At 57.6% G+C, this 908,968-nt stretch carries 886 protein-coding genes, 8 tRNA genes, 6 pseudogenes, 3 riboswitches and 1 other annotated feature (1 of these 904 cut by a window edge); of the genes and pseudogenes, 411 read left to right on the forward strand and 489 right to left on the reverse strand.

Translation table 11 applies throughout. The annotated features are described in order from the left end of the window. Positions 1-6: 6 nt before the first annotated feature. The 4 genes from MMW58_RS16235 to MMW58_RS16250 are packed head-to-tail and all read right to left on the reverse strand — an operon-like array spanning position 7 to position 4,299. Positions 7-963 carry an ROK family protein gene (locus tag MMW58_RS16235; protein ID WP_159237366.1) on the reverse strand — a complete coding sequence of 319 codons (957 nt, stop codon included), beginning with the start codon at positions 961-963 and terminating at the stop codon, positions 7-9. Then, entirely contained in the window at positions 960-1,820 is an 861-nt protein-coding gene (locus tag MMW58_RS16240; protein ID WP_041145240.1) for an ABC transporter permease, read from the reverse strand. The genes MMW58_RS16235 and MMW58_RS16240 overlap by 4 nt, the downstream gene beginning before the upstream one ends. Before the next feature lies 1 nt (position 1,821). Further along, on the reverse strand, positions 1,822-2,742 hold the full coding sequence (locus MMW58_RS16245) for an ABC transporter permease (protein WP_241721630.1): 921 nt from the start codon (positions 2,740-2,742) through the stop codon (positions 1,822-1,824). Positions 2,743-2,766: 24 nt separating this feature from the next. Further along, entirely contained in the window at positions 2,767-4,299 is a 1,533-nt protein-coding gene (locus tag MMW58_RS16250; RefSeq protein WP_181955407.1) for an ABC transporter substrate-binding protein, read from the reverse strand. A gap of 231 nt (positions 4,300-4,530) precedes the next feature. On the opposite strand from MMW58_RS16250, the gene MMW58_RS16255 reads away from it, so the two are divergent. The 3 genes from MMW58_RS16255 to MMW58_RS16265 are packed head-to-tail and all read left to right on the forward strand — an operon-like array spanning position 4,531 to position 8,950. Beyond that, positions 4,531-5,667, forward strand: coding sequence for an ROK family transcriptional regulator (locus tag MMW58_RS16255; protein ID WP_241721631.1), 1,137 nt, complete (start codon positions 4,531-4,533; stop codon positions 5,665-5,667). A 10-nt stretch (positions 5,668-5,677) separates the two neighbouring features. Next, complete coding sequence (locus MMW58_RS16260; protein WP_133597893.1) at positions 5,678-7,129, forward strand: M81 family metallopeptidase; 1,452 nt, start codon at positions 5,678-5,680, stop codon at positions 7,127-7,129. Between the two features lie 3 nt (positions 7,130-7,132). Then, a complete protein-coding gene (locus MMW58_RS16265; RefSeq protein WP_241721632.1) occupies positions 7,133-8,950 on the forward strand; it encodes an ABC transporter ATP-binding protein in 1,818 nt (605 codons plus the stop codon). Between the two features lie 47 nt (positions 8,951-8,997). Here the strand turns inward: MMW58_RS16265 and fhuE (MMW58_RS16270) are convergent, their stop codons facing one another. Further along, on the reverse strand, positions 8,998-11,184 hold the full coding sequence (fhuE, locus tag MMW58_RS16270) for a ferric-rhodotorulic acid/ferric-coprogen receptor FhuE (RefSeq protein WP_241721633.1): 2,187 nt from the start codon (positions 11,182-11,184) through the stop codon (positions 8,998-9,000). A 434-nt stretch (positions 11,185-11,618) separates the two neighbouring features. On the opposite strand from fhuE (MMW58_RS16270), the gene MMW58_RS16275 reads away from it, so the two are divergent. The 3 genes from MMW58_RS16275 (at position 11,619) to MMW58_RS16285 (ending at position 14,745) form a co-directional block, all read left to right on the forward strand. Then, positions 11,619-12,689, forward strand: a complete 1,071-nt coding sequence (locus tag MMW58_RS16275; protein WP_241721634.1) for a YncE family protein — start codon at positions 11,619-11,621, stop codon at positions 12,687-12,689. A gap of 213 nt (positions 12,690-12,902) precedes the next feature. Continuing rightward, complete coding sequence (locus MMW58_RS16280) at positions 12,903-13,649, forward strand: DeoR/GlpR family DNA-binding transcription regulator (RefSeq protein ID WP_241721635.1); 747 nt, start codon at positions 12,903-12,905, stop codon at positions 13,647-13,649. A 13-nt stretch (positions 13,650-13,662) separates the two neighbouring features. Then, positions 13,663-14,745 (forward strand): oxidoreductase, encoded by a 1,083-nt coding sequence (locus MMW58_RS16285; RefSeq protein WP_241721636.1) that lies wholly within the window; start codon positions 13,663-13,665, stop codon positions 14,743-14,745. Between the two features lie 52 nt (positions 14,746-14,797). On the opposite strand, the gene MMW58_RS16290 is transcribed toward MMW58_RS16285, so the two are convergent. Next, complete coding sequence (locus MMW58_RS16290) at positions 14,798-15,463, reverse strand: GntR family transcriptional regulator (protein ID WP_200851434.1); 666 nt, start codon at positions 15,461-15,463, stop codon at positions 14,798-14,800. Between the two features lie 173 nt (positions 15,464-15,636). Here MMW58_RS16290 and MMW58_RS16295 point away from each other — a divergent pair, with 173 nt between their 5' ends. The 3 genes from MMW58_RS16295 to mhpA are packed head-to-tail and all read left to right on the forward strand — an operon-like array spanning position 15,637 to position 19,071. Next, positions 15,637-16,470 (forward strand): fumarylacetoacetate hydrolase family protein, encoded by an 834-nt coding sequence (locus MMW58_RS16295; RefSeq protein ID WP_159237373.1) that lies wholly within the window; start codon positions 15,637-15,639, stop codon positions 16,468-16,470. A gap of 38 nt (positions 16,471-16,508) precedes the next feature. Further along, the gene (locus MMW58_RS16300; RefSeq protein ID WP_241721637.1) at positions 16,509-17,414 is read left to right on the forward strand and encodes a VOC family protein; all 906 of its coding nucleotides are present in this window, start codon (positions 16,509-16,511) and stop codon (positions 17,412-17,414) included. Positions 17,415-17,457: 43 nt separating this feature from the next. After that, on the forward strand, positions 17,458-19,071 hold the full coding sequence (gene mhpA / locus MMW58_RS16305; protein WP_241721638.1) for a bifunctional 3-(3-hydroxy-phenyl)propionate/3-hydroxycinnamic acid hydroxylase MhpA: 1,614 nt from the start codon (positions 17,458-17,460) through the stop codon (positions 19,069-19,071). Here mhpA and umuC read toward each other — a convergent pair. Continuing rightward, positions 19,044-20,306 (reverse strand): translesion error-prone DNA polymerase V subunit UmuC, encoded by a 1,263-nt coding sequence (gene umuC / locus MMW58_RS16310; RefSeq protein ID WP_241721639.1) that lies wholly within the window; start codon positions 20,304-20,306, stop codon positions 19,044-19,046. The genes mhpA and umuC overlap by 28 nt on opposite strands. Next, a complete protein-coding gene (gene umuD / locus MMW58_RS16315) occupies positions 20,290-20,727 on the reverse strand; it encodes a translesion error-prone DNA polymerase V autoproteolytic subunit (RefSeq protein ID WP_133597873.1) in 438 nt (145 codons plus the stop codon). The genes umuC and umuD overlap by 17 nt, the downstream gene beginning before the upstream one ends. A gap of 276 nt (positions 20,728-21,003) precedes the next feature. Between umuD and MMW58_RS16320 the strand changes: the two genes are divergently transcribed. The 5 genes from MMW58_RS16320 (at position 21,004) to MMW58_RS16335 (ending at position 23,998) form a co-directional block, all read left to right on the forward strand. After that, positions 21,004-21,198 (forward strand): hypothetical protein, encoded by a 195-nt coding sequence (locus MMW58_RS16320; RefSeq protein ID WP_133597871.1) that lies wholly within the window; start codon positions 21,004-21,006, stop codon positions 21,196-21,198. A gap of 157 nt (positions 21,199-21,355) precedes the next feature. Next, positions 21,356-21,601: a DinI family protein gene (locus MMW58_RS16325; RefSeq protein ID WP_041145229.1), complete on the forward strand. Its 246-nt coding sequence runs from the start codon at positions 21,356-21,358 to the stop codon at positions 21,599-21,601. Positions 21,602-22,343: 742 nt separating this feature from the next. Next, positions 22,344-22,463, forward strand: a complete 120-nt coding sequence (locus tag MMW58_RS16330) for a small membrane protein (RefSeq protein WP_139339383.1) — start codon at positions 22,344-22,346, stop codon at positions 22,461-22,463. Between the two features lie 276 nt (positions 22,464-22,739). After that, on the forward strand, positions 22,740-22,835 hold the full coding sequence (locus MMW58_RS30330) for a YnaM/YnfT family protein (RefSeq protein ID WP_353853576.1): 96 nt from the start codon (positions 22,740-22,742) through the stop codon (positions 22,833-22,835). Between the two features lie 590 nt (positions 22,836-23,425). Then, the gene (locus MMW58_RS16335; RefSeq protein ID WP_045855100.1) at positions 23,426-23,998 is read left to right on the forward strand and encodes a DJ-1/PfpI family protein; all 573 of its coding nucleotides are present in this window, start codon (positions 23,426-23,428) and stop codon (positions 23,996-23,998) included. A gap of 93 nt (positions 23,999-24,091) precedes the next feature. On the opposite strand, the gene MMW58_RS16340 is transcribed toward MMW58_RS16335, so the two are convergent. Continuing rightward, positions 24,092-25,711, reverse strand: a complete 1,620-nt coding sequence (locus tag MMW58_RS16340; RefSeq protein ID WP_241721640.1) for a peptide ABC transporter substrate-binding protein — start codon at positions 25,709-25,711, stop codon at positions 24,092-24,094. 188 nt (positions 25,712-25,899) lie between these two features. Between MMW58_RS16340 and mpaA the strand changes: the two genes are divergently transcribed. Further along, positions 25,900-26,613 carry a murein tripeptide amidase MpaA gene (gene mpaA / locus MMW58_RS16345; RefSeq protein ID WP_241721641.1) on the forward strand — a complete coding sequence of 238 codons (714 nt, stop codon included), beginning with the start codon at positions 25,900-25,902 and terminating at the stop codon, positions 26,611-26,613. Here mpaA and ycjG read toward each other — a convergent pair. Then, positions 26,604-27,569, reverse strand: coding sequence for an L-Ala-D/L-Glu epimerase (ycjG, locus tag MMW58_RS16350; RefSeq protein WP_041145225.1), 966 nt, complete (start codon positions 27,567-27,569; stop codon positions 26,604-26,606). The genes mpaA and ycjG overlap by 10 nt on opposite strands. A gap of 103 nt (positions 27,570-27,672) precedes the next feature. Between ycjG and tpx the strand changes: the two genes are divergently transcribed. Next, positions 27,673-28,179: a thiol peroxidase gene (gene tpx / locus MMW58_RS16355; protein ID WP_041145224.1), complete on the forward strand. Its 507-nt coding sequence runs from the start codon at positions 27,673-27,675 to the stop codon at positions 28,177-28,179. A 57-nt stretch (positions 28,180-28,236) separates the two neighbouring features. Here tpx and MMW58_RS16360 read toward each other — a convergent pair whose 3' ends face one another. From MMW58_RS16360 to pspA, 8 genes are all read right to left on the reverse strand, one after another. Beyond that, entirely contained in the window at positions 28,237-29,307 is a 1,071-nt protein-coding gene (locus MMW58_RS16360) for an AbrB family transcriptional regulator (protein WP_045855095.1), read from the reverse strand. Between the two features lie 69 nt (positions 29,308-29,376). After that, complete coding sequence (tyrR, locus tag MMW58_RS16365) at positions 29,377-30,918, reverse strand: transcriptional regulator TyrR (RefSeq protein WP_133597863.1); 1,542 nt, start codon at positions 30,916-30,918, stop codon at positions 29,377-29,379. Positions 30,919-31,107: 189 nt separating this feature from the next. Further along, the gene (locus MMW58_RS16370) at positions 31,108-32,169 is read right to left on the reverse strand and encodes a YcjF family protein (protein WP_133597861.1); all 1,062 of its coding nucleotides are present in this window, start codon (positions 32,167-32,169) and stop codon (positions 31,108-31,110) included. Next, positions 32,166-33,563, reverse strand: coding sequence for a YcjX family GTP-binding protein (locus MMW58_RS16375; RefSeq protein WP_132510733.1), 1,398 nt, complete (start codon positions 33,561-33,563; stop codon positions 32,166-32,168). The genes MMW58_RS16370 and MMW58_RS16375 overlap by 4 nt, the downstream gene beginning before the upstream one ends. A gap of 121 nt (positions 33,564-33,684) precedes the next feature. Then, on the reverse strand, positions 33,685-33,903 hold the full coding sequence (gene pspD / locus MMW58_RS16380; RefSeq protein ID WP_095097140.1) for a phage shock protein PspD: 219 nt from the start codon (positions 33,901-33,903) through the stop codon (positions 33,685-33,687). Positions 33,904-33,921: 18 nt separating this feature from the next. Beyond that, positions 33,922-34,281 carry an envelope stress response membrane protein PspC gene (gene pspC / locus MMW58_RS16385; RefSeq protein ID WP_133597859.1) on the reverse strand — a complete coding sequence of 120 codons (360 nt, stop codon included), beginning with the start codon at positions 34,279-34,281 and terminating at the stop codon, positions 33,922-33,924. Next, positions 34,281-34,505, reverse strand: a complete 225-nt coding sequence (gene pspB, locus MMW58_RS16390) for an envelope stress response membrane protein PspB (protein WP_041145218.1) — start codon at positions 34,503-34,505, stop codon at positions 34,281-34,283. The genes pspC and pspB overlap by 1 nt, the downstream gene beginning before the upstream one ends. Before the next feature lie 133 nt (positions 34,506-34,638). After that, positions 34,639-35,304: a phage shock protein PspA gene (gene pspA, locus MMW58_RS16395; protein WP_041147594.1), complete on the reverse strand. Its 666-nt coding sequence runs from the start codon at positions 35,302-35,304 to the stop codon at positions 34,639-34,641. A gap of 152 nt (positions 35,305-35,456) precedes the next feature. On the opposite strand from pspA, the gene pspF reads away from it, so the two are divergent. Next, positions 35,457-36,446, forward strand: coding sequence for a phage shock protein operon transcriptional activator (gene pspF, locus MMW58_RS16400; protein ID WP_241721642.1), 990 nt, complete (start codon positions 35,457-35,459; stop codon positions 36,444-36,446). Here pspF and MMW58_RS16405 read toward each other — a convergent pair. After that, on the reverse strand, positions 36,437-37,828 hold the full coding sequence (locus MMW58_RS16405; RefSeq protein WP_241721643.1) for an MFS transporter: 1,392 nt from the start codon (positions 37,826-37,828) through the stop codon (positions 36,437-36,439). The genes pspF and MMW58_RS16405 overlap by 10 nt on opposite strands. Before the next feature lie 25 nt (positions 37,829-37,853). Next, positions 37,854-39,023: a M20 aminoacylase family protein gene (locus tag MMW58_RS16410; RefSeq protein WP_241721644.1), complete on the reverse strand. Its 1,170-nt coding sequence runs from the start codon at positions 39,021-39,023 to the stop codon at positions 37,854-37,856. Between the two features lie 173 nt (positions 39,024-39,196). On the opposite strand from MMW58_RS16410, the gene MMW58_RS16415 reads away from it, so the two are divergent. Then, positions 39,197-41,539 carry a helix-turn-helix domain-containing protein gene (locus MMW58_RS16415; protein ID WP_241721645.1) on the forward strand — a complete coding sequence of 781 codons (2,343 nt, stop codon included), beginning with the start codon at positions 39,197-39,199 and terminating at the stop codon, positions 41,537-41,539. Here MMW58_RS16415 and MMW58_RS16420 read toward each other — a convergent pair. After that, entirely contained in the window at positions 41,505-42,347 is an 843-nt protein-coding gene (locus MMW58_RS16420) for a helix-turn-helix transcriptional regulator (protein ID WP_241721646.1), read from the reverse strand. The genes MMW58_RS16415 and MMW58_RS16420 overlap by 35 nt on opposite strands. A 97-nt stretch (positions 42,348-42,444) precedes the next feature. On the opposite strand from MMW58_RS16420, the gene MMW58_RS16425 reads away from it, so the two are divergent. From MMW58_RS16425 to sapB, 7 genes are all read left to right on the forward strand, one after another. Beyond that, positions 42,445-43,350, forward strand: coding sequence for an SDR family oxidoreductase (locus MMW58_RS16425; protein WP_241721647.1), 906 nt, complete (start codon positions 42,445-42,447; stop codon positions 43,348-43,350). Between the two features lie 176 nt (positions 43,351-43,526). Continuing rightward, positions 43,527-43,814, forward strand: coding sequence for a hypothetical protein (locus tag MMW58_RS16430; protein ID WP_132510743.1), 288 nt, complete (start codon positions 43,527-43,529; stop codon positions 43,812-43,814). A 151-nt stretch (positions 43,815-43,965) separates the two neighbouring features. Then, positions 43,966-44,163, forward strand: coding sequence for a hypothetical protein (locus MMW58_RS16435; RefSeq protein ID WP_041145211.1), 198 nt, complete (start codon positions 43,966-43,968; stop codon positions 44,161-44,163). A gap of 153 nt (positions 44,164-44,316) precedes the next feature. Beyond that, on the forward strand, positions 44,317-44,631 hold the full coding sequence (locus tag MMW58_RS16440) for a PTS sugar transporter subunit IIB (protein ID WP_041145210.1): 315 nt from the start codon (positions 44,317-44,319) through the stop codon (positions 44,629-44,631). Between the two features lie 362 nt (positions 44,632-44,993). Continuing rightward, complete coding sequence (locus MMW58_RS16445) at positions 44,994-46,487, forward strand: EAL domain-containing protein (protein WP_241721648.1); 1,494 nt, start codon at positions 44,994-44,996, stop codon at positions 46,485-46,487. A gap of 549 nt (positions 46,488-47,036) precedes the next feature. Then, positions 47,037-48,710, forward strand: a complete 1,674-nt coding sequence (sapA, locus tag MMW58_RS16450) for an ABC transporter substrate-binding protein SapA (protein WP_241721649.1) — start codon at positions 47,037-47,039, stop codon at positions 48,708-48,710. After that, a complete protein-coding gene (gene sapB / locus MMW58_RS16455) occupies positions 48,707-49,672 on the forward strand; it encodes a putrescine export ABC transporter permease SapB (protein ID WP_041145208.1) in 966 nt (321 codons plus the stop codon). The genes sapA and sapB overlap by 4 nt, the downstream gene beginning before the upstream one ends. Before the next feature lie 73 nt (positions 49,673-49,745). On the opposite strand, the gene MMW58_RS16460 is transcribed toward sapB, so the two are convergent. Together MMW58_RS16460 and MMW58_RS30335 are read right to left on the reverse strand one after the other, a co-directional pair. After that, the gene (locus MMW58_RS16460; protein ID WP_241721650.1) at positions 49,746-54,470 is read right to left on the reverse strand and encodes a flavodoxin domain-containing protein; all 4,725 of its coding nucleotides are present in this window, start codon (positions 54,468-54,470) and stop codon (positions 49,746-49,748) included. Between the two features lie 336 nt (positions 54,471-54,806). Further along, positions 54,807-55,082 (reverse strand): annotated as a pseudogene (locus tag MMW58_RS30335) (Arm DNA-binding domain-containing protein); the annotation flags it as partial. 139 nt (positions 55,083-55,221) lie between these two features. On the opposite strand from MMW58_RS30335, the gene sapC reads away from it, so the two are divergent. From sapC to sapF, 3 genes are read left to right on the forward strand one after another with little or no spacing between them, the layout of a single operon-like run. After that, positions 55,222-56,112 carry a putrescine export ABC transporter permease SapC gene (sapC, locus tag MMW58_RS16465; RefSeq protein ID WP_045855078.1) on the forward strand — a complete coding sequence of 297 codons (891 nt, stop codon included), beginning with the start codon at positions 55,222-55,224 and terminating at the stop codon, positions 56,110-56,112. Then, positions 56,112-57,104 carry a putrescine export ABC transporter ATP-binding protein SapD gene (gene sapD / locus MMW58_RS16470; protein WP_041145206.1) on the forward strand — a complete coding sequence of 331 codons (993 nt, stop codon included), beginning with the start codon at positions 56,112-56,114 and terminating at the stop codon, positions 57,102-57,104. The genes sapC and sapD overlap by 1 nt, the downstream gene beginning before the upstream one ends. A 1-nt stretch (position 57,105) precedes the next feature. After that, a complete protein-coding gene (gene sapF, locus MMW58_RS16475; protein WP_045855076.1) occupies positions 57,106-57,915 on the forward strand; it encodes a peptide ABC transporter ATP-binding protein SapF in 810 nt (269 codons plus the stop codon). A gap of 71 nt (positions 57,916-57,986) precedes the next feature. Here sapF and MMW58_RS16480 read toward each other — a convergent pair whose 3' ends face one another. The 6 genes from MMW58_RS16480 to MMW58_RS16505 all read right to left on the reverse strand — a co-directional run bounded on the left by MMW58_RS16480 (position 57,987) and on the right by MMW58_RS16505 (position 64,096). Then, positions 57,987-59,363, reverse strand: a complete 1,377-nt coding sequence (locus MMW58_RS16480) for a purine-cytosine permease family protein (protein WP_166646142.1) — start codon at positions 59,361-59,363, stop codon at positions 57,987-57,989. A gap of 107 nt (positions 59,364-59,470) precedes the next feature. Beyond that, positions 59,471-60,973 carry an HAL/PAL/TAL family ammonia-lyase gene (locus tag MMW58_RS16485; protein ID WP_133597836.1) on the reverse strand — a complete coding sequence of 501 codons (1,503 nt, stop codon included), beginning with the start codon at positions 60,971-60,973 and terminating at the stop codon, positions 59,471-59,473. After that, the gene (locus tag MMW58_RS16490; RefSeq protein ID WP_041145203.1) at positions 60,970-61,764 is read right to left on the reverse strand and encodes an ABC transporter ATP-binding protein; all 795 of its coding nucleotides are present in this window, start codon (positions 61,762-61,764) and stop codon (positions 60,970-60,972) included. Before MMW58_RS16490 ends, MMW58_RS16485 begins: the two co-directional genes overlap by 4 nt. Before the next feature lies 1 nt (position 61,765). Next, positions 61,766-62,497, reverse strand: a complete 732-nt coding sequence (locus MMW58_RS16495) for an ABC transporter permease (RefSeq protein WP_133597834.1) — start codon at positions 62,495-62,497, stop codon at positions 61,766-61,768. Positions 62,498-62,506: 9 nt separating this feature from the next. Next, positions 62,507-63,226, reverse strand: coding sequence for an ABC transporter permease (locus MMW58_RS16500; protein WP_133597831.1), 720 nt, complete (start codon positions 63,224-63,226; stop codon positions 62,507-62,509). A gap of 12 nt (positions 63,227-63,238) precedes the next feature. Then, positions 63,239-64,096 (reverse strand): transporter substrate-binding domain-containing protein, encoded by an 858-nt coding sequence (locus MMW58_RS16505; protein WP_159237774.1) that lies wholly within the window; start codon positions 64,094-64,096, stop codon positions 63,239-63,241. A gap of 219 nt (positions 64,097-64,315) precedes the next feature. Between MMW58_RS16505 and MMW58_RS16510 the strand changes: the two genes are divergently transcribed. The 7 genes from MMW58_RS16510 to osmB all read left to right on the forward strand — a co-directional run bounded on the left by MMW58_RS16510 (position 64,316) and on the right by osmB (position 71,011). Beyond that, positions 64,316-64,858, forward strand: a complete 543-nt coding sequence (locus MMW58_RS16510) for a HutD/Ves family protein (RefSeq protein ID WP_241721651.1) — start codon at positions 64,316-64,318, stop codon at positions 64,856-64,858. A 308-nt stretch (positions 64,859-65,166) separates the two neighbouring features. Then, entirely contained in the window at positions 65,167-65,955 is a 789-nt protein-coding gene (fabI, locus tag MMW58_RS16515; RefSeq protein WP_045855073.1) for an enoyl-ACP reductase FabI, read from the forward strand. A gap of 203 nt (positions 65,956-66,158) precedes the next feature. After that, a complete protein-coding gene (locus MMW58_RS16520; protein WP_241721652.1) occupies positions 66,159-67,316 on the forward strand; it encodes a CMD domain-containing protein in 1,158 nt (385 codons plus the stop codon). Positions 67,317-67,396: 80 nt separating this feature from the next. Next, a complete protein-coding gene (locus MMW58_RS16525) occupies positions 67,397-69,331 on the forward strand; it encodes an exoribonuclease II (protein WP_133597824.1) in 1,935 nt (644 codons plus the stop codon). 159 nt (positions 69,332-69,490) lie between these two features. Then, positions 69,491-69,673: a YciZ family protein gene (locus MMW58_RS16530; RefSeq protein ID WP_041145195.1), complete on the forward strand. Its 183-nt coding sequence runs from the start codon at positions 69,491-69,493 to the stop codon at positions 69,671-69,673. Between the two features lie 72 nt (positions 69,674-69,745). Continuing rightward, complete coding sequence (gene yciT, locus MMW58_RS16535) at positions 69,746-70,495, forward strand: DNA-binding transcriptional regulator YciT (RefSeq protein WP_241721653.1); 750 nt, start codon at positions 69,746-69,748, stop codon at positions 70,493-70,495. Between the two features lie 297 nt (positions 70,496-70,792). Continuing rightward, positions 70,793-71,011, forward strand: a complete 219-nt coding sequence (osmB, locus tag MMW58_RS16540) for an osmotically-inducible lipoprotein OsmB (RefSeq protein ID WP_032688354.1) — start codon at positions 70,793-70,795, stop codon at positions 71,009-71,011. Between the two features lie 103 nt (positions 71,012-71,114). Here osmB and yciH read toward each other — a convergent pair whose 3' ends face one another. From yciH to pgpB, 5 genes are all read right to left on the reverse strand, one after another. After that, the gene (gene yciH / locus MMW58_RS16545) at positions 71,115-71,441 is read right to left on the reverse strand and encodes a stress response translation initiation inhibitor YciH (RefSeq protein WP_041145193.1); all 327 of its coding nucleotides are present in this window, start codon (positions 71,439-71,441) and stop codon (positions 71,115-71,117) included. Beyond that, positions 71,441-72,178 carry an orotidine-5'-phosphate decarboxylase gene (gene pyrF / locus MMW58_RS16550; protein ID WP_159237777.1) on the reverse strand — a complete coding sequence of 246 codons (738 nt, stop codon included), beginning with the start codon at positions 72,176-72,178 and terminating at the stop codon, positions 71,441-71,443. Before pyrF ends, yciH begins: the two co-directional genes overlap by 1 nt. A 195-nt stretch (positions 72,179-72,373) precedes the next feature. Further along, a complete protein-coding gene (lapB, locus tag MMW58_RS16555; protein WP_133597818.1) occupies positions 72,374-73,543 on the reverse strand; it encodes a lipopolysaccharide assembly protein LapB in 1,170 nt (389 codons plus the stop codon). Positions 73,544-73,549: 6 nt separating this feature from the next. After that, the gene (locus MMW58_RS16560; RefSeq protein ID WP_133597817.1) at positions 73,550-73,858 is read right to left on the reverse strand and encodes a LapA family protein; all 309 of its coding nucleotides are present in this window, start codon (positions 73,856-73,858) and stop codon (positions 73,550-73,552) included. Positions 73,859-74,002: 144 nt separating this feature from the next. Then, positions 74,003-74,761, reverse strand: a complete 759-nt coding sequence (gene pgpB / locus MMW58_RS16565; protein ID WP_133597815.1) for a phosphatidylglycerophosphatase B — start codon at positions 74,759-74,761, stop codon at positions 74,003-74,005. 164 nt (positions 74,762-74,925) lie between these two features. Between pgpB and ribA the strand changes: the two genes are divergently transcribed. Further along, positions 74,926-75,516, forward strand: a complete 591-nt coding sequence (gene ribA, locus MMW58_RS16570; RefSeq protein WP_041145188.1) for a GTP cyclohydrolase II — start codon at positions 74,926-74,928, stop codon at positions 75,514-75,516. Between the two features lie 44 nt (positions 75,517-75,560). Here ribA and acnA read toward each other — a convergent pair whose 3' ends face one another. The 4 genes from acnA to topA all read right to left on the reverse strand — a co-directional run bounded on the left by acnA (position 75,561) and on the right by topA (position 82,935). Continuing rightward, positions 75,561-78,233: an aconitate hydratase AcnA gene (gene acnA / locus MMW58_RS16575; RefSeq protein WP_241721654.1), complete on the reverse strand. Its 2,673-nt coding sequence runs from the start codon at positions 78,231-78,233 to the stop codon at positions 75,561-75,563. A gap of 404 nt (positions 78,234-78,637) precedes the next feature. After that, positions 78,638-78,805: a YmiA family putative membrane protein gene (locus tag MMW58_RS16580; RefSeq protein ID WP_071844914.1), complete on the reverse strand. Its 168-nt coding sequence runs from the start codon at positions 78,803-78,805 to the stop codon at positions 78,638-78,640. Between the two features lie 244 nt (positions 78,806-79,049). Then, complete coding sequence (gene cysB / locus MMW58_RS16585) at positions 79,050-80,024, reverse strand: HTH-type transcriptional regulator CysB (protein WP_041145186.1); 975 nt, start codon at positions 80,022-80,024, stop codon at positions 79,050-79,052. A 313-nt stretch (positions 80,025-80,337) separates the two neighbouring features. Continuing rightward, positions 80,338-82,935, reverse strand: a complete 2,598-nt coding sequence (topA, locus tag MMW58_RS16590) for a type I DNA topoisomerase (RefSeq protein WP_076945386.1) — start codon at positions 82,933-82,935, stop codon at positions 80,338-80,340. Between the two features lie 411 nt (positions 82,936-83,346). Between topA and MMW58_RS16595 the strand changes: the two genes are divergently transcribed. Then, on the forward strand, positions 83,347-83,598 hold the full coding sequence (locus MMW58_RS16595) for a YciN family protein (protein ID WP_041145184.1): 252 nt from the start codon (positions 83,347-83,349) through the stop codon (positions 83,596-83,598). A 61-nt stretch (positions 83,599-83,659) separates the two neighbouring features. Here the strand turns inward: MMW58_RS16595 and sohB are convergent, their stop codons facing one another. Beyond that, positions 83,660-84,706 (reverse strand): protease SohB, encoded by a 1,047-nt coding sequence (gene sohB, locus MMW58_RS16600; RefSeq protein ID WP_041145183.1) that lies wholly within the window; start codon positions 84,704-84,706, stop codon positions 83,660-83,662. 255 nt (positions 84,707-84,961) lie between these two features. Between sohB and MMW58_RS16605 the strand changes: the two genes are divergently transcribed. Together MMW58_RS16605 and cobO are read left to right on the forward strand one after the other, a co-directional pair. Beyond that, positions 84,962-85,723: a YciK family oxidoreductase gene (locus tag MMW58_RS16605; protein WP_241723739.1), complete on the forward strand. Its 762-nt coding sequence runs from the start codon at positions 84,962-84,964 to the stop codon at positions 85,721-85,723. Continuing rightward, on the forward strand, positions 85,720-86,310 hold the full coding sequence (gene cobO, locus MMW58_RS16610; RefSeq protein ID WP_045855061.1) for a cob(I)yrinic acid a,c-diamide adenosyltransferase: 591 nt from the start codon (positions 85,720-85,722) through the stop codon (positions 86,308-86,310). The genes MMW58_RS16605 and cobO overlap by 4 nt, the downstream gene beginning before the upstream one ends. Here the strand turns inward: cobO and MMW58_RS16615 are convergent. The 7 genes from MMW58_RS16615 to betC form a co-directional block, all read right to left on the reverse strand. Next, positions 86,282-87,256, reverse strand: a complete 975-nt coding sequence (locus MMW58_RS16615; RefSeq protein WP_241721655.1) for a helix-turn-helix transcriptional regulator — start codon at positions 87,254-87,256, stop codon at positions 86,282-86,284. The genes cobO and MMW58_RS16615 overlap by 29 nt on opposite strands. 24 nt (positions 87,257-87,280) lie before the next feature. Then, positions 87,281-89,632, reverse strand: coding sequence for a beta-glucosidase family protein (locus MMW58_RS16620; protein WP_241721656.1), 2,352 nt, complete (start codon positions 89,630-89,632; stop codon positions 87,281-87,283). 18 nt (positions 89,633-89,650) lie between these two features. Beyond that, positions 89,651-91,015, reverse strand: coding sequence for an MFS transporter (locus tag MMW58_RS16625; RefSeq protein WP_241721657.1), 1,365 nt, complete (start codon positions 91,013-91,015; stop codon positions 89,651-89,653). A 174-nt stretch (positions 91,016-91,189) separates the two neighbouring features. Then, on the reverse strand, positions 91,190-92,068 hold the full coding sequence (gene rluB, locus MMW58_RS16630; protein WP_133597801.1) for a 23S rRNA pseudouridine(2605) synthase RluB: 879 nt from the start codon (positions 92,066-92,068) through the stop codon (positions 91,190-91,192). 404 nt (positions 92,069-92,472) lie between these two features. Beyond that, positions 92,473-93,726, reverse strand: a complete 1,254-nt coding sequence (locus MMW58_RS16635) for an anaerobic sulfatase maturase (RefSeq protein ID WP_241721658.1) — start codon at positions 93,724-93,726, stop codon at positions 92,473-92,475. Then, entirely contained in the window at positions 93,723-94,670 is a 948-nt protein-coding gene (choX, locus tag MMW58_RS16640) for a choline ABC transporter substrate-binding protein (RefSeq protein ID WP_241721659.1), read from the reverse strand. The genes MMW58_RS16635 and choX overlap by 4 nt, the downstream gene beginning before the upstream one ends. Further along, the gene (gene betC, locus MMW58_RS16645) at positions 94,670-96,208 is read right to left on the reverse strand and encodes a choline-sulfatase (protein WP_241721660.1); all 1,539 of its coding nucleotides are present in this window, start codon (positions 96,206-96,208) and stop codon (positions 94,670-94,672) included. The genes choX and betC overlap by 1 nt, the downstream gene beginning before the upstream one ends. Positions 96,209-96,314: 106 nt before the next feature. On the opposite strand from betC, the gene MMW58_RS16650 reads away from it, so the two are divergent. The 3 genes from MMW58_RS16650 to MMW58_RS16660 all read left to right on the forward strand — a co-directional run bounded on the left by MMW58_RS16650 (position 96,315) and on the right by MMW58_RS16660 (position 99,075). Continuing rightward, positions 96,315-97,247: a LysR substrate-binding domain-containing protein gene (locus tag MMW58_RS16650; RefSeq protein ID WP_241721661.1), complete on the forward strand. Its 933-nt coding sequence runs from the start codon at positions 96,315-96,317 to the stop codon at positions 97,245-97,247. Between the two features lie 206 nt (positions 97,248-97,453). Next, complete coding sequence (locus tag MMW58_RS16655; RefSeq protein ID WP_241721662.1) at positions 97,454-98,197, forward strand: ATP-binding cassette domain-containing protein; 744 nt, start codon at positions 97,454-97,456, stop codon at positions 98,195-98,197. Then, on the forward strand, positions 98,194-99,075 hold the full coding sequence (locus MMW58_RS16660; RefSeq protein WP_241721663.1) for an ABC transporter permease: 882 nt from the start codon (positions 98,194-98,196) through the stop codon (positions 99,073-99,075). The genes MMW58_RS16655 and MMW58_RS16660 overlap by 4 nt, the downstream gene beginning before the upstream one ends. A gap of 88 nt (positions 99,076-99,163) precedes the next feature. Here MMW58_RS16660 and MMW58_RS16665 read toward each other — a convergent pair whose 3' ends face one another. Continuing rightward, the gene (locus MMW58_RS16665; RefSeq protein ID WP_095096985.1) at positions 99,164-99,784 is read right to left on the reverse strand and encodes an L-threonylcarbamoyladenylate synthase; all 621 of its coding nucleotides are present in this window, start codon (positions 99,782-99,784) and stop codon (positions 99,164-99,166) included. Positions 99,785-99,799: 15 nt separating this feature from the next. Continuing rightward, positions 99,800-100,663 (reverse strand): RNase RNM, encoded by an 864-nt coding sequence (gene rnm, locus MMW58_RS16670; protein ID WP_045855052.1) that lies wholly within the window; start codon positions 100,661-100,663, stop codon positions 99,800-99,802. A 135-nt stretch (positions 100,664-100,798) separates the two neighbouring features. Between rnm and trpL the strand changes: the two genes are divergently transcribed. From trpL to trpA, 6 genes are all read left to right on the forward strand, one after another. Continuing rightward, positions 100,799-100,846, forward strand: coding sequence for a trp operon leader peptide (gene trpL, locus MMW58_RS30340; RefSeq protein ID WP_115193975.1), 48 nt, complete (start codon positions 100,799-100,801; stop codon positions 100,844-100,846). Then, positions 100,823-100,918, forward strand: a sequence feature (Trp leader region). It overlaps the preceding gene by 24 nt. 35 nt (positions 100,919-100,953) lie before the next feature. Then, complete coding sequence (locus tag MMW58_RS16675) at positions 100,954-102,516, forward strand: anthranilate synthase component 1 (protein WP_133597791.1); 1,563 nt, start codon at positions 100,954-100,956, stop codon at positions 102,514-102,516. Further along, positions 102,516-104,111: a bifunctional anthranilate synthase glutamate amidotransferase component TrpG/anthranilate phosphoribosyltransferase TrpD gene (gene trpD, locus MMW58_RS16680; RefSeq protein WP_241721664.1), complete on the forward strand. Its 1,596-nt coding sequence runs from the start codon at positions 102,516-102,518 to the stop codon at positions 104,109-104,111. The genes MMW58_RS16675 and trpD overlap by 1 nt, the downstream gene beginning before the upstream one ends. 3 nt (positions 104,112-104,114) lie before the next feature. Beyond that, positions 104,115-105,473 carry a bifunctional indole-3-glycerol-phosphate synthase TrpC/phosphoribosylanthranilate isomerase TrpF gene (gene trpCF, locus MMW58_RS16685; RefSeq protein WP_241721665.1) on the forward strand — a complete coding sequence of 453 codons (1,359 nt, stop codon included), beginning with the start codon at positions 104,115-104,117 and terminating at the stop codon, positions 105,471-105,473. Positions 105,474-105,487: 14 nt separating this feature from the next. After that, positions 105,488-106,681 (forward strand): tryptophan synthase subunit beta, encoded by a 1,194-nt coding sequence (gene trpB / locus MMW58_RS16690; RefSeq protein WP_133597787.1) that lies wholly within the window; start codon positions 105,488-105,490, stop codon positions 106,679-106,681. Further along, positions 106,681-107,490 carry a tryptophan synthase subunit alpha gene (trpA, locus tag MMW58_RS16695; RefSeq protein ID WP_133597785.1) on the forward strand — a complete coding sequence of 270 codons (810 nt, stop codon included), beginning with the start codon at positions 106,681-106,683 and terminating at the stop codon, positions 107,488-107,490. Before trpB ends, trpA begins: the two co-directional genes overlap by 1 nt. 23 nt (positions 107,491-107,513) lie before the next feature. Here trpA and MMW58_RS16700 read toward each other — a convergent pair whose 3' ends face one another. Beyond that, positions 107,514-107,978, reverse strand: a complete 465-nt coding sequence (locus tag MMW58_RS16700) for a MarR family winged helix-turn-helix transcriptional regulator (protein WP_159237800.1) — start codon at positions 107,976-107,978, stop codon at positions 107,514-107,516. Positions 107,979-108,054: 76 nt separating this feature from the next. On the opposite strand from MMW58_RS16700, the gene MMW58_RS16705 reads away from it, so the two are divergent. Further along, on the forward strand, positions 108,055-109,002 hold the full coding sequence (locus MMW58_RS16705) for a quinone oxidoreductase family protein (RefSeq protein ID WP_241721666.1): 948 nt from the start codon (positions 108,055-108,057) through the stop codon (positions 109,000-109,002). Positions 109,003-109,165: 163 nt separating this feature from the next. Here the strand turns inward: MMW58_RS16705 and MMW58_RS16710 are convergent, their stop codons facing one another. Further along, positions 109,166-110,068: a LysR family transcriptional regulator gene (locus tag MMW58_RS16710; protein ID WP_159237802.1), complete on the reverse strand. Its 903-nt coding sequence runs from the start codon at positions 110,066-110,068 to the stop codon at positions 109,166-109,168. 120 nt (positions 110,069-110,188) lie between these two features. Between MMW58_RS16710 and MMW58_RS16715 the strand changes: the two genes are divergently transcribed. Beyond that, positions 110,189-110,896 carry an SDR family NAD(P)-dependent oxidoreductase gene (locus MMW58_RS16715; protein WP_241721667.1) on the forward strand — a complete coding sequence of 236 codons (708 nt, stop codon included), beginning with the start codon at positions 110,189-110,191 and terminating at the stop codon, positions 110,894-110,896. A 300-nt stretch (positions 110,897-111,196) separates the two neighbouring features. Then, complete coding sequence (locus MMW58_RS16720; RefSeq protein ID WP_241721668.1) at positions 111,197-112,669, forward strand: alpha/beta hydrolase; 1,473 nt, start codon at positions 111,197-111,199, stop codon at positions 112,667-112,669. An 85-nt stretch (positions 112,670-112,754) separates the two neighbouring features. Here the strand turns inward: MMW58_RS16720 and ompW are convergent, their stop codons facing one another. Further along, positions 112,755-113,390: an outer membrane protein OmpW gene (ompW, locus tag MMW58_RS16725; RefSeq protein WP_045855041.1), complete on the reverse strand. Its 636-nt coding sequence runs from the start codon at positions 113,388-113,390 to the stop codon at positions 112,755-112,757. A 363-nt stretch (positions 113,391-113,753) separates the two neighbouring features. Between ompW and MMW58_RS16730 the strand changes: the two genes are divergently transcribed. Continuing rightward, positions 113,754-114,497 (forward strand): YciC family protein, encoded by a 744-nt coding sequence (locus MMW58_RS16730; protein ID WP_041145152.1) that lies wholly within the window; start codon positions 113,754-113,756, stop codon positions 114,495-114,497. Positions 114,498-114,551: 54 nt separating this feature from the next. Next, a complete protein-coding gene (locus tag MMW58_RS16735; RefSeq protein ID WP_133597773.1) occupies positions 114,552-115,088 on the forward strand; it encodes a septation protein A in 537 nt (178 codons plus the stop codon). Positions 115,089-115,209: 121 nt separating this feature from the next. On the opposite strand, the gene MMW58_RS16740 is transcribed toward MMW58_RS16735, so the two are convergent. Beyond that, on the reverse strand, positions 115,210-115,446 hold the full coding sequence (locus MMW58_RS16740; protein WP_159237805.1) for a hypothetical protein: 237 nt from the start codon (positions 115,444-115,446) through the stop codon (positions 115,210-115,212). Between the two features lie 182 nt (positions 115,447-115,628). Between MMW58_RS16740 and yciA the strand changes: the two genes are divergently transcribed. Next, positions 115,629-116,027 carry an acyl-CoA thioester hydrolase YciA gene (gene yciA / locus MMW58_RS16745; RefSeq protein WP_133597769.1) on the forward strand — a complete coding sequence of 133 codons (399 nt, stop codon included), beginning with the start codon at positions 115,629-115,631 and terminating at the stop codon, positions 116,025-116,027. Positions 116,028-116,059: 32 nt separating this feature from the next. Here the strand turns inward: yciA and MMW58_RS16750 are convergent, their stop codons facing one another. Further along, on the reverse strand, positions 116,060-116,596 hold the full coding sequence (locus MMW58_RS16750; RefSeq protein WP_159237806.1) for a YniB family protein: 537 nt from the start codon (positions 116,594-116,596) through the stop codon (positions 116,060-116,062). 151 nt (positions 116,597-116,747) lie between these two features. Between MMW58_RS16750 and hxpB the strand changes: the two genes are divergently transcribed. The 4 genes from hxpB (at position 116,748) to MMW58_RS16770 (ending at position 120,531) form a co-directional block, all read left to right on the forward strand. Beyond that, complete coding sequence (gene hxpB / locus MMW58_RS16755; protein ID WP_159237807.1) at positions 116,748-117,416, forward strand: hexitol phosphatase HxpB; 669 nt, start codon at positions 116,748-116,750, stop codon at positions 117,414-117,416. 144 nt (positions 117,417-117,560) lie between these two features. Next, complete coding sequence (kduD, locus tag MMW58_RS16760; RefSeq protein ID WP_133597763.1) at positions 117,561-118,322, forward strand: 2-dehydro-3-deoxy-D-gluconate 5-dehydrogenase KduD; 762 nt, start codon at positions 117,561-117,563, stop codon at positions 118,320-118,322. Positions 118,323-118,413: 91 nt separating this feature from the next. After that, positions 118,414-119,004: a metal-dependent hydrolase gene (locus tag MMW58_RS16765; RefSeq protein WP_041145145.1), complete on the forward strand. Its 591-nt coding sequence runs from the start codon at positions 118,414-118,416 to the stop codon at positions 119,002-119,004. Positions 119,005-119,139: 135 nt separating this feature from the next. Beyond that, the gene (locus tag MMW58_RS16770; protein WP_241721669.1) at positions 119,140-120,531 is read left to right on the forward strand and encodes an L-cystine transporter; all 1,392 of its coding nucleotides are present in this window, start codon (positions 119,140-119,142) and stop codon (positions 120,529-120,531) included. A 72-nt stretch (positions 120,532-120,603) separates the two neighbouring features. Here the strand turns inward: MMW58_RS16770 and cedA are convergent, their stop codons facing one another. Next, positions 120,604-120,843 carry a cell division activator CedA gene (cedA, locus tag MMW58_RS16775; RefSeq protein WP_041145143.1) on the reverse strand — a complete coding sequence of 80 codons (240 nt, stop codon included), beginning with the start codon at positions 120,841-120,843 and terminating at the stop codon, positions 120,604-120,606. Between the two features lie 185 nt (positions 120,844-121,028). Here cedA and katE point away from each other — a divergent pair, with 185 nt between their 5' ends. Next, positions 121,029-123,287 carry a catalase HPII gene (katE, locus tag MMW58_RS16780; RefSeq protein WP_241721670.1) on the forward strand — a complete coding sequence of 753 codons (2,259 nt, stop codon included), beginning with the start codon at positions 121,029-121,031 and terminating at the stop codon, positions 123,285-123,287. Between the two features lie 63 nt (positions 123,288-123,350). Here the strand turns inward: katE and chbG are convergent, their stop codons facing one another. The 7 genes from chbG to osmE all read right to left on the reverse strand — a co-directional run bounded on the left by chbG (position 123,351) and on the right by osmE (position 129,291). Beyond that, complete coding sequence (chbG, locus tag MMW58_RS16785; protein ID WP_241721671.1) at positions 123,351-124,109, reverse strand: chitin disaccharide deacetylase; 759 nt, start codon at positions 124,107-124,109, stop codon at positions 123,351-123,353. A gap of 12 nt (positions 124,110-124,121) precedes the next feature. Then, the gene (locus tag MMW58_RS16790) at positions 124,122-125,468 is read right to left on the reverse strand and encodes a 6-phospho-beta-glucosidase (protein ID WP_241723740.1); all 1,347 of its coding nucleotides are present in this window, start codon (positions 125,466-125,468) and stop codon (positions 124,122-124,124) included. A 102-nt stretch (positions 125,469-125,570) separates the two neighbouring features. Then, entirely contained in the window at positions 125,571-126,395 is an 825-nt protein-coding gene (gene chbR, locus MMW58_RS16795; protein ID WP_133597753.1) for a transcriptional regulator ChbR, read from the reverse strand. 27 nt (positions 126,396-126,422) lie between these two features. Then, positions 126,423-126,770: a PTS N,N'-diacetylchitobiose transporter subunit IIA gene (gene chbA, locus MMW58_RS16800; RefSeq protein WP_041145138.1), complete on the reverse strand. Its 348-nt coding sequence runs from the start codon at positions 126,768-126,770 to the stop codon at positions 126,423-126,425. Between the two features lie 52 nt (positions 126,771-126,822). Next, positions 126,823-128,181, reverse strand: coding sequence for a PTS N,N'-diacetylchitobiose transporter subunit IIC (gene chbC, locus MMW58_RS16805; RefSeq protein WP_132510810.1), 1,359 nt, complete (start codon positions 128,179-128,181; stop codon positions 126,823-126,825). Positions 128,182-128,348: 167 nt separating this feature from the next. Further along, positions 128,349-128,669, reverse strand: a complete 321-nt coding sequence (gene chbB / locus MMW58_RS16810) for a PTS N,N'-diacetylchitobiose transporter subunit IIB (protein WP_041145136.1) — start codon at positions 128,667-128,669, stop codon at positions 128,349-128,351. 283 nt (positions 128,670-128,952) lie between these two features. Continuing rightward, positions 128,953-129,291: an osmotically-inducible lipoprotein OsmE gene (gene osmE / locus MMW58_RS16815; RefSeq protein WP_041145135.1), complete on the reverse strand. Its 339-nt coding sequence runs from the start codon at positions 129,289-129,291 to the stop codon at positions 128,953-128,955. A gap of 277 nt (positions 129,292-129,568) precedes the next feature. Between osmE and nadE the strand changes: the two genes are divergently transcribed. Together nadE and cho are read left to right on the forward strand one after the other, a co-directional pair. Beyond that, a complete protein-coding gene (gene nadE / locus MMW58_RS16820) occupies positions 129,569-130,393 on the forward strand; it encodes an ammonia-dependent NAD(+) synthetase (protein ID WP_045855467.1) in 825 nt (274 codons plus the stop codon). Between the two features lie 101 nt (positions 130,394-130,494). Then, positions 130,495-131,367 carry an excinuclease Cho gene (cho, locus tag MMW58_RS16825; RefSeq protein WP_241721672.1) on the forward strand — a complete coding sequence of 291 codons (873 nt, stop codon included), beginning with the start codon at positions 130,495-130,497 and terminating at the stop codon, positions 131,365-131,367. 82 nt (positions 131,368-131,449) lie between these two features. On the opposite strand, the gene spy is transcribed toward cho, so the two are convergent. The 6 genes from spy to astC form a co-directional block, all read right to left on the reverse strand. After that, complete coding sequence (gene spy, locus MMW58_RS16830; protein ID WP_133597749.1) at positions 131,450-131,932, reverse strand: ATP-independent periplasmic protein-refolding chaperone Spy; 483 nt, start codon at positions 131,930-131,932, stop codon at positions 131,450-131,452. Between the two features lie 356 nt (positions 131,933-132,288). Further along, positions 132,289-133,254 carry a succinylglutamate desuccinylase gene (astE, locus tag MMW58_RS16835; RefSeq protein WP_241721673.1) on the reverse strand — a complete coding sequence of 322 codons (966 nt, stop codon included), beginning with the start codon at positions 133,252-133,254 and terminating at the stop codon, positions 132,289-132,291. Positions 133,255-133,264: 10 nt separating this feature from the next. After that, positions 133,265-134,590 (reverse strand): N-succinylarginine dihydrolase, encoded by a 1,326-nt coding sequence (gene astB, locus MMW58_RS16840; protein ID WP_241721674.1) that lies wholly within the window; start codon positions 134,588-134,590, stop codon positions 133,265-133,267. Then, the gene (astD, locus tag MMW58_RS16845; protein ID WP_133597743.1) at positions 134,587-136,065 is read right to left on the reverse strand and encodes a succinylglutamate-semialdehyde dehydrogenase; all 1,479 of its coding nucleotides are present in this window, start codon (positions 136,063-136,065) and stop codon (positions 134,587-134,589) included. The genes astB and astD overlap by 4 nt, the downstream gene beginning before the upstream one ends. Then, positions 136,065-137,096: an arginine N-succinyltransferase gene (gene astA / locus MMW58_RS16850; RefSeq protein WP_128878404.1), complete on the reverse strand. Its 1,032-nt coding sequence runs from the start codon at positions 137,094-137,096 to the stop codon at positions 136,065-136,067. Before astA ends, astD begins: the two co-directional genes overlap by 1 nt. Beyond that, a complete protein-coding gene (astC, locus tag MMW58_RS16855) occupies positions 137,093-138,313 on the reverse strand; it encodes a succinylornithine/acetylornithine transaminase (protein ID WP_241721675.1) in 1,221 nt (406 codons plus the stop codon). Before astC ends, astA begins: the two co-directional genes overlap by 4 nt. A 446-nt stretch (positions 138,314-138,759) precedes the next feature. Here astC and xthA point away from each other — a divergent pair, with 446 nt between their 5' ends. The 8 genes from xthA to MMW58_RS16895 all read left to right on the forward strand — a co-directional run bounded on the left by xthA (position 138,760) and on the right by MMW58_RS16895 (position 146,422). Further along, a complete protein-coding gene (gene xthA, locus MMW58_RS16860; protein WP_241721676.1) occupies positions 138,760-139,566 on the forward strand; it encodes an exodeoxyribonuclease III in 807 nt (268 codons plus the stop codon). Positions 139,567-139,866: 300 nt separating this feature from the next. Beyond that, the gene (locus tag MMW58_RS16865) at positions 139,867-140,451 is read left to right on the forward strand and encodes a TVP38/TMEM64 family protein (RefSeq protein WP_241721677.1); all 585 of its coding nucleotides are present in this window, start codon (positions 139,867-139,869) and stop codon (positions 140,449-140,451) included. Continuing rightward, positions 140,438-141,148 carry a TVP38/TMEM64 family protein gene (locus MMW58_RS16870; protein WP_241721678.1) on the forward strand — a complete coding sequence of 237 codons (711 nt, stop codon included), beginning with the start codon at positions 140,438-140,440 and terminating at the stop codon, positions 141,146-141,148. Before MMW58_RS16865 ends, MMW58_RS16870 begins: the two co-directional genes overlap by 14 nt. Continuing rightward, the gene (locus MMW58_RS16875; protein WP_133597731.1) at positions 141,145-141,708 is read left to right on the forward strand and encodes a carboxymuconolactone decarboxylase family protein; all 564 of its coding nucleotides are present in this window, start codon (positions 141,145-141,147) and stop codon (positions 141,706-141,708) included. The genes MMW58_RS16870 and MMW58_RS16875 overlap by 4 nt, the downstream gene beginning before the upstream one ends. A 9-nt stretch (positions 141,709-141,717) precedes the next feature. Beyond that, the gene (locus MMW58_RS16880) at positions 141,718-142,887 is read left to right on the forward strand and encodes an ABC transporter substrate-binding protein (protein WP_241721679.1); all 1,170 of its coding nucleotides are present in this window, start codon (positions 141,718-141,720) and stop codon (positions 142,885-142,887) included. Then, complete coding sequence (locus tag MMW58_RS16885; RefSeq protein WP_241721680.1) at positions 142,860-144,395, forward strand: ABC transporter permease family protein; 1,536 nt, start codon at positions 142,860-142,862, stop codon at positions 144,393-144,395. The genes MMW58_RS16880 and MMW58_RS16885 overlap by 28 nt, the downstream gene beginning before the upstream one ends. After that, complete coding sequence (locus tag MMW58_RS16890) at positions 144,395-145,027, forward strand: ATP-binding cassette domain-containing protein (RefSeq protein ID WP_241721681.1); 633 nt, start codon at positions 144,395-144,397, stop codon at positions 145,025-145,027. Before MMW58_RS16885 ends, MMW58_RS16890 begins: the two co-directional genes overlap by 1 nt. Before the next feature lie 87 nt (positions 145,028-145,114). Further along, a complete protein-coding gene (locus tag MMW58_RS16895; protein WP_241721682.1) occupies positions 145,115-146,422 on the forward strand; it encodes a sulfurtransferase in 1,308 nt (435 codons plus the stop codon). Between the two features lie 5 nt (positions 146,423-146,427). Here MMW58_RS16895 and MMW58_RS16900 read toward each other — a convergent pair whose 3' ends face one another. Next, complete coding sequence (locus MMW58_RS16900; protein ID WP_241721683.1) at positions 146,428-147,051, reverse strand: CDP-alcohol phosphatidyltransferase family protein; 624 nt, start codon at positions 147,049-147,051, stop codon at positions 146,428-146,430. An 87-nt stretch (positions 147,052-147,138) separates the two neighbouring features. On the opposite strand from MMW58_RS16900, the gene MMW58_RS16905 reads away from it, so the two are divergent. Continuing rightward, on the forward strand, positions 147,139-147,549 hold the full coding sequence (locus tag MMW58_RS16905; RefSeq protein WP_159236318.1) for a pyrimidine (deoxy)nucleoside triphosphate diphosphatase: 411 nt from the start codon (positions 147,139-147,141) through the stop codon (positions 147,547-147,549). Positions 147,550-147,845: 296 nt separating this feature from the next. Further along, the gene (gene gdhA / locus MMW58_RS16910) at positions 147,846-149,189 is read left to right on the forward strand and encodes an NADP-specific glutamate dehydrogenase (RefSeq protein ID WP_123551298.1); all 1,344 of its coding nucleotides are present in this window, start codon (positions 147,846-147,848) and stop codon (positions 149,187-149,189) included. 85 nt (positions 149,190-149,274) lie between these two features. On the opposite strand, the gene MMW58_RS16915 is transcribed toward gdhA, so the two are convergent. Together MMW58_RS16915 and selD are read right to left on the reverse strand one after the other, a co-directional pair. Continuing rightward, positions 149,275-151,227 (reverse strand): DNA topoisomerase III, encoded by a 1,953-nt coding sequence (locus MMW58_RS16915; protein ID WP_241721684.1) that lies wholly within the window; start codon positions 151,225-151,227, stop codon positions 149,275-149,277. A gap of 4 nt (positions 151,228-151,231) precedes the next feature. Next, complete coding sequence (selD, locus tag MMW58_RS16920; RefSeq protein ID WP_132510840.1) at positions 151,232-152,275, reverse strand: selenide, water dikinase SelD; 1,044 nt, start codon at positions 152,273-152,275, stop codon at positions 151,232-151,234. Positions 152,276-152,502: 227 nt separating this feature from the next. Between selD and phoC the strand changes: the two genes are divergently transcribed. Then, positions 152,503-153,249, forward strand: a complete 747-nt coding sequence (phoC, locus tag MMW58_RS16925; RefSeq protein ID WP_133597716.1) for an acid phosphatase PhoC — start codon at positions 152,503-152,505, stop codon at positions 153,247-153,249. A gap of 45 nt (positions 153,250-153,294) precedes the next feature. On the opposite strand, the gene MMW58_RS16930 is transcribed toward phoC, so the two are convergent. Next, entirely contained in the window at positions 153,295-153,846 is a 552-nt protein-coding gene (locus MMW58_RS16930; RefSeq protein WP_133597714.1) for an NAD(P)H nitroreductase, read from the reverse strand. A gap of 165 nt (positions 153,847-154,011) precedes the next feature. On the opposite strand from MMW58_RS16930, the gene sppA reads away from it, so the two are divergent. The 5 genes from sppA to yajD all read left to right on the forward strand — a co-directional run bounded on the left by sppA (position 154,012) and on the right by yajD (position 160,123). After that, complete coding sequence (gene sppA / locus MMW58_RS16935; protein ID WP_241721685.1) at positions 154,012-155,865, forward strand: signal peptide peptidase SppA; 1,854 nt, start codon at positions 154,012-154,014, stop codon at positions 155,863-155,865. Positions 155,866-156,549: 684 nt separating this feature from the next. After that, positions 156,550-157,566 carry an asparaginase gene (gene ansA / locus MMW58_RS16940; protein ID WP_241721686.1) on the forward strand — a complete coding sequence of 339 codons (1,017 nt, stop codon included), beginning with the start codon at positions 156,550-156,552 and terminating at the stop codon, positions 157,564-157,566. 10 nt (positions 157,567-157,576) lie between these two features. After that, positions 157,577-158,218: a bifunctional nicotinamidase/pyrazinamidase gene (gene pncA, locus MMW58_RS16945; RefSeq protein WP_241723741.1), complete on the forward strand. Its 642-nt coding sequence runs from the start codon at positions 157,577-157,579 to the stop codon at positions 158,216-158,218. Positions 158,219-158,387: 169 nt separating this feature from the next. Further along, a complete protein-coding gene (gene chiD, locus MMW58_RS16950; RefSeq protein ID WP_241721687.1) occupies positions 158,388-159,641 on the forward strand; it encodes a chitinase ChiD in 1,254 nt (417 codons plus the stop codon). 137 nt (positions 159,642-159,778) lie between these two features. Next, positions 159,779-160,123 carry an HNH nuclease YajD gene (yajD, locus tag MMW58_RS16955; RefSeq protein WP_133597704.1) on the forward strand — a complete coding sequence of 115 codons (345 nt, stop codon included), beginning with the start codon at positions 159,779-159,781 and terminating at the stop codon, positions 160,121-160,123. 72 nt (positions 160,124-160,195) lie between these two features. Here yajD and MMW58_RS16960 read toward each other — a convergent pair whose 3' ends face one another. Then, the gene (locus tag MMW58_RS16960; RefSeq protein ID WP_133597702.1) at positions 160,196-160,471 is read right to left on the reverse strand and encodes a YeaC family protein; all 276 of its coding nucleotides are present in this window, start codon (positions 160,469-160,471) and stop codon (positions 160,196-160,198) included. Between the two features lie 44 nt (positions 160,472-160,515). Beyond that, a complete protein-coding gene (gene msrB / locus MMW58_RS16965; RefSeq protein ID WP_095096848.1) occupies positions 160,516-160,929 on the reverse strand; it encodes a peptide-methionine (R)-S-oxide reductase MsrB in 414 nt (137 codons plus the stop codon). Between the two features lie 339 nt (positions 160,930-161,268). Between msrB and gapA the strand changes: the two genes are divergently transcribed. Together gapA and MMW58_RS16975 are read left to right on the forward strand one after the other, a co-directional pair. Continuing rightward, the gene (gene gapA, locus MMW58_RS16970; RefSeq protein WP_133597700.1) at positions 161,269-162,264 is read left to right on the forward strand and encodes a glyceraldehyde-3-phosphate dehydrogenase; all 996 of its coding nucleotides are present in this window, start codon (positions 161,269-161,271) and stop codon (positions 162,262-162,264) included. Positions 162,265-162,351: 87 nt separating this feature from the next. Beyond that, positions 162,352-163,236: a D-hexose-6-phosphate mutarotase gene (locus MMW58_RS16975; protein ID WP_241721688.1), complete on the forward strand. Its 885-nt coding sequence runs from the start codon at positions 162,352-162,354 to the stop codon at positions 163,234-163,236. A 78-nt stretch (positions 163,237-163,314) separates the two neighbouring features. Here the strand turns inward: MMW58_RS16975 and MMW58_RS16980 are convergent, their stop codons facing one another. From MMW58_RS16980 to MMW58_RS16990, 3 genes are all read right to left on the reverse strand, one after another. Next, the gene (locus MMW58_RS16980) at positions 163,315-164,772 is read right to left on the reverse strand and encodes a DASS family sodium-coupled anion symporter (protein ID WP_045855006.1); all 1,458 of its coding nucleotides are present in this window, start codon (positions 164,770-164,772) and stop codon (positions 163,315-163,317) included. Positions 164,773-164,870: 98 nt separating this feature from the next. Next, positions 164,871-165,725, reverse strand: coding sequence for an aldo/keto reductase (locus MMW58_RS16985; protein ID WP_241721689.1), 855 nt, complete (start codon positions 165,723-165,725; stop codon positions 164,871-164,873). Positions 165,726-165,817: 92 nt separating this feature from the next. Continuing rightward, on the reverse strand, positions 165,818-166,564 hold the full coding sequence (locus MMW58_RS16990; RefSeq protein ID WP_133597695.1) for a MipA/OmpV family protein: 747 nt from the start codon (positions 166,562-166,564) through the stop codon (positions 165,818-165,820). A gap of 429 nt (positions 166,565-166,993) precedes the next feature. Here MMW58_RS16990 and yeaG point away from each other — a divergent pair, with 429 nt between their 5' ends. Continuing rightward, positions 166,994-168,928, forward strand: a complete 1,935-nt coding sequence (gene yeaG / locus MMW58_RS16995; RefSeq protein WP_045855003.1) for a protein kinase YeaG — start codon at positions 166,994-166,996, stop codon at positions 168,926-168,928. A 157-nt stretch (positions 168,929-169,085) separates the two neighbouring features. Beyond that, positions 169,086-170,366, forward strand: a complete 1,281-nt coding sequence (locus tag MMW58_RS17000) for a YeaH/YhbH family protein (protein WP_241721690.1) — start codon at positions 169,086-169,088, stop codon at positions 170,364-170,366. A 212-nt stretch (positions 170,367-170,578) separates the two neighbouring features. Here the strand turns inward: MMW58_RS17000 and MMW58_RS17005 are convergent, their stop codons facing one another. Beyond that, positions 170,579-170,881, reverse strand: coding sequence for a putative quinol monooxygenase (locus tag MMW58_RS17005; protein WP_241721691.1), 303 nt, complete (start codon positions 170,879-170,881; stop codon positions 170,579-170,581). Between the two features lie 354 nt (positions 170,882-171,235). On the opposite strand from MMW58_RS17005, the gene MMW58_RS17010 reads away from it, so the two are divergent. Together MMW58_RS17010 and MMW58_RS17015 are read left to right on the forward strand one after the other, a co-directional pair. Then, positions 171,236-171,373 (forward strand): YnfU family zinc-binding protein, encoded by a 138-nt coding sequence (locus MMW58_RS17010; RefSeq protein ID WP_241723742.1) that lies wholly within the window; start codon positions 171,236-171,238, stop codon positions 171,371-171,373. A 155-nt stretch (positions 171,374-171,528) separates the two neighbouring features. Continuing rightward, positions 171,529-180,111, forward strand: a complete 8,583-nt coding sequence (locus tag MMW58_RS17015) for a glycoside hydrolase family 94 protein (RefSeq protein WP_241721692.1) — start codon at positions 171,529-171,531, stop codon at positions 180,109-180,111. A 19-nt stretch (positions 180,112-180,130) separates the two neighbouring features. Here MMW58_RS17015 and MMW58_RS17020 read toward each other — a convergent pair whose 3' ends face one another. After that, positions 180,131-180,364 carry a hypothetical protein gene (locus tag MMW58_RS17020; protein WP_095096819.1) on the reverse strand — a complete coding sequence of 78 codons (234 nt, stop codon included), beginning with the start codon at positions 180,362-180,364 and terminating at the stop codon, positions 180,131-180,133. A 153-nt stretch (positions 180,365-180,517) separates the two neighbouring features. Here MMW58_RS17020 and MMW58_RS30345 point away from each other — a divergent pair, with 153 nt between their 5' ends. The 3 genes from MMW58_RS30345 to MMW58_RS17030 all read left to right on the forward strand — a co-directional run bounded on the left by MMW58_RS30345 (position 180,518) and on the right by MMW58_RS17030 (position 181,881). Beyond that, positions 180,518-180,694 carry a YnfU family zinc-binding protein gene (locus MMW58_RS30345; protein ID WP_218029264.1) on the forward strand — a complete coding sequence of 59 codons (177 nt, stop codon included), beginning with the start codon at positions 180,518-180,520 and terminating at the stop codon, positions 180,692-180,694. A gap of 80 nt (positions 180,695-180,774) precedes the next feature. Beyond that, positions 180,775-181,056 (forward strand): hypothetical protein, encoded by a 282-nt coding sequence (locus tag MMW58_RS17025; RefSeq protein WP_241721693.1) that lies wholly within the window; start codon positions 180,775-180,777, stop codon positions 181,054-181,056. A 342-nt stretch (positions 181,057-181,398) separates the two neighbouring features. Beyond that, complete coding sequence (locus MMW58_RS17030; protein ID WP_241721694.1) at positions 181,399-181,881, forward strand: LysR family transcriptional regulator; 483 nt, start codon at positions 181,399-181,401, stop codon at positions 181,879-181,881. A gap of 23 nt (positions 181,882-181,904) precedes the next feature. Here the strand turns inward: MMW58_RS17030 and ampC are convergent, their stop codons facing one another. Then, positions 181,905-183,062 carry a class C beta-lactamase gene (ampC, locus tag MMW58_RS17035; RefSeq protein ID WP_305853195.1) on the reverse strand — a complete coding sequence of 386 codons (1,158 nt, stop codon included), beginning with the start codon at positions 183,060-183,062 and terminating at the stop codon, positions 181,905-181,907. Between the two features lie 129 nt (positions 183,063-183,191). Here ampC and ampR point away from each other — a divergent pair, with 129 nt between their 5' ends. Further along, positions 183,192-184,061, forward strand: coding sequence for a LysR family transcriptional regulator AmpR (gene ampR, locus MMW58_RS17040; RefSeq protein WP_241721695.1), 870 nt, complete (start codon positions 183,192-183,194; stop codon positions 184,059-184,061). Between the two features lie 54 nt (positions 184,062-184,115). Here ampR and MMW58_RS17045 read toward each other — a convergent pair whose 3' ends face one another. Beyond that, complete coding sequence (locus MMW58_RS17045) at positions 184,116-184,706, reverse strand: nucleotidyltransferase family protein (RefSeq protein ID WP_241721696.1); 591 nt, start codon at positions 184,704-184,706, stop codon at positions 184,116-184,118. A gap of 149 nt (positions 184,707-184,855) precedes the next feature. Further along, complete coding sequence (locus MMW58_RS17050; RefSeq protein WP_045854978.1) at positions 184,856-185,740, reverse strand: LysR family transcriptional regulator; 885 nt, start codon at positions 185,738-185,740, stop codon at positions 184,856-184,858. Positions 185,741-185,937: 197 nt separating this feature from the next. Between MMW58_RS17050 and MMW58_RS17055 the strand changes: the two genes are divergently transcribed. Both MMW58_RS17055 and MMW58_RS17060 read left to right on the forward strand, forming a co-directional pair. After that, positions 185,938-187,074 (forward strand): alpha/beta hydrolase, encoded by a 1,137-nt coding sequence (locus MMW58_RS17055; RefSeq protein ID WP_241721697.1) that lies wholly within the window; start codon positions 185,938-185,940, stop codon positions 187,072-187,074. A 199-nt stretch (positions 187,075-187,273) separates the two neighbouring features. Next, positions 187,274-188,467 carry an MFS transporter gene (locus MMW58_RS17060; RefSeq protein ID WP_159236333.1) on the forward strand — a complete coding sequence of 398 codons (1,194 nt, stop codon included), beginning with the start codon at positions 187,274-187,276 and terminating at the stop codon, positions 188,465-188,467. Here the strand turns inward: MMW58_RS17060 and MMW58_RS17065 are convergent, their stop codons facing one another. Both MMW58_RS17065 and MMW58_RS17070 read right to left on the reverse strand, forming a co-directional pair. Further along, a complete protein-coding gene (locus MMW58_RS17065) occupies positions 188,468-188,773 on the reverse strand; it encodes an AzlD family protein (RefSeq protein WP_159236334.1) in 306 nt (101 codons plus the stop codon). Then, positions 188,763-189,488: an AzlC family ABC transporter permease gene (locus tag MMW58_RS17070; RefSeq protein WP_241721698.1), complete on the reverse strand. Its 726-nt coding sequence runs from the start codon at positions 189,486-189,488 to the stop codon at positions 188,763-188,765. Before MMW58_RS17070 ends, MMW58_RS17065 begins: the two co-directional genes overlap by 11 nt. Positions 189,489-189,604: 116 nt before the next feature. Between MMW58_RS17070 and MMW58_RS17075 the strand changes: the two genes are divergently transcribed. After that, positions 189,605-190,504, forward strand: a complete 900-nt coding sequence (locus MMW58_RS17075; protein ID WP_241721699.1) for a LysR family transcriptional regulator — start codon at positions 189,605-189,607, stop codon at positions 190,502-190,504. Between the two features lie 57 nt (positions 190,505-190,561). Here MMW58_RS17075 and MMW58_RS17080 read toward each other — a convergent pair whose 3' ends face one another. From MMW58_RS17080 to MMW58_RS17100, 5 genes are all read right to left on the reverse strand, one after another. Then, the gene (locus tag MMW58_RS17080; protein WP_133597673.1) at positions 190,562-190,906 is read right to left on the reverse strand and encodes a cupin domain-containing protein; all 345 of its coding nucleotides are present in this window, start codon (positions 190,904-190,906) and stop codon (positions 190,562-190,564) included. Positions 190,907-190,957: 51 nt separating this feature from the next. Continuing rightward, positions 190,958-191,458, reverse strand: coding sequence for a P-loop nucleotide/nucleoside kinase family protein (locus MMW58_RS17085; protein WP_241721700.1), 501 nt, complete (start codon positions 191,456-191,458; stop codon positions 190,958-190,960). 50 nt (positions 191,459-191,508) lie between these two features. Continuing rightward, the gene (locus tag MMW58_RS17090; protein WP_241721701.1) at positions 191,509-192,258 is read right to left on the reverse strand and encodes an SDR family NAD(P)-dependent oxidoreductase; all 750 of its coding nucleotides are present in this window, start codon (positions 192,256-192,258) and stop codon (positions 191,509-191,511) included. A gap of 68 nt (positions 192,259-192,326) precedes the next feature. Then, complete coding sequence (locus tag MMW58_RS17095) at positions 192,327-193,016, reverse strand: helix-turn-helix transcriptional regulator (protein WP_241721702.1); 690 nt, start codon at positions 193,014-193,016, stop codon at positions 192,327-192,329. A gap of 225 nt (positions 193,017-193,241) precedes the next feature. Next, positions 193,242-194,480, reverse strand: coding sequence for an MFS transporter (locus MMW58_RS17100; protein WP_159236339.1), 1,239 nt, complete (start codon positions 194,478-194,480; stop codon positions 193,242-193,244). A gap of 302 nt (positions 194,481-194,782) precedes the next feature. Between MMW58_RS17100 and MMW58_RS17105 the strand changes: the two genes are divergently transcribed. The 6 genes from MMW58_RS17105 (at position 194,783) to MMW58_RS17130 (ending at position 202,039) form a co-directional block, all read left to right on the forward strand. After that, the gene (locus MMW58_RS17105; protein ID WP_076945309.1) at positions 194,783-195,853 is read left to right on the forward strand and encodes a LacI family DNA-binding transcriptional regulator; all 1,071 of its coding nucleotides are present in this window, start codon (positions 194,783-194,785) and stop codon (positions 195,851-195,853) included. Then, on the forward strand, positions 195,850-196,821 hold the full coding sequence (locus MMW58_RS17110) for a nuclear transport factor 2 family protein (RefSeq protein ID WP_159236340.1): 972 nt from the start codon (positions 195,850-195,852) through the stop codon (positions 196,819-196,821). Before MMW58_RS17105 ends, MMW58_RS17110 begins: the two co-directional genes overlap by 4 nt. A 117-nt stretch (positions 196,822-196,938) precedes the next feature. Continuing rightward, positions 196,939-198,081 carry a nuclear transport factor 2 family protein gene (locus MMW58_RS17115; protein WP_123707563.1) on the forward strand — a complete coding sequence of 381 codons (1,143 nt, stop codon included), beginning with the start codon at positions 196,939-196,941 and terminating at the stop codon, positions 198,079-198,081. Continuing rightward, positions 198,078-199,391, forward strand: a complete 1,314-nt coding sequence (gene hisD / locus MMW58_RS17120; RefSeq protein WP_241721703.1) for a histidinol dehydrogenase — start codon at positions 198,078-198,080, stop codon at positions 199,389-199,391. The genes MMW58_RS17115 and hisD (MMW58_RS17120) overlap by 4 nt, the downstream gene beginning before the upstream one ends. Positions 199,392-199,450: 59 nt before the next feature. Next, positions 199,451-200,764: an amidase gene (locus MMW58_RS17125; RefSeq protein ID WP_241721704.1), complete on the forward strand. Its 1,314-nt coding sequence runs from the start codon at positions 199,451-199,453 to the stop codon at positions 200,762-200,764. 216 nt (positions 200,765-200,980) lie between these two features. Beyond that, positions 200,981-202,039 carry an NAD(P)-dependent alcohol dehydrogenase gene (locus MMW58_RS17130; protein ID WP_241721705.1) on the forward strand — a complete coding sequence of 353 codons (1,059 nt, stop codon included), beginning with the start codon at positions 200,981-200,983 and terminating at the stop codon, positions 202,037-202,039. Positions 202,040-202,069: 30 nt separating this feature from the next. Here the strand turns inward: MMW58_RS17130 and MMW58_RS17135 are convergent, their stop codons facing one another. The 3 genes from MMW58_RS17135 to MMW58_RS17145 all read right to left on the reverse strand — a co-directional run bounded on the left by MMW58_RS17135 (position 202,070) and on the right by MMW58_RS17145 (position 204,728). After that, a complete protein-coding gene (locus tag MMW58_RS17135) occupies positions 202,070-203,029 on the reverse strand; it encodes an AraC family transcriptional regulator (RefSeq protein ID WP_241721706.1) in 960 nt (319 codons plus the stop codon). Positions 203,030-203,238: 209 nt separating this feature from the next. Then, positions 203,239-203,883 carry a TenA family protein gene (locus MMW58_RS17140; protein WP_241721707.1) on the reverse strand — a complete coding sequence of 215 codons (645 nt, stop codon included), beginning with the start codon at positions 203,881-203,883 and terminating at the stop codon, positions 203,239-203,241. After that, positions 203,883-204,728, reverse strand: a complete 846-nt coding sequence (locus tag MMW58_RS17145; RefSeq protein WP_133597652.1) for a BtpA/SgcQ family protein — start codon at positions 204,726-204,728, stop codon at positions 203,883-203,885. The genes MMW58_RS17140 and MMW58_RS17145 overlap by 1 nt, the downstream gene beginning before the upstream one ends. Positions 204,729-204,754: 26 nt before the next feature. Here MMW58_RS17145 and MMW58_RS17150 point away from each other — a divergent pair, with 26 nt between their 5' ends. Continuing rightward, positions 204,755-205,624: a PfkB family carbohydrate kinase gene (locus MMW58_RS17150; RefSeq protein ID WP_133597650.1), complete on the forward strand. Its 870-nt coding sequence runs from the start codon at positions 204,755-204,757 to the stop codon at positions 205,622-205,624. A 3-nt stretch (positions 205,625-205,627) separates the two neighbouring features. On the opposite strand, the gene MMW58_RS17155 is transcribed toward MMW58_RS17150, so the two are convergent. After that, complete coding sequence (locus MMW58_RS17155) at positions 205,628-206,581, reverse strand: ABC transporter substrate-binding protein (RefSeq protein ID WP_241721708.1); 954 nt, start codon at positions 206,579-206,581, stop codon at positions 205,628-205,630. 342 nt (positions 206,582-206,923) lie between these two features. Between MMW58_RS17155 and MMW58_RS17160 the strand changes: the two genes are divergently transcribed. The 8 genes from MMW58_RS17160 (at position 206,924) to MMW58_RS17195 (ending at position 214,014) form a co-directional block, all read left to right on the forward strand. Continuing rightward, positions 206,924-207,946 carry a LacI family DNA-binding transcriptional regulator gene (locus MMW58_RS17160; RefSeq protein ID WP_241721709.1) on the forward strand — a complete coding sequence of 341 codons (1,023 nt, stop codon included), beginning with the start codon at positions 206,924-206,926 and terminating at the stop codon, positions 207,944-207,946. A gap of 379 nt (positions 207,947-208,325) precedes the next feature. Next, positions 208,326-209,072: an ATP-binding cassette domain-containing protein gene (locus MMW58_RS17165; RefSeq protein ID WP_161795676.1), complete on the forward strand. Its 747-nt coding sequence runs from the start codon at positions 208,326-208,328 to the stop codon at positions 209,070-209,072. An 18-nt stretch (positions 209,073-209,090) separates the two neighbouring features. Continuing rightward, positions 209,091-210,092 carry an ABC transporter permease gene (locus MMW58_RS17170; RefSeq protein WP_166646139.1) on the forward strand — a complete coding sequence of 334 codons (1,002 nt, stop codon included), beginning with the start codon at positions 209,091-209,093 and terminating at the stop codon, positions 210,090-210,092. A 3-nt stretch (positions 210,093-210,095) separates the two neighbouring features. After that, complete coding sequence (locus MMW58_RS17175; protein WP_241721710.1) at positions 210,096-211,175, forward strand: phosphotriesterase family protein; 1,080 nt, start codon at positions 210,096-210,098, stop codon at positions 211,173-211,175. A gap of 14 nt (positions 211,176-211,189) precedes the next feature. Next, positions 211,190-211,945 carry a glutamine amidotransferase gene (locus tag MMW58_RS17180; protein ID WP_159236348.1) on the forward strand — a complete coding sequence of 252 codons (756 nt, stop codon included), beginning with the start codon at positions 211,190-211,192 and terminating at the stop codon, positions 211,943-211,945. After that, positions 211,945-213,060 carry a M20 family metallopeptidase gene (locus MMW58_RS17185; protein WP_241721711.1) on the forward strand — a complete coding sequence of 372 codons (1,116 nt, stop codon included), beginning with the start codon at positions 211,945-211,947 and terminating at the stop codon, positions 213,058-213,060. The genes MMW58_RS17180 and MMW58_RS17185 overlap by 1 nt, the downstream gene beginning before the upstream one ends. 109 nt (positions 213,061-213,169) lie before the next feature. Further along, positions 213,170-213,541: a VOC family protein gene (locus MMW58_RS17190; protein WP_241721712.1), complete on the forward strand. Its 372-nt coding sequence runs from the start codon at positions 213,170-213,172 to the stop codon at positions 213,539-213,541. A gap of 179 nt (positions 213,542-213,720) precedes the next feature. Next, complete coding sequence (locus tag MMW58_RS17195; protein WP_133597638.1) at positions 213,721-214,014, forward strand: YciI family protein; 294 nt, start codon at positions 213,721-213,723, stop codon at positions 214,012-214,014. A gap of 244 nt (positions 214,015-214,258) precedes the next feature. On the opposite strand, the gene MMW58_RS17200 is transcribed toward MMW58_RS17195, so the two are convergent. The 3 genes from MMW58_RS17200 to MMW58_RS17210 are packed head-to-tail and all read right to left on the reverse strand — an operon-like array spanning position 214,259 to position 216,092. Continuing rightward, positions 214,259-214,669, reverse strand: a complete 411-nt coding sequence (locus tag MMW58_RS17200) for a DUF2000 domain-containing protein (RefSeq protein ID WP_241721713.1) — start codon at positions 214,667-214,669, stop codon at positions 214,259-214,261. A 55-nt stretch (positions 214,670-214,724) separates the two neighbouring features. Beyond that, complete coding sequence (locus tag MMW58_RS17205; RefSeq protein WP_241721714.1) at positions 214,725-215,579, reverse strand: AraC family transcriptional regulator; 855 nt, start codon at positions 215,577-215,579, stop codon at positions 214,725-214,727. Between the two features lie 51 nt (positions 215,580-215,630). Further along, the gene (locus tag MMW58_RS17210; RefSeq protein ID WP_241721715.1) at positions 215,631-216,092 is read right to left on the reverse strand and encodes a MarR family winged helix-turn-helix transcriptional regulator; all 462 of its coding nucleotides are present in this window, start codon (positions 216,090-216,092) and stop codon (positions 215,631-215,633) included. A gap of 105 nt (positions 216,093-216,197) precedes the next feature. Here MMW58_RS17210 and MMW58_RS17215 point away from each other — a divergent pair, with 105 nt between their 5' ends. Together MMW58_RS17215 and MMW58_RS17220 are read left to right on the forward strand one after the other, a co-directional pair. Next, entirely contained in the window at positions 216,198-216,581 is a 384-nt protein-coding gene (locus MMW58_RS17215; RefSeq protein WP_095096711.1) for a tautomerase family protein, read from the forward strand. A gap of 45 nt (positions 216,582-216,626) precedes the next feature. Then, positions 216,627-217,862: an MFS transporter gene (locus MMW58_RS17220; protein ID WP_241721716.1), complete on the forward strand. Its 1,236-nt coding sequence runs from the start codon at positions 216,627-216,629 to the stop codon at positions 217,860-217,862. 183 nt (positions 217,863-218,045) lie between these two features. On the opposite strand, the gene dgcJ is transcribed toward MMW58_RS17220, so the two are convergent. After that, positions 218,046-219,563 carry a diguanylate cyclase DgcJ gene (gene dgcJ / locus MMW58_RS17225; protein ID WP_241721717.1) on the reverse strand — a complete coding sequence of 506 codons (1,518 nt, stop codon included), beginning with the start codon at positions 219,561-219,563 and terminating at the stop codon, positions 218,046-218,048. Between the two features lie 289 nt (positions 219,564-219,852). Here dgcJ and MMW58_RS17230 point away from each other — a divergent pair, with 289 nt between their 5' ends. Continuing rightward, positions 219,853-220,476, forward strand: coding sequence for a TetR/AcrR family transcriptional regulator (locus MMW58_RS17230; RefSeq protein ID WP_095096705.1), 624 nt, complete (start codon positions 219,853-219,855; stop codon positions 220,474-220,476). Positions 220,477-220,564: 88 nt separating this feature from the next. Here the strand turns inward: MMW58_RS17230 and MMW58_RS17235 are convergent, their stop codons facing one another. From MMW58_RS17235 to argC, 6 genes are all read right to left on the reverse strand, one after another. Continuing rightward, the gene (locus tag MMW58_RS17235) at positions 220,565-221,170 is read right to left on the reverse strand and encodes a PqiC family protein (protein ID WP_241721718.1); all 606 of its coding nucleotides are present in this window, start codon (positions 221,168-221,170) and stop codon (positions 220,565-220,567) included. Next, positions 221,167-222,801 carry a PqiB family protein gene (locus tag MMW58_RS17240; protein ID WP_241721719.1) on the reverse strand — a complete coding sequence of 545 codons (1,635 nt, stop codon included), beginning with the start codon at positions 222,799-222,801 and terminating at the stop codon, positions 221,167-221,169. The genes MMW58_RS17235 and MMW58_RS17240 overlap by 4 nt, the downstream gene beginning before the upstream one ends. After that, entirely contained in the window at positions 222,798-223,418 is a 621-nt protein-coding gene (locus tag MMW58_RS17245; protein ID WP_241723744.1) for a paraquat-inducible protein A, read from the reverse strand. The genes MMW58_RS17240 and MMW58_RS17245 overlap by 4 nt, the downstream gene beginning before the upstream one ends. Then, positions 223,411-223,908 (reverse strand): paraquat-inducible protein A, encoded by a 498-nt coding sequence (locus tag MMW58_RS17250; protein WP_315297454.1) that lies wholly within the window; start codon positions 223,906-223,908, stop codon positions 223,411-223,413. The genes MMW58_RS17245 and MMW58_RS17250 overlap by 8 nt, the downstream gene beginning before the upstream one ends. 216 nt (positions 223,909-224,124) lie before the next feature. Beyond that, positions 224,125-224,787, reverse strand: a complete 663-nt coding sequence (locus MMW58_RS17255; RefSeq protein WP_241721720.1) for a DUF3313 domain-containing protein — start codon at positions 224,785-224,787, stop codon at positions 224,125-224,127. A 365-nt stretch (positions 224,788-225,152) separates the two neighbouring features. Further along, a complete protein-coding gene (gene argC / locus MMW58_RS17260; RefSeq protein WP_241721721.1) occupies positions 225,153-226,076 on the reverse strand; it encodes an N-acetyl-gamma-glutamyl-phosphate reductase in 924 nt (307 codons plus the stop codon). A gap of 112 nt (positions 226,077-226,188) precedes the next feature. On the opposite strand from argC, the gene MMW58_RS17265 reads away from it, so the two are divergent. After that, positions 226,189-227,076, forward strand: a complete 888-nt coding sequence (locus MMW58_RS17265; protein ID WP_241721722.1) for a LysR family transcriptional regulator — start codon at positions 226,189-226,191, stop codon at positions 227,074-227,076. 147 nt (positions 227,077-227,223) lie between these two features. On the opposite strand, the gene MMW58_RS17270 is transcribed toward MMW58_RS17265, so the two are convergent. After that, positions 227,224-228,372: a glycosyltransferase family 9 protein gene (locus MMW58_RS17270; RefSeq protein WP_241723745.1), complete on the reverse strand. Its 1,149-nt coding sequence runs from the start codon at positions 228,370-228,372 to the stop codon at positions 227,224-227,226. 263 nt (positions 228,373-228,635) lie between these two features. Between MMW58_RS17270 and MMW58_RS17275 the strand changes: the two genes are divergently transcribed. Both MMW58_RS17275 and MMW58_RS17280 read left to right on the forward strand, forming a co-directional pair. Beyond that, the gene (locus MMW58_RS17275; protein WP_241721723.1) at positions 228,636-229,136 is read left to right on the forward strand and encodes a YbaK/prolyl-tRNA synthetase associated domain-containing protein; all 501 of its coding nucleotides are present in this window, start codon (positions 228,636-228,638) and stop codon (positions 229,134-229,136) included. 126 nt (positions 229,137-229,262) lie between these two features. Then, a complete protein-coding gene (locus MMW58_RS17280) occupies positions 229,263-229,709 on the forward strand; it encodes a DUF441 domain-containing protein (RefSeq protein WP_041145056.1) in 447 nt (148 codons plus the stop codon). Here MMW58_RS17280 and MMW58_RS17285 read toward each other — a convergent pair. Next, positions 229,693-230,487 carry an AraC family transcriptional regulator gene (locus MMW58_RS17285; RefSeq protein ID WP_166646138.1) on the reverse strand — a complete coding sequence of 265 codons (795 nt, stop codon included), beginning with the start codon at positions 230,485-230,487 and terminating at the stop codon, positions 229,693-229,695. The two genes, MMW58_RS17280 and MMW58_RS17285, sit on opposite strands and share 17 nt — an antisense overlap. A 97-nt stretch (positions 230,488-230,584) precedes the next feature. On the opposite strand from MMW58_RS17285, the gene MMW58_RS17290 reads away from it, so the two are divergent. Next, positions 230,585-231,769 (forward strand): CynX/NimT family MFS transporter, encoded by a 1,185-nt coding sequence (locus MMW58_RS17290; protein WP_241721724.1) that lies wholly within the window; start codon positions 230,585-230,587, stop codon positions 231,767-231,769. Positions 231,770-231,834: 65 nt separating this feature from the next. Here MMW58_RS17290 and MMW58_RS17295 read toward each other — a convergent pair whose 3' ends face one another. Beyond that, on the reverse strand, positions 231,835-232,527 hold the full coding sequence (locus tag MMW58_RS17295; RefSeq protein ID WP_076945280.1) for a CTP synthase C-terminal region-related (seleno)protein: 693 nt from the start codon (positions 232,525-232,527) through the stop codon (positions 231,835-231,837). Between the two features lie 335 nt (positions 232,528-232,862). Here MMW58_RS17295 and MMW58_RS17300 point away from each other — a divergent pair, with 335 nt between their 5' ends. Next, positions 232,863-233,303 (forward strand): helix-turn-helix domain-containing protein, encoded by a 441-nt coding sequence (locus MMW58_RS17300; protein WP_045854942.1) that lies wholly within the window; start codon positions 232,863-232,865, stop codon positions 233,301-233,303. Between the two features lie 94 nt (positions 233,304-233,397). On the opposite strand, the gene MMW58_RS17305 is transcribed toward MMW58_RS17300, so the two are convergent. Both MMW58_RS17305 and MMW58_RS17310 read right to left on the reverse strand, forming a co-directional pair. After that, positions 233,398-234,765, reverse strand: coding sequence for an L-serine ammonia-lyase (locus tag MMW58_RS17305; RefSeq protein WP_045854941.1), 1,368 nt, complete (start codon positions 234,763-234,765; stop codon positions 233,398-233,400). A gap of 63 nt (positions 234,766-234,828) precedes the next feature. After that, a complete protein-coding gene (locus MMW58_RS17310; protein ID WP_045854940.1) occupies positions 234,829-236,112 on the reverse strand; it encodes an HAAAP family serine/threonine permease in 1,284 nt (427 codons plus the stop codon). Between the two features lie 683 nt (positions 236,113-236,795). Between MMW58_RS17310 and MMW58_RS17315 the strand changes: the two genes are divergently transcribed. Together MMW58_RS17315 and MMW58_RS17320 are read left to right on the forward strand one after the other, a co-directional pair. Then, positions 236,796-237,272: a 2-thiouracil desulfurase family protein gene (locus tag MMW58_RS17315; RefSeq protein ID WP_241723746.1), complete on the forward strand. Its 477-nt coding sequence runs from the start codon at positions 236,796-236,798 to the stop codon at positions 237,270-237,272. Further along, positions 237,259-237,624, forward strand: coding sequence for a DUF488 domain-containing protein (locus tag MMW58_RS17320; RefSeq protein WP_045854939.1), 366 nt, complete (start codon positions 237,259-237,261; stop codon positions 237,622-237,624). Before MMW58_RS17315 ends, MMW58_RS17320 begins: the two co-directional genes overlap by 14 nt. Here the strand turns inward: MMW58_RS17320 and MMW58_RS17325 are convergent. Continuing rightward, complete coding sequence (locus tag MMW58_RS17325; RefSeq protein ID WP_045854938.1) at positions 237,614-237,865, reverse strand: putative hemolysin; 252 nt, start codon at positions 237,863-237,865, stop codon at positions 237,614-237,616. The two genes, MMW58_RS17320 and MMW58_RS17325, sit on opposite strands and share 11 nt — an antisense overlap. Before the next feature lie 298 nt (positions 237,866-238,163). Between MMW58_RS17325 and MMW58_RS17330 the strand changes: the two genes are divergently transcribed. From MMW58_RS17330 to MMW58_RS17340, 3 genes are all read left to right on the forward strand, one after another. Beyond that, entirely contained in the window at positions 238,164-239,177 is a 1,014-nt protein-coding gene (locus MMW58_RS17330; protein ID WP_133597614.1) for a sensor domain-containing diguanylate cyclase, read from the forward strand. 57 nt (positions 239,178-239,234) lie between these two features. Continuing rightward, positions 239,235-239,339, forward strand: a complete 105-nt coding sequence (locus MMW58_RS17335; RefSeq protein ID WP_041145046.1) for a YoaK family small membrane protein — start codon at positions 239,235-239,237, stop codon at positions 239,337-239,339. Between the two features lie 202 nt (positions 239,340-239,541). Then, on the forward strand, positions 239,542-239,664 hold the full coding sequence (locus MMW58_RS17340; protein WP_115193110.1) for a hypothetical protein: 123 nt from the start codon (positions 239,542-239,544) through the stop codon (positions 239,662-239,664). 42 nt (positions 239,665-239,706) lie between these two features. Here MMW58_RS17340 and MMW58_RS17345 read toward each other — a convergent pair whose 3' ends face one another. From MMW58_RS17345 to MMW58_RS17360, 4 genes are all read right to left on the reverse strand, one after another. Next, positions 239,707-239,970, reverse strand: coding sequence for a DUF2534 family protein (locus tag MMW58_RS17345; RefSeq protein WP_045854911.1), 264 nt, complete (start codon positions 239,968-239,970; stop codon positions 239,707-239,709). A 127-nt stretch (positions 239,971-240,097) separates the two neighbouring features. Beyond that, complete coding sequence (gene leuE / locus MMW58_RS17350) at positions 240,098-240,736, reverse strand: leucine efflux protein LeuE (RefSeq protein ID WP_159236381.1); 639 nt, start codon at positions 240,734-240,736, stop codon at positions 240,098-240,100. A 91-nt stretch (positions 240,737-240,827) separates the two neighbouring features. Further along, entirely contained in the window at positions 240,828-241,742 is a 915-nt protein-coding gene (gene lpxP, locus MMW58_RS17355; protein WP_133597611.1) for a kdo(2)-lipid IV(A) palmitoleoyltransferase, read from the reverse strand. A gap of 573 nt (positions 241,743-242,315) precedes the next feature. Further along, positions 242,316-243,098: a class I SAM-dependent methyltransferase gene (locus MMW58_RS17360; RefSeq protein WP_159236382.1), complete on the reverse strand. Its 783-nt coding sequence runs from the start codon at positions 243,096-243,098 to the stop codon at positions 242,316-242,318. A 270-nt stretch (positions 243,099-243,368) separates the two neighbouring features. On the opposite strand from MMW58_RS17360, the gene fecI reads away from it, so the two are divergent. The 7 genes from fecI to fecE all read left to right on the forward strand — a co-directional run bounded on the left by fecI (position 243,369) and on the right by fecE (position 250,969). Then, positions 243,369-243,890: a ferric citrate uptake sigma factor FecI gene (gene fecI, locus MMW58_RS17365; protein WP_241721725.1), complete on the forward strand. Its 522-nt coding sequence runs from the start codon at positions 243,369-243,371 to the stop codon at positions 243,888-243,890. Next, on the forward strand, positions 243,887-244,834 hold the full coding sequence (gene fecR / locus MMW58_RS17370; protein ID WP_133597605.1) for a ferric citrate uptake sigma factor regulator FecR: 948 nt from the start codon (positions 243,887-243,889) through the stop codon (positions 244,832-244,834). Before fecI ends, fecR begins: the two co-directional genes overlap by 4 nt. A 97-nt stretch (positions 244,835-244,931) precedes the next feature. Next, the gene (gene fecA, locus MMW58_RS17375; protein WP_241721726.1) at positions 244,932-247,262 is read left to right on the forward strand and encodes a TonB-dependent Fe(3+) dicitrate receptor FecA; all 2,331 of its coding nucleotides are present in this window, start codon (positions 244,932-244,934) and stop codon (positions 247,260-247,262) included. 91 nt (positions 247,263-247,353) lie between these two features. Further along, positions 247,354-248,256 carry a Fe(3+) dicitrate ABC transporter substrate-binding protein gene (locus MMW58_RS17380; RefSeq protein WP_241721727.1) on the forward strand — a complete coding sequence of 301 codons (903 nt, stop codon included), beginning with the start codon at positions 247,354-247,356 and terminating at the stop codon, positions 248,254-248,256. Beyond that, positions 248,253-249,251: an iron-dicitrate ABC transporter permease FecC gene (gene fecC / locus MMW58_RS17385; protein ID WP_241721728.1), complete on the forward strand. Its 999-nt coding sequence runs from the start codon at positions 248,253-248,255 to the stop codon at positions 249,249-249,251. The genes MMW58_RS17380 and fecC overlap by 4 nt, the downstream gene beginning before the upstream one ends. Before the next feature lie 2 nt (positions 249,252-249,253). After that, entirely contained in the window at positions 249,254-250,201 is a 948-nt protein-coding gene (gene fecD / locus MMW58_RS17390) for a Fe(3+) dicitrate ABC transporter permease subunit FecD (protein ID WP_241723747.1), read from the forward strand. After that, positions 250,202-250,969: a Fe(3+) dicitrate ABC transporter ATP-binding protein FecE gene (fecE, locus tag MMW58_RS17395; protein WP_241721729.1), complete on the forward strand. Its 768-nt coding sequence runs from the start codon at positions 250,202-250,204 to the stop codon at positions 250,967-250,969. A 25-nt stretch (positions 250,970-250,994) separates the two neighbouring features. Here the strand turns inward: fecE and fraE are convergent, their stop codons facing one another. Next, positions 250,995-252,038, reverse strand: coding sequence for a fructose-asparagine asparaginase (gene fraE / locus MMW58_RS17400; RefSeq protein ID WP_241721730.1), 1,044 nt, complete (start codon positions 252,036-252,038; stop codon positions 250,995-250,997). Between the two features lie 310 nt (positions 252,039-252,348). Here fraE and MMW58_RS17405 point away from each other — a divergent pair, with 310 nt between their 5' ends. Together MMW58_RS17405 and MMW58_RS17410 are read left to right on the forward strand one after the other, a co-directional pair. Further along, positions 252,349-253,548, forward strand: a complete 1,200-nt coding sequence (locus tag MMW58_RS17405) for an HD domain-containing phosphohydrolase (RefSeq protein ID WP_241721731.1) — start codon at positions 252,349-252,351, stop codon at positions 253,546-253,548. 82 nt (positions 253,549-253,630) lie between these two features. Continuing rightward, positions 253,631-255,415: a diguanylate cyclase gene (locus MMW58_RS17410; protein WP_159236389.1), complete on the forward strand. Its 1,785-nt coding sequence runs from the start codon at positions 253,631-253,633 to the stop codon at positions 255,413-255,415. Positions 255,416-255,426: 11 nt separating this feature from the next. Here the strand turns inward: MMW58_RS17410 and MMW58_RS17415 are convergent, their stop codons facing one another. Further along, the gene (locus tag MMW58_RS17415) at positions 255,427-256,479 is read right to left on the reverse strand and encodes a LacI family DNA-binding transcriptional regulator (protein WP_133597588.1); all 1,053 of its coding nucleotides are present in this window, start codon (positions 256,477-256,479) and stop codon (positions 255,427-255,429) included. A 183-nt stretch (positions 256,480-256,662) separates the two neighbouring features. On the opposite strand from MMW58_RS17415, the gene hisD (MMW58_RS17420) reads away from it, so the two are divergent. The 8 genes from hisD (MMW58_RS17420) (at position 256,663) to MMW58_RS17455 (ending at position 265,479) form a co-directional block, all read left to right on the forward strand. Continuing rightward, positions 256,663-257,970 carry a histidinol dehydrogenase gene (gene hisD / locus MMW58_RS17420; protein WP_133597586.1) on the forward strand — a complete coding sequence of 436 codons (1,308 nt, stop codon included), beginning with the start codon at positions 256,663-256,665 and terminating at the stop codon, positions 257,968-257,970. A 10-nt stretch (positions 257,971-257,980) separates the two neighbouring features. Further along, positions 257,981-258,745, forward strand: a complete 765-nt coding sequence (locus tag MMW58_RS17425) for an SDR family NAD(P)-dependent oxidoreductase (protein WP_159236392.1) — start codon at positions 257,981-257,983, stop codon at positions 258,743-258,745. Positions 258,746-258,759: 14 nt separating this feature from the next. Next, positions 258,760-259,962: an MFS transporter gene (locus tag MMW58_RS17430; RefSeq protein ID WP_159236393.1), complete on the forward strand. Its 1,203-nt coding sequence runs from the start codon at positions 258,760-258,762 to the stop codon at positions 259,960-259,962. Continuing rightward, positions 259,959-260,699 carry an alpha/beta fold hydrolase gene (locus tag MMW58_RS17435; RefSeq protein WP_241721732.1) on the forward strand — a complete coding sequence of 247 codons (741 nt, stop codon included), beginning with the start codon at positions 259,959-259,961 and terminating at the stop codon, positions 260,697-260,699. Before MMW58_RS17430 ends, MMW58_RS17435 begins: the two co-directional genes overlap by 4 nt. Next, positions 260,681-261,463: an HpcH/HpaI aldolase family protein gene (locus MMW58_RS17440; RefSeq protein ID WP_076945259.1), complete on the forward strand. Its 783-nt coding sequence runs from the start codon at positions 260,681-260,683 to the stop codon at positions 261,461-261,463. Before MMW58_RS17435 ends, MMW58_RS17440 begins: the two co-directional genes overlap by 19 nt. 10 nt (positions 261,464-261,473) lie before the next feature. Beyond that, complete coding sequence (locus MMW58_RS17445) at positions 261,474-262,658, forward strand: cupin domain-containing protein (RefSeq protein WP_133597576.1); 1,185 nt, start codon at positions 261,474-261,476, stop codon at positions 262,656-262,658. Between the two features lie 215 nt (positions 262,659-262,873). Further along, positions 262,874-264,271: an NAD(P)/FAD-dependent oxidoreductase gene (locus tag MMW58_RS17450; protein WP_241721733.1), complete on the forward strand. Its 1,398-nt coding sequence runs from the start codon at positions 262,874-262,876 to the stop codon at positions 264,269-264,271. Further along, on the forward strand, positions 264,268-265,479 hold the full coding sequence (locus MMW58_RS17455) for an FAD-dependent oxidoreductase (RefSeq protein WP_133597572.1): 1,212 nt from the start codon (positions 264,268-264,270) through the stop codon (positions 265,477-265,479). The genes MMW58_RS17450 and MMW58_RS17455 overlap by 4 nt, the downstream gene beginning before the upstream one ends. Before the next feature lie 275 nt (positions 265,480-265,754). Here the strand turns inward: MMW58_RS17455 and MMW58_RS17460 are convergent, their stop codons facing one another. From MMW58_RS17460 to MMW58_RS17470, 3 genes are read right to left on the reverse strand one after another with little or no spacing between them, the layout of a single operon-like run. Next, on the reverse strand, positions 265,755-266,117 hold the full coding sequence (locus MMW58_RS17460) for a DUF1937 family protein (RefSeq protein ID WP_133597570.1): 363 nt from the start codon (positions 266,115-266,117) through the stop codon (positions 265,755-265,757). Between the two features lie 43 nt (positions 266,118-266,160). After that, a complete protein-coding gene (eutH, locus tag MMW58_RS17465; RefSeq protein ID WP_241721734.1) occupies positions 266,161-267,387 on the reverse strand; it encodes an ethanolamine utilization protein EutH in 1,227 nt (408 codons plus the stop codon). Between the two features lie 11 nt (positions 267,388-267,398). Next, positions 267,399-268,841 (reverse strand): FGGY-family carbohydrate kinase, encoded by a 1,443-nt coding sequence (locus MMW58_RS17470; RefSeq protein ID WP_133597567.1) that lies wholly within the window; start codon positions 268,839-268,841, stop codon positions 267,399-267,401. Positions 268,842-269,111: 270 nt separating this feature from the next. Between MMW58_RS17470 and MMW58_RS17475 the strand changes: the two genes are divergently transcribed. Next, positions 269,112-269,897, forward strand: a complete 786-nt coding sequence (locus MMW58_RS17475; RefSeq protein ID WP_076945252.1) for a DeoR/GlpR family DNA-binding transcription regulator — start codon at positions 269,112-269,114, stop codon at positions 269,895-269,897. 60 nt (positions 269,898-269,957) lie between these two features. Here the strand turns inward: MMW58_RS17475 and MMW58_RS17480 are convergent, their stop codons facing one another. Beyond that, positions 269,958-271,178 carry an MFS transporter gene (locus MMW58_RS17480; RefSeq protein ID WP_133597565.1) on the reverse strand — a complete coding sequence of 407 codons (1,221 nt, stop codon included), beginning with the start codon at positions 271,176-271,178 and terminating at the stop codon, positions 269,958-269,960. A 550-nt stretch (positions 271,179-271,728) separates the two neighbouring features. Here MMW58_RS17480 and MMW58_RS17485 point away from each other — a divergent pair. Then, positions 271,729-272,958: an ester cyclase gene (locus tag MMW58_RS17485; RefSeq protein WP_133597563.1), complete on the forward strand. Its 1,230-nt coding sequence runs from the start codon at positions 271,729-271,731 to the stop codon at positions 272,956-272,958. A gap of 156 nt (positions 272,959-273,114) precedes the next feature. Then, positions 273,115-274,308: an MFS transporter gene (locus MMW58_RS17490; protein WP_241721735.1), complete on the forward strand. Its 1,194-nt coding sequence runs from the start codon at positions 273,115-273,117 to the stop codon at positions 274,306-274,308. A gap of 10 nt (positions 274,309-274,318) precedes the next feature. On the opposite strand, the gene MMW58_RS17495 is transcribed toward MMW58_RS17490, so the two are convergent. Beyond that, positions 274,319-275,248 carry a LysR family transcriptional regulator gene (locus tag MMW58_RS17495; RefSeq protein ID WP_241721736.1) on the reverse strand — a complete coding sequence of 310 codons (930 nt, stop codon included), beginning with the start codon at positions 275,246-275,248 and terminating at the stop codon, positions 274,319-274,321. A 114-nt stretch (positions 275,249-275,362) separates the two neighbouring features. Between MMW58_RS17495 and MMW58_RS17500 the strand changes: the two genes are divergently transcribed. Together MMW58_RS17500 and MMW58_RS17505 are read left to right on the forward strand one after the other, a co-directional pair. Further along, positions 275,363-276,418, forward strand: a complete 1,056-nt coding sequence (locus MMW58_RS17500) for an SDR family oxidoreductase (protein ID WP_241721737.1) — start codon at positions 275,363-275,365, stop codon at positions 276,416-276,418. 180 nt (positions 276,419-276,598) lie between these two features. Beyond that, positions 276,599-277,081 (forward strand): cold-shock protein, encoded by a 483-nt coding sequence (locus MMW58_RS17505; protein ID WP_132510936.1) that lies wholly within the window; start codon positions 276,599-276,601, stop codon positions 277,079-277,081. A gap of 149 nt (positions 277,082-277,230) precedes the next feature. Here MMW58_RS17505 and MMW58_RS17510 read toward each other — a convergent pair whose 3' ends face one another. Then, on the reverse strand, positions 277,231-277,770 hold the full coding sequence (locus tag MMW58_RS17510; protein ID WP_133597555.1) for a DUF2058 domain-containing protein: 540 nt from the start codon (positions 277,768-277,770) through the stop codon (positions 277,231-277,233). Between the two features lie 424 nt (positions 277,771-278,194). Here MMW58_RS17510 and MMW58_RS17515 point away from each other — a divergent pair, with 424 nt between their 5' ends. From MMW58_RS17515 to MMW58_RS17525, 3 genes are all read left to right on the forward strand, one after another. Beyond that, positions 278,195-278,728 carry a glyoxalase superfamily protein gene (locus tag MMW58_RS17515; protein ID WP_241721738.1) on the forward strand — a complete coding sequence of 178 codons (534 nt, stop codon included), beginning with the start codon at positions 278,195-278,197 and terminating at the stop codon, positions 278,726-278,728. Positions 278,729-279,015: 287 nt separating this feature from the next. Then, entirely contained in the window at positions 279,016-279,993 is a 978-nt protein-coding gene (locus MMW58_RS17520) for a DUF1852 domain-containing protein (protein WP_241721739.1), read from the forward strand. 26 nt (positions 279,994-280,019) lie between these two features. Next, complete coding sequence (locus MMW58_RS17525; RefSeq protein WP_076945245.1) at positions 280,020-281,051, forward strand: methionine synthase; 1,032 nt, start codon at positions 280,020-280,022, stop codon at positions 281,049-281,051. A gap of 5 nt (positions 281,052-281,056) precedes the next feature. Here the strand turns inward: MMW58_RS17525 and MMW58_RS17530 are convergent, their stop codons facing one another. The 3 genes from MMW58_RS17530 to MMW58_RS17540 are packed head-to-tail and all read right to left on the reverse strand — an operon-like array spanning position 281,057 to position 284,185. Further along, the gene (locus MMW58_RS17530) at positions 281,057-281,920 is read right to left on the reverse strand and encodes an efflux RND transporter periplasmic adaptor subunit (protein ID WP_133597551.1); all 864 of its coding nucleotides are present in this window, start codon (positions 281,918-281,920) and stop codon (positions 281,057-281,059) included. Continuing rightward, positions 281,917-282,132 (reverse strand): DUF1656 domain-containing protein, encoded by a 216-nt coding sequence (locus tag MMW58_RS17535; protein ID WP_133597549.1) that lies wholly within the window; start codon positions 282,130-282,132, stop codon positions 281,917-281,919. The genes MMW58_RS17530 and MMW58_RS17535 overlap by 4 nt, the downstream gene beginning before the upstream one ends. Then, positions 282,122-284,185 (reverse strand): FUSC family protein, encoded by a 2,064-nt coding sequence (locus MMW58_RS17540; protein ID WP_371822940.1) that lies wholly within the window; start codon positions 284,183-284,185, stop codon positions 282,122-282,124. Before MMW58_RS17540 ends, MMW58_RS17535 begins: the two co-directional genes overlap by 11 nt. A 77-nt stretch (positions 284,186-284,262) precedes the next feature. Here MMW58_RS17540 and MMW58_RS17545 point away from each other — a divergent pair, with 77 nt between their 5' ends. After that, positions 284,263-285,057, forward strand: a complete 795-nt coding sequence (locus MMW58_RS17545) for an AraC family transcriptional regulator (protein WP_159236421.1) — start codon at positions 284,263-284,265, stop codon at positions 285,055-285,057. 437 nt (positions 285,058-285,494) lie between these two features. Then, the gene (iraP, locus tag MMW58_RS17550; protein WP_133597544.1) at positions 285,495-285,836 is read left to right on the forward strand and encodes an anti-adapter protein IraP; all 342 of its coding nucleotides are present in this window, start codon (positions 285,495-285,497) and stop codon (positions 285,834-285,836) included. 62 nt (positions 285,837-285,898) lie between these two features. Here the strand turns inward: iraP and MMW58_RS17555 are convergent, their stop codons facing one another. Continuing rightward, on the reverse strand, positions 285,899-288,073 hold the full coding sequence (locus tag MMW58_RS17555) for a TonB-dependent siderophore receptor (RefSeq protein WP_133597542.1): 2,175 nt from the start codon (positions 288,071-288,073) through the stop codon (positions 285,899-285,901). Between the two features lie 819 nt (positions 288,074-288,892). Then, on the reverse strand, positions 288,893-289,165 hold the full coding sequence (rcnR, locus tag MMW58_RS17560) for a Ni(II)/Co(II)-binding transcriptional repressor RcnR (protein ID WP_045854885.1): 273 nt from the start codon (positions 289,163-289,165) through the stop codon (positions 288,893-288,895). Positions 289,166-289,288: 123 nt separating this feature from the next. On the opposite strand from rcnR, the gene MMW58_RS17565 reads away from it, so the two are divergent. Both MMW58_RS17565 and MMW58_RS17570 read left to right on the forward strand, forming a co-directional pair. After that, entirely contained in the window at positions 289,289-290,404 is a 1,116-nt protein-coding gene (locus MMW58_RS17565; protein ID WP_241723750.1) for a nickel/cobalt efflux protein RcnA, read from the forward strand. Between the two features lie 250 nt (positions 290,405-290,654). Continuing rightward, positions 290,655-291,281 carry a hypothetical protein gene (locus MMW58_RS17570; RefSeq protein ID WP_241721740.1) on the forward strand — a complete coding sequence of 209 codons (627 nt, stop codon included), beginning with the start codon at positions 290,655-290,657 and terminating at the stop codon, positions 291,279-291,281. A 309-nt stretch (positions 291,282-291,590) separates the two neighbouring features. On the opposite strand, the gene icd is transcribed toward MMW58_RS17570, so the two are convergent. Continuing rightward, positions 291,591-292,841: an NADP-dependent isocitrate dehydrogenase gene (icd, locus tag MMW58_RS17575; protein WP_095096514.1), complete on the reverse strand. Its 1,251-nt coding sequence runs from the start codon at positions 292,839-292,841 to the stop codon at positions 291,591-291,593. 233 nt (positions 292,842-293,074) lie between these two features. On the opposite strand from icd, the gene rluE reads away from it, so the two are divergent. From rluE to purB, 6 genes are all read left to right on the forward strand, one after another. Continuing rightward, on the forward strand, positions 293,075-293,740 hold the full coding sequence (gene rluE / locus MMW58_RS17580; protein WP_241721741.1) for a 23S rRNA pseudouridine(2457) synthase RluE: 666 nt from the start codon (positions 293,075-293,077) through the stop codon (positions 293,738-293,740). Further along, positions 293,737-294,066 (forward strand): lysozyme inhibitor LprI family protein, encoded by a 330-nt coding sequence (locus MMW58_RS17585; RefSeq protein ID WP_045854882.1) that lies wholly within the window; start codon positions 293,737-293,739, stop codon positions 294,064-294,066. Before rluE ends, MMW58_RS17585 begins: the two co-directional genes overlap by 4 nt. An 11-nt stretch (positions 294,067-294,077) precedes the next feature. Further along, the gene (locus MMW58_RS17590) at positions 294,078-294,524 is read left to right on the forward strand and encodes an NUDIX hydrolase (RefSeq protein ID WP_241721742.1); all 447 of its coding nucleotides are present in this window, start codon (positions 294,078-294,080) and stop codon (positions 294,522-294,524) included. Positions 294,525-294,709: 185 nt separating this feature from the next. Beyond that, positions 294,710-295,816, forward strand: a complete 1,107-nt coding sequence (gene mnmA / locus MMW58_RS17595; protein WP_139339378.1) for a tRNA 2-thiouridine(34) synthase MnmA — start codon at positions 294,710-294,712, stop codon at positions 295,814-295,816. Positions 295,817-295,874: 58 nt separating this feature from the next. After that, positions 295,875-296,516: a high frequency lysogenization protein HflD gene (gene hflD, locus MMW58_RS17600; RefSeq protein ID WP_133597533.1), complete on the forward strand. Its 642-nt coding sequence runs from the start codon at positions 295,875-295,877 to the stop codon at positions 296,514-296,516. Positions 296,517-296,519: 3 nt separating this feature from the next. After that, a complete protein-coding gene (purB, locus tag MMW58_RS17605) occupies positions 296,520-297,890 on the forward strand; it encodes an adenylosuccinate lyase (RefSeq protein WP_041145012.1) in 1,371 nt (456 codons plus the stop codon). Between the two features lie 6 nt (positions 297,891-297,896). On the opposite strand, the gene MMW58_RS17610 is transcribed toward purB, so the two are convergent. Beyond that, positions 297,897-298,814, reverse strand: a complete 918-nt coding sequence (locus tag MMW58_RS17610; RefSeq protein WP_241721743.1) for a LysR family transcriptional regulator — start codon at positions 298,812-298,814, stop codon at positions 297,897-297,899. Between the two features lie 100 nt (positions 298,815-298,914). On the opposite strand from MMW58_RS17610, the gene MMW58_RS17615 reads away from it, so the two are divergent. Both MMW58_RS17615 and MMW58_RS17620 read left to right on the forward strand, forming a co-directional pair. Beyond that, complete coding sequence (locus tag MMW58_RS17615; protein WP_133597531.1) at positions 298,915-299,226, forward strand: nuclear transport factor 2 family protein; 312 nt, start codon at positions 298,915-298,917, stop codon at positions 299,224-299,226. Then, positions 299,226-300,005, forward strand: a complete 780-nt coding sequence (locus MMW58_RS17620; protein WP_241721744.1) for an SDR family oxidoreductase — start codon at positions 299,226-299,228, stop codon at positions 300,003-300,005. The genes MMW58_RS17615 and MMW58_RS17620 overlap by 1 nt, the downstream gene beginning before the upstream one ends. Here MMW58_RS17620 and MMW58_RS17625 read toward each other — a convergent pair. After that, positions 300,002-301,204 carry an MFS transporter gene (locus tag MMW58_RS17625; protein WP_159236427.1) on the reverse strand — a complete coding sequence of 401 codons (1,203 nt, stop codon included), beginning with the start codon at positions 301,202-301,204 and terminating at the stop codon, positions 300,002-300,004. The two genes, MMW58_RS17620 and MMW58_RS17625, sit on opposite strands and share 4 nt — an antisense overlap. Positions 301,205-301,320: 116 nt before the next feature. Here MMW58_RS17625 and MMW58_RS17630 point away from each other — a divergent pair, with 116 nt between their 5' ends. The 4 genes from MMW58_RS17630 to MMW58_RS17645 all read left to right on the forward strand — a co-directional run bounded on the left by MMW58_RS17630 (position 301,321) and on the right by MMW58_RS17645 (position 305,343). Further along, entirely contained in the window at positions 301,321-301,761 is a 441-nt protein-coding gene (locus MMW58_RS17630) for a winged helix-turn-helix transcriptional regulator (RefSeq protein ID WP_133597526.1), read from the forward strand. Between the two features lie 181 nt (positions 301,762-301,942). Further along, positions 301,943-302,617 (forward strand): two-component system response regulator PhoP, encoded by a 675-nt coding sequence (phoP, locus tag MMW58_RS17635; protein WP_132510955.1) that lies wholly within the window; start codon positions 301,943-301,945, stop codon positions 302,615-302,617. Then, the gene (phoQ, locus tag MMW58_RS17640) at positions 302,614-304,080 is read left to right on the forward strand and encodes a two-component system sensor histidine kinase PhoQ (RefSeq protein WP_045854871.1); all 1,467 of its coding nucleotides are present in this window, start codon (positions 302,614-302,616) and stop codon (positions 304,078-304,080) included. The genes phoP and phoQ overlap by 4 nt, the downstream gene beginning before the upstream one ends. Positions 304,081-304,221: 141 nt before the next feature. Then, the gene (locus MMW58_RS17645; RefSeq protein ID WP_133597522.1) at positions 304,222-305,343 is read left to right on the forward strand and encodes a ribosomal protein uL16 3-hydroxylase; all 1,122 of its coding nucleotides are present in this window, start codon (positions 304,222-304,224) and stop codon (positions 305,341-305,343) included. A 72-nt stretch (positions 305,344-305,415) separates the two neighbouring features. On the opposite strand, the gene pepT is transcribed toward MMW58_RS17645, so the two are convergent. Further along, entirely contained in the window at positions 305,416-306,648 is a 1,233-nt protein-coding gene (gene pepT / locus MMW58_RS17650; RefSeq protein ID WP_133597520.1) for a peptidase T, read from the reverse strand. A gap of 274 nt (positions 306,649-306,922) precedes the next feature. Between pepT and potA the strand changes: the two genes are divergently transcribed. The 4 genes from potA to potD all read left to right on the forward strand — a co-directional run bounded on the left by potA (position 306,923) and on the right by potD (position 310,797). Next, a complete protein-coding gene (gene potA, locus MMW58_RS17655; RefSeq protein ID WP_133597518.1) occupies positions 306,923-308,041 on the forward strand; it encodes a spermidine/putrescine ABC transporter ATP-binding protein PotA in 1,119 nt (372 codons plus the stop codon). Then, positions 308,025-308,882 carry a spermidine/putrescine ABC transporter permease PotB gene (gene potB / locus MMW58_RS17660; protein WP_133597516.1) on the forward strand — a complete coding sequence of 286 codons (858 nt, stop codon included), beginning with the start codon at positions 308,025-308,027 and terminating at the stop codon, positions 308,880-308,882. Before potA ends, potB begins: the two co-directional genes overlap by 17 nt. Then, positions 308,879-309,670: a spermidine/putrescine ABC transporter permease PotC gene (gene potC / locus MMW58_RS17665; protein WP_133597514.1), complete on the forward strand. Its 792-nt coding sequence runs from the start codon at positions 308,879-308,881 to the stop codon at positions 309,668-309,670. Before potB ends, potC begins: the two co-directional genes overlap by 4 nt. Positions 309,671-309,750: 80 nt before the next feature. Continuing rightward, the gene (potD, locus tag MMW58_RS17670; RefSeq protein ID WP_133597512.1) at positions 309,751-310,797 is read left to right on the forward strand and encodes a spermidine/putrescine ABC transporter substrate-binding protein PotD; all 1,047 of its coding nucleotides are present in this window, start codon (positions 309,751-309,753) and stop codon (positions 310,795-310,797) included. Here potD and MMW58_RS17675 read toward each other — a convergent pair. The 7 genes from MMW58_RS17675 to lolC all read right to left on the reverse strand — a co-directional run bounded on the left by MMW58_RS17675 (position 310,794) and on the right by lolC (position 317,975). Next, positions 310,794-312,425 (reverse strand): long-chain fatty acid--CoA ligase, encoded by a 1,632-nt coding sequence (locus MMW58_RS17675; protein ID WP_241721745.1) that lies wholly within the window; start codon positions 312,423-312,425, stop codon positions 310,794-310,796. The genes potD and MMW58_RS17675 overlap by 4 nt on opposite strands. A gap of 106 nt (positions 312,426-312,531) precedes the next feature. After that, the gene (locus MMW58_RS17680) at positions 312,532-312,825 is read right to left on the reverse strand and encodes a hypothetical protein (protein WP_045854863.1); all 294 of its coding nucleotides are present in this window, start codon (positions 312,823-312,825) and stop codon (positions 312,532-312,534) included. Positions 312,826-313,013: 188 nt separating this feature from the next. Continuing rightward, positions 313,014-313,838 carry a Sir2 family NAD+-dependent deacetylase gene (gene cobB, locus MMW58_RS17685; RefSeq protein ID WP_241721746.1) on the reverse strand — a complete coding sequence of 275 codons (825 nt, stop codon included), beginning with the start codon at positions 313,836-313,838 and terminating at the stop codon, positions 313,014-313,016. Positions 313,839-313,852: 14 nt separating this feature from the next. After that, entirely contained in the window at positions 313,853-314,764 is a 912-nt protein-coding gene (nagK, locus tag MMW58_RS17690; protein WP_133597505.1) for an N-acetylglucosamine kinase, read from the reverse strand. Positions 314,765-314,837: 73 nt separating this feature from the next. Further along, positions 314,838-316,082 carry a lipoprotein-releasing ABC transporter permease subunit LolE gene (lolE, locus tag MMW58_RS17695; protein ID WP_076945223.1) on the reverse strand — a complete coding sequence of 415 codons (1,245 nt, stop codon included), beginning with the start codon at positions 316,080-316,082 and terminating at the stop codon, positions 314,838-314,840. After that, complete coding sequence (gene lolD / locus MMW58_RS17700) at positions 316,082-316,783, reverse strand: lipoprotein-releasing ABC transporter ATP-binding protein LolD (RefSeq protein ID WP_041144989.1); 702 nt, start codon at positions 316,781-316,783, stop codon at positions 316,082-316,084. The genes lolE and lolD overlap by 1 nt, the downstream gene beginning before the upstream one ends. Continuing rightward, positions 316,776-317,975, reverse strand: coding sequence for a lipoprotein-releasing ABC transporter permease subunit LolC (gene lolC / locus MMW58_RS17705; protein ID WP_241721747.1), 1,200 nt, complete (start codon positions 317,973-317,975; stop codon positions 316,776-316,778). The genes lolD and lolC overlap by 8 nt, the downstream gene beginning before the upstream one ends. A 352-nt stretch (positions 317,976-318,327) precedes the next feature. Here lolC and mfd point away from each other — a divergent pair, with 352 nt between their 5' ends. Both mfd and ldtC read left to right on the forward strand, forming a co-directional pair. Further along, on the forward strand, positions 318,328-321,774 hold the full coding sequence (mfd, locus tag MMW58_RS17710; protein ID WP_241721748.1) for a transcription-repair coupling factor: 3,447 nt from the start codon (positions 318,328-318,330) through the stop codon (positions 321,772-321,774). A 169-nt stretch (positions 321,775-321,943) separates the two neighbouring features. Continuing rightward, positions 321,944-322,900, forward strand: coding sequence for a L,D-transpeptidase LdtC (gene ldtC, locus MMW58_RS17715; protein ID WP_371822941.1), 957 nt, complete (start codon positions 321,944-321,946; stop codon positions 322,898-322,900). Positions 322,901-323,458: 558 nt separating this feature from the next. On the opposite strand, the gene bhsA is transcribed toward ldtC, so the two are convergent. Further along, a complete protein-coding gene (gene bhsA / locus MMW58_RS17720) occupies positions 323,459-323,716 on the reverse strand; it encodes a multiple stress resistance protein BhsA (RefSeq protein WP_041144985.1) in 258 nt (85 codons plus the stop codon). A gap of 249 nt (positions 323,717-323,965) precedes the next feature. Here bhsA and MMW58_RS17725 point away from each other — a divergent pair, with 249 nt between their 5' ends. Together MMW58_RS17725 and MMW58_RS17730 are read left to right on the forward strand one after the other, a co-directional pair. Continuing rightward, the gene (locus MMW58_RS17725; protein WP_159236433.1) at positions 323,966-324,601 is read left to right on the forward strand and encodes a TetR/AcrR family transcriptional regulator; all 636 of its coding nucleotides are present in this window, start codon (positions 323,966-323,968) and stop codon (positions 324,599-324,601) included. A 268-nt stretch (positions 324,602-324,869) separates the two neighbouring features. Then, positions 324,870-327,056: a TonB-dependent siderophore receptor gene (locus MMW58_RS17730; RefSeq protein ID WP_241721750.1), complete on the forward strand. Its 2,187-nt coding sequence runs from the start codon at positions 324,870-324,872 to the stop codon at positions 327,054-327,056. A 54-nt stretch (positions 327,057-327,110) separates the two neighbouring features. Here MMW58_RS17730 and MMW58_RS17735 read toward each other — a convergent pair whose 3' ends face one another. The 8 genes from MMW58_RS17735 to hinT all read right to left on the reverse strand — a co-directional run bounded on the left by MMW58_RS17735 (position 327,111) and on the right by hinT (position 333,254). After that, the gene (locus MMW58_RS17735; protein WP_052698707.1) at positions 327,111-327,650 is read right to left on the reverse strand and encodes a glycine zipper 2TM domain-containing protein; all 540 of its coding nucleotides are present in this window, start codon (positions 327,648-327,650) and stop codon (positions 327,111-327,113) included. 262 nt (positions 327,651-327,912) lie between these two features. After that, positions 327,913-329,217: an NAD(P)/FAD-dependent oxidoreductase gene (locus MMW58_RS17740; protein ID WP_045854853.1), complete on the reverse strand. Its 1,305-nt coding sequence runs from the start codon at positions 329,215-329,217 to the stop codon at positions 327,913-327,915. A 237-nt stretch (positions 329,218-329,454) separates the two neighbouring features. Continuing rightward, a complete protein-coding gene (gene ycfP / locus MMW58_RS17745; protein WP_041144980.1) occupies positions 329,455-329,997 on the reverse strand; it encodes an alpha/beta hydrolase YcfP in 543 nt (180 codons plus the stop codon). Positions 329,998-330,033: 36 nt separating this feature from the next. Beyond that, positions 330,034-331,044, reverse strand: a complete 1,011-nt coding sequence (gene nagZ / locus MMW58_RS17750) for a beta-N-acetylhexosaminidase (RefSeq protein WP_241721751.1) — start codon at positions 331,042-331,044, stop codon at positions 330,034-330,036. A 28-nt stretch (positions 331,045-331,072) separates the two neighbouring features. Further along, a complete protein-coding gene (gene thiK / locus MMW58_RS17755) occupies positions 331,073-331,888 on the reverse strand; it encodes a thiamine kinase (RefSeq protein WP_241721752.1) in 816 nt (271 codons plus the stop codon). Next, the gene (lpoB, locus tag MMW58_RS17760) at positions 331,869-332,498 is read right to left on the reverse strand and encodes a penicillin-binding protein activator LpoB (RefSeq protein WP_161795674.1); all 630 of its coding nucleotides are present in this window, start codon (positions 332,496-332,498) and stop codon (positions 331,869-331,871) included. Before lpoB ends, thiK begins: the two co-directional genes overlap by 20 nt. Before the next feature lie 21 nt (positions 332,499-332,519). After that, the gene (locus tag MMW58_RS17765; RefSeq protein ID WP_045854851.1) at positions 332,520-332,894 is read right to left on the reverse strand and encodes a YcfL family putative periplasmic lipoprotein; all 375 of its coding nucleotides are present in this window, start codon (positions 332,892-332,894) and stop codon (positions 332,520-332,522) included. 3 nt (positions 332,895-332,897) lie between these two features. Continuing rightward, entirely contained in the window at positions 332,898-333,254 is a 357-nt protein-coding gene (hinT, locus tag MMW58_RS17770) for a purine nucleoside phosphoramidase (protein WP_041144975.1), read from the reverse strand. A 363-nt stretch (positions 333,255-333,617) separates the two neighbouring features. Between hinT and fhuE (MMW58_RS17775) the strand changes: the two genes are divergently transcribed. Continuing rightward, the gene (gene fhuE / locus MMW58_RS17775; protein ID WP_133597489.1) at positions 333,618-335,801 is read left to right on the forward strand and encodes a ferric-rhodotorulic acid/ferric-coprogen receptor FhuE; all 2,184 of its coding nucleotides are present in this window, start codon (positions 333,618-333,620) and stop codon (positions 335,799-335,801) included. A gap of 114 nt (positions 335,802-335,915) precedes the next feature. On the opposite strand, the gene ptsG is transcribed toward fhuE (MMW58_RS17775), so the two are convergent. The 14 genes from ptsG to yceD all read right to left on the reverse strand — a co-directional run bounded on the left by ptsG (position 335,916) and on the right by yceD (position 348,485). Continuing rightward, a complete protein-coding gene (gene ptsG / locus MMW58_RS17780; RefSeq protein ID WP_095096426.1) occupies positions 335,916-337,349 on the reverse strand; it encodes a PTS glucose transporter subunit IIBC in 1,434 nt (477 codons plus the stop codon). A gap of 304 nt (positions 337,350-337,653) precedes the next feature. Next, positions 337,654-338,439 carry a metal-dependent hydrolase gene (locus tag MMW58_RS17785; protein ID WP_045854847.1) on the reverse strand — a complete coding sequence of 262 codons (786 nt, stop codon included), beginning with the start codon at positions 338,437-338,439 and terminating at the stop codon, positions 337,654-337,656. Between the two features lie 10 nt (positions 338,440-338,449). After that, positions 338,450-339,454 (reverse strand): DNA polymerase III subunit delta', encoded by a 1,005-nt coding sequence (gene holB / locus MMW58_RS17790; RefSeq protein WP_241721753.1) that lies wholly within the window; start codon positions 339,452-339,454, stop codon positions 338,450-338,452. Continuing rightward, on the reverse strand, positions 339,451-340,092 hold the full coding sequence (gene tmk, locus MMW58_RS17795; protein WP_095096417.1) for a dTMP kinase: 642 nt from the start codon (positions 340,090-340,092) through the stop codon (positions 339,451-339,453). Before tmk ends, holB begins: the two co-directional genes overlap by 4 nt. Then, entirely contained in the window at positions 340,082-341,104 is a 1,023-nt protein-coding gene (gene yceG / locus MMW58_RS17800) for a cell division protein YceG (protein ID WP_159236440.1), read from the reverse strand. Before yceG ends, tmk begins: the two co-directional genes overlap by 11 nt. Before the next feature lie 2 nt (positions 341,105-341,106). Beyond that, on the reverse strand, positions 341,107-341,916 hold the full coding sequence (pabC, locus tag MMW58_RS17805) for an aminodeoxychorismate lyase (RefSeq protein WP_159236441.1): 810 nt from the start codon (positions 341,914-341,916) through the stop codon (positions 341,107-341,109). Between the two features lie 131 nt (positions 341,917-342,047). Next, positions 342,048-343,289, reverse strand: a complete 1,242-nt coding sequence (gene fabF, locus MMW58_RS17810) for a beta-ketoacyl-ACP synthase II (protein ID WP_045854842.1) — start codon at positions 343,287-343,289, stop codon at positions 342,048-342,050. Positions 343,290-343,378: 89 nt separating this feature from the next. Next, positions 343,379-343,615 (reverse strand): acyl carrier protein, encoded by a 237-nt coding sequence (gene acpP / locus MMW58_RS17815; protein WP_000103754.1) that lies wholly within the window; start codon positions 343,613-343,615, stop codon positions 343,379-343,381. A gap of 210 nt (positions 343,616-343,825) precedes the next feature. Further along, positions 343,826-344,560: a 3-oxoacyl-ACP reductase FabG gene (fabG, locus tag MMW58_RS17820; RefSeq protein ID WP_041144966.1), complete on the reverse strand. Its 735-nt coding sequence runs from the start codon at positions 344,558-344,560 to the stop codon at positions 343,826-343,828. Between the two features lie 12 nt (positions 344,561-344,572). Continuing rightward, complete coding sequence (gene fabD, locus MMW58_RS17825; RefSeq protein ID WP_241721754.1) at positions 344,573-345,502, reverse strand: ACP S-malonyltransferase; 930 nt, start codon at positions 345,500-345,502, stop codon at positions 344,573-344,575. Positions 345,503-345,517: 15 nt separating this feature from the next. After that, positions 345,518-346,471 (reverse strand): beta-ketoacyl-ACP synthase III, encoded by a 954-nt coding sequence (locus MMW58_RS17830; RefSeq protein ID WP_133597475.1) that lies wholly within the window; start codon positions 346,469-346,471, stop codon positions 345,518-345,520. 54 nt (positions 346,472-346,525) lie between these two features. Next, on the reverse strand, positions 346,526-347,623 hold the full coding sequence (gene plsX, locus MMW58_RS17835) for a phosphate acyltransferase PlsX (RefSeq protein WP_206110955.1): 1,098 nt from the start codon (positions 347,621-347,623) through the stop codon (positions 346,526-346,528). Between the two features lie 150 nt (positions 347,624-347,773). Beyond that, positions 347,774-347,947 (reverse strand): 50S ribosomal protein L32, encoded by a 174-nt coding sequence (gene rpmF, locus MMW58_RS17840; RefSeq protein ID WP_071844907.1) that lies wholly within the window; start codon positions 347,945-347,947, stop codon positions 347,774-347,776. A gap of 16 nt (positions 347,948-347,963) precedes the next feature. Continuing rightward, the gene (gene yceD / locus MMW58_RS17845) at positions 347,964-348,485 is read right to left on the reverse strand and encodes a 23S rRNA accumulation protein YceD (protein WP_041144962.1); all 522 of its coding nucleotides are present in this window, start codon (positions 348,483-348,485) and stop codon (positions 347,964-347,966) included. Between the two features lie 141 nt (positions 348,486-348,626). Here yceD and MMW58_RS17850 point away from each other — a divergent pair, with 141 nt between their 5' ends. Beyond that, positions 348,627-349,211 carry a Maf family protein gene (locus MMW58_RS17850; protein WP_241721755.1) on the forward strand — a complete coding sequence of 195 codons (585 nt, stop codon included), beginning with the start codon at positions 348,627-348,629 and terminating at the stop codon, positions 349,209-349,211. An 85-nt stretch (positions 349,212-349,296) separates the two neighbouring features. Here the strand turns inward: MMW58_RS17850 and rluC are convergent, their stop codons facing one another. Next, positions 349,297-350,250, reverse strand: a complete 954-nt coding sequence (rluC, locus tag MMW58_RS17855) for a 23S rRNA pseudouridine(955/2504/2580) synthase RluC (protein WP_166646121.1) — start codon at positions 350,248-350,250, stop codon at positions 349,297-349,299. An 822-nt stretch (positions 350,251-351,072) separates the two neighbouring features. Here rluC and rne point away from each other — a divergent pair. Beyond that, entirely contained in the window at positions 351,073-354,450 is a 3,378-nt protein-coding gene (gene rne, locus MMW58_RS17860) for a ribonuclease E (RefSeq protein ID WP_241721756.1), read from the forward strand. A 39-nt stretch (positions 354,451-354,489) separates the two neighbouring features. Here rne and MMW58_RS17865 read toward each other — a convergent pair whose 3' ends face one another. Then, a complete protein-coding gene (locus MMW58_RS17865) occupies positions 354,490-355,518 on the reverse strand; it encodes a LysR family transcriptional regulator (RefSeq protein WP_241721757.1) in 1,029 nt (342 codons plus the stop codon). A gap of 16 nt (positions 355,519-355,534) precedes the next feature. On the opposite strand from MMW58_RS17865, the gene MMW58_RS17870 reads away from it, so the two are divergent. Then, entirely contained in the window at positions 355,535-356,749 is a 1,215-nt protein-coding gene (locus MMW58_RS17870) for an MFS transporter (RefSeq protein WP_133597469.1), read from the forward strand. Positions 356,750-356,801: 52 nt separating this feature from the next. On the opposite strand, the gene murJ is transcribed toward MMW58_RS17870, so the two are convergent. From murJ to rimJ, 4 genes are all read right to left on the reverse strand, one after another. Further along, on the reverse strand, positions 356,802-358,337 hold the full coding sequence (murJ, locus tag MMW58_RS17875) for a murein biosynthesis integral membrane protein MurJ (protein WP_133597467.1): 1,536 nt from the start codon (positions 358,335-358,337) through the stop codon (positions 356,802-356,804). A 111-nt stretch (positions 358,338-358,448) separates the two neighbouring features. Continuing rightward, positions 358,449-359,372 (reverse strand): Gfo/Idh/MocA family protein, encoded by a 924-nt coding sequence (locus MMW58_RS17880; RefSeq protein WP_133597465.1) that lies wholly within the window; start codon positions 359,370-359,372, stop codon positions 358,449-358,451. Positions 359,373-359,374: 2 nt separating this feature from the next. After that, a complete protein-coding gene (locus MMW58_RS17885) occupies positions 359,375-360,022 on the reverse strand; it encodes a YceH family protein (RefSeq protein WP_159236448.1) in 648 nt (215 codons plus the stop codon). Positions 360,023-360,031: 9 nt separating this feature from the next. Next, the gene (gene rimJ / locus MMW58_RS17890) at positions 360,032-360,616 is read right to left on the reverse strand and encodes a ribosomal protein S5-alanine N-acetyltransferase (protein WP_045854832.1); all 585 of its coding nucleotides are present in this window, start codon (positions 360,614-360,616) and stop codon (positions 360,032-360,034) included. A gap of 229 nt (positions 360,617-360,845) precedes the next feature. On the opposite strand from rimJ, the gene mdtH reads away from it, so the two are divergent. The 7 genes from mdtH (at position 360,846) to MMW58_RS17925 (ending at position 366,298) form a co-directional block, all read left to right on the forward strand. Next, the gene (gene mdtH, locus MMW58_RS17895; RefSeq protein WP_076945198.1) at positions 360,846-362,054 is read left to right on the forward strand and encodes a multidrug efflux MFS transporter MdtH; all 1,209 of its coding nucleotides are present in this window, start codon (positions 360,846-360,848) and stop codon (positions 362,052-362,054) included. Positions 362,055-362,167: 113 nt separating this feature from the next. Next, positions 362,168-362,728, forward strand: coding sequence for a lipoprotein (locus MMW58_RS17900; RefSeq protein ID WP_045854830.1), 561 nt, complete (start codon positions 362,168-362,170; stop codon positions 362,726-362,728). Between the two features lie 122 nt (positions 362,729-362,850). Continuing rightward, complete coding sequence (pyrC, locus tag MMW58_RS17905; protein ID WP_132510994.1) at positions 362,851-363,897, forward strand: dihydroorotase; 1,047 nt, start codon at positions 362,851-362,853, stop codon at positions 363,895-363,897. A 71-nt stretch (positions 363,898-363,968) separates the two neighbouring features. Then, complete coding sequence (gene dinI, locus MMW58_RS17910) at positions 363,969-364,220, forward strand: DNA damage-inducible protein I (RefSeq protein WP_041144950.1); 252 nt, start codon at positions 363,969-363,971, stop codon at positions 364,218-364,220. A gap of 389 nt (positions 364,221-364,609) precedes the next feature. Next, positions 364,610-364,864: a biofilm formation regulator BssS gene (gene bssS / locus MMW58_RS17915; RefSeq protein WP_041144949.1), complete on the forward strand. Its 255-nt coding sequence runs from the start codon at positions 364,610-364,612 to the stop codon at positions 364,862-364,864. 125 nt (positions 364,865-364,989) lie between these two features. Beyond that, the gene (gene solA, locus MMW58_RS17920; protein WP_241721758.1) at positions 364,990-366,108 is read left to right on the forward strand and encodes an N-methyl-L-tryptophan oxidase; all 1,119 of its coding nucleotides are present in this window, start codon (positions 364,990-364,992) and stop codon (positions 366,106-366,108) included. Between the two features lie 76 nt (positions 366,109-366,184). After that, positions 366,185-366,298, forward strand: coding sequence for a DUF2770 family protein (locus MMW58_RS17925; RefSeq protein WP_071844905.1), 114 nt, complete (start codon positions 366,185-366,187; stop codon positions 366,296-366,298). Here the strand turns inward: MMW58_RS17925 and trhO are convergent. Then, positions 366,284-367,348: an oxygen-dependent tRNA uridine(34) hydroxylase TrhO gene (trhO, locus tag MMW58_RS17930; protein WP_159236449.1), complete on the reverse strand. Its 1,065-nt coding sequence runs from the start codon at positions 367,346-367,348 to the stop codon at positions 366,284-366,286. The two genes, MMW58_RS17925 and trhO, sit on opposite strands and share 15 nt — an antisense overlap. A gap of 209 nt (positions 367,349-367,557) precedes the next feature. On the opposite strand from trhO, the gene MMW58_RS17935 reads away from it, so the two are divergent. The 3 genes from MMW58_RS17935 (at position 367,558) to MMW58_RS17945 (ending at position 370,358) form a co-directional block, all read left to right on the forward strand. Then, a complete protein-coding gene (locus MMW58_RS17935; RefSeq protein ID WP_076945195.1) occupies positions 367,558-368,481 on the forward strand; it encodes a Kdo(2)-lipid IV(A) acyltransferase in 924 nt (307 codons plus the stop codon). A gap of 148 nt (positions 368,482-368,629) precedes the next feature. Further along, entirely contained in the window at positions 368,630-369,880 is a 1,251-nt protein-coding gene (gene mdtG / locus MMW58_RS17940) for a multidrug efflux MFS transporter MdtG (RefSeq protein ID WP_241721759.1), read from the forward strand. Between the two features lie 91 nt (positions 369,881-369,971). Next, positions 369,972-370,358 (forward strand): MysB family protein, encoded by a 387-nt coding sequence (locus tag MMW58_RS17945; protein WP_241721760.1) that lies wholly within the window; start codon positions 369,972-369,974, stop codon positions 370,356-370,358. On the opposite strand, the gene MMW58_RS17950 is transcribed toward MMW58_RS17945, so the two are convergent. From MMW58_RS17950 to mdoG, 3 genes are all read right to left on the reverse strand, one after another. Further along, the gene (locus MMW58_RS17950; protein WP_241721761.1) at positions 370,359-370,586 is read right to left on the reverse strand and encodes a YceK/YidQ family lipoprotein; all 228 of its coding nucleotides are present in this window, start codon (positions 370,584-370,586) and stop codon (positions 370,359-370,361) included. 66 nt (positions 370,587-370,652) lie between these two features. Next, positions 370,653-373,181, reverse strand: a complete 2,529-nt coding sequence (mdoH, locus tag MMW58_RS17955; protein WP_045854823.1) for a glucans biosynthesis glucosyltransferase MdoH — start codon at positions 373,179-373,181, stop codon at positions 370,653-370,655. Beyond that, the gene (mdoG, locus tag MMW58_RS17960) at positions 373,174-374,727 is read right to left on the reverse strand and encodes a glucans biosynthesis protein MdoG (protein ID WP_076945190.1); all 1,554 of its coding nucleotides are present in this window, start codon (positions 374,725-374,727) and stop codon (positions 373,174-373,176) included. The genes mdoH and mdoG overlap by 8 nt, the downstream gene beginning before the upstream one ends. A 252-nt stretch (positions 374,728-374,979) precedes the next feature. Between mdoG and mdoC the strand changes: the two genes are divergently transcribed. Beyond that, a complete protein-coding gene (gene mdoC, locus MMW58_RS17965) occupies positions 374,980-376,143 on the forward strand; it encodes a glucans biosynthesis protein MdoC (protein WP_133597447.1) in 1,164 nt (387 codons plus the stop codon). A 50-nt stretch (positions 376,144-376,193) separates the two neighbouring features. Here mdoC and MMW58_RS17970 read toward each other — a convergent pair whose 3' ends face one another. The 6 genes from MMW58_RS17970 to ghrA all read right to left on the reverse strand — a co-directional run bounded on the left by MMW58_RS17970 (position 376,194) and on the right by ghrA (position 380,700). After that, positions 376,194-376,784, reverse strand: a complete 591-nt coding sequence (locus tag MMW58_RS17970) for a TetR/AcrR family transcriptional regulator (protein ID WP_159236451.1) — start codon at positions 376,782-376,784, stop codon at positions 376,194-376,196. Between the two features lie 65 nt (positions 376,785-376,849). After that, positions 376,850-377,374, reverse strand: a complete 525-nt coding sequence (gene ymdB, locus MMW58_RS17975) for an O-acetyl-ADP-ribose deacetylase (RefSeq protein ID WP_241721762.1) — start codon at positions 377,372-377,374, stop codon at positions 376,850-376,852. Between the two features lie 394 nt (positions 377,375-377,768). Further along, positions 377,769-378,260, reverse strand: coding sequence for a DUF1097 domain-containing protein (locus MMW58_RS17980; protein WP_241721763.1), 492 nt, complete (start codon positions 378,258-378,260; stop codon positions 377,769-377,771). Positions 378,261-378,362: 102 nt separating this feature from the next. After that, a complete protein-coding gene (locus MMW58_RS17985) occupies positions 378,363-378,917 on the reverse strand; it encodes a TorD/DmsD family molecular chaperone (protein ID WP_041144937.1) in 555 nt (184 codons plus the stop codon). Between the two features lie 22 nt (positions 378,918-378,939). Further along, entirely contained in the window at positions 378,940-379,677 is a 738-nt protein-coding gene (locus MMW58_RS17990; protein WP_045854817.1) for a phosphatase, read from the reverse strand. A gap of 84 nt (positions 379,678-379,761) precedes the next feature. Continuing rightward, a complete protein-coding gene (gene ghrA, locus MMW58_RS17995; protein WP_241721764.1) occupies positions 379,762-380,700 on the reverse strand; it encodes a glyoxylate/hydroxypyruvate reductase GhrA in 939 nt (312 codons plus the stop codon). Between the two features lie 268 nt (positions 380,701-380,968). On the opposite strand from ghrA, the gene MMW58_RS18000 reads away from it, so the two are divergent. After that, positions 380,969-381,056: transfer RNA gene (locus MMW58_RS18000), tRNA-Ser, on the forward strand. A gap of 154 nt (positions 381,057-381,210) precedes the next feature. Here the strand turns inward: MMW58_RS18000 and MMW58_RS18005 are convergent. Next, positions 381,211-382,905 (reverse strand): NAD-dependent malic enzyme, encoded by a 1,695-nt coding sequence (locus MMW58_RS18005; protein ID WP_241721765.1) that lies wholly within the window; start codon positions 382,903-382,905, stop codon positions 381,211-381,213. Between the two features lie 37 nt (positions 382,906-382,942). After that, positions 382,943-384,316 carry a C4-dicarboxylate transporter DcuC gene (dcuC, locus tag MMW58_RS18010; RefSeq protein ID WP_133597435.1) on the reverse strand — a complete coding sequence of 458 codons (1,374 nt, stop codon included), beginning with the start codon at positions 384,314-384,316 and terminating at the stop codon, positions 382,943-382,945. A 248-nt stretch (positions 384,317-384,564) separates the two neighbouring features. Here dcuC and MMW58_RS18015 point away from each other — a divergent pair, with 248 nt between their 5' ends. Further along, on the forward strand, positions 384,565-385,449 hold the full coding sequence (locus MMW58_RS18015; RefSeq protein WP_133597433.1) for a MurR/RpiR family transcriptional regulator: 885 nt from the start codon (positions 384,565-384,567) through the stop codon (positions 385,447-385,449). Positions 385,450-385,477: 28 nt separating this feature from the next. Here the strand turns inward: MMW58_RS18015 and MMW58_RS18020 are convergent, their stop codons facing one another. Beyond that, complete coding sequence (locus tag MMW58_RS18020; RefSeq protein ID WP_241723751.1) at positions 385,478-386,845, reverse strand: class-II fumarase/aspartase family protein; 1,368 nt, start codon at positions 386,843-386,845, stop codon at positions 385,478-385,480. Between the two features lie 410 nt (positions 386,846-387,255). Between MMW58_RS18020 and MMW58_RS18025 the strand changes: the two genes are divergently transcribed. Both MMW58_RS18025 and MMW58_RS18030 read left to right on the forward strand, forming a co-directional pair. Then, positions 387,256-388,302: a porin gene (locus tag MMW58_RS18025; protein WP_159236456.1), complete on the forward strand. Its 1,047-nt coding sequence runs from the start codon at positions 387,256-387,258 to the stop codon at positions 388,300-388,302. An 11-nt stretch (positions 388,303-388,313) separates the two neighbouring features. Beyond that, on the forward strand, positions 388,314-389,090 hold the full coding sequence (locus MMW58_RS18030) for a DUF4886 domain-containing protein (RefSeq protein ID WP_133597427.1): 777 nt from the start codon (positions 388,314-388,316) through the stop codon (positions 389,088-389,090). Positions 389,091-389,124: 34 nt separating this feature from the next. Here MMW58_RS18030 and MMW58_RS18035 read toward each other — a convergent pair whose 3' ends face one another. Beyond that, positions 389,125-390,030 carry a LysR family transcriptional regulator gene (locus tag MMW58_RS18035; RefSeq protein WP_241721766.1) on the reverse strand — a complete coding sequence of 302 codons (906 nt, stop codon included), beginning with the start codon at positions 390,028-390,030 and terminating at the stop codon, positions 389,125-389,127. Between the two features lie 113 nt (positions 390,031-390,143). Between MMW58_RS18035 and MMW58_RS18040 the strand changes: the two genes are divergently transcribed. The 3 genes from MMW58_RS18040 (at position 390,144) to MMW58_RS18050 (ending at position 391,934) form a co-directional block, all read left to right on the forward strand. Then, a complete protein-coding gene (locus tag MMW58_RS18040) occupies positions 390,144-391,004 on the forward strand; it encodes a pirin family protein (RefSeq protein WP_241721767.1) in 861 nt (286 codons plus the stop codon). A 19-nt stretch (positions 391,005-391,023) separates the two neighbouring features. Next, positions 391,024-391,701 (forward strand): isochorismatase family protein, encoded by a 678-nt coding sequence (locus tag MMW58_RS18045; RefSeq protein ID WP_241721768.1) that lies wholly within the window; start codon positions 391,024-391,026, stop codon positions 391,699-391,701. A gap of 145 nt (positions 391,702-391,846) precedes the next feature. Beyond that, positions 391,847-391,934: transfer RNA gene (locus tag MMW58_RS18050), tRNA-Ser, on the forward strand. Positions 391,935-392,123: 189 nt separating this feature from the next. Here MMW58_RS18050 and MMW58_RS18055 read toward each other — a convergent pair. The 6 genes from MMW58_RS18055 to MMW58_RS18080 all read right to left on the reverse strand — a co-directional run bounded on the left by MMW58_RS18055 (position 392,124) and on the right by MMW58_RS18080 (position 401,638). After that, on the reverse strand, positions 392,124-394,271 hold the full coding sequence (locus MMW58_RS18055) for a TonB-dependent receptor family protein (RefSeq protein ID WP_241721769.1): 2,148 nt from the start codon (positions 394,269-394,271) through the stop codon (positions 392,124-392,126). A 389-nt stretch (positions 394,272-394,660) separates the two neighbouring features. Next, positions 394,661-396,325, reverse strand: coding sequence for an HAL/PAL/TAL family ammonia-lyase (locus MMW58_RS18060; protein ID WP_241721770.1), 1,665 nt, complete (start codon positions 396,323-396,325; stop codon positions 394,661-394,663). 88 nt (positions 396,326-396,413) lie between these two features. Beyond that, positions 396,414-397,748 (reverse strand): MFS transporter, encoded by a 1,335-nt coding sequence (locus MMW58_RS18065; RefSeq protein ID WP_241721771.1) that lies wholly within the window; start codon positions 397,746-397,748, stop codon positions 396,414-396,416. A gap of 19 nt (positions 397,749-397,767) precedes the next feature. Beyond that, complete coding sequence (locus MMW58_RS18070; RefSeq protein WP_241721772.1) at positions 397,768-399,420, reverse strand: urocanate hydratase; 1,653 nt, start codon at positions 399,418-399,420, stop codon at positions 397,768-397,770. Next, positions 399,417-400,517 (reverse strand): DUF917 domain-containing protein, encoded by a 1,101-nt coding sequence (locus MMW58_RS18075; RefSeq protein WP_241721773.1) that lies wholly within the window; start codon positions 400,515-400,517, stop codon positions 399,417-399,419. Before MMW58_RS18075 ends, MMW58_RS18070 begins: the two co-directional genes overlap by 4 nt. A gap of 224 nt (positions 400,518-400,741) precedes the next feature. Then, complete coding sequence (locus MMW58_RS18080; RefSeq protein WP_133597412.1) at positions 400,742-401,638, reverse strand: LysR family transcriptional regulator; 897 nt, start codon at positions 401,636-401,638, stop codon at positions 400,742-400,744. 174 nt (positions 401,639-401,812) lie between these two features. On the opposite strand from MMW58_RS18080, the gene MMW58_RS18085 reads away from it, so the two are divergent. The 3 genes from MMW58_RS18085 (at position 401,813) to MMW58_RS18095 (ending at position 405,924) form a co-directional block, all read left to right on the forward strand. Further along, positions 401,813-403,180, forward strand: a complete 1,368-nt coding sequence (locus MMW58_RS18085; protein WP_241721774.1) for a dihydroorotase — start codon at positions 401,813-401,815, stop codon at positions 403,178-403,180. Between the two features lie 13 nt (positions 403,181-403,193). Continuing rightward, positions 403,194-404,477, forward strand: coding sequence for a Zn-dependent hydrolase (locus MMW58_RS18090; protein ID WP_241721775.1), 1,284 nt, complete (start codon positions 403,194-403,196; stop codon positions 404,475-404,477). Between the two features lie 205 nt (positions 404,478-404,682). Beyond that, a complete protein-coding gene (locus MMW58_RS18095; RefSeq protein WP_133597406.1) occupies positions 404,683-405,924 on the forward strand; it encodes an MFS transporter in 1,242 nt (413 codons plus the stop codon). A 74-nt stretch (positions 405,925-405,998) separates the two neighbouring features. On the opposite strand, the gene phoH is transcribed toward MMW58_RS18095, so the two are convergent. The 4 genes from phoH to efeU all read right to left on the reverse strand — a co-directional run bounded on the left by phoH (position 405,999) and on the right by efeU (position 410,600). Further along, complete coding sequence (gene phoH, locus MMW58_RS18100) at positions 405,999-406,787, reverse strand: phosphate starvation-inducible protein PhoH (protein ID WP_041144929.1); 789 nt, start codon at positions 406,785-406,787, stop codon at positions 405,999-406,001. A 509-nt stretch (positions 406,788-407,296) separates the two neighbouring features. Further along, complete coding sequence (efeB, locus tag MMW58_RS18105) at positions 407,297-408,580, reverse strand: iron uptake transporter deferrochelatase/peroxidase subunit (protein ID WP_159236469.1); 1,284 nt, start codon at positions 408,578-408,580, stop codon at positions 407,297-407,299. A 4-nt stretch (positions 408,581-408,584) separates the two neighbouring features. Further along, positions 408,585-409,712, reverse strand: a complete 1,128-nt coding sequence (efeO, locus tag MMW58_RS18110; protein WP_132511024.1) for an iron uptake system protein EfeO — start codon at positions 409,710-409,712, stop codon at positions 408,585-408,587. A 48-nt stretch (positions 409,713-409,760) separates the two neighbouring features. Then, positions 409,761-410,600 (reverse strand): iron uptake transporter permease EfeU, encoded by an 840-nt coding sequence (gene efeU, locus MMW58_RS18115; protein WP_123707395.1) that lies wholly within the window; start codon positions 410,598-410,600, stop codon positions 409,761-409,763. 273 nt (positions 410,601-410,873) lie between these two features. Between efeU and MMW58_RS18120 the strand changes: the two genes are divergently transcribed. Beyond that, positions 410,874-412,058 carry a NupC/NupG family nucleoside CNT transporter gene (locus MMW58_RS18120; RefSeq protein WP_241721776.1) on the forward strand — a complete coding sequence of 395 codons (1,185 nt, stop codon included), beginning with the start codon at positions 410,874-410,876 and terminating at the stop codon, positions 412,056-412,058. A 93-nt stretch (positions 412,059-412,151) separates the two neighbouring features. Here the strand turns inward: MMW58_RS18120 and MMW58_RS18125 are convergent, their stop codons facing one another. Together MMW58_RS18125 and putP are read right to left on the reverse strand one after the other, a co-directional pair. After that, positions 412,152-412,586 (reverse strand): DUF3574 domain-containing protein, encoded by a 435-nt coding sequence (locus MMW58_RS18125; protein WP_133597398.1) that lies wholly within the window; start codon positions 412,584-412,586, stop codon positions 412,152-412,154. Between the two features lie 147 nt (positions 412,587-412,733). After that, positions 412,734-414,242, reverse strand: coding sequence for a sodium/proline symporter PutP (putP, locus tag MMW58_RS18130; RefSeq protein WP_241721777.1), 1,509 nt, complete (start codon positions 414,240-414,242; stop codon positions 412,734-412,736). A 481-nt stretch (positions 414,243-414,723) separates the two neighbouring features. Between putP and putA the strand changes: the two genes are divergently transcribed. Both putA and MMW58_RS18140 read left to right on the forward strand, forming a co-directional pair. Beyond that, the gene (putA, locus tag MMW58_RS18135) at positions 414,724-418,686 is read left to right on the forward strand and encodes a trifunctional transcriptional regulator/proline dehydrogenase/L-glutamate gamma-semialdehyde dehydrogenase (protein ID WP_241721778.1); all 3,963 of its coding nucleotides are present in this window, start codon (positions 414,724-414,726) and stop codon (positions 418,684-418,686) included. Between the two features lie 136 nt (positions 418,687-418,822). Continuing rightward, a complete protein-coding gene (locus MMW58_RS18140; RefSeq protein ID WP_159236473.1) occupies positions 418,823-419,218 on the forward strand; it encodes a lysozyme inhibitor LprI family protein in 396 nt (131 codons plus the stop codon). Here the strand turns inward: MMW58_RS18140 and rutR are convergent. After that, complete coding sequence (gene rutR / locus MMW58_RS18145) at positions 419,215-419,853, reverse strand: HTH-type transcriptional regulator RutR (protein WP_041144920.1); 639 nt, start codon at positions 419,851-419,853, stop codon at positions 419,215-419,217. The two genes, MMW58_RS18140 and rutR, sit on opposite strands and share 4 nt — an antisense overlap. 285 nt (positions 419,854-420,138) lie before the next feature. Between rutR and rutA the strand changes: the two genes are divergently transcribed. Genes rutA through rutG form a run of 7 tightly spaced genes read left to right on the forward strand, consistent with a single transcriptional unit; the run spans position 420,139 to position 425,557 of the window. Continuing rightward, a complete protein-coding gene (gene rutA, locus MMW58_RS18150; RefSeq protein ID WP_128878545.1) occupies positions 420,139-421,230 on the forward strand; it encodes a pyrimidine utilization protein A in 1,092 nt (363 codons plus the stop codon). After that, positions 421,230-421,940 carry a pyrimidine utilization protein B gene (gene rutB, locus MMW58_RS18155; protein WP_095096233.1) on the forward strand — a complete coding sequence of 237 codons (711 nt, stop codon included), beginning with the start codon at positions 421,230-421,232 and terminating at the stop codon, positions 421,938-421,940. Before rutA ends, rutB begins: the two co-directional genes overlap by 1 nt. Beyond that, positions 421,933-422,328, forward strand: a complete 396-nt coding sequence (gene rutC, locus MMW58_RS18160) for a pyrimidine utilization protein C (protein ID WP_041144918.1) — start codon at positions 421,933-421,935, stop codon at positions 422,326-422,328. The genes rutB and rutC overlap by 8 nt, the downstream gene beginning before the upstream one ends. Further along, entirely contained in the window at positions 422,325-423,125 is an 801-nt protein-coding gene (gene rutD, locus MMW58_RS18165; protein ID WP_241721779.1) for a pyrimidine utilization protein D, read from the forward strand. Before rutC ends, rutD begins: the two co-directional genes overlap by 4 nt. Beyond that, the gene (locus MMW58_RS18170) at positions 423,122-423,712 is read left to right on the forward strand and encodes a malonic semialdehyde reductase (RefSeq protein WP_241721780.1); all 591 of its coding nucleotides are present in this window, start codon (positions 423,122-423,124) and stop codon (positions 423,710-423,712) included. The genes rutD and MMW58_RS18170 overlap by 4 nt, the downstream gene beginning before the upstream one ends. Positions 423,713-423,721: 9 nt before the next feature. Beyond that, a complete protein-coding gene (rutF, locus tag MMW58_RS18175; protein ID WP_123707388.1) occupies positions 423,722-424,216 on the forward strand; it encodes an NADH-dependent FMN reductase RutF in 495 nt (164 codons plus the stop codon). A 21-nt stretch (positions 424,217-424,237) separates the two neighbouring features. Further along, positions 424,238-425,557, forward strand: a complete 1,320-nt coding sequence (gene rutG / locus MMW58_RS18180; protein WP_045854790.1) for a pyrimidine utilization transport protein G — start codon at positions 424,238-424,240, stop codon at positions 425,555-425,557. Between the two features lie 35 nt (positions 425,558-425,592). Here rutG and MMW58_RS18185 read toward each other — a convergent pair whose 3' ends face one another. Together MMW58_RS18185 and MMW58_RS18190 are read right to left on the reverse strand one after the other, a co-directional pair. Then, positions 425,593-426,540 carry a DMT family transporter gene (locus MMW58_RS18185; RefSeq protein ID WP_241721781.1) on the reverse strand — a complete coding sequence of 316 codons (948 nt, stop codon included), beginning with the start codon at positions 426,538-426,540 and terminating at the stop codon, positions 425,593-425,595. 172 nt (positions 426,541-426,712) lie between these two features. Further along, positions 426,713-426,886 (reverse strand): con-10 family general stress protein, encoded by a 174-nt coding sequence (locus tag MMW58_RS18190; RefSeq protein WP_041144912.1) that lies wholly within the window; start codon positions 426,884-426,886, stop codon positions 426,713-426,715. A 382-nt stretch (positions 426,887-427,268) separates the two neighbouring features. Here MMW58_RS18190 and wrbA point away from each other — a divergent pair, with 382 nt between their 5' ends. Further along, positions 427,269-427,865: an NAD(P)H:quinone oxidoreductase gene (gene wrbA, locus MMW58_RS18195; protein WP_041144911.1), complete on the forward strand. Its 597-nt coding sequence runs from the start codon at positions 427,269-427,271 to the stop codon at positions 427,863-427,865. A gap of 20 nt (positions 427,866-427,885) precedes the next feature. After that, positions 427,886-428,113 (forward strand): YccJ family protein, encoded by a 228-nt coding sequence (locus tag MMW58_RS18200; protein ID WP_133597382.1) that lies wholly within the window; start codon positions 427,886-427,888, stop codon positions 428,111-428,113. Between the two features lie 49 nt (positions 428,114-428,162). Here the strand turns inward: MMW58_RS18200 and agp are convergent, their stop codons facing one another. Together agp and MMW58_RS18210 are read right to left on the reverse strand one after the other, a co-directional pair. Beyond that, positions 428,163-429,410: a bifunctional glucose-1-phosphatase/inositol phosphatase gene (gene agp, locus MMW58_RS18205; protein ID WP_133597380.1), complete on the reverse strand. Its 1,248-nt coding sequence runs from the start codon at positions 429,408-429,410 to the stop codon at positions 428,163-428,165. Between the two features lie 99 nt (positions 429,411-429,509). Then, a complete protein-coding gene (locus tag MMW58_RS18210; protein ID WP_133597378.1) occupies positions 429,510-429,869 on the reverse strand; it encodes a winged helix-turn-helix transcriptional regulator in 360 nt (119 codons plus the stop codon). 101 nt (positions 429,870-429,970) lie between these two features. Between MMW58_RS18210 and MMW58_RS18215 the strand changes: the two genes are divergently transcribed. Next, positions 429,971-430,720 (forward strand): SDR family oxidoreductase, encoded by a 750-nt coding sequence (locus tag MMW58_RS18215; RefSeq protein ID WP_133597376.1) that lies wholly within the window; start codon positions 429,971-429,973, stop codon positions 430,718-430,720. Between the two features lie 21 nt (positions 430,721-430,741). On the opposite strand, the gene MMW58_RS18220 is transcribed toward MMW58_RS18215, so the two are convergent. Beyond that, positions 430,742-430,966, reverse strand: a complete 225-nt coding sequence (locus tag MMW58_RS18220; protein ID WP_045854783.1) for a hypothetical protein — start codon at positions 430,964-430,966, stop codon at positions 430,742-430,744. A 231-nt stretch (positions 430,967-431,197) separates the two neighbouring features. On the opposite strand from MMW58_RS18220, the gene MMW58_RS18225 reads away from it, so the two are divergent. After that, a complete protein-coding gene (locus MMW58_RS18225) occupies positions 431,198-431,320 on the forward strand; it encodes a small membrane protein (protein ID WP_095096195.1) in 123 nt (40 codons plus the stop codon). Positions 431,321-431,393: 73 nt separating this feature from the next. Here MMW58_RS18225 and MMW58_RS18230 read toward each other — a convergent pair whose 3' ends face one another. Together MMW58_RS18230 and MMW58_RS18235 are read right to left on the reverse strand one after the other, a co-directional pair. Further along, the gene (locus MMW58_RS18230; RefSeq protein ID WP_159236479.1) at positions 431,394-432,785 is read right to left on the reverse strand and encodes an APC family permease; all 1,392 of its coding nucleotides are present in this window, start codon (positions 432,783-432,785) and stop codon (positions 431,394-431,396) included. A 354-nt stretch (positions 432,786-433,139) separates the two neighbouring features. Further along, positions 433,140-434,561 carry a glutamine synthetase family protein gene (locus MMW58_RS18235; protein ID WP_133598001.1) on the reverse strand — a complete coding sequence of 474 codons (1,422 nt, stop codon included), beginning with the start codon at positions 434,559-434,561 and terminating at the stop codon, positions 433,140-433,142. Positions 434,562-434,786: 225 nt separating this feature from the next. On the opposite strand from MMW58_RS18235, the gene puuD reads away from it, so the two are divergent. The 5 genes from puuD (at position 434,787) to puuE (MMW58_RS18260) (ending at position 440,510) form a co-directional block, all read left to right on the forward strand. Further along, complete coding sequence (gene puuD, locus MMW58_RS18240) at positions 434,787-435,539, forward strand: gamma-glutamyl-gamma-aminobutyrate hydrolase (protein WP_200851418.1); 753 nt, start codon at positions 434,787-434,789, stop codon at positions 435,537-435,539. A 25-nt stretch (positions 435,540-435,564) separates the two neighbouring features. Next, positions 435,565-436,122 (forward strand): HTH-type transcriptional regulator PuuR, encoded by a 558-nt coding sequence (gene puuR / locus MMW58_RS18245; protein WP_041144904.1) that lies wholly within the window; start codon positions 435,565-435,567, stop codon positions 436,120-436,122. A 304-nt stretch (positions 436,123-436,426) separates the two neighbouring features. Next, positions 436,427-437,914, forward strand: coding sequence for an aldehyde dehydrogenase PuuC (gene puuC / locus MMW58_RS18250; RefSeq protein ID WP_241721782.1), 1,488 nt, complete (start codon positions 436,427-436,429; stop codon positions 437,912-437,914). A gap of 2 nt (positions 437,915-437,916) precedes the next feature. Beyond that, positions 437,917-439,197, forward strand: coding sequence for an NAD(P)/FAD-dependent oxidoreductase (locus tag MMW58_RS18255; RefSeq protein WP_133597368.1), 1,281 nt, complete (start codon positions 437,917-437,919; stop codon positions 439,195-439,197). 47 nt (positions 439,198-439,244) lie between these two features. Next, positions 439,245-440,510, forward strand: a complete 1,266-nt coding sequence (gene puuE, locus MMW58_RS18260) for a 4-aminobutyrate transaminase (RefSeq protein WP_241721783.1) — start codon at positions 439,245-439,247, stop codon at positions 440,508-440,510. 29 nt (positions 440,511-440,539) lie between these two features. Here puuE (MMW58_RS18260) and MMW58_RS18265 read toward each other — a convergent pair whose 3' ends face one another. After that, positions 440,540-441,505: a LysR substrate-binding domain-containing protein gene (locus MMW58_RS18265; RefSeq protein ID WP_241721784.1), complete on the reverse strand. Its 966-nt coding sequence runs from the start codon at positions 441,503-441,505 to the stop codon at positions 440,540-440,542. Positions 441,506-441,587: 82 nt separating this feature from the next. On the opposite strand from MMW58_RS18265, the gene MMW58_RS18270 reads away from it, so the two are divergent. Beyond that, entirely contained in the window at positions 441,588-442,673 is a 1,086-nt protein-coding gene (locus MMW58_RS18270) for a tartrate dehydrogenase (RefSeq protein WP_241721785.1), read from the forward strand. Between the two features lie 115 nt (positions 442,674-442,788). Here the strand turns inward: MMW58_RS18270 and ptsP are convergent, their stop codons facing one another. Next, the gene (gene ptsP / locus MMW58_RS18275; protein ID WP_241721786.1) at positions 442,789-445,290 is read right to left on the reverse strand and encodes a phosphoenolpyruvate--protein phosphotransferase; all 2,502 of its coding nucleotides are present in this window, start codon (positions 445,288-445,290) and stop codon (positions 442,789-442,791) included. A 309-nt stretch (positions 445,291-445,599) separates the two neighbouring features. On the opposite strand from ptsP, the gene MMW58_RS18280 reads away from it, so the two are divergent. From MMW58_RS18280 to MMW58_RS18300, 5 genes are read left to right on the forward strand one after another with little or no spacing between them, the layout of a single operon-like run. After that, on the forward strand, positions 445,600-446,676 hold the full coding sequence (locus MMW58_RS18280) for a PTS fructose transporter subunit EIIC (RefSeq protein WP_095096164.1): 1,077 nt from the start codon (positions 445,600-445,602) through the stop codon (positions 446,674-446,676). Between the two features lie 20 nt (positions 446,677-446,696). Further along, entirely contained in the window at positions 446,697-447,017 is a 321-nt protein-coding gene (locus MMW58_RS18285; protein ID WP_095096162.1) for a PTS fructose-like transporter subunit IIB, read from the forward strand. 48 nt (positions 447,018-447,065) lie between these two features. Beyond that, positions 447,066-449,363: a formate C-acetyltransferase gene (locus MMW58_RS18290; protein WP_159236484.1), complete on the forward strand. Its 2,298-nt coding sequence runs from the start codon at positions 447,066-447,068 to the stop codon at positions 449,361-449,363. After that, a complete protein-coding gene (locus MMW58_RS18295) occupies positions 449,329-450,204 on the forward strand; it encodes a [formate-C-acetyltransferase]-activating enzyme (RefSeq protein WP_241721787.1) in 876 nt (291 codons plus the stop codon). The genes MMW58_RS18290 and MMW58_RS18295 overlap by 35 nt, the downstream gene beginning before the upstream one ends. A gap of 15 nt (positions 450,205-450,219) precedes the next feature. Then, positions 450,220-450,561 carry a PTS fructose-like transporter subunit IIB gene (locus MMW58_RS18300; RefSeq protein ID WP_095096154.1) on the forward strand — a complete coding sequence of 114 codons (342 nt, stop codon included), beginning with the start codon at positions 450,220-450,222 and terminating at the stop codon, positions 450,559-450,561. Between the two features lie 51 nt (positions 450,562-450,612). Here the strand turns inward: MMW58_RS18300 and MMW58_RS18305 are convergent, their stop codons facing one another. Then, complete coding sequence (locus MMW58_RS18305; RefSeq protein ID WP_095096152.1) at positions 450,613-451,380, reverse strand: phytanoyl-CoA dioxygenase family protein; 768 nt, start codon at positions 451,378-451,380, stop codon at positions 450,613-450,615. 114 nt (positions 451,381-451,494) lie between these two features. On the opposite strand from MMW58_RS18305, the gene MMW58_RS18310 reads away from it, so the two are divergent. Next, a complete protein-coding gene (locus MMW58_RS18310) occupies positions 451,495-451,635 on the forward strand; it encodes a hypothetical protein (RefSeq protein ID WP_157349074.1) in 141 nt (46 codons plus the stop codon). After that, positions 451,632-452,465 (forward strand): helix-turn-helix transcriptional regulator, encoded by an 834-nt coding sequence (locus MMW58_RS18315; protein ID WP_159236487.1) that lies wholly within the window; start codon positions 451,632-451,634, stop codon positions 452,463-452,465. The genes MMW58_RS18310 and MMW58_RS18315 overlap by 4 nt, the downstream gene beginning before the upstream one ends. An 8-nt stretch (positions 452,466-452,473) precedes the next feature. On the opposite strand, the gene MMW58_RS18320 is transcribed toward MMW58_RS18315, so the two are convergent. From MMW58_RS18320 to hpxU, 8 genes are all read right to left on the reverse strand, one after another. Then, complete coding sequence (locus MMW58_RS18320; RefSeq protein ID WP_159236488.1) at positions 452,474-453,379, reverse strand: GGDEF domain-containing protein; 906 nt, start codon at positions 453,377-453,379, stop codon at positions 452,474-452,476. Between the two features lie 298 nt (positions 453,380-453,677). Further along, positions 453,678-454,940 carry an allantoate amidohydrolase gene (hpxK, locus tag MMW58_RS18325; RefSeq protein WP_241723752.1) on the reverse strand — a complete coding sequence of 421 codons (1,263 nt, stop codon included), beginning with the start codon at positions 454,938-454,940 and terminating at the stop codon, positions 453,678-453,680. Further along, positions 454,937-456,178 (reverse strand): pyridoxal-phosphate-dependent aminotransferase family protein, encoded by a 1,242-nt coding sequence (locus MMW58_RS18330; protein WP_241721788.1) that lies wholly within the window; start codon positions 456,176-456,178, stop codon positions 454,937-454,939. The genes hpxK and MMW58_RS18330 overlap by 4 nt, the downstream gene beginning before the upstream one ends. 10 nt (positions 456,179-456,188) lie before the next feature. Further along, entirely contained in the window at positions 456,189-456,929 is a 741-nt protein-coding gene (locus tag MMW58_RS18335) for an amino acid ABC transporter ATP-binding protein (protein WP_041144887.1), read from the reverse strand. Next, positions 456,910-457,566 (reverse strand): amino acid ABC transporter permease, encoded by a 657-nt coding sequence (locus MMW58_RS18340; protein WP_166646134.1) that lies wholly within the window; start codon positions 457,564-457,566, stop codon positions 456,910-456,912. Before MMW58_RS18340 ends, MMW58_RS18335 begins: the two co-directional genes overlap by 20 nt. Continuing rightward, complete coding sequence (locus tag MMW58_RS18345; RefSeq protein ID WP_133597345.1) at positions 457,566-458,231, reverse strand: amino acid ABC transporter permease; 666 nt, start codon at positions 458,229-458,231, stop codon at positions 457,566-457,568. The genes MMW58_RS18340 and MMW58_RS18345 overlap by 1 nt, the downstream gene beginning before the upstream one ends. 9 nt (positions 458,232-458,240) lie before the next feature. Beyond that, positions 458,241-459,026: a transporter substrate-binding domain-containing protein gene (locus MMW58_RS18350; protein WP_133597343.1), complete on the reverse strand. Its 786-nt coding sequence runs from the start codon at positions 459,024-459,026 to the stop codon at positions 458,241-458,243. Between the two features lie 212 nt (positions 459,027-459,238). Further along, positions 459,239-460,078, reverse strand: coding sequence for a MurR/RpiR family transcriptional regulator HpxU (gene hpxU, locus MMW58_RS18355; RefSeq protein ID WP_241721789.1), 840 nt, complete (start codon positions 460,076-460,078; stop codon positions 459,239-459,241). 251 nt (positions 460,079-460,329) lie between these two features. On the opposite strand from hpxU, the gene hpxW reads away from it, so the two are divergent. Genes hpxW through hpxZ form a run of 4 tightly spaced genes read left to right on the forward strand, consistent with a single transcriptional unit; the run spans position 460,330 to position 463,888 of the window. Then, the gene (gene hpxW / locus MMW58_RS18360) at positions 460,330-461,913 is read left to right on the forward strand and encodes an oxamate amidohydrolase (protein ID WP_241721790.1); all 1,584 of its coding nucleotides are present in this window, start codon (positions 460,330-460,332) and stop codon (positions 461,911-461,913) included. 9 nt (positions 461,914-461,922) lie between these two features. Next, entirely contained in the window at positions 461,923-462,111 is a 189-nt protein-coding gene (hpxX, locus tag MMW58_RS18365; protein ID WP_241721791.1) for an oxalurate catabolism protein HpxX, read from the forward strand. After that, the gene (locus tag MMW58_RS18370) at positions 462,108-463,505 is read left to right on the forward strand and encodes an AtzE family amidohydrolase (protein WP_241721792.1); all 1,398 of its coding nucleotides are present in this window, start codon (positions 462,108-462,110) and stop codon (positions 463,503-463,505) included. Before hpxX ends, MMW58_RS18370 begins: the two co-directional genes overlap by 4 nt. Continuing rightward, positions 463,502-463,888 (forward strand): oxalurate catabolism protein HpxZ, encoded by a 387-nt coding sequence (gene hpxZ, locus MMW58_RS18375; RefSeq protein WP_123707362.1) that lies wholly within the window; start codon positions 463,502-463,504, stop codon positions 463,886-463,888. Before MMW58_RS18370 ends, hpxZ begins: the two co-directional genes overlap by 4 nt. A 51-nt stretch (positions 463,889-463,939) precedes the next feature. On the opposite strand, the gene puuE (MMW58_RS18380) is transcribed toward hpxZ, so the two are convergent. The 3 genes from puuE (MMW58_RS18380) to MMW58_RS18390 are packed head-to-tail and all read right to left on the reverse strand — an operon-like array spanning position 463,940 to position 466,362. After that, entirely contained in the window at positions 463,940-464,884 is a 945-nt protein-coding gene (gene puuE / locus MMW58_RS18380) for an allantoinase PuuE (RefSeq protein WP_241721793.1), read from the reverse strand. A gap of 24 nt (positions 464,885-464,908) precedes the next feature. After that, positions 464,909-465,646, reverse strand: a complete 738-nt coding sequence (gene hpxA / locus MMW58_RS18385) for an allantoin racemase (RefSeq protein WP_045854757.1) — start codon at positions 465,644-465,646, stop codon at positions 464,909-464,911. Then, on the reverse strand, positions 465,646-466,362 hold the full coding sequence (locus MMW58_RS18390; protein WP_133597332.1) for a GntR family transcriptional regulator: 717 nt from the start codon (positions 466,360-466,362) through the stop codon (positions 465,646-465,648). Before MMW58_RS18390 ends, hpxA begins: the two co-directional genes overlap by 1 nt. Before the next feature lie 143 nt (positions 466,363-466,505). Between MMW58_RS18390 and MMW58_RS18395 the strand changes: the two genes are divergently transcribed. Both MMW58_RS18395 and guaD read left to right on the forward strand, forming a co-directional pair. Further along, the gene (locus tag MMW58_RS18395; protein WP_159236494.1) at positions 466,506-468,002 is read left to right on the forward strand and encodes an NCS1 family nucleobase:cation symporter-1; all 1,497 of its coding nucleotides are present in this window, start codon (positions 466,506-466,508) and stop codon (positions 468,000-468,002) included. A gap of 109 nt (positions 468,003-468,111) precedes the next feature. Then, positions 468,112-469,437: a guanine deaminase gene (gene guaD, locus MMW58_RS18400; RefSeq protein WP_241721794.1), complete on the forward strand. Its 1,326-nt coding sequence runs from the start codon at positions 468,112-468,114 to the stop codon at positions 469,435-469,437. Between the two features lie 27 nt (positions 469,438-469,464). Here the strand turns inward: guaD and uraH are convergent, their stop codons facing one another. Together uraH and uraD are read right to left on the reverse strand one after the other, a co-directional pair. Next, the gene (gene uraH, locus MMW58_RS18405) at positions 469,465-469,791 is read right to left on the reverse strand and encodes a hydroxyisourate hydrolase (protein ID WP_241721795.1); all 327 of its coding nucleotides are present in this window, start codon (positions 469,789-469,791) and stop codon (positions 469,465-469,467) included. After that, entirely contained in the window at positions 469,788-470,306 is a 519-nt protein-coding gene (uraD, locus tag MMW58_RS18410; protein ID WP_241721796.1) for a 2-oxo-4-hydroxy-4-carboxy-5-ureidoimidazoline decarboxylase, read from the reverse strand. The genes uraH and uraD overlap by 4 nt, the downstream gene beginning before the upstream one ends. A gap of 330 nt (positions 470,307-470,636) precedes the next feature. Here uraD and hpxO point away from each other — a divergent pair, with 330 nt between their 5' ends. Continuing rightward, positions 470,637-471,791 carry an FAD-dependent urate hydroxylase HpxO gene (gene hpxO / locus MMW58_RS18415; protein WP_241723753.1) on the forward strand — a complete coding sequence of 385 codons (1,155 nt, stop codon included), beginning with the start codon at positions 470,637-470,639 and terminating at the stop codon, positions 471,789-471,791. A gap of 6 nt (positions 471,792-471,797) precedes the next feature. Here the strand turns inward: hpxO and hpxR are convergent, their stop codons facing one another. Continuing rightward, the gene (hpxR, locus tag MMW58_RS18420) at positions 471,798-472,730 is read right to left on the reverse strand and encodes a LysR family hpxDE operon transcriptional regulator HpxR (RefSeq protein ID WP_241721797.1); all 933 of its coding nucleotides are present in this window, start codon (positions 472,728-472,730) and stop codon (positions 471,798-471,800) included. Between the two features lie 127 nt (positions 472,731-472,857). Here hpxR and hpxD point away from each other — a divergent pair, with 127 nt between their 5' ends. Both hpxD and MMW58_RS18430 read left to right on the forward strand, forming a co-directional pair. Further along, on the forward strand, positions 472,858-473,895 hold the full coding sequence (gene hpxD, locus MMW58_RS18425) for a molybdenum cofactor-independent xanthine hydroxylase subunit HpxD (RefSeq protein ID WP_241723754.1): 1,038 nt from the start codon (positions 472,858-472,860) through the stop codon (positions 473,893-473,895). Positions 473,896-473,907: 12 nt separating this feature from the next. Further along, positions 473,908-474,879, forward strand: a complete 972-nt coding sequence (locus MMW58_RS18430) for a PDR/VanB family oxidoreductase (protein ID WP_241721798.1) — start codon at positions 473,908-473,910, stop codon at positions 474,877-474,879. A 378-nt stretch (positions 474,880-475,257) separates the two neighbouring features. On the opposite strand, the gene MMW58_RS18435 is transcribed toward MMW58_RS18430, so the two are convergent. The 4 genes from MMW58_RS18435 to MMW58_RS18450 are packed head-to-tail and all read right to left on the reverse strand — an operon-like array spanning position 475,258 to position 477,623. Next, on the reverse strand, positions 475,258-475,578 hold the full coding sequence (locus tag MMW58_RS18435) for a hypothetical protein (RefSeq protein WP_241721799.1): 321 nt from the start codon (positions 475,576-475,578) through the stop codon (positions 475,258-475,260). Next, the gene (locus tag MMW58_RS18440; RefSeq protein WP_241721800.1) at positions 475,575-475,814 is read right to left on the reverse strand and encodes a hypothetical protein; all 240 of its coding nucleotides are present in this window, start codon (positions 475,812-475,814) and stop codon (positions 475,575-475,577) included. The genes MMW58_RS18435 and MMW58_RS18440 overlap by 4 nt, the downstream gene beginning before the upstream one ends. A 17-nt stretch (positions 475,815-475,831) precedes the next feature. Continuing rightward, positions 475,832-476,557, reverse strand: a complete 726-nt coding sequence (locus tag MMW58_RS18445; protein WP_159236501.1) for a DarT1-associated NADAR antitoxin family protein — start codon at positions 476,555-476,557, stop codon at positions 475,832-475,834. Positions 476,558-476,561: 4 nt separating this feature from the next. Beyond that, positions 476,562-477,623 (reverse strand): DarT ssDNA thymidine ADP-ribosyltransferase family protein, encoded by a 1,062-nt coding sequence (locus tag MMW58_RS18450; RefSeq protein ID WP_241721801.1) that lies wholly within the window; start codon positions 477,621-477,623, stop codon positions 476,562-476,564. 384 nt (positions 477,624-478,007) lie between these two features. Between MMW58_RS18450 and MMW58_RS18455 the strand changes: the two genes are divergently transcribed. Beyond that, positions 478,008-478,343, forward strand: a complete 336-nt coding sequence (locus MMW58_RS18455; RefSeq protein ID WP_159236503.1) for a gamma-glutamylcyclotransferase family protein — start codon at positions 478,008-478,010, stop codon at positions 478,341-478,343. A 43-nt stretch (positions 478,344-478,386) separates the two neighbouring features. Here the strand turns inward: MMW58_RS18455 and MMW58_RS18460 are convergent, their stop codons facing one another. After that, entirely contained in the window at positions 478,387-479,415 is a 1,029-nt protein-coding gene (locus MMW58_RS18460) for an LLM class flavin-dependent oxidoreductase (RefSeq protein ID WP_041144864.1), read from the reverse strand. Positions 479,416-479,752: 337 nt separating this feature from the next. Next, positions 479,753-480,514: a DeoR/GlpR family DNA-binding transcription regulator gene (locus tag MMW58_RS18465; protein WP_133597304.1), complete on the reverse strand. Its 762-nt coding sequence runs from the start codon at positions 480,512-480,514 to the stop codon at positions 479,753-479,755. A 202-nt stretch (positions 480,515-480,716) separates the two neighbouring features. Here MMW58_RS18465 and MMW58_RS18470 point away from each other — a divergent pair, with 202 nt between their 5' ends. The 3 genes from MMW58_RS18470 to MMW58_RS18480 are packed head-to-tail and all read left to right on the forward strand — an operon-like array spanning position 480,717 to position 484,088. After that, a complete protein-coding gene (locus MMW58_RS18470; RefSeq protein WP_133597302.1) occupies positions 480,717-481,730 on the forward strand; it encodes an SIS domain-containing protein in 1,014 nt (337 codons plus the stop codon). Beyond that, positions 481,727-482,647, forward strand: coding sequence for an ROK family protein (locus MMW58_RS18475; RefSeq protein ID WP_159236505.1), 921 nt, complete (start codon positions 481,727-481,729; stop codon positions 482,645-482,647). The genes MMW58_RS18470 and MMW58_RS18475 overlap by 4 nt, the downstream gene beginning before the upstream one ends. Positions 482,648-482,675: 28 nt before the next feature. After that, positions 482,676-484,088, forward strand: a complete 1,413-nt coding sequence (locus MMW58_RS18480; RefSeq protein ID WP_241721802.1) for a sugar porter family MFS transporter — start codon at positions 482,676-482,678, stop codon at positions 484,086-484,088. 112 nt (positions 484,089-484,200) lie between these two features. Here MMW58_RS18480 and MMW58_RS18485 read toward each other — a convergent pair whose 3' ends face one another. Then, positions 484,201-485,142 carry a LysR family transcriptional regulator gene (locus MMW58_RS18485; RefSeq protein WP_241721803.1) on the reverse strand — a complete coding sequence of 314 codons (942 nt, stop codon included), beginning with the start codon at positions 485,140-485,142 and terminating at the stop codon, positions 484,201-484,203. Positions 485,143-485,229: 87 nt separating this feature from the next. On the opposite strand from MMW58_RS18485, the gene MMW58_RS18490 reads away from it, so the two are divergent. Then, positions 485,230-486,240, forward strand: coding sequence for a zinc-dependent alcohol dehydrogenase family protein (locus MMW58_RS18490; protein ID WP_159236508.1), 1,011 nt, complete (start codon positions 485,230-485,232; stop codon positions 486,238-486,240). Between the two features lie 82 nt (positions 486,241-486,322). Here MMW58_RS18490 and MMW58_RS18495 read toward each other — a convergent pair whose 3' ends face one another. The 3 genes from MMW58_RS18495 to MMW58_RS18505 all read right to left on the reverse strand — a co-directional run bounded on the left by MMW58_RS18495 (position 486,323) and on the right by MMW58_RS18505 (position 488,811). After that, the gene (locus MMW58_RS18495; protein WP_241721804.1) at positions 486,323-486,640 is read right to left on the reverse strand and encodes an EthD family reductase; all 318 of its coding nucleotides are present in this window, start codon (positions 486,638-486,640) and stop codon (positions 486,323-486,325) included. Between the two features lie 72 nt (positions 486,641-486,712). Beyond that, complete coding sequence (locus MMW58_RS18500; RefSeq protein WP_241721805.1) at positions 486,713-488,164, reverse strand: MFS transporter; 1,452 nt, start codon at positions 488,162-488,164, stop codon at positions 486,713-486,715. 47 nt (positions 488,165-488,211) lie between these two features. Continuing rightward, positions 488,212-488,811, reverse strand: a complete 600-nt coding sequence (locus tag MMW58_RS18505) for a TetR/AcrR family transcriptional regulator (protein WP_159236510.1) — start codon at positions 488,809-488,811, stop codon at positions 488,212-488,214. Positions 488,812-488,921: 110 nt separating this feature from the next. Between MMW58_RS18505 and MMW58_RS18510 the strand changes: the two genes are divergently transcribed. Beyond that, positions 488,922-489,317, forward strand: a complete 396-nt coding sequence (locus MMW58_RS18510; protein WP_241721806.1) for a RidA family protein — start codon at positions 488,922-488,924, stop codon at positions 489,315-489,317. Positions 489,318-489,417: 100 nt separating this feature from the next. On the opposite strand, the gene MMW58_RS18515 is transcribed toward MMW58_RS18510, so the two are convergent. Continuing rightward, positions 489,418-490,161 (reverse strand): SDR family NAD(P)-dependent oxidoreductase, encoded by a 744-nt coding sequence (locus MMW58_RS18515; RefSeq protein ID WP_133597284.1) that lies wholly within the window; start codon positions 490,159-490,161, stop codon positions 489,418-489,420. 85 nt (positions 490,162-490,246) lie between these two features. Here MMW58_RS18515 and MMW58_RS18520 point away from each other — a divergent pair, with 85 nt between their 5' ends. The 7 genes from MMW58_RS18520 to MMW58_RS18550 all read left to right on the forward strand — a co-directional run bounded on the left by MMW58_RS18520 (position 490,247) and on the right by MMW58_RS18550 (position 497,607). Then, positions 490,247-490,801: a TetR/AcrR family transcriptional regulator gene (locus MMW58_RS18520; RefSeq protein WP_133597282.1), complete on the forward strand. Its 555-nt coding sequence runs from the start codon at positions 490,247-490,249 to the stop codon at positions 490,799-490,801. Positions 490,802-491,033: 232 nt separating this feature from the next. Next, positions 491,034-491,798 (forward strand): alpha/beta hydrolase, encoded by a 765-nt coding sequence (locus MMW58_RS18525; RefSeq protein WP_159236512.1) that lies wholly within the window; start codon positions 491,034-491,036, stop codon positions 491,796-491,798. Between the two features lie 40 nt (positions 491,799-491,838). After that, entirely contained in the window at positions 491,839-492,513 is a 675-nt protein-coding gene (locus MMW58_RS18530) for a heavy metal response regulator transcription factor (RefSeq protein ID WP_159236529.1), read from the forward strand. Next, a complete protein-coding gene (locus tag MMW58_RS18535; RefSeq protein ID WP_241721807.1) occupies positions 492,510-493,910 on the forward strand; it encodes a heavy metal sensor histidine kinase in 1,401 nt (466 codons plus the stop codon). The genes MMW58_RS18530 and MMW58_RS18535 overlap by 4 nt, the downstream gene beginning before the upstream one ends. Positions 493,911-494,254: 344 nt before the next feature. Then, complete coding sequence (locus MMW58_RS18540) at positions 494,255-495,574, forward strand: MFS transporter (RefSeq protein ID WP_159237144.1); 1,320 nt, start codon at positions 494,255-494,257, stop codon at positions 495,572-495,574. A gap of 1 nt (position 495,575) precedes the next feature. Next, the gene (locus MMW58_RS18545) at positions 495,576-496,769 is read left to right on the forward strand and encodes an enolase C-terminal domain-like protein (RefSeq protein ID WP_241721808.1); all 1,194 of its coding nucleotides are present in this window, start codon (positions 495,576-495,578) and stop codon (positions 496,767-496,769) included. Positions 496,770-496,905: 136 nt separating this feature from the next. Then, positions 496,906-497,607 (forward strand): GntR family transcriptional regulator, encoded by a 702-nt coding sequence (locus MMW58_RS18550; RefSeq protein ID WP_159237146.1) that lies wholly within the window; start codon positions 496,906-496,908, stop codon positions 497,605-497,607. Here the strand turns inward: MMW58_RS18550 and MMW58_RS18555 are convergent. Beyond that, positions 497,599-498,555 carry a LysR family transcriptional regulator gene (locus MMW58_RS18555; protein WP_241721809.1) on the reverse strand — a complete coding sequence of 319 codons (957 nt, stop codon included), beginning with the start codon at positions 498,553-498,555 and terminating at the stop codon, positions 497,599-497,601. The genes MMW58_RS18550 and MMW58_RS18555 overlap by 9 nt on opposite strands. Before the next feature lie 127 nt (positions 498,556-498,682). On the opposite strand from MMW58_RS18555, the gene MMW58_RS18560 reads away from it, so the two are divergent. Together MMW58_RS18560 and MMW58_RS18565 are read left to right on the forward strand one after the other, a co-directional pair. Next, positions 498,683-499,258, forward strand: coding sequence for a nuclear transport factor 2 family protein (locus tag MMW58_RS18560; RefSeq protein ID WP_241721810.1), 576 nt, complete (start codon positions 498,683-498,685; stop codon positions 499,256-499,258). Continuing rightward, the gene (locus tag MMW58_RS18565; protein ID WP_133597267.1) at positions 499,251-499,655 is read left to right on the forward strand and encodes a nuclear transport factor 2 family protein; all 405 of its coding nucleotides are present in this window, start codon (positions 499,251-499,253) and stop codon (positions 499,653-499,655) included. Before MMW58_RS18560 ends, MMW58_RS18565 begins: the two co-directional genes overlap by 8 nt. A 64-nt stretch (positions 499,656-499,719) precedes the next feature. Here MMW58_RS18565 and MMW58_RS18570 read toward each other — a convergent pair whose 3' ends face one another. Both MMW58_RS18570 and MMW58_RS18575 read right to left on the reverse strand, forming a co-directional pair. Then, complete coding sequence (locus MMW58_RS18570) at positions 499,720-500,421, reverse strand: aspartate/glutamate racemase family protein (protein WP_045854738.1); 702 nt, start codon at positions 500,419-500,421, stop codon at positions 499,720-499,722. 152 nt (positions 500,422-500,573) lie between these two features. Then, positions 500,574-501,161: a TetR/AcrR family transcriptional regulator gene (locus MMW58_RS18575; RefSeq protein ID WP_159237149.1), complete on the reverse strand. Its 588-nt coding sequence runs from the start codon at positions 501,159-501,161 to the stop codon at positions 500,574-500,576. A 355-nt stretch (positions 501,162-501,516) separates the two neighbouring features. Here MMW58_RS18575 and MMW58_RS18580 point away from each other — a divergent pair, with 355 nt between their 5' ends. Then, entirely contained in the window at positions 501,517-502,272 is a 756-nt protein-coding gene (locus tag MMW58_RS18580; RefSeq protein ID WP_241721811.1) for an SDR family oxidoreductase, read from the forward strand. A 46-nt stretch (positions 502,273-502,318) separates the two neighbouring features. Here MMW58_RS18580 and MMW58_RS18585 read toward each other — a convergent pair whose 3' ends face one another. The 3 genes from MMW58_RS18585 to MMW58_RS18595 all read right to left on the reverse strand — a co-directional run bounded on the left by MMW58_RS18585 (position 502,319) and on the right by MMW58_RS18595 (position 505,899). Then, positions 502,319-502,858: a cytochrome b gene (locus tag MMW58_RS18585; protein WP_159237151.1), complete on the reverse strand. Its 540-nt coding sequence runs from the start codon at positions 502,856-502,858 to the stop codon at positions 502,319-502,321. Beyond that, entirely contained in the window at positions 502,855-503,910 is a 1,056-nt protein-coding gene (locus MMW58_RS18590) for a catalase family peroxidase (RefSeq protein WP_241721812.1), read from the reverse strand. The genes MMW58_RS18585 and MMW58_RS18590 overlap by 4 nt, the downstream gene beginning before the upstream one ends. 339 nt (positions 503,911-504,249) lie before the next feature. After that, positions 504,250-505,899: a putative bifunctional diguanylate cyclase/phosphodiesterase gene (locus MMW58_RS18595; protein ID WP_133597257.1), complete on the reverse strand. Its 1,650-nt coding sequence runs from the start codon at positions 505,897-505,899 to the stop codon at positions 504,250-504,252. Positions 505,900-506,436: 537 nt separating this feature from the next. Beyond that, positions 506,437-506,511, forward strand: a riboswitch (Fluoride riboswitch). A 42-nt stretch (positions 506,512-506,553) separates the two neighbouring features. On the opposite strand from MMW58_RS18595, the gene MMW58_RS18600 reads away from it, so the two are divergent. The 6 genes from MMW58_RS18600 to crcB all read left to right on the forward strand — a co-directional run bounded on the left by MMW58_RS18600 (position 506,554) and on the right by crcB (position 509,959). Next, complete coding sequence (locus tag MMW58_RS18600) at positions 506,554-506,826, forward strand: hypothetical protein (protein ID WP_241721813.1); 273 nt, start codon at positions 506,554-506,556, stop codon at positions 506,824-506,826. A 3-nt stretch (positions 506,827-506,829) separates the two neighbouring features. After that, a complete protein-coding gene (locus tag MMW58_RS18605; RefSeq protein WP_045854731.1) occupies positions 506,830-507,258 on the forward strand; it encodes an adenine nucleotide alpha hydrolase family protein in 429 nt (142 codons plus the stop codon). 14 nt (positions 507,259-507,272) lie between these two features. Then, positions 507,273-508,559: a phosphopyruvate hydratase gene (eno, locus tag MMW58_RS18610; RefSeq protein WP_241721814.1), complete on the forward strand. Its 1,287-nt coding sequence runs from the start codon at positions 507,273-507,275 to the stop codon at positions 508,557-508,559. Positions 508,560-508,612: 53 nt separating this feature from the next. After that, complete coding sequence (locus MMW58_RS18615) at positions 508,613-508,795, forward strand: hypothetical protein (protein WP_045854729.1); 183 nt, start codon at positions 508,613-508,615, stop codon at positions 508,793-508,795. Between the two features lie 70 nt (positions 508,796-508,865). Further along, entirely contained in the window at positions 508,866-509,552 is a 687-nt protein-coding gene (locus MMW58_RS18620) for a 2,3-bisphosphoglycerate-dependent phosphoglycerate mutase (RefSeq protein WP_241721815.1), read from the forward strand. A 32-nt stretch (positions 509,553-509,584) separates the two neighbouring features. Further along, positions 509,585-509,959: a fluoride efflux transporter CrcB gene (crcB, locus tag MMW58_RS18625; RefSeq protein WP_133597249.1), complete on the forward strand. Its 375-nt coding sequence runs from the start codon at positions 509,585-509,587 to the stop codon at positions 509,957-509,959. Positions 509,960-510,011: 52 nt separating this feature from the next. On the opposite strand, the gene MMW58_RS18630 is transcribed toward crcB, so the two are convergent. The 6 genes from MMW58_RS18630 to MMW58_RS18655 all read right to left on the reverse strand — a co-directional run bounded on the left by MMW58_RS18630 (position 510,012) and on the right by MMW58_RS18655 (position 517,547). Then, positions 510,012-511,532, reverse strand: a complete 1,521-nt coding sequence (locus tag MMW58_RS18630; RefSeq protein WP_241721816.1) for a MutS-related protein — start codon at positions 511,530-511,532, stop codon at positions 510,012-510,014. After that, positions 511,529-513,067: a MutS-related protein gene (locus MMW58_RS18635; RefSeq protein ID WP_241721817.1), complete on the reverse strand. Its 1,539-nt coding sequence runs from the start codon at positions 513,065-513,067 to the stop codon at positions 511,529-511,531. The genes MMW58_RS18630 and MMW58_RS18635 overlap by 4 nt, the downstream gene beginning before the upstream one ends. A gap of 249 nt (positions 513,068-513,316) precedes the next feature. Continuing rightward, complete coding sequence (locus MMW58_RS18640; protein ID WP_241721818.1) at positions 513,317-513,733, reverse strand: universal stress protein; 417 nt, start codon at positions 513,731-513,733, stop codon at positions 513,317-513,319. A 41-nt stretch (positions 513,734-513,774) separates the two neighbouring features. Beyond that, positions 513,775-514,986, reverse strand: coding sequence for a cation:proton antiporter (locus MMW58_RS18645; protein WP_133597241.1), 1,212 nt, complete (start codon positions 514,984-514,986; stop codon positions 513,775-513,777). A gap of 110 nt (positions 514,987-515,096) precedes the next feature. Further along, a riboswitch (Fluoride riboswitch) is annotated at positions 515,097-515,159 on the reverse strand. A gap of 309 nt (positions 515,160-515,468) precedes the next feature. Continuing rightward, a complete protein-coding gene (locus MMW58_RS18650; RefSeq protein ID WP_241721819.1) occupies positions 515,469-516,434 on the reverse strand; it encodes an alpha/beta hydrolase in 966 nt (321 codons plus the stop codon). Between the two features lie 234 nt (positions 516,435-516,668). Beyond that, positions 516,669-517,547 carry an NAD(P)-dependent oxidoreductase gene (locus MMW58_RS18655; RefSeq protein WP_159237160.1) on the reverse strand — a complete coding sequence of 293 codons (879 nt, stop codon included), beginning with the start codon at positions 517,545-517,547 and terminating at the stop codon, positions 516,669-516,671. A 320-nt stretch (positions 517,548-517,867) separates the two neighbouring features. On the opposite strand from MMW58_RS18655, the gene MMW58_RS18660 reads away from it, so the two are divergent. From MMW58_RS18660 to MMW58_RS18670, 3 genes are all read left to right on the forward strand, one after another. Continuing rightward, positions 517,868-518,311 (forward strand): DUF2231 domain-containing protein, encoded by a 444-nt coding sequence (locus MMW58_RS18660; RefSeq protein ID WP_133597235.1) that lies wholly within the window; start codon positions 517,868-517,870, stop codon positions 518,309-518,311. After that, positions 518,304-519,608: a PQQ-dependent sugar dehydrogenase gene (locus tag MMW58_RS18665; RefSeq protein ID WP_133597234.1), complete on the forward strand. Its 1,305-nt coding sequence runs from the start codon at positions 518,304-518,306 to the stop codon at positions 519,606-519,608. Before MMW58_RS18660 ends, MMW58_RS18665 begins: the two co-directional genes overlap by 8 nt. A gap of 196 nt (positions 519,609-519,804) precedes the next feature. Next, positions 519,805-520,761 (forward strand): LysR family transcriptional regulator, encoded by a 957-nt coding sequence (locus MMW58_RS18670; protein ID WP_159237162.1) that lies wholly within the window; start codon positions 519,805-519,807, stop codon positions 520,759-520,761. A 64-nt stretch (positions 520,762-520,825) separates the two neighbouring features. Here the strand turns inward: MMW58_RS18670 and MMW58_RS18675 are convergent, their stop codons facing one another. Beyond that, positions 520,826-521,290, reverse strand: a complete 465-nt coding sequence (locus MMW58_RS18675) for a NanQ anomerase/TabA/YiaL family protein (protein ID WP_241721820.1) — start codon at positions 521,288-521,290, stop codon at positions 520,826-520,828. Between the two features lie 47 nt (positions 521,291-521,337). Beyond that, positions 521,338-522,360, reverse strand: coding sequence for a LacI family DNA-binding transcriptional regulator (locus MMW58_RS18680; protein WP_241721821.1), 1,023 nt, complete (start codon positions 522,358-522,360; stop codon positions 521,338-521,340). Positions 522,361-522,590: 230 nt separating this feature from the next. Between MMW58_RS18680 and MMW58_RS18685 the strand changes: the two genes are divergently transcribed. From MMW58_RS18685 to MMW58_RS18705, 5 genes are all read left to right on the forward strand, one after another. Further along, positions 522,591-523,604, forward strand: coding sequence for a dihydroxyacetone kinase subunit DhaK (locus tag MMW58_RS18685; protein ID WP_241721822.1), 1,014 nt, complete (start codon positions 522,591-522,593; stop codon positions 523,602-523,604). A gap of 9 nt (positions 523,605-523,613) precedes the next feature. After that, a complete protein-coding gene (locus tag MMW58_RS18690) occupies positions 523,614-524,252 on the forward strand; it encodes a dihydroxyacetone kinase family protein (protein ID WP_241721823.1) in 639 nt (212 codons plus the stop codon). A 98-nt stretch (positions 524,253-524,350) separates the two neighbouring features. Further along, complete coding sequence (locus tag MMW58_RS18695) at positions 524,351-525,250, forward strand: dihydrodipicolinate synthase family protein (RefSeq protein WP_133597223.1); 900 nt, start codon at positions 524,351-524,353, stop codon at positions 525,248-525,250. A gap of 68 nt (positions 525,251-525,318) precedes the next feature. After that, entirely contained in the window at positions 525,319-526,626 is a 1,308-nt protein-coding gene (locus MMW58_RS18700) for an MFS transporter (protein WP_241721824.1), read from the forward strand. A gap of 770 nt (positions 526,627-527,396) precedes the next feature. Further along, complete coding sequence (locus MMW58_RS18705; protein WP_166646115.1) at positions 527,397-528,056, forward strand: nucleoside/nucleotide kinase family protein; 660 nt, start codon at positions 527,397-527,399, stop codon at positions 528,054-528,056. 266 nt (positions 528,057-528,322) lie between these two features. Here the strand turns inward: MMW58_RS18705 and MMW58_RS18710 are convergent. Continuing rightward, positions 528,323-528,445: pseudogene (locus MMW58_RS18710) on the reverse strand (LysR family transcriptional regulator); the annotation flags it as partial. A 178-nt stretch (positions 528,446-528,623) separates the two neighbouring features. Beyond that, on the reverse strand, positions 528,624-529,532 hold the full coding sequence (locus MMW58_RS18715; protein ID WP_181955428.1) for a LysR family transcriptional regulator: 909 nt from the start codon (positions 529,530-529,532) through the stop codon (positions 528,624-528,626). Positions 529,533-529,619: 87 nt separating this feature from the next. Here MMW58_RS18715 and MMW58_RS18720 point away from each other — a divergent pair, with 87 nt between their 5' ends. The 13 genes from MMW58_RS18720 to MMW58_RS18780 all read left to right on the forward strand — a co-directional run bounded on the left by MMW58_RS18720 (position 529,620) and on the right by MMW58_RS18780 (position 540,687). Continuing rightward, positions 529,620-530,612, forward strand: a complete 993-nt coding sequence (locus tag MMW58_RS18720) for an aldo/keto reductase (protein ID WP_241721825.1) — start codon at positions 529,620-529,622, stop codon at positions 530,610-530,612. 83 nt (positions 530,613-530,695) lie between these two features. After that, positions 530,696-531,922 (forward strand): MFS transporter, encoded by a 1,227-nt coding sequence (locus MMW58_RS18725; RefSeq protein ID WP_133597214.1) that lies wholly within the window; start codon positions 530,696-530,698, stop codon positions 531,920-531,922. Positions 531,923-531,932: 10 nt separating this feature from the next. Continuing rightward, complete coding sequence (locus MMW58_RS18730; RefSeq protein WP_241721826.1) at positions 531,933-532,100, forward strand: heme-binding protein; 168 nt, start codon at positions 531,933-531,935, stop codon at positions 532,098-532,100. Positions 532,101-532,407: 307 nt separating this feature from the next. Next, positions 532,408-533,223 carry an N-acyl homoserine lactonase family protein gene (locus MMW58_RS18735; RefSeq protein ID WP_241721827.1) on the forward strand — a complete coding sequence of 272 codons (816 nt, stop codon included), beginning with the start codon at positions 532,408-532,410 and terminating at the stop codon, positions 533,221-533,223. A gap of 13 nt (positions 533,224-533,236) precedes the next feature. Further along, a complete protein-coding gene (locus MMW58_RS18740) occupies positions 533,237-533,563 on the forward strand; it encodes an NIPSNAP family protein (protein WP_133597208.1) in 327 nt (108 codons plus the stop codon). A 32-nt stretch (positions 533,564-533,595) separates the two neighbouring features. Beyond that, positions 533,596-534,486, forward strand: coding sequence for an NAD(P)-dependent oxidoreductase (locus MMW58_RS18745; protein WP_241721828.1), 891 nt, complete (start codon positions 533,596-533,598; stop codon positions 534,484-534,486). A 2-nt stretch (positions 534,487-534,488) separates the two neighbouring features. Then, on the forward strand, positions 534,489-535,919 hold the full coding sequence (locus MMW58_RS18750; protein WP_241721829.1) for an aldehyde dehydrogenase family protein: 1,431 nt from the start codon (positions 534,489-534,491) through the stop codon (positions 535,917-535,919). Between the two features lie 77 nt (positions 535,920-535,996). Continuing rightward, positions 535,997-536,395: a carboxymuconolactone decarboxylase family protein gene (locus tag MMW58_RS18755; protein WP_045854701.1), complete on the forward strand. Its 399-nt coding sequence runs from the start codon at positions 535,997-535,999 to the stop codon at positions 536,393-536,395. Between the two features lie 94 nt (positions 536,396-536,489). Next, positions 536,490-537,842, forward strand: coding sequence for an MFS transporter (locus MMW58_RS18760; protein WP_133597204.1), 1,353 nt, complete (start codon positions 536,490-536,492; stop codon positions 537,840-537,842). 22 nt (positions 537,843-537,864) lie between these two features. Continuing rightward, a complete protein-coding gene (locus MMW58_RS18765) occupies positions 537,865-538,764 on the forward strand; it encodes an NAD(P)-dependent oxidoreductase (RefSeq protein ID WP_241721830.1) in 900 nt (299 codons plus the stop codon). A gap of 13 nt (positions 538,765-538,777) precedes the next feature. Next, complete coding sequence (locus MMW58_RS18770; protein ID WP_241721831.1) at positions 538,778-539,167, forward strand: cupin domain-containing protein; 390 nt, start codon at positions 538,778-538,780, stop codon at positions 539,165-539,167. Between the two features lie 11 nt (positions 539,168-539,178). Then, positions 539,179-539,925, forward strand: a complete 747-nt coding sequence (locus MMW58_RS18775) for a carboxymuconolactone decarboxylase family protein (protein ID WP_159237174.1) — start codon at positions 539,179-539,181, stop codon at positions 539,923-539,925. Positions 539,926-540,012: 87 nt separating this feature from the next. Next, on the forward strand, positions 540,013-540,687 hold the full coding sequence (locus MMW58_RS18780; RefSeq protein ID WP_133597196.1) for a GntR family transcriptional regulator: 675 nt from the start codon (positions 540,013-540,015) through the stop codon (positions 540,685-540,687). 62 nt (positions 540,688-540,749) lie between these two features. Here the strand turns inward: MMW58_RS18780 and MMW58_RS18785 are convergent, their stop codons facing one another. Then, on the reverse strand, positions 540,750-541,709 hold the full coding sequence (locus tag MMW58_RS18785; RefSeq protein ID WP_241721832.1) for a quinone oxidoreductase family protein: 960 nt from the start codon (positions 541,707-541,709) through the stop codon (positions 540,750-540,752). A 71-nt stretch (positions 541,710-541,780) separates the two neighbouring features. Next, positions 541,781-542,170, reverse strand: a complete 390-nt coding sequence (locus tag MMW58_RS18790; protein ID WP_241721833.1) for a RidA family protein — start codon at positions 542,168-542,170, stop codon at positions 541,781-541,783. Positions 542,171-542,311: 141 nt separating this feature from the next. On the opposite strand from MMW58_RS18790, the gene MMW58_RS18795 reads away from it, so the two are divergent. Continuing rightward, positions 542,312-543,232, forward strand: a complete 921-nt coding sequence (locus MMW58_RS18795) for a LysR family transcriptional regulator (protein ID WP_241721834.1) — start codon at positions 542,312-542,314, stop codon at positions 543,230-543,232. Positions 543,233-543,646: 414 nt separating this feature from the next. Here the strand turns inward: MMW58_RS18795 and MMW58_RS18800 are convergent, their stop codons facing one another. Together MMW58_RS18800 and MMW58_RS18805 are read right to left on the reverse strand one after the other, a co-directional pair. Beyond that, a complete protein-coding gene (locus MMW58_RS18800) occupies positions 543,647-543,955 on the reverse strand; it encodes a S24/S26 family peptidase (RefSeq protein ID WP_241721835.1) in 309 nt (102 codons plus the stop codon). Beyond that, positions 543,955-544,191 (reverse strand): hypothetical protein, encoded by a 237-nt coding sequence (locus MMW58_RS18805; protein WP_241721836.1) that lies wholly within the window; start codon positions 544,189-544,191, stop codon positions 543,955-543,957. Before MMW58_RS18805 ends, MMW58_RS18800 begins: the two co-directional genes overlap by 1 nt. Positions 544,192-544,479: 288 nt before the next feature. Here MMW58_RS18805 and MMW58_RS18810 point away from each other — a divergent pair, with 288 nt between their 5' ends. Further along, positions 544,480-545,313, forward strand: coding sequence for a radical SAM/SPASM domain-containing protein (locus MMW58_RS18810; protein WP_241721837.1), 834 nt, complete (start codon positions 544,480-544,482; stop codon positions 545,311-545,313). Positions 545,314-545,337: 24 nt separating this feature from the next. Here the strand turns inward: MMW58_RS18810 and MMW58_RS18815 are convergent, their stop codons facing one another. The 32 genes and pseudogenes from MMW58_RS18815 to MMW58_RS18970 form a co-directional block, all read right to left on the reverse strand. Continuing rightward, on the reverse strand, positions 545,338-545,613 hold the full coding sequence (locus MMW58_RS18815; protein WP_241721838.1) for a hypothetical protein: 276 nt from the start codon (positions 545,611-545,613) through the stop codon (positions 545,338-545,340). Between the two features lie 4 nt (positions 545,614-545,617). Further along, a complete protein-coding gene (locus MMW58_RS18820; protein WP_241721839.1) occupies positions 545,618-545,812 on the reverse strand; it encodes a hypothetical protein in 195 nt (64 codons plus the stop codon). Then, on the reverse strand, positions 545,812-547,698 hold the full coding sequence (locus tag MMW58_RS18825) for a hypothetical protein (RefSeq protein WP_241721840.1): 1,887 nt from the start codon (positions 547,696-547,698) through the stop codon (positions 545,812-545,814). Before MMW58_RS18825 ends, MMW58_RS18820 begins: the two co-directional genes overlap by 1 nt. 23 nt (positions 547,699-547,721) lie before the next feature. Beyond that, on the reverse strand, positions 547,722-548,300 hold the full coding sequence (locus MMW58_RS18830; protein WP_241721841.1) for a tail fiber assembly protein: 579 nt from the start codon (positions 548,298-548,300) through the stop codon (positions 547,722-547,724). Beyond that, positions 548,300-548,827, reverse strand: a pseudogene (locus MMW58_RS18835) (phage tail protein); the annotation flags it as partial. The pseudogene MMW58_RS18835 and the gene MMW58_RS18830, both read right to left, overlap by 1 nt. A 265-nt stretch (positions 548,828-549,092) precedes the next feature. Continuing rightward, entirely contained in the window at positions 549,093-549,761 is a 669-nt protein-coding gene (locus tag MMW58_RS18840; RefSeq protein WP_154916319.1) for a YmfQ family protein, read from the reverse strand. Next, positions 549,758-550,906, reverse strand: coding sequence for a baseplate J/gp47 family protein (locus MMW58_RS18845; RefSeq protein WP_241721843.1), 1,149 nt, complete (start codon positions 550,904-550,906; stop codon positions 549,758-549,760). The genes MMW58_RS18840 and MMW58_RS18845 overlap by 4 nt, the downstream gene beginning before the upstream one ends. Continuing rightward, the gene (locus tag MMW58_RS18850) at positions 550,896-551,345 is read right to left on the reverse strand and encodes a phage GP46 family protein (protein WP_241721844.1); all 450 of its coding nucleotides are present in this window, start codon (positions 551,343-551,345) and stop codon (positions 550,896-550,898) included. The genes MMW58_RS18845 and MMW58_RS18850 overlap by 11 nt, the downstream gene beginning before the upstream one ends. Further along, complete coding sequence (locus MMW58_RS18855) at positions 551,342-551,908, reverse strand: phage baseplate assembly protein domain-containing protein (protein WP_241721845.1); 567 nt, start codon at positions 551,906-551,908, stop codon at positions 551,342-551,344. The genes MMW58_RS18850 and MMW58_RS18855 overlap by 4 nt, the downstream gene beginning before the upstream one ends. Beyond that, the gene (locus MMW58_RS18860; RefSeq protein ID WP_241721846.1) at positions 551,905-552,984 is read right to left on the reverse strand and encodes a phage baseplate assembly protein; all 1,080 of its coding nucleotides are present in this window, start codon (positions 552,982-552,984) and stop codon (positions 551,905-551,907) included. Before MMW58_RS18860 ends, MMW58_RS18855 begins: the two co-directional genes overlap by 4 nt. Beyond that, a complete protein-coding gene (locus MMW58_RS18865) occupies positions 552,981-554,381 on the reverse strand; it encodes a DNA circularization protein (protein ID WP_241721847.1) in 1,401 nt (466 codons plus the stop codon). The genes MMW58_RS18860 and MMW58_RS18865 overlap by 4 nt, the downstream gene beginning before the upstream one ends. A 66-nt stretch (positions 554,382-554,447) precedes the next feature. Further along, a complete protein-coding gene (locus MMW58_RS18870) occupies positions 554,448-556,238 on the reverse strand; it encodes a lytic transglycosylase domain-containing protein (RefSeq protein WP_155005439.1) in 1,791 nt (596 codons plus the stop codon). 144 nt (positions 556,239-556,382) lie between these two features. Further along, the gene (locus MMW58_RS18875) at positions 556,383-556,661 is read right to left on the reverse strand and encodes a phage tail assembly protein (protein WP_154916314.1); all 279 of its coding nucleotides are present in this window, start codon (positions 556,659-556,661) and stop codon (positions 556,383-556,385) included. Between the two features lie 3 nt (positions 556,662-556,664). After that, entirely contained in the window at positions 556,665-557,033 is a 369-nt protein-coding gene (locus MMW58_RS18880) for a phage tail tube protein (protein ID WP_025713562.1), read from the reverse strand. Between the two features lie 3 nt (positions 557,034-557,036). Further along, entirely contained in the window at positions 557,037-558,554 is a 1,518-nt protein-coding gene (locus tag MMW58_RS18885; protein ID WP_241721848.1) for a phage tail sheath subtilisin-like domain-containing protein, read from the reverse strand. Further along, on the reverse strand, positions 558,555-558,734 hold the full coding sequence (locus tag MMW58_RS18890) for a DUF2635 domain-containing protein (protein WP_241721849.1): 180 nt from the start codon (positions 558,732-558,734) through the stop codon (positions 558,555-558,557). Positions 558,735-558,736: 2 nt separating this feature from the next. Then, positions 558,737-559,282: an ATP-binding protein gene (locus MMW58_RS18895; RefSeq protein ID WP_241721850.1), complete on the reverse strand. Its 546-nt coding sequence runs from the start codon at positions 559,280-559,282 to the stop codon at positions 558,737-558,739. Then, positions 559,279-559,638 (reverse strand): head-tail joining protein, encoded by a 360-nt coding sequence (locus MMW58_RS18900; RefSeq protein WP_241721851.1) that lies wholly within the window; start codon positions 559,636-559,638, stop codon positions 559,279-559,281. The genes MMW58_RS18895 and MMW58_RS18900 overlap by 4 nt, the downstream gene beginning before the upstream one ends. A 4-nt stretch (positions 559,639-559,642) precedes the next feature. After that, entirely contained in the window at positions 559,643-560,023 is a 381-nt protein-coding gene (locus MMW58_RS18905; protein ID WP_241721852.1) for a hypothetical protein, read from the reverse strand. A gap of 1 nt (position 560,024) precedes the next feature. Beyond that, complete coding sequence (locus MMW58_RS18910; RefSeq protein ID WP_241721853.1) at positions 560,025-561,074, reverse strand: major capsid protein; 1,050 nt, start codon at positions 561,072-561,074, stop codon at positions 560,025-560,027. 97 nt (positions 561,075-561,171) lie between these two features. Continuing rightward, positions 561,172-561,576: a head decoration protein gene (locus MMW58_RS18915; RefSeq protein ID WP_241721854.1), complete on the reverse strand. Its 405-nt coding sequence runs from the start codon at positions 561,574-561,576 to the stop codon at positions 561,172-561,174. Further along, entirely contained in the window at positions 561,576-562,154 is a 579-nt protein-coding gene (locus tag MMW58_RS18920; RefSeq protein WP_241721855.1) for a hypothetical protein, read from the reverse strand. Before MMW58_RS18920 ends, MMW58_RS18915 begins: the two co-directional genes overlap by 1 nt. Before the next feature lies 1 nt (position 562,155). Then, complete coding sequence (locus MMW58_RS18925; RefSeq protein WP_241721856.1) at positions 562,156-563,025, reverse strand: S49 family peptidase; 870 nt, start codon at positions 563,023-563,025, stop codon at positions 562,156-562,158. Further along, positions 563,022-564,659 (reverse strand): phage portal protein, encoded by a 1,638-nt coding sequence (locus tag MMW58_RS18930; RefSeq protein ID WP_151351896.1) that lies wholly within the window; start codon positions 564,657-564,659, stop codon positions 563,022-563,024. Before MMW58_RS18930 ends, MMW58_RS18925 begins: the two co-directional genes overlap by 4 nt. Further along, positions 564,659-564,922, reverse strand: a complete 264-nt coding sequence (gene gpW, locus MMW58_RS18935; protein WP_032735077.1) for a gpW family head-tail joining protein — start codon at positions 564,920-564,922, stop codon at positions 564,659-564,661. Before gpW (MMW58_RS18935) ends, MMW58_RS18930 begins: the two co-directional genes overlap by 1 nt. Positions 564,923-564,930: 8 nt before the next feature. After that, positions 564,931-567,054, reverse strand: coding sequence for a phage terminase large subunit family protein (locus tag MMW58_RS18940; protein WP_241721857.1), 2,124 nt, complete (start codon positions 567,052-567,054; stop codon positions 564,931-564,933). Then, positions 566,996-567,559, reverse strand: a complete 564-nt coding sequence (locus tag MMW58_RS18945; RefSeq protein ID WP_113807740.1) for a hypothetical protein — start codon at positions 567,557-567,559, stop codon at positions 566,996-566,998. Before MMW58_RS18945 ends, MMW58_RS18940 begins: the two co-directional genes overlap by 59 nt. 239 nt (positions 567,560-567,798) lie before the next feature. Further along, positions 567,799-568,437 (reverse strand): hypothetical protein, encoded by a 639-nt coding sequence (locus tag MMW58_RS18950; protein ID WP_241721858.1) that lies wholly within the window; start codon positions 568,435-568,437, stop codon positions 567,799-567,801. A 91-nt stretch (positions 568,438-568,528) separates the two neighbouring features. Further along, a complete protein-coding gene (locus MMW58_RS18955) occupies positions 568,529-568,726 on the reverse strand; it encodes a hypothetical protein (protein ID WP_241721859.1) in 198 nt (65 codons plus the stop codon). Between the two features lie 231 nt (positions 568,727-568,957). Further along, positions 568,958-569,308 carry a hypothetical protein gene (locus MMW58_RS18960; RefSeq protein ID WP_241721860.1) on the reverse strand — a complete coding sequence of 117 codons (351 nt, stop codon included), beginning with the start codon at positions 569,306-569,308 and terminating at the stop codon, positions 568,958-568,960. Beyond that, a complete protein-coding gene (locus tag MMW58_RS18965) occupies positions 569,305-569,844 on the reverse strand; it encodes a lysozyme (RefSeq protein ID WP_241721861.1) in 540 nt (179 codons plus the stop codon). Before MMW58_RS18965 ends, MMW58_RS18960 begins: the two co-directional genes overlap by 4 nt. 1 nt (position 569,845) lies before the next feature. After that, positions 569,846-570,094, reverse strand: a complete 249-nt coding sequence (locus MMW58_RS18970) for a phage holin (protein WP_151351952.1) — start codon at positions 570,092-570,094, stop codon at positions 569,846-569,848. 76 nt (positions 570,095-570,170) lie between these two features. On the opposite strand from MMW58_RS18970, the gene MMW58_RS18975 reads away from it, so the two are divergent. After that, a complete protein-coding gene (locus tag MMW58_RS18975; protein WP_241721862.1) occupies positions 570,171-570,575 on the forward strand; it encodes a hypothetical protein in 405 nt (134 codons plus the stop codon). Positions 570,576-570,845: 270 nt separating this feature from the next. Here MMW58_RS18975 and MMW58_RS18980 read toward each other — a convergent pair whose 3' ends face one another. The 22 genes and pseudogenes from MMW58_RS18980 to MMW58_RS19090 form a co-directional block, all read right to left on the reverse strand. After that, positions 570,846-571,451, reverse strand: a complete 606-nt coding sequence (locus tag MMW58_RS18980) for a hypothetical protein (protein WP_241721863.1) — start codon at positions 571,449-571,451, stop codon at positions 570,846-570,848. A gap of 13 nt (positions 571,452-571,464) precedes the next feature. Continuing rightward, positions 571,465-572,511, reverse strand: coding sequence for a DUF968 domain-containing protein (locus MMW58_RS18985; RefSeq protein ID WP_241721864.1), 1,047 nt, complete (start codon positions 572,509-572,511; stop codon positions 571,465-571,467). Positions 572,512-572,710: 199 nt separating this feature from the next. Then, positions 572,711-573,103 (reverse strand): LexA family protein, encoded by a 393-nt coding sequence (locus MMW58_RS18995; protein WP_241721865.1) that lies wholly within the window; start codon positions 573,101-573,103, stop codon positions 572,711-572,713. Positions 573,104-573,445: 342 nt separating this feature from the next. After that, positions 573,446-573,679 (reverse strand): DinI family protein, encoded by a 234-nt coding sequence (locus tag MMW58_RS19000; protein WP_241721866.1) that lies wholly within the window; start codon positions 573,677-573,679, stop codon positions 573,446-573,448. A gap of 141 nt (positions 573,680-573,820) precedes the next feature. Beyond that, a pseudogene (locus MMW58_RS19005) lies at positions 573,821-573,934 on the reverse strand (DNA polymerase III subunit theta); the annotation flags it as partial. Between the two features lie 10 nt (positions 573,935-573,944). After that, positions 573,945-574,265: a TonB family protein gene (locus tag MMW58_RS30350; protein WP_371822942.1), complete on the reverse strand. Its 321-nt coding sequence runs from the start codon at positions 574,263-574,265 to the stop codon at positions 573,945-573,947. Positions 574,266-575,149: 884 nt separating this feature from the next. After that, positions 575,150-576,055, reverse strand: a complete 906-nt coding sequence (locus MMW58_RS19015) for a hypothetical protein (protein ID WP_241721867.1) — start codon at positions 576,053-576,055, stop codon at positions 575,150-575,152. A gap of 22 nt (positions 576,056-576,077) precedes the next feature. Continuing rightward, positions 576,078-576,683: a hypothetical protein gene (locus MMW58_RS19020; RefSeq protein WP_241721868.1), complete on the reverse strand. Its 606-nt coding sequence runs from the start codon at positions 576,681-576,683 to the stop codon at positions 576,078-576,080. Positions 576,684-576,692: 9 nt separating this feature from the next. Beyond that, complete coding sequence (locus MMW58_RS19025; protein ID WP_241721869.1) at positions 576,693-577,448, reverse strand: TIGR04255 family protein; 756 nt, start codon at positions 577,446-577,448, stop codon at positions 576,693-576,695. A 151-nt stretch (positions 577,449-577,599) separates the two neighbouring features. Beyond that, complete coding sequence (locus tag MMW58_RS19030; RefSeq protein ID WP_241721870.1) at positions 577,600-577,857, reverse strand: hypothetical protein; 258 nt, start codon at positions 577,855-577,857, stop codon at positions 577,600-577,602. A 310-nt stretch (positions 577,858-578,167) separates the two neighbouring features. Next, positions 578,168-578,351 (reverse strand): annotated as a pseudogene (locus MMW58_RS30355) (DUF551 domain-containing protein); the annotation flags it as partial. Continuing rightward, the gene (locus MMW58_RS19040) at positions 578,348-578,626 is read right to left on the reverse strand and encodes a hypothetical protein (protein ID WP_241721872.1); all 279 of its coding nucleotides are present in this window, start codon (positions 578,624-578,626) and stop codon (positions 578,348-578,350) included. The gene MMW58_RS19040 and the pseudogene MMW58_RS30355, both read right to left, overlap by 4 nt. Then, positions 578,626-579,012, reverse strand: a complete 387-nt coding sequence (locus MMW58_RS19045) for a hypothetical protein (RefSeq protein WP_241721873.1) — start codon at positions 579,010-579,012, stop codon at positions 578,626-578,628. Before MMW58_RS19045 ends, MMW58_RS19040 begins: the two co-directional genes overlap by 1 nt. Beyond that, the gene (locus MMW58_RS19050; protein ID WP_241721874.1) at positions 579,009-579,866 is read right to left on the reverse strand and encodes an MmcB family DNA repair protein; all 858 of its coding nucleotides are present in this window, start codon (positions 579,864-579,866) and stop codon (positions 579,009-579,011) included. The genes MMW58_RS19045 and MMW58_RS19050 overlap by 4 nt, the downstream gene beginning before the upstream one ends. Continuing rightward, positions 579,863-580,084, reverse strand: a complete 222-nt coding sequence (locus MMW58_RS19055; RefSeq protein WP_241721875.1) for a hypothetical protein — start codon at positions 580,082-580,084, stop codon at positions 579,863-579,865. Before MMW58_RS19055 ends, MMW58_RS19050 begins: the two co-directional genes overlap by 4 nt. After that, positions 580,081-580,374 carry a hypothetical protein gene (locus MMW58_RS19060; RefSeq protein WP_241721876.1) on the reverse strand — a complete coding sequence of 98 codons (294 nt, stop codon included), beginning with the start codon at positions 580,372-580,374 and terminating at the stop codon, positions 580,081-580,083. The genes MMW58_RS19055 and MMW58_RS19060 overlap by 4 nt, the downstream gene beginning before the upstream one ends. Continuing rightward, a complete protein-coding gene (locus tag MMW58_RS19065; protein ID WP_241721877.1) occupies positions 580,371-581,156 on the reverse strand; it encodes a ParB/RepB/Spo0J family partition protein in 786 nt (261 codons plus the stop codon). The genes MMW58_RS19060 and MMW58_RS19065 overlap by 4 nt, the downstream gene beginning before the upstream one ends. Before the next feature lie 2 nt (positions 581,157-581,158). Continuing rightward, the gene (locus tag MMW58_RS19070; protein WP_241721878.1) at positions 581,159-581,599 is read right to left on the reverse strand and encodes a PerC family transcriptional regulator; all 441 of its coding nucleotides are present in this window, start codon (positions 581,597-581,599) and stop codon (positions 581,159-581,161) included. 13 nt (positions 581,600-581,612) lie between these two features. Next, entirely contained in the window at positions 581,613-582,158 is a 546-nt protein-coding gene (locus tag MMW58_RS19075) for a replication protein P (protein ID WP_241721879.1), read from the reverse strand. Continuing rightward, the gene (locus MMW58_RS19080) at positions 582,070-583,053 is read right to left on the reverse strand and encodes a DUF1376 domain-containing protein (protein WP_241721880.1); all 984 of its coding nucleotides are present in this window, start codon (positions 583,051-583,053) and stop codon (positions 582,070-582,072) included. Before MMW58_RS19080 ends, MMW58_RS19075 begins: the two co-directional genes overlap by 89 nt. Before the next feature lie 54 nt (positions 583,054-583,107). Next, complete coding sequence (locus tag MMW58_RS19085; protein ID WP_241721881.1) at positions 583,108-583,662, reverse strand: toxin YdaT family protein; 555 nt, start codon at positions 583,660-583,662, stop codon at positions 583,108-583,110. Between the two features lie 2 nt (positions 583,663-583,664). Further along, positions 583,665-583,895 carry a transcriptional regulator gene (locus tag MMW58_RS19090; protein ID WP_237372685.1) on the reverse strand — a complete coding sequence of 77 codons (231 nt, stop codon included), beginning with the start codon at positions 583,893-583,895 and terminating at the stop codon, positions 583,665-583,667. Positions 583,896-584,017: 122 nt separating this feature from the next. Here MMW58_RS19090 and MMW58_RS19095 point away from each other — a divergent pair, with 122 nt between their 5' ends. The 6 genes from MMW58_RS19095 to MMW58_RS19120 all read left to right on the forward strand — a co-directional run bounded on the left by MMW58_RS19095 (position 584,018) and on the right by MMW58_RS19120 (position 589,379). Then, entirely contained in the window at positions 584,018-584,416 is a 399-nt protein-coding gene (locus tag MMW58_RS19095; RefSeq protein WP_241721882.1) for a helix-turn-helix domain-containing protein, read from the forward strand. Between the two features lie 705 nt (positions 584,417-585,121). After that, positions 585,122-585,316, forward strand: coding sequence for a DUF1482 family protein (locus tag MMW58_RS19100; RefSeq protein ID WP_241721883.1), 195 nt, complete (start codon positions 585,122-585,124; stop codon positions 585,314-585,316). 162 nt (positions 585,317-585,478) lie between these two features. Further along, entirely contained in the window at positions 585,479-585,817 is a 339-nt protein-coding gene (locus tag MMW58_RS19105) for a hypothetical protein (RefSeq protein WP_241721884.1), read from the forward strand. 141 nt (positions 585,818-585,958) lie between these two features. After that, complete coding sequence (locus MMW58_RS19110) at positions 585,959-588,064, forward strand: 3'-5' exonuclease (protein WP_241721885.1); 2,106 nt, start codon at positions 585,959-585,961, stop codon at positions 588,062-588,064. Positions 588,065-588,133: 69 nt separating this feature from the next. After that, positions 588,134-588,412 carry a DUF4224 domain-containing protein gene (locus tag MMW58_RS19115; protein ID WP_128878665.1) on the forward strand — a complete coding sequence of 93 codons (279 nt, stop codon included), beginning with the start codon at positions 588,134-588,136 and terminating at the stop codon, positions 588,410-588,412. Next, on the forward strand, positions 588,351-589,379 hold the full coding sequence (locus MMW58_RS19120; RefSeq protein ID WP_241723755.1) for a tyrosine-type recombinase/integrase: 1,029 nt from the start codon (positions 588,351-588,353) through the stop codon (positions 589,377-589,379). Before MMW58_RS19115 ends, MMW58_RS19120 begins: the two co-directional genes overlap by 62 nt. 103 nt (positions 589,380-589,482) lie before the next feature. Here the strand turns inward: MMW58_RS19120 and MMW58_RS19125 are convergent. Together MMW58_RS19125 and MMW58_RS19130 are read right to left on the reverse strand one after the other, a co-directional pair. Continuing rightward, a tRNA-Ser gene (locus MMW58_RS19125) sits at positions 589,483-589,570 on the reverse strand. A 143-nt stretch (positions 589,571-589,713) separates the two neighbouring features. Beyond that, the gene (locus MMW58_RS19130; protein WP_241721886.1) at positions 589,714-591,342 is read right to left on the reverse strand and encodes an ABC transporter substrate-binding protein; all 1,629 of its coding nucleotides are present in this window, start codon (positions 591,340-591,342) and stop codon (positions 589,714-589,716) included. Positions 591,343-591,609: 267 nt separating this feature from the next. On the opposite strand from MMW58_RS19130, the gene yccA reads away from it, so the two are divergent. Both yccA and tusE read left to right on the forward strand, forming a co-directional pair. Then, on the forward strand, positions 591,610-592,269 hold the full coding sequence (gene yccA, locus MMW58_RS19135; RefSeq protein WP_041144843.1) for an FtsH protease modulator YccA: 660 nt from the start codon (positions 591,610-591,612) through the stop codon (positions 592,267-592,269). 87 nt (positions 592,270-592,356) lie between these two features. Then, entirely contained in the window at positions 592,357-592,686 is a 330-nt protein-coding gene (tusE, locus tag MMW58_RS19140) for a sulfurtransferase TusE (RefSeq protein WP_041144842.1), read from the forward strand. Here the strand turns inward: tusE and yccX are convergent. The 3 genes from yccX to MMW58_RS19155 are packed head-to-tail and all read right to left on the reverse strand — an operon-like array spanning position 592,683 to position 594,378. Next, the gene (gene yccX / locus MMW58_RS19145) at positions 592,683-592,964 is read right to left on the reverse strand and encodes an acylphosphatase (RefSeq protein ID WP_041144841.1); all 282 of its coding nucleotides are present in this window, start codon (positions 592,962-592,964) and stop codon (positions 592,683-592,685) included. The two genes, tusE and yccX, sit on opposite strands and share 4 nt — an antisense overlap. 52 nt (positions 592,965-593,016) lie before the next feature. Further along, the gene (locus MMW58_RS19150) at positions 593,017-593,805 is read right to left on the reverse strand and encodes a helix-turn-helix transcriptional regulator (protein ID WP_123707220.1); all 789 of its coding nucleotides are present in this window, start codon (positions 593,803-593,805) and stop codon (positions 593,017-593,019) included. Positions 593,806-593,823: 18 nt separating this feature from the next. Continuing rightward, positions 593,824-594,378, reverse strand: a complete 555-nt coding sequence (locus tag MMW58_RS19155) for a YbhB/YbcL family Raf kinase inhibitor-like protein (protein ID WP_241721887.1) — start codon at positions 594,376-594,378, stop codon at positions 593,824-593,826. A 218-nt stretch (positions 594,379-594,596) separates the two neighbouring features. Here MMW58_RS19155 and rlmI point away from each other — a divergent pair, with 218 nt between their 5' ends. Together rlmI and hspQ are read left to right on the forward strand one after the other, a co-directional pair. After that, positions 594,597-595,772 carry a 23S rRNA (cytosine(1962)-C(5))-methyltransferase RlmI gene (rlmI, locus tag MMW58_RS19160; protein ID WP_241723756.1) on the forward strand — a complete coding sequence of 392 codons (1,176 nt, stop codon included), beginning with the start codon at positions 594,597-594,599 and terminating at the stop codon, positions 595,770-595,772. Between the two features lie 59 nt (positions 595,773-595,831). Continuing rightward, a complete protein-coding gene (gene hspQ, locus MMW58_RS19165) occupies positions 595,832-596,149 on the forward strand; it encodes a heat shock protein HspQ (RefSeq protein WP_041144837.1) in 318 nt (105 codons plus the stop codon). Positions 596,150-596,182: 33 nt separating this feature from the next. Here hspQ and MMW58_RS19170 read toward each other — a convergent pair whose 3' ends face one another. Further along, positions 596,183-596,596 carry a CoA-binding protein gene (locus MMW58_RS19170; protein WP_123707216.1) on the reverse strand — a complete coding sequence of 138 codons (414 nt, stop codon included), beginning with the start codon at positions 596,594-596,596 and terminating at the stop codon, positions 596,183-596,185. Between the two features lie 154 nt (positions 596,597-596,750). Between MMW58_RS19170 and mgsA the strand changes: the two genes are divergently transcribed. Beyond that, a complete protein-coding gene (mgsA, locus tag MMW58_RS19175) occupies positions 596,751-597,209 on the forward strand; it encodes a methylglyoxal synthase (protein ID WP_041147568.1) in 459 nt (152 codons plus the stop codon). A 28-nt stretch (positions 597,210-597,237) separates the two neighbouring features. Here the strand turns inward: mgsA and helD are convergent, their stop codons facing one another. After that, positions 597,238-599,292: a DNA helicase IV gene (gene helD / locus MMW58_RS19180; RefSeq protein ID WP_241721888.1), complete on the reverse strand. Its 2,055-nt coding sequence runs from the start codon at positions 599,290-599,292 to the stop codon at positions 597,238-597,240. Positions 599,293-599,414: 122 nt separating this feature from the next. On the opposite strand from helD, the gene MMW58_RS19185 reads away from it, so the two are divergent. Together MMW58_RS19185 and yccS are read left to right on the forward strand one after the other, a co-directional pair. Further along, positions 599,415-599,861 carry a YccF domain-containing protein gene (locus MMW58_RS19185; protein ID WP_041144834.1) on the forward strand — a complete coding sequence of 149 codons (447 nt, stop codon included), beginning with the start codon at positions 599,415-599,417 and terminating at the stop codon, positions 599,859-599,861. Positions 599,862-599,878: 17 nt separating this feature from the next. Beyond that, on the forward strand, positions 599,879-602,014 hold the full coding sequence (yccS, locus tag MMW58_RS19190; protein ID WP_133597124.1) for a YccS family putative transporter: 2,136 nt from the start codon (positions 599,879-599,881) through the stop codon (positions 602,012-602,014). A 13-nt stretch (positions 602,015-602,027) separates the two neighbouring features. Here the strand turns inward: yccS and MMW58_RS19195 are convergent, their stop codons facing one another. Continuing rightward, a complete protein-coding gene (locus tag MMW58_RS19195) occupies positions 602,028-602,627 on the reverse strand; it encodes a TfoX/Sxy family DNA transformation protein (RefSeq protein ID WP_133597122.1) in 600 nt (199 codons plus the stop codon). Positions 602,628-603,092: 465 nt separating this feature from the next. Between MMW58_RS19195 and sulA the strand changes: the two genes are divergently transcribed. Together sulA and ompA are read left to right on the forward strand one after the other, a co-directional pair. Next, complete coding sequence (gene sulA, locus MMW58_RS19200; RefSeq protein WP_133597120.1) at positions 603,093-603,602, forward strand: SOS-induced cell division inhibitor SulA; 510 nt, start codon at positions 603,093-603,095, stop codon at positions 603,600-603,602. Positions 603,603-603,954: 352 nt separating this feature from the next. Beyond that, on the forward strand, positions 603,955-605,025 hold the full coding sequence (ompA, locus tag MMW58_RS19205; RefSeq protein WP_133597118.1) for a porin OmpA: 1,071 nt from the start codon (positions 603,955-603,957) through the stop codon (positions 605,023-605,025). Positions 605,026-605,128: 103 nt separating this feature from the next. Here ompA and matP read toward each other — a convergent pair whose 3' ends face one another. Further along, on the reverse strand, positions 605,129-605,581 hold the full coding sequence (gene matP, locus MMW58_RS19210) for a macrodomain Ter protein MatP (RefSeq protein ID WP_041144830.1): 453 nt from the start codon (positions 605,579-605,581) through the stop codon (positions 605,129-605,131). 185 nt (positions 605,582-605,766) lie between these two features. Between matP and MMW58_RS19215 the strand changes: the two genes are divergently transcribed. Together MMW58_RS19215 and fabA are read left to right on the forward strand one after the other, a co-directional pair. Next, positions 605,767-607,524, forward strand: a complete 1,758-nt coding sequence (locus MMW58_RS19215; protein ID WP_159237184.1) for an AAA family ATPase — start codon at positions 605,767-605,769, stop codon at positions 607,522-607,524. Positions 607,525-607,593: 69 nt separating this feature from the next. Then, the gene (gene fabA / locus MMW58_RS19220) at positions 607,594-608,112 is read left to right on the forward strand and encodes a bifunctional 3-hydroxydecanoyl-ACP dehydratase/trans-2-decenoyl-ACP isomerase (RefSeq protein WP_041144828.1); all 519 of its coding nucleotides are present in this window, start codon (positions 607,594-607,596) and stop codon (positions 608,110-608,112) included. A 65-nt stretch (positions 608,113-608,177) separates the two neighbouring features. On the opposite strand, the gene rmf is transcribed toward fabA, so the two are convergent. The 6 genes from rmf to rlmKL form a co-directional block, all read right to left on the reverse strand. Next, positions 608,178-608,345: a ribosome modulation factor gene (rmf, locus tag MMW58_RS19225; RefSeq protein ID WP_004871568.1), complete on the reverse strand. Its 168-nt coding sequence runs from the start codon at positions 608,343-608,345 to the stop codon at positions 608,178-608,180. A gap of 256 nt (positions 608,346-608,601) precedes the next feature. Next, positions 608,602-609,165, reverse strand: a complete 564-nt coding sequence (gene pqiC / locus MMW58_RS19230) for a membrane integrity-associated transporter subunit PqiC (protein ID WP_133597114.1) — start codon at positions 609,163-609,165, stop codon at positions 608,602-608,604. Beyond that, positions 609,165-610,802: an intermembrane transport protein PqiB gene (pqiB, locus tag MMW58_RS19235; protein ID WP_133597112.1), complete on the reverse strand. Its 1,638-nt coding sequence runs from the start codon at positions 610,800-610,802 to the stop codon at positions 609,165-609,167. Before pqiB ends, pqiC begins: the two co-directional genes overlap by 1 nt. Further along, a complete protein-coding gene (gene pqiA, locus MMW58_RS19240) occupies positions 610,792-612,060 on the reverse strand; it encodes a membrane integrity-associated transporter subunit PqiA (RefSeq protein ID WP_133597110.1) in 1,269 nt (422 codons plus the stop codon). The genes pqiB and pqiA overlap by 11 nt, the downstream gene beginning before the upstream one ends. Before the next feature lie 14 nt (positions 612,061-612,074). Further along, on the reverse strand, positions 612,075-613,982 hold the full coding sequence (locus tag MMW58_RS19245) for an ABC transporter ATP-binding protein (protein ID WP_133597108.1): 1,908 nt from the start codon (positions 613,980-613,982) through the stop codon (positions 612,075-612,077). Between the two features lie 12 nt (positions 613,983-613,994). Continuing rightward, positions 613,995-616,100, reverse strand: coding sequence for a bifunctional 23S rRNA (guanine(2069)-N(7))-methyltransferase RlmK/23S rRNA (guanine(2445)-N(2))-methyltransferase RlmL (gene rlmKL / locus MMW58_RS19250; protein ID WP_159237185.1), 2,106 nt, complete (start codon positions 616,098-616,100; stop codon positions 613,995-613,997). A 98-nt stretch (positions 616,101-616,198) separates the two neighbouring features. Here rlmKL and MMW58_RS19255 point away from each other — a divergent pair, with 98 nt between their 5' ends. Next, positions 616,199-617,308 (forward strand): YcbX family protein, encoded by a 1,110-nt coding sequence (locus MMW58_RS19255; protein WP_241721889.1) that lies wholly within the window; start codon positions 616,199-616,201, stop codon positions 617,306-617,308. A gap of 45 nt (positions 617,309-617,353) precedes the next feature. On the opposite strand, the gene zapC is transcribed toward MMW58_RS19255, so the two are convergent. Together zapC and pyrD are read right to left on the reverse strand one after the other, a co-directional pair. Beyond that, complete coding sequence (gene zapC, locus MMW58_RS19260) at positions 617,354-617,896, reverse strand: cell division protein ZapC (protein WP_123708368.1); 543 nt, start codon at positions 617,894-617,896, stop codon at positions 617,354-617,356. Positions 617,897-618,063: 167 nt separating this feature from the next. Next, positions 618,064-619,074 carry a quinone-dependent dihydroorotate dehydrogenase gene (gene pyrD, locus MMW58_RS19265; protein ID WP_241721890.1) on the reverse strand — a complete coding sequence of 337 codons (1,011 nt, stop codon included), beginning with the start codon at positions 619,072-619,074 and terminating at the stop codon, positions 618,064-618,066. Positions 619,075-619,326: 252 nt separating this feature from the next. Between pyrD and ssuE the strand changes: the two genes are divergently transcribed. Genes ssuE through ssuB form a run of 5 tightly spaced genes read left to right on the forward strand, consistent with a single transcriptional unit; the run spans position 619,327 to position 623,571 of the window. Beyond that, positions 619,327-619,902, forward strand: coding sequence for an NADPH-dependent FMN reductase (ssuE, locus tag MMW58_RS19270; RefSeq protein WP_095095749.1), 576 nt, complete (start codon positions 619,327-619,329; stop codon positions 619,900-619,902). Next, positions 619,895-620,857: an aliphatic sulfonate ABC transporter substrate-binding protein gene (locus MMW58_RS19275; protein ID WP_463351429.1), complete on the forward strand. Its 963-nt coding sequence runs from the start codon at positions 619,895-619,897 to the stop codon at positions 620,855-620,857. Before ssuE ends, MMW58_RS19275 begins: the two co-directional genes overlap by 8 nt. Next, entirely contained in the window at positions 620,854-621,999 is a 1,146-nt protein-coding gene (gene ssuD / locus MMW58_RS19280; protein ID WP_241721891.1) for an FMNH2-dependent alkanesulfonate monooxygenase, read from the forward strand. The genes MMW58_RS19275 and ssuD overlap by 4 nt, the downstream gene beginning before the upstream one ends. A gap of 10 nt (positions 622,000-622,009) precedes the next feature. Then, complete coding sequence (gene ssuC / locus MMW58_RS19285; protein WP_041144816.1) at positions 622,010-622,801, forward strand: aliphatic sulfonate ABC transporter permease SsuC; 792 nt, start codon at positions 622,010-622,012, stop codon at positions 622,799-622,801. Then, on the forward strand, positions 622,798-623,571 hold the full coding sequence (gene ssuB / locus MMW58_RS19290) for an aliphatic sulfonates ABC transporter ATP-binding protein (protein WP_241721892.1): 774 nt from the start codon (positions 622,798-622,800) through the stop codon (positions 623,569-623,571). The genes ssuC and ssuB overlap by 4 nt, the downstream gene beginning before the upstream one ends. A 49-nt stretch (positions 623,572-623,620) precedes the next feature. Here the strand turns inward: ssuB and pepN are convergent, their stop codons facing one another. After that, positions 623,621-626,236 carry an aminopeptidase N gene (gene pepN / locus MMW58_RS19295; RefSeq protein WP_241721893.1) on the reverse strand — a complete coding sequence of 872 codons (2,616 nt, stop codon included), beginning with the start codon at positions 626,234-626,236 and terminating at the stop codon, positions 623,621-623,623. Positions 626,237-626,565: 329 nt separating this feature from the next. Between pepN and pncB the strand changes: the two genes are divergently transcribed. The 4 genes from pncB (at position 626,566) to MMW58_RS19315 (ending at position 632,391) form a co-directional block, all read left to right on the forward strand. Further along, a complete protein-coding gene (gene pncB / locus MMW58_RS19300; RefSeq protein ID WP_133597096.1) occupies positions 626,566-627,768 on the forward strand; it encodes a nicotinate phosphoribosyltransferase in 1,203 nt (400 codons plus the stop codon). Positions 627,769-627,934: 166 nt separating this feature from the next. Beyond that, entirely contained in the window at positions 627,935-629,335 is a 1,401-nt protein-coding gene (asnS, locus tag MMW58_RS19305) for an asparagine--tRNA ligase (RefSeq protein ID WP_041144812.1), read from the forward strand. 591 nt (positions 629,336-629,926) lie between these two features. Beyond that, positions 629,927-631,009 carry a porin gene (locus tag MMW58_RS19310; RefSeq protein WP_133597094.1) on the forward strand — a complete coding sequence of 361 codons (1,083 nt, stop codon included), beginning with the start codon at positions 629,927-629,929 and terminating at the stop codon, positions 631,007-631,009. Between the two features lie 191 nt (positions 631,010-631,200). Continuing rightward, complete coding sequence (locus tag MMW58_RS19315; RefSeq protein WP_045854668.1) at positions 631,201-632,391, forward strand: amino acid aminotransferase; 1,191 nt, start codon at positions 631,201-631,203, stop codon at positions 632,389-632,391. 66 nt (positions 632,392-632,457) lie between these two features. Here the strand turns inward: MMW58_RS19315 and MMW58_RS19320 are convergent, their stop codons facing one another. The 7 genes from MMW58_RS19320 to cmoM form a co-directional block, all read right to left on the reverse strand. After that, entirely contained in the window at positions 632,458-633,105 is a 648-nt protein-coding gene (locus MMW58_RS19320) for an MBL fold metallo-hydrolase (protein ID WP_045854667.1), read from the reverse strand. A gap of 13 nt (positions 633,106-633,118) precedes the next feature. Next, the gene (locus tag MMW58_RS19325) at positions 633,119-633,670 is read right to left on the reverse strand and encodes a YcbK family protein (RefSeq protein ID WP_241723758.1); all 552 of its coding nucleotides are present in this window, start codon (positions 633,668-633,670) and stop codon (positions 633,119-633,121) included. A 304-nt stretch (positions 633,671-633,974) separates the two neighbouring features. After that, on the reverse strand, positions 633,975-635,765 hold the full coding sequence (ldtD, locus tag MMW58_RS19330; RefSeq protein WP_241721894.1) for a L,D-transpeptidase: 1,791 nt from the start codon (positions 635,763-635,765) through the stop codon (positions 633,975-633,977). Between the two features lie 197 nt (positions 635,766-635,962). After that, positions 635,963-640,411: a chromosome partition protein MukB gene (gene mukB / locus MMW58_RS19335; protein ID WP_241721895.1), complete on the reverse strand. Its 4,449-nt coding sequence runs from the start codon at positions 640,409-640,411 to the stop codon at positions 635,963-635,965. Continuing rightward, positions 640,411-641,115, reverse strand: a complete 705-nt coding sequence (mukE, locus tag MMW58_RS19340) for a chromosome partition protein MukE (protein ID WP_133597088.1) — start codon at positions 641,113-641,115, stop codon at positions 640,411-640,413. The genes mukB and mukE overlap by 1 nt, the downstream gene beginning before the upstream one ends. Then, a complete protein-coding gene (mukF, locus tag MMW58_RS19345; protein WP_045854663.1) occupies positions 641,096-642,418 on the reverse strand; it encodes a chromosome partition protein MukF in 1,323 nt (440 codons plus the stop codon). Before mukF ends, mukE begins: the two co-directional genes overlap by 20 nt. Then, a complete protein-coding gene (cmoM, locus tag MMW58_RS19350; protein ID WP_132511809.1) occupies positions 642,415-643,215 on the reverse strand; it encodes a tRNA uridine 5-oxyacetic acid(34) methyltransferase CmoM in 801 nt (266 codons plus the stop codon). Before cmoM ends, mukF begins: the two co-directional genes overlap by 4 nt. Before the next feature lie 120 nt (positions 643,216-643,335). On the opposite strand from cmoM, the gene elyC reads away from it, so the two are divergent. Then, a complete protein-coding gene (elyC, locus tag MMW58_RS19355; RefSeq protein WP_133597086.1) occupies positions 643,336-644,115 on the forward strand; it encodes an envelope biogenesis factor ElyC in 780 nt (259 codons plus the stop codon). On the opposite strand, the gene MMW58_RS19360 is transcribed toward elyC, so the two are convergent. The 13 genes from MMW58_RS19360 to MMW58_RS19420 all read right to left on the reverse strand — a co-directional run bounded on the left by MMW58_RS19360 (position 644,092) and on the right by MMW58_RS19420 (position 659,300). After that, on the reverse strand, positions 644,092-644,985 hold the full coding sequence (locus MMW58_RS19360) for a YcbJ family phosphotransferase (RefSeq protein WP_133597084.1): 894 nt from the start codon (positions 644,983-644,985) through the stop codon (positions 644,092-644,094). The two genes, elyC and MMW58_RS19360, sit on opposite strands and share 24 nt — an antisense overlap. Before the next feature lie 139 nt (positions 644,986-645,124). Further along, on the reverse strand, positions 645,125-645,871 hold the full coding sequence (gene kdsB / locus MMW58_RS19365) for a 3-deoxy-manno-octulosonate cytidylyltransferase (protein WP_241721896.1): 747 nt from the start codon (positions 645,869-645,871) through the stop codon (positions 645,125-645,127). Further along, positions 645,868-646,050 carry a protein YcaR gene (gene ycaR, locus MMW58_RS19370; RefSeq protein ID WP_041144800.1) on the reverse strand — a complete coding sequence of 61 codons (183 nt, stop codon included), beginning with the start codon at positions 646,048-646,050 and terminating at the stop codon, positions 645,868-645,870. The genes kdsB and ycaR overlap by 4 nt, the downstream gene beginning before the upstream one ends. 154 nt (positions 646,051-646,204) lie before the next feature. Beyond that, complete coding sequence (locus tag MMW58_RS19375; RefSeq protein WP_241721897.1) at positions 646,205-647,434, reverse strand: winged helix-turn-helix domain-containing protein; 1,230 nt, start codon at positions 647,432-647,434, stop codon at positions 646,205-646,207. A 57-nt stretch (positions 647,435-647,491) separates the two neighbouring features. Beyond that, positions 647,492-648,472, reverse strand: a complete 981-nt coding sequence (lpxK, locus tag MMW58_RS19380) for a tetraacyldisaccharide 4'-kinase (RefSeq protein ID WP_241721898.1) — start codon at positions 648,470-648,472, stop codon at positions 647,492-647,494. Beyond that, a complete protein-coding gene (msbA, locus tag MMW58_RS19385; protein ID WP_045854656.1) occupies positions 648,469-650,217 on the reverse strand; it encodes a lipid A ABC transporter ATP-binding protein/permease MsbA in 1,749 nt (582 codons plus the stop codon). The genes lpxK and msbA overlap by 4 nt, the downstream gene beginning before the upstream one ends. Before the next feature lie 36 nt (positions 650,218-650,253). After that, positions 650,254-652,518, reverse strand: a complete 2,265-nt coding sequence (locus tag MMW58_RS19390; RefSeq protein WP_241721899.1) for a ComEC family protein — start codon at positions 652,516-652,518, stop codon at positions 650,254-650,256. A 209-nt stretch (positions 652,519-652,727) separates the two neighbouring features. Further along, positions 652,728-653,015, reverse strand: a complete 288-nt coding sequence (ihfB, locus tag MMW58_RS19395; RefSeq protein ID WP_004100704.1) for an integration host factor subunit beta — start codon at positions 653,013-653,015, stop codon at positions 652,728-652,730. A 151-nt stretch (positions 653,016-653,166) separates the two neighbouring features. Further along, positions 653,167-654,840, reverse strand: a complete 1,674-nt coding sequence (gene rpsA / locus MMW58_RS19400; RefSeq protein ID WP_004860074.1) for a 30S ribosomal protein S1 — start codon at positions 654,838-654,840, stop codon at positions 653,167-653,169. A gap of 135 nt (positions 654,841-654,975) precedes the next feature. Then, positions 654,976-655,659, reverse strand: coding sequence for a (d)CMP kinase (gene cmk, locus MMW58_RS19405; protein WP_045854654.1), 684 nt, complete (start codon positions 655,657-655,659; stop codon positions 654,976-654,978). Positions 655,660-655,852: 193 nt separating this feature from the next. Further along, entirely contained in the window at positions 655,853-657,136 is a 1,284-nt protein-coding gene (gene aroA / locus MMW58_RS19410) for a 3-phosphoshikimate 1-carboxyvinyltransferase (protein WP_159237195.1), read from the reverse strand. 72 nt (positions 657,137-657,208) lie between these two features. Then, positions 657,209-658,297 carry a 3-phosphoserine/phosphohydroxythreonine transaminase gene (serC, locus tag MMW58_RS19415; RefSeq protein ID WP_241721900.1) on the reverse strand — a complete coding sequence of 363 codons (1,089 nt, stop codon included), beginning with the start codon at positions 658,295-658,297 and terminating at the stop codon, positions 657,209-657,211. Positions 658,298-658,607: 310 nt separating this feature from the next. Beyond that, a complete protein-coding gene (locus tag MMW58_RS19420; protein WP_159237196.1) occupies positions 658,608-659,300 on the reverse strand; it encodes a DUF421 domain-containing protein in 693 nt (230 codons plus the stop codon). A 138-nt stretch (positions 659,301-659,438) separates the two neighbouring features. On the opposite strand from MMW58_RS19420, the gene ycaO reads away from it, so the two are divergent. The 4 genes from ycaO (at position 659,439) to pflA (ending at position 665,721) form a co-directional block, all read left to right on the forward strand. Next, on the forward strand, positions 659,439-661,199 hold the full coding sequence (gene ycaO / locus MMW58_RS19425) for a 30S ribosomal protein S12 methylthiotransferase accessory factor YcaO (RefSeq protein ID WP_133597072.1): 1,761 nt from the start codon (positions 659,439-659,441) through the stop codon (positions 661,197-661,199). A gap of 383 nt (positions 661,200-661,582) precedes the next feature. After that, complete coding sequence (gene focA, locus MMW58_RS19430) at positions 661,583-662,440, forward strand: formate transporter FocA (protein WP_041144790.1); 858 nt, start codon at positions 661,583-661,585, stop codon at positions 662,438-662,440. A gap of 51 nt (positions 662,441-662,491) precedes the next feature. Beyond that, entirely contained in the window at positions 662,492-664,774 is a 2,283-nt protein-coding gene (gene pflB, locus MMW58_RS19435) for a formate C-acetyltransferase (RefSeq protein WP_123707185.1), read from the forward strand. Between the two features lie 206 nt (positions 664,775-664,980). Further along, positions 664,981-665,721 (forward strand): pyruvate formate lyase 1-activating protein, encoded by a 741-nt coding sequence (gene pflA / locus MMW58_RS19440; RefSeq protein WP_133597070.1) that lies wholly within the window; start codon positions 664,981-664,983, stop codon positions 665,719-665,721. 78 nt (positions 665,722-665,799) lie between these two features. Here pflA and MMW58_RS19445 read toward each other — a convergent pair whose 3' ends face one another. After that, entirely contained in the window at positions 665,800-666,648 is an 849-nt protein-coding gene (locus tag MMW58_RS19445) for a MurR/RpiR family transcriptional regulator (protein WP_133597069.1), read from the reverse strand. Between the two features lie 122 nt (positions 666,649-666,770). On the opposite strand from MMW58_RS19445, the gene MMW58_RS19450 reads away from it, so the two are divergent. The 5 genes from MMW58_RS19450 to MMW58_RS19470 are packed head-to-tail and all read left to right on the forward strand — an operon-like array spanning position 666,771 to position 670,538. Beyond that, on the forward strand, positions 666,771-667,046 hold the full coding sequence (locus MMW58_RS19450; protein ID WP_045854646.1) for a PTS sugar transporter subunit IIB: 276 nt from the start codon (positions 666,771-666,773) through the stop codon (positions 667,044-667,046). Between the two features lie 17 nt (positions 667,047-667,063). Continuing rightward, on the forward strand, positions 667,064-668,329 hold the full coding sequence (locus MMW58_RS19455; RefSeq protein WP_045854645.1) for a PTS ascorbate transporter subunit IIC: 1,266 nt from the start codon (positions 667,064-667,066) through the stop codon (positions 668,327-668,329). An 11-nt stretch (positions 668,330-668,340) separates the two neighbouring features. Beyond that, positions 668,341-669,138 (forward strand): transketolase, encoded by a 798-nt coding sequence (locus MMW58_RS19460; protein ID WP_076945056.1) that lies wholly within the window; start codon positions 668,341-668,343, stop codon positions 669,136-669,138. Further along, a complete protein-coding gene (locus MMW58_RS19465) occupies positions 669,138-670,049 on the forward strand; it encodes a transketolase family protein (protein ID WP_123707182.1) in 912 nt (303 codons plus the stop codon). The genes MMW58_RS19460 and MMW58_RS19465 overlap by 1 nt, the downstream gene beginning before the upstream one ends. A gap of 48 nt (positions 670,050-670,097) precedes the next feature. Continuing rightward, complete coding sequence (locus MMW58_RS19470; protein ID WP_241721901.1) at positions 670,098-670,538, forward strand: PTS sugar transporter subunit IIA; 441 nt, start codon at positions 670,098-670,100, stop codon at positions 670,536-670,538. A 37-nt stretch (positions 670,539-670,575) separates the two neighbouring features. Here the strand turns inward: MMW58_RS19470 and MMW58_RS19475 are convergent, their stop codons facing one another. The 9 genes from MMW58_RS19475 to lrp form a co-directional block, all read right to left on the reverse strand. Continuing rightward, positions 670,576-671,724, reverse strand: coding sequence for an MFS transporter (locus MMW58_RS19475; RefSeq protein ID WP_045854642.1), 1,149 nt, complete (start codon positions 671,722-671,724; stop codon positions 670,576-670,578). 273 nt (positions 671,725-671,997) lie between these two features. Further along, on the reverse strand, positions 671,998-672,861 hold the full coding sequence (locus tag MMW58_RS19480; protein WP_241721902.1) for a dimethyl sulfoxide reductase anchor subunit family protein: 864 nt from the start codon (positions 672,859-672,861) through the stop codon (positions 671,998-672,000). A gap of 1 nt (position 672,862) precedes the next feature. Continuing rightward, a complete protein-coding gene (locus MMW58_RS19485; protein WP_041144785.1) occupies positions 672,863-673,480 on the reverse strand; it encodes a DMSO/selenate family reductase complex B subunit in 618 nt (205 codons plus the stop codon). A gap of 10 nt (positions 673,481-673,490) precedes the next feature. After that, on the reverse strand, positions 673,491-675,929 hold the full coding sequence (dmsA, locus tag MMW58_RS19490) for a dimethylsulfoxide reductase subunit A (RefSeq protein WP_241721903.1): 2,439 nt from the start codon (positions 675,927-675,929) through the stop codon (positions 673,491-673,493). Positions 675,930-676,130: 201 nt separating this feature from the next. Beyond that, the gene (gene serS / locus MMW58_RS19495) at positions 676,131-677,423 is read right to left on the reverse strand and encodes a serine--tRNA ligase (protein ID WP_041144783.1); all 1,293 of its coding nucleotides are present in this window, start codon (positions 677,421-677,423) and stop codon (positions 676,131-676,133) included. A 92-nt stretch (positions 677,424-677,515) separates the two neighbouring features. Beyond that, complete coding sequence (locus tag MMW58_RS19500) at positions 677,516-678,859, reverse strand: replication-associated recombination protein A (RefSeq protein ID WP_041144782.1); 1,344 nt, start codon at positions 678,857-678,859, stop codon at positions 677,516-677,518. Between the two features lie 8 nt (positions 678,860-678,867). Next, positions 678,868-679,479, reverse strand: a complete 612-nt coding sequence (gene lolA, locus MMW58_RS19505) for an outer membrane lipoprotein periplasmic chaperone LolA (RefSeq protein WP_041144781.1) — start codon at positions 679,477-679,479, stop codon at positions 678,868-678,870. 132 nt (positions 679,480-679,611) lie between these two features. Beyond that, positions 679,612-683,718 carry a DNA translocase FtsK gene (gene ftsK, locus MMW58_RS19510; RefSeq protein ID WP_241721904.1) on the reverse strand — a complete coding sequence of 1,369 codons (4,107 nt, stop codon included), beginning with the start codon at positions 683,716-683,718 and terminating at the stop codon, positions 679,612-679,614. 135 nt (positions 683,719-683,853) lie between these two features. Further along, entirely contained in the window at positions 683,854-684,348 is a 495-nt protein-coding gene (gene lrp / locus MMW58_RS19515) for a leucine-responsive transcriptional regulator Lrp (RefSeq protein WP_000228469.1), read from the reverse strand. Positions 684,349-684,879: 531 nt separating this feature from the next. Between lrp and trxB the strand changes: the two genes are divergently transcribed. The 5 genes from trxB to infA all read left to right on the forward strand — a co-directional run bounded on the left by trxB (position 684,880) and on the right by infA (position 691,029). Continuing rightward, complete coding sequence (trxB, locus tag MMW58_RS19520; RefSeq protein ID WP_133597060.1) at positions 684,880-685,848, forward strand: thioredoxin-disulfide reductase; 969 nt, start codon at positions 684,880-684,882, stop codon at positions 685,846-685,848. Positions 685,849-685,961: 113 nt separating this feature from the next. Next, positions 685,962-687,728, forward strand: coding sequence for a heme ABC transporter permease/ATP-binding protein CydD (gene cydD / locus MMW58_RS19525; RefSeq protein ID WP_133597058.1), 1,767 nt, complete (start codon positions 685,962-685,964; stop codon positions 687,726-687,728). Next, positions 687,729-689,450: a heme ABC transporter ATP-binding protein/permease CydC gene (gene cydC, locus MMW58_RS19530; RefSeq protein WP_133597056.1), complete on the forward strand. Its 1,722-nt coding sequence runs from the start codon at positions 687,729-687,731 to the stop codon at positions 689,448-689,450. Between the two features lie 144 nt (positions 689,451-689,594). After that, positions 689,595-690,299 carry a leucyl/phenylalanyl-tRNA--protein transferase gene (aat, locus tag MMW58_RS19535; protein ID WP_095098020.1) on the forward strand — a complete coding sequence of 235 codons (705 nt, stop codon included), beginning with the start codon at positions 689,595-689,597 and terminating at the stop codon, positions 690,297-690,299. A gap of 511 nt (positions 690,300-690,810) precedes the next feature. Beyond that, positions 690,811-691,029 carry a translation initiation factor IF-1 gene (gene infA, locus MMW58_RS19540; RefSeq protein WP_002211347.1) on the forward strand — a complete coding sequence of 73 codons (219 nt, stop codon included), beginning with the start codon at positions 690,811-690,813 and terminating at the stop codon, positions 691,027-691,029. Between the two features lie 136 nt (positions 691,030-691,165). On the opposite strand, the gene clpA is transcribed toward infA, so the two are convergent. After that, positions 691,166-693,445 (reverse strand): ATP-dependent Clp protease ATP-binding subunit ClpA, encoded by a 2,280-nt coding sequence (gene clpA, locus MMW58_RS19545; RefSeq protein ID WP_076945049.1) that lies wholly within the window; start codon positions 693,443-693,445, stop codon positions 691,166-691,168. 30 nt (positions 693,446-693,475) lie between these two features. Continuing rightward, a complete protein-coding gene (gene clpS, locus MMW58_RS19550; RefSeq protein WP_041144775.1) occupies positions 693,476-693,793 on the reverse strand; it encodes an ATP-dependent Clp protease adapter ClpS in 318 nt (105 codons plus the stop codon). A 325-nt stretch (positions 693,794-694,118) separates the two neighbouring features. Between clpS and cspD the strand changes: the two genes are divergently transcribed. Next, positions 694,119-694,340, forward strand: coding sequence for a cold shock-like protein CspD (cspD, locus tag MMW58_RS19555; protein ID WP_004860015.1), 222 nt, complete (start codon positions 694,119-694,121; stop codon positions 694,338-694,340). 68 nt (positions 694,341-694,408) lie between these two features. Here the strand turns inward: cspD and macB are convergent, their stop codons facing one another. The 3 genes from macB to MMW58_RS19570 form a co-directional block, all read right to left on the reverse strand. Continuing rightward, complete coding sequence (gene macB / locus MMW58_RS19560; RefSeq protein ID WP_241721905.1) at positions 694,409-696,355, reverse strand: macrolide ABC transporter ATP-binding protein/permease MacB; 1,947 nt, start codon at positions 696,353-696,355, stop codon at positions 694,409-694,411. Further along, the gene (gene macA / locus MMW58_RS19565; RefSeq protein WP_241721906.1) at positions 696,352-697,467 is read right to left on the reverse strand and encodes a macrolide transporter subunit MacA; all 1,116 of its coding nucleotides are present in this window, start codon (positions 697,465-697,467) and stop codon (positions 696,352-696,354) included. Before macA ends, macB begins: the two co-directional genes overlap by 4 nt. A gap of 101 nt (positions 697,468-697,568) precedes the next feature. Then, positions 697,569-699,227 (reverse strand): ATP-dependent endonuclease, encoded by a 1,659-nt coding sequence (locus tag MMW58_RS19570; protein ID WP_133597051.1) that lies wholly within the window; start codon positions 699,225-699,227, stop codon positions 697,569-697,571. A gap of 392 nt (positions 699,228-699,619) precedes the next feature. Here MMW58_RS19570 and aqpZ point away from each other — a divergent pair, with 392 nt between their 5' ends. The 4 genes from aqpZ to hcr all read left to right on the forward strand — a co-directional run bounded on the left by aqpZ (position 699,620) and on the right by hcr (position 704,119). Beyond that, positions 699,620-700,315 carry an aquaporin Z gene (gene aqpZ, locus MMW58_RS19575; protein WP_041144770.1) on the forward strand — a complete coding sequence of 232 codons (696 nt, stop codon included), beginning with the start codon at positions 699,620-699,622 and terminating at the stop codon, positions 700,313-700,315. Positions 700,316-700,442: 127 nt separating this feature from the next. Then, entirely contained in the window at positions 700,443-701,342 is a 900-nt protein-coding gene (locus MMW58_RS19580; protein ID WP_133597047.1) for a LysO family transporter, read from the forward strand. 144 nt (positions 701,343-701,486) lie between these two features. Beyond that, positions 701,487-703,139, forward strand: a complete 1,653-nt coding sequence (gene hcp, locus MMW58_RS19585) for a hydroxylamine reductase (protein WP_133597045.1) — start codon at positions 701,487-701,489, stop codon at positions 703,137-703,139. 11 nt (positions 703,140-703,150) lie between these two features. Further along, positions 703,151-704,119 carry an NADH oxidoreductase gene (gene hcr / locus MMW58_RS19590; protein ID WP_133597043.1) on the forward strand — a complete coding sequence of 323 codons (969 nt, stop codon included), beginning with the start codon at positions 703,151-703,153 and terminating at the stop codon, positions 704,117-704,119. Between the two features lie 46 nt (positions 704,120-704,165). On the opposite strand, the gene MMW58_RS19595 is transcribed toward hcr, so the two are convergent. Continuing rightward, positions 704,166-704,600, reverse strand: coding sequence for a DoxX family protein (locus MMW58_RS19595; RefSeq protein ID WP_133597041.1), 435 nt, complete (start codon positions 704,598-704,600; stop codon positions 704,166-704,168). Between the two features lie 151 nt (positions 704,601-704,751). On the opposite strand from MMW58_RS19595, the gene poxB reads away from it, so the two are divergent. The 4 genes from poxB to MMW58_RS19615 all read left to right on the forward strand — a co-directional run bounded on the left by poxB (position 704,752) and on the right by MMW58_RS19615 (position 710,142). Then, a complete protein-coding gene (poxB, locus tag MMW58_RS19600; protein ID WP_241721907.1) occupies positions 704,752-706,470 on the forward strand; it encodes a ubiquinone-dependent pyruvate dehydrogenase in 1,719 nt (572 codons plus the stop codon). A 116-nt stretch (positions 706,471-706,586) separates the two neighbouring features. After that, positions 706,587-707,588 carry a low-specificity L-threonine aldolase gene (ltaE, locus tag MMW58_RS19605; RefSeq protein ID WP_241721908.1) on the forward strand — a complete coding sequence of 334 codons (1,002 nt, stop codon included), beginning with the start codon at positions 706,587-706,589 and terminating at the stop codon, positions 707,586-707,588. Positions 707,589-707,598: 10 nt separating this feature from the next. Beyond that, on the forward strand, positions 707,599-709,032 hold the full coding sequence (locus MMW58_RS19610) for an SDR family oxidoreductase (protein WP_241721909.1): 1,434 nt from the start codon (positions 707,599-707,601) through the stop codon (positions 709,030-709,032). 96 nt (positions 709,033-709,128) lie between these two features. After that, entirely contained in the window at positions 709,129-710,142 is a 1,014-nt protein-coding gene (locus MMW58_RS19615; protein ID WP_133597033.1) for an NAD-dependent epimerase/dehydratase family protein, read from the forward strand. A gap of 7 nt (positions 710,143-710,149) precedes the next feature. On the opposite strand, the gene MMW58_RS19620 is transcribed toward MMW58_RS19615, so the two are convergent. Next, a complete protein-coding gene (locus tag MMW58_RS19620; protein ID WP_241721910.1) occupies positions 710,150-710,980 on the reverse strand; it encodes an N-acetylmuramoyl-L-alanine amidase in 831 nt (276 codons plus the stop codon). 543 nt (positions 710,981-711,523) lie between these two features. Between MMW58_RS19620 and yahO the strand changes: the two genes are divergently transcribed. Then, on the forward strand, positions 711,524-711,796 hold the full coding sequence (gene yahO / locus MMW58_RS19625; RefSeq protein WP_041147562.1) for a DUF1471 family periplasmic protein YahO: 273 nt from the start codon (positions 711,524-711,526) through the stop codon (positions 711,794-711,796). Positions 711,797-712,100: 304 nt separating this feature from the next. After that, positions 712,101-713,288 (forward strand): OmpP1/FadL family transporter, encoded by a 1,188-nt coding sequence (locus MMW58_RS19630; protein WP_241721911.1) that lies wholly within the window; start codon positions 712,101-712,103, stop codon positions 713,286-713,288. Between the two features lie 136 nt (positions 713,289-713,424). On the opposite strand, the gene MMW58_RS19635 is transcribed toward MMW58_RS19630, so the two are convergent. Continuing rightward, the gene (locus MMW58_RS19635) at positions 713,425-714,291 is read right to left on the reverse strand and encodes a hypothetical protein (RefSeq protein WP_241721912.1); all 867 of its coding nucleotides are present in this window, start codon (positions 714,289-714,291) and stop codon (positions 713,425-713,427) included. 309 nt (positions 714,292-714,600) lie between these two features. Between MMW58_RS19635 and MMW58_RS19640 the strand changes: the two genes are divergently transcribed. The 6 genes from MMW58_RS19640 (at position 714,601) to artJ (ending at position 719,127) form a co-directional block, all read left to right on the forward strand. Beyond that, entirely contained in the window at positions 714,601-715,119 is a 519-nt protein-coding gene (locus MMW58_RS19640) for a lipoprotein (protein WP_241721913.1), read from the forward strand. Positions 715,120-715,342: 223 nt separating this feature from the next. Then, positions 715,343-716,071: an arginine ABC transporter ATP-binding protein ArtP gene (gene artP, locus MMW58_RS19645; protein WP_041144760.1), complete on the forward strand. Its 729-nt coding sequence runs from the start codon at positions 715,343-715,345 to the stop codon at positions 716,069-716,071. 20 nt (positions 716,072-716,091) lie between these two features. Further along, positions 716,092-716,823, forward strand: a complete 732-nt coding sequence (gene artI, locus MMW58_RS19650; RefSeq protein WP_045855432.1) for an arginine ABC transporter substrate-binding protein ArtI — start codon at positions 716,092-716,094, stop codon at positions 716,821-716,823. Between the two features lie 6 nt (positions 716,824-716,829). Further along, positions 716,830-717,546: an arginine ABC transporter permease ArtQ gene (gene artQ / locus MMW58_RS19655; RefSeq protein WP_123707160.1), complete on the forward strand. Its 717-nt coding sequence runs from the start codon at positions 716,830-716,832 to the stop codon at positions 717,544-717,546. Then, entirely contained in the window at positions 717,546-718,214 is a 669-nt protein-coding gene (artM, locus tag MMW58_RS19660; protein ID WP_133597027.1) for an arginine ABC transporter permease ArtM, read from the forward strand. The genes artQ and artM overlap by 1 nt, the downstream gene beginning before the upstream one ends. Before the next feature lie 181 nt (positions 718,215-718,395). After that, positions 718,396-719,127: an arginine ABC transporter substrate-binding protein ArtJ gene (artJ, locus tag MMW58_RS19665; RefSeq protein ID WP_241721914.1), complete on the forward strand. Its 732-nt coding sequence runs from the start codon at positions 718,396-718,398 to the stop codon at positions 719,125-719,127. A 56-nt stretch (positions 719,128-719,183) separates the two neighbouring features. On the opposite strand, the gene MMW58_RS19670 is transcribed toward artJ, so the two are convergent. From MMW58_RS19670 to MMW58_RS19725, 12 genes are all read right to left on the reverse strand, one after another. Next, a complete protein-coding gene (locus MMW58_RS19670) occupies positions 719,184-720,656 on the reverse strand; it encodes a sensor histidine kinase (RefSeq protein WP_133597026.1) in 1,473 nt (490 codons plus the stop codon). Then, complete coding sequence (locus tag MMW58_RS19675; RefSeq protein ID WP_241721915.1) at positions 720,653-721,372, reverse strand: response regulator transcription factor; 720 nt, start codon at positions 721,370-721,372, stop codon at positions 720,653-720,655. The genes MMW58_RS19670 and MMW58_RS19675 overlap by 4 nt, the downstream gene beginning before the upstream one ends. 78 nt (positions 721,373-721,450) lie before the next feature. Then, positions 721,451-722,581, reverse strand: coding sequence for a 23S rRNA (uracil(747)-C(5))-methyltransferase RlmC (gene rlmC, locus MMW58_RS19680; RefSeq protein WP_241721916.1), 1,131 nt, complete (start codon positions 722,579-722,581; stop codon positions 721,451-721,453). Positions 722,582-722,623: 42 nt separating this feature from the next. Beyond that, positions 722,624-723,097, reverse strand: coding sequence for a YbjO family protein (locus tag MMW58_RS19685; RefSeq protein WP_159237215.1), 474 nt, complete (start codon positions 723,095-723,097; stop codon positions 722,624-722,626). Between the two features lie 76 nt (positions 723,098-723,173). After that, a complete protein-coding gene (potI, locus tag MMW58_RS19690; RefSeq protein WP_123707153.1) occupies positions 723,174-724,019 on the reverse strand; it encodes a putrescine ABC transporter permease PotI in 846 nt (281 codons plus the stop codon). Continuing rightward, positions 724,016-724,969 carry a putrescine ABC transporter permease PotH gene (gene potH / locus MMW58_RS19695; protein WP_133597021.1) on the reverse strand — a complete coding sequence of 318 codons (954 nt, stop codon included), beginning with the start codon at positions 724,967-724,969 and terminating at the stop codon, positions 724,016-724,018. Before potH ends, potI begins: the two co-directional genes overlap by 4 nt. Before the next feature lie 10 nt (positions 724,970-724,979). After that, complete coding sequence (gene potG, locus MMW58_RS19700) at positions 724,980-726,113, reverse strand: putrescine ABC transporter ATP-binding subunit PotG (RefSeq protein ID WP_133597020.1); 1,134 nt, start codon at positions 726,111-726,113, stop codon at positions 724,980-724,982. Positions 726,114-726,276: 163 nt separating this feature from the next. Beyond that, positions 726,277-727,389, reverse strand: a complete 1,113-nt coding sequence (potF, locus tag MMW58_RS19705; RefSeq protein ID WP_133597018.1) for a spermidine/putrescine ABC transporter substrate-binding protein PotF — start codon at positions 727,387-727,389, stop codon at positions 726,277-726,279. Between the two features lie 347 nt (positions 727,390-727,736). Beyond that, positions 727,737-728,219, reverse strand: coding sequence for a type III secretion system chaperone family protein (locus MMW58_RS19710; protein ID WP_045854609.1), 483 nt, complete (start codon positions 728,217-728,219; stop codon positions 727,737-727,739). 88 nt (positions 728,220-728,307) lie between these two features. Then, complete coding sequence (gene rimK / locus MMW58_RS19715) at positions 728,308-729,210, reverse strand: 30S ribosomal protein S6--L-glutamate ligase (RefSeq protein WP_241721917.1); 903 nt, start codon at positions 729,208-729,210, stop codon at positions 728,308-728,310. 116 nt (positions 729,211-729,326) lie between these two features. After that, positions 729,327-730,049, reverse strand: a complete 723-nt coding sequence (gene nfsA / locus MMW58_RS19720) for a nitroreductase NfsA (protein WP_133597016.1) — start codon at positions 730,047-730,049, stop codon at positions 729,327-729,329. Then, positions 730,033-730,323 (reverse strand): YbjC family protein, encoded by a 291-nt coding sequence (locus MMW58_RS19725; RefSeq protein ID WP_041144746.1) that lies wholly within the window; start codon positions 730,321-730,323, stop codon positions 730,033-730,035. The genes nfsA and MMW58_RS19725 overlap by 17 nt, the downstream gene beginning before the upstream one ends. Positions 730,324-730,527: 204 nt before the next feature. Between MMW58_RS19725 and MMW58_RS19730 the strand changes: the two genes are divergently transcribed. Beyond that, on the forward strand, positions 730,528-730,791 hold the full coding sequence (locus MMW58_RS19730) for a GrxA family glutaredoxin (protein ID WP_004859945.1): 264 nt from the start codon (positions 730,528-730,530) through the stop codon (positions 730,789-730,791). A 6-nt stretch (positions 730,792-730,797) separates the two neighbouring features. On the opposite strand, the gene ybjM is transcribed toward MMW58_RS19730, so the two are convergent. Continuing rightward, complete coding sequence (gene ybjM, locus MMW58_RS19735) at positions 730,798-731,181, reverse strand: inner membrane protein YbjM (RefSeq protein ID WP_241721918.1); 384 nt, start codon at positions 731,179-731,181, stop codon at positions 730,798-730,800. A 269-nt stretch (positions 731,182-731,450) separates the two neighbouring features. On the opposite strand from ybjM, the gene MMW58_RS19740 reads away from it, so the two are divergent. From MMW58_RS19740 to MMW58_RS19750, 3 genes are all read left to right on the forward strand, one after another. Further along, complete coding sequence (locus MMW58_RS19740) at positions 731,451-733,136, forward strand: aspartate:alanine antiporter (protein WP_041147558.1); 1,686 nt, start codon at positions 731,451-731,453, stop codon at positions 733,134-733,136. A 726-nt stretch (positions 733,137-733,862) separates the two neighbouring features. After that, positions 733,863-734,711 (forward strand): hypothetical protein, encoded by an 849-nt coding sequence (locus MMW58_RS19745; RefSeq protein WP_241721919.1) that lies wholly within the window; start codon positions 733,863-733,865, stop codon positions 734,709-734,711. A 422-nt stretch (positions 734,712-735,133) separates the two neighbouring features. Next, the gene (locus MMW58_RS19750; protein ID WP_159237217.1) at positions 735,134-735,403 is read left to right on the forward strand and encodes a hypothetical protein; all 270 of its coding nucleotides are present in this window, start codon (positions 735,134-735,136) and stop codon (positions 735,401-735,403) included. A gap of 229 nt (positions 735,404-735,632) precedes the next feature. Here MMW58_RS19750 and MMW58_RS19755 read toward each other — a convergent pair whose 3' ends face one another. Then, positions 735,633-736,178, reverse strand: coding sequence for a TetR/AcrR family transcriptional regulator (locus MMW58_RS19755; RefSeq protein WP_041144744.1), 546 nt, complete (start codon positions 736,176-736,178; stop codon positions 735,633-735,635). 151 nt (positions 736,179-736,329) lie between these two features. Here MMW58_RS19755 and MMW58_RS19760 point away from each other — a divergent pair, with 151 nt between their 5' ends. After that, entirely contained in the window at positions 736,330-737,532 is a 1,203-nt protein-coding gene (locus MMW58_RS19760) for an MFS transporter (RefSeq protein ID WP_041144743.1), read from the forward strand. Beyond that, positions 737,532-738,344 (forward strand): Cof-type HAD-IIB family hydrolase, encoded by an 813-nt coding sequence (locus MMW58_RS19765; protein WP_041144742.1) that lies wholly within the window; start codon positions 737,532-737,534, stop codon positions 738,342-738,344. Before MMW58_RS19760 ends, MMW58_RS19765 begins: the two co-directional genes overlap by 1 nt. Positions 738,345-738,393: 49 nt before the next feature. Here the strand turns inward: MMW58_RS19765 and MMW58_RS19770 are convergent, their stop codons facing one another. Next, on the reverse strand, positions 738,394-739,629 hold the full coding sequence (locus tag MMW58_RS19770; RefSeq protein ID WP_241721920.1) for an MFS transporter: 1,236 nt from the start codon (positions 739,627-739,629) through the stop codon (positions 738,394-738,396). A 325-nt stretch (positions 739,630-739,954) separates the two neighbouring features. Between MMW58_RS19770 and ybjG the strand changes: the two genes are divergently transcribed. Together ybjG and deoR are read left to right on the forward strand one after the other, a co-directional pair. Beyond that, positions 739,955-740,548 (forward strand): undecaprenyl-diphosphate phosphatase, encoded by a 594-nt coding sequence (gene ybjG / locus MMW58_RS19775; protein WP_159237218.1) that lies wholly within the window; start codon positions 739,955-739,957, stop codon positions 740,546-740,548. Positions 740,549-740,668: 120 nt separating this feature from the next. Beyond that, positions 740,669-741,427, forward strand: coding sequence for a DNA-binding transcriptional repressor DeoR (deoR, locus tag MMW58_RS19780; protein ID WP_045854601.1), 759 nt, complete (start codon positions 740,669-740,671; stop codon positions 741,425-741,427). A gap of 28 nt (positions 741,428-741,455) precedes the next feature. Here deoR and dacC read toward each other — a convergent pair whose 3' ends face one another. From dacC to MMW58_RS19805, 5 genes and pseudogenes are all read right to left on the reverse strand, one after another. Continuing rightward, positions 741,456-742,658: a serine-type D-Ala-D-Ala carboxypeptidase gene (gene dacC / locus MMW58_RS19785; protein WP_045854600.1), complete on the reverse strand. Its 1,203-nt coding sequence runs from the start codon at positions 742,656-742,658 to the stop codon at positions 741,456-741,458. A 510-nt stretch (positions 742,659-743,168) separates the two neighbouring features. After that, positions 743,169-743,487 (reverse strand): annotated as a pseudogene (locus tag MMW58_RS19790) (S24/S26 family peptidase). A gap of 2 nt (positions 743,488-743,489) precedes the next feature. Continuing rightward, positions 743,490-743,729 carry a DNA polymerase V gene (locus MMW58_RS19795; RefSeq protein ID WP_117263739.1) on the reverse strand — a complete coding sequence of 80 codons (240 nt, stop codon included), beginning with the start codon at positions 743,727-743,729 and terminating at the stop codon, positions 743,490-743,492. 411 nt (positions 743,730-744,140) lie between these two features. Beyond that, the gene (locus MMW58_RS19800) at positions 744,141-744,557 is read right to left on the reverse strand and encodes a site-specific integrase (RefSeq protein ID WP_074188152.1); all 417 of its coding nucleotides are present in this window, start codon (positions 744,555-744,557) and stop codon (positions 744,141-744,143) included. Positions 744,558-744,640: 83 nt separating this feature from the next. Then, complete coding sequence (locus tag MMW58_RS19805; RefSeq protein WP_241721921.1) at positions 744,641-745,189, reverse strand: recombinase family protein; 549 nt, start codon at positions 745,187-745,189, stop codon at positions 744,641-744,643. Positions 745,190-745,264: 75 nt separating this feature from the next. Between MMW58_RS19805 and MMW58_RS19810 the strand changes: the two genes are divergently transcribed. Genes MMW58_RS19810 through MMW58_RS19820 form a run of 3 tightly spaced genes read left to right on the forward strand, consistent with a single transcriptional unit; the run spans position 745,265 to position 747,126 of the window. Further along, on the forward strand, positions 745,265-746,608 hold the full coding sequence (locus MMW58_RS19810; protein ID WP_241721922.1) for a hypothetical protein: 1,344 nt from the start codon (positions 745,265-745,267) through the stop codon (positions 746,606-746,608). Positions 746,609-746,617: 9 nt separating this feature from the next. Beyond that, positions 746,618-746,893, forward strand: coding sequence for a hypothetical protein (locus MMW58_RS19815; RefSeq protein ID WP_241721923.1), 276 nt, complete (start codon positions 746,618-746,620; stop codon positions 746,891-746,893). A 2-nt stretch (positions 746,894-746,895) separates the two neighbouring features. Then, positions 746,896-747,126: a hypothetical protein gene (locus tag MMW58_RS19820; protein ID WP_241721924.1), complete on the forward strand. Its 231-nt coding sequence runs from the start codon at positions 746,896-746,898 to the stop codon at positions 747,124-747,126. A gap of 18 nt (positions 747,127-747,144) precedes the next feature. Here MMW58_RS19820 and MMW58_RS19825 read toward each other — a convergent pair whose 3' ends face one another. The 27 genes from MMW58_RS19825 to MMW58_RS19955 form a co-directional block, all read right to left on the reverse strand. Next, positions 747,145-747,441: a hypothetical protein gene (locus MMW58_RS19825; RefSeq protein WP_241721925.1), complete on the reverse strand. Its 297-nt coding sequence runs from the start codon at positions 747,439-747,441 to the stop codon at positions 747,145-747,147. Positions 747,442-747,449: 8 nt separating this feature from the next. Next, positions 747,450-749,798 (reverse strand): hypothetical protein, encoded by a 2,349-nt coding sequence (locus MMW58_RS19830; protein WP_241721926.1) that lies wholly within the window; start codon positions 749,796-749,798, stop codon positions 747,450-747,452. 23 nt (positions 749,799-749,821) lie between these two features. After that, a complete protein-coding gene (locus MMW58_RS19835) occupies positions 749,822-750,388 on the reverse strand; it encodes a tail fiber assembly protein (RefSeq protein ID WP_241721927.1) in 567 nt (188 codons plus the stop codon). Between the two features lie 11 nt (positions 750,389-750,399). Then, on the reverse strand, positions 750,400-751,125 hold the full coding sequence (locus MMW58_RS19840; protein WP_241721928.1) for a tail fiber protein: 726 nt from the start codon (positions 751,123-751,125) through the stop codon (positions 750,400-750,402). Between the two features lie 57 nt (positions 751,126-751,182). Then, positions 751,183-751,860: a YmfQ family protein gene (locus MMW58_RS19845; protein ID WP_241721929.1), complete on the reverse strand. Its 678-nt coding sequence runs from the start codon at positions 751,858-751,860 to the stop codon at positions 751,183-751,185. Further along, positions 751,857-753,005, reverse strand: coding sequence for a baseplate J/gp47 family protein (locus MMW58_RS19850; protein WP_241721930.1), 1,149 nt, complete (start codon positions 753,003-753,005; stop codon positions 751,857-751,859). The genes MMW58_RS19845 and MMW58_RS19850 overlap by 4 nt, the downstream gene beginning before the upstream one ends. Beyond that, positions 752,995-753,444 carry a phage GP46 family protein gene (locus MMW58_RS19855; RefSeq protein WP_143967226.1) on the reverse strand — a complete coding sequence of 150 codons (450 nt, stop codon included), beginning with the start codon at positions 753,442-753,444 and terminating at the stop codon, positions 752,995-752,997. Before MMW58_RS19855 ends, MMW58_RS19850 begins: the two co-directional genes overlap by 11 nt. Next, on the reverse strand, positions 753,441-754,019 hold the full coding sequence (locus tag MMW58_RS19860) for a phage baseplate assembly protein domain-containing protein (RefSeq protein ID WP_234537934.1): 579 nt from the start codon (positions 754,017-754,019) through the stop codon (positions 753,441-753,443). Before MMW58_RS19860 ends, MMW58_RS19855 begins: the two co-directional genes overlap by 4 nt. After that, a complete protein-coding gene (locus MMW58_RS19865; RefSeq protein ID WP_182238981.1) occupies positions 754,016-755,095 on the reverse strand; it encodes a phage baseplate assembly protein in 1,080 nt (359 codons plus the stop codon). The genes MMW58_RS19860 and MMW58_RS19865 overlap by 4 nt, the downstream gene beginning before the upstream one ends. Further along, positions 755,092-756,492, reverse strand: a complete 1,401-nt coding sequence (locus MMW58_RS19870; protein ID WP_241721931.1) for a DNA circularization protein — start codon at positions 756,490-756,492, stop codon at positions 755,092-755,094. Before MMW58_RS19870 ends, MMW58_RS19865 begins: the two co-directional genes overlap by 4 nt. A 56-nt stretch (positions 756,493-756,548) precedes the next feature. Then, entirely contained in the window at positions 756,549-757,115 is a 567-nt protein-coding gene (locus MMW58_RS19875) for a hypothetical protein (protein ID WP_241721932.1), read from the reverse strand. A gap of 46 nt (positions 757,116-757,161) precedes the next feature. Next, the gene (locus tag MMW58_RS19880; RefSeq protein WP_241721933.1) at positions 757,162-758,943 is read right to left on the reverse strand and encodes a lytic transglycosylase domain-containing protein; all 1,782 of its coding nucleotides are present in this window, start codon (positions 758,941-758,943) and stop codon (positions 757,162-757,164) included. Between the two features lie 144 nt (positions 758,944-759,087). Then, positions 759,088-759,366, reverse strand: a complete 279-nt coding sequence (locus MMW58_RS19885) for a phage tail assembly protein (RefSeq protein ID WP_143967232.1) — start codon at positions 759,364-759,366, stop codon at positions 759,088-759,090. 3 nt (positions 759,367-759,369) lie between these two features. Further along, on the reverse strand, positions 759,370-759,738 hold the full coding sequence (locus tag MMW58_RS19890; RefSeq protein ID WP_042944995.1) for a phage tail tube protein: 369 nt from the start codon (positions 759,736-759,738) through the stop codon (positions 759,370-759,372). Between the two features lie 3 nt (positions 759,739-759,741). Continuing rightward, positions 759,742-761,259 carry a phage tail sheath subtilisin-like domain-containing protein gene (locus MMW58_RS19895; RefSeq protein ID WP_241721934.1) on the reverse strand — a complete coding sequence of 506 codons (1,518 nt, stop codon included), beginning with the start codon at positions 761,257-761,259 and terminating at the stop codon, positions 759,742-759,744. Further along, on the reverse strand, positions 761,260-761,439 hold the full coding sequence (locus MMW58_RS19900) for a DUF2635 domain-containing protein (protein ID WP_042944991.1): 180 nt from the start codon (positions 761,437-761,439) through the stop codon (positions 761,260-761,262). Positions 761,440-761,442: 3 nt separating this feature from the next. Further along, a complete protein-coding gene (locus tag MMW58_RS19905; protein ID WP_241721935.1) occupies positions 761,443-761,988 on the reverse strand; it encodes an ATP-binding protein in 546 nt (181 codons plus the stop codon). Next, entirely contained in the window at positions 761,985-762,347 is a 363-nt protein-coding gene (locus MMW58_RS19910) for a head-tail joining protein (protein WP_241721936.1), read from the reverse strand. Before MMW58_RS19910 ends, MMW58_RS19905 begins: the two co-directional genes overlap by 4 nt. Before the next feature lie 5 nt (positions 762,348-762,352). Next, a complete protein-coding gene (locus MMW58_RS19915) occupies positions 762,353-762,721 on the reverse strand; it encodes a hypothetical protein (protein WP_085397496.1) in 369 nt (122 codons plus the stop codon). Between the two features lies 1 nt (position 762,722). Then, on the reverse strand, positions 762,723-763,772 hold the full coding sequence (locus tag MMW58_RS19920) for a major capsid protein (RefSeq protein ID WP_042944984.1): 1,050 nt from the start codon (positions 763,770-763,772) through the stop codon (positions 762,723-762,725). A gap of 97 nt (positions 763,773-763,869) precedes the next feature. Further along, positions 763,870-764,274, reverse strand: a complete 405-nt coding sequence (locus MMW58_RS19925) for a head decoration protein (RefSeq protein ID WP_047723969.1) — start codon at positions 764,272-764,274, stop codon at positions 763,870-763,872. Next, positions 764,274-764,852 (reverse strand): hypothetical protein, encoded by a 579-nt coding sequence (locus tag MMW58_RS19930; RefSeq protein WP_241721937.1) that lies wholly within the window; start codon positions 764,850-764,852, stop codon positions 764,274-764,276. Before MMW58_RS19930 ends, MMW58_RS19925 begins: the two co-directional genes overlap by 1 nt. A gap of 1 nt (position 764,853) precedes the next feature. Further along, positions 764,854-765,723 carry a S49 family peptidase gene (locus MMW58_RS19935; protein ID WP_241721938.1) on the reverse strand — a complete coding sequence of 290 codons (870 nt, stop codon included), beginning with the start codon at positions 765,721-765,723 and terminating at the stop codon, positions 764,854-764,856. Next, entirely contained in the window at positions 765,720-767,357 is a 1,638-nt protein-coding gene (locus MMW58_RS19940) for a phage portal protein (protein WP_241721939.1), read from the reverse strand. Before MMW58_RS19940 ends, MMW58_RS19935 begins: the two co-directional genes overlap by 4 nt. Further along, a complete protein-coding gene (gene gpW, locus MMW58_RS19945) occupies positions 767,357-767,620 on the reverse strand; it encodes a gpW family head-tail joining protein (protein WP_032735077.1) in 264 nt (87 codons plus the stop codon). Before gpW (MMW58_RS19945) ends, MMW58_RS19940 begins: the two co-directional genes overlap by 1 nt. Before the next feature lie 8 nt (positions 767,621-767,628). Beyond that, a complete protein-coding gene (locus tag MMW58_RS19950; protein ID WP_241721940.1) occupies positions 767,629-769,752 on the reverse strand; it encodes a phage terminase large subunit family protein in 2,124 nt (707 codons plus the stop codon). Further along, on the reverse strand, positions 769,694-770,257 hold the full coding sequence (locus MMW58_RS19955) for a hypothetical protein (RefSeq protein ID WP_143967239.1): 564 nt from the start codon (positions 770,255-770,257) through the stop codon (positions 769,694-769,696). Before MMW58_RS19955 ends, MMW58_RS19950 begins: the two co-directional genes overlap by 59 nt. A gap of 320 nt (positions 770,258-770,577) precedes the next feature. Here MMW58_RS19955 and MMW58_RS19960 point away from each other — a divergent pair, with 320 nt between their 5' ends. Continuing rightward, positions 770,578-770,850: a hypothetical protein gene (locus tag MMW58_RS19960; protein WP_241721941.1), complete on the forward strand. Its 273-nt coding sequence runs from the start codon at positions 770,578-770,580 to the stop codon at positions 770,848-770,850. 125 nt (positions 770,851-770,975) lie between these two features. On the opposite strand, the gene MMW58_RS19965 is transcribed toward MMW58_RS19960, so the two are convergent. The 26 genes from MMW58_RS19965 to MMW58_RS20095 all read right to left on the reverse strand — a co-directional run bounded on the left by MMW58_RS19965 (position 770,976) and on the right by MMW58_RS20095 (position 784,553). Next, complete coding sequence (locus MMW58_RS19965; protein ID WP_241721942.1) at positions 770,976-771,614, reverse strand: hypothetical protein; 639 nt, start codon at positions 771,612-771,614, stop codon at positions 770,976-770,978. Between the two features lie 109 nt (positions 771,615-771,723). Next, positions 771,724-771,921 carry a hypothetical protein gene (locus MMW58_RS19970; RefSeq protein ID WP_241721943.1) on the reverse strand — a complete coding sequence of 66 codons (198 nt, stop codon included), beginning with the start codon at positions 771,919-771,921 and terminating at the stop codon, positions 771,724-771,726. A gap of 484 nt (positions 771,922-772,405) precedes the next feature. After that, a complete protein-coding gene (locus tag MMW58_RS19980; protein WP_241721945.1) occupies positions 772,406-772,630 on the reverse strand; it encodes a hypothetical protein in 225 nt (74 codons plus the stop codon). A gap of 29 nt (positions 772,631-772,659) precedes the next feature. After that, on the reverse strand, positions 772,660-772,917 hold the full coding sequence (gene lysC / locus MMW58_RS19985; RefSeq protein WP_241721946.1) for an Rz1-like lysis system protein LysC: 258 nt from the start codon (positions 772,915-772,917) through the stop codon (positions 772,660-772,662). Then, entirely contained in the window at positions 772,802-773,146 is a 345-nt protein-coding gene (locus MMW58_RS19990; protein WP_371823014.1) for a DUF2570 domain-containing protein, read from the reverse strand. Before MMW58_RS19990 ends, lysC begins: the two co-directional genes overlap by 116 nt. Before the next feature lie 35 nt (positions 773,147-773,181). Next, positions 773,182-773,721, reverse strand: coding sequence for a lysozyme (locus tag MMW58_RS19995; protein ID WP_128320657.1), 540 nt, complete (start codon positions 773,719-773,721; stop codon positions 773,182-773,184). A 1-nt stretch (position 773,722) separates the two neighbouring features. After that, the gene (locus MMW58_RS20000) at positions 773,723-773,971 is read right to left on the reverse strand and encodes a phage holin (RefSeq protein ID WP_114266295.1); all 249 of its coding nucleotides are present in this window, start codon (positions 773,969-773,971) and stop codon (positions 773,723-773,725) included. A 748-nt stretch (positions 773,972-774,719) separates the two neighbouring features. Further along, the gene (locus tag MMW58_RS20005; protein ID WP_241721947.1) at positions 774,720-775,328 is read right to left on the reverse strand and encodes a hypothetical protein; all 609 of its coding nucleotides are present in this window, start codon (positions 775,326-775,328) and stop codon (positions 774,720-774,722) included. After that, positions 775,325-775,984 (reverse strand): phage N-6-adenine-methyltransferase, encoded by a 660-nt coding sequence (locus MMW58_RS20010; protein ID WP_241721948.1) that lies wholly within the window; start codon positions 775,982-775,984, stop codon positions 775,325-775,327. Before MMW58_RS20010 ends, MMW58_RS20005 begins: the two co-directional genes overlap by 4 nt. Then, positions 775,981-776,574, reverse strand: a complete 594-nt coding sequence (locus MMW58_RS20015; protein WP_241721949.1) for a recombination protein NinG — start codon at positions 776,572-776,574, stop codon at positions 775,981-775,983. Before MMW58_RS20015 ends, MMW58_RS20010 begins: the two co-directional genes overlap by 4 nt. 167 nt (positions 776,575-776,741) lie before the next feature. Further along, positions 776,742-777,011, reverse strand: coding sequence for a hypothetical protein (locus tag MMW58_RS20020; RefSeq protein WP_241721950.1), 270 nt, complete (start codon positions 777,009-777,011; stop codon positions 776,742-776,744). Positions 777,012-777,103: 92 nt separating this feature from the next. Next, positions 777,104-777,499: a hypothetical protein gene (locus MMW58_RS20025; protein WP_241721951.1), complete on the reverse strand. Its 396-nt coding sequence runs from the start codon at positions 777,497-777,499 to the stop codon at positions 777,104-777,106. Continuing rightward, positions 777,486-778,187 (reverse strand): hypothetical protein, encoded by a 702-nt coding sequence (locus MMW58_RS20030; protein ID WP_241721952.1) that lies wholly within the window; start codon positions 778,185-778,187, stop codon positions 777,486-777,488. Before MMW58_RS20030 ends, MMW58_RS20025 begins: the two co-directional genes overlap by 14 nt. A gap of 2 nt (positions 778,188-778,189) precedes the next feature. Further along, a complete protein-coding gene (locus MMW58_RS20035) occupies positions 778,190-778,411 on the reverse strand; it encodes a hypothetical protein (protein WP_241721953.1) in 222 nt (73 codons plus the stop codon). Between the two features lie 10 nt (positions 778,412-778,421). After that, positions 778,422-779,177 (reverse strand): hypothetical protein, encoded by a 756-nt coding sequence (locus tag MMW58_RS20040; protein ID WP_241721954.1) that lies wholly within the window; start codon positions 779,175-779,177, stop codon positions 778,422-778,424. Positions 779,178-779,180: 3 nt separating this feature from the next. After that, complete coding sequence (locus MMW58_RS20045) at positions 779,181-779,840, reverse strand: ead/Ea22-like family protein (RefSeq protein WP_241721955.1); 660 nt, start codon at positions 779,838-779,840, stop codon at positions 779,181-779,183. Then, complete coding sequence (locus MMW58_RS20050; protein WP_241721956.1) at positions 779,833-780,033, reverse strand: hypothetical protein; 201 nt, start codon at positions 780,031-780,033, stop codon at positions 779,833-779,835. The genes MMW58_RS20045 and MMW58_RS20050 overlap by 8 nt, the downstream gene beginning before the upstream one ends. Next, entirely contained in the window at positions 780,030-780,761 is a 732-nt protein-coding gene (locus MMW58_RS20055; RefSeq protein WP_241721957.1) for a hypothetical protein, read from the reverse strand. Before MMW58_RS20055 ends, MMW58_RS20050 begins: the two co-directional genes overlap by 4 nt. Further along, entirely contained in the window at positions 780,758-781,273 is a 516-nt protein-coding gene (locus tag MMW58_RS20060; protein WP_241721958.1) for a hypothetical protein, read from the reverse strand. Before MMW58_RS20060 ends, MMW58_RS20055 begins: the two co-directional genes overlap by 4 nt. Continuing rightward, positions 781,270-782,055 (reverse strand): ParB/RepB/Spo0J family partition protein, encoded by a 786-nt coding sequence (locus MMW58_RS20065; RefSeq protein WP_241721959.1) that lies wholly within the window; start codon positions 782,053-782,055, stop codon positions 781,270-781,272. The genes MMW58_RS20060 and MMW58_RS20065 overlap by 4 nt, the downstream gene beginning before the upstream one ends. Continuing rightward, complete coding sequence (locus MMW58_RS20070) at positions 782,048-782,260, reverse strand: hypothetical protein (RefSeq protein ID WP_241721960.1); 213 nt, start codon at positions 782,258-782,260, stop codon at positions 782,048-782,050. The genes MMW58_RS20065 and MMW58_RS20070 overlap by 8 nt, the downstream gene beginning before the upstream one ends. Continuing rightward, positions 782,257-782,547 (reverse strand): hypothetical protein, encoded by a 291-nt coding sequence (locus tag MMW58_RS20075; protein WP_241721961.1) that lies wholly within the window; start codon positions 782,545-782,547, stop codon positions 782,257-782,259. The genes MMW58_RS20070 and MMW58_RS20075 overlap by 4 nt, the downstream gene beginning before the upstream one ends. Positions 782,548-782,556: 9 nt before the next feature. Next, entirely contained in the window at positions 782,557-783,606 is a 1,050-nt protein-coding gene (locus MMW58_RS20080) for a hypothetical protein (protein ID WP_241721962.1), read from the reverse strand. Further along, a complete protein-coding gene (locus MMW58_RS20085) occupies positions 783,603-783,857 on the reverse strand; it encodes a hypothetical protein (protein ID WP_241721963.1) in 255 nt (84 codons plus the stop codon). Before MMW58_RS20085 ends, MMW58_RS20080 begins: the two co-directional genes overlap by 4 nt. 14 nt (positions 783,858-783,871) lie before the next feature. Further along, on the reverse strand, positions 783,872-784,297 hold the full coding sequence (locus tag MMW58_RS20090; RefSeq protein ID WP_241721964.1) for a toxin YdaT family protein: 426 nt from the start codon (positions 784,295-784,297) through the stop codon (positions 783,872-783,874). Continuing rightward, the gene (locus MMW58_RS20095) at positions 784,281-784,553 is read right to left on the reverse strand and encodes a transcriptional regulator (protein WP_241721965.1); all 273 of its coding nucleotides are present in this window, start codon (positions 784,551-784,553) and stop codon (positions 784,281-784,283) included. Before MMW58_RS20095 ends, MMW58_RS20090 begins: the two co-directional genes overlap by 17 nt. A gap of 113 nt (positions 784,554-784,666) precedes the next feature. On the opposite strand from MMW58_RS20095, the gene MMW58_RS20100 reads away from it, so the two are divergent. Together MMW58_RS20100 and MMW58_RS20105 are read left to right on the forward strand one after the other, a co-directional pair. Continuing rightward, positions 784,667-785,065, forward strand: coding sequence for a helix-turn-helix domain-containing protein (locus tag MMW58_RS20100; RefSeq protein WP_241721966.1), 399 nt, complete (start codon positions 784,667-784,669; stop codon positions 785,063-785,065). Positions 785,066-785,192: 127 nt separating this feature from the next. Beyond that, on the forward strand, positions 785,193-785,597 hold the full coding sequence (locus tag MMW58_RS20105) for a hypothetical protein (protein WP_241721967.1): 405 nt from the start codon (positions 785,193-785,195) through the stop codon (positions 785,595-785,597). Positions 785,598-785,626: 29 nt separating this feature from the next. On the opposite strand, the gene MMW58_RS20110 is transcribed toward MMW58_RS20105, so the two are convergent. Further along, positions 785,627-785,797 carry a DUF2767 family protein gene (locus MMW58_RS20110; protein ID WP_241721968.1) on the reverse strand — a complete coding sequence of 57 codons (171 nt, stop codon included), beginning with the start codon at positions 785,795-785,797 and terminating at the stop codon, positions 785,627-785,629. Positions 785,798-786,443: 646 nt separating this feature from the next. Here MMW58_RS20110 and MMW58_RS20115 point away from each other — a divergent pair. From MMW58_RS20115 to MMW58_RS20155, 10 genes are all read left to right on the forward strand, one after another. After that, a complete protein-coding gene (locus MMW58_RS20115) occupies positions 786,444-786,554 on the forward strand; it encodes a hypothetical protein (RefSeq protein WP_241721969.1) in 111 nt (36 codons plus the stop codon). After that, the gene (gene kil, locus MMW58_RS20120; RefSeq protein ID WP_241721970.1) at positions 786,547-786,837 is read left to right on the forward strand and encodes a host cell division inhibitory peptide Kil; all 291 of its coding nucleotides are present in this window, start codon (positions 786,547-786,549) and stop codon (positions 786,835-786,837) included. Before MMW58_RS20115 ends, kil begins: the two co-directional genes overlap by 8 nt. Positions 786,838-786,907: 70 nt before the next feature. Continuing rightward, on the forward strand, positions 786,908-787,129 hold the full coding sequence (locus tag MMW58_RS20125; protein ID WP_241721971.1) for a hypothetical protein: 222 nt from the start codon (positions 786,908-786,910) through the stop codon (positions 787,127-787,129). Positions 787,130-787,199: 70 nt separating this feature from the next. Beyond that, positions 787,200-787,355 carry a ParE family toxin-like protein gene (locus tag MMW58_RS30455; protein WP_463351435.1) on the forward strand — a complete coding sequence of 52 codons (156 nt, stop codon included), beginning with the start codon at positions 787,200-787,202 and terminating at the stop codon, positions 787,353-787,355. Positions 787,356-787,360: 5 nt separating this feature from the next. Next, the gene (locus MMW58_RS20130; protein ID WP_095033347.1) at positions 787,361-787,585 is read left to right on the forward strand and encodes a hypothetical protein; all 225 of its coding nucleotides are present in this window, start codon (positions 787,361-787,363) and stop codon (positions 787,583-787,585) included. After that, positions 787,582-787,977 carry a VVA0879 family protein gene (locus MMW58_RS20135; RefSeq protein ID WP_049267433.1) on the forward strand — a complete coding sequence of 132 codons (396 nt, stop codon included), beginning with the start codon at positions 787,582-787,584 and terminating at the stop codon, positions 787,975-787,977. Before MMW58_RS20130 ends, MMW58_RS20135 begins: the two co-directional genes overlap by 4 nt. Then, positions 787,955-788,275, forward strand: coding sequence for a hypothetical protein (locus MMW58_RS20140; RefSeq protein WP_241721972.1), 321 nt, complete (start codon positions 787,955-787,957; stop codon positions 788,273-788,275). Before MMW58_RS20135 ends, MMW58_RS20140 begins: the two co-directional genes overlap by 23 nt. Positions 788,276-788,367: 92 nt before the next feature. Beyond that, positions 788,368-788,583 carry an excisionase family protein gene (gene xisR, locus MMW58_RS20145; protein WP_241721973.1) on the forward strand — a complete coding sequence of 72 codons (216 nt, stop codon included), beginning with the start codon at positions 788,368-788,370 and terminating at the stop codon, positions 788,581-788,583. Then, entirely contained in the window at positions 788,583-789,869 is a 1,287-nt protein-coding gene (locus tag MMW58_RS20150; RefSeq protein ID WP_241721974.1) for a site-specific integrase, read from the forward strand. Before xisR ends, MMW58_RS20150 begins: the two co-directional genes overlap by 1 nt. A gap of 98 nt (positions 789,870-789,967) precedes the next feature. Then, positions 789,968-790,588, forward strand: a complete 621-nt coding sequence (locus MMW58_RS20155) for a glutathione S-transferase family protein (protein WP_133597002.1) — start codon at positions 789,968-789,970, stop codon at positions 790,586-790,588. A 2-nt stretch (positions 790,589-790,590) separates the two neighbouring features. Here MMW58_RS20155 and MMW58_RS20160 read toward each other — a convergent pair whose 3' ends face one another. After that, positions 790,591-791,706, reverse strand: coding sequence for a PQQ-dependent sugar dehydrogenase (locus MMW58_RS20160; protein WP_241721975.1), 1,116 nt, complete (start codon positions 791,704-791,706; stop codon positions 790,591-790,593). Positions 791,707-791,808: 102 nt separating this feature from the next. Next, positions 791,809-792,192 (reverse strand): biofilm formation regulator BssR, encoded by a 384-nt coding sequence (bssR, locus tag MMW58_RS20165; RefSeq protein ID WP_133596998.1) that lies wholly within the window; start codon positions 792,190-792,192, stop codon positions 791,809-791,811. Positions 792,193-792,600: 408 nt separating this feature from the next. On the opposite strand from bssR, the gene MMW58_RS20170 reads away from it, so the two are divergent. Both MMW58_RS20170 and rimO read left to right on the forward strand, forming a co-directional pair. After that, a complete protein-coding gene (locus tag MMW58_RS20170; protein ID WP_241723760.1) occupies positions 792,601-793,839 on the forward strand; it encodes an oligosaccharide MFS transporter in 1,239 nt (412 codons plus the stop codon). Between the two features lie 127 nt (positions 793,840-793,966). Continuing rightward, positions 793,967-795,292, forward strand: a complete 1,326-nt coding sequence (rimO, locus tag MMW58_RS20175) for a 30S ribosomal protein S12 methylthiotransferase RimO (protein WP_133596995.1) — start codon at positions 793,967-793,969, stop codon at positions 795,290-795,292. An 86-nt stretch (positions 795,293-795,378) separates the two neighbouring features. Here the strand turns inward: rimO and gsiD are convergent, their stop codons facing one another. The 5 genes from gsiD to iaaA form a co-directional block, all read right to left on the reverse strand. Then, positions 795,379-796,290, reverse strand: coding sequence for a glutathione ABC transporter permease GsiD (gene gsiD, locus MMW58_RS20180; RefSeq protein ID WP_045854591.1), 912 nt, complete (start codon positions 796,288-796,290; stop codon positions 795,379-795,381). Between the two features lies 1 nt (position 796,291). Next, on the reverse strand, positions 796,292-797,212 hold the full coding sequence (gene gsiC / locus MMW58_RS20185) for a glutathione ABC transporter permease GsiC (RefSeq protein ID WP_041144732.1): 921 nt from the start codon (positions 797,210-797,212) through the stop codon (positions 796,292-796,294). A 97-nt stretch (positions 797,213-797,309) separates the two neighbouring features. Beyond that, complete coding sequence (gene gsiB / locus MMW58_RS20190; RefSeq protein WP_133596993.1) at positions 797,310-798,851, reverse strand: glutathione ABC transporter substrate-binding protein GsiB; 1,542 nt, start codon at positions 798,849-798,851, stop codon at positions 797,310-797,312. A 37-nt stretch (positions 798,852-798,888) separates the two neighbouring features. Next, positions 798,889-800,745, reverse strand: coding sequence for a glutathione ABC transporter ATP-binding protein GsiA (gsiA, locus tag MMW58_RS20195; RefSeq protein ID WP_241721976.1), 1,857 nt, complete (start codon positions 800,743-800,745; stop codon positions 798,889-798,891). A gap of 13 nt (positions 800,746-800,758) precedes the next feature. Then, on the reverse strand, positions 800,759-801,700 hold the full coding sequence (iaaA, locus tag MMW58_RS20200; RefSeq protein ID WP_241721977.1) for a beta-aspartyl-peptidase: 942 nt from the start codon (positions 801,698-801,700) through the stop codon (positions 800,759-800,761). Positions 801,701-801,954: 254 nt separating this feature from the next. On the opposite strand from iaaA, the gene moeA reads away from it, so the two are divergent. From moeA to MMW58_RS20230, 6 genes are all read left to right on the forward strand, one after another. Further along, positions 801,955-803,190 carry a molybdopterin molybdotransferase MoeA gene (moeA, locus tag MMW58_RS20205; RefSeq protein ID WP_241721978.1) on the forward strand — a complete coding sequence of 412 codons (1,236 nt, stop codon included), beginning with the start codon at positions 801,955-801,957 and terminating at the stop codon, positions 803,188-803,190. Then, on the forward strand, positions 803,190-803,945 hold the full coding sequence (gene moeB / locus MMW58_RS20210; protein ID WP_241721979.1) for a molybdopterin-synthase adenylyltransferase MoeB: 756 nt from the start codon (positions 803,190-803,192) through the stop codon (positions 803,943-803,945). The genes moeA and moeB overlap by 1 nt, the downstream gene beginning before the upstream one ends. A 153-nt stretch (positions 803,946-804,098) precedes the next feature. Next, positions 804,099-804,998 carry a glycyl-radical enzyme activating protein gene (locus tag MMW58_RS20215; RefSeq protein WP_133596983.1) on the forward strand — a complete coding sequence of 300 codons (900 nt, stop codon included), beginning with the start codon at positions 804,099-804,101 and terminating at the stop codon, positions 804,996-804,998. Positions 804,999-805,002: 4 nt separating this feature from the next. Next, positions 805,003-807,435 carry a formate C-acetyltransferase/glycerol dehydratase family glycyl radical enzyme gene (locus MMW58_RS20220; RefSeq protein WP_241723761.1) on the forward strand — a complete coding sequence of 811 codons (2,433 nt, stop codon included), beginning with the start codon at positions 805,003-805,005 and terminating at the stop codon, positions 807,433-807,435. A gap of 201 nt (positions 807,436-807,636) precedes the next feature. Further along, positions 807,637-808,452 carry a Cof-type HAD-IIB family hydrolase gene (locus tag MMW58_RS20225; RefSeq protein WP_241721980.1) on the forward strand — a complete coding sequence of 272 codons (816 nt, stop codon included), beginning with the start codon at positions 807,637-807,639 and terminating at the stop codon, positions 808,450-808,452. Positions 808,453-808,592: 140 nt separating this feature from the next. Further along, positions 808,593-809,858, forward strand: a complete 1,266-nt coding sequence (locus tag MMW58_RS20230; RefSeq protein WP_133596977.1) for a DUF1479 domain-containing protein — start codon at positions 808,593-808,595, stop codon at positions 809,856-809,858. Here the strand turns inward: MMW58_RS20230 and MMW58_RS20235 are convergent. Next, complete coding sequence (locus tag MMW58_RS20235) at positions 809,855-810,928, reverse strand: LacI family DNA-binding transcriptional regulator (protein WP_041144723.1); 1,074 nt, start codon at positions 810,926-810,928, stop codon at positions 809,855-809,857. The genes MMW58_RS20230 and MMW58_RS20235 overlap by 4 nt on opposite strands. Positions 810,929-811,229: 301 nt before the next feature. Here MMW58_RS20235 and MMW58_RS20240 point away from each other — a divergent pair, with 301 nt between their 5' ends. Next, a complete protein-coding gene (locus MMW58_RS20240) occupies positions 811,230-812,531 on the forward strand; it encodes an MFS transporter (RefSeq protein ID WP_123707126.1) in 1,302 nt (433 codons plus the stop codon). 14 nt (positions 812,532-812,545) lie between these two features. Continuing rightward, positions 812,546-814,912 carry a glycoside hydrolase family 31 protein gene (locus MMW58_RS20245; protein WP_241721981.1) on the forward strand — a complete coding sequence of 789 codons (2,367 nt, stop codon included), beginning with the start codon at positions 812,546-812,548 and terminating at the stop codon, positions 814,910-814,912. 78 nt (positions 814,913-814,990) lie between these two features. On the opposite strand, the gene MMW58_RS20250 is transcribed toward MMW58_RS20245, so the two are convergent. Further along, complete coding sequence (locus MMW58_RS20250; RefSeq protein WP_159237228.1) at positions 814,991-816,586, reverse strand: ABC-F family ATPase; 1,596 nt, start codon at positions 816,584-816,586, stop codon at positions 814,991-814,993. Positions 816,587-816,955: 369 nt separating this feature from the next. Between MMW58_RS20250 and ldtB the strand changes: the two genes are divergently transcribed. Beyond that, positions 816,956-817,876: a L,D-transpeptidase gene (gene ldtB / locus MMW58_RS20255; protein WP_115193996.1), complete on the forward strand. Its 921-nt coding sequence runs from the start codon at positions 816,956-816,958 to the stop codon at positions 817,874-817,876. Positions 817,877-817,939: 63 nt separating this feature from the next. On the opposite strand, the gene MMW58_RS20260 is transcribed toward ldtB, so the two are convergent. From MMW58_RS20260 to mntR, 6 genes are all read right to left on the reverse strand, one after another. Then, a complete protein-coding gene (locus tag MMW58_RS20260; protein WP_076945013.1) occupies positions 817,940-818,653 on the reverse strand; it encodes a GntR family transcriptional regulator in 714 nt (237 codons plus the stop codon). 12 nt (positions 818,654-818,665) lie between these two features. Continuing rightward, positions 818,666-819,985: a PTS sugar transporter subunit IIC gene (locus MMW58_RS20265; RefSeq protein ID WP_241721982.1), complete on the reverse strand. Its 1,320-nt coding sequence runs from the start codon at positions 819,983-819,985 to the stop codon at positions 818,666-818,668. A gap of 112 nt (positions 819,986-820,097) precedes the next feature. Beyond that, positions 820,098-821,471: a glycoside hydrolase family 1 protein gene (locus tag MMW58_RS20270; RefSeq protein ID WP_159237230.1), complete on the reverse strand. Its 1,374-nt coding sequence runs from the start codon at positions 821,469-821,471 to the stop codon at positions 820,098-820,100. Between the two features lie 161 nt (positions 821,472-821,632). Further along, on the reverse strand, positions 821,633-822,670 hold the full coding sequence (locus tag MMW58_RS20275; RefSeq protein ID WP_133596969.1) for an aldo/keto reductase: 1,038 nt from the start codon (positions 822,668-822,670) through the stop codon (positions 821,633-821,635). 107 nt (positions 822,671-822,777) lie between these two features. Beyond that, complete coding sequence (locus MMW58_RS20280; RefSeq protein ID WP_133596967.1) at positions 822,778-823,890, reverse strand: anion transporter; 1,113 nt, start codon at positions 823,888-823,890, stop codon at positions 822,778-822,780. After that, positions 823,887-824,360, reverse strand: coding sequence for a manganese-binding transcriptional regulator MntR (gene mntR / locus MMW58_RS20285; RefSeq protein WP_133596965.1), 474 nt, complete (start codon positions 824,358-824,360; stop codon positions 823,887-823,889). Before mntR ends, MMW58_RS20280 begins: the two co-directional genes overlap by 4 nt. 183 nt (positions 824,361-824,543) lie before the next feature. On the opposite strand from mntR, the gene mntS reads away from it, so the two are divergent. Beyond that, the gene (mntS, locus tag MMW58_RS20290; protein WP_041144714.1) at positions 824,544-824,669 is read left to right on the forward strand and encodes a manganase accumulation protein MntS; all 126 of its coding nucleotides are present in this window, start codon (positions 824,544-824,546) and stop codon (positions 824,667-824,669) included. 268 nt (positions 824,670-824,937) lie between these two features. Then, positions 824,938-826,515, forward strand: coding sequence for a phosphoethanolamine transferase (locus MMW58_RS20295; RefSeq protein ID WP_241723762.1), 1,578 nt, complete (start codon positions 824,938-824,940; stop codon positions 826,513-826,515). 103 nt (positions 826,516-826,618) lie between these two features. Here the strand turns inward: MMW58_RS20295 and ompX are convergent, their stop codons facing one another. Beyond that, a complete protein-coding gene (ompX, locus tag MMW58_RS20300) occupies positions 826,619-827,128 on the reverse strand; it encodes an outer membrane protein OmpX (protein WP_041144712.1) in 510 nt (169 codons plus the stop codon). Between the two features lie 353 nt (positions 827,129-827,481). Here ompX and rhtA point away from each other — a divergent pair, with 353 nt between their 5' ends. The 6 genes from rhtA to ybiO all read left to right on the forward strand — a co-directional run bounded on the left by rhtA (position 827,482) and on the right by ybiO (position 834,140). Continuing rightward, positions 827,482-828,369, forward strand: a complete 888-nt coding sequence (gene rhtA / locus MMW58_RS20305) for a threonine/homoserine exporter RhtA (protein WP_076945007.1) — start codon at positions 827,482-827,484, stop codon at positions 828,367-828,369. Positions 828,370-828,613: 244 nt separating this feature from the next. Next, positions 828,614-829,117, forward strand: a complete 504-nt coding sequence (gene dps / locus MMW58_RS20310; protein WP_045854568.1) for a DNA starvation/stationary phase protection protein Dps — start codon at positions 828,614-828,616, stop codon at positions 829,115-829,117. A gap of 406 nt (positions 829,118-829,523) precedes the next feature. Continuing rightward, positions 829,524-830,270 (forward strand): glutamine ABC transporter substrate-binding protein GlnH, encoded by a 747-nt coding sequence (gene glnH, locus MMW58_RS20315; RefSeq protein WP_133596963.1) that lies wholly within the window; start codon positions 829,524-829,526, stop codon positions 830,268-830,270. 165 nt (positions 830,271-830,435) lie between these two features. Beyond that, positions 830,436-831,095 (forward strand): glutamine ABC transporter permease GlnP, encoded by a 660-nt coding sequence (gene glnP / locus MMW58_RS20320; protein WP_041144708.1) that lies wholly within the window; start codon positions 830,436-830,438, stop codon positions 831,093-831,095. Continuing rightward, positions 831,092-831,814, forward strand: a complete 723-nt coding sequence (gene glnQ / locus MMW58_RS20325) for a glutamine ABC transporter ATP-binding protein GlnQ (protein WP_045854565.1) — start codon at positions 831,092-831,094, stop codon at positions 831,812-831,814. The genes glnP and glnQ overlap by 4 nt, the downstream gene beginning before the upstream one ends. 109 nt (positions 831,815-831,923) lie before the next feature. Continuing rightward, complete coding sequence (gene ybiO / locus MMW58_RS20330; protein WP_241721983.1) at positions 831,924-834,140, forward strand: mechanosensitive channel protein; 2,217 nt, start codon at positions 831,924-831,926, stop codon at positions 834,138-834,140. Positions 834,141-834,207: 67 nt separating this feature from the next. Here ybiO and rlmF read toward each other — a convergent pair whose 3' ends face one another. Then, positions 834,208-835,122: a 23S rRNA (adenine(1618)-N(6))-methyltransferase RlmF gene (gene rlmF / locus MMW58_RS20335; protein ID WP_045854563.1), complete on the reverse strand. Its 915-nt coding sequence runs from the start codon at positions 835,120-835,122 to the stop codon at positions 834,208-834,210. A 95-nt stretch (positions 835,123-835,217) separates the two neighbouring features. Between rlmF and MMW58_RS20340 the strand changes: the two genes are divergently transcribed. The 6 genes from MMW58_RS20340 (at position 835,218) to ybiJ (ending at position 840,571) form a co-directional block, all read left to right on the forward strand. Then, positions 835,218-835,832 (forward strand): flavin reductase family protein, encoded by a 615-nt coding sequence (locus MMW58_RS20340; protein WP_076945005.1) that lies wholly within the window; start codon positions 835,218-835,220, stop codon positions 835,830-835,832. 168 nt (positions 835,833-836,000) lie between these two features. After that, positions 836,001-836,264 carry a YdgH/BhsA/McbA family protein gene (locus MMW58_RS20345; RefSeq protein ID WP_241721984.1) on the forward strand — a complete coding sequence of 88 codons (264 nt, stop codon included), beginning with the start codon at positions 836,001-836,003 and terminating at the stop codon, positions 836,262-836,264. Between the two features lie 289 nt (positions 836,265-836,553). Continuing rightward, positions 836,554-838,842 carry a catecholate siderophore receptor Fiu gene (locus MMW58_RS20350; protein WP_241721985.1) on the forward strand — a complete coding sequence of 763 codons (2,289 nt, stop codon included), beginning with the start codon at positions 836,554-836,556 and terminating at the stop codon, positions 838,840-838,842. 46 nt (positions 838,843-838,888) lie between these two features. After that, positions 838,889-839,566, forward strand: a complete 678-nt coding sequence (ybiX, locus tag MMW58_RS20355) for a PKHD-type hydroxylase YbiX (RefSeq protein WP_133596957.1) — start codon at positions 838,889-838,891, stop codon at positions 839,564-839,566. Between the two features lie 192 nt (positions 839,567-839,758). Further along, the gene (locus tag MMW58_RS20360; RefSeq protein ID WP_241723763.1) at positions 839,759-840,025 is read left to right on the forward strand and encodes a DksA/TraR family C4-type zinc finger protein; all 267 of its coding nucleotides are present in this window, start codon (positions 839,759-839,761) and stop codon (positions 840,023-840,025) included. A gap of 285 nt (positions 840,026-840,310) precedes the next feature. Then, positions 840,311-840,571, forward strand: coding sequence for a DUF1471 family protein YbiJ (gene ybiJ, locus MMW58_RS20365; protein WP_041144702.1), 261 nt, complete (start codon positions 840,311-840,313; stop codon positions 840,569-840,571). 250 nt (positions 840,572-840,821) lie between these two features. Here the strand turns inward: ybiJ and ybiB are convergent, their stop codons facing one another. From ybiB to rhlE, 3 genes are all read right to left on the reverse strand, one after another. Next, on the reverse strand, positions 840,822-841,790 hold the full coding sequence (ybiB, locus tag MMW58_RS20370) for a DNA-binding protein YbiB (RefSeq protein WP_241721986.1): 969 nt from the start codon (positions 841,788-841,790) through the stop codon (positions 840,822-840,824). 124 nt (positions 841,791-841,914) lie between these two features. Beyond that, a complete protein-coding gene (gene dinG, locus MMW58_RS20375) occupies positions 841,915-844,059 on the reverse strand; it encodes an ATP-dependent DNA helicase DinG (RefSeq protein WP_159237235.1) in 2,145 nt (714 codons plus the stop codon). A 207-nt stretch (positions 844,060-844,266) separates the two neighbouring features. After that, positions 844,267-845,637 carry an ATP-dependent RNA helicase RhlE gene (gene rhlE / locus MMW58_RS20380; RefSeq protein ID WP_133596951.1) on the reverse strand — a complete coding sequence of 457 codons (1,371 nt, stop codon included), beginning with the start codon at positions 845,635-845,637 and terminating at the stop codon, positions 844,267-844,269. Positions 845,638-845,894: 257 nt separating this feature from the next. Between rhlE and cecR the strand changes: the two genes are divergently transcribed. Genes cecR through MMW58_RS20405 form a run of 5 tightly spaced genes read left to right on the forward strand, consistent with a single transcriptional unit; the run spans position 845,895 to position 851,586 of the window. Then, a complete protein-coding gene (gene cecR, locus MMW58_RS20385) occupies positions 845,895-846,572 on the forward strand; it encodes a transcriptional regulator CecR (protein ID WP_076945000.1) in 678 nt (225 codons plus the stop codon). After that, the gene (hlyD, locus tag MMW58_RS20390) at positions 846,569-847,564 is read left to right on the forward strand and encodes a secretion protein HlyD (protein WP_241721987.1); all 996 of its coding nucleotides are present in this window, start codon (positions 846,569-846,571) and stop codon (positions 847,562-847,564) included. Before cecR ends, hlyD begins: the two co-directional genes overlap by 4 nt. Then, the gene (locus MMW58_RS20395; protein ID WP_045854553.1) at positions 847,557-849,296 is read left to right on the forward strand and encodes an ATP-binding cassette domain-containing protein; all 1,740 of its coding nucleotides are present in this window, start codon (positions 847,557-847,559) and stop codon (positions 849,294-849,296) included. The genes hlyD and MMW58_RS20395 overlap by 8 nt, the downstream gene beginning before the upstream one ends. Position 849,297: 1 nt before the next feature. Next, on the forward strand, positions 849,298-850,419 hold the full coding sequence (locus tag MMW58_RS20400) for an ABC transporter permease (RefSeq protein ID WP_371823015.1): 1,122 nt from the start codon (positions 849,298-849,300) through the stop codon (positions 850,417-850,419). 60 nt (positions 850,420-850,479) lie between these two features. Next, the gene (locus MMW58_RS20405; RefSeq protein ID WP_241721989.1) at positions 850,480-851,586 is read left to right on the forward strand and encodes an ABC transporter permease; all 1,107 of its coding nucleotides are present in this window, start codon (positions 850,480-850,482) and stop codon (positions 851,584-851,586) included. A gap of 319 nt (positions 851,587-851,905) precedes the next feature. Here MMW58_RS20405 and MMW58_RS20410 read toward each other — a convergent pair whose 3' ends face one another. Further along, complete coding sequence (locus tag MMW58_RS20410; protein ID WP_095095307.1) at positions 851,906-852,343, reverse strand: YbhQ family protein; 438 nt, start codon at positions 852,341-852,343, stop codon at positions 851,906-851,908. Positions 852,344-852,474: 131 nt separating this feature from the next. Between MMW58_RS20410 and MMW58_RS20415 the strand changes: the two genes are divergently transcribed. The 3 genes from MMW58_RS20415 to MMW58_RS20425 are packed head-to-tail and all read left to right on the forward strand — an operon-like array spanning position 852,475 to position 855,442. Continuing rightward, complete coding sequence (locus MMW58_RS20415) at positions 852,475-853,236, forward strand: endonuclease/exonuclease/phosphatase family protein (RefSeq protein WP_241721990.1); 762 nt, start codon at positions 852,475-852,477, stop codon at positions 853,234-853,236. Next, the gene (gene clsB / locus MMW58_RS20420; RefSeq protein ID WP_159237238.1) at positions 853,233-854,477 is read left to right on the forward strand and encodes a cardiolipin synthase ClsB; all 1,245 of its coding nucleotides are present in this window, start codon (positions 853,233-853,235) and stop codon (positions 854,475-854,477) included. The genes MMW58_RS20415 and clsB overlap by 4 nt, the downstream gene beginning before the upstream one ends. Then, positions 854,477-855,442, forward strand: a complete 966-nt coding sequence (locus MMW58_RS20425; protein WP_133596942.1) for a lysylphosphatidylglycerol synthase domain-containing protein — start codon at positions 854,477-854,479, stop codon at positions 855,440-855,442. The genes clsB and MMW58_RS20425 overlap by 1 nt, the downstream gene beginning before the upstream one ends. A gap of 84 nt (positions 855,443-855,526) precedes the next feature. Here the strand turns inward: MMW58_RS20425 and MMW58_RS20430 are convergent, their stop codons facing one another. From MMW58_RS20430 to moaA, 6 genes are all read right to left on the reverse strand, one after another. Next, complete coding sequence (locus MMW58_RS20430) at positions 855,527-856,231, reverse strand: Bax inhibitor-1/YccA family protein (RefSeq protein WP_241721991.1); 705 nt, start codon at positions 856,229-856,231, stop codon at positions 855,527-855,529. Positions 856,232-856,275: 44 nt separating this feature from the next. Then, complete coding sequence (moaE, locus tag MMW58_RS20435; protein ID WP_133596940.1) at positions 856,276-856,728, reverse strand: molybdopterin synthase catalytic subunit MoaE; 453 nt, start codon at positions 856,726-856,728, stop codon at positions 856,276-856,278. A gap of 1 nt (position 856,729) precedes the next feature. Further along, a complete protein-coding gene (moaD, locus tag MMW58_RS20440) occupies positions 856,730-856,978 on the reverse strand; it encodes a molybdopterin synthase sulfur carrier subunit (protein WP_241721992.1) in 249 nt (82 codons plus the stop codon). Then, on the reverse strand, positions 856,971-857,459 hold the full coding sequence (gene moaC / locus MMW58_RS20445) for a cyclic pyranopterin monophosphate synthase MoaC (RefSeq protein WP_133596936.1): 489 nt from the start codon (positions 857,457-857,459) through the stop codon (positions 856,971-856,973). Before moaC ends, moaD begins: the two co-directional genes overlap by 8 nt. 3 nt (positions 857,460-857,462) lie before the next feature. Continuing rightward, on the reverse strand, positions 857,463-857,975 hold the full coding sequence (gene moaB / locus MMW58_RS20450; RefSeq protein ID WP_159237242.1) for a molybdenum cofactor biosynthesis protein B: 513 nt from the start codon (positions 857,973-857,975) through the stop codon (positions 857,463-857,465). 22 nt (positions 857,976-857,997) lie between these two features. Then, positions 857,998-858,987 (reverse strand): GTP 3',8-cyclase MoaA, encoded by a 990-nt coding sequence (gene moaA, locus MMW58_RS20455; protein WP_133596932.1) that lies wholly within the window; start codon positions 858,985-858,987, stop codon positions 857,998-858,000. Continuing rightward, positions 858,975-859,113, reverse strand: a riboswitch (molybdenum cofactor riboswitch). It overlaps the preceding gene by 13 nt. Before the next feature lie 209 nt (positions 859,114-859,322). On the opposite strand from moaA, the gene yvcK reads away from it, so the two are divergent. The 4 genes from yvcK (at position 859,323) to pmrB (ending at position 863,760) form a co-directional block, all read left to right on the forward strand. Beyond that, positions 859,323-860,228 carry a uridine diphosphate-N-acetylglucosamine-binding protein YvcK gene (yvcK, locus tag MMW58_RS20460; protein WP_133596930.1) on the forward strand — a complete coding sequence of 302 codons (906 nt, stop codon included), beginning with the start codon at positions 859,323-859,325 and terminating at the stop codon, positions 860,226-860,228. A 112-nt stretch (positions 860,229-860,340) separates the two neighbouring features. Continuing rightward, positions 860,341-861,987, forward strand: a complete 1,647-nt coding sequence (eptA, locus tag MMW58_RS20465) for a phosphoethanolamine transferase EptA (protein ID WP_241721993.1) — start codon at positions 860,341-860,343, stop codon at positions 861,985-861,987. Beyond that, positions 861,984-862,658: a two-component system response regulator PmrA gene (gene pmrA, locus MMW58_RS20470; RefSeq protein WP_045854540.1), complete on the forward strand. Its 675-nt coding sequence runs from the start codon at positions 861,984-861,986 to the stop codon at positions 862,656-862,658. Before eptA ends, pmrA begins: the two co-directional genes overlap by 4 nt. Positions 862,659-862,662: 4 nt before the next feature. Continuing rightward, positions 862,663-863,760 carry a two-component system sensor histidine kinase PmrB gene (gene pmrB / locus MMW58_RS20475; RefSeq protein WP_241721994.1) on the forward strand — a complete coding sequence of 366 codons (1,098 nt, stop codon included), beginning with the start codon at positions 862,663-862,665 and terminating at the stop codon, positions 863,758-863,760. A gap of 275 nt (positions 863,761-864,035) precedes the next feature. Here the strand turns inward: pmrB and uvrB are convergent, their stop codons facing one another. Continuing rightward, complete coding sequence (gene uvrB, locus MMW58_RS20480; RefSeq protein WP_133596925.1) at positions 864,036-866,051, reverse strand: excinuclease ABC subunit UvrB; 2,016 nt, start codon at positions 866,049-866,051, stop codon at positions 864,036-864,038. Between the two features lie 737 nt (positions 866,052-866,788). Here uvrB and MMW58_RS20485 point away from each other — a divergent pair. After that, positions 866,789-867,511, forward strand: a complete 723-nt coding sequence (locus tag MMW58_RS20485) for an ABC transporter ATP-binding protein (protein ID WP_041144679.1) — start codon at positions 866,789-866,791, stop codon at positions 867,509-867,511. Here the strand turns inward: MMW58_RS20485 and bioD are convergent. Genes bioD through bioB form a run of 4 tightly spaced genes read right to left on the reverse strand, consistent with a single transcriptional unit; the run spans position 867,453 to position 871,101 of the window. Next, a complete protein-coding gene (bioD, locus tag MMW58_RS20490) occupies positions 867,453-868,175 on the reverse strand; it encodes a dethiobiotin synthase (RefSeq protein ID WP_241721995.1) in 723 nt (240 codons plus the stop codon). The genes MMW58_RS20485 and bioD overlap by 59 nt on opposite strands. Then, positions 868,168-868,923: a malonyl-ACP O-methyltransferase BioC gene (gene bioC / locus MMW58_RS20495; protein WP_133596921.1), complete on the reverse strand. Its 756-nt coding sequence runs from the start codon at positions 868,921-868,923 to the stop codon at positions 868,168-868,170. The genes bioD and bioC overlap by 8 nt, the downstream gene beginning before the upstream one ends. Further along, a complete protein-coding gene (bioF, locus tag MMW58_RS20500; protein WP_241721996.1) occupies positions 868,907-870,064 on the reverse strand; it encodes an 8-amino-7-oxononanoate synthase in 1,158 nt (385 codons plus the stop codon). The genes bioC and bioF overlap by 17 nt, the downstream gene beginning before the upstream one ends. After that, positions 870,061-871,101, reverse strand: coding sequence for a biotin synthase BioB (gene bioB / locus MMW58_RS20505; protein ID WP_159237248.1), 1,041 nt, complete (start codon positions 871,099-871,101; stop codon positions 870,061-870,063). Before bioB ends, bioF begins: the two co-directional genes overlap by 4 nt. A gap of 85 nt (positions 871,102-871,186) precedes the next feature. Between bioB and bioA the strand changes: the two genes are divergently transcribed. Then, complete coding sequence (bioA, locus tag MMW58_RS20510) at positions 871,187-872,476, forward strand: adenosylmethionine--8-amino-7-oxononanoate transaminase (protein WP_241721997.1); 1,290 nt, start codon at positions 871,187-871,189, stop codon at positions 872,474-872,476. A gap of 69 nt (positions 872,477-872,545) precedes the next feature. Further along, positions 872,546-873,022 (forward strand): kinase inhibitor, encoded by a 477-nt coding sequence (locus tag MMW58_RS20515; RefSeq protein ID WP_241721998.1) that lies wholly within the window; start codon positions 872,546-872,548, stop codon positions 873,020-873,022. 50 nt (positions 873,023-873,072) lie between these two features. On the opposite strand, the gene MMW58_RS20520 is transcribed toward MMW58_RS20515, so the two are convergent. The 6 genes from MMW58_RS20520 to hutI all read right to left on the reverse strand — a co-directional run bounded on the left by MMW58_RS20520 (position 873,073) and on the right by hutI (position 880,918). Next, positions 873,073-874,461, reverse strand: a complete 1,389-nt coding sequence (locus tag MMW58_RS20520) for an amino acid permease (protein WP_241721999.1) — start codon at positions 874,459-874,461, stop codon at positions 873,073-873,075. Positions 874,462-874,561: 100 nt separating this feature from the next. Next, complete coding sequence (hutH, locus tag MMW58_RS20525; RefSeq protein WP_241722000.1) at positions 874,562-876,094, reverse strand: histidine ammonia-lyase; 1,533 nt, start codon at positions 876,092-876,094, stop codon at positions 874,562-874,564. A 1-nt stretch (position 876,095) separates the two neighbouring features. Beyond that, the gene (gene hutU, locus MMW58_RS20530; RefSeq protein WP_045854530.1) at positions 876,096-877,781 is read right to left on the reverse strand and encodes a urocanate hydratase; all 1,686 of its coding nucleotides are present in this window, start codon (positions 877,779-877,781) and stop codon (positions 876,096-876,098) included. Between the two features lie 142 nt (positions 877,782-877,923). After that, complete coding sequence (locus MMW58_RS20535) at positions 877,924-878,649, reverse strand: histidine utilization repressor (RefSeq protein ID WP_241722001.1); 726 nt, start codon at positions 878,647-878,649, stop codon at positions 877,924-877,926. Between the two features lie 56 nt (positions 878,650-878,705). Next, positions 878,706-879,662, reverse strand: a complete 957-nt coding sequence (gene hutG, locus MMW58_RS20540) for a formimidoylglutamase (protein WP_133596905.1) — start codon at positions 879,660-879,662, stop codon at positions 878,706-878,708. Beyond that, complete coding sequence (gene hutI, locus MMW58_RS20545; protein WP_241722002.1) at positions 879,659-880,918, reverse strand: imidazolonepropionase; 1,260 nt, start codon at positions 880,916-880,918, stop codon at positions 879,659-879,661. The genes hutG and hutI overlap by 4 nt, the downstream gene beginning before the upstream one ends. Positions 880,919-881,193: 275 nt before the next feature. On the opposite strand from hutI, the gene MMW58_RS20550 reads away from it, so the two are divergent. From MMW58_RS20550 to MMW58_RS20565, 4 genes are all read left to right on the forward strand, one after another. Then, on the forward strand, positions 881,194-882,477 hold the full coding sequence (locus MMW58_RS20550) for a putative acyl-CoA thioester hydrolase (protein ID WP_159237253.1): 1,284 nt from the start codon (positions 881,194-881,196) through the stop codon (positions 882,475-882,477). A 201-nt stretch (positions 882,478-882,678) separates the two neighbouring features. Continuing rightward, positions 882,679-883,230 carry a tetratricopeptide repeat protein gene (locus MMW58_RS20555; protein ID WP_133596899.1) on the forward strand — a complete coding sequence of 184 codons (552 nt, stop codon included), beginning with the start codon at positions 882,679-882,681 and terminating at the stop codon, positions 883,228-883,230. Beyond that, complete coding sequence (locus tag MMW58_RS20560; RefSeq protein WP_133597975.1) at positions 883,217-883,768, forward strand: RNA polymerase sigma factor; 552 nt, start codon at positions 883,217-883,219, stop codon at positions 883,766-883,768. Before MMW58_RS20555 ends, MMW58_RS20560 begins: the two co-directional genes overlap by 14 nt. Beyond that, positions 883,765-884,568 carry an anti-sigma factor family protein gene (locus MMW58_RS20565; RefSeq protein ID WP_241722003.1) on the forward strand — a complete coding sequence of 268 codons (804 nt, stop codon included), beginning with the start codon at positions 883,765-883,767 and terminating at the stop codon, positions 884,566-884,568. The genes MMW58_RS20560 and MMW58_RS20565 overlap by 4 nt, the downstream gene beginning before the upstream one ends. Before the next feature lie 89 nt (positions 884,569-884,657). On the opposite strand, the gene pgl is transcribed toward MMW58_RS20565, so the two are convergent. Then, positions 884,658-885,653, reverse strand: a complete 996-nt coding sequence (gene pgl / locus MMW58_RS20570; protein ID WP_241722004.1) for a 6-phosphogluconolactonase — start codon at positions 885,651-885,653, stop codon at positions 884,658-884,660. A gap of 173 nt (positions 885,654-885,826) precedes the next feature. On the opposite strand from pgl, the gene MMW58_RS20575 reads away from it, so the two are divergent. After that, the gene (locus MMW58_RS20575) at positions 885,827-886,645 is read left to right on the forward strand and encodes a pyridoxal phosphatase (protein WP_133596895.1); all 819 of its coding nucleotides are present in this window, start codon (positions 885,827-885,829) and stop codon (positions 886,643-886,645) included. Here the strand turns inward: MMW58_RS20575 and modC are convergent, their stop codons facing one another. The 4 genes from modC to MMW58_RS20595 form a co-directional block, all read right to left on the reverse strand. Continuing rightward, a complete protein-coding gene (modC, locus tag MMW58_RS20580; RefSeq protein ID WP_133596893.1) occupies positions 886,646-887,704 on the reverse strand; it encodes a molybdenum ABC transporter ATP-binding protein ModC in 1,059 nt (352 codons plus the stop codon). 2 nt (positions 887,705-887,706) lie between these two features. Continuing rightward, positions 887,707-888,396, reverse strand: coding sequence for a molybdate ABC transporter permease subunit (modB, locus tag MMW58_RS20585; RefSeq protein WP_041144661.1), 690 nt, complete (start codon positions 888,394-888,396; stop codon positions 887,707-887,709). Further along, a complete protein-coding gene (modA, locus tag MMW58_RS20590) occupies positions 888,393-889,169 on the reverse strand; it encodes a molybdate ABC transporter substrate-binding protein (protein ID WP_133596891.1) in 777 nt (258 codons plus the stop codon). Before modA ends, modB begins: the two co-directional genes overlap by 4 nt. Positions 889,170-889,308: 139 nt before the next feature. Beyond that, entirely contained in the window at positions 889,309-889,458 is a 150-nt protein-coding gene (locus tag MMW58_RS20595) for an AcrZ family multidrug efflux pump-associated protein (protein WP_041144659.1), read from the reverse strand. A 152-nt stretch (positions 889,459-889,610) separates the two neighbouring features. Here MMW58_RS20595 and modE point away from each other — a divergent pair, with 152 nt between their 5' ends. The 7 genes from modE (at position 889,611) to gpmA (ending at position 897,496) form a co-directional block, all read left to right on the forward strand. After that, positions 889,611-890,399: a molybdenum-dependent transcriptional regulator gene (modE, locus tag MMW58_RS20600; RefSeq protein WP_133596889.1), complete on the forward strand. Its 789-nt coding sequence runs from the start codon at positions 889,611-889,613 to the stop codon at positions 890,397-890,399. Positions 890,400-890,466: 67 nt separating this feature from the next. Beyond that, positions 890,467-891,942, forward strand: a complete 1,476-nt coding sequence (modF, locus tag MMW58_RS20605; RefSeq protein ID WP_159236083.1) for a molybdate ABC transporter ATP-binding protein ModF — start codon at positions 890,467-890,469, stop codon at positions 891,940-891,942. Between the two features lie 206 nt (positions 891,943-892,148). Beyond that, positions 892,149-893,165 (forward strand): UDP-glucose 4-epimerase GalE, encoded by a 1,017-nt coding sequence (galE, locus tag MMW58_RS20610; protein ID WP_241722005.1) that lies wholly within the window; start codon positions 892,149-892,151, stop codon positions 893,163-893,165. 9 nt (positions 893,166-893,174) lie between these two features. Next, positions 893,175-894,221: a galactose-1-phosphate uridylyltransferase gene (gene galT, locus MMW58_RS20615; protein ID WP_041144655.1), complete on the forward strand. Its 1,047-nt coding sequence runs from the start codon at positions 893,175-893,177 to the stop codon at positions 894,219-894,221. A 2-nt stretch (positions 894,222-894,223) separates the two neighbouring features. Beyond that, a complete protein-coding gene (gene galK, locus MMW58_RS20620) occupies positions 894,224-895,372 on the forward strand; it encodes a galactokinase (protein WP_241722006.1) in 1,149 nt (382 codons plus the stop codon). Next, entirely contained in the window at positions 895,366-896,409 is a 1,044-nt protein-coding gene (gene galM / locus MMW58_RS20625) for a galactose-1-epimerase (protein WP_241722007.1), read from the forward strand. The genes galK and galM overlap by 7 nt, the downstream gene beginning before the upstream one ends. 334 nt (positions 896,410-896,743) lie before the next feature. Beyond that, positions 896,744-897,496, forward strand: a complete 753-nt coding sequence (gpmA, locus tag MMW58_RS20630) for a 2,3-diphosphoglycerate-dependent phosphoglycerate mutase (RefSeq protein ID WP_041144652.1) — start codon at positions 896,744-896,746, stop codon at positions 897,494-897,496. 90 nt (positions 897,497-897,586) lie between these two features. Here gpmA and aroG read toward each other — a convergent pair whose 3' ends face one another. After that, a complete protein-coding gene (gene aroG, locus MMW58_RS20635) occupies positions 897,587-898,639 on the reverse strand; it encodes a 3-deoxy-7-phosphoheptulonate synthase AroG (RefSeq protein ID WP_123707049.1) in 1,053 nt (350 codons plus the stop codon). Positions 898,640-898,957: 318 nt separating this feature from the next. On the opposite strand from aroG, the gene MMW58_RS20640 reads away from it, so the two are divergent. Both MMW58_RS20640 and zitB read left to right on the forward strand, forming a co-directional pair. Next, entirely contained in the window at positions 898,958-899,305 is a 348-nt protein-coding gene (locus MMW58_RS20640) for a YbgS-like family protein (RefSeq protein WP_041144650.1), read from the forward strand. 121 nt (positions 899,306-899,426) lie between these two features. After that, a complete protein-coding gene (gene zitB, locus MMW58_RS20645) occupies positions 899,427-900,365 on the forward strand; it encodes a CDF family zinc transporter ZitB (protein ID WP_133596879.1) in 939 nt (312 codons plus the stop codon). Here the strand turns inward: zitB and pnuC are convergent. From pnuC to ybgC, 14 genes are all read right to left on the reverse strand, one after another. Beyond that, positions 900,362-901,081 (reverse strand): nicotinamide riboside transporter PnuC, encoded by a 720-nt coding sequence (pnuC, locus tag MMW58_RS20650; protein ID WP_045854509.1) that lies wholly within the window; start codon positions 901,079-901,081, stop codon positions 900,362-900,364. The genes zitB and pnuC overlap by 4 nt on opposite strands. Positions 901,082-901,114: 33 nt before the next feature. Further along, positions 901,115-902,158: a quinolinate synthase NadA gene (gene nadA / locus MMW58_RS20655; RefSeq protein ID WP_133596876.1), complete on the reverse strand. Its 1,044-nt coding sequence runs from the start codon at positions 902,156-902,158 to the stop codon at positions 901,115-901,117. Positions 902,159-902,624: 466 nt separating this feature from the next. Then, a tRNA-Lys gene (locus tag MMW58_RS20660) sits at positions 902,625-902,700 on the reverse strand. Positions 902,701-902,830: 130 nt separating this feature from the next. Then, positions 902,831-902,906, reverse strand: a tRNA-Lys gene (locus tag MMW58_RS20665). Between the two features lie 143 nt (positions 902,907-903,049). Further along, positions 903,050-903,125 (reverse strand) — tRNA-Lys (locus MMW58_RS20670). 3 nt (positions 903,126-903,128) lie between these two features. Then, a tRNA-Val gene (locus MMW58_RS20675) sits at positions 903,129-903,204 on the reverse strand. Between the two features lie 147 nt (positions 903,205-903,351). Continuing rightward, a tRNA-Lys gene (locus MMW58_RS20680) sits at positions 903,352-903,427 on the reverse strand. A 162-nt stretch (positions 903,428-903,589) separates the two neighbouring features. Continuing rightward, positions 903,590-904,387 carry a cell division protein CpoB gene (gene cpoB / locus MMW58_RS20685; protein WP_133596874.1) on the reverse strand — a complete coding sequence of 266 codons (798 nt, stop codon included), beginning with the start codon at positions 904,385-904,387 and terminating at the stop codon, positions 903,590-903,592. 9 nt (positions 904,388-904,396) lie between these two features. Beyond that, positions 904,397-904,921, reverse strand: a complete 525-nt coding sequence (gene pal / locus MMW58_RS20690) for a peptidoglycan-associated lipoprotein Pal (protein WP_004859700.1) — start codon at positions 904,919-904,921, stop codon at positions 904,397-904,399. 34 nt (positions 904,922-904,955) lie between these two features. Continuing rightward, a complete protein-coding gene (gene tolB, locus MMW58_RS20695; RefSeq protein ID WP_041144645.1) occupies positions 904,956-906,248 on the reverse strand; it encodes a Tol-Pal system beta propeller repeat protein TolB in 1,293 nt (430 codons plus the stop codon). A gap of 131 nt (positions 906,249-906,379) precedes the next feature. Next, on the reverse strand, positions 906,380-907,717 hold the full coding sequence (gene tolA, locus MMW58_RS20700) for a cell envelope integrity protein TolA (RefSeq protein ID WP_133596872.1): 1,338 nt from the start codon (positions 907,715-907,717) through the stop codon (positions 906,380-906,382). Between the two features lie 102 nt (positions 907,718-907,819). Then, entirely contained in the window at positions 907,820-908,248 is a 429-nt protein-coding gene (gene tolR, locus MMW58_RS20705; protein ID WP_015367661.1) for a colicin uptake protein TolR, read from the reverse strand. A gap of 3 nt (positions 908,249-908,251) precedes the next feature. Next, entirely contained in the window at positions 908,252-908,944 is a 693-nt protein-coding gene (gene tolQ, locus MMW58_RS20710) for a Tol-Pal system protein TolQ (RefSeq protein WP_115193300.1), read from the reverse strand. Then, a protein-coding gene (gene ybgC / locus MMW58_RS20715; protein ID WP_041144642.1) for a tol-pal system-associated acyl-CoA thioesterase crosses the window boundary here: on the reverse strand, positions 908,941-908,968 show its end. The gene runs 377 nt beyond the window's last position; the window shows 28 of its 405 coding nt (coding positions 378-405); the start codon falls outside the window, past its right edge; the stop codon is at positions 908,941-908,943. The genes tolQ and ybgC overlap by 4 nt, the downstream gene beginning before the upstream one ends.

A 908,968-nucleotide genomic window follows, 5' to 3' on the forward strand; every position in this document is an offset into this window, starting at 1 on the left:
CAAGGGCTAAAACAAGCAGGGTGCTGAATTCGCTGATAAAAGCCGCTGCCCGAGAATGCTGGCGCCGATAAGGCCGCCGTCGCTCGCGTGGCGGCCCGCAACGATCAGCGGCCGCGCGGTTTTCAGCAAAATCTTACGCCGCAGGGCCTCGTCAAGGCGGCCAATCAGCGCCGCCTCGCTCGCCATGCCCCCGCCGGCCACGATTCGGTGCGGCCCGAGAATATTGACCGCGTGGGCCAGCGGCTCGCTCACCACCTCCAGCCACGCGGCGAGGGTCAGGGCCTGCGGTTCGCGGCCCGCCAAACCCTGGGCAACAATCTCCCGGCTGCTCAGCGACCGGCCGCTCAGGATATGATGCAGCCGCTCAATGCCCCTCGCCCCGCCTAAGGTGTCGAGGCACCCAGTCTGCCCGCAGCCGCAGGGCAGGCGCGGCAGGCTCAGGCTGTGCTCGCCCACCTTCAGCGCGGTTTGCACAATTGGCGCGTGGCCCCACTCGGCGCTGATCCCCTGATTACCGTAAAGAATATTGCCATGAATCGCGATGCCGCCGCCGATGCCGCTGCCGAGAATAATCCCCAGCACCACCGGGAACCCCTGCGCCGCGCCGCTGCTCGCTTCCGCGAGGGTAAAGCAGTCGGCGTCATTGGCCATCACCGCCGGACGCCGCAGCTCCGCGCTAAGGGTCCGGGTCACGCTGACGCCCTGAAAAGGCGGCACGTTGCTGGAGAGAATGCGATCGGTAGCAACATCCACCACCCCGGCGCAGGAGAGCGCCAGCGGGCTTTCCGCCGATAGCCTGTCGCCGTAGCCGGCAATGATATCGCCAATCGCGGCGGAAAAATCGCCCCAGCTGCCGGTGGGAACGGGGCGCTGGCGGATATCGCCGATAGCGCCCGCGGTTTCGGAGATCGCGCTTTTGATAAACGAACCGCCAATATCGAGACAGAGCACCCGCGCGTTCATAGGCGAGTGTCCAGCAGGTCGCGCAGGCCGTCGCCGAGAATATTAAATCCGAGAACCGAAAGGACGATAGCCAGCCCCGGCCACAGCGAGATCCCGAGGCTGATCCCGAGGAAGTTGCGCCCGTCGCTCATCATCGTGCCCCACTCTGGCATCGGCGGCTGCACCCCCATGCCCAAAAACGACAGCGAGGCGGCGGCCAGAATCACCGAACCGCCGGTCAGGGTGGCCTGCACGGTAATCGGCCCCAGCGTGTTGCGCAGAATATAGTGAATAATCTGCCGCCGGTAGCCGATCCCCAGCGCGCGCGCCGCTTCCATATACTCCATATTTTTAATGCCCAGCGTCAGGTTGCGGCTCAGACGGGCGTATACCGGCACCGAGAAAATGGCGATCGCCAGCAGCATGTTTATCAGCCCCGCCCCCAGCACGCTCACCAGCAAAATAGCCAGTACGATCCCGGGAAAGGCGAAAATCACATCCATAATCCACATAATGATGTGGTCAACGCTTTTGCCGCACAGCGCCGCCATAATGCCCAGCGGCAGCCCCATCGCCAGCGACAGCGCCACGCTGACCACCACCTCGATAAGGGAGATCCGCGCGCCGTATATGATGCGGGAAAAAATATCGCGCCCGTAGTCGTCGGTGCCCAGCCAGTGTTCCGCCGAAGGCGCGGAGAGAATATTGAGCAGATCCTGGTCATAGGGATCGTAGTGGCTCAGCCACGGCGCAAAGAGCGCGCCGAGAACAATTAAGGCCACGATAAAACCGCCAATGGCGATCGACGGATGATCTATTCCCCAGCGCAGGCCGTTCATCAGGCCATTGCGCGATTTGGCGAGTGAGATTTCAGACATATTAATCAAACCTTATTTTCGGGTTGATTCTGGCGATAATCATTTCGCCCACCAGATTCATCACCACCACGCTGGCGACCGTTATCATCGTCACGCCCTGAATAACCGGATAATCGCGATAGCGCACGGAATCCACCAGGTAACGCCCGATGCCCGGCCAGTTAAATACCGACTCCGTCACCACCGCTCCGCCGATCAGGCTGCCAAAGTTGAGCGCAATAATGGTCACGATGGGGATGAGGGCATTGCGTAAGGCATGCTTAAAGTAGACGTAGAACGGCGCCAGTCCTTTGGCCCTGGCGGTGCGAATATAGTCTTCACCGAGCACGTCCACCATGCTCGATCGGGTCATGCGCGACATCACCGCCATCGGGAAAATACCGAGGCACACCGAGGGCAGAATATAGCTTTTCCAGCCCTCAGCCCCCAGGAGCGGCAGCCAGCCCAGCTTCACCGAGAAGGTGTCCATCGCGATCAGGGCCAGCCAGAAGTTGGCGATTGAGGCGCCGGCAATCGCGATCAGCATCAGGGCGTGATCGGCGGCATGATTGCGATAAATCGCCGCGCACATCCCCATCGGAATGCCGAGCACCACCGCCATCAGCCACGCCAGCAGCGCGAGGCCGAGGGTATAGGGCGCCCGCTCGCCGAGCTCGGCGGAGACCGGCTGCCCCGATTTTAGCGAAATGCCGAAGTCGCCTTTGAGCATCCCGACCACAAAGCGCCCGTACTGCAGCGCCAGCGGATCGTCAAGCCCGAGGCGGGAGTGCATCCGGCTCACGTCGTCCTGGGTCGCCTGCGGGCCGGCCATCAGCCGCGCAGGGTCGCCGGGGAGCATCCTGATCGCCAAAAAGACGATCAGCGATGCGCCGAGCAGGATAAGCGGTAAGGAAAGCAGTTTTTTGATGACGTAGGCTTTCATAACGACTCCAGTCAGGCCCCTGCTTTACGGCTTCTGCGCGTTGATAACGATAATTTCGCCGCCCGGCTCCATCCGCACGCCTTTGATATCCGCGCGGGTGGCGTAGAGATCGTCCTGGAAGTAGAGCATCACGTGCGGCGCATCCTGCATGATGACCTTCTGCGCCTGCACGTAATCGGCGATGCGCGCCTTGTCATCCATGGTGGTTGCCGCTTTGTCCAGCAGGTCGTCGAGGGTCGGATTTTTATAGAAGCCGAGGTTGGCGCCAACCGGCGCGGCGCTCTGGGAGTAGTACAGCGGACGCAGCTGTAAATCGGATCCGTTGAGGCCGGAGGACCAGGAGGCAAGCACGGAATCGGTGCGGTTCGCCAGCTTTTCAGCCGCCGGCGCGAAGGCGGCCTTGCTCCAGACGCCGCTTTCCATCTGCTGAATATTCAGCTTAACCCCCACCTTGCCCCACATCGCCTGCAGGATTTGCGCGGTCCGGGCGTCCGGCCCCTGTACGGCGATGTTGATGTCAAATCCCTGCGGATAGCCGGCATCCTTGAGCAGCGCCCTGGCTTTGTCGATACTGTAAGCGTATTCGTTGAGCGACTTATCGTAACCCTCATTCACCGGCGCCAGCGGCGAGTTAGCGGCGGAGGCGTAGCCGAACATCACCGCCTTCAGCAGGGCGTCTTTATCCGTCGCCAGATTCAGCGCCTGGCGCACGCGGACGTCGTTGAGCGGTTTCTGCTCAACGTTGAGCGCCACCCAGAATACCGACGCGCCCTCGCCCTGCTCCAGCTTCACCTGCGGGTTGCTTTTCAGCTGCATACCGAACTGCGGCGGCACCGGGTTAATCACGTCAACCTGGCCGGAGAGCAGCGCCATATTCATCACCGAAGGCTCCGAGCTCCAGGTCCATTTTATTTGCTCCGGGCCGCCGCTTTCTCCCCAGTAATGCGGGTTCTTTTTCTCTAAAACATACTCCCCGGTTTTATATTCCTGCAGCATATAGGGGCCGGTTCCGTCCGCTTTGCGGCCAATGGTGCCGGCTTTGTCCGCCGCCGGGCTGACCATTTTCGCCGCGCCGCCGGTGAGTAAATTGAGGAACGAGGGGTAGACTTTTTTCAGCGTAATTTCGACGCTGCCGTCGTCAATTTTCTTCACCGACGCAATCACGTTGCGCATCCGCGAGCTGGCGGCCAGGCTGCCTTTAGGATCGATATGGCGCTGGATATTGGCCACCACCGCGTCGGCGTTAAACGGCGTACCGTCATGGAAGGTGACGTTCTTGCGTAGCGTGAAGGTCCAGACCTTGCCGTCCTCACTCACCTGCCAGGCCGTGGCCAGCGCGGGGGTGATTTTGTAATCGGGGGAGAGATCGACCAGCCCTTCATACATCGGCTTGAGGACCGTATCGGTGAAGGTCGCCGTCTGGTCGCCGGGATCCATGCTGCGCGGCGCTTCATTTTGCATCACATTCAGCGTCGCCGCCTGCAGCACCGTGATATTGCCTACCGCCAGAACGCCTGCCAGAACGGCAAGTCGATATTTGCTCATCAATACCTTCATCGCTCAACCCCTGCCCGTATGTTATTTCGCCAGTTGTGGTCATTATGTTGCTATTAAGTTTTGTTTTTACACATAACAAAATTCTTTAAATGTGATATTAGCCACCATTAGCGCTTAATTAGGTAATAAATTTAACTTATATGCGATCACTTAGTTACTTTTATGAAAAAACTGATTGCTAAATCAGCAGGTCGCCACTATGTTCAAAAAAAAGCGAAGGATCGGGGCACTATGCTGAACAAACTCCAACAACAACTGGTTCATCTGGTCTGCAGCGAAGAGGGGGCCAGCCGGGCCGACCTCGCCCGCCTGACCGGCATGAGCAAGCCGGCCATCGGCGCGCTGGTCAAAGAGCTGCTGGCGGCAGGCGTCCTGCAGGAGAGCGCGATGGCCGCCTCCAGCGGCCAGGGGCGGCCTTCGGTTACCCTGTCACTTTCCCCTGATGCCGCCTGTGCCATCGGTATCTCCCTGATCGACCATCGGCTGGTGGTGGTGCTGATGAACGGCATCGGCGAAAAGATGGCCGAGCGCCATCTCACTCCCGAGGTCGAGATCCCGGCGCTGATCCAGCAGCTGGCGGCGGAAATTGCCGACCTGCTCAGCAGCGCGGCCGTTAACCGCCAGCGCCTGGCCGGCATCGGCTTTGCGCTCTCCGCCTTCGTTGACGCCGCCCAGTCGGTTTGCGTGCAGTCCGCGCTGCTGGGCTGGCATCAGGTTCCGCTGGCGGAGCTGCTGAGTCGCGCCACCGGCGGGATCCCGGTGGTTATCGAAAATGATACCCGCGCCCTGGCGACCTACGAGAAGACCTTTGGCCATCTGCGCAAGTACGAAAGCGCGGTCGCTATCTCCCACGGCAGCGGCATCGGCAGCGCGGCGGTGATTTACGGGCGCATCTGGCGCGGCGCCCACGGCGGCGCCGGGGAAATCGCCCACTGCACAATCGTGCCGGCGGGTAAGCCCTGCCGCTGCGGGAAGCGCGGCTGCCTCGACACCGTGGCCTCCCTGACCGCCATCTTTGAACAGGCGCGCATGGAGGGCATCGAGGCCACCAGCCTCGCCGAGCTCGAGGCGCTGGCCCGCAAAGGACACTCCGGGGCGATCCATATCCTGCACCAGGCCGGCGACGCGCTTGGGATGGCTATCTCCCATCAGATTCAGACCCACGATCCGGCGGCGATCATGCTGGCGCATCAGCCAGATAGCTTTCAGGGGCTGCTCAATACCGTGATGCAGCAGGCCATTGAAACCTATCTGCTCCCCGGCATGGCGGGGAAAACGCCGCTCATCTACCGGCCGCTCGAGCAGGACAGCTGGGCGCTTGCTGCCGCAAGCGTGGCCATTACTCACGTTTTATTTCCTGAATATTAACGAGGTCCCTATGCGCATTGCCGTTGGTGGAATACATATTGAGTGCAGCACCTTCAATCCGGTACTGACCCACGAGGACGAATTTCGCACGGTCGAAGGTGACGCGCTGCTGGCGGCGCCCTACTTTCAGTTTCTCAAGGACTATCCGGCGACCTTTCTGCCCACCCTGCACGCCCGCGCCATTCCCGGCGGCCCGGTCGCGCGTGCCGCCTATGAGAGCTTTAAGACCGAGTTTCTGACCCGCCTGCAGGCGGCGCTGCCCGTTGATGGCCTCTATCTGGCGATGCACGGCGCGATGTACGTTGAAGGGCTGGAAGATGCCGAAGGCGACTGGATCGCCGCCGCCCGGGCCTGCGTCGGCGACGCCTGCCCGATAGCCGTAAGCTACGATCTGCACGGCAACGTGACCCAGCGCATTATCGACGCCATTGATATGTACTCAACCTACCGTACCGCGCCGCATATTGACGTTGAGGAGACCATGCGCCGCTCCGTCACCATGCTGGTCAATAGCATCACCACCGGCGTACGGCCCGGGGTGGTCTGGGCGCCGGTGCCGGTGATGCTCCCCGGCGAGCGCACCAGCACCGAAGATGAGCCGGCGAAAAGCCTCTACGCCACCCTGCCGGCAAGCGATCGTCTCCCCGGCGTGCTCGATAGCTCGCTGATGGTGGGCTACGTCTGGGCCGATGAACCGCGCGCCACCGCCGCCGCCATTTTTACCGGCACCGATCTGAAGGTGCTGAAACAGCAGGCGGAGAAGCTGGCGCAGTCCTACTGGGACGCGCGCGAAGAGTTTGTCTTCGGCTGCCGCACCGGCAGCGTGGCGGAGTGCGTGAAGGAGGCCATCGCCAGCCCGACGGCGCCGGTTATTCTGGCGGACTCCGGCGATAACCCCACCGGCGGCGGCGTGGGCGATCGCGGCGACGTGCTGGCCGAGCTTCTGCGCCAGCATGCCGGCAATACCCTGGTGGCGGGCATTGCCGATGCCCCGGCGACCCAGGCCGCGTTTCGCGCCGGCGTTGGCGCAGAGCTTGAGCTGACCGTTGGCGCGCAGCTTGACCCGGCTGGCGAAAGCGTCAGCGCACTCTTTACTGTGAAGCATCTTCTGCCCGCGGGCGCGCACGGTAGCGCTAACCAGGCCGTTTTGCAGGTGGCCGGCATCACCGTGGTGGTCGCCGACCGTCGTCGCCCCTATCACGATCTCGCCGATTTTAGCGCGCTCGGCCTGGACCCGCGCCGGGTGCAGATTCTGGTGGTCAAATCGGGCTATCTGTCGCCGGAGCTGGCGCCGCTGGCTAACCCCAACCTGATGGCCCTTTCCGAAGGGGTGGTCGATCAGGATATCGAGCGCGTGCCGCGCCGGCGGATGCTCACCCCGACCTGGCCGTTCACCGGCACGCTTGAGTTCACGCCGCAGGCGTTCGTTTCCGCCAGAGCCCCTTTTGCCGGGGAGTGCTGATTGATGAATACCCCGACGCCTTCTCCGGTGCTGAGTGTAGATAATCTGTCGGTCTCGTTTCGCCGCGGCGACAGCTGGCAGAAAGTGGTGCGTAATATCAGCTTTACCCTTAATCCGGGCGAAACGCTGGCCATTGTCGGCGAATCGGGTTCGGGGAAAAGCGTCACCGCGATGGCGATTATGCGCCTGCTGTCATCGCGCAACAGCCGCACGGAGGGCAGCGTGTGCCTCGGCGGCAGGTCGCTGCTGGCGCTGCCGGAGGAGGAGATGCGCCGCATCCGCGGCGCCGAGGTGGCGATGATTTTCCAGGAGCCGATGACCAGCCTCAATCCCGCCTTTACCATCGGGCATCAAATCGCCGAAGTCTTTATTCATCACCAGGGATTATCTAAACGCGAAGCGAAGCGCCAGGCCATTGCCCTGCTGGAGAAGGTCCGAATTCCCCACGCCGCGCAGCGCTACGACGAGTATCCGCATCAGTTTTCCGGCGGCATGCGCCAGCGCGCCATGATTGCGATGGCGCTGGCCCTCAGGCCTAAGCTGCTGATTGCCGACGAGCCGACCACCGCCCTCGACGTGACGATTCAGGGGCAGATTCTCGATCTGATTAAAACGCTGCAGGCGGAAAATAATACCGCTGTGCTGTTTATTACTCACGACATGGGCGTGGTGGCGGAAACCGCGGATCATACGCTGGTGATGTTCCGCGGCGATGCGGTGGAGTGCGCGCCAACCCCGGGGCTGTTTTCCGCCCCCCGGCAGCCCTACACCCGCGCGCTGCTGGCCTCGGTGCCGGCGGCCGGTGAAATGGCGGCCGTTAGCGCCCCGTGCCGGTTCCCGTCGGTGGATTTACAAACCGGCGAAACCCGGCGCTATCCGCCCGAGGCCGCGCTGCCCGACCGCTCGCAGCCGCCGGTGCTGTCGGTAAAGAATCTGGTGACCCGCTTCCCGGTTAAGCGCGGTTTTTTCAATCAGCTGGCCGGCCATATTCACGCCGTGGAGAACGTCAGCTTCGATTTGTGGCCGGGAGAGACGCTCTCGCTGGTGGGCGAATCGGGCTGCGGAAAATCAACCACCGGGCGCAGCCTGATCCGCATGATTCAGGCGCAGTCCGGCGACGTGACGCTCAATGGCTACAGCGTCCTGCAGGCCGACCGGGCGCAGCAAAAGCGCCTGCGTCAGGATATGCAGATGATTTTCCAGGATCCCTTTGCCAGCCTCAACCCGCGGCTAAAGATCCAGGAAACGCTGATTGAGCCGCTGCTGGAAAACGGACTAGCCACGCGCCAGCAGGCGCTCGCGCGCTCGCAGGAGCTGATTGAAAAGGTTGGGATGAGCGTGTCGGTGCTGAACCGCTATCCGCACGAGTTCTCCGGCGGCCAGCGTCAGCGTATCTGCATCGCCCGGGCGCTGGCGATGAACCCGAAGGTGATTATTGCCGATGAGTCGGTGTCGGCGCTGGACGTGTCGGTGAAGGCGCAGGTGGTCAACTTAATCATCGAACTGCAGCGCACCATGCAGATCGCCTTTCTGTTTATTTCGCACGACATGGCGGTTATCGAGCGCATCAGCCACCGGGTGGCGGTGATGTATCTCGGCGAAATCGTTGAAATTGGTCCGCGTCAGGCGATTTTCACCCACCCTCAGCACCCGTATACGCAAAAGCTGATCGCGGCAATTCCGAAGACCGATCCCGCGCGCCGCCATCTGCTGCGCGAAGGCAGTAACGACGAGCTGCCGACGCCGTTTCGCGATAAGGCCTGGCAGCCCCCCGCCCGCACCTATGAACAGGTTGGCCCCCAGCACTGGGTAATGCGCTAGCCTCCCTGCCCGCAGGCCCTCTTGCGAGGCGCCTGCGGGAGCGGTAATCAGAACCTGTAGTTCATGCTCAGCGAAACGCTGCGCGGCTCCCCGTACACCGCGGAATCATCGAGGTAGGAGTAATATTCACGATCGAAGAGGTTGTTGATATTGGCCTGCACGCTAAGCTGTTTCGTCAGCTGATACTGCGTGAACAGGCTCACCAGCGGGTAGCTGCCCTGATACAGGCGCTGCGTTTCGCCGTCCGGCCCGCTGACGTCTTTGTAGACCCGATTCTGCCAGGTTGCCCCGCCGCCGACGGTTAGCTCGGGCAGCGCCGGGATACGATAGCGCGTGAAGAGCTTGAGCTGGGTTTGCGGCGCAAAGCTGTTATAGCGGCCGCTGCTGTCGGTGGCGACGTAGCGCGTGGCGCTGAAGGTCAGCTGCATGTTGTCGCTGACCGCGCCGTTAACCTCCAGCTCCGCCCCTTTGCTGACCGCGCCCTTCGCCGCGCGGTAGGCCTGCTCGCTGGAGCCGTTAACAAACTCGCCGCTTACCGCCTCGGGCGCATTCTCCTGCTCAATGCGGAAGATGGCGAAGCTGGTGGTCAGCCGGCTATCCAGCCAGTCGGCCTTCAGCCCGGATTCGTAGTTCTTCCCGGTTATCGGCGCCAGCCATCCGCCGTCCGCCGAACGCTTGGTCTGTGGGGAGAAGATTGAGGTATAGCTGGCGTATGCCGACAGGCTCTCGGTGATGTCGTACACCACGCCGCCGTACGGCGTGACGTTGTATTTACGCATATCGCCGCTGCTGCCGTTGGCGCTGTACTGGGTGTAGCGCGCGCCGAGGATCAGCGATAGCGGATCGGCGAGCGAGAACCGGGCGGCGGTATAGGCCGATTTCTGCCGCACGATATCATCCGCATTCAGATACCAGTCGCCCCACTCCGGCTGCGCCACGCTGCCGTTCCAGCCGTTATTAAAGACGCCGATCTGCTCGCTATCCATCGGCCCGTCCTGGCTAAAGCTGGCGTTATGCTGGCGGCTGTAGCCGGCGCCGGCCATCAGCTGATGCTGGCGCCCCAGCAGCTCAAACGGCCCGCTGGCGTAGGCGTCGAAGGAGTCGAGGGTTCGCTTACCGCGATCCTTGCTTCCCCAGCCGCTGGCCCCTTCGCCGGTATCGGCATCGGGATTCCCCATCACATACAGCAGCGTGTCGTTCAGCGTCTGCTCGCCGTGGGTGCCGTTGAAGCGGAATGACCAGCCGTTATCCCACTCCTGCGTCAGGCTGGCAAATACCTTGCGGGATTCAATCGCGTAGCGCGTCCAGTCCGCCGCGGTGTTGGTGCTGCGGTCGTAGTGGGTCCGCGAACCGTCGCTATACAGGCTGGGGAGCCCGCCCCACGTCGGATTGCCGGTATTCGACTTCTGATAGTCCCAGCCCAGCGATACGTGGGTGCTATCCGTCAGGTCGGCATCCACGACGCCGTAGAGAAACTTTTTGCTCTTATGGTAGCGATCCAGCCAGCTATCCTGATCCTGATAGCCGGCAATCACCCGCCCACGCACGCTGCCGTCGGCATTGAGCGGAGCCGACAGGTCGCCCACGTAGCGCTGCTTATTCCAGCTGCCGTAGCTGGCGCTCACGTTCCCGGTCAGGGTTTTGCTGTCCGCCTTTTTACGCACCATATTCACCGTGGCGCCGGGGTCGCCCGCGCCGGTCATCAGGCCGGTGGCGCCGCGAACCACTTCGATGCGATCGTAAATAGCGGTATCTTCCTGCGCATCGCCGTAGTTCCAGGCATCGCCAAGCGAGGTGGGGATATCGTCGTAGGCGAAGCTGGTGACTTCAAACCCTCGCGAATAGTAATACGAACGCTCGCTGTCGATCTGCTGCGAGGAGACGCCGGTCGCGTTGGTCAGCACATCGTCGATGGTCTGCAGATTTTGATCCTTCATGCGCTGCTGGGTCACAATCGTGACCGACTGCGGCACATCGCGGGGAGCCAGCAGCATCTTCGTCCCCGCACGGGTGGTTTTGGCCGCGTAGTCCTGCTGCTCCTCGGGCGCATTTCCCGCGCTGCCGTAGACCACCATATCCTGCTGCGTCCCGGCCGCCGCGTCTTCATCCTTCTCCGCCGCCTGCGCGGGGTGGGCAAAGGCCTGGATCGCCAGCGCCAGCAGTGAAACGGTAAATGGTTTAGATAAACGCTGTGCCGGCAGCCTGCCGCCCGTGCCCCTGTCGTTGAAAAACATAAATTTTCCCATCAGGAATTATTATTGTGAGTGGCGTTATCTCGCCCACCGCCGCGCTGAAAAACTGCGCTTTGCCATCAGGTTGATGACGGCATACGGCGCGAGAAAACAATAAATGAGAATGGGAATAATAATTATTTGCCTTATTTATCGCAGGCTATTTTGTCAGTTAAATGTAAGCAAGTATATACTTTTTGTAAATCAACAACCTGGCACCATCGCGAAGCGGATCTGCCGCCGGGCTGTGCAGAAACGAACGCGAAAATAGCCGCGTCGTCGGCGATCCTCGTGCCGGTTCGGGCGCTCAGGGCCGCGCCTGAGGCCGGGATGATTTGCGCCCGCAGCATAAATGATTATGATTCTCATTCTTGTTTTTTTACGTTTCCGCTGCGGTTTGCCCGGCGGGAGTGCTTTATCCAATGATGGGGTTCAGAATGAAATCGTTGTTTGGCCCGCGTAAATCAGCGCTGTGCGCTGCGCTTCTCTCCACGTTAACCCTGACGGCATGGCAGGCTTCTGCCGAGGCCTCGCCGCCCGCCAAAGCGCCGGCGTCGTTAAGCCAGCGGACGCTGGGGGATGGTTTGTACGAGATGGCCTATTTACCGGCGCAGAGCGCGCTCGTTGTCGCCAGCGCCCAGGGATTGAAAGCGGTTAACGGCGGCATGATCTACCGTCTGGATCCCACCACGCTGGCCACCCGGACGGAAACCCATACCGATTTGAAGAACTTCGGCATGGCGGTCGCGGATGACGGCAAGGCGTTCTACACCACCAACTCGCTGGACGGCGGGGTATCCAAAGTGGATGCGCAAAGCGGTAAGGTGCTACAGCGCCTGATGTTCGTCGGTCAGGATAAGGACGGCGACCCTATCGGCGCCCGTGAAGTGCTGTTCCACAATAACCAGCTGTTTATTGGCCGCGTGGCCGATCCGGGTTTTATCTCCATCGTGGATGCGCAAACCATGACCCTCAAGGGGCGCATTGATAACGCCGGGAAGTGGGTGACGGGGCTTATCTACTCCCCGCACACCGATCGCATTTATGCGGCAAACGGCGGCGGTGAAATTCTGGTGATTAACCCGGCCAGCCACAAAATTGAGCAGCGCTGGACGCCGGGCGACGGCAAAGAGTACCTGTTCCTCAATCTGGCGGAAGATCCGGCCACCGGGCGCCTGTTTGTCACCGATGATTCTAAGGCCAAAGCGACGCTGGTCTTTGATGAGCGTACGGGTAAGGTGATCAAGCGTATCGACGGCGATGCGCTGGGTATTAAGTTCAGCGCGAAGCGCAACGAGATTTATATCAGCCAGCGCGAATCGAAGAAGGTGCTCCAGCTGGATGCCACCACCTATGCGCTGAAGAACGCCTGGTCGTTCGCCAGCCATCCGAACAGCCTGCTGCTCTCCCCTGACCAGGAGACCCTGTACGTCAGCATCAAGCAGGAGTTCAACGAGGATAACTCCACTAAGGGCCCGGACAGCGTCGCCCGCATTAAGCTCAACTGAGTTTTCGCCGCGCCGCGCGCGACCCGGGCCTGGTAAAGAAACGCCGGGCCTTCGCCGCAATCAGCGCCCCGAAGCCCGAAAAACAACACCGGCCGCCAGGGATGGCGGCGCCTCCCCTCTTCACGCTTCATCGCTTTAGCCGGCGCGGGATTTCTTTTGCCGCAAAATGCTGTATTATGCGATTTATTGCAGCAATTTGCAGGATTGAAAGCCGTGCACAAAACCGCCAGACAAAAATACCTCCTGGATATCATTAGCGAAAATGGCCAGGTCAGCATCAGCGAGCTGGTCGACAGGCTGCAGGTTTCCGCGGACACCGTTCGCCGCGACCTGACCGACCTGCAAAAGCAGGGGCTGGCGCAAAAAAATCACGGCGGCGCTATCGCCCTCGACCTGTCGGCGATGAACCGCCAGGGCAGAAACGCCCTGCTGCCGAAGACCAAACAGCGGCTGGGCAAAATGGTGGCGGAGAAAATCCCCGCCGGCTCGACGATCTTTTTAGACGCCGGCAGCACCGTGCTGGCCGTCGCCAGCCACATCAAGGGGCCGATGACCGTCATCACCACCTCTTTAGACATCGCCCAGCACTTCAGCGACCGGGCGGATATTCAGCTGATCCTGCTCGGCGGCAGGTGGGATATGCAGCAGCGCCTGTTTGCCGGCAGCGCCACCCTCGCGCTGCTCGCGCGCTATCGGGCTGATATCGCCATTCTCGGCGCCTGCGCGCTGCATGCGCAGCTGGGCTTAAGCGCCAGCCAGGAGGCCGACGCCGAGATCAAGCGCGCCATGCTGGCGGCCAGTGCCGAGCGCTGGCTGGTTGCCGACCATATGAAGCTGAACCACTGCGAGCCTTATCAGGTCGCCGGATTAGCAGAAATACATCAGCTATTTTTAGATACGGCCTGGGAAGACGCCGGGGACGACATTTCAACGCGCATCAACATTGCTGACGCTCAATAACGTGGAGAGAATAATGAACAAAGTTATCGCCGGTGACGGTAAGAACATTAATATTGCGCTGATCGGTTATGGATTCGTGGGCAAAACCTTCCATGCCCCGCTGATCCGCTCGATTGACGGCCTGAAGCTGGCCGTCGTCGCTTCTCGCGATGAAGAAAAGGTTAAGCGTGATATTCCCGATGTTACCGTCATCGCCTCACCCGAAGAGGCGATTCAGCACCCGGATATCGATCTTGTGGTGATCGCTTCCCCTAACGCCACGCACGCCCCACTCGCTAAGCTGGCGCTGAACGCCGGTAAGCACGTGGTCGTCGATAAACCTTTTACCCTCGATATGCAGGAAGCTCGCGAACTTATCGCCCTGGCGCAGGAGAAGCAGCTGCTGCTCTCGGTGTTCCACAACCGCCGCTGGGACAGCGACTTCCTCGGGATCAAGCAGGTTATTGAGCAGGGGCTTATTGGCAACGTGAAGCACTTTGAGTCGCATTTCGACCGCTTCCGCCCGGAAGTTCGCGTGCGCTGGAGAGAGCAGAACGTGCCGGGCAGCGGCCTGTGGTTTGATTTAGGCCCGCACCTGATCGATCAGGCCCTGCAGCTGTTCGGACTGCCGCAGTCGGTGCAGGGCAACATCGCCACCCTGCGTCAGGGCGCGGAGATCAATGACTGGGCGCACGTGGTCTTAAATTACCCTCAGCATAAGGTCATTCTGCACTGCAGCATGCTGGTCGCAGGCGGCAGCGCGCGCTTTACCGTTCACGGTGACCAGGGCAGCGCGGTCAAACAGAAAGCCGACCAGCAGGAGAGCCAGCTGCTGGCGGGCGTCATTCCCGGCAGCGCAGGCTGGGGCCAGGATGACGATAGCCTGAGCATTTTCGACGCGCAATCGCAGGTTCAGGAAGTGGGTGCGCCGCAGGGCGATCAGCGTCAGTACTACATCAGCGTGCGCGATGCGCTCACCGGCAAGATTGAAAACCCGGTGCAGCCGCTGCAGGCGCTCGCCGTGATGGCCGTGCTGGAGGCCGCCGTTCTCTCCGCAGAAACCGGCACGCTGCAGACGTTAGCGCTCACCGCCGACGAGCTGGCCGCGCTGAGGTAATCCTCGTATAAACATGGCCTGCGGCTACGCAGGTCATGCCCTTCCCCCGGCTTCAGCCCAGGGCTTCGTTTTCCAGCACGATCTCCATCGTTTTCAAATAATGCGCGGTAAGCAGCGACGTCGCCAGCGCGATATTGCGATCCAGCGCGGCCTGCAGCAGCTGGCGATGCTCCAGCGCCACGTCGCGCCCCTGGCTGACCGGCGACTCCACCGCCAGCGCGCGGTAGCGCAGCGTCTGATCGCAGAGGGTATCGACAAAGTGCAGCAGCCACGGCGAGCCGCAGTTGGCGAGCAGCGCCGAGTGAAATGCCTCGTGCGCCTCTTCCCACGCCGGGTCCAGCTGCTGGCTTTGCGGATCGCGCATGTCGTGGCGTTCCATACGATGATGGGCGGCAATCAGCCGGCTTTCCCAGTCGATGTCGGCATTAAGGATCGAGAGTTCCAGGGCTTTACACTCAATGTGCAGGCGAGTCAGGGTGATATCGCGCAGCTCCGGGGCCGAAACGCGGCGCACGCTAAAACCTTTCTGATCGACAGCCGCAACAAACCCGGTGGTCGCCAGGCGCGACAGCGCTTCACGCAGCGGAATAACCCCGGCGTCATAGTGCTCGGATAGCGCCTTCAGGCGCATTTTGCTCCCGGGCTTCAGCTTGCCGTTGATGATATCCCGCCGCACCCGCTCTTCCAGCCGTGACGCCATCGTACGTTTTTCATTCATCTCATCGACTCGCTATAGGGATACGGCAGCCCGCAGGCCGCGCTGAATGGCAAAATTATATACAGATCACACAATAGAACTTAATCCTTAAAAATATATATTTTTTATTGATCATATATTTTATTGCCATTAGCCTGCAACTAACTACTCACAACCACTACAGGAAATGACCTATGCGTTACGTGTATTTTACTCATCGGCAGCGGGCGACTCTCGGCGTGCGCACCGCGGAAGGCGTCAAAATCTTGGGTGAAGAACCGCTGGAATCCCTGCTCGGCCGCGGCGTAGACCTGAGCAAGTACGGCAAAGAGGCGCAGGGCGAAACCGTCGTGCCGGAGGAAGATAGCTACCTGCCGGTACTGACCCGCCCGGGGAAAATTATCTGCGTGGGCCTGAACTACGCAGACCACACCAGCGAATCGCCCTACGCTCAGCCGGATTACCCGACGGTCTTCCCGCGCTTTAACAGCAGCCTGCTGGCGCATAACCAGCCTATCGTCCTGCCCCGGCTTTCCGACACCCTCGATTATGAGGGCGAACTGGCGGTGATCCTCAAAAGCGGTGGGCGTTATATCAGCCCTCAGCACGCGCTGGAGTGCGTCGCCGGCTACGCGCTGTTTAACGACGCTTCCGTGCGGGAGTATCAGTTTCTGACTCCGCAGTGGACGGTCGGCAAAAACTTTGACGATACCGGCGCCTTCGGCCCCGATTTAGTCACCGCCGATGAACTCCCTCCCGGCGCCCGCGGTCTGCTGCTGGAAACGCGGGTAAACGGCCGGGTAGTACAGTCGGCCAACACCAGCGACATGCTGTTTGACGTCGCGACGCTTATCGCCACGCTGAGCCAGGCCATCACCCTCGAGGCTGGGGATGTGATTGTTACCGGCACGCCGGCAGGCGTCGGTTTCGGGATGAATCCAAAGCGCTATCTGCAGGCGGGCGATGTTGTCGAGGTGAGCGTGGAGCAGGTCGGCACGCTGCGCAATCCCGTGGTTTTAGAAAAATAACCTAACGTTACCCGACGTACCCTACATAACCGGGAGGAATGATGACGGAACTACGTGGTGTTCACTCCATCGATCACTTTGCGCTGTTTGTCCCTTCATTAGAGGAAGCCGCGTTTTTTTATAACCATTTTGGCCTGACGACCCGCAGCACGGCGGAGGGCCTGCAGCTGGCCGCCGCCGACGGGCATACCTGGGCCAAAATTTTACCGGCCGAACGCAAGTCGCTGGCCTACATCAGCTTCTTATGCTTCGAGCAGGATTATGACGCCCTGATCCGCCAGGTGCGCGCGAGCGGCGGCGAACCCGAGTTTGTTGACGATACCGGCTTCTGGTTCAGCGATCCCGACGGCAACCTGTTGAACGTCAGGCCCGGCAAAAAGACGATCCCGGATACCCGCCGGGTGGTGCCTTTCCAGTCGAAGTCAGCCGATACGCGCGGCACGGTCACCCGCGATGCGGTCAAAAAAATCAGGCCGCACCGGCTGTCCCACGTGCTGCTTTTCTCACCGGACGTGCCGCGCGCTATTCGCTTTTATCAGCAGGCGCTGGGGCTGAATTTGTCTGATTTTTCGCAGGATATTATCGCCTTTATGCACGCCCGCCACGGCTGCGATCACCATCTGGTGGCGTTCGCCAAAAGCTCGAGCAAAGGCTTTCATCATGCGGCCTGGGAAGTTGACAGCATTGATGATGTCGGCAACGGCGCATCCCAGATGGCCGCCGCCGGCTATAAGGCCGGCTGGGGAACAGGTCGGCACTGCCTCGGCTCAAACTATTTCCACTACGTCCGCGATCCGTGGGGATCGTTTTTTGAGTACTCGGCGGATATTGATTTTATCAGCGCCAACGCCAGCTGGCCGGCGGGCGATTTTCCGCCGGAGAACTCGCTCTACCTATGGGGCCCTGATGTCCCGCCCGACTTTATCCATAACAGCGAAGCGTAAATCCGCCATCAGGCGGCTCCCGTCACGAATACAGGCAAACGTTATGAATAACACTATGTACGATATTGCGATCGTCGGCTACGGGCCGGTCGGTCAACTGTTATCGCTCATTATGGGACGGCAGGGTTATCAGGTGGCGGTTTTTGAACGCTGGGAGACGCTCTACCCTCTGCCGCGCGCCGTTTTCCACGATCACGAGATCCGTCGAATGCTGCGCATGCTGAGTCTTGAAGAGGACGTGGCGGCCATTTCCCATCCCTCTTCTCTTTATCAGTGGTTCAACGCCCGCTGGGAAATGTTAGTGGAAGTTGACTGGGCGTCAGAATCGATCAGCGACGGGCCCTTTGGCTATTTTTTCAATCAGCCGGAGCTGGAGGCCATTTTTGATAAGCACGTGAAGACGTTAGGCAACGTGCACGTGCAGCATGGCTGGGAAGTGAAGCAGTTAAAGCAGCATCCCGAATCCGGCGAGCTGCTGATGGTACGCACCGCGGATCGCGATAACCCGGACGCGGCATGCCAGCGAGTGCAGGCCCGCTATATTATCGGCGCCGATGGGGCGAACAGCACCATCCGTCAGGCCTGCGGCATTGAATGGCTTGATTTAGGTTTTGCCGAAGACTGGCTGGTGGTTGACGTCAAGCCGCGCCCGGGCGTGACGCTCGACGTCCCGGAAGCTGCCCAGTGGTGCAATCCGCAGCGGCCGACGACCATGGTGCCGGGAGGCCCCGGCTGCCGCCGCTGGGAGTTTATGCGCCTGCCGCACGAGGCGCTGCACGAGCTGCAGTCAACGGACAAGGTCTGGCAGCTGCTGCAGCCGTGGGCCACGCCGGAGAACGTGGATCTGGTGCGCCACGCGGTGTATCAGTTCCGTTCACGTATTGCCGACACGTGGCGGCAGGGCCGGGTCCTGCTGGCCGGCGACGCCGCCCACCTGATGCCGCCGTTTATGGGCCAGGGTATGTGCTCCGGCCTGCGCGACGTCTGGAATTTAAGCTGGCGCCTCGATCGCGTACTGCGGGGTGCCAGTTCCGATGAGCTGCTGGATGATTATACGATCGAGCGCAGGCCGCAGATCCAGGCGGTGATCGAGGCCTCTATCGCGATGGGGCGCGTAGTCTGCGTTTCAGACGCGGAGCAGGCAGAGACCCGCGACAGGGCCTATCTTCGCGGGGATGTTCCTCCTCTCCCGCCTTTCCCGGGGCTAAAAGGAGGGCTGATTTACCTGCAGCCACACTCCTCTTCTTTACTCAGCGGCGAGCTTTTTGTCCACGGCTCGCTGCGGCGCGGAGGCCAGACTCAGCACTTCGATGATGCGATGGGGCGAGGGTTTCATTTGATTCTCAGCGAAGCCGTGGCAACGCGCACCCTGCTCGATTTCGCCCGCCGCGCGATGGCGCAGATCGGCGGCGAGGTGATAGTGATTGCCGATAGCGCAAATTCTCCCGGGTACTGGGAGGATGTCTCCGGTAAATACCGGGAGTTTATGTGCCGTCATCAGGTTAACGCCGTATTAATGCGCCCGGACTTCTATATTTACGGCGCCGTGTCATCTGCGGAAAATATTGCCGGGCTGCTCAGCGCGCTGCAGCAGCAGCTCGTTGGTAGCGAAGTGAATGCCCGGGCGGCCTATTTGACGACAGGCAAATCGGCGTAGCGGGTCGTATAGCCGGGCGATAGCATCTCACGCTTCATCGCCCAGCTTTTTTGAATGCCCTGCCCGGCAAACCACACGCTGCCGCGCCCCGAGCGATTCAGGCTATCCACCACCTGCATCAGCGCGGCGCTGTTCGCCTGCGGCTGATATTCATCGAACAGGTTGAGCTGCGCCACGCCCTGGCTAAAGAAATCACCCAGCATGATACCGGCTTTCATATAGCGAAAGCCGTCCTTCCACACTCTGTCCAGCGCGTGGATAGCGACGCGAATAATGTCCCGGGTATCGTCGGAGGGCGTTGTCAGCCGACCGCTGGCCTGGGGAGCGTAGAAGGCTTCATTTTCGGCGTGCGGGCTGGTCCGCATAAAGACGCTAATCGCGCGGCAGTACTGCTTCTCTATCCTGAGCTTTTCCGCCGCGCGTTCAGCATAGGCGCAAACCGCCTGATGCATATCGCTATATTGGGTAATACGGTGGCCAAACGAACGGCTACAGATAATCTGCTGTTTGGTCGGCGCAAACTCATCCGTCAGCAGGCAGGATTCCCCCCGCAGCTCACGCACCGTACGCTCCAGCACGACGTTAAAGTGTTTACGCATCACCCAGGTAGAACTGTCGGCAAGCTGCAGCGCGTTTTCGATGCCCATCAGCTCCAGCTTTTTTGCGATCCGACGGCCCACGCCCCAAACTTCATGCACCGGCACCAGAGCGAGCAGCTTACGCTGGCGATCGCGATTCGATAATTCGACCACGCCGCCGGTTTTGCTCCACGTTTTAGCCGCGAAATTCGCCAGTTTAGCGAGCGTTTTAGTCGGCGCGATGCCAACCCCAACCGTGAGTCCGGTATGCTTCAGGACCCGAGCGCGCATTTGCTGGCCGAAGGTCTCAAGCGGCATATAGCTGGAGATACCGGCTAAATTAACGAAGGCCTCATCGATGGAGTAGATTTCAATCGCCGGCGCCATCTCCGTTAGCGTCATCATCACCCGGTGGCTGAGATCGGCATAAAGCGCGTAGTTCGAGCTAAAAACCGCCACCTGCAAACGCTGCAGATCGTCTTTAATTTTGAAATAAGGCGCCGCCATGGGGATACCCAGCGCCTTTGCCTGCACCGAGCGTGAAATAATACAGCCATCATTATTTGACACCACCACCACCGCTTTTCCCTGCAGGTCTGGCCGGAAAACGGTTTCGCAGGAGGCGTAGAAGCTGTTGACATCAACAAGCGCGAACATGTCGGTGTGATTTTAAGCTGAAGGTGACCACGCCGAATATTTGTAGCTCCTCTCCCGGCTGGCAGACCACGGGGGAATAGCTGAGGTTACGCGGTATGAGCTGAAGGACAGGCCGGGTTTGCAGCTCTTTGACGGTAAACTCGCCGGCTACGGCAGCAATCACAATATCGCCATGTTCCGCGGTCAGCGAGCGATCGACCACCAGCAGGTCGCCATCATCAATCCCGGCCCCCGTCATTGAATCACCGCTCACCCTGACAAAGTAGGTCGCGTTTGGGTGCCTGATGGCCAGCTTATTCAAATCAAGGGTATCTTCGACATAGTCCTGGGCCGGGCTGGGAAATCCGCAGGGAACAAGATCGCGAAACAGCGGCACCAAAAACCGTGGCGACAGCTCAACCGGCTTGTAGAACGTCAACATAAACTCACCTGGAATAATTACTGTGTTTATATACAGTATTGATAAATCATCCGGGTTAATCAAGCCGCTTATGCTCCGTTATCGCGAAGGCCTTGAAGTTCGGCAATATTTAGACGGATGCTGCGGCTCGCCGCGCCCGGCGGCGCTAAAAATAACGCGTCTCTGGCAATCTCACGCGATTCGTAGCAGGATAGATGCTGCAAGCAGCGCGTTATGGTGAGGTACCATAACCCCAAACTATGGCGATTCGTCCGACATACTGAACGGGAGATTCTTATGTACTACACGTTAGGAGATACCACCCTCCACTTTTATCGCTATCAGTGCCGTTTCTACGTTGCCCACTGGGATGGCGGCAACGTAATGACCGACAAGTTCAGGCAGTTCATCGAGCTGATTACTGAAAAAACGGGCATTGACGCGAAGAACGTCGAGGCGGCTGCGCGAGACTATTTTAACAACGTCGACTAACGGTCGTTCAGTCGCTGAATACCCGACCACCGCTTATTACGTACATGCCCTGTGCTGGCCGGCTGGCGAGGCGGAAAACGCACGCTGTTCTTCCTCTCGCCTTGACACTGTACAAAAAAACAGTATAACTACTGCCTACCGTTACAGGAGCCAAAGCATGTTTGTAGAACTGGTTTATGACAAAAGAAATTTTGAAGGGTTAGCCGGGGCCAGAGAGACCATTATGGCTGAACTCACCAAACGTATTCACCGCATTTTTCCTGAGGCCGACGTTCGCGTTAAGCCGATGATGACGCTGCCCGCAATCAATACGGATGCCAGCAAGCATGAAAAGGAGCAGATCAGCCGCGCCGTTCAGGAGATGTTTGAAGAAGCGGATATGTGGATGACCGCAGACGAATAAGCCAGGCCGCCGCGTTGATATCAACAGCGTTTTTTCAGGGGCCGGCGTTAGCATTACCCAATACGGTTCCCTGGATAGCAATTTGCCCTGCAAATATTTTCCCCGGCCACCGGCGCTGCCCGCCGGCCGTTTAAATATGGTCTCCTGTTCACCAGACTTAAATTTATCCGCGGCCAGGGAAACAAGCTGCACCATCAACACCAGACACCAACTGCCCCCCTGAATATTACGTAATTTTATATTCACAACCTTAATAAAACGAAACCCACTGCAGACTATCCTGAGCATCGCGGCTGAGGAATGACTCCCGTCGTGTCCATAGCCATTTTTTATAGGCTGGTTTGCCGCAAAAGATTCAGGCAACGGCCGGCAGGTAGCGCAGGCGTTACCGCCTGCGGCCCTTTTTCCCTCCGCTGCGCTTTTCATCCGAGGGGCACCAATGTTTCTAAATTGTTTCAGTCAGTTAGTTCATGAAAACGGCACGGATAATGCTCTCTTTTGGCGCGAACGGCCCAAATTACCCCCAGCATCTTTAAGCAAAATAGCGGCGATTAATTGAAATATTATGCTACACCGCCGCGTACCCATCGATATGAAAACCCAGAATCCATTCACAAACATCATTAAAAAAGCTTTTTTGATAACTATGAAAAATATTTCATTAGGATTTTTCTTAAGGCGAGAGTAAATTTCTTCGCATAAAAGCAAGAATATCCATAAATTTCTCGGGGAATAAATGCGTATGGCGAATTTACTCTTTTTAGCACTGGCGGTCGCACTGCTCCTGGTCGCTGTTTTTTCTCTTATTTCGTATATAAGAGATCGCAAGAAACAAAAGTTTACCTTCAAGAAAAGACGCTAGCGGCAACAACGTTAGGGGGACGAGCACGCGTTGAGTCCCTTTAACCTACGCAGCCGGGCGAGCGCAGGGACCGTTCTTAACGGTATCTATTTGAAATAGCTTAAATAGCCAGAATTACTGAGCTGTACCCAGGCTTGGGGAAGCGAGAAATATATTATTGCATCACGTCAGGCCATCGCATCCCGAACGGGTTCTGTTTATTTGCGGAACTATTGCTCAGGTACGCAGTCTGATTACCGTCTGTATTAAACTATCGAGACTGCTGTGACCACACTTATGATTGTTGTAACAACGCTTGCCGTGCTTAGTCTGTTCGTATTGAGTCTGGCAAAAGTTGGAATCGCTGTATCCAATAACCCCGACGAGTTCTGATTGCTCTTCGGGTCATCGTCAAATCTCCGGACTCCCTGTCGCTGATCCTACATACCGCACGTCAGCGATTATCGTTTTTCCGTAGCGCCGCCCTCTTCTTTGCAGAACCCTCTCCTTTGCAGAAGCGCTTTACCGCCGCGGGTGCCCGACTCTCTCTTCCGCTGCCGTAACCTCTCCCCGAGCCGTCACCCGGAGGCGCTGACGCGCTGGCCGAGGAGACGGCCGACATACCTACTTCTTCTTCCGCTTACGCCGATACTTACGCTTAAATTTAATATCGATGGCAAAAATAACCACGATAACACCGACAAGCCATAACAGGGTGGCACCAGTTTCAGCAACGTTCACAACGTCCCTTTTATCTATCACTCAATGTTATGGGTAACATTAAGAACCATATAAAACCAGTAAGCAATCGTTTTCGTTACAATTGCATGGCGAATAAATGACGAAATGTCGCATCCGCAAGCAACAGGTCAGAAATCAGCCGTCGCCGGATGGAATGAAGCTCCCAGGACGGAGATTGACGGTTCGCATTCCCTCTTCCACCAGGCTATATCTTAGACACCTTTATGCGTACAGGAGTGATGATGGTGAGCAAGAAGATTCTGATGCTGGTGGGCGACTACGCCGAAGATTATGAAACGATGGTGCCGTTTCAGGCATTGCAGATGATTGGTCATCAGGTTGACGCGGTGTGCCCCGATAAAACCAAAGGTGACTACATCATGACGGCGATCCACGATTTTGACGGTGCCCAGACCTATAGCGAAAAACCCGGCCACCGCTTTGTTCTTAACGCCGACTTTTCCGCAGCGAAAGAACAAGATTACGACGCGCTGCTGATCCCCGGCGGACGAGCGCCTGAATATCTGCGCCTGAATGAGGAGGTGCTCAAGCTGGTGCAGGCGTTTGACCGCGCGGGCAAGCCGATTGCCGCCGTTTGCCACGGCCCGCAGCTGCTGGCCGCGGCCGGCGTGCTAAAAGGACGTACCTGCAGCGCCTATCCGGCCTGTGCTCCGGAAGTTCGGCTCAGCGGCGGACACTATGCCGACATCGGTATCGATCAGGCGCACGTTGACGGCAACCTGGTCACCGCTCCCGCCTGGCCCGCGCACCCGCAGTGGCTGGCGAAATTTGCCGAAGTGCTGCAGCAGCAATAGGTTGAACCGACACGTCAAAGCGGGCGAAGGCCGCTGGCAGGCGGTAATGGCGTGGAGAACCGCGCCATTACCGAATCACGATGGGATAACGAACTACGGGTGCTTGACGATATACATTGTCCGGCTATAGGCAACATCTTCCGGGTTGGTAATCGGATAGCCCTTCAGCCACGGCTTAATCAAACGTCCGTTGGTGTACTGATAAATTGGCGCAATGGGCGCTTTGGCCATGATTATCTTTTCCGCTGCGTTGTAATCATCGTTGCGCGCCTTATCCGACGTCTCCTGCGCCGCCTGGGCTAAGATCTTGTCGTAGGTCGGATCGTTAAAGCGGGAGATATTACCGCTATGGGTCGAGGTCAGCAGCGACAGGAAGGTGGAAGGCTCGTTGTAATCCCCCACCCACGAGGCGCGAATCACGTCGAAATTACCGGTGTTTCGGCTATCGATATACGTTTTCCACTCCTGATTCTGTAGCTTGACGTCGACGCCGAGGTTTTTCTTCCACATTGACGCCACCGCGATGGCAATCTTCTGGTGGTTTTCCGAAGTGTTATACAGCAGCGTCAACTGCAGCGGACGGCCAGGGCCATAGCCCGCCGCCTGCAGCAGCGCCTTGGCCTGGGCGTTCAGCTCGGCCTGGCTCATGCTCTCCGCCTGCGAAGGCTGCGGCGTAAACCCTGCCGTCACGTCCGGGGTGAAGTGCCAGGCCGGCTTTTCGCCGGTTCCCAGCACTTTTTCCGCCATCAGGCGGCGGTCGATGGTCAGGCTCAGCGCCAGGCGCACGCGCTCGTCGGCGGTCGGTCCCTTCTGCGTGTTAAAGGCGTAGTAGTAGGTTCCCAGCTGCGGCGGGGTGTACACCTGTCCCGGAATATCTTTCAGCAATTTTTGGTACAGGTTTTTCGGGAAGGACTCAGTGATATCGATATCCCCGGCCAGGTAGCGCTTGGTCGCCGACGACTCCTGGTTAATAGGCACAAAGGTCACCTGCTGGATAACCGTTTTGCCATTATCCCAATAGTGGCTATTAGGCACGACAACCAGCTTTTCGTTGACCACCCGGTCTTTTAACACGTAGGCCCCGTTGCCGATAAGGCTGCCCGGACGCGTCCAGTTAGCGCCGCTCTCGACGTTCGCTTTCTGCACCGGATAAAACGCGAAGCTGGCCGTCAGATTACTGAACCACGGCAGCGGCTTATCCAGCTGCACCCGCAGCGTGCGCGCATCTACGGCGGTAACCCCCAGCGTATCGACCGCGGCCTTACCGTCGATAATATTTTGCGCATTCGTGATGCCCGCCAGCGCGGCGAACCAGGCAAAGGGTGACGTCGTTTTCGGGTCAACCTGGCGCTGCCAGCTGTAGACGAAGTCCTGCGCCGTAACCGGGGTACCGTCCGACCAGCGGGCGTTATCGCGCAGGGTAAAGGTCCAGGTACGGTTATCGTTGCTCTGCCAGCGGGTCGCAACGCCGGGAATAAGGTTGCCCTTGGCGTCCTGGTTGACTAAACCTTCAAAAAGATCGCGGATCACCTGAATTTCCGGCAAGCCCACGGCTTTGGCGGGATCTAATGAGGCCGGCTCATCTTTAATGTGCCGTACCAGTACCTGTTTCTCGGCTAAGACGGTACCCGGAGGGACATCCGCCGCCCAGGCCAGAGATGAAACGCTGGCTAACCACAGCGCGCCGCATGTCAATGTGACAGGATACTTCATAAGATCCCCTTTAAAATAAAAAAACCAGAGCTGGCAGAAGAGTGATTATTTGTTTCATCACCTGAAATTGCAAACGGCTTGTGATAGAAAATTGACGCGTATTCTGATTTCATCGTCCAGGGAAACTATTTGATTCCGGGACGGTTTTACACAACACTGCTGAAAATAACCTGCTAACAGGATGCCCTATGCCCGTTTCTCGTCCCCGTACCCAGCGCGGCGCCTTTCCGCCCGGCACCCAGCGCTACGGCCAGTCACATCTTGGCGCGCCGCTGCTGTGGTTCCCCGCGCCGCTGGCCGATAGCCGCAGCGGCCTGATCCTTGCCGGCACTCACGGCGATGAAAACTCGTCGGTGGTCACCCTCTCCTGCGCGCTTCGAACCCTGAAGCCCGAACTGCGTCGCCATCACGTCGTGCTGGCGGTCAACCCCGACGGCTGCCAGCTCGGGCTGCGCGCCAACGCGCGCGGTATCGATCTCAATCGTAATTTTCCCGCGGCAAACTGGAAAGAAGGGGAAACGGTCTATCGCTGGAACAGCGCGGCCGAGCAGCGCGACGTCGTGCTGCTGACCGGGGAAAAGCCCGGCTCGGAGCCGGAAACCCAGGCTCTGTGTCAGCTGATCCACCAGATCCACCCGGCGTGGGTGGTCTCGTTTCACGATCCGCTGGCCTGCATTGAGGATCCTGGCCACAGCGAGCTCGGGCTGTGGCTGGCCGACACGTTCTCCCTACCGCTGGTCGGCAGCGTCGGGTACGAAACGCCCGGCTCTTTCGGCAGCTGGTGTGCCGATATCGGCCTGCCGTGCATTACCGCAGAATTCCCACCGATATCCGCCGACGAGGCCACGGAAACCTACCTGCCGGCGATGATCGACCTGCTACGCTGGCACTCTCAAAGATGAAGAACGCCGGTGCTGAAATGCAGCGCCGGCTCCACGTCAACCGCCAGCCAGGTCGGGCCATCGAGATCGGCGAAACGCGCCAGCGGAGCCAGCGGCAGCGCCGCTGAAATCGCCCGCGAGGTGCAGAGCATGCAGCCAAGCATGCGCTCAAAGCCCTGCTGCTCCGCCTCCTGCGCGAGGAACAGCGCTTCGGTCAGGCCACCGGTTTTATCGAGCTTGATGTTCACCATCTCATAGCGCCCGCGCAGCCGCGGCAGGCTGTCGCGGGTGTGGCAGCTCTCGTCGGCACAGACGGGCAGCGGATGAATAAAATTCTCCAGCGCCTCATCGGCGTCCGCCGGCAGCGGCTGCTCGAGCATCGCCACCCCGATATCGGCCAGCAGCTGGCAGCGCGCCGCCAGGCCATCGCTGTGCCAGGATTCATTGGCATCAACAATCAGCGTGGCCTCCGGCACCGCGCTGCGAATGGCGATCAGCCGTTCGCTGATAAGGCGATCGTCCAGCTTGACCTTCAGCAGGCGCGCGCCCTTTTCCCACAGCGCCGCGGCGCTGGCCGCCATCTGCTCCGGGGTGCCGATCACCACCGTTTGCGCCGTCACCACCCGGTTCGGCAACGCAACCCCCAGCAGCTGCGGAATGCTTTTGCCCACGCTACGCGCCTGCAGATCCCACAATGCGCAGTCGACGGCGTTGCGCGCCGCCCCCGCCGGCAGCAGATGCTGAAGCTGTTCGCGGGTCGCGCCGCTTTCCAGCTGCTCGCCGATCGTCAGAATTTGCGCCATAACCGAGGCAATGCTCTCCCCATAGCGAGGGTACGGCGTGCACTCCCCGACGCCCTTAACGCCATTCTCTTCTACCTCTACTACCACTACCTTCGCCTCGCTGCGGCTGCCGCGGGCAATCACAAACGGGGTATGTAGCGGCCAGGCTTCTTCGTACACTCGCAGGTTTCGCATTCCCAGGTTCCTCCAGGGGAAACGTTAAATAGGATTTGCCGTGCTGATAACGGATGTCATACACTACCCGTGACGTTAACTATATGTAAACAGGAAGATAAACATGTCACAAACCGTGCATTTCCAGGGCAACCCCGTTGCCGTTCAGGGCACCATTCCGCAGGCAGGCGCAGCCGCGCAGCCGTTTACGCTGGTCGCCAAAGATCTCTCCGACGTCGCGCTGAGCCAGTTCGCCGGCAAACGTAAAGTACTGAATATTTTCCCAAGCATCGATACCGGCGTGTGCGCGGCATCGGTACGTAAATTTAACCAACTGGCATCCGAGCTGAACAACACCGTTGTGCTGTGCATCTCCGCCGATCTGCCGTTCGCTCAGTCCCGCTTCTGCGGCGCTGAAGGCCTGAACAACGTCGTCACCCTGTCCACCCTGCGCGCGCCGCAGTTCCTGGCTGATTACGGCGTTGCCATTGCTGCTGGCCCGCTGGCCGGTCTGGCCGCTCGCGCAGTGGTCGTTGTTGATGAGAATGACCAGGTTGTTTACAGCCAGCTGGTGAATGAAATCACCGAAGAGCCGGACTACGATGCGGCCCTGGCGGCGCTGAAAGCGTAATCAGGCCTCTGCCCCGGACCGCGCTTCACGCCCGGCCCGCATGTTCTAAGCCCTCGTTTATCGGGGGCTTTTTTCTTTTCGCGGCGCATAGCGGGAGATAAACCGCGCAATCGCCGGGCCGGTCAACAGGATGGTGAACAGGCGCAGGGTCTGCATCGCCATGATAAACGACATATCGGCCCGCGTTCCCGCCGCAATAATCGCCACCGTATCCAGGCCACCGGGGCTGGTCGCCAGATAGGCGGTCATAAAATCGAGCGGCAGCACCTGCGTCAGGCCAAACGCCATCAGCGAACAGAGTAAAATCAGGCCGATTATGGAGGCGAGGATCTGCGGCAGGGTCTTTAGCGCCAGCAGAAAAATCGCCCGATTAAATTTTAGCCCAACGCTCCAGCCAACGGCGGCATAAGCCAGCGCCAGCAGCCATTCCGGCAGCTCCAGCATCAGCCAGCCCTCTCCCTGCACCAGCGCCCCCGCCAGCATCGGCAGCAGCATCACGCCGGAAGGAAAGCGCATGCGCAGGCCTAGCCAGCCCGCGGCGGCGGTCAGCAGCAGCGTCAAAGGCAGCTGCCCGCTGATGGCGGGAAACCAGACGATCTGCTGGTTCATCTCCTGCGCCTCGCCGCCAGGGGCAAAGCGCACCACCAGCGCCGCCGCGCCGGCGACGAACAGCACCCGCAGATACTGCATTAAGGCCACCAGCCGCACGTCGGCGCCGTAATCCTGCGCCATGACCACCATCGCCGAGGCGCCGCCCGGCGAGCTGCCCCACGCGCCGGTCGCCCCTGGCAGCGAGCTGTAGCGCACCAGCAGCCACCCGGCCAGCGCGCTGAAGGCCAGCGTAGCGAACAGAATAAACAGCACCAGCGGCCAGTGGCCGAGCAGCACGCCAAAAATTGAGGGAGTGAGGGTTAGGGCGATCATGCAGCCAATAATGGCCTGAGCGGCGATAAAAAAGGGTCGAGGTACGCTGATTGTCGCGCCGCGCAGGCTGAAGGTAATGCCGGCGATCATCGGGCCAAGCAGAAGCGCCGCGGGCAGGTGCAGCCAGAACAGCACAAACGACAGCGCGGCGGAGAGGGTCAGGAGTTTCAGCCACGACAGCAGCGGGCCAGGCGACATTACCATCTCAAATCCTGGAAAATAAGTTTGCAGTACGTTGGCCGACGGTCGATGCTGCCGGCCAACGAGGCTGCTCTATTCCTCACCCTTCTTCTGGCTGAGGCCGTACTCGCGCAGCTTATTGGCAATCGCGGTATGGGAAACCCCCAGACGCTTCGCCAGTTTACGGGTGCTCGGGAAGCTACGATAAAGCTGGGTCAGAACGGAACGCTCAAAGCGACGGGTAATATCGTCCAGCGAACCTTCCATCGCCTCTTCGCCTACCGGCAGCGAGGCGACGTCGCTATCCGGCAGCAGGATATCCTGAGGCCGCACTTCGTAGCCCTCAAGCTGCGTCAGCGCACGATAAACCGCGTTCTTCAACTGGCGAACGTTGCCAGGCCAGCTATAGCGGGTCAGCACCGTACTGAGATCGGCGGAGAGCTTCGGCCGCGGGATCCCCTGCTCGTCGGCAAAGCGGGCGACGAACAGCTCGGTCAGCGGAATGATATCCTGCGGGCAGTCGCGCAGCGGCGGCAAATGCAGGGTCAGGACGTTGAGGCGGTAGTAAAGATCTTCGCGGAACAGCCCCTTCTGCACCATCTCCACGAGGTTTTTCTGGGTGGCGCAGATCACCCGCACGTCGACGTGAACCTCGTGGTCTTCCCCCACCCGGCGGAAGGTGCCGTCGTTAAGGAAACGCAGCAGCTTCGTTTGCATGCGCGGCGACATTTCGCCGATCTCATCCAGCAGCACCGAGCCGCCGTTAGCCTGCTCAAAGAAGCCTTTTTTGCCCTGAATGGCATCGCCAAACAGCTCGCTTTCCACCGCGTCTTCCGGGATAGAACCGCAGTTCAGCGCCAGGTAGGGCTTGCTCGCCCGCGGGCTGGCGAGGTGGCAGGCGTGCGCCAGAAGGTCTTTCCCGGTACCGGTATCGCCGACGATCAGCAGCGGCGCGCTGAGCATCGCCAGCTTGCGGGCCTGCTCAACCACGTGGCGCATTTTCGGGCCGACGGCGAGAATTTGGCTGAACGCGCTGGTATCCTGGGTGGTCATGGTCTGCAGCTGACGCCCCATACGCACGGTGGAACGTAGCATTGCCACCGCCCCGGTGAGCACGCGTTCGCCGTGCTCGCCTTCGAGATAGACCGGCGTAATCTCCAGCACAAAGTTCTGTCCGCCGATCACCACATGCTCGCTGTGCGACTCCAGCGGGCTGCTTTCCAGCCAGCGCTGGATGTTAAAATCGGTAATTAGCTGGGCCACCGGGTGATTGCGCAGCCGCTCCTGGCTTTGCGCAAACAGCTGGCAGCTGGCCGGGTTCGCCAGCTCGACTTTCCCTTTGGTGTCCAGCGAGAGCACCGGTTCCGGCATCGCCACCAGCAGCGCCGACAGCGCAAGATGCTCGCGCTCAGACGGCATCCACGGCACGGTGCGCACGTCGGTAACGCCGGCGATACGGCGGATTTCCGCCATCAGGCTGCTAAAGTTAGCGAACTCCAGCTCGGCAAAATTAAGATAGATTCGGCCAATAGGGTCGATGTCTATACCGCGGAGATCGATCCCCCGCAGCACCAGCAAATCGAGCAATTCACGGGTCAGACCAAGACGGTCCTCACAAAAGACTTCAAGACGCATAGGAGTTTTCACCCTAAAAAGGCCAATGACGGATGAATAATAGGACAGTTATTTGCTGGCGTGAAGATAGCTGTCAACAAATATTGACAGTATGGCGGAAAAATGGCCGCTGTGGCGTAAAGGCGAGCGAAGAAAAGCGAGAATGCGCCGCTGGCCGCCGGGGAGCGACGGCCAGATCGGCTAAGAAGGTTATTCCGGGCGGGCTTTGCTTTTTTGCAGCGTCTCTTTCAGCTGGCCGATCAGCTCGCGGCGGAAATCCCCCAGCCGCGGCTTATCGTCAGCGATCCACGGCAGCGGGCGGCACAGCTCCATCGCTTTGATCCCCAGCCGCGCGGTGAGCAGCCCGGCACCGATGCCTTGCGCCGCGCGGGCCGATAGCCTGGCCGCCAGATCCTGCGACATCCAGTCCATTCCAACCTCCCGCACCAGCTCGCTGGCGCCGGCGAAGGCGATATTCAGCAGCACCAGACGGAACAGGCGCAGGCGGCTGTAGTAGCCCAGCTCGATGCCGTACAGCGTGGCAATCCGGTTAATCAGGCGTAAATTACGCCAGGCGATAAACGCCATATCCACCAGCGCCAGCGGGCTGACGGCGATCATCAGCGTCGATTCCGCCGCCGAGCGGCTGATTTCGCGCCGCGCCTGGGCATCCAGCACCGGCTGAACCAGCTGTGCATACAGGCTTACAACTTCACGATCGCTTTGCGTTTCGTGGATCGCGGCATACCAGCGCTGGAGAGCCGGGTGCGCCTGATCGAGCCCCGCCTGCTGGGCAAGCTTTTCGCAAAACGCCCGCCCTTTTCCTACCGCATGGCTGTGCATCAGATCGCGGGCCTCGTCGCGCTCGTGGGCGCGCTGGCGCAGCCGCCACAGGCGCCGCCATTCGGTGGCAACGGAACCGACGCCCGCGCCAACGATCAGCGCCCCGGCCGCGCAGCCGCCGAGCGCAATCCAGTCCTGCGTCTGCCATGCGGTCATCGTCCACTGCACGCCCTGCGCCACCACGCTGACGCCAAATATCGCCAGCCCGGCGCTGACCATCCGCCGCCACAGGCTGCGCTTCGGTCGCAGAACCGATTCCACCACCGCTTCCGCGGTGCCCTCTTCGTCTTCTGTCAGCAGGTCAACCCGCGCCGGGGCAAACTTTTCTGCGTCAGCGCCGGCAAACGCGCGGGCAGACTTTAGCGCCTCGCCAGGCTCCGCCTGCAGCGGTCCGTTGAAATCAAGACGCGGTTTTAACGGTTCGCTCATCGCAATTTATCTCCAATCAAAAACTCAAGCGCCGCGTCCAGGCGAATATGCGGCAGCGGCTTATCGACATCCATCACCCGCGGGCGGAAATTCTCAAACTGAAAGCCCTGCTGCTGCCAGAACGCCTGGCCCGGCAGGCGCGCAGGCACTTCGCCGGGATAGATGGTCAGCGGCTGGCCATCGCTCAGCCGATCGCCGCGCAGCGCGGGAATATTCTCGCCGTTGACCGCAATCAGCCCGCCCTGGGTGGCCTGAATCGACGCCAGCCCCAGGCAGTCCATGCTAATCCCTTCGAAGGCCGCATTTTGCCACGCGTCCTGAATTAGCTGCTGCAGCAGCGACACCATGTTGGCATGCTGATCGACGGTCACGTGATCGGCCTTGGTCGCCGCAAACAGCAGCTTATCAATCACCGGGGAGAACAGGCGGCGGAACAGCGTCCGCTGGCCGTAGTGAAAGCTTTGCATCAGCTGGGTCAGCGCGAGGCGCATATCGTTGAAGGCCTGCGGCCCGCTGTTCAGCGGCTGCAGGCAGTCCACCAGCACAATCTGGCGGTCAAAGCGCAGAAAATGGTCCTTGTAGAAGCCCTTAACCACCTTCTCGCAGTAATATCTGAAGCGCTCGCGCAGCATCCCGGCGTTAGTGTGCTTGTCCGCCTGAGCCAGCCGGGCTTCGCCGACGGCGTCCACGTCCGGCCATGGGAAGAACTGCAGCGCCGGCGCGCCGGCCATATCGCCGGGCAGCACGAAGCGCCCCGGCTGAATAAAGTGCAGCCCTTCGCGCTTGCAGGCGTGCAGATAGTCGGTCCAGGCGGCGGCAATCTCCGCCAGCCGGTTTTCATCGGCCGGCGCCAGCGGATCCAACCCTTCGCACAGCTGGCGCCAGCGCGCCGACCACTCCGCGCGCTGGCCCTGCAGCAGCCCGGTCATTTGCCGCGACCAGCCGAGGTAGTCCTGCGCCAGCATGGGTAAATCCAGCAGCCATTCGCCGGGGTAGTCGACGATTTCCAGATACAGCGTGGAGGTATCCTTGAAGTGGCGCAGCAGCGACTCGCCGGAGCGGTAGCGCAGCGCCAGGCGGATCTCGCTGACGCCGCGGGTCGGCGTCGGCCACATCGGCGGCGAGCCGTAGAGCTGAGCCAGCCCTTCATCATAGGTAAAACGCGGAATGCCGAAGTCGCGCTGCGGGACGCGCTTGACGCCCAGCAGGCGCTCTTCCCTGACCGCGCTGAGCAGCGGCAGGCGCGCGCCGGAGTGGATATTCAGCAGCTGGTTGACCAGCGCGGTGATAAACGCGGTCTTGCCGCTGCGGCTAAGGCCGGTAACGGCCAGACGCAGGTGCCGGTCAACGCCACGGTTGACCAGCGCATTGAATTCAGTTTTAAGTCGCTTCATTGCCATCCCATGCTATCCGTAATATTTCAGGCTAGTGCTTTGAAGAAAGTGCTTTAATCATAAGCCATTAGGTGGGGATAAGCCGAGAAGTTATAAAGTGCGGCACTACGATCCCCGCCCGCTACTTCATGTTGCGGGTTAAGCGGTTTGCCAGGCGGCTGAGCAGCGGCTCGAGAGCAACCGCCAGCAGCATTTTCACCGGCCGACGCGCAACCGACTTGATTGCCCAGCCGGCAACGCCCGCCGGGCCATAGCGCAGCGCGGTCAGCAGCACCAGCCGGCCGGCGATTTTCAGACCCGGTTTTACTTTTTGTCCTGCCTGCTGCCATTTGATGTTCATAGGTAACCTCAGGTTAAGCTACAGCTGACGAAAGCGGCTGCGCAGGGTAAAGGTGTCGGAGGTGACGTAGCGCTCCATTTCCCGCAGGCGCCGCTCGCTGGCCGCCAGCTCGCGATCCGCCTCGGCGAGCAGCTCGCCGCTGGCCGGGACTTTCTCGCCGTTCAGCTCGTTTTCCGGTATCGGATCGAGGGCGAACGTCAGGATAATGTATGCCACCACCACAAAGAAAAAGAGACCAAAAATCATCGCCAGGACGGTTATCAAACGCACCAGCTTAACCGGCACATCAAGGTAGTGCGCGATCCCGGCGCAAACGCCCTTCACCATGCCGCGCTGGGGAATTCGCCACAGTTTTTTACTCAAATCGAGTCCGGCCATTATTTGTCCCTCCAGTTTGGATGCTCGGCATCAAGAATGTCTTCCAGCGTCTGAATCCGTTCGCGCATGCGCTTCGCGTCATCGGTCAGCTGCAGCAGGCGCTGCTGTTCATTCTGCGACAGGCTGCCGCTGGCAGAGCGATTGTTGTAGTGCAGCCAAAGCCACACCGGCAAAACGAACAGCACAAATAACGTCAGGGGTATGGCAATAAAAAGCGTACTCATGTGTACTCCTTACAGTGAGTGAGCGGCGGCGCGCTACGGCGCCGCGACGCTTGATCCTTCAGGCCGGCGGTATCGCCTGCCCTGGTCTTGTCTTGTGACTGGCTGCGCGGCCTGAAGGATTTTGCGTAGGTCATCAGTTATTTTGATTCATTTTGCTTTTCAACGCCGCCAGCTGCTCGCTGATTTCGTCGTCGGCCTTCAGGTCGGCAAACTGCTGGTCCAGCGATTTTTGCTTGCCGAAGCCGTGGCTTTCCGCTTCCGCTTCCATCTGATCGATGCGGCGTTCGAAGGATTCAAAACGCGCCATCGCTTCATCAATTTTACCGCTGTCCAGCTGACGACGCACGTCGCGGGACGAGCTGGCCGCCTGGTGACGCAGGGTCAGAGCCTGCTGACGAGCGCGCGTTTCGCTAAGCTTGTTCTCCAGCTCGCCGATCTCTTTTTTCATCCGCGCCAGGGTTTCATCAACCAGCTGCGCCTCATTTTCCAGGCTGCCGATAAGGTCGGTCAGCTTCTGTTTTTCCATCAGCGCTGCCCGGGCGAGATCGTCTTTATCTTTGCGCAGCGCCAGCTCGGCTTTTTCCTGCCATTCGGCCTGCTGCGCGAGCGCCTGCTCAATGCGGCGGCTCAGCTGTTTCTTTTCCGCCAGCGCGCGCGCCGAAGTTGAGCGGACTTCAACCAGCGTATCCTCCATCTCCTGGATCATCAGGCGAACCAGCTTCTGCGGGTCCTCCGCTTTCTCCAACAGAGAGTTAATGTTGGCGTTCACGATGTCGGCAAAACGAGAAAAAATACCCATAATTTCAATCCTCATAGTTCTGTTATCAGGCAACGGCCTGTGCAGAGACTAATACAAATAGCGTGCCAGTTTTTTATCTCGTTGATTTTAAAAGGCATGGTTGTTATATGCGCAGCGGGTTGCTAAAGTAACCTGGTGAATCACACGACTAAATGGCGAATTTCATCATGGCGGAATACAAGGACAACCTGCTCGGCGAAGCCAACAGCTTTCTTGAGGTGCTGGAGCAGGTCTCACGGCTGGCGCCGCTGGATAAGCCGGTGCTGGTGATTGGCGAACGCGGGACGGGTAAAGAGCTTATCGCGAACCGTCTGCACTTTCTCTCATCCCGCTGGCAGGGGCCGTTTATCTCCCTCAACTGCGCCGCGCTGAATGAGAACCTGCTGGATTCCGAGCTATTTGGCCACGAAGCCGGGGCGTTTACCGGCGCCAGCAAGCGCCATCCGGGACGCTTTGAACGCGCCGACGGCGGGACCCTCTTTCTTGATGAGCTGGCAACCGCCCCGATGCTGGTACAGGAAAAGCTGCTGCGGGTGATTGAGTACGGGGAGCTGGAGCGCGTGGGCGGCAGCCAGCCGCTGCAGGTCAACGTGCGGCTGGTGTGCGCCACCAACGCCGATCTGCCGCAGATGGTTGAAAACGGTCATTTTCGCGCCGATCTCCTCGACCGCCTGGCCTTCGACGTGGTGCAGCTGCCGCCGCTGCGCCAAAGGCAAAGCGACATTATGCTGCTGGCAAACCAGTTCGCCATTCAGATGTGCCGGGAGCTGGGGCTACCGCTGTTTCCGGGCTTTAGCGAGCGGGCGACCGCAACGCTGCTGGGCTACCGCTGGCCGGGCAATATCCGCGAGCTGAAAAACGTGGTGGAGCGCTCGGTGTATCGCCACGGCACCAGCGACAGCGAGCTGGATAACATTATTATCAATCCCTTTCAGCCGCAGCAGCCTCTGCCAGCCGTCGCGGAGCAAACCCCGGACGGCCCCGCGCTGCCGCTGGATCTGCGCGCTTTTCAGCAGGATCAGGAAAAAAGCCTGCTGCAGTCCAGCCTGCTGCAGGCAAAGTACAATCAGAAGCAGGCGGCGGATCTGCTAGGGCTCACCTATCACCAGCTGCGGGCGCTGCTCAAAAAGCATCAGCTCTGAACCGTTCTCGGCAGCATCAGGGCGCTGACCGCCGTCGACCCCAGGCACAGCGCCGCGTTGAACCACAGCGCGTACTGCGCGGCGCTGGCCATGCCGAGGGGCAGGAACAGCGCGAAAAGTGACGCTGTCACGGCTATACCCATCGCGCCGCCCAGCGAGCTGCCCATTTTGTAAATACCGGAGGCCACCCCGACTTTGTTCTCCGGCGCATTAACCACCGCGGTGTCCGTCGACGGCGTCGCGTAGCAGCCCAGCCCGAGGCCAAACAGCACGTTGCTAAAAAAGACGGTCACGATATAGAGCGATTTATCGAGAAAGGTGCAGGAGATAAGCAGGATCCCAACGGCGGTGAAAAGGGGGCCGCTCATCATCGGCAGCCGCGCGCCGTAGCGCTGCAGCAGCTTCTCCCCGACGCGAATCATGACCAGCACGGTGAGCAGATAGCCCAGCGTCATCATCCCGGTCTCCAGCGGGGTCATATTGTGGCCCTTCTGGAGCCAGATGCTGGTAATCATCATGGTGCCGATAGCGCCGTTGAGCATAAAGTTCGACAGCACCGCCGCCCCGTAGGCGCGATTGCGAAACAGCGCAAAATCGATCAGCGCCGCGTCGCCCTTGCGCCGTCCGCTGAGGATAAAATAGCCGCCCGAAACCAGCGAACCGGCCAGCAGCGCCAGCGACAGCCCGCTGCCCCAGCCCCAGCTATGCCCTTTGCTGATAAACAAATTCAGCAGCACCAGCGAGACAATCAGCGTCAGCAGACCGCTGAGATCCAGCTTCTGCCGCTGCGCGCTTTGGCTGCGGCTTTCCGGCGTTCCGCGGAGCAGCAGCAGAGCCGCCAGCGCCACGACGATGGAAAAGACGAAAATCCAGCGCCAGCCAAGACCGGTAGCAATCGCGCCGCCGACGAATGAACACAGGCCGCTGCCGCCCCAGGAGCCAATCACCCAGAAGCTCACCGCCCGCTGGCGCGCCTTCCCTTCATACCAGGTTTTAATCAGCGCCAGGGTGGCCGGCATGATGCAGGCCGCCGATAGCCCCTGCAGCACGCGGCCCGCCAGAAACAGCCCCGGGCCCTGGGCCACCACCAGCAGTCCGCTGCCGACAATACTTAACCCCAGTCCCAGATGGGTCATGCGCATCCGGCCAAATTTATCCGCCAGCCCGCCGCTGGCCACCACAAAACAGCCGCTGAACAGCGCGCTGAGGCTGACCGCCAGGGTCAGGGTTTCGAGGGAAATGTCGAGACTGCTTTTCATCGCCGGAACGACGTTAATCACCGACTGGGCAAACAGCCAGAACGTCAGCACGCTGAGAACGATACCCGCCAGCAGGCGATCGGTACCGACGAACGACGTTGCGTTCAAAGATACGGAACTCATAATAAGGATCCCCCGTCGCAGGTGATTAACGCAGATACTCTTCCGTCAGGCCGCACCACAGCGCCGCGCCCGGGAGAAGGATCTCGTCGTTGAAGTCGTAGCCGGGGTTATGCACCATGCAGCGCTCCGCTTCATCCCCGGCGCCGATGGTGAAGTAGCAGCCGTGCGGATTGTGCTCGAGCATAAAAGCGAAATCCTCGCTGCCCATAAACGGCTTCACCTCCCCGACCAGCCCGGCGCCGAACAGCGACGTCGCCACCTTGCGCACGCTTTCGTTGGCGGCAGGATCGTTTCTGAGCACCGGGCTGCCGTTGACGTGCGTCAGCGTGGCGGTGGCGTTAAAGCTTTCCGCCTGCGCGACGGCAATATCGTGGATCCGCTGCAGCACGGTTTCACGCACCTCTTCATTCAGCGTGCGTACCGTCAGCTTCATCAGCACCTTGTCGTTGATAATATTCGGCGCATGCCCGGCCTGAATGCTGCCGACGGTCACCACCGCCGGCTCAAACGGCGTGACGTTGCGCGACACGATGGACTGCAGCGCCAGCGTGATGTGGCAGGCCACCAGGGTTGCATCGACGGTATGCTCCGGCACCGCGCCGTGGCCGCCAACGCCTCTTACCTCGATATGCAGCGTGTCTGAAGAGGCCATCATCGCGCCGTCGCGCAGGCCGATTTTCCCCAGCGTCTGCCCCGGCATGTTGTGCAGGCCAAAAATGGTGTCGCAGGGAAACTTATCGAACAGCCCGTCCTCAACCATCACCCGACCGCCGTACAGCAGCTCCTCCGCCGGCTGGAAAATCAGGTGCAGCGTGCCGTTGAACCGACGGGTGCGCGCCAGATACTCGGCGGCGTAGAGTAAGGTGGTGGTATGCCCGTCATGTCCGCAGCCATGAAAGCGGCCGTCGACCTGGCTGGCCCACGCTTTCCCGCTGGCCTCCTGCATCGGCAGCGCGTCCATATCCGCCCGCAGGCCAAGGCGACGCTCGCCGTTGCCGACTTTTAGCGTACCGACCACGCCGGTCCCGGCCAGGCCGCGGTGCACCTCATAGCCCCACTGGCCAAGCAGCCGGGCGACCTCATCGCTGGTTTTATGCTCTGCAAAACCGATTTCCGGCTGCTGGTGAAAGCGACGACGGAGGGCAATAAACTGCGCTTCATTAACCTGTAGTGCTTCAATAAGGGGATGTGTCATTTTTATTATTCCTGTTGTTGTGTTTGCGCGACACTTTCGAGTTTATGCTGCCGGACCGGCTTTAATACGCCGTTTTTTGTTTTATATTGACGGGATATTGAGAAGTGTTTTTCATATAAATCGGTTATGACAAAAAATAACACGCAGTTTTTTGTCCTTGCCAGGAGACGACGGTGGAACATCATTCAGGCGACTTTAGCGTCGCGGTTCGCGATATTCGTCAGCTCAGCCAGCCGGAGGGCGACGCGCTGACGCTGCTGTGGACGCTGCAGGGCTGCGTCAGCCTGCATGACGGCGAGGAGCATCAGCAGCTGGATGCCGATCGGCTGAAAATAGTGAACCGCAACCGCCCCTGGCGTCTGAGCAGCCGCGAGCCCAACGCGGTGATGGTTCTGACGCTCTCCGGCAGCTGGCTGACGCGCCTCGACGGTGATTTTTTTACCTTCGACTACCAAACTTCCCTCGATACCCGCGACGCCGACGATAGCCTGCGCCGCCTGATGCGCCAGCTGCTGGTGATCGAGCTGGTGAACCACCAGCCCCGCTATCGCCTTGAGGCCAACCGCTGGCTGAGCGAAATCGTTCTGCTGCTGGCCACCCGCTTTACGCAGCCGATCGCCGCCGGCACGAGGCGCGGGACGGAGAACTGGAGCCGGCGAATTGCCCGGGTCGTCGCGCGCATAGAGGCCAGCTATCGGCACCGGCTATCGCTGCACGAGGTCGCCGCCGCCGAGTTTGTCTCTGAAGCCTGGCTGTCGCGTCTGTTTCACAAAGAGGTCGGCATGAGCTTTGTGCAGTACATCACCGCGCTGCGCCTGAACAAAGCCGCCGAGCAGCTTATCAGCACCCGTAAAACGGTGCAGCAGGTCGCTCAGGAGCACGGTTTTGCCAGCACCCGTATGATGAGCGATCTGTTTAAACGCCAGCACGGCCTGACGCCGCGGCAGTATCGCCAGCAGCGCCCGCAGCCGACGGCGGATACAGCCCGCCCGCGCGCCGGGGCCGGCGACGACTGGCAGCCGGTGGCCGTCGAGCGGCTCTACGCCCGGCTAAACGAGCCGGAGATAAAAGGCTGGGACAGCCCGCCGCTGCTGCTCAATCCCCAGCAGACGCGCCAGATTGATATCCGCCAGTTTCCCGAGCGCACGGCGCCGCTGCGCCATACCCGAATGGTCGTCACCGTTCGCGAACTCGACGATTTACTGCGCGAAGACGTGCGCCGCGAGCTCGAGCAGCTGCACGGCAGCCTGCCGATTTACGCCATCGATATTAACGATCCTTTTCTCAGCAGCCGGCTGTTCGGCACCGGCTGGGACGACCCGCAGATGGCGGGCTACGCCTGCTGGTATAATCTGCAGCGAATTTTCAGCTGGCTGGCAAAAATGGGCTGGGGAGTGATTTTACATACCGGACTGACCACCCGCTGCGACCTGCTCCAGCGCTTCTTACGCCTCGCTGCTAACCATTTCTCCCCCGCCACGCTCGCCAGCTGGCGCTTTGTCTGGCACTGGTCGCCCCAGGCCAGCGAAGAGGCGCGCCTGCACGCGTGGCGGCAGCAGCGTGAAACGCTGCAGGCTTTACTGCCGCAGCCGCAGCTGGGCGTCTGGCACCGCTTTAGCGAAGAGGCGACGAGCGACGATCCTTTTCTTGCTTCGCCGATCCTCGCCGAAGCCGATTTTCTCGCCTGCCAGGCCGACGCCAACGAGCTGCTGGATCTGGCGCAGCTGGATAGCAGCAGGCTAGCCTCCAGCGAGAGCTATCCGGTGCACAAGCTGCGGCAGATCCAGGCCGCCCTGCGCCAGCGCCAGCTCGCGCTTCCCCTGTGGCTGCTGTCGTGGAATACGCTTACCGGCAACACCCGCGACACCAACGGCCGCTTCTTTCGCGGCGCGCTGCTGATGGATAATCTGCTGGGGCTGGCCGATCGGGTGTGGCTGGCGGGATTCTGGCTCAATTCAGGCCTGCAGGGCGAGGCGCGCGCTAACGGCAGGCTGGACACCTCCAGCCTGGCCCTGCACTACCTTCACGGCCTGCCGCGTCCGGTTTACTGGGTTCTGTGGCTGTGGCGGCGCCTGCGCGGCGAAGTGCTGGTTACGGATAAAAACCTGCTGCTGCTGCGCCATAACGGGCACTATCAGCTGCTGCTGCGCAATACGGTCGTGTTCAACCCCTGGCTCTCCAGCGAAGAGACCTTTACCCAGCGCTTCAGCCAGCCCTACAGCATTCAGCTGCTTGGCCTGGCCGGGCGCTGGCGGATTAAACAACATCTGTTTGACCAGCATCACGGGGCGCTGTTTCCACTGTTTGAAGCGTTTCGCAGCCGCAGCGGGCCGGATGACGAAGACTACGGCTGGCTGATGCACCACGCGCGCCCGGCGCTGAGCGTCGCCGAGGAGAGCCCGCAGTCGGGCTGGCATCGCGTTGATTCTCTGCAAAGCAACGCGCTGGTGCTGTATGAATTCTCGCCGCTGAACGAAGAGCCTATCGGGTTTCCGCCTGCGGCTTCTGCTCCCTGACCCGGGCGGCGATTTTAATCCGGCTCTCTTCGCTGGCCGGATTGAAAACCATCATGTTCAGATCCGCGCGCCCCTCGACGCTAAAGGTCGAGAATTCCAGCTCAATCATCCCTATCTGCGGGTGGTGCATGCGCTTAAACCCTTCCCCGTGCCCGGCGACATCGTTACTCCGCCAGTAGGCGTCAAACTCCGGGCTTTGGTGGGAAAGTTCGGCAATCAGCCGATCGGTGTCTGGAGAAGCACCCACCCGCGTGACGTCGGCGCGAAAGGCGCTGACGATAAGCCGGGCGACGGCGTGCCACTCCTCCAGCGCGCCGCGGGCCTGGGGGTTGGTGAACAGCCGGCGCAGAATGTTACGCTCGGCCAGCGGCAGCTGCCCGTAGTCGGTCAGAATGCAGGCCGCAGCGTGGTTCCACGCAATAACGTCCCAGGTTGCCGTTTTGATAATCGCCGGCACCTGGAGGACATCAAGCACGCGCTGCAGGCGCGGAGTGATATCGTCGCTGACGGTTACTCGGGACTCCGGCAAATGCCCGAACGCCAGGATAAACAGATGGTCGCGCTCCGGGGTCGTTAGCCTTAGCCCGCCGGCAATGCGGCTAAGCACCTCCCGGGACGGGGCGCCGCCGCGCCCCTGCTCCAGCCAGGTATACCAGGTCGGGCTGATACTGGCGAGCTGGGCGACCTCTTCCCGCCGCAGCCCGGGCGTGCGCCGTCGGCCGGCCTGAAAGCCAAACGCGGTTGGGTCGAGGCGTAAGCGCCGCGCCCGCAAAAATTCACCAAGTGCATGGGTTGAGGAGTCGGTCATCGTTAGCCTGTTAGTTTTTATACCCTGATAATGTCTCTACTTTTATAGTATCGCGTTAAGACTACCATAGCCTGGATACTCATTCTGGAGGTAGATCATGCGAATTTTTCTCACCGGCGCGACCGGTTTTATCGGCTCGCGTATTCTCAAGGAACTGCAGGCCGCCGGACATCAGGTCATCGGCCTAGCGCGCTCTGACGCCAGCGCCGCTGCCCTGAAGGCCGCCGGCGCTGAGGTGCAGCCCGGCACGCTGGACAATCCCGAAACGCTGCTGGCGGCAGTGAGCGCCGCCGATGCGGTGATCCACACCGCCTTCGATCATGATTTCAGCCGCTTTGTCGCCAACTGCGAAAAAGACCGTCGGGTCATTCTCGCCATCGGTAACGCGCTGGCGGGCCGGCGTTGCCCCCTGATTATCACTTCAGGCACCGCCATGGGCGACGCCGACGACGGAGAGCCGGCGAGTGAGTTAAACTTCAATCCCGCCCACCCAAACCCGCGCGTGGCCTCAGAACTCGCCGGCAACCAGCTGCTGGAAGCCGGCGTGGACGTGCGGGTGGTGCGCCTGCCGCAGGTCCATGACACCGTCCGCCAGGGGCTGCTGACGTACTATATTCAGCAGGCCGCCGAAAAAGGGGTCGCAGCGATCGTCGGCGAGGGCAATAACTGCTGGTCAGCCGGGCATATTGACGATGTGGCCCGGCTGTATCTGCGGGTGCTGGAACGAGGTGAGAAAGGTCGGCGCTATCATGCCGTTGACGAGGAAGCGGTGCCCTCAAGGCTGATTGCCAACGTGGTGGCTGAAAAGCTGGGCATTCCGCTTAAATCGTTAAGCGCCGAACAATCTGCTGCGCATTTCGGCTGGTTTGCCGCCTTTGCCAATATGGATTTACGCGCTACTTCCGCCCTGACCCGCCAGCAGCTCGGCTGGCAGCCACAGGGCCCAACGCTGCTCGACGATTTGCAGAATATGGACTACCGAAGCGTGACAACGTCACGATAAGCGCAGGCGAGCTGCCGTCGCCTTCCCGCTTTACCGCGCTCCGCGGCCCCTCCCGGCCGCCGGAGCGCGTTCGCTCCCGGAGGGCTAAGCGGCGCGGTTAAAGATTTGTAACTGGTAAGATGTGCTAATGTGAATTATCATCTGCGCTATCATCTTTCAATGGACTGAAAACGCACATGATTCCGGTTAATATTCATACTCTTAGTCGCTATGCGGCGCATGTCAGCTTGACCCATACGATGAAAAGCCATCGCTCGCCGGCGCTCTCGGTGATGATGATTTTTTCGGATCTGTGTATTCGCTCAACCCGCGACGCCTATCACCTGCAGGGCTGGGAAATTACCGAGAAAAGAAGCGGACTGGTGCTGCGCACCTTTGTCGCCGTTCATCACGACGGCGCCGAGTTAGAAATCACCCCTAAAGACTATATCGGACGCTATAATCGGCTGCTGCCGCTGGACTGACCCCGCCCTTTTAACCGCCCTCTGACCTTGCGCCTGCCGGCGATAATCGCCTAAAAAAAAGACAAATAAAAAAGGCGATTGTCGTATGTTTGTAAGCTTAAGGGTGTATAACAGGGCTCGGACGCCACCAAAGCTAAGACGAGGTGCAGTTGTGGGAATCATTAAAGCCAGCAGTTTAGAACAAGCAGAAGCGCTCCTGAAGTCCGGTGAACCCATTAAGATCGAGCTTGATTTTGAGCTCGACTCTGATGCGTTTTTTAACTTTGCTATGGAATATTGCACAAACGGAACCAAACTCACCCGCAACGACGATCGTTTCGTGGTTTCACGTAAGAAAGTCGCTTCCTGAATGAGCCAACCTGCGCCATTTTTAGCCTCCGTGCGGCGCAATCTGCGGGATCCAGAAAAGTGAGTAAGCGTTAGCCAAAAAATTGATGGCTAACGCATTTTCACCGCCAACAGCGTAATAAGGTAAACACGGGACTTCATAGAGGGTTAAACCGTGAAAAAGTTACTGATATGTTGCTTGTTTGGTGAAACCGCCGGTATTTTAGCGAAAAGAATGCAAAAAATAGCCGATGCGCAGGATCTGGATCTGTTAATTAGCGCCGTGGGTATTGAGAACTACCCGAGCGTGGCCCCCGCGTATGACTGCGTTCTGGTCGCGCCTCACATTCAATATAAAATAAATGAATTCACCCACGCGCTGAACCATCATCAGGAGATTGCCGTTATCGAGAGCTTACCTTATGCATCTTTCGATGGCGAAAAGGTGCTGAAGTTTGCCATCGCCCATATGCCACAATCACTTTTCTAATATTGCCGTAGCCTTATGTACGCGACGCCGTGCGGATTGGCAGTGGATATGCGATCCGCACCGATTTAGTCCCCCATCACGCTTTGTGCGTTCGGCATAACCTCGCGCCTTCCCTGCTCGCCAACCTGTCTGGCACAGGACCTCGTTCGTCACCTGGCCTATACAACCCGATACCCGCCGCATGCCCCTGATAAAAAGGGAGGTACCTTTCGCCGCTATTGGCAATTATACTCATAGCGCCTGCCGCATATTTCAGGGAACCTGGCACAACATCGCACGGTGAAAAAATGAGCATAAAAGAAAAAAAGATCGCCATTATGTGCACTGTCTCTTGTTTATTTATTGGCTATCTTTGCGCAAAAATGGCGCTTTATACTTTCGACAAAAATAAAACCGAACAATATTCTAAAAACATATTAACCAGAACTATTTTAGTCATAAAACAAATCGATGAAGTTTATGCTGACGCGGATCGAATATCGCCAAACCGGCCCTGCTCAGCAGATTATCTAAGCAGCATCCGGGCGCTTTTATGGTCTAAATCGCTGCTGAAAGATATTGCCTATATCGACGGCAAAAGCATGCGCTGTTCGGCGCTGTGGGGAACCTTCTCGCCGGCAGAAAATATTACCAACGCGCCTGCCGATATTATCTATCGCGGCGGAACGTGGTATCTCGATAAAGCGATAAATCAGGAGTTCAAAGCCAGCATTTATGCCAAAGGCAAACTCGCCATCACCGTTTCTCCGTTCATCTTCAATCGCTTCACCTCTGACCCGGAAAACAAAAGCGTCAGCGCCATCGTGGGTAACTACGATCGCAGCCAGCATATCTTTTTTATCGGCAACGAGACCGCAGCGGTGTATGACACCGAGCACGGCGGCGAGCATTATAAAAAATACGCCTTATCCAGAGCCTGCAGCAGGGAGTACGACCTTTGCGTGGTTTCCGGCATGTCCCTGCACGGTATTAAAGATATACCCTGGGCAATAAAGGCCGCCGCGCTCATACTCTCGACGCTGATTGGCGTCCTGCTCTCGATCAGCATCAACCTCTACATCCGTAAAAAAAGCTCGATCCTCACCCGGCTCCAGTACGCGCTACGTAACGATCGGTTCAGCATCGTCTATCAGCCGATCGTCTCGCTGGAGTGCGGAGAAACGGTGGGCGTTGAAGCGCTAATACGCTGGAAAGATAATGAGCTGGGCGTTATTCCCCCGGACGTGTTTATTCCCCTGGCGGAGAAGCGCGGGGTGATTAACCAAATCAGCAGCTACGTTGTCAAAAAATCAATTAATGAGCTGCATGACGTTATAAATAACCACAAAATATACCTGAGTATTAACGTCAGTTCCTCCGATCTGTTCTCTAAAACCTTTAAAGACCATCTCGATACCGTCAGCAACAAGTTTAATATTCCGCCGCAGCTGATCGCCCTCGAGTTAACCGAGAGGCAGACGGCAAACCTTGCCAGCCTCGGAGAGAAAATTGCCCGCTTCCGCGCTGCAGGCTATCAGATTGCGCTTGACGACTTTGGCACCGGTTATTCCAACCTCGACTGGTTATCAAAACTGGCGGTGGATAAAATAAAAGTCGATCGCACCATTACGGAGTCAATTGGTACGGACTCAATTAATTCCGCCCTGCTCAATAACATCATCACGCTGCTTAGCAATATGCACAATCAGGTTATCTTTGAGGGCGTAGAAAAAGAGCATCAGAAACGCTTTCTTGAACAGCGAATACCGCAGGCCAACGTTCAGGGATGGTATTACGCCAAGCCCATGAGCGCCGGCGAGCTGAAGAAATATCTCTTAGCTGCCAGCAATCCGGCAGCCAAGGATCCGCCGCCATAACGTCCCGCCGGCGGCCGGTCATCAAAGCCCTAAGTCGTTGCTAACTGGAGAAGTTAGCCAGAAAAAGATACCATGTCTCACCTGACAAGGCTGCGCCCGGCGCACCCAAACTCAAGCGCCTTATATTTTGCGGCATTTGCCGCTGGCGCAACCAGGGCGGATGACCCGCCGTGCCGTGCATGAAAATTTAAAGAATCTGAATGTGTCCAAAAATACGCCAGCCCTCTGCCTTTTGACCCGTAGCTGGCCCGTAACAGAGCGAAAGATGAATCCGGTCGCCTTATCTGGCCTGGCGCACGTCGGCCTGCCGGGCGCTTTGCTGCTGATGCTGAACCCTTTTTTATCGTCGTCCTGCCCCGGAATGAGAATGCCTGGGTGGTTTACGGGATATACTCAAGGTGAAACCCGGCGCGGTCAGGATCGGGCCAGAGCGTTGAGCGGTTCACCGCCAGGCACCGCGGCTAACGACGTCTCAGGACGATAAAGGGGATGAGAAATGTCATTGACTATTAATAAGACAGAGCGCTGCTCTGGAATCATAAAACCACTATGCGCCTGAAACTATGCTCTCTACTGGCAGCCGTATCGATGCTGTGCGGGCAGGCCGTTGCCGCCCCCACGCTGCCCGCTCACGCCGATATTCGCGATAGCGGCTTTGTCTACTGCGTTAGCGGCCAGGTTAATACCTTTAACCCGCAGAAAGTCAGCAGCGGCCTGATTGTCGATACCCTGGCCGCTCAGCTCTACGATCGTCTGCTCGACGTTGACCCTTATACCTACCGTCTGGTGCCCGAGCTAGCCGAAAGCTGGGAGGTGCTGGACAACGGCGCCACCTACCGCTTCCATCTGCGCAGCCACGTGCCTTTCCAGACGACGTCGTGGTTTAAGCCCGGCCGCGCCTTTAATGCCGACGACGTTATTTTCACCTTCAGCCGTATTTTTAATCGCGACCATCCGTGGCACAACGTTAACGGCAGCAGCTTCCCCTATTTCGACAGCCTGCAGTTCGCCGACAGCGTGGAGAGCTTACGCAAGCTCGATAACCAGACCGTCGAATTCCGCCTGAAGCGCCCGGACGCCTCGTTCCTCTGGCACCTGGCGACCCACTACGCATCCGTTATGTCCGCAGAGTATGCCGACCAGCTAACCAAAAGCGATCGTCAGGAGCAGCTCGACCGCCAGCCGGTGGGCACCGGCCCGTTCCAGCTGGAAGAGTATCGCTCGGGCCAGTACGTTCGCCTGCAGCGTCACCCCGGCTACTGGCGCGGCAAACCGCTGATGCCGCAGGTGGTGGTCGATCTGGGCTCCGGCGGCACCGGGCGCCTGTCGAAGCTGCTGACCGGCGAGTGCGACGTGCTGGCCTGGCCCGCAGCCAGCCAGCTGACTATCCTGCGCGACGACCCGCGCCTGCGCCTGACCCTGCGTCCGGGGATGAATATCGCCTGGCTGGCGTTCAATACCGCCAAGCCGCCGCTGGATAATCCGCAGGTTCGCCACGCCCTGGCGCTGGCAATCAATAACCAGCGTCTGATGCAATCTATCTATTACGGCACCGCGGAAACCGCCGCATCGATGCTGCCCCGCGCCTCCTGGGCCTACGATAACGAAGCGAAGATAACCGAGTACAACCCGACCGCCGCCCGCGCCCAGCTCAAAGCGCTGGGGCTGGAAAACCTCACGCTTCGGCTGTGGGTGCCCACCAGCTCGCAGGCCTGGAACCCCAGCCCGCTGAAAACCGCCGAGCTGATTCAGGCCGATATGGCGCAGATCGGCGTGAAGGTGATTATTGTGCCGGTTGAGGGCCGTTTTCAGGAGGCGAGGCTGATGGATATGAACCACGACCTGACCCTTTCCGGCTGGGCAACGGACAGTAACGACCCGGACAGCTTTTTCCGCCCGCTGCTGAGCTGCGCGGCCATTGCCTCGCAGACCAACTTCGCCCACTGGTGCAACCGCGAGTTCGACGAGGTGCTGCAAAAGGCGTTAACCTCCCAGCAGCTGGCTTCGCGCATTGAGGCCTATAAGGAGGCGCAGCATATTCTCGCCCGCGAGCTGCCGGTGCTGCCGCTCGCCTCATCGCTGCGTTTACAGGCCTACCGCTATGATATGAAAGGTTTGATCCTGAGCCCGTTTGGTAACGCCTCCTTTGCCGGCGTTTCGCGGGAGAAAAAAGACGATGTGCAAAAAGACGACGTCAAAAAAGATGAGGTGAAAAAACCATGATCATTTTTACCCTGCGGCGCCTGCTGTTACTGCTGGTCACGCTCTTTTTTCTGACCTTCGTCGGCTTCAGCCTGAGCTACTTTACGCCGCACGCTCCGCTACAGGGCGCGTCGCTGTGGAACGCCTGGCAGTTCTGGTTCACCGGGCTGCTGCACTGGGATTTCGGGGTCTCCAGCATCAACGGACAGCTGATTTCACAGCAGCTGAAAGAGGTCTTCCCGGCCACCATGGAGCTGTGCATTCTCGCCTTTGGCTTTGCGCTGCTGGTGGGGATCCCCGTCGGTATGCTGGCCGGCATTATGCGTAACAAGTGGCCCGACACCCTGATTAGCGCCCTGGCGCTGCTCGGCTTTTCGATTCCCGTTTTCTGGCTGGCGCTGCTGCTGACGCTGTTCTTCTCCCTGACGCTGGGCTGGTTCCCGGTCTCCGGGCGTTTCGATCTGCTCTACGAGGTCAAAACGGTGACCGGGTTTGCGCTGATCGACGCCTGGCTGTCCGATTCGCCGTGGCGTCATGAAATGATCGTCAGCGCCGCACGCCATATGGTGCTGCCGGTTCTGACCCTGGCCGTGGCGCCAACCACCGAAGTGATTCGCCTGATGCGCATCAGCACCAGCGAAGTGTACGACACTAACTACGTGAAGGCCGCCGCCACCCGCGGGGTTTCGCGGCGAACGATTCTACACCGTCACGTGCTGCATAACGCCCTGCCGCCGGTTATTCCGCGCCTGGGGCTGCAGTTTGCCACCATGCTGACGCTGGCGATGATCACCGAAATGGTCTTCAGCTGGCCGGGGCTGGGCCGCTGGCTGATCAACGCTATCCGTCAGCAGGATTACGCCGCCATTTCGGCGGGCGTAATGGTCATCGGCGCGCTGGTCATTACCGTGAACGTGCTATCTGATATTCTGGGAGCTATGGCTAACCCGCTGAAACATAAAGAATGGTATGCCTTACGATAGCGATGATAAATAAAACCAATTCTTCGCTCCGGCAGTCCATTATTTGATAGCGGCTGCCGGAGCTCGTCTTTATTTAATAGACATCCCGGACGTAGCGCTTCTCCTTTGACATCTGGACCACATAATCACTTGCCGCATCGGCGCTCAGACCGCCATGCTCCTGAACGACTTCCCTGAGAACGGTATCCACATCTTTGGCCATCCGGCTGGCATCACCGCAGACATAGAAGTGCGCCCCCTCCTGTAGCCAGGACCAGAGCTGCGCGCCCTGTTCACGGAGACGATCCTGAACATAAATTTTTTTCTCCTGATCCCGGGAAAAGGCCAGGCTGAGCTGGCTGAGAAAGCCCTCCTCGCGCATTGCCAGCAGCTCATCGCGATAATAGAAATCGGTTTCGGCATGCTGCTCACCGAAGAACAGCCAGTTGCGGCCGCTGTCTCCCCGCGCGCGGCGCTCGTGCAGAAAGCCGCGAAACGGCGCAACTCCGGTTCCAGGCCCAACCATTATCATGGGAGTATCCTTGCCTGACGGAGGGTGAAAATGCGCTGACTTCTGGACGAAAATCGGTATTTCGACGTCTGCCGCTCGATCGGCCAAAAACGTCGAGCAGACCCCTCCCCGGCACCTGCCTTTATAGTCGTAGCGGACGGTTGAAACGGTCAAATGAACTTCATTGGTCTGCACCTTTGGGCTGGAAGAGATCGAATACAGCCTGGGCTGTAATCGTCGGAGCGTCGTCATCCATTCCTGAGCCGTAGCCTGAACGGGAAACGCTTGCACAAGATCGACAATCTGTTTCCCCCACAGCCATTGTTTAAGGTCCGGCGCGCGTTCAGGTTTAAGCAGCTCCGCCAGCTCCTGGCTGCCTGAGCGATCCCGGATAAACCCCAGGATATCGGGCGTCAGCTTTGCTATTTCATGGTGGTGCAACATCGCCTCCATCACCGACATCTCCCCCAGGTCCTTTACTGCAACGGTCGCTGATGCGGAAATATTCATCGCGGTGAGCATCTCCTCCACCAGACCAGGGCAATTCGTTGGCCATACGCCCAGGGCATCCCCGGCCTCATAGCTCAGGCCCGATTCCTTGAGATCGAAAACAAACTGGCGCGTCTCTTTAGCGGATCCGGTCGTATTGAGCTCCCGATTTTGCAAAAGGCGAGCGCGTAGAGGATTCAACCTGCCGTACGGGGATTGAACGACCTGCTGTACGGGCCGGTCGCTTAATATGCCGTTATCGTTGCCTGACGTTGCCAGCACGCCGCCGGCTGGCAGGGGCCGCGGGGCCTGGGAAAATGACCTTAGCGCGTCCCGCACCGTCATCGTCCAGCCGGATGCGCGAACCTGATAATCAGGTTCGCAATCGACGCGGGCCGTAAGCCGCGGCGCGCCTAACGCCTCCAGCCTTTCATCGAGCCTACGCCCGAAGCCACAGAACTGGTCATAGCTTGAATCGCCAAAAGCAAGCACGGCGTACGGGTTGGACTTCAGCCGGGATGCCGCATCGGATGCCAGCGCCTGCCAGAACGAGATGGCGTTGTCCGGCGGATCGCCATCGCCAAAGGTGCTGGTTAACAGAAGAAGGGGGGAATTCGCCGGGATCTGCTCCAGCCCGCAGGCGTCCATGCTGTGCAGCTTCACCTCCCAGCCATCGCTTTCAAACTGAGTTACGCACTCGCTGGCGTAGCCTTCAGCATTGCCCGTCTGTGAGGCCCACAGTATCGTGAGCTTTCTGGTGGATTCTGCGGCCGGCGCGGCCAGCGCCTGGTCTACTGCGGCAAGCCAGGCGTTGGCCGCCTGCTGGTAATCAGGTTCGCAGTCGACCCTTGCGGCGAGGCGTCGTCCCCCCAGTTCTGCCATGCGGGAATCAAGTTTGCGGCCAAAGCCGCAGAACTGGTCGTAGCTTGAATCGCCGAAGGCCAGAACAGAGTAAGAGATGTCTTTAAACCTGCCGGCGTTACAGCCTCCCAGCGCCTGCCAGAACGCCGCGCCGCTATCGGGCGGGTCTCCGTCACCGAACGTACTGGTTACGAATAACAGATATCCCCGCGGCGGGAGATCGTCTACTCGACAAGCATCCATGCAGGTCAGCCTGACCAAACGCCCCTCTCCCTTGAGACGTTCAGCGCACTGGGCAGCAAAAGTTTCTGAATTGCCGGTCTGAGAAGCCCACAGCACGGTGATGACGGTAAGATCGGTTTCCGCCGGGGCCGCGGGTAAAAGGGAAGCTGGCGAATGGCCCGCGGCCAGGAGCGGGGTATCCACACCTGCGCCGGGAAGCCAGGTGCGGGAAAATAGCCCGGCCAGAATGCCGTCTATCAGCATGCGTTTGGCGGGAGTAAGCGGCGCCGTCAGCGGTAAGGATGGCACAACGCCCCCCTTTTGCTCCTGTTCGCTACTGCGCAGGCCCGTGAGGAATCCCTGCAGATACAGCTGTTCGTGGGGTTCGAGCACCGGAACCGGAGCGCTGTCAATGTTAAGTAGTCGGGCCAGGGTGTTGATTTGCATAATATGGTGCTCTCTTGCAGAAATGGCGGCAGGATCGGTACCTTCACTCAGCATATCGGCCATGGCCGCAACGGTACCTTGTGGCGTGGCGTCGCCTGCAGGCTGAGAGACGCCCGCATCAGGTTCGGACTCAAGGCGGATGAGCGCAACGGCGCTGTATTTGAATTCAGGCTGCTGTGACAGGGGATCGATGGCATCGCTGGTGACGGCATTAATGGCGAGATTTTCGCCGTAGGCATCATTCCAGTGGAAGGGCGCAAAGCAGTTCCCGGCGCGGACGCGATCTGTCACAACCGCGGGTAATATGGCCCGCCCCCGACGGGAGCGGATCTCAATGCGATCTTTATCCCTGACGCCTAACGCAGCCGCGTCTTCCGGGTGGATTTCAACAAAGGGGCCGGGATTAAGTTTGACCAGCGTGGGGATCTTCCCCGTTTTGGTCATCGTGTGCCACTGATGCTGAAGGCGGCCGGTGTTCAGCACGAACGGAAAGTCCACATCGGGCATCTCCGCCGGGTTACCGTAAGGACGAGGGAAGAATACGCCCCTCCCGCTCGCCGTGGCGAAGGCGATTTTTGGTTGGCTACCGTCCTCCCTGACCTTGAGTTTTTGGCTGATCCCCTCATTGAGGTAGCGAACAGGATGGCGATCTGCTTCATCGTTCGGTGGGCAGGGCCACTGTAAGGGCGTTTCGCGCAGCCGGTCGTAGCTTGCGCCGCGGATGTCATAGCCGGTCCCGGGATTCCAGAATCGTTTAATTTCCTCGAACACCTCTTCGGCGCAGGTATAGCTGAAGGCGTCAGCAAAACCCATTTCACAGGCAACGCGGGCGATAATCAGCCAGTCGGGTAAGGCCTGCCCGGGAGGCGGAACGGCTTTTTGCATCAGCGTGAGGTTACGTTCTGAATTGATCATCACGCCTTCCGCCTCGGCCCAGAGCGCTGCGGGAAGTAAAATGTCGGCATAACGATTCGTTTCGGTGTCCAGAAACGCATCCTGAGTGATAACCAGCTCAGCCTTTTGTAGGCCGGCAATCACATTCTTGCGGTTGGGTACTGTTGCCACGGGATTGGTGCAAATTATCCAGCAGGCCTTGATATCACCGGCCATCATGCGTTCAAACATGGCCACCGTTCCGCCGACCAGGCGGGTGTGCAGGGTTCCATGCGGAATGCCCCAGATCGCCTCGACAAAATGTCGCTCCTCTTCGACCAGTACCGTACGCTGGCCCGGCAGACCGGGGCCCATATACCCCATTTCCCGCCCGCCCATCGCATTCGGCTGGCCCGTCAGCGAAAATGGCCCGCTGCCGGGTTGACAAATGGCGCCGGTAGCGAGGTGTAGGTTACAGATGGCATTGGTGTTCCAGGTACCGTGGGTGCTTTGATTTAGCCCCATTGTCCAGCAGCTCATCCAGGATTTGGCTTCCCCTAAAATCTGTGCCGCACGGCGAATATCGCTCTCGGGAATGCCGGTTACGGCGCTGACTTTATCCGGGGGATAGTCCGCTAAAAACTCAGGCATGGCCTCCCAGCCTTCGGTGTACTGCATGATAAATTCAGGGTCGGTATGACCGGCGGCGTGCAGCAAATGCAGCAGTCCGTTAAGCAGCGCAAGGTCGGTCCCGGGCTTTATCTGCATAAATAAATGAGCTTTATCCGCCGTCGCGGTGCGCCTGGGATCAACCACGATCAGCTTCGCACCGGCTTTGACCCGATCCATCATCCGGAGAAAGAGAATCGGGTGGCAATCGGCCATGTTGGCACCAATGACAAAAAACGCCTCGGCCTGGTCAAAATCCTGATAGGAGCCCGGGGGGCCATCTGCACCCAGAGAGAGTTTGTAGCCGCTGCCTGCGCTGGCCATGCAGAGCCGGGAGTTCGACTCAATCTGGTTGGTTCCGATATAGCCCTTGCACAGCTTGTTGGCCAGGTACTGCGCTTCCAGCGACATCTGCCCTGAAACATAAAGGGAAATGGCATCAGGGCCCTCTTTATTCAGGATTTCCCTGAGGCGCCCGGCGGTCTCTTTTATGGCGGCATCCATCGCCGTTTGGATCGGATCGTCCTTGCGGTCGTGCCTCAGGAATGCGGACTCCATTCGCCCGGAATCGCGGAGAGCCTGGGCGCTGGTGGAGCCTTTTGTGCATAAGCGGCCAAAGTTCGTAGGATGCGTTTTGCTGCCTGACACCTTGATGACCTTTTCCCCCTGAACCTCGAGGGCCATGCCACAGCCCACTCCGCAGTAGGGGCAAACGGTTTTCACTGCTATAGCGGGCTCGGTGTTCATGCCAGTCGCTCCTGAATGGTTGTGATCTTGTCGGGCAGAAAGACCTTTGACGGTCATTGCTCAAACGATAAAAAAAAGCGCCCATTCCTCCCTGAACACCGGTATCAATCGATGTGGGGAAGTATGGGCGCCGTTGTCCAGCCTGAATCACCCCCTTCGTTGGGAGTGATTCAGGTTTTTATTGCGATCGTGAAGGGTATAAAGCAAGAACGGTGCCATCGTTATATTTCTACGTACATAGCAACGATATTGGCAGCCAGGCAGAGAGGCTTGCACCAAAGAGCGGCAACGGAATGGATATCTGTCCTGATTTAGTGCGGTTGCGCGAGACCGCTATCGTGGTGCAAACCCTCCGCTCAGCCCTACCCTGAACGCCGCCCTGTGCTCCGGGGCATGAAATAATGATACGGTCGGATTATCGCCAGTCGGCGGCTGAGCGGCTTTCCCGTTCCCTCTGTCGCGGTAAAAGAATGTTATACTGCCGGATATAGACAGCCTGACATTCAGACCCTGAGCCTCTGAAACGACCTCGATTTTGTCTTTTTTGCCAGGGGCAGTTCTTAATTTTGCGTCGGTGAGCAATGGGGACACTCCGGGAGAAGAGATACGCAGCTGCGTACGCTTTTTGCACAGCGTGATAACCGTCAAATAAGTGCGCAAGATTAACGCATTAACTGTCGGCAAGGCATTGATACTAGCGGAAACTTAAAAAAGACATACAGCATGACTAACAAGATTAAAACGGATTCATATGCCTTACGATAGCGTGTACCTGGAGAAGCGCCCCCCCGGAGCGCTGCGCACCGTGTGGCGCAAATTCTACGGCGACACCAGCGCCATGATCGGCCTGTACGGCTGCGCCGGGCTGATTCTGCTGTGCGTTTTTGGCGGCTGGTTTGCCCCTTACGGCATCGATCAGCAGTTCCTCGGCTATCAGCTGCTGCCGCCCTCATGGTCGCGCTACGGCGAGGTGTCGTTCTTCCTCGGTACCGACGATCTCGGCCGCGACGTCCTGAGCCGTCTGCTGAGCGGCGCGGCGCCCACCGTCGGCGGCGCGTTCGTCGTCACCTTCGGCGCCTCGCTGTTTGGCCTGGTGCTCGGCGTGATTGCCGGTTCGACCCACGGCCTGCTGTCGGCGATGTTGAACCACGTCCTCGATACCCTGCTGTCGATTCCGTCGCTGCTGCTGGCGATTATCGTCGTCGCCTTTGCCGGACCGCATCTGAGCCACGCCATGTTCGCCGTCTGGCTGGCGCTGCTGCCGCGCATCGTGCGTTCGGTCTATAGCATGGTGCACGACGAGCTGGAAAAAGAGTACGTTATTGCCGCCCGGCTCGACGGCGCCTCAACGCTGAATATTCTCTGGTTCGCGGTCCTGCCCAATATCACTTCCGGACTGGTGACCGAGATTACCCGCGCGCTGTCGATGGCGATCCTCGATATTGCCGCTCTGGGCTTCCTCGACCTCGGCGCGCAGCTTCCCTCTCCGGAGTGGGGGGCGATGCTCGGCGACGCGCTGGAGCTGATTTACGTGGCTCCGTGGACGGTGATGCTGCCGGGCGCCGCCATTATGATTAGCGTCCTGCTGGTTAACCTGCTGGGCGACGGCATCCGCCGCGCAATTATCGCCGGGGTGGAATAATGCCGCTGCTCGATATTCGCAATTTAACCATTGAATTCAAAACCAACGAAGGCTGGGTCAAAGCCGTCGATCGCGTCAGCCTGACCCTCAACGAGGGCGAAATTCGCGGGCTGGTCGGGGAATCAGGTTCCGGTAAAAGCCTGATTGCCAAAGCGATATGCGGCGTAACTAAGGACAACTGGCGGGTCACCGCCGACCGCATGCGCTTCGACGATATTGACCTGCTGCGCCTCTCCAGCCGCGAACGCCGCAAGCTGATTGGCCACAACGTGTCGATGATCTTCCAGGAGCCGCAGTCCTGTCTCGACCCTTCCGAACGGATCGGCCAGCAGCTGATGCAGAACATTCCCGGCTGGACCTTTAAGGGCCGCTGGTGGCAGCGTCTCGGCTGGCGTAAACGTCGGGCGATAGAGCTCCTGCACCGCGTGGGTATCAAGGATCATAAAGACGCAATGCGCAGCTTCCCCTACGAGTTAACCGACGGGGAGTGTCAGAAGGTGATGATCGCCATCGCCCTTGCCAACCAGCCGCGCCTGCTGATCGCCGATGAGCCGACTAACGCAATGGAACCCACCACCCAGGCGCAAATTATCCGCCTGCTGACGCGGCTGAATCAGAACAACAGCACCACTATTTTGCTGATCAGCCACGACCTGCAGATGCTGAGCAAATGGGCGAACAGAATCAACGTCATGTACTGCGGGCAAACCGTGGAATCAGCGCCGAGCGAAGAGCTGGTCACCACGCCCCATCACCCCTACACCCAGGCGTTAATCCGCGCGATCCCCGATTTTGGCAGCGCGCTGCCGCACAAAAGTCGCCTGAATACCATGCCGGGGGCCATTCCGCTGCTGGAGCAGCTGCCGATCGGCTGCCGCCTCGGGCCGCGCTGCCCTTACGCCCAGCGCAAATGCATCGAAGCCCCGCGGCTGACCGGCGCGCGGGCGCATCTGTACGCCTGTCATTTCCCGCTGAACATGGAGAAAGAGTGAAATGGTCGAAACGTTGCTCGAAGTCCGCAATCTGAGTAAGACCTTTCGCTATCGTACCGGCTGGTTTCGTCGTCAGACGGTGGAAGCGGTCAAGCCGCTGAGCTTTACGCTGCGCGAGCGCCAGACGCTGGCGATCATCGGCGAGAACGGCTCGGGGAAATCCACGCTGGCGAAAATGCTGGCCGGCATGATTGAACCCAGCGCCGGCGAACTGTTGATTGACGACCGCCCGCTGGCATTCGGCGACTACTCTTTCCGCAGCCAGCGTATCCGCATGATTTTCCAGGATCCGTCAACCTCGCTGAACCCGCGTCAGCGCATTTCGCAGATCCTCGACTTTCCGCTGCGTCTGAACACCGAGCTTGAGCCGGAGGCGCGGCAGAAGCAGATTATTGAGACGCTGCGGATGGTCGGCCTGCTGCCGGACCACGTCAGCTACTACCCGCATATGCTGGCGCCGGGGCAAAAGCAGCGTCTGGGCCTTGCGCGCGCGCTGATCCTGCGGCCTAAGGTCATTGTCTGCGATGAGGCGCTGGCGTCGCTGGATATGTCGATGCGTTCACAGCTGATCAACCTGATGCTGGAGCTGCAGGAGAAACAGGGTATTTCATATATCTACGTTACCCAGCATTTAGGCATGATGAAGCATATTAGCGATCAGGTTCTGGTAATGCATCAGGGGGAAGTGGTGGAGCGCGGCAGCACCGCTGACGTGCTGGCTTCGCCGCTGCATGACCTGACCAAGCGGCTGATCGCCGGCCACTTTGGCGAAGCGCTAACCGCCGACGCGTGGCGCAAAGACGGTAAATAGTCCCTCAATCACCCGGGTAAGGTCGGCGCCTTACCCGGGCCTGTTGCTTAGCGGTGCCCGCAGGCGCGTTCTCAGCCCGGAAGTATGGTTTGCGCCGGCAGCACCCGCCGGTCAAAGCGACGCAGCGAGTAGTACAGCAGCCCGGTGGCGAACCAGCCGATAATCCACGACACGTCGTTATCGGCAAATATCCACGTCAACGAGCCGTGGAACAGCGGGTTCTCGATAAACGGCAGTTGGATCAGCACCCCCACCACGTAGATGATAATGGCGTAAATATTCCAGTAGCCGTAGCGTTTTTTCGGGTCAGACAGCGCGGGAATATCCACGGCGCCGGCAGAGATAAGATAGTAGTCGGTGAGGCTAATGGCGCTCCACGGAACGAAGAACGCCAGCAGGAACAGCAGGAAATGGGTGAAGTTCTTCAGAAACGCCGGCTCGCTCAGCAGCGCGATAATGCACGATATTGACACCATCAGAACCACGAAGATAAGACGCGATCGCTGCGATAGCGACGTCTGGCTGCGAAAGCCGGAAACGATGGTGCTCAGCGACATAAAGCTGCCGTAGGCATTGAGCGTCGTGAAGGTGATTTTGCCGAAGCAGATCGCAAAGTAGATAACCATCGCCATCACCTGGCTTTTACCTAATCCCACGATAAAGCTCACCTCATGCCCGGGGAAAGCGCTGCCGGCAATGGCCGCCGTCAGCACGCCCAGGGTCATTGACGCCTGGGTGCCAAGCACCGTACCGCTAAAGACGCAGAAAAAGGTTTTCGCACCCGATACGTTGCTCGGCAAATAGCGCGAGTAGTCGGAAACGTACGGGCAGAAGGCTATCTGCCACGACGAGGAGAGCGACACGGCCAGCAGGAACATCGGCAGGGAGAAATGGCTATTCTGCGCGATGGTCGACAGGTCTGCGGAGAGCAGCAGCGTAATAAACAGATAGGCAAACGCCAGCACGCCGACGATGCTCGCCACTTTGCCCAGCTTATGGATCACCCGATAGCCCAGCACGGCAATGACGATGATAATCGCGCTGAACAGCAGCATGCCGGTGACGTTGGAGACCGACAGCAGCCTTGCCATCGCCTGCCCGGCAAGGACGGTGCCGCTGGCGGAAAAGCCAACGTACATAATGCAGACCAGCACCAGCGGAACCACCGCGCCAAAAACGCCAAACTGCGCGCGGCTGATGATCATCTGCGGCAGCCCCAGGCGCGGGCCCTGCAGGGCGTGCAGCGACATCACCGCGGCCCCAAGGACCTGCCCCAGCAGCAGGCCAATCAGCGACCATACCACGTCGCCGCCCAGCACCACGGCCAGCGCGCCGGTGACGATAGCGGTAATCTGCAGGTTGCCGCCAAACCACAGCGTAAACTGGCTGAAAGGATGTCCATGTCTCTCGCTTTCGGGGATAAAATCGATCGAGCGCGTTTCCCGTATGCGCTGTTCACTGCCTTTTGACTGTCCATCTGTTGACGAAAAAGAAGACATAGTTTCCTCGCTGTAAACGATTTTCTTGTTGCGTTGTGTTTTTCGCCGCCGACCCGCTATGCCAGCCAGTTCGCCGGCTGTTTTTTAATCGTCGCGACCGCTTTAGCGATTTCCGGGGCAAGCCAGCGATCGTCTTCCCACGTCGCCACGCTTTGCCGCAGCAGCGCCAGGCCGTGGCGGGTACCCCGCGCCAGCATGTCGACAGGATGGAACTCCAGCGCCTGGGCGGCGAGCAAATACTCAATCGCCAGAATTTGATACAGGTTGCTCAGCAGACGCTGGAGCTTCAGCGCCGAGCCGGTCCCGAGGCTCAGGTGATCCTCCTGCAGACCCGAGGTGACAAAGTTATCGAGCACCGCGGGCTGCGCCAGCTGCCTGTTTTCCGCACACAGCGAGGCCGCGACGTACTGCGCAATCATCATCCCTGAATTCACCCCCGGCTTTGCCACCAGAAACGCCGGCAGGCCGCTGACGAGCGGATTAACCAGCCGATCCAGACGCCGCTCGGCAATGGCGCCGAGCTCGGCCATCGCAATCGCCAGTAAATCGCAGGCCATTGCCACCGATTCACCGTGCGGATGCGCCTGAGAGACCACCCGCCAGCCGTCGAGAGTGCCGAGAATCAGCGGGTTGTCGGTGCAGGCGTTAAGCTCAACGTCGACCTGCCCCATCGCGTGCGCGAACTGATCGCGACAGGCGCCGTGGACCTGAGGCATAGAGCGCAGGCTCAGAGCATCCTGGGTGCGCACTCCCCGGCTGGCCGCCAGCAGCGGGCTGTCCGCCAGCATCTGCCGTAAGCGAAGGCCGCAGTGCTGCATTCCCGGGCTGGCCTTCAGCGCGAGGATCTCGGCGTCAAAGGCCACCGCCTGCCCGCACAGGGCTTCAAAACTCATGGCACCGGTCACATCGGCCCAGTCCAGCAGCCGGGCGGCATCATCCAGCGCCAGGCAGGCCATGCCGGTCATACAGGGTGTACCGTTGACCAGGCTTAGCCCCTCTTTTGCTCCCGGCGCAATGGGCTCGAGCCCGGCCTGCGCCAGAGCCTGAGCGGCGGGAACGACCTGCCCCTGCCAGCTCACGTCGCCGATCCCCATCAGCGCCAGGCCGATATGCGCCATATGGGTCAGGTAGCCCACCGACCCTTGCGACGGGACCTGCGGTGTAATCTGCAGATTCAGAAAGGCGAGCAGCTGCTCAACAATGGCGCAGGAAATCCCCGACTTCCCGTGGCTGTAGTTGGCTATCGCCGCGCACATAATGGCGCGCGCGTGCGTTTCATCCAGCAGCGGGCCAACGCCGCAGGCGTGGCTGAGCAGGGTATTGCGCGATAGCTGCCCGAGCTGCTCTTCGGGCAGCGTGATGTTGCACAGCGCCCCCAGGCCGGTATTAATGCCGTAGGCTATCTGTCCGGAGTCAATAATGTGCTGAACAATCGTCCGGCCCTGGGCAATGCGCTGCCAGGCGCCGTCGCTCAGCGCCAGCACGGCTTTTTCTCGCGCTACCCGCACGACGTCCTGCCAGCATAACGGGGCGTCTCCCCACAGCACGCGTTCGCTCATACTGGCTGCCCCGGCTGGTGGTGGCTGGAAATAAACTGCTGAAAACGCGGCGATGCGTGTGAACCAAAGAGCGCGTCCGGCGGACCGTCGCAGTCGATCGTCCCCTGATGCATAAACACCACGCGGTTAGAGACGTGGCGGGCAAATCCTAGCTCATGGGTCACCACCAGCATGGTGCGCCCCTCTTCTGCCAGGCTGCGCATCACTTTCAACACCTCACCGACCAGCTCCGGGTCCAGCGCCGAGGTCGGCTCATCGAAGAGCATCACCTCCGGATCCATTGCCAGCGCGCGGGCGATGGCCACCCGCTGCTGCTGCCCGCCGGAGAGCTGAGCCGGGTAGAAGTCCTTGCGGTTCAGCATGCCAACGCGATCGAGCAGCTGCTCCGCCTGCTCAATACACTCCTGCTTACTGCGTTTTAAAACGTAGTGCGGGCCTTCGATAACGTTTTGCAGGACCGTCATATGCGACCACAGGTTAAAGCTTTGAAAAACCATCCCCAGACGCGAGCGAAGGCGCTCAATCTGCTTCGGGTTGGCCGCCAGGCGGTGGCCGCGGGCATGATGCTTCATCTCGATGGTTTCACCGCCGACGCTGACCACGCCCGCATCCGGCGTTTCCAGCAGGTTAATGCAGCGTAGAAGCGTGCTTTTTCCAGAACCGCTGGCGCCAAGGATCGAAATCACATCGCCTTTTTGCGCCTGGATAGAAATCCCCTTTAACACCTCGAGCGAGCCAAAGGATTTGTGGATATCGCTGACTGACAGCGTCACGGGACGGGAATCGTGCATACTATTCTCCTTTAGCGGCGGTTTTGAGTGAAACGGTGGCAGGGTTTTGCCGGGTGTGCGGCGTCAGGCGACGCTCCAGCAGGGCATAAAGCTGCACGATAATAAAGTTAAGCAGCAGGTAGATCGCCGCGGCGCAGAGGAAGACCTCCATCGTCCGGTAGGTTCGTTGGATAATCTGCTGCGCCACGCCGGTGACGTCCCATACCGTGACCAGGCTGGCCAGCGCCGTCGATTTCACCAGCAGGATCGCTTCGGTGGAGTAGGCCGGCAGCGCGTAGCGCAGCATCACCGGGGCGACAATCCTGCGCAGCAGCAGGAAGCGCGACATTCCGCAGGCCTGGCCGGCCTCAATCTGACCGATGGGAACCGCCAACAGCGCCCCGCGCAGGATTTCGGCCGTATAGGCCGCGGTGCACAGCGCCAGCGCCAGCACCGCGCAGATGAACGGCTCGCGCAGCAGCGGCCATAAAAAGCTGTGGCGGATGACGCCAAACTGCCCCAGCCCGTAGTAGATCAGAAACAGCTGAATCAGCAGCGGAGAGCCGCGAAAGACCAGGATGTAGCCTTTCGCAAAGCCGCTCAGCAGCGGCCAGCGGCTCATCCGCAGCGCCAGCACGCCCAGCGCCAGTACCCCGCCGCAGACAAACGAGCAGATAAACAGCCCCAGCGTTACCGGCAGCGCGGCGCAGAGTTTTAAAAACGTGTCGCTGAGGAAGGCGAAGTCGATAAACATAGATTCTCCTTAGGCCTGAGCCGCCGCGCGGCGGGACCAGGCCCGATTGAGACGAATTTCCGCCCGAATAAATGCCCGGTTAGAGAGTAACGTCAGGAGCAGGTAGCAACCGCCGCCAATCAGGTAGAACAGGAAGTATTCCCGGGTAGATCCGGCGGCTATCTGGCTGGCGCGCATCAGCTCGGCGATCCCGGTGACCGAAACCAGCGCCGAGTCCTTCAGGCTCATTTGCCAGACGTTGGACAGCCCCGGCAGCGAGTAGCGCACGATTTGCGGCAGCATAATCCGCTGGAAAATGCGCCAGCGCGGCATGCCGATGGCCAGCGCCGCCTCGACCTCGCCCGGCGTCAGCGCCAGACGCGCCGCGCGATAAACTTCGGCCTGGTAGGAGGCGGAGATGAGGCCGATAGCCAGCGAACCTATCAGGAACGGCGGGATTTCAATAAAACCATCGGCGCCAAACAGCTGCCCGACCCACGACACCAGCCCCGACCCGCCAAAATAGAACAGGTAGATAACCAGCAGTTCGGGGATGCCGCGAAACACCACCGAATAGGCCGAGCCAAACCAGCGGGCCGGCGCCCGGGGCGACAGCTTTGCGGCGGCAATGATGCCCCCCACTACCGCCCCCACCGCAAGCGCGGCGAGGGACAAAAGAAGCGTTGTCAGGGTTGCGCTAAGGATGACCGTCCCCCAGCCGTTCTCATCAAAACTCAGCAGACTTACCATCTTCAACCTCGCTTATGGAGTGACGTCGCTCTTAAACCATTTTTCACTCAGCTTTTTCACCGTTCCATCGGCCAGCGCGGCCTGAATGGCCGCATCGAGCTTCGCTTTCAAATCGGCATCCGCATGGCGAACGCCCATTGCTTCGCCCTCGCCCCAGATTGGGCCGCTCAGCTGCGGGCCGCTAAAGCTCAGGTTGCTATTTTCAGGACGCGCAAGCGTGGTATTGGCAAAGGTAATATCGTCAAATACGGCATCAATACGCTCGGACTGCAGATCGAGAATCGCATCCGCCGAGCTGTTGTATTCACGAATGTCCGCGATATCTTTGAAGTACTTGTCAATAAACGGCGTATAGACGGTACCGGAGGCGATACCGATGGTTTTCCCTTTAAGCGCCGCCCGCAGCGGGGCAATCGCCGCCTGAATCTCTTTTTCGTCATCGTGGAGCTTGATGGTGTGGCCGGCGCCGGTCGCCGGCGGCAGCAGCGTGCCTTTTACCGCAATAAATGAGGCCGGCGTGGCGGCATAAGGCTGCGTGAAGGTGACCACCTGCTTTCTCTCAGGGGTGATCACGATGGCATCCATAATCACGTCGTATTTTCCCGCGTTCAGGCCGGCGATCATCCCGTCCCAGTTTTGCACTACCAGCTTGCACTCAATCCCCATGCGCTGGCAGAGGTTCGCCATCAGCTCGGGCTCGAATCCGCTCAGCTTCCCTCCCGGCAGCGTCAGGTTCCAGGGCTCATACCCTCCTTCGGTCGCGATGGTAATCGACTTCCACTCCTTCGCATTGACCGTTCCACCGCAGAGCAATAGTCCAGAAAACAGGGCTGACAGGCAGGTCTGACGAAAAGTAATGCTCTGCTTCATGATTGATTCTCCTGAGATCATTAAAATAATTGCCGAACGGCGACTGCCAGGCAGGTGTAAATCACAGATGACAGATCATGTATATACAAGCATTGACAAATCCATACACTGTTCCGATGATGGATTTGTGAACCAGGCTGTAAATAATTTGTGATTAAATTGAAAAGTGCATGTATCAAAAAATTTACATGTATTCACATATAAGGTGGTATGCCCGCGATGATTATGCCCTTTACATTATCCTCCCTGCCCGTCACGCCGTGGAAAAACGGCGGCGGCGAAACCCGAGAAATCGTCAGCGTGCCGTCGCCCGATGCGCCGTTTCTCTGGCGGGCCAGCATCGCCACTTTACAAAGCGACGGACCATTTTCACCCTTTCCGGGCGTAGATCGGGTGATAACCCTGATAGACGGCGGTTCTCTGTGGCTGCGCGGCGGAGATATCGCCCATCACCTGCACCTGTGGGAGCCGTGGGCCTTTGCCGGCGAATGGCCGCTGACCAGCGAGGGGATTACGCAGCCGGGGCTGGACTTCAACATAATGACCCAGCGTAGCCGGGCCACGGCGCAGGTGAGCGTGGTGTCCACCGCGCAGCGGCCCGGCGCGGTGGGAGTCGCCTGGGTGCTGCAAGGACGCTGGCAGTTGGGGGAGCAGCTGCACGCTGCCGGGAGCGGCATCTGGTGGCAGGATACGCCGCCGGGGGAGCTTCTCCCGCGATCCGCCGACGCCAGGCTGCTGCTGACGAGCCTGAGCGTAGGTTAGCCGTATTTCGCCCGGAGAACGGCGCCGAACGCCCGCGATATCCGGTGATATACTGGAGAGTACGCGATGGCAGGGATACGATAAGCCGCCTGCGCTGACCGTGAAGGTTGACGCCCATGAACGCAGCGGCAGCGCCGATGTCGCCCGCTGGATGTCCGCTGGATGTCCGCTATTGCTGAAAAATAGCGTGACACAGGGGGTCGTCAGTGGGATATAATTCTCGGCTAAATTTGAGTTATTTTGAAATAACAACACTAACTACATGATTGTTAAAGTAAAAATAAGCAATAACGATAAGGATTAAAGCTATGGGTTTTCTTTCCGGTAAGCGCATTCTGGTAACTGGCGTTGCCAGCAAACTGTCCATCGCCTACGGTATTGCGCAAGCAATGCACCGTGAAGGGGCTGAACTGGCGTTCACCTATCAGAACGACAAACTGAAAGGTCGTGTGGAAGAATTTGCTGCGGCACTGGGTTCCAACATCGTACTGCCGTGCGACGTGGCTGAAGATGAGAGCATTGAGTCTCTGTTCACCGAACTGAGCAAAGTATGGCCGAAATTCGACGGTTTCGTTCACTCAATCGGTTTCGCACCGGCCGATCAGCTGGACGGCGACTACGTTAACGCGGTAACTCGTGAAGGTTTCAAAATCGCTCACGACATCAGCGCCTACAGCTTTGTAGCGATGGCGAAAGCCTGCCGCGAGATGCTGAACCCGGGCTCCGCCCTGCTGACGCTCTCCTACCTGGGCGCAGAGCGCGCGATCCCTAACTACAACGTGATGGGCCTGGCGAAGGCGTCTCTGGAAGCTAACGTGCGCTACATGGCGAACGCGATGGGTCCGGAAGGCGTGCGCGTCAACGCCATCTCCGCCGGTCCGATCCGTACTCTGGCAGCATCCGGGATTAAAGATTTCCGTAAAATGCTGGCCCACTGCGAAGCCGTCACCCCGATTCGTCGTACCGTGACCATCGAAGACGTCGGCAACAGCGCAGCGTTCCTGTGCTCTAACCTCTCTGCGGGCATCTCCGGTGAAGTGGTTCACGTTGACGGCGGCTTCAGCATTGCCGCCATGAACGAGCTGGAACTGAAATAAGTTCTTTGCCCTCCTCACGCCCGTGAGGAGGGTTTTACTCTGCTGCTGACGACCTTTCGCGCCTTCTCTCCCGCTCTGTTATTCCAATCAGCTATTTGTTAGCACGTATCAATATTTTCTCCTGCTCCAGGGTTACGCCAGGATAGTTATGCATAGATGGCCCACAGAAGTGCGGCCGGACACATATCGATCAAGGAACGCCCATGGAGCAACGCCGCGTGTATGGCAAAAACCACTGGTATCACGAGACCCAGTCAACAATCTGCCCGGTGGATGTATTACCGCTCGTCCCTGAAGCCGCTTATGTCGAAGACCGTTTTTTACTCGACCTGACGTTGCCCGAAGAGCTGCTCCACGCGCATGCGGGCTGGCTGGCGCCGGCTCGATGTTTGGCCGACGCGCTCTTTCCGACCTCAGTGACGGCGAATCGTCTGCAAACCTTTAGCGCCTACGATCGCCTAAGCACGGCGCTAACCGTCGCGCAGGTCTATGGCGTACAGCGCCTGTGTAACCACTACGCGGCGCGCCTGGCGCCGCTGCCGGGCCCGGACTCATCCCGCGAGAGCAATCGTCGTCTGGCGCAGATCACGCAGTATGCGCGCCAGCTGGCCAGCTCGCCCTCGGTCATTACCGCCCTCTCCCGAAGCCAGCTGGACGAAGTGGGATTAACCAGCCGCGATATTATCCTGATTAACCAGATTATCGGTTTTGTCGGCTTCCAGGCCCGCGCGATCGCCACCTTCCAGGCGACGCTGGGCTTTCCGGTGCGCTGGATGCCGGGAATGCCGCAGCAGGAGGATGCGCCGGCAGAAGGCTTTGCCGCTGCTGACGTCGACTGGCTGGCCGACGTCAGCGACGGCGACCTGCGCTACGCTGACGACGATCGCCAGGCGCGGCTGGTCAGCTGGCAGCAACACCCCGGCCTCGCCGAGCTGGCGCCGCTGCTGGCGGTCCACGATGCTATCCTCAGCGCGCAGGATGAGCTGCTTACCCAACTGAGTGAAAATCAGCCGTTCGCGCCTCTGGTCGCGCTGATGGCGGCGCGGATCAACGGCAGCGTCAGCTGTTTTAACGCCTGGGAGCGAGCATGGACCGGCTCCCAGGCGTTTCCCGACGCATTACGCCATGACGATCGTGCGCTTCAGGCGTGGGGCGAGACGCATCAATCCGAACGCGCAATTTATCTGGCGGCGCAGCTGTTAACCCGCTCTCCCGACCGCTTCAGCGCGGCTCAGCTAACTCCCCTCATCGAATATGGGCTTTCCCGAACGCAGGTTATCGATATTCTGGCGTGGTGCGGGCTGTGCGGCTGGATCAACCGGCTGAAAATCGCCCTCGGCAATGTTCATCAACGGACGTAAAATGCCAAACAGCGCTTGCTGCAACAGGCATAATCGCGTAAAAATGACAGCCGCTCTTTTAGCCACGAAAATACCAAATTATGTTTCAGGACAACCCGCTGCTAGCGCAGCTTAAACAGCAACTGCATTCTCAGACTCCTCGCGTTGAAGGGGTCGTTAAGGGTACGGAAAAAGGCTTTGGCTTCCTCGAAGTTGACTCGCAGAAAAGCTATTTCATTCCGCCGCCGCAAATGAAAAAAGTGATGCATGGCGATCGTATTACCGCCGTGGTCCATACTGAAAAAGAACGTGAAAGCGCGGAGCCGGAAGAGTTGATCGAGCCTTTCCTGACGCGTTTCGTTGGTAAAGTGCATAAAAAAGACGATCGCCTGTCTATTGTTCCCGATCATCCGCTGCTGAAAGATGCCATTCCGTGCCGCGCCGATCGCAGCGTCAGCCACGATTTCAGCGAGGGTGACTGGGCGGTGGCCGAAATGCGCCGCCATCCGCTGAAAGGCGACCGCGGCTTCTATGCCGAATTAACCCAGTTCATCACCTTCAGCGACGACCACTTCGTGCCGTGGTGGGTTACCCTGGCGCGCCATAATCTGGAAAAAGAAGCGCCAGACGGCGTGGCTACCGAGATGCTGGACGAAGGGCTGGAGCGTCGCGACCTGACGGCGCTGGCGTTCGTGACCATCGATAGCGCCAGCACCCAGGATATGGACGATGCGCTGTATGTGGAAGCCGCCGCTGACGGCAAGCTGCAGCTGACCGTCGCGATCGCCGACCCGACCGCCTGGATTGCCGAAGGCAGCAAGCTGGACGACGCGGCAAAAATTCGCGCCTTCACCAACTACCTGCCGGGCTTTAATATCCCGATGCTGCCGCGCGAGCTCTCCGACGACCTGTGCTCGCTGCGCGCCAACGAAATCCGTCCGGTGCTGGCCTGCCGCATGATCCTCTCGGCCGACGGTACCATTGAAGACGATATTGAATTCTTCGCCGCCACCATTGAGTCGAAAGCGAAGCTGGCCTACGACAACGTCTCCGACTGGCTGGAAAACACCGGCAGCTGGCAGCCCGAAAGCGAAGCCATCGCTCAGCAGATTACCCTGCTGCAGGACCTGTGCCTGCGCCGCAGCGAATGGCGTAAAACCCATGCGCTGGTGTTTAAGGACCGTCCGGACTACCGCTTCGTGCTGGGTGAGAAAGGTGAAGTGCTGGATATCGTTGCCGAGCCGCGCCGTATCGCTAACCGCATCGTTGAAGAGTCGATGATTGCCGCCAACATCTGCGCCGCTCGCGTGCTGCGCGACCGCCTGGGCTTTGGCGTTTACAACGTGCATACCGGCTTCGATCCGGCCAATACTGAACAGCTGGCCGCGCTGCTGAAGACCCATGACGTGCACGTCGATCCGCTGGAAGTTCTGACCCTTAACGGCTTCTGCAAGCTGCGCCGTGAGCTGGACGCGCAGCCGTCTGGTTTCCTCGACAGCCGCATCCGCCGCTTCCAGTCCTACGCCGAAATCAGCACCGAACCGGGCCCGCACTTCGGCCTTGGCCTCGAAGCTTACGCCACCTGGACCTCACCGATTCGTAAGTACGGCGATATGATTAACCATCGCCTGCTGAAAGCCATTATTAAAGGTGAAACCATCGCGCGCCCTAATGATGACGTAGCGGTGCAGATGGCAGAACGCCGTCGTCTGAACCGGATGGCAGAGCGCGACGTCGGCGACTGGCTGTACGCACGTTACCTGAGCCCGAACGCCGGCACCGATACGCGCTTCGCGGCGGAAATTATCGATATCAGCCGCGGCGGCATGCGCGTGCGCCTGGTCGATAACGGCGCGGTCGCCTTTATCCCGGCACCGTTCCTGCACGCCGTCCGCGATGAGCTGGTCTGCAGCCAGGAAAACGGCACCGTGCAGATTAAGGGTGAAACCGTCTACAAGGTGACCGACGTTATCGACGTTAAGATTGCCGAAGTCAGAATGGAAACCCGCAGCGTTATTGCCCGTCCGTTCGCCTGATAGCACTCCTCAGCGGCTCCCGACTCCGGGAGCCGTTCGTTTTCCCGCTCCTGCTCTAAAAAACCCCAGATGAGATAGGTTGTGCGATCTTTTCACTTCTCTTTTGCATCCGTTTTTTGCATCATTGATTTCATTCGCTTTTGTAACCAGGATAATACTATGTCTGATCTGAATGCCCGCCTGCTCGCCCAACGTATCGATACCGTGCTGGATATTCTGGTTGCCGGAGACTATCACTCCGCGATTCATAATCTGGAGATCCTCAAGGCGGAGCTGCAGGCTCTTGCTAACGATGAGCCGGAAAGCAAGCCCGGTCAGCCGAAAGCCCCCTGGGAAATCTGACAGTCCTTCGCGCCGTAAGCGACCGCGCAGCGTTGATTGCCCGTAAAATAGCCCCCTAACAGTGATGTTGCTATGAACGCCCGACAACAAAGTATTTTGCAAATGGTCATCGATCAAGGCCGCATGAGCGTGGCCGATCTCGCGAAGATGACCGGTGTCTCTGAAGTGACCGTACGTCAGGATTTGAACCTGCTGGAAAAGCAGAGCTATCTGCGTCGTACCCACGGTTTTGCCGTGCCGCTGGATAGCGAGGACGTAGAAACCCGCATGATGACCTATTTCGCCATTAAGCGTGAGCTGGCTATGCGGGCCGCTACGCTGGTTTCTCCCGGCGAGACGGTATTTATCGAGAACGGCAGCTGCAACGCTCTGCTCGCCAGGACGCTTGCCGAGCGTGGGGATATCACCATCATTACCGTCAGCAGCTATATCGCCCACCTGCTGAAAGAGACGCCAGGAGAAGTGATTCTGCTCGGCGGGATCTATCAAAAACGCAGCGAGAGCATGGTCGGTCCGCTGACCCGGCAGTTTATCCAGCAGGTCCATTTCAGCAAAGCGTTCATTGGTATCGACGGCTGGCAGCTTGAGACCGGGTTTACCGGGCGGGATATGATGCGCGCGGACGTGGTTAACGCGGTGCTGGAGAAAGGCTGCGAGGCAATAGTGCTAAGCGACAGTTCAAAATTCAGCGTCGTACACCCTTACCCACTCGGCCCGGTTGGGCGCTTCGATCGCATCATTACCGATAGCAACCTGCACGATACCGCCCGCCAGCAACTGGCTGAAAGTGGTTTAACCGTCGATATCGTCAGCGTCGCCTGATCCGCCCCCCCTCCCTCTTTTATTCCTTTCTTCGTCGCCCACTCAGGTGGGCGCAGGCCGCGCCACGCCACGCCACGTCTGAGAGTATTCCGAGCCCCCAATTCAGACTATTTACCTGCCGGTAAAATTTAAAAAAAGTAGAATTATTGTTAGCGATATAACAGGAAGTGACTATCACCCGCGTGATTAAAGTAACACCTGCGCAACTAAACTTCATGGAATAGCCCTTAACGCATAGTTCACGCTATGCTTAAAGGAAGTTGTATCCATGAATAGATTATTCAGGAGAAAAATATGATGACTTCAATGAGCAAAAAAATGGCTGCGGCAGTTCTGGCTGTCACGGTGGTAATGTCCCTGAGCGCGTGTTCTAACTGGTCAAAACGCGATCGTAATACCGCCATTGGTGCCGGTGCTGGCGCACTGGGCGGCGCGGTATTAACCGATGGCAGCACCCTGGGTACCCTGGGCGGCGCAGCGGTTGGCGGAATTATCGGTCACCAGGTAGGTAAATAAGTTTTAAATCAGTTCAAATAAAAAATAACTGCTCGCAGATTTTCTGACTTACGCACCGGAAAAAATCAGGGCCACGGTATTTACCGTGGCCCTGTAGTTATTATCAGCCGCCGGCCAGCTTGACCTTCATGCCCTTAGCTTCAAGCAGCGATTTTATCAGGTCGCGCTTATCGCCCTGAATTTCAATCACCCCTTCTTTTACCGACCCGCCGCAGCCGCATTTCTTTTTCAGCTCAGCGGCCAGCTTCGCCAGCGCGTCATCGTCCGCGTCAATGCCGACGATCAGGCATACGCCCTTACCTTTACGGCCGCTGGTCTGGCGCTGAATACGCACCACGCCATCGCCTTTAGGGCGTTCGACAACCTGCTTCGGCTCATCGATACGTCCGCTCTCCGTCGAGTAAACCAGACGGCTGTTAGAATCGGTCATTAGGCCCCCTTATTCAGCGATGCATTAATCTGGCGTAAGGTCGCCGCCGGGTCTGCAGACTGCGTCACCGGACGGCCGATAACCATATAGTCCACGCCCGCGGCCTGCGCCTGCTCCGGCGTCATAATGCGGCGCTGGTCGCCTGCATCGCTGCCCTCGGGACGAATGCCGGGGGTCACCAGCTTAAACGCCTGGCCCAGCTCCTGTTTGAAGCGCGCCGCTTCCTGCGCCGAGCAGACGACGCCATCAAGGCCGCAGCGTTGGGTCAGCGCCGCCAGCTTGGCCGCATGGTCGGCCGGAGAGAGCGTAATACCCAGCTCCTGCAAATCACCGGCTTCCATGCTGGTCAGCACGGTGACGGCAATCAGCAGCGGCGCATCTTTGCCAAACGGCAGCAGGGCTTCGCGCGCCGCGGTCATCATCCGAGCGCCGCCGCTGGCATGGACGTTGACCATCCAGACGCCAAGTTCGGCCGCCGCCGCAACGGCGTGAGCGGTGGTGTTAGGGATATCGTGAAACTTGAGATCGAGGAAAACCTCGAAATGACGCTGGTGCAAATCGCGGACAAACTGCGGCCCCAGCAGCGTAAACATCTCTTTGCCAACCTTGAGGCGGCAGTCCCGCGGATCGATGCGGTCGACGAACGCCAGCGCCTTATCGCGGTTATCATAATCGAGAGCCACAACAACGGGAGAGGATGTGACAACGCGAGAAGAAGATGTAGCAGTAGACGTCATGACCAGACCTTAATTGTTGATGGGCGCCGGTCTCGGCGCAAAAAAGGTAAACGGGCAGCATTCTACCTGCGATAAGGGGAAAATAACAGGCTGCGTTTCAGCGCCTGCCCGGCGATGGCGGCGCAATGGCCGAACGACAGTGCGGTGCAAAAAACCATCAGGATGTTGTAACTAAAGAAGGGCTTTTTTTAAATCTTACTGGCCGTCAAGGCCGCGAATAGGTTTGATGGTGGACCACGAGCGGCAGGACGGGCAGTGCCAGTAGAGGCTGTGGGCGGTAAAGCCGCATTTTTGGCAGCGGTATCGCGGCTTGCTGCGTACCTGCTCGCCGACCATATTGCGCAGCACGCCGAGGCTCTCTTTCGCGCGCCCCTCTTCCGCTTCGTTAAGGTGGTAGTCCATCAGCTTATGGAAAACGCGCATCGTCGGATGGCGCTCAAGCTGACGGGTTACGTAGCTTTGGGCGGCTTCAATCCCCTCGCGCTGCTCGAGGATCTGCGCCAGCATCAGCTCGGCGGTCGCGCCGGTATTCTCATCGACGCAGCGGCGGAGAAACGCTTCCCACTCGTCGATTTTACCCAGCTGCTGGTAGCAGGTCTGGAGCATTTCGAGGGTCTCGCCGACCAGCTCTTTGTCCTGATTGATCACCCGTTCCAGGCTCTCGACCGCCTTAGGATAATCGCCCTTTTCCATCCATACCCGGCCCATCATGATCGACACCCTGGCGCTGTTGCGATCGGCCGCGGCGCCTTTTTTCAACAGCGACATGGCCTTATCCATATCGCTGTTCGCCATCTGCTGCAGCGCCAGCTCGCACCAGAAGTTGGCGATATCGCCGCGATGCTTCTCTTTGCCGAGCTTCACCAGACGTTCGGCTACATCAATGGCGGACTGCCAGTCGCTGGTGGACTGGTAAATCTGCAGCAGCTGCTGCAGCGCGCTGAGGCGAAAATCGGTTTCATCCACCAGCTGTTTGAACATGTCCTCCGCCCGGTCGTACAGGCCGGCGGCCATATAGTCACGTCCCAGCTGCTGCACGGCAAGCAGACGCTGATCGTAGGTCAGCGAGGCGCTTTCCATCAGGCTTTGGTGAATGCGGATAGCCCGGTCAACCTCGCCGCGGGAGCGGAACAGGTTGCCAAGAGTCAGGTGAGCTTCAACGGTGCCGGTATCCTCTTTCAGCATATCGAGGAACAGATCCACGGCTTTATCCTGCTGATTGCTCAACAGGAAGTTAACCCCGGTCACATAATCACGCGACAGGCGGCTAGCGTCGTCCTGTTTGGACTGTTGTGCACTTCTGCGCCCCATATACCAGCCGTACGCGGCGGCTACGGGCAAAAGCAGAAACAACAACTCCAGCATAAACGATTATTCCTTCACCGCAGGGGTGCCTGCGTCGAGTGGCGCTACGCCCGCTGGCGCAATCTGATGCTCAAGGCGCTTAACTTTACGCTCGGCGCGAGCCAACGAGACGCGAACCCGCAGCCAGAAAAGGCCGCAGATCAGCCAGCCAATGGCAAACCCTGCCGCGAAGAGCACCGCCAGCAGCGTTGAAATGCGGAATTCACCCTGTGCGAGTAAATAGTTGAACGTAACCAGTTGGTCATTTTGCGCACCCAGCGTCACGGAGATGACGAAGATCGCGAGTACCAGTAAGAAAATGAGTAAATATTTCACACTACTTCCCGTTATGTGGGTTGCGCGAAAAAATCCCGCGTTCAGCCCTATAAAGTATCATTTTCGCTGCAGCGGTGGAATGGAAAAGCACGGCACCACTGCAGGATATGGGGCCAGATGGCGCGAAAAACAACGTTAGCCCTGTTATTGCGTCCGTTTCTTAATATCCTGCGCCTCTTCCCCGGGCGGCGTCAGCGGGCCACACAGCCGCTGTGTCAGCCAGGTGGCCAGCGTCACCAGCAGCCAGGAGATAAGCGTGGCAACGAGCAAATCCTGCGGCCAGTGCATTCCCAGCGCCAGACGGCTCCCCATCACCGCGGTGGCCCAGACCATCAGCAGTGCAATGGTCAGCCGACGGCGGCGCGGCCACAGCAGCCCCACCCCGAGCAGCGCCCAGCTGGCCGCAAACATGGTGTGTCCGGATGGAAAAGCAAAACCGGTCTCTTTCTGCCAGTGTTTGCGCAGGAATTTAGGGATCCCCTGCTCCTGAACCAGCTGTTCATGCACCAGTTTAGCGCGTTCTTTGCGTTTTAACGCGTAGAATTGATCGACCGGAACCTGCTGCGTTTTTTCCAGCCAGATAACGAAGGGACGCGGCTCCTGAACCTGGCCTTTGATCCAGGACTTAATGCCCTGCCCGAGCAAAATGGCCGCGGCCAGAATCATAAACAGCACCACCGCCGCCCGCAGGCGAAAGCGCAGGCACCACAGGAACCAGCCGCAAAGGATCGTATGAGTGATGATGCCCCACGGCTGAGTCACGCTTTCGGTAACCCAGTACAGCACCTTTAACCCCTGCTGCGGAAGTTCAGGATGCCACTTCCAGCCGGTGAGCCAAACCACTGCGGGCATAATCATTAATAGTGCCGCACCGGTGGCGGTTCGTCTGGCAATCGACAGCATTTCATCTCCTTAATCCTTTCTGCCGACTATCATAACGGAAAGTGGTTCGTTTGTGCGCTTTACGCGCAGGCAGCAGTGCGTAATTAGGAGAACCTCACGGCATTGTGGCAAAATAGCGGCAAACAGAAAGCACATTCAGGTGCTGACAAAGTCTGGAGAATCACATGCAGCTTAAACGTGTGGCAGAAGCCAAACTGCCAACCCCCTGGGGCGATTTCCTGATGGTGGGTTTTGAAGAACTGGCAACCGGGCAGGATCATGTCGCGCTGGTTTTCGGCGATATTTCGGGCCAGGCGCCCGTCCTGGCTCGCGTACACTCTGAGTGTCTGACGGGCGATGCCCTTTTCAGCCTGCGTTGTGATTGCGGTTTTCAGCTGGAAGCGGCGCTGTCGCACATCGCCGAAGAGGGTCGTGGGATCCTGCTGTACCATCGTCAGGAAGGCCGCAACATTGGCCTGTTAAACAAAATCCGCGCCTACGCCTTACAGGATCAGGGCTACGACACCGTAGAAGCGAACCATCAGCTCGGCTTTGCCGCCGACGAGCGCGACTTTACGCTGTGTGCTGATATGTTCAAGCTGCTGAACGTCGAGCGCGTCCGCCTGCTGACCAACAACCCGAAAAAAGTAGAAATTCTGACCGAGGCCGGGATCAATATCGTGGAGCGCGTGCCGCTGATCGTCGGACGCAATCCGAAAAATGCCCACTATCTGGATACCAAAGCAGCCAAGATGGGGCATCTGCTGAATAACTGATTCGGCAGCATAGATTCAGGGCCAGCGATTGCTGGCCCTTTTTTTTACAGCATATTGCGGATCACATAGTGCAGAATGCCGTCATTCTGATAGTAGGTCAGCTCCGTGGCGGTATCGATACGGCAGCGGCAGGCAATCACCTCCTGCTTCCCGTCTGCCTGCGTCAGGGTCACCGGCACCGTTGCGCCGGGTTCTAACGCCTGCAGCTGGCTGATATCAATCCGCTCTTCACCGGTGAGCCCCAGCGTTTTGCGGGTTACGCCCTGCGGGAACTCCAGCGGTAAAATCCCCATGCCGATCAGGTTAGAACGGTGAATACGTTCAAAGGATTCGGCAATTACCACCCGTACGCCGAGCAGACGCGGGCCCTTCGCCGCCCAGTCGCGGCTGGAGCCGGAGCCGTACTCTTTCCCGGCAACCACCGCCAGCGGCGTCCCTTCGTCCTTATAGAGCATGGCCGCGTCATAAATCGCCACCGGCTCGCTGCCCGGCAGGTGTCGGGTCATGCCGCCTTCGACGCCCGGCACCATTTCGTTACGGATACGGATGTTGGCAAAGGTGCCGCGCATCATCACCTCGTGGTTACCGCGCCGGGATCCGTAGGAGTTGAAGTCGATACGCTCGACGCCGCGGTTTTGCAGATAGCGACCGGCGGGGCTTTCCGCCTTGATGCTTCCCGCAGGCGAGATATGATCCGTGGTCACCGAGTCGCCGAGCATTGCCAGAATCCGCGCACCGCGAATATCCTCTACCGGTTTGGGCTCAACGCCCATCTCATCGAAGAACGGCGACAGGCGGATATAGGTTGAGTCGCTCTGCCAGTCGTAGGTATCCGAACGCTCGACGCCTATAGCCTTCCATTCAGGCGTGCCTTCAAAGACCTCGGCATACTCTTTATGGAACATCTCGGTAGAAACCTGCTCTACCGCCCGCGCGATCTCCAGGCCGCTCGGCCAGATATCCTTCAGATAGACCGGCTGACCGTCGTTGCCGATGCCCAGCGGATCGCGGGTCAGGTCAACGTTCATATTGCCGGCCAGCGCATAGGCCACCACCAGCGGCGGCGAGGCCAGCCAGTTGGTTTTCACCAGCGGGTGAATGCGCCCTTCGAAGTTGCGGTTCCCGGAGAGCACCGCCCCTACGGTCAGGTCGCCCTTTTTAATCGCCTCTTCAATCGGCTCCGGTAGCGGACCCGAGTTACCGATACAGGTGGTGCAACCATATCCCACCAGATTAAAGCCCAGCGTATCGAGATAAGGCGTCAGCCGCGCATGCGCGAGGTAATCAGAAACCACCTTCGATCCCGGCGCCAGCGAGGCTTTGACCCACGGCTTCGGCTTCAGGCCAAGCTCCACCGCCCTTTTTGCCAGCAGGCCGGCGGCCATCAGGACGCTGGGGTTGGAGGTGTTGGTGCAGGAGGTAATGGCGGCGATGGCCACCGCGCCGTCCGGCAGCGAATATTGCTGTCCGTTCAGCGTATAGTCGACCGGCCGTTTGTCTTTCTGCGCGTGGTTGACCTCCAGCTCAGTGCTGGCCGCAAACGCTTTTGGCACGTCCCCTAACGCGACGCGGTCCTGCGGGCGCTTAGGTCCAGCAAGGCTTGCTTCTACCGTGCCCATGTCCAGCGCCAGGGTACTGGTAAATACCGGCTCATCGCCGGTCATACGCCACATTCCCTGCGCTTTGGCATAGGCTTCCACTAGCGCCACCTGCTCTTCACTGCGGCCGCTCAGGCGCATATAGCTGAGAGTCACCGCATCGATCGGGAAGAAGCCGCAGGTTGCACCGTACTCCGGCGCCATGTTGGCGATGGTTGCCCTGTCCGCCAGCGGCAGCGAATCCAGGCCGTCGCCGTAAAATTCGACAAACTTACCCACCACTCCGTGCTGGCGCAGCATCTGGGTGACGGTGAGCACCAGGTCCGTCGCGGTGATCCCTTCGCTTAATTTACCGGTCAGCTTAAAGCCGACGACGTCGGGGATCAGCATCGATACCGGCTGGCCTAACATTGCCGCTTCGGCCTCGATGCCGCCGACGCCCCAGCCGAGCACGCCGAGGCCGTTAATCATGGTGGTATGCGAATCGGTGCCGACCAGGGTATCGGGCCAGGCAAACCATTCGCCGTTATGCTCTTCGCTCCACACGGCCTTGCCGAGATACTCGAGGTTGACCTGGTGGCAAATGCCGGTACCCGGCGGCACCACGCTAAAGCGGCTGAACGCCTGCTGCCCCCAGCGCAGGAACGCGTAGCGCTCGTGGTTACGCTCCATCTCCAGGCGAACGTTCTCCTCAAAAGCGTCATCGTTACCAAAGCGGTCTACCGTTACCGAGTGGTCAATCACCAGGTCGACGGGGGAAAGCGGGTTAACCTTAGCGGTATCGCCTCCCAGGCGTTTTACCGCTTCGCGCATGGCGGCCAGGTCCACCACCGCCGGCACGCCGGTGAAGTCCTGCATCAGGACACGCGCCGGGCGATAGGCAATCTCCCGGTCCGCATGGGCCTGCTTGAGCCAGGCGGCCAGGGCGTGGATATCCTCTGCGGTGACCGAGTCGCCGTCCTGCCAGCGCAGCAGGTTTTCCAGCAATACTTTAAGCGACTTCGGTAACCGGGTCAGATCGCCCAGTTCTTTAGCGGCCAGCGGGAGGCTGTAGTAGTGGTAGGTTTTATCATTGACCTGTAGCGCGTCCTTACTGGCTTCTCGTAGGGTTGACGACATAGCTCCTCCTTTATCTCAGGGATGGCATACCCTGATGCTCCTCAGGGTTTATATTAAAGATAACACATCCCAGGCATAACACTTTGATAACAACCCGAATTGCTAAAATCGGTAAAACCGCATCAAAGATATTGCACCAAAATAGACAGCAGGAATTTTGTGGTTATAAAGAGGCGAGTTCGGGAGGGATATTATTATTAGCGGAAGGAGAACTAAGTAGCGAAATGCGAAAAAGAACTAATCGCCGGTTCAGTGACGATTAGTTCAAAGGAATGGATTATTGATTAAAAACCATCGTGGCGAAATATATCCTCCTTAATGCCGTTGGTTTATTAAACTGGAATAAACACCGAGGTTCTTACTGTCATAAAAGTGACATTTTCAGCGAGACGAAAAAGCGTCGCTTAGCTCACGATCCAGACGTTACAGATGACTAGTGCAACGATACTCCAGAACATAGCCAGCCCGATGAACACAGCGCCCCAGGCCCGACTTCTCAACACAGGATCCACTTCCGTCTTGTCACCGGCCTGTGACATCGCCAACTTCATATAATCGATATCACTTATCATATCTTCACCACCAATCGTTGAAATTATCAGGTACAGTTAAATATTAATTACGGACACTCTATTAATCCAGTGAATTTTGCCCAGAATTATTATCTTTAACCGTTAATTTGATCGGGGTAGGTATAATTGCAACCGTGTTAAAAGGAATAATGAAATTTGTGAGTTATACGAGGTTTACAATGTTAAATACGGTCCATTATAGGTATTGGCATCCCGGGGATGGGATGCCGAATATTTAGCCAAATCATTTTTCAGGCAGTTTAATATCCTTAAACATCGCCTCAATATCTTCATTCGAGCGTAAAGCCACCGCCGTATCCACCACGTCGCGCGTCAGGTGCGGCGCAAAACGTTGAATAAAATCATACATATAGCTTCGCAGGAAGGTGCTGCGGCGGAAGCCTATTTTCGTGGTGCTGTGGCTGAAAATGCCGTTGGCGTTAAGTTTCACGAGGTCCGGGTCGGACACCGGATCGACCGCCATGCTCGCAATAACCCCAACGCCCAGCCCCAGGCGAACGTAGGTTTTGATGACATCGGCATCGGTAGCGGTAAACACGATGCGCGGCGTCAGGCCGGCGCGGTTGAACGCGGTATCAAGCTCGGAGCGACCGGTGAAGCCAAAGGTGTAGGTAACCAGCGGATACTGGGCCAGCTCTTCAATCGTTACCGAGCCTCTGGAGGCGAGCGGATGCTCAGGCGTCACGACAATCGAACGATTCCAGTGGTAGCACGGCAGCATCACCAGGTCATCGTAGAGATGCAGCGCCTCGGTCGCGATAGCAAAATCGGCATTCCCCTTCGAGACCGCTTCGGCGATCTGCGTCGGCGACCCTTGATGCATATGCAGCGAGACGCGCGGATAGCGTTCGATAAAGCCCTTAATCACGCCAGGCAGCGCGTAGCGCGCCTGGGTATGTGTGGTCGCCACGTACAGCGACCCCTTATCCGGCCACGTGTGCTCGCCCGCCACTGATTTGATGGCGTCAACTTTCGACAGCACTTCGCGGGCAATGCGGATAATCTCCTGACCGGCAGGCGTCACCTGAGTTAAATGCTTGCCGCTGCGGGCAAAAATCTGAATACCCAGCTCATCTTCCAGCATGCGGACCTGCTTGCTGATGCCGGGCTGCGAGGTATACAGGCCTTCGGCGGTAGAGGAGACATTTAGATTATGGTTAACAACCTCAACGATGTAGCGGAGTTGCTGTAGTTTCATGGCTGATATCCGTTAACGCGTAAAATGAATTCGCTTGATACAGTTGACGTTCAGGCTGCCTGTCGGCAGAGAGCTGCGGTTCGCCGCGCTGGCGCCGCAAAGCGTCCTGAAACGAGAATGTAGTAAGACGATTTAATAATAAAAAAGGGATTAACTATAACCACTATATCATTTATATCTACAGTGTATAGACGCTAACGGAAAATAATAAGGCGGTTATAAGCCCGAATAAATGCGGCAAAACTTCAAGGATTTCAGCAATCAACGGGAAAAGAAAAGGGCCGCAGTGCGGCCCTTTTGCGGGGTAAGGCGCTTACTTTTTCGCTTCAGTCCACTTGCCGTCGATGTAGAAGGCTGACCAGCCGGTGGCTTTGCCATCTTTTTCCGACGCAACGTACTGCTGCTTGGTTTTACGGCTAAAACGCACCAGCGTTTTATTGCCTTCCGGATCCTGCTGCGGCGCATCGGCAAGATAACGCAGCTTCTCGGCGAGGCGGTCACGGAAGCGGTACAGCTCCTCGACCAGCGGCGCGCGCGTTTCGCGGGATTTCGGGAAGGTATTTGCCGCGAGGAACACGCCGGCTGCACCGTCACGCAGAACAAAATAGGCGTCCGATTTCTCGCACGGCAGCTCCGGCAGCGGAACCGGATCTTCCTTCGGCGGCGCCACTTCCCCGTTACGCAGAATTTTGCGCGTATTCTTACATTCGTCGTTGGTGCAGGCCATGTACTTACCGAAACGCCCCATCTTCAGGTGCATCTCAGAACCACATTTCTCGCACTCAACTACCGGGCCATCGTAGCCCTTAATGCGGAACTCGCCCTCTTCAATCTCATAGCCGTCGCAGGTCGGGTTGTTACCGCAGACGTGCAGCTTACGCTTAGGATCGATGAGGTAGCTGTCCATCGCCGTGCCGCACTTCTGGCAGCGGCGCTTGGCGCGCAGCGCGTTGGTTTCTGCATCGTCGCCTTCCAGCACGTTGAGCACTTCGTTTTCCGGCACCAGGTTAATGGTGGTTTTGCAGCGCTCTTTCGGCGGCAGCGCGTAGCCGGAGCAGCCGAGGAACACCCCGGTGCTGGCGGTACGAATGCCCATCTCACGCCCGCAGGTCGGACAGTCGATGCTAGTCAGCACCATCGGGTTAGGCTGCATGCCGCCCTCTTCCGGATCCTTCTCCGCCGTTTCCAGCTGAGCGGTAAAGTCGCCGAAGAAGTGATCCAGCACCTGCCGCCACTCGGCCTGATGATTCGCCACCTGGTCGAGACGGTCTTCCATCTGCGCGGTAAAGTCGTAGTTCATCAGATCGCGGAAGTTCTCTTCCAGACGATCGGTGACGATCTCACCCATTTTTTCCGCATAGAAGCGACGGTTTTCAACCCGAACGTAGCCGCGATCCTGAATAGTCGAAATGATCGACGCATAGGTTGACGGACGGCCAATACCGCGTTTTTCCAGCTCTTTAACCAGCGATGCTTCGCTAAAGCGCGCAGGCGGTTTGGTAAAGTGCTGCGCCGGGCTAAGTTCAACCAGGCTTAAGCTGTCGCCCTGATTAACCACCGGCAGGACGCGGTCTTCATCGCCCTTGCGCAGCGCAGGCATGACTTTGGTCCAGCCGTCAAAGCGCAGCGTACGGCCGCGCGCCTTGAGCTTAAAGTCGCCGGCTTTTACCGTCAGGGTGGTAGAGTCGTACTGCGCTGGCGTCATCTGACAGGCGACAAACTGGCGCCAGATCAGCTGATAGAGCTTCAGCGCATCAGATTCCATACCTTTTAAATCTTCCGCCATCACGTTGACATCAGAAGGACGAATCGCTTCGTGCGCTTCCTGCGAGTTTTCTTTGCTGGCGTACTGGTTGGCGTTCTCCGGCAGATACTTTTTGCCAAAGTTATCGCCGATATAGCCGCGCACCATGCTCAGCGCATCCTGACTCAGGTTGGTGGAGTCGGTACGCATATAGGTGATGTAGCCGGCCTCATACAGACGCTGCGCCATCATCATGGTTTTCTTCACCCCAAAGCCCAGACGCGTGCTGGCCGCCTGCTGCAGGGTTGAGGTGATGAACGGCGCGCCCGGCTTGCTGCTAGTCGGCTTATCTTCGCGTTCCAGCACGCTGTAGCCGGATTTCTCCAGCAGCGCGACGGCAGACATGGTCTCATCGCGGTTAACCGGACGGAACGGCTTGTCGTTCTTGTGCGTGACCTGCAGCGCTAAAGCGTCTCCGCCAGGCGTCGTGGTGCTGGCGTCAATCTCCCAGAACTCTTCCGGGACGAAGGCTTTAATTTCGCGTTCACGTTCGACCACCAGGCGGACGGCAACGGACTGAACGCGGCCCGCGGAGAGGCCGCGCGCTATTTTTTTCCACAGCAGCGGGGAAACCATATAGCCCACTACGCGGTCCATAAAACGGCGCGCCTGCTGGGCATTAACGCGATCGATGTTCAGTTCGCCCGGCTTGTCAAAAGCCTGACGGATCGCGTTTTTAGTAATTTCGTTAAATACAACGCGGCTGTAGCGTTTTTCATCACCACCGATAACTTCCCGCAGGTGCCATGCAATGGCTTCCCCTTCGCGGTCAAGGTCAGTTGCGAGATAGATGTGGTCGGCTTTTTCAGCCAACTGCTTGAGTTCTGAAACTACCTTTTCTTTACCCGGGAGTACTTCATAGTGCGCATCCCAGTCATGCCACGGGTCAACGCCCATGCGATTGACCAGAGCGCTACGTTCGTCCTTTTTAGGCTTTTTGGCCCCTTTGGTGGCGGTAGAGTCGGCGCTCTTTTTGGAAGCTGAGCCACTGGTCGGCAAATCGCGGATATGACCGACGCTGGACTTAACCACGTAGTCATTACCCAGATACTTATTGATCGTTTTGGCTTTTGCCGGGGACTCAACGATAACGAGAGCTTTACCCATATTCACCTTTACCTAATTTGATTCATCCAGGAATACATCGCACATTGATTCACCATCCGCTGGCGACGTCCGTCATATGTTGCGTCGTCGTCGAAGGATATCAACCCTCTGCACGTCCGGCCTCACGTCCATAAAACCAGATAGCCGGGTTTACTGACTTTGTCTAGCCAGGCGACATAGCACGAATAATTTTTGGCCGAATGTCAAGCAAATCTGCTGCCAGATCGCTGAAAGCGTCACACTGTACCTGATAAAATTCGTTACGCAACTTTATTAGCATGCAAAAACGAATCCTGCCAGTAAAGTCATGTTTCTTAGGCCCTTGCCAGTACCCCTGCAGAATAAATGGAAAATTTGCCCCCGCCCGCCGCGCGGCGTAGACTATGGCGCGAAGAATCACAGGAGGCCGTAATGCAAGGTACAACCCAACCCATCGATCGCCAGACGCTGCTTGAAAAAGCCAATAAACTTATTCGCGAACATGAAGATACGCTAGCCGGGATCGAAGCCACCGACGTCGTTCAGCGCAACGGTATTCTGGTATTTAGCGGCGAGTTTTATCTTGACGAGCAGGGTCTGCCTACGGCGAAGAGCACGGCGGTATTTAACATGTTTAAATACCTGGCGCACGCGCTGTCTGAAAAATATCATCTGGTCGATTAAGCCCTTGCGTTTTGCAGGGCGCTAAACGATAACGCGAGGCCAGGGCCTCGCGTTATTTTGCCTACATCAGCGGTTTTTGTCCCCGCTGCCACCAGCGCAGCAGCAGACGATCGGCGCTTTCAGCGGCGCTGCCGGTGAAGCGGTCAAACATCTTTTTCCTCTGCTGATAGCGCACGCTAATCACATCGTGGCTGTCGATCAGCCCCAGCAGCAGCTCATCGCTGGTTTCTACGGCATCGACCAGCCCTTTCTCCAGCGCCTGAACGCCGTACCAGTGCTCGCCGGTCGCCACCTGCTCAATATCCAGCGTCGGCCGCATTTTGTGGACGAAATCTTTAAACAGCTGATGGGTATCGTTCAGATCTTCCCGGAACTTACGCCGTCCTTCGTCGGTGTTTTCACCGAGCATCGTCAGGGTGCGCTTGTACTGCCCGGCGGTATGCAGCTCAATATCGATATCCTTGTTCTTAAGGAAACGATTAATGTTTGGGATCTGCGCGACCACGCCGATGGAGCCGAGAATGGCAAACGGCGCCGAGACGATTTTATTGGCCACGCAGGCCATCATATAGCCGCCGCTGGCGGCAACTTTGTCTACCGCCACCGTCAGCGGAATTTGCTTGTCGCGAAGGCGCTGCAGCTGCGAGGCGGCCAGGCCGTAGCCGTGCACCACGCCGCCGGGGCTTTCCAGGCGGATAATGACCTGATCGCGCGCTTTCGCCGTTGCCAGCACGGCGGTGATCTCTTCGCGCAGGCTGCTCACCTCGTGGGCGTCCATGCTGCCTTTAAAGTCGAGCACCCAGGCGCGCGGTTTGCCGTTTGGCTCCGTCGAACCGAGCTTCGCCCGCGCCTTCGCGGCCCTCGCTTCCTGCTTGAGCTTTTTCTTTTGCGCTTTATGCCAAAGCTTCTGCTGCGGGCCGTCGAGCAGCGCAACCGCGAGCTCCTCCCGCATCTCTTTATACTGCTCGCTAAGGTTGGTGACCCGCAGCTCCCCGCGCTGTTTCTTACGCTGAGCGAGGTTAACGATAATTGCGGCGATAACCGCAATAGCGACGACAACAGTCGCGATTTTGGCCAAAAATAAGCCATATTGAGCAAGTAATTCCACGTTTTCACCTTGTGTAAACCACTGACGTTGAAGCACAGTGTACATCAGCCTTTGCCGGGAAGTCTCTGCGCTTTGTGTCCTGTGCGAGTCGCCTTCTTGTTTTTTTCAGCGACGATGAAATCGTTGCAAGATATTAATTCCGCAAAGAGTTTCCGCTTCGCCGATTGCATTACCCGGCCGTTTCAGGCATAAAACGCAAAAGTGAACGACCGAAGAGAAAGCGTGACCCGTCAGCAGGTCACCCAAGGAGTCACCGTGCACTATCAGCCGCAGAATCATTTATTGAAAGATCGCATCATCCTGGTGACCGGCGCCAGCGACGGGATCGGCCGCGAAGCCGCGCTGACCTACTCCCGATACAGCGCCAGCGTTATCCTGCTCGGCCGTAACGAAGATAAGCTGCGCCGCGTGGCGCAGGAAATTGAGCAGGACGGCGGGATCCCGGCGCCCTGGTTTACGCTCGATCTGCTCACCTGCACCCCGCAGGAGTGCCAGCAGCTGGCACAGCAGATAAGCGTCCACTACCCGCGCCTCGACGGCGTATTGCACAACGCCGGTCTGCTCGGCGACGTCTGCCCGATGGACGAGCAGAATCCGGAAGTCTGGCAGCAGGTTATGCAGGTCAACGTCAACGGCACCTTTATGCTGACCCAGGCGCTGCTTCCTTTATTACTCAAATCCGAGTCCGGTTCGCTGGTTTTCACCTCATCAAGCGTAGGCCGTCAGGGTCGCGCCAACTGGGGCGCCTACGCGGCGTCGAAATTTGCCACCGAAGGGATGATGCAGGTGCTGGCGGAGGAGTACCAGAGCCGCCACCTGCGGGTTAACTGCATCAATCCGGGCGGCACGCGTACGCAAATGCGCGCCAGCGCCTTCCCGACGGAAGATCCACAAAAGCTTAAGACCCCCGCCGATATCATGCCGGTTTATTTATGGCTGATGGGCGACGATAGCCGTCGCAAAACGGGAATGACCTTCGATGCCCAACCGGGGCGCAAACCAGGAATTGCACAATGAGTGAAGAACGCCACCGCGAACGCCAGCAGCGGGTAAAAGAGAAGGTCGACGCCCGAATCGAGGCAGCTCAGGAAGAACGCGGCATTGTTATCGTCTTTACCGGCAACGGCAAGGGTAAAACCACCGCCGGTTTTGGTACCGTTACCCGCGCCATCGGACACGGCCAAAAGGCCGGCGTGATCCAGTTTATTAAGGGCACCTGGCCGAACGGCGAACGCAACCTGCTGGAGCCGCACGGCGTCGAATTTCAGGTAATGGCGACCGGCTTCACCTGGAATACCCAGGATCGCGAAAGCGATACCGCCGCCTGTCTCGCCGTGTGGCAGCACGCTCTGCGCATGCTGTCAGACGAGAGTCTCGACATGGTTCTGCTCGACGAGCTGACCTATATGGTGGCCTATGACTATCTACCGCTTGAAGAGGTGCTTAGCGCTCTGCGCCGTCGTCCAGCCCGGCAAACGGTGATTATCACCGGCCGCGGCTGCCATCGCGACATCGTGGAGCTTGCCGATACCGTCAGCGAATTACGCCCGGTTAAGCACGCCTTTGACGCCGGCATTAAGGCGCAGATGGGCATTGACTACTAAGAACCAGCCTCTCCAGCAGCGCGTCGTTTAGCGCCAGGCACAGGCAATCCTCGCCCTGAGCCAGCACGCTTTCGAGGCTGTTTTGTCGGGAGATAAAGTGCTTACGGTACTCTGTCGGCGTCAGCCCGCAGTATTTTTTGAAGGCGGCAATCAGGTACTTATGCTCCTGAAAGCCGCAGCTATGGCTAATTTCGGTGATCGGCGTGCGGGTATCGCGCAGCAGCGTCTTCGCCTTATTCAGCCGCACCAGCGTCAGATACTCCTTGAAATTGTGCCGGCTCACCTTCTTAAACAGCCGTGAAAACCACGAATAGCTCATTCCGCTACGGCTCGCTACCTCGCTGAGGGTCAGCGGCTGGTCAAAATGCTGGTTAATAAAGTCGATGCCTTTCTTTATCATCGCCTCTTCGCGCAGGGAGCTTTCCGCCTGCGGCACCGCGTCTCCCGCCAGCGCCAGCGCATCGAGCAGGAGATAGATAGTCGCGATGCGTTGAAACGGGGCGCGGTTGTCAATCAGCTGGCTGAGCAGGCTCAGCAGCCGTTGACGCACGACGCCATCGGCCTCTCTGTCGCCGCGCCCGGCGGTGCACCAGCTCAGCACCGGCGCGGGATGCAGCTCATCGAACAGGCCCGGTGAAAACTGCACGGTCACCAGCTGGCTGCCGGCCTCCTCCGCGCATAGCGAATGCACCGCCTCGGCGTTGATGTACAGCATGTCTCCCTGAGCCAGCTCCACGCTCTGCTGGCCGACAACGATAGAAAAGCGTCCCGTCAGCACGGTTATCAGCTCCGGCGCCGGGTGCCAGTGCGGTTCGCAGTAGCGTACCTCGGCGGCAAACGCGTTCAGCTTCTCGGCATCAAAAGCAATCAGCTCATAGCCGCTGTTCACCGTATGCCGACCGGCTTCCGTCGCCGAACGGGGGTGAGTGACTGAAAAGGGAAACATGCGCCATCTCCTGTAGTCGGACGATTATTCGCGCCCGGCAAGTACGCGATTCAGCTCGTCGCTGTCGATATCGAGCGCCAAAAACTCCGTCAGGGCGATCAGCAGGCCGCAGAAGAGATCCGGCGCCAGCTGGATCAGCCGCTCGCGGATCTGCACCGGCGGCAGCCGGCTCTTGCGCGCAATCAGGGCAACCACCCGGTCAAGCGCCGCGGGCTGCTGGATCAGCTGCTGCAGCGAATTGTCATCCCGCAGCGGCACGTAGCGCGGCGCAGTGGCCACTTCGACGTCGGCGACGAGAGGCAGATCGCGCGAAGAGCCGCCAATCCGCACCTGCCAGTGGCCCGGAGTAATAACCCAGTCCGAAAGCCCGGGGTGATAGCAGGCCAGGTCGGCAATCGGCAGCTGCATACTGACGCGACGGCTCTCGCCGGGCGCAAGGGCCACTTTACAGAACGCCTTCAGCGCCCGATCCTCGCGGATCAGCTCGCCGTCCGGCGCGCTGACGTACAGCTGCGCGATCTCTTTTCCCGCCCGATCGCCGTCGTTGCTCAGGGTAAACGAGACGGTCAGCGTCTCGTCAGGACCGACGCGAGAGGCGGAAAGCTCGGGCTGGCCGTAGGTAAACCGGCTGTAGCTTAGGCCAAAGCCAAACGGGAACAGCGGCGTCATCCGCCGTTTGTCGTAGTAGCGATAGCCGACAAACAGCCCTTCGCCGTAATGGTGGCGCAGGTTCTCTCCCGGGTAGTTGAGCCACGCCGGCGTCTCTTCCAGCGTATTCGGCACCGTCACCGTCAGTTTACCGCAGGGGTTACGCTGGCCAAACAGAATTTCCGCCACCGCCCGGCCCATGCCCTGCCCGGCGAAAAAGGTTTCCAGCAGCGCTTTACACTCCGCCAGCCACGGCATCACCACCGCATCGCTATTGGCCAGCACCACCACCACGTTGGGCTGCACCGCCGCCACCTCGCGGAGCAGCCGTTCGTGTACCGCCAGGATGTTTAAATCATGACGGTCGCCGTTTTCGCCATCCTCACCCACCGCGGTACTGACGAAGATAACCGCCACGTCCGCCTCCTGCGCCACCGCTCGCGCCTGGGCCAGCGCCTGCTCATCGCAGCGCTCGTCGTCCGGAGCGCCAACCGCCCAGGTGACGGTAAAGTCGTCGCCCGCCAGATCGAAGATCTCGTCCAGCGGACGATCCAGCAAATAGGGTACCGTGGTGGCGCAGCCCGATCCCTGAATCACCGGCTCCTGCGCCGGCTTGCCCAATACCGCAATCCGCCGGCTGCGCTCCGGGGTCAGCGGCAGCAGATTGTCTTCATTTTTCAGCAGGACGATGGACTCCCCGGCCAGCTGCTGCGCCAGCTGGTGATGGGCCGTGAAGTCAGCCCGGGTCTCCGGGCGACGGTGGCGCTGCACCTTTTCCAGCAGCGCCAGCATTCTCCGGCAGGCACGGTCGACCACCGCCTGAGGCACCTCTCCTGACTCGATCGCCGCCAGCAGCGTCCGCTTGTCGCGGCGGGTTTCCGGCATCGCCAGATCGTTGCCCGCCAGCAGCGACGCCGGGCGGTCCTTGATGCCGTACCAGTCGGACATCACCAGCCCGTCGTATCCCCACTCATCCCGCAGTACCTGGGTCAGTAAAAAGGGGTCCTGCGAAGTCTGTACGCCGTTGAGGCGGTTGTAGGAGGACATCACCGTCCACGGCTGCGATTTCGCTATCGCCCGCTGGAATCCGGCGAGGTAGATCTCACGCAGCGCCCGCTCTTCGATTATCGAATCCATTTCGGTGCGGCGATATTCAGAGTTATTGGCGGCGAAATGCTTGAGGCTGGCGCCTACCCCTTCGTGCTGCAGGCCGTTGATCAGCGCCGCGGCAATATCGCCGGAGACAACCGGATCTTCGGCATAATATTCATAGCCTCTGCCCGCCAGCGGCGTGCGGCGAATATTGATGCCGGGCCCCAGCAGGATCCCGACCCCCATCTGCTGACATTCGCGGCCCAGCGCCTGGCCCATCTGATAGACCAGCTCCACGTCCCAGCTACAGGCTAAGCTGGAGCCGTTGGGAAAGCAGGTTGCCGGCAGCGAGGCGCTGAACAGCGCTTCGCTGCCGCCTTTTGCCGCCGGCTCCTCCGCGCTGACCTGGTCAGCGGTTTGGGTGATGACCGAAATAAAGTCATCCATGCTCCACTTTTCGCTGCCGTCGATTTGTGCGCTGCTGTAGCGCACGCCGTAGGTTCCGTCGGTCATCACGATATCGTTGATGCCATGCTGCGGCAGCGATGCCGTGCGCCACAGGCCGCTGCCGGTCAGCAGCGCCACTTTTTCCTCTGCCGTCATCGCCGCAATCACGGTATTAAATTCACTCTTCATCTCTCTGGCTCCCTGAGGTTACAGCGCATTCTGCTTGCGCAGGCTAATTTTATGGACAATATCGCGGTAGGTTTTTTCATCCAGCGAATAGCACGCCACAAATATGGCGCTGAGGGCAAACATGGCACCGGGGAATAATGTCATCAAAATATTAATCCCGTTAATCGCGCTCGCCGTGATATTCCCTGCGTCATAATGATAATAGTCCAGCATCCATCCCGCACAGCCGCCGCCTATCGCCATCGCGATTTTAGTGATGAAATTAAAGAAGCCGTAGATCGCGCCTTCACTGCGCACGCCGTGATGCCATTCGGCATATTCTACGGTGTCGGCAATCATCGACCACATCGCCACAAAACCCATTCCCAGCGTAATGCTATACAGGCATACGCCGGTCATAATCAGCCACAGGTTATTTCCGGCCACAAAATACTGCATCATCACCCCCAGGATACCAATCCCCAGAGCAATCAGCGTCATTCTCTTTTTACCCATCAGGGCAATAATTTTTTCAGAAATAACCGTACCGACAATATACGCCGCTGACTGAATCAAAAAGAAGGTCGCGGTATAGCCTTCGCTGCCAATGATATATTTAATAAAATAGATCGCTATCGCCATCCAGACGGTATAGGCAATATAGAAGAACACCGTAAACAGCGACAGGTTAAGCAGCGGCGTATTGCCCGTCACCGCACGCAGCATCTCGCGCAGCGTCGGCGCAGGCGCCTCATCCTCGTCTTCGCCCACCCGCTCTTTGGTCATGCCAAAACAGGCGAGGAACAGAAAGGTGGCCAGCAGCGCAAAGCACGAAACCGCGAAAACGTAGCCCGTCTGTTTATCCGTAAACGGCGAAATCAGCAGGTCGGCGGTCGTCGAAACAATTAAATAGCCGACGATCGCCAATACGAAGCGATATACCGACAACGACGAACGTGAAGCTTCATGCTGCGTCAGGCGGTTGGTCAATGCCGAGTACGGCGTATTGACCGCGGTATACGCCAGGCAATATATCGTATAAGAGATTAAGGCAAAATAGAATTTCGCTTCGCCGCCAAACGGTACAAAGCACAGCACCGTCAGAAAACCGAGCGGAATCGAACCGTATAATAACCAGGGACGCAGCTTACCGTAGCGGCTGCGCGTTTTATCAATCGCCAAACCAATCAGGATATTAAAAATAGCATCAATTACCCGGGCAATAACAAATATCAGACTGGCCTGTACCGCGCTAATGCCATAAATATTGGTATAGAAGAAGAGTAAAAACAGCGAAACGAAACCAAATGATAAATTAGAAGCAAAGTCGCCGAAGCCGTAGCCTATTTTCTCTTTAACTCCGATAACCACGTAGCTGGCCGATAGTTTTCCTGCTGTATCCATTTTTGGCTACCTGTTTTTGTAATCAGTGTTGCCAGTATATGGCGTTCGCCGCCGCTTCACTTTGCGTTATTTGTCCGGGTATTTCCTGTTTTTTGTCTTTATACGGAAGTGTGAAAGGAGTCACATCAGGCAGGGAAAATAAACGTCCGGCGGGAGCCGCCGGACGCTACAACATCAATCTTTGCCACGACCCGCAGAGCGGCGGTTATTGCTGCTACCCACCTGGCTATGGCGTTTAACCGCGCGGCGGATCTGGTTCGCCTTCACGCGGCGGCGATCTTTCTCTACCGCCACTTTAGAGGCGGTTTCCGCCGGCAGCTCCACCAGCTCGCGCAGGTAGTTCGTCTGAGCCAGATCCAGCTCGGTATAGCCGCCGCGAGGCAGGCCCTTCGGCAGCAGAATATCGCCGTAGCGCACGCGGATCAGGCGGCTCACCTGGACGCCAACCGCTTCCCACAGGCGACGAACCTCGCGGTTACGCCCTTCCGTCAGGGTGACGTTATACCACTGGTTAATGCCTTCGCCGCCGGTGAATTTGATGGTTTTGAAGGCCGCAGGGCCATCTTCCAGCTGCACGCCGCGTGACAACTGGCGCAGCTTATCTTCATCGACCTGACCGAACACGCGCACGGCATATTCACGCTCAACTTCGCGGCTCGGGTGCATCAGTCGGTTCGCCAGCTCGCCATCGGTGGTGAACAGCAGCAGGCCGCAGGTATTCACATCCAGACGACCTACCGCAATCCAGCGCGCGCCGCGCAGCTTCGGCAAACGGTCGAAGACCGTCGGGCGGCCTTCCGGATCGTTGCGGGTGCAGAGCTCGCCTTCCGGCTTGTAGTAGGCCAGAACGCGGCAAATTTGCTCAGCGGACTCTTTCACCGAAATCAGGTGACCATCGATACGAATTTTTAAACCAGGAACAATTTCTACGCGATCGCCGAGGGTGGCGATTTTGCCATCGACGCTGACGCGGCCAGCTTCGATTTTGGATTCAATTTCACGGCGGGAGCCGTGGCCGGCGCGGGCCAGCACTTTCTGTAGTTTCTCGCTCATTGAGCTTCCTTAAGGTGTCGCCTTCCCAGGCGTCTGATATACTTTATGAAACAACAAGTTAATAAAACCATGCCCTGTTGTTAGGTAAATACTTTTGTCCCGAAGGGGTACCGCAGCCGGAGTCTGATAACCGTCACGACTGAGACACGCCTGCAAACGTGGTCGCACATATTACACTAACTTCAAAATGAATGCTTCTTCAGGTTATATTCGCCGCGCTCTGGCAGCGGCGCCCGGAGGTGGGCTGCATTGATTATGAACCAGCCACGGTCATTTATCCCTGTCCCGGTGCGAAATCCTGCGCTATGCAGCAATAAAATGTCGCAAGCCTGGCGCCCGTAGTTGCTGTTCGCCAGGCCACGCGACCACAAGCATGGCGCTCTCCCCTCCGGAGACTGCGGCGCTCAATCGCCGCCCTTAGTGCCCCCGCTCTGCCGGTAATAAAGCTGCGCGAGAGTTTTCCCGATCCTCTCCGGCGCGAGCCCCCGCTGCATCAATGTCAACAGCGTCTGCATAATCGGTAAAACGTGGCGCAGATGCAGCATGTAGCCGTCGCAGAAGTAATTCTTATTGGGTCGTCCATCGTCGGACAGCATGAAGCGGTGCTTCGGACAGCCGCCGTTGCAGACCGGGCGGAGCGAACAGTTAAGGCATTCGCGGCCGATGTTGGTCCGCTTACGCTGGGCAAAGGCGATATTCTGCGCCGAGTTAACCAGCGCGGAGAGGCTATCGTGGTTTATGTTGCCCAGCTTATGCTCGGGATAAACGAAATGATCGCAGGAATAGATATCGCCGTTGGACTCCACGATCGGATTGTCGCCGCAGGTTTCGCTCATCACGCAGGAGCCGGATCTGCCGGCTATTTTAGCCAACGTCTGCTCGAAGTTCATCACGAAAGCGCTTCCCATATCGTTTTGCACCCAGCTATCGAAGATAGCGTTGAGAAAGCGCCCGTACGCTTTGGCCGGTACCGACCATTCGGTCACCCGGCACTGCGCAGAAAAATCAGGAGAAATCAGCGTCAGACCGTTGGCATCGGGCTGTGCGGCTCGCCGCTCCACCAGCGGAATAAACTGCATGTAGCGGCTGCCGATATGCTTAAGGAAACGGTAGATTTCCAGCGGCCGTTTGACGTTTTCCGCATTCACCACCGTCAAGGTGTTGAAGTCCACATTGTGCCTTTTCAGCGCCTCCAGACCGCGAATAACGGCGTCGAAGGTACTTTTCCCCCCGCGCGTCAGGCGATACGCATCGTTGCTGAGGCGATCGCCATCGAGGGAGAGACCGACGAGAAAACCGTGCTGTTTCAGGAACCGGGCCCAGTCATCATCGAGCTTTATCCCGTTGGTCTGAAAAATATTGTCGATGCGCTTCCCGCTGCGGTAGCGCTCCTGCAGCCGCAGCGCCTCGCGGAAAAAGTCAATCCCGAGCAGGGTCGGCTCGCCGCCCTGCCAGTGAAAATGAACCGTTTGCCCCGGCTGGCTGGCGATATTTTTCCGCACGTAGTTTTCCAGCGTCGCGCCGTCCATTTTCCAGCGGGCCTGCTGCTGCGGATAGAGCCGCCGCTTTTCCAGATAGTAGCAGTAGGTGCAATCGATATTGCACACCGACCCCGACGGCTTCGCCATCAGCTGGAACTGATTGATATGATGACTCATAGCCCGAGATAGCGAATAACCGCGGGTTTCGCCGGTTCGCCGCCGCGCGTGGTCACGCCATCCAGCCAGCTATCCAGCAGCTCCGGACGGCGTTTTAACTCTTCTCGCGCCGCCTCCTGCGCCGTTTGCTGCCGGTCCAGCATCCGGGCGATCACCGCGTTTTCCAGCCCGACGTTAAATGTCAGCTGGCTGTAAAAGCGATTCAGATTCGGGCATTCAGCGGCAAAATTCTTCCGCGTCACCGTATTCACCGTAGCGCTGCCATAGTTAGCGCCAAAATACCGGTCGCCGCCGCTGAGGTAGACCAGCCGGAAGCGCGTGTTCATGGCGTGTGGTTCCCAGCCGAGGAACGCGATCCACTGCTGACGCTCCACCGCGCGCGCCACCTGCGCCAGCATGCCGCTTTCGCTGGACTCGACTAGCGTCCAGTTTTCGAGGGCGAAATCATGCGCATCAAGCATCTTCTTCAGACTGAGGTTAGCCGGCGCGCCCGGGGCAATGCCGTAAATTTTATGGCCGAACTTATCAGCAAATTTTTGCAGGTCGGCAAAATCTTTTACGCCAGCGGCGGCGACGTAATCCGGTACGGCAAGCGTAAAGCGGGCGGCGGGAAGATTCGTGCCGAGCACCTTAATCGCGCCATCGGCGGTGAACTTACTGATAACCGGTTCCTGCGCGGGCATCCAGTTGCCGAGGAACACGTCGACCTGGCCGGTTTTCAGCCCCTGAAACGCCAGCGCCACCGACAGGTTTTGCACTTTTTGCCGATAGCCCAGCGCGTTCAGTATCGTCCCGGAAAGGGCGTTGGTCGCCGCAATATCCGTCCAGCCCGGATCGGACTGCGTAACGGTGGCGCAGCGCGCGTCATCGGCGGCGAAGCCGCTCAGCGGCAACCAGCCGGCAACCGCCAGCAGCATCAGTCGGGTCATGCGTTTCATTTTCATTATGATTCCTGGTGTTTCACGGGGGAAGGATAGCGGGCGAACGCCTCTTGCTCATCCAGGGTTTGATGGTTACGGATATAGCGCGTTGATGCGCGCTGAAACGGCTGATAGTCCCAGTTCGGAATGGCATCCCGTCCGGCAACCTGGGTCAAAAACAGCCGTTTTTGCTGACTGGCGAGCACCTGCTGGTAGAGGGCATCGAGATCCCAGCGCCCCCGGATTTCATCGACGAACGCCTGCACGACCGTTTGGTAATGCGCATTCGCCGCCAGGTTCACCCGCTCATGGGGATCGTCGCGTAAATTGAACAGCTGCGGCGCCTCGCTGGCGGAATGAATGTATTTCCATTCGCCCCGGCGAAACATCAGCATCGGCCCGAGCGCGCCTTCGGCCAAATATTCGCTCACCGCGCCGTCCGGCCCAGGCAGCCCCTGGAGATGCGGCACCAGGCTGTTGCCGTCCAGCGGGGCGATGGCCTGCGCTTTGCGATCTTCGCCGCTGGCAAGCTCGACAAGGGTGGGTAAAAGATCCACCAGCGATACGCTTTCGCTGACCCGACGGGCCGCGAAGCGCGCGGGGTTATGCACGATTAACGGCACGCGCACGGCGTTCTCGAAGAAGTTCATCTTGTACCACAGGTCGCGCTCGCCGAGCATTTCCCCATGATCGGCAATCACCACCACCACGGTATTTTCGGCCAGCCCCGTCTCTTCGAGGGTGCGCACCATTTCGCCAAAGCAATCATCAACGTAGGCCAGGGCGCCGTAGTAGGCGTGGCGGGCGCGCCGAATATGCTCATCGTGGATCAAGCCCGGTTCCAGCTGATACATGGCGCGCATCCGCGCCGAATGCGCATCGTCTGCAATATCTTTGCCGCGCGTGACGGGCATATCGATATCTTCTTGCGCAAAGCGATCGAGGTAGCGTTTGGGTATCGCGAAGGGATCGTGGGGATGCGTTAGCGAAAGGAGCAGCATAAACGGCTGCTCTTCGGGGCGACGGGCGGCGTCATACAGGCGCTGGCGGGCGAGGAATAATGCCTCATCATCGAAATCGAGCTGGTTGGTGCGCACGCACTCGCCGGCTTCCAGCACCGAGCTCATGTTGTGATACCAGTCGAGACGGCGTTCCGGGTGTTGCCAGTCCGGCGTCCAGCCGAAATCGGCGGGGTAGATATCCGTTGTCAGCCGTTCGTCAAAGCCGTGCAGCTGATCGGGGCCGCAGAAGTGCATTTTCCCCGACAGCCAGGTGCGGTAGCCCTGTTCGCGCAGATAATGGCAAAAGGTCGGCGAGTCGGCGTGGAACTCGGCGGCGTTGTCATACACCTGGTTACGGGAAATATACTGCCCGGTCATCAACGATGCTCGCGATGGCGCGCACAGCGGGCTGTTGCAATAGGCGGAATCAAATACCACCCCTTCACGGGCTAATTTATCTATATTTGGCGTCAAACTAACGTTATTCCCGTACGCTCTTAAGGCGCTGGCAGTTAACTGATCGGCCATCAGAATAACGATATTCGGTTTATTTATAAGCATGACCTACCTGCGAAGTAAAATAATTAATAAAACGTGTTAGCCTTATCTCATGTATCGACAGGCCCTGTGAAGGGGCTATTTTTTTATCATGGCATAAGGTGAATTTATGGCAGGGAAATTACAGCTTCCGCCTTTACAGGCGCTGGTGGTATTTGAAGCGGCGGCGCGTTTAGGTAATTTTACCGCTGCCGGAAATGAACTCGGGCTATCGCAGCCGGCGGTCAGTCAGCGTATTCAGATGCTGGAGAATCTGGTCAATTCACCGCTATTTGAACGCCGTCATCGCGGCGTTCAGCTGACCGAATCCGGCAATAGTCTGTATCTGATCGTCCGCAGCAGCCTGCTGGAAATCAGCGAGCAGCTCGAACGCACGCGCCTGCAGCGTAATGTCCTGCGCATCGATACCGATATGGGTTTTGCCAGCTACTGGCTGTTACCCCGTATGGAGAGGCTGCAGGCGCTCATTCCGGGGGTGGAGGTACAGATAACCACCTCGCCCAACGACTATAACCTTCGCGACAGCAGCGCGGATCTGGCTATCTATTTTGGCCAGGGCAACTGGGCCGGAACGCAGAACCAGCGGCTGTTCCCTGAAATTGTCATTCCCGTTTGCAATCAAAAGATTAAGCAGGAAATGGCGCCAGCCGCCTCCCCCGAATCTCTGCTGAATTATCCCCTGCTGAAGCTGCCGGAATCCCGGCCCCAGCGCTGGATGACGTGGGAAGACTGGTTCCGCCAGCATCAGGTGCACGGCCAACACCAGGCCGCTTCCCGGACCTTCAACGCCTATTCCCTGGTGATCCAGGCCGCTCTGGAAGGCCAGGGGATCGCCCTCGGCTGGCAGCCCCTGATCGCGCCGTTTCTGGCCAGTAAACAGCTGGTACAGTGCGGCCCGATGCACCGTACCGAACGCGGCTATTACCTGATTTCCGCCAATGCTAAACCCGCCTCGGCGCAGCAGGAAAAGGTCAAGGCGTGGTTATTGGATGAAGCCTGGAGTTTTCACTCTTCCGGTCATCTAATCGCAGAAAACAAATAAGCTAATGCAGAAAACGCATATTGATTTAATAAAATACATTAGCGCTACCAACGGTTTTATATGTTAGCTTTTTAAGGCCACCCTAAAATAAATTTGACGCCATGTTACAACCTATATTTGAGTTACAGTCAGTTAATAAAAATTATTATTCATCCGGGAATAAACGTTTTTTCTCAACCACGCCCAAAAGCGCGGCGATTAATGCCTTGAGCGATATCAATTTAAAGATATATGGCGGAGAAATTTTTGTCATTGTCGGCCTTTCCGGCTCCGGCAAGTCGACGTTGCTGCGCACGCTTAACCACCTGCTCCCGGCCAGTTCCGGCTCGGTGATATTCCAGGGTAAAACGCTTTCCGCTCTCCGGGAGTCCGAGCTGATCGCCCTGCGTCGCCGTCATATCGGCATGGTTTTCCAGTCGTTCGCGCTGTTTGACGAACGCAGCGTGCTGGATAACGTGGCGTTCGGCCTCGAAGTGGCCGGCGAATCCCGGGATGTCCGCTATCGGAAAGCTCGCGACATGCTGGCAAAAGTCGGGCTTGGCGACGTTGCCGAACAGTATCCGCCTCAGCTTTCCGGCGGCATGCAGCAGCGGGTCGGTCTCGCGCGCGCGCTGGTCATGGATCCCACCGTGCTGTTAATGGACGAAGCCTTTTCGGCGCTCGATCCGATTATTCGCCGTGACATGCAGACGCTACTTCTGTCGCTACAGGCGGAATCCCGGCGCACGATCGTCTTTGTCACCCACGATATGGAGGAGGCGCTGCGCCTCGGTACGCGTATTGCGATTATGGAAAAAGGCAAGCTGGTGCAGGTTGGCAAACCGGAAGAGCTGATCGGCGCGCCTGCGACCGCGTATGTTCAACACTTTTTCTCCGGAATCGACGTTTCGCGCTGGCAGCTCGCCGAAAGCTATGCCGATATCTGGACTGCGCGTCAGGAGCCATCATGAGCTACCCCCTCGATTTTAGTCGTCAGATTGACGCCGCCGTGCAGCGCCTGCTGGTACACGCCGGCGGCGGCTTTGACGGGTTCGCCCATGCTATCGACAGCTTCGCCGGGGGCATCGAGAGCGTAATAAATGCGCTTTCGCCGTGGGGGCTGGTGATTATCGCGGTCTGGCTCGGCGCGTGGCGAATTGGCAAAAGTTTCGCGCTGTTTGCCCTGCTTGCTTCGCTGTATATCATTTACAGCGGCTACAGCGAGCACGCGGCGGTGACGCTGGCGCTAACCCTGTCGTCCACGTTTTTCAGCCTGCTGATCGGTATTCCGCTCGGGATCTGGAGCGCGCGACGCGCGGCTATCGGCAGCATCATTCGCACCGTGCTTGATTTTATGCAGACCATGCCCGCCTTTGTATACCTGATACCCGCGACGATTTTGTTCGGGCTTGGCCGCCCTCCGGGGATCTTCGCCACGATTCTGTTTTCTATGCCGCCGGTCGTGCGCCTGACCGATTTAGGCATTCGCCAGGTTAACGCTTCGCGCATCGAGGCAGGCATCGCCTTTGGCTGCACGCCGTGGCAGCTGCTGTGGAAAGTGCAGCTGCCCGCCGCGCAGCCCTCGATTATGGCCGGCGTGAATCAATCGATTATGATGGCCATGTCGATGGTTATCATCGCCTCGATGGTCGGGGCCGGTGGGCTGGGTAACGATATTTTGAGCAGCATTCAACAGCTGGAGATGGGCACTGGCCTGCAGAGTGGTTTCGTGGTGGTGCTGATTGCCATCCTGCTGGATCGGCTCTCCGCAAGCTTTGCACGACGCGGCGAGCCTTCTGGCGCCAGAAGGACGATTCTCGGCGGACTATTTCGACTCAGGTCAAAATAAAGCTACCTGTATCACATGCGCCGATGGGGCAAGCCTGTCGCGATCCCGGCAGCCTGGATCGCGATGCTGCCGGGGAGGAGGGATTCCGTTACTGGAACGGCTTCACGTCGCCAACGCCTTCACGTACCACGACCGGCGAATCTTCGGTCAGGTCGATAACCGTGGTCGGCTGCTGGCCGAGATAGCCGCCGTGGATAATCAGATCGACCAGCTTCTCCAGCCGATCCTTAATCTCTTCCGGATCGGACTCGGTGAATTCGCTGCCCGGCAGCATCAGCGAGGTGGAGAGCATCGGCTCGCCCAGGGTCTCGAGCAGCGCCTGGGCAATCGGGTTCGACGGCACGCGCATGCCGATGGTTTTACGTTTTTCCTGCAGCAGGCGACGCGGCACCTCTTTGGTCCCCTTGAGGATAAACGTGTAGTTGCCCGGCGTGTTGTTTTTAATCAGGCGGAACGCCACGTTGTCGACAAACGCGTAGGTCGACAGCTCGGAGAGATCGCGGCACATCAGAGTGAAGTTGTGGCCGTCCGGCAGCTGACGAATGCGGCAGATCCGCTCCATCGCGCCCTTATCTTCAATCTTACACCCCAATGCGTAGCCTGAATCCGTGGGGTAGACAATCACCCCGCCTTTACGCACGATTTCCACCGCCTGGTTAATCAACCGCGCCTGCGGGTTGTCCGGATGGATGTAAAAAAACTGGCTCATACTTCCCTCTCAATTTTATTCTGCGGCCGTTTCCCAACTGTGCCAGATCCCTTCTACACCTGCGGGTAGCCAAAGTTTCCGGCCCAGCTCAATCCACGGGCAGGGCTGATGGAAATCAGAACCCTGTGAACCCAGAAGACCAAACTGGACGGCGTACGCGGCAAGCTGCGTGCGCTCATGCGGCGCCTGCTGACATTGGGCCAGCTCCATCGCATCGCCGCCCTGCTCGCTAAAGTGGGCCAACAGCCTTTTCAGCCACTTGGCGGAGAGATCGTAGCGCCCGGGATGGGCGACAACCGCTTTGCCGCCAGAATGATGAATGACATCAATCGCTTGTTTTATTGTACACCACTGCGGCGGAACGTAACCGGTTTTCCCACGGGCGAGATATTTTTTAAAAACATCGGCCATATTGCCGGCGTGGCCTGCCTCCACGAGGAAACGGGCAAAATGCCCGCGGGTTACCGCCCCGCCGTCGGCAAGCTTCATCGCCCCTTCCCACGCCCCGGGAATTCGGGCCTTATCCAGCCGCTCGGCAATCATCTGCGCCCGCAGCTGGCGGCGCGCCTTCTGCTCATCAAGCAGGGCCAGCATCGCCGGATGCTCAATATCAATATTCAGGCCCACGATATGAATTTCATGGTTTTCCCACAGGGTGGAAATCTCCACCCCGGTCACCAGCGTCAGCGGCAGGCCGGCGCGGGCAATTTCCGCCCGCGCGGCGGGAATGGCCGCCACGGTATCGTGATCGGTAATCGCCAGGGTGCCCACCCGCATCTGGTGGGCACGATGGACAAGTTCTTCTGGAGTCAGCCGCCCGTCAGAGGCGGTGGTATGGCTATGCAGATCGTAAATCACTGCGTAAAGGGTATCGCTCAAGATGACTCCTGCTGGACATGGACTTAAATAAGCGCATTATCATACCGACTCGCGGAGAAAATCTGCAAACAGGGGTTGACATTATTCCTCTGGACTAGTTAACTAGTACGCAAGTTCACATGAAGGGGTATCACGATGAAAACGCAAACTATCACTCTGCACGGCTGGTGGCGCACCTCCTGATAACGGGCGGCGTGATCGCGTTTTGCACTCAGCATACAGATACCCGGCCCGCCAATGAGCGGGCTTTTTATTGGACAAATTATTATACCGAACAGGCGAGAACAATAATGCAAACATCAAAACCGGCACTCGAGCTTCTCACCAGCGACGCCATCTATCGCGAAAACCCGACGGCGCTGTTCCACCAGCTGTGCGGCGCGCGTCCGGCAACCCTGCTGCTGGAATCTGCCGATATCGACAGCAAGGATGATTTAAAGAGCCTGCTGCTGGTTGACAGCGCGCTGCGCATCACCGCCTTAGGTGACACTGTCACCATTCAGGCACTTTCCAGCAACGGCGCATCGCTGCTGGATTTACTCGACAACGCTCTGCCCTCCGGCATCGAAAATCTGCGTCAGCCGAACGGCCGGACCTTAACCTTCCCGCCGGTCAGCGCCCTGCTGGATGAGGACGCCCGCCTGTGCTCTTTGTCGGTCTTTGACGCCTTCCGCCTGCTGCAGGAGCTGGTGACCGTTCCGCACGACGAGCGCGAAGCGATGTTCTTCGGCGGCCTGTTTGCCTATGACCTGGTGGCCGGTTTCGAAAACCTGCCGCCGCTGGAAAGCGACACCGCCTGTCCGGACTACTGCTTCTACCTGGCCGAAACGCTGCTGGTTATCGATCACCAGAGCAAAAGCACGCGCATCCAGTCGAGCCTGTTCACGCCGCTGGCGAGCGAAAAGCAGCGTCTGACGCAGCGCATCGCCCAGCTTCGCCAGCAGCTCAACGAGCCGCCGGCACCGCTGCCGGTCACGACGGTCGAGCATATGACCTGCGACTGCGACCAGAGCGACGACGAGTACGGCGCAGTGGTCCGCAAAATGCAGCGCGCTATCCGCGCCGGCGAAATTTTCCAGGTGGTGCCATCGCGCCGCTTCTCTCTGCCCTGCCCGTCGCCGCTGGCGGCCTACGACGTGCTGAAGAAGAGCAACCCGAGCCCGTACATGTTCTTTATGCAGGATAACGACTTCGCCCTGTTCGGCGCGTCGCCGGAAAGCTCGCTGAAGTACGATGCCGTCAGCCGCCAGATTGAGATCTACCCGATTGCCGGTACCCGCCCGCGCGGCCGTCGCGCCGACGGTTCGCTGGATCGCGATCTCGACAGCCGCATCGAACTCGAAATGCGCACCGACCATAAAGAGCTCTCCGAGCATCTGATGCTGGTAGACCTGGCGCGTAACGACCTCGCCCGCATCTGCACGCCGGGCAGCCGCTACGTGGCCGACCTGACCAAAGTCGACCGCTACTCTTTCGTCATGCACCTGGTTTCCCGGGTGGTCGGCGAACTGCGTAACGACCTCGACGTACTGCACGCCTATCGCGCCTGTATGAATATGGGCACCCTGAGCGGCGCGCCTAAGGTGCGCGCGATGCAGCTGATCGCCGCCGCCGAGGGCAAGCGTCGCGGGAGCTACGGCGGCGCCGTCGGCTATTTCACCGCCCACGGCGACCTGGATACCTGCATCGTGATCCGCTCTGCCTACGTGCAGGACGGCGTGGCCACCGTTCAGGCCGGCGCCGGTATTGTCCTCGATTCGGTGCCTCAGTCAGAAGCAGATGAAACCCGAAATAAAGCCCGCGCGGTGCTGCGCGCAATTGCCCAGGCCCACCACGCTAAGGAGACTTTCTAATGGCCGACATTCTGCTGCTCGATAATATCGATTCTTTTACCTATAACCTGGCAGACCAGCTGCGCGCCAACGGCCATAGCGTGGTGATTTACCGTAACTCGGTTCCGGCGCAGACCTTAATTGAGCGTATCGGCACGATGGACAATCCGGTGCTGATGCTCTCCCCGGGCCCGGGCACGCCGAGCGAAGCCGGCTGCATGCCGGAGCTGCTGACTCGCATGCGCGGCAAGCTGCCGATCGTCGGCATCTGCCTTGGCCATCAGGCGATTGTTGAAGCCTACGGCGGCTACGTCGGCCAGGCGGGCGAAATCCTGCACGGTAAAGCCTCCAGCATCGAGCATGACGGCCAGGCGATGTTTGCCGGCCTGACTAACCCGCTGCCGGTTGCCCGCTACCATTCGCTGGTCGGCAGCAATATTCCGGCCGGGCTGACCATCAACGCCAACTATAACGGGATGGTGATGGCGGTACGTCATGATGCCGATCGCGTTTGCGGCTTCCAGTTCCACCCGGAGTCGATTCTTACCACCCAGGGCGCGCGTCTGCTGGAGCAAACCCTGGCCTGGGCGCTGCAGAAGCTGGAGCAAACCAATACCATCCAGCCGATTCTGGAAAAACTGTATCAGGCGGAAACCCTCAGCCAGCAGGAGAGCCACCAGCTGTTTTCTGCGGTGGTGCGCGGCGAAGTCAAGCCGGAGCAGCTGGCCGCCGCCCTGGTCAGCATGAAGGTGCGCGGCGAGCAGCCGCAGGAGATTGCCGGCGCCGCCACCGCCCTGCTGGAAAATGCCGCGCCGTTCCCGCGCCCTGACTACCCGTTTGCCGATATCGTCGGCACCGGCGGCGACGGCAGCAACAGCATCAATATTTCTACCGCCAGCGCGTTTGTCGCCGCAGCCTGCGGGCTGAAGGTGGCGAAGCACGGCAACCGTAGCGTCTCCAGTAAATCCGGCTCTTCCGACCTGCTGGCCGCATTCGGCATCAACCTCGATATGAACGCCGATAAATCCCGCGCCGCGCTGGATGAGCTGGGCGTCTGCTTCCTGTTTGCGCCGAAATATCACACCGGGTTCCGCCACGCGATGCCGGTCCGTCAGCAGCTGAAGACCCGGACGCTGTTTAACGTGCTGGGGCCGCTGATTAACCCGGCGCACCCGCCGCTGGCGCTGATTGGCGTCTACAGCCCGGAGCTGGTGCTGCCTATCGCGGAAACCCTGCGCGTGCTGGGCTACCAGCGGGCGGCGGTCGTCCACAGCGGCGGCATGGATGAGGTGTCGCTCCACGCGCCGACGGTGGTCGCGGAGCTCCATAACGGCGAGATCAAAAGCTATCAGCTGACCGCGGATGATTTTGGCCTGACGCCTTATCACCAGGAGCAGCTGGCCGGCGGTACGCCGGAAGAAAACCGTGACATTCTGACGCGCTTACTACAAGGTAAAGGTGAAGCCGCTCATGAAGCCGCGGTCGCCGCCAACGTGGCAATGCTGATGCGTTTACACGGGCATGAAGACCTGAAAGCCAACGCCCGGCAGGTGATTGACGTGCTGCGCAGCGGAGCGGCCTATGACAGAGTGACCGCATTAGCGGCAAGAGGGTAAATAATGCAGACCGTTTTAGCAAAAATCGTTGCCGACAAAGCGATTTGGGTAGAAGCCCGCAAGCAGCAGCAGCCGTTAGCCAGTTTTCAAAACGAGGTCGTCCCGACGCAGCGTAACTTTTACGATGCCCTGGCGGGGACGCGCAGCGTGTTTATTCTCGAGTGCAAAAAAGCCTCGCCGTCGAAGGGCCTGATTCGCCAGAATTTTGACCCGGCGGAAATTGCCGGAGTGTATAAGAACTACGCCTCGGCCATCTCGGTGCTGTGCGATGAGAAATATTTCCAGGGCAGCTTTGATTTTTTGCCCATCGTCAGCGCCATCGCGCCGCAGCCGATACTGTGCAAGGATTTCACCATCGATCCTTACCAGATCTATCTGGCGCGCTACTATCAGGCCGACGCCTGCCTGCTGATGCTGTCGGTGCTTAACGATGAGCAGTATCGCCAGCTCGCCGCCGTCGCGCACAGCCTCAATATGGGCGTGCTGACCGAAGTGAGTACCGAAGAGGAGCTGGAGCGCGCCATTGCGCTGAAGGCGAAGGTGGTCGGGATCAACAACCGCGATCTGCGCGATATGTCGATTGACCTCAACCGCACCCGCCAGCTGGCGCCGCGCCTGGGCCATGACGTCACCGTGATCTGCGAATCGGGGATTCATACCTACGCCGAGGTCCGCGATCTCAGCCACTTTGCTAACGGCTTCCTGATCGGCTCCGCGCTGATGGAGCACGACGATCTCGACGCCGCCGTCAGGCGCGTGCTGCTCGGTGAAAACAAAGTTTGCGGCCTGACCCGACCTCAGGACGCGCAGGTGGCCTACGAATCCGGCGCCATCTACGGCGGGCTGATTTTTGTCCCTGGCTCACCGCGCGTCGTCAACGAGGCGCAGGCGAAAGAGATTATCCAGGCCGCGGGGCTGCGCTACGTCGGGGTATTCCGCGATGCGCCGGTCGAGGACGTGGCCGAGCGCGCAGAGAGCCTGCGGCTGGCTGCGGTTCAGCTGCACGGCAGCGAAGACCAGGCCTATATCGACGCGCTGCGTACGCGGCTGCCGGGTCAAATCCAGATCTGGAAAGCGCTCAGCGTGGGCGACACGCTGCCGGAACGCAGCCTGCAGCAGGTCGATAAATATCTCTTCGATAACGGCCAGGGCGGCAGCGGCCAGCGTTTCGACTGGACGCTTCTGCAAGGCCAGGAGCTGGGTAACGTCCTGCTGGCAGGCGGACTCGGTGCCGATAACTGCGTAGAAGCCGCCAAAAGCGGCTGTGCCGGACTCGATTTTAATTCAGGCGTTGAGTCGCAGCCGGGTATTAAAGACGCCAGCAAGCTGGCCTCGGTTTTCCAGACGCTGCGCGCATATTAAGGAGCAATGCAATAATGAGTACTTTACTGAACCCCTATTTTGGCGAATTTGGCGGTATGTACGTCCCGCAGATCCTGATGCCCGCCCTGCGCCAGCTGGAAGAAGCTTTCGTCAGCGCGCAGAAAGATCCTGAGTTCCAGGCTGAATTTAGCGACCTGCTGAAAAACTACGCCGGTCGCCCAACGGCCCTGACCAAATGTCGTAACCTGACCGCAGGCACCCGCACCACGCTGTACCTCAAGCGTGAAGATCTGCTGCACGGCGGCGCGCATAAAACCAACCAGGTGCTGGGCCAGGCATTACTGGCGAAGCGCATGGGTAAAACCGAAATCATTGCCGAAACCGGCGCCGGCCAGCACGGCGTGGCCTCCGCGCTCGCCAGCGCGCTGCTCGGCCTGAAATGCCGCATCTATATGGGCGCTAAAGACGTTGAGCGCCAGTCGCCAAACGTCTTCCGCATGCGCCTGATGGGGGCGGAAGTGATCCCGGTACACAGCGGCTCCTCCACGCTGAAAGACGCCTGTAACGAAGCGCTGCGCGACTGGTCCGGCAGCTACGATACCGCGCACTATATGCTCGGTACCGCAGCCGGCCCGCACCCGTTCCCGACCATCGTCCGCGAATTCCAGCGCATGATCGGCGAAGAGACCAAAGCGCAGATCCTCGAGCGCGAAGGCCGCCTGCCGGATGCGGTCATCGCCTGCGTCGGCGGCGGCTCCAACGCTATCGGCATGTTTGCTGACTTTATCGAGGAAACCAACGTCGGCCTGATAGGGGTTGAACCGGCGGGCCACGGAATTGAAACCGGCGAGCACGGCGCGCCGCTGAAGCACGGTCGCGTGGGTATCTATTTCGGCATGAAATCGCCGATGATGCAGACCGATGACGGCCAGATTGAGGAATCTTACTCTATCTCTGCCGGGCTGGACTTCCCGTCGGTGGGCCCTCAGCATGCGTTCCTCAACAGCACCGGGCGCGCCGACTACGTGTCGATAACCGACAACGAAGCGCTGGAGGCTTTCAAAGAGCTCTCCCGCCATGAGGGGATTATTCCGGCCCTGGAATCCTCCCACGCCCTGGCCCATGCGCTAAAAATGATGCGTGAAAATCCGGAAAAAGAGCAGCTGCTGGTGGTTAACCTGTCCGGTCGCGGCGATAAAGACATCTTCACCGTACACGATATTCTGAAAGCGCGAGGGGAAATCTGATGGAACGTTATGAGACGCTATTTGCACAACTGAAATCCCGCCAGGAAGGCGCGTTTGTTCCCTTCGTGACGCTTGGCGATCCCAACCCGGCGCTGTCGCTGCAGATCATCGATACGCTGATCGAAGCGGGCGCCGACGCCCTGGAGCTGGGTATTCCCTTCTCCGACCCGCTGGCCGATGGCCCGACTATCCAGGGCGCAGCCCTGCGTGCGTTCGCCGCCGGCGTAACGCCGGCGCAGTGCTTCGAGATGCTGGCGGCAATCCGTCACAAGCACCCGACGATCCCTATCGGCCTGCTGATGTACGCGAACCTGGTGTTCAGCCCCGGCATTGACGCTTTCTATGCCGAATGCGCGCGGGTTGGCGTGGATTCCGTGCTGGTCGCCGATGTCCCCATCGAAGAGTCGGCGCCGTTCCGCCAGGCGGCGATGCGGCACAATATCGCGCCCATCTTCATCTGTCCGCCGAATGCCGATGACGAGCTGCTGCGCCAGATTGCCTCTTTTGGTCGCGGCTATACCTATCTGCTGTCGCGCGCCGGGGTCACCGGGGCGGAAAACCGCGCCGCCCTGCCGCTGCATCATCTCATTGAGAAGCTGCGCGAGTATAACGCCGCGCCGCCGCTGCAGGGCTTCGGTATTTCCGCCGCCGATCAGGTAACCGCCGCGATTGACGCCGGCGCCGCCGGGGCGATTTCCGGCTCCGCCATCGTCAAAATCATCGAACGTAACCTCAGCGATCCGCAAACGATGCTGGCCGAGCTGAAGGCTTTTGTGCAGGGCCTTAAAGCCGCCACTAAAGCGGCGTAACGCCTCTACCGCCTGGCAGCTCGTCAGGCGGTTGTTTTTTGCTGCAGGCTATCCGCGTATTTGCGCGTCAGGCGAAACAGCGCCAGCACATCCTCCTGCGTCCAGTCCATCAGCACCTGATTCATCAGCCGCGTTCTGGCTAGCGCAATGCGTTCGATCAGCGTCTGCCCCTGCGCGGTCAAGGTCACTTCGCTGATCCGTCGATCGCTAACGTTGGGCTGCTTCAGCGCCAGGCCCTGCGCCTCCAGCTTTTTCACCTGCCGGCTGACGGTGGTGTAATCCCGTCCCAGGCTATCTGCCAGCTCGACCACGCCCACCGGCCCATAGCGCCCAATAGCCACCAGCAGCGGAAAGAGGATCTGATCGAGCTGCACCCCGGCGGCCTGCAGTATCTGCTCATCGCGCACCGGCAAATTCATCACCCGGATGATATCCAGCAGCGCGCCGTGAAAGTCGGTGATATCGTAATTGTTATGTGCATCTTGCATATATTATTTAACCCGGTGTATAGTGCCGTTATCTGATATGTGCATTTTACACGTAATTCATCCCGGAGGTAACACCATGAAAGCAGCCGTCGTATTTGAACTCCAGCAGGGCCCGGTGTGGGCGGACTTTGCCGATCCGCAGGCCGATGAAGACCACCTCCTGGTTGACGTACGCGCCGCCGCCATCAGCCACGTCGTCAAGGGCCGGGCAAGCGGCAAACACTACAGCTTTGACGGTCGCCTGCCCTTTGTCGTCGGCATCGACGGCGTGGGAACATTGCCGAACGGGCAGCGCGTTTACTTCGCCTTCCCTCGCGCCCCCTGGGGCAGCATGGCGCAACGGGCGCCGGTGCCCGCGGCTAACTGCCTGCCGCTGCCGGATGCGCTGGACGATGTTAGCGCCGCCGCTATGGCCAACCCCGGGATGTCGGCCTGGGCTGCGCTGGTGAAACGCGCGGGCTTTATCGCCGGTGAGACGGTGCTGATCAACGGCGCCACCGGCAGCGCCGGCCAGCTGGCAATCCAGATCGCCCGCTATCTGGGCGCAAAAAAAGTGATCGCCACCGGACGTAACGCAGGGACGCTGGCAGCGCTCGACGCGGACGTCTGCATCAACCTGACCGCAGACGATCCCACTTTGCGGGCTCAGTTCGCCGAGCTTGCCGCAGGGCAGATCGACGTCGTCGTCGACTATCTGTGGGGCCCCAGCGCCGAGCTGCTGCTCCCGGCGCTGGCAAAAAGCAGCCCCGGCCATGCGCCGGTGCGCTATGTCCAGGTCGGCTCTCTCTCCGGGGCAGATATCTCACTCAACGGCGCGGTACTGCGATCGGCGCCGCTGCAGCTGCTGGGCAGCGGGATCGGCAGCCTGTCGATGGCCCAGCTGCTGGCGGCGACCGGGGAGATGCTGCAGGCCGCCGCGGCCGGCGGGTTTACTATCGCCACCACGCCGCTCCCGCTGCGCGAAGTGGCTGCGGCCTGGCCTCGCGACAACAGCCAGAAGCGCAGCGTTTTTGTGATCGAGTAAAAAAATCGCTTCCGCACAAAAGATGGGGTTGATATCTTAAATGAGAAACATTATCTTTCTCATTACCGAATAGTTGAGCAAAACACTCAGGTATTCGGTACGACATTGCTCACATTGCTTCCAGTATTTTTCGCCCGCATCCGTTGCGGGCTTTTTTTTGTCCTTATTCTCCCTGACGACATACGCTAAGCACCCGCTGACGCAACCAGCGGTGGCCCGGCTCCTGCTCCTGTCGGGGATGCCACATCTGCGAAACGGTAATTTCCGGCGTCTGCACCGGCAGCTCAAAAACGGCGATATCGGCCGCAGGGGCGTCGCCGATATAGGATGCCGGCACCAGCGCAATCAGCTGCGAACGGCGGGCAACCGCCAGCGCGGCGGCAAAGCTGGGCACCACGGCGACAATCTTACGCTGCAGGTCGAACCCGGCGAGGGCGTCATCAACCGGTCCCCGCACCATGCCATGACGAGACGTAATCACGTGCCCGCAGGAGATATACGCTTCCCGGGTCATGTTTGCCGACTGCGCCAGCGGGTGGCTCTTCGCCAGCACGCCGACGAAGCGATCGCGAAACAGCGCCTGCAGGCGGATTTCCGGCCCCATATTCTTGAGTACGCCAATCTCGAGGTCCACCCGCCCCTCGCGCAAAAACTGCGGATCCTTCTCGGTCTTAGCCACAAAGGTGAGCGTCACTCCCGGCGCATCCCGCGCGCAGGCGGCAATCAGCGCCGGAGCAAAGGTTTCTACGAAGCCTTCATTGGTGCGCAAGGTAAAGGTTTGCTCCAGCGTCGGGAGATGGAGCGGCGAAAGCGACGCGTTCAGGACCGAACGCACCTCGAACAGTGCATTCTGCGCGCGCGCTTTGATATTTTGCGCGTGCGGGGTTAGCACCATTTTACGCCCCGCCCTGACCAGCAGCGGATCGCCGGTTGCGTCGCGCAGGCGGGTGAGCGTCCGGCTCATTGCCGATGCGCTGAGCCCCAGCCGTCGCGCTGCCCCGGCCACGCTCTCTTCGGCCAGCAGCGCGTCTAGGGCAACGAGAAGATTAAAATCGGGATCGGTCATAAGATATCCTGCCGTAAGATATGGCGTGCGGCGCATGCTAATAGTGCACATGCTGCGCCTTCCGCCTGATATAGCCTATGACTATAGTCAGATCCTCACTCTTTACTGCGGATTTCGACTATGACCTCTCTTACTCATCACAGCATTTTAATCGTCGGCGCCTCTCGCGGGCTGGGCCACGCCATGGCCGCCGAATTTTTGCAGCACGGCTGGAACGTAATCGGTACCGTACGCGATATTCAGCACCCTACGCCGCTTCACCAGCTCGCCCGGGACAACCCCGGTCGGGTGCGCCTTGAAACGCTGGACGTCTGCAACGACGAGCAGCTGGCCGCCCTGGACCACAGGCTCTCGGGAAGCCGCCTGGAGATGCTCTTTGTCAATGCCGGAACCACTAACCGCGATCCTTCGCAGACCATCGGCGAAGTCTCCACTGAAGAGTTTATGCAGGTGATGCAGACCAATGCCCTGGCGCCAATGCGGGTCATAGAGCGCCTGCAGCGCCACGTGATCCCGTCAGGATTGCTCGGCGTGATGTCTTCCGGACAGGGAAGTCTCGGCAATAACCTTAGCGGGCAGCGCGAGCTGTACAGGGGCAGCAAGGCCGCGCTGAATATGTTTATGCGCAGCTTTGCCGCCCGCGCGGCTTCGGCGACGCATCCGATGGTGGCGATGGCGCCGGGCTGGATCCGCACCGCGCTGGGCGGCGACGCGGCGCCGCTGACCATCGAGGAGACCATCCCCAGCCTGGTCAAGGTGCTGCTGGAGAAACGCCAGCGCCCGGGGCTGGAGTATCTGGATTATCAGGGCCGCACCGTGCCGTGGTGATGGGTACAGAACGGCAGGCGGGGTAAGGCACAGAGGCATCGAGAGCCGGTAGGAGCCACAGCAGGCCCTGGTCATACAACGACCAGGGCTACAAGAAGCTGAGAACCGGTAACATCGGGATTTGTTCATCAACGGGGAGCAGCTCAGCCCTTTTGCGGGTTCGAAAAATAGCCCGCTTTCTACACGGGATAACCCACCGAAAACGACTTAAGTTCTGCATAAGCGTCAGGACGGTCTGTATGTAACGCCTGATTTTATTTTATACTTAAAAAATATGGGATTAGGACAGGAACCAAAGCGGTGAAATTCGCAAAGTGGTTAAAACGTATCGTATTCTCGTTACTTCTCTTAGTGGTTGGCGCTATTGGGATACGGCTGTATGACATTCAGCGCGGACCCGACCTGCAGCTCTGGCATACGTACGTCCCTGATGAGATGGACGCGGATGAAATCGACAGCGCAGACTGGAACGATTACATCAAGAGAGAAAATTCGCTCTTCAACGAAGTTAAACGTAACGTCACGGATAAGCTTGATGTCCAACAGCAAACTGAACTGAATCGTTACTATGCCGATAGTCCTATCTATCCGGACAAATTCCCAACAAACTGGAATCGGTCTTACATTATGATGCCGGACGCCAGGCCCAAAGGGGCCGTGGTGTTGTTGCATGGTCTGACGGATACCCCCTACAGCCTAAGGCATATTGCCAATAACTACCGTCAGCATGGCTATATCGCCATTGGGATCAGATTACCGGGACATGGCACCGTCCCTGCAGCATTGACCGACGTGAACTGGCAGGACTGGCTTGCCGCAACCCGCCTTGCCGTGAGAGAAGCGCAAAAGCTTGCTGGTCATGATGTGCCGCTGCATATGGTCGGATTTTCCAATGGTGGTGCTCTGGCAATGAAATATACGCTGGACGCACTGGATAATCCCGGCCTGGCTAAGCCACAGCGCGTGATCCTGATTTCGCCGATGATTGGTATTACAAGCTTCGCGCGCTTTTCCGGCCTGGCGGGTTGGCCTGCGTTTCTACCCGCATTCGCCAAAGCCGCATGGTTAGGCATAATGCCGGAGTTCAATCCGTTTAAATATAATTCATTCCCGACCAATGCCGCCCGCCAGTCGTTCCTGCTGACAAAGGCGCTTCAGAGCCAAATTGTCACTGACTCGCGTAATAGAAAAATGGCAAGCCTACCTCCGGTACTGACATTTCAATCGGTCATGGATTCAACCGTCAGTACGCGGGCGATCGTCACGGCGTTGTACAACCGTTTACCGGATAACGGCAGTGAAATAGTGTTGTTCGATTTGAATCATGCGGTGAGGTTTAATTCGTTATTACGCAGAACATCTTACACCGCGCTGTCCCGGTTGCTCCCTGCAGCTCCGCGGCTTTATAAAACCACGATCATCACTAACGCGAATCCCGGCACGACAGAGATGGAGATCCGCACAACGCCTGCCGGGAAAACAGAACAATCTGTGGAAACCCTGCAGGGGCAGCGCTATTTGCCGGACGTCTACTCCCTTTCCCACGTTGCTCTCCCCTTCCCTTTAAGTGACTCCTTATATGGGCGCTATCCGCATCCGCTGAATCAATATGGTATCAGCCTGGGGACATTTGCTGCCCGCGGCGAGCGCTCGGTGCTTGTTGTTGGGCTGGATTCACTCATGCGCCAGTCTTCAAATCCATTCTTCCCCTATATGATTACGCGGATCAATGAAGGAATCGACGCCGGTGCCGCCGCTCCCGGCAGTGATTGATTTCGGCTGCGGCGTCGAAAGCGCCGGTCGCACCGGCAAGGCGGGCCATATAATGACCCGCCTTGCCGGGGTTTTGCAGAAGACTTTAGAACCGGTATCCCGCAGAGAACATAAACACCCACGGATCGATGCGGGTGCTGACCTTCTGGTCCACGCCGCCGGCCTTAAATTTCACATCGGTGTCGATATCCATGTACCACACCGACATATTGAGCAGCCAGTCGCGGTTAATCAGATAGTCCAGACCTACCTGCCCGGCGGCGCCCCACGAATCCTTGAGGCTCAGATCGGAGAGTCCGGCCTCTTTGCCGGTGTCGTTAAAGTCTTCGTTAAAGAAGGTGGTGTAGTTAATACCGGCGCCAATATAAGGGCGCACCTTGCTCTGCGCATCGCCGAAGTACCACTGCGCCATCAGGGTTGGCGGCAGCTGGTGTACCGTGGCGATGGTGCCCGTCGGGCCGGTGCCAACCTTATGGCGGAACGGCGTGGCCGCCAGCAGCTCGATGCCGATATTATCCGTCGCCATATAGGTAAAGGTTAATCCCAGCTGCGTGTTATTGCTGACGTTAAAGCTGCCCAGACTGTTTAACACGTTGTCAGAACCTTCCGTCGGACGAACGGTGGCCGAACCTGCGCGAATGAAAAACTCTCCGGCTTCGTGCGCCCAGACGCCTCCGGAAAGCGTACTCAAAATTAATCCTACCGCTGCTAACTTCTTCATACCCACTTCCTCATTATGGTTATTCAGCGCGGAGAATATACCCACAATGAGTTAGGTTTGATCCAACATAGATCACACAAAATCATTAGTTTTAACATTTGTTGATCCAGATTAATTTTTGCAGCAGGATGCAATAAGCAAATGATTAAGCAGATCAATTTTCGCCATATTCCGTCGCCGGTGTACCGGCGCCCCGCTTTTACGGCGACAGCGCCCGCGGCACAAGCCATCCTCAGCGGGATACGGCGCTCACTCCTCTTTACAAAGATATACTTAGCCTGGCGTGAGCAGAGGCTGCTACGCTGAAGCGATTTGCGGTACAATCGCCGGCTAGTTAACACCTGCAATACTCAAGGAGAGTGCATGTCTATCACGGCGAAGTCCGTCTACCGTGACACGGGAAATTTTTTTCGTAATCAGTTCATTACCATTTTGCTGGTTGCGTTGTTGTGCGCGCTAATAACGGTAGTCCTTGGCCACGCGTTTTCACCCAGCGAAGAGCAGCTCTCGATTCTGAGCGAAGGCGATAATCTGGCGGGTAGCGCAGGCTTGTTTGAGCTGGTACAGAACATGACGCCGGAGCAGCAGCAGGTTCTGCTGCGCGCCTCTGCGGCCTCAACCTTCTCCGGACTGGTGGGTAACGCCATTCTTGCAGGCGGCGTGCTGCTGATGATTCAGCTGGTCTCCGCCGGGCAGCGCGTCAGCGCTCTGCGCGCGATTGGCGCCGCGGCGCCGGTTCTGCCAAAGCTGCTGCTGCTGATCCTGTTCACCACCTTCCTGGTGCAGATTGGGATGATGCTGGTGCTAGTGCCGGGCGTGCTGTTAGCCATCGTGCTGGCCTTTGCCCCGATTATGCTGGTGCAGGATAAGCTGGGGATCCTCAGCGCGATGCGCGGCAGCATCCGCCTGGCGTGGGCAAATATGCGCCTGGTGGCGCCGGCGGTGCTCGGCTGGCTGCTGGCCAAAACCGCGCTGCTGCTGCTGGCTTCCAGCTTTGCGGTGCTGACGCCAAACGTCGGCGCGGTGGTGATTAATACCATCAGCAACCTGATTTCCGCGCTGTTGCTGATCTATTTATTCCGCTTGTATATGCTTATCCGCAACTAAATTTAACCAGGGTCGGGAAACCTCCCGACCCGCTCTGAACTACGGAACCTATGCATGAAGCAGTTTCTGGATTTTTTACCGCTGGTCGTCTTCTTCGCATTCTATAAGCTCTACGATATCTACGCCGCCACCACGGCGCTGATTATCGCCACCGCGGTGGTGCTGATCTACACCTGGGTGCGCTATCGCAAAATTGAAAAAATGGCGCTGATCACCTTCGTGCTGGTCGCTGTTTTTGGCGGCCTGACGATCTTCTTCCATAACGACGAGTTTATTAAATGGAAGGTGACCGTCATCTACGTGCTGTTCGCCGGCGCCCTGCTGTTCAGCCAGTGGGTCATGAAAAAGCCGCTGATTCAGCGGATGCTCGGCAAAGAGCTCACGCTGCCGCAGCACGTGTGGTCACGTTTAAACCTCGCCTGGGCGGTGTTTTTCATCCTCTGCGGGCTGGCAAATATCTACATTGCGTTCTGGCTGCCGCAGAACATTTGGGTCAACTTCAAGGTCTTTGGCCTGACCGCCCTGACTCTGATCTTCACTCTGCTGAGCGGCGTCTATATCTACCGCCATATGCCGCAGGATGACAAGTAATCGATAAAGGCCCGTCGCGCTGATTGCGCGTTTAACGCTAAAAAGCACGCCTGCGGATTCTAAAAACGCAAAGCGTGCTTTTTTTTGCGCGCCGCTGCGCAGGTTTGCGGCAATACCCGGCCTAGGGCTTGTTCCTGCTGAGGGCGGCAAACCAATCATACTTCTGCCGCGTGCCGATCTCTTTTTCTCCCTCATCTAACTTGATGAGAAATCTGCGCTTATTGATGTCGTCGAGGTTAAAGAAGTAAGGCGCCAGGCGCTGCGATAAGGCCCCGTACATTGCCTGGGCGATGCGTTCCCCGGCCTCTTCCCCGTGCTTCTCGAATTCATCTTTTATCGCCTGGAAATCGTCGTTCATGCTCGCGTCCTCAACTTATACAGAGGGAGTGAGTATGATTTAGCCGCCATACATTTTCCATACCCCTTAATTTTTAGCCGACCCGGCGCTGGCTAACGGCCAGAGCAGCGAGGGCTATTCTCACGCGGCGGTTTTCATAGTAGCATCGCGCCAGATCTTCATTGACCATGACAGAGTACAGAATGACAACAACGGATCTCGTCCCCAAGGGCGAAATGGTTTTACGCACCCTGGCAATGCCGGCAGATACCAACGCGAATGGCGATATTTTTGGCGGCTGGCTGATGTCGCAGATGGATATCGGCGGCGCGATTATGGCCAAAGAGATTGCCCACGGCCGCGTGGTTACCGTCCGCGTGGACGGCATGACCTTTTTGCGCCCGGTGGCCGTCGGCGACGTGGTGTGCTGCTACGCCCGCTGCGTAAAGCGCGGCAATACTTCGATCACCATTAATATCGAGGTGTGGGTGAAGAAGGTCTCATCCGAGCCTATTGGCCAGCGCTACAAGGCAACGGAAGCGCTGTTTATTTACGTGGCGGTGGATAGCCAGGGCAAGCCGCGGGCCATTCCCGGCGAGTGAACCATTGCCCGGCAGGCCGGGCAATTTCTCGCTTACAGGAAGCCGAGCAGAGAAAAGAAGAAGTAGCCGATAACAATAATCACCACCGGCAGAACGTACAGCGGGAAATACTGCACCAGGATAGTGTGGCGCGGCACCACGATACGTTCGGCGATTTGCTCCCGCGTCAGCCCTTCCGCGCCTTTGGCCTGTTCCAGAATCAGCTGATCCTCAACCCCTTCGCGAAGGAATTTCGCCTGGCGGCTCATGCGCGCGCCGGATGCCTGCAGCGCCATCCCGACGAAGACCAGAATATAGATTATCCAGAAGCCAGCGTTGAGGCCGTGCTTAAAGTCCGGCAGCGGCGAGTTGTACCAGAAAAAGTTAAGAAACGGCGTATTAAATCGCATCATTTCAATCATGACGTGCGCAAAATCCATCATCACCGCGTCAATACCCGGCTTCTTCTCGCTGTGCTCATACATAAACTTCAGTACGGAAATCAGCGTCGATAGTATCGCCGGAATAAAGATGACCCACCCCAAAATACGTTTAAGTACTGCAATGCGTCCAGCTTGTTGATACGTCATGGGTTCCCCTTGTTTAAGACGCCTTCACTGCCAAGAACCAACCGGTCAGGTTCTAAGTCTACCTTCACTGGCGAATTTCGCCCACTAAAGCGCGGTATGATATACCATGAACGCAAATTGGTTATCGACTTACGCTACAGGAGAGGGACATATGTCAACCAGGCGCCAAATTCATGCCGCAATCTTCGATATGGATGGATTACTGATTGATTCTGAGCCGCTATGGGATCAGGCGGAGCTGGAGGTGATAGCCAGCCTCGGCGTGGATATCAGCCGTCGCGGCGAACTGCCCGATATTCTCGGGTTACGCATCGATTTAGTGGTGGACCTGTGGTTTGCGCAGCAGCCGTGGAGCGGGCCGGACCGCGCCGACGTTACCGCGCGGATCATCAGCCGGGCCATCGAGCTGGTGGAAGCCTCGCGCCCGCTGCTGCCGGGCGTGCGCGAGGCCGTGGCGCTGTGCAAGGCCCAGGGGCTGAAGATCGGCCTCGCCTCCGCCTCGCCGCTGCGGATGCTGGAAAAAGTGCTCACCATGTTTGAGCTGCGCGACCAGTTTGACGCCCTGGCCTCCGCCGAGCTGCTGACCTACAGCAAACCGCATCCGCAGGTCTATCTCGACTGCGCGGCAAAGCTCGGCGTCGATCCGATGCACTGCGTGGCGCTGGAGGACTCGATTAACGGCATGATCGCCTGTAAAGCGGCGCGCATGCGCTCAATCGTGATCCCCGCCGAGGAGCATAGCCACGACCGCCGGTTTGCCCTCGCCGACGTTAAGCTAACGACGCTGGCGGCGCTTAGCGTCAGCGATCTGCGCGGCTAACTTGCCGGCGTGATGAGGGAGCAGCGGCTGCCTCATCACACTAAATAAAACGGCGTTTCATTTTTAATTGTATTTTTCCGCCGGTCCCTCTATGCTGGCCGTAACGGCGTGTACTCACGCATACATCAGCATACGGAGGGACATATGGGACTTAACGCCTTCGATCTTACGGGTAAGGTCGCGATCGTGACGGGATGTGACACTGGACTGGGTCAGGGAATGGCCGTCGGGCTTGCCGAGGCCGGGTGCGATATCGTCAGCGTCAACCGTAAGATCCCGCACGAAACCGCAGAAAAAGTTCGGGCGCTGGGTCGCCGCTTCTGCGCCGTTCAGGCGGATCTCAGCCGCCAGGACGAGATAAGCCAAATCGTGGCTAAAGCCGTTGCCGCCATGGGTCGGATAGATATTCTGGTCAACAATGCCGGGACGATTCGTCGCGCCGATGCGCTCGACTTTAGCGAGCGCGACTGGGACGACGTCATGAACCTCAACCTGAAGTCGGTGTTCTTTTTATCCCAGGCGGTCGCCCGGCAGTTTATTCAGCAGGGCGGCGGCGGCAAGATCGTTAACATCGCCTCGATGCTCTCCTTCCAGGGCGGAATTCGCGTCCCCTCCTATACCGCCTCAAAGAGCGGCGTGCTCGGCCTGACCCGCCTGATGGCCAACGAATGGGCGGAACATAGAATTAACGTTAACGCCATCGCGCCGGGCTATATGGCAACCAATAATACCCGGCAGCTGCGCGACGATAGCGAGCGCAGTAAAGAGATCCTCGACCGCATCCCCGCCGGGCGCTGGGGACTACCGGACGATTTGCAGGGACCGGTGGTGTTCCTCGCCTCGGCCGCGGCGGATTACGTGAACGGCTACACCCTGGCGGTGGATGGCGGATGGCTGGCACGCTGACAATTTTGTGACAAAGAGTTACACCGTCACCTCTTTCGCACACTGTATAAAAACCCTATACTGTATGAATCGACAGTTTAGGGTTTTTATCATGACGGCGGAAGGCCATCTCTTCTTTTCTATCGCCTGTGCGGTATTTGCTAAAAATGCGGAACTCACGCCCGTGCTGGCACAGGGCGACTGGTGGCATATCGTCCCGTCCGCGGTGCTGACCTGCCTGCTGCCCGATATCGATCACCCTAAATCATTTCTCGGCCAGCGGCTGAGCTGGGTCTCCAGACCGGTGGCGCGCGCGTTTGGCCATCGGGGATTCACCCACAGCCTGCTGGCGGTATTCGCGGCGATCACCCTGTTCTATCTGAAAGTCCCGGAAAGCTGGTTTGTGCCCGCCGACGCGCTGCAGGGGCTGGTACTCGGCTACCTCAGCCATATTCTTGCCGATATGCTGACCCCCGCCGGGGTGCCGCTGCTATGGCCCTGCCGCTGGCGTTTTCGCCTGCCCATCCTGGCGCCGCGCAAGGGCAACCAGCTGGAACGCGCGCTGTGCATGGCGCTGTTTGTCTACGCGGTGTGGATGCCGCAGACTTTCGCCGATAATAGCGCCGTGCGCTGGTCGTCCGGCATGATCAATACGCTGCAGATAACCTTCAATCGCTTTATTAGTCAGCAGACCGGACGATAATTAAACGAAATATCAAATTAGTTATAATCAATTCCATTTGAATATAAATAATGAATTCCGCTTCTGCTAACCTTGCGCCATAAGAGCTGGCCCGCAGGCCAGCCCAGGTAATAAAAAGATATCAGGAGAACGGGGATGAACTTTCCACTTATAGCGAACGTTATCGTGTTCGCGATTTTGCTGTTTGCGCTGGCCCAAACCCGGCACAAACAGTGGAGCCTTGCCAAAAAAGTACTGGTCGGTCTGGTCATTGGCGTCGTATTCGGTCTTGCGCTGCAGCTGATTTACGGCTCCGACAGCCAGGTGCTGAAAGATTCCGTTCAATGGTTCAATATCGTTGGCAACGGCTACGTACAGCTGCTGCAGATGATCGTCATGCCGCTGGTGTTCGCGTCTATTCTGAGCGCCGTCGCGCGCCTGCACAACGCTTCGCAGCTGGGTAAAATCAGCTTCCTGAGCATTGGCACCCTGCTGTTCACTACCCTTATCGCCGCCCTGGTGGGCGTACTGGTGACCAACCTGTTTGGCCTGACCGCCGAAGGTCTGGTGCAGGGGAGCGCGGAAACCGCCCGCCTGAACGCCATTCAGAGCAACTACGCCGGTAAGGTCGCGGACCTCAGCGTTCCGCAGCTGATCCTCTCCTTCGTGCCGAAGAACCCGTTTGCCGACCTGACGGGCGCTAACCCGACCTCTATCATCAGCATCGTTATCTTTGCCGCCTTCCTCGGCGTCGCTTCCCTGAAGCTGCTGAAGGATGACGTCGCCAAAGGCCAGCGCGTTCTCACCGCCATCGACACCCTGCAGGCCTGGGTGATGAAGCTGGTGCGCCTGGTGATGCAGCTGACGCCGTACGGCGTGCTGGCGCTGATGACCAAAGTCGTGGCGGGCTCCAACCTGCAGGACATCATCAAGCTCGGCAGCTTCGTTGTCGCCTCCTACCTTGGCCTTGGCATCATGTTCGTGGTCCACGGGCTGCTGCTGGCGGTGAACGGCGTGAGCCCGCTGAAATACTTCCGCAAAGTGTGGCCGGTGCTGACCTTTGCCTTCACCAGCCGCTCCAGCGCCGCGTCGATTCCGCTGAACGTGGAAGCGCAAACCCGTCGTCTGGGCGTACCGGAATCTATCGCCAGCTTCTCCGCCTCCTTTGGCGCCACGATTGGTCAGAACGGCTGTGCCGGCCTCTACCCGGCCATGCTGGCGGTGATGGTCGCCCCCACCGTCGGCATCAACCCGCTCGATCCGCTGTGGATTGCCACCCTCGTCGGCATTGTGACCGTGAGCTCCGCCGGTGTCGCCGGCGTGGGCGGCGGCGCAACCTTCGCTGCGCTGATCGTCCTGCCGGCGATGGGACTGCCGGTAACCCTGGTGGCGCTGTTAATTTCGGTTGAGCCGCTGATCGATATGGGCCGCACCGCGCTGAACGTCAACGGCTCAATGACCGCCGGTACCCTGACCAGCCAGTGGCTGCGCCAGACCGATAAAACCATTCTTGAGAGCGAAGACGACGCCGAACTGGCGCACCGTTAACCTCAGGTCGGGATAAAAAAAACCGCAGATAGCGTACGCTACCTGCGGTTTTTTTATTGCTCAATTCTGCGCTCAGGGAGCCAGTTCGTTTTCCTGCCGGGTTTGCATCGCCCAGCGCTGCGCCGATTCCGGCACGCTAAACGGCGGAGAACGACGAAAGTGCTCTCCGAGTAAAATAAAGGCAACGTACTTCCCCCGCAGCAGCCACACGTCGCGAAAACCGTCCATTTTGACGGCGTGTTCCGGCGGCGCTGGCTCCGCTCGAGGCACGTAGCTAATGACAGGGCGATTTTGTTGGCGAAGTGTTTTCATAGCTCATGGATTCACTAAACAAAGCGGGAACAGAACCGCCATCATAGCCGAAAATCCCCCTTTGCGTCGCCCCCTGCTTGCCGCTCGTTTTGCTCCGGCAAGGCACGATGGCCGTAATGTTCTATAGTTAGAAGGGTTTTGGTTCAGCAACGACCATTTTCAGTAATGGAAACAGGAGACGAGCAATGTCCGATAAACACCATAACCCACAGTACCACCCGCCGTCGGTAGACGATGACCGCGAAGCGAAGCCCGGTCTTGATTCGCTGGCCCCTGATGACCAGCAGTGGCGCCCAACCCCGCACCCCACCGCCCCTGGCGAAGAGCCAACCGCCCCCGGCAGCCTGAAAGCGCCCGATACGCACAGCGACAAGCTTGACGCCCTGCAGAGCCAGCGTAAAGGCGGGGAAGATTTCCCGCTCACCACCAACCAGGGCGTCCGCATCGCCGACGATCAGAACTCCCTGCGCGCGGGAAACCGCGGCCCGACGCTGCTGGAAGATTTTATCCTGCGCGAAAAAATCACCCACTTTGACCACGAACGTATTCCGGAGAGGATCGTCCACGCCCGCGGGTCGGCCGCACACGGATATTTTCAGGCCTATCGCAGCCTGAGCGACGTCACCAAAGCCGATTTTCTCGCCGACCCGGAGAAGAAAACGCCGGTATTTGTCCGCTTCTCTACCGTGCAGGGCGGCGCCGGCTCCGCCGATACGGTGCGCGATATCCGCGGATTCGCCACCAAGTTCTACACCGACGAGGGGATTTTCGACCTCGTGGGCAACAATACGCCCATCTTCTTTATCCAGGACGCGCTGAAATTTCCTGACTTCGTCCACGCCGTGAAGCCCGAGCCGCACTGCGCCATGCCGCAGGGGCAAAGCGCTCACGACACCTTCTGGGACTACGTCTCCCTGCAGCCCGAAACGCTGCATAACGTCATGTGGGCGATGTCCGATCGCGGGCTGCCGCGCAGCTACCGGACGATGGAGGGCTTTGGGATCCATACCTTCCGCCTGATAAACGCTCAGAGTAAGGCCACCTTCGTCCGCTTCCACTGGAAGCCGGTGGCGGGCAAAGCCTCGCTGATTTGGGACGAGTCGCAAAAGCTGACCGGGCGCGATCCCGACTTTCACCGCCGCGATCTGTGGGAAGCCATTGAAGCCGGTGATTTTCCCGAGTATGAGCTCGGCCTGCAGCTGATCCCCGAAGAGGATGAGTTTGCCTTCGACTTCGATCTGCTGGACCCAACCAAGCTGATCCCCGAGGCGCTGGTGCCGGTGCAGCGGGTGGGGAAAATGGTTCTCAACCGCAACCCGGATAACTTCTTTGCCGAAAACGAACAGGCGGCGTTCCATCCCGGACATATCGTGCCGGGGATCGATTTCAGCAACGACCCGCTCCTGCAGGGGCGGCTGTTCTCCTATACCGACACGCAAATCAGCCGCCTCGGCGGGCCCAATTTCCATGAAATTCCGATCAACAAGCCCACCTGCCCGTACCACAACTTCCAGCGGGACGGCATGCACCGGATGGATATCGACACCAATCCCGCCAACTATGAGCCGAATTCGATCGGCGATAACTGGCCGCGCGAAACGCCGCCCGCTCCCCGGCGCGGCGGCTTTGAATCCTACGCCGAGCGCGTGGATGGCGAAAAGATTCGCCAGCGCAGCCCCTCCTTCGGCGAATACTACTCGCATCCGCTGCTGTTCTGGCGCAGCCAGACCCCGTTTGAGCAGCAGCACATTATCGACGGCTTCAGCTTTGAGCTGAGTAAGGTGGTCAGGACCTGGATCCGCGAGCGGATGGTCGATCAGCTGGCCCATATCGATATCCGGCTGGCCGAGGCGGTAGGGAAAAATCTCGGTATTGCGCTTAGCGACGCCCAGCGCGGCATTACGCCGCCGGCGGACGTCAACGGCCTGAAAAAAGATCCTTCTCTGAGCCTGTACGCCATTCCCGACGGGGAGGTCAAAGGCCGCGTGGTGGCGGTATTGCTCAACGACCGTCCGCTTGCCCAGGAGATGCTCACTCTCCTGCAGGCCCTGCAGGCAAAAGGCGTCCATACGAAGCTGCTTTTCTCGCGAATGGGGGAAGTCAGCGCCGATGACGGGACCCTGCTCCCCGTAGCCGGAACCTATGCCGGCTCGCCTTCGCTAACGGTGGATGCGGTGATTGTTCCCGGCGGCAACGCGGCCAGCCTCGGCGCCAGCGGCGACGCGCAGTACTACCTGCTGGAGGCCTACAAGCACCTGAAGCCCATTCTGCTGGCCGGCGATGCGCGACGGTTCAAGTCGCTGCTGCAGGTTGCCAGCCAGGGCGAGGAAGGAATTGTCGAGACCGACGCCGTCGACTCACCGGCGATGGATAATCTGTTAACCCTGATGAAGGCGCATCGGGTGTGGTCCAGAAGCGGGAAAACGGCAACGATCCCGGCATAGTAAAAGAGTAAAAGGCCCGCCGGCGTCACCGCCGTCGGGCCATTATCACCGACGAACCCTTCTTTAGACGTCGCGGTAGGTACCGAGACGATAGCCGCGCTCGGCAACCGCATATTTCAGCGCCTCGGAGGTCAGCACCTCCAGCTCCGCCAGCCGCGGGTGGCAGTAGGCGCTGCTCATAATGGCGTGGTCAATAAACGCCGGATGGCACATCACCTCCAGCGACGCCTCTTGCCGCCGGATTGAATCATCCAGGATCTGCAGCAGCAGCGCTTCAGAAATCGCCTCCCCGTAGAACTCGCTGGCAAAACCCTCGCTGCTGCGCGCCGCATCCTGATCCAGGCCGTCGCGCTGCGCCAGCTGGCGGTCAATACGCAGCGCCACGCCCTTCTCGCGGGCAAACGCCGCCACGATGGGGTAGACAGGCGCGATCATATGCACATGGTGATGGCTGTCGATATGCGTCGGTTCACAGCCAAACAGCGCGATAAACCGGCGATACTGACACTCCAGCTCGTGCGCGATCTCATCCAGCGGCAGGCTACCCTCTTCCGCCATCTGCCAGATCCACTTCCCCAGGCGCCCTTCGCGGGCGAGGCCCGGCATCGGGGAGAGCGGCTCGCCCAGCGTCAGGACAAAGTGCATCCCGACGCCCAGCTCCGGCACGCAGCGGCTGAGCTGGGCCGCGTGGCCGATCGCCGCGCCGTTAACCAGCGCCGTGGTGGAGGTCACCAGCCCGTTTTTGCAGGCTTCAATAATGCCGTAGTTCTGCCCCTTGCTGAGGCCAAAATCGTCGGCATTAACGATTAACACGCGTTCCATCAGCCGCTCCCGTTACTGTTTCAGTTTCGCAATCGTCGCCGCAAAGTTGGGCAGCCACTTTTCATGCGCGAGGATCATTTCACGCGCCAGCATTTCGGCATCGCGGTCGGAGTGAATCAGCGGACTCAGATTGAGCGCCAGCAGAACATCGTTCAGCTCGCCGCTTATCGCCGCCTGGCTCGCCGCCACTTCAAAGCCCTTGATGGTGTAAATCAACCCCTGGACTTTTTCATCGAAATGGGTGATGCGCGGCGTCGGCTTCGCCCCGTCGCGGCCGAGCGTACAGGTCATCTCCACCGCCCAGTCGGCCGGAATATTATCGATGTGGCCATGGTGCGGGATATTCACGTAGTGCTCGGTCTGCTTGTCGTTGTAGATAGCGTTGATCACTTCGCAGGCCGCGTCGGAGTAATAGGCTCCGCCGCGCAGCTCCAGCTCCTTCGGCTTAACGTTCAGATCCGGGTTTTTATACAGCTCGAAGAGCTGTTTTTCCACCTTCTGCACCACCTGAGCGCGGGCGCCGCCCTTATAGTACTCGCCCATTTCAATCGCCAGCATCTCTTTTGGCTTGAAGTAGTACAGCAGATAAGAGCACGGAATCAGGCGCAGGGAGCGGATCAGCCCTTCGCTGAACGGCAAGTCGAAGATGTTTTTCACCGAGTTGGCGCTCAGGCTGCCGGAGGCGACGCCGTCCAGCAGTTCGTCAAAGCGCGATACGCCGTTCACCAGCACGTCGCGGACAAACACGAGGTGGTTGAGGCCAAACAGGTCGATATTCAGCTCGTCGCTCGGGCTCAGGCGCAGCACGTCGGTGATAAACATTTTCATGCCGATCGGAATGTTGCACACGCCGATAAAGCGCCGGAAGTTCGTATGCCGATACACGGCTTCGGTCACCATTCCCGCCGGGTTGGTAAAGTTAATCACCCACGCGTCCGGGCAGATCTCCTGCACGTCTTTGACGATATCAAAAATCACCGGAATGGTGCGCAAGCCTTTGAACAGGCCGCCGGCGCCGTTAGTTTCCTGGCCAAGATAGCCGTGGCTAAGCGGGATACGCTCGTCTTTCTCACGCGCCTTCAGCTGGCCAACGCGCAGCTGAGTGGTGACGAAGTCCGCGCCTTCCAGCGCCGCGCGGCGATCCAGGGTTTTGTAGACCTTCAGCGGAACGCCGGCTTTTTCCACCATCCGCTCGCAGAGAGCGTGGATAATATCGAGCTTCTCCAGCCCTTCCGCCACGTCCACCAGCCACAGCTCCGTAACCGGCAGCTCATGATAACGCTTGAGAAATCCTTCGAGGAGTTCAGGGGTATAGCTGCTGCCGCCGCCGATAGTAACGATTTTTAATTTCTGGCTCATCATATTCTCCCTTGTGGCGCCACGAATTGCGCGTAGCCCACTCGCCGTATCAATACGGAGAGTTAACTTGAATATTTTCCAGCGCGGAAGGTTCCGCTCCGGTTAATTAAGGATGGTAAGCTTCTTACGATAATTGCTTGGCGTAAATGAGGTCAGCCTTTTGAATGTTTTAATAAACAAACTGGGGCTGCTGTAGCCTGATTCGTAAGCAATATCGGTTACCGAGTAGTTGGTAATTTCCAGCTGTTTCTTGGCGAAGTTGATGCGAATGTCATTAATAATCTGCATCGGCGTTTTACCATAATAGCGTTGGGTCGCCCGGGTTAAATATTCCTGAGTTTTCCCGGAGAGCTCAACCATCTGTTCAAGCGCCCCTTCGCCAAATTTATGTTTATCGTGCATATCCTCGACGGTATTTTTTAGCCACTGCGGAATAACATCCTGCACCGGCTCCTCGCGGTAGTGCCGTAAACGATTAATGGTATAAAACGAGACCAGCTCAATAAATTCGTCAAATTCAGTTTCGCGAAAGTTCAGCGAAGCAATCACCGATTCGATGTAGCTGAGAAAGGTGCTTTTGACCGCGTAGACCTGAGAAGCAACCAGACCAAACGGCAGCAGCGGCAGATAGTGTTTCTCAAAGAAACTGCGGCTGATGCCGACGTTAAGAATGCGCGTCGCGCCAAACTCGTAAAAGCTTTGATGGTGCGACCCCATTGGGATGAAGACAAAATCCCCGCGCTCCAGCAGCACCCGTTTGCCGTTAATCTCCTGATAATAGCGCCCGGTCAAAACGATGGTGTATTCGTAATAGTCATGCTGGTGAAGCCCGCTCACGCTCTCGGTCTTGTTGTAGATGACCACATGAAAATTATTCCCGTTGAAGAGCTGCTGTTCGCGGGCGGTACTAATTTCTGCGGTCATCATCTTTGGCTGCCTCATCGTGTAGATGGCCTATTGTACCTTCTCATGGAGCTCAATCAATTCGGCAACCAGTTCGCGGGCCAGCATTGAGGTCATCAGATGATCCTGCGCATGAACCAGCACCAGGCTGACCTTCATTTTGCCTTCGCCCTCATCGCTCTCAATCAGCTGAGTCTGTACGCGGTGGGCTTCGCTCAGCGCCATCCGCGACTGCTCCATCATCGCTTTCGCGGCGGCGAAGTCGCCCTGTTTCGCCTGCTTCAGCGCGGCATAGGCCAGGCTGCGGGCCTGTCCGGAGTTGATAATCAGCCCCATCACCACCTCTTCGAGGTCATTCTCGGGCATCTCTGTTGCTTCGATATGGTCCAGATCAAACATAGCATTCCCTCATTTCTCAGGCGGTACGGGAAGCCTCCCGTACCGCTCGACATCAGAATTTCAGTGCGTTAGCGATATCTTCTTCGCTCTCTTCCTGCTCGATGGTGCTTTGCGCTTTGTTAGAAATCGCGACAAACGGCAGGTAGACCAGGGTCGAGACACCCAGGTTGAACAGCGCCACCAGCAGAGCAGCGACGCTGCCGTTACTGTTAAAGAAGGCGCCGAGGCCGGTCGGCATGGTCCACGGAGCCAGGTTGGTCACCGGTGGAATAATCCCCATGCTGTAGGCCGCCAGGGTGATGGCCGCCAGAATTGGCTGCACCAGTACGAACGGGATAAACATCACCGGGTTCATGATAATCGGCAGGCCGAACAGGATCGGTTCGTTAATCTGGAAGATGCCTGACGGCAGCGCCAGCTTAGCAACCTGACGATGGTCAGCGCGGCGTGAGCCGATAAAGATGGCGATAATCAGGCCCAGAGTCGCGCCGGAACCGCCCAGCAGGATGTAGGAGTCGAGCATCGGCTTGGCCCAGAAGTGGAACTGTTTGCCCGCTTCGATAGCCGCTTCAACGGAGCCATACTGGTTATACAGCGCAATGTTTTCCAACGCCCACGGGGTCATGATGCCGTTATCCAGCGCGGTCAGCGCCAGCGAACCGTGTACGCCAAAGAACCACAGCAGGGAGTTGAAAATAACGTACGCCCAGCCGACAACGCTGCCCATCGCCGCCAGCGGCGTGGAGATGGAGTCCATAATAATCTGGTGGAAGTTGCTGCCATACGAGGCCAGCAGCCAGGAGACGATGCCGAAGATCGACAGGATCAGAAAGCCCGGGATCAGCGCCGAGAACGAACGCGATACCGATGACGGCACGCTGTCCGGCAGCGTAATGACCCAGTTGCGGCGAATAACGAAGGTGAACAGTTCCGCCACCACCAGACCAATGATCATCCCCGATATAATGTTTTGCCCGCCCAGCCAGTTGGCGCCCACGGCGTAGGCGTCGCCGACGCTATAGGGGGTGACGGTCATAAATGCCGCGACGGCTAACAGCCCGGCGGCCATCGGGTCAACCTTGCGCTCTTCCGCCAGCGCCGCGCCGATGAAGAACGGCGCCATCAGCGACATAATGCCGAGCGTACCGTTATAAACGTTGCCGCCGATGGCCTTAAAGCTGTTTAAGGTTTCAATGGTTGAAGCATCCAGGCGGATCCCCATTGAATAGAAGAAAGAGCCTTCACCAAAGCTAAGAAATACGTTGTTAATTAATACGAACATGGCCCCGGCGAGGGTCAGCGGCATTAATTTAATAAAACCGTTTTTAATCGCATTAATATGCGGTTGCTTTCCTATTTTAACAGCAAAAGGAAGGAGTACCTTTTCAAGCGAGTCAATCACTTTACTCATAGTCAATACCCTTTAAAAGCCGTAATAGTGCGATTACGGCATAATGATGAAATTACTCTTTGACGGGAAAATAAACTCTTTAATATTCGGGCAGCCGGCAGCGTACATATTTCGTGAAAGCGAAATTGACTTTACCCGTTGCCCGAAAGGTGAGTTTTAAAATTAAATTATTGTGCAGCAGCTTTCTTAATGGCCGCAACGGCCGCTTTCAGTACACCTAAACCATCAACCTTGCCGTACAGCGCAGAGTCGATCACTTCCACCGGCTTATTGGACAGCAGCCGCTGAATCTCGGGAAGCATATATGCAATCTGTGGGCCTAACAAAATCACGTCGGCTTCCGGCCCCTTCTCCCCGGCGAGGGTCTCAGGAAATGCTTCAATAATGACCGGCACCTCATATTTTTCAGCCTGGGCACGCATTTTGGATACCAGCAGCGAAGTGGACATTCCAGCCGAGCAGAACAGATAAATATGTTTCTTTTCCATGAACGCTTCCTCAATTTGTAGAACCTGGCGGCCTCCTGGCAGAATATTATGCCGAAGAACCGGGTAAGGCCTGTCACTGTTCAATTGATATTGTTTATGCATTGAGTATACGGCATCCCCCGGCACCTGGATAATTCCTGGTTAAACAAAATTGTCTCTCATTGACCTCGCGTTTTGACTACCTTCACATTTCCCTCAAATAATTCGCGCAATTAAATAAGCATCCGCACGCATAAAAAAGCCCGACCAGGGGTCGGGCATTCGTAGAGCTCAGTATCACGTACTACTTGCTGTTGCGCGGGTCCGTATCGTACTCCGAGCAGGTCTGGTAGCCGGAGTTCATCACGTGACCGGTCTCGTCAAGAGCGACAAAGTAGGTTTCCATTTTACCATCCCGTTGACCCAGGATGTAGGTCTGGCAGGTGCCGCGGGCGTGGATCATCGTCACTTCAGATGACGGTTTGCCCGCCACCTGCAGTACCTGGGAGCGCGACATCCCTTTTTTGACATCTTTAACAACCGGCTGTGTGAACTGGTCTGCAGTCCGATCGTAGGCTGTACAACCAGCCAGCATGGTCAGTACTGCCGCTGCGCCCATAAGTCCTGCTAAATTCTTATTCATATTCCGTCCTCTTTTATTTGGCGTGTGAATAAGCCTGGAATAAATATCGTTATTTTTCAAGCCGAAGGTCGATTTAAGCGAAATTTCGGTGCGATATGCCGGATTAGCCCGCCGCAGCGTGCCGCCAGCGGGCCGCCGCGCGTACCATAAAAAAATCGTATGTCATTGATTGCCTTCTTTTGCAGCACTCAAAACGTCGATCCTTGTCGTTTCAACGGCAAAGAGGTAGCTTTAAGCCATGCTGGTTGCCAAACAGATTCACTTTCCGGAGGGCGCGATGACGCTACAACAAGAAATTATTCAGGCTCTGGGTGCCAGTCCCCAGATCGATACAGACGGCGAGATCCGCCGCAGCGTAGATTTTTTGAAGTCCTATTTGCAGACCTATCCCTTTATTAAGGCGCTGGTTCTCGGCATCAGCGGCGGCCAGGATTCAACCCTTACCGGTAAACTGTGCCAGCAGGCTATTAATGAGCTGCGGGCAGAGGGTGACGACAGCCGCCAGTTTATCGCCGTGCGCCTGCCTTACGGCGTGCAGGCGGATGAGCAGGATTGCCAGGATGCCATCGCCTTCATTCAGCCGGATCGCGTGCTGACGGTCAATATTAAGGGCGCGGTGCTGGCCAGCGAACAGGCGCTGCGGGAAGCCGGGATTGAGCTCAGCGACTTTGTTCGCGGCAATGAAAAAGCGCGCGAGCGCATGAAGGCGCAGTACAGCATCGCCGGCATGACCCACGGCGTGGTGGTCGGCACCGACCATGCGGCGGAAGCGATCACCGGATTCTTTACCAAATACGGCGACGGCGGCACCGATATCAACCCGATTTTCCGCCTCAACAAGCGTCAGGGTAAACAGCTGCTGGCGCGGCTGGGCTGTCCGGAGCATCTGTACAAGAAGCTGCCGACCGCCGATCTGGAAGACGATCGCCCATCCCTGCCGGATGAAGCCGCTCTGGGCGTCACCTACGATAATATCGACGACTATCTGGAAGGAAAAACCCTCGACGAGAAGACGGCCAAAATTATCGAAGGCTGGTATCTGAAAACGGAACACAAGCGCCGGACACCGATTACCGTCTTCGACGACTTCTGGAAGAGATAGTCCTTCCCCATCGCCCCGGCGCCGGCCGGGGCTATTTATTGCACTTTTCGCCCTCTCCCCTGGCTGCTATACTGGTTAAATAAACAGCATCAGGAGCCACTGTGGTCAGAAGGCAATCCGCCCCGCGTCTGGAGTTTGAAGCGGCGGCAATTTATGCATATCCCGAACATCTGCGTCCCTGGCTAGCGTCTCTGCCCAGCCTGCCGGGCGTCTATCTGTTTCACGGCGAAAGCGACACCCTGCCGCTCTATATCGGTAAAAGCGTCAACATTCGCAGCCGGGTGCTGTCGCATCTGCGCACCCCGGACGAAGCCGCCATGCTGCGCCAGGCGCGGCGCATTAGCTGGCATCGTACCGCGGGCGAGCTCGGTGCGCTGCTGCTCGAAGCGCAGCTGATTAAGCAGCAGCAGCCGCTGTTCAACAAGCGGCTACGGCGCACGAAACAGCTCTGCTCGCTGCTGCTGAGCGACGCCCGCCCGCAGGTGGCGTATGCCCGCGAGCTGGACTTTTCCCGCCAGGAGCATCTGTACGGCCTGTTCGCCAACCGCCGCGCGGCCCTGCAGGCGCTGACCACCCTCGCCGATGAACACCGGCTGTGCTACGGGCTGCTGGGGCTGGAACCGCTCAGCCGCGGCCGGGCCTGCTTTCGTTCCGCGCTCGGGCGATGCGCCGGCGCCTGCTGCGGTAAAGAGAGCGTAGAAGCCCACAACGCGCGGCTGCACGCCAGTATGGCGCAGATGCGGCTGGTATGCTGGCCCTGGCCGGGCCCGGTTGCGCTGGAAGAGAAAGGGCCCGATATGACCCGCTATCATGTGATTCATAACTGGCTGTGGCTGGGGGCGGTCGAGACGCTAGCGCAGGCGCAAGCGCTGACGCAGCTGCCGGCGGGCTTCGATCATGACGGCTACAAAATTCTCTGCAAGCCGCTGCTGCGCGGCGATTTTACGCTCCACCCGCTTCAGCCGGCGCCCTGACAAACGAAAAAACCGCCGGTCCTGCCCAAAGCCTGACGGCGTATGTTGGGCAGAACCGGCGGTCTTCATTCCGCGGGCTGAATTACTCAGCAGATGGAGGCATTTTACCTTCCGGCGCTTTACGATCTGTCAGATGCTTCTCAAAATTAGCATTGAACTGTTTTTTCTGTTCCGGCGTCAGAATGTTGTAAATCTTGTTCTGGGTTTCGATACGAGAGAGCGCCATATCTTTATGCTGCGCTTCCATCTTGTCGATTTGCGCTTCCGCTTTCGCCTTATCGAAGGTATCGCTGGCAATCAGCTCATGCATCGCGCGGCGCTCGTCGAGAGACGGACGTTTCATATTTTCGCGCTGGCTCTTCATGATGTCGCGGATCTGCTGTTTCTGCGCATCGGTCAGGTTCAGGCCTTTAAACATCATTTCGTGCGGGCCGCCGTGCATTCCCTTATGGTGCATCATGGGTTTGCTGTCGCTCGGGGCGGCGGTGGTATCCGCAGCGTGAGCAAGGTTAGCGGCACCCAGGGCCAGAGTAGAGGCAACAAACAGAGCAGTAATCTTCTTCATATTCAGTCCTTACTTTAAGTTATTCTCACGGCCTGGTGCCGTGTTGACGAGATAAACTTTACGGCGTTTATCGTCAATTAGTCAGAGCAAGCGTAAAACAATGAAAGTGTAAAAAACATTTTCTCACCAATTGTGAAGAAAATAAGGAAAATGAGGAGGGAATTGCAACGAAAAATAATTAAGAAGCTGTTTTATAAAGAAATCATGGAGATTATAAAGCAGCGGAGATTAAAAACAAAGCGGTTAGCCAGGAATAATCTGCAATCAAACGTCAGCGCACGAAAAAATAAGACTATACAAGACGACCGGCGGTGAAAATTTACGCCGCCGCGGTCAGGCAGCGGGCGTATTTATGTTCAGGGCAGCCGCTCCAGCATCAGCCCGGCGCGCAGGCCCAGCGCGACCGAAGGGTTCGGGAACAGCACGTACTCCTCGGCCTTTTCCACCACGTAGCGGGTCTCACCGTCCTCCGCCAGCAGCGTCCCGGCGCTAAACGGCGTAAAGTTAAGCGTCTGCGCCGGCATATGCAGCTGAAAACGTTCGCTGGCGCGGGTGATCTGCTGTACCACCCGATAGCGCAGCGCTTCGTGCCCCTCTTCTACCTCCAGGTCGCCGACCAGTAAACGCATCAGCGCGCGCTGGGTAACGGCAAATTGCGTCAGATCGTTCGCGCCAAACGGCAGCGCCTTGCCCAGCTCAAGGGTGCAGGCGAGCGCCGCAAAGCGGTCGCTGCTGAAGTGGGTAAAGGTGCCTGCCGGCTGCTGATGAAAGACCAGCGCCTCCAGCCCCGCCGCGCCCAGCCAGCTAAGGAAGGCGTCATCCCACGGCGCCGGTCGCGCCGGAAGCACCCCAAAGCGGAGGTGATGCGATCCGCGGATCGCGGTATGCAGATCGAGATGCCAGCGCGCGTCGCCGGCGTCGGCATAAAACCGCGTCAGCACCGTTTCCAGCCGCCGCGCCCGCCTCGTTTCATCGCTGGCGGGGAAGCTCTGCCAGCGTCCGCTAAACATGCGGTTGATGTCGCTATCGAGATAGCGCCTGTCGGCCCGCAGCGCCGGAGGATTGCCCAACACCACCAGCAGCCGCCAGCGCAGCGGCAGCTCGCCGCTGAACAGCTGCCGCAGCAGGATGTCGGTCATCTCTACCGGCGCGGTTTCATTACCGTGAAGTCCGGAAGAGAGCACCAGCGCGCGCTCGCAGCGCGCGTGCGGCGTGAGCTGAAGCACGCCGTGGTCCAGCCAGTGCCAGCGGAAGTGCGCCGTTTCGCCGTGAAAATGATGGGGCAAACGCCCCGCGAGGGTTAATCTCAGAAAGTCGTCCACTGCGCCACCTCTATTGCTGAAACGGGTAAACGGAACCGAGCTGCATAATCTGCGTCAGCCGGTCAAGGGCCTCGCGTCCTTCGCTCAGCAGCTGCGGGTCCGCCAGATCCGCCTGCGTCAGACGATCGCGGTAGTAACGTTCGACCCAATCGTTGAGCGCGATGAACAGGCGATCGTTCATCAGCACCGCCGGATTAACCGCCCGCAGCTCCTCTTCCGTTAGCACCACCCGCAGGCGCAGGCAGGCCGGGCCGCCGCCGTTGGCCATGCTCTCGCGCAGATCGTAGACCTGCAGCTCATCGATGGGGTTGTCCTGCTCCAGCAGCCGGTTCAGATAGCGCCAGACTCCGGCGTGCTCCTGCGCCTCCTGGGGCAAAATAAGCCGCATCGCGCCGCCGGGTTTGCTCAGCAGCTGGCTGTTAAACAGGTAGGTCGCTACCGCCTCTTCAACCGTCACCGCGCTGGTCGGCACCACCACCGGCGTAAATCCGGCCACCAGTCCGGCCAGCCGGTGCAGCAGCTGCGGCTGATCGACAAACGCTTCCTCATGACAAAACAGCACCTGCTGATTGCTCACCGCAATGACATCGTTATGAAAAACGCCTTTATCGATAACCGCCGGGTTCTGCCGGGCGAAGACGATCTGCCGGGGGTTAACCTGATTGAGCCGCGCGACGGCCTGGCTGGCCTCCAGCGCCTGGCGCGCCGGATAGCGCGCGGGCAGAGCGTCACCTCCCTGCTCGCGACCATAGACAAACAGCTGCAGACCGGGCGCCCCGTACTCGCCGCCGAGGCGGTTATGGTTCGCCGCGCCTTCGTCGCCAAACAGCGCCACCTGCGGAAGCGCCGGATGCACGGCAAACCGCCGTTCATCCGGGAAAATGGCGCGCAATAGCGCCTCGGTGGTCGGCGCCTCGCTGGCGCGGTGGAATTTGTCGTTCAGGTTGGCGACGGTCAGATGCACTCTGCCATCCAGCGAATCGGCAGAAGGCGACACCGTCGCGGCGTTGGCCACCCACATTGAAGAAGCGGAGCTGGCCGCGGACAGCAGATCCGGCGCCTGCCGCGCGGCACGCTCCACCACCTGCGCATCGCTGCCGGTAAAACCAAGCTGACGCAAAAGCGCGACGTTCGGCCGCTCCTGCGGCGGGATCACCGCCTGCTGATAGCCCGCGTCCGCCAGCGCCTTCATTTTTTTTAGTCCCTGCTTCGCCGCCAGCTGCGGGTTCGATACCCGATAGCGGTGCTTCGTCGAAGCCTCGTTGCCAAAGGAGAGCCCGGCGTAGTGGTGCGTCAGGCCGGGGAGCCCGTCAAAATTCACTTCCCACGCGTTCATCGGGCCGATCCTTGCCGGAAGTCGAGGCCCGGGCTGAGGGTTTCCGGCAGCGTCAGCTCCGGAGACTCCAGGCTTGCCATCGGCCAGGCACAATAATCCGCCGCGTACCAGGCTCCGGGACGATGGTTGCCCGACGCGCCGATGCCGCCAAAGGGTGCGGTGCTGGCGGCGCCGGTCAGCGGTTTGTTCCAGTTTACGATCCCGGCCCGCGCCTCCAGCAGCAGCTGGTCAAACTTCTCGCGCTCGGCAGAAATCAGCCCGCACGAGAGCCCAAAACGCGTGGCGTTGGCCAGCGCGATCGCCTGCTCAAATTCGTCATAGCGCCAGACGCACAGCAGCGGACCGAAGACCTCTTCGTCTTTCACCCCGGCAACGTCGGTCAGCTCGACGATCCCCGGGGTCAGCAGCGAGGTTCCAGCCTCCAGCAGCCGCGGCTCCAGCAGCGTTTTGCCGCCGCTGGCGACGTGCTGCAGCCAGGCCTGATGGACCTTCTGCGCCGCCTGCGGGGAGATTAAACCGCCGAGGAACGGCTGGGGCTCCGCGTCCCACGCACCGGGAATAAGCCGCTGCGCGACGGCCACCAATCGCGCCAGGAACGCATCTCCGGCCTCGCCGCGCTTCACCAGCAGACGGCGAGCGCAGGTGCAGCGCTGCCCGGCGGTAATAAAGGCCGACTGGATGGTCAAATGCACGGCGGCATCAATATCCTGCGGCTCGTCAACGATCAGCGGGTTGTTGCCGCCCATTTCGAGCGCGAGGATCTTCTCCGGCTGTCCGGCCAGCTGGCGATGCAGCTGAAAGCCGGTAGCGGAGCTGCCGGTGAACAGAAGCCCGTCAATATCGGACTGGCCGCTCAGCGCCTCGCCGGTTTCGCGCCCGCCCTGCAGCAGGTTCAGCACGCCCGGCGGCAGGCCCGCTTCGGCCCACAGCTTCACCACCGCCTCGCCGCTCTGCGGCGTCAGCTCGCTCGGTTTAAACACTACCGTATTCCCCGCCAGCAGCGCCGGTACGATATGGCCGTTTGGCAGATGGCCGGGGAAATTGTACGGACCGAATACCGCCAGCACGCCGTGCGGCCGATGGCGCAGCGTCGCCGACCCGTCGCCCATGGCGGTGTGCGCCTCGCCGGTACGGCTGTGGTAGGCCTTGAGCGAAATGGCAATTTTATTGATCATCGCGCCAACTTCCGTCGCCGCCTCCCAGCGCGGCTTGCCGGTTTCGGCGGCAATGATGGCCGTCAGCGGCGCTTTGTTGGCCTCCAGCAGGGCGGCAAACTTTTCGACGATCGCCTGGCGCACGCGAAGCGGCGCTTTGGCCCACGCCGGAAACGCGCGCCGGGCGGCCTCAACCGCCTGCGCAACCTGCCCGGCGTCGGCGTCGTTACCCTGCCACAGCGGCTCTGCGCTCACCGGGTTGCTTTTACTGCGGGCCGGGCCGCGCCCGGTTTGCCAGTCGCCGTTAATCCATAGACTCATCACTTTTTCTCCTCGGGGATCAGGCGCACCATGCGGATACGGTCGCCGGGGTGGCATTTGAGGGCATCCAGCTCGCGGGCGCTCAGCAGCAGACGGTCGGTATCGGGGTCGGCCTGCACCAGCATCGCGCGAAACTGCTGATACTGCTCGTTGGCGACCAGGCACAGCGGCCACTCGCCCGGCGCCGGCTGTCCTTCCGCCACGGCGACCAGCCGGCTTTTGCGAATCGCCCGCACCCGGTCGATATCGCACTCCAGGGTTGGGCCGCCGTCGAAAATATCGACATAGTTGCGGTAGCGGAAACCCTCCTTCTCCAGCACCGCCCGCGCAGGGGCGGTTTGCGGATGCACTTCGCCAATGACCGCCCGCGCTTCATCGGATAAAAAGTCGATATAGAGCGGATGCTTCGGCATCAGCGCGGCGATAAACGCCTTCTGCCCGGTGCCGCACAGATAGTCAGCGCGGGAAAACTCCATCGCAAAGAAGCGCTTGCCCAGGCTCTCCCAGAACGGCGAGTAGCCGCTGTCGTCGATGACGCCGCGCATCTCGGCCACCACTTTTTCATTAAAGCGCTCGCGGAAGGCGGCCATAAACATGAAGCGCGATTTCGACAGCAGGTAGCCGTTGCCCTCTTTGCGCCACGCCGGGTCGAGAAACAGCGTGCACAGCTCGCTGCTGCCGGTGTGGTCATTGCTGAGAAACAGGGTCGGCAGCGCGTTGTAGACGTTCAGCTCTTTCGAGGCGTGAACCTGGGTGCCGACGCGGTAGTTGTACCAGGGATCGTTCAGCCCCACCGCCACCTCGACCGCGCAGATGCCCACCACCGCGCCGCTGGCCGTATCTTCAAGGACGAAAACGTAGCCCTGCTCGCTTTTCGGCAGCTCGCCGCGCCAGGTCTTTTGCGAGCGATCGATCCGCGCCGCCAGCGTCGCTGCGTCGGCCGGCAGCGAGGTCAGGCCGCCGCCGGTTTCACCCGCCAGCGTCAGCAGCCCCGCCAGATCGCCCTGTTCCACCGGACGGATAACCATCATGATGACGCTCCCGCGAGGAAGTGGCGGCAGGCCAGCTCAAAGCGATCCAGACCGGCGTTCACCTCTTCCTCACTCACTATTAGCGCCGGCGCGAAGCGCACCACGTTCGCGCCGGCAATCAGGATCATCAGCCCATCTTCCGCCGCCTGGGTGCTGATAGCTTTGGCCTTACCGGCGTACTCATCCTTCAGCACGCAGCCTATCAGCAGCCCGAGGCCGCGGGTCTCTTTGAACAGGCCATAGCGGGCGTTAATCGCCTCCAGCCGCTCGCTGAACCACTGGTGGCGCTGCTTAACGCCGTTCAGCACCGCCGGCGTATTGATAATCGACAGCACCTCGCCGGCGACCGCGCAGGCCAGCGGATTGCCGCCGTAGGTCGTGCCGTGGGTACCCACGGTCATCACGCTGGCGCACTCTTCGCTGGCCAGCAGCGCGCCAATCGGGAAGCCGCCGCCCAGCGCCTTGGCGGTCGACAGCACGTCCGGCGTCACGTCGTAGTGCATGTAGGCATAGAGTTCGCCGGTGCGCCCGACGCCGGTTTGCACCTCATCGAAAATCAGCAGCGCATTGTGGGCGTCGCACAGCTCGCGCAGACCACGCAGGAATGCCGGGTCCGCCGGCACCACGCCGCCCTCGCCCTGCATCGGCTCGACGATGACCGCGCAGGTATTGTCGTCAATCAGCGCCCGGGCGGAGTCCAGGTCGTTATAGACCGCGTGCTGGATCTGCGGCGGCAGCGGCGCAAAGTCTGCGGAATAGGCCGGCTGCCCGCCGGCGGAAACGGTAAACAGCGTCCGGCCGTGGAACGCATTCCTGAACGCCACGATGCCGCTTTTCTGGCTGCCGTAGCGGTCGTGGGCGTATTTGCGCGCCAGCTTCAGCGCCGCTTCGTTGGCCTCTGCGCCGGAGTTGCAGAAAAAGACCCTATCGGCAAAGGTGGCGTCAATAAGCTGTTTCGCCAGCCGCAGCGCCGGCTCGTTGGTGTAGCCGTTGCCGGTATGCCAGAACTTCCCGGCCTGCTCCGTCAGCGCGTTAACCAGCCGAGGGTGCGCGTGCCCCAGCGCGTTCACCGCGATGCCGCCGGCAAAATCGATATACTCTTTCCCCTGCTGATCCCACAGGCGTGAGCCCTCACCGCGTACCGGAATAAACGCCGCCGGCGCGTAAACCGGCATCATCCATTGATCAAAGTTGCTGCGCGTAATTGACTGAGACATATCGACCTCTTCCGGTAAATAAAAAGTATGAATAATGTTAAATATTATGAGTGATTACGCTGTAAATGTAGATTGCACGCATCGTGCCAGCCAGAGGAAAAAATGCATAAACTGAGGTAGATCGCGGAATATCAATGGCTTACAAAAGTGAAATATTCACATTAAATGCATAAATAGTGAATAACAATCCGATAAAGGCCGATGAACAGTGAATAAAACAGATAGTTTATTCATCAGTAAGATATAATTCTGTATTTGTGATCCTCTACGAAATTTATCGTAGATATTCGCCCTTTTTTGGCGCGGGACGCGCCAGAATGGTGCAGGATTTGGCCATTCGCCGCCCTGCGCCCGGCGCGGCGGACAATAAAATGCCTTCCGGCAGCCAGCCCGCCGAATTTCTGCTAACATCCCTGCACTATTCACCTAGCACAGTGGCAGCGACTATGAAATTTGTCTCTTTTAATATCAACGGCCTGCGTGCGCGCCCGCATCAGCTGGCCGCCATCGTCGACAAGCATCAGCCTGACGTCATTGGCCTGCAGGAAACCAAAGTTCACGACGACATGTTCCCTCTCGAAGAGGTGGCAAAGCTCGGCTACAACGTGTTCTACCACGGGCAGAAAGGCCACTACGGCGTCGCCCTGCTGACCAAAGAGACGCCGGTTAGCGTCCGTCGCGGCTTCCCGGGCGACGATGAAGAGGCCCAGCGCCGCATTATCATGGCGGAAATCCCCAGCGCGTCCGGCAACGTGACGGTGATTAACGGCTACTTCCCGCAGGGCGAAAGCCGCGATCATCCGACAAAATTCCCCGCCAAGGCGGCTTTTTACCAGAACCTGCAGGACTACCTCGATAACGAGCTGAAAAAGGACAATCCGGTGCTGATTATGGGCGATATGAACATCAGCCCGACGGACCTCGATATCGGCATCGGCGAAGAGAGCCGCAAGCGCTGGCTGCGCACCGGTAAATGTTCGTTCCTGCCGGAGGAGCGCGAGTGGATGGCGCGCCTGCTGGGCTGGGGCCTGGTCGATACCTGGCGCCACGCCAACCCGGAAAGCAACGAGCAGTTCTCATGGTTCGACTACCGCTCTAAAGGCTTCGACGACAATCGCGGCCTGCGTATCGATCTGCTGCTGGCCAGCACCCCGCTGGCGCAGCGCTGCGTCGAAACCGGCATTGATTACGAAATTCGCGCGATGGAAAAACCCTCCGATCACGCGCCGGTGTGGGCCACCTTTAAGCCGTAACCCCGCAGACCTGACTCTCCGCCCTCTGCCGGGCGGAGAGTCAGATTATCCTGAGCAAAATCAACAAAGCGGCGGTAATCCGTTGTTGCGCTGCGCGATTTACTATACTGTCGCGCGCACCGTTATTTCCCGAGAACAGACTCAAGGGGCGCGGTTTTTACAGGAGGCCCCCAATGCAAAAGAAGCCGTTATCCCGCTGAATATAAACTGCTGCTTGCCGCTATTCTGCTGTGCACTGCCGCCGGCGCCGTCTATCACTTCGGCCTCGGCGGGCTGCTGACCCATTTCCGCCATCTGCAGATGCTGATCGCTCAGAGCGGCGCCTTCGGCTATCTGCTCTATATCGCGCTATTTATTGTCGCCACGCTGTGCCTGATCCCCGGCACTATTCTGGTGGCGGTGGGCGGTATTGTCTTTGGCCCGCTGACGGGCACGCTTTTATCGCTCTGCGCCGCCACCGTTGGCTCTGCGCTTTCATTCCTGCTGGCCCGCTGGCTGGGCCGCGACGCGCTGCTGAAATACGCCGGCGATACGGCAACGCTGCGGGCAATCGAGCGCGGCATTGCCCGTAACGGCAGCGATTTTTTAATTCTGACGCGGCTGGTTCCGCTGTTTCCGTATAATATCCAAAACTATGCCTATGGCCTGACGGCCATTTCATTCTGGTCATTTACGCTTATTTCCGCGCTCACTACTCTGCCGGGTATCTTTATCTATACCCTGATGGCCAGCGAGCTCGCCAGGGAGGGCATGACCCTCGCGTTTATGCTTAAGCTGAGCCTCGCCGGCATGGCGCTGTTTGGCCTGGTTCAGGCGGCGAAAATGTTTGCCCGCCGTCGGCGGATCGCACCCGATAATATCAAGGCTGAGGATGAGACCCGATAAACCGCGCCCGTTTCGCTACTATCGGCTCGTGACCGTCGTCGCGCTGGCCGCCGCGCTGCTCATCGGCTGGCGGGTCCCTGCCGCGAATGAGTTTATTCAGCGCAGCCTGGCGGCGTTCTCGGCGCTGGACCCGCAGGCCGTTGAGCGCTTTATCGGCTCGTACGGCCCGCAGGCGGCGCTGGTCTCTTTCGCCCTCATGATCCTGCAGGCCGTGGTCGCCCCGCTGCCCGCCTTTTTAATCACCTTCGCTAACGCCTCGCTGTTTGGCGCGTTCTGGGGTGGCCTTCTCTCCTGGTCCAGCGCGATGGCGGGCGCGGCGCTGTGCTTTTTCATCGCCAGAGTCTTCGGCCGCGAGGCGGTTGAGAAGCTGACCGGAAAAACGATCCTCCGCAGCATGGACGCCTTTTTTGACCGCTACGGCAGGCACACCGTGCTGGTTTGCCGGCTGCTGCCGTTTGTGCCGTTCGATCCCATCAGCTACGCCGCCGGCCTGACCTCCATTCGCTTTCGCCAGTTTGCGATCGCCACCGGCGTCGGCCAGCTACCGGCCACCATCGTCTACTCCTGGGCGGGCAGCCTGTTAACCGGCGGGACCTTCTGGCTGGTCACCGGACTCTCTATTTTGCTGGCGCTGGCGGTGGTTATCGCTGTCGCCAAAGCGCGCTATTCTGAACGTCAAAAGAGGAATTCACCATGAGTTTGCCGCCGCTGGACTCCGTTCCGCCGATCCTCCGCCCGCAGGCCTGGCTGCACCGCCGCCACTACGGGGAGGTGCTCAACCCGATCCGCTGGTGGGGGCGCATTCCGTTTATTTTTTACCTGGTGTCGATGTTTGTCGGCTATCTCGAACGCCGACGCTCGCCGCTCGACCCGGTGCTGCGTTCGCTGGTCAGCGCGCGCATTGCCCAGATGTGCCTGTGCGAATTTTGTATTGATATTACGCAGATGAAGCTGGCGCAACGCAGCGGCGGCCGCGATAAATTACTGGCGGTCGCCGACTGGCGGCACAGCGGGCTGTTCAGCGATAGCGAGCGGCTGGCGCTGGAATATGCCGAGGCCGCCAGCCTGACGCCCCCCACCGTTGACGACGCGCTGCGCAACCGGCTGGCGGCACGCTTTGATGCCCGGGCGCTCACCGAGCTGACGGCGCTGATCGGCCTGCAAAACCTCTCCGCGCGCTTTAATTCCGCCATGGCCATCCCGGCGCAGGGCCTGTGCCGGATCCCGACCTCCGGGCCTGCAGATTCAAAATCATAAGGAGTGAGTATGCGTTGTTGTTGGATTTGGCTGGCGGCGCTGCTGCTTATGCCGCTGGCGGTCAGCGCCGGCGAGAGCTGGCAGCAGACCGAAGCGCAGGCGCGCGGGCAAACGGTGTGGTTTAACGCCTGGGGCGGCGATCCGGCGGTCAACCGCTACCTGGATTGGGTCAGCGAAGCGGTTAAGCGCGACTATGCGATTGACCTGCGGATCGTCCATATTGCCGATGCCGCCGATGCCGTCAGGCGGATCCAGACCGAAGCGCGGGCCGGACGCAGCCGCGGCGGCTCCATTGACCTGCTGTGGGTTAACGGCGAGAACTTTCACACCCTGAAAGCCGCCGGGCTGCTGCAAACCGGGTGGGCGCAGGCGCTGCCCAGCTGGCGCTATGTCGATCGGCAGAAGCCGGTCAGCGAGGATTTTTCCATGCCCACCGACGGCGCGGAGTCGCCGTGGGGCAGCGCCCAGCTCACCTTTATCGCCCGCCGCTCGCAAACCCCGGACGGTCCGAAAAACCCGCAGGCGCTGCTGGCGTTTGCCGCCGCCCATCCGGGAAGCGTCACCTATCCCCGCCCGCCGGACTTCATCGGTACCGCTCTGCTGGAGCAGCTGCTTATCGACCTGACCCGGCAGCCCGACGCCCTTCGCCAGCCGCCGCAGGCCGCGAGCTTTGCCGAGGTCACCGCTCCGCTGTGGCGCTATCTCGACGAGCTTCATCCGCTGCTGTGGCGCGAAGGCGGCGATTTCCCGCCCTCCGCGGCGCGCATGGATACCATGCTGGCGAACGGCACCCTGCGCCTCTCGCTCACCTTTAACCCGCTGCATGCGCAGCAAAAGGCCGCCAGCGGCGAGCTGCCGAAGGATAGCTACGGATTTGGCTTCACCAAAGGCACCCTCGGCAACGTGCACTTTGTGACGATCCCGGCCAACGCCCGCGCCTCGGCGGGAGCGAAGGTGGTGGCGAATTTTCTGCTGTCGCCGGCGGCGCAGCTGCGCAAGGCCGATCCCGCGGTATGGGGCGATCCGAGCGTTCTGGACCCGCAGGCTCTGCCGCCGGCCGAGGGCGATGCCCTGCGGCGGCTGATGCCGCAGAATATGCCGCCGGTACTGGCGGAACCGCACGCCGCCTGGGTTGACGCGCTGGAGCAGGAATGGCTGCGCCGCTACGGCACACGCTGAGCCTGCTGGCGTGGGGCGCGATGGGGCTGATTTATCTGCCCCTGCTGCCCGCGGCAGGGCTGATGCTTGCCCCCGCGCTGCGCCTCTCCCGCTGGCAGGCGCTGTTTGCCGATCCGCAGCTGTGGCAGGCGCTCAGCGCAACCCTGGTCTCAACCCTGCTGTCGGTCGGCGGCGCGCTGCTGCTCACCCTGGCCGTCACCGGGGCGCTGTGGCCCTCCCGACGCTGGCGGCGGCTGGCCGGGCGTCTGCCGCTGCTGCTGGCGGTGCCGCACGTGGCCTTCGCCACCGCCGCGCTGCTGCTGTTTGCCGAAGGCGGCTGGTGGTATCGGGTCTGTACCTTCTGCACGCCCGCCGTCGATCGCTACGGCCTGGGGCTCGGCCTGACGCTGGCGGTGAAGGAGAGCGGCTTTTTGCTGTGGGCGATCTACGGCCTGATGGGCGAAAAGCGGCTGGCTGAGCAGGTCACGGTGCTGAAGAGCCTCGGCTACGGCCGCTGGCAGTGCCTGCACTGGCTTATTCTGCCGACGCTGATGCCCTCGCTGGCGATTATCCTGCTCGCCACCACCGCCTGGAGCCTGTCGGCGGTAGACGTCGCGCTCATCCTCGGTCCGGGAAATCCGCCAACGCTGGCGGTGCTGGCCTGGCAGTGGCTAAACCAGGGAGACGAGCTGCAGCAGGCAAAAGGGGCGCTCGCCAGCCTGCTGCTGGTGGGTATTCTGGGGCTGCTGGCCGCCGGCGCGTGGGGAGCCTGGCGCCTGTGGCGTCGGCGGATACCGGACCTGCGGGGAGTGCGGCGTCTCCGCTCCGACGCGGGCGTCGGGCGCGTCGTGGCCATCGCCGTACCGCTGAGCGGCCTGCTCTGCGCCCTGTTTCTCGCCGCCGTCGCGCAAACCGCCGTTCCGGCAGGCGCCAGCGTCGCCAATAGCCTGACCCTGGCGCTCCTCTCCTGCGCGCTGGGCGGCATCATTTGCCTGCTGTGGCTGGAGTATGGGCCTTCCCGCAGCGACGGTTGGATCTGGCTGCCGCCGCTTCTCCCGGCGCTGCCGCTGGCGGACGGTCAGTATCAGCTGGCGCTCTACGCGTGGCTGGACGGACGGCTCTTCACCGTCCTGTGGGGCCACCTGCTGTGGGTCGTGCCGTGGATGCTGTTTATATTGCGCCCGGCATGGCGCAACCGCGATCCGCGCATGGAGCTGATCGCCCGCACGCTCGGCTGGCGACGCGGACGGATATTGTGTCTGGTTAAGCTGCCGCTGCTCGTTCGCCCGCTGCTGGCGGCGCTGGCGGTTGGCTTCTCGGTCAGCATTGCCCAGTATCTGCCAACGCTCTGGCTGGGCGCCGGACGCACGCCGACGTTAACCAGCGAAGCCGTGGCGCTGAGCAGCGGCGGGGATACGCAAAGCCTTGCCGCTCAGGCATTATGGCAGCTGCTGCTGCCCGCGCTCTTCTTTACCCTCACCGCCCTGCTGGCCTGGCTGGCGGGCCGCTACCGACGAGGATTACGCTAGTGCTGACCGTGAATAACCTGACCCTGACGCTCAACGGCAGGCCGCTGCTGCGGGACGTTGAATTTTGCGTCGCCCCTGGGGAAGTGCTGACGCTGATGGGCCCCTCCGGGAGCGGGAAATCGACGCTGTTTGCCTGGATGGCCGGCGCGCTTGACGAGAATTTTCACGCCGCAGGCGAACTGTGGCTGGGCGACGAGCGCTGCGACCGACTCCCCACCGAGCGGCGGCGAATCGGCGTTCTTTTTCAGGATGCTCTGCTGTTCGATGGCTTTAGCGTCGGGCAAAACCTGATGCTCGCGGTGGCGCCTGAGGTTCGCGGCGCAGAACGGCGCGCCCTGGTGGAGCAAACCCTGGATCGCGCCGGGCTGACGGGGTTTTACCCTCGCGATCCGGCGACGCTCTCCGGCGGACAGCGCGCGCGCGTCAGCCTGCTGCGGGCGCTGCTGGCCCGGCCGCTGGCGCTGCTGCTGGACGAGCCGTTTAACCGCCTCGATGCCGGACTGCGCGCCGATTTTCGCCGCTGGGTGTTCGACGAGCTTGCCCGGCTGGCGATCCCGGCGGTGCTGGTCACCCACGACGGCCACGATATCCCCGCCGCCGGCCGCTGCCTGCAGATGAGCCGCTGGCAATGAAAACCACCCTGACCTGCGTTATCGCAAAGAATTCGCCGCCGGGAGCGAGGAGAATAGCCGCTCAATTTTCTACTGTCGGGCATTTCGATGAAACGTGTTTCTCAATTGACCGCGCTCGCCCTGCTGGTTGGGCTTGCTGCTTCCTCTACTTTCGCTGCTGACGCCATGCCGGCGCTGACGCACTCCGCCCTGCAACAACAGCACGGCGTCGCCATCGATACCCGCCTGAGCGCGTTTTATAACGGCTGGCCGCAGGCCAACGGCGGCCCGCAGGGCCACGAGCCGCAGGCGCTAAACCTCTCCGCCAGCTGGCTGGGCGCCATGAACGACCAGCAGCTCGGCGCATGGGCAGCCCAACATCGTCTGCAGGCCGCGACGCCCGTCGCGCTGTACGGTAGCGACGAGGACAATGCCCGGGTTGCCGCTCGCCTGAAAGCCGCGGGTTTTAGCCATATCAACACCCTCAGCGACGCCCTCAGCCAGCCCGCGCGCCTGCAAAAGCTGCCGCACGTCGAACAGCTGGTCTACCCCCAGTGGCTGCACGATCTGCAGCAGGGTAAAGCGGTTGCCGCCGCCCCCGCCGGCCAGTGGAAAGTTTTTGAAGCCGCCTGGGGCGCGCCGAAATTTTACCTGCTGAACCATATTCCCGCCGCCGGCTATATCGACACCAACGAGGTGGAGAGCGAACCGCTGTGGAACAAAGTCTCCGACGCACAGCTGCAGGCCCTGCTGGCAAAAAACGGCATTCGTCATGACACCACGGTCATTCTCTACGGTCGCGACGTCTACGCCGCCGCGCGCGTGGCGCAGATCATGCTGTATGCGGGAGTGAAGGACGTTCGCCTGCTCGACGGCGGCTGGAAAACCTGGTCCGACGCCGGGCTGCCGGTCGAACGCGGCATGCCGGCGAAGCAGAAGCCGGAGCCGGACTTTGGCGCCGCTATCCCCGGACAGCCGCAGCTGATGCTGGATATGGAGCAGGCGCGCGGGCTGCTGCATCGTCAGGATGCCTCGCTGGTCAGCATTCGCTCGTGGCCGGAGTTTATCGGCACCACCAGCGGCTATAGCTATATCAAGCCCAAAGGTGAGATTGCCGGCGCGCGCTGGGGCCATGCGGGAAGCGATTCCACCCATATGGAGGATTTCCATAATCCGGATGGCACCATGCGCAGCGCCGACGACATTACCGCCATGTGGCAGCAGTGGAATATTCGCCCCGATCAGCAGGTCTCTTTCTACTGCGGAACCGGCTGGCGCGCCTCCGAGACCTTTATGTACGCCCGCGCGATGGGCTGGAAAAACGTCTCGGTCTACGACGGCGGCTGGTACGAGTGGAGCAGCGATCCTAAAAATCCGGTACAGAGCGGCGAGCGCGGTCCGGATAGCAGTATATAGCTGGCCTACGCCTGACGCTGAACCTGCTTCAGCGTCAGGTAGCCGCTGTAGATGCGGGTCGCCGTCGTCAGCCAGCACAGTCCGCCGAAGATCCACGCCAGCCAGACGAAGTGCGCCGGAAACAGGCAGCACAGCACGAACAGCAGGATCGTCTCCGTCCCCTCCGTCAGGCCGCCAATATAGTAAAACGATTTATGCGCATAGCCCGGGTTATCAATCTGGTGCTTTGCCGCCAGCGCCGCAAAAGCAAGGAAGCTGCTGCCAGTCCCGATAAAGGCAAACAGCAGCCAGCCGCCGGCAACGGCGTTGTGCAGCGGATCGGCGAGGATAAAGCCAAACGGCACCAGCGCATAAAACAGGAAATCGAGCGCAATATCGAGAAAGCCCCCGGCGTCGCTTAGCCCTCTGCGGCGCGCCAGCGCCCCGTCAAGCCCGTCCAGCAGCCGGTTCATGACAATGGCCGCCAGCGCCGCGTAATACCATCCTGCCGCCAGCAACGGCAGCGCCAGTACGCCAACGGCAAAGCCCAGCAGGGTTACGCCATCGGCGGAGATGCCGGGGCGATCGAGCCGCACGGCGCAGGCGTTGAGCAGTGGCTTCAGGCGGGGGTGCAGATGGCGGTCGAGCACGGCATATCTCCAGCGGGCTAAGGGGTTGTCTGGGCGTCACAAAGGCGGTGATAATAGGCCATTATCCTTCATGGAACGATGATTCAGATGCTAAAAACCATTGATGTTGTGGCCGCCATTATTGAAAGAGACGGCTGCATTCTGCTCGCGCAGCGCCCGCCGCACGCTGACCAGCCGGGAATGTGGGAGTTTGCCGGCGGCAAGGTGGAGTCCGGCGAGAGCCAGGCGCAGGCGCTTGCCCGCGAGCTGCAGGAGGAGCTCGGCATCGTCGCCCTTCCCGCCCGCTATATCGCCAGCCACCGGCGGGAGGTCTCCGGCCGGCTGATTCATCTTCACGCCTGGTGGGTGCCCCACTTTAGCGGTACGCCAACCGCGCACTACCACAGCCAGCTCCGCTGGTGCTCGCCGCAGGAAGCCTTAACCTTCAACCTCGCGCCAGCGGATATCCCCCTGCTGGAAGCCTTTATCGCCCAAAGCGCGTCTCTCCTTTCCCGCTAATACCGTCAGGCCGCGGTCATCGCTTTTAGTTATGACAGCCGGCGGATTATAAATTTTGCTTTCAGGATAACTTTTCCTTGCTTGCCTAACGATTGCCGGTGTTATAGTCGGAAAATCGGCTTTTTCAAGGGCCGAATCATAATAAATATCCATAAAATCATTCAGGTTGCAGCGCGGCAGCATGGGAGCCTTTCTCCGGCGGCTTACGCGAGCAGGCGCACCGGGTAAGCGAGCGCCGCCAGCCTGAAGGATGACATGTATAAACGCAATCACAACCATAAGGGGAACTTATATCTATGGATCAGACGTGCACTCTGGAAGGTTTTCTCGCCCGCGTTCAACAGCGCGATCCTCATCAAACCGAATTTGCTCAGGCCGTCCGCGAGGTGATGACCACCCTGTGGCCTTTCCTTGAGGAGAATCCGCGCTATCGCCAGCTCAATTTGCTGGAACGTTTGGTTGAACCGGAGCGGGCTATCCAGTTCCGCGTCGTATGGGTTGATGACCGTAATCAGGTTCAGGTTAACCGCGCCTGGCGCGTGCAGTTCAACTCCGCCATCGGCCCGTACAAGGGCGGCATGCGCTTCCACCCGTCGGTCAACCTGTCGATCCTCAAATTCCTCGGCTTCGAGCAAACGTTTAAAAACGCCCTGACCACCCTGCCTATGGGCGGCGGTAAAGGCGGCAGCGACTTCGACCCGAAAGGGAAGAGCGACGGCGAAGTGATGCGCTTCTGCCAGTCGCTGATGACCGAACTGTATCGTCACTTAGGCCCGGACACCGACGTACCGGCTGGCGATATCGGGGTTGGCGGTCGCGAAGTGGGCTTTATGGCCGGGATGATGCGTAAGCTCTCCAACAACAGCGCCTGCGTGTTCACCGGCAAAGGGCTCTCCTTTGGCGGCAGCCTGATTCGCCCGGAAGCGACCGGCTATGGTCTGGTCTACTTCACCGAAGCGATGCTTAAACGCCACGGCCTGGGCTTCGAAGGGATGCGCGTGGCGGTTTCCGGCTCCGGCAACGTTGCCCAGTACGCCATCGAAAAGGCCATGGAGCTTGGCGCGCGCGTGATTACCGCCTCTGACTCCAGCGGCACCGTGGTTGACGAAGCGGGCTTTACCCCAGAGAAGCTGGCGCGCCTGTGCGAAATTAAAGCCAGCCGCGACGGTCGCGTTGCCGACTACGCCCGCGAGTTTGGCCTGCAGTACCTCGAAGGCCAGCAGCCGTGGTCCGTGCCGGTGGATATTGCGCTGCCGTGCGCCACGCAAAACGAACTGGACGTTGACGCCGCCCGCCTGCTGATCGCCAACGGCGTGAAGGCCGTGGCCGAAGGCGCCAATATGCCGACCACCATCGCGGCAACCGACCTGTTCCTCGAAGCCGACGTGCTGTTCGCGCCGGGTAAAGCGGCTAACGCCGGCGGCGTAGCGACTTCCGGTCTCGAAATGGCGCAGAACGCCGCACGAATGAGCTGGAAAGCAGAGAAGGTTGACGCTCGCCTGCACCACATCATGCTCGACATTCACCACGCCTGCGTGGAATACGGCGGCGAAGCGAAGCAGACTAACTACGTGCGCGGCGCCAACATTGCCGGCTTCGTTAAAGTGGCCGACGCGATGCTGGCACAGGGCGTGATTTAATCCGCAGGCTCTCCCGGGTCGCGCGTATCCGGGAGAGCCGCTGACGGAGCCCAACGAAAAAGACCCCGGCCTGCGGGGTCTTTGATTATGGATTGTCGGCAGGCGCATCCGCCGCCGGCTTTTTGCCCTTCGTCCTGGCTCTCGGCTTGCCTTTGCTGAACTCCTTCTTACCGCCTCCCGGCGCAACGATACCGCGGAACTGACGAGCGGGCGTGCTGCGCGCCTGGTCGATAAGCTGATAAAGCGTTCCCACCAGCGGCTGCATAAAGTCCTGATAGCGGCACTGCTTTTCGCTGATTTGCGTCAGTACCGATTCCCAGTGCGCGGTCATATCCGGCCGCGCGGCCATTTCTGGCAGGGAGTGAATCAGCGCCCGTCCCGCGTCCGAGGAGTGGATATAGCGCCCTTTTTTGACTAAAAACCCGCGTTTAAACAGCAGCTCAATAATCCCGGCGCGGGTCGCTTCCGTACCCAGGCCGTCGGTAGCGCGCAGGATCTTCTTCAGATCCTTATCCTGCACAAAGCGGGCAATCCCGGTCATCGCGGAGAGCAGCGTCGCGTCGGTAAAGTAGCGCGGCGGCTGGGTTTGCCGCTCCACCACTTCACCCTTTTCACACAGCAGCTCATCGTCCTTCGCCACCACCGGCAGCGGCGTACCGTCGTTCTCTTCGTCGCGCTCTTTATTACCCAGCAGCGCCCGCCAGCCGGCCTCGGCGAGGAAGCGCGCCTTGGCAACAAACTTGCCGTTGGCGATCTCAAGGTCAATCTGGCATTTGCGGAACACCGCGTCCGGGCAAAACTGCATCAGGTACTGACGCGCGATCAGGCCGTAGACCTTGATCTCGTTCTCCGTCAGCCGCACCTGGCTGCTGCGCGCGGTGGGAATGATGGCATGGTGCGCATCAACCTTTTTATCGTCCCAGCAGCGGTTGCGGATCTCCGGATTGACCGCCGGCTGGGGCAGTAAATCCGGCGCGTGGACGCCAATGGCGTTGAGTACCGTATGGCGACCGGCGAAATGCTCCTCCGGCAGGTAGCGGCTGTCCGATCGCGGGTAGGTGATAAGCTTGTGGGTCTCGTACAGCTTCTGGCAAATATCCAGCACGTTTTGCGCGCTGAAGCCAAAACGCTTTGCGGCCTCAATCTGCAGCGCAGAGAGCGAAAACGGCAGCGGAGCGGGCTCCGAATCCCGCTTATCGTTGTAGGCGGTGACCAGCGCCGGCTGGCCGGTAATCCGCGCGACGACGTGTTCGGCCAGCGGGCGGTGCAGCAGGCGACCTTCATCATCCTGCCAGGATTCGCAGGCATCGCTCGGCTGCCAGGTCGCGACGAAGCGCTCCTCCTGGGGCGTGACGATATGCGCTTTGACGTCGAAGAAATCCTTCGCCACAAAGTTCTCGATCTCTTCATCGCGACGCACCACCAGCCCGAGCACCGGCGTCTGCACCCGCCCGACCGAGAGCACGCCCTGATAGCCCGCGTTGCGCCCAAGCAGCGTGTAGGCGCGGGTCATGTTGATCCCGTACAGCCAGTCGGCGCGCGCGCGGGCCAGCGCCGATACGCAGAGCGGAATAAATTCGCTGTTGGCGCGCAGGCGAGAGATCGCCCGCTCAACCGCCTGCGGGTTAAGGTCGTTTATCAGGCAGCGCTGCACCTGCTGGCGCTTCTCCGGCGCCAGCTGCAGATAGTCGAGAACTTCATCCACCAGCAGCTGGCCTTCTCTGTCCGGGTCACCGGCGTGGATCACCTCTTCGGCATCGCCCAGCAGCCGCTTGATAACGTTAAGCTGTTTGCTGACCGAAGGTTTCGGCTGTAGCTGCCACTTCTCCGGGACGATGGGCAGATCGACCAGGTTCCAGCGCGCGTAGCGCCCGTCGTAGACATCCGGCTGCGCCTGCTCCAGCAGATGGCCAATACACCAGGTAACCACCTGCCCGTTGCCGCACTCAATATAGCCGTCCCCCTTGCGATGCGGCTTGGGTAACACCTCGGCAATGGCGCGGCCGAGGCTCGGTTTTTCTGCAATAAACAGCCGCATGTAATCAACGGATCTCGATCATGGGGCGTCCACCGCGGGCGGTAACCAGCTCGCCGATAGCGGCCAGCGTCACGCCGGACGCCTCTGCCGCCGCGCGGACCTCGGCTTCAGCTTCCGGCGAGACCGCCAGCAGCAGGCCGCCGGAGGTTTGCGGATCGCACAGCAGATCGCGCCACTCCGCGGGCATTTCGCCCATCAGATGGCCGTAGCTGGCGAAATTGCGTCCGGTGCCGCCGGGAACCGCGCCGGCGAGAATATACTCTTCCACGCCCGGCAGTTTCGGGATATCGGCATAGTTCAGCTGCGCCTGTACGCCCGCCCCGCGGCACACTTCGCTCAGGTGGCCAAGCAGGCCAAAGCCGGTGACGTCGGTCATCGCCTTCACGCCGTCGATATTGGCAAACGCGGCGCCAGCGAGGTTCATCTGACACATGGTTTCGGTAGCCAGCCCCTGATGCTCAGGCTTGAGCAGCGATTTTTTCTCGGCGGTGGTCAGCACGCCGATCCCCAGCGGTTTAGTGAGGAACAGCCGGCATCCCGCCTCGGCGGTGCTGTTTTTCTTGATGCGCTCGGTGGGCACTACGCCGGTCACCGCGAGGCCAAAAATCGGCTCCGGCGCGTCAATGGAGTGGCCGCCGGCCAGAGCGATCCCCGCCTGCTGGCAGGCAAACCGGCCGCCGTCAACCACTTCGCGGGCGATTTCCGGCGCCAGGGTGTTAATCGGCCAGCCGAGGATCGCTATCGCCATAATCGGCCTGCCGCCCATGGCGAAAATATCGCTGATGGCGTTAGTCGCGGCAATGCGGCCAAAGTCGAACGGGCTGTCGACAATCGGCATAAAGAAGTCGGTGGTGCTGATGATGGACGTACCGTTGCCCAGGTCGTAGACCGCCGCATCGTCGCTGGTTTCGTTGCCCACCAGCAGATTAGGGTCAATAAATTTTGCCTGGTCACTTTTAAGGATAGTTTCCAGCACCTTAGGGGAAATTTTACACCCGCAACCGGCTCCGTGGCTGTATTGCGTTAAACGAATAGCTTGCTCGCTCATGGACATCTCCTGTCATTGCAATCCCGCTATGGTAGCGCCCAAACGGCAAGGTGGTAAGTACGACAGTCTGAAATCGCGAATAGTTGCTCATTAAGCAGACAAATATGCGATTTTGCGATAGAGAACAATTTTTTCAGCGTCATTTTAACTTTAACTAAAAGATGACAGAAATGTGACAACCCAACGTTCTGCTCTCTCTGGAGTGATAACAACGAAAGGAAATTTTGATGAAAAAGCGCGTTCTCGCCCTTTGCCTGGCAGGCCTCTTCTCCGTTAACGCTTTTGCCCTGACGGCAACGGGTAACGATGCCACGACTAAACCTGACCTCTACTACCTGAAAAATGCTCAGGCCATCGATAGCCTGGCGCTCCTGCCGCCGCCGCCGGAAGTAGGCAGCATCGCCTTTTTAAACGATCAGGCGATGTATGAGAAAGGACGTCTGCTGCGGGCCACCGAGCGCGGTAAGCTGGCGGCAGAGGACGCAAACCTCAGCGCAGGCGGCGTGGCGAACGCCTTCTCCGGCGCATTCGGCTCGCCGATCACCGAAAAGGACGCGCCGGCGCTGCACAAGCTGCTGACCAATATGATTGAAGATGCGGGCGACCTGGCGACCCGCGGGGCGAAAGAGAAGTACATGCGCATTCGTCCGTTCGCGTTTTACGGCGTCGCCACCTGTAACACCACCGAGCAGGATAAGCTGTCGAAAAACGGCTCCTATCCTTCCGGCCACACCTCTATCGGCTGGGCCACGGCGCTGGTGCTGGCCGAAGTTAACCCGCAGCGGCAGAATGAGATTCTCAGGCGCGGCTACGAGCTCGGCGAGAGCCGGGTCATCTGCGGCTATCACTGGCAAAGCGACGTCGACGCTGCGCGCATTGTCGGCTCGGCGGTCGTCGCGACGCTGCATACCAACCCGGCTTTCCAGCAGCAGTTGCAGAAAGCGAAAGATGAGTTTGCTAAACAGCAGAAGTAGCGCCTGAAGCAGCCCGGCGGCAGGCGCCTGCCGGGCAATTCATCCTCAGAAACGCACGACGAACGGCGCGGTGTCGGCCAGAGCGATGCTGGTTGATGCCTTCAGCTGCGGCGTACCCAGATAGAGGAAGCCGACAATCTTATCCTGCTCGCGGCAGGCAAACCCTTCACGCACGATGGCGCTTTCGGTTAACGCTCCGCTGCGCCAGATACCGTTGAATCCCTGAGCGACCGCGGCCATCTGCATCGCCATGACCGCGCAGCCCGCCGACATCTCCTGCTCCCACTTAGGCACCTTGGGGTGATCCTCACAGCGGGCAACCACGGTGATAATCAGCGGCGCCCGGAACGGCGCGCTGCGCGCTTTCTCTACGCCCTTTTCATCCTGCCCGGCGGCCAGCGCGCCTTTTTCCAACAGCTGGCTGAAGCGCTCGCGCCCTTCATCGGCAATAATAAAGAACCGCCACGGCTGTAATGTCCCGTGATCCGGGGCACGCAGGCCGGCGCGAAGAATATTTTCCAGCTGTTCGCCGGCCGGAGCCGGTTCAGCCAGGCGCGAGGCGCTGCGGCGGTTAACCAGTAGGTCGAGAGCATCCATCTATGTGACTCCTGTGAGGTTATTTTTCATAAAATTAACATGCTCACGAATTTTGTTACAGCCCGATGGGTGATTCCTGCTGACAAGCGCCGATGGTCTCTTTAGGATAGCCAGACGCGGCAGCCCCTGCGGTTAGCCCACTTTTGATAATGTTAGGGAGAATACATGCGAACCCTTTGGCGACTGATTGCCGGATTTTTTAAATGGACGTGGCGAGTACTTAATTTTATTCGTCAGCTCGCACTGAACCTGGTTTTCCTGCTGCTGGTGCTGGTTTGCTTCGGCATCTGGGCGCAGTTCAGCAGCACCACTACGGAGCATGCCGCCCGCGGCGCGCTGCTAATGAATATCACCGGCGTGGTGGTCGACAAACCTTCGGCCAGCAGCAAGCTCGGGGTGATTGGCCGCCAGCTGTTTGGCGCCAGCTCCGATCGCCTGCAGGAAAACTCGCTGTTTGATATCGTACAAACCATCCGTCAGGCCAAAGACGACCGTAATATCACCGGCATCGTGCTGGATCTGAAAAATTTTGCCGGCGGTGACCAGCCGTCGATGCAGTACATCGGTAAAGCGCTGCGCGAATTCCGCGATAGCGGCAAGCCGATCTACGCCGTCGGCAGCAGCTACAGCCAGGGGCAGTACTATCTGGCAAGCTTCGCCAATAAAATTTGGCTCTCGCCGCAGGGCGAAGTTGATCTGCACGGTTTTGCCACTAACGGCCTGTACTACAAATCGCTGCTCGATAAGCTGAAGGTCTCAACCCACGTTTTCCGCGTCGGCACCTATAAGTCAGCGGTCGAGCCGTTTATCCGCGACGATATGTCTCCGGCCGCCCGTGAAGCCGACGGCCGCTGGATAGGCGAACTGTGGCAGAACTATCTCAATACCATCGCTGCCAACCGGCAGATCACCGCCCAGCAGCTGTTCCCCGGCGCCCAGGGCGTGCTCGACGGCCTGCGTAAGGTCGATGGCGATACGGCGAAATACGCCCTGGACAGCAAGCTGGTTGACGAGCTGGCTACCTCCACCGACATCGAAAAGGCGCTGACCAAACAGTTTGGCTGGAGCAAGGCGGATAACAACTATCGCGCCATCAGCTATTACGATTACAGCGTTAAGACGCCTTCCGACCAGGGCGCCTCGATTGCGGTTATCTTCGCGAACGGCGCGATCATGGACGGTGAAGAAACGCCGGGCAACGTCGGCGGCGATACCACCGCGGCACAGATCCGCGATGCGCGCCTCGATCCGAAGGTGAAAGCCATCGTGCTGCGCGTTAACAGCCCCGGCGGCAGCGTCAGCGCTTCGGAAGTGATTCGCGAAGAGCTGGCGGCGGCGAAAGCGGCGGGTAAACCGGTAGTCGTGTCCATGGGCGGCATGGCGGCCTCCGGCGGCTACTGGATCTCCACCCCGGCGGATTACATCGTGGCGAACCCGAGCACCCTCACCGGCTCCATCGGCATCTTTGGCGTGATCAACACCGTTGAAAACACTCTCGGCTCTATCGGCGTGCATACCGACGGCGTATCAACGTCGCCGCTGGCGGATGTCTCCACCACCAAATCATTGCCGCCAGAAGTGCAGCAAATGATGCAGCTGAGCATTGAGAACGGCTATAAGCGCTTTATTACCCTGGTGGCTAATGCGCGTAAGAGTACTCCGGAGAAGGTTGACCAGATTGCCCAGGGCCACGTCTGGACCGGTGAAGATGCCAAAGCCAACGGCCTGGTGGATAGCCTCGGCGACTTCGATGACGCGGTGGCGAAAGCCGCTGAGCTGGCGAAGCTGAAGCAGTGGCACATCGACTACTACCAGGAAGATCCGACCTTCTTCTCAATGGTGGTTGATGGCCTGACCGGTTCCGTGCGCGCCTCTCTCCCGGCGGCGCTGCAGGCCTGGCTGCCCGCACCCGTTGCGGCAGCCGCCAATGCGGTGAAGGCCGAAAGCGACAAGCTGGCGGCGTTTAACGATCCGCAGAACCGCTACGCCTTCTGCTTAACCTGCGCCAATATCCGCTAACCCCCCCGTTCGACAGTAAACCCCGGCTATCGGCCGGGGTTTTATTTTTCCCCCGCAATAGCAGGTATACCCTAAATAATTCGTTGCGCTGGCCCAGAAGGGGTGAGGCCGGAGGCCGAATCACGCGGCAAGCGAGCGAATCCCCGGGAGCACAGGCTAATTATGTGACCGGGCAGCCAGCACAGCAGTAACCCGAATACCGGGTATACCCTAAATAATTCGAGTTGCAGAAAGGCGGCAAGCGAGCGAATCCCCGGGAGCATAGGCTAATTATGTGACCGGGCAGCCAGCACAGCAGTAACCCGAATACCGGGTATACCCTAAATAATTCGAGTTGCATGACAAAACGGTTAACCGTTTTGAACAGCGCTTGCGCTGGCCCCGAAGGGGTGAGGCCGTAGGCCGAATCACGCGGCAAGTGGGCGAATCCCCGGGAGCATAGGCCACTATGTGACCGGGGTGAGCACACGCCGCCAACGCATCTGCAGCTCGAAGTATGACGGGTATAGGCCGGGGTGAGCACGCGCCGCCAACACATCTGCAGCTCGAAGTATGACGGGTATAGGCCGGGGTGAGCACGCGCCGCCAACACATCTGCAGCTCGAAGTATGACGGGTATAGACGCTGTATTTTTTTCGCGACCACCTTATACTGCGCCTGTCTACGTACAACCTAAGCGATGTTATGCAAAAGAAATGGATTTACGTTGCCTACACCGGTGGGACCATCGGTATGCAGCGCTCCGAACACGGCTATATCCCCGTTTCCGGCCACCTGCAGCGTCAGCTCGCGCTGATGCCTGAGTTCCACCGTCCGGAGATGCCGGACTTTACCATTCACGAATATGCCCCGCTGATGGATTCGTCCGACATGACGCCGGAGGACTGGCAGCATATCGCGGAAGATATTCGCACCCACTATGATGAGTATGATGGCTTCGTGATCCTCCACGGCACCGACACCATGGCGTTTACCGCCTCGGCGCTGTCGTTCATGCTGGAGAATCTGGGCAAGCCGGTAATTGTGACAGGGTCACAAATCCCGCTGGCCGAGCTGCGCTCCGACGGGCAGATCAATCTGCTGAACGCGCTGTACGTTGCCGCGAACTATCCGATTAACGAAGTGGCGCTGTTTTTCAACAACTGTCTGTATCGCGGCAACCGCACCACCAAAGCCCATGCCGACGGCTTCAACGCCTTTGCTTCTCCGAACCTGGCGCCGCTGCTGGAGGCCGGGATCCATATCCGCCGTCTCGGGACGCCGCCGGCACCGCACGGCGTGGGCGAGCTGATCGTGCACCCGATTACGCCGCAGCCGATCGGCGTGGTGACGATTTACCCGGGGATCTCCGCCGACGTGGTGCGCAATTTTCTCCGCCAGCCGGTGAAGGCGCTGATCCTACGCTCTTATGGCGTCGGTAACGCCCCGCAGAACGGCGAGTTTATTCGGGTTCTGACCGAAGCCAGCCAGCGCGGGATTGTGGTGATTAACCTGACGCAGTGTATGTCCGGCAAAGTTAACATGGGCGGCTATGCTACCGGCAACGCCCTCGCCCAGGCGGGCGTGATCGGTGGTTTCGACATGACCGTCGAGGCGACGCTGACCAAGCTGCACTACCTGCTGAGCCAGAATCTGGACGTTGAGGCCATTCGCCGCCTGATGCAGGAAAACCTGCGCGGCGAGCTGACTCCCGATGAGTAAGGAGCTGATGATGACCAATCGAGCACTGCTGCTTGTTGATTTACAAAATGATTTTTGCGCGGGCGGCGCGCTCGCCGTTCCGCAGGGCGATAGCACCGTTGATGTCGCCAACCGGCTGATCGACTGGAGCCTGGCGCGCGGCGAAATCGTGGTCGCCAGCCAGGACTGGCATCCGGCAAACCACGGCAGCTTCGCCAGCCAGCACCAGACCGAGCCCTACTCGCAGGGTGAGCTCGACGGGCTGGCGCAGACCTTCTGGCCGGATCACTGCGTGCAGCATAGCGCCGGCGCGGAGCTGCATCCGCTGCTTAAGCAGCAGGATATTGCCGCCGTGTTCCACAAGGGTGAAAACCCGGCGATCGATAGCTATAGCGCCTTTTTCGACAACGGCCATCGCCACAAAACCCAGCTTGACGACTGGCTGCGCGCGCGCGGGATCGTCGAGCTTATCGTGCTGGGTCTGGCGACCGACTACTGCGTCCAGTTTACGGTGCTCGATGCGCTCAACCTCGGATATCGCGTTAACGTGATTACCGACGGCTGTCGCGGCGTCAATATCCAGCCGCAGGACAGCGCCCACGCCTTTATGGCCATGGCCGCCGCCGGCGCAACGCTCTATACCCTCAGCGACTGGCTGGAAACCCAGGCCTGACCCCTCGCCCGAAGCCGCCGCTTCGGGCCACTCCCTTGCGCTTCCTCTGCGCGATTCATTGAGCTAACTCGCAGATTCAACAGGCTATTGCTGATAGTGTGGGCGGGCTATTTTTTCGCCACGCCATTCCGTGGCGTGTTTGCTTTTTTAATGTCAAAGAGGATCGTCCATGAAACTTTTGCCTTTGCTGGCAGCATTACCCCTGCTTTGCGCTTCTGCGGTCTCAGCTCAAGCCCTGATGTCCGTCGGCTACTTTAACGGCGGCGGCGACGTGACCGCCGGGCCGGGCGGCGACATCGATAAGCTGGACGTGCGCCAGATTACCCACCTCAACTACTCCTTTGGCCTGGTCTACAACGACGAAAAGGATGAAACCAACGCGGCGTTAAAAGACCCTGCCCGCCTGCATCAGATTTGGCTGTCGCCAAAAGTACAGGCTGATTTACGCAAAATCCCCGCACTGCGCCAGCAGAACCCGGAGCTGAAGGTTCTGCTCTCCGTTGGCGGCTGGGGAGCGCGCGGTTTTTCCGGCGCGGCGGCCAGCGCGGAGAGCCGCGCGACGTTTATCCGCTCGGCGCAGGAGATCGTCGCGCAGTATGGCCTCGACGGTATCGACCTCGACTGGGAGTATCCGGTCAACGGCGCGTGGGGACTGGTCGCCAGCCAGCCTGCCGATCGCGACAACTTCACCGCCCTGCTGAAGGAGCTGCGTGGCGCATTTGGTCATAAAAAGCTGGTGACCATCGCCGTGGGCGCCAACGCCGAAAGCCCAAAAAACTGGGTCGACGTCAAAGCTATCGCCCCGCTGCTGGATTACATCAACCTGATGACCTACGACATGGCCTACGGCACCCAGTACTTCAACTCGAATCTGTACGATTCAACGCGCTGGCCGACGGTGGCGGCAGCGGATAAGTACAGCGCCGATTTTGTGGTGAATAACTATCTTGCCGCCGGTTTAAAGCCGAGCCAGATGAACCTCGGCATTGGTTTCTATGGCCGGGTGCCAAAACGGGCGGTTGAGCCGGGTATCGACTGGAGCAAACCCGATGCGCAGAAAAATCCCGTCACCCAGCCGTACTTCGGCAGCGAGCAGATCGCGCTGTTCAAATCCCTGGGCTTCGATCTGAGCAAAGATACCTACGTGAAGTACAACGATATCGTCGCGAAGCTGCTTAACGATCCGCAAAAGCGCTTTAGCGAGCACTGGGATGACCAGGCGAAGGTGCCGTGGCTGTCGGTGCAGTCGGCGGACGGCAAGGCACTGTTTGCGCTCTCCTACGAAAACCCGCGCTCCGTGGCCCTCAAGGCCGACTATATCAAGAGTAAGGGGCTGGCAGGGGCGATGTTCTGGGAGTACGGCGCCGATGAGCAAAATCAGCTGGCTAAGCAGCTGGCAGAGTCGTTAGGGATTAAGCACTAGCCTGCGGGCCGTTACGGTCCCGCAGCGCCCTGGAGGAGATGAGGTGTGTCCCGTCCGGGGATAGGTTATGATTGTCGCAATCGGCTGCGCCAGGCTTTGGCGCAGCTTTTCATTTGCTACAGGAGGCATGGGGCTTTATGGCTTTTATCCCCAAAAACTACGCCCGTCTGGAAGTCGGCTATCGCGAAAAGGCGCTAAAGCTCTTCCCGTGGGTCTGCGGACGCTGTTCCCGTGAATTTGTCTATTCGAATCTGCGCGAGCTGACGGTGCACCATATCGATCACGATCACAGCAATAACCCGGAAGATGGCAGCAACTGGGAGATGCTGTGCCTGTACTGCCACGACCACGAGCACTCCAAGTACACGGAAGCCGATCTGTATGGCTCAACGGTAGTGGCGGGCGAAGACGCGCAGAAGAGCGTCGGTGAGGCGAAATATAATCCGTTTGCCGATCTTAAAGCGATGATGAACAAGAAGTAACCGGCTCGTAAAGCGTCAGCGCCCGGCGGCGAAACCCGCCGGGCCTGCGTAAGCATCCCCCGCGCGAGCCGCTCAGGATTTAAACGTCGCAATAGGTTCTGGCGTAATGCCGAACTCCACCTTCAGCTGCTGCTTGCTCTTCATCACCATCTGCCCGCTGGTATCAATCGTCATGTGCTGGGCCTGGACGTTGTGTCGCGCCTGCCACAGCATCACCAGCTGCAGGCTATTCTCTTTCTGTTCCGGGGTAAGCGCCACCCCATCCGGCCATTTTCCCAGCTCCACCGCCGTGGCCAGACGCTGATAAACTTCCGGGGTCATACTGTCGATAATTTGCTCGATATCCATCGTCCGCTCAACTCCGCATTGGAATAATTTGCTGAATCGTTTCTCTAACCCTTGATCTGCTCGCCGTTATCATCGTCGCTGAAGCTTAACGACGCCGAATTTACGCAAAAACGCTCGCCGGTCGGCTGCGGACCATCCGGGAAGACGTGCCCAAGGTGAGCATCGCATTTGCCGCAGCGAATTTCCGTGCGCTGCATACCGTGGGAGTAATCATTCAGGTAGCGAATGGCCTCGTCGCTCACCGGCTCAAAAAAGCTCGGCCAGCCGCAGCCTGAATCGTACTTGGTTTGCGAGTGAAACAGCGCCGCGTCGCACACCAGGCAGTGGTAGACGCCGTCTCGCTTGTTGTGGAGCAGTCGGCCGGTGAACGGCGGCTCGGTGCCGTGATTCTGCGTCACGTAAAACTGCATCTCGCTCAACTCTTTTTTGAGCTCGTCCGAGGAGGGTTTATTCGACATGTGCATGCTTCTCGCTGTGAAAGGACAACTTTAACCGCTCGATTCTAACAAAACATTAACAATGAAGCGTGGACTTTTGTTCTAAACTTATTCGATGCCGATGGGCAGCTAGATAATTGTGATGCAAATCACATTTTTATCTTTAATGACCTTTAAAATTCCGCGCGCAGTCCCCATATGGAATTGGGCTCAAAGGGAGAGTGAGGCAAATCGATCGCGCAAAGGTGTGCTCAGGATTGATTTGTCGCAATGATTGACACGATTCCGCTTGACGCTGCGTAAGGTTTTTGTAATTTTACAGGCAACCTTTTATTCACTAACAAATAGCTGGTGGAATATATGACTATCAAAGTAGGTATCAACGGTTTTGGCCGTATCGGTCGCATTGTTTTCCGTGCTGCTCAAGAACGTTCTGACATCGAGATCGTTGCAATCAACGACCTGTTAGACGCTGACTACATGGCTTACATGCTGAAGTATGACTCCACTCACGGCCGTTTCAACGGTACCGTTGAAGTGAAAGACGGTCATCTGGTCGTTAACGGTAAAAAAATCCGTGTTACCGCTGAACGCGATCCGGCTAACCTGAAGTGGGACGAAGTAGGCGTTGACATCGTTGCTGAAGCAACTGGTCTGTTCCTGACTGACGAAACCGCTCGTAAACACATCACTGCTGGCGCGAAAAAAGTCGTTCTGACTGGCCCGTCCAAAGACAACACTCCGATGTTTGTTAAAGGCGCTAACTTTGACAAATACGAAGGCCAGGACATCGTTTCTAACGCATCCTGCACCACTAACTGCCTGGCACCGCTGGCTAAAGTTATCAACGACAACTTCGGCATCGTCGAAGCTCTGATGACCACCGTTCACGCGACCACCGCAACTCAGAAAACCGTTGATGGCCCGTCTCACAAAGACTGGCGCGGCGGCCGCGGCGCATCCCAGAACATCATCCCGTCCTCTACCGGTGCTGCTAAAGCAGTAGGTAAAGTACTGCCAGAACTGAATGGCAAACTGACCGGTATGGCGTTCCGCGTTCCTACTCCGAACGTATCCGTTGTTGACCTGACCGTTCGTCTGGAAAAAGCTGCTTCTTATGAAGACATTAAGAAAGCAATCAAAGCTGCTTCCGAAGGCGCAATGAAAGGCGTTCTGGGCTACACCGAAGACGACGTTGTATCTACCGATTTCAACGGCGAAGTTTGCACTTCCGTGTTCGATGCTAAAGCAGGTATCGCACTGAACGACAACTTCGTGAAACTGGTTTCCTGGTACGACAACGAAACCGGCTACTCCAACAAAGTTCTGGACCTGATCGCTCACATCTCCAAATAAGTTGAGATGAGAACCTGATCCAAAAAGGCGACTTCGGTCGCCTTTTTTTATGGCTTAACTCAGTACCTGCACACCAAGGATTGCACCATGATTAACAAAATTTTTGCTCTCCCGGTTATTGAACAAGTTACCCCTGTCCTCTCCCGCCGCCAGCTTGACGACCTCGAGCTGATTGTCGTTGACCATCCACAGGTGAAAGCCTCCGTCGCCTACCAGGGCGCGCACCTGCTCTCCTGGAAACCCGCCGGGGAAGAAGAGGTGCTGTGGCTGAGCGGCAACACGCCGTTTAAAACCGGCGTCGCGCTGCGCGGCGGCGTGCCCGTCTGCTGGCCGTGGTTTGGTCCATCGGCACAGCAGGGCCTTCCCTCCCACGGTTTCGCCCGCAATCTGCCGTGGACGCTGAAGGGCCATGATGAAGATGAGAGCGGCGTGATGCTGACCTTCGAACTGAAAAGCAGCGATAAGACCCGTCAGTACTGGCCGCACGAATTTACGCTCTACGCGCGCTTCAAGCTGGGTAAAACCTGCGAAATCGAACTGGAAGCGCACGGCGAATTTGAAACCACCTCCGCCCTGCACAGCTACTTCAACGTTGGGGATATCGCGGCGGTGAAGGTCAGCGGCCTCGGCGATCGCTATATCGATAAGGTGAACAACGCCCAGGAAGGCGTGCTGAGCAACGGCGAAGAGACCTTCCCGGATCGCACCGACCGCGTCTATCTCAACGCGGATGCCTGCAGCGTTATCCACGACGGCGTGCTGAACCGCGGCATTGACGTTATTCATCACCATAACAGCAATGTAGTGGGCTGGAACCCCGGCCCGGCACTTTCCGTGAGCATGGGCGATATGCCGGACGACGGCTACAAAACCTTCGTTTGCGTCGAAACCTGCTGCGTTACCGAGCCGCAGAAAGCCAGCGAAGAGAAGCCGTCTCGCCTGGCGCAGACTATTCGCGTCACGCGGCGCTAAGCCCGCGCGCTGCCTGAACCACAGGCGCAGGATCAAAAACAGGGCGATTGCGCCCTGTTTTTTTGAGGCGCTGTCGCGTTACCAGAACCCCACCAGCTTCATCCACGCGCCCCCCAGCACCAGCCAGATGAGAATAGACGCCACCGACACCACGAAACTAACGCCCCACCACTGACCCGCGGTGTTATAGCCGGAGCCAAACAGAGCGGGCCCCGGGCCGCCAGAGTACTGCGTCAGGCCCATCGACAGGTTAGAGGTATAGCCCAGCACCAGGGCGGCAAACAGCGGCGGTACGCCGACGGAAACGGCAACGGCCAGAAACGCCAGATACATCGCGGAAATATGCGCCATCGCCGACGCGAAGAAGTAGCGGGTATAGAAATAGACCAGCACCAGCAGTAAAAACACCGTTATCCATGCAAAGTGGCCGACGTAGCCGACAATACGCTCAGATATCCAGCTAATCATGCCGTATTTATTGAGCGCGTTGGCCATCATCACCAGCACGGCAAACCAGAACATCGTATCCCAGGCCGTTTTTTCTTCGATGATATTTTTCCACGACATGATATTGCTGACCAGCAGCACCATCAGACCAATAAACGCGGAAAGGGTGGCGGGAATGGCAAAGAAAATGTCGCCCACCGTCCAGAGCAGGATCAGCAGGACAAAATCAAGCGCGAGGATTTTTTCCGCCAGCGACATCGGCCCCATTTTGCGCAGCTCTTCTCTGGCGATCGCCGGGATTTCCGGCGTTTTCTTCAGCTGCGGCGGATAAATAGCGTACAGCACCAGCGGCAGCAGGATCAGCGAGGCGATCCCCGGCACGATCGCGCCGACAAACCAGGTCGTCCAGGTGATTTCAATGCCCTGGCTTCTCGCCAGTTCGGCAATCAGCGGGTTACCCGCCATCGCCGTTAAAAACATCGTACAGACAATGGCGTCAATCTGAGAAACGCAGAGCATTAAAAAGGCGCCGGCTTTTCTGGCCGTCGCGCCGGGCTCCGACTGGTAGGCGGTGGCAATGGACTGCGTAATCGGATACATAATGCCGCCGCCCCTCGCCGACGCCGAGGGAATGCCCGGCCCGAGGACCACGTCAGAGAGGGCCAGACCATAGGCAACCCCCAGCATGCTTGAACCGCATTTGGAAATAAACCACAGCGCCACCCGCTTGCCCAGCCCGGTCTTAATCACCGCCCGGGAGATAAACATCGCGATACCAATCAACCAGATCGTACCGTTGGCAAAGCCGGACAGCGCCGCGACTTTGTCGCTTTTACCCGGCGAGAGAGGCGTGACGCCCAAAAATGCGGAGACGATCAGCGCGATCATCGTCACCGCCCCCATCGGCATCACCTTCAGAATGATGGCAAAGATCGTTGCGGTAAAAATAGCAAACATTTGCCATGCGTGAATGGCCAACCCATCGGGCGGAGGGGTAAACCAGATAAGTGCGCCGAACAGGATTGTCAGGGCGGCCTTCCAGAGGGGAAAAGCCAGCTTCACGTCCAGGGGTTTGTTAGGTTCAGTCATGTGATTCTCCTTTTTCTTTTATCTTTAGGAGGAGAAGCACGGCCGAGCATTGATATCCATCAACGAATCACGTAGATACCGTTACAAAATCAGCCCCCTTACACCATATCTAAGGGCGTTTTGCGACCCGGCGCCGGAAAGGCCTTTTCCATCACCGCGATATCGTTCTCATCGAGCACCACCTCGAGCGCGGCAGCGTTCTCTTTGACGTGGGCAATGCTCCCGGCTTTTGGGATCGCCATCATCCCTTTGTGGCTGATGATCCACGCCAGCAGGAGCTGCGCGACCGTGACGCCCTTTTCCCGCGCCAGGCCGTTGAGTGCGGGATGGCTGATTAGACCATCGCGCAGGCGACCGGCCTGGGCCAGCGGGCTGTAGGCCATCACCGGCAGCTGCTGCTGCTGACACCACGGCAGCAGATCGTATTCAATGCCGCGCGATGCCAGATGGTACAGCACCTGGTTGGTCGCACAGCGTCTGCCGCCAGGCACCTGCCACAGCGCCTGCATATCGTCGGTATCGAAGTTGGAGACGCCCCAGCGGCGAATTTTGCCCTGAGCAACCAGCGCCTCCATCGCCTCGACGGTTTCGGCCAGCGGGAACTCCCCCGGCCAGTGCAGCAGATAGAGATCGAGATAATCACTCTTCAGGCGACGCAGGCTGGCTTCACAGGCCTCGCGCATTTTGTGCCCGCCGGCGTGCCACGGATAGACTTTGGACACCAGCGTCACGCGGTCACGCAGTCCGCGAATCGCCTCGCCTACCACCTCTTCCGCCCCGCCGTCGGCATACATTTCGGCGGTATCGATAACCGTCAGCCCGAACTCAACGCCCGCTCGCAGTGCAGCCGCTTCCTGTGAACGATGCGCGCTGCTTTGCCCCATATACCAGGTTCCCTGCCCGATGGCGGGAACCGCCTGCTGGTCGCCGAAACGGCTCATTTTTACGCTCATCGCTACCTCTCGTCAGCTATTGCACCACCGTAATGCAAAACAGGGCGTGACGCCCTGTTTTGATGCACAGATATCTCTATAAAGATGCACAATCAGAAAGTGTAGGTGATCCCGGTAGAAATCAGGCCGCTCCAGGATTTGTCCACCATCGGGCTGTCGGTGATTTCGTCGGACAGGCGGGTGTAGCGCGCCACGCCGTAAACGCTCCAGTCGCCGAGGAAGCGATAGTTGGCCGACAGTTCGAGATACGGGTTCCAGCTGCTGTCCGGGTCGTAGCTGCGCAGGCCGCTGCGCTCGGATTCACGCTTCGAGACGCCGTAGTAGTATTCGTTCTGGTTGTCGCTGCTCCACTCCACGCCGATACCCGGCGTTAAGGTCAGGTTGCCGTTGGTATAGCGGTAGAGCCAGGCCATGTCCCAGGTAATGCCGTTGCTTTTGTCCAGCGTGTCGCCGGCCAGCACCGTACGCAGGAAGCCATACTGGGTATTGTGCACGTAGGAGAGCCCGGCCATCATCGTCGATTTACGCCGATCCAGCTTACGCAGCTGTTCGCTGTCGCTGTCGCCCGGCTTAAAGTACATCGGCGACCAGTAGGCGGTAACCGACAGCTTATCGCTCTCGTCATTCCATAAATAGTAACCACCGCCTAAGCCACGGAACCAAAAATTATCGCTCTCGTAGCTGATAGCCGGCACCGGGTAAACGTCGACGTCATATTGCTTATACGGGCTTTCGACGATACCCACGCCGGCCCCCAGCGTTAATTTCCCGTCGGCGTGTGCTGCTGAGACACAGGCCAAAAGACACACGCCTGGTGCCAGAGATTTGATCTTCTTCACAATCCATATTCCCGTTTGTCAAATAATCCGCGCAGGCAGTTTAGCGTCGTAGGCCTCACGCCTCAAATTCTTTACCCGTCATTACAAAAAATGACTCACTCTCTCGTCAATACGCAAGCCCGGACCCGCAGCTTCATGACAACAGGATGAAGGCCCCCGGCAAGACGTGCGAAATCGCGACCTTTTTTGGGATGAGTTATTGATATGTCATTGAAATTGATTTTTCGCTGCATGCAAGTTTTCTAAATGCATCTACGCTTTAATTTAGAAGGCGTCATTGCAGGGCGCGTTATCTTAATCTCGTCGACAACCTGGCATAAGGGTTGCTGGAGAATCAGTAGACGTCGCGCTCTGCTTACCTCTTCCGGGAGCACCCACTATTCATATGAACGCTCTCAACTTGTGCTAAATACGAAAGGACGGCATGCCATGAATATATTCGATCACTATCGCCAGCGTTATGAAGCTGCCAAGGACGAAGAGTTCACACTGCAGGAGTTTCTTACCATCTGCCGGCAAGATCGCAGTGCTTATGCCAACGCGGCAGAAAGGCTACTGATGGCCATTGGTGAACCCGTCATGGTCGATACGGCCCTGGAGCCAAGGCTGTCCCGTCTCTTTTCAAACCGGGTTGTCGCACGCTATCCGGCATTTGAAGAGTTCTACGGTATGGAAGATGCCATCGAGCAGATCGTTTCTTACCTGAAGCATGCCGCGCAGGGTCTGGAAGAGAAGAAACAGATTCTGTATCTGCTGGGGCCGGTGGGCGGCGGTAAATCATCCCTTGCCGAGCGCCTGAAATCATTAATGCAGCGCGTACCGATTTACGTGCTGAGCGCCAACGGCGAGCGCAGCCCGGTGAACGACCATCCGCTGTGCCTGTTTAATCCGCAGGAAGATGCGCAGATCCTCGACAAGGAATATGGCGTACCGACCCGCTATCTCGGCACCATCATGTCGCCGTGGGCGGCCAAACGCCTGCATGAGTTTGGCGGCGATATCACCAAATTCCGCGTTATCAAGGTGTGGCCGTCGATTCTGGAGCAGGTCGCCATCGCCAAAACCGAACCCGGCGATGAGAACAACCAGGATATCTCGGCCCTGGTCGGTAAGGTTGATATTCGCAAGCTCGAGCACTACGCGCAGAACGATCCGGATGCCTACGGCTACTCCGGCGCCCTGTGCCGCGCCAACCAGGGGATCATGGAATTCGTCGAGATGTTCAAAGCGCCGATTAAGGTGCTGCATCCGCTGCTGACCGCAACCCAGGAAGGCAACTATAACGGCACCGAAGGGATCTCCGCCCTGCCGTTTAACGGGATTATCCTCGCGCACTCGAACGAATCCGAGTGGGTGACCTTCCGTAATAACAAAAACAACGAGGCCTTCCTTGACCGCGTCTATATCGTCAAGGTGCCTTACTGCCTGCGCATTTCCGAAGAGATGCGCATCTATGAAAAACTGCTCAACAACAGCGAGCTGACCCATGCGCCATGCGCCCCGGGCACCCTTGAAACGCTGTCGCGCTTCTCGATTCTGTCGCGCCTGAAAGAGCCGGAAAACTCGAGCATTTACTCCAAAATGCGCGTCTATGACGGTGAGAGCCTGAAAGATACCGACCCGAAAGCGAAATCCTACCAGGAGTATCGCGACTATGCCGGCGTCGACGAAGGCATGAACGGTCTCTCCACCCGCTTCGCTTTTAAAATACTGTCGCGGGTATTTAACTTCGATCACGCCGAGGTTGCCGCTAACCCGGTGCATCTGTTCTACGTCCTTGAGCAGCAGATCGAGCGCGAGCAGTTCCCGCAGGAGCAGTCGGAGCGCTACCTCGAGTTCCTCAAAGGCTACCTGATCCCGAAATACGCCGAGTTTATCGGCAAAGAGATCCAGACCGCCTATCTCGAATCCTACTCCGAATACGGGCAGAACATTTTTGACCGTTACGTCACCTACGCGGATTTCTGGATTCAGGATCAGGAGTACCGCGATCCGGATACCGGGCAGCTGTTTGACCGCGAATCGCTGAACGCGGAGCTGGAAAAAATTGAAAAACCGGCGGGGATCAGCAACCCGAAAGACTTCCGTAACGAGATAGTCAACTTCGTGCTGCGCGCCAGAGCCAATAACAGCGGACGCAACCCGAACTGGACCAGCTACGAAAAACTGCGCACGGTTATTGAGAAGAAAATGTTCTCCAATACCGAAGAGCTGCTGCCGGTCATTTCGTTCAACGCCAAAACCTCTACCGACGAGCAGAAAAAGCACGACGACTTCGTCGACCGGATGATGGAGAAAGGCTATACCCGTAAGCAGGTACGTCTGCTGTGCGAATGGTATTTGCGGGTACGCAAATCGTCCTGACGTACGGCAAGCCCGCTCGCAGCGGGCTAAGAGAGAGACCAGCAATTCGAGTTGCAGGGAGCCCCGGGGGTTTACTCAGGTAAGCGTCCGGGGTAAGCAACGCAAATGCGGCTTGAAGTATGACGTGTATGGTTGGCAAATGCAGTACGGGGGGCATATGACCTGGTTTATAGACCGGCGCCTGAACGGAAAGAATAAAAGCGCGGTGAATCGCCAGCGCTTTTTGCGTCGCTACAAGGCGCAGATAAAACAGTCGATCTCCGAGGCTATCAACAAGCGCTCGGTGACCGATATTGAGAGCGGGGAATCCGTCTCTATTCCGACGGATGATATCAACGAACCGATGTTTCATCAGGGTCGCGGCGGCCTGCGCAATCGCGTGCATCCCGGCAACGACCATTTTGTGCAAAACGACCGTATTGAACGCCCGCAGGGCGGCGGAGGCGGCGGCGGTAGCGGCCAGGGGCAAGCCAGCGCCGACGGCGAAGGCGAAGATGGCTTTGTCTTTCAGATATCCAAAGACGAGTATCTCGACCTGCTGTTTGAGGATCTCGCCCTGCCGAATCTGAAGAAAAACCAGCAGCGGCAGCTTACCGAGTTCAAGACGCATCGGGCGGGCTTTACCGCTAACGGCGTCCCGGCGAACATCAGCGTGGTGCGTTCGCTGCAAAACTCGCTGGCGCGACGTACCGCCATGACCGCCGGCAAGCGCCGCGAACTGCGCGCGCTGGAAGCGGATCTGGACGTCATTAGCAAAAGCGAGCCCGCGCAGCTGCTGGAAGAGGAGCGGCTGCGCCAGGAGATAGCCGAGCTGCGGGCGAAGATTGACCGCGTGCCGTTTATCGATACCTTCGATCTGCGCTACAAGAATTACGAAAAACGGCCCGAACCCTCCAGCCAGGCGGTGATGTTCTGCCTGATGGACGTTTCCGGCTCCATGGATCAGGTCACCAAAGATATGGCCAAACGTTTTTACATCCTGCTGTATCTGTTCCTCAGCCGGACCTATAAAAACGTCGAGGTGGTCTATATCCGCCACCATACCCAGGCAAAAGAGGTGGATGAGCACGAGTTTTTCTATTCGCAGGAAACCGGCGGCACTATCGTCTCCAGCGCGCTGAAGCTGATGGATGAAGTGGTTAAAGCGCGCTACGACCCGGCGCAGTGGAATATCTACGCCGCGCAGGCGTCGGACGGCGATAACTGGGCGGACGACTCGCCGCTGTGTCACGAGCTGCTGGCGAAGAACATCCTGCCGGTGGTGCGCTACTACAGCTACATTGAGATAACCCGCCGCGCCCACCAGACGCTATGGCGTGAATATGAACATCTGCAGACGACCTTTGAAAACTTCGCCATGCAGCATATACGCGACCAGGAAGATATCTACCCGGTGTTCCGCGAGCTGTTCCACAAGCAGGGCACCACCACCAGCTAACCCTAAAAAAATCAGCCAGTTAATGCTATTTTCTGGCTGATTTCCCCACCACTGCCGGAGCGCTATTCCCCCCTTGCCGCTGCGCTTCTTCCCGTTTCGCCATGCCGCTGCGCCTAAAGCCGCCTCAGGCCATCCGTCGCCGGGAAGGCTAGTACCAACGCCACTGCGGGCCGCCTGAGCAATCACAGGACCGGTGAATGGCGACGCCGGCCTTACTCGCCCGCCGGGTTCACCTGACCGTTCATCAGGATATATCGGGCATCTTCCCGCTTGTGCCGGTCGATCAACGGGACCAGCCGTCTGAAATGTTCGCTGGCACAGTGGGCGTCGAGGGCCGCATGGTCCGGCCACTCCTCGATAAAAATGAAATGTCCGGGATCCTTTTCATCAATATAGAGATCATAGGCGATGCACAGCGGCTCCAGCCTGGTTGCCGCGACCAGCTCCCGGTATAACGGCAGAACGGCTGCAACGCATTCGGGCTTGATAAAATCTTCGGCAATGACTTTTAGCATAGGGTCCTCTCGGTGAAAACGGATACGCAATCGTCCCGGGGATCGCCGGGACCTCGGCCGCACCTGGCCCGTTCTCCGTTGGAATAGCGCTGATGCTGGTCATTTTTTGCTGGTGGCATCATAGCCTTTGCTCTCGGGAAGTGCACGACGACCCGCCCTTCACTCGTGAAAATTAAAGGAGGGTCACGGGCAGTTTTGTGGCATAGGTGAACATACGACCGTGGCCTTAGATGAAAGAGAGAAGCATCAAATATAAATGGGAGGTTTTTTAAATAGGTTAATTTTTACCCAGACGTGATAGACTGAAACACATTCATTGAAAGGTTAATCATCATGTCATTTCTCGATTACGCAATGAAGCTCATCGGTGGAACGTCCACCGCCACCTGCCCCATCTGCGGCTTAAAATCCCCCCAGTCTGCATCAAAGATCCGATTAAAGCAGGCAATGCTATGCCCGGGATGTAAGGCCCTTTTTGTCTCGCCACGCTAACCCCTTACGCCGGCTCACGTACAAACCGGTGTTCTATACTGAAATAAAGACCGGCAGCTGTTAAATCCCTGATGCCTTACGCCCATCCTGAGAGAACGTTTCTGAACTGATTTCGCAACTGCTCCTGCGCGTTAATGTCGCATCAGAGCAACGCTATGAAAATGAATCCCCGAGCATGGTTTAGCCGCTCCCGTATGTCTACGAAATCTCCTGAACTGGTGCCGTTTCCTGCCAACGACTCAACAAGCGAAAATAGCTTGCGCTCAGAGCTGTTTTCGACGCCTCAGATGGAACGTTACGGCCAGAAACTGGCGCACACTCATAAGTTGTCACCGGATAAGCTGCCTTACTATCTTCTTAAACGTCTGGGAGATAATGAGGCTGCGATCACGCAAAACTGTTATGCGCTCAATGCCGGGAAAAAATCGAGCATCATGCCCGCGGGTGAGTGGCTGCTTGATAATTACTACCTGATTGAGGAACAAATCCGCATTGTCCGCCAGCACCTGCCAAAAAGCTTTGGCAAAGGCCTCCCGTCCCTGGCATCGCCTCACCACTGCCCGCGTATTTACGATATCGCATCTGAAGCTATTGCTCACGGTGACGGGCGCTGGGACGTGGCCAGCCTGACCAGCTATATTGCGGCCTATCAGCAGGTGACGCCGCTGACGTTAGGCGAGGTCTGGGCGCTACCGGGCATGCTGCGTCTGTCTCTAATCGAAAATCTACGTCGCGTCAGTATGGAAGTAGTAAAAGCCCAACAAGAACGCAGTCTGGCAGATACATGGATTACGCGGATTTTCGAATGTGCCGAGAATACTCCGGCAGACTTAATCATGGTGGTCGCCGACATGGCGCGCGCGCGGCCGCCGCTGAGCAGTGCGTTTGTCGCAGAACTGGTACGCCGCCTGCAGGGGCGCGGCAATGCGCTGGCACTGCCGCTGACCTGGGTGGACCAGCGTCTTGCTGAACAGGGCGTGACAACCGAGGTTCTCATTCACCGCTTCAATCAACAGCTTGCGGCCAGCCAGCTTTCCGTCAGCAACAGCATCGCGGGCTTGCGTTTGCTGAGCGAAACGAACTGGGCTGATTTCGCCGAGGCAATCAGCGTCGTAGAACAGACATTGCGTCTCGATCCTGCCGGCACCTATTCCCGTATGCACTTTGATACCCGGGATCATTACCGCCACGTCATCGAGATCCTGGCCAGAGACAGTCGCTTTAGCGAGTCAGAGGTAGCCAGCCGGGTACTGGCGCTTTCTGTGGAAAATGCGCCCGGCACGCCGGGGCATCATATTGGTTATTATCTCGCCGGTGGAGGCCGCGAGCTGCTGGAAGTGCAGCTTTCCGCCGATACCTCAGGGCTGATACGCCTGCGGCATAGTTTCAACAAAATCCCCTTGTTGTCATGGCTTGGCAGCCTGAGCCTGCTGACGACAGCGGTGACGGCCGGAATTTTGCACGAAACCGCGCAGCAGGGAATGGGCTGGATGCTGATACTTTTGGCGTTGCCGCTTATTTTGGCGGTCAGTCAGTTAATGAACGATTTGTTAAGCGAAGCAACCACCCGCTTTCGAATACCCCGACCGCTGCCGCGAATGGATTTTTCCGCTGGAATTCCGGCGGATTGCGCGACCCTGGTAGTGGTCCCTTGTATGCTGACAAGTCACGAAAGCATCAGCAAGCTCCTCACCAGCCTGGAAGTGTGCTGGCTGGGTAATCAGAACGAAAACCTCCGCTTCGCCCTTCTTACCGATTTTGCCGATTCCGCCGTTGAAAAACCGCCAGAAAACAGCGGGCTGCTCAGACAGGCCATCGCGGAAACAGAGGATCTTAACCGCCGCTATCCAGCCAGCCGCCCACGCTTTTATCTTCTGCACCGACAGCCAGAATGGGCCCCCACGCAGGAAAAATGGATGGGTTATGAACGCAAACGGGGAAAGCTGGCGTTGCTGAACAACTGGTTGCGCCATCCCGCGGCGCAATTTTCCAGCGTCGCAGATGCGCCAACGCATCTGTTGCCGGGTCATATTAAATATGTCATCACCCTGGACAGCGATACGGTGTTACCGCGCGACACGGCGCATAAGCTGGTCGCGACAATGGCGCATCCGCTCAACCTGCCAGAGTATGATCCGCTACGGCAGAGGGTCGTCAAAGGGTACGGCATTTTACAGCCCGGGCTGGCGGAGGAAATGCCGCGCAACGGACAGGGACGCTATGCCGCCATGCGCAGCAGCGTGCCGGGTAATAATCCCTATTCGATGATGTCTTCAGATATCTATCAGGATCTCTTCGGCGAAGGATCGTTCGTTGGTAAGGGCATTTATGACGTCGATATCTTTGTCCTGGCCACCGCCAACGCCTGCCCGGAAAATCTGGTCCTCAGCCATGATTTACTCGAAGGGTGCTACGCTCGCTCCGGGCTACTCAGTGAAGTTTTACTCTACGAGCAGTACCCAAACAACTATCTGTCAGACGTTGCCCGCCGCACGCGCTGGATCCGTGGCGACTGGCAGCTGCTTAACTGGCTCAGCCCGTACGTCAGAAAAGCGGATGGAACCCGGGATAAAAACCCGCTATCGGCGCTTTCCTGCTGGAAGTTATTCGACAATTTACGCCGCAGCCTGGTCAGCCCGTCTTTGCTGGCGCTTCTTTTTTGCTCCCTGCTGCTGGTCCCCAACCCGCTTTATTGGCTTGGCGCGCTGGCGCTGGTGTGGTTATTGCCTTCAGCGCTGAGCATCAGCCACGACCTTCTGCATAAACCTCTTCGTCGCCCTTTGCGGCTGCATATTCCACTCGTCGCGGCCGGGGCGCTGAAACGGTTTTCCCGTATCGGGCTCAATTTTGCGATACTGCCGCATGAGGCCGGATACTCATTGTACGCCATTGCCGTGACGCTCTGGCGCCTTGGCGTCAGTCAGCGCAATCTCATCCAGTGGACCAGCCACAGCCCCGACGGCCATCAGCCCGGCGTTTCGGTGATTCGTTTTTATCGGGCGATGTGGCTGAATGTTGTCGCCGGGGCGGCATTGACGATGATGACTTTTCATTTTTCCCCACGGCTTCTGACTATCGCTCTGCCCGTCGGCGTTCTATGGTGTCTTGCCCCCCTGCTGCTGAGCTGGCTAAGCCGCCAGCCTGAACGTAAGGCGGTTTCGCTGAACCAGGAACAGAAGCAGCTGCTGCGTCAGACGAGTCGCGAAATCTGGGCCTTCTTTGAAACCTTTGCCACGGCAAAAGAGAACTGGCTTCCACCGGATAATTACCAGGAAATACCGCAGCCAACCATCGCACATCGCACCTCCCCCACCAATATCGGACTTTCCCTGATGGCCAACCTGACCGCCTGGGATTTTGGCTACCTGCCCGGGGGAGAGGTTTTACAGCGCGTGACGATGACTCTCGACTCAATGGATAAAATGGAACACTTCCGGGGCCATCTCTTTAACTGGTATGACACCCGCACGCTTGCGCCCCTCAGCCCACGCTATGTTTCGAGCGTTGACAGCGGCAATATGGCCGGCCATTTACTGACATTGCGCGAAGGCCTGTCCGCCATGCGTCATCAGCCGGTTTTGAACAGCGAGCAGATCCTGGCCGGGCTGAACGATACGATAATCATTCTGGAAAAACACTGGGGTCAGAACGCGCCAACCGGTCTGCGACTGCTGCGCAAGCACTGCCTGAACGCAGCGTCGCTGCCTCCGGCGCAGCTGTTCAGCGAACTTAAAAAAATGCGCGCCCAGTGTAACCATCTGACGACGCAGTGCGCTCAGGAGAGCAGCCTTGTGGTGCGCTGGACAGGACACCTTGAGCATCAGCTGGTGCAGCTTTGCCATGAATGGTCGCATTTGCTTGGCTGGATACCTCAGACGTATAGCGAACAGATGCTGCCGACATTGAGCTGGCTTGCCGGCGCGAGCTATTGCGGCGAAGGAACGCCTCCGGCATCGGCTACGGCGCTGGCCCGCATGCGGCTGAAGATTATCACTGAACTTGAACAGCGGCTGAACGATCATGCGAGAATGGATTTTGCTTTTTTGTACAGCGAGGCGACCAGCCTGCTCAGCGTCGGCTACAACTGTGATACGAACACACCCGATAAAAGCCATTACGATCTTCTGCCGTCTGAAATCCGTCTGACCAGTTTTCTCGCCATCGCGACTAACCAGCTGCCGTTAAAAAGCTGGTATGCCCTGGGACGGTTGTTCACCACCATTGACCATGAAACCGCGCTGATGTCGTGGAGCGGTTCGATGTTTGAATACCTGATGCCGAACCTGGTGATGCCCACCTGGCCCGGTAGCCTTCTCGATGAAATGAGCCAGTCCGCGGTTAAGCGTCAGATACGCTGGGGCAAAGAGCGTGGGGTGCCGTGGGGGGTATCGGAGTCCGGTTATCATGCTTTTGATGTTCAGCACAATTATCAGTATCAGGCATTTGGCGTACCGGGCCTCGGTCTGCGGCGAGGACTTGCTGACGATATGGTCATCGCCCCGTATGCGACACTGCTGGCGCTAACGATCTCTCCGCAGAAAGCCTGCGAGAATCTGCTCAGCCTGGAAAAAAACGGCGCGCGCGGCGAATACGGTTTTTATGAAGCGCTGGACTATACCCCATCCCGCCTCGCAACCGGGCAGCTGTATGCCGTCGTGCAGTCCTGGATGGCGCACCATCAGGGGATGGCATTTCAGGCGCTGGCTCACGTGCTGCTTAACGCCCCGATGACGGAGCGATTCATGTCCAGTACCGTCTTCCGCTCGGCGAGCCTGCTGTTACAGGAGCGCGTGCCGGATGCGGTCGATCTCTACAGCCCGCGCCGTCATTTCGAATCCCATGAAGGAAGGGTCAAACCCGTTCGCTACGAACCGCGTATTTTCACCGGAGCAGATACGCCGGTGCCTGAAGTTCAGCTGTTGTCCAACAGCCATTACCATCTGATGTTGACCCCCGGTGGCGGTGGCTATAGCCGCTGGAACAATATTGCCCTCACGCGCTGGCGCAGCGATACGACCCGGGATAACTGGGGAGCATTCTGCTATATCCGCGATTCACAAACGGGCGAAGTCTGGAGCAATACCTGGCATCCCACCGGTAAAGACGCCGATAACGGCGACGAGGCGATCTTTACCGATGCCGGTGCTGAATACAGGCGTACTTTCGGATCGCTGAGTGTCAGAACCCAGATTGTGGTCTCCCCGGAAGATGATATTGAACTACGGCGGCTCACGCTGGTACACAGGGGGCGAATGCCGCGCGACCTTGAACTGACAACCTATTCCGAAGTGGTGCTGGCGCCCGACGCCAGCGATCGGGCCCATCCGGCATTCAGCAATTTATTCATCCAGACCGAGATTAACCCCGCTCGTGACGCGATCCTGTGCCATCGCCGCCCGCGTTCGCTGGACGAACAGAACCCGTGCATGTTTCACATGGTGGTCGTGCATGGCAATAACAGTAAGAGCATCTCGTTTGAAACCGACAGGGCAGCATTTATTGGCCGCGGCAGAACCCCTTCAAATGCGCTGACAAGCGTAAAAAAAGGACCGCTCAGCAATACCTCGGGGGCCGTTCTTGATCCGATACTGGCGATTCGCCACGCTATCACGCTACTGCCGGGACAGCCCGTCACTATCGATATCGTTTACGGTATCAGCGAAAGCCGCCAGCACAGCCTGGCGTTGCTTGAAAAATACAGAGATCACCCCATCGCTGACCGCATCTTTGAACTGGCCTGGTCCCACAGTCTGGTGGTGTTACGCCAGATGAACGCCAGTGAAGATGATGCCACGCTGTTTAACCGTCTCGCCAGCGCGGTGCTTTACCCCTGTCACGAGCTGCGCGCCGACGGCCAGATTATCAGCCGTAACCGGCGAGGTCAGTCCGGCCTGTGGGGCTGGGCGATTTCAGGCGATCTGCCGATAGTGCTGTTCAGTATCACCAGCGAAGAAGGTATCGCCTCGGTAACAACACTTATTCAGGCGCACCGATACTGGCGCCAGAAAGGGCTGGAGGTCGATTTGGTGATCCTCAATGAGAGCCCCGGCGGCTACCAGCAGGCGCTGCAAAACCAGATTATGGATTTGATTTACGCCAGGTCAGGAGCCAGCCTGCTGGATAAATCAGGCGGGATTTTTGTCCGTAATGGCGAACATCTCTCCGCCGAGGATAAGCAGCTTCTGATGAGCGTCGCCTGCCTGTATCTTGATGATCGAGCCGGCGGGCTAAGTGAACAGCTTAACCAGCGCATTCATACCCTAAAACCCCAGCCCAGGTTGCTAATTCCGCACCCTGCAGCAGAGGGCAATCGACATACCGACTGGACGCCTGATACCCATCAGCTGCGCCATTTCAATGGGCTCGGCGGCTTTTCTCAGGATGGTCGGGAGTATCAGATTGTCCTCAGGGAAAACGAGCCGACGCCAGCCCCGTGGTCAAATGTGCTGGCAAACGCCGATTTTGGCAGCGTTATTTCAGAGGCGGGACAGGCCTACAGCTGGTATGAAAATGCCCATGAATACCGCTTAACGCCCTGGGAAAACGATCCGGTAAGCGACCGCAGTGGTGAAGCCTTCTATCTGCGTGATGAAGAGAGCGGTGCGTGCTGGTCGCCGACGATACTGCCGGTGCGCGGCCACGGCGACTATCTGACCCGTCATGGTTTTGGCTACAGCGTGTTTGCCCACCGGGAGAGCGGGATAGACAGTGAGTTGACGATACTGGTCGCCGAACGGGCGCCGGTTAAACTGGCGATCCTGACGCTCAGTAATAATTCGGGACGAACGCGTAAACTGTCCGTCACCGGCTATGCGGAGTGGACGCTTGGGGATTTACGAACCCGTTCGGCCTCCCATATCGTTACGTATCCAGTCAACATTGCTGGCGGTTGCGGGGTGATGGCCAACAACTTTTACGGCGCTAACGGCGGCGAGCGCACGGCATTTTTTGCCGTCAGCGGCTCCTACTGCTCGCTGACGGGCGACCGCCGCGAGTTTATTGGCCGAAACGGTTCATTGCAAAATCCGGACGCCATGAAGCTGCGCAGGCTCTCGGGGAAAACGGGGGCCGCGCTGGATCCCTGCGCAGCAGTACAATCCGCGGCCACGCTAATTGATGGCGACCAGAGAACGTTTATTTTTGTCCTTGGCGTGGATGAAAATCATAGCCGGGCTCAGGAGACCCTGGCCCGCTATCTGAATGAGGATACCGTCCGCCAGGAGCTGAACAACGTTCACCGCTATTGGCATCACGTACTCGATAAAATGGTGGTCAATACCCCGGATACCTCCGTGAACTTACTGGTCAACGGGTGGCTGCTGTATCAGACGATGGCCAGTCGCCTTATGGCGCGTAGCGGTTACTATCAGTCCGGCGGCGCATTTGGTTTTCGCGATCAGCTGCAGGATACGCTGGCGCTCAGTCACGCCGCCCCGGAAAGGATGCGCGAACAGATAGTGCTGTGCGCAACACGACAGTTTGTTGAGGGAGACGTGCAACACTGGTGGCACCCTCCTCACGGTAACGGCGTGCGTACACGCTGTTCGGATGACTATCTCTGGCTCCCGCTCGCAGTCTGTCACTATGTCGAAACGATCGGGGACACAGAAATACTGGAATTGAATATTCCTTATCTGCAAGGTCGTCCGCTCCATCCGGGTGAAGAATCCGTCTACGACACGCCGGTCATCAGCAGCAGCGAAGAGACGCTATGGTTACACTGCGTCAAAGCTATTCAGCATGGATTACGCTTCGGGCAGCACGGTCTCCCGCTGATGGGGGCCGGCGACTGGAATGACGGGATGAACCAGGTTGGCATTGAGGGGAAAGGTGAAAGCGTCTGGCTGGGCTTCTTCCTGTACGATATTTTACAACGCTTCGCTTCGCTTGCCGATCGGCGACAGGATGCCAGCGTCGCTTCAATGTGTCGTTCAGAGGCGCTGCGCCTGCAAAAAAATCTCGAAACCTCGGCATGGGACGGTGAATGGTACCGGCGAGGATATTTTGACGATGGTACTCCCCTGGGCTCAAAAGCGTCCCAGGACTGTCGAATTGATGCGATTGCGCAAAGCTGGTCGGTACTGTCCGGGGTCGCCAGCCAGGCGCGTAGCGTCATGGCGATGCAGGCGCTGGATAAGCATCTGGTGGATAACGAGGCCGGGCTAATCAAACTGTTAACGCCACCTTTCGATGGGCACGGGCCGAATCCGGGATATATCCAGGGCTATCTGCCAGGAGTGCGGGAAAACGGGGGGCAGTATACTCATGGCGCCATCTGGGCGGTGATGGCGTTTGCCCGGATGGGGAATGCAGAACGCGCGTGGCAGCTGTGGTCAATGATCAACCCGATAAACCACACGCTGGATGCCGGTGAAGTGGAAAGATATAAAGCGGAGCCCTACGTCATGAGCGCTGATGTGTACAGCGTCGCGCCGCATACGGGTCGTGCCGGATGGAGCTGGTATACCGGTTCCGCAGGCTGGGCATACCGTTTGTTGACAGAGGAGCTGCTGGGGATAAAACGTTGCGGTACTTCCCTTACCGTTCATTCTCTGTTGCCGGACAACTGGCCGTCGTTTTCCATGACATATCAGTACGGCGACAGTCAGTATCACATTAGCGTTTCACGTGGCGTCGGGAAATACCAGGCCACTCTGGATGGCATCATCCTCCCCGATGACAGCATTCCGCTGATGGATGACGGACAATTCCATACCATTGATATCATTCAGAACTGACGCTGGCTTAGCGTGCGCATTAACGTCTGCCGTTAGTGCGCTGATTGTCCCGGAGAACATCAATTGCGGTCTTCATCGCGGTTTTGTCATCCCTTCTTTTTTGTTTGTCCTGCATCACCTGCAGGTACTCAAGCAACGTCCGGGTGTTAATGGGGCGGCCCTGTTTGCCGACGGCCAGCACGGCTTCACCAAGGATAATTTTCACTGGCGGCAATTGCGCCGGGTACCAGTCGAGGATGTCTTCTGATTTCATTATAAATTTCTCACGGAAGGGTATTATATCACAAATCACCCAGGTGGTCTGCGGGTCTGACTTGCTGATTTAGTAATAAATCCACATAACATTATCTAAATAATCTTGCTTAAAGGCGTATAATGAATATTACATTCCATAGAGTATCAATTTATGTCTTATACAAATGGACTCAGGCATTTTAAAGAGAGACCCGTTCACGTGGCTTGCCCGGTATGTGCCCACCGGGCCGATCAGAAAGCAGGTAAATTACGGAAAAATGCGGTTCTGGAGTGCCCCGCCTGCGGGCTATTATTCAGACCGTCAGAATGCTGGTGTATTGGAGGCTGATCGGCAATTTCGCATTTGAAAGATACACAAACGGGAAAATGGCGACCTACCTGTTTTACTCTGTAATGAAGGTTATGCTTATGAACACCAGTAAAGTTGTTCTTATTGAAGGAGATATTATTGGCTGCCGTCTTTCCGGCGAAATAAATCAACCTTTCTGTATTCACAGAGTCAGATTTAGCAATGATAAATATGCGATTGTGCGGGTCGCATCAGGACAGTGCTTCACGCCAGGGGAGATCATTGAACGGCACGGGAACCAATGGTTTTACAGCCATGAAAAAATTCGCCTGCTCGGGTTTGAATACCTTGACGAAAAGGAATCCGCCAGACAATTCCATGAACATTACTGGCATATATAGAATAGTCCTGAGGGATATTTTACTGATGCAAACCGAACGATTATAATTTCCGGCCACTGGCTAAATTCTGCACTTTAGCGATTTCATTTAAATAGATGAGTATCATCAACATTAACATACGCCGTTAAATATTAGCCCTACCGTTGTTTATCCTGTTCGCCATAACATGCAGGTACATTAAAGAAAAACGATGCCAGGTGTACTGCTACGATTGTGCTTTATCCCCAAACGGGTTTTTCTGGTTTTGATTGCGTCTGCAGTTCCCTTGAGGGGATATTAAGTTCAGCGCACATCACTGATAAGATGACTTCTACCCACAACAGCTATGCAAGAAATGCACAGATGCAATCAGAGAAATTTGCCGAATTCTCTGGAGTCTTTGTCGATGTCGCCCGTGAGAGCAGTTTTTCGGGTGCTGGTCGCCATCTCGGGCGCACTCCCTCCTCGATAGGACGGCAGATTGATGCGCTGGAAGCGTACCTGGATACCCCGCTTTTTTTGCGGTCTACGCGGCATTTAACCCTGACCGATGCAGGGGAAATGCTGCTGATTCGCGCCAGACAGATCCTCGATTCACTGGAGGACACGCAGCAGGAACTGGCGTCAATGAAGGGCGAAGTAACTGACGTGCTGAGAGTGGCGTGTTATCCCACATTTGGTAAACGCTATGTGCTGTCGGTTATGGCAAAACTCTCCCGCCAGTATCCGGCGAAGGCCCTGTCGTCACATGGAACTGAGCTGATATCGCCCTGCGGCCTGGCTATTTTAACCAACAACATAGCGCACTGCTGCAGGGCTTTCACTTTCGACACCTCCGTCGTTTAAGCGACCGGCGCGCGCAAATAGGTTTACTGTAAAGCTTGCAAAATGGTATATCCGGCGGTGATACGCGCCGGGTTCGGGTAGCTCTTATTCGCTAACATAACAATTCCCACCTGCAGCTGCGGGATAAACGCCACATAGGCGCCGAATCCGCCGGTGGAGCCGGTTTTATGCACCCATGAGGCGGCGACCGCCGGGACCGGCGGTTCTATCGCCGCTGCCGGATGCGGGGCCAGCGCCACCGCGTTATCGCCGCCTTTCGCTATCACCGCGCCATTGACCGGCCAGTTGAGCATCTCCCAGCCCAGCCCCTGATACATATCGCCAATCCGCCAGTAGCGTGCCTGCGCCATCTCGAGGCCTTTTCTGAGCGTGGGGCTGCCGGCCTCCCGGGGCGCCATATTAGCCTGTAGCCAGGCGGCCATATCCGTAATCGTTGATTTCACCCCGTAGGATTCGGCATCCAGCATACCGGGTGAAACGTGCACCGGCTGGCCGCTGCGGTAGCCCCAGGCATAGTTTTTCTCTTCCGCGGGCGGAATGTTAATCCAGGTATGGTTGAGATTCAGCGGCCGCAGGACCCGCTGGCTCATGGCGTCTTCAAAACCGAGCCCCGAAGGCTTCACCGCCAGCATGCCGAACAGACCGATGCTGCTGTTGGCATAGACGCGCATGCTGCCCGGCGCCCACTGCGGCTGCCAGCGCCGATAGAAATCGAGCAGCGAGGCCCTGTCCGTAACGTTATCCGGCACCTGTAGCGGCAGACCGCCTGCGGTATAGGTTGCCAGATTCAGCAGCGTTATCCCCTGCCACCGCTTGCCGTTAAGCTCCGGCCAGTAGCGGCTGGCATTGTCGCTGAGCTTGATTTCGCCGCGGGCCACGGCGTCTGCGCCCAGTACGCCGGTGAAAGTTTTGCTCACTGAGCCAAGTTCAAACAGCGTGTCCGTCGTGACCGGGCGGCCGCTGCCGACGTCCGCTTTACCCCAGGTGAAATAGTACCGCTGGCCCTGATAAATAACCGCCACCGCCATGCCAGGGATCGCCTGCTCTTTGAGCAGAGGCTCGATGGTTTGGCTGACCACCCGAGAAATCTGCTGCTCGGTGAGCGTCTTCGATGCAGCGAAACTTACCGCGGTGAGCGAAAGCGCGGCCAGTGCCAGAACGCCGTTCAACATTTTTTGCATGGGTAAAACCTTCCATAGAGTGAGAGAGATATCAGGGCCCTGAAAACGCGCTAAGTCTGTGGGCTTTGACTCGCTCTGACAAACGATTAAACTTAGCATCTGCCTGCAGTTTTTCTAACACATACGGCCATGACCAGAAGCTATCTCCCACTGAATGCCCTTCGCGCTTTCGAAGCCGCAGCCCGGCACCTAAGCTTTACTCGCGCAGCCGTTGAGCTCAACGTCACGCATTCTGCTATTAGTCAGCAGGTAAGATCACTGGAGGAACACCTTAATTGTCAGCTATTTGTGCGGGTATCGCGCGGGCTGATGCTGACGACAGAAGGCGAAAACCTCCTGCCGGTGCTGAACGGTTCTTTCGACATCATCGCCGATACGCTCGATCGTTTTAGCGCCCGGCAACGGCGAGAAAAACTAAAAATAGGTGTCGTCGGGACGTTTGCGGTGGGGTTCCTGCTGCCCAGGCTGGATGATTTTCGCCGCTGCTGCCCGCATATCGACCTGCATCTGTCGACGCATAACAACCGGGTCGATCCCGCCGCCGAAGGGCTGGACTATACCCTTCGTTTCGGCAACGGCGCCTGGCACGATACCGAGGCCATATTCCTTTGCGATGCGCCGCTCACCGCGCTCTGCACGCCGGCGATAGCCCAGACGCTCTACAAACCGGCGGATGTGCTTAAGTACACCTTGCTGCGCTCCTACCGCCGCGACGAATGGGCAACATGGATGACGAAGGCCGGTGAAGCCCCGCCGGCGCCGACGCATCCGGTGATGGTTTTTGACACCTCGCTGGCGATGCTGGAGGTGGCGCAGTGCGGGGCCGGAATTGCGATTGCGCCAGCCAGCATGTTTAGCCATTTGCTCAGCGCCGGGCGCATCGTGCAGCCGTTCCCAACGGAGATTCACTGCGGCGGATACTGGCTCACGCGGCTGCAGTCGCGCCCCGAAACTGTCGCTATGCGCGACTTTGCTGCCTGGGTAGCGAAGCAGTGGTAAGCCATTGCCCTATTAATTGCGCAAAATATCCCCGGTTCGAGAGAGTGACGCCCATCAGGAAAGCGCCCGTTCGCCCTGCTCCGGCTCTCCGGGAACAATAAGCTGCAGCAGGGGATAACGCTCAACCCACCTTTTGGCGGCAACCCGATGTTTAAACACGGACAACCTTTGCAGCGCAAACTGCGGCGTCGGCCTTAGGCGGAGCTCGAATAAATCGGCCAGGCCGTAGGGGGCAATTATCTCAATCAGGCCCGTATCGCCTATTCTGACGGCGACAGCCGTGGCCGTTTCAGGCCAGTAGCGGATAGCATCCTCCGTCGAGCGGTACGGCGCATTGCCGCTATGGTGATGCATTCTGGCCTGGTTCTTCACCGACCAGTCGAACGCGGGGCTCAGTTGATTAAGCGCGGCTTCCAGAAGGCGATCGCCATCGGCAGCGCAGCGCGCAGCGTCAAACCACACCACGTCAACGTCTCCGCCCACGGGCCGCTGGCCGTATCCATGCAGGCGATCCCAGACCGCATCCCGCACGAATCCGGCGCCGATCCAGCCGTCGTTGAGCCTTAAGCTTTGAACGGCATAAAGCGCCTTCATCCTTACGGCATCGTCTAACAACAATCTCTGCAGCGCCTGCTGATATGCCATCGTCTTCCTCATCTGTGCCTCTTCCGGCTATTGCCGCTTTAGCCCCGCAGCTCGCTCCGGGTCCCCTGATACTCTGCATTATTAACGATCGCGGCGGGCCTCAGCGAGGCTGACGCTGCGCATAATGGCGGTGATGCCATCGCCCTGCATCATATCTTCAGTGTATCAATGACGATTCTCAGGGCCGGCGACACGTTGCGATGGGGATAATAGAGGAATGAACCCTCCATGCGCAGGCTGTAGGGCTGTAACACTCGGATAAGCACGCCGCGCGCTAAATCATCGGCCACCAGCTCTTCGGGAACATAGGCCAGCCCCAGACCTCGCCGGGCGGCCTCGGCCTCCATATAGCTGTCAGAGAAGACCCACTGCCCCTGCGGTCGGTGGGTGATCTTTTTATCGTCCAGATTGAGCTCCCACTGGTACAGGCTTCCGTCGCCAAACTGATAGGCAATACAGGGGTGCGCCGCCAGCTCGGCCGGAGTTTGCGGAAAGCCGTAGCGACGAAAATGCTCGGGAGTGGCGACAACGACCATCTCCATATCCGGCGTAATGCGTACCGCGATCATGCCGCTGCCCACCTCCGGACCCAAACGGACGCCCGCATCGAATCTTTCGGCAATAATATCGACGAACCGGCTTTCACTCATCAGCTCCAGCCGGATATCGGGATAGCGTTGCTTAAATACCGCGAGCTTTGGCAGGAGGCATTTATCAATGGCGTGCTGGCTGGCATTGATGCGCACCGTGCCGGACGGGGTCTGACGATAGTGCGCCAGCGTGGCAAGCCCCGAATCTAAGGCGTCAAATCCGGACTCGGCCGTCTGGTAGAGCTGCTCGCCCGCCTGCGTCAGGGATAGCCTGCGCGTGGTGCGCACCAGAAGCTGGACGCCCAGCCTTTCTTCGAGCTCGCGAACGGAACGGCTAATTCCCGACTGCGCCAGCCCAAGCCGCTGGGCCGCTGCGGTGAAGCTCCCCTCCCGCACCACCTGCATAAACAGGTAGAGCTCATTATAGTTTTCCCGTTTTGCCATCAGTGCCTCCTGCGGTGTCGGGCTACGTATCGCCCGCTTCGCCGCCCTTTCTATAACAATATGATATTAATCCTAGCATTTTACCCCCTCTAATCAGCACTATTTTTGCTAACTATAATGAGCCCCATGAAACAAAGCACCGCAGCGTTGTCCGGATGAAACCTGTACCTGTATCCTTTTTTCCAGGGGAATTTTTGATGAATGCTTTCACCAAAAAACTGACGTCCGCTATACCTGCGATGCTGCTATGTGCATCATTAAGTGGAGTCACGACAATGAGTTATGCTGATACTACCAATCCAAATGCGCCCGTTTCGATGGTCGAGAAATGGGATAAGACCTTCGCCGAAAGCAGTAAAGTGGATCACCGTAAGGTGTCATTCCAGAACCGGTATGGCATCACCCTGGTGGGCGATATTTATATCCCCAAACGGCGGGGAGATCGCCGGCTGGCGGCAATCGCGGTCAGCGGGCCCTTTGGCGCGGTGAAGGAACAATCCAGCGGCCTGTATGCGCAGACGATGGCTGAGCAAGGATTTGTGACGCTGGCGTTCGATCCCTCCTACACCGGCGAGAGCGGCGGTCACCCCCGCAACGTCGCCTCCCCGGATATCAACACCGAGGACTTTAGCGCGGCGGTTGATTTCCTCGGCTTACAAAAAGAGGTCGATCGCAACCGTATTGGCATCCTCGGCATCTGCGGCTGGGGCGGGATGGCGCTGAACGCGGCGGCAATGGATACCCGCGTTAAGGCGGTCGCCACCAGCGTGATGTACGACATGAGCCGGGCGATGGGCCACGGCGTTGGCGAAGGTAAAGATCGTTATTCCACGGCCGATCGCCGCGCCGTCCTGCAGTACCTGAACGAGCAGCGCTGGAAGGATGCGCAGAGCGGAACCTTCGCCCATGCCGGTCACGACATCTACGTCGACCAGAACGGCAAAGCCAGCGCTGCGGAGCGTATTCTGCCGGAGACCCTCCCCGCCGATCCTCACCCGGTGCTGAAAGAGTTCTTTGACTACTACCGGATGCCGCGCGGTTTCCACGAGCGTTCGGTTAATTCCACCGGCGCATGGACGGCGACAACGCCTTTATCGTTTATGAATATGCCGCTGCTGAGCTACGCCAGTGAAATCACCATCCCAACGCTTATCGTGACGGGGGAAAAGGCCCACTCGCGCTACTTTGCGGAAGATGCTTTTAAAGCCGTTGGCAGCAAGCAGAAGGAGCTGGTTATTGTGCCGGGCGCGAACCACGTGGACCTCTACGACAACGTCGCCGGTAAAATACCTTTTGCGCGCTTCGGGCAGTTCTTCAAAGACGGCTTAAAATAGAAACCTCGAAAGCTAACCTTTAACAAGCCGCCGGACGCTGGCCGGCGGCTTTTATTCCGACGCCTCCAGCCTGATGTTATCGAGCCCGCTGACAACATCGCACTTTATCCTTATCCATAATGTCGATCGCTATTGCATAAATAGCGTCCGTTCCGGCGCGAGCACCGCCAGCCCGGGGCGATATTCAGAGATGTAGCCCATGTCCACGCTGAACCCTGTAACACCCCGCGCTAAAGAGCACGCCCGCTGGGGCGGCATTTTTGCCATGACCCTGTGCGTTTTCGTGCTGATTGCCTCGGAATTTATGCCGGTCAGCCTGCTGACGCCGGTTGCCAAAGATTTGGCCGTGACCGAGGGGCTGGCAGGCCAGGGAATTGCCATCTCCGGGGCGCTGGCGGTCCTGACCAGCCTGACCCTTTCCACTATTGCCGGCAACGTGAATCGCAAATACCTCCTGCTGGGGATGACGGCTCTGATGGCGCTGTCGGGGATCGTTATCGCCCTCGCCTCCAGCTTTTCGATCTACATGGCGGGACGGGCCCTGATTGGTATTGCCATCGGCGGATTCTGGTCGATGTCCGCGGCCACGGCCATTCGCCTTGTGCCGCAGCATCAGGTCTCCCGCGCGCTGGCTATTTTTAACGGCGGTAACGCGCTGGCGACGGTGGTGGCCGCGCCGCTGGGTAGCTATCTCGGGACCACTATCGGATGGCGTGGAGCCTTCATGTGCCTGGTGCCCGTGGCGATAGTCGCCTTCATCTGGCAGTGCTTCAGCCTGCCCAATATGGCGGGCAGCACAAGCCGCGCGCCGCGCGCAAACGTGTTTCGGCTGTTCGGCCGCCCGGTGGTCGCCATGGGCATGTCTGCCTGCGGCCTGTTCTTTATGGGGCAGTTTGCGTTATTTACCTACGTGCGCCCGTTTCTGGAGACGGTAACGCGGGTAAATAGCTCCGACCTGTCGCTTATCCTGCTCACGATCGGGGCGGCGGGTTTTGTTGGCACGCTGTTCGTCTCCGCGTTCCTCAACGCGAGGTTTTACCTGACGCTGATGGCCCTTCCTCTGCTGATGGCCGCCATCGCCGGGACGCTAATAGTGGCCGGGCACAGCCTGTGGATTGTTGCCCTGCTGCTGGGCCTTTGGGGGATGTTTGCCACCGCTGCGCCCACCGGATGGTGGACATGGATAGCCCGCACCCTGCCCGAAGATGCCGAGGCCGGAGGCGGGCTGATGGTCGCGACGATCCAGCTCTCTATCGCCCTGGGTTCGACGGCAGGCGGCGTTGTGTTTGACCATTTCGGCTGGCAGTACGCTTTTGCGATGAGTCTCGCGCTGCTGCTCGGCGCCGTCGTGCTGACGTTTTTCACCGCCCGTCAACAAGCCGACGCGCGTTAATCACCGTCTGATGAATGCTGCGACGAGGATCCCACCGGCGATAGCAATGAGGGGCCTTTTAAGCACCAGCATCAGGATGGCGGTGGTCAGCAACGCCATCTGGGCGCCTCTGTCGCCGGTCGCTGCCGTGGGGGCGATAATGGCGACAAGCACGGAACCGGACATGGCCTGAATAAATCTTTTTATCTTGCCGTTGAGCGGCACAAAAGACATCACGTATACGCCACCCCAGCGGGTGGCGAGCGTCACCAGCGCCATCACGATGATGACCATTACCGCCCCGGCATCCGACATCTCAACGTTCATTTTTTTTGCCTCCCGGCACGATGCCCACGATCCCTCCGGCGATGGCGCCGGCAATCACGTGGCTGTTTTGCGGCAGCCATTTATAGGCCAGCAGCGAGGCGCCCGCCGCCACGCACCAGATAATGAACGTCCGCGGGCTCCTTTCCCCCTCAAACACCATGGAGAGAAGAAAGCACCCCATCACCATATCGAGGCCGTAGCGTTGGGGATCGTGGATTGCGCTGCCGAAGTAGAGCACCACCACCGTACCGACAACCCAAAAAAGCCACAGCGCCAGACCGCCGCCAAAGAGCAGGCCCAGCCCCGGCCTGTCGCGGCTAAATGCCTGTATCGCCATCGCCCAGTTCGCATCGGATGCGACCGCCATGATCCCATAGCGCTTAGCCGGGGATAAATAGCGTAGCCACGGATACAGCGTGGCCCCCATTAGCAGATGCCTGGCATTGATCGCGAAAACGGTCGCCACAAGCGTGACTAGCGGCACCGGCTCTCCCCACAGGCCAAGCGCGGCGAACTGGGCGTAGCCGGCGAAAACCAGCAGGCTCATCATGGTCGCCGTAAGATGGCTTAGGCCCTCCTGCGAGGCCGCGAGGCCAAAGGCGGCGCCGAAAACGGCGACAAATAATGAAATCGGCATCAGCTCGCGAAAGCCGGAGCCAATAAGTGAGCCGTTCAGCAAAGCTAAATCGGCGCTGTTTTTCGTCATCGCGGGCATCGTCTTCTTCCAGTGGCGCAAACCTCAACTGAGAGCCACTATGCCCGCGTTGCGCGATCGATAAAAACGCATAATAATGGATGATACTATTTGCTTATCGAATACATGGAGCCAGCATGCATTTTCCGGATCTCCAGATGGACTGGCTCAAATGCTTTGTCGCCGTGGTCGATGCGGGGTCGCTTTCTGCGGCGGCGCCTGAGGTTCACCGCTCCCAGTCGGCGGTGAGCATGCAGCTTAAAAAGCTTGAATCGGCTCTCAGCTGCCAGCTTATCCTGCGCGGCCCCCGGCAAAACCAGCTCACGCCCGAAGGACAGAAGCTGCTGGGCTATGCCAGGCGGATGCTTGATTTGCACGCTGAGACCCAGGCCGCCTTTCACGGCGAGGAGCTCACGGGGCGCATTCGGCTGGGGGTGCCGGACGACTATGCGGCCAAATACCTGACGCCGGCCCTCAAGAGGTTTGCCCCTCACTTTGGCTCGATAGAGATCGAGCTCAGCTGCGAACAATCGACTTCGCTGATCCCGCGCGTTGAGAGCGGCGATTTAGACCTTGCGCTGGTCTCGCGGGAAAATGCCGGCCAGGGGACGCTGCTATTCTATGAACCGATGGTGTGGGTCGGTTCTCCACAGTTTGAGGTTTGGCGGCGCGACCCGCTGCCCGTGGCGGTATACGAAAGTACGAGCATGGCAAAACGCAGCGCTATCAACGCACTGGCCCTACAGGGACGCCGGTATAAGGTGGTTTATAACAGCTCCAGCCTCTCAGGCCAGATTGCGGCAGTGGAGAGCGGGCTGGCGGTCGCGGTGCTGACCCAGTGCAGCGCCCCGCCGCACCTGCAAATTTTGGGCAGGGAGCAGCAGCTCGGGCCGCTGGAGCCGATGGCGGTGGCCTTATACCGGAGCCGGGCGTCAAAAGACTCTCTGGCGGTCGGGAGCCTGTATGAGTCGCTGCTGAGGACGCTGAGAACGTCGGCTGCGGACCCTTTCGCTTATAGAGACCCCGAGCAGCGCTGACGGCCCGTTTTATGCCCCGGACGATCGCCGCTAACGGCGCCGGCCCGGGATTGATCGTCAGGATGGCGCGAGGTCGGTTCGATCTCCGCGCGTCGTCGGATGGGAGATAACGATAAACTCCACCGCAGAATCACTATCATTTCTGGCCTGATGCTCTGAGCCAGGGGGAATTTCCAGCCCCTGCTGAGCGCCGATTTCGTGCCTCTTACCCGCCAGCTCCATGGTGAGAACCCCCTGCAGCACGAAGAAAAACTGTCTGGACAGGCAATGATAATGGCGCTTTTCGCTGGTGCCCGGCGGCATTTTTTCGTGAATGACGAGCATGTCCTGGCGGTTGAGCAGATACCAGCCGTCGCAATTATCGCCCCAAACATAATGCTCAGCGTTCTCTTTTGAAATCATCGCCCTGCTCCTTTTTTAGGCTATCCGCTTCTCAGGGAAGTGATTGCAAGCTTACCGAGCAAGCGCGGCAACCGCCAGCGTAACGCATTGCTCAACGGACAGTTTTCCGCTGTCGAGAACCAGCCGCTCTCTGTTCCAGGACTCATAGTACAGGCCGGTAACGTTATGCCACTCCGGCAGGATTAATCCCTTGACCTCTGATGTCCGGGTTTCGACTCGCCGGCGATGTTCATCCCTGTCGGAGCACACCACTTCTATCTCTAAGAAGTCGCCCCCCGTAGAGAGCGCAACGTCGCGGTAAGCATCGCGCGTGAGGGTCAGGGGGTTCACCGAATCGGCAACGACCGTCGCCCCCATCTTCAGGTTTTCCCTCGCCACTGAACAGGCGACAAAGTAGCCCTCAGGCCCCATCTCCCGCGGATGTTCATGCGCTTCGCGGATTGCCTGCTCGATGGTGTCTATCCGCAGATAGAAGGCGCCGAGTCGCTTCACCAGCGCCTGCGCAATCGTGCTTTTCCCGCTACCGGGTAAGCCGCTGAAAATAATGAGCATCGTTAGTCCTTAACCTCCTTTAGGCCGGAGAATATCGTGCAGGCAAACATTTACTCCGCCAGGTAGCCGCCATCGATGGGATAGACGCCGCCGCTGCAGAACCCGGCCTTTTCCGACAGCAGGAACAGGATAAAATCCGCCACCTCCTGCATTTTAGCCATTCTCTTTAGCGGATGGCTATTCGCAAAGGCGCTCTGAACGTCTGCGGGCAGTTGATTTATACGCGGCGTGCTGACGTATCCCGGAGCCACGGCGTTGACCCGCAGGCCCTGCTGCGCAAACTCCAGCGCGGCGGTTTGGGTGAGGCCAATAACGCCGTGTTTAGCCGTCGTATAGGGCGCCAGCCCGGGAATACCGACCAGGCCATTAACTGAGGATAAATTAACGATCGCCCCGCCGCCGGATTTTAGCAGCAGCGGAATTTCATATTTCATACAGTAAAAAACGCTGCTCAAAGAGGTGGCGATCACCCTCTGCCAGTTATCTATCGTCTGCTGCGCAATATTTTTATGACTTTCGCCGGTGATACCCGCGTTATTAACCGCATAATCCAGCCTGCCAAAGCGGGACACTACCTCATCGATCATCCGCCGCACCTGCTCCGGCTGCGAAACATCGCACGCGATACCCGCCGCGGTGCGTCCATCCGCTGACAGCGATTTAGCCTTGCGCTCCGCCTGTTCGCGGGTTCGGCCAACCACGACCACCCGCGCGCCCGCGCGGTGTAATTGCTCCGCGACCACCTCACCGATGCCGGCGGTGCTGCCGGTCACTATCGCGACTTTGTGTTGAAAGCTCATGTTCGCTCCTGTAGAGAATGATGTTTTTTGCTCTACAGGAGTATATGAAAAGGCAGTGACAGCTTTTGTCAGTACTCATCGCCCAGGCGAAGCCCCTCCTGCTCCCTCCATTTTCGCAATAAGCGGATCCTGCTTTCGTTATATTTATCGGCAAGCAGCGCGATTTGTATTATCCGGTCGGTTCTGAAATGGCGAAAATCTTTTCGCAGCTCGCACCATCCGGCTAACAGCCAGCACTCCTCCATATAAACCAGCGCCACCGGCCATATCACTCGGGAAGAGAGTCGCTCGTTTTTAGCGCAATAGGCTATTTGAACTTTATGTCGGTGATTAATCGCGTGGCGCAGTTCAGGAAAAAAAGCCTCATCTCTTTCACCCGGCCCGGTCAGCAATGACTGATATTCGATGTGCTCCTTTAATTTATCAGGCGTCACCGAATGTATTTTTGCCAGCGTGCTTTTAGCGATCTTTTTAAAATCCGCATCGGTATTATGACAAACCCAGCTTAGCCCGAGCGTCAGGGCGTTAATTTCCTGGGCCGTAAAAACCAGCGGCGGCAGATGGTAGTCCGACTTAATAATATATCCCATGCCGGAACTGCCCTCGATGCAGACCCCCTGCTGCTGGAGCGTCTGAATATCCCGGTAAACGGTGCGCACGCTTATCGCCAAACGTTCTGCAAGGGTCGATGCGGTAACCGGATAGCGGTGCTCCCGCAGGATCTGGAGCATTTCAAGGAGCCTTTGCGTACGGGTCATCACGTTTTCCTGTTATTCGCCGTGCCTCATTCTGCGCTTTGCCCGGCAGCTGACGTTAATACCGGGACGGTGCGCAGAGAATCAAACGCCGATCGGCAACGGCCTGATAATAGATAGCTGAAGAATACCCCATTCCTCAATGCAGCGGCAGCTATCGCAGGCCTGATTGCCGACCGCCGTTGAAACCCGCGGCCGGGTCAGGATAGAGAAGTTCGCTGAGAAAAATTATCGTTCGCGGGCGGAGGCCAGCCGTGCGCTATCGGATAGCTGAGATGAGGCATCGATCTGCCGGTTATTAACCCAGCGCACGGACAGCGGCGTAATAATGGCGGCAACCACCGACAGCGCGGCAATTAACAGATAGCCGGACGACAGATTAATATGCTGCAGCATCAGCCCCATAATCACCGGGCCGACAAACATTCCCAGCGAGTAAATCGTCTGAAAAAGCCCCATCCGGGTAGACTGTTCGTCCGGGTTGGTATTAATCACGCTAAGCGACATGAAGGCGGCAAAGGCCATACCGAATGAGAAACCGGCCAGCGCCTGCAGGGCATAAATGAGGTACATATTGTCGGTAAACGGAATACCGAGCGTCGAGAGGATCTGCAGAATAATCCCCGCCACGGCGGTTTTCATCACCCCCAGGCGCTTATAGAAAACCGAGCTGCACAGGGCGATGGCGAGCGCATAGAAGATCAGATGGATATTGCTTAGCAGCGACAGGATCCCCGCCCTGGCCCCCAGCTTTTCGGCGTAAATAGGGGTCAGGGTATCTCGGGTGGCGAACGGCACCAGAATAACGATGGTGGCTAAAATACCAATCAGCCACACGGAGCGATCGCACAGCTGCTTACGCGCCCCGGCGATACAGGCCTGCAGCGTCGGGGCGCGCACCGAATCGTGCACGTCGCTGATGCGGGTGGTCAGGATCAGCGCCAGCAGCCCGGAGACGCAGGAGAGTAAAAACGCGATGTTATTCTCAAAATAGTGAATTAATAACCCGCCGATGCAGTTGCCAATGAAAACGCCCACCGGACCGGCCAGCGCCAGCAGCGCCACGGCGGCCGGGGCTTCTTTACGGTCAAAGTAGCGGATAAACAGGATGTTATACAAAACCCACGTCGCGGCCGTTACGCCGTCCGCCGCCTTCGCCAGATACAGGGTCACCGCATTCGGCTCCAGCCAGGCCAGAGGCCAGGTGAAGATAGGCAGCAGCAGGCTGATTTGGATAAAGATTTTCCGACTTTTCACCACGTCAGAGACGATCCCCAGCGGAAAGCGAATCAGCAGCGTCGCCAGCCCGCTGGCCCCCATGATTATCCCCATCACCTGCGGTTCAATGCCCCTCTCCAGCATCATCGGCGCCAGAAAAGCGTCAATGCTGTGAATACAGATAAAAAACAGAATGCTAATGATAAAAAAGAGCCGGGCTTCAGGTCGGCGAAGTAGTGCTTGAAACATGGTTTGAACCTCTGAGAATTAATGGTTTTTAACCAATCAAGAACGGCATTTACCGGCTCTTCCCTCTGGCTGAATCTCCCTTTGCCCGGTATCGTTGACGGCATGAAATTGTCGTGAATACGTATTCAATTATTGAAGTTACGAAAAGGTTTCAATTTTGTAAAGTGACCTAATTAACATTGTGAGAAATTTAATTTTTACTGTTGCATACGCATGCAAAGATGGTGTAAGTATAAAAAACACCCTCCTGCTGACGGCGGCCTAACGGCGTTGGCGAGAGTCCAGGATGAGGAACCGGGGTAATGAAACGTAAGAGTTTTGCGGCGGTCACGTCGCAACAGGTGGCGCAGCTGGCGGGGGTATCGCAGTCGGCGGTATCGCGCAGCTTTACGCCAGGGGCGAGCATCTCCCCGGCGACGCGTGAAAAGGTGCTGAAGGCTGCCCGGGAGCTTGGCTATCGCCCAAACGCGATCGCCCGCTCTCTCAATACCGCCCGGTCGCGCATCATCGGCGTGGTGATCTCCTATTTCGATAACCAGTTCTATCCGCAGGTTCTGGAAGCGCTGGCGCAAAAGCTCGATACCCTCAACTACCACCTGCTGCTGTTTGTCGGCGACAGAGAGGGCAACGTCGACCGGATTTTCGATCAGATTATGCAGTACCGGGTCGACGGCATCGTGCTGGCCTCGGTCACGCTGTCGCTGGATCTCTCCGAAGAGTGCCTGGCAGCAGGGATCCCGGTGGTGCTGTTTAACCGCAGCCAGGAGAACGGCATGGCGTCGAGCGTGAACAGCAATAACGAAGCGGCGGCGCGGCAAATCGCCGAGTTTCTGCTGGCCGGCGAGCACCAGCGCTACGCCTACGTCGGCGGCGTTGCCGACTCGTCGGTGAATATCGCCCGTCAGCGCGGCTACCTGACGGCGCTGCAGGAGCAGGGCATCACCGACGTGCGGGTAGTGAACGGCAACTATGACACCAGGCAGACCATTCGTGCCGCCTATAGCCTCTTCTCAACGCCTCCGCTGCCGGACGCCATCTTTGTCGCCAACGACCATATGGCGATAACGGTGATGGATGTCGCCCGCTACGAGTTCGGCCTGCAGATCCCTCAGGACCTGTCGGTCATTGGCTATGACGATACCGGCCCGTCCGGCTGGCCCTCGTATGCCCTGACCTCCGCTTCTCAGCCGGTACAGGAGATGGTGGAGGCAGCGGTTGGGCTGCTGATGAAGCAAATTGAGAGCGGCACCATCGAGCCCGAGCAGATTACCGTACCCGGCATGCTGGTTGTGCGCCACTCTGCCCGCCGTCCGCACAGCGGCATCATTGAAAAAGAGGGTCTATCCCTGTTTCAGCCCCAGGAGCTTAAATGAGCAGATTACGCGGCTTCAGCCCCCAGTTTGATTCTATTCAGCAGTTTATTACCACGCTGACCCACGTCGTCTGGGAGCAGAAGGATATCGGCCAGCTGGCCGATTTCTACGCTTCGCCGGTGGTGTTTATTACCCCGGAAAAGCAGCTGACCGACCTTTCCCAGTTTATGCGCCATACCCTGGAGGCCATGCATAGCTTCCCGCAGCGCAGCGTGCTGACGGAGGATATTCTCTGCGCGGAAAGCGAGGGCGGCGAGTATTACGCCTCCCAGCGCACCGTGGCCTCAATACGCCACCAGGGCGAGGGCTTTTTCGGCGCGCCGACCGGCAAAAGCGTCTGGGTACGCACCTGGACGGACCGCATCTGCGCCGACGGGGCGATACGCCAGGAGTGGCTGCTGCAGGACCGCACGGCGATCCTGGCCCAGCTGGGGCTGGACGTCCGCGAATTTGCCCGCAGCCTGGACAGCGTCCGCCAGCAGCTGGGGCTGGAAAAGACGCCGGCGGAGGCGCTGGACGCGCGCTGGGCCGGCGGACCCGACGGGGACGACGTCGATGGCCCCATCGCCGGGGTGATTGAGCGCTATCTGACCATGTGGGCCGGCGGCAACAGCGGGACGGTGCCCGGTTTATATCACCCCGCCGCGACGCTCTTCGCGCCGGGCCACTGTATGGGCACCGGAGAGGCGGAAATCAGCGCGCTGCTCTCCGGCTACCGCGCTTCGTTCGCCGATAGCGAAACCCAGCTGCATCATCTGACCGTGCGTAAAGATGCCCATGAGCCGGTGCGCATCTCGCTGCGCTGGTCGCTATTAACCTGGCACGACGGCTACGGCAAATTTGGCGCGCCGACGCGCAAACCTATTTCTATTGCCGGCATCAGCCAGCTGGAATTACGCGATGGTTTAATTATTCGCGAATATCTCGGTATCGATGAATTATCAATATGGTCGCAAATCGTTAACTAGCAAATATTTATCATAGTTTATCTGCCGCAATATTAATTGCGGTAATAACATCGCCCATTTATAGGGTGCAGGTCGCTTATTGTCTGAATAACTCTGAACATCTATGCAGGAGGTCCTATGTCTTCAACAGAAGTAACAAATAAAGCTCCAGCAGTACCCGAAAAAAATAATAGTAAAATTCAGCGTGACGAGCCGGTATTACAGGTTGAACGCCGCGACTTTATCGATCTGGTTCCGGAAAAACGCCCGCGCGCGCAGTCGTTAAAAGGCTTCGATGAGTGCTATACGGATATTGTCGACTATATCGTGCGCTGTACCCATAAAATATGGGATGAGCGCGACGTCGGCCTAATTTATACCCACTACACCCACAACTGCGTGCTTTATAACGCGCTGGGGACGCTGTATAACCGCGAGGAGGTGGTGCAGGATACCCTGAAACGGCTGGTGGCCTTCCCCGAGCGTCGGGGCATGGCCACCCAGGTTATCTGGAACGGGAATGACGTTGACGGTTTCTATACCTCGCATCTGGTCACCGGCAGCGGCCGACATACCCAGTTCAGCCATCTCGGCCAGCCCACCAACCGCACGTTTGTCACCCGCACCGTTGCCGACTGCATGATCCACGAGAACAAGATCTACCGCGAGTGGGTAGTCAGCGACAACATGTCGCTGATGAAGCAGCTGGGGCTGAATACCGATGAAATCGCCGGCAACATGGCGAAAGAGCAGTTTGATAAGGGCTTCCGCGTGACCGATATCGGTGAGAACGGCCGCCTGCTGGGCCAGTATCCGCCGGAGATAGAGTGCGATACCTCCATCGCCCATACCGATACCGAAGAGCAGTGCCTGCGCTGGATGCACGAAATTTATAACCGTCGGATGCTGGGCAAGATCAAAGAGGTGTACGCCCCTAACGTCCAGTGGCACGGTCCGCTGATGAAAGAGCTGTACGGCGTGGCGTCCGTGACCCACCAGACCCTGGCGCTGATTGGCATGATCCCGGACGGCGCGTGGCTTCCGCAGCACATCTGCTCCAACCCGTGCGATGAGGGCGGCGTGAAGGTGGCGATCCGCTGGATTATGGAAGGTCATCACCTCGGCTACGGCGAGCTGGGCAAACCCACCGGGGAGCGCCTGTTCGTGATGGGCATGTCCCACTATCACATCGTGAACGGCAGAATTGTCGATGAGTGGGTGGTTTACGATCACCTGGCGCTGCTGGCGCAAATCAAACTTGGTCAGATGGAGAACGCATGATGCCTGCACAGTCGATTGCCGATCGGGTTACGTGGATTAAACGTCCTCAGGGGCAGGATGAGAAGGCGGACCGCACGCTGACCGAAACCGTCAGCGCCATTATCGCACGCGTCAGGCAGGACGGGGACGAGGCGCTCAGGGACTACTCCCGCCAGTTTGATAAGCTGGTGCCGCAGCAGTTTGAAGTCACCGCCGACGAGATAGCGCTGGCGCTGGCCGACATGGACCCGCAGACCCGTCGCGACAGCGAATTTGCCATCGCCCAGGTGCGCCGCTTTGCGCAGGCCCAGTTTGCCACGATGCTGCCGCTGGAGGTGGAAACGCTGCCGGGGGTACATCTTGGGCATCGCATCATCCCGCTACAGAGCGTGGGCTGCTACGTCCCCGGCGGGCGCTACCCTATTCTCTCCGCGCCGGTGATGTCGATTGTGCCCGCCACCGTTGCGGGCTGCGAGCAGATTATTGCCTGCCTGCCGCCGGGCGCGCATCCGGCGATGATAGCCGTCTGCCATCTGGCCGGGGCCCACCGCATCTTTAAGGTGGGCGGCGCGCAGGCGATTGCGGCGATGGCGTGGGGCAGCGAGAGCATTCCGGCGGTGGATAAGATCGTCGGCCCCGGCAACGCCTACGTTAATGAGGCCAAGCGCCAGGCGTTCGGTAAAGTGGGGATTGATGCCCTTGCCGGGCCGAGCGAAATCTTCACCGTGGCCGATGAGAGCTCCGATCCGCGCATTCTCGCCGCTGACCTGCTGGCCCAGGCGGAGCACGACGTCCATACCCGCGTCGGGCTGGCGACCACCAGCGAAGATATCGCGAAACGCACCCTTGCCGAGGTTGAGCGCCAGCTGGGCAACCTGCCTACCGCCGCCACGGCGGGAGAGGCCTGGCGTCGTCAGGGCGAAATCGTGGTCTGCGAGACGGAAGAGCAGCTGATCGCCTTTGCCGACCATATCGCCACCGAGCATCTGCAGGTTCATACCCGCGATCCGCACGCCACCGCGGCAAAGATCCGCCACTACGGCTCGCTGTTTATCGGCCAAAATGCCAGCGTCGTCTTTTCGGATAAGTGCTGCGGAACCAACCATACGCTGCCGACCATGGCGGCGGCACGCTACACCGGCGGGCTGTGGGTGGGCGCCTACGTCAAAATCTGCACCCATCAGTGGATCGACGAGCCCGGCATTGCGGCCATCGCGGAACCGGCCATTCGCCAAAGCCGCACCGAGGGAATGCAGGGACACCGCCGGGCGGCGGAGATCCGCCTGCATCCGCAGGAGATTGACGCCATTACCGCCGGCCTGCGAGATTAGGCTGCGAGCACCGGCAGGCCGCGCGGCCTGCCGCATTACCGTCTTCAGGAACCTACGCTATGCGCGCAATGCGTCTTATCCCACCTCCGGACTGTCGCGAAGAGATAGCCCGCAGGCTCCAGCTGATCGCCGACCATCATCACCTCAACGCCATTATTGGCGTGAACGCGGATGCCATCGCCGAGGCCGAACGCTGCCAGCGGCTCCGGCGCGAAGGCGGCCTCGCCGGGCCGCTGCACGGCGTACCGCTGATCGTGAAGGACAATATCGCCTGCGCCTCCCTGCCGATAACCCTCGGGTGCCGGGGGCTGGCATCGCTACGGGCGACATCCGACGCGCGGGTCATCCGCCGCCTGAAGGCCGCCGGAGCGATTATTCTCGCCAGGGCGAATATGTCCGAGTTTGCTTTTGACGTTCGCTCCCGCAGCTCCCTGGCTGGCGACGTGCGTAACCCGCAGCGTCCCACGGTGACCGCCGGCGGCTCGAGCGGCGGCAGCGCGGCCGCCGTAGCCGTCGGTATGGCGGACGGCGCCCTGGGAACGGATACCGGCGGTTCGATTCGCATTCCCTGTAGCTATAACGGACTCGTGGGGCTGCGCCCCGCCTTTCGCCGCCAGATGCTTGAAGGCGTTGCTCCGCTCTCCGTCAGCAAGGACACCGTCGGCCCGATGGTCCACGGCGTGCGCGATGCCGCCCTTTTACACGCCATTATGCACGGCGAGCGGCCCGTTGAGCCGCCGGCCGCATCGCTGAAATCGCTCCGCTTAGGGGTGATTAGCGCGCTGGAGGGCGCAGACCCCGCCCAGCTAACGGTCTGGCATCACGCGCTGGAGGCGCTTCGGCTGGCCGGTGCGACGCTTGTCGAGGTGGAGCTGCCCGTTCTCACGGAGGTGCACTCCCGGCCCTGCCTTAGCCTTTGTGAATTTCAGGTGGCTATCAACGGCTGGCTGGCGCATCAGCCGGGCGCGCCCGCCAGCCTGCGGGCGATTATCGACTCCGGCGAATATCTCCCCGAGTTTCGGCCGCTGCTGGAGCAAATGCTCACGTCGAACGGCCTGAAAACGCCGCAGTGGCTGAGCGGCCGCCGCTTTCAGCGCCGCCTGTACCAGACCCTGGGCCAGGCCGCAGAGCACAACGCGATCGACGCCTTTGTCTATCCCACCGTCAGCCGTCAGCCGATAAGCCTTGAAAAAATGCCTCCGGGCTGTGCGCCGGAGCTGGCGGCTATCAGCGGCCTGCCCGCCATCACCCTGCCGTGCGGGCTGGTGCAGAACGGGTTACCGGTTGGAATGGAGCTGCTGGCGAAGACGCGGGACGAGCGCGCTTTACTGTCCATCGCCCTGGCCTGCGAAAGCATTTTTCAGCCAGGCTAAGCGAGGCGCGTTGGGGCAATGCCAACCGGCACCCGGGCGGGAACCCTTCCCGGGGGCGCCATCCCTGAGCCTGATGTGCCGTCGCGGCGGCCCCTGGCGCCTCTCGCTGCTGCCTGCCAGAGAAACAGGCAACTTTCAGGCAGGATCGGGCTCACCTCTACCATTCTCTCCCCGCTACAGTGTGGCTTTCTTACCCGCAAACAAGCTGGAGCAACAATGAAAACTTATGGTTATGCCGCATTGAGCGCCGATTCGCCCTTAGCCCCTTTCGCCTTCGAACGCCGCGCCCTGCGCGATAACGACGTGGCAATTGAAATCCTCTACTCCGGCGTGTGCCACAGCGATCTTCATCAGGCACGCAACGACTGGCAGGAGTGGGGACCCACCGTTTACCCGCTGGTCCCCGGCCATGAGATCGTCGGTCGGGTGATTGACGTCGGTGCCAACGCGAAACGCTACGCCATCGGCCAGATGGTCGCGGTAGGCACGATCGTTGACAGCTGTCAGGAGTGCGATCAGTGCCGCCGTCATGAAGAGCAGATGTGCCGTGAGTTCCCCACCGTCACCTACAACGGCCGCGACCGCCAGACGGGTGATATCACCTACGGCGGGTACTCAAAACAGATCGTGGTACGCGAAGAGTTTGTCCTCAACCTGCCGCAGGGCCTCGATCCGTCGCTGGCCGCACCGCTGCTGTGCGCCGGTATTACCGTCTATTCGCCTCTTAGAACCTGGCATGTCGGACCCGGTTCGCGCGTTGGCGTGGTGGGGATCGGCGGTTTAGGCCACCTCGCGGTACGGATGGCGGCTGGACTGGGAGCGGAGGTGACGGTGATCACCCGCAGCGCCGCCAAGGCCGAAGAGGCGCATCAGCTCGGTGCAGAACACGTATTGCTCTCCACCTCGGATGAGGCCATGCGCGAGGCTGCCTCTTCGTTTGACGTCATTATCGATACGATCCCGACGCGGCACGACGTCTCGCCCTACGTGCAGCTGCTGGATGTCGAAGGCGCGCTGGTCATCGTTGGCGCGCTGGGGGATATGGAAGGGTTCAGCACGCTACCGCTGATTATGGGGCGTCGACGCATTACCGGATCGCCGTCCGGCGGGATTGCGCAAACGCAGGAGATGCTGGATTTTTGCGCGCGCAAAGGCATCTATCCCGACTGCGAAACCATCAGCATGCAGCAAATCAATGAGGCGTTCGAACGCATGGAGCGGGGCGACGTGAAGTATCGTTTTGTGATTGATATGGCGTCGCTCACCGCCGCCTGAATACGCATCAGCCGGTCACCCCGGCTGATTTTATTTCACACCAAAGGCCGGGTAGCCGGCCCCTTTCAGCAGCTGTTCTTTGTCCTGGATCGGCGTCACGCCAAACATCCGCTTATACTCGCGGTGAAACTGCGTCACGCTCTCATACCCAACGCGGATTGCCACGCTGGCAGCATCGCCCTCCTCGGCAACCAGCAGGCGGCGCGCTTCGTGCAGCCGCAGCCGCTTTTGATACTGCAGCGGGCTCAAAGAGGTCATCCGGCGAAAATGATGGTGAAGCGTCGAAACGCCCATGCCGGCCATCCGCGCCAGCTCTTCGACCTTCAGCGGCTGCAGATAGTTGTCGCGCAGCCAGCCGATCGCCACGGAGACGCGCTGGCCGCTGGTGCCCGCCACGACCGTCTCGCGGAACACGCTGCCGGCATCCCCAATCAGTATCAGGTAGAAGATTTCGCGAAGGGTTAAGTCATTTATATATTGCCGCTCATGCTCCGGCAGTTCCGCATTGGCCAGGTAACGCCGCACGGCATCGAGCAGACGAGCGTTCGCCTCTCCCAGGGCCATCCCGGCGCTCGGCTGGCTCACGCGCCCGCCGCGGAGTTCCATATCGGCTATCACCTCCCGCGCCAGCCCTAAATCCAACCCGATCAGCAGCGAGAGAAACGGCGCGTCCGCGCTGACGGCGGGGACTTCAGAGACGGTGGGTAAATTTATCGCCGTGAGGAAAAAATAGGATTCGTTATAGGTATAAACCGTCTCCCCCACGGTCACGTTCTTTTCCCCCTGAATCACCAGCGACAGGCTGGGCTCATAAACATGCGCCATCGGCGGCATCGGCTCATGCAGCTCCGCCATCATCACGCCGGGAAAAGGCGTAAAAATGCCCGGCTGGCCGGCGGTATGGCGCTGAATCAGGGTCGCAATATCCTTCCGGACCCCGGCAGTCTGCTGCCGTAGCCGCTCTGTTTTTCGGTCAATACGCTGAAGCACTCGGTGACACCTGTAGTTGGAGTGAAAATGAGCGGAAGTGATTATCTTAAAACAGGAATGAAAAATTATCGGCGTGGATTGTGCTGAATAAGATAAAAGAGCGCCGCCTGCGCGATGAGGAGATATGCTGCAGGGCGGCAGGTTGCCGGGCCCCTGCGTCGTTAAAGTGACGGGGCGCCTTTTCAGGTCGCCCCTGTTTATCGCTGCGGCTACGCCTCATACGCCGCGGTATGGAAATCGATCTCCCACTGCAGCACCTCGCCGTACAGCGCCGACAGCGCCTGCTTTTCGCTTTCATTTAGCGCCATTGCGCAGCGGTCCAGCTCCGCCTTCAGCCAGCAGGCCTGGCGGTAGAACTCCTCCTCCGCATGCATCTCGACCCAGCGCCGCAGATCCGCGTCGCTCTGGGAGCACTCGCTCACCCGCCGGCACCAGCAGTAGTACATCCACTCCGCGCCGAACATCAGGGTAATAATCTGTTCATAGCTCCCCTCTTGAGCGATACGCAGCATGCCGTCGCGAAAACGGCGCACCCCGGGGCGGTCGTCCGGATAGTCGACAGGATTAACCCGGCGCTCGGCCAGCACCTGTTCAAACCAGGCGATCTGGGTGTCCACCAGCGCGTTGAGGACGCCGATCAGCCAGCGCTGCTGGCGAATATCCGGCGCCTTGCTGACGCCGAGGGCAAAAATGGCAATCGCCGTGGCGACAAAGTTGCCCTCAAAGACCAGATAGCGGTTAAAAACCGTCTCCGGCAGGCGGTCCTGCTCGATATCGACCACAAAGCGGTGCTGCTGCATCGCCTGCCAGACCTGCTGATGTTCACGCAGCAGGCGCTCGCTAAAGTCCTCCATTACGCCTCCTCCAGCGCGGCCTGAGCAACCGACATAAAGTGCTTCACCCGCGCCAGATCGACATCGTTCCACCAGACGCCGTCCACCTTCATGGTGCTGGCGACGATCACCCCCTGCGTGCGCCCGAGGATCTGGCAGACGTTGGCCGGCGTCACGCCGGAGCCCACCAGCAGCGGCAGCTCGGTGGCGGCGCGGATCTCATCGATCTCCTCCATGGTGGCGCTATCGCCGGTGCGCTGGCCGGTGGCGATCACCGCGTCGGCCTCGAAGAAGTCCACGTCGCGGGTCAGCTCCTGAATCGAACGGTCGGCGACGATGGCGTGGCTGCCGTGCTTAACGTGGCTGTCGGCAAAGACGCGAATATGCTCCGCGCGCAGCTGGCTGCGATAGCGCAGCGCCTTCGCCGCCGCCCCTTCAATAAACCCCTCGTTGGCGATATAGGCGTTGGCCCACTGGTTTACGCGGACGAAATCAGCCCCGCCGGCCAGCGCGGTAGCCAGCGCGGGAATCGCGGCGTTGGCCAGCACGTTAATCCCCAGCGGCACGCCGAAACGCTCGCGAACTTTCTCGGTAATGACCGCCATCAGCGCCGATGTTTCAGGGCCAATATCCTCCGGTTTGGCAAAGGGAATATCGCCGTGGTTTTCAACAATCAGGCCGTGAACGCCGCCCGCAATATAATTTTCAGCGTCCCGAAGCGCACGTTCAATAATACCATTAACTGATTTACCACGATATTTAGGCGTACCAGGAAAGGGATCACAGTGAATAACACCGATGACAGCTTTGCGACGTGAAAAAATATCTTGTATTGCGTTAGGTTTTTCTGCTGATATAGAAGTCATGTTATCCATCCTGTTAAGGGAACACTATGCGTGTTTACGTTATCGGTAATATTACCGTAGATGAAACCTGGTCTATTTCGGATATACCAAAAAAAGGCACATCGATTCATGGCATTAAAGTTTCGCAGGATCTCGGCGGAAAAGGCGCGAATCAGGCGATTATATTATCCCGCTGCGGCATAGATACGCGCTTAATTGCGGCCACGGGAAATGACAGCAACGGAGCCTGGATACGCCAGCAGCTAATAAATGAACCATTGACGCTGCTACCCGTCGAAAATTTCAACCAACATAGCGACACCTCGATTATCTTAAATAGCGCCGATGGCGATAATGCTATTATTACCACCACCGCCGCCGCCGATACCTTTAGCCTCGATGATATTCTGCCGCATCTGGCAGAGGGCGCTGCGGGCGATATTGTGCTGCAGCAGGGTAACTTCTCGCTGGACAAAACGCGGGCCCTGTTCCAGTTCGCCAAAGCGCGCGGGATGACCACGGTATTTAACCCTTCGCCGGTCAATCCTGATTTCTCCCTCCTGTGGCCGCTTATCGATATCGCGGTAGTGAATGAGTCGGAAGCGGAGCAGCTACAGCCCTACGGCGTACCCACCCTCGTCATTACCCAGGGCGCCGCCGGCGCCTGGCTGGTTCGCGATGGCCAGCGTCGATTCTCTCCCGCTGCCGCCGCCGAGGCGCTTGATACCACCGGCGCGGGCGACACCTTTCTCGCCGTTATGCTGGCATCCGCGCTGCGGCGTGGCGTCGCGCCCGACGCTCTGGCGCTGGCTCATGCCAGCCGCGCGGCCGCCATCACCGTGAGCCGTCGGGGTACGTTCAGCGCCTTTCCCGACGGCCGCGAGCTCGCCGCCCTGTTAGCGACGGGCGATGCCTGAAGATTACTTAAACAGCGAACGGTAGCTATCAACGTTCGCTTTGGTCACCACCGTAGCCGGAACCAGAATGGTTTTCGGCACGGTTTTACCCGACGTAATCGTGTTCAGCGCCTTCAGCGCCTGGGCCCCCATCTGCTCAGGATCCTGCTGCAGCACGGCGGTAACGTAGCCGCCGTCGATGCCCGAAATCGCCTTCGCCGTCAGATCCCAGCCGAAGACCTTAATATCCTTCTGCCGCCCCTGGTTCTCCACCGCGGCAATAGCGCCGAGCAGCGCGGGTTCGCCGGTGGCGTAAATCGCCGTCAGATCCGGGTTGCCGGTAATCAGGTTTTCCGCCGCGGTCATCGCTTTATCCTGCACGTTCTGGCCGTCAACGACGTTGGCGACAGTAATTTTCGGGTTACTTTTCAGCGTCTCCTCAAAGCCCTTCTGCCGCTGGTTCTGAATCGCCGAGTTCAGGGCGCCGACGATCCCCAGCCGCGCCTGGCCGCCCATCTCTTTCTGCACGTAGTCAACGAAGTATTTACCAATAATGCGTCCCCCTTCGATATTATCCACGCCGACCTGGGCCGCCTGAGGCCCCGCCGGTAATACCGCATCAATAGCAATTACCGGAATGTTAGCGGCGGCGGCCTCTTTTACCGCCGGCATAATTCCGTTGACGTCGATGGCGGCAACCAGGATGCCTTTAACGCCTTGCTGAATATAGTTTTCAATCGCATCATTCTGCGCGACGGGATTATCGTTGGAGTTGAAAATAACTAAATCCTTGCCGCTCGCCTTAGCCGCATCCTGCGCGCCTTTATTCATCAGATTAAAAAACAGCGCCTGCTGATTAATTTGCACTAACGCATAGGTGGGATTGGCGGCACTGGCGGAAGAAATAAAGCTAACCGATGCCAGCAGAGACGTTGCAACAGCAATAAAACGCAGTTTTCCGGTGTTAAATAACATCATCAGTATCCTCGTCGGGAATCATTGATAGCCAGCAGAGTTCCGCGCCGCGGTGCGAACGCAGAAGGAGTATTTTTTGGCGGGCAAATATCGTATATGGCCAGCACGATCGCAGATCGTTTGGCTAATACCAGCTTGATGCATTCCGGCAACCGGTCCGTTTCGGTGCGCGACTGGAATGTTTTAAGCGGGTTTGGGAATGACTTCCCGGATGATGCGGTAAACTTCCTATACAATTCTCCGCCGATTAAATTTTGTCAAGCATTTATTTAGCGCCGCCGCGGGCGGAAAAATTGCTGTATTGACCGCGCTTAACTATGTTACAGATAGCCGACTCTGGCAGAAATGGCGCAGGAAATGAGTATAAAACGCGTATTGTTATCCGATGTGGCAAAGCTGGCGGGACTGTCAAAGGCCACCTTATCTCGCTATATGAACAACAATATCGTGCTGCCGCAGGAAACTATCGACCGCATTGAAACGGCGATCCGCGAGCTGGACTATCGCGGAAACAGCCTGGCACGGCGCCTTAGCAAAGGGGGCAGCGAAACCCTCGGTCTGGTCCTCCCCGATATCACCAACCCCTTCTTCGCCGAACTGGCCGACGCCGCCGAGGAGGCCGCTTCGGCCAGCGGCTACAGCCTGGTGCTGTGCATCACCCGCAACAACCCGGAAAAAGAGTGCCAGTTCATTCGCTGGCTGGATACCTGCCAGGTCGACGGCCTGCTGTTCACCACCAACCGCCCCGACAACGGCCTGCTGCGTAAAGAGATTCAGCGTCACGAGCGCATCGTTTTGCTCGATGAGGATGTTCCCGGCAGCACGGTGCCGAAGGTGTTTGCCGATAACGTCCAGGGCGGACGAATTGCCACGGAGAAGCTGATCGCCGCCGGGCATCGCCATATCGCCTTCATCGGCGGGCCGGACAAGCTGATGAGCGTGCGTGAACGCTACCAGGGATTCTGCACCGCAATGGAGCAGGCCGGCCTCAGCTGGCCCCCCGAGTGGGTCATGTACGGCGACTACCAGCGCGAATTCGGCCAGCAGGCGCTTAAGCGCCTGTTCAGCCAGCCGCTGCGCCCCACCGCCGTCTTTGCCGCCAGCGACTATCTGGTGCTTGGCCTGCTCGACGGGCTGCGCGCCTGCGGGCTACAGGCGCCGGAGGCGCTGTCGCTGGTCGGCTTCGATGACGCTAACTATGCCGATTTTACCCAGCCGCGCATCTCCACCATCCGCCAGCCCGCGCGGGAGCTGGGCCGCACCGCGGTGAGCATCATGCTGCGCCTGCTGAATAACGAGCAGGATATCCCGGCGGAAACCCGCCTGCCGGTGGAATGGATTGGCCGCGATTCGATCAAAATTTGTTAAGCACGTCCCAAAATGGCGCAAAAGCGCCCAATTTTGGCGCAAAAAACGTTCAACTTAAAATCCCTTTATTATAATTAGTAAACCGGTTTACTTATAAACCGTTAATAAATTCTTTCTGTTACATAGGGTTAAGTGATGGGGCTGCTGTGGTTTTTCTGCCCTGGCACGGATGCTGCAATGTTCTTACTGGCGAACAAATATCTTAATAGCGTTTGACCTGACTGTGCTTGTGAAAGCTCCACTCCGCAGGTAAACCGGTTTACAAGGGCGTAAACCGTGTTGGATGGAGTCTTTTACCCACGACGGCAAACATTTTCCCGGCAATAGCGATGGGAGCGATCGGATGCAGCAGCCACAAACTATCCCGCCAAGGGTAGAAATGATCAATATCACCAAGACCTACGGGTCGATACGTTCCCTGCGCGGCGTAAACCTGGAGCTGGCTCCGGGCGAAGTGCTGGGCCTGGTGGGCGATAACGGCGCGGGGAAATCAACCCTGACCAAAGTGCTGTCCGGGGCGGTGATCCCCACCAGCGGCACTATCCGCATCGACGGCGAACAGCACCAGTTTACTAACCCGGCGGACTCTCGCCGCTGCCATATCGAGATGGTGTATCAGGACCTGTCGCTGTGCGACACCGTTGACGTTGCGGGCAACCTGTTTATGGGCCGCGAGCCGATGAAATCGGTGCTCGGCATCCCCTTCCTCGACGAGGCCAAAATGCACGCCGACGCGCGGGAGATGCTCAAGGGGCTGGGTATTTCCATTCCCGATACCCGCCTGCTGGTCCGCAACCTCTCCGGCGGTCAGCGCCAGGCCATTGCCATCGCCCGCGCGGCGGCCTTTGACCCCAAGGTGCTGATTATGGATGAACCCACCGCCGCGCTTGCCGTGGCGGAAGTGGAAGCGGTTCTGGAACTTATTCGTCGCGTTTCGGCTCGCGGCGTGAGCGTCATTCTAATCACCCACCGTCTGCAGGATCTCTTCCTCGTCTGCGATCGGATCATGGTGATGTATGAAGGCACCAACGTCGCCGACCGGCGGGTGGCCGACACCAGCCTGAGCGATATCGTAAACCTGATCGTGGGCGAAAAATTCACCGCTCGCTCAGCGGCAGCACACTGAGGTAACAGGATGAGTATCATGAACTTAAGCAGCTCCCGCATGATCCAGCATTCGCTGCCGCGCCGCCTGCTGCATAACCACTCTGGCGTGGTCAGCATCGCGCTGTTTTTCGTCTTCTGCTGCGTGGTGTTTTCACTCATTACCAGCAACTTCCTTACCGGAACCAACTGGCTGAATATCATTCGCCAGAGCGCCCCGCTGCTGATCGTGGCGACCGCGATGACCCTGGTGATTACCACCGGCGGCATCGACCTGTCGGTGGGCTCCACCCTCGCGCTGGTGGGCGCGCTCTCCGCCATCGCCCTCAACAGCTGGGGTTTGCCGTGGCCGGTGGTGCTGCTCGGCGGTCTGCTGCTCGGCGGATTAGTCGGCGCCATCAACGGCTTCTTTATAGCCTATGAAGGCATTCCGGCGTTTATCGTCACCCTCGCCACCCTCGCCGTGGTCCGCGGCATCGCGCTGCTGGTGACCCAGGGCTATTCGATTCCGGTTCCCGCCGACAGCCTGTTTACCTTTATCGGGCGCGCGTGGGTTGTGGGTATCCCGATGCCGGCGCTGATCGGCATCATGATCCTGGTTATCGGCCATATCGTGCTGAATCATATGCGCTTTGGCCGCTACGTCACGGCTATCGGCGCCAACGCCGAGGGCGCACGACGCAGCGGGATTAACACCAAAGCGGTGACCATGCGGGTGTATATCATCAGCGGAATGGCCGCCGCGCTGGCCGGCATGATCATTACCGCGCGCCTCGGCAGCGGCTCGTCCAACCAGGGGGAAGGCTTCGAGCTGCAGGTGATTGCCGCCGTGGTCCTCGGCAGCACCAGCCTGTTCGGCGGCTTCGGCACCATTATCGGCACGCTGCTCGGCGCGCTGTCGATTGCGGTTATCCAGAACGGGCTGATCCTGTCGCATATCTCGCCGTTCTACACCCAGATAGCCACCGGCACCATTATCCTGCTGGCTATCTGGCTCAACACCCGCATTCTTAACCCCACGCGATCTGCGGCGAAAGGATAGCTCATGAAAGGATCAATTTTTCGCCACCCTACTCCGCTGCCGGTCGGCGTCAGCAGCGGCTACGTAATGACGGTGCTCGGCCCGCTGCCGGTCAGCGAGATGGGCGTCACGCTGATGCATGAGCATATCCTGCTGGATGCCTCCGGCAAGTGGGTACCGCCCTGCTGCTGCAGCGATCGCCATCTTGCCGAAATGCCGGTGAAGATGGAAAACCTCGGCGAGCTGTCGCTGAATCCGCTGATCAGCCGCGATAACTGCCAGCTGTTTGACGTCGACGTGGCGATCGAAGAGCTGACCAAATATCGTGCCCTGGGCGGGGAAACGGTGGTCGACCCGACCAATATCGGCATCGGCCGCGATCCGCAGGCGCTGGCGCGCATCGCGCGTCTGACCGGGCTGAACATTATTATGGGCACCGGCTTCTATCTCGAGCCGTCGCATCCCGAGTGGGTGAAGAGCAGCAGCGTCGAACGGCTGACCGAGCGGCTGATCTACGACGTCGGCGGCGCGGAGGAGAAGCCGGAGATTGTCGCCGGGCTGATCGGCGAGATCGGCGTCTCCAGCCGCTTCACCGCGGATGAAGAGAAGTCCCTGCGCGCGGCTGGCCGGGCCAGCGCCGCGACCGGCGTGCCGATCGAGGTCCACCTGCCGGGCTGGGAGCGTCTGGGCCATCGGGTGCTGGATATTCTCGAACAGGAAGGGGCCGATCTGCGCCATACGGTGCTGTGCCATATGAACCCAAGCTTTGCCGACAAGCGCTATCAGCGCGAGCTGGCGCAGCGCGGAGCGTTCCTCGAATACGACATGATCGGTATGAGCTACTACTACGCCGATGAGTCGGCGCAGTCGCCCTCCGACGAGGAGAACGCCCGCGCCATCCGGGAGCTGATTGACGACGGCTATATCCAGCAGATTTTGCTGTCGCAGGACGTCTTCCTGAAGACCATGCTCACCCGCTACGGCGGCCACGGTTACGGCTACATACTCAAGCATTTCGTTCCCCGCCTGCGCCGCCACGGCGTCAGCGGCGAACAGCTTGAAACCCTGATGATTGGTAATCCCCAGCGGGTATTTGGCGGATAAAAAGGAAAGTTATAATGAAGAAGAAAGTTTTACTGGTCGGTGAATCCTGGACCAGCACCTCAACGCACGTTAAAGGCTTCGATCAGTTTGCTACCGCCACCTGGCACACCGGCGCGACGGATTTCCTGGCCGCGCTGGCCGACAGCAGCTATGCCGTCACCTATATGCCGGCCCACGCGGCGGCCACCGAGTTCCCGCTGAGCCTGGAAGGGCTGCAGGAGTGGGATGCGATTATCCTCTCGGACATTGGCGCCAACACGCTGCTGCTGCACCCCGACACCTGGCTGAAAAGCCGCCGCACCGCCAACCGCCTGACGCTGCTGCATGACTACGTTGCCGCCGGCGGCTCGCTGATGATGATCGGCGGCTACTACAGCTTCCAGGGGATCAACGGCGGCGCCCGCTACCGCCATACCGCTGTGGAGAAGGTTCTGCCGGTACGCTGCCTGGCGTGGGACGATCGTATTGAAACCCCGGAAGGCTGCTACGCCGAAGTCACCGAATCCCACGCCCTGTTTAACGATATTCCCGGCGAGTGGCCGTGGCTGCTGGGCTATAACGAGGTGGAAATGCACCCGGAAGGCAGGCTGCTGGCGACGGTGGCCGGGACCGGGCATCCGCTGCTGGCGGTGCGCGAATATCAGCAGGGGCGTTCGCTGGTGTGGACCAGCGATATGTCCGCCCACTGGCTGCCCGAGGAGTTTGCGCAATGGCCCGGCTATCGCCAGCTGTGGATTAACTGCCTCGACTGGCTGACGGAACGCGGCTGATGGCAACCACCACCCTCGAACTGGCCCGGCGGCTGCTGGGCTTTAACACCATCAACCCGCCGGGAAACGAAGCCGACTGCATGCGCTTTTTTGCCGACTGGCTGCGCGATAGCGGCTTCGAGGTTGCGCTGTCGTCGTTCGGCGAAGGGCGCTGCAACCTGATTGCCCGGCTGCCGGGGGCGACGGCGGGTAAACCGCTGGCCTTTACCGGCCATCTCGATACCGTGCCGCTCGGCAATGCGCGGTGGCGCTTCGATCCCTTCGGCTCGCAGGTTGAGAACGGCCGGCTTTACGGGCGAGGATCCAGCGATATGAAAGCGGCGGTGGCGGCGTTTGCCGTCGCCTGCGTCCAGCGGCGAGAGGCGATCCTCAAAGGTCGCGGCGCGGTGCTGCTGATCACCGGCGGGGAAGAAACCGGCTGCGACGGCGCGCGGGCGCTGATCGCCTCCGGCACGCTGCCGGAGATTGGCGCGCTGATCGTCGGTGAGCCTACCGCCAATTACCCGGTTATCGGGCACAAAGGGGCGCTGTGGCTGCGCGCGGAAACCCGGGGCAAAACCGCCCACGGCGCGATGCCGGAGCTGGGGATTAACGCCATCTATCTGGCGGCGGATGCGCTGGGTAAGATTCGCCATTTTTCGCCCGGCGCGCCGCATCCGCTGATGAAGCAGCCCACGCTCAACGTCGGGCGCATTGAGGGCGGGCTCAATATTAACTCCGTGCCGGACCGCGCGTGCTTTGATGTCGATATCCGCAGCGCCCCCAATTTACAGCACGCCGTCATTCGACAGCGGCTGAGCGCGCTGCTTGGCGAGAGCGTGACGCTCACTACCCTGGTCGATCTGCCCGCGGTGCTGAGCGAAGCGCGGCACGCGTGGATAGCCCAGGTTTATCAACGCTGCCAGCCGCTGCACGACGGACCGCTGGAGCCGCGGGTGGTGCCCTACTTTACCGACGCCTCCCTGCTGCTGCCCGCGCTGGGTAATCCGCCGTGCATTATTCTCGGCCCCGGCGAGCCGTCAATGGCCCACCAGACCGACGAGTACTGCCTGCTCAGCCGGCTGGAGGAGGCCGAGCGGCTGTACGGGGAGCTTATCGGCGACTGGATGGCCTAGCGCCGCAAAAGTTTCAATGTCACCCCGGGAAAAAATATTATATCTTCATCAATCACCCGGCACCGCCCGCCGCTAAGCGATTCATTGATTAACAATCTCGAGGTTGATCGTGCAGGATCTTGTCAGATTTGGTCGTATCGCGGCCGTGCTACCGGTTAAAAATATCGCCATCGCCAAAGAGTTCTATATCAACGGGCTGAACTTCAGCGCTGTTTTTGAAAACGGAGATCCGGTGGGTTTTATGATCATAAAGCGTGAAGAGGCTGAACTCCATTTAACCCTCCAGCCGCAGCACAAAGCACCCTCCTGGCCTGGCGCGCACCTGCTGGTGGATGATGCCAACGCCTTATACGCCCGCTGTCAGGAAATTGGCGCGAGGATTATTAAAGGCCTGGAGGATAAAGATTATGGTATTCGGGCATTTGTTTTCGCCGATCCGGATGGAAATCGTATCGACGTTGGGCAGATCCTGCAGAAGTAATTAAGGTCGGTTTTATAGCCCCCCATATGTCCTTATACCGGTAATTTTCCACCGCCATAATAGCGTCGCTGTCGCCATCCCGTCTGCGACGCTAATATGCCGGGCGCTTATCTTACTGCTTCAGCTTTACTTCCTGCGGTGGTAGCATTTTAAGGCTTTCTTTCCATAAGGACTTTAAAATGAGCATCATTTATGTAGTTGTTTTAACTTATATAAAACCACTCGAAGAAGTTGATTCTCAAATACCTGCTCACGTTGAGTGGCTTAAACAAGGCTACTCCGATGGCGTGTTTCTGGCATCAGGAAGAAGAATTCCCCGTAATGGCGGCGTCATACTGGCAAAATCTGACAGCCTCGAATCTCTGGAAGAACGTCTCAGCCAGGACCCATTCCAAAAATTAAAAATAGCTAAAGCGGAAATTATTCCCTTCGATGCCAGTATGAAGGCTCCGCTGCTCGAAAATATTTTCTGACTTTACATCGGCTCAGTAGCTCATATTGAGCCGCCCATAACGGAACATTCCCCAGTTTGAATCGCCGCCGGCGCCTGACTATGCGGAAAACACCGGCCATAAAGAGAGCAAGCAACGCGTTTCATCCCCGTCAGGCAGCAATCAGGTGAAAAGCGATGTTGACGCGGGGCCGGGATACTTTCGGACTGACGAAGTGCAGAGGTTCAGGAAAGGAATCGCTGCCAGGCCCCGCTGTAGCGGTAAACTATTTATGCAGGGATAAACCCTTTATAACCTTATCCACCGCTTTTTTATGGCCGCGGATACCGATACCGACGAAGTCCAGATTATCCGCATCGGCGGCCATAAATACTTCGCGATTTGCCTCATCATGCCCGGTGGAGAACATGGCATGAATATAAGGAATGATGGTCACCTCCCGCTCCAGCGCCTTACGGTGAACCACCTGCAGTTTTTCAAGGTCCGCCTCAAAAATCAGCATGGGCTGGCCGGACATGTTGCCATAATGCCGGCCTAGCGAATCGACGTAAGGTTTACCCATAATTTCCGGAGCCGCAGAAGCAATCCCCGTAGCCAGAAATGCCACAACATTCAGGCGCTGCCAGTCAGGTAAGTCATCTCTCACGATAAATGCAATTTTGGTGTCAAACGTCATTCAAATATTCCCGTCTTTAACTACGAAGCAGGCATGTTCACATGACGGCGGAATATCAGTATAGAACGTTTGAGCAGTGGCTCTGGAATGCCGCAGGAGACATGCGGTAAGCGCGTCTGAACCAGCGGCCTAAATGACTTTGGTCGGCGAACCCCGTCTGCGACGCCACCAGCGACGGAGCAAATCCTCGGGCCAACAGCCCGCGCGCGGTGCGAAGGCGTAGCCTGACAAGATAGGCATGAGGCGACTGACCGAATGCAGCCTTGAACTGGCGGCTTAAGCGAAAGCGATCGATACCGCTGACCTTTGCCAGCTCATCAAGTCCGGGATTTCTTGCCAGATGCTCATACAAATAATCCCTGACCCGGTTCATTTTGATGCGAGAGTCGGTCAGCTCTTCCGAGGGCTTCAGTTCGACATGGGGTGTGAGGTGAGCCAGCAATCCGTCCAGACTTTCATCCCGCGCAAGCCTCCCCTCGCCGTTGTGTAGCGCATCAAAAGCCCGGGAGATCGACGCAATTAACGCGCGGTCATCCGTGAGGGTATGGCGAAAAGCCGCCTGTATTAGCGAAATATCCCCCATACCACGCTGGCGGAAGCTGTCCGACACCCACCGTTGCGGAATATACAGCATGGCATACGTGAAGCCATCGCGTTGGGCGGCGTAACCATCATGCACAGCGCCGGGCTCGATGAGGATGGCCTTGCCCGGCGTGCTGGTATGTACCGTGCGATGGCAGCTGAAGCGCTGTGAACCCTGCAGGGTTACGCCCAGAAGTAGCTCTTCATGATCGTGGCTATCATAGGCGTGACCCGTAAAGTGGGCGTTAACGCTTTCAATGCCCGTTTCGGCATCACGACGAAAATCGAGCCAGTCTCCAGGCATCGCCTGTTCAGCAACGTCCGACATAACCACGCTCTGACAAAGATCGACGGAGAATCAGCCTGACTGCCTGCATTATTAGATGTTGTCCTGTTCAAATTCGGCTGCCGCAAGACGGGACAACAGGGCCTGCAGCGTCGCCGCCTCCGCCTTCCCAAGTTTTTGTTCAAACTGCTGCTGCGCCTGCGCCCAGCTGGCATCCGACTCGCCGAGTTTTTCCCTGCCGGCCGGAGTCAGCGACACCAGACGCGAGCGCCCATCGGAGGGGTCTGCGTCGACGCTTATCAGGCCATCCCGCTGGAGAGGTTTGAGCGTATGGGCAAGTCCTCCCCGATCCATGACCAGGGCCTCAGCCAGATGGCTGACCGACAGGCTGCCAGCTCGCCGCAGCTGGGCCAGAATCGCCCTCTGGGTGGTCTTGAGTCCGCTCTCAGCCAAAATACTGTCGTAATATTGCGACAGACGTCGGGAGGCTTTGCGCAAGGTAGTGCAGTGACAACTTACGCCAGACGACGCGCCGATACCCTCATTCTGAGACATACATCCCCTTCCTGATTAACGTTGACGTCCTGATTTTACCAGCATATGCTGATATTGCAAATAAGAGCATATGCACGTATTTTCAATCAGCCGCGAGGAGACGTTATGCCATTTGTTCGCATCGATTTACGTAAAGGGAAACCCGCCGACTATCGTCAGAAAGTGGCTGACGCGGTCTACGACGCATTGGTGAGCGTGGGCGTCCCGGAGAATGACCGTTTTCAGGCGATCGGTGAATATGAGCCGGCAGGGTTGATTTATGATCCGGGCTACCTCGGCATAAATCGCACCGATGACTTCGTTGCCATTCAGATAACCTGGAACGAAGGGCGTAACACGCAGCAAAAAAAGGCGCTGTACCGGGCCATTGCAGACGGACTCCACCACGCGGTGGGACTTCGTCAACAAGATGTCTTTATCAGTCTGGTGGAAGTCAAAAAAGAAAACTGGTCCTTCGGCAACGGTGAGGCGCAGTACGCGGACGAATGATCCCGGGTTACGGGGTGCGGTCAGAAGTGAAAAATAAAGTCGTTGATGACGTTTTATCAATTACCTCGAGGGTTTTTAATGACATTTTCGCAGAATAAAAGCGTCTGGCTGATTACTGGCGGGGCGCTGGTCCTCTTTCTCTCCCTTGGGATAAGGCATGGATTCGGCCTCTTTCTGCATCCTATGAGCGCTGAGTTTGGCTGGGGACGCGAAGTTTTTGCGTTTGCGATGGCAATACAGAATATTATCTGGGGAGTTGCGCAGCCGTTTGCCGGGGCGCTGGCGGATCGCTTCGGGACTCGCAGGACCATCATCACGGGGGCGATTTTTTATACTGCGGGACTGATGCTAATGGGGTTTGCGCATACCCCCCTGCTGCTCTCGCTCAGTACCGGATTACTGATTGGTATTGGTCTGTCCGGCACTTCATTTTCTGTCATCCTCGGGGCGATTGGCCGCGCCGTTCCCGCTGAAAAACGTAGCATGGCAATGGGGCTCACTGCCGCGGCGGGGTCATTTGGGCAGTTTGCCATGCTGCCCGGCAGCATGGTGCTGATCCACTGGCTGGGATGGGCATCGGCCCTGATCGCTCTCGGCATGATTGCTATGCTAATGCTGCCCGCCGCGGCGCTGTTTCAGCGTCAGGAAGCGGCGCATTCTGAACCGCATCAGACGATGAGCGAAGCATTACGGGAAGCTCTGGGACACTCCGGATTCTGGCTTTTATCCCTCGGGTTCTTCGTCTGCGGATTCCAGGTCGTCTTCATTGGTGTTCACCTACCCTCATATCTTATGGATAACCATCTCCCGGTCATCGCCGGAACCACCACGCTGGCTCTGGTCGGTTTATTTAATGTTTTCGGGACCTATTTCGCCGGGATGCTTGGCAGCCGCTATTCAAAAACAAAGCTACTGAGTCTGATCTACATTGTCAGGGCGGTAATCATTACCTTATTTATCTCGTTCCCGGTTACAACCTGGTCGGCCTACTGTTTTGGTATCGCCATGGGGCTTCTCTGGCTTTCAACCGTACCGTTAACTAACGGAACGGTAGCAACAATGTTTGGCGTAAGGAACTTATCAATGCTGGGGGGAATTATCTTCCTGATGCATCAGGCAGGCGCTTTTCTTGGCGGCTGGCTGGGAGGATATCTTTACGATATCACCGGAAGCTATAGCATTGTCTGGTACGTAAGTATCGTTCTCAGCGTTATCGCTGCGGCGCTGAACTGGCCCATTCGGGAAGTTTCAAAGCGTGCGCTGACGGGGCTGAAAGTATGAATTGTTCATTCAGGACCGTAGCGGCTTGCCTCATTCTGGCCCTCCTGCTGCTGATATTTCTCATGTGGCGAGAAAATAAAGACCTGATACTGCATATCGGCATGAGCCACTGCTTCTGATTAACTTTTCACTTTACAGAGCCGCGTCGCTGTTATTATCGTCAGCGACGCCTTCTTAATATCCTCATTTCCGTTCGGCATATTTGCTGCGTTTATGTTGATAGAGTAAATCGTCAGCTTTGAGCATCGCCTGCGCCAGCGTATCCCCCGACTGAAGTTGATACGCGCCCCAGGAAAACGCCACCAGCCTATCACGATCGATGGTGAGCAAATGTTCCTGCGCGCGGGCAATAACATCGCGGGATTTACTCAGGGAATAATCAATAAGAATCAGACAGAATTCATCGCCACCCAGCCGTATTCCGTAGTCGCTCTTACGAATGGCGCTCCCCAGCGCTGACCCCAGCATCTGTATCGCTTTATCCCCCATATGATGGCCCTGGGTATCATTAATTTTTTTAAGCCCATCGCTGTCAATTGCAATAACCGTGACCGGGATATTTCGCTCAACGAGGGAGCGGATTTTTTGTTCAAACTCCGGCGTCATGATTTTTCTGTTACGCAGTCCGGTCATCGCATCCGTCACGTTATCCCGGGAAAGCGATTCATGCCTGATTAACTGCTTACGGGCATAGCGACATAGCGCCCAGGTTCCCAGGATATAAAGCATGAACAGCCATAAATTAGCGATAATGACGTAGATGGCGTCCAGCTTCGCATGGAGGGTGTAATACTGGGTAAGCGAGTCTGCGTAACTGATCAAATCATAAGTTTTGACGTAGGGTTTATGGAAAAAAATATGCGTTCCAGTCACATTATCAGTAACATACAACGAGAGGAAGCGCCACAGCAGCGGGCGATCGACGGTTTTAAACGAAACCACAAGATCGTTAATATTGATGTCTGTGATCAGAATGCCCTTCACCTTATCCCCCAAAAACACCGGGGTAAGCATGCTGATAATATTGTTTTGGGTATATCCATCATGATAGATATGAGACAGCGTGCTTTCACCTTTAAGCAGGTCATTCAGGGCGTTGTCATCAATAGAAATGGTGTGCGCGCTGCGCACAATATTGATGCTGCTATTATCGCCAACTAACCAGTTACTAAAAGTGTAATTCTGTGTATTAATCAAATGATTAATATAAATATAGTTATGAGAAAGATCGATATAGTATCTGATATTCCTGAAAGTATAACCGGCATAGTTTGAAAAGCTGTACTTCGATATAGCCGCACTCTCCGCGGAGTGAATAACCGCCAGCGCATTAATATCACCCGCCCATTCTTCACACGATTCATTGCGGGTTTGCAGGGTACCTTGCAGGTTATTTCTGTTCTTTTTCAGCAGATTGAAGCCGTGGATGTCGCCTTCAGTTTCAAGGGACTGACAGACATTTTTCCGTTCACGTTCGCTTGAGGGGGCAGAAAATGCCTGGGTATAAAATGCCCGCGAAAGCCGGGTGGCAATATTCTGGTTAATGGACTCTTCATGGAAAAGTGCTGATTTACCATTTTCGGCAACATATCCCATATAATTCTGCAAAGCACGCCCTTCACGAACGGCCAACGCGGTAAAAAGAGCCGTAGTGCAAACCACGATCAGCACGATTGCGCTGATATATTTTTGACTGGACAAGATGGCTAACTCCCTGTCGTACCACCAACAAGTGACGGCAATTATAGCACCAATCAATACCTTCTCACCCGGTAATGACCACGGGAAACATGTCCGTTGAGCTCAACCGGCCGCGAAATTCCCGGCCACGATGGTTTAAAGCAATATCGGGCAGCAAATGCCGCCGGCGACGTGACGGCGCTGCCCGCAGAGAGCGATCCCGGTCAAGGCATTCAGCGCGCTAGCGTGGCATAATGCGTGAATACCGTACGGTATAGTTATTCATTTTTTAACCAGCTAAGGGTTCAACATGAAGGTACTGACGCAAGCGCGCCGCGAGGGGATCGTGGCCGCCGCCGCCGAGGTGTTTCTGGAGGTTGGCTACGAACGTGCCTCAATGGATGAAGTAGCCAGGCGTGCCGGTGGCTCGAAGGCCACGCTCTATAAATACTTCTCTTCAAAAGAGGCGTTGTTTGAAACGGTTGTGCGCAACTACAGCGCCAGGTTTCTCACCGAAGCGGCAAGCGGGCTGACTCAACCGGAAAACCAGCACCTCTCCCTGGAACAAAAACTCATCCGCTTTGGTGAAGATATGCTGCGGGTAGTGGCATGCGATAACCAGGCGCTGCAGATCTATCGCGTTGTGCTGGGCGAAGCCGGCCACTCCGATATCGGGAAACTGTTTCTGGAATCCGGCATCCGCCAAAGCATGGAGGCGCTGGCCCAGGAAATGCAGGCGGCGATGGAACGGGGTGAACTGGCGCCGTCGGAGCCAATGCTTCGCGCCATCCAGTTTACATCGCTGATCAAAGCGGAAACCGAGGTCTTGTTTTTCTTGCGCAATATGCCCGATTTTACTCAGGAAAAAGTCAGTGAGATGGTCAGGAATGGCGTGCGGCTGTTTCTCGACGGCGCGCTTAAAAAACCTGAATAGCCCCTGCCCGGCCAGCGGGCATGTGAAGACCGGGTTCGCCGCCGCGAACCCGGTTGTTTATACGCTAAGAAAGTTACGCTAAGAAAGATTAGTCGCGGCGACAAGCGGCCGCGCCCGTCGCCACCCAGTCCGTCGCGGTCTGTCCTATCTGGCTCGCCAGGCGCTCAACCACGCGCTGCCAGGCAGCAAACATCTGCGCCGGATCGCCGGAGAGAGTTTGCGACAGGTGGCTTTTGCACACCAGCCGGCGATTTTCGTCCCCTCGCTGCGTGGATAGGCTCCAGCCAGCATCCAGGCTGACGGCCTTGCCGGGCCAGCTATCAAAACGCCGAACCTGCAGCAGAACCCGTACCACAGGTTTGCTGTTATCCCGCGCCAGCCCCGCCACATCCACAGTGTTAAGCTGCTGCATCATGCTGAGGGACAGCGCCGTCTGCAGCTCATCGCCCAGCGGGCTTAGCCAGCGATCGTTGTCCAGAACGACGATGCGACTGTCGCTTTGGCGAACCACAACTTGTTGAGTGTCCAGCTGGGCCGGAACGCCAACGGGCAGCAGATCAATCACAAAGTCGGCCGGCGCGACGGCGCGGGAAACGGGGTCAGAATTGACCAGCGAGTGGTAGCGCACCTGGGGAGATGAGCATCCTGCCGGCAGGCACATGACGCCGAGGATAAGACATAAAACGGTTCTCATGGTCGTTCTCCTGCCTTAAGTGAACGGGGATCGTTCAGCTCCGCATCTGCGGAGCGGCCCTGCAATAGCGATTCCGGCTGGCGATCCAGCTGGTTTGTCAGGCTGCGGACGGCCCGCAGCGTTCGCGTGGTCTCCTGTAAGGACTGCAGGAGGTTAATCATCAGGGGGGAATCTTCCGCCAGCAGGTTTCGCGCGTCTTGTGTCGTTTTCTGAGTCTGTTGCATCAGGCGGTTGGCGGCGGGCAGAGACTGATTGTTCACCATTCGCAGAGTTTTATTCAGCTCTTCCAGCGTGTTATTCATGTTGGTCCCGATCTTATCCAGCGGCATTTTGTTTATTTTCCTGGCGATATCCGTGAGCTGGTCCTGAAGGATTGTCAGCCCGCCATTCACGGTGGGCAGCTCAACCGGTCGCCTGGTCGCATCAAAGTTCACTTTTGGCGCATCCGGTAAGAAATCGAGCGAGATGTAAAGTTGCCCCGTCAGCAGACTGCTGGAAGTGGCCTGCGCTCGCAGCCCGTGCGCGATCATCTCGCGCGTTAAAAGGGCCGTATTGAGGTCCGTGTCGCCTGTTGGTTTCGGCAGCTTTTCCAGCACATTGCCCATCCGCGAGGGATAAACGTCAATATCCACAATGGTCGGAAAGCGATATCCGTCGGGGTTATAGTCAAGCTCGACGGCGGCAACGCGTCCGATCCGCACGCTGGAAAACTCAACCGGAGCGCCAATGTTCAGGCCATGTAAGCCGTGTTCAAAACGCAGTTGAAAACGCACCGGCGGACCATCCTCAGGCGCCATCGCGCTTTCCCGATCCGCTGCCAGTTTGTAACGCGTTTGCTTATAGAGCACGCCGCGGGTTGGGTCATCCGGCCTTGAGAACGCGATCCCCCCCGCCATGATGGCGGCGAGCGTCTGGGTTTTAAGCTGAAAACCGTCGCTCCCTACCGAGAGATCCACGCCGCTCACATTCCAGAATCGCGAATCCGCCTTGACCAGGCGGTCATAAGGGGCATCAATAAAGATGTTGAGATCGATTCCCCTGCCGTCTTTGCGCAGCTGCCAGGAGGTGACCCGCCCCACCGGAATGCGGCGATAGTAAACCGGAGAGTTAATATCCAGCGATCCAAGGTCGTCCGCTTCCAGCATAAACTGGCTGCCCGTCATGTCGTTGACGATAGCCGGAGGGGTTTCCATACCGGTGAACTGGTATTTACTTTCATCGGACTTCCCTCTGTCCACGCCGATGTAGGCCCCGGACAACAGCGTATCAATGCCGCTGACGCCGCTCATTCCGACTCGCGGCCTGACCACCCAAAATCGGGTGTCGGCGAGCGCCAGATGCTGAGCGCTTCTGCCAAGCGTGACCCGAACTAACACCTGGGTGTTATCGGGGCTGAGGGTGATTTCCTTCACCAGCCCGACGGTGACATCTTTATATTTCACCGCTGTTTTTCCGGCTTCGAGACCGGCGGCGCTGCGAAACGTAATCACCACCTCCGGCCCGGCGGACAGGCGTGCCTGGATAACCATCGACACGGCGACCACAAACGCGACCGCGGGGATCAGCCAGATGACGGCATTGCGCCAGCGGCCGTGACGAAAAAGAGGAATACCCGAAACAGGAGGCTTCATTGCTTGTCTTCCCATAGCGTTTTTGGTTTAAAACTCAGCGCACAAAACATAGTCAAAATGACCACCAGGCCGAAAAGCAGAATCCCAACCCGGGGTTCGGCCTCGCTGAGCACATGAAAGCGGAGCAGGCCGCACACTGCGGCCACCACCACCACATCCAGCATCGACCAACGGCCAATCCACTCCGTTATCCGGTACAGCCTGGCCCGTTCGCATCTGGCCCAGCGGCTCCTTCGGGCAGTTGAGATCAGCAATACGCTCATTGACAGAAATTTCAGGCAGGGAACCATCACGCTGGCAATAAAAATGATCGCCGCAATGCCCCACGACCCGCTTCGCCAGAAGGCCACGATGCCGGAAAGGATCGTGCTTTCACTGCCATGACCGAGAAGCGTTGTGTACATTACCGGGAAAATATTGGCGGGTACGTATAGGATCATGGAGGTTAAAAGCAGCGCCCAGCTCAAATGCGGGCGCCCGGACTGGCGGCCGGGCAGCACCGTCTGGCAGCGAGGACATTTACCACGCACGCCGAACGCCGTTTCGTCGGCGCACACCAGGCCACACAGAGAGCAGCGGCACACCTGCATCTGACGGGCAAAGGGGGGATTACTCACCACGGCCCTTCTCCTCGACCGTAAGCAGATCCCACAGCGGACGCAGATCGTGGCTGTTGATGAGGACAACCAGCACGCAAGATAGGGCCAGCGCCCAACCGCCCGGCCCTATGGAGACATCCAGCAGTGACGAGAGCTTTATCCCGGCGACAAGAAACCCCAGCACGCCAACTTCCACCATGCTCCAGGGATGCAGCCACTTGAGCGCTCTCATAATGAAGATAAACGCCGGTGCCGGACGCGCGAAATACGCAAAGCTCAGCAGCCATACCGTGAGGGTTATCTGTAAGAAAGGGGCAATAACCAGAAGAAAAGCGGTACAGACCGCCATAATCGGATTGCCGTCTCCGGCAGCCAGCGCCCATGCCACATTCCACAGCGTGACGTCGTTCGCCATCCCGTGAAACCCAACGGATATAACCGGAAAAATACAGGCCAGAAACAGGATGATTGCCGCCGTCAACATCAGGGGCAGTACATGGCCAGGCACGCGCCGGTGACCACGCCATAGCACTGCGTAACAACGCTGGCAGAGCGCGATTTCGCCCGACGCGCAGGGTAATCTCTGGTAAACGCTGTCGCAATGTGGGCAGATGATCAGATGCGGGAATGTCTTCATAACGCCGGGCCGCCAGGACGTTGCTAATGGGGAAAATCACAGCCGGTTGCGCTTAAAAGCTTCCGGCTGCGCGTACTGTGTCTGAGGCTACCTGAGCGCTTCCGCCAGCTCTTCCGCCCCTTTTTCAATACCGACTTCGGCGGCGCTCAGCGAGCCGATGCTGGCAGAGATATTCATGGCATTCGGATACTGCCGGGCAACGTAGGCTTTCAGCAGTTCGTGGCTGTTTGCGTCATAAATTTCGACGGCATAATCCACCGAGCCGCTCATCAGCCCCCGACCGCCGCGCACCGATTGCACAATGTTGTAGGGGCCCCCTGCCAGATCGAATTTGGTGAACGTTCCGATCACCTGCGTTGTGGTGTCAGCCCCGGTCAGCGTCAACTTCAGACGCAAGGTATTCGCCGCGGGCTCTTTGAGCTCTTTAAAGCGCGCGCTCAGCGCTTTGCTGAACTCCTGTTGCATGTGAGCGGCAAGCGTTTGGCGATCGGCCTGCGCCATATCGTCAAACTGTCCATCGTTGCCCTGATAAATTCTCACCGGGTCAATGATGATGCTGTCGTACTTACGCCAGTCCACCAGAGGCGAATAACGATATGGCATGCGATCGGCATTATCATCGGCGTTTGCCGTCAGCTTTGAAGCCGAGTCGATACCGCTGTAACGCACGGGCTCATTACCGGCACAGCCCGCCAACAGCAGGGTGACACCGATAACCGCCAGCCCACCGATTTGCCTTAACATCTTCATGTGCAGATCCTTTCGTTTTGGTTAAGGGCTGCGCCTACCGGCCAGCCTTGCGTATAAACAGTCAAATTCATACCCGATGTGAACTGTACGGTTTAGTTTTGATCGCATCACTGAAATCTGTCAACTTAATTGTTCGGCGAAAATATTCTGTTTGGGAATTAACGCATGGATGCAGCGCGGATGGCTTTTTTGAGGAGAGCGGGTCGCGTAGGACAACGCGGCGCCCGGCACGGACAATGAGCCGGGCGTATTAGTGCATAACTATTTGAAAAAAAGGTGTTTCACGCCTCTTCCGGGCCCGAATATGATATCTTTCGCCTTGCCGATCTATTGGAAGAACACCGGTGTGTCGCGCCAGGCGAAAGTTAGCCGGCGCCGATCATCAGGTTCAGGTTTTGCACCGCGGCGCCCGATGCCCCTTTGCCGAGGTTATCGAAGACCGCCGTCAGCAGGATTTGCCCGCACTCAGGATTTGAAAATACGCCAAGTTCCATCTCGTTGGTGCCGTTCAGCCGCTGGGGATCGAGACGCTCAATCTCGCCGACGACTTCAGGCGCCAGCACCTTGACCAGATCGCTATGGCGATAATGCTGCGCCAGGCAGGCATGTACTGCTGCCGCATCGGCACGTTCAGGTAGCAGACGCTGCTGTAGCGGCACGCTGAGGATAATCCCCTGGCGGTAGGCGCCGTAAGCCGGCATGAAAAACGGCGGCGTGGAGAGCCCGGCATAGCGCGCGATCTCAGGCACATGCTTGTGTCTGAGGCCTAAGCCATACGCCTGAAAAGCAGGCCCGGAGCCCGCTTCCCCGCCTTCGTACAGCTCGACCGCCGCCCTTCCGCCTCCTGAATAGCCGGATACGGCATGGATGGAAACGGGATAATCAGCGGGCAGCAGCCCGGCTTTCACCAGCGGGAGCAGGAGCCCAATGGCGCCGGTTGGGTAACAGCCTGGATTGGTGACGCGCTTCGACGCTCTGATGCGATCGGGCTGGTCGGCGCTCATCTCCGGGAAACCGTACGTCCACCCTGAGACGGTGCGATGGGCCGAGCTGGCATCGATTACCCGCACCTGCGGATTCTCCAGCATCGCCACCGACTCGCGCGCCGCCTCATCGGGCAGGCACAAAATGGCGATATCGCAGCCGTTCAGCATATCCGCCCGAAGCCGTCGGTCTTTGCGCTGGGATACGGGCAGAGTCATCAGCTTAATATCTGAACGGTGGCGCAGACGATCGTGGATTTGCAAACCCGTGGTTCCCTGCTCGCCATCAATAAATACGTGAGTCATCGTCATTTCCTTAAACCAGACAGAACTTCAGTGCATAAATGTTGTGCCAGGTTTAAGTATTGGTAAAGTTGAATTATCCTAACGTCAAATTCAGTTTTTCTGAGGTACGCCTATGCGGGAGATCAACCTCGATCAGCTGCGCACGCTGATCACCATTGCCGATACCGGCTCTTTCAACGAAGCCGCCCGCCTGCTGCACCTGGCGCCACCGACGGTCAGCCTGCATATCTCCGAGCTTGAAAGCCGCGTCGGGGCTAAGCTGCTCTCCCGCACCCGCGGCAAAGTCAGGCCGACGGCCATTGGAGAGAACATGGTCGCGCACGCCCGCCGGCTCCTTGCCGACGTCGCCTATGCGCTTGACGACATATCCCGCCAGGCTCAGGGGTTGAGCGGTCAGGTCAGGCTTGGGGCGTCGACCGGGGCCATTGCTTATCTGCTGCCGCGGGCGATTGAAAAACTGGCGCAGTCCCATCCGAATATTGACGTACACATTACCGTCCTGACGTCGCAGCAGACCCTTGAGCAGCTGAAATCCGGTTCGCTCGATATCGGCATCGTGGCGCTTCCACAGCCCCGGAGCAGCGGCCTGAAAATTGATGCCTGGCGGAGAGATCCCGTTGTCGCGTTCCTGCCTGCGGACTGGGCGGCACCGGAGGTGGTGACGCCGGAATGGATGATTGCAAAGCCCCTGGTGCTGAACGGCTTCGGCACCCACCTGTCGCAGCTGACCAGCGGCTGGTTTGCCGATACGGGCCATAGCCCCACGCCGCGGATCAAGCTTGATTACAACGATGCCATTAAAAGTCTGGTGGGTGCCGGGTATGGCGCCACGTTGCTGCCTCTTGAATCGGGTACCCAGCTCTCCGCCGATAGCCGTATCGCCATTCGTCCCTTAAAGCCGGCGCTGTGGAGAGAGCTGGGATTAGCCTGGCGGGAGAGTGAAAACGAGCTATCGACGCAGCATCTGCTTGCAGCGCTGCGGGATCTGCAGCAGGAATAAATTCACCGGCAACTGCCGCACGTGATTGCGGGAGTGCCTGCCCCAGGTTTTATCTCCCCGGGGCGGCCTATCGGGCACGTCCATCGTCGGGCGTAGGCCCCGCCGCCGAACTTTAGCGAGGGGCGGTAGCCCGGGCCGATTTTGCGCTTAGCGGTTTTTCAGCACCTGGGGATCGATCTGCGCGACGATGAGGTCGGCAAGATCGTGCTGCTGGTGCACCTTGCCGCATTTAACGATGATCTGCCGCGCGTTGTCGTACCCCGGCGCCCACAGCCGGTTGTTCATCCGCACATCTTTATAGACCGCAACCAGCGGTTTTTTCCACGCCGCCGCCATGTGGACGATCGACGTATCCGGCGAGATAACCAGGTCGGCTTCGGCAATCAGCGCCATCGCGTGGTGCAGGGTCTTAAACGGATTCACGCTCACCTTTTCCGCAAGCGGAATGCGAATTTCGTTGCGATGATCGAGCAGAATAACGTTAACCCGAGGATACTCCGCCTGCAGCCTGGCGATAAGCGCCGACAGCTGCTCCTGCGACAGGCTGCGGTCCTGATGGCCGGCAAAAATGTTCACCACCGCTTTGGGCCCCTCAATAGCGGCCAGATGCTGGCGAACCTGCTGGTGGACATCCTGCGGAATATGCAGGTCGTAGGTCCCGAGATGTTTCTTATCCAGTTGCATATGCTCAGCAATAAAATCAAAGGTTTTGCTGACATGCCAGTTTTCACAATCAAATTTAAACGAGGTGGTGTAATGGTTAATTGATGGCCATTTATTAAAACCGAGCACGGTTTTTGCTTTTATTTGTCGGAGAAGCAGCATTCGGTGTACGGGCATATCAAACAAAGAGGGGTCAATAACGATATCGTACTTATTATTTGCCAGCTCATTAATAACGGACCGAGGAACGTTGTGGGTAAATTTCCGCAGAAAAGCGGCGGAGTCGACGTTATCAGCCTCATAGATATGGCGGATCCGCGGGTTATGGCGCATCACCTGGCTATTCGATTTAGTCAGCAGGAAATCCACGGTATAGCCCGATTCATGCAGGCATTTCACCAGCGCGGAGTCCACGACCACGTCCCCGACGGCGCCTTCGTTGCGCATCAGCAGCACGGTTTTCGCCGACCCGACGTCGGCCTCACGGCGGGTATGCTGGTCCCAAATCGTTTTCGCAATATAAACGCGCATCACGTTACGAACTTTCTTAATAAAATAATTACGGCGCCTGTTCAGTTCCCTTATTTTTTTGAACTTCCGGGGGGATACCTGCACCGCTGCGTTTTCCATCATCATAACCTCGTTACCACTATCAACAGCACCTCGTTAGTCCCATTAAGGACTAAAGAAAATGAGAAAAGTTCGCTTGATTAATAAATTCCTTTCGCTTTAAACAGCGCAAGGATAGTAATACGTTTCACTATTCCAGCATATCGTTACGCAGATAAAATGAGTGAAATATGGATTTAATGTGGAAGAATGCGGCGCCAGCCGACGGTTTTCATTCGCCGCGGGGAGGATTAGACTGGCCTTTTTATCCCCGGAGAGAACCGCGCATGAACGCACCTGAAAAACCGAACACCCACCAACTGCTGCTGGCGCTGCTCGACGAGCGCCAGGCCCGCTATCGGCTGGTAGAGCATGAGGCGGTGGGGAAATGCGAGGCCGTTTCTGAAATTCGCGGCACCGCGCTCGGACAAGGGGCCAAGGCGCTGGTTTGCAAAGTGAAAGGCCACGGCGTCAATCAGCACGTGCTGGCGATCCTCGCCGCCGACCAGCAGGCCGACCTCTCGCGCCTGGCGCTGCACGTTGGCGGCAGCAAAGCCTCGCTGGCCAGCCCCGCCGAAGTCGATGCGCTGACCGCCTGCGTTTTTGGCGCCATTCCCCCTTTCAGCTTCCATCCGGCGCTGCGCCTGGTGGCCGACCCGCTGCTGTTTGCGAACTTCAGCGAAATCGCCTTTAACGCCGGGCGGCTGGACCGCTCAATTATCCTCAATACGGCAGACTATCTGCGCATCGCCCGTCCCGAGCTGGCTGCCTTTCGCCGGGAAGCCTGAGGGGTCTCTATCTCTGCCGCGCCGGGCCGTCAGCAGCAAGCGCGCCGGCGTGACAAATAAGCCTGTTTATTCACGCTATTATGCGTAAAGTAGACGGGCTTATTATTTTGGCAAGGATCTCCTGACATGTTCGATACCACCCTGTTCGTGCTTCTGGGGCTGGCCGCGCTCGGCTTTATCAGCCACAACACCACCGTGGCAATCTCTATCCTGGTGTTAATTATCGTGCGCGTCACGCCGCTCAACGTCTTTTTCCCGTGGATTGAAAAACAGGGGCTGACGATCGGTATTATCATTTTGACCATCGGCGTGATGGCGCCTATCGCCAGCGGCACCCTGCCGCCATCGACGCTGCTGCACTCGTTCGTGAACTGGAAGTCGCTGCTGGCTATCGCCGTCGGGGTGTTTGTCTCCTGGCTCGGCGGGCGCGGCATTTCGCTGATGGGCTCGCAGCCGCAGCTGGTCGCCGGACTGCTGGTGGGAACCGTCCTCGGCGTCGCGCTGTTCCGCGGGGTGCCCGTCGGCCCGCTGATCGCCGCGGGGATCATCTCGCTGTTTATCGGAAAGTCGTAGTCAGGCTGGCAAGATAACGTCCGGGAGACTGGCCGAGGCCCTTTTTGAACATGGTGATAAAGGCGGTCGTCGAGTCATATCCCAGGCCGTGCGCGGTCTGCTGCACCGTTTGCCCGCGGATCAGCATCTGTAGCGCGAGGATCAGCTGCAGCTGATGGCGCCAGCGGCGAAAGCTAAGGCCGGTTTCGCGAACCACCAGCCGCGCCAGGTTGCGCTCGCTCATTGCGAACTCCGCCGCCCACTGTCCAAGAGTCTGCCACTGCGCCGGCGCCACCGCCATCAGCTCCGCCATCTGGCGGATTTTCGGGTGCGCGGAAACCGGCAGCTGCAGATGCTCCTCCGGCTGCTGCGGCAGCTCGTCAAACAGCACCTGAACCAGCCGTCGGGTAGTGGGAGCGTCGCTCTCGGTCGCGCTGCGCCCGGCAAGGGTCAGGATCAGCTCACGCACCAGCGGAGAGATCTTCAGCGTGCAGCTACGCTGCGGCATCGGCGCCGCGCCCGGCTCGATAAATAAAAAGCAGATCCGCGCCCCCGGCGTCGCGCGGTTGCTGTGGGGCTGCTGGCCCGGTACCCACACCGCATACTGCGGCGGCACCATCCACATCCCGCTTTCCACCTCACAGGTGAGCGCGCCGTGCAGCGCGAGGATCAGCTGCCCCTTGCGGTGCTGGTGACGCGGAATAAACTGCTCGTCCTCCACCACCTGAATATGGAATGCGAGAGCCGCCTCGTGCCCGCTGTCCGGGTCATAGCCGTCAAGACTTAATCCAATCATCAGATTGTCCGATATTAGCGATAATCTGTCATTTTAGCTTGATTTAAACATTCGGCAAACGCGCTATTGTAGCCTCCCTGTTTACTCGTTTGAGATAGCCATGAGTTCTGTTCTTCCTTCTGCCGGCCGCCGTAATCTGCTGCTGATTGCCGGTATTTTATTTATTGCCACCACGCTGCGCGTGACCTTTACCGGCGCCGCCCCGCTGCTCGACGCCATTCGCGCGGAGTACGGGCTGACCACCGCCCAAACCGGGCTGTTAACCACCCTACCGCTGCTGGCCTTTGGCCTGGTTTCGCCGCTGGCGGCAGGCGTCGCCCGCCGCTTTGGCATCGAGCGCAGCCTGCTGATCGCGCTGGGGCTAATTTGCCTCGGCATCGGCCTGCGATCGCTGCCTTCCGCGGCCATGCTGTTTGGCGGAACGGCCGTCATAGGCTGCGGGATTGCGTTAGGCAACGTGCTGCTGCCGGGCTTAATCAAGCGCGATTTTTCGCAGCACGTGGCTAAAATGACCGGCGCCTATTCACTCACCATGGGTGCCGCCGCGGCGCTGGGCTCCGCCATGGTGGTCCCACTGGCGCTGGCCGGCTTTGGCTGGCGCGGGGCGCTGCTGATGCTGATGGTCTTCCCGCTGCTGGCGCTGTTCATCTGGCTGCCGCAGTCGCGCAGAGAGGCCGCCGCTCCGCTGACCGCGTCAGGCGCCCTGCACAACCGCGGGATCTGGCGCTCGGCGCTGGCATGGCAGGTGACGCTGTTCCTCGGCATTAACTCGCTGGTGTATTACGTGATAGTCGGCTGGCTGCCGGCCATTTTGCAGAGCCTCGGCTATAGCGAAGCGCAGGCCGGCTCCCTGCACGGTCTGCTTCAGCTGGCAACCGCCGCGCCGGGCCTCGCGATCCCGCTGATCCTGCACCGCCTGAAGGACCAGCGCGGCATCGCGGTGCTGGTGGCGCTGATGTGCGCCGTCAGCTCGGCCGGGCTGTGGCTGGCACCGGGGCAGGCGGTTCTCTGGGCGCTGCTCTTTGGTTTCGGCTCCGGGGCAACGATGATTCTGGGGCTAACCTTTATCGGCCTGCGCGCCAGCTCGGCGCACCAGGCGGCGGCGCTTTCCGGCATGGCGCAGGCCGTTGGCTATCTGCTGGCCGCCTGCGGGCCGCCGGTGATGGGGAAAATCCATGATGCCAACGGCGACTGGCATATTCCGCTCATCGCCGTGGCGCTGACCGCCGTGGTGATGGCCATATTCGGCGCCCTTGCCGGCCGCGCCCGGGAGATTAACGGCTAAAGCGCTCTTTTGCCCTCGGCCCTACGACCCCGGCGTTACGGGGTCGTGGCGGGGGCCAGAGCGCGCTATTGGCTGGCGGCGCGTAAAAAGGCGTGCACCAGCGGCGACGGACTTCCGGCCAGCGCGTTGCGCTCGTGCTGGAACAGGGTCGCGACAAAGAACGGATGCGTTACCAGCTCCACCGCCCTAATATCCCCCTCTTCGTCCCAGCCGGTCACCCGCAGGTCGCCCTGCTCCAGCTCGCGGGCAAACTCCTCGGCAATGCCATAGCTGCAGTGATAGCCCTCTTCAATGCTGTCGCGGCCGTAGGCGCGGGCAATCAGCGTATTCGCGCGCAGCTCAATCGCCGCCGTTTTCTCCACCAGGGAGCAGCTCAGCGGCGCAATCACCATTCGCCCTTCGCTATCCGTTTCCGCATGCGCCGCATCCTGCCAGCCCAGGACGTTACGCGCATACTCAACGATCGCGTGCTGAAAACCGCCGCAGGTACCGAGGAAGGGAATGCTGTTTTCGCGCGCATAGCGGATCGCGATAAACGCGCCGGCAGCATTTTTATAGGGGCTGGCGGGAACGACCCAGATGGCGTCGTAGTCGGCGAGCGCTTCGGCATCGTGGATATCGCTGGTTGCCAGCCAGTCATAGCGCAGAGGCAGCTCCAGCACGGCAGCGGCATCGTCGATGGCCAGGGGGATCGCTTTGTGAGCGACAACGTCAGGGTTGTAGTCGCCAACCAGGGCAATACGCAGGGGAGTGTTCATAGCAGGGTCCTTATGTCGGAACGATTTTCGGGCAACACAAGGAGCCTCAGATTAGCGATCTCCCTCACGGAACACAATCCTTATTTTCCGCCCGACCGGCGACCTGCATTTGACGTGAGGGGGCGCTGCCCGCGCTGAAAATGAATTAAAAGTCCTCGCGACTTTTTGACTATCTTATTCAATTCCCGATATTTATTTACCCCGCTCTTTTTGTAGCTATTTTGTTAAATAAAAAACAGTGTTATTACTCTCGCAAAAAAGGAATTATTCACTTTATTTATAAATTAGCCTGTTAAATAATCCGTAATGATTTATTAAGCAGTAGAGGCAGCAAAATGCGTTTCAGTACGATGTCCGATAGCGAAATTATCTCTGAACTGTGCCGCAGAATTAAAGAAACGCGTATGCAGCTCGGGCTCTCCCAAATTGAACTCGCCGAACGTGCGCAGGTCGGCGCAGCAACCATCAAACGCGTAGAATTAGGTGAATCTGTTACCCTGAGTACGCTAATCGGAATATTGCGTGGTCTCGATCGTTTGCATCAGCTGGAGTCCGTTTTATTCGATTCGCACATTCGTACTTTTAATGCGCAAATCAACGCCACCGCCCCTCCCCGCATCCGTATTCGCAAAAAGGCGCAGCCGCCAAAAGAGCAATGCGCCGCAGCCGAAAAGGCCAGCGACGCGAACGCCACCATTAACGAATGGTACACCTCATCAGCATCTCACAGCGTTGTCTGGTCTTTCCCGCCGGCGGAAGCAGAGAAAAAAAGCTAGCCTGGCGGGGGAAGTCGCCCGCCGGCTGAGGCAGCCGCGCGGGCAAAGAATAGCCGAAAAAAACCGCCTGCGGCGCAGGCGGCGTGAGCAAACGTCAGGATTCGCAGACCGCGACTTTAATCGCCAGCCCGCCGCGGGCGGTTTCGCGATACTTGGCGTTCATGTCTTTCCCCGTCTCAAACATGGTATCGATGACCTTATCCAGCGACACTTTCGGATCGCTGGTGCGGTGCATCGCCATGCTGGCGGAGTTGATCGCCTTCACCGCCGCAATCGCGTTGCGCTCGATACACGGCACCTGGACCTGACCGGCAACCGGATCGCAGGTTAGCCCGAGGTTGTGCTCCATGCCAATTTCAGCGGCAATGCAAACCTTCTCCGGGCTGGCGCCCAGCAGCTCCGCCAGCCCGGCGGAAGCCATGGAACACGCCACGCCGACCTCCCCCTGGCAGCCAACTTCCGCGCCGGAAATGGAGGCGTTCATTTTGTACAATATGCCTACCGCGCCGGCGGTCAGGAAGTAGCGCATATAGATTTCCGGCGTCACCGTTTTGATAAAGCGGTCGTAATAGGCCAGCACCGCCGGCACGATGCCGCAGGCGCCGTTGGTGGGCGCAGTCACCACCCGGCCGCCGGAGGCGTTCTCTTCCCCGACCGCCATCGCAAACATATTGACCCAGTCCATCGCGCTGAGCGGCGTAATCGACTGGCTCTGGGGAGCCAGCACGCGGTGCAGCGCGGAGGCGCGACGCGGCACCTTTAACGGCCCCGGCAGCAGGCCTTCGGTGCTCATGCCGCGGTTAATGGCGTTTCTCATGGTCTCCCAGATTTTCGCCATAGTTTGCTCGACGCTTTCTCTGCCGTGGCGGGCAACCTCATTTTTCATCATCACCGCGGAAATCGACAGGCTGTTATCGTGGCAGTGCGCCAGCAGGTTGCGGGCGGAGTAGAAAGGGAACGGGATATCGACCTCCGCATCCTGGCTCTTGCCGAACGCCTCCTCGGTGACGATAAAGCCGCCGCCGATGGAGTAGTAGGTCTGGAAGTGGACGATTTTTCCGTCGCAGAGCGCGGTGATGCTCATACCGTTCTCATGCAGCGGCAAAAACTCATTATGAAAACGCATGCACTCCGCCACCGGGAACTCAATTTCCCGCTGGCCCTCTTCAATGCGCAGACGCTGCAGGGTATTAACGTCACGAATAATCGTGGGAATGGCGTCGATATCGACGGTATCCGGTAAATAGCCCGAGAGTCCAAGAATAATCGCAATATCGGTATGGTGGCCCTTACCGGTTAACGAAAGGGAGCCGTAGACGTCCACTACCAGGCGAGTCACTTTATGCAGCAGGCCCTTTTCCTGCAGGGTATCAACAAACTGTTTTCCCGCTTTCATCGGCCCGACGGTGTGTGAGCTGGAGGGCCCGATACTGATTTTAAAAATATCGAAAACGCTAATCATGTGGCACCCATTGGGTTACAAAGCAAAACGAATGCGCCTCCCGTGACGGGAGGCGCCGGGAGCTTAGCTGAACAGAGAGTAGAAGATGGCTGAGATGGCAATCAGCCCAATCACCACCACAAACGCGTTGCTGATGTGGCCGCTGTATTTACGCATGGCCGGTACCTTATTGATGGCGTACATCGGCATCAGGAACAGGATCATAGCGATAACCGGGCCGCCGAGGGTTTCGATCATCCCCAGAATGCTCGGATTCAGGGTCGCCACCAGCCAGGTGGTCACCAGCATGAACAGCGCGGTGATTTTATTCAGTTTGGTAATTTCAATGGTTTTACCTTTACCGCGCAGGGACTTGATAACCATACCGTTAAAGCCTTCACGCGCGCCGAGGTAGTGGCCGAGGAAGGATTTGGTAATCGCGATCATAGCGATAATCGGCGCCATCCAGGCAATCAGCGGCGCGTTAAAGTGGTTTGCCAGATAGGAGAGGATGGAGATGTTCTGCGCCTTCGCTTCCGCAAGGTTTGCCGGAGAGAGGCTCAGGACGCAGCTGAACACGAAGAACATCACCGTCAGCACCATCATGATGTGCGCATAGCTGAGGATGCGGGCGCATTTACGCTCGGCGTCCTGACCATACTCTTCCCGTTTCGCCACCGCAAAGGAGGAGATAATCGGCGAGTGGTTGAAGGAAAACACCATCACCGGAATAGCCAGCCACAGCGTCATCCACAGGCCGTTGCCGGTGGCGGCAGCGCTGCTGAACGACAGGGTATCCAGTACCGCACCGTTCCACTGAGGAATCAAATAGAGCGCCAGGATCATCAGCGCCGCGACAAACGGGAACACCAGCACGCTCATGGCCTTAACAATCATTTTTTCGCCAAAACGTACAATACCCATCATGCCCACAATTAAAATCAGCGATAAAATTGCGCGCGGCGGAGAAACCAGGCCGAGCTGGTGGGTAATAAAGCTGTCGACGGTATTGGTGATCGCGACGCTATAAACCAGCAGGATCGGGTAAATCGCAAAGAAGTACAGCAGGGTAATCAACTTGCCGGCACCGACGCCAAAATGCTCCTCCACCACTTCGGTAATATCTTCGCCAGGATTTTTACCTGAGAGCACGAAACGGGTTAAACCACGGTGGGCGAAAAAGGTCATCGGAAAGGCGAGAATGGCCATGATGATCAGCGGGATCAGGCCGCCACCCCCGGCGTTAATCGGCAGAAAAAGCACCCCGGCACCAATCGCCGTCCCGTACAGCCCCAGCATCCAGACGGTGTCACTTTTTCTCCAGCCGCTGCTTTCGCGAGCAACGAGGGTATTTTGAACGCTTTCCATAATATGGCCTCAATAATATAGAGTGGAGTCAGATTTAACTGACTCTGTTTCAGGTAATAAATTTCCGTGTTTATTTTGCTATTTTATTAAATTAAGCCAAACTGATGTATATACGGCGATCACATAACCTGATTTATCGCGGGGACTTTTAAAGTATCAAAAATAGCACCTGAGATTTAATATATTTTTAAGGTATCATTTTTAATACGTTATTATAAACAAGAGAATTTCTGAAGGCGTAAAATAATATATTACAAGAGCGCTATAGCGGAGAAAAGTCCCGTTTTAAAAATAAAAAAAACCCGCAGAGATACGGGCTGATTCAAAGCGCACAATCCATTTGTAGCAATAACAACTCAATGTGTCCTGAGCTATTCTATGCGTCACGCAAAAAAATAACACTCCTGATTCCAGGGGGATTCCCCCGCTTTGACAGCAGGCCGGCCGGCGACGACGCCCTGACGACGCTTTGGCAGTCGGTGATGGCAGATGATAATATCGGTATCGCCACGCGCTGCCGTCAGCCTTCCGCACCTGCTGCGGGATCCCTGAGGCATTACGGTGAATTTTTTATACCGGAGAGACCGATGCAAAAACCACTTCCCATTACGGCCGATGACGGGACGACCCGTTTGCTTTCGCCCCGCCCCGGCGGCGGTAAGCTGCTGGTGAGCGCCTGCCTGATGGGGTTCCAGGTACGCTATAACGGCAGCGACAAAGCGCAGCTGGCCGAGACTCTGGCGCGCTGGCAGCGCGAAAACCGGCTGGTGATCCACTGCCCCGAGCTGGCCGCCGGACTACCGGTGCCGAGACTGCCGGCAGAAATTGTCGACTCTCAGGGTGCGGAGGTGATGCAAAATCGCGGGCGCATCGTTGAAAGCGACGGCCACGACGTCACCGCGCACTATCAGCTGGCCGCCTGGCTGGCGCTGAAGGCCGCCCGGGAGGAGGGCTGCCAGGCGGCGCTGCTCACCGACGGCAGCCCGACCTGCGGCAGCCAGTTTATCTACGACGGCTCCTTTAGCGGACAGCGCAAGCCCGGCTCCGGCGTGGCGGCAGCGCTGCTGCACGAACAGGGTATTACGGTTTTTTCCGACGGGCAGATCCCGCAGCTGCTTGCCTGGATGCAACGGATGGAGAATAGCGATGATTCAATGTAAACGCGTCTACGATCCGGCCGACGCCGGCGACGGCTATCGCGTGCTGGTCGACAGGCTTTGGCCTCGGGGGATTAAAAAAGAGGCGCTGCGCTACGATGAGTGGTGCAAAACCCTGACCCCGTCCGCGGAGCTGCGCAAGGCCCTGCACGGCGAAGCTATCGACTTCGCCAGCTTCCGCGAGCAGTATTGCCGGGAGCTGGAGAGCCATCGTGACGAGGGGCTACGCCTGGCCACGCTGGCTCACCGGCAGCCGCTAACGCTGATCTACGCCGCAAAGGATACCCGGCAAAACCACGCGCTGGTGCTGGCCGAGTGGCTGGAGAACCTGCCGGTCGGCGAGATTACGCCTTAGCAGGATGATCCCGGCGCCACAGCTCCCATTCATCGAGGGTTTCACCGCCGGGCAGCCTGCAGTCGCTACGCACGCCCTGCGGCGTCTGTATCGGTATCAGCTTACCGCCCTTCTCGCCGCAGTAGACCGAGGCCGGGTTCGCCATGCCGATTGACTTCGGCGGTGGCGGTGCGTCCGGGGGCGTTGTCGGCTTCGCGCACCCGGCCAGCGCCAGCGGCAGTAGTATTGTCATCCACTTCATTTTGACTCCTTCAATTGACCAGCGCCGCGATGAGGGCCCTGATTCTTCACGATTTCTCCATTTTAACTACACTTTTGCGCCGTAGAGTAGCCCTTGTTCTCGAATTGACCAGAGAACAGATCATTCCATAATCAATGAGTTTTTCCCCGTCGCCCCCGACGGGGCTTTTTTCCCGCTGCGACCGCAGGTATTCCCGCCGCTAATGTGTTAAATTTGTTGTATCTATGTTTACTTTTCGCTGTTAGCCGTTTCAGCCTTTTACCGGCGATAGCGCTCGGCGATCGGGAGCCGTACATTCATGTCAGATTTTATTCTTGCTCGCGTCTCGCAAACGCTCGCCAACGAACATTCGCTGGAGCTGTTGGTGCGACAACTGCTTGAGATGCTGGAACTTGTGACCCGAATGGAGTCGACCTATCTGACCCGAATTGATCTTAGCGCCCAGCGCCAGCTGGTTATGTATGCGCATAACAGTAGCGAAATGACGATCCCGGAGGGCTTTTCCGTCCCGTGGAACGAGTCGCTGTGCAAGCGCGCTATCGATGATAACTGCCTGTTCAGCAACGACGTCGCCAGCCGCTGGCGCTCGTGCATTGCCGCCCAGGAGCTCGGTATCGCCACCTTTTTCAGCATTCCCGTTCGCCTGACCGACGGCTCGCTGTACGGCACGCTCTGCGCCACCAGCCGCCAGAAACAGCCCTACAACCTGGAAGGCGAGCAGGTGATGGGCCTGTTCGCCAACCTCATCTCACACTACGTTGAGAAAGAGACGCTGGTTGAGCAGCTGCGCGCCGCCAACTCGGCGCTGGAGATGCACTCCTACACCGACGAATTAACCGGCTTACCCAACCGTCGCGCGCTGTTCAAGCACCTCTCGACGATATTCCCGCGCGCGCGCGAACTGCAGCGCAATATTTTGCTGATCTTCATCGATCTCGACGACTTTAAGGCGATCAACGATCGGTTCGGCCACCCGTGCGGCGATAGCTTCCTTGTCCAGGTCGGCGAGCGTTTAAACGCCCGCGTGCGCCAGGGGGATCTGGTGGGTCGCCTCGGCGGCGACGAGTTCTTGATTATCGGTGCGGGTCTCGAAGCCGAAGAGCAGCAGGCGTTTATTGCCGCTCTGCGCAAGGAACTCGGCGGAATTTACTTCCTGGCCGAGCACCGGATTAGCTACCCTGGCGCCAGCTTTGGGGTGATCGACGTGGATCCGCAAACGATGGATATGGAGAGCGCGCTGCGGGCCGCTGACGATGCGATGTATCAGGATAAAAAGTCGCGCCGCAAAGAGACCTTCCTGAATATTGACTAACCCGGCGGGATTTCCAGTATGATAGCGGACATCACTTGCAGGCTCAGGGACAACACAATGAAATTGGGTATTCTTTTCCCGGTAGTAATTTTTATTATCGCCGTCATTTTTCTTGGCTGGTTTTTTGTTGGCGGATACGCGGCGCCGGGCGGCGCTTCGTGAAAAAAAGCACCATTTTGATGATTATTATCGCCGTTATTGCGCTGGCCGGCGTGCAGTTTGGCTGGTGGTAACCGCCCTTTTCCGTGGCGCTTAAATTGCAGATTTGTCTTATCCACTCAATAACTTAACGCGATACACTCACTTCACCAGCCGAACCCGTCGCCAGTTGCGGGCGGACGGCGGACTAACGGAGAAGTGAGAAATGAAAAAACCGATCGTGTTGTCGTTGATGCTCGCGCTATGCACGCTGTTATCGGGATGTATTGTTGATGATGGCTATCATCACAGACACCACCACCATCATTACGACGGCAGAGGCTGGTGAAAAAAGGCGGATCAAGGCGAACCTGGGTTCGCCTTGTTTCATTTAGTCCTGGCGGTCAGAACCCAAGAAGACGAAGCCCAGCGGAATGGAAAAAAGCAGCGTAAATACGATGCTGTAGACCGTCACCATCGCCCCTTGCAGGAAGAACATCGAGGTTGTCCATTCGGAGTACGGCATATTGTACTCGCTCACCACGCCGCCAAACGTCGCGCGTCCAACCACGGCAAGCGCGATGGCAAACACCACCGCTATCGACAAGAAAAATTTCTTACTGTTTTTATTGCTGACGAGTTTATGCAGAATCATCCGGGTTCCCTTTTATCTGACCGATAATCGGCTGTATATGTAACACCAATGCAATTAAAATTGAAGGGCTTTTGTTACAATCCAGAGATTATCGCTGCGGGCCGGCGCTACGCCACCGGCTGGACGGCTACGACTGCAGCGTCGCCAGGCGCGCGGCAAATCCGACAAAGACCAGACCTATCAGGCTGTTGCCAATTTTGGCGAGCTTCTTCTTCGTTTTAACGTAGCGCGTCACGAAAGATCCGGAGACAATTAAGAAGCTCATGTACATAAAGCTAATCACTTCCAGGGTCAGCGCCAGAATAAAGAAGGCCAGGCCCGGCGTCTTCGCGCTGACGTCGATAAACTGGACGAAGAAGGAGACGTAAAACAGGATAGCCTTAGGATTGGTGAGGCTGAGGGTCAGCGAACGCTTGAGGATCGCACTCGCCGGCTCGGCGTCGGCATCGCTCTGCCCTTCCCGCTGCGTCAGCACCGCGTAGAGCATTTTGCCACCCAGCCACAGCAGATAGATGGCCCCGAGATAGCGCACGATATTGAACAGTACCGGCGTCGTCTTGATCAGCGTCGCAACGCCGGCAAAAGCCAGCAGCATCAGCACCGCGTCGCCGATAAACACGCCAGCCGCCGCCAGATAGCCCTTCCTGATGCCGTGCGCGATGCCGGTTTTGAGGACAAAAAAGGTATTGGGGCCGGGCACCAGGATGATAAAAATAGCCCCGACCAGGTAGGTCAAATAGTTCAAAACACCAAACTCAGCGAACACACTGCACTCCTTCGCGTTCAACAAGAAATATGATCGCGCTCACGTTAACGCAACTAACGTGATTTTGAAAGAGCTTACTCTGCCTGGTGGCTTAGTACAGAGAGGCTTCACCCAGCGGACGCGTTTTGAAGCGTCGGTGAACCCACAGATATTGTTCAGGCGCGCGCAGGATCTCTCTTTCGATAACCCTGTTGATGTAGGTGGCCGCTTCCTGCTTATCTTCAACAGGATAATCGTCCAGCGTGTCGCCAATGTATAAGGTGTAGCCTTTGCCGTTCGCTTTACGCACCATGCTGATGGTCAGCATTTTGGCACCCGAGAGGCGCGACAGAACGTAGGTGCCGTTGGTCGTTGCGGCCTGGGGCACGGAGAAGAACGGAGCAAAGACGCTGCCCTTGGGGCCGTAATCCTGATCGGGAGCAAACCACACCGCCTCACCGGCTTTCAGAGCGTGCACCAGGCCGGATAAATTGCGGCGATCGATCATCGCTTTGTTCGAACGCAGGCGTCCGCGGGTCTGCACCCACTCCATCAGCGGGCTGTTGTGCGGACGGTAGGTTGCCATCATCGGCCGGCAGAGGCCCATCGTACGGCCGCCGAGCTCAAGAGAAATAAAGTGCACGCCGACCGCCATGACGCCTTTACGCGCGCTCATCGCCTTTTCGAGATTGTCGAGACCTTCGACATCAAACCATTTCCTGACGCGCTCGTCGCTCCAGAACCACGCCATGCCGGTTTCAATTAACCCCATTCCCAGCGACATAAAGTTCTGCTCGATCAGCTTTTCTCTCGCTTCAGCAGGCATGTCGGGGAAACAGAGCTCAAGGTTTCTTCTGGCAATCTGCTCCCGGCGCTTAAGGAAGCGTCGCGACAGCTTACCGGCGCGGGTGCCGATGCGGTGAAGGAGCGGATAGGGTAATTGCACGAGCGACCAAAGAATGGCCAGGCCTAGCCAGGTTCCCCAATTGCGGGGATGCAAAAGACTCTTATCAAAAGCGGAAGGCATCATTTTTCCTGTAAACATCCTAAATGAGGTAACGCTTAAGGAAAAAACGATTCCCTTCATCAGTCGTTAGGCGGTACATATAGCAAGTACGACAATAGTAATCTGCCTAAATTCACTCGGGCAAGTAAAAACGAACGCTGAGGGTAAAAAAACATAATGCCAGCACACTTGTTACAAAATGTAAATTAAAAATCAATAATTAATTAAGAATATTCATCTGTAAAATCATTTTCATGCTATTCATTTATACAAGCGCCAAACTCGCGCCTGCTGAAACACCCTTTTCCACCGCCGTTCCCGGCATCGCCGTCGATCGGCAAAAGCCCGGCAATTCGGCGCTGCCCGCGCCTTCAGCCTCCCCCAGGCGCTGCTTAATAATGATGCGCAACGAGGCGGCGAGGAATCAACCGTGGTATCGCCGGCGGCAGCGGAAAGAATAATTTACCTCGCTCATATTCGGTCAAAAATTTACCGCCGGCGGTGACGCAAAAAATAAGACTCAGCTTATTTTATCTTCCTGACAAATAATGACAGATATATAGGGTTGCTTTTATTTCGAACGTTTATTACACATTATTTTTGTACCGTACGGCTTTTAGCCGAACAGCAGGCAATAAAATTAAGCTGCCGCCGCTGACGCCGGAAAAAGCGCATCATCGCCAGAAAACGCGGACGATTCTCCCGCTTAAGCAGGCCATTACAGATGATCCTCAGGGCCTGGCGGAAACCTTCGTCTTTTATCAACCCCCGCGCCGACATCAGCGACATCGGGCCCGCGTGGCAGCGCACGGAGTCAAAGCCCGCCTCTTCGAAGAGAGACTGCCAGCGCGCCTGGCTCATCGGGCTGACGTGAGATTTGACGACTCCCTGCAGCGCCATGCGATCGCCCTCCCCCAGCGCCTGTCGGGTGTACATAATATCGTGGGTCAGCAGGCGGCCGCCGGGCTTGAGCACGCGATAATATTCCGCCACCAGCTTTGCTTTGGCTTTATCGGCATACATGGTCAGCATCGCCTCATTAATCACCGCGTCAAAGGTGGCGTCGGGAAACGGCAGGCTGGTAGCGTTAGCCTCCATCACCAGGACCTTATTATCCACGCCTTCAAGAACGGTATTTTGCCGGGCCTTCGCCAGCGCGTCTTTATCCATATCGATGGCGTATACCCGACAGCCAAATCGTTTCGCCAGCTCTATTGAGGTGGTCCCCATATTACAGGCCACCTCCAGCACCGTACTGTCCGAGGACAAATCGGCCTGGCGGAACAGCCACTCCGTCGCCTCTACGCCACCGGGCCGCAGCCGGGTTTTCCCCAGGCTGGCTAAAAATGTGTGTCCGGCCTTTTCACTCGCATTCATCTGCAGCACCTCACGACTTATAAGATGCATTATAAATACATCATTATCTTTGATGAGGGAATATTGATAATGACTTTTATTTGCATTTGACCGTTGAGAAGCCGGTGCCGCGCGCCAGGCCAGGCGGAGATAAAATCAATTGTAATGGGTAACAATTACTTAAGGTGATAACCCGGCCTGGAGGCGCACTTAGCGCTGCGTTTTAATTGTAATGAGAAACATTCTCATATTAACATATGCGCCATCGTTCCATTTTTCCTGAATCCGGCCATGTCCTCACTCTCCGCCACCGCCGCACCGCTGACGCTTGCTTCGCTGTATCACGCCCATCACGGCTGGCTGAAAAACTGGCTGACCGGCAGGCTGCAATCCTCTTTCGACGCCGATGACGTCGCCCAGGACACCTTTATGCGGGTGATGGGCGGCGAACCCTTAACGACCATCCGCGATCCGAAATCCTTTCTGTGCGCCATCGCGAAGCGGGTAATGATCGATCTGTTTCGCCGCAATGCGCTGGAGCGCGCCTGGCTGGAGATGATTGCCCAGCTCCCGGAAGCGCTGGCGCCCTCCGCCGAGCTGCAGCAAATTCAGTTGGAGACGCTGCAGCAGGTGGACGCGATGCTGGATGGCCTGAGCCAGAAGGCGCGGGAGGCGTTTTTGCTCTCGCAGCTGGAAGGACTGACCTACGCCGAAATCGCCGTACGCCTGACGGTCTCCGTCAGCTCGGTGAAAAAATATGTTGCCAAAGCGACCGAGCACTGCCTGATTTTTCGCCTGGAGAACGATCTGTGACCCCGAAGCTTAGCGACTCCCGTCGCCAGGCCCTGCGCTCGGCCTCCCACTGGTATGCCCTGCTCAGCGACGGCCGCCCCAGTCCGCAGCAGGAAGCCCGCTGGCAGCAGTGGTACGAGCAGGACCACGATCACCGGTGGGCCTGGCAGCAGGTCGAAAACCTGCGTCAGCAGATGGGCCATCTTCCGGGCGCGCTCGCCAGTCGGGCTCTCAACGACGGTCGGGCCGCCCGCCGTCAGGTGCTGAAAGGATTGATGCTGCTGGCCATCGCCGGCGGAAGCTGGCGGCTGTGGGACAGCGAGCTGGCGGAGGGACTTCGCGCCGACTACCGCACCGCCAGGGGGATGACGCGACGCCAGCCGCTGGCGGACGGCTCAATTCTGACCCTCAACACCGACAGCGCCGCCGACGTCTATTTCGACGCGCGCCAGCGCCTGGTGCGCCTGCGCTACGGCGAAATTGCCATCCGCACCGCCCGCGACGAGAGCCAGCGGCCGTTTCGCGTGCAGACCCGCGACGGGAACCTTACCGCGCTGGGCACCGAGTTTACCGTGCGCCAGTTTGCCGATGAAACCCGCCTGGCGGTGCAGCAGCACGCCGTTGAGGTGCGCTTAGCGCACGGCCAGATTCAGCGGGTCGAGGCCGGAGAAAGCCTGCGCTTCAGCGCCGGGGCCTTCTCGCCAATACGGACGCTGAGCGCCGGGGAAGATAGCTGGACCCAGGGCGTGCTCAGCTTTCGCGACCGTCCGCTGGGCGAGGTTATCGCCACGCTCTCCCGCTATCGTCCCGGCATTCTGCGCTGCGACCCTCGCGTTGCCGATTTACGCCTCAGCGGCGCCTTTCCGCTGAGCGATACCGGGCAGATTTTGCAGATTATTACGCAGACGCTGCCGGTAAAACTGCAGTTTGCCACCCGCTACTGGGTCACCGTCGTGCCCGCCTGAGAAAAAAAATACAAAAAATTCTCATTCTCCATTGTCCCTTTTCCCCTGCTCGTTCGACTTAACAGGTGAAAACAACCAAAACAATCGTGGAGAACAGATGACGCCTTTACGCGTTCTACGCAAACCAATGCCTCTGGTGATGGCAATCCGCTTAAGCCTGCTGCCGCTGATAGCGCTGGCCGCCGCGCCGGCCTTTGCCGCCGCGCAGTTTGATATTGCCGCCGGAGATTTAGATACCGCGCTCAATCAGTACGCCGCCCGCAGCGGCATCACCCTCGCAGCCGATGCCAGCCTGACCCGGGGCAAGCACAGCGACGGCCTGCACGGCAGCTACGACGTTGAGGATGGCCTGCAGACGCTGCTCAACGGCAGCGGCCTGCGGCTCAAAGCGCTGGGCAATAACGCCTGGACGCTGGAGCCCAGCCCCGTTGACAGCGAGGCGACGCTGACGGTTGTCGGCGACTGGCTCGGCGACGCCCGGGAAAACGACGTGTTTGAGCACGCCGGTGCCCGCGACGTTATTCGCCGCGCGGAGTTTGCCAAAACCGGCGCCACCACCATGCGCGAGGTGCTGAACCGCATTCCGGGAGTCAACGCCCCGGAGAATACCGGGACCGGTAGTCACGACCTGGCGATGAATTTTGGCATCCGCGGCCTCAACCCTCGCCTGGCCAGCCGCTCGACGGTGCTGATGGACGGCATCCCGGTGCCCTTCGCCCCCTACGGCCAGCCCCAGCTGTCGCTGGCGCCGGTATCGCTGGGCAATATGGATGCCGTGGACGTGGTTCGCGGCGCGGGCGCCGTGCGCTACGGACCGCAGAACGTGGGCGGCGTCGTTAACTTCGTCACCCGCGCCATTCCGCAGGATTTTGGCATTGAGGGCGGCGTTGAGGGTCAGCTGAGCCCAACCTCCTCGCAGAACAATCCCAAAGAGACGCACAACCTGATGATTGGCGGCACGGCGGATAACGGCTTCGGCTCCGCGCTGCTCTATTCCGGCACCCGCGGCAGCGACTGGCGCGAGCATAGCGCTACCCGCATTGACGACGTGATGCTGAAAAGTAAATATGCGCCCAACGAGGTCCATACCTTTAACAGCCTGCTGCAATATTATGACGGCGAGGCCGACATGCCCGGCGGGCTCTCCCGCGCCGATTATGATGCCGACCGCTGGCAGTCTACCCGCCCGTACGACCGCTTCTGGGGACGCCGCCAGCTCGCCAGCCTCGGCTATCAGTTTCAGCCGGACGCCATGCACAAGTTCAATATTCAGGGCTTCTACACCCATACGCTGCGCAGCGGCTACCTTGAGCAGGGCAAGCGCATTACGCTCTCGCCGCGCGAATACTGGGTGCGCGGAATTGAGCCGCGCTACAGCCAGAGCTTTACGCTCGGCGCTACCGCGCACGAAGTGGGCGTCGGCTATCGCTACGTGAACGAATCCACCCATGAGATGCGCTACTACACCACCACCGCCAGCGGCGAGCTGCCGAGCACCGCCAGCCCTTACGATCGCGATACCCGTTCCGGTACCGAGGCGCACGCCTGGTATATCGACGACCGGGTTGATATCGGCAACTGGACGATCACCCCGGGCATGCGCTTCGAACATATTGAGTCTTATCAGGATAATAACCTGAAGGGTAGCCGCGAGCAGGTCAGCTACAACGCCCCGCTGCCGGCGCTTAACGTGCTTTATCATCTCACCGACAGCTGGAATCTTTATGCTAACACCGAAGGATCGTTCGGTACCGTACAGTACAGCCAAATTGGCAAGGCTGTGGAGAGCGGCAGCGTGGAGCCGGAAAAGGCCCGCACCTGGGAAATCGGCAGCCGCTACGACAACGGCGCCCTGAGCGCGGAAATGGGCCTGTTCCTGATTAACTTCAATAATCAGTATGACTCCAACCAGACCAACGATACCGTCACCGCCCGCGGCAAAACCCGCCACAGCGGGCTGGAGACCCAGGCACGCTACGATCTCGGCGATCTCTCGCCGCGCTTCGACAACCTGTCGGTCTACGCCAGCTACGCGTACGTTAACGCTGAAATCCGCGAAAAAGGCGACACCTACGGCAATCAGGTCCCCTTCTCGCCGAAGCATAAAGGCACCCTCGGCGTCGACTATAAGCCGGGCAGCTGGACCTTCAACCTCAATAGCGATTTCCAGTCCAGCCAGTTTGCCGACAACGCCAACACCGTCGAGGAGAGCGCCGACGGCAGCACCGGCCGCATCCCGGGCTTTATGCTGTGGGGGGCGCGCGTCGCCTACGACTTTGGTCCACAGATGGCCGACCTCAACCTCGCGGTCGGGGTGAAGAATATCTTCGACCACGAGTACTACACCCGCTCGTACGACGACAACAACAAAGGCATTTACGCCGGTCAGCCGCGCACCCTGTACCTGCAGGGATCGCTGAAATTCTGACACTGCCCGTTCGCCGCCTCGAGCTGAGGCGGCGCTGTTGCTGGTTGATATCGGCGGGACGGTTGAAGCGTCCCGCCATTGTGGAGTGAGTATGTTGGCTATTTTACGTCTTGTCTTTGCCGCGCTGCTGGCGTTCGGCGGCCCGGCTTGTGCCGTGACGGTCGAGGATCTGCAGGGACAGTTTACCCTCGATAAAACCCCGCAGCGGATCGTCGTGCTGGAGCTCTCTTTCGCCGATGCGCTGGCGGCGGTTGACCTCAGCCCCGTCGGCATCGCCGACGATAACGACCCCGCGCGCATTCTGCCCGAGGTCCGCGCGCGCCTGAAGCCGTGGCGGTCGGTCGGCACCCGCGCCCAGCCCTCACTGGAGGCGATTAGCGCCCTGCGCCCGGACCTGATCGTGGCCGATAGCAGCCGCCATCGCGGCATTTATGCCGCCCTGCGGCAAATCGCTCCGGTGCTGCTGCTAAAGTCGCGCAATGAAACCTATGCCGAAAACCTGCAGTCGGCGGCCATTATCGGCAAAGTCGTCGGCCAGGATCCGCTTATGCAGCAGCGCCTGGCGCAGCACCGCCGGCGGATGGCCGATTTCGCCGCTCAGCTGCCGGCAGGCGCCAGCGTGGTCTTCGGCACCTCCCGCGAACAGCAGTTCAACCTCCATTCGCGCGATACCTATACCGGCAGCGTGCTGAGCGCGCTTGGGCTGTCGGTTCCGGCAGCTATCGGCGGCGCGCCGATGGCGACGATCGGCCTCGAGCAGCTGCTGGCCATCAACCCGCAGTGGCTGTTTGTGGCCCACTATCGGACGGAAAGCATCGTGCGCAAATGGCAGCAGGACCCGCTATGGCAGATGCTGCAGGCGCAGCAGAAGCAGCAGGTGGCCGCCGTTGACAGCAACAGCTGGGCGCGGATGCGCGGCATGTTTGCCGCCGAACGCATCGCCGCTGATGCGGTTAAAATTATTCACCACCAGGCGGTCGACGTGCAGCAATGAAATCATCCCGTTCCGCTTTGCTGGTCTGGGGGCTGCCGCTGGTCGGGCTGGCGGGTCTGCTGTGGCTGAGCCTGTTTAGCTATTCGGCGATCCCCGTTGCGCCGCTGGAAGCCCTGCGGGCGCTGCTGGTCCCCAAAACGCCCTCTCTGGCCCAGGCGCTGGTGCTTAATCTTCGCCTGCCGCGAAGCCTGGTGGCGATCGCGCTCGGCGCCAGCCTGGCGCTTTCGGGCACGCTGCTGCAAATTCTGACCCACAATCCGCTGGCCTCGCCGTCCCTGCTCGGTATCAACAGCGGCGCGGCGCTGGCGATGTCGCTGACCAGCGCCTTCAGCCCGGCGCCGCTGGCGGGCTATTCTCTGGCATTTATTGCCGCCTGCGGCGGCGGCGTCAGCTGGCTGCTGGTGATGGCGGCCGGCGGCGGCTGGCGTCAGGAGCTCGATCGCAGCCGGCTGATCCTCGCCGGGATCGCCCTGTCGGCGCTGTGTATGGCGCTAACCCGCGTCACGCTGCTCCTCGCCGAAGATCGCGCCTACGGAATTTTATACTGGCTGGCCGGGGGCGTTTCGCACGTTCGCTGGCCGGAGTTCTGGCAGCTGTTCCCCTTTGCGGCGCTGATTATTCCCGGCGTATTTCTGCTGGCAAACTCCCTGAACCTGCTACACGTCGGCGATAGCACCGCCCACTCGCTGGGGGTGAATCTCTCCCGGCTGCGGCTGCTAATCAACGCGGCGGTGCTGCTGCTGACCGGCGCCTGCGTCAGCGTAGCGGGGCCGGTGGCGTTTATCGGCCTGCTGATACCGCACCTCGCGCGGCTGTGGGTGGGCCAGGACTGCCGCGTCCTGCTGCCGATGGCGGCGCTGCTGGGCGGCATATTTATGCTGCTGGCAGATATTCTCGCCCGCGCGCTGGCCTGGCCCGCGGAGCTTCCGGCGGGCGCGGTGCTGGCGCTGGTTGGGGCGCCGTGCTTTGTCTGGCTGGTCAGGAGGCGCGGATGAAAATGCGCATCGCCTGCCTGCTGCTGGCGCTGCTGGCGTTAAACGCGATCTCCCTGCTTATGGGGGCCGTTCCGCTGCCCTGGCGGGCGCTGTTCGAGGGCTGGAACGGCGCCAGCGAGTACCACTACGCGCTGACGCAGTATCGCCTGCCGCGGGTGGTGCTGGCGCAGATCGTCGGCGCCGCGCTGGCGGTCTCCGGGGTGCTGATTCAGGGCCTGGTGCGCAACCCGCTGGCGTCGCCGGATATTCTCGGCATCAACCATGCCGCCAGCCTGGCGTCGGTCGCCGCGCTCTATTTTATCCCTTCGCTGTCCGTGCTGTGGCTGCCGCTGGTGGCGTTTAGCGGCGGCATAGCGGCGATGCTGGCGCTGGTTGCGCTGGCCGGCTTTGGCCACCCGATGCGCCTGGCGCTCACCGGTGTGGCGCTGTCGGCCTGCTGGGCCAGCCTTACCGACTACCTGCTGCTCTCCCGGCCCCAGGAGATCAACAACGCGCTGCTGTGGCTGACGGGCAGCCTGTGGGCGCGGGACGGCTCATTCGTCGTTATCGCCCTGCCCGTGCTGGCGATCCTGCTGCCGTTAAGCCTGCTGCTTAGCCGCAGCCTGGATTTACTGGCGCTTGGTCATGAGCGGGCCGGGACCCTCGGCGTCAATCTCCGGCTGCTCCACCGCGGCGGCCTGCTGCTGGCGGTAGCCCTGGCTTCGGTAAGCGTCGCCGTCTGCGGCCCGATCGCGTTTATTAGCCTGGTGGTGCCGCACCTCGTGCGCCGCTTAACGGGCGGCAGCCACCGCTACCTGCTGCCCGTTTCGGCGCTGACCGGCGGGCTGGTGCTGCTGTTGGCCGATCTTCTGGCCCGTACGATTCATCCCCCAATGGAGCTGCCGGCGGGCGTATTAACCGCCGTTATCGGCGCGCCATGGTTCATCTGGCTGCTGGTAAGAGTACGTTGAATGGAACTGAGAACTGAAAACCTGAGCGCCGGCTACGGCGCCAAACGCATTATCGACCGGCTGGATCTGACCCTTCCCGGCGGCCAGATCAGCGCCCTGCTCGGGCCAAACGGCTGCGGTAAATCAACCCTGCTGAAGTGCTTCTCGCGGCTGCTGGCGCCGACGGCGGGTAAAATATGGCTCGGCGAGCGGCCCCTGCCGGGCTTTAGCCCGCGCCAGCTGGCACGGCATCTGGCGCTGCTGCCGCAGCAGCACCACGTTCCGGAGGGGATTAGCGTACGCGAGCTGGTGAGCTACGGCCGCAGCCCGTGGCTGCCGCTGTGGGGACGCCTCAACGCCGAGGATCGGCGGATCGTTGCCGAAGCGCTCGAGCGTACCGGCATGACGCCGCTCGCCGGGCAGCCGCTGAGCGAACTGTCCGGCGGGCAGAGACAGCGGGCGTTTGTGGCGCTAATCCTTGCCCAGCAGACGCCGCTGGTGCTGCTTGATGAGCCGACAACCTGGCTGGATATCAATCATCAGGTGGAGCTGATGAAGCTGATGCGCGAGCTGCAGATGTGCGGAAAGACGGTGGTGACCGTCCTTCACGATCTTAACCAGGCCAGCCGCTACTGCGACCACCTGGTGGTGCTGGAAAGCGGGAAAGTGCGGGCCCAGGGCCTGCCGGAGGAAGTGCTGACACCCGCGCTGCTGCGCAGCGTTTTCCAGCTGGAGGCGGAAATTCACCCCGACCCTATCTCACGACGCCCGATGTGCGTGATGAAATAGCCCGGCCCATCGGCTAACAGGACGATCAGTACGTATGGAAGTAGTTCTGAATCACTTCCGGGTTACGCGTTTGCGTCAGGGCGGTCATCAGCAGAATGCGCGCTTTTGCCGGATTCAGCGAGTCGGCCACCAGCCCAGGCTGGCTATCGTCGACCGGGACCACGCCGCTGCCGGTGCGGGAGGCGCGTACCACCACGATGCCGGCTTTTTGCGCTTTTTCGATCCCAGCGGCGCTGCGCACGGATACCGAACCGGCGCCGGTTCCGGCGTAGACGATGCCGTCAACGTGATGGGCAATCGCCGCATCGTACATATACTCCGGGTCGTCCTGATAGCCGTAGATAATCACCACCTTCGGCAGCGTATTCAGCTGACGAACGTCAAAGACCGAGCGCAGGGTATGAATCTTATCGACGCGCGTTGCAAACTGCGGCTTGCCGCCGACGATAACGCCCAGGTAGCCCTCTTCCGGCGCTTTGAAGGTATCGAGGCTGTTAGCGTTGGTTTTGGTCACAAAGCGCGCGGCGCCGATGCGGTCGTTCAGCACCACCATCACGCCCCGCCCCTTCGCCTCGGGATCGGCGGCAACGGTGACCGCCTCCAGCAGGTTCATCGGGCCATCGGCGCTTATCGCCGTTGCCGGCCGCATTGCCGCCGTCAGCACTACCGGCTTATTGCTTTTCACCGTCAGGTTGAGGAAGTAAGGCGTCTCATCGAGCGTATCGGTACCGTGGGTGATCACCACCCCGTCAACGTCATCCCTGGCCAGCAGCTCATTCACCCGCTTAGAGAGTTTGAGGATAATATCGCTGGTCATATTTTCACTGCCGATATTCGCCACCTGCTCGCCGTCCACCCGCGCCACCTTGCTCATTTCAGGCACCGCGTTAATCAGGGTCTGGACGCCAATCGCGCCGGCCTTATAGCCGGTGGTTTGGGTATTGCTGGCCGCCGACCCGGCAATGGTTCCGCCGGTGGCGAGGATCACGATATGCGGCAGGCGCGTTTCGCTGGCTGCCAGGGAACTCATCGTCAGTAACGCAATCGCAAGTAATGCTCTAAAATTCATATTCACTCTTCCCCAAAATAGATATTAATCAAACTGGCGGAGAGTTAATGCAAACGGCTTGCCACTATTTATTTTCTTTTTACAGGCAAAATGGTTAACTATCGGGCAGTAAAGGCTTTTTCATTCATTTCTCGCGCAGATTTGGTGCAGCGATGCTCCAGGATGGGCATGTTTTGACAATGAAATCGCCGCCGGACTAAGCGTTTATTATTTTCGTCGTCCCGCTTCAGACGCGTTGCCATTAAATTATCACGACAGTAACGGCCATGATCGACCTATTTTATGTGGATATCGCGAAGAGGGAAAAACGATGCGTCTCGCCTTAAAATCAGCATTGATGCTTACCACTCGTGTCATACAGATAATCAATCCCGAACTCCATCTGCATATGCAGCGAACGGCCCTCATCGCCCTTGAGCTTTCGCTGGCGTTACGGTTGCCGCGTCAGCAGCAGCAGACCATCTTTTGCGCCGCGCTGCTGCACGATATCGGCGTACTGGGCGACAAGCGGATGATTACCTCGCTCGATGCGATAGATAATCTGAACGATCCTCACCAGCACCGGGGAGCGGAGATGCTCAGCGGCCTCGCCACCTTCGCGCCGATCCTGCCCATTATTCGTCACCACCACTTCAGCGTGGACTATAAAGGTAGCCTCGACGAGCATATCGTCTGTTTTGCCGACTCCTTCGAACGTCTGCTCTCCGCAGACGAGACGGCGGCCGCGTATCAGACTGATATTATTATTGATAAATTCCGCACCCTGCATCAGGAGCTGGACCCGCAGCTGTGCCGTACCCTGTGTCAGCTGGCGAAAAAGGAGCACTTCTGGCTGCATCTTAATCCCGGCCATATCCAGCGGATGCTGGAAATTATCGGCCCGATTAACGATCTGTATATCGATATCGACGGCCTGAAGGATATTTGCTTATTGATTGCCAAAATCGTTGATACCTACAGCAGCTTCACCGCCAGCCACAGTATTATGGTCGGCGAAATCTCCTGGCAGCTGGCGCGCTACATGGATCTGCCGGTAGAAGAGTGTAAGAAAATCGAGGCCGCCGGCTACCTGCACGATATTGGCAAGATCTTTATCCCGCTGGATATTCTGGAAAAACAGGGAGAGCTGGCCCCGGAGGAGCGGCTGCAGGTGCGCGAACACAGCTATATGACCGGCGAGCTTCTCAGCGCCTTTAGCGAACTTGGCGAGATTATTAACTGGGCCGCCAACCATCATGAAAAGCTCGACGGCAGCGGGTATCCGCTGCATCTGAGCGCGGATTATCTGCATCTGCCGGACAGAATCATCGCCGTCGCCGACATTTTTACCGCGCTGACCGAAAATCGCCCCTATCGCCAGGCGATGAGCTATCAGCAGGCATTACGGCTGATTGAAAACGATGTTATAAATGGCGCGCTGGATGCGAATGTTTTTGCCGTTTTACGCCAGCATGCCGACACGCTTCATCGCGAAATCATCGGTAAAAAACGCGATCGGTCACCGCCGTAACCTGCCGGCAGCCTGCGGACAGGACGGGGTTCTATAATAAAAAATAACGTTATAAATTCATCTGCACGCAAGGAAATTACCGGTGAGAATCGCCACCATGACCAACTGGGCCTACGGTATAACCGTCGCCCTGACCCTCGCCTCAGGCATTGCGATGCTGATGGCCTCAAACGCGGATACTGCCGAACGCCAGGCGGTCCAGCAGCGCCAGATTTTCGACCAGCTCACCGAAGAAGTTGAAACCGACGCCTGGGCGCTTTCGGACCTCGCGCGAGCCTATGTTATCAATAAAAACCCTGACGTTTTAGAGGAGTATCGCCAGAATGCTCAGACGACGGTCGCCATCGAGCACCGGCTAGCAAAGCTTAGGGATAGCGGCGCAACGCCCCAGGAGCTGGCGCTGCTGCGCGAGGGTTTACGCATCGCCGACGAGCTGCAGGATGAGCAGCAGACTGCGCTGGCTAATATCGCCCGCGGCGAAGATAAAGAGGCTATCGACCTGCTCTACGGCAAGGTCTATGAGCGCGAGCTCGAGCGGGTTCAGACGCAGATCGACCACTTCCGCCTGCTGCTGGAAGGCCGGGCCAACGGCGCTATTGCGCAAGCCACCGAGAAGTCCCACACCTGGCGCAGCCTCTCCGAGCTGATGGTCGGGCTGACGGCGCTGATGTTCCTGTTTGTGCTGGGTTTTATTCTGCAGCGCCGGGTGCTGTACCCGGTTGTACGCCTGAGCGATGTCGTGCAAAGGCTCGCCTCGCAGGATTACGCCGTCGAAGCGCCCAACTTCACCCAGATTGATGAAATTGGCGATATGGCGCAGGCGATCCGCATTTTCCGCGAGAACGGCCTGGCGCGCCAGCGTCTGGAGCAGGAGCGGGACGCCGACTGGGCGATCCGCGAGCTGCTGGCGCGGATGACCCAGCGCCTGCAGGGGTGCGAATCTTTCGAGGATGTGATTAAAGTGGCCGAGCTTTTCGCGCCCAACATCGCGCCGGAGATCCCCGGGCGGCTCTATATTCTCGACCTCGACCCCTGGCAGATGCGCTGCGTCGCCCGCTGGCTCTCGCCGCCGGATGAACCGGAGATCTTTCATCCCGAGAACTGCTGGGCCGTGCGGCGCGGGCTAAGCCACCCTCCGGTCAACGGCGAGCCGGATATCGCCTGCTACCATCTGCCGGAGTCGAGCGCGGAGTGCTCGCTTTGCGTTCCGCTGATTGCCCAGGGGGAAGCCATCGGCCTGCTCTCCTTCAGAAACGTCACTCCTGCCACCGCCCCTTCACGCGCCTACCTTGAGCTGATGGCGGAAGCGCTGGGCCTGGCGCTGGCAAACCAGCGCCTGCGCAACGCCCTGCTGGAAAAGGCGCTTTTCGACTCGCTAACCGGGCTGCGCAACCGCCACCACCTTGAAGACGCCCTGCATACCCAGATGAACCTGGCGGTGCGCAACGGCACGCCGCTGAGCTGCCTGATGATCGATATCGATCACTTCAAGGCAATCAACGACAGGTACGGTCACGAGGCGGGCGATCTGGTGATTAAAAACGTGGCGACCATCGTGCAGCGCGCGGTGCGTGATATCGGCATGGCTTTCCGCTACGGCGGGGAAGAGTTTTTAGTCCTGCTCGCCGGGACCAACGAAGAGTCCGCCCTGGCGTGCGCCGAGGATATCTACAACAACGTTCGCAATATGACGCTGCGCTACGGCCTGAGCGAAATGGGTCAGATAGATGTCTCTATCGGGATTGCCAGCTTCCCGCAGCATACGCAAAGCGACAGCCTGCTGCGCGCCGCCGATGCCGCGCTGTACCGGGCAAAAGAGCTCGGCCGCTCGCGGATCGTCAGCTTCGGGATGCTAAAAACCGACTGACGGCGGGTCGCCTAAACCCGCCCGGCAACGCTTTCATTCATCGCCGGCTGAGCGGGAATACGCGCGCTCTTGCGCACGATAAGCCGGCCGGTCAGCACCTGCTGCACCGCCGGCGATGCGGCATCGGCAAACTGCTGCGTAATGGTGCGTACCGCGCAAGCCACCATTTCATCGACGGGCTGAACCCAGGTGGTGAGGTTAAATAACGGCCAGTCGGCCATCGCGATATTATCAAAACCGATGATCGAAATATCGCGCCCGGCAACCAGCCCAAACTCGCCCACCGCCACGTTGAGCGCGCCGATGGCCATAATATCGTTGGCGCAAAAGATGCCGTCCGGGCGCTGCTTCCCGTTCAGCAAGGCGCGCGTCGCCGCCATTGCCGTTTCCACGCAGTAGAGCCCCTGAGCCCGCAGCGGCGCGGGAAAACCGTGCCGACGGAGGCGCTCGGTGAAGCCCTGCTCACGGTCTCTGCTGGTTGAGGAGGAGTCAAAGCCGGCAATAAAGGCGAGCTGGCGATGCCCTCCCGCCACCAGAAAATCAGCAATCTGCTCCCCGCCGCGCAGGTTATCGCTGGTGACGCTGGAGACGTTTTTACTGGCATTCTTACGGTTGAGCAGCAGCACGGGCAGGCCGTTATGCTGACACTCTTCGGCAAAATGTGAGGAGAGCATGGTGGAAACTAAGATCAGCGCCTCAACCCGGTGACGCAGGATATCTTCGAGAATAGGATCGGTATCCCCGTCGCTGTTCATCGAAAAGAGCAGTACGCTGTAGCCCATCTCCTTGAAGGCCTGCGCCAGCTCATCCACCAGGCCGGCGTAAAAGGGATTCATCAGGCCAGGAACGACGACGCCAATAAGGTTTGAGCGGCGGGTAATCAGCGAGCGGGCAACAAAGCTCGGCCGGTAGCCAAGCTGGGCGGCTGCATCCTTGATTTTTTCGCGCGTTGTCGCCGAGACCTTCCCGCCTTCAGTAAACGCACGCGATACCGCAGATTGTGACACTCCGGCCAGTTTCGCCACATCGTAACTGGTCACGGGGCGACGTATACGCTCAACCATTGAGACATCCCTCCTGACAGAAAAACCGTAGGCCCATTATGGGCGATTGACGCGCCGATGCATAATTTTTGCGATCTGCGTTGCATTCGAATGCATTAATGATTTCCTTCCTGATTCATTCGCGATAAAAATGCTTGCATTCGAATTCACCTGCACACAATACATCATCGGGAGTTAACAATCATGGCTAAATGGCTGAAACAGGGCGCAGAGGCGGAAGCCGTCAAAATCGCCGACCGTCAGGTCCGGGAAACGGTAGAAGGTATCCTGGCCGATATCGCTGAACGAGGAGATGCCGCGGTGCGCGAGCTTTCCATCCGCTTTGATAACCTCGATCGCGCCAGCTATCGTCTGAGCGTAGAAGAGATAGCCACCTGCTATGAGCAGCTCTCAGAGCGCGACATCGCCGATATCGCCTTCGCCCAGGAGCAGGTGCGCAATTTTGCCCGCCATCAGCGCGATAGCATGCGGGACATCGAGGTGGAGACCCTGCCCGGCGTCATCCTTGGCCACAAAAACATCCCGGTCAACGCCGCCGGCTGCTACGTACCCGGCGGCAAGTACCCTCTTTTAGCCTCCGCGCATATGTCGGTGATCACGGCCAAAGTCGCCGGCGTGCCGCGCATTATCACCTGCGCGCCGCCCTTCAACGGCAAGCCGGCTCCGGCCATCGTGGTGGCGCAGCATATGGCGGGCGCCGACGAAATCTACTGCCTCGGCGGCATTCAGGCGGTCGCGGCGATGGCTATCGGCACGGAGTCCATCGCGCCGGTTGATATGCTGGTTGGCCCGGGCAACGCCTTTGTCGCCGAAGCCAAGCGCCAGCTCTTCGGACGCGTTGGCATCGACCTGTTTGCCGGTCCTACCGAAACGTTGGTGATTGCCGATGACAGCGTCGACGGCGAGCTTTGCGCCACCGACCTGCTCGGCCAGGCCGAACACGGACCTGACTCGCCGGCCATCCTGCTGACCACTTCGGAAGCGCTGGCGAAAGAGACCCTTGCCGAAATCGAGCGTCTGCTGACCGTCCTGCCCACCGCGCACATCGCCCGCCAGGCGTGGGACAAGTTTGGCGAAGTGATCGTCGCCGAAAGCGACGAGGAGATGCGGGATATTGCCGATGGCCTGGCCTTCGAGCACGTCCAGGTCATGACCCGCAATCCTGACTGGTTCCTGCAGAATCTGCGTAACTTCGGCGCGCTGTTCCTGGGGCCCCGCACCAACGTCGCCTACGGCGATAAGGTCATCGGCACCAACCATACGCTGCCCACCCGCCAGGCAGCACGCTATACCGGCGGCCTGTGGGTCGGCAAATTCCTGAAGACCTGCTCCTATCAAAAGGTCCTGACCGATGAAGCGTCGGCCCACGTCGGCGAATACTGCTCTCGCCTCTGCGCGCTCGAAGGATTCGCCGGCCACGGCGAGCAGGCCAATATTCGCGTCCGTCGCTACGGCCACAGAGACGTCCCTTACGCCGGAATTGTTGAATAAGGACCTGCATATGACCTTGCCAAAAACGCCCAGCTTTCGCCTGGACGGCAAGCGCGCCCTGGTCACCGGAGGCTCGCGCGGCATCGGCTTTGCCGCCGGGCTGGCGCTGGCCGAGGCCGGCGCCGAAGTATGGATTGCCGCGCGCGACCGCGCGCAGCTTGAGGCGGCCGTGGACGCCGCCGGCGAGGCCGGGCTAACGCTCAGCCCGCTGGTGGTTGATATCACCCAATCCGCAGAGGTAGAGCGGGCCATCGAGCGTCTCCCGGCGCTCGATATCCTGATCAACAGCGCGGGCCTGGCCAGGCATCAGCCGTTTACCGACGTCAGTCGGGAGAATTATGACGCCGTCATGGATATCAACGTTCGCGCCACCTTCTTCGTGTCGCAGCAGGTGGTGCGGCGGATGATCGATGCCGGTATTCAGGGCTCGATCGTGCATATTTCATCCCAGATGGGCCACGTCGGCGGGCCGATGCGCAGCGTCTACTGCGCGTCAAAGTTTGCCCTCGAGGGCATGACGCGGGCGATGGCCATTGAGCTTGGGCCCAGCGGGATCCGCGTCAACACCCTCTGCCCGACGTTTATTGCCACCGAACTCTCGCAAACCTCGCTTGCCGACCCGGCATTCCATCAGCAGGTGCTGAGCAATATCAAACTCGGGCGTTTAGGGCAGCTGGAAGATGTGATGGGGCCGGTGGTGTTTCTCGCATCACAGGCGGCAGCGCTGATCACCGGCACCGCGCTTTTAGTCGATGGCGGCTGGACCGCATCCTGAATCTGGAGGTTATTATGTCCCTGCAATTACTGCGTCGTGATGTCCTGCTGTTCTTTATTATCAGCCTGCTCTTTTTTGTCAGCATTCACGCCTTCGACCCGTTCCTGGCACCCTACATCACCTCGCTCAACGTCGAGGCCAGAACCATGGGTATCATCATCGGCGCCACCGGACTCGCCTCCATGCTGCTCCGTTTCCCCACCGGCATCCTTTCTGACCGCTTCCATAACCGCAAGCGCATTATTCAGATTGGCCTCCTCTTCACCATTCTCTCCTGGCCGGTGGTCTTCCTGCATCCCACTCCCGAGACCCTCTTCATCGCCAAGCTCGCCGACGGCGTGACCAGCGCCACCTGGGTGATTTACAACGTCATGTTCGTCGCCTTCTTCCCCCCGCTTGAGGCCGCGGCCGCCGTCGCACTCCTCAGCGTGACCTCCCCCGTCGGCACCTTTATCGGCATCTCCCTCGCCGGCTTTATGGCCCGCCATTTTGGACCCGAGTCGAGCTTCCTCGTCGCCTCCGCCGCCGCCACCCTCGCGCTGGTGCTGACCTTCTTTATTCGGGAACGTCGCCCGCTGCAGGCCCGCGAGGACGCGGCTCAATCCGCCGTGCGCAGCCAGCTCACCGATAAATCCGTCTGGTATCTCGGCGCCCTCTGCGCCGCCGTAATGATGGTCCCCTTCGCCACCCGCGATACCCTCACGCCCCTGCTGGCCGAAGGCTTCGGCATGGCCGCCGGCTCGCTCGCCACCCTGAGCAGCATTCACCTCTTCTTCTATGCCCTCTCCACCGCCCTCTGCGCCCCGCTGTTCTATCGGCGCCTCGGCCTCGCCAGAACCGCGGTTATCGGCGGCGTCCTGCAGGGCGTGGTGGCCATCGCCATGCCCTACGCCCCCAATATCATGGTGCTCTTCGCCCTGCAGGCCCTCGCCGGCACCGCATTTGGCATGATCTTTACCGTGCTTAACTCCCTGATTGTCACCCATACCCCGGTGTGGCAGCAGTCCACCCGCGTGGGCCTCTACCAGAGCATCTACTCCGCCGGCATCTTCTTTGGCCCGGTGCTGGTGGGCTACATTAAATACTACTTTGCCATGAAGCAGGGGTTCCTCGTGGTCGGCATTATCTCCATTGTCTCCATCGTCCTGATCCGCCACGTTATCCGCATGGTTGAAGCCCGTCGCGAGCCCCAGCCTGCAGGCGTGCCGGCGGTATGATGCAGCCAATTAACAACGCCAGCGTACCGCTCATCCTGCTCGGCGGTACGCTTTGCGATGAGCGGCTGTGGCAGCCGGTGCTGGAACAGCTCGACGTTAGCGACGCGCGGCGTTTTACCCTGCAGGCGGATGATTCGTCCACGGCCGCGGCCGAGCGCCTGCTGGCGCAATTACCGCCGCGCTTCTGCCTGGCCGGATTCTCGCTGGGAGCGATCGTCGCGCTGGAGATGCAGGCCATCGCGCCGGAGAGGATTGCCGGGCTGGCGCTGATTTCGGTTAACCCGCTGGCCGACAAAGCGGAAAACGCGGCGGGCCGGCGGCAGGCCGTCGAGCACGCCAGGGCCGTCGGCTTCGCGGCGTTTATTACCCAGCAGCTGTGGCCGCGCTACGTCGCACGCCGGCGGCAGAACGAGACGCCGCTGCGCCAGCAGATTATCGCCATGGCCGACGCCTGCGGCCATGACGTCTTTTGCCGACAAACGGAAATCGCCATCGGCCGCCGCGATCGCCGCGCTGACCTGAGCCGGCTCAGGGTACCGATCCTGCTCCTCAGCGGCGAGGAGGATCCTATTTGTACGGCGCAACATCACCGGGCGGCGCTGCTGGCGGCGCCTTCTGCCCGCTGGCAGGAATTGCCCTGCGTAGGCCACTTTGTGCCGCTTGAGGCGGCGCAGGAGACGGCAACTGCGCTTCATTCATGGATAAACGAGGTTCTTGTATGCGATTCAATCCGCTAAAACAGCGCCAGCAGCCGATCGTTAACGGCTGGCTGGCCCTCCCCTGTAGCTACAGCGCCGAGATTGTCGGCCATCAAGGCTATGACTGCGTCACCGTTGATATGCAGCACGGCATGATTGACTTCGCTTCGGCGCTGAGCATGCTGCAGGCGCTCTCCTCCACTCCCGCCACGCCTATCGCACGGGTGTCGCATAACGACGGCGCGCTGATCATGCAGCTGCTTGACGCCGGCGCTTACGGCATCATTTGCCCGATGGTATCCAGCGCTGAAGAAGCGCGCCGCTTCGTGGCCGCCTGCCGCTATCCGCCGCTGGGCAACCGCTCGTTTGGCCCCGCGCGTGCGCTGCTCTACGGCGGCAAGGATTATCCCCAGCACGCCAATGAGCAGATCCTGACGCTGGCCATGATTGAAACCCGCGACGGCTTAAAAAACCTCGAGGCCATTCTGGACGTCGAGGGCCTCGACGGCATCTTCATCGGCCCTAACGACCTCTCCCTGACTCTGACCGGCACCGCCAGCGCGGAGTCTCAGCACCCGGAGATGCTGGCGGCGATCGATCGCGTGCTGACCCATACCAAAGCGGCCAATAAAATCGCCGGAATATTCTGCACCTCGGGCCCGGCGGCGGCGGCGCGCATCGCCCAGGGCTTTACGATGGTGACCCCCGCCAACGACGTTATGCAGCTCTCTCAGGCCGGACGTGATGCGGTTGCGCAATCCCGCGGCGAAGTACCCCCCGCCCGTTCGGGTTCAGGTTATTAATGGAGACCTTATGAAAAATACCGTGTTAACACATGAAGAAGCGCGTCAGCGCCTGGTCACCCCGGCGGATATGGTGTCCTGCAGCGTGGCCTTTATCGACTGTAAGCTGCCCGGTTCCCACCTCAAGCAGAACTACTCGTTTATCGGCCCCGGCGTGACCCAGTCGAGCGAGCAGGTAATCAATATTCCGCTGCCGCACGGATTTAACATCGGCGCCGCCGCCATGCCGAAGGGGGTAACCAATAACCTGCACCTTCACTTCACCGCCGAGGTATTCCTTATCCATGAAGGAAGCTGGCGTTTTCGCTGGGGGGCAAACGGTGAAAATGAAGCGACCTTCAGCGCCCCGGCGATTTTGTCGATCCCGACGTGGATCTTCCGTGGTTTTACCAACGCCTCTCCTACGGACACCAGCGGCTGGGTATTCACCGTTCTCGGCGGGGACAACACCGGCGGTATTATTTGGCACCCTTCGGTGATGCAGGCGGCGAAGGAGTACGGACTGTACCTCAGCCGTGACAATATGCTGATTGATACCGAAAAGGGAGACGCCGTTCCCGATGAGTCGGCGCTGATGCCCGAGATTTCCCAGGCCGACATCGATGCGTTGACGCACTACACCCCGCAGCAGATGGCCGAGTTTGCGGTGACGGGCGAGCAGCGCGAGTGGTCGACGCAGGGGTTACTCGACGCGGCCATCCCCGGCCACGGCGCCGAAATTGCCCCGGTGATTGGCTTTGGAATAAGCCAGGACCGCAGCAGCCGGGCGAAAATCATCCGCCCGCATGGTTTCTCCGTGGAGTGGCTGAAACTGCCGGCGGGCGGCAAAATGGGCCGCCACCGCTGCGAGCAGGTGCAGGTCATTATGGTGTTTAAAGGCACCCTGGAGGTCACCTTTAACCAGCGGGGCGAAGAGGTGGTGATAACCGCGCCCGAGCGCTCGGTTATCTCTATCCCGGAAAACTGCTGGCGGCAGTACCGCGCGCTGGACGGCGTCTGCGAAGTGACCTTAACCACCCGCGGCGACGAGCGTAAAACCCTCTACTGGGACGAAGAGATCGTTGCCGCCGCCGAGCAGCAGGGCTGGGCTGTGGATCCCGACGGCTACCTCGCCGCCGCCGACCTCCTTCCGCTGACGGCGCGCAGGGTTTACCCCCGCGTGCAGCGCGCCTACCAGAATCGTCTCGGGGAGTAGCGCGCCCGCGATGCTTGCGCCGCTGGCCGCTAACCGCAGGCTGAAAACGGCGCCAAAATCCCACTTCCCGCAAAGCCATCTGAGCAATCAGATGGCTTTTTATTTGTTTGCTCATCTCATTATGTGGTTTTGGTGTTGTTTTTTCTTTTTATGTGTTGTTTTTGATGTTGCTTTATGGTGACATTAGGCATCATTCCAGCACAGGCAAAATTTCTATGGAGCAGAAGACTCACGATTTTGATGTCGTCATTATTGGCGGCGGCGTTATTGGCTGCGCGGTCTTTCGCCGCTTCACCCTGATGGGCGCGCGTACGCTACTACTCGAGAAAGGCGGCGATATTCTTTCGGGCGCCAGCAAGGCAAACAGCGCCATTCTGCATACCGGCTTTGACGCGCCTCCGGACAGCCTGGAGCTGGCCTGCATGCAGGCGGGATATAGCGAATACAAAGCCATTCACCAGAAAATGAATCTTCCGCTGCAGGAAACCGGGGCTATTGTCGTCGCCTGGAATCAGGAGCAGCTGGAGGCGCTACCGGGAATCGTCGCTCAGGCGCACCAGAACGGGGTGCAGGACGTCGTGCAAATTTCACCGGAAGAGATCTACCGGCGCGAGCCGCAGTTGGCCACCGGCGCGCTAGGCGGAGTTCTGGTTCCGGGCGAAGGGATTATTGACCCCTGGAGCAGCCCGCTGGCCTATCTGACGCAGGGGGTTAAACACGGCGGGCAGTACCGCTTTAACTGCGAAGTGACCGGTGCCGAATTTAATCACGGCCGCTGGTCAATCCAGACTTCCGCGGGAGTTTATCGGGCCGCACTGACGGTCAACTGTGCGGGAAACCATGGCGATCGTATCGATGCTTTATGGCGTACCCCGGAATTTGAGATCAGACCGCGTAAAGGCCAGTTCCTGGTATTTGATAAACCGGCCTCGGCGCAAATCAACGCGATTATTCTGCCGGTTCCCACCGCGCGCAGTAAAGGCGTGCTGCTGTCAAAAACCATTTTCGGCAATCTACTTTTAGGCCCGACGGCCGAAGAGCAGACCGATCGCGATTGCGCCGAAGTCAACGAGGCGGTATTGCAGTCTTTGATTGCTCAGGGTGAGCGCATTTTACCCTCCTTAGCCGACTACACGGTGACCGCCACCTACGCCGGTTTACGCCCTGCAACCGAGTCAAAAGAGTACCGAATTTACCCTTACCCTGAGAAACAGTGGATAACAGTCGGCGGTATTCGTTCTACCGGTCTTACCGCCGCGCTCGGTATCGCCGGTTACCTGGAAGCACTCTATCTCCAGGACTTTGCGACCCTGTTCGAGCACGCGCCGCCCGAGCGCCTGGAGTGGCCGCAGATGCCGATGCTGTCGGACTATGAGCCGCGCGACTATACCTGCCCGGGTAACGGCGGCGTGGTATGCCATTGCGAATGGGTCACGCGGCGGGAGCTGGAGGCGGCGTTTGATTCCGCCGTTCCGCCGGGCTGCATCGGAGGGCTGCGGCGGCGGACGCGCGTCATGATGGGGCGCTGCAACGGATTTTTCTGTAGCAACCACGTTGCCGAAATTGTCGGCGATCGCTTTAGCAATACGTTGATCACGGGGCAGATAAAATGAGCAAGCTGTACGATGTCATCATCATTGGCGCCGGACCGGCGGGACTGGGCGTTGCGCGCGCCCTGCAGGAAGCCGGCGTGAAGGACGTTCTGCTGATCGAACGTGAAAATCAGCCGGGGGGCGTTCCCAAACACTGCCGCCATCCCACCTTTGGCCTGCTGACCTTTTGGCGGCCGATGAAGGGGCACACCTGGGCGGAAAAGCTCCTGAGCTACGTCCACTACCCTATCCGCACGGCAACTACCGTCACCGCGCTGCTGCCGAACGGGCAGATCGAAGTCTCGTCGGATAGCGGCATGGAAACGCTACGGGCGCGGAAAATCGTGCTGGCCACCGGCGTCAGGGAGACCCCTCGCCACCCGCGGCTGGTGAGCGGCGTCCGGCCGCAGGGCGTGCTGACCGCCGGGGCGCTACAGCAGTTTGTCTATCTGCGCGGGCTGAAGCCGGGAAACCGCTCGGTCATCGTCGGAACGGAGCTAGTCAGCTTTTCCGCCATCTGGACCCTCAGAAGCGCGGGTATTCGGGCGGTGGCGATGATTGAAGAGGGCCCGCGCCCTACGGCCTGGCGCTGCTGCCTGCTCTTTGCCAAACTCTTGCAGGTTCCGGTCTACTTCAACAGCCACGTATCCAGAATCACCGGCAGCGAACGCGTTGCGGCGGTCGAAACGATCGGCAACGGGGTAGAGAGAGTCATACCCTGCGATAGCGTGATTTTTACCGGCCGGTTCACCGGGGAATATACCCTGATACGTAAAAGCCATCTGGCTGCGGACTTTGGCACCGGGCGTCCGCTATTTGACCAACACGGCGCCTGCTCCGACCCACAATATTATGCCGTGGGTAACATGACCCACCCGGCCGATATGGGCGACCAGTGCTATCAGGAAGGGCTGCGTATCGGTCAAACCCTGGCACGGGTGCTGCGGTCCGAGGTTGCCGACGTCGCCTTTATTTCGCTCCAGCATGACGACAGCATCCGCATCTCAGCGCCCAGCATCGTTCGTCTCGATGGGGCCGATGCCAGAACCACGGTGAATATCCGCGTACAGCGCCCTATCGTTGGCGATGTCGTGGTACGCGACGGCGATAAAGAGCTCTACCGCCGCCGCCGCCGCTGCATGCCAGAACGCCGGATCCTGCTCAAGGATATTGATATGAGCGGCGTCACGGCGCAAAGCGTCCTGCATATCGCTATCGAAACGCGCTAACGTCCTTAAGATCGACTCCGCTGCCTGCCGCCAATAGTGCCGGCAGGCATTCTCCCCTGTCGACACGCCCGGCCATCTTTTGCAACGACTCTGCCGCCCTCTTCTCCAGGGAAATTCCGCCTGCCGCCGAACGAGGGTTCAAAGGGAACAAACGCTCTCGCTTCGTCAACCGCAGAGATGACAAAGGGGAAGACGACGCTTCCCCTTTACCCGATTATCGGGCGCGATACTGACAATAAGCGCAGCGGGTGATAGCCGCCGCGCCGCAGGCTATTTTAGCTGGCGATAAACTCGTCCTCGACCTCTGACCATAGGCTTACCCTCTGCCCCCGCTGTTCAAAAAACTCGATTTCCCGCTGAATACCGATGCTTTTATCCCAGCCCGGCAGGTCAACAATAATCAGCTCATCCACGACGCCCATAAAAAATGCATCCACCGGCGCCCAGCGTTTACCAATATCCTGCTTCGCAGTGTGTCGCATGACCTGATTGATGGGGTGCGATAGCGTCACCTGACTAAAAACAAGATTGCCGGACTCAATAATCGCCGCCGCGACCTGATTACATGAATTAAAGCGCTGGTTGACGACCGCTTCGTCGACGTGGCTATAGGGACAGGCCAGAAAAATCTTTCTCATTACGGGTACTCTCCATATTTACAGGGGGGAATATAGGATGGCATCAGGCGATTAATTTTTTACCTGCGGCGGTCGCCGGCGCTTGCGACTCCAGCTTTTCTGCCGCGGGCACCGAAATAACCATCGCGATAGCAATGGCTAAGATTCCGGCAATAAACTTACCGGCCATAATTGGAATAACCAGCGAGGGCTGGAAGTTGGCGGTGAACGCCAGGTGGTCACCCAGGGTGGCCTGAGCGCAGATACCAAAGGCGATACACAGCACTTTGTCTCTGGCGCGCATATTACGAAATAAATGGTACACCGCGATGATATTAGCCAGCACCATCACCAGTCCCAGCGCGCCGGTCTCGGTCAGGGAAAGCTTTTTGCCGATATAGCGCATAAATCCCTGGCAATACTTTTGGAAAAGAAAGCAGATCGGGAAGGTCCCTGCCAGCATAATGCCAATATATCCCGCTATTTCGATAGCGCGGTACAGGCTTTTCTCATCGGCAAACAGCGGGTCGAAAATCCAGCCGCCAAAAAGTCGGGTAAATACGCCGGTAAAATGTTCAATAATGCTCAGCGCGAGGACAATTTTAATAAAAGCGTCCATGAGTTTCCCAAATATCAGAAAAGCGCTGACCATAATCAATGGCCGATACTTCAGGCCGATAGCAAGGATAAAACAAAAGGCGAACAGCGGCGCCAGGAGCTTTAGCGCGGAGAGCAGGTCGATGCTGAGCATGTAGTTGGCGGGAGAGGTTGTGGAAATCATTTCCCGGACCGGCACGTGATATAGCGTGATGGCCAGCAGCGAAACCAGCACGCCAAAAGGAATGCTGACAAGCCCGGCCATAGCCCCTAGCGCAAGGTATTTATGGTCAGCTTTGTTGAGCATGATCAGCCCTACGGGAATGAGATAGACGATGCTCGCGCCGGAGGTATAGCCGACGAGCATAGCGGTTATCCACATATCGCGGTTCGCGGATAGCGCGTCAGCCAGCTGATAGCCCCCCATATCGACCGCAATCACCGACAGCGCCGCCACGGCCGCGTTGGAGCCCATTGCCTGAAACAGCGGCCCGACGGTTTGCAAAATCGCATGGGTTAACAGAGGAAGCGCGGCCATAATACCCGCCTGCGCCAGAAAAACCGGGCCGATGGAGTGAATACCGTTTACAAATTCACGCCCGAGGCCGCTTTCAGGACGGATAATCGAGGCTAAAGCCCCTAACAGCGTACCCGCCATAATAATGTAAACGATCGCATTGCCAATTTCTGACATAAACAAATCTCTTATTCAGGGCGTAAATTGCGGGCGCGGGAGATAATGTCCTGATAGCGTAAGAACAGATCCGCGAGGTTATTTTCCGAGGGTGTAATCACTTCCCGTTGATGGTTAATCTTTAACTCGCGATCGACGCCTAAACCCTTGCGAGCCAGCATTGCAATACCCTGGGCCGTCATCTCTTTATTGCTGGGGGTCACAATATTCTTTTGTAGCAGGTTAGCGAGGAACTGCTTGAAATAGTGATTGGCGGCCAGCCCGCCATCAACAGAAATGGATTCACCGACGGTCCCGACCTTTGCCATAGCGGCAATGACCTCGGCCGAACGTACCGCGATCCCTTCCAGAATAGATTGCAGCATATCCTTGCGCTCCGTTTCGAGCGACAGGCCGGCCCACAGCCCTGCGGCAGAGCGGTCCCAGTACGGGCAACCTAATCCGGACAGGGCGGGTACAAAGGCCAGACCCCGCGCAATCGCCGACTGGGTGGGGAAATCGCTGAACTCTTCGATATCGGTAAACAGGCCGATTTTGCGCGCCCAGTTAATCGCAGAGGCGGCATTGTACACGCCGCCGTCGAGCCCGTAGACCGGCGTCTCTCCAGGCATTTTCCAGCACAGGGTGGGCAAAAGGCCGGAGTCCAGTGGATCGGGTATCGTATGACCTGCGATAGACTGCAGGAAGGCTCCGGTGCCGAAGGTAATTTTCATCTGCCCTGCCGACAGGCAGCCGTGCCCGTAGGTCCCGGCAAACTGGTCTACGATACAGGCCGTAAGCGGCACCGCGTTGCCGTCCAGCATGACGTCGCCAAAATGACCGACGTTATCCTTAACCGCCGGTAGCGCATTGACCGGCACGCCAAACAGGCGGCACAGCTCTTCATCCCACTCCAGCGTGTGGATATTAAACAGCGAAGTGCGTGAGGCCGAGTTATAGTCCGTTGCGTGCACGCCGCAAAGGTGGAACAGGAAAAAGGAATCCATCGTGCCGAGACGCAGGCGCCCCTGCTTTGCCAGCGTATCTGCGCCCGGCACGTTGCGCATGATCCAGCCTAATTTCGTGGCCGAGAAATAGGTATCAAGAGGCAGGCCGGTTCGGGCCTTAACCATCTCTTCGACGCCATCCAGCTTCAGCGCGCGAACCACGTTTTCAGTCCGCTGATCCTGCCAGATAATGGCGTTATAGAGCGGCAGCCCGCTGCGTACATCCCAGGCAACGACGCTCTCCCCCTGATGAGCCAGGCCGATGGCGTCAACGGCATTACAGCTTCCCAGACAATTGCGGATATTGCGCAGGATCTCCAGCGGATCGTGCTCAACCCAACCCGGGTTAGGCGTAATCTGCTTGTGGGGAACGCTCGCTGGCGAGTGGTGCTTTCCATCTTCTGAAAAGACCACCACCCGTGTTCCCGTCGTTCCCTGATCGATAGCGGCATAGCGTTGGTTCAACATAATCGGCTCACTTGCAGGTGTGATTTAATTGTTGTTTACATGTGTATTTAGTGTGAGATTTACATAAAATCCACAAATACACAACACAAAAAGGCATCAATCGCCAGGGATTTGTGACTGAGATCTCGTTTTAATTTGCTCTCGGCCGGACGGGTGTTACATAAAATGATGTAGGCGTTTATGCTGGTAATGTATAATTGCGCGTCGGGAAAATATACAGGGCTTGTATGATGCCCTTTTGAATCAAAATAAAACGATCAGGGAAAATCAATGAATACTGAAATCGTCAGTTCGGCAGACAGAAGAACCATCATTCTGGAGAAACTTAAAAATAATGGTCAGGTTTCTGTGAATGAGCTTGCTGACATATTTCAGGTCTCTCAGGAAACCATTCGCCGCGATTTGAATAAGCTCGAAGAGCAGCGCCTGATTAAAAAAATCCACGGCGGAGCCGTCAGCAGCCAGTTTGGCTTCGAAATGGAGTTTAATGAGCGGGCGAAGATTGCGGCGAGTGAAAAAAAGGCCATTGCGCGCAGCGCGGTAAAACTGTTTAAGCCCGGAGATTCGCTGTTTATCGACTTTGGTACCACCACTCTGGAGTTTACCCGCCAGTTAGCTGAAATAAACGATCTAACCGTCATCACTAATTCACCGCTGATTGCTAACGTGCTGCATGAAAATGATTCGATAAAAACGATCCTGATTGGCGGCGAGTTTATCAGTTCAAAATTTGAGTGCGTCGGCGCCATTGCCCTCGATAATATTAAGCGCTTCTTTGTGGATTATGCGGTCATCGGCGCCGGCGCGGTGCATACCGCCGTCGGGGTGATGGACCAGGATATTAACGAAGCGACCATTGCCCGCCAGATGATTGAAAACAGCAGCCGTACGGTGGTTCTCGCCGATGGCCACAAGCTGCAAAATCACGCGACCACCCTCGTTTGCGAGTGGGACAAAATCCATTACCTCTTTACCACTAATGACGGCTCTCAGGCGAAGAAAAGCAAATTCCCGGACAATGTTCAGGTCACATTCGCCAAAGCGGAGCGGGAGTAATCCCGCTGTCACCGCGTTTGAGCACGCAGGCCGCGGTACCCCTTACCACGGCCGTTTACGTTAAGCGCGTTTTCCCACCGAGATTGGCAGGCTACAGCGCGGCGTTCGTTGCTGCACCAGCTTAGCCGCCAGCGCAATAAGCAGCGCGGCAGCGGACGACAGAGCGGCGATCAGCATATAGCCGGCCTGCATCGTGAAGTATTTCAACATAATCCCCATCAGCACCGGCCCCCAGAACATCCCGGTGGAATAGATAGTCTGGAACAGGCCCATCCGCGCGGTTTGTTCTTCAGGGGTAGTGTTTACCACGCTGAGCGACATCATGACGGCGAAGGCCATGCCGAACGAAAAGCCCGCCAGCGCCTGAAAGGCCGAAATCACCATGTAGTTTTGCGTCAACGGAATACCCAGGGCGGCAATCGCCTGGAGCAGCGATCCAATGACGGCGGTTTTCACCAGCCCCAGCCGCGGATAAAAGACGGCGCTGCACAGCGCAACGGCGAGCGCATAAAACAGCAGATGCAGGTTGCTTAGCACCGCGATCAGCATGCCCGTATTTCCCAGCCTCAGCATATAGATAGGCGTCAGGGTATCGCGGGTGGCAAAGGGCACGAGGAGGACGATGGCGCACAGGATCCCGACAAACCAGATAGTGCGGTCCGTCAGCTGCCCCCATGCGCTTTTAAAACAGTCGTTGAGCCGCGATTTTACCGGAGTTTCAACATGTTCCTGCAGGAATAAGGAGATAAATAACGCGGCTAACGCCGCCGCGCTGGGGATCAAGAAGCCCAGGTTCGGCGGGAAATTCTGCACAATAATGCCGCACAGCGTGTTACCCAGGAAGACGCCAACCGGACTTGCGAGGGCCAGTAACGCCACGGCGGCCGGCGCTTCGTTCTTACTGAAGTAGCGGATAAACATGATGTTGTAGAGTACCCACGTTGCCGACGCGATGCCTGAAGAGGTTTTGGCAATATACAGCGTGATATCGTTGGTATGAAAATAGGCCACAGGCCACATCACCATCGGTAACAGGAGGCTGATCTGGATAAATATTTTCCTGTTATGCAGCGTTCCGGATATAACGCTTAACGGAAAACGCAGTAATACCGTAGCCAGCCCCGTCGCGCCCATAATCAGCCCGACAATCTCAGGGGGAATATCGTGTTGAACCATATATGACGCGAGAAACGCGTCATAGCCATTAATACAAATAAAAAACAGCAGGCTCATAATAAAAAAGAGGAAAATTTCCCGCCGGGTGAATAATTGTTTAAACATATTCGCGTCCTGGTTTGTTATTACAGTCATAAGAACGAATTTATTACACGTCACGCTGCATTCGCGCCGCAGGTAGATGATAAATATTTAATTGATATTACTCATACCGCTCGCCTTCATTTTTTCTCGCTCATCCCTACCCGTTATTAGCCGCGCTCGACTCCGTGCGAGCAGGAGGTCCGTCACCGCTGCGGGCCGACCTTCTGCTTTCAGTGTACACATCAAAACAACACAATAACAACCAATATAAGCGCACAAAACAACATAAAAGCAACACACAAGTCACATCTCAGCGATAAAGTCAGCCTCTCACGCGCTTAGAGATTGCGGTTGGCGGAACGGATTTAGCCTTTTAGTGTGAGCACGATCACTAAAACAATCTAGCCTGTGACATTTATGTTGCTTTTAGTTGTTTTTAACGTAAAAGATTTTACATAAACAACACCAAGACAACAACAAGTCAGCGTGGAGTTATAGGCCAATCGGCCAGCGTGATTAATTAATTCATTGAAATAACACATTAAATAAAGCTAAACCGCATACAGAGGGCATGATGAACAAACCACAGATCGTCAATGATATTAGCGACAATAAAGCTGCGTCAGAAGTAAAAGCCGAGAATAGCAATGAAAATCAGAAAGATAAGAAAACGGTGCCGGTTTCATTAAACCGCCTGCCGCGTCAGCTCGACGAACAGCACATGCCGGCAGATTTCACTATCTCATGGGACAGCTATAAGCGAGGCGGGACGGACAAATTCCTCGCCCAGACCCCGTCTCACCTGCACCGCCATCCGATGCGCGGTTTTGACAAAGAGTACGTCAATATCATTGATTACATCATCCGCATCACCCACCGCATCTGGGAAGAGGGAGATATCGGCTATATCTACGATACCTACAGCCACGACTGTAACGTGTGGGATGATGTGGGACTGCACGTCGGTCGCGATCGCGTCGTGGCCGGCACGGCGCGCACGCTGAACGCTTATCCTGATATCCGCATTCTGGGGGATGAGGTGATTTGGGCCGGCGATGAGAACGTGGGATTCCACTCCTCCCACCGTAGCTACATCATGGGAACCAATACCGGCTTCAGCGAGTTCGGCGCACCGACAAACAGGCCCGTCCGCTTCATGTGTATTGCGAACTGCGTGATGTTGGAAAACGAGATCTTCTATGAACACGTGCTGCATAACACGGCGAGCCTGATCCAGCAGCTCGGTCTTAACGTATTTGACGTTGCCCGCGACATGATGACCAGGCATGGCGAAAACCCGCTGGCGCGCGATTTCGTTTCAAGCGAGCCTTTCCGCGTGCCGGGCCAGGGCAAGCCGGCCCTGCTGCCTTTACCGCAGGGGAATAAGCTGGACGTCCGCGCCTTTATCAATGCGTTCTATCAGAACGTGTGGAATCGCAGAATGCTGCGCTCCCTGACGGATTTCTGTTCACCCAACATCGCCTATCAGGGACCGACGGAGCGCGTGTATCAAGGCCTTGGTAACTACAAATCGTGGATCCTCTCTCTGCTCGCGATGTTCCCGGACCTGACGTTCTCCGTAGATGATGTTTACTGGATGGGTAACGATCAAAGCGGATATCTGGTTTCCGTTCGCTGGAGCGCGCAGGGTACCCACCTGGGTCACGGTATTTACGGTAAGCCAACCGGTAAAGAGGTCCATCTGGTCGGGATCAGCCAGTACCGCATTCAGGACAATATCATTCAGCAAGAGTGGTCAATCTTTAACGAGTTTGGCGTGATTACTCAGCTCGTTTCCTGATCTTTATCTTAAATAAGGGGCGGTCAGCCCCTTATTCATATCGACGCTAAGCCGTAGCGCTCTGTACCACCCGATCGTGAAGGTGTTTTTTTCAATGCTGCGCTATCGGGTTTCTACGATGTAACTCTTTCCCGCACTCTGAATCTGGAGGCTACTATGTCCCTGCCATTACTGCGTCGTGATGTCCTGCTGTTCTTTATTATCAGCCTGCTCTTTTTTGTCAGCATTCACGCCTTCGACCCGTTCCTGGCACCCTACATCACCTCGCTCAACGTCGAGGCCAGAACCATGGGCATTATCATCGGCGCCACCGGACTCGCCTCCATGCTGCTCCGTTTCCCCACCGGCATCCTTTCTGACCGCTTCCATAACCGCAAGCGCATTATTCAGATTGGCCTCCTCTTCACCATTCTCTCCTGGCCGGTGGTCTTCCTGCATCCCACTCCCGAGACCCTCTTCATCGCCAAGCTCGCCGACGGCGTGACCAGCGCCACCTGGGTGATTTACAACGTCATGTTCGTCGCCTTCTTCCCCCCGCTTGAGGCCGCGGCCGCCGTCGCACTCCTCAGCGTGACCTCCCCCGTCGGCACCTTTATCGGCATCTCCCTCGCCGGCTTTATGGCCCGCCATTTTGGACCCGAGTCGAGCTTCCTCGTCGCCTCCGCCGCCGCCACCCTCGCGCTGGTGCTGACCTTCTTTATTCGGGAACGTCGCCCGCTGCAGGCCCGCGAGGACGCGGCTCAATCCGCCGTGCGCAGCCAGCTCACCGATAAATCCGTCTGGTATCTCGGCGCCCTCTGCGCCGCCGTAATGATGGTCCCCTTCGCCACCCGCGATACCCTCACGCCCCTGCTGGCCGAAGGCTTCGGCATGGCCGCCGGCTCGCTCGCCACCCTGAGCAGCATTCACCTCTTCTTCTATGCCCTCTCCACCGCCCTCTGCGCCCCGCTGTTCTATCGGCGCCTCGGCCTCGCCAGAACCGCGGTTATCGGCGGCGTCCTGCAGGGCGTGGTGGCCATCGCCATGCCCTACGCCCCCAATATCATGGTGCTCTTCGCCCTGCAGGCCCTCGCCGGCACCGCATTTGGCATGATCTTTACCGTGCTTAACTCCCTGATTGTCACCCATACCCCGGTGTGGCAGCAGTCCACCCGCGTGGGCCTCTACCAGAGCATCTACTCCGCCGGCATCTTCTTTGGCCCGGTGCTGGTGGGCTACATTAAATACTACTTTGCCATGAAGCAGGGGTTCCTCGTGGTCGGCATTATCTCCATTGTCTCCATCGTCCTGATCCGCCACGTTATCCGCATGGTTGAAGCCCGTCGCGAACCGGCGCCGGCCGTCGGCTGAAGCCGACAAACTATATTCTGCGCAGGTCCAGGGACGGGTGCATGGCTATTCCGCTGACGTTGCTCATCCCGCTAATAATGGCCTCGGTGAGCATCCGCGCCTTCAGCGGGATAAAGCGTCGGGTAGGATAGAGCGCATACAGCGCGAGCGGCTGCCAGCGATACTCCGGCAGCACCTGGACCAGCGTTCCCTGCGCCAGCTGCCTGGCCACCAGCGGCTGCTGTATGCCGCCAATCCCGCCCCCCGCCTCCAGCGCGGCAATGAGCGAGAAACTATTGTTGGCGCGGAAAACAGGGGTCAGGCGGACGCTCTCTTTGCCGCCCGCGCCTTCCAGGGTTAGTTCGTCTCCGGCGGCCAGGCCGCTGTAGCGAAGCGTCCGGTGCCATGCCAGCTCTGACAGCCGCGCCGGCGTCCCCGCCTGCTGCAGATAGTGCGGCGCGGCGACCAGCACGCGCTGAACGTTAGCCAGCCGTCTGACGACCTGGCTAAGCCCAGCGGGCTCTCCCAGGCGGATGGCCAGATCGACGCCCTCGCTCACCACATCGGCAAGCCGGTCCTCCAGCGTCAGCTCGACGCTGAGCTGCGGATTCCGCTGCTGAAAGGCGACAACGATCGGCGTCAGAAGATGCTGGCCAATCCCCGTTGGCGCCTGCACGCGCAGCGTTCCGCTAAGTTTCTGCTGCTGCTCAAGCAGCGTCTCTTCCGTTTCGCTCAGCGCATCGAGGATTGGGCGGATCTGCTGATAGTAGCGCTCGCCCGGCTCGGTCAGGGTCACCGAGCGGGTGGTGCGCAACAGTAACGCCACCCCGAGGCTCTGCTCGAGGGCCATCACCTGCTGGCTGACCGCCGGCTGGGTCAGCCCGAGGCTGCGGGCCGCGGCCGAGAGATTACCGGTTTCGGCCACGCGGATAAAAACTTCCATCGCTTTGAGCTTGTTCATCGCCTTCACTTCAAAGATTTTGTTATTAATCTTATTACAAATGCCCCTCTTCTGCCTTCCTCGCTAATGAATCATGCTCAGGTTTCACTTTCGACTCGCAAAGAGGTGCTTAGCATGAAGACTCAACAACATCAGCGTTTGGCCGCGGTTGCCGGCGCCAACGGCGTCGCCGGAAACAGGCTTATCGATGAGCTGGAGCGCTCCGGCTGGCAGGTCATCGGGCTGTCGCGGCGGGGAGGCGCCTCGCGTCCCGGCGTTCGCTACCTGGCGGTGGACCTGCACGATCGCAAGGCGACGATGGCGGCGCTGGCGGATCTGCCGGTCAGCCATCTGTTTTATGCCGCCTATCAGCATGCCGACAGCTGGGCCGGACTGGTGGAGCCGAACCTCAGGATGCTGGATAACGCGCTCAGCGCCGCCGAGCAGTCGCCCCGGCTTGCGCACGTCAGCCTGATGCAGGGATATAAGGTCTATGGCGCGCATCTTGGCCCGTTTAAGACCCCGGCGCGCGAAAGCGATGCGGGGCATATGCCCCCGGAGTTCAACGTGGCGCAGCAGATGCTGTTGGAAGCGCGTCAGCCGGGAACAAACTGGCGCTGGACGGCGTTACGCCCGTCGGTCGTGGGCGGGCTATCCACCGGTAATCCGATGAACCTTGCCCTGTCGCTGGCGGTGTATGCGGCTATCTGCAAGGAGATCAATATTCCGCTGCGCTTCCCCGGCCGGCCGGGCGCCTGGCACAGCCTGATTGAGATGACCGATTCCGGCCTGCTGGCCAGGGCGACGCTGTGGGCGGCCACCAGCGAGGCGGCTGAGAACCAGGCGTTCAACGTCAATAATGGCGATCTGTTCCGCTGGCAGGAGATGTGGCCGCGTATTGCGGCCTGGTTCGATCTGCCGGTCGCCCCGCCCCTGCCGATGTCGCTGCGTGAGGTGATGGCGGATAAAGCGGCCACCTGGCAAAAAATGGCGGCAAAATATCAGCTCAGGGAGAGCAATATCGGTGCCATTACGGGCTGGGAATTCGTCGATTTCGTTTTCAGCTGGGACTACGACATGTTCGCCGATGGCAGCAAAATACGCCGCGCCGGCTTTCATGACTACTGTGAAACCGAGCAGATGTTCTTTCAGCTGTTTACCCAGTTCCGCCAGATGAAGCTCATTCCCTGAGCGGGTTAACCCGAGCCGAATGAGCCCGGCCGCGGCTCATTCGCCGTTAGCCGGCCGCCGCCTGCTCGCATAGCTGAAATTTATCATCCAGACTTAAAGCAAAGGCGTAGTCTGCGCAGGGATTGTGTTTTACACTGCGCGCTGCAAAAACTCAGTAGATAAACGATTAAGTAGGCGGTAATGGCGATGAACGGAACAATCACAACCTGGTTTAAAGATAAAGGCTTTGGATTTATCAAAGATGAAAACGGCGATAACCGTTATTTTCATGTGATTAAGGTCGCCAATCCGGAGCTGATTAAGAAAGATGCGGCGGTGACTTTTGAGCCCACGACCAATAACAAGGGCCTGTCAGCCTATGCGGTGAAGGTGGTCCCGGAAAGCAAATATATCTATATCGCCGGCGAGCGCATTAAGCTCACGTCGATCAAGTCTTACCTGGTCTACAGCGAAGAAGTGCCTGCCGATATCCGCATTGATAAAGAAAATGCGGTGCTCTCGGTGGGGGCGCTGATGGGCAGCATTCGGCCGAAGGCAGCCGCCGAGCCGGGTGAAATGCGCGCGCTGAAAAAGCTGGCGATCACCACCTTCCAGGGAACAACGCTCATCTTCTCGGAAGATGAGATAGACGTTGATGCCACGGTGAAAATGCTCAAGGTCTGAGAACCTGCGAACGGCCCGCTGCCAAAGCCCCGCCTGCGCATGGCGCAGCGTCCGGGACCTGGGCCGCGTTTTGCAGAAGCTATCCGCACCGCAGAGTTAATGAAAAGTCCTTCAGGACTTTTCATCTGAAAGCGCTGATGCAGGCAGATTTACCACATCAAATCATCAGGCACTTTGAAGTCGGCGTACGGATCGTCTTCATCCTGCTCTTCCTGACTCAGCGCGCTGTTTAAGACAATGTAGCTGGCATCGCGCTGGGCAATTTTATCGGCGACGACGGCGGGGATAATCGCGTATTCGTTCTCGCCGCTGCCCTCAGCAACCAGGCGCGCGATGGCGAGGCGGCCGCTAATCAGCTGAGCGTGGGTTGGCTTATCGACCACGATTTTTTTAATTAAGTTGCTATCGGTGAAGTTAAAATCGATATTGCCTCTGGCGACGCTGATTCGGTTCATTTCAATCAGCTGCTTGACCTGCGCTTTATACTCTTTCGATAAGGTGGCCTGCTTTTGCTGTTCGCTCAGCTGCTTATCACGCTCAAGCTGGGTCTTTTTGTTTTCTTCCACCGCCTCTCTGGCCTCACGCGCCTGAACCCGTGATTTTTTAGCCGTTCTTTGGACTTTAGCTATTTTCTTGCTGGTCACCAGACCCGCTTTTAGCATCTGCTCTTGTAAGGTAAGTTTTGTCATTTCCGCTTCTGAACCCGTTGAATAATGCGTGGGATTATACCCGTAATTTTAGCCGATATACCAGGCCACCTGCCCCGTTTGCGAGGGGTTTCCCAAACGGCGCGCCCGAGCAAAAGCGCTCATCCGCGCTAAGCCGCTTAAGCGCCTACGGGCAGCGATAATCGGTACGCCAGCGAGGGGCGCCGGTCGGGCGAAGAAACCGACGCCCGCGGTTAGCGCTTTTTTCATTCAGGGACAGCGGCCTGGCGCAGGGCTTGCGTCATGGACTCTCATTATATATTTTAATCCCTGGCCCGTGCTGCCCGCCGCTCGCTTCCGAAAGGAAAAGGTGAAAGCACGTCATTGACCCAGGTTGCTTAGCTCACATCTTGTGACGATCGGGGTTTGGTAATGCGAGCGCCAAAATGCCCTGACGACAGGAGAAATGATGTTTTCGATCGAGCAGGCAAAGCTTATGGCAACCAAACTGCGCAACTCGCTTGAGTCGCGCAACGTCACCCTCCCCCACTCTTCGGCGCTTGAAATCGTGGCGCAGCAGCTGGGCTATAAGGACTGGAATACGGCAGCGGCAAGGTTAGATCCGCCGGCGGCTCCCGCTGCGGTCTCATTTGAAAAAAGCATCCCTATTTTACGCATGTTTGACGAGCGCAAAGCGCGCGAATTCTACGTCGATTTCCTCGCCTTCAGCGTTGAATTTGAGCATCGCTTCGCGCCAGACCTCCCCCTTTATCTCGGGATTGGCCGAAACGGCCTGCAGATTCACCTCTCTGAACATCACGGCGACGCCAGCCCGGGTGCGACAATTTTCATACCGATGCGCAACATTGAATTATTCAGGGATGAGTTAAGCCGCAAGAATTACGGCTACGGGCGGCCGGAAATCGTGCACCAGGCGTGGGGAAAAATCCTCGAGGTTCACGATCCCTTTGGCAACAGGCTGCGCTTCTGCGAAAGCTAATCCCCGCCAACGCCTCCGCGCAGCGCCCTTCCCCCGTCGGTTGACGGGGGAAATCCTCCACTCCAGGGTCGTGCGCGGCGCCGACGCATTCAGCCCGATCCCGGATCATGAAGATAGCTCATGTTGTAATGAAATTAACTCGCTTTCGCTCATCTGGCGCCTCTGGCATAAATACACAATATTAACTTATTGACAACATGAAGAGTGACGGACGAGAAAACCAGCCGCTGCTGGACAATCACCCCGCAAACTCAGTTTTCATGTCAGAGCCAGGATACAAGATCGCGATGAATAAAGACTTTACGTTTACGGTTAAGACCACTCTTTTCGATGAAAACTATAACCCTTCTGAAAATACGCGTATTACTACCAACTTCGCGAATTTAGCCCGTGGCAAAGAGCGTCAGCAGAATTTGCGCAATACCCTGGTGATGATTGACAATCGTTTTAATACGCTGGCGCATTGGGATAACCCTAAAGGCGATCGCTATGCCGTCGAACTTGAAATTATTTCTGTTGAAATGAAGCTCGAAGCCAACGGCGAAACCTTCCCGGCGATCGAAATTTTAAAACCCTATATTATTGATAAAAAGACCCAGCAGCGCCTTGACGGTATTGCGGGGAATAATTTCTCGTCCTACGTGAGAGATTATGACTTTAGCGTCGTGCTGTTAGAGCACAATAAGAACCAGGCGCAGTTTAGCATCCCGGACAACTTTGGCGTCCTGCACGGCAATATATTTAAAAACTTTGTTAGCTCCAGCGAGTATAAAGCGAACTTTAAAAAGCCGCCGGTCATCTGTTTAAGCATTTCAAGTAAGGATACCTATCAGCGGACCGGCAACCGGCATCCGGTATTAGGTATCGAATACCAGCAAAACGGATCGTCTTTGACCGAAGAGTATTTCGGCAAAATGGGCTTAACGGTTCGCTATTTCATGCCTAAAAATAGCGCGGCGCCTTTGGCCTTTTATTTCACCGGGGATCTGCTGAGCGATTACACCGACCTTGAGCTGATCGCCACCATCAGCACCATGGAGACATTCCAGAAAATTTACCGCCCGGAGATTTACAACGCCAACTCCGCGGCAGGGCAATACTATCAGCCCAACCTGAATCACCAGGATCATTCATTGACCAAAATCGTTTATGACCGGGAAGAGCGTAGCCGGCTGGCTATCGAGCAGGGAAAATTTACCGAAGAGCATTTCATCAAACCATACCAGAATATTCTTGCGCAATGGTCTGCTAGCTGCCCTCTTTGATTAATAGAAAATAAAGGTCATCCATTATGAAAACGTTATTACCGACTTCAACCGCCGGCAGCTTACCGAAACCTTCCTGGCTGGCGCAGCCTGAGACCCTGTGGTCGCCGTGGAAATTGCACAACGAGGAGCTCGTCGAGGGGAAACAGGATGCGCTGCGCCTCTCCCTGGAAGACCAGCTTCGTGCGGGGATCGATATCGTCAGCGACGGCGAACAAACCCGTCAGCACTTTGTCACCACGTTTATTGAGCACCTCAGCGGCGTTGATTTTGAGAAACGCGAGGTGGTTAAAATACGTAACCGCTACGACGCCAGCGTTCCGACGGTCGTTGGCGCCGTAGCGCGTCAAAAGCCCGTTTTCGTCGAAGATGCGCGCTTTTTGCGCCAGCTCACCAGCCAGCCGATTAAATGGGCCCTGCCGGGGCCGATGACGATGATCGATACGCTTTACGATAACCACTATAAAAGCCGCGAAAAGCTCGCCTGGGAATTCGCAAAAATTCTCAATCAGGAAGCAAAAGAGCTGGAGGCGGCCGGCGTCGATATTATTCAGTTTGATGAGCCCGCCTTTAACGTCTTTTTTGACGAGGTGAATGACTGGGGGATCGCCGCTTTAGAGCGAGCCGTCGAAGGGCTTAAATGTGAAACTGCGGTACATATCTGCTATGGATACGGCATCAAGGCCAATACCGACTGGAAAAAGACCCTCGGCTCAGAGTGGCGGCAATACGAAGAAGCGTTCCCCAAACTGCAAACCTCTAATATTGATATCATCTCGCTGGAGTGCCACAACTCGCGCGTGCCGATGGATCTGCTCGAACTGATCCGCGGTAAAAAAGTGATGGTCGGGGCCATCGACGTGGCCACCAATACCATCGAGACGGCAGATGAAGTCGCCGCGACCCTGCGAAAAGCGCTGCAGTTTGTCGATGCCGACAAGCTCTACCCTTCGACCAACTGCGGCATGGCTCCCCTCTCTCGCCGGGTAGCTACGGGTAAACTCAACGCCCTAAGCGCGGGCGCGGAGATTATTCGCCGCGAGCTCGCCAACGGGTAGTCGCGTTACCGGGTAATGGCGATACTCGCCGACAGCCCGGCGACCAGCTCAACCCCTGCCGGTAGCGTATCTATATGGATACGTACCGGCACCCGCTGCGCAAGCCGCACCCAGCTGAAGGTCGGGTTTACCTCCGGTAGACCCAGCCCGCCGGTGTCGTCATTACTGTCGCCGATGCCGTGTCCGATACTCTCAACGTGGCCGGCGATGGTCGCTTCAAACCCCATCAGCGCGATCTGCGCGCTGTCGCCCACCCGAATATGGCGCAGCTTCGTCTCCTCAAAATAGCCCACCACCCAGAAACTCTGCGCATCGATAACGGCAACGGTGGTCACTCCGGCGGTGGCGTAATCGCCGGGACGCAGCCTGAGATGGGTGACGTAACCGGCGACCGGAGCCCGGACCGTGGCATGGGCCAGGTTGAGCTGCGCCAGCTCCAGCGCTGCCAGCGCCCCGTGATAGTTCGCCGCCGCGACGTTCGCCGCGCTGCCCGTTTGCTGTAAATCCTCCTTCGAAATCACGCTGCTGAGCTGCGCGCGCCTGCGGGCGGCGTCCTGGCGCATGGACATCTCATGGCGCCTCGCTTCGACTTCGGCCTCGGCGCTGGCTACCGCCAGCTTCAGCCAGTGCGGATCGATGGTATAGAGCACATCGCCCCGATTGACCCACTGATTATCCCTCACCGCCACGCCGTTCACCGGCCCGGAAACATCCGGCGCAATCCGCACCACATCCGCGCGAACCCGGCCATCCCGGGTCCAGGGTCTCTGGGCATAATGCTTCCACATCATGAAAGCCAGAATGGATGCCGCCGCGACCGCAATAAGCGTCAGCGCGTAGCGGCTCAGTAGAGACAGAAATGACTTCATGCTAATAACCCCAGCGCGTTCACTCCCTGCAGCAGCAGGAAAAAGGTGAAAATATAGGTCGAAAGCCCAATCAGTGGACGACAGGGCAAACTGCGGTATAGCCTGCTGAAAGCGAAAAGCGCCACCAGCAGCAGCGTGCACAGCAGGGCCACCAGCGCGACCGCCAGCAGTCCGGGGACGAAGACCCCGCCCAAATTAACGTCATTCATCATCGGATAGCTTCCTGTTTTGTTCGCTCAGGGCACAGTGCAGATCGACAAGCTCGTCCATCAGCCGACGCGATAGGCCATCCGTCGCCGGCGCATAGCGGTCCACGATGGCCAGGATCCGCGGGCGTAAGGCGGCGGCCTCTTCCCCACCGGCCAGCCGGGAAAATAGCGCATTAATTTCCTTCGCCGCCTCGCTCCCCATCTGAAGACGCAGGCGGCGTAACCGCATCACGCAGCGCCCCACGCGCAGATGGTGCAGCATGTGGTTGAGCGCCTGCCCCGACGATTGCCGGCTTCGCGGCAGGCGCGGCAGCAGGAGCGCCGTGCGGTCAATCATCAGATTCGTCCACTGCGCCTCATCCGGCGCAAAGGTCCCCTTTAGGCTGCGCCTGACGTCGCGGCGGCAAATGCGCAGCAGGCGATTGATGGCGGAGTCTGCCTGCACCGTTTGCAGCACGCGCATGCTCGCCACGGCAAAACCGGTGGCGGCAAACAGGGCGATGGCCGTGTTGATCGCCACCGCGAAGTCACCGCTGTAGTGAGGGCCCAGCTCGCATAAAATGGGCAGCGTCAGCGTAATCCCCATGGCCATAAACGTGGTGGGCGGCCGCGCCTGCAGCGAGCCAGCCAGCAAATAGACCGGGGCCAGCGCCGCGGCCAGCACGCTGAAATCGGTAATCTGGGGGAGGAGCACGAAGCTGTAGATCAGGCTGGCCGCCACGCCATAGGCCGAGCCGACGATATACTTAACGATATGGGGCGCCGGCGTATCGAAACTGCCAAACAGCGTGCAGCAGACTCCGAGAATGGAAACCGCCGTGCCGCCATCGGGCCAGGCAGAGTAAATCCAGACCGCGCAGCCGCTCGCTATTATCGTGAAAGCGCCCAGCGCGGTACGCGCAGCCGACAGGCCGTCGCGATGGAAAACGTAGCCCGTTACCGCCCTGCTTTCGGCGGCTATTTGCGCGGGCTGCGCATGGCGGATGGCGTCAGCGAGCCGCTCGCACTGCTGCAGCAGGATGATTGCCTGCTGGAGGTGACGGGCCAGGCTCACCTGCTGGTACCTGGCAAACGTCTGCGCATCGGCCGCGAGCCGCGCCGTTAGGAGCGCGCTGCGTTCTGCCAGCGCGTCTCCCGCTATTTTCCGCTGCCCCGCCTCCTCGCAGGCCAGCCATGTTTTGACATCCTCCAGCAGCTGCTGCAGATCGTCCGGGATGGCGCCGATCGGCTGCAGGCGATCGCGTAATTCGCAGCTGACCACCAGCAGCTGCGCCAGCCGGTCATGGATCGCTTTTCTGCCGTTGCGGGCAAATCCCGGGATCGCAAAGTCATAGGGGAGATGGTGATTGACGCCCTGCAGGAACTGCAGCGCCAGAGCCAGCTGCAGGCTCCCCGCGGCCTCATCGGGTTTACCCGTTAGCGCGTGGGCGAGAGTCTGGCGCACGGCGCGCAGCATTTCTGCAACCTTGCTGTTAAACAGTCCGGATAGCCGCTTTGGCAAAACGTACCTGTGGACCAGGGCTGCACAGAAGATGCCGATGGCAATCTCCTGCACCCGGGTGATGGCGACATCAAAAATGGCGCCGGGATCGAGTACCGCGGGAAAGCCGATCAGGCTGGCGGTGTAGCCGGCTAACAGATAGGCATAGGCGCGGGGCGTGCGCTCAAGCAGCGACAGGTAAAGACAGAAGGTAATCCAGCCGGCGAGCACCGCGCTGCAGACCAGCGGCGTATTAACAAAGGCCGGCACGATCAGCACGGTCGCCCCGGCGCCGGCTATCGTGCCGATCAGGCGATAGACGCAGCGGCTCAGCGACGCACCAACCGACGTTTGCGACACAATGTAGACGGTAATAATGGCCCAGGAGGGTCTTTCCAGGCCGATGGATAAGGCGAGGTAATAGGCCAGCATCGCGGCCGCAAAACTTCTTGCGGAATAGAGCAGAGCATCGGCATCGCTCAGGAGGCCGGGCGAGGAGAGTAGCGCCCCCGCCCGACGGAAGACCACGCTTTTAGCCCGCAGCAGGCGGGAGGGACAATCGTTTATTTGGCTCATGCCGGCAATTATTACCGGGTTGCGCATCTCATTAAATACTATATTCTGTCAAAAAATCCCTAAATACTGCCAATACGATGCCGTCCCAATACGCCACCACATTCTTTGACCCGGACGCCGCAGGATCTCCGGCGGTCGCCCGGCAGCTTGATTTCGTTGATTACGCTGCGGAAGTGCCGGTCCACGCCCACCGTAAAGGGCAGCTGATTATCGCGCTTTACGGCGCCGTTATCTGTCGCGCGGAGAACAACCTGTGGATCGTCCCCCCCGACTGTGCCGTGTGGATCCCCGGCGGCGTCCCCCACAGCGCTAAAGCCACCTGGAACGCGCACCTCAACTATTTATTCATTGAGCCCGGCGCCGCGGCGCTGCCGGAGCGCTGCTGTACCCTGGCGGTATCTGCACTGATCAAAGAGCTGGTCGAGCGCTTAACCCGCGAGGAGGTCGGCTATTCGGCAGACAGCCACGCCGCCAGGCTGACCCGAGTCACGCTCGATGAGCTGGCCGCCATGCCGCAGCAGAACTTCAGCCTGCCGGTCTCGGCGAATGCCAAAATACGCGCTATGGCCGATGCGCTGGTGAGCCATCCGGAGGATCGCAGCACGCTGCAGGAGTGGGCGAAGCGGCTGGCGCTCAGCGAGCGCTCGCTGGCGCGGCTGATGCAGCGTGAGACGGGTCTGACCTTCGGGCGCTGGCGCCAGCAGCTGCACCTGATTATTGCGCTACGGGAGCTGGCCAGCGGCACCTCCGTGCAGAACGTCGCGGCTCAATTGGGCTATGAGTCCGTGAATGCCTTCATCACCATGTTCAGAAAAATGATGGGGAGCACCCCGGCGCACTATTTCGCCGAGCGTAAAACCGCGGCTTCCTGACCGCGCAGGCGAATGAACGTGCGCTCACGGCGATATTTTGCGTGGGGCGGGAGATTAGGATTGATAACGTTTATTTTTACACGTTAAAGCGGCGCTGAAGTTATTTAAAATTAAATAAAATCGGCCTTATTAAGGCATGCTGATAAATAGCCGAAACGCCACGTTAATATCAAAACGCCCTCCTCTGCTTGATTCTCTCTTTTTCAGATGGCGTATGCTCGCGTACCGACCCTGGTGAACGCCCGGCGGTAAACGTTGGTTGAGGATATCCGCATCGGGAAAACGGCCGTGTTGTGACGACATGGCGACAAGATCGCAGCCCCGCTAACACTGAAGATATTTTTTCTGGCATATTTATGTGCTATGGGTATTTCGCCGCACCAACAACGAAGATAGCCATCGGCAACCCCGTTTATCTTATTGATTTGAGGAGTATCATGAACAATGTCATTCTCAGCATAATCGCGAAAATCTCTTCTATGGACGCGGAAAGCAAACAGCTTGCTGCTCAGGTTGAAGCTCAGTCATTACTTATCAGCGCCTTAATGCTGGCCATCGGCAAGGAAGGCGGCGTATCAGAACTGGTAGGCAGCGTTTCTAAGGCGATAAATTCCGTTCTCGAATCTTCCGAAGAGGTTCTGAAAACGGACGCTGAGCTTCTGTTGACAAAATTCCAGGAGCAAATCGCGCTGACGCAGCTGATCAGCACGCATGCCGATGAGATAAACCCGGAAGCGACGGACGGTTCTTCCCCCTCTTCCGATCCGCGCCCTGATTGAGCTGGCAAGCCAATAGCTGAGCGATAAAAACAATGAGGGCGGCCTGAAGACCGCCCCGTTGATTAAAACGACATGGTTACGCCGGCGTAATAAGCGCGACCCGGTTCGTTATAGGTTGAAGCCCCCGCGTTCTCACGGTAGATCTGCTTATCAAACAGGTTGTTGATACCCGCATTGGCGCGCAGATTTTTGGTGATATCGTAGTTAACGTTCAGGCCAACGATGGAATAAGGACTAATTTCACGTTGTGAAAGACCGTTATTGTTTTCAAGGGACGTTTCCGCATACTGGCGCGGTTTCTGGCGGCCATATTGCGTCCAGTTAACGTTCGCGCTCAGATCTTCAGTGGCCTGCCATTCCAGCTGGGAGTTAATGGTAAATTCCGGGATCACCGACAGCGGATTGCCGGTCTTCTTGCTTTCAGAACGGAACATGTAGGTGGCGTTAGAGCGCCACTCCAGCGTATCGGCAATCAGAGGAATGGTCAGATTGCCTTCCAGCCCTTCAACGATGGCTTTACCGCCGTTCTCCCACTGCAGCACGTTATAGGTGCCGTTGGTGTAAATGGCCGAAGTGCCGGACACGATTTTATTTTTGTAGTCATTGCGGAAGTAGGTAATGCCAGCGGCGTAGCCGGCATGACTGAATTCAATCCCCACCTCTTTGTTCACGCTAATTTCAGGATCGAGGTTATCGTTACCCAGTAAATAACATTGACTGAGGCCAATCGGGCAACCGTTGCCGCGCGTAGAAAGCAGGTAGCCCGGCGTTGACTGATAAAGATTAGGCGCTTTGAACGCGCGGGCAATACCGGCTTTCATGGTGAAATATTCCCCCAGCCCCTGCGAAATATTCAGGCTTGGGCTCCAGTTAGCGCCGAAATTATCGTGATAGTCAAAGCGCAGCCCCGGAATCACCTCGGTGCTGTCGGTCGCGGCAATATTATCCTCGAAATAGAGTGAGCTAATCGTGGCCGAGTTTTCACTGCTGCGCTGGGAAGGATCGCCTGAGCTACCCGGTAAATAGAGGTTAGTACTCGACGACTGCATGGAGGCGGGATCGTTGAGCTCATCGCGGTTCCACTCCGCGCCCAGGGTCACCGTTTGATCGACCAGCAGCTGCAGCGGGAAACTGACCTCCCCGCCCGCCCGATAGCTTTCCAGCCGGCTGGTCGAATAGACATCGCTGTTGATCATCCCTTCCGTACTGCCGCCGGTGCCCTCTTTTAAGCGGGTGTTATTGGTCTTTTCATAGTTAAAGTTAAGCCTGGACGTCCCCCAATCCCAAATACCGTTGTGAGTGATGCCATAGTTTTGACGGTATAAGCGGTTGGTTTCATCGCCATAGAGCGACTCTACTAAGCCACCAGCGCTGCTATTACTGTTGCTGTTTTGCGTATCGCCCGCGTAGATATTGCCCTGACGGCTATAGCCATAGGAGAAATCAACGATCTGGGCCGGGGTGATTTTCCACGACAGCACGCCGCTGATATCTTTATTACGCACGCCTTCGCGACCCGCAGCATAGGAACCGTTTTGTGCGGTATTGATGTCATAGGCATCGGCATCGGTGCGGTTGATATTGCCATACAGACGCATCGTTAGCGCGTCACCCGCCAGCGGGCCGCTGAGGTTGAAGTTAGCGCGTCGGGTGTCACCTTCTTTGCTGCTTTCCGGCTGATTGGTGAAGAGGGACAGCGAGCCATGCCAGTCATTGGTGGGGCGTTTAGTAATAATATTGACCACGCCGCCCGCAGCACCAGAACCATAGCGGGCCGCTGCCGGGCCGCGAATCACCTCAATACGTTCCACCATTTCCGCCGGCACCCAGTTGGTATCGCCGCGAGAGTCGCGTTCGCCGCGCCAGCTGTAGCGCACGGAGTTACGAGAGCTCACCGGCACGCCGTCAATCAGCACCAGGGTGTTTTCCGGGCCCATGCCGCGGATGTCGATTTGCCGATTGTTACCGCGGCTGCCGCTGGCGCCATTGCCGGTCAGGTTCACGCCCGGCATTTTGCGGATGATATCGGCAAGATCGTTAACAGGAGGGCTTTTTTGAATATCTTCTTCGGTGATGATCGACACGCCGGGCTGCTGTTTCAGCCCCTGCTCGGCGGTGACGAGCATCGTTTCATCGTCAGCCAATTTCTCCGTGGCTTCTTGCGCAAAAACGGGTGAGCTGAGTAAACCGGCCAAAAACAGCGCAATTGGGCGCTTTTTATCTAAAGTTACATTCACTTAAATAATCCCCAGAAGAGTTAATATTTGTAAGCAAATGCTTATGATAATGAGAGTGATTCTCATTGTACACACACCGAAATAGCGCCTCCTTTTTTTCTACATTATTTGATGGCTTTGCGGTTTATATGTAAATAAACGTAAGTCCATCGATAAACCGAAAAAAGAAATAGATATTGGAAAATACTCAACCACGAAACATTCATTAATATTCTTATAAATCATAGTAATGAAAAAATTAGTAACATACTGCAATTATATGGCTTTTGGTTGCTCTCCGCCGTTATGCCAAAAGGAGCTGCGGTGAATGAGCGAAAATTGAGGAGAAAGCGTGCAGAAGGTCATACAAAGCTTTACATTGAGCACCATTATTTCGCCAATACTTGCCCCTCATCAACGCCCGACGCTGGCCGCCCGATCGCGCCGTAATACCCAGCGGATGAATGAGTTAAATCTAATGCTGTGACCCTGCCCTGACCAATGTGCTCCAGTCACAATCAGGCGCTGGCGCCGAGGGCCGCCCGCTCGAATAACCGTTCACGATTCTGGATATAACGATAGATATTAATTTTGAATTCAGTACAAACTGAAGGGAAATTCCGGGCCGGGTTACAGAGAGGATCTTGCGAAATTATCAGTGCCTGGTTTCGAGCGCCAAAATTACCACCCGATTGCTGATTTCAACATATTGCACGTAGTGGCTTCGATGGTACCGGAGGGTGATTTGAGGCTTAAAAATCACCCATCCGCTGACCGCTTCAGTTTATCACCCAGGCTGCCTGATTAAACCACAATGCAGGTCAGCGCCAGGTAACTGATTTATTTAATATAAGAGTCTAAAACTTTCAGCACTACGTCTAAATCACCCTCACGTTTTGCTTCACTATCTTCGTGAACAATGTGTTCGCTCAGATGACCTTTAATAACCTCACGCATCAAGCCATTGACCGCTCCACGAATGGCGGCAATTTGCTGCAGTACGGCAGCGCATTCATGAGGCTCATCGAGCATTTTTTTCAGCGCAACGACCTGTCCCTGGATTTTACTGGCCCGGGCCTTAAGTTTCTGTTTATCACGAATAGTGTGGGACATGTTGCCCTCTTAAAAGCTGTAAATTATTAGAGATTATATCATTGCCGTTCTACTGGGGGGTAGTATTTGGTACTGGGGGGGAGTAGAATTCCTGTCACGTATTCTACGATGTCGATCATCCTCATGTTTGAATTCACAACGCTTTTGCAGCAGGGCAATGCCTGGATCTTCATCCCCAGCGCGATCCTTCTCGGTGCCATGCACGGACTGGAGCCCGGTCACTCAAAAACGATGATGGCGGCTTTTATCATCGCTATCCGCGGAACGGTGAAGCAGGCCGTTATGCTGGGTCTTGCCGCCACGCTTTCGCATACGGTAATAGTCTGGATGATTGCGGCAGGCGGCATGTATATAAGCCGCAAATTTACCGCTGAATCGGCCGAACCCTGGTTTCAGCTAATTTCTGCCGTCATCATTCTGGGCACTGCGGCCTGGATGTTCTGGCGTACCTGGCGCGGTGAGCGCCTGTGGCAACGGGAGCAGGAAGAAGAGCATGCGCACGGCCATCATCATGCCGAAACGCGGATTATTGATACCGGCCACGGTAGAGTTGAACTCTCTATTTTTGCAGAAGGACGCCTAGCGCACTGGCGTTTTCGTACCCTGAGCGGGCGCTGCTGGCAGGCACGGGATGTGTCACTGGTGACAAACCGGGGGCAAGGCACTTTCTCGCAGGTTTTCGATTTTGTCGAAATAGACGGCTTCATGGAGTCCACGAAGGCTATCCCGGAACCGCACAGCTTTGATGTTCGTCTGACGCTGGGCCATCGCGGCCATGTTCATGACTACGACCTGACATTCCATGAGCACCATCACGATCGTTCGGCGCTGGCAGGAGCAGATGCATCATCAAAGGAGTACCAGGATGCGCATGAAAAAGCGCACGCCAACGACATTGCAAAACGTTTTGCCAACCGGAATGTGACCACGGGTCAGATAATCCTCTTTGGCCTGACGGGCGGACTCATCCCGTGCCCGGCGGCCATCACCGTGCTTCTGCTTTGCATTCAGGTGAAAGAATTTTCGCTCGGTGCGGCGCTGGTTTTATGCTTCAGCGTCGGTCTGGCGATCACCCTGGTCACGGTCGGCGCTGCTGCGGCATACGGCGTGCGGCAGGCGACCAAACGCTGGGGTGGCCTTGATACGCTAGCGCGACGTGCTCCCTATTTTTCCTGCGTGTTGATTGCTCTGGTGGGAATTTATATGGGTTATCACGGCTGGGCCGGCGTCATGCAGTAACTCGCTGAAGGCTCTCTCCAGACCCGCTTTGCAATTTGACCTGAGCATGTGCGTGCTGAGGTCGAATATTTCGTCTAACTTCCATTGAGCGCTAAAGCTTCACCTTCAGGCATGAAGTTGCCGTCTGAACAGCTACCATCCACGTCCAGCTTAAATTAGGGATAAGCATAAATGCGGATGCGTTTTACAATGGTGTATTTTCAACTGTATGATGTTAATCGGAAAAAGAATTCAACCGTAAGGAAACAATATGCCAGATTTTTCTTTGATATTTTTTGGTGCAATAATATTAAGCCTGCTGATTTACGTGATCATAAACTTAATAAAATCGCCGAATAAAAAAGACTCCATTTTAAATATTTTAATCTGGTTGGCTCTTGCTTTCTCTATTGCCTATATCTCTTACTCAGAGAATGCCATCCAGGCTTTCGTGTATTTATTATCAATCTCATTCATTGTCTTATTCTCTATAGCATTTTTAAATATAGCGATAGACTCTGTGTTAGTTAGTACATGCATATCAAGAGCTTTAAAAAAATTACACGCTCAGGAGGAACTTGATCTTACTGATATATTCAAGCTAAAACGATCCATCCTCTATTCAAATAAAACATGGTACATCGTTTATTCAACAGCTAATGGATTTACTCTCATCGGCATAAATAAACTCAAAGAAAAGCCGCATGCGGATAAGAAATTTAACTTAAAAGCTTTAAGCGGTGAACATTATTGCGCTGACTCAATAAACCCTTTCCGGGAGGAAGATATAGGGAAAGTCGCTATCATTTGTCCTCTGAAAGAATTTTATGACTCCGGCGAGGAAAACAGAAAAATAGTTTATGCCTATTTATTAAAACTAAAAAATGAAAGGTTTTAGTTATTTTTCTTCTGTAGTCACTATTGATAATTTCTCGATTAGAAATGTAGGCAATCAGACGCCGGTGTGAACCAGAAAGCCCTGGTCCGCCGCCGGGATTCGACCTTCAACAACCTGAATTATTGTGCCTGAATAACTTCTGTCTCAGCCGGCGGTTTCGCTGTCGAAACCTTATCGCCGGGCAGGTGCTGAAGGTTATGGCGGGGTTTTGACAGCCCGTCTTGATAAAGCTTAGATATCCATGCGAAAGCTAATCATAAAAAAACGGGAGCTCAATGGCTCCCGTTTTTGTCTAACCCAGAGACTGGATTACATGTTCGCGATAATCGCGTCGCCAAACTCACTACATTTCAGCAGCTTAGCGCCTTCCATCAAACGTTCAAAGTCATAGGTCACGGTCTTAGCGGCGATTGCGCCTTCGGTGCCTTTAACGATCAGGTCTGCGGCTTCGAACCACTGCAGGTGGCGCAGCATCATCTCAGCGGACAGGATAATGGAACCTGGGTTCACTTTGTCCTGACCTGCGTATTTCGGTGCAGTACCGTGGGTCGCTTCAAACAGCGCACACTCGTCACCGATGTTCGCGCCCGGTGCAATACCGATACCGCCAACCTGCGCCGCCAGGGCGTCAGAGATGTAGTCGCCGTTCAGGTTCATACAGGCAATAACGTCATACTCGGCCGGACGCAGCAGGATCTGCTGCAGGAAGGCGTCAGCGATAACGTCTTTGATGATGATCTCTTTACCGGTGTTCGGGTTTTTAACCTTCTGCCACGGGCCGCCGTCAATCAGTTCGCCGCCGAATTCTTCGCGAATCAGCTCGTAGCCCCAGTCTTTAAAGGCGCCTTCGGTGAACTTCATGATGTTGCCTTTGTGTACCAGCGTCAGCGAATCACGGTCGTTGGTGATGACATATTCGATAGCAGCACGAACCAGGCGTTTGGTGCCTTCTTCAGAGCACGGTTTGATACCGATGCCGCAATGTTCCGGGAAGCGAATTTTCTTCACACCCATCTCATCACGCAGGAATTTGATGACTTTTTCGGCTTCAGCGGAGTCTGCTTTCCATTCGATGCCCGCATAGATATCTTCTGAGTTTTCACGGAAGATAACCATATCGGTCAGTTCAGGATGTTTAACCGGGCTCGGCGTACCCTGGTAGTAGCGTACCGGGCGCAGGCAGACGTACAGGTCCAGCTCCTGGCGCAGGGCAACGTTCAGAGAACGAATACCGCCGCCAACTGGCGTCGTCAGAGGGCCTTTGATAGCAACACGATAGTCACGAATCAGATCAAGAGTTTCGGCAGGCAGCCAGACGTCCTGGCCATAAACCTGGGTCGATTTTTCGCCGGTGTAAACTTCCATCCAGGAAATTTTACGCTCGCCTTTATAGGCTTTCTCAACGGCGGCATCCACCACTTTCAGCATCGCTGGGGTCACATCAACACCGATACCATCACCCTCAATAAACGGGATAATCGGGTTATTAGGGACGTTCAGTTTGCCATCTTGCAGGGTGATTTTTTGACCTTCCGCCGGAACTACTACTTTGCTTTCCATTAACCTCTCCTTCGAGCGCTTCTGGTTCTGCTCTTCCTTTTCACACTAACCGAGCGTTGGCTTTATCCGCCCACTCCGCTACCGGGTGATCCCGCTAACCGGAGATTCGCGTCCGTGCCGCCTTCTAGTAGCGCGAATCAGTTTGAGCAATATTTTTGTTAAAAAATTGTGATGAGCATGTCAATACTACCTGAATGTTTGCGTCCATGAAAGGCATTCGTAATTAGGCTATAATGCGGCAATTGACGGGGCCTGAAAATACCATGCAGAAAACTTCATTTAGAAAACATCGCGTTGAGCGATTCAGCTCACAACAAGTCACCAGACAACGTAAAGAACGCCAACCAACCAGCGTGATCTTGTTCAATAAACCCTATGATGTGTTGCCGCAGTTTACCGACGAAGCCGGACGCAGCACGCTAAAAGATTTTATTCCGCACGCCGGCGTCTACGCCGCGGGTCGTCTTGACCGCGATAGCGAAGGGCTGCTGGTGTTAACCAACGACGGCGCGCTGCAGGCGCGGCTCACCCAGCCGGGCAAGCGCACCGGTAAAATTTACTACGTCCAGGTGGAAGGCGAACCGACGCCAGAAGCGCTGGAAGCGTTGCGCAACGGTATTACGCTCAATGACGGCCCCACCCTGCCCGCCGAAATTGAGCGCGTCGCAGAGCCCGAATGGCTGTGGCCACGCACTCCCCCCATCCGTGAACGCAAGGCGATCCCCACCAGCTGGCTGCAAATCACCCTCTATGAAGGCCGCAACCGTCAGGTACGCCGCATGACCGCGCACGTGGGCTACCCTACGCTGCGCCTGATTCGCTACGCGATGGGCGGCTATACTCTCGACGGTCTGGACAACGGCCAGTGGCGGGAAATCCCCGAGGAGAACAAACCGTGAAACGACTGATCCTTACCCTCGCCCTGCTTAGCCCCCTTGCCGCCAGCGCGGCGAGCTTTGATTGTCAAAAGGCCAGGGCGGAGGATGAAAAGGCCATTTGCGCCCATCTTTCGCTCAACGATAAAGATGTCGAAATGGCCACTAAGTACCAGTTTCTGAAAGGGCTGTTCGCCATGGGCGGACGCGGCGCCATCCAGGACGCGCAGCAGAGCTGGCTTAAAACACGCCGGCAGTGCGGCGGGAATCTCTCCTGCCTGACGCAGGCCTATGACCAGCGTCTGAAGCAGCTGGATGAAATGTACGCCAACATTAATAAGCCGCTTTAATAAGGATGCCTATGTTCAAGCCGCACGTCACCGTAGCCTGCATCGTGCACGCTAAAGATAAATTTCTGATCGTAGAAGAGACCATCAACGGCAAAGCGCTGTGGAACCAGCCGGCCGGTCATCTCGAGGCGGATGAAACCCTGGTGCAGGCGGCCGAACGCGAGCTGTGGGAAGAGACCGGGATCCGCGCCACCCCGCAGCACTTTATCCGCATGCATCAGTGGATCGCCCCGGACCGCACGTCGTTTCTGCGCTTTCTGTTCGCCATCGAGCTTGACGAACCCTGCGCTACCGAACCGCACGACAGCGATATCGACCGCTGCCTGTGGCTCAGCGCCGAGGAGATACTCAACGCGCCCAACCTGCGCTCTCAGCTGGTGGCGGAAAGTATCCGCAGCTATCAGGGCGATCCGCGCCACCCGCTGTCGCTGATCGGCGCCTTTAACTGGCCGTTTTAACACGCAAAACCGGAGCCGGTGCTGGCGGGACGCGGCGGCACTTTTGGCGCGCACGCGCGCTATCCCCGCAGAGATAAGGCCGGTCAGCGCAGCGGCACGCAAAGTATGCCCCCTTGAGGGGGTGCCTGAGCCGCGACTGCGTGCTAGAATATGCCGCCTTGAAGTTCAATGTGGTGAGTATTCCAATGTCAGAAAATCCAAAAAAAGTGATCGTCGGCATGTCCGGCGGCGTCGACTCCTCGGTTTCCGCCTGGCTGCTGATCCAGCAAGGCTACAAGGTCGAAGGCCTGTTCATGAAGAACTGGGAAGAAGACGATGGTGAGGAATACTGCACGGCCGCCGCCGATCTCGCTGACGCGCAGGCGGTCTGCGATAAGCTCGGCATTGAGCTTCATACCGTAAACTTTGCCGCCGAATACTGGGACAACGTGTTTGAACTGTTCCTGGCTGAATATAAAGCCGGACGCACGCCGAACCCGGATATTCTGTGCAACAAAGAGATCAAATTTAAAGCCTTCCTCGAGTTCGCGGCAGAAGACCTTGGCGCCGACTATATCGCCACCGGCCACTACGTGCGCCGCGCCGACGTTAACGGCAAAAGCCAGCTGCTGCGCGGGCTCGACGGTAACAAAGACCAGAGCTACTTCCTCTACACCCTCGGCCACGAACAGATCGCCCAGAGCCTGTTCCCGGTGGGCGAACTGGAAAAGCCGCAGGTACGTAAAATCGCCGAAGAGCTGGACCTCATCACCGCGAAGAAAAAAGACTCGACCGGCATCTGCTTTATCGGCGAACGCAAGTTCCGCGAATTCCTTGGCCGCTACCTGCCCGCTCAGCCGGGTAAAATCCTCACCGTGGACGGCGAGGAGATCGGCGAGCATCAGGGTCTGATGTACCATACTCTTGGTCAGCGCAAGGGCCTCGGCATCGGCGGGACCAAAGAGGGCAGCGAAGATCCGTGGTACGTCGTCGATAAAGACGTCGAGAATAATATTCTGGTCGTCGCTCAGGGTCACGATCACCCGCGCCTGATGTCGGTAGGGCTGATTGCCCAGCAGCTGCACTGGGTCGATCGCCAGCCGGTGCAAGGCACCCTGCGCTGCACGGTGAAAACCCGCTACCGCCAGACCGATATCCCCTGCACCGTGAAGGCGCTGGACGACGAGCGCATCGAAGTCATCTTTGATGAGCCGGTTGCGGCGGTGACGCCGGGCCAGTCGGCGGTCTTCTACAGCGGTGAAGTGTGCCTCGGCGGCGGCGTAATCGAACAGCGCCTGCCGCTGCAGGCCTGACAGACAGTTTTTACCGCCGATAGCTGAATCCGCTACCGGCGGCTTACAAGGAGCACGTGTGGCGAAGAATTACTATGACATCACGCTGGCGCTGGCTGGCGTTTGCCAGGCAGCCCGTCTGGTTCAGCAGCTGGCGCACCAGGGGCATTGCGATAGCGACGCCCTGCACGTCTCGCTGAACAGCATCATCGACCTCAACCCGGATTCAACCCTGGCGGTGTTCGGTGGCAGTGAAGCCAATCTTCGCCTCGGGCTTGAAACCCTGCTCGCCGTCCTCAACACCGGCAGCCGTCAGGGGCTGAACGCCGAACTGACCCGCTACACCTTAAGCATGATGGTGCTTGAACGTAAGCTTGCGGCAGGCAAGGGCGCCATGGATACCCTTGGCAACCGCATCGCCGGCCTGCACCGCCAGCTGGAACATTTCGATCTGCAGTCTGAAACCCTGCTCAGCGCCATGGCGGGCATCTACGTAGACGTTATCAGCCCGCTGGGGCCGCGCATCCAGGTCACCGGTTCTCCCGCCGTGCTGCAAAGCCCGCAGGTGCAGGCGAAGGTTCGCGCCTCGCTGCTGGCCGGCATCCGCGCGGCGGTGCTGTGGAACCAGGTTGGCGGCGGACGTCTGCAGCTCATGTTTTCTCGTAATCGTCTGGTTAACCAGGCAAAACAAATTCTTGCTCATTTAACCCCGGAGTTATGATCTATGGAATTATCCTCACTGACCGCCGTTTCCCCTGTCGATGGACGCTACGGCGATAAAGTCAGCGCGCTGCGCGGTATCTTCAGCGAATTCGGTTTGCTGAAGTTCCGTGTTCAGGTAGAAGTACGCTGGCTGCAAAAACTAGCCGCGCACGCAGCGATCAAGGAAGTTCCTGCTTTTGCTGCTGACGCAATCGGTTTCCTTGATAAAATCGTTGCTGATTTCAGCGTAGAAGATGCGCAGCGTATCAAAACCATCGAGCGCACCACTAACCACGACGTGAAGGCGGTAGAGTATTTCCTCAAGGAAAAAGTGGCCGACGTTGCCGAGCTGCACGCGGTTTCCGAATTTATTCACTTCGCCTGCACCTCCGAGGACATCAACAACCTGTCCCACGCGCTGATGCTGAAAACCGCCCGCGACGAAGTGATCCTGCCCTACTGGCGCCAGATGATTGACGCGGTAAAAAATCTCGCAACGCAGTACCGCGACGTGCCGCTGCTCTCCCGTACTCACGGCCAGCCGGCGACGCCGTCCACCATGGGTAAAGAGATGGCTAACGTCGCTTACCGCATGGAGCGTCAGTACCGTCAGCTGAACCAGGTCGAAATCCTCGGCAAAATTAACGGCGCGGTCGGCAACTATAACGCCCACATTGTCGCCTATCCGGAAGTTGACTGGCACCAGTTCAGCGAAGAGTTTGTCACCTCCCTGGGTATTCAGTGGAACCCGTACACCACGCAGATCGAGCCGCACGACTATATCGCCGAGCTGTTCGACTGCATGGCCCGCTTCAACACCATCCTGATCGATTTCGATCGCGACGTGTGGGGCTACATCGCGCTCAACCACTTCAAGCAGAAAACCATCGCCGGCGAAATCGGCTCTTCCACCATGCCGCACAAGGTCAACCCAATCGACTTCGAAAACTCCGAAGGCAACCTCGGCCTGGCTAACGCCATGATGCAGCACCTGGCAAGCAAGCTGCCGGTCTCCCGCTGGCAGCGCGACCTGACCGACTCCACCGTCCTGCGTAACCTCGGCGTCGGTATCGGCTACTCCCTGATCGCCTATCAGTCCACTCTGAAAGGCATCAGCAAGTTGGAGCTCAACGGCGATCGCCTGCTCGACGAGCTGGATCACAACTGGGAAGTGCTGGCCGAGCCGATTCAGACCGTGATGCGCCGCTACGGGATCGAGAAGCCGTACGAAAAGCTGAAAGAGCTGACCCGCGGCAAGCGCGTGGACGCCGAAGGCATGCAGCAGTTCATCGACAGCCTGCCGCTGCCGGAAGACGAAAAAGTGCGCCTCAAGGCCATGACGCCGGCCAACTATATCGGCCGCGCGACCACCATGGTTGACGAGCTGAAGTAAGCCCCGCTACCCTCTTCCCGCAGGGGAAGAGGGTTTTGCCACCTCGCGCGCCAGCGCCAGAAAAGCGGCCAGTCCGGCAGACGGATTGCGCCTTCCCGGATAGTAAAGACAGAGCCCCGGAAACGGCGGCGTCCAGTCCGACAGCAGCCGAACCAGCCGCCCGGCGACAATGTCATCCATCACGTTTTGCTCCAGAAAAAAGCCGATCCCGACGTTTTCAAGCACCGCAGCGCGGGCCAGCGAGGCCTCGTCCAGCGTCAGCGGGCCATCGATCTGCGGATGGACCACCTCCCCCTGCTTTTCCAGATGCCAGCGATAGAGAGAGCCGTCCGGCAGCCGCACGCGAATGCACGGATGATTTTGCAGATCCGCCGGCTCGCGCGGCGTCTCGCGGTTGGCCAGATAGCCCGGGGAGGCGACCACCGCATAGCGCTGCGGCTGCCCGAGGGAGAGCGCGATCATGTCATTGGGGATCAAATGCGCGACGCGTACCCCGATATCAAAACCCTCGGCGACGATATCTACCAGCCGCCCCTCCGTCACCAGATCGACGTGCATCTCCGGGTAGCGCCGCAGAAACTCCAGCACCAGCGGCGTCAGAATCGCGCGCCCGGCAAACGGCGGCGCGTTTATCCGCAGTACGCCCGACGGGGTCTCCCGCCGCGAACGCACCTCCGTCAGCGCGTCATGAACGCCCTGCAGCGAAGGACCCATGCGCGCGATGAACAGCTGCCCGGCATCGGTCAACGCCACGCTGCGCGAGGTGCGATTAAATAGCCGCACGCCGAGGCTGGCCTCAAATTTGGCAACGGCATGGCTCAGCGCGGTCGTGGAGACCCCGAGCTCAACGGCCGCCGCCCGAAACGTCCCCCGGCGAGCAATCGCCATCACAGCATCTAAATCAGTGAGCGCAATACGCGACATTATCCCGATTCCTTCATTGTGGCATCCCGGCTGGGCCCAATTGTTTAAATTATAAAGAGTTCTTACAGTAAGTGGGTCATTTAATTACCGGAGTTTACCGATGAATATACCCGCAGCCGTCCAGCTTTTTTTCACCGCCCACGATGAAGATTCGATTGCCGAAGCGTTCACCGCCGACGCCGTGGTCCGCGATGAGGGTCATACCTACAGCGGACGTCAGGCCATTCAGGCGTGGCGGATCGCGGCAAGAGCGCAATATCAGTTCGTTGCCGAGCCCTTCGAAGCCCAGAGCCAGGACGATATCGTTACGGTACGCGCCAGGGTGAGCGGTAATTTCCCCGGCAGCCCGGTGGTGCTCGACTACCGCTTTCAGCTGGCGGATGCGCGCATCGCCCGCCTGGAGATTAAATAATGGCTGACTTTCTGACCTTCAGCGGCAAACGCGTTCTGATCACCTCCGGAACCAAAGGTGCCGGCGCCGCCACCGTCGCGCTGTTCAGCCAGCTCGGCGCGCGGGTGCTCACCTGCGCCCGCCATCCTCCCGCCGTCCCCTCAGAGGCGCTCTTTGTCAAAGCCGATCTGAGCGACGAGGCGGGCTGCGCCCTGCTGGCAAAGGGGGTACAGGAGCAGCTGGGAGGCGTCGATATTATCGTGCATATGCTGGGGGGATCTTCCGCGCCGGCAGGCGGGTTTGCCGCCCTCGACGACGCGCAGTGGCAGCGGGAGCTGGCGCTTAATCTGTTTCCGGCGGTGCGCCTCGATCGGCTCCTGCTGCCTGAGATGCTCGAAAAGCGGTCCGGGGTGATCATCCACGTCTCGTCCATTCAGCGGACCCTGCCGCTGCCGGAAGCGACCACCGCCTACGCCGCCGCCAAGGCCGCGCTATCGGTGTACAGCAAAAGCCTGTCCAAAGAGGTTTCGCCGGCAGGCGTGCGCGTGCTTAGCGTATCCCCCGGCTGGATTGAAACCGAAGCCGCCGTCGGCTTAGCCAACCGGCTGGCGGCGCAGGCGGGTACTGACTACGCCGGCGGACAAAAGATCATCATGGACGCCCTCGGCGGCATTCCTCTCGGCCGGCCGTGCCGGCCAGATGAGATAGCCAATCTGATCGCCTTCCTGGCCTCCGAGCGCGCCAGCGCCATCACCGGCGCCGAGTACGTTATTGACGGCGGCACCATCCCAACCGTCTAAGCGCGGCGGGTCGCAAACCAGAACATGAGCGCCAGCAGGCTGACGGCAGACCCCAGCAGGCACACCCCCTGCCATCCGGCGGCGGCGTATACCGCCGTCGTAGCGGCGGCGCCCAGGCCGCTGCCGGCGGCATAAAACAGCATATAGAGGCCCACCAGCCGGGAGTGGGCTTCTGGCCGGGTGCGAAAAATCATACTCTGATTGGTCACGTGCAGCGCCTGGCCGCCCAGATCCAGCAGCACGATCCCGAGAAGCAGCGCCACCGGCGACCACGCCATCAGCGACAGCGGCCACCAGGCGAGCAGCAGGATCGCCAGCGCCGCGGCGCTGGTGCGCTGTCCGTAGCCCCTGTCGGCCCATTTCCCCGCACGTCCGGCGGCCAGCGCCCCGATAACCCCCACCAGCCCCAGGGCACCGATAGCGGTATGGGAGTAGCTATAGGGCGGCGCGCTCAGCGGCAGCACCAGCGCGCACCAGAAGATATTGAAGGCGGCAAACATCAGCAGCGCCAGCACGCCGCGAACCTGGAGTATCTTCTCCTGACGCAGCAGCGTTAGCATCGATGCCAGCAGCTGGGGATAGCTCAGCGGACTCCTTGCCGCCGCCAGCGCCGGCAGCCGTCGCCAGAGCGGCAGGGCAATAGCCAGCATCAGCAGCGCGGCGAAGAGATAGACCCCGCGCCAGCCGACGAGGTCGCTGATGCCGCCGGAGAATACCCGCGCCAGCAGCAGGCCGATAAACACCCCGCTCTGGGCGGCACCGACCACCCGCCCCTGCTCGTGCGTCCCGGCGGCGCTGGCGGCATAGGCTATCAGCCCCTGCGTCATCGCGGTGCCCAGCAGGCCCACCGCCAGCATGCTGACCAGCAGCATAAGCGCCGACGTTGCGGCGCTGACCGCCGCCAGCGCGGCGATCAGCAGGATCAGCTGCGCGCCCATCAGCCGACGGCGATTGAGCCGATCGCCAAGCGGCACCAGCAGCAATAGCGCCAGCGCGCAGCCGATCTGGGTCGCCGTTACCACGCCGCCGACGGAGGCGTCGCTGATAGCAAACTCCCGCCCCAGGGCATCGAGCAGCGGCTGGGCGTAATAGACGTTTGCGACGCTCAGGCCGCTGGCGATAGCGAACAGCCAGACCAGGCCTGCGGGCATAGCCGCGGCCGGGTCGGCGGGTGTCAGGGATGCAATAGATGCCTTCATGATTCTCTGCCTCAGTAGTCTGGTTTCAAAATAAAACCACTTGAAGGCTAGAGCATGTAGTTTTAAAATGCAACCACACTGCACCACGCCGAGGAGCGCGCTTCGCGCCGCACAACATGATGAAAAACGAAACCTGCCCCGTTGCCCGCAGCGTGGATATTATCGGCGACCGCTGGTCGCTGCTGATCGTGCGCGACGCCTTTGATGGCATGAGCCGGTTTAGCGACTTTCAGCGCAGCCTGGGAATGGCGCGCAATATTCTCTCCGACCGCCTGCAAAAGCTGGTTGCCGCCGGCATCCTCAGAACCCAGCCTGCCTCGGACGGCACCGCTTATCAGGAGTATGTCCTGACGGAAAAGGGAGAGCGCCTGTTTCCCCTCGTGGTCGCGCTGCGTCAGTGGGGGGAGCGCTATCTTTTCGCCAGCGGCGAGCCACATTCCGTCCTGATCGATAAACGCACGCTGCAGGCGGTTCCGCCCATGGCGCCGACGGCCGAAGACGGCGCCCCGCTGTTGCCTTCGGCGACCGAGGTCCGCAAGGTGCAGGCGGACGGATAGCGGCCGGCGCCGCGCGTTTAAATATTCCGCCCGCTTATCAATGACCTGCTGCGAAAATAGCGGCCCAGCGAGAAAGCACGCGGAAAAGCAATTGAAATTCGTTATTTAACAGCCGTTTATATTCAACGTGTATAATTAGCGCTAAACTATTCAAATCAAATAATGAATATGGAGAAGCGGCATGCGCGTACTCGTGGTTGAAGATAACGCTTTACTGCGCCATCACCTGAAAGTTCAGCTTCAGGAGTTAGGCCACCAGGTCGATGCGGCGGAAGATGCAAAAGAGGCCGACTACTATCTCGGCGAACACGTGCCGGATATCGCCCTTGTCGACCTCGGCCTGCCGGATGAAGACGGCCTGTCGCTGATCCGCCGCTGGCGCAGCCACGAGGTGTCGGTGCCGGTGCTGGTGCTCACCGCCCGCGAAGGCTGGCAGGATAAGGTCGAGGTGCTGAGCGCCGGCGCGGACGACTACGTCACCAAGCCCTTTCATATCGAAGAGGTCGCCGCCCGCATGCAGGCCCTGCTGCGCCGCAACAGCGGCCTGGCGTCGCAGGTTATTTCCCTGCCGCCTTTCCAGGTCGACCTGTCGCGGCGCGAGCTGTCGGTCAACGAGCAGCCGATTAAGCTGACGGCGTTTGAGTACACCATTATGGAAACGCTGATCCGCAACCGCGGCAAAGTGGTCAGCAAAGATTCTCTGATGCTGCAGCTCTATCCTGACGCCGAGCTGCGCGAAAGCCACACCATCGACGTGCTGATGGGACGTCTGCGCAAAAAAATCCAGGCTCAGCATCCGCATGACGTGATTACCACGGTGCGCGGCCAGGGCTATCTGTTCGAACTGCGCGGATGAAGGGTCCGCTGCGGCATATCTTGCCGCTTTCCCTGCGCGTCCGCTTTCTGCTGGCGACGGCGGCCGTGGTGCTGGTGCTCTCGCTGGCCTACGGCATGGTCGCGCTGGTCGGCTACAGCGTCAGCTTCGATAAAACCACCTTCCGTCTGCTGCGCGGCGAAAGCAATTTGTTCTATATGCTGGCGAAGTGGGAAAACAACCGCATCGACGTTGATATCCCCGAAAATCTCAATATGCAGAGCCCGACGGTCACCCTTATCTACGACGCTAACGGCAAGCTGCTGTGGACCCAGCACGACGTCCCGTGGCTGACCAAACGCATTCAGCCGGAGTGGCTGAAGAGCAACGGCTTCCACGAAATTGAATCCGACGTCGACAGCACCAGCAAGCTGCTGAGTAATAATCATGAGGTGCAGGAGGAGCTGGACGCGCTGCGCCAGCAGGACGATGGCTCCGAGATGACCCACTCGGTGGCTATCAATCTATATCCGGCGACCGACAAGATGCCGCAGCTGAGCATCGTGGTGGTCGACACCATCCCGGTGGAGCTCAAACGCTCCTATATGGTGTGGAGCTGGTTTATCTATGTCCTGGCCGCCAACCTGCTGCTGGTCATCCCGCTGCTGTGGGTCGCCGCGTGGTGGAGCCTGCGGCCCATCGAATCGCTGGCGAAAGAGGTCCGCGAGCTGGAAGAGCACCATCGCGAAATGCTCAACCCGAATACCACCCGGGAGCTGACGCGGCTGGTCAGCAACCTGAACCGCCTGCTGAAAAGCGAGCGCGAGCGCTACGACAAGTACCGCACGACGCTGACCGATCTGACCCACAGCCTGAAAACGCCGCTGGCGGTGATGCAGAGCACCCTGCGCTCGCTGCGCAGCGAAAAGATTGACGTCAACGCCGCGGAGCCGGTGATGCTGGAACAGATCAGCCGCATCTCGCAGCAGATTGGCTACTACCTGCACCGCGCCAGCATGCGCAGCGGCGGAACTCTGCTCAGCCGCGAGCTGCATCCCATTGCCCCGCTGCTCGATAGCCTTACCTCGGCGCTGAATAAGGTCTATCAGCGTAAAGGGGTCAACATCACCCTCGATATCTCGCCCGAAATTAGCTTCGTCGGCGAACAGAACGACTTTATGGAGGTGATGGGCAACGTGCTGGATAACGCCTGTAAATACTGCCTGGAGTTTGTTGAAGTCTCCGTCCGCCAGGCGAACGATAACTACCTGCATATTCTGGTCGAAGACGACGGCCCGGGGATCCCGCACGGCCAGCGGAGCGTGGTGTTCGATCGCGGCCAGCGCGCCGATACGCTGCGTCCCGGCCAGGGCGTAGGCCTCGCCGTCGCCCGCGATATCGTCGAGCAGTACGATGGCGATATTCTTACCGGCGACAGCCTGCTCGGCGGCGCCTGTATGGAGGTGATTTTCGGCCGCCAGCTGCCCGACGAGAGCGAAGGCTAACCGCCCTTCTCCCCCAATGACGCCTGCGTCCTGCGGGCGTCGCGGATCTCTGTGACCAGACGAACAAACGCTGCCAACAAAGAGGCAGTTTGAGGGATGGCGTGTATAATCCCAAACAGACACCTGCTGTGGAATATAAAAATGGATTATCAATTAACGCTTAACTGGCCTGACTTTATCGAACGCTACTGGCAAAAACGCCCGGTGGTACTAAAGCGGGGCTTTGCCAATTTCGTCGATCCCATTAGCCCGGATGAGCTGGCCGGACTGGCGATGGAAAACGAAGTCGATAGCCGCCTGGTTAGCCATCAGGACGGAAAATGGCAGGTCAGCCACGGCCCGTTCGAAAGCTACGATCACCTGAGCGAGAACAACTGGTCGCTGCTGGTGCAGGCGGTCAACAACTGGCACGAGCCGACGGCAGCGCTGATGCACCCGTTCCGCGCCCTGCCGGACTGGCGTATCGACGATCTGATGATCTCCTTCTCGGTGCCCGGCGGCGGCGTAGGCCCGCATCTCGATCAGTACGACGTGTTTATTATTCAGGGGACCGGACGCCGGCGCTGGCGCGTGGGCGACAAGGTGCCGATGAAGCAGCACTGCCCGCATCCGGATCTGCTGCAGGTTGACCCATTCGAGGCGATCATCGATGAAGAGATGGAGCCGGGCGATATCCTTTATATTCCGCCGGGATTCCCGCACGAAGGCTATTCGCTGGAAAACTCGCTGAACTATTCCGTGGGCTACCGCGCGCCGAACGCCCGCGAGCTGTTCAGCGGCTTTGCCGACTATATTCTGCAGCGCGAGCTCGGCAGCCAGCGCTACGCCGATCCTGACGTGCCGGCGCGCGACCATCCGGCGGATATTTTACCCGTCGAGCTGGATCGCCTGCGCGAGATGATGCTGGAGCTGATTAACCAGCCCGAGCATTTCAAACAGTGGTATGGCGAGTTTATTACCCAGTCCCGTCACGAGCTGGACGTGGCCCCTGCGGAGCCGCCGTATCAGCCGGATGAAATTTACGACGCGCTGCAGCAGGGCGACAGGCTGGTGAGGCTCGGCGGGCTGCGCGTGGTGCGCATTGACGGCGAAGTGTTCGTCAACGGCGAGAGGATTAACTCCCCGCATCGTCCGGCGCTGGACGCGCTGGCCATGCACCTGGCGCTCAACGCGGAGCACTTCGGCGATGCGCTGGAAGATCCGTCGTTCCTCGCGATGCTGGCGGCGCTGGTCAACAGCGGCTACTGGTTCTTCGAAGACTAAGCTATCTTTCCCGGCCTGCGGGCCGGGCTACGGGCTCCGAGCGCGCTGCCGGCAGCCCGGTTTAGCCGGGCGCTACTGCGCGCCCCGCTTTGCCGTCAGCTCGGCTATCCGCACGATAACCTGTACCGCCTTCTCCATCCCTTCCAGCGTCACGAACTCGTGCTTGCCGTGGTAGTTATAGCCGCCGGTAAACAGATTCGGGCAGGGCAGGCCCATAAAAGAGAGCTGCGCCCCGTCGGTGCCGCCGCGAATGGGCTTCATTTCCGGTTCGATATGGCAATCGACCATCGCCTGGCGGGCAATCTCCACGACGTGCGGATGCGCCATCACCTTTTCATGCATGTTGTAGTAGCTGTCTTCAATCACCAGCTCGATATAGCAGTCCGGATGCAGCCCTTTGCCGACCTTTTTGGCGATCTCCATCATCCTGCGCTTGCGGGCTTCAAACTGCTTGCGGTCAAAATCGCGGATAATGTAGTGCATCTCGGCGCGGTCAACGCTGCCCTTGATAGTCGACAGGTGGTAAAAGCCTTCATAGCCTTCGGTGGTTTCCGGCGCCTCATCGGCCGGGACTTCAGCATGAATTCTTGCCGCCAGCGACAGGGCGTTAACCATCACCCCTTTGGCGGTGCCGGGGTGAACGTTATTGCCGACGATTTTAATGGTCACCGAGGCGGCGTTGAAGTTTTCAAACTCCAGCTCGCCGACGCCGCCGCCGTCAACGGTGTAGGCCCAGCGCGCGTCAAAGGCGGCAACGTCGAAGTGCTTCGCCCCTTTCCCCACCTCTTCGTCGGGGGTAAACGCCACGCGGATATCGCCGTGGGGAATATTTTTCGCCTTCAGCGTCGCCAGCGCGGTCATAATCTCGGCAATACCGGCCTTATCGTCCGCCCCGAGCAGCGTTTTGCCATCGGTGGTGATCAGCGTTTGCCCCAGCAGCTGATGCAGCACCGGGAACATCACCGGCGAGAGCACCTCGTCGCCGATGCCGAGGGCGATATCGCCGCCGCGGTAGTTTTCGACAATTTGCGGGCTGACGTGCTTGCCGCTGAAGTCAGGCGCGGTATCGACGTGGGAGATAAAGCCGATGGGCGGAATATCCCCCGCCACGTTCGCAGCCAGGGTCCCCATCACCGTCCCTTTCTCGCTTAGCGTCACGTTAACCAGCCCCATTTCTTCCAGCTGCGCCTGCAGCAGGCGCAACAACTTCCACTGCCCTTCCGTGCTCGGAACCTGACGCACGCCGGCCTTCGACTGCGTGTCTAAAGAAACGTACTGTAAAAAACGCTCAAGCAATTTATCCATGTGGCCACCCTCATCTTTTGTGACAACATTATTGATAAGCCCGAAAAGACAAATATTGCGTCAGGTCATTTTTAACCCGGCAAACAGGAATTTAATACATTAACTCGCGTAATGTTGTAAAGGTAAGCTATCTGCAGGCGACAAGGATTGGCGATCGGTAACCTTTGCCGTAGAATGCTTGCCCTTATTAATTATGTGCAGCCCCAAAGGTGGTTAACCACAAACCCCGCATCGGTAAGCCTTCCGCTGCGTCTACACGGGACAGAGTCAAAAATTGAATATACAACCGCGTTCACGTTCTCCGCTGGTTCAGCTGGCGGGAATTGGTAAAAGCTTTGATGGCAAAACGGTTATCGCCGATCTGAATCTGACCATCAATAACGGTGAGTTTCTCACTCTGCTTGGCCCTTCTGGCTGCGGTAAAACAACCGTTCTCCGCCTTATTGCCGGGCTGGAAAATGTCGATAGCGGACACATTCATCTCGAAGACCACGATATCACCCACGTTCCGGCGGAAAACCGTCACGTCAATACCGTCTTTCAAAGCTACGCCCTGTTCCCGCATATGACGGTGTTCGAAAACGTCGCCTTCGGCCTGCGGATGCAAAAAACGCCGGCGGCGCAGATAGCGCCCCGCGTCGTCGACGCCCTGCGCATGGTGCAGCTGGAGGAGTTTGCCCAGCGCAAGCCGCACCAGCTCTCCGGCGGCCAGCAGCAGCGCGTAGCTATTGCCAGAGCGGTGGTCAACAAGCCGCGCCTGCTGCTGCTCGATGAATCCCTCTCGGCGCTGGACTACAAGCTGCGCAAGCAGATGCAAAACGAGCTCAAAGCCCTCCAGCGCAAGCTCGGCATCACCTTCGTCTTCGTCACCCACGATCAGGAAGAGGCGCTGACGATGTCCGATCGCATCGTGGTGATGCGCGATGGCAAAATTGAGCAGGACGGCACCCCGCGCGAAATTTACGAAGAGCCGAAGAACCTGTTTGTTGCCAGCTTTATCGGCGAGATCAATATCTTTAGCGCAACGGTGATTGAGCGCCTCGACGAGCAGCGCGTCCGCGCCTGCGTTGAGGGCCGCGAATGCAATATCTACGTTAACTTTGCCGTTGAGCAGGGGCAGTCGCTGAACGTCATGCTGCGCCCTGAGGATCTGCGCGTCGATGAGGTTCACGACGCCAGCGAAGCCGATGGCCTGATAGGCTACATCCGCGAGCGCAATTACAAAGGCATGACCCTCGAATCGGTGGTCGAACTGGAAAACGGCAAAATGGTGCTGGTCAGCGAATTCTTTAACGAGGACGATCCCGACTTTGACCACCCGCTTGACCAGAAAATGGCCATCAACTGGGTCGAGAGCTGGGAGGTTGTACTGGCTAATGAAGAACACCAGTAAATTCCAAAGCGTGGTGATTGCCACCATCGTCGGCTGGCTGGTGCTGTTTGTTTTCCTGCCCAACCTGATGATTATCGGCACCAGCTTTTTGACCCGCGACGACGCTAACTTCGTCAAATTGGTCTTTACGCTGGATAACTATGCGCGCCTGCTGGATCCGCTCTATTACGCCGTGCTGCTGCACTCGCTGAATATGGCGCTGATGGCGACGCTCGCCTGCCTGCTGCTCGGCTACCCCTTTGCCTGGTTTCTCGCCAGGCTGCCGGAAAAGGTCCGTCCGCTGCTGCTGTTTCTGCTGATCGTCCCGTTCTGGACCAACTCGCTGATCCGCATCTACGGGCTGAAAATCTTTCTCAGCACCAAGGGCTACCTCAACGAGTTTCTGCTGTGGCTGGGGGTTATTGAAACGCCTCTGCGCATCATGTACACCCCGTCGGCGGTGATCATCGGCCTGGTCTACATTCTGCTGCCGTTTATGGTGATGCCGCTCTACTCCAGCATTGAGAAGCTGGATCGCCCACTGCTGGAAGCGGCGAAGGACCTCGGCGCCAGCAGGCTGCAAACCTTTATCCGCATTATCATCCCGCTGACCATGCCGGGGATTATCGCCGGCTGTCTGCTGGTGATGCTGCCGGCGATGGGGCTGTTCTACGTCTCCGACCTGATGGGCGGCGCGAAAAACCTGCTGATCGGCAACGTCATTAAGAGCCAGTTCCTCAATATTCGCGACTGGCCGTTCGGCGCGGCCACCAGCATTACGTTAACCCTCGTGATGGGCCTGATGCTGCTGATTTACTGGCGCGCGGCAAGGCTGCTTAACAACAAGGTGGAGCTGGAATGATCGGTCGACTGCTGCGCGGCGGTTTTATGACCGCCATTTACGCGTACCTCTACATTCCCATTATTATTCTGATCGTTAACTCGTTTAACAGTTCGCGCTTCGGCATCAGCTGGCAGGGGTTTACCACCAATTGGTATAGCCTGCTGATGAACAACGACAGCCTGCTGCAGGCCGCACAGCACTCGCTCACCATGGCGGTGCTGTCGGCGACCTTTGCCACCCTGATCGGTTCGCTGACCGCCGTCGCGCTCTACCGCTACCGCTTTCGCGGTAAGCCGTTCGTCAGCGGAATGCTGTTTGTGGTGATGATGTCGCCGGATATCGTGATGGCGATCTCCCTGCTGGTGCTGTTTATGCTGATTGGCATCCAGCTGGGCTTCTGGTCGCTGCTGTTCTCGCATATCACCTTCTGCCTGCCCTTCGTGGTGGTGACGGTGTTTTCGCGGCTCAAGGGTTTCGACGTGCGGATGCTGGAAGCCGCGAAGGATCTCGGCGCCAGCGAGCTGACCATTTTGCGTAAGATTATCCTGCCGCTGGCGCTGCCGGCGGTGGCGGCGGGATGGCTGCTGAGCTTTACGCTATCGATGGATGACGTCGTGGTGTCATCGTTCGTCACCGGACCGGGCTACGAAATACTGCCGCTGAAGATCTACTCGATGGTCAAAGTGGGCGTATCACCGGAGGTGAACGCGCTGGCAACCATCCTGCTGGTTCTGTCGCTGGTGATGGTTGTCGCCAGCCAGCTCATTGCCCGCGACGGCACCAAAGGCTCGCCCAAACGGGCCTGATTACTGCAGCCGGTTCGGGCCTTTTCCCGGACCGGCAACTACCATAGCCTGCTGAACAGGCTTAAACCAGGGGACGTTAAATGAAAAAATGGTCACGCCACCTGCTCGCGGCGGGTGCTCTGGCAGTCGGGATGAGCGCCGCGCACGCGGACGATAGCAAAACGCTCTATTTCTATAACTGGACCGAATACGTGCCGCCGGGGCTGCTGGAACAGTTCACCAAAGAGACCGGGATCAAGGTTATCTATTCGACCTACGAGTCGAATGAAACCATGTACGCCAAGCTCAAAACCTATAAAGATGGCGCCTACGACCTGGTGGTGCCGTCGACCTATTTCGTCGATAAGATGCGCAAAGAGGGCATGCTGCAGAAGATCGATAAGAGCAAGCTGACCAATTTCAGCAACCTCGATCCGCAGATGCTGAATAAGCCGTTCGACCCGAATAACGACTACTCCATTCCCTATATCTGGGGCGCAACGGCGATCGGCGTCAACAGCGACGCCATCGACCCTAAAACCGTGACCAGCTGGGCCGACCTGTGGAAGCCCGAGTACAAAAGCAGCCTGCTGCTGACCGATGACGCCCGGGAAGTGTTCCAGATTGCGCTGCGCAAGCTGGGCTACTCCGGCAACACCACCGATCCCAAAGAGATTGCCGCCGCGTATAGCGAACTGCAAAAGCTGATGCCAAACGTCGCGGCGTTCAATTCCGATAACCCGGCGAACCCGTATATGGAAGGGGAAGTGAATCTCGGTATGGTATGGAACGGCTCGGCGTTCGTCGCTCGCCAGGCCGGGACGCCGCTGGAGGTGGTGTGGCCGAAAGAAGGCGGCATCTTCTGGATGGATAGCCTGTCGATTCCGGCCAACGCCAAAAACGTCGACGGCGCGCTGAAGCTTATCAACTTCCTGCTGCGCCCGGACGTCGCCAAACAGGTTGCCGAGACCATCGGCTATCCGACGCCGAACCTCGCCGCGCGCCGGATGCTCAGCCCGAGCGTTGCTAACGATAAGTCGCTCTACCCGGATGCGGAAACGATCCAGAAAGGCGAATGGCAGAACGACGTCGGCAGCGCCAGCACCCTGTACGAAGAGTATTATCAAAAACTTAAGGCCGGTCGTTAGTCCCGCGGCTCGCGCATCAGTATCTGGCCGAATTCGGCCCGCAGCTGATTCTTCAGGACCTTGCCGGTGGCGCTCACCGGCAGGGCATCAATGAAAACGATGCGGTCCGGTACCTGCCATTTCGGCACCCGCTGCTGGTACCACGCCAGCAGCGCCTGCTCCTCGACCTCTCCCCCTTCCGCCCTGACGCACAGCAGCACCGGACGCTCGTCCCAGCGCGGATGCTGCGCGGCAATCGCCGCCGCGCTGCGGATAGCCGGGTGGGCAAGGGCAATATTTTCCAGTTCCACCGTTGAGATCCACTCCCCGCCGGACTTGATGATATCTTTGGCCCGATCCTGAATCTTCAGATAGCCGTTCGCATCGACGGTGCCGATATCGCCGGTATCAAACCAGCCGTCGTCGGTGAGCGCCGTTTCGCTGCGGCCAAAGTAGCTGGCCACCACCCAGTGCCCGCGGACCTGCAGATATCCGCGGCTTTCGCCATCAGCGGGCAGCGGCTCTCCGTCGACGTCCACCACCCGCAGATCGATGCCAAAGATGGCCCTTCCCTGCCCCTCGGCCACCCGCTGACGCTGCGCCTCCGTCAGCGCCTGATGCTTACCCAGCGGCGTATTGATGGTGCCGATGGGCGACGTTTCGGTCATCCCCCAGGCGTGGATCAGCTCGATACCGTAGTCGCGGCGAAACGCCTCCGCCATCGAGGGAGGCAGCGCGGAACCGCCGACGAACGAGCGTTTAAAACAGGGCAAGCGGATATCCGATTTACGCAGCGCCGCCAGCAGTCCGGCCCAAATCACCGGCACGCCAAAGGCCACGCTGACCCGCTCGGCGCTCAGCAGCCGCAGCAGGCTCTCGCCGTCAAGATGCGGCCCCGGCAGCACCAGACGCGCCCCGACCATTGCGGCGATAAACGGCGTACCCCAGGCGTTGACGTGAAACATCGGCACCACCGGCAGCAGGGAGTCGCAGGCGGAGATCCCGGCGGCATCGGGCTGATTGCCGCTCAGCGCGTGCAGCACCAGCGAACGATGGGTATTGAGCACCCCTTTGGGTTTCCCGGTGGTGCCCGAGGTGTAGCACAGCGACGCGGGGGTGGTTTCGCTCAGCCCCGGCCAGTCGTAGCCGGGATCCCCTGAGGCCAGCAGCTCATCGTAAAACAGCAGCGAATCGAGCTCGCTGAGCGCCTCTTCGCTGCGGGCTTCCATCAGGACAAAGTAGCGCACGGTGGGCAGATGGGGGCGTAGCTGGCGCAGCAGCGGCAGGAAGGTGGCGTCAAAAAACAGCACCTGGTCCTCGGCGTCGTTGATGATAAACGTCAGGTGCTCAATCGACAGCCGCGGGTTGAGGGTATGGGTAACCCGGCCTCCCGAGCCGATGGCGAAATAGACTTCCAGATGACGGCGATTATTCCACGCGAGGGTAGCGCAGCGGGCGCCGGCGGGGATGCCCAGCCGATCGACGGCGGACGCCAGGCGGCGCGCGTTATCCGCCACCGCTCCCCAGCTGCTGTACTCCGTCTCCCCGCGCGTGGACACGGAGACGATTTCGCTATCGGCATGGTAGCGCGCCGCGTGATTGATTAACGTTCCGGTGGTTAAATCCTGATACATCATCGATGGGTGCATGGCTGGTTCTCCGCGGCGTCGGCGCGCTTTTTGGGCAAAAAAAAGCGCCGATACGGGCGCCTTAGGGGTTATGCAAATTTTCTGGATTCGGTTTCGCGGCCAGAGATCAGGCGCGCACGGGATGCGCTCGCGATTTAATCAGCGCATCTTCCACGTCAAAATCGCTCAGCGGATAGTTCGTCGCCACCATATAGAAGCGGCCATCCTGGGCTGGATATTCGTGGACGTTGTAATTCACCGTTCGCGGCTGGGTGCCGGGGGCTTCTTCGGCAGGGGAATGGGCATGATTCGCCAGCGGGTATTTCGAACGAACTTCAAGACGGTGGGTTTTAACGCCGCTGTAGATCTCGCCGTGATGTTCATCCCCGAGGATCAGGTAGTCAAAATACTCTGTGCGCATGCTTACACTCCCTTTCTGTTGCAAGAATGTAAGAAGATGTCATAAAAGAGCACGCAATACTGCTTTCCCTGTCACATCATCGCATCAATTCCACAACCTCAGACGATAATGCCGGGAGCGCCGACCGGCAATACGCCGGAGGGCGCTACCCGCTAACGCCCTCCGGCCCCGAGATCCGCGCCGCGCGATCAGAGATCTTTGAGCAGCTGGTCGATAAACTCCGGCACCACCTGGCTTGCGAGGCCATAGCGTTTTTCGGCAAACTCGCTGCCCACCTGGCTCGGCTCCAGGTTGAGCTCAACCGTATGCGCTCCCTGCAGGCGAGCCTCGTGAACGAAGCCCGCCGCCGGATAGACGTGCCCGGAAGTGCCGATGGCGATGAAAATATCGGCATCGGCCAGCGCGCTGTAAATGTCGTCCATTCCCAGCGGCATCTCGCCAAACCAGACCACGTGCGGGCGCAGCGGCGCCGGGAACTGACAGCAGTGGCACTTGTCGTCCACGGTGACGTCCCCGGTCCACTCCAGTACCTGTCCGCTCCACGAACAGCGCACCTTCAGCAGCTCGCCATGCATGTGGATAACCCGGCGGTTGCCGGCACGCTCGTGCAGGTTGTCGATATTCTGCGTCACCAGCACAAAACGATCCCCCAGCACCTCTTCCAGCCGCGCCAGCGCCAGATGCGCGGCGTTAGGGGCGATATCCTGCCCCTGCAGCTGACGACGGCGGGCGTTGTAAAACGCCTGCACCAGCGCGGGATCGCGGGCAAAGCCTTCCGGCGTCGCCACGTCTTCCACCCGATGTTCTTCCCACAGGCCGTCGGCCGCGCGGAAGGTTTTAATCCCCGACTCGGCGGAAATGCCTGCGCCGGTGAGCACCACTACCCTGGGTTTTTCCATCGTTTCCGGAGCCACCTTATCCTCTTTAAAGAAAATTCGCTGACGCAGTCGCTCGCGCAGGCGTCGTTTATTGCGGCGAAAACGGCTCAATCGATGTAAGCGGCGCGACAACATAGCTACCTCTGTGATTAATCAGTCAAATGAAGGAAGGCCGCACCGCGCATTCCTCCCGCATCGCCGTGGCGCGCCCGCTCAATCCGAGGCACCCGGGCAACGGGAAGTAAGTGACGCGGCAGGCGCTGCGCCAGCCCTTCGCTTATTGCAGTAAAGTTAGACAATCCTCCGCCAACTACCAGCAGATCCGGGTCAACGATGGTTAAAATATTACCCAGACACACCGCCAGCAGGTCAAGATAGCGCTCGACGTGGGCGCGCGCTTTTTCATCGCCCTGCTGCCACTGCGCAACGATTTCTGGTGAGGTGAGGGATTGTTGGTAAAAGTGTTCGTACAGCCAGGCAAAGCCGCGGCCGGAAAGATAGTTTTCGATGCAGCCCAGCTGGCCGCAGCCGCAGCGGGTCAGCGGAAAGTCACGCCCCACCACCTCCAGCGCATCCACCGGCAGGCGGATATGGCCAAATTCGCCGGTGATATAGCTATGTCCGGTAATCGATTTGCCGTTAAGGATCAGGCCGCCGCCTACGCCGGTGCCGAGGATCAGCCCCATCACCAGCGGATAGCGGGTAAACTCGTCGTCCCAGGCCTCCGAGAGCGCAAAACAGTTGGCGTCGTTATCGAGACGCACTTCACGCCCCAGCCGGGCGCTGAGGTCGGCGCGCAGCGGTTTACCGCTGGCGGCAGGCACGTTGGCGGCGTACAGCGTGCCGTCCGCGGTTTCCGGCATTCCCGGGATACCTATCCCTACCGAACCCTGGCAATCAAAGCGGGCGTCCGCCTCAAGCACCAGCGCTTCTACCGCCTGGAGAAAATCTTCATAACTCTCTTGCGGAGTGGCGACGCGCTTTTCCCACTGCAGCCGCCGCTCCTTGTTAAATACGCCTAACGCAATCTTGCTGCCGCCAATGTCAAATCCGTAATACATTTCAGCAATTCCTCTTTCTAACCCTGCGCTTCACCTTGAAAAATGAAGCACATTAGCGGGTCATGACGATAAATTACTGGCCACTCAGCACCCTCGCCGGGTCAATGCGGCTGGCGCGGCGGGCGGGATACCAGCTGGCCAGCAAACTCAGCAACAGTGCCGTCACCAGCACGTAAATGACGTCCAGCCAGTGCAGTTCAGACGGCAGGAAGTCGATAAAATAGATGTCGCCGGAGAGGAATTTATGCCCAATCAGGGATTCAAGGCCGTTAATAATCGACGTCAGCTTCAGCGCGCAAACCACGCCAATGGCGACCCCGATCAGGCTTCCGACCGAACCGGCAAGTAAACCATACCATACGAAAATCGCGCGGATCAGGCCGTCTTTCGCGCCGAGCGTGCGCAGCACCGCAATATCGCTGCTTTTATCTTTCACCGCCATCACCAGGGTGGAGACGATGTTAAAGCAGGCAACGCCGATAACCAGCACCATCGCGAGATACATAATGGCGCGGATCATCTGGATGTCGCGATACATATAGCCGTAGGTGCCGATCCAGCTCTTGATATAGACGTAGCTGTTGGTGACTTCACCGGCGTCGCGCACCAGGGTGTTGGCGTGGAAGACGTCGGTGACTTTAATCGCGATCCCGGTGACGCTGCTGCCCATATCCAGATACTGCTGAGCATCCGGCATCGGGATCATCGCGAAGCTGTGATCGAGCTGGCCGCTCAGCTGCAGGATCCCGGTGACGTGGAGCCTGACGCGTTTCGGCTGCAGCAGCTGGTGCTCGGCGTCGGAGTTGGGGATCATTATCGATACCCAGTCGCCCTGCTTAACGTGCAGCGCATCGGCGACGCCCTTGCCTAAAATAATCTGCTGCTCGCCGGGCTTAAAACCGGCCCAGGCGTTGTTCTGCACGAAGGTCGGCAGCGAGCTCAGGCGGCTCTCCTGCTGAGGATCGACGCCCTTGACCTGAATGGCGCGCATGTTGCTGCCGCTCTCCACCAGCCCGGTAAAGTTGATATAGGGCGCAGCCGCAACGATGCCCTTGACCTTCTCAACCTTCGCCAGCGCCTCGTTCCAGTTGCTCCAGGGCTGCTTAACCGGCTCGATTTCCCCGTGGGGAACCACCGCCAGAATGCGGTTATTGAGCTCGCGCTCGAAGCCGTTCATGGCGCTCAGGCCGACGATCAGCACCGCCACGCCCAGCGCAATGCCGACGGTCGAAATCACCGAAATAAGCGATACCATGCCGCCGCGTCGACGGCCGCGGCTAAAGCGCAGGGCGATCAATAAGGATAACGGAGAGGCCATCACTCGGCCCCCATCAGGGTCAGTTCCGCGTTCAGGTGGCCATCACGCATCTCCAGCTGACGGTTCATCCGTTTTGCCAGCTGCAGATCGTGGGTCACCACCAGGAACGCGGTGCGCTGCGCGATATTGAGCTCGCCCAGCAGCTGGAAGATGCTGTCGGCGTTGCGGGCGTCAAGGTTACCGGTCGGCTCATCCGCCAGCACCAGCCGCGGCTTGTTGACCAGCGCGCGGGCAATCGCCACCCGCTGGCGTTCGCCGCCGGAAAGCTCGGACGGACGATGGCTGCTGCGGTGCTCAAGGCCGACCGCGCGCAGCATCTCTTTTGCCTGGCGTTCGATATCGGCCGCCTTCTGCTTGCCGATCAGCAGCGGCATCGCCACGTTTTCGAGGGCGGTAAAATCCGGCAGCAGGTGGTGGAACTGATAGATAAAGCCCAGCTCGCGGTTGCGCAGGTCGGCGCGGGCCGCGGCGGAGAGCTGGCTCATCGGCTGGCCGGAGAAAATAACGTCGCCCGAGGTCGGCGTATCGAGGCCGCCGAGCAGATGCAGGAGCGTACTTTTGCCGGAACCGGAGGTGCCGACAATCGCCATCATCTCGCCCTCTTCAATGCTGAAGCTGACATCGTGCAGCACGTCCGTTTGCACGTTGCCTTCCTGATAGCGTTTGCACAGGTTGTCGCATTGCAGCAGGATCTTATTCATAACGTAAAGCCTCAGCGGGTTGGGTGGCGGCAGCGCGCCAGGAAGGGTACAACGTTGACAACAGTGCCAGCACCATCGCCACCAGCGCAATGATCGTCACCTGCAGCGGTTCGATGGCAACCGGCAGCGCGGCGCCGTCAAGAAACGCGCCGATAATCGGCATCAAATTGTTCAGCTGGCTGGCGAGCAGCACGCCGAGCAGCGCGCCGAGCAGCGCGCCGACGATACCGGCGCTGGCGCCCTGCACCATAAAGACCAGCATAATCTGCCGCGGCGTCAGGCCGAGGGTTTGCAGAATCGCCACCTCGCCCTGCTTTTCCATCACCATCATCCCAAGCGAGGTGATGATATTAAAGGCCGCCACCGCCACAATCAGGCTCAGCAGCAGGCCCATCATATTTTTTTCCATCCGCACGGCCTGGAACAGCTCGCCCTTGCGCTCGCGCCAGTCCTGCCACTTCGTGCCTTCAGGCAGGGTTTGCTGGCTGAGCGTATCCACCTGCAGCGGCTGGTTGAGCCACAGGCGCCAGCCGGTAATATTCCCCAGCGGGTAGCGCATCAGGCGCGACGCGTCGTCAATATTGGTCAGCATCTGGTAGCCGTCGACTTCGCTACTGGCGGCGAAGGTGCCGATAATGTTAAACAGGCGCTGGCTCGGCACGCGGCCCATCGGCGTAAACTGGCTGGCGGACGGCACCATCACGCGGATCTGGTCGCCGCGATTAACCCCGAGCTGGCCGGCCAGTTGCTCGCCGAGAATAACGTTATATTTCCCGGCCTGCAGGTCGCTCTGCTTGACGTTAACGAGGTACGGCGTCAGCGGATCTTTTTGCGCCGGGTCGATACCGAGCATTACCCCAACCGCGACGCTGCGCGCGCTTTGCAGCACCACGTCGCCGGTGGTCAGCGGCGCGACCCGGCTGACGCCCTGCAGCTTCACGGCGCTTTCCGGCAGCGTTTGCGGATTGATTGAGCCCTGCTGGGCGCTAAGAATGGCCTGCGGCATCAGCCCCAGGATGTTGTTCTGCAGCTCGCGTTCAAAGCCGTTCATCACCGACAGGACGGTCACCAGCGCCATCACGCCGAGCGTAATGCCAATGGTTGAAAGCCAGGAGACGAAACGACCGAAGCGGTCAGCTGCGCGCCCGCGCATGTAGCGAAGGCCGATAAAGAGTGCGGCAGGTTGGTACATGTATTCCATCTGGTTGCTGATAGCCGATGCACGAGTATATATGTCATAGCACAACGCGTAAATCACTGAAACGGTAAGTTTTTGTCGCCAGACGGAGAAAAAGTAAAGATAAATCAATCGGATATTTGATATGTCAGTTCTTATCTATCAGAATCTTTCCCCGCAAACGAACATCCTTTTGTCATTCGGGTTGGCGAATTAAAGCCAATCGCGGATAATCAGAGGCATTGAATATCAGCGATTTGCCCCTACATCGTAGAGCGAATCACTCAGAGCCTATTGCGGTAGGCGTACTTTGCTGGCAAATAAAAAAGCCTAATGGGATAGGCTCTAAGGGATCCTGACAACCGCTATGTCTCAACAATATCGATACTCACTGCCGGTCAAACCCGGCGATCAGCGGCAGCTCGGCGAACTCACCGGCGCGGCCTGCGCGACCCTGGTCGCGGAAATGACCGAGCGTCACGACGGCCCGGTGATCCTCGTCGCCCCCGATATGCAAAACGCCCTGCGCCTGAATGATGAAATTCGGCAGTTTACCGACAGCATGGTCATCGCCCTGGCGGACTGGGAAACCCTGCCCTACGATAGCTTCTCGCCGCATCAGGATATTATCTCTTCCCGACTGGCGACCCTTTATCAGCTGCCGACCATGCAGCGCGGCGTGCTGATCGTACCGGTCAGCACCTTGATGCAGCGCGTTTGTCTGCATAACTACCTGCACGGCCACGCGCTGGTGATGAAAAAAGGCCAGCGCCTGTCGCGGGATACCCTACGCGAGCAGCTCGACAGCGCCGGCTATCGCCATGTCGATCAGGTTATGGAGCACGGCGAATACGCGACCCGCGGCGCCCTGCTCGACCTCTACCCGATGGGCAGCGAACAGCCCTATCGCCTCGATTTCTTCGATGATGAAATCGACAGCCTGCGCCTGTTTGACGTTGACAGCCAGCGCACGCTCGAAGAGGTGGCGGCGATCAATCTGCTGCCGGCCCACGAATTCCCGACCGATCAGGCCGCCATCGAGCTGTTCCGCAGCCAGTGGCGCGATCGCTTCGAGGTCAAGCGCGATGCCGAGCATATCTATCAGCAGGTCAGCAAAGGCACCCTGCCCACCGGCATCGAATACTGGCAGCCGCTGTTTTTCAACGAGCCGCTGCCACCGCTGTTTAGCTACTTCCCGGCGAACACGCTGATCGTCAATACCGGCGAGCTGGAAGCCAGCGCCGAACGTTTCCAGAGCGAAACTCACGCCCGCTTTGAGAGCCGCGGCGTTGACCCAATGCGCCCGCTGCTGCCGCCGGAGCTGCTCTGGCTGCGCAGCGATGAGCTGTTCAGCGAGCTGAAAAAATGGCCGCGCGTGCAGTTAAAAACCGACCGCCTGGCGGAGAAAGCGGCTCATACCAACCTCGGCTACCAGAAGCTGCCGGAGCTGGCGATTCAGGCGCAGAACAAAGCGCCGCTGGATAACCTGCGCCGCTTCCTCGAATCCTTCAGCGGGCCGGTTATCTTCTCGGTCGAGAGCGAGGGCCGTCGCGAAACGTTGGGCGAAATGCTGGCGCGCATTAAGGTTGCGCCAAAGCATATCCGGCGTCTCGAAGAGGCGACCGGCAGCGGCCGCTATCTGATGATTGGCGCCGCCGAGCACGGCTTTATCGATAGCCCACGCGGCCTGGCGCTGATTTGTGAAAGCGATCTGCTGGGCGAGCGCGTGGCGCGCCGACGCCAGGACTCGCGGCGCACCATCAACCCCGATACCCTGATTCGCAACCTCGCGGAGCTGCATATCGGCCAGCCGGTGGTGCATCTTGAGCACGGCGTCGGCCGCTATGCGGGAATGACCACTCTCGAGGCCGGCGGCATCAAGGGTGAATACCTGATGCTCACCTACGCCAATGACGCCAAACTGTACGTCCCGGTCTCCTCGCTCCATCTGATTAGCCGCTATGCCGGCGGCGCGGAGGAGAGCGCCCCGCTGCACAAGCTCGGCGGCGACGCCTGGGCGCGAGCGCGGCAAAAAGCGGCGGAGAAGGTGCGCGACGTGGCGGCGGAGCTGCTGGATATTTATGCCCAGCGCGCGGTCAAATCCGGCTTTGCCTTTAAGCACGATCGCGAACAGTATCAGCTCTTTTGCGACGGCTTCCCGTTTGAAACCACTCCCGACCAGGCCCAGGCCATCAACGCGGTGCTGAGCGATATGTGCCAGCCGCTGGCGATGGACCGTCTGGTCTGCGGCGACGTGGGCTTTGGTAAAACCGAAGTTGCCATGCGCGCCGCCTTCCTGGCGGTAGAAAACCATAAGCAGGTGGCGGTGCTGGTGCCGACGACCCTGCTCGCCCAGCAGCACTTCGACAACTTCCGCGACCGCTTCGCCAACTGGCCGGTGCGTATCGAAATGTTGTCTCGCTTCCGCAGCGCCAAAGAACAGGCGCAGATTCTGGAACAGGCGGCCGAGGGCAAAATCGATATTCTGATCGGCACCCACAAGCTGCTGCAGAGCGAAGTGAAGCTGCGCGATCTTGGGCTGCTGATCGTCGATGAGGAGCACCGCTTTGGCGTGCGGCATAAGGAGCGCATCAAGGCCATGCGCGCCGATGTCGATATTCTGACGCTCACCGCGACGCCTATCCCGCGCACCCTGAATATGGCCATGAGCGGCATGCGCGATCTGTCGATTATCGCCACCCCTCCGGCGCGCCGCCTGGCGGTGAAAACCTTCGTGCGCGAGTACGATGCGCTGGTGGTACGCGAGGCCATGCTGCGTGAAATACTGCGCGGCGGCCAGGTCTACTATCTCTACAATGACGTGGAAAACATCCAGAAAGCCGCCGACCGCCTGGCCGCGCTGGTGCCCGAGGCGCGCATCGCCATCGGTCACGGGCAGATGCGCGAACGCGAGCTTGAGCGGGTGATGAACGATTTCCACCACCAGCGCTTTAACGTGCTGGTCTGCACCACCATTATTGAAACCGGGATCGATATTCCGACCGCCAATACGATCATCATCGAGCGCGCCGATCATTTCGGCCTTGCTCAGCTGCACCAGCTGCGCGGGCGCGTCGGGCGTTCACACCATCAGGCCTATGCCTGGCTGCTGACCCCGCATCCGAAGGCGATGTCCACCGATGCGCAAAAGCGTCTGGAAGCGATCGCCTCGCTGGAGGATCTCGGCGCCGGGTTCGCCCTGGCCACCCACGATCTGGAAATTCGCGGTGCCGGCGAGCTGCTGGGCGAAGACCAGAGCGGGCAGATGACCACCATCGGCTTCTCGCTGTATATGGAGCTGCTGGAGAACGCCGTTGATGCCCTGAAGGCCGGGCGCGAGCCGTCGCTGGAGGACCTGACCAGCCAGCAAACGGAGGTCGAACTGCGGATGCCTTCCCTGCTGCCGGACGACTTTATCCCGGATGTGAACACCCGACTCTCGTTCTACAAGCGCATCGCCAGCGCTAAAAGCGAGCACGAGCTGGAGGAGATCAAGGTTGAGCTTATCGACCGCTTCGGCCTGCTGCCGGACGCGGCCAGAAATCTGCTGGATATCGCCCGTCTGCGCCAGCAGGCGCAGAAGCTTGGCATTCGCAAGCTGGAGGGGAACGAAAAAGGCGGCATGATCGAGTTTAGCGAAAAGAACCACGTCAACCCGGTGTGGCTGATTGGCCTGCTGCAGAAACAGCCGCAGCACTTCCGCCTCGACGGGCCGACGCGGCTGAAGTTTATGCAGGATCTCGCCGAGCGGAAAACGCGCATGGAGTGGGTTCGCCAGTTTATGCGCCAGCTGGAAGAGAACGCCGTCGCCTGACAGTGACGGAGAAAATGGATACGGTGACATTCATCGTATCCATTTTTTCATCCGACACATTCAGCAAACTTTACAAATGTTTTGCAATCCACCAGGGTTTCCCCACACTCTCCCGCGCCATAATTTGTTCCTGTTTTCGTAGAAAAATAACCACTTATTTATTATGGTCATGCACTCTTCGCGTTTCTCTCTGTGGCTGGCGCTGGTTGCCGTTGTCGCCGCGCTGGCGCTTCCGGCCCATGCTAACACCTGGCCTTTACCGCCGCCGGGAAGCCGTCTGGTGGGGCAAAATCAGTTCCACGTGGTGCAGGATAACGGCGGCTCGCTGGAAGCCATTGCCAAAAAGTATAACGTTGGTTTTCTGGCGCTCCTGCAGGCCAATCCCGGCGTCGATCCCTACGTTCCCCGCGCCGGCAGCGTGTTGACCATTCCGCTGCAGACGCTGCTTCCGGACGCGCCGCGCGAAGGGCTGGTGATTAATCTCGCCGAACTTCGTCTGTACTACTATCCGCCGGGCAAGAATGAGGTGACCGTCTACCCTATCGGTATCGGCCAGCTCGGGGGCGATACCCTCACGCCAACGATGGTCACGACCGTGTCGGATAAGCGCGCCAACCCAACCTGGACGCCGACGGCCAATATCCGCGCCCGCTACAAGGCGATGGGCATCGAGCTGCCTGCAGTGGTTCCCGCCGGGCCGGATAACCCGATGGGGCACCACGCGATCCGCCTGGCGGCCTACGGCGGCGTCTATCTGCTGCACGGCACCAACGCCGATTTCGGCATCGGTATGCGCGTAAGCTCGGGCTGCATTCGCCTGCGCGATAACGATATTAAGACCCTGTTCAATAAAATTACCCCCGGAACCCGGGTGAATATTATCAACACGCCGATTAAGGCTTCCGTTGAGCCAAACGGCAGCCGGCTGGTCGAGATTCATCAGCCGCTGTCGAAGCACCTTGATGACGATCCGCAGACTCTGCCCATCGTGCTTAACGCCGAAATGCTGGCCTTTAAGCAGGCTCAGCTGACCGATCGGCCGGTTATGGAGCGCGCTATCGAACTGCGTTCGGGCATGCCGATTGACGTGACCCGCCATCAACCGGACGCCGGTCAGGCGCTGTAGTCGCCCTATTCTGCCTGGCGGTGACGCGGTATTCATTCGCCCTGCGTCAGGCAGAACGTCCTTCCCCGGCACCGGGTGAGCGGATTTGGGGGAAGAGAAGCCTCTTCCCCTTTAACCTCGCGTAACCATCCCCGCGGTCCCGCACCGAAATCACCGCTGCGCGCCGCGCCCGGCTCAATTCGACCGACTCGCTCCTGTCTCAATTTACCTCTTGCGGCCTTCGGTTTGCCTTTTCCTCTGCATACGTTCATCAGCGCGAAAGCGTCGGTCGAAACAACCGATACTATCAGCCTCAAGGGGGCGACGGGACTGCCTGCAACCTCACGCGAGGAAACAGTGGGAGCGCAGCGTCCGCTGAGCGGAAACCGCTTAACTGAGGGGTTCTGTATGGCGTTTTATTGGGGGAGAAACCGGGGATTCAGACAGCGAGTCGCGGTCCATAAGGGTGTGGACCGCTTCGCAATCTTGGCATAACAGGGGAACAACTTACTGCTTACTACCGCGGCCTGATAAAGGGGTCAGAACCGCGTTTGTCAGTGGCATGACAGAGGGAACAGCTTATTTGTAGATAACCGCAGTCCCGTGCAGGGTGTTAGGACCGGTTACCGACGTAATGCGGAATGAAGTTGCGCCCATTTCTTCAGCTTTCTGCGCCAGCTGGTCTTCCAGAGAGCCCAGGTTGGTGCCGGCGGAAGCGGAAACGGTGCCGATTTTTTGCTGGCCAGCAGGAGTGGATTGCACTTCAACGGCAGCAAAGCTTGCGAAAGAGAGTGAGCTTAGTACAGCAGCGAGGGTCAGAGTTTTGATGGTTTTCATGATTATTATACCTATGCAGATGATTTTTTATTAGGGTCGTAAGAATTAACTTAACGATCGATAGGTAAATAATAATGTGACCTGCATCACACGTCAACGCATTTTTATAACGATCGTTTAATTATTTATAAAAAACTTAAAATTCATATATATATGAATTATTTATTTTTGGACTGACTCTGCTGGCAGGTTATGCCGTTTATTTTTATAATGGCCCTTCAACAAACCAACATAGGTACAGGCGGCATCATGACAACTGACGTTCAAAGTTGCACAAAAAAAAGCCGTGGCCGACCTAAAGTGTTCGACAAGGAAGCGGCGCTGGATAAGGCCATGGCACTGTTCTGGCAGCATGGGTATGAGGCAACCTCCCTTGCCGATCTGGTGGAAGCCACCGGGGCGAAGGCCCCTACGCTCTACGCCGAATTCGTCAATAAAGAGGGGCTGTTTCGCGCGGTGCTCGATCGCTATATCTCGCGCTTTGCCGCCAGACACGAAGCGCAGCTGTTTGACGAAGAGAAGTCGGTCGACCAGGCCCTGCGGGACTATTTCACCGCTATCGCCACCTGCTTTACCAGTAAAGATACCCCGGCGGGCTGCTTTATGATCAACACCTCCGCGGCGCTGGCGGCCTCCTCTACCGATATCGCCAACACAATTAAGTCGCGGCACGCTATGCAGGAGCAGACGCTGACCCAGTTCCTGCAGCAGCGCCAGCTGCGCGGCGAGCTCCCGGAAAACGGTGACGTTCGCCAGCTCGCGCAGTTCTTAAACTGCGTCCTGCAGGGGATGTCGATCAGCGCTCGCGAAGGCGCCGATTTCAGCAAACTAATGCAAATTGCTGAGACCACCCTGCGCCTGTGGCCGCAAATCCTCCAGCACTAACCCGCTCCTCTGCTGCCCGGTGACCTACGTTACCGGGCCTGCCTCTCCTCCGCGACATCCCGCTGTCTTAACCCCATTTTTATTAATGTTTTCACATCCTTAAGCGTTAATTTGTTGTAAATGATATTGATAACAATAATCACTGCGTGCAGAATTCGCATTTGAGTTTTTCAATATGTTTCACCTTGTAACAGTCGGTGCGCCCGCGCCGAAAAAATAGAACAACAATGCTTAACAACAAAGCAATTAACTCATAAAAGGAATGCGAATGAACACGCGTCTCTGGGTGCTTAACCCACTGCTGCTGGCTACCACCCTCCCCGTCTTTAGCACCCAGGCGGCCGAAGAAAACCTGATCGTTAGCGCCAACCGTACGCACCGTACCGTTGCCGAAATGGCGCAGACCACCTGGGTTATTGAAGGTCACGAAATTGAACAGCAGGTTCAGGGCGGCAAGGAGTTCAAAGATGTGCTGGCGCAGCTTATTCCAGGCATCGACGTCAGCAGCCAGGGACGGACAAACTACGGGATGAATATGCGCGGTCGCGCGATCGTGGTGCTGATCGACGGCGTGCGGCTAAACTCCTCCCGCACCGACAGCCGTCAGCTCGACTCCATCGATCCGTTCAACATCGAGCACATCGAGGTCATCTCCGGCGCCACCTCGCTGTACGGCGGCGGCAGTACCGGCGGGCTTATCAATATTGTGACAAAAAAAGGCCAGCAGGATCGCCAGGTCGATCTCGAGCTGGGCGGCAAAACGGGTTTTGCTAACAGCAACGATCATGACGAGCGGGTGGCAGCGGCGGTGAGCGGCGGTACCGACCACGCCTCCGGCAGATTATCGGTGGCTTATCAGCGCTTCGGCGGCTGGTATGACGGCAATAACGATGCGCTGATCCTCGATAATACCCAGACCGGCTTACAGCACTCCGATCGCCTCGACGTGATGGGCACCGGCACCATCAACATCGACGATAATCGTCAGCTTCAGCTGGTCACGCAGTACTATAAAAGCCAGGGCGACGACTACGGCCTGTACCTGGGGAAAAACATGTCGGCGGTGACCGGCGACGGCAAGGCCTACACCACCGACGGGCTGGACTCCGACCGCGTACCCGGCACCGAGCGCCACCTGATAAGCCTCCAGTATTCCGACGCCGACTTCTACGGTCAGAATCTGGTCAGCCAGATCTACTATCGCGACGAATCCCTGACCTTCTACCCCTTCCCGACCCTCGCTAAGGGCCAGGTCAGCAGCTTCTCCTCCTCGAAGCAGGATACCGATCAGTACGGAGCCAAAATTACCCTCAACAGCCAGCCGCTGGAGGACTGGGACCTGACCTGGGGACTCGACGCCGATCATGAAACCTTCAACGCCAACCAGATGTTCTTCGACCTCAACGAATCGATGGCCTCCGGCGGGCTGAATAATCAGGCCATCTACACCACCGGCCGCTACCCGGGCTACAGCATCACCAACCTTGCCCCGTTCCTGCAGAGCAGCTACGACCTGAACGATATCTTCACCGTCAGCGGCGGCGTGCGCTACCAGTGGACGGAAAACCGGGTGAATGATTTTGTCGGCTATGCGCAGCAGCAGGACGTCGCCAACGGGAAAGCCCGCTCGGCGGACGCCATTCCCGGCGGGAAAACCGATTACGATAACTTCCTGTTTAATGCCGGGATTGTCGCCCACATTACCGACCGCCAGCAGACCTGGTTTAACTTCTCCCAGGGCGTCGAGCTGCCGGATCCGGGTAAATACTACGGCATCGGTAAATACGGCGCCGCCGTTAACGGCAACCTTCCGCTGCTGTCGAGCGTCAACGTCGGCGATTCGCCGCTGCAGGGGATAAAAGTTAACTCTTACGAGCTGGGCTGGCGCTACACCGGCGACAACCTGCGCACGCAGCTGGCGGCCTACTACTCTACGTCGGATAAAACCATCGTCGTCAACCGCACCGATATGACGATTGACGTTGAGTCCGATAAGCGGCGTATTTACGGCGTTGAAGGGGCGGTGGATTACGCCTTCCCGCAGAGCGACTGGAGCACAGGAGCTAACTTCAACGTCCTGAAATCGCAGGTGAAGAGCGACGGCAGCTGGCAGAAATGGGATGTGACCCTCGCCTCACCGTCGAAAGCCACCGCCTGGGTCGGCTGGGCGCCGGACCCGTGGTCGCTGCGCGTGCAAACCCAGCAGGTGTTCGATCTTAGCGACGCCAGCGGCAACAAGCTTGATGGCTACAATACCGTCGACTTTATCGGCAGCTACGCGCTGCCGCTGGGTAAGCTGACCTTCAGCATCGAAAACCTGCTGAACGAAGACTACGTCACCATCTGGGGCCAGCGCGCGCCGCTGCTCTACAGCCCAACCTACGGCAGCAGTTCGCTGTATGAGTACAAAGGCCGCGGCCGCACCTTTGGTCTGAACTACGCCCTGAGCTTCTGATAAAAAAAGCCCCTCACCCTGAGCGTGAGGGGCAAATATCAATAAACGTCTTTTTTACGCTTTGTTATTCAGGATCAGCTGACCGTTACTATCCAGCGGAATTTGCGTGCCGGGGTCATGTTCCATGCGAATCTTGCCCTGCTGTCCGCCAATTTTGTACGTGACGTCATAGCCCAGCATTTTATCCGATTTGTCATACACCGTTTTGCAGCGCTGCTGCGTGGTGGTGTAGGTATCGCCTTCCTGCATCGATCCCTGAATCTGGTTACCGGCATAGCCGCCGCCCAGCGCGCCCACGACGGTGGCAACGCTGCGTCCACGGCCGCCGCCAAACTGGTGGCCGATAACCCCGCCGGCGACCGCGCCGAGCACCGAACCGGCAATCCGGTTTTCATCCTGTACCGGACGACGGTGGGTCACGGTGACGTTGCGGCACTCCTGACGCGGCGTTTTAACACTTTCTTTGATCGGCGTACTGGAGACCACCTGCGCATACTGCGGTCCGCGATCCAGTACGTTCAGACCGGCGACAGCTGCCACACCCAGCGCGGCGGCCACGCCAATCCCTATACCCGCCAACATTGATTTATTCACGGGGCATCCTCCGTTGTTGCTGATAGCGATAATTTTGCTATCTACCCGGGGAGCTTGCAAATGAGAAAGCGGATGAAAAATGCGAGGATCTGCAGCAAACGGCGGGGATTCAGAGGAATCCGAGAGGATATAGCGAATATTACAGGACGATATTCCGGATAATCGCCCGGCAGCGCGTTATCTGACCGGGCGACGGCTCGGCGCGCTCCGCGACCCCTGAGAAGGCGTTAACGCCGTCATCCGGAAGCGGAGCGCCCGAGGATTAGTGCAGCTTCAGGCGCGGACGAATGATGCGGTTGATGCGCCCTACCAGCATCATCAGGCCGGTTTTAAAGTAGCCGTGCAGCGCAATCTGGTGCATGCGGTACAGGGAGATGTAAACGAAGCGCGCAATGCGGCCTTCGATCATCATTGAACCGCGCATCAGGTTACCCATCAGGCTGCCGACGGTCGAGTAGTTGGAGAGCGAAACCAGCGAGCCGTGATCCTTATAAGCGTAAGGTTTCAACGGCTTGTTTTTCATCTGCGCGAGGATGTTATGCAGCGCGCAGGTTGCCATCTGGTGAGCGGCCTGGGCGCGCGGCGGCACGAATCCGCCTTCCGGACGGGCGCAGGAAGCGCAGTCGCCGATGGCGTAGATATCCGCATCGCGGGTCGTTTGCAGCGTCGGCTCAACCACCAGCTGGTTGATGCGGTTGGTTTCCAGACCGCCGATCTCTTTCATAAAGTCCGGCGCCTTAATCCCGGCAGCCCAGACCATCAGATCGGCCTTAATAAACTCGCCGTCTTTGGTGTGCAGGCCGTTAGCATCGGCGCTGGTGACCATAGTTTTCGTCAGCACCCGTACGCCAAGCTTGGTCAGCTCGCTGTGCGCGGCGCCGGAAATACGCGGCGGCAGCGCCGGCAGAATACGCTCACCGGCCTCAACCAGCGTGACGTTCAGCGCTTCGTTAGTCAGCCCTTTGTAGCCGTAGCTATGCAGCTGCTTAACCGCATTGTGCAGCTCGGCAGAGAGCTCTACGCCGGTGGCTCCGCCGCCGACGATAGCAATATTCACTTTGCCGTTGGCGCCGAGATCCGCGGAGTATTTCAGGAACAGGTTCAGCATTTCCTGATGGAAACGTCGTGCCTGGTGCGGGTTATCGAGGAAAATGCAGTTCTCTTTAACGCCCGGCGTATTAAAGTCATTAGAGGTACTGCCCAGCGCCATCACCAGGGTGTCGTAAGGCAGCTTGCGCTCGGCCACCAGCAGCTCGCCCTTTTCATCACGCAGTTCACTGAGCGTGATGGTTTTGGTTTCGCGATTGATATCCGCGACTGACCCGAGCTGGAACTGGAAGCCGTGATTGCGGGCATGAGCCAGGTAGCTCAGCGCATCTACACCTTCGTCGAGCGAACCCGTTGCCACTTCATGCAGCAGCGGTTTCCACAGGTGGCTATGGTTGCGATCCACCAGAGTGATTTTCGCTTTTTTGCTGCGGCCCAGCTTTTTACCCAGCTGAGTAGCCAGTTCCAGTCCGCCGGCGCCGCCACCAACGATTACTATTCTTTTCAATGGTGTAGTCACGTGACCCCCTAAAATTATTAACCAATTGTTAATTAAAAGTTATATAAATAGCCTTTAATTAACAACAAGTTACAGCATTGAAACCATTCAGCGAAATCGAGAATAACATGAACGGTTCATTGGTCATACCAAAATTGATATGCATCAAGTTTTACCGCATATTTTTTGCACAGGCAATCACGGAATGGATAAAAAAAAGCCCGCGGTGCGTTCACACAGCGGGCTGGAGGGGGGCTATCAGCCGAGGGTTTTAAAGGCCTTTATCCGCTGCAAATGCGGGGAGATACTCTTGAATTTATGGCCCTGCTCGTTATCCCAGATGATTTCATAGTAGTGATGCAGCAGCTCAGCCGAACGCTGGCTGTCGAGGGCTTCATCCTTGCGGGAAAGCATCACCAGGCAACGGTCGCGATTTTTTTCACGGAAGTTATTCACGCACTTCGTGCCGATATCCGCGTACTCTTCCGGGCGATCGATCTTCCCTTCCATGTTCTCATCGGGAAACAGGTTCGGGTTAAAAATAGCCTGGCGGATATCGCAGAGGAAACCAATCCGTTCCGCCCAGTAGCCGCCCAGACCGACGCCGCAAATCAGCGGCCGATCGTCGGCGTTGAGCTGCAGCATCTTATCGACCTCTTTTAACAAGTGCTGCATGTCGTGCTTCGGATGCCGCGTACTGTAGCTAATCAACCGCACGTCGGGATCGATAAACTGCAGCTGCAGCACCTTTTCATGGTTACCGGGGCTGTTAGAGTCAAAACCGTGTAAATAGATAATCATCGCATCCTCACCAGACAACAACGCCCTTCAGGTTTGCTACGCGGACTTCGCCTCCTGCCAGCGCGCGTGGAGCTGCTCCAGCTGCGCGTTGACCCTCTTCCAACGGGCGGAATCCCTTAGCTCCTGACGGGTAAAGGAACCTTTATGATACAATTTCGTAACACGCTCTGCTTTGATCGGCGACAGGTTATCCAGCACGCTGACCGCACCCTTACGATTATTGCAGACCAGGATCATATCGCAACCTGCATCCAGGGAAGCCTGCCCGCGTTCGGCGTAGCTGCCCATAATCGCCGCGCCTTCCATCGACAGGTCGTCGGAGAAAATCACGCCGTCAAAGCCTAACTCTCCGCGCAGTACCGTCTTCAGCCAGTGCGGCGAGCCGCTGGCCGGACGCGGGTCAACGTCGGTATAAATGACGTGGGCAGGCATAATCGCATCAAGGCGCTGCTCCGCAACCAGGGTACGGAAAACGGCCATATCCCGGACGCGAATTTCCGCCTCAGCGCGCGGGTCGCGCGGCGTCTCTTTATGCGAATCCGCGGTTACCGCGCCGTGGCCTGGGAAATGCTTCCCGGTCGCCTTCATGCCCGCTTCATGCATACCGTCAATAAAACAGCGCGCGATGGCCAGCGCCTTCTCGGGATCCTCATGATAAGAGCGCTCGCCGATGGCGGCGCTGATGTGGCCGACGTCGAGCACAGGCGCAAAGCTGATATCAATGTCCATAGCGATCATTTCGCTGGCCATCAGCCAGCCGGCCTGCGCCGCCAGCCTGCCGCCCTCTTCCATTCCCAGCAGTGCGGCAAAGGACTGCGCGGCCGGCAGGTGGGTAAAGCCCTCGCGAAAACGCTGGACGCGTCCGCCTTCCTGATCGACCGCGATCGCCAGATGATTGTGCGAAGCTTCGCGGATCTGACGCACCAGCTCGCGCAGCTGCGCCGGATCGTGATAGTTGCGGGTGAAGAGAATCAGCCCGCCAACCAAAGGGTGCGCAAGGATCTCCCGCTCTTCCGCATCCAGTTCAAAACCTTCGACATCCAACATTACCGGACCCACACTGACCTCTCTTATATTATGTGTCTAACTGACGCCAGGCCGCATCTGCCAGGGCGATAAACTGCCGGTCGCCGGTTTGCTGCCAGCGACGCTCGTACCAGCCTGCCATGAGCATCAATACCCACGGGCGCCAGCGCTGGATTTGTCGCCACAGCTGGCGCTCATTAATGTTCGCCTGTCGGGCGTACTCCGCTGCCAGCTGCCGATGCTGCGCGGAATCAATCCACACGGCGGCAAGCTCCAGCGCAATATCGCCGTCGCCGGCATATTCCCAGTCGATCAGCCGCAGCCCGCCCTCGGTATGAACCAGATTGCCCGCATGTACGTCCATATGCAGCGGCGCCAGGCGCAGCGGCCGGGGCTCTCCGCGGCGTAGCAGACGCTTATACCAGCGCAGCCATAGCGGGGTTCGTCGCGAGCCATCGCTCTGCTGCCAGTAGCGTTCCAGCAGCGGCGCCAGCGCGATACGCCAGCCCAGGTGCGGCTGCTGGTGCAGATGATACAGCACCCCGGCCAGCTGCGGGCACGGCGGCAGCGCGCTTTTCATTTCACCGATGCAGTACTCCACCACCATCCAGCGCGGGGAGTAAAAAATCGGCGACGGCGCAAGCGTATCCGGCATCCGGGATAAGGCGCGATATTGACGAAGGAAATCGCTGGCGGGCGCGGCAGGATCGTGCGGCTGGCGTAATACCAGCCGCCGGGTGCCGTCGCTGACGATGCAGCTACCGCCGCTCAGACCGGCAAAGGCCGGATCGTCGAGCGGCGAATAGCGGGGGAAAAAGCGCGACAATAGCTCATCGCGCGTTAGCTTACTGTTGCTGAACTGCACCTTTACCTGACCAAATAATCTCGCCGGTTTGTACCAGCATCAGCTGCATCTTCAGCTCAGGTGAATTGACGTTGCCGGTGGCATTAGAGTAGAGCACGTACTGGGCGCCAACGGTGCGCGCAATGCCCATCGCTTTGCTGCGGCTGCCGAGGCTATCCTGCGGCGACAGGCCAAGCTGCTGTTTCGCCACGCCGAGCTGCTGCTGCGAGACCAGCGTAAACTTGCCGTTTCCCGTCAGCGCATTGCGCAGGGCCTCGGTCGCCTCACCCGCGTTTAGCGTACCGTTCGTGCGGTTATTGACGCTATCGACCAGCAGAATGCTGCCCGCGTTCACGCCGCCCGCCTGCAGCATCTGCCCGACCATCGGCTGTACCGCACCGCTCCAGTCATAGTGGCGAACGCGCGGGGTTGGCTGAGTCGGCTGCTGTTCATGCTCAATCGGACCCGGCTGCGCCGGCACTGCCGGAATGCCCGGCACCGTAGGTACCGTAGGTTGAGCCGGCTGCTCCGGTTTCGGCTGCGCCTCCCCTACCGGCGCGGGCTCCTGACGCTGCCCAACGCACCCGGCAAGGAATATCGCCAGTGCTGTGATCAACGCATAGCGACACATTTTAATCATCACAATTACCTCTTACAGATAAAGATAGAGTCGGGCCTTATGCGCCCCCAAAATATTTGCGCTACCGTAAAGCGTCACGGATGAGCGTGCGGGCACCGTTATGCTCCGTGCCGGCTCCAGCGGGTGCATCTCCAGCCCTCTGGCGTCATACCAGAAAAAGCGGTAATGCACGACGATCGGCTCCTGGCGTTCGTTAAACAGCCTTGAGGTCGCGGTGGCCTGAATCTGTGAGGCGGTGACCTCAGGCGCATCGGCGCTGATACCTGCGGCTAAGACGTTAGATTCCATCACCAGCGTCTGCTGCTCTCCCACCGGAATTTCCGCGTGAGAACCGCAGCCGGCCAGCAGCGCCGCCGCCAGAAGAGTGCCGAAATGAGCTGCGCGCATTGATTAGCCTTTGTGAGCCAGCATGGGACCCAGCGGGCGACCGCCCAGCAGGTGCATATGAATATGGTAGACTTCCTGGCCGCCGTGGCGGTTACAGTTGACGATCAGGCGATAGCCGTCGTCGGCAAGACCTTCATCACGCGCTATTTTCGCCGCGACGGTCATCATGCGACCCAGCGCCAGCTCGTGCTCCGTGGTGACGTCGTTGACGGTAGGAATCAGGATATTGGGGATAATCAGAATATGGGTCGGCGCCTGCGGAGAGATATCGCGAAAGGCGGTAACAAGCTCATCCTGATAAACAATATCCGACGGGATCTCCCGGCGAATGATTTTGCTAAAAATCGTTTCTTCTGCCATGACTGATTCCTTATTAATTTTTATACCGTGCTCTGGCCTGCCCCTGCAGATAAACGCGGATGCACAGGATTCGTCTAAGAGTATGAGCGAGTTACTCCCCCTCTTTCAACCCGAATGCACTTTTTCTTACGCGGCGGCGGACTTAGCTGATGACGGATTAAGCATATCCCTGATTATGTCCCGGCACCGCCGTCGATAGAGCGCCTTTTTGACTACCTCTCTTACGTCTGTTTACACATTAAATATAAATGCGTATATTTCTCATTTGTATTCACCACATGGACGCACCGCACTTCGGGAATGATTCGACCGCGGCCACAGAGCCCCGGCGTATAACGACAGTCTCCTCATTAAGGGTTAATCATGTCTTTCACTACCAGCTCACGGGACGGCCAGCGCGCGCAGTCTCTCCTCGCCGTCGGCATTGCGTTAGCGCTCTACCCCGCCCTCGGCCTTGCCGCCGACGCGACCGACGACACCATTATTGTAGAAGGAACAACGCCAGCCGGCACCGACGAACAGCGGCAGGATTACAGCGTTAAAACCACGTCAGCCGGAACAAAAATGCTGATGACCCAGCGCGATATTCCGCAGTCGGTGAGTATCATCAGCGAGCAGCGGATGCAGGATCAGCAGCTGCAAACGCTTGGCGACGTGATGGACAACACGCTCGGTATCAGCCGCAGCCAGGCGGACTCCGATCGCAGCAGCTATTACTCCCGCGGTTTTCAAATAGACAACTATATGGTCGACGGTATCCCGACCTATTTTGAGTCCCGCTGGAACCTCGGCGACGCGCTCTCCGATACCGCGCTCTTTGAGCGGGTCGAGGTCGTACGCGGCGCCAACGGCCTGCTGACCGGGACGGGCAACCCCTCCGCATCGATCAATATGATCCGCAAGCATGCCACCAGCCGCGAGTTTACCGGCAATGTCTCCGCCGAATACGGCAGCTGGAACAAGCAGCGCTACGTCGCCGATATGCAGAGCCCGCTGACCGAAGATGGTAACGTTCGGGGGCGTATTGTCGCCGGCTATCAGAATAATGACTCCTGGCTCGATCGCTACAACAGCGAAAAAACGTTCTTCTCCGGCATTCTCGACGCCGACCTCGGCACCTCTACCAGCCTCTCCGCCGGCTACGAATATCAGCGTATCAACGTCGACAGCCCAACCTGGGGCGGCCTGCCGCGCTGGAATACCGACGGCAGCAAGAACCACTACGATCGCGCCCACAGCACCTCTCCGGACTGGGCCTATAACGATAAAGAGTTCAACAAAGTCTTCGTCACGCTGAAGCAGCGCTTTGCCGATACCTGGCAGGCGACCATGACCGCAACCCACTCCGAGGTCAAATTCGACAGCAAAATGATGTACGTCGATGCGTACGTTAACAAAGAGACGGGAATGCTGGTCGGCCCCTACGGCAGCTATGGCCCGGGCTATGACTACGTTGGCGGAACGGGCTGGAACAGCGGCAAACGTAAAATCGATGCCGTAGATCTGTTTACCGATGGCGGCTTCGATCTGTTCGGTCGCCAGCATAACCTGATCGTCGGCGGCAGCTACAGCAAACAAAATAATCGCTATTTCAGCTCCTGGGCCAACGTGTTCCCGGATGAAATCGGCAGCTTTAATAACTTCAATGCGGGTAATTTCCCTGAAACGGACTGGAACCCGCAAAGCCTTGCCCAGGACGACACCACCCGGATGAAGTCCCTGTACGCCGCGACGCGCTTCTCGCTGGCCGATCCGCTGCACTTAATTCTCGGCGCGCGCTATACCAACTGGCGTATCGACACCCTCTCCTACAGCATGGAGAAAAACCACACCACGCCGTACGCCGGCCTGGTGTACGACATCGATGATAACTGGTCGACCTACGCCAGCTACACCTCAATCTTCCAGCCGCAGAACGTCCGCGACAGCTCGGGTAAATATCTGACGCCGATCACCGGCAATAACTATGAGCTTGGCCTGAAATCAGACTGGATGGACAGCCGTCTGACCACCACGCTGGCCGTTTTCCGTATCGAGCAGGATAATCTGGGCCAGTCTACCGGGACGCCGATTGCCGGCAGCAACGGCGAGACGGCCTACAAAACCGCCAACGGTACGGTGAGTAAAGGCGTCGAGTTCGAAGTTAACGGGGCGATTACCGATAACTGGCAGATGACCTTCGGGGCCACGCGCTTTGTTGCGGAAGATAATGAAGGCAACGCGGTGAACCCTAACCTGCCGCGCACCAGCGTCAAGCTGTTCACCCGCTACCGTCTGCCGGCGATACCCGAGCTGACCGTTGGCGGCGGCGTGAACTGGCAGAACCGGGTCTATAAAGATACCGTCACGCCGTACGGCACCTTCCGCGCCGAGCAGGGCAGCTACGCGCTGGTTGATCTGTTCAGCCGCTACCAGGTCACCAAAAACTTCGCCTTGCAGGGTAATATCAACAACCTGTTCGATAAAACCTACGATACCAACATTGACGGCTCGATTGTTTACGGCGAGCCGCGCAACTTCAGCATCACCGCCAGCTACCAGTTCTGATTTATCCTCAGCGCTGACCAGCTGAACCCAGGGAGCCAGCCGGCTCCCTTTTTACTCGCTTAAGCCAATAAAAAAGGCAGCCATTCGGCTGCCTTAGTCTCCCCACATCACAACTTAGTTGGCGCGGATGTACTCGTCCATTTCAGTTTTCAGGTTATCGGATTTAGTCCCGAAGATCGCCTGAACGCCTGAACCTGCAACGACCACACCGGCAGCACCCAGTTTTTTCAGGCCAGCCTGATCAACTTTCGCTACGTCAGCCACGCTAACGCGCAGACGGGTGATGCACGCATCAAGGTTAGTGATGTTTTCTTTACCGCCGAACGCCGCGATCAGAGCCGGAGCCATTTCGCTGGTTGCGCCCACTTTGCTGTCTTCGGTTGAATCTTCACGACCCGGAGTTTTCAGGTCCAGTGCTTTAATCAGCACGCGGAAGACAACGTAGTACACGATCGCATAGCAGATACCGACAATCGGGAACAGCCACAGCTTGCTGCTGTTACCGGACAGGACGATAAAGTCGATCAGGCCGTGAGAGAACGATGTACCGTCACGCATACCCAGCAGGATACAGATCGGGAATGCCAGACCTGCAAGAATTGCGTGGATAACGTAGAGGATCGGCGCAACGAACATGAAGGAGAACTCGATCGGCTCGGTAATACCGGTCAGGAACGAGGTCAGCGCTGCGGAGATCATGATACCGCCCACTTTCGCGCGGTTTTCCGGTTTAGCGGAGTGCCAGATAGCGATAGCCGCAGCCGGCAGACCGTACATTTTGAACAGGAAGCCGCCGGACAGTTTGCCCGCAGTTGGGTCGCCTGCCATGTAGCGCGGGATATCGCCGTGGAAGACCTGACCCGCCGCGTTGGTGTATTCGCCAATCTGCATCTGGAAAGGAACGTTCCAGATGTGGTGCAGGCCAAACGGTACCAGGCAGCGTTCAATGAAGCCGTAGATACCGAACGCCACAACCGGGTTCTGGTACGCAGCCCACTGAGAGAAGGTCTGGATAGCAGTACCGATCGGAGGCCAGATGAAGGAGAGGATCACGCCGGTGAAAATAGCGGCCAGACCGGAGATAATCGGCACAAAACGCTTGCCCGCAAAGAAGCCCAGATACTCTGGCAGCTTGATGCGATAGAAGCGGTTGAACATGTACGCTGCGATTGCACCGGAAATAATACCGCCAAGTACGCCGGTATCAGCCAGGTGTTTAGCCGCAATCTCTTCAGCAGGTAAATGCAGAACCAGAGGGGCAACAACCGCCATGGTTTTCACCATGATGCCGTAAGCAACAACCGAAGCCAGCGCGGATACGCCGTCGTTATTGGTGAAGCCAAGCGCCACACCGATAGCGAAGATCAGCGGCATATTAGCGAATACCGAACCGCCTGCTTCTGCCATGACGTGGGAAACGACTTCTGGCAGCCAGCTGAAGTTTGCGGAACCGACGCCCAGCAGGATACCTGCGATAGGCAGCACGGAGACCGGCAGCATCAGCGATTTACCGACCTTCTGCAGGTTAGCAAATGCATTCTTAAACATAATTGAGAGTGCTCCTGAGTATTTGGTACTTTTTTACGTTTTCACGCATTGGCACGGGGGGAGAACCGTGCCGTGGACAGGACATCTAAGCGCCCTTTATTTATTACACAGAGTAAAATAATTGGCGGAATGATTGTTTGACGGCTATCACGTTTCAATCAGTCGGCGTGGAAAAGTTTACATCAACTTACATAAGCTGTATCTAAATGTAACCAAAAGCACGTCACCGCCCCTTTTGTGGCGGTGAACTTTACTCGCTTTAAGTATTAATTACGAGCCTTAAAATAATAGGAAGATCGGCGGGTTACAGGCGGGAGGGGGCGATATGGAACAATCTGGCGAAATTATCGGTGGTCTGCTGCGCCAGCTGCTCCAGCGAAACGCCCTTCAGAACCGCCATGTATTCGGCAACGTCACGGACCATCGCCGGCTGGTTCTCTTTACCGCGATGGGGAACCGGCGCGAGGTACGGCGAATCGGTCTCCACCAGCAGGCGATCGAGGGGAACGTAGCGCGCGGCATCGCGCAGCTGTTCGGCGTTGCGGAACGTGACAATACCGGAAAACGAGATATAGAACCCCATGTCCAGCAATTTACCCGCTGTCTCTCTATCCTCTGTGAAACAGTGTAGTACGCCGCCGCAATCCGTCACTTTTTCTTCCTGCAAAATTGTCAGCGTATCGGCCCGTGCGTCCCGGGTGTGCACAATCACCGGCTTGTTGAGCTCGCGGCCGATGCGGATATGATCGCGGAAGGACTCCTGCTGGCGAGGCCTGGTTTCCGGGGTGTAAAAATAGTCCAGCCCGGTCTCCCCCATCGCCACCACGCCCTCTTCCGCGGCCAGCTTGCGCAGCTCGTCAACGTCGTACGCTTCATCCTGGTTGAGCGGATGCACGCCGCAGGAGAAAACCACGTTGTCACGCTGTCCGACCAGCTCGCGCATCCCGCGATATCCCGGCAGCGTAGTCGCAACGGCAAGGAAGAACTTCACGTCACGCGCGGCGGCTTTTGCCAGCACATCGTCCACGTCTTTATGCAGGGTTTCATAATCCAGGCCATCAAGATGGCAGTGGGAGTCGACTAAAAACATAATGTCTCGCTCAGAGATGGGAAACGGGCAGAACCGCCCCAGGTTGCAGGTAATGTTCCCAGCGCAGAAGGCGCTCGGTTAGCAGCAGTTCGCGGTTGACGCCGACCACGTTCAGCAGCTGCTCTCGGCAGGCGCTGACGTCCCGCGCAATAGCCTGCAGGCGGCTGGCGGGCAGCGCCTGCGCCAGCTGGCTTATCAGCGTCCAGGCATCGGGGTTGCTCACCAGGGAGATTCCCTGCTGCCTTTTTTGTGCATCCAGCAGCAGCGATGCCAGCCAGTGCAGGCGAACGGCGGCCTGTTCATGATTCAGAATCGGCAGCAGCGTTAGCCAGTCACCGCAGGTTAGTACGTTTGCCAGAGTCTGGATGAGTTGCTGCCGGGCGGCCCAGCGGCTCTCTTCGAGCAGCTCCAGCGCCGCCGCTGGCGCGTTGGCGCTCAGGCGCAGCGCGGCCAGCAGCGCGTTTTGCTCAAGCGTTACCTCGCGCGCCAGCCACGCCAGGCCATAGGACTCCGCCGGCGGAGCAAGATGATACAGACGGCAGCGGCTGCGCAGCGTGGCCAGCAGCCGCGCCGGCTCCTGACAGGCGAGGAAGAACCAGGTATTTTCCGGCGGCTCTTCCAGCGTTTTCAGCAGGGCATTGGCCGCCGCATCGGTCAGCAGCGCCGCGTCGCTAATCCACACCACCTTGGCGCCGCCGAGGCGCGAGCGTTCATAGAGCTTTTCATTCACGTCGCGAACGGCATCAATGCCGAGGGCGCTTTTGCCCTTCTCCGGTACCAGCGTGTAGTAGTCGGGGTGGGTACCGGCCTGCATCAGCTGGCAGCTATGGCAGTGGCCGCAGCTTTTGTGTCCTTCCGGCTGTCGGCACATCAGGTAGCGGCACAGCGCGTAGAGCAGCGCATCGCCGCCCATTCCCGGCAGCGCCTGCAGCAGTAGCGCATGGTGACCCCGCCCGGCCTGATAGCTGGTGACTAACTGCTCGAACGGCGGGCGTAACCACGGATACCATTTCATGCGCGCTGCTCCGCCACCCACTGGCTGATAACCGCACGGATATCGCGCGCGACCGCTTCCAGCGGCTGGGTGGCGTCGATGGTGCGAATCGTCGGGTCCTGCGCCGCCAGCTCAAGATAGCGCGCGCGGGTCCGGTTAAAGAAGTCCAGCGACTCCTGCTCAATGCGATCGAGCTCGCCGCGGGCGCGGGCGCGCTTGAGGCCCACCGCAGGCGTGACGTCGAGATAGAGCGTCAGGTTCGGACGAAAATCGCCGAGCACCGCGTCGCGCAGCGTCGCCAGCATCGTCTGGTCAATGCCGCGGCCGCCGCCCTGGTACGCCTGGGTTGAGAGATCGTGACGATCGCCAATCACCCACTGCCCGCGGGCCAGGGCCGGCTTAATCACCGTTTCCACCAGCTGAACGCGGGCGGCATAAAACATCAGCACTTCGGCTTTATCATTAATCACTTCATCGCCGGTGGACTGGATATCGAGAACCAGGCTGCGCAGTTTCTCGGCAAGGATGGTGCCGCCCGGCTCGCGGGTAAACAGCAGATCGCTGACGCCAGACTGTTCCAGCGCCTCCACCACCAGGTTACGCGCGGTGGTTTTCCCTGCGCCCTCCAGGCCTTCGATAACGATGTAATTACTGCGCATTTTTTTCCTTAAGAACTTTTAGATAATCCTGAACCGAGCGGTTGTGGCTGGACAGATTGGTATTAAACGTATGTCCGCCCTTGCCGTCAGCGACAAAATAGAGGTACGGCGTTTTCGCCGGATGCGCGGCGGCGGTCAGCGAAGCCTCTCCGGGCGCGGCGATCGGCCCCGGCGGCATACCGCTAATCACATAGGTATTATAGGCCGTCGGGGTTTCGAGATCCTTGCGCGTCAGCCTGCCATTATAGCTCTCACCCATGCCGTAAATCACCGTCGGGTCGGTCTGCAAACGCATGCCGATACGCAGGCGGTTGATAAATACCGACGCCACGCGATCGCGCTCTTCCGCTACCGCCGTCTCTTTTTCGATAATTGACGCCATGGTCAGCAGCTGGTTTTGATCCTCGTACGGCAGGTTATCCATCCGCCCTTCCCACGCTTTGTCCACCTCGGCGACCATCTTCTGATGCGCCCGCTTGAGGATCGCCACATCGCTGGTATTGGCGGTATACATCCAGGTATCCGGCCAGAACCAGCCTTCCACCCAGTCCGGGTGTTCAAGATCAAGCGTTTTCGCTACCGTTTCATAGCTGTCGTCGGCCAGCGTATGCTTCACATACGGCGCGTCGCGCAGCTGGCGCAGATAGTCGCTCACCCGCATTCCCTCAACGAAACGCAGCGGGAACTGGGCCTCTTTGCCGCTGCCCAGCAGCTGGAGCATTTCGCGCACCGTCATTTTCGGCGTGAAGCGGTAGGTCCCGGCTTTGAAGTGCGACAGCTCCGGCTCAATGCGCAGCAGCCACTGGAAGACGCGAGGCCGGTTGATGACCTTGTCACCGTACAGCTGCTGGCCCAGCGCGAGGCGCCCGGTGCCGGCGTCAAGGGTGAAGATGGTCTCTTCTTTGATAAGCAGCTTGCTGTCAGCGAGCTGGCGGACTTTCCACATGCCCACGCCTGCGGCAATGCCGAACACCACTAACAACAGCAGGATAAAACGTAACATTTTCTTCATGACTAACCAGACAGCTCACACAGTGGGGCTAAAAAATGATAAAGCTCGCGCGAGGACCAACGGCTCTCGTCCCAGCGGCGAACCGGCACCAGCGGCATCAGGGCATTGCAAATCAGCACTTCATCGGCATCCCGCAACGCATCAGGGCTCGTGGTGACTTCGACAACGCGAAACGGCGATTGTGCCAGCCTCGCGATACAATACTGGCGCATAATCCCGTTCACGCCCGCCTGGTCAAGGCGCGGCGTAAATACCTCCACTCCCTTGCGCCAGAACAGATTCGCGGCACAGCATTCCGTAAGCCACCCTTCGCTGTCAAGAACCAGCGCCTCGTCGGCGTCCGTCTGCTCAAGATGAGAGCGGATCAGCACCTGCTCCAGGCGGTTAAGGTGCTTAAGGCCGGCAAGCGACGGGTTACGCCCCAGCCGTATCGGGCTCAGATTCAGGGTGATGCCCTCTTCACGCCAGCGGGAGTAGTGCGCCGGCAGCGGGGATACGCTGAGGATACGAGTCGGCTGCTGGCACAGCGTACCGCTATAGCCGCGGCCGCCGGAACCGCGCGTCAGGATAACCTTGAGGACGCCGCTTTTCTGAACCTGCGCCAGGCGCAGCATTTCCTGTTCCAGCGTTTGCCAGTGGGTATAGGGGATCATCAGCTTTTCGCAGGCCTGCTGCAAACGCCGCAGATGGGCAGGCAGCATCTGCACGTGACTTTGCACAATCCGCGCGGTGGTAAAGCATCCGTCGCCAAACTGTATCGCCCGGTCGTTAGCGGCCAGGACGTCCTGTTCAAGGCCATTAATCAAGAACATAGTGGCTCCTTATCGGTGGCCCGCTAGTGTCGCAGGATGAATTACGCAGGACAAGCAGAGAAAGCTGAAGAAAAAAGAAGGCCCGCATAAATGCAGGCCTGAGTCATGGCTGGATGAGGCGACTAACGCGCTTAGACCTTTTTAAAGATCAGCGAACCGTTGGTGCCACCAAAGCCGAAGGAGTTACACAGCGTGTACTCCATACCGGAAACCTGGCGGGCTTCGTGCGGAACGAAGTCCAGGTCGCAGCCATCGTCCGGGTTATCCAGGTTGATGGTCGGCGGAACCACGCTATCGCGCAGCGCAAGGATTGAGTAGATAGATTCTACCGCTCCCGCGGCGCCCAGCAGGTGCCCGGTCATCGATTTGGTCGAGCTGACCATGACGCTGCGAGCCGCATCGCCAAAGACCGACTTAACGGCCTGAGCTTCCGCTTTATCGCCCGCTGGCGTCGAGGTACCGTGCGCGTTGACGTAGGCGATCTGGCCTGGTTCAATGCCCGCATCGCGAATGGCGTTAACCATTGCCAGCGCGGCACCGGCACCGTTCTCCGGAGGAGAAGTCATATGGTAGGCATCGCTGCTCATACCAAAACCGACGATTTCCGCGTAGATTTTCGCGCCGCGTTTTTTAGCGTGCTCGTACTCTTCCAGCACCACCATGCCCGCACCGTCGCCAAGCACGAAGCCGTCGCGATCTTTATCCCACGGACGGCTTGCCGCCTGCGGATTGTCGTTGCGGGTAGAGAGCGCACGCGCTGCGCCAAAGCCGCCCACGCCAAGCGGGGTACTGGCTTTTTCCGCACCGCCGGCAACCATAGCGTCAGCATCGCCGTAGGCAATGATACGCGCGGCCTGACCGATATTATGCACACCGGAAGTACAGGCGGTCGCGATGGAGATGCTCGGCCCACGCAGACCAAACATGATGGTCAGATGTCCGGCCACCATGTTAACAATTGTAGACGGTACAAAGAACGGGCTGATTTTACGAGGTCCGCCGTTGGTCAGCGAGCTGTGGTTTTCCTCAATCAGGCCGAGGCCGCCGATGCCGGAGCCAATAGCTGCGCCGATGCGGTCCGCGTTCTCTTCCGTTATTTCAAGACCAGAATCCTGCATGGCCTGAACGCCAGCGACAATTCCATATTGAATGAAGGCATCCATCTTGCGCTGTTCTTTGCGCGAGATAATGTCATCACAGTTAAAATCCTTTACTAAGCCAGCAAATTTTGTTGCATAGGCGCTAGTATCGAAATGGTCGATCAGGCTGATGCCACTCTGACCGGCAAGGAGAGCTTTCCAGGTAGACTCTACGGTATTGCCGACAGGAGACAACATGCCCAGTCCGGTCACAACTACACGACGCTTAGACACGGTTGTCCTCCAGGGAGGGAAAATAAATTCTTGTGGGACAAACTAAAGATAAAACTCAGGCGGTCGAATGACCGCCTGGAGATGTTCACTTACGCCTGGTGACCGTTGATGTAATCAATGGCAGCCTGAACAGTGGTGATTTTCTCAGCTTCTTCGTCCGGAATCTCAGTATCAAACTCTTCTTCCAGAGCCATTACCAGCTCAACGGTGTCAAGAGAATCAGCGCCCAGATCTTCAACGAAGGAAGCATTGTTGGTAACTTCTTCCTGCTTAACGCCCAGCTGTTCGCCGATGATTTTCTTAACGCGTTCTTCGATAGTGCTCATACTCTTAAATTTCCTATCAAAACTCGCTTTCGCGATGGTTTTCGTAGTGTATAAAATGTTGAAAAATTTGCAACTAAATCCCGGCAGGTCGTACCACGATTTTACGCTATTTTGCGGCTGTTTGCCCTCATAACGCAAATCATTTTGCACAAAACCGTACCCGGAACCGCACAGACTGCGCGGTTCCTGAACGTTTTGCGCAAAACTCGGTCAGACCATATACATTCCGCCGTTGACGTGCAGGGTTTCACCAGAGATGTAACCCGCTTCGTCAGAAGCTAAAAACGCAACCGCACTGGCGATTTCTTTTGCATCGCCGAGGCGACCCGCCGGAACTTGCGCCAGAATACCCGCACGCTGATCGTCAGATAGCGCACGCGTCATGTCCGTTTCAATAAAGCCCGGAGCAACAACGTTAACAGTAATACCGCGGGACGCGACTTCACGTGCCAGCGACTTACTAAAACCGATCAGACCCGCTTTCGCCGCAGCGTAGTTAGCCTGACCAGCATTTCCCATGGTACCGACCACAGAACCGATAGTAATAATGCGGCCATGACGCTTTTTCATCATAGCGCGCATTACTGCTTTTGACAGACGGAAAACTGATGACAGATTGGTTTCGATAATATCGTTCCACTCGTCATCTTTCATCCGCATTAACAGGTTATCACGAGTAATACCGGCATTATTAACCAGGATATCAACTTCACCAAATTCTGCGCGAATATTTCCCAGAACAGATTCGATAGATGCCGGGTCGGTCACATTCAGCAGCAGACCTTTACCGTTAGCACCTAAATAGTCGCTGATCGCCTGCGCACCGCTCTCGCTGGTGGCAGTACCGATAACCTTCGCGCCACGGGCGACGAGCGTTTCAGCGATTGCACGGCCGATCCCGCGACTTGCACCGGTAACCAGCGCGATTTTTCCTTCAAAACTCATGATATTCCTCTTTTATTGCTCAAGCGCCGCAGACAGCGCTGCAGGCTCGTTAAGCGCGGAAGCGGTCAGGGTGTCAACAATACGTTTAGTCAGGCCGGTGAGGACTTTACCCGGGCCCACCTCATACAGATGTTCTACGCCCTGAGAGGCCATAAACTCGACGCTTTTGGTCCACTGAACCGGGCTGTAAAGCTGGCGGATCAGCGCGTCGCGAATGGCGTCAGGCGCGGTTTCGCACTTCACATCAACGTTGTTCACCACCGCAATAGTCGGGGTGTTAAAGGTGATTTTTTGCAGCTCAACCGCCAGTTTCTCCGCCGCAGGCTTCATCAGCGCGCAGTGGGACGGGACGCTCACCGGCAGCGGCAGCGCGCGTTTGGCGCCGGCAGCTTTGCAGGCGGCGCCAGCGCGTTCTACGGCTTCTTTGTTGCCCGCGATAACCACCTGCCCCGGAGAGTTGAAGTTGACCGGTGAAACCACCTGGCCTTCGGCAGACTCTTCGCAGGCTTTAGCAATTGACGCATCGTCGAGGCCAATGATGGCCGACATGGCGCCGGTACCTTCCGGTACCGCTTCCTGCATGAATTTGCCACGCATCTCAACCAGACGCACGGCGTCGGTGAAGTCGATCACCCCGCTGCAAACCAGCGCGGAGTATTCACCAAGGCTATGGCCTGCCAGCAGAGCCGGCGCGTGGCCGCCCTGCTGCTGCCACGCGCGATACAGCGCCACGGAGGCGGTCAGCAGCGCGGGCTGGGTCTGCCAGGTTTTATTCAGTTCTTCTGCCGGGCCCTGCTGGGCAAGGGCCCACAGATCGTAACCCAACGCCGCGGAGGCTTCGCGGAAAGTCTCTTCAATCACCGGATAAGCGGCTGCCATCTCTGACAACATGCCGACCGCCTGCGAGCCCTGTCCCGGGAACACAAAAGCAAATTGCGTCATCTCTAAATCCTTATACTAAAAACGAACCAGCGCGGAACCCCAGGTGAAACCGCCACCAAAGGCTTCCAGCAGAATCAGCTGACCGCGCTGAATGCGGCCATCGCGCACCGCTTCGTCCAGCGCGCAGGGAACGGAGGCGGCGGAGGTATTGCCGTGACGATCGAGCGTCACCACCACGTTGTCCATCGACATCCCGAGCTTTCTCGCCGTCGCGCTGATAATACGCAGGTTGGCCTGGTGCGGTACCAGCCAATCCAGGGCGGTACGCTCCAGATTGTTCGCCGCCAGCGTTTCATCAACAATGTGCGCCAGCTCGGTCACGGCCACTTTAAAGACTTCGTTACCCGCCATCGTCAGATAGATCGGATTTTCCGGATCGACGCGATCGGCGTTAGGCAGCGTTAACAGCTCGCCGTAGCGGCCGTCGGCGTGCAGATGGGTCGAGATAATGCCCGGCTCGCTGGACGCGCCCAGTACAACGGCGCCCGCGCCGTCGCCAAAAATAATGATCGTCCCGCGATCGGTTGGATCGCAGGTGCGCGCCAGAACGTCAGCGCCAATAACCAGCGCGTAGTCTACCGCACCGTTTTTGACATACTGGTCGGCGATGCTCAGGGCGTAGGTGAAGCCGGCACAGGCCGCGGCAACGTCAAACGCCGGGCAGCCGTTAATGCCCAACATAGACTGAATCTGACAGGCCGAACTCGGGAACGCGTGGGTGCCGGAGGTGGTCGCAACAATAATCAGACCAATTTGCTCCGGCTTAACGCCCGCCATATCCAGCGCATTTTTTGCAGCTTCAAAACCCAGCGTAGCAACGGTTTCATTCGGTGCGGCAATACGACGTTCACGGATACCCGTACGGGTGACAATCCACTCGTCAGACGTATCTACCATTTTTTCCAGGTCGGCGTTAGTACGCACTTGCTCAGGCAGATAACTGCCGGTACCAATAATCTTCGTATACATGTACGCTCAGTCACTCTTGGGTAACATACCCGCCTTGTTCAAGCCGCCGGGGCGTCAGTCCTGCTCGTTCGTCCCGCTTTGCTGTCGGGAGTTCCCGTTTCTGCCGCCCCCCGGCAGTTCAAAGCCTGCTGGGTATAAAGATTCCAGGCGAGCGGCGATCCGCTGAGGTATCTGCCGCTGCACCGCCTGCACTGCCTGCTCTATTGCAACGCTAAAGGCGCGCTGATTGGCAGCACCATGACTCTTAATCACGGAACCGCGCAATCCTAACAGACAGGCGCCATTATACTGGTCGGGGTTGAGGTGACTGAATCGCCTTGCGAGGCTTTTTTGTAACCAACGTTTCAATAACAGCAGCCACCACGACCGTTTTTTGCCCTCTCCCTGCGATTTCAGCAGCGAAAGAAACATTCTGACAACACCTTCCATAGTTTTTAATGTGACGTTGCCCGTGAATCCATCACAAACCAGTACATCGGTTTTGCCCGTCAATAGTTCATTGGCTTCAAGATAGCCTATATAGTTGAGAGACGGCAGCGTTTTCAAAACCGCCGCGGCGTCGCGAATGCTGCTGAGGCCCTTCATTTCTTCTTCGCCAATATTCAGCAGCGCGACGCGGGGATTTTCAATACCGACAACCTCTTCCGCCAGTACCGCCCCCATCACCGCAAACTGGACCAGCATGGTGCTGTCGCAGTCGACGTTGGCACCAAGATCCAGCACCACCGTTTTCCCCTTCTGCTGGTGCGGCAGTACCGTCACCAGCGCCGGGCGCTCAATCCCCTCAATGGGCTTGAGCAATAGTTTTGCCAGCCCCATCAGCGCGCCGGTATTGCCCGCGCTGACGCAGGCCTCTGCCCGCCCCTCTTTCACCAGCTCGAGCGCCATGCGCATTGAGCTTCCGCGGCTGCTGCGAATCGCCTGCGCGGGTCGCGCATCACTGGCAATAACTGACTGCGCAGGAATAACCTGCAGACGTGAACGTTGTTCGAAATCAGCTTTGGCAAGTAATGGCGTGATGGCGTCGGGGTCGCCGACTAAAAGAAGTGTGAGTTGCGAATTAGAGATCAGTGCCTGCAGTGCTGCAGGCACCGTCACGGAGGGACCAAAATCGCCCCCCATGACATCTAACGCCAGGGTTAGACGTGTCAAGGTATCGTCGCTGCCCGGTTCGGTTATTCCCCAGTTACCTGGGGAAATCCTCACTAAGCTTCACCACGCTTATACTCGTTGTCCTTCACGCTGCAGCACCGTTAACTGCACGGACTTCATGCAACACGAAGTTCATAGAGTATCGCGTGATTACTTAGTGATAACCTTGCGACCGCGGTAGAAACCGTCGGCAGTCATGTGGTGACGCAGGTGTTTCTCACCAGAAGTTTTGTCTACAGACAGGCTGGTGACTGCGGTCAGAGCGTCATGGGAACGACGCATGCCACGTTTGGAACGGGTTGGTTTATTCTGTTGTACGGCCATGGACCTTACTCCTCAATTACTTATTCTTTAAGCTGGCTAATACGGCAAATGGGTTTGGCTTCTGTGCCTCTGCAGGCAGTTCACCAAAAACCATGTCCGCGTCGGACACTTCACAGTGTTCAGAATCATGCACCGGAACTACAGGCAAGGAGAGAATAATTTCATCCTCAACCAGCGCTTGCAGATCGATTTCACCGAATTCGTTAACCTCAATCGGCTCATACGCTTCCGGCAGTGCTTCGGCCTGTTCGTCATTTCTGACCGGGCTGAAACAATACGTTGTGTGGACATGACGGGGGAACGGTTTCCCGCAACGCTGACATTCGAGGGTTACTGACACCGTCGCATCGCCGGTTATAACGGCAAGACGCTGGTTATCAATAGCGAACGACATGCTGCATTCCACATCGGTGTCCACGCTGACTACAGAATCGGCCACACGTGCTACCTGATCGCGAGCATAAATGCCCTGGTAATCAAGGCGTTTTTGAGCCGTGCGAACCGGGTCAAGAGTCAGGGGTAATTTTACTTTTTGCATAGGGCGCGCATATTAACTTTGTAATGTCATAGAGTCAAAGAAAAAGGCAGCCTCAGGTTGCCTTTTGCCATTTATTCGCACACATTGCGGCCCATAGTTTAAAATGATGCTCTTCGAAGCGCTATATGTGGATGAAAAAATATGTCTGAGCTTATCCTGGCGTCGACCTCGCCCTGGCGGCGCATGCTGCTGGAGAAACTCTCCGTGCCGTTTGAGTGCGCGGCGCCTGAGGTCGATGAAACCTCTCACCCCGGCGAGTCCGCTCGCCAGCTGGTCGTACGTCTGGCGCAGGCTAAGGCGCAGGCTCTCGTCGCCCGCTACCCGCAGCATCTCATTATAGGCTCCGATCAGGTTTGCGTCCTGGATGGCGAAATCACCGGTAAGCCGCATAGCGAAGAGAACGCCCGCCTGCAGTTAAGAAAAGCCAGCGGCACCATCGTGACCTTTTACACCGGTCTGGCGCTCTACAACTCGGCGAACGGCCATCTGCAAACCGAATGCGAGCCCTTTGACGTTCATTTTCGCCATTTAAGCGACCGGGAGATAGAGACCTACGTGCGTAAAGAGAACCCGCTGCAGTGCGCCGGGAGCTTTAAAAGCGAAGGGCTGGGGATCACGCTTTTCGAGCGCTTAGAAGGCCGGGACCCCAATACGCTGGTGGGCCTGCCGCTGATTGCGCTTTGTCAGATGCTGCGCAGAGAAGGCTATAACCCGCTGCTCGCCTGAAGCGCGGATCCACGTTCTGAGCATCACCGCCGCGGGCTTATCGGCCCGCGCGGTGAAAGCGGCGGAGAGCGCATCCGCCGTTCCGCTACTTCTTGTCGCGTAGCACCTGCAGGCAGCGCTTCAGCTGGCCGTCCAGCGGCGCTTCAACGCGCATCACCTCACCCGTGCCCGGGTGGGTAAACTTCAGCGCCGCGGCGTGCAGGAACAGGCGATTGAGGCCAGTTCCCGTTAGCTGCTTATCGAATTCCCGATCGCCGTAGCGATCGTCAAACGCGATCGGGTGCCCGGCATACTGCGTGTGCACGCGAATCTGATGGGTTCGACCGGTCACCGGGCTGCAGCGCACCAGCGTGGCGTCGGTAAAGCGCTCTTCTACCTTAAAGCGGGTTTCCGACGGCTTGCCTTCCTGATTCACGCGCACGATACGCTCGCCGCTTTGCAGGATGTTTTTCAGCAGCGGCGCCTGTACCACTTTGGTATGCGACTGCCACTGCCCGCGCACCAGCGCCAGATAATCCTTTTGCATCCCCTTCTCGCGCAGCTGCTCATGCAGCGAACGCAGCGCGGAACGCTTCTTCGCCACCAGCAGCACGCCGGAGGTATCGCGGTCAAGACGGTGCACCAGCTCGAGGAAGCGCGCCTCAGGACGCAGCGCGCGCAGGCCCTCAATCACGCCAAAGCTCAGGCCGCTGCCGCCGTGAACCGCGGTACCGGAAGGCTTGTTGAGCACCAGGATATGATCGTCTTCATACAGAATCACGTCCGCCAGAGCCGCGACTTTTTGCAGATGCGGGGAGACCGCGTCTTCCTCACGCTCGGCTACGCGGACCGGCGGAATACGGATCTCATCGCCTGCTTCCAGCTTGTACTCAGGCTTGACGCGTTTTTTGTTTACCCGCACCTCGCCTTTACGCAGAATGCGATAAATCATGCTCTTCGGTACGCCCTTAAGCTGCGTACGCAAAAAGTTATCGATGCGTTGCCCGGCTTCATCAGCGGTAATGGCAACCATTTTTACGGTTGGGGTCTCAGTTTTCATGGTGCGCGATTCTAAATAGCCCGACGCATTAGCGCCACTCATTTTTATATGCTTATATTTATCATTATCCGGTTTTCATCGTATGGGTCATCGTCGTTTTGTTTGTTATTAGAACAATCTGTATACGCAGGTGATAAAACTGTGAGTAACCGGGTGATAAAAGGTAAAAGTCAACTTGCTATAACAAGCTTAGCAATGGAATAATGATGCCGTTTTCCGTGTTGAATCTTGTTAGAACAAGAGATTAGCGGAATGACCAATTTTGTCTGACCGATCATCAACGCAGCAATGGCGTAAGACGTATTGATCTTTCAGACAGTTAGCGGGCTGCGGGTTGCAGTCCTTACCGGTACAGGCTCTATGGATTTCACGTCGCAGGAAGGCGTCGACTCCGGGTATCCCCGGGAGCTCATGATAATCGCATGATTGTGATGAGCAGGTTAAGCCAACACGCCTGCAACGTGAAAGACGATAGAATATACGCAAAATTATTCGAGATGCGTCATGGCAGCAAGAGAGTGAATCCCCGGAAGCCTGCATCGCCAGGTAACAGGGATGAACGAGCGCAGCCAGTGCAAAAGCAGCTCGATGCATGAAGCGTATAAATGGAATCTTCTCTGGTGATACATCCCAGGCAATTCCCCTGACAATTGCGCTGTGTTTCCGTTTGAAATGCAGGCGACCGACACTCTGCGCCTCTTAAGCGCGCGACAACCGTGAGGTTGGCGACGTGAAACAGACACGAGGCCATCGGTTTCCCCCGGCAAGGCGTTACTCTGCCCGCAGCTTAGTCGTCAATGTAAGAATAATGAGTAAGTTACGATGAAAAGAATGTTAATCAACGCAACTCAGCAGGAAGAGTTGCGCGTCGCCCTTGTTGATGGGCAGCGCCTGTACGACCTGGATATCGAAAGCCCCGGGCACGAACAGAAAAAAGCGAACATCTACAAAGGCAAAATCACCCGTATTGAACCTAGCCTGGAGGCCGCATTTGTTGATTACGGCGCCGAGCGTCATGGTTTCCTCCCTCTTAAAGAAATTGCCCGCGAATACTTCCCAGCCAGCTACAACGCTCACGGCCGTCCTAACATTAAGGATGTGCTGCGTGAAGGTCAGGAAGTTATCGTTCAGATTGATAAAGAAGAACGTGGCAACAAAGGCGCCGCGCTCACTACCTTTATCAGCCTGGCAGGCAGCTATCTGGTACTGATGCCGAATAACCCGCGCGCCGGCGGTATTTCCCGCCGCATCGAGGGTGACGATCGCACCGAGCTGAAAGAAGCGCTGGCCAGCCTCGAGCTGCCGGACGGTATGGGGCTAATTGTACGCACCGCGGGCGTCGGCAAATCTGCCGAAGCGCTGCAGTGGGACCTGAGCTTCCGCCTGAAGCACTGGGAAGCTATCCAGAAAGCCGCTGAAAGCCGCCCGGCGCCGTTCCTGATCCACCAGGAAAGCAACGTTATCGTGCGCGCGTTCCGCGACTACCTGCGTCAGGATATCGGTGAAATTCTTATCGATAACCCGAAAGTGCTTGAGCTGGCTCGCCAGCACATCGCCGCGCTGGGTCGTCCGGACTTCAGCAGCAAAATTAAGCTCTACACCGGTGAAATCCCGCTGTTCAGCCACTACCAAATCGAATCGCAGATCGAATCCGCTTTCCAGCGCGAAGTTCGTCTGCCGTCCGGCGGCTCTATCGTTATCGATAGCACCGAGGCGTTGACCGCGATCGATATCAACTCCGCACGCGCAACCCGCGGCGGCGACATCGAAGAAACCGCCTTCAACACCAACCTTGAAGCATCCGATGAGATTGCCCGCCAGCTGCGTCTGCGCGACCTCGGCGGTCTGATCGTTATCGACTTTATCGATATGACTCCGGTACGCCACCAGCGCGCGGTAGAAAACCGCCTGCGCGAAGCCGTACGTCAGGATCGCGCGCGCATCCAGATCAGCCATATTTCTCGCTTCGGCCTGCTCGAAATGTCGCGTCAGCGCCTGAGCCCGTCGCTCGGCGAATCCAGCCATCACGTCTGCCCGCGCTGTAGCGGCACCGGCACCGTGCGCGATAACGAATCCCTGTCGCTCTCCATTCTGCGTCTGATTGAAGAAGAAGCGCTGAAAGAGAATACCCAGGAAGTTCACGCGATCGTTCCTGTGCCAATTGCGTCCTATCTGCTAAACGAAAAACGTGCGGCGGTAAGCGCTATCGAAACCCGTCAGGGCGACGTGCGCGTTATCATCGTGCCGAACGACCAGATGGAAACCCCGCACTATTCCGTGCTGCGCGTGCGCAAAGGCGAAGAGACCTCTACCCTGAGCTATCTGCTGCCGAAGCTGCATGAAGAAGAGATGGCGCTGCCGGCTGATGAAGAACCGGCGGAACGTAAACGTCCGGAACAGCCGGCTCTGGCAACCTTCGTGATGCCGGATGCGCCGCCTGCACCGGCATATGAAGAGCCTGAAGCCGTCGCTGCAGCAGCCAGCGCACCGACAGCGGCCGTGGCCTCAGCGCCGGCCCAGCCGGGCCTGATTTCTCGCTTCTTTGGCGCCTTGAAAAATATCTTCTCTGGTACGGAAGAAGCCAAACCGGCTGAAGTCCAGGAAGAGAAAAAGGTCGAAGAGAAGCCGGAGCGCCAGCAGGAGCGTCGTAAACCGCGCACCAATAATCGCCGCGATCGTAACGATCGTCGTGACAACCGTGAAGGTCGTGATAGTCGCGATAACCGCGAAAATCGTGACAACCGCGACAACCGTGCCGAGCGCGATAACCGTGCAGAGCGTGCCGATCGCGATAACCGCAGCGAAAATGGCGAAGGCCGTGAGTCTCGTGAATCTCGCGAGGAGAACCGCCGTAACCGTCGTGAGAAGCAGCAGCAGAACGTCGAGCAGCGCGAACCTCGCCAGGCCACCGGCGACGAAGCGGAAAAAGCGAAATCCCGTGACGAGCAGCCGCCGCGCCGTGAACGCAACCGTCGTCGTAATAATGACGATAAGCGTCAGGCACCGCTGGAAGCCGTTAAGGTACAGGATGAGCCGGTTGTTCTGCAGGAAGCTGAGCTGGAAGAGCGCGTTCAGAACATGCCGCGTCGTAAACCTCGCCAGCTGGCCCAGAAGGTTCGCATTGAATCTGCGGTAGCGGAAGTCGCCGTAGAAGCAGCTGAAGCCGTAGCTGAGAAAGCGCAGCCAGACGTTGTTGTGGCTCCGCGTACTGAACTGGCGAAAGTTGACCTGCCTGCGGTTGTTGAGACTCACGTCGAGCACGAAGAGAGCAACGAATCCCGTGATGCTAACGGTATGCCGCGTCGCTCCCGTCGTTCGCCGCGCCACCTGCGCGTGAGCGGCCAGCGTCGTCGTCGCTACCGCGACGAGCGTTATCCGACTCAATCACCGATGCCGCTGACCGTAGCCTGCGCGTCGCCGGAAATGGCTTCAGGTAAAATCTGGATCCGTTACCCGGTAGCCCGCCCGAACGACCAGCAGCAGGAAGAGCCGCAGGTTCAGGCTGTTGCCGAAACCGTCGCGCCAGCTGTTGTTGTCGAGCCAGCTGTTGTTACCGAGCCAGCTGTTGTTGCCGAGCAGATCGTTAGCGAACCGGCCGTTACGGAAGTCATCGCTCCAGTCGCGGCTGACGTCGCTGCCAGCGAAGCCGAAGCGCCGGAAGCGGCTGCGCAGATTATCGCCAGCGAACCGCAGGCGGCGCCTGAGGAAGTCGTTGCCGAGACCGTAGCCGAAGACGCAGTAGAAGCTGAAGTTGCTGAAGTTAAAGCAGAAGCTGAAGCCGTGGTTGAGCCTGCCATCGCCGCTGAGTCTGCAGCCGTAGACGAAGAAGCCGTGGTTGAGCAGACGGCTGCCGAGCCTGAAACCGCCGTCGTTGACGCCGAGCCTGCAGTCCAGGCAGAGGCGCCGGCTGAAGTGGAAGAGGCTGTGGCACCGCAGGTCGTTGACCCGGCACCGGCAGCAGCGCCGGCCCCTGTTGCCGCGGTAGCGCCCGCTCCCGTTGCCGCAGCGGCTATCGTTTCTGACCGCCACGCTACCGCACCGATGACCCGCGCCCCGGCTCCAGCCTACGAACCGGAAGCACCGCGTCGCAGCGACTGGGTTCGCCCGTCGTTCGCGTTCGACGGCAAAGGTTCTGCCGGCGGCCATAGCGCAACTCATCAGGCTACGGCGGAACCAACCCGCCCACAGTCCGTCGAGTAAGCGTTAAGTCTAAAAAAACCGGCCTCTGGCCGGTTTTTTTTATTCCCCTTCCGGGCGCTGCATGCCGGCAACCTGCGGCATAACCTCGCGCATCAGGTCGAGAAACTTGCGCAACCGGGTCGGATAGTACCGCGCCCACGGATAGACCAGATGGACCGGCAGCGAAGAAGCTCGCCACTGCGGGAACGGCTCGACCAGCCGTCCGGCAGCGATATCCTCCACCACCGCCCAGCTTGAAACGATAGCCACTCCCAATCCCGCCAGCGCGGTATTGCGCGCCACGTACACGCTGTCGGTGCTCAGGCACGGCACGATGCCGAAGACCTGCTGCTGATTTTGCTCCTGATGGAATAACTTCACCTCATGCTGATAAAAGGTGCTGATCGCCACCCACGGCAGCTGCGACAGCTGCTGGGGCGTTTCTAATGCCGGATAGCGCGCCAGCAGAGAGGGAGAGGCGACCACGCTGCGCGGTACCTCAGCCAGCAGCACCGACACCGTCTCCGGATCCACTTCGGCCCCGACGCGAATCGCGCAATCGATATTATCGCTAAGAAAATCAACGTTTTTGTCATTCAGCATCCACTCTACGGAGAGCTGAGGATAGCGCTGCAGAAAGCTGACCAGCGGCTCCAGCAGCTGCTGCTGGCCAAAAGCGTGCGGCGCGCGAACCCGCAGCACCCCAACGGGTCGGTCATCGGCAATGCTCAGGTCATCCTCCAGCGCCAGCCACGCGTCAACCACCCGACGCGCATGCTGATAGCAGCGCTCGCCGTCGTCGGTCAGCTTCATCGCATGGGTGGTTCGCAGAATAAGCTTGCTGCCCAGCAGCCCCTCCAGCGACTGCAGGCGCCGGCTCACCGTCGCCTGGGTCGTGGTCATCTGCAGCGCAGCGGCAGAAAGCGAGCCGGCTTCGACGATTCGAATAAAGGTGCGCATCAGTTCAATTCGGTCTATACGTTCCTGCCGTTTCATACCCACTATGCCTATACGTTTTGCGTATAACCGTTTTACCACCACGCTATCTACCGCGCCAGCCGGATTCAGGGAAAAATAGCGCCATCGCATCTACGAGGGCTTTATCATGGCACCGACAACACTCTCCTCCCGCGAAGCCGGCTGGATTATCTTCATACTCGCACTTGGCGCAGGTTTTAGCGTCGCCTCTATTTACTACGCTCAGCCGCTGCTGCCGCTGATGGGTGCCAATCTGCATCTTAGCGTTGAAGGCATGGGGCTGGTTCCTACCCTGACTCAGGCGGGCTACGCGCTCGGCATTCTGTTTCTTCTGCCGCTGGGCGATCGTCATGACCGCCGTACGCTCATTTTGCTGAAAAGCGCGGCGCTGGCCGTGCTCCTGCTGCTGTGTAGCCTGACGGGGCAGCTTACTTCCCTGCTGATTGTCAGCCTGCTGATCGGGATGGCGGCGACGATGGCCCAGGACATCGTTCCGGCGGCCGCAATCCTCGCCCCGGCGGGGAAACAGGGAAAAATGGTCGGCACCGTCATGACCGGCCTGCTGCTGGGGATCCTGCTCTCAAGAACGGTGAGCGGCGTGGTCGGCGCGCTATTTGGCTGGCGGGTGATGTACCAGGCTGCGGCGGTAAGCATCGCGCTGATTGGCCTGCTGATGTGGCGGGTGGTGCCGCGGTTTGAAATTCACTCCGCGCTGAGCTATCCGCAGCTGATGAAGTCGATGGCGCACCTCTGGCAGCGCTACCCCGCCCTGCGCCGCGCCGCGCTGGCGCAGGGCTTTCTCTCCGTCGCCTTCAGCGCCTTCTGGTCAACGCTGGCGGTCATGCTGCTCGAACGCTATCAGATGGGCAGCGCCGTTGCCGGCGGATTCGGCATCGCCGGGGCCGCAGGCGCGCTCGCCGCACCGCTGGCCGGAGGCCTGGCGGATAAATATGGCGCCGGGAAGGTCACCCAGCTGGGCGCCGCGCTGGTTACCCTCTCTTTTGCCCTGATGTTCCTGATGCCGGTACTGCCGCCTCACGGCCAGCTGGTGCTGATCGCTATCGCGGCTATCGGCTTCGACCTTGGCCTGCAGTCAAGCCTCGTGGCGCACCAGAACCTCGTCTACGGCCTGGAACCGCAGGCCCGCGGCAGGCTGAACGCCCTGCTGTTCACCGGGGTCTTTATCGGTATGTCGCTCGGCTCCGTGCTCGGCAGCAGGCTGTACGTGATAGCCGGCTGGAGCGGCGTGGTGATTCTGGCCGTCGTCGCGGGCGCAATCGCCCTTGCCATTCGCCTGCTGGAAAACGCGCGGATCGCTGCGCTGCAGCGCGCAGGAGAATAAAAAAACCCGCTCCGCGCTGCGGAACGGGTCTGTTTCTACCCGGCGTTTAGCTTCAGGCCGTGCGTCGGGCAAACTCTTTCACCCTAAAGCCCAGCAGCAGCAGGCTGGCAAAATAGGCCACCACGCCAACCCCCACCACCGCCATCAGGCGCAGCAGACGGAACGGCATGGTCCCCTGGGACCACTCCGGCATGATATACATCATCCCGAGCAGCGCCGCAGACATCACCAGCACCGCAATCACCAGACGCAGCAGGAAGGCAAACCAGCCCGGCTGCGGGGTGAATATTTTTTGCTTACGCAGCTGCCAGTAGAGCAGCGCGGCATTGAGGCAGGCGGCAAGCCCGATTGAGAGCGACAGTCCGGCATGCTTCAGCGGGCCGATAAAGATCAGGTTCATCACCTGGGTCATAATCAGGGTGACGATGGCGATTTTAACCGGCGTTTTAATATCCTGGCGCGAGTAGAACCCCGGCGCCAGGACCTTAACGACAATTAGCCCCATCAGGCCGACGGAATAGGCCACCAGCGCGCGCTGGGTCATCGCCGCATCAAAGGCGCTAAACTTGCCGTACTGGAACAGAGCTACCGTCAGCGGCTTCGCGAGGATCCCCAGCGCCACCGCGCTCGGCAGGGCCAGCAGGAAGCACAGGCGCAGCCCCCAGTCCATCAAACGGCAGTACTCGTCATGATTGCCGCTGGCAAAGCTTTTCGACAGCGACGGCAGCAGGATAGTCCCCAGCGCTACGCCCAGCACGCCGGAGGGAAACTCCATCAGGCGATCGGCATAGTACATCCAGGAGACCGACCCGGAAACGAGGAAAGAGGCGAATATGGTGTTGATAATCAGTGAGATCTGGCTGACGGATACGCCGAGGATCGCCGGCCCCATCTGTTTGACGACCCGCACCGCACCGGCGTCTTTCAGGCTGATACGCGGCAGCACCAGCATGCCGATTTTTTTCAGATGCGGCAGCTGATACGCCAGCTGCAGCACGCCGCCGACGGTGACCGCCCACGCCATTGCCAGCATCGGCGGGTGGAAATACGGCGCCGCAAATAGCGCAAAGCCAATCATGCTGACGTTAAGAAAAGTCGGCGCAAAGGCGGGGACCGAAAAACGGTTCCAGGTATTAAGGATTGCGCCAGCTAACGAAGCCAGAGAGATAAGCAAAATATAGGGAAAGGTGATGCGCAGCAGCTGGGTCGTCAGCGCAAACTTATCCGGGGAGTCGGCAAACCCTGGCGCGGTCACGGTGATGACCCACGGCGCGGCCAGCATGCCGAGCACGGTCACGACCGCCAGAACCAGCGTCAGCAGGCCTGAAACGTAGGAGACAAATACGCGGGTAGCGTCTTCGCCCTGCTTGCTTTTATATTCAGCCAGTATCGGTACAAACGCCTGAGAAAACGCGCCTTCGGCAAAAATGCGCCGCAGCAGATTCGGTAATTTGAACGCCACAAAAAAGGCGTCCGTCGCCATGCCGGCACCAAAAATACGCGCGACGATGGCGTCTCGCGCAAAGCCCAGCACGCGCGAAAACATGGTCATCGAACTAACTGCCGCCAGTGATTTTAAAAGGTTCATTGAGGTGTTTTCCACAACCCTGAAGTAAAACGCCCGCAATGGCGGGCGCTGGAAAGTGGCGATAGTCTACCGGGTTCGTCATGAATTACTACTGCCAGATGTTACAACGAATTATTCGCTCATCGCCTCGCGCCACAGCTTTTCAACGATGCGCTGGGCCAGCAGCGCCTGTTCGCCAGCGGTTTCGGGAACCGTCTGATTTTGCACGCATTCGATAAAATGACGCGCGCAGCCGACAAAGCCGCGCTGCTCGAGGGTGGTTTGCCAGCCGGGAACCGGACGCTGAACCACGCCCTGACCGCGCTCTTCCTGCCACTCGCGCATATCGCGAACCTCATACAGGCCGCCGTCGGTAACCGCCTGCACCCACTCCCGCTGGCTGCCGGCGCGCCGGTGCATGCTGGTGGTAACCTCCAGCTGCGGCGAGCTGAAGCGGTGCTCAGCATAGAGCATTTCGCCCTGGGCGGTGGTTTGCAGCAGACCGCCGCTGAGACGCGCCTTCCCGCCGGCCAGCCACAGCGCGGTATCGACCACGTGCAGGTAGTCATCAAGCAGCGTAAAGCGCAGGTCGTGACCGACGCTGTCGCTGCGATGCTTATCCATACGCAGCGAGGCGGCATCGTCCAGATGCGCTTTCAGCTCGCGATAAAGCGGCGCAAAGCGACGGTTAAATCCGACCATCAGCGTCAGCCCGCGGCGGGCGGCCAGCTCGACCAGGGATTCGGCGTCGCTGAGCTTATCCGCCAGCGGCTTATCCACGCAAACGTGCACCCCGGCGCCAAGCAGCCGGCTGACGACCTCAAAATGCGAGGCCGTTGAGGTATGGACAAATACCGCATCGCACTGCGCCGCCAGCTGCTCCAGAGAGTCAGCGTAGGGTATGCGCCAGGTTTTGCAGACGCGCAGCGCCTTCTCTTTCCCCGGAGACCACGCCGCCTGCAGCGTCCAGCCGTCCGCGGCGCCTAACACCGGCAGCCAGGCCTTCTGCGCAATGCCGCCCAGACCCACCACTCCAACGCGTAGTTTTGCCGTCACGATTAATCCCCCAGATGAGCCAGCAGCGAGGCCAGCCGCTCTTTAAGTTCCGCCACTTCGGCCTCCAGCACCTCAACCCGGGTCTGGAGATCGTCTCCCGACGGCGATACCGCTTCTACCGCCGTAATCAGCGAGTCCATATCATCGCAGAACAGATGCATGTAGCGGCATTCGCGCTTCCCCGGCTCGCGAGGCAGACGCGCGACGAACGGGCCATCTTCGCGGCCAGCCAGCGTCTCGAGCACGCCTTCGATTTCCGCCATATCGCTGAATTCGTACATTCTCTGCGCCCGGCCGCGCAGCTCACCCGGGGTCTGCGCGCCGCGCAGCAGCAGCGTCGTGACCACCGCAACCTCCGCCGGGGTCAGCTTCAGATCGCCGAACTCGGAGTTGCAAAAGCGCTGTTCGTATTTGGTCACCCGATTGCCAAACCCGCTCACCGTGCGCAGGAAATGGCGCTTAACTAACGTATCCAGCAGATCCTGGATATCGCTTTCGCTGAGCGACATCACCGGCTCGCGGTTGGTTTTCTGGTTGCAGGCGGTCACCACCGCGTTAACCGAGAGAGGATACTGCTCCGGCGTCGTGACCTGTTTCTCCAGCAGGCAGCCAATAACGCGCGCTTCGTGCGCGGTTAACTGATATTTCATGCTCTCTCCTTAGCGACCCGGGATCCAGTCCGGTGTCGTCAACGCCGTCAATACGTGGTCACGCCACTGGCCATCGATTAACAGATAATCTTTGGCGTAACCCTCTTTTTCAAAGCCAAGACGCGCCAGCAAATCGCCGCTGCGCTGGTTGTGCGGCATATAGTTGGCCATAATGCGATGGATATGCTGCGTGCGCTGCATATAGCGAATCGCCGAAGTCAGCGCTTCAAACATCAGCCCCTGTCCCTGCCACTTCTCGCCGATGGAGTAGCCGAGGTAGCAGGCATGAAACGAGCCGCGCACCACGTTCGAAAAATTCGCCACGCCGACTATCTCTTTTTCTTCCGGATCGAGGAGCGCAAAGTAGAACGCCGATCCCTGCTTATGAAACTCCGAAATCATCGACAAGCGCGCCTGCCAGCCGGAGGGGTAGCAGTGGCTGTCATCGCGCACCGGCTCCCAGGGTTTTAAGAACCCTTTATTCTCCGCGTAGTAGTCGGCCAGACGCCAGGCGTCACGATCGTGGACCAGCCGCGTCACCAGCCTGTCCGTCGTCAAACGCACCTTTGGTACGTTACTGCGGTAGCCAAACATTCCCCTCTCCTGTTCCCCTGACTTATTACCCTGCTCCCTTCACTATACCTGTCCTGAACGACGGTGTGAAAACAGCAACATACCATTTTCTGCACCATCTCCCCTTTTCGATGAATAGCCTCTATCAAACTTGCTTTTTGATAAAAAAATATTGTCGCAGGTACGCTGGGAAACGCCCGCTCTTCCCCGCACACTAGAAGGGCTAATCTTTATTTTCCCAGGAGGGGAAATGTCCCGCGTATCGCAGGCAAGGAGCCTGGGTAAATACTTCCTGTTGGTCGACAATATGCTGGTCGTTCTCGGCTTTTTTGTCGTCTTCCCGCTGATTTCCATTCGCTTTGTTGACCAGATGGGCTGGGCCGCGCTGATGGTCGGGATCGCCCTCGGCCTGCGCCAGCTGGTTCAGCAGGGTCTGGGGATTTTTGGCGGCGCGGTTGCCGACCGATTTGGCGCCAAGCCGATGATCGTCACCGGTATGCTGATGCGCGCGGGCGGCTTTGCCGCGATGGCGGTAGCCCACGAGCCGTGGGTACTCTGGCTATCCTGCATTCTCTCTGGCCTCGGCGGAACGCTGTTTGACCCGCCGCGCGCGGCGCTGGTGGTTAAGCTGGTGCGTCCGCATCAGCGCGGCCGCTTCTTTTCACTTCTGATGATGCAGGACAGCGCCGGCGCGGTCATCGGCGCCCTGCTCGGCAGCTGGCTGTTACAGTACGATTTCCGCCTCGTCTGCAGCGTAGGCGCGGCGCTGTTCGTCGCCTGCGCCGGCTTTAACGCCTGGTATCTCCCGGCGTGGAAGCTGTCGACGGTAAAAACGCCGGTGCGCGAGGGGCTGGGGCGCGTGCTGCGCGACAGGCGCTTCGTGACCTATGTCCTGACGCTAACCGGCTATTACATGCTGGCGGTGCAGGTCATGCTGATGCTGCCGATTATGGTCAACGACATCGCCGGCTCCCCTGCCGCCGTCAAATGGATGTATGCCATTGAAGCGGCTATCTCCCTGACGCTGCTCTATCCGATTGCCCGCTGGAGTGAAAAACGCTATCGGCTGGAGCATCGGCTGATGGCCGGCCTGCTGGTCATGACGCTGGCCATGCTGCCGATCGGCTTAACCAGCAACCTGCAGCAGCTGTTTACGCTGATTTGCATTTTCTATATGGGGTCGATCATCGCCGAGCCGGCGCGTGAAACGCTGGGCGCATCGCTGGCCGACGCCCGCGCGCGCGGCAGCTATATGGGCTTTAGTCGACTGGGGCTGGCCTTTGGTGGGGCCTTTGGCTACGCCGGCGGCGGGTGGCTATTTGACGCCGGTAAAGCGGTCAATCAGCCGGAGCTGCCGTGGCTGATGCTGGGCATTATCGGCTTCATCACCTTTATCGCCCTGTGGTGGCAATTCAGCGCCAGGCGTTCGGCCTCCGGCATGCTGGAGCCGCGAACCTGATTCGATGCGTCATGCCGGGCTGATTTTCAGCATTTTCCGCTAGCGCCTGCGGTGCTGGCAGGCCATGCTGCTTTGTGTCAGGATGAGTCCATGGCATTACGTTAAGGAACCCAATGAAAAAGATGTTTATCGTGGCCGCGCTTATCGTTAGCGGCCTCCTGAGCGGCTGTAATCAGCTTACGCAGTATTCGGTAAGCGAACAGGAAATTAATCAGGCGCTGCAGAAACGTAATCACTTCGCCAAGGATATCGGCCTGCCGGGCGTGGCGGATGCGCATATTGAACTGCACGATTTAACCAGCGCGATTGGTCGCGAGGAGCCGAATAAGGTGACTCTGAGCGGCGTTGCCAGCCTGGATCTCAATTCGCTGTTTGGTAATCAAAAAGCCACGATTGACCTTAAGCTGAAAGCGCTGCCGGTCTTCAACAAGGAAAAAGGAGCGATCTTCCTGCAGGAAATGGAAGTCGTCGATGCGAAAGTCGCGCCGGAGAAGCTGCAGTCGGTCGTGCAGACGCTTATCCCCTACCTGAATCAATCCCTGCGCAGCTATTTTAACCAGCAGCCCGCCTACGTTCTGCGCGAAGACGCCAGCACCGGTGAAGCGCTGGCGAAAAAGTACGCGAAAGGCATAGAGGTCAAGCCGGGTGAGATAATCATCCCCTTCACCAATTAACATCACGGGCGCCAGGCGCCCGTTTTTTTACGGAAGTTGATGCAAAGGAAAACGTTTACGCTTATCCTTTGTGCCCGGTGAAAAACAGCCCTGATGACTGAACCTATTAGCCGGAGCCTTCCATGACAGCACAACCCCAGGTACTGAAAATCCGTCGCCCTGACGACTGGCACATCCATCTGCGCGATGACGATATGCTGGAAACCGTCGTGCCTTATACCAGCGAGTTTTACGGTCGGGCGATCGTGATGCCGAATCTGGCGCCGCCTGTCACCACCGTTGAAGCCGCCGTCGCCTATCGCCAGCGGATCCTTAACGCCGTGCCCGCCGGGCATGACTTTACCCCTCTGATGACCTGCTACCTCACCGATACGCTCGATCCCGCCGAGCTGGAACGCGGATTTGAGGCCGGCGTTTTCACCGCGGCTAAACTCTACCCGGCCAATGCCACCACTAACTCCAGCCACGGCGTGACCAGCATCGATACCATTATGCCGGTGCTTGAGCGCATGGAGAAACTCGGCATGCCGCTGCTGGTCCACGGCGAAGTCACGCACGCGGAAATCGATATTTTCGATCGCGAGGCGCGCTTTATCGAGACGGTCATGGAGCCGCTGCGCCAGCGCCTGCCGGGCCTGAAGGTGGTGTTCGAACATATCACCACCAAAGACGCCGCAGAGTACGTTCGCGATGGCAACGAGCTGCTGGCCGCCACCATTACGCCGCAGCATCTGATGTTTAACCGTAACCACATGCTGGTCGGCGGTATTCGTCCGCACCTGTACTGCCTGCCGATCCTCAAACGCAATATTCACCAGCAGGCGCTGCGCGAGCTGGTCGCCAGCGGCTTTACGCGCGCGTTTCTCGGCACCGACTCCGCGCCGCACGCCCGTCATCGTAAGGAAGCCAGCTGCGGCTGCGCCGGCTGCTTTAATGCGCCGACCGCGCTGGGCAGCTACGCAACGGTGTTTGAAGAGATGAATGCGCTGCAGCACTTCGAGGCGTTTTGCTCGCTTAACGGCCCGCGCTTCTACGGCCTGCCGGTCAACGAGACCTTTGTTGAGCTGGTGCGCGAAGAGAGCGTTGTGGCAGAGAGCATCGCGCTGCCTGGCGACACGCTGGTCCCCTTCCTGGCCGGTGAAACCGTGCGCTGGACGATGAAAAAATAAAATGCTGCCCTCTGTTGTAAATATGCAAATGATACTGTATAAATAAACAGTATATTACACAGGGGGCTATCATGCGCATCGAAGTGTCTATCGCCAAAACTACCGCCTTACCGAGCGGCGCTTTAGAAGCGCTGAATAATGAACTCTCCCGACGTATCGATCAGCAGTTCCCGGCCAAACCAAGCCAGGTAACCGTACGCTTCGCCACCGCTAACAATCTTTCCGTTATTGGTGGCCTCAAAGAAGATAAAGACCGGATAAGCGAAATCCTGCAAGAAACCTGGGAAAGCGCTGATGACTGGTTTATCCACGACGTACCCTGAGTCATTCGGGTTGCATGCAGGCGGCGGCGCAAAAAACTCAGGTCGTTCATCGAGGTTTTTGCCTGTTCCATGCTCATGCGCTCGAAGTCTGACCGGTACAGCAAATTAATTTGCTCCCTCATTGTGCTTCTTTTGCCGGGTCGCCCCGGCTTTTTTATTCCCTCTTCCTGAATACTCAGACTTTTCTTTAATTTCCTGATTATTTCCTTACAAAATAACGTACAGCGGGACAAAATTTGCGCAAAAAAGCGGCAAAAAGAGAAAAGCTCGCCCCACGCGCGTTAATTTCTCGAGTTTATTCTTAACTCCTGATATAATTAACTTGCTTCAAAAAATATGCATTAAACCTCGAGAATTGTTGTCTTTTAACATATGAATAAGGGGTTATGATGGAAAAGAATAATGAAGTCATCCAGACCCATCCCCTCGTCGGATGGGACATCAGCACCGTAGACAGCTACGACGCGCTGATGTTGCGCCTGCACTACCAGAACCCCACTCATGAAAGCAGTAATGAAGCTGAAATTGGCCAGACTTTATGGCTGACGACGGACGTCGCACGTCAATTTATTTCTATTCTTGAAGCCGGCATTGCGAAGATTGAAGCAGGTGAATACCAGGTCAATGAGTACCGCAGACATTAGTGATTCTGCTGTCATCCATATACTCTAACTAAACGGGCACCGATTGGTGCCTGATTTATTTTCGGGCTTGAATAAGTGCGGGTTGTTAATTACCCTGCTAATAAAGCAAAAACCCGGAACATACCATGCAATACGACCTCATCATTATCGGCAGCGGCTCAACCGGCGCCGCCGCAGGCTATTACGCTCGTCGCGCAGGACTCAACGTTCTGATGGTCGACGCCCACCAGCCTCCGCATCAGGAAGGCAGTCATCACGGCAATACGCGTCTTATCCGCCACGCCTATGGTGAAGGTGAAAAATATGTCCCTCTGGTGCTGCGGGCGCAGCAGCTGTGGGATGAACTGGCGACCCTCAGCGGTGAAGCCGTTTTTGAGCGTACCGGGGTTATCAATCTTGGCCCGGCGGAGTCTGCGTTTCTCACCAACGTCATGAACAGCGCTCGTGAATTTGAGCTCAACGTTGAAGAGATGGACGCCCAGGCTATTATGGCCCGCTGGCCGGAGATTCGCGTGCCTGAGGGCTATCGCGGGGTTTTTGAGCCGGCATCAGGCGTCCTGCGCAGCGAGCTGGCGATTGAAACCTGGATTCGCCTGGCCCGTGAAGCGGGCTGCGCGCAGCTGTTCAACTGTCCGGTCACCGCTATCGAACATCACCAGGACGGCGTCACTATCGACACCGCCGACGGTCAGTACAGCGCTAAAAAACTGCTGATCAGCGCCGGTACCTGGGTGACGCGCCTGCTGCCGGAGCTGCCGGTTCAGCCGGTGCGCAAAATCTTTGCCTGGTTCCAGGCCGATGGCCGCTACAGCAGCAAAAATAACTTCCCGGCGTTTACCGGCGAGCTGCCCAACGGCGACCAGTTCTACGGCTTCCCGGCGGAAGATAATGAACTCAAGATAGGCAAACACAACGGCGGGCAGCTTATTTCCAGTGCACATGAGCGCACGCCGTTTGGCAGCGTGGCGACGGACGGTTCGGAATCGTTCAGTTTCCTGCGCAACGTCCTGCCCGGCATCGGCGGCTGCCTGCACGGCGCATCCTGCACCTATGACAATACGCCGGATGAGGATTTCATTATCGATACTCTCCCCGGTCATCCGCAAACCCTGCTCATCAGTGGATTGAGCGGTCATGGCTTTAAGTTTGCGCCGGTTTTGGGCGAAATCGCCGTCCAGTTTGCCCGCGGAGAATCGTCAGCCTTTGATCTGACCCCCTTCTCGCTGGCCCGCTTTCAGCAATAATAGCCCGCCCGCGGTGCCGCCACCGCACCGATAAAAAAACGGCCTCATCGGAGGCCGTTTATCACTGAGAGATCCTATGCGTCGCCTGTATGACTTACTGATCAACAACGTCCGCGAGCACTTTATGATCTATCTCGCTCTGTGGCTGCTGCTGGCCATCATTGACCTCGTCTGGCTATGGTTTTTCTGACGTCTCAGGATCCGGGATCCCCAGCTTGGTATTCAGACGCCCGCGGGATTTATTGAAGATCTTATTCCCGTTCTCACGCCCGGCCCGCAGCTGACGCTGCTCCTCTTCCGGCAGCTTATGCTCTTCCATACAGGATTCACTGCAGCATCCGGCAAACTTCTCCGCGCAGCTCTGACACTGAATAAACAGCAGATGGCAGCCGTCGTTCAGGCAGTTGGTGTGGCTATCGCAGGGCTCACCGCACTGATGGCAGTGCGCGATGATGTCGTCAGAAATACGCTCGCCCATGCGCTCATCAAAAACAAAGTTTTTACCGATAAAACGCACCGGCAAACCCTGCTCGCGCGCGCGACGCGCGTACTCAATGATGCCGCCTTCAATGTGCCAGACCTTGCTGAAGCCGTTGTGTTTCATCCACGCGCTGGCTTTTTCGCAGCGGATGCCGCCGGTACAGTACATAACGATTTTTTTATCTTTATGCTCCTGCATCATCTCAACCGCCTTCGGCAGCTGATCGCGGAAGGTGTCGGCGGGAATTTCCAGCGCCTGCTCGAAATGCCCCACTTCGTACTCGTAATGGTTACGCATATCGATAAAGACCGCGTCGGGATCGTCCAGCATCGCGTTCACTTCCGCAGCCTTCAGGTAGTCACCGACGTCAGAGGCATCAAAGGTCTCATCATCGATACCGTCGGCAACAATTCGGTCACGTACCTTCAGGCGCAGCACCCAGAACGATTTCCCGTCGTCGTCGAGGGCGACGTTCATGCGCAGCCCTTCCAGCGCCGGGTTGAAGGCGTACAGATATTCGCGCAGGGCCTCTACGCGGCTTTGCGGGACGCTGATTTGCGCATTGATCCCTTCGTGGGCCAGATAAATACGGCCAAACACGTTCAGCTTAGTCAGCGCAATCCACAGGGCGTCGCGCGTCGCTTTTGGGTCAACGATGGTGAAGTACTTATAGAAAGAGATCGTCGTGCGCGGCTCGCTCTCGGCCAACATCTGCGCTTTTAACGTCTCATTTGAAATGCGGTTATGTAACACTGGCATGGTGTACCTGCTCGACATAGAAATGAGTAAAACAAACGGCCGGCATCATATAGTAAAAGGCATTAATTTACATCCATACATTTCACGCTACATTTTTTATAGCAACCTTAGCTATGATTTAACAATAAATGCCAACCTGGCCGCTGGTTTTGGCTGAACCATAAAAAAATGCGATAATAGAACGCGTTGCTTAATTAAACAGGTATGAGATGACCCATTTACCTAAATTTTCCGTGGCGTTGCTGCATCCGCGCTATTGGCTACTTTGGCCAGGAATCGGCCTGCTGTGGCTCGTTGTCCAGCTCCCCTATCCGCTGATTTATCGCCTGGGTACCGCCCTGGGTCGACTCGCGATGCGCCTGATGACCCGGCGCGCAAAAATTGCCTACCGTAACCTGGAGCTCTGCTTTCCCGAGAAGAGCGAGCAGGAACGTCATCAGCTGATAAAACAAAATTTTGAATCCGTTGGCATGGGCCTGATGGAAACCGGCATGGCCTGGTTCTGGCCTGCGCACCGCATTGCGCGCTGGACCGATTCTATCGGCGTCGAACATATCAGGGCCGTACAGGCGCAAAAACGCGGCATTCTGCTGATCGGTATCCACTTCCTCACACTCGAAATGGGCGCCCGCATGTTCGGGATGAATGAGCCGGGTATTGGCGTCTATCGCCCGAATGATAATCCGGTTATCGACTGGCTGCAGACGTGGGGACGACTGCGCTCCAACAAGGATATGATCGACCGTAAGGACCTGAAGGGCATGGTGCGGGCGCTGAAAAAAGGCGATGTTATCTGGTACGCGCCGGATCACGACTACGGCCCGGCCTCCAGCGTATTTGTACCGTTTTTTGCCGTCGAACAGGCCGCCACTACGTCCGGCACCTGGATGCTGGCAAAAATGTCGAAAGCCTGCATTGTTCCCTTCGTGCCGCGGCGTAAGCCCGACGGTAAAGGCTATGAGCTGATTATTTTGCCTCCGGAGTGCGATCCGCCGCTGGACGACCCGCAGACGACCGCCCTGTGGATGAACCACATCGTCGAGAAGTGCATTCTAATGGCGCCGGAGCAGTATATGTGGATGCATCGCCGCTTCAAGTCGCGCCCGCCCGGCGTTCCTTCGCGCTACGAATAGCCGCCGTTATTACGCCCAAAGCCCCCGTTAGGGGGCTACGACCTTAGCATTAAAAGCGCTCCTCCGTTGCAGCAATCCTTTCTCAGGCGCATAATTAGCAGGCTCATATTTTCAACTTTTGACCTGCGGCGCAGGCCAGTGGGATCCTATGTCGTCTGCCGATCTACCTGTTAACTGGAAACGTAATCTTACCGTCACCTGGTTCGGCTGTTTTTTAACCGGCGCGGCGTTCAGCCTCGTGATGCCGTTCCTTCCGCTTTACGTTGAACAGCTCGGCGTAACGGGCCACGGTGCCCTCAATATGTGGTCGGGTCTGGTCTTCAGCATTACCTTTCTTTTTTCCGCCGTCGCCTCACCGTTCTGGGGCGGCCTGGCCGACCGAAAAGGTCGCAAAATCATGCTGCTCCGTTCCGCGCTCGGCATGGCTATCGTCATGGTGCTGATGGGGCTGGCGCAAAATATCTGGCAATTTCTGCTGCTGCGCGCGCTGCTGGGACTGCTAGGCGGGTTCATCCCGAACGCCAACGCCCTTATCGCCACCCAAATTCCACGCCAGAAGAGCGGATGGGCGCTGGGTACGCTCTCCACCGGGGCGGTCAGCGGCGCCCTGCTTGGCCCGCTGGCCGGCGGTTTTCTCGCTGACCTGTGGGGCCTGCGCCCCGTCTTCTTTCTCACCGCCAGCGTCCTGTTTATCTGTTTCCTCCTGACGCTGTTCTTTATTCGCGAGCAGTTTGTGCCGGTGGCGAAAAAAGAGATGCTTAGCGCCAAAGACGTCTTCTCCTCCCTGAAAAACCCAAAACTGGTGCTCAGCCTGTTCGTCACCACCCTGATTATCCAGGTCGCGACCGGGTCGATTGCGCCGATCCTGACGCTGTACGTGCGGGATCTGAGCGGAGACATCGGCAATATTGCGTTTATCAGCGGAATGATCGCCTCCGTGCCCGGCGTTGCTGCCCTGATCAGCGCCCCGCGTCTCGGCCGGCTGGGGGATCGGATCGGGCCGGAAAAAATCCTCATCGTGGCGCTGATCCTCTCCGTTCTGCTGCTTATTCCGATGTCATTCGTCCAGACCCCGCTGCAGCTGGGCATTTTGCGTTTCCTGCTCGGCGCCGCCGACGGCGCGCTGCTGCCGGCGGTACAAACGCTGCTGGTGTACAACTCCACCAGCCAGATCGCCGGCCGCATCTTCAGCTATAACCAGTCGTTTCGCGATATTGGCAACGTCACCGGCCCGCTCATCGGCGCCTCCGTCTCCGCCAACTATGGCTTCCGGGCGGTCTTTTTGGTTACCGCCTGCGTGGTGCTGTTCAACGCTATCTACTCGACCATCACCTTACGTCAGCCGCGAAGCAGCGAACCCTCTGGCGGCCGGGGCTCCGGCGATCGTTCGGTAAATTAAGTCCACAAAGCGTCCTTGCCCTTGACGCATCGCCCGCCGCCTTCTATAGATTGGATCGTGTCCATTTCTCATTCTTCTTAGGGGGTTAGCCATGCCAAAGGATTCCGTTTTCTATGCCACGCTCGAAGAAGCTATCGATGCGGCCCGCGAAGAGTACCTGGCCAATAATCCGGATAGCGTCGAGGAGAGCGCCAGCGTCGAGCAGCTGAATATCCAGAAGTACGTCTTGCAGGATGGCGATATCGCCTGGCAGGCCGAGTTCTTTGCCGACGATGAGGGGGAAGGCGAGTGCCTGCCGATGCTCAGCGGCGAAGCGGCGCAGAGCGTTTTTGACGGCGACTACGACGAGATAGAGCTACGTCAGGAGTGGCTGGAAGAGAATACGCTCCATGAATGGGACGAGGGTGAGTTTCAGCTTGAACCCTCTCTGGATACGGAAGAGGGTCAGACGGCGGCCGATGAGTGGGACGAACGCTAGCTAATTGTAGGGGCCGTGGCTCGCATCAAGCGGCAGCAGCAGCGTGTCGAACACCAGCGAAAAAGGCAGGTCGAGGATGGTGATATAGCGCCACGGCGAGTCGCGAACGTCCCACTGGACGCCGGGATAATACTGATTGCCGTGCCCCTGCCCCGGCACCGTGCGGCTAATAATGCTGCCACAGCCGCTGAGTACCATGGTCATGACGATGACCAGCAAAATTCTCATCTGTAACCTCAATTCCTGGAGAAAAAAATACCGGCAAAATTGCCGGTATTTTTCTTAACGTGCGGCTTACTTCGTTTTTAACGCCAGCGGATTCAGCGCTAGCTTGCCATAGGCATCCACCCACGAAGAGTATTTCTCCGGCGCGGCCCATACCCGATAGTGCAGGCGCGACAGGGTCACCGGGTCGCTTAACAGCACCAGACGACGGTCGCGGTTAAGTTTATCCGGCGTCTCGTTCAGCGCCTGCTCAACGTGACGTTCACGGGCGATATCGAGGATCCGACCGTGGCGGTGACGAGCGGTAGCCATTGCCGTTGCCAGCGCGTTAAACGACGGGTTAAACACGGCGTGCATAAAGCCATCATCCAGCGAACGCTGACGGTTCAGGGTCAGGTAGGCGTCGGTATCCTTCAGCACCTGCGGCGGGGAGTACTCTTCCGGGATCAGGAACAGCTTCCAGCGTTTGGTACGCAGACCAATGGTCGCCCGGCTGGAGATCACCGACACAAACGGCGACAGAATCAGCGAGAAGACGATCGGTGCCAGCCAGAACAGGAAGCGCAGATCCAGCCACGCCATGCCGACGGCCCAAACCAGACCCAGCAGCAGCTGTGAACCGTGGCGCATAAACGCTTCGCCCCACGGGGTGGAGTCGTCATCACGCTGCGGCGAGTTCCAGACCACTTCCCAGCCGAGGAACGCGCTGACCACAAATACGGTGTGGAACAGCATACGTACCGGCGCCAGCAGCACGGAGAACAGCACCTCCAGCAGCAGAGAGAGGGTCACGCGGATAAACCCGCCGTACTCTTTCGACCCTTTGCACCACACCAGAATGATGCTCAGCAGCTTCGGCAGGAACAGCAGCACCATGGTTGAGGCAAACAGGGCTATCGCCAGCTCCGGACGCCACTGCGGCCAGACCGGGAACAGCTGACGCGGCTGCAGGAAGTACTGCGGCTCGGTGAGCGCGTGCACTACCTGCAGAGCGGTCGACAGGGCGAGGAACATAAACCACAGCGGCGCGGAGAGATAGGACATGACGCCGGTCAGGAACACCGCCCGGTGCACCGGGTGCATACCTTTAACCAGGAACAGGCGGAAGTTCATCAGGTTACCGTGGCACCAGCGACGGTCACGCTTCAGCTCATCCAGCAGGTTCGGCGGCAGCTCCTCATAGGAGCCCGGCAGGTCATAGGCAATCCACACGCCCCAGCCTGCGCGACGCATCAGCGCGGCTTCCACGAAGTCGTGCGACAGAATCGATCCGGCGAAGGAGCCTTCACCCGGCAGCGGCGCCAGCGCGCAGTGCTCAATGAACGGTTTTACGCGGATAATGGCGTTATGACCCCAGTAGTGCGACTCGCCAAGCTGCCAGAAGTGCAGACCGGCGGTAAACAGCGGGCCGTATACGCGGGTCGCGAACTGCTGGCAGCGGGCGTAGAGGGTGTCCATCCCGGAGGCGCGCGGCGAGGACTGGATGATCCCGGCGTTCGGGTTCGCTTCCATCAGGCGCACCAGGCCGGTCAGGCACTCGCCGGACATCACCGAGTCGGCGTCCAGCACCACCATGTAGCTATACTGGCTGCCCCAGCGACGGCAGAAGTCATCGATGTTGCCGCTTTTACGCTTCACGCGACGGCGGCGACGGCGATAGAAAATCTGCCCTTCCCCCTGGACTTCAGCAATCAGCTCCATCCACGCCTTTTGCTCCGCTACGCAGATATCCGGGTTGTAGCTGTCGCTGAGGATGTAGACGTCGAAGTGCTGCTGCTGGCCCGTCGCCTTCACCGATTCCCAGGTGGCGCGCAGACCGGCGAATACGCGATCGACGTCCTCGTTGCAGATAGGCATGATAAGCGCCGTCCGATGCGCCGGATTCAGCGGCTCATCGCCGACGGTGGAGGCGGAAATACTGTACTTATCGCGCCCCATCAGCAGCTGCAGGAAGCCCATCAGCGCCGTCCAGAACCCCGCTGATACCCAGCAGAAGAGGACCGCAAAGAGGATCAGAATGCCGGTTTGCAGCATATACGGCAGCAGCTGCATAAATGAAACCCACAGGTTCTGCCCAACCATGTCGGCGGGGTTGATTAACGCCCAGCCCTGATACGGCAGAATGGTTTTCATGTACCAGGTCGCAACGACGGTCTGCGCCAGCGTTAACAGCAGCAGCGTGTAGCGACGGATGGTACCGGCGGTACGCCATTTCTGTTCGTTTTCCTGCTCTTCTTTGGTCAGACGAGAAAGATAGCGCGGGGTGACATCGCGTCCACGCAGCCGATCCCAGAAGCGGCCGACCGGGTTGGTCCGCCACGGATCCGGGAACATAGAGGAGCGCTTCGCCTTCGGCATGGCGTGCAGCTGGGTGCGACCTTCATCATCTTTGATGAGCTGATCGCCCGCCAGCGCGTCCGGCCAGCTATGCTCCAGCCGCGCTTTCACCGACCCCAGAGGGGAATCGTCTTCGCGGGGAAAATCGTGACGATCGGCGTCCAGCGCTTCATGTACCGCCTTCAGGCTGGTATCAGGAAGTGCAGACTTCTCTGCACCCGACAGCGGTAAGGCGTCAATGTACTTGGTTATGTTATTCATTAGCAGGCAGCTGATAGCTCCAGGTTTCACTCAGCGTCTGGTCGGCATTGACCAGCGCAGCGCGCATTTCCGTAGTTTTCTTCGGATCTTTCACTTTCACGCGCAGAATCATACGCCAGCCCTTGGTGATCGGGTTATAACGCACCGCGTTCTCAACGATCTCCGCGTTATCGCCAATGCTCGCCTGTGCCGTTACCGGCGTATCTGACGGCAGTTTTTTCATCTCAGCGCCGGTGAAATCCACGATGAAGGCGATAGTGCCATCCGGCTGACGAATCAGGTTCGACTGCTTCACATCGCCGGTGGAACGACGGGTCTGCATCACGTAGGCGTTATCCGGCGCGTGCAGCTTGTCTTCATCGCGGCTGAAGGTAATAGAGTATTTGAAGTTCATCTCTTTACCCGGCTCCGGCAGCTGATCCGGCGTCCAGTAGGTCACGATGTTATCGTTAGTTTCATCGTTGGTTGGAATCTCAACCAGTTCGATTTTACCTTTACCCCAGTCGCCTTTCGGCGTGATCCATGCGCTCGGGCGCAGATCGTAGCGGTCGTCGAGATCTTCAAAGCGAGAGAACTGACGCCCGCGCTGCAGCAGACCAAAGCCTTGCGGATTTTCCATCGCGTAGCTGCTGACGGCCAGATGCTTCGGATTGTTCAGCGGACGCCAGATCCACTCCCCGTTGCCGGCGAGAATAGAGAGACCGTTAGAGTCGTGCAGCGCCGGACGGTAGTTTGTCGCCGGAGAGGGCTGATTCGGCCCAAACAGGAACATGCTGGTCAGCGGTGCAACGCCCAGCTTACCGACCTTGTCACGCAGGTAAACCTTGGACTGCACGTCAACCACGGTATCGCGACCCGGCATAATGACAAAACGATACGCTCCGGTTGCGCGCGGGGAATCGAGCAGAGCATAAATCGTCAGACGCTTGTCGGTCGCTTTTGGACGCTCGATCCAGAACTCGCGAAAACGCGGGAACTCTTCGCCTGAAGGCAGTGCGGTATCGATAGCAAGGCCGCGAGCGGAGAGCCCGTAAACCTGGCCCTGGCCCAGTACGCGGAAATAGCTGGCTCCGAGCATGCTGACAATTTCGTCATTCTTATCTTTGCTGTTGATCGGGTACAGCACTTTAAACCCGGCAAAGCCAAGGTCTTTGACCGTGTCTTTGTCATGCTGGACGCTGCCAAAATTGAAGTAGTCCGGGTTATATTTGATCTTGTGCACGCTACTTGCAGTCACTTCGTTGATCGTGACCGGCGTGTCGAAGTACATGCCCTGATGATAAAATTCAAGTTTGAACGGGGTCTTCTGGTTGTTCCAGTATGCTTTATCGTGATTAAACTGGATTTGCTGGTAGTCCGCGTATTTCATGTCACGGAAAACGGAGGGCAGGTTGCTCTTCGGCGCTTCATAGCCCTTCCCGGCTAACGATTTTGCCTCTTTTGCAACGTCATCAATGCTAAACGCCCATGCAGATGAAGTACACAGGGACAACATTACGGCTGCGCTTAACCAGCGCATTTTCATCATCTGTGGTTTATGTTTCATATAAGTAAGCACTTCCCCCTTTGTGTGCTTAAATCGATCCGATCTATTTTAATGGAAATTCAGGCAATCCGACAACATAATCCCTGCATTGTTCAGCTTAGCAGTACAGGTAATGGACAGTTCTCTGTCACTTTTGCACTTTGCGTGCTTATCCTGGAGACAGGTACCCAGAGTTGATGTAGGGTTGCTGAGAATTTAAACGTTATCACCTTGAGTGATAAGACGAATTGTCTGAGAAAGTAGTGAAACTGTATGAATAATGCGCCAGTAGAACGTGAATATTTCTTCGATAGCATCCGCGCATGGTTAATGCTTCTGGGGATACCCTTTCACATATCGCTTATCTATTCCAGCCACAGCTGGCATGTTAATAGCGCCGAACCTTCGTGGTGGCTGACGCTGTTCAACGATTTTATTCATGCATTTCGCATGCAGGTTTTCTTTGTCATCTCCGGCTACTTCTCCTACATGCTTTTTCTTCGCTATCCGCTAAAAAAATGGTGGAAAGTGCGGGTCGAGCGCGTGGGCATCCCCCTGTTAACCGCCATTCCGCTGCTGACCCTGCCGCAGTTTATTATGCTGCAGTACGTCAACGGTAAAGCCGACAGCTGGCACGCGCTCTCAGGGTACGACAAATTCAACACCCTCGCCTGGGAGCTGATCTCGCATCTGTGGTTTTTACTGGTGCTGGTCGTTCTGACTACCCTCGGGGTGGTGCTGTTCAAATGGCTCACCGGGCGCCGCACGGAAGGCGGCCCGAGTTTTGGTGACACCGTCACATTGTCTCAGCTGTCGATGATTTTCCTCGCGCTCGGCGTGCTCTACGCGCTGATCCGCCGCACGCTGTTCATTCTCTACCCGCCAATTCTCAGCAACGGCCTGTTTAACTTTATCGTCATGCAGACCCTGTTCTACCTGCCGTTCTTTATCCTCGGCGCGCAAACCTTTATCAACCCGCGCCTGAAAGCGCTGTTCACCCGGCCGTCGCCGTGGTGCTACGTCGGGGCCCTGCTGGGCTTTATCGCCTACCGCCTGAACCAACAGTACGGCTCCGGTGACGCGTGGATGTTTGAAACCGAGTACGTCATTACCATGGTGCTCGGACTGTGGATGGTTAACGTGGTGTTTTCCCTTGGGCACCGCCTGCTGAACTTCCAGTCGGCACGGGTGACCTATTTTGTGAATGCCTCGCTGTTTATCTATCTGGTGCACCACCCGCTCACCCTGCTGTACGGCGCGTGGATTGCTCCGGCCATCCAATCGAACACCTTAGGGTTTATTGCCGGGCTGATTTTTGTGGTCGGCATTGCGGTGATCCTCTACGAAATTCATCTGCGGATCCCGCTGCTGCGCTTCCTCTTTTCGGGGAAATTCCAGACTAAAACGCCGAAGCCGCAGGTTTCGGCCAACGGATAGCCACTCCGGGGCTGCGCCAGGCGCGCGGCCCCGGTGCAGGCCAGCGAAGATTATTTTTTGTCAAACAGAAGCTGGAACAGGTCGCGATAGAGCGCGGCCATCGCCGGCTTATTGGCCTCCGCTGCGGTGGTCAGCTCACGGCGATACGCCGCGCCCTCGGTTAATACCGCAATCAGTTCACTGGCAGCATCGATCTGCTCCGCCGACATCTCGGGATGAGAGTGACGGGTAAGACGCCCGCCCTCCTCTTTCAGGCGCCGGTCGGCCTGCTGTAAAATTTCGCGCAGGCGCGGGTTTCTCGAGGCTTCGGCGTTAATCTCCATCAGCAGATAATTGTCGGTTATCGTAGCGGCCGACGGCGGTATGACGCCAGCCAGCAGCGATGCCATCCGCTCGAGGTCGTGATTGCCGCGAATCATCTCCTCCACCCTGGCGTGAACAATTTCGCTGACTATCGCCTCGATAATCTCCTCTTTGCTGGCAAAAATACGGTACAGCTGCCCTACGCTAAGCCCGGCCTCGCGGGCAATATCGGCAACGGACGCGCCGTGGAGCCCTTTTGCGGCAAAACATGCTTGCGCCGCAGAAACAATCTCCGCCCGACGAACGAGCTGCTTTTGCGCTACCTTTCCCTCAGCCACCAACAGATCTCCTTCATTGATAATTGCCGACGCCTGCCTGGCCAGCAGCGTCGGCTGCGCTGCGCCTATTGTGCCTGCAGCAGGCGGTGATAAATCTCAGCCGTTTCGGCATCAAAACAGACAAAGCAGACGCGTTCCAGCGGATTGTAGCGGGTGAGAAAGGCGTTCACCGTCCGCACGGCTATCTCCGCCGCAGCCTGCTTAGGGTAACCGTACACGCCAGTGCTGATTGCCGGGAAAGCAATAGAGCGGTAGCTATTCGCCGCCGCCAGCTGCAGGCTGTTTTTATAGGCATCGGCCAGCAGTTCAGCCTCCTGGCGATCGCCGCCGTGCCAGATCGGCCCAACGGCGTGAATAACCGCGCTGGCCGGGAGCTGGCCGGCGGTGGTGATCACCGCATGACCGGGAGCGCACTCGCCCTGCTGCTGACGCACTATTTTGCACGCGGCCAGCAGCTCCGGCCCGGCGGCCCGATGAATAGCGCCATCGACCCCGCCGCCGCCGAGCAGTGAAGGGTTAGCAGCGTTGACGATAGCATCGACTGCCAGCGTTGTGATGTCTCCGAGAATAACCTCAGGTTTAACAGCCATTTCGCCTCCTGTCGGCAAACGTCTTAAGTAAAGCTTAGCGGTAATATCGCATGACGGCCCCGAGGACGAAAGCCCGAGGCCCGGCAATGCGCGATGTTCGGTTGCCAGAATAGCAAGGGTATGTTGCGGATTAATATACTTTAATTGCCCTGGCCTGCTGTTTTCCTCGCGCAGGCTCCCTTTTGCGGGCTGCCGACCGGCAATCCGTTTAATTTTTCGCCTGGGCCCGGGCGTAACAATATGATTAACCATCGAATAAAATGGCTTCGAGAGTACAGCCCGGGGGAGAGTTACGCCCGCCGTGGCGCCAGGGAGCGCCGCGCAAGCAGGAAAAGGTGATTGACAGAAAAGCAAAACAGGACCAGAGGTCCTGTTTTAGGTGGGATAGCGCCGCTCAGGCTTCGTCGGGGGTTTCGTGGGCCAACGATTTACTCTTTTCCGCCCGCGCTGCCAGCCAGAGTCCGCTGTTTTTCATCGCATAGCCAAAAACCAGCCCCAGCGCCAGAGAAGGCACAATCAGACGCCAGTCGTCGCCGCCGGCAAAGGTTGCGCAGGCGCCGATAAAGGTTCCGGGCACGAAGGAGAGCAGCACCTGACGCGCCTGAATGCACATCAGAAACGCCACGATTCCGGTTATCATATAGCCGAGGATTTCCAGATGCGGCGCCAGCGCGCTGCCGTAGACGATCGCCTGGGCCCATATCACGCCGCTCATCACCGTACATGTAGAGATCAGCAGCCCTTTCAGGCCGCCCTGCGGGCAGGCAAAATAGGCCGTGCAGCCGAGAAAGCCAGCCCAGCTCAGCAGGCCGAGCGCGACCGCCACCCATCCCCAGATCCCGGAGAGAATGCCCGTCGTTATTGCAATTGCGAGAAGTATGTTCATGGCGCGTATCATAGCAGATACGCACCCTTCAAATGCGATCATGAGCACACTATCTGAAATAGCATTCTCTTTGTTGCATTTAAAATGTGATATTAATCACATTTATTCTTCATTCTCTTCCTGCAGCTCATCCCACATGGCGGAGAGCGCCTCGCGCGTCAGCGGCGCCATTGTCCGCCAGAAAGGCGTCACCGCATGGGCCTCGACCTTGCCGAGGAAGATCCCGCACCACGGCAGAATATAGTCGGCAAACAGCGTTTCCAGAGTCTCGCTTTCATCTTCCGTCGCATGATCCTCAAGCCACGAAGCGGCCAGCAGCAGGGAACCAATATGGTCGGCTCGCCCCTCCCCGGTTGGGATCCCGTGCTCGCTCAGAAAGCCGCGAACTTCGGCCTCCGTAGCGCCCTCAACCCAGGCGCTACGGTACGGCGGGACGCCGCACTCTTCGCCGACAAACAGCGCGTTGTAATCGGCGGCCAGCGGCTGCACGTCGCAGCTTTTTTGCAGGCGCTCCAGCTGCTCATCCTGCTCCAGCGGCCAGCTTGCCGCCAGCTTGCCTTCACGAATAAGGGTAAACAGCGGCACCAGCAGCGGGTCCTGCGGCTGACGATAGTACAGGGAGCCCAGCACGCGGCAGAGGATTGAAAACTCGTTCATTCAGTTATTCCAGTTAGACAAATTAAAGATCGGCAAATTCAGCAATCGCCGGCATCCCGCGAGATTCAAGGAAGTTCAGCAGCCGGCGCGGAGAAACGTTAAGGATCCTCTCCTCGGGGAAATTCACCTCATCGAGGATCTTGCGACACTCCCTGAATTCGCCCAGCGTAAAGGCAGTATGCGAATCAGAGCCGAGGGCCACCCAGCCTCCGGCATCGCGCACCGCGGCGGCGATGGCCCGGCAGTTATCTTCGCTGCCTACGCGTGAGGAGATAAATGAGGAGTTGTTGATCTCCAACGCCACCTGGTATTTTGCCGCCGCTTCGGCGATGGCCGGGATATCGACCGGGAATTTAGGGTTGCCCGGGTGGCTGATAATGTGCACCGCGCCGCTCGCCATCGCGGCGATCATCGCCTCGGTATGGGTTGCTTTGTCCTGCGGTGGAAAGACCGGCTCATGGAAGCCCGCAATGAACAGGTCCAGGGAGGTGAGCATCGGACCGGAGCAGTCAATTTCACCGTGAATATTTTTAATGTTGGCTTCAATACCGCGCAGAATGCCAACGCCGTCCACCAGCCGCGGCCAGATGCGCATATTGACGAAGTGCCAGTAGTGCGGCGCATCGGCCATATCCGGGCCATGATCGGTGATCGCAAAGAGTTTGATCCCCTTGCGCTTTGCTTCGGCAATGTAATCGTGCAGGGTGCTGTAGGCGTGGGTACTGGCGACGGTATGCATGTGCAGGTCAACAGGATACATCACAATCTCCTTCTCTGTTTGTGGCAAGAATAGCAGGAATCAGGACGTATGATTAGCAAAACCCCGCCGCAGCGGGGTTCTCTTTTAATAACCGCGCTGGCGATCGACCTGCCCGCTGACCGTTTCCCCTCGTTCGAGCTGGCTAATCGTACCGGCTATATAGGCAATCGCTTCCTGCGGCCGCGTCACCGCGGCGATATGCGGCGTCATTGCCACTCGCGGATGCGCCCACAGCGGGCTTGCCGCCGGGAGCGGCTCGCGGCTGAAGACATCGAGCATGGCGCCTTTAAGTTTACCGCTTTCCAGCGCCGCCAGCAGGTCGTCTTCAACGACATGGACGCCGCGCGCCAGGTTGAGAACATAGCTGCCGTCCGGAAGCTGCGCCAGCAGCTGCTGATTAATAATGCCGACGGTCTCCGCCGTGTTGGGCAGCAGGTTGATCAGGACCCGGGTTTCGCGCAGGAATTCATTCAGCTCATCGGCCCCGGCAAAGCTTTGCACCTGCGGCCACGCCTTGCGGCTGCGGCTCCAGCTGCGCAGCGGGAAGCCCCATGCCTGCAGCCCTTGCGCCACCTTCGCGCCGAGCACGCCGGCCCCCATGATGCCGATGGAAAAATCTTCGCGCCGGTATTCATCGAGCGGCTGCCAGCGCGCCTGCTGCTTCAGCGCCTGATAATCGTCAAACCGGCGGAACCAGTGCAGCACCTGGCTGACCGCATACTCCTGCATCTGCAGCCCCATGCCGGTATCTTCCAGGCGGAACAGCGGAATCGAGAGCGGCAGCATCTGCGGATGTTCGCGCAGTTTGCTGAGGATCGAATCCACCCCCGCGCCGAGCGCAAAGACGGCCTTTAGGTCGCGGCCCTGGAGCATTTCCACCGGCGGGTGCCAGACCAGCGCATAGTCGGCGGGCCGATCGTCGCCAGGCTTCCACTCGCGTACGCGCGAACCGGGGAGCTGTTTTTCCAGCTCGGCAATCCAGTACGGGATATCAAACGTCGGGTGGTAAAAGATAATCTCCATTGTGACTCCTGATAGCTAATGTCTTCAGCAGGTTTGCGTTAGCGCCGTATTTTACTTGTTGTTTTCTATTGGTTTGCCAGCATAGCAAATTTCGACTGGCCGGCGGGTAAAAAGAGAGTGGTGACAAAAAAAACGATTGTCGTGCGTTTCGCCAGCAGGTTGCGCGAAGTTTGGCTAAACGCGCGCTTTTTTAAAAAAGTTGATTGACGGGAGATAGGTATTTCCCTAAATTAGCGCCCGTTCCCAGCGACAACGGGAATGACAATATGGTGAGGTGTCCGAGTGGCTGAAGGAGCACGCCTGGAAAGTGTGTATACGGCAACGTATCGAGGGTTCGAACCCCTCCCTCACCGCCATATTTGAAGAAGAGCTCGTACGCAAGTACGGGCTTTTTTTTCGCCTATTGCACCCGCCGGGAGGGATAAGAAGCCTCGACCAGGGTTCGACAGCTGGCATCGCCAGCTGGACAGACCGCGAGCCAGCCCTCCCCTTCGCGAAGAATCAGGTGATTCAGAACGGCGTGCGCCGGTACTGTCGATAAACCGGACGCCAGAAGCTGTCCGCAATGCGTGCCCGCAGCGTCTCCTCTGAGAGCACGGGGGCAACGCCGTCTTGCTGCGCCGCCTGCGCTACGCGAATCGCAATATGTTTAGTCATCGACTGAATATCCGAGATATCGGGCAGCAGCGGTCCGGTACCGTGAAGCGCCAGCGGAGAGTGCTCCGCCAGCGTTCGGCTTGCCGCCATCAGCATCCCTTCCGTCACCCTCCGGGCCTCGCCGATCGCCACCCCAAGCCCGATGCCGGGAAAGATATAGACGTTATTGCATTGCGCAACGGGGTAGCTTTTCCCCTGCCGCTGCACGGGCTTAAAAGGGCTGCCGGTCGCAACGATCGCCCGCCCGTCGGTCCAGGCCAGAATATCTTCCGGCCGCGCCTCGACCCGGGAGTCCGGGTTCGAGAGCGGCATAATAATCGGCTGCCGGCAGTGACGATACATCTCGGTTATCACAGCTTCGTTGAACAGACCGGGCTGGCCGCTTACGCCAATCAAAACCGTCGGCTGCGCGCGGCGAATCACCTCCAGCAGGCCGTAATTACCGTCCTTGCCCTCCCACTCCCCCAGACGGCTGCGCGGCTGGCCGAGGCGTGCCTGGAAGGCGAGGAGACCCGCCTGATCTTCCGTGAGCAGGCCAGCGCGGTCAACCATATAGATCCGCGCCCGGGCCTGCGCATCGCTTAAACCTTCGGCAACCATCTGCGTCACGATCTGTTCGGCAATCCCGCATCCTGCCGACCCGGCGCCAAGAAACACCACCGTCTGTTCGCGCAGCGGCCGTCCGGTTGCCCGGCTCGCCGCCAGCAGCGCTCCCAGCGTTACCGCGGCGGTTCCCTGGATATCATCATTGAAACAGCACAACTCATCGCGGTAGCGCTCCAGCAGGGGCATCGCCGCCTGTTGGGCAAAATCTTCAAACTGCAACAAGACATCCGGCCAGCGATGCTTAACGGCGCGGATAAACAGATCGATAAACTCAAAATACTCCTCGCCGGTAATGCGCGAATGCCGCCATCCCATATAAAGCGGATCGCTTAGCAGCCGGGGGTTATTGGTTCCAACATCAAGAAAAACGGGCAGCGTATATTCAGGCGCAATCCCCCCGCAGACCGTATATAACGACAGCTTGCCGATCGGGATCCCCATTCCGCCCATTCCCTGATCGCCCAGCCCTAAAATACGTTCGCCGTCGGTAACAACAATCACCCGGATATTCTGCCGGGAAGCATTATGCAGAATATCATCGATGCGAAAGCGATCTTCCCAGCTGATAAAAAGCCCGCGCGCGCGGCGATACATGGCCGAAAAATGCTCGCAGGCAAGCCCCACTACCGGGGTATAGATAATGGGCATCATTTCCGCTAAATGGCGCTCCAGCAGATGATAAAAGAGGGTCTCGTTAATATCCTGAATATTGCGCAAATAGATATGTCGGGCAATAGCAGAATCGATGCTCTGAAACTGCAGCCAGGCGCGTCGGGCCTGCTCTTCAATCGTTTCAACCGCGGCGGGGATCAGACCATGAAGATTAAAATTATCGCGCTCTGGCAGCGTAAAACCGCTGCCTTTATTCAGCAAAGGGGACTCCAGCAGCAGCGAACCGGCATACGGAATATAAAGTGGCTTGTCTTTGATATCATTCAACATAACGGGGTCCCGGTGAGTGAAGCGATCCATATCGTTTTCAGAACATGACATAGTTGGCCGCCAGCATGGCGATAATACCGCCCACTGCAGGAATTAACGTCCGGCGGACGATAGCAAATGGCGAACACTCCCCGGCCTTACTGACGGCGATGATAATCCCGGCGACCGGGGAGATAGAGCGTCCCATGCCGGCCATCATCTGCATCGGCAGGATCATTTTTACCGCGCTTTCACCAAAGGTCTTTGCAATAGAAGGAGCCATACCGGAGAAGGAGAAGAAGGCCGCGACGCCGGAGCCGGTGAGCACGGCGGTCACGCCGACCAGGGCGGTCATGACCAGCGTCATGCTGGCAAAACCAAAACCGGCGTTGCGTACGGCATCGAGTAAATAGTCGATAGCGCCAATTTTTTGCATTCCCTGGGCATAAATATCGGCACACACCAGCAGCGAAACGATGCTGGTAAACATGCTCCCCATCCCTTTAAAAAAGCTCTGCACGCCTTTACAGCTGGCGCGAAAATCCCGCGTCACCGCCAGCTCGCAGACGAAGGCCAGCAGCGTCCCGACGATCATCGCGGTAACCACGTCGACCTTAACCGAGGTGATGACTAACGGGCTGAATACCAGCACCAGTATGACGGGAAAGACCGGAAGAATGGCGTAAAACGTCGGCGCCCGCGGCCCGGCTTCGCCGACGCTCTCCTGCTCCACCAAGGCTTCACCTGGGTAATGTCCCTCTTTTTTATCGTAATATTTCGCGGTGAAGAAAATCAGCACCGCGACCGCCAGCATCACGGCCAGCGCCACCGGCATCTGGTAGTGGGCAAAATAGACCGCCGCCTCCATACCGGCATGCTTAGCCGCGAGGTTAGCGGTGCCAACCGCCGGGCCTAAATCCATAAACGCGCACAGGCCGATCATCGAGGCCGCCGCCGCTTTGCTCACTCCCAGACGCACCAGCACCGGGAAAAAGGTCACCAGCAGCAGCATCGCCAGCCCGGCGGCGCTGGAGATCGCCACGTGCAGTAGCTGAGCGCAAATATATCCCAGCGCCAGAATCACGTACGGGGCTTTAATAACCTGTAAAGGACGAATGCAAACGTTCACCATCGCATTCGACGCCTTAATATGATCCATGTAGCTGGCAAAGCCCCCGGCCGCCATGATGATAAGCCCTATCCCCGCAACCTGGGTGGCCAGGGACTCTTTGGCGAAAGCGAAAATATCGAGCCATATTGAGCCCGTCGATTTTGCGTGGCCGTAAAGAATGCTCTGTTGCGGATAAAACAGCGCCGTGACGGTCAGCAGCGTCAGGCCGGCCAGCAGCAGAACCGTCTGGGGCTGAACGTTTTTAATGATTAACCATGCAGCAATAATGGTAATCACAATGGCGATTATAAATGCGATCATGGATGATATCCTTGTATGAAGCCGGGTAAGATACGGAGCGCTTCGCTTCTGGTCGAGGGTTGTTTTTAGATGGCAACAGAGTAAATTTCGCGGGCGGCGTAAAAAATGAGAAAATGATTTTCCCACAGCAAATTGTGCGCACGATCCCATAACCTGAAGCGTCCCTGCTGATGGCATTAGCGTAATACTTACTTATCTCTCTAACTATGAGATATTTCACAGAGAAATAAGTCTTCGGGGTCAATGAAATGCCGATTAAATCACCCTTAACGCTGGATGAATATAAAGCCAACACCGCACATTTATCCGCTTTAACCGAGTCAGAACAGCGCCTGGATAACTATATCCGCGACCATTTTAATGAAATTCCCTACCACGGCATTGTCGATATCGCAAACAACGCGGCGGTCAGTAAAGCGACCATTGGGCGGTTTTTAAATAAACTCGGTTTCACCGGTTACGCGGCGTTCCGGCGCGTCGTTGAGGAGTCGCTGTCGCCGCAAAAGATGATTTCCCCCTATGAGCTGGCCGCGCGCTCGCCGGCCAGAGACCACGTGGCAACGGAACAGGTGGTCACGGAGTTCAATAATAACGTGGCGGGCCTTTTTGCCAGCTTCAAAGAGAGTATCGAGATCAACAGTCTGAATCAATTTATCGATATTATCCTCAACGACGAGCGTAAATTATATGTCGTCGGCCCCTCATCATCCCATGCGATGGCAACGCACTTCGTCACGCTCATCAAGTATTTTCGCGATCGCGTCACGCTATTATCGCTGGATGCCGGAGAATTACCAAAATCGTTGCTAAACCTGACCGATAACGACGTTTTGATCGTTTTCTCATACTATCGATTTAATAATATGGCGCTACGCATCGCCGAATGGTTTCGCAGCAAAAAGGCGCTGGTGGTGCTAATCACCAATTCTGAATCCAACCCCTACGGGAAATTTTGCAATCTGCAATTCGTGTTACCGAGCGATACCCATTCGGTATTTAAAAGTCGGATCATTGGTTTTTTCTTTATTGAGCTGACGCTGCATCTGGCCTATGAAAAAGGCGGCGGAGAAGGCAATTTTGAACAGCTGGAAGATCTTTTCGGCTTTTTTGAAACCTTCTCATCCGGTACCTGACGGCCACCGGATGAGCAGACATCGCCGATCAGGCCGGGGAAGATAGCTGACGATCGAAAGCATCGATCGCTTCATCAATTAACGCATCGTTGCTGCCAAGCCAGCTGGTCGGTTCGCAGGCCTCGCGGATCTCCTCCGCGGACAGGAGATCGACGATTGCCGGACATCCGGTGAGGGTCTCGTACAGGTTCTGCGATCCGTCCGCCTGGTTTAGCAGGTTTTTCAGCATGTTGTACCCCTCACTGCGGCCAACCTTTTCTGCCAGCTTCATGGAGACGGATTCAGACATAATAAAGTGACGCGAGGCGCTGAAGTTCTCGCGCATCTTAGCGGTATCCACCACCAGATGACGAATCAGGCGTTCGCCGCGCTCGAGGCTGGTCGCAAGACATAGCGCCGCTTCCGGCACCAGCGTCCAGTTCAGCACCCGGGCGGAGGCGGAACGGACGTCATGCTGATCGAGCAGGTTTGGCGCGCCTGAGGAGTACATCCAGCCCATGCGGGCCAGCGTCTGTATCATATTGCTGGAGCGCGGGTTGGTTTTATGCGGCATCGCGCTGGAGCCGCCGCCGCCTTCCCCCTCTCGCAGCTCGGCAATCGGCGTGCGCCCCAGCGTCTCGACGTCATTGGCGATCCGGCACAGCGTGCCGTGCACGAGGGCGAAAAACTGCACCACTTCAACGACGTTATCCTGGCTGGCGTTCATGGCGCCTGATGGGCAGCTTAATCCCAGCTCGCTCATCAGACGGTTGCGAATAGTCAGCCCCTGCGCGCCAACCGACGCCAGGTTACCCACCGCCCCGCCAAATAAGCCGGTTGTCGCCGTCGCGAACAGGTTATCCAGACGTCGCACATGCCGGGTCAGCTCCCCCAGATAGCCGCTCACCTGTAGCCCCCACGTGGTAGCCGATGCGTCTATCGAATTGGTGCGCGCCACCATGACGCTGTGCTTATGCTCTACGGCCATCTCTTTTAGCGCGTTTCCCAGCCCAATCGCCAGGCGCCGCAGCAGCGTCAGCGTCTGATGGAGACGCATCGCCAGTCCGGTATCCAGAAGATCCTGGGTGGTGCAGCCCCAGTGCAGATATTTTTTCACCAGCGGCGTCCCCGCATCGGCAATCTGATCGATCAGCGGCTTGATTGGCATACCCACGCTGCGGGTTTCCTCGGCAAGTCGGCCCCAGTCAAGGGAAAGCGTCCGGCAGGTTTCGCCAATATCGTCCGCCGCCTGCTGCGGAATCATCCCCAGCTCTGCCTGAACGCACGCCACGGTCGATTCGAACGTTAGCCAACAGCGAATCAGGTTTTCATCCGACCAGATAACCTTCATCTCCGATTGGGTAAACAGAGAGGAATAGAGTCCTGAATCAAATACCGAACTTTGACTACCTCGCATCATTAACTCCTGTATGGATTGCGCCCTTATCAACAGCATGGCGCCATTTTGCTACAACCGAATGGTTTTCTCTATCCGGGCTGATTGTGCGTTAAATAATTAAGCGGAAAAATGGGAAAATTTATTTCCCACAACCGAGCCAGGATCCCGGAGCTAAAATGTGAGCGACTTAACAAACCCACGCTGATTTACGCCGCCGAGGTGCTTAAATTAATTAATCTCCGGGCCGCCAAGGGATTAATCCGCGGTGAAAAGAGCAAAGTTTATGGCAATTTGTGTTTAAGCTCACAATTGATTATGAGAAAAAATGTTTCCCCTATTTCCCGCCCTCGTTCAGGTTTAAAAAAAAACGTACCTCCAACAATAGAACATAACCCGTTACTACGCCTTTTCTCTGGCCCGAGGATCCTATGCATATAACAACGAAAGCCATTATCATTGGCGCATTAATCAGCGTCAGCTATTCCGTTTCGGCAATGAACGTTTACAAAGATAAAAAGAGCACGCTGGATATATATGGCCGGTTAGAATGGCAGCTCGCCCACGGCGACGCCTCATTTGCCGAAGACGATTCGCGCAGCCAGCTCGGGGGTCGCCTGGGGCTTTATTTAACGCATAAATTAGATTTACTTGATGAAACCAAAATAGTCGGCCGGGTTGAATGGCAGGTGCGAACTGAAAAAAACGATAATAAAACCGGCGATAAAGATCTGGACGCGCGCTATGCCTACCTCGGTCTTTCCCACAAGCGCTACGGGGAATTAATCGGCGGGCGCACCAAAAACCCGCTCTATCAGGTCATGAAAATGACCGACCGCTATAAAAACTTTACCCCCAACGTCTATAGCTACGGGATTACGACGATAGATAGCTCATACCAGTTTAACCGCCAGGACGGCACCATTCAGTGGAACGGTGAGTTTGACGGACATCAGATCCAGCTGGCATACGTGATGGGTAACGGTAATAGCGATAATGACGCCCTCGATGACGGCATGATGGCCAGCTATCGAAAAACCTGGTCGCTGGCCGATCTGCAGATAACGCCGGCCATCGCCGCCAGCGAATATAAACGTAAGGAGGGGATCAAAACGACGGACGGGAGGAAAAAACATACGCAATATATCGGCGGACTGCAGCTGGACTATGGCAATATTTCGCTCGCGACCACGGTAGGCCGCGTGGCTATCGCCCGTGATAATAATAGCGATAACGATTATACCAGCTTCGACTCTTTAGCCTCATGGAAATATCAAAAAGTTAGATTCTTAGGAGGATATAGTACGCTAAATGAAAATGGCAAAAAATATGCCGAACGCCGGGGCTGGCGTGCCGAAACACAATTAAGCCTGGCGAAAGATACCTGGCTGTCCCTGAGCTACGTGAAGGAATTAGCCAATAAAAATAAGCCAGCCCATGACGATGCATTCATCGCCGGGCTGCGCTACGACTTTTAAGGATAAGCAAGATGAAAAAAGCACGTTATCTGCTGGCCGGCTATCTGTGCCTGTCAAGCCTCGCATTGGCCGATACCGTTATTGCGCCCTCTCCACAGGCGATAATGGACGGCGAAAATAAAACCGTCGCAATATATGGAAACTCTTACACCCACTACAATAACAACGTGAACACTCGCCTGCGGGACCTCGCCCGCTCGCTGCTGCCCGAAAGTGGCAAAGGCTATACGTATCGCGGTATTACCATCTCGACCGGACATCTGGGCTGGCATATTCCCAACCTGCAGTTCCAGAACGGTCTGCAAAAGTGGGACGTGGTCGTCTTCCAGGGAAACTCGACGGAAACCATCAGCAAAAAGGCCGCCACCCGGGAGTATTTCACGCAGTCGGCGATAGCCATGGCGGACATTGCGCATAAAGCGAATGAAAAGGTCGTCTGGTTTATGACCTGGGCCAGCAAAAATAAACCGGAGCAGACGGATAAACTGGAAAAGGCCTATCTTGACATCGCCCGCCAGACGCACGGCTACGTGGCCCCCGTCGGCCTCGCCTTTGCGCGCGCCGTTGAGCAGCATCCGGAGATAAATTTATACCACAGCGATGGCAACCACCCGTCGTTGGCCGGCACCTACCTGACGGCCTGCGTACTGTTTGCTACCCTCTATAATCAATCTCCGGTAGGCGGCGCCCTCCCTGTCGACAGCGATATGACCGAACGGACGGCCCGCGCCCTGCAGCAAACCGCATGGGATACGGTCGTCGCCTTCAGAGAGCAAAAGTCATCATAAACCTCTGGCCAGGGCCGGCGCATCCGGCCCTGCGCTAATCCTCCTCCATCCGCTGATACTCTTCGCTGAGGAAATCCACCAGCGCGCGCACCGACGGCAATAGCCCGCGGCGTGAGGCAAAGACCGCATGAATCACCTCCCGGCGCGGCTGCCACTCGTCAAGCACCACCACCAGCTCACCCGCCGCCAGCCGATCGCGCGCCATTAATAGCGGCAGCTGAACAACGCCAATGCCGGCGACCGCCGCTTCGCACAGCGCCAGCATGTCGGTAGTCACCATTCGCGGCGTAAAATAGACCTCCGCACGGGCGCTCTGCGGACCGGTCAGCTGCCATTTATGCTGATGCTTGCCGGCGGCCAGGCTCAGTCCCGGCCACTCGCTCAGTTCAGACGGCGCCTGCGGCTGCCCCATGCGCGCCACCAGCGCCGGGCTGGCAAACAGCCGGTGCCCGCGATCGGCCAGCACCCGCATCACCAGATCGCTATCATCAAAGGGCCGCGGCCGCACGCGAATAGCCACGTCAACCCCCTCACCGACCACATCAACCCGTCGGTTGGTTGCCTCCAGATGCACGTTCACCCCCGGATAGCGCTGCATAAAACGCGCCAGCATCGGGCCAATATGCACATGCAGGAGGGTAACCGGACAGGTGAGCTTAACGCTGCCGCGCGGCTCAGAACGAAGGGTATCCACCGCCTGCTGCGCCGCCTCGGCCTCGATCAGCATCGCTTTGCAGTGCTGATAAAACGTCTGCCCAACTTCGGTTACCGCGAACTGCCTTGTGGTGCGATGAATCAAGCGCACGCCGAGCCGCTCTTCCAGCTGGGCAATGCGGCGGCTGAGCTTCGATTTAGGCTGATCGAGCGCCCGACCCGCAGCGGCGAATCCGCCATGATCCACCACCTGGACAAACCAGGCTAAGTCGTTGAGATCCTGCATCCTTCCCCCATTGTTCCATTTTTAGAACAGTATAGGTCATTTTTGCTATCTACCGGGCTATTAGCCGCGCATCTAAGCTTATCGACATTGAAACAACCGCACAGGAGAGAACAATGAAACAGATTACAGGCGTCTATACCGCGCCATCCCAGCACTGGGTCGGTAACGGTTTCCCGGTACGCTCGCTGTTTTCTTATCAAACCCACGGCGAGCAGCTGAGCCCCTTCCTGCTGCTGGATTACGCAGGGCCGCATAGCTTCCCGGCGGGAAGCGGCAAACGCGGCGTTGGCGAGCATCCGCATCGCGGGTTTGAAACCGTTACCGTCGTGTATTCAGGTGAAGTTGAGCACCGCGACTCAACCGGCAGAGGCGGCGTGATTGGCCCCGGCGATGTGCAGTGGATGACGGCGGGCGCCGGGATCCTGCACGAAGAGTTCCACTCGGCGGAATTTACCCGTACCGGCGGCGAGCTGAAGATGATCCAGCTGTGGGTCAATCTGCCGGCCAAAGACAAAATGGCCGCGCCCGGCTACCAGAGCATCACCGCTGACCTCATTCCCCGCGTCGCGCTGGCGGATAACGCAGGCCACGTTCGGGTCATCGCCGGTGATTATGCCGACGTTTCCGGACCGGCACGCACCTTCTCGCCGCTGAACGTCTGGGATATGCAGCTGACGCAGGGCCGCGACGTCTCGTTACGCCAGCCTGCCGGCTGGAGCACCGCGCTGGTTGTGCTTGAAGGTGAAGTCCGCGTTAACGGCGCTGAAAACGCGCGCGAAGGCCAGCTGGTGGTGCTGAGCCAGCAGGGTGAAACGCTGCACCTCAGCGCTACCGCTGATGCCAGGGTCCTGCTGCTGGCCGGCGAACCGCTGGGTGAGCCTATCGTCGGCTATGGCCCATTTGTCATGAACAGCAAAACGCAAATCGCCGAAGCGGTGCGTGATTTTAATAGCGGCCGTTTTGGCCAAATCTGACGCGACAGAGGTACAAAAAATGTCTACTCCAGCTAATTTTAACGGGGCTCGCCCGGTGATTGATGTAAACGACAGCGCCATGCTGCTGATTGACCATCAGAGCGGTCTGTTCCAGACCGTTGGCGATATGCCAATGCCGGAACTGCGCGCCCGGGCCGCCGCGTTGGCGAAGATGGCCTCCCTTGCGGGGATCCCGGTTATCACCACCGCCTCGGTACCGCAGGGGCCTAATGGTCCGCTGCTCCCTGAGATCCATGAGAATGCGCCACATGCTCGCTATATTGCGCGCAAGGGTGAAATTAACGCCTGGGATAACCCGGATTTCGTGGCGGCAGTGAAGGCCACCGGGCGCAAAACGCTGATTATCGCGGGCACCATTACCAGCGTGTGCATGGCATTTCCGTCTATTGCGGCCGTGGCCGATGGCTATAAGGTCTTCGCGGTTATCGACGCTTCAGGCACCTACAGCAAGATGGCGCAGGAGATAACGCTGGCTCGTGTCGTTCAGGCCGGCGTCATCCCGATGGATACCGCCGCGGTGGCGTCCGAGCTGCAGCTGACCTGGAACCGTCCCGACGCCGCCGAGTGGGCCGAGGTTTATACTAAAGTGTTCCCGGCCTATCAGCTGCTGATTGAGAGCTACGCCAAAGCGCAGGACGTGGTGAAGAACGGCGAACAGCTTGATTCACAGCGTTAAAGCCACCGCCCCGGCGTTTTTTACCGGGGCGGTGTTCATTGCTTGAGCGAACGGTAAGGAAAGAATAAATACTGCTTGACCGTTTTAGCGCAACTCCCTATAGTACCGCCCCGTTGCCCACCCAAGGTGTGCAGCGAAACAATATGGTGAGGTGTCCGAGTGGCTGAAGGAGCACGCCTGGAAAGTGTGTATACGGCAACGTATCGAGGGTTCGAACCCCTCTCTCACCGCCATATTTGAAGAAGAGCTCGTACGCAAGTACGGGCTTTTTTTTCGCCTGTTGCCCATCCTGAATAACGTTGACACATTTTGCTCATGCGCTGAGGAAGATGTGATGAACCAACATGTTAAGCGCGCGCAACGCGATGACCCTCTATTAGCCGCTTCGCGGTGTATCAAATACACCGCGAAGATGAGCTCTTTTAGAATGCCAGTGACGCCTGAACAAAGAACGTTCTCGGCTCGCCAACATATTTCCCGTAGTTATTATCCGTTGAACGCGTGTAGTAGCGCTGATCGAAAAGGTTTTTAATACCGGCGCCCAGTTTCAAATTTGACCATGATGGCCCCATGTCATATTCGCCGCGCATATTCCACACCATATAGCCCGCAATATTGCCGTACTGGCCATCATCGCTCTCCTGGGTGATGTAACCGTTGCCGGCATCAGACGACCCCGGAGAATGCTGGCGCGATTGCGAATAGCCATCCACGTTCCACACCCAGCTGCCCGTTGCATAGCGGGAGCCCACCGTCAGCACCTGGCGGGAATAGAACGGCAGATCTTTACCCGAAAACTCTCCGCTGACGGATACGGCGCGCGTATAGGTATAGGTGGAATAGAGGCTGAGCCCATCCAGACTATGCGCCAGTTCGCTGAGATCGTAGTTCAGAGCCAGCTCGATGCCTTGATGCTTGGTCGCGCCCAGAGTGGTCCAGCCGATGGTGTTGTTGATGTACTGCAGCTGATTATCAAAATCAATGTAGAAAGCCGTCAGCTCCGCTTTGAGTACGGAATCGTCATAGCGGGTACCGACCTCATAGGTATGCGCTTTTTCAGGCTGTAGGCCAGGAGCCGGCTGGCCGTGATTCCCCCCGCGCGTTAGCTGGAAATACTGCAAACTGCCGAAAGAGGTATTGGCGTTAGCAAACAGCTTCCAGCTGTCGGACAGGTGGTACATCACGTTGATCGACGGCAAAGGTTCGCTATATGATTTTTCTCGCGAAATATCGGCGAAAGAATCATTTACATGCGTACGGATACTTTCATAGCGTAGCCCAGGGGTGATGGTCCAGTTACCGACGTTGACGGCATCATCAATATAAAACGCGTTAGCTTCCGTACCGCCGGAGGTATGCTGATAGTAGTTCTCTTTTGAATTCGGTGCAGAGGTGGTGGTCGTCGGATCGTACCAGTTGGATCGATATCCTTTTTCATCCGACGTCTCGTTCAGATAGCGATAGCCCAGGGTTATCTCATGAGCCATATCCCAGAAGCGGAACAGGTGTGAATACGTCGGCTCGATAGCCCAGGTCGTATAGTGACGCGGCGCTGCCGCCAGTCGGCTCTGCCCTTCCAGAGCCCCGGTGCCGTCGGTCTGAATATCGCTGGTACGGAAACTTTTAGTGAAATAGGTCAGCACTTCAAACTGGCTATCCTCTTCCTGATGGCGATATTTAAAAGACATATCCTGACGGCGCCCGGCAAACTGATCGAAGGGTCGTACGGACTGGAAGGGATTTTGCTGATACTGCTCTTTCGTCAGGCCGCCGGGCATACCTGCGGAGGCGTTATAGTAATGGAAGTTACCCGTCAGTTCGTCCTTCGGGGTAAAACGATAACGCGTTTTCAGCATAAAATCGTCAATATCGGTGTTGTCATTGTTTTCTCTGTATCCCTGCCCGTGCAAACCGGAGTACAGCAGCTCAGCACCCAGACCATTCTCCGCTGTTCCGCCAACGGAAGCGCTGGTCAGCGTTTTTAGCCCCCCGTGCGATGCGCCTTCCGTTTGCGCGCTCACCGCGCCGCCGAACTCTTCCGGGATATCCTTCGAGACGAAATTGATCACACCGCCGACGTTCTGCGGTCCGTAACGGACGGCGCTACCGCCCCGGATCACATCAATTGACTGAATGTTTCCCATTGAAAGAGGCGCCATTGACAGCTGCGGCTGGCCGTAAGGGGCAACGGAAAGCGGGACGCCATCCATCATGATGGTAGAACGAGGTGACAGGCGCGATGTCAGACCGCGTACGCCCACGTTCAAGGAGACATCGCTCCCGCCAGTGCCGTTATTCTCCTGAACCTGAACGCCGGGAATACCGCGCAGGGCTTCTGAAACCGTCTCCCCGCCCTTTTCCTTAACCTGTTGCTCCGTCACGATAGTCCTGGCGCCGGGGTGATCGAGCACAACCGTGCTGTAATCCGGCGAATCAAGCCAGTTACCCACCACCGTCAGGGTATCCGTGCGATCGGTTGACGAAGCGTTATCATTTTTATCAGCAGCCCAGGCCGGGAACGCTAAAACAATAGCGGTAGCAAGCAGCGAGAGCCGGAATTGACCAGACATGAGAAGATCCCCTGTAAAATAAATATATTAATTATTAATGAGTTAAATTATGAATGATTTTCATTATGAGAAACGCAATGATAATAATTAGCAATACATAGCAATGTAAACTATTTTTTGAACCGACGATTGTTTTACACGCCAGCCAGCTGGCCGGGTTGTGTCACTGCTATTTAGATTGGGAAAATGAGAGAGAAACTTTGGTGGCAGCTGGCGTTAACCGGCCGTATTTACTCTTTGCAGCAAATCTGCAGGCATCCCCCGTCACGGGGATGGATATTGCCGGAATCTGGCTACAGGCCAAATAGTCGTCGCGTTTTACTCTTTAGCCGGCGCCTCCAGAGAGGCTGCCGGCTTCTGACCATACTGACCGGTCCGCAAGGCGAGCGCTATTTCGCCGCCACATCCCGCACATCGAATGCTTTCAGGACCTGGGCCGCAGCGGCAAAGTCCGGGCTCAGCGGGCGATCGCTATCCATAAATTTCACCTGGCGCCTGAGCGCATCGTACAGGGCGCCGGTCGGCGGCGACATCCTGAAGCCGTTGTTCTTCTGCTTACGCAGATCGATAGCCTGCGCGTCATGGACCAGCAAAATCCCCAAAAGCTGATAGCTGTTATCGATTTGCTGCTGCAGGCGCTGCGCGACTTCCGGCGCATTCGTCGCGATATCCTCAATATCACCAGCGACCGGCATAAAGTCCATCGACACCGGCATGGCCAGCTCTTTGTTACGCATCGCCAGCGACATCACCGGTTTTTCCATCGCCCCAAAGGCGTGAACGGTATTGTCCGTGCCGAGGAAGCGCGTCAGCCCGGTAAACGACGGGTTGTTGAGCTTCACGACCTGCTGCGCGTTGGCCAACGAGCTGTGGGCCAGCGCCATGCTCAGCTGTTCAAAGGAGAGCACCCACGGCAGAGGTTCAAAGTTGGCGGTTGGCAAAACGGCGCCTTTCACGCCATTTTGATCCACATAGCCCAGACGATCCTGCGGGCGGTCCGACGGGGCGGAAACGCCGATCGCGACGCCGGGGTTATCGTCAGAACTGTTGAGCTGCACCAGCAGCTGGTCCCAGGCCTGCTGATAGCTACGCTGCAGCTCGGCCAGTAAATAGACGCCGGAGCGGAAGCTCAGCGGATCCTGCAGCGGGCGGCTATCGTCATGTTCCCACAGGCTGGAGCCGGCAAGCAGCGTGCGCAGGTGACTGCCCATCGCCACCACCTCCGGGTAGGGGCGCAGCGCCAGCGTATTCTCGAGGAAAGGCGAAACGTTGCCGTTTAACGCCTCAAGGCTGGTGGCATAAACCAGAGAATTAAGCGGCAGCAGATGAGCCAGCGAATTCAGCGCCAGCGCGCCGCTGGATGCCGAATAAGCGTTGGAGCTCAGGATGGATAGCGCGTCTTTGGCATAAGGCACCACCGCCGACGTTTTGCTGCGCTCCAGCGCGACCTTAGCCGGAACCTTTTTCCCCTGGTAGTAGACATCGCCTTCGCCGATCATCGCCAGCCCGATATGGCTGATAATGGTGATATCCCCCTCGCCAATAGAGCCTTCGCTCGGGATAACCGGCGTGATGCCTTTATTGAGGAAGTCGACGTACGCGTCAATCACCTCCGGCTGCACGCCCCCGCCGCCGGTCAACAGCGTGTTGAGGCGGGTTACCATCGTCGCCCGGGCGATGCGCTGGCTCATCGGCTCACCGATGCCGCCCGAATGGGCATGCAGCAGGCCGACGTTAAATTTCTTCGACGCGGCGATCACCTCATCGGTCAGCTTACCGTGGACGTCGACCATCGGCCGGTCCTTATTAAGACCGACGCCGACCGTTAAACCGTAGATTTTTTGCCCATTCTGCGCCGCCTCAATCAGCACCTGGTGGGCCTTTTCCACCCGCGCCGTGGCCGCAGGAGAGATCGCCACGGCTTCGCCGTCCGCCACGCTGGCAATAATTGCGGGCGTAATCGAGTGTCCATCCAGAGTGACCGCGGATAAACCTACCTTGCTGTAGCTCAGAGTGAGCAGTGCAATCATCAAAAGCGACAATTTTGCTGACATAGATCCAACCCTCTTATTATTTATGCTGTCATGTTAATCAGGCAATCTTATTGAAATTAAATAACTTTGTTTTATAGCCACTCGTCGATCAGCGTTTTTTCGCCTTTTGCCGCTCGATGCTGAGCAACGCAACCATCGCCAGCACGCTGGCGATCATCACGTACCACGCCGGCGCAAAGCGCGTTCCGGTATTTTCGGTCAGCCAGGTCAACACCGCCGGCGCAAAGCCGCCAAACAGGGTTACCGCGAGGTTATAAGAAACGGACATGCCGCTGGCGCGAACGTCGGTGGGGAACAGCTCGGACAGCGCCAGGGGGGCCACGCCGACGAACAGCGATACCAGGATGCAGAACAGGCTTTGCACCACAATCAGCGTCAGCGTGGTGTGCGAAGCGTCGAGCAGCAGCAGCAGCGGATAGCTGCAGATAAGCAGCAGGCCGGCGCCGATCATCAGCAGCTTATGGGTGCCGATACGATCGGAATAAGTGCCAGCGGCGACGCAGCACACCACCATAAAGCAGTTGCCAATCAGCGCCGCGAGGAACGCCTGGTGGCTCTCAAAATGCAGCTGACGCTGAACGTAAATCGGCATGTAGATAATCAGCGCGTAGACGCTAACGGCCCACAGTATCGATAGCCCGGTGCCGAGCAACACCGCGTTGCCGTGCGCTTTAAAAAGCTGCAGCAGGGGCATTTCCGGCCCGATCTTCTCCACCTTGCGGCGGGCCAGCTCCTCAATAAAGAGCGGCGTTTCCTCCAGCGTTTTGCGCATCCACAAACCGATAGGCGCGATGGAGAGGCCAATAATGAACGGAATGCGCCAGCCCCAGTCACCGATCTGTTCGTGGCTGAGGGTCAGGGTCACCACCGTGGCCACCAGCGCGCCAAAGATATTGGAGATCCCCATGCTGGCCTGCAGCCAGGAGGCGTACTGGCCCTTTTTCTCGGCCGGCGCATGTTCGACCAAAAAGGCCGCCGCGCCGCCCACTTCGCCCCCGGCGGAGAAGCCCTGCAGCACCCGACCGCACAGAATCAGCAGCGGCGCGCCAATGCCGATCGCGCTGTAGGGCGGAGCAAAAGCGATGATGGCCGTGCCCACGGCCATCGTCATAATGGTCAGCGTCAGGGCGGCCTTGCGCCCTACCCGATCGCCATAGACGCCGATGACCAACGCCCCCAGAGGCCGAATCACAAAACCGAGACCAAAGGCTAAAAACGCCTCAAACAGCTGCGCCCCGGCATCCTGCTGATGGAAAAAGTTCTGCGCGATATAGACCGCGAAAAAGGCATAGATTGAAAAGTCATACCATTCCAGCGCATTACCTATTGATGCCGCAGCAATCGCTTTATACCCCTTGCTGCGCGGCTCCGGTACCGACCGGATAGCCTCGGCGCTCAGGGGGGAAGTCGTGGTTTTTGTCATAATGACCTCATACGCAGGGCTAGCCGGCCGCAGATAAATTAATATAAGGGATTGATTTTTCTTTTACTTCATCCAGGGACTCCTGGTAACCCGCGTCGGCATAGCGCATCACGCCGGTGCTGGTATCATTGGTCATGGAGAGCTGCAGGCGCTGCGCAGCGGCGTCTGAACCGTCGGCAACCACCGTCACGCCGGAGCTGGTCATATAGCCGCTATATCCGCCGCCGCCGGAGTGAATCGCCACCAGATCGGCCATCGACGCGCAGTTCACCAGGGCGTTGAGCAGCGGCCAGTCGGCGATGGCGTCCGAGCCATCTTTCATCTTCTCGGTCATGATGTTGGGATGCGCCATCGCTCCGGCATCGAGATGGTCGCGGGTGAAGGCAATCGGCCCGCTCAGGCGACCATCGGCCACCATGCGGTTCACCTCCAACGCCAGTTCCGTTCGTTCGCCGTGGCCAAGCCAGGCAATACGCGCAGGCAGACCTTCGAACGGCACCTTCTCGCGGGCCAGGCGGATCCAGTTGCTGACGATTTGGTTGTCGGCAAAGCGCGTCAGCAGATAATCGTCGATCACCTTGATGTCATCGCTATTATTGGACAGCGCAATCCAGCGGAAGGGGCCGATAGCGCGGCAGAACAGCGGGCGCAGGAAGGCCTCGGTAAAAATCGGGATCTCAAAGGCGCGCTCAACCCCTCCCTGATAGGCATGGGTACGAATAAGGTTGCCGTTATCAAACACCACGGCGCCGCGATCCATAAATCCGAGCATGGCGGTGACGTGCCGGACGATCGAGCGGCGGCCGGCATCCATCAGAACGTCGATATCCTTTTCGCGCTGGGCGACAACCTGCTCCAGGGAGTAGCCGGAAGGCACGTAGCCGTAGACTAAATCATGGGCCGCGGTCTGGTCGGTCACGATATCGGGAATAATCCCTTTGGCTAAAATAGCCGGAAAAACGTCGGCGGCATTGCCCAGTAAGCCAACGGAGACGGGCTCCCGGTCGTTCTGCGCATTGCGAATAAGGGTGAGCGCATGCTCAAGGTCCCGCGCCTGATGCTGCAGAAAGCCGTTTTTCAGCCGCTTGTCGATGCTCTTTTGGCTGACCTCTACCGTGAGGATCGCGGCCCTGGCCATGGTGCCGGCCAGCGGCTGCGCCCCGCCCATCCCCCCTAAACCAGCGGTCAGAATAAAGCGCCCGCGCAGATCGCTATCAAAGTCGCGTTCGGCAATACGGGAAAAAATCTCGTAGGTCCCCTGAATGACGCCCTGCGAGCCGATATACTGCCAGTCGCCGGCGGTTAGGCCGCCCCAGCAGATCAGATTGTCCTTCTCCCAGCGATAGAAGTTGTCCGCTTTGGCCCACTGGCCGACCATATTGCAGTTCGCCATAATCACCAGCGGAGCGTTGGCGTGGGTTTGCAGCAGGCCAATCGGCTTGCCGGACTGCACCAGCAGGGTTTGGTCTTCGCGCATGGTTTTCAGCGCCTGCACGATGGCGTCGTGCGACGGCCAGTCGCGCGCGGCGCGGCCTAGCGCGGCGTAGACCACCAGCTCGTCAGGGTTTTCCCCCACCGCCAGAACGTTTTCCAGAAGGCGAAGCAGGGCTTCCTGGCGCCAGCCGAGGCAGCGAAGCTGGGTACCCGAGGTCACGCTATAGCTCTTTTTCATTTTGCGACTCCCTGCTGAATATGGCTGAACAGCTCGATCCCCAGGGTCTTCTCAACGGCAGGATAAACCGCCGGATCGGTGACGGAGGAAGAGAGCGGAATTTGGCTATGGTGCTGGTGAAAAATAACGATTTCGAGGCCCGGCTTCAGCTGCCCGGCGCTGACCGGGTTGCCCTGCATATCCAGCGTGGTGATGACGTCCGGATAGGTCGCCATGCGCTGGCCGTGGCGATCCTCCACCGCCATATGTTCATTCATCACGTGGATGCGGCGCAGGTTTTCGCCCTGGCCGACGTCGATAATGCCGACGTCAAAGGCCTCACTGGTATATTGCAGCGTGGTTTGCGTCACCTTCCCGCTGCCGATGATCTGCCCGCCGGTGTGGTTGCATATCGCATCGATGACCGCGCTGCCGCCCTTTTGGCCGGCGGCAATGATAGTTTCGCCAAGGGAAATGGCGCGGCTGATACCGCCATGCGCGGCGTGCTGGCGCACGTAAGCGCCGCGAATCGGGTTACGACAGCTGGCGATGAAGCCCCCGGACATGTCCGAAGCCTTGCGCAGTATGGGGGAGACTTTGGCGGTGGCGCCTTTAACGACCAGTTCAATATAGGCATGATTCTTTCGATTGCCGCCCACCGCCGCCTGAATCATCGGCTCGCTGCTGGAAGCAAGGCCCAGCGAGCCCATATCGCCGGTGGGATGGGCGCGCAGATCTCCCACCGCATCGACCACTTTGGTGCCGAGAATGGCGGACGGCAGCCAGCCGTTTAGCGTACTGGACATCCCGTTTTGCCCGATAATCAGGCCATAAATGGGCTCACCCAGCTCTTTTTGCACCAGCTGGACGGCCTTAACATAATCTATCCCGAGCATTTCCCAGTCGGTCAGCCCGCCGGGGGCGCCAATCGCCGCGGCGGTGGCAATCCAGGCGCTATCGTCGACCTCATCCATGGTGACCAGCTCGGGGCGGCCAACGGTGACCGCCATTCTGCCTAACTCCAGCCCGTGTTCGACCCAACCGCCGCCGCCGCAGGCAAACACTGAACCACCCTTAACGGCAGCTTCGACGTCAGCCAGTGTTAAAATTCGACCCATTGCTATTCCTCCAGAAGTACAGAACTCGTAAGCAGGCGCTAAAGTGCATAATTAATGAATAATCATCGCAGCCTTGGTTCGATACTAGAGGGCGGAATGTCAAAATGTCATATTACTTTTTGGCCACAGCGTATAACACAATGTTAACGATCGAGAAAAAGCCAACCCGCGCTAATTTACGCCAGGAGAAGTTAGGCATTTTCGGCGCCGATGGCGGCGACGAGCTATCTCGACCAGTGAACCTGAATCGACTCCAGAGTACTGATAAATTCCTGAGCCAGCCGCGAAAGCGGTTCGTACATGCCGTAAATGATGCTGATTGGCGTTTTAGCCGTTGGTGAGAGAGGACGAAAGACGACGTTGGTCCATACCGGGCCGCTGGCGGTAATTTCATCGATCAGCGCGATGCCCACCCCCGCCTGAACCAGGGCGCAGGCCACGTGAATCTGCTGCGATTCAACGATTGGCCGGACAACAATGCCTTCATCATTAAAGAGCTGCCTGACTATCTGCCCGATAGGGATATCGGATCCGTAGCCAATAAACGGCTGGCCCACAAGATCTTCGACATTGATCGTATTTTTGGCGGTCAGCGGATGGGTCGCAGGGAGCGCAACGACCAGATGATTTTCATATAACACCCGGGACTGCACGTTTGGATGGCCCTCATGGAGGAAGGCAATTCCTAGCTCAACCTGCTGAGTCAGCACCGCCTGCAGCAGCACGTCAGGGATCATAGTGTGCAGAATCACCCGGGTATCGGGCAGCGTACGGTGAAATTTAGCAATGGCGTTGGGTATTAACCCCTGCCCAAGGCTGGGGCTACAGGCAATCCTCAGATGGCCCATGCGGTTTTGAATCAAATCCTCAGCAACTTCATTAACGCGCTGCACGCCGAGATAGACCGAGTTGACTTCAATAAAGAGGTGCCGCGCCTCTGGCGTTGGATAAAGCCGCCCTTTTATCCGCTCAAATAGCGATAGCCCCAGCCGCTGTTCGGTATAGCCGATGAGCCGGGAAACGGCCGGCTGCGAAACGTGCAGCAGCTTTGCCGCGCCGCTGATGGAACCCGTCAGCATAATGGCGCGAAAAACTTCAATTTGTTTGAGATTTAAGCGCATCGCACCCTCTCCAAGGTTAACATAATGTTATGCAAGAGTGATAAATAAGCATAAGACATAATACGTACAGCCACCCTACACTAGACGCAGACTTTGGAAAAGAGGCCGATTACCCATCGGCCACATATGCATTTTTATGCAAAATTTTCGGTAAAAGTTATAAGGGCGTGCGTTATGAGTGTGCAGAAGAGATGGGACATAGTCGTAAAGGGCGATCTGGTTGATGCCGACGGCATCACGCTCGATGGATGGCTGGCTATCGAGCAGGGAAAAATCGCTGCCACCGGCAGCGGCCCGCTGCCGCAGGCTGAAAAAGTTATCGATGCCAGCGGCAGGTGGGTTATTCCCGGGGTGATTGACGGCCAGGTCCATTCAGGAAGCCAGGCCAATCAGGAGGGCCTCGGCTGGGCCTCACGCGCCGCCGCCGCCGGCGGCGTGACGGTAATGGTTGATATGCCCTATGACGACCCCGAGCCGGTCGCCAGCCGCGGCCAGCTGGACAATAAAATTGCGGAGGTCGAACGCGACTGCCACGTCGACGTGGCCCTGTTCGGCACGCTAAACCAAAAGCACGGCTTCGAGGCGGCGGCGGGACTCATCGAGGGAGGGGTCTGCGCGTTTAAATTCTCGACGTTCGAAGCCACTCCCGGCCGCTTCCCGCGGGTCGAGGAGGACGATCTGCTGCACGCGTTCCAGCTGATCGCCCCGAGCGGCTTAGCCTGCGCGGTGCACAATCAGATGCAGGAGATGACGCGCAAAAACATCCAGCGCATGGTTGCTGAAAACGATACCGGCTGGGACGCGTTCATGCGCGCGCATACGCCGCTGATCGAAGATCTGGCCACCGCGCAGCTGTATGAAATTGGCGCGGTTACCGGCGCCCGCGCCCATGCGGTCCACGTGTCAACCTCGCGCGGGTTTGAGATCTATAAAATGTACAAAAATGCCGGCTATCCGGTCTCAATCGAAACCTGCGTTCAGTATCTGATGCTGAACCATGAAGAGCACTCGTTCCGGCTAGGGGCCAAAACCAAACACTACCCGCCAATCCGGCCCAAATCTGAGTCCGAACGGCTGTGGGTGCATATTGCGCAGGGGGACTGCACGTTCGTCTCTTCCGACCACGTTAGCTGGGGGCTGGAGCGCAAAGGGGATGAGAACATTTTCAAAAACGCCTCCGGTGGCCCGGGCCTCGAGACCTTGCTGCCGGCGCTGTGGACCGGCTGCGAACAGCATGGCATCTCGCCCACGACGGTCGTGCAGCTGCTGTGCCGCAATCCGGCGCAGCACTTCCTTCTCGATGACCGCAAAGGGTCGTTTGCCGCGGGTAAAGACGCCGACTTCGTGATCCTGAACCGCGAAACCTATCGCTTCGATCCCTCCACCAGCCTGTCGGCGGTAACCTGGAGCTCATTCGCCGACATGGAGTTTACGGTGCGCGTAGAGCAGACGTGGTGCCGCGGCATGCCGGTATTTAACCACGGAAAAATCGTCAACCAGCCGGGCGACGGTCGATTCCTGCGCCCGCGCAGCGCCGCATAACGGAGACAACGCCATGACAAACATAAACGCTGAAATACTAAAGGATCGTCCTCTCATCAACGCTTCCCGCCTGTGGGAAAACGCCAACACCTTAGCGACCATGACGCTGCCGGGTACGCCCTGGACGCGCCGCGCCTTCACGCCGCTGTTCAGCGAGGGCCGCCGCTGGCTGCAGCAAAAAATGGAGCAGGCCGGGCTCAGCGTCACCCTCGACGCGGGCGGCAACCTGATCGGACGGCGGGCCGGACGACGCATGGATTTGGCGCCGATAACGATCGGTTCCCACAGCGATACGGTGGTTGGCGGCGGACGCTATGACGGCATTATCGGCGTCCTGGCCGGCATCGAAATCGCCTTAAGCCTGCAGGAGCGCGATATCACGCTTGAGCATCCGCTGGAGGTGATCGACTTCCTCTCTGAAGAGCCGAGCGACTACGGCATCTCCTGCGTAGGCAGCCGCGCCTTTTCCGGCACCCTCGATAGCGGCATGCTGGCGGCTAAAAACCATGCCGGGGAGACGCTGGCGGAGGCGATGCTGCGGGTTGGCGCTAAGCCGCAGCTATTAACCGCGCCGCTGCGCGGTCCGGGCAGCACGGCGGCCTATATTGAGCTGCACATTGAGCAAGGCCCGGTACTGGAAAACGCGGGCTTACCCATTGGCATCGTGACGCATATCGTGGGGATCCGTCGGGTGCGGATTATGGTTCACGGCCAGCCGGACCACTCCGGCACCACGCCGATGGACGTCCGTCGCGATGCCCTGGTGGGCGCCGCGCAGGTGATAACCCGCGTCCATCAGCAGGCCAGCGCGCAAAGCGGCAACCCGCATTACGTGGTGGCGACGATTGGCCGCATCGCGATGACGCCGAACGTGCCTAACGCGGTTCCGGGCTGGGTTGAGCTGATGCTTGAGGTCCGCAGCGACAGCCAGCAGGTTCTCGACATTTTCCCGGAAGACATTATGCGGCTGTGCGAATCAGAGCTGGCGGCTCTGGGGCTGTCCGCAACGTTGGAGCACGTGAGCCGCGCCAGCCCAACGCCCTGCTCGGACGTCGTGATGCGGGCAATCGCTGAAGCCGCGGAGCACCTGCAGCTGGGATCCCAGCGCTTGCCAAGCGGAGCCGGACACGATGCGGTGTACGTCTCCCCTACCGGCCCGGTGGGGATGGTCTTTATTCCGTGCCTGGGCGGACGAAGCCACTGCCCTGAAGAGTCGATTACCGAACGGCAGCTGGCGGATGGCGCGGCGGTGATGGCACAAACTCTGCTCAACCTGGACCACCAGCTGGCGGGCTAATGTCCTCCCCACGGCCTCTCAGAGGAGCGGCGCCGGTCGCTCCTTCCGCTATTCATCACTATTTCGTCTCGTTTCTCGACGCGGCGGAGCATCTGGCAATGCTCCTGCTTTGCTCGCGCCTCCTGACCCTGGGCCCCTCTTTGCAGTAGATTACGATCGCTGACAAATCTATACTTGGCGCACAATTTAATCCTAAGGCCTGGACATGACCTTCTCTTCCCCACAAAACAAGCGCGGCGTGACGCCGGCTAAAGCCATGGTCGCGGCGATCAGCGGCTACGCAATGGATGGTTTCGACCTGCTGATCCTCGGCTTCATGCTGCCGGCAATCAGCGCTTCTCTGGCGCTCAGCACCTCTCAGGCGGGTTCTCTCGTCACCTGGACGCTCATTGGCGCGGTGCTGGGCGGGATTCTGTTTGGTCATCTCAGCGATCGCCTGGGGCGCATTCGCGTCCTGACCTTCACGATCCTGATGTTCTCCGTTTTTACCGGTCTTTGTGCGGTCGCCCAGGGCTATTGGGATCTGCTGGCCTATCGCACCCTGGCGGGGATGGGGCTCGGCGGCGAATTCGGTATCGGCATGGCGCTGATTGCCGAAGTCTGGCCCGCCCATAAGCGTAACCGGGCCTCGGCATGGGTCGGCATCGGCTGGCAGCTAGGAGTCCTGCTTGCCGCCTTTATCACCCCGCTGCTGCTGGACATCATCGGCTGGCGCGGGATGTTTCTGGTCGGCCTGCTGCCGGCGCTGGTCTCATTTGCCATCCGCCGCGGCATGGGCGAACCCGAGGCGTTTACCAAAGATAGCCGCGTCGCTGAGGAAATGTCGTTCACGGCGCGGATCGGGATGCTGTTTGCCGACAGAGCCACCTCGAAGGCCAGTATCGGCATTCTGATCCTGTGTTCGGTGCAGAATTTTGGCTACTACGGCCTGATGATCTGGATGCCGAGCTATCTCTCCTCCAGCTTTGGCTTTTCGCTGACCAAATCCGGGCTGTGGACGGCGGTCACCGTGGTGGGGATGACCTTCGGCATCTGGCTGTTTGGCGTGCTGGCGGATCGCTTCCCGCGCTGGAAAATCTTCCTTATTTACCAGGTCGGCGCCGTGGTGATGGTCATTATCTACGCCCAGCTGCGCGACCCCGTCGTCATGCTGTTTACCGGGGCGCTGATGGGAATGTTCGTCAACGGGATGATCGGCGGCTACGGGGCGCTTATCTCCGATACCTACCCGCTGAAAGTGCGCGCCACCGCGCAGAACGTGCTGTTTAATCTGGGGCGCGGCGTCGGCGGATTTGGGCCGCTGGTGATTGGCCTGTTCGTCAGCCACTGGTCGTTTACCGCGGCGATCACCCTGCTGGCCCTGCTCTATCTGCTGGATATTTTCGCCACCCTGTACCTGCTGCCGAAAAAGCAGGGCAGCGAAGATGCGCTGGGGGCGATTGGCTAAGCCACAAACCGCGTCAGCGGGCCGCAGAAAAAACAAAGCCCGGGTTTCCCCGGGCTTTGCGCTGAATATAACCGCTAGTAGTAGGCTTTCAGCGCTCGCTGGCAGAGCATCGAGCGGACGCAGTCGTCGGTCGTAAAGCGGACAATGCCGACCATCTCGTCTTCTTCAAAACGCGCCAGCGCATCGACCAGGCCAGACCTTACGCCAGAGGGTAAATCGCACTGGGTAATGTCGCCGTTGACGATGACCGTCACGTTCTCCCCGAGGCGGGTCAAAAACATTTTCATTTGCGCAGCGGTCACGTTCTGAGCCTCGTCCAGAATCACAACCGCATTTTCAAATGTACGTCCGCGCATGTAGGCGAACGGCGCGATTTCCACCTTGCCGATTTCCGGCCGCAGGCAGTATTGCATAAAGGAAGCGCCCAACCTTCTCACCAGCACGTCATACACCGGGCGGAAATAGGGGGCGAATTTCTCGGCGATATCTCCCGGTAAGAAGCCGAGATCTTCATCGGCCTGCAGAACGGGACGGGTAACAATAATTCTGTCCACATCCTTATGGATCAGGGCTTCAGCTGCTTTCGCCGCGCTGATCCAGGTCTTCCCGCACCCGGCTTCACCGGTGGCAAAGATCAGCTGTTTATTGTCAATGGCATTCAAATAATGCACCTGAGCGTCATTGCGCGCTTCAATCGGCGATAAATCGCGGCTGTCCCGCGCCATGCCAATGGCTTCTACGCCACTCATTTGCACAAGCGATGTGACCGATTCTTCTTCGCGCTGCTTATGGCTGCGCGAATCCTGTCTCAGCACACGTTTGGCCTCACGACGAGCTTTGGTCACTGCTTTTTGTCTTCCCATGGATAGCACCTTGCGTTGTTGGTTTACATCACACGCGTCAATATCGACGCGATTATGCGCACGAACGATTGAGGTTTGGCTTCCTTTTAAGCCATTGCTTGCCTGTCGAATTGACAACGGGTCACGGCTACGCGCACCGCTCACCCGGTCTGGGTTCGGATTGTCTGTAGTGACTGGAGAAATATTAGGGGTGTGGGAATCGCGGCCGGAAGTGTGGCCCCCGTGCTGATGAGTACGGTAAGAAGTTTTACATTTTCCGTTACAGCAATCGGGCATTCGCGATCTCCATAGTGAAACGACATCACTGCCGGGAACTACCGCGTCTGTAATAAGTACATCAAAAATAATTCTTAATGCAACTTATTTTTCACATACAGACAACAAATAATTTTCATTGCAGCTCTGGAGAGTTTCCGACAATTAGATTACAGAAAAATAACACAAGGCAGGAAATACAAAAAAAGAATGGAAAAACAGCAGAAAACGCCCTGCCCTTGCGGGCAGGAACGTCAGGCTTCAAGCAGGGACTGCGCCAGGTAGTGCTGGCTATCCTTGACGCCCGGCAGCGCAAAGAAGTAGCCGCCGCCGATCGGCTTGACGTACTCCTCCAGCGCTTCGCCGTTGAGACGCTTTTGCACCGTCAGGAAACCTTTTTCCAGATCGTGCTGATAGCAGACAAACAGCAGCCCCATATCCAGCTGCCCGGAGTTGGTCACCCCCAGCGAATAGCTGTAGCCGCGGCGCATCATCAGGTTCGACTGCGTCTGCGGCGTGCGCGGGTTAGCCAGCCGAATGTGGCTATCCAGCGCGATAATATCGCCATCGGGATCTTTCGCGTAATCCGGCACGTCGTGCTCGTGCTGCATCCCCAGCGGCGCGCCGCTGTGCTTGTCGCGGCCGAAAATCGTCTGCTGCTCCTTCAGCGGCGTACGATCCCAGAACTCAACGTGGAACTGGATAATGCGCGCCGCCTGATAGCTGCCGCCCGTCGCCCACGCCGGTTCTCCCTGTCCGGCGGTAACCCACACTACCTCATCCATCAGCGCGTCGTCGGTGCTCACCGGGTTCGCCGTGCCGTCCTTAAAGCCCAGCAGGTTAACCGGCGTCTCTTTGCCTTTGCTCCGCGCGGCGCTATCGGAGATAAAGCCCTCGCGCTTCCAGCGAACGCTCAGCAGATCCGGGGTATGCTTAATCACATCGCGCAGCGCGTGGATCACCGTATCCTGGGTGTTGGCGCAAATTTGCAGCAGCAGATCGCCGTGACAGAGCGCGGCATCCAGCGAATCGTTGGGAAAGCGCGTCATCTTCTGCAGCTTCTTCGGCGCGTGTTCCGCGAGCCCATAGCGCTCGTCAAACAGCGAATGGCCGACCGAAACGGTCATCGTCAGGTTATCCGGGGCGATCCACGGCCCGAGAATGCCCGAGTCCATCGGCGGCAGGCGCGGATTCGGCGTGTCCGGCGCCGGCCCGCCCTTGGTCAAGAAGGCAATACGCTGGGTCAGCAGGCGGAAGAGACGCTCGAGGTCGGCCTTATCGCCGGCCAGCACGTCGAAGGCCACCAGCATCATCGCGGTTTGCTGCGGGGTGAGGATCCCCGCCTGGTGCAGCCCATAAAAGGGCTGCTCCTCCATACGCGCGTTGGGCGACAGCGTGCCCGGCGAGCTGGTGCTTTTGGCCGCATGCGCAACCGGACAGCCGCCGGCGATGGCCAGCGCGCCGCCTAGCGCGCCGATCCCTTTTAATAACCGCCGACGTGACGGTTCATTCACCTCGAATTGCTTCTGCTCTGCCATTGCTTTAGTCCAGACCCAGGATCCCGCGCAGCTGAGCCAGATCTTCCGCCAGGGTGGTGATCGGGCCTTTCAGCGCGTTACGATCCGCATCGGTCAGCTTGTCATAGGTCTCATAGCCGTCTTTGGTGCGGTATTTCGCGAGGATCGCGTCAACTTTCTTGAAGTTAGCGTCAACTTTCGCCAGCAGCGCGGCGTTCTCTTTCTGCAGCTGCGGACGCAGCAGGTCGACAATTTTCTGCGCGCCGTCAACGTTGGCCTGGAAGTCCCACAGGTCGGTGTGGCTGTAGCGATCTTCTTCGCCGCTGATTTTGCTGGCGGCCACTTCTTCAATCAGGCCCGCGGCACCGCCCACCACTTTAGACGGCGGGAACGCCAGCTCGCTGATGCGTTTTTGCAGCTCCAGCACGTCGGTATTCAGACGGTCGGCGTAGCTCTCCATGCCCTTGGTGCTGTTGTCGCCAAACAGGGCTTTTTCCAGACGGTGGAAGCCGGTGAATTTCGGATCTTCCGCTTTCTTCTCGTAGTCGTCTTCACGGGCATCAATGCTGCCGTCAAGATCGGAGAACAGCTCGGCGATCGGTTCGATACGCTCGTAGTGCTGACGCGTCGGGGCATACAGCGCTTTCGCTTTTTCGATATCGCCCGCTTTCACCGCGTCGGTGAAGGCCTTCGTGCCGGTAACCAGCTGGGCAGTTTCCGCCGTGACGTAGGCTTTATAGGCGGTAATCGCTTCGCCGAGGCTCAGCAGCGCGTCGGCTTTCGCCGCGTCTTTGGTGGCCGCACCGGTGACAATCAGCTTCCCTTTCGGGTTGGTCAACAGGCCGCAGGTCATATCGTATTCGCCCGGCTGCAGGTTAGCCGTCAGCTTTTGCGTAAAGCCCGGCGCAATGTTTTCGCGCTCTTCCACGACCATCACGCCTTTAAGGATCTCCCACTCCAGCGCCTTCTGACTGTGGTTCTGAATGATGAACTGCGTTTTACCCGCTTTCACGGTCACGTTCATCGGTTCACACTGCTTGTCATTAACGGTCACTTTTACCTGCGGAATATCCGCAGCCTGGGCGCAAAAGGCGGAGCTGAACAACGCTGCGACGGCAAGCTGCAGCGCATTACGGCGAAAATGAGTCATCATGATCATCCCTTTCGGTAAGTATGTGGTAACGATATATCCTGCGGCGCCCTACTTAAGCGGAGCGGTACGCGAGGCTGCTGGATTGCTACGCGGCGGCAGCGCAAACAGCACCAGCGCCGGAATCAAATAGATAAAGTACACCGCCACTTCGCTGACGGTCGGCGCTTCCTGATAGCCGAAGATGCCTTCAAGCAGCGTACCGAACAGGCTGTGCGTCGACAGCACGCCGCTCAGATCGAACGCCACGTCCTGGAAGTGGTTCCACAGCCCGGCCTCGTGAAAGGCGCGAATGGCGCCGGCGGCAAGGCCCGCGGCGACCAGCAGGATGAACAGGCTGGTCCACTTGAAGAACGCGCCGAGATTAAGGCGGATGCCGCCCCAGTACAGCAGGAAACCGAGGACGACGGCGGTGGCGAGGCCAAGCATCGCGCCCAGCGGCGGCCAGATACCGACATCCTGCTGGAACGCCGCCAGCAGGAAAAATACCGACTCCAGGCCTTCGCGCGCCACGGCAAAAAAGACCATCATCACCAGCGCCCAGCCGTGGTTGTTACCGCGCTGCAGGGCGTTATCCACCGCCTGCTCCAGCTGCTGCTTCACGTTGCGCGACACCTTGCGCATCCAGAACACCATCCAGGTCAGGATAAAGACCGCGACCAGCGCCACGATGCCCTCAAACAGCTCCTGTTCACGCTGCGGGAATTCGCCGGTTGTTTCGTTGATGAAGATCCCCAGGCCGAGGCACAGCGCCGCCGCGAGGATAACCCCAATCCACATTACGCCAATCCAGTTTCCGCGCTGAGTGCGTTTCAGATAGCTGGCGATCAGGCTGACAATCAGCGCTGCTTCCAGGCCTTCACGTAACATGATGAGAAATGGAACAAACATGCCGACATCCTTAAATGTGAGCCGCGGTCAACGGATGCAAAGATAGGTAAATATTTCTGATAGTGATTATCATTACAATAATCAGAAACACAAGTGAAATGTGTAGAGAATGATGACGAGTTGTAAATTAATCGCTGGAAAATAATTACTTAGGCAATTATTCACCTGCGCCGGCGGCAGCGGGCAGGATCGGCGGTTTTTTCGCAGCAGATATTTACCGGAGGTAGCGGCTGTGGCTAAATAGCGGCCTTATTTACCTGCGAAAAGAATAATATGACTCAGTTTTTACACTTCCTGCTGGCGCTGGTGGTTATCCTCGGCCTTGCCTGGCTTGCCAGCTATGACCGACAAAAAATCCGCTTTCGCTATATTATCCAGTTAATTGTTATTGAAATTGCCCTGGCTTTCTTTTTTCTCCACGCCGAAAGCGGCCTGTGGATAGTTAAAAATATCTCCGGCTTTTTCACCTCATTACTCGGCTTTGCCGCTGAGGGCACCAGTTTTGTATTTGGCGGCATGAGTGAAAAAGGCCTGGCCTTTATTTTCCTCGGCGTACTGTGCCCGATTGTCTTTATCTCGGCGCTGATTGGTATTCTCCAGCACTGGCGCATTCTGCCCATTTTTATTCGCGTCATCGGCACCCTGCTGTCAAAAGTCAACGGCATGGGCAAGCTCGAGTCCTTTAACGCCGTCAGCTCGCTGATCCTCGGGCAGTCGGAAAACTTCATTGCCTATAAGGGCGTGCTCGGCGATCTCTCCTCCCGCCGGCTGTTCACCATGGCCGCCACCGCCATGTCGACGGTGTCGCTATCGATTGTCGGCGCGTATATGAGCATGCTGGACGCGAAATACGTCGTCGCGGCGCTGATCCTCAATATGTTCAGCACCTTTATTGTGCTATCCATTATTAACCCGACGCGACCGGGCAGCGAACAGGAGATTAAGCTGGAGAAGCTGCATGAGTCGCAGAGCTTCTTTGAAATGCTCGGCGAATATATTCTGGCTGGCTTCAAGGTGGCGATGATTATTCTGGCGATGCTGATGGGCTTTATTGCCTTAATCAGCGCCGTTAACGCCCTCTTCGCCACCGTATTTGGCCTCAGCTTCCAGCAGATTCTGGGCTACGTCTTTTACCCGCTGGCGTGGCTGATTGGTATTCCGCTCAGCGATGCGCTGAACGCCGGGAGCATTATGGCAACCAAGCTGGTGGCCAACGAATTTGTCGCCATGATCGAGCTGCAGAAAATTGCCGCCGGCATGACGCCGCGCGGGCTGGGCATTCTGTCGGTCTTCCTGGTCTCTTTTGCTAACTTTGCCTCGATTGGCATTATCGCCGGCGCCATTAAGGGGCTTAACGAGCCGCAGGGCAACATTGTTTCCCGCTTCGGCCTGCGCCTGGTCTACGGCGCGACGCTGGTCAGCCTGCTCTCCGCCAGCTTCGCCGGTCTGGTGCTGTAAGCGCGAGCTTGCGCCGCGAATATCGCCGCAATTAAGGCGGGGCATCGCCCCGCCTTTTATTTAGCAACACCTTAATTGTGCAGCGCAGGTTATTTAGAAATGAACGCAAACCTGGCGATCGACGCGCATCACTGACTCCTGGGCGAAGCGCGACTTATAGATCGTGCGCAGCGCCTCAATCCCCTCTTCGCTCTTCGCATCTTTCCCGTGGATCAGCATCAGCGCCTTGCTCTGCTCGCGCGCCACGGTCCCGTCGTTACCCAGCCACTGGCCGCGGGCGTCAAACACCGTCAGGCCGTCGCGAAAGCGCGGGGTGACGTCGCGGTCAACAAACTGCTGCCACTCCGCGGGGGTGATATCTTTACCCGCCGGACGGCTGAGGCCAAAGTACAGCGTGGTCTGCTCCATGGAATTGTCCGCCGGGCAGGCGCCGGCAGCCGGCGCTGAAACGGTCGTTTTGGCCGGCGCCACGCAGCCGCCAAGCAGCCCTGCCAGCACCAACGCCATCGCACCCTGTCTGAAACTCATATTGCTATCCTCATTGTTATTTGTGCTCAGATATCAGCGTATTTTCAGAGAATTAGCAAGAGGGTTCCCGTCGGTCTCGGTCCGGCTGCGGCGAGCCGCGGGCACAAAAAAGCCCGCCGGAGGCGGGCTGTAGCAGAAAGCCTGTGCTTACTCAGCGGTCGCGCGGACCGGCGGCGCGGAGTGATAGTGGGCATCGGCCTCGGCAAAACGCTGCTGCATAGATGCCGAAGGCGCTTTGCTCAGCAGGCTGAAGACCACGATCCCGAGGCTGCCAAAGATGAAGCCAGGGATGATTTCGTACAGGCCCAGCCAGCCAAACTGTTTCCAGACGATAACGGTCAGCGCGCCGATAACCATGCCGGCCAGCGCGCCGTTGCGGGTCATGCGTGACCACATAACGGAGAACAGCACCACCGGACCGAAGGCCGCGCCGAAGCCCGCCCACGCGTAGCTCACCAGGCCCAGCACGCGGTTGTCCGGATTGGCCGCCAGCGCGATGGCAATCAGCGCCACCACCAGCACCATCATCCGACCGACCCACACCAGCTCTTTCTGCCCGGCGTTTTTGCGCAGGAAGGCCTTATACAAATCCTCGGTGATCGCGCTGGAACAGACCAGCAGCTGGCAGCTCAGGGTTGACATCACCGCCGCCAGAATCGCCGACAGCAGGATCCCGGCAATCCACGGGTTAAACAGGATTTGCGCCAGTTCAATAAATACGCGCTCGGAGTTCTGATTTACCGCCCCGGCCAGCGCCGGGTTGTTGTTAAACCACGCGATGCCGAAGAAGCCAACCGCCACGGCGCCCGCCAGGCAGAAGATCATCCAGGTCATGCTGATGCGGCGAGCGTGGACGATGCTGTGATGGGAGTCCGCCGCCATAAAGCGTGCCAGAATATGCGGCTGACCAAAGTAGCCCAGCCCCCAGCCCATCAGCGAAATAATGGCGACGAAATTAAGCCCCTTCAGCATATCGACGTTTTCAATGCTCTTTTGCTTAATCACTTCCAGCGAATCGCCGAAGCCGCCGACGGAAATAATCACCATCACCGGCGTCAGGATCAGCGCGAAAATCATCAGGCTGGCCTGCACGGTATCGGTCCAGCTTACCGCGAGGAATCCGCCGACGAAGGTATAAATAATCGTCGCGGCAGCACCGGCCCACAGCGCCGTTTCGTAGCTCATGCCAAAGGTGCTTTCAAACAGACGCGCGCCGGCAACGATGCCGGAGGCACAATAAATAGTGAAGAACAGCAAAATAACCAGCGCGGAGATAATACGCAGCACCCGGCTTTTATCTTCAAAGCGGCCGGTGAAATAGTCCGGCAGGGTCAGCGCATTATTATTCACCTCGGTATGAACGCGCAGGCGGCCGGCGACCAGCTTCCAGTTAATCCACGCCCCCAGCGTCAGGCCGATGGCAATCCAGCTCTCGGAAATACCGGAAAGAAATATGGCTCCCGGCAGCCCCATCAGCAGCCAGCCGCTCATATCCGAGGCTCCGGCGGACAGCGCGGTCACGAAGGGACCGAGGCTACGGCCACCGAGAATATAATCATCGAAGTTCTTCGTCGATCGCCAGGCAATAAACCCGATCAGTACCATGCCAAATATATAAACAGTAAAAGTCACCAACATCGGGGTGCTAATAGCCATGCAAATCTCCAGATTTTTTGTCGACAGCGTCCAGATTTGTCGTTTTATTCCACTACCGGAACGGGGTAATGGCACAATGGTTGTATTGGGCGACCGTATCCTGAGGGAAGCGGCGGTTTTTCACAAACGATTTAACACAGCATTTACACTAATTCCGCCGATGACCAAACCTCATTTTGTTATAGGTTGCACTTCCTCACGTTTTTATTGGTTGCACCTGGTAAAACTGTTAACTGACGCAGATAAATACGCCTTTAAATAAAGGTTAAATTACCGCTAATCCCATCATTAAATTTAACAACAAAACCATTTTTCAGCCTGACCCACAAGTTACGATTAACAAGGTTGCACAAAGTTGCAACATAGTAGATATTCCTACGCAACCTCATAACCGCACAGAAGCTCAGCTCGCCGAATCATGCCGCCACAATACGGGTCCGGTCATGGATGAAGCGAGTGACCAATAACAGGAGTTCATGACATGGGCACCACCACCATGGGCGTTAAACTTGACGAAGCTACGCGCGAACGCATCAAGTCCGCCGCCAGCCGTATCGACCGCACGCCGCACTGGCTGATTAAGCAGGCGATTTTCAACTATCTGGAAAAGCTGGAGAATGACGAATCGCTGCCCGAGCTTCCGGCGCTGCTCTCCGGAGCGGCCAACGAAAGCGACGACGCGGGTCCGCTGAGCGAAGAGCCGTACCAGCCGTTCCTTGAATTTGCCGAGCAGATCCTGCCCCAGTCGGTGGCGCGGGCAGACATTACCGCCGCTTATCGCCGCGCCGAAACCGACGCCGTGCCGATGCTCCTCGAGCAGGCCCGCCTGCCGCAGGCGCTGGGCGAACAGGCGCATAAGCTGGCCTGGACGCTGGCGGAAAAGCTGCGCAATCAAAAAACCGCCAGCGGGCGCGCCGGCATGGTGCAGAGCCTGCTGCAGGAGTTCTCCCTCTCCTCCCAGGAGGGCGTGGCGCTGATGTGCCTCGCGGAGGCGCTGCTGCGTATTCCGGATAAAGCCACCCGCGACGCCCTTATTCGCGACAAGATCAGCAACGGTAACTGGCAGTCGCATATCGGCCGCAGCCCGTCGCTGTTCGTTAACGCCGCCACCTGGGGGCTGCTGTTTACCGGCAAGCTGGTCTCCACCCACAATGAAACCAGCCTGTCGCGCTCGCTGAACCGAATCATTGGTAAAAGCGGCGAGCCGCTGATTCGCAAAGGCGTCGATATGGCGATGCGCCTGATGGGCGAGCAGTTCGTCACCGGCGAAACCATCGCCGAAGCGCTGGCCAACGCCCGCAAGCTGGAAGAGAAGGGCTTCCGCTACTCCTACGATATGCTCGGGGAAGCGGCGCTGACCGCCGCCGACGCCCAGGCCTATATGGTCTCCTATCAGCAGGCAATTCACGCGATTGGCAAAGCCTCCAACGGCCGCGGCATCTATGAAGGGCCGGGGATCTCCATCAAGCTCTCCGCCCTGCATCCGCGCTACAGCCGCGCGCAGTACGATCGGGTGATGGATGAGCTCTATCCGCGCCTGAAGTCGCTGACCCTGCTGGCGCGCCAGTACGATATCGGCATTAACATCGACGCCGAAGAGGCCGATCGCCTGGAGATCTCTCTCGACCTGCTGGAGAAGCTGTGCTTTGAGCCGGAGCTGGCGGGCTGGAACGGGATCGGCTTCGTGATTCAGGCCTATCAGAAGCGCTGTCCGTTCGTGATTGACTCGCTGATCGATCTCGCCACCCGCAGCCGCCGTCGTCTGATGATCCGCCTGGTCAAGGGCGCCTACTGGGACAGCGAAATCAAGCGCGCGCAGATGGACGGCCTGGAAGGCTACCCGGTTTATACCCGCAAGGTTTACACCGACGTCTCCTATCTCGCCTGCGCGAAAAAGCTGCTGACGGTGCCGAGCCTGATTTACCCGCAGTTCGCCACCCACAACGCCCATACCCTGGCGGCCATTTACCAGCTGGCGGGGCAGAACTATTATCCGGGTCAGTACGAATTCCAGTGCCTGCACGGCATGGGCGAGCCGCTGTATGAGCAGGTCGTAGGCAAAGTGGCCGACGGCAAGCTCAACCGACCGTGCCGAATCTATGCCCCGGTCGGCACCCACGAAACCCTGCTGGCCTACCTGGTTCGCCGCCTGCTGGAGAACGGCGCCAACACCTCCTTCGTCAACCGCATCGCCGATACTAGCCTGCCGCTTGACGAACTGGTCGCCGACCCGGTCAGCGCGGTCGAGAAGCTGGCCCAACAGGAGGGCCAGGCCGGCCTGCCGCATCCGAAAATTCCGCTGCCGCGCGATCTCTATGGTCAGGGCCGCAGCAACTCCGCGGGGCTGGATCTGGCGAACGAGCACCGCCTCGCCTCCCTCTCCTCCTCTTTACTCAACAGCGCCCTGCACAAGTGGCAGGCCCTGCCGATGCTGGAGCATCCGGCTGCCGAAGGCGAGCTGCAGGCGATCGTTAACCCTGCCGAGCCGAAGGATATCGTCGGCCACGTGCGCGAAGCCAGCGACGAAGAGGTACAGCAGGCGCTGACCAGCGCGGTCAACTGCGCGCCGATCTGGTTCGCCACCCCGCCGCAGGAGCGTGCGGCCATCCTCGAGCGCGCGGCGATCCTGATGGAAGGCCAAACGCAGACGCTGATCGGGATTCTGGTGCGCGAAGCGGGTAAAACCTTCAGCAACGCCATCGCCGAGGTTCGCGAAGCGGTCGACTTCCTGCACTACTACGCCGGCCAGGTTCGCGACGATTTTGATAATGAAACCCACCGCCCGCTGGGTCCGGTGGTGTGCATCAGCCCGTGGAACTTCCCGCTGGCGATCTTCACCGGCCAGATTGCCGCCGCGCTGGCCGCGGGCAACAGCGTGCTGGCGAAACCCGCCGAGCAGACGCCGCTGATCGCCGCTCAGGGCGTGGCGATTCTGCTGGAGGCCGGCGTCCCGCCGGGCGTTATCCAGCTGCTGCCGGGCCGCGGGGAAACCGTCGGCGCGGCGCTCACCGGCGACCAGCGCGTGCGCGGGGTGATGTTTACCGGCTCCACCGAGGTTGCGACGCTACTGCAGCGCAACATCGCCAGCCGCCTTGACGCCCAGGGGCGTCCGACGCCGCTGATTGCCGAAACCGGCGGCATGAACGCGATGATCGTCGACTCGTCGGCGCTGACCGAACAGGTGGTGGTTGACGTGCTGGCTTCCGCCTTCGATAGCGCCGGCCAGCGCTGCTCCGCGCTGCGGGTGCTCTGTCTGCAGGAGGAGATCGCCGACCATACGCTGACCATGCTGCGTGGCGCAATGGGCGAATGCCGGATGGGCAACCCGGGCCGCCTGACCACCGATATCGGGCCGGTGATTGATGCCGAAGCGAAAGAGAATATCGAGCGCCACATTCAGACGCTGCGCGCCAAGGGGCGCAACGTCTTCCAGGCGGTGCGCGAGAACGGCGACGACGCCCGCGAATGGCAGAGCGGAACCTTCGTTCCGCCGACGCTTATCGAACTCGACAGCTTTGACGAACTGAAAAAAGAGGTCTTTGGCCCGGTCCTGCACGTGGTGCGCTATAACCGCAACGCGCTGGATCGGCTGGTTGAGCAGATCAACGCTTCCGGCTACGGCCTGACGCTCGGGGTCCATACCCGCATCGACGAAACCATCGCCCAGGTCACCGGCAGCGCAAAAGTCGGCAACCTGTACGTCAACCGCAATATGGTGGGCGCGGTGGTTGGCGTCCAGCCGTTCGGCGGCGAAGGCCTGTCGGGCACCGGCCCGAAAGCCGGCGGCCCGCTGTATCTGTACCGCCTGCTCTCAAGCCGTCCGCACAACGCCGTCGGCGCAACCCTTGCCCGCCAGGACGCTGAACGTCCGCTGGACGCCCAGCTGAAAACCCTGCTGGAAAAACCGCTGGTCGCGCTACAGCAGTGGGCCGCAGGCCGGCCAGAGCTGCAGGCGCTGTGCCAGCAGTATAGCGAACAGGCGCAGGCCGGCACCCAGCGCCTGCTGCCGGGGCCGACCGGCGAGCGCAACACCCTGACCTTTATCCCTCGCGACCGCGTGCTGTGCGTGGCGGATAATGAACAGGATACGCTGACCCAGCTGGCGGCGGTTGCCGCCGTCGGCTGCGAGATCCTGTGGCCGGATAACGCCCTGCATCGCGAACTGGCGAAGAAGCTGCCACGCGAAGTCAGCGAGCGCATCCGCTTCGCCAAAGAGGCCGAGCTCACCGCCCAGGCCTTCGACGCGGTGATTTACCACGGCGACTCCGATCAGCTGCGCGCGCTGTGCGAACAGGTGGCGGCGCGGGACGGGGCGATCGTTTCGGTACAGGGATTCGCCCGCGGCGAAACCAACCTGCTGCTGGAGCGCCTCTATATCGAGCGCTCGCTCAGCGTCAATACCGCGGCGGCGGGCGGAAACGCCAGCCTGATGACCATCGGCTAAGGCCGATTCCCGCAGGCGGCGTCGGGCAAAACCCTGGCCCGCCGCCGGGGGATCGCAGACCGGATGACAGCAGGCCAAAGCTGTGGTTAATTAAGGCTCCCGGACGGGGGCCTTTTTTATGTATGGGAGTGGAACAATGAAACGCACTTTACTCGCGCTTGCCGCCCTGTTAGCAAGCGGTCAGGCGCTGGCGGACGAATGCGCCAATGCCAACAATCAGATGGAGATGAATCAGTGCACGGCGGCGCAGTATCAGGCGGCCGACGGCAAGCTCAACCAGACCTACCAGCAGGCGCTGAAGCGCGCCTCAGGCAGCCAGCAGGCGCTGCTGAAGAAATCTCAGCTGGCGTGGATCGCGCTGCGCGACGCCGACTGCGCGTTTTTGACCTCCGGGTCCGAAGGCGGCACCATCCAGCCGACGCTCGTCAACCAGTGCATGACGGACAAAACCGTGGAGCGCGAATCGTATCTCTCCTCGCTGCTGCAGTGTGAAGAGGGCGATCTGAGCTGCCCGCTGCCGCCGGCCAACTAGCGCACCCGGATCCCTTCAACGATCATCCGCTGAACGTTCTCCACGGTCTGCTGAAAGAACGCTTCATCGCGCAGCGTTGCGCCGGTCACCGCCTCAATCTGGGTGGCAAAATCGGCGTAATGCTGCGTGGTGGCCCAGATCATAAAGATCAGGTGCTGGGGATCGACCGGCGCCAGCTTGCCGCTTTCAACCCAGCCGGAAACGATCGCCGACTTTTCATCCACCAGCGCTTTCAGATCGCCGGTTAGCTCCCCCATCAGCAGCGGCGCGCCCTGCAGCATCTCGAGGCAGAACAGCTTTGACGCCTGCGGATGGTCGCGGGAGACCTCCAGCTTCAGGCGAATGTACTCGCGGATCGCCACCAGCGGGCTGATATCTTCGCGAAAGGCCTTCAGCGGCGCCAGCCAGATGGTGAGGATCTGCTGCAAAACGGCAACGTACAGCGCCTCTTTCGACGGGTAGTAGTAAAGCAAATTGGTTTTCGATACCCCGGACAGCTCCGCAACCTGCTCAAGCCGCGTGCCGTGAATGCCAAATTGCGAAAACGCGTCCAGCGCGGCGGCGAGGATAGCCTCTTTCTTTGCGCTCACCGCCAGCGAACGCTTGCCGCTTTTTTTCTCGGCGCCCTGTGCCATTTGTTATCTCCTTGTTTCACCGCCATCAGCATAGCAAAAGCCCATCGCCGACACGACCTCCTGCACCCCAATTGCGCATGACCGCCGTTTTTTCGTGCACCGATTTTGACCATTTAGTCTACTTTTCCAGGGCTCACATCCGGCAACCATTAAGCAACACATTAATAACATTGGCATTTGTAAAACTGGCATCGTCTTTGCTTTATCAGATTAGCGAGGTGGCTCAGGAAGATGCAGGATGCAGCGCCGCACGCCTTCTTGTTTAACGACCGCAAAGAGGTGCATATGAAAATTGGTGTCTTCGTTCCGATCGGCAATAACGGCTGGCTCATCTCCACCCATGCCCCGCAGTACATGCCGACGTTTGAGCTGAATAAAGCGATTGTGCAGAAAGCCGAGCACTACAACTTTGACTTCGCGCTGTCGATGATCAAGCTGCGCGGCTTTGGCGGTAAAACCGAATTCTGGGATCACAATCTCGAATCCTTCACCCTGATGGCGGGCCTCGCGGCGGTGACGTCGCGGATCCAGATCTACGCCACCGCCGCCACCCTGACCCTGCCTCCGGCCATCGTCGCCCGGATGGCCTCCACCATCGACTCGATTTCCGGCGGCCGCTTCGGCGTCAACCTGGTCACCGGCTGGCAAAAGCCGGAGTACGAGCAGATGGGGATCTGGCCGGGTGACGACTATTTCGCCAGCCGCTACGACTATCTCAGCGAATATGTCCAGGTGCTGCGCGATCTGTGGGGCACCGGGAAGAGCGACTTTAAGGGCGACCACTTCACGATGAACGACTGCCGCGTCAGCCCGCAGCCGTCGCAGCCGATGAAGGTTATCTGCGCCGGACAAAGCGATGCCGGCATGGCCTTCTCCGCCCAGTACGCCGACTACAACTTCTGCTTCGGCAAAGGGGTCAACACCCCGGCCGCCTTCGCCCCGACCGCCGCGCGCATGATGCAGGCGGCAGAAAAAACCGGTCGCGACGTCGGCTCGTACGTGCTGTTTATGGTTATCGCCGACGAAACGGATGAAGCCGCGCGCGCAAAATGGGAGCACTACAAGGCCGGCGCCGACGAAGAGGCGCTGGCGTGGCTCACCGAGCAGAGCCAGAAGGATACCCGCTCCGGCAGCGATACCAACGTCCGCCAGATGGCCGACCCCACCTCGGCGGTCAATATCAACATGGGCACCCTCGTCGGCTCCTACGCCAGCGTCGCCCGCATGCTCGATGAAGTCGCCGCGGTCCCAGGTACCGACGGCGTGCTGCTGACCTTTGATGATTTCCTCTCCGGCATTGACGCCTTCGGCGAGCGCATTCAGCCGCTGATGCGCTGCCGCGACCATATTGCCACCGCTACTCGCGAGGTTGCCTGATGATTACCCTTCCCGCTCGCCCGGAATCCTTAACCTTCGCGGCGCAAAACAGCGCGCTGATCGTGGTGGATATGCAAAACGCCTATGCAAGCCAGGGCGGCTATCTCGATCTGGCCGGGTTTGACGTCTCCGCCACCCGGCCGGTTATCGACAATATCAACACCGCCGTCGCCGCCGCCCGCGCCGCCGGAATGCTGATTATCTGGTTCCAGAACGGCTGGGACGACCAGTACATGGAGGCTGGCGGCCCCGGCTCGCCCAATTACCATAAATCCAACGCCCTGAAGACCATGCGCCGCCGTCCCGAGCTGCAGGGCAAGCTGCTGGCTAAAGGCGGCTGGGACTACCAGCTGGTTGATGAGCTTAAGCCGCAGCCGGGCGACGTGGTGCTGCCAAAACCGCGCTACAGCGGCTTCTACAACACCCAGCTGGACAGCATTTTGCGCAGCCGCGGCGTTCGCCACCTGGTGTTCACCGGCATCGCCACCAACGTCTGCGTGGAGTCCACCCTGCGCGACGGCTTCTTCCTCGAATATTTCGGCATCGTGCTGGAGGACGCCACCCATCAGGCCGGACCGGCCTTCGCTCAGCAGGCGGCGCTGTTCAATATTGAGACCTTCTTTGGCTGGGTCAGCGACGTCGCCAGCTTCTGCGACGCCCTGCAGCCCGCCAGCCCCATCCCGTTCCCGGAGGAGAAACGTTATGCCTAAACAGGTCATTATTCCACCCGGCACCACTACGCCGATCGCCCCTTTCGTTCCCGGCACGCTGGCCGATGGCGTGGTGTACGTCTCCGGTACGCTGCCGTTCGATAAGCAAAACAACGTGGTCTATATCGGCGACCCAAAGGCGCAAACCCGTCACGTTCTGGAGACCATCCGCAGCGTTATCGAAACGGCGGGGGGCAGTATGGAGGATGTGACCTTCAACAGCATCTTTATCACCGACTGGAAAAACTACGCCGCGATTAACGAAGTTTACGCCGAGTTCTTCCCCGGCGATAAGCCGGCTCGGTTCTGCATTCAGTGCGGCCTGGTGAAGCCTGAGGCGCTGGTGGAGATCGCCACGGTGGCGCATATCGGGAAGCCGGCGCTATGAAGCTCAATATCGCCCCTGCGCCTTATGTCGGCGCCCCGGTTGTGGTGCTAAGCGCCGGGCTGGGCGGCGCCGGCAGCTACTGGACCGCCCAGCGCGCGCCGCTGGCAGAGCGATACCAGCTGGTGACCTATGACCAGAACGGCACCGGCGAAAACGCCGGCCCACTGCCCGCCGCCTACAGCATGGCGACTATGGCCCAGGAGCTGTGGCAGGCGCTGGAGAAGGCCGGAATTACGCGCTTCGCGCTGGTGGGCCATGCGCTGGGAGGATTGATCGGCCTGCAGCTGGCGCTCGACAAACCCCGGGCGGTCAGCGCCCTGGTGCTGGTTAACGCCTGGCTAACGCTGTCGACCCACACCCGCCGCTGCTTCCAGGTGCGCGAGCGCCTGCTGCATACCGGCGGCGCTCAGGCGTGGGTGGAAGCGCAGCCGCTGTTCCTCTATCCGGCGGAATGGATGGCCGCGCGCGTGCCGCGCATGGAGGCGGAGGACGCCCTCGCGCTCAGCCATTTTCAGGGTAAGGACAATCTGCTGAAGCGGCTACAGGCGCTGAAGCAGGCTGACTTCTCCCGGCAGGCGGCGGCGGTGACCTGTCCGACCCTGATGATCAGCGCCCGTGACGATCTGCTGGTGCCCGCCTCCTGCTCGCGCTCGCTGCAGGCCGCAATCCCCGGCAGTCAGCTGGTGGAGATGGCCTGGGGAGGCCATGCTTGTAACGTCACCGATACCGAGACCTTCAACCCCATTTTATGCGACGGGCTTGCCGCGATGCTGCCCGCCGGCCAGGAGAGTTTATGAGTGAGAGTATTAGCCAAAGCGCGTGCGACACGCTGTTCGGCCACGCCAGGACCCACAGCGGCTGGCTGGATAAGCCGGTAGCCGACGGCCTGCTGGAGGAAATTTACGCGCTGATGAAAATGGGCCCAACCTCGGCCAACTGCTCTCCGGCGCGGATCGTTTTTGTCCGCACCCCGGAGGGTAAAGAGAAGCTGCGCCCGACGCTCTCCAGCGGCAACGTGGAAAAAACCCTCCGCGCGCCGGTCACCGCCATCGTGGCGTGGGACAGCGCCTTTTACGATCGCCTGCCGGAGCTGTTTCCCCACGGCGACGCCCGCAGCTGGTTTACCTCCAGCCCCCAGCTTGCCGAGGAGACCGCGTTCCGCAACAGCTCCCTGCAGGCGGCCTATCTGATTTTCGCCTGCCGCGCGCTCGGTCTGGATACCGGGCCGATGTCGGGATTCGATCGGGAAAAGGTCGACGCGGCGTTCTTTGCCGACAGCGGATGGAAAAGCAACCTGTTGATTAACATCGGCTATGGCGATGAGACAAAGCTCTACGATCGCCTGCCGCGTCTCACCTTTGACGACGCCTGCCGGCTGGCATAAGGAGCCTCCATGCCTATTGCGGATAAACAAAGCTTTCGCGACGCCATGGCCCAGGTCGGCGCCGCGGTGAACATCATTACCACCGACGGCCCGGCGGGCCGGGCCGGCTTTACCGCCAGCGCGGTGTGCAGCGTGACCGACGAGCCGCCGACGCTGCTGGTCTGCCTGAACCGCTCCGCCTCGGTGTGGCCGACCTTTAGCCAGCATCAGGCGCTGTGCGTCAATACCCTGGCGGCGGGACAGGAGCCGTTATCCAATCTGTTTGGCGGTAAAACGCCGATGGCGGAGCGCTTCGCCGCCGCCGAATGGCAGCCCGGCGTCACCGGCTGCCCGCGCCTGAACGATGCCCTGGCGAGCTTCGACTGCCGCATCAGCCAGGTCGTCAGCGTCGGCAGCCACGACATTCTGTTCTGCGAGGTCGCCGCCATCGTTAAGCATCCACAGCCGCGCGGGCTGATGTGGTTCGACCGCGGCTATCACACGCTTATGCGCCCAGCCTGTTAACCTTGAACCCGGGATATCATCATGGCACTTTTCGATTTTCCTCGCTGGCAGTTGACCTCCCCCTCCGCCGCTTCCGGCGTGGTGGCCCCCGATGAACGTCTTTCCGTCGGGCAAACGGTGGTTATGGGCGTACAGCACGCGGTCGCGATGTTCGGCGCCACCGTGCTGATGCCGATACTGATGGGGCTCGACCCCAACCTGTCGATCCTGATGTCGGGCATTGGCACCCTGCTGTTCTTTCTGGTGACCGGCGGCCGGGTGCCGAGCTATCTGGGCTCCAGCGCGGCCTTTGTTGGCGTGGTCATTGCCGTCACCGGCTTTAACGGCCAGGGGCTGAACCCGCATCTGGACGTCGCCCTCGGCGGGATTATCGTCTGCGGCCTGCTCTATACCCTGATTGGCCTGGTGGTGATGAAAGCCGGCACCCGCTGGATTGAGCGCCTGATGCCGCCGGTGGTCACCGGCGCGGTGGTGATGGCGATTGGCCTGAACCTCGCGCCGATTGCGGTGCGCAGCGTTTCAGCGACGCCGTTTGACGGCTGGATGGCGGTGCTGACCGTGCTGTGCATCGGCCTCGTGGCGGTCTTCACCAGCGGCATGCTGCAGCGGCTGCTGATCCTCGTCGGCCTGATCGCCGCCTGCGTGCTCTACGCGCTGCTGGCAAACGGCCTCGGGCTGGGCAAGCCGCTCGACTTTTCCCTGCTGGAACAGGCCGCGTGGTTTGGTCTTCCCCACTTCACCTCCCCGACCTTTAACGGTCAGGCGATGATGCTGATTGCGCCCGTGGCGGTGATTCTGGTCGCTGAAAACCTCGGCCACCTGAAGGCCGTAGCCGGAATGACCGGGCGCAATATGGACCCCTATATGGGCCGGGCGTTCGTCGGCGACGGGCTGGCGACGATGCTTTCCGGCGCCGTCGGCGGCAGCGGCGTCACCACCTATGCGGAGAATATCGGGGTGATGGCGGTCACCAAAGTCTACTCGACGCTGGTGTTCGTTGCCGCCGCGCTGATTGCCGTCCTGCTCGGGTTTTCGCCCAAGTTTGGCGCGCTGATCCACACCATTCCCGGGCCGGTCATCGGCGGGGCCTCGATTGTGGTATTTGGGCTGATTGCGGTGGCCGGGGCGCGGATCTGGGTGCAGAACCGGGTCGACCTGAGTCAGAACGGTAACCTGATTATGGTGGCGGTAACCCTGGTGCTCGGCGCCGGTGATTTTGCCCTCTCGCTGGGCGGCTTCACCCTCGGCGGGATCGGCACCGCGACCTTTGGCGCCATTCTCCTGCACGCTCTGCTTAGCCGCCGCGCGCGGGTAGCTGAAGCGCCTAACGCCACGGTATAAACGGTGCTTTCCCGGTCGCGCCAGGCCGACCGGGACTAGGGATCCGGGCGCTCCGCAAGCTCGGACAGCGCCCCGGCCTCCGTCGGGGCCTCCTGCGTAACGGAGGCCTTTTTCCGCTTCAGCTTCAGCTCGCTCACCAGAACGCCGGCCAGAATAAAGGCGCAGCCTACCAGCGCCAGCAGCGGTAAGCGCTCGCCGGCAATGCGGCCAAAAATCCCCGCCCACACCGGCTCACCGGTATAAATAAGCGTCGCCCTGGTCGGCGAGACGCTGCGCTGCGCCCAGTTCATGGTGACCTGAATAATGGCGCTGAAAATACCCAGCCCCAGCGCGACGCCCAGCAGCCCCGGCGACATCGCAGGGATCGCTTCCCCCGCCGGCACCATCGCCGCAAACGCCACCAGCGACGCGGTGGCCAGCTGCACCACCGTCACCCGCCGGACGTCCACCTTCCCGGCCCAGGCGCTAATTAAGATAATCTCCGCGGCGATCGCCAGCGCGCTGGCAAGGGTGATCGCTTCGCCGACGCCGAGCGCCAGCAGATTATTTTCCGGCCCGGCCAGCAGGATCAGGCCCGTAAAGGCCAGCACCACGCCCAGGCAGGACATCACTCCCGGCATTTTCCCAAGGCACAGCCACTGCAGCAGCGGCACCAGCGGAACGTACATGGCGGTAATAAAGGCCGACTTGCTGCTGGAGATCGACTGCAGGCCCCAGGTTTGCAGGCTGTACCCTAGCGCTATCGAGACGCCAATCGCCACCCCGGCCTTCAGCTCAAGCCATGTCAGCCCGCGCAGGACGCGCAGCGATAGCAGAGCAACCGCCAGCGCCGCGGTCGCGAAACGCACGCCGACAAAAAAGAACGGCCCGCTGAGCGTCACGGCGTACTGGACGGCAAGGAAGGTACCGCCCCAGAACATGGTGATCACGATGAGGATCGCTTCCTGGGGTTTAATGGAGAATTTGAACGAAGACGAAGACATAGCGCGGCCGGTAGCAAATGATAGCCGGATAGTGTGCAATTAGCCCGCCGGGAGCGCAACCGTTGGCAATAAAAAAACCGCCGGCAGCTGCCGGCGGCGAGAGCGATGCGCAGGGTGCCAGGGAGATTAACCCCGCATCATAAAACGCCCGACCTGCGTCATTGGCGATAAATCAGCTATGACGATTGCCGTGGCTGTTTTTGCCCCCTTTTTTGCCCGCATCCGAGGCGCGCTGGGGATCGTTTTTAAAGTTCCCCCCGCTGTGCTGACCACCTTTACGACCTGCTTCTGATGCTCTTTCACGATCCTCGGCGAAGTTGCCGGAACCGCCACGATGGTTTGCCATCACTGACCTCCACTTGGTTAGACATCATGCTGCATTACGCGCGATACGCAGCCGCAGCGTCTGCGGCCTATGGCATGACCATTAGCGTACCGCGTGCCTTTAAGCGTAGCGAACGAAACTCATTCATCCGGTAAATAGTAACATCCTGCAACAGCTTTCGGCTCTGTCGGGATATTCCCGCACCGGCAGTGCGCTAAGCTGCTCTTATGGCAGACGAAAGCAGCGCAGCGGAAAATGTATCTTTTTGCGACAAAGGCAATCTTTGCAATTTTGTTATAAATCAAATAAATGATTGTTAGATTTGCACTCTCCGCCAGACGCCTTATCTTTAAAGGTAGCCAGTCGTTTGGCTGGCCTATAACGCAACCGAGGAGTGATGCAAATGGCTAAAATTCTGGTGCTTTATTATTCAATGTATGGACACATCGAAACCATGGCTCATGCCGTCGCCGAAGGGGCGAACAGAGTAGACGGCGTGGAAGTGGTGGTGAAGCGCGTGCCGGAAACTATGCATGCTGAGGCATTCGCCAAAGCAGGCGGGAAAACGCAAAATGCGCCCGTCGCCACGCCGCAGGAGCTGGCTGAGTATGACGCCATCATCTTTGGTACCCCAACCCGTTTCGGCAACATGTCCGGACAGATGCGCACCTTCCTCGATCAGACGGGCGGTCTGTGGGCATCCGGCGCGCTGTACGGCAAGCTGGCCAGCGTATTCAGCTCCACCGGCACCGGCGGTGGACAGGAGCAGACCATTACCTCGACCTGGACCACCCTAGCCCATCACGGGATGGTGATTGTGCCGATTGGCTACGGCGCTCAGGAACTGTTTGACGTCTCGGTGGTTCGCGGCGGTACGCCGTACGGCGCCACCACCATCGCCGGCGGCGACGGTTCTCGCCAGCCGAGCGAGGAAGAGCTGGCGATCGCCCGCTACCAGGGCGAACACGTCGCCGGCCTGGCGGTTAAATTACACGGTTAACCCTTAGCAGGAGGATTTGCATGCCAACTCAAGAAGCAAAAGCTCACCGCGTCGGTGAATGGGCAAGTTTACGCAATACCTCGGTGGAGATCGCCGAAGCGATTTTCGAATTAGCTAAATACGATGAAAAGTTAGCGGAAAAAATCTGGGAAGAAGGCAGCGATGAAGTGCTGTCGCTGGCCTTTGCGAAAACCGATCGAGATTCGCTGTTCTGGGGCGAGCAAACCATCGAACGTAAAAACGTATAACCACGACGTAGCAGAATAAAAAAACCCGGAATTTTCCGGGTTTTTTTCTTTATTTTGCGGCCTGGTTCATCACCGTTTTAAAGGTCTCCATCGGGCAGAATCCGTCGGCGTCCACCGGACAGCCGTTCAGCGCCAGGGTCACCCGCTGCGGCGGCGACTGCAGCGTCAGGGCGTCGGCATTGCGCAGCTGCGCGGTACTTTGATAGACGTACTCAATCTTCATCAGCTCGCGGTTGCTGCCGCTGTCGTGCCAGCGCTGGAAGACAATTTTGCCGCCGATCGGCGTGCGCTCGTTCTGATCGTGCAGCTGATAGGGTTTAAAATCCAGCGCCGTCAGCAGCGAGGCGATATTGGAATCATGCCCCACCAGCAGCGTCACCTTCGCCGCCTGCGCCGCGTCGCCCACCAGCGCCTTGTCGATATACTTCACCAGCGGCTTCGCAACGTTACGCGCCACTTCCGTTGAGGTAAACAGGCTATCCTGATAGCCGTTTTTCAGCTTCGACAGCACCTGCCACTGCTTATCGGTTTTGATTTCGCCCCACGCCACCTGGTCCTGCGGGAAGCCTTCGTAATACTGCAGGGTGAACGCGTCCACCAGCGAATTACCGACCTTCAGCGGTCCGGATACGCCCGGCTCCTGCTGATATTTGGCGCTGAAGGCGTCCTTTCCGTCGCTCAGCGAGCACTGCTGCTTCTCTTTGCAGGAGGGCGAATTGCGATAGTCGGTCATCTCTTCGAGCAGCTTATAGCTCTCGGTGAGCTGCATTTTTTGCCGCTCTTTCTCCATGGCCTGCACCGCTTTCTCGCTAAACGCCGCGGAGTCATCGGTGATAACCGGGTTAAAGGTCGGGTCCATGGTGCCCATTTGCGGCTGGTGGTGGACGGTTACGCCGCAGCCGGGAAAGGCGCCGGTGATAAAGAACTGGGCGGTCGCGACGGTGCGCTGCAGGCTATTAGCATAGGCATACACCGCGTTGTCCGGCGGGCACTCGCCGCTGGTCACCAGCTTCTGCTGCGCCAGCCACTCCCGCATATAGTGCCCCATATAGACTTCCAGCACCCCGCCCTTGGTGGTCAGCTGTCCGCCCGGAACGTCCCACTCCGGCCAGGATTTCGGCGTTGACTGCTCCAGCACGCTGCCGTTATTCGCCAGCGGCGCGCGCAGGTTGTGGCGGCTCATGATCAGCACCTGCTGGAGCTGATAGCCCTGCGGGGCCGCCTGCTCCTGCGCCTGGACGCCCGCGGACAGCAAAACGCCAGCGGCAATCGCGCCGGCGAGTAGACTTTTTCTCATCCCTTAACCCTCAGTCAGTGATTAGTATCGTCCTGATTGTGACAAATTTATGACATTTTGCCAGACAACAGCGCGCAAACTGAGGCCGCGGGCATTCTTTTAGCGCTTCAGCCGATGGCCGTTGTGGTTCATCCACTCCGCCAGCGGCTGCAGCGCTTCGCGCATCGACAGCCCGAGCTCGGTTATCTGGTACTCAACCCGCGGCGGGATCTCCGGATAGACGCGGCGCGACACCAGCCCGCGCTGCTCAAACAGCCGCAGCTGGCGGGTCAGCTCTTTTTGCGTAATCGGGGCGATGGCGCGCAGCAGTTCGCCAAAGCGCACCGGAGTATTCAGCACGATCAGCCGATAGAGCACCGGGATCGCCCACTTCCCGGCGATCAGGTTAACGAAGCTGGTCATCGGGCAGACCGGGGGGACAAAATTATTTTCCGCAGCCTGCGCCGCTGTTTTCGCCATAGCACACCTCTTCCCTCTTTAGTACCCAATTGGTACCTGGTACCTTTTGGATACTAATGCTTTTATAGTGGGATTTCCAGTAAGCGAACGGGAGCACCACGATGGGACGTTTAGCAGGAAAATTAGCCTTAATTACCGGAGGAACCAGCGGCATCGGCCTCGCGACGGCGCAGGAGTTTATCGCCGAGGGCGCCCAGGTTGCGGTCACCGGCCGCAGCCCTGAGGCGCTTCAACAGGCGCAGGAACTATTGGGGGATCGAGGATGGGCTATCGCCGCCGATGCGGGCGACGTCGCAGACCAGCGTCGGCTCGCGCAAACTCTTGCCGGCCGCTGGGAGCGCCTCGATGCGGTGTTCATTAACGCCGGCGACGTCAGCCACGCGAATATTGGCGACTGGCGTGAAGAGAGCTGGGATCGGTTGATGAATACCAATCTCAAAGGGCCGTTCTTTCTGCTACAGGCTCTGCTGCCGCTGCTGGCGAACCCGGCGTCGGTGATCCTCTGCGGCTCGGTGAGCGCCCATATCGGCCTGCCGACCAGCAGCGCCTACGCCGCCAGCAAAGCCGGGCTGCTGTCGCTGGCCCGCACCCTGTCGGCGGAGCTGCTGCCGCGCGGCGTTCGCGTTAACGGCCTGAGCCCGGGCCCGGTGCGCACGCCGGCGTTAGATAAGCTCGGCCTCAGCGCGCAGGCGCTGAGCGCCCTGCAGGAGGAGATCAAAAACCTGGTCCCGCTCGGGCGAATGGGCACCCCGCAGGAGCTGGCGAAGGCCGCGCTCTATCTCGCCTCGGACGAGTCCAGCTACGTGGTGGGAACCGAACTGCTGGTGGATGGCGGCACGGGAAATCTCTAATCTGCCCGGCGGCGGTAGAGGCTACTCCGGCAGCGGCACCGCCGCCAGGGTGCAGATAGCCTCATGCTCTCCGCCGCGGCGATCGACCATCACCACTTTGTCTCCGGCCTTCTTGCCTTCGCAGGGCTTGAGCACCTGATCGACGATCCGTTCCCGGGTTTGCTGACGTTCGGTCTCTGCCTGTGAAGCAAACGAGACCAGGATAAGTGCCACCCCTGACAGGCTGACGACATGTTTATTACGCATTCAATATTATTCTCAGACAATTCGTACTCGCGTGCAGAGTAGCAGCCTGAAGGCCGCGCGTCTGTAAAATCGCTTAACGGAGTGTTACCCCGCCCGACAAAACAACAGGTTTACTCTGCGGCAGTTGTTAGGTTTTACCTATGGAAGAGTCATATTTCAGACATATCCCGATGCTATCTTAGCCGCGTATTTATAGAGTGCATCGTTTTCAACCAGGACCCAGGATTGTGTATGTCCGGTATTATTCTCCTTCTCGCCGCGGTCATTTTGCTGGGGGTTGCGCTTTACAGTCTGGTGTCATACGTCAAAGAGCGTCGCGCCAGCCAGCTGCCTTTTCACAAGAAGAAAAAATAACCCCCGTTCCGCGATAGCGACAAAAGAAAAGCAGGCATAGCCTGCTTTTCTTTATTCAGCGTCCACCTTTGCGCTACGACTCCCAGGCCTGCTCCACCTTCGCGCCGTCAAACTGCGGCGGCGGCTTGCGAAAGCGCCGGGTCAGCCAGGTCAGGTACAGCAGACCGACCGCGGCCCACACCAGGCCCAGCGTCAGGGACGTCGCCTCCAGGTTCACCCACAGCACGCCTACCGTCACCGCGCCAATCAGCGGCAGCAGCAGATAGTGGAAGCGGTCCTTCCAGGTTTTGTTATAGCCCTTGCGCCGCCAGAAGTGGTTGAACACCGACAGGTTAACAAAGGTAAAGGCCACCAGCGCGCCGAAGTTGATCAGCGCCGTGGCGGTGACCAGGTCAAAGAACAGCGCCGACAGGGCGACAATGCCGACCATAATCACGTTCAGCGCCGGCGTCCGCCATTTCGGGTGGATATAGCCGAAAACCCGCTCCGGGAAGACGTTGTCGCGCCCCATCACGTACAGCAGACGCGAGACGCTGGCGTGCGAAGCCAGCCCCGACGCCAGGGTATTGACGAAGGTGGTGCAGAGGAAAATTGACTGGAACAGCTTGCCGCCAACGTACAGCGCAATCTCCGGCAGCGCCGCGTCGGGGTCCTTAAAGCGGCTGATATCGGGGAAAAAGAGCTGCATAAAGAACGAGGCGGCGATGAAGATAATGCCGCCGTACATGGCGGTGAGGAAAATGGCCTTCGGGATCACCCGCGCGGCGTCCGGAGTCTCCTCCGACAGCGTGGTCACCGCATCAAAGCCGAGAAACGAGAAGCAGACGATCGTCGCCCCGGTGATGATCGGGATCAGATGCGCGTTCTGGCTGATAAACGGCTGCAGCGACCAGACGGTCCCCACGCCTTCACCTTTATGCAGCCCCTGCACCACCAGCACGATAAAGACCACCATGATCGAAATCTGCACCAGCACAAACAGGGTGTTGAAGTTGGCGACCAGGCTCACGCTCTTCAGGTTCGCGGCGGTGAGGATCGCCACAAACGACACCACCCACACCCACGGCGGAACCTCGGGGAACAGGGCGGAGAGATAGATTTTAGCCAGCAGGACGTTGATCATCGGCAGAAACAGATAGTCCAGCAGCGATGACCAGCCGACCATAAAGCCGACGTGGGGGCTGATTGATTTTTGCGCGTAGGTATACGCCGACCCCGCTTCCGGGAACTGGCGCACCAGCTTGCCGTAGCTGATGGCGGTAAACAGCACCCCCGCCAGCGCCAGCAGGTAGGAGGCGGGGACGTGGCCGTTGCTGATACCGGAGACGATGCCGAAGGTATCGAACACCGTCATCGGCGTCAGGTAGGCGAGGCCCATCATCACCACCTGCCAGAGCTTGAGCGACTTGCGCAGCCGGGGTTTTCCCGCCTCGGATGAGATGTTAAGAGAAGTATTAGCAGCCATGACCGTTTCCCCCCATGCACGCGTAGGTTTGTGGGTACACTGACCGGGTTACAAACCTGCTTAGCAAGGGGGTTAAGCGTAAATAGCTGGGTAAAACGTACCGGCGAACGGCGGCGGGTTCACATTCATAGCGGCCCTCATGGCCCCCTTCTCCCTGCGGATATTTGAACATCTGCATCATCTCCTACCTCGTCACACACTGTGTCGTTAACTGAAGCCCCGCTGTCGCCTGCGCTCCTTAACGCGACATCCGGGAAACGGCTGGATCCCCAGCAAAAATATTCGGCCAGGCTCCGCTCAGGCCGTATGATGCTACCGATAGTTCTCACCCGTTGGCCCCTTGCGGGGCGGCGGTCAGGCGTTTTTCAACATCCACTCAATCTCTGTTTCGGTGATCAGGCGCTCAAACTGCAGCAGCTCATCATGCTTACAGGCATGGTAAACGTGGCAGAAGCGCTCGCCGAGTAGTTCTCTCAGAGAGTCGTTTTGCATAAACTCCCACAGCGCGTCGCTTTGGCGAATCGGGAACGGCAGCCCCTCCTGCTCGAGCCCGTTGCCCTCCACCTCTTCCTGCAGCGGCAGCGTATTGTTGTCCAGTCCGTGTAAAATCCCGGCGAAGATGGCCGCCATCACCAGATACGGGTTGGCATCCGCTCCCGCCACCCGATACTCGACGCGGTGGTTATGGCGATCGCCGCAGGGAATGCGCAGCGCCACGGTGCGGTTGTTGTGCCCCCACGACGCCTGGGTCGGGACGTACATTCCCGGCTGGAAGCGACGGTACGAGTTCACGTTCGGCGCCAGCAGCGCCATCGACGCCGGCATCAGGTCAATCATTCCGGCCAGCGCGCGCTTGAGCAGCGCGGAGTCTTCGCCCTGCGCGTCCGCCAGCACGTTTTCACCCTTATTGTTCTGCATGCTGATATGGATGTGCATCCCGCTACCGGCGTGCTCTTCATAAGGCTTGGCCATAAAAGTGGCGTGCATCTTATGCTTCTCCGCCATTAAACGCACGAGGCGTTTTAACGCCAGCGCATCATCGCAGGCGTCGAGCACGTTATCGGTATGGTAAAGGTTGATTTCGAACTGTCCGGGCGAGGCTTCCGCTACCGCGCCGTCGGCCGGGATCAGCTGCAGCTGGGCCAGCTCGTCGATATCATTCAGCACGTCGGCGAAGTGGTTGAGGTTATCCACGGAGTAAACCTGGCTTTGGGTGTTGCGCACGTCTGTGCCCGGCGCGCAGGGCGGCTGGAGATAGCCTTCGGCATCGCGCTTGCGATCGAGTAAATAGAACTCCAGCTCTACCGCTACCACGGGGAACAGCCCGCGCTGGCGCAGCTGCTGCCAGAGACGGTTAAGTACGTTCCGCGGCTCAACGTCAAAGGGAGCGCCATCTTCATCAATCATGGTCAGCAGCACCTGGCCGACGTACTGCGGATCGGCGGCGGAAGGCGTTAAGGTGCCCGGCACCGGGACGCAGGTGCAGTCCGGCTCGCCCATATCCTGGCCGAGGCCCGCCTCTTCCACCACGTTGCCCAAAATATCCATCGCAAAAACCGACGCCGGGAAGTAGCAGCCCTTCTCCAGCTTGCTGAGGCTGGAGACCGGGATGCGCTTGCCGCGGAAGCAGCCGTTCAGGTCGGTTAACAGCACGTCGACGTACTGGGTATCAGGGTAGCTTTCAAGGTAGCGCTTTACTTCAGCAGTAAATGCGCTGCCCCGTCTCTCTTCTGACTGCTGAACAAAATTCTCAACTTCTACGATATTGGTTTCCATCATTCACCGCCGTTGTGTTGGTTTCGGACTTCGGCCTGCTTGCCGTTAAATATAATGTCCACCCTTCGAATGTGTATGCAAACAAAATGTTTGTCAAATGTTAAATTAAGTTTGCAAACGGCTATTCTCGCTGCTAGATTGAGAAAATATTGAACGATATGGCCTTTTAATACCCTAAATGGTCATAATTTAGTCCACTTTGTGAGGGCGATCATGGAAAATATAATGTACAAGCCAGTTATTGGCGTCGTGATGTGCAGGAACAGGCTTAAGGGTCACCAGACCCAGACCCTGCAGGAGAAGTACCTGAATGCGATTATTAACGCCGGCGGGCTGCCGATTGCCCTGCCGCACGCCCTGGCCGAACCGGAAATGCTTGCCGCGCTGTTACCCAGGCTGGACGGCATCTACCTGCCAGGCAGCCCCAGCAACGTCCAGCCGCACCTTTATGGTGAAAACGGCGATGAGCCTGACGCCGATCCCGGGCGTGATCTTCTGAGCATGGCATTAATTGCCGCCGCACTCGAAAGGCGCATCCCCATTTTCGCCATCTGCCGTGGGTTGCAGGAACTGGTTGTCGCCACCGGCGGGACTCTGTATCGTCGTCTTTTCGAGCAGCCGGAACTGCTTGAACATCGCGAAGACCCCGAGCTTCCGGTAGAGGAGCAGTACGCTCCCTCTCACGAGGTTCAGGTGCAGGAAGGAGGATTACTTTCTCAGTTAATACCGGGCTGCAACACGTTTTGGGTAAACTCGCTACACGGGCAGGGAGCAAAAACATTAGGCCCACGTCTGCGCGTGGAGGCCCGCTCTTCGGACGGGCTGGCGGAAGCGGTCAGCGTTAACGACCACCCCTTCGCGCTGGGCGTACAGTGGCATCCTGAATGGAACAGTAGCGAATACGCCCTGTCGCGTATGTTGTTTGAAGGTTTTATCACCGCCTGTCAGAACCACGTTGCTGAAAAGCAGCGGCTCTGACCACTACAGTTAAGGAAATGCAAATATGAGCGATGACGGACTGGCGCCAGGGAAACGTCTGTCAGCGATCCGGCAACAGCTGGGTCTCTCACAGCGTCGTGCCGCCGAACTGTCTGGGTTAACACATAGTGCCATCAGTACCATAGAGCAGGATAAAGTCAGTCCTGCCATCAGCACGCTGCAAAAGCTGCTGAAAGTCTATGGGCTGTCGCTCTCGGAATTCTTTTCTGAACCAGAAAAACCTGATGAACCGCAGGTGGTTATTAATCAGGATGACCTTATCGAAATGGGCAGTCAGGGCGTTTCGATGAAGCTGGTTCACAACGGAAATCCGAACCGTACGCTGGCGATGATTTTTGAAACTTACCAGCCTGGAACCACCACCGGGGAGAGGATCAAACATCAGGGTGAGGAGATAGGCACCGTACTGGAAGGTGAGGTTGTGCTGATTGTTAACGGTCAGTCGTATCACCTGGTTGCCGGGCAAAGCTATGCCATTAATACCGGCATACCGCACAGCTTCAGCAACACTTCGGCCGGTATTTGCCGAATTATCAGTGCCCATACCCCCACCACGTTTTAATTTTAGCCTGAGCTGGCTTCAGGTTTTCTTCAGGCCCGCACCGGCGGATGAAATATTTCCGCCGGCGCGAAGAGTACGCAAATAATCTATTTGCGCAGCGCGGTAATATCACTCTCCGCCGGCCTCAATAAAATGCGCCAATAAATAGCGCTGAACGGTATCTGACTCCGGGGAGCATCCGTATCCCAACGCATCGGCTTGCGCACCGGCCGAAGCCGCCCCGCGCTGTCTGAAAATACCGAATATTATTATCCGATTACTTTATGAATACTCTTACCCGCTTATATTATGATGGAGTCTATATATGGATTTTCAGCATCTAAACTACTGGCAGGAAAAAGCAAATAGCCTGCAACCGGAAACCCGTTTATTTATTAATGGTGAATATTGCGCCGCCGCCGATAATAGCACCTTTGAAACCATCGACCCCGCCGCTCAGCAAACGCTGGCCCACGTGGCGCGCGGTAAAAAAGCCGACGTCGAGCTTGCCGTTCAGGCCGCGCGCAGCGTCTTCGATCGCGGCGACTGGTCCCAGGCCTCGCCTGCCCGACGTAAAGCGGTGCTGCATAAATTTGCCGACCTGATGGAAGCCCATAGTGAAGAGCTGGCCCTGCTGGAAACCCTCGACACCGGCAAACCGATTCGCCACAGCCTGCGCGACGATATTCCCGGCGCGGCCCGCGCGATCCGCTGGTACGCCGAGGCTATCGATAAAGTCTATGGCGAAGTTGCCCCGACCGGCGTGAACGAGCTGGCGATGATCGTCCGCGAGCCGATTGGCGTCGTCGCCGCGGTGGTGCCGTGGAACTTCCCCCTGCTGCTGGCCTGCTGGAAGCTGGGCCCGGCGCTGGTGGCCGGCAATAGCGTGATCCTTAAGCCGTCAGAAAAATCGCCGCTCAGCGCGCTGCGCCTTGCCGGGCTGGCAAAAGAGGCCGGGCTGCCGGACGGCGTGCTCAACGTCATCAGCGGCTTCGGCCACGAAGCGGGCCAGGCCCTCTCCCTGCACCCGGACGTTGAGGTCATCACCTTTACCGGCTCGACCCGCACCGGCAAGCAGCTGCTAAAAGATGCCGGCGACAGCAATATGAAGCGCGTGTGGCTGGAGGCCGGCGGCAAAAGCGCCAACATCGTCTTCGCCGACTGCCCCGATCTGCAAAAAGCGGTGAACGCCACCGCCGGCGGCATCTTCTACAACCAGGGCCAGGTGTGCATCGCCGGCACCCGCCTGCTGGTGGAAGAGAGCATCGCCGACGAGTTTCTCGCGCGTCTGCAGGAGCAGGCGAGCCTCTGGCAGCCGGGCAACCCGCTCGATCCGAATACCACCATGGGGATGCTTATCGACAACACCCACGCCGATAGCGTTCACAGCTTTATTCGCGCCGGAGAGAGCAAAAGCACCCTGCTGCTCGACGGGCGCAAAAACCCGTGGCCGGCGGCCATTGGGCCAACCATTTTTGTCGACGTCGATCCCGCCTCGACCATCAGCCGGGAAGAGATCTTCGGCCCGGTGCTGGTGGTGACCCGCTTCAAAACGGAAGAAGAAGCGCTGCAGCTGGCCAACGACAGCCGCTACGGCCTCGGCGCCGCGGTGTGGACCCGCGATCTCTCCCGCGCCCACCGCCTGAGCCGCCGCCTGAAGGCCGGCTCGGTCTTCGTCAACAACTATAACGATGGTGATATGACCGTACCTTTCGGCGGCTACAAGCAGAGCGGAAACGGACGTGATAAGTCCCTGCATGCGCTGGAAAAATTCACCGAACTGAAAACCATCTGGATTGCTCTGGAGTCTTAATCATGACCGAACATACCACCAGCTATTACGCCGCCAGCGCCAACGCCTACGAGCCGTTCCCGACGCTGGATGAATCCATCAGCTGCGACGTCTGCGTCGTCGGCGGCGGCTATACCGGCCTCTCCTCGGCCCTGCATCTTGCGGAACTGGGCTATGACGTGGTGCTGCTGGAAGGCGCGCGCATCGGCTTCGGCGCCAGCGGGCGCAACGGCGGCCAGCTGGTTAACTCCTACAGCCGCGATATCGACGTGATTGAACGCACCTACGGTCCGGATGCGGCAAAAATGCTGGGCAGCATGATGTTTGAGGGCGGGGAAATTATCCGCGAGCGCATCAAGCGCTATCAGATTGCCTGCGACTACCGTCCCGGCGGCCTGTTTGTGGCGATGAACCCTAAGCAGATGGAGACGCTGGAGGAGCAAAAAGAGAACTGGGAGCGCTACGGCAATAGCCAGCTGGAGCTGCTGGACGCCAGCGCTATCCGTCGCGAAGTCAACAGCGATCGCTACACCGGCGCGCTGCTCGACCGCAGCGGCGGTCATATTCATCCCCTGAATCTGGCTATCGGCGAAGCGGATGCCATCCGCCTCAACGGCGGCCGGGTGTACGAACAGTCGCCGGTCACGCAGATCCAGCACACCAGCCCGGCGGTGGTCAGCACCGCCCGCGGCCAGGTCACCGCGCGCTACGTTATCGTCGCCGGTAACGCCTATCTCGGCGATAAGCTCGAGCCGGAGCTGGCGAAGCGCAGCATGCCCTGCGGCACCCAGGTGGTCACCACCGAGCCGCTCTCCGAGGAGCTCGCGCGCTCGCTGATCCCGCAGAACTACTGCGTGGAGGACTGCAACTACCTGCTGGATTACTACCGCTTAACCGGCGATAACCGCCTGCTCTACGGCGGCGGCGTGGTCTACGGCGCCCGCGACCCTGACGACGTTGAGCGTCTGATTATGCCCAAGCTGCTGAAAACCTTCCCCCAGCTGAAGGGCGTGAAGATCGACTACCGCTGGACCGGCAACTTCCTGCTGACCCTGTCGCGGATGCCGCAGTTCGGCCGTCTCGATAAGAACATTTACTACATGCAGGGCTACAGCGGCCACGGCGTCACCTGTACGCATCTCGCCGGCAGGCTGATTTCCGAGCTTCTGCGCGGCGACGCCGAGCGCTTCGACGCCTTCGCCAAACTGCCGCACTATCCGTTCCCGGGCGGACGCAGCCTGCGCATTCCGTTTACCGCGATGGGCGCCGCCTACTACAGCCTGCGCGATCGCCTCGGGGTGTAAGCCTCCGCGCCGGTCAACGTCATCAACTTTGCTAAAAGGTGTTAAACATGAGCAACAGCGAATTTCATCAGCGTCGTCTTGCAGCGACCCCGCGCGGCGTGGGCGTGATGTGCAACTTCTTTGCCCAATCGGCGCAAAACGCCACCCTGACCGACGTTGAAGGTCGGGATTACATCGACTTTGCCGCCGGGATCGCCGTGCTGAATACCGGGCATCGTCATCCGGAGCTGGTCGCCGCCGTGCAGCAGCAGCTGCAGCAGTTTACCCATACCGCCTACCAGATTGTGCCCTACGAGAGCTACGTCGCGCTGGCAGAGAAGCTTAACGAGCTGGCGCCGGTGCGCGGCCCGGCCAAAACCGCCTTCTTTTCTACCGGCGCCGAAGCGGTAGAAAACGCGATTAAAATTGCCCGCGCCCATACCGGACGCCCCGGCGTTATCGCCTTTGGCGGCGGCTTCCACGGCCGTACCTACATGACGATGGCGCTGACCGGTAAAGTTGCGCCCTATAAGCTGGGCTTCGGGCCGTTCCCCGGCTCCGTCTACCACGTCCCCTATCCGTCGGCCCTGCACGGCATCACCACCCAGGACGCGCTGACCGCCATCGAGCGCCTGTTTAAGGCCGATATTGAAGCCAAACAGGTGGCGGCGATTATTTTTGAACCGGTACAGGGCGAAGGCGGCTTTAACGTCGCGCCGAAAGAGCTGGTCGCCGCCGTTCGCCGCCTCTGCGACGAGCACGGCATCGTGATGATTGCCGATGAGGTGCAGAGCGGCTTTGCCCGTACCGGTAAGCTGTTCGCGATGGATCACTATGTCGACAAGCCGGATCTGATGACCATGGCGAAGAGCCTGGCGGGCGGCATGCCGCTCTCCGGGGTGGTCGGCAACGCGCAGATTATGGACGCCCCGGCGCCGGGCGGATTAGGCGGCACCTATGCCGGTAACCCGCTGGCGGTGGCCGCCGCCCACGCGGTGCTTAACATCATTGATAAAGAGGGGCTGTGCGCCCGCGCCACCGCCCTCGGCGAGCGCCTGACGGCAAGCCTGGAAGAGGCAAAGGCCTGGTGTCCGGGGCTGGCGGAGGTACGCGGCGTGGGTTCGATGATTGCCGCCGAGTTCGTTGACCCGACAAGCGGCGAGCCTTCGCCGGCGCTGGCGCAGGAGATCCAGCGTCGGGCGCTGGAGCAGGGCCTGCTGCTGCTGACCTGCGGCCAGTACGGCAACGTGATACGCTTCCTCTATCCGCTGACCATCCCGGACGCGCAGTTCGCCAGCGCGATGGCCATTTTGCACAACGTGACCCGCCCGTAACGCCCTCGGCCGGCGGCCACCGCCGTCGGCTATTTCACCTCGCCGCTGACCATGCGCTGCTGCGGATCTTGCTGGGGATAGTGCTGCTGAAAATAGTGGCGCAAAAACTCCACGGTAGCGCGAATTTTAGCTGAGGTCGCCAGCCGCGACACGTATACCGCCCAGACGTTGGCGGGCTGGTAATAGTCCGGCAGCACGTGAACCAAATGGCCGCTGGCGATATTTTCATTCACGTCCCACCAGGAGCGTAAAGCGATCCCCTGACCGTCAAGGCACCACTGATGCACAATTTCGCCGTGGTTCGACGACAGCGGGCCGGTGACCTTAATCGCCCGTTCGCCCTCTTTACCCTGCAGCTGCCATACGCCGAAGGGCCGGTCGCGCTCTTTAATCACCAGGCACGGCAAGGCCGCCAGATCGCTAAGCTGTTTCGGCTGCGGGTGGCGCGCCAGGAAGGTCGGCGAGGCGCAGAGAATGCGCCGATTGCTCACCAGCCTGCGGGCAATCAGATTCGGGTCAATATCGTCCCCCACCCGAATATCTAAATCCACCCCTTCACTGACCAGATCCACCAGCCGGTCTTCAACATCGAAGCGCAGCTCCAGCTGGGGATACTGCCGGGAGAGCGCCGCCAGCGCGGGAGCCACCACCCGCCGGCCGAAGCCAAAGCTGCTGATAATGCGCAGCGTACCCTGCGGGACCTGACGGACGTCGGAGAGCTCGTCGAGCATCTGATCGACATCCTGCAAAATGCGCTGCGCCCATTCGTAGATCCGCTCGCCCTCTTCGGTAATGGCGACGCGCCGCGTGGTGCGGTGCAAAAGCGCCACGTGCAGGGTCTGTTCAAGCAGCGAGATTCGCTTGCTGACGAAGGCCGGAGAGACGCCCAGCTCTTCGGCGGCGGCGGCAAAACCGGCGCGGCGGGCAACCAGCATAAACACCCGGAGATCGTTAAGCAGCGGCAGATTATTCATAAAGTGTGTTTTATGTTTCACCAGTTGGCATGATTAATTATGAAGCAGTCAATTATAGGATAGAGGGGAAGTCAATTTCGCAGGCCAACAAATGAGAACCCGTATGAAGAAAACCTGGCGCATTGCCGCCATTCCCGGCGACGGTATTGGTAAGGAAGTTCTGCCCGAAGGTATTCGCGTGTTACAGGCCGCGGCCGAGCGCTGGGACCTGGCGCTCAGCTTTGAGCAGATTGACTGGGCGAGCTGCGACTACTATGCCCGCCACGGCAAAATGATGCCGGACGACTGGCATGCTCAGCTCAAAGAGTTCGACGCCATCTATTTCGGCGCCGTCGGCTGGCCCGATACCGTGCCGGATCACGTCTCCCTGTGGGGATCGCTGCTGAAGTTTCGCCGCGAGTTCGATCAGTACGTCAACCTGCGCCCGGTGCGCCTGTTCGCCGGCGTCCCCTGCCCGCTGGCGGGGAAAAAGGCCGGTGATATCGACTTCTACGTGGTGCGTGAGAATACCGAAGGCGAGTATTCGTCCCTCGGCGGGCGCGTGAACCCGGGCACCGAGCACGAGGTGGTGATCCAGGAGTCGGTGTTCACCCGCCGCGGCGTCGATCGCATTCTGCGCTACGCCTTTGAGCTGGCGCAGAGCCGGCCGCGCAGAACCCTGACCTCGGCGACCAAGTCCAACGGTCTGGCCATCAGCATGCCTTACTGGGACGAGCGGGTTGAGGCGATGGCGCAGGGCTACCCGGAGATCCGCTGGGACAAGCAGCATATCGATATTCTCTGCGCCCGCTTCGTGCTGCAGCCCGAGCGCTTTGACGTGGTGGTCGCTTCCAATCTGTTTGGCGATATTCTCTCCGATCTCGGCCCGGCCTGTACCGGCACCATCGGTATCGCGCCTTCGGCAAACCTCAACCCGGAGCGCACTTTCCCCTCGCTGTTTGAACCGGTCCACGGCTCGGCGCCGGATATTTACGGTAAAAATATCGCCAACCCGATAGCGACTATCTGGGCCGGGGCGATGATGCTTGATTTCCTCGGGGCGGGCGACGCGCGCTACGAAGCGGCGCACGGCGGTATTCTGGCAGCGATTGAGCAGGTTATCGCCAGCGGGCCAAAAACGCCGGATATGCAGGGCTCGGCCTCGACTCAGCAGGTCAGCGAGGCGATTTGTCAGGCCATTCTGCGTTAAGTGCAGCAGATAAAATAGATGCCGCGTCGCTGACGCGGCCTGTCCCTCGAAGACGCCGGGCTCTGGTATCTGCTTTTTTCCGTTCCCTAGCCGGGACCGCAGAGTCCGTAGCGCTTTACAGTTCGAGTTCGCGGTGTAGCAGTTCAGCAATAGCTTCGCTGCTCTGCGCCGTGACCAGCGAGTTTCTGAACGCTTCATGCATAATGCGCCGCGCCAGTCGGGAGAAAATTCGCATATGCTGGTCGCCGGCGGCGTGCTTATTCAGCGTCAGCATAATGACAAACTGCACCTCGTCCTCTCCCCACGCCACCGGCTCAGCCAGGCGGGCAACGCTGATGGTGGATTGTTCGATATGTTCCGACTTGCTGTGTGGAATGGCGAAACTGAAGCCCAACCCGGTGGAGAACACCGCCTCCCGCGCCCAGAGATCGGCCTCCAGCTTGCGCGGATACCGGCAGCGGCCCGCCAGCAGAAGGTTGTCAGTCATGCCTTTAATCACCTCCTCTTTGCTGCGCCAGTCGCTGTTCAGGGTGATGCATTGGCTGGCGATCAGCGGGGCGTCCTGCTGGGTCATACGGAACTGGGCCAGCAGATGCTCCACTTCCAGCGAGGTTCGGCACTGCATCGCCTGGTTCAGCAGCTGGCGACACGCCCGGCTGTCGAGCTGCGCCAGGCGCGATTTAGCTGCCGGAATTGACGGCGAGCTCATGCTCAGCTCATCCATTCCGAGGCCGACCAGCAGCGGCAAAACGGAGCCCTTCGCGCCCAGCTCGCCGCAAAGACCGATCCACTTTCCCTGGCGATGCACGGCCTGAACCGCGTAGTCCAGCGCGCGTAAAAAAGCGGGGTTGAGGCTGTTATAGTGGCGCGTCACCTTCGCGTTATCGCGGTCTACCGCCAGCAAATATTGCGTCAGGTCATTACTCCCGATACTAAAGAAATCGACCTCTTCGCAGCACTGATCGATGATAAACATCACCGACGGCACCTCCAGCATGATGCCGAGCGGGATCTTCTCATCAAACGGGATATGCTCGTCGCGCAGCGATTGCCTGGCTTCCGCCAGCCGATCTTTCACCCATAGAATCTCCTCCATCGACGAAATCATCGGGATCATGATTTTCAGCGAACCGTGCGCGGAGGCGCGCAGAATGGCCCTGAGCTGGGTATGAAACAGCGCCTGATACTCTTCATAAATCCGCACCGCGCGGTAGCCGAGGAACGGATTGTTTTCAGCCGGAATATTCAGATAGGGCACCGGCTTATCTCCGCCGATATCCATCGTGCGGATGATAATGCTGCGCCCACAGGCCGGCTCCAGCGCCTGGCAGAAAATATTATAGAGCTCGGACTCGGACGGCGCGCCGGGCCGGTCCATATACAGCATTTCGGTGCGGAACAAACCCACCGATTGTGCCCCGTTATTGAATGCCACAGCGGCTTCAACGGAGTGCGCGATATTTGCCGCCACCTCCAGACGCAGGCCGTCTTTGGTCTGCCCTTCCTTATCCAGCCACGCCTGCTGCTGGCTATGCACCTGCGCCTGAACCCAGGCCTCCTGCTGATAATAGCGCGCGACCGCCTCATCGGGATTGACCACCAGCAGCCCGGCGTTGCCGTCGATATGCACCGCCTGGCCGACCCAGGGGAGCAGCGCGTCCATATCGACGCCAACCAGCGTGGGAATATTAAACGAACGCGCCAGAATCACGGTATGCGAGGTGGTCCCGCCGCTGCGCAGCAGCAGGCCTTTGAGCAGGGTCTTGTCCAGTTCAAGAAACTGGCCGGGCGTTAGCTCTTCTGCCAGACAAACAGACGGCGCGTTGAGCTGACCCGGCGCCGAAAAACGGGCCTCGCCGTAGATATGCTGCAGCAGCTGAAAGCAGATATCGCGGACGTCGAGCACCCTTTCCTGCAGGTAGCTATTCGCGGATTCGCTAAACCGGGAGCAGAAGTGCTCGCCGCTGGCAACAACCGCCTGCGCGCAGCTCAATCCGCCAAGCAGCCCGTCGAGCAGATGCTGGCGCAAGGAGGCATCGGTCGCCAGAGAACGATGCGCTTCAAGGATGGCGCCGGCGGTACCGTCGTTGTCCAGCAGGCGGAATTCGATATTCCTGACCAGGAGCAGCAATCCCTTATCCAGCAGCGCCTGCTCCTCTTCGATACTGCCGGCAGCGGGCAGCGGCCCGAGGTCGCTAAGCTCAAGGGATTTCAGATGACTGAGCCTGCCTCCCGCGCTCCCTCCACAGACGGGCTGGCCGCGAAAGAGCGTCGGGTTGAGGCGGGAAAGCGATTCAGGGACCGGCTGCACGTCCATGCTGTTTACCATTGCCAGCGGCGTATCACAGTGCGGAAACTCCTCCACAATAAACGTCGACAGCGCGGCAAACGCCTGCTGCTCGTCATCGCCGCAGATGATTAACTGGCACTCGTCCCCCTTAATCGTATCGGTACCGATGATCGCCAGCGCGCTTTTCGCATTCCCGCGCCTTCCGCTGCGCGTATTCAGCCAGTCAACGGTGGACGAAAAGGTATTACAGCGCGTTTCGACCAGACTGGCCGGGCGGGCGTGAACGCCATTCGACAAATCGCATATGAATTTAATGACCAGAGCCATCGCCTTTCTCCTGAGCAATACGTTAGTTACCCAAAAGGTAAAGAAAGAACCCTGACGGCACTACGCGAAATAACTCTTAATTACTGGACTATTGTACACAGTATTCTTTTTCATGCCCGCGGTCACAAATGCGGCGTATAAATTGGTTTTATACCCGCCAGCGCTAAGATTTGAGGTGGATCGCAATTTTATTCTCACCTTACAAATATCCAGTAAATGCACTTTTTCTCTTCTATTTTCTGTACCGCCATTTTCCTACTGTTGAGACATCAATACCGTCACGAGCGAGAGCACGCTCAGGAGCAAGCAATGAACGAACTGGTGCAAATACTAAAAAATACACGCCAGCATCTCATGACCGGCGTTTCACATATGATCCCCTTCGTGGTCTCCGGCGGCATCCTGCTCGCCATCTCCGTCATGCTGTACGGCAAGGGCGCGGTCCCGGACGTCGCGACCGATCCGAATCTGAAAAAACTGTTTGATATTGGCGTCGCCGGTTTGACGCTGATGGTGCCCTTTCTGGCGGCGTATATCGGCTACTCCATTGCGGACCGCGCGGCTCTGGCGCCCTGCGCCATCGGGGCGTGGGTAGGCAACAGCTTTGGCGCCGGCTTCTTTGGCGCGCTGATCGCCGGGATGATCGGCGGTCTGGTGGTCTATTACCTCAAGAAGATCCCGGTCCACAAGGTGCTGCGCTCGGTGATGCCCATTTTTGTCATCCCGATCGTCGGCACCTTTATTACCGCCGGGATCATGATGTGGGGTTTAGGCGAGCCCGTCGGTGCGCTGACCGCCAGCCTCACCGGATGGCTCCAGGGAATGCGCGAGGGCAGTATTGTCCTGCTCGCCATCATTATGGGCCTGATGCTGGCCTTCGACATGGGCGGCCCGGTGAATAAAGTGGCTTACGCCTTTATGCTGATTTGCGTCTCCCAGGGCATTTACAGCGTCGTGGCGATTGCCGCCGTCGGTATCGCCGTTCCGCCGCTTGGCATGGGGCTGGCAACGCTTGTCGGTCGCAAATATTTCAGCGCCGAAGAGCGTGAGACCGGCAAAGCCGCGCTGGTGATGGGCTGCGTAGGCGTCTCAGAAGGCGCCATCCCCTTTGCCGCCGCCGACCCGCTGCGGGTGATCCCCTCAATTATGATTGGCGCCGCCAGCGGCTGCGTCACCACCGCCCTGCTCGGCGTGCAGTGCTATGCCGGCTGGGGCGGGCTAATCGTGCTGCCGGTCGTGCAGGGTAAAGGCGGATTTATCGCTGGCCTGCTGGTCGGCGCATGCGTCGCCGCCGCCTGCGTCATTACTCTTAAAGCGCTGACAAAAAAGAAAACGCCGGCCGCTAAAGCCGATGACGAGCTGGATCTTGATTTCGAAATTAACTGAGAAGCAGAGAGGATAATTCTATGACCCACATTATTGCCGTCACCGCCTGCCCGTCGGGAGTAGCGCATACCTATATGGCCGCCGAGTCGCTGGAGAGCGCCGCCAAAGCGAAAGGCTGGCAGATAAAAGTCGAGACCCAGGGCTCTATCGGGATCGAAAACGAACTGACGGCGGAGGATGTCGCCCGCGCCGATATGGTCATCCTGACCAAGGATATCGGCATCAAGTTTGAAGAGCGCTTTTCCGGTAAAACCATCGTCCGCGTCAATATCAGCGATGCGGTGAAACGCGCGGAGGCCATCATGCAAAAAATCGACGGCCATCTTGCACAGAAAGCCTGAACAGAGCGGAGCGCCCTGGCGCTCCGCCGGACTAACATGGAGTTTGTCATGACGAATCGTACTCAACGCTTAAAAGACAGTTTGTTCGCCCAGCCGCGGGAGATCTCGCTTGAGCGGGCGCTGCTGTATACCGCAAGCCACAAACAGACGGCGGGTGAGCCGGTGCTATTACGCCGGGCGAAAGCCACCGCGTGGATCCTTGACCATGTGCAGATCTCGATTCGTGAGGATGAACTCATTGTGGGCAACCGCACGGTCAAGCCGCGAGCCGGGATCGTCTCCCCGGAAATGGACCCTTACTGGTTACTGAACGAACTGGACAGCTTCGCCTCTCGCCCCCAGGATCGTTTTGTCATCAGCGAAGAAGATAAACGCATTTACCGCGAAGCGCTGTTTCCTTACTGGGAAAAGCGCTCGATGAAAGACTTTATTAACGCCCGGATGACCGATGAGGTCAAAGCGGCCGTCAGCACCCAGATTTTCAGCGTCAACCAGACCGATAAGGGCCAGGGCCATATCATTATCGACTACCCCCGGCTGCTCAATAATGGCCTCGCGGCCCTGGTTGCAGAACTACGGGCGGCGGCCGAAAGCGCGCCAGGCAACCACTTCTATCAGGCCGCGCTGATTCTGCTGGAGGCCTCGCAGCGGCACATTCTGCGCTATGCGCTGCTGGCCGAGGAGATGGCCGCCGCCTGCAGCGACGCTAAGCGGCGTCAGGAGCTCGCCGCAATCGCCGCGATCTCCCGGCATAACGCGGTTCATCGCCCGGAGGATTTCTACCAGGCCTGTCAGCTGTTCTGGCATATGAATATTATTTTGCAGCATGAATCTAACGCCAGCTCCCTCTCGCTGGGGCGCTTCGACCAGTACATGCTGCCGTTCTATCAGACATCGTTAAATCGGGGCCAGGACCCGGCTTTCCTGCAGGAACTGCTGGAGTCATTGTGGGTCAAGTGCAACGATATCGTCCTGCTGCGCTCGTCAAGCAGCGCTCGCTATTTTGCCGGCTTCCCGACCGGCTATACCGCGTTGCTCGGCGGGCTGAGCGAGACCGGACGCAGCGCGGTGAACGTACTCTCGTTTCTGGCTCTTGATGCGTATCAGAAAGTCCGGCTACCGCAGCCTAATCTTGGCGTCCGCGTCAATGAGCTGATCGACCGTCCGTTCCTGCGCAAGACCGCAGAAACGATCCGCCTGGGTACCGGTATCCCGCAGGTCTTTAATGATGAAGTCGTAATTCCGGCGTTTTTGAATCGCGGGGTATCGCTTGAGGATGCTCGCGACTACGCCGTCGTCGGCTGCGTTGAGCTGTCGATCCCCGGGCGAACATACGGGCTGCACGATATTGCGATGTTTAACCTGCTCAAGGTGATGGAGATCGTAATCCTGGAGAATGAAGGCAATCCCGACGTGAGCTGGAACGGGCTGCTCAACCAAATCCGCGAAAAAATTCGCTACTACATCAAGCTGATGATTAACGGCAGCAATATTTGCGATATCGGCCATCGCGACCAGGCGCCGGTTCCCCTGCTGTCCTCTTTTATTCTGGACTGTATTGAACGCGGTAAAGATATCACCGAGGGCGGAGCGCGCTATAACTTCTCCGGCGTGCAGGGCATTGGTATCGCCAACCTCAGCGACTCTTTGCATGCGCTTAAGGGAATGGTGTTCGAGCAGCAGCGGATGAGTTTTGATGAGCTCATTCAGGTTCTTAAGGCCAACTTCAAAACTCCGGAAGGGGAAAAGATCCGCGCGCGGCTGATTAACCGTTTTGAAAAATATGGCAATGATATCGATGAAGTCGACAATATCAGCGCCGATTTACTGCGTTTTTACTGTAAAGAAGTCGAGCAGTATCTCAACCCGCGCGGCGGACATTTCACGCCGGGTTCCTACACCGTCTCAGCGCACGTGCCCCTGGGGTCAGTGGTCGGCGCAACGCCCGACGGTCGTCTGGCCGGCGATCAGCTAGCCGACGGCGGGCTTTCGCCAATGGTCGGCCAGGACTCTCAAGGGCCGACGGCGGTACTAAAATCCGTCAGCAAGCTGGATAACTATCTTTTATCCAACGGTACGCTGCTTAACGTGAAGTTTACGCCGGCTACCCTTGCCGGTGACGGCGGCCTCAATAAGCTGGCTGACTTTTTGCAGGCATTCAGCAAGCTCAAGCTTCAGCATATCCAGTTCAACGTGGTCAATGCCGATACCCTGCGCGAAGCGCAGCAGCGTCCCCAGGATTTCGCAGGCCTGGTGGTGCGCGTAGCGGGTTACAGCGCCTTCTTTGTCGAGCTATCAAAGGAGATTCAGGATGACATTATCCACCGCACCGCGCATCAGCTGTGAGGTTCTGGAGACGCGCGCCGATCGGGCGCGCATTTTTAACATCCAGCGCTACTCGCTGAACGATGGCCTGGGGATCAGGACAGTGGTCTTTTTTAAAGGCTGCCCGCACGTCTGTCCGTGGTGCGCCAACCCGGAATCTATCTCCACTAAAATAGAGACCGTACGCCGGGAGAGCAAATGCCTGCGCTGTACGCGCTGCCAGCAGGATGTCGAAGAGTGCCCCTCCGGCGCATGGGAGCAAATCGGCCGCGACGTGACGCTGAATAATTTAGTTAAGGAAGTCCTCAAGGATGACGTTTTCTTTCGCGCCTCCGGCGGCGGCGTCACCTTGTCAGGCGGCGAAGTATTAATGCAGGCCGGGTTTGCAACCCGCTTCCTGCAAACCTTACGCCAGCTGGGAATACGCACGGCGATTGAAACGGCCGGCGACGCGGCGTTCAGCCACTTTTACCCGCTCGCCAGGCAGTGCGATGAGGTGCTGTTCGATCTGAAAATCATGGATACCGGTCGCGCGCAGGCTCAGCTGCGGATCGATGTACCGCGGGTGCTAGATAATTTCAGCAGGCTGGTGGACAAGCGCATTCGGGTTATTCCCAGGGTACCGCTCATTCCCGGGTATACGCTTAGCGAAGAGAATTTCCGGCAAATCCTGGCGTTTCTGGCGCCATTTAAGCTTCCTGAAATACATCTTCTACCGTTCCATCAATATGGCGAGCCTAAATACGCGCTGCTCGGCAGGAAGTGGTCGATGGCGACAATTAAGGCCCCGGACGCGTCACAGATTGAGCCATTCAGGATTATGGCTGAGAAAGCGGGTTTTCGCGTCACCATCGGCGGTTAGCGCCTGGAGGAGAATATGGAACTGAATATCGTAGCGGTGACCGCCTGCGTCAGCGGCGTGGCGCACACCTATATGGCGGCGGAACGTCTGGTCAAAGTCGCGCACCATGAAAAATGGCATATGAAAATTGAAACCCAGGGCGCATTAGGCGTTGAGAATAAGATTACCCCTGACGAAATTACCCACGCCGACGTGGTGCTGCTGGTGACAGATATTGAAATCGACGATGCGCAAAGGTTTATCGGCGTACGGACCATTAAAACCAGCATCAAAACTTTTTTACTTCAGCCGCAGCAGGTTATCGAGGCGGTGAAGTGCATCATGAAAAAACCGGTCGTCTATCTGGATATTCCCTGACCTTTCCTTCAGCAAAGGGCGGCTCCCCTGAACCGCCCTTACTTCGCTGGCCTACTTCACATCAAGCAACCATTTTTGCGCCGGCGTCAGACGACTTGCCGTTTCAGGCCTGAGCCAGCGCTGCTGGTCCTGCTGCGGCGTATCTTGCCTGTCGATATAGAGACCGTGCAGCACGCGCCTTCTGCTGCCGATGTGATTGCAGGTGCCGCCGTGCCAGGTATGGGCGTTATAAATCATCACGCTTCCCGCTGGCGCGGCAAACACCACCTCGTCAGGATGCGGCAGCTCGGGGTCCTCCAGCACGTCCTCCGGCAGTTCCGGCCGCAGATGAGTGCCGGGAATAATGCGCGGCGCGCCATTTTCGGCGCTTAAATCGTCAATAGCCCAAATCGTATTTACCAGATGTACTTTCGGAAAATCCGGTCGCGGCTTTTTCCAGTCGGCATGCAGCGGCTGGCTGCCGCCGTTGAGCAACGCTTCCCGCGCATTGAGGCTGGAAATCTTAAAATCGCCCTGAAAAATATACCGACAGGCAGAGAGGATCAGCGGATGAGCCCAGACTTTCTCCCAAATCACGCCCTTGTTAATCAGGTTGGCAATACGGGTCGCCGTCGCTTCCTGATGGTGTTCGATGGCGAGATTATCCCCCTCTTTCTCAACGATCTCGTCGATAAGGTCCCGCATCGCCTCCAGCCATTGCGGGTCGGCGACGCCATGCACCACGGTGTAGCCGAGGGTATTCAGCTCCTCTTTCATCTTTTCGGTGAGCGCAATATTGGCGCCAAGCGCATCCAGATATACGGCAGACTGATGTTCCATATTTATTTCCTTTAACCTTTCGATAACACGAAATAAACTTTAAACGGCGGCCGACTGAAATACATGAGGCTATTCCTACGAAAAACTGGATATCCGTACGCGGGGGAGCAAACTGTGATTGCCATCAAAATCTCCGCATCCGCTGCCGTCCGCGGCGAAGCCGGCGCGCTGCAAGGTGATCCAACCGCGTCATTTATTTATAAAATAGTTTATAATCAAAAGGATAATAGCTATCTTTCGGGGTTTAGAGGATGATTGCGGATCTGCCTGAAATTCTACATCGCCTGGTCAATCAGCAGGATACGCTGCAGGTCAGATTCCCGGAGCCGGACGTATCGGTCCCTGAGCTGGCCTATAAAGTGCCCTTCCCTCGGCTGGAAATTGTCCTGAATGGCGAGCTTAAAGAGCGCGGTTTGCCGCTGTCTGATAGCCAGCTAACGCTATCGCAGGTGCTGTACGTGCAGGCAGGTAAATGGACGCTACCGGAGTGGACCGGCCCGGCTTCTACGCTGAGTATCCTGTTCGGTAGGCAAAAGCTGGGATTCTGCATCCAGCGCTGGGATGGCAAGCAGCTGCACACGGAGAAGCAGAACGTCGCCCGACTGGGGCCTCGCGTCGGATCGTATTTGCTGTTAGCGCTGAATGAGATCTGCCTTCAGCCGGACCCGGTCACCGCCAGGCTGGTGGTGTCTGCACTATTAAACCATTGTCTTGAGCAGCTCGTCGGCCTTGAGATGCAGGTCAGCCGGAGCCGCGATCTGTTTTTGGCCGTCCAGGATTTTCTGGAGGACAATCTCAGCCAGCCCTTAACCCGGGAGTCGGTGGCAAAACGTTTCCATATTACCCCCAACTACCTCTCGCATATATTCCAGAAATCGGGCTCCGTTGGGTTCAACGAATATCTGACCAGCGTTCGGCTGGAAAAAGCCAAAAAGCTGCTGCGCGGCTATGATTTAAAGGTCAAAGAGATCGCCCATAACTGCGGCTTCGTTGACAGCAACTATTTTTGCCGGGTCTTTAAACGCTACACCGAGCGCTCTCCTTCAGAATATCGTCGCCACTGCCGCAGCGCGCAGCAGGCGTAATTTCCGCCTCACTCAGCGGCCCACTCCACCCGGCCGCGGCCGCTGTTTTTCGCCTTATAGAGCGCTTCATCTACTTTCTTGATAAACGCATCCTGCGGCTCATCGCGCCCGCGCATGCCGACGCCAATGCTCACCGACAGCGGATAGTCGCTATTAATCAGGATGGTGCGGACGTTCTCCAGAATCGACTGCGCCAGGCTGCGCACCTCTTCAGGCGACATCCCGTCAACGATAATGGCGAACTCTTCGCCGCCAATCCTCGCCGGCTGTATTTTATCGCTGGTTAATTTTGCCAGCTGCTTGCCGAGCGCAAACAGCACCTCATCGCCCATCAGGTGGCCGTAGGTGTCATTTATTTTCTTGAAGAAGTCGATATCGAGAATCATCAGCGCCAGCTGGTGGCCCTGCTTTTCGCGAATGGTATCGATAAAAAAGCGCCGGTTGGGCAGCTGGGTTAACTCATCCTTCAGCGATTGCGAGCGCGCGTCGACGTAGAGGATGTTAATGCGATCGATAATTTTGTAGATCCCGATAGTGGTCAGGAGCATGCCGGACAGGCGCAGCAGATCTTCGCAGTAGTAGCCCATCCATCGCGGCTGGACGAAAATCTCATCCATTAAATCGAAGGTGCCGCCGGCGATCCACAGCAGCAGCCCGTAGCGCACCCAGTTCACCGCCACGTGGCTCATTCTGACTTTTGCCGAATTCCACAGCATAAATACCAGAAACAGCAGGGCCAGCAGATCGATATAGAGTCCGGAGTTGGTAAATATCACGTTCCAGGGGCCTAAGGGTTTTGAGATGAAAATACAGAGCGCCGATACGGCGATAATCACCAATAGCGCGGGCAGCAGGTTGGCCCGGGAAGCGACCAGCGGGGCCTTGGGAGGCAAATGTTTTTGTAAATCAGGCATTGGCATGTCTCTCAAACAACGTTGTCTCTCTCAAAACGCAGCATACCAGCCTGATGAGATTCGGCACATCAAAAAACCCGCACTGCGGCAGCGTAAATCAGGGGCACTAAGGGGGGAACCAACGGTGGAGGAAGAGAGTGGACTGACCCCGCGGAATTTTTCCAACTGACTACCAATCCATGGCGACGAGGTCAGTGCCGCGGATGGTATAGCGATCGCCTGCGGCATTTTTAGCATTTAGTGCTAATTTCTTTACACATCCCCCCGGCTTTCCCGTACCAACGCGGGGGGAAGAGCGTCAGGTCATATCGCTCAGGGCGAGGGTTGCCTGGCTAAACGCGGCGATCGCCAGGGCAACGTCCGCCGCCGTCACCGACTCTGCCGGATGATGGCTGACGCCGCCCTTGCAGCGGACAAACAGCATGCCTACCGGCCAGCGTTCGGCCATCGCGATGGCGTCGTGTCCGGCGCCGCTCGGCAGCGACAGGGAGCGATCCTGCACCCGGCACACGGCCGAACTTAGCACCTGCTGCAGTCGCTCATCGCAGGCGGTGGCCGCAATCCGGTAGAACTCCTCGCAGCCGAACTGCAGGCCGCGGCGGGCGGCAACCTTGCGCGCATCGTCGAGCAGCGCATTCAGCAGCGCCTCCAGCGGTTCTTCGTGCGGGCCGCGAATATCAAGGCTCAGCGTGACCTCGCCGGGGATCACGTTAACCGCCCCCGGCGCGCAGTGCAGGGTGCCCACCGTCGCCACGAGGTTGCCCCCCTGCTGGCGGGTACGGCTCTCAATCAGCGTCATCCATTCGGCGGCGGCGGCCAGCGCGTCCCGGCGGTGGCTCATCGGTACCGTCCCCGCGTGGCCCGCCTCGCCGCGAAAGCGACAGTTCAGGCGGCGCGCGCCGTTGATGGCCTCAACCACGCCCAGCGCCAGCCCCTCCTGTTCGAGGCACGGCCCCTGCTCGATATGCAGCTCCAGATAGGCAGCAATCTCCTCCACCCGGCGGGCAGAATGCGCGACCCGCGTCGGATCGAGCCCGACCTGCGTCATCGCCTGCGCCACGCTGGTGCCTTCGGCATCGGTCTGCGCCAGCCAGCCCTCGGGCCAGGTGCCGGTCAAACCCCGGCTGCCGAGCAGGGTAATGCCGAAACGGGTCCCCTCCTCGTCGCAGAAGCCGACAATTTCAATCGCCCGCGCCGGCCGTCGCCCTTGCTGATAGAGGCGGTGTACGACCTCAATCGCCGTCAGCACCCCCAGCATGCCGTCGTAGCGCCCGGCGTTGCGGACGGTATCGAGATGCGAACCCAGCAAAATAGCCGCCGCTCCCTCCTGCTCACCTTCGTAGCGCCCGCAGATATTGCCGACGCTATCCTGCCAGACGCGCATCCCGGCTTCGCTCATCCAGCGGGCGACCTGCTGGTTAGCCTGCAGATGCTGCGGTGAAAGATAGACCCGGGTCAGCGCATCCGCGCTTTCGCTGATCGCGGCCAGCTCGTCGGCCCGCGCCATCACCCGCGCCGCGGCCTGCGCCCACTCCGCCTGCTGGCGTACCGCCTGGCTCATTGCGGCGTCTCGCTGCGGTAGTGATCCCATGCTGCCTGCATGCCGGCGCCCTGGGTGGTGGCAAACTTGAGGTGGTTCAGCACCGACTCCAGGGCGCTGAGGGTGGTCATCACGCAATCTTTGCGCGCGTTGTAGCCCATCGTGCCGATACGCCATACCTTGCCGTGCAGCGGGCCAAACGAGGTGCCAATCTCTATCGCGAAATCGTCGAGCATGATTTTACGCAGCTGGTCGCCGTTGATCCCCTGCGGGATAACGACCCCGAGGACGTTATTCATCTTGTGCCTGAGGTCGCCGAAGGTCTCCAGCCCCATCGCCTGGATCCCCTTCAGCAGCGCATCGCCGTGCAGCTTATGCCGGGCAATGCCGTTATCCAGCCCCTCCTCAAGGATCAGGCGGGCGCATTCGCGGGCGGCGAACAGCGCCGAGGTGGCCTCGGTATGGTGGTTCAGGCGCTCCGGCCCCCAGTAGTCCATGATCATGCCCAGATCGAAGTAGTTGGAGTAGATAGCCTCATCAACGCCGTCGAGATGGGCCTCGGTGCGGATCCCCTCTTCAACGCACTTGCGGCGACGAATAGCCTCCTCCATCCGCGCGCTCAGGGTGACGGGCGAGGTCCCGGACGGGCCGCCAAGGCACTTCTGCATCCCCGCCGATACCGCATCCAGCCCCCAGGCATCGCTTTCGAGGGCGTTGCCGCCCAGCGACGCGGTAGCATCGGTATAGAACAGCACGTCGTGGCGGCGGCAGATTTCGCCCAGCTCGGCCAGCGGCTGCAGCATGGTGGTGGAGGTATCGCCCTGTACCGTTAGCAGCAGGCGCGGGCGTACGCGCCTGATCGCCTCTTCGATTTGGTCAGGGGTGAAGACTTCGCCCCACGGCACCTCAATGGTATGGACCTCGGCGCGGCAGCGGCGGGCGATTTCGCACAGCAGGTGGCCGAAGCGGCCAAATACCGGTACCAGTACCCTGTCGCCGGGACGGATGGCGGAGACCAGAATCGCCTCGATGCCGGCACGCGAGGTGCCGTCTACCAGCATCGTCCAGCGGTTATCGGTGCGAAATACGCCGCGATACAGGGCCATCACTTCGTTCATATAGTGGGTCATCGCCGGGTCATACTGGCCGATAAGCTGGCTCGACATGGCGCGCAGCACGCGCGGGTCGGCGTTGATCGGTCCCGGCCCCATCAGCAGGCGCGGCGGCGGGTTGATTTGCGAAAACTGAGTAATATCCATCGTTAATTCCTTATTGATTTAAGCCGCGCACGGAGGAGATAAACTGCTTCAGCTCGAGGGTCTGCGGGTTGGCGAACAGCGTCTTGCTGTCGCCCTGCTCCCAGACGCGTCCCTGATGCATAAACACCACGCGGTCGCCCACTTCACGGGCAAAATTCATTTCATGGGTCACGAGGATCAGCGTCATCCCTTCGGCGGCCAGCTGCTCAAGAACCTTGAGCACTTCGCCCACCAGCTCGGGGTCCAGCGCCGAGGTTATCTCGTCGCAGAGCAGAACCTTCGGCGACATCGCCAGCGCCCGGGCAATCGCCACCCGCTGCTGCTGGCCGCCGGAAAGATTGGCCGGATAGTAGTCCAGGCGGTCGCCGAGCCCCACTTTTTCCAGCATCTGCCGCGCCAGCTCGCGACATTCGGCGGCGCTCTTTTTCAGCACCCGCCGCGGGGCCAGCATCACGTTTTCCAGCGCCGTCATGTGCGGGAACAGGTTAAAGTTCTGGAACACCATCCCGACGGAGCGGCTGATTTCGCGGGCCTGCGAATCGCGGTCGGTAATGGTCATCCCGCCGAGCTTAATGCTGCCGTCCTGATACCCTTCCAGGCCGTTGATGCAGCGCAGCAGCGTGCTTTTCCCCGACCCGCTGCGGCCGATAATCGAGATCACCTCGCCCATATCGATATCCAGATCGACGCCTTTGAGCACGTGGTTGTCGCCGTAGTACTTCTGCATCTGATTAATGGTGATGAGAGGCATTGAATTTGTTCTCCAGATAGCGGCTGTAGCGGGACAGCGGGTAGCACAGAATGAAGTAGCCCAGCGCCACCAGCGCAAAGACCTTAAACGGCTGGTAGGTGACGTTGGTCAGCATCGTCCCGGCCTTGGTCAGCTCGACGAAGCCGATAATCGACGCCAGGGCGGTGCCTTTTATCACCTGCACCGCGAAGCCCACCGTCGGGGCAATGGCGATGCGCAGCGCCTGGGGTGCAACGACCCGGCACAGCGTCTGGGTGAAGCTCAGCCCCAGGCAGCGCGAGGCCTCCCACTGCCCTTTCGGCAGCGCGCGGATGCTGCCGAACCAGATATCGAGTAAAAAGGCGCTGGTATAGAAGGTCAGCGCCATCGACGCGGCGGTCCACGGCGAGACGTCGATGCCGAACAGCGCCACGCCGAAGAAGGCCAAAAACAGCTGCATTAATAGCGGCGTTCCCTGGAACAGCTCAACGTAGCCGCGGATCAGCCGCCTGACCTGGCGCCCGCCGGTGAGGCGCAGCAGCAGCAGCGGCAGCGTCACCAGCGCGCCACCGAGAAACGCCACCAGCGACAGCAGCACCGTCCAGCGCCCGGCCAGCAGCAGATTGCGGATAATGTCCCAGTCGGTAAAGGTGGCCATCATGCCCGTACTCCCAGCCATTTTCGCCCCGCTGCCATCAGCAGCTGGCGCATTGTTATCGACAGCACCAGGTAGATCCCCGTGGTGACCAGATAGACCTCAAAGCTGAGGAAGGTTCGCGACTGGATCAGGTTCGCCGCGAAGGTCAGCTCCTCATAGGAAACCTGCGAAACCACCGACGATCCCAGCATCACGATGATGCACTGGCTCACCAGCGCCGGATAAATCCGCTGCAGCGCCGGCGGCAGAACCACCTGAATAAAGGTCTGCGTGCGGCTCAGCCCCAGCACGCGCCCGGCCTCCCACTGCCCTCTGGGAGTCACCTGAATCCCGGCGCGCACGATCTCGGTACTGTAGGCCCCGAGGTTGATCACCATCGCCAGCAGCGCGGCCTCGCCGGCGGTCATCTTTAAGCCCAGGTTGGGCAGGCCAAAGACGATAAAAAACAGCTGCACTACGAACGGCGTATTGCGAATCAGCTCCACGTAGCCGCCCCAGATGCGGCTGAACCACGTCGCCCGCCCGCTGCGGATGGCGGCGCCGAAAATGCCTATCGCCAGGCCGCCCGCCGTCGCCAGCACCGTCAGCTGCACGGTAACCCACAGCCCCGCCAGCAGTTCTGGCCAGTGCGGCCAGAGCTCAGAAAAATGAAGTTGCTCCGTCATTCGCAGACCCTATGCGCCAAAGCCTGCGGGCAGCGGCGCTTTCAGCCACTGCTGCGACAGCGCGTTGAGCGTGCCGTCCTTAACTCCCTGCTCAATCAGCGCGTCCACCTTCTCCTTCAGCGCCGGCTCGTTCTTTTTCAGGCCGATAAAGCACGGCGAATCTTTCAGCATAAAGCTCGGTACCGGCGCCTTCTGCGCATTTTGCCGGGAGATAGCCGCCACCACGAGGTTGCCGGTCGCCAGGTACTGCACCTGCCCCGAGAGGTAGGCTGACAGCGTGGTGTTGTTATCCTCGTAGCGCTTGATCTGCGCCTCTTTCGGCGCCAGCTCGCTCAGCACCATGTCCTCCACCGCGCCGCGGGTGACGCCGACGGTTTTCCCGCTCAGCGCCGCCGCATCCTTCAGCTCGGCCCCCTTCGGCCCGAAGACGCCGAGGAAGAACGGCGCGTAGGCGCGGCTGAAATCAATCACCTTCTCGCGCTCCGCATTCTTGCCGAGGCTGGAGATAACCAGATCCACTTTGTCGGTTTGCAGGTAAGGCACCCGGTTGGCGCTGGTTACCGGCACCAGCTGCAGCCTGAGCTTCATCTGCTTCGCCAGGTAGCGCGCCATATCGATGTCATAGCCCTGGGGCTGAAGATCGGTACCCACCGAGCCAAACGGCGGGAAATCCTGCGGCACCGCGATACGGATAACCCCGCGCTTTTCGATATCCTGCAGCTGGTCGGCTCTGGCCGCGCTCATTTGCGTAAACAGACAGGCGGCCCCGGCCAGTGCGATCAACAGTTTTTTCATGATGTTTACCCGTTACGTTAGTATGAAACAAAAGATTCTTTAAATAAACTTTTGCAACTAATGTGCCAGATATGCGCCGCGCCGCTGCCGAGGCGGAAGATGCCATAAAAGAGTGATGAAACAAGGAAGAGAGAGAATGCGCGGCAATATCGCCCTCTCTCACCGCCGGAAACCCGCACTAAAATAATGCAAAGCACCAGACTGACGCCCCATTATCGCTGCTCGAGCTCGTCCAGCTGCTGATAAAGGGTGGCAATATCGTGAATGCGCGGGCGGCCCTTATCGAGGATCTCATGCAGAAAAGCGTTGGCCAGCAGGTTGATCAGGCTGTTGACCGACGCGTAGCTATCGTAGGCCGAGACGCTATCGAGCGGCGCGCAGAGCTGCCAGCACGCCAGCGGAAACAGGCCGTGCGCCTGCGGCTCGCACATCAGCAGCACCGGCACGCCGCGGGCCTGGAGCTGCAGCAGCAGCGGCCGAATAAGCCGCGGGCGGCGGCGAAAGGCCATCACCACCACCACATCCCTGGCCGACAGATCCACCAGCTCCTCGCTCAGGCTTTGCCCCGGCTGCGGCAGCACCTGCACCTGACCGCGCGCCTGCAGCAGCTGCTGGCGCAGGTGCAGCGCCGCCGGATAGGCGTTGCGCATGCCGACGATAACCACCCGTTCGGCGCTCACCATCGCGTTAATCGCTTCGGCAAACTGGCGCGCGTCGAGGTCGTTGACCCACTGGGTCAGGTTGGCCATCTCCTGCTTATAATGGCGCGCCAGCAGCGTGTTTCCCTGCACCGCGTCGCGGTTATCGGTCAGCGGCATCCCGCTCTGGCGCAGGGTGCGCAGCTCGTCACGCATATCCTTATACTTCTCGTAGCCCAGCCGCTTGAACAGGCGGCTCACCGTCGCTTTCGACACCCCGCTCAGCTGCGCCAGCTCGGCGCTGTTGTAGCTGATCAGGTCATCAAAGTGATCGAAAATAAAATCCGCCACCCGCTGCTCCTGGGGCGACAGGGAGGCGTACTGCCCTTTGAGTCGTTCATCAAGCTGTTGCATAAGGCCCCTGTAACTTTTGTTTCATCGCACTATACCCGTCATACTCCACCTTGCCTATGCGCTGGCGATGCGTCTCGCGCTGTTGTCGCTATTTATGCCCGATCTGCGGCTCGCATGACGTTGAATACCCTTCCTTTCACGATGCGTGCCACTCCGGCAAAAAGCGCCGGCGGCAGGGAATGAAACTTTGGGTTCAGAAGTGGAACGGCTTTTGCACTCTGAGAGAATACATCGCGTCACGAGGACAACGAATGCACAGTCATGTATCCACCCGCGGGATGGCGGTCGCCCCCCATCACCTGGCCAGCCAAAGCGCGCTTGCCGTGCTGCGCGAAGGCGGAAGCGCAATCGAAGCAATGGTCGCCGCGGCGGCCACCATCGCCGTGGTTTATCCCCATATGAACGGGCTCGGCGGCGACGGCTTCTGGCTCATCGTCCCGCCGGAAGGGGAACCGATCGCAATCGACGCCAGCGGCGCGGCGGGATCGGGGGCGACGCTGGAGGCCTATTCCGACCTGCAGCAGATCCCGCACCGCGGCCCGCGCGCCGCGCTGACCGTCGCCGGCACCGTCAGCGGCTGGGACGAAGCGCTCCGCGTGTCGCGCTCCCTGAGCGGAAAAGCGCTGCCGCTGGCGCGTCTGCTGGAAGACGCTATCGGCTACGCCAGCGGCGGCATTCCGGTCACCGAATCCCAGGCCAGCGCCACCGCCGGCAAGCTTAATGAACTCCTCTCTCTGCCGGGATTTGCCGAAACCTTTCTGGTTGACGGCCAGCCGCCGATTGCCGGCAGCCGCTTTCACCAGCCCGCGCTGGCCAACACCCTCAGGCGGCTGGTCGACGAGGGGCTGGACAGCTTCTATCGCGGCCCGCTGGCTGAAACCCTGGCCGAGGACATGGCGCAGTACGGGCTGCCCGTCACCCTCGACGATCTCCGCCAGCACCGCGCCCGCCGCCCTGCGCCGCTCAAACTGACCCATCGGCACGGCGAGCTGTGGAACCTCGCGCCGCCGACCCAGGGGCTGGTGTCGCTGGCGATTCTCGGCATTACCGACCGCCTGGCGATGGCCGAGGCCGATGAGGCCCTGACCGTCCACCGCATCGTCGAGGCCACCAAGCTGGCCTTTAGCCTGCGCGACGCCCATATCACCGACCCGCGCCACCTTGATGTCGATATTCAAAGCCTGCTGGAACCGGCGGCGCTGCAGGCGCTGGCCGAGCAGGTCAGCGACCGGCAGGCCGCCCCGTGGGGCGCCGGCAAAGGTCCCGGCGATACCGTGTGGATGGGGGTCATGGACAGCAGCGGGCTGGCGGTCTCCTTTATTCAAAGCATCTACCATGAGTTCGGCAGCGGCGTGGTGCTGCCGGAGAGCGGAATTGTCTGGCAGAACCGCGGCGCCTCGTTCAGCCTCGATCCGCAGCATCTTCTGGCGCTGGCCCCCGGCAAGCAGCCGTTCCATACCCTTAATCCGGCGGCGGCCCGCCTCAGCGACGGCCGGGTGATGGTGTACGGCTCGATGGGCGGCGACGGCCAGCCGCAAACTCAGGCCGCCCTCTTTACCCGCTACATCCTGCAGGGCGTGCCGCTGCAGGAGAGCATCTCCCGGCCGCGCTGGCTGCTGGGCCGCACCTGGGGACAAACCTCCGACTCGCTGAAGCTGGAGGGCCGCTTTACGCCGCAGAGCGTCGCCCGCCTGCGGGCGCTGGGGCATGAGGTCGAAGTGCTGGACGATTTCAGCGAGGCCATGGGCCACGCCGGCGCCATCGTCCGTCATCCGAATGGCCTCTTCGAAGGGGCATCCGATCCGCGCAGCAACGGCTCAGCCGCCGGTTATTAGGAGTTCAGCATGCAAAAAGTGACGCCCGACTGGAGCACGTACCTGGCACAAATGGAGCAGATCCTCGGCCTGGAGCTGGATGAAGCCCGCCGCGCCGAGCTTCAGCTGCAGTTCAGCCGCATCGCCGCCATGGCCGAACAGCTGATGGCCTTCCCCCTCGACGAACGCCTGGAAATCGCCGGAGTGTATAAAGCATGACGCTTAACCAAATGACGATTAGCGAGATCCAGCGCGCCCTGCAGGCCGGGGAACTCAGCGCCCGGGAGATCGCCCGCCGGACCCTCGACGACATTGCGCGGGTCAACCCGCACATCAACGCCTGGACCACGGTGACGGAGGCGCGAATGCTCGCCGAAGCGGACAGCATTGATACCCTGCGCCGGGGCAAGCAGCCGCTGCCGCCGCTGGCCGGAGTCCCCTACGCGGTAAAGAATCTGTTCGACGTCTCCGGACAGACCACCCTCGCCGGCGCCCGGCTGTTTAGCGAACGCGCCCCCGCCGCGGCCGACGGCTGGGCGGTGCGCCAGCTCCACGCCGCCGGCGGGCTGCTGTCAGGGATGCTGAATATGGACGCCTACGCCTACGGCTTTACCACCGAAAATAGCCACTACGGCGCGACGCATAACCCGCACGACCTGGCGCGCATCGCCGGCGGCTCGTCCGGCGGTTCGGCGGCGGCGGTAGCGGCCGGGCTGGTGCAGTTCGCGCTCGGCAGCGATACCAACGGCTCCATCCGCGTACCGGCTTCCTTATGCGGTATTTTTGGCCTCAAGCCGACCTTTGGCCGCCTGTCGCGATCCGGCAGCCATCCGTTTGTCGCCAGCCTCGACCACATCGGCCCCCTCGCCCGCAGCGTCGGCGACCTCGCCGCGGTCTACGATGCGCTGCAGGGGCGCGATCCCGGCGACGGTTTCCAGGCCGATAAGGCCAGCGAGCGCACCAGCAACCTGCTGCCGCGCGGTCTGGAAGGCCTGCGCTGCGCGGTGCTCGGCGGCTATTTTAGCCGCTGGTGCGATGACGACGCCCGCGCCGCCGTCGCCCGGGTAGCGCAGGCGCTCGACGCCCGCGAGGAGCTGCTGTTCCCCGAGGCCGAGCTCTCCCGCTCGGCGGCGTTTATCATCAGCGCCTCCGAGGGCGGCAACCACTACCTGCCCGCGCTGCGCCGCGAGCCGGAGCGCTTCGAACCCCACTCCCGGGAGCGGCTGCTGGCCGGGGCGATGGTTCCGGCGAGCTGGTATATTCAGGCCCAGCGCTTTCGCCGCCACGCCCGGCAGGCGTTTCAGGCGCTGTTTGCTCACGCCGATATTCTGATCGCGCCGACAACGCCGCGCAGCGCCACGCTCATCGGCGAGCAGACCATGGAGATCAACGGCCAGCAGCTGCCGGTCCGCGCCAGCATGGGGATGCTCACCCAGCCCATCTCCTTCGTCGGGCTGCCGGTCACCACGGTGCCGCTGCGCAGCGCCGCCGGGCGGCCGATTGGCCTGCAGCTGATCGCCGCCCCGTTTAATGAACAGGCCTGCCTGCGGGCAGCGCGCGTACTGGAAGAGATGGGGCTTACCGATGCCAGCCCTGCGGAGGTAATAGCATGATCGATCAGGATAATATCAACCGGCCTCGCGTTCTGGCCGAGGTGACGGCCGCCTTTTATCGCTATGAAGAGGCGCTGGTCAGCAACAACGTCGCGGTGCTCGACGAGCTGTTCTGGGAGGATAAACGCACGGTGCGCCTCGGCGCCGGGGAAAATCTCTACGGCGCCGACGAGATCCGCGCCTTTCGCGCCGCCCGCCCGGCGGCCGGACTCCAGCGCGAGCTGCGCCACACTGTCATCACCAGCTTCGGCGAGGATTACGCGGTCTGCAGCACCGAGTTCACCCGCGAGGGCAGCGATCGCGTGGGCCGCCAGCAGCAGACCTGGGTGCGCTTTCCCTTCGGCTGGCGCATTGTCGCCGCTCAGGTAAGCCTGATGAGCTAACGAAAACGGCCGGTACAACCGGACCGGAGCAGGCTCCGGTCCGGCCATCGGCTAGCGGCGAAACGGATACGCCTCCCGCCAGCGGTCGGCAATCTGCTGGCGGGTGCAGACCCACACCTGCTCATGCTGCTGGACGTAATCAAGGAAGCGCTGCAGGGCCCGGAAGCGCCCCGGGCGGCCCAGCAGGCGGCAGTGCATGCCGACAGACATCATCTTCGGCGCCTCGCGCCCCTCTTCATACAGCACGTCAAAGCTATCTTTGAGGTAGGTATAAAACTGCTCCGCGGTATTGAACCCCTGCGCGGTGGCAAAACGCATGTCGTTGGTATCGAGGGTATAGGGCACGATCAGGTGCGGCCTGCGTGAACCGTCGCCGCACGGCACCTCGACCCAAAACGGCAGATCGTCGCCGTAGTAGTCGCTGTCGTAATCAAAGCCGCCGTGCTCGACCACCAGCCGGCGAGTGTTGGGGCTGTCGCGCCCGGTGTACCAGCCGGTGGGCGGCCTGCCGAAGAGATCGGTTAACACCTGCACCGCCTGCTGCAGATGCGCGCGCTCGGTCTCGATATCCATATGCTGATAGTGGATCCAGCGCCAGCCGTGGCTGACCACGTCGTAGTTGGCGGCCTTAATCGCCGCCACGATCTCGGGATGCCGCGCCAGCGCCATCGCCACGCCGAATACGGTCAGCGGCAGCCCGCGCTGGCTGAACTCGCGGTGAATGCGCCAGAATCCGGCGCGGCTGCCGTACTCGTACAGCGAGTCCATCGACATATGTCGGTCAGGGTAGCTGGCGGCGCCGATAATGTCGGAGAGAAACTGCTCGGAGCCCGCGTCGCCGTGCAGGACGTGGTTTTCCGCCCCCTCTTCATAATTTAAAACAAACTGTACGGCGATACGCGCATTCTGCGGCCACGGCGCGCGCGGCGTCTGGCCGGCATAGCCGCGCAGATCGCGAGGGTAATCCTGATTAAAAAGCGCTGACTGCTGATCCATCTCCCACCTCTTTACTCATCACCATCAGTTAAATGACTGAAACCTGCCGCCTAAATCTTTCGCTTCCGGGAAGGCCAGGTCGCCCTGCTTGCTGGTCGACAGGCCGAGCGCCACCAGCGACTCGACCATTTTTACCGCCGCGCTGACGCCGTCGATGACCGGCACCCGCAGCTCGCGAGTGAGCTCCTGCGCCAGCGTCGCCATCCCGCCGCAGCCCAGCACAATCGCCCCGCAGCCGTCCTCCTTCAGCGCCTGAACGCAGCGCTGACGTACCTGCTCCTGCGCCCGGCCGCTGCCGTCTTCCAGCGCCAGCACCGGCAGATCGATGGCGTGCAGCCCGGCGCAGTGGTGGTAGAAGCCATACTGGTGCAGCAGGTGGCGGGCGATAATCAGCGTACGCGGCAGCGTGGTGACGATGGAAAAGCGGGTGGCGACCAGGGTGGCCATATGCATCGCCGCCTCGGCGATGCCGACCACCGGCCCCTGCGCCAGCTCGCGCGCCGCCAGCAGCCCCGGATCGCCAAAGCAGGCGATCACGTGACCCGAGACCCCCTGCTGGCGCCCGGCCTTAATTTGTTCGAGCACCCCGACCGCGGCGATGGCTTCATCGAAGTGCCCTTCGATGGAGGGCACGCCCTCCGTCGGGCAGACCGCCAGAATCTCGGTTCCCGGCGCCGCCGCCGCTCGCGCGGCGGCGCCGATGGTCTCGGTCATGGCGCGGCTGGTGTTGGGATTGATCACTTGTATACAAACAGAGGACATTACGACTCCTTGTAGCCGGCAAACAGCCGGGCGAAATCGGGCAGGGAAACGCCCGCGGTGTCAAAGCGCAGGCTGGCAACGATATGGGCAAAGTGGTGGGTCAGCGCCTCGCTCAGCGGCTGCAGCTCCCCGGCGCGCAGCAGCCCGACCAGCTGCCCGTGATCGTCGCAGCGGCAGCCTTGTCGCCACGGCGATCCCCATGCCGCAACGGCTAATGACGAGCGCTGGCTCAGGCGGGTGACCATCTCGGTAAGCACCTGGTTGGCGGAGATCGCCTGCAGCTGAATATGGAATTCGGCGGAGTAGCGGATCGCCGCCGGGCCGTTGCAGGCCTCATGCGCCTGCTGCTCCTGGCGAATAATCGCCTCCAGCGCCGCCAGATGCGGCGGCCGGCAGCGGGCCAGCACGTCGGGCAGGTTGGCGACCTCCAGCAGCTCGCGGGTGCGGAAGATCTCCCGCGCCTCTTCTTCCGTGGGGCTGGCAACCTGTGCACCACGCTTGGGCGTCAGGGTGACCATTTGCACAGCGGCGAGTCGCTGCAGCACCTTGCGGATCCCCGTGCGGCTGACGCCAAAGACCTCCGCCAGCGCCTCTTCCGGCAGCTTGCTGCCCGGCGGCAGCTGGTGTTCAACGATGGCGGTCATCAGCGCCTGATAGATGGCTTCATCCTTGTCCTGCAGGCCTGGCGCGGCGTGCAGACTATTTTCGTGACTCATTAACCGGCTCCGTATTCACGTTTCGATATCAGACTGTATACATAAAAATTAAATATTGCATACAAGATTAACTATTTTGGCCTAATTCCTGCAACAGCCTCAGCAATCCATATTCAGGGGTTTCATCAAGAGGAGCAGGTTTCATGCCACATTCACAAAATACGCATCAGGTTAAGGCCGCGGGCTCCAGCGCCGGCTACAGTCCACGGCTGTGCAACGAGGATCTGGCGCCGACGCGCGACCAGAACTGGAGCTGGTACAACATCTTTTCCTTCTGGATGTCGGACGTGCATAGCATGGGGGGCTATGTCGTGGCGGCGAGTTTCTTTACCCTGGGCTTAGCCAGCTGGCAGGTGCTGCTGTGCCTGCTGGTCGGCATCTGTATCGTTCAGCTGTGCGCCAACCTGGTGGCCCGGCCGAGCCAGATGGCGGGCGTGCCCTATGCAGTGATCTGTCGCCAGGCGTTCGGCGTCTTCGGCGCCAATATTCCGGCGGTGATCCGCGGGCTTATCGCCTTTGCCTGGTACGGGATCCAGACCTATCTGGCCGCCAACGCGCTGATGCTGGTGATGCTAAAGTTCTGGCCGTCGCTGGCGACGCTCACCGCGAGCAGCTTCCTCGGGCTGTCTCATCTCGGCTGGCTGTGCTTCGCCACCATGTGGCTGCTGCAGGCGATGGTGTTCTGGCACGGGATGAGCGCCATCAAGCGCTTTATTGATATCGCCGGTCCGGCGGTCTACGTGGTGATGCTGGCGCTGGCGGGCTGGATTGTATACAAGACCGGCTTCGACGGGATCTCCTTTACCCTCGCCAGCAAGTCGCTGAGCGCCGGGGAGCAAACCTGGCAGATGATCACCGCGACCGCGCTGGTGGTCTCCTACTTCTCCGGCCCGCTGCTTAACTTTGGCGACTTCTCGCGCTATGGCAAAAGCATGGGCGAAATCCGCCGCGGCAACCGCTGGGGCCTGCCGTTTAACTTCCTGCTGTTCTCTATCGTTACCGTGGTGATTGTCTCCGGGACGCAGTCGCTGTTCGGCCGCATGATAACCGACCCGATTGAGACCGTGAGCCGCGTAGGCAACGACCTGGCGGTGGCCATCGGCCTGCTGACGATGATCACCGCGACCATCGGGATCAACATTGTCGCCAACTTCGTCTCCCCGGCCTTCGACTTCTCCAACTGCTCGCCGCAGAAAATCAGCTTCCGTACCGGGGGGATGATCGCCGCGGTGGGTTCAATCCTGCTCACCCCGTGGAACCTGTTTAACTCCCCGGAGCTTATCCACTACACCCTCGACGTGCTGGGGGCGTTTATCGGCCCGCTGTTCGGCATTCTGCTGGTCGACTTCTACCTGATTAAGCGCGGGAAAATCTCGGTGGACGATCTGTTTGACGACACGCCGAAAGGACAATACTGGTATCGCAACGGCTTTAACCCGAAGGCTATTGCCGCGCTGGTGCCCTCCGTGGCTATCGGTCTGGTTATCAGCTTTATCCCCGCCCTGCATGAGGTCGCCAACTTCAGCTGGTTTATCGGCGTCTTCCTGAGCGGCGCCGCCTACCGCTGGATTGCCCGCGACGATCGCGCCTCCGTCGTCGCCACGCGCTATGACGCCCGCGCCGTGGCGCAGAAAGAGTAATCTCCCCACCCAGGCCGCGCCCCCCGGCGCGGCATACCCCGCCACCGCGACGGCTGGCATCAATATTGCTTTAAATTTTGCTCAATGCGCGATTCAACAGGGAGCCAACATGGCGGAAACCATCAAGTCGTACGATGCTGCAATTCGCGGGGCGTTTTTTGATATCGCCCGGGTCGCCGACGGCGCCGACGATATCGCCCGCCACGCGCGCTATCTTGCCGACGGCCTGCTGTTTATTGAGAACGGCACGATCCAGGCGCTGCTGCCGTGGCAGGAGGGAGAGCAGTTTCTCCATCCGCACAAGGGATACACCGACCTGCGCGGCAGGCTGCTGCTGCCGGGCTTTATCGACGCCCACGTCCACTATCCGCAAACGGAGATGATTGGCGCCTACGGCGAACAGCTGCTGGAGTGGTTAACCACCTACACCTTCCCGGTCGAAAGCCAGTTCGCGGACGAGGCCTATAGCGCGGAGATCGCTCGCTTTTTTGTCAACCAGCTGCTCAGCCACGGCACCACCACCGCGCTGGTGTTCTGCACCCTGCATCCCGAGTCCGTCGATGCGCTGTTTAGCGAAGCGCTGCGTCTGAATATGCGGCTCCTCGCCGGGAAGGTGATGATGGACCGCCACGCGCCGGATTATCTGACGGAGACGGCGCAGCAGAGCTACCGGCAAACCCGCGAGCTGATCCAGCGCTGGCACCACCGCGGGCGCCTGGGCTACGCCATTACCCCGCGCTTTGCCCCCACCTCCACGCCGGAGCTGCTGTCGGCCATTCAGCAGCTGAGGGAGGAGTTTCCGGATACCTGGCTGCACACCCATCTGAGCGAAAATCTCAGCGAGGTGGCGTGGGTGAAAAGCCTGTGGCCGGAGCATGAGCACTATCTCGACGTCTATCACCACTACCGGCTGACCGGCAAGCGCAGCGTATTTGCGCACGGCATTCACCTCGCCGACGCCGAGTGGCGCTGCCTGCACGAAACCGGCTCCGCGCTGGCCTTCTGCCCAACCTCAAACCTGTTCCTCGGCAGCGGCCTGTTTCGCCTGCCCGCCAGCTGGCAGCAGCGGGTGCGGATCGGCATCGGCACCGACGTCGGGGCGGGAACCACCTTCAGCATGCTGCGCACGCTGGGGGAAGCCTATAAAGTTGCCCAGCTTCAGAGCTATCGCCTGCCCGCCTGCGAGGCCTTTTACCACGCCACGCTCGGCGGCGCGCACGCGCTGCGCCTTGACGATAAAATTGGCAACTTCGAACCGGGAAAAGAGGCCGACTTCGTGGTTATCGACCCGGCCGCCACCCCTTTGCAGCGGCTGCGCATCGGACGCTGCAAAGATATCTACGAGCAGCTGTTTGTGCTGATGACCCTCGGCGACGAGCGCAATATCAGCGAGACCTGGGTCAACGGCGAGCGCGTCTGGCACCAGCAGGGCTGACGCCCCGGGCCGGGCCAGAACGCAAAATTAGCTCCCCCGATAGGTCGACCAGCCGCCGGGGGCAATCAAAAACGGCAGGTGGAAGTGCTCATCGGCGTCTTCGGCGATCGCAAAATCGATCTGCGCCTTGAGGTAGAGCGTTTCCCGCCCGTCGCGCGAAAACCAGTCGCCGATCTCCGCCACCAGCCGATAGCGCCCGGCGGTCAGCATGCCGGGTGCCAGCAGGGCAATGCGGCCCTGCTCATCGGTCAGGCCGCTGGCGATCGTTTGCCCGCCCAGCAGCAGGTTCACCGCCACGCCCTGTGCGGGCCTGCCGCTGGAGATATCGAGAATATGGGTACTCAACGTATTCATTCGCCTATGACTCCCGTCAGTCTTAATAAGGTAATTTCGCGCAGCTGCGCCAGCGCCGCCCGCGTCTCTTCCGCCTCGTCGTGGTTCAGCCGCTGCGTCAGCGCCTGCAGGATCTCTTCCCCGCTGCGGCCTTTGGCGCGGATCAGGAAGACCCGCCCGAAGCGGGCTTCGTAGCGGGCGTTGCCCTCCCTCAACGCCTGAGCGAGGAGCGTATCTTCATCATTGATGGCCCCCTGCTCGTGCCGCGACAGCGCGGCATGGCCCCGATCTCCGGCCGGTTTTTCACCAATGCGCGGATGGGCGCTCAGCGCCCGATCCAGCTCGGCCTCCCCCCAGCGCTGCGCGGCCTCCTCCGCGGCGGCCAGCAGCGCGGCGCAGTCAGGATAGGGACGGCCCTGCACCAGCATCGTGGCCCAGGCGGGGATCGCCACGCAGGGCTGCAGCAGGCCGCGGGCCGCCTCATCGTCCAGGCGGTTAAAGTCCTCAATCGCGATCGTCGCGGCCACTTCGGACATGTTGTCGCTCCTTATACCAAACGGCCAATGCGGCCCGTCGTTAATCACGTTAGCGCAGTATTGCGCAAATCAGCTTACATAAAGCGGCTTGCACAAAGCAGGCCACATTCCCTCGGTGCGGGTCCGGATGCCGCGGGCGGGTGAAACGCTCGATTCGCAATCGCCAGACTTACAATTTTTGATGCAATAAAAGGCAATTATTGCCCAATAACGCACCACTTTAGCGCATCCTCCCCGCCAACGCCTCCGCCAGACGCCCCTGTCGCGCCCGCCGGCAAGCTGGTACGCAAATTGCTCCGCTCTTCACAACGCATGCCACAGGAGAAGATGATGAAAGCATTAGTGATGGGTGCCGGTATCGGCGGCCTGAGCGCGGCGGTCGCGCTGAAAGCGGCCGGAATTAGCTGCGAGGTGTTTGAGGCGGTGCAGGAGATTAAGCCGGTTGGCGCCGCCATCTCAATCTGGCCCAACGGGGTGAAGTGCATGAACCTGCTGGGCATGGGCGACATCACCGAGACCTACGGCGGGCCGCTGCGCTATATGGCCTATCAGGATCACCGGCATGGCAAAACCCTGACCCGCTTTAGCCTTGCTCCGCTGGTCGAGCGCACCGGCGGCCGCCCTTGCCCGGTTTCACGCAGCGAACTGCAGGGCGAGATGCTCAATTTCTGGGGCTGCGATGCGGTACGGTTCGGTAAACGGGCCACCCGCGTCGCGGAGGACGACGACGGCGTGACGGTATGGTTTAGCGACGGAACCACCGCCCGCGGCGATATGCTGATTGCCGCCGACGGCAGCCACTCGGCCCTGCGCCCGTACGTGCTTGGCTTTACGCCCGAACGGCGCTACGCGGGCTACGTCAACTGGAACGGTCTGGTGGAGATTGACGAGGCCATCGCCCCCGCCGACCAGTGGACCACCTTTGTCGGTGAGGGCAAGCGCGTCTCGCTGATGCCGGTCGCCAGGGGGCGCTTCTATTTTTTCTTTGACGTCCCCCTGCCGGCCGGACTGGCGGAAGATCGTAGCACTCTGAAGGCGGATCTTAGCCGCTACTTCAGCGGCTGGGCAGCGCCGGTGCAGGAGCTGATCGCCCGCCTCGATCCGGCCACCACCAACCGTATCGAAATTCACGATATTGAGCCCTTCGACCGCCTGGTGCGCGGGAAGGTGGCGCTGCTGGGAGATGCCGGACACAGCACCACTCCGGATATCGGCCAGGGCGGCTGCGCGGCGCTGGAGGACGCGGTGGTGCTGGGCGAAGCGTTGCGCGACGGCAAGGATATTGTCGCCGCGCTGCGCCAGTACGAAGCCCGGCGCTGCGAGCGGGTTCGCGACCTGATCCTGAAAGCGCGAAAGCGCTGCGATATCACCCACGGCAAGGAGATGGCGCTAACTGAGGCCTGGTACCGGGAGCTGCAGGAGGAGAGCGGTGAGCGGATTATCAACGGCCTGTGCGAGACGATCCAGGGCGGCCCGCTCGGCTAGCCGCCTTCAGGGCTGCGGCTCCCGGCTTTCGCCGACGGCCCGCATCGCCTCCATCACCGCCGTCAGCTTCTGAATCGCCATCTGCGCCGGACGAGAGAGCTGGCGCGATGGCGCGGTGCACAGCGCCAGGGTCAGCGGCCGCAGCAGCTTGTTGCGCAAAGGGATAAACGCCAGCTGACCGCTTTTTACCTCATCCAGCACGTCGAGCAGGCTCAGCACCGTTACGCCGCTGCCTTTAAGGACCAGCGATTTAATCAGCCGAATATCATTGCAGCTGATGCCGTTTGCCGGGGAAAAATCGTAGTGCCGATAGAGCATCGCCACCCGATCGTGCACGATAAGCGGCGCGCCGGGAACGATGTGCCGCTGCTGGCTGAGATCGCCTAACGACAGCGTCGCCGCCTGCGCGAGGGGGCTGTCCGGGCGCATCACCACCCCCATCTCCAGCTCGACGAACGCCAGCACGCTGAGCCCCGCCTGGCCCTCCGGATCGAGGATCAGGCCAAAATCGACGTCGGCCTGGCGAACCTTTTCGCTCACCGCGTGGCTATCCGCCACCCGCAGATTGAGCTCCAGCCACTGCCACCCGGTAATGATATCGGCCAGCGCCGCGGCAAAGCTGCCCTCCGCCAGCGCCTGCACCATGCCGATGCTGACGCTGCCGCGCTTTAGCCCCTGCAGCTCGTCAAACTGCTGGCGGGTAAGCTGAAACTCCTTTTGCCAGCGCAGCAGGTTGTCATAGAGCAGCTCTCCGGCGGTGGTCATGCGCAGCCCTTCCGGCAGCCGTTCAAACAGCGGCGTGCCGAACTCCTCTTCGGCCTGCAGGATCTGGCGGTTTATCGCCGAGGCCGAGATATGCAGCTTTTCAGCCGCCCGGCGCAGGCTGCCGCTGCGGGCCACCGCGGCGAAATAGATAGCGAAACGCGAAAACGGACTCATATTCCCCCTGTTCTCTTTTTTGCAACGGGTTAGTGAATTAATGGCGATGGATGTCAACACCCTAATATGACAACAATAAACTCACAACAATTAAACAAATGCTTTTCCGTGAGCAGGAAGGAACATGATGAACAGAACCAATCCCACCCCACCGGCCCGCTGCACCTTCGAGCCGGACGACTGGCTCCGGCTGGCGAAATGCTGGCACCCGGTCGCCCGCGCCGAGGACGTCGGCGGCGCCCCGCTGAAGGCGACCCTGCTGGACGAACCGCTGGTTATCTACCGGATTAAAGGCTCGGTGGTGGTCGCCCGCGACGTCTGCCCCCATCGCGGCGTACCGCTGACCCTCGGCTCTCACGACGACGAAGGGATTATTTGCCCCTATCACGGCCTGCGCTTCGGCGAAGAGGGGCGCTGCAACCGGATCCCCTCCAGCCCCGACCAGCCGGTGCCGGCCAGGCTCCACCTGACCCACTACGCGGTGGAGGAGCGCTTTGGGCTGATCTGGGTGTGCATGGCCTTCGACCCAGAGAACCCGATGCCGCTGCCCACCATGCCGCACTGGCACGATGAGGGGTTTCAGCAGATCAACTGCCCGGCGTTTGAGGTCAACGGCTTTGCCGGCCGCCAGGTGGAGGGGTTTCTCGACGTTGCCCATTTCGCGTGGATCCATACCGATACCTTCGCCGATCCGGATAATCAGGAGGTGCCGGCCTACAGCCCGCAGGAAACGTCTTTTGGTTTTATTGCCGACTACTGGAGCTCGGTCGGCAACTATCCGGCCAGCGCCGGATTCCGCGCGCCGGAGGGGTTTCAGTGGCTGCGCCGTTTCGAGATGCACCTGCCCTTCACCGCGACGCTGACCATCCACTTCCCCGGCGAGGCCCGGCTGGTGATTATGAACGCCGCTTCGCCGGTATCGTCGCGCGTCACCCGCATGTTCGCCCCGATTGCGCGCAACTTCGATCTGCACGTTCCGGTCGCGGACGTGCACGCGTTCAATCTCCGCGTCTTCGAGGAGGACCGGCTGATGGTCGAAACCCAGCGGCCGGAGAGGCTGCCGCTGGACTTAACCCTTGAGGCGCATATTCCCGCCGACCGCAGCTCGATTGCCTATCGTCGCGGGCTGCAGAAGATGGGCTTTGGCGACTTTTTCCTCGTATAGGCGGAGGCGAAAATGAGTGAACTGCTGCAGGTTGTCGTTGACGGAATGTGGCGCGAGGGCGATTCCAGCCTCGCCGTCAGGCTGGTCTCCGGCCGCGGGGAGCCGCTGCCCGCGTGGCGGCCGGGGGCGCATATCGATCTCCATCTGCCGGATGGGATGACGCGTCAGTACTCGCTGACCGGCCCGACGAGCGGCGCAGAGGGCTATCTGATCTGCGTCGCGCGGGATCGTAAATCGCGGGGCGGATCGCGCTATATCCACGAGGCGCTGCGCCCGGGCCAGACGCTGCGCGTCTCTCCCCCACGCAACCTGTTTACGCTGCAGCCCGCGGAGCGCGTTGTGCTGCTGGCCGCCGGTATCGGCATTACGCCGCTGTACGCGATGCTGCTGCAGCTCGAAGCGGACGGCGTGCCCTGTGAGCTGCACTATTACGTCAGGCGCCGCGAGAACGCGGCCTTTATCCGCCCGCTGGCGCGGCGCTTCAGCCAGGGAAGCGGCGCCCTTTACTGCTCTGAGGAGGGGCAAAGCCCGCGCCAGCACCTCGCCACGACGCTCGCCGGGGCACGGCCTGGAGAGCTTCTGTACCTCTGCGGGCCCCGGGATTTTATGGCCTGCGCGCGCGAGGTCGCGGCGGCAAAAGGCTGGGCGGAGGCGCAGATCCATAGCGAAGCGTTTCAGGCGACCCCGGCGGTCGCCGACGTCAGCGGCGAGGCCGATACCTTTACCGTCACCCTCGCCTCGTCGGGCGCGCGGTGGCCGGTTCCGGCACACCAGACTATCGCCCAGGTGCTCCAGCAGCAGGGGGTTACGGTCCCGCTCTCCTGCGAGATGGGGATGTGCGGCGCCTGCCTCACGCCGGTGATCGAGGGCGTGGTCGATCACCGGGATACGGTGCAGTCCCCGGCGGAGAAAGCCGCCGCCGCGCAGCGTATCGCGCTCTGCTGCTCCCGCAGCCGCTCGCCAAACCTGCTGATCGATCTCTAGCGGGGTCGTTTTTCACCAGCGCCGGGCTGCCGTGGAGCAGGCTGGCGCCCTGCTCGCTGACAAATCTTAAAAGCCATCAAAAGCCGGCCAATCATTCCCTAATCGAATAATTTTAATAAAAATTATTCATTTCCTTTCTGAATCAAATATCGCCATATTTGTATGACAAATTTGCCATCGCCAAACGCCTGCTGCTGCCCGAGGGGAAGAGACGATCTCTCCCGGCGCACAATAAGCGTGACGAACCTGACCAGCTGTCTGGATATTGCCTGTCGCAGCTTCCAGACCGGTGCTCAGGGATCATTCTGAACATCCACTATAAAATTGAGTACTATCCGAGTATTTGCCAGCCAGCTTTTGGCTGGCTTTTTTTTGCCGTCACCGGCCTGATTTTTCGTTTTTCAGCAGGTCGCTTAAGCGGGCATGGTTTTGCGCAAAGAGTGCGTTAAACGTCTCGCGGCTCTGCGGGTCTAAATCCGCCACCAGCGCCTCGCGCTGCGCCTGCCTGCGGATACTCTCCTGCACCGATTTTAGCGCCGCCTCCATGGCAATAAGCTCCCCTGCCAGCTCGCTTTCAAGCTTTGAGCGATAGAGAAACTCCCGCGCCAGCATGCCCATTTTGCTATTGGCTTGATTAATCGCGGTGCTGCTTTTTTGCAGCGATTCGGCGACGGCGGCCAGTATTTTATTCTCACTCATTGCTCAGTTCCCCCGGCCGAGATCAGCCTCAGCGTCTCTGCCAGCTGGCGATGAAACATTTCACGCTGGGCGACGCTCAGCGCATCCAGCTCTTTTTTAACCGCGTTCACGCGGTCGAAGTACGCCTGCTGCACTTCTGCCCGGATCTCCCGTCGCCGCTCGGCGGGAATATCGGTAAAGGCGTCCGTTGCTGCCGAGTCGGGGGGGAAAAACGTGCCAGGGAGTCGCCTGACCATAAGAGCCTCCTGATAGTTTAAAACAGGCGCATATTGCGCAGATCGCCGTCGCTGGTGTTGTAAATCGTGAATTGCTCGATCAGCGCAATAAACTCGTCGCGCGGCGGGATCCCGTTCGCCAGCAGCTTACGCTGGCTCAGGGCGCACCACAGCGCCACCGAGTAGGCCTGACAATTCACCGATTTTTCCGGGTTGAATTCAATATCCGTAAACGCCGAGTACTCCAGCACCCTCTCTTTAATCGGCGAATGGTTAAGGGCATTGAGGTACAGCCAGTCGTAGAAAGCGGTTTTCGGTTCTAATTCCCAGATGATGGCCGCGCGCTGTTCGTTCGGCTGGAAGGAAAAGTGCGCCAGTCGTCCGGATGTTTTTAGCTGCTCCGCACGCTTTGCCTCTTTCGGCGACATGCGCATCAGTTCGCGGAAAGGCCCACGCACCACCCCGTTGTCAGTAAATACTTTCGAAGACTGAAACAGCGATTCCACGCTAATAAACTGTCCGCCGCTGCTCTGCACGCCCATATTAAAGGCGCTCAGCTCCCGGCCCAGGGTCTGCGTGGACTTACTCGATACCTCAAGAATTTCCGCATCCGGGGCATGTAGCCGATAGTTCTCGTGCAGGGAGGCAATTGATTTCTGCTTTTGCGCCACCGCCAGCCCGGCAGACCAGCTGAAATCAACGTTAGCGATATCAACCAGGGTATCCCCCTGGCTTCTCGGGATAAACACGGGGCGTACGGCCATAAATTCACCTGAAAGAAAAACGAGAAGGATCGACCGTGATTATCACCGGACTCTCGCGTAGCCATAAAGGAATATTATCGGCGCTGTAGAAAATAACCTCACTGATAAACCCGGGGGAAATATTGCCAAGATAGAGAATTTCCGCCTGGATATCATGCGGGCGATCCCCGGACTCCTCGTCATTATCCCCGACAAACATGGTTTGAAACGCCGTATGCTTTTTACGCTCGCCGAGGCTGACGGCCCTCACCGCATTCGACGCCGCGTTGCTTTTGCAGAATACGGCCCGGTTAAGCAGCTGTGAAAAATCAAATGAGGGCTGGGTCGGTCCGCTGATTAGCTCTTTTTTGATCTTCAAAATCACCCAATCGCCGTGGCTTAACCCCTGAGAATATTTGTAGAGCATTTTATTATTAATATGCCCCACCGACAGAGAGATTGAGTCTCGTACCCCATCCAGCCGCAGTTCGTCATTATAATGAAAAGGGTAGCCCGCACTTTCAATTTGCTGGCGCGTCATAATACCTAAGGAAAATATCCCTTTTAAATTATCCAGGTGCGTAAAGTGATACAGTGCAGAGATATTTCGGCGTTTTATCTGTGAAAAATCTATCGCCCGCGCCCAGTTAAATTGCTGAATGGCATAGAACGGTTTGCCCGGAACTTGCTGCATAAATGCGTAGTGTAAATCAGATGTATAGTCCGGCGCCAAATGGGTCAACCCGGTAATCGCGTAGCGCGTTAGCATATAGTCCTTAAAGCCGACGACATGCATAATAATAGCCAGCGCCTCGGTCATCGTAATCGACACTGCGCCATTATCAGGCTCGCGACTTAGCGCCGGCTTTTCTTTATTAACGACGTCGAGATTACTAAATAGCGAATTGCGCCGCTGTGCCGCCTCGCGGAACGGCTCTGCCTCTCGCTGGCGCGGCTCAGGCCTTACGATCGTCGGCGGCCGCACGACCGGCGGTTGGCTACCTGATTTAGTAGGGGGAACGTCCTTCTTTTTTATTAAATTACCAATAACAGCCAGCACAATTAGAATGCCAATCACCGTCCACATATGAACTCCAGCAGCCGCATTATGATTTTGTTGTGTGTAAAAATGAACAGCGCCGTCTCCCCGATAATGGGTGCGGGCAAGGATTATCTTATTAGTATTTTTACGCCGGTCGTCGGAGGCACGGAGCGTGCAATAAACAGGCGCGCTCTACGGTAATCCATTCATTGGGTGAACTCAAGAGTCATCAATATGGCTAATTTTTATCACCAGATACGCGGTAATAAACAGCAGCCCGTCATGCCATTGAGCAATCAGGCAGAATAAGCCCCTGTCAGCGCCGGCGGCCGATCGGGCCGCAGCGCTTTTAAAAACGTCGCGATTCCGCCAGTATGGGTTCTCTCCCCCGCCTGCCGGGGAATTTATCACCTTGCTTAATGAGGAATAATGGAACGCTTATTTGTCTACGGCACGCTGCGTCCGGGCCACGCTAATGCCTATATTCTGGAAAATATCGGCGGAGAGTGGCTGCCGGGAACGGTGACCGGCACCTTTTACGCGCGCGGCTGGGGCGCTGCCGCTGATTTTCCGGGGATCGTCCTGAGTGAAAGCGGGCCGCAGGTCCACGGCTATCTGTTTGCGTCCGCAAAGCTGGCGGAGTTCTGGCCCGCGCTGGACGAGTTTGAAGAGGGCTACGACCGGGTGGAAGCTGAGGTGACGACGGCCGACGGTCGGCGCCAGTCCGCGTGGATCTATCAGCTCCAGCCGCCGGCTCAGCCGTAGGGGTTAACGCCCCGCATGGCTCACGGGGCGTTGGCGTGACCGCCTATTTGTCGCGCCAGCCCAGCGCCGGCGCAACCTGTTTGAGGATCGACTCAATAACGTGCACGTTGTAATCCACGCCCAGCTGATTCGGCACGGTCAGCAATAAGGTGTCGGCTTCGGCAATCGCTTCGTCTCTCTTCAGCAGCTCGATAAGCCGGTCCGGCTCGGCGGCATAGCTACGCCCGAAAATCGCCCGCGTTTTCTCATCAAGCTGGCCAATTGTATCCCCGTCATCCCGGCCTGTACCGAAATACATCCGGTCGCGATCGTTCATCAGGGCAAAAATACTGCGGCTGACCGAGACGCGCGGCGTACGGGAATGCCCCGCCTGCGCCCAGGCCTCGCGGTATGCCCGGATCTGTTTTGCCTGCTGAATATGGAAAGGCTCGCCGGTTTCGTCATCTTTCAGCGTCGAGCTTTGCAGGTTCATCCCCAGCTTCGCCGCCCACACCGCCGTGGCGTTGGAACCCGCGCCCCACCAGATACGCTCGCGCAGCCCTTCGGCATACGGCTCGGGGCGCAGCAGGCCCGGCGGGTTGGGGAACATCGGCTGCGGATTCGGTTGGGCAAACCCCTCCCCTCGCAGCACGTCGAGCAGCACTTCGGTATGACGACGCGCCATGTCTGACTCGTTTTCTCCGTCGGCGGGCACGTAGCCAAAATGACGCCAGCCGTCAATCACCTGCTCCGGAGAGCCGCGGCTGATGCCAAGCTGCAGGCGACCGCCGGAGATCAGATCCGCCGCCCCCGCGTCCTCGGCCATATAGAGCGGATTTTCATAGCGCATATCGATAACGCCGGTGCCGATTTCAATCCTGCTGGTTTTCGCGCCTATCGCGGCCAGCAGAGGAAACGGCGAGCTGAGCTGGCGGGCAAAATGATGCACCCGAAAATAGGCGCCGTCCGCGCCCAGCTCTTCGGCGGCAACCGCCAGATCGATGGACTGCAGCAGCGCGTCAGCCGCCGAGCGGGTGGCGGACTGCGCCGACGGCGTCCAGTGGCCAAATGACAAAAATCCAATCTTTTTCATGACGTATTGATCCTGGTTTGCAGGGAAATTATCCGCAGGCCGGCATTAACCGCGATGCCGTAAATCAGCGCCTGCCGAGGTTTACGTCTACTTTACGCATTCGCTGATGGGAATAAATATCGTTTGTTTAACATAATGCATCAAATAAATTGACCGAGTGGCGGCGGGCCTGTCCCCCGACTCCCGACGGCCGAATCGACCCGTAGAAAATCTTGCGACGTTCCAACCCGGATATAAGCGCAGGTGCGTGATTAATCGCTTTTTAGCTAAGAGGCATTGAAAAGCAGCTGCTGATAAAGCGGCGCTATTTTCCCTATGAGAGAAGCGGCGCCGCGTATCAGATATCGGCGTAGCGCAGCTTATCCTGGTAAGCTAACGCTGCTTTATCCGTTTTCTTTTTGTCCGTAACGATCATATCGACGTCTGAGATATGGCATACGTGTGAAACCGCGCGGTATCCCAGCTTAGACGTATCGGCCAACACCACGCGGGTTTTCGCTGAATGGAGGATCGCCTTTTTCGTCGGTAATTCGATGGCGTTAATATTGGTTATGCCGGCTTCAGGGTGTACGCCCTCTGCGCCAAGAAATGCCCAGTCCGCATAGACTTCGCTAAATTTTCTGGTCGCGTCTGGCCCGACAAGGGTGTAGGAGTTGCCAACGACGACACCGCCGGTAACGTTCAGATTGATTGACGAATATTGGCTCAGCAGCATCGCAATATTCAGGTCATTGGTGATGACGGTCAGATCTTTTTTAGATACCAGCTGCAGGGCCAGCTCATACACCGTTGAACCGTTGTCTAAGATAACCGAGTCGCCGTCCGCGATTAAAGATGCTGCGTACCTGCCGATGGCAACCTTCTGTTCATGATTCCGACTTTTGCGGATGCTGTAGGGCGTATCCTGCCCCTCCGTGGAAAGTACGGGAAGCAGCCCGCCGTGCGTTCTGATGATTTGATGCGTTTTCTCTAAATAAATCAGATCTCTTCTGATTGTCGAACTATCCACCTCAAACATGTCGGCCAGCTGATTGGCATTCAGGTAACCCGTTGAATTGAGCATGGAGATAATTTTTTCCCGCCTTTCTTGTGCCAGCATTTTCCACACCTCCCACATTTCAGTGCAGTCGATATTACCATGTTTTTGCTAATTAAAAAGAACAAACATCTATCTTTCAAACGGTTAATTACCACCTCCGGGAATGTGCCACCTCCGTCACATAAACGATATCGTGCATTGACATGCACGATATCGTGCATGTAGCGTGTATTCGTGTTCACTAACTCCCTATGAGGAAACTATGTCTAATCCCTATGAAAATGATATTGCCATGCAGCCGGATGCCATTGTCGCGCAGCTGAACAACCCGCTACCGGCCAACCTTCACTCGGTGCGGCTGAGCAGCTTTGACCGGATCGTTCTGACCGGTATGGGGTCTTCTGATTATGCCCTGATCCCCGTGGAGAGAGCCCTCATTGCCAGAGGCTACCCGGTATGGCGAGTAGATGCGGGGCGTTTGCTGGATATGCCGTCACTTGTGACCGAAAACTCCCTCGTGTGGGCCACCTCGCAGTCCGGCATGAGCGGTGAAATCGTTGCTCTGATTGAAAAAGGAATTCGTCCGCACACGCTTATCGGTTTAACCAACGACCCGAACAGTACGCTCGGAAAAAGCGCCGACGTCCTCGTCACGCTTGAAAGCGGTGATGAAGCCACGGTGAGTTCCAAAAGCTATCTGAATACGCTTATTGCCTGTCACCGAATCCTTGCCGTTTTGCTGGATGAGGATGAGGCGGCGGTGCGTCATGCGGTAACGGAGGTGCTCGACGCGATCCGTAATACGATCGGCGACGGCCGGTCGGTACAAGACGTGACGGAGAGGCTATTTAACGCCAGGCGCCCCCGCGTTGCCTACATTGGCACGGGATCGTTTGCCTCCAGCGCGCTGACGGCGGCATTAATCACAAAAGAAGCCTCAAAGGTCAGCGCAGAAGGATTCATCGGCGGAGAGTTTCGGCATGGCCCGCTGGAAACCTCAGGTGAAGGCATGCTGGCGGTTCTGACCGGGAAACCCGGCGACGAAACGCTTGAAAAGCTCGCCTCGGAGCTGCTGGCGAACGGAACCGACGTCGTTACCATCGGCTCGGCGCCTTTCGCGAACTCTGAGCTACTTTTCGTTCCGCCAAAGAGCGAACTATGCCAGCTGCTATGCGGTTTTATTTACATTGAGCATCTGACGGTTGAGCTTGCGAAGAAAAACGGTTTTGTTCCGGGTCAGTTTCTCTATGGAAAAAAAATTACGGTGGCGGTATGAGCAGCCCAACCCTATTCGCCAAAGCAGGGATCGATCTTGGCGGGACCGGGACCCGCATCATTATTCTTGGCGCCGAGGGGATCCTTAATACCAAAACGATCCCGACAGCGGAATTTAATCGCGTTGATAAGCAGCATCGTTCCGCAGCGCTGGCCGCCCATGTCGCTTCTCTGATCCCCGATGGCGTCGAGCTTGTTAGCCTCGGCATCGGGGCCAGCGGGCCGGTCGATACCACCACCGGGGTGATTAATAATAAGGATACGCTGGAGTGCTTTTCCTTTTTCCCCCTTGTGGACGAGCTGCGGGAGCGGCTCAAGGTCAAAGTGGGTATTGACAACGATGCCGTCGCCGCCGTGCTAGGAGAGTATCATTTCGGCGCAGGGAAAAAGAGCAAACGGCTGCTGATGGTGACGCTGGGAACGGGAATTGGGGTGGCGCTGCTGGATAACGGGAAGCCTTTTCGAACCAGCGACGGCCAGCATCCCGAGGCTGGCCACATACCCGTATCGGGCAATCCAGCGGTCTGCTACTGCGGCCTGCGCGGCTGCTGGGAGATGCTCGCCTCCAGAACCTGGCTTCAGCAGAATCTGGAAGCGCTTCTGCCCGATGCGCCCTTTGAAAAACATGACGTCAGCTTTTATCAGGCCATTGCGGAGAACAGAGCGGACGTTGCAAACGTATTTCATCGTTATGGAAACTATTTAGGGCGAGGGCTAGTCACGTTATTAACGCTCTATGGCCCTGATTTAACCATACTGAGCGGCAGCGCCGCCCATTATTACCCGCTATTCAAATCCGGACTGGAGGAATCACTCACGCGTGCGCAGGCGTACGCTATTAACGACAGAATAGTGCCGTCGCAATTGGGCGATATTGCTGGAGCCCTTGGCGCTACGGTTATTCCGTCAGTGGCTTAACAATCACAAATAAATACAGGTTAACATCATGGCGCATTCAGATTATAGCGAAGGTCGCGGCACGCCTGAAAGAATGAAGATAAGTATTTATATTATTCTTTCCGTGCTGATCTCTTCCGTAGGTGGCATCATATTTGGCTATGACACCGGCATTATTGGAGGAGCAATTGTCTATATTGGCAAAGAGTTTCAAATTAATGATTTAATGCAGGGCGTCATTGTCAGTATGTCGCTGCTGGGCGCCATGATCGGCGCACTGGTGGCAGGCCCGCTGGCGGACAAATACGGACGCAAAGTGAACCTGTTTATCTCAGGTATCTGCTTTGCTACCGGCGCCGTCATTTCTGGTTTTAGCTCTCAGATAGAGGTTCTGACGTTTGCACGCATCCTGCAGGGTATTGGCGTCGGAGCCTCTTCGGTTCTTGTGCCGGTTTATATTGCGGAATTGTCGCCGGCAAAAATCCGCGGCGTTTTGGTCACCTCATTCCAGCTGATGATTACCGTAGGCATTGTTATGGCTTATGGCGTCAATGCGGTGGCTGAAAGCAGCGGTGAATGGAGAATTCCGCTCGGGATTGCCGGAATCTTTGGGGTGCTGTTAGCGGCGGGCACGCTCTTTGTTACCGAGTCGCCGCGCTGGCTTATCGCCGTAAACCGCCATGATATTGCCAGGCGATCGTTGATGAAGCTGAGGGGGCGCCGCGACGTTGAGGCGGAGATTAAAGAAACCGAACGCCTGAATACGCTCGAGCAGGACAGTATGCGCTGGCGGGATTTATTTCGCGGCCACGTCAAGCCCATGATAACGATGGGCGTTCTGGTGGCTTTCTTCTCTAATGCTTGTGGTATTAACCTGGTCATTTATTTCGCTCCGCAGATATTACAGTCCAGCGGTTTCACCTCTTCGGCCTCCTGGATCGGAACCATCGGGCTGGGCATAACCAACGTTATATTTACCATTGTCGGCATGCTTATTGTCGATAAAGTTGGGCGCAGGCCATTGCTTATATTAGGTGCGATTGGGCTGACCATTAGCCTCATCATTTTGGCCCTGCTTTTCTCCGTTCCCGCGTTTCCTGGCAGCAGCTGGCTGGCGTTCGCTTCGCTAGTATTTTATATCGTGATGTATGCCGTCAGCCCGGGAATGCTAGGCTTTCTGATGATTTCTGAAATTTCGCCGCTCAGAGCAAGGGCCAAAGTCACCAGTCTGTCTATCTTTGTTATTTTTGCCACCAATCTGGTGATCGCGCTTCTCTCCCTTCCCATGCTCAATGGCATAGGCGCATCGACCACGTTCTGGATATTTTCCGTAATTTGCGTTGCCTTTACCATATTCAGCTTTTTTGTTCCGGAGACTAAAGGGAAAAGCCTTGAGGAGGTCGAGCTATATTTTAAGGAGCGACAGAATAAGACTACGGGAGTTGAAACCGCTGGCAGCTGAATTTAATATCTAACTTAAATCGTTAATTAAAAAGCCCTGAAGAAGCCGTCAGGGCTTTATTATCGCTCGCTAAAATATCCTCTGCCTCGGCGAGCCTGCCGCGACGGGATGGTCAGGGGGCAACCTTCGGTAACACGGCCCAAGGCGGCGGCTTCAACCTCTCCGCGATCCAATCAGAAAAAGCGCGAGTTTTCGAGGGCGTACCAGCGGCTGCGGGGGTGACCACATACACCGCACCTCGGTCAAGCACGGTCCATTCAGGCAGGATCTCCACAAGCCGCCCCGCTGCCAGCTCACGGGAGGCATACCAGTCGGAAGTATATAAAACCCCCATGCCGCTGACGGCCGCCTCGACCAATAGCTCGGCATCGTCCGAAGCAAGGGGGCCGGTCACCGCGACGCCAGAGGCTCCTCCATTTGGTTTGCTGAAGCTCCATTTGTAAGGATCGTGCCGGCCGGTGAAGCATAAGCACGGCACGTTCGTCAGGTCCTGCGGTATCCGGATAGTCGGATGTTGGGCAATAAACGCCGGTGATGCGCAGATTAATCGGCGCCGCTCGGCTACTTTGCGCGCAACCAGGCGCGAGTCGGGGAGTTCTCCCAGCCGAATAGCGAGATCAAAACGCTCGCCGATAAGATCGACGAATCGGTTACTGGTATCCACTTCCACGGTTACCCGGGGATGCGCGCGCAGAAACTCCAGGATGAGCGGCGTCAGCCACAGGCGGCCAAAGTTTCCCGGCAGGGTGACGCGTAAATGTCCGCGGGCTTCGCCATCGGCAAAGGCAGCCGCCTCTCCCCCCGCGGCCTGCAGCTCATACAGCAGCGGACGAATACGCTCCAGGTAGCTGCGGCCCGCTTCCGTGAGGACAACCTTACGCGTGCTTCGCTCCGCCAGTCTGATCCCCATTCTCGCCTCCATCGCACTCAGGCGGCGAGAAATAGCCGTCGAATCGCGTCCGAGTTGCCGACCGGCTGCGGCGAAAGAACCCGTATCAGCCAGCGCCACAAATGCCGCCAGTTCGTTCAAGTTAGAAAAAAATGATTGCTGCATATATCGCACGTATTAAGTGTAATTTCTACCAATTCTAAATATAAATGCAGCAATGTACAGTGGGTTTTTCCCCACGGAGTAACCCCGATGAAATACATTGAAATCACCGCCCCTGCACGAGATGCATTCCAGTATGGAGAGCGTCCCGACCCCGTCCCCCCGACCAAAGGCCGCATTCTGGTACGGATGAAGGCTGGCAGTATTAATTTCGCCGATCTGGCCGTGGCCTCCGGCCAATATCCCGGTGCGCCTTATCCCATTATTCCGCTTGCCGATGGCGCGGGTGAAGTCGTGGCGATCGGGGAGGATGTCTGGCAGGTCAAGGTGGGGGATCGCGTCGCCGTCCACGTTAAGGCGCGCTGGATTGCCGGCCGCTCCAGCGCCGAGCTGGCCAACCCCATGCGCGGAGCGACCCTCCCCGGTTCGCTGGTTGAAATCGCCGAACTCGACGCGGCCGGCGTTGTAAAGATCCCGGATTACTTAAGCTGGGAAGCGGCGGGTACGCTGCCCGTCGCCGCGATGACCGCATGGCGAGCGCTGGAAGCGGCGCACATTGGACCCGCTTCGACCGTCGTCCTGCTGGGTACGGGCGGAGTGTCTATATTCGCTCTGCAGCTGGCCAAGGCGCGAGGAGCCAGGGTCATCATCACCTCCTCCTCCGAGGAAAAACTGGAACGTGCCCGTGAATTAGGTGCCGATGAGGTGTTCAACTACCGCAAGGATGCTGCCTGGGACCTGTTTATCCAGCAGCGCACCGGCGGCGTGGGCGCTGACTTAGTTATCGATCCCGTCGGAGGGGAAGCCTTTAACCGCTCGGTATCCGCCGTACGGCACGGCGGTACGGTGGCGGCTATCGGTTTTCTCGGCGGCGGATCGACTCCGCTGGACCTGCTGTCAGTGATCTTCAAGGAGGTCCGCGTGCAGGGTACCAACGGCGGGTCGGTGGCCGATCTGGCCGCTGCGGTGGCGGCGATCGCGGCGCACCGCATCGAGCCGGTCATCGACCGCAAATTTACGCTCAACGAGCTCGCGCAGGCCTATGAGCTGATGTCGCAAGGCGGGCATTTCGGTAAAATTGCGATCGAATTTGATTGGTGAGGCCTGTCGCCCCGGCATCTAATTCCCGGGAGCGCCACTGGTAGATGAATGCCACCTGCCCGCAGGTGGCTATTTTACATAATCAAAGAGGACGCGCCCGCATACGCACGGGGTGGATATCGGTAAACAGCGGCACGTCCGCCATCACTTCGGCGACTTCCGGCGAGGAAAATACCGCGGTCACCGACGCCTCGTCGCGGAAAATGCATTCGCAAATGGCCAGGGTTCCCGGCTGCTCCCGCAGCGGGAAGAAGGCGGCCACGCTGACCAGGCCATATTTTTCCCACAGCTTCATCACCAGCGGAAGATGGCCGTCAACATAGTATTGCCGATCGAAACGATCCTCCGCGCGGCCCTGGTAGCTGACATAGATAACAACCTGCGTATTCTCTGTATTCATAATGCTCTTCTGTTAAAGGGATTTGAAATAGCCGCGCAGCAGCAGGATTCACCTAAGCGCGGCCGGGATGACTCATGCGTTCGATTTGCTAAGCTTCAGCGCAGCCGCCGACTTCCGGGCGAGGCTGATACTCAACCCTGCCCCGGCCGCCAGGCAGCAGGCGATGCACAAGACGGCGACGATAAATGCGTGGGTGATGGCGCCAGGATCGCCGCGTGAACCCAGTACGGCATAGAAAATGCCGCCAATAATCGCCACGCTAAGGGCGGTGCTCAGCTGCAGCGTCGAGCTGACCACGCCGGCAATCATCCCGGCGTAGGCCGGCGCAACGCGGCCGGTAATAATGTGCATCAGCGTCGGGAGCGCCAGCCCCTGGCCGAAGCCGATGATGAACAGCGCGGCTGACAGAGGAAGCGCGGCCGGCGGAATACCGTCCGCCGTCGTCATCATCAGCCCGGCAAATCCGAGCAGACCCAGCGTTTCCAGCCCCATGCCGATGGGATTGACGTAAGGACCGACCATCCGTCGGCCAAACGGCGTTGACAGCGGCCCCAGCAAAAAACCGGCGCCGAACGGCAGAAAGATCAGCCCTGCCCGCAGTACGCTTTGCTGCAGAACGCTCTGCAAATAGATTGAGAACAGCAGGAAAAAGACGCCAATCGAGTAGAACAGCAGCGCCAGCAGCAGGGAGAGCCCCATGCCCGGCTCGCGAAAAATCATCGGGTCGATGAGCGGATCGCCGCCCCGGCGCGCAAGCCGGTTTTCATAGCGCCAGAACAGACAGGCAGCGACCGGAGTGAGCGCCAGCGCCAGCCAGGACCACCCCGGCCAGCCCGCCTCCCGGCCTTCGATCAGCGGCACGATAAGCAGACCCAGGGCGATGACGGAGAGCTCCGTCCCGCCCATGTCTAACCGGCGGGCCTGCCGCGCGCGGGTCTCTTTGATCAGCGGAATGCCGAACAGCAGGACCAGCAGCGCGATCGGCAGGTTGACGAGGAAAATGGCCCGCCAGCCGCTATCAAAGAGATTTAAAGAGATCAGAATGCCGCCCAGCGCCTGGCCGATAACCGACGCCAGGCCGAACACCGCCCCGTAAAGGCCCAGCGCGCGCGATTTTTCCGCTTCCGGGAAAATCGCCTGAATTGACGCCAGCGCCTGCGGAGCCATAATTGCGGCGGTGATCCCCTGCAACACGCGGCCGGCGATCAGCGCCCCGGGCGACCAGGCAAAACCGCACAGCGCCGACGCCGCGGCAAAGCCAATCAAGCCGGTGAAAAACATCCGTCCGCGGCCAAACAGATCGCCCAGCCGCCCGCCGGTGATCAGCGTCACGGCATAAAATCCTGCGTAGGACGATATCACGAACTGCTCGGCCGACGCCGAGGTCCCCAGCTCCCCCTGAATTGAAGGCAGCGCCACGTTCACGATGAAGAAATCCAGCGGCGGTAAAAAGGCCCCCACCAGCAGGACGATAAACATTGCCCAGCGGTGAGGCTCGGCTGAGTCAGGATTTAAGTGGGACATATACGGTCTCTAAATGGAACCATTCAGTTCCAAATTGGATAAAAAATTTAACCCGCGATAACGCGCATCGTGCAATCAACCACGGCGCGCATCTCCTCTTCGCGCGCGCCGGTTTTGCCCAGCACCCGCATTCCTTCAATCTGACAAACCAGGAAACGGGCCGCCGCCTGCTCATCGCACTCGGGCAGCTCGCCGCCGATCTGACCGCGCACGATCGCCGCGGCGTAGAGCTGCTGCAGCCGCCGGAACATGCGTCCGGTTCGCTCGGCCACCTGCTCGTCGCGCGCGGCCATTTCGGTGGTCAATGACACCACCAGGCAGCCGCGTCGCCCCTTCTCGCCCGATGAAAGCGCGGCATAACGCAGCAGCGAAGCGCGGATCGCCTCGGCGACCGATCCGGGCTGCGACAGAATATCCGCCGTCGCCTTCAGCCCGTCGGCGGTGTAGAGATCCAGCGCCGCCAGCAGCAGCCCCTTTTTATCGCCGAACGCCTTGTAAAGGCTGCCGCGCGACAGGCCGGTCCCGGCGATCAGATCCGGCAGCGACGCCGCCTCATAGCCGAGATCCCAAAACACGTTCATGGCGTCGCGGGCGGCCTCTTCAAGCTCGAACTCCCGCGGACGCCCGATAGCAGACAGATTTTTCATTGATAAACCCAGATAAGAGGCTTAGATTATAAACCGATTGGTTCCTATACTAGCAGCGGCTGAAGGACAAATGCAAGCCGCCCGCTGCGCAACGAAGGATTAAAGACGTCATGACCGATAGAACATTCATTATCCCCGCCGCCATGCGGACGCTTTCGGAACGCACCGGCTACGTGCCCGCCGTGCTGGTCGGCAACACGCTGTACTGCGCCGGGCAGGTAGGCCGCACGGCCGAGCTTGAGGTGATTCACGACCCGGAACAGCAGTTTATTGCCTGCTGGCACAACCTGGAGTTAGTGCTCAACGAAGCGGGCTGCAGCTTTGATGACGTGGTGGAGATGACCACTTATCACGTCGCTATGGCAGAGCATATGGATACCTTTCGCCGCGTGAAGGACGGCCTTTTCCCGCGCGGCAGAAGCGCATGGACCTGCGTAGAGGTGACGAGCCTGGCGCATCCCGGTCTGCTGGTCGAAATAAAATGTATTGCCGTGCGGGGTGCGTAAACGCCGCCCTACGGCAATAAAAATTTAAATAAAATCGCCATAAAAAAAGCGCGGATCGTTCCCCGCGCTTCTGTTTTACCGAAGGCCCTGCGCCAGGCGGCTAAACGGCGAGGCTGCCGCCATCGACAAAGAGTTCGCTGCCGGCAATAAAGCTGCTCTCAGCGGATGCCAGGAACAGCACCGCTTTCGCCACTTCGTCCGGCCGCCCCAATCTGCCGAGCGGAACAAGCTGATTCAGCATATCTTCAAATCCAGGACGTGCGTCAAGATAGCCACGCATCAGAGGTGTTTCCGTACCGCCCGGCGCGACGACGTTCACACGAATGCCCCGCTCCTTCAGATCGTTGGTCCAGGTTCGTGCGAACGAGCGCACAGCCGCCTTGCTCGCGTTGTACAGCGACTGGCCCGCAAAGCCTTTGCTGCCGGCAACCGATCCGTTGAGAACGATCGCGCCTCCCGCGCCCATCAACGGCAGCGCCTTCTGCACGGTGAAAAGCAGGCCTTTAACATTCACCGCAAACATTCGGTCGAAATGGGCTTCATCGATCGTCTCCAGCGGCTGCGTTTCGGCAATCCCCGCATTGGCAAAGACAACGTCCACTCTGCCGTGGTCATGCTGGATCCGCGCGTAGAGCCGATCGAGATCGGCGGGAATAGCGACATCCCCCTGCACGCCCACCGCGCCGTTACCAATCTCCCGCACGGCGGCAGCGAGATGCTCCTGCCGACGCCCGGTGATATAGACGTGGGCGCCTTCAGCGGCGAACTCTTTCGCCGTCTCCAGGCCAATCCCGTCGCTGCCGCCGGTGATGACCACAACCTTGTTCTCAAACCGCTTCGTCATTTTACCGCCCTCTCAAACAATAAGTGGAGTGTTGCTCCACTTAAAATACGGAGGTATCCTCCACTTGTCAAAGGGAGAAAAAGAATTGAACGATGAATCCATACTGCGCGCTGACGCGCTGCGCAACCGCGAGCGTATTCTTGCCGCCGCCGAAGAGATTTTTCTGACCAAGGGCGCCGCCGTGTCGCTGGAGGACGTGGCGAAACGGGCGGGCGTCGGCATCGGTACGCTCTATCGGCGCTTTCCGACTCGTGAAGCCCTGCTGGCAGCCGCCTGCAGCGAGCGCTTTCTGTCGCTGGCCGAGGCCAGCCGCGTCCGGGATGCCGGGGTCGATGCGGGCAGCGCGGTACGCCTCTACCTTGAAGAGCTGGTGACCAACACCACTCTCTATCGCAGCCTTGCCGCCTCGCTCGGAACGGTTCTGCAAAGCGGAACGCCCGGCTGCCACGCGATAACTGAAGAGGGTCAGCGTCTGTTGCGACGCGGGCAGGAGGCCGGGATCCTGCGTCGCGACGTGACCTTTGACGATCTGGTGTATGTCGTCACGGCAATCTCTCTGGCCGCGGAGCAGGATGGCTCGCCGCCGTCGCGCATCGAACATTTGGTCAACCTGTTTCTCGTCGGTATCAGCGAGCGCTGAAGTCGCCACGCGCGGTAATGGCGTGAACCCCAGGCGGCTCTCCGGGTCACGAACAGGGTCCTAAACGCCGCCGCGCGCCTTTAGCCACACCTTCCTCCGCTCCTCTCCCCGTGCGCCAAAGGCCCGCGCCCGGCCGTCATTTTTTTGTCATAACTGACTCACCTTCCTGTCAGAACCCTCTCGCTACACTCACTCCCACACCGAACAAATCCCCGTTGAGGAGAGAATGAGCATGAAAATCCAACATAAAGCAGTAATGAGCCTTGTCGCCGCGGCCATGATGATGGCCGGCGCCAGCCACGCGGCCGAGGCCGCGCCGGTGAAAAATATCGTGCTGGTACACGGCGCCTTTGTTGATGGTTCCGGGTGGAAGCCGGTCTATGACATCCTGAGCCGCGACGGCTACAGGGTCACGCTGGTGCAGGAGCCGCTGACCTCGTTTGCCGACGATGTCGCCGCCACCCGGCGTATTCTGGATCGTCAGGAGGGTCCGGTCATTCTGGTCGGCCACAGCTACGGCGGGGCGATTATTACCCAGGCCGGTAACGACCCGAAGGTGGCCGGGCTGGTTTATATCGCCGCCCACGCGCTGGATGCCGGAGAGAACCGGGCGGAGGTCAGCAAAAAATATCCCAACTCCGCGCACCCGTTTATCAAAACGGCTGACGGCTACGTGATGCTCGATCCGCGCTACTTCCCGGGGGATTTTGCCGCCGACCTGCCGCGCGAGCAGGCTCAATTTGGCGCCCAGTCGCAAATCCCCACCTCCCCGACCTCGCTTGCTGCCGTGGTGACGCAGGCCGCGTGGCGAACCAAGCCGAGCTGGTATATGGTGGCGAAATCGGACAAAATTATTAACCCCGATCTGGAGCGCATGTACGCTAAACGCGCGAAAAGCCATACCGTGGAAGTTGACGGCAGCCATTCCGTTTTTCAGTCTCATCCCAAAGAGGTCGCCGCGCTGATTGAGCAGGCGGCCAACGGCGCGCAGAAGTGAGTCGCTGCCGCTGCGTGGGGAAACGCGTTCAGGAGCCATGGTGAAAATACTGGTGATAGAAGACGAACCCAAAGCGCGTGAGTACATGCGCAGCGGCCTGACCGAGTCCGGCTACGTGGTCGACGTTGCCGTAAATGGCCAGGAGGGGCTGTTTATGGCCCGGGAGCACCACTACGATCTCATCCTGCTGGACGTGATGATGCCGCAGATGAACGGCTGGGAAGTGATGGCGCAGCTGGATGAGCAGCTTGATACCCCGGTGATTTTCCTCACCGCCAAAGGCACCGTCGAGGACAAAATCAAAGGGCTGGAGCTCGGCGCCGATGACTATCTGGTCAAGCCTTTTTCGTTTGCCGAGCTGCTGGCGCGCATCCGCACCGCCCTGCGCCGCGGCGGACAGGCGAAGCGCGAAGAGCAGCTGACGGTCGGCGATTTGCGTCTCAATATCACCACCCGGCGGGTGGAGCGCGCCGGCGTGCGGCTGGACCTGACCAATAAAGAGTTCAACCTGCTGCAGCTCTTTATGCTCAACTCCGGGCAGGTATTGACCCGCACCCTGATCGCCTCGCGGGTCTGGGACATGAATTTTGATAGCGACACCAACGTGGTTGACGTGGCGGTGCGCCGTCTGCGGCAAAAGGTCGATGCGCCCTTTGACCTTCCGCTGATTCATACCGTCCACGGCGTGGGCTACTGCTGCGAGGAGCAGAAATGAAGGGCCTGTCGATCAGCACCCGATTATCGCTGATGGTGGGCGCCGCGGTTCTGCTGGTGCTGCTCGGCGTCGGTACCGCGCTCTACCGCTCCCTCTGCCAGCAGCTCAGCATCCGCGACGACATCGCCTTAACCAACCGCCTGGATCAAATCCGCACGCTGGTGCTTAACGAGGACGTCCAGCGGATGATCCGCGAAAAGCCGCATTTGTTTACCAACATGCTGGGCAACACCGAATCGCTGCTGGTGCTGCGCTTTCCGGGCCAGCCGCCGCTGATTGAGGTCAATCCGGGCAGGCGCCCGCTGCCGGACATCGTGCCGGTGGCCGCCAGCCGGCCCATCGTCCCCCAGGACGTGCACCACCAGCAGACGCCGGGCGGCGTGCCCTTTATCTCGGCTTCCGCAATGGCGGTTACCGGCCACGTGCCCTCCCGCCAGCTGGAAATTATTACCGGCAGGCTAATGACCGAGCGTACGCAAACCCAGGCCAGCTATCTGCGCCAGATCGCGCTGATCACGCTGTGCGCGGCCCTGGCGGCCGTCGCGCTCAGCGCCCTGTTTGCCCGGCGCAGCCTGCGCCCTTTGCAGCGCCTGGCCCAGGAAACCTCGACGATTGACGTACGTCACCTGGGAAGGCGCATCGCGCTGCCCAACCCGCCGGCCGAACTGCAGCCGCTTATCGGCGGGTTTAATCAGATGCTCGACAGGCTGGAAAACAGCTTTCAGCAGCTCAGCCAGGTCAGCGCGGATATGGCCCACGATCTGCGCACGCCTATCGGCAATCTGCTGGGGCAGACCGAAATCGCCCTGACGCAAAAGCGCAGCGAAGCCTATTACACCGCGCTGCTGGGCTCCAACTTTGAAGAGCTGGTGCGCCTTTCCACCATGATCGACAAGATGCTGTTCCTCGCCCGGGCGGAAAACGCCAGCCAGGCGATTAACAAAGCGACGCTGTCGCTGAATGACGTTCTGCTTCCGCTGGCGGAATATTTTGAAGGCCCGGCGGAAGAGCGGCGGATAGCGCTGCGCTTTTCCGCCAGCGGGGAGATCATCGCCGATGCCGACCTGCTCCGGCGGGCGGTCGCCAATCTGCTCGATAACGCGATTCGCTACGCCGACGGCGGTAGCGAAGTCCAGGTTGAAGCGCAGACCCAGCCCGATGGCGTGCTGCTTAGCGTCACCAACCGCGGCGAGGCGATTTCGCCGGAGCAGCAGGAGCGGCTGTTCGATCGCTTCTGGCGCGCCGACAGCGCCCGCCACGCCTCGAACAACAGCAGCGGGCTGGGACTGTCTATCGTGCGCGGAATTATGCAGCTGCACCAGGGGCGCTGCGGCGTAAGCTCAGGGCAGCGGCGGACGCGCTTCTGGCTGCTCTTTCCCCACGCTCCGGCGAAGTAGCGCCGGGCGCCAGCCGATCTGCGGGCGCCCCCGCTCATCGCCCGCACCATTCTCCGCGCCTTCGCCGCAGCTTCTCCATTCCTTCTTCGTTCCTTTCTCTACGCCTGTTCTTCCCGCTTCTCTGGCTCATCGGGCTGCGCTGCCGCTTCTGGCGCCAAACCCCACCCCACATTTTGACCGCTCCCGCTCAGGGTTAGCGATCGCACCGGGTCAAGAATCGCTAGCTGAAACGTTTCATATCTCATTTTGCTCATGACGATGTTGAACTCCGGGCTGGAGATGAATACAACTGAACTTGTATACAAGAACCTTAGGTACTTATAACCTCATCATCAGGACACACCATGCAAACCACAGATTCTGAAATTGAAAAAAGGGTTATACGCAAACTTTCCTGGCGGCTGATCCCGCTGTTGATTGCTTGCTACGTCATCGCCGTTATCGATCGCGCCAATATCGGGGTGGCCGCATTAACCATGAATGCGGATATCGGCCTCAGCGCCGCAAGCTTTGGCCTGGCCGCAGGGCTGTTTTTTGTTCCCTACGCGCTGCTTGAGCTGCCCTCAAACCTGCTGATGGAGCGGATTGGCGCCCGCTGGTGGATAGCCAGAATTATGGTGACCTGGGGGATTATTTCCGGCGCGCATATCTTCGTCTGGAACGAAAATAGCCTCTACGTCATGCGCGCCCTGCTCGGCGCTGCCGAAGCCGGCTTTTTCCCCGGGATCGTGTTTTACCTCACCATGTGGTTCCCCGCCGCCTGGCGCGGACGCATTATTGCCTCCTTCATGACGGGCATACCGATTGCGCTGATTATCGGCACGCCGATTTCCAGCCTGCTGCTGGAGCTGCACGGATGGATGGGGCTTAGCGGCTGGCAGATCATGTTCCTGATCGAAGCCATTCCGGCCGTCGTTCTGGGGCTGATTGTCCCCTTCGCGCTGCCCGACAAGCCCAAAGATGCCAAATTCCTCGAAGCAGAGGAGCAGCGCTGGCTGATGGCCACCCTCGCCGCAGAACAAAAAAAGCTGCCGCCGCGCGGACACGGCGGCCTGCTCAAAGCGCTATTCAGCCCGCTGGTGCTGCTATTCAGCCTCACCTACTACGGGCTGGCTAACCTCAACGGCGCGGTCAGCACCTTCCTGCCGTTAATCATCAGCGAAACGGGTTTAAGCCACGTGCAAACCGGCTTTATCACCATCATTCCCTACATCTTCGGCCTGATTGGCATGCTGGTACTAGGGCGCATCGCCGACCGTCCCGGCTCGCGGCTGCTGGCTAACTATGCCGCGCTGCTTATCTCATGCCTCGGGCTGCTCTGCGTGGCGTGGTTCGATAACTCGCTGCTCAAAATGGCGTTCCTCTGCGGCTCGGCGTTCGGCTTTTTCGGCGCGATGCCCGTGTTCTGGGGCCTGCCGGCGCAGTTCTTCCCCGCCTCCGTGGTGGCGGGCAGCATCGCGCTGATTAACGCCCTCGGCAGCATTGCCAGCGTCGTTAACCCGTGGGTCATCGGCGTGATCCGCGATCGCAGCGGCAGCTATAACGGCGGATTCTACTGGCTGGCGGCAATGGCCCTGCTCTCCATTATCACCCTGAGCATCATTTTCCGTCGCCAGCAATCATCGGCATATCAAAACAGCAATGAACAACGTGAGGGTCAGTAAGATGAAGATTATCGACGTCCGATTACTTCAGGTTAAGGGCATATTGCCCGGGGAAGTGGATTTTTGGGAGGAGCGCCTCGCTCGTCCGACCGACGTGTACGCCCAGTATCGCGTCGTCGACAACCATGACGGCGGCGTGCAGCTGAAAGAGGGATTCTCCATCTCCACCGTGTTTGTGGAAATTATCTCCGACGAAGGCGTTGAGGGGCTGGCGGGCCCCGTTCCCCACGCCGTCGCCTCGATTATCCACGGCCAGCTGCGCCCTTTACTGCTGGGCCAGGACCCGCGCGACAGCGAGCGCCTGTGGGACCAGATGCATCGGGCGCTGATTCACGGCCGCCAGGGCGACGCCATGCTGGCGATCAGCGCGATCGACTGCGCGCTGTGGGACCTTCGCGGCAAGTGGATGCAGCAGCCGGTTTATCGTCTGCTGGGCGGCTCGATTCGCGAGGAGATCCCGGCCTACGCCTCGATGCTGGGCTTTGCCGTCCAGGATATGGGACTAGTGCGCGAGCGCGCGCTGCAGTATAAAGCGCTGGGCTATCGCGGACAAAAATGGTTCTTCCGCCACGGCACGATGAGCGGTAGAGAGGGATTAAAGAAGAACGTTGAGCTGGTGAAAACCCTGCGCGAGGCGGTGGGCGAGGATTACGATCTGATGTTTGACTGCTGGCAGTCGATGGACGTGACCTACGTCATCGAACTGGCGAAGGCCATTGAGCCCTACCGACCGCGCTGGCTGGAAGAGTGCGTGATGCCGGACAGAATCGACAGCATGCGTCGCCTGAAGGAGCGGCTGACCATCCCGCTGGCCGGGGCCGAGCATGAATATACCCGCTGGGGCTTCAAACGCTTCTTTGAGGCCGACGTGCTGGACGTTATTCAGCCGGATATCTACTGGTGCGGCGGCCTGTCTGAAACCTTAAAAATCGCCGCGGCCGCCACGATGTACGACCTGCAGGTCATTCCGCACGGCCACTCCACCATCGCGACGGCCCACTTTACCACCACCCAGTCGCCGATCCACACGCCGTATCAGGAGTACCTGGTGAAGTGGAACGATATTCACCAGTATTTCCTCAGCGAACCGCTGGTCCCGGAAAATGGCCTGATTCGGGTGCCTGAAGTGCCGGGCATGGGGATGGCGCTCAACCCTGAGCACATCCGGCACCAGGAGTACCTCTTCACCTCCTGATCCTCTCCCCCTCACGCGGCGAATGGGTCGCCGTTTGAGGGGGCTGTATCTTGTATACTACACCTTGCATCTTAAATCGGATCGTGCAACTATTGCGGCAATAAAGGCTATTTGTATTAAGGAAGTACGCCACGCTATGTCCTCCGATAAACTACTTATTGACTGGTCCTCAAAGAAGATAATCCGCCCTCAGTCACTGAGTAGTATTCTGGCCGATCACATTCGCGACCTCATCGTCAATTGCCAAATAGAGCCCGGCTCGTTAATTTCAGAAAACGATATTGCGGCCCAGCTCAACGTGAGCCGTACGCCGGTCAGAGCCGCGCTGCAAAAGCTGGAAATGGAACGCCTGGTACAAATATTCCCCCAGCGTGGCACCTTCGTGTTTGAGTTCAACGAGCAGGAGATGCGGGAAACCTGCGAAATGCGGCAAATTCTGGAGGCCGGCGCGCTAACGCTGGCGCTTCGCCACGACCGCAACGCGCTAATTACTCTGCTGAAAGAGCACGTTGTGCGGGGGCGCGAGGCGCTACTCAACGCGCCGGAGAGCTACCGCCAGGCAGATGCAGCGTTCCATATGGCGATTATTGAATCCAGCCAGAACCGGGAGCTGATCGGCTTTTATAAAACCAGCATCAACCGCATCCGCGCCTTCCTCAACCATCTGACCAGAACGCCGGAAGAGTTTCAAAACTCCCAGGTCGATCATGAAACCATCGTCGGGCTGTTGGAGCAGGAGCTGGACCAGCAGGCGCAAGAGAAGCTGCACTGGCATCTTGGCGGAATAGTGCGCAGATTTCATGAAAAATTCGGCAAGGAGCCGCCCGCCTCAGAGTAATTTTCCTTGAGGTTCTCCACCCGGATAAAAGCCGCCTGAGGCCTGAGACACCTGCGGCTCATCGCGTAACCAGTCGATACAGGCCCTCATCGCCGGCGACATCGCCCTCCCCGCCGTCCAGCACAGGTAATATCCTGCGAATGCCGTTTCCCAGGCGCTAAGAATGCGCTGCAGGGCGCCGGAAAGCAGGTGCGGCTTCACCCTCTCCGCGGTAACCTGAGCCACCCCGACGCCGGCGATGGCCGCCTGATACTGCCGCTCGCGATCGTCCACCACCAGATTCCCGTTCACCGCAATATTTTTTAGCCGGCCGTTATACGAAAACTGCCAGGGCTCCGGCACCGCCGCGCCCGGCCAGCGCCAGCCGATGCAGTTGTGATGGATTAAATCCTCTGGTCTCTCGATGCCGCCATGAGCTTGCAGCCAGGACGGCGCCGCCACAACTATCTGATGCAGCGGCCCGCCGACGGGGACCGCAACCAGCCCGGGCGCCAGCACCTCCCCGAGGCGCAGCGAAAGATCGTACCCGCCGGCGATAAGATCGACGGGAGAATCGTGGACGGCAATATCCATGTGCACGTCGGGAAAAGCGGCAAGAAAAGCGGGGATCCTGGCGTCGAGGAACATTTCTGCCGCCGAGCGAAAAGCGTGAAGGCGAATATGCCCCTTGATGACCCGACTACGGGACTGCGCCTGCATCAGCGCGCCGGCAAGGTTCTCCAGCAGCGGGGCGACCTGCAGATACAGCCCCCTGCCGTCCTCGGTGAGGCTGACGGAACGCGTTGTTCGGTTGAAAAGCCGCAGCCCCAGCTGCTCTTCCAGGCCGTTAATTTGCTGGCTGACGGCGGATGCGGAGACGCCCAGGGCGTCCGCAACGGCCCTGAAGTTCAGTTTCTCGGCGACCATCACAAAGGTATTAAGCGCAGGGAACTGCGCGCGGCTTATCATCCGTCGCTCCTTTATTAAATATGGCTAATCACTGCATTAAGTTTGTAGCCGATTATACAGTCGCACAAAACAATTATTATTGTCATACCGCTTCAATCAGGTTTGCAATAACAGGAAGAGACGCCGTATGGCTAATGACAATCAACTAACGACCGAACAAAGGCTGCGAATAATCGAAGCCAAATTAGCGATCTATGAACTTATTGCTTCTCATCCGCCCAGCGCCGACAGCGGGCTCGCTGAGTATACGGCGTCCGTCTATACCGAGGACGGCGTTTTCAACCGCGGTGCGGGGCTGGACGGCGCGCAGGGCGTGGAGGCGATTGCGGCCTTTATTCTCAGGCCGGAGCACGAAGAGGCTATCAAAGGCGGGCTGGCGCATTTTGCCGGATTACCGCTTATCGACCTGCGCGGCGATACGGCGGTGGTCACCTCCTACCTGCAGCTTTTGCAGCTGGATAAAGAAGGCACGCCGCGGGAAATGACCAACCACGGCACCTCCACCGGATACCGCATCCATCGGGTTGTCGTTAACCGCTGGGAGCTTGAGTGCCGCGACGGACGCTGGAAAATATGCAGCAGGACGCTACTCCCCGTTGACGGGAGCGATGCCCCGCGTCAGCTGCTGGCGCAAGGCCTCTCCGACGTTCTACAGGCGACATACCAGAATTCATTAACCGCTACGGAGCAGGATCATGAGTGAAGAGAACCGCCAGCTTTTATCGTCGCTGTTCCTTTCGATCGCGGATCGGGGATGGGGAGAGAACTTTATCGCCGCATTAGATGACGATCTGGAATTCAATGCGATGGGCACCTCGCCGATCGCGGGATGCTACCGGGGCAAAGAAAGCTACCGCCAGCGGCTGCTTAAACGGCTGGATGAGCGGCTGGCGTCATGGCCCGTGCCGATCGTCGATAGCCTGATCGTTGACGGCGACCTTGCCTGCCTGCAGTTCCACGCCACCGGCGGTAAGGGTAAAAACGGCGCAGATTTTAATATGCAATATTGCTGGGTGCTGCGCCTTGAGCGCCAGAAAATCGTAAAAATATGGGGCTATTATGATTCAGACAAAATGAACGCACTTTTTGCGGATGAATAACCCGCCGCCGCGCCCAGGCGCCGCGATTGCCGCCGCTGAAATAACGGCGGCGGCACGCTGAGGATCAGGCGACCGGCTCTTCCAGGGCCATCGCCAGCGCAGCATCGCAGTGGATAAGCGTGGTATCGAACACCGGCACCGTTACATTGCCCTGGTTAAGCAGCATCCCTACTTCCGTACAGCCGAGAATCAACGAGTCGGCGCCGGCCTCAACCAGCCGCTGCGCAATACCGACGTAAGCCGCCTCGCTTTCACTGGTGACAATATCGCAGCATAGCTCGTCATAGATGATCCGGTGCGTTGTGGCCCGGTCGGCGCTCTGCGGGATAATCGGCGTCAGGCCGGCCGCGACCAGACGGTCGGTATAAAAGGATTGTTCCATAGTGAAGGCCGTCGCCATCAGTCCCGGCGCGCGCAATCCCTGCTGGCGGATAGCCGCGGCGGTGGCGTCGGCGATGTGCAGCAGCGGGATTGAAACGCCCGTCATCAGCTGGCCGGCCAGCTTGTGCATGGTATTCGTCGCCAGCACAATAAAGTCGGCGCCGCCGCGCTCAAGCGCTTTAGCTTCCCGGTTCAGCACCTCGCCGGCCTGCTCCCACTCACCCGCCATTTGCAGCTTCTCTATCGTGGCAAAATCGAGGGAGCGTATCAGCAGCTCCGGGGAGTGCAGGCCGCCCAAACGCGCCCGGGTCAGGTTACAAAGCTGCCGATAGTAAGTTTGCGTTGAAGCTGCGGACATGCCGCCAAGAATGCCGATAGTTTTCATGCTATTAATCCTTATTTTCGTAAACCAGCGGCGAATTTTCCGCCGCCTGCCCGCGCATGGAGGTGGTTATCAAACTTTTTGCGCTTATATTTCGCCGCGCCGCAGCGTCCGCTCCCGCTCGCCGGCGCCATGAGGGCACTTCCCACAAACGATCAGGCGCGAACCACGATGTTATCGATCAGCGGCTGCACTATTCTGCGGAAAATATCCGCATCGTTAAAGGCGCGCGCCGACAGCATGGCGCCGTGCACCGTGGCCATCAGCAGGCTCGCCTCATCCGCAGGGCTGACGGGGAGCCGCAGGCGCTTTTCGCTTTCCCCTCTGCGCAGCAACGTGGCCAGCCATTCGGTAAGATCGGCGAAATGGCCGCTCACTTCGCGGGCCACTTCCGCCGGCAGCGTCGGCAGCTCAACGGCAAGCATGGCGCAGATGCAAAACGGCGAGGAGCCCTCGCGAATGCAGGTCGTCCAGTAGTCGACGTAGGCCTGAAGTTCCGCCAGCGGATCATTCATCTGCTGGCTCATCGCCTGCATTCCGGCCCGGGCCTCTTCCCGATACTCGGTGACCACCACCTTCACCAGCTCCGCCTTGCTCGGGAAGTGGTGATGAATGCTCGCCTTACGAATATTCACCTTTGCAGAGATATCGGCAAAGCTGAAGCTCTGGTAGCCACCGGAGGTAAGTAGCTGTCGGGTATAGGAAATAATCTCGTTTGCTTTCGGTGAACGCTCAGTCGTCATAGTCGGATCCGCATGTGCATATCGTACTGAATAAGGTGCATATTATCAGAGCGTTGGCAGGAAACCTACCAACAGGTAGACCTGCTAACGCCCAAACTGGCGCCGGGATCGAGCCGAGGGTCGCTGGCCAGATAATTCACTTGCCGACCTCAGAGGGCGTCAATATACTCATTGGGCATTGCCACAATGCCGTAGGCGTTACCGTCATCCAACGCGCCCGGATACCCCAGGGTCTCAGCAGAGAATAGGGGATCTATGCGGCGACGTTCCCATCTCTGGCGGCTATCAGCGACGACAACAGATCCGATAGCCCCTCGCCGCCTTTCCATCTGCTCTATCCGGAGAGGACAATGTTATGAATATTAGCGGTAACACCATTCTGATTACTGGCGCCACCCGCGGTATCGGCCGCGCGCTGGCCGAAGCGTTTTACGCGCGCGGCAACCGGGTCATCATCACCGGGCGCAGCCAGGCCCTGCTCGATGAAATCACCCGCGCGCATCCCGGAATGACGGGCTTCAGGCTCGATACGGACGATGAGACGATGCCTGCCGCCGTGGCCTCAGAGGTCAAAACGCGCTTTCCGCAGCTCAACGTGCTGATCGCCAACGCCGGTATTTCGCGCAGCGAAAATTTCCTCACCGACGGCGGGAATACGTCCGTCGCAGAGGAGATAGTCAGGACCAACATACTCGGTACCCTCCGCTTCGCGGCGGCCTTCCTGCCGCTGATTCAGGGCCAGGCTGACGCCACTTTTATGGCAACCAGCTCCGCGCTGGCATTCGTGCCTAAGGCAGACTTCCCGACCTACTGCGCCGGCAAGGCGTTCCTGCACTCGTGGCTGATCTCGTTACGTCACCAGATGCGGCATATCCCGGTTGAGGTGCTTGAGCTGTCGCCGCCGTACGTGCAGACCGGGCTGACGGGCAGCGCGCAGTCCGTGGACCCGAGGGCGATGCCGCTGGCGGAATACATCTCCCGCGTAATGGCATTAATTGAAAACCAACAGCACCCGCGCGGGGAGATCCTGCTTGACGGCGATAAAGGCCGCCGCTGGGCGGAAAAAGAGGGCACGTTTGATACGCTTTTCCGCGCTATGAACCCGGATTAAGCCCTCATCCGTGCCGATATGATTCGGCACGGATTTTTTGCCAGGGCTATCGCCTGCCGCCGCCGGACATACTTTCAAAGACGCCGTCGCGGCGCACTAAAGCATGAAATAGCGCGGCGGCCAGATGCAGCATCACGGTCATGAACAGCAGCAGCGCAACCGCCGAGTGCAGCGGGCGCAGGAGCGCATACCAGTCATTATTCACCGGCGCGATAGGCGGTAAAATAAAGGCCCCGCCGACGGAGACGGGATACCCCGCGGCCGACTGCATCGCCCAGCCGACCAGCGGCTGGAGGAGCATCATCGCGTACAGTACCCAGTGCGAGAGATGCGCCAGCCGCCGCTGCCAGCCGGGTACGGTGCCCGGCAGAGGCGGCACGGCGGTGTAAAAACGCAGCCACAGCCGCACCACCACCAGCAGCAGGATCATCAGGCCCAGCGGCTTGTGAATGGACACCAGCAGCGCGTGCAGGGAGGAAACCGTGGAAACCATCGCCACGCCAATAAACAGCATCGCCACGATCGCCGCGGCCATCAGCCAGTGCAGCCAGCGCAGCGCCGGATGAAAATGGGTTACCTGTTTCATAAGTGGGCTCCTGACCGTTGGGACTGTTCGCGGGTACGCGCGTTATACGATTTGGCGTAGGCCGACGACCGCGCGTTGAGTAGAGGATCGTCCGAGGCGGCGATCCCGGACGGCAGGATCAGCGGATCGTAGTTGATATCGTTGCAGGGGCCCCCCTCCTGCGCGGTGGCGCTCACCAGCTCGAGCGTACCCGCATTGATGGTTTGACGATCGTCAGGCCAGAGCTTAGCCGCATCGTTACTTGCATCCCCCGGTTGGGCGACGGTTATCAGCAGATCCCAGCGCAGCGGCCCCTGAGCCAGGCGCTGCGTGATATCGTGCTGCAGGAAATCCTTATCGCTTTTATCCGCCTCGCTAAGGGGCTGATAGCCGGTACGCGGCACCATGCTCCAGCGAACCAGGTGCTCGGCCCCGGCCTTATCAATAAAGCGAAACGCATTCAGGCTGTTATAGCGATCGCTCGCCCAGCTGGACGAGGGGACGTACTGCTTTGCCCAGGCCAGATAACGCTGCAGCTGAGGGTGCGAGCCGACAAACGCCTTCAGCCTGTCAGGGTCGGGTTTGCCGGTTTTCGGGTCGGGCAAGGTGACGGTTTGCAGTTCGTAGAACTCCTCCACGGTGGAGACCGGGAACAGCGGCATGGCGTTCATTCCCGTGCGCCACTGCTCCCCGTTACCCTGCCTGAACTCCAGCGCCATGCTGCGCACGGGAACGGCATAATCCGGCGCGTTGGGGTTGCCGCCGGCGATGGCAAAGCGGCCCGTTACCGGGGTTTCTCCGGCGGCGAACAGCGCCGCACGCGACAGCGCGCTGGCGTTGCCGTTAGAGATAAAACGGCCCACAACGCATACGCCCTTGGCATGATTGCGTCGAAAGCCCGGGTGCTCGCCGCCCGATTTTTGCAGAACCGTCACCAGCCTGTCTGCACTGAGGCGGTTCGGCGCCAGCCAGCCGCCTGCCCACAGAAAGAGCAGTATCACGCCTAAAGGGATAAGGCCCACCAGCAGCAGGCGCGCTATTTTCTGGCCAGCGGAAAGTGAAGAGGTTGTCATATTTTCGCTCACACTATTAACATTGAACCCACAAACAAAAACGCGAGAAGCGATTCCCGCAGGAAAACTCTAATGGCCGCCAGCCGCTTTAAAGGCCGAGGCTTGCGTTAATCAACCGACGCGCATCGGCCATAATCGGCGGGCGATTTTGCGAACGGCGAAAACAAACCTACTAGTTGGTAGATTCAATGTCAATGCTCTCGCGCTTGCCCCATCGGGGTGCGGAAGTTTGTCATTCAGAGGTTTTATTGGCTGAGTAAGCCGCAGCAGAAGCCGGCTTTCTGCCGGCAGGCAGGCCTATCGGCCCGCTTACGGCGTAGCGATGAAGGGCCTGAGAGGCTACTTTTTTAATTGTCCAATGATCGTCGGCTTGCCAAAAAGAAAGCCCTGGACTTCGTTGCAGCCTTCATCTTTCAGGATTTTCAGCTGTTCCAGGGTCTCAACGCCCTCGGCGATCAGCGGGGTATTAATCGATTTACTGAGCGAGATAACCGCCCTCACGAAGGAGCGAACCTCGGTGTCGTTCTCAATGTTTTGCAGAAAACTGCGGTCCATTTTGATGAGGTCAAAATGGAATTCACGCAGCATGCTAATGGAGGAGTAGCCGGTTCCAAAATCATCGAGGGCGATACTGATCCCCATGTTTTTTATTTGATTGAGAACGTTAAACACCAGCTTTTTATCGACAATAAACGCCGTCTCCGTGACCTCGAACTCAAGGAGGCTAACCGGGAAACAGGTTCTCATTAAAATTCCGCGGACGTTGTCTATAAAATGGCGATGGCGCAGCTGCACCGGAGAGATATTTACCGAAACCTTCTTGTGAATTTTATTCACCAGCGCTTCACGACATACCTGCTCTAATACCCAATAGCCCAGCGGTATAATCGTCGCGCTCTCTTCCGCCAGGGGAATAAATTCGTCAGGGTATATCAGCCCGAGTTCGGGGTGCTGCCAGCGGAGTAAAGCCTCATATCCCGTCACCTGCTTTCCGGAGATCGAGCGCTTTTCTTGATAATGCAGATAAAACTGGTCCTCCTTGATCCCCTGCCTGATATCCGAAATCATTTGATTGCGCTTACGCGTTCGCTCGTCCATCTCAGGCTCGTAGCGGCACACCTTATTGTCGATATCAGATTTGGCACGATACATAGCCAAATCTGAGTTGCTGATTAAGGTATTAAGATCGGAACCGTCGCGAGGAAAAACAGAAAAGCCGATGCTCGCAATGACTGAAACCGACGTAGTGGCAAAATCATGTATTCCGCTAAAGCACCCCTGCAGCTTCTCGATAAAGAGATCGAGTTCGTCGGCGGACTCAAACGGCTTTACCGCCACAAACTCATCGCCACCAAACCGGGCCACCAGCTCATCGTTCTTGACCATTTTAGCGACATTTGCCGAAACTCTTTGCAGCAGGAGATCGCCAATAAGATGGCCCTCAACGTCATTTATTTCCTTGAACTTATCAAGGTCTATAGTAAAAATAGCCAGCTGAGTATAGTTATTACCCGCGATCAATCCTTCGACAAACGCAAAAAACGCCACCCGATTAGGTAGCCCGGTCAGAGAATCATACCGCGCCATCCACGAGAGCTTATCAATCACTTCCTTATGTTCGGTAATATCCCGGGTTATTTTGGCGAAACCCAGTAAGGTCCCGTCGTCATTGCGGATAGCGTCTATTACTACGTGCGCCCAAAATGACGAACCATCCTTTCTGTAGCGCCACCCTTCCCCCTCGAATTTGCCGGTTTTCAGGGCGAGCGCCAGGTTTCTCGCCGGCTCTCCTGATTGCTGCTCGCCTTCGCTGTAAAATATGCTGAAGTTACTGCCAATAATCTCTTCGCTGGTGTAGCCCTTAGCCTGGCGCGCGCCCTCATTCCAGCTGGCAATCGTCCCATCCAACTCCAGCATATAGATAGCATAATCTTTCACATTTTCAACGAAATGACGATATGAAATATCAGTTAACATTCTGTTATCCATATAAACCAACCCAACGGCGTAGCAGTGTATTGACAGAATCACGGAACAGAAATGTGAAAATGTGTTAATCACAATGTAACCCATCGCTACCGCTCTTGCCACAAGCATCTCTGGCCCGTAGCTTCGCGGCATCAGGCGCCAGCGCGCACGTCGCCCTTTCCTGTACCTCAGGGGACGATGCGCCCGCACGCGCCAGCCGCCAGGCCTGAAAAAGACTGCCTTTATTATTTATTGCCGCAACCGCCGTCAACAATATTAACAAGCAGCATCAGCGGTGATGAGAAAAATACCCTCAGAGGCCTTATTCATTACCCCAAAATTAATAGAAAAAAGAGTGGGCCCGCTATTTCAGGAACGTGTAAGAATAGATACTCCACTTATCCAGCCCTCTGCGAACGTCATTTTTATTAAATGTTACAGGATGCGAAAAAACTCAACTCCCTTAAAATTCGCGCGCGCTTCACCGCCCCTGCGGAAGAAAAAAACCACCGTTTGCATCAATAAATATTGATTTCGCGAAAATCGTCATATAAGCTCAATTTACAAGGTGATGGTGTTCCACCTTTCCCAACCGCCGGTTCTGTCGAACCGGATGATGACGCCTGATATACAACTGTTGCTGTTTCCTTTTAGGCATGTATGTCAGGTGTTGCTATGCAAAACGTCATTGATTTTTCTGCACTTCCCGTTACTTTCTCATCTGAAAGCGAATCTCCTGTTGGCGTTTTTGGCTACGGCCATCCTGACGGCAATGCTATCTGCCGCGCGCTGACGATGGCCCCCAGGCTCAGCCATACCCTCAGACCCTCTTACCCTTGGGAAATGCCCCCGAATACCCTATGCGTACGGCATCAATCCGACGCGCCGCGGCAGGAAAAAGACGTTCTTCCCTCGATGCTCCTTCGTTTCGCTTCGACTAAGAGGTGAGCTATGCACATCTACCGGCATGCACTGTTACTTGTTCAGAATGAAACCGACGGACTGCTGCTGCTCCAGCATGCTGAACGCCTGGCAAAAGAGATGGCAACCCGCATCACCGTAGGCCATCTCAGCGCTGATTATCGGGAAATGGATTACACCAGTGATTCACTCATCAAGGACCGTCAGTCGCGCGAGATTATCGACGCGAAGGCGATGCTGAGCCGCCTGGTGGAGTCCTGCAGTATTGATATTAAAGTCAGATCCATCGTCAGTATTCATCGTTTCAGAGACGTTGAGGCCGTAGTGCAGCATGAGGATATCGACCTGGTCATGCTCGGGCATAAAAACCGCCTGTTCGGGGTGTACTCCTCGTTCTCTTTTGAATTTATCAACCATCTCTCCGTTGATGTACTGATTAAACATATCCCTGTTCCGTAAAATAAGGTCATTATATGAGCTATGAAATCGAACGCGTAATTGCCAGAGAAATTCTGGACTCCCGGGGTAATCCGACCGTAGAAGTGGAAGTGACCGCTGCCGGCGGGCGCACGGCGCGAGCGTCGGTGCCTTCCGGCGCCAGCACCGGATCCCGTGAGGCGATTGAGCGTCGCGACGGCGACGGGCAGCGTTTTGCCGGCAAGGGGGTGCTGGATGCCGTTCACAGCATCAATACGGAAATTCACGATGCTCTGCAGGGCTACGACGTCCGCCGGCAGAAGGATATCGATAGCCGCCTGATTGCCCTGGACGGGACGGAAAATAAGGGCCGGATAGGCGCCAACGCCATCCTCGGCGTCTCGCTGGCCGCGGCTCGTCTCGCCGCCCAGGTCTCCGGCATCCCGCTGTACCGGTATCTGGGCGGCGTCGGCGCTAATCTGCTTCCGGTCCCGTGCATGAATATTATTAACGGCGGGGTCCACGCCCGCTGGCAGGGCGCCGACTTTCAGGAGTTTATGATTGCGCCCTGGGGGGCCTCCTCCGTGCGCGAGGCTATTCGCTGGGGCAGCGAGGTGTATCAGAATCTGCGTCAGGTTTTACTTGAAAAAGGCCTCTCCACCGGCGTGGGTGACGAGGGGGGATTTGCGCCGGTGGTCTCCTCCAACCGGCAGCCGCTGGAGCTGATTGTTGAAGCCATTAAAAGAGCCGGCTACCGGCCTGGCGAAGATATCGCGATCTGCGTGGATCCGGCATCCAGCGAGTTTTATAAAGAGGGGAAATACGCCCTGCGCACGGAAAATGCCCGCCTCAGCGCCGAGGAGATGACCCGCTACTATGAGCAGCTGGTGGGCGAGTTCCCGATCGTGCTGATTGAAGATGGCCTCGCGGAGGACGACTGGGCCGGTTGGAAAATCCTTAGCGATGCGCTCAGCGATAAAATCGAGCTGGTGGGTGACGACATTTTTGTGACCAACGTGAAATATATCCGGCGCGGCATTGATGAAAATCTGGCCAACGCGGCGCTGATTAAGCTCAATCAAATAGGCACCCTGAGCGAAACGATTGAGGCCGTGCAGCTGTGTCAGGACCACGGCTGGGGGACCTTTATATCGCACCGCAGCGGGGAAACCGTGGACAGCTTTATTGCGGATATGACCGTAGGGCTTCGCGCCGGGCACCTGAAAACCGGCGCCCCCAGCCGCGGGGAGCGGATTGAGAAATACAATCAGCTGATGCGAATTGAAGATGAGCTGGGCGATGCGGCCGTCTTTGCGGGTAAGTCCGCCTTTAAAAAACGCTAACCCCGTGCCCCCTCCCGTACCGCAGGTGCGGGAGGCTATAAAGGAAGCCCGCCGTGAAGCCAAAAATCCTTTTACTGTCGACGGCCGTCGGGATCCTGAGTACCTGGCTGGTATTCCTGATTGCTGACCTCTTTTTTGCTGCCCGTGCGGATGATTACCCGGCGGCAGCCATTGCTTTGTTTATCGGGAGCTGCGGCCATTTTCTGACCCGCCACCTCCTGAGCAAAGCGGCATAAATGCGCAGGTCGTCGCTTCAGCATGCCGGGTAATTCTGGAAATTTATCATCAACTAACGGGTTCCTGGTCATGGGAAAAATCATCTTATTACGCCACGGGGAAAGCATCTGGAATCAGCAGAACCGTTTTACCGGCTGGACAGACGTCCCGCTGACCCTGAAGGGAATAGAAGAAGCGCGGCACGCGGCCAGGCTGATAAAACGGTCGGGTATAGAGATAGATTCAGCGTGTACCTCCGTTCTGAACCGGGCCATACACTCGCTGTGGCTGATTATGGATACGCTGAATCAGCTGTGGCTGCCGGTGAACAAATCCTGGCGGCTGAATGAACGCCACTACGGCGCTCTTCAGGGCATGAATAAGGATGAAGCGGCACAGCGGATGGGGGAGAAGCTGGTTTACCACTGGCGCAGAAGCTATCGGGGCATCCCCCCGCCGCTGACCGAGGATCCGGGGCACCTTCACCGCGATGCGCGCTATCGCCACGTGGCCCTGGCAGACCTTCCTGCCGGAGAAAGCCTGGAGATGGCGCAGCGGAGAATTCTGCCCTACTGGCAGCATGTCGTCGCCCCGCGCGTGGTCAGCGGGGAAACGGTGCTGCTCGTTGGGCACGCCAATATGCTGCGGGCGCTGACGATGCTCCTCGAGCAGACCGACGAAAATGAGGTGATGAACCTGCATATTCCCTGCGGGGTCCCGGTTCTTTACGAAATTAACGAAAACGAAACTATCCGCGGCGGCGCTCCTCTGGAGTAAGCGCCGACGGTCCCGTACATCTGTGAGGTTTTATGTATAAATCATTATTCGCCGTGGTTATCGGCGGATCGCTGGGCTGCGTGATCCGCTGGGTGCTCTCCATGCGTCTTAATGGCTCCTTTCCTAATCTACCGCCGGGCACCCTGCTGGTTAATTTGATCGGCGGATTTATTATCGGACTCGCCCTGGCCTTTTTTGTCAGGCAGCCGCATCTGGATCCGGCGTGGAAGTTTTTTATTACCACCGGCCTGTGCGGCGGCATGACGACGTTTTCCACCTTCTCTGCCGAGGTTGTGGTGCTGCTTCAGAACGGTAATTATTCGTGGGCCGTCATTTCGGTGCTGACGCACGTCTTTGGTTCACTGCTGATGACCGCCGCCGGCTTTTTGGTCATGACGGTAATATAGAGAAGATCTCTCCGTTCCGCGGTCCCTGGAACGGAGAGCCCGCTCGGTGCCGCTATTTAGCCCGGGAAGCGGGTAAATCAGGGGTAAAAACCGCCTGAAAGAGATCTTCCCCGTAGCTGGTATCCAGCGGTGCGCCTTGCGCGATCCGGAACGTCCTGACGCCATCGTCGCCTCTTTCGGCGCAGAGGTAGAGGGTATCCTGGTGATACTCCTGATAAAACGCGCAGGCAAATTCTGCGCTGTGGGTAACAAAAAATAGCTTAACCCGGCTTTCCGCCAGCGCGGTAACGATCCCCCTGATAATATCCGCGCCTTCCCTGCTATTGGTTGCGGAAAAAGATTCATTAAATAAGACCAGATCGTCCTTCTGCAGAAGATTCATGATATCCCGCATCCGCCTGAGCTCTTCATCGAGCTTCCCGCTGACCATGTGGCTGTCCTCTTCACATTTGTAATGGGTGAAAATCTGCCTGCAGATATCGGTACTGAAACACTCTGCGCAGACGAACATTCCGCTCTGCATCATCACCTGCGCCAGGCCAATACTGCGCAAAAAAGTGGACTTCCCGCCCTGATTGGCACCGGTAATGATAAACGTATTTTTATTATCAGTTTTCAACGTATTACTGACGATATTCTTGCCGGCCGCCAGCGCCAGGCAGACGTCGTACAGTGATTCAAAAACCAGATGGCGCTCTCGCCGGTATATCGGCACGGGAAAACAGCGGGGCATATTGAGCTTATTGAGCGCCTGCGCAAGGTTAATGCAGGACACATAGAACCCGAGCTCGACGCGCAGCGATTTGAAAAAATTGAGCAGATGCGCGGTCGACTGCGCCATCGCGCTGGCAACCAGCACAAGCCCCCGATCCTGTAAATCACTGAGCGCCCGGAAACCATTTTCATCGCGCGGGGCTATCTGAACCGTATAGCGTTCCGGCTTTTTGGCGAAAAAACGTCGCAACCATCCCTGAGTCGGGGGATTGGGTTGCCTGAGAATGTACTCCTCTCCCCTGTTTCCCACTCCGAGCCTCGCGCTCATTAATATCCCTTTTTTGAAGGTCATCTGTTTAAGATGCTCTTCGATAACGCCGAGATAGACCTCATTCAGCTCCTGAATAAGCATGGAAAATAGTCGGGCCATTCCTGGAGATTCAAAATGAGAAAGATTTTTTTCCGCAATACTGCGGATCTTTCTTAAGTTTGCCAGCAGGAAGCGGGTAAAGGTAATCGACTGATGCAGCACCGCCGAGGGGTAATGGCCGAAGACGCCGTAGTGGAGATGTTCCTTCTCCATTGCCAGACACTCCACCACGACCTGATAAAACTCGCCGATCGCCTGCGGGTTATACAGACAGTCCCTGAGGATAGCCTGCCGGTATTCAATATCCTGAACCTCCGAAAGGAGCTGCGAGCAGGCCTTTTTGACTACCGAGTATAAAAACGCATCCCCGCCAGAAAGCGCCTGAAATAGCACATTGAGCTCCAGATCCTTCATCATGACGTTGAAGCTATCCGCAAAGAGATCGTCCACAATAAAGTCCGCATCTTTATACATCAGCCAGGCTTTCATCCGTTTAACCTCGCTTTAATTTTCTCATGGGTGAGCCCGTATTTCTGAACCAGCGTTGTCGACCAGGCCACGCCGTCCGCGGGCTTCCTGATAATTTTATAGGTTCTGGACGCCTGGCTATCGTTTTCAACGGTACTCATCATGCTGACAATGGCCCGATCCAACCCGCTGAGCTCATCAATAAACGTCACGCAGAGACAAAACGCATCCAGCTTGAGTATTTTTTCTATAATGCGGGTACCCAGATATATCGCATCGTGGGATGTCGTTGAGGTGAATATTTCATTCATGATAATGAGGCTTTGCGAGGTGGCCGCATCGAGTATCGCTTTTATTCTTACCAGGTCATCATGCAGTTTCCCCCGCAGATTATGAATATTTTCACTTTTTTCAAAATGCGTGAAAATATTATCCGTGAGAAACAGATTCGCTTCCTTTGCCGGAACATACAGCCCCAGCAGTGCAAGGTAGTGGAGCTGGCCCACCATTCTGGCGAAAGTGGTCTTGCCGCCCTGGTTAGGACCGGTGATCGCTAAAATACGTTCTCCCCCCTGCAGGTGAAAATCGTTGCAGACCACCGTGTGTTCTTTCTCCAAAAGGGTATCAGCAAGCGCTAAATCAAACGCGGCGGCAACGGCGATCTCTTTTTTGTGGCGATTGATCTGCGGGATACAAAACGCCAGCCCTCGCTGCTGGAATTTACGGATGTAGGCGATGCTGGCGAGATAAAACTGGATTTCGCGTTCAAAAACCACCAGCGTACGGCACTGATACTCTTGATGAGATTCGATAAACCCATCAAGCCCGGAAAATATAGCCGGAAAAAGCCTGGCGACACGATCGAGGATCCTGGCTTCAACATCATTCATATAGCCGTCGTGGCTTTTAAGATCCACCTCAGCCTGTACATCGCGCTGTTTAAACTTAGCAAAAACGTTGAGAACGGTATCACTGTAGTTTATTTCATTGGCATAACGGCAAACGCTAATTGTGTCACCTTTTATCTTCAGGCTATAGCGAATGGTATCTATTTGATGTTGTATTTTTAGGGCTGTGGCAGATAGCCGCGTAAAAGCGTCGCTTTCAACGTAGCGAATAAGATAGCTTTTGAAATTCGTCATCCCGCAGGAGCTCAGGGGCAGTGCGCATAGCCGATCGCGCAGCGCCGTCACCGCCTGGCAGTAAAGAAGGATACATTCCAGCTGCCAGCGCCTGTGCTGATAGTGGTAGTAGCGGTTTTCCTTTTTCCCGGCAATCCCCCTGATTTTTTGCATGCTGGATGAATATTCCATAAGCGCGCTATAGAGATTTTCATTAGCCACATCCTGAATAACCCCCTGGCGATAGTAGATGTCCTCCTGGTACTCGAGAGGAGAGTAAAAGCAGGGTTTTATATCGTACTCTTCCCGCCCATGGGTTATCGCACCCACAACTTTATCAAGATTAAGATCTGAGAAGCACGCGGGCTCATGGATGCTAAGGTGATGTTTTTGGCTTCCGTCAAGGCTGGCATATAATATGCTAATAAATTCCATAGTCCCTCCAGGCTATTATTCCGGATATATCCCCATGGCTCTGCCTCATTTCATTTCGCCGGCTAACTGCCGGATAATAAAACTGGCATGCTGCTATACTGTTCCTGTTGCCAAAGGGAGGCCAGCATGGGTTATTTAGTTATGGCGTTGATTCTCTTCATTCTCGGCATTATTTGCGTTTATGCTTTTGCGTTATGGTCACCGCGGCGAATATCGCGTAAAAAACGCCACAAAAAATAATATTGCCGATCATTTGCGGATCACCGTCACGGGACAGCGGGCGTGATCCACGACCTGCCGGGCGACGGAACCCAGCAACCAGCGGGAAAATTGCGTGTTCCCCCGGTGCCCAACGACAATATGATCGATACCATGACCATCGGCATAGCGCAGAATTTGTTCTGCCGGATGTCCCATTGCAACATGAAACCGGGTCTCCTTTTTCAGCTCCGGATACTGTTTTTTCAGACTCCTCATCATCTGGTTGAAATAAGCGCGCGTGCGGCTAACGAAATCCTGCATTTCCACTTCACCGCCAAACTCAGGCAGCTGACACACGGCAATAACGTGCAGCTCGCTATTAAAATGGCGGGCAAGTTCAAAGGCGAAATCCATCGCCTCTTTTGCCGGATCCGAACCATCGTAGGCAATCAGTATGTTATTCATCACGAGATTATCCTCTTCACGTCAGGCTCAATGGATGGAGCTCAATGGGGTCGTTGGCCCTTTTTTTCCGCCACGTCATCTGCGGTCATCCGATGAGAATCATGTTCAGGGAGGAGATGACGTGGCAGGAAAAAGGCATTAGCGATCAGGGTCGGGATCACCGCGCTGCCGATCACGGCGGCGACCAGCGATGAATACTGCGCTTCGTCGATCAGATGATGCGACAGCCCAAAAAGGGCCGAGATGGTGCCAAACGTGAGTCCGGTTGACATCAGCAGCGTGGTGTACATTCCCTCCTGATGCGATGAACCATAGAACCGGCTGAGCGGATAAACCCCCGCCAGCTTGCTGGCCATTTTCACCGCCAGCAGCAGCAGAAACGCTCCCGGCGCCCCCGCCAAAGCGGGTAAAGAGACCAGCGAGCCCGCGCGAATAAAGTAGAACGGCGTCAGCAGCCCAAACGTCATGGTTCTGAGGCGGCGGATAAGGGCGTGATCCTTACCTACGGTCCCCGCCAGCACCATCCCAATCAGATACGCCGGCAGCACGGCTTCGCTATCGGCCCAGGTCGCCAGCCCTCCCAGCGCGAACAGGCAGAGCATCAAAAATTTAGCTTCGAGCTCAGAGGGGCGTTCGCCGAAGCGTTTAAAAAATCGCGGCGTTAGCCAGGGGAGCAGAAATGCGGCCGCCGCCATAGCGCCGGTAAAGGCCAGGGTCTTCAGCGTAAAAGGTGCAAAAATCAGCCCCAGGGCAATCACCGTGGCCAGATCGGTAACGAAGCAGGCGGCGAGCACCATTTTTCCATATCCGGTGGTATTAATGCCGAGTTCCAGCATGACGGCGTATACCACCGCCACCGACGTCGTCGACATGGCAATACCCGCGAGCCAGCTTGCCGGAAGGCTCCACGCCAGCCCCCAGTAGGCCAGGGCTGAGCAGAGAAAAAAGGGAAGGAAAAAACTCATCAGGCCGACAATAAGCGCCTGTTTCCACTGCTTTCTGAATACCGCTGGATCGAGCTCGGCGCCGGCAAGAAAGGTTAACAGTATTGCTCCTGCCCCGGATAAAAACTGCACCCAGCTGGCGTCTCCCGCCAGAATCGTCGCCCCCAGCAGCGCGCCAATCACCAGCTGGGCAATCGTTCCAACCACAATTTCGGAAAGCGCGGTGGCGATGCGCAGATAAATGGATGCCAGGGTGGCGACCAGCGCCAGGCCCAGCCACAGCGCGGCCTGGAACCAAATTTGAGTCATAGGAGCCCCCGTAAAAAACGGGCTGGCTGAGCGGGATTAAGAACTAAAGTAGCGTGATGCATAACGACTCCTACACAAATAGGGACCCACACTCATAGAGTCAGGATCGAGATTGCGTAGGCATCATCAGCCAAAAGGGCGGTTAAAGGAGGAATGCCATCTCCTGTACAAAAAGTAGCAATGAACGAGGATATTTGCCAGCGGGGGAAGCTGTTTTTTTAAAGGCAGGAGTGCGCGTTAAATTCACTTCCAGCGACTCTGAAGGGCGCTGTTGCCTTAATGACCGCCGTCAAACGTCTTGCCCCGTGAAGCCCTCCGAGCCAGTGGCGGAGGCTCGCTTCCCGCTATTTCCGACACCAACATCGCCAACCGGACCGAACCTACCCGATGCAGGTGGGGCTGCATTTCTGATAACAGCCGACCGCGCATCATAAGCTGATAAATAGGGGCCGTGGACAGCGCAGCCCGCCCACAGCCCCCCTTCAACGGCTGGCGGACTTATCACATTGTGATATTCCGAGCGTCCTCCCGGTACTCATGTGCAATAACGCGCTCCGAAAAGAGGCGTTCAACATCGGTCCGTGCGTCACCCCGGGATAATCCCAGTATTCCACCGCGAGCCCACTTTTCCGCATGGCGGACACGCCGTTGTGGATTTTACTCATAGTATCAGTAGGTTGAGTTTGCGCATTTTTCCCCGGAGATGCGGATCCCTCCATGAAAAACAAACTCTTATGACAATATTGCGCTTTATCGCTCGCCGTTAGCCGGGCTAATAACGAGAAATTGTCTCTTCCCAAAGAGGGGCTGGCGCTGTAGTACGAACGGAAGAAAGAGGATGATAGCCACGAATCCAGGACGAACAGACCGCCGTAAGAATGCCCCCAGACACCGCGCCGCTCAGGATCGATTTTAATCCCCCGTTCTGCATTCGGCGCGATACGCATCTCCAGCAGCCGGCGAAAATCTTCGCTGCCGCCGCCTTTACGCTGGTAGCGCCCGCTCTTCCCTACCGCCTCCCCGTTCTTCACTTCCAGCGCGGGCGTATAATCATAAGCCCGGGCATTCAGATCGAAGGGTAGATTGGTCTGGTAACCAACGGCGACAATGACGGGAGGGGATTTTTCCGCAAGCTGCTTAAGCAACGGCTCCGACAGACGATCCATCACCGCATTGCCATCCAGCATATAAAGGATGGGGTAACCCGACGCCGGCGCTTTTTTATCCGGAATACCGGTCCAGACCCGGTAATGTCTCCTTCCGTCAGCCGAGTCGAAATTTTCGACCCTGAAATGGTAAAACGCAGAGCCGCGATCGGCGATATTCGGCCCCAGCGGCGCCATATCCGGTTTAGCATACCCTTTCGCGCCGTAGAGGAGAGCCACACAAACGAGCGCTGAAAACAGCATCCTGCGACGCCCCCCGTTTCGATACTCGCGAGCGTACATCCGTTATTATTCCTTTTTTAGCGGTGAAATTTAAACTTACTACATTACATACGGTTAGCAGAAATGGCTATCGAAACAGGCGGGTAGGCTACGGCGGCGCCGGGCCATCGATAAGCGCCGCGCCATCACGCATCATCATGACCGCCGGTATAAACGCTGGTACAACCGCCGCGTCTCTGGGCCAGGCGAAGAGCGCGGCGGGTTTAACGCCGCATTCACCCAAGCCCTCTACGCTCAGCGCTTGTCTGCCGGCTGGCCCGCAAGCCAGGCATAAACCGCCGCCAGATCCTGACCGGCATAGCCATCTGCGGCTGCCTCTTCCCAGCAATCGGCGATTTTGCTCAGGATTGGCAGCTCCGTGTCTGCGGCCGCATCGAGCGCCAGATTGGCATCTTTTAGCGCGTGGCCGAGCTGCATTTGCGCAGGAAAACGGTTTTCCGCAATCATCTCCAGCTTGCCTTTGACATAGGGTGCCGCCAGAGGGCCGCCATCCAGCGCTTGCCAGAACTCTGCCGGGGTAAAGCCTAATTTTGCCGCCAGCAATGCGCTCTCGGCCACGCCTTCCATCATCGTAATCAGCCAGGCGTTCAGCACGAGCTTCATTTTCTGACTGCTGCCGGCCTCACCAAACCATTGCGTGCGGCGCGCAATGGCGGCAAATACGCGCTCAGCCGCCGCGCTTCGCTGACGATCGCCGCTGGCGAGTACCAGAATTTGCGCATTCTCGGCCGGTTTTTTGGTCCCCGAAACCGGGGCATCGAGATAGGTTGACGAAGGAGACAGGGATTCCAGCAGGCCGATGGCTTCCCGGGTCTCCTCAACGCCAATGGTCCCCATCTGGCAAAAAACAACCCCTTCCCGGCACCCCGGGGCGATCTGCTGGATCACCTGCAGGGTAGCTTGCGCATCGGTCAGGACTGACAGAATCACCTCGGCAGATTCCACCGCCTGCTGCGGCGTCGCATGCCGGATGAGCCCGCCGGCCAGCAGATCGTCCCCGCGTTCTGGCGAACGGTTCCAGCCGTGGACGGTGAAACCATTTTTTAGCAGATTGCTGGCAAAAGCGTGCCCCATCGCACCCAGCCCAAGAACGGCGACAACCGGTAAATTCATTCCATACTCTCCCACATCACGATTAACATCCCACGCAGTTTCCCCTGGCTTTGCCCGGAGCGCTCTGCGTAGTCGATTTAGCTGAATATCACCATAACTAACTATAACACCATCAGGTATGGTGATTTCTGCAAAACAGATTTCCGCATATTGATATATCGAACTTATTAACAATATGTATAATTATTTCCGCGTTTATAATGTTAATACAGACTCATTAGTCGGGTTATTTAGCATGCTGTCATTCGCCTCTTCTCATAACGTTATTGACAGCAGAAAACTCCGCACGCCTTTATTCTCCCTGACGAGGAACTGATAATATGAGTGAAAACTCTTATGGCCGGCGTAATACGCTGGCGACGATAATTTATAATCTTCTCAACCCCGTGCCGTATGGCTTTTTTATTGCCGGATGGATTTTTGATATTATTTATCTCTATAGCACCAACGTCATGTGGGGAAAAAGCGCCAGCTGGCTTATTGCCCTGGGGTTGATTTTCGCCATCGTTCCGCGGCTGATTAACCTCGCGCAGGTCTGGTTCGTCGCCCCTTCCCCGCGACTCCCGGCGGCAAAAATTGATTTCTGGCTGAACGTCATCGCCATTCTTTCAGCCATTGTGAATTGTTTTGTCCACAGCCGCGATGCTTACGCGATTGCGCCACAAAATGTGGTCTATTCGACCCTCACCGTTATCTGCGTGCTGCTTGCCAACATTATCAGCTCCTCCTGCCATACAAAAAATAAAGGTTATCGCCATGAATAGAATATTACTGCCCCTACCAGTAATGTTAACGCTGACTTTGGTCCTTGCGGGATGTGATGAAAAAGCAAAACTGTCCCCGGATCAACAAACCGGGCCGGATCCGGTGATGCCAAAAGCACAGGATTACCTGATGCCGCCGATGCAGGTTCCGTCCGGCGTCGGCTGGAAAGCGGGCGCGCAGCCTGACGTTGCCGAGGGGCTGAGCATTGAGAAGATGGCTGACGGTTTCCTGCATCCGCGCATGGTCTACGTCCTGCCCAACGATGATGTGCTGGTGGTTGAAAGCAACGGCCCCGGCGAGGAGCCGCTGACCACGCCGAAACAGCTGATTGCCGGGATAGTAAAAAATCAGTCCGGCAAAGGCGGTAAAGGCGGTAACCGCATTACCCTGCTACGCAAAAGCGGCAGCGGCTGGGAGAAACATGTTTTCCTCGAACATCTGCACTCCCCGTTCGGCGTACAGCTGATTGGCAACAATCTGTACGTAGCCAATACCGACAGCATCATGCGTTATCCCTATCAGCAGGGCGAAACGCACATCAGCGATGCCGGAACCGAGCTCGCCGACCTGCCCAATACCATTAACCACCACTGGACCAAAGCGCTGCTGGCGAGCCCCGACGGTAAGAAGCTGTACGTCGGCGTCGGCTCCAACAGCAATATTACCGAGAACGGCCAGGACGTGGAGTACCGTCGCGCCAACGTCCTTGAGGTCGATACCGCCACGGGAGCCAGCCGGATCTTTGCCAGCGGCATCAGGAACCCGACGGGCCTCGGCTGGGAGCCGCAGAGCGGGAAGCTGTGGGCGATCGCCAACGAACGCGATGAGATAGGTGCCGATCTGGTTCCCGATTATCTGACCTCCGTTCAGGACGGCGGTTTTTACGGCTGGCCCTGGAGCTATTTCGGTCAGCACGTCGATCGCCGCGTCCAGCCGCCTCGCCCGGACAAGGTCGCCAGGGCTATCAAGCCGGACTACGCCCTGAGCTCCCACGTTGCGCCGCTGGGGATGCAGTTTTATACCGGGCAGATGCTGCCGCAAAAATACCGGGGCGGGGTCTTTATCAGCGAGCACGGCAGCTGGGATCGCTCACCGCTCAATGGCTATAAGGTCAGCTTCGTCGCCTTTAAAGATAGCAAACCGGTCGGTAAGCCGGAGAGCGTGGTCAGCGGTTTTGTCTCACGGGATGAGAAAGAGCTGTATGGCGCTCCGGTAGGGCTTGCCCAGGATAATCAGGGGGCGTTAATTATCGCCGATGATGTCGGAAATACCGTCTGGCGCGTCACGGCAAAATAACGTTATGCCATTAATCATCCGGCTTCCTGCCGTTGGGGAAGCCATTTTTATGCATCGACCATCAGTATCCATGAATATTGCAGGGAATACCTGAGGAAGCAAAGTGATAAGCTGTAAAGTCAGGACCGTTATTGCTGAGTGGTTACACCAATGGGTTGCTGAAAAGACATTCATCATAAATGAGACGTAAAATTCGATGAACCATTTATCCGCAATCAGGACCTTTGTCAGCGCCGCCGATCATAAAAGTTTTAGCGCCGCAGCCAAAGCTTTAAATATAGAAGTATCAACCGCCTCTCGTCATATTTCTGAACTGGAAGAGTATTTACAGGTGACGCTGTTTAACCGCTCCACCCGCGGATTAACGCTGACGGAAACCGGGGATTTTTTCTACTCTCATGCCCGACAGCTGCTCCTGCAATGGGAGGAAGCGCGCCATTTAACTTCCGCGCTGGATAAACACCCTTCCGGACTGCTGCGCATCAGCGTACCCAGCACCTTTGGCCGGCTACACGTCATGCCTTTTGTCGATGAGTTTCTCCGCCTGCACCCCAACATCTCTCTGGATATCAGTTTTAATGATGAGATCCAGGATCTGATTGAAGCGCGAATAGATCTGAGTATCCGCATTGGGGTGCTGCCGGACTCCTCCATTCACGCTCGCAAACTGGCCTCTCAGACGCGCGCCGCCTGGGCCAGCCCGCGGTGGATCGCGCAAAACAGCCCTCCGGTCGTTCCCGGCGCCGGCGGCGACGGTCAGAAGGAGATGAATATTGTGATGTTTTCTCGCCTGCACGGCGCCGGGTGGTATACGCGCAGAGCCGGATCGGAAGATGAATGGCAGCGGATACCGATTAACTATCGGCTTAGCGTCAGCGATAGCGCCGCGATGCTTTATGCCTGCTGCAACCACGGCGGGATTGCGATTCTGCCCAACTGGCTATCCCGCGAGGAGGAGGAAAAAGGCCATATCCAGCGGGTCTTTCCGGACTGGGAGTTTAGTATGTTCCCCAGCGAAACCGCCATCTGGATGCTCTATCCGCAAAAGCGGATTTTACCGCACAAGGTCAGAACCTTTATTGATTTTATGGTTGAGAAAGTCGGAACGCCGCCGTACTGGGAAGATAATTCCCCGTCTCACAGCGAACGGTAGCCCGCCTTCAGGATTAACGCAACGGTCGTCAGCAACCCTTGCGTTAATCACGCCGCGTTCACTCTTACCGCGGATAAGGGAATTTCACCACCAGCTTTTTGACGCGACCGGCGCGACCGGCGGTATGGCACATCGGTTTATGAATTTCTCCGGGATAAAAAACAATAAACTCGCCCTTGTTCAGCACCACTGAACCATTCGTACTAGCGTGTTCTAAAAAATAAAGATCGGTTGCGGCAGGCGCTACCCCGTACTCATCTGCATCTGGCGGAGTGGTCCTGAAGTAAATTGTTTCCGAGCCGTTAATCACCAGCTGAATATCGCCATAGAGTTTATGAAACTCGGCTTTATGACCAGTTTCAGGTTTGGTTTCATCTTCGCTGATAATATAGAACCACTCCTGTCCTTGTACAGAATACTTCCCGGACGGCGTATTTATCAGCGTCGACAGATCAAGTTCGGGATGATTCAGTATTTCCGTTAAAGGAGTATAATCACGACTGACATTTTCTAAGCTTGATATAATCATAATACCCTCAATAATAAGTGGCGGTTAATACAAAATAACGTAATTGCTCATGATTTTGTGGAAGGCTGGCGCACGCTGTTCCTTTTGACCAGCTCTCCGCTGAGCAACACGCTGGTATGGTTGTTATTCCGCCCCTGGTCTATTTTACTGACCAGTAAATCAACGGCGGCGGCGCCCAGCTTTTTATTCCCCACCTTCACGGTAGTCAGTGCCGGTTCCATCACCCCGGAGACCGGGAGGTCGTCAAAACCGATAACTGAAACATCGTCGGGCACGCGGAATCCACATTCATGTAGCGCTCTGATACAGCCGTAGGCGACGATGTCATTAATACAAAAATAGCCTTGCGCAATTTTTCCTGCTGCCCTGATATGGCTGAGCATGGCCTCATATGCCGATCGGGCGTTCGGACTGACGCAAACCAGATTCTCCTCTGCGGATCTCAGCCCTATCGTCGGTACCAGTTCATGAAATGCCTGCTCACGTTGTCTGAAATTTGGCGTATGCGCATCGCTGTATACCAGCCCAACATTCTCTATTCCGGCACGTTTGAAATGGTGAAGAATATTGTAAATCGCCGCGCGATTATTCATGTTAATAAAATCAAAGGGTAAAAAATCATTCACATTATCGATAATCACAAAGGGGACTGATAATCGGCGCAGGGGCGTAAAGTCCCCCTGCTCGAACTCGGTGCCAAGGATGACCAGCCCATCGGCGAGGGCTCCGCTATTCTGCGACCTGACGATCTCTTCAACGTTTTTTTTATCATAGCCCACAACCTCAAGCGCATAGCCGTATTTTCCGGCCTGTTCAATTAGCCCATCAATATATCCGCTGATAAACAGGTTATGCGCCTCGTTGATCGTTTCACCGTGTAAAGCAATTTTCAGGAATCGCAATACGCCGCGAATTTCTCGTGCCGAAGATTGCTGATAATTTAATTCATGGGCAATTTTCAGGATTTTCTCCCGCGTCTCTACGGACAATCCTTTTTTACCGTTAATCGCTATCGATACCGCGCTCAAAGAAACGTTGGCCTTTTTAGCAATATCTTTAATTTTAACCATGGTGAGAATTCAACCCTATGTATTACAAGCTTTATTTGACGATCTTTTATTTTATAAACCCTAGCCTGTTAGTGAATTTAAACATGTGATAGGAATCACAATTCTTTTTTCTTAAAATCATTTTAGTAAAATTTTAGTTTACGCCGTAGCGGACCAATTTCATTATCAAAACAGATATCCGGCGGGTATCAAGCCATTAATTAAATATCAGCCCTGTAAGGATTTACCAAATGAAGAAGTTCGTTAATACCCCTGGTGAATATGTGGCGGAAATGCTCGAGGGAATTTACGCGGCGCACCCCCGATACCTTAAATATGCCGATAACGACCGCCACTGCCTGGTGACCGCCCAGGAGACTCGCCCGGGGAAAGTTGGCATTGTCACCGGCGGCGGTTCGGGCCATCTGCCGCTGTTTCTCGGGTACGTCGGGAATAATTTGCTCGATGGCTGCGCCGTCGGCGATGTTTTTCAATCTCCGTCCGCCGATCGGATTTTACAGGTGACAAAAGCGGTGGATAAAGGGGCCGGCGTGCTTTACCTCTATGGCAATTACAGCGGAGACATCCTCAACTTCGACATGGCTTGCGAGATGGCGGAGATGGAAGGTATCAGAACGCTATCCGTACGCGGGGCCGATGACGTCGGCTCGGCCCCGGCTGAGCGGGCGGCAACCCGGCGCGGCGTAGCCGGCATTTTTTTCATGTATAAAATCGCCGGCGCCGCCGCCGCGGCCGGTTTATCCCTCGATGACGTCGCCAGAGTGGCTAAACAGGCCGGCGATTGCACCAGAACGATTGGCATTGGGCTCTCACCCTGCATCATTCCTGAAGTGGGTCACGCCGCCTTCTCGGTGGCCGAGAATGAAATGGCGATTGGCATGGGTATCCATGGCGAACCCGGAATTTCAACAGCCGCGCTCGGCACCGCCGACGAAATTATTGACCGCATCCTGCCCCTGCTTCTTAACGAACTGAATTTTAACCTCGGTGACCGCGCTGCCGTTCTGCTGAATGGCCTGGGGGGCACGCCTCTGGATGAGCTTTACATTCTTTTCCGCCGGGTCAAACAAACGCTGGACGAACGCGGCATCACCGTATTCCACGCGTATCAGGGGGAGTACGCCACGGCAATGGAAATGACCGGGTTTTCATTGTCCCTTTGTAAGCTCAACGATGAGCTGGCGGGCTACCTCGCCACCTCCGCCTGTACCCCCTTCTTCTCTCAGCCGGAACTGGATGGCTAAAGGTACGATATGAAAACTGAACTGACATTTAACGATACGACAGGCCTTATTGCCGCGTGGTCTGCCGAAATGAGCCTGAAGCGGGATGAATTGATCAAATTAGACCAGGCCGTGGGCGACGGCGACCTTGGCATCACGATGCAAAAAGCCTTCCATGCCGCGCAGCAGATACGGCCCGAGCAGGAGAAAGGGATTGCTCATTACCTCGTTCAGTGCGGCTTTGCGATGGCCAGGGCGGCGCCATCGACAATGGGAACGCTGATGGCCACCGGCTTTATGCGCGGGGGAAAAGCGCTGGCGTCGGAGCTGATGACGCTCAGCGCCGCGGATCTGGCCGCCTTCTTCAGCGCCTTTACTCAGGGTATTGCGGAGCGGGGAAAAGCCCAGCCCGGGGAAAAAACCGTGCTGGATGTCTTATTGCCGGCCAGCGGCGCGTTAGCGCAGGAAACCGCCGCGGGAGCGCCGCTCGGCAGCGCGGCGAAAGCCGCTCATACCGCCGCGATGGCCGGACTGGAAGCAACCCGAACCATGTTTCCACGTCACGGCAAAGCGGCGGCGTTTGCCGACAGCAGCGCGGGTAAAGAAGATCCCGGCGGCACCGCCGCGCTGATTCTTTTTAGCGTACTTAGCCGCTACGTTAATAACTAACAAGACGACTCACCTTTATTCAGGCAGTAAAAATCCGGAACTCCCGGCGCCCGTCGCTCATTTCCGGAATATATCCTTCAACATCTGACGAGGTCTCTGTGAAAAAACTATATGGTATTACCACAGCAATGATTACGCCGTTTAATGACGACGACACCATTAATTATGACAGCATCGAAGCGCTAACCGATTTCCTTGTTGAGAAAGGCGTGCACTGTCTTTATCCGCTGGGCACCACCGGCGAAATGTTGCGCCTCAGCGAACAAGAGCGGAAGAAAGTTGCCGAAACCGTCATTAAAAGAAATAACCAACGAGCGACGGTTTATATTCACGTCGGTGCGATGACCACAGCAGAAACGCTGTCGCTTGCCCGGCATGCGGTAGAGGCCGGGGCTGACGGAATCGGCGTCGTGACCCCATCATTCTTCGGCGCAAACGACCGCGAGCTGGAAGCTTATTTTGTTGCCGTCGCCAATGCCGTTCCCCACGATTTCCCGGTGTATCTCTACAATATTCCGCAGTGCGCCGCGAACAACCTCTCTGCTGACGTCGCCCAGCGCGTTGCGGATAGATGTAAGAATGTCGTGGGGATTAAATACAGCTATCCGGACTACCTCACCGTCAACCAGTACCTTGCCATCAAGGACTATGATTTTTCCGTGATGGTCGGCGCCGACCGCCTGTTTCTTCCGGCACTGGCGATGGGCTGCGATGGCGTGGTTTCAGGGGTTTCCTGCGTTTACCCGGAGCCTTTTATCAAAATTTATGAGGCCTTTAATCGCGGAGATATTCCGGGCGCCCGCGCCGCCCAGCGCCAGGCGAATAAATATTGCGAACTGCTGAAAAACGGCGGCAATATGTCCTACTTTAAAGAAGGACTTAAATATCGCGGAATTAATGCCGGCGGGATGCGCGCGCCGCAATTAAATATTACTCCCGAAGAGGTGCAGAGCCTGATTGCCGGGCTGGCCGAACTGGAAACCTCAGCCCCTATTTAACTTCGACGAACAATATAAATTTTAAACAAATAACGTCGATGCCAAGATGAAGTTTAGAGGATTCTTTCATGAGAAGAACAGACTCTGTATCCGTACCTGATAATGCCCTCAGCCAGAATAAAGTTAACGTCATTCCCGGAGCAAAGCTCAGATGGTATCTGGTGGTGATTATTTTGCTGGCCGCGGTGGTCAACTATCTCGACCGCGCCAATCTCAGCGTCGCGAACTCGACCATTGCCGCTGAATTTGGCCTGTCGTCATTTCAGATGGGACTACTGCTATCGGCTTTTCTGTGGCCCTATGCGCTGGCCAATCTCCCTGCCGGGTATCTTGTCGACCGCTTCGGCCCCAAAAAGATGTTTTCCTTTGCCGCCGGGGGCTGGTCGCTGGTGACGATATTCTGCGCGTTTGCCAACGGGTTTGGGATAATGTACGCCCTGCGCATGCTGCTGGGCGTAACGGAATCGCCGTTTTTTACCTCCGGCGTCAAGGTCACCAATAGCTGGTTCAGTAAAGAAGAGCGCGGCTTTCCAACCGCCCTGTTCAACACCGGATCGCAGATTGCCAACGCCATCGCGCCCCCCATACTGACGATCCTGATGCTGACGATGGGCTGGCGAGGCATGTTTATCGTCATTGGGGTTCTCGGGCTGGTGATCCTGCTCGCATGGCTGCGGTTTTATCGCGAACCCACCGCGGAAGAGGCCCCGCAAGACAAAATTGTCGACCACCATCAGCCATCTTCCGCACCTTCCCGCAGCTGGGGTTCCCTGTTCCGCGAGCGCTCGACGTGGGGGATGGTCGTAGGCTGTTTCGGGATTTACTTTACGGTCTGGGTCTACCTGACCTGGCTGCCGCGTTACCTTGAGCACGATCGTCATATGAGCCTGATGAATACCGGCTGGCTGGCCGCCATCCCGTTCTTTGTCGGTATTTTTGGCGTGCTGCTGGGGGGCGTTATTTCAGACTTCCTGATTAGAAAAGGCATGAAAGCCATTACCGCGCGTAAGATCCCGATCGTCGGCGGAGCGCTGATTGCGGCATGTGCCGTGGCGCCGGTACCTTACATTGAAAGTACGCCGCTGTGTATGTTGTTACTGACTATTGGTTATTTCGCCGCACAGCTTCCTTCAGGCGCGATCTGGGCGCTGGTGACGGACGTTGCGCCCGCGGGCTCGGTAGGCTCTCTCGGCTCCATTCAGAATTTTGGCGGTTTCCTGGGCGCGGCGCTGGCCCCTATCGTTGCCGGTTTAATTCTCGATACGACCAATAACTTTACCAATGTCTTCCTTGCCGGTGCGGCTCTGTTATTACTCGGGGCTCTCAGCTATGCCTTTGTTCTGAAAGAACCTATCAGGAGCGAGGAACATTCGTAGCGATAACCACGCTCTTAGCCCGGTGCACCGGGTTCGGGATCAAGAAGCCGATGACTCCTGATTACGGCTGGAGCGTATTCGGAGTTAAAGAATCCCTTTAGTTTGAGGTATCAGCCTGGCCTAATGCAGGACGGGACGGACCCAATCAGACCGGCATACGGAGAAGGTCAGAAATGAAACAACCCCAGGTAATTTAATTGCCTGGGGTTTATATTTGGCGGAGCATAGACTACCTGCCATGGAAAATTATCCTCTGATTTGCTTGCAATTCCGACTGATACTTTTTTTTCCAAAAAGTTGAATTGACCTACTGAATTTATATTGTGTCTTTTTAACGTTCTTCCTTTGCTGAAGTGCCGGGCTAAGATCCTATTGTAGGGTCCATTAAGTTAACCGGTCTATTAATGAAATGATGCACGCCTATCGCATAATCATGCCTGCGATAAAAAGGACACCAGGTATAAATTAATACAAATATTACCTGGATTACAGGCTACAGTAACTGGCAACGCGACCACTACTATAACGATGATGAGTAAATTAGCCTTCGCCAACGCTTGACGCTTGACGCTGTAGTATATTCCTGATAACACATGCATCTTCGACGCTGCTGGATATTTGGCTTAGACTTGTTCACCCAGGTAAGATATTGGTGCTATACTCGGCATCGTATACTCTGGGTTGTTCTTGCTTTAAGGGAGCTACTTTTCCGCACAGCGATTTCGTGAATTCTATTTACAGTTAGTTTTGGACCAAGGAGAACCTGTTCAGTGAAAGACAATACGCAGAAAATATTTTCCCTCATTGAGAAAAATGTAGCCAATCTTAGCACCCCATTGATTATTGGTATCAGTGGAACATATACCTCTGGTAAAACTCATTTTGCGGACGGACTGGCGCAGTACCTGCAAAGTCAGGGGAAAAAGACACAGCTTATTCACTATGATGACTTTCATTATCCGTTTGCTGATATAAATTGGACCCAAAAAAGTGGTGATGAAATTAATGCTTTTTATAATAATGCTTTTGATTACGAAAAGCTTATTGAAGAAGTCATTAGCCCGCTGAAGCAGCACGGTGTAATTAAAAAAGAAATTGACTGTATAGATCTCGGCAGCGGCAAGCACACGAACAAGATACATGTTGATATTAATGAAGAAACCATCGTAATTCTGGAAGGAGTTCTTTTATTTCGTTCTCCTTTATTACACTTTCTGGATTATAAAGTTTTCTTAGAGATATCTGTCGAAGAAATGTTAAGTAGAGGGAGCATTCGGGACGTGCCAAAATTTGGGCAAAGCATTCTCGATTTATACAAAAGCAGATATATTCCTGTTCATCATCGCCACCTGGATGAAGATAGCCCCAGAGAAGTCGCTGACATGGTTATCGACAATACCAGCTATATCAATCCCATAGTAATAAAATGATAAAAAAACAGTTATGCCGCGCTAACGACTCCAGGCTAGCAGGAGCAGAATCGCTTACTCTTTAGACAGCCGATGAATAAATTTGCCTATCCTCTGATAAGGAAGTGCATTCCCTGGCCACCTAACAGGTCATAAAAATTGCCTCCCCTCTTTTTGTCCTGATAATTATCACGAGAAAATCCGATTCTAAAATAATTAACGGAATGATAAAAAAATACCGCAAAGAATTATATCAGCATAATGTACGACACAGTTTATCTCGTATGCGCCGAGGGACGCTGCAAGGTAATAAAATCCAGAGTCAACGGTTCATCCCACGAAAGGCGTTTCTTTAAAGCGAGGGGACAGTTTACCGGTACGATGGCGATAAAATCGCAACCAGCAGCAGGCGCACTATTTTCTACCTGCCTGGGAGTGAAGGGGTTGTCATATTTTTGCTCACGCTATTGCGTCGAATCCGCAGACCGGGACGCGCGAAGGCGCTCCCGCAGCTCAAAAGCTTACGTGACACCGTTACTTATCGTCGAAGCAGCAAGAAAAAACGGTGCTGACGCCCTTTTCTCGCGATTACAACATCGCCTCGCGCATCATCTCGATCAGTTTTCTCAGGCCCGGGTGGAGCTGCCTGCGGCTGGGGTAATACATCACCATCGGCTCATCCTCGCATATCCAGCCGGGAAGCACCTGCACCAGCTGCCCGCTCTCCAGCAGCGGGCGCGTCCGCACGTCCAGACAGTAGGCCAGTCCGAAGCCGTTCAGGGCGGTATCGATAATCATCTCGGTTTCATTAAGGATCAGCGAGCCGGGAACATCCAGCGCCAGCGCCTCCCCGGAGTGTTTAAGCTGCCATTTATATACCGTCCCGTTGCCGAGGCGCATGCGGATACACTGATGCTGAAACAGGTCGTCGGGGTGCTCGAGAGGAAGATGGGCGTTACGGGTCAGATAGGTCGGGGAAGCCACCACAATCCACTTCAGCTTGCGGGTCAGCGGCATGGCAATCATGTCGCGCGGCACGCTTTCGCCGTAGCGGATCCCGGCGTCATATCCGCTACCGATGATATCCACCAGCGTATTATCGACGGCGATCTCCAGCTGCAGCCGCGGGTGCATGGCCATAAATTTCGCCAGCACCGGAGCAAACAGCAGCTGGGCCGCATCGCGGGGGATATTAATCCGCAGCCGCCCCACCGGCGATTCGCGATAATGATCCAGTTCATCCAGCGCCAGGCGGATATGGGAAAAGCCCGCTTCCAAATGGCCGAGCAGCGCCTCGCCGGCATCGGTCGGCACCACCGAACGGCTGGTGCGGTTGAGCAGACGCACGGCAAGCCGTTCTTCCAGCCCGCGCATGGTATGACTCAGCGCGGAAGTCGAAACACCAAGTTCCGCAGCCGCAAGGCGAAAGCTTTTACGCCGACAGATAGTTAAAAATACGTTCAGATCGGCGAGCTCGCCGCGAACCGGTGCTGGCATAAAAGAGCCCTCTGTCATCAAGGATTCGTTGAAATTAATTCAACTTAACATGAGTTAGTATAGAGCCAACTATCGACAGGAGGAAACATGGCAATCGAAACCATTCACATCGCCGGCATTTCACAACCGGTCAGCCGTATCGGTCTTGGCACCTGGGCAATGGGCGGCAGTATGTGGGGCGGCAGTCATGACGAACAGTCGATTGCCACGCTGCACGAAGCGCTGGACCGTGGCATCAATCTTATCGATACCGCGCCGGCTTACGGCTTTGGCCACTCGGAGGAAGTGGTCGGCAAGGCGCTGGCGGGCCGCCGCGACCGGGCGATTATCGCCACCAAGGTCGCCCTGGACTGGGACGATGCGGGCTGCATTACCCGCAATTCCACCCCCCAGCGTATCCGTCAGGAGATTGAAGATTCACTTCGCCGCCTGCAAACCGACTATATTGACCTGTACCAGGTCCACTGGCCGGACGAGCTGGTGGCCGTCGAGGAGACGGCGCGCGTCCTCGAAACGCTGCAGCAGCAGGGAAAAGTTCGCGCGCTGGGGGTCAGCAACTACTCTCCGGCGCAGATGGATCGGTTTCGCAACGCGGCGCCGCTGGCGACCCTGCAGCCGCCGCTCAACCTATTTGAGCGCGGGCAGACGCAAAGCGAGCTGCTGCCTTATGCTGAACGGCATCAGCTGGTGGTCCTCGCCTATGGCGCTATCTGCCGCGGCCTGCTGTCGGGGCGGATGACCCCGGAAACGATATTTGGCGCCGACGATCTGCGCAGCATCGATCCGAAATTCCAGCCGCCGCGCTATGCGCACTATCTTGCGGCGGTTGCGGCGCTAAAAAACTTCGCTCAGCAGCGCTTCGGCAAGAGCGTAATGGCGCTGGCGCTGCGCTGGGTACTGGACGCCGGCCCAACCGTTGCGCTGTGGGGCGCCCGTCGTCCGCAGCAGCTGGCGGGGCTCGAAGAGGTTGCCGGCTGGCAGCTGACCGTGGAGGATAAGCAGGAGATTGACGCAATCCTCGCGCAGCATATCGCCGAACCGCTGGGGGCGGAATTTATGGCGCCGCCGCACCGCCGCTAATCGCGGCCAAAATCGCTGACGCGCCCCGTGCAGTTCGCTGCACGGGGCGCATTTGTTGTTCACCTGCACAAGTCAAAATAAAAATGATCTCATCGCTCAATGAACACCCTCGCGATAAGGATACTGATGAAGTTTCCCTCTCGCGCACCGCTCTGCTGAAGGCGCTGTTCGCGCTCGGCACCGGCGGTTTCGCTATCGGTACCGGCGAATTCGTCATTATGGGTCTGCTACCCGATGCGGCCAGCGGGCTGCGCGTCTCGATCCCTTCCGCCGGCCATCTGATCAGCATCTATGCGCTGGGCGTGGTGGTCGGCGCGCCGCTGCTGGCGGTTCTCGGCGCGCGCTGGGCGCGGCGGGACTTTCTGGTAGCCCTGATGGCGATGTTCGCCGCGGGTAATCTGCTCAGCGCCGTTGCGCCGGGCTACTACTCCATGCTGCTGGCGCGCTTCCTCTCCGGGTTCCCGCACGGCACCTTCTTCGGGGTGGCAGCGCTGCTGGCTGCCAGCCTGGTGGATCGCACTAAGCGCGCCCGGGCGGTCTCGATGGTGCTGCTGGGCCTGACTATCGCTAACCTGCTGGGGGTTCCGGCAGTGGCCGCCATCGGACAGCTGTTCGGCTGGCGGTGCGCCTTCGCTATCGTCGGCGGTCTGGCGGTGCTGACGCTGATTCTGGTTCGCGCCTGGGTGCCCTGGCGCGCCGGCGATAAGGCGGCCAGCCCGCTGCGCGAGCTGACGGCGCTGACCAGCAAGCAGGTGCTGCTGACGCTGGCCATCGGCGCCATCGGCAGCGGCGGAATGTTCTCAATCTTCAGCTACGTGAAGCCGACGATGCTGGAGCTGGCCCACCAGCCGGTGGCGATGATCCCGGTGATTCTGGCGATGTTTGGTCTGGGGATGATTATCGGCAACATCGTCGGCGGCCGCCTGGCGGAGCGCGGTCTGGAAAAAACCATTCGTCTACTGCTGGTCTGGGCGATTGTGGTGATGAGCGCCTACGTGTATACCGCGCATTACGCGTGGCCCGGCGCGATCACCGTGATGCTGGTGGGTACCATGGTGTCGCTCTCCTCGGTCCTGCAAATTCGCCTGATGGATGTCGCCGGCGATGCGCAAACCATGGCGGCGGCGATGAACCACTCCGCGTTTAACATCGCCAATGCGCTGGGCGCCTGGCTGGGCGGGGTCACCATTTCCGCCGGTTTCGGCTGGCAGTCCACCGGCTGGATCGGGGCCATCCTCGCGCTCTGCGGCCTGCTGATCCACGCCTGGGCGGCGATCGATGCCCGAAAACGCGCCCCTTTACCCCATTGAGGATGATGTGATGATCCTAACCCTGGCGCTTGCTGAAGCCCTGATTGCCGGCGGCATCGCGCTACGCAATGCTCAGGGCGCGCTTATCGGCGCGATCGGCGTTTCCGGCGCCAGCAAAGATCGGGACCGGCAGATTGCCGTTTTTGCCATAGCGGCAGCCACGGCGCCCCGCGCATAGCCACGGCGGGCGGCACATACGCCTTCGCGTCACCGCGCCGCCCTCCCGCCCGTTCCCCCTTCGCCTTTTCTCCCCTCCCGCGGCTCAGAGCATCCCCGCGGGAGTTAGCCTCGCTTTCATTAAAAATCCGCCAAATCAAGTGACAAAATCGAACCGACATCACATTAAGCCGCGCTTTAGCGGCCAGCGGTCGAAATTTGTGAAATCGATCATACTTGTATTATTGCATTATTGTCATACAAGTTTATAACCTCTTTACTACAAAAAACGATCGTGCAGTTATCGACCTTTTAACAAGGAGTCAACTATGTCTTCCGGCGTTGAACAGTATCGAATCTACGCAATCCGCTATGCCCACCACCATCGGATGGCGCGGGACAACTTTATCGGCGGCGATCTCCATGACGGCCCGATGCCCATTGACTACTTTATCTGGGTGATCCAGAACGACGCCCGCACCATCGTGCTGGATACCGGCTTCGATGAGCAGATGGCGCAGCAGCGCGGGCGCACCATCATCCATCCGATCGCCGAAGGCCTGGCGCAAATTGGTGTCGATCCGGCAAGCGTCGCCGACGTCATTATCAGCCATATGCACTACGACCACGCCGGTAACCACGCGCTGTTCCCGGCCGCGACCTTCCATCTGCAGGATCGCGAAATGGCCTTCTGTACCGGGCGCTGCATGTGCCACCACGAAGTCCGTCACCCCTTCGATGTGGAAGACGTGAAAGCGATGGTTGATAAACTGTTCGCCGGCCGCGTCCGCTTTCATAACGGCGACGGCCAGCTGGCGCCGGGCATTACCCTGCATCGCACCGGCGGCCACTCTGACGGCCTGCAGATCGTCCGCGTCAATACCGCCCGCGGCTGGGTGGTACTCGCCTCGGACGCGGCGCACTTTTACGCCAATATCGAACAGGGCCGCCCCTATCCGGTGGTGTTCAACGTTGGCGATATGATGGAAGGCTACGACATCGTCAAACGCCTGGCCGACTCCGCCGACCATATCGTTCCCGGTCACGATCCCCTGGTTCTACGCCGCTACCCGGCATCTTCCGCCGAAACGGAGGGGTGGATCGTCCGCGTCGATCGGCAACCGCAGCCGCTTTCTTCATGCTGAAAAGGAGCATCCCATGATCGTTGAAATGCGCATTTACCACTGTATGCCGGGTCGCCTACCGGCGCTGCTGGAACGTTTTCGCCATACCACCCTCGGTTTCTTTGAGAAATACGGTATTAAACAAATTGGTTTCTGGACGACCGCCGTCGGCGAGAGCAACCACACCCTGACCTATCTGCTGAGCTGGGAAGATATGGCCGAACGCGAAAAATGCTGGAATGCGTTCCAGGCCGACGTGGCCTGGCAGGAGAAGCGCGCGGAGAGCGAGCGTCAGCAGGCCATTGTGTGTCGTATCGAAAATAGCTTTCTGCTACCCACTGATTTTTCGGCGCTGCGCTAGCGCTGCCGTTTCTGTCGTTAAGAGAGGTTGACGTGAAAAGTATCCACACCGTGGGATTTATTGGTTTAGGCATGATGGGAACGCCCATGGCCACCAGCCTGAGCGAGGCGGGCTACGCCCTGCTGCTGCATGATGCCGATCGGTTGCGCGCCGGCGCGCTGGCGGAATCGCTGCACGCCGGGCTGCTGTCGGCGGACGGCGCCGCCGGCCTGGACGTGCTCATCACCATGTTGCCCAACTCCGACATCGTCGAGGAGGTGCTGTTCGGCCAGCAGTGGGCCGAACGCCTGCCCGCTGGCGCAGTGGTCATTGATATGAGCTCCTCCGTGCCGTCCCGCTCGCGGGATCTGGCGCAGCGTCTGCAGCAGCAGGGCTTACATTATCTCGATGCCCCGGTTTCCGGCGGCGTCAAGCGCGCAGAACAGGGCAAGCTGGCCATTCTGGTCGGCGGCGAAGAGGGCGTGCTGTCCCGCTGCCGGGCGCTGCTGTCGGCGATGGGCAGTTCCGTCCTGCATATCGGTGCCGCCGGCAGCGGTCACGCGGCGAAGGCGCTGAATAACTATGTTTCCGCCGCCGGGCTGACCGCCACGGTGGAAGCGCTGCAGGTTGCCCGCCGTTTCGGCATCGACCCGCAGGTGATGACCGATGTGCTAAACGCCTCCAGCGGCCGCAGCAATACCTCAGAAAACAAGGTGAAACAATTTATGCTGAGCGGCAGTTACGCTTCAGGCTTTGCCCTGAAGTTAATGGATAAAGATCTGCAAATCGCCAAAGGGCTGGCCACCGCGGTCGATTATCCGCTGCGCCTCGGCGAGCAGTGTATCGATCTCTGGCACCAGTGCGCGGCGACCGTATCGGCCAGCGCCGACCATACGGAGATGTACCGCTTGCTGGACGATAACGCGCCATCCACAGGAAACTGATCATGTCCCATACCACACAGTTTTATATCGATGGTCGCTGGGTTGATCCGGTTGCGCCGCGCTGGTTCACGGCGATCGACCCGGCCACCGAGCAGCCCATTTGCCAGTTAGCCCTCGGGAACGTGCAGGACGTCGACCGGGCGGTCGCCGCCGCGCGGCGGGCCTTTCCCGGCTGGGCTGAAACCGCGGTTGCCGAACGCATCGCGCTATTAAAACGCATTCTGAGCGGGTATCAGCGCCGCTACGACGAGTTTGTCGACGCGATTCATCGTGAAATGGGCGCGCCGCTCGCATTCGCCCGCAATGGGCAGGCGGTACGCGGCGTAGCCCATCTGGAGACGCTGATTACGGTGCTGGAAAATTTCGCCTTTGAAGAACGGCGCGGCAGCACCCGCCTGCGTCTGGAACCGATCGGCGTTTGCGGGCTGATAACTCCCTGGAACTGGCCGGTGAATCAGGTGGTGGTGAAAGTGCTGCCGGCGCTGGCGGCGGGCTGCACCATGGTGCTGAAGCCCAGCGAATACTCCCCGCTCAGCGCCCTGCTGCTTGCCGAAGTGCTGCATGACGCCGGAGTTCCCGCCGGGGTGTTCAACCTGGTCAACGGCGATGGCCCAGGCGTCGGCGCCGCCCTGGCGGCGCACCCGGACGTAGAGATGGTGTCGTTTACCGGCTCGACTCGCGCCGGGATCGAAGTCGCCAGGCTGGCCGCTCCCGGCGTCAAGCGCGTGGCGCAGGAGCTGGGGGGCAAATCGGCCAATCTCCTGCTGGATGATGTCGACCTGCAAAACGCCGTGACCCGCGCGGTGGCCGCCTGTTTTACCAATAGCGGACAGTCCTGCTCGATCCCGACGCGTTTACTGGTCCCCCGCACTCAACTGGATGAGGTTAACGCCATCGCGCGCCGGGCCGCTATGCAGTATCGCGCGGGGCCCGGCGACGATGATAAACCCCGGCTCGGCCCGCTGGTCAACCGCACGCAGTTTGACCGCGTTCAGCAGCTCATTCAGCGCGGCATCGATGAACGAGCGGAACTGCTGATCGGCGGCACCGGCAGGCCGCCAGGCGTCGAGAAAGGCTACTACGTGCAGCCGACAATTTTCAGCCAGGTGACTCCCGACATGACCATTGCCCGCGAAGAGATCTTTGGCCCGGTGCTCTGCATTATGCCCTATGACGATGAAAACCAGGCCGTGGATATGGCCAATGGTTCCGACTACGGCCTGGCCGCCTACGTGCAGTCTGGCGATCCCGAACGCGCGCGGGCGATAGCCCGGCGGCTGCGCGCCGGCCAGGTGCATATCAACTATCCCCCCGTGGATTTTCACGCCCCCTTCGGCGGCTATCGCCGGTCCGGCAACGGACGCGAGTGGGGAGAAGCCGGCCTGCGCGAGTATCTGGAGGTGAAGGCGATGATCGGCTATCACCCGGCCTGATCGGCAAAAAAATTTTAGCCATTTCTAGTGTCATACAATCATACGAAAAATGAGGAACTGCTCCTCAAGGAGGCATGATGGAAGAGAGTGAACTGTTTCAACAAGGCTTTGCGAACCGCAAAGAGGTTTTAGGCGAGGCGCACGTGGATAAATCCTGGGCCAGCGCCGACGACTTTAATCGCCCCGTCCAGCGGCTGGTGACGGAGTTCTGCTGGGGCCGGGTGTGGGGTGACGAAACGCTGCCCTTTAAAACCCGCAGCATGCTCAACATCGCCATGCTGACCGCAATGAGCCAGCACCACGAGCTGGCGGTTCACGTCCGCGGCGCGCTCAACAACGGCGTCAGCAAGGCCGAGATCCAGGCCGTGCTGATGCAAACCGCCGTGTACTGCGGCGCGCCCGCCGCGCTCGCCGCGTTTCGCATCGCCAGCGCCGCCATTGGCGAATGGGAAAAGGAGAATATCGCCCGGCCATAGCTACGCATCCTGACCCTACACATTCACCGCCGCCGGCGGTGAGTTCCCAACGTCAAACGCGCCCTGAGAGGCGCGAACAAAGCAGGAGACAGACATGGTAAGCATCGGTGCCAACCAGGCCGTCACTGAAGTGGAACAACAACAATCACATGAAGAGAAGCGCAAAAGCGCCGTGCGCGGCGCATTCTTTTCCGAATATATCGACATGTTTGATATCTATCTGCCGGTGGTTGCGCTGTCGCCGGTGCTGTTTTATTTCCAGCCGCCCAATCTCTCCAGCGGCACGGCGACCATTCTGGCTTCGCTGGTGTTTATCACCACCCTGCTGGGCAGGCCGCTGGGGGCGCTGATTTTTGGCATCGTGGCCGACAAGCTCGGGCGACGCAAAGCTTCCATCTATTCGGTGTCCGGATTTGGGATCGTCACCTTCCTGATCGCCCTGCTACCGGGATACGAGACGCTCGGCCTCACCGCCTACGTTTTGCTGGTGCTGCTGCGTTTTATTGACGGCATCTTTCTCGGCGGCGGCTATACCGGGGCCATGCCGCTGGCCATCGAGTACGCCAAAAAAGAGCAGCGCGGCTTTGTCGGCGGGCTGATCATCGCCGGTTTCCCGGCCGCCTATGTGACCATCAACTTAATCACCATGCTGATGTTCTTCCTGTTCCCGCTCGACGGCATCCACTCGCCGTATGCGCAGTGGGGCTGGCGTATTCCGTTCGTTATCGGCGCGCTGCTGGCGGGCGCCCTCGCCCTTTATTATGTCCATAAGGTGGCGGAGTCGGAGGTCTGGCAAAGCGAAGAAGGCGCGGTGAAAGAGAAGCTGCCGCTGCGTGATTTGATTAGCGGCAAAAGCGCCCGCAACCTGCTACAGGTGCTGATAATGATGACCGGCTTCTGGTTAACGCAGAATATCGTCACCATCTATCTGCCGACCGGCCTGCTGATCAATACCCTGCATCTGAGCGGCTTTGAGATGACCGCCACGCTGATGCTCACCTACCTGGTGCTGTTCTTCAGCTATATCGGCGCCGGCCTGCTGGGGCAAAAATATGGCCGCCGTCGCTTCTTTATCGTCGTCGGGCCGCTGATTGCCACCGTTGGCGCCGCCATCCTCTATTTCCTCAGCAGCGTGCCGCATCTGCCGCTGTGGGCGGTGATGACGCTGGTCTGCCTGCTGGCCGTGCTGGTCACCTCCCCCTGGGGAGTGATCGTGACCTATATCAACGAACGATTCGTGACCGATGTCCGGGCGACCGGCTTTGGCGTGGGCTTCAGCCTGTCGGTGATCCTGCCGTCGTTTTACGCCTTTTACATGAGCTGGCTGAGCGCCCTGATGCCGCTGGCCCTGACCGCCGTATTCCTGCTGGTGCTCGGCGGAGTGATTGGCACGGTGGGCGCCCTGATGGGACCCGAAACTAAAAATGTGGACTTCACCGCACACTAACCGCAAGCACAGGAGAAAAGTGATGCCCGGTAAAAAGTTAGGTTTTATTGGCTTAGGCAACATGGGAGGACGCATGACCCGTTGCCTGGTGGACGCCGGTATCGAGGTACTGGGGTTCGATCCTCAGCCCGGCGCAGCGCAAAAAGCCGGCGCCCGCGAAGCGCGGGACGTTGGTCAGGTGGCGGCGGAGTGCGATCTGATCCTGCTGTCGCTGCCGGATAGCAAAGTCGTCGAAAACGTGATGCTACAGCAGGAGGGACTGCTTGCTCATTGCCGCCGCGGGCAGATTATCGTCGATTTGAGTACCGCCGCGGCGGCGTCAACCGTGCGCCTGCACGGCCTGCTGCGGGACAAAGGCGTCGCCTATATCGACGCGGGGATCTCCGGCGGCGCCGCGGCCGCGGAAAAAGGCCAGCTGACGCTGATGGTCGGCGGCGAGGAGGCTGCCATTCAGGCGATTGAGTGGGCGTTCGCCCCCATCGCCAGCAAAGTGGTGGTCATGGGTGCCAGCGGCGCGGGCCACACCACCAAGCTGCTGAATAACTTCCTCAATGCGGTCAGCCTGGCGGCAACCGCCGAGGTAATGGTCGCCGGTAAAAAGGCCGGTCTCGATTTACCGCGGCTGCTGGACGTGCTGAACAGCAGCAGCGGGGTGAACTTCGCTACCCTCAACCGCTTCCCGCGGATCGTGCAGGGCGACTACCTGGAAGGCGGATTAACCGGCAAGCTGATGACCAAGGATATCGTGCTGTATACCGACCTGCTGCACCAGCTCGGCGTCACGTCGTTAAACAGCGCCGGGCCGCTCGCCAGCTTCGGCCTGGCCACCGCGCTGGGCTACGGTGATGCCATCAGCAACCGCGTGGTTGATGCCATCGGCGATATTTCCGGCGGTATCCGCCTCTCTTCTTCCGATAACTGATACGGAGCACATTATGCGTATTTTTCATGGCCGCGAAGCGAACTTACCTTCTGAAAAACGAGGAGCCACCTTCACCGGCGAGGTCTGGGCCGATGTGGTGATGCCGGCAGCCGACGGGATCACCATTAACAACGTCTTTTTTACGCCGGGCGCGCGCACCTTCTGGCACACCCACGAACAGGGTCAGATCCTGCAGGTCACCGCGGGCAAAGGCTGGATTTGCGTGGCCGGAGAAAGCGCGCAGCCGATCCGCGCGGGCGATACCGTGTGGATCCCCGCCGGCGAACGCCACTGGCACGGCGCGGCGCAGGATAGCTATATGCTGCATACCGCGACCTCGATCGGCAAAACCGGATGGCAGGACGAAGTCACTCAGGACCAATACGAACAATCAACCCGTTGATAGAGGGCGCAATGAATAATAGCCAACCCGATTTACGCCAGCAGGTGCTGGATGCGCATCACTACTGGGAAGAGGGTCAGGATGCGCTGCTGCGTCTTGATGCCGGTTTCCTGCAGGCCTGGCACCGGATGGCCTGCGTGCCGTTAAGAAAAAATCATTTGGAAAACAAAGTGAAAGCCATGGTCGCGCTCAGCGCCAGCCTGGCCTCGACGCATATTTATCAGCCGGGGATCCGCCGCCATATCGACGTGGCGCTAGGATACGGCGCGACCCGCGAAGAGCTGGTGGAAATCCTCGAGCTCACCAGCACGCTGGGGATCCACGCGGCCAATATTGGCGTCCCTCTGCTGCTGGAGGTGCTGGAAGAGGAAGGGCTACGCCAGGGGCCGGCGCCGCTGACCGAGCGTCAGCAGGCGCTGAAGGCGAGCTTTGTTGCCAACCGCGGCTACTGGCACGCCTCATGGGACGGTTTGTTAGAGCTGGATCCAGATTTGTTTGAATACTATATCGAATTTTCATCCGTCCCCTGGCGAACGGGCGTACTATCACCCAAAGTTAAGGAGCTTATCTACTGTGCCTTTGACGCCTCGGCCACGCATCTGTATGAGCAGGGTCTGAAGCTGCATATGCGCAACGCAATCGGCTACGGCGCCACGAAGGAAGAGATTATGGAAGTGCTGGAGATCGTCAGCCTGATTGGCATGCACGGAGCGGAAGCGGCGGCGCCGCTGCTGGAACAGGCGCTGAACCAGCGCTGAATAGCTGAGTCACAGCAGGGTAACTTGCTGTGACTCAGAAAGATGTGGTACAAATTGTGGTGTCTTTTGTCATACAGGAATACAAAAATGAACACGGAGATGAACTTAGTCCGGCCGAATACCCTGCGCCGTCAGGTGGAAAATGCCCTTCGTGAAGCCATCATGTCCGGTCGCTTTCATCCAGGCCAGCGTCTGATTGAACGCGAGCTGTGCGAAAATCTCGGCGTGAGCCGTACCTCTATCCGTGAAGCGTTACGCCAGCTGGAAGCGGAAAAACTCATCTGCATCGTGCCGCATAAGGGTCCTACCGTCGCCAGTATCTCCCTGAAAGAGGCCGAGGAGCTGTATGCGCTGCGCAGCGTGCTGGAAGGGTTTGCCGCCAGAGAGTTTGCGCTGCAGGGCAGCGACGCCAGCATCGCGCAATTCGCTCAGGCCGCGGCTCAGCTGCGCGCAGCCGCCGAGACGGGCCAGCAGGAAGAGGTGCTACGCGCCAAAACCGCCCTGTATGACATCATTTTCGATAACTGTAATAACAGCCTGGTGAAAGAGATCCTCACCAGCCTGCATTCACGGGTGAACCTCCTGCGCGCCACCTCGCTGATGGAGCCGCATCGTATGCCGTCCAGCCTGGCGGAGATCGATCGGTTAGCCCAGGCGCTGCGCGATCGGGATGCCGAGCAGGCCCAGGCGATCGCCTCTCTACACGTCAATAATGCCTGCCAGGTGGCGCTGCAGATGCTGCGTCGTCAGAGCGAAGAGTAGCCGGCGCGGCGGCATCCGCCTGCAGATCCATAAATGAACGGCGCGTGGCGACTTCCGGCGCCTCATGGCTTCATAACGATGCGGCCCAGCGGTTTTGCGGTCTCGGCGAATTCGTGAGCCTCGGCAGCGTCGGCCAGGGGAAATATGCGGTCGATGACAACCCTGATGCGCCCTGCCGCTACGGCCTGCAGCATCTCGTCCACGCTTGATCGAACTGCGGGCCTTGCAAAAAGAGGTCCCATGAATACCCCCATGAGCGTCTGGTTAGACTGCATTGGCGGCCACAGGTCGACACTCAGGCTGCCACCGCCCGCATTACCAACGAAGACCAGACGCCCTTCCGCAGCAAGTGCAGAAAGTGAAGCAGGCAGCGTCGTCCCCACGGGATCGATGACGAGGTCAGCGCCGGCGCCGCGGGAGATCTGTCGGACGCTGTCCACCATGTTATTCGCGGCGCGATCCACGACATGGTCGGCACCCAGTTCAAGCAGCCGGCTCCTGCGCTGCGTTCCGCTTGCCACGGCGATGACCGTCGCGCCCGCCTGTGAGGCAAGCTGGACGGCGGCGAGACCCACGCCGCCGGCTGCCGCCTGAATAAGGACGGTTTCTCCGTGCCGGAGCATGCCCCGCGTGAAAAGGCAGTGATGCGCGGTGCCAAAAGAGATTGGTAGCACCGCCGCTTCTGCCGCCTCCACCCCATCGGGTATCAGCCACGTTCGTTCCGCGGGCACGGCCCAAAGCTCCGCATGCGACCCCTGCATGTTAAAAGCAGCGACCCGGTCCCCAACCTTACGGCTACGGACGTTCGCTCCAACCGCAATCACCGCGCCCGCGGCCGCGTAGCCGACGATCCATGAAGGATGAGGCGGCGGCGTTGAACGGCGGTTGATCAGATCCCCCCCTTCAATCGAGATGGCCTCGACAGAAATCAGGACGTCATCAGGTCCTGCAACCGGATCGGGGATATCGACATATTTCAGGACGCCGGGAGCGCCTTCCGCATCATAAACCGCTGCTTTCACAAGTACTCCTCCGTCTCTCTGACCGCTCGACGGTCACAACCGCCGCTCGCTGCCGTACGGCTGCGTAACGCTTACGGCAGCCTGGCAATCACTTTAATCTCAAACTGGAATCCGTAAAGCCAGGTCACGCCGATCCCGGTCAACGTGGGATAAGGCGCTTCCCCCCAATATTCTGGCAGGACGCTCCAGATAGCGTCGAGGTTCGACTCAGGATCGACGACGAAGAGGGTGACGTCAACCACGTCATCGAACGTGCAGCCCGCCGCCGCGAGAACGGCATTAAGGTTATCGAATGCCAGCCCAATCTGCGCTTTTAGATCCGGCTCAGGGGAGCCATCCTCGCGGCTACCAACCTGCCCCGAAACGAACAGGAAACCGTTAGATTTGATGGCCGGCGAATAGCGATTGCGCTCATAGAGCGCCTGCCGACCGAAGGGAAATACTGCTTCGCGTGCCGTCATGTTTGTACCTTTGCAATGGGGCGAAATCCGCCCGGTGAACATAAAGACACTTTACAGGAGCCAGATCGGGCGGATAAACAGGCGACTTTGTCCATCATTGTTTGTAATATCCAAACAATCGCTGAAAAGAGAGGATAAGGAATGGATCGTTTCGATGCGATGCGCGCCTTTGCTCGCGTAGTGGAGGCAGGTAGCTTCACGAAGGCTGCCCAAACGCTTCATATGAGCAAAACCACGGTGACGCAGCTCATTCAGCAGCTGGAAGCGCGCCTGCGCGTCAGGTTGCTTCATCGCACCACCCGCAGGCTCGGGGTCACTCCCGATGGCGCGGTTTACTACCAACGCGTCATCCGCCTGCTGGCGGACATGGAGGATGCTGAAAACAGCCTGTCCAGCGCGGCGATTACGCCCAGGGGACGGCTGCGGGTGGATGTGCCCAGTCCGCTGGCCCGCCTCGTCCTGGTGCCGGCGCTACCGGCTTTCCACGCGCGCTACCCTGATATCCAGTTCGACATGGGCGTGAGCGACCGGGTGGTGGATCTGATCGGCGATAACGTGGATTGCGTCCTGCGCGGGGGCGAAATCAACGACCAGTCCCTGATCGCACGCCACGTCGGCGATTTGCCAATCGGCGTGTACGTCGCGCCGAGCTACGTGGAACGCCTTGGCGCCCCTGCGCACCCGCGGGAGCTGGAAAACAGCGACCATCGCATAGTCGGATTTTTGTCTTCGCGCACCGGTAAGATTGATTCTCTGGTACTGCGCAGTGAGAGTGAACGTATTGAAGTCACGGGCAGCTATGTACTTGCCGTGGATGATGGCAATGCTTACCTCGAAGCGGGATTAGCTGGGTTAGGCGTGATTGCGCTGCCAATCTATATGGCGGCAGCACATCAGGCTGTTGGCGCTTTAATTCCGCTATTTGAACAATGGCGTATCAGCCCCATGCCCCTGCACCTGGCGTTTCCGCCGAACCGCCACGTCAACGCCAAACTGCGAGTTTTTATTGATTGGATCGTTGAATTGATGCCGCAGCATGCCCCGTACTCCAGCGATAAGTAGCGACATCCCAGCCCGCTGATTCGCTCCGGCAACGGAATCAGGCGTTATGGAACCGACCAAGTCCGAAAGCGGCGATCGGTACGGTACGAATCCGTTGACTTACTCAAGCGCGCTGACTACGTCCGCAAATCTTTTTAGCGCAGGGCCGGTCGCTTTTTTTAACGTGAGTGGCTTAATGAGACCAAAGCAACAAGGGGCTACCTTTCGGTAACCCCTTGTTTTATTTGGCGGAAGCGTAGAGATTCGAACTCTAGAACCCTTTCGGGTCGCCGGTTTTCAAGACCGGAGAAGCAACCATATGAATCAATGAGATAGCGTAATTAACTGGTATATTTGGTATTTTTTCATGGGTCTAATTTCAATAAGTTAGACACTTTCTCGCACATAGTATACCAACAATATTTAGATCCCTTGCTACACAGGACAGTCGTCCCGACGCAGATCGTTAACGGAAAACGTAACCACGCCGAACACCTCGACTCCATCACCCTCGATCGCCTCACCGTCTCTGGTGATAAACGAACGCCCCATTAGCCGGCCAAAATCCGTCATCCCGTCGTAGCGGATCAGCACGATGTCGCCTTGCCCTGGGCGGAGGGACATATCCAAAATTGCATAACCGGAGTCTGTTTTAATAAATCGTGAGTTGCCATCCACCTGGCACAGTTTCGTGATTGTGAGAGTGTCCTCGACATAATCAGCAGCTGGCGACGGAAATCCCATTAGAGAATCCTCCCCATATTAATCAGCATCCATAACCGGTTTTCGTTATCGTCCGTGGTTTTGTTGACAAAAAAAGTCTGGTATCGCTCTATCCACTGGTTAGCCTCGCGGCCGGAGAAATGAACTCCCCTTTCCTGTAGTCTGCGCACGAAGTCCCACGTACGCAGATACTGATACCCTTTCGGGTTGCGAGAAATAGAGGCGCAGAACGCCTCCCTGATTTTGTGCTGGAGCATGGTAGCCTCCTGATTAATACTGGTTGTGTATACAGTATTTTTGTCTAGGAGGCAGATCAAGACAGGTCTCGCCTATCAATAATGACCTCAGCTGTAACGTATTGATGAAACTAATTTGCAAGCAGAAAAAGATTTGTAAGCGCGTCCCTCCCCTAACACTGCGCACATTCGAGACTGCACTTCTCCTGCTCAGCAACTATCATTGGTAGTAGTTAATTGGTTACAAAACTTACATTAAGTTACAATGCGTGCTATATGTTTATAAAACATAACTTGTGACAAGAGACTATGAGACTTCCGTTGGTACTGAACTCATTTTATCGAGTGTTTGCACAAAACCTACCTGAGACTATAAAACCGTCATTAAGGGGCTGGTATAACGAGTTAAATAAAGTTTTCACATACGGATTTAGAAATAAAGATATTTTTACGGCTCTCGACTTTGAAATAAATTCACATTGTAATCTAGAGTGTAATTACTGCCCCGCATCATTTAAAGATGGTCGAGGGAAGCACCTAATGCCATACGAAACGTTCAAAAAAGCCATTGACGACCTGTCAAAAATAAATTACTCAGGAAGGATTTCACCTCACTTTTTTGGAGAGCCTCTTCTTGATGAAAGGCTTCCTGAATTAATGGCATACGCCAGACAAAAACTTCCAAATGCAGAAATAATAATACATACAAACGGCATAAGATTAAGCAAAGAAAAATATGATGCCTGCATGTCTGCTGGAGTTACAGGGTTCCTGGTAACAAAACATACAAAAATGATGCCTAAAAATATAGTTGATATAGTAGAAAACAAATACGCGGCACACGGAACAATAAAAGTTAGAACAATTGAAAACCTTACTTTATTTAATAGAGGCGGCTCCGTCAAACCTAAAAAAGAAAGAAAAATGAAACGATGCTTTTATCTATCAGATGAAATATCTATAACTCACACCGGTAACGTGGTTTGTACAAACGATTTCGGAGAAACTCATGTTTTTGGAAATGTTAATGAATCGAACTTGCTGGACATATGGAATAGTAAAGAATTCAAGAAAATCAGAAAGGATCTCAAAATAGGGATTTTCAATCTGGATATGTGTAAAAAATGCGTTGGCATTAAATAACAAAACATATACGGGAAAAGCCCCTTACTGGGGCTTGTTTTTGCGTTTTTCCGCCATTGCTACGTTAGCTTCCTCGTTAGCCTTACGGATTTTTTCCGCGACTCCCTCCTCCGCTTCACGTTTTTTAATCTCTTCCAGCTCTTCAGATTCCAGAATAGCATTATATTTACGCACCAGAAACTGAAGCCTCTCACTATTGTTTTCAGACTCCAGTTGCACAATATGAGCAGTTGCTTCAAAAAGTTTTTGACGAGTTTCGCAAAGTTCAATTTCTAATTCAATTTCGTGTTTATCTGACATTTTATTACCGCTCCTCAAATTTTGTTTTTTCATAGCTTACAGCAGAATCAGTAGCCTTATCCAACGCGGCAGCAATAGCCGACTCCTCGCTGTCGTAATCTGTAATATTTACTTCAGAGATAAAATCAAGTCCGTTTTCATTCGTCAGACAGCAAACCAGCTTATCACTGTAATTAAAATACTCAGCCTTTACAGACATTATGACCCCCTTATCCCGAAAATTACCCATGAGTTACCATCGTAAATGGCTGTGTATTCACCTCGGGCCACCGTATGCAGCGTGTATGTGCTAAAGCCCTCTACCAGCAAACCATCGGCGCTGGAAAAATAAAGGACGCCGGCGCCCAGCACTCTGATTTTTATTGGGTGGCCGGCAAGCAGTAAAGAGGATGTTGGTAGAGTGATCGTGATACCTAACGCCGTAACTGTAATGTTAGGTATAAGCGACGTAAGGGTTACACTGGTCGATACTACACTTATTGACAGTGCTTGTTTACGAACCCTGCCATCTGTATCCCAGCGCACAAGGGTAGATTCTTCGGAGTGATTCGTATCGTTCGCAAGGTTCATCAGCTCGAAACTGGCTACTGTATTTGTATTCATTAGTCGAAGACCTACTGCGGCACCGGACTGGTCAAAAAATCCTATTCTTGGAGCGTACACACCAGCGTATGACAAAAAGTTGGACTGTTTAGACCCCTGTGCCATAAACCCAAACTTCCAGTTTTTCCCACCAGACCCTCGGGACAGGTAAGCGGCGGTACAGTCATATAAACCTCCGAGCACGACCGTATCAAAACCGTTAATCTCACTAGAGTTTGCAGTTTTATTATTACGTACACCGGCTTCGACAATAACCCCTTTAGTAGCACGCCCGTTTTCGGGTAGGAAAAGGTTAAGATTGCCCGTCCATATTTTATTTTGAGGATTTAAATAGAATCCAACGCCATTTACTGGCGTTGTTGTTGTTGTTCCACTATCCGCCCATTCGTCTACGCTCAAGGTGCCATCAGAATTTTTCCCAGTAATAAATCCGTTACAAGGAGTAGAATGCTTTGTGTAAATCACATCGCCGATTTTGGCGTTTATCCATGTATCAGGATCAGAAGGCTTTATAGAATTTTCGGTATAGGTGGCGCTTTCAACGTCTTCCCATGATTCATACGGTAACGAAGAGATATCACCGTAAAGCGTAACCCCATCGGTTCCATTCGATGAATACGCTCGCAATCCCCTTGAATTAGCAACACCTGAAATTAACGGGTTAAATAAATCCCCGCCAGACTGGTTCCCCCTCAATGACAAGACCATGCCATTCCGCCTGATTCCAGTCAACTTTTTTCCAAGGGCAAGACTGCCAATGCCCATATAGTCAAAGTCTTTATCAGCCGAAAACATATTGGCGATTATCGCGTCGTTTGATTCATCTTTTCCCAAATACGGGCGCGCAACTCCGATATCTGCCAGAGACAGTAGCGAAGACAGCCTGTCAAATATATTACTGTGTCTATATCCGACAATAGCCCCACCGATTTCTGACACCAGGTTTTGGCGAAGCGCTGCATCACCGACAGATACAAAATGCGCAGCGTCGGTACTGGTCCATGTTTCGTCAGTATTACCAGCCGTGGTAAACGGGATATCTGTCGCCGCGGTAAGTTTGTACAGCTCGTTGTTATAACGAACGAGCTGGTTATATTCGGTGACTGTCAGCGGGTTACCGCCTGGAATGGTCCCCACTGTATAGTCGCCAATAACGTCATAGCCGGATGATGCAATGAACGTATCGAAGCGCGCATCCTGTCCGTCCAGTTGTGTTGTAAACCGGCTTTCTTTGTCCGCCTGAGCCACATCGAAAGCAGTTTCCTGCTCCGCTATTTGCGAGACAAATCGTGATTCAAAGTCACTCAGCTTTACAGTGAAGGCAGACTCCATGCCATACCATGTCATACGGTTGCGGCCAAGCCTGTCAGCCCAAATGGCTGATGTAATATCGTTCAGAGCTAGATCTAAATTCTGCGAGTTATCACGAATGTCGAGCACGCTTGCCGACGGAACAGGGTTGCCCGTTAAATAAAATGGCATATTAGTATTACCTCAGAAACAGATCAGGCGGGGATTTCGGGCCAGGAGATATCAGGGGCGGTAGTTGTATCAATACGGCTAAGAGCGACCCGGTATTTTTTCCACACTGCCAACTGAGCTATTTCATCATCAGTCTGAATGCCCAGTTCGACGGCATCCTTCAGGGGAGCTATTTTTTCGTAAGCCTCCCGCATCAACTTATTAAGAAGTTCACCTGCAGCATTAACATCGGCCTGATGTTTGGCTTCCTGGTCACTAATCCAACCATCGCCATTCCATTTTTGGTAGCTGTCTGCGGGTGCTATTTCCGTCACATCATCCGGCAGGGCGCCGAGATCTGAAATTTCAATGGGTTCGCCAGATACGGTGCTGTATACGATTTTTCCGCGATGGTCCTCGAAAAGAGACCACAGACCCGCCTCGATATTGAAAACCGCCGTTTCTCCGGTGGCTATTTCGGGTGGTGAACTTTGGGTGCTGCAGGCAGGCAAGCCAGTGTGAGGCGGGATCGTCAATTCTTCAACGCCCACCAGCTCCCCCGTATCGTCACTGATATGATAAACAGTTACCACCTGAGGTTTGTCAGACATTTCAAAAGCCATTATGCGAGCCTCACGATGTAGTTAAATGCGATGTTTTTAACGGTGTTTTCTGTGTTACCCGTAGCATCAACAGTAATGATGTGCGAGTGGGCGCCAAGAGCCAGGGTGTGCGTATGCGCGCCGGCAGTAGAGGTTGTGCCAAAGTTATTGGCGCTGTTGCTGCCAACTTCCTGATCGCTACCGCCCTGTTTCTGCATACCGCCACCCCACGTGTGAGAGTGATCCCCGTTGCTGCTTGTTGTTTTCGTACCAAGATCTGTGGATGTCGCAGAGGCTGTATGTGTGTGCGACTTCACGCCATCCTGCTCTTGCGAAAGCACCGCCCTACCTGAAGACGGCTTACCTTTGATAGTCCATCCCCTCATATCAGGGAGAACACCAGATGGGTACACCGCCGCAAGTAACGGGTATGCTGTCAGGCTGAATGTTTGTCCTTGCATAAATGCAAAGGAACCGGCGGAAGGTAAGGAGTCAGATGGCCATGCGATAGGAGTACCCACTGGTACAGCTGCAGACGATATTGTTTTTAAAATCTGAAAAATCTGGGTCGAATCATCCGGGTTAAGTGTAAGGCCAAATCCCTCAACAACATTTACAAGTTCAGTTTGAACTGCATTAAACCATTCGGCAACCAGCCTTGTTGGCGCAATACCGCTTGCAACTTTTCCGTTAGTAAAAAGACCATCAAGGGCCGTGAGTGGCTCAACGTCACTTATTTTTAACATGGCGATACCTGCAAATTAAAATATCTACATTAAAGTTCAGTATTTCAGTGATGACATATTGAAATAACTAAGATTCAGGCCATTCTCTGTTCATGGCTATATCAAATATCATGCGATATTCTGGTGTATTCAGTTCGGCATCCAGACCGTACGCAAAAATAATATTAATATGTGAGGGTGCTATTTTTGTTATGGAGCACTCAAATTGCTTGTCACCCCATGACGCCAGTGCGTCACCACAAAAGGTGGTCCCCGCATACGAATATCTTACCGATGATCCAGGAACATTAATCTGCCAGGTAAACGGCCATTCCTCACCATTTATAGGCTCATCACAAACCGACATCCCGCACATCGCAGGCCGGAACTGGTTTATGGTGATTTCATAACCTAGTGCTGCAGCTACATTGATGTAATAGGCCCGATTCAGGCCACCGGTACTGATAAGCTTTGAAACAACAGCTCGCTGCCGATCGCTGATACTTCCGACCTCACCAATCGCGCAATCATCGGGAAGGCCAAGCGCGCTCTCCCATTCGGAAAGCATCATCAATGCTGTTGACGGAAAGCCGCCACTAAGCAGTGCCTGTGAGTCAGTGTCAGAACGAGCAAAGGAATCGCCCAGCGCCCTGAGGGTCGCGTACTGAGTGCTTTTTAGATCACGTGGCCACGCGAGACCTGTGGGAATCAAGGCAAAAAGTGCGCGGGTATAGTCGTCAACGGAGTACAAACTCATGTGAAGTTAACCTCACCCAGTAATGGTAACTCCCCCGTTTCCAGAATGATATTCTGCGCAGGGGACTCCAGTACATATCCGGTTGAACCTTCAACCTGGCTCAGCGCGCCATTAATATCGGATAAATAAATCTTCCCATTGCCATCCGGATTGCCGTTTTCAAAAAACAGTAAATTGATAGCATCTTTTATTGCCTGTATTGTGTCGCTGTCGGTATTCGGAATGCCTGAAATGATGAGGTCTACAACTTTTTTTATTGGAGAGCAAACATAGATGATTGCGGTATCCGCCTGGAGCGGATAAATATAATCAGCTACCCTGCCCTGATCTCCCGTCGCCTTTATGACACCCCAGTCTTCCAGTGAAGAAACGCCATCGGTTCCTGTAGGAAACCCGTTATTTGTCGCATCATTTCCATCACACATAATGTAAATGACAACACTCCCTACACCCATTCCCCGGCGTTTTACCCATGCACGGGTAACACCGGAGACGGCCAACGCCCATTTTTTATAATCGGCATCACTTCCGCCCTGAGGCGGATTCTGGTATGCCAGCAGGCCCCTCTGCCTGAAGTCCTCAACACCTTCGATGTCGGTGCCGCCTGTTGCCGGGTTAATCAATGTTAACGAGTTGTCTATACCGGATACATTCGCATCAAGGGTGAGAATTGTACCTGCGTCAGCATTGCCATCACTCCCGCCGCCTGTCGAATCATCAGTCAGATCAGGCAGGATAGCGGTGATGGCCACCGTCCCCTTTTTCCCGGAACCGATAATCAATTCCGCATCAGTAACGTACTGATATCCATCAGACCGATTAAGAACCGTCCCTGCAGGGAGTCTGTATCCCACGGTACCGGTGGCTTCAACTTCGGTAGAACGTGAGGCGGTGGCCGCCTTGCGATAAATCTGCTTTAGGGCCATCCAACCCGCCAGCCATTCATCGGTAGAGGTGAATGGGTTTGTCTGCAGGGCAATGTAATCCAGGTAGGCATAGTGCAGGTGTGACATACCCGCATCCATATCTGCGATAACCTTGAGGTTACCGAAGCGAAGCAGTGCACCGACATTTTTCAGTTCAGCCTGCATAAACTGCCGGTTTTCTTCGCGCAGTTCACTCAGCGTTTTTCGTTTAAACGGCATTGTTTATTTGCTCCCAGATCCAGAAAAATGCGCTCTCCTGCCAGTCTCCGTCCGGCGGCAGATAACGAATAATCAGATTGAGCCTGTTCGGCATAACGATCTGTGTTGCGCAGCTGATATCACTGACCACACCATCACTTTTCAGCCAACCAAGAGCCTCGTTCGCATACTCTTCTGCCCTGATTGCGACATTAGTCGTCAGTTTTTCGCGGCGCAATAACCACAAGCGAGACCCCAGTTGCTCATCTGCGTCTGAATCCCCCCACCAGCCACGGCGATCACTACCGTCATAATTATCGTCCCGGCGGGCAAGGCGATCAGTGAACAGGCTGATAATGATTGCAGTTTGCAGGTCGTTGCCGGTTTCCAGCGCGCCGAGATCGGATCGCCAGTCGGCACAAAGCGCATCGACATTCCAGAATGATGAAATATCACTCATACCTGTTCTCCCGGTTTCTCGCTGGTTACGGTGTCGTTACCTTGCTCGACCCCTTTCACTTCATGATCGTGATCGTTATACGCATCCCGTAGCTGTTTCAGCGTTTTGTCGTTGGTTTCACAGTTATCAATAACATCACCGGTGACGAGTAATTTAGGTGTGATGAGCTTTACCTGTTCTGTCGCGGTAGCTGTCAGATTTTTGGCATTATTGACGATTACGTCCTGACCCTTTGCATTGATGATGACGCCGGCCTCCGTCAGCTGGATGTAAAGCCCCCACTGGTTGTACATCACCGTTTCACCGGGGTTCAGATCTGAATGGCGGTATCCCTGATGGTTAGAAGCGATAACAACAGGGTTGGAGCGATTCGCCCCGAGGAATACCAGCATCACATCTGTCCCAACGGGCAGCCCGGAGGAAAACCCAAACTCCGCAAGCCTGTGGGCGTTGGCGACCTCGAGCGGAGTCTGATACTGCACGGACTGGGTTCCACCGCCGTCCTTCATCGCAGTAACTCGCCCCACTCCCAGCATATTTGCGAAAAATCGAAAAAAACTCATGAGTTGAATCCTGCTATCTGCTGGTAAAACGCATAGGGTTGCACCGCAAAGGCCTCTTTCGGCATCAACGTCAACCGGGCATGCGTGCCATCGCTGTCCCGCATAAACGTGACTTCCGCTATCAGTAATTCAGTGTTCGGCAGCCTGAGCGTGGGGAGATTCACCGGGATCAGCGTATTTGGTTCCCACAATTTCCCCGCCTTATCCCGCCAGCTGTCTACCGTGACGCTTATCTGCTTCGAGCGGCCGTACCGGCGGTTCATCTCCCAGTCGATCGCGCGCTGCGCCTGCTTCGACGCCATCAGCGTGCTTTCAACGATAATGATGCGTTTACGGTAGCGCATCTCCGCTGCTTCAGGGTCACGAGCGGTCGCCAGCGTCACCGAATCATAGGCAGTATCCGGAGAAAAACCGGCGATCGGAGAAACGCTCATTGAGACGCCGACATAATCAGAGAACCGTTCCGACATATCAGCGCGGTAGTACGCCTGCTCGACGTTCTCACCTTCTGCCACCCCACTGGCCGCCCGCCGTGTGCCTACGCGGGTAAGCAGCAGGTTACCGTCGGGCAGATCGTAATAGAGCAGCGCCGACCACCGGGATACTCGCTCGATGATCTCCTGTGGCGATTCCCCCCAGTTAATCGTGAACTGGGGTACCTCCACCAAATCATCAACATCGGATGAAACTTTAATGCCGTACCATGAAGCCAGCCGGGAAGCGATGCTAAGCGCATCACTTCCGTTGATAACGTTGTTCGGCCACTCTGCAGAACAGTCCACCAGATCCTGACATTTGCTGCGTCCGTTCGCCTGAACCTCATGTCTGGCACGCGTTATCGCCGGCTCCCAGCTGTCAACATAACCCGTTATCACCGGGTCCTCACCAAAGTGGACCTCGCAGGGCGCGCCTTCCTGCACCAGTTGGCGATCCTGGGTGCCAGGGTAATAATCCAGGAGTCCGAGGCTAAAATCGGACGGGAAACGCTCAATGGAGCGCGTCACGCGGACTGAATCCCAGCCCTCTATTTTTTTGTCACCGACTGTCAGCGTTACTACATCCTGATCATCGCTCATTGTCGTAACACCCTCATCGAAACAGGCATAAAGGCCGGATGCGGTACGTCTGACTCCTGAATCAGCTCATCAGCGCGCCCGACATCCTGATATAACCGATTAGCCAGTGCCAGCGCGGGGAGTGGTTGCGCAGAATTGAACTGCATGAGCTCGCTTAAACTGGCTGAAAGCGCCGACATGGTGTCAAGAAATGAAGATCTGACCAGCAATAATGAACTGTAGAGTTCATCGTCAGCGCGGTCGCCTGTCGCCAGCAGGGCTGCATCCAGCTGATCAGAGACCCGGCGGATTATCTGCTCTGCCTCGTTACGACTCGTCGGGTTTGATTCGGCGGCAGCGGCCGCCATTGCTGCGCTGCACAGAACAATGATGAGAACATTGACGCTTTCCGCTATATCCGCCCCTGCTGACGACTGCTGATATTCTGAACTGGTGGCGCTGGCCAGCTTTCCCAGCGCGGTTATACGCTCATTAACACCTCCGGTGCAGTTGAGGATCGCGTTAATAACGTCGGCGGTACGCTGTACAAAATCATCCACCGTGGCTGAGCTATTCAAACCACTGACGGTGTCAAAAATCCCCTGGCGGTCCATGATGGCGCTGGCAGATACCTGCTCAGACAGTGATTCAAAATCATCGGTATCATCGGCTGAACTGCTACCGGTCACCCCGGATGACGAGCCACCTACGGTCCCTTTGCTGTAACGACCGTACCGCTGATTCCCGAACGTGGATTTCAGAACGTTACTGACGTTCGTCACCTCGTTGATGGTGCTGTCCACCATGTTGATCCAGAAGCCGATTGTGTTCTTTATGGTTTTGATGGCCTGCGTCATCCCGCGGATTTCGCCTTTAATCCGCGCGATCGTACTGAGCACCGTCGTGCTGACCAGTTTGAGGTAATTAGTCCGAACGGTTTTACCTGCCGCACTGCTGCCGGTAACTGCAAACACTTTCAGTCCGGACTCGATAGCCATCAGCGTAAATTCAAATACCCGTCCGGCATCTGCCGAACCGGATAAGCGCAGTCCATTTTCGGGTATAGCCACCGTCATTTCACCCAGGGTAGGATGAATCAACGTACCGGCGCCCTTATCTTCACATGCAGAGATAAGCGCCTGACGCTGGGTAATAACATCCCCACCGCCATACATCTGGCTGTCCTGAATGAGGAAGCCACGAATAACAATCCGCCGGACACCGCGCCCCATGTCCTCTATCCAGGCGGTATCACGATAAGGGTATTCGTGCACCGCCTGGCGGCGACCGTGACTGCCTTCCTCGGCGATAACGGCAAACGGAACACCCCGGAAACTGGAAGGTTGCAGCTTGCTCAACCAGTCGTCACTGGCATCGCCCCCCATCAGCGAAGAAATCGCATCCTGAATAATTGGCATATAAACTCCGGGTATAAAAAAACCGCCTTGCTGAAGGCGGTCTGTTTGCAACTATGCGAGGATTTTCTAATAACTCATCGGGAGTGTTATGCGTCCGCCGTTTTGTGTTTCAAACACTTTCCGGTCCCCTTTTTCATTAACCGTGGTTATTTCGAGTTTCAGCTTGTTATCTTCCATAGCGCTTTTGAACGATTTGGTTAAATCATTAACGGATACAGAACCCGCGCCCGCCGTGGGCTGAACAATGCTACCAGGTTTCTCCTGATTAATTCCTGATGGGTTTCCACCAGTATCGCCGCTGATAATGTCCTGGTAATACCCTAAAACCGCACCAGGATACGCTGCATTCTCCCGCCCCCAACGACGCCGGTCATAACCACCATTGTAGTAGCGCAACGCTAACGGGATGTTGCCACCCGCGTTTCGCATGTTTTCCGCCATAATCTGCGCGCCAGCGAAGATGTTCTGACGAGGATCGGTCCAGTCTGAAATGCCTGTAGACTTAAAATTAGACGGTATAATCTGCATAAGCCCGCGGGCCCCGGCTCGGCTAATGGCATAGGGATCACCCTTAGATTCCTGCTTCATGATGGCTTTCAACAGACGCGGATCCACGCCATACTTTCTGCCTGCCTCACTGAGGAGATCGTCATACCGGCTGGTATTGTCGTTCTGGCGATAAGGGATTTTTTCATTGCCGGAGGCTTTTTGCGGAGCAATCACTGACATATCACCACGCAGACGCTCTGCCGCATCCGTCGCGCCATATTCTGCATCATAGCGTTTACGGACGGCGTCGGTCATAAAACCCGCATCGACCGCCCCACGCTCCCGGCGAGTGAGTTTATTATAAAGGTCTTTATTTCCCTGGATGCGGCGTAGCTTTTCGGCTTCATCAGTGTTGATAAAGCCGGCTGCGTGAGATAAGGCAGTTAAATCACCGTTGGTCAGCAAATCCGTGATACCCTCCAGTCCATTTTTTACGGAGCCGTCGGACATAACAAATTTCAGAACCTTTTTTTCTGACTTATTGATTAAACCATCCCAGGCAGCACCCAGTTCATTCATCGTCACGTTGACATCTGAAAGCTGTTTATTCAGACCTGGATCAACAGTCAGACCAAACTCATCGGCTTTCGCCAGGAGTTTTTTATAATTCGCGCCTTCACGCATCAGTGTCAGAAGCTCTGGCGTCAGACCCATAGCATCCGCGAACGATTTTTGCTGGTCAGGTCGCAGGGTCGGAAAAATTTTAGCAATCGACTCCAGTGTTTTGAGGGTATTCACTGAGCCGTCGCTGTTCTTTTCGATCTGCGCGCCAATTTGTGCCATAGCAGCCATAACACCCGCATTCTTACCGCTGGCGGCCTCATTGAATGCTTTAAAAACTCCCTCAATTGATGAGGCCGCACTTTCACTATCTGCCCCCAGAATACGCATCGCGCCTGCCAGGCGCGTAAAATCCTGAACACTCATGGCCGTGTTCTGCGCCTGAGTATCGAGGTTGTACGCCTCCTTAGCCGCTTCCCTGAAACCGTCGGCGACCTTTTTTATGCCGTATCCGACAACGCCGGCCGCACCAAAGGTTGCCATTTTACCTGCCAGCTCGCCGACGATCTTCAGTGGAGGAATGATATCGCCGATGAACTGGACGTTATCCCGTGCGCTACGGGCCATTTTATCCAGCCGGCCGCCGACATCATCCAGGCTATCAACCGTCTCATCACCGCCGAGGTTAAGCTTTTCCTGCGTCTTATCCAGTTGAGGGAGCAGGTTTTTAATGGCCTCGTTGATTTCATCAATGGTGGCGCTGACCCTGTCGTCCGCAATCAGCTCGAAATCGAATGCATTACTCATCGTCCTGATCTCCGGACTTCAGTTTATTAATTCGTTTGGCCTGCACCACCCACCAGAGCAGCCGTTTCTGGGTCATACCCCACGCCCGTTCGTCGCTCCACCCGAAATAGAAGGTGACGTCCGCCGCCAGCTCCTGCCACGCCGTCAGGGCTTCCAGTTCAAAAAACCGAGCAGATACTCCTTACATTTGCAGAAATCCACATAGTCCATCGGCGCCAGCACGCTTTCCCGGGTGTCTGTCACCAGGGCGATCAGCAAGCGCATTGCAGCAATCGAGGTAGAGGATTCCTGTTTTTCGTAGAACTTCTCAACCTGAGTCAGTGTAGGGGCCTTCAGCTCCAGCTGCTCATAACGTATTTTTTGCGCGGCATCGTCCAGGGGGACGGTCAGAATAATGATCTTCGTACGTTCTAATTCAGCCATAGATTAATTCTCCGTCACGTCGCGGCCTTCCCAGCGAACATCGAACACTGCATCTTCGCTTTCAACTTCCTGAACGTTGACCGTCCAGAGCGCGCGACCAATAATCGTTTTCCCGTTCGCCAGCTCGGCGATCACGTTAACGTTGGTCTGCCCGTTAAACCCCCGGACACTGGTGCCGCCGCTGTCACGCAGGCGAGCTGAGATATACCCGGCAACCGGTTTTTCCTTATAACCATGCACACCATCCATACCTGTCAGCGTCGAGCGGTTAACAGTGGACGGCTGGTATTTAAAGGAACCTTCCACCATCACCGATATACCGTCCACGGTGACATAGGCGGTACCGGCCAGGCGGTTAGAGGTATCAGCCATGAGTTATGCTCCTGTATCTGTTGACTGCGCCTGCAGGCGGAACTGGTTAAGCAGCGCAAAAATACGCAGCTGATTGATGAGCGTTCCCGGCCACAGGACGTCAACGCGGTTCGGATTGGACGCATTTTGTTCAACTATGATATTTTTCGCGAACGCGTCGGCATCCTGTGCATACCCGTTAAACACCAGTGTCTGGTATTCCGCGATCTGGTCTGCTTTGATGATATTGGGTGTCACAATGGGCTGACCGGGTGCAAATCGGGTACCATCGGCAGCCAGTTTCATGCGCCCGAACTTGCTGGTCACCGCCGTGCGGAGATAGCGGGTCACGAACATCAGGCTGAACAACGTCTCCACCTGCAGATAGCTGTCGTCTTCATCGCCGTAGCTGTTTTTCTGGTAGGTGGTGATGATATTTTCCACGTTGACCGTCCCGTCGTCGGCGACGGTGTACGTTGAAATACCGCTGTACAGCAGGTTGTTACGCTCAGTGAGCTCGAAACGGTCCTGCAGAGCGGGCGCCAGTACGCCATAAACCGGCAGGCTCTGCAGCGGGCGGCCAGGATCGTTCCGCAGGCTCGGGGCAATAGCCCCGACGATTGCAGCAGACCAGATATAACGAGGCGTTGGCGAGCGATAGACGCCCAGCAGCGTTTCATGCTGGTTATTTCGGGTCTCGCCTTTCGTACCCAGCTCGGCGTAGGTTCCCGACGTCGTGCCGAAAGCGTGACCATACAGCTGCTTATCCCATGCCCAGCGGCCGGAAGCATCGTTCAGAAACGCCCTCATCGCATCGAGAGAGGCGGTATCGTCGTAGGGGTTGATGATGAAATCAAACGTCTTATCCTGCAGGTTGCCCAGCGCATCGACAAAGTCAGGCGCGCCAGCGCCGCCCGCCATCGCCGTGATGGTCAGGGTGAGACCCGCCGGCGTCGATTCACCGCCCTGCGTCCCCAGGTAGTTAAGGCGAATATCCATCCCGTTACCCAGGAGGCCCGCATTTTTTGCCGTCAACTCTACCGTATCGGTCGCATCCGATTTAACGGCTGCTGTAACCGGGAGGTCCGTTTTACGGGCGATAGCGGCCACCAGTGCCGTCGCAATTTGCGCCGGCGTATCAGTTGCCAGCACGGTGAGTTGCACGCGGGTCCCGGCGAGGTAAAGAGAGATTACGCCCGTCTCAGACGCCTGTGACGCAACCTTGATACTCCCCTTCGCCGCCGTCATTGATTCTGTATCGTCTGCCAGCGGCAGGATCCAGATTTCAGCGGCCGTGTCATTCTTCTGATAGGCGGTCATCATGCCATGCAGTTGTGACCCCTTACCAGTCAGATCCCCTACACCATTCGCCGAAGAGACTTTGACGGGGATATTGACCTGCGCCGAACCAGCAGCCAGCATCTGGCCAATCAGCAAGGTTCGTTGCGTCACTGTCGCGGTATTGGCCATCGAGTTATCAAACTCAACATAAAACAATGGCGTCCGGAGATTTCCAGGAACTCGTGAAAACGGAACGGTCATTTAAGCGTCCTCTTTTTTAACGGTGTTTTTCACACCTTTTTCCAGCACCAGGCTGACATCGCCATCCTTCAGCCGGCGGCGCCAGAACGTATTATCCGGGACAACCGCACCTTCTACAGGCAATGGCTCACCCCGGACGGGGCAGCGAACGCTAAGCCCGTCTTTTGGTTTTACAAACATGGTTACTCCTGCAGGTTAATACTGATGCCAGGCCGCTGCGTGCCGTCAGGCATTTCGATGGTGATATCACTCCCCTCCAACGGCGGTGGGTCGATGGGATAAAAATCTTCCGGCCCCTGATAATGTTCGATGTCGATCTCAAACAGCAGCTGGCCCAGATGAGCCTCCCCCTCGCCGTCAACGTCAATCGTCGAACGGATTTCCGCGTACTTCTGGATTTTACGGGTGAGCTCGTAGCTGTTGATCACCGCCCTTTCTACCTGCTCGCGCAGGTCCTCCAGCGCAGTTTCGGCCCGCATGGCGCCGTCATCATCGGTTTCCCCGTCATATTCCTGGACTCGGCCAGTAATGCGAACAGTGGTCACCGTGGTAAACGCCGGCGTATTCCGGCCCTGCGCCTTTTTATGGTCAAACGGGGTCTGCACCAGCAGCGCTGGATAAAGTGCCGCCGAGGTTGGCCAGTCCCGCGGAGAATAAACGCGGTCGCCGGCATCGGTGTGACCGACCAACGCCGTCACCACCATTTTACGAATAGCTGCTGCATTCATCGTTCTTTCACCACATTGAGAACAAGGCGGGATCCGCCATGACTGTCCGGCTCGACATTGGACACCGCGAATAACTGATTAATGACGTGGCCGCCCACTGTTTTAATAAACACCCGGTCAGATACTTCGGGCTGCGGCTTACCAAGTTTCCTGAACTCGGCATCACGCACACCCAGCATCGGGCTGGAAGTGTTAATCACTGAATCCCCGTCAAGGTTTTCAGCAGCCTGGGCATAGCCACGGTCAAAAATGCCGTTAATCGTGAACGGAGCACCGCTTTTAGGGCGGTACTCGTGTTCATCGCCGAAGACGCCATGAAGCGGACTCAAAAGGTGTAAATCCCAGTCCACTCCCATATGCTTACTCCGTAGTGATGCTCACGGCAGGCGCCGCAGAGAGTATGCGCTGACGCAGAACCTGAACATCGGCAATCACACCAGCAGCCAGCAGGCGCTCAGCATCCTTACCGGATACCGGGATACGCACATTTTCGCGGTAAATCCCTCCGTCATGGCGAATGCAGTTCCCCTTCAGAACCACAAATTCAGGAGCTGCGGCTTCTTCGTCCGCATCATCCTCAGCACCATCATCACCGGATGAATCGGCACCGCCCTTATCGCCTTGCTGCTGATTACCTGCGACGCTTTCGCCTGCATTCAGGTCATCAACGTTAAGGTCGTCTTCGCCAGTGCCTTCCGCATTCAGGTCATCCACCGACCCGGTTTTGGTTGTTTTAGCCATATCAGACCACCGTTGCGCAGAGGGAAGCGTTTACCCGGCTCGGAATAACCAGCGGAGAGGATTGCATCAGGATAAGGCGTTGTGCCGGGTCTTCTTTCACCCATGACTTGGGTGCATAGGCCAGCGGGCCGTAGTTGAATGCCGGATCCAGAATGACGCCAAAGGCGCGGGTACCCATCAGGTCCGCACCGCTCATGATGACGGCACCATCAGGGATCATCGGCTTCTCAACGTTGTCCAGCGGGTCAATGTACCAGTCGTTATATAACCAGAGGTCAAAATTACCCCAACGCCCTTTATAGATAGCCCCCTTCATCACCTGCGGACCCGCATTAATCTGGTTACCAAATGGGCTCAGCGCCGGGAAGTTGATGGCATTATCCTTGATGGTGGTATCTAGGCGGAATGCACGCCACGACTTATTCGTGAAGACCAGGTCAGTGGCGACAGAACCGGATTCTTTCAGGAAAGTGGTCTGCCAGTCTTCAATATCATCTGACGGTTGGGTATTGGTCGCACCGGCGGCAACGGTCAGCGGCCATTTATCCGAACCGCTCAGGGTGATGGTCAGGTCAGAAGCGCGACCAAAGTCCACCACTTTGGTTTCGTAACCCTCCCCGGTGACCGTGACTGTCCCGGACACCAGCGCGCTGGCCGCCATCCACTCCAGACGACGATTGATCATGTCGATCTGGTCAGTCATTTCAAACTGAAGATTTAACATTTCACGTTCGGCGGCGGTGTATTCGCCACCAATTCGCTCGCCAATCTGACGACGAATAGGTTTACGCAGATCAGGGGCGCGCTTGTCTTTGATGTACGCAGGTTTGAAGGTATTGGTCTGGTATTTACGGGACTCGACCAGCTTGCCCTCCACCAGCGGAGAGACAAACGGCGCCATACGACGCAGACCGACATCAACATCAATCGCCACTTCTTCAGTCTCGTAGGTCACGACATTCGGGAAGAAGCGATCGAGTAGCCAGTTCTGACTGGTTTTCAGGTTAGGAACGACCTGTACCAGTACGCTGGTATCATAAATATTTTCCATATTCAGTCTCTTGATAATGCCAACTGCACGCTGGCAAAAATTGGAATGAGTCAGCCCCTGCCGGTTAAAGCATTGGGTCAGAGGTAAGAGGGTTAAATCAGGAAGCGACTACAGGGGCCTGAGTGCTGTCTTTCAGGAAAATAGCCAGCGGGCGCAGCGCCGTTTTCATTGCCGCCAGAGTCCATGATGCATCAATAATGATATGGTTCTGGTTGAACTCGCCCATCAGATAGAGTCCGCCATTCTGATCGGCTGACGCGGCATCGACATTATCAACAAGAATTGCCACAGGCGTTTCACTGCCATCTTCAGCCGTTTTCACACAAGCAGTGTATTTTCCGCTGGCGGTGACCACTCCCAGCACCGTTCCGCGCTTATAGGTCCCACCGGTGATAATGCCGGTATCGGTAACTACCTGAAGCGTACCGGCGATGAGCTGGTCCGGCATAAACAAGGCACTTTTCATACCCGGAGCAAACTGATTCTGACCATACTGATCCATTATTTCTCTCCTTTGGTGGAGTTGTAGAGACTGGTCATTTTGTTCACCAGTGTCGCTTTACCGCCAGATGGTTTATCCCCATCCAGCCCAAGCCGGACATCATGGCTTTCCTGCATGCGCTGATCGAGAGAGCGCTTACGTGTCGCCTGCGGTTGCGACGCTGGCGCGGTAGATGCCAGAACGTCGATAGCGGCGGCAGCGCTCATCCCGGTATTGAATGCGAGCGAGGCGGCCAGTGATGGGTTTGCAGCAGCATGCTTACTGCCGAAGATGCGAGCGCAACGTTTACGCTCAGCAATGCGGGCACTTTTAGCCACTTTGCCTTCTTTGCGGTCATCGTCATCGTCGGAATCATCCTCTTCGGAAGCATCCGGATCGTCATCGTCATCTTCCGCATCATCATCGCGCTCGTCTTCTTCGGCGTCGTCGTCACGCTCATCGTCTTCAGCGTCATCATCACGCTCATCGTCTTCAGCACGACGGGATTTCGCCTTTTGGGATTTTTTATCGTCTTCCTCTTCGGAAGCCGACGCGCCAAGTCCAATAAGGTGGGCAAAACTAAACGGTTTCTTTGCCATTTCAGGCTCCTGTTTTTTCAAGTAAACGCCTGAACGCAGCATCAGGAGGGCATACCTCATCAGCCAGTCCAAGCTCCACACCATCAGCAGCCATAAAACAGGCGGCCTGAGTACCTTTAATCACCTTCGCGCTAATCCCCCGATTTCTGGCGACGGTATTCACAAACAATTCCCCCATTGCGTTAATGTCCTGCTGGATGGCATTGAACGCTTCTTCAGAGAGTTCGCGTAATGGCGAACCTTCTGCTTTACGGCTTCCGAAGGTAATGATCGTCACTTTCAGACCGTCGTCTTTAATTCGCTGCGTCCAGTCCAGGTGCATGGTGATAACACCGACGGAACCCACACCGCCGGTCCGGGGAACGGAAATACGGTCAGCAGCACTGGCAATCGCATACGCCGCGGAATACGCATTTTCGGTCAGAATGGCATGGATAGGTTTCGCGCCCCGGGCGTTATAAATTTCATCCACGAGATCAAAACACCCTGCCACTTCACCGCCGGGCGAATCAATATCAAGGCAGATACCGTTAACTTCCGGGTCCGCCAGCGCGGTCAGAAATGACTGGCGGATGCCGTCATAACCGGTCATGCCGCTATATGGTCGCAGACTTCCCAGTTTTTGAACCAGCGTACCGCAGATGGGGATCACGGCTACCCCGGCCACGTTGTCATATCCGGGGTCTCGCTTTGACTCCCGGCCACGTTTGTCGTCGTAGCCGTACCAGTCATCGTCTTCCATCGCCAGAGAGGATTCGATTCTGCTGATACCAAACCGGTCCATGACCGCGGCCATGATGACCTCGGCTTTATTCGGATGAAGGGCCAGCGGCGTATTAAACAGCCGCTGCGCCAGATGAGGTAGATTCACTTTTCCTCCGGATCTTTGATTGTTTCGCTGGCGAACTTGTCCGCCTGCGCCCAGCTGGGTAATGGAAGCCCGCGTTTCAGGCAGGACTCAATTTCCAGCTGTCGTTGGTCCAGCACTTCTTCCCAGTCCTCGCCGACGTTTTCCCCCACTTCAATTTCGAGTGTGGAAAGACCCGCATCCAGACCAAGAATCGCGCCTTTTTTCTCTGCAACCGGATCCACCCAGCCACGGCCTGGCCCCATCCAGCGCGCACGGGAATAGGCAGCACGTGCCTCTACAAAGTCGGGAGCTCCCGATGGCAAAGGCAGGTCCTCGTTATCATGAACTTCCTCTGCAAATGCAGTCAGCACAGGCTGCGCGGTACCCATTGAAAAATCATCACGACGTCGGGTCAGTGTCTTCCACGCTTCCAGCAATGAAGATCGCGCGGAGCTGTAGTTAACATCAGACCAGTCCTGAGTGACCTGCTGCGGAGAAAGCCCGGTACCGGATGAGAAGTTACGCAGCACGGCCGATTCGAACACCTCAAAGTTGCTGTACGGCCGGGCGGCGTTAACCGTTGTGATTTTTTCACCAGGGTAAAGAATTGGCATCCGGGCGCCATTTTGCAGAGTCAGCCGGCGGTCATTGTGAAATTCCACACGGCCATCCTGATAGGCACCCAAACTGGTGTCATCGAAGTTTTCCCCCATCGCAGCCTGAACCATTTCGGAATCGTACGGTGACTCGATATAGGCAGCGAAAATGGCATTCAGAATGGCGGCCTCCAGTTCGCTCTGGTCATATTTCACCAGCATTTTCAGACGCTGAATGACCGGCGTCAGGATGCCATTGCCCCGGTGTTGAGCACCCCGCTCATGGTCGAAATCATGGACGACATGCGGACGCCCCCAGGAGGTTTCGCGAGGTATACGCCGCCATGTCATGGTTTTGGCGCCGCTCCACCAGTCACCGATATGCGCCTCGCGGATGTGATAAGCAATCGGCGCGCCGTCATCATCAATCTCCACGCCACCGCGAATATTCGGCATATCAAAATTCTGCTGCGGGTTACTGAGTCTGTCCGGATCGACAACCTGAATTGTTGTGGCGTATCGCCCCCTGCCGCGCCCTAACCGATCCGGGCGATACTGGAGGACCATCAACGCATCCCCGTCAATAAGTTTGTGGCGGAAGGCCAGACGCAACATCTGAGGAACCGTTATCTTACGTTCAACATCGCAGTACCGCCCGGTGTCATACGCCCAGGTGCGCCAGTGCGCTTCAAGCGCCTTGCCATACTCTTCCGCCCATGTCGAATCGAAGGCTTTGTTACCTGTGACCATACGCAGCACACGGTAATCGGGTTTCATAATGGGCCGGAAATTGGCGCCGACGGCATTATCCAGAAGGCGGGTTACCGCGCCGTTCGCCCACCCGTCGTTACGGACCAGGTCACGGGCGCGGGAAACAATGCGATCGCGATAGATGTTGATTTCGTTGTCTGGCGACCATAACGCTGGCTGCCAGTTCGCAAGCTGATCACTAAACGAATCGGCGGCGTCATAAGGTACCCGACTGCCGCCCGTCAGCATGCTGGGCCGCGGTGCGCGATACGGAGTACCATCCGGGCCAAGAATTTGCACTTTATTCATCAGAATCGAAACCTCACTGGCTTCCGCGGTCTCGCGACGATCCCCAGTTGCGCCTGCAGTAACTGAATCAGCGCCAGCAGGTCAGCCAGAGAACTTTGCTGATAAGACACCGACCGTGTCCCGTCTCCCTGCGAATAGGAAAATGAAACACCGCGACTCCCGGTTGTTAAATCAATGTATGCCTGCTGAGCTTTCTGCAGGGCGTCCCTGAGCTGCTCATCAGTCATCGAGCCAGCCAGCAGACTGGTATTCCGGTTGAACATGGTTTTCCTTATTGCGGCAGGAGTTTAGAAATTTGCTTACGCTTAACGGGCGCCGGTTCTTCAATAACCGCGCCGGGTAACTCGTAGCTGATTTTTTCTTCTGGTACGGCAGGTGCCGGCAGGAATTTTTCAGGGTTGGCTTCGAGGTTGGCGGCTCGAACGTTGAGTTTTAATCCCATATGTTTGAGCCCGCATAACGCAGCATAGCTATAAACGAGGCAGTCGAGCGCTTCGTTCGCCCGCCCAGGTATCTGTTCCCAGACACTGAAGCGCTGGCCGGCAGTCACTTTGTAAACAAGACGTTCGGCCAGCAGCTGGTTGAAATACCCCAGATCACGGTCATCCGGGAAATGCATATAACCCGCCGAAGCTGCGCCCGGCGCAGGAGGGTCCAGGTGGAGGCGACCGCGCACCACATCCTTGGCAGAGTTCACACCGATGATAATTGGCCGGAAAGTGGCTTTGCTTTTCGATGTCGGGCGCTTTGTCGGCCAGACCGGGTTACGCCTGCCGCTCTGAGCAGACTCACCTTTGATCGCCCATACACGACGCCCTAAACGTTCCTTAGCAAATTCGTAAACCTTTTGCGTGTGGTGGCCGCCGGAGTCCATGCATGTCGCCATGATGTTTAGTCCACGACCATCACCCCGGCGCCAGATCTGTTTCAGGTACGCATCGAGTCGTTTCCAGGGCTCATCCGTTTCCAGATCGCCATAAATCACATCGTGGGAAACCGACCATGACTCCTCATCCCTTCCCCAACCGGTGATCGTGATTTCGAAACGATCATCCTGGGTATCTACGCCTGCAGTTAACAAAGCCACGCCATCAGGAACGATGGCCGGGAATACTTCACGACGCGCCAGCAGAATATCAACCGGCAGCTGCTTGCCGTGGTTGGGTCTGTGTGGCAATCCCATTTGTGTGTTCCACCAGGCTTGCTCTTTATCCGGATCCCCCTTCGCCTTGATATATTTTCCCGCGATATCCGACGGTTTATCTTTCTGCCAGGGGCTGAACAGTTTGGAGGCCTGATAACCGGCGTGGTGGTTATCGACAGCCTCTTTGCCGCAATCCGGACAAATTGCCCGGTAGACCGCATGCCGTGGTGATTCAGACCATTTCCAGACAGCAGCCACACTATTTTCGTCATTCGCCCGCCAGGCGAGATCGTACTCAAGCAACGGGGAATGTCGCGCACCACAGCACTCAAACGGCCGGGTCTGGTGCCAGCGAATGGTTTGTAACGCCCGGAGTCTTTCACCTTCAGACCATCCTGCGCCGCAGCATTCACAGTGGATCATGGCTGATTTCGTCAGGTGTTTATCACCCTCTTTCGGCCACTGAACGTGTTTGAAAAAATCCAGAAACTGCCGATGCCCGCAGTGCGGACAAATCACAGAGGCCCGGCGCTGGTCAGATTCAGCATAGCTATCTGCAATCCGGCTTTCGTCCTCAACGGTCGGCGAACAGGCGCGGACAGAGAGCCAGGTCAGGCCAAACGTTGCGGTTCGTTCCTCCGCGAGGGTGATCGGATCGCCCTCGCGGGTAATCGGGTATTTATCCACCTCATCCGCCAGTAGAACACGGATAGGTCGGCGTGCCAGGTTGTCCGGGCTACCGGCGCCAGCCAGCGCCAGAAATCCGCCCGTAAACGCCTTATAGAGGATGGTTTCTTTCGAACTCTTCTGTTTTGAATCGCCGATGATTTTCCGTAGAACCGGCGTCACCCGCACCAGCGGGCTGATACGCTCTTTTGAAAACTGCTCTGCCGCCTCTTCTTTCGGCTGAAGGAGCAAAATCGGACATGGGTCGAGGTGAGCGAAATAGCCAAACAGGTTTTCCAGCAATGCCGTTTTCATCAGCTGTGTGCAGCACATCACCGTGACGACATGCACGCCGGATTCAGTCGCCGCCAGCATCGGCCCGCGTGCAATCTCTACGGTCGAAGTCTCCCAGTTCCCTGATGTGCTCCCGGCCTCCTTCGCCAGCTTCCTGTAGTCATCCGCCCATTGCGGCACGCTGATACGCGGCGGCGGTGTCCATCCTTTTCTGACACTCAGTTGAAGTCGTTCAATCTTCAGCTGAGTTAAATTCTGGCTCTCCGAGGACTGAGATATGTTTGTGGACATGTTCGATCAGCACCTCTGTCATCCTGTCCGCCGGCACATCCAGATCAGCAGCCATAAGTGGCGCCACCCGGGAAGGCCAGTTCATCCAGGCATCACGCTGTTGGCGAAAGGCGTTGAAAAGAATCTCCTCGGCGGCGACCAGTTCAATCGTCTGGCCACTGTCTTTTTCATACTGTAGTTTGGCCAGCAGAGCCATATAGTTTTCGCGCACCCGCGCGGCTTCCTCCCGGGTGAGATCAGCACCTTCGGTGAGGATGATTTTTCTGGCGGTGTCTTCAATTTCGTCATCGCCATCATCAATAACCGCCGGCGTTTTCTTTTTCTTCGCGTTCGATGCACGCGGATCCTTTCCGTCGCGATTTTTCTTCAGCGCTGCATCGCTCGCCTCAACATCAATCAGGTCACCGTCCATCACAATGAAACGGCCGGCTTTAATCCAGCGCCCAATTGTTTTGCGATCGACACCCGAGTGCTGCGCATACTGGCTCTGATTCATCGTGGTCATGGGACATCACCTGGGACATTTTGTAGTTGGGACATTTACCTGGGACATTTTTGCAATGTCCCACACGAATGTCCCACTGGAATAAATGGAATAATCCGTGCTGGCTCTGGCGTGGCTGGCGATCCTTTGAGGTGGGACATGGGACACAAAATAAAAAGTTGTAGCTACAAAAACACCGCGGCGCGCAATGCCCGTGCCTTACAAAAGTCTCAGGAAGGACCCAAACCCCAGGGGAGGGGTCACCTCGCCGTCCGGATCGCGTCAGCGATGGCACGGCTCAGCGCGCCGGGCATCAATGCTTCCGCCATAGTTCGTGAGCGGTCCATGTACCCAAGTACCGGCGTTACGGGCAGAGCATCACCAAACCTCACCAGCAGCTTAGGAGAGCGCTGTTTCGGCTTCGGCCTGCGCGTACCATTCGCTGAACGTTTTGCCCGTTTCTTCTTCGCCTTCTTCGGCTTCCTGCGCTGCCAGACAGCGTTGACGCCATTCACCTCACCGACGAACACATTTGGCTTCGCTTTCATCTGTGAAAGCTTATTGCGCGGCATGTTGCCGTACTTGTTCAGTTTGATGTTCTTCGGGTTGAGTAGCGCCTGGCTGTTCAGCTTATGCTCACCACCAAACTCGAACGGCTCCAGATACTCGGCGGCGATATCACGCACATAAACCTTCGCTCGGAGGTTGTTCTTTCTGGCCCCCAATGAGCCCACTGCATTAACCGTGAACGGCGTCGGCGATTCCAGCTTTCGACCCAGCGCTACTTTTTGCGCTGTGGCAATTTCTCGCACGACCGTTGTCATAGCCTGAGCAGTGGCGAAGGGTATTTGTTTCTGCAACTGCGTTAACTGGCGGGAAAGATCCTTCAGAGTTGCCATGTTTACCCACCATTGGTTAAAGCCATTAAAAAAGCCACCCGAAGGTGGCCTTTTGAGAGCTATGTCACATATTCACATGGTGATTTATGAGTCAGCCTTTAAAAATAAAGCTGTATTGAACCACGCCGGGATAATCAACACTCATAAACAACTTACTTTCTAATGCGACCTCTTTTCCTGATTCAATTCGATCAGCCATGGCACGCAAAATTGTTGCTGTATGTGGCGTAAACTTTAATTCTAAATCTTGACCAGGTTGTAGCTGTTCTAGCATTTCCTCTAGTGTCATTTGATTCTCCTTAGAAACTGAAAAGATTAAACATCAATATCTATTTAGCATCATTTCCATAGATTTAGTAGAGGTATCAGATATCAATTCATACACTTTGTGTATTATTCCTGCGACTGGCTTACCGCTCGGTAGTAGGCTTGCCAGCGATATTTATCTAACCGGAGCTGCCGAAGACACTGAGCTGTTTCGATATCAGCTTGCAGGTCTTCGTCGCTGTCTTTTCCGGCGTCACTTACCTTGCACGGCGGGCTCATCAAATCCGGGGATGGCGTTGGCAGCGTCGATGGCACGCTGGCGCAGCTGCACAGCATCATCGTCAAACCTGCACACAGTACGATTCGGAGATTGGACATATTTCACCACGTCGCGGGTTATGGTTCGGTAGATGACCTTGCCCTCTTCTGTAGCGGCAGCGGCCTTTTGTTCTACCGGCTGAATAGCTTTTTCGGCTTTCTCTTTCTTCTTAGCTGCCTGAGCGTTGATATGGTCAGCGTGAGAATTCCAGCCAGAGCGCCATGAAATGACGCAGGACGCCAGCAGGATAACCACTGCGCAGATAATGGCGGTTAAGCGGCTCATTGGTCCAATCCCCAGCATGTCAATGCGCTTTCCTGGTCACGCCGTTCAACTTGACCGTAGCAGCCGTTCTTCTGGCCTTTGGTCAGCCGGCAGTCACGACCACCGTCTTTAATCCACCAACGGATCGCTTCACAGGCACCCTTACGGTCTCCGGCATTGATCCGCTGATAGAACGTCGAGGGAAAACATTTACCGGGGCCGATGTTGTACGGGCAGAAACTGGCGATGCCGACTTTTTGCGGCGCCGTCAGCGAAACCTTGATGTTCTTGTCTACCCACGCCAGAGCCTTGTTACGCTCGATAGCGTTTACCTGGTCGCATTTGTCCTGGGTTAACTTCATTCCCTGCGTTACGGGCTTACCATCAATGCGAGTAGCACCGCGGCAACTCGTCCAGATCCCGGAACCATCACGGTATGACGTCAGGCTGTTGCCCTCTTTCTCATTCAGGAACTGATCCATGAGAACGGGAGCTGATGCGCCGGCGGCAATAAGCGCCAGCATGGCCGCGCTGAGTTTTGTCTTCAGGTTAGTCATCTTAGTTATCCTGCGGTGGTGGACCGCCATAGCCACGATCAAGGGACTGTTGATACATCTTCGTCCAGCGGCGCTTGAAGTAGAGATTGGTCAGGTAGGTGGCGACGCCAATTATCACGCCGCTAGCCAGGGCTATAAAATTCCAGTCCAGCCCGTGAAACCAGTCGTAGGTTCGCGCCAAACCAGTACAGATAAGGCCGCCTGACGTGCAGTACGAGGCCGCCGAAAATATTTTGTCAGGCATTTTCATAGTCTCCACCTCGCGTAGTTAGCGGGTGCTGTGTTTGAGGTTTAAAAGTCCACCAGCTAGGTGGTATTGAGGAAATATGCTAAGAATTAACTTCCTAACGAAAAATACTCATTTTTCACTCAGTTCTTTATTTGCGGGTTTTAATATGAATCTACGTTTATCCATTCCCTTAGCTCTTTGCTTTTTTGCCTCTCAGGGTTTTGCCGCACAACTCACCCAAGCTGATTGCAACTACGCAATAGAAAAGCTCAAAGCGTTTAACGCCGATGGAAACGCTCATCCGGGGAAAAGAACCACCTTCGAGGAGAAGGCAACCTATGCATATGCGGAAGCTTGCGAAAATAGTGGTTTGGCCACGATTTATGGGTATTTGCGAGAAGCGCCAGAGGCTTCTCCTGAAGTGACTAAATTTTGTCAGGACAACGCAAAGAGTCGAGGTGAGGCTGAACACTGCCTTGCTACAGGGAAATTGGATAACTAGATAACTATAGCAACGCAGCCATAAGATTTAGTTTTGTAATATGAATCACGGCGATATGACAGGGGTACTGATGCATTGCATCTTGCGAATACCCCTGTCGTATCGCCGGAAAGCAAAAACCCCGCGCTGGCGGGGTTCTCGTTATAGTCAAATTGTCGCTTTTACCGCTGCCGAGTGGCGCAGCTCTGCCAAGCATGAATGGATTATCTAAATTTCTGGCCCATTTTCAATACTAACACCAAAAAATAGCACTAATAGCTAAAATAACTCTTATTCCTCTTCCGCCAAAAGTTTACGGGATGACAGAAAGACCTTCGCTCTGAATATCTCCAGACACCAGCGTACGCGCTTCCGCGCCTCACCATCAGTGAGCCACGGCGCGACAACCCTAACCTCCCTGGTGATATCTGATATTTTCTTACGCGTGGTGTAATAGTGAAGCCCGACGACATACACCGGATCGTTTGTTTCAAATGCCAGCAGCACAGATTGCTCAACAAAATCGACGTCGTCATTATGCATAGCAGTATCAATGACGCTGACAGGCATTTGAGGCCATAGAATCGCGTGAGCACGCTTCAGCGCCAGTGGCCCCTGATACCCCTCAGCCCTGGCCTGAGTCAGCGCTACAGTAAAACGTTCCAGCGCTTTATCTGACCAGCGCGCCCCTCTTAGGACATTCCAGCAAGCGTGCTCTCTCGGCATCCGGGGAGATGTACCGCCTCGTATCCCTTCCCCCCATGTTGTAAGAAGCGATTTAATCCAGGATGACTGAATGCCATTCAATAACATACATTTGCCCAGCCAGCTTTTGCGCGGGGCAGCGGCGATGGTTTCTAATCCTGCATTGTGTAGGCGACGTTGACGTGGTGTCATTTTGTTCTTCTCCTTACGCCAGAACGCCGAGCGCATAAGCCCGGTCCAGCAGTTTAATAATCAGCTCCGGCTGGGTACCGTATTCGCGTTCGAATGCCCGTGGATTTTCATGCAGCTGGCGGTGATGTTTTCGGCAAAGCGGGATCGTAAAAATATCGTGGGCTTTTGTACCGACGCCACCCTGCCCCCAGCCAATAAGATGGTGAGCATCATCCGCGGACTGGCCACAACACATGCAGGCTTGAGTTTTTACCCACGTAAGAAAATCAGGGGATACCCAGCGAATACGTTTAGGCCTGGCAAAAAACGTTGAAGGGGCTTCCGGGTCAACGAGCACACCTAAAATTGGTTCCTGAGGCTCCGGGGGTAATTCTGGTGGTGCGGTAGGCGCAGGAGGCATTAAAGCCAGCCGCTCCTTCAAAATGCTGGTGGATGGTACGGACGGCATAATATCGCTTTCGCGGTAGACGGACTGAAACCCTTCGCTCTTCAACTTCAGAGAACGTCGGGCCATTTCCTCTGTGATTTCGCTGCCAATACCCTCGCAGACTGCCCACCAGCACAATTCAGCGAGGGAAAGCATACGTTCTTTGTTGTATCCCAGATAAATCAGTGCCGTATCAATAATCCAGTCAGCAGTGTTCGACATAACAAGATTATCGAGCGTTTGCGTGGTCTGATTGCGAAGATGGTTATCACAATGCCAGCAGGCACGTATCGCCCCGGGACCATGTCTGAAATTTACCAACTCGGGATGATGATACGTTGAATGCGGCCACTGGCAGTGCTTAACCGTACGTTCAAGCCACGCTTCCAGGGCATTGACTCCCCCGGCAGCTGCAATGACCCGCTCATTCATGAAAAAGGATTTGAGCTCTTTATCATCCCGCAGCGGTTGTCTGGCATCAGCCAGCCGTCCGCTAGGCAGAGCGTCCATATACTCGGGCGGCAATTCCACCAGCACTCGGCCTTTGCCAAAGAGGGACATCAGTTCGCCCCCAGGCTTCAGCAACACAACCCCCAGATGTCGGGCAATATCTACTTTCAGCAACGCCCGCATCAGTCCCTCCACATTTTCTGTAAGAAGGTTCTGTCGGCGCGGGGCTCCCTTTCTGACTCGGGTAAAAACACGCTAACCTCCCACGATACAAAATCACGGGATAGGCACTTCTCTACCTGGTAGTTCGCCTTCCGGTAGCGCGCCACCAGCTCCAGTGCCTGCGACTCTGTCAAACCTGTATGCTGAAACCAGCTTCTCTTCATAGCTGGGCCTCATACAGTCGAATGAACTCAATAGCCCTGTCGCGCGCTCCTGGCTCGTTATCAACCATTTCCTGCAGCAGCTGCACGGCGAGCGAGGGCTCTTTATGACCGACGATAGAAATACCGCGGGACATATTAGGGGCGATGGTGATGACCCCTTTTCTGCGCAATGCGCGAAGGTGTTCAGCGGCCGCGTTCGGAGACGCAGCGCCAATCAGATCTGACAGCTCTCTGGCCGTCGGCGGGTAACCGTGTTTTTGGATGAACGCAACAAGGAGATCAAACACCTCCTGCTGGCGCGGGGTCAGTTTCTGGAATGACGAAAGACCAGCGTTGTCGGTATGACTGCCGGTCTGATTTGATTCTGGTTTTACGACGGTTTGCGCCATGGTTTCTCTCCGTGGCGCAGCAGGTATAGGTTGTTCAGGCCTATGACGAGAGTGTAACAGAACCCGGCGGAAGCTGGTAACCAACTCCAGACTTCGCCTTTTCTATCATCTGCGCAAATAACGAGAGAGTCCCCACGATCTCATCTTGATGCAGTGGCATAAACGAAACTGTATCACCGCGACGGTACATCAAAGCGCGCTCACATACCGGAAACGACCTGAGGCGGGCAACAATAACCCCATCATCGCACCTGATTACTACATAGCCGGTGTTCGGCATTTCTTGTTTTTTTCCCACTACAAAATCCCCTCAGCAAACTAGGTCAATCGCCACGCTGAAAATTAATAAAACCAGTCGTCGGCGCTTTCCCACGTTTCCTGCAGGATCTCTTCTATCGTTTCTCTATCGCCGTCAATGCCACCCAAAACACTCAGCCCATCTGTCCCGGCGCGGCGAACTGATAATTTGCAGTCCTCGTATTTTTGGCTTAACCGCCGCAGAAGTTCAGCTTCCAACGCTGGCTCTGCACCATCAGGCAGCGCTTTCTTGCGGTCGATTGTGATTTCAATTCTCATAGTAACCCCGGCCTTGATATACTGTATAAATAAACAGTACACCTAACCCGGGAAATGTTCAATATCTTAAGAGCACAAATTGTTAACTTAATGTCAGGATGGGAAGAAAAAACCCGCCGTAGCGGGTTGAATTGATAAGGTTTATTTTTTGGTGTTCTGTTCGGCCATCTCGATATAACGCGGGTCACTAGCCCGCGGCAACTGGATGCTCTGCTCTCGGTAGTAGCGGACGCGCTCCATGAAGTATTCGCGCAGGAAGTGACTTTTACGGTCTGGACGGTCGAAAGTTTATTGTACTCCGAGAAATACCAGGCTTTCCGGGCTCAAACTTACACTTTCTCACTGCTGATTTAGTTACTGTAAAAAAGACCTCATCACCAGTTGTCTCGACAGAAGTGACTTCCCCCTTTTCATTAACTGAGGCAGCGTATTTTACAGTGCCGCCAATCCCTAGAGCTTTTGCGGAAACAGGATATAACGGGAAAGGACAGCTTATTCGTACAGGTATTGTTTCTTCCGCATTTTCAACAGCAAATGCCATGTTTGATATAAGTCCAGCACAAATCAGAAGAGGTATTTTTTTCATCGAAGGTACCAATTGTTATGTTTTTGAGCGAAGAACGGCATGTTCAGATGTTCTTTTTATGCAACGCCAGAAGTTGCAAGCTCGACCTTAACCTTGTCCTGCTCATCCGGGATTTTGGCTGCGATGCTCCACTGTGACATAAAAAGACCCTCAAGATGAGGGTCTTTAACTACATACACCCCCGCAAACGGGGGAAGATGATTGCTTTATCAAAAAGCATCACTTGCATTACCCAATAACCCCCACATCGCGGGGGGAAGTATATTGCTACTATAGCTCTTTTTCAGTATGACACTATACCGCCTAACTCTTCTAACACATTTCAGGAAGATTAGCCCTTACTAGGGCCTAGGCAAAAGGCTGCGGGACTGCATTACCGCAGCGCGCAACCTGCTTGCCCTTCACGTACTTCACGCCGCGGTAGTCCCGGTCGATGATGTACCAGTCCGGTAACCCTCATGGTTAATTGAGAAACAATAAACCCGCCGAAGCGGGTTTAGATTTTTATTTACGCTGCCTTCTTAGAAGAGCAGTTGCAAAGAGGAATAGGGAAAGGTCTTCCCTTCTTCGCGTGACGTACCACCCCATCTACACATACGGTGTAGCGGAAAATGATCTCGCAAGAACTTCCACATTTGCGACAGGTTCCCATAGCCATGGCTTCTGTTTCCCTGCATACCTGTAAACCCATACAGATTGCACTTTGTTGGGAGAACCACTACACTTCGCCTGTCAAAGAAGAGTGTTGTGGTTGGATTACCTCCATACTCAACGGAATGTGTTAGCGCACTTTCCGCCCCCCGAAAGCCCTGTTAGCGCAGGGCTTTCAATTAAATATTTACTATTCATTTTTTACTAATTAATAATTATTTAAATAAAATTAGTTACTCATACTGAACAAAAGAAAATTGTAAATCTGAAGGTAACACCATGCTGTCATCCCCACCTGATTTATATGTCATAAATTCAAGCTGATACCGCTTATACAAGCGTTCTTCTTTACGAGTAAATTGATCCTCTTGCAAATCCAATACAGTTTTGACTTCAACATTTTCAATACCTTGAAGTATTAGACGTAATTGTTCCTTCAATGCATCTAGTTTAGGTTTCATTTCCCTATTAAACCTCTTGTGCTCAGCGCCATTTTCTAGAGATGGGGTGACAATAAGTGCTGACACGGTGTAGCGTTCAGCTTTATCTATTTGTTTAAATGGTGTTATATGGAAAAACACACCTGCACATTTATCAACAAGTGTCTGATCTGAGTAAAATTTTTCAAGCAACTTTTTCTTGCTTTTTAATCTATCGTTCCATTCATCAGGAAACACTGGCTGTCTAATTCGTTCAGTTAACCAATTTAACATTGTCTCAAGACCGAAAACTGGCCATTTGACATCAGGAATTATTGATGATTGCAGAAAAATATCCCGTCTCATATGAGTTATTGCTAAGGCATTAGTTTCAAAAAAAACCTGTTCTCCTTTGACATTTAAGGGAAAATGGTATTTACGCGGGTTTTTGCAATATTTGAAATTGCCATCGCCATCATTTTTGCTGCATTTCCAACACACAACTAAATTAACCCAAGGCTCCTGGGTAAAGTTTTCAGAGATCAATGCACAATCGTACAAAACAGGAACAAAATAGACTTCATTGACATCGGCAGTTGATATCAAAAACTCTTTGAGTTCTAAGGGTATATACTCAAGCAACCTTATGTTCTGGGATAAGCAAACAAAGGACCCCCTTTCCCAACCAGCTTTTATAAATTCGTCTCTACTTTGTTCCATTGAAAACTCACTTAACTAAACATTAAGAAAGAAGTTGTCTTTTGTAAAAACCATCTATTTCAGTATAATATTTTTCGTAAGCTGAAATCATTAACTCAATAGACAAAGGTTGTGTTGTAAAGGCTTGAGTAAAATCATCTTTTCGCCCCTTACCAAATGTCATCTTTGAGATAAAAGGAGCATGCCCATCATCAATCTCTTCACTAAATTTTTTTAGGACTTCTAAATTAGTCATTACTTTAGCATGAGGAGTTGAATCAGGTTTTTCCTCCCAATTGTACAGTGTTTTTCTCTCAACATTCAATACACTTGCCCACTGTGCTTTTTTAAACCCAAATTCACGCTGTAATTTAGCACTTAAAACAAGAATAGGTGATTTAATACCTTTAAGGTCCGTTTCTGAATACACGACCTCATTAGACTTAACCCGCTCGTTAATCTTATTCCCAACATCAAACTGATCAAGTGTTGATGTTGCATCACTGTTAAATGAAAAACTAGCAATAGCCAAAAACATGATGACTTTCATAAAGCCAATAGTACTCCAGCCAGTTTTTTCATCCACTTCCGAAAAAGAAAGATAGGTTTTATCGTTCTGTTCAAATTCTTTATAATCAACAAATTCCATAGTGGCTCCTTATGTATTCACAATTCCACTGTAAAATTTATTAGCACAATCTCTCAAGGAAGACAATATACCAACCACTCTATCCTTGTCGAATTTCACTAACGACTTATCTGGCTTGTGAGAGTCAAGGTCTAGATGAGCCCAAGGGCCTTCACATATCTCACTTTTACTATTTAGCGTAACAGAAAACTGTTCCAGGTCTGGTGGTAACCTGGACCCATTCACAGTTACGCCACTATTCAGATTCATCCAGCCTGCATCAGTTTGATACTTGGCCGATAAATTTGAACCAGCACCCTTATATGATTCTAACATAGGTTGCAAGAACTCATATCTCTTGAATGCAAGTGGAAAGGCTCGCTCACCAGAATTAGAAAATTTATTTAAAAACCTCATACCAATAAATCCGGTGTAATATATTGGAAAAATCGGAGCAAGCCTCTCTAGAATAGCTATCAATCTAAGTTCAAAACTCTCAAAATTAACATACGAATCAGTATATAAGTATATATCACTAGTAGTAACCCTCACCCCCCAATTGCGTTCGGCAGAGACCAGCGTGATACTAGGTATTTCAACCTTGTTTACTTTTTGCCCTTCCGGTCCGAACTGTACCTCGAACGTTGTGGTATCATCCCTTTGGTCTAAAAATGGATAGGCCTCTCTAAGCTGCTCCTGAATGGCATCTCTAACTTGCGCAAATTTTGTATTTGTAACGTTACCAAACTGCACTCTAGCCAAAACGAATACAAGATCGTTACTCATTTTCCTTCCCTCAGGTTTATCTTTCCTTCATTTTTACACACTTTTAGAGCACCTGCATAGCTTTTTACACACTTTTTCTTGGCATACCCATATAGCTCCTTTCTTACGACGCAGGGCCGATCGCCGGCAAAATTATCAACGATGATTTCTCTCACGCGTATTTCTCCATGACGTTAGCCAGCGAACGGGCCGCGGCGATAATTGACGATACCGGCATTTTTTCCAACCACATGCGGTTGATATGGTGCTGCAGTCGGCGCTGGTGGTGCGTAGGGAGCTCCCCGGCACTGTCTACCTGAGCAAAAACCATTGCGACTTCAGCGGGCCAGACGGTTTCAGGCACATCCACCAGCAGAAGCCCTTCCAGCTCTACTATGCGTTTGCAGGCATATTCCAGTGAGGGTTCCACTATTTCACCCCCTGCGGGGCGGCTGCGAACATGGCGGCGCGGCAAGCGTCATCCTCACCAGATAGCCCGACAAACGTCTGATGCCAGTTATTAGCGAGCAACTCCCATTGCTCGGCTGTTAGTGGCGCGTATTCGCGCGCATCCTTCAGCAGCTCAGCCAAGGCTTCAGCTTTGAGTTTATTCCGCACTTCTACCGGCGCTGGCTGCGCGTGGCGATAGAGCGTGACATCTGCTGGATCTGAGTTCTGCTTGCCCCACAGGTACGCAGTTTCCCTTCCTCGGTCGATGTAGCCCAGGTTGCGCTGGTCGGTATACGCCACCGGCTCGCTGTCCACCCCTTCCAGACGCGCTAGCGCATACTCAGCAAGCTGCAGGTCAGCCAATATTTCTTCGCGCGCGCTTTCGAATGCATGCTGGCGTGACGCCATTTTCAACGCTTTGACGTTTTCACGGGCGCGTTCAAGCAATTGCTCTCTGGTTAATTTGCTGGTCATTGGTCATTTACTCCCGTCATAATTGTGAACGCAGAGAAACTAGGATTGCCGCGAATAATTGACGTAGCATCTGCAAATGCTTTTATGTGTCTACCTTTAAAGGTCAGCGTGGTAGTGCAGCAGCCAATGCCATTCTCTTCGCTGTTTTCATAGGCGAATGAGGCAACCATCGGCATGTTATGAGCTTTGCAAATATCGATAATCTGGCGCATCAGCGGGCTGATTTTTTCGTCGTAAACGCTTTCGAGGTTGTAGTGTTCGGGTTGTTCAGCCATCACTCAGTCTCCCACTTGATGCCGGCGGTAATTGATATCAGGACATCACCAAATCCTGTGATGTAGCTAATTCGTCCCTTGCGCTGCAATGCTCCGATTGCCTCAAGCCGCCGCACCTGCTCTATTTCCAAATCGTGGCCGCCAGATTCAGGGTCATCGCAGTATTCTGCGAAGCGGTGTAATGCTGCTATGTCGGCATCAGTAACAAACGAGCGAAACGGTTCAATGGTGACTGTGCGGCCCTCTTTGTGCCGCAGCAGTTCCCGTAGACATGACAGCTCGAATTCGTGGTTGATGCTCAGCGTAAATCCGCCAGGCATGGTATTGATGGCATGCTCGATCTGCTTGATGCGTGCTCGTACCGTTTCAATGGTTACAGGTTTCATGCGGCACGCTCCCCGGGAAGTAACTGCATCCCATCAGCCAAGGTTTTCTCCAGGCGCGATAACACGCTACGCAGCCTCTTAACTTCCTCATCTCCGGCAAGTCTTCGAGTAGCTTCCCACAGCGATCTGGTCAGAATGTACATAGGCACGTTTGCGTCAAGACCTAGCGCCACTGCAAGATCGCGTTGAGCGTCGGTGAGCCTTTCTTCGGACTCTTCGCGCCGTTTGCGTTGGCGAGCGAGTTCCTCTGCTCCTTCCTGCTGCACGCTTTGCAATCTCTGCTCCTGAGCGATAATTTCCCGCTCAAGCTTTTCTCGGGAACGATAGGCCCGGCATACCAGATCGGCTATTTCAGCACCATGCTTTTTCATCAGCGTCTGGTCGACAAAATAGGTTTGCAGCACACGGCTTTTAATCTGGGTGCGCTCCACCTGGCGGGTTACTCCATCCATCAGCAACTTCATCCAGGCATCGCGTGGCAGGTTATCCAACTGGCGCATCGTCGGCCCCTTCAGCGTATGCCAACCGGATTCTTTGCGGATCATCAGGCCACAGCCTTCGGGGATGTCCGTTTTCTTCAACAGACCTTCCGGCACAGCAAAGACAACACCTCCGGCATATTTGAAGTATTTGGTGTATTTCCCCGCGGTAACGTCGGCGCGAAAATCGCTAACGCTAACTTTGACCTCATAAACCACCGGACAAAACTTGCTGTAGCTATGCGCCATCGCGTATACATCAGGGCGACAGGTTCCTGATGGGCCGAGCTGCATATCCTCCCAGCAAATGCGCGCTGTGTTTTTTCGTAGATGCTCGGCCAAGTCGTGAGCTAAATCGTTGTGTTTCCAGTTCACACTGCACACTCCTCAAACAGTACATCTCCCTCGATACCGCCCAGGGCATAAACGATCGAACCATCGTCCCGGTATTCGATAGGACTAGCGCTCCAGTCTTCCCCTACAGGGTCTTCGTCATCTCCAACGAGAATAAAACCGCCGGCAGAGGCTACCGCTTCGTAATATTCGCCTTCAGTCCAGTAGCCCTCGGTATCTTTGATGCATTTAACTTTCATGCTGATACCCTCCCGTATCCTGCATATGGCTTTTCTCCGACAAAGGCATCCAGGGCTAAAATGTCTTCAGGATTTTTGACGACATACTCAACAGGCTTATCGTCATACGTGGTGCGATTCTTCTGGACCTTCCAACCACCATCTGTATACGGGCACCGGCGAAACTTCACACCATCACCGCCAGTAACGTACCAGGTCCGAAATTCACCAGTTCGTGGCCCGCTGTAAGTACCGCCTTGAAATTTCTCGGCACCGTCAACGACAAAGCGCCATTTACGTTGTTTGCTCATACAGCTTCCCCCAGCACCCAGCGCAGTGCATCAGCGTATTCACCGCTGGCACCTTCGAGCGCTTTAACTATTTCTTTACGAGATTTGAGGCGAGGTTTTGTGTCTCCCAAAACCGCGCGTTGACGGCGCGATTTTTCGCGCCCTTTTGTGCCGGCGGTCGCCGTTTCGATTTCTGCCACTTTTGCCCGCTGCTCTTCCGGGGGAAGCGTGCCGAGCTGGCGTGCCTGGGTAACTGTGACGGTCCCGGCTTCTACGGCGTCTTTAACTGCCTGAGTGGCATCCAGCAGCGCAAGCGTTGCGCGAACGGTTGGAATACTGACGCCAAACGTCAGAGAAAGGTCTTGCTCATCTTGTCCGCGACCCAGCGCATCGGCCATTTTCTTTGCTCGGCCTAAAGGCGTGTCGGGCTGATAAATTTCGTTGGCACTAACCATCACCTGAGCCAGGCGTGAAGGCGAATCACGCTTCGCTACCGCCGGCACGAGGAGAGGCTTTCTACCTTCCTTACGAAGCCGTTTATTTGCCTCAAGGGTGTTCTTAACCCGCTGACGGCCTTCGACCACGCAGGTTAGAGCTGTCTCAGGATCTTTCCAGACGATAATCGGCTCCAGCACTCCCAGTTTCATGATGTTCAGCACAGTCGGCTCATGGATAGGCAGGTGAACGCGCTCGTCGTAAAGCGGGTGTGTCTTATCAGTCACCAGGTGCAGTTTTTCCGGTTCGAACGTCAGCACGTTGGTTTTGCCACTGGCGCCGTATACATCTTTTGAATTTTTAGCCATGATCAGCACCTCCGCGCATTACGCAGGCAACGACTGCGCAGCCGGGCAATAAACCATAATTCGTTTGCTGTGGCGGTCATTCCCAGAATGTTTGTGTACACCGTCGCAGCGCGCCGCCAGAGTTTTTTATCTTCCAGCTGCTTCGCCAGAACCACGCCCGACTTCACCTGCTGAACATCACCGGTTTCTGCGCGCGGGGCTAATACAGGCAGCACCACTTCCGGTACTTCCACACCCGGCTTTACCCAATACACGTACTGGGTTCCGTTGTGGAAACGGATCAATTTGCCAGCCTCGGTCAGTTTCCGAAGAATTGCGCCGGCGGTGCTGGACTGTAAATCCAACGCTTCGCACACGTCCTGCAGGACGCAGTCAGGCGTAAGGTTGACAATGGCCAGCGCCATCTGTGACTTTGTTACTCGGTCTTTCTTTTTTTTGGTCATGGTCAAAACTCGCTTACTTAGTTAAACCTGCCGCTTTGCGGCGCTTATACTCTTCCATCAAAATTTGTGCCGGCGTTGGCCCTGGTGGATGCCGCGGTGCCTCGAGCTGCTGGCGTATCGGCGGCATGGTGAATCCGTTGGCAACATGTTTTGTCCACTTCGTCAGCAACTTCTCAGCCAGCTTTTTCAGCTCCCCCTCAGTCATCTGCCGTTCAACCCCAGTCCGACGCATCTCAACGCAAATGTGATAGAGCACGTCCTGTTTCCACGGATATTTGTCACTGCCCGCGTAGCGATACGACTCATTTCGCCAGCGTTTGTACTCGGCCATAACGGTTTCTGAGGTCAGGCTGAACGGGTTGGCTCCGCTCTCTGAAACCAGCGCGACAAACTCAGCCAGATCCGGCGGCCAGGTGTTCCCCATAGCGCAGCGCTCCATGCACTGGCGGCAAACCAGAGTGATCTGGGCATCACTCATCGACCCAATCTGAGCTATCCACATATCCGAAGGCGCCGCCCCGTTCTTCTGGGTCCAGCGGTTCGAAAATATCTCCCCCATGACCGTCCAGAGCCTCCATGCCGTGTCCGCCGCCAGTAAGTCCGTTTTCCTGCTCCCAGCGCTCTCTGGCTGCCTGAATTTCCTGGACTGCCCGGGATGCGGTGTTAACTGGTTGAAGTCCTGCATTGCCGGTACCTCCGGTTGGTGGTTGTGAATTGGATTTAGCTCTGGCGGTCACCACGCTACGGGCGAATTTTTGTTCCCACTGAGTCTGAGTGAACACCTTGCGTTCCGATTCCCAGTAGGCCGAAAATTCAGCCAGCTCTGTTGGCAGGTAAGCCGGCTCAGGGAGAGCGATCCCCCAGGTGGTAGCCAGCCGCGGCCAGTCCAGAGATGGCAGCCAGTTCTTGTGCATCGTGAATTTACCGATGGGGATATCCAGCCCCTCCAGGTATTTCGGTTCCTGAACGGCTGGAATTGCTTGCCCGCGTAGAGAGGGGTTTTCTTTTAGATCTGTATCTATATCTGGATCTTTATTAGTTGGGTTGCCGCTGGCTTCCTGTTCCAACGGGTTATCAACGCCCGTTGAACGGTCGTTACCATCCCGTTTCTCCTCCGTTGATTTTTTGCCTTTTCTGGCTCTTGCTGAGGCTTTCCCGGCATCAGATTTCTGTCGCTGTGAGGAGCGAACCATCTCCAGGTCTCGTTCAATGCGGTCGTGCACCCACTCGGTGCCGTTATCGTTAAAAAACTCTTTCAACGAGGGTTCAACGGACGACCAACGGTCGTTACTTAGCCGTGCTATTTTCGATAACCGACTTTTAGGGATAGACCTCCCCGTTTGCCAGTAATTGAACATCAGCAGCAGATACGCGCCGTGCTCCTCGGTAGACAAATGCATGGTGTCCGCCAGGTAATCAGCAATGTAAAGTTGCATGTAGGGCAGCGCTGCCATGGTTACTCCTGGTGCCCGAAACTAACGGGCATATAGTTATTGGTCACAACTCGATTAAAAACACTGTGGCGCTACGGCGCTGATGCTCGCCAGTAGTGGTCCCGCCACGTCTGCGGGTAGCAGATTAAATAGAGATATCGCTGCATTGCAGATCTGACGTTCCAGTTTTTGCAGCGGAACGCCGATAAGCTTTGCGTGGTGCGCCTCGCTGCATTCTTTTATCGCGCTGGCCACCAGCTCGACTTCAGTGAATCCACGTTTAAGGTGATATTTGCGTGCGATCTCTATCGGCATCGCATCAGCAATGGCCGGCGCCAGCTGCATCACGTAACTGGTGTACTTTTCCGATCCACTCTCATTTTTCAGGTAACGGTAAAGGTTCTGTTTGTTGACGCTGATCCCTCTCCCGTTCTGTTTTTCCCACTGTTCTGCCACCAGCTGCGCGATGATTTCCTGTGCGCGCCCGGGTAAAGTTGATTCCCATTCCTGAATGGCAGCGAAAATAGTTCTGCACTTCATGCTGTCCCGGCGCCTCGGCGAATACTGATTTTCAGATTTCAGTTGAACAGCTACCGGCGAAGTATGATTTCCTACGGTGATAGGCTGCATGATTAGCTTTCCTTGTGAGGTAACCCATCGGTAGGGTTTGGATACAGATCGGGACGTAGTTCATGCGGTGTGACTTGCCAATTAAGCGCGCGGCTAGCATTGATTACTTCCGTGCTGGCAACACCGTTTCGGAACCATGCAGAAACTGTTTGTGAATTTTTACCGAGCCGTCGAGCCAGCTCTGATTGGCTTCCGCAAGCGGCGATAATTTTTTGCTGTATGTTTTCGTTCATGACACCTCCCAAATTTGTTTTCACATAATTGACAATTAAATTTTCAGTGTCAAGAAAATTAACTAGTCACAACTGAAAAGAAACTTTGTATCCTTTGTCATTGGTATGATTGGGAACGGAATATGAACTTCGAAGACAGGCTGCAACAGGCACTTGATGAGGCGGGGATCTCACAATCAGAGCTGGCCAGACGCGTAGGAGTTAACTCGCAGTCAGTTAGCGGGTGGTGTAACTCAGGAATTATTCCTCGTAAAGAAAAGCTAGCCCTTCTCCCTGAGGCGCTTGGGCGTCCCCTTTACTGGTTCTTCATGTCAGAAGATGAAGAAAAAGCAGTTGAAGCCGCCACCGCTAGCAAAACCGTTTTGAATGACAAACAAAGTCGTCTTTTGGAAGTGTTCGATCAACTGCCAGAGGCAGAACAGGACAGATTTATTGACCTGGCAAGAATTCGCCTGGACGAGCTAGATAAATTCATGGAAGAGTATCTAAAACGAAGAAGAGTTGATCCTAATCCTCAATAACCAAAATCCCCTATAAAAGGCCGCTTCGAGCGGCTTTTTTTTCGCCTTTTTCTAGCACCTACCACACAATAAAAAACTCATTGATATTTTTATTATCAGTTTTTCATTGACTGCTGATAATTTTATTTGTAGCCTGTTTAAAGCACGAGGAGTCATCGAGGCAGGACGCCCACGAAGTAGCTGCCGGCGGCATACGAAACACCGGATGAGATGGCATCAATCATTGCGCAGCAGGTTTCACGTTCGGTTAGCCGCCTTAAGGCCAGATGAAAAAGATTAATCAGCAGGCTTTGCAATGCGGTGAATGCGGCTATGCGCACGCGGCTCAGTTAAAGCAGTACCGCCTTGTTTCCCTGGTGGGGTGGAAAAGAAGCTGCCGGCAGTAGTTGTTAACTGGCTACCGTCACCGGGAGGCACCCGGCGCCGCATTGCAAAGCCTGATTAATGGTTAGTCAGCACGCAACGTTAGCCGCGTTAAGGCTGGAGCTGAAATGAGTAAAAACGGCATTCGCTCTATGGTCATTTCGGTAGGTATCGGGCTCATCTTTTGGGCTTCAGTTTCAAAACCAATTACGGAGTTTGTCACATGGTTGATTTCGCTCGTGTAGCAACAGGCCGCCAGGCAGTACGCCTTAACTGGATCACCGCAAGAATTCGCCAGCTCTGCTACTTCCTCGCGCAGAAAGGGGATCCTGAGGTAAACGCATGAGCACCCTGTTTGCCTTAGTTATCAGCGTCTGCGCGCTGACCGGCGAATGCTCAGATGTTCTGATCGGGGTTTATGACACGGAAAAGATTTGCACGGATGCTGCAACAGAACAGCACGTTAACGGCCATTGCTTGCCCTACAAGCAGGCGTTCGCCGCGGCTGACGACCAACAGCCTGCAGTAAGTTTTTAAATCGAGTTTTAACCAATGGCTACACCAGCCTAATGCCCGGTGCACAGGGCATTGTGATGGTAATACCGCCATCATAACCAAACAGGAGACGAGGCCTGTTCTGGTTAAATTGGAAAAGTTGTCTTTGCCCGCCATGCGGCGGGCCCTTTTTCCGGAGGTTTTATGTCAGCTAACGATCTGGCATTGAAATACAGCAATACGCCGGCCATAGAACGTATCGGCAAACTCCCCCATGACGAAGTCATCGAGACTCTTAAGGAAGAAGTCGAGGACGAGGTTTGTGGAGAACTATATCAGGAGCATGAAATTGAGTTGCAGGCGTTGGAACAGCAGCTTGACGAAGCAACAGATGAAGCGCGGGAATTTGAAGAGATAGTCGAGGATTTTGCCACCGCAATAAAGCTTGCTATTACCTTGCCATGGGCGCAGGCGTTACCTCATCTTGAAAAAGTGCTTAATGACAACCCGGGATACGGCCGGGAGCCACCAGCAGCCTCATAAAGCACAAAACCCGCGCAAGGCGGGTTAAGTACCCGGTCAGCCGACCAAAGCTTTCCGGAATCGAGTTTTGACCAATGACCACCACCAAGGCGGCTGCCATCAGCTGCCGGGTATCTTACAATCCAATGGAGCCCAAACGCAATGAGCAACTATGCGTACCTCATCAAAGCTAAAGCAAAATCAGCTGACGCTAAAAGCCTGTTTTGCTGGTTCTCGGCAAAATCCGACTCACGCGCCGACCGTGAAATACTGAATATTCTCGAAGACGCCGGTATCTCAGTTGGCCGCGGTGCTGACCACCAGCTGCCGATCCGCACTAACTGGTTTATCGTTGACGATCTGCCAGAAGAAAACGTACTGGATGATACCTGGTGCGACCGCTACGAACTCGGCGGACAAGATGGGATCTCCTGGGGAAAAATTGTCACACCAGAACCTGATGAACCTGATGAAGGGCTGACTCCGGAAGACGATGCAGGCGATGCAGGCGATGCAGGCGATGCAGGCGATGCAGGCGATGCAGGCGATGCAGGCGATGCAGGCGATGCAGGCGATGCAGGCGATGAAAATGCAGTATATCCACTCGCGACAATGCCTTTCCGCACTCAGTTACTGGCCCAATTCGTAGCCGTTGACCGTCATACCTACCACATCAGCATTCCGGAACGTAACCGGCTGTCAATTCTGGAAATGGATGTCGATAACCATGCGGTTCAGGATCTGATTCTGGCGGCGGAGAACGTGCCGGACATCAAATCATACGATATGCCGGGGCTTTGGAAATTTACCAGCGCGATGAAGTCTGTATTCCCTGCAGAAAAGCGCCATGAGCTGGGCAAGCAGGTCCAGTTTGCAAAATTATGGTTTCAGACGTCTCATCTTGACCGCGGCATCCTCACAAAAGAATGGTCCAGCGGCAATTTCATCACAACGGTTAATCGTACTCCATCAGGAGCAAACGCCGGCGGCGGTAATAAAACTGATCGACTAACCGAGTTAACGGTTTTGGGGCTGGAATATGAAATAGCCCTCGGGCTCATTGCGCGCGACAAAGAGTTTGATATCTACAATGTCCCGATGGAAATAGATATTCAGGCTAATTCCATTATGAACAAGTTTGATAACAAAGAGTTTCTGGCAACCCGCGAATTATTTATGTCCATACCTGGTGGGCGAAATTACTCACGCGCCTGCAATATCGCAACGGTGAAAACCACGCCTGTGGGTCTGTGGGAAGATCGCGTTGCTCACCGGGAGCATATTAACCACGTAATGACAGAAACGGACCACGCGCACCCAGACGAGCTGATCGTGGATATTGCCTGCGGACGGTCCTCTATGCCTATGCCTACAAACATAGCCAAAATTTCTGACCTCCGAAAAGCAGAAACCGCGGCTGATGAGACGGCAGCTGTAAAAACGAAAAAGAAAACATACGAAGAACTGCGTGAAGACCTTGATGAAGCGAGAAAAAATATCCCTCCCAAAAATATCCCTGTCCCGGAGACCACCAGCAATGTGCAGATGGAAGAAACTGGCGGTGATGAAGCCGCGGATCATGATGAAATGTCAGAGGGCAAAGCGGCAGCTGAGCATGCTGCGTGCGACGCTGAGCCTGGTGGCGCGTCAGCTGCCGTAAATATTGAATCCGGTCATCACAATGGTGGTGAAGAATTACCCACTGAATATGTTCACATTATGGTGGATATAGAAACCATGGGTAAAAAATCAAATGCTCCTATCGTCTCCATTGGCGCCGTTTTATTTGACCCGGCTACAGGGATTCTCGGCGAAACATTTTACAAAGTTGTCAGCCTGGAATCTGCGGTTTCATGGGGTGCTGAGATCGACCCCTCAACAGTTATATGGTGGTTAAAACAATCCTCTGAGGCGCGTTCGGCCATAGCCAATGATGATGCCATAAAGCTGGATGATGCCCTGCTCATGTTCACTGACTTCATCCTGGAGAACGTCACGGGCGGCCGTAAAAAAGCGCAGGTGTGGGGTAATGGCGCCACATTCGATAACACCATTTTGCGTTCGTCATTTGATCTCGCCTGCCTCGATTGCCCCTGGGACTACTGGAATGACCGCGACGTCAGAACGATGGTTGAGCTCGGCAAATCCATTGGCTTCAATCCAAAAACCGCGATCCCGTTCGAAGGTGAACGGCATAACGCGCTGGCGGATGCACAGCACCAGGCCAAGTACATTTCTGCTATCTGGCAGCGCCTGATTAAAAACTGATTTTTCGTTTTCAGAGATAACCCCACCAGCCGGTTAATTTTAACTGGCTGGCTATCTGAGGTGATAGCCATGCAAACACTAACACTGTCACCGGCGGAAATTGAAGAAATCACTGGCTACAGACGATACACGGAACAGCAGCGGCAACTTCGCTGCCATGGCATCCCATTCACGACGGATGGACGAAACAGGCCTATTGTACTGCGTAGATATCTGGAACCGAGCATTACTGAATTACCAAAGGTTGATGAGTATGTTGCAACGGAACCAAATTTCGACGCCATTTATGGGACGACCACGAAAAAATCCAGCGGACGCGCAGCTGCCGCCCAGGGTTACCAAAAATAAATATAGCTATGTGTGGAAACCCAAGGGGACAAAAATAAGCGTAACCCTTGGGAAAATTAGAGATACAACCATGTCCGCACTCTGGCGGAAATACGAAGAGGAAAAAGCCAAACGCCACGACGTTATGACATTCGCTAAATTATGGGGAATGTTTCTGGAAAGTCCGACCTTTACCGAATTGGCGCAACGGACACAGAAAGACTATCAGCAGCATGAAAGGAGGTTATTACCGGTTTTTGGAAAGGTAAAAGCAGACGATATAAAGATCGAACAGGTTCGTATCTATATGGACCGCCGCGGGTTAAGCAGCAAGAACCAGGCTAATCAGGAGGTATCAAGTATGTCTCGGGTATATGGTTGGGGGTTCGAGCGGGGATATGTGAAAGGGAATCCATGTAAAGGCATCCGAAAATTTACGCTCGTAGACAGAGACGTATATATTACCGATGAGGATTATCTGGCAATTTATCAACATGCTCGCACAGAGATTCAGGTGGCAATGGAGATCTCATATCTGTGTGCAGCACGAGAAGGCGATGTGTTTGATTTAAAGATATCTGACCTGATGGAACCCGGGATTTTCATTGAACAGAATAAAACAGGGAAAAAGCAGATTAAAGAATGGTCCCCTCGCCTGCGCGATGCGATCGAAATGGCACGGGTCCATTTAGTTGGTCGGTCAGCTGCAGGTTACGTTATCCCAAGCCCATCAGGTGGCAGGCTAAACCGAAAAACGTTCAATACCTGGTGGAATGACGCAAAGCGAGAAGCAGGGTTAAAGTTGGGCCGAAAGATCTCCGGTACCTTTCACGACATCAAGGCTAAAGCGATTTCAGACTTTGAAGGGAGCAGCAAAGATAAGCAGTTATTTAGTGGGCACAAGACAGAACTGCAGGTGGCGACATACGACAGAAAGGTGAAAATTTCTCCGACTCTCAACGTTCCCCCGCTGCAGAAAGATGAGTGATCAGGAGTGCCAAAAGCGGGAAATATACCAAGCGAATATACCAACACTATACCAAGAGCCCAAAGCAACAAGGGGCTACCTTTCGGTAACCCCTTGTTTTATTTGGCGGAAGCGTAGAGATTCGAACTCTAGAACCCTTTCGGGTCGCCGGTTTTCAAGACCGGTGCCTTCAACCGCTCGGCCACGCTTCCGGTATGGGGCGCACTATAAACACCTCTGTTCAGGCTGTAAAGCACGATTTTGTTCAACTGCCTTAAAAACAAACAAAACTGTGTTATTCGTCTGAAAATCAGGCGGTTTGCGCAGAATTTCAGCGCCAGCCGCCCTCCCGGCGCTAATGTTTTTTGATGTACATATCGCGAGTAAAGTAATACCCCAGCTTATCCGGCGTAAATCCACCTACCCACGGCTTCACCAGATGCGTACGGACATAGTGGTAAACCGGGACTGCCGGGACATCTTTGCCCAACAGATCCTCTGCCTGCTGATAAAACTTGCCGCGGGTGGTCACGTCCGGCGCTTTGGCCGCATTACGCAACGCTTCATCATACGCAGGGTTGCTGTACTGGCTGGTGTTTTCACTATCGCCGGTGCGGAAGTTATTGAGGAAGGTGGCAGCATCGTCGTAATCGGCAATCCACGCGTAGCGTACCGCATCAAAATTATGCGTATGCATGGTGTCGAGCATCGTTTTCCACTCCTGGTTTTGTAGCTTCGCCTCAACGCCGAGGTTTTTCTTCCACATCGAACTGGCGGCAATGGCCACACGCTGATGCGATTCAGAAGTGTTGTAGAGCAAATTAAACACCAGCGGATGGCTGTCATTATAACCGGCTTCGCTCAGCAGCTTTTTAGCCTCGGCAATACGCTTGTCGCGCGGCCAGCTGGCATAGTCCGGGTTATGCAGCTTTACGCCGCCAATATCAGGCTGGCTGATTAACCATGCCGGACGCTGCCCCTGCCCCAGGACCTTCTCCGCGATGATGTCTTTATCCAGAGCCATATTCAGCGCCAGCCGCACTCGCGGATCGTTAAACGGCGGCTTAGTGGTATTGAACTCGTAATAGTAAGTCGCCAGCTGCGGGGAGACGTCCAGCTGATCGCCCATGGTTTTTTTCAACTGCGCGAACTGGTTAATCGGCACCGTATAAACGATATCAATTTCTCCCGCCTTATAGCGGTTAACGTCTGCCGCCTCGGAGCTAATGGGTAAATAGGTCACTTTATTGATGACGGTGTCGGCATTATCCCAATAGCGCGGATTGCGCTCGGCCACAATGCGCTCGTTCACCACCCACTGGGACAGCTTATAGGCACCGCTGGTCACCATATGCTCCGGTTTGGTCCACTTCTCGCCGAAGCGATTGACCAGCACTTTATCAACCGGCACCAGAGACGGGTGCGCCAGCATCGGCAGGAACGCCGCGTTAGGCTGGCTTAAGGTGACTTCCAGCGTGGCATCATCGATAGCCTTCACGCCCAGCGTATCGGGCGTTTTTTTACCCTGTGCGATATCCTGAGCATTCACAATATGCATATTTCCCGGATAGCTGGCATAGGGTGATGCCGTCGCCGGGGAAACCAGCCGCTGCCAGCTCCAGACAATATCCGGCGCGGTAATCGCGGTCCCGTCTGACCACGTGACGCCCGGACGCAGGTGGAACGTCCAGACGGTGTTATCTTTGTTCTCCCATTTCTCCGCCAGACGAGGCTGAATCTCGCCTCCCGGAGAGACGCTGACCAGCCCTTCGAAGAGATCGCTGATGATGTTGAATTCAACGTCACTTTCGACTTTATGCGGATCCAGCGATGAGGGCTCGCTGCCGTTATTTCTGACCAGCTCCTGCTTCTCTGCCAGCGCGGTGCCGGCCGGGATCTGTGCAGCGAGAGTCGGCGCCGCTGCGGCGAGTAAACCCACCATCAGTAGCGCCTGCGTGATGTCGTTATATTTTTGTAATTTCATATCCCTTGCCTTTGTAGTGCTTCGTTTGTACCCTCTCCACACTTAGCCATAGAATCGCCATAACGCAATATTTTTCAGTGACCTATCAGATTCCGATCTGGTTCCTGACGCCAAACGCACAAACGCGCCGCCTTATCGTCAGTTATCAGAATAATATGCTGGTCATAAGCGCTGAGGTCTAAGTAAAGATGGGTAAAAGCACTATGGCTTCTGGCGTGGTTTTTTTATGCTTCGTTATTAATAACATCTGTCATAAGAGAGTGACTCATGGATCGTATAATTACGTCGTCGCGTGACCGTTCATCGCTGCTCAGCACGCACAAAGTTCTGCGGAACACCTATTTCCTGCTCAGCCTGACGCTGGCATTTTCTGCCATTACGGCAACGGCAAGCACGGTCCTGATGCTGCCGTCTCCCGGGCTAATTCTGACCCTGGTCGGCATGTACGGGCTGATGTTCCTGACCTATAAGCTGGCCGACAAGCCATCGGGCATCCTCGCGGCCTTCGCCTTTACCGGCTTCCTGGGCTATATCCTTGGGCCGATGCTTAACGCCTATCTGTCGGCGGGTATGGGAGACTTGATCGGCCTGGCGCTGGGCGGTACGGCGCTGGTGTTCTTCTGCTGCTCGGCCTATGTGCTCACGACCCGCAAAGATATGTCTTTCCTTGGCGGAATGCTGATGGCAGGCGTAGTGGTGGTGCTGATCGGTATGGTGGCGAATATCTTCCTGCAGCTGCCGGCTCTGCATCTGGCAATCAGCGCGGTGTTTATTCTGATTTCATCCGGCGCCATCCTGTTTGAAACCAGCAACATCATCCGCGGCGGTGAAACCAACTATATCCGCGCCACCGTGAGCCTGTACGTGTCGCTGTACAACATCTTTGTCAGCCTGCTCAGCATTCTGGGCTTCGCCAGCAAAGACTAATCTCTCTCGCGTTCTTCTCGGGCCCTGCTTATGCGGGGCCTTTTTTTTTGCTAAACTGCCGCCAGTTTTAGCGGTATGTGAAGAATTATGTTTATCTTTGAAGGCAATGAAATTGAGACCGATAGCGAAGGCTATCTGAAGGATACCACCCTCTGGAGCGAAGCCCTGGCAACCGCCATCGCCGAGCGGGAAGGTATTGTTCTGTCGACTGAACACTGGGAGGTCGTGCGTTTTGTCCGCGACTTTTATCTGGAGTTCAACACCTCGCCGGCCATTCGGATGCTGGTGAAGGCGATGGCAAATAAGTTCGGCGAGGAGAAAGGCAACAGCCGCTATCTCTACCGCCTGTTCCCCAAAGGCCCCGCCAAACAGGCAACGAAAATTGCCGGGCTGCCCAAACCGGTGAAATGCATCTAGTACAGAATAGAGAACTTTTGCCACTCTCTGGTGGGTTGATGGGGCTCGGTGTGCACCCGGTCGACCCGCGCGCTGCGGGGCCCGCCCTCCTTCAGCCAGCTCACCAGCGCCGCTACCTGCTCCGCCTCGCCGCAGGCCAGCACCTCTACGCTGCCGTCATCAAGATTGCGCGCGTAGCCTGTCAGCCCTAAGCGTAGCGCCTCCCGCTGCGTCGTGTAGCGAAAGCCAACTCCCTGAACTGAACCGTATACCCATGCCATCGTGCAGAGCGTCGCCATGATTGATCTCCTTTGTTGCCAATAACTCTATGCTGAGAATAGCAAATTCTGGCTAGCGTACGTGCTTCGGCAACAGGCCATAGTGCTGACGAAAGCGCGCCGTGAAGCGCGAGCCGGACTGATAGCCGCTGTTGAGGGCGATTTCACCTATCGGTAACGAGGTCGATTGTAGCTGGCCGAGGGCATAGGCCATACGCACCTCCTCAACAATCTGGCGAAAACTTTGATCTTCCTGCTGCAGGCGACGGCGCAGCGTCGATTCCCCAAGAAACAGCATCTTCGCCACCCGCGGGACGCTCCAGGCCTGCGCGGGCGACAGCATGATAATTTGCCGCACCTGGCCGCTCAGATTCTGCTGTCGCTCATTGAGCAGCGGCCCGGCGTAGCCCGCCTGATGCAGCGCCAGCAATAGTCCCATCGCCTGATGATGCTGCAGCTCCGCCGACAGCCCGCTGCGCACCGCCTGCAGGACGTTTTGCCACATAAACAGCAGGTCCGGGGTCGCTGGTGCGCACAGGGAGGTGAGTCGCCCGGGCTGCGGCTCGCTCATATAGCGGGCTTTAAAATCCGCCAGCAGGTCCGGCGTCAGAGAGAGCAGATCGGAGCAAAACAGCCCGTTATCCGGCTGATTAATTACCTCGAGCTCAAGATCGGCGGGCAGAATAATCAGCTGCTGCGGCGTAGCCAGCATCTGGCTAACGCCCTGAACGATAATCTTGCTGCCGCGATTGACCCGACACAGGGCGGGGGTAAATAGCGTCACGCGATGCAGTTTATACAGGCGCCTGGAGGTAATTTCCGCCGCGGTTAAGGCGTTATGGCGAAAGTTTATATTCTGCATCTGGCCATCCTTACGGGGTTAGCGCCCTGCCCTTGCCGTCAGCTGCGCGCTGGCGATAGCGTGGCTATGCAACATAAATCCGACCAGCGCACCGCTGGCCTGGGCATCAATGGGTAATGTCGGCGTATCAAGCGCCCACACGGTAAAGCGGTAGCGGTGAGGCTTATCGCCGGCGGGCGGACAGGCGCCGCCAAATCCGGCATAGCCAAAATCATTGCGTCCCTGAACCGCTCCGTCCGGCAGTTTAGCGCTGTTTTTATCTCCGGCACCAGCGGCTAAGCTCGTCACGCTGCTGCTGATATTCACCACCGTCCAGTGCCACCAGCCGCTGCCGGTTGGTGCATCCGGATCGTAGGCGGTGACGGCAAAGCTGCGGGTCCCCGACGGCGCGTTTTTCCAGGCCAGCTGCGGCGAGACGTTGCCGCCGGTGCAGCCAAAACCGCTGAACCAATGTACCTGAGCGAGGCTGCCTTCATCCCGCATATCGCCGCTGGTGACCTGAAACTGCGCCGCTGCCGCGCTGCCGCTTATCGCTAACATCAAAACCGCTGCTAAGCCGGATCCTGTTTTCATTGCATTTTCCTCCATTGGGTTGAGGAAAACACTGTAAGATCCGCGGGTGATTTTTATTGTGCCAAAGTGCCTGTGTTTTGTGCCGAAACGCTCACCTGCTGGCGCAGCGGGCATGGTGCTTGCGGCGGCCACATGTGCTAACCTACGCGCCATTTTTCGGTGCCGACATTCCCGTTGCTAAAGGTAGCCCCATGACAGATTCCATTTTCCCCCGCTTAGTGTTGACCAAAGGACGCGAGAAATCCCTGCTGCGTCGCCACCCCTGGATTTTCTCCGGCGCCGTCGCCCGTATGGAAGGTAAAGCCCGTTCCGGCGAAACTATCGATATCGTTGATTCGCAGGGGAAATGGCTTGCTCGCGGCGCGTTCTCTCCGTCGTCGCAGATCCGCGCTCGCGTCTGGAGTTTTGACCGCAGCGAGGAGATCGATATTGCCTTTTTCGAACGCCGTCTGCAGCAGGCGCAAACCTGGCGCGAATGGCTGGCAGAGCGCGATGGCCTCGACAGCTATCGTCTGATTGCCGGCGAGTCCGACGGGCTTCCGGGCGTGACTATCGACCGCTTCGGCAATTTTTTTGTTCTGCAGCTGCTTAGCGCTGGCGCAGAATATCAGCGCGCCTCCATCGTTAGCGCGCTACAAACGCTGTTCCCGACCTGCTCCATCTACGATCGCAGCGATGTCGCGGTACGTAAAAAAGAGGGTTTGGATCTGGCGCAGGGCCTGGTTACCGGCGAAATGCCGCCTGCGCTGCTGCCCATCACCGAGCACGGAATGCAGCTGCTGGTGGATATTCAGGGCGGCCACAAAACCGGCTACTATCTCGATCAGCGCGATAGCCGCCTGGCGACCCGCCGCTATGTTACCGACAAACGCGTCCTCAACTGCTTCTCCTATACCGGCGGTTTCGCCGTTTCTGCCCTGATGGGCGGCTGCAGCCAGGTGATCAGCGTCGACACCTCTCAGGAGGCGCTGGACGTGGCGAAGCAGAATATCGAACTGAACCAGCTCGATCTCTCCAAAGCTGAATTTGTCCGCGATGACGTCTTTAAGCTGCTGCGTAAGTATCGTGACCAGGATGAAAAATTTGATGTGATCGTGATGGATCCGCCGAAGTTTGTTGAGAACAAAAGCCAGCTGATGGGCGCCTGCCGCGGCTATAAAGATATCAACATGCTGGCTATCCAGCTGCTCAATCCCGGCGGGATCCTGCTGACCTTCTCCTGCTCGGGTCTGATGGCTACCGATTTATTTCAGAAAATCATCGCCGATGCCGCAATTGACGCCGGACGTGATGTACAATTTATAGAACAGTTCCGCCAGGCTGCCGACCATCCCGTGATCGCAACCTACCCGGAAGGTCTGTATCTGAAAGGGTTTGCCTGCCGCATCATGTAACTTGAAAAGCGCAACGTTGCCCGCATATAGCAGGTAATAACGTTTCCCAGGAGGTGCCTATGATTGCCAGCAAATTCGGTATCGGCCAGCAGGTTCGCCATACTCTGTTAGGCTTCCTCGGCGTGGTCGTTGATATCGATCCAGAATATTCGCTTGCAGAACCGGCGGAGGATGAAATTGCGGCCAACGACGAGCTGCGGGCGTTGCCCTGGTATCATGTGGTGATGGAAGATGAGGATGGTCAGCCCGTTCATACCTATCTTGCCGAAGCGCAGCTCAGCAGCGAGCCCAGCGATGAGCATCCTGAGCAGCCGTCAATGGATGAGCTGGCAAGGACCATTCGCCAGCAGCTTCAGGCGCCTCGACTGCGCAACTAGCAGAAAAAACCCCGCAACGGCGGGGTTTTTTATTTACTTAGCCAGACCTAATCTCGGGATTTCAATCGCCGGACAGCGATCCATCACCACGTTTAGCCCTGCCTCTCGTGCCAGAACAGCCGCCTGCTCGTTAATCACGCCTAGCTGCAGCCACAGCGTTTTCGCACCGATGGCAATGGCCTCCTGAGCAACGCCCAGCGCCGCATCGGAGTTGCGAAAGACGTCGACCATATCCACTTTTTCCGCAACATCTGCCAGCGTTGCGTAACCCTGTTGCCCCATGAGGGTTTTACCCGCCACCTTCGGCGAAACAGGGATCACGTGATACCCCTGCTCCAGCAGATACTTCATCACCCGGTAGCTTGGGCGGTCCGGTTTGTCACTGGCTCCCACCAGCGCAATCGTCCGGGTTGAGGTCAGAATGCCTGCGATATCGTTCTCTTTCATTTTATCCTCCCGCTATTTAGCCCAAGTGTAAGCTAATCCGGGCTAACCGGCCATCTGCCCTGACTCGCGGCTACGTCAAAATTTTTCACCCTGATGCTTGCAGCAGCAGTCACTTCCAGTAATCTGTCTGCAGGCTAAAATGTGGAATGAAATTATGGAACTGACGACACGTACGCTACCCGCGCGCAAACATATCGCTCTGGTTGCTCACGATCACTGTAAAGATATGCTGATGAAGTGGGTTGCTCGCCACCAGGCGCTGCTGGCTCAACACGAACTCTACGCAACGGGTACAACCGGAAACCTTATCTCCAGGGCAACCGGGCTTGAAGTGAACGCGATGCTCAGCGGCCCGATGGGCGGCGACCAGCAGGTCGGCGCGCTGATTGCAGAGGGGAAAATTGATGTGCTGATTTTCTTCTGGGATCCGCTAAACGCCGTGCCTCACGACCCGGACGTTAAGGCGCTGCTGCGTCTGGCGACGGTATGGAATATTCCCGTTGCGACCAATGCCTCAACCGCCGACTTTATTATCCTGTCGCCGCACTTTGGCGAGCCTCTCGATATTCTGATCCCGGATTATCAGCGTTACCTGGCGGAACGCCTTAAGTAGTCCCTGCTGGCGGCCAGGCCGCCAGCCGTTAAGGTTTTCTTGCTACCGGTACATCCAGCGCTTCCAGCATCTCCACAAACGCAGACGGCCGCTCTTTGTTGAACAGCAGCCAAACGCGAAGACGCGCACGCGTGACGGCAACGTACAGCAAGCGCCGCTCTTCTGCATCGGGAAAATCCTCCGGCTGCGGCAGCAGCGCCTCTTCCATGATCGACTCTCGCGCCGGAGCCGGGAACGCATCATCGCCATCCTGAAGCCCAAGGACAATCACGTAATCTGCCTGCTGCCCTTTGCTGGCATGGATCGTCATAAAATCGAGCTGCAGATTCGGCCATCGCGTAGCGGCCTTCTCCAGCTCGGCGGGTTTCAGATGATGGTAGCGCGCCAATAGCAGGATCCGCTGGTCTGGTTTCACGTAGCCGCTCAGCTTATCGAGCAAATCATCAAGCTTATCGTCCGCCAGCAGCGTCACGGCCTTTTTATCCCCGGCGGTCAGGCTGTTGAGCGGCTTGCTCAGCTGGTGTGGGTTCTGTTGAATAAAACCGTTCGCCACTTCGCCAATGCGGCCATTAAATCGGTACGTGGTATCCAGCGCGCAGCAGTCCCCTTCGCCAAAATAGTGATTGAACGCGGTAGTCAGCGAAAGCTGGGCGCCGCTGAAGCGATAGATTGCCTGCCAGTCGTCGCCGACCGCAAATAGCGTGGCCTGGGTATTCTGCCGGCGCAGCGCGGCCAGCAGCGAAGCCCGCTGCGGTGAAATATCCTGAAATTCATCGACCAGAATATGCTTCCACGGGCTGACAAAACGGCCTTTATCAAGAATATTGATGGCCTGATGGATCAGGCCGGAGAAATCGACCGCATTTTCCTCTTTCAGCGCCGTTTTCCACGCTTTCAACAGCGGCGCCATTAATTTTACGCGCTTAGCAAAAAGCTCGCGTATATCCTCCGGCGCGCCGGCGATCATCTCCGCCTGTGAACCGCCGTGCATACGCATCAGGCTGACCCAGCGATCGAGACGGCTCGCCATTCGCCGCTCTATTTTTTTGTCCTGCCAGAAATCGGTTTCCGGAACCTGCCAGCCCATCTCTTCTTCCAGCCACTGTCGCCAACCTTTGGCGTGAGCTTTTTTCTCCCGGCACTGCTGCTGCCAGTTTTTCAGCAGCAGCGCCTGGCGCGCCGGACCGTCGCTCTCAAGCCGACTAATAGACGGTACTTTTTTACTGCCCTGCTGGATGATATGCAGGGCCAGGGAGTGAAACGTCCGCGCCGAAATATCTTCGGAGCCCAACCGCTCGCGAATGCGCTCATCCATCTCCTGCGCCGCCTGACGACCAAACGCCAGCAGCAGGATCTGCTCCGCCGCCGCTTCACCTCTGGTCAGCAGCCATCCGGCACGGGCAACCAGCACCGAGGTCTTGCCGCTGCCGGCCCCGGCAAGCACCAGCAGAGAGCGCTCGCCGTTCACTACCGCTCGCGCCTGCGCCGGGTTAAGCGGTGACGACTCCACGCCCGCAAAAAATGCGCCGTACTGCTCGAGCATCGAGGCCGTGAAAGCCTGATTGTGGGCCAGCCGGGCCACCTCGGTATCACCCAGCCAGCTTTGACATTGACGCCACAGCTCGCGGCAGTTGTCGAAAGCGTCAAGCCGGCTGGTCGGTATCGGCAGTCCGGTGAGCGCCCGCCGAATTTTTCCCTGCACCTCACTGACCTGCTGACGGGTCAGCCACTTGCCCTCTGCGCTGGAGCGGGCGATCTCAGCCAGCTGCTGGCTCAGCACCTCGGCGGCAATGGCGCTCATGTCCGCGCTCCACTGCTGCCAGAGCGTATTCAGATGATGAAAGAAACGCTGAGTTTCATTCCATTCGGTACCATGCAAACGCACGACCTTGCCATCCGGCAGCACGAACTCAAGCTCGCCCCAGACCAGCCCACGCCGACAATGAACTGACAATAACTGATTGAAAGGTATAAGATACTCGTGGCTATCGCCGGAAACTTTTACCCCGGCGTTAAGCAGCTGCACCCTATCATAGGGATGCTGCGCCATGCGTTTGCCCAATGTTGTCGCTTTAAGTTCCATATCATGCCGAATTTCAATCAGGTTGGATGTTTTTAAGTTTAACCGCCAGTGACCGGGTGCTCCAGCGTAAAAAACGTTACAATGGCCGGGTCTTATTATCCACAGGAGTGAACGGAGGGTTTATGCGTACCATTCTGAATATTTTGAACTTTATTCTCGGCGGTTTCGCCACTACGCTGGGCTGGCTGCTGGCGACGCTGGTCAGCATCATTCTGATCTTCACGCTGCCGCTGACCCGCTCATGCTGGGAAATTACCCGACTCTCTCTTTTACCCTATGGGAATGAAGCCATTCACGTCGATGAGCTCGAGCCGCAGGGCAAAAATAGCCTGCTGAACGCAGGCGGTACCGTGCTGAATATTCTATGGTTTATTTTCTTCGGCTGGTGGCTGTGCCTGATGCATATCTTTAGCGGTATCGCCCAGTGCCTGACCATTATCGGTATCCCGGTGGGCATTGCTAACTTTAAAATTGCCGCTATTGCGCTGTGGCCCGTGGGACGCAGGGTTGTTTCCGTCGAAACCGCCCGCGCCGCGCGTGAAGCGAATGCGCGCCGTCGCTTCCAGTAATCGGACGGAATACTGACATGCTTAGCCCCCTGCTACGCCGTTATACATGGAACAGCGCCTGGCTCTATAACGCCAGGATTTTCATCGCGCTTTGCGGCACAACCGCCGTTCCATGGTGGCTTGGCGAAGTAAAACTAACGATTCCATTAACGCTCGGGGTCGTTGCCGCCGCGTTAACCGATCTCGACGACCGCCTGACCGGGCGGTTACGCAATCTGGCCATCACCCTGGTGTGCTTTTTTATCGCATCGGCTTCGGTGGAGCTGCTCTTTCCCTGGCCGTGGCTATTTGCTATCGGTTTAACCCTCTCGACCACCGGGTTTATTTTGCTCGGCGGTCTGGGGCAGCGTTACGCCACTATTGCCTTCGGCGCTCTGCTGATCGCTATCTACACCATGCTGGGGGTCACGCTCTACGATCGCTGGTATCTGCAGCCGTTATTTTTGCTGACCGGTGCCGTTTGGTACAACCTGCTGACGCTGGCCGGACATATAATTTTCCCGATTCGCCCGCTTCAGGACAACCTTGCGCGCAGCTATGAGCTACTGGCGCGCTATCTGGATCTTAAATCACGCATGTTTGACCCGGATATTGAAGACGAAAGTCAGGCGCCACTCTACGATCTGGCAATCGCCAATGGCCAGCTGGTTACGACGCTTAACCAGACAAAAACGTCGCTGCTCACCCGCCTGCGCGGCGACCGCGGGCAGCGAGGTACCCGACGGACGCTGCAGTATTACTTCGTTGCCCAGGATATCCACGAACGCGCCAGCTCATCGCATATCCAGTACCAAACGCTCCGCGACCGTTTTCGCTACAGTGACATCATGTTCCGCTTTCAGCGCATGCTATCGATGCAGGCTCAGGCGTGTCAGAAGTTATCCCGTGCTATTTTGCTGCGCGAACCCTACCAGCACGATGCGCATTTCGAGCGCGCATTTATGCATCTTGACGCCGCACTCGACCGCGTACGGGCCAGCGGAGAGCCGTTAGAGCAGGTCAAAGCGCTGGGCTTCCTGCTGAATAACCTGAGAGCCATTGACGCTCAGCTCGCAACCATCGAGTCCGCTCAGGTTGCCGCACCCGCGCACGGGACCACGGAAAATTTACTCGCAGAGGACCGTCTTAGCGGCTTCAGCGATATCTGGCTGCGCTTACGCCGCAACCTGTCCCCGGAATCGGCCCTTTTTCGCCACGCGGTGAGGATGTCGCTGGTACTGTGCGCAGGCTACGCGTTTATCCAGCTAACCGGGCTAAATCACGGCTACTGGATACTGCTGACCAGCCTGTTTGTTTGTCAGCCAAACTATAACGCCACCCGTCACCGCCTGGCCCTGAGGATTATTGGCACCCTGGTGGGGGTGGCTATTGGTCTACCGATACTGCTGCTGGTACCCTCGGTCGAAGGCCAGCTGCTGCTGATCGTCCTTACCGGCGTCCTGTTCTTTGCCTTTCGCAACGTACAATATGCCCATGCCACAATGTTTATTACCCTACTGGTTCTGCTCTGCTTTAATCTGCTGGGGGAAGGCTTTGAAGTCGCTCTGCCGCGCATCTTCGATACCCTCATCGGCTGTGCGATCGCCTGGGCTGCGGTCAGCTTTATTTGGCCGGACTGGAAATTCCGTAACCTGCCGCGGGTTCTGGATCAGGCCATAAACGCCAACTGCCGATACCTCGACGCCATTCTTGAACAGTATCACCAGGGGCGCGATAACCGCCTGGCGTATCGGGTTGCGCGACGGGATGCCCATAGCCGGGACGGTGAGCTGGCTTCAGTAGTATCAAATTTATCAACGGAGCCCCGGGCTAATGTCGATATTCGTGAAACGGCCTTCCGCTTGCTCTGCCTGAATCATACCTTTACCAGCTACATTTCAGCGCTGGGGGCGCACCGGGAGAAGCTGACCACGCCGGAGACGTTGGCGCTGCTGGATGACGCCGTCTGCTACGTAGATGATGCACTCCATCATTCACCGGCCGACGAACAGCGGGTACAGCAGGCACTCATCCGCCTGCAAACCCGGATCCAACACCTCGAACCTCGCGCCGATAGCAAAGAGCCGCTGGTGCTCCAGCAAATCGGTCTGCTATTAGCGCTATTACCGGAAATCTGCCGCCTGCAGCAGCAGGTGGCAGTTCGGTCAGAGTAAATCGCGACCAGCCTTACCGCTGGTTAAGAGCCCACTCCTGCAGCTCCTGACGCCGTGCCGTCGGGAGCGCAGCGGCGTGAACGCCGGTAATCGCCCCTTCCAGTGAATAGAGAATATTCAGCGTCACGGCCTTATTCGACTCTCGCAGCTTTAGCCACGCACGCTGTGCGCCAATATGACGCAGCGCCTGCTGATCTATTACTCCCGAGTTAATTAATAGTAGCTCCATATGAAAACTAATATTTGGCAGATCTTTCAACCTGCCGGAATAACGCTGCTGGTTCTTTTCCTTTTGCGCCGCCTGCAATGAAAGCGACGATAGTTTGAAAAGCATTTTACTGTCACACCAAAGCGTTTCATTTATTTGATAATATTTAAGCAAAATTGGCCGCCCGTTTTTTCGCATTTTTAAAAGCTGATTTTCATGAGCCACGCAATATGCGGCGCCCTGCTCACAAATCTTAAGATAGATCTCCCCCTCTGCAACCATCGCAAATACGGTGTTGTCTATTGCCAGGCTATAGCCACCAAACAAAGGACGGCAGATTATTTTTCCTAATGGCGACAAGCACTTCTGAAATTTATGAAACCGTAGGGATGATATTTTTTTCATGATTATTCCTTGGTTAATCATGCGAATACTGAGTCATTTAGTTAACGGATCCGTTAGTTCAGAAAATAAGTGAGTTCCTTTATTGCAGCAAGATGATTTTAACGTTCGGCTCAATCAACTCACCATTTTGCGAGGTGCTTTCAAGAAATTACGCCTGCGTGAAACCTGATGTATTAAAGATAAAATATAAACGGAGCATTAATTAATAGTGGCACAAATAGTTTGTGCTCAAGGAGAGCGACTCTAAACCTGGAGCTTCAAAAAAATGTGCGACCAGACTCGCACGGCTTGCTGCTTATTGCGCAAAAATTTATGCCACGGCTTGAGCCTGACGAGAGCAGGTCGTGGTGGGCATGGCCGACAACGTCGAACAAATTTCGAGCGACGACACGATAAATGAGGTTGATCTTTTCACCGCCCGGATATACTGTATATGCATACAGTAACCACAGGCGGAAATAGACAATGCTTACTTCAGCTTACGCAAATCGTTCATCACTGACTTCTGCTTCAGTACGTCGCCAATCCCATGACGCCGTCGAACAACCAGCCAGCGGGCTGATTAGTGAGATTGTCTACCGTGAAGATCAGCCGATGATGACGCAGCTGCTGCTGCTTCCTTTATTACAGCAGCTGGGTCAGCAATCCCGCTGGCAGCTCTGGCTCACGCCAAAACAGAAGCTGAGCCGCGAGTGGGTGCAATCCTCCGGCCTGCCGCTGTCGAAAGTCATGCAGATAAACCAGCTCTCCCCTTACAACACGGTAGAGTCAATGATTCGCGCCCTGCGTACGGGTAACTATAGCGTGGTAATCGGCTGGCTGGCTGATGAGCTGACGGCCGAAGAACATGAACGGCTGGTTAGTGCCGCGGAAGAAGGTCATGCAATGGGGTTCATCATGAGGCCTGTAGGAAATACGAGCCAGCATGGGAGACAACTGAGCGGGCTAAAAATTCACTCTAATTTGTATCACTAAGGTAAATTAGGATTAATCCTAGAATTATTTTTGCGCAGTCCAAAGGCATACTTCTGTGAGGGTTGTTTTTGTGCGGATGCCTGTCTGATGCGGTCTCGCAGGTTTCTCCGGTGAACGAAAACCAACCATATTTGTTAAATATTGTGTATACAACCCTTTTTTTTCATATGCCTGACGGAGTTCACACTTGTAAGTTTCGAACTAAGTTGTAGACTTTACATCGCCAGGGGTGATCGGCTTACGCTGCATGTATCAGCATAGTTAACAACAAGTCACGCCCCGGGTGAAGGATCTAACCGTGAGGTCTTTTGTACCTTCATGGCGAATTTTGGATGATAATGAGGCGCAGAAAATGAAAAAGACAGCTATCGCGATTGCAGTGGCACTGGCTGGCTTCGCTACCGTAGCGCAGGCCGCACCGAAAGATAACACCTGGTATGCAGGTGGTAAACTGGGCTGGTCCCAGTATCACGATACCGGTTTCTACGGTAACGGTTTCCAGGGCAACAATGGCCCAACCCACAACAGCCAGCTCGGTGCTGGTGCGTTCGGTGGCTACCAGGTTAACCCGTACCTTGGTTTTGAAATGGGTTACGACTGGCTGGGCCGCGTAGCATATAAAGGCAGCGTTGATAACGGTGCTTTCAAAGCTCAGGGCGTTCAGCTGACTGCTAAACTGGGTTACCCGATCACTGACGATCTGGACATCTACACCCGTCTGGGTGGTATGGTCTGGCGTGCAGATGCTGACGGCAACTACGGTTCTACCGGTACTTCCCGCAGCGAACACGACACTGGCGTATCCCCGGTATTTGCTGGTGGTATCGAGTGGGCAATGACTCGCGACATCGCTACCCGTCTGGAATACCAGTGGGTTAACAACATCGGTGATGCAGGTACCGTTGGCGCACGTCCTGATAACGGCATGCTGAGCGTAGGTGTTTCCTACCGTTTCGGTCAGGAAGAAGCAGCTCCGGTTGTAGCTCCTGCTCCGGCTCCGGCTCCGGAAGTGACTACCAAGCACTTCACTCTGAAGTCTGACGTACTGTTCAACTTCAACAAATCTACTCTGAAACCGGAAGGCCAGCAGGCTCTGGATCAGCTGTACACCCAGCTGAGCAACATGGATCCGAAAGACGGTTCCGCAGTTGTTCTGGGCTACACTGACCGCATCGGTTCTGACGCTTACAACCAGCAGCTGTCTGAGAAACGTGCTCAGTCCGTTGTTGATTACCTGGTATCTAAAGGTATCCCGGCTGGTAAAATCTCCGCTCGCGGTATGGGCGAATCCAACCCAGTTACTGGCAACACCTGTGACAACGTGAAAGCTCGCGCTGCACTGATCGATTGCCTGGGTCCGGATCGTCGCGTAGAGATCGAAGTTAAAGGTTACAAAGAAGTAGTAGCTCAGCCGCAGGCTTAAGTTTTACTACCGATAAAAAACCCCGCTGATGCGGGGTTTTTTTTGTCTCAAATTTAGCGTCAATGCGAAAAACGCTCGCGCATCGCGCTATCAGCTTTGCGGGCTACTCTTTACCCAGCAATACCTGCAGGTCGTGCTTCAGGCTGGACATCTTGCTGGCATACTTCTCTTTATGCTCAGCGTCCTCAATCAGCTGTACGATAGTTTCCGACAGCGTTTTTCCCCGTCGCTGCGCCAGACCCGCGAGACGCTGCCAAACCACAAACTCCAGGTCGATAGACTTTTTACGCGTATGCTGATGCTCAGCGTTAAAATGACGCTTGCGACGCGCGCGGATAGTCTGCTTCATCCGGTTCATTAGCTCCGGATTAATATGCTGATCAATCCAGGTGTTCACCAGAACCGGTTCATTTTCGAGCGTCAGCAAGACATCGACCGCGGCTTGCGCTGCGCTGGCTTCAATATAGCGGGTAATCAGCTCACCTTCCCGGTGCTTTTTAACCAGGTATTTCCATTTCCAGCCGCTTTCAAGATTTTCCAGTTGTTGATATTTCATTGCGATCTCAATGTGACCGTGTAACTCACTTCAGGATATCAGTTTTTTCTCGATGTGCTGAGAATAAATCATCATTCGTGATATGCGTTGCGTCGTTATCGTTAACGCAAACACGATCCTCCGTGTGCTCGGACGCGGCATAAGGTATAATCGCGCGTTTTACATCTCACTAAAAAACAGCGACTTTGACCATTACGAAACTTACCCGAAACGACCTTGCTCCTGATACGGAAAGTTATCAGGCGCTGTTTGCACAAGCTGATTTAGCCCAGCCAGAGACTTCCCTGTCAGGCGAACTGCAGCCCCGTTTATTCTATGCGTTGGAGCAGCTACTGGTGACTCCAACCATTTCACCGTTCATGCTGGTTAAGGCCCCGGAAGAGCCGGAATACCTGCAGTGGTTAGCGGCAGAGACCCGCAGCCTATACCAACCGGCCGCGCCGCTCTACGGCGTACGCTACCAGGTTAACGGTGGAAACGTCACCCTTTCGCCAGCCAAAAGCGCCGATGATAATTTTGCCAGCACCGCGCCGGTTGAATCTGCCGACTGGATTGAAGCAGAGCAGCTTTTTGGCTGCGTGCGCCAGTTTAACGGCGAAATATCCCTGCAGCCGGGTCTGGTCCATCGCAGCAACGGCGGCGTGCTTATTATCGCCCTACGCGCGTTATTAGCCCAACCGCTGCTGTGGATGCGCCTGAAGAACATCGTTACCCGCCAGCGCTTCGACTGGCTCTCCATCGATGAGTCTCGCCCGCTGCCGGTCAGCATTCCGTCGATGCCGCTCAATCTGAAGATTATTCTGGTCGGTGAACGCGATTCATTGGCTGATTTTCAGGATATGGAACCTGAGCTCTCGGCCCAGGCGATTTACAGCGAGTACGAAGACAACCTGCAAATCGCCGACGGCGACACCCTGAAACAGTGGTGTCAGTGGGTATGGCAAAACGCACAGCAGCTTGAGCTGCCTGGGCCGGCCGCCGATGCCTGGCCGCTGCTGATTCAGGAAGGCGCACGCTATACCGGCGATCAGGAAACGCTGCCGCTGTGTCCGCTGTGGATTGCCCGCCAGCTGCGCGAAGCCGCTGCTTTCAGCGAAGGTGAGCTTATCTCCGCGGAAGAGATGCAGACCATGCTGGCTCGTCGTGAATGGCGCGAAGGCTATCTTGCCGAGCGGATCCAGGACGAAATCCTGCAAGAGCAAATTTTGATTGAGACCGATGGCGAATGCATCGGGCAAATCAACGCGCTGTCGGTGATCGAATTCCCCGGTCATCCGCGGGCCTTTGGCGAGCCGTCGCGCATCAGCTGCGTCGTCCATATCGGCGACGGTGAATTCATCGACGTTGAGCGCAAGGCCGAGCTGGGCGGTAACATCCATGCCAAAGGCATGATGATTATGCAGGCGTTCCTGATGTCCGAACTGGAACTCGAGCAGCAGCTCCCCTTCTCCGCATCGCTGACCTTCGAGCAATCCTACAGCGAAGTGGACGGCGATAGCGCCTCCATGGCCGAACTGTGCGCTTTAATCAGCGCCCTGGCCGGCGTGCCTATTAACCAAAGTATCGCCGTCACCGGCTCAGTCGATCAGTTCGGCCGCGTACAGCCGGTAGGCGGGCTTAACGAAAAAATTGAAGGCTTCTTCACCATTTGCCAGCAGCGCGAGCTGACCGGCAAACAGGGGGTCATCATTCCTGCGGCGAATGTTCGCCATCTGAGCCTGGCGCCAGAACTACAGCAGGCTGTCGCTGAAGAGAAGTTTTTCATCTGGGCGGTGGAAGACGTTACGGAAGCGCTGCCTATGCTGACCCAGCTGTTGTGGGATGGTGAAGGGCAAACTTTACGCCAAACCATTCAGGAGCGGATTGCGCAGGCGACGCAGCAAGAGAGTCGTCATCGTTTTCCGTGGCCGCTACGCTGGTTAGGTGGTTCAGGTTCTAACTGATCGGACTTGTTCAGCTTACACGTGTTAGCTATCCTGCGTCCCGAACTCAAAATAAGGCTTACTGAAAACATGGTAGATAAACGCGAATCCTATACGAAAGAAGACCTTCTTGCCTCTGGCCGTGGTGAACTGTTTGGCGCAAAAGGCCCGCAGCTGCCCGCGCCAAGTATGCTGATGATGGACCGCGTCATCAAAATGAGCGAAACCGGCGGCAACTACGATAAAGGTTATGTCGAAGCAGAACTCGATATCAACCCGGACCTGTGGTTCTTCGGCTGCCACTTTATCGGCGATCCGGTGATGCCGGGCTGTCTGGGCCTGGACGCAATGTGGCAGCTCGTTGGCTTCTATCTGGGCTGGCTCGGTGGCGAAGGCAAAGGCCGCGCGCTGGGCGTGGGTGAAGTTAAATTCACCGGCCAGGTGCTGCCGACTGCGAAGAAAGTGACCTATCGTATTCACTTTAAACGCGTTGTTAACCGTCGTCTGATTATGGGCCTGGCGGATGGTGAAGTGCTGGTTGACGATCGTCTGATCTACACCGCAGCCGATCTGAAAGTGGGCCTGTTCCAGGACACTTCTGCGTTCTGATAAGCAGTAACGCTTAAAAAAGGCGAAGCCCCCGCTTGGCGGAGGCTTCTTTTTTAAAGAGACAGTCAGGCAGTTTGTACCCTGTCCTCCATGGCTTCTCGCCAGCCTCCTAGCCAGTAGGACCTTTGATTCAGGGTCTGGTAGGGACACATTTCTTTCGATCTTCCGGTTATCCCGGCCTGATATCCACGTTGATGTGCCCGTTCCAGGCGATCTCGTTTTTGTCTCTTCATGCCTCGTTTCCCTCATTCTTTGATCTGGTGGAAAAGAAAACAGTGGTCACTAAATATGCAACCACGGTTAACGAATACCGCGAATCTGAGGTCACGTCAATGCGCAAAATTCACGCCATTGTCATATTTGTGAGCTACATGAAAGTTCATTTGTACAAAAACTGTGAACCAGCACAAGTAACAAGCTGACGAAACAAATAAAAAAACCGCCGCGGTTTTTCAGACCACGGCGGCTATTTAGCTTCATTAATTATACTTATGGCAGGCGATTCAGCTCATTGGCAATAGCGGTCGCTTCCTGAGTCCAGGCCTGGGCCATCGTTTTTACCATCGCGTCGTAGCCGTCCTGCTGCTGCTTAAGCTCAATATTAAACGGACGCTTAATCAGCTGCCCCTGGTGCTTCAGCAGCCACTCTCCGCTGACGATAACTCGCCCGTCATAACGGCCATGGAAGCCGTTAACGGAAACGTTAAGCGTATCCTGCTCGTTGCCCAGCGGCTGCGATGCCACCACCCAGCCGGGCAGCTGATTGCTTAAATTCGCAACCAGGGTGGTGCGCAGCTGCTGATCGAGCGGGCTGGCCCACAGATTATTACTCGCAATAACGTACTGCACGTCGGTGGTCTGGTAGACCACCCCGTTGCCCGCCAGATAGTCCGGGATAGTGACCTGTTCAACCCACAGCAGGTTCTTCCCCTGATGGGCGGCGCTTTGCGCACCGCTTTGGACGACCGGCAGCTGATAGTAGGTTTTATCCTCCCCGCTGCTGCTGCAGGCCGCCAGCGCGCATACCGCTGCCGCTACTAACCACTTTTTCATTATTTCGCTCCCTTCGGCTGCGGATCTTTTTTACCCTTGGCCTCAAATACCAGCGCGTTGCTCTTATCATTGAGCGTTTTCAGTACCGGCTGCAGTTCACGAAGAACCTGATCCAGTCGCTGCATATCCGCAACCATCTTATTGTACGCCGCGGACCCCGGCTGGAAGCCCTGCATACTACGGTTCAGCTCGCGCAGCGTATTCTGCATATCGCCCGGCAGCTGCTGCATCGACTGGCTTGAGGTGATCTTATTCAGGCTATCCAGCGTTGCCTGAACGTGCTGCATCGTTTTTTCGCTCTGCGCCAGCGTACTGGTCGCCTGCTCTAGCAGCGGGTTAATCGGCAGATTGTTAATCTTATCCAGCGCATCCATCAGGCGCTGCTGAATTTGCGCAAGACCACCGCTGACCGTCGGAATGATCGGATACGAGCCAAACTCATGCATACTGCCGCGCGGAGGCGCTTTCGGATAGAAGTCGAGATCGATAAACAGCGCGCCGGTAATCAGGTTGCCCGTTTTCAGCGATCCGCGCAGGCCGCGATTGATCAGATCGTCCATATGGGTGCGAATATTCGGATCGTCACCAAGCTGGTTGATCAGCCGTTCCGGCTCAATGCGCACCTCTACCGGAATGCGATAATCGTCATTCAGCCGCTGATGCAGCCCAGGAATAAAGAACGGTACCTTGCCGACCGTGCCCAGACGTATCCCGCGGAACTCCACCGGCGCGCCGGGCTGAAGCCCGCGGATCGAATCTTTGAAGAACATCACGTAGTCGATGTGCTGGGTAAAGACCGAATCCTGAATACTTTTCTGGTCATCAAAAAGATGGTAGCCGGTCTTGTTCGCGACCGGTTCGCCAAGATCCAGCCCTTCCGGAATATCAAAACTCACCCCGCCGCCAAACAGCGTCGACAGCGAGCCCATTTCCACCCGCATCCCGGCCGAGGTCAGATCCACGGCAATACCGCTATCTTTCCAGAAACGAACGTTGGTAGTCACCAGGCGATCGTTTGGCGCGTTGATGAACAGCTGATAGGTAATATTACGCTTTTGCGGATCGAAGGTGCTGGTCTCGACCGACCCCACCCGATAGCCGCGAAAGAGCACCGGATCGCCGGGAGAGAGCTGGCCGGCTTTATTGCTTTCCAGCAGAATGCGGATACCCTTCGCATCCGGCGAGGCCAGCGGCGGAGAGTCCAGCAGCGGGTACTGCGCAGCATCCGCCCCTTTCGTTCCAGGCTGAAGCTCAATATAGGCTCCGGACAACAGCGTCCCAAGGCCGCTGATCCCTTCACGCCCCACCTGCGGCTTTACTACCCAAAACACCGAGTCCTGATGCAAAAGCTTCTGCATACCGGAGTTCAGGCGAGCCTTAATCTCTACGTGCGTCAGATCGTCCGTAAGGGTGGCGGTTTCTACCACACCGACGTCAACGCTGCGGCTTTTAATCCGGGTTTTACCACCCTCAATGCCCTCGGCGTTGGTGGTGATCAGCGTCACCTCCGGCCCCTGATGGCTATAGTGATAAAAAAGAATCCACGCGCCGATTAGCACAGTGACGATGGGGAAGATCCATACTGGTGACCAGTTCTTCACCTTTTGCACTTTTGCTTCTCCGCTATTATTTTCCATGCTGCTGTATTTCCTCATGGCTTGAATCTGGTTCACGGTCCCACAACAAACGAGGGTCGAACGTCATCGCTGAAAACATTGTCATCACAACAACCAGCGCGAACATCACCGCCCCTATCGCAGGATAGATATTCATCAACCCTCCCATGCGCACCAGCGCCGAGAGTACAGCGATGACAAAGACATCAATCATTGACCAGCGGCCAACAAACTCCACTACTTCATAAATCAGATGCATGCGCTCTGAATCACGCGAACCATTGCCGTTGGCGTTCCAGCACAGCCAGCCAATCGCGAGCATTTTCAACGTCGGCACCATAATACTGGCGATGAATATCACCAGCGCCACCGGATACGATCCTTCGCTCCACAGCAGGATCACCCCGGCCATGATCGTCGACGGCATTTTATCGCCCAGCAGGTCGGTTATCATAATGGGCATGATATTGGCGGGGAGATAGAGCAGGCACGAGGTGATCAGCAGGGCCAGCGTCCACTGCAGGCTATGCTTGCGCCGCGCCGTCCCTTTCGTCTGACAGCGCGGGCATACCGCGGCGTCAGCGGGTAAAACGGCCGTACAGCAGGAGCAGGAGCGCAGGCCCTGGCGAATCCCCGTCACGCCAACCTTCAGCGGCTGTTTAACCGCAGGCATTGGCGCGATGTCGTCCCACAGCCAGCGCCGGTCCACGCACTGTAGCGCGCGCAGCTGCAGCAGGCAGAACATACACCAGGGAAAAAAGCTTAGGCCAACGCCAATATCGCCGTAGGCCATGAGCTTCACGAAGCTCACCAGCACCCCGGCGAGAAAGATTTCCGCCATTCCCCAGGTTTTGAGGTGGAACAGAATTCGCGCCAGAAACGCCTTTAGCGCTGCGGGCATCCGCACGCGGTTGACCAGCAGCAGAATGGTTATCAGGCAAAAGGCCGGCACCAGCTGCACAAAAAGGAGAAAGAAGGTGCCGAGGCTGGCGTAATTCTCGCTAAACAGCACGTTGGGGATCTCCAGCAGCTCAATTTCACTGTTGAGTCCCCCAACGTTCATGTAGACGAAGGGAAACAGGTTTGCCAGCAGCAGCATAAACAACGCGACCAGCGCATAGGCTGTGGGACGCTGCCGAGGCGCGTCCCATGAAGTCGTTAACGTTGTTCCGCAGCGCGGACATACGGCTTTCTGGCGATGCTCCAGCTGGGGCAAAGCCACCAGCAGATCACATTGTGGACACAGGATATGCCGCGCAGCATGATGATGATCGCACATGAAAACTCCTCAGCTTATGCGCCGTTTTTTAATCCTTCGAGATATTCCCAGCGCTCAAAGGCCTTTTCCAGGGCCTGTTCAGCTTCAGACAGCTGCGCCAGCACCTGCTGCGTATGGTCATGCGACTGACCAAAGAAGGAGGCGTCGGCAACCTGATCCTGCAAGCTCTGCAGCTCGGCCTCCAGCTCTTCCAGACGCTGCGGCAGCTGCTCCAGCTCGCGCTGCAGGTTATAGCTTAGTTTGCTCGCTGCGCGTTTGACACTTTCCGTTTTCGGCGGCGTTGCTTCAACGTTTTTTTTAGCCACGAACTGTTTTTGCGCCAAAGACTGAGACTGCTGTCCGCGCGCGTCGTGGTAGCCGCCAACGTACTGACCGATGCGCCCTTCACCTTCGAAGATCCAGCATTCAGTGACGGTGTTATCGACGAACTGACGATCGTGGCTGACCAGCATCACGCTGCCCTGGTAGCCGTCGATAAGCTCTTCCAGCAGCTCCAGAGTTTCGACATCCAGGTCGTTGGTCGGTTCATCGAGAATCAACAGGTTGCTGGGCTTCAGGAACAGACGCGCCAGCAGCAGACGGTTACGCTCCCCGCCGGAGAGCGCGCGAACCGGCGTCATCGCCCGCTTCGGATGGAACAGGAAGTCCTGCAGATAGCCCAGCACGTGGCGCGGCTTACCGTTAACCAAGACTTCCTGCTTGCCTTCAGCGAGGTTATCCATCACCGTGCGGTCCGGATCCAGCTCGGCGCGGTGCTGATCGAAGTAGGCAACTTCCAGCTTGGTGCCGACGTGAACCCGTCCGCTGTCCGCCTGCAGCTGACCGAGCATCAGCTTCAGCAGCGTCGTTTTACCGCAGCCGTTAGGGCCAATCAGCGCTATTTTGTCACCGCGCTGAATCTGCGCCGTGAAGTCTTTGACCAATACCTTGCCGCCAACCTGGTAGTCAACGTTCTCCATCTCGAAGACGATTTTGCCCGAGCGTGACGCCTCTTCTACCTGCATCTTCGCGCTGCCCATCACTTCGCGGCGCTCGCCGCGCTCGCGACGCATCGCCTTCAGGGCGCGCACGCGGCCTTCGTTACGGGTACGACGCGCTTTGATCCCCTGACGGATCCAGACCTCTTCCTGCGCCAGCTTGCGATCGAACTCCGCGTTCTGCAGCTCTTCAACGCGCAGCGCTTCTTCTTTTTCCAGCAGATACTGATCGTAGTTACCCGGATAGGTCACCAGCTTGCCGCGATCGAGATCGACGATCCGCGTGGCCATATTGCGAATAAATGAACGGTCGTGCGAAATGAAAATAATGGTGCCTTTAAAGGTCTTCAGGAAGCCTTCCAGCCAGTCGATAGTTTCGATATCGAGGTGGTTAGTCGGTTCATCCAGCAGCAGCACGCGCGGGCCGCTAACCAGCGCGCGGCCGAGGGCCGCTTTACGCAGCCAGCCGCCGGACAGCGAAGCCAGCTCGGCGTTGGCATCGAGGCCCAGCTGCTCCAGCACTTCGTTAATGCGGCTCTCCAGCTGCCACAGACCGAGGTTATCCAGCAGATCCTGCAGACGCGCCAGCTCGTTTAAATTTTTGTTGCTCGGGTCGGTCATCACCAGACGCGAAACGTCGTGATAGCCTTTAAGGTACGCCGCCTGCTCTTCGATGCCTTCGGCAACGAAGTCGTACACGGTACCCGCAATATTGCGCGGCGGATCCTGCTGCAGACGCGCAACAACCAGATCCTGTTCATAAATAATGCGCCCGTCATCCAGACCCTGCTCGCGGTTAAGGATCTTCATCAGGGTGGATTTGCCCGCGCCGTTACGCCCAACCAGGCACACGCGCTCGTTATCTTCGATATGCAACTCGGCGTTATCCAGCAGCGGAGAGTCGCTGAAGGAGAGCCAGGCACCATGCATACTAATCAATGACATTCTTTATTCCTTTCAGGCTGCGGTAATCAGCCAGCAGTTGTGAATCTGACGGTTACGGGCAAAATCCTGAGATTGCGTTTTTTGCGTAATTTCCTGCGCTTTCAGGCCAAGCTGCGCCAGCCCGTCATGATCCATACGGAAACCGCGTTTATTGTTCGAGAACATAATCGTGCCGCCTTTGCGCAGCAGACGTTTAAGATCGGTCAGCAGGCGCAGGTGATCGCTCTGTACGTCGAAGGTTTCTTCCATGCGCTTTGAGTTAGAAAACGTCGGCGGATCGATAAAGATCAGGTCGAACTGTTCATCGCTCTCGCGCAGCCAGCCCAGCACGTCGGCCTGCATCAGGCGGTGCGAACGGCCGGTTAAGCCGTTGAGGCGCAGATTTCGCTCGGCCCACTCGAGGTAGGTGCGCGACATATCGACGGTGGTCGTCGAGCGCGCGCCGCCGAGACCGGCATGAACGCTGGCGCTGCCGGTATAGGCAAAGAGGTTGAGGAAATCTTTGCCTTTGCTCATCTCGCCAAGCATGCGCCGCGCGATGCGGTGGTCGAGGAACAGGCCGGTATCGAGGTAATCGGTCAGGTTGACCCACAGCCGGGCGTTATACTCCTGCACCTCGATAAAATCGCCTTTTTCGGCCATTTTCTGGTACTGGTTTTTGCCTTTCTGCCGTTCGCGGGTTTTCAACACCAGCTTATTCGGCGCGATACCTAAGACCGAAATCGTCGCGGCGATAATATCAAACAGGCGCTGGCGGGCTTTATGCGCATCGACCGTTTTCGGCGGCGCGTACTCCTGCACCACCACCCACTCGCCGTAGCGGTCGATAGCGACGTTATATTCCGGGAGATCGGCATCATACAGGCGGTAGCATTCGATACCTTCCTGGCGCGCCCATTTCTCAAATTTCTTCAGGTTTTTACGCAGACGGTTGGCGAAATCTTCGGCAAGCGAAACCGCTTTACCGCCTTCGTTTTCGGCAATGTGATAGTTTTTCTGCACGCAGTCCAGCGGGCCGTTTTTAGCCTTAAACTGCTTGTCGGCCCGCAGCTGCAGGCAGCTCAGCAGATCCGGAGAAGCGCTGAACAGCGATAGGTTCCAGCCGCCAAACTGGCTTTTCATCGTCCGGCCAAGCAGGCTGTGCAGGGCAATCAGCGCCGGCTCGCTCTCCAGACGCTCGCCGTACGGCGGGTTACCGATCACCGTTCCGTACGGGCCTTTCGGCAGCGGGTTGCTCAGCTGAGCAACGTCTTTAGCGGCAAACGTAATCAGCTCGCCGACGCCCGCGCGACGGGCGTTGCTGCGCGCGCGTTCAATCACCCGCGCGTCGACATCGGAACCGTAGAAACGGGATTCATACGCCGCGATGCCTGCGCGAGCGCGGGTCTGGGCTTCGGTTTTAACCTCTTGCCATACCGCATCATCGTGCTGGAGCCAGCCGTTGAAGCCCCAGTGGCCGCGATGCAGGCCTGGAGCGCGATCGGTCGCCAGCATTGCGGCTTCGATCAGCAGCGTACCGGAACCGCACAGCGGATCGAGCAGCGGCGTACCCGGTACCCAGCCGGAACGCATGACGATCGCCGAGGCGAGCGTCTCTTTGATTGGCGCCATCCCGGTACCGTCGCGGTAGCCACGCAGATGCAGGCCTTCGCCGCTCAGATCTAACGAGATGTGCGCCGTCTCTTTGTTCAGCCAGACGTTGATCCGCAGATCGGGATTTTCACGATCGACGTTCGGCCGCGGCAGATTTTTGCGCGTAAAGCTGTCGACGATGGCATCTTTTACCTTCAGCGCGCCGTACTGGCTGTTGCGAATCTCATCGTTCAGCCCGCTAAAATGGACGGCGAAGGTGGCGTCAGGGGTGAAAATCTCCGTCCATGGAATGGCCTGTACGCCGAGGTACAGGTCCAAATCGCTATACACGCTACACTGGCCTAACGGCAGCATGATGCGTGAGGCCAGCCGGCTCCACATCAGGCTTTGATACAGCAAGCGCGTATCTCCCTGAAAATGGACCCCGCCCTGGACTACCTGGCAGTCCGCTGCGCCAAGTGATTCCAGTTCAGTTTTTAACAGCTCTTCAAGCCCACGAGCCGTACTGGCAAACAGAGAATTCATATCGTCACTTTTACTAAAAGAAAATTGGTGCGCATTATAGCCAATATGCGCCCTATGTCATAAAGTTAAAGGCTTATTTTTAAGCCCAGAGACTCCGCATGAAAACGCTATCGCGACTTTTTATTCATCCCGTCAAATCCATGCGTGGAATTGGCCTGACGCATGCGTTTGCCGATATCAGCGGCCTGGCCTTCGATCGCCTGTTTATGGTGACGGAAACGGATGGCACCTTTATTACCGCCCGCCAGTTTCCACAGATGGTGAAATTCACCCCCTCCCCGCTGCAGGATGGCGTTCACCTGACCGCACCTGACGGCAGCAGCGCGATCGTTCGCTTCGCTGATTTCGCGCCTCAGGGCGAGCCTACCGAGGTGTGGGGAAACCATTTCACCGCCCTGGTTGCGCCATCAACGGTTAACCAATGGCTTAGCGGCTTCTTTAATCGCCAGGTTCAGCTTCGCTGGCTGGGCCCGCAGCTGACCCGCCGCGTTAAGCGCCATGACGCCGTCCCGCTCACCTTTGCCGACGGTTACCCCTATTTACTCACCAACGAAGCCTCGCTGCGCGACCTGCAGCAGCGCTGTCCGGCCAGCGTCCGTATGGAGCAGTTTCGCCCTAACCTGGTGGTCACCGGCGCCGAACCGTGGGAGGAAGATACCTGGAAGGTGATCCGCATTGGCGAAGTGACTTTCGATGTCGCTAAGCCCTGCAGCCGCTGTATTTTTACCACCGTCAGCCCGGAACGCGGGCAAAAGCACCCGTCCGGCGAGCCGCTGGCCACGCTGCAACGCTTTCGCACCGCCGTGGATAATGGCGATGTCGATTTCGGTCAAAACCTGATTGCCCGCAGCAGCGGCGTTATTCGCGTGGGGGATGAAGTCGAGGTGCTGAAGCGTGCCCCGGCGAAGGCCTACGGAGCGGGCGAAAGCGATGATAGTGAACCTTCTGCAGCTCAGCAGAATGCGACGGTTGATATTGAGTGGCAGGGACAGAGCTTTATCGGGAATAACCAGCAGGTTCTGCTGGAACAGCTCGAGCAGCAGGGGATCCGCGTGCCCTACTCCTGCCGGGCGGGCATCTGCGGCAGCTGCCGCATTCGGCTTGAGGAAGGTGAGGTTAGCCCGCTGAAGAAAAACGCCGTGGCGGCGGATGGCACTATTCTGTGCTGCAGCTGCGTACCGAAGACCGACCTGCGCCTGGCACCCTGAGGCCTGCAGCGGCTCATCGGCTGGCGGCCAAAGAGACTCGCCGCCTTAAACCGCCTCGCCGAGGCTGTAGCTGGAGATACGCGGGGCGGGCTGCAGCCTGTCGTTCATAATTTTAATCACGTCGCCAAGCTGCATCACCCGTCCGGCCAGGGTTAACCCCGGCTGGGCCAGCAGGCACAGCGCGGCATTTTCGCCGGGCTCCACCACCAGCAGATTCACCTGCTGCCCGGTATCGCTGAGCCAGGCGCTGGCGGTATCGCCGCCGCCGGGCTGCCAGCTCTCTTCATGGCTGGTGAAATGCCAGCTTTTCGGCATTTGGGGCTTAAGAAAACGAATGGCAACCAGCGCGTTAAGCACTAATTCAGCGCGCTGCTCTTTAGATAATTCTATATCCCGGCATTTTTCTTCGAAGGAAAAATAAAGAGCGGCGTCGTCAACGCAAAATCCGGATGGCGCGAATGCATCGGGCGTGAGCATCCGGCGCGCAAAGCGCGAGCGGAACAACATGCCATTGGCCAAATCGAGCATCATGCGATCGTGCTCTTCATCGTAATACCAACGCCAGTTATCGTCAGGTTTAATCCGCATTTTTCCCCCGTCCTCTTTCACTTCCATCTGTAATGCACGGCATACGGCAACAGAATTATTTCCAAAATTAAGAAAAGACTAAAATGTCTAAATAAGCAACAATGAGGGAATATAAAACAACCAGGGCCGGAAATAAAGCCCTGGGGGTGTTTCAGTGGGGGAAAAGATTAGATATTGGTAACAATTTCTTTAATCAGCGGCGGACCTTTAAAAATAAAGCCAGAATAAATCTGGACCAGCGTCGCGCCGGCGGCGATTTTTTCCCGGGCTGCTATCGCAGAGTCAATCCCGCCGACTCCGATAATTGGCAAGCGGCCGTTTAATTCTGTCGCCAGCATGCGGATAATCTCAGTGCTTTTTAATTGCAGAGGACGACCGCTGAGGCCACCGGTTTCATCGCAATATTGCATCCCCTGTACCAGCGATCGATCGAGGGTGGTATTGGTGGCAATCACGCCGTCAATATTATGGCGAACCAGGCTATCGGCCACCTGGATCAATTCCTCAAGGGAAAGATCCGGGGCGATCTTCACGGCCACCGGGACATATTTTTGATGCTTTTGCTGCAGCTCAAGCTGCTTATTTTTAATACCGGAAAGTAAATCATCGAGCGCGTCGCCATATTGCAACGTGCGCAGGCCCGGGGTATTCGGTGAGGAGATATTAATGGCGATATAGCCGGCGTAGGGATAGACTTTTTCCATACAAATCAGGTAATCATCTTTGCCCTGCTCAACCGGGGTATCCTTATTTTTACCAATATTAATCCCAAGAATACCGTCAAAATGCGCCTTTTTAACGTTCTCGACGAGGTTATCAACGCCGAGATTATTAAAGCCCATGCGGTTGATCAAACCTTCTGCCGCCACCAGGCGGAAGATCCTCGGCTTATCGTTACCCGGCTGCGCGCGCGGCGTCACGGTACCAATTTCGATTGAACCAAAACCCATTGCCCCGAGCGCATCGATACACTCGCCGTTTTTATCCAGCCCGGCGGCAAGGCCCAGCGGATTCTTAAACGTGAGACCCATGCGGGTCACCGGTTTAGAGGGCACCTTCTGGCGGATCAGCATTTCAAGCGGCGTTCCCGATACACGGCGTAATTGTTGGAAGGTTACTTCATGAGCGCGCTCAGGATCGAGCTGAAAAAGAGCTTTACGAACGAAGGGGTAGTACATGAACTCTCCTGGATTCCCGGTGTGCAAACCGGGGGCGTATTATGTTCGATCCTCAGCGGAAAGGGAATTGACCTACGACAAAAAATCCTCCATCCGACGCAAACGTTTACTTTTCCGCCCTTCTTTATGCAAATTCCGACAAAACAAGGGTGGAAAAATCATTTAGGTAAATAAATCGCCTCTGTCACACTGCCGGTAAATGTTATCAATAATAGATAAATGCAAACATTTGGTTATAAGGAGAGAGAGAACATGCGCGTTATCACACTTGCGGGCAGCCCGCGCTACCCTTCCCGTTCCAGCGCCCTTCTGGAATATGCCAGAGAGACGCTCTCCGCCGCTGATGTTGAAGTCTGCCACTGGCACCTGCAGAATTTTGCCCCGGAAGATCTTCTTTATGCGCGTTTCGATAATCCGGCGCTGCATACTCTGAACGAACAGCTGGCCGGCGCGGATGGCCTGATTATCGCCACCCCGGTCTACAAGGCCTCTTTCTCCGGCGCGCTGAAGACGCTGCTCGACCTGCTGCCGGAACGCGCGCTGGAAGGCAAAATCGTCCTGCCCCTCGCGACCGGCGGCACTATCGCCCATATGCTGGCGGTGGATTATGCCCTGAAGCCGGTTCTCAACGCGCTGAAGGCCCAGGAGATCCTCCACGGCGTGTTTGCCGACGATAGCCAGGTGACTGACTACCAGCACAAGCCGCAGTTTACGCCAAACCTGCAGGGTCGCCTCGACCACGCGCTGGAAACCTTCTGGCAGGCGCTTCATCGCCCAACCAGCCGCGCGCCGGCCCTGAAAGCAACCCACGGGGTCGAACATGCGTAATCTCCTGGCTCCCCTGGCGCTCGGCGGGCTGCTGATGCTCTCCGCCCTGAGCCACGCGGCGCAGTCCGCACCGGACGCGCTGCGTATCGGCTATCAAAAAGGCAGCGTCAGCATGGTGCTGGCAAAAAGCCACCAGCTGCTGGAGCAGCGCTACCCGAGCACCAAAATCTCCTGGGTGGAGTTTCCCGCCGGCCCGCAGATGCTCGAAGCGTTAAACGTCGGCAGCATTGATATTGGCAGCACCGGCGATATTCCGCCTATCTTTGCCCAGGCCGCCGGGGCCGATCTGGTCTATGTCGGCGCCGAACCGCCGAAACCCAAGGCCGAAGTGATTCTGGTGGCGGAAAACAGCCCGATTAAAAACGTCGCGCAGCTAAAGGGCCATAAGGTCGCCTTTCAGCGCGGCTCCAGCTCCCACAACCTGCTGCTCCGCGCGCTACAGCAGGCGGGTCTGACGTTCAACGATATTCAGGCGGTCTATCTTGCTCCCGCCGACGCGCGTGCGGCTTTCCAGCAGGGTAACGTCGACGCCTGGGCCATCTGGGACCCTTACTACTCCGCGGCTCTCCAGCAGGGAGGCGCCCGGGTTCTGAAAGATGGCACCGACCTGAAGCAAACCGGCTCTTTCTATCTCGCTTCGCGCCCTTATGCGCAAAAAAACGGCGCCTTTATTGAAGGCGTGCTGCAAACCTTTAGTCAGGCCGATGCGCTGACGCTCAGCCAGCGCGCGCAAAGCATTACCCTGTTAGCCAAAATCATGGGTCTTCCTGAGGCGGTGATAGCCAGCTATCTCGACCATCGCCCGCCGACCACCATTACGCCGGTTAGCGCCGAAACCGCCGCTCGCCAGCAGCAAACCGCCGACCTGTTCTATGAGAACAAGCTGGTGCCGAAAAAAGTCGATATCCGCGCGCGCATCTGGCAGCCCGCAGCCCTTCAGGGAGCGAAATCATGAGTCTGAATATGTTCTGGTTTTTACCTACTCACGGTGACGGCCGCTATCTTGGTACCGAGCAAGGCGCGCGTCCGGTTGATTACGGCTATCTGCAGCAGATTGCGCAGACCGCCGATCGCCTCGGATATACCGGCGTCCTGATCCCCACCGGACGCTCATGTGAAGACGCCTGGCTGGTGGCCGCCTCGATGATCCCGGTGACTCAGCGCCTGAAGTTTCTCGTCGCCCTGCGTCCGAGCGTGGTGTCGCCAACGGTCGCCGCGCGCCAGGCGGCGACGCTGGATCGGCTCTCCAACGGCCGGGCGCTGTTTAACCTGGTGACCGGAAGCGATCCGCAGGAGCTCGCCGGCGACGGCGTATTCCTCGATCACGCCGAGCGCTACGAAGCCTCGGCGGAATTTACCCATATCTGGCGCCGGCTGATGGAGGGCGAAACCGTGACCTTCAACGGCAAGCATCAGCGCGTGCGCGGTGCGAAGCTGATGTTCCCGCCGCTGCAGCAGCCGCGTCCCCCGCTCTACTTCGGCGGATCTTCTGAAGTGGCGCAGGATCTCGCCGCCGAGCAGGTCGATCTCTATCTGACCTGGGGAGAGCCCCCGGCGCAGGTGGCGGAAAAAATCGCCCAGGTGCGCGAAAAGGCCGCGCGCCACGGTCGTAAGGTTCGCTTCGGCATCCGCCTGCATGTGATTGTGCGTGAAACTAACGCAGAGGCCTGGCAGGCGGCGGAGAGCTTAATTTCCCATCTGGATGATGACACCATCGCCCGGGCGCAGGCCGCCTTTGCGCAAACCGATTCCGTCGGCCAGCACCGCATGGCCGCGCTGCACAACGGCCAGCGCGACAGGCTCGAAATCAGCCCTAACCTGTGGGCCGGCGTCGGGCTGGCGCGCGGCGGCGCCGGAACCGCGCTGGTCGGCGATGCCGCCACGGTCGCCGAACGCATCAACGAATATGCCGAACTCGGCATCGATAGCTTCGTGCTTTCCGGCTATCCGCACCTTGAGGAAGCCCTGCGCGTCGGCGAGCTGCTGTTCCCGCTGCTGGACGTCAATATTCCGTCAATCCCGCAGCCGCAGAGCCTGCGTCCGCAGGGTGAAGCGGTAGCGAATGAATTTATCCCGCGTAAAGCGGCGCAGAGCTGAGGAGCGACATATGGCTATCGCTGGGCAAAAACTGCTGATCCGCCTTGCCCCCTGGTTTTTACCGGTCGGCACCGTCATCGTCTGGCAGCTCGCCTCTTCGGTGGGCTGGCTCTCCACCCGGATCCTGCCTTCGCCGGAAGGGGTGCTGAAAGCCTTCTGGACGCTCTCCGCCAGCGGCGAGCTTTGGCAACATCTGGCCATCAGCTCGTGGCGCGCGCTGCTTGGCTTCGCTATCGGCGGCTCCATTGGCCTGGCGCTGGGGATGATCAGTGGCCTCTCCCGCTGGGGAGAGCGTCTGCTGGATACCTCGATTCAGATGCTGCGCAACGTGCCGCACCTGGCCCTGATCCCGCTGGTTATTTTATGGTTCGGCATCGACGAGAGCGCCAAGATTTTTCTCGTCGCGCTGGGCACCATGTTCCCGATTTATATCAACACCTGGCACGGTATCCGCAACATTGACCGCGGGCTGGTCGAGATGGCGCGCAGCTACGGCCTATCCGGCTTTGCGCTATTTCGTCACGTGATTCTTCCCGGAGCCCTGCCGTCAATCATGGTGGGTATCCGCTTCGCGCTCGGCCTGATGTGGCTAACGCTGATCGTCGCCGAGACCATCTCGGCAAACGCCGGCATCGGTTACCTGGCGATGAACGCACGCGAGTTTCTGCAAACCGACGTGGTGGTCGTGGCCATCATTCTCTACGCCATTCTGGGCAAACTGGCCGACTTCAGCGCGCAGCTGCTGGAGCGCGTCTGGCTGCGCTGGAATCCGGCCTATCATCTTCAGGAGGCAAACGCATGACGACCGCCCGTCTGAACCCAGGGATCCCGCTGTTGCTTAACGGCGTGACCAAACGCTACGGCGAAAACACCATTCTTAACGCGCTGGATTTACATATTCCCACCGGGCAGTTCGTCGCGGTGGTCGGGCGCAGCGGCGGCGGTAAAAGTACCCTGCTGCGCCTGCTGGCCGGGCTGGAGAAACCCAACGCCGGCGAGCTGCTGGCGGGATCCACGCCGCTGGCGCAAATCCAGGACGATACGCGCATGATGTTTCAGGATTCGCGCCTGCTGCCGTGGAAAACGGTGATCGATAACGTCGGCCTGGGGCTTAAAGGCTCGTGGCGAGACGCGGCCCTGCAGGCGTTGGCCAGCGTCGGCCTCGAAAATCGCGCCAACGAGTGGCCGGCGGCGCTTTCCGGCGGACAAAAGCAGCGCGTGGCGCTGGCCCGGGCGCTGATTCATCGTCCCGGCCTGCTGCTGCTCGACGAGCCGCTCGGCGCGCTGGACGCCCTCACCCGCCTCGAGATGCAGGATTTAATCGTCTCGCTCTGGCAGGAACATGGCTTCACCGTCCTGCTGGTGACTCACGACGTCAGCGAAGCGGTGGCGATGGCCGATCGGGTGCTGTTGATTGAAGAGGGCAAGATTGGGCTGGACGTCACGGTGGATATTCCGCGCCCACGGCATACCGGTTCGGCGCGGCTGGCGGAGCTGGAGGCAGAGGTTCTCAACCGGGTAATGAAGCGCGGCAGGCACGAAACCTCGCCACGCCTTTTTAGTCACGGCTAAACGGCTCCCGGAGCGCGGCACCGACGCCGCACTTCGGGAGCGGACGCTATTATGCCAGCGCCTTACTGATTTTCTCGAACAGATCGCCGGAGAGATTCTCCAGACCTTTCAGCTGCTCCAGCGCCGCGCGCATCAGCGCCTGGCGTTTGGCATCATAACGCTTCAGACGAATCAACGGCTCAATCAGACGCGACGCCACCTGCGGGTTGCGGCTGTTGAGCTCGGTCAGCATCTCCACCAGGAACTGATATCCGCTGCCATCTTCGGCGTGGAAGGCCGCCGGGTTGCTGCCGGCAAAGGCGCCAATCAGCGAGCGAACGCGGTTCGGGTTGTTCATGCTGAACGAACGGTGGTTCAGCAGCGCGCGCACCGTCTCCACGGCGTTATCCGCCGGGCTGGTGGCCTGCAGGATCAGCCATTTGTCCATCACCAGGCCGTCCTGATGCCATTTATCGTCATACTCCTGCATCAGCGCATCGCGGCACGGCAGCTGCGCCGCCACCGCTGCCGACAGAGCCGCCAGCGCGTCGGTCATGTTGTCGGCCTGATGATACTGGGCGACAACCAGCTTATCCGCCAGCTCAGCGTCGCCAAACGCCAGGTAGCGCAGGCAGGTATTGCGCAGCGAGCGCTTGCCAATATCGGCATGCTCTACGCGATAGCCGTCGAGCTTATTAACGTTGTAGATAGCGAGGAACTCGTCCGCCAGCTCTTTCGCCAGCGTGCGGGTGAGCGCTTCGCGCACCGCCACGATGGCCAGCGGATCGATAATCGCAAACAGCTCGGCGATTTCACTGGCGGACGGCAGCGTCAGGATCTCTGCCGCCAGAGCCGGATCGATCTTCTCATCCAGCAGGATCGCGCGGAACGCATCGGCGACGTGAACCGGCAGCGACAGGGGCTGGCCCTGCTGATGGCGGTTGACGTTAAGCTTGATGTAGGTCGCCAGCAGGCTCTGCGCCGCATCCCAGCGGGAGAAGTCGTTGCGCGCGTGGCGCATCAGGAACGTCAGCTGCTGATCGCTCCACTTATATTCCAGCTTCACCGGCGCTGAGAACTCGCACAGCAGCGCCGGGACCGGCTGGAAGTAGACGTTATCAAAGACAAACGTCTGTTCGGCCTGGGTGACGTTCAGGACGTGATGCACCGGGTGCCCGCCCTTCTGCAGCGGAATCACCTTGCCTTCGTTATCGTAGAGCTCGATATCGAACGGAATATGCAGCGGCTGCTTTTCCGCCTGCTCGGCGGTCGGCGGCGTGCGCTGGCTGATGGTCAGCCGGTACTGCTCGGTTTCCGGGTTATAGTCATCATGAACGCTCACTACCGGCGTACCGGACTGGCTGTACCAGCGGCGGAAGTGCGACAGGTCAACGTTCGACGCGTCTTCCATCGCCTGAACGAAATCGTCGCAGGTGGCGGCGCTGCCGTCGTGGCGCTCGAAGTACAGCTGCATGCCTTTCTGGAAGTTTTCCTCACCCAGCAGGGTATGCAGCATGCGGATCACTTCCGCACCCTTTTCATATACCGTCAGGGTGTAGAAGTTGTTCATCTCGATAACCTTATCCGGACGAATCGGATGGGCCATCGGGCTGGCGTCTTCGGCAAACTGCAGCCCGCGCATGGTGCGGACGTTGTTAATACGGTTCACCGCACGCGAGCCCAGATCGGAGCTGAACTCCTGATCGCGGAACACGGTCAGCCCCTCTTTGAGGCTCAGCTGGAACCAGTCGCGGCAGGTCACGCGGTTGCCGGTCCAGTTGTGGAAATATTCGTGGCCAATCACGCGCTCGATATCGAGGTAGTCTTTATCGGTGGCGGTGTCGGTGCGGGCCAGCACGTATTTGGAGTTAAAGACGTTCAGCCCTTTGTTCTCCATCGCGCCCATATTAAAGAAGTCAACGGCGACAATCATGTAGATGTCGAGATCGTACTCGAGGCCGAAACGGGTTTCGTCCCATTTCATCGAGTTTTTCAGCGACGTCATCGCCCACGGCGCGCGATCGAGGTTGCCGCGATCGACGAACAGCTCCAGCGCCACTTCGCGTCCGGAACGGGTGATGAAAGTGTCGCGCAAGACGTCGAAATCACCGGCCACCAGCGCGAATAAATAGCACGGTTTTGGGAACGGGTCCTGCCACTGGGTCCAGTGGCGGCCGTTTTCCAGCTCGCCCTGCGCCACGCGGTTGCCGTTAGACAGCAGGTACGGGTATTTCGCCTTATCGGCGATAATTTTGGTGGTGAAGCGCGCCAGAACGTCCGGACGGTCCAGATACCAGGTAATATGGCGGAAACCTTCCGCTTCACACTGCGTGCACAGCGCTTCGCCAGACTGATACAGCCCTTCGAGCGCGGTATTGGCCGCCGGGCTGATTTCATTGACGATAGTCAGGGTGAAATGTTCCGGCAATCCGCCAATAACCAGCTGGTTATTTTCTTCTTTATAGTCGCTCCACGGCTGACCGTTAACCTGCAGAGAGACCAACGTCAGGTCTTCGCCATCCAGACGCAATGGCACATCAGACGCAGCCGCGTGACGGGAGACTTTACTCTCAGCCGTAACAACGGTTTTCGCGGCATCCAGGTCAAAGGTCAAATCGATATCGCTAATCAGATAGTCCGGCGCACGATAGTCGTGGCGGTATTTGGCTTGGGGCTGTTGTGTCATAAAAAACCTTTAGCATGTTCCATAAAGTGTCAAACCCAGTCTATTCCTGTTGTGATGTTCTCGCTATGCAGAATCTTCATCTTTTCAACGCCAAACACGAAAATCGCTACATTTTGATAACACAGGAGGCACGAAATGCGCTCGACCCGGTGCAAAGCTTGTGGTGTGATCCGTGTTCAATATATTAAACTAGGCCTCGCAAATGACCGTCAGCGTCGCCATCGGCCTTCACTGCGGGACAGAGTCGGGGAATAAAGCTATACTCCGCCTCCTTTTTTCTGCTCAGGTTTTGATGGATACGCTCCAGTGAGAGGATGCTACTGCGCACCATGACACAATTCACTGCTCCTGTACTGCACTCGCTGCTTGATACGGATGCCTATAAGCTGCACATGCAGCAGGCCGTGTTCCACCGCTATAACGAGGTACACGTTGCGGCGGAGTTCCGCTGCCGCGGGGATGATTTGCTCGGCATCTATGCCGACGCGATTCGCGAACAGGTTGAGGCTATGCGCGACCTGAAGCTGCAGGACGATGAGTATCACTGGCTGTCGACCCTGCCGTTCTTTTCCGGGGATTACCTCGACTGGCTGCGCGACTTCCGCTACGACCCGCGTCAGGTCACCGTCAGCAACGACAACGGCAAGCTGAACATTCGTCTATCCGGCCCCTGGCGCGAAGTCATTATGTGGGAAGTCCCGCTGCTGGCGGTGATCAGCGAGCTGGTTCATCACTACCGTTCGCCGGAAATCGGCGTTGAGCTGGCGCTGGAGACCCTCGAGCACAAGCTGAGCGACTTCAGGGAAATCACCGCCGATATCGATATGAGCCGCTTCCGCCTGATGGACTTCGGCACCCGTCGTCGCTTCTCGCGCGAGGTCCAGCAGGCTATCGTCGAACGTCTGCAGCAGGAGCCGTGGTTTACCGGCACCAGCAACTACGACCTGGCGCGTCGCCTGCATCTTACGCCGATGGGTACCCAGGCGCATGAGTGGTTCCAGGCCCATCAGCAGATCAGCCCAAGCCTTGCCAGCAGCCAGCGCGCGGCCCTTGCCGCCTGGCTGGAAGAGTATCCAGACCAGCTGGGCATTGCCCTGACCGACTGTATTACGATGGATGCCTTCCTGCGTGATTTCGGCCCGGAATTCGCCGAACGCTATCAGGGGCTGCGCCACGACTCCGGAGACCCGGTTGAATGGGGCGAAAAAGCCATTGCCCATTATCAGAAGCTGGGTATCGACCCGCTGAGTAAGGTGCTGGTCTTCTCCGATAACCTCGACCTGACGAAAGCCGTCGATCTCTATCGTCACTTCTCGTCGCGGGTGAATCTCAGCTTTGGCATCGGAACGCGCTTAACCTGCGATATTCCACAGGTTAAGCCGCTCAATATCGTGATAAAGCTGGTGGAGTGCAACGGCAAACCGGTGGCCAAGCTCTCAGATAGCCCTGGCAAGACCATCTGTCACGATAAGGCATTCGTGCGCGCCCTGCGCGAAGCCTTCGACCTGCCGCCGATCAAAAAGGCCAGTTAATCACCACAAGGAGCCGTTCTGGCTCCTTGTTCTTTATTTATTTCCGAAAACTCTCCCTCGCGGTGCGAAATCTGCTTGTCTGACGGAAGATGACAGGTAACATAGATATCCCCCCATTGCAGGGGGAAACAGATATTTTTATTGGACTACGAATAGAGAGACTATTATGAGCGTTGTGCCTGTAGCCGACGTACTCCAGGGCCGTGTTGCGGTTGACAGCGAAGTCACCGTCCGCGGATGGGTACGTACCCGCCGAGATTCAAAAGCTGGCTTTTCCTTCCTGGCCGTCTATGACGGTTCCTGCTTTGATCCTGTACAGGCCGTCATTAGTAATTCTCTTCCCAATTACAATCAGGAAGTGCTGCGTCTGACGACCGGCTGCTCGGTCATCGTCACCGGTAAAGTCGTGGCATCCCAGGGCCAGGGCCAGAGCTTCGAAATTCAGGCCAGCAGCGTAGAAGTTACCGGCTGGGTCGAAGATCCGGATACCTACCCGATGGCGGCCAAGCGCCACAGCATCGAGTACCTGCGCGAAGTCGCCCACCTGCGTCCGCGTACCAACCTGATTGGCGCAGTTGCCCGCGTGCGTCATACCCTGGCGCAGGCGCTGCATCGTTTCTTTGACGAGCAGGGCTTCTTCTGGGTTTCTACTCCGCTGATCACCGCCTCTGATACCGAAGGCGCCGGCGAAATGTTCCGCGTCTCGACGCTGGATCTGGAAAACCTGCCGCGCAACGACCAGGGCAAAGTGGATTTCGATAAGGATTTCTTCGGCAAAGAGTCGTTCCTTACCGTTTCCGGCCAGCTGAACGGCGAAACCTACGCCTGCGCGCTGTCAAAAATTTACACCTTCGGCCCGACCTTCCGTGCGGAAAACTCCAACACCAGCCGCCATCTGGCGGAGTTCTGGATGCTGGAGCCGGAAGTGGCCTTCGCCAGCCTGAACGATGTGGCGGGCCTGGCGGAAGCGATGCTGAAGTACGTCTTCAAGGCCGTACTGGAAGAGCGCGCGGACGACATGAAATTCTTCGCCGAGCGCGTGGATAAAGATGCGGTCGACCGCCTCGAGCGTTTCGTCTCTGCCGATTTCGCACAGGTCGATTATACCGACGCGGTAACGATCCTCGAAAACTGCGGCAAGCAGTTCGAAAACCCGGTCTACTGGGGCGTCGACCTCTCTTCCGAGCACGAGCGCTACCTGGCAGAAGAGCACTTCAAAGCGCCGGTGGTGGTAAAAAACTATCCGAAAGACATTAAGGCGTTCTACATGCGCCTTAACGAAGACGGCAAAACCGTCGCCGCAATGGACGTTCTGGCTCCGGGGATCGGTGAAATTATCGGTGGTTCGCAGCGTGAAGAGCGCCTGGACGTGCTTGACGCACGTATGGCGGAAATGGGTCTTAATAAAGAAGACTACTGGTGGTATCGCGACCTGCGTCGCTACGGCACCGTTCCGCACTCCGGCTTCGGCCTGGGCTTTGAGCGTCTGATTGCCTACGTCACCGGCGTTCAGAACGTTCGCGACGTGATTGCGTTCCCGCGTACTCCGCGCAGCGCGACATTCTGATTTTTATTCCCGCTTTGCAAAAAGGGTCAGCGTAAGCTGGCCCTTTTTTATGTCAGTTGTTGTTAACAAATATATAGAAACTTAAACATCAACCCTTCCACGTCACATTTATGTTACTCACTATTTCGACACCCGCCGACACCAGAAAGCGCACCTTATGTTCATTCTTCGGTGAAATGCCTGATTATTTTGCTCATTTTTTAACCACCCACCGCACAACATGCAAAGACAAATGCTGTGTGAAAAAAAAGCGAAATCCAGCCACAAAATGCACAAATCGCCACTTATCTAAATTAATCATAATTAATTCATATAGATATATAATCCATGACGATTTTATACGCAAAGTGGAATGGAATTTTGATTGAGTTCACAAAGTTCCCAAAAATTCACATTTTGTTACATACACTTTCTAATTGTTACTCATATGCGACATTGGTAGCATTTTCCGGCTAGCGAAACGATGTCGCGGATGGAAAGATGCCTTCAGACACCAAACTATCATCAATGGTTCTGTAAATTTTCATTGACAGAATGTATTGGCGGCAGTGGCAAGTGTTCATATAAAAATACTAATGAGGGTAATAAATAATGATGAAGCGCAATATTCTGGCAGTGGTAATCCCTGCTCTGCTGGTAGCCGGCGCAGCAAATGCTGCAGAAATCTATAACAAAAACGGCAACAAACTGGACTTTTACGGGAAAATGGTTGGCGAGCACGTTTGGACCACAAACGGCGACACTAACAGCTCCGACACCACCTATGCACGTATCGGCCTGAAGGGCGAAACCCAGATCAACGATCAGCTGACCGGTTACGGCCAGTGGGAATACAACATGGACGCGTCCAACGTTGAAGGTTCCCAGGGGACTAAAACCCGTCTGGCATTCGCAGGCCTGAAGGCTGGCGAATACGGTTCATTCGACTACGGCCGTAACTACGGTGCCATCTATGACGTTGAAGCTGCAACCGATATGCTGGTTGAGTGGGGCGGCGACGGCTGGAACTACACCGACAACTTCATGACCGGCCGTACCAACGGCGTTGCTACCTACCGTAACTCTGACTTCTTCGGTCTGGTTGACGGCCTGAGCTTCGCGCTGCAGTACCAGGGTAAAAACGACGCGAGCCGTGCTATCCAGAAACAAAACGGCGACGGCGTCAGCACCTCTGCAACCTACGCATTCGAAAACGGTATCGCGCTGTCTGCAGGCTACGCGAGCTCTAACCGCAGCATCGCTCAGAAAGCTGATGGCAACGGTGACAAAGCTGAAGCATGGGCAACCTCCGCTAAGTACGATGCAAACAACGTCTATGCGGCAGTGATGTACTCCCAGACTTACAACATGACTCCGGAAAACCAGGCTAACTACTTCGCTGGCAAAACTCAGAACTTTGAAGCCGTTGCTCAGTACCAGTTCGACTTCGGTCTGCGTCCGTCCGTTGGCTACGTTCAGACCAAAGGCAAAGATCTGCAGGGCCGCGCTGGCTTCTCCGGCGGCGATGCTGACCTGGTTAAATACGTAGAAGTGGGTACCTGGTACTACTTCAACAAGAACATGAACGTCTACGCAGCATACAAATTCAACCTGCTGGACGACAACGATTACACCAAAACTGCTGGCGTAGCCACCGACGACCAGGCTGCAGTAGGTATCGTTTACCAGTTCTAAGTTTTAATCAGTACACCCCTTCGTGATATGCCTAAAAAGCAGGACTTCGGTCCTGCTTTTCTGCGTTACTAAGGCAAAGATCGTAACTTTGGAAAACCTTCGCGCTTTTTGTCGCAAACGGTTGGCAATTGGTCATTCTCCCGTTACCCTGATAGCGGAACTCCCTTCAGTAATCACAATGGAACCTCGTCATGTTTGAGAACATTACTGCCGCCCCTGCCGACCCTATTCTGGGCCTGGCCGATCTGTTTCGTGCCGATGACCGTCCTACAAAAATTAACCTCGGGATTGGCGTTTATAAAGATGAAACGGGTAAAACCCCGGTCCTGACCAGCGTGAAGAAGGCAGAGCAATATCTGCTGGAGAATGAGACCACAAAAAATTATCTGGGTATCGACGGTATTCCGGAATTTGGTCAATGCACGCAGGAGCTGCTGTTCGGTAAAGGAAGCGCTATCATCAGCGACAGGCGCGCGCGTACCGCACAGACTCCTGGCGGTACCGGTGGCCTGCGCGTTGCCGCCGACTTCCTTGCCAAAAATACCGACGTTAAGCGCGTTTGGGTGAGCAACCCGAGCTGGCCGAACCACAAGAGCGTATTCAATTCCGCCGGCCTCGAGGTTCGCGAGTATACCTACTACGATGCGGCTAGCCGCACGCTCGACTTTGCCGGCCTGCTGGCAAGCCTCAATGAAGCTCAGGCGGGTGACGTTGTTCTGTTCCACGGCTGCTGCCACAACCCAACCGGTATCGATCCGACGCTGGAGCAGTGGCAACAGCTGGCACAGCTCTCGGTTGATAAGGGCTGGCTGCCGCTGTTCGACTTCGCCTACCAGGGCTTTGCCCGCGGTCTGGAAGAAGACGCTGAAGGCCTGCGCGCCTTTGCCGCGCTGCATAAAGAGCTGCTGGTTGCCAGCTCCTACTCGAAGAACTTCGGCCTGTACAATGAGCGCGTTGGCGCCTGTACGCTGGTCGCGAGCGATAGCGACACCGTCGACCGCGCGTTCAGCCAGATGAAGTCAGCGATCCGCGCTAACTACTCCAACCCGCCGGCGCACGGCGCTGCCGTTGTGGCGACAATTCTCAGCAACGATGCGCTGCGCGCTATCTGGGAGCAGGAGCTGACCGACATGCGTCAGCGCATTCAGCGTATGCGCCTGCTGTTCGTCAATACCCTGCAGGAAAAAGGCGCTGACCGCGACTTCTCCTTCATCACTAAGCAAAACGGTATGTTCTCGTTCAGCGGCCTGACCAAAGAGCAGGTTCTGCGCCTGCGCGAAGAGTTCGCTATTTACGCCGTGGCTTCCGGGCGTATCAACGTTGCCGGCATGACGCCGGACAACATGGCGCCGCTGTGTGAAGCGATCGTCGCCGTACTGTAACGCCGCAGGACCCTAAAAAAAGAAGGCCGCATTTGCGGCCTTTTTTGTATTTAGCGTCCGGTATGGTTACCAGACCGGCATTTCATCCTGCAGGAAGGGATTGTGCAAACGCTCATGACCCAGCGTTGACATCGGCCCGTGGCCGGGGATAAACGTCACGTCATCGCCCAAAGGCAACAGCTTGCGTTTAATCGCGTCGATCAGCTGGCCGTGGTCGCCGCGCGGGAAGTCGCTGCGCCCGACGCCACCTTTGAAGATAACGTCGCCGGAAACCAGCAGCCGCGACGCGTCGTCGAAGAAAACAACGTGTCCCGGCGTATGGCCCGGGCAGTGCAGAACCTGCAGAGAAACGTTCCCCACGCTGACGACATCGCCTTCATTGAGCCAGCGGTCAGGATGCAGCGGCTGGCAATCCTCCAGGCCGAACATCCGGCTTTGCGCAGGGAGTCCTTCCAGCCAGAACTCATCTTCTTTTTCCGGACCGATAATCGGCACGCCGTAGTGTTGCGCCAGCTCGGCTGCCGCACCAACGTGGTCGAGATGACCGTGAGTGAGCAAAATCTGCATCAGGCTAACGCCCGCTGCCGTCACTTCCTGTTTGATTCGCTCTGCATCACCGCCGGGATCGACCAGCGCAGCAAGTCGGGTTTGCTCACACCAGATTAAAGAGCAGTTCTGGGCGAACGCGGTAACCGGAATAATACGATAGTTCATGACGCTCCTTTCGTTACCAGTGCCTTACGGGACCGGTATCAATATGCACAAAGTTGCTACGTGGGTAGTATCCTACACCACCCGCGCCCATAGATAACGCCGCTTTGCGAACATTGCTCAACGCAATGCCTTCAATATGAAAATCCATGGCCTGGCCTTTGGTGTGGTAGCTATGTTTGGCTACACCCCGGCTTCGTGCACGTAGCTCATCGTTGGTATCGAGTGAACGATAGCCGGAGATAAGCTGGACAGGCTTACTGGTGCCAAGTAATCCCTGCAGGCGATAAAGATGATCGAATAAGCTCGGATCGATGGACTTTATTTTATTCGCGCGGAAATCACGGAAAAAATGGTTAAGTCTTGCTAATTCATCCTGAATATAGCCTCTGCCATCGAAGAACTCCGCTTTGAGTGATTCACCGGTATGCAGGTTATTCAGCGTCAAAATACGCGGTCGGGGGGTCGAGAGGGTGGCAAATGCCGGCGCAGGCAAAATGGCTGCTGCACCTAGCGCAGCGCCACCTAGCGCCAGCAGTTTGCGGCGATTAGCGTCAAATTTGTCCATGATAATCAGGTCTACAAGTAAATGAATCGAAATATACACGCCATCCTTCAAGCTGCCTCTTTACTGGCGACGTCTTCTCCCCCGCGCACTTACCGGAGCAAGCGTCAGGAGGTTCCCAGACCTATCACCTCAATGCAGTTTTAATGGTGTTGTGTAATATGCACTTCTGGCGCACGAAAGGCACCTTACCGGGCATTATTGCCAACGTCAAGGCGGCCTAACCCCAGTGAAAACAGGCCCTGTAGACGAACAGCGCCTGTTTTCACCCAGAGTTAGGACAACGATATCCGTTGAACTACTTCATTTACCTGATTAATTGTTCGGCTTTTGCCAGAATTTGTGCGCCAGATCGCGCGGTGAGATCGTAATTGTAAATATCTGTTCTATATTGTGTGCGTCCATCAGCGCCAACAAAGGCGGTGAGATAATAAAGATTCACCGGGATATTGTTGCGGATATTCACATAGCGGGTATCGCCCTGCTTAAGCGCGGCGGAAATTCGCGTATCGTTCCAGCCCGCATCCTGCAGCAGCATATTTGCCAGCTCGGAGGCCTTATTCACGCGCACGCAGCCGGAGCTCAGCGCCCGTACGTCTTTCTGGAACAGGTTGTGGTTCGGCGTATCGTGCAGATAGATAGCGTCAGAACTCGGCATGTTGAATTTGTAGCGCCCCAGCGAGTTGCGCGCGCCCGGAGCCTGCTGGAAGCGGAACGGGAGATTGTTCTCGGTGATGGTCGACCAGTCTACGCGATAAGGGTCGATCGCCTCTTTGCTGTTCCAGCCGCGCATCAGGGTATAGCCATGCTGCTCAAGATAGCCCGGATCGTTGCGCACCTTCGGCAGAATATCTTTGCGCGCCAGCGTCGGCGGCACGTTCCACGGCGGATTGACCACCACGTTATTCAGCGCGCTGCTCATCATCGGCGTTTTACGGTCCGGACGACCGACGATCACCCGCGATGCCAGCACCTGGCTACCGTCCTGGTAATAGACCAGCGAAAAGGCCGGAATATTCACCATAATGCCGGTCGACAGCTTGCCTGGCAGCAGGCGCAGGCGCTGAATGTTGAGCGCCACCACCCCGGCACGCTGCGCCGCGGAGACGTTCAGCCCATCGCGCGTGGATTGGCCGATCACGCCGTCCGCCCCCAGCCCCTGCCAGGCCTGAAAGCGCTTTACGCCCTCAACCAGCTGGCGATCGTAAATGCCGCGGGCGGCCGGCTTGCTTTTCTTGCCCGCCGACGGGCTGACAACGTCGCCCGGGAGGGTAATTTTCGCCGAATCATCCAGCATGCCGGTACGCTGTAATATCTCGCGCAGCGCGCCAACATCATTACTCCACTCGCCAGGACGCAGCGATGCGCTGCCGGTCATCTGCGGCCACGGACGCGAATCGGCCACCAGCTGCAGCAGAGCCTGATGCATCGCTTCATACTGCGGATGACGCGGCGTGAGTCCGGCAATAAACTGCGGCAAAGAGCCGTTGTCCAGCGCCAGCTGCCACTGATTGATGACCGATAGCGGCGGCGTGGCCATGACGTAGGGTTTAGTTCCGTATAGCCAGCGGTTGCCCTGAATCGGAATACCGCTAATAAAATGCAGGTAGCCCATCATGGCGTCGGACAGCACGACATCACGCGCCATGCCGCTCACCGCGGGATCGGTCAGCAGGCTCACCCAGGTGGTGAACTGCGGCTGGAAGCCGGCGATAGCGACTTCGGCCAGCTGCTGCTGAAACGCCTGCACCGCCTCACGGCTATCCCACATCGGTTTCATATCCCTGGCCGCATACAGCGACACCAGCGGATTCATAAAGACGGGCTTATAGCCTGCGGGAAGCAGCGCTTCAATCTCAGCCCGGCTTTTCGCGGCGACCTCGGTCGCCAGGGGCTGCTCGCCGGCCATTTTCGCCACCGCGGCAGACTGGCCGTTGTTTTGCAGCAGCGCAGACGAAAGCTCTCCCAGCGTGGCGGAACTGTCCGTGGGTACGACTTCAGGCTCTTCGGCCTGGACATTGAACAGTGGAGCAAATGCAAAAGCCAGGCTCAAGCTCAGCGCCGACAATTGACGACCATACCGTTTCTTTAGCAACATCCCTTGCCCCCCTGTTGACACATTGCCGCCCTTAAAAATAGGGCTCACTCTCAGTATATAAAGGCAAAAACGCTTTTGCCTTCCCAAATGTAAAGAAGTTTAAAGATTATACAACGTTAACACATCATACCGGCTAACAAAAAGGGCGACATCATGTCGCCCTTTTAGACTACTCACTGTATATCACTGCAGATCGGTCAGGAAGCGTCCGCCGTGCCCGGCAGCGTTTGGGGCAGCTGGGCCGCGAAACCGCGCAGGCCAACCACGTGCACGTGCTCATGGTTATTGAACACCTTACGCACCAGCTTATAGGTGGTGCCTTTTTCCGGGCTGATATTTTCCGGGGCGGCAATAATCAGCTGCATTTCCAGACGTTCGCACAGCTCAAACAGGGTGGCGATAGAGCGGGCATCAAGACGCGCCGCTTCGTCGAGGAACAGCAGACGGCACGGCGACAGGTCTTTACCGCGCAGGCGGCGGGACTCGTCTTCCCAGCTCTGAACGACCATCACCAGAATCGACATCCCGGTACCGATCGCTTCCCCGGTCGACAGCGCGCCGGACTCCGCGCGCAGCCAGCCGTCGGAGCCGCGGTTAACTTCCACTTCCATCTCCAGATAGTTGCGGTAGTCCAGCAGCTCTTCACCGATGGTTTGCGGAGTACGCTGGCCCATATCAATCTGCGGATTGAGGCGCTGATAGAGCTTCGCCAGCGCTTCCGAGAAGGTCAGGCGGTTGCTGTTGAACAGATCCTGATGCTGCTCATGCTGCTCAGACAGCACGTCGAGCAGCGTCGAGTGGGTTTCCCGCACGTTGACGTTGAGACGCACGCTGTTGACCTGACCAAAGGAGACGCTCTGCAGGCCCTGGTTGAGCATCCGAATACGGTTCTGCTCGCGCTGAATGGTCTTGCGGATGATATTGGCCACGCTGCGGGAGCTGATCGCCAGCTTCTGCTCGCGGTTGGTCAGCTCTTCGGTCAGACGGCTGAGCTCGATCTCCATCTGCTCAATCGCCTCAACCGGGTCGTCGGTGCGGATAATATCCTGACGGATACGCTCGCGCAGGTGCTGGTAGACGGCAACGAAGAACTGAATTTTGCGCTCAGGACGCTTCGGATCTTCAGAGACTCGCAGCACGTCACGCAGGTGTTCGTTATCCGCCACCGCCAGACGCAGCGCACCGAGCGCTTTATCCGACATCGAACGCAGCTCGTCTGCCGAGAGGTAGGCCAGCTCGCGACGGTGCAGCCGGCGCTCAACGCCGTTGTCTTTCACCAGCCGCATCACCGCACACCAGCCGGCTTTGGCGCTGACCACCTGCTCACGCATTTCGCAGTAATCGCGCTCAAGCTTGCGCAGCCTGCGGGTCAGGTTGTCCATCTCCGCTTCGCAGAAGGTCAGGGCTTTTTCCAGCTGATTGCGCCGCGAGCGGTTATTGCTCAGACGCGTATGCAGCTCATCACGACGCACGCGGGCGCGCTCTTCCGCCCCGCTATCGGCGCGCACGCCGATATCCTGCAGCTCTTTATACAGATCGCCCAGCAGCTCTTTTTTGGTGTCATACGAGCTTTTCAGCGAGGCCAGAACCTGGTTGTACTGGTTCAGCTGCGCGGTATGCGTACGCGTGGCGTCACGAGCCCGGCTGCGTTCGCCCTCCGCCTGCTCCAGACGCTGGCGCAGCTTTTCGTTGAGATCGCTGTTGCCGCTGAGCATCTCCGCGGAATCAGAGTAGCTAAAGTGGGCGCGACGCTGCACCACTTCGCTGAGCGCAAACGCCTGCTGGCGCGCTTCACGCTGGGTTTGCTGCGAGTAAGCGTAGTCTTCTTTCAGCTGCTCGAACTGCTCCGGATCGCTCTGCAGTACCGAGAGCATCGGTTCCAGCTTCGCCAGCTGATTGCCGTGCTGCTGGATAAAGCGGGCCGCTTCCTCGGCTTCGTCCAGGCGCTCCTGAATCTCGTCGACGCGATCGGCCAGCGTCTCGTCCGCCAGCAGGCTAAGGCGCGGCAGCAGGCGGTTAAGCGCGGAAACGCCCTCTTTTGCCTGCTCGTACTGCAGCCGGTTCTGCTGGTTATCGCTCTCGTGCGCGTTAAGCGCCCGCTCCAGCTCGCCGCGGCGGCCGTTGAGCTTACGGATCTCTTCTTCCGGATCGTCTTCGAAGGCCACCGCCAGGTGGCTGCCGATAAAGCGGCTGAAGGCCTGGTGCTGACGCTGGGTCTTCTGCACGTCGAACGACAGGGTCGCAAAACGCTCGGACAGCTCTTCCCGCTCGGCGTGCAGGCTTTCAATACGGCTTTCACGGGCGGCGCGGCCAAACAGCGGCAGCGTCGGGAAGCGCGAGTAGCGCCACTGGCGATCGGCAACCTTGACGACCACCGCTTTCTCCAGCTCATCAACGCTAAAGACGCTGTCATCGAACGACTGCGGATCGCCTTCGATCAGGTAGAGATCTTCCGGGCAATCCTCAAGGCCTTCAAGCTGCCCGGTGAGCTGCGACAGGTCGGGAACCACGATGGCGTGGCGCGACGGGCCGTACAGGGCCGAGAAGTACGGCGCATCTTCAAGGCTAACGTCGTCATAAATTTCCGACAACAGCACGCCGCCAAAACGCTCTGCCAGGGCATTCAGCCGCGGATCTTCCGAGCCGCCCGGCTGGCTAAGACGCTCAATCTCTTCATCAATAGCCCGCTTACGCGCGCCGACTTCGTCGCGCTCAACGATAGCCTCGCGCTCGCGCTCCAGCAGCTGCTGGAGGTATTCGGTGACGTCCTGGCTTGATTCAAACTGCTCCCCGCTCTGCTCGCAGAGCTGGCTGAGGGCGTTCTGCGCCGCCAGCCAGATCGGCGCCCGACGCAGCAGCGTCTGGGTACGGGACTGCAGCTGCTCCAGCTCCTGACGCAGCGTCATTCGCTGCTCGCTGGCGGAGGAGACGCCGTCGGACAAGGAGGCAATTCGCGCTTCCAGCTCTTCGTGCAGCGTTTCCAGGCGGTCAATATCGTAACGCTTGCCCTGGCGCTTGCAGAATTCGTTGAGCTGGCGTTCAGCTTCCTGCTGCTCGCGCAGGCGCTGCTCCAGCTCGGTCAGGCGGCTGCGCAGCCCCGGCGCCTGTTCGGCGTGATGGCGCTGGTTGACGCCGTCGCGCAGCAGCTCGCGCGCTACGTTCCAGGCTTCGTTACGCGCCAGCGGGCCGTTGATGGCCGCCACCAGTTGGAAAGCCTGCTCAAACTGACCGTGCGCGGTTTGCGCAACGCTCATTTTTTGTTCCAGCGACAGCATTTTCTCCGTCGCTTCCTGCTCCTTCGCCTGGAAGGTTTCCAGCCACTCGCCGGCGCTTTCCGCGGTTAAATCCGGCAGATGGCACAGCGCCTTCGCACGGTCTAAGGCCTGCAGCGCCTGGTTGTACTGGATCGCGCGGGTCTGCTGGACGTCCAGCGCCTGCTGGTAGTCGGCAAGCTGGCTTTTCAGCTCATCCACTTCCAGCTCTGCGGCTTCCGCACGAGCCTCGTTCTCTTCCTGCAGATCGGTCGCTTCCGCCACCACTTCGTTCTGCTCTTCAAGACGGATCTGCAGCTCGTCGAGATCCGCTTCGTAGCGCTCGATTTTTTCCTGCTGGCGAAGCGCGGTTTGCACCAGGTTCAGATGATCGCTGGCGGCCTGATAGTCGGCCTCAAGCTCGCCTTCTGCCCCGTTATGCTCCTGCAGCTCGCGGGCCATATCGACGTGCTTATACTGCTCTGCCGCCAGCTGTGCGCGGGAGGTGAACAGATCGCGACGGTACTCCAGCGCTTTATCCAGGTGGACGCGACGCTCGTTGGCGTGACGCATGTAGTCCGCCGCCACGTAGTTGGTGGCCTCGCTGATCAGGTGCTTGAACAGATCGCGGTCGGACTGCGTGACGCGGATCGCCTCCAGGGTCATGCGGTTTTCACGCAGCGCGGCTTCCATATCCTGGAACGCCTTGCGTACGCCGCTGTTTTCCGGCAGCAGGTAGTCGCGCAGCGAGCGGGTAATGGTGTTGGAGATCCCGCCGTACAGCGAGGCTTCGATCAGGCGATAGTATTTGCTACGGTCAGAGGCTGAGCGCAGACGGCGGGCGACCACGCCCAGGTCGAACATCAGCGAGTGATAGTCGGTGATCGAATTGAACTGCTTGAACTGCACCCCTTCTATCTCTTCCAGCTTATCTTTTAGCTCGTTGAGGCTCAGGACGCGCGCCTGGCGTTCGTTAAGGGTTTCCGTCAGCAGCTGAGTCGGCTGAATAGAGTCCGGCAGGCCCTGGATGGCAAACGGCTTGATATCGACTTTGCGGTCGCGACCGGCAATCTGCTGCAGACGTACGCCCACCACCACGCGCTGGTGGTGAGAGTTGATAACGTCCAGCACCGAGTAGCACACCCCGGCGCGCAGCTTGCCGTGCAGGCCCTTATCGCGCGAGCCGCTGGTGGCGCCCGCTTCGGTGGTGTTACGGAAGTGCAGCAGGGTCAGGTCCGGGATCAGGGCCGTGACGAAGGCCGCCATGGTGGTTGATTTCCCGGCGCCGTTGCCCCCTGAAAGCGTGGTAACCAGTTCATCCAGGTCAAAAGTACGGGCAAAAAAGCCGTTCCAGTTAACCAGCGTTAGCGAGCGAAATTTACCGCGTTCAATCATTACTCTTCCTCCCCGCTATCCGGCTGATTCTCTTCATTCTCATCATTGAGCTGCAGGTGATTCTCCAGCGCCATCGCTTCGCCGTCGCGGATCAGGCGCTTCTGCGCCTCGCGCGGATCGTCGCCGGCGCGAACGTCAGCGCCGAAGCGGAACACCGATTCGGTAATGCGGAATTTGCTGCTGTCATGGCCCATAAACCACACCATGCCGAGACGGCGCAGGCGGTTAAGCGACGCGCGCATTTTTTCCTGCAGCTTCTGCCTGTCGAGGTCCGAACCGGTGGAGCGGTTATTCACCAGCTTCAGCAGCCTGGCTTCGTCCGCCAGGCTCAGCAGCTCGTCGTAGAGCTCCTGCTGGGTGAAGATCCCCTCATTCGCCAGGCGCTCCGGGCTCAGGTAGAGGTAGCAAAGAATTTTGCCGACCATCATATCCAGCTCTGACAGCACCGAGCGCGGGATCAGCGTGGTGGAGCGCGGACGCAGGTAGAAGAACCCCTCCGGCGCGCGAATCAGCTCAACGTTATAGCGAGCGTAAAACTCTTCCAGGTAGTCCTGAAAATCCATCAAAAATGCGTGATTATCCAGTTCGTCCAGGCCGATATGGCGGCCCGCACGCAGGGCGCTATCCAGCGCCGGAAATAACGGATTGCCCAACGCCAGCGCCAGCTTAACCGGCATCACTTGTTCAATATTTGTCGATGACATGCGCCTGTACCTTGGCTCCGTAATCATTAATCGGCTGCCATTGTGCCGGCAGTCCGGTGAAATCTGCTTGCGCTACGCCCAGGCGTACCGCCTGATCGACGACGATTCTCGCCACGTCGAAGTGCCGCGCGCGCGGATACTGCGCCAGATACTCGCGAACGACCAGGCCGAGGTCCAGCGGCAGACCTTTGTCTTTATAAATAACCAGCTGCGCTTCAATCAGGGCCGCCAGCTGTTCACGGATTTCATTAAACTCTTCGTACTCCAGATCCTCAGGGAGCTCCCCGGTGACCTCTTCGTCGAGCAGCGCCATCTCTTCGTCACGCATATCGAGCAGGCGGTCGGCGCTGGCGTGGGTCAGGGCCCACGGCGCATCGAAGTAGGTCTGCACCGACTGGCGTAGACGCTGAGCAAAGACGCGGTTTTTATCCATATCAATGGCGGTACGGATAAACTTGTGCACGTGGCGATCGTAGCCGATCCACAGGTCAATGGCCTGCTGGCCCCAGCTTACGATACGATCAAGCTTGCTCTGCAGATCGAACACCAGGCGATCGACAAAATGCAGGTCGTCGCGCGCGAGCGTCGCGTCCTGGATCCGCAGCAGGTTAGCCTGCAGCTTATCGCCCGCCGCGTCCAGCGTATCCTGCAGTTCGCGCAGCGTCCCGGAGGTTTCCGAAAGCAGCAGCTCGCAGCTGGAGATCGCCGCTCGCCAGTCTTTGTTCAGCAGCTGGGCGATGTCGTCCTTCACCAGCTGCTGCTGTTCGTCCATGATCCTCTGGGTCAGATCGATGCTGTCAAAAATTTCCGCGACCGAATATTTCAGCGGCGCGAAGACGTTACGATGCCAGTGAAACTCGTCGCCGCCCTCTTCCGCAGAATCGGCGGCGCGCTTGAGCTCGCCGGCGACGATCGAGAGCTGCATCGACAGGCGCAGCGTGGAAAACTCGCGCTGGCGAATATAGTAGTCGGTAATCCCAATACCTAACGGCGTCAGGCGATAAATAGCGTTGCCTTCCGTGAGTTCGCTGGTAAAGCGGTTCAGCAGACGCTGGCGCACCATATCGTTAATCGCGTTATTGGCGCGCTGGCTGATGGTTTCGCTGGTCTGCTCAAACGCATCACTGACGTGGCGGAACGCGTCCACCAGTTCTCCCTCGGTCATTTCCCCTTCAAGCCGCTCGCCGTTCAGCGTGGCAACCGCCAGCAGAAAAGAGAGTCTGTCGACCGGCAGCGAAATAGAAAAATCATTTTTTCTGGCCCAGGCAACCAGTTCGGGGACTGTCTGGGAAAATTCACTCATACTTTATCCTTGCATCTGCAGCTCTGAGCCTGGTTCTTCATCGCGGTGACGTGAATATAGCGACCCAGGCTAATATACGGCTCCTGGCGACAGTAGCGCGTCTCCAGCTCCAGCAGCGCCGCAAAATTGTCGCGCTGTCTGCGTTTTTCACGCAGATAGTCATGAAACACCCGCACGCCGGTTTTGCCGGTAATTTGCCAGCCCTGCTCTTCCAGCCAGCCGTACACCTGCTCCGGCGAACGCGGATAGTCCGGCGATAGCGTGCGTTTTTTCTTTTTTGGCATCCCGATCTGCACGTAATCGAAGTTTCCGACGACCATGTTGTGCATCAGCAGACCGTTAGCATTGTAGAACATTAGCGACAGCGCGCCGCCGGGACGCAGCACCGACCACAGCGCCCGCAGCATCTCCTGAGGCTCGGCCACCCATTCCAGCACCGCATGAAACAGTATCAGATCGACCGGGCTTTCCAAATGCTGCGCAATATCCTGAGCCGCGCATTGTACAAAATGCATGTTGTCGATCACACCTTTATCGACTGCCGCCTGCCGGGCGCGAGCAACCATCTCGGCAGAAAGATCGCAGAGCGTGACGTGATGACCCATCTGAGCCACCTTTACCGCCGTTTGCCCCTCGCCGCCGCCGGCGTCGAGAACGCGCAGCGGCCCGGGACCCAGCCGATCCAGCAGCGGCTGCAGATCCTGCCAGAGGATAGCCTGGCGCAGTTCGCCCTTGGTGGTGCCGTATATATTGCGCGAAAACTTTTCGGCAATGTCATCGAAATTGCGATCCTGCACGGGCGACTCCACAAGCCAACACAAAGCCGCTATTTTGTCATACCCGCGCTGAGAGTGAAGCGATCTGTTATAAGATCGGGGCATAAGTTTGGTTATGTGGTTAAAAAGGACCCATCTGGCATGCTTTTTACGCTGAAAAAATATTTGGGCGGCATGATGCTGCCCCTTCCCCTGCTGCTGATGCTGATCGCTTTCGGCATCGCGCTGCTGTGGTTTAGCCGTTGGCAAAAAACCGGCAAGGCCTGCGTCAGCATCGGCTGGCTGCTGCTGGCCCTGCTCAGCCTGCAGCCGGTGGCCGACAGCTTGCTCAAGCCGATTGAAGATACCTATCCGACATGGCGCGGCAGCGAAAAGGTTCAGTATGTGGTGGTGCTCGGCGGCGGGTACACGTGGAATTCGGCGTGGGCGCCCAGCTCGAACCTGATTAACAACAGCCTGCCGCGGCTGACCGAAGGGATCCGCCTGTGGCATGAGAATCCGGGATCGAAGATGATCTTTACCGGCGCCGCGGCGAAAACCAACCCGGTCAGCACCGCGCTGGCCGGCGCTCGCGTCGCGGAGAGCCTCGGCGTGCCGGCCGGCGACATTATCGTCCTCGATCGGCCAAAGGATACGGAAGAAGAGGCTCAGGCGGTAAAACAGGCGATTGGCGATGCGCCTTTCCTGCTGGTCACCTCCGCGTCGCATCTGCCGCGAGCGATGATCTTCTTCCGCCATGCCGGGCTCAATCCGCTGCCGGCACCGGCCAACCAGCTGGCGGTCGAATCGCCGCTAAATCCCTGGGAGCGCGCAATCCCGTCTCCCTTCTGGCTGATGCACAGCGATCGCGTCGGCTATGAAACGCTGGGGCGCGTCTGGCAGTGGCTTAAAGGCGCGTCAGGCGAGCCAGGGCAGGAGTGATTTCGCCGCCAAATCAAAGCGGGCGCGATCGAAGCGCCCGGTGTTGACCAGGCTGTCGACCTCGTCCCACAGCAGATAGAGCCAGCGCCGCCAGAGAAAGGATTCCGCTACCGGCGCGCGGTGCAGATAGTGCCACAGCAGCTGTTCCGCCTGCCCGCCGTCGCAGAGGCGGAAGAGCTCATATTCACGCGGCGCCCACAGCATCATCCCCGGCCCCACCATGGCCAGCAGCTGGTCGCTACGCGCGTCCTTCAGCATGCTGCGCAGCGTGAAGCTGCCGTGCACCAGCACGCAGTTGTCGTTGAAGTCTTTAAATAATTCGCCAAGGCACTCGCGCGAGCGGAAGAGGATCCGCTTGTCCTTCATCGTCAGGCCGGTATCCTGATACAGGTTAAGCGTCCCCCACAGAACCTCCACCCGCTGGCGGTACCAGTTTGGCCACAGGTTCTCCTGCGTACAATCCACCACCCCGACGCAGCCGCCGCTATCCTGACGGTGCCACGACAGCAGCGCTTCAACGATCTGCTCCTGCAGCTGCTCCCAGCGCTGCGGAGTGCGGGCCGGGGCTTCGACGGAGACGCCGCGCAGCCGCTCAATCAGCAGAACGTCCGGCCCGGGGTGCTCCTCATGCGTCATCACGCCGTAGACCACCGGCATACGCACGGAGCCGCTGCGGGCCAGGGTTGATATCTTCCACGCCAGCTGGCGCGCGACGCCGGGCGTGGTGAAGCTTCTCGCCAGCAGCGGCAGCGGATTTCCCTGTGCATCATAGAGCGCCCACAGCGCCGTTAAGGGCTTCTCGCTCACGCACTCTACCCGGCTGAGCTTTTCGCCCAGCAGGTGACTCAGCTCGGTTCGCAACTGTTCCATTGAATTACCCTCATGAACACTACTGGTTTTATCATGAGCGTCGGTCGCGAGGTTGTCATCGGGTGAGATCAAAAATTGCGGCGAAAAGTATGGAAAAATAGCCTGAGGATATCCCCTCCTGACGGAGGGGATCGGGGAATTAACGCAGCTCGGCGCGAACGCGCTCCAGATCTTCCGGCGTATCGACGCCGGTGCCCGGGACAACTTCCGCTACCGCGACATGGATTTTTTCGCCGTACCACAGCACGCGCAGCTGCTCGAGCATTTCGATCTGCTCCAGCGGGCTCGGCGCCCAGCTGACATAGCGGCGGATAAAGCCTGCGCGATAGCCGTAGATGCCGATATGACGCAGCAGCGAATCGCCGATGGCGTCGCGGGACTGCGCAAAGCGATCGCGATCCCAGGGAATCGTGGCGCGGGAGAAGTAGAGGGCGTAGCCTTCGGCATCCATCACCACCTTCACCGCATTCGGATTGAACGCCTCTTGGGCATCGTGGATCGGCACCGCCAGCGTCGCCATCCCGCTGGTGCTGGAGGCCAGATTCTCGGCCACCTGGCGCACAATCGCCGGCGGGATCATCGGCTCGTCGCCCTGAATATTGACGATAATCGTCTCATCGCTGAAGGCGCACTTCTCGACAACTTCCGCCAGGCGTTCAGTGCCGGACTGATGATCGGCGCGCGTCATGCACACTTCGCCGCCGGCGGCTTCCACCGCGCGCGCCACCTCTTCATGGTCGGTAGCGACGATAATACGCTCGGCCCCGGACTCGCGCGCGCGCTCCAGCACATGGACAATCATCGGTTTGCCGTTAATATCCTGCAGTGGCTTACCGGGCAAACGCGTGGAGGCAAAGCGCGCAGGAATGATGACCACAAAACTCATGAGTGGCTCTCTCCAACGGCTAGCGAGCGGGCTTCGGTTTCCAGCAATACGGGAATACCGTCGCGCAGAGGAAAGGCCAGGCTGTCAATTTTGCAGATAAGCTCTTGCTTATCCTGGCTGTAATACAGTTTACCGTTGCAAACAGGACAGGCGATAATTTCAAGTAAACGGTGATCCATGTTTCCTCCTGATGGACCGAATAGATTCCGCAGCAGCATAGCACAGGATACCTGACACCGGGATCCGTTTGCGCGAGCGGCTAAGGGGCGAAAGCCCGCCGACGCGCCGCTGCCGAGCGGCGTTTGGCGATGCGGCCGGACGGATGCCGGCCGCTCAAATAGCGTCGAGCTGCCAGCCCTGCCGGCGGTCGGCAAAGAGTTCCGCCGGCAGTTGGCCGAAGCTCACGCGTTCGGCCTGCTGCCAGCGGGCAAAATCGTCAATCGCCCGCTGCAGCCCACTCTCCAGGCCAGAGGTCACCTTGACGCCCTCTTCCAGCCATAGCGAGAAAATTTCCAGAACCCCGGTTTTGCGATGCATTTTGCTGTCCATGCGGCCCACCAGCCTGCCCTGATGCAGCAGCGGCAGCACGAAGTAGCCATACTGGCGCTTTGGCGCCGGCGTATAGCACTCGAGGCGGTAGCTAAAATTAAACAGCTGCTCGGCGCGCTTACGGTCCCAGACGACCGGGTCGAACGGCGACAGCACCGCACTATGGCTCGCCGAAAGCCTGCCGCCCGGCGCCGCCTCCAGCTGCTGCAGAGCCTCCCGGTGCAGCCACATATCGCCGAGCCCTTCGACGTTCACCGCCGTCACCAGCCCCTCTTCCTGCCAGTTTGCCAGCAGGCCCGCGAGCGCCGGCTGCCGCAGGCGATAATAGTCCGCCAGCCACTGCGGGCGGAAAATACCCAGGCTGCGGGCGCTATTGCGCAGCATAATCTCTTCAGCCTGCGCCTGCGACAGCGCATCGCGCGCATCGTCCCAGTGCGGCATCACCCGCTGCGTCAGGTCGTAAACCCGCTGAAAGTTGCGCCGTTCCACGACCATCACTTCGCCGGCGGTAAACAGCCCCTCCAGATGACGCTTGTGCGGCTTCCACTCCCACCAGCCGCTGGCACCTTTACGCGGATGGCTAAAGTCGGCCGAGCGTACCGGGCCATTTTGCGCGATGTGCTCCAGCAGCAGCTGGATATCATCCGCATGCTCCGTCATCCACCCCTTATGATACTTCCAGCCCATGTTATCCGGCGTCAGCATGCGGTGGCGCACCAGCGAAAAATCGCTGCGTGGTAAAAAACAGGCCTCATGAGCCCAGTATTCCATGAGTTCGCCCGCGCGCAGCGCCTCGTCCAGCCAGCTTTGCGGATAGCCGCCGAGGCGGCTGAAGAGCACCAGATAGGGGCTGCGGGCGACGACGTTGATGGTATCAATTTGCAGCAGCGACATCTGGCGGATAGCCTGCAGAATATCGGCCGATTGGGCGCGACGGCGGGGCCTTTTCAGCAGGCCCTGCGCCGCAAGGTGAAGATGGCGGGCTTCTTTAAGTGAAAGCGTTAGTACCGACATGCAGGTTCTCCGTTGTGGATCCCGATACAGCGGCACCGAAAGCAGGCGTGGCGAAAACTAACGTTGCGCCAGCGTCGCCAGATCCGTAAGCAGCCGCTGCGCGCGTTCGTCCGTCATTATGGCGTCGACGGGCAGATACCACCAGTTGGCTTCGGCAAAGGCCCGGCATTTCACCGCGTCTTTTTCGGTCATCAGCAGCGTTTGCCGCTCGGTCACCAGCGCGGCAACGTCGGCACGGGTAAGGGCCTGATGATCGGCCAGCGCCACGGTTTTTATCGGCCGCACGCCGCAGCCTTCGAGGGTGGCAAAAAAGCGCGGCGGATGGCCAATCCCGGCCATCGCGACGACGTTATCAAAGCTCGCCACATCGCGTCGTTCGCCGTTAAGCACATTCACCGCCTGCCCGGGGCGCAGCTGCATGGCTATCTCTCCCGGCCGCGCGACGCCGCCGTTAGCGATAATGGCATCGACGCTGCGCAGGCGTGAGGCGCGTTCGCGCATCGGCCCGGCCGGCAGCCACCAGCCGTTGCCAAAGCGGCGTACGCCGTCAATAACCACGATTTCTTTATCGCGCGCCAGCCCGTAGTGCTGCAGGCCATCGTCGGTGACGATAAGCTGCAGGTCGTGTACGGCAAGCAGCGCCCGCACCGCATCGCTGCGCTGGGGGGAGACCGCCACCGGCACGCCGGTGCGTTGATAAATCAGCACCGGCTCGTCGCCGGCTTCCGATGTGCCGGTGGTGCTGTTGAGCACCAGCGGATAGCTCGCCGCCTTACCGCCGTAGCCGCGGGAAACAACGCCAACGCGGATCCCGCGCTGCTGCAGCTGCTCCACCAGCCAGATGACAACCGGCGTCTTGCCGTTACCGCCGGCGGTGAGGTTACCGACAACAACAACCGGAACCGGCGCGCGCCAGGCCTTCTTCAGCCCCAGCCGATAGCTGAGACGAATCAGGCCGCTCACCAGGCCGTAAAGCCAGGAGAGCGGAAGCAGCAGCCGCCATAAAGGCGACTCACCGGACCAGATGCGCGCAATCATTGGCCAAATTGCATTTTATGCAGCTGAGCGTAAACGCCGCGATGTTCCAGCAGGTCAGCGTGGCTGCCGCGTTCAACGATGCGTCCATCTTCGACCACCACGATTTCATCGGCCTTCTCGATGGTTGACAGGCGGTGGGCGATCACCAGCGAGGTGCGGTTTTTCTGCAGCTCGTCCAGCGCCGCCTGAATGGCGCGTTCAGATTCGGTATCCAGCGCCGACGTTGCCTCATCGAGGATCAGGATTGGGCTGTTACGCAGCAGCGCGCGCGCGATGGCGATACGCTGGCGCTGGCCGCCGGAAAGCAGCACGCCGTTCTCGCCGATGACGGTATCGAGGCCGTTATCCATTTTACTGATAAAGTCCATGGCATAGGCCATCCGCGCCGCCTCTTCGATCTGCTCGCGGCTGTACTCTTCGTTGCGCGCGTAGGCAATGTTGTTGGCTACGGTATCGTTGAACAGGTGCACGTTTTGCGAAACCAGGGCGACCTGATCGCGCAGGGAGGCCAGGGTGTATTCGCGCAGATCGTGACCGTCGAGCAGAATCTGGCCTTCATCGATATCATAAAAGCGCGTGATCAGGCTCGCGATTGTCGATTTACCCGATCCCGAACGTCCCACCAGGGCCACGGTTTTACCTTCCGGAATATTCAGGCTGATGTTGCGCAGCGCCGGCGTTTCACGGCCAGGGTAGGTAAAGGTGACGTTACTGAACTCAAGGCTCCCCTTCGCGCGCTCGATAACCCGCGTGCCTTCGTCTTTTTCCTGCTCGGAATCAAGAATAGCAAACAGCGTCTGGCAGGCGGCCATCCCGCGCTGGAACTGCGCGTTGACGTTGGTAAGAGACTTCAGCGGACGCATTAAGGCGATCATCGAGGAGAAGACCACGGTAATCGTACCGGCAGTCAGCGTTTCCATAACGCTTGGGAAGCTGGCGGCGTAGAGCACAAACGCCAGCGCCAGAGAGGCGATCAGCTGAATGATGGGGTCAGAGATGGACGATGCGGAGACCATTTTCATCCCCTGCAGGCGCATTTTGTTGCTGACCTTATCGAAACGCTTGGTTTCTACGGCCTGGCCGCCAAACATCAGCACTTCTTTATGCCCTTTGAGCATCTGTTCCGCGCTGGTGGTCACCTGGCCCATGGTGTTCTGCATATTCTTGCTGATATTACGAAAACGCTTCGAGACCACGCGGATCGCGATGGAGACGATTGGCGCCAGCACGATCAGGATCAGCGACAGCTGCCAGCTGTAGTAGAACATCATGATAAACAGACCGATGATCGACGCACCTTCGCGCACAACGGTGATCAGCGCGCTGGAAGAGGACGAGGCAACCTGCTCGGAATCATAGGTGATACGCGACAGCAGCGTACCGGTGGACTGTTTATCGAAAAAGGAGACCGGCATCCCCATCATGTGGCTGAATAAACGGCGTCGCATGGTCATCACGACCTTGCCGGAAACCCACGAGATACAGTAGCTCGAAATATAGCTGGTGACGCCACGCAGCAGCATCAGCCCAATCACCACCAGCGGCATCCATAGCAGCACTGAGCGATCCGTTTTACCAAAACCATCATCCAATAACGGTTTAAGAAGCGATAGCATGAAGGTATCACTAGCCGCGTTAAAGACTAACGCAATTGCCGCGACGATCAGTCCGGTTTTAAATGGCGCAATAAGCGGCCAGAGGCGGCGGAAGGTCTGCCACGTGGAGAGATCTTTATCATTCTGCATTCAGTAAACCAGCTTATGTTGAAATAGCCGCATATTCTACCCGTTATCCTCGGTCTCGCCAAACCACTGATGATACCAACGAGGTAAAAGTTGATCTCGTAAGCTAAGGATTTGCCAACCATCTGGGGAAAAAATAGCCGTAATTTGCCCCTGACGGGCCGTATCGAACCAGCGGTAGCCCTGCTGTCGATAGCGCTGGACAACCTTATCCGAAGGCATACGCCACGCATTATAGCGGGATACCGAGGCCAGCGCCGCCTCGCCGCCGGTGCGCTGCAGCAGCGCAATGGTCGAAGAGGTATTGCTGCCATGATGCGGAACCTGGATAAGTGTAGACGCCAGATGCTGCCAGTAGCGGCTCAGCATTGCCCGTTCTGCTACCGCTTCGATATCACCGGTGAGCAAAATACTGCGCCGGCCGTCGTCAACGCGCACCACGCAGGAGCGATTATTGCCGGCTGCGGTCGCTCCCGGCAGCGGCCAAAGCGCGCTAAAGGTTAAACCGCGCCACCGCCAGCGCTCTCCCCTTCTGCACGCGCGATGCCCCACCCACCCCAGAGGGCTGCGTATCCAGGCCGCTGGCCAGACCTGGCGTATCGAATTCAGGCCGCCGCGGTGGTCAAGATGCTCATGGCTCAAAATAATCCCTTCCACCCGCAGATGGTGCCAGCGTAGCCAGGGGATGATAATCAGCTGACCGCTGTCGCCCTCGGGCCAGGCCAGGCCGGTGTCATAGAGGATTGCAGCTCCCTGCCGTTCGATGACCATCGCCAGCCCCTGCCCAACGTCCAACATCGTCACGCGCCACTCCTCCTTCGTCATCGGCCGCCAGAAGGGCCAGCTCAGCAGCACGATGCTGCTCAGGCACAGCGCCGGAAGCGAGCGCCAGGCGTGAAAGCGCCAGACAATCAGCAGCAGCCAGGGCAGCGCGCTGACGCCCGTCCAGCGAGAATCCAGCGGCAGCCAGCCCTGCGGCAGCCCGCGCAGAAACCAGAACAGCGCCGCCAGCAGGCGGTCTGCCGATAGCCATAGCGCCATCTCAACCACCGCAGGGCCGCAAAGGTGCAGCAGCATCGCTGCCAGAATAAGGGGCACGATGGCAAAAGTGACCAGCGGCACGGCAACAAGGTTCGCCAGCCACGAGGTCAGGCTGATACCGTGAAAGATAACAATCTGCATCGGCAACAGCAGCAGCATTAGCCCGAACTGCAGGTGGCTTAGCCCTAGCAGCTGGCGCAGCAGCCAGCCTCGCGATGTCGGGGGCAGCGGCGCCAGCCGGTACCAAAAAATGAGCGTCGCCACGGCAAATACCGAGAGCCACAGGCTGTCGGATAGCACGGCCAGCGGATCGGCAAACAGAATAGCGCCCACGCAGCATATCCCTATCTGCCATGACGTCCAGCGCCTGCCGGATAGCCGCAGCCCGCAGCCGACGGCGAGTGCGACGCAGGTTCGCAGCGCGGGTGGCTGCATGCCGGTAAGCCAGGCATAGAACAGCGCGCAGGCCAGGCCAATCAGCAGCGGCAGCTGCCAGACAATCCAGCGGCAGGGGAAAAAGAACTGCGCGCCGCGAGTCAGTAGCCCACCCAGTATGGCACCCAACGCAATATGTAAACCGGAGATGGCCATCAGATGGGAGGTCCCCGTTTGCTGCATCAGGAGCTTGATCTCCTTCGGCACCACCAGCCGCTCCCCCATCCCTAATCCTAATATCACCGACCGCCACGGCAGCGCATCGAGGGTACGGGTTAACGAGCGCAGATAGGCCGCGCGTCGGCTGCAGCGCAGGTCGAGAGCCTCTGCGGACGTGAAGCGCCCGGTCACGGGGCGAGACTGCGCCAGGGCATAGCGCTGGCTGTCAAAACCGCCGTCGTTAAGCTGGCCGTGTACCGGGCGAATATGAACCGTCATCATCCAGCGCTGCCCTGCGCACGGCGGTTCGGGAAACGCCTGGCCGTAGAGCGCGATCCCCGGCGCCGGGAGCAGCCGCCGCCCCTCCACCCGGATGATATTTGCCTGATGGCGGGTCCCCTCGTCCGTCGCCGTCAGCTCAACCTCTACTCGCCGCGGACTACCGGATAAGGCGTGCGTCGGCCAGATGACCTGATGAGCGCTCAGCACACCCCAGAGGAAAAAAAGCAGCGTCAGCGCCGCGAAGCGCAGGGGCCGCCAGCGGAACAGCGACGCGGCAAACGCCGGGCCCGCCAGCCACCACAGGGTAGCCAGTTCGGGCAGCCGCGCGAGCAGCAGCAGCGGCAAGATTCCGACGATCGCACAACCCGCAAGCTGGGGTAAACGCATGCCAACCTCCCTGTTTAAGGGAAGTATCGCGTCGGGTTAGTCGATAGTCATCCAGCAGCGGCGCGGCGCGGGTGCCGGCTTCCGGGAATATTGGCGCGTTGCGCTAAAGCAGGCAGAGGTTTGCGAGGAAGGTCGGATTGCGGGCATAAAAAAAGCACCTGAAGGTGCTTTTTTTATCTTCGGAGTACGTTAACGCCGTTCAGCGAAACTTACTCTTCGTAAATATTGGCGCGGTCGCGTAATTCTTTCCCAGGCTTAAAGTGCGGAACGTACTTGCCTTCCAGCTCGACTTTATCGCCAGTTTTCGGGTTACGCCCGGTGCGAGGTGCTCGGTAATGCAAAGAGAAGCTGCCGAAACCGCGGATTTCAATGCGCTCACCTTGAGCAAGCGTTGAGGCCATATGTTCCAGCATTTCTTTAACAGCATCTTCAACCGCTTTCGCAGGAATGTGGGATTGCTGGCTGGCAAGTCTTTCTATCAATTCTGACTTGGTCATTTTTCCTCCGGTTTCCTTCAGGGCCAGATTAGCTAACAGCTTTAAACAAGGGCGGCCGTAGCCGCCCTTTGTGCTTGATTACAGGACGAATCCTGCAATCTGTCAAGTAAACTCGTCGTAATTCAGGTTGTTGTAACCCGAAAGACTAAGATTACTCGCCTTTAGCTGCTTTGAAAGCTTCAGCCATTGCGTTGTTAGAGAAGTTTGCATCTTCCTGTTTGTTAACAGTTGCGATTGCATCTTTCTCATCAGCTTCGTCTTTCGCACGAACGGACAGGCTGATTGCGCGGTTTTTACGATCAACGCCGGTGAATTTAGCTTCAACGTCATCGCCAACGCTCAGAACCAGAGTCGCATCTTCAACGCGGTCACGGGATGCTTCAGAAGCACGCAGGTAACCTTCAACGCCGTCAGCCAGTTCTACGGTTGCGCCTTTAGCGTCAACTGCAGTGACTTTACCGTTTACGATTGCGCCTTTCTTGTTCAGTGCAACCCAGTTGTTGAACGGATCTTCTGCGAGCTGCTTAACGCCCAGAGAGATACGCTCACGTTCTGCGTCAACCTGCAGAACAACTGCTGCGATTTCGTCGCCTTTTTTGTATTCACGTACTGCTTCTTCGCCTGCAACGTTCCAGGAGATGTCAGACAGGTGAACCAGGCCATCGATGCCGCCGTCCAGGCCGATGAAGATACCGAAGTCAGTGATAGACTTGATTTTACCTTCAACACGGTCGCCCTTGTTGTGGGTTTCCGCGAACTGCTGCCATGGGTTGTTTTTGCACTGCTTCAGGCCCAGGGAGATACGACGACGTTCTTCGTCGATATCCAGAACCATAACTTCCACTACGTCGCCAACGTTAACAACTTTGGACGGGTGGATGTTTTTGTTGGTCCAATCCATTTCGGAAACGTGAACCAGGCCTTCAACGCCTTCTTCGATTTCAACGAAGCAGCCGTAGTCGGTCAGGTTGGTCACGCGACCGGTCAGTTTGGTACCTTCCGGATAACGCTTAGCGATAGCTACCCACGGATCTTCGCCCAGCTGTTTCAGGCCCAGAGATACACGGGTACGCTCGCGGTCGAACTTCAGCACTTTAACAGTGATTTCGTCGCCAACGTTTACGATTTCGCTCGGGTGCTTAACGCGTTTCCACGCCATGTCGGTGATGTGCAGCAGGCCATCGACGCCGCCCAGATCAACGAATGCGCCGTAGTCAGTGAGGTTCTTAACGATACCTTTGACTTCCATGCCTTCCTGCAGGTTTTCCAGCAGCTGATCGCGTTCTGCGCTGTTCTCGGATTCGATAACGGCACGACGGGAAACAACAACGTTGTTACGCTTCTGGTCCAGCTTGATTACTTTGAACTCAAGCTCTTTGCCTTCGAGGTGCAGCGTGTCGCGAACCGGACGAACGTCAACCAGGGAACCCGGCAGGAACGCGCGAATACCATTCAGCTCAACAGTGAAGCCACCTTTAACTTTGCCGTTGATAACACCGACTACAGTTTCAGCTTCTTCGTAAGCTTTTTCCAGCGTGATCCAAGCTTCGTGACGTTTAGCTTTTTCACGGGACAGCAGGGTTTCACCGAAGCCGTCTTCTACTGCATCCAGAGCAACGTCAACTTCGTCACCGACCTGGATTTCCAGCTCGCCCTGGGCGTTTTTGAACTGCTCTGCCGGAATGGCGGACTCAGATTTCAGACCGGCGTCAACCAGTACGATATCTTTGTCGATAGCAACAACAACACCACGAACGATGGAACCCGGACGGGTTTCGATTGTTTTTAAGGATTCTTCAAATAGTTGAGCAAAAGATTCAGTCATGTTTAATCTTCAGGTTTCATATTTAACGTCCACCTGGCTCCGTGCCGGATGGGGTTGTTTAACATACCCGCTAACACTCCGTTGCTGCGGGGGTACTGCTATAATTCGGAGGCCGCTGCGCTTTGCCGGTAACGGCTAAGCGGCTGCCAATTTCTCGCGCGCATATTGTAGCGCTTTTTCAATTACTTGCTCAATGTTTAGTTCAGTAGAATCGAGAACTAAAGCATCGGCAGCCGGGACAAGTGGCGCCACGCTGCGATTGCGATCGCGGTCGTCACGCTCTTTTATCTCGGATAAAAGGCGGTCAAAGTTAACACTAAAGCCCTTTTCCTGCAACTGCAGCATACGCCGATGCGCACGTTCTTGCGCGGACGCATCAAGGAAAATTTTCACCGGCGCATCGGGGAACACCACGGTGCCCATATCGCGTCCGTCGGCAATCAGGCCCGGCAGTTCGCGAAACGCGCGCTGACGGCGCAACAGAGCTTCACGCACCCGGGGAAAAGCCGCGGCTTTCGAAGCGGTATTCGCCACTTCCTGCGTGCGAATTGCCGCGCTAACGTCCTCACCTTCAAGGATAACTTCGAGGCTGCCATCGGTGGAAATAAAGCGCACGTCCAGGTGCGCGGCCAGCGGCACCAGGGCTTCTTCAGACTCGACGTCCACGTGATGATGCAGCGCCGCCAGCGCCAGAACGCGATAGATAGCGCCGGAATCGAGCAAATGCCAGCCTAACGCTTCCGCCATCGCCTTGCACAACGTTCCCTTACCCGCACCGCCAGGCCCATCAATGGTGATTACCGGAATAGCTGCCGTCATCTTTTTCTCCTTCAGCAAGGCGCATAGAATATAAACGCCGCGCATTATACGCATCTATACGACGGAAAGTGAGCATTGGATGCAAAATACGGACGACCGGAAATGAAATGCAGAATAATTGCGCAATTATAGCGGGCTGACGGCATATCAGCCCGCAGATGACAAAGCTTTACGTTGGCGCAACCGCAGGCGCTTACGCCTGGGTGCTAATCCGCGCCAGCTGCTCGAAGTAGTCAGGGAAGGTTTTTGCCGTGCACTTCGGATCGAGGATCGTCACCGGCGTGTCGGAAAGCGCCACCAGCGAGAAGCACATCGCCATGCGGTGATCGTTATAGGTGCCAATCTCAGCAAACTGCAGCGCCAGCGGAGGCGTAATGCGGATGTAATCCTCACCCTCTTCCACTTCAGCGCCGACTTTGCGCAGTTCGGTGGCCATCGCGAACAGACGATCGGTCTCTTTCACGCGCCAGTTATAAATATTGCGCAGCGTGGTGGTGCCTTTGGCAAACAGCGCCGCGGTGGCGATAGTCATTGCCGCATCCGGAATATGGTTCATGTCCATATCGATGGCGTTCAGCTCGCCGCGGGTACAGGCAATATAGTCATCGCCCCAGCTGACGATAGCGCCCATTTTTTCCAGCACGTCGGCAAAGCGGATATCGCCCTGCACGCTGTTACGGCCGATGCCGGTGACTTTCACCGTACCGCCCTTAATGGCGCCCGCCGCGAGGAAGTAGGACGCCGAAGAGGCATCGCCCTCAACCAGGTAGTCGCCCGGAGAGCGGTAGTGCTGATTGCCGCGAATGACAAAACGCTGATAGGACTGGTTTTCAACGTCCACGCCGAAGGTCTTCATCAGGTGCAGCGTAATATCAATATAGGGTTTGGAAACCAGATCGCCTTTAATGGTGATAATGGTGTCCTGCGGCGCCAGCGGCGCAGTCATCAGCAGAGCGGTAAGGAACTGGCTGGAAACGCTGCCGTCAACCTCAACGCTGCCGCCGGCAAAGCCGCCGCGCAGGCGCAGAGGCGGATAGTTTTCCTGCTCCAGATACTCAATTTGGGCGCCACCCTGACGTAGCGCATCAACCAGATGACCAATCGGACGCTCTTTCATCCGCGGTTCACCGGTCAGCACGATATCGTTGCTGCCCAGGCACAGGGCTGCCGCCAGCGGACGCATGGCGGTCCCGGCGTTGCCCAGAAACAGCTCCAGCGCGCTATTCGCCCGCAGCGGACCACCGTTGCCGGTCACTTCACAGCGGGTACGATCGGAGGACAGGGTGTAATGAACTCCCAGGGCGCTCAGGGCATTCAGCATGTGGCGAACATCGTCGCTGTCCAGCAGGTTGGTCAGCACCGTGGTGCCACGGGCTAATGCCGCCAGCAGCAAAGCGCGGTTAGAGACACTTTTAGACCCAGGCAGGTTCACGGTGCCATCCACGCGCGCGATGGGTTGTAACGTCAGGGATTCCATCAAACTCAACTCTCAAAAAAACGGAATAAAAACCCCGCAGACCGGCCGCGGGGATGAAAAGCACAACAATGATTAGCCGTGACGACGCTCAAAGTCCTGCATAAAGTCGGTCAGCGCCTGCACGCCCGCCAGCGGCATTGCGTTATAGATAGATGCGCGCATACCGCCCACGACGCGGTGCCCTTTCAGTGAATGCAGGCCAGCGGCGAAGGACTCTTCGAGGAACAGCTTGTCCAGCGCGCTGTCGGCCAGCTGGAACGGAACGTTCATGCGCGAGCGGTTGGCCGCCGCCACGTCGTTACGATAGAAGCTGCTGCCGTCGATCGTACCGTAGAGCAGATCGGCTTTTTGCTGGTTGATTTTATCCATTGCCGCCACGCCGCCGTGCTCTTTCAGCCATTTGAATACCAGGCCAGAGAGGTACCAGGCAAAGGTCGGCGGCGTGTTGAACATGGAATCATTGGCATCAAGCACGGAGTAATCGAGTATTGACGGACAGGCGACGTTCGCTTTACCCAGCAGGTCTTCGCGAACGATAACCAGCGTCAGCCCTGCCGGGCCAATGTTTTTCTGCGCGCCGGCGTAGATGACGCCAAAGCGGCTGACGTCGATCGGCGCGGACAAAATAGTCGAAGAGAAATCGGCGGCGACAACGACGTCATCGCCGAAGTTCGGCGTTTCATCAATGGCGATGCCGTCGATGGTTTCATTCGGGCAGTAGTGCAGGTAGGCCGCGCCCGGCGTCAGCTGCCATTCGCTCATCGGACGGACGGCCCGCAGGCCATCAACGGTGACTTTGGCGTCGATGGTATTTGGCGAACAGTATTTTTTCGCTTCTTTAATGGCGCTTGCTGCCCAGTAGCCAGCGTCAACGTAGTCAGCGGTGGTTTTATCGCCGAGCAGGTTCAGCGGGACGCCGGCGAACTGGCCGCGACCGCCGCCATGGCAGAATAAAACTTTGTAGTTGGAGGGGATGTTGAGCAGATCGCGAAAATCCCGCTCCGCCGCCTCGGCCACCTGGATAAACTCTTTACCACGGTGACTGATCTCCATTACCGACGTTCCCAGACCCTGCCAGTCGCAAAGCTCCTGCTGAGCCAGTTTGAGAACTTCCGCCGGCAGCATTGCCGGGCCCGAACTAAAGTTATAGACCTGAGCCATTTCCCCTCACCACGTTGCTATGTTATTTGCCCGCGAACCGTCGCGTGCATAAGTTATTTCGGTATCTGACCATGATAATTCGAGCTGCGGACGGGCGACCAGTGGATTCTTCCGCGGGCGCCTGCTGAAGTCAGCGGCCGGCTTGCACGAGTGCGGCCAGCGCACATGCAGCCTGAAGTATGACGGGTACATCGGTTTTATCATTCAGCGACACGCATCGCAATGCCTAAAACTTATGAGCGGAAAAATATGATCGGCTTCACACAAAACAATTCACTAGCCCTCCGTAACAAAACCGACAAAAAGGCTGTCAGGTGATGCGTTTAGCTCTGCTAACCCTCGCCCATTCTGGATTTTGACAGCGCCGGCATAATTGCTTTTTACCGGCCTGAATGACGATCACCTGGCTACAGCGCACACAGGCGTATTCGCCGGTCTCAGGAATGGTCACAAAACGCTCATAGCAGCCCTCCGGCAGAATACATAGCCCCGGCTTAACCTCTTCATCAGCGTAATAGTACATACTGATTTGGCCGTTAGTTTCCATTATCGCCAGCCGAACCTGGCCGAGCTGCTCCACGCTGTAGAGGCGAAGCTCCATAAAAAACTCGAACTCGGTCATGTTGGCGCGGTGGACTTTTTCCCACGCCAGCTCCCCTTCTTCGACGATGATCACCGGCTTCCCTTCCAGCAGGTTTTCCAGCTTCTCGCTTTTTGACATCAGCCACATTACCAGGCGGTAGAGCAGCGCCAGGGTGACAAACACGACGAACACCGGGATCAGCGGCACGTCGTCATAAAAGGCGACGTCCCCGGCCGCAGAGCCTAGCGTCAAAATGATCAGCACTTCAAAGAGCGACATCTGGCGGACGCCGCGCCGTCCGGTAATTTTAAGGAACAGGAAAACCAGCAGGAAGGTAAAGAGGCTGCGCAGCGCAACCTCCCCTAAAAACTCCGGCGGCACTTTATCAAACGCCATGCGATGAAGATCGAACGCTTTCATTTTTTAATGCCTTAACAGTAGGTTACTGCCTGTAAGCATAGCCCAGGCTTTTATTTTCGCCGGGGCCTTCACGAAGATAGCGCCTGACACACAAACCCCGTATCATTGCGCGCTTTACGTACGAAAAAAGTGACCGCTATGACTCAAACGTTTATCCCCGGCAAAGACGCCGCCCTGGAAGATTCCATCGCTCGCTTCCAGCAGAAATTGCTCGACCTCGGATTTGATATTGAAGAGGCCTCGTGGCTGAATCCGGTACCGCACGTGTGGTCAGTTCATATCCGCGATAAAGCCTGCTCGCTATGCTTCACCAACGGCAAAGGCGCGACCAAAAAAGCGGCGCTGGCCTCCGCGCTGGGCGAGTACTTCGAACGTCTGTCGACCAACTATTTCTTCGCCGACTTCTGGTTAGGCGAAACCATCGCTAACGGGCCGTTTGTTCACTATCCAAACGAAAAATGGTTCCCGCTGACCGAAGATGACGAAGTTCCGCAGGGGCTGCTCGATCCTCGCCTGCGCGCCTTCTACGATCCTGACGATCAGCTGACCGCCGGCATGCTGGTTGACCTGCAGTCGGGTAATGACGATCGCGGCGTGTGCGGCCTGCCGTTCACCCGCCAGTCCGACGGCGAAACCGTTTATATTCCGATGAATATCGTTGGCAACCTGTACGTTTCTAACGGGATGTCCGCGGGCAACACCGCGAACGAAGCGCGCGTTCAGGCCCTGTCGGAAGTCTTTGAGCGCCATATCAAGAACCGCATCATTGCTGAAAGCATCAGCCTGCCGGAAATTCCTGCCGAAGTGATGGCCCGCTATCCGGGCGTGGTGGAGTCGATTAATAAGCTGGAAGCGGAAGGTTTCCCGATTTTTGCTTACGACGGCTCGCTGGGCGGCAAGTATCCGGTGATCTGCGTAGTGCTGTTTAACCCGGAAAACGGAACCTGCTTCGCCTCCTTCGGCGCGCATCCTGACTTCGGCGTCGCGCTGGAGCGCACCGTCACCGAGCTGCTGCAGGGCCGCAGCCTGAAGGATCTCGACGTCTTCACGCCGCCAACCTTCGATGACGAAGAAGTGGCTGAACACGCCAACCTTGAAACCCACTTTATCGACTCCAGCGGCCTGATCTCCTGGGATATGTTCAAACAGGATGCCGACTATCCGTTCGTCGACTGGAGCTTCTCCGGTACCACGGAAGAAGAGTTCGCCACCCTGATGGCCATCTTTAAAGAAGAAGATAAAGAGGTCTACATCGCCGATTACGAGCACCTGAGCGTCTACGCCTGCCGGATTATCGTTCCAGGGATGTCGGATATCTATCCGGCAGAAGACCTGTGGCTGGCGAACAACAGCATGGGCAGCCACCTGCGCGAAACGCTCCTCTCTCTGCCGGGCAGCGAGTGGGAGAAAGAGGACTATCTGGCGCTGATTGAGCAGCTGGACGATGAAGGTAATGACGACTTCACCCGCGTTCGCGAACTGCTGGGCCTGGCAACGGGCAAAGACAACGGCTGGTATACGCTGCGTATTGGCGAACTGAAAGCGATGCTGGCGCTGGCCGGCGGCGATCTGGAGCAGGCGCTGATCTGGACGGAGTGGACGATCGAGTTCAATGCGTCAATCTTCAGCGCAGAGCGCGCCAACTACTACCGCTGCCTGCAAACGCTGCTGCTGCTGAGCCAGGAAGAAGAGCGTCAGCCGCTGCAGTACCTGAACGCCTTTGTGCGCATGTACGGCGCAGATGCGGTGGAAGCCGCCAGCGCTGCGCTAAGCGGTGAAGCGCCGTTCTACGGCCTGCAGGCGGTAGATAGCGATCTGCACGCTTTCCCGGCCCATCAGTCCTTACTGAAAGCCTACGAGAAGCTGCAGCGTGCTAAAGCGGCGTACTGGGCTAAATAGCCTTTAGCGCCGCCTGAAGTGCCCCATCACGGAGTCGTTTACGGCTCCGTTTTTTTATATTTTATTCACGGGACCAATAATTTGTAGTTGTGAAGTTAATTTACGGTGAAAATTGATCGCGCAACAGTTTTGAGATGTTAATTTTAATAAAAATACCCCATTTTAATTAACCGCTACCTTTGCCCAAAAATGAAAAAAATCAACATAATTTGTAAATATTAAACTTTATTTTCCCATTAATAAACAGCAAGTTACCTCTTATTACCGCAAAAACCATACGCTAAACGGGCTTATAGTTCCGGTGGGATATGATCTACATCAATTTCCCTTCTATAATGCTTTGTTAGTATCTCACCGCCAACTTATATAAAGAGAGAGTTAGTGTGAAAGCTGACAACCCTTTCGATCTATTACTCCCCGCTGCGATGGCGAAAGTCGCCGAAGAAGCGGGTGTCTATAAAGCGACAAAGCACCCGATGAAGACCTTTTATCTGGCGATTACCGCTGGTGTCTTTATCTCCATTGCTTTTGTCTTCTACATCACCGCGACGACCGGGACAGCCGCAATGCCTTTCGGTATTGCCAAGCTTATTGGGGGGATCTGCTTTTCACTCGGCCTGATTCTGTGCGTCATCTGCGGTGCTGACCTGTTTACCTCCACCGTACTTATCGTTGTGGCGAAAGCCAGCGGCAGGATCACCTGGGGTCAACTGGCAATAAACTGGCTCAACGTCTATGTTGGTAACCTGATAGGCGCGCTGCTGTTCGTGCTGCTGATGTGGCTATCGGGTGAATATATGGCCGCTAACGGCGGTTGGGGGCTCAACGTCCTGCAAACCGCTGACCACAAAATGCATCATACATTTATTGAAGCCGTCTGCCTGGGCATCCTGGCGAACCTGATGGTCTGCCTCGCGGTGTGGATGAGCTACTCCGGCCGCAGCCTGATGGATAAAGCAATGATTATGGTTCTGCCCGTCGCCATGTTCGTTGCCAGCGGCTTTGAGCACAGTATCGCTAACATGTTTATGATCCCGATGGGTATCGTAATCCGCGACTTTGCAAGCCCGGAATTCTGGACCGCCGTTGGTTCAACTCCGGAAAGTTTCTCTCACCTGACCGTCATGAACTTCATCACTGATAACCTGATTCCGGTAACTATCGGGAACATTATTGGCGGTGGTCTGCTGGTTGGGTTGACATACTGGGTCATTTACCTGCGTGGCGACGACCATCACTAAGGGTTGTTTCAGGCAGTAAATAAAAAATCCACTTAAGAAGGTAGGTGTTACATGTCCGAGCTTAATGAAAAGTTAGCCACAGCCTGGGAAGGTTTTGCGAAAGGTGACTGGCAGAACGAAGTCAACGTCCGTGACTTTATCCAGAAAAACTATACCCCGTACGAAGGTGACGAGTCCTTCCTGGCTGGCGCAACTGACGCGACCACCAAGCTGTGGGACAACGTAATGGAAGGCGTTAAACAGGAAAACCGCACTCACGCGCCTGTTGATTTTGACACTTCCCTTGCATCCACCATCACTTCTCACGACGCAGGCTACATCGAGAAAGCGCTCGAGAAAATCGTTGGTCTGCAGACTGAAGCTCCGCTGAAACGTGCGATTATCCCGTTCGGCGGTATTAAAATGGTTGAAGGTTCTTGCAAAGCGTACGATCGCGAGCTGGACCCGATGCTGAAAAAAATCTTCACCGAGTACCGTAAAACTCACAACCAGGGCGTTTTTGACGTTTACACCAAAGACATCCTGAACTGCCGTAAATCCGGCGTGCTGACCGGTCTGCCGGATGCCTACGGCCGTGGCCGTATCATCGGTGACTACCGCCGCGTTGCGCTGTACGGCATCGACTTCCTGATGAAAGACAAATACGCTCAGTTCCTGTCTCTGCAAGAAAGACTGGAAAACGGCGAAGATCTGGAAGCAACCATCCGTCTGCGCGAAGAGATCTCCGAGCAGTACCGTGCGCTGGGCCAGATCAAAGAAATGGCGGCCAAATACGGCTGCGATATCTCTGCTCCGGCAAAAACCGCGCAGGAAGCTATCCAGTGGACCTACTTCGGTTACCTGGCTGCCGTTAAGTCTCAGAACGGCGCGGCAATGTCCTTCGGCCGTACCTCCAGCTTCCTGGATATCTTCATCGAACGCGACCTGAAAGCCGGTAAAATCACCGAGCAGGACGCTCAGGAAATGATTGACCACCTGGTCATGAAGCTGCGTATGGTTCGCTTCCTGCGTACTCCTGAGTATGATGAACTGTTCTCCGGTGACCCGATTTGGGCAACTGAATCAATCGGTGGTATGGGCGTTGATGGCCGTACTCTGGTAACCAAAAACAGCTTCCGCTTCCTGAACACCCTGTACACCATGGGGCCGTCGCCGGAGCCGAACATCACTATTCTGTGGTCTGAAAAACTGCCGCTGAGCTTCAAAAAATACGCGGCGAAAGTCTCCATCGATACCTCTTCTCTGCAGTATGAGAACGACGATCTGATGCGTCCTGACTTCAACAACGATGACTACGCTATCGCTTGCTGCGTAAGCCCGATGGTTGTTGGTAAGCAAATGCAGTTCTTCGGCGCTCGCGCTAACCTCGCGAAAACCATGCTGTACGCTATCAACGGCGGCGTTGATGAAAAACTGAAAATGCAGGTTGGTCCTAAGTCTGAACCGATCAAAGGCGACGTTCTGAACTTTGATGAAGTTATGGATCGCATGGATCACTTCATGGACTGGCTGGCTAAACAGTACGTCACCGCGCTGAACATCATCCACTACATGCACGACAAGTACAGCTACGAAGCTTCTCTGATGGCGCTGCACGATCGTGACGTTGTTCGCACCATGGCATGTGGTATCGCCGGTCTGTCCGTTGCCGCTGACTCCCTGTCCGCTATCAAATATGCGAAAGTTAAACCGATTCGTGACGAAGACGGTCTGGCAGTCGACTTCGAAATCGAAGGCGAATACCCGCAGTTTGGTAACAACGACTCTCGCGTAGATGACATGGCGGTCGATCTGGTTGAACGTTTCATGAAGAAAATTCAGAAACTGACTACCTACCGCAACGCTATCCCGACTCAGTCCGTACTGACCATCACTTCTAACGTTGTGTATGGTAAGAAAACCGGTAACACCCCTGACGGTCGTCGCGCTGGCGCTCCGTTCGGACCGGGTGCTAACCCGATGCACGGTCGTGACCAGAAAGGTGCCGTTGCCTCTCTGACCTCCGTTGCAAAACTGCCGTTTGCGTACGCTAAAGATGGTATCTCTTACACCTTCTCTATCGTTCCTAACGCTCTGGGTAAAGACGACGAAGTTCGTAAGACTAACCTGGCCGGCCTGATGGATGGTTACTTCCACCACGAAGCTTCTATCGAAGGCGGTCAGCACCTGAACGTCAACGTTATGAACCGTGAAATGCTGCTCGACGCGATGGAAAACCCGGAAAAATATCCGCAGCTGACCATCCGCGTATCCGGCTATGCAGTACGCTTTAACTCCCTGACTAAAGAGCAGCAGCAGGACGTTATCACTCGTACCTTCACTCAGACCATGTAACGGGTTTTGACTGAAATCGCGATATAAAAAGCGTACAATAAAGGCTCCACGCAAGTGGGGCCTTTTTAACAATACCTCCCAATCCCCCCAGTCTCTTTTGTCCGCTATCTATACTCAATGGATAACTGCCAAAACAGACTTAACACAGCCGGTTTGAGCTGTGCATCACAGGTCCCGGACGGGCCGAATCTGGAGATACCACCGCAATGTCAACTATTGGTCGCATTCACTCCTTTGAATCCTGTGGCACCGTCGATGGCCCAGGGATCCGCTTCATCACCTTCTTCCAGGGCTGCCTGATGCGCTGCCTGTACTGCCATAACCGCGATACCTGGGATACCCACGGCGGCACCGAAGTCACCGTCGAAAGCCTGATGAAAGAGGTTGTCACCTACCGTCACTTTATGAACGCATCCGGCGGCGGCGTGACCGCGTCCGGCGGTGAGGCTATCCTGCAGGCTGAATTCGTACGCGACTGGTTCCGCGCCTGCCACAAGGAGGGCATCCATACCTGCCTCGATACCAACGGCTTCGTTCGTCGCTACGATCCGGTGATTGACGAGCTGCTTGAAGTGACCGATCTGGTGATGCTTGACCTTAAGCAGATGAATGATGAAATCCACCAAAATCTGGTCGGCGTCTCTAACCACCGCACGCTGGAGTTTTGCCGCTATCTGGCGAACAAAAATATTAACGTCTGGATCCGCTACGTGGTGGTACCCGGCTGGTCAGATGATGATGATTCCGCGCACCGCCTCGGCGAGTTTACTCGCGATATGGGCAACGTCGAAAAGATCGAGCTGCTGCCGTATCACGAGCTGGGCAAGCATAAATGGGTGGCGATGGGTGAAGAGTACAAGCTTGACGGCGTGCATCCGCCGAAGAAAGAGACCATGGAGCGCGTAAAAGGCATTCTCGAGCAGTATGGTCATAAGGTGATGTACTAGCTGAAGCTTGCCTCTTAGCAAGAGCCCCGGATAACGACGCTGGAGGTCCTATCCGGGCCAGGCTTTTCTTCAGCGGCATCAGGACATAAAGTATTGCGACAGCTTGCTGGTCACGCTCTCAATTGAGAAAATACGTTTTTGATGCGCTTTACGGTACTCAGCGTAGCGCTCGTCCTGCTCCTCCAGCGCGCTAAGGATCCGATCGGCCACCATCATTGCCCCCGCAATCTCGGCAAACCCAGATTCCCCCTCCCCCTGTAAAGCCACGGCTGCCTGTAGATTCCAGTCAGAGAGGCGCGCCAGGGGCGCAAACGTACCGCGAGTCAGCGACAGTATTTTAATCCCCTGCTGCTTCGCCAGCGATAGCGCCTGCATCATATCCGCCGATGCCTGCTCGGTATGAATTACGATAATCCCGGTTTTTTGACTATCAGACGACATCGGCAGCGCCGCCGGGTAAGAGCGGTCGACAAAACTAGCGGCTTTCCCCATGTTGATTAAGTTCATCTGCAGAAATAGCGCCACCGGCACCGCCGTACCTACCGCATAAATTGCAATATTATTCAGTGAATTAAGCCAAATTGCCGCAGCCTGAAGTTCCTGAGCGTCAATGATGGCGTTGCTATCACGAATGCTTGCCAGCACGGGAGCTATCTCTTCATTACCGCCGTCCTCCGATCGCGTCGCCCCTTGCTCAATCGCCAACGCCGTTCTGAAATCAGAAAAGCCTTTAAAGCCAAACGCCCGGCAAAAACGCGTAATGCTGCCCTCGCTGGTATCGACGGAGTCGGCCAGTTCCGAAATGGTATGCCGCATCACAAAATCAGGATTTTCGGTGATAAAGCGGCCGACCTTTTCCAGTATCGGGCTAAGGCCTGCAGACTCATTTCTTATGTTTATCAATAAATTACTGTCTATATGGCTCATTTTTCGCCTTTATTGCTCAAAATGCAAACACAGTCACATCTTTCATCTCACATCGAGGATAATAATTATTATCTCACAAGACAAAATAAAAATAATTATTTTTACAAACAGGAGAACATCTAATGAAAGGTCTCATCGTCTGTCGTACCGGTATGGGCAGCTCTCTGATGCTCAAAATAAAAGCACAAAAAATCATCGATAAGCACCGCTGGGATGTCGAACTGGAACATGACGTACTTTCCGGCCTGAGGACCTGGCGAGATATCGATTTCGTTATCACTATGCGCGATCTCACCGATGAAGTCGAAGCCGCTGGGTTCAGGGCCATCGGGATAACCGATCTGATGAACAGCGAAGAGATGGAATCTGCGCTCATCAGCGTCATCCAGGGCAACTAAATTCTCCCGGAGGCAATATGGATTTCCTCAGATTTATTGTATTCGACATTCTGGGCGTTACCCCACTTTTAGTTGGTTTTATCGCATTAATTGGCTTGTTAATTCAACGCAAACCGATTGAAAAGGTGCTCTCCGGCACCTTCAAAACTATCGTCGGGTTTCTGGTTTTTGCCGGCGGCGCCGGGCTGGCGGTAACCTCGCTTGGCAACTTTCAGACGCTGTTCAGCGACGGGTTTGGTCTGAAAGGCGTGATGCCGCTGGCGGAAGCGCTCACCGGGCTGGCGCAGACTAAATTCGCGATGTGCGTGTCGCTGATTATGGTCATCGGCTTTGGCTGGAATCTGTTCTTTGCGCGCGTCACCCCGTTTAAGTACATCTTTCTCACCGGGCAGCATAATCTCTATCTCTCGGCCCTGCTCACCGTCACGCTGAAAGCGCTTGGCTATAGCGATATGACCACGATTATTGTCGGCTCAGTTCTGCTTGGCCTCGCCGCGTGCCTTTATCCGGCCATCGCCCAACCCTGGATGAGGAAAATCACCGGCAATGATGAAATCGCCATGGGGCACTACGTTACGCTGGCCTACGCGGCATCCGGATGGATCGGATCAAAAGTCGGCGATCCGAAACAGTCGACGGAGAAGCTGAATCTGCCCGGCTGGCTGGGGATCTTTAAAGATTATATTGTCTCCGTGTCGATCTCGGTCAGTATCTTCTACTACATCGCCGCTCTCGCGGCCGGAAAAGAGGCCGTAACGGCGGCGGCCGGCGGGATGCACTGGCTGGTTTACCCGCTGTTCCAGTCGCTGACGTTCACCGCTTCGCTGTACATCATTATTACCGGCGTACGCCTGCTGCTCTCCGAAATCGTCCCCGCGTTCCTCGGTATTTCGGAGAAATTCATTCCTAACGCCAAACCCGCACTCGACTGTCCCGTGGTCTTCCCCTACGCGCCAACCGCTACGGTGCTGGGATTTATCTCTTCATTTATCGGCGGGCTGGTGGTGATGGGGTTCCTCGCGATCCTCGGTCAAACCGTCATTATCCCGGTTGCCATCCCCTATTTCTTTATCGGCGCCACCGCCGCGGTGTTTGGTAACGCGTCCGGCGGCTGGAAAGGCGCGATTGCCGGGAGCTTTATCACCGGGATCCTCATCGGCATCGGGCCGGCCCTGATCTACCCGATTATGGAGTCCGTTGGTCTGTCGGGAACAAGCTTCCCGGAAACGGATTTCGTCGCGCTTGGCCTGGTCGTGTACTACATCGGCAAAATGCTGCCATAGGAGGAAAAAACGTGAATATTGCAGAACTAAAGTCCCACGCGCTCGCTGCACGACGCGATATCGTTAGCATGATCTATGAATCAGGGATTGGCCATCCGGGCGGCGCCCTGTCAATCATCGATATTCTGACCTGGCTCTACTACGAGGAAGTGGACCTCAGTCGCTCCCCCCGTTCGCGCATCGTCATGAGTAAAGGCCATGCCGTCGCCGCCCAGTACGCCATGCTTTATCAGATGGGCAAGATTGAACGTCGGGAGTTCAGCACCTTCCGCCAGATCGATTCCCGCCTGCAGGGCCACCCCAGCATCAAGGCGCTACCCGACGTCGATGCCACCACCGGCCTGCTCGGCCAGGGTCTGTCGGTTGCCCTGGGGATGGCGGCAGCGAAAAAGCGCCGTAACGATCCCCATCGGGTATTTGCGATCCTCGGCGACGGCGAGATGCACGAAGGGCAAATCTGGGAAACCCTGCAGCAGGCCGCTCATATGAAAATGGACAACCTGGTCGCCATCGTCGATTACAACCGCTTCTCGTCACACGATCCGGTCAATGAGGTGGTCAACCTCGAGCCGCTGGCTGACAAAATCCGCTGTTTTGGCTGGCATGTGCTGGAGCTTCTTAACGGCAATGACATGCACCAGGTTGCCGATACCCTGATGCTATCCCGCCATCTAAAAGGCAAGCCGGTGGCCATTATTGCGCATACCACCAAAGGCTCCGGCGTTAGCTATATGGAAAATAACGGTGACTGGCACTCAAAAACCCCCACCCGGGAACAGTATCAGCAGGCAATGGAGGAGTTACAGTGATGAAAGCCCCACGCGATGAAATCGGTAACGCGCTGATCGCCCTGAAACAAAAGGGCTATCCCGTGGTTGCCATCGACAGCGACTTAGCCAGCTCAACCCGCACGGACCAGTTTCAGGCCCTCTATCCCGAGGCGTTTTTCGAAATGGGTATTGCGGAGGGCTCGGCAATGAGCTTCGCTACCGGCCAGGCGCTTGAGGGGTTCATGCCCTTCTACGTCAATTTTGCGATGTTTGTAACGGGCACCGCCTGGACCCAGCTGCGGCAGGCCTGCTATGCCAAAGCCAACGTCAAGCTGGTGGGTAGCCATCCCGGTATGGATGACGGACCGGACGGCGCCTCGCACCATGCGCTGGAAGATCTCGCTCTGACCCGCGTGCTGCCGGGATTGACGGTCCTGACGCCTGCGGATGCCGAAGAAATTGCGGAAGCCTTCGAACAGGCGGCCAATATTACGGGTCCGGTCTATATCCGCGTCGCCCGCGAGCCAATGCCGGTTCGCGATAAGAGCACGATTCCGCGGGTTACGGATATCGCGGCCATCGCCAGCAGCGGGAACGATTTTGCCATTCTCTTCGAGGGTACGGTGCTGGAGCAGGCCACCGATGGCTACGAGAAGCTGCTCGCCAGCGGTAAAAGAGGCAGGCTGATTCACGTGGCGCAGCTCAAACCCTTCAACCACAAGGCGTTCGCTGCGCTGGTTGCCGACTGTCCGCTCATCGCCACCCTTGAGAATCATAGCGTAAACGGGGGACTCGGCGGCCAGATTGCCGAAGCGATGGCGCAGGCGGCCCACCCGGCGCGTCTGATACGCCTGGGAACTCAGGATACCTTCACCGAATCCGGCAATAGCCGTCAGCTAAAAGAGAAATATGGCATCTCCGGCGAGGCGCTGTATCACGCACTGAGCTAAGACGTAGCACGGGCCGGCCACGGCCGGCTCGTTATCTGAGGAATTGATATGGACGACACGCTTTTTGCCGCCTGCCAGTATGCGCAGCACGCTCTCGACTGGCGCAGCGCCGTTCGGCTCGCCTGTCAGCCTTTAGAGCGGCAGGGAAAGGTCACCGCGGAATACGCGCAGGCGATTATCAGCGCCACGGAACAGCACGGTCCCTGGTACATACTGAGCCCTGAATTTGCGCTACCGCACGCGCGACCGGAAGACGGGGTGTTAAGCCACAACAGCGCGCTTTCGCTGCTCTGTTGCGGGGAAGCCGTTGAGTTTCCCGGCTATTCCGCTATCCGGCTGATAGTCGTGCTGGCGGCAGCGGATAGCGAACAGCATATTCAAACGATCCAGCGACTAGTGTGCTGGTTAGATGAGGAGGACCGGCTGCAGCGGCTGGCTGCGATTGAGGAGCGCAGCCAGCTTGCGGCGCTTGTCGCTTCTCAGCCATAGCCAGCGGAGGTATCCCGCCGGCTATGGCTTGAGAAAATCAGGCGTGAGCCACCGGCGTCGGGTGGTGCCCCGCTTTGCGCAGCAGCGTCAGCAGGTAAATAAACGAGACGCTCGCGATCATAATAAACAGCAAGTTATCGGAGAAATTCTGCATCAGCATCGCGGTAAGCGTTGGCCCAAGCAGGCTGCCGATGGTGTAGCTCATCAATAGCGCCTGGTTCATCGCCACCAGCTGATGGCGCTCAACTTTTTCGCATGCCCAGGCCATCGCTACCGGATACAGCGTAAAGCCGGAGGCACCAAGGATAAACAGCGCGGGCGCCATCGCGGCCTGACTAAGCATGGCCAGACAGCCGAGAATAACGATAAACACCTGAACGCGCAGCACCAGCAGGCGGCCATAGCGATCCGCCAGGCGACCCACCGGCCACTGCCCGAGGATCCCGGCGCTCACCATCACCGCCATCCAGAAACCAATCCCGGCGTCGCTCACCCCCTGATGGTTCAGCCACAGCGGCATAAGCCCGTACAGCGAGCCGAGGACGATCCCGGAAATAATGCAGCCGTTAACGCCGTGGCGAGCCTGGCGAAGCCTGAGCATCGGCCAGATGCGGGCCGGCTCGTGCGGCTCGTCCGTCTGATTGACCACGCGCGTAAACAGCAGAGGAAGGATGGCGGCCAGCGCCAGACCGGTCACCCAGGGCAGGACGCTCATCAGATCCGTCGGCAGCTTGCTCACCATCAGCTGGCCCAGCACGGTACCGACGTAGTAAACCATCATATACGCCGCCAGCAGGCGACCGCGGCTGCGGGTGGTCCCGCTGCAAACCAGCGCGCTTTCCACCACCACCCAAATCATTGCGCAGCCTACGCCGGCGATAAAACGCCAGCTAAACCAGGTCCAGAAGCCAATGGTGACGCCAAGCCCAACGCAGCCGACGGCAAAAATCAGCGAGGCAAGATAGTAGCTACGGTTAAATCCCAGATGTTTAATGACCCATCCAGCCAGCAGGGTTCCGACCAGGTTACCGGTGAAATAGGATGAGCCAACCATCCCGACCTGCCAGGTAGGCATGTTTTCATGGGCGAGCCAAAGCGGGACGAGGGTATTTAAAACCGCTATCGCCAGCGTCAACAAAAGCAGGCCGCAGAGCAACATTTGCACCGGCCGGGTGTAGATGGACATGGATATAAACCGTGAGGAAGTTCAGATTTCGTGCGCATCATGCCACCGCTAAAAACATTGTCAATCCACCTGAAATCAGGCAGGACGCGGTTTCTCGGGCAACGATTGAAGTTTTTTATCCATCGGCGAGGCGGCAGAATTATTCTTTATATTATTCCATTGTTTTTATTAATTTATTGGAATTAACGGGCGGGAATATCAGTTGAAATATTTCATGAAGAGAGCGCATTTTTTATCGCGCCGGAACCGCGAAGTTCCGGCGCGAATAGCGGCTTAGCTGGCGATCGCCATGCCCACCGTCATATGCAGACCGTAGAAGACCCCGCGGCCCACCATCTCCCCCACCAGCACCAGCACGAATGCCAGGCCCAGCAGCGGCAGCGCCGGCTGATATCCTTTAAGCATCGGCGCAACCCAGCACGCCAGAGCCAGCGCCAGGGCCGCAACGCGCCACGCCATCAGCGAACCGTAGTCCGGCACCAGCGCAGACGCCTGCTGGATTGAGCTGTGGATAGTCGACAGCTCGCTGCCCTGCATCAGCGCCACGGCCACGCTCGCCACCAGGGCCACCAGCGTTACGACGGGCAGCAGGCGCATCGCCCAGCCGTTCACGCCGGCCGCGCGCAGCAGCAGATAGCCCAGCAGCGGTCCGCCGATAAACAGCGTCAGGAAGAAGCTCAGCGGCGTCCAGACGCTATACCAGGTCGGGACCGTATCAATGGTGTTGTACACCCGAACCATCATCCAGACAAAGATGACGCCCAATACCATCGTGACGATCAGCCACGGGCTGCGCAGCCCGGCCGGCAGCTTCTTAACCGCCGCCAGCAGCCAGCCAATGCCGCCAACGGCGAAGAAGAGCGCTCCGCTGGCGATTTCATTACTCAGCGACGATGCTCCGACGCGGTTGAGCGAATTGAAGGCCCGCATCGGCGACCCCAGATGCAGCGTCGAGGCGATAAACCCAATCCCCATCAGCACCCACAGGCCAAACATGCTCAGCACCACGCGCTGCTGCTGCTCATGCGACAGGCTGCCTTTCATAAGCGCCAGCGCCAGGACGATGAAGCCCCCCACTACGCACTGACCAAAGACCGTGAAGATCATCAGCGGCCATTCATGCCATCCACTTCCCATCTCACACCTCCTTCGGGTTGGCCAGATAGCCGGTTGTATCGCCACACGGGCGACTGTTGGCGTTCGGTTTAATGACAATACTGGGTTGCGTAAAATGCGCCGACGGCAGCGGCGCAACGGCGGCCAGCTTGCCATGTTTCTGCCGCAGCTCTTCGATTGGGCCAAAGTCCAGCGCCCGCAGCGGGCAGGACTCAACGCAGATCGGTTTTTTACCAACGGCGACGCGTTCGTGGCAGCCGTCGCACTTGGTCATATGCCCTTTCGCCGCGTTGTACTGCGGCGCGCCGTACGGGCAGGCCATATGGCAATAGCGGCAGCCGATGCAGACGTCTTCATCCACCACCACAAAGCCATCGTCGCGCTTGTGCATGGCGCCGCTCGGACAGACCTTGGTACATGCTGGATCCTCACAGTGGTTACAGGCGATAGAGAGGTAGTAGGCAAACACGTTCTGCTGCCAGACGCCGTTATCCTCCTGCCAGTCGCCGCCCGCGTACTCATAAATGCGGCGGAAGCTGACGTCCGGCGTCAGGTTCTTATAGTCTTTACAAGCCAGTTCGCAGGTTTTACAACCGGTGCAACGGGCGGAATCGATAAAAAATCCATATTGAGTTGTCATCGGTTATTCCTTACAGCTTTTCAACCTGGACGAGGTTGGTATGCGACGGATTTCCTTTCGCCAGCGGCGATGGGCGTTGGGTGGTGAGCACGTTAATACTCCCCGCCTGATCCACGCGGCCTGCGTCCGGGTTATACCAGGCGCCCTCACCCAGCGCGACGACGCCAGGCATCATACGCGGCGTCACTTTGGCTTCGATATGCACTTCACCGCGGGCGTTGAAAATACGAATTCGCTCGCCGTTGGCGATCCCTCGCGTCTTCGCATCAAGCGGGTTAATCCACATCTCCTGGCGACAGGCCGCCTGCAGCACGTCTACGTTGCCGTAGGTCGAGTGCACGCGAGATTTATAGTGGAAGCCGGTCAGCTGCAGCGGGAACTTCTCGGTCAGCGGATCGTTATAGTTCTCAAAGCCGGGGGTATAAATCGGCAGCGGATCGATAACGTCCCCTTCGGGTAACTCCCAGGTGGCGGCAATTTTTGCCAGCTCCTGCGAATAGATTTCGATTTTTCCCGACGGCGTGGTCAAGGGATTCGCCTGCGGATTTTCACGGAACGCCTTATAGGCAACGTGGTGGCCTTCCGGGTCACGCTGCTTATAGATCCCCTGCTTGCGGAAGGTCTCAAAGTCCGGGAGGTCGGGGATCGCTTTGCGGGAGAGCTCGTGCAGATAGCGCATCCAGCCTTCCTGGCTACGGCCTTCCGTAAACTGCTGCTCCACGCCCATGCGTTTCGCCAGCGCCGTCGTCATGTCATAAATCGTTTTGCATTCAAAGCGCGGCTTAATCGCCTCATCGGTGAAGATTACGTACGACATGTTGCCGCAGGAGGCATCCAGCGCGAAGTCCATCTGTTCGGAGGCGGTGCAGTCCGGCAGCAGGATATCGGCATATTTTGCCGACGAGGTCATATGGCAATCGATCACCACGATCATCTCGCACTTCCTGTCGTCCTGCAGAATTTCATGGGTGCGGTTGATATCAGAGTGCTGGTTAATCAGGCAGTTGCCCGCATAGTTCCAGATCATCTTGATCGGCACATCGAGCTTATCTTTGCCGCGAACCCCGTCGCGGAGCGCCGTCATCTCCGGGCCACGCTCGATGGCGTCGGTCCACATAAACATGGAGATGCTGGTCTCAACCGGGTTTTCCAGCGTCGGCATACGCTCAAACGGCAGATCGTATGAGCCCTCGCGCGCACCGCTGTTGCCGCCGTTAATGCCGACGTTGCCGGTGAGAATAGAGAGCATCGAGATCGCCCGGGTCGCAATTTCACCGTTAGCGTGGCGCTGCGGCCCCCAGCCCTGGCTGATATAAGCGGGCTTCGCGCTGGCAATCTCGCGCGCCAGCTTCACGATGCGATCGACCGGAATGCCGGTAATGGTTGACGCCCACGCAGGCGTTTTGGCGATACCGTCGCTGCCCTGGCCCAGGATCCAGGCCTTATAGTGACCGTTTGCCGGCGCATCGGCAGGGAGCGTTTTCTCATCATAACCAACGCAGTATTTATCGAGGAACGGGGTATCGACCAGGTTTTCGGTAATCATCACCCACGCCAGCGCGGAGACCAGCGCCGCGTCGGTACCAGGCCGAATCGGGATCCACTCGTCCTCACGACCGGCCCCGGTATCCGTATAGCGGGGATCGACAATGATCATCCGCGCATTGGATTTTTGTCGCGCCTGCTCCAGATAGTAGGTCACCCCGCCGCCGCTCATCCGCGTTTCGCCCGGGTTATTGCCAAACAGAACCACCAGCTGGCTGTTTTCAATATCCGACGGGCTATTGCCGTCGGCCCAGCCGCCGTAGGTGTAGTTCAGCCCGGCGGCGATCTGCGCGGAGGAGTAGTCGCCGTAGTGATTAAGATAGCCCCCGCAGCAGTTCATCAGGCGAGCAATGAGCGTTTTTCCCGGCGGCCAGGAGCGGGTCATGGTTCCGCCCAGGGTTCCGGTACCGTAGTTCAGGTAGATAGATTCGTTGCCATAGTCTTTGATCAGGCGCTGCATATTGCCGGCAATGGTATCGAACGCCTCTTCCCAGCTGATGCGTTCAAATTTCCCCTCACCGCGTTTACCCACGCGCTTCATCGGGTACTTCAGGCGATCGGGATTGTAGACGCGACGACGCATCGAGCGCCCGCGCAGGCAGGCGCGCACCTGGTGCAGGCCGTCGTAGCTATCGTCACCGGTATTATCTGTTTCAACGTATTTAATTTCGCCATCAACAACATGCATGCGCAGCGGGCAGCGGCTACCGCAGTTAACGGTACAGGCGCTCCAGGTCACCGCTTCACCTGCCGGTGACAGGGTATCTGCGGCATGGGCAATGCGCGTGAAGGGTAAAGTAAATGCGTTACTGGCCACTGCCAGACCGCCAATCGCCGTGGTTTTCATTAAACCACGCCGGCTTACTTCGGCAGCCAGTAAAGCATCGGGGGCTTTAATTTTCATGGGTACTCGCTTTGGTTGCTCACAATTTACTGATAACCGATATATAGATTTATATATAGCGCAACTAGCTTATATTAGTTTTTTATGCTGCTTTAACACCAAGGGAGTATGGGGGTATTGAACGGACGGGTTATTGCCCGGCATCAAGAAGGAGATGAAAAAAAAGCGCCCGTAGGCGCTTTTGAGAAGGGGGTAGAAAAATCAGCCGATGAACTCAAGGCCGCGCATATACGGGCGCAGAATTTCCGGGATTTCGATACGGCCGTCAGCCTGCTGATAGTTTTCCATCAGCGCAACCAGGGTACGACCCACTGCCAGGCCAGAGCCGTTCAGCGTATGGACCAGGCGCGTTTTCTTATCAGACTTGCTGCGGCAGCGTGCCTGCATGCGGCGCGCCTGGAAATCCCAGACGTTCGAGCAGGACGAAATTTCGCGGTAGGTATTCTGCGCCGGCACCCACACTTCCAGATCGTAGGTTTTGCACGCGCTGAAGCCCATATCGCCGGTGCAGAGCGCCACTTTACGGTATGGCAGACCCAGCAGCTGCAGAACTTTCTCCGCATGGCCGGTCATCTCTTCCAGCGCCGCCATGGAATCTTCCGGACGGACGATCTGCACCATCTCAACTTTGTCGAACTGGTGCATACGGATCAGACCGCGGGTATCACGACCGTAGGAGCCTGCTTCAGAGCGGAAGCACGGCGTATGCGCGGTCATTTTGATCGGCAGATCGTCTTCATCGATGATCTCATCGCGAACCAGGTTAGTCAGCGGAACTTCGGCGGTCGGGATCAGCGCGTAGTTGCTGCTATCCGCCTCTTCTTCCAGCGGACGAGTATGGAACAGGTCGCCGGCAAATTTCGGCAGCTGGCCGGTGCCGTACAGCGTTTCCTGGTTTACCAGATACGGGACATAGTTTTCACTATAGCCGTGCTGTTCGGTATGCAGGTCCAGCATAAACTGCGACAGCGCGCGGTGCAGACGAGCCAGCTGGCCCTTCATGACCACAAAGCGCGAGCCGGTCAGTTTAACCGCCGCAGCGAAGTCCAGCCCGCCGTGCATTTCGCCCAGAGTCACGTGATCGCGCACGTCAAAATCGAACTCGCGCGGGGTTCCCCAGCGGCTCACTTCGACGTTGTCGTTTTCACTTTTGCCCAGCGGAACGTCATCATGCGGGACGTTCGGAATGGTCAGCGCGATGTCGCGGATCTCGGCCAGCAGCGCGTCCAGATCGGTTTTCGCCGCATCCAGCTGTTCGCCAAGCTTGTTCACTTCCAGGCGTAACGGCTCGATATCTTCCCCACGCGCTTTCGCCTGGCCAATGGATTTCGATCGGGAGTTACGCTCCGCCTGCAGATTTTCAGTTTCAACCTGCAGAACTTTACGACGCTCTTCCAGAGCGCGCAGTTTATCTACATCCAGCTTAAAGCCCCGGCGTGCCAGTTTTTCAGCGACTGCGTCTGGCTCGGTACGCAGCAGATTGGGATCGAGCATGCTTATCCTGTGCTTATCGAATTAATAAAATGAAAAGTGGCCGCAGAATACGACCACCGGAATATCTTGATAACCTTACCGCAACGCCTCTGTTAGCGGTAGCGTTTTGTGGGGCTATTTTGATCCTGTTCGGCAAGCCAGGCGAGCTTTTCGCCAATTTTTCCCTCAAGCCCTCGGTTTGTTGGCCGATAATAGCGAGTTTGCGCCATTTCCTGCGGGAAGTACTCCTCCCCGGCGGCATAAGCGTTGGGCTCATCGTGGGCGTAGCGATACTGCTGGCCATAGCCCATCTCTTTCATCAGCTTCGTCGGCGCGTTGCGCAGATGGACCGGCACGTCGTAGTCCGGACGTTCGCGGGCATCGGCCATCGCGGCCTTAAAGGCGCTGTAAACCGCGTTGCTCTTCGGCGCACAGGCGAGGTACACAATAGCCTGCGCAATCGCCCGCTCGCCTTCCGCAGGGCCGACTCGGGTAAAGCAGTCCCAGGCAGAGATAGCAACCTGCATGGCCCGAGGGTCGGCGTTGCCGACGTCTTCCGAGGCAATCGCCAGGCAGCGGCGGGCAACGTACAGCGGATCGCCGCCGGCGCTAATGATCCGCGCATACCAGTACAGCGCGGCGTCCGGCGCGCTGCCGCGCACGGACTTGTGCAGCGCCGAAATTAAATCGTAAAAGCGATCGCCCTTGTTATCAAAACGCGCGCTACGCTCGCCGGCAATTTCGGTCAACAGTTTGGCCTGCAGCACCCGCTGACCGGCGGCGTCGGTTTCGGCCATATCGGCCATCATCTCCAGCGTGTTGAGCGCACGGCGCGCATCGCCGTTTACCAGCTCGGCGATCGCCCGACGCGTGTCGTCAGGCAGCACAATATTCTGCCCGCCGTAGCCGCGGCCCGCATCGCTCATCGCCTGCGTGAGCACCTGCTCGATATCTTCCGTGGTGAGTGATTTCAGCAGATAAACGCGCGCTCTCGATAACAGCGCGGAGTTGAGTTCAAAAGAGGGATTTTCCGTCGTCGCGCCGATAAAGGTGATGGTGCCATCTTCGATATGCGGCAGAAACGCGTCCTGCTGGCTTTTATTGAAGCGGTGGACTTCGTCGACAAACAGGATGGTGCGCCGACCGGCGTTACGGTTCTGCCGGGCGCGTTCGATGGCTTCACGGATCTCCTTCACGCCGGAGGTCACGGCCGAAATGCGCTCGACGTCGGCGCTGGCATAGCGAGCAATCACTTCCGCTAAGGTGGTTTTTCCGGTGCCCGGCGGGCCCCATAAAATCATCGAATGAAGATGCCCGGCCTCAATTGCCCGCGGCAAAGGTTTACCCGGTGCCAGCAGATGCTGCTGGCCGATGTACTGCGCTAAATTTTCTGGCCGCATACGGGCGGCCAGAGGTTGAAACGCATTGTCGGAAAAATCGAGCGACAGATTGCCCACATTCGCCTCTATTTACGTTGATCGTCCACCGTAACCCCTTGCGGCGGCGTGAAGGTAAACTTAGATGCGTCTATCGCACCGTTTTGCTGCGACTTCAGCTGGTAGCTGCTGCGCTGGTCGTCCTGCTCTACCGCGCTGAACTGATGGATGGTGCCATCACGCCCTACGTTAATGGTGAACTGCTTCAGGTTACCGCTGCCGCTTTTCGGCGTCAGGACAAAGTCATCGCCGTTTTGCTTAATATTATACTGCTGCCAGTCGTTAGACTGGTTACGCGCAATCAGCATAAACGGCGTGTTGCTGGTGGCGTCTTTCAGCCAGGTGACGGTCGCCTGCTCAACGAACGGGTTATAGAACCACAGCGTTTTGCCATCAGAGACCAAAATGCTTTCATCCGGCTGGGTCATGTGCCAGTTGAACAGATTCGGCCGCTTGACCCACAGATCGCCCTGTCCGTCCTGTACCGCGTTGCCGCTGCCATCGGTCACTTTCTGCGTGAAGCTGGCGTGGAAGCTGCTCACCTTATCCAGACGGCTTTTCAAATCGCCGGCGGCGTCAGCCCAAACCTGGCTGACAACAAATCCAGACAGTAATGCACAGGTGATTGCGAGTTTTTTCATTGTTATTCCTTAATGTCCGTCAATGTGCGTCGCTCCCTGCGCGGGAGCCTCTTCTGCCCCTAATGTAGGACCGCCTGGCGCGGCGGGACAGAAGAATAGGCTGATTTTGCTCTTATTTACCCAACTTTGCACTCACTCGAAGGGCGGCGGCGCCAGCACTTCGCGGTTGCCGTTATGGCCCTGCTCGCTGACGATGCCCTGCGCTTCCATCTGCTCAATGATGCGCGCGGCGCGGTTATAGCCGATACGGAACTGACGCTGAACCCCGGAGATAGAGGCTTTACGCTTCTCGGTCACGAAGTTGACCGCCTGGTCGAACAGCGGATCCAGCTCTTCTCCGCCGTCAAATCCGCCGCCGCCGCCTTCGCTTTCGCTATCGGAGGTGATGCCGTCGACATACTGCGGACGCCCGCGCGCTTTCCAGTCCTGGACTACCGCATGGACTTCCTGGTCACGCACAAATGCGCCGTGCACGCGCACCGGGATAGTGGAGTTCGGCCCGGAGTAAAGCATATCCCCCATCCCCAGCAGCGATTCGGCGCCGCTCTGGTCGAGAATGGTACGCGAGTCAATTTTACTCGACACGGTGAACGCAATACGCGTCGGGATATTGGCCTTAATCAGACCGGTGATCACGTCAACCGACGGACGCTGGGTAGCCAGCACGAGGTGAATACCCGCCGCACGCGCTTTCTGCGCCAGGCGAGCAATCAGCTCTTCCACTTTCTTACCCACGGTCATCATCAGGTCGGCGAATTCATCCACCAGCACCACGATGTAAGGCAGTTTTTCCAGCACCGGATGTACCGCATCCATGCTGTCGCCCGGTTTCCAGTACGGATCCGGAATTGGGCGCCCCATGCGCGCCGCCTCGGCAATCTTCTCGTTGTAGCCCGCCAGGTTACGCACGCCCAACGCTGACATCAGCTTGTAGCGGCGTTCCATCTCGTTCACGCTCCAGCGCAGAGCGTTGGCGGCGTCTTTCATGTCGGTAACCACTTCTGTCAGCAGGTGCGGGATCCCTTCATAGACCGACAGTTCGAGCATTTTGGGGTCGATCATAATGAAGCGCACGTCTTCCGGCTGCGCTTTATAGAGCATGCTGAGGATCATGGCGTTGACGCCGACCGATTTACCGGAGCCGGTGGTGCCGGCTACCAGCAGGTGCGGCATTTTTGCCAGGTCGGCGACGACCGGATCGCCGGCGATATCCTTGCCCAGCACCACGGTCAGCGGCGACGGGTTATCGCGGAACTTGGTGTTATCCAGCACTTCGCGCAGGTAGACGGTCTGACGCTTCTTATTCGGCAGCTCCAGGCCGACGTACGGCTTGCCCGGGATAACCTCTACGACGCGCACGGCAACCGTGGAGAGCGAACGGGCCAGGTCGCGCGACAGGTTAGAAATACGCGCGGCCTTTACGCCCGGCGCCAGGTTCAGCTCAAAGCGGGTGATAACCGGGCCGGGCGAGTAGTTTACGACGTCCGCTTTAATACGGAAATCGGCAAGGCGAGCCTCCACCAGGCGCGCCATTTGCTCCAGCGCGAAGGTATCAACCGGCTCGACCTCGCTCGGCGGCGGCGTCAGCAGATCCAGAGACGGCAGCGGCGTTGTCGGCCGCGGCACCGGCTGGCTGTTGCCGTTGCGCATCAGGAGCGGGTGAATCAGGCTCTCCTGCTGCGGCGGCGCCGGCTGTTGGACCGGCGGCTGCATCGGGGCCTGAGGGGCCTGCTGCGGCTGGTAAGCAGGCTGTGGCGTCGGCTGCTGATAGTGCTGCGCGGGCTGCGGCTGTACCTGCTGCGGCTGCTGTACTGGCTGATGCTGATGCTGCGCCGGCTGCTGGTATTGCGGTGCCGACGGCTGAACCTCCGGCATCGGCGTAAACAGCGGCTCGCTCGGGCCGTCGTCCACCAGCGTTTTCATCGGCGAGAAGTCATAATCAGCCGGAGAGAACGGGTTCGCCCCGCGCGGCTGCTCGCTGCTGTAGCGCTGCTGCTGGGTGGCGGCAAACTGGCGAGCCAGCTCGGCTTCAGCGGCTGAATCGTCATCTCCGCCGTCGTCAGCCTGGTAGACCTCACCGTAGCGCTGCTGCTGGGTGGCGGCAAACTGACGCGCCAGCTCGCCCTGCTCCAGCTCGTTAACTTCTTCATCGGTGAGCGGCTCATCGTCATAATTTTGATCAAGCTCCGCCTGGCGGGCGCGCTCTTCCGCGATGCGCTGAGAAGGCAGCTTAATGCCATACGATGCCAGCTCACGGCGCGTCGGTACGCGGACGTGGTTAGGACGCGGCAGCTTCGGACCAATGCCCTCTTTGACCTGCACGCGCGGCCCGCCCGCGGCCGGACTGAACAGCGGCGCGGCGGATGACGCAGCGGAGACCACCGAGGCGGCGGTTGCACCAGCGCCCGCAGCCTGATGTACGCTGGCGGCAAGCGTAGTCACCGCAGCGGCATCAACAGAAGATGATGGCGGCGGCGAGATAGGCCTGGTCGCTACCGGACTCGCAGGCTCCGGAATCGGCTGATACCAGGCGGCAAGCTGTTCGCGCTCGCGCGCACGCTTCTCTTCAACCTCTTCGAAATAGTACATCGGCGGACGCTGCGGCTTAACCTCTTCCTGGGGAGCGTCTGGCTCAATAACAGGCGAGGCGGCATAAGGTTCAGGCTGATAAGCAGGCTGCTGTACCGGCGCCTGTTCAGGCTGATACGCCTGATGCGGCGGATACGTTGGCTCAGGGCGATAATGAGGCTGCTGCACCGGCGCCTGCTCAGGCTGATACGCCTGCTGCGGCTGATAAGCGGCCTCAGGCTGGTAGTGAGGCTGCTGCACCGGCGCCTGTTCAGGCTGATAGGCCTGCTGCGGCTGATACGCGGCCTCAGGCTGGTAGTGTGGCTGCTGTGCCGGCGCCTGCTCAGGCTGATAAGCCTGCTGCGGCTGATACGCGGCTTCAGGCTGGTAGTGAGGCTGCTGTACCGGCGTCTGCTCCGACTGATAAGCCTGCTGCGGCTGATACGCGGCTTCAGGCTGGTAGTGAGGCTGCTGTACCGGCGCCTGTTCAGGCTGATACGCCTGCTGCGGCTGATACGCGGCCTCAGGCTGGTGGTGGGGCTGCTGTACCGGCGCCTGTTCAGGCTGATAAACCTGTGCCTCTGGCTGCCAGCCGGCCGGCGGAGTCTGGCCGGCTACCGGCTCAGCCCACGCCTGCGGCGCCGCGGTGGCTGCCGCAGCCGCGCTCACCGGATCGGCAATGCTATGGCCGTTCAGCAGCGGATCGTAGGGGTCGAAGTCCCCCGGACGCGTTGCGCTGGCACCGGAGAATAAGACATCGTCCACATCTGCCGGGCGCGCGGCGCTGGCGCCAGAAAACAGCACATCGTCTGCCGCAACCGGCGCGCCGTTGGCGCTGAACTGAACCTCTTCCTCGGCATCATCCATGCGCTTACCGGAAAACAGCGCGGCGTCGGTCTTGCGCCCCAGCGGATTGGAGAATTTTTCTGCCAGACGCTGGCGACGCGCTAAAGCGCTGCGTAAAATTCGCGCGCGACGCGAGCCCTGCGGTTTCGCCGTATCGTCGTCTTCGTCATCTTCATAGTCGTCCTCATCCACCCACGTATCGTCCCGACGGGTACGGTTGCTGGCGAAGGTGAGGACGGACAGGATCGCGCCGCCGAGTTTTTCGGCAATGCTGACCCACGACCAGCCGGTAAACAGGGTTAAACCCGCCGCCCAGATGCAGAGCAGCGCGATAGTTCCACCGCTGCTGTGCAGCAGCGGTTGCAGAGTGGTGCTCAGCAGGCTGCCAATGACCCCGCCCGAGGCGAAATACCAAATATCATCGGCATTGATAGAGGCCAGGCCACAGGAGGTGAGGATCAGCGCCAGCGCGCCAATTAAGCGCAGCGAAACGGCGAAATAGTCGATGTACTCGTCGTTAGTTTGATTGCGCCAGGCAAACCAGCAGCCGCCGATGATAATCACGGGAATGGTGTAAGCCATTACGCCAAAAATGAAAAATAGCGTATCGGCAAGCCAGGCTCCCGGCGTGCCGCCGATGTTGTGGATAGGCTCGTGCCAGGCCGTTTGCGACCAGCTTGGATCCGAGGGATTAAAGCTGAGTAAGGCCGCCATCAGCCAGATAGCAAAAAGGGTGCAAAGGATAAGTAACGCCTCAAGGAGTCGGCGCCCGCTGCTTAGCTTCGTCAGTTTGACTTCTTTGTCTTCGGTGTATTCCTGGCTCAAAAAAGGCTCTCCAGGTATCAGGCTGTTTCCTGCCTGCTGCTAAAACGGACAACAGTGCCGGGTCTCCCCGGCACTGTTGCTGTATGGATTAACAGGAGTGTAATCAAACTACGTCGATTTTGCACCTGTTCCGTGTTAGCGCGTCTTAATTACCAGACGATTGCTCTGCTTGACCTCTTCCATTACCACGTAGGTACGGGTGTCGTTTACGCCCGGCAGGCGCAGCAGGGTTTCGCCCAGTAGTTTACGATACGCTGACATGTCCGGTACGCGAGTTTTCAACAGGTAGTCGAAATCGCCGGATACCAGATGACACTCTTGAATTTCTTCAAGTTTTTGCACAGCGGCGTTAAATTGCTCAAACACATCCGGCGCGCCACGATTCAGAGTAATCTCAACAAATACCAGAAGTGATGCATCCAGATAATGCGGGTTAAGCAGCGCCGTATAGCCCTGAATAAAACCCTGTCTTTCCAGTCGACGCACGCGCTCAAGGCAAGGCGTCGGAGAAAGTCCCACCCGTTTAGAAAGTTCGACGTTAGAGATACGTCCATCTTTTTGTAACTCGTTCAGAATGTTACGATCGATGCGGTCGAGATCTTTGCCAGGGCGCTTCTTGCTATCTACCATTATTATTGTCTCTCTGTATTCCTTCCCTACTCCTGTTCTGACTCTGAGCCTTCACTGCCAGAGCCCATCCTGTTCTTACCCGTACGACTTGAGTAACCCAGGGGTACGTGAGAAGCCCGTTGCCTGACGGCAGCCACCGACATCACGCATGGCGTCTGTCCACACCATGCGTAGATTTCGCTAACCCGGATAAAAATGGCATTTGCATGCATGAAAATTCGCCACACGCAAAACGCTGCTTTTCTTCTTCCATGAATGTTTTCGCAAAAGCACAGGGGATTGTCAAAGCAAAACATCGATTTTTAGTACAAGATGCCAGATATTCATTATCCCCCCCCGTTGATTCTCATGTTTTCCTCTTATAATTGTGCTGCTGACAGTAGAATTAGTTATATTCTCCGTTCGTTAAATCGCCAGCTCATCGGCGGGTGCTATTGCACATATCGTTAACAAAATCGCTATGCTCTTTTTTTACGACAACAAATTCCCTACAATCCAGCCCAATGTATGCCAATAAATTATGGGGTTCTCATGGGCACGGCCAAACACAGTAAGCTGCTAATTCTTGGTTCTGGACCTGCGGGATACACCGCTGCGGTCTATGCCGCACGTGCAAACCTGCATCCGGTGCTGATTACCGGGATGGAAAAAGGGGGTCAGCTGACCACCACCACGGAAGTGGAAAACTGGCCTGGGGATCCGAACGATCTGACCGGGCCGCTGCTGATGGAACGTATGCACGAACATGCGGCCAAGTTCGAAACCGAAATTCTTTTCGATCATATCAACAGCGTCGATCTGCAGAACCGTCCGTTCCGCCTGGTCGGCGATAGCGGCGAATACACCTGCGACGCGCTGATTATCGCGACCGGCGCTTCCGCGCGCTATCTCGGCCTGCCGTCTGAAGAAGCCTTCAAGGGCCGCGGCGTTTCCGCCTGCGCCACCTGCGACGGTTTCTTCTACCGTAACCAGAAGGTCGCGGTTATCGGCGGCGGCAACACCGCGGTTGAAGAAGCGCTGTATCTCTCTAACATCGCGTCTGAAGTGCACCTGATCCACCGTCGCGACTCCTTCCGCGCGGAAAAAATTCTCATCAAGCGCCTGATGGACAAAGTGGAAAGCGGCAACATCGTGCTGCATACCCACCGCACCCTGGAAGAAGTGACCGGCGACCAGATGGGCGTCAGCGGCCTGCGCCTGCGCGATACGCAGAATGCGGACAACGTTGAATCGCTGGAAGTCGCGGGCCTGTTTGTCGCTATCGGCCACAGCCCGAACACGGCGATTTTTGCCGGGCAGCTGGAGCTGGAAAACGGCTATATCAAGGTTCAGTCCGGCATTCACGGCAACGCGACCCAAACCAGCGTTGCTGGCGTCTTCGCCGCCGGCGACGTGATGGACCATATCTACCGTCAGGCTATTACCTCTGCCGGCACCGGCTGCATGGCCGCGCTGGACGCCGAGCGCTATCTCGACGGCCTGGCTGACGCTTGCAAATAATCTTTACAAGTCAGTAACAAAGGTAAAGAAGGCGACGAAAAGTCGCCTTTATTTTTTCCTCGTTGTAACATTGCCGTGCCCAAAAACCTATAACTCCACCTGCTAAGTGCGCAATGAATAAAACCCGTCAACAAGAGTTAACCCGCTGGTTAAAAGAACAGAGCATTCTCTCCCGTCGCTGGTTGATGATTTCCCGCGCGCTGGGCGTCATTAGCGGGCTGCTGATCGTCGCTCAGGCCTGGCTGCTGGCGCGGATCCTTCACCGCATGATCATGGAGAATATTCCGGCGACGGCGCTGGTGCTGCCGTTTACCGTGCTGGTGCTGATTTTCGTCCTTCGCGCGTGGGTGGTATGGCTGCGCGAGCGGGTAGGATTTTATGCCGGGCAGCATATCCGCTATGAGATCCGTCGCCAGGTGCTCGATCGTCTGCAGGAGGCCGGTCCGGCGTGGATCCAGGGCAAGCCTGCGGGCAGCTGGGCTACGCTTATCCTCGAGCAAATCGACGATATGCACGATTACTATGCGCGCTATCTGCCGCAGATGACGCTGGCCGCGTGCGTCCCGCTGCTCATCGTTATCACTATTTTCCCGATTAACTGGGCGGCAGCGCTGATCCTTCTCGGCACCGCGCCGCTGATCCCGATGTTTATGGCGCTGGTCGGAATGGGTGCCGCGGATGCAAACCGCCGCAACTTCCAGGCGCTGGCGCGACTGAGCGGCCACTTCCTCGACCGCCTGCGCGGCATGGAAACGCTGCGAATTTTCGATCGCGGCGCCGCGGAAACCGACAATATCCGCGAGGCTTCGCAGGATTTCCGCCAGCGCACGATGGATGTCCTGCGTCTGGCCTTCCTCTCCTCCGGGGTGCTGGAATTTTTCACTTCCCTCTCCATTGCGCTGGTGGCGGTCTATTTCGGTTTCTCCTACCTGGGCGAGCTGAACTTTGGCCATTACGGCGCAGGCGTTACCCTGATGGCCGGCTTTTTGACCCTGATCCTCGCGCCGGAGTTTTTCCAGCCCCTGCGCGATCTGGGCACCTTCTACCACGCTAAGGCGCAGGCTATCGGCGCGGCGGACAGCCTGAAAACCTTTATGGAAACGCCGCTGGCGCAGGCCGAGCGCGGCGAGAAGGTGCTTAGCGACAACGAGCTGGTGAGTCTTGAAGCGCGCGATCTGCGGATCAAATCACCGGAAGGCAAGGTGCTGGCAGGGCCGCTGAACTTCTCCCTGCCCGCCGGTAAGCGGGTGGTGCTGGTTGGGCAAAGCGGCTCCGGCAAAAGCTCGCTGCTGAATACGCTGGCGGGCTTTCTGCCCTATGACGGTTCGCTGATGGTCAACGGCGTTGAGCTGCGCGATCTTGATAGCCAGCGCTGGCATCGGATGCTGAGCTGGGTTGGACAAAACCCGCAGCTGCCGGCGGCTACGCTGCGTGAAAACGTGCTTCTGGCGTGGCCTGAAGCGACCGAGGCGCAGCTTCAGCTGGCGCTGGATAAGGCCTGGGTCAGCGAATTTGTCTCGCAGCTGCCGCAGGGCATTAATACGCCGGTGGGCGATCAGGCGGCCCGCATATCGGTTGGCCAGGCGCAGCGTATCGCCGTCGCGCGCGCGCTGCTGGTTCCCTGCCGGCTGCTGCTGCTCGATGAGCCTGGCGCCAGCCTCGACGCCCACAGCGAGCAGCGGGTGATGCAGGCCCTGTCAAACGCCTCTTCGCAGCAAACCACGCTGATGGTCACCCACCAGCTCGAAGGTATAGCCGGCTGGGACGCTATCTGGGTGATGCAAAACGGGCAGATTGTCGAACAGGGCGAGTATTCACAGCTTGCCGCCGCCGAAGGGCCCTTCGCGACCCTGCTGGCCCATCGTCAGGAGGAGATTTAAATGCGCGCATTATTACCTTACCTGGCGTTGTACAAGCGGCACATATGGCTGCTGATGCTCGGCGTGGTGCTGGCGATCGTCACCCTGCTGGCGAGCATCGGGCTGCTGACGCTGTCGGGCTGGTTCCTCTCGGCGTCGGCCGTTGTCGGCGTTGCCGGTATCTACAGCTTTAACTACATGCTGCCCGCCGCCGGCGTGCGCGGCGCGGCGATAATTCGTACCGCCGGGCGCTACTTTGAACGCCTGGTGAGCCACGACGCGACTTTCCGCGTCCTCCAGCATCTGCGCGTTTTCACGTTCAGCAAGCTACTGCCGCTCTCCCCTGCCGGGCTGGCGCGTTTTCGCCAGGGCGAGCTGCTTAACCGCATCGTTGCCGACGTCGATACCCTGGATCACCTCTATCTGCGGGTTATCTCGCCGCTGGTGGGAGCGCTGGTGGTCATTCTGGTGGTCACCGCCGGCCTGAGTATTCTGGACGTCACCCTGGCCCTGACGCTGGGCGGCATCATGCTGCTGACCGTGCTGATACTGCCGCCGCTGTTTTATCGGGCCGGTAAACCCGCCGGCGAGTGCATAACCCAAATGCGCGGCCAGTACCGCCAGCAGCTGACTGCCTGGCTGCAGGGACAGGCGGAGCTGATGCTGTTTAACGCCAGCGATCGCTACCGCGAGCAGCTGGAGAAAACCGAACAGCGCTGGCAGGATGCCCAGCGACGTCAGGCCGAACTCACGGCGCTTTCCCAGGCGCTGATGCTGCTGATTGGCGGCGTTGCGGTGATTGCGATGCTGTGGCTGACCTCTGCCGGCGTGGGCGGCAATAGCCAGCCGGGCGCGCTGATCGCGCTCTTTGTTTTCTGCGCCCTGGCGGCGTTTGAGGCGCTGGCGCCGGTCACCGGCGCGTTCCAGCACCTCGGGCAGGTCATCGCCTCCGCGCGGCGGATTACGCAAATCACCGAGCAGCCGCCGGAAGTCTCCTTTGCGCAGAGCGCGGACCAGACCTTCTCACGCGTGGCGCTGACGCTGAATCAGGTCACCTTTAGCTATCCGCAGCAGCCCACCGCGGCGCTGGAGAATCTCTCGCTACAGGTTGCTGCCGGCGATCACATCGCTATTCTCGGACGCACCGGCTGCGGGAAATCGACCCTGCTGCAGCTGCTTACCCGCGCCTGGGATCCGGCCCAGGGCGAGATTTTACTCAACGACCAGCCGCTTGCGCAGCTCAACGAGACGACCCTGCGCCGGGCAATGAGCGTGGTTCCTCAGCGCGTGCATCTGTTTAGCGCAACGCTGCGCGACAACCTGCTGCTGGCGGCACCCCAGGCGAGCGATGCGCATTTGGTCAACATCCTCGAGCGGGTTGGGCTCGGCAAGCTACTCGACGACAGCGGCCTCAACGGCTGGCTGGGAGAAGGCGGTCGCCAGCTTTCCGGCGGCGAGCTGCGCCGGTTAGCCATTGCCCGCGCCCTGCTTCATGACGCGCCGCTGATGCTGCTTGATGAGCCGACCGAAGGCCTGGACGCCACGACTGAAAGCCAAATCCTTGATTTACTGGCCGAAGTGATGAAAGAAAAAACCGTGCTGATGGTCACCCACCGCCTGCGCGGGCTGGCGCGTTTTAATCAGATAATTATCATGGACAACGGCAAGATTATTGAGCAAGGTAGTCACGCAGAACTGCTGGCTCAACAAGGGCGCTACTACCAGTTTAAGCAGCGCCTGTAGGTCAGTCGTTATCGGGCCATCGCCGCCGGGCATCCCGAATGATTTTGTGTATATACTCTATGAGTTTCAGGCACGCGCATACTGCGTTGACGCCTGAAAGACAGCGAATATACTGGACAATTGCTGGTGCGTATTGAGGTTAAAATGCGTCTGGTTCAGCTCTCCCGTCAGTCCATTGCCTTCCCCGCGCCGGAAGGCGCCCTGCGTGAACCGAACGGCCTGCTGGCGCTGGGTGGCGATCTTAGCCCCGCGCGCCTGCTGATGGCCTATCAGCACGGCATCTTTCCGTGGTTTTCACCGGGGGATCCTATTTTATGGTGGTCTCCCGATCCCCGCGCGGTTCTGTGGCCCGGGCAGTTTCATCTCAGCCGCAGCATGAAACGCTTCCACCAGCGCTCTCCCTATCGCGTGACGCTGAACCATGCCTTTGGCGAGGTGATTGAAGGCTGCGCCGCCAATCGCGATGAGGGCACCTGGATAACCGCCAGCATCGTCAAGGCCTATCACCAGCTGCACGAACTCGGGCACGCGCACTCCATCGAGGTGTGGCGCGATGAGACGCTGGTTGGCGGCATGTACGGCGTGGCTCAGGGGGCGCTATTTTGCGGCGAGTCGATGTTTAGCCACGCGGAAAACGCATCAAAAACGGCCCTGCTGGTATTCTGCCAGGCATTTATGCGCGACGGTGGCCAGTTAATTGACTGCCAGGTGCTAAATAACCACACCGCGTCGCTGGGCGCCGTTGAAATTCCCCGCCGCGACTATCTCGATCGGCTGGCGCAATTGCGCAGCCAGCGTTTACCGGAAAGATTTTGGGTACCGAGGGTGCTATTTACCGGCAATGTGTAAATGTTTTCAGCACATTCTTCGCCGGGATGGTATAATTGCGCGGTAGAGTAGCTTCTGCCCGTTGCCCCGCCGCCGTTTGGGAATAATAAGAGTCAGATAACGCCCATCGTTCTGTCACTCCCCCCTTTACGTTTGCGCCTGTCGTGCGGTTTATCCGCGTGCGTTCCGGGCAATGCGCCAAAACTACTTCAGTGATTTAAACCCAAACTTATTCATGATGCGCCGGGACGACAAACCAAGCGCCAGGCAGCATCAATAACTATGTGACCGTGAGAACTAAGGCAGCCAGAAAGATAAAGTATATAGACTCGCAACAGCTCGGGTTGCAGGCGGGCGGCAAGTGAACGGATCCCCAGCGCTTACTGAAAAAAGTAGCCGGGATCGAAGAACGCAGCCAACGTGGACGCAACGCGAAGTGTGGTGGGTATAAACGTAAAACTTTACTTACTCGCTGAACTTCGGCATTATCTTGCCGGTTCAAAACTACGGTAGTGATACCCCAGAGGACTAGATGGCCAAAGAAGACAATATTGAAATGCAGGGCACCGTACTTGACACGTTGCCTAACACAATGTTCCGCGTAGAACTGGAAAACGGTCACGTGGTAACTGCGCATATTTCCGGTAAAATGCGTAAGAACTACATCCGCATTCTGACGGGCGACAAAGTGACTGTTGAGCTGACCCCGTACGACCTGAGCAAAGGCCGCATTGTCTTCCGTAGTCGCTGATAGTTTTCCGCCCTCGTGGCGTTAGATGCGAAAGGCCGGGATAATTCCCGGTCTTTTTACATCCCCTCTCCGCTAAGCGACTGCGGATATAAAAAAACCGGCCCGCAGGCCGGTTTTTGACGTTTCAGAGTAAGAATTAATGCGCCGTTTCCGGTTTGTGCTTCTGCGCACTTTGGAAATCATAGGTCAGCGAACTCTTCTCTTTATCCAGCGCAACGGTCACCTGGCCGCCGTCAACTAACGAACCAAACAGCAGCTCGTTGGCCAGCGGTTTCTTCAGGTTATCCTGAATCACCCGCGCCATTGGACGCGCGCCCATTGCCCGGTCATAGCCTTTTTCTGCCAGCCAGTCTCGCGCTTCCTGACTTACTTCCAACGACACGCCTTTCTGATCCAGCTGAACCTGCAGCTCGACGATAAACTTATCCACCACCTGATGGATCACCGTCGTTGACAGATGATCGAACCAGATAATGTTGTCGAGGCGGTTACGGAACTCCGGCGTAAAGATCTTCTTGATCTCATCCATCGCATCCGGACTGTTATCCTGATGAATAAGGCCAATCGACTTACGCTCGGTTTCGCGCACGCCGGCGTTAGTGGTCATCACCAGCACCACGTTGCGGAAGTCCGCCTTGCGGCCGTTGTTGTCGGTCAGCGTACCGTTGTCCATCACCTGCAGCAGCAGGTTAAAGACGTCAGGGTGCGCTTTTTCAATCTCATCAAGCAGCAGCACCGCGTGCGGATGTTTAATGACCGCATCGGTCAGCAGCCCGCCCTGATCGAAACCAACGTAGCCCGGAGGCGCACCGATCAAACGGCTCACGGTGTGACGCTCCATATACTCGGACATATCAAAACGCAGCAGCTCGATACCCAGCGCCTTGGCCAGCTGTACGGTGACCTCGGTTTTCCCGACGCCGGTTGGTCCGGCGAACAGGAAGGAGCCCACCGGCTTATGCTCGTGGCCCAGTCCGGCACGCGCCATCTTGATGGCTTCGGTTAAAGCCTCGATCGCCTTGCCCTGACCAAAGACCAGCATTTTCAGCCGATCGCCAAGATTTCTCAGCGTATCGCGGTCGCTTTGGGAGACGCTCTTCTCAGGGATGCGGGCAATGCGCGCCACCACCGATTCGATATCCGCCACGTTAACCGTTTTCTTACGCTTGCTGGCCGGCATCAGCCGCGCCCGCGCGCCCGCTTCGTCGATAACATCTATCGCCTTGTCCGGCAGATGACGATCGTTAATGTATTTCACCGCCAGTTCAACCGCCGCACGCACCGCTTTCGCCGTGTAGCGCACGTCGTGGTGCGCTTCGTACTTCGGCTTCAGGCCGTTAATAATCTGTACCGTCTCTTCTACCGAAGGTTCAGTAATGTCTATCTTCTGGAAACGCCGGGCTAACGCGCGGTCTTTTTCGAAGATATTGCTGAACTCCTGGTAGGTCGTCGACCCCATCACCCGAATCTTGCCGCTGGAGAGCAGCGGTTTAATCAGGTTGGCGGCATCGACCTGGCCGCCGGAAGCGGCGCCCGCACCGATGATGGTGTGGATTTCATCAATAAACAGAATACTGTTGGTATCCTGCTCCAGCTGTTTCAGCAGCGCTTTGAAACGTTTTTCAAAATCGCCGCGGTATTTTGTCCCTGCCAGCAGGGAGCCGATATCCAGCGAATAGATCGTGCAATCGGCCATGATTTCCGGCACGTCGCCCTGCACGATTCGCCATGCCAGCCCTTCGGCTATCGCGGTTTTACCCACGCCGGACTCACCCACCAGCAGCGGGTTATTCTTACGACGGCGGCACAGAACCTGAATGGCACGCTCCAGCTCTTTTTCGCGACCAATCAGCGGATCGATTCCGCCAACGCGAGCAAGCTGATTGAGATTGGTGGTGAAGTTTTCCATACGATCCTCCCCGCCTGCTTGCTCTTCATTGCTGGGCTGGCTTCCGCTGTTTTCGGAAGGCTGGCTCGGCTCGTCTTTACGCGTACCGTGAGAGATGAAGTTCACCACATCAAGACGGCTGACTTCATGTTTACGCAGCAGATAGGCCGCCTGCGACTCCTGCTCGCTAAAAATAGCGACCAAAACGTTGGCACCGGTCACTTCGCTGCGGCCAGAGGATTGTACGTGGAAGACGGCACGCTGCAGTACGCGCTGGAAGCTCAGCGTCGGCTGAGTGTCGCGCTCTTCTTCCGTGGCGGGTAGAACAGGCGTGGTCTGTTCGATGAAGGCTTCAAGTTCCTGACGCAGCGCCACCAGGTCCACGGAACACGCTTCCAGCGCTTCGCGGGCCGAAGGGTTGCTGAGCAACGCCAGCAGCAAGTGCTCGACGGTCATGAACTCATGACGGTGCTCGCGCGCTCTGGCGAAAGCCATGTTTAAACTGAGTTCCAGTTCTTGATTGAGCATAGGCACCTCCCCCAATTTTCTTGCCTGTCTTCAGGCTTTCTCTAGCGTACACAGCAATGGATGCTCGTTCTCCTTCGCATACTGGCTCACCATCGCAACTTTGGTTTCCGCAACCTCTGCGGTAAATACACCACAAATCGCTTTACCTTGATAGTGAACCGTCAACATCAGCTGCGTTGCACGTTCTACATCATAAGAAAAGAATTTTTGTAACACGTCAATAACAAACTCCATTGGAGTGTAGTCATCATTGAGCAATATCACTTTATACATCGATGGTGGTTTAAGCTCATTACGCACTTCGTCTTCTACCAGCTGATCGAAGTCCAGCCAATCTCTCTTACTCATCGTCAGTATTCATCATCGGTTGCTGTTGCCAACAGGCGGTGGCCTGTCGATGACCAAAAGTTATGCCCATCACAAATCTACAATAGATCATAGATAACTATCATCTATTACTTCCATCCGCGACGTCTGTCACATTCCCCGGCAATAGCGTTAACTGCTTCAAATTTTGACGCATTTTTCGCCTTCCCCTACCGTCAATCGCTTGACGCCTTTTCGTATTTCTCTAAATTGTACTGGCGAGAGTTGGCGAGCATTTGAACAACTCGTCACTCCACTACCGGTTCATTCCATCTTACTTATAAAGAATTACGAAGGATGTCGAAGTATGGAAATGGGTACTGTTAAGTGGTTCAACAATGCCAAAGGGTTTGGTTTTATTTGCCCTGAGGGCGGAGGCGAAGACATTTTCGCCCATTACTCCACCATCCAGATGGATGGTTACAGAACGCTAAAAGCCGGACAAGCCGTTCGGTTTGATGTTCACCAGGGACCGAAAGGTAATCACGCCAGCGTGATTGTTCCTGTAGAAGCGGAAGCGGCTGCATAACTCTTTCGCTTCATTGTGTACATCCCGCCAGTAAAATGCCAGTCCTTCTGACTGGCATTTTTTTAGCGCTACTCGCGAGCCAGCGCATCCACCGGGTCAAGGCGTGCGGCGTTTCGCGCAGGAAGCCAGCCAAACAGCACGCCGGTTAGCGTCGAACATAAAAACGCCGTCAGCAGCGCCAGCGGTGAAAAGCCAATCTCCCAGCCGGGTAAAAAGAGCTGCAGCACAAAGGCAATCATTAGCGATAGCGTCACGCCGAGCGCGCCGCCCACCAGGCAGACTAAAACAGCCTCAATCAGAAACTGCTGCAGCACGTCGCTGGCCCGCGCCCCGACCGCCATGCGGATACCTATCTCGCGGGTCCGTTCGGTGACCGATACCAGCATGATATTCATCACACCAATACCGCCAACCACCAGCGCGATCACCGCTACCAAAGTCAGAAACAGCTGTAGTGTATGTGTGGTCCGTTCCGCCGTTTTCAAGATGCTGTCCATATTCCAGGTGAAAACATCTTTTTTGCCGTGCCGCAGCTCGAACAGACGCAGCAGCTGCTGTTCGGCGATTGAGCTATCGTATCCTTCATGCACCCGCACGGTGATTGAGTTCAGCCACGACTGCCCCATCACCCTCCCGGCCATGGTGGTATAAGGCAGCCAGACCCGGAGGATTTTGCTGCTGCCGAACATCGACTGCTTCTCATCCGCCACGCCAATCACCGTCGCGGGCATATTGCCAACCAGAATAACTTCGCCCACCACCCGCGCCTTGTGCGGAAAGAGCTGGCGTCGGGCATTGCTGTCCAGCACCACCACCTGCGCCCGGCTGCTTAGCTGCAGCTCATTGAAGGTATTGCCTTCGCTAAAGGTCATGCCGTAGACGTTAAAATACTGCGCCCCGACGCCCTCGGCGCTGGCAGCAACGTCGATATTATCGGCGCGCAGGCGCAGGTTTTTCGATACCGCAGGCGTCGCCGAGCTGACCCAGGGCTGCTTCTGAATAGCCAGCAGATCGTCATACTTCAGCGCCTGCTGATAGCGGGGATCGTCATCACCGAAATCCTTCCCGGGATAGACATCAATCGTGTTAGTGCCGATGGCGCGAATGTCCGCCAGCACCATCTGCTTCGCCGCATCGCCCACCACCACAATCGACACCACCGAAGCGATGCCGATAATAATACCGAGCATGGTGAGCAGGGTGCGCATTTTGTTGGCGGTCATTGCCCGCCAGGCCATCACCAGCGCTTCGCGAAAGCCGCTGCTGAACTGACGCCACGCGGAGGGTTCGGCCGCAGGGCTCTGGCGAATAACGCCGGCGCTGCTCGCGCCCTTAGGCGGCGGATTACGCACGATCTCACCGTCGTGGATCTCAATGATCCGCTCGGCCTGCGCCGCCACCAGCGGATCGTGGGTGACGATAATTACCGTATGCCCCTGCGATTTCAGCTGATGCAGGATAGCCATCACCTCTTCGCCGGAATGGCTGTCCAGCGCGCCGGTCGGCTCATCCGCCAGAATAACTTCCCCGCCGTTCATTAGCGCACGGGCAATGCTCACCCGCTGCTGCTGGCCGCCGGAGAGCTGCGAAGGCTGATACTCCGCCCGATCGCCAAGCCCCAGCCGCACCAGCAGCTCGCGTGCGCGCTCCAGGCGAGCCCGTCGCTCAGTGCCGGCGTAGACCGCCGGCACCTCGACGTTCTGTACCGCCGTCAGGTGCGACAGCAGATGGTAGCGCTGGAAGATAAAGCCAAAATGCTCTCGCCGCAGCCGGGCCAGCTCGTCGCCGTTGAGCCGCGATACGTCGGTGCCCGCCACCCGATAGGTGCCGCTGCTCGGCTTATCGAGACAGCCGAGGATGTTCATCAGGGTCGATTTACCGGAGCCGGAAGCGCCGACAATGGCTACCATCTCTCCGGCGTTGATGCTCAGCGTGACCCCCTTCAGGACATCAACGCTCTCGTCGCCGGAAAGATAGCTGCGGCGTATATCACGCAGTTCGAGCAGCGCCGTCATTTAGCCGTCCCGGGCGCGCTTTCCCCGACGATGACCTCATCGCCTTCGTCTAATCCCTTAACTATTGCCACATCGATATCGTTGCGCGCGCCGATGGTGACCTCGCGCTCTTTAACCTCGCCGGTGCGCAGCAGCCGCACGCGATAGCGGTTTTCGCCGATGGCATCCCCCAGCGCGCTCAGCGGAATGGTTATCACATTTTTCACTTCCGCCATCTGGATATGGACCTGAGCCGTCATTTCGAGGCGCAGGATCCCCTGCGGGTTCGGGACCTCAAAGCGGGCGTAGTAGAAGATAGCGTCGTTCACCTTTTCCGGCGTGGGTAAAATATCCTTCAGGGTCCCTTCGTAGCGGGTAAACGGGTCGCCAAGCACGGTGAACCACGCCTTTTGCCCGGCACGAAGGTGGATCACGTCCGCCTCAGAGACCTGCGCCTTCACCAGCATGGTGCTGAGATCGGCGAGGGTCAGAATATTCGGCGCCTGCTGGGCGGCAATCACCGTCTGCCCCTGCAGGGTGGTGATTTGCGTCACTTCCCCGGACATCGGAGCCAGAATTTTAGTGTAATCGAGGTTAGTTTTCGCGGTATCCAGCGTGGCCTGGTTGCGCTTAACCTGCGCCTCGATGGTGCCAATCTGTGCCTCTTTGACCGCTAAATCGGTGGCCGCGGTATCCAGCTCCTGACGCGAAACCAGCTGACGCTGCGCCAGCTGCTGCTGACGCGCTAAGGTCACGGCGGCCAGCTGACGCTCGGCGCGGGCCTGATTCAGCTGCGCGCGCAGCTCCATCAGCGTCGCCTCAACCTCTTTAATCTGGTTCTCCGCCTGTTCGGGATCGATGACCCCCAGCAGCTGATCCTTCTGTACCTTGTCGCCGATACTCACGCGCAGCGTTTTCAGCTGCCCGCTCACCTGCGCGCCAACGTCGACTTTACGTACCGCGTCCAGCTTACCGGTCGCCAGCACGCTCTGCTGCAGATCGCCTTTACGCACCACCAGAGTCTGATACTGCGGCAGCGGCGCATTCAGCACCCGCCATCCCCAGATGGCCAGAGCCAGTACGATAATGGCCAGTAGCCACCAGACTTTCCTGCGTTTTCCATTGAGCTTCATAAAAATTCCTGATGTTTTAAACCGCAGCGCAAGCCGATGATTCTATCTGGAGATAGCGAAAACATAACCCTGAATTTGCTGCATCCTTACCGCAAGCGCACTTAATCCGCCCGGCCACGCGCCAGCCACAGCACGCGGGAGAACATTTTCTTCAGCAGCGCCGGTACGGATTCAATCCCGCGCCTCCCGGCTTCCATCGCCACCTCAATCGCCAGGTCCGGCTTTGATGAGCGATGAATAGCTTTGGTGATCACCCGCCGCATATTCATCGGCACGTTTGGCGGCAGCTGCGCCACCCGATGATAAACATCGTTGAAGCCCTGGCGATACATAAAGTGTTCCATGTCCAGCGCCGGCAGCGTTGTTAAATGGTCGCGCTCCAGGTCGCGATCGTCGTTAAGCAGGCTGCGCACCGTCGCGGCGTATTTCTTCCCCGCCTCGTCGCCATCGACCAGAACGTGCCATTGAATGCCCATCCGCCGGGCGAATTTAATCAACGGCTTTAGTCCCGACTGGGCAAACTCAATCACCTTCACCCCTTCCGCATCAAAGTGATGCCCGCACTGTCTCGCCAGTTCGTTGATAACCCAGGTTTCGGTCTCCCCTTCCACCAGCAGCCAGCAGCGGGCAAACAGCGACGAGGCGCGATTGAAGCGAATGTGGAAGGCGATGCGCCGGCTGTCTTCGGCATTCATCCCCCCCGGCCCAAGCCGCCAGGCCGAGACGCGCGACGATTCGCGCACCAGCCGGCAGACGTGCTCAACGGGGGTCAGCGACAGCAGCTCGCCGGAGTTGGTGGTGGTCACGCGCTGCAGCGGCAGCAGGTTGAGCAGATGCCAGGCGACGGAGAGCATAATCGGGTGCAGCCGGGTTTCCGGATCTTCAATCAGCAGCAGCGGCCGCGCGTCGCGGTCGAGCCGGACCGTGCCCTTGGCCTGCAGCAGAGTAGAAAACAGCCCCAGTAAGATTACCCGGTGGCTCCGCCCGCCGGGCTTATCAATCATCCGGTTGATGATATCCAGATAGCGCCAGCTGCGCTGTTCATCGTGGGAATGGCGGCGCATCAGGCGGTTGCGGGACTGCACGCTGCTCTGCTCGGCAAAATAGTGTTCAAGGAGCTGCACCATGGCCGACAGCCCCTGACGAATCTGGCCGTCGGTTAAATTTTGCGGATGGCTCACCAGCTCCCGGGAGAGATAATCCAGCTGGCGGGCGGTAATTTCAATTTGCGGAGAGTGCGGCACGCTGTCGTTATGGATGCGCCGCATAAAGCGGGCGTCGCGCAGGCGCAGGACCGGCATCAGGCGCACCAGATGGCGCACGAGCTCGTCAATATCCTCCAGCTCCAGCGCTTCCCCTTTGCCGTCAATAAAGCTGCGCAGCGTCATGACGCTGCCATCATCGGCCAGCTCGCCCTCCAGGCGATAGAAAATTCGCTGATAGCCGTCATCACAGGGGACCCAGCCGTCGCTGAGCGGGCGAAAGCGCCGCACCCGATGGTGGCCGGGCTCGCTCTCGCGAAAGGTCAGAATGATGTGCAGATGGTGCTCGCGTCCCTGCACGTCGCCGGGCGGGAACCAGAAATCATCCCGGACAAAATGATAAAGCTCGAACTCTGGCGACAATAGCAGCGTCAGGGCATCCAGAAGGCTGGATTTTCCCCACGCATTCTCGCCGATCAGCACGTTATTTTGCTCCAGCATCAATGATAAACGATTGATACCGCGAAAACCGACGATCTCCACGCGCTCAAGAAGCATATCCCCTCCGCTCAGTCACCACTTTCTCCTTCAGTTATCAGCAGTATAGCGACACATGCTGGAACATGACACTGCCGTAAACGCCAATATCAGCAGAGGCGAAAAATAACGTTTTCAATATGATTATTGGTAAGGGTATTTGTTTAAAAAATAATTCATTCATTGCAGTGGTTACATCTATTATTTTTGTACTACTCTTTTCTTGCACAGTGAATGGTATAAGGATTAACATCACCTTGCCCTAAATCAAATTACATCTATTTATTTAACTGGTTACGGGATGGCGATCGTCCATAAAATAGCGGCGCTTTATTTTTATCTTCATCCTTTAGTTGATAAATAAAGAACGGCACGTTAAATCGTGCTCATTAACATTATTATTTGAGGTGGTTATGTTTAGAAAATTAGCAGCGGAATGTTTTGGTACATTCTGGCTTGTGTTCGGTGGCTGCGGTAGCGCAGTTCTGGCTGCAGCCTTCCCGGAGCTGGGAATAGGGTTTGCCGGGGTCGCTCTGGCCTTTGGTTTAACCGTATTAACGATGGCGTTTGCCGTGGGGCATATTTCCGGCGGGCACTTTAACCCGGCGGTGACCTTAGGCCTGTGGGCCGGCGGTCGTTTCCCGGCCAAAGACGTGATCGGTTATATTATCGCCCAGGTGGTTGGCGGTATTATTGCGGCCGGCGTTCTGTACGTGGTTGCCAGCGGTAAAGCGGGCTTTGACGCAGCGGCCAGCGGCTTTGCGTCCAACGGCTTTGGCGAACACTCCCCGGGCGGCTACTCAATGCTTTCGGCGATTGTCATCGAAATTGTGCTGACCTGCGGCTTCCTGCTGGTTATTCACGGCGCAACGGATAAAAACGCCCCGGCGGGCTTTGCACCGATCGCTATCGGCCTCGCGCTGACCTTAATTCATCTCATCAGCATTCCGGTAACCAATACCTCCGTCAACCCGGCGCGTAGCACCGCGGTCGCTATCTTCCAGGGCGGCTGGGCGCTGCAGCAGCTGTGGCTGTTCTGGGTTATGCCAATCATCGGCGGGATCCTCGGCGGCGTGCTCTACCGCACGCTGCTGGAAAAACGCAGCTAGTCTCAGCTTAGACTCGCGCTCAGGCCCGGCGATGCCGGGCCTTTCTTTTTGGTGACAGCTTTACTCGCTACAATGATTTGGGTAGTGTCAGTGGCGCTATTTTCATTCTGCAAGGACCAGGCCGTTCATGTTTTCGGGATTATTAATCATTCTGCTGCCGTTGATTATCGGCTATATCATTCCACTTCGTCAGCCGGTAGCGCTTAAAGTCATCGCGCGACTTTTAAGCTGGATTGTCTACGTTATCCTCTTTTTCATGGGGATCAGCCTCGCCTTCCTCGACAATTTAGCCAGCAACCTGCTTGCCATTCTTCATTACGCCGCGGTAAGCGTCGTCGTTATTATGCTGTGTAATATTGCGGCATTAATGTGGCTCGAGCAGAAGATGCCGTGGCGCAGCCAGCATCGGCAGGAGAAATTACCTTCGCGCGTGGCGATGGCAATGGAATCACTGCAGCTGTGCGGCGTGGTGCTTATTGGTTTTCTGATTGGCTTAAGCGGTCTGTCATTTTTGCAGCACGCCACCGAAGCCAGCGAATATACGCTGATCTTCCTGCTGTTCCTGATTGGTATTCAGCTGCGCAATAACGGCATGACCCTGCGGCAAATAGTGCTTAATCGTCGCGGAATGATTGTGGCGGTCGTCGTCATGGCCAGCTCATTACTCGGCGGGATGATCAACGCCTTTATTCTTGACCTGCCGCTAAAGACCGGCCTGGCAATGGCTTCAGGTTTTGGCTGGTATTCGCTATCAGGGATCCTGCTGACCGAATCCTACGGGCCGGTTATTGGCAGCGCCGCGTTCTTTAACGATCTTGCCCGTGAGCTGCTGGCGATTATGCTTATTCCCGGCCTGCTTCGCCGCAGCCGCTCAACGGCCTTAGGCCTCTGCGGCGCGACCTCGATGGACTTTACGCTGCCGGTATTACAGCGCTCCGGCGGCGTTGAAATCGTGCCGGCGGCGATTGTTCATGGTTTTATTCTCAGCCTGCTGGTGCCCGTGCTGATGGCCTTTTTCTCCGCTTAATACCCCCGTGGCGGTAGTCATCTACCGCCAAAATTGCGCTAAATCAATCTCCCTGTAAATTGTATTAGAAATACCTTTAATCCCTGCGCGCCCGGGCATAACCTTAAACATGTATCTAAAATATAACTTTAAAAAGGTGTGACCATGTTTTGTGTGCAATGTGAACAAACCATCCGTACCCCCGCAGGGAACGGCTGCTCTTACGCGCAGGGTATGTGCGGTAAAACGGCCGAAACCTCCGATCTGCAGGATCTGCTGATTGCCTCCCTGCAGGGCCTCTCCGCCTGGGCCGTTAAGGCTCGTGAATATGGCATCGTTGACCATGAAATTGATAACTTTGCGCCGCGTGCCTTCTTCTCCACGCTGACCAACGTTAACTTCGACTCCCCGCGCATCGTTGGCTACGCGCGTGAGGCCATCGCGATGCGCGAGGCGCTGAAGGCCCAGTGCCTGAACGTTGACGCCGGCGCGGCGGTGGACAACCCGATGGCCAGCCTGCAGCTGGTTAGCGACGATTTGGGCGACCTGCAGCGTCAGGCCGCAGAATTTACCCCGAATAAAGACAAACCGGACATCGGCGAAAACATTCTCGGCCTGCGTCTGCTGTGCCTGTACGGCCTGAAAGGCGCCGCGGCCTATATGGAGCACGCTCACGTTCTGGGTCAGTACGACAACGATATCTACGCTCAGTACCACAAAATTATGGCGTGGCTGGGCACCTGGCCTGCCGACCTGAACGCTCTGCTGGAGTGCTCAATGGAAATCGGCCAGATGAACTTTAAGGTCATGAGCATTCTGGACGCCGGTGAAACCACCAAATACGGTCACCCGACCCCGACCCAGGTCAACGTGAAGTCCGTTGAAGGTAAGTGCATCCTGATCTCCGGCCACGACCTGAAAGATCTGTATAACCTGCTGGAACAAACCGAAGGCACCGGCGTTAACGTCTATACCCACGGCGAAATGCTGCCGGCGCACGGCTACCCTGAGCTGCGTAAATTCAAACACCTGGTCGGTAACTACGGCAGCGGCTGGCAGAATCAGCAGGTTGAATTTGCCCGCTTCCCTGGCCCTATCGTGATGACCTCTAACTGCATCATCGATCCGACCGTTGGCGCCTATGACGACCGTATCTGGACCCGCAGCATCGTCGGCTGGCCGGGCGTGAGCCACCTTGAAGGCGAAAACTTCGCGCCGGTGATCGCCCAGGCGCAGCAGATGGCCGGCTTCCCGTATAGCGAAATTCCGCATCTGATCACCGTTGGTTTCGGCCGCCAGACCCTGCTGGGCGCGGCGGATACGCTGATCGACCTGGTCAGCCGCGAAAAACTGCGCCATATCTTCCTCGTCGGCGGCTGCGACGGCGCGCGCGGCGAGCGCAACTACTTCACCGACTTTGCCACCAGCGTTCCGGACGACTGCCTGATCCTGACCCTGGCCTGCGGTAAATATCGCTTCAACAAGCTGGACTTCGGTGATATCGAAGGCCTGCCGCGCCTGGTGGATGCCGGTCAATGCAACGACGCCTACTCGGCGATTATTCTGGCCGTCACCCTGGCTGAAAAACTGGGCTGCGGCGTGAACGACCTGCCGCTGTCGCTGGTGCTCTCCTGGTTCGAACAGAAAGCGATCGTGATCCTGCTGACCCTGCTCTCCCTCGGCGTGAAAAACATCGTCACCGGCCCAACCGCTCCGGGCTTCTTCACCCCGGATCTGCTGGCTATTCTCAATGAGAAATTTGGCCTGCGCTCTGTGACTACCGTTGAACAAGACATGCAGCAACTGTTGAGCGCGTAAGGAGCGAACGAATGACTATGCCAACCAATCAGTGCCCGTGGCGGATGCAGGTACACCACATCCATCAGGAAACCCCGGACGTCTGGACGGTATCGCTGCTGTGCCACGACTACTATCCCTATCAGGCCGGGCAGTATGCGCTGGTCAGCGTACGCAACTCGGCGGATACGCTGCGCGCCTACACTATTTCCTCTACGCCGGGCGTCAGCGAGTACATTACGCTGACCGTGCGGCGTATTGATGACGGTGCCGGTTCTCAGTGGTTAACCCGTGACGTCAAGCGCGGTGACTACATCTGGCTGTCCGATGCGATGGGTGATTTTACCTGTGCAGATAAGCCGGCGGACCGTTTCCTGATGCTGGCAGCCGGCTGCGGCGTGACGCCGATTATGTCGATGCGTCGCTGGTTGGCGAAGTACCGCCCCGAGGCGGATGTGCAGGTCATTTTCAACGTGCGTTCGCCTGAGGACGTCATTTTCGCGGAAGAGTGGCGCCAGTATGCGGTCACCCTGGTGGCGGAAAACAACGCCACCCACGGCTTTGTTGCCGGCCGCCTGACCGCCGATCTGCTGAAAAGCGTGCCGGACCTGGCCTCGCGTACCGTGATGACCTGCGGGCCTGCGCCTTATATGGAAATGGTTGAGAGGGAGGTCAGCGCGCTGGGCGTCACGCGCTTCTTTAAAGAGAAGTTCTTTACGCCAGTTGCTCAGGCGGCCACCAGCGGGCTGAAGTTTACCAAACTGCAGCCGGCGCAGGAGTTCTATGCGCCGGTAGGCACCACCCTGCTGGAGGCGCTGGAAAGCAACAAGGTTCCGGTTACCGTCGCCTGCCGCGCCGGCGTCTGCGGCTGCTGCAAAACCAAAGTCGTTGCCGGCGACTATACGGTCAGCAGCACCATGACGCTGACCGGGCAGGAGATCGCCGACGGCTACGTGCTGGCCTGCTCCTGCCACCCGCAGGGCGATCTGGTTCTGGCCTAGCGGGGAACAATCCTTAACAGCAAGCCCCGCCCCGGCGGGGCTTTTTTTATTTCCACGCCGGGTCTTTTACCAGCGAGTAGCGGCCGGCGCCCATAAAGGCAATCGCCAGCGCGCCGACAAAGAAGTAGACCAGGCTCTCAATCGCCCAGGCGCCGGTTTTATCCAGTTGCCAGGTTTCTCCCGTACCGACCATCAGCCACGCCACCACCATAGTAAACGCCAGCACCAGCGCCGCCGGCCGGGTGAGGATCCCTAGTATCAGCAGGCACGGTGCCAGCACTTCCCCCACCAGCACGCCGTAGGCAATAAACCCCGGCAATCCCTTCGCCACCAGCATCCCGCTAATGCCCGCCACGCCGTCAAACAGCTTATGCAGCCCGTGGAACAGCATCAGCCCGCCCACGGCAAGTCGTAACAAGAGTTTGCCAAAATCGTCGTGAGTCAGCATTTTATTAACAGCATTTAACAGAGATTTAACCATTTGAAATGATTCCTGTTTACTCTTTTAGTGGTAACAGATTATGCGGAATTTTCGCGCAATAATACCAGCTGAAAATAGGAGGGGAATGCGGGCGTAACGATGAGTTTCATCTAAGCTTGTAAGCGTTATCACATAAAGGAGATGGAGAACCATGAAACAAACCGTGGCCGCATACGTAGCGAAAACTCTTGAACAGGCCGGCGTGAAGCGCATCTGGGGCGTCACCGGCGATTCACTCAACGGATTGAGCGACAGCCTGAACCGCATGGGTACGATTGCCTGGATGCCAACGCGTCACGAAGAAGTTGCCGCGTTTGCCGCGGGCGCCGAAGCCCAGCTTACCGGTGAAATGGCGGTATGCGCAGGCTCCTGTGGCCCGGGCAACCTCCATCTGATCAACGGTCTTTTTGACTGTCACCGCAATCACGTTCCCGTTCTTGCCATTGCCGCCCATATCCCCTCCAGCGAAATCGGCAGCGGCTATTTTCAGGAAACCCATCCGCAGGAGCTGTTCCGCGAATGCAGCCACTATTGTGAGCTGGTCTCCACCCCGGAACAGATCCCGCAGGTGCTGGCCATCGCCATGCGCAAAGCGGTCCTCAACCGCGGCGTTTCGGTGGTGGTACTGCCGGGAGACGTGGCGCTGAAAGCCGCCCCGGAAGGCGCCAGCAGCCACTGGTACTCCGCCCCGCTGCCGGAGGTGACGCCACCGGCGGAAGAAATAGCCCGCCTGGCGCAGCTGCTGCGCTACTCCAGCAACATTGCCCTGATGTGCGGCAGCGGCTGTGCCGGAGCCCATGAAGAGCTAGTAGAGTTCGCCGCCAGGCTCAAGGCGCCCATCGTCCACGCCCTGCGCGGCAAGGAGCACGTTGAGTACGACAACCCTTATGACGTCGGGATGACCGGGCTGATCGGCTTCTCGTCCGGCTTCCACACCATGATGAACGCCGACACCCTGGTGCTTCTCGGCACCCAGTTCCCCTACCGGCCTTTCTACCCCAGCAGCGCAAAAATCATTCAGATTGATATCAATCCCGGCAGCATCGGCGCGCACAGCAAAGTCGATATGGCGCTGATCGGCGATATCAAATCGACCCTAAAAGCGCTGCTGCCGCATCTGGAAGAGAAGACGGATCGCCGCTTCCTCGATAAAGCGCTTGAGCACTACCGCGAGGCGCGCAAGGGGCTCGACGATCTGGCTAAGCCCAGCGATAAGGCCATTCACCCCCAGTATCTGGCGCAGCAGATTAGCCGCTTCGCCGCTGACGACGCCATTTTCACCTGCGACGTCGGCACGCCAACCGTCTGGGCCGCCCGCTATCTGAAGATGAACGGCAGGCGCCGGCTGATCGGCTCGTTTAACCACGGCTCAATGGCCAACGCCATGCCGCAGGCGATTGGCGCCAAGGCAACGGCGCCGGAGCGTCAGGTGGTGGCGATGTGCGGCGACGGCGGCTTCAGCATGCTGATGGGCGACTTCCTCTCGCTGGCGCAGATGAAGCTGCCGGTAAAAATCGTGATCTTTAACAACAGCGTGCTGGGATTTGTGGCGATGGAGATGAAGGCCGGGGGCTATCTGACCGACGGCACCGAGCTGCACGACACTAATTTCGCCCGCATTGCCGAAGCCTGCGGCATTAAAGGCATTCGCGTCGAAAAAGCCTCTGAGGTTGACGAGGCGCTGCAAACCGCGTTTAGCACCGACGGCCCGGTGCTGGTCGACGTGGTGGTCGCCAAGGAAGAGCTGGCGATCCCGCCGCAAATCAAGCTGGATCAGGCTAAGGGTTTCAGCCTGTATATGCTGCGCGCCATCATCAGCGGACGCGGGGATGAAGTTATCGAACTGGCGAAAACCAACTGGCTCAGGTAAAACATCCTTTTAAGCCCACACAACATCATTCATGATGCATCGAAGGCCCCGCTGGGGTGGTTTATGCGGCTAACGCGGATACAGCGTGAAGGATGAAACATTAACAAGGAAATGCCGTGATAGATCTCCGCAGTGATACCGTAACCCGTCCGGGGCGCGCCATGCTGGATGCCATGCTGTCAGCCCCGGTCGGCGACGACGTTTATGGCGACGACCCGACCGTTAACGCGCTCCAGCGCTACGCCGCAGAGCTGGCCGGCAAAGAGGCGGCGCTGTTCCTGCCGACCGGCACCCAGGCGAATCTGGTGGGCCTGCTGAGCCACTGCCAGCGCGGCGAAGAGTATATCGTCGGCCAGAGCGCACATAACTATCTGTACGAAGCCGGCGGCGCGGCGGTGCTCGGCAGCATTCAGCCGCAGCCCATCGACGCGGCGGCGGACGGCACCCTGCCGCTGGATAAGGTCGCGGCAAAGATTAAGCCTGACGATATCCATTTTGCCCCCACTCGCCTGCTGAGCCTCGAAAATACCCATAACGGCAAGGTGCTGCCGCGCGAATACCTCAAAGAGGCGTGGGAGTTTACCCGCGAACGCGGCCTGGCGCTGCACGTTGACGGCGCGCGCATCTTTAATGCGGTGGTGGAGTACGGCTGCGAGCTGCGCGATATCGCCCAATACTGCGACTCCTTCACCATCTGTCTCTCTAAAGGGCTGGGAACGCCGGTGGGCTCGCTGCTGCTCGGCAGCCACGACTACATTCACCGCGCCACCCGCTGGCGTAAAATGGTCGGCGGCGGCATGCGCCAGGCCGGAATTCTGGCGGCTGCGGGCCTGTACGCTCTGCAAAATAACGTCGCGCGCCTGCAGGAGGATCACGACAACGCCGCGTGGCTGGCCGGGGAGCTGCGCGCCATCGGCGCTGACGTAACCCGCCACGACACCAATATGCTGTTCATCCGCGTTGGCGAAGAGCAGTCCCGGGCGCTGGGCGCGTTTATGCAGCAGCGCGGCGTGCTGATCAACGCCTCGCCGGTTGTGCGCCTGGTCACCCATATCGACGTCAATCGTCAGCAGCTGGCGGAAGTGGTTGGCCACTGGCAGGAATTTTTGAACCGCTAAGGAGTCAGGCGTGTCGCAACGAATTCTGGTGCTCGGCGCCAGCGGCTATATCGGCCAGCATCTGGTGCAGGCATTGAGCGATCGGGGCTATTGCGTGCTGGCGGCGGCGCGCCATATCGAGCGGCTAAAAAAACGCAATCTCCCGGGGGTCAGCTGTCATCCCATCGACCTGACCCGGCCGCAGAGGCTCTCTGATCTGCTGGCGCAGGCGGACACCGTTTACTATCTGGTGCACGGCATGGGCGAAGGCGGCGACTTTATTCGGCACGAGCGCGAGGTGGCGCAAAACGTGCGCGACGCGCTGCGCGCGACGCCGGTAAAGCAGCTGATATTTCTCAGCTCGCTGCAGGTGCCGGCGGCGGAACAGTCTGACCATCTGCGCGCCAGGCAGGTTACCGCCGACGTTCTGCGCGAATCCGGCGTGCCGGTCACCGAGCTGCGGGCGGGTATCATCGTGGGCGCCGGCTCCGCTGCGTTCGAGGTGATGCGCGATATGGTCTACAACCTGCCGGTTTTAACCCCTCCGCGCTGGGTGCGCTCGCGCACCACGCCGATCGATCTCGAAAATCTGCTCTATTATCTGGTGCAGTTGCTCAACCACCCGGCCAGCGAACATCGCGTCTTCGAAGCCGCCGGACCGGAAGTGTTAAGCTATCAGCAGCAGTTCACCCGCTTTATGGCGGTCAGCGGCAAGCATCGCCTGCTGATCCCGATCCCTTTTCCCACCCGCTGGATTTCGGTGTGGTTCCTCAACGTGATTACTTCGGTTCCGCCCACCATCGCGAAGGCGCTGATTCAGGGGCTGAAGCACGATCTGATCGCCGACGATCGCGCGCTGCGGGCGCTGATCCCCCAGGCGCTAATCTCATTTGACGAAGCCGTGCGCCGCACGCTGAAAGAAGAGGAGCAGTTAGTTAACTCCAGCGACTGGGGCTACGACGCCCAGGCCTTCGCCCGCTGGCGGCCGGAATATGGCTATTACCCTAAGCAGGCCGGCTGTACGGTCAGCACGTCCGCCAGCGCGGCGGCAATCTGGCAGGTCGTCAACCAGATTGGCGGCAAAGAGGGCTACTTCTTCGGCAACGCGCTGTGGAAAATTCGCGGTGCCATGGACCTGCTGGTGGGCCATCGCCTGGCGAAAGGCCGGCCGTCGCACGACCTTCTGCAGACCGGCGACGCGGTAGACAGCTGGAAGGTGATTATTGTCGAACCGGAAAAGCAGCTCACCTTACTCTTTGGCATGAAGGCGCCCGGCCTGGGGCGCCTGAGCTTTACCCTCAGCGATAAAGGCGACCACCGCGAGCTCGACGTCCGAGCCTGGTGGCACCCTCACGGTATGCCGGGGCTGTTCTACTGGCTGCTGATGATCCCCGCCCATCTGTTTATCTTTCGCGGCATGGCGCGGCGTATTGCCCGGCTGGCAGAGCAAATCACAGGCAAATAGGAAGTATCTACGTCATTCTGCTATCATTCTCATTGCATCGTGAGGAGAATCACGGAAAAATGCGCACGAAATTCTTTTCTGGGACAGTAGGTTGATATGAAGGTACTGGTTACCGGTGCGACCAGCGGCTTAGGCCGCAACGCGGTGGAATATCTGCGTAACAAAGGCATCAGCGTCAGAGCGACCGGGCGAAACGAAGCGATGGGCAAGCTTCTGAGCAAAATGGGCGCCGAATTTGTCCCCGCAGATTTAACCGAACTGGTTTCATCTCAGGCCAAGGTGATGCTCGCCGGTATCGATACCCTCTGGCACTGCTCAAGCTTCACCTCGCCGTGGGGCACGCAGCAGGCCTTCGATTTAGCCAACGTCCGCGCCACCCGTCGCCTTGGCGAATGGGCCGTGGCCTGGGGCGTTCGCAACTTCGTTCATATCTCCTCTCCTTCGCTCTATTTTGACTATCACCACCACCACGAGGTGCGGGAGGATTTCCGCCCTCAGCGCTTTGCCAACGAATTTGCCCGCAGTAAGGCGGCGAGCGAAGAGGTGATTAATCTACTGGCACAGGCGAACCCCAATACCCGCTTTGCCATCCTGCGCCCGCAGGGTCTGTTCGGCGCTCACGACAAAGTGTTCATCCCCCGCCTTGCGCAGATGATGCAGCATTACGGCAGCGTGCTGCTGCCCCGCGGCGGCAGCGCGCTGGTTGATATGACCTACTATGAGAATGCGGTGCACGCGATGTGGCTTGCCAGCCAGCCGCAGTGCGACCACCTGCCCTCCGCCCGGGCGTGGAATATCACCAACGGCGAACCGCGTACCCTGCGCAGCATTGTGCAAAAGCTGATTGATGAGCTGGGAATAAGGTGCCGTATCCGCTCGGTCCCCTATCCGATGCTGGATATCATCGCCCGCAGCATGGAGCATTTTGGCAATAAGTCAGCCAGGGAGCCGGCCTTTACCCACTACGGCGTCTCCAAGCTGAACTTTGATTTTACCCTTGATATTTCCCGCGCCCAGGAAGAGCTGGGCTACCGCCCGGTGGTGACGCTGGATGAGGGAATTATCCGCACCGCCGCCTGGCTGAAAGATCACGGTAAGCTGCACCGCTAGCGTCGAATTAACCCTGGCCGTATTTTTCCAGCAGCGCCTCGGCGATGGCCTGGGTTTCCGCATCGGCGACGCCGTCCCAGCGCGCCGGCCGGAAATGCATCTGAAAGGCCATAATCACCCGTTTCTGCTGCGCTGGCGTCATCTCTGGCGTCACCTGATAGCCGTAGCGGGCGAGTAGATCCAGCAGCTCCGCGCTATCGACCGGCTGCCAGGTCGGGCGATCGTTGAGATAAAAGGCGACCCGCTCTTCATCCGGCCAGGCGCCAATGCCCTGCTCAGCCAGCTGGCGCCAGGGAAATAGCGGCCCAGGGTCGTCCTTGCGCTGTGGCGCAATATCGGCATGAGCCACCACGTTTTGCGCCGCTATGCGGTAGCGGGCGATAATATCCTTCGCCAGGGGGATCAGGGCATTAATCTGCGCCGGGCTAAACGGCGTAAAGCTTTTCACCCCCGCCTCTTTCTGCCAGCCGCGGTTCTCCAGCTCAATGCCGATGGAGGTGTCGTTTATGCGCGTACTACCGCGCCAGAAGCTAATCCCCGCATGCCAGGCCAAATCCTCTTCCGGCACCAGCTGCCAGATGCGCGGCTTGCCGCGGTGCAGCGGCGGTCGTTCAGGGATCAGGTAGTGGGAGCTCACCTGGTTGTCGGTTAAGGTCGCCAGCGAGACGTCAAAATCATCGGCGGTATAGTGAATGACCAGCACCTTCACCCGCGGGTAGGCGGCCTGCGCCGGATGGCGGGTATCCAGCTGATAGCCGTCACGATCGATAATCCCCTTTTCCGTTGCGCAGCCGGCCAGCAGCAGCGCAACGAGAACCATCCCTGCGCTGAGCTTCATCGGGAGGCCCTCCCGGCGCGTGCGGTGAAACATGCCATCAAAAAATCCTTCCTTTTGGCCTAAGAGAGCCTGAGCGTTCCGACATAAGGCGGGGCGAAGCGCTCAAAGGCGGCGTCAGCCAGCTCTCCCGCATTCGGTAAAAGATGCAACCGTTAACACGAAATTATAATAATTACGGACGGCAACAAAAACGTTTCCCCATTCGCGGCGGCGTTAATAACAACCTGTTTTATGATAAACGATAAGCGCGGCGCTGTCTGCCAACGGCGATTCAACGATCGGAACGGCCATTTTATATAAGATAAATTTATACTAACGACAGTTATAAAATGATGATAAGACGATGCTCAACCACGGGCATCATGCAGGTCGCCGCCTGCAATGAAGTCGGGTTCATCTTTTCCTTACGAATTCGCGAGTTAGCGGTCATGGTTTTGTAGTATTTTGCTTGAAATTTTTCCTTAGTTAATTCAGTCTTAATTCGCTCATGAGCAGTTAAAATAAGAGCATGATGATAGCAAGATAAACAATGGAGTTTAAAAAATGAAATATGCAGCTTTAGTAGCAGGTGCAGCATTGTTTTTGACCGCAAACGCTTTCTCCGCAGAAATCTTATCTAAAGAAGATTTTGCCAAGGTTGAGACTCAATATCAGAAAGTCGGTACGATCTCTTCTACCGGCCAGACCGCACCAAGCGATGCGCGCGCTGAGCTGATTAAGAAAGCCGATGAAAAAGGCGCAGACGTTATCGTTCTGTCCTCCGGCAACACTGATAAAAAGCTGCACGTCAGCGCCAATATCTATAAGAAGAAGTAATTAATTCTTCGCGAAAGAAACATTATCATCGGCAGATGATAATGTTTCCCATCCAGAACCGTGCGAGCAATATTTATTTTTAGATAGCATGGCTATTTACCGCTATCGCATTCTGTCATCAAATACCCGCAACGTCCCCGAATAAAACACTCAAACGTCACGCAGGAAGTAAATCGCTGCGCCGGCGTGTTCATGTTTTTCAGCAAACTCATATTTAAAAGCATAAGCCCCTGGCGGTGAGTCAATGCTGTCTATACTTCTGGCTATAAAAATGAGACTCAATTTTAAACATTGCAGGTAGAAAATGAAAAGAATCGCGTTAATTATCTCTGGGCTCCTCTACTCCGGTCTTTCGCAGGCAAGCGCGCTCTATTTTTATGAAATAGGCACAGAAGATGTCGGCCTCGCCGGCGCAGGCCAGGCCGCCAGGGCGCAGGATGCGTCAACGATCGTTACTAACCCCGCAGGAATGACCCGCCTGCCGGATCATATGTTCACCGGCGGGATGCAGGCGATGGGCGGGGATATCTCGTATCAGCTTAAAGATGAGAACGGCAGAAGCAGCCCCGGCAACGTGATGAACGTCTTTCCCAACGCCAGCGGCTTCTATACGCAAAAAATCAATGATGACCTTTACGCCGGCATTGGTCTCTACGGCAACTACGGCTTAGGGATCGATTTTGGCAACTGGGCGGGCGATCGGCTGATCAAGAAAAGCACCATGGTCGCGATGACGCTGAGCCCGTCGCTGGCCTACAAGCTCAACGACCGTCTCTCCATTGGCGCGTCCGCTAACCTTAACTACGGCTTCCTTTCCCTGACCCGCAGCGTTGATGGAACCGAGCAAAAGGACAAGGATCGCGACTGGGCCATGAGCTATCGTCTGGGCCTGCTGATGCAGCTGACGGAGCAAACCCGCGCCGGTATCACCTGGACCAGCAAGACGGACTACAGCTTCAATATTGACGGTAAGGCTCGCTTACCCAATCTGCCGAATACCGAGTACGACCTGCCGATTTCAGCCCAGGTTCGCGCACCGCAGCAGATCATGCTGAGCCTTGTGCACGACATCAACAAGCAGTGGTCGGTGATGGGGGATTTGGGCTGGCAGGACTGGAGCCAGTTCGGTAGCCCGCAAATCACCGTTGTCGGCAAGGAGAGCAACAAACAAAACCGCCTGAAGGACTCCTGGCATACCGCGGTGGGCGTCCAGTACCGGCCAACCGAGCAGTGGCGTTTGAACGCCGGGGTAGGTTTCGATAGCACGGTATACGATTCGCAGAGCGACGTGGCGCTCACTCTTCCGACCGGCGACGAATGGCGCTTTGCCACCGGCGCGCAGTATCAAATTACGCCGGCAAGCAATATCGGCGTCGCGGTCTCCTACCTGCACATGCAGTCGTCGCATGTGAAAACGCCGGAAATTATCGCCGGGGATTACGATCATCCGTACCTGTGGTTCGCCAGCGTCAACTACAGCTACCAGTTTTGATAGCGAATCTCGCCCGATGCTCCATCGCGCATCGGGCATCGGGCATCAGGCATCGGGCATCGGGCATCGGGCATCGGGCATCGGGCATCGGGCATCGGGCATCGGGCATCGGGCATCGGGCAATATTTGCATGGGCTTAAATCAGTTTGAATAGAAATCTCACCGGTTTTATCTGCAGAATATCCTGCCAGATTTTATGTAAATCAATCACTCCCGCCAGCCCCAGCAGTGCCAGCGTAATCAGTACCGTCGCGGCGGTAACGATCGGCATCAGGCGCACCATATTACGCTGAATTTTATCCTGCTGCTTCGCCCGGCGCTCATCCTTCTCATGCTCGACCAGGGTGGCAATGGCGTTTCCCTGGACCCTATATACGTTATTCTCTACCGCCAGCTCGCCGGAAAAAACCAGTGACGCCATTAACAACGTCACCTTTCGGCGAAACTGCTCGTTGCGAATATGCTGATACCACAGCTTGCCGTATAAAATATCGATAACTTCATCGACCGTAATCCCGGATGAGAGCCTTGAAGGCCGCTGGTGCACAAACTCGTTAACGATCAGACCGAGCAGATATATACGGTCCTGACTCCTCACCTCACGCTCGCGGAAAAAAGCGGACACCACCGCAGCCTTCCCCCTTAAGAGGGCTGTTTTTATATTTAAAATAGGTAGATAGCAGTTAACAAAATAGCCAAAAACGTTAGCGAAGGTTATCTTGCCATATTTTTTATAGCTAACAATCTCACTCTCCATTGCGGCCAGGCGGGCGACAGGAAAAGAAATATCGCAATTGGCAGCAGCCTCTGATGAATTTAAACAGCGTATGCTAACATCGCTGCCGTTAAAACCCGTTAACTGATAGCAGTTACGCTCAACGTCGGCAAAATAGACCGCGTAATAATCGTAAGGATCGCCGCCGCGTTCATTCTTGGCCACCAGCTTTGGTAAATGCGCGGCCCAGATCCTGGCCTTCAGGCTGGCCAGCGTTTTTCTTAACATAATATGTTCCGTCGAGGTAGGTTTCATACTGCCTATAAATATAGCCTGAGATTGACTCAATCTTTTAGCATTAAGCCCGATCGCTGGTTTATTTTTAGCTAAGAATAGGTTTTACAAATCGGCATTTATCAATATAAAAACTGTGCTCTGGTTCCAGAAAATTGCGCGCGCGCTGAGCCAGATGCATTAATTCAATCTGATAACGGCGATAACTTAATAGCTTAGCTCTTAGAGTCAAGCGCATTCTGGAGCCAGTGCGCTATGCTTGAACAGAAACTAATAACGTAGTGAGCTTATAAGGAAATCATCATGCGCTACAAAATCATGGCCTTTATTATCCCCTGCGCGCTGGTACTTAGCGCCTGTACCACCGTTACGCCGGCCTATAAAGATAACGGCACCCGCAGCGGTCCCTGCATCGAAGGCGGCCCGGACGCGGTTGCGCAGAAATTTTATGATTATCAGATCCAGCACCGCAATAGCGACCTGACGGCGCTGCGTCCCTACCTGAGCGACGATCTGGCGAAGCTGCTCGACGACGCGCGCCAGGATCCGTCCCGCAACGCCGTGCTGCAGTCCAACCCGTTCTCCAGCTCGGCCACCCCGGCCGATAGCGCGGATGTCGCCAGCGCCTCCACCATCCCGAACAGCGATGCGCGCAATATTCCGCTGCGCGTTGAGTTCAGACAGGGCAGCAAAACCTGGAAAGATGAGGTGCTGATGATTCAGGAAGGCCAGTGCTGGGCGGTAGATGACGTTCGCTACCTCGGCATTAACGCCCACGCGCCGGCGGGTTCACTGCAACAGAGTCTCGAAAAACGCGGATAAGGGCGCTGAACCTGCTCTACAAAACCGATAACCCCGGTAAAATGTCGGTATTTCATGCGGTAATGCCGACATTTGCTCCCGCCTCCCCCACGAACCCATATTTTGTGCTAAGTTTAGAGGTAAATGCGGGTTACATTTAACTTTTAACGCATAAATATTGCATAACTATTCTGTCAAAGGTAGTATTTGCGGCCTCAATAGCTATTCGTATCAGACTGCCCAGATGAGTATTAAACTAAACGGCATTAACTGCTTCTACGGCGCGCACCAGGCGCTGTTCGACATCACGCTGGATTGCCCGCAGGGGGAAACGCTGGTGCTGCTCGGCCCAAGCGGCGCCGGGAAAAGCTCGCTGCTTCGCGTACTCAACCTGCTGGAGATGCCGCGTTCCGGTACGCTACATATCGCCGGTAACCACTTCGACTTTACCAAAGCGCCGTCTGACAAAGCCATCCGTGAGCTGCGCCAGAACGTCGGTATGGTTTTCCAGCAGTACAATCTGTGGCCGCACCTGACCGTGCAGCAAAACCTGATTGAAGCTCCCTGCCGCGTGCTGGGACTCAGCAAAGATAGCGCTCTGGCCCGCGCCGAGAAGCTGCTGGAACGTTTGCGCCTGAAACCCTACAGCGACCGCTATCCGCTGCACCTTTCCGGCGGCCAGCAGCAGCGCGTCGCCATTGCGCGAGCGCTGATGATGGAGCCGCAGGTGCTGCTGTTTGATGAGCCAACGGCGGCGCTCGATCCGGAAATTACCGCCCAGATCGTCAGCATTATCCGCGAGCTGGCGGGCACCGGCATTACGCAGGTCATCGTCACCCACGAAGTGGAAGTGGCGCGTAAAACGGCCAGCCGCGTGGTGTATATGGAAAATGGCCATATCGTTGAACAAGGGAATGCTGACTGCTTCGCGCATCCGCAGACCGACGCGTTTAAAAACTATCTTTCACATTGATGTTTTTCGGGGAAATGACGATGAAAAAAGTACTGATTGCCGCGCTTCTGGCCAGCATGAGCCTTTCTGCTACCGCAGCCCAGACCATCCGTTTTGCCACCGAGGCGTCCTATCCTCCGTTTGAAACGACCGACGCCAACAACAAAATCGTCGGCTTCGACGTCGATCTGGCTAACGCGCTGTGCAAAGAGATCGATGCCACCTGCACCTTTACCAACCAGGCTTTCGACAGCCTGATCCCAGGTCTGAAATTCCGCCGCTTCGACGCGGTGATGGCCGGGATGGACATTACGCCTGAGCGCGAAAAGCAGGTGCTGTTCACCACGCCTTACTATGAAAACTCCGCGCTGTTCGTTGGCCAGCAGGGCAAATTTACCAGCATCGAGCAGCTGAAGGGCAAAAAGGTCGGCGTCCAGAACGGCACCACCCATCAGAAGTTCATTAACGACAAGCATCCGGAAATCACCACCGTTCCGTACGACAGCTACCAGAATGCGAAGCTGGATCTGCAAAACGGCCGCATCGATGCCGTATTTGGCGACAACGCCGTGGTCACTGAATGGCTGAAGAGTAATCCGAAGCTGGCAGCGGTGGGCGATAAGGTGACGGACAAAGACTACTTCGGTACCGGCCTTGGCATTGCGCTTCGTCAGGGCAATACCGAGCTGCAGCAGAAATTTAACGCTGCGCTGGAAAAAGTGAAAAAAGATGGGACTTACCAGACCATCTATAGCAAATGGTTTCAGAAGTAATCCTCAATGAACGAATTTTTTCCATTAGCAAGCGCCGCCGGGATGACCGTCGGCCTTGCGGTCTGCGCGCTGATTATCGGCCTCGCCCTGGCGATGCTTTTTGCCGTGCTGGAGTCAGTCAAATGGCGCCCGCTGGCGTGGCTGACCACCGGCGTGGTAACGATCCTGCGCGGGCTGCCGGAAATCCTGGTGGTCCTGTTTATCTATTTTGGATCGTCGCAGCTGCTGCTCACGCTCTCTGACGGCTTTACCATCAATCTCGGCTTTGCGCAGATCCCGGTGCAGATGCAGATTGAGAACTTCGACGTCAGCCCGTTCCTGTGCGGCGCGGTGGCGCTCTCTCTGCTGTACGCCGCCTACGCCTCGCAAACCCTGCGCGGCGCGCTGAAAGCGGTGCCGCAGGGACAGTGGGAGTCGGGCCAGGCGCTGGGGCTGTCGCAAAGCGCGATTTTCTTCCGCCTGGTGATGCCGCAAATGTGGCGCCACGCTCTGCCGGGACTCGGCAACCAGTGGCTGGTGCTGCTAAAAGATACCGCCCTGGTCAGCTTAATTAGCGTTAACGATCTGATGCTGCAAACCAAGAGCATTGCCACCCGCACCCAGGAGCCGTTTAACTGGTACATCATCGCGGCGGCAATCTACCTGGTGATCACTCTGCTCAGTCAGTACATCCTCAAGCGTATTGACCAGCGTGCGACGCGCTTTGAACGGAGACCCGGCTGATGCTTGACTACTTACCAGAACTGCTCAAAGGGCTGCATACCAGCCTGACGCTGACGGCGGCCTCGATCGTCGCCGCGCTGATTCTGTCGCTGATCTTTACCATCATCCTGACGCTGAAAACGCCGGTGCTGGTATGGATTGTGCGGGCGTATATCACGCTCTTTACCGGTACGCCGCTGCTGGTGCAGATCTTCCTGATTTACTACGGTCCGGGGCAGTTTCCGTCGCTGCAGGAGTACCCGGTGCTGTGGCATCTGATTTCCGAGCCGTGGCTGTGCGCCCTGATTGCCCTGTCGCTCAACAGCGCCGCCTATACCACCCAGCTGTTTTATGGCGCGATCCGCGCCATTCCTGAGGGTCAGTGGCAGTCCTGCGGCGCGCTGGGGATGAGCAAGAAGGACACGCTGGCGATCCTGCTGCCGTACGCCTTTAAGCGCGCCCTCTCCTCCTACTCCAACGAGGTGGTGCTGGTCTTCAAGAGTACCTCCCTGGCTTATACCATTACGCTGATGGAGGTGATGGGCCACAGCCAGCTGCTGTACGGACGAACCTACGACGTGATGGTCTTCGGCGCGGCCGGTATCGTGTACCTGATCGTCAACGGCCTGCTGACGCTGCTCATGCGTCTGGTGGAGCACAGGGCGCTGGCATTTGAGCGTCGAAGCTAACGTTCGGAAATGCATAATTAGTAAATAGCAAGACGGGTAAGGATGATGACTTACCCGTCTTTTTTTATGCCAATAAAAATACTTATACATCATTATTGAATATAAATTCATTTAATGGCATTGTAAAACCCGGCCGCAAGCACGGCACAACATCATAAGATTGACCGACGGGAGTTCGACGATGAAAAAGTTAGTTCTGGCTGCACTGCTTTCCACTTTCGCTTTTGGCGCCGTTGGCGCAGAAAAAATCAGCTTTGGCGTCTCCGCTACCTATCCACCGTTTGAATCCATGGATGCCAATAATCAGATCGTTGGCTTCGATCTCGACCTGGCGAAAGCGCTGTGCAAACAGATGCAGGCGGAGTGTACCTTTACCAACCATGCCTTCGACAGCCTGATCCCGGCGCTAAAATTTAAAAAATATGATGCGGTGATTTCCGGCATGGACATTACCCCGGAGCGCAGCAAGCAGGTGTCGTTTACCGACCCGTACTACGCCAACTCCGCGCTGGTGATCGCCAAAAAAGATGCCTTCCACTCCTTTGCCGATCTGAAAGGCAAACGCATCGGCATGGAAAACGGCACCACCCATCAGAAATACCTGCAGGATAAGCATCCTGAAGTGAAAACCGTCGCCTATGACAGCTACCAGAATGCGTTTATCGACCTGAAAAACGGCCGTATTGATGGCGTATTTGGCGACACCGCGGTGGTTAACGAGTGGCTGAAAACCAACCCGCAGCTGGGCGTCGCCACGCCGAAAGTGACCGATGCGCAGTACTTCGGTACCGGCCTTGGGATCGCGGTTCGTCCGGATAACAAAGCGCTGCTGGAGAAGCTGAACGGCGCCCTGAAAGCGATTAAAGCGGACGGCACCTATCAGAAAATCAGCAGCCAGTGGTTCCCTGAGTAAGCGCGGGCCCTTCCCGGCCCCGGGCGTGAGCGCCGAAACGGACCGCCGGGAAAATCTTACAGCGGCAGGGTAAAGCGGAAGCTGGCCCCTGCCGCCGCCTCCTGCAGGTGAATATCGCCCCCGTGCAGCTGCAGCATGCGGCGCACGATCATCAGTCCTAATCCCCCCGTAGACTCCCGGCGCTGGCCAGGCTCAAGTACCGAAGGTCGTTCAAAGAGGGTTGCCCGCAGCTCGCTGGCGACGCCGGGGCCGCTGTCCGCCACCTCAACGACTATCTGCGACGCCTGCTGGCGCGCCGTCAGGCGAATCACTCCTCCTTCCGGCGTGTGGCGAATGGCGTTATCGAGCAAATTGGTCAGCACCCGCTCCATCATCGATAAATCGGCCACCACCGGCGGCAATCCCTCGGCCAGCGACAGCTGTAAACCGATGCCGCGGGTCGCAATCGCCAAATCGAATTTCTGCGCGACGTCCTGAACCAGCTCGGCGAAGATAAACTTCTCCGGCTGCGGTTTGATGCCGCCATGTTCGAGCCGGGCCAGCTCAAACAGCTGCTGCGACAGATGGCGAACCTTATTGCCCTGGCGCAGCGCGATATTCAGATACTGCTGGCGATCCTCGGCGTTGAGCCGGTCGGCCTTCAGCGTCAGCGTCTCCAGATAGCCAAGCAGCGAGGTCAGCGGCGTGCGCAAATCGTGGGAGATATTGGCGATAAACTCGCGCCGCTGGCGGTCGCTATCGGCCAGACGATCCCACTGATCGGCAATCTGGCGGGCCAGCTCAATAAAGCGATTATGCAGGATCGCCACCTCATTCCCGGGATGCGGGTCGGGCGTCTGCGCCGCCAGGGCTTTGATCGCCACCATGCTGTCCGGGCCGGAGATCGCGACCTGGGCGGTCAGCTGACGCACCGGGCGCGTGACCCAGAACCACGCCAGCCCGCCCGCCAGCAGGCCAAACAGCGCCACCAGCAGCAGCGTCCACAGCAGCAGGCTCCACAGCGTCTTCTGCCAGGCGGTGGCCGCCAGTTCGTTAAAGGTTTCGCCCTGCAGAATGATATAGAGATAGCCACGCAGCTGGCCCTCGAGGCGCAGCGGCGCAACGCTAAAGACTTTCTGCTGTCCGAGGCTGCGGGGATCGTCGCCGTAAACCGGCCACGCGGCGCCGGAGAGGAACGCCTGCACCGGCGCCAGATCGATGCGCTGGCGTTTGATATGGCCCGGCGGCGCGGCATCGGCTAACAGCTCGCCGTCGGGAGAAACCAGATAGAGCTCAACGCTGGGATTAAAAATCATCAGCCGGTCGAACAGCGGCTTCAGCGCCTGGCGATCGACCTCCCCCTGCGCGTCCAGCAGCGGCTCGCGGGCGACAATTTGCTGCGCCAGGCCGGCGGAAAGACGCTGCACCATCGCGTTACCGTACTGCGCGCTGGTATAGAGCTGAACGAGGCACACCGCCGCCGCGCACAGCAGCAGCAGCGAGGTGAAGACCAGCGCCAGGCGCTGGCTCAGGCTGAGACGGCGCATCATTGCCCCACCTCCTTCTTGCGCTCCACGGCAAACTTATAGCCCTTTCCCCACACGGTGAGGATAATTTCAGGCTCCGTCGGCTCGTGCTCGATTTTGCTGCGCAGGCGGTTGATATGGGTATTGACCGTATGCTCATAGCCTTCGTGCTGGTAGCCCCAAACGCTGTCGAGCAGGGAGAGGCGAGAGAAGACCTCTCCCGGATGGCGGGCGAAGTAGTACAGCAGATCGAACTCGCGCGGGGTCAAATCGACAGGCTCGCCGCGCAGTCTGACCTCGCGCGACAGCGGGTCGATATTGAGGCCGTGGCAGGCGATGCGCCCGGCATCCATCAGCAGATTTATCCCCATCGCCTCCTGGCGGCGGAACACCGCTTTGACGCGGGCGATAAGCTCCAGAACGGAGAAGGGTTTGGCCAGATAATCATCCGCCCCCATCTCCAGCCCCTGCACGCGCTGGGTTTCGCTGGATCGGGCGCTGATGATGATCACCGGCAGATAGCGGGTCATCTGGCGGATGCGCCGGCAAATCTCCAGACCGTCAACGTTCGGCAGCATCAGGTCAAGGATCACCGCATCCCAGGGGCTTTTTTCCAGCAGCCTCAGGGCCTCTGCGCCGTCCGCTACGTGGGCAATCTGATACCCCTCGTCCTGCAAATTCAGGCGCAGCAGGGCGGCAATATCATCGTCATCTTCAACTAACAGGATTTTCTTCGCCACCGGTGTCGCTCCGCTAATATCATGCTCTTATTAGCAAAGCTTACCCGATTTTGGCCGGCAGAAGAGTTCACATTTTGTTTAAACTTCGCGGACCAGCAGCGTCAGCACCTCATAGTGCGCGGTGTGGGGGAACATATCGAACAGCTGTACCCGCTCGGTGCGATAGCCCGCCAGCTGAGCGATATCTTTCGCCATCGTGCGGGCATTGCAGCTGGAATAGATAATATAGGGCGGCGCCATGCGGCTTAAATAGTCGCACAGCTCGCTGCCAATTCCACGACGCGGCGGGTTCACCAGCACCAGCTGCGGAACTTCGCCCTCGCCGGTAGCAAAACGGGTGGAGTCCAGCGCCTGGAAACGGAGGTTGCTGAGGCCAAGCTCGGCGGCGGACTGCCGCGCGCAGGCGATGGCCTCTGGCGCAATCTCAATGCCGGTCAGCCGCATCTGCGGGGTGGCGCAGTGCAGGCCGAAACCGCCGACGCCGCAGAACAGATCCCACATATGGTCTACCGGCAGCTGGCGCACCCACTCCCGGGCGGTGGCGTACAGCCGGCTGGCGACTTCGGGGTTGGTTTGAAAGAAGCTTTGCGGGCGGATCCACAGCGGTACCTCGTTGAAGCGCTCCGCCAGCGCCTGCTGCGGGGTGAGGAAAATCTCCTGCTCCCCTTCCATAATCGCCATATGCACCGGCTGAATATTGGCGGTAATCACCTTCAGCTGCGGCAGCTGCGCCTGCAGCCACGGCAGCGCGGCGCGCAGCTGGGCGAGCTTCGCCTCAGAGCGCAGCACAAAGCGCAGCATCATGCCGCCGTCGAGGCGACTTTCGGTGAGCAGCAGATACTTCAGCTCTCCGCGTCGGCGGGCTACCTGATAGGGCGTGAGGCCGGCGCGGGCAATAAACGGCTTCAGCAGGGCGAAGACCGGCGCAAAGCTTGCCGGGTAGAGCGGACAATCGGTGAGGTCTTCAGGGTTGCCGTCGCGATGCAGCATGCCGAGCAGCGGGCGCTCAACGCTGCCGCTGACCACCATTTTGGCCTTATTGCGAAAGCCGGTTTCCGGACCGGAGACCGGTTCGCACCACGTCGCCACCGGGCGTTCTGCCAGCAGCGACCGCAGATCGGCCATTTTATCGGCGAGCTGTTGTTCTGGCGGCAGTTCCAGCCACTGACAGGAGCGGCAGCGGCCCGCGTCATAGAGTGCGCAGTGCATAAAAAGACCTTCAAAAAATCAGGGGCGGGGATTGTATCACCGTTACTGCAGTTGGAAAAAGCGTCGGCACGATGCCGGGATAAACAGCAGCGCCAGCACCAGCAGGTCCGGCAGCTTCTGCATCACCAGCGAACGGAGAATTTCCCGCTTCGATTCGCCGGCAATGCTAAAGAGTTCCGGGTAGCCGTAGCCCAGCGAGGCGGCCCACAGATAGCCGCTGACGATAATCTGCGTCAGCAGATAGATCCAGCGCGCCCGGTTCTGCCCTTTGACCAGTGAAAACGCGCACCAGATTTCAATAAATACCAGCAGCAGGCTTGAGAAGAAGACCAGCGTCAGGGGCCACGTCTGCACGCTGCGGTGGATAAACTCGCCGATCCCCCGCACGCCAAGCTGATTGAGGATCATCAGCAGGTCGAGGGCGCGGATTAAAATAATGGCGAACGCCGCCACCTGCACCAGCGCAGGGACGTTCAGGCGAGCATGAGATGAGCGAGCTTTAGTAAACAATCCCAACGGTTGAGTCTTCCATGAAAACGGCGTCGCACAATCGCGACGCCGGCACCAGGTCTTGCTATCGATTTTAGGGGCTTCAGCCGCGTCTTGCACGCTGGATATCGCGTACTCGCTGCTTTTCTGCGCGGGCCATCAAATACCAGGCGATAAAACCAACAATCCCGACCACGCCGAGGATAAGCGTCGCCAGGGCGTTGATTTCCGGATTGACGCCCATGCGCACGCTGGAGAAAACCAGCATCGGCAGCGTGGTGGCGCCAGGACCGGAAACAAAGCTGGCAATCACCAGATCGTCCAGCGACAGGGTGAATGCCAGCAGCCAGCCGGAAATCACCGCCGGCATGATCATCGGCAGCGTGATGATGAAAAATACCTTCAGCGGCGCGGCGCCCAGATCCATCGCCGCCTCCTCGATGGAGTGATCCAGCTCGCGCAGACGCGACGAAATCACCACCGCGACGTAGGCGGTACAGAAGGTCACGTGCGCCAGCCAGATGGTCAGCATCCCGCGATCCGACGGCCAGCCAATCGCGTGCCCCAGCGCGACGAAAAGCAGCAGCAGCGACAGCCCGGTGATCACGTCCGGCATCACCAGCGGCGCGGTAATCATAAACGCAAAGCCGCTCGACCCGCGGAAGCGGCCAAAGCGCACCAGCACCACCGCGGCGATAGTGCCGAGGATCGCCGCCGCCGTCGCCGCGCAGGTGGCGATAGTCAGGCTCAGACCCACGGCGCTCATCATCGCATCGTCGTGGAACAGCTCGCTGTACCAGCGCGTCGACCAGCCGGCCCAAACCGTCACCAGCTTCGAGCTGTTGAACGAGTAGATAACCAGCATCAGCATCGGCGCATACAGGAAGGTAAACCCAATCACGAGGATTAATATTCGCCACGGCGAACGCACTACCGGCAAATCACTCATCCGTGTTCCCCTATCTGTTTTTGCTGATGCTTGTGGAACCACATAATCGGTACGATCAGCAGCAGCAGCATCACGATCGCCACCGCCGACGCTACCGGCCAGTCGCGGTTGTTAAAGAACTCCTGCCACAGCACGCGGCCGATCATGATGCTGTCCGGACCGCCGAGCAGCTCAGGGATAACGAACTCGCCCACGGCCGGAATGAAGACCAGCATCGAGCCGGCGATAATGCCGCCTTTGGTTAACGGTACGATCACCTGGAAGAAGGTTTTCAGCGGGCGGGCGCCCAGATCCAGCGAGGCCTCCACCAGCGAGTAGTCGATGCGCGTCAGCGCGGTATAAATAGGCAGCACCATAAACGGCAGGTAGGCGTAAACGATGCCGATATAGACCGCCAGGTTGGTGTGCAGGATCTCCAGCGGCTGATCAATGACCCCCAGCCACAGCAGAAAGTTATTCAGCACGCCGTTGCTTTTCAGCAGCCCCATCCACGCGTATACGCGGATTAAGAACGAGGTCCACGACGGCAGGATCACCAGCAGCAGCAGGATATTGCGCGTTGAGGGCTTGCTGTGCGCCACCGCCCACGCCAGCGGGTAGCCCAGCAGCAGGCAGCAAAACGTGGAGATCCCGGCCACCTGCAGCGACTGCAGATAGGCCTCAAAGTAGAGCGGATCGTCGGTGAGCTGCAGGAAGTTCGCCAGATTAAGGGTAATCGTCAGCTGACCGTCGGCCCACTCCAGCAGATCGGTATAGGGCGGAATAGCCCGCGCCATCTCCGCGAGGCTGATTTTAAAGACGATCAGGAACGGCAGCAGAAACAGCAGCGTCATCCACAGATACGGCAGCGCAATCACCAGCTTGCGGCCGTGGGCCATTTGCAGGCGCGTCAGCCACGGCGTCGCGGCGTCCGGCTTTTTCGCCCCTGCCGGTGGTTCTAATATACTCATCGCCCTCTCCTTACACCGTCAGAACGACGCAGCTGTCTGCGTCCCAGCATAAACGGACTTCATCACCCCAGGTTGGCGCGCCTTTGCGATGACGATGTTCGTTCTGCAGCTGGGCGCTGAGCATCTGCCCACTTTGCAGTCGCACGTGGTAGATAGACAGATCGCCGAGGTAGGCAATGTGGATCACTTCCCCGACGGCAAAGTTGTAGCCATCCGCCGGCGGCTCGTCGCAGAGCATGATCTTCTCCGGACGCAGGGCAACCCACACCGGCACGTTATCGACAACGGAAGCGTCGGGGTCAACCTTGAGCGGATGCACCAGCCCCGGAGACTTCAGCACCAGGCCGTCCTCCAGCCGCTCCTGCACCAGCCCTTCAAAGACGTTGACCGAGCCGATGAACTCCGCGCTGTAGCGGGTCGTCGGGTGCTCGTAGATCTCCTCCGGTTCGCCGATTTGCACGAACTTACCGCGATTCATGATCGCAATGCGCCCCGCCATGGTCATCGCCTCTTCCTGATCGTGGGTCACCATGACGCAGGTCGCCCCCACGCGCTCGAGGATGTCCACCACCTCCAGCTGCATTCGGTCACGCAGCTTTTTATCCAGCGCGCCCATCGGTTCGTCGAGCAGCAGCAGCTTCGGCCTTTTTGCCAGGCTGCGGGCCAGGGCCACGCGCTGACGCTGGCCGCCGGATAGCTGGTGCGGCTTGCGTTTGGCAAACTCCTGCATATGCACCAGCGCCAGCATCTCCTGCACCCTACTGGCGATTTCGGCTTTCGGCAGCTTGTCCTGCTTCAGGCCAAAGGCGATATTCTGCTCTACCGTCATATGGGGGAACAGCGCGTAGGACTGAAACATCATGTTAATAGGCCGCTGGTACGGCGGGACGCGCGACAGGTCGACGCCATCGAGCATAATCTGTCCGGCTGTCGGCTGCTCAAAGCCCGCCAGCATGCGCAGCAGCGTTGATTTCCCGCAGCCGGATGCGCCCAGCAGGGCGAAGATTTCACCTTTATAAATCGTGAGATTGACGTCATCGACGGCGTGCTGACCATCGAACGATTTGGTCAGGTTACGGATTTCCAGCAGCGGGGTCAGCGCTTTGGGGGCTTTCATTTGTGGGCGGGAAATTAGGTCATTCACTTAAGCGCTCTCCGGCAAAAACTCACCACCGTATGGCCCGGTTGCCATACATCATTCTTTATCGTGCAGTCGCACCATCCTGGTGCGTTTTTTTAGCCGGGCATACTGCAATACTCCGGCTATTTATACCCTTTTCAGGCCCGGCGAACCGGGCCATCGGGTTTTATTTCCCGCTTTTTACCTTGGTCCACGCGCGGGTGCGCACGCGGTCGATTTTCGGCTCCTGAACCTTCAGGGTGAACAGCTTGGCGAACACGTCGGCCGGCGGATAAATTGCCGGATTGCTGCGGATGGCTTCGCTGACCAGCGGCGTTGAGGCCTTGTTGCCGTTGGCGTAGTACACCTGATCGCTAATCTTAGCGATGACTTCAGGGCGCATCAGATAGTTAAGGAACTGATAGGCTTCATCTTTATTCTTAGCATCTGCCGGCATCGCAAAGACGTCAAAGAACGCCATCGCCCCCTCTTTCGGAATAAAGTAGGAGACGTTGACACCATTTTTCGCCTCTTTAGCGCGGTTTGCGGCCTGCCATACGTCGCCTGCCCAGCCGATCGCGACGCAGATATCGCCGTTGGCCAGGTCGTTAATGTACTGCGAGGAGTGGAAGTAGCGGATGTTCGGCCGCAGCTTGAGCAGCAGATCGGTCGCCGGACCGGTATAGTCATCGGCCTTCATGCTGTTCGGGTCTTTGCCGAGGTAGTTAAGCACGGTGGCAAAAATCTCTTCCGGTGCGTCAAGGAAGGAGACGCCGCAGCTTTTCAGCTTTTCGAGGTTTTCCGGCTTCAGCACCAGATCCCAGCTATCCAGCGGCGCGTCTTTACCCAGCACGGCCTTCACTTTATCGACGTTATAGCCAATCCCGGTGGTGGCCCACAGATACGGCATCGCGTATTTATTTTCCGGGTCGTGCTTAGCGACCAGCTTTAAGACTTCCGGATCGAGGTTTTTCCAGTTGGGCAGCTTGCTTTTATCCAGCGGCTGGAACACGCCCGCCGCCAGCTGGCGCTCGAGGAAGCTGGCTGAGGGTACCACCAGGTCAAAACCGGTGCTGCCCGCCATTAGTTTGCCTTCCAGTACTTCGTTGGAATCAAAAACGTCGTACACCACTTTAATCCCGGTCTCTTTTTCAAAATCGGCCACCGTGTCCGGGGCAATATAATCAGACCAGTTATAAACGTGCAGGGTTTTCTGTTCAGCGGCAAGCGAACCGGCAGAGACGGCCATCAGCGCGCCGGTAACCAAGCCTGTTAACCATTTTTTACCAAAGGCGGTCATATCTCTTATTCCTTCTCAATGCCCGTTAAGCACGGACTTAATATACGCAATTATCCGCATGCAAAAATCATGCATATTTTTTCATTGTCTAAGAAAAGGAGAGAGGACCTCTCCCGGAATGGTTGCCCGCAACTGGAAGCAGCGTCAGAATAACTGTAGCCAGAATAAGAGGCTATAGCCCAGGTAAAATAACGCCTTTTATCAATTTTTTATGCAATATGGGTCTACGTGATAAGCCGAAAGCGGCAGAATGGCGGTGAAAAATTCTTTAATGGCGGGTTAATAGCAGAATAAAAGCGTGTAATACGCAGCCGCTCTGGCAGTGGCTGCGCTATTCACCGGCGAGGCTAGTGAAGAAAATGGTGCTGAACCTCCTGCACCGCGAGATCCTCTTCCTCATCGGCCTTATACAGCAGCTGGTTGGCCGCGGCTTCGAGGATAACCATCGAGATCTGCTCCTCGCCCTGGCGGAAGAACCAGCCGAACTGCTCGAGGGTAATGCCGACGCCCACCGGCAGCGCCTGACAAACCACCAGCTTGGGCAGATTGTCGTCCTGGATATCGAGGAAGGCTTTGGCGGTCAGCGAGCTGGCGTTAATCGCCGAGAGATCCGCCGCCAGAGGCAGCAGCGCGGACGGCTTCACCTCCGCCAGCGCGGAAAAGAGCACCACGTTATCCACCAGATCGAGCTTGGCGTCAAAAATGCCGTCGAAGTTCTGCATGTGCGGCAGGTGCAATGCCTGGCAGGAATCACACTCAAAAAAGCTGATGCCTAATTCGTCGAGCCAGTGACGTAACGTATCCAGACCCGGAACGACCAGAGAATCCATATGACCTGTAACCTCTTGCTGTGGAAAAACGACGTCATAGCTTACGCAAAAAACGCGGCGCATACCATGAAAGTGTCATCAATGCGCGCTATCCGCCCATTTTCAGGCAGAATTCCGGCGTCGCCTGGCGCTCAATCCAGGCAATCATGTGCCCGGCGATATCAACCCCGGTAGTGGTTTCAATGCCCTCAAGGCCCGGCGAGGCGTTAACCTCCATCACCAGCGGCCCGCGGTTGGCGCGCAGAATATCGACCCCGGCAACGTCCAGACCGAGCGTTTTCGCCGCCTTAATGGCGATCGCTCTCTCCTGCTCGCTAATCGTCGCCACCGTAGCGACGCCGCCGCGGTGCAGGTTGGAGCGGAAATCGCCCTCTTTCGCCCGTCGCTCAATGGCCGCCACGACCTCATCCCCCACCACCAGGCAGCGAATATCCCGCCCTTTCGCTTCGGCGATATACTCCTGCACCAGAATATGGGCGTTGAGCACGCGGAAGGCGTCAATCACGCTCTCCGCCGCCTGGCGGGTCTCTGCCAGCACCACGCCGATCCCCTGCGTGCCCTCGACCAGCTTGACCACCAGCGGCGCGCCGCCGACCATGGCGATCAGATCGCTGGTGTCGTCCGGGGAGTGGGCAATACCGGTCAGCGGCAGATCGATCCCCTGACGCGCCAGCAGCTGCAGCGAGCGCAGCTTGTCGCGCGCGCGGGTAATGGCGACGGATTCATTCAGCGGATAGCTGCCCAGCAGCTCGAACTGGCGCAGCGCGGCAGTACCGTAATAGGTGATGGCCGAGCCGATGCGCGGGATCACCGCATCGAAATGCGGCAGCTGGCGGCCTTTATAGTGAATCGATGAGGCCACCGGACTGACGTTCATATAGCAGGAGAGCGGATCGAGGATTTCCACCTGGTGGCCGCATTTGCGCGCGGCTTCAGTCAGGCGGCGACATGAATAGAGCGTCCCGTCCCGGGATAATATGGCAATTTTCACCCTGCACCTCGGCAAAAAGGCCCGTTCAGACGGGCCGTTGATAGCTGACAAGTCTCAACATTCGCGCTGGCCTGGCGCAACGCCCGGATGCCAGTCCGGCTGCAGTTTACACGCAATCAGCGCGTTGCCCAGCCCTGCTTATGCAGATAGTCGAGAATAAACGGGCGGCTCTCTTTAATGATGGTGCGGCGGATATGGTCGCTCCAGGTATCCCGGCGCGCGTTGCTGCTGCGCGACAGGTAGTACTGCGCCAGCTGCTCATCATACTGGGCCAGCACGTCGTCATCGACCGGCTGATAGCCGTTTTCATGGACCAGCATCGCCGCCGGCATGCGCGGCTTGACGTCCGGATTATCGGCCGGCCAGCCGAGACACATGCCAAACAGCGGCAGAACGTGCTGCGGCAGGTTCAGCAGCTCGGTCACCGCCTCAATGCTGTTGCGAATGCCGCCGATATAGACCCCGCCAAGGCCCAGCGACTCCGCGGCCACCAGCGCGTTCTGCGCTAGCATCGCGGTATCGACGGCGCCAAGCAGGAGCTGCTCCGCGAGGCCCAGCTGGGCGTCCGGGCAAATCTGCAGCAGGCGGTTAAAGTCGGCGCAGAATAGCCAAAACTCCGCAGCCTGCACCACGTGCTGCTGGCCGCCGCTCATCGCCGCCAGCTGCTCGCGCAGGCGCGGGTCGGTAATACGGATAATCGAAGTACACTGTAAAAAGCTGGAGCTGGAGGCTCCCTGTGCGCTGGCAATAATCGCCGCGCGCTGCTCATCGCTGACCGGTGCGTCGGTAAAGTGGCGAATGGAGCGGTGGCTACACAGCAGCTCAATGGTCGGCGTCATCTCGTTTTTCTCTGTCTGACAATGAAGAAGGTGTTTTTTTGCTTTCGGTTAGCTGAGGAGCAACGATCTTCGCCATCCGCCACACCAGCGCGATGGCGGCCGGGATCATGAGCAGGACGCCGGCAAAGATCATTATTAGCGCAGCGGTTGGGCTGGCAAAAGGCGCCGGCAGCTGCAGGTACTGATTAAGCGAGAGCCAGGCCAGCGTCAGCAGTACGATGCCGACGATCTCTATCACCAGAACGCTTTTGGGTAACACAGCGGGCGATCGCATCGCTCTCCTCCGGTCCGTGGGCTTAGCGCGGCGAAGTAAAAATCGTCGCGCAACGAGGTTAGTATAACGGTTTAAAAGCAAAGTCATTTATCAAACATAGCCTTAAACCATCGAAGCAAAAGGCAGAACCTTCTTTTACTCGCCGGCAGAACCCGGCATCATAGCGGTCATTCGCCATCCGGCTGAGATTTAAGGAGAGAAATAATGTTTACCGTAATTTTTGGTCGTCCAGGTTGCCCCTATTGCGTCCGTGCCAAAGAGCTGGCTGAAAAACTGACCAACGAGCGCGACGATTTTAACTACCGCTACGTTGATATTCACGCTGAGGGCATCAGCAAAAGCGATCTGGAAAAGACCGTAGGTAAACCCGTTGAAACCGTGCCGCAGATTTTTGTCGATCAGAAGCACATCGGCGGCTGCACCGACTTTGAAGCCTGGGCCAAAGAGAACCTCGGCCTGTTTGCCTGAGACGGTTTAATGCTCCGATGAGTTGCTGCGTCTGGTATCGATCCAGGCGCAGATAAACATAAAGCACAGCGCGCCGAGCGCGCACCAGAATATCGCGCTAAACAGCCACGCCAGCTCCTGCCAGAACGTCCGTTGAGTAACAAAGAAAATCCGCATCATCGCCAGGCAAACCGGCGCCGCCAGAATTGCGCCAACCAGCGGCTGCATCACGCGTCGTCCCGGAGAGAGAGAGCTCGCCAGCGCGCCGGGCAGCAAAAAAAGCAGCAGCCCGAGCTCGGGGTTACCGCCGGCCCGAAAGGCGCCTTTCATATGCAACAACAGCGATAAACAGACCACGATAAACAGAAAAAATCCGCAGACGGCACCCGTCCAGGCACGCTCAGCTTTCACAACATCCTCCTGATTTTGCCTCTAACCCACTTCCAATTAGCCCAGTCAGATAAAGCATTCTGGCAATCCATGCCAATAAAGGCTCCCGCCGGAGTAAATACGATTGTGACTAGCCGCAGCATCCAGGAAGGATTAAACTATCGACTATATTTTTACCGGTTATAACGGGATGCCAGAATAGGGTTCGGGACAACGCGAACACTGGAGCAACCTTAGACCAAATAACCATTTCCTTCAACAACTTACTAGTAAATGAGAAGTTGGTTTTCGTGAATATAAACGTCGCAGATTTGTTAAACGGGAATTACATCCTGTTATTATTCGTTGTCCTTGCACTCGGTCTCTGTCTCGGGAAACTGCGCCTCGGGTCAGTACAACTTGGTAATTCCATTGGCGTTTTAGTGGTTTCCTTATTATTAGGCCAGCAGCATTTCAGTATTAACACTGATGCGCTGAATCTGGGCTTTATGTTGTTTATTTTTTGCGTCGGCGTCGAAGCCGGCCCCAACTTTTTTTCTATTTTTTTCCGCGACGGGAAAAACTATTTGATGCTCGCCCTGGTGATGGTCGGCAGCGCGATGCTGCTGGCCTTAGGGTTAGGTAAACTCTTCGGCTGGGATATCGGCCTGACCGCCGGGATGCTCGCCGGCGCCATGACCTCAACGCCGGTGCTGGTGGGCGCTGGCGATACGCTGCGCCACTTTGGCCTGCCTGCCGACCAGCTGGCGCTTTCGCTCGATCATCTGAGCCTCGGCTATGCCCTGACCTACCTGGTTGGCCTGGTGAGCCTGATCGTCGGCGCGCGCTATATGCCCAAGCTGCAGCATCAGGATCTGCAGACCAGCGCCCAGCAGATTGCCCGCGAGCGCGGGCTGGATACCGACTCCAAGCGCAAGGTCTATCTGCCGGTGATCCGCGCCTATCGCGTTGGCCCGGAGCTGGTGGCCTGGGCGGACGGTAAAAATCTGCGCGAGCTGGGCATCTACCGTCAGACCGGCTGCTATATCGAACGCATTCGGCGTAACGGTATTCTGGCCAACCCGGACGGCGATGCGGTGCTGCAGAAAGGGGATGATATCGCGCTGGTGGGCTATCCGGACGCCCACGCCCGCCTCGACCCCAGCTTTCGCAACGGCAAGGAGGTCTTCGACCGCGACCTGCTGGATATGCGCATCGTCACCGAAGAGATCGTGGTGAAAAACCACAATGCGGTGGGCCGCCGTCTCGCTCAGCTGAAGCTGACCGATCACGGCTGTTTCTTAAACCGCGTGATCCGCAGCCAGATTGAGATGCCGATTGACGACAACGTGGTGCTCAACAAAGGCGACGTTCTGCAGGTCAGCGGAGACGCACGGCGGGTAAAAACCGTGGCCGACCGCATCGGCTTTATCTCTATCCACAGCCAGGTCACCGACCTGCTCGCCTTCTGCGCCTTTTTCATCGTCGGCCTGATGATCGGGATGATCACCTTCCAGTTCAGCTCGTTCAGCTTCGGCATCGGCAACGCCGCGGGGCTGCTGTTCGCCGGGATCATGCTCGGCTTCCTGCGGGCCAACCACCCTACTTTCGGCTACATCCCGCAGGGGGCGCTGAATATGGTGAAAGAGTTCGGCCTGATGGTCTTTATGGCCGGGGTCGGCCTGAGCGCCGGCGCCGGGATTGGCCACGGCCTCGGCGCCGTCGGCGGACAGATGCTGGCTGCGGGCCTGGTGGTCAGCCTGGTACCGGTAGTTATCTGCTTCCTGTTCGGCGCCTACGTTCTGCGCATGAACCGCGCAATGCTGTTTGGCGCGATGATGGGGGCGCGAACCTGCGCGCCGGCGATGGAGATTATCAGCGACACCGCGCGCAGCAACATTCCGGCGCTGGGATATGCGGGAACCTATGCAATAGCCAACGTGCTGCTAACCCTCGCCGGGACGCTGATTGTCATCATCTGGCCAGGGCTTCAGTAATTTTTTGAGAAAAAAATGCACATCGGCAGAACTTTTCTTACGGGCATCAGTCATAAGTAGTGCCACTGCTTTTCTTTGATGTCCCCATTTTGTGGAGCCCATCAACCCCGCCACTTAGGTTCAAGGTTGATGGGTTTTTTGTTGCCTGAATTTTGGGAGTTTTGAAATCATAAAGTTAGAGCAAGATATGAATATGAGTGCAGACAAAATGGCGACAACGCTACGACAACCAAGGTAGCTCTAACCCGGAGGGCCCGTAGATATAGCCAGCGCTGATCCGACACTTCCCACCATACCTGGGACCATAAATATGATTACCGCTTATCCAGTATTTTCCGGAATTTCTCGGTCCATAAATGTAACCTCCTGAAATCCAGAAGCGGCCTGACTCTTTCGGGCCATAAATGTAGTTATTACTGATCCAATACTTACCAGAGCTCATAGTCTCATCCTTCTCGCTCGAGTTACCGACAGATGAGAAGAAAGCATGCTTTGTTTGCCTGAAATGATTTGCAAATAGCAAATTGACGTTCAGTCTTTCCGTTTACATGTCGGTCATGAATCATAAAAATCGTCCGCGGTGGATCAGAATCAGGAAGCGAATTGTTAACGGGATAGTTACAGGGAAGGCAACTATACTGGAAACAATCAGGCCATTCACAAAGTCAAAAACCACCTACACTATAAATAACCTGCATAGTATATAATCAGAATTTGGAGGTTTCTTTGTCTATTGCAATTTTCAACACTGTAGGCGCCGTTGCTGGTATCGGAGGCATTGCTTTTGCTGTTTTATACCTAACCTTTAAAGCAATCATTAAGAACCCAGCACTTTTTCCACAACTCCCCCCAGAATATGCATTTCGTATTTTGCGATTATTAATAATATTGACATTCTTTTCATTAGCTATAGGGGTATCAGCCTGGCTCATCTCTATCGCGATACCTTATTGGATTAATAACCACCCCGTGGTCGCGAGTGAAAAACGTTACTTAAATCAATACGGGGAAAATAATTCAGGAGTAGAGATCGTATATCCTGCAGATTGGATTGAGAAAGACGGAGGTACGGGTGTCCCCAGTCTTGTTCCCCCAACAAATTCAAGCGAAAAAAATCTTGGCTTAAATATAGACATAGCAGTTTACAGCATTCCCCGATCCAGACTTGAGTCATACTCAGGAGCCGATTTGGCTGACCCTAAAAGAGATGCTGCAACGTTAAATGATGATGAGTTTATTGCTTATATTAAAAAATCTACCCAAGATATGATACCAGGTTCTGTAACATGGAAAGGCGAACGACTTGCTAGTGTCCCAGTGAACTCGGACACTAGCCCATCGCATGAATCCACATCAAGTAACGCATGGATTGTTGACTATATATCTGAGAACACTCACTTTAGAGAGTTCTATTTTCTTGAACAACCAGAACTTTACGCCGAACTTCCTGAAGATTATCCTGTAATTGTCATTACCTGTTCGGCACCAGAAGTTAATTTCAGATTAATCAGCGCGTCCTGTGATAAAATTTTTTCTGATACCACCATCATATCAAAAAGCTATTTTTCCGATTAAAAAATCACTTTCCCTAACACTCAGCATTAAATATTAATCTCGACCGAAACCCAACAAATAATGATTTAAAAAACTATACATGAAAGAAATTTCATCCGTATTCAATATCACTACATTCTCTTACAAGCGCTGATTTCGACGAAGTTCAGCCCCTGATGGAATACTGTCATCTCGCAGAAGTAGATAGTTCTCAGATTCACGATCATCAAACTCTCTAAAACTCTGTTCTTCCTCAATCTGCTGGTGCCACTGTGCTGAAATGTTCACTTTGTAGGGTTTTTCCGCCTCGGTTTGTTACACTCACCTTGCATAAAAAAGCCCTGCGCAGCCATGAATCAGGAATCTTTAGATGCTGGTGGCATGCGCACCAGGTAGTAGAGTAGTAATATGATGAATGTCCTTTTAATCGGGTAAATATGTTTATGAACGAACTGCAGCAGCAGGGATTTGAACTTCGTGTTAAAGCTAAAGAATTAGCTCTTTCAGCTTTGGCAAAGCATCCGGATGGACGCAGAAATGGCAAGGGAGTTAAGCAGGCTGAAGTGTTTAGACTCTGCGGTCTCGACTGGGGAGATTACCCTAAAGCCCCCAGTACCCAGCAACAATATTGGGCTGTAGCGTTGCTGCGAGAGCTTGAATCTGAAGGAATGGTCGAACAAGTCGAAGAAAAAGGGCCCTGGCGCTTGAGGTGACACGCTGTGTATGAAGTGGCAACAACGATTAGTACCGCCCCGTAATCGCCACTTTTTATCAATAAATTAATTCATTGATAAAATTACAATATTTTTTCATTAATTTTTCTCACCCTCTCCGCGGCCCGTTTGATGGCGCCAGCGGCGGCGTTCGCCATGACATTTGTTCCCCATAGTTTTGCACTAATGAGGCACAAGCTATCTTATTTAAAGACAGATCTTCGGCGCGCTACGCCTCCCCGGCCAGGCGGCCGACCATCAGGCGAATCGCCTCTTTTGACAGCGGCGCGCTGTCGGTGACGAAATGCAGGGTCATGCCCTCAATAAACGCATCCAGACCGCGGGCGGTCTGCGGTTCGAACCACTGCTCCAGCGTCTGCTGGCTGCGCTGCATCCAGCTCTGCATCACCGCCTTGAGCGCCGGACGGCTGCTGCAGAAGGCATACAGCTGGTACATCAGCTCCATGTTGCGCGCGGTGGTCACCTGGGCGCTAAAAATAAGTTCGGCGATGGCGTCGCAGGCCTCATCGCGGCTGCTCACCTCGGCAAAAAACTGCTGATACTGGGCGGACATCTCAACGGTAAAAATGCAAAATGCCTCCTCAATCAGCGCGTCTATGCCGCTGAAATAGTAGGTCAGCGAACCCAGCGGGACTTCGGCGCAGCAGGCAATCTTACGGTGCGTAACCGCATGAATACCGTGGGCGGCAATCGTGTCCAGGGTCGCGTTCAAAATGCGCTCCCGACGCTGGGGGTCGTTCGGTCGACGGGCCATATTTATCTCTTTCCATTGCGCCCCATTCACAGATCATGATGGGAATAACGATAGCCAACTATTTGCTAACCTGAAGGCTATCCGGTGTATGTACAAATGTACACAAACTTGCTAGTGTTGTCTGCATCTTCTCTTTCACTGGCGTTTACGGATGACAGCGCAAAACTCCCGCAGAGCCCTCCAGCTTCGGCTATGGGCGCTATTTATGTTCTTCTTTATCCCCGGATTACTGATGGCCTCATGGGCCACGCGCACGCCGGCAATTCGCGATCTGCTGGCGCTATCGACGGCAGAAATGGGTATCGTCCTGTTTGGCCTGTCGATTGGCTCCATGAGCGGCATTCTCTGCTCGGCGTGGCTGGTTAAGCGCTTCGGCACCCGCAAGGTTATTCGTACCACCATGTCCTGCGCGGTGGTGGGTATGGCGGTGCTGAGCGTCGCGCTGTGGTTCGCTTCGGCGACCCTGTTTGCCATCGGGCTGGCGATTTTTGGCGCCAGCTTCGGTTCCGCAGAGGTGGCCATTAACGTCGAAGGCGCCGCCGTCGAACGAGAAATGAATAAAACCGTGCTGCCGATGATGCACGGCTTCTACAGCTTCGGCACCCTGATCGGCGCCGGTATCGGCATGGCGGTCACCGGCTTTGGCCTGCCCGCCGCGCCGCACATTCTGCTGGCCGCGCTGGTCGCCATCGCGCCCATTGCGATCGCCATTCGCGCGATCCCCGATGGCACCGGGAAAAATGCCGCCGAGGCCGCTCAGCAGGGGGAAAAAGGCCTGCCGGTCTGGCGCGACGCTCAGCTGCTGCTGATTGGCGTCGTGGTGCTGGCAATGGCGTTTGCCGAAGGCTCCGCCAACGACTGGCTACCGCTGCTGATGGTGGACGGTCACGGCTTTAGCCCAACCTCCGGCTCCTTAATTTACGCCGGATTCACCCTCGGCATGACCGTTGGCCGCTTTACCGGCGGCTGGTTCATTGACCGCTACAGCCGGGTAACGGTGGTGCGCGCCAGCGCGGTAATGGGCGCGCTGGGTATTGGTCTGATTATTTTTGTTGATAACCCATGGGTCGCTGGGATCTCCGTGCTGCTCTGGGGGCTTGGCGCTTCGCTCGGTTTCCCGCTGACCATTTCGGCGGCCAGCGACACCGGGCCGGATGCGCCGAAGCGCGTCAGCGTAGTGGCCATCACCGGCTACCTCGCCTTCCTCGTCGGGCCGCCGCTGCTGGGCTTCCTCGGCGAACATTTCGGCCTGCGCAGCGCCATGATGGTGGTGCTGGGGCTGGTCATGGTGGCGGCGCTGGTCGCTCGTGCGGTGGCTAAGCCGCAGCCTGAACCTGTCATGGAGAACAGCTAATGAGCATCAAACTGATTGCGGTAGATATGGACGGTACCTTTTTAAGCGATGCCAAAACCTATAATCGCCAGCGCTTCCTCAGCCAGTATCGGCGGATGCGCGAGCAGGATATCCGCTTCGTTGTCGCCAGCGGCAACCAGTACTACCAGCTGATTTCGTTTTTCCCCGAAGTGGCGGATGAGATTGCCTTCGTCGCCGAAAACGGCGGCTGGGTGGTCAACGCCGGAGATGACGTATTCAACTGCCAGATGCCGAAAGATCACTTTCACGCGGTCATCGACTTTCTGCAGACGCTGCCGGAAATTGAAATTATCGCCTGCGGCAAGCGCAGCGCCTACACGCTCAACCGATACAACGATGAGCTAAAAGCGGTCGCGGCAAAGTATTATCACCGCCTTGAGCTGGTGGATGACTTCAATAACCTCGACGATGCGATCCTTAAGTTTGGCCTTAACGTGCCCGATAATCTGATCCCCGAGATGCAGCCAAAGCTGCATGCGGCGCTCGGCGAGATGGTCAACGCCGTCGCCACCGGCTACGGCAGCATTGACCTGATTATGCCCGGCGTGCACAAGGCCAACGGCCTGCGCATCCTGCAGGAACGCTGGGGGATTGAAAATCATCAGGTCGTCGCCTTTGGCGACAGCGGGAACGATATTGAAATGCTGCAACACGCCGGATTCGGCTACGCCATGGCCAACGCCGCCGCGCCGGTAAAAGCCGTCGCCGGTTACGATGCGCCGCATAACAATGAGGAAGGGGTGCTGCATATTATCGATAAGGTGCTGAATCGCGAAGCGCCGTTCGCCTGATGCGCTCCCGGGTGAGGCGTCGCGCCGCACCCGGGGTTATTAGCATGCGCTACTGCGGATCGTGGCCGCTGCCGACGCTTTTATCGTGCAGGAAATAGATAATCATCGCCAGCCACAGCACGCCGCTTAGCAGGTTGAACAGGCTGAATATTCCGCTGCCCCCCAGCTCATAGGCATGTTTGCTGACTTCAATCCCGACGGTGAAAATCAGCATTTGCAGCATCCCCATCGCCGCCGACACCGTCCCTTTGCTCATATCGCTGGCAAACAGCGTCAGGCGAACCAGGCCGGCGTTAGCCAGACCAATTCCGAAGGCGTAGACGCTCAGCCCGGCGGTCATCCACAGATAGGCGTGGGTCGACACCACCGTCGCCACCGCGGAGAGCAGCAGGCCAAACATAATCGGCCAGCCGCCGAGGATAATCAGCGAGCGCACCGTGCGGCGGGAGGTCAGCCGCGCCAGCACCAGATTACCGGCAATCAGCGCGCCAAAGATAGGCACCTGCAGCAGGCCGTACTCATAGCTGGTCGCCTGCTCACCGCTGATAATAATGACCGGCGACTGGGCAATCCATGCCAGCAGCGGCAGGCTGACAAAACCGGTGGCCAGCGCCCCGGCGACAAAGCGCAGGTTCTTCAGCACCAGGCCGTAGTCGCGGCCCAGCTCTTTCATCGACAGCTTCTCACCAATGCGGGTGGCGGTTTCCGGCATCGCCCGCTGCAGCCCGAAGAAGGCGATGGCCGCCAGCACGGCAAACAGCACGAACATCATTTCCCACGGCAGGATGTGGACCCATGCCGCGCCGACCAGCGGCCCGAGCAGCGGCGCAATCAGCGCGACGTTAGCCATCAGGGCGGTGATTTTGATACACATCGCCTCATCAAACGACTCCTGAATCGCCGCGTAGCCAACCGCTCCGATAAAGCAGAGGCTGATGCCCTGTAAAAAACGCAGCAGCGTGAACTGCTCGATGGACTGGGCCAGCAGCGTCGCCAGGCAGGTGACGATAAACCACACGACGCCGGTCAGCATGACCGGGCGGCGACCAATACGGTCCGACAGCGGGCCGAGCAGCCACTGTAAAAACATCCCACCCGCAAGGTAGGCGGTCATGGACGTTGGAACCCACTCATTACCGACCTGAAACTCGGCGACCACCGAGAGCATGCCCGGCTGGATCATATCGTTGGCGATATAGGTGGAGAATTCGTATAAAACCAGGCACAGCGGGAAAAGTAGCGCCTGCCGTCCGAGGCGTTTGCCTGAAAGCGAATAATTCTGCATGAAATCTCTTATTTATAAAAAATCGCGCAAAGTTTAATGAAAGTCTTGTCGGGGAGATAGTGAATTGTGAGTGACAGTTAAAAAAATAGCACAACCTTTCTTCTGTCCCCCGCCCCGCGCAATTTTTATTATCCCTGTCTATATTTCGTTTATATTTCAATTAGGTTACAGGCCTTATACTCATTGCAGCCGGCGTGTTAGCAAAGTCGCCAGTCCAAAAAATAATCATAACAAGCTGATAATTAAGACAATACTGCTTTATCTCATCGCCACCGTCTCATAAGGTGGGCGGCTTATTGTTATCGGACCCCAAGAGCCTGAAAGAATGCTGGAAAATATCAACTACGCGCTGTTCGCCGCGATCAACGCCACGCCCGCCTCACCTTCGTGGGCAATTACGCTGGCCACCCTGATCGCCAAAGATTTGATTTTGATTGTTCCTCTACTGACGGCCGCGCTGTGGCTGTGGAGACCGAACCGGCGCCAGCTGGTATTTAAGGTGATGCTGGCCCTGGCAATAAGCCTGGCGCTGTCGTGGATATTCGGCCTTCTCTTCCCCCACGAGCGCCCCTTTGCCGCCGACGTCGGCTATCAGTTCCTGCACCATTCGCCGAATAACTCGTTCCCAAGCAACCACGGCACCATCAGCTTTACCTTCGCGCTGGCCTTCTTATTCTGGCATCGGCTGGGCTCCGGGGTCGCGCTGCTGGCCGCGGCGGCGGCTATCGCCTGGTCTCGGGTCTATCTCGGCGTGCACTGGCCGCTGGACATGCTCGGCGGCCTGCTGACCGCCATGTGCGGCTGCCTGGCCGCGCAGCTGCTGTGGCACAGCGGCGGCCGTCCGCTCTATCAATACCTGCAGCGCCTGTACCGCCTCTGTTTCTCCCTGCCAATCCGCAAAGGCTGGGTCCGCGAATAGCCCGCGCCGGGCGGCCCCTCGTTCGGCGCGAATTGTAGACGCGTGACTAACCCCCTTCCGGCAGGTAAAATTGCCCACTGACGCCCTGCCAACGCAGGGCGATTTCAGCTTAGAGGGATTATGGAAACACGTCGTGATGAACGCATCAGCCAGCTTATTCAGGCACTCAAGCGCAGCGATAAGCTTCACTTAAAAGAAGCCGCAGCGCTGCTTGGCGTTTCTGAAATGACCATCCGTCGCGACCTGAACGGCCATAATGGCCCCGTTGTCCTGCTGGGCGGTTACATCGTCCTCGAGCCGCGCAGCGCCACGCACTACCTGCTTAGCGATCAGAAGACGCGCCTGGTGGATGAAAAACGCCGCGCCGCCCGCCACGCAGCTGGCCTGCTTGAAGCCCACCAGATGGCCTTTTTTGACTGCGGGACCACCACGCCGTGGATCATTGACGCGATTGATAACGCCCTGCCGTTTACCGGCGTCTGCTATTCGCTGAATACCTTTCTTGCGCTGCAGGAAAAGCCCCACTGTCGGGCCATCCTCTGCGGCGGAGAGTTTCACGCCAGCAACGCGATTTTTAAACCGCTGAGCCTGCAGGATACCCTGAGCCATCTGTGCCCGGACATCGCCTTCTACTCGGCGGCGGGAATTGACTGCGAGCAGGGAGCGACCTGCTACAACCTCGAGGAGCTGCCGGTTAAGCACTGGGCGATGAGCAGCGCGCGCTACCACGTGCTGGTGGTGGATCACAGCAAATTCGGTAAGGTCAGGCCGGCGAGGATGGGCGATTTATCGCGTTTTGACGTGATTGCCAGCGACGTCTGTCCGGACGACGACCTGCTGGCGCTGGCGAAGCAAAAACAGATTTCACTGCTGTACTGATCGCGCCCCGCAGGGCGCGACCGGCGGATTACGAGAACCAGCCGCCGAACCAGCCGTGCAGTTTCATCAGCACGAAGTCCATCATTCGGCTAAAGAAGCCGCCTTCGTTGACCGCTTCCATCACGATAAGCGGGCGCTGCTCAATGGTTTTGTCATTGAGCTTAAAGTCGATAGTCCCTACCACCTGCCCTTTGGTCAGCGGCGCCGTCAGCTGCGTATCCTTCAGGGCATAGCTGGCCTTCAGGTTCTTCATCTGGCCGCGCGGAATGGTAATCGAGCCGGCTTCACCCGCGCCGAGCTTCGCTTCGCTGCTGTCGCCAAACCACACGCGCTGGGTGATAAAGGTGGCGTCCGGCTTAATTGGCGTCACGGTTTCATAGAAGCGGAAGCCCCAGGTCAGCAGCTTTTCTGACTCGTTGAAGCGAATACGGTCGGTTTTGGTCCCCAGCACTACGGCAATCAGGCGCATATCGCCCTGCTTTGCCGAGGAGACCAGGTTATAGCCCGCGCCGGCGGTGGTGCCGGTTTTCACGCCGTCGGCGTTGAGGCTGGCGTTCCACAGCAGGCGGTTGCGGTTCGGCTGGCGAATCTTATTGAAGGTAAACTCTTTCTCTTTATGGATGGCGTACTCTTCCGGCACGTCGTGGATCATCGCTTTGGTCAGCAGCGCCATATCGCGGGCGGTACTGAACTGGCCCGGCGCATCAAGGCCGTGGACGGTCATAAAGGTGGTATTGGTCAGGCCCATTTTTTGCGCATAGCCGTTCATCAGGCTAACAAACGCGTCCTGGCTGCCCGCGACGTAGTCAGCAATCGCGATGCTGGCATCGTTGCCGGACTGAATGATGACGCCTTTATTGAGGTCCTCAACCGAGACCTGCATACCCGGCTTGAGGAACATCACCGACGAGCCGCGCAGCGCCGGGTTACCGGTGGCCCAGGCATCGCGGCCGACGGTCACCATATCGGTAGATTTAATCTTGCCCGCTTTCAGCGCCTGCCCGACGACATAGCTGGTCATAATTTTGGTCAGGCTTGCCGGATCGAGTTTTTCATCGGCATTGCCTTCGCTGAGCACCTTGCCGCTGGCGTAGTCCATCAGGACCCAGGCTCGCGCATCAATCGACGGGGCGTCGGGGAGTTGGTCTGCAGCCTGTACCGCAGGTGCAACGAGAACGAGAAGAGCGCAGCCTGCCGCGAGGCCGCGAAGGGAAAAAGCATCATGCGTCATAAGAGCCACCCAAGTATCCTTTCCAAACAAAATATGCCGCAGCACTCTATCGGCGCAGCAGCAGCCGGTGAGTAAAGCGTACAAATGACCTTAAAGAAACAGCGAGTTGGTAAAGTTTTTAAAGTTTACGCAATAACCTCGCGTCTTGCTGAAAACAGAGCAATTTTTTTGATCGCGATTGCCTATATATTAACTTTATTATGGCAAGAAAAAACTTACCGTTCAAAAATCAATGATATAGCCACATTTCAATAAGATACAAAAATTTATGGCAAGACAAATGCGGACAAATGCGGACATTTGGTTGCCCCAAATCATGCCCCAAACGCCGATTTGCCCCAAAATCTGCCCCAAAATTGCCAGCCTCTGCTCTCAAAAAGCCCATCAGGGATGATAATGAAGTTATGGACTGATTTCATCGATGGTCGCGCAGGTGAGTAAGCCATTTCGCCAGCTCTTCAAACACCATGATGCTATCAGCGCCACCACCGCCGGTACAACCAACAGCAACTAAACAACGGTGTTGTCCCCGCGAACATCGCAGATAGTAAACGTCACGACGCCGATAACAGTGACATCGTCCGGGGCCTCACCTTCGATCGCTTCGCCATCCTCGGTAATCAGCGACTTTCCTCTAAGCGTGGCGAGTTCCGCCCCGCCGCCATGCTGGATAAGAACCTGACTGCCCTGCTTTGCCTTAAGGGAGATATCCAGACACAACGTAACCACCCGACCGCTCGAAGAGAATCGTATTTGGCCCGACATTGCATATCGAATTAACAAACAATCGCTGTTCGGTGTAGTCCGTTGCTGGAGAGGGGAAGCCCACGATTACAGCCCTCCATTTGGGTTGTAAAGCTGGTACGTGCGATCGTCACCTTCCTGAGTTGAGACATCGCGGAATGTTGTCACGTAGCCTTCTATCCACTGGTTAGCCTGCCGTGGCGACCAGTGCCAGTTATATCTCTCCAGTTCCTGCAGAAATCGCCTGGTGGTGAGGATGCGCTTTCCGTTAGGCAGGATATCTATTGCGTTACGGCAGGCCGTCTCGATTTCGTATAAACGCGGCATACTTCCCCCTGTCAAATTTACTGTATATAAATACAGTAAACGCATGTGTGCAGCAGATCAATATTGGCAGTGGCTACCAATGATCGGCGCTGACGTAACGCATTGATGCCTCAATTCGACTGACTACATTGAGCAGGGAAATATTTATAAATCGTCTTCACCCCCCTCCTATCACATCGGCCAGCAACACAATGTTTTAACTGCTCAGACCAGAAATATCTGGAAGCTTTAGGCATATTCTTGGAAGATAGACGAGCGCAAAGACGCACACAGCAATGATGTTATGTAGTATTTCCCCCTTGAGTGTGCCTGCTCAAGGGGATTTTTTACCGCCGTATTGTACCGGCAAATATTTGAAAATAGTCTTACCCCCACACCGATCGCATCGGCCACACGCTACTGGACAGGCGGTTAGTCCGGTATGTTTCTCGCGCTACGACTACTTACTTTAACGTCTGGTAATGATCTAGCGGCGAGACGTAAAGCGGCGTTGAAAGCAATTATAGTGACCGGCCGGCGTTGGTACTTCACACGGTTAGAATGACTCTGAAATAAAAAAACATCTTCTGGATAGCGTTCTCTTCTACGAGCAATCATCGCCTCCACTGGAGGGGTTGATTCAACACGTAGCTCCTTCAGGTGACCCTGTTTTCGTATCAGTATCAAGCCACCATCAATATCATCATATCGAATACTCAGCAGCCTTCCAGCGCTTAAACCCGTGTGAAAAATTAACGCCCACAAGTCAGCCCATGTATCTGAGATGGAAACAAGATTGCTGTTAATAGTTAAAAATTGCTCAAAACTTATTGTTTTCTTACCGTTCACGAAAAAACCAAACTGTTTTCAAAGCTGAATGAATTGATTAAGCCAAACGTAACATATCAGGAAAAGTAGTGAAATCTTTGTCTTCAAGTCGCCGGGAGGTACTTGTAGATTGTTTTCACGTCCACGCCTGTCACATCAGCCACCTGCTGCCGGGTGGCGCCGTTATCCATCATCCGATGAGCCCGCTCTATGACATCAGGAGTCATAACACGCCTGCGGCCGCCGATACGCCCCTGCTCTCTTGCCGCGGCTAAACCTGCCCGTGTTCGCTCCACGATCAGCTCTCTTTCCATTTCCGCGAGCGCGCTCATGACGTGAAAGAAAAAGCGGCCAGCGGCCGTACTGGTATCGATGCTATCTGTCAGGCTGCGAAAATGTATGCCCCTCTCCTGCAGCTCCGACACCAACGTTATCAAATCGCGTACGCTGCGCCCCAGTCGATCCAGTTTCCAGACCACCAGCGAATCACCAGGGCGAAGACGGCGAATAGCCTTTCTCAATCCAGGCCGTTTGGCGTTCTTCCCACTGGCTGTATCTTCAAAAATCAGCTCACATTCTGCGCGGATCAGCGCGTTTTTCTGTAAATCGAGGTTTTGGTCACCGGTAGATACCCGTGCGTAGCCAATCAGCATTATGCAACCCTTTGAAAAAGCTGATTGTAAATTGGTGGGGTTATTCGCGTAAACCTGGGTTCAGGCGAAGAGGGTATGGGTTCATGGCTCCTGGCCTTTAAACAGACATTTGAAGGAGCGGTCGCGAGGACTCAACAGTCGAAAAACAGTGAGTCAATGAGCATCATGGATTTTGGCGGAAGCCGGGATGCTTTCGACCTGACATCATACGAAACGTTAGCCAGGGCTCGGGCAACAGAGCTGAGAATTCCCTATCTCGGATACGACCAAATGATGTTTCCAGGGATGGGACTGAAGATTTTCAAATACTGTGATGGCCCATATGACAGATTCCCGGTTGTCTCTATCAGAAATATGATGGACCCTCATGACTCGGAACCTCAGTCTAGCATTGGTGGGTTCTCTAACTCTGCGGCATTGGCGAATAATTCAGAGCGGGGCACGGCCTCGCTCTACGTTCACCACGTGGGTCAGCCGGTTTTATTTACCACGTCAAATACGATTTTTACGGCAGAATCAGTAACATGTTCTGATTTAACTTCCGATATTATTTCTAAAATCAGAGTTAAACAAATCATTAACGTTACATATGATTCTGCCACCTGGTCAGCATTTGTTCTTGGTATTGCTGGTAACACAATTTATATAGAAGACGCGTGGTACAAAGTTGGTGGGAAAGGGACAACCGGCACTCCTGCGAACGGCTCGTTGATAAAATTAGTGCCAAATAATAAAACATGGGGCGCAAATATTATATCAAGCCTGAATGAGGACTCGGACTCTAATTCGCTGGTAGGCATCGAATTAAACACGAGAAATAATAAAGCACTGGCCGCGGGGCAGGGTTACGGATTAGACGTGGTCAGCAATGGCGCATACAATGTCGGCCAGGGCGTTCAGGTTCGTGGTGCGTGTGTGTTTGGATTCAGGAACTACACGCATAATATGTACGGTTTTGCCAACACACCGGAAGCCGGAAACCTTGTTTATGGTTTCTATGACACATCATCAACAAGTGGTTTTTATGCCTGGAATAATGCATACGGCATTACGGCAAAAAATTCTGCTAACTACTCGTTACGGGTTTTAGATAATGATAATGGTTTTCAGACAGGGATGGGACCCACCGGCACCTGGCAACGATTAAAGCTTTATGCGACAACCACTCCCACTGGATCAGAGATCAGCTCTTTCGCCAGTATAACTTTCGTTGCTCCTGACGAAACAAATAATACCGTATCAATGCCGGGCATGCACTCGGGGCACACACTAACCATCAAAAACCGGAGCTCATTGCAGGCATTGACCCTGACAGGTCCATTCGAAGATGGAGCCAGTTCATTTGTTATTCCGGTGAAAAATGCAGTAACGTTTTATTGCGACGGGTCTCGTTGGTTTCCGTTAAATAACTATAAATGAGGATTAAACATGTCTCTTCAGGTTTCAAAGAAAGTAGAAAAACACACCCACTACGTGGGCATATGCCCTGCTTATTCATCATTCATCGATGCGGTGCTTAACATTGAAGTTCTTAAAACTGAAATAGTGGATTATGAAAAAAACACAGCAGCGGTAACTTTTTCCGTGAAATTTGATATTGATAGTGATGTGTACTTAGAATCAACGGAACAGTTTGCCTTTGCTGATGAAGATGACCTCGTTTCCGAGGCCGAAGCGTTCCTGACTAAATTCTATGGTGAATAAAAATGGCGACTAAAGAAGATCTGATGAAAAAAAGCAAGCGCGAAGTTGAACTGGAAATCGAGCTGTGTACAACACGTGAGGCGTTGCTCAATGCGCATATGCAAATCCTGTCCCGGGATAAATCGGCAAACGATAACCAACTTGCCGAAGCAAAGCTGGCGATGATGCTGATCAGGAAGGAAGAGAATAAGGCGGCAAAGGAAGGGCCGGGTGATAAGGCAACCCGCCAGTAATGGCGGGCAGGGTCAGTTTTATTCGCTCAGTACTTCGGTTTCCTTTGCTTCCAGTTCGGCTTTCAATGCCTCCTCCGCTGCGGCCAGCGGGTTCCCTTCGCCGGGATAATCAAAATGATAATCCCGGCTCCCCCGGATATAGCACCCGTCTACCGCAATCTGAAACTGTGCATCTGCTGTACAATCTCCGTTAATGGTTAATGATACGGCGGTATAGGTTACGTCCGTTTCAATTTCTTCCCCCGGCATTTCGACGCCAAGCGCCGGGAAATGTCGACGAACAGTTAATTTACGGGTAATGGTAAATGACATCATTTCACCTCTTATATTTGTACCGCTTTATTGCCGCTCTCAATAACGAACTGGTAATACTTACCCGCCACCATGTTGATATTGGCACCCGTTGAGGTGACAAGCAGTGATGAGTTAACCAGAATGCATCCTGTGACGTTAGCTTTAAGCACAATGGTCTGCCCCGCCATACCAATTAGCTGCGTCACATTGCCCGCCGCCGTTAAATACATGGTCTTTTTTCCGTAGCAGTAAACAATGCCTGCTGCCGAATTCCCCCATTCAGTGCCGAGTGTATCAGCGGCATTATCCATATCGCCCCCGACAAGTCTGAATGGGGCGGTCCCGCCTTCTACAGTCTTGGCGCCTTTCAGTTTTGATTTTTTATTCCTGAAATAGACCAACGGCCCGGCTTCTTTTTCCACTGACGAATTGAAGTTATAGAAGATATCAATATCGCAGGAATATCCGGCACTGATGAGCCCGCTGTTTTTACTGGTAAAGGTTCCCTGAGTGGTAACCCCCGAAGCAGCCGCCGATGCGCGTCCTTTAAACTCAGTGTAATGACCGAAATAAACCGGGTAATCCGCACTGCCGTTCGCTGCATCCGAAGGCAGGCAGTTATCAAAGCTCATGTATATTCTCTTGCGGTACAGGTTGGTGATGTTCATCCCGTAATACCAGCGAACACCGGCATATTTATCGTCTTTATTAGGCGTCCCGCCAGCACACCACCCGTCGATTTCGGTATAGCGACCCAGATCCTGCATAAAGTAATGAAGCGTGCTGGGGTTAGTCACAAACATTCCCTGAAGCCGGAGTTTGGTGGATTCAGAGCGGATAGTGACAACATAGTGCTCGGCGTCTTCTTTTCGATGTGACTCAACCTTGAAGTTATCAAACGTAATATGCTCGCAAAAACCAAAGTCGACAGAGTACGGGCTGAACTCAATATGGAAATGGCCCACGCTGAGGTTATTACTGTTGTCAGTACCCGTTGACCCGAAGGTCACCGCCGGAACAGTTCCATCCGCATTAGAGCCATACATAACCCGGCAGTTAAAAACGCTTCCGTCCCATAGCTCATTACCGATAAATGACCGTTCGAAACCAAAAGTCACCAGCCCTTTGATGTCTACCTGACCGCCACTGTATTCGAGCTCAAAGCCGGTTCGCTTTGAACGTTCGGTAAACTCACCCCGGTTCGGATTAGCGTAGAAGTCGAGAGAGACGAGCTTGATATATTTGAGGAAAAGCCCCGTAACACGACTTTTACCCGTCGCGGTGGCGGAGGTGACTTTAAAAAAAGACTGATATACGCGGTCACCGTCTTCATCCAGGGTGTACTGATCGTTATCGTAGATAGCCAGGCATGTTCCGTTACCCCCGGTCGCACCAGCGGTTGCGCCAAACGTCCCTATCATCTTCGGGTCAACCCCCTGAATCAGTATCGGGAGTGTGCGTATAGTTAAGGGGGGCAGGATAATTAAACGCTTCCCGTTATTCCAGTATGCCAGTTGCTGAATAACGTCGCGATTGTATGCGAGGTCATCAGTCAGGCCCAGGCCATATTGCACAGCGTTAATAATATCCCCGACGTTCAGTCGCCAGGCACCCGATGCACCGGTGGGATCTCTGTCTGGTGCAATAAATAGCCGGGGATATTTGATTACCTCATTACTTAAATTTGAAGCATCAAATATCCAGTCTGCCATTCCTCCATCAAAGGACGTAATTGCGCCGTCAGTTTTAATGCTGTCGAGAATAGACAATTCAACCTGTCGTAATTCTTCGATAAACCCTGGTGCACCAATCAATAACTGACCTTCGCCTGAACCCAGGTTTTGGCGAAGAGCAGCATCACCGACAGAGACAAAATGCGCAGAGTCAGTTGCTGTCCAGGTCTCGTCTGTTTTACCCGACGCAGTGAACGGGATATCCGTCGCCGCCGTGAGTTTGTAGAGTTCGTTGTTATAACGAATAAGCTGGTTATATTCGTTGATGGTCAGAGGGTCCCCCCCCGGAATGCTCCCCACAGTGTAATCGCCAACAATGTCATAGCCAGAAGAAGCGATGAACGTATCGAAGCGCATATCCTGATCGGACAGTTGGGAGGTAAACCGACCTTCCTGGCTTGCCATGTGATTCAGAAAAATCGCTTCCTGCTCTGCCGTCTTCTCGGAAAAACGAGACTCAAAATCGATGAGCTTTGCCGAGAAACTAGACTCTATGCCATACCATGTCATCCGACTGCGCCCTAGACGATCAGCCCAGAGAATGGATGTAATGTCGTTGAGAGCCAGATCTAAATTCTGTGAATTGTCGCGAATGTCGAGCACACTTTCCGACGGGACAGGGTTGCCCGTTAAATAAAATGGCATAATAATTTTACCTCAGGGACAGATCAGGCAGGAATTTCAGGCCAGTCGATATCAGGTGCGGTAGCTGTATCAATGCGGCTCAAAGCAACGCGGTATTTTTTCCACTCAGTCAACTGTGTGACTTCTTCGTCGGTCTGGATACCAAGTTCTACAGCATCGTTTAGAGTGGCTAATTTTATGTTTGCCTCACGCATTAATTCGGTTAACAGCTCAGTAGCGCTACTTACTTCGGCCTTGTGTTTAGCTTCCGGGTCGTTTACCCAGTTAGCACCACCCCATTTTTGATAGCTGCCAGTAGGGGCTTTCGTCGTTACCCCTTCAGGTAACCTCCCGAGTGCTGAAATCTCAACAGGCTCGCCAGATGCAGTGCTGTACACGATCTGCCCGCGATGGTCCTCGATAAGGGACCACTGGCCCGCAGCGGTATTGAAAACCGCTGTTTCTCCGGAGGCTATTTCGGGTGGTGAACTTTGAGTGCTGCAGGCAGGCAAGCCAGTGTGAGGCGGGATCGACAATTCTTCAACGCCCACTAACTCCCCCGTATCGTCGCTGATATGATAAACGGTTACCACCTGAGTTTTGTCAGACATTTCAAAAACCATTATGCGAGCCTCACGATGTAGTTAAATGCGATGTTTTTAACGGTGTTTTCTGCATTACCCGCGGCATCAACCGTGATTGTGTGTGAGTGGGCCCCAATAACGACGGAGTGTATGTGCGCCCCTGCAGTGGATGTTGTGCCAAAGGTGCTCCCACCATTGCTACCAACCTCCTGATCGCTTCCGCCCTGCTTCTGCATTGCCGATCCCCACGTGTGGGTGTGGTCCCCGTTGCTGCTCGTCGTTTTGGTACCGAGATCGGTCGATGTGGCCGACGCTGTGTGTGAGTGGGATTTAACACCGTCTTGCTCCTGAGACAGCACCGCACGCCCGGTGGCCGGCTTCCCTTTGATGGTCCAGTTTCGCATATCTGGAATGACACCTGACGGGTACGCTGCAGCCAGTAACGGGTATGCCGTAAGGGTGAATGTCTGTCCTTGCATAAATGCGAAATTGCCGGTGGCAGGCAAGGTATCAGATGGCCAGGGAATAGGAGTACCCGTGGGTATAGTTGCGAACGATATCGTTTTTAATATCTGTAAAATCTGAGTAGAATCATCTGGATTTAATGTAACGCCAAACCCCTCGACTACATTTACCAGCTCAGTTTGAATTGCATTAAACCACTCAGCCACCAGTCTTGTTGGTGCAATACCGCTTGCTACTTTCCCATTAGTAAAAAGTCCATCAAGGGCAGTGAGAGGTTCTACGTCACTTATTTTTAGCATGGGGATACCTGTAAATTAGAATATCTACATTTAAATTCATTATTTCAGTGGAGTTAATCAGAAAACATGATATTCAGGCCACTCTCTGTTCATGGCAATATCAAATATCATGCGATATTCCGGAGTATTCAGCTCAGCATCCAATCCATACGCGAAAATAATATTAATATGAGACGGTGCTATTTTCGTTATCGAGCACTCAAATTGCTTGTCCCCCCATGACGCCATCGCATCACCGCAAAAGGTAGTGCCCGCATATGAATATCTTACCGATGAATCAGGAACGTTAATCTGCCAGGTAAACGGCCATTCCTCACCATTTATCGGCTCATCACAGACAGACATCCCGCACATCGCAGGCCGGAACTGGTTTATGGTGATTTCATAGCCCAGGGCGGCAGCCACAGTGATGTAATAAGCACGATTCAGACCGCCGGTACTGATAAGCTTTGAAACAATGGCCCGCTGCCGTTCGCTGATACTTCCAATCTCACCAATGGCGCAATCATCGGGAAGGCCAAGCGTATTTTCCCACTCAGAAAGCATCATCAATGCAGTTGAGGGGAAGCCACTACTCAGCAGCGCCTGCGAATCGGTGTCAGAACGAGCGAATGAACCTCCCAGCGCCCTGAGTGTCGCATGCTGAGTACTTTTAACATCACGTGACCATGCGAGACCGGCTGGCAACAATGCACTTAATGCGCGCGTATAATCGTCTACGGAGTACAGGCTCATGTAAAGTTAACCTCACCCAGTAATGGCAACTCCCCCGTATCCAGAACAATATTCTGCGTTGGGGATTCAAGTACATATCCGGTTGAACCTTCTACCTGACTCAGCACGCCATTAACATCGGATAAATAAATCTTCCCTGATCCATCCGGATTGCCGTTATCAAAAAACAGTAAATTGATAGCGTCTGTTATTGCCTGGATAGTTTCGCTGCTGGCGTCAGGGATTCCTGAAATAGTGAGATCGACTATTTTTTTTATTGGTGAACAAACATAGATGATCGCAGTATCCGCCTGGAGCGGATAAATATAATCCGCCACCCTCCTCTGGTCTCCTGTCGCTTTTATCGCGCCCCAGTCTTCCAGAGAAGAAACACCATCGGTCCCTGTGGGAAATCCGTTATTTGTCGTATCATTTCCATCGCACATAATGTAAATAACAACACTCCCCACCCCCATTCCCCGGCGTTTTATCCATGCACGGGTCACGCCAGAAACTGCCAGCGCCCATTTTTTATAATCGGCGTCACTCCCCCCCTGTGGTGGATTTTGGTACGCCAACAGCCCGCGCTGCCTGAAGTCCTCAACACCTTCTATGTCAGCACCACCGGTTGCCGGGTCAACCAACGTTAGTGAGTTGTCTACGCCGGATACATTCGCATCAAGAGTGAGGATTGTGCCTGCATCAGCGTTGCCATTACTTCCACCACCAGTTGAGTCATCAGTCAGGTCAGGCAAAATGGCAGTGATCGTTGTCGTACCTTTTTTGCCTGCACCAATAATCAGTTCGGCATCAGTAACATACTGATATCCATCAGACCGATTAAGAACCGTTCCTGCAGGAAGTCTCGCCCCCGAAGTTCCTGTGGCCTCTACCGACGACGACTGTGAAGCTGTGGCGGCTTTGCGGTATGTCTGCTTCAGCGCCATCCATCCCGCCAACCATTCATCCGTTGCCGTAAAAGGGTTTGTCTGAAGTGCAATATAATCCAGGTAGGCATAGTGCAGGTGGGCCATACCGGCATCCATATCAGCCAGAACCTTCAGGTTTCCGAAGCGAAGCAAGGCACCAACATTTTTTAGTTCTGCCTGCATAAACTGCCGGTTTTCTTCGCGCAGTTCACTCAGCGTTTTTCGTTTAAACGGCATTATTTATTTGCTCCCAGATCCAGAAAAATGCGCTCTCCTGCCAGTCTCCATCCGGCGGCAGATAACGAATAATCAGGTTGAGCCTGTTCGGCATGACAATCTGCGTTGTGCAACTGATATCACTGACGACACCATCGCCTTTCAGCCAGTCAAGGGCCTCTTTAGCGTACTCTTCTGCCCTTATGGCAACATTGGTCGTCAGTTTTTCGCGGCGCAGCAACCACAGCCTGCTACCCAGTTGCTTATCGGCGTCTGAATCCCCCCACCAGCCACGGCGATCGCTACCGTCATAAGCGTCGTCCCGGCGGGCAAGGCGATCAGTGAACAGACTGAGGATGATTGCAGTTTGCAGGTCGTTGCCGGTTTCCAGCGCGCCGAAATCGGTACGCCAGTCAGCACGAAGCGCATCGACATTCCAGAATGATGAAATATCACTCATACCTGCTCCCCCGGTTTCTCGCTGGTTACGGCGTCGTTGCCTTGTTCAACCCCTTTAACTTCGTGGTCGTGATCGTTATATGCGTCCCGCAGCTGTTTCAGCGTTTTGTCGTTGGTTTCGCAGTTATCGATAACATCACCGGTAACCAGTAATTTAGGCGTAATGAGTTTCACCTGTTCTGTCGCGGTAGCTGTCAGATTTTTTGCGTTATTGACAGTGACGTCCTGACCTTTCGCGTCAATGCTGATACCGTCCTCCGTCAACTGGATGTACAGCCCCCACTGGTTGTACATTACCGTTTCACCGGGGCTCAGATCTGAATGGCGGTATCCCTGATGGTTGGTCGCGATGACTACCGGATTCGAACGATCACCGCCCAGGAACGCCAGCACGACATCAGTACCAACGGGAAGCCCGGAAGAAAAGCCAAACTCGGCCAGTCTATGTGCGCTGGCGACCTCAAGCGGGGTCTGGTACTGCACTGACTGGGTCCCACCAGTGTCCTGCATCGCAGTGACTCGCCCCACGCCCAGCATGCTGGCAATACGGTTTGCAATATGTCGAAACTGGTTCATTGGCTGAATCCTGCTATCTGCTGGTAAAACGCATAGGGTTGCACTGCAAACGCCTCTGGTGGCATCAGCGTCAACCGGGCATGCGTACCATCGCTGTCCCGCATAAAAGTGACTTCGGCGATCAGCAATTCAGTATCCGGTAGCCTGAGCGTGGGGAGATTCACCGGGATCAGCGTATTTGGCTCCCACAATTTCCCGGCCTTATCCCGCCAGTTGTCTACCGTGACGCTTAACTGCTTCGAGCGACCGTATCGGCGGTTCATCTCCCAGTCGATCGCGCGCTGCGCCTGCTTCGACGCCATCAGCGTGCTTTCAACGATAACGATGCGTTTGCGGTATCGCATACTGGCCGCTTCAGGATCACGGGCAGTGGCCAGCGTTACCGAGTCATAGGCCGTATCCGGAGAAAATCCGGCGATCGGCGAAACGCTCATCGAGACCCCAACATAGTCAGAGAATCGTTCCGACATATCGGCGCGGTAGTACGCCTGTTCGACGTTCTCGCCTTCCGCCACTCCACTGGCTGCCCGTCGGGTTCCTGTGCGCGTAAGCAGCAGGTTTCCGTCGGGCAAATCGTAATAGAGTAGCGCGGACCACCGGGACACCCGTTCGATGATCTCCTGCGGAGATTCGCCCCAGTTAATCGTGAACTGAGGCACGTCGACCAGATCGTCAACATCGCATGACACGTTGATGCCGTACCACGAGGCCAGGCGGGAAGCGATATTCAGTGCATCACTTCGGTTAATAACGTTGTTCGGCCACTCGGCAGAACAGTCCACCAGGTCCTGACATTTGCTGCGGCCGTTCGCCTGGACCTCATGCCGGGCTCGTGTTATCGCAGGCTCCCAACTGTCAACATAACCCGTTATCACCGGGTCCTCACCGAAATGGACCTCACAGGGCGCCCCCTCCACCACCAGCTGCTTTTCGTGGGTGCCCGGGTAATAGTCCAGAAGGCCCAGGCTAAAATCAGACGGGAAGCGCTCAACAGATCGCGTTACGCGGACTGAATCCCAGCCCTCTATTTTTTTGTCACCGACTGTCAGCGTTACTACATCCTGATCATCGCTCATTGTCGTAACACCTTCATCGAAACAGGCATAAACGCCGGGTGCGGTACGTCTGATTCCTGAATCAGCTCATCAGCGCGCCCGACATCCTGATATAAACGATTAGCCAGCGTCAGCGCGGGGAGTGGTTGCGCAGAATTGAACTGCATGAGCTCGCTTAAACTGGCTGAAAGCGCAGACATGGTGTCGAGAAATGAAGACCTGACCAGCAACAATGAACTGTAGAGTTCATCGTCGGCGCGGTCGCCTGTCGCCAGTAGAGCGGCATCCAGTTGATCCGACACCCGGCGGGTTATCTGCTCCGCCTCGTTGCGACTCGTCGGGTTTGATTCAGCGGCCGCTGCCGCCATTGCGCCGCTGCACAGAACAATAATCAGGACATTGACGCTTTCCGCTATATCCGCGCCTGCTGACGACTGCTGATATTCTGAACTGGTGGCGTTGGCTAACTTTTCCAGCGCAGTTATCCGCTCATTCACACCGCCGGTGCAGTTGAGGATCGCGTTGATAACGTCAGCGGTACGTTGCACAAACTCATCAACCGTGGCAGAGCTATCAAGGCCGGTGACGGTATCAAAAATCCCCTGACGGTCCATGATGGCGCTGGCAGATACCTGCGCGGAAAGTGATTCAAAATCATCGGTGTCATCGGCAGAGACGCTACCGTTTACACCTGATGAACTGCCACCCACCTCCCCCTTGCTATAGCGCCCGTAGCGCTGATTACCGAACGTTGATTTGAGAACGTTGCTGACATTCGTCACTTCATTGGTGGTGCTGTCCACCATGTTTGTCCAGAAAGCGATCGTGTTCTTGATGGTTTTTATCGCCTGCGTCACGCCACGGATTTCACCTTTAATCCGTGCGATGGTGCTTAATACGGTGGTGCTGACCAACTTCAGGTAATTTGTGCGAACAGATTTTCCTGCCGCACTGCTGCCGGTGACCGCAAAAACCTTTAGCCCTGACTCGATCGCCATCAACGTGAATTCAAAAACACGGCCGGCATCTGCAGAACCGGAAAGCCGAAGCCCGTTTTCCGGTATGGCCACCGTCATTTCACCCAGGGTCGGGTGAATCAACGTGCCTGTGCCCTTCTCCTCACATGCGGTGATGAGCGCCTGACGCTGGGTGATAACATCCCCGCCGCCATACATCTGGCTGTCCTGAATGAGGAAGCCACGAATAACAATCCGTCGGACACCGCGCCCCATATCCTCTATCCAGGCAGTGTCGCGATAAGGGTATTCGTGCACAGCCTGGCGGCGACCGTGACTGCCTTCCTCAGCAACAACGGCAAACGGGACACCCCGGAAACTGGAGGGTTGCAGCTTGCTCTGCCAGTCATCACTGACGTCCCCGCCCATCAGTGAAGAAATAGCATCCTGAATAATCGGCATTTGAACTCCAGGTATAAAAAAACCCGCCGGTTGGCGGGTTCATTGATTGTGGATATCTACAGGTTATCACTACAAAGACTTTTGGCCGCAGAGTACGCCTGGCTTAGGCCATTAAGGGAAAAGTACATATTGGATGAACCGCGCACCTCCCCATTGCCGCTTGCTGGAACCCAGATAGCGAGATTTCCTCGACTTCCTGAATTCACTAGTTTATTCAAGGACAACTTCTGGAATTTAAAGAAAGCGAACTCTTCACCTTGAAGCATTTTAGTTTCTACTGCTTCAGTGTCCTCTTTTTGACCTGGAATTTTATAAGAAAGGGGCACGTGACCATTTGCGAGGTTTTCACTATATCCCCCCATAAGCATGCTCATTTCAGCTAAGGAGGGTTTACATTTTTCAGATGTTGTCAGATAAAAACTTAGGTATGTTTCTTTGAGATTTTGATTGAGTGCCTCTGTCGCTACCTTATAAATGATCTGCCTGTCTGCCGCGAACTCAACAATATTCCAATCGCCGATCTTAAAGGCTTTCATTGCCCTGTCTGTATAGTCAGTTGCATGCAAGGCCGGAGGGACGAGCCCTATAGCCATTGCGATTAATGAGCAAAGAGATTTCTTCATGCTTCCCTCACCAAAATTTAGCATTCACCCAGATTTATTGCGTATTTTAGTAATTCATGGGTAAGGTTATCCGACCTCCGCTCTGAGTTTCAAACACTTTTCGGTCCCCTTTTTCATTAATCGTAGTGATTTCGAGCTTCAGCTTGTTATCCTCCATAGCGCTCTTGAACGATTTTGTAATATCGTTTACAGATACGGCACCTGTCCCTGAGGAGGGTTGAATAATGTTTGGGGTTGACCTCTGATTGATGTTCTCCTGATTATCACCGTTGATTATCTGCTGGTAATACCCTAAAACCGAACCAGGATACGCTGCGTTCTCCCTCCCCCAGCGACTCCGATCATAGCCACCATTGTAGTAACGTAACGCTAATGGAATGTTGCCGCCCGCGTTCCGTATGTTTTCCGCCATAATCTGCGCACCAGCGAAAATGTTCTGACGGGGATCGGTCCAGTCTGTGATGCCTGTGGACTTAAAATTAGAAGGTATAATCTGCATAAGCCCCCGAGCATCGGCTCGACTAATAGCATATGGATCACCCCTGGATTCCTGCTTCATGATGGCTTTCAACAGACGCGGGTCCACGCCATATTTTCTGCCGGCCTCACTGAGGAGATCGTCATACTGGCTGGTATTGTCGTTCTGGCGATAAGGTATTCTTTCATTGCCGGGTATTTTTTGGGGCGCAATCACCGACATATCACCACGCAGACGCTCTGCAGCATCCATCGCCCCATATTCTGCATCATAGCGTTTACGGACGGCATCGGTCATAAACCCGGCATCGACCGCCCCGCGTTCCCGGCGAGTGAGTTTGTTATAAAGCTCTTTGTTGCCCTGAATGCGCCGTAACTTTTCAGCTTCATCCGTGTTGATAAAGCCAGCGGCGTGGGATAAAGCAGTCAAATCACCGTTGGTGAGCAAATCCGTAACACCTTCCAGCCCGTTCTTAACGGAACCATCAGACATAACAAATTTCAGAACTTTTTTTTCTGACTTATTGATTAGTCCATCCCAGGCAGCACCCAGTTCATTCATTGTCACGTTGACATCTGAAAGCTGTTTATTCAGCCCGGGATCAACGGTCAGACCAAACTTCTCCGCCTTCGCCAGGAGCGTTGCATATTTGGTCCCCTCTCGCATTAGAGTTAGTAGATCTGGAGTAAGCCCAACCGCATCAGCAAAAGACTTTTGCTGGTCGGGGCGGAGAGTTGGGTAAATGTTTGCGATAGATTCAAGCGTTTTGAGGAGGTTAACTGAGCCGTCGCTATTCTTCTCAATCTGAGCGCCGATTTGCGACATGGCAGCCATGACACCGGCATTTTTACCGCTGGCAGCCTCATTGAATGCGTTGAAAATACCCTCAATAGACGCAGCAGCAGTCTCACTGTCCGTACCGAGAATGCGCAAGGCGCCAGAAAGCGTCGTAAAATCTTTAACGCTCATAGCGGTGTTCTGCGCGTGTGTTTCGAGGTTGTAAGCCTCTTTTGCCGCGTCCCTGAAACCGTCGGCAACCTTTTTTATGCCGAATCCGACAACGCCGGCCGCGCCAAAGGTAGCCATTTTTCCTGCCAGCTCACCGACGATCTTCAGTGGAGGAATGATGTCTCCGATGAACTGGACGTTATCCCGTGCACTACGGGCCATTTTATCCAGCCGGCCGCCGACATCATCCAGGCTATCAACTGTCTCGTCACCACCGAGGTTAAGCTTTTCCTGCGTCTCGTCCAGGCGAGGGAGCAGGTTTTTAATGGCCTCGTTGATTTCATCAATGGTGGCGCTGACCCTGTCGTCCGCAATCAGCTCGAAATCGAATGCATTACTCATCGTCCTGATCTCCGGACTTCAGTTTATTAATTCGTTTGGCCTGCGCCCCCCACCAGAGCAGCCGTTTCTGGGTCATACCCCACGCCCGTTCGTCACTCCACCCGAAATAGAAGGTGACGTCTGCCGCCACCTCCTGCCACGCGGTCAGGGCTTCCAGTTCAAAAAACCGAGCAGATACTCCTTACATTTGCAAAAATCCACATAGTCCATCGGTGCCAGTACGCTTTCCCGGGTGTCTGTCACCAGGGCGATCAGCAGGCGCATTGCAGCAATCGAGGTGGAGGATTCCTGTTTTTCGTAGAACTTCTCAACCTGAGTCAACGTGGGTGCCTTCAGCTCCAGCTGCTCATAACGTATTTTTTGTGCGGTATCTTCCAGGGGAATGGTCAGAATAATGGTCTTCGTACGTTCTAATTCAGCCATAGATTAATTCTCCGTCACTTCGCGGCCTTCCCAGCGAACATCAAACACGGCATCTTCGCTTTCCACTTCCTGAACGTTAACCGTCCAGAGCGCACGACCAATAATCGTTTTCCCGTTAGCCAGTTCGGCGATCACGTTAACGTTGGTCTGCCCGTTAAAATCCCGGACACTGGTGCCGCCGCTGTCACGCAGGCGTGCTGAGATATACCCGGCAACCGGTTTTTCCTTATAACCATGCACACCATCCATACCCGTCAGCGTCGAGCGGTTAACGGTGGACGGCTGGTATTTAAAGGAACCTTCCACCATGACTGATACTCCGTCCACGGTGACGTAGGCAGTACCGGCCAGGCGGTTTGAGGTATCAGCCATGATTTATGCTCCTGTATCTGTTGACTGCGCCTGCAGGCGGAACTGGTTAAGCAGCGCAAAAATACGCAGCTGATTGATGAGCGTTCCCGACCACAGCACGTCAACGCGGTTCGGATTGGACGCATTTTGTTCAACGATAATATTTTTCGCGAACGCGTCAGCATCCTGGGCGTAACCGTTAAACACCAGTGTCTGGTATTCAGCGATCTGGTCAGCTTTGATGATGTTGGGTGTCACAATGGGCTGTCCAGGCGCAAAACGGGTTCCGTCAGCAGCCAGTTTCATGCGCCCGAACTTACTGGTCACCGCTGTACGGAGATAGCGGGTCACAAACATCAGGCTGAACAACGTTTCCACCTGCAGATAGCTGTCGTCTTCATCACCGTAACTGTTTTTCTGGTAGGTGGTGATGATGTTTTCCACATTGACCGTTCCGTCGTCGGCGACGGTGTACGTTGAAATGCCGCTGTACAGCAGGTTGTTACGCTCAGTGAGCTCGAAGCGGTCCTGCAGATCTGGCGCCAGTACACCATAAACCGGCAGGCTCTGCAGCGGGCGGCCCGGATCATTACGCAGGCTCGGGGCAATGGCGCCGGTCAGCGCGGCAGACCAGATATAACGAGGCGTTGGAGAGCGATAGACGCCCAGCAGCGTTTCATGCTGGTTATTTCGGGCCTCGCCTTTTGTGCCCAGCTCGGCGTAGGTTCCCGACGTCGTGCCGAAAGCATGCCCGTACAACTGTTTATCCCACGCCCAGCGGCCGGAAGCATCGTTCAGAAACGCCTTCATGGCATCAAGAGAGGCCGTATCGTCGTAAGGGTTGATGATAAAATCGAACGTTTTATCCTGCAGATTGCCGAGTGCATCCACAAAATCCGGTGCGCCGGCGCCGTCTGCCATCGAGGTAATGGTCAGGGTGAGACCTGCAGGCGTCGATTCCCCGCCCTGCGTCCCCAGATAGTTGAGGCGAATATCAATCCCGTTACCCAGGAGCCCCCTGTTTTTTGCCGTGAACTCCACTGTGTCAGTGGCATCCGATTTAACAGCTGCTGTAACCGGGAGGTCAGTTTTTTTGGCGATAGCGGCGACCAGTGCCGTAGCGATTTGCGCCGGCGTATCGGTTGCCAGCACAGTGAGCTGCACGCGGGTCCCGGCGAGGTAGAGAGAGATTACGCCCGTCGCAGACGCCTGTGATGCAACCTTGATACTCCCCTTCGCGGCCACCATTGAACTGGAGTCGTCCGCCAGCGGCAGGATCCAGATTTCAGCGGCCGTGTCATTTTTCTGATAGGCGGTCATCATGCCATGCAGTTGTGACCCCTTACCGGTCAACTCTCCCACGCCATTCGGCGAGGAGACTTTGACGGGGATATTGGCCTGCGTCGAACCAGCGGCCAACATCTGGCCAATCAGCAAGGTTCGTTGCGTCGCCGTCGCCGTATTGGCCATAGAGTTGTCGAACTCGACGTAAAACAACGGCGTCCGGAGGTTACCGGGTACGCGTGAAAACGGAACGGTCATTTAAGCGTCCTCTTTTTTAGCGGTGCTCTTCACACCTTTTTCCAGCACCAGGCTGACATCGCCATCCTTCAACCGACGGCGCCAGAACGTATTATCAGGCACCTCTGCGCCATCTGCGGGCAAAGGTTCGCCCCTGACGGGGCAGCGAACGCTGAGCCCGTCTTTTGGTTTTACAAACATGGATCACTCCTGCAGGTTAATACTGACGCCCGGGCGCGGTGTGCCATCCGGCATTTTGACAGCGATATCGATCCCCTCCAGAGGTGGCGGGTTGATGGGATAGAAATCTTCCGGCCCCTGATAATGTTCGATATCGATTTCGAACAGCAGCTGGCCCAGATGGGCTTCCCCCTCGCCGTCAACGTTAATCGTCGAACGGATTTCCGCGTACTTCTGGATTTTTCGGGTGAGCTCGTAGCTGTTGATGACCGCCCTTTCCACCTGCTCGCGCAGATCCTCCAGAGCCTCCTCGGCCCGCATGGTGCCGTCATCATCGGTTTCCCCGTCATATTCCTGGACGCGGCCAGTGATGCGGACGGTGGTCACCGTAGTAAACGCCGGCGTATTCCGCCCCTGCGCCTTTTTATGATCAAACGGCGTCTGGACCAGCAGCGCCGGATAGAGCGCTGCCGAGGTTGGCCAGTCCCGCGGCGAATAAACGCGGTCTCCGGCATCGGTGTGACCAACCAACGCCGTCACCACCATTTTGCGAATAGCTGATGCATTCATCGTGCTTTCACCACATTGAGAACAAGGCGGGATCCGCCATGACTGTCAGGCTCGACATTGGACACCACGAATAACTGATTAATGACGTGGCCGCCGACGGTTTTAATAAACACGCGGTCAGACTCCATCGGCTGAGATTTACCCAACTGGCGGAACTCGGCATCACGTACGCCGAGCATCGGACTTGACGTGTTAATCACTGTGTCACCATCGAGGTTTTCAGCAGCCTGGGCATACCCACGGTCAAAAATGCCGTTAATCGTGAAAGGAGGAGTACCGTCTTTAGGGCGGTACTCGTGTTCATCGCCGAAGACGCCATGTAGCGGACTCAACAGGTGTAAATCCCAGTCCACTCCCATTGCGCTTACTCCGTAGTAATTTTCACGCCACGCGCAGCAGATAACGCACGCTGCCGAAGAACCTGAACATCGGCGATCACACCTGCAGCCAGTAGACGTTCTGCGTCCTTACCGGAGACCGGAATGCGCAAATTTTCGCGGTAAATCTCGCCGTCATGGCGAATGCAGTTCCCCTTCAGAACTACGTATTCAGGGGCAGCGGTTTCATCTTCATCGCTATCCGCATCCTCTACTGAATCACCGTCTGTTTCGTCATGCTGTTGGTTATCCTGAACGATGCCGCCTGCATTCAGATCGTCAACATTCAGGCCTTCTTCGGCGGTGCCTTCCGCATTCAGGTCATCCACCGATCCGGTTTTGGTTGTTTTAGCCATATCAGACCACCGTTGCGCAGAGGGATGCGTTCACCCGGCTCGGAATAACAAGCGGGGAGGATTGCATCAGGATAAGGCGTTGTGCTGGATCTTCTTTCACCCAGGACTTTGGCGCATAGGCCAGTGGGCCGTAGTTGAATGCCGGATCCAGAATGACGCCAAAGGCGCGGGTGCCCATCAGGTCCGCACCGCTCATGATGACAGCGCCATCAGGTATCATCGGTTTCTCGACATTATCAAGCGGGTCAATAAACCAGTCGTTATACAACCAGAGGTCAAAGTTACCCCAGCGGCCTTTATAGATAGCTCCCTTCATTACCTGCGGGCCCGCATTAATCTGGTTACCAAACGGGCTCAGCGCCGGGAAGGTGATGGCGTTATCCTTGATGGTGGTATCGAGTCGGAATGCACGCCATGACTTATTCGTGAAGACCAGGTCGGTGGCGACAGAACCGGACTCTTTCAGGAAAGTGGTCTGCCAGACTTCGATATCATCAGAAGGTTGGGTATTGGTCGCGCCGGCGGCAACGGTCAGCGGCCATTTGTCCGAACCGCTCAGGGTGATGGTCAGGTCGGAAGCACGACCAAAATCCACCACTTTAGTTTCGTAACCTTCCCCGGTGACCGTGACGGTCCCGGACACCAGCGCGCTGGCCGCCATCCACTCCAGACGACGGTTGATCATGTCGATCTGGTCAGTCATTTCAAACTGCAGATTTAACATTTCACGTTCGGCGGCAGTGTATTCGCCACCAATTCGCTCGCCAATCTGACGACGAATCGGTTTACGCAGATCAGGGGCACGCTTGTCTTTGATGTACGCAGGTTTGAAGGTATTGGTCTGGTATTTACGGGACTCGACCAGCTTGCCCTCCACCAGCGGAGAGACAAACGGCGCCATACGACGCAGGCCGACATCAACGTCAATCGCCACTTCTTCAGTCTCGTAGGTCACGACATTCGGGAAGAAGCGATCCAGTAACCAGTTCTGACTGGTTTTCAGGTTAGGAACGACCTGTACCAGCACGCTGGTATCAAAAATATTTTCCATATTCAGTCTCTTGATAATGCCAGCTGCACGCTGGCAAAAATTGGAATGAGTCAGCCCCTGCCGGTTAAAGCAATAAATCAGGAGTGAGAGGGGTTAATCAGGAAGTGGCTACAGGGGCCTGAGTGCTGTCTTTCAGGAAAATAGCCAGCGGGCGAAGTGCTGTTTTCAGCGCCGGAATCGCCCAGGAGTTATCAAAGATAATGTGGTTCTGGTTGAACTCGCCCATCAGATACAGGCCACCGTTCTGATCTGCAGTTGACGCATCAACATTATCAACCAGAATCGCCACCGGGGTTTCGCTACCATCGGTTGCCGTCTTCACACTCAGTTTATACTTCCCGCTGGCGGTGACCATCCCCAGTACGGTTCCACGTTTATAGGTACCACCGGTAATAATGCCGGTGTCCGTAACAAGCTGAAGCGTCCCGGCGATGAGCTGGTCGGGTAAAAACAACGAACTTTCCATACCCGGGGCGAACTGATTCTGACCAAACTGATCCATTATTTTTCCCCTTTCGTGGAGTTGTAGAGACTGGTCATTTTGTTCACCAGTGTCGATTTACCGCCGGCTTTGTTTTCACCATCCTGCCCAAGCCGGACATTCTCGCTTTCCTGCATGCGCTGATCGAGAGAGCGCTTGCGCGTCGCCTGGGGTTGAGTAGCTGGCGCGGTAGATGCCAGAACGTCGATAGCGGCCGTAGCGCCCATCCCGGTGTTGAATGCGAGCGAGGCGGCCAGAGATGGGTTCGCAGCAGCGTGCTTACTACCGAAGATGCGGGCGCAACGTTTACGCTCAGCAATGCGGGCACTTTTAGCCGCTTTGCCTTCTTTGCGGTCGTCGTCATCGTCGGAATCATCCTCTTCGGAAGCATCCGGATCGTCATCATCATCTTGCGCATCGTCGTCGCGTTCGTCTTCTTCGGCGTCGTCGTCACGCTCATCGTCTTCCGCATCATCATCGCGCTCGTCTTCTTCCGCGCGACGGGCTTTCGCCTTTTTGGCTTTTTTATCGTCTTCCTCTTCGGAAGCCAACGCGCCAAGTCCAATAAGGTGGGCAAAACTAAACGGTTTCTTTGCCATTTCAGGCTCCTGTTTTTTCAAGTAAATGTCTGAACGCAGCATCCGGAGGGCATACCTCATCAGCCAGTCCAAGCTCCACACCATCAGCAGCCATAAAACAGGCGGCCTGCGTACTTTTAATCACCTTCGCGCTGATCCCGCGATTTCTGGCGACGGTATTCACAAATAATTCCCCCATCGCGTTAATATCCTGCTGGATAGCATTGAACGCTTCTTCAGAGAGTTCACGTAATGGCGAGCCTTCTGCTTTACGACTTCCGAAGGTAATGATCGTCACTTTCAGACCGTCGTCTTTAATTCGCTGCGTCCAGTCCAGGTGCATGGTGATGACGCCGACTGAACCCACACCGCCGGTTCTGGGAACGGAAATACGGTCAGCCGCGCTGGCAATCGCATACGCCGCGGAATACGCATTTTCGGTCAGAATGGCATGGATGGGTTTCGTGCCCCGGGCGTTGTAGATTTCATCCACGAGATCAAAGCACCCGGCTACTTCACCGCCGGGCGAATCAATATCCAGGCAGATGCCGTTAACTTCAGGGTCGGCCAGCGCGGTCAGAAATGACTGGCGGATGCCGTCATAACCGGTCATGCCACTATAGGGTCGCAGACTTCCCAGTTTTTGAACCAGCGTACCGCAGATGGGGATCACGGCGACCCCGGCCACGTTGTCATATCCGGGGTCGCATTTTGACTCCCGACCACGTTTGTCGTCGTAGCCGTACCAGTCATCGTCTTCCATCGCCAGAGAGGATTCGATTCTGCTGATGCCAAACCGGTCCATAACCGCGGCCATGATGACCTCGGCTTTATTCGGATGAAGGGCCAGCGGCGTATTAAACAGACGTTGCGCCAGATGAGGTAGATTCACTTTTCCTCCGGATCTTTGATTGTCTCGCTGGCGAACTTGTCCGCCTGCGCCCAACTGGGTAATGGGAGACCGCGTTTCAGGCAGGACTCAATTTCCAGTTGCCGTTGGTCAAGCACCTCTTCCCAGTCCTCGCCGACGTTTTCCCCCACTTCAATTTCGAGTGTGGAAAGCCCCGCATCCAGACCAAGAATGGCGCCTTTTTTCTCTGCAACCGGATCCACCCAGCCACGCCCAGGCCCCATCCAGCGCGCGCGGGAATAGGCGGCGCGGGCCTCTACAAAGTCAGGAGCGCCTGACGGCAAAGGAAGGTCCTCGTTATCATGAACTTCTTCTGCAAACGCAGTCAGGACAGGCTGCGCGGTCCCCATTGAAAAATCATCACGACGTCGGGTCAGTGTCTTCCAGGCTTCCAGCAATGAAGATCGCGCGGAGCTGTAGTTAACATCTGACCAGTCCTGAGTGACCTGTTGCGGGGAAAGCCCTGTGCCGGACGAGAAATTACGCAGCACAGCCGATTCGAACACCTCAAAGTTGCTGTAAGGGCGGGCGGCATTAACCGTTGTGATTTTTTCACCAGGGTAAAGAATCGGCATCCTGGCGCCATTTTGCAAGGTCAGCCGGCGGTCATTGTGAAATTCCACGCGGCCGTCCTGATAGGCTCCCAGACTGGTGTCATCGAAGCTTTCCCCCATCGCAGCCTGAACCATTTCGGAATCGTACGGTGACTCAATGTAGGCAGCGAAAATGGCGTTCAGAATAGCGGCCTCCAACTCGCTCTGGTCATATTTCACCAGCATTTTCAGACGCTGAATAACCGGAGTCAGGATGCCATTACCGCGATGTTGAGCTCCCCGCTCATGGTCGAAATCATGGACGACATGCGGACGCCCCCAGGAGGTTTCGCGAGGTATACGTCGCCATGTCATTGTTTTGGCACCGCTCCACCAGTCGCCGATATGCGCCTCGCGGATGTGATAAGCAATCGGTGCGCCGTCCTCATCAATTTCCACGCCACCGCGAATATTCGGCATGTCGAAATTCTGCTGCGGGTTACTCAGCCTGTCGGGATCGACAACCTGAACCGTTGTGGCGTATCGCCCCTTGCCGCGCCCTAACCGATCCGGCCGATACTGGAGGACCATCAACGCATCCCCGTCAATAAGTTTGTGGCGGAAGGCCAGTCGCAACATCTGAGGAACCGTTATCTTCCGTTCAACATCGCAATACCGCCCGGTGTCATACGCCCAGGTGCGCCAGTGCGCCTCCAGCGCTTTGCCATACTCTTCAGCCCATGTTGAATCGAAAGCTTTATTACCGGTGATCATCCGCAGAACCCGGTAATCGGGTTTCATAATGGGCCGGAAATTGGCGCCGACGGCGTTATCCAGAAGGCGGGTTACCGCGCCGTTCGCCCACCCGTCGTTACGGACTAAATCTCGGGCGCGGGAAACGATGCGATCGCGGTAGATGTTGATTTCGTTGTCCGGCGACCATAGCGCTGGTTGCCAGTTTGCCAGCTGATCACTAAACGAATCGGCGGCGTCATAAGGTACCCGGCTGCCGCCCGTCAGCATGCTGGGCCGCGGTGCGCGATACGGGGTACCATCCGGGCCAAGTATTTGTACTTTATTCATCAGAATCGAAACCTCACTGGCTTCCGCGGTCTCGCGACGATCCCCAGTTGCGCCTGCAGTAACTGGATCAGAGCCAGCAGGTCAGCCAGAGAACTTTGCTGATAAGACACCGACCGTGTCCCGTCTCCCTGCGAATAGGAAAATGAAACACCGCGACTCCCGGTTGTTAAATCAATGTATGCCTGCTGAGCTTTCTGCAGGGCGTCCCTGAGCTGCTCATCAGTCATCGAGCCAGCCAGCAGACTGGTATTCCGGTTGAACATGGTTTTCCTTATTGCGGCAGGAGTTTAGAAATTTGCTTACGTTTAACGGGCGCGGATTCTTCAATAACCGCGCCGGGTAACTCGTAGCTGATTTTTTCTTCTGGTACGGCAGGTGCCGGCAGGAATTTTTCAGGGTTGGCTTCAAGGTTGGCAGCCCGAACGTTGAGCTTTAATCCCATATGCTTGAGGCCACACAGAGCGGCGTAGCTGTAAACCAGGGTATCCAGCGCTTCGTTAGCCCTTCCAGGGATCTGTTCCCAGACGCTGTAACGTTGGCCTGCAGTGACTTTATAAACAAGTCGTTCGGCCAACAGCTGGTTGAAATACCCCAAATCACGATCGTCAGGAAAATGCATGTAACCTGCAGCAGGCTTTCCTAGCTCGGGAGGTTCCAGATGTAGTCTTCCGCGCACTACATCTTTAGCTGAGTTCACCCCCAGAATAATGGGACGGAAACTGGCTTTGCTTTTCGACGTCGGGCGCTTAGTCGGCCAGACCGGATTACGTTTGCCACCCTGCGCGGATTCCCCCTTAATAGCCCAGACGCGGCGGGCAAGACGTTCTTTGGCGAATTCGTAAACCTTCTGCGTGTGGTGTCCGCCGGAGTCCATGCACGTAGCCAGAATATTCAGCCCGCGCCCATCATCACGCCGTAATACCTGCTTCAGGTACGCATCCAGACGCTTCCATGGTTCCTCTGTTTCCAGATCACCGTAAATAACGTCATGCGCAACCGACCATGATTCTTCATCACGGCCCCAGCCGGTGATCGTGATTTCGAAGCGATCATCCTGTGTATCCACCCCCGCGGTTAACAACGCCACACCATCAGGTACGATGGCAGGGAATACTTCACGGCGCGCCAGCAGAATATCAACCGGCAGTTGCTTGCCGTGGTTGGGTCTGTGTGGCAAACCCATCTGGGTATTCCACCAGGCCTGCTCTTTATCTGGATCCCCCTTCGCCTTGATATATTTTCCCGCGATATCCGACGGTTTATCTTTCTGCCAGGGGCTGAACAGTTTTGACGCCTGATAGCCGGCGTGGTGGTTGTCGACAGCCTCTTTGCCGCAATCCGGACAAATAGCCCGGTAGACTGCATGCCGCGGTGATTCGGACCATTTCCAGACAGTAGCCACGCTATTTTCATCATTCGCCCGCCAGGCCTGATCGTACTCAAGCAACGGGGAGTGGCGAGAACCGCAACACTCAAACGGCCGGGTCTGATGCCAGCGAATGGTTTGTAACGCCCGAAGGCGCTCACCTTCAGACCAGCCGGCACCGCAGCATTCACAGTGGATCATGGCTGATTTTGTCAGGTGTTTATCACCCTCTTTCGGCCACTGAACATGTTTGAAAAAATCCAGAAACTGCCGATGCCCGCAGTGCGGACAAACAACAGAGGCCCGGCGCTGATCAGATTCGGCATAGCTGTCAGCAATCCGGCTTTCGTCCTCAACGGTCGGCGAACAGGCGCGGACGGAAAGCCAGGTGAGGCCAAACGTTGCAGTTCGTTCCTCCGCCAGGGTGATCGGATCCCCCTCGCGGGTAATCGGGTATTTATCCACCTCATCCGCCAGCAGTACGCGGATAGGTCGGCGCGCCAGGTTGTCGGGGCTACCGGCACCGGCCAGCGCCAGAAATCCGCCGGTAAACGCTTTGTAGAGGATGGTTTCTTTCGAACTCTTCTGTTTTGAGTCGCCGATAATTTTCCGTAGTACCGGAGTCACGCGTACCAGCGGACTGATTCGTTCTTTTGAAAACTGCTCAGCTGCCTCTTCTTTCGGCTGCAGGAGCAAAATCGGGCACGGGTCGAGGTGAGCGAAATAGCCGAACAGGTTTTCAAGCAATGCCGTTTTCATCAGCTGCGTGCAGCACATCACCGTGACGACATGCACGCCGGATTCAGTCGCCGCCAGCATCGGACCACGGGCAATTTCTACAGTCGAGGTCTCCCAGTTCCCTGACGTGCTCCCGGCCTCCTTCGCCAGCTTCCGGTAGTCATCCGCCCATTGCGGAACGCTGATACGCGGCGGTGGCGTCCATCCTTTTCTGACACTCAGTTGAAGTCGTTCAATCTTCAGTTGAGTTAAATTCTGGCTCTCCGAGGACTGAGATATGTTTGTGGACATGTTCGATCAGCACCTCTGTCATCCTGTCCGCCGGCACATCCAGATCAGCGGCCATAAGCGGTGCCACCCGGGAAGGCCAGTTCATCCAGGCATCACGCTGTTGGCGAAAGGCGTTGAAAAGAATCTCCTCGGCGGCGACCAGTTCAATCGTCTGGCCACTGTCTTTTTCATACTGAAGTTTGGCCAGCAGAGCCATATAGTTTTCGCGCACCCGCGCGGCTTCCTCCCGGGTAAGATCGGCACCTTCGGTAAGGATAATTTTTCTGGCAGTGTCTTCAATTTCATCACCGACATCATCAACGACCGCCGGCGTTTTCTTTTTCTTCGCGTTCGATGCGCGCGGATCCTTTCCGTCACGGTTTTTCTTCAGTGCGACATCGCTCGCTTCAACATCAATCAGGTCACCGTCCATCACGATGAAACGGCCGGCTTTAATCCAGCGCCCAATCGTTTTGCGATCGACGCCTGAGTGCTGCGCATACTGGCTCTGATTCATCATGGTCATGGGACATCACCTGGGGCATTTTTGAGTTGGGACATTTACCTGGGACATTTTTGCAATGTCCCACACGAATGTCCCAGTGGAATAAATGGAATAATCCGTGCCGGCTCTGGCGTGGCTGGCGATCCCTTGAGATGGGACATGGGACACAAAATAAAAAGTTGTAGCTACAAAAACACCGCGGCGCGCAATGCCCGTACCTTACAAAAGGCTCAGGAAGGACCCATTTTTTGTAGGGAGGATGATGAAAGCATTCATCGGGTCAGGTATTTTCAAGAGGCGCACCACGAGCAGGTGAGGCGCCTCACTTAAAGGAAAATGCAATGACCAAAGAGCAACTTGATTTCATAGTCGCAATGATTGCCGGCCAGCAAACGGCAACCGTACATCTATCGCTGATGTTTGCTGAACAAGCTGGGGTATCAAAGGACCTAGTCGCGGAGTCTTTCCGCCAAACCGCTGAACTGCTGGGACAAGATGTAATGAATAGAGAAATCATTGTTACAGTGCTGAACCAGATAGCCAACGGTATCAATACATCTACAACAGAGTACCAGAAAAATATTGAAGAGATGATCAAGAACGTTCTGCATTAACCAGTAAATTCATTAGTTCACTCTGTACTCTATTCAGCCATGCTGAATTGAACTGACATCCAACCGCAGAATTTGCAGATTCTGTGGTTTTCTTTTTCCTTTCTTTCGACATTTTATCACCTTGCTTATTTTGCCGTCCTGATCGCCTCAGCAATGGCACGGCTCAATGCACCAGGCATCAATGCTGCCGCCATGGCGCGTGAGCGGTCCATGTACCCGAGCACTGGCGCCACGGGAAGAGCATCACCAAACCTCACCAGCAACTTAGGAGAGCGCTGTTTCGGCTTCGGCCTGCGCGTACCGTTCGCTGAACGCTTTGCCCGTTTCTTCTTCGACTTCTTCGGCTTCCTGCGCTGCCAGACAGCGTTGACGCCATTCACCTCACCGACGAACACATTCGGCTTCGCTTTCATCTGCGAAAGCTTATTCCGTGGCATATTGCCGTACTTGTTCAGCTTGATGTTCTTCGGGTTGAGCAGCGCCTGGCTATTCAGCTTATGGTCACCGCCGAACTCGAACGGCTCCAGATATCCGGCGGCAATATCTCGCACAAAAACCTTCGCACGGAGGTTGTTCTTTCTGGCCCCCGATGAGCCCACTGCATTAACCGTGAACGGCGTCGGCGATTCCAGCTTTCGATCTAGTGCGACTTTTTGCGCTGCGGCAATTTCCCGCACGACTGTTGTCATGGCCTGAGCAGTGGCAAAGGGTATTTGCTTCTGTAACTGCTTTAACTGGCTGGAGAGATCCTTCAGAGTTGCCATGTTTACCCGCCATTAGTTAAGCCATTAAAAAAGCCACCCGAAGATGGCCTTTGTAATGGCAATACAAAACGCCCAGAGGCGGCTGAGTATTTTTTACTTAATTTGGTCTTTATGCTTTTAAGGCGGACTGAATTGCATCAGCAAGCTTACCAATACGTTCAGCCGCTTGGTCTAAATCACTGTGCATCACACCGTTACCTGAGTTTGCTGAAGCCTTAACGATCTCAAGAGCAGCCTGAACGGCGAGCAAGCGCTGGGTTTTTTCATCCGTAGTTATCGCGCCATTTTTGAAATAATGTTCTAACATAACGATCCCCATTTTTTACCCTGCCAACATGGCGGGTTACAAAATGTAAATGGGGATTACGTTTCTGAATTCAAGGCCATTATCGAAGCCACTCGATGAATGGCTCCTGTTATGCCCATAAAAAAGGCCGCTGAAGCGACCTTTAATGTGATATCCGTAATCCGAAATATTACGAATTGAGTATGCTCGTTCAGGTAAAGCTCCAGCCTGAAACGCCAACAACAATGGCAATGACAATAAACGTGATTGCTGTTTTCCTCATTAGCACACCGAAAAATGCAAATGACATCCCGGCACACAGAACTATCAAAACTGGCCACATGCTGAGTAAAAGCAATAAGTAAGCCTCGATACCGCTGTGAATAATCATATTTACCCCAAAAATCCGAAAATCTGACCTTCCATAGCTCTTACACTTCATCACATGAGATCATGTAACTGTCCCTAGTGTAATCGGACCTTATCACAGGCACTCAGTGAATACCTACTCAGCCGGGGCTATATCGATGAAATACTCTTTGCCCTGTTCAAACTGTTCGAATGCTGCGGGGTTGGAGATGACCATTTGCAGTTGCCCGCTGGGGGTATATTTCGACCAACTCTCGTTCTCCGTGCTGCCAGTCGTTACCGCCATCAGGTTGACGACAGCAGAAGAGTTGTCGGGCGATTTATTGATGCTGTTACATTGAAATTTTGCACGTACGGTCATTGGAATTCCTCGGTTAGTAAAAGACCCCGCTATTGCGAGGCTCGTTGTTTCTCGGACTGCCTGATATCTGCTTTATCCCGGTTGCACTGCCCAAGGGCTGATAGCAGGCTGACGTTTAAATCCAGGCTTTGCCCCCACGTCAGATTGTCAGGTATTTCTGGCTGCGGGGTCTCAGCTGTCAGGCTGGCCGGTAACGACACCACCGGCACTTTGACGTAGACCGTTCGCGAATTGTTGCAGCCGCTTAACTGCGCCAGCAGGCACAGGGCGATTAGTACAATCATCATTCGCAACAGCAACCCGGATGTCAGCCGAGGCTCCCGATGCGTCCAGTGCGATCTGCTCTTTTGCATGCTGGTTAGCCTCTGCGATTGAATTGAAGATGGTCATGGTGGTCAGGACGTTTGCAGTGATGGTCTGAGCGCTATTCACCTGCTCTTCCGCACCATCCGCGCGTTTTTTCTCTTTCCCTAACTGATGAAGGAGAAGAAAGATAATCAGCGCAGAAAGGAGAATCTCACCCAACACCAGAATGACGACAGAAGATGTTTTCACTGGTCTAACCCCCAACACGTCAGCGCGCTTTCCTGGTCTCGCCTTTCGACCTGACCGTAGCAACCGTTTTTCTGACCTTTGGTCAGCCGGCAATCGCGGCCACCGTCTTTAATCCACCAGCGAATCGCCTCGCAGGCGCCTTTGCGGTCACCGGCATTGATTCGTTTGTAGAACGTCGAGGGGAAGCATTTCCCGGGGCCAATGTTGTACGGGCAGAAGCTGGCGATGCCGACCTTTTGCGGTGCCGTGAGAGGAGCCTTGATATTCCGGTCTACCCACGCCAGCGCCTTGTCTCGCTCGATAGCGTTTACCTGCTTACACTGCTCCTCAGTTGCTCTTTGCCCCTTAATGACGAGCTTGCCATTGATGACCGTTACACCGTGGCACAATGACCACACACCGCCGGGATCAACAACTGCCACCAGCGCATTACCTTCCTTCTCGCTGATGAACTGGTCAAACAGCACCGGAGCTGACGCACCAGCAGCAATGAGCGCCAGCATGGCCGCGCTGAGTTTTGTTTTCAGATTGGCCATGTCAGCTATCCTGCGGAGGTTGTCCACCGTATCCACGGTCAAGGGACTGCTGATACATCTTCGTCCAGCGGCGCTTGTAATACAGATTGGTCAGGTATGTCGCAACACCGATTACTACACCACTCGCCAGCGCTATGAAATTCCAGTCCAGCCCGTGAAACCAGTCATAGGTTTGCGCCAGTCCGGTACATATCAGGCCGCCTGACGTGCAGTACGAGGCCGCCGAAAAGATTTTGTCAGGCATTTTCATAGTCTCCACCTCGCGTTGTTAGCGGGTGCTGTGCGTGAAAGAAGTGGGCGAGCTCTGCGCAAGCGCCCGACGGGTGGGTTATGAGCCGTCGCCGGTGAGCCCTGCATAGGGAATGGCCACCAGATGGATTTACGACAACACACAGAGTGAGTGACGTTCTGGCGGCACAAATAGAAAAGGCCGAACAAATGCGCGGCCTTTATATGTCTGAGCAAAAAAAAGCCCACTCGTCGAAGTGGGCAAAATGGTAGTTTGTTCAGTGGAGGTTACACCGCCAGCTCTGCCACAACGTCTTATGCACGTTATTTCAGGATTTAGCGAAACGATGCAACCACACAAAAAGTATAGTACGTAAAACAAGAAAAACATGGAGTGTGGTGCCGGGTGCCTCCCGGTAAGTCGCCGCCAGTCCACAGACGACTCGCAATGCGCAAAAAAACATATCAGACTGGCAATGCCCCTCCGCATAGGGGGATTCACCACGTCATAAATTTAACATCTGACAAATTTCGTTTCAATGCAATATACGACGATGTGACAGGGGTACTGATGCAATGCATCTCGCGAATACCCCTGTCGTATCGCCGGAAAGCAAAAACCCCGCCTGCGCGGGGTTCTCGTTATGTTCAAATTGTCGCTTTTTAACGCTGCCGAGTGGCGCAGCTCTGCCAAGCATGAATGAATTATGTAATTTTTAGACCTGAAATCAACTGATAATTAAAAAATAAGCACAATTTGCTAAATTCACTCATTCGGATTCAGCCCTCAGGTTTTGCCTGGCAGACAAAAAGGTTTTTGCCTGAAACAGCTGAATGCACCAGTTGACACGATCTTTTGCCATTTTAAATGTTAGCCACGGTGCTGCGCGCTGCAACTCACGGGCAATATCTGCCACTTTCTTACGGGTGGTATAGAAGCTCATCCCAACCACATATACTGGATCTGTTACCTCAAAAGCCTGTAGCACACACTGCTCAACAAAATCGGCATCATCATTGCGGATAGCAGTATCTATAACGCTTACTACTGGCTGCGGCCACAGTATTGCATGTGCACGGGTTAACGCATGCTGACCCTGATACCCTTCATCGCGCGCCTGCTTAATTGCTGCTGTAAAGCGCTCAAGAGACTTATCTGACCAACATTTTCCCCTGATCATTCGCCAGCACGCATGACCTTTTGGCAAACGTGGCGCCGTCCCACCACACATGGTTTCTCCCCACACTGAAAGCAATGATTTAATCCAACCAGACTGAATTCCTGTAAGTAACTTCGCGCGTCCGAGGTATCGCTTGTTTGTGGCGATCGCTACTTCTGAGAGGGCTGCGTTATGTCTGCGACGCTGCTGTGGGGTCATTCAGTCACCTCATTTTTGATTTTCAACTGCCCAGCAGCAAACTGCGCCAGGGTCATAAATGCGCGGCCTTTTTCTTCTAGTTCAGCTCGATTGATGTAACTAAAACGCTCTCCGCGCCATGCCTTATCAAACACAACAATGGCGCCGGCGAAAAACGCACTGGTTGGCTTTTGTTTGTCGTCGGCAGGGTTAAACCAGACAGGCAGATCGAAACCAATTCGCCCACGGATAAAGCAAACATGGTCCGCACCTTCCGGCCACCACGTTTCACTCGTCGCTGATTTAACCAGGAAGACGTAGCGACCGCCCTTCTCGCGTTGCGCTGCTGCGTAATTCATGATGTGAGCCATGCCAGTAATGGCCTGCTTTTCGTGGTACTGAGAGCGGCTATATGGTGGGTTTCCAAAGGCTGCACCGCCGAGTTCTGCCAGGTGTGTCGACCAATCCTGTGTAAGCGCGTTATCTTCAGCGGTGTACCATGCCGGACATTTTGCGTTACTGTCGTCAGCGAACAGGTCAAGAACCAGCGGACCGAACAGCGCATTGACTCCCCAGAACAGCAGATCCGGAGTGCGCCACTGGTCACCAACCTCTTTTAAATAATGGGATGGCGCTACGCGTTGAGCTGCCAGGGATTCGCAGTAGGAATTAGTCATGCCGCCTCCTGCGCTTTTTTCAGCGCGCGCAAGTCGGCGTATGCCTGAATGCGAATGGCTTCCAGTTCTTCGATGGTCCAGCGGTGAATTCGGTTGTCGTTATCAAGTTCCTGCACTGCGGCTTCACCGATTTTCGCCACCAGCCCTATGCGGTAGGCTTTGATATTTCCTGACTTGCCTACGTTGCAGTCATCGCACTGGAGATTGATATTGATGCGGGTAAACCGCAGGTGGGAGGCTTTGGCGACTGTCCGGTAATGGCCGGCATGCCAGACAGCAGCAGAGTGTGTACCGCATGAAATGCATCCTTCACCATTAGCAAGGGCCATTTCACGGCAAAGGGTGTTCACAACCCGCTCGGTAACTTCCAGCCAGTGACTAAGGGGTTTTTCTGCCGTTGGCAGTTCAGGGCGAATACGATGAACGGGTTTGTTTTTTAACCGGTCTTGCGCCTTGGCCTTTTGCTTGTCGCGCTGCAGCGCCAGGTACTGGCGTTTATGCTCTTCACAGCACCAGTAAACGTTAGGATAGGTAAGGTTAAACCAGGCACCGCAGCCGGGTGCTTTACATCTGCGACGGGGGTCTCTCATATCGCACCGCCTGAGTGCGACAGACAAGCAGAAACACCGCGCACAAAGGCACGGCGTAGAATGGCGTTACTGCGTTTTTGCGTCATCACTTTACTCCGGTGATGGCGCGATAGGTTCGGTGTTCAGCCGATGTGATTATTATAAATCAGCTTGCTGGATGTGAGCTATCAATTTGGTAACTTTTGTTCGACCTTGTTGTGAATCTCCCACAGGCTAATTCCGCAACTTGCGCAGAAGCTGGCGAGATAGTCCAGGCCAGACCACTCCCGAACGCCACCGCGAGCAGCTTCTACAAAAACAGCGATATCCCTATCGCGCCAAAGACCAAATAACCGCCAGCCTCCACCATCAGGGCTTTTTACCGCGGCTATGCGCGTTAATACACCGGTTTGATACCGCTCGGTAAAGGCTGGCTTCTTTCTGGTTATCATTCGCATAAATAACAAACCTTAGATTTGTTGATAACAAATAGCATGTTTGCGTTTCTTACTTTGCCGTTGCGCGGCTTTGCGTTCTGCGGGGGATCTACTCATTGCTTTATCCCCTGCTCGGTATTTTTCAGGTCGTTTTCCGCGTAGAGGATTGACGTTCTGGCGGCGCGTAACCGGGCCTTTGCGTTTTTCTCTTCGCGCTCCAGGTTGGCTACGGCCTCCCGTAGCTCGTCACGGCGGCGGTGAAGTTGCGCTATCTCTGTCACGACCGTTTCGCCGTTGGTGGCGCACTGCAGGAGATGGTCAAACGGGTCAACAGCACAGCCGCAGCGGGTGCAATGCACAGTACGCTCCTTTTCGCTAACCTCAATCGACAGGTGCTTACAGCGCTGTTCTTCGTAAGCCTTTTTATCAGTTACGGTGATATTCAACAGTTTCTCTTCGTCGCGCTTTGGCTGCACCAGAGTGATGACGTTGTCGCTATCTTTGTCCATCGGGTACCTCCTGGGGGGCGGCTGCGAGCATGACTTTGTACGTGCCTTTTGATGAGGGGTTCTTGGTGCCCATGAAATGCAGCCACCCGGCATCAATCATCTCTTTTGTAGGCTCCTTCGGCACCATCACGTAACCACCCGGAATTACCGGAGAGTTGCTGCATTGCGCCGGAGAACCGTTACTTTGCTCCGGGCGAGGTCCAGAATGCGCCGGAGAGTTGCCAGCCTGGAGCATGGCGGCGCGGCAGGCTGCATCAATTCGGCATTGAATACGTGAGAGCAACTGAACTTCACCACCAAGAAATTCATGGCGGCGATTTACGTCGCACAAAATCTCCCTGGCTGTTTCAAGCGCTATGGTGTCGAAATGCTGAGTGATAGCTCTGTTATCCGGCACTACAGGCGCTGGCTGCGCGTGGCGATAGAGCGGGAACACATCTTTAAACTCAGCCATCCAGTAATGGCCTATCTTTTGGCTTACAGTTATCGCTGGTATGCCAATGTCGTTATTGCTGTGCATCCACGCCACCGGCTCGCTGTCCTGCTCGGCCTTGCGGCGTTCCTGTAGCTCTGCAGCCAGCGCCATCCATTCATCCCGGGTGGCTGAGTTGATATCTGTGCCAGGTAATGGTTTGAACGCCACTAATTCCGCCAGGCGCTCGTCTGTTATGGTTAATTTGCTGGTCATGGTTAAGTCCTCACCCAGCCTTTGGATGTACTGCGGATTTTTCCCGCTTTACGTAGCGCCTGAAGCCGGCGGTCAAGAATGCGGAAAGGTTCCGGCTTGTTCTCTTCAGCCGCGATTTTTTTGCATTCCTCGGCAACATCCCTGACGTAAAGACTGGAAAATGGTGCTGGGTGCCCACCGATTTTGCTCATTATTTTTGAGTCGAGTAATTCATATTTGGTCATGGTTGGCTCCTTACACTGCCAGTTGCAGCTGCATGTCGAACCGGTCGCGCTGCTCACAATATGTGAGCGAACCGGGACTATTGTGCGATTCAATGCGCTCCACCATCAGGGTGGCGCGAGTCTCTTTCGATGCCGGTGCATAGGCACCAGACCATGCTTTATCTATCCCGATATTGCGGGCTACATTCGTGCTATCGGCACTCGCAAGCGGGAGCTTTGTGAAAATCAACGGATTCAGCATGCGTAACCCGTGCAACTTCGTTATCGGCTGTCCGTGTTCGTCAACGATGTGTCGAATCAGATCTTTCATTCTGGCGACTGCGAGGTTTGGTCGTTTAACGTCGTAATCGCCACAACTGCCGATAGCCACACGCGGATACTCGTTGCACAACCGGATAAACCGCTCGTCGCTTTCGTTCATGTGCCATACCGGAACGCCGAAGAATTCCCCGTGAGGCCACTCGCCCAGAAGCGCTTCGTTCTCTTCCTCGCCTCCGTCGATAACGTCCGGGATAATGGCAAAATCAAAACCTGGGTGATTCTTCCAGCGCGCCACAAATCCGTAGTAATCACTCCAGTCGATTTTGTTTTTCCCGGCTGCCTTCCATGCGGTAAATGCGCCATTATCGAGGGCGAAGGACTGGCAATATTCAGATGCCAGGTTTATCTGCCCGGAGTGCGCGAAACTTATGAACGCGTGACGCGCTTTCCACGCCTTCATTGCGCACGTATCCGGTGTTATAGGCCCACCGTGATAGTGAATCATGAATCACTCAGCCTCCCACTTGATGCCAGCTGCGGTCAGTTCAGCACCGACATCATCCAGCGCCTTGTTGTACCACTCGGCAGCACCACCGCCGACGCGGCCGCCGTTGTACATAAACCACCCATCAGCATCGCCGCGCTCAATTTTTGACGGCAGCCTCACGGTGACGGTGCGGGATTCCCCACCCAGCGGCGGCGGCAGGTCTGGAGTAGTCACGCCAAACAGAGCCGCCAGTGCGCGATAGTTCTGCTCGCTGTGATAGCGACCTTTGCAGCGGACCAGTTTTTCGGCTGCTGCGTTGATGGTCTGCGCCTTCTCCATCACCTGCTCTGCGGTTGCGCAAGCTACGGCGACCTCATGAAGCCGTGATTCTGACTTCTCCAGCGCCTCTACCAGCGCGAGGATGTTGGCGGGCGTTGCTATGCGGAAATACTGTTCAGCAAGCCCGTGATGCTCCCCGATGCCATAAAACTGAATTCCCAGCGCAACACCGTCGATGTTGCAATAATCGCGCTCAGCATCAACGCTACCTTCGCCACCGCAAACCGGGCACTCAAGGTATCCGTCTTCATCTCGGACTTCCTGAGCTGTATCCAGGTTAAGCGCGGTCGCTTTTTCTGCTGCCGCTTTCATGGCCGGCGCCAGTTCGGTGATATCAGTCATTCGAATTATCCTCGCAGCAGTAGTGAGCGCCGTCGGGGTCGGTGCTTTTGAAACCGCAGATATCACACTCAATTTCGTCTTGGGCTTCCTCCCCGCATTCGTGACTTTCCGGATCATCGGCTTTGTAATAGCCGCCGCACAAAGTGCAACTAACATCAGGAACTTCGTCGTAGTTCGTGGTTCCGGTAATCATTTGGCCCCCTTCACAGCCAGAAACGTACCCATTGCTTTATCAACAAGCTTCGCGTTGTGGTATTTGCTGATGGCCCAGGTGATAGCAAACAGAATCCAGCGGAAATGGCTGGTATAGGTTTTAAAGGTCAGGCCATCGCAGATATCCCAGGCGCTAAACCTTTCAGGCCAATCAGCGTCATAAACAGCGTTATAAGCTTCAAAATCGTGGTTAAACTCAGCCCTGCATAATTCACGGACAATTTCGCGCACCCTTGCTTTATCGCTATCTTGCACATCGTCATCGTCATCGTCATCGTCATCGTCGTCGTCGTCCCAGTCTTCATCTTCTTCTGGTTCTAGGCCTTCCTCATCCTCCAGGTAATCACTAAGCGACTCTTTCAGGCTTTTGCAAAACGCATCGTGGTTGTATTCTTTCGCCAGCATTTCGCGCGCCGAACAGCCCGCGCCAGCCTCCAGCTTTTCAGACCAATAATGGGTATTGACTCCACCTTCCCAGACGCCAAAAAAGTCGAACATGTCCGCAATGCGGCTGAAGGTCCAGGTACCCATATCGCCGGTGACGGTAAGATAGCCAGGCCAGGTGATGACGTCGTAGTAGTAGCAGGACGTTCCCGGCTGCTGCATGCGCAGGTGCCGATACAGACCATCATCACGGATGATTTCCAGACGGTGAAATGCTGTATCAAGCAAAAAGCGAGTGTCGGTTTCAAACCGGTGGCGTCTCATTTGGCCCCCTCGCGCAGCTGGCGGTCTTCTAACGACGCGGGGAGCTTTGTGTAATGAGTTACACCCTTCAGGCTGTTGATTGAGCGAGAATGGTCAGCCAGCCAGATTTTATGGATGTTGGTATCACTGGAAGCGCAGAAGTTGTATTCCATCCATTGCGCAGAGCAGTACTGCGGCCCGATATCGGTTTCGTACCGGACCCAGTAACGGCCAAACTCGCGCGGCTCACTCCCTTCAATCCATTCCACCCCATCAGCCTTAATCCCGGCTACGAGACAAGCGTAAGCAGGCATTTTCATACAGGCTAAAGAGCGAATGATGCTTTGCACCTCCTTAGGACTTGCGTCATATAGTTCATCAGTGATGAATACAGCTCTGTTGTGAATCTCTTCTACAACGCTTAACTCTGATGCCAGTATCTTCACCCAGTCCTGCAGGCTAACACCTGCCGGACAGCCAGTAATCTCCCGGCACTTCTCGATAGTCGCCAGTGCTGCTGTTAATTCGCTCATACAACCTCCCCGAGCACCCAGCGCAAAGCATCAGCGTAATCGCCGCTGGCGCCTTCGAGGGCTTTGGTTATTTCTTTGCGGGTTTTGATGCGCGGTTTCTTATCGCCGAGCACCTGACGCTGCCGGCGCGCTTTTTCGTGGCCGGTAGTGCCGGCGGTTGCCGCTTCGATTTCTGCCACTTTTTCCCGCTGTTCTTCGGGCTTCAGCGACGCCAGTTGGCGCGCCTGGGTGACGGTGACGGATCCGGCCTCTACGGCGTCTTTAACCGCCTGGGTTGCGTCCAGCAGGGCCAGTGTTGCGCGTACTGTCTGGATGCCAACGCCGAACATCAGGGAAAGGTCCTGTTCGTCATGCCCACGTTCCAGCGCGTCGGCCATTTTTTTCGCCCGACCCAATGGGGTGTCCGCCTGGCGGATTTCGTTTGCGCTGACCATCGCCTGCGCCATACGAACGGCAGAGCCACGTTTAGTTACTGCGGGAACCAGCAGTGGGGATTCACCCGATTTCACCAGCCGTTTATTGGCTTCCAGGGTGTGACGCACGCGTTGACGGCCATCAACAACACAGGCCAGCCCGCTTTCGGGGTCCTTCCAGACGATAATCGGCTCCAGCACACCCTGATCCATGATGTTCAACACCATCGCCTCGTTGATGGGCAGGTGAATACGCTCGTCGTAAAGTGGATGCGCTTTGTCAGTCACCAGATGCAGTTTTTCCGGTTCGAACATCAAAACGTTCGTCTTGCCGCTGGCGCCGTATGCGTCTACTGAGTTCTTAGCCATTTTTAACCTCGTTGTTATTCACCGCCGCGACCCATTTTTCTTCGAGCTGCTGCTTTGCTTTTTTCTTTCCACCAGCCCAGTAACTCTGCTGGACTCGGTGATGGTCATACGGGCATTTCAGCGCGCCTGAACAGGAACCAAACCGGTAGTCCTTCCAGTGAAATTCAGGCTCCGCCCCACAGTCAGGGCATTTCTGCAATTTCATTGAGCGACCCCGCGGCATTCCCTCAGGAGATTTTCAAACATCATCCGGATGCGGTTAGCGCAGCCAAATGGCATATCGTTAAACCGCCAGGTGATCACGCCATTACGCTGCCCGCTTTGGGTAATCTGCCCCGCACCATGCAGCTGGCGAAGTTGGCCATTCACCGAGGCCATAGTGCGGCTCAGAGCGTTGGCAATTTCACGTGTGGTCAAATCAGGGTTTGCCCTGAGGAATTCCAGCGCCGTAATTTCATTGCGATATTGAGTTTTCTGAGATTTCTTTTTCATCAAAAATCCTTAGCCCCTAAAGCCTTTCGGGATGTTGGTGTCCAGTTTGCTGCTCATGCCGAATGAGCCGCCGGTTGCCAGATTTCCAGAGCACAACTTCAGTGCCAGTTCCGGCCATTTGTTACGGAGCGTCTTCGTGTCCTGAACCTTCTCGCACCACCACTGGTCGCGCTGAATACGTTCGATCATGGTGCGCATTTGCTCGTGACTGCAGCCATGCTCCTGACGCAACAGGCGAACTTCGTTTGCCCAGCGAACAAAATTTGGTTCTCTCGGTTTTGCCAGACAGCCGTCGAACTCGGCGGCGCGTTCGTACATTTCGATGATGGTCGACCAGAACCACATCGCGAGATCGAAGTCGTCATCGGTAGACAGGTTGCTGTCTTCGGTGGCATCCGGGAGATTCACTTCGGGGGTGACTGTTTTCTGAGTCAATTCAGAAAAGTTATCCACAGGCAAAACCTCGCCACTCTGGTTTTTAAGATCTGTTATAAGATCTGTTCTTTTAAGATCTGTATAGAGAAGGGATTCGGCATAAACGCCGTTTCCATTCGGCGCTTGTGCCGTTTCCTGGATTCGGCTCTTATGCCGAATGCATTCGGCGTTTGTGCCGTTTCCATTCGGCGTTTGTGCCGTTTCCATTTCTTTCAATGGCTTACTCCGATTCGGCGTTTGTGCCGAATCCAGTATTGACGGGAATATCTTGAGCATCAGCTCTTCCTGGTTGATGCGGTAATGCTTCTTCGGCGTTCCATTCACCTGGCGAATCTGTTCCTGAATAACACCGGGTAAATATTGCTCAGTAATCTTGTAAATAGCCCTTCGGACCACGTCCCCCTCGATAACCCGAACTTCTTTCGCCAGCGCTGCGTGCTCTTTGTAAAACCAGCCATCCTCCAGGCTCGATTTTCCCGACCAGAACACCAGCTGATTCAAAATCGCCGCCAGCAAATGCTGCTGCCTGTCACCTGCAAAGAAATCCAGATACGGTCCGGGGATCGTTATGCAGTTCCCCTGCCCCGACATGGCCTGAACAATGTCAAAAACCTGATTGCTCATACCAAAACCTCATTGTATTGCCGTAAAAACTCACGTAACCCCATCCAGCACAATGTCCCGCATGCCTTCCGGTATGAAACGTCTTTCTCAGTAGCGATGATTACCGTGACCAGGTGGCCCCTGAGTCCGTGCTTAAATTGCGCACCCGCTTTAGGGATACCATTTGATGCCTTGTCACCTTCAGACGGCGTATAGGCTGGGTAAGCCCTTTTCAGGCGGGCAATCAATTCAGCAGCAGACGGGTTGCACATAGTCAGCTCCTCGCTTAGTGGGCCAGCGTGTTACCGGACGGACCGCCACCAGCAATCCGGCCAGACATAGCAATCATTGCGCCGAACAGCGCCTCCATTTCGTCATCTACCCGCTGCTTGCGCTGCAGCAGTTCGCGGAACGTAGCGGAGTAATAACTACGCATCCGCGCCAGCAGTAGCGGCGGCATGGCTCGTTCAATGGCCGGAAGAAGCTGCGCAATCTTTTCGACTGATCCAGGTGAGTCGCTTTCAACCCAGCGGTAAATTTTCTGGATATTGCGGCTCAGTGCGTCAGGGTGGCTTTCGTCGTAAAGCTCAGGGGTTGTCATACCCATTGAGAAATACGCCTCTACAATCGCCGCGGCTGGCGTTTTACGGCCGCCGGGATAAAGCGCCCAGGCATTCAGAGCCTCGCGAATAAGCTCATGCCTGATTTTCATGATTCACCTCGGCTGACTGACGTTGTGGCACGATTACGCCTTCAGGTATTCCACTGATTGGGGTTGGATGAAGATCCGGACGCAATTCATGGGGGGTTACTTCCCAGCCCATCAATTGGCAAAGAGGGATTACTCGACCAGATGGAACTTGTTTTCTTAACCATTTAAAAACGGTCTGCTGGCTTACGTTTAAATGCCGCCCAATTTCTGCTTGAGTGAAGCGCCGTGCTACAAGCGCCTTAATTTCTTTTTTCATGGAACCTCTCCTGTTATTCACAATTTAAAAATACAACTTCAAGGCGTGACTTGCAACAACTTTAGGTTCATATCGCGTGTAACAATCTTTGGTTGTATTATTTGGGTATGAAAATGAAGACTATCGACATCACCACTTACCGCATAAACAGGCTCCTAAAGGAAAGAAATTGGAGTCAAACAGATCTCGCCCAGAGGATGGGGGTTACGCAGCAAACTATTCAGAAATGGGCGAAAGGTAAAACTAGCCCTTCAATGGAGAACGTCGATAAGTTATCGGAGATTACGGGGTATGCGCCCTACTGGTTCATGCTCCCGCCAGACGAAGGCGATCAGGTGGTGACTCCGGACGCAATGAAGTTAGGCCCTATGCAGTTAGACCTGCTTAAAACCTTCAATGCGTTCCCGGAAGAAGATCAGCAACAAATGCTCTACGAAATGAAAGAGCGAAAAGAGACTATGGATAAGACCGTTGCCCGGTGGCTTGCCGCCCAGAAGGGCAATAAAGCGTAATGCTCTACATGCGCCTTACAAACATCCAGACAAAGAAAAGCCATGCTGCGTTAGTCAGGGAGATAGCTAACGCAACAGTGGATAACATATCTGAAAAAGTATATACATCTGGCATAAGGATATTTCCTTGGTTTATAGCGACTTAGTAGCAACATCCGCCATGATTGTAGCCATAGTGGCTGTTCCAGCAAGCGGCTATCTAAGTTACCATTATGCGATTAAGGGGGAAAAGCGCAAGGAGTACAACGCCATCGCCGACACCCTCCGCAAGAAGCTAAGAGAACAACTTGAGGCAATCGATCTCGGGTATTATCCAAATGAAAGAAATGGCATATCTGATGGTGAATTTGAGTTTTTTTTAGATATGCACCCAAGAAAAAGACGCGAGTTCGCCCGTAAAATTTGGAAAGAATATCAAATATCTTTAGTTGAATGTGCACATTACGACGAGGATAATTTTTTTAGTTTCATCAATGAAGGCGAGCTTAAATCGTCCATACAAAAACTTCTTCTCGTTACAGAACGCCATTAAGCCGGCCACATAGTCTGGATTTGATTACCCTACTCTTCCAGCAGTTTCACCGCCAGCTCCATCGCCTGAAGCTGATCTAAATCCCACTTCTCCAGCCCCTTTGCAATCTCCGTTCTTATCACGTCTGCTATGGCTACCCGCTTGGTTTCATGGCCTTCGGCGACCATATCCGTAACCCTCAGTGGTGTTTTTGTGAGCATACCACTTTACTTCGTTTTGGAGTACACCCTTCCCCGCCCAAAAAATACAACCTGAAGTTATTGACAACATAACTTCAGGTTGTATTATTAAGTCCATCAACACCACAACGGTGCGATAGGTTAAACGTTCGGTTGGCCGCCTGAAGGCCAAAAATCAACAGACGTTGCAATGCGGTGAACGCGGCTATGCGCACGCGGCTCAGTTAAAAGAGAAATGCCCAACTGTCATTTTGGTTGTGGGGGAATTTTGCCGGCGGTAGTTGTTAACTGGCTACTGTCACCGGGAGGCACCCGGCGCCGCATTGCAACGTCTGTTCGTTATTCGAATTCATAAGAGGGCAAGAGGATGAAATTCATAATCCATGCAGCAACCAAAATGAAATTCAGAACTGATGGAAAGCGCGTCGATCGGTGGTCATCCAATCACCGCGTATGGTTCCCCGACGGAAATGTAACACCGGACATAATTGAGAACATGATTAAAACCGGTAACGCATACCCCCTGCTCCCATCAAAGCTCCACGCGTAACGAGGGTGAGAAAATGATCCGGGAAGAAGATAAACCCTCATGGCGCCAGTTCTGGACCAAAGTTATTCCATTTTTGGTTGCGGTCGTGGTTATCAGCTTTATGTGCTGGGGTGGAAAATGAGCAGAAATGGTATTCGTTCACTGGTTATCTCGTTGGCTATCGGGATCGTTGTCTGGTCAGCTGTCGCTATCAAAATTCTGCACGTTGCGGGGGTGTTCAATGGCTAGTTTACCTCTAAACCCACAAGTGATGGCGGCTCGTAGCAAGTTGGCTATTGCGCAGTTTATTGGCAGCCAGGATATGTGGGGCCAGGCCATGGCATCCATGAAAAGCATTTATGAGGCTGAGAGGCACGCAGAAGACCGCATGTTTTGTGGCCGCGTAGATGCGATGTCAGGACTTAATGTCCGCGATGTTGTTTTAAATCACGAAACTTACGGTGATTTAGTTTCTGTCGATGGCGACTTTCTTACAGCGCATTATAAAATAAACACCGAAGTTTCTTATTAATTATTAAACCACAGGATTACTTAATGCCTTAAGCGGCAGGCATCCACACACCTAAAACAAAGGAATATATATGGAAACCGAAACCCATAATTGCTATGGCTGCGGCGGTGCATTTTCACGCAAAGACTTGCAATACCGCCCTTCCGGCAAGGGTGCGTATCGGAAAGAGAGGTATTTCTGTCCGGTATGCAACGAGAAAGAGAAACAGAAAAACACTCTCTCTGCCTCTATCTCTACATTTCGTAAATCATTGCCTTCACGGCCGGGCTACATGAACCATAAACGCTGGTAGGTGATAAATGATAATAACCTCTAACCGCATCCCTCTGCATATTAATGAAAGGGCATCACAGGTTCTTGGCATGTATGACAGCGGGGATATTAAGCCATGTCGAATCAAGTGCGGAAATTTAAGTTTAAAGGTCGGCAGGAAATGGCGCTTGTTATCCAGAAATAATGGAAATTGCTGGGAGGTAATGAGCCATGAAAAATACAACCAAATTAAAGACAGGAGATAGCTATCATGAAAGTTGAGTTCAACGACCAGGGAGCAACTGCGACCGCAACTATCACCAGCACGGTATTCGAGTTCCGGCGCCATAATCGCGCAGTCGAAACAACGTTATTCCTGGCCCCTGGCGTTCGCGCCAGCAGGTCCGGCTTCTTTATCTTGAAAACGGTGATATCTGGCAAAGTCATTCATGTACTACGTGCGTACAAAACGCTTCAGGCGGAGGCTATACGATGAGCAACCAAAACAGAGAATTAACTTTAGAGGCGTTTCGTGCAGAGATTAAAGCTCAGGACGTTGATCCACTGGATTACGCGTTTATCTGTCCCGCATGTAACACCGTTCAAAGTGCACGGTGGTTGATTACCGCTGGAGCCGGGAAAGACTTTGAAGAGGTGCAGGGTGTACTGGGATTTTCCTGCGTTGGTCGCTTCACGGGTGCTGGTAGTGGCCGTATTGAAGGTAAAGGCTGTAACTGGACGTGCGGCGGTTTATTTCAGATCCACAAGCTGACCGTGATCACCCCGGACGAAAAGAAACACCCTCATTTTGAAGTTGCAAGCCAGCAGCAAGCACACGAGTTACGCATAAAACTGGAGGCGCGCCATGTGCCAGGCGCTAATTCTTAAATACTCAAATGCCGACCCTGAGCAGATGCTGGGGCAACTTCCGATTGAAGAGGTGATTGATGCGCTGAAGGACCGACTGCGCAATGAAGTGATAGAAGAGGTGCGCTGTGAATTTAAGGACGAAATCGGCCAGCTTGAATATGAGCTGGAAAACAGCACCGACTTTGAAAGCGAGGCGGAATCGTGGGAGTGCGATGCTAATGACCTATATCGCGCTATTGAAAAAGCACTAACTGAAGGCTGGGAAGAGGCAAAGCTCACGTTACAGCGTGCCCTCCAGGATTCCCAAGCAGGCTAATCGAGTTCAAACAATTTGTCAGAAACACTGATTTCCAATAATCAACATTAAGCCGGGACACTGATTATAGTTTCCCGGCCATGAGGTTATTTATGGCCGATATTGCTCAAGAAGACGAATGGGTAATGGAAAAAGGAATTGTAGCGAAGATGTATATGACTCCTCGGCAAATTAAATCTTACCGGAAGGGGAGATGGGTTGAGGGTATTCATTACAAGAAGCACTCCCCAGACCCTCAAGCTACTGAAGGAAGAGTGACTCTTCTCTACAACTACACCAGGATTAATAGGCTTGTTGGAGAAACTTGATGAATATGCCTGCTGGCGTAGAGCTGCATGGGAAGGGAATAAGAATTAGCTTTCTATATCGCGGCATACGATGCCGCGAAGTTTTACGAGGCTGGACAATATCAAACAGTAATATTCGTAAGGCTGGAAACCTACGCGCATTAATTATGAGCGAAATTCAGGCTGGGAAGTTCGATTATGCTTCCCATTTCCCCGAATCAAAAGCGATTAAAAAATTCACCACGACGCAGAAAATAAAAACCTTCGGAGAGCTAGGTGCTGTTTATCTCGCAGCGAAAAAACTGGAAGTATCAGCAGCTTCATATAGAGTCGCAGAGTCACGCATAGCAACGCTTTGTGCTATCGTCGGAAATAATACGCACATTGCTGATATTCAGCATCCAGACCTGTTGAATTACAGGAATTTGCTGTTAACAGGAAATACCTTTAGCGATCATGCTCCCTGGCTAAAAAGGAAAGGTCGTGCTGTATCCACAGTTAATGGCCTGATGAACAATCTGACCGCCCTACTCAAACTGGCAAACCTGAGCGGGTTTATCGACCATACCCCGCACGAAGGGATAAAGATGCTGAAGCGCTCCAGGCGAGACCCGGATCCGCTTCTGCAGAGCGAGTACGACGCTTTTATGGGTGCCTTATCACCTAAACATGCTTTGCTTTGGACGACGGCTATATTTACCGGCCTTCGTCACGGCGAGCTTACGGCTTTGTCCTGGGAGGACGTAAATCTTGATGCTGGGGAGTTGTATGTCAGGCGTAACCAGACTAATGGAAGTCTGTTTGTGCCGCCTAAGACTGATGCGGGGATCAGAACGGTAACCCTGCTTGAACCTGCGCTGAATGCTCTACGCGAGCAATTCAAACTAACAGGTGCATTAAGCAAAACTGAAATTACCTTTCATCATCGTGAGCACGGGCTAACCGAGCAGCAAAGACTGCGTTTCGTGTTTATCCCGTCAAGGAACTGGCGTGGGGAAACGAAGTATTACGGATCTCAATCGCTGGGGTATAGTTGGGAGGCAGGGTTAAAGAAGGCAGGGCTCAGGAACAGACGCCCTTACCAGTCGCGCCATACATTTGCGTGCTGGCTGTTAACCGCAGGGGCTAACCCGTCGTTTATCGCAGGACAGATGGGGCACGAGAACGCGAAGATGGTTTATGAGATTTATTCGAAGTGGATCGGAGAAATGGACCGCAACCAGGTGGAAATGCTGAACAATAACTTTTCTAGCGTAGTGCCCCAAGGCTGCCCCAAACGCAAAGTGGTTGGTATAAAAAACGTTTAATTTCAGCAGAATAAAAACGGTTGCCGGAATATTAACTTTATTCCAACATGATGACTCACCTTGCTGCAACGACGGCTCAATAACTAACGGGAACCGATATGATTACGCTATGGGGCAGAAACAATTCAACTAACGTGAAAAAAGTACGCTGGGTGCTGGAAGAGCTGGACCTTCCCTATCAGCAGATTTTGGCGGGGCTGGAGTTTGGTGTGAATCACGACGCGGAGTATCTGGCGATGAACCCGAACGGCCTGGTGCCGCTGCTGAAGGACGACGGCCTTGTGCTGTGGGAGTCGAACGCCATTATTCGCTATCTGGCGGCGCAGTATGGGCAAAACCGCCTGTGGGTCGACGATCCGGTACGGCGGGCGCAGGGCGACAAATGGATGGACTGGGCCAACGGCTCGCTCTCTCCCGCCCACCGTCCGGTATTGATGGGGCTGGTGAGAACGCCGGAGGAGAAACGCGATCCCGCAGCGATTGCCGCCGGTATTGCCGCCTGTGAAGCGCTCTTCGCCATCCTCGACGACGAGCTGGCGGCGTTCCCGTGGCTCTCCGGCGAATCATTCGGCCTCGGCGATATCGCCGTTGCGCCGTTCGTCTACAACCTGATGAGCATCGTCACGACCTGGCAACCGCGCCCGCACCTGCAGCGCTGGTATCAGCAGATTAGCGAACGCCAGGCCTGGCGCAGCGTGGTGGCGATCCCGGTCACCTGAGGCTAGCCCTGCGGGCTAACCTTCAGCAGTTCGCCGTTGGATTCGTCGGTCAGGACGTACAGATAGCCGTCGGGTCCGACGCGAACGTCGCGGATACGCTGGCCGCGATCGCGCAGAATCCTCGCCTCTTCGCTGACGCTATTGCCCTTGACGTCGAGGACAATCAGCGACTGGTCCTTCAGCGCGCCAATAAACAGCTTGTGCCGCCACTGGGGGAAGGTTGCCGAGTCGTAGAAGGCCATGCCGCTGACGGCGGGCGATGTTTTCCAGACAAACAGCGGCGCTTCGGTTCCGTCCACCGCCGTCCCCTTAGCTTCCGGAATAGGCAGGCCGCTGTAATTTATGCCGTGCGTCGCCAGCGGCCAGCCGTAGTTCTTACCTTTCTGCGGGATGTTTATCTCATCCCCGCCGCGCGGACCGTGCTCGTTGAGCCACAGGGTATCGCTCCACGGATTGATCGCCATCCCCTGCGGGTTACGAATACCGTAGGCCCAAATCTCCGGCCTGGCGTCGGCGCGACCGACAAACGGATTGTCCGCCGGAACCTCCCCGGTCTCGGTCAAACGCACCACCTTTCCCTGCAGCTTATCGAGATCCTGGGCCGTTGCGCGCTGGTTATTCTCGCCTAAGCCGATAAACAAATGCCCCTTACCGTCAAATACCAGACGTCCGCCAAAGTGGTTGCCGGTGGAGAGCTTCGGCTGCTGGCGAAATACCACTCTGAAATTCTCCAGCCGCCGGCGATCCTCACTCAGGCGGCCGTATCCTGCCGCGGTTCCCGCTTTGCCATCCTCCCCGGCCTCCGCGTAGCTCAGCCACACCCTGTGCGAGTGGGCAAAGTCCGGCGCCAGCGCCACGTCCAGCAATCCGCCCTGCCCGCTGGCCCACACCTGCGGTACGCCGGAAATAGCCGGCGAAAGCCCCTCTCCCTGACGCCAAAGCCTGAGCTCACCGCCGCGCAGGGTGATCAGTATCCCCTGCTGGTCGGGGAGAAACGCCAGCGCCCACGGATGGTCGAGCTTATTTTGCAGGACCTCGACGCGCACCTTCTCGGCGGCGACAGCGGCGGCAGGTAACAGCAGAGCGGCAAGGGTTATCAGGGCTACGGTCTGGCGCATGGCGAACTCCTTTTATCAGCAATGGGATAAGGGTAGCCAGCGCAGGGGATCGGCAGGAGGAGTTTTACATAACATTAAGCAGGGGGGCGTGCCCCCCTGAGTTCAGACGCGGGTCGTTGGCGCTGATGCATTCAGTTTATGAATGTTTAGCGACAAGCCCGCCAGGCAGCGTTCTAGCGTCTCTACGTTAACCGCAATGTAAGACGGACAATCGTGATGCCCGCTCATCAGGCAAACCGCCGCGGAAGCAACGGCTTCACCCGCAAGACGAAGAGCTTCCCTTTCCTCCGGCGTAACGGCGTGCTGCAATCGCGGCGCGCCTTCACGCAGTTCACGACAAAGCTCAAACAGGTTATCACGCAGATGCTCATTCTCGCTGACTGACATATAGCCTTTAGCTTTGCGAAGCTGCAGATAAGCGTCGAGATCAATGTTGGCATTAATCAGCTTATTCAAAAGGTTACGATACAGTCTGTCAACGGTCATCAGGGTTCCTCCTCTGTCATCCATTACCCTAATTATAATATGGTCGTTTTTTGCGCAAAATCATGCGCGAGGTCAATAATTCCCGGTTAATTAACATCATTTACAATGTTACAGCAATGTTTGACACTGCCCGCGCCCGACGCGCTGCTTCCGCGGTCACACAACCAACAAAAAACAATAATTTGTTATACGCTCTCATTATGAGCATGATTATCATCGGTTGATAAAGTTGGGATTAAAGCCATTTTTTGCAGTAAAGATCACAAATAACACTTATTAATGTTGCTCGTTAGTGCCGGCGGGTGTCATATCACTCCGTTAAATGTAATACGTATAACAAACAAATAAAAAACGCGAACATCTCCGCTTCGCGGCACTAACCTCTACCCGTTTGAAGGAACTGAAATGATTACGCCCGGCAAAAGAAACTATATCTTGTTGAGTCTTTTCGATTTCCTCTACCTGTTCGCCTGGTCATCTACCATGGCGTTCTTCGTTATCTGGACAACCCAGCATCTGGGCATCAGCGCCACCAAAACCGGCCTGCTGTACTCGGTAAACGCCTTTATCGCCCTGTTGATGCAGCCTTTCTTCGGCTTTATTTCTGATAAGTTCGGCCTGAAAAAGCGGCTGATCTGGATTCTGGTTGCCATGCTGCTGCCGGTTGGCCCGTTCTTTATCTATCTGTACGCCCCGCTGCTGGTCCACAGCTTCTGGCTGGGGGCGCTGCTGGGCGGGGTCTACCTGGGGATTATCTTTAACTCCGGCTGCGGGGTTATCGATTCCTATATCGATAAAATCTCCCGCCGCTATCACTTTGAGTATGGCCGGGTGCGGATGTGGGGCTCTTTAGGCTGGGCCGCAGCGGCATGGATCGTCGGAAAATATATCGATAGCAACCCCAACCTCGCCTTCTGGCTGGCCAGCACTGCCATCGTTATTGCCGCCCTGTGCTTCATGCTGACCAAAGTCGAGCTGACCGAGGCCGAGATTGAAAAAACCAGCGCCCTGAAGGTGAGCCACGCGCTGGAGCTCGCGAAGAATAGTCAGTTCTGGATGCTGCTAATCTTTACCCTGTTCGTTACGCAAATCTACGACACCTACGATCAGCAGTTCGCCCAGTACTTTTCCCTGCAATTTGCCACCCCGGAAGAAGGTAACCGCTGGTACGGCATCCTCGCCTCCATTCAGGTCTGCGGCGAAACGCTCTTTTTATGCCTGATGCCGTGGTTCGTGAACCGTACCGGCGCGAAATGGGCGCTGATTATCGCCGGAATGATTATGTCGGTCAGGATCGTCGGCTCCGCGATCCCGCTCGGCCCGGTGTGGATTGGCGCGGTGAAAATGATGCACGCCCTTGAAAAGCCGCTTATCCTGGTATCCGTGTTCAAGTTTATCGCCGCCAACTTTGATAATAAGCTGTCGTCCACGGTCTATTTACTGGTGCTGTTTGTCGCCTCTATTGCCACCGCCATCTACTCTCCGCTGGCCGGCTATCTGTACGACACCATCGGCTTCGCCCGCACCTATTATATCCTCGGCGGCATCGCCGGCCTGTTCACGCTGATCTCTGTTTTCACGCTGCGTGATAAGCGAGAGCCCCGCACGCCGGGCACGGCGCCTGCGGGAGACGCCGCCCAATCCTAAAGTCTCATCGCGCCCGGGAGTCTTTCCCGGGCTTTTTCATCATCTGACGCACCATTGCTATACTTTTTTTGATAAACACCTGTAAAATCCCGCCCTGACACCTTCCTTTATGATGAATTTTTAAGCTATGAGCAATGTAACGCACCAGCCGAAGATCGGCTTCGTCTCCCTTGGCTGTCCGAAAAACCTTGTAGACTCAGAACGCATTCTGACCGAACTGCGCACCGAAGGGTATGACGTGGTTCCTACCTACGAGAACGCCGATATGGTTATCGTCAACACCTGCGGCTTTATCGATAGCGCCGTTCAGGAGTCGCTGGAAGCGATTGGCGAAGCTTTAAAAGAAAACGGCAAAGTGATCGTTACCGGCTGCCTGGGCGCAAAAGTCGACCAGATCCGCGAAGTTCACCCGAAAGTGCTGGAGATCACCGGCCCGCACAGCTACGAGCAGGTTCTTGAGCACGTCCACCACTACACGCCGAAGCCGAAGCACAACCCGTTCCTGAGCCTGGTGCCGGAACAGGGCGTTAAGCTAACGCCGCGCCACTACGCTTACCTGAAAATCTCCGAAGGCTGTAACCACCGCTGCACGTTCTGCATCATTCCGTCCATGCGCGGCGATCTGGTGAGCCGTCCAATCGGCGAAGTGCTGTCGGAAGCCAAGCGCCTGGCCGACGCCGGGGTGAAAGAGCTGCTGGTTATCTCTCAGGACACCTCCGCCTACGGCGTTGACGTGAAGCATCGCACCGGTTTCCACAACGGTATGCCGGTGAAAACCAGCATGGTCAGCCTGTGCGAAGAGCTGGCGAAACTGGGTATCTGGGTGCGCCTGCACTACGTTTACCCCTACCCGCACGTTGACGACGTGATCCCGCTGATGGCGGAAGGTAAAATCCTGCCGTATCTCGATATCCCGCTGCAGCACGCCAGCCCGCGGATCCTCAAGATGATGAAACGCCCGGGCTCCGCCGATCGCCAGCTGGCGCGCATCAAGCAGTGGCGCGAAGTCTGCCCTGACCTGACCCTGCGCTCGACCTTTATCGTCGGCTTCCCTGGCGAAACGGAAGAAGATTTCCAGATGCTGCTCGACTTCCTGAAAGAAGCCCGCCTTGACCGCGTCGGCTGCTTTAAATACAGCCCGGTCGATGGCGCAACCGCCAACGAACTGGCGGATCAGGTAGAAGAAGAGGTGAAAGAGGAGCGCTGGAACCGCTTTATGCAGCTGCAGCAGCAGATCTCCGCCGAACGTCTGCAGGAGAAGGTCGGCCGCGAAATCATGGTACTGATCGACGAAGTTGACGAAGAAGGCGCCATTGGCCGCAGCATGGCCGACGCCCCGGAAATCGACGGCGCGGTGTACCTGAACGGCGAAACCAAAGTGAAACCGGGCGACGTGCTGCGGGTCAAAGTCGAGCACGCCGACGAGTACGACCTGTGGGGAAGCCGGGTTTAATCCGCTTCTTACTCCGGCTACGCGTCAGCGCCAGCCGGAGCCTTCCGGAGGCGGCGCGGCGCGCCCTCTCCGGACTCCTTCTCTGCCTATCCCTTTATTTTCGGATCCAGCGCATCGCGCAGGCCGTCCCCCAGCAGGTTAAACGCCAGCACCGTCAGAAAAATAGCGATCGCCGGGAACAGCGCCACGTGCGGCGCCATCACCATATCCGCCCGCGCTTCGTTGAGCATCGCTCCCCACTCCGGGGTCGGCGGCTGCGCGCCGAGGCCGAGGAATGAGAGGCTGGCGGCGGAGATTATCGACACCCCGATGCGCATGGTGAAATAGACCACAATCGACGACACCGTGCCGGGCAGAATATGGCTGAAGAGGATCGTCGCGTCGCTGGCGCCGATGCTGCGCGCCGACTCGATAAAGGTCTGCTGCTTGAGCACCAGCGTATTGCCGCGCACCAGGCGAGCAAACGCCGGAATGGAGAAGATCGCCACCGCGATGATCACATTCGACATCCCGCTCCCCATGACCGCCACCACGGCGATCGCCAGCAGGATCCCCGGGAACGCAAACAGCACGTCGCAGATGCGCATTATTATCCGGTCCCACCAGCCTTCATAGTAGCCGGCCAGCAGCCCGAGCACGGTGCCGATTGCCGCGCCGATCAGCACCGCCAGCACCCCGGCCGCCAGCGAAATCTGCGCCCCGACCAGCACCCGGCTGAAGATATCCCGGCCCAGCGAATCGACGCCGAACCAGTGCAGCGCCGACGGGCCGTCGTTGAGGCGATCGTAGTCAAAGTAGTTTTCCGCATCGAACGGCGCTACCCACGGCGCCACGACGGCTACCGCGATCAGCAGCAGCACAAACACGCCGGCGCCCATCGCCACCGGCTGACGGCGAAAGCGCCGCCAGAACTCGTGCCACGGCGTACGTATCTGACCGGGTTTTATCCCGGGCATGGCGTTAATAACCGCCTGCCTTCTCCAGTTGAGCAATCGCACCTTACTTGTACCTGATAGCCGGGTTAATGGCGGCGTACAGCACGTCCACCACTAAATTGATAAGAATAAATTCCAGCGAAAACAGCAGGACTTCCGCCTGAATCACCGGATAGTCGCGCATCTCGACCGAATCCACCAGCAGCCGGCCAAGCCCCGGCCAGTTGAAGACTTTCTCCACCACGATCGAGCCGCCGAGCAGAAAGCCAAACTGCAGCCCCATCATCGTCACCACCGGAATCATCGCATTGCGCAGGCCGTGCTTAAGCACCACCAGCGTCTCGCTGACTCCTTTCGCCCGCGCGGTACGCATATAGTCTTCGTGCAGCACATCGACGAAAGAGGCGCGGGTGAAGCGCGCCATCACCGCGGCTACCGCCGCCCCGAGGGTCACGGAGGGCAGAATATAGTGCCGCCAGCTATCGGCACCCACCGTCGGCAGCCAGCCAAGTTCGACGGAGAAGACCTGCATCAGCAGCATCCCGAGGGCAAACGCCGGAAAGGAGATCCCGGTCACCGCCAGCGCCATCCCCAGCCTGTCCGGCCAGCGGTTGCGCCACACCGCGGCGGCAATCCCCGCCGCCATACCAAACACCACCGCCCAGCTCATGCTGGCCAGCGTCAGCCACAGCGTCGGCATAAAGCGGCTGGCGATCTCGCTACTCACCGGGCGTCGCGAGGCCATCGAGATGCCAAAATCGCCCTGCAGCACGCTGGTGATATAGTGCCAGAACTGGACGTGCAGCGGCCGATCGAGCCCCAGCTGCTCGCGCACCATCGCGACAACCTGCGCATCGGCTTCCGGTCCGGCAATCAGCCGCGCCGGGTCGCCGGGCAGCATATGCACAAACAGAAAAACCAGCACCGCCACGATCAGCAGGGTGGGAATCAGCCCCAGCAGGCGTTTAAGCACATAATTTAGCATCGCCCCTCCTCACCCGCCCCCTCTGCGCGAACGGCAGAGGGAGCAAGGCCCGGCACCCTCTCTCCGGGAGAGAGGGTTGGGATAAAGGTAACCACCGTCACTGGGCTAAATCCGCCTGCTCAAAGCTGAATCCGGTATCCGGCTGGATATAAAAACCGCTCAGGTTCTTACTGTGTGCGGAGACCAGTTTTTCCACCACCAGCGGCACCCACGGCGACTCTTTCCAGATAATCTCCTGGGCCTGCTTGTAGAGCCGCGTTTTTTCCTGCGCATCGGTCGTCTTCAGGGCGTCGGTGAGGTCTTTATCCACCTGCGGATTGCCGTAGAAGGCGGTATTAAACAGGGTTGGCGGCCAGTTTTGCGAGGCGAACAGCGGCGACAGCGCCCAGTCGGCTTCACCGGTCGAGGCCGACCAGCCGGTGTAGAACATGCGCACCCCGCTCTCTTTCTGTCCTTTACCTTCCACTTCCGCCGCGCGCTGGCCGGCATCCATCGCCGTCAGCTGTGCCTTAATGCCCACCTGCGCCAGCTGCTGCTGGGTAAACTGCAGCACCTTCTGGGCGGTGCTGTGGTTATGCGATGACCACAGTGTGGTGCTGAATCCGTTAGGGAAACCGGCCTCTTTGAGCAGCTCGCGGGCCTTAGCCGGATCGTACGGCCAGGGTTTAAAGGTCTCGGCATAGGCGATGGACGGCGGCACGACGCCGGTCGCCGGGGTGGCGTACCCGGCGAAGGCAACCTTCACCAGCGCCTGGCGGTTGATGGCGTAGTTAATCGCCTCGCGCACCTTCGGATTATCAAACGGCTTCTGCGTGACGTTCATGCTGATATAACGCTGCATGATCGACGGGCTGGCAACCAGCTCCAGCTTGTCGTTTTTCGCCAGCAGCGGCGCCTGCTCGTAGGGGATCGGGAAGGCAAACTGCGCTTCGCCGGTTTGCAGCATCGCGGCGCGGGTGTTGTTATCCACCACCGGACGCCAGGTAATAGAGTCCAGTTTCGGCAGGCCCGGCTGCCAGTAGCCGGCAAACTTCGTCACCTTCACAAAATCGGTCTGGTTCCAGGTATCGAGCTGATACGGCCCGGTACCGACGGGATGGAAGCCAATCTCTTTACCATATTTTTTCAGCGCCGCCGGAGAGATCATCGCCGTAGCCGGGTGGGCCAGGACGTTGATAAACGCCGAGAAAGGCTGCTTAAGGGTGATTTTCACCGTCGCCGGGTCAACCGCTTCGGTGCTGGCGATATTTTTGTACAGGTTATAGCGCTTGAGATGGTTTTCCGGATTGCTGGCGCGGTCGAGGTTGGCCTTCACCGCCTCGGCGTTAAAGTCGGTGCCGTCCTGGAACTTGACGCCCGGGTGCAGCTTAATGGTGTAGACCAGGCCGTCGGGCGAAACGGTATAGCTCTGCGCAAGAACGTTTTCCAGCTTCATCTCTTTATCAAGGCCGAACAGCCCCTGATAGAACGATTTGGCCACGGCCTGGGATAAGGTGTCGTTGGCATCATAGGGGTCGAGGGTCGTGAAGTTAGAGCCGACCGCCACCACCACATCTTTTGCGGCCAGCGCCGGCGCCGTCGCCAGCGCCGAAGCGACGCCCAGCGCCAGCAACCATTTGCGTGATACGCGTTGTGTCATGTTGTTCTCCTGAAATGCTGCGTTATTGGTGTCGTTGTTATCTGCCCAGCACGTCGGCAGCAGGTTCCCTGGCAACGAAATGCCCGGGTCCTACCTCTTGTAGCGGCGCGCTGGCTACCTCTTCCCCTCGCTTATAGATGTTGCCCGGCAGCTCGTCTGAAAGCAGTACGCGCTGCGGATGACGATGCGCCGGGTCGGCCACCGGTACGGCGGCCATCAGCTTGCGGGTATAGGGATGCTGCGGGTTTTCAAATACGGCGCGGCGCGGGCCAATCTCAACGATCCGCCCGCGATACATCACCGCAACGCGATGGCTGATGCGCTCAACCACCGCCATATCGTGGGAAATAAACAAAAAGGCGATGCCCATTTCACGCTGTAAATCGAGCATCAGGTTAATAATCTGCGCGCGAATAGAGACGTCGAGCGCCGAAACCGACTCATCGGCAATCACCACTTTGGGATTCAGCGCCAGCGCCCGCGCAATGCATACGCGCTGGCGCTGGCCGCCGGAAAACTCGTGCGGATAGCGCCAGGCGTGCTCCGGCTGCAGGCCGACGCGTTCAAGCAGCCAGGCCACGCGCTGACGGGCCGCCTCGCCTGCCAGCAGGCCGTGTACGCGCAGCGGCTCCATGATCGAGTAGCCCACCGTTTGCCGCGGATCGAGCGAGGCGTACGGGTCCTGGAAAATAAACTGTATATCGCGGCGCAGCGCCTGCAGCTTACCGCTTGCCAGGGTATCGATACGCTCGCCGTTAAACACGATAGTCCCGCTCTCGGTCGCCACCAGCCGCAGCAGCGCCCGACCGGTGGTGGATTTACCGCAGCCGGACTCGCCGACCAGCGCCAGGGTTTCCCCCGGCCAGAGGTCAAAGCTGACTTTTTCAACCGCATGCACCTCGCGGGTCACCCGGTTCAAAATGCCGCTGCGCAGCGGGAAGCGCGCCACCAGGTCGCGCACCTGCAGAATCGGCTCGCCGGCGACAACGGTATCCTGTTCGCCGTCATCGGACGCACTCTGGTTGAGCAGCGGGAAGCGGCGCGGCAGGTCGCTGCCGCGCATCGAGCCTAAGCGCGGAACGGCTGCCAGCAGCGCCTGGGTGTAAGGATGCGCAGGCGCGCGGAAAATATCCTCCACCGTTCCGCTCTCCACAGCTTCGCCGCGGTACATCACCAGCACGCGGTCGGCAATATCGGCCACCACGCCCATATCGTGAGTAATAAAAATAACCCCCATCTCCATCTCTTTTTGCAGCACGGCAATCAGCTGGAGGATCTGCGCCTGGATGGTGACATCCAGCGCGGTGGTAGGCTCGTCGGCAATCAGCACCGCCGGACGGCAGGAGAGCGCCATGGCGATCATCACCCGCTGGCGCATCCCGCCGGAGAGCTGATGCGGATAGCGCGACAGCATCGCTTCAGCCTCCGGTATCCGCACCTGGTCGAGCATTTTCTTCGCTTCGCGCAGGGCCTCGTCATGGCCCAGATTTTGGTGCAGGCGAATGGACTCGGCGATCTGTTCCCCGATGGTAAATACCGGATTCAGCGAGGTCATCGGCTCCTGGAAAATCATCGCGATATCCGCCCCGCGCACGTGGCGCATTGCCGAAGCGGACTGTTCGCTCAGCGCAATGACCTGACGATTGCGCCGGCGCAGCCACAGCGCGTCGCTGCTGACCTGGCTGGCGGCGTCATCGAGCAGGCGCATCAGCGCCAGCGCGGTGACCGACTTCCCCGAACCCGACTCGCCCACGATGGCTAACGTTTCGCCGCGCCGCAGGTTGAACGAAAGATGCCGCACCGCAGAAAAGGTCTGCTGCTCCTGGCTGAACGCCACGTTCAGATCGCGCACCAGCAGCACATCATTGGCGTCGATTTCTTGACTATGCGGCAACGTCCCTACCCCCTTATTCCCGATAAATTCCAATAGTGGGCGTATCGCCCGCGTAGCACCAGGCCCGATACATACCTTCGCTGTTAAACGGCAGCACCACGTTACCTTCTCTGTCGATGGCAATCAGGCCGCCGCTGCCGCCGAGGGCCGGCAGCTTCTCCATCACCACCCGCTCGCAGGCCTCATGCAGGCTCAGGTTCGCGTACTCCATCAGGGCGGCGATATCGTAGGCCGCCAGGGTGCGGATAAACACCTCGCCGGTGCCGGTACAGGAGACCGCCACGCTGGCGTTATTGGCGTAGCAGCCGGCGCCGGGCAGCGGGCTATCGCCAACGCGTCCAGGAAGCTTGTTGGTCATCCCGCCGGTGGAGGTCGCGGCGGCGAGGTTGCCGGCAATATCCAGCGCCACCGCGCCGACGGTGCCCATTTTATGCCGCTCGTCCAGCGGCGCGGCGCCGTGGTCGAGGAGTATCTCATCGTCCGCCTGCGCCTGCTGAAGCTGCAGGCGGCGCTCGGTCGTCGAGAAGAGATCGTTTTCCACCCGCGCCATCCCGTGAGAGGTAGCGAACGCCTCCGCCCCTTCGCCAATCAGCAGCACGTGCGGGCTCTCCTCCAGCACCAGCCGCGCCGCCAGGATCGGGTTGCGCAGATGCTTAACGCCGGCAACCGCCCCGGCGTGCAGGCTGTTGCCGTCCATTACGCAGGCGTCGAGCTCATGGGTGGCGTCCCGGGTAAATACCGACCCGATGCCGGCGTTAAACAGCGGACACTCCTCCAGCTGGCGCACCGCCTCGGTTACCGTATCCAGCGCGCTGGCGCCCGCCGCCAGCATTTTCTGCCCGCTATCGACAATCGCCGACAGCGCCGCCACGAACTGCCGCTCGCGCTCCGGCGTCAGCTGCGAGCGGCTAATTGCCCCCGCGCCGCCGTGAATTGCTATCACCGCCTTGCTCATTCCGCTATTCCTTCCTGCTGCGCCGATCCGCCGTGGGTTGCGCTATTGATTCACGCCGCATCAGGTCTCTGCCCTCGCAAAGCGAGCTTAAATAATAAAGTGTATAGATATCATTATCGTGCTGACTGTCCTATACAATTTTTGAATATAGAAAGAGCGGACGGTGATGTAAAGCCTGTACCCAGGTGGCATATAGCCGCCCGCACTTTTCTGCCATAATAGGCGTTTTCGATGTTTGCCCGCAGGAGAAACCCATGGATTTTACCGCCGGACTGATGCCTCTCGACACAGCCCTGACCCAGATGCTCAACCGTATTACGCCGCTGAATGCGGTGGAAACCGTGCCGCTGTTGCAGGCCTTTTCGCGCGTCACCGCCCATGATCTCGTTTCGCCGCTGGACGTCCCCGGGTTTGATAACTCGGCCATGGACGGCTACGCCGTACGCCTTGCCGATCTTGCCGACGGCGCGGCGCTGCCGATCGCCGGGAAAGCGTTCGCCGGCCAGCCGTTCCACGATGCCTGGCCCGCAGGCACCTGCATTCGCATTATGACCGGTGCGCCGGTGCCGCAGGGCTGCGATGCGGTGATGATGCAGGAAGAGACCGAGCAAACCGCCGACGGCGTTCGCTTCATCGCCGCGGTAAAACCCGGCCAGAATATTCGTCGGCGCGGGGAAGATATCGCTCACGGCGCGGTGGTATTCCCGGCAGGTACGCCGCTGACCGTCGCGGAGCTGCCGGTGCTGGCGTCGTTGGGCATCGCCGACGTCGAGGTGGTGCGCAAAGTTCGCGTGGCGGTCTTCTCTACCGGCGACGAGCTGCAGCTGCCGGGCCAGCCGCTTGGCGACGGGCAAATCTACGATACCAACCGCCTGGCGGTGCACCTGATGCTCCAGCAGCTGGGCTGCGAGGTGATCAACCTCGGCATTATTGCCGACGACCCGGCAAAACTGCGGGCGGCGTTTATCGCCGCCGACCAGCAGGCCGACGTGGTGATTAGCTCGGGCGGCGTCTCGGTCGGCGAAGCGGATTACACCAAAGAGATCCTCGAAGAGCTCGGCGAAATCGGCTTCTGGAAGCTGGCGATCAAGCCCGGTAAACCTTTTGCTTTCGGCAAGCTCAGCAACAGCTGGTTCTGCGGCCTGCCGGGCAATCCGGTTTCCGCCACCCTCACCTTCTATCAGCTGGTGCTGCCGCTGCTGGCAAAACTGAGCGGCAGCGCGGCCAGCGCGCAGCCAATGCGCCTGCGCGTGCGGGCGGCGACGCGACTGAAAAAGTCTCCGGGGCGCCTCGACTTCCAGCGCGGCGTGCTGCAGCGTAACCCGGACGGCGAGCTGGTGGTGACGTCCACCGGCCATCAGGGTTCGCACATCTTCAGCTCCTTCAGCCAGGGTAACTGCTTTATCGTGCTGGAGCGCGAGCGCGGTCACGTGGAAGCGGGCGAGTGGGTCGAAGTCGAACCCTTTAACCACCTCCTCGGAGGGCTGTAATGGACGTTGAGCTGAGCGATGAGGAGATGCTGCGCTACAACCGGCAGATAATCCTGCGCAATTTCGATTTTGACGGTCAGGAGCGGCTGAAGGGCGCCCGGGTGCTGGTGGTCGGCCTCGGCGGTCTGGGCTGCGCTGCCGCCCAGTATCTGGCGGCGGCCGGCGTCGGCGCGCTTACCCTGCTCGATTTCGATAGCGTCTCGCTCTCCAATCTACAGCGCCAGACGCTGCACAGCGATGCCGCTATTGGTTTGCCGAAGGTGGACTCCGCCCGCGACTCGCTGGCGCGAATCAACCCTCACGTGCGGCTCACCCCGCTTAATGCGCTGCTCGACCAGCCGGCGCTGGCGGCGCAGATCGCCGCCCACGACCTGGTGCTCGACTGTACCGATAACGTGGCGATACGCAATCAGCTCAACGCCGGCTGTTTTCAGCATAAAACGCCGCTGGTCTCCGGCGCCGCGATCCGCATGGAGGGGCAAATCAGCGTCTTTATGTATCAGGATAACGAGCCCTGCTATCGCTGCCTGAGCCGGCTGTTCGGCGAGAACGCCCTCACCTGCGTTGAGGCCGGGGTGATGGCGCCGCTGGTCGGCGTCATTGGCTCCCTGCAGGCGATGGAGGCCATTAAAGTCTTAACTCAGTACGGCACGCCTGCCGCAGGCAGGCTGGTCATGTACGATGCCATGACCTGCCAGTTCCGCGAAATGAAGCTAATGCGCGACCCGCAGTGCGAGGTTTGCGCCAGCCGCTAGCCCTTCTCCGGCGGCGGCCGTCGCCGGAAAATTTGTGACCGACCGCGACTTTCCCCTCTTCGCCGCAGCGGCCCGCCCCGCTTGTTGATTTGCATCAATGCAACTTTCATTCGAAAGTAATTTAATCTTCATATGCAAAACAGAGGGGGTCTCATGATTTTCAACATTCAGCGCTACTCAACCCATGACGGCCCAGGGATCCGCACCGTCGTATTCCTCAAAGGCTGCTCGCTGGGCTGCCGCTGGTGTCAGAACCCGGAAAGCCGCTCCCGCACCGCGGATCTGCTGTATGACCCCCGCCTGTGCCTTGCCGGCTGCAATCTGTGCCAGCAGGCGGCGCCGGATGCAATAACCCGCAGCCTCGACGGCCTGATTATCCACCGCCAGAAGCTCACCGCCGAAGGCTATGAGTCGCTGCGCGACTGCTGCCCGACCACCGCCCTCAGCGTATGCGGCGAAGAAAAAGAGGTGGCGCAGATTATGGCCACGGTGCTGCGCGATAAGCCTTTTTACGATCGCAGCGGCGGCGGGGTCACCCTTTCCGGCGGCGAACCGTTTATGAATCCCGAGCTGGCGCAGCAGCTGCTGCAGGCCAGCCGCGCGGCGGGAATTCACACCGCGGTCGAAACCTGCCTGCACGTGCCGTGGAAATACGTTGAGCCCTCGCTGCCCTGGGTTGACCTGTTCCTCGCCGACCTCAAGCACGTCAACGAAGCCATTTTCAAAGAGTGGACCGACGGCAGCGCCGGTCGGGTGCTCGATAACCTGCAGCGCGTGGCGCAGGCGGGGAAAAAAATCATCATCCGCGTCCCGCTGATTCAGGGCTTTAACGCCGATGAGGCGACGATCGCCGCGATTACCGACTTTGCCGCCGACCGCCTGCGGGTTGGCGAGATCCACTTCCTGCCGTACCACACGCTGGGAATGAACAAATATCAGCTACTCAGTCAGCCCTATACCGCTCCGGACAAACCCCTTGCTGCCCCCGAGCTGCTCGCCTTCGCGCAGACCTACGCTCAGAGCAAAGGTTTAACGGCTACTCTACGAGGATAAAATGATGACCACTCTGAAACTGGATACGCTAAGCGCCCGCATTCAGGCGCATAAAACCGCGCTGGTACATATCGTTAAGCCGCCGGTATGCACCGAGCGCGCCCGTCACTATACCGCCGCCTGTCAGCAGCATCTGGATAAGCCGGTCCCGGTACGCCGCGCGCTGGCGCTGGCTCACCATCTGGCAGAGCGCACCATCTGGATCAAACACGACGAGCTGATCGTCGGCAACCAGGCCAGCGAAGTGCGCGCGGCGCCCATCTTCCCGGAGTACACCGTCAGCTGGATTGAAAAGGAGATTGACGATCTCGCCGATCGCCCAGGCGCCGGCTTTGCGGTCAGCGAAGAGAATAAGCGCATCCTGCATGACATCTGCCCGTGGTGGCGCGGTCAGACCGTGCAGGACCGCTGCTACGGGATGTTCACCGACGAGCAAAAAGCGCTGCTCGCCACCGGGATTATTAAGGCGGAAGGCAACATGACTTCCGGCGATGCTCACCTCGCGGTGAACTATCCGCTGCTGCTGGAAAAAGGCCTCGACGGCATGCGCGCTAAGGTCGCCGAACGCCGCTCGCGTATTAACCTGACCGTGCTGGAAGATCTGCACGGCGAGCAGTTCCTGAAGGCCATTGATATCGTGCTGGAGGCGGTCAGCGATCACAGCCGACGCTTTGCCGAACTGGCGCGCACCATGGCGGCGGAAGAAACCCGCGCCTCCCGCCGCGACGAGCTGCTGACTATCGCCGAAGGCTGCGAAATCATCGCCCACGAACCGCCGAAAACCTTCTGGCAGGCGCTGCAGCTGTGCTACTTCATTCAGTTGATCCTGCAGATTGAATCCAACGGCCACTCGGTCTCCTTCGGCCGTATGGACCAGTACCTGTACCCGTACTACCGTCGCGACGTTGAGCTCCAGCAGTCGCTGGACCGCGAGCACGCCATCGAGCTGCTGCACAGCTGCTGGCTGAAGCTGCTGGAAGTGAACAAGATCCGCTCCGGCTCGCACTCCAAAGCCTCCGCGGGCAGCCCGCTGTATCAGAACGTCACCATCGGCGGCCAGACCCTGCACAACGGCCAGCCGCAGGATGCGGTAAACCCGCTCTCGTACGCGATCCTCGAATCCTGCGGGCGCCTGCGCTCGACCCAGCCTAACCTCAGCGTGCGCTACCACGCCGGGATGAGCAACGACTTCCTCGACGCCTGCGTGCAGGTCATTCGCTGCGGCTTCGGCATGCCGGCGTTCAATAACGATGAGATAGTGATCCCGGAGTTTATCAAGCTCGGGATTGAGCCGCAGGACGCCTACGACTACGCGGCGATCGGCTGCATCGAAACCGCCGTGGGCGGCAAATGGGGCTATCGCTGCACCGGGATGAGCTTTATCAACTTCGCCCGCGTGATGCTGGCCACGCTGGAAGGCGGCCGCGATGCCACCAGCGGTCAAATCTTCCTCCCGCAGGAGCACGCGCTATCGAAAGGCAACTTCGGCAGCTTCGAACAGGTGCTGGCCGACTGGGATACGCAGATCCGCTACTACACGCGCAAGTCGATCGAAATTGAGTACGTCGTCGATACCATGCTGGAGGAGAACGTGCACGATATTCTCTGCTCCGCGCTGGTGGATGACTGCATCGAGCGGGCGAAAAGCATCAAGCAGGGCGGCGCGAAGTATGACTGGGTTTCCGGTCTGCAGGTCGGGATCGCCAACCTCGGCAACAGCCTGGCGGCGGTGAAAAAGCTGGTCTTTGACCAGGGCGCCATTGGTCAGCAGCAGCTGGCGGAAGCCCTCGCGGAGGACTTCGAAGGGCTGACCCACGAGCAGCTGCGCCAGCGCCTGATTAACGGCGCGCCGAAGTACGGCAACGATGACGATAGCGTCGATACCCTGCTCGCCCGCGCCTACCAGACCTATATCGACGAGCTGAAGAATTATCATAACCCGCGCTACGGCCGCGGCCCGATTGGCGGCAACTACTACGCCGGGACCTCGTCGATTTCCGCCAACGTGCCGTTTGGCGCCCAGACGATGGCCACCCCGGACGGACGTAAAGCCCACTCTCCGCTGGCCGAAGGCGCGAGTCCGGCTTCCGGCACCGACCACCTCGGGCCAACCGCGGTCATCAACTCGGTCGGTAAGCTGCCCACCGGGGCGATTCTCGGCGGCGTGCTGCTGAATCAGAAGCTCAACCCGGCAACGCTTGAGAACGAGTCCGATAAGCAGAAGCTGATGGTGCTGCTGCGGACCTTCTTCGAGGTGCACAAAGGCTGGCATATCCAGTACAACATCGTCTCGCGCGAAACGCTGCTGGACGCGAAGAAACACCCTGACCAGTATCGTGATTTAGTGGTTCGCGTCGCCGGCTACTCGGCGTTCTTTACCGCCCTGTCGCCGGATGCCCAGGACGATATTATCGCCCGCACCGAGCATACGCTGTAGAGCGGACCCCGCATCACACAACACCCGGCTGGCGCGATGCCCGGCCGGGCTACCCGCTTCCCCAGCGGGTTTGGCCGATAGGTTTTGAGCGGCAGTAAGCCGCAGAAGCCGGCGGATAAACTTTCATTCGAAATAAATTTGTGCTTTAGGTCACATTGTAATTAGAATGTTACTGGTCGCAGTTAAGCCAGGAGCACAGGTATGACCGTTAAAGTTATCGTCACTGATATGGACGGAACTTTTCTCAATGACGCCAAGCAGTATGACCGCTCGCGTTTTCTCGCGCAGTTCGCGCAGCTCAGGCAGCAGGGTATTGAATTCGTTGTCGCCAGCGGCAATCAGTACTACCAGCTGATCTCCTTTTTCCCGGAAATTCGCGAGCAGATTTCCTTCGTCGCCGAGAATGGCGCGCTGGTCTACGAGCACGGCCGGCAGCTGTTTCACGGCGAGCTGACCCGCCATGAGTCGCAGATTGTGATCGGCGAGCTGCTCAAAGACCCGCAGCTCAACTTCGTCGCCTGCGGCCTTGAAAGCGCCTACGTCAGCGACCGCGCGCCCGACAGCTTCGTCGCGCTGATGTCAAAGCACTACCACCGTCTGCAGCGCATCGCGAACTACCATGATATCGACGACACGCTGTTTAAGTTCTCGCTTAACCTGCCGGACAGCGATATCCCGCAGCTTATTGATAAGCTGCACGTCTCGCTGGACGGCATCATGAAGCCGGTGACCAGCGGCTTTGGCTTCGTCGATTTAATTATCCCCGGCCTGCATAAGGCCAACGGCATCAGCCGCCTGCTGAAACGCTGGCAGATCTCGCCCCAGGAGTGCGTGGCGATTGGCGACAGCGGCAACGACGCCGAAATGCTTAAGCTGGTGAAGTACTCTTTCGCCATGGCCAACGCCGCCGATAGCATCAAGGCCATCTCCCGCTTTGCCACCGATGATAATAACCACCACGGCGCGCTGAATGTGATTCAGGCCGTGCTGGACCACGCCGCCCCCTTCAACGAATAGCCTGCCGCCGGGGCCCCCTGCCCCGGATTTTTCCATTTTGTGCACCTCATCCAATTTTTAAACTTGCATTAACTTAAATTTAACTTAAATTAACGTTTGTAATATTTAATACTTTCGAATGAAAGAAAAGTGAGGCCATCATGACGGTTATCCATACCAGCGAAACGCTCCCCGCCGACCACAAAGCGGCGATTCGACAAATAAAACAGGATCTGCGCGCGCAAATTGGCGACGTGCAGGCCGTGTTCGATCGGCTGACGGCGCGAATTAGCGCGCGCCTCGACGAAATTGACGCCGTTAAGGCCCGCGGGGAAGAGGTCTGGCCGATAGTCCCGTTCAGCGATATTGCGCAGGGCAAAGTGAGCGATGCCCAGCGCGAGGCCATCAGGCGCCGCGGCTGCGCGGTGATCAGAGGCCACTTCTCCCGCGAGCGGGCGCTGGCGTGGGACAACTCGATGCTGGAATACCTCGACCTCAACCGCTTCGACGACGTCTACAAAGGACCGGGTGATACCTTCTTCGGCTCCCTCGACGCCTCGCGTCCGGAGATCTACCCGATTTACTGGTCGCAGGCGCAGATGCAGGCGCGGCAGAGCGACGAAATGGCCGCGGTGCAGTCGTTCCTTAACCGCCTGTGGACCTTCAGCCATGACGGCAAGCAGTGGTTCGACCCGGACGTCAGCGTTATCTATCCTGACCGCATCCGCCGCCGCCCGCCGGGCACCACCTCGAAGGGGCTGGGAGCGCACACCGATTCAGGCGCCCTCGAGCGCTGGCTGCTGCCCGCCTATCAGCAGGTGTTCGCCAACGTCTTTAACGGCAATATCGACGCTTACGATCCGTGGGATGCGGCGCACCGCACCGAGGTGGAAGAGTACACCGTCGACAACACCACCAAATGCTCGGTATTCCGCACCTTCCAGGGCTGGACGGCGCTCTCCGATATGATCCCGGACCAGGGCCTGCTGCACGTGGTGCCGATTCCGGAGGCGATGGCCTACGTTCTGCTGCGTCCGCTGCTCGACGACGTCCCTGACGACGAGCTGTGCGGCGTGGCGCCGGGTAAAGTGCTGCCGATTTCCGAGAAATGGCACCCGCTGCTGATTAAAGCGCTGAGCGCGATCCCGGCCATCAGCGCCGGCGATTCGGTATGGTGGCACTGCGACGTGATCCACTCGGTGGCGCCGGTCGAAAACCAGCAGGGCTGGGGCAACGTGATGTATATCCCCGCCGCGCCGCTGTGCGAGAAGAATCTCGCCTACGCGCACAAGGTTAAAATCGCGCTGGAGAAAGGCGCGTCGCCGGGTGATTTTCCGCGTGAAGACTACGAAGCCGACTGGCAGGCGCGCTTTACCCTCGACGATCTCAACGTCCACGGCAAACGCGCGCTGGGCATCGAGGTTTAATCGTCGTACAGCCCCTGTTGCTCAACGGCGGTACGGCGGCTGCCGGGCCGTATCCGCCGTACCGAATCCCGCACCGCCAGCGTGCCGTTTAGCAGCAGCGAGCCGCTCGGGGCCTGGGGGCGGATCAGCCGCTGCTGCAGAAGCTGCACCGCCTCCGTGCCGAGCTCATCGCGCGGGACGTGAACGGCGGTAAGCGGCACATCCTGGATGGCGGCGAGGTTAAACCCGTCGATGCTCATGACCGAGATGTCCTGAGGCACCCGCAGGCCGCGCTTTTGCAGCGCATTCACCGCCCCCACCGCCATATAGTCTCCGCCGACCAGAAAAGCCGTCGGCAGCGGCTTCCCGGCCTGAGCGTCAAGCCACTCCCCCACCTGCTCTTCCGTCTCCCTGGCGCTAAAGTTCGCCACGCCGATCAGATCCCGCCCGTCGGTGAAGCGCAGGTTGCGCGCGCGCCAGGCCTCCTTGATGCCCACCAGCCGCAGCTCCATGGTGTAGCGGCGCAGGCACATCACGTTCATGACCGCCCGATGCCCCATCTCAAACAGATAGCGCGCGGCAAACTGGCCGATCAGCCGGTGATCCGGGGCGATCGACGACAGGCGCATGCCCTCATCCCGGCAGTTGATCAGCACGCAGGGTTTGGCAAAATCGGCGGCCAGATCGTGAATATGCGGATCGTCAATGCCCAGCAGAATAGCCGCCTCGGTCTCCGCCTCGTTCATGCGGGCCAAAAACAGGTTGGCATCGCTGTCGTTCTCTTCCAGCGCGCAGGTCCGCAGGCGGACCTCATGCGGCGCCAGCGCATTATTAATGCTCTGAATCACGCGGTAGTAATAGATATCGGAGCGCTCATCAAACGCCCGGGAAGGGGCGAAAACCACCAGGCTGTTCAGCAGCATGCGCCCGGCGGCGAGCCCCTCCATCACCCCCATTTCGCGGGCGCACTGCAGGACCCGCTGACGCGCCTTTTCGCTGGTGTTCGCTTTACCCGCCAGCACCCGGGAAACGGTACTCGCCGACATCCCCGTGCGGGCCGCGATTTCGGCAATTCTCAGCTTTTTATCCATTTTGTGATCCAGCTCCATCTTACAAATGAAAGAATTTTCATGGCACCAAAAAGCAGTTTATCAAGCCAGATTCGCTATCTGTCGTGAGCATCTCCCCATCTCATGAAAAAACTTGCATAAATAAGGCTATTGGCCGCTCATTTTCTATCTTAACCTGAATTGGTCCGATAACTTCCATACTAGTTATACGGAAAGACAAATAAATAAAACAATAATATTCATAGCGTTAATAAAACAGGTATGACAACTCAGGGATTGAGCATCGGTCATTTCCCCCTACAAAGTTCTTGTGGAGAGTTCTATGAGCCAAGGCCTCAACAACGATATGGCGGTCAGCAAATCTCGCCGCGTGGTCAAAAACCTGCGCTGGTGGATGCTGACCCTGTTTCTGCTCGGCGTCACCGTTAACTACATTACCCGCAACTCCTTAGGCATTATTGCCCCCGAGCTGAAGACAACGCTGGGCATCACCACCGAGCAGTACTCATGGATCGTCGGCGCTTTTCAGCTGGCCTACACCCTCTTCCAGCCTCTCTGCGGCTGGCTGATTGACGTGATTGGCCTGAAGCTCGGCTTTATGATCTGCGCCACCCTGTGGGCCGTCGCTTGTATCGCCCACGCCGGTGCCGGCAGCTGGCTGCATCTGGCGATCCTGCGTTTTTTCATGGGCGGAGCAGAAGCCGCCGCCACCCCGGCCAACGCAAAAACCATCGGCGAATGGTTTCCAAAATCTGAACGCCCGATAGCCGCCGGCTGGGCCGGCGTCGGTTTCTCCATCGGCGCGATGCTGGCGCCGCCGATCATCTATTTTGCTCACGCCTCTTTCGGCTGGCAGGGCGCGTTTATGTTCACCGGGGTGCTGGCGCTGCTGTGGGTGATCCTGTGGTGGGCGTTTTACCACAATCCGGAAAAGCATCCGAATCTGGGCAAGTCGGAGCTGGAGTTCATTCGCCAGGACAACGAGCCGCCGGCGGTAAAGCTGCCGTTCTTTACCGCGCTGAAAACCGTGTCGAAAAATAAGCGCTTCTACGGTATTGCCATCCCGGCCTTTATGGCGGAGCCGGCCTGGGCGGTCCTGAGCTTTTGGGTGCCGCTGTACCTCGCCAAAGAGCACGGCATGGATCTCAAGCAAATAGCCATGTTCGCCTGGCTGCCGTTCCTCGCCGCCGATCTCGGCAGCGTGGTGAGCGGCTATCTGACCAAACTCTATACCCGCTGGTTCGGCTGTTCACGGGTTAACTCGGTGGTGGCAAGCTCGCTGACCGGCGCGTTCCTGATGATTTCGCTGGCCCTCGTCGCCATTACCCGCGACCCCTACGTCACCATCGTCCTGATCTCTATCGGCGGCTTCGGCCACCAGATTATCTCCTGCATGCTGAGCGCACTGGTGGTGGAGTCGTTCGATAAGGGCCAGATGGCGACCGTCAACGGCATGCGCGGCTCCGCCGCCTGGATCGCCAGCTTCCTGTTCTCCTTATTAATCGGGGTGACCGCCGACAAGATTGGCTTCAACCCGCTATTCGTCGCCATGGGCTTCTTTGACCTGATTGGCGCGGTTTTCCTTGTGGCTTTTATTGCTGAACGTCGCGCCAAACGCGCCTGAGAGTGGATGTAAAAATGAAAACGTTGAAACACTGGAAATTACAACAGCAGCTGGCCCACCACGTCGAGCTGACGGTCGACGGACAGCACACCCTGTGCCTGTACGTACTGGAAGAAAACCTGTTCCGCGTCCTGCTTAAGCGCAGAGGGGAGCTGGCGCTGGACCGCACCTGGAGCATCGCTCCGCAGCAGGACGTTCCCTGGGAGGGACGCAGCCGCGACGACGTCAGCGGCTTTACCCTTCCCGCCTGGAGCCTGGAGCAGCAGCACGAGACCCTGACGGTTGCCACCGAACGGCTGCGCGTCACCGTCCACCAGCCGCTGTGGCTGGAGTGGAGCTACCGCGACGATGCCGGAGAATGGCAGCCGCTGGTCAACGACCGTCCGACCAGCGCCTATCTGGTCAACGCCCACGGCGACGGCGTCGCGCACTACCAGAGCCGACGTCAAGATGAACGCTTCTACGGTCTGGGCGAAAAGGCGGGCAACCTGCAGCGCAACGGGAATCGCTACGAGATGCGCAACCTGGATGCGATGGGCTATAACGCCGTCAGCACCGATCCGCTGTATAAGCACATCCCCTTCACCATCGCCCAGCGCAGCGATATCAGCTACGGCCTGTTCTACGATAACCTCAGCAGCTGCTGGCTGGATCTGGGCAACGAAATCGACAACTACCACACCGCCTATCGCCGCTGGCAGGCCGAAGCGGGCGATATTGATTACTACATGTTTACCGGCAAACGCGTGCTGGACGTCACTAAAGCCTTTGTCCGCCTGACCGGGAAAACGCTGTTCGGGCCAAAGTGGAGCCTGGGCTACAGCGGCTCGACGATGCACTACACCGACGCGCCGGATGCGCAAAACCAGCTGATGAACTTTATCCGCCTCTGCGAAGAGCACGCCATTCCGTGCGACTCGTTCCAGCTCTCCTCCGGCTATACCTCGATCGGCGGTAAGCGCTACGTCTTTAACTGGAATTACGACAAGGTTCCGCAGCCAAAGGTGATGAGCCAGCGCTTCCACGACGCGGGCATCAAGCTGGCGGCCAACATCAAGCCCTGCCTGCTGCAGGATCACCCGCGCTATAGCGAGGTGGCGGAGCGCGGGCTGTTTATTCAGGACTCCGAAAGCGAATCCCCGGAGCGCTCCAGCTTCTGGGATGACGAAGGGTCGCACCTCGACTTCACCAACCCACAAACCGTCGCCTGGTGGCAGGAGGGGGTCACCGCTCAGCTGCTGGAGATGGGGATTGATTCGACGTGGAACGACAATAACGAATTTGAAGTCTGGGACGGCGAGGCGCGCTGCCACGGTTTTGGCCAGGAGATTGCCATCAAGCATATCCGTCCGGTGATGCCGCTGCTGATGATGCGCGCGTCGCTGGAGGCCCAGCAGCGCTTTGCCCCGGAGAAACGCCCGTACCTGATCTCGCGCTCCGGTTGCGCCGGGATGCAGCGCTACGTGCAAACCTGGAGCGGCGATAACCGCACCAATTGGGATACCCTGCGCTACAACACCCGCATGGGGCTGGGGATGAGCCTCTCCGGCCTCTATAACGTCGGTCACGACGTCGGCGGTTTCTCCGGCGATAAGCCGGATGCCGAACTGTTCGTGCGCTGGGTGCAGAACGGGGTGATGCATCCGCGCTTCACGATCCACTCCTGGAACGACGATCGCACGGTTAACGAGGCGTGGATGTATCCGGCGGTCCTGCCGGCGATTCGCGGCGCGATTGAGCTGCGCTATCGCCTGCTGCCCTACCTCTACACCCTGCTGTGGCAGGCGCACGCTGACGATGAGCCGATGCTGCGCCCGACCTTCCTCGATCACCAGCATGACCCGCAGACCTTCGAGGAGTGCGACGACTTCCTGCTCGGCCGCGATCTCCTCGTCGCCAGCGTCGTGGAGCCCGGCCAGCGCCAGCGCCCGACGTGGCTGCCGGAAAACGAGTCCGGCTGGTACGACTTTTATAGCGGGGAGTGGTTCGCCGGCGGCCAGTGGATAACGCTCGATGCGCCGCTGGAGAAACTGCCGCTGATGGCGCGCGCCGGGGCGGGCCTGCCGCTCAGCGAGAGGATCGTCCACGTTGACGCCAAAAAAGACGATAGCCGCGAGCTGAAGCTGTTTCCGCTCAAGGGCGCGGGCTCGACGAGCGGCCTGATCTTTGAAGATGACGGCGAGAGCTGGGGCTATCGCGACGGCGACGCGCTGTGGCTGGGGTGGGAGATGACCTGCAGCGCCAGCGCCATCAACCTGCAGGTAAACGCGCGCGGCCGCTACCGCCCGGCGTGGAAGGCGCTGAAGATAACGCTCCCCGCCGGTGAAAAGCGCCGGCTGTCGGTGAATGGTAAAGACGCCGGCGAGTGGCTGCTGGACTAAGGGCAATAAAAAACCCCGGTCGCGCGAGGCTGACCGGGGCTTCTGTTTCACTCCCGGTAGCGCCGGGGCGGCGGACGGTTAGCCGTCGATGCCTTTGCTGCGCAGATAATCTTCGTAATTACCGCTAAAGTCGACGACGCGCTCCGGCGTAATTTCAATCACGCGGGTGGCCAGCGAGCTAACGAACTCGCGGTCGTGGGAGACGAAAATCAGGGTGCCCTGATACATCTCCAGCGCCATGTTCAGCGATTCGATAGATTCCATATCCAGGTGGTTGGTCGGTTCGTCCATCACCAGAATGTTGGGTTTCTGCATCATCAGCTTACCGAACAGCATGCGGCCCTTTTCGCCACCTGAGAGCACTTTTGCCGGCTTTTTGATATCGTCCTGGCTGAACAGCAGGCGGCCGAGGAAGCTGCGCACAACCTGCTCATCGTCACCATCCTGCTTCCACTGGCTCATCCAGTCGAACACGCTCAGATCGTTATCGAAGTCTTCGGCGTGATCCTGCGCGTAGTAGCCAATCTGCGCATTCTCAGACCATTTAACGCTACCGTTATCCGGCGTCAGTTCACCCACCAGGGTTTTCAGCATGGTGGTTTTACCCACGCCGTTGGCACCCAGAATGGCAATCTTCTCGCCCACTTCCAGCAGCAGATTGAATTTTTTAAACAGCGGGCCGTTATCAAAACCTTTCGCCAGCTCTTCAACAGCCAGCGCGTTACGGAACAGCTTCTTGTCCTGCTCGAAGCGGATGAACGGGTTCTGACGGCTGGAGGCCTTCACTTCATCGAGCTTGATTTTATCAATCTGACGGGCGCGAGAAGTCGCCTGACGTGATTTAGAGGCGTTGGCGCTAAAGCGGCTGACGAAGGATTGCAGGTCGGCAATCTGCGCCTTTTTCTTGGCGTTATCAGACAGCAGACGCTCGCGGGCCTGGGTGGCCGCGGTCATGTATTCGTCGTAGTTACCGGCGTAGACGCGCAGTTCACCGTAGTCGAGATCCGCCATGTGGGTACACACCATGTTAAGGAAATGACGGTCGTGCGAAATGATGATCATGGTGCTATCGCGCTCGTTGAGCGTCTGCTCCAGCCAGCGAATGGTGTCGATGTCGAGGTTGTTCGTCGGTTCATCGAGCAGCAGGATATCCGGGTTAGAGAACAGCGCCTGGGCTAACAGTACGCGCAGCTTCCAGCCGGGAGCGACTTCGCTCATCGGGCCATAATGCTGTTCAACCGGGATGCCGACGCCGAGCAGCAGCTCACCGGCGCGGGCTTCAGCGGAGTAGCCGTCCATCTCGCCGTAGGTCACTTCCAGATCCGCCACCTTATAGCCGTCGGCTTCGCTCATTTCCGCCAGAGAATAGATGCGATCGCGCTCCTGCTTCACTTCCCACAGCTCGCCGTGGCCCATGATGACCGTATCCAGCACGGTGAACTCTTCGAACGCGAACTGGTCCTGACGCAGCTTACCGATACGCTCGTTCGGATCGAGGGACACGTTGCCCAGCGTTGGCTCCAGATCGTTGCCGAGGATCTTCATAAAGGTAGATTTACCGCTACCGTTGGCGCCAATCAGGCCGTAACGGTTGCCGCCGCCAAATTTGACGGAGATGTTTTCGAACAGCGGCTTACTGCCAAACTGCATGGTGACGTTGCTGGATACTAGCACGGGGTTATCCTGAAAAAAGAGAATGAGAAGTGTGACACATCGGACATTATGCCAGCAAAACCATCTCTTTTCACGGTCTGCGGTGAATTCCCTTACCGCTGGCGCCGCGTTCGGCGCCTTTTGCCCCCCGCCGGCGGCGTCCGGCAGGCCTCAGCGGCGGCCCGGCGGCCCCAGGCATGCCGTGCGATCGCCCCTGCGACGGCGCGGCTTCGCCGGTTAAAGGACGACACTTGAAACAAGCGGCAAAAAAGTGTGATTTCGTACACATCTCATTTCCCTGTTGGCGGGAATGCACATATAATGCGCTCCCATCTACTCCCTGAAAAATCTAACAAAGGCCTGTGTGGCTTTAACATCGCACACGACATGATGAATATGAAATTATCGACACTCCTTGCGGCAGCCTTCGCCATCGTGGGCTTTTGCAACACAGCATCCGCTGTAACCTATCCTCTGCCGACCGACGGTAGCCGACTGATTGGCCAGAACCAGGTTGTCACGGTTCCGGACGACAACAAGCAGCCGCTGGAATACTTCGCCGCCAAATACCAGATGGGTCTCTCCAACATGCTGGAAGCGAACCCGGGCGTCGATACCTACCTGCCGAAAGGCGGTACCGTGCTGAATATCCCGCAGCAGCTGATTCTGCCGGACACCGTGCATGAAGGTATCGTGATCAACAGCGCGGAAATGCGTCTTTACTACTACCCGAAAGGCACCAACACCGTGATCGTGCTGCCGATTGGTATCGGCCAGCTGGGCAAAGATACGCCGATCAACTGGGTGACCAAGGTTGAGCGTAAGAAAGCCGGCCCGACCTGGACGCCGACGGCGAAAATGCACGCCGAATACGTCGCAGCCGGTAACCCGCTGCCGGCCGTAGTACCGGCCGGTCCTGACAACCCGATGGGCCTGTACGCGCTCTATATCGGTCGTCTGTACGCGATCCACGGCACCAACGCCAACTTCGGTATCGGCCTGCGCGTCAGCCACGGCTGCGTGCGTCTGCGCAACGACGATATCAAATTCCTGTTTGAGAACGTGCCGGTCGGCACCCGCGTCGAATTTATCGATGAGCCGGTGAAAGCCACCAGCGAGCCGGACGGCAGCCGCTATGTTGAAGTCCACAACCCGCTGTCGACCACTGAAGCCCAGTTCCAGGGCGGTGAGATCGTCCCGATTACGCTGAACAAATCCGTCCAGGCCGTTACCGGCCAGTCCGACGTCGATCAGAGCGTGGTTGAGCAGGCGGTGCAGAACCGTTCCGGTATGCCGGTTCGTCTGAACTGATCCTGAGCGCCATGCACAAAAAAGGGCGAGGTGAAAACCTCGCCCTTTTCTTTTTGCCTGACGTCAGCCGTTGTTCACGATAACGATGCCGCCGTGATCGTAGCGGTAGTGACAGTGGGCATACTCCAGCGGCGTACCGTCCTCCAGGTAGATAACCTGCTCAACTTCCAGCACCGGATCGCCGGCTTCGCACACCAGGTGCTGCTGTTCGAGCTCGCCGGGCTTAATGGCGCGTACCACGCGGTACGACCCCATTATCTTCAGCCCAAGCGTCTCAACATACTGGAATACGGAGCTTTCGAGGTGGCTTTTATTCAGACCGGGTACCAGATTCACCGGCATCACCGTGGCGTCCAGCGACATCGGCTCGTCGTTGAGCAGCCGCAGGCGCACGAAGTCATAAACCGGCGAATCGGCATTAATCAGCAGCGAAGTCTGCTCCTTCTCGCTGGGAAAACGCAGCTCGAAGCGCACCACCTTGCTGCTAACCGCCCCCAGATGGGCCCAGGTTTTGGTGGCGCCAAAATAGTCGCTTCCCGGAAGATCCCACTGCGAAAGCTGAAGAAAGTTTTTACGCACGAAGGTGCCCTGCCCCTTGCGGGTATAAATCAATCCTTCAACAATAAGCTGGCGCATCGCCTGCTGGATGGTCATCCTGCTGGTGTTAAACTCCGCCGCCAGCGCAAACTGGTCGGGTAATGGCATGCTGGCGGGGTACTGCTGGCTGATAATCCGCTTTTTAATCTCCCGCGCGATCAAAAGATACTTCGCCGCCATCGTCCTTCCTTATTATTCATTTATCCCATTGTTTTTTAAGGCCACTCTCTCAGATATTTTGAGAAATGGCAGGTAGAAGAATACACCAAAGATGATGATTATCAACTGCACCACCACCGCCCGCCAGTCCCCCGCCGTTGCCAGCCAGGCGCTGAGTACCGGCGGCGTGGTCCACGGGATCATCACCACGCAGCGCGACATCAGCCCGAGCGTGGTACACACCCAGGCGAAAAAGATGCCGATGGCGGGCAGCAGCACGAACGGGATCATCAGCGGCACGTTGAAAACGATCGGCAGACCGAAAATCACCGGTTCGTTGATATTGAACAGCCCCGGGGTAATAGCCAGGCGCGCCACCTGCTTCGAGGCCTGCTGACGCGAGAAGAGAAAGATGGCGATCAGCAGAGAGATGGTGCTGCCGGTGCCGCCCACCATGCCGAAGGTCGGCACGAAAATATTGTTAATAATATGCGGAATCGGCTGGCCGCTGGCGTAGGCCAGCATATTCTCATTGGTATTAATCAGCAGGAACGGTTCCAGTACCACGCTATTCACAACCGATTGATGAATACCCAGCGTAAACAGGAAGTTGCCGAAGCTGTAGATAAAAATAGTTCCCGGCAGGCTGGTATTAATCAAGCGCAGCGGCTGCTGGATAAGCGTGGTGATCAGATGGATAAGATCGGTGTGCAGCAGGTTATTCAGCAGTGCCGCCAGCGCCGCAAACAGCGACAGCGTAAGAATGGCCGGGATGAGCGATGAAAACGATTGGCCCACCGCCGGCGGCACGTTCTCGCCAAGGTTGATGGTCAGGCGCTTGATCCCGGCGATGCGCATAAAGAGTTCCGTCGCCACCAGGCCGATGAGCACGCCGGCGAAAATGCCGGTAGAGCCGATATTGGCGAAGGTCAGTACCGACGTCAGGCTGACCGTCGTCTTCCCGCCAACCGGCACCAGATCCACCTGCATCGGCATCATAATAATAAAGCTGCAAATAGCGATGACGACGGTCGAAACCGGGTTAGCGAAGTTTTTGTTACGCGCCAGCGACCACGCGATCATCGGCGCAATCAGCAGCGCGGCGATATTCAACGTCCCGTTGATAATCGCATCGCCCCATACCTTAAAGCGCACCAGCGTCTCGCCCTCCAGGATCCAGGGAAACACCACGTTGTTCACCAGTACCGCCAGCCCTGCCAGAATGAAAATCGGCATCACCCCGGCAAACGCATCGCGCAGCGAACGCAGGTGTACCTGGTTGGCGATACGCGCGGAAAACTCAACAAAGCGATCGGTCAAAGACTGCATACTGGACGTTGTATTATCAGACATTTTGCAGAATCCTCTTCATCACTTACCCGTATTCCCCGTCAGGCTTCAGGTTGCAGGCAGCGCGCCCGCAGCCTGAAATCTGACGGAGGTAACCCGGTGCGGCCCGCGCGAACTACATCTCTTCGCCGTTGCTGTGGATCGCGCGTTTCAGCCATGCATAGCTTTTCTTCGGCACGCGGTTAAGGTCTTTCAGATCGTGGTTTTCACGGTTGACGTACACCACCCCGTAGCGTTTACGCATATCGCCCTGCGAGCTGAGAATGTCGATAAGCCCCCAGCCGAGATAGCCGATCACCTCCGCGCCGTCCTCAAAAATCGCCTCTTTCATGGCGTTGATATGGTCGCGGTGATAGGCGATACGATAGTCGTCGGCAATCATGTTTTCGCCATCCCAGGACTCAATCACCCCAATACCGTTTTCAATCGGGAATACCGGCAGGCGCCAGTCGTTGTAGTAGCGGGTGATGATGGTACGAAAGCCGAGCGGATCGATTTGCCAGTTCCATTCCGTAGACTTCAGGTACGGGTTGTCCTTATCGCCAAACTGCATGTAGTAGTTCACCTCGGTGCCTTCCGGGATCGGATCGCTGCTCAGCGTGCGGCTGGCATAGTAGCTAAAGGCCATGTAGTCATTTTTATTCTGCGCAATCAGGGCTAAATCCTCTGCGCGGTAGATATCCTCGAAGCCTTCGCGGGCGACCACGGCCATGACCTCGGGGCTGTAGCCCTGGCCGGCATAGACGCGCAGCAGGTTCTGGTTGAGAAACTCATCATGCTGCTGAGCGCAGAAAATATCGCGCGGCCGGCAGGTCGCCGGGTAGATAAGCTGATGCGCCAGCATCCCCCCCATCAGCCTGCCGGGCTGGGTTTCATGCAGGTAAGCGGTCAGATGGACGTGCGCCATCATGGTGTAATGCTGGATCTCGTACAGCTCACGGAGCGTTTCGTCGCCATGCATATAGCCCGCAATACGGAACGCAATCGGCATGTGGAAAATATTCTGCTCATTGAAGGTCAGCCAGTACTTCACCTTGTCGCCGTAGCAGTCGATCATTTTCTTGCCGTAGCGCACAAACGCCTCCATCACGCGGCGATCGATAAAGCCGTTGTACTCATTCGCCAGCGCCAGCGGCATGTCAAAATGGTACAGGCAAATCATCGGTTCAATGCCGCGGGCAATCAGAGCGTCGATAAAGCGGTGGTAGAAGGCGATACCTTCTTCGTTGAACTCGCCATCGCCGGTCGGGCAAATGCGGCTCCACGAAATCTGGAAGCGGTAGCAGTTCATCCCTAGATCCTGCATTAAATCAAAGTCTTCCTCATAGCGATGGTAGGAGTCGGTCGCCACCTTCCAGTCAGAGGCAAACTCTGAGGGCTCGCGAATGTCGTATACCGACATCCCCTTTCCGCCTTCATTCCACGCCCCTTCCGTCTGCATGCTGGAAACCGAGTTGCCCCATAAAAAATCCTTTGCCAGTGTCTTCATCGTTCGCTCCGTTACTATGACTAGTCATTAAAAATTCATGACTAGTCATATAGAATGAAATGATAAATCACGCAAAGGAGTTGTGTCGTTTTTGTGAGCGATTTCGAAAAGAGAGGATAGAAAGCGGCGGGACAGCGCCCGCCGTTGAGGAAAGGACAGGATTAATCGTTAAGCTGATTGCGGCGATATTCGCCCTGACGCTCGAGCATCCAGCCGGGATATTCGCGCGGCAGCGCGCTCACCGCATCCAGCCGCCTGAGATCCTCTTCGCCGAGCTGGATGTGAGTGGCGGCAATATTATCCGCCAGCTGATCCGCGCGTTTGGCGCCGATAATCACGCTGGTCACCGCCTGCTGATGGAGCAGCCACGCGAGCGCGACCTGCGCGACCGTCGCGCCTTTGGCGTCCGCCACCTCGCGCATCGCGTCCACGCAATCAAAGGCGCGATCCTTATTCACCGGCGGGAAATCAAATTCCAGCCGGCGGCCGCCCGCTTCCCCCTGGCCGTCGCGGGTGTATTTGCCGCTCAGCAATCCGCCCGCCAGCGGGCTCCAGACCATCAGCCCCAGCCCTTCGCTCTGCATCATCGGCACCAGCTCACGCTCCAGGTCGCGCCCGGCGATGGTGTAGTAAGCCTGTAGGGAGGCAAAGCGGGCCAGCCCAAGGCGTTCGGCGATCCCCAGCGCCTTGACGATTTGCCAGGCCGCCCAGTTCGAAATGCCGATATAGCGGACGTGCCCCTGGCGAACCAGGGTATCCAGGGCGTAGAGGGTCTCTTCGACGGGCGTCGCCGGATCGAAGCCGTGCAGCTGGTAGAGATCGATATGATCGAGCTGCAGGCGCCGCAGGCTCTCTTTGACGCTGCTGAGAATGTGGTAGCGGGAGCTACCGCGGGAGTTAACGCCGGCGGTGCCGGTTTCACCGAACACCTTGGTGGCGACCACCACGTTTTCGCGCGGGATCTTGAGATTTTTTAGCGCCTGGCCGGTTATCTCTTCCGAACGCCCTTCCGAATAGACGTTTGCGGTGTCGATAAAGTTAATGCCGGCATCCAGGGCGCTGCCCACCAGCTGCTCGGCTTCCGCCTGGCGCAGCTGGCCAATTTTGCCCCACATCCCCTCTTCACCGCCAAAGGTCATGGTGCCAAGGCACAGTTCAGAGACAAACAGACCGGTATTTCCGAGTTTTTTATAACGCATCGGACTCTCCTCATCAGGATAATTAACGTCAGCGCTATAGTTATACTCCCGCCTGCACGAGCGCGAATGGGGAGATCCTGTCCGTTTCTTGCCCAATCCTCCGAATATCAGAACCCGAAGTGCAGGATGGCGTAGCCCACCAGCGCCGCCCACAGCAGCATCGGCAGTGAGTAAAGATGAAAGCGCCACCAGATGCGCCGGTCCGCCGCCATGCGCAGGGCAATCAGGTTGGCCAGCGAGCCGGGCAGCAGGCCAAAGCCGCCGACGTTCACCGCCCAGGCCAGCAGCGTTGACGGCGGAACATAGTTGAGCAGCAGAATGGTTGCCGGGACGTTGCTGATGAACTGCGACAGGCCGATCGCCGTCAGCCACAGGCCGCCGGGGGAGAGCTGGCCGACGCTGCTCAGCAGCTGATGCAGCGCCGGCAGCTGGATCAGCAGGTGAACGTCAATAAACATCACCATAAAGACCAGCAGCAGGGACCAGTCAACGTTGATAATCACCGCCCGCGCCAGCAGCAAAAAGCCGATGACGATCAGCGCGAGGCCCCAAAGACCCTGCTTCATCTCTAACGCCGTGAGGAAAACCAGATACAGCGCCAGGCAGCCCCAGACCAGCTTTGGCTGCCAGGAGGGCACCCGCTCGCCGCTATGATAAGTGAGGCGTACGGCGGAAAAACAGCACCAGCACAGCGCCAGCAGCGTTACCATCATCGCCATCGCCAGCGGCAGCATCTGCCCGATAAATGCCGGGAAGCTGAGGCCGGAGCGTCCCCACAGCAGAATGTTTTGCGGATTGCCGATCGGCGTCAGCAGCGAGCCGGCGTTCACCGCCAGCGCCTCGAAAATAATCAGCCGGTTAACCGGAATGGCGCACCATTTTTTTAACGTCAGAGTGAGCGGAACGACGATAAAAAGCGCCACATCGTTGGTTAAGAAGGTGGAAAGCAGCGCCGCCGCCAGCACCATAAAGATGGCCAGCTGCCGTTCGGTCACAAACCGCCGCGCCATTTTGCGGCCCAGCACGTCAAAATAGCCGCTCAGCTCGACCCCTTTGGTCAGCAGCATCAGCCCGCTGAGGGTAATAATCGTCTGCCAGTCGATAGCCTGAGGCCAGCTGGCAGGGGCAAAGGGGACAAAAATGCTTAATACGCCGGCAATTATCAGCAGTAAATGGAGGAAGCGGTCACCCGCCAGCGCCTGAATAAAGGGCAGGTTCATTCTCCGTGCTGCCCGTACTTGAGCGTGAACTGGCTAAAAGCCTCCAGCGTCTCCTGACTCACGTGATGCTCCATCCCTTCGGCATCGCGACGGGCAATCTCCGGGCTGACGCCAATCACCAGCAGGAAGTTTTCCACAATCTGATGACGTTCGCGGCTTTCGTGCGCCAGCTTCTCGCCTTCCGGAGTTAAAAAGACGCCGCGCCACGGGATCTGCTCGATCAATCCTACGCTGGCCAGGCGCTTGAGCATTTTCGCGACCGTCGGCTGCGAAACGCCCAGACGCGCGGCCATATCGACCTGACGCGCTTCGCCCACCTCGCGGATCAGATCGGAAATCAGCTCAACGTAGTCGTCAATCAGCTCGCGACGATGCGCCTCGCGCACCTGACGAAACCCCTCAACGTGCTCTTCAACATTCACTAGCTGCGTCACTTTTTTTGTTATTTGTTTGCCTGCGCGACGGTTCATTGTGCTTCCTCAAATACGTGTGACGCAGCAAGCGTCATCTCAAAGAGGGCCATTGTAAATGATTGGGCCCGTAGCACAAAAAATTAACTTTTTAGCCATAGCTATAAAATATAGCCTGTGCTATATCTGTATGTAATGCAGACATCCTTCACCGAGCGAAGGACGAAAGCGCAGGAGGTTACGATGAACGAACTCAAGAGGTGCTTACAGGTGTTTACCCACTCTCCATTTAAAGTACGCTTAATGCTAATCGGCATGCTGTGCGATCTGCTCAACGGCAAAAAAGAGCAGGACAAACCGGGCAACTAACGCGGCGTCGCGGTACGCCGCTTCATTTTTTCGTCATAATTCCTCGTCATACTGGCCCGTTTGCCCTCCTTTCCCGGACTTTTTTCAAGTTTTGTAAGCTTTCTCCCAAAACAATCCGTTATGGCTAGTTGACCTTAGCATTTGCAAGCCCTATCTTTTGTCAGCCCTGCCACTACTGCGGCTCGCAGAGACCCTCTTCCGGCACTGTCCAGCAGGTTTTACCCCTTGATGCCAGGGGATGCACATGGCGTCTTTTTGATTGTTAACTATGAACCTCACCCTGAAAGAAACGCTGGTCGCTCGTGGGCTGGTCCTGAACCCGTGGACCGGATTCTACTTTTTACAGTCCCTGCTGATTAACCTGGCCCTTGGCTACGATTTTAGCCTGCTCTACGCCGTTGCCTTTACATGCGTGCTACATCTGCTGTGGCGCAGCTTCCCGCGCGCGCAGAAGGTGGTGGTCGGCGGCTACTCGCTGCTTGCCGCGCTCTATTATCCGTTTGGCCAGGCCTACGGCGCGCCCAATTTCAATACGCTGCTGGCGCTGCACGCCACCAACGTCGAAGAATCCACCGAAATTTTGACCATCTTCCCGTGGTACAGCTATCTGCTGGCGGTGTTTATTTTTGCGCTGGGCGTCATTGCCGTGCGTCGCAAGCCGGACGAACGCAAGCGCTGGAGCAAAATGGACAGCCTGGGCCTGCTGTTCAGCGTCGGCATCTTCTTCCTGCAGCCGGTGCAGAATCTGGCGTGGGGCGGCGTCTTCAAGGTGATTGATACCGGCTACCCGGCGCTGCGCTTCGTCAAAGACGTGGTGGTCAACAACAACGAGGTTCTGGATGAGCAGGCGCGCATGGCGCAGCTGGCGAATATGAAAGATAGCTGGCACGTCGTGGCGGTGAAGCCCAAATATCACCTGTACGTGGTGGTGATTGGCGAAAGCGCGCGCCGCGACGCGCTCGGCGCCTTCGGCGGCCACTGGGACAACACCCCTTTCGCCAGCTCGGTGAACGGCTATCTGTTCAACGACTACATTGCGGCGAGCGGTTCAACGCAAAAGTCGCTGGGCCTGACGCTTAACCGCGTCGTTGACGGCAAGCCGCAGTATCAGGATAACTTCGTCACGCTGGCCAACCGCGCGGGCTTCCAGACCTGGTGGTTCTCGAATCAGGGGCAAATCGGCGAGTACGACACGGCAATTGCCAGTATTGCCAAGCGCGCCGACGAGGTGCAGTTCCTCAAAAACGGTGATTTTGAGGCCAATAAAAACACCCAGGATGAGCAGCTGTTGAAGCTAACCGAGCAGGTGCTCTCCACCCAGCGGACTCAGCCGCAGCTGATCGTCCTGCACCTGATGGGCTCGCACCCGCAGGCCTGCGACCGCACCAGGGGAAAATATACGGTATTCGTGCAGTCGAAGGAGACCTCGTGCTACCTATACAGCATGACGCAAACCGACGCCCTGCTGGGCAAACTCTATAGCCAGCTGCAGAACTCCGGCGACAGCTTCTCAATGACCTATTTCTCCGATCACGGCCTGGCCTTCAAGGAGCGCGGGAAAGAGGTGCAGTATCTGGCGCACGACGATAAGTTCCAGCAGAACTTCCAGGTGCCGTTCATGGTGCTGTCCAGCGATGATAAAGCGCACAAGGTTATCAAAGCCCGCCGCTCGGCCAACGATTTCCTCGGCTTCTTCTCGCAGTGGACCGGGATCAGCGCCGAGGAAATAAAGCCGCGCTATCGCTTTATCTCTGAGCAAAAGGCCGGACCGGTTTTCATCACCAACTTCCAGCTGCAGAAAGTGGACTATACCCATCTGGGCAGCGACCTGTTCACCACCCAGTAGGCCACCTCATTCGCCATCGGGATGCTGATGGCGACGGGTTTGTCGAGTGACAGGCAAAAAAAATCCGCCCCTGTGAGGCGGATTTTTTATATCACCGAAGTGATTAGAAGCGGTAACCAACGCCCGCGATCCAGGTACCAACGTCAACGTTACGAATGCGAGACTGCTCGTAAGAGAAGTCCAGAGCAACGTTTTCGATCGGGTTGAACTGCAGACCAGCGCCGTAGGAGAAACCGTAGTCGCTCATGTCAGCTTTGTTCGGGTAGCTGTTGTCCTGGAATTTACCGTAACCAACACCCACTACGCCGTAGATGCTTGCCCAGTCGTTGATGCGGTAAGCCGGACCAGCGGTGATGCCGTAGTACTGGCCTTTTTCGTATACGCCAGATTCGGTGCGATCTTTTTCAGTGTAGGTGAAGGAACCGATAACACCCAGCGGGCTATTGTCTTGCTCGTAACGGTACTTCAGGTTGAAACCGCCTGCTTTATTCGCTTCGCCCTGCATGTCGCTCTGAGCATAACCACCGGTAACGGTAGAAGTTGCAGCGAACGCGGTACCTACGGATGCAGCCAGTACAACAGCCAGTGCTGAAAAACGTGCAATTTTATTCATAACCACCTCAAATGTGTTTCTAATAAGTCCTAAGTCTTAAATATATCAAAAACTTTCAGGAAACTCTTTCCGCTTTACACTGTCTAACATACTTTTTCATGTAACCAAAAGTTTCCACAAAACTATAACAAACTGGAAAACAACCGTTTTTAGCGGATACAATCATATTTATGCGCGTAGCTTGCCGGAGATGCATCCAGATTATTCCTAATCACCAGACGAGTGTTTCAGCGGCGCGCTTCCGATTGTACTCCCCTCGCCGAGGATTTTTTCAACATTAGCTCAACTGCGGTTGGGTAATTCATTTACACTGGAACCTTTACCGGTTTTGACAAATTTTGACAGGAGAAAGGATGCCCGGCTCGTCCCGAAAGGTCCCGGCGTGGTTGCCGACGGCAGTTATTTTAATCGCCATGATCTCTATTCAGAGCGGCGCGTCGCTGGCGAAATCGCTCTTTCCGCTGGTTGGCGCGCCCGGCGTGACGGCCCTGCGCCTGGCGCTAGGCACCCTGATTCTGGTGGTCATTTTCAAGCCCTGGAGGCTGCGCTTCGCCCGCGAACAGCGCCTGCCGCTGCTCTTTTACGGCCTCGCGCTGGGGGCGATGAACTATCTGTTCTATCTCTCAATTCAGCGCATACCGCTGGGCATTGCGGTGGCCCTCGAGTTTACCGGCCCGCTGGCGGTGGCCCTCTTTGGCTCGCGGCGTCCGCTCGACTTCGTATGGGTGGTTCTGGCGGTTCTGGGGCTATGGTATCTCCTGCCGCTGGGGCAGGACGTGGCGCAGGTCGATCTCACCGGCGCGCTGCTGGCGCTGGGCGCCGGGGCCTGCTGGGCGGTCTATATTCTTACCGGCCAGCGCGCGGGCGAAGAGCACGGCCCGGCAACGGTGGCGATGGGCTCGCTCATTGCCGCGGTGATTTTTGTGCCGCTGGGTATGCTGCAGGCAACCGATACGCTATTCCAGTGGTCGCTGCTGCCGCTGGGCCTGGCGATCGCCGTGCTCTCTACCGCGCTCCCCTACTCGCTGGAAATGATCGCCCTCACCCGCATGCCGACCAAAACATTCGGCACGCTGATGAGCATGGAGCCCGCCCTTGCCGCGCTGTCGGGAATGGTGTTCCTTGGCGAGACGCTGACCTTCACGCAGACCCTGGCGCTGGGGGCGATTATCCTTGCCTCGATGGGTTCGACGCTGACGATGCGACGGGAAACGAAGCTGAAAAAAGTCGATATCGGCTAAATTGTCAGACGGTTCTGTACGGCCAACGCGCCGTACAGCGCTCACGCACAAATGAGCTCAACCCATTGAATTAAATGCCTTTTCAAATTATCAACAAGCCTGCGCTATCAAACCGATAGAGACTACCGACACCGCCTTCTGCGTATCCGTTGCTATACTTGTTCCCATGAGTTACCGGGGACAAGCGCTCCATATAATTCGATTTGAAGTATGACGAGTATAAATATCAAGAGGATATGAAACTATGAGTACCGCAAAACTGGTTAAAACTAAAGCATCTAACCTGCTCTATACCCGCAACGATGTGACCGACAGCGAAAAGAAAGCCACCGTTGAGCTGCTCAATCGTCAGGTTATCCAGTTCATCGACCTGTCGCTGATCACCAAACAGGCTCACTGGAATATGCGCGGTGCCAACTTTATTGCCGTTCATGAAATGCTGGACGGCTTCCGCACGGCGCTGACCGAGCACCTCGATACGATGGCCGAACGCGCCGTCCAGCTCGGCGGCGTTGCGCTGGGCACCACTCAGGTTATCAACAGCAAAACTCCGCTGAAAAGCTACCCGCTGGACATTCACACCGTCCAGGACCACCTGAAAGAGCTGGCCGACCGCTACGCGATCGTGGCGAACGACGTGCGCAAAGCGATTAGCGAGGCAAAAGACGAAGATACGGCCGACATCTTCACCGCCGCTTCTCGCGATCTGGATAAATTCCTGTGGTTTATCGAATCTAATATCGAATAATCGCCACGCCGACTGCCGTCAGCCCCGCTGGCGGCATTTCCCTCCCTCCTCGCCTCACGTTTCCCGCTTTTTTTATCACCGCGCGCCATCGCACTCTTTTAGTGCATCACAATGGTCAAAATGCGTACTAAAGTAAATCAAATGTAATAATCACCTCACACAATCGTTACAGCAAGATTGTTTTCCCATCGGTGTTTGCGTTAAAAATGCTCTTGTTATTCGGCATATTTATGACGCACCAAAACAACGCCCCGTTATGGTGCAGATTCCGTTTGCCAGACCCGAAAGCGTGCAACAGGAACCACCCTGGTTGTTATAAAACAACAAGTTGTAAAACTGGCACGATTTTTTCATAGGGTTACTCGTTCTCGCAGGGGATCGTCCCGTGGATATAAAAGGAAATGCTATGAAGTCTGTATTAAAAGTTTCACTGGCTGCACTGACCCTGGCTTTTGCGGTTTCTTCCCAGGCCGCTGAAAAACAACTGATTGTTGCGACCGATACGGCGTTTGTTCCGTTTGAATTTAAGCAAGGCGATAAGTACGTTGGCTTCGATGTCGACCTGTGGGCCGCCATCGCTAAAGAGCTGAAACTGGACTATACCCTGAAGCCAATGGATTTCAGCGGCATCATCCCGGCGCTGCAAACGAAAAACATCGACCTCGCGCTGGCGGGGATTACCATTACCGAAGAGCGTAAAAAAGCGATCGACTTCTCCGATGGCTACTATAAAAGCGGCCTGCTGGTGATGGTGAAAGCGAACAACAACGACATCAAAGACGTGAAGGATCTGAACGGCAAAGTGGTCGCGGTTAAAGGCGGCACCGGCTCCGTTGACTACGCTAAGGCCAACATCAAAACCAAAGACCTGCGCCAGTTCCCGAACATCGATAACGCCTACATGGAGCTGGGTACCGGCCGCGCCGATGCCGTGCTGCACGATACGCCAAACATCCTCTACTTCATCAAAACCGCCGGCCACGGCCAGTTCAAAGCGGTAGGCGACTCGCTGGAAGCGCAGAGCTACGGCATCGCGTTCCCGAAAGGCAGCGACGATCTGCGTGAAAAAGTGAACGGCGCGCTGAAAACCCTGCGCGAAAACGGCACCTACAACGAAATTTATAAAAAATGGTTCGGTACTGAGCCAAAATAATAATCAGACCGTATCCGCACGGATATATCTCTTACAGGCCTGCTGAGGTCTGGTAGCCCGGCACCGGCGCTTGCGCCCTCTGCCGGGGATCGCCTCGCAGCAGGCCTGAGTCATTTTTTCTCAGAGGGCTATCCTCTGCTTTCGACACGGTAACAGGAACGAATTATGCAGTTTGACTGGAGTGCCATCTGGCCCGCCATTCCAATTTTGCTGGAAGGCGCCAAAATGACGCTGTGGATCTCGGTCCTCGGCCTGGCTGGCGGTCTGATAATCGGCCTCGTCGCCGGTTTCGCCCGCTGCTTTGGCGGCTGGATAGCGAACCACATCGCGCTGGTCTTTATTGAAATTATTCGCGGCACCCCGATCGTGGTGCAGGTCATGTTTATCTACTTCGCCCTGCCGATGGCGTTTAATGATTTACGCATCGATCCGTTCTCCGCCGCGGTGGTGACCATCATGATCAACTCCGGCGCCTACATCGCGGAAATTACCCGCGGCGCGGTGCTCTCTATCCACAAGGGCTTCCGCGAAGCCGGCCTGGCGCTCGGACTGTCACGAAGCGAAACGATTCGCCACGTGATCCTGCCGCTGGCGCTGCGCCGCATGCTGCCGCCGCTGGGCAACCAGTGGATCATCAGCATCAAAGATACCTCGCTCTTTATCGTCATCGGCGTTGCCGAACTGACCCGCCAGGGACAGGAGATTATTGCCGGTAACTTCCGCGCGCTGGAGATCTGGAGCGCCGTTGCCGTTATCTATCTCATTATCACCCTGGTTCTGAGCTTTATTCTGCGCCGTCTTGAAAGAAGGATGAAAATCCTGTGATTGAATTTAAAAACGTTTCCAAGCACTTTGGCCCAACCAAGGTGCTGCACGATATCGATCTGAAGATTAACAAAGGTGAAGTCGTGGTGATTATCGGGCCTTCCGGCTCAGGTAAATCAACCCTGCTGCGCTGCATCAACAAGCTGGAAGAGATAACCAGCGGCGAGCTGATCGTCGACGGCCTGAAGGTCAACGATCCGAAGGTAGACGATCGCCTGATCCGCCAGGAAGCCGGCATGGTGTTCCAGCAGTTCTATCTCTTCCCGCACCTGACAGCGCTGGAGAACGTCATGTTCGGGCCGCTGCGCGTGCGCGGCGCGAAGAAAGAGGCGGCCGAGAAGCTGGCGAAAGATCTGCTGGAAAAAGTGGGGCTGGCGGAACGCGCGCACCACTATCCTTCAGAGCTCTCCGGCGGCCAGCAGCAGCGTGTAGCCATCGCCCGCGCGCTGGCGGTGAAGCCGAAAATGATGCTGTTCGATGAGCCCACCTCCGCGCTGGATCCGGAGCTGCGCCATGAAGTCCTGAAGGTAATGCAGGATCTGGCAGAGGAAGGGATGACGATGGTTATCGTGACCCACGAAATCGGCTTCGCCGAAAAAGTGGCCTCGCGCCTGATCTTCATCGACAAAGGGCGTATCGCGGAGGATGGCGATCCGCAGGTTCTGGTCAAGAACCCGCCCAGCCCGCGCCTGCGCGAATTCCTGCAGCACGTTGCCTGATAGCCAACGGCTCCCCCGTCGCGGGGAGCCGCTTTCCAGATTCATCCCACCCCCGTCCTCCCGACATCGTCTTCTATACTTACTGGTTTGAGACGCAATGGAGGTGCTCGTGCCGTGGATCCTGTTACTGCTTGCCGCTCTATTTACCGCCCCGCTTTCGGCCGCAGCCCTGCCCGGCGTCCCGACCGCCGCCCCGCAGCAGTCCGCCAGCAACGAACCCGACCTTGAGAAGAAAAAGGCCGCCTACGCGGCGCTGGCCGACGTGCTGGATAACGACGCCGCTCGCCAGGAGCTCATCGACCAGCTGCGCACCGCCGCCGCCACGCCGCCGCCGGCCAGCGCGCCCACGCTGACGCCGCCGAAAGAGGAAGAGCAGCCAACGGTGCTGGAAAACGTCACCCACATCAGCCGCGAATACGGCGAGCGCTTCTCGTCGCGTTTCTCGCAGCTGTGGCGCAATATTACCGGCGCGCCGCATAAGCCTTTCCATGCCGATACCTTCCGCCACGCTGCGAGCACCTTCCTGATGCTGGCGGCGCTGGTCTTTGCCTTCTGGTGGTTGGTGCGGCTGGCCGCGCTGCCGCTGTATCGCAAAATGGGCCAGTGGGGGCGGCATAAAAACCACGATCGCAGCAACTGGCTGCAGCTGCCGGCCACGATTGCCGGGGCCTTTATCTTCGACCTGATCCTGCTGGCGCTCACGCTGTTCGTTGGCCAGCTGCTCAGCGACAGGCTCAACGGCGGCAACCGCACCATCGCCTTCCAGCAAAGCCTGTTCCTGAACGCCTTCGCGCTGATCGAGTTCTTCAAAGCTATTCTGCGGCTGATTTTCTGCCCACGGGTGGCGGAGCTGCGGCCGTTTAACCTCAGCGACGACGGTGCGAAATACTGGAACCTGCGCCTGAGCGCGCTCAGCAGCCTGATTGGCTACGGCCTGATAGTCGCCGTACCGATTATCTCTAACCAGGTCAACGTCCAGGTCGGCGCGCTGGCCAACGTGGCCATTATGCTGTGCATCACCCTGTGGGCGCTGTACCTGATTTTTCATAACAAACACGTGATTACCGAAGGGCTGATTCATCTGGCGGACCGCTCGCTGGCCTTCTTCAGCCTGTTTATCCGCGCCTTCGCGCTGGTCTGGCACTGGCTGGCCTGCGCCTATTTCATCGTGCTGTTTTTCTTCTCGCTTTTCGACCCGGGCAACAGCCTGAAGTTTATGATGGGCGCCACGGTGCGCAGCCTGGCGATCGTCGGCGCCGCGGCGCTGATCTCCGGCATTTTGTCGCGCTGGATAGCCAAAACCATCACCCTGTCGCCGCAAACCCAGCGCAGCTATCCTGAGCTGCAGAAGAGGCTCAACGGCTGGATCTCCGTGGCGCTGAAGGTGGCGCGCATTTTGGTGGTCGCCGTCGCCATTATGCTGCTGCTCAGCGCCTGGGGGCTGTTCGATTTCTGGAACTGGATACATAACGGCGCCGGGCAGAAGGCGGTGGATGTGATTATCCGCATCGCGCTGATCCTGTTCTTCTCCGCTATCGGCTGGACGCTGCTCGCCAGCCTGATAGAGAACCGCCTCGCCTCGGATATTCACGGCCGTCCGCTGCCCGGCGCCCGGGCGAGAACGCTGCTGACGCTGTTTCGCAACGCGCTGGCGGTGATCATCAGCACCATCACCGTGATGATCCTGCTCTCGGAAGTGGGGGTCAATATCGCTCCGCTGCTGGCGGGCGCGGGGGCGCTGGGGCTGGCAATCTCCTTCGGCGCGCAAACGCTGGTAAAAGATATTATCACCGGCATTTTTATTCAGTTTGAAAACGGGATGAACACCGGCGATCTGGTGACGATCGGGCCGTTAACCGGCACGGTGGAGCGGATGTCGATTCGCTCGGTCGGGGTGCGCCAGGATACCGGCGCCTACCATATTATTCCGTGGTCTTCGATCACCACCTTCGCCAACTTCGTGCGCGGGATCGGCTCGGTGGTGGCTAACTACGACGTCGACCGCCATGGGGATCTGGATAAGGCCAATCAGGCGCTGAAGGATGCGGTGGCGGACGTGATGGCCCAGGAGGAGGTGCGCGGGCTGGTGATTGGCGAGCCGTCGTTCGCCGGGCTTGTCGGCCTGAGCAATACCGCCTTTACCCTGCGGGTGACCTTTACCACGCTGCCGCTGAAGCAGTGGACGGTGCGTTTTGCGCTGGATACGCAGGTCAAAAGGCATTTCGACCTTGCCGGCGTGCGCGCCCCGGTGCAAACCTACCAGGTGCTGCCGATGACGCCCGCCGCCGTTGACGGGCCGCCGGCCCCGGCGGAGCCAACCCTATAGCGCCCCGGCTGCAAGGAGCAGACCGGGGCGCCAGCAACGCTAAGCGGAGGTGCGGCCGCCGAACGGCTTAAAACGCGCGTCGGCGCTTTGCCTCATCCATAAAGGTCCAGGCGATAAAGCGGCTCTGCTTCTGCCCCTGCGCCATCTCTTTTTTCACCACCTTCACCGCGCCGACTTCTGTCAGGGCGCGATACAGCGGCGGCAGGTTGTCGCCGCGGGAGACCAGCGACGTAAACCATTTCACCTGGCGCCCAAACTGCTGGCTCTCCTCAATCATTCGGGTGATGAAGGCCACTTCGCCGCCTTCACACCACAGCTCCTGCTGCTGGCCGCCAAAGTTCATCACGCTATCGGCGCCCAGGCCCAGGTTACGGCGTTTGCGCTCGCCGCCCGCCTGCGCGCTGGCGGCAGAGTCGTGGAACGGCGGGTTGCACAGCGTCGCGTCAAAGCATTCATTTTTATGGATCACGCCGGTAAAGATCGCCGTGGCGTCTTTTTGACGACGCAGGCGAATCTGGCGGCTCATTCCCGGGTTGCCGGCGATAATGGCCTGAGCGCTGGAGATCGCTTCCTGGCTGATTTCGCTGCCGGTAAAGCGCCAGCCGTATTCATGTGCGCCGATCAGCGGGTAGATACAGTTTGCGCCGGTGCCGACATCGAGAATGCTCGCGTTCTCAGGAATAGTGCCGGTATCCAGCGCCAGCAGGTCAGCGAGATGGTGGATATAATCCGCCCTTCCCGGCACCGGCGGACACAGGAAGCCATCCGGAATATCCCAGTGTTTCACCGCGTAAAAGTGCGCCAGCAGCGCCTTATTCAGCGCCTTCACCGCGAGTGGGTTGGCAAAGTCAACGGTCTGCTCGCCCGCCGGATTCAGGGTGATAAAACCCTCGAGCTCGGGATGAGCCAGGCAGAGCTCGGGCAAATCATAACGTTGATGGTGACGGTTACGCGGGTGTAACCCCGGTTTCTGGGCTTTCATGGCAATCTCCTTTGAACAGCCGCGTAAGATACCCGTTGACGGCGGCGCGGTAAATAAGGGAGTCTGGATATCTCCTCTTCGGTTACGGGTATTCTATGTATTTCTATCAACCTTCGCAGGGACACGGTCTGCCACACGACCCGCTCAACGCCATTATCGGGCCGCGCCCTATCGGCTGGATCGCCTCGCTGGATGCGGCAGGACAGCGTAATCTCGCGCCCTACAGTTTCTTTAACTGCTTCAACTATCGGCCACCAATTATCGGCTTTGCCAGCAGCGGTTGGAAGGATAGCGTACAGAATATTGTCGAAACGAAAGAATTTGTCTGGAACCTGGCGACCCGCCCGCTGGCCGAAGCCATGAACGAGACCTCTGCCAGCCTCCCGCGCCACGAAGATGAATTCACTCGCGCCGGGCTGACCGCCGCCGCCAGCCGGATCGTCGCCGCTCCGCGGGTTGCACAAAGCCCGGTGAACTTTGAGTGTCGCCTCTCGCAGTGCATCCGCCTGACCGCCGCCGACGGCACCCCCGTCGACAGCTGGCTGGTACTTGGCGAGGTTGTCGCGGTTCATATCGACGAGTCGCTGCTGGAAGAGGGCATCTATCAGACCGCCAAAGCCCAGCCGATCCTGCGCGCCGGTGGCCCAAGCGCCTACTACGGTATTGATGAAAGCCAGCGTTTTGACCTGATCCGCCCCGACGCCCGCTAGCGCCATCCCGGCGTCGACTCGCCGTCCGTCCGCCACGACGTTATTCGCGCGGGCGAGCGGCGTTTGCGCAAAAAAAATCGTTGTTTAGCCTCAATTTTTTATCCTGCTTATCCTCCGGCAAAGGCCTAAACTTAGAGTATGTCCCATGCCGTTAATGAGGATATGCTCATGAGAAAATCTCTGCTACTACTCGCGACTGTCGCCCTTGCCGCCGCCTCCTTTACTGCCCAGCCCGCAGCCCCCCTCTCCGCTCCCGCCGATGCCGGCCCGCTGCGGCCTTCAGGCACCGTCTCCGCCTCCGGCGCCAGCAATCTCGACGATCTGCAGGCCCAGCTGGCGCAAAAAGCGCATCAGCAGGGGGCGATAGCCTGGCGAATCAACTCTGCCGGCGGCACAAACAGGATGGCAGGCACCGCCATCATCTATAAATAACGTCCCGACGGCCCGGGCAGGGAGCGGACTTCCCACCGCCCTGGCCCACGTTCGCCCTGTTCTCTGCTGACAAAATCGGTTTATGTAGAAAAAATGCAGCGAATGTAAATAAATGTATTTATTTTTTTATAAATGAGTGATAGAAAATCTGCCGTTGTTTGATAATGCTTATCACAATCATTATCAAAAGCATTGTTGTTGTAACAAACACCTGCAGTGGTCGGGGGCACGGCATCGCTTTGCCTGCGGTCTTAATGGCTCAAATTAAAACTATAAGTTGCTCATTGAAATGGATAAAAAACACAATTTACCGTTCAGCAGTTTTGGCTCGCTGACGATCTTTACCGGCCTGTGTCTGAGCCTGTCGCCGACAGGCCAGGTGCTGGCAGCCGATAGCACTGAAAAAAGCGGCGGTGAAACGCTGGTGGTAGAGGCGCAGGCGCCCTCGCTGTATGCCCCAACCCAATCCGCTGACCCCAAGTTTTCCCGCCCGCTGGCAGATACCACGCGGACGATAACGGTGGTTTCCGATCAGGTGATGAAAGATCAGGGCGTCACCAACCTCACCGATGCGTTGAAAAACGTCCCGGGCGTGGGGGCCTTTTATGCCGGTGAAAACGGCAGCTCATCAACCGGCGACTCCGTTTATATGCGCGGTGTCGATACGTCAAACAGCATCTACGTTGATGGCGTTCGCGATATCGGCAGCGTGACCCGCGATACCTTTAACACCGAACAGGTCGAAGTCATCAAAGGCCCATCGGGTTCTGACTACGGCCGCAGCGCGCCAAGCGGCTCGATCAATATGATCAGCAAGCAGCCGCGCCTGGACTCCGGCATTGACGCCTCCGCCAGCGTCGGCAGCGCCTGGTTCCGCCGCGGCACGCTCGACATCAACCAGGCGGTCGGCGAAACCAGCGCGGTGCGTCTGAACCTGATGGGGGAGAAAACCCACGACGCCGGTCGCGATAACGTTAAAAATGAACGCTACGGGATTGCGCCGTCGGCCGCCTTCGGCCTCGGCACGGAGAACCGTCTCTATCTCAACTATCTGCACGTGACCCAGCACAACACGCCGGACGGCGGTATTCCGACCATCGGCCTGCCGGGATACTCCGCGCCGAGCGCGGGAACCGCGGCCCTGAACCACTCCGGTAAAGTCGCGACCAGCAACTTCTACGGCACCGATTCGGACTACGACGACTCCACCACCGATACGGTGACCATGCGCTTCGAGCACGACCTGAGCGATACCACAACCATCCGTAACACCACCCGCTGGTCGCGCGTGAAGCAGGATTATCTGCTCACCGCGGTGATGGGCGGCGCCACCAACATCACCCAGCCGGACCCGAACGACGTCGGCACCTGGACCTGGTCGCGCCTGGCTAACACCAAGGACGTCAGCAACAAAATCCTGACCAACCAGACCAACCTGACCACAAAGTTCTATACCGGATCGGTCGGTCATGACATCAGCACCGGTTTCGAGCTGACCCGCGAAACTCAAACTAACTACGGGGTTTATCCCATCACGCCGCCGGCGGTGAATATTTACCACCCGAACAGCGCGATCTCCATCGGCGGCCTGGATCGCAGCGGCGCCAACGCCAACGGCCAGACCGACACCTTCGGGGTATACGCCTTTGATACCCTGCAGATTACCCGTGATTTCGAGCTGAACGGCGGCATTCGTCTGGATAACTACCAGACCAAATACGACAGCGCCAGCCTGTGCGGCGGTACCGGACGCGGCGCCATTGCCTGCCCGGACGGCGTAGCCAAAAACAGCCCGGTGACCACCGTTGATACCTCAACCAGCGGCAACCTGGTTAACTGGAAAGCCGGCGCGCTGTATCACCTGACCGATAACGGTAACGTCTACGTCAACTACGCCATCTCTCAGCAGCCTCCGGGCGGCAACAACTTTGCGCTGGCGCAGAGCGGAACGGGAAATAGCGCTAACCGCACCGATTTCCAGCCGCAGAAAGCGAAAACCAGCGAAGTCGGCACCAAGTGGGAGCTGATGGACAAGCGCCTGCTGCTGACGGCGGCCCTGTTCCGTACCGATATTGAGAACGAAGTCGAGCAAAACGACGACGGCACCTATTCGCAGTATGGTAAGAAGCGCGTCGAAGGCTACGAGCTGTCGCTGGCCGGCAATATCACCCAGAACTGGCAGGTTATCGGCGGCTATACCCAGCAGCACGCCAGCGTTCGTGAGGGCAAAAACATCGCCCAGGACGGTACCAGCTCGCTGCCGTACACCCCTGAGCACGCCTTTACCGTCTGGAGCCAGTATCAGGCCACCGACGCCCTCGCCCTTGGCGCCGGCGCGCGCTATGTCGGCAGTATGCACCGCGGCAGCGACGGCGCCGTCGGCACGCCGTCCTACACCGAAGGCTACTGGGTGGCGGATGCGAAGGTCGGCTATCGCATTAACCGTAACCTCGATCTGCAGCTGAACGTCTATAACCTGTTTGATACCAACTATGTCGCCTCAATCAACAAGAGCGGCTATCGTTATCATCCGGGCGAACCGCGTACGTTCCTGCTGACCGCCAACGTGCACTTCTAATCCACACGCGGGGCGGCAACGCCCCGCTTGTTCAGGAGAAACAACCATGATGTACCATATCCCCGCCGTTCTCAGCCCGCAGGAAGTTGACGATTTTCGCGGGCAGCTGCAGCAGGCCGAGTGGGTTGACGGACGCGCAACCACCGGCGATCAGGGCGCCCAGGTAAAAAATAATCAGCAGGTCGACACCCGCAGCGCGCTGTACGACGAGCTGCAGGGTAAAGTGCTGGCGGCGCTCAACCGCAGCTCGCTGTTTTTCGCCGCCGCGCTGCCAAAAACCCTCTCCAGCCCGCTTTTCAACCGTTACCAGCAGAGCGAAACCTACGGTTTTCACGTTGACGGCGCGGTCCGCAGTCAGGCCCAGGGCGGCTGGATGCGCACCGACCTTTCCGCCACCCTGTTTCTGAGCGCCCCGGAGGAGTATATCGGCGGCGAGCTGGTCATCAACGATACCTACGGACAGCACGCGGTTAAGCTCCCGGCGGGCGATCTGGTGCTCTACCCTTCCAGCAGCCTGCACTGCGTGACCCCGGTAACCCAGGGCGCCCGCGTCGCCTCCTTCCTGTGGGTTCAGTCGATGATCCGCGATGATAAACGGCGCGCGATGCTGTTTGAGCTGGACGGCACTATCCAGGCGCTGAAGAGCCGCCACGGCGAGAGTGAAGAGGTCCTGTCACTGCTCAACCTGTACCATAACCTGCTGCGCGAATGGTCAGAGATCTAAGCCTTGTCTGACCCTTTTCTGCCCCCATCTTATCTATACTCTTCTTATTTCCGGCGGCCGTCGCGCGGATAAAGCGCGCTCACGCCGCGCCGTTTTCCACATACCGGGAAAGCGCGGACCCCGCCGCCGGGCGGCAGAGTGAACGACTTAGATTCTCTGTTAATTGATACAGCATCCGATGGGAGGTACATCATGGCATCAGGGTGGGCAAATGATGACGCGGTGCAGCAGCAGATCGACAGCACGATTGACGATGCGGTTGCGCGGGCGCGAAGAGAGCTGCCGGGCGGCGAGAGCCACAAATTTTGTGATGAATGCGGAGAGCCCATTCCTGAGGCCCGACGCAGGGCGATTGCCGGGGTCAGGTACTGCGTGAAATGCCAACAGGATAAAGACTTACATAACAATACATTTTCAGGATATAATCGTCGTGGCTCCAAGGATAGCCAGCTACGTTGACCTTCCTTTACCGTTCATTACCACAGATCGCATTATCTTTTCGCGCACGTTTTTTGGCGAATAAAGTAGCAAAATGTGCCCTAAAAGCCCGCAGCGCTTCTCTGCCGAAGCCGATGCTCCATTTCTGATAAATAATTTATTAATAATCAATAAATTAATAATCATTCAAAAAATTCGATGGAGACTGTTAATTTCCTTCGATTTTATATCTCGCAAAAAAACGTGATACTTATCACATCGACGGAACATCGTCACCCTAACAGAACAACCTGCGAGAGATTAACTATGAAAACCATCAAATATGCTGCCGCTGCTATCGCCCTGTCCGCTCTGTCCTTTGGTGCCTTCGCCGCTCAGTCGGTCACCCCGGCTCAGGCAGAAAGCATGAACAAAATCGGCGTCGTTTCTGCTGAAGGCGCAACGACTCTGGATGGCCTGGAGGCCAAACTGGCTGCTAAAGCGGATGCCGCTGGCGCGACCGGTTACAGCATCACCTCCGCTAACACCAACAACAAAGTTAGCGGTACCGCGGTTATCTATAAATAATCGCCGCCCGACCCTGTAGTGCCACTGTATTACCCCTGAAATACCCTTTAATACCCTTGTTTTGCCCGTCCGTGCCACCGGACGGGCTTTTTTTTTGGGGTTCTCGCAGGGCAGAGTGATGCCTTCAGGCGGCGGTTATGCGCAGCCTTATCGCGTGATTGACTTCTGTACATGCTCGCGCAGGGAGAATGTTCCGTTCACTATGACCCCGCGCTCCCTGATGATCCCACAGCGTTGAGCTGTCCGCGCGCTACCAGCGCTCCGCAACCTTAGCCAGCCCCTCCTCCAGGGATGCCACCTCTCCGGTCGCCAGCAGACAGCACGCCAGCTGGATCCGCAGCGGCAGCGGCAGCGGCTCAAGCCCCGCCGCGCAGCGCTCGGTCCAGCGCGCGGTCACCGCAGGATCTTTTGACTCCGGCAGCGCTGGGACCTGCGCCGGTGTATCATTCTGCCGCTCGTACAGCGCCCGCGTTCCGCTCCCGTCAATCAGGCTAATTTGCGGACAGCGCTGAGGGTTGGCATACACCTCGCCTTCGGTACCGTGCATCAGCAGCGCGCGACCGCCGGTTTCGCTAAAGAATTTTGCCACCTTGCCGATGTATTCCGGATGCGACACGCTCGACAATCGCAGGGCCGCGTCTTCGGCAAACGGCGTCGCCAGCTTAGCCAGGGTATGCGCGCTGTTGCGAACGCCCAGCCGCCAGCGCAGAGCCAGCTGCTTCTCCAGCGGCGGACAGAGGGCACCCACGGGGATATAGACCGGCTCGTGGCCGTCCAGACGCGCCTGGGCCTGGCCGGCGTGCTGCGTAGTCGGGATCCCCATCAGCTCAAAAATCGTCTCCGTCAGCACCCGGGTTGGATCGTGGCTGACGCCGTGCACCAGCACCGGGAAGCCGAGCTTATGCAGCAGGACGGCAAGCAGCGGCGTCAGGTTGGCCTGCTTACGCGCGCCGTTGTAGCTGGGGATCACAATCGGCATCGGCCGCGCCACCGGCGGCGTCAGGCGCAGCGTTTGCTGCTGCATCGCCTCATAGAAGCCCCTCATCTCCGCTTCGCCTTCACCCTTAATGCGCAGGGCAATCAGAATCGCACCCAGCTCCAGCTCGGCAACCTCACCGTTGAGCATCCGCACGTACAGCGCGCGGGCGGTCTCCACATCCAGGTCGCGGGCGTGATTCTTCCCCCGCCCGACTTCTTTAACGATCTTGGTGTAATCCATCGAAGATTCCTCTTATCCGCCCTGCTTCACGCGATAAACGGCTGGCCGCAGTACCCTTGCGGCTGCTCTTTACCGATGCGCGAAGGAGGACGAGTCGTGCTGCTCACATTGCCGACCTGCGCCGCTAGCGACGTTTGCGACGCGTCTGTTTAGTTTTACTTTTTACTATAACCTCCGGGACGGCAGGCTGCTCTATCGGAAACACGGGTAATGCATTCAGTAAACGCTTGCCGTAATTTTTGGTCAACAAACGCTTATCGTAAATCACCACCTCCCCCCAGCAGCTGTGGCTGCGGATCAGACGGCCGACCTGCTGAATCAGGTTAAAGGAGGCGCTCGGCAGGCTTTGTACCTCGAAGGGGTAGCGGTTCAGGCTTTTAAGCCACTCGCCTTCGGTGATCACCACCGGGCTGTCTATCGGCGGGAAAGCAATTTTGTGAATATGGACCTGGCTCAGCAGCTCGCCCTTGAGGTCCAGCCCCTCGGCAAACGACTGCAGCCCGACCAGCACGCTACGCTCGCCGCTCTCCACCTTTTTACGGTGCAGCTCCACCAGCCGATAGCGGGGCTTATCGCCCTGAACCAGCAGCATCAGGCGCAGATCGGTGACGTGCTCGAGAAAACGCTGCATCGCCCGCCCGCTGGCAAACAGCACCAGCATCCCGAGGTGCTTTTTGCTCTCAACGTGCTCGCGAAAGCAGGCCGCCATTTCGGCAATATGCTGCTCTTCGTTGTCGATGACCGGCTCATAGTGCATCTGCGGGATGATAATTTTTCCCTGCTCAACGTGATTGAAGGGCGAATCCAGGGCGACGAAGCGATCGCCGGCCTTCTCCTTGAGGCCGCTCATCTCCTGCAGGCGAGAAAAGCTGTTCAGCGAACGCAGGGTGGCGGAGGTGACGACAATATGCGGCACGCTGCGCCACAGCAGCCGTTCCAGCTGATCGCTAACGCGGATCCCGACGCAGTGGAACCAGATATGCGCCTGGCCGTCGCGCAGAACGCGGGAGGCCCATTTAGTGACCGGCGCGCCGGATGACTGCGCCAGCGACGCCAGTCGCCACAGCTTGCTCTGGCTTTCAAACATGCCCAGCGCGCGGTTCATTTGCAGCAGCACCCGGTGCAGGCGAACCACGTCATGGCTGCCGGTTTTTTCGCTGAGATCGTTAAGAAACAGCTCCGCCAGGCCGCGCAGCGTCTCGGTCAGTTTGGCCAGCCGCTGGCAGATATCCATCACCTCCTGCGGCAGCTCCCCCATCGGGAAACGATGCTCGGCTTCCTGAGCGGCGGGCATATACAGATTCAAAATGTTATTCAGCGAGGAGATGAGCTCGGACAGCTCCTCGCAGTGGGCGTTCAGGCGCTCGGGGTTCGCCAGCGGCGGCGTCGTTTTGGGGCGAAACTGCTCCATGCAGGTCGCCACCAGGCGGGTGAAAAGATCGAGCTGTAGCCGATACCAGGGGGCGGTAATTTCGGCGCTCATCTCCAGCGCATCCCGGGCGACATCGGGCAGGTGGTGGCCCTCATCGAGCACCAGCAGCAGGTTTTTCGGCTCCGGCAGCACCGCTTCGCTCTCCATCGCCGCCATCACCAGCGCGTGGTTTGCCACCACTACTTCGGCCTCCTGAATCTCACGCCGGGCAACGAAGAACGGACATTCGCGATAGTAGTGGCAGTTGCGGTTCAGGCAGCTTGCCTTATCGGTGCTCAGACGGCCCCACAGCGCGTCATCGATGGCCTTGTCGCTGTGATCGCGCAGGCCGTCCCATTTATAGCTATCAAGATCGCTCTTCAGCGTGGCGCACAGCTTCTGCTCCGCCTGATTATTCGGCGTGAGATCGTCGTCTAGAAACGCCAGCAGGTCCTGCTGCGTGGGCTCGGTGCTGGCCATCGCGTTGAGGTTGCGCGGGCAAACGTAGCGCCCGCGGCCAAAGGCGGCGGTGAAGCGCAGGTCGGGAATAATTTTACGCAGCAGCGGCAGGTCTTTGCTGAAGATCTGGTCCTGCAGCGCAACGTTGGCGGTGCTGACCACCAGCGTTTTTTGCTCTTCGCGGGCGATGGCGATACCGGGGATCAGGTACGACAGGGTTTTCCCGACGCCGGTCGGCGCCTCAATCGCCAGGTGCCTTCCCTCTTCCCCGGCGAGCGTTTTCGCCACGTCAGCAATCATCTGCCGCTGCGGAGTACGGGGAATAAAGTCAGGAATCTGTTCCTGGAGCGCCTTATACCAGGCGGCGATTTGCGTTTTTAGCGCAGTGGTCAAAGCCATGAGAAAACCTGAATACTGTATAAACAGCCACTATTGTGACACTTTTTGCCTGGCTGGAGGAATTTCTTTCTGAGCAAACGGGGATCGTGCTCGAGGTTTAGCATCAGGCGGGAGAGTTCCGGGCAGGGAGACCCGCCCGGAGAGTCAAACCTGTATCCGCGGGCAGCGCCGGGCTGCCGCAGGGATAGCAGGTTTGCGGAAGTGCTGTTACTCAGCGGCCGCTGGCTTGCGGGAGCGGCGACGCTGCGGCTTGCCGTCCTGAGTACGCGCTTTCGGCGCGTCGCCGTCGCTGCGGCGCGGTGAAGACTGCTGACCACGACCTTGGCTCTGACCGCTGCGACCCTGACTCTGGCCGCCGCGACCCTGGCCCTGACCGCGACCGCCGCCACCGCCGCTGCGCTGCTGACGACCGTTTTGAATCGGCTCCGCGCGGATGGACGGATCCGGCTCATAGCCGGCAACGCTAATGCGTGGGATCTCTTTTTTCAGCAGGCGTTCGATATCGTGCAGCAGCTTATGCTCATCAACGCAGACCAGCGACAGCGCTTCGCCGGTAGCGGCGGCGCGGCCGGTACGGCCAATACGGTGGACATAATCTTCCGGCACGTTCGGCAGCTCGTAGTTCACCACGTGCGGCAGCTCTTCGATATCCAGGCCGCGCGCGGCGATGTCGGTCGCTACCAGCACGCGAATGCCGCCGGATTTAAAATCAGCTAATGCGCGGGTACGCGCGCCCTGGCTTTTGTTGCCGTGGATAGCGGCGCTGCGAATGCCGTCTTTGTTCAGCTGTTCCGCCAGGTGGTTGGCGCCATGCTTGGTACGGGTAAAGACCAGCACCTGCTGCCAGTTGCCTTCGCCGATCATCTGCGACAGCAGCTCGCGCTTGCGCTTCTTATCAACGAAATGCACGTACTGGCTGACCTGCTCGGAGGCCGTGTTGCGACGGGCGACTTCGATTTCCAGCGGGTTATGCAGCAGCTTTTCCGCCAGCGATTTAATCTCGTCGGAGAAGGTTGCCGAGAACAGCAGGTTCTGGCGCTTCGCCGGCAGCTTCGCCAGCACGCGGCGAATATCATGGATAAAGCCCATGTCCAGCATGCGGTCGGCTTCATCCAGCACCAGCACTTCAACCTTATCCAGGCTGACGGCGTTCTGGTGTTCCAGATCCAGCAGGCGACCCGGCGTTGCCACCAGGATATCGACGCCGCTGCGCAGTTTCATCATCTGCGGGTTAATGCTCACGCCGCCGAATACCACCAGCGAGCGAACGTTCAGATACTTGCTGTAATCACGGACGTTTTCGCCAATCTGAGCGGCCAGCTCACGCGTAGGGGTGAGGATCAGCGCGCGCACCGGGCGACGGCCCTTCGCGTGCGGCTCCTGCTGGATCAGATGCTGAAGCAGCGGCAGGGTAAAGCCCGCCGTTTTGCCGGTGCCGGTCTGGGCGCTGGCCATCAGATCGCGCCCCTGCAACACCGCAGGGATAGCCTGCTGCTGAATGGGGGTTGGCTCAACATAACCCTGCTCGGCTACGGCACGCAGGATTTCAGGATTAAGGCCAAGGGAATCAAAAGACATAACAACTCCAAACCGCCCCGGCCTTTTACAGGCGTAGTTTTCGGGGAGATTATTGCGAAAGAGATGGCAAAAACCACAATGCCATGAAGGGGCGCAGTCTAGCAGGTTTTGTGACGTATCGCATAAAAATCCCCTCGGGTTTTTCTGCGAAATCAAGCTCCTCTATTTTGGCGATAAATAGAGTATTCACCATTCTGGACAGTTCTGCGAATTGGTCATACTCTTAATCAATCGATTGATTAATTTTTTCAGGTGCGATGAATACCACTCCCGCGACCAGCAAAGGCGAACAGGCAAAAAGCCAGTTGATTAGCGCAGCCATCGCCCAGTTTGGCGAATATGGCCTGCATGCCACCACCCGCGATATTGCCGCCCAGGCCGGGCAAAACATCGCCGCAATCCCCTACTACTTCGGCTCAAAGGACGATCTCTATCTCGCCTGCGCCCAGTGGATAGCCGACTTTATTGGCCACAATTTTCGCCCTCACGCCGAAGCGGCGGAGCGGCTGCTTGCCGAACCGCACCCGGATAAAGAGGCCATGCGGACGCTGATCCTCGGCGCCTGCCGGAACATGATCCTGCTGCTCACCCAGGATGACACGGTCAACCTGAGCAAATTTATCTCCCGGGAGCAGCTGTCGCCCACCCCGGCGTACCAGTTAATCCATGACCAGGTGATCGCTCCGCTACACTGCTACCTGACGCGATTAATCGCCGCCTTTACCGGGCTTGAGGCGGACGACACGCGGATGGTCCTGCATACCCACGCGCTGCTGGGGGAGATCCTCGCCTTTCGCCTTGGCCGAGAAACCATTTTGCTGCGCACCGGATGGGCGCAGTTTGATACCGAAAAAACCGAGCAAATTTATCAGGTTATTACCTGCCATATCGATTTTGTTCTGCAAGGATTATCGCAAAGGAGTTTGGGATCATGAAAAAACCGCTCATCGTTGTCCTGGTGGTGCTGCTGCTGATCGTTGCTACGGGCGGCGGCTGGTGGTGGTATCAAAGCAGCCAGCAGAAGGGGCTGACCCTGTATGGCAACGTCGATATTCGTACCGTAAATATGAGCTTTCGCGTCGGCGGGCGGCTGGCCTCGCTGAGCGTGGACGAGGGCGATGCTATCAAGGCCGGGCAAACCCTGGGCCAGCTCGACCGCGCTCCTTACGAAAACGCGCTGCAGCAGGCGCAGGCCAACGTCTCAACCGCCCAGGCGCAGTATGACCTGATGATGGCCGGCTACCGGGCGGAAGAGATTGCCCAGGCCGCGGCGGCGGTCAACCAGGCGCAGGCCGCTTATGAATACGCGCAGAACTTCTACCAGCGCCAGCTGGGGCTGCGCAAAAGCAGCGCCATTTCCGTCAACGATCTCGACAACGCGCGATCCGCCCGCGACCAGGCTCAGGCAACGCTGAAATCGGCGCAGGATAAGCTGCGCCAGTATCGCGCGGGCAACCGTCCGCAGGAGATAGCCCAGGCCAAAGCCAACCTTGAACAGGCGCAGGCCGCCCTGGCGCAGGCGAAGCTGGACCTGCACGATACCACGCTGGTCGCCCCTTCCGACGGCACGCTGATGACCCGCGCCGTTGAGCCGGGCAGCATGCTCAGCGCCGGAGCCACCGTCATGACGCTGTCGTTAACCCGCCCGGTATGGGTTCGCGCCTACATTGATGAAAAAAATCTCGGCAACGCGCAGCCAGGACGCGAGGTGCTGCTGTATACCGATAGCCGCCCCAATCAGCCCTGGCGCGGCAGGATTGGCTTCGTTTCGCCGACGGCTGAATTTACGCCGAAGACCGTAGAGACGCCGGACCTGCGAACCGACCTGGTCTACCGCCTGCGTATCGTGGTGACCGACCCCGACGACTCGCTGCGCCAGGGGATGCCGGTTACCGTCACCTTCAGCAGCGGAAACGAACATGAGTGAAGAGCTCATCACCCTTGACGGGCTGACCCGCAGCTTCGCCGGCATGACGCGGCCCGCCGTTGCCCCGCTGAGCTGCACCGTTCGCTCGGGCTACGTCACCGGGCTGGTCGGGCCCGACGGCGCGGGGAAAACCACCCTGATGCGCATGCTCGCCGGACTGCTCAAGGCGGATAGCGGCAGCGCCAGCGTCATCGGCTTCGATCCGATTCGCGACGATAGCGCCCTGCACGCGGTGCTCGGCTATATGCCGCAAAAGTTCGGCCTGTATGAAGATCTGACGGTGATGGAGAACCTGACGCTGTATGCCGATCTGCGCAGCGTGACCGGCGAAGCGCGGCGGAAAATTTTCGACCGCCTGCTCGAGTTTACCTCCCTCGGCCCCTTCACCGACCGGCTAGCCGGTAAGCTCTCTGGCGGCATGAAGCAGAAGCTGGGGCTGGCCTGTACGCTGGTGGGCGAGCCGAAGGTGCTGCTGCTTGACGAACCGGGCGTCGGCGTTGACCCCATCTCGCGCCGCGAGCTGTGGCAAATGGTCCACGAGCTGGCGGGGGACGGAATGCTGATCCTCTGGAGTACATCGTACCTTGATGAAGCGGAGCAGTGCCGCGAGGTGCTGCTGATGAACGAAGGCCAACTGCTGTATCAGGGGGAACCCCGCTCCCTGACCCAAACGATGGCCGGACGCAGCTTTTTGGTCTCCAGCCGGGAAGAGAACAACCGCCGCCTCCTGCAGCGGGCGCTGAAGCTGCCGCAAATCAGCGACGGCGTCATTCAGGGAAAATCGGTGCGCCTGATCCTCAAGAAGGAGGCCAGCATCGAGGAGGTGCGCAGCCACGCCAGCCTGCCGCCGCTGGAGATCGCCGAAACCTCGCCGCGCTTTGAGGATGCGTTTATCGACCTGCTGGGCGGCGCCGGGACCGCAGAGTCGCCGCTGGGGGCGATTATTCACAGCGTCGAAGGCTCCCATGATGAAACGGTTATCGAAGCGCAAACCCTAACCAAAAAATTTGGCGATTTCGCCGCCACCGACCACGTTGATTTCAAGGTTAAGCGCGGGGAAATTTTCGGCCTCCTCGGCCCCAACGGCGCGGGTAAATCAACCACCTTTAAAATGATGTGCGGCCTGCTGGTGCCCACCTCCGGTAAGGCGCTGGTGCTGGGCATGGATCTGAAGGTCAGCTCCGGCAAGGCCCGTCAGCATCTCGGCTATATGGCGCAGAAGTTTTCGCTCTACGGCAACCTGAGCGTTGAGCAGAACCTGCGCTTCTTCTCCGGCGTTTACGGCCTGCGCGGCCGGGTGCAGAACGAAAAAATTGAGCGCATGAGCGAAGCCTTCGGCCTGAAGGAGATAGCCAATCACGCCGCCGACGAGCTGCCGCTGGGCTACAAGCAGCGGCTGGCCCTGGCCTGCTCGCTGATGCACGAGCCGGATATCCTGTTTCTCGACGAGCCGACCTCCGGCGTCGACCCCCTCACCCGCCGCGAGTTCTGGCTGCATATCAATAGCATGGTCGATAAAGGCGTGACGGTGATGGTCACCACCCACTTTATGGACGAGGCCGAATACTGCGACCGAATCGGCCTCGTTTATCGCGGCAAGCTTATCGCCAGCGGCACCCCGGATGCGCTAAAAGCGCTGGCGGCCAGCGACGAGCAGCCGGACCCCACCATGGAGCAGGCGTTTATCACCCTGATTCACGACTGGGATAAGGAGAATAGCAGTGAGCGCTAAAATGCTGTCATGGCGGCGCGTGCGCGCCCTGTGCGTCAAAGAGACGCGGCAGATCGTACGCGATCCCAGCAGCTGGCTGATTGCGGTGGTGATCCCGCTGATGCTGCTGTTTATCTTTGGCTACGGCATCAACCTCGACTCCAGCCGGCTGCGGGTCGGCGTGCTGCTGGAGCAGCAGAGCGATGAGGCGCTGGATTTCGTCCATACCATGACCGGCTCGCCCTATATCGACGCCACCATCAGCGATAATCGCCAGCAGCTGATTCAGCTCATGCAGGCCGGGCGGATCCGCGCGCTGGTGACCATTCCGGTGGATTTTGACCAGAAGATGGCCCGCCCCGGCGACGATGCCCCCATTCAGCTCATTACCGACGGCAGCGAGCCCAATACCGCCAACTTCGCCCAGGGCTATATCGAAGGTATCTGGCAGATCTGGCAGCAGCAGCGGGCGGAGGATCGCGGTGAAACCTTTGAGCCGCTGATCGATGTACAAACCCGCTACTGGTTTAACCCGGCGGCGATCAGCCAGCATTTTATTATTCCCGGCGCGATCACCATCATTATGACGGTCATTGGGGCGATCCTCACCTCGCTGGTTATCGCCCGCGAATGGGAGCGCGGCACCATGGAGGCGCTGCTCTCCACCGAAATTACCCGCGTCGAGCTGCTGCTGTGCAAGCTTATCCCCTACTATTTTCTCGGCATGCTGGCGATGCTGCTGTGCATGCTGGTGGCGGCGTTTATTCTCGATGTGCCCTACCGCGGCTCGCTGTTAATTCTGTTTTTCATCACCAGCCTGTTTTTGCTCAGCACTCTCGGGATGGGGCTGCTGATTTCGACCATTACCCGCAACCAGTTTAACGCCGCCCAGGTGGCGCTCAACGCCGCCTTTCTGCCGTCGATTATGCTGTCCGGATTTATTTTCCAGATAGACAGCATGCCGGCGATCATCCGCACGGTGACCTACGTCATCCCGGCGCGCTATTTTGTCAGCACCCTGCAAAGCCTGTTCCTGGCAGGCAATATTCCGGTGGTGCTGCTGGTAAACGTGATGTTTCTGATCGCCTCGGCGGTGATGTTTATCGGCCTGACGTGGCTGAAAACCAAACGGCGGCTCGATTAGGGCATTAGCCATTCCCCCCTACGGTGGCTATCCGGGGGCAGCGTAAAGAGAGAACTGAAGATGTTTCATCGCTTATGGACGTTGATTCGCAAAGAACTGCAGTCGCTGCTGCGCGAGCCGCAAACGCGGGCGATTTTGATTATGCCGGTGCTGATTCAGGTGCTGCTGTTCCCCTTCGCCGCGACGCTGGAGGTGACCAATGCCACCATTGCTATCTACAACGAAGACAATGGCAGGCACGCGGTTGAGCTGACGCAGCGCTTTGCCCGCGCCAGGGCCTTCACCCATATTCTGATCCTCAAAAACCCGCAGGAGATCCAGCCCACCATTGATGAACAGAAGGCGCTGCTGCTGATCCGCTTCCCGGCGGATTTCTCGCGCAACCTCGATAGCTATCAGACCGCCCCACTCCAGCTGCTGCTGGACGGCCGCAACTCAAACAGCGCGCAAATCGCCGCCAACTACCTGCAGCAAATCGTCAAAGAGTATCAGCAGGAGCTGCTGGAGGGGAAAGCGAAGCCCAACAACAGCGAGCTGGTCGTGCGCAACTGGTATAACCCCAATCTCGACTATAAGTGGTTCGTGGTGCCGTCGCTGATCGCCATGATCACCACTATCGGCGTGATGATCGTCACCTCGCTATCGGTTGCCCGCGAGCGCGAACAGGGCACCCTCGATCAGCTGCTGGTCTCGCCGCTGGCGACCTGGCAAATTTTCGTCGGCAAAGCGATACCGGCGCTGATCGTGGCCACCCTGCAGGCCAGCATCGTGCTGGGGGTCGGGATCTGGGCCTATCAGATCCCCTTCGCCGGCTCGCTGCTGCTGTTTTACTTTACGATGCTGATTTACGGGCTTTCGCTGGTGGGATTTGGCCTGCTGATTTCGTCGCTGTGCTCCACTCAGCAGCAGGCGTTTATTGGCGTATTTGTCTTTATGATGCCGGCAATCCTGCTCTCCGGCTACGTTTCACCGGTCGAAAACATGCCGCAATGGCTGCAGGACGTGACGTGGATAAACCCCATTCGTCACTTTACCGATATTACCAAGCAGATTTATTTGAAGGACGCGAGTCTGGAGATTGTGTGGGGAAGTTTGTGGCCGCTACTGGTCATAGCGGCCACCACGGGGTCAGCGGCGTATGCAATGTTTCGCAGAAAGATCGCCTGATCCCCGGATCCCCGTCATCGTTCAGGCTGCCTCGGCGTTGGCTTTCCTTACTCACCCCGGTCACATAGCTATCTATGCTCCCGAGGATTCGCTGCGTCGCCGCCTTGATGCAACCCGAACGCTTTAGGGGATCCCCGCCATTGCTCAGGCTGCCTCGACGTTGGCTTTCCTTACTCACCCCGGTCACATAGCTATCTATGCTCCCGGGGATTCGCTGCGTCGCCGCCTTGATGCAACCCGAACGCTTTAGGGGATCCCCGCCATTGCTCAGGCTGCCTCGGCGTTGGCTTGCCTTTCTTTGCCCCCGGCCACATAGCTATTATCTATGCTTCGGCGGGTTCGCGGCGCTGCCGCCCTGATGCAGTCCAAACGCTTTAGGGTAGCGGTTTTTATCTTTCGCCAGCAGCGATACCACCGCCGGACCGGCCAGAATAACCAGCCCGGCGAGCGCCAGCAGCAGATTATTGTGCAGCACCCGTGACAGCAGCCACAGCACGATAACCGCGGCGCCAAAGTACCAGGTGGTGGTGAGTTCCTCAAGGAAATCACCGACATCGCGCCAGCGCTCTTCGTGGTGACGCTGTAAAAACAGCATCGACAGCAGCGTAACGCCGTACAGCACGCACAGCCCTAATCCGACACGAACCAGCGCGCCGCCCATCCAACCCATCACCAGTACTGCCACGACCAGTAGATGCAACATAATCTGCCAGCAACTGAGGCCAGTTGCGACGCGTACACGTTGTTGCCACTTCATGGCTTCTCTCCTGAAGGATCTTTATCTGTAACTCAGAGTACCGCACTTTACGGAAAATTCCGTATCACCGCATCTTTTTGTGACAGCTACTACACTATTTCATTCAGGAAAGAGATGTTAACCGGGGAAATATGGCCGAGAAAAACCCTTTATTCTCAGTAAACGTGCTGACAATTAACACCCATAAAGGCTTTACGACGTTTAATCGACGCTTCATTCTGCCCGAACTCCGCGACGCGGTACGCAGCATCGGCGCCGACATTGTTTGCCTCCAGGAGGTGATGGGTGCGCATGAGATTCACCCCCTGCATATAGAAAACTGGCCGGATACCACCCACTATGAGTTTCTCGCCGATGCGATGTGGAGCGATTACGCCTACGGGCGCAACGCGGTGTACCCGCAGGGACATCACGGCAATGCCGTGCTCTCCCGCTTCCCCATTGAATATTATGAGAATCTCGATATCTCCGTCGGTAAGAGCGAAAAGCGCGGCCTGCTCTACTGTCGGATCGTGGTGCCGGAAAGCGGCGTGAATCTGCATCTGATTTGCGCCCATTTAGGGCTCAGCGCGGGGCAGCGGCGGGCCCAGCTGGCGATGCTGGCCAAGCGGGTTAACAGCCTGCCGGAGGGGGAGCCGGTGGTGGTCGCGGGTGATTTTAACGACTGGCGCCAGCAGGCTAACCGTCCGCTCAAGGCGCTGGCCGGACTGGAGGAGATCTTCACCCGCGCCCGCGGTCGCCCGGCGCGCACGTTCCCGGCGCGCTTTCCGCTGCTGCGCCTTGACCGCATCTATGTCAAAAACGTCCACGCCGGTCAGCCACGGGCGTTGGATCTTCAGCAATGGCGTCATCTTTCCGATCACGCCCCGCTCAGCGTGGAGCTTCATCTGTGAAATGCAGCTGGCAGAATGGAAACCGGATCCAGCTTCTGGAGAACGGCGATAGCTACTATCCGGCGCTGTTTCGCGCCGTCGACCGCGCAAAGCGCAAGGTGACCCTTGAAACCTTCATCTGGTTCGAGGACGACGTGGGCTGGCAGCTCCATGCGGTGCTGCTGAAGGCCGCGCGCCGCGGCGTCGAGGTGGAAGTGCTGCTCGACGGCTACGGCTCCCCTGACCTGAGCGATGGCTTCGTTAACGAACTCATCTCGGCGGGAGTGATATTTCGCTACTACGACCCGCGCCCGCGCCTGCTGGGGATGCGCACCAATCTGTTTCGCCGCATGCACCGTAAAATTGTCGTCGTGGATGACACCACGGCGTTTGTCGGCGGGATTAACTACTCCGCGGAGCATATGACCAACTACGGCCCGGAGGCTAAGCAGGACTATGCCGTGCAGGTGGAGGGGCCGGTGGTGCTGGATATTGCGCAGTTTGTGCAGCAAAACCTGCCCGCCAGCGAAGGTGGACGCCGTCGCTGGCGTCGACGTCGCCACCAGCCGGAGGTTAACCAGCATCCCGGCGAAGCGCAGGCGCTGTTCGTCTGGCGGGACAATCTCGAACATCGAGACGATATCGAACGTCACTACCTGAAAATGCTGGCCAACGCGCGGCGGGAGGTCATTATCGCCAACGCCTATTTCTTCCCCGGCTACCGGCTGCTGCACGCGATGCGCAGCGCCGCCCGGCGCGGCGTGCGGGTGAAGCTTATCGTGCAGGGCGAACCCGATATACCCATCGTCAAGGTTGGCGCGCGGCTGCTGTACAACTATCTGGTGAAGGGCGGCGTGCAGGTTTTTGAGTATCGCCGCCGCCCGCTGCACGGCAAGGTCGCCCTCGCGGACGACCACTGGGCTACCGTCGGCTCCAGCAACCTCGACCCGCTCAGCCTGTCATTAAACCTCGAGGCCAACCTGATCGTGCACGACCGGGATTTCAACCAAACCCTGCGCGATAATCTGAATACGCTTATCCAGCAGGACTGCAAGCAGGTAGACCGCTCCATGCTGCCCAGGCGCAGCTGGTGGAATCTGGGCCGCAGCGTGCTGGCCTTCCACTTCCTGCGCCACTTCCCGGCGTGGGTAGGCTGGCTGCCCGCCCATACGCCGAAGATGGCGCAGGTCAAACCGCCGGCTCAGCCGGAAATAGAAACTCAGGATCGAACGCAGGCGCAGAGCCCGGAGGTAAAATCCTGATGGCCAAATCACACCCTCGCTGGCGGCTGGTCAAACGTATCCTCAGCGGACTTTTTTTTATCGCCGTTGCCGTACTGCTGGTGGTCTATGCGCAAAAAATAGACTGGCCAGAGGTATGGAAAGTGATTCGCGGCTACAACCGCGCGGCGCTGCTCGGCGCCTTTGGCCTGGTTATCGTCAGCTATCTGATCTACGGCTGCTATGACCTGCTCGGACGCGCCTACTGCGGGCACCGGCTGGCTAAGCGCCAGGTGATGCTGGTGTCGTTTATCTGCTACGCCTTCAACCTGACCCTCAGCACCTGGATCGGCGGGATTGGGATGCGCTATCGCCTCTACTCCCGCCTCGGCCTGCGCGGCGCAACCATTACCCGCATCTTTTCGCTGAGCATTACCACCAACTGGCTCGGCTACGTGGTGCTTGGCGGGGTGATTTTCAGCGCTAATCTGGTGCAGCTTCCCGCGCGCTGGTATATCAGCCAGGAGTCGCTGCGCATCATCGGTATTGCGATGCTGCTGGTTTCGGCACTCTATCTGTGGGCCTGCGCGTTCGCTAAACGCCGCCATCTGACGATAAAGGGGCAGCGGCTGGTGCTTCCCTCCTGGCGCTTCGCGCTGCTGCAGGCCGCGCTTTCCTGCGCCAACTGGCTGGTGATGGGGGTCATTATCTGGCTGCTGCTGGGTCAGGAGGTGAGCTACTTCCTCGTGCTGGGGGCGCTGCTGGTGAGCAGCATCGTCGGGGTGGTCGTTCATATCCCCGCCGGTATTGGCGTGCTGGAGGCGGTGTTTATCGCGATGCTCTCAGCGGAGCCTCTCTCCCGGGGAGCGGTGATTGCCGCCCTGCTCGCGTACCGTCTGCTCTATTACTTCCTGCCGCTGGCTATCGCCACGATGGGCTATCTGATTCTGGAAAGTCAGGCCAAAAAGCTGCGGGAGAAAAATCAGCGCAAGCTGGCGGGCGGATGAAAAGAGAGAAGAAGGGAGAAGAAGGGAAAAGAAGAGAGAACAAGAAAACCCCGGCGGCATAAGGCCTGCCGGGTTTTTTAGATCTTAACGGCGGTTGCCGAAAATACGCAGCAGCATCAGGAACAGGTTGATAAAGTCCAGATACAGCGTCAGCGCGCCGAGGATCGAGTATTTGCGCAGCGTCGAGGTATCGCGGGTATCGATCTGCTCGCCGATATTTTTCAGCTTCTGGGTGTCATAGGCGGTGAGGCCCACGAACACAATCACCCCGATATAGGTCACCGCCCACATCAGCGCTTCGCTCTTCAGCCAGAAGTTCACCAGCGAGGCCAAAACGATACCAATCAGCGCCATAAACAGCATATTACCAAAGCCGCTGAGATCGCGTTTAGTGGTATAGCCGTAGAGGCTCATCGCGCCAAACATCCCGCCGCTGACCACAAAGGTGCTGGCAATCGACGAATAGGTGTAGACGATGAAAATGCTGGATAGCGTGAGCCCGGTTAGCGCCGAATAGAGCATAAATAGCGTCGTCGCCATGCCCGCGCTCAGGCGCTGCACCATCCCGGAGAGCACGAAGACCAGCCCCAGCTGGACGATAATCAGCCCGAAGAAGGTAATTTTGCTGGAAAAGACAAACATCATCACCGCCGGCGTGTTGGCGGCAAACCAGGCGATAAACGCCGTTAGCAGCAGGCCGACCGTCATCCAGCCGTACACCTGGGCCATATAGGTTTGCAGGCCGCTGCGCGCCTGGACGATGGAATCGGAACGGGGGAATCTGTCCATGACTATCTCCTGATTAACGAAATTAACCCTTTAAGCGTATCATACTACCAGCGCTCTGCCGCCTGACGATCGCTGTCGCGCGCGTCAACCCAGCGTTCGCCTTCCGGCGTAGCCTCACGCTTCCAGAACGGCGCGCGGGTTTTCAGATAGTCCATAATGAATTCGCCGGCGGCAAAGGCGCTGCTGCGGTGCGCGCTGGTGACGCCGACAAACACAATCTCTTCGCCCGGCCACATTTCACCGATGCGGTGAATCACCGTGACCCGCCCCAGCGGCCAGCGCTCGCGCGCCAGGTCGACAATCTCCGCCAGCGATTTTTCGGTCATTCCCGGATAGTGTTCGAGGGTCAGCGCCTTCACGCTCTCGCCGAGATTGTGGTTACGCACTTTACCGGTGAAGGTGACGACGGCGCCGTCCTCATCGCGCTCGGCAAGCCACGGATATTCGTCGCCAACGCGAAAGCGCGCCGGGCTGACGATAATGCGGGTTTGCGTCATCTCAGCCTCCCGTGACCGGCGGGAAAAACGCCACTTCGTCACCGGCGGTAACCGGATGGTCAAAGGCGGTCAGCGTCTGGTTCACCGCCGCCAGCAGCTTGCCCTCCTCCAGCGCCAGCGCCCAGCGGTCGCCGCGGGTGATAAGCTGGCGGCGAACCGCCTCCACCGTCGAGGCCTCGCTCGCGTCGAGGGTTAACGCATCGGTACCCACCAGCTCGCGCACCTGGGCAAAAAACAGAACCTTAATCATGAGCCTCGTCCGCCTTAAAGTCGCCGGATTTGCCGCCGCTCTTCGCCAGCAGGCGCAGCGGGCCAATCACCATATCTTTCTGCACGGCTTTGCACATATCGTAAATCGTCAGCGCCGCCACGGAGGCCGCGGTCAGCGCCTCCATCTCCACGCCGGTTTTCCCGGTCAGCCGACAGAGGGATTCGATCCGCACCCGGCTATGTTCCGGCTGCGCCTGCAGGTTAACCTCCACCTTGCTCAGCATCAGCGGATGGCACAGCGGGATCAGCTCCCAGGTCCGCTTCGCCGCCTGGATCCCGGCAATGCGGGCGGTGGCGAAAACGTCACCCTTGTGGTGGCTGCCGTCGATAATCATCGCCAGCGTGGTCGCCTGCATGTCGACAAAAACTTCAGCCCGCGCCTCGCGAACCGTTTCGGCCTTCGCCGAGACGTCAACCATGTGCGCCTCGCCGGCGGCGTTAATATGGGTCAGTTGTGACATAAGCTATTTCTTCAAATGAGGGATAAAGTTACACGGGCGGGTGCGGGCATCGAGCTGGGGCGCAATGATATTTTCCCACGCGGTGCGGCAGGCTTTGGTCGAACCGGGCATCGCAAAAATAAGCGTGCCGTTAGCCACGCCGGCAACGGCGCGGGACTGCAGCGTCGAGGTGCCGATCTCTTCAAAGGAGAGCATGCGGAAGACCTCACCAAAACCTTCAACTTCCCGGTCAAACAGCGGCAGCAGCGCTTCCGGGGCCTGATCGCCCTCGGTAAAACCGGTTCCGCCGGTAATGAGCACCACCTGAACGTCGTCGCTGGCGATCCACGCCGACACCCGGGCGCGAATGGCGTAGCGGTTCTCTTTAACAATCGCCTTATCAACAATCACGTGCCCCGCTTCCTGCGCCGCGTCGCGCAGCCAGTGGCCAGAGGTATCGTCCTCTTCGCCACGGCGGCTGGAAACGGTGAGAATAGCAATACGGGTCGGGATAAACTCAGCGCTGGCCTGACTCATCTGTTCGCTCCTTTAGAATCAATTATCCGCCAATATACGACAGGTTTTGCGTAATACCGGTGTTGCCCTGATGCAGGAAATGGGTTTGTTTTTTATGGGTTAACGCTTCGGAGATGCGCGCTTCCAGCACCGCCTGCTGGCAGTCCTCGGCCAGCAGATCGCGTAAATCTACGCCGCCGTCGCCGAACAGGCACAAATGCAGCTTGCCCACGGAGGAGACGCGCAGGCGATTGCAGGTGGCGCAGAAGTCTTTTTCATAGGGCATGATCAGGCCGATCTCTCCGGCGTAGTCCGGATGGCAGAAGACCTGCGCCGGGCCGTCGCTGCGCTGGCTGATCTGGTGGATCCAGCCGCGTCGGAGCAGCTCGTCGCGCAGCACCATGCCGGAGATATGGTGCCGGCGGAACAGGTCGCTGCCCTCTCCGGTTTCCATCAGTTCAATAAAGCGCAGCTGGATGCGGCGCGGCTGGATCCAGGCGAGGAAGGTGTCGAGCTGGTGGTGGTTCACATCGCGCATCAGCACGGTGTTGACCTTCACTTTCTCAAAACCGGCGGCGAAGGCGGCATCGATGCCGTCCATCACCTGCTGAAATTTATCCTGCCCGGTGATGGCGTGAAACTGGCGGGCGTCGAGGCTGTCCACGCTGACGTTGATGGCCGTCAGCCCGGCGTCGCGCCAGCGTTCGACGTCCCGCGCCAGGCGATAGCCGTTGGTGGTGACCGCAATCTGCCGAATGGCGCTGTTTTCACGCACGGCGGCGATAACGTCGGCGAAATCGCGGCGCAGCGAGGGTTCACCGCCGGTCAGGCGCACCTTTTCGGTGCCGAGGGCGGAAAAGGCACGCGTCACGCGGCGCACTTCATCTACGCTGAGAAAGCCTTTGTTGGTCACCGGGCCGGGCTTATAGCCGTCCGGGAGACAGTAGGTGCAACGAAAGTTACACACGTCGGTAATCGACAGGCGCAAGTAGTAAAACTTACGCGCAAATGCATCGGTAAGCTGTGAGGCCATATACACCTTTCCAAATACGGGAGACGCGGTCATTTCTTCCCACGCCCTGGTGACAAGCTGAGCTGTCACGGCCAAAGCACCATATCTTGCGACACAGGCACAGAGGCTAGAGTGTTAACTGGTTTATGCCGATAGTAGCGCGGAAACGACCGTTTCGCCATTTTCGATTTCGCTATATAATTATGTATATATCGCTACGATCGTGCATTTTCGTAACAGAATAGCCAAAATTCAGGGTTTTGCATTGATGTCGGTCAGTTTGTCAGGATCGGAGCATCGTCTTTTAGGGGTAGATCGGTTACTGTGAGCCCGTTCATTTGAGATAAGGAATTAGTATGCGCAATCGGACTTTCGCCGACCTCGATCGGGTAGTGGCTCTTGGCGGAGGGCATGGTTTGGGCCGGGTGATGTCGTCACTCTCATCGCTCGGATCGCGCCTGACCGGCATCGTCACCACCACAGATAACGGCGGATCGACGGGGCGTATTCGCCGTGCCGAAGGCGGTATTGCCTGGGGGGATATGCGCAACTGTATTAACCAGCTGATCGCCGAACCCAGCGTAGCATCCGCCATGTTTGAGTACCGTTTTGCCGGTAACGGCGAACTTTCTGGGCATAACCTCGGAAATCTAATGTTAAAGGCCCTCGATCACCTTAGCGTCAGGCCTTTAGAGGCGATTAATTTAATCAGAAACCTGCTAAAAGTTGACGCATTCCTGATACCGATGTCCGAACAACCGGTGGACCTGATGGCGATTGACGACGAAGGCCACGAAGTTTATGGCGAAGTCAATATCGACCAGCTTCCCCGCGTGCCGCGCGAGCTGATGCTGACCCCGCCGGTTCCCGCCACCCGCGAAGCGGTTGCGGCGATCGCTGAAGCCGATCTCATTCTGATCGGCCCCGGCAGCTTCTACACCAGCCTGCTGCCTATTTTGCTGCTCGACGATATGGCGCAGGCGCTGCGCCGCACGCCGGCGCCGATGGTTTTTATCGACAACCTCGGCAAAGAGCACAGCCCGGCCGCTACCCTGACGCTGGCGGACCGCATCGCGATTATGGAGCACCACGTGGGCAAGCGGGTGATTGACGCCGTGGTCGTCGGACCAAAGGCCGATATCCGCGGCCTTGAGGACCGGATGGTCATCCAGACGCCGCTGGATGCCAGCGACGTGCCCTATCGCCACGATCGCCTGCTGCTGCGCAATGCGCTGGAAAAAGCGATTCAGATACCCGGCTAATTCCGAATGGCTTCATAGCGTGGGGAGCGTCGACTCCCCACATTAAAATCTTAAGGTTGTCTTAAAAAAGAAGTGGCAGCATAGCGAGCATGTTTTCACCTGGACTTTTGCTATGTCGTTATTTCCACTGCGTCGACCGGTAGTGAGCCGCACGGTTTACCTGATTATCTTTGCCGCCTACGTCGGTCTGTTCCTCAATATTGCCTTCTACCGCCAGGTCTTCACCCTGCTGCCGGTCAGTAACCTGCATAGCTGGCTGGTGTTCCTCAGCATGCCGCTGGTCGCCTTCAGCGTGATGAATATTCTCACCACCCTGGCCTCTTTCCTCAGGCTCGACCGCGTCGTTATCAGCCTGTTTATTCTGCTTAGCGCCGCGGCGCAGTACTTTATCTGGACCTTTGGGGTCATCATCGACCGGGCGATGATCACCAACATTCTGGATACCACGCCGGCGGAGAGCTTCGCCCTGATGTCGGGCAGCATGGTGCTGACGCTCGGGATTTCCGGCGTGCTGGCGGTACTGGCGGCCTGGTGGATTAAGGTGCGTAAGCCGAAAACCTTCACCCGCGGCGTCGCCGTGCGGCTGCTCAACGTGGCGCTCTCGGCGCTCCTTATCATGCTGATTGCCGCCCTGTTTTATAAAGATTACGCCTCGGTGTTCCGCAATAATAAAGAGCTGGTGAAGTCGCTGAGCCCGTCAAACAGCATCGTGGCGATCAATTCGTGGTATGCACACAATAAGATGGACAATCTGCCGCTGGTCAAAATTGGCGAAGATGCGCAGCAGAAGCCGCAAATGCGCGACGGGCCGCGAAAAAACCTGACCATTCTGGTGCTGGGTGAGACCTCGCGGGCGCAAAATTTCTCCCTCGGCGGCTATCCCCGCGAAACCAACCCGCGCCTGCAGCAGGATAACGTTATCTATTTTCCCGACACCACCTCCTGCGGTACCGCCACCGCCGTTTCCGTGCCGTGCATGTTCTCCAACATGCCGCGCGAGCGCTATGATGAAGAGCTGGCGCATCACCAGGAGGGCGTGCTGGACATTCTGCAGCGCGCCGGTATTCAGGTATTGTGGAACGACAACGACGGCGGCTGTAAAGGCGCCTGCGATCGCGTGCCGCATCAGAACGTCACCGATCTCAAGCTGACGGGTCAGTGCATCGACGGCGAATGCTACGATGAGGTCTTATTCCATAATCTGGAAAGCTACATCGACGGTTTGCAACAGGACGGCATTATCGTTCTGCACACTATCGGCAGCCACGGCCCGACGTACTACAATCGCTACCCGGCTGAATTCAAAAAATTCACCCCGACCTGCGATACCAATGAAATTCAGGGCTGCACGCAGCAGCAGTTGACCAACACCTACGACAACACCATTTTGTACGTCGATTACGTGGTGGATAAGGCCATCAAGCTGCTGCAGTCGAAGCAGGATAAATTTACCACCAGCCTGGTCTATCTTTCCGACCACGGCGAGTCGCTGGGCGAAGACGGCGTTTATCTGCACGGGCTGCCGTGGTCTATCGCGCCGGATACGCAAAAGCATGTCCCGATGCTGATGTGGCTGTCGCAGGATTACCAGCAGCGCTACGGCGTTTCCAGCCAGTGCCTGCAGCAGAAGGCAAAAACGGCGCCCTATTCGCAGGATAATTTGTTCTCCACCCTGCTCGGCCTGTTCGGGGTCAATACCCGTGAATACCAGGCGACAGACGATATTTTAACGCCATGCATAAGCGAGGCCGGCAGATGAAAATCTTAGTCATTGAAGACGACGCGCTCCTGTTACAGGGATTAATTCTGGCCATGCAGAGCGAAGGATACGCCTGCGACGGCGTCGCCAGCGCGCATGAGGCCGCGCTGTCGCTGGCCAGCAACCACTACAGCCTGGTGGTCCTCGACCTCGGGCTGCCGGATGAGGACGGCCTGCACTTCCTGGCGCGGATGCGGCGGGAGAAATTCAGCCAGCCGGTGCTTATCCTCACCGCCCGCGATACCGTCGAAGACCGCATCGACGGTCTCGATACCGGCGCCGACGACTATCTGGTGAAGCCCTTTGCGCTGGAGGAGCTTAACGCCCGCATCCGCGCGCTGCTCCGCCGCCACAATAACCAGGGCGACAGCGAAATGGTGGTCGGCAACCTGCGCCTCAATATCACCCGCCGGCAGGTGTGGCTGGGCGGGGATTCGCTGGAGCTGACGCCAAAAGAGTACTCCCTGCTGTCGCGCCTGATGATGAAGGCGGGCAGTCCGGTACATCGGGAAATTCTCTACAACGATATCTACAGCTGGGATAACGAGCCGGCGACCAATACCCTGGAGGTGCATATCCACAACCTGCGCGATAAGGTCGGTAAAGCGCGGATCCGTACCGTCAGGGGCTTTGGCTATATGCTGGTGAACAATACCGAATCGGAGTCATAAAGAGATGCCGCTGTTAGCCACCGAAAAATGGACCATGCGCTTTCGCCTGCTGCTGACCATCGGCACGATTCTGGCGGTCTGCCAGATTATCAGCGTGTTCTGGCTGTGGCATGAAAGCAAAGAGCAGATTCAGCTGCTGGTGGCCAGCGCCATCGAGGGGCACAACAACCAGAAGCACGTTGAGCACGAGGTGCGGGAAGCGGTCGCCAGCCTGCTGATCCCAAGCCTGCTGATTATCGGCCTCGCGCTCTATATCAGCCTGCTGGCGGTGAAAAAGATAACCCGCCCGCTCTCCCGCCTGCAGGGCGAGCTGGAGAACCGCACCCCGGATAATCTCCAGCCTATCGAGCTCAGCGAGTCGGTGCCGGAAGTGACCGCCGTAACCACCGCGCTGAACCAGCTGGTATCGCGCCTGAACCTGACGCTCGACCGCGAGCGCCTGTTTACCGCCGACGTGGCCCACGAGCTGCGCACGCCGCTGGCCGGGCTGCGCCTGCACCTCGAGCTGCTGGCCAAAGTGCACGGGGTGGGGGTCGATCCGCTTATTCAGCGCCTCGATCAGATGACCAACAGCATCTCCCAGCTCCTGCAGCTGGCCCGCGTAGGGCAGTCGTTTTCCGCCGGTAGCTACCAGCAGGTGCAGCTGATGGAGGATGTCGTTGAACCGCTCGAGGAGGAGCTGGAAGCGATGCTGACGCCGCGCCGGCAAAAGCTTGAGATAGCCGGTGCGGACGAGGAGGTGATGGTGTCCGGCGACGCCACGCTGCTGCGCGTGGTGCTGCGCAATCTGGTGGAGAATGCGCACCGCTATAGCCCAACGGACTCTACGATCCGCGTCTCGATTCAGGCGGGGTCAACGCCGATTCTGGCGGTGGAGGATGAAGGGCCGGGAATTGATGAAGCGAAAAGCGGCGAGCTGAGCAAAGCGTTTGTTCGCATGGACAGCCGCTACGGCGGCATTGGTCTGGGATTAAGCATCGTCACCCGTATCGCCCAGCTGCACGATACCCAGTTCTTTTTGCATAACCGCCAGCCGGGCCCCGGCGTTCGCGCCTGGGTGCTCTTCCCGAGGCCTTCGCGTCAGAAGGTCAGCACCCAGTGATGGAAGAAGGCGACGACGATAATAAAGGCGCAGGTAATGGCCAGGTATTGGCGAAAGTGTAGTTTTTGCATGGCGCTATCCTCATTAGAATGAAGATAGTGTCCCTGAACAAGATTAAGCGGATATTAAGAGCCGCCCCCACCGGCTATTTTATTTGCCATTGTGACGCCGGGCAGCCCTCGCATCCGCAGGCGCTGCCCGTACGTTACGAGCGTTCCACACGGCCAGAAGCCAGTCTGGCCGCGGCATAGACGCCCGACGCGACGGGCGCCGGTCTACGACGCGGCGATAAACAGATCCCGCAGCTTATGCAGCTGGTCGCGGATCTGGGCCGCCTCTTCGAACTCCAGGTTCTGCGCGTGCTGCATCATCTGCCCTTCCAGCTCGTGAATTCGCTGCTGCAGCGCTTTTGGCGTCAGCACCGGCGTATCCGCCTCGACCGGTGAACGCGACTTGCCGCGCCCTTTGGCCTTGGTCTTCGCCAGGCCGCTGCCCAGCGCCAGGATATCGACCACCTTCTTATTCAGGCCCTGCGGGGTGATGCCGTGCTCTTCGTTATAGCGCTGCTGCTTCTCGCGACGGCGTTCGGTTTCGCTGATGGCCTTCGCCATCGAGGCGGTGATCCTGTCGCCGTAGAGAATCGCCTTACCGTTGATGTTACGCGCCGCGCGGCCGATGGTCTGGATCAGCGAGCGCTCGGAGCGCAGGAAGCCCTCTTTGTCGGCATCAAGAATCGCTACCAGCGAGACCTCCGGCATATCCAGCCCTTCACGCAGCAGGTTGATCCCAACCAGCACGTCAAACTCGCCGAGGCGCAGATCGCGGATAATCTCCATACGTTCGACGGTATCGATATCCGAATGCAGGTAGCGCACGCGCTCGCCGTGCTCTTCGAGGTACTCGGTGAGGTCTTCGGCCATCCGCTTGGTGAGGGTCGTCACCAGCACGCGCTCGTTGATGGCGGAGCGCAGGCGAATCTCCGACAGCAGATCGTCGACCTGGGTCCCCACCGGGCGCACTTCGATAACCGGGTCAAGCAGGCCGGTCGGACGGACCACCTGATCGACCACCTCATCGCCGGATTTATCCAGCTCGTAGGCGCCGGGCGTCGCCGAAACGTAGATGGTCTGCGGCGCCAGCGCCTCAAACTCCTCAAACTTCATCGGGCGGTTGTCCAGCGCCGACGGCAGGCGGAAACCGTACTCCACCAGCGTCTCTTTACGCGCCCGGTCGCCGCGATACATCCCGCCGATTTGCGGAATGGTCACGTGGGATTCATCGATAACCAGCAGGCCATCCGCCGGCAGATAGTCGAACAGCGTCGGCGGCGGCTCGCCCGGCCCGCGCCCGGAAAGATAGCGCGAGTAGTTTTCAATCCCCGAGCAGTAGCCCAGCTCGTTCATCATTTCGAGGTCGAACTGGGTACGCTGGCTCAGGCGCTGCTCTTCCAGCAGCTTGTTGTTTTCCAGCAGCACTTTACGCCGCTCCGCCAGCTCGACTTTTATCTCTTCCATGGCCTGAACGATCCGCTCGCGCGGGGTAACGTAGTGCGTTTTCGGGTAGATGGTGTAGCGCGGGATGGACGATTCAACCTGCCCGGTAAGCGGGTCAAAGAGCGACAGGCGCTCAACCTCTTCGTCAAACAGCTCAATACGCAGGGCAATATCGTCCGATTCCGCCGGGAAGACGTCAATGACCTCGCCGCGAACGCGGAAGGTCCCGCGCTGGAAAGCCTGATCGTTACGGGTGTACTGCAGCTCCGCGAGGCGACGCAGAATGGCCCGCTGGTCAATCAGCATGCCGGTGGTCAGATGCAGCATCATCTTCAGGTACAGGTCAGGATCGCCGAGGCCATAAATAGCCGAGACCGAGGCCACCACGATGACGTCGCGGCGCTCCAGCAGCGCCTTGGTTGCCGACAGGCGCATCTGCTCAATATGTTCGTTGACCGAGGCGTCCTTCTCGATGAAGGTGTCCGAGCTCGGCACGTAGGCTTCAGGCTGGTAGTAGTCGTAGTAGGAGACGAAATACTCGACGGCATTCTCCGGGAAAAACTCCTTCATTTCGCCATACAGCTGCGCCGCCAGGGTCTTGTTGGGCGCGAGGACCATCGTCGGGCGCTGCAGGTCGGCAATGACGTTAGCGATGGTGAAGGTTTTACCCGACCCGGTTACCCCCAGCAGCGTTTGGTGCGCCAGACCATCTTCCAGCCCCTCTTCAAGGCGACGAATGGCTTCTGGCTGATCGCCAGAGGGACGGAAAGCGGAATGCAGCGTGAACGTTTTACTCATATGTCTGACCCTGAAGGAGGATGAAGCGCCCGGCGCGAAACGGCAGGTGTTTAATTCTACCCGTCGCCGGCGCTTTTGCCAATAAATAATACTGGATATAAAACCAGTATCGTATTACTGTTCGCTCTGTAAACCTTGCCCCGGGCGGCCGCATTTGGGCAAAAAAAGCGCGCCATGCGGAATAATCCGCCACTGTGTAAGGTTATCCCCAGAAAATTTTGTCATTTAACATTTGTCAAGCAAGGCGATGAATCTTTTATGGCAGCAGGTGACACTTTCCTTACAGCCATTGATTTTATACAACCAATTGATATTAAATAAAATTTAATAAAAGACGGGTTTCGCGCCAATTCAGCCGCAGGCCGCGTAATCTCTAGCTTACCGCAAGTTCTCTAACTCTAATACACAAGGTTATCCACAGGAATAGTGGATAACTCGCTGCAGGCCATGACCTCTGCCACCCGGCCGAAATTGTCCGCCGGCAAAAATCACGCGGCTAAAAAATATTATTGAATTATTTTTGATATTTATCAGCTAAGGACGCCCGCCTTTTTGCTGCTTTCTGCACCACGTTTCACGTCGTTTAGCACCGGGAAAGTGCAGCCGCTTCGCTGTTCCCCGCCGGCGGTGGCCGCCGCGACCTGCGCTGGCGAAAAAATGCCGTCACTTCTTTTTCCTGGCAAGAGATTTGCAGAATGTTTGTCTCGCTCGCCGTCGTCAAAAAGGAGAAAACGTCTATGTTGAGTCTACGCGCCGTCAATCAGTACTATGGAAGCCAGCACACGCTGTGGAACGTCGATCTTGAGCTCAGGTCAGGAGAGTGTACCTGCGTGATGGGAAGTCAGGGAATGGGGAAAACCACGCTGGTCAACTGCATTACCGGGAACCTCCCGGTGGCCAGCGGCAGCATCACCTGGCAGGAGCGCGGAGCGCCGCCCTGCGACCTGATGCCGCTCTCCGCCCATTCACGCAGCGTCATCGGCATCGGCTACGTGCCGCAGGACCGGCGCATCTTTTCGCAGCTCAGCGTAGAGGAGAATCTGCATATTGCGCTGGCGGCCGGAGGCACGCCCGGCGCGGTGGTGAATAGCGAGATTTACGATCTCTTTCCGCAGCTTTACGCCCTGCGCCAGAGCAAAGGCGCCGCGCTCTCGGAAGACGACAGGTACCAGCTGGCGCTGGCAAGAGCGCTGATCGTCCGACCGCGCCTGCTGATACTTGATGAACCGTCGCGCGGCAGCGGGCAGCACTTTATGCATAAGCTGGGGGATCTGCTGGTGCGCCTGAACCGGGATATCGGTTTAACGGTGCTGCTCGCCGAGCAGCACCTGCCGTTCATTCGCCGGGTGGCCGACCGCTTCTGCCTGCTGCACCGCGGGCGCAGCGTGGCGCAGGGCGACGTTATACAGCTGGATGAGCCGCTGCTGGCGCAGTGGATGACGCCCGATCCAGCGCGCTAAGATCGAGATACTGGCCGAGGTCTTCCCGCTGCGACGCCTCCTCCAGCCACGGGATCTCGCCCAGCATGGGCGCGGGCAGCAGCCGTTTGAGGGTCGCGAGGTATTCGCTATGCCGCTTCCCCGGCGGCTGGACGTCGTTGGCAATCCAGCCCACCAGAGGCAGCCCTGCCTGGCGCACCGCCTGAGCCGTCAGCAGGGCATGATTAATGCAGCCCAGCTTTATTCCCACCACCAGGATCACCGGCAGCCGCTCTTCCTGCACCCAGTCGGCAAAGCTCAGGGTTTCGGACAGCGGCGTAAACCAGCCCCCTGCCCCTTCCACCAGCAGCCAGTCGGCCAGCGGCTCCAGCTCGCGCAGCCCGGCGGAGAGCGCGGCGGCGGTAATGGGTCGCCCCTCATCGGCGCTGATAATATGCGGCGAAGTGGGTTCCGCAAAGGTTAACGGGTTAACCTGCTGGTAGCTCAGCGCCACGCGGCTGTTGCGCTGCAGGGCCAGGGCGTCGTCGTTGCGCAGGCCCTGCGCCGTGTACTCGCTGCCGGAGGCCACCGGCTTATAGCCGGCGCTGTTCCGACCCCGCAGATTCGCCGCCTGCAGCAGGGCGCAGCTGCTCACCGTTTTGCCGACTTCAGTATCGGTTCCGGTGACGAAATAACGCTCAATCACGTTCAATTACTCCTGTAAAAAGATGGTAGGTCAGCGGGCACTGCCCGTGCCGTTTCGGCCACGCCAGCTGAAGCTGCTGCAGCTTTGTGCGGCTCAGCGGCGCCGCGCTGCGCCCCTGGTGTAAATGGGTGGCGCCGATGCCCTTTAGCGAACGCATGGCGCAGAGGGCGTCGGGGAACGGCAGCGTTACGGCATGTACCTGCGCCTCGCCCCGCCAGCCGCTCATCACGCTGCGTACCGCCTGCTCGCTGAGGAAACGATTGGCGTGCGGATGCCGGTCAATCGTCGCCCAGGCCTGGTTGAGCTCGGGGAGCGAACCGGCCAACAGGGTGCTGAAGGCCACCCGCCCGCCGGGACGCACGACCCGGTGCAGCTCAGCAAGCGCGGCGCCGAGGTCGTCGCACCACTGCACCGCCAGATTACTCCACGCCAGGTCTACGCAGGCCGCCGGCAGCGGCAGGGATTCAATATCGCCCTCGACGTAGCCGTGCGCGACCTGCTGGCGCCGGGCCTCCGCCAGCATATCAACGGAGATATCCAGCGCGGTGACGCGGCTGCCCGCCTCGCGCCAGTAGCGGCTCATGCTGCCGGGACCGCAGCCCGCATCCAGAACCTCGGCAAAGCGCCGGTCACCAAGCTGGCGCAGCAGCAGCCCGGCGCTGCGGCGCTGCAGCTCATCGTGCTGCGTATAGCGGCTCGCCGCCCGGCCGAAGGCGGCGGCCACCGCGCGTTTATTCACCGCCGTCATGCAGGACCTCCAGCAGACGATCGATATCCGCAGATTCATGGGCCGCGCTCAGGGTCAGCCGCAGCCGGGCGCTGCCGACCGGCACCGTCGGCGGGCGGATCGCCGTCGCCCAGCAGCCCTGCTCGCGCAGGCGCGCCGCCAGGCGCAGAGCCCGGGCGTTGTCTCCGACGATCAGCGGCTGAATGGCGCTGGTCGATTCGGTAAGCTGCCCCGGATAGTCGCGCATCCCGTCCCTGAACTGGGCTATCCGGCAGGCCAGCGCCTCCCGCCGCCGCTGGCCCTCATCGCCGCGGATAGTCCGCAGCGCGGCGCTGAGCGCAACGGCCTGGGCCGGCGGCATGGCGGTGCTGTAAATCAGGTGGCGGGCAAACTGCAGCAGATAATCCGCCAGCGCCTCGCTGCACAATACCGCCGCGCCGCTGACGCCAAAGGCCTTGCCGAAGGTCACCACCAGCAGTTCAGGGTGGACGTTTTGCGCATAACAGCTGCCCCGCCCCTCGTCGCCCAGCACGCCAATGCCGTGGGCATCATCGACCAGCAGCCAGCCGCCGGCTTCAGCGGTCACCTGGTGGATCGGGCCGAGGGGCGCGCTATCGCCGTCCATGCTGAAGACGCCTTCGGTGATCGTCAGCTGCTGGCCCGCCAGCGGTTTCTCCAGCAGCGTTTTCAGCTGCTGAACGTCGTTGTGCTGAAAGCGCCGCAGCTGCGCCGGGCTGAGGCTGGCCGCCTCCAGCAGCGAGGCGTGGCTCAGACGGTCCGCTACCGCGCGATCGTCCTTGCCGAGCAGGGCGGCAATCAGCGCCTGATTAGCGGCAAAGCCGGAGATAAACAGCAGCGCGCGCGGATAGCCCAGCCAGTCGGCCAGCGCCTCCTCCAGCTGGCGATGCGCGTCGCTGTAACCGCTGACGTGAGCCGAACCGCCGCTGCCGACGCCGTAACGTTCGGCGCCCTGCTGCCAGCCGGCAACGATCTGCGGATGCTGGCTCAGGCCGAGATAATCGTTGCTGGAAAAGTTGAGCCAGCGCTGCCCCTCGCGGGTCAGCCAGCGCCCGGCCCCCTGCGTCACCGGCTGGCGAGAGCGGAAAGCATCCGCCTGCCGTCGTTCGCTCAGCGCCTGCTCGATGCGTTGCTGCCAGCTCATAGCACCGCCGCGTTGTAATATTCCTCGGTATCCGGGTTATTCAGCGCGTGCTCCAGACGCTGCTGCTGCTCGTTATCGCCTTCCAGCACCGCCGTCTGCTGCGGATTAAGCCCCAGCTTGCGGAAAAGCTGCAGGTCCTTATCCTCTTCCGGGTTCGGCGTCGTCAGCAGCTTGCAGCCGTAGAAAATGGAGTTGGCCCCGGCCATAAAGCACATCGCCTGGGTCTGTTCGTTCATCTGCTCGCGGCCGGCGGAGAGGCGCACGTAGGAGGTCGGCATCATGATCCGCGCCACCGCGATGGTGCGGATAAACTCAAACGCGTCGACGTCGTCGTTGTCCGCCAGCGGCGTGCCCTTCACCTTCACCAGCATGTTGATGGGCACGCTTTCCGGCGGCGTCGGCAGGTTGGCCAGCTGCAGCAGCAGTCCGGCGCGATCTTTTACCGTTTCGCCCAGCCCGACGATACCGCCGGAACACACCTTAATTCCCGCGCCGCGCACTTTACCAAGGGTATCGAGGCGTTCCTGGTAAGTACGGGTGGTGATGATATTGCCGTAGAACTCCGGCGAGGTATCGAGGTTGTGGTTGTAGTAGTCGAGGCCGGCACCGGCGAGGCGCTGCGCCTGGCTATCGGTGAGGGTACCGAGGGTCATACAGGACTCCAGCCCCAGCGCCTTCACCCCTTTGACCATCTGCTCAAGATACGGCATATCGCGTTCGTGCGGATTCTTCCACGCCGCACCCATGCAGAAACGGGTCGAACCGGCATTTTTAGCCTGTCGCGCCGACTCCAGCACCTGTTCAACTTCCATCAGGCGCTCGGACTCCAGGCCGGTTTTATAGCGCGCGCTCTGCGGGCAGTATTTACAATCTTCCGGGCAGGCGCCGGTCTTAATCGACAGCAGCGTGCTGACCTGAACCTGGCGCGGGTCAAAGTGCTGGCGGTGGACCTGCTGGGCTTCAAACAGCAGATCCAGCAATGGTTTATTAAATAACTCAGTGACTTGCGACATTGTCCAGCGTGCGTGGTGAGCCATTGGCTTCTCCAAAGGGTTTTGTTAACTGTCGGTTCGGTTTATACTCGTAAACCTAAATGTTTTCAAAATGGTTTACAAGTCGCTTATGACAATGGACGATCTCGCCTTCGATCGGCGCCACATCTGGCACCCCTACACTTCCATGACCTCTCCCCTGCCGGTTTACCCGGTGGCGGCCGCTCACGGCTGCGAGCTTTCTCTGGCCGGCGGCGAACGGCTGATTGACGGCATGTCGTCATGGTGGGCGGCGATCCACGGCTACAACCATCCGCGGCTGAATGCGGCGATGAAAGCGCAGATCGACCAGATGTCGCACGTGATGTTTGGCGGCATAACCCACCCGTCGGCGGTCGCGCTCTGCCGCCAGCTGGTGGCGATGACGCCGGAATCGCTGGAGTGCGTGTTCCTTGCCGACTCGGGGTCCGTGGCGGTCGAAGTGGCGATGAAAATGGCTCTGCAGTACTGGCAGGCAAAGGGCGAACCGCGCCGGCGTTTTCTCACCTTCCGCAACGGCTATCACGGCGACACCTTCGGCGCGATGTCGGTGTGCGACCCGGACAACTCCATGCACAGCCTGTGGCAGGGCTATCTGCCGGACAACCTGTTCGCGCCGGCGCCGCAGAGCCGCTTTGACGGCGAGTGGGACGAGCTCGACATGGTGCCCTTTGCCCGCCTGATGGCCGCCCATCGCCAAGAAATTGCCGCGGTGATCCTCGAACCCATCGTGCAGGGCGCTGGCGGGATGAGGATGTACCATCCGGAGTGGTTAAGGCGCATCCGTAAGATGTGCGATCGCGAAGGTATCCTGCTGATTGCCGATGAGATTGCCACCGGCTTTGGCCGTACCGGCAAGCTGTTTGCCTGCGAACATGCGGGCATTGCGGCGGATATACTGTGTCTCGGCAAGGCGCTGACCGGCGGGACCATGACGCTCTCCGCGACGCTGGCCACCCGCACGGTCGCGGAGACCATCAGCAACGGCGAGGCCGGCTGCTTTATGCACGGCCCGACCTTTATGGGCAACCCGCTGGCCTGCGCGGTGGCCGCAGAGAGCCTGAACCTGCTGGCAAGCGGAGAGTGGCAGGCCCAGGTTGCCGCCATCGAAGCGCAGCTGAAGGCCGAGCTGGCGCCGGCGCGCGACTCCGCGCTGGTGGCCGACGTGCGCGTGCTTGGCGCGATTGGGGTGGTGGAAACCCGCCGTCCGGTAAACATGGCCGCCCTGCAGCGCTTTTTCGTGGAGCAAGGCGTGTGGGTGCGCCCGTTCGGCAAGCTTATCTACCTGATGCCGCCGTATATCATTAGCGCCGAACAGCTGACGCACCTGACCCGGGCGGTTAACGCCGCGGTGCTGGAAGAAACATTTTTTAGCGATTAAGAGACGGTAATGCCGCGCCCCGCGCGCTACACTTCTTTGCCAATCAGGCGATTAACTTGAGGAGAGACGATGAAACTCATCAGTCATGATTTGCAGGATGGCGAGAAGCTGCCCAACCGTCATGTATTCAACGGCATGGGCTACGCGGGGGACAATATTTCACCGCATCTGACGTGGGATGATGTGCCGGCGGGCTGCAAAAGCTTTGTGGTGACCTGTTACGACCCGGACGCGCCGACCGGCTCCGGCTGGTGGCACTGGATTGTGGCGAACCTTCCTGCCGAGACCCGCGTGCTGCCCCAGGGCGCCGGTTCCGGCCTGGCGCCGCTGCCGGAAGAGGCGGTTCAGACCCGCACCGATTTCGGTCAGGCGGGCTACGGCGGCGCGGCGCCGCCGAAGGGTGAAAGCCATCGCTACATCTTTACGGTGCACGCGCTGGACGTTGATAAAATTGAGGTCGATGAAGGCGCAAGCGGCGCGATGGTCGGTTTTAACGTCCATTTCCACAGCCTCGGCAGCGCCTCAATCACCGCCCTGTTTAGCTAACTTCGGAACATCCCCGGGCCGGGGCTCACGCCTGACCCGGGGATGTCTGATTACTGCTCCGTCACCGCGATGACCGCGCTTTTTCGCACCCGTGCATACCACACCACGGTTAGCAGGCCCAGCCAGACCAGGCCGGCGATCAGCGCAATACGCGTCTCTTCCACCATTCCCAGCACCGCAATCACCAGCCCCATAAACAGCAGGGTCAGCAGCGGCGCAACCGGCCAGAACGGCACCGGGAACGCGATATTACGCCGTTCTTCCGCCGACAGGCCGCGGCGCATCGCAAAGTGGGCCAGCAGGATCATCAGCCAGACCCATACCGTGGCAAACGCCGCCAGCGAGGCGATCAGCACGAAGATCTGCTCCGGCATCAGGTAGTTCAGCACTACCGCCGCCAGCAGCGCCACGCCCATCACCACCACCGTCATCCACGGCACGCCGTTGCTGGCGATACGCTGGAAGCTTTTCGGCGCCATGCCCTCTTTCGCCATGCCGTACATCATGCGCCCCGCGCCAAATATATCGCTGTTGATGGCCGAAATGCTGGCGCTAATGACGATAATATTGAGGATGGTCGCCGCCGCCGGAATCCCCAGCCCGCTGAAGATCAGCACGAACGGGCTGCCCTGCTCGCCAAAGCTGTTCCACGGGAAAATAGCCATCAGGATCGCCAGCGTGCAGACGTAGAACAGCACGATGCGCAGCGGGATGGTATTGATTGCCTGCGGAATAACCTTTTTCGGGTCCTGCGCCTCCGCGGCGGTGACGCCAATGATTTCGACCCCGCCGAAGGCAAACATCACAATCCCCAGCGAAGCGATAATCCCCTGCCAGCCGTTGGGGGCAAATCCGCCGTGGCTCCACAGATTTTCCAGCCCCGTCGCCGGAAACGCGTGGCCGAAGCCAAAGAAGATGATGCTGCCGCCGGCAACGATCATCGCCATAATGGCCACCACTTTAATCAGCGAGAGCCAAAACTCCATCTCACCAAAAATTCGCACGTGGCACAGGTTCATCGCGCCGATGAAAAAGATAATGCTCAGCACCCAAATCCAGCGCGGCACGTCGGGGTACCACAGCCCCATATAAATCCCAAACGCGGTCACGTCGGCGAGGGCCACAATGACCATTTCGAAGGTGTAGGTCCAGCCGGTGATAAACCCGGCCAGCGGGCCGAGATACTGGCGCGCGTAGCTGCCGAAGGAGCCGGAGACGGGGTTGCGCACCGCCATTTCTCCCAGCGCCCGCATCACGATAAAGACCGCCGCGCCGCCGATAAGATAGGCCAGCAGCACCGCCGGACCGGCAGCCTTGATGGCCGCGGCCGAGCCGTAGAACAGCCCGGTGCCGATGGCGGAACCGAGCGCGATAAAGCGAATATGGCGAGCGTTCAGCCCGCGCAGCAGATGTGGCTTTTGTTGCGATTGTTGTTGCATATGCAAGTGTCCTGATAATTTTTATACGACGACAAATATGCGTGTAGGACGGCCGGGGGGAAGGCATCCCCCCGACGCGGGTACAGAGAACAGCGAATGGTTAGTTGTGATCGGGCAGTACGGCAGGCAGCAGTCGCGTCAGGTGACGCGCGGCCAAAAGCTCAATAGCGTGTTCAATATCCGGCGCGAAGAAGCGGTCTTCGGTGTAGTGCGGCACGCGTTCGCGCAGCAGATGGCGCGCCTTTTCCAGCAGCGGGCTGCTGGCAAGACCCTCGCGCATATCCAGCCCCTGAACGGAGGCCAACCACTCGACCGCCAGCACGCCGCGGGTGTTTTCCGCCATCGCCCACAGGCGGCGACCGGCGGCCGGCGCCATCGAGACGTGATCCTCCTGGTTCGCGGAGGTCGGCAGGCTATCAACGCTATGCGGGTGCGAAAGCGCTTTGTTTTCGCTGGCTAACGCCGCCGCGGTCACCTGGGCAATCATAAAGCCGGAGTTGACGCCGCCGTTTTTCACGAGGAACGGCGGCAGCTGCGACATATGGCTGTCCATCATCAGCGCGATGCGACGCTCCGACAGCGAGCCGATTTCGGCTATCGCCAGGGCGATGTTGTCCGCCGCCATCGCCACCGGTTCGGCGTGGAAGTTGCCGCCGGAAATCACCTCATTCTCGCTGGCGAACACCAGCGGGTTGTCGGAGACCGCGTTGGCTTCAACCAATAACACTTCCGCCGCCTGACGGATCTGCGTCAGGCAGGCGCCCATCACCTGCGGCTGACAGCGCAGAGAGTACGGGTCCTGCACCTTGGTGCAGCCGTGGTGCGACTGAGAAATCGCGCTATCGTCGGTCAGCACGTGGCGATAGAGCGCGGCGGCGTCAATCTGTCCGCGCTGGCCGCGAGCCTCGTGGATACGCGAGTCAAACGGACGACGCGAGCCCAGCGCTGCTTCGGTGGTTAGCGCACCGCATACCACCGCCGAGGTAAACAGGTCTTCGGCTTCAAACAGGCCGCGCAGCGCGAACGCCGTCGAAGCCTGGGTGCCGTTAAGCAGCGCCAGCCCCTCTTTGGCCGCCAGCGTAATCGGCCTGAGGCCGGCTTTTTCCAGCGCCTGCGCGGCCGGCATCCACTCACCCTGCCAGCGGGCTTTCCCTTCCCCCAGCAGCGTCAGCGACATATGCGCCAGCGGCGCCAGGTCGCCGGATGCTCCCACCGAGCCTTTCGCCGGGATCCACGGCGTAACGCCTTTGTTCACCAGCTCCGCCAGCGCCTGGATCACGCTCAGACGAATGCCGGAAAAGCCGCGGGAGAGGCTGTTAATCTTCAGCACCATAATCAGCCGCGCCATGGCCTCATCCAGCGGCTCGCCGATGCCGGCGGCATGGGACAGCACCAGTGAGCGCTGGAGGTTTTCCAGATCTTCGGTCGAGATGCGGGTTTGCGCCAGCAGGCCAAAACCGGTGTTGATGCCGTAAGCGGTGCGCCCTTCCGCGAGGATCGCGTTGACGCAGGCCACGCTCTCGTCAATCGCCGCAAAGGCGCCCTCGTCGAGCGCGACGTTTAGCGGGTGGCTATAGATATCGCGCAGCTGCGTCAGGCTCAGCTGGCCGGGAATAAGAGTTAAAGTTTTCATTTCAGCGTTGCCCCTGCGTTGCTGACACCATAGGAAGATTCAGTCCTTGTTCCGCTGCGCATTCAATCGCAATCTCATAGCCCGCATCCGCGTGACGCATCACGCCGGTTGCCGGGTCGTTATGCAGAACGCGAGCAATTCGCGCGGCCGCTTCGTCGGTTCCGTCGCAGACGATAACCATTCCGGAGTGCTGAGAGAAGCCCATGCCTACGCCGCCGCCGTGGTGCAGCGAAACCCAGGTCGCGCCGCTGGCCGTATTCAGCAAGGCGTTGAGCAGCGGCCAGTCGGACACCGCGTCGGAGCCATCGCGCATCGATTCGGTTTCACGGTTCGGGCTGGCAACCGACCCGGAGTCAAGGTGGTCGCGACCGATAACGATCGGCGCGGAAACTTCGCCGCTGCGGACCATTTCGTTAAAGGCCAGGCCCAGCTTCTGGCGCCACTCGAGGCCAACCCAGCAGATACGCGCCGGCAGGCCCTGGAAGCTGATGCGCTCGCGCGCCATATCCAGCCAGTGGTGCAGATGCTTGTCGTCTTTGACAATCTCTTTCACTTTGGCATCGGTCTTATAAATATCCTGCGGGTCGCCGGAAAGCGCCACCCAGCGGAACGGGCCGATACCGCGGCAGAACAGCGGGCGAATATAGGCGGGCACGAAGCCCGGGAAATCGAAGGCCTTGTCGACGCCCATTTCCTGAGCCATCTGGCGAATGTTGTTGCCGTAGTCGAAGGTCGGAATGCCCATCTCATGGAAGGCCAGCATGGCCTGAACGTGGTCGGCCATCGAGCGTTTGGCAGCCTGAATGGTGCCCTGCGGGTCGGAGACCGCTTTTTCCTGATACTCTTCCCAGCTCCAGCCTTTCGGCAGATAGCCGTGCAGCGGGTCGTGGGCGCTGGTCTGGTCGGTGACCATGTCCGGGCGCACGCCGCGTTTCACCATTTCCGGCACGATGTCGGCGGCGTTGCCGCACAGCGCGATCGAGACGGCGCGGCCTTCGGCGGTATATTTCTTGATGCGGGCCAGGGCGTCATCCAGCGACGTCGCCTGCTCGTCAACGTAGCGGGTACGCAGGCGGAAATCGATACGGCTCTGCTGGCACTCAATGTTCAGCGAGCAGGCGCCCGCCAGGGTGGCGGCCAGCGGCTGCGCGCCGCCCATGCCGCCCAGGCCGGCGGTGAGCACCCAGCGGCCTTTCAGACTGCCTTCATAGTGCTGGCGCCCGGCTTCGACGAAGGTTTCGTAGGTGCCCTGCACGATGCCCTGGCTGCCGATATAAATCCAGCTCCCGGCGGTCATCTGGCCGTACATGGCCAGGCCTTTGGCGTCGAGTTCGTTGAAGTGTTCCCAGGTCGCCCAGTGCGGGACCAGGTTAGAGTTGGCGATCAGCACGCGGGGTGAGTTTTCATGGGTTTTAAATACCCCCACCGGCTTGCCGGACTGCACCAGCAGGGTCTCATCGTTCTCCAGGTTTTTCAGCGCCTTCACGATAGCGTCATAGCATTCCCAGTTACGCGCCGCGCGCCCAATGCCGCCGTAAACCACCAGCTCATGCGGGTTTTCGGCGACGTCCGGATCGAGGTTATTCATTAACATACGCAGCGGCGCTTCGGTCAACCAGCTCTTCGCACTCAGCGTGGTGCCTCGCGGTGCACGTACGTCCAGCTGGCGGTATTTGCTTTGCGACATCGGGGTTTCTCCTGACAATTAACGTTGTTTACGTAGATACATATACTTGTCTATACAACTCTACGCAAGCCAGGATTTAACAGAAATGATACAATTTTGTTATATTGCGTCAGCAATCACGCTTTTGCCGACGCGCTGAGGATCAGGAGCCGAAGCGTCCCTGCAGGCGATAGCGGCTGCCGGGAAACAGCAGGCGGGCGTGGGAAACAATATGCGTCGTCGACCAGGTGCGGCGACGAATCATCAGGCAGGGATCCTGGGCATGAATGTGCAGCAGCTCGCACTCCTTCGCGCTCGCCTGCACCGCTTCGACAATATGCTCCCCCTCGGTTAGCGGGGCAATCAGCGACAGGTAGTCGTGCGGCGTGGTGGCGGTGTAGTCCTGGCGCAAATAGTCCGGCACCACGGTGGCGTTGACGCAGCGGTCCTCAATTTGTACCGGTACGTCGTTTTCGAAATGCACCATCAGGGAGTGAAATATCCGCGTGCCTTCGGCGACGTTGAGCGCCGCCGCCTGGATAAGGTCGGCCCGGGTCTCCTCCAGCAGCAGCACCTCACAGCGGTGCTGGTGCTGGCGGGAGACGATTTCATCGGCGATGCTGCGGACTTCAAACAGCGCCGACTGCCCCTTCGGCTCCGCCACGAAGGTTCCCACGCCCTGCAGGCGCACCAGCAGGCCTTCGTCGGTGAGCTCGCGAAGCGCGCGGTTAATGGTCATCCGGCTAAAACCAAACTGCGCCACCAGCTCCGCCTCCGAAGGGATGCGATCGTGCGGGCGCCAGACGCCGCTTTGGATCTTTTCGCTGATCGCCTGCTTCACCTTTTCATAGAACGGTGCCGGCGCGGAGCGAGATTGATGTGAAAACATAGCCTGGCTTTCCTTATTCTCAATGGGCGGCGAAACGAGCAGAATATACTGAATCGTCAGCGCCACCAATGGGCGATTTGCCATGCCAGCCGGGCCGCCGTGCGGGCGCCCTGGCTATCGATGTCAAACTGCGGATTAAACTCCACCAGATCCACCGCCTGCAGCTTGCCGCTGCGGCACAGCGGCTCAACGATGCGCAGCAGCGCGGTCAACGGCACGCCCAGCGCTGCGGGAGCCGAGACCGCCGGCATTTCGCGGGCCGGCATGACGTCAAGGTCGATGGTCAGGTAGAGGCGATCGTAGAGGGCTATCTGGCGCGCGATTTCCGGCGCAACCCGTTCTTCATAGGCCTGCAGCACGTCCAGATCCTCAATGACCCGCACCTCGCGACGCGCCGCCTCATCCCACAGGGCCTGGGTATTCGCCGCCCGGCTGGCGCCGATGCAGGCGTAATGAAAGCCGCGCCCCTGCGCCTCGCACTCCAGCGCCAGCTGGCGGAACGGCGTCCCCGAGCTGGCCCGTTCGGCAAAGCGTAAATCGAGATGGGCATCGAGGTTGATAATGCCGACCTTTTCATCGGGGAACGCGTCCAGCACGCCGGCGCCGTGGCCAAAGGCGGTTTCGTGGCCCCCGCCCAGCACCAGGGTGCGTTTGCCGGCGCGCTGGCAGGCGGCCACCGCCTCACGCAGCGCCCGCTGCGCCTCTTCCAGCGCCTCGCCCACCACGCTAATGCTGCCCATATCCACGCAGCGGTCGTGGCCGCTGTGGCTGGCCATATTCGCCAGCGCCCGCCGCAGCGTCTCGGGCCCCTTTTCCGCCCCCGTGCGCCCGAGGTTGCGCCGTACGCCCTCATCGCAGGCGAAGCCCAGCAGGGCAATTTCGCCCGGCTGCTCGTCGGGGGCGAAGCGGTCCGCCCGCGCTATCGTCTGAAACAGGCGCAGCGCGTTGGCGGCTTCGCCGCTGTCGTCGCGCCCTTGCCACAGCCCGGCGGGCGTCGGTTGCCACAGCTTCATTGCATCTCTCCTCGAACCACGCGATGCCAGAGCGGACTGCGCCCTGGTTCATACACCATCTCTACCGGATGTTCGGCGTCCCAGATGGCAAAATCGGCGACGAATCCCGCCGCCAGCTGGCCGTGGCTCGCCTGACGCCCCAGCGCCCTCGCCGCGTGGCGGGTCACGCCGGCCCACGCCTCCTCCGGCGTCAGGCCAAACTTGACGCAGGCCATATTCATCGCCAGATGCAGGCTGGCGAACGGGCTGGTGCCCGGGTTGTAGTCCGTCGCCACCGCCATCGGGACCTGATACTGCCGCAGCAGCTCTACCGGCGGCCGGCGGGTCTCGTTGAGGAAATAGAAGGCGCCGGGCAGCAGCACCGCGACCGTACCGCTGTGGCTCATCGCCGCCACGCCCTCTTCCGTCAGATATTCGATATGGTCGGCAGAGAGCCCGCGATAGCGGCTGACCAGCTCGGCGCCGCCGAGGGAGGAGAGCTGTTCGACGTGGCCCTTCACCGGGATTCCGCGGGCCTGCGCCGCCTGGAATACTCGTTCGGTCTGCTGCGGGCTGAAGCCGACGTTTTCACAGAACACGTCGACGCTTTCAAACAGCCCCTCTTCCCACAGCGTCGGCAGCAGGGTTTCGCAGACCAGGGTGATATAGCCGTCCGGGTCACCTTTATACTCCGGCGGCGTGGCGTGGGCGGAGAGCAGCGTGGCCGACAGCTCAAACGCATTGCTTTCGCTCAGCCGTCGCGCCACGCGCAGCATCTTGCGTTCGCTTTCCAGATCCAGCCCGTAGCCGGACTTAATTTCAACCGTCGTGACCCCTTCACGCAGCAGGCGATCGAGGCGCTGCTGCGCCAGCGCCAGCAGCTGCGCTTCGCTGCTTTCGCGGGTGGCGCGCACCGTCGAGTTAATGCCGCCGCCGTTAGCGCTGATGGTCTGGTAAGAGACGCCGTTGAGCCGCTGCTCCCACTCCTGCGCCCGGCTGCCGCCGAAGATCAGGTGGGTATGGCAATCAATCAGCCCCGGCGTCACCAGCCTGCCGCCAAGGTCAACGCTGCGCCCTGCTGGGGCGTCGCTTTCGGGGATCGCGGCCTCAATCCGGCCATTGCGCACCAGCAGCGCGTGGCGATCCAGCAGGCCATAAGGCCGCGAGTCCTGTGGGTTCAAGGTGGCGAGGCGGGCGTTTCGCCAGATAACGAGATCGGAAGTGGCTTCAGTCATAGCGGTCAACTTGTCATGGGTTGTATAGACATTTATTTTCATTCCATCGAAAATGTCAATAAAAGCAGGGATTATTGTTATTTTTTTGTGACTACGAGCGGCCCCGCCTGCGGGTGCAAAACAGCATAACGCTAACTTTTTAGCTCAGCGTCTTCCCGTTTTGCTCAACTTAGTATAAAAAAGCAGGTTTTAAAGAGCTTATCTATTCACACACCCCAAATAATTCGGCCCGTATCGAGGTGGCAGGCGCACGCTGCCAGCAAAGAAGCGGCTTGAAGTATGGCGGGTATAGCTAATTGATTCTTGCCCGGAGCAACATGAACACATTTTCAGTTTCCCGACTGACGCTGGCGCTGGCCTTCGGCGTGACGTTATCCGCCTGCAGCTCAACCCCTGCCGATCAGCAACCCTCTACCCAGGCCGCGCCGGGTACCGCCTCTCGCCCCGTTTTAAGCGCCGATGAAGCGAAGAATTTCCTGCCGGCGAGCTATTTCCAGTCGCTCAATCCGAACGCCGCGGCGTGGACGCCGGCGGCGATTGCCGCGCCGGCCCAGCCTGACTTCGTCGTCGGGCCTGCGGGGACTCAGGGCGTGACCCACACCACGATCCAGGCCGCCGTCGATGCGGCAATTGCCCGTCACTCCGACCGCCGTCTGTTCATTGCGATTATGCCGGGTGAATATACCGGTACCGTGTATGTCCCGGCCGCCCCCGGCGCGCTGACCCTTTACGGTACCGGCGAGAAGCCGCTGGATGTGAAAATTAGCCAGGCGATCGATTCGGAAATGGACGTAACCAGCTGGCGTCACCTGGTCAACCCGGCCGGGAAATACATGCCAGGCAAACCGGCGTGGTATATGTTCGACAGCTGCCAGAGCAAGCGTACGGCCACCGTCGGCGTGCTGTGCTCCGCGGTCTTCTGGTCGCAGAATAACGGCCTGCAGCTGCAGAACCTGACCATCGCTAACAATCTCGGCGATAGCGTTGATGCCGGCACCCACCAGGCCGTCGCGCTGCGCAGCGATGGCGACCAGGTGCAGATTAACAACGTCAATATTCTCGGCCGTCAGAACACCTTCTTCGTGACCAACAGCGGCGTGCAGAACCGTCTGCAGAACGATCGCCAGACCCGCACGCTGGTCAGCAACAGCTATATTGAAGGCGACGTCGATATCGTTGCCGGCCGCGGCGCCGTTGTCTTTGATAACACCGATTTCCGCGTCGTGAATTCCCGCACGCAGAAAGAGGGCTACGTCTTCGCCCCGGCGACGCTGAAGAGCGTCACCTACGGCTTCCTCGCCATCAACAGCCGCTTCACCGCTTCCGGCGATGGCGTCGCGCAGCTGGGCCGCTCTCTGGACGTTGACGGCAACACCAACGGTCAGGTGGTTATCCGCGATAGCGTGATTAACGAAGGCTTTAATGTCGCGAAGCCGTGGGCCGATGCGGCAGCCTCTAACCGCGCCTTCAGCGGTAATACCGGCGCGGTAGACGCCAAAGGCGTTGTGCAGCGTAACCTCAACGACGACGGCTTCAACCGCATGTGGGAATACAACAACCGCGGCGTGGGAAGCGTTATCGTGGCGGAACCTAAGCAGTAATCGTCCTGCCTAAAGGGGGGAGCCGCTCCCCCCTTTGTCCCTCCCTCTTCCCGCCCGGCTTTCCCCTGCGCAAAAAAAACGTTTTTTAGGCGAATAAAAACGCCCGCTGGCGCGTTTACACCATGCAAGACCATGACGGCGCTTACCCCCTGCGGTTCGCCTGTACGCCCGGTCGCGCATTCGCCCATTCTGGAGACTAAAATGAACGTACTTTCATCCGTATTACGCCCCGCCTCGCGCCGCATGGCCGTTCCGGCACTGCTATTTTTCCTGTCCGTGCCGCCGGTGTTTGCCATGGGCGATAATAGTACCGAGAGTAAAACCCCTGACTGCCCGAGCGGACAGGTTTATGACAGCGCCACCAAACAGTGCGTGCCGGAGAAAACCAGCAGCCTCAGCGACCAGGATAAAACCAACTACGCCTACCATCTGGCGAAAAAAGGCGAATACCAGACGGCGCTGAACCTGCTGGATTCGTTAAAAAACAGCAATACGGCCGAGGCCTGGAACTACCGCGGCTACGCGACCCGCAAGCTCGGACGTACGGACGAAGGCATTGGTTACTATCAGCGTTCGCTGGCGCTTGAGCCGAACTATGCCAAAGCCCGGGAGTATCTGGGTGAAGCATGGATGATAAAAGGTCGTGCGGATCTGGCGAAGGAGCAGCTGAAGGTGATTGCCGGGATCTGCGGCCAGGGCTGCGAGGAGTATCGCGATCTGCAGGCGGCCATTAACGGGCATCCTGAATCCTGATAATCGTCACGAGGGTAAGAAAATCACAACCAGTGAAGTTCGCTCACAGCTTGCCGCCCATCTCTCGCGCCTTTGGCGCTACGGGCTGGTCCTGTCGCGCAGCCGCGATGTCGCCGAGGAGCTGGTACAGTCCACCTGCGTACGCGCGCTCGAAAGGAGCGCGCAGTATACGCCGGGCACGCGTATCGACAGATGGCTGTTTTCTATTCTCCACTCCATCTGGATTTCAGAGCTGCGCGCGCGCCACGTGCGGATGGGGCAAGGATTCGTCGACAGCGAAGAGCTGGTTGCGCCGGATTCTCGTGAAATGGCGGAAGATAGCCTGCAGTACCGGCAAATTATGCGCCGCGTGGGCGCGCTGGCGGAAGCCCAGCGCAACGCCGTATTTTTGGTGTATGTCGAAGGCTTTACCTATCAGGAGGCGGCTGACACCCTGTCGGTGCCGGTCGGTACCATTATGAGCCGGCTGGCGGCGGCAAGGCTGACGCTGGCAAAATCGATAGCTACCCCGCCCTCAGCGAAGGAGAAACGCTCTTGAAATCGTTAAGTTTTACGCCTCCCTATAGCGATGAGGCTATCGTTGCCTGGCTGGACGGTGAGATGAGCGACGCCGACGCCCGCAGCTTCGAGGCGGCGTTCAAGAGCGATGGGCAGCTCGCCGCCCGCACCGCCGAGCTGATGAGCAGCAATCAGAACTATCGCCAGGCCTTTGCGCCCCTGCTCGATGAGGCGCCGCTGGAGCGCATGCAGGCAAGGCTCGACGCGCAGCTGGCGCAGGCCGGAGATAGCCGCACGCCCGCGCCGCGCCCGTCGTTTAGCCGCCGCGCAATGATTGCGGCTTCGATCAGCTTTTTGCTGATAGGCAGCGGATTAGGCTACCTGGCGCGCCCGGCGGCGGACGAGCAGGATGAGAGCGAAAACATTCGCGATCTTGAGGCCCGCTATATGTCGCTCTACAGCGCCGAAACGCTGCTCGATCTCGACAGCTCGCCGCCGCTGCTGCAGCGCGGGCTGGCGCGCACCGCCGAGGATCTTGGCCTGCATCTCAATGAACAGCAGCTCAGGCTGCAGGGCGCGGAGCTTAAAATGGTCCGCATGCTGCGCTACGACAGCACCTCCATCGCGCAGATTGCCTGGATGCACGCCGAGTATGGCCCCATGGCACTGTGCATCTCCCCCCAGCGCCAGCCGGGCAGCGCGGAGATTAGCGGCGAGCGGCGCCACGGGATGAATCTCGCCTGGTGGAACGATCGGGGATATCAGTTCGTATTAATTGGCCGCAATCCCGGCGCAGAGCTGCAAAACAGCGCCCGCACGCTGCAGACGGCGCTGTCATAAGCGCAGTACCGCCCGCTCGGAGGGCGGCTTAAGTCTGCTCGACGCATAAAAAAACCTCGCCGCAGCGAGGTTTTGTCGGCCGCTTTGGCTTAGTGAGCGTTAACAACGACCCACATCGGCCCCTGGCCGACGGCATAGCGCCCTTTCTCCTGCAGCAGACCCTGCTCGCCGCTGATTTCGTACACCGCGACGTGGTGAGATTTCTGCCCGGCGGCAATCAGGTATTTGCCGCTGTGATCGAGGTTAAAGCCGCGCGGCTGGGCCTCGGTCGGCTGGTAGCCTTCAATCGCCAGCACGCTGCCGTCTTCGGAGACGCTGAAGATAGTGATAATACTGGCGGTACGATCGCAGGCGTAGAGATGACGGCCGTCGGCGGTCAGGTGGATATCCGCCGCCCAGCGCACGCCGGTAAAGTCGGCAGGCATCATATCCAGCGTCTGCACGCACTCAATTTTGCCGTGCGGATCCTTCAGCTCCCAGACGTCAACGGAGCTGTTCAGCTCGTTCACGCAGTAGCCGTACTGCTGGTTCGGATGGAACACCATATGACGCGGGCCCGCGCCTTCAACGGTGGTCACTTCCGCCGGCTCCTGCGCCGCCAGGAAGCCATCATCGCTGAGGGTAAACAGGCAGATGCGGTCCTGCTTGAGCGCCGGTACCCACAGCGTGCGGTTATCCGGAGAGATATTGGCAGAGTGGCAGCCTTCCAGGCCTTCAACCACCGCCACCGTTTCACCCGGCAGACCGTCGGTCAGCGGAGTGACGCTCACGCAGCCCGAATTATACGAGGCGCTGAACACAAAGCGGCCCAGCTGGTCGGTGGAGATATGCGTCGGGCTTCCCGGCAGCGCGGCTTCACCGGCAAAGGTGAGCGCCCCGTTATCTGGCGCAATGCGGTAGGCCAGTACGCGAAACTCCGGACGCACGCCGACGTAGAGATACTCTTTATTCGGGCTCACCACCATCGGCTGCACCTGGCCCGGGGCGTCGACAACCTGCACCAGGGTCAGCTTTCCCTCAAGATCCAGGCTCCAGACGTGGATCTGCTGGCTTTCCGGGCTGGCGGTATAAACGGTTTGTTTCATGACTGCTCCTTTCCTCACTGCACGTGGAAAACTTATACATTTCATTCATCAAACTGCTGGTTCGATGCAATGTATAGACTCTTTTAACGGTAGATGCTGAAAAATTTGCCCCTGAGGCACAGCGGTGTACCATCATGGCCTGCTCACTTTTCACCATTAACCGGAAACAACACATGACCTCACGCGTGATTGCCCTGGATTTAGACGGCACCCTACTGACCTCCAGCAAGACCATTCTGCCCGCCTCGCTTGAGGCGCTGGCGCGTGCCCGCGCGGCCGGTTACCGGGTGATCGTCGTCACGGGTCGACATCACGTCGCGATCCATCCTTTTTATCAGGCACTGGCTCTGGATACACCTGCAATTTGTTGTAATGGCACTTATTTGTATGATTATCAGGCAAAAAAGGTTCTGCAGGCCGATCCGATGGCGGTCGATAAGGCGCTGAGCCTTACCGGGATGCTCGCCGACCACGACGTTCACGGCCTGATGTACGTCGACGATGCCATGCTCTACGAGCACCCGACCGGACACGTCATCCGTACCGCCCGCTGGGCAGAGTCGCTGCCGCCGGAGCAGCGCCCGGTCTTCACCCAGGTTGACTCCCTGGCGCAGGCGGCGCGCGAGGTGAAGGCGGTGTGGAAGTTCGCCCTCACCGACGAAAATATTCCTAAACTGCAGCAGTTCGCACAGCACGTCGGCCAGACGCTGGGTCTGGAGTGCGAATGGTCGTGGCACGATCAGGTCGATATCGCCCGCGCCGGCAACAGCAAAGGCAAGCGCCTGGCGCAGTGGGTTGAGGCCCAGGGGCTATCAATGCAGGACGTAGTGGCCTTCGGCGACAACTATAACGACCTCAGCATGCTGGAAGCTGCCGGTACCGGCGTGGCGATGGGTAACGCGGTCGACGAAGTCAAAGCGCGTGCGAACGTGGTGATTGGCGAGAACGAAAGCAACAGCATTGCCGACTTTATCAACCGCAACCTGCTGTAATCAGGCGCTAATCGACACGCTCTTGATTTGCGCATACAGCCACTGACCTGGCTTCACCCCCAGGTCATCTCTGGCCCACGGGCTGATGCGCGCCCACAGCGTACGGCCGCTGACCTCCAGCTGCACCTCAATCTGTCCGTTGGTTTCAATACACTGCACGACCTGCGCGCGTAAAATATTGCGAATGCTGGTCCGCTGCGGTTGCTCCAGCACCAGCGATACGTCGGAGGCCTGAACGCGAATGCGCGCCGACTCGCCCGCAGGCCGCTCAAGCTGATTAACCCACAGCCGCTGCTCGCCGAGGGCCAGAGCGGTCATCGCATACTGCGGATGCTGGGCGACAACCGAAACGGTGAGAATCGTGCTCTGCTGGTCCTGCGGCAGCCACGGGTGCATCACGCTGCTGCTCCACACCTCTTCGAGATCGCCAAACGCCTTCACGCTGCCGTTTTCCAGCACCAGCACCTTATCCGCCAGATGCTGGATCTCATCCAGCGAATGGCTGACGTACAGCATCGGGATATTGATTTCGCGCGCCAGCCGCTGCAGGTAGGGCAGCAGCTCGCGCTTGCGCGGAATGTCCAGCGAGGCCAGCGGCTCATCAAGCAGCAGCAGCTCGGGGGCGGTCAGCAGCGCCCGACCGATGGCCACCCGCTGCTTCTCGCCGCCGGAGAGCCCGCCCGGCAGACGATCGAGCAGCGGCTCAATCCCCAGCAGCGCCACCAGCTTATCGAACTGCCCGGCCATACTCTTCGCCATGCCGTACTGCAAATTGCCGCGCACTTTGTAGTGCGGGAACAGGCGGGCGTCCTGGAAAACGTAGCCAATGCGCCGTTTTTCCGGCGCCAGGCAGATGCGCTTTTCGACATCGTTCAGCACCCTGCCGTTGAGCACGATGCGCCCTTTCTGCGGCCGGGTCAGGCCGCTGATGGCGTTGATAAGCGAGGTTTTACCGGCGCCGGATACGCCAAACACCGCGGTAATACCGCTGGCGGGCAGCGTCTCCTGAATGCTCAGGCAATGGGTTCCCAGCGTCTGGGTAAAATCGAGTTCAAGCATCGTTATTTGCCCATTCGCGCGCGGCTGAGGCGCGCCAGCCATTCGGAAACCAGCAGCGAGATCAGCGCCAGCACGATGGAAATTAAGCATAAGCGCGCGGCGGCGCCCTCCCCGCCCGGGGTTTGGATCAGGGTATACATGGCGGAGGGGATGGTGCGCGTTTCGCCAGGAATATTGGAAACGAAGGTAATGGTCGCGCCAAACTCGCCCAGCGAGCGGGCGAAGGCCAGCACGGTGCCGACAATAATGCCCGGCAGCGTCAGCGGCAGGGTGATGGTAAAGAACACCCGCCAGCGCCCGGCGCCGAGGGTTCGCGCCGCCTGCTCCAGCTTGATATCGACCCCTTCAAGCGCCAGGCGAATCGCCCGCACCATTAAGGGAAACGACATCACCGCCGCCGCCAGCACCGCGCCGCGCCAGCTGAAAGCAAACGTCAGGCCGAACCAGTCGTACAGCCAGCTGCCGATAAAGCCGCGCCTGCCCATTGCAATCAGCAGCAGGTAGCCAACCACCACCGGCGGCAGCACCAGCGGCAGGTGGAGAAGGCTGTCGAGCAGCGCTTTTCCGGGGAAGCTGCGCCTGACCAGCAGCCAGGAAAAGAAGATCCCGAAAGGTAAGCTAAACACCACCGCCAGGGATGATACTTTGAGGCTCAGCAGCACCGCCTGCCATTCGGGATCGCTTAAAATCATTGGCGCGTAGTAAATCCGTATTGTTTGAAGATGGCTGACGCCTCGGGCCCTTTCAGGTAGTCATAGAATGCGCTGACGGTTGCATTTTTATGTCCATCAACGATAGCCAGCGGATACTCAACCTTCTTATGCGAATCTTCCGGGAAGGTGCCCACGACTTTAACCCCTTTGCTGGCAACCGCATCCGAGCCGTAAACAATGCCCAGCGGCGCTTCGTCACGTTCAACCAGCGCCAGCGCCCCGCGTACGTCTTCCGCCGGAGCCAGCTTCGCTGACAGGGTATCCCACGCGCCCAGCTTCTGCAGCGCTTCTTTAGCATAAATCCCGGCCGGCACGTGCTCCGGATCGCCCACCGCCAGACGACCGCCCTTCAGCAGGCTGGTCCAGTCGGTCTTGCTGCTGATGGTAATATCGCCCTGCGCGCTGGCCTTAGGCGCGACGACGACCAGGCTGTTACCCAGCAGCGTTGCGCGCGTGGCGGTATCAATCGCTTTTTTCTCGACCGCGTAATCCATCCACTTCTGGTCTGCGGAGATAAACAGGTCAGCAGGCGCGCCCGCTTCAATTTGCCGTGCCAGCGTTGAAGAGGAGGCGAAGGATGAAACCACATCAACCTTTTTCTCCTGCTTATAGGCCTTCGCGATATCCTGCATCGCGTTGGTTAATGAAGCCGCCGCGAAGACCGTTATCTTTCCCTCTTCTGCCAGCGCCTGCCCGGCGACGGAGAGCGTTAACGTTGCTCCAACAAAAAAACGTAACCATTGACGTGCCATCTGAAACTCCTTTGCATGCGTTATGTACGGGCTAATATAACGACAAGATTGGGGTTTTCCCAGTGCGAATTGGTGGTAACCAGATGAGGATCAAAAGGAAGGGATAAAAAAACGCCCGGAGGAACCGGGCGTCAGGAAATCAGTTTTTTTGCTGGCCGCGATCTTTATGACCGACGCCGGAGAAGATGTTGAACACTTCGCCCAGACCGTAAATCAGACCGAGGATGATAGCCATCACCACCGGGACCATGACCACGGCAAAAACCAGACTTTTCAATAGCTCTAACATAGTGGGCTCCAGAAAGTACGAATGCTTAAGTGTAACCGTTTCAGCAGGAAAAACACGCCCCATTTGTGCGATGCCTCGCCGGCTACGGTCATAGATCTATCTTGCAAGATGCTCGCTATCGGTCACAATACCCTTTTTGCCAGGATATTATTATGCAGGCCGAAATTCTCCTCACCCTGAAATTACAGCAGCGCCTGTTCGCCGACCCTCGCCGCATCTCCCTGCTAAAGCAGATTGACCAGACGGGTTCCATTAGCCAGGGCGCGAAAAATGCCGGCATCAGCTATAAAAGCGCGTGGGATGCTATTAACGAAATGAATCAGCTCAGCGAGCAGGCGCTGGTTGACCGCGCCACCGGCGGTAAAGGCGGCGGCGGCGCGGTGCTGACCCGCTACGGCCAGCGGCTGATTCAGCTTTACGACCTGCTGGCGCAGATTCAACAGAAAGCGTTTGACGTCCTGAGCGACGACGACGCGCTGCCCCTCGACAGCCTGCTCGCCGCCATCTCCCGCTTCTCCCTGCAAACCAGCGCCCGTAACCAGTGGTTTGGTACCATCACCGGCCGCGACCATCAGCAGGTGCAGCAGCACGTTGAGGTTTTGCTGGCCGACGGGCAGACCCGCTTTAAAGTCGCGATCACCGCCCGGAGCGCCGAACGGCTCGGCCTGGATGAAGGCCAGGAGGTGCTGGTTTTGCTGAAAGCGCCGTGGGTCGGTATGACCCAGGACCCGACTGTGGCGGCAGAGGCCGACAACCAGCTGACGGGACGGATCGGCCATATTGAATACGGGCCGGAGCAGTGCGAAGTGCTGATGACGCTGCCGGACGGTCAGAACCTGTGCGCGACCCTGCCGCGGGAGCAGACCGCAGGGCTGGCTGAAGGTGCCGAGGCGATCGCCTATTTCAATGCCGACCGCATCATTCTTGCCACCTTGTGCTGACGGGATTGACATTGCCCGCCTGAAGACGTATCCCTGAAGCATATTGCTGCAAAAAGTGGGATACACAATGTCATCATTGCAAATATCGCAAGGCACGTTCCGCCTGAGCGACACAAAAACGTTAAATATTGAACACCTCACCGTTGGCGCCGGCGAAAGCTGGGCATTCGTCGGTAGCAACGGCAGCGGTAAATCCGCGCTGGCCCGCGCGCTATCCGGCGAACTCACCCTGCTCTCCGGCGAGCGTGAAAGTGATTTTACCCGCATCACCCGCCTCTCCTTTGAACAGCTACAGAAGCTGGTCAGCGACGAGTGGCAGCGCAACAACACCGATCTGCTCAGCCCGGGTGAAGACGACACCGGCCGCTTTACCCATGAGATAATCCAGGATGAGTATAAGGATGCCGCCCGCTGCGCGCATCTTGCCGGGCTGTTTGGCATTTCCGGCCTGCTACAGCGCCGTTTTAAATATCTCTCTACCGGCGAGACGCGCAAAACGCTGCTGTGCCAGGCGCTGATGGCGAAGCCGGATTTGCTGATCCTCGATGAGCCCTTCGACGGTCTTGACGTGGCCTCCCGCCACCAGCTGGCCGAGCTGCTGGCTACCCTGCACGGCGAGGGCATCGCCCTCGTGCTGGTGCTCAACCGGTTCGACGAGATCCCCGCCTTCGTCCAGTTTGCCGGCGTGCTGGCGGACTGTACGCTAAGCGAAATCGGGGAGAAGCAGACCCTGCTGCAGCAGGCGCTGATCGCTCAGCTGGCCCACAGCGAGCGGCTTGACGGGATCGCACTGCCGGAGCCGGATGCTCCCGCCGCCCGCCACTCTCTGGTCGCCGATACGCCGCGCATTATCCTCAACGACGGGGTGGTGTCCTATAACGACCGGCCAATCCTCAATCACCTTAGCTGGCAGGTCAATCCCGGCGAACACTGGCAGATAGTCGGGCCCAACGGCGCCGGGAAATCAACCCTGCTCAGCCTGATAACCGGCGATCATCCGCAGGGATACAGCAACGATCTGACCCTGTTTGGCCGCCGTCGCGGCAGCGGCGAAACCATCTGGGATATCAAAAAGCATATCGGCTACGTCAGCAGCAGCCTGCACCTGGAGTATCGCGTCAGCACCACCGTGCGCAACGTCATTCTGTCGGGCTATTTCGATTCGATTGGTATCTATCAGGCCGTTTCCGATAAGCAGCGCAAGCTGGTGCAGACCTGGCTGGATATTCTGGGTATCGACGGCCGCACCGCCGACGCCCCGTTCCACAGCCTGTCGTGGGGCCAGCAGCGCCTGGCGCTGATTGTGCGCGCGCTGGTGAAACACCCGACGCTGCTGATCCTCGACGAGCCGCTGCAGGGGCTCGACCCTCTCAACCGCCAGCTGGTACGCCGCTTTGTTGACGTGCTGATTAGCGAAGGGGCAACCCAGCTGCTGTTCGTCTCCCACCACGCTGAAGATGCTCCGGACTGCATCACCCACCGCCTCGAGTTTATCCCTAGTGGAGACGGTTACACTTATCAAATCGGTCCGCTGGCAAAATAGGCCAATTCAGGGGTCTGCAGATCCCTGATTTTTTTCAGAAAAAGTTCACAAAAAACAATTAAGCTCATGTTTTAAAATGGTAATTATTTAAATATAGCGTTTATGTATTTTAGTGTAAGCGATACCACCAATTTGGTCTGTGTCACACTTTTTCGTTCTTTGATATGCTATCGTCTTCACATACGATAAGCCTATTGGAGCGAGTCATGAAAGTATTGGTTACAGGTGGTAGCGGTTACATTGGAAGTCATACCTGCGTGCAGCTGCTGCTGCAGGGGCATGAGGTGATTATCCTCGACAACCTCTGCAACAGTAAGCGCAGCGTGCTGCCGGTGATTGAGCGTCTTGGCGGGAAAAAAGCGACCTTTGTTGAGGGCGATATCCGCAATGAAGCGTTGATGACCGAGATCCTGCACGATCACGCCATTGAGGCGGTGATCCACTTTGCCGGACTGAAAGCCGTCGGCGAATCCGTCGCCAAACCGCTGGAATACTACGACAATAATGTGACAGGCACATTAAAATTAGTTGCCGCCATGCGCGCCGCCGGCGTCAAAAACTTTATTTTCAGCTCCTCCGCCACCGTCTACGGCGACCAGCCAAAGATCCCTTACGTTGAAAGCTTCCCGACCGGCACGCCGCAAAGCCCGTACGGCAAAAGCAAGCTGATGGTCGAGCAAATTCTTACCGACCTGCAGAAAGCCCAACCGGACTGGAGCATTGCGCTGCTGCGCTACTTCAACCCGGTTGGTGCTCACCAGTCCGGCGATATGGGCGAAGACCCGCAGGGCATCCCTAACAACCTGATGCCGTACATTGCGCAGGTGGCGGTGGGTCGTCGCGAATCGCTGGCGGTATTCGGTAACGACTATCCGACCGAGGATGGCACCGGCGTGCGCGACTATATCCACGTCATGGACCTCGCGGACGGGCACGTTGCGGCGATGGAAAAACTGGCCGGTAAGTCAGGCGTGCATATTTATAACCTTGGTGCAGGCGTGGGCAGCAGCGTCCTGGACGTCATTAATGCCTTCAGCAAAGCCTGCGGCAAACCGATTAACTACCACTTCGCGCCGCGCCGTGAAGGCGATCTCCCGGCCTACTGGGCTGACGCCGAAAAGGCCGACCGTGAACTGAACTGGCGCGTCACGCGCAACCTTGACGAGATGGCACAGGACACCTGGCACTGGCAGTCCCGTCATCCGCAGGGTTACCCAGACTAAGGAATCGTCATGAGCGTATTTAACCCCGTCGACCATCCGCACCGTCGCTATAACCCGTTAACCGGGCAGTGGATTTTGGTTTCCCCGCATCGCGCCAAGCGCCCCTGGCAGGGGGCGCAGGAAACGCCGGCAAAACTGACCTTGCCCGCGCACGATCCGGACTGTTTCCTGTGCCCGGGTAACACCCGCGTCACCGGTGATACCAACCCGAACTACGCCGGCACGTACGTGTTTACTAACGACTTTGCGGCCTTGATGACCGATACCCCGGACGCGCCGGAAAGCGACGATCCCCTGATGCGCTGTCAAAGCGCGCGCGGGACCAGCCGGGTCATCTGCTTCTCGCCAGACCACAGCAAAACGCTGCCTGAGCTGAGCGTTGAAGCCCTGGAAGGCGTGGTTAAAGCGTGGCAGGAACAGACGGCCGATCTCGGCCAGCACTACCCGTGGGTGCAGGTGTTTGAGAATAAAGGCGCCGCGATGGGCTGCTCCAACCCGCATCCGCACGGCCAGGTCTGGGCCAACAGCTTCCTGCCGAACGAAGCCGAACGCGAAGATCGCCTGCAGAAAGCGCACTACGCCGACTACGGCACGCCGATGCTGGTGGATTACGCCCGGCGTGAGCTCGCCGACGGCAGCCGCACGGTGGTCGAAACTGAACACTGGCTGGCCGTCGTTCCCTACTGGGCGGCCTGGCCATTTGAGACCCTGCTGCTGCCGAAGGCGCACGTCCTGCGCCTGACCGACTTAACCGACGCGCAGCGCACCGATCTTGCGCTGGCGCTGAAAAAGCTGACCAGCCGTTACGACAACCTGTTCCAGTGCTCATTCCCCTACTCGATGGGCTGGCACGGCGCGCCGTTTAACGGTGAAGACAATAATCACTGGCAGCTTCACGCCCACTTTTATCCGCCGCTGCTGCGTTCCGCTACGGTACGCAAATTTATGGTCGGCTACGAAATGCTGGCCGAAACCCAGCGTGACCTGACGGCGGAACAAGCCGCCGAGCGTCTGCGCGCGGTCAGCGACGTTCATTTTCGCGAATCCGGAGAGTAACAATGAGTCTGAAAGAGAAAACCCAAGCCCTGTTTGCCGAGAAATTTGGCTACCCTGCCAGCCACACCATTCAGGCTCCGGGCCGCGTGAATTTGATCGGCGAACATACCGACTATAACGACGGTTTCGTGCTGCCCTGCGCCATTGATTATCAAACGGTCATCAGCTGTGCGCCGCGCGCGGACCGCGTGGTACGCGTGATCGCCGCCGATTATGAAAATCAGTCCGACGAGTTTTCGCTGGATGCGAAAATTGTCAGCCACGATACCCAGCAGTGGTCCAACTACGTGCGCGGCGTGGTGAAGCATCTGCAGAAGCGCAACAGCCATTTCGGCGGCGCGGATCTGGTTATTGCCGGAGACGTTCCCCAGGGCGCCGGCCTAAGCTCCTCGGCTTCGCTGGAGGTTGCCGTCGGCACCGTATTCCAGCAGCTCTATCATCTGCCGCTAGACGGCGCGCAAATCGCGCTGAACGGTCAGGAGGCGGAAAACCAGTTCGTCGGCTGTAACTGCGGAATAATGGACCAGCTGATCTCCGCGCTGGGCAAGAAGGATCACGCCCTGCTGATTGACTGCCGCACGCTGGGCAGCAGGGCCGTCTCAATGCCAAAAGGCGTGGCGGTGGTGATCATCAACAGTAACTTTAAACGCACCCTGGTCGGCAGCGAATACAATACCCGCCGCGAACAGTGCGAAACCGGCGCGCGCTTCTTCCAGCAGCCGGCGCTACGTGACGTCACCCTTGCCGAGTTCAACGCCGTGGCCGCGGAGCTGGATCCGGTCGTTGCTCAGCGCGTTCGCCACGTGCTGACCGAAAACGCCCGTACCGTCGAAGCGGCAACCGCGCTGGAGAAAGGCGACCTGAAGCGGATGGGCGAGCTGATGGCGGAATCTCACGCCTCGATGCGCGATGATTTTGAAATCACCGTTCCGCAAATTGACGCTCTGGTTGAGATCGTTAAAGCCACCATCGGCGACAAAGGCGGCGTACGCATGACCGGCGGCGGCTTCGGCGGCTGCATCGTCGCGCTGGTGCCGGAAGAGCTGGTGGATACCGTTCAGCAGGCCGTTGCCGCGCAGTATGAAGCGAAAACCGGGATTAAAGAGACCTTCTACGTTTGCAAACCTTCCCAGGGAGCCGGCCAGTGCTAAATCAAACCACAGAACGCGCGCCGGATGGCCAGCCGTGGCAGCTCATTACCCTGCGCAACGATGCCGGGATGGTGGTCACGCTGATGGACTGGGGCGCGACGCTGCTCTCCGCCAGGGTCACTCTGGCCGACGGCAGCGTCCGCGAAGCCCTGCTCGGCTGCGCTTCGCCGGAACAGTATACCCGCCAGGCGGCCTATTTCGGCGCCTCGGTCGGCCGCTATGCCAACCGCATCGCCAACAGCCGGTTTGTTCTCGATGGCCATACCGTCAACCTGGTGCCGTCTACTGACGCCGGCCACCAGCTGCACGGCGGGCCGGACGGATTTGATAAGCGTCGCTGGCAGATCGTCAGCGCCGACGAGCGTCAGGCGCTGTTTTCACTCTCTTCCGCCGACGGCGACCAGGGATTCCCGGGGGCTTTGCAGGCGACGGCGCACTATCGCCTGACCGACGATAACCGTATTGCCATTGAGTACCGCGCCACCGTCGATCGGCCCTGCCCGGTGAATCTGACCAACCACGTCTACTTTAACCTCGATGGCCAGCAGACCGACGTTCGCCAGCATCGGCTGCAGCTCTTCGCCGACCGCTACCTGCCGGTAGAGAGCGACGGGATCCCCGGCGGCGATCTGCGCGACGTTGCCGAAACCAGCTTTGACTTCCGCGAGCCTCGGGTGCTGGCGGAGCGCTTCCTGAGCGATGACGATCAGCGCAAGGTGAAAGGCTACGATCATGCGTTCCTGCTGCAGGCGCAGGGCGACGCCGGCCGGCCGGCGGCTCACCTGTGGTCGCAGGATGAGAAGCTGCAGATGACGGTCTACACCTCCGCCCCGGCGCTGCAGTTCTATTCCGGCAACTACCTTGACGGCACGCCGTCGCGCACGGAGCAGGACTACGCGGCCTGGCAGGGCCTGGCGCTGGAGAGCGAATTCCTGCCCGACTCGCCAAACCACCCGCACTGGCCGCAGCCGGATTGCGTATTGCGCCCGGGCGAGGAGTACGTCAGCCTGACGGAATACCAGTTCATCGCCAGATAATGCCCCCGCCCTCCTGATGGAGGGCTTTTTTTCGCCACTTTGGCGTAAATTGCGCCACCCGCCGACAAAAATATAACCGCTGATTTACAAGCATCTTACACTGAGCCACTATTTTCGCTATGGTTAGGGATAAGCGTTGCCGTGAGGCAAATCACGGCAATATAATGAGAATAGTTATCAATCAATAAACGCATACACCGCAGCATTCGGGTTGTATCGATTCGGCTACTGAGTGAGTCCCGCAAAACATAGTCTCGCTATGCTCGCAGGGGGAACGAAGGCGGCCGCTGAGCCACAGCGCGAAGGACGGCGTGTTGTATTGAGGAGTGAGAGAATGGCTGTAACTAAGCTGGTACTGGTCCGTCACGGCGAAAGCCAATGGAACAACGAAAACCGCTTCACCGGTTGGTACGATGTCGATCTGTCCGAGAAAGGCGTGGGTGAAGCAAAAGCGGCAGGTAAACTGCTGAAAGAGGAAGGCTTCAGCTTCGACTTTGCTTATACCTCTGTGCTGAAACGTGCCATCCATACCCTGTGGAACGTGCTGGACGAACTGGATCAGGCCTGGCTGCCGGTTGAAAAATCCTGGAAACTGAACGAACGCCACTACGGCGCGCTGCAGGGTCTGAACAAAGCTGAAACCGCTGAAAAATACGGTGACGAGCAGGTTAAGCAGTGGCGCCGTGGTTTTGCCATTACGCCGCCGGAGCTGACCAAAGACGACGAGCGCTTCCCGGGCCACGACCCGCGTTACGCGAAGCTGACCGATGCCGAGCTGCCGGTAACTGAAAGCCTGGCGCTGACCATCGAGCGCGTGGTGCCTTACTGGAATGAAACCATTCTGCCGCGTCTGAAAAGCGGCGAGCGCGTTATCATTGCCGCTCACGGTAACTCCCTGCGTGCGCTGGTTAAATACCTCGACAACATGGGTGAAGAAGAGATCCTCGAACTGAACATCCCGACCGGCGTACCGCTGGTTTATGAGTTCGACGAAAACTTCAAGCCGATCAAACACTACTATCTGGGCAACGCTGACGAAATCGCCGCAAAAGCGGCGGCAGTAGCGAACCAGGGTAAAGCGAAGTAATTTTCGCTGGCATTAAAAAAGCGTGGATTGCTCCACGCTTTTTTTTGTTCTTAATTCCGCCCGCGCTTCGCGCAAGGACAGCGAACGGCGCTATCCGCGGCGGGCTTTCACCGCATCCGCCAGCTGGCGCAGGATGGTATCCGTGTCTTCCCAGCCAATGCAGGCATCGGTCACGCTCTTACCGTAGGTCAGCGGCTCTCCGCTCTCCAGGCTCTGGCTCCCTTCCACCAGATGGCTTTCAATCATCACGCCCATGATCGCCTGCTCGCCGCCGGCAATCTGCTGGCAAACGTCGCTACCCACGTCCATTTGTCTTTTAAACTGTTTGCTGGAGTTGGCGTGGCTGAAATCAATCATGATCTGCGCCGGCAGACCCGCTTTCGCCAACCCGACCTTCACTTCGGCAACGTGCTTCGCGCTGTAGTTCGGCTCTTTGCCCCCGCGCAGGATGATATGGCAGTCGCTGTTGCCGCTGGTGTTCACAATCGCTGAATGACCCCACTTGGTCACCGACAGGAAGCAGTGCGGCGCCCCGGCGGCGTTAATCGCATCAATCGCGACTTTAATCGTCCCGTCGGTGCCGTTTTTAAAGCCAACCGGGCAGGAGAGGCCTGAGGAGAGCTCGCGGTGAACCTGAGATTCGGTGGTGCGCGCGCCGATTGCGCCCCAGCTCATCAGATCAGCCACGTACTGAGGCGTGATCATATCAAGGAATTCGCCCGCCGCCGGCAGCCCGCTGTCGTTAATCTCCAGCAGCAGCTTACGCGCAATGCGCAGGCCGTCGTTGATGCGGAAGCTGTTATCCATGTGCGGATCGTTGATCAGCCCCTTCCAGCCGACGGTAGTGCGCGGTTTCTCGAAATAGACGCGCATCACCACTTCCAGCTCGCCTTTCAGCTCTTCTCGCAGGGTCAGCAGGCGCTCAGCGTACTCTTTCGCCGCCGCCGTATCGTGAATTGAGCAGGGCCCAATCACAACCAGCAGGCGATCGTCATTGCCCTTGAGGATCTGGTGGATCGCTTTACGAGCATGCGCCACGGTATTAGCAGCATTTTCGGTCGCGGGGAATTTTTCGAGAAGCGCAACGGGAGGGAGTAATTCGTTGATCTCTTTAATGCGTAAATCGTCGTTCTGATAATTCATTTTCTTTCCAGCTCTGCCATCTTATCTATTTAAATGCAATCCCTCCAATCTATCTCTTCGCTCAAAAAGTGTAAACGTGATTTTACAGTGACAACAGATTAATCCTGAAAATAGATTAAAATTCGCAATAAAGAAGCGAAAAACAGGCCATGAGCTACAATTTTTAACTGTTAAGACCAATCTTCACGCTGCTAATCAGTATTCCGTGCTGATGTAACTTATTGATGTGAAGCTTTTAACCATAGAGCGCGAGCGAGCGCTGGCACATGCACTGTTGGAAGAGGTTATCCGACATATCGACCATAACAGGAGCATCCTATGAAAATGACCATCCTCACCCCACTCTTTTTAGCCGCCACCCTTGGCCTGAGCAGCGCCGCCGCGCTGGCTGCAGATACCGGTGCCCAATCCAACAACGGGCAGGCCAACGCCTCCGCCGATGCCGGGCAGGTCGCACCTGATGCCCGCGCCAACGTCGCGCCAAACAAGGTTGATAACGACAAGATCAACTCTGGCGACAAGATGCTTAACTCCGACGGTTCAACCATGAACCATGATGGGATGACCAGCGACGAAGCGCATAAAAACGCGATGTGCAAGGACGGCCGCTGCCCTGAAAGCACCCCGAGCGATAACGGCAGCAAAACGGACGGCACGACACAGTAGTATCCACGCCAGAAATAAGGGCTGAAAATAAGGGGAGCCGCGGCTCTCCTTTTTTATTTTATTCACCGAAAATCGGTATGATGTCATACAGTAATAATGATAATAATCAGGGGATGACACCATGGCGCACTCGCATACTTCAGCTCAGCAGCCGCAGGATAATAATGCTCGCCGCCTGCTGCTGGCCTTTATCATCACCGCCGGCTTTATGGTGGTTGAAGCCATTGGCGGTGTGCTCTCAGGCTCTCTGGCGCTGCTGGCCGACGCCGGCCATATGCTCACCGACTCCGCCGCCCTGCTCTTCGCCCTGCTGGCCGTCCGTTTTGCCCGTCGCCCGCCCAACACCCGCCATACCTTCGGCTGGCTGCGTCTGACGACCCTCGCCGCCTTCGTCAACGCCATCGCGCTGGTGGTGATTACCATTCTTATCGTATGGGAAGCGATTCAGCGTTTTAATCATCCGCAGCCCGTCGCCGGGGCGCCGATGATGGCGATAGCCGTTGCCGGGCTGCTGGCCAATATTATGGCCTTCTGGATCCTTCACCGCGGCGGCGAGGAGCGCAACCTTAACGTTCGCGCCGCGGCGCTGCACGTGCTGGGTGATTTACTCGGTTCGGTAGGGGCGATCGTCGCCGCAATAGTGATTTTAACCACCGGCTGGACGCCGATTGATCCGATTCTGTCGGTGCTGGTCTCATGCCTGGTGCTGCGCAGCGCCTGGCGCCTGCTGCAGGAGAGCCTGAACGAGCTGCTGGAAGGCGCGCCGCGTTCGCTGGATGTTGAAGTCCTGAAGCGTGATTTACGCCGCTCGGTGGCCGAAGTCCGCGACGTGCATCATGTCCACGTCTGGCTGGTCGGAGAAAAAACGGTGATGACGCTGCACGTCCAGGTTATCCCGCCGCACGATCACGACGCCCTGCTGAATCGTATTCAGGAATTTTTACACCACAAGTATGACGTTGAGCACGCGACCGTGCAGATGGAGTATCAGCCCTGCAGCGGCCCGGAGTGCCGCCTTAACATGGCTCACTCCGGACACGCCCATCAGCATCATCACTAGCGAGAAAACGCGTGAGAACCCCGCTCACGCGCGCTGTTGATCCACATCCGGCTACCGTTGAGGGCAATAAAGGTCAGCAGCAGGTATTCCAGCGACATCGCATAGACGCCCTGGCGCGCAAAAATGACCACGCTGATCACGTTAATGATCACCCACAGCAGCCAGTTCTCAACGTATTTGCGGGTCATCAGGATCATGGCGGCTATCGACAGCACCATCATGCAGGAGTCCCAGAACGGGAAGGCATCCGGCTGTAGCTCCGGCATCGTCACCTGCAGCCCCAGCCCCTGCATCAGCGTCACCGCCACCCGCGTCAGGAACGCGAATACCGGATCGATAAATACCGTCATCAGGCCAATCGCCACCACGCACGCCGCCAGCCAGCCCAGCGCTTTTGGCAGCGGTAGCCAGCGGATTTGCAGCGCGGCCTCATGGCTGCTGGTCTGCCGCGACCAGGCGTACCAGCCGTAGACGTTGGCCACGAAGAAAAATACCTGCAGCAGCAGGCTGGCATAGAGCTGGATCTGAAAGAAGATAATGGCGAACAGGGTGACGTTAATCAGCCCAAAGGCATAGTTGCCGATCTTTTCCAGACTCGCCAGCCAGATGCACAGCAGTCCGGCAATCGTCCCGACGGCCTCAATCCAGGAGAGGTCGTATCCCCCGGCGCCAATGGGTATATGTACCAAAATATTCTGCGTACTTAAAAAATCCATCTTATCCCCAGAGCGTATTGCACGCGTTGTCGGTTATCCCCGTAGTGTAGCCGCAAAATCCAGCATTCTGTTAAGCGGGATTAATGCGCCGGTCCGCAGCTGCTCGTCAACCTGAATCTCGTGCGCCGCGCCGCCGTGCTCGAGACCTTCGGCAATCGCCTTCAGGCCGTTCATCGCCATCCAAGGGCAGTGGGCGCAGCTGCGGCAGGTAGCGCCTTCACCGGCCGTCGGCGCTTCCAGCAGCTCTTTCTCCGGTACCGCCTGCTGCATTTTATAGAAGATACCGCGATCGGTGGCGACAATCAGCTGGCGCTGAGGCAGCGTTCTCGCCGCATTGATCAGCTGGCTGGTAGAACCGACGGCATCGGCCATATCAACTATCGACTGCGGCGATTCCGGATGGACCAGCACCGCGGCGTCGGGGTACAGCGCCTTCATTCGGGTCAGCGCCTGGGTTTTAAACTCATCGTGAACAATACAGGCGCCCTGCCAGCACAGAACGTCTGCGCCGGTCTGTTTCTGCACGTAGTTGCCCAGATGGCGGTCCGGCGCCCAAATGATTTTTTCGCCCAGGCTATCAAGGTGCTCAATCAGCTCAACCGCAATGCTGGAGGTCACCACCCAGTCAGCGCGGGCCTTAACCGCCGCGGAGGTATTGGCGTAGACCACCACGGTGCGATCAGGATGCGCATCGCAAAATTGACTGAACTCATCGATGGGGCAGCCGAGATCGAGGGAGCACTCGGCGTGGAGCGTCGGCATCAGGATCGTTTTTTCCGGGCTAAGGATTTTTGCCGTTTCCCCCATGAAACGCACGCCGGCGACCAGCAGCGTGGATGCCGGGTGCCGGGCGCCAAAGCGCGCCATTTCAAGAGAGTCAGAAATGCACCCGCCGGTCTCTTCCGCCAGCTGCTGAATTTCTGGGTCGGTATAGTAGTGGGCAACCATGACCGCATCGCGTTCGCGCAGCAGGCGCTTTATCTTTTCGCGATAAAAGTGCTTTTCATCGCGGCTTAACGGCATCGGCTTGGGGGGAAAAGGATAAATCGCCGTTTCAGGGTCAAACATTACGCTCATCTTGCAATCTCGTTTTACTGGCTTAACTCAAAGACCGTTAAAATGCCTTCACGCGGCACCGGGACGGCCGTAGTGTTTTATATGCTAAACAAGATAGCCGATTGTACAGAAAATGTCGTGGGGAATTTATCCGCAGAAAAAGGGGTAACGCGGCGGGCTGAAGCTTGTCTATCGCAGATAGCAAAAAGGCGCCCTTTTACATTGGTGGGTCGTGCAGGATATCACTCGTCTCATCCTGAGACTCGCCCTGTAGGTCGCCACAAGTGGCTATGCAAAATCGCTCCCGCCGATTTTGTCGAACCTGCTGCAGGTTCTCATCCTGAGACTCGCCCTGCGGGTCGCCACAAGTGGCTATGCAAAATCGCTCCCGCCGATTTTGTCGAACCTGCTGCAGGTTCTCATCCTGCACGGTTGAGCATAGTGCGCAGAAACGAAAAAAGCGCCTGAAGGCGCTTTTTTCTAAATTTGGTGGGTCGTGCAGGATTCGAACCTGCGACCAATTGATTAAAAGTCAACTGCTCTACCAACTGAGCTAACGACCCCTTGCGGGTTTGCTACTTTAATCATTCAGGCTGGTGGGTCGTGCAGGATGACTCGGCTTTGCCTCGCCCTACGGGCCGTTGCTGCGCAACGTTATCCTTCACTGTCTCTACCGGTAAATACCTTAAGCGTTGGTGGGTCGTGCAGGATTCGAACCTGCGACCAATTGATTAAAAGTCAACTGCTCTACCAACTGAGCTAACGACCCGCTCGGGTACTACCTGAATCATTTTTTACTCGTCACCAACAAAGTTGGTGAGTCGTGCAGGATGACTCGCTTGCGCTCGCCCTACGGGCCATTGCTACGCAATGTTATCCTTCACGCTTAACATCTGAGTTAGACGTTAAAATTGGTGGGTCGTGCAGGATTCGAACCTGCGACCAATTGATTAAAAGTCAACTGCTCTACCAACTGAGCTAACGACCCGAGTGGTGGGTGATGACGGGATCGAACCGCCGACCCCCTCCTTGTAAGGGAGGTGCTCTCCCAGCTGAGCTAATCACCCGATACTACGCTGGATACTGCTACTAATTAACTTAGTAATTAGCTAGTGGTGGGTCGTGCAGGATGACTCGGCTTCGCCTCGCCCTACGGGCCGTTGCTAATGCAACGTTATCCTTCACGTTTTACTATCGCGTTCCACCAGAACGATTGGTGGGTCGTGCAGGATTCGAACCTGCGACCAATTGATTAAAAGTCAACTGCTCTACCAACTGAGCTAACGACCCACTTTTTTCGTCGCTTCAGGCTTGTTCGATATCCCTTGGCAACGGCGGCATATATTACTGATTTAAGAATTCAGCGCAACAAGTATTTCGATAAAAAACATCTGACTGCTTAGGATTCACGCGACACGACCAGAAATACTGCAATTTCTGGTCATGGCATAATCATCCGAGCGCGTTAAGACGTTTCTGCGCTTGTTTCGCGCCGTCGGTACCGGGAAATTTACCGACCACCTGCTGGTAAACTGCCTTCGCTTTTGCGGTATCACCTTTGTCCTGCATGATCACGCCGACTTTAAACATCGCATCCGGCGCTTTTGGGGATTTCGGGTAATTCTTCACCACCGAAGCAAAATAGTAGGCCGCATCGTCCTTTTTCCCCTTGTTGTAATTCAACTGACCGAGCCAGTAGTTGGCGTTCGGTTGATACGTTGAATCCGGGTACTTTTTAACGAAATTCTGAAACGCAGCCATGGCATCATCCTGGCGGGACGAATCCTTCACCAGCGCAATCGCGGCGTTGTAATCGGTGTTGGCATCTCCGGTCAGCGCCGGAGCGCCGGAGTTCGCCGCTGGAGCCGCCGTAGCGGCCGCTGCGCCCTGCGCGTCGCCGGACGATGCCGCCGGCGTCTGCGCACCCGCCGCCGCCCCGCCGCTGCTTAGACCGTCAATCTGCAGCAGGATCTGTTTCTGGCGCTCAACAACCTGATTAAGCTGATACTGACTTTCCTGAATCTGGCCGCGCAGGGAATCAATATCGTTCTGGTTATCGGAGAGCTGTTGCTGAAGCTGAGTTAAAAGCTGACTGTGAGCGTTAGAAATACGCTCGAGTTGAGTGACGCGGTCTTCGACCGAGCCTGAGCCGACACTACTGATTGGCGCCTGAGCAAAAGCGGCCCAGGGGGCCGCTATGCCAACCAGTAACGACAGACTCAACAGATGATGTCTGAAGTTACTGCTCATGCAATTCTCTTAGTAAACCAGTACGGCGCGACGGTTTTTAGCGTAAGCCGCTTCGTCGTGACCCAGTACTGCAGGTTTTTCTTTACCGTAAGAAACGATGGAGATCTGGTCAGCAGAAACACCTTTGCCCTGCAGATACATCTTAACGGCGTTAGCACGACGCTCACCCAGAGCGATGTTGTATTCCGGAGTACCGCGCTCATCCGCGTGACCTTCAACGGTCACTTTATAGGACGGGTTGCTACGCAGGAAGTTAGCGTGCGCATCCAGCATTGCAGCGAAGTCAGAACGGATATCGTACTTGTCCAGATCGAAGTAAACGATGTTGTTCTGCTGCAGCTGCTGCATCTGCAGACGAGCCTGCTCTTCGGAAGACATGTTGCCGCCGTTAGCGTTAGCATCCATACCAGTGCCGGCACCCAGCATGCCTTCACCGCTCTGGTCGTTGCTGGCGTTCTTGTTGGAAGAACACGCCGCGATTGCCATAACCGGCAGAGCGATCATCAGCCCTTTCAGCACTTTGTTCAGTTGCATTTCTTTGATTCCTTTAATAATCAATTATTTATTATCACAGATACGGAGACCAGGCAGGGAATTTGACCTGTCCATCAGTCGCCGGAAGACGCGCTTTGAAACGCCCATCTGTAGAAACCAGATTCAGCACGGATCCCATCCCCTGAGAAGAGCTGTAGATTACCATAGTGCCGTTAGGTGCCAGACTTGGCGTTTCATCCAGGAACGTTGACGACAGAACTTGTACGCCACCCGCTACCAGATCTTGTTTGGCAATGTGCTGCTGGCCGCTGGCCGAGCTCACCATTACCATAAATTTACCGTCACTGCTGACGTCCGCATCCTGGTTTTGCGAACCTTCCCAGGAAATACGCTGCGGAGTACCGCCGCCAACGCTGACTTTGTACACCTGCGGACGACCGGCCTGGTCAGAAGTAAAGGCCAGGTTCTGACTGTCCGGGAACCAGGTTGGTTCGGTGTTATTGCTGCGACCGTTGGTCACCTGACGAATCTGACCAGAGCCCAGATCCATCACGTACAGGTTCAGGCTACCGGTTTTCGACAGCGCGAAGGCCAGCTTGCTGCCGTCCGGCGAGAACGCCGGCGCGCCGTTATGCTGCGGGAACGAGGCAATCTGACGCACCGCGCCGTTAGCCAGGGTCTGAACGACCAGCGCAGAACGACCGCTTTCGAAGGTGACGTAAGCCAGCTTAGAGCCGTCCGGAGACCATGCCGGAGACATCAGCGGCTGCGGCGAACGGTGGACAACAAACTGGTTGTAGCCATCGTAGTCGGAAACGCGCAGCTCATACGGGAACTGGCCGCCGTTGGTCTGTACAACGTAAGCAATACGGGTACGGAACGCGCCCTTAATAGAGGTCAGCTTCTCAAATACCGCATCGCTGGCGGTGTGACCCGCATAGCGAAGGTACTGTTTAGTCACCTTATAAGAGTTTTGTGCCAGAATCGTACCCGGCGCACCGCCGGTGTCGACCAGCTGGTAGGCAACGTTGTAAGAACCGTCCGGGTTTGGCGTGACCTGGCCTACGACCACGGCGTCAATACCCAGCGCGGACCATGCGGCAGGTTGAACTTCCTGCGCGGTTCCCGGCTGCTGAGGCAGACGCGAGCGATCCAGCGGGTTGAATTTACCGCTGTTGCGCAGGTCGGCCGCCACCACACCGCCAATATCCTCAGGTGCAGCACCCGGTCCGGCCCACTGGAACGGGACAACGCCGATCGGGCGTGCCGAGTCCACCCCTTGGGTGATCTCGATACGTACTTCTGCGTGCAGCACAGCCGCCCACAGCATTAAAAAACCAAATGCTACTCGTAATGCCTGCTTCATCATATCTCCCTTATCCGGGCGGAAAGCCCACGATAATTTAGCAGAATGTTAACAAACTCAAATACACAAAACTACCAAAACCCGGTGACAACCATAGATTGTTTTGCCCCGTTTTCACGGGGAAAACATCATTATGGTTTAAAGTCCAGAGGCGCGTTTTTGAATGTCTCATAAACAGCCTGCGACGGCGGTTTCGGGAACTTGCTCATCCGGCTGGTTGCCGCCAGCATCTGCTGACAGAAAGCAGGATCGCCTCCCTCTGACTTCACGTTCAATAACGTCCCATCCTGAGCTATGTTCACGCGTAACGTACATGTTTTACCTTTGTACGTGTCCCAGTCATAGAGATGCCCTTTAATCGCCGCCTGAACCTGCGAAATATAGCTGGCAATTTCAGCCTGAGACGCGCCCCCCTGCCCCGGTTTACTTCCTTTAGCAGGAGATGAGCCTCCATTGCTACCGCTGGTGTTACCTTTCGGCGCATTCTTACCCGAGCTCAGGTCGCCGAGCAGGTCGTCAACGCCGTCAGCTTCTTTAGCCGCCGCGGCCTTCTTCGCGGCAGCGGCTTTACCGGCTGCGGCTTTCGCTGCGGCGGCCTTAGCCGCTTTTTCTGCGGCAGCTTTTTCGGCGGCCTCGGCTTTGGCTGCTGCTGCCTTCTCTGCAGCCGCTGCGGCTTTATCAGCCGCGGCCTTTTCAGAGGCGGCTTTGGCTGCAGCCGCTTTCTCTGCGGCTTTCTCTGCCGCAGCCTTCTCGGCGGCGGCCTGTTTAGCCGCGTCCTGCTGGGCTTTCTTCTCAGCCTGCTGCTGCGCTTTTTTAGCCGCATCGGCCTCAGCTTTCTTCTGCGCGTCTGCCGCAGCTTTCGCTTCGGCCTTCTTCTGCGCGTCAGCTGCGGCTTTCGCCGCTTCAGCTTCCGCCTGCTTTTTCGCATCGGCTGCGGCCTTAGCTGCCGCAGCTTCTGCTACTTTAGCCTGGGCATCAGCCTTCGCTTTTGCATCGGCAGCGGCTTTCGCCGCCGCTTCCTGCGCTTCTTTAGCCTGAGCGTCAGCTTGCGCTTTCGCCGCTGCAGCCGCTTTCTCTGCGGCCTCTTCAGCCTGCTTCTGCTGTTCTTTCGCTTCTTTAGCCGCTTCCTGAGCCTGCAGACGATCCTGCTCCAGCTGCTTCAGGCGCTCCTGCTCTGCGGCTTGTTTTTCACGCAGCTCTTCGGCCTGCTGCTGAGCCTGCTTTTCGCGTTGCTCAGCGGCGCGGCGCGAACTGGCCTGCTGCTGCTGCTGACGGTTGTAGTTGTTAACGACCGCCCCAGGATCGACCATCACCGCATCAATGGAAGAACCTCCTCCTCCACCGGCCGAAGTATCCAGATGCTCATCGAACGAACTCCAGATCAGCAGCGCGATCAGAAAGATGTGCAGCACGACTGAAACTATGATGGCTCGTTTAAGCTTGTCGTTTTGTTCGGTTGCCTTTGACACTATCGGTTCCCAAAAACTGTTCGCCTGTTCCCGCTCTTCTCGCAGGCGACGAGCCTGTTTCTCTCGTCGCCTGCGTCCTGCGGGCGCACATATCTGAAGCGATTAAATAGGCTTGGTCATTAAGCCAACCGATTTAACCCCTGCGCTATGCAACAGGTTAAGCGCTTTAATAATTTCATCGTAAGGTACGTCCTTCGCACCGCCGATCAGGAACACCGTTTTCTCATTGGCCTCGAGTCGGCGCTTCGCTTCGGCAATAACCTGCTCCGGCGGCAGCTGCGACAGCGTTTCCTGGCCAACTTTCACGCTGTACTGCCCGACGCCGGAAACTTCAACGATCACCGGCGGTTCGTCGTTGCTTTTAACCGCCTGCGATTCGGTAGCATCCGGCAGGTCGACCTCTACGCTCTGCGTAATGATCGGCGCTGTTGCCATAAAGATCAGCAGCAGCACCAACAAGACATCCAGCAGCGGAACGATGTTGATCTCGGACTTCAGTTCGCGACGTCCGCGTCCACGTGCTCTGGCCATGGCTTACCCCTTATTGCTTTCGCTGCTGGTAAACGCCTGACGGTGCAGAATCGCGGTGAACTCTTCCATAAAGTTGTCGTAGTTCAGTTCAAGTTTGTTCACCCGCTGGTTCAAACGGTTGTAGGCCATTACCGCCGGGATTGCGGCAAACAGACCGATTGCCGTGGCGATAAGCGCTTCGGCGATACCCGGCGCAACCATCTGCAGAGTCGCCTGTTTCACCGCCCCGAGGGCGATAAAGGCGTGCATAATCCCCCAAACGGTACCAAACAGGCCGATATATGGGCTGATGGAGCCGACGGTTCCGAGGAACGGGATATGCGTTTCCAGGGTTTCCAGCTCGCGGTTCATGGAGATACGCATGGCGCGCGACGCCCCTTCAACCACCGCCTCTGGCGCATGGTTGTTTGCGCGATGCAGGCGGGCAAACTCTTTGAAACCACTATAGAAAATCTGTTCCGAACCGGCCAGGTTATCGCGACGCCCCTGGCTTTCCTGATACAGGCGAGAAAGCTCAATACCCGACCAGAACTTGTCTTCAAAGGCCTCAGCCTCGCGGGTTGCGGTATTGAGGATACGCGTTCTCTGAATAATGATAGCCCAGGAAGCGATAGAAAAACCAATCAAAATCAACATGATAAGTTTAACCAGAAGGCTGGCCTTCAGGAACAAATCAAGGATATTCATGTCAGTCACTGCTTAAACTCCGCGACAATAGAC

The sequence above is a fragment of the Klebsiella sp. HC6 genome, assembly GCF_022605325.1.
Lineage (GTDB): Bacteria > Pseudomonadota > Gammaproteobacteria > Enterobacterales > Enterobacteriaceae > Klebsiella > Klebsiella terrigena.

Bases quoted from the DNA above. Each gene is read 5' to 3' on its own strand.
- MMW58_RS16235 (WP_159237366.1), bottom strand. From the start codon at position 963: ATGAACGCGCGGGTGCTCTGTCTCGATATTGGCGGTTCGTTTATCAAA.
- MMW58_RS16240 (WP_041145240.1), bottom strand. From the start codon at position 1,820: ATGTCTGAAATCTCACTCGCCAAATCGCGCAATGGCCTGATGAACGGC.
- MMW58_RS16245 (WP_241721630.1), bottom strand. From the start codon at position 2,742: ATGAAAGCCTACGTCATCAAAAAACTGCTTTCCTTACCGCTTATCCTG.
- MMW58_RS16250 (WP_181955407.1), bottom strand. From the start codon at position 4,299: ATGAAGGTATTGATGAGCAAATATCGACTTGCCGTTCTGGCAGGCGTT.
- MMW58_RS16255 (WP_241721631.1), top strand. From the start codon at position 4,531: ATGCTGAACAAACTCCAACAACAACTGGTTCATCTGGTCTGCAGCGAA.
- MMW58_RS16260 (WP_133597893.1), top strand. From the start codon at position 5,678: ATGCGCATTGCCGTTGGTGGAATACATATTGAGTGCAGCACCTTCAAT.
- MMW58_RS16265 (WP_241721632.1), top strand. From the start codon at position 7,133: ATGAATACCCCGACGCCTTCTCCGGTGCTGAGTGTAGATAATCTGTCG.
- fhuE (WP_241721633.1), bottom strand. From the start codon at position 11,184: ATGTTTTTCAACGACAGGGGCACGGGCGGCAGGCTGCCGGCACAGCGT.
- MMW58_RS16275 (WP_241721634.1), top strand. From the start codon at position 11,619: ATGAAATCGTTGTTTGGCCCGCGTAAATCAGCGCTGTGCGCTGCGCTT.
- MMW58_RS16285 (WP_241721636.1), top strand. From the start codon at position 13,663: ATGAACAAAGTTATCGCCGGTGACGGTAAGAACATTAATATTGCGCTG.
- MMW58_RS16290 (WP_200851434.1), bottom strand. From the start codon at position 15,463: ATGAATGAAAAACGTACGATGGCGTCACGGCTGGAAGAGCGGGTGCGG.
- MMW58_RS16295 (WP_159237373.1), top strand. From the start codon at position 15,637: ATGCGTTACGTGTATTTTACTCATCGGCAGCGGGCGACTCTCGGCGTG.
- MMW58_RS16300 (WP_241721637.1), top strand. From the start codon at position 16,509: ATGATGACGGAACTACGTGGTGTTCACTCCATCGATCACTTTGCGCTG.
- mhpA (WP_241721638.1), top strand. From the start codon at position 17,458: ATGAATAACACTATGTACGATATTGCGATCGTCGGCTACGGGCCGGTC.
- umuC (WP_241721639.1), bottom strand. From the start codon at position 20,306: ATGTTCGCGCTTGTTGATGTCAACAGCTTCTACGCCTCCTGCGAAACC.
- umuD (WP_133597873.1), bottom strand. From the start codon at position 20,727: ATGTTGACGTTCTACAAGCCGGTTGAGCTGTCGCCACGGTTTTTGGTG.
- MMW58_RS16320 (WP_133597871.1), top strand. From the start codon at position 21,004: ATGTACTACACGTTAGGAGATACCACCCTCCACTTTTATCGCTATCAG.
- MMW58_RS16325 (WP_041145229.1), top strand. From the start codon at position 21,356: ATGTTTGTAGAACTGGTTTATGACAAAAGAAATTTTGAAGGGTTAGCC.
- MMW58_RS16330 (WP_139339383.1), top strand. From the start codon at position 22,344: ATGGCGAATTTACTCTTTTTAGCACTGGCGGTCGCACTGCTCCTGGTC.
- MMW58_RS30330 (WP_353853576.1), top strand. From the start codon at position 22,740: ATGATTGTTGTAACAACGCTTGCCGTGCTTAGTCTGTTCGTATTGAGT.
- MMW58_RS16335 (WP_045855100.1), top strand. From the start codon at position 23,426: ATGGTGAGCAAGAAGATTCTGATGCTGGTGGGCGACTACGCCGAAGAT.
- MMW58_RS16340 (WP_241721640.1), bottom strand. From the start codon at position 25,711: ATGAAGTATCCTGTCACATTGACATGCGGCGCGCTGTGGTTAGCCAGC.
- mpaA (WP_241721641.1), top strand. From the start codon at position 25,900: ATGCCCGTTTCTCGTCCCCGTACCCAGCGCGGCGCCTTTCCGCCCGGC.
- ycjG (WP_041145225.1), bottom strand. From the start codon at position 27,569: ATGCGAAACCTGCGAGTGTACGAAGAAGCCTGGCCGCTACATACCCCG.
- tpx (WP_041145224.1), top strand. From the start codon at position 27,673: ATGTCACAAACCGTGCATTTCCAGGGCAACCCCGTTGCCGTTCAGGGC.
- MMW58_RS16360 (WP_045855095.1), bottom strand. From the start codon at position 29,307: ATGGTAATGTCGCCTGGCCCGCTGCTGTCGTGGCTGAAACTCCTGACC.
- tyrR (WP_133597863.1), bottom strand. From the start codon at position 30,918: ATGCGTCTTGAAGTCTTTTGTGAGGACCGTCTTGGTCTGACCCGTGAA.
- MMW58_RS16370 (WP_133597861.1), bottom strand. From the start codon at position 32,169: ATGAGCGAACCGTTAAAACCGCGTCTTGATTTCAACGGACCGCTGCAG.
- MMW58_RS16375 (WP_132510733.1), bottom strand. From the start codon at position 33,563: ATGAAGCGACTTAAAACTGAATTCAATGCGCTGGTCAACCGTGGCGTT.
- pspD (WP_095097140.1), bottom strand. From the start codon at position 33,903: ATGAACATCAAATGGCAGCAGGCAGGACAAAAAGTAAAACCGGGTCTG.
- pspC (WP_133597859.1), bottom strand. From the start codon at position 34,281: ATGGCCGGACTCGATTTGAGTAAAAAACTGTGGCGAATTCCCCAGCGC.
- pspB (WP_041145218.1), bottom strand. From the start codon at position 34,505: ATGAGTACGCTTTTTATTGCCATACCCCTGACGTTATTTGTGCTGTTC.
- pspA (WP_041147594.1), bottom strand. From the start codon at position 35,304: ATGGGTATTTTTTCTCGTTTTGCCGACATCGTGAACGCCAACATTAAC.
- pspF (WP_241721642.1), top strand. From the start codon at position 35,457: ATGGCGAATTTCATCATGGCGGAATACAAGGACAACCTGCTCGGCGAA.
- MMW58_RS16405 (WP_241721643.1), bottom strand. From the start codon at position 37,828: ATGAGTTCCGTATCTTTGAACGCAACGTCGTTCGTCGGTACCGATCGC.
- MMW58_RS16410 (WP_241721644.1), bottom strand. From the start codon at position 39,023: ATGACACATCCCCTTATTGAAGCACTACAGGTTAATGAAGCGCAGTTT.
- MMW58_RS16420 (WP_241721646.1), bottom strand. From the start codon at position 42,347: ATGACCGACTCCTCAACCCATGCACTTGGTGAATTTTTGCGGGCGCGG.
- MMW58_RS16425 (WP_241721647.1), top strand. From the start codon at position 42,445: ATGCGAATTTTTCTCACCGGCGCGACCGGTTTTATCGGCTCGCGTATT.
- MMW58_RS16430 (WP_132510743.1), top strand. From the start codon at position 43,527: ATGATTCCGGTTAATATTCATACTCTTAGTCGCTATGCGGCGCATGTC.
- MMW58_RS16445 (WP_241721648.1), top strand. From the start codon at position 44,994: ATGGCGCTTTATACTTTCGACAAAAATAAAACCGAACAATATTCTAAA.
- sapA (WP_241721649.1), top strand. From the start codon at position 47,037: ATGCGCCTGAAACTATGCTCTCTACTGGCAGCCGTATCGATGCTGTGC.
- sapB (WP_041145208.1), top strand. From the start codon at position 48,707: ATGATCATTTTTACCCTGCGGCGCCTGCTGTTACTGCTGGTCACGCTC.
- MMW58_RS16460 (WP_241721650.1), bottom strand. From the start codon at position 54,470: ATGAACACCGAGCCCGCTATAGCAGTGAAAACCGTTTGCCCCTACTGC.
- sapC (WP_045855078.1), top strand. From the start codon at position 55,222: ATGCCTTACGATAGCGTGTACCTGGAGAAGCGCCCCCCCGGAGCGCTG.
- sapD (WP_041145206.1), top strand. From the start codon at position 56,112: ATGCCGCTGCTCGATATTCGCAATTTAACCATTGAATTCAAAACCAAC.
- sapF (WP_045855076.1), top strand. From the start codon at position 57,106: ATGGTCGAAACGTTGCTCGAAGTCCGCAATCTGAGTAAGACCTTTCGC.
- MMW58_RS16485 (WP_133597836.1), bottom strand. From the start codon at position 60,973: ATGAGCGAACGCGTGCTGTGGGGAGACGCCCCGTTATGCTGGCAGGAC.
- MMW58_RS16490 (WP_041145203.1), bottom strand. From the start codon at position 61,764: ATGCACGATTCCCGTCCCGTGACGCTGTCAGTCAGCGATATCCACAAA.
- MMW58_RS16495 (WP_133597834.1), bottom strand. From the start codon at position 62,497: ATGTTTATCGACTTCGCCTTCCTCAGCGACACGTTTTTAAAACTCTGC.
- MMW58_RS16500 (WP_133597831.1), bottom strand. From the start codon at position 63,226: ATGGTAAGTCTGCTGAGTTTTGATGAGAACGGCTGGGGGACGGTCATC.
- MMW58_RS16505 (WP_159237774.1), bottom strand. From the start codon at position 64,096: ATGAAGCAGAGCATTACTTTTCGTCAGACCTGCCTGTCAGCCCTGTTT.
- MMW58_RS16510 (WP_241721651.1), top strand. From the start codon at position 64,316: ATGATTATGCCCTTTACATTATCCTCCCTGCCCGTCACGCCGTGGAAA.
- fabI (WP_045855073.1), top strand. From the start codon at position 65,167: ATGGGTTTTCTTTCCGGTAAGCGCATTCTGGTAACTGGCGTTGCCAGC.
- MMW58_RS16520 (WP_241721652.1), top strand. From the start codon at position 66,159: ATGGAGCAACGCCGCGTGTATGGCAAAAACCACTGGTATCACGAGACC.
- MMW58_RS16525 (WP_133597824.1), top strand. From the start codon at position 67,397: ATGTTTCAGGACAACCCGCTGCTAGCGCAGCTTAAACAGCAACTGCAT.
- MMW58_RS16530 (WP_041145195.1), top strand. From the start codon at position 69,491: ATGTCTGATCTGAATGCCCGCCTGCTCGCCCAACGTATCGATACCGTG.
- yciT (WP_241721653.1), top strand. From the start codon at position 69,746: ATGAACGCCCGACAACAAAGTATTTTGCAAATGGTCATCGATCAAGGC.
- osmB (WP_032688354.1), top strand. From the start codon at position 70,793: ATGACTTCAATGAGCAAAAAAATGGCTGCGGCAGTTCTGGCTGTCACG.
- yciH (WP_041145193.1), bottom strand. From the start codon at position 71,441: ATGACCGATTCTAACAGCCGTCTGGTTTACTCGACGGAGAGCGGACGT.
- pyrF (WP_159237777.1), bottom strand. From the start codon at position 72,178: ATGACGTCTACTGCTACATCTTCTTCTCGCGTTGTCACATCCTCTCCC.
- lapB (WP_133597818.1), bottom strand. From the start codon at position 73,543: ATGCTGGAGTTGTTGTTTCTGCTTTTGCCCGTAGCCGCCGCGTACGGC.
- pgpB (WP_133597815.1), bottom strand. From the start codon at position 74,761: ATGCTGTCGATTGCCAGACGAACCGCCACCGGTGCGGCACTATTAATG.
- ribA (WP_041145188.1), top strand. From the start codon at position 74,926: ATGCAGCTTAAACGTGTGGCAGAAGCCAAACTGCCAACCCCCTGGGGC.
- acnA (WP_241721654.1), bottom strand. From the start codon at position 78,233: ATGTCGTCAACCCTACGAGAAGCCAGTAAGGACGCGCTACAGGTCAAT.
- MMW58_RS16580 (WP_071844914.1), bottom strand. From the start codon at position 78,805: ATGATAAGTGATATCGATTATATGAAGTTGGCGATGTCACAGGCCGGT.
- cysB (WP_041145186.1), bottom strand. From the start codon at position 80,024: ATGAAACTACAGCAACTCCGCTACATCGTTGAGGTTGTTAACCATAAT.
- topA (WP_076945386.1), bottom strand. From the start codon at position 82,935: ATGGGTAAAGCTCTCGTTATCGTTGAGTCCCCGGCAAAAGCCAAAACG.
- MMW58_RS16595 (WP_041145184.1), top strand. From the start codon at position 83,347: ATGCAAGGTACAACCCAACCCATCGATCGCCAGACGCTGCTTGAAAAA.
- cobO (WP_045855061.1), top strand. From the start codon at position 85,720: ATGAGTGAAGAACGCCACCGCGAACGCCAGCAGCGGGTAAAAGAGAAG.
- MMW58_RS16615 (WP_241721655.1), bottom strand. From the start codon at position 87,256: ATGTTTCCCTTTTCAGTCACTCACCCCCGTTCGGCGACGGAAGCCGGT.
- MMW58_RS16620 (WP_241721656.1), bottom strand. From the start codon at position 89,632: ATGAAGAGTGAATTTAATACCGTGATTGCGGCGATGACGGCAGAGGAA.
- MMW58_RS16625 (WP_241721657.1), bottom strand. From the start codon at position 91,015: ATGGATACAGCAGGAAAACTATCGGCCAGCTACGTGGTTATCGGAGTT.
- rluB (WP_133597801.1), bottom strand. From the start codon at position 92,068: ATGAGCGAGAAACTACAGAAAGTGCTGGCCCGCGCCGGCCACGGCTCC.
- MMW58_RS16635 (WP_241721658.1), bottom strand. From the start codon at position 93,726: ATGAGTCATCATATCAATCAGTTCCAGCTGATGGCGAAGCCGTCGGGG.
- choX (WP_241721659.1), bottom strand. From the start codon at position 94,670: ATGAAAATGAAACGCATGACCCGACTGATGCTGCTGGCGGTTGCCGGC.
- betC (WP_241721660.1), bottom strand. From the start codon at position 96,208: ATGCTTATAAATAAACCGAATATCGTTATTCTGATGGCCGATCAGTTA.
- MMW58_RS16650 (WP_241721661.1), top strand. From the start codon at position 96,315: ATGGCAGGGAAATTACAGCTTCCGCCTTTACAGGCGCTGGTGGTATTT.
- MMW58_RS16660 (WP_241721663.1), top strand. From the start codon at position 98,194: ATGAGCTACCCCCTCGATTTTAGTCGTCAGATTGACGCCGCCGTGCAG.
- MMW58_RS16665 (WP_095096985.1), bottom strand. From the start codon at position 99,784: ATGAGCCAGTTTTTTTACATCCATCCGGACAACCCGCAGGCGCGGTTG.
- MMW58_RS16675 (WP_133597791.1), top strand. From the start codon at position 100,954: ATGCAAACATCAAAACCGGCACTCGAGCTTCTCACCAGCGACGCCATC.
- trpD (WP_241721664.1), top strand. From the start codon at position 102,516: ATGGCCGACATTCTGCTGCTCGATAATATCGATTCTTTTACCTATAAC.
- trpCF (WP_241721665.1), top strand. From the start codon at position 104,115: ATGCAGACCGTTTTAGCAAAAATCGTTGCCGACAAAGCGATTTGGGTA.
- trpB (WP_133597787.1), top strand. From the start codon at position 105,488: ATGAGTACTTTACTGAACCCCTATTTTGGCGAATTTGGCGGTATGTAC.
- trpA (WP_133597785.1), top strand. From the start codon at position 106,681: ATGGAACGTTATGAGACGCTATTTGCACAACTGAAATCCCGCCAGGAA.
- MMW58_RS16700 (WP_159237800.1), bottom strand. From the start codon at position 107,978: ATGCAAGATGCACATAACAATTACGATATCACCGACTTTCACGGCGCG.
- MMW58_RS16705 (WP_241721666.1), top strand. From the start codon at position 108,055: ATGAAAGCAGCCGTCGTATTTGAACTCCAGCAGGGCCCGGTGTGGGCG.
- MMW58_RS16710 (WP_159237802.1), bottom strand. From the start codon at position 110,068: ATGACCGATCCCGATTTTAATCTTCTCGTTGCCCTAGACGCGCTGCTG.
- MMW58_RS16715 (WP_241721667.1), top strand. From the start codon at position 110,189: ATGACCTCTCTTACTCATCACAGCATTTTAATCGTCGGCGCCTCTCGC.
- ompW (WP_045855041.1), bottom strand. From the start codon at position 113,390: ATGAAGAAGTTAGCAGCGGTAGGATTAATTTTGAGTACGCTTTCCGGA.
- MMW58_RS16730 (WP_041145152.1), top strand. From the start codon at position 113,754: ATGTCTATCACGGCGAAGTCCGTCTACCGTGACACGGGAAATTTTTTT.
- MMW58_RS16735 (WP_133597773.1), top strand. From the start codon at position 114,552: ATGAAGCAGTTTCTGGATTTTTTACCGCTGGTCGTCTTCTTCGCATTC.
- MMW58_RS16740 (WP_159237805.1), bottom strand. From the start codon at position 115,446: ATGAACGACGATTTCCAGGCGATAAAAGATGAATTCGAGAAGCACGGG.
- yciA (WP_133597769.1), top strand. From the start codon at position 115,629: ATGACAACAACGGATCTCGTCCCCAAGGGCGAAATGGTTTTACGCACC.
- MMW58_RS16750 (WP_159237806.1), bottom strand. From the start codon at position 116,596: ATGACGTATCAACAAGCTGGACGCATTGCAGTACTTAAACGTATTTTG.
- hxpB (WP_159237807.1), top strand. From the start codon at position 116,748: ATGTCAACCAGGCGCCAAATTCATGCCGCAATCTTCGATATGGATGGA.
- kduD (WP_133597763.1), top strand. From the start codon at position 117,561: ATGGGACTTAACGCCTTCGATCTTACGGGTAAGGTCGCGATCGTGACG.
- MMW58_RS16765 (WP_041145145.1), top strand. From the start codon at position 118,414: ATGACGGCGGAAGGCCATCTCTTCTTTTCTATCGCCTGTGCGGTATTT.
- MMW58_RS16770 (WP_241721669.1), top strand. From the start codon at position 119,140: ATGAACTTTCCACTTATAGCGAACGTTATCGTGTTCGCGATTTTGCTG.
- cedA (WP_041145143.1), bottom strand. From the start codon at position 120,843: ATGAAAACACTTCGCCAACAAAATCGCCCTGTCATTAGCTACGTGCCT.
- katE (WP_241721670.1), top strand. From the start codon at position 121,029: ATGTCCGATAAACACCATAACCCACAGTACCACCCGCCGTCGGTAGAC.
- chbG (WP_241721671.1), bottom strand. From the start codon at position 124,109: ATGGAACGCGTGTTAATCGTTAATGCCGACGATTTTGGCCTCAGCAAG.
- MMW58_RS16790 (WP_241723740.1), bottom strand. From the start codon at position 125,468: ATGAGCCAGAAATTAAAAATCGTTACTATCGGCGGCGGCAGCAGCTAT.
- chbR (WP_133597753.1), bottom strand. From the start codon at position 126,395: ATGATGACCGCAGAAATTAGTACCGCCCGCGAACAGCAGCTCTTCAAC.
- chbA (WP_041145138.1), bottom strand. From the start codon at position 126,770: ATGTTTGATCTGGACCATATCGAAGCAACAGAGATGCCCGAGAATGAC.
- chbC (WP_132510810.1), bottom strand. From the start codon at position 128,181: ATGAGTAAAGTGATTGACTCGCTTGAAAAGGTACTCCTTCCTTTTGCT.
- chbB (WP_041145136.1), bottom strand. From the start codon at position 128,669: ATGGAAAAGAAACATATTTATCTGTTCTGCTCGGCTGGAATGTCCACT.
- osmE (WP_041145135.1), bottom strand. From the start codon at position 129,291: ATGAATAAGAATTTAGCAGGACTTATGGGCGCAGCGGCAGTACTGACC.
- nadE (WP_045855467.1), top strand. From the start codon at position 129,569: ATGACGCTACAACAAGAAATTATTCAGGCTCTGGGTGCCAGTCCCCAG.
- spy (WP_133597749.1), bottom strand. From the start codon at position 131,932: ATGAAGAAGATTACTGCTCTGTTTGTTGCCTCTACTCTGGCCCTGGGT.
- astB (WP_241721674.1), bottom strand. From the start codon at position 134,590: ATGAACGCGTGGGAAGTGAATTTTGACGGGCTCCCCGGCCTGACGCAC.
- astD (WP_133597743.1), bottom strand. From the start codon at position 136,065: ATGAGTCTATGGATTAACGGCGACTGGCAAACCGGGCGCGGCCCGGCC.
- astA (WP_128878404.1), bottom strand. From the start codon at position 137,096: ATGATGGTTATCCGTCCGGTGGAACAGGGCGATCTGGCGGGGCTGCTG.
- astC (WP_241721675.1), bottom strand. From the start codon at position 138,313: ATGTCTCAGTCAATTACGCGCAGCAACTTTGATCAATGGATGATGCCG.
- xthA (WP_241721676.1), top strand. From the start codon at position 138,760: ATGAAATTTGTCTCTTTTAATATCAACGGCCTGCGTGCGCGCCCGCAT.
- MMW58_RS16865 (WP_241721677.1), top strand. From the start codon at position 139,867: ATGCTGATCGCTCAGAGCGGCGCCTTCGGCTATCTGCTCTATATCGCG.
- MMW58_RS16870 (WP_241721678.1), top strand. From the start codon at position 140,438: ATGAGACCCGATAAACCGCGCCCGTTTCGCTACTATCGGCTCGTGACC.
- MMW58_RS16875 (WP_133597731.1), top strand. From the start codon at position 141,145: ATGAGTTTGCCGCCGCTGGACTCCGTTCCGCCGATCCTCCGCCCGCAG.
- MMW58_RS16880 (WP_241721679.1), top strand. From the start codon at position 141,718: ATGCGTTGTTGTTGGATTTGGCTGGCGGCGCTGCTGCTTATGCCGCTG.
- MMW58_RS16885 (WP_241721680.1), top strand. From the start codon at position 142,860: ATGGCTGCGCCGCTACGGCACACGCTGAGCCTGCTGGCGTGGGGCGCG.
- MMW58_RS16895 (WP_241721682.1), top strand. From the start codon at position 145,115: ATGAAACGTGTTTCTCAATTGACCGCGCTCGCCCTGCTGGTTGGGCTT.
- MMW58_RS16905 (WP_159236318.1), top strand. From the start codon at position 147,139: ATGCTAAAAACCATTGATGTTGTGGCCGCCATTATTGAAAGAGACGGC.
- gdhA (WP_123551298.1), top strand. From the start codon at position 147,846: ATGGATCAGACGTGCACTCTGGAAGGTTTTCTCGCCCGCGTTCAACAG.
- MMW58_RS16915 (WP_241721684.1), bottom strand. From the start codon at position 151,227: ATGCGGCTGTTTATTGCAGAAAAACCGAGCCTCGGCCGCGCCATTGCC.
- selD (WP_132510840.1), bottom strand. From the start codon at position 152,275: ATGAGCGAGCAAGCTATTCGTTTAACGCAATACAGCCACGGAGCCGGT.
- phoC (WP_133597716.1), top strand. From the start codon at position 152,503: ATGAAAAAGCGCGTTCTCGCCCTTTGCCTGGCAGGCCTCTTCTCCGTT.
- MMW58_RS16930 (WP_133597714.1), bottom strand. From the start codon at position 153,846: ATGGATGCTCTCGACCTACTGGTTAACCGCCGCAGCGCCTCGCGCCTG.
- sppA (WP_241721685.1), top strand. From the start codon at position 154,012: ATGCGAACCCTTTGGCGACTGATTGCCGGATTTTTTAAATGGACGTGG.
- ansA (WP_241721686.1), top strand. From the start codon at position 156,550: ATGCAAAAGAAATGGATTTACGTTGCCTACACCGGTGGGACCATCGGT.
- pncA (WP_241723741.1), top strand. From the start codon at position 157,577: ATGACCAATCGAGCACTGCTGCTTGTTGATTTACAAAATGATTTTTGC.
- chiD (WP_241721687.1), top strand. From the start codon at position 158,388: ATGAAACTTTTGCCTTTGCTGGCAGCATTACCCCTGCTTTGCGCTTCT.
- yajD (WP_133597704.1), top strand. From the start codon at position 159,779: ATGGCTTTTATCCCCAAAAACTACGCCCGTCTGGAAGTCGGCTATCGC.
- MMW58_RS16960 (WP_133597702.1), bottom strand. From the start codon at position 160,471: ATGGATATCGAGCAAATTATCGACAGTATGACCCCGGAAGTTTATCAG.
- msrB (WP_095096848.1), bottom strand. From the start codon at position 160,929: ATGTCGAATAAACCCTCCTCGGACGAGCTCAAAAAAGAGTTGAGCGAG.
- gapA (WP_133597700.1), top strand. From the start codon at position 161,269: ATGACTATCAAAGTAGGTATCAACGGTTTTGGCCGTATCGGTCGCATT.
- MMW58_RS16975 (WP_241721688.1), top strand. From the start codon at position 162,352: ATGATTAACAAAATTTTTGCTCTCCCGGTTATTGAACAAGTTACCCCT.
- MMW58_RS16980 (WP_045855006.1), bottom strand. From the start codon at position 164,772: ATGACTGAACCTAACAAACCCCTGGACGTGAAGCTGGCTTTTCCCCTC.
- MMW58_RS16985 (WP_241721689.1), bottom strand. From the start codon at position 165,725: ATGAGCGTAAAAATGAGCCGTTTCGGCGACCAGCAGGCGGTTCCCGCC.
- yeaG (WP_045855003.1), top strand. From the start codon at position 166,994: ATGAATATATTCGATCACTATCGCCAGCGTTATGAAGCTGCCAAGGAC.
- MMW58_RS17000 (WP_241721690.1), top strand. From the start codon at position 169,086: ATGACCTGGTTTATAGACCGGCGCCTGAACGGAAAGAATAAAAGCGCG.
- MMW58_RS17005 (WP_241721691.1), bottom strand. From the start codon at position 170,881: ATGCTAAAAGTCATTGCCGAAGATTTTATCAAGCCCGAATGCGTTGCA.
- MMW58_RS17010 (WP_241723742.1), top strand. From the start codon at position 171,236: ATGAAGCTCATCGGTGGAACGTCCACCGCCACCTGCCCCATCTGCGGC.
- MMW58_RS17015 (WP_241721692.1), top strand. From the start codon at position 171,529: ATGAAAATGAATCCCCGAGCATGGTTTAGCCGCTCCCGTATGTCTACG.
- MMW58_RS17020 (WP_095096819.1), bottom strand. From the start codon at position 180,364: ATGAAATCAGAAGACATCCTCGACTGGTACCCGGCGCAATTGCCGCCA.
- MMW58_RS30345 (WP_218029264.1), top strand. From the start codon at position 180,518: ATGTCTTATACAAATGGACTCAGGCATTTTAAAGAGAGACCCGTTCAC.
- MMW58_RS17025 (WP_241721693.1), top strand. From the start codon at position 180,775: ATGAACACCAGTAAAGTTGTTCTTATTGAAGGAGATATTATTGGCTGC.
- MMW58_RS17030 (WP_241721694.1), top strand. From the start codon at position 181,399: ATGCAATCAGAGAAATTTGCCGAATTCTCTGGAGTCTTTGTCGATGTC.
- ampC (WP_305853195.1), bottom strand. From the start codon at position 183,062: ATGCAAAAAATGTTGAACGGCGTTCTGGCACTGGCCGCGCTTTCGCTC.
- ampR (WP_241721695.1), top strand. From the start codon at position 183,192: ATGACCAGAAGCTATCTCCCACTGAATGCCCTTCGCGCTTTCGAAGCC.
- MMW58_RS17045 (WP_241721696.1), bottom strand. From the start codon at position 184,706: ATGGCATATCAGCAGGCGCTGCAGAGATTGTTGTTAGACGATGCCGTA.
- MMW58_RS17050 (WP_045854978.1), bottom strand. From the start codon at position 185,740: ATGGCAAAACGGGAAAACTATAATGAGCTCTACCTGTTTATGCAGGTG.
- MMW58_RS17055 (WP_241721697.1), top strand. From the start codon at position 185,938: ATGAATGCTTTCACCAAAAAACTGACGTCCGCTATACCTGCGATGCTG.
- MMW58_RS17060 (WP_159236333.1), top strand. From the start codon at position 187,274: ATGTCCACGCTGAACCCTGTAACACCCCGCGCTAAAGAGCACGCCCGC.
- MMW58_RS17065 (WP_159236334.1), bottom strand. From the start codon at position 188,773: ATGAACGTTGAGATGTCGGATGCCGGGGCGGTAATGGTCATCATCGTG.
- MMW58_RS17070 (WP_241721698.1), bottom strand. From the start codon at position 189,488: ATGCCCGCGATGACGAAAAACAGCGCCGATTTAGCTTTGCTGAACGGC.
- MMW58_RS17075 (WP_241721699.1), top strand. From the start codon at position 189,605: ATGCATTTTCCGGATCTCCAGATGGACTGGCTCAAATGCTTTGTCGCC.
- MMW58_RS17080 (WP_133597673.1), bottom strand. From the start codon at position 190,906: ATGATTTCAAAAGAGAACGCTGAGCATTATGTTTGGGGCGATAATTGC.
- MMW58_RS17085 (WP_241721700.1), bottom strand. From the start codon at position 191,458: ATGCTCATTATTTTCAGCGGCTTACCCGGTAGCGGGAAAAGCACGATT.
- MMW58_RS17090 (WP_241721701.1), bottom strand. From the start codon at position 192,258: ATGAGCTTTCAACACAAAGTCGCGATAGTGACCGGCAGCACCGCCGGC.
- MMW58_RS17095 (WP_241721702.1), bottom strand. From the start codon at position 193,016: ATGACCCGTACGCAAAGGCTCCTTGAAATGCTCCAGATCCTGCGGGAG.
- MMW58_RS17100 (WP_159236339.1), bottom strand. From the start codon at position 194,480: ATGTTTCAAGCACTACTTCGCCGACCTGAAGCCCGGCTCTTTTTTATC.
- MMW58_RS17105 (WP_076945309.1), top strand. From the start codon at position 194,783: ATGAAACGTAAGAGTTTTGCGGCGGTCACGTCGCAACAGGTGGCGCAG.
- MMW58_RS17110 (WP_159236340.1), top strand. From the start codon at position 195,850: ATGAGCAGATTACGCGGCTTCAGCCCCCAGTTTGATTCTATTCAGCAG.
- MMW58_RS17115 (WP_123707563.1), top strand. From the start codon at position 196,939: ATGTCTTCAACAGAAGTAACAAATAAAGCTCCAGCAGTACCCGAAAAA.
- hisD (WP_241721703.1), top strand. From the start codon at position 198,078: ATGATGCCTGCACAGTCGATTGCCGATCGGGTTACGTGGATTAAACGT.
- MMW58_RS17125 (WP_241721704.1), top strand. From the start codon at position 199,451: ATGCGCGCAATGCGTCTTATCCCACCTCCGGACTGTCGCGAAGAGATA.
- MMW58_RS17130 (WP_241721705.1), top strand. From the start codon at position 200,981: ATGAAAACTTATGGTTATGCCGCATTGAGCGCCGATTCGCCCTTAGCC.
- MMW58_RS17140 (WP_241721707.1), bottom strand. From the start codon at position 203,883: ATGGAGGACTTTAGCGAGCGCCTGCTGCGTGAACATCAGCAGGTCTGG.
- MMW58_RS17145 (WP_133597652.1), bottom strand. From the start codon at position 204,728: ATGACTTCTATATCAGCAGAAAAACCTAACGCAATACAAGATATTTTT.
- MMW58_RS17150 (WP_133597650.1), top strand. From the start codon at position 204,755: ATGCGTGTTTACGTTATCGGTAATATTACCGTAGATGAAACCTGGTCT.
- MMW58_RS17155 (WP_241721708.1), bottom strand. From the start codon at position 206,581: ATGATGTTATTTAACACCGGAAAACTGCGTTTTATTGCTGTTGCAACG.
- MMW58_RS17160 (WP_241721709.1), top strand. From the start codon at position 206,924: ATGGCGCAGGAAATGAGTATAAAACGCGTATTGTTATCCGATGTGGCA.
- MMW58_RS17165 (WP_161795676.1), top strand. From the start codon at position 208,326: ATGATCAATATCACCAAGACCTACGGGTCGATACGTTCCCTGCGCGGC.
- MMW58_RS17170 (WP_166646139.1), top strand. From the start codon at position 209,091: ATGAACTTAAGCAGCTCCCGCATGATCCAGCATTCGCTGCCGCGCCGC.
- MMW58_RS17175 (WP_241721710.1), top strand. From the start codon at position 210,096: ATGAAAGGATCAATTTTTCGCCACCCTACTCCGCTGCCGGTCGGCGTC.
- MMW58_RS17180 (WP_159236348.1), top strand. From the start codon at position 211,190: ATGAAGAAGAAAGTTTTACTGGTCGGTGAATCCTGGACCAGCACCTCA.
- MMW58_RS17185 (WP_241721711.1), top strand. From the start codon at position 211,945: ATGGCAACCACCACCCTCGAACTGGCCCGGCGGCTGCTGGGCTTTAAC.
- MMW58_RS17195 (WP_133597638.1), top strand. From the start codon at position 213,721: ATGAGCATCATTTATGTAGTTGTTTTAACTTATATAAAACCACTCGAA.
- MMW58_RS17200 (WP_241721713.1), bottom strand. From the start codon at position 214,669: ATGACGTTTGACACCAAAATTGCATTTATCGTGAGAGATGACTTACCT.
- MMW58_RS17205 (WP_241721714.1), bottom strand. From the start codon at position 215,579: ATGTCGGACGTTGCTGAACAGGCGATGCCTGGAGACTGGCTCGATTTT.
- MMW58_RS17210 (WP_241721715.1), bottom strand. From the start codon at position 216,092: ATGTCTCAGAATGAGGGTATCGGCGCGTCGTCTGGCGTAAGTTGTCAC.
- MMW58_RS17215 (WP_095096711.1), top strand. From the start codon at position 216,198: ATGCCATTTGTTCGCATCGATTTACGTAAAGGGAAACCCGCCGACTAT.
- MMW58_RS17220 (WP_241721716.1), top strand. From the start codon at position 216,627: ATGACGTTTTATCAATTACCTCGAGGGTTTTTAATGACATTTTCGCAG.
- MMW58_RS17230 (WP_095096705.1), top strand. From the start codon at position 219,853: ATGAAGGTACTGACGCAAGCGCGCCGCGAGGGGATCGTGGCCGCCGCC.
- MMW58_RS17235 (WP_241721718.1), bottom strand. From the start codon at position 221,170: ATGAGAACCGTTTTATGTCTTATCCTCGGCGTCATGTGCCTGCCGGCA.
- MMW58_RS17240 (WP_241721719.1), bottom strand. From the start codon at position 222,801: ATGAAGCCTCCTGTTTCGGGTATTCCTCTTTTTCGTCACGGCCGCTGG.
- MMW58_RS17255 (WP_241721720.1), bottom strand. From the start codon at position 224,787: ATGAAGATGTTAAGGCAAATCGGTGGGCTGGCGGTTATCGGTGTCACC.
- argC (WP_241721721.1), bottom strand. From the start codon at position 226,076: ATGACTCACGTATTTATTGATGGCGAGCAGGGAACCACGGGTTTGCAA.
- MMW58_RS17265 (WP_241721722.1), top strand. From the start codon at position 226,189: ATGCGGGAGATCAACCTCGATCAGCTGCGCACGCTGATCACCATTGCC.
- MMW58_RS17270 (WP_241723745.1), bottom strand. From the start codon at position 228,372: ATGATGGAAAACGCAGCGGTGCAGGTATCCCCCCGGAAGTTCAAAAAA.
- MMW58_RS17275 (WP_241721723.1), top strand. From the start codon at position 228,636: ATGAACGCACCTGAAAAACCGAACACCCACCAACTGCTGCTGGCGCTG.
- MMW58_RS17280 (WP_041145056.1), top strand. From the start codon at position 229,263: ATGTTCGATACCACCCTGTTCGTGCTTCTGGGGCTGGCCGCGCTCGGC.
- MMW58_RS17290 (WP_241721724.1), top strand. From the start codon at position 230,585: ATGAGTTCTGTTCTTCCTTCTGCCGGCCGCCGTAATCTGCTGCTGATT.
- MMW58_RS17295 (WP_076945280.1), bottom strand. From the start codon at position 232,527: ATGAACACTCCCCTGCGTATTGCCCTGGTTGGCGACTACAACCCTGAC.
- MMW58_RS17300 (WP_045854942.1), top strand. From the start codon at position 232,863: ATGCGTTTCAGTACGATGTCCGATAGCGAAATTATCTCTGAACTGTGC.
- MMW58_RS17305 (WP_045854941.1), bottom strand. From the start codon at position 234,765: ATGATTAGCGTTTTCGATATTTTTAAAATCAGTATCGGGCCCTCCAGC.
- MMW58_RS17310 (WP_045854940.1), bottom strand. From the start codon at position 236,112: ATGGAAAGCGTTCAAAATACCCTCGTTGCTCGCGAAAGCAGCGGCTGG.
- MMW58_RS17315 (WP_241723746.1), top strand. From the start codon at position 236,796: ATGGGGTTCCAGGTACGCTATAACGGCAGCGACAAAGCGCAGCTGGCC.
- MMW58_RS17320 (WP_045854939.1), top strand. From the start codon at position 237,259: ATGATTCAATGTAAACGCGTCTACGATCCGGCCGACGCCGGCGACGGC.
- MMW58_RS17325 (WP_045854938.1), bottom strand. From the start codon at position 237,865: ATGAAGTGGATGACAATACTACTGCCGCTGGCGCTGGCCGGGTGCGCG.
- MMW58_RS17330 (WP_133597614.1), top strand. From the start codon at position 238,164: ATGTCAGATTTTATTCTTGCTCGCGTCTCGCAAACGCTCGCCAACGAA.
- MMW58_RS17335 (WP_041145046.1), top strand. From the start codon at position 239,235: ATGAAATTGGGTATTCTTTTCCCGGTAGTAATTTTTATTATCGCCGTC.
- MMW58_RS17340 (WP_115193110.1), top strand. From the start codon at position 239,542: ATGAAAAAACCGATCGTGTTGTCGTTGATGCTCGCGCTATGCACGCTG.
- MMW58_RS17345 (WP_045854911.1), bottom strand. From the start codon at position 239,970: ATGATTCTGCATAAACTCGTCAGCAATAAAAACAGTAAGAAATTTTTC.
- lpxP (WP_133597611.1), bottom strand. From the start codon at position 241,742: ATGCCTTCCGCTTTTGATAAGAGTCTTTTGCATCCCCGCAATTGGGGA.
- MMW58_RS17360 (WP_159236382.1), bottom strand. From the start codon at position 243,098: ATGAATGCGAGTGAAAAGGCCGGACACACATTTTTAGCCAGCCTGGGG.
- fecI (WP_241721725.1), top strand. From the start codon at position 243,369: ATGTCCTCACTCTCCGCCACCGCCGCACCGCTGACGCTTGCTTCGCTG.
- fecA (WP_241721726.1), top strand. From the start codon at position 244,932: ATGACGCCTTTACGCGTTCTACGCAAACCAATGCCTCTGGTGATGGCA.
- MMW58_RS17380 (WP_241721727.1), top strand. From the start codon at position 247,354: ATGTTGGCTATTTTACGTCTTGTCTTTGCCGCGCTGCTGGCGTTCGGC.
- fecC (WP_241721728.1), top strand. From the start codon at position 248,253: ATGAAATCATCCCGTTCCGCTTTGCTGGTCTGGGGGCTGCCGCTGGTC.
- fecD (WP_241723747.1), top strand. From the start codon at position 249,254: ATGCGCATCGCCTGCCTGCTGCTGGCGCTGCTGGCGTTAAACGCGATC.
- fecE (WP_241721729.1), top strand. From the start codon at position 250,202: ATGGAACTGAGAACTGAAAACCTGAGCGCCGGCTACGGCGCCAAACGC.
- fraE (WP_241721730.1), bottom strand. From the start codon at position 252,038: ATGAATTTTAGAGCATTACTTGCGATTGCGTTACTGACGATGAGTTCC.
- MMW58_RS17405 (WP_241721731.1), top strand. From the start codon at position 252,349: ATGCGTCTCGCCTTAAAATCAGCATTGATGCTTACCACTCGTGTCATA.
- MMW58_RS17415 (WP_133597588.1), bottom strand. From the start codon at position 256,479: ATGGTTGAGCGTATACGTCGCCCCGTGACCAGTTACGATGTGGCGAAA.
- hisD (WP_133597586.1), top strand. From the start codon at position 256,663: ATGGCTAAATGGCTGAAACAGGGCGCAGAGGCGGAAGCCGTCAAAATC.
- MMW58_RS17425 (WP_159236392.1), top strand. From the start codon at position 257,981: ATGACCTTGCCAAAAACGCCCAGCTTTCGCCTGGACGGCAAGCGCGCC.
- MMW58_RS17430 (WP_159236393.1), top strand. From the start codon at position 258,760: ATGTCCCTGCAATTACTGCGTCGTGATGTCCTGCTGTTCTTTATTATC.
- MMW58_RS17435 (WP_241721732.1), top strand. From the start codon at position 259,959: ATGATGCAGCCAATTAACAACGCCAGCGTACCGCTCATCCTGCTCGGC.
- MMW58_RS17440 (WP_076945259.1), top strand. From the start codon at position 260,681: ATGCGATTCAATCCGCTAAAACAGCGCCAGCAGCCGATCGTTAACGGC.
- MMW58_RS17445 (WP_133597576.1), top strand. From the start codon at position 261,474: ATGAAAAATACCGTGTTAACACATGAAGAAGCGCGTCAGCGCCTGGTC.
- MMW58_RS17450 (WP_241721733.1), top strand. From the start codon at position 262,874: ATGGAGCAGAAGACTCACGATTTTGATGTCGTCATTATTGGCGGCGGC.
- MMW58_RS17455 (WP_133597572.1), top strand. From the start codon at position 264,268: ATGAGCAAGCTGTACGATGTCATCATCATTGGCGCCGGACCGGCGGGA.
- MMW58_RS17460 (WP_133597570.1), bottom strand. From the start codon at position 266,117: ATGAGAAAGATTTTTCTGGCCTGTCCCTATAGCCACGTCGACGAAGCG.
- eutH (WP_241721734.1), bottom strand. From the start codon at position 267,387: ATGTCAGAAATTGGCAATGCGATCGTTTACATTATTATGGCGGGTACG.
- MMW58_RS17470 (WP_133597567.1), bottom strand. From the start codon at position 268,841: ATGTTGAACCAACGCTATGCCGCTATCGATCAGGGAACGACGGGAACA.
- MMW58_RS17475 (WP_076945252.1), top strand. From the start codon at position 269,112: ATGAATACTGAAATCGTCAGTTCGGCAGACAGAAGAACCATCATTCTG.
- MMW58_RS17480 (WP_133597565.1), bottom strand. From the start codon at position 271,178: ATGTTTAAACAATTATTCACCCGGCGGGAAATTTTCCTCTTTTTTATT.
- MMW58_RS17485 (WP_133597563.1), top strand. From the start codon at position 271,729: ATGATGAACAAACCACAGATCGTCAATGATATTAGCGACAATAAAGCT.
- MMW58_RS17490 (WP_241721735.1), top strand. From the start codon at position 273,115: ATGTCCCTGCCATTACTGCGTCGTGATGTCCTGCTGTTCTTTATTATC.
- MMW58_RS17495 (WP_241721736.1), bottom strand. From the start codon at position 275,248: ATGAACAAGCTCAAAGCGATGGAAGTTTTTATCCGCGTGGCCGAAACC.
- MMW58_RS17500 (WP_241721737.1), top strand. From the start codon at position 275,363: ATGAAGACTCAACAACATCAGCGTTTGGCCGCGGTTGCCGGCGCCAAC.
- MMW58_RS17505 (WP_132510936.1), top strand. From the start codon at position 276,599: ATGGCGATGAACGGAACAATCACAACCTGGTTTAAAGATAAAGGCTTT.
- MMW58_RS17510 (WP_133597555.1), bottom strand. From the start codon at position 277,770: ATGACAAAACTTACCTTACAAGAGCAGATGCTAAAAGCGGGTCTGGTG.
- MMW58_RS17515 (WP_241721738.1), top strand. From the start codon at position 278,195: ATGATGTTTTCGATCGAGCAGGCAAAGCTTATGGCAACCAAACTGCGC.
- MMW58_RS17520 (WP_241721739.1), top strand. From the start codon at position 279,016: ATGAATAAAGACTTTACGTTTACGGTTAAGACCACTCTTTTCGATGAA.
- MMW58_RS17525 (WP_076945245.1), top strand. From the start codon at position 280,020: ATGAAAACGTTATTACCGACTTCAACCGCCGGCAGCTTACCGAAACCT.
- MMW58_RS17530 (WP_133597551.1), bottom strand. From the start codon at position 281,920: ATGAAGTCATTTCTGTCTCTACTGAGCCGCTACGCGCTGACGCTTATT.
- MMW58_RS17535 (WP_133597549.1), bottom strand. From the start codon at position 282,132: ATGATGAATGACGTTAATTTGGGCGGGGTCTTCGTCCCCGGACTGCTG.
- MMW58_RS17540 (WP_371822940.1), bottom strand. From the start codon at position 284,185: ATGAGCCAAATAAACGATTGTCCCTCCCGCCTGCTGCGGGCTAAAAGC.
- MMW58_RS17545 (WP_159236421.1), top strand. From the start codon at position 284,263: ATGCCGTCCCAATACGCCACCACATTCTTTGACCCGGACGCCGCAGGA.
- iraP (WP_133597544.1), top strand. From the start codon at position 285,495: ATGAACAATGTCATTCTCAGCATAATCGCGAAAATCTCTTCTATGGAC.
- rcnR (WP_045854885.1), bottom strand. From the start codon at position 289,165: ATGTCCCACACTATTCGTGATAAACAGAAACTTAAGGCCCGGGCCAGT.
- MMW58_RS17565 (WP_241723750.1), top strand. From the start codon at position 289,289: ATGTTTGAATTCACAACGCTTTTGCAGCAGGGCAATGCCTGGATCTTC.
- MMW58_RS17570 (WP_241721740.1), top strand. From the start codon at position 290,655: ATGCCAGATTTTTCTTTGATATTTTTTGGTGCAATAATATTAAGCCTG.
- icd (WP_095096514.1), bottom strand. From the start codon at position 292,841: ATGGAAAGCAAAGTAGTAGTTCCGGCGGAAGGTCAAAAAATCACCCTG.
- rluE (WP_241721741.1), top strand. From the start codon at position 293,075: ATGCGGCAATTGACGGGGCCTGAAAATACCATGCAGAAAACTTCATTT.
- MMW58_RS17590 (WP_241721742.1), top strand. From the start codon at position 294,078: ATGTTCAAGCCGCACGTCACCGTAGCCTGCATCGTGCACGCTAAAGAT.
- mnmA (WP_139339378.1), top strand. From the start codon at position 294,710: ATGTCAGAAAATCCAAAAAAAGTGATCGTCGGCATGTCCGGCGGCGTC.
- purB (WP_041145012.1), top strand. From the start codon at position 296,520: ATGGAATTATCCTCACTGACCGCCGTTTCCCCTGTCGATGGACGCTAC.
- MMW58_RS17610 (WP_241721743.1), bottom strand. From the start codon at position 298,814: ATGTCGCGTATTGCGCTCACTGATTTAGATGCTGTGATGGCGATTGCT.
- MMW58_RS17615 (WP_133597531.1), top strand. From the start codon at position 298,915: ATGAATATACCCGCAGCCGTCCAGCTTTTTTTCACCGCCCACGATGAA.
- MMW58_RS17620 (WP_241721744.1), top strand. From the start codon at position 299,226: ATGGCTGACTTTCTGACCTTCAGCGGCAAACGCGTTCTGATCACCTCC.
- MMW58_RS17625 (WP_159236427.1), bottom strand. From the start codon at position 301,204: ATGAAGGCATCTATTGCATCCCTGACACCCGCCGACCCGGCCGCGGCT.
- MMW58_RS17630 (WP_133597526.1), top strand. From the start codon at position 301,321: ATGATGAAAAACGAAACCTGCCCCGTTGCCCGCAGCGTGGATATTATC.
- phoP (WP_132510955.1), top strand. From the start codon at position 301,943: ATGCGCGTACTCGTGGTTGAAGATAACGCTTTACTGCGCCATCACCTG.
- phoQ (WP_045854871.1), top strand. From the start codon at position 302,614: ATGAAGGGTCCGCTGCGGCATATCTTGCCGCTTTCCCTGCGCGTCCGC.
- MMW58_RS17645 (WP_133597522.1), top strand. From the start codon at position 304,222: ATGGATTATCAATTAACGCTTAACTGGCCTGACTTTATCGAACGCTAC.
- pepT (WP_133597520.1), bottom strand. From the start codon at position 306,648: ATGGATAAATTGCTTGAGCGTTTTTTACAGTACGTTTCTTTAGACACG.
- potB (WP_133597516.1), top strand. From the start codon at position 308,025: ATGAAGAACACCAGTAAATTCCAAAGCGTGGTGATTGCCACCATCGTC.
- potC (WP_133597514.1), top strand. From the start codon at position 308,879: ATGATCGGTCGACTGCTGCGCGGCGGTTTTATGACCGCCATTTACGCG.
- potD (WP_133597512.1), top strand. From the start codon at position 309,751: ATGAAAAAATGGTCACGCCACCTGCTCGCGGCGGGTGCTCTGGCAGTC.
- MMW58_RS17675 (WP_241721745.1), bottom strand. From the start codon at position 312,425: ATGCACCCATCGATGATGTATCAGGATTTAACCACCGGAACGTTAATC.
- MMW58_RS17680 (WP_045854863.1), bottom strand. From the start codon at position 312,825: ATGCGCACAGAGTATTTTGACTACCTGATCCTCGGGGATGAACATCAC.
- cobB (WP_241721746.1), bottom strand. From the start codon at position 313,838: ATGTTGTCGCGCCGCTTACATCGATTGAGCCGTTTTCGCCGCAATAAA.
- nagK (WP_133597505.1), bottom strand. From the start codon at position 314,764: ATGTATTACGGATTTGACATTGGCGGCAGCAAGATTGCGTTAGGCGTA.
- lolE (WP_076945223.1), bottom strand. From the start codon at position 316,082: ATGGCCTCTCCGTTATCCTTATTGATCGCCCTGCGCTTTAGCCGCGGC.
- lolD (WP_041144989.1), bottom strand. From the start codon at position 316,783: ATGAATAAGATCCTGCTGCAATGCGACAACCTGTGCAAACGCTATCAG.
- lolC (WP_241721747.1), bottom strand. From the start codon at position 317,975: ATGTACCAACCTGCCGCACTCTTTATCGGCCTTCGCTACATGCGCGGG.
- mfd (WP_241721748.1), top strand. From the start codon at position 318,328: ATGTCTCAACAATATCGATACTCACTGCCGGTCAAACCCGGCGATCAG.
- ldtC (WP_371822941.1), top strand. From the start codon at position 321,944: ATGCACTCTTCGCGTTTCTCTCTGTGGCTGGCGCTGGTTGCCGTTGTC.
- bhsA (WP_041144985.1), bottom strand. From the start codon at position 323,716: ATGAAAACCATCAAAACTCTGACCCTCGCTGCTGTACTAAGCTCACTC.
- MMW58_RS17725 (WP_159236433.1), top strand. From the start codon at position 323,966: ATGACAACTGACGTTCAAAGTTGCACAAAAAAAAGCCGTGGCCGACCT.
- MMW58_RS17730 (WP_241721750.1), top strand. From the start codon at position 324,870: ATGAACACGCGTCTCTGGGTGCTTAACCCACTGCTGCTGGCTACCACC.
- ycfP (WP_041144980.1), bottom strand. From the start codon at position 329,997: ATGATTATCTATTTACACGGTTTTGACTCTAACAGCCCCGGTAACCAT.
- nagZ (WP_241721751.1), bottom strand. From the start codon at position 331,044: ATGTTGGATGTCGAAGGTTTTGAACTGGATGCGGAAGAGCGGGAGATC.
- lpoB (WP_161795674.1), bottom strand. From the start codon at position 332,498: ATGTGTCGCTATGCGTTGATCACAGCACTGGCGATATTCCTTGCCGGG.
- MMW58_RS17765 (WP_045854851.1), bottom strand. From the start codon at position 332,894: ATGCGCGCAGCTCATTTCGGCACTCTTCTGGCGGCGGCGCTGCTGGCC.
- hinT (WP_041144975.1), bottom strand. From the start codon at position 333,254: ATGGCAGAAGAAACGATTTTTAGCAAAATCATTCGCCGGGAGATCCCG.
- fhuE (WP_133597489.1), top strand. From the start codon at position 333,618: ATGTCTTTCACTACCAGCTCACGGGACGGCCAGCGCGCGCAGTCTCTC.
- ptsG (WP_095096426.1), bottom strand. From the start codon at position 337,349: ATGTTTAAGAATGCATTTGCTAACCTGCAGAAGGTCGGTAAATCGCTG.
- MMW58_RS17785 (WP_045854847.1), bottom strand. From the start codon at position 338,439: ATGTTTTTAGTCGACTCCCACTGCCATCTTGATGGCCTGGATTATGAA.
- holB (WP_241721753.1), bottom strand. From the start codon at position 339,454: ATGAAATGGTATCCGTGGTTACGCCCGCCGTTCGAGCAGTTAGTCACC.
- tmk (WP_095096417.1), bottom strand. From the start codon at position 340,092: ATGCGCAGTAATTACATCGTTATCGAAGGCCTGGAGGGCGCAGGGAAA.
- yceG (WP_159236440.1), bottom strand. From the start codon at position 341,104: ATGAAGAAAATGTTACGTTTTATCCTGCTGTTGTTAGTGGTGTTCGGC.
- pabC (WP_159236441.1), bottom strand. From the start codon at position 341,916: ATGTTCTTGATTAATGGCCTTGAACAGGACGTCCTGGCCGCTAACGAC.
- acpP (WP_000103754.1), bottom strand. From the start codon at position 343,615: ATGAGCACTATCGAAGAACGCGTTAAGAAAATCATCGGCGAACAGCTG.
- fabG (WP_041144966.1), bottom strand. From the start codon at position 344,560: ATGAGTTTTGAAGGAAAAATCGCGCTGGTTACCGGTGCAAGTCGCGGG.
- fabD (WP_241721754.1), bottom strand. From the start codon at position 345,502: ATGACGCAATTTGCTTTTGTGTTCCCGGGACAGGGCTCGCAGGCGGTC.
- MMW58_RS17830 (WP_133597475.1), bottom strand. From the start codon at position 346,471: ATGTATACGAAGATTATTGGTACCGGCAGTTATCTGCCTGAGCAAGTG.
- rpmF (WP_071844907.1), bottom strand. From the start codon at position 347,947: ATGGCCGTACAACAGAATAAACCAACCCGTTCCAAACGTGGCATGCGT.
- yceD (WP_041144962.1), bottom strand. From the start codon at position 348,485: ATGCAAAAAGTAAAATTACCCCTGACTCTTGACCCGGTTCGCACGGCT.
- MMW58_RS17850 (WP_241721755.1), top strand. From the start codon at position 348,627: ATGTCTGAGCTTATCCTGGCGTCGACCTCGCCCTGGCGGCGCATGCTG.
- rluC (WP_166646121.1), bottom strand. From the start codon at position 350,250: ATGAAAACTGAGACCCCAACCGTAAAAATGGTTGCCATTACCGCTGAT.
- rne (WP_241721756.1), top strand. From the start codon at position 351,073: ATGAAAAGAATGTTAATCAACGCAACTCAGCAGGAAGAGTTGCGCGTC.
- MMW58_RS17865 (WP_241721757.1), bottom strand. From the start codon at position 355,518: ATGCGATGGCGCTATTTTTCCCTGAATCCGGCTGGCGCGGTAGATAGC.
- MMW58_RS17870 (WP_133597469.1), top strand. From the start codon at position 355,535: ATGGCACCGACAACACTCTCCTCCCGCGAAGCCGGCTGGATTATCTTC.
- murJ (WP_133597467.1), bottom strand. From the start codon at position 358,337: ATGAACCTTTTAAAATCACTGGCGGCAGTTAGTTCGATGACCATGTTT.
- MMW58_RS17885 (WP_159236448.1), bottom strand. From the start codon at position 360,022: ATGAAATATCAGTTAACCGCGCACGAAGCGCGCGTTATTGGCTGCCTG.
- rimJ (WP_045854832.1), bottom strand. From the start codon at position 360,616: ATGTTTGGCTACCGCAGTAACGTACCAAAGGTGCGTTTGACGACGGAC.
- mdtH (WP_076945198.1), top strand. From the start codon at position 360,846: ATGTCCCGCGTATCGCAGGCAAGGAGCCTGGGTAAATACTTCCTGTTG.
- MMW58_RS17900 (WP_045854830.1), top strand. From the start codon at position 362,168: ATGAAAAAGATGTTTATCGTGGCCGCGCTTATCGTTAGCGGCCTCCTG.
- pyrC (WP_132510994.1), top strand. From the start codon at position 362,851: ATGACAGCACAACCCCAGGTACTGAAAATCCGTCGCCCTGACGACTGG.
- dinI (WP_041144950.1), top strand. From the start codon at position 363,969: ATGCGCATCGAAGTGTCTATCGCCAAAACTACCGCCTTACCGAGCGGC.
- bssS (WP_041144949.1), top strand. From the start codon at position 364,610: ATGGAAAAGAATAATGAAGTCATCCAGACCCATCCCCTCGTCGGATGG.
- solA (WP_241721758.1), top strand. From the start codon at position 364,990: ATGCAATACGACCTCATCATTATCGGCAGCGGCTCAACCGGCGCCGCC.
- MMW58_RS17925 (WP_071844905.1), top strand. From the start codon at position 366,185: ATGCGTCGCCTGTATGACTTACTGATCAACAACGTCCGCGAGCACTTT.
- trhO (WP_159236449.1), bottom strand. From the start codon at position 367,348: ATGCCAGTGTTACATAACCGCATTTCAAATGAGACGTTAAAAGCGCAG.
- MMW58_RS17935 (WP_076945195.1), top strand. From the start codon at position 367,558: ATGACCCATTTACCTAAATTTTCCGTGGCGTTGCTGCATCCGCGCTAT.
- mdtG (WP_241721759.1), top strand. From the start codon at position 368,630: ATGTCGTCTGCCGATCTACCTGTTAACTGGAAACGTAATCTTACCGTC.
- MMW58_RS17945 (WP_241721760.1), top strand. From the start codon at position 369,972: ATGCCAAAGGATTCCGTTTTCTATGCCACGCTCGAAGAAGCTATCGAT.
- MMW58_RS17950 (WP_241721761.1), bottom strand. From the start codon at position 370,586: ATGAGAATTTTGCTGGTCATCGTCATGACCATGGTACTCAGCGGCTGT.
- mdoH (WP_045854823.1), bottom strand. From the start codon at position 373,181: ATGAATAACATAACCAAGTACATTGACGCCTTACCGCTGTCGGGTGCA.
- mdoG (WP_076945190.1), bottom strand. From the start codon at position 374,727: ATGAAACATAAACCACAGATGATGAAAATGCGCTGGTTAAGCGCAGCC.
- mdoC (WP_133597447.1), top strand. From the start codon at position 374,980: ATGAATAATGCGCCAGTAGAACGTGAATATTTCTTCGATAGCATCCGC.
- ymdB (WP_241721762.1), bottom strand. From the start codon at position 377,374: ATGGCTGTTAAACCTGAGGTTATTCTCGGAGACATCACAACGCTGGCA.
- MMW58_RS17980 (WP_241721763.1), bottom strand. From the start codon at position 378,260: ATGAACATACTTCTCGCAATTGCAATAACGACGGGCATTCTCTCCGGG.
- MMW58_RS17985 (WP_041144937.1), bottom strand. From the start codon at position 378,917: ATGAACGAGTTTTCAATCCTCTGCCGCGTGCTGGGCTCCCTGTACTAT.
- MMW58_RS17990 (WP_045854817.1), bottom strand. From the start codon at position 379,677: ATGTATCCTGTTGACCTGCACATGCATACCGTCGCCAGTACCCACGCC.
- ghrA (WP_241721764.1), bottom strand. From the start codon at position 380,700: ATGGAGATTATCTTTTACCACCCGACGTTTGATATCCCGTACTGGATT.
- MMW58_RS18005 (WP_241721765.1), bottom strand. From the start codon at position 382,905: ATGTTGAATGATATCAAAGACAAGCCACTTTATATTCCGTATGCCGGT.
- dcuC (WP_133597435.1), bottom strand. From the start codon at position 384,316: ATGATCGCATTTATAATCGCCATTGTGATTACCATTATTGCTGCATGG.
- MMW58_RS18015 (WP_133597433.1), top strand. From the start codon at position 384,565: ATGCCGATTAAATCACCCTTAACGCTGGATGAATATAAAGCCAACACC.
- MMW58_RS18020 (WP_241723751.1), bottom strand. From the start codon at position 386,845: ATGCGAGGTAGTCAAAGTTCGGTATTTGATTCAGGACTCTATTCCTCT.
- MMW58_RS18025 (WP_159236456.1), top strand. From the start codon at position 387,256: ATGCATATAACAACGAAAGCCATTATCATTGGCGCATTAATCAGCGTC.
- MMW58_RS18030 (WP_133597427.1), top strand. From the start codon at position 388,314: ATGAAAAAAGCACGTTATCTGCTGGCCGGCTATCTGTGCCTGTCAAGC.
- MMW58_RS18035 (WP_241721766.1), bottom strand. From the start codon at position 390,030: ATGCAGGATCTCAACGACTTAGCCTGGTTTGTCCAGGTGGTGGATCAT.
- MMW58_RS18040 (WP_241721767.1), top strand. From the start codon at position 390,144: ATGAAACAGATTACAGGCGTCTATACCGCGCCATCCCAGCACTGGGTC.
- MMW58_RS18045 (WP_241721768.1), top strand. From the start codon at position 391,024: ATGTCTACTCCAGCTAATTTTAACGGGGCTCGCCCGGTGATTGATGTA.
- MMW58_RS18055 (WP_241721769.1), bottom strand. From the start codon at position 394,271: ATGTCTGGTCAATTCCGGCTCTCGCTGCTTGCTACCGCTATTGTTTTA.
- MMW58_RS18060 (WP_241721770.1), bottom strand. From the start codon at position 396,325: ATGTCAGCAAAATTGTCGCTTTTGATGATTGCACTGCTCACTCTGAGC.
- MMW58_RS18065 (WP_241721771.1), bottom strand. From the start codon at position 397,748: ATGACAAAAACCACGACTTCCCCCCTGAGCGCCGAGGCTATCCGGTCG.
- MMW58_RS18070 (WP_241721772.1), bottom strand. From the start codon at position 399,420: ATGAAAAAGAGCTATAGCGTGACCTCGGGTACCCAGCTTCGCTGCCTC.
- MMW58_RS18075 (WP_241721773.1), bottom strand. From the start codon at position 400,517: ATGGGTCGAATTTTAACACTGGCTGACGTCGAAGCTGCCGTTAAGGGT.
- MMW58_RS18080 (WP_133597412.1), bottom strand. From the start codon at position 401,638: ATGCGCTTAAATCTCAAACAAATTGAAGTTTTTCGCGCCATTATGCTG.
- MMW58_RS18085 (WP_241721774.1), top strand. From the start codon at position 401,813: ATGAGTGTGCAGAAGAGATGGGACATAGTCGTAAAGGGCGATCTGGTT.
- MMW58_RS18090 (WP_241721775.1), top strand. From the start codon at position 403,194: ATGACAAACATAAACGCTGAAATACTAAAGGATCGTCCTCTCATCAAC.
- MMW58_RS18095 (WP_133597406.1), top strand. From the start codon at position 404,683: ATGACCTTCTCTTCCCCACAAAACAAGCGCGGCGTGACGCCGGCTAAA.
- phoH (WP_041144929.1), bottom strand. From the start codon at position 406,787: ATGGGAAGACAAAAAGCAGTGACCAAAGCTCGTCGTGAGGCCAAACGT.
- efeB (WP_159236469.1), bottom strand. From the start codon at position 408,580: ATGGCAGAGCAGAAGCAATTCGAGGTGAATGAACCGTCACGTCGGCGG.
- efeO (WP_132511024.1), bottom strand. From the start codon at position 409,712: ATGATGACTCATTTTCGCCGTAATGCGCTGCAGCTTGCCGTCGCAGCG.
- efeU (WP_123707395.1), bottom strand. From the start codon at position 410,600: ATGTTTGTTCCATTTCTCATCATGTTACGTGAAGGCCTGGAAGCAGCG.
- MMW58_RS18120 (WP_241721776.1), top strand. From the start codon at position 410,874: ATGACTCAGTTTTTACACTTCCTGCTGGCGCTGGTGGTTATCCTCGGC.
- MMW58_RS18125 (WP_133597398.1), bottom strand. From the start codon at position 412,586: ATGAGTTTCAGACAGGGTGCGATGGCGTTGGTGCTGGCAGGGCTGCTT.
- putP (WP_241721777.1), bottom strand. From the start codon at position 414,242: ATGGCTATTAGCACCCCGATGTTGGTGACTTTTACTGTTTATATATTT.
- putA (WP_241721778.1), top strand. From the start codon at position 414,724: ATGGGCACCACCACCATGGGCGTTAAACTTGACGAAGCTACGCGCGAA.
- MMW58_RS18140 (WP_159236473.1), top strand. From the start codon at position 418,823: ATGAAACGCACTTTACTCGCGCTTGCCGCCCTGTTAGCAAGCGGTCAG.
- rutR (WP_041144920.1), bottom strand. From the start codon at position 419,853: ATGGCACAGGGCGCCGAGAAAAAAAGCGGCAAGCGTTCGCTGGCGGTG.
- rutA (WP_128878545.1), top strand. From the start codon at position 420,139: ATGAAAATTGGTGTCTTCGTTCCGATCGGCAATAACGGCTGGCTCATC.
- rutB (WP_095096233.1), top strand. From the start codon at position 421,230: ATGATTACCCTTCCCGCTCGCCCGGAATCCTTAACCTTCGCGGCGCAA.
- rutC (WP_041144918.1), top strand. From the start codon at position 421,933: ATGCCTAAACAGGTCATTATTCCACCCGGCACCACTACGCCGATCGCC.
- rutD (WP_241721779.1), top strand. From the start codon at position 422,325: ATGAAGCTCAATATCGCCCCTGCGCCTTATGTCGGCGCCCCGGTTGTG.
- MMW58_RS18170 (WP_241721780.1), top strand. From the start codon at position 423,122: ATGAGTGAGAGTATTAGCCAAAGCGCGTGCGACACGCTGTTCGGCCAC.
- rutF (WP_123707388.1), top strand. From the start codon at position 423,722: ATGCCTATTGCGGATAAACAAAGCTTTCGCGACGCCATGGCCCAGGTC.
- rutG (WP_045854790.1), top strand. From the start codon at position 424,238: ATGGCACTTTTCGATTTTCCTCGCTGGCAGTTGACCTCCCCCTCCGCC.
- MMW58_RS18185 (WP_241721781.1), bottom strand. From the start codon at position 426,540: ATGTCTTCGTCTTCGTTCAAATTCTCCATTAAACCCCAGGAAGCGATC.
- MMW58_RS18190 (WP_041144912.1), bottom strand. From the start codon at position 426,886: ATGGCAAACCATCGTGGCGGTTCCGGCAACTTCGCCGAGGATCGTGAA.
- wrbA (WP_041144911.1), top strand. From the start codon at position 427,269: ATGGCTAAAATTCTGGTGCTTTATTATTCAATGTATGGACACATCGAA.
- MMW58_RS18200 (WP_133597382.1), top strand. From the start codon at position 427,886: ATGCCAACTCAAGAAGCAAAAGCTCACCGCGTCGGTGAATGGGCAAGT.
- agp (WP_133597380.1), bottom strand. From the start codon at position 429,410: ATGAGAAAAAGTCTACTCGCCGGCGCGATTGCCGCTGGCGTTTTGCTG.
- MMW58_RS18210 (WP_133597378.1), bottom strand. From the start codon at position 429,869: ATGGCGAAAACAGCGGCGCAGGCTGCGGAAAATAATTTTGTCCCCCCG.
- MMW58_RS18215 (WP_133597376.1), top strand. From the start codon at position 429,971: ATGGGACGTTTAGCAGGAAAATTAGCCTTAATTACCGGAGGAACCAGC.
- MMW58_RS18220 (WP_045854783.1), bottom strand. From the start codon at position 430,966: ATGCGTAATAAACATGTCGTCAGCCTGTCAGGGGTGGCACTTATCCTG.
- MMW58_RS18225 (WP_095096195.1), top strand. From the start codon at position 431,198: ATGTCCGGTATTATTCTCCTTCTCGCCGCGGTCATTTTGCTGGGGGTT.
- MMW58_RS18230 (WP_159236479.1), bottom strand. From the start codon at position 432,785: ATGGCTGCTAATACTTCTCTTAACATCTCATCCGAGGCGGGAAAACCC.
- MMW58_RS18235 (WP_133598001.1), bottom strand. From the start codon at position 434,561: ATGGAAACCAATATCGTAGAAGTTGAGAATTTTGTTCAGCAGTCAGAA.
- puuD (WP_200851418.1), top strand. From the start codon at position 434,787: ATGTACAAGCCAGTTATTGGCGTCGTGATGTGCAGGAACAGGCTTAAG.
- puuR (WP_041144904.1), top strand. From the start codon at position 435,565: ATGAGCGATGACGGACTGGCGCCAGGGAAACGTCTGTCAGCGATCCGG.
- puuC (WP_241721782.1), top strand. From the start codon at position 436,427: ATGGATTTTCAGCATCTAAACTACTGGCAGGAAAAAGCAAATAGCCTG.
- MMW58_RS18255 (WP_133597368.1), top strand. From the start codon at position 437,917: ATGACCGAACATACCACCAGCTATTACGCCGCCAGCGCCAACGCCTAC.
- puuE (WP_241721783.1), top strand. From the start codon at position 439,245: ATGAGCAACAGCGAATTTCATCAGCGTCGTCTTGCAGCGACCCCGCGC.
- MMW58_RS18270 (WP_241721785.1), top strand. From the start codon at position 441,588: ATGAAGAAAACCTGGCGCATTGCCGCCATTCCCGGCGACGGTATTGGT.
- ptsP (WP_241721786.1), bottom strand. From the start codon at position 445,290: ATGGCTCTGGTCATTAAATTCATATGCGATTTGTCGAATGGCGTTCAC.
- MMW58_RS18280 (WP_095096164.1), top strand. From the start codon at position 445,600: ATGAACGAACTGGTGCAAATACTAAAAAATACACGCCAGCATCTCATG.
- MMW58_RS18285 (WP_095096162.1), top strand. From the start codon at position 446,697: ATGACCCACATTATTGCCGTCACCGCCTGCCCGTCGGGAGTAGCGCAT.
- MMW58_RS18290 (WP_159236484.1), top strand. From the start codon at position 447,066: ATGACGAATCGTACTCAACGCTTAAAAGACAGTTTGTTCGCCCAGCCG.
- MMW58_RS18295 (WP_241721787.1), top strand. From the start codon at position 449,329: ATGACATTATCCACCGCACCGCGCATCAGCTGTGAGGTTCTGGAGACG.
- MMW58_RS18300 (WP_095096154.1), top strand. From the start codon at position 450,220: ATGGAACTGAATATCGTAGCGGTGACCGCCTGCGTCAGCGGCGTGGCG.
- MMW58_RS18305 (WP_095096152.1), bottom strand. From the start codon at position 451,380: ATGGAACATCAGTCTGCCGTATATCTGGATGCGCTTGGCGCCAATATT.
- MMW58_RS18315 (WP_159236487.1), top strand. From the start codon at position 451,632: ATGATTGCGGATCTGCCTGAAATTCTACATCGCCTGGTCAATCAGCAG.
- MMW58_RS18320 (WP_159236488.1), bottom strand. From the start codon at position 453,379: ATGCCTGATTTACAAAAACATTTGCCTCCCAAGGCCCCGCTGGTCGCT.
- hpxK (WP_241723752.1), bottom strand. From the start codon at position 454,940: ATGAGCCAGGCGGTACGCCAGCAGGCGGAGTGGGCGCAGGCCGCGGCG.
- MMW58_RS18330 (WP_241721788.1), bottom strand. From the start codon at position 456,178: ATGGATATTACTCAGTTTTCGCAAATCAACCCGCCGCCGCGCCTGCTG.
- MMW58_RS18335 (WP_041144887.1), bottom strand. From the start codon at position 456,929: ATGCCTCTCATCACCATTAATCAGATGCAGAAGTACTACGGCGACAAC.
- MMW58_RS18340 (WP_166646134.1), bottom strand. From the start codon at position 457,566: ATGGCCACCTTTACCGACTGGGACATTATCCGCAATCTGCTGCTGGCC.
- MMW58_RS18345 (WP_133597345.1), bottom strand. From the start codon at position 458,231: ATGACGGAGCAACTTCATTTTTCTGAGCTCTGGCCGCACTGGCCAGAA.
- MMW58_RS18350 (WP_133597343.1), bottom strand. From the start codon at position 459,026: ATGAAAAAACTGTTGATCGCACTGGCCGGGGCCGCCTGTCTGTTTACG.
- hpxU (WP_241721789.1), bottom strand. From the start codon at position 460,078: ATGCAACAGCTTGATGAACGACTCAAAGGGCAGTACGCCTCCCTGTCG.
- hpxW (WP_241721790.1), top strand. From the start codon at position 460,330: ATGCACAGTCATGTATCCACCCGCGGGATGGCGGTCGCCCCCCATCAC.
- hpxX (WP_241721791.1), top strand. From the start codon at position 461,923: ATGCAAAAAGTGACGCCCGACTGGAGCACGTACCTGGCACAAATGGAG.
- MMW58_RS18370 (WP_241721792.1), top strand. From the start codon at position 462,108: ATGACGCTTAACCAAATGACGATTAGCGAGATCCAGCGCGCCCTGCAG.
- hpxZ (WP_123707362.1), top strand. From the start codon at position 463,502: ATGATCGATCAGGATAATATCAACCGGCCTCGCGTTCTGGCCGAGGTG.
- puuE (WP_241721793.1), bottom strand. From the start codon at position 464,884: ATGGATCAGCAGTCAGCGCTTTTTAATCAGGATTACCCTCGCGATCTG.
- hpxA (WP_045854757.1), bottom strand. From the start codon at position 465,646: ATGTCCTCTGTTTGTATACAAGTGATCAATCCCAACACCAGCCGCGCC.
- MMW58_RS18390 (WP_133597332.1), bottom strand. From the start codon at position 466,362: ATGAGTCACGAAAATAGTCTGCACGCCGCGCCAGGCCTGCAGGACAAG.
- MMW58_RS18395 (WP_159236494.1), top strand. From the start codon at position 466,506: ATGCCACATTCACAAAATACGCATCAGGTTAAGGCCGCGGGCTCCAGC.
- guaD (WP_241721794.1), top strand. From the start codon at position 468,112: ATGGCGGAAACCATCAAGTCGTACGATGCTGCAATTCGCGGGGCGTTT.
- uraH (WP_241721795.1), bottom strand. From the start codon at position 469,791: ATGAATACGTTGAGTACCCATATTCTCGATATCTCCAGCGGCAGGCCC.
- uraD (WP_241721796.1), bottom strand. From the start codon at position 470,306: ATGTCCGAAGTGGCCGCGACGATCGCGATTGAGGACTTTAACCGCCTG.
- hpxO (WP_241723753.1), top strand. From the start codon at position 470,637: ATGAAAGCATTAGTGATGGGTGCCGGTATCGGCGGCCTGAGCGCGGCG.
- hpxR (WP_241721797.1), bottom strand. From the start codon at position 472,730: ATGAGTCCGTTTTCGCGTTTCGCTATCTATTTCGCCGCGGTGGCCCGC.
- hpxD (WP_241723754.1), top strand. From the start codon at position 472,858: ATGAACAGAACCAATCCCACCCCACCGGCCCGCTGCACCTTCGAGCCG.
- MMW58_RS18430 (WP_241721798.1), top strand. From the start codon at position 473,908: ATGAGTGAACTGCTGCAGGTTGTCGTTGACGGAATGTGGCGCGAGGGC.
- MMW58_RS18435 (WP_241721799.1), bottom strand. From the start codon at position 475,578: ATGAGTGAGAATAAAATACTGGCCGCCGTCGCCGAATCGCTGCAAAAA.
- MMW58_RS18440 (WP_241721800.1), bottom strand. From the start codon at position 475,814: ATGGTCAGGCGACTCCCTGGCACGTTTTTCCCCCCCGACTCGGCAGCA.
- MMW58_RS18445 (WP_159236501.1), bottom strand. From the start codon at position 476,557: ATGGCCGTACGCCCCGTGTTTATCCCGAGAAGCCAGGGGGATACCCTG.
- MMW58_RS18450 (WP_241721801.1), bottom strand. From the start codon at position 477,623: ATGTGGACGGTGATTGGCATTCTAATTGTGCTGGCTGTTATTGGTAAT.
- MMW58_RS18455 (WP_159236503.1), top strand. From the start codon at position 478,008: ATGGAACGCTTATTTGTCTACGGCACGCTGCGTCCGGGCCACGCTAAT.
- MMW58_RS18460 (WP_041144864.1), bottom strand. From the start codon at position 479,415: ATGAAAAAGATTGGATTTTTGTCATTTGGCCACTGGACGCCGTCGGCG.
- MMW58_RS18465 (WP_133597304.1), bottom strand. From the start codon at position 480,514: ATGCTGGCACAAGAAAGGCGGGAAAAAATTATCTCCATGCTCAATTCA.
- MMW58_RS18470 (WP_133597302.1), top strand. From the start codon at position 480,717: ATGTCTAATCCCTATGAAAATGATATTGCCATGCAGCCGGATGCCATT.
- MMW58_RS18475 (WP_159236505.1), top strand. From the start codon at position 481,727: ATGAGCAGCCCAACCCTATTCGCCAAAGCAGGGATCGATCTTGGCGGG.
- MMW58_RS18480 (WP_241721802.1), top strand. From the start codon at position 482,676: ATGGCGCATTCAGATTATAGCGAAGGTCGCGGCACGCCTGAAAGAATG.
- MMW58_RS18485 (WP_241721803.1), bottom strand. From the start codon at position 485,142: ATGCAGCAATCATTTTTTTCTAACTTGAACGAACTGGCGGCATTTGTG.
- MMW58_RS18490 (WP_159236508.1), top strand. From the start codon at position 485,230: ATGAAATACATTGAAATCACCGCCCCTGCACGAGATGCATTCCAGTAT.
- MMW58_RS18495 (WP_241721804.1), bottom strand. From the start codon at position 486,640: ATGAATACAGAGAATACGCAGGTTGTTATCTATGTCAGCTACCAGGGC.
- MMW58_RS18500 (WP_241721805.1), bottom strand. From the start codon at position 488,164: ATGTCCCACTTAAATCCTGACTCAGCCGAGCCTCACCGCTGGGCAATG.
- MMW58_RS18505 (WP_159236510.1), bottom strand. From the start codon at position 488,811: ATGAAAAATCTGTCTGCTATCGGGCGTCCGCGGGAGTTCGAGCTTGAA.
- MMW58_RS18510 (WP_241721806.1), top strand. From the start codon at position 488,922: ATGACCGATAGAACATTCATTATCCCCGCCGCCATGCGGACGCTTTCG.
- MMW58_RS18515 (WP_133597284.1), bottom strand. From the start codon at position 490,161: ATGACGAAGCGGTTTGAGAACAAGGTTGTGGTCATCACCGGCGGCAGC.
- MMW58_RS18525 (WP_159236512.1), top strand. From the start codon at position 491,034: ATGAAAATCCAACATAAAGCAGTAATGAGCCTTGTCGCCGCGGCCATG.
- MMW58_RS18535 (WP_241721807.1), top strand. From the start codon at position 492,510: ATGAAGGGCCTGTCGATCAGCACCCGATTATCGCTGATGGTGGGCGCC.
- MMW58_RS18540 (WP_159237144.1), top strand. From the start codon at position 494,255: ATGCAAACCACAGATTCTGAAATTGAAAAAAGGGTTATACGCAAACTT.
- MMW58_RS18545 (WP_241721808.1), top strand. From the start codon at position 495,576: ATGAAGATTATCGACGTCCGATTACTTCAGGTTAAGGGCATATTGCCC.
- MMW58_RS18550 (WP_159237146.1), top strand. From the start codon at position 496,906: ATGTCCTCCGATAAACTACTTATTGACTGGTCCTCAAAGAAGATAATC.
- MMW58_RS18555 (WP_241721809.1), bottom strand. From the start codon at position 498,555: ATGATAAGCCGCGCGCAGTTCCCTGCGCTTAATACCTTTGTGATGGTC.
- MMW58_RS18560 (WP_241721810.1), top strand. From the start codon at position 498,683: ATGGCTAATGACAATCAACTAACGACCGAACAAAGGCTGCGAATAATC.
- MMW58_RS18565 (WP_133597267.1), top strand. From the start codon at position 499,251: ATGAGTGAAGAGAACCGCCAGCTTTTATCGTCGCTGTTCCTTTCGATC.
- MMW58_RS18570 (WP_045854738.1), bottom strand. From the start codon at position 500,421: ATGAAAACTATCGGCATTCTTGGCGGCATGTCCGCAGCTTCAACGCAA.
- MMW58_RS18575 (WP_159237149.1), bottom strand. From the start codon at position 501,161: ATGACGACTGAGCGTTCACCGAAAGCAAACGAGATTATTTCCTATACC.
- MMW58_RS18580 (WP_241721811.1), top strand. From the start codon at position 501,517: ATGAATATTAGCGGTAACACCATTCTGATTACTGGCGCCACCCGCGGT.
- MMW58_RS18585 (WP_159237151.1), bottom strand. From the start codon at position 502,858: ATGAAACAGGTAACCCATTTTCATCCGGCGCTGCGCTGGCTGCACTGG.
- MMW58_RS18590 (WP_241721812.1), bottom strand. From the start codon at position 503,910: ATGACAACCTCTTCACTTTCCGCTGGCCAGAAAATAGCGCGCCTGCTG.
- MMW58_RS18595 (WP_133597257.1), bottom strand. From the start codon at position 505,899: ATGGATAACAGAATGTTAACTGATATTTCATATCGTCATTTCGTTGAA.
- MMW58_RS18600 (WP_241721813.1), top strand. From the start codon at position 506,554: ATGCAAAACGTCATTGATTTTTCTGCACTTCCCGTTACTTTCTCATCT.
- MMW58_RS18605 (WP_045854731.1), top strand. From the start codon at position 506,830: ATGCACATCTACCGGCATGCACTGTTACTTGTTCAGAATGAAACCGAC.
- eno (WP_241721814.1), top strand. From the start codon at position 507,273: ATGAGCTATGAAATCGAACGCGTAATTGCCAGAGAAATTCTGGACTCC.
- MMW58_RS18620 (WP_241721815.1), top strand. From the start codon at position 508,866: ATGGGAAAAATCATCTTATTACGCCACGGGGAAAGCATCTGGAATCAG.
- crcB (WP_133597249.1), top strand. From the start codon at position 509,585: ATGTATAAATCATTATTCGCCGTGGTTATCGGCGGATCGCTGGGCTGC.
- MMW58_RS18630 (WP_241721816.1), bottom strand. From the start codon at position 511,532: ATGAAAGCCTGGCTGATGTATAAAGATGCGGACTTTATTGTGGACGAT.
- MMW58_RS18635 (WP_241721817.1), bottom strand. From the start codon at position 513,067: ATGGAATTTATTAGCATATTATATGCCAGCCTTGACGGAAGCCAAAAA.
- MMW58_RS18640 (WP_241721818.1), bottom strand. From the start codon at position 513,733: ATGAATAACATACTGATTGCCTACGATGGTTCGGATCCGGCAAAAGAG.
- MMW58_RS18645 (WP_133597241.1), bottom strand. From the start codon at position 514,986: ATGACTCAAATTTGGTTCCAGGCCGCGCTGTGGCTGGGCCTGGCGCTG.
- MMW58_RS18650 (WP_241721819.1), bottom strand. From the start codon at position 516,434: ATGTACGCTCGCGAGTATCGAAACGGGGGGCGTCGCAGGATGCTGTTT.
- MMW58_RS18655 (WP_159237160.1), bottom strand. From the start codon at position 517,547: ATGAATTTACCGGTTGTCGCCGTTCTTGGGCTGGGTGCGATGGGGCAC.
- MMW58_RS18660 (WP_133597235.1), top strand. From the start codon at position 517,868: ATGAGTGAAAACTCTTATGGCCGGCGTAATACGCTGGCGACGATAATT.
- MMW58_RS18665 (WP_133597234.1), top strand. From the start codon at position 518,304: ATGAATAGAATATTACTGCCCCTACCAGTAATGTTAACGCTGACTTTG.
- MMW58_RS18670 (WP_159237162.1), top strand. From the start codon at position 519,805: ATGAACCATTTATCCGCAATCAGGACCTTTGTCAGCGCCGCCGATCAT.
- MMW58_RS18675 (WP_241721820.1), bottom strand. From the start codon at position 521,290: ATGATTATATCAAGCTTAGAAAATGTCAGTCGTGATTATACTCCTTTA.
- MMW58_RS18680 (WP_241721821.1), bottom strand. From the start codon at position 522,360: ATGGTTAAAATTAAAGATATTGCTAAAAAGGCCAACGTTTCTTTGAGC.
- MMW58_RS18685 (WP_241721822.1), top strand. From the start codon at position 522,591: ATGAAGAAGTTCGTTAATACCCCTGGTGAATATGTGGCGGAAATGCTC.
- MMW58_RS18690 (WP_241721823.1), top strand. From the start codon at position 523,614: ATGAAAACTGAACTGACATTTAACGATACGACAGGCCTTATTGCCGCG.
- MMW58_RS18700 (WP_241721824.1), top strand. From the start codon at position 525,319: ATGAGAAGAACAGACTCTGTATCCGTACCTGATAATGCCCTCAGCCAG.
- MMW58_RS18715 (WP_181955428.1), bottom strand. From the start codon at position 529,532: ATGCCAGCACCGGTTCGCGGCGAGCTCGCCGATCTGAACGTATTTTTA.
- MMW58_RS18720 (WP_241721825.1), top strand. From the start codon at position 529,620: ATGGCAATCGAAACCATTCACATCGCCGGCATTTCACAACCGGTCAGC.
- MMW58_RS18725 (WP_133597214.1), top strand. From the start codon at position 530,696: ATGATCTCATCGCTCAATGAACACCCTCGCGATAAGGATACTGATGAA.
- MMW58_RS18730 (WP_241721826.1), top strand. From the start codon at position 531,933: ATGATCCTAACCCTGGCGCTTGCTGAAGCCCTGATTGCCGGCGGCATC.
- MMW58_RS18735 (WP_241721827.1), top strand. From the start codon at position 532,408: ATGTCTTCCGGCGTTGAACAGTATCGAATCTACGCAATCCGCTATGCC.
- MMW58_RS18740 (WP_133597208.1), top strand. From the start codon at position 533,237: ATGATCGTTGAAATGCGCATTTACCACTGTATGCCGGGTCGCCTACCG.
- MMW58_RS18750 (WP_241721829.1), top strand. From the start codon at position 534,489: ATGTCCCATACCACACAGTTTTATATCGATGGTCGCTGGGTTGATCCG.
- MMW58_RS18755 (WP_045854701.1), top strand. From the start codon at position 535,997: ATGGAAGAGAGTGAACTGTTTCAACAAGGCTTTGCGAACCGCAAAGAG.
- MMW58_RS18760 (WP_133597204.1), top strand. From the start codon at position 536,490: ATGGTAAGCATCGGTGCCAACCAGGCCGTCACTGAAGTGGAACAACAA.
- MMW58_RS18765 (WP_241721830.1), top strand. From the start codon at position 537,865: ATGCCCGGTAAAAAGTTAGGTTTTATTGGCTTAGGCAACATGGGAGGA.
- MMW58_RS18770 (WP_241721831.1), top strand. From the start codon at position 538,778: ATGCGTATTTTTCATGGCCGCGAAGCGAACTTACCTTCTGAAAAACGA.
- MMW58_RS18775 (WP_159237174.1), top strand. From the start codon at position 539,179: ATGAATAATAGCCAACCCGATTTACGCCAGCAGGTGCTGGATGCGCAT.
- MMW58_RS18780 (WP_133597196.1), top strand. From the start codon at position 540,013: ATGAACACGGAGATGAACTTAGTCCGGCCGAATACCCTGCGCCGTCAG.
- MMW58_RS18790 (WP_241721833.1), bottom strand. From the start codon at position 542,170: ATGACGGCACGCGAAGCAGTATTTCCCTTCGGTCGGCAGGCGCTCTAT.
- MMW58_RS18795 (WP_241721834.1), top strand. From the start codon at position 542,312: ATGGATCGTTTCGATGCGATGCGCGCCTTTGCTCGCGTAGTGGAGGCA.
- MMW58_RS18800 (WP_241721835.1), bottom strand. From the start codon at position 543,955: ATGGGATTTCCGTCGCCAGCTGCTGATTATGTCGAGGACACTCTCACA.
- MMW58_RS18805 (WP_241721836.1), bottom strand. From the start codon at position 544,191: ATGCTCCAGCACAAAATCAGGGAGGCGTTCTGCGCCTCTATTTCTCGC.
- MMW58_RS18810 (WP_241721837.1), top strand. From the start codon at position 544,480: ATGAGACTTCCGTTGGTACTGAACTCATTTTATCGAGTGTTTGCACAA.
- MMW58_RS18815 (WP_241721838.1), bottom strand. From the start codon at position 545,613: ATGTCAGATAAACACGAAATTGAATTAGAAATTGAACTTTGCGAAACT.
- MMW58_RS18820 (WP_241721839.1), bottom strand. From the start codon at position 545,812: ATGTCTGTAAAGGCTGAGTATTTTAATTACAGTGATAAGCTGGTTTGC.
- MMW58_RS18825 (WP_241721840.1), bottom strand. From the start codon at position 547,698: ATGCCATTTTATTTAACGGGCAACCCTGTTCCGTCGGCAAGCGTGCTC.
- MMW58_RS18830 (WP_241721841.1), bottom strand. From the start codon at position 548,300: ATGGCTTTTGAAATGTCTGACAAACCTCAGGTGGTAACTGTTTATCAT.
- MMW58_RS18840 (WP_154916319.1), bottom strand. From the start codon at position 549,761: ATGAGTTTGTACTCCGTTGACGACTATACCCGCGCACTTTTTGCCTTG.
- MMW58_RS18845 (WP_241721843.1), bottom strand. From the start codon at position 550,906: ATGCCGTTTAAACGAAAAACGCTGAGTGAACTGCGCGAAGAAAACCGG.
- MMW58_RS18850 (WP_241721844.1), bottom strand. From the start codon at position 551,345: ATGAGTGATATTTCATCATTCTGGAATGTCGATGCGCTTTGTGCCGAC.
- MMW58_RS18855 (WP_241721845.1), bottom strand. From the start codon at position 551,908: ATGAGTTTTTTTCGATTTTTCGCAAATATGCTGGGAGTGGGGCGAGTT.
- MMW58_RS18860 (WP_241721846.1), bottom strand. From the start codon at position 552,984: ATGAGCGATGATCAGGATGTAGTAACGCTGACAGTCGGTGACAAAAAA.
- MMW58_RS18865 (WP_241721847.1), bottom strand. From the start codon at position 554,381: ATGCCAATTATTCAGGATGCGATTTCTTCGCTGATGGGGGGCGATGCC.
- MMW58_RS18870 (WP_155005439.1), bottom strand. From the start codon at position 556,238: ATGAGTAATGCATTCGATTTCGAGCTGATTGCGGACGACAGGGTCAGC.
- MMW58_RS18875 (WP_154916314.1), bottom strand. From the start codon at position 556,661: ATGGCTGAATTAGAACGTACGAAGATCATTATTCTGACCGTCCCCCTG.
- MMW58_RS18880 (WP_025713562.1), bottom strand. From the start codon at position 557,033: ATGGCTGATACCTCTAACCGCCTGGCCGGTACCGCCTATGTCACCGTG.
- MMW58_RS18885 (WP_241721848.1), bottom strand. From the start codon at position 558,554: ATGACCGTTCCGTTTTCACGAGTTCCTGGAAATCTCCGGACGCCATTG.
- MMW58_RS18890 (WP_241721849.1), bottom strand. From the start codon at position 558,734: ATGTTTGTAAAACCAAAAGACGGGCTTAGCGTTCGCTGCCCCGTCCGG.
- MMW58_RS18895 (WP_241721850.1), bottom strand. From the start codon at position 559,282: ATGAATGCAGCAGCTATTCGTAAAATGGTGGTGACGGCGTTGGTCGGT.
- MMW58_RS18900 (WP_241721851.1), bottom strand. From the start codon at position 559,638: ATGGGAGTGGACTGGGATTTACACCTTTTGAGTCCGCTTCATGGCGTC.
- MMW58_RS18905 (WP_241721852.1), bottom strand. From the start codon at position 560,023: ATGGCTAAAACAACCAAAACCGGGTCGGTGGATGACCTGAATGCGGAA.
- MMW58_RS18910 (WP_241721853.1), bottom strand. From the start codon at position 561,074: ATGGAAAATATTTATGATACCAGCGTACTGGTACAGGTCGTTCCTAAC.
- MMW58_RS18915 (WP_241721854.1), bottom strand. From the start codon at position 561,576: ATGGATCAGTATGGTCAGAATCAGTTTGCTCCGGGTATGAAAAGTGCC.
- MMW58_RS18920 (WP_241721855.1), bottom strand. From the start codon at position 562,154: ATGGCAAAGAAACCGTTTAGTTTTGCCCACCTTATTGGACTTGGCGCG.
- MMW58_RS18930 (WP_151351896.1), bottom strand. From the start codon at position 564,659: ATGAATAAAGTGCAAATTCTTGGCCCGGATGGTACTCCGTATCGCGCA.
- gpW (WP_032735077.1), bottom strand. From the start codon at position 564,922: ATGTTCAACCGGAATACCAGTCTGCTGGCTGGCTCGATGACTGATGAG.
- MMW58_RS18940 (WP_241721857.1), bottom strand. From the start codon at position 567,054: ATGTCCACAAACATATCTCAGTCCTCGGAGAGCCAGAATTTAACTCAG.
- MMW58_RS18945 (WP_113807740.1), bottom strand. From the start codon at position 567,559: ATGACCACGATGAATCAGAGCCAGTATGCGCAGCACTCGGGTGTCGAT.
- MMW58_RS18950 (WP_241721858.1), bottom strand. From the start codon at position 568,437: ATGGCAACTCTGAAGGATCTTTCCCGCCAGTTAACGCAGTTGCAGAAA.
- MMW58_RS18955 (WP_241721859.1), bottom strand. From the start codon at position 568,726: ATGACACTAGAGGAAATGCTAGAACAGCTACAACCTGGTCAAGATTTA.
- MMW58_RS18960 (WP_241721860.1), bottom strand. From the start codon at position 569,308: ATGAGCCGCTTAACCGCCATTATCTGCGCAGTGGTTATCCTGCTGGCG.
- MMW58_RS18965 (WP_241721861.1), bottom strand. From the start codon at position 569,844: ATGACTAACCTGAAGACAAAACTCAGCGCGGCCATGCTGGCGCTTATT.
- MMW58_RS18970 (WP_151351952.1), bottom strand. From the start codon at position 570,094: ATGAAAATGCCTGACAAAATATTTTCGGCGGCCTCGTACTGCACGTCA.
- MMW58_RS18975 (WP_241721862.1), top strand. From the start codon at position 570,171: ATGCTAAGAATTAACTTCCTAACGAAAAATACTCATTTTTCACTCAGT.
- MMW58_RS18980 (WP_241721863.1), bottom strand. From the start codon at position 571,451: ATGACACCACGTCAACGTCGCCTACACAATGCAGGATTAGAAACCATC.
- MMW58_RS18985 (WP_241721864.1), bottom strand. From the start codon at position 572,511: ATGCGGGCGTTGCTGAAAGTAGATATTGCCCGACATCTGGGGGTTGTG.
- MMW58_RS18995 (WP_241721865.1), bottom strand. From the start codon at position 573,103: ATGGCGCAAACCGTCGTAAAACCAGAATCAAATCAGACCGGCAGTCAT.
- MMW58_RS19000 (WP_241721866.1), bottom strand. From the start codon at position 573,679: ATGAGAATTGAAATCACAATCGACCGCAAGAAAGCGCTGCCTGATGGT.
- MMW58_RS30350 (WP_371822942.1), bottom strand. From the start codon at position 574,265: ATGAAAAAAATACCTCTTCTGATTTGTGCTGGACTTATATCAAACATG.
- MMW58_RS19015 (WP_241721867.1), bottom strand. From the start codon at position 576,055: ATGGAACAAAGTAGAGACGAATTTATAAAAGCTGGTTGGGAAAGGGGG.
- MMW58_RS19020 (WP_241721868.1), bottom strand. From the start codon at position 576,683: ATGGAATTTGTTGATTATAAAGAATTTGAACAGAACGATAAAACCTAT.
- MMW58_RS19025 (WP_241721869.1), bottom strand. From the start codon at position 577,448: ATGAGTAACGATCTTGTATTCGTTTTGGCTAGAGTGCAGTTTGGTAAC.
- MMW58_RS19040 (WP_241721872.1), bottom strand. From the start codon at position 578,626: ATGGCTGAACAACCCGAACACTACAACCTCGAAAGCGTTTACGACGAA.
- MMW58_RS19045 (WP_241721873.1), bottom strand. From the start codon at position 579,012: ATGAAACCTGTAACCATTGAAACGGTACGAGCACGCATCAAGCAGATC.
- MMW58_RS19055 (WP_241721875.1), bottom strand. From the start codon at position 580,084: ATGAAAGTTAAATGCATCAAAGATACCGAGGGCTACTGGACTGAAGGC.
- MMW58_RS19060 (WP_241721876.1), bottom strand. From the start codon at position 580,374: ATGAGCAAACAACGTAAATGGCGCTTTGTCGTTGACGGTGCCGAGAAA.
- MMW58_RS19065 (WP_241721877.1), bottom strand. From the start codon at position 581,156: ATGGCTAAAAATTCAAAAGATGTATACGGCGCCAGTGGCAAAACCAAC.
- MMW58_RS19070 (WP_241721878.1), bottom strand. From the start codon at position 581,599: ATGACCAAAAAAAAGAAAGACCGAGTAACAAAGTCACAGATGGCGCTG.
- MMW58_RS19075 (WP_241721879.1), bottom strand. From the start codon at position 582,158: ATGGGGGAGATATTTTCGAACCGCTGGACCCAGAAGAACGGGGCGGCG.
- MMW58_RS19080 (WP_241721880.1), bottom strand. From the start codon at position 583,053: ATGGCAGCGCTGCCCTACATGCAACTTTACATTGCTGATTACCTGGCG.
- MMW58_RS19085 (WP_241721881.1), bottom strand. From the start codon at position 583,662: ATGCAGCCTATCACCGTAGGAAATCATACTTCGCCGGTAGCTGTTCAA.
- MMW58_RS19090 (WP_237372685.1), bottom strand. From the start codon at position 583,895: ATGAACGAAAACATACAGCAAAAAATTATCGCCGCTTGCGGAAGCCAA.
- MMW58_RS19095 (WP_241721882.1), top strand. From the start codon at position 584,018: ATGAACTTCGAAGACAGGCTGCAACAGGCACTTGATGAGGCGGGGATC.
- MMW58_RS19100 (WP_241721883.1), top strand. From the start codon at position 585,122: ATGAGCACCCTGTTTGCCTTAGTTATCAGCGTCTGCGCGCTGACCGGC.
- MMW58_RS19105 (WP_241721884.1), top strand. From the start codon at position 585,479: ATGTCAGCTAACGATCTGGCATTGAAATACAGCAATACGCCGGCCATA.
- MMW58_RS19110 (WP_241721885.1), top strand. From the start codon at position 585,959: ATGAGCAACTATGCGTACCTCATCAAAGCTAAAGCAAAATCAGCTGAC.
- MMW58_RS19115 (WP_128878665.1), top strand. From the start codon at position 588,134: ATGCAAACACTAACACTGTCACCGGCGGAAATTGAAGAAATCACTGGC.
- MMW58_RS19120 (WP_241723755.1), top strand. From the start codon at position 588,351: ATGGGACGACCACGAAAAAATCCAGCGGACGCGCAGCTGCCGCCCAGG.
- MMW58_RS19130 (WP_241721886.1), bottom strand. From the start codon at position 591,342: ATGAAATTACAAAAATATAACGACATCACGCAGGCGCTACTGATGGTG.
- yccA (WP_041144843.1), top strand. From the start codon at position 591,610: ATGGATCGTATAATTACGTCGTCGCGTGACCGTTCATCGCTGCTCAGC.
- tusE (WP_041144842.1), top strand. From the start codon at position 592,357: ATGTTTATCTTTGAAGGCAATGAAATTGAGACCGATAGCGAAGGCTAT.
- yccX (WP_041144841.1), bottom strand. From the start codon at position 592,964: ATGGCGACGCTCTGCACGATGGCATGGGTATACGGTTCAGTTCAGGGA.
- MMW58_RS19150 (WP_123707220.1), bottom strand. From the start codon at position 593,805: ATGCAGAATATAAACTTTCGCCATAACGCCTTAACCGCGGCGGAAATT.
- MMW58_RS19155 (WP_241721887.1), bottom strand. From the start codon at position 594,378: ATGAAAACAGGATCCGGCTTAGCAGCGGTTTTGATGTTAGCGATAAGC.
- hspQ (WP_041144837.1), top strand. From the start codon at position 595,832: ATGATTGCCAGCAAATTCGGTATCGGCCAGCAGGTTCGCCATACTCTG.
- MMW58_RS19170 (WP_123707216.1), bottom strand. From the start codon at position 596,596: ATGAAAGAGAACGATATCGCAGGCATTCTGACCTCAACCCGGACGATT.
- mgsA (WP_041147568.1), top strand. From the start codon at position 596,751: ATGGAACTGACGACACGTACGCTACCCGCGCGCAAACATATCGCTCTG.
- helD (WP_241721888.1), bottom strand. From the start codon at position 599,292: ATGGAACTTAAAGCGACAACATTGGGCAAACGCATGGCGCAGCATCCC.
- MMW58_RS19185 (WP_041144834.1), top strand. From the start codon at position 599,415: ATGCGTACCATTCTGAATATTTTGAACTTTATTCTCGGCGGTTTCGCC.
- yccS (WP_133597124.1), top strand. From the start codon at position 599,879: ATGCTTAGCCCCCTGCTACGCCGTTATACATGGAACAGCGCCTGGCTC.
- MMW58_RS19195 (WP_133597122.1), bottom strand. From the start codon at position 602,627: ATGAAAAAAATATCATCCCTACGGTTTCATAAATTTCAGAAGTGCTTG.
- sulA (WP_133597120.1), top strand. From the start codon at position 603,093: ATGCTTACTTCAGCTTACGCAAATCGTTCATCACTGACTTCTGCTTCA.
- ompA (WP_133597118.1), top strand. From the start codon at position 603,955: ATGAAAAAGACAGCTATCGCGATTGCAGTGGCACTGGCTGGCTTCGCT.
- matP (WP_041144830.1), bottom strand. From the start codon at position 605,581: ATGAAATATCAACAACTGGAAAATCTTGAAAGCGGCTGGAAATGGAAA.
- fabA (WP_041144828.1), top strand. From the start codon at position 607,594: ATGGTAGATAAACGCGAATCCTATACGAAAGAAGACCTTCTTGCCTCT.
- rmf (WP_004871568.1), bottom strand. From the start codon at position 608,345: ATGAAGAGACAAAAACGAGATCGCCTGGAACGGGCACATCAACGTGGA.
- pqiC (WP_133597114.1), bottom strand. From the start codon at position 609,165: ATGAAAAAGTGGTTAGTAGCGGCAGCGGTATGCGCGCTGGCGGCCTGC.
- pqiB (WP_133597112.1), bottom strand. From the start codon at position 610,802: ATGGAAAATAATAGCGGAGAAGCAAAAGTGCAAAAGGTGAAGAACTGG.
- pqiA (WP_133597110.1), bottom strand. From the start codon at position 612,060: ATGTGCGATCATCATCATGCTGCGCGGCATATCCTGTGTCCACAATGT.
- MMW58_RS19245 (WP_133597108.1), bottom strand. From the start codon at position 613,982: ATGTCATTGATTAGTATGCATGGTGCCTGGCTCTCCTTCAGCGACTCT.
- rlmKL (WP_159237185.1), bottom strand. From the start codon at position 616,100: ATGAATTCTCTGTTTGCCAGTACGGCTCGTGGGCTTGAAGAGCTGTTA.
- MMW58_RS19255 (WP_241721889.1), top strand. From the start codon at position 616,199: ATGAAAACGCTATCGCGACTTTTTATTCATCCCGTCAAATCCATGCGT.
- zapC (WP_123708368.1), bottom strand. From the start codon at position 617,896: ATGCGGATTAAACCTGACGATAACTGGCGTTGGTATTACGATGAAGAG.
- pyrD (WP_241721890.1), bottom strand. From the start codon at position 619,074: ATGTACTACCCCTTCGTTCGTAAAGCTCTTTTTCAGCTCGATCCTGAG.
- ssuE (WP_095095749.1), top strand. From the start codon at position 619,327: ATGCGCGTTATCACACTTGCGGGCAGCCCGCGCTACCCTTCCCGTTCC.
- MMW58_RS19275 (WP_463351429.1), top strand. From the start codon at position 619,895: ATGCGTAATCTCCTGGCTCCCCTGGCGCTCGGCGGGCTGCTGATGCTC.
- ssuD (WP_241721891.1), top strand. From the start codon at position 620,854: ATGAGTCTGAATATGTTCTGGTTTTTACCTACTCACGGTGACGGCCGC.
- ssuC (WP_041144816.1), top strand. From the start codon at position 622,010: ATGGCTATCGCTGGGCAAAAACTGCTGATCCGCCTTGCCCCCTGGTTT.
- ssuB (WP_241721892.1), top strand. From the start codon at position 622,798: ATGACGACCGCCCGTCTGAACCCAGGGATCCCGCTGTTGCTTAACGGC.
- pepN (WP_241721893.1), bottom strand. From the start codon at position 626,236: ATGACACAACAGCCCCAAGCCAAATACCGCCACGACTATCGTGCGCCG.
- pncB (WP_133597096.1), top strand. From the start codon at position 626,566: ATGACACAATTCACTGCTCCTGTACTGCACTCGCTGCTTGATACGGAT.
- asnS (WP_041144812.1), top strand. From the start codon at position 627,935: ATGAGCGTTGTGCCTGTAGCCGACGTACTCCAGGGCCGTGTTGCGGTT.
- MMW58_RS19310 (WP_133597094.1), top strand. From the start codon at position 629,927: ATGATGAAGCGCAATATTCTGGCAGTGGTAATCCCTGCTCTGCTGGTA.
- MMW58_RS19315 (WP_045854668.1), top strand. From the start codon at position 631,201: ATGTTTGAGAACATTACTGCCGCCCCTGCCGACCCTATTCTGGGCCTG.
- MMW58_RS19320 (WP_045854667.1), bottom strand. From the start codon at position 633,105: ATGAACTATCGTATTATTCCGGTTACCGCGTTCGCCCAGAACTGCTCT.
- MMW58_RS19325 (WP_241723758.1), bottom strand. From the start codon at position 633,670: ATGGACAAATTTGACGCTAATCGCCGCAAACTGCTGGCGCTAGGTGGC.
- ldtD (WP_241721894.1), bottom strand. From the start codon at position 635,765: ATGTTGCTAAAGAAACGGTATGGTCGTCAATTGTCGGCGCTGAGCTTG.
- mukB (WP_241721895.1), bottom strand. From the start codon at position 640,411: ATGATTGAACGCGGTAAATTTCGCTCGCTAACGCTGGTTAACTGGAAC.
- mukE (WP_133597088.1), bottom strand. From the start codon at position 641,115: ATGTCATCGACAAATATTGAACAAGTGATGCCGGTTAAGCTGGCGCTG.
- mukF (WP_045854663.1), bottom strand. From the start codon at position 642,418: ATGAGTGAATTTTCCCAGACAGTCCCCGAACTGGTTGCCTGGGCCAGA.
- elyC (WP_133597086.1), top strand. From the start codon at position 643,336: ATGCTTTTTACGCTGAAAAAATATTTGGGCGGCATGATGCTGCCCCTT.
- MMW58_RS19360 (WP_133597084.1), bottom strand. From the start codon at position 644,985: ATGGAACAGTTGCGAACCGAGCTGAGTCACCTGCTGGGCGAAAAGCTC.
- kdsB (WP_241721896.1), bottom strand. From the start codon at position 645,871: ATGAGTTTTGTGGTCATCATTCCTGCGCGCTTTGCCTCCACGCGTTTG.
- ycaR (WP_041144800.1), bottom strand. From the start codon at position 646,050: ATGGATCACCGTTTACTTGAAATTATCGCCTGTCCTGTTTGCAACGGT.
- MMW58_RS19375 (WP_241721897.1), bottom strand. From the start codon at position 647,434: ATGTCGGTACTAACGCTTTCACTTAAAGAAGCCCGCCATCTTCACCTT.
- lpxK (WP_241721898.1), bottom strand. From the start codon at position 648,472: ATGATTGCGCGCATCTGGTCCGGTGAGTCGCCTTTATGGCGGCTGCTG.
- msbA (WP_045854656.1), bottom strand. From the start codon at position 650,217: ATGCAGAATGATAAAGATCTCTCCACGTGGCAGACCTTCCGCCGCCTC.
- MMW58_RS19390 (WP_241721899.1), bottom strand. From the start codon at position 652,518: ATGCGTTTACCCCAGCTTGCGGGTTGTGCGATCGTCGGAATCTTGCCG.
- ihfB (WP_004100704.1), bottom strand. From the start codon at position 653,015: ATGACCAAGTCAGAATTGATAGAAAGACTTGCCAGCCAGCAATCCCAC.
- rpsA (WP_004860074.1), bottom strand. From the start codon at position 654,840: ATGACTGAATCTTTTGCTCAACTATTTGAAGAATCCTTAAAAACAATC.
- cmk (WP_045854654.1), bottom strand. From the start codon at position 655,659: ATGACGGCAGCTATTCCGGTAATCACCATTGATGGGCCTGGCGGTGCG.
- aroA (WP_159237195.1), bottom strand. From the start codon at position 657,136: ATGGAATCCCTGACGTTACAACCCATCGCGCGCGTGGATGGCACCGTG.
- serC (WP_241721900.1), bottom strand. From the start codon at position 658,297: ATGGCTCAGGTCTATAACTTTAGTTCGGGCCCGGCAATGCTGCCGGCG.
- MMW58_RS19420 (WP_159237196.1), bottom strand. From the start codon at position 659,300: ATGAAAGCGTTCGATCTTCATCGCATGGCGTTTGATAAAGTGCCGCCG.
- ycaO (WP_133597072.1), top strand. From the start codon at position 659,439: ATGACTCAAACGTTTATCCCCGGCAAAGACGCCGCCCTGGAAGATTCC.
- pflB (WP_123707185.1), top strand. From the start codon at position 662,492: ATGTCCGAGCTTAATGAAAAGTTAGCCACAGCCTGGGAAGGTTTTGCG.
- pflA (WP_133597070.1), top strand. From the start codon at position 664,981: ATGTCAACTATTGGTCGCATTCACTCCTTTGAATCCTGTGGCACCGTC.
- MMW58_RS19445 (WP_133597069.1), bottom strand. From the start codon at position 666,648: ATGAGCCATATAGACAGTAATTTATTGATAAACATAAGAAATGAGTCT.
- MMW58_RS19450 (WP_045854646.1), top strand. From the start codon at position 666,771: ATGAAAGGTCTCATCGTCTGTCGTACCGGTATGGGCAGCTCTCTGATG.
- MMW58_RS19455 (WP_045854645.1), top strand. From the start codon at position 667,064: ATGGATTTCCTCAGATTTATTGTATTCGACATTCTGGGCGTTACCCCA.
- MMW58_RS19465 (WP_123707182.1), top strand. From the start codon at position 669,138: ATGAAAGCCCCACGCGATGAAATCGGTAACGCGCTGATCGCCCTGAAA.
- MMW58_RS19470 (WP_241721901.1), top strand. From the start codon at position 670,098: ATGGACGACACGCTTTTTGCCGCCTGCCAGTATGCGCAGCACGCTCTC.
- MMW58_RS19475 (WP_045854642.1), bottom strand. From the start codon at position 671,724: ATGTCCATCTACACCCGGCCGGTGCAAATGTTGCTCTGCGGCCTGCTT.
- MMW58_RS19480 (WP_241721902.1), bottom strand. From the start codon at position 672,861: ATGGGAAGTGGATGGCATGAATGGCCGCTGATGATCTTCACGGTCTTT.
- MMW58_RS19485 (WP_041144785.1), bottom strand. From the start codon at position 673,480: ATGACAACTCAATATGGATTTTTTATCGATTCCGCCCGTTGCACCGGT.
- dmsA (WP_241721903.1), bottom strand. From the start codon at position 675,929: ATGAAAATTAAAGCCCCCGATGCTTTACTGGCTGCCGAAGTAAGCCGG.
- serS (WP_041144783.1), bottom strand. From the start codon at position 677,423: ATGCTCGATCCCAATCTGCTGCGTACCGAGCCAGACGCAGTCGCTGAA.
- lolA (WP_041144781.1), bottom strand. From the start codon at position 679,479: ATGAAAAAACTCGCAATCACCTGTGCATTACTGTCTGGATTTGTTGTC.
- lrp (WP_000228469.1), bottom strand. From the start codon at position 684,348: ATGGTAGATAGCAAGAAGCGCCCTGGCAAAGATCTCGACCGCATCGAT.
- trxB (WP_133597060.1), top strand. From the start codon at position 684,880: ATGGGCACGGCCAAACACAGTAAGCTGCTAATTCTTGGTTCTGGACCT.
- cydD (WP_133597058.1), top strand. From the start codon at position 685,962: ATGAATAAAACCCGTCAACAAGAGTTAACCCGCTGGTTAAAAGAACAG.
- cydC (WP_133597056.1), top strand. From the start codon at position 687,729: ATGCGCGCATTATTACCTTACCTGGCGTTGTACAAGCGGCACATATGG.
- aat (WP_095098020.1), top strand. From the start codon at position 689,595: ATGCGTCTGGTTCAGCTCTCCCGTCAGTCCATTGCCTTCCCCGCGCCG.
- infA (WP_002211347.1), top strand. From the start codon at position 690,811: ATGGCCAAAGAAGACAATATTGAAATGCAGGGCACCGTACTTGACACG.
- clpA (WP_076945049.1), bottom strand. From the start codon at position 693,445: ATGCTCAATCAAGAACTGGAACTCAGTTTAAACATGGCTTTCGCCAGA.
- clpS (WP_041144775.1), bottom strand. From the start codon at position 693,793: ATGAGTAAGAGAGATTGGCTGGACTTCGATCAGCTGGTAGAAGACGAA.
- cspD (WP_004860015.1), top strand. From the start codon at position 694,119: ATGGAAATGGGTACTGTTAAGTGGTTCAACAATGCCAAAGGGTTTGGT.
- macB (WP_241721905.1), bottom strand. From the start codon at position 696,355: ATGACGGCGCTGCTCGAACTGCGTGATATACGCCGCAGCTATCTTTCC.
- macA (WP_241721906.1), bottom strand. From the start codon at position 697,467: ATGAAGCTCAATGGAAAACGCAGGAAAGTCTGGTGGCTACTGGCCATT.
- MMW58_RS19570 (WP_133597051.1), bottom strand. From the start codon at position 699,227: ATGCTTCTTGAGCGCGTGGAGATCGTCGGTTTTCGCGGTATCAATCGT.
- aqpZ (WP_041144770.1), top strand. From the start codon at position 699,620: ATGTTTAGAAAATTAGCAGCGGAATGTTTTGGTACATTCTGGCTTGTG.
- MMW58_RS19580 (WP_133597047.1), top strand. From the start codon at position 700,443: ATGTTTTCGGGATTATTAATCATTCTGCTGCCGTTGATTATCGGCTAT.
- hcp (WP_133597045.1), top strand. From the start codon at position 701,487: ATGTTTTGTGTGCAATGTGAACAAACCATCCGTACCCCCGCAGGGAAC.
- hcr (WP_133597043.1), top strand. From the start codon at position 703,151: ATGACTATGCCAACCAATCAGTGCCCGTGGCGGATGCAGGTACACCAC.
- MMW58_RS19595 (WP_133597041.1), bottom strand. From the start codon at position 704,600: ATGGTTAAATCTCTGTTAAATGCTGTTAATAAAATGCTGACTCACGAC.
- poxB (WP_241721907.1), top strand. From the start codon at position 704,752: ATGAAACAAACCGTGGCCGCATACGTAGCGAAAACTCTTGAACAGGCC.
- MMW58_RS19615 (WP_133597033.1), top strand. From the start codon at position 709,129: ATGAAGGTACTGGTTACCGGTGCGACCAGCGGCTTAGGCCGCAACGCG.
- MMW58_RS19620 (WP_241721910.1), bottom strand. From the start codon at position 710,980: ATGAAGCTCAGCGCAGGGATGGTTCTCGTTGCGCTGCTGCTGGCCGGC.
- yahO (WP_041147562.1), top strand. From the start codon at position 711,524: ATGAAATATGCAGCTTTAGTAGCAGGTGCAGCATTGTTTTTGACCGCA.
- MMW58_RS19630 (WP_241721911.1), top strand. From the start codon at position 712,101: ATGAAAAGAATCGCGTTAATTATCTCTGGGCTCCTCTACTCCGGTCTT.
- MMW58_RS19635 (WP_241721912.1), bottom strand. From the start codon at position 714,291: ATGTTAAGAAAAACGCTGGCCAGCCTGAAGGCCAGGATCTGGGCCGCG.
- MMW58_RS19640 (WP_241721913.1), top strand. From the start codon at position 714,601: ATGCGCTACAAAATCATGGCCTTTATTATCCCCTGCGCGCTGGTACTT.
- artP (WP_041144760.1), top strand. From the start codon at position 715,343: ATGAGTATTAAACTAAACGGCATTAACTGCTTCTACGGCGCGCACCAG.
- artI (WP_045855432.1), top strand. From the start codon at position 716,092: ATGAAAAAAGTACTGATTGCCGCGCTTCTGGCCAGCATGAGCCTTTCT.
- artQ (WP_123707160.1), top strand. From the start codon at position 716,830: ATGAACGAATTTTTTCCATTAGCAAGCGCCGCCGGGATGACCGTCGGC.
- artM (WP_133597027.1), top strand. From the start codon at position 717,546: ATGCTTGACTACTTACCAGAACTGCTCAAAGGGCTGCATACCAGCCTG.
- artJ (WP_241721914.1), top strand. From the start codon at position 718,396: ATGAAAAAGTTAGTTCTGGCTGCACTGCTTTCCACTTTCGCTTTTGGC.
- MMW58_RS19670 (WP_133597026.1), bottom strand. From the start codon at position 720,656: ATGATGCGCCGTCTCAGCCTGAGCCAGCGCCTGGCGCTGGTCTTCACC.
- rlmC (WP_241721916.1), bottom strand. From the start codon at position 722,581: ATGCACTGCGCACTCTATGACGCGGGCCGCTGCCGCTCCTGTCAGTGG.
- potI (WP_123707153.1), bottom strand. From the start codon at position 724,019: ATGAGTGATTTGCCGGTAGTGCGTTCGCCGTGGCGAATATTAATCCTC.
- potH (WP_133597021.1), bottom strand. From the start codon at position 724,969: ATGAGTATATTAGAACCACCGGCAGGGGCGAAAAAGCCGGACGCCGCG.
- potF (WP_133597018.1), bottom strand. From the start codon at position 727,389: ATGACCGCCTTTGGTAAAAAATGGTTAACAGGCTTGGTTACCGGCGCG.
- MMW58_RS19710 (WP_045854609.1), bottom strand. From the start codon at position 728,219: ATGGATTCTCTGGTCGTTCCGGGTCTGGATACGTTACGTCACTGGCTC.
- nfsA (WP_133597016.1), bottom strand. From the start codon at position 730,049: ATGACGCCGACCATTGAGCTGCTGTGTAGCCACCGCTCCATTCGCCAC.
- MMW58_RS19725 (WP_041144746.1), bottom strand. From the start codon at position 730,323: ATGCGATCGCCCGCTGTGTTACCCAAAAGCGTTCTGGTGATAGAGATC.
- MMW58_RS19730 (WP_004859945.1), top strand. From the start codon at position 730,528: ATGTTTACCGTAATTTTTGGTCGTCCAGGTTGCCCCTATTGCGTCCGT.
- MMW58_RS19750 (WP_159237217.1), top strand. From the start codon at position 735,134: ATGAACGAACTGCAGCAGCAGGGATTTGAACTTCGTGTTAAAGCTAAA.
- MMW58_RS19755 (WP_041144744.1), bottom strand. From the start codon at position 736,178: ATGGCCCGTCGACCGAACGACCCCCAGCGTCGGGAGCGCATTTTGAAC.
- MMW58_RS19760 (WP_041144743.1), top strand. From the start codon at position 736,330: ATGACAGCGCAAAACTCCCGCAGAGCCCTCCAGCTTCGGCTATGGGCG.
- MMW58_RS19765 (WP_041144742.1), top strand. From the start codon at position 737,532: ATGAGCATCAAACTGATTGCGGTAGATATGGACGGTACCTTTTTAAGC.
- MMW58_RS19770 (WP_241721920.1), bottom strand. From the start codon at position 739,629: ATGCAGAATTATTCGCTTTCAGGCAAACGCCTCGGACGGCAGGCGCTA.
- ybjG (WP_159237218.1), top strand. From the start codon at position 739,955: ATGCTGGAAAATATCAACTACGCGCTGTTCGCCGCGATCAACGCCACG.
- deoR (WP_045854601.1), top strand. From the start codon at position 740,669: ATGGAAACACGTCGTGATGAACGCATCAGCCAGCTTATTCAGGCACTC.
- dacC (WP_045854600.1), bottom strand. From the start codon at position 742,658: ATGACGCATGATGCTTTTTCCCTTCGCGGCCTCGCGGCAGGCTGCGCT.
- MMW58_RS19795 (WP_117263739.1), bottom strand. From the start codon at position 743,729: ATGCCGCGTTTATACGAAATCGAGACGGCCTGCCGTAACGCAATAGAT.
- MMW58_RS19805 (WP_241721921.1), bottom strand. From the start codon at position 745,189: ATGCTGATTGGCTACGCACGGGTATCTACCGGTGACCAAAACCTCGAT.
- MMW58_RS19810 (WP_241721922.1), top strand. From the start codon at position 745,265: ATGGGTTCATGGCTCCTGGCCTTTAAACAGACATTTGAAGGAGCGGTC.
- MMW58_RS19815 (WP_241721923.1), top strand. From the start codon at position 746,618: ATGTCTCTTCAGGTTTCAAAGAAAGTAGAAAAACACACCCACTACGTG.
- MMW58_RS19820 (WP_241721924.1), top strand. From the start codon at position 746,896: ATGGCGACTAAAGAAGATCTGATGAAAAAAAGCAAGCGCGAAGTTGAA.
- MMW58_RS19825 (WP_241721925.1), bottom strand. From the start codon at position 747,441: ATGATGTCATTTACCATTACCCGTAAATTAACTGTTCGTCGACATTTC.
- MMW58_RS19830 (WP_241721926.1), bottom strand. From the start codon at position 749,798: ATGCCATTTTATTTAACGGGCAACCCTGTCCCGTCGGAAAGTGTGCTC.
- MMW58_RS19835 (WP_241721927.1), bottom strand. From the start codon at position 750,388: ATGTCTGACAAAACTCAGGTGGTAACCGTTTATCATATCAGCGACGAT.
- MMW58_RS19840 (WP_241721928.1), bottom strand. From the start codon at position 751,125: ATGCTAAAAATAAGTGACGTAGAACCTCTCACTGCCCTTGATGGACTT.
- MMW58_RS19845 (WP_241721929.1), bottom strand. From the start codon at position 751,860: ATGAGCCTGTACTCCGTAGACGATTATACGCGCGCATTAAGTGCATTG.
- MMW58_RS19850 (WP_241721930.1), bottom strand. From the start codon at position 753,005: ATGCCGTTTAAACGAAAAACGCTGAGTGAACTGCGCGAAGAAAACCGG.
- MMW58_RS19855 (WP_143967226.1), bottom strand. From the start codon at position 753,444: ATGAGTGATATTTCATCATTCTGGAATGTCGATGCGCTTCGTGCTGAC.
- MMW58_RS19860 (WP_234537934.1), bottom strand. From the start codon at position 754,019: ATGAACCAGTTTCGACATATTGCAAACCGTATTGCCAGCATGCTGGGC.
- MMW58_RS19865 (WP_182238981.1), bottom strand. From the start codon at position 755,095: ATGAGCGATGATCAGGATGTAGTAACGCTGACAGTCGGTGACAAAAAA.
- MMW58_RS19870 (WP_241721931.1), bottom strand. From the start codon at position 756,492: ATGCCGATTATTCAGGATGCTATTTCTTCACTGATGGGCGGGGACGTC.
- MMW58_RS19875 (WP_241721932.1), bottom strand. From the start codon at position 757,115: ATGAAGAAATCTCTTTGCTCATTAATCGCAATGGCTATAGGGCTCGTC.
- MMW58_RS19880 (WP_241721933.1), bottom strand. From the start codon at position 758,943: ATGAGTAATGCATTCGATTTCGAGCTGATTGCGGACGACAGGGTCAGC.
- MMW58_RS19885 (WP_143967232.1), bottom strand. From the start codon at position 759,366: ATGGCTGAATTAGAACGTACGAAGACCATTATTCTGACCATTCCCCTG.
- MMW58_RS19890 (WP_042944995.1), bottom strand. From the start codon at position 759,738: ATGGCTGATACCTCAAACCGCCTGGCCGGTACTGCCTACGTCACCGTG.
- MMW58_RS19895 (WP_241721934.1), bottom strand. From the start codon at position 761,259: ATGACCGTTCCGTTTTCACGCGTACCCGGTAACCTCCGGACGCCGTTG.
- MMW58_RS19900 (WP_042944991.1), bottom strand. From the start codon at position 761,439: ATGTTTGTAAAACCAAAAGACGGGCTCAGCGTTCGCTGCCCCGTCAGG.
- MMW58_RS19905 (WP_241721935.1), bottom strand. From the start codon at position 761,988: ATGAATGCATCAGCTATTCGCAAAATGGTGGTGACGGCGTTGGTTGGT.
- MMW58_RS19910 (WP_241721936.1), bottom strand. From the start codon at position 762,347: ATGGGAGTGGACTGGGATTTACACCTGTTGAGTCCGCTACATGGCGTC.
- MMW58_RS19915 (WP_085397496.1), bottom strand. From the start codon at position 762,721: ATGGCTAAAACAACCAAAACCGGATCGGTGGATGACCTGAATGCGGAA.
- MMW58_RS19920 (WP_042944984.1), bottom strand. From the start codon at position 763,772: ATGGAAAATATTTTTGATACCAGCGTGCTGGTACAGGTCGTTCCTAAC.
- MMW58_RS19925 (WP_047723969.1), bottom strand. From the start codon at position 764,274: ATGGATCAGTTTGGTCAGAATCAGTTCGCCCCGGGTATGGAAAGTTCG.
- MMW58_RS19930 (WP_241721937.1), bottom strand. From the start codon at position 764,852: ATGGCAAAGAAACCGTTTAGTTTTGCCCACCTTATTGGACTTGGCGCG.
- MMW58_RS19940 (WP_241721939.1), bottom strand. From the start codon at position 767,357: ATGAATAAAGTACAAATACTTGGCCCGGATGGTACCCCGTATCGCGCA.
- gpW (WP_032735077.1), bottom strand. From the start codon at position 767,620: ATGTTCAACCGGAATACCAGTCTGCTGGCTGGCTCGATGACTGATGAG.
- MMW58_RS19950 (WP_241721940.1), bottom strand. From the start codon at position 769,752: ATGTCCACAAACATATCTCAGTCCTCGGAGAGCCAGAATTTAACTCAA.
- MMW58_RS19955 (WP_143967239.1), bottom strand. From the start codon at position 770,257: ATGACCATGATGAATCAGAGCCAGTATGCGCAGCACTCAGGCGTCGAT.
- MMW58_RS19960 (WP_241721941.1), top strand. From the start codon at position 770,578: ATGACCAAAGAGCAACTTGATTTCATAGTCGCAATGATTGCCGGCCAG.
- MMW58_RS19965 (WP_241721942.1), bottom strand. From the start codon at position 771,614: ATGGCAACTCTGAAGGATCTCTCCAGCCAGTTAAAGCAGTTACAGAAG.
- MMW58_RS19970 (WP_241721943.1), bottom strand. From the start codon at position 771,921: ATGTTAGAACATTATTTCAAAAATGGCGCGATAACTACGGATGAAAAA.
- MMW58_RS19980 (WP_241721945.1), bottom strand. From the start codon at position 772,630: ATGACCGTACGTGCAAAATTTCAATGTAACAGCATCAATAAATCGCCC.
- lysC (WP_241721946.1), bottom strand. From the start codon at position 772,917: ATGATGATTGTACTAATCGCCCTGTGCCTGCTGGCGCAGTTAAGCGGC.
- MMW58_RS19995 (WP_128320657.1), bottom strand. From the start codon at position 773,721: ATGGCCAATCTGAAAACAAAACTCAGCGCGGCCATGCTGGCGCTCATT.
- MMW58_RS20000 (WP_114266295.1), bottom strand. From the start codon at position 773,971: ATGAAAATGCCTGACAAAATCTTTTCGGCGGCCTCGTACTGCACGTCA.
- MMW58_RS20005 (WP_241721947.1), bottom strand. From the start codon at position 775,328: ATGACCCCACAGCAGCGTCGCAGACATAACGCAGCCCTCTCAGAAGTA.
- MMW58_RS20010 (WP_241721948.1), bottom strand. From the start codon at position 775,984: ATGACTAATTCCTACTGCGAATCCCTGGCAGCTCAACGCGTAGCGCCA.
- MMW58_RS20015 (WP_241721949.1), bottom strand. From the start codon at position 776,574: ATGAGAGACCCCCGTCGCAGATGTAAAGCACCCGGCTGCGGTGCCTGG.
- MMW58_RS20020 (WP_241721950.1), bottom strand. From the start codon at position 777,011: ATGCGAATGATAACCAGAAAGAAGCCAGCCTTTACCGAGCGGTATCAA.
- MMW58_RS20025 (WP_241721951.1), bottom strand. From the start codon at position 777,499: ATGGACAAAGATAGCGACAACGTCATCACTCTGGTGCAGCCAAAGCGC.
- MMW58_RS20030 (WP_241721952.1), bottom strand. From the start codon at position 778,187: ATGACCAGCAAATTAACCATAACAGACGAGCGCCTGGCGGAATTAGTG.
- MMW58_RS20035 (WP_241721953.1), bottom strand. From the start codon at position 778,411: ATGACCAAATATGAATTACTCGACTCAAAAATAATGAGCAAAATCGGT.
- MMW58_RS20040 (WP_241721954.1), bottom strand. From the start codon at position 779,177: ATGATTCACTATCACGGTGGGCCTATAACACCGGATACGTGCGCAATG.
- MMW58_RS20045 (WP_241721955.1), bottom strand. From the start codon at position 779,840: ATGACTGATATCACCGAACTGGCGCCGGCCATGAAAGCGGCAGCAGAA.
- MMW58_RS20050 (WP_241721956.1), bottom strand. From the start codon at position 780,033: ATGATTACCGGAACCACGAACTACGACGAAGTTCCTGATGTTAGTTGC.
- MMW58_RS20055 (WP_241721957.1), bottom strand. From the start codon at position 780,761: ATGAGACGCCACCGGTTTGAAACCGACACTCGCTTTTTGCTTGATACA.
- MMW58_RS20060 (WP_241721958.1), bottom strand. From the start codon at position 781,273: ATGAGCGAATTAACAGCAGCACTGGCGACTATCGAGAAGTGCCGGGAG.
- MMW58_RS20065 (WP_241721959.1), bottom strand. From the start codon at position 782,055: ATGGCTAAGAACTCAGTAGACGCATACGGCGCCAGCGGCAAGACGAAC.
- MMW58_RS20070 (WP_241721960.1), bottom strand. From the start codon at position 782,260: ATGAAATTGCAGAAATGCCCTGACTGTGGGGCGGAGCCTGAATTTCAC.
- MMW58_RS20075 (WP_241721961.1), bottom strand. From the start codon at position 782,547: ATGAAAAAGAAATCTCAGAAAACTCAATATCGCAATGAAATTACGGCG.
- MMW58_RS20080 (WP_241721962.1), bottom strand. From the start codon at position 783,606: ATGAGCAATCAGGTTTTTGACATTGTTCAGGCCATGTCGGGGCAGGGG.
- MMW58_RS20085 (WP_241721963.1), bottom strand. From the start codon at position 783,857: ATGTGCAACCCGTCTGCTGCTGAATTGATTGCCCGCCTGAAAAGGGCT.
- MMW58_RS20090 (WP_241721964.1), bottom strand. From the start codon at position 784,297: ATGAAAATCAGGCATGAGCTTATTCGCGAGGCTCTGAATGCCTGGGCG.
- MMW58_RS20095 (WP_241721965.1), bottom strand. From the start codon at position 784,553: ATGAAAAAAGAAATTAAGGCGCTTGTAGCACGGCGCTTCACTCAAGCA.
- MMW58_RS20100 (WP_241721966.1), top strand. From the start codon at position 784,667: ATGAAGACTATCGACATCACCACTTACCGCATAAACAGGCTCCTAAAG.
- MMW58_RS20110 (WP_241721968.1), bottom strand. From the start codon at position 785,797: ATGCTCACAAAAACACCACTGAGGGTTACGGATATGGTCGCCGAAGGC.
- MMW58_RS20115 (WP_241721969.1), top strand. From the start codon at position 786,444: ATGAGCAGAAATGGTATTCGTTCACTGGTTATCTCGTTGGCTATCGGG.
- kil (WP_241721970.1), top strand. From the start codon at position 786,547: ATGGCTAGTTTACCTCTAAACCCACAAGTGATGGCGGCTCGTAGCAAG.
- MMW58_RS20125 (WP_241721971.1), top strand. From the start codon at position 786,908: ATGGAAACCGAAACCCATAATTGCTATGGCTGCGGCGGTGCATTTTCA.
- MMW58_RS30455 (WP_463351435.1), top strand. From the start codon at position 787,200: ATGTATGACAGCGGGGATATTAAGCCATGTCGAATCAAGTGCGGAAAT.
- MMW58_RS20130 (WP_095033347.1), top strand. From the start codon at position 787,361: ATGAAAGTTGAGTTCAACGACCAGGGAGCAACTGCGACCGCAACTATC.
- MMW58_RS20135 (WP_049267433.1), top strand. From the start codon at position 787,582: ATGAGCAACCAAAACAGAGAATTAACTTTAGAGGCGTTTCGTGCAGAG.
- MMW58_RS20140 (WP_241721972.1), top strand. From the start codon at position 787,955: ATGTGCCAGGCGCTAATTCTTAAATACTCAAATGCCGACCCTGAGCAG.
- xisR (WP_241721973.1), top strand. From the start codon at position 788,368: ATGGCCGATATTGCTCAAGAAGACGAATGGGTAATGGAAAAAGGAATT.
- MMW58_RS20150 (WP_241721974.1), top strand. From the start codon at position 788,583: ATGAATATGCCTGCTGGCGTAGAGCTGCATGGGAAGGGAATAAGAATT.
- MMW58_RS20155 (WP_133597002.1), top strand. From the start codon at position 789,968: ATGATTACGCTATGGGGCAGAAACAATTCAACTAACGTGAAAAAAGTA.
- MMW58_RS20160 (WP_241721975.1), bottom strand. From the start codon at position 791,706: ATGCGCCAGACCGTAGCCCTGATAACCCTTGCCGCTCTGCTGTTACCT.
- bssR (WP_133596998.1), bottom strand. From the start codon at position 792,192: ATGACCGTTGACAGACTGTATCGTAACCTTTTGAATAAGCTGATTAAT.
- rimO (WP_133596995.1), top strand. From the start codon at position 793,967: ATGAGCAATGTAACGCACCAGCCGAAGATCGGCTTCGTCTCCCTTGGC.
- gsiC (WP_041144732.1), bottom strand. From the start codon at position 797,212: ATGCTAAATTATGTGCTTAAACGCCTGCTGGGGCTGATTCCCACCCTG.
- gsiB (WP_133596993.1), bottom strand. From the start codon at position 798,851: ATGACACAACGCGTATCACGCAAATGGTTGCTGGCGCTGGGCGTCGCT.
- iaaA (WP_241721977.1), bottom strand. From the start codon at position 801,700: ATGAGCAAGGCGGTGATAGCAATTCACGGCGGCGCGGGGGCAATTAGC.
- moeA (WP_241721978.1), top strand. From the start codon at position 801,955: ATGGATTTTACCGCCGGACTGATGCCTCTCGACACAGCCCTGACCCAG.
- moeB (WP_241721979.1), top strand. From the start codon at position 803,190: ATGGACGTTGAGCTGAGCGATGAGGAGATGCTGCGCTACAACCGGCAG.
- MMW58_RS20215 (WP_133596983.1), top strand. From the start codon at position 804,099: ATGATTTTCAACATTCAGCGCTACTCAACCCATGACGGCCCAGGGATC.
- MMW58_RS20220 (WP_241723761.1), top strand. From the start codon at position 805,003: ATGACCACTCTGAAACTGGATACGCTAAGCGCCCGCATTCAGGCGCAT.
- MMW58_RS20225 (WP_241721980.1), top strand. From the start codon at position 807,637: ATGACCGTTAAAGTTATCGTCACTGATATGGACGGAACTTTTCTCAAT.
- MMW58_RS20230 (WP_133596977.1), top strand. From the start codon at position 808,593: ATGACGGTTATCCATACCAGCGAAACGCTCCCCGCCGACCACAAAGCG.
- MMW58_RS20235 (WP_041144723.1), bottom strand. From the start codon at position 810,928: ATGGATAAAAAGCTGAGAATTGCCGAAATCGCGGCCCGCACGGGGATG.
- MMW58_RS20240 (WP_123707126.1), top strand. From the start codon at position 811,230: ATGAGCCAAGGCCTCAACAACGATATGGCGGTCAGCAAATCTCGCCGC.
- MMW58_RS20245 (WP_241721981.1), top strand. From the start codon at position 812,546: ATGAAAACGTTGAAACACTGGAAATTACAACAGCAGCTGGCCCACCAC.
- ldtB (WP_115193996.1), top strand. From the start codon at position 816,956: ATGAATATGAAATTATCGACACTCCTTGCGGCAGCCTTCGCCATCGTG.
- MMW58_RS20260 (WP_076945013.1), bottom strand. From the start codon at position 818,653: ATGGCGGCGAAGTATCTTTTGATCGCGCGGGAGATTAAAAAGCGGATT.
- MMW58_RS20265 (WP_241721982.1), bottom strand. From the start codon at position 819,985: ATGTCTGATAATACAACGTCCAGTATGCAGTCTTTGACCGATCGCTTT.
- MMW58_RS20270 (WP_159237230.1), bottom strand. From the start codon at position 821,471: ATGAAGACACTGGCAAAGGATTTTTTATGGGGCAACTCGGTTTCCAGC.
- MMW58_RS20275 (WP_133596969.1), bottom strand. From the start codon at position 822,670: ATGCGTTATAAAAAACTCGGAAATACCGGTCTGTTTGTCTCTGAACTG.
- MMW58_RS20280 (WP_133596967.1), bottom strand. From the start codon at position 823,890: ATGAACCTGCCCTTTATTCAGGCGCTGGCGGGTGACCGCTTCCTCCAT.
- mntR (WP_133596965.1), bottom strand. From the start codon at position 824,360: ATGAACCGTCGCGCAGGCAAACAAATAACAAAAAAAGTGACGCAGCTA.
- mntS (WP_041144714.1), top strand. From the start codon at position 824,544: ATGAACGAACTCAAGAGGTGCTTACAGGTGTTTACCCACTCTCCATTT.
- MMW58_RS20295 (WP_241723762.1), top strand. From the start codon at position 824,938: ATGAACCTCACCCTGAAAGAAACGCTGGTCGCTCGTGGGCTGGTCCTG.
- ompX (WP_041144712.1), bottom strand. From the start codon at position 827,128: ATGAATAAAATTGCACGTTTTTCAGCACTGGCTGTTGTACTGGCTGCA.
- rhtA (WP_076945007.1), top strand. From the start codon at position 827,482: ATGCCCGGCTCGTCCCGAAAGGTCCCGGCGTGGTTGCCGACGGCAGTT.
- dps (WP_045854568.1), top strand. From the start codon at position 828,614: ATGAGTACCGCAAAACTGGTTAAAACTAAAGCATCTAACCTGCTCTAT.
- glnH (WP_133596963.1), top strand. From the start codon at position 829,524: ATGAAGTCTGTATTAAAAGTTTCACTGGCTGCACTGACCCTGGCTTTT.
- glnP (WP_041144708.1), top strand. From the start codon at position 830,436: ATGCAGTTTGACTGGAGTGCCATCTGGCCCGCCATTCCAATTTTGCTG.
- rlmF (WP_045854563.1), bottom strand. From the start codon at position 835,122: ATGAAAGCCCAGAAACCGGGGTTACACCCGCGTAACCGTCACCATCAA.
- MMW58_RS20340 (WP_076945005.1), top strand. From the start codon at position 835,218: ATGTATTTCTATCAACCTTCGCAGGGACACGGTCTGCCACACGACCCG.
- MMW58_RS20345 (WP_241721984.1), top strand. From the start codon at position 836,001: ATGAGAAAATCTCTGCTACTACTCGCGACTGTCGCCCTTGCCGCCGCC.
- MMW58_RS20350 (WP_241721985.1), top strand. From the start codon at position 836,554: ATGGATAAAAAACACAATTTACCGTTCAGCAGTTTTGGCTCGCTGACG.
- ybiX (WP_133596957.1), top strand. From the start codon at position 838,889: ATGATGTACCATATCCCCGCCGTTCTCAGCCCGCAGGAAGTTGACGAT.
- MMW58_RS20360 (WP_241723763.1), top strand. From the start codon at position 839,759: ATGGCATCAGGGTGGGCAAATGATGACGCGGTGCAGCAGCAGATCGAC.
- ybiJ (WP_041144702.1), top strand. From the start codon at position 840,311: ATGAAAACCATCAAATATGCTGCCGCTGCTATCGCCCTGTCCGCTCTG.
- ybiB (WP_241721986.1), bottom strand. From the start codon at position 841,790: ATGGATTACACCAAGATCGTTAAAGAAGTCGGGCGGGGGAAGAATCAC.
- dinG (WP_159237235.1), bottom strand. From the start codon at position 844,059: ATGGCTTTGACCACTGCGCTAAAAACGCAAATCGCCGCCTGGTATAAG.
- rhlE (WP_133596951.1), bottom strand. From the start codon at position 845,637: ATGTCTTTTGATTCCCTTGGCCTTAATCCTGAAATCCTGCGTGCCGTA.
- cecR (WP_076945000.1), top strand. From the start codon at position 845,895: ATGAATACCACTCCCGCGACCAGCAAAGGCGAACAGGCAAAAAGCCAG.
- hlyD (WP_241721987.1), top strand. From the start codon at position 846,569: ATGAAAAAACCGCTCATCGTTGTCCTGGTGGTGCTGCTGCTGATCGTT.
- MMW58_RS20395 (WP_045854553.1), top strand. From the start codon at position 847,557: ATGAGTGAAGAGCTCATCACCCTTGACGGGCTGACCCGCAGCTTCGCC.
- MMW58_RS20400 (WP_371823015.1), top strand. From the start codon at position 849,298: ATGCTGTCATGGCGGCGCGTGCGCGCCCTGTGCGTCAAAGAGACGCGG.
- MMW58_RS20405 (WP_241721989.1), top strand. From the start codon at position 850,480: ATGTTTCATCGCTTATGGACGTTGATTCGCAAAGAACTGCAGTCGCTG.
- MMW58_RS20410 (WP_095095307.1), bottom strand. From the start codon at position 852,343: ATGAAGTGGCAACAACGTGTACGCGTCGCAACTGGCCTCAGTTGCTGG.
- MMW58_RS20415 (WP_241721990.1), top strand. From the start codon at position 852,475: ATGGCCGAGAAAAACCCTTTATTCTCAGTAAACGTGCTGACAATTAAC.
- MMW58_RS20425 (WP_133596942.1), top strand. From the start codon at position 854,477: ATGGCCAAATCACACCCTCGCTGGCGGCTGGTCAAACGTATCCTCAGC.
- MMW58_RS20430 (WP_241721991.1), bottom strand. From the start codon at position 856,231: ATGGACAGATTCCCCCGTTCCGATTCCATCGTCCAGGCGCGCAGCGGC.
- moaE (WP_133596940.1), bottom strand. From the start codon at position 856,728: ATGACGCAAACCCGCATTATCGTCAGCCCGGCGCGCTTTCGCGTTGGC.
- moaD (WP_241721992.1), bottom strand. From the start codon at position 856,978: ATGATTAAGGTTCTGTTTTTTGCCCAGGTGCGCGAGCTGGTGGGTACC.
- moaC (WP_133596936.1), bottom strand. From the start codon at position 857,459: ATGTCACAACTGACCCATATTAACGCCGCCGGCGAGGCGCACATGGTT.
- moaB (WP_159237242.1), bottom strand. From the start codon at position 857,975: ATGAGTCAGGCCAGCGCTGAGTTTATCCCGACCCGTATTGCTATTCTC.
- moaA (WP_133596932.1), bottom strand. From the start codon at position 858,987: ATGGCCTCACAGCTTACCGATGCATTTGCGCGTAAGTTTTACTACTTG.
- yvcK (WP_133596930.1), top strand. From the start codon at position 859,323: ATGCGCAATCGGACTTTCGCCGACCTCGATCGGGTAGTGGCTCTTGGC.
- eptA (WP_241721993.1), top strand. From the start codon at position 860,341: ATGTCGTTATTTCCACTGCGTCGACCGGTAGTGAGCCGCACGGTTTAC.
- pmrA (WP_045854540.1), top strand. From the start codon at position 861,984: ATGAAAATCTTAGTCATTGAAGACGACGCGCTCCTGTTACAGGGATTA.
- pmrB (WP_241721994.1), top strand. From the start codon at position 862,663: ATGCCGCTGTTAGCCACCGAAAAATGGACCATGCGCTTTCGCCTGCTG.
- uvrB (WP_133596925.1), bottom strand. From the start codon at position 866,051: ATGAGTAAAACGTTCACGCTGCATTCCGCTTTCCGTCCCTCTGGCGAT.
- MMW58_RS20485 (WP_041144679.1), top strand. From the start codon at position 866,789: ATGTTGAGTCTACGCGCCGTCAATCAGTACTATGGAAGCCAGCACACG.
- bioC (WP_133596921.1), bottom strand. From the start codon at position 868,923: ATGACGGCGGTGAATAAACGCGCGGTGGCCGCCGCCTTCGGCCGGGCG.
- bioF (WP_241721996.1), bottom strand. From the start codon at position 870,064: ATGAGCTGGCAGCAACGCATCGAGCAGGCGCTGAGCGAACGACGGCAG.
- bioB (WP_159237248.1), bottom strand. From the start codon at position 871,101: ATGGCTCACCACGCACGCTGGACAATGTCGCAAGTCACTGAGTTATTT.
- bioA (WP_241721997.1), top strand. From the start codon at position 871,187: ATGACAATGGACGATCTCGCCTTCGATCGGCGCCACATCTGGCACCCC.
- MMW58_RS20515 (WP_241721998.1), top strand. From the start codon at position 872,546: ATGAAACTCATCAGTCATGATTTGCAGGATGGCGAGAAGCTGCCCAAC.
- MMW58_RS20520 (WP_241721999.1), bottom strand. From the start codon at position 874,461: ATGCAACAACAATCGCAACAAAAGCCACATCTGCTGCGCGGGCTGAAC.
- hutH (WP_241722000.1), bottom strand. From the start codon at position 876,094: ATGAAAACTTTAACTCTTATTCCCGGCCAGCTGAGCCTGACGCAGCTG.
- hutU (WP_045854530.1), bottom strand. From the start codon at position 877,781: ATGTCGCAAAGCAAATACCGCCAGCTGGACGTACGTGCACCGCGAGGC.
- MMW58_RS20535 (WP_241722001.1), bottom strand. From the start codon at position 878,649: ATGTTTTCACATCAATCTCGCTCCGCGCCGGCACCGTTCTATGAAAAG.
- hutG (WP_133596905.1), bottom strand. From the start codon at position 879,662: ATGAAGCTGTGGCAACCGACGCCCGCCGGGCTGTGGCAAGGGCGCGAC.
- hutI (WP_241722002.1), bottom strand. From the start codon at position 880,918: ATGAAAATAAATGTCTATACAACCCATGACAAGTTGACCGCTATGACT.
- MMW58_RS20550 (WP_159237253.1), top strand. From the start codon at position 881,194: ATGAACACATTTTCAGTTTCCCGACTGACGCTGGCGCTGGCCTTCGGC.
- MMW58_RS20555 (WP_133596899.1), top strand. From the start codon at position 882,679: ATGAACGTACTTTCATCCGTATTACGCCCCGCCTCGCGCCGCATGGCC.
- pgl (WP_241722004.1), bottom strand. From the start codon at position 885,653: ATGAAACAAACCGTTTATACCGCCAGCCCGGAAAGCCAGCAGATCCAC.
- MMW58_RS20575 (WP_133596895.1), top strand. From the start codon at position 885,827: ATGACCTCACGCGTGATTGCCCTGGATTTAGACGGCACCCTACTGACC.
- modC (WP_133596893.1), bottom strand. From the start codon at position 887,704: ATGCTTGAACTCGATTTTACCCAGACGCTGGGAACCCATTGCCTGAGC.
- modB (WP_041144661.1), bottom strand. From the start codon at position 888,396: ATGATTTTAAGCGATCCCGAATGGCAGGCGGTGCTGCTGAGCCTCAAA.
- modA (WP_133596891.1), bottom strand. From the start codon at position 889,169: ATGGCACGTCAATGGTTACGTTTTTTTGTTGGAGCAACGTTAACGCTC.
- MMW58_RS20595 (WP_041144659.1), bottom strand. From the start codon at position 889,458: ATGTTAGAGCTATTGAAAAGTCTGGTTTTTGCCGTGGTCATGGTCCCG.
- modE (WP_133596889.1), top strand. From the start codon at position 889,611: ATGCAGGCCGAAATTCTCCTCACCCTGAAATTACAGCAGCGCCTGTTC.
- modF (WP_159236083.1), top strand. From the start codon at position 890,467: ATGTCATCATTGCAAATATCGCAAGGCACGTTCCGCCTGAGCGACACA.
- galE (WP_241722005.1), top strand. From the start codon at position 892,149: ATGAAAGTATTGGTTACAGGTGGTAGCGGTTACATTGGAAGTCATACC.
- galT (WP_041144655.1), top strand. From the start codon at position 893,175: ATGAGCGTATTTAACCCCGTCGACCATCCGCACCGTCGCTATAACCCG.
- galK (WP_241722006.1), top strand. From the start codon at position 894,224: ATGAGTCTGAAAGAGAAAACCCAAGCCCTGTTTGCCGAGAAATTTGGC.
- gpmA (WP_041144652.1), top strand. From the start codon at position 896,744: ATGGCTGTAACTAAGCTGGTACTGGTCCGTCACGGCGAAAGCCAATGG.
- aroG (WP_123707049.1), bottom strand. From the start codon at position 898,639: ATGAATTATCAGAACGACGATTTACGCATTAAAGAGATCAACGAATTA.
- MMW58_RS20640 (WP_041144650.1), top strand. From the start codon at position 898,958: ATGAAAATGACCATCCTCACCCCACTCTTTTTAGCCGCCACCCTTGGC.
- zitB (WP_133596879.1), top strand. From the start codon at position 899,427: ATGGCGCACTCGCATACTTCAGCTCAGCAGCCGCAGGATAATAATGCT.
- pnuC (WP_045854509.1), bottom strand. From the start codon at position 901,081: ATGGATTTTTTAAGTACGCAGAATATTTTGGTACATATACCCATTGGC.
- nadA (WP_133596876.1), bottom strand. From the start codon at position 902,158: ATGAGCGTAATGTTTGACCCTGAAACGGCGATTTATCCTTTTCCCCCC.
- cpoB (WP_133596874.1), bottom strand. From the start codon at position 904,387: ATGAGCAGTAACTTCAGACATCATCTGTTGAGTCTGTCGTTACTGGTT.
- pal (WP_004859700.1), bottom strand. From the start codon at position 904,921: ATGCAACTGAACAAAGTGCTGAAAGGGCTGATGATCGCTCTGCCGGTT.
- tolB (WP_041144645.1), bottom strand. From the start codon at position 906,248: ATGAAGCAGGCATTACGAGTAGCATTTGGTTTTTTAATGCTGTGGGCG.
- tolR (WP_015367661.1), bottom strand. From the start codon at position 908,248: ATGGCCAGAGCACGTGGACGCGGACGTCGCGAACTGAAGTCCGAGATC.